The following is a 922,746-nucleotide window of genomic DNA, read 5'->3' on the forward strand; positions in this document are numbered from 1 at the left end:
CAGATTAGGTTCCATGCCCCTCTCGATAGAGGCTTCTCTCACCAACTTACATCCATGTAATTCCTGGTCAGAGCAGCTTTCTGTCGGAGCCGTCCCCTACGGTTCGTGACATGTACCACCCATGGCGAGAAGCCCGACGCCGCTCCCACCTCGACATCGAGTTCGTCGAACTCGAGGACGACCACCGCGGCTGCATCAACGGCAACCGGATCACCATCGGCGTTGATGACCCGCAGGCGCAGCGTCGCTGCACACTCACGCACGAGCTCGTGCATGACGAGCGCAGGGTCTTCCCGCGCGACCGGGTGCTGCGCGCTCGCGAGGAACTAACCGTCGAGCGCATCGCGTCGCGCCGGCTCATCCAGCTCGAGGCGTTGGTCGACGCGCTGCTGTGGTCACGGGACGCACGCGAGACCGCGGCCGAGCTGTGGGTGGACGTGCCGATGCTGGTGGCCTTCGTTCGGTCGATGACCGACGATGAGCGCCGCTGGGTCAGCGAGCAACTGGAGGGACGATCATGACCGACGAGGACCGTACCCTGCTCGACTTCGCCGACCAGCAGTGGCGATACGCCGGCAATCAGGCTGACGCGATCATGGCCCAGTTCGGGCTCTCGGTCACGCGGTACTGGCAGCGCGTGAACCGCCTCCTGGACACCGAGGAAGCACTGGCCTACAACCCGGTGCTGGTGAACCGGCTGCGGAGACTGAGGTTGTCACGACGGGGTGGTTCGGCGATCTCGCACGCAAATCATCCACGCGAAGGACAACCGTAGATGTCGGGATGATCTAGAATCGCGAATTACCCTCGCGCAGAACGGAATACGAAAAATGAAGAATGCCAGGTATGTTGCTTTGATGGTGGTGGCGCTGGCCCTGACGGCCGGGTGTGGGTCGTCCACTACGGCGACCAGCGCGCCGTCATCGACAACGACAAGTGCGCCAAACGCAACCACCTCGATGCCGTTCCGCGACACCTTCGTGCCGACCGCCGGAATCACCACCAAGGTATGCAGCAAGGACGGGTTCTACATCTCGACAGCGTATTCCCGCGGCGAGTCCGACCCCTGCGCCGGACTGCCGGTAGTGTCGCCGGACTCCATTCAGTTCACTCATGATCATCCCAACGCTGAGATCGTTTGCACTGGAACACGTTCGAATGTCGCATCCCAGAACGTGTACTCCGAGAACGGCGAGACGCCAGCCACCAAGGCGTACTGCGCGGAGATCGCTCCGGCAGACCCAGTCGACGATCAGGGCCGTTCAGCGTGCCCTGGATCGGTCGGCTGGGGATCGTTCAACGGCACTGATGTCACCGTGACCGCGGCATACGATGCCTCCGAAGGGGACAACTACACCGTCACGATTCGCCGAACGTCGGGCGCGGAAGTCACCAAGACCGCCACCGCCACCGGGACGAACGTTGAGGTCGACTTCGACCAGGTAGACCCGGCTACCGTGCACGAGATTGTGGTTCAGGGGCCCCACTCGTCGTGCTACGCGCTGCCCGGTCCGGACATGGCCGCAAAGTACCCGCAGACGCTCGGGGCACACTGACATGCCACGCCCACCACTCCCCCTCGGCACCTGGGGCCGGATCAACCGCACCGAGGTAGCTCCCGGACGCCACCGGGCCCGGGCACAGTACCGGGACTACGACGGCAAGACGCGGGTGGTGGAGCGCTTCGGACCCACCGGGGCGAAGGCTGAACGGGCGCTCGTGGAGGCGCTGTCTACCCGCGGGCGGGTGCAGGCCTCCGCCGCCGACATCGTCGCCAGTACCACTCTGGCCACCCTGTCGCAGGCGTGGCTGGGTCAGAAGCGGAAACAGAACCTCGCACCATCCACGTTGGAGCTCTACGAGCAGACGATCCGTGTACACATCACGCCCGCCGTGGGTGATGTGCGAGTCGGCGAGCTGACCGTCGGCGGTGCCGAACGCTTCATCGAGTCCAAGGGCCAGACCGCGGTGGCGCAGCGGTGTCGCATCATCCTGTCGGGGATGATGGCGCTGGCCGCCCAGCATGACGCGATCGAGCGCAATCCGGTCCGCGACACCTCCACGGTCAAGCGTGAGCGCAAGAAACCGCGTGCCCTGACCGTCGACGAGCTGGCGATCCTGCGCCGACGAATCGGCTCCTACGCGGGAGGCAACATCGGTCACGGTCCACCGCGGGCTCTGGACCTGCCGGAGCTGTTCGAGTTCTGGCTGGGGACTGGTGGCCGGATCAACGAGGCGTTACCTGCTCGGTGGGCTGACGTCGACTGGGGCGAGCCACCAACACTGACCCTGCACCGGAGCAAGGGGGGTGCGAACGATCTGATCCTTACGCTGCCGACGTTCGTGATGGCAGCACTGCGGCGTCAGCGAGCCCGTGATCTTCCCGGGGACTTCATCTTTCCATCTCGGGCCGGGACGGTGCGGTCGGCGGCGAACGTCCGGCGACAGCTGCGTGAGGCGCGCAAGCATGTGGTGATCGTCGACGGCCAGCCTGATGGTCCAGCCGACATGTTCGAGTGGGTCACCCCGCATTCGTTGCGCCGGACGGTGGGGACGATCGTCGCCGACGAGTACGGCCCGGACGTGGCCGCCGAACAGCTCGGCAACACCCGTGAGGTGCTGGAGCGCCATTACCGTCAGCGTCGTTCTGCGGCTCCCGATGTCACGTCGGCTCTCGACGCGCTCGCCCCCATCCGCTCGGTGTGAAAACCGTGGGTAAACCGTGGGTGCCCCGCAACACGAAGAAGCCCCCTTCACCGTTCGTGCTGGTGAAGGGGGCTTCTCTGTGCGCCATCAGGGACTCGAACCCCGAACCCGCTGATTAAGAGTCAGCTGCTCTGCCAATTGAGCTAATGGCGCTTGGCGAACCGAGAGGAAACATTACATGACCGGTACCCGATCCATGAAATCGGCTGGTCAGAAGCGGTTCCCGCTCGGTGGTCGCATCATCCGTCGGTGGCGTTGCCCTTCTTCCACACCGACCACGGGACGTTCCAGTCACCGAGGCCGTCGTCACCCGGAAGGATCGGTCCCACAGCGTTCTTCACCGTCACGATGTCGCCGCGCAGGGCCGTGTTGAGGAACCACTCGGCATTGGCGGGGCTGACATTGAGGCAGCCGTTGCTCACGTCGTCGACGCCCTGATCGCCGAGCGACCACGGAGCCGAGTGAATGTAGATGCCGCTGAACGAGATTCGCGTCGCGTCGTAGACGGTCTCGCGGTAGCCGCCCGGCGAGCTGACCGGCACACCGTAGGTCGAGGAGTCCATGATGACGCTCGGATCCCGTTCGGCCACGATGTAGATGCCGTTGTTGGTGGGACTCGAATCCTTGCCCATCGAGGTCGGCATCGTCCGCACGACCTTGCCGTTGATGGACACGGTGATCATGTGCGTCTTGTCATCTGCGGACGCGACGAGCGCACGACCGACGGTGAAGTCGGTGGTGAGGTTGTTGTCGCCGTAGACGCCGCCACCGAGGTCGATGCCCTTGGTGTTGACCTTGACGTTGACCTTGGTTCCGGGCGCCCAGAAATGCTCGGGACGCCAACGCACCATCGAGTCGTTGACCCAGTAGAACGCACCCTCCACCGGCGGGTTGGTGGTGACCTGGATGGCCCGCTGCGCGTTGAGCTTGTTGGTGACCGGCTGATCGAAATTGATCATCACCGGCTGACCGATGCCCACGGTCTCGTTCTCGGCGGTCACCGTCGATGCGGTGGCGGTCGATTCGGCGGAGGCGGTACTGAACGTCAGCTTCTTCGCACCCGCGCCGTCGACGCCCTGCGCCGCGGCGGTCAGCGTGTACTGGTCGTCGAAGTCCAATGGCCCCTTGGCGGTCCAGGTGGAGCCGTCGGCGGAGACGGTACCGGGCACCGGCCCGTCCGATCCGGTGACGACGACCGATCGCAGATTGCCGTCGCGGGCGGTCACGGTCAGTGGTGCGCCAGGCATCACGCCCACCGCGTTGTCCTTGAGGGGACGGTCGGCCCACCCGGTGACGGAGATACTCGGCTGCCCCAACGAACTCAACGCAGGCGCGTTCCCGGTGGCATCGGGATACGAAGACGACGCCGTGCAACCGGGCAAAACGGTCGCGACGGCGCCGGCGGTGAGTACGAGGAGCGCGTTTCGGGCGTATGAGCCCCGCGCACGGGTCACCGTAGGACCTTGCGGATGACAAGAACGACGACGACAGAGCCCACGCCGGCAAGCGTGTACTTGACGGCGGGCGTGTTCAGGAACGCCAGTGCTGCGCTCTTGGCGTCGCCGGCCAGGCGCTGCGGGTTGGCCCGCTCGGCCAGCGCGTCGAGTGTGTGGGCCAGGTCCTCGCGGGCTTTCGCGATGTCCTGCTCGATACGGTCGGTATCCCCGGCCACGTGGTCCTCCCAGGAATGGTCAAGAAAGTTCAGCTCATGTGGCCCGGCGGACCACACTTCTCCCCCGACGCAACACGTCCGCGCGAGGGAAAGTTCCCGGCGCGGAGCGGATGCGGTGCGAGCGGCCACACAAGGCTACGCCATGACCGTCGGCGCCACTGCACATCGTCGGTCGGACATCGGACATCATCGACTAGCCTGAGCGTCATGTCAGACACGCAACGCCTCGCCGTCGGAGACCCGGCGCCGGCCTTCACCCTCCCCGACGCGCAGGGCAAGCCGGTGTCGCTGGCCGACTACGCAGGCCGAAAGGTGATCGTCTACTTCTATCCCGCGGCGTCGACGCCCGGATGCACCAAGCAGGCTTGTGACTTCCGCGACAACCTCGCCGACCTCGCAGAATCCGGCATCGATGTGATCGGAATCTCACAGGACGAGCCGGCGAAGCTCGCGAAGTTCGCCGACGCCGAAGGGCTCGACTTCCCCTTGCTCAGCGACCCGGAGAAGACGGTGCTGACGCAGTGGGGTGCGTTCGGCGAGAAGAAGCTCTACGGCAAGGTCGTCACCGGCGTGATCCGCTCGACCTTCCTCGTCGACGAGCAGGGCACGATCGCCCTGGCCCAGTACAACGTCCGCGCGACCGGGCATGTCGCCAAGCTGCGCCGCGATCTCGCGCTCGACTGAGCCCACCTCGACACCGCACCCGGACCGATGACCACCCAGCCTCTCGTCCCCCGCAAACGGCCCACGCAGGAGCGCAGCAAACGCAAGTTCTCCGCGATGCTCGCGGCTGCTCGTGAGTTGCTCACCGAGGTCGGGTTCGAGTCGCTGACGTGTGAGGAAATCGCCTCGCGCGCCGAGGTTCCCATCGGGACGCTCTATCAGTACTTCGCCAACAAGTACGTCATCGTGTGCGAACTCGACCGACTCGACACGGTCGCGGTCCGCGAGGAGCTCACCGCGTTCGCCTCCGAGGTGCCCTCCCTCGAATGGCCGGTGCTCCTCGAGAAGTTCCTCGACCACCTCGCCGCGTTGTGGCGCGACGACCCGTCCCGGCGGGCGGTGTGGCTGGCGGTGCAGTCGACACCGGCGACCCGGGCCACCGCCTCGCAGAACGAACGCGTTCTGGCCGACCAGGTTTCACGGCTCATCGCCCCGCTCACTCCATCGCAGCGGGCGCGGCGCGAGATGATGTCGCAGGTGCTCGTGCACACGGCGTACTCGCTGCTCAGTTTCTCGGTGCAGGACGGCCACGACCATCCCGAGACGGTGACCGAGCTCAAACGCATGCTGGCCGGCTACCTGCTGCTCGAAGAGAGCACCAGTTCGGTCTGACCGACCGGTGGTCTGGTCGCCCGGTGCTCTGATCTACCGGTGCTCTGATCCACCGGTGGCCGACGAGAAACGACGGCGGTCGGGCCGATGCCCCACCGCCGTCGCCTCCTCGTCTCGTGCCCGGCGCGAGACGCCGGGTTCAGCCCGCGCCCTCCAGGATCGCCACCGCGGCGGCCGACGGGCCGTCATGGGTCAGCGAGATGTGTACCTGGGTGTCGCGCAGGTGTTCGGCGATCTCCCCGGCCAGTCGGATGGCCGGACGCCCCCAGTTGTCGGTGACCACCTCGATGTCGCTGTGCCGGATCAACGGCAGCAACGGCGACCGGGCGAATCGGCTCACCGACCACGCCTTGACGACGGCCTCCTTGGCAGCCCACCGTGCGGCGAGATGACGGGCATCCTCACCGGTACCCGACGCCGCGTCGCGGCGCTCGCCGACGGTGAAGCGGTCGCCGAAAGTCGTTCCCGGCTGGGCCAATTGCTCGGCGAATTCCGGGATCGACACGACGTCGATCCCGACTCCCAACACCGCCATCAGATCACGGCCGCGCTGCTGGAGACCGACACGTCCTGCGCCGCATCGGCATACGCACCCGACTCGCCCAGGCGAATCGCCGGATCGAGGAGCACCTGAGCCTCGGCGTCGTGCTCGTCGCGGGTTTCGTCGAAGCGACGATTGGCCGGACGACGGTAGGCGGCCTCGCCACCGCACATCGCCTCGAGCAACCGCTGGCTGCCCTTGCGCTCACGCTCGGCAGCACGACGGCGATAGTCGTCGCGCTCGGTCGGGTCCAGCGAGGCGATGAACGCCTCCGGGTGCACGACCGCGATCAGGCCCGACACGTGGCCGAATCCGAGGCTGGTCAGCAGACCGGCCTTGAGCGGGAAGCGGTCCCCGAGTCGCAGTGTCTCCCGCGCCCAGACCAGATGCGGGTAGTCCTGCATCTGCTCGTCGACGCAATCGAGACTGCGATTCGGCGGGATGACGCCCTCACGCAACACCTGGCACAGTCCGATCAGCTGGAAGGCGGCGGCACCGCCCTTGGCATGACCGGTCAACGACTTCTGCGACACCACGAACAGTGGTGCACCGTCACCGCGGCCGATCGCCGCGGCCAACCGCTCGTGCAGCTCGGACTCGTTGGGATCGTTGGCGCGGGTGGAGGTGTCGTGCTTGGACACGACGGCGACGTCGTCGGCACTGACTCCCAGCGCCGTCAACGCGTTGGCCAGCGGCGAACTCAGCGCACCACGTGCGGCACCGAGCGCTCCGAGGCCCGGGGCCGGGATCGAGGTGTGCACGCCGTCGCCGAAGCTCTGCGCCCACGCCACCACACCGAGGACCGGCAGACCCATCTGTGCCGCGACGTCGCCGCGGGCCAGCAGAATCGTTCCGCCACCCTGGGATTCGACGAATCCACCGCGTCGGCGATCGTTGGCCCGCGAGTAGCGGCGCTCATCGATCCCCCGTGCGGCCATCTTCGCCGATTCCGCGGTCGCCGACATGTCACCGAATCCGACGATGCCCTCGATCCCGAGATCGTCGAAGCCGCCGGCCACCGCGAACAGCGCCTTGCCGAGGCGGATCTTGTCGACGCCCTCCTCGACCGACACCGCAGCGGTCGCACAGGCGGCGACCGGGTGGATCATCGCACCGTAGCTGCCGACGTAGGACTGGACGACGTGCGCGGCAACGATGTTCGGCAGCGCCTCCTGCAGGATGTCGTTGGCCTTGGCCTCGCCGAGCAAGGTGTTGATGTAGAGCTCGCGCATCGAGGTCATACCGCCCATGCCGGTGCCCTGGGTATTGGCCACCAGACCCGGATGCACCCACCGCATCAGCTCGCTCGGGGTGAAGCCCGAGGAGAGGAACGCGTCGACGGTGGCCACGAGGTTCCACAACGCCACCCGGTCGATCGACTCGGCCATGTCGGCCGAGACGCCCCAGCGGGTCGGATCGAACCCGGTCGGGATCTGCCCGCCGACGGTGCGGGTCAGGGCGAATCGACGCGGGACGCGGATCTCGGTGCCCGCCAGACGGATCACCTGCCATTCGCCGGACTCCTCGTCGGCGACGACCCGGGTGCGCTCGGGATCGGCGGAGGCAAACGCGCGCGCCTCGGCCTCCGAGGACACCGTGAAGGTCAGATCCTCGTCGAGGAACACCGATGTCAACAGCGGAGAGGTGCCGTCGACCAAGGCGCCCTCGTCGGCGTAGCGGCGGATGCCGCATCGCTCGACGACTGCGTCGTGGTAGCGCTCGGCGATGTCGGCCTCGGCCACGGGATCACCGGATTCGGTGTCATACCAGCCCGGCTTGGGCGCGGTATCCCAGGTGATCAGCCCGGTATTCCAGGCGAGTTCGAGAACACCTGCGGCGCTGAGCTTCTCGTCGACCTCCATCTCGAAGCGCGTGCGTGCCGACCCGTACGGGCCGAGCTCACCGGCACCGACGATGACGACCATATCCTCCGGACGCGAGTCGATCTTCGGCCATACCGGGCTCACCCCGCTCGCCGCGCGTGCCGGGGCGGGCAGCGCCGCGACGGTCACCGGTGCGTCGTCCTCGGCCGGTTCGTCGGTCTCGTCCTCGTCGGCGGCCTGTGCGGCCAGCGCCTTGAGGTCGATCGACGGGTCGAGTCCACCGGTGAAGTCGGCGGTCACCGCAGCCTCCCGCGCCGCGGCCCGGGTGGCCGGATCGCAGAGGCCCAACAGATTGCCGGCCATCTCGTCGGTGGTCCAGGTCCGCACACCCGCGGCTTCCACCGCGGTGACCATGCCGTCGTTGTGCCCCATGAGTCCGGTGCCCTTGACCCACCCGATCAGCGCATGCGCCAGGGTGGTCTTCGATCCCCACGATTCCTCTGCAGCCCAACGGGTCACGAGTGCGTCGAGCGCTGCCTTGCTCTCGCCGTAGGCGCCGTCGCCGCCGAACATGCCACGGTTGGGCGAGCCGGGCAGCACCACGTGCAGACGAGCGGCGATGTCGTGGTCGGCACCGATCTCGGACAGTCCGGCGATCAACCGCTCCACCGACCACAGCAGCACCTTCATCTCCAGCTCGGCGCGACCGCCGGCGTCGGTGAGATCACCGGCGACGCGGGGCGCGGCGAACGGGAACAGCAGCGTCGGCTTGATCGCCGGCTTCACCACGGCGGTGGTCCCGCCGAGGTTCTCGGTCTGCTCGCTGCCCAGCCACGACACCAGCTCGTCGACGTCGGTGTAGGCGGCCATGTTCGCCGGGGCGACCCACAGCGCGGCATCGTACCGGGCGTTCTCGCGGTAGAGCTTCTTGTAGAAGGCCAGTCGCTGCGAGTCCAGTCGCGAGGTGGTCGCCACCACCGTCGCACCGCCGGCCAGCAGCCCGGCGACGACCGACGCGGCGATCGATCCCTTGCTGGCGCCGGTCACCACGGCGACCTGATCGGCCCACCGGCCCTGTCCGGGCTCTTCGGCGGCATGCGCGATGGCTCCGAAAGCGCGCTCGTGCACCCGATTTCCGGCGGCCAGCGCCTTGCCCTGCCACCAGGTGGCGTGCTGGGCGACGGTGTGCCCGGACCCGACGAACCGTGCGGTCAGCGCGTCGAAGTCGGCGTCCAGCTCACCTTCGTCGGTGAGCCAGATCCGCACCAGGTCCTCACGCGAGGTCGCCCAACGATCATCGATCAGCACGACCTTGGCCTCGTCGAAGGCCGGGGCGACGGTGCGCGCCCAGTCCGAGCCCAGCTCGTCGCTGACCCGCTGCGCCAGAACCGCATTGGGGTCGTCGACGGTCTCGGGGGTCGAGACCTCCTCGGTGAGGCCGAGTTTGGTCAGCATGGTGTAGGCGGCCGATGCCAGCGCACCGGTGCGACCGGTGATCTGCTCGGTGAACTCACCCAGCGCAGCCGCATCGACCGTTGCGCCGCCACCGGATTCGGCTGCCGGCTTGGTCACGGCGATACCGCGCGAGGCGCCGACCGCCGCGACCGCACGGTCGATCAGCGCGTCGAGACCGTCGGTGTTCGCCACGGCACCGTCGAGGAGATCGCCGAGGTCGCCACCGCGGACGCTGGCGCCCTCACGCGTGCCCAATGCCAGCGCGACCTGGGTGTGCAGACCCCAACCCGGGCCCAGCTGCCACACGCCGGTCACCCGATCGGTGATGTAGGACTGACGCTTGCCGGTCGGGCCGATCACCTTGCGGATCTGATCACCGACGGCGTCGGTCAGCACGGTGCCCAGCGGGCGGTACCCGCGGGCCAGGCTCTCCACCGTCGAGGCCAGTGCGGCCATGTCGGCTTCGGCGGCACCGTCGATGGCACCGAGACCGAGCTCTCCACCGATGTCGAGGAGCAGCTGGTTACGACGCGAGGACACACCGTCACAGAGCGCCTCGATGGTGTCGGCAGCGCCGATCTGATCGGTCCGCATCTTGGTCCACAACGCGATGACCGACTTGACCGCATCGGCCGGGCCGAACGAGATGTCGTCGGGCCGTGGGCCGCTCGCCGCAGCGGGGGCGGGAGCCGGCGCAGCGGCTGCGGGCGCGGCGGCGGTCTCGGCCGCCGGGGCCTCGCTCCGAGCCGACTCGGCGGGTTCGTCGTCCTCGGGCTCGGATCCGGAGTCCTTGGCCAGGATCACATCCGAGTCGCGCTCGAGGTTGCAGACCTCGGTGGTCGCCGAGTCGTATCGGTCGAGTTTGAGGGTGTTGGTCGCCAGACCCGCCAGGGTCGGGGCGCCCTTCAGTCCGATCTCGACGAAGCGCTGCACACCGAGCCCGTCGCGGTCGGCGCCGGAGAACAGCAGCTCCTGGGTCTCGATCCAGCGCACGGGGCTGGCGAACTGCCACGCCAGCAACTCGATGAGCACCACGCGTGCCAGCTTCGCCGGCTGCGCTGCCCACGAATCCCAGTCCGCGAGAACCTCGTTCAGCGGGTCGGACGGAACCAGATCGGCGATCTCGGCGACGAAGTCGCGGCCCAGATTGAACATCCGCGGTACCAGGTTCGGGATGTAGTGCCCGATGAGGATCGACGGATCGAATTCTTCTGGGAGCAGCGCGTCGAGCTTGCCGCGGAATTCCGGCACGCCGGCTCGCAGCACCGTCGAGTGGAACGGCACGTCGATGCCGGGCACGATGATGAACGAGCGCTTGCCGCCGAATTCGGTCCGGCGACGCTCGATCTCGTCCTCGAGTCGCTCGAGGCCGCGCACGGTGCCGGCGATCGCGTACTGCGATCCGAGCAGGTTGAGATTCACGACCTCGAGGAACTCACCGCACTCGGCACCGATTTCCGCGACGAAGTCGGTGACCTCGGCATCGTCGAGTCCGAACTGGCTGGGCCGGATGGCGGCCATCCGATAGTCGCTGCGGCCCTGATCATCTCGGGGCACCAGGTGATGCATGGCCTCGCCGCGCTGGAACACGACCTCGAGGACCGCCTCGAGCGGCAACACCCCCGCGCAGGCCGCGAGCGCGTTGTACTCGCCGACGGAGTGACCGCAGGTGATCGCGCCCTCGACGAAGCCGCCGGATTCCTTGAGCTCGGCGATCTGTGCCACACCGAGGGTCGCCATGGCGACCTGGGTGAACTGGGTCAGGAACAGCACACCGTCGGGGTGGTTGTAGGTCGTGCCGTTGGCGATCAGGGTGGTCGGGTTGTCGCGGACCACCGCGAGGATCGAGAAGCCCAGTGCGGCACGGGTGTGCTTGTCGGCGCGGTCCCAGATCTTGCGGGCGGCCTTCGAGCGTGAGCGGGCGTCGAGACCCATGCCCTTGCTCTGGATACCCTGGCCGGGGAAGGCGTAGACGGTACGCGGCGCGGCCAGCAGACCGGTGGCGCTCATCACGAGGTTGTCGCCGACCTTGGCGGTGACCTCGACGACCTCGCGGCCGGCATCCATCCCGACCCGGTCGGCGCGGACGGTGATCACGTCACCGGTTCGCACCATGCCCAGATACCTTGCGGTCCAACCGATCAGCGGTCGCGGTGACGGAATCGGGTTCTTGGCGTCGGTGGCGGTGAGCACCTGCTGTGCCGCCGCCGACAACCACATGCCGTGCACGATCGGATCACCGAGACCGGCCAGCCGTGCGGCGGCGGAGTCGGTGTGGATCGGGTTGCGGTCGCCGGAGACCGCGGCGAAGCCGGTCATCCGCTCCGGTGCGGTGATGGTCGCGGTGCGCAGGGTCTTGCGGGTCGCCGATCCCTCGTCGTCGAGCGCTCCCCCGGCGCGAGCCGGGTCGGCGAGTTCAGCCGAGCCGAGTCGTCCGCGGATCGCGAAGCGCTCGGTCATCACGGCGACCTGCTTCTGTCCGTCGATCACCTCGACCTGCACCTGCACGACGCGGCCGACCTCGGTGTCGGAGACCGGGCCACCGGTCGCGATCACGGTGAGTTGAGCTGCCTCCGTGGGGATCTCACCCACCAGGTGCGCGGCGTGATCGAGATGCACCAGGTCGAGCAGACCTTCGACAACCGCTCGGCCGTCCTCGGTGGTGGCGGCGCCGATGACGCTGAACACGCTCGGCCAGCAGGCACCGACGAGGGTGTCGGGGACGGCGAAGCCGAAGGGCTCGGCGGGGGTGGTCGGATGCAGGTGAGCGGGCAGCGTGTACCCGGTGACCGCGGCGTGGTCGGCGACCGACTCCGGCGCCCAGGTGACCGTGGTGCGCGAGACGCCGTCGGCGACCTCGGCCAGCGAGCCGCCCGCGGCGACGGTGAGAATCTCCCGCATCGCGGTCGAGGCATCGTCGGCGAGAACCAGCGGGGCGCCACCGTCGGCGAGCGAGGCGTCGACGTGCAACGGGATGCGCACCGATGCGCCCGAGATCGGGATGACGAGGTCGAAGCGCTCGTCGTCGATCCGCTCCAGTACCGAACCGGTCGGCTCGTGCTCGGCGCGGACATCCGAGAGCACCGACCACTTGTCCCGATCACCCAGCCGCGCAATGGGACTCGGAACCATGCGGCTCGCCCAGCAGACGTCGTCGGCTTCCAGGACGCTGGTCAGTCGACCGGCGTCGGCGGCCAGTCCGGCCTGCTTGCGGGAGTCGATGGCGCTCGGCTGTACGCCGGTGGCGCCGAGGTCGGTGACGACCTGCGCCTCGAAGCGGTCGAGCAGATCACCGACGGGCTCGTCGACCCGGGTGATACCGGCAACGGCCACCGGTCCCGGGATGATGCACACGGCCTCGGCCGGGTAGCGGGCGTCGTGGGCCTGCCACAGCGAGTCGCTGCGCCACCACCGGCGGACGTCCTTGTCGATGACGGGCACGAAGTTGACCGGCTTGCCCGGGGTACGGCACTGATCGAGGAAGAACGCGACGTCGGCGGGGTGCAGGACGTCGACCTCGACCTCGGGGTACACGCCGATGAGCGCGTCGATCGCGGCGTGCGCGTCCTCAACGGTGCTGACATCGGTGAACATGGTCGGGATCTCACCGGAATCGACCGGGTTCATCCGGGCTTCGGTGCGGCGCAGCATCTCGACGAAACGCTGCTTCCACGTGATGTCGGCCCACGGCAGTTGCTCGTCGTCGGGCGCGCCCACGGCCAGGGTGGCATAGCGCTCGAGCCATGCCCGATAGGTCATCTCGGCGACGTCACCGAAGTAAGGCTTGGCGGTGGGGGCCATCGCGGCGATGATCTCGTCGCGCCGCGCCGCGACCGCGTCGGCGTCGCCGGCGACCTCGTCGAGCAGGCGTCCGCACGCGGAGGCGGCATTGTCTATCTCGTGGATGTCGGCTCCGAGCTGGCTACGGCCCGAGGCCATTCCGGCGGTGGCGCCACCGGCGCCGATCCATTCGTCGCAGCCGACGGTGTCGACCAGCAACTGCTTGACCTCGGGGGCCGTGGTGGCCTCCTTGGCTGCCATCGCGGCGGTGCCGATGAGGATGCCGTCGAGCGGCATCAGCGGGTAACCGTGCTCGGTGGCCCAGTGGCCGGTCAGATAAGCGCTGGCACGTTCGGGGGTGCCGATGCCACCACCGACGCAGACGACGACGTTGGGTCGGGCACGCAGCTCGCCGTAGGTGGCCAGCAGCAGATCGTCGAGGTCCTCCCACGAGTGGTGACCACCGGCGCGGCCACCCTCGATCTGGACGATCACCGGGTGGTGGGGCACCTCGGCGGCGATGCGGATCACCGAGCGGATCTGCTCGACGGTTCCGGGCTTGAAAGCAACGAAACGCAGTCCGGCCTCGACGAATTCGTCGACGAGCGTCACAGCCTCGTCCAGTTCGGGGATACCGGCCGAGACGATGACGCCGTCGATCGGGGCGCCCTGGGCGCGAGCCTTCTGCACGAGGCGCTTGCCACCGAGCTGCAGCTTCCACAGGTAGGGGTCGAGGAACAGCGCGTTGAACTGCGCCTGACGTCCCGGCTCGAGCAGGTCGGTGAGGGTGGCGACGTTGTCGGCGAGGATCTGCTCGGTCACCTGCCCGCCACCGGCGAGTTCGGCCCAGTGTCCGGCATTGGCGGCGGCGGCGACGATGGCCGGATCCACGGTGGTCGGGGTCATGCCGGCGAGCAGCATCGGCGAACGCCCGGTGAGCTTGGTGAACGCGGTCTCGACGACCTTGCGTCCGTCGGGGAGTTCGGCGAGGGTCGGCGCGAACTCGCTCCACGGGCGGGCAACCTCAGGGATACCGCCGGGGCTGAACAGGTTTCGCTGTCCACCGCGGGATGCGGCGGCGACCAGACCGACACCCTGGCCGCGAACGAGCGGGGCCGAGAGCCGGGTGGCGAGGTCACCGGGACCGAAGTCGAGAATCCACCCGACGCCGGTGCCGAGGGTCTCCTCGACGGTGCCCACCCAGTCGACGGTGGCGACGAGGATGTCGTGGGCATGCCGCACGGCGAGATCGACGTCGATCCCACACTGCTCGGCCCACTGCCCGACGAGTTCGACCGCACCGGCCATGGCCGGGTGGTGGAAGGCGACACTGACCGACAGGTGGTCGAAGGAGGGGGCGAACGGTGCGCCGCCGGTGACCTTGCGCTTGCGCTCGTCGGCCTCTGCCGCGGCGACCTTCTCGCACAGTGCGGTGAAGGCACGCAGATGGCGCGGCGCGCCGGACAGCACGACCGCGGTGCGGCTGTTGCGGATCGCGATGACCGGGGCGTTGTCCTGCTCGGCGGCGGCGAGCTCGGAACGGTACTGCGCGAGAAGCGTTTCGATGCGCTCGGGCCGGACGCCGGTCACCGCGAGCATCGGCGAGCCCTCACTGGTCGTGGCCAGACCGCGACGACGCGCGACGATCGTGCCCGCGGCACCGATGAGATGAGCAATCGCCAGCAGCAGACCCTGACCCGACTCGGCCACGTGGCCTTCGGCCCCGATGGCGCCGGTGGCCAGCGAGCCCTGGGAATGTCCGATGACGGCCCGCGGCGCGGCCTGAGCGGTGTCAAGACCCTGCTTGCGCAGCGACTCGATCGCGGCGAGTTGGGTGAGCAGCACGCCGGGGCCGGACAGGGTGAAGTCGGCGAGGTCGGCGTCCGACGGTGCGGGCTCACCGGCGTCGAGGGCGTGTGCCCACGTCATCGGGTGAAATCCGTCGGGACGGGCGATCGTGATCTGTTCGGCGATCGGCTCGACGAGGCGTTCGGCCGCGTCGACGACGCCGGCCACCCGATGCTCGAGATCGGCGTCGATCACCAACTCCGCCAGGGTCGGCAGCCACGCTGCTCCCTGACCGCCGAAGCTGACCGCGTAGGGCTCGCCGGCGAGGAGGCGGTCGATGAGCGCCTGGGTGGGGCGGCCGGTGGTGGTCCGGTCTGCTCCGGTGCGATGGTGATCGACGGTCACATGAACTCCTGTGGTTGTGTCCGGTTGTCGTACGACCCGTGACCGCGCCCGCTGACGGGCACGCGTCATCGCCACCGGTGCCCGACGTGGGCCGGGCCGGTAGTGTGGTCGCGATGCTTCTGAACACGCCTGTGTGACACCGTCTTTGGTGTGGCGTCCTCATCAGTGAGCTATCGCCGACGTGTTCGTGGCACTCATCATGACACACGAAAGTGAGGGATTCCTCATGTTCAGAACTGACCCCGCGGTATACCCGTGAGTAATCCCGCGGGTAACACGCACGTGCACTCAACCCCGTTCGGAGACCGTCAGGGTTGCGCCAGTTCACACCAGCTTTTCGCGGACCGAACGAGCGCTCTGCAGGTCAGCGCCGGTTCGTTACTCAATCGTTATGTGAACTGGAACACCCTTCATGGCGTGTCCCGCACCACGCCCGAGGACTCCGGGTGAGGACACCGACGACGTAGGCTGATCGACCATGACCGACTGCGTCTTCTGCGACATCGTGTCGGGCGCGGCCCCGGCCCGCGTCGTCTACTCCGACCCCGATGTCCTGGGCTTTCTCGACATCCGGCCGATCACCCGCGGCCACACGCTGTTGGTGCCCCGGACACATTCGACCGGGCTGGCCGACCTCGCACCCGAACTCGGCGCGCGCATGCTGCGCGCGGGCCAATCCGTGGCCGCGGCCATGAAGAGCTCGTCGCTCGCCGCCGACGGTGTCAACCTCGCGATCAACGACGGCCGGGCCGCCTTTCAAACCGTTTTCCACACCCATCTGCACGTCGTCCCGCGCCACGACGGTGATCGCCTGCGCTTCCTTCGCGGAATGATCGTTCGCCGCGATCGTGATCCGGACTCCACGGCGATGCTGCTGCGGGCGGCGCTCGACGGCACCCGGGAATCGTGAGGTGCGATGACCGACGAGCACCAGGACGAGCCGCTGATCCCGCCCGAGGTCACCGAGATCGTTCGCGCGGCCGAATGGGTCACGGTCTTCAGCGGCGCGGGAATGAGCGCCGAAAGCGGGATTCCCACCTTTCGCGACGTCCGCACCGGACTGTGGGAGAACTTCGATCCGACAACGCTGGCCACACCGCAGGCATGGCATGACGATCCGGCGCTGGTATGGGGGTGGTACCAGTGGCGTGCCGGGCAGGTCAGGCGCTGCGAGCCGAACGCCGGTCACCGCGCACTCGCCGAGCTTCGGCACGCCGGACTCGCGGCGGGAGACGATCCCCGCGCGATCATGGTGGTGACCCAGAACGTCGATGACCTGCATGAACGTGGAGGGACGCCGGTGACCAGCCATTTACACGGCAGCCTGTTCGCCCCGCGTTGTTCCCGTTGTGGGCATCGGTTCACCGAGACCGACCCCATCGACGTCGCCGACCCGGAGGTCACCGGCGAGCTGCCAAGGGTGGAGCCACCGCGGTGCCCGGTCTGCGGCGACCGGGTGCGTCCGGGCGTGGTGTGGTTCGGTGAACCGCTGCCCGCGCAGGAGTGGCAACGCGCCGATGCGGCGTTCCGCGCGACCGACGTCGTCCTCGTGATCGGTACGAGTGGGATCGTGTATCCGGCGGCGTCGCTACCCGAACGCGCCGCGGCCGCCGGACTTCCGGTCATCGAGATCAATCCGGAGGCCTCGGCGCTGACACCGTCTGTGCAACAACGCATTCCGGCCGGTGCAGCGGTTGCCCTACCCGCACTGGTCCAGGCGCTCGAGGTGCCGCCTACTCTCCTGCGCTGAGATCCACCGGCTCCCATGCCGCCACGGCGGGTTCCGACGACGAGCCCTCCGGGACAGCGCTTTCCGTGCTGCCGACATACGGCCCGGCCACCGATCCGGGCTTCACACCACGGCGATCGAGAGCCTCCCACAACGGCGCCAGCGCGGCGTCGGCGTCGAGTTCGAATTCCGACTCCCGCAGCCGCCAGAACTCCCAACCACATCGCCGCAGTTCGCGCTCGCGCTCCATGTCGGAACGGGCCTGCGCACCGGTGGTGGTGAACTCGTCACCGTCGCATTCGACCGCCAGCCGTCCGTCGGCGCCGGTGACCACCAGATCGATACACATGTTGTTGACCGAAACCTTGGGGGTGACGTGATAACCATGCGCGGCAAGGCAATTGAAGATCTTCTGCTCGAAGAGGCTCTCGAAGGGCTCGACCCTGCGGTCATCGGGGACATCGACCGGCATGGCGTCGATGGCCGGTCCGGCATTGGCCTGCATGTACCCCAGCAGCGACCGCCGCAGGTCACCCTCCCCCAGGTCGGTGAGATCGATCGAGTGGAACAGCCACATCTGATCCATCGCCCGCGACGCTGCCACATTGATACGGCGCTGGGACTCCGCACGGGTCAGGGCGGCGATCGATGAGGGGTCGGAGACCACCATCGACAAGAAGATGACCCGCCGCTCGTCGCCCTGGAAGTCAGGCGGCGAGCCGACCCGAATCCGCCGGGTGCGCCACGTCTCGTCGTCGACCGCCTCCCGCAGCGCACGGGTCAGCAGGTCGACCTGCTTGGTGCCCTGCAAGGCGATGACGCCGAAATCGAGTCCGTCATAGGCACTGTCGGACAAACAACCCACCAGCGTCGACACCAGCTCGTCGACCTCGCCTGTGTTGACGATCGAATTACCCTGTCCCTGAGCATTTCCCGTTACCCGCACGGTCCGCAGCGGATCGAGGCGGTCGGCGCCGTGCTGACGAACCGGGATCAGCGGAGCGTCGGCGTAGAACTGCGCGGAGGAGAAGCCGATGATCTCCGGCATCGAGCGGAAATGCTCCCGGAGCCGGATGACGTGTCCGAATCGGCTGCGCAGCAACGAGAACAGGCTCGATCTCGGCGTGAGACCATCACGGAGGTAGTGCGGCAGGTCGGGCAACCGGGCGTCGAGGGCGGCGAAGGCGTCGTCGAGGGTGGTACCCGCAAGCCCCGTCGGGGCGCACTGCCGGTCGTCGCCGACCACGATCACCCGCGGGGCGAGCCAGAGCAGGAACACGCTGGTGATATCGGACTGACTGGCTTCGTCGACAATGACCACATCGAACGAATTCTGTTCGGGCGCAATCATGTCCACCACCTGCGACATCGGCATCACCCAGGCCGGGACCGCGGCGGATGCCTGCTCCATCGCCTCCCGGGCCGCGGCCCGGAACCTCGAGGCATGTTTGCCCGAGCCCTTGCCGAGGTTGATCATGTGGTCGCGATAGGACTGCAATGCCTGGATCTGGGCCACTGTCACGCGCGACAGGCACGCCCGCCACGCGCGGGCGGCGGCGAGTTGTGTGGTCAACTGCGCGATATCGGCCTCGGCCTCGTCGAGAGCCGCGGACCACCGCTGCTCCCCCTTGGGATCGCTGCGTTCGGCGGCCCACGTCCGCGCACGTCGCCATGCCCATGCGTCGGAGACGTCGCGCAATCTGGCGTCCCACCGCGGATCGTCGGCCGTGGACTCCAGCAGATCCGCGAAATCCGGTGCTTTGCTGCGTAACCGGAGCATCAAGAGGTCCAGCGCGGCCTGGTCCTCCCATTCTTTCCGGGCGGCCGTCGCCGCACGCCGGGTGGCGCGGATGGCCTCGGCATCGGCGTTGGCCAGTGCGGAGACGAGGGCGTCGCCCTCCGGTGAGGGCCCCTCCTCGAGTTGTGCGGCCAGACTGTAGGCGTGCTCGGCGAGTTCCTCCTCGGCGAGCAGGGCGTCGTTGGCCGCGGCGATCGCGCCGGCCTCGCGGGCCACGCGGGCGGCTTCGGTGACACTGCGCGGGCGCGGACCGCCCGGACTGATCACCTCGAGTTCACGAACGAGGTCGTCGCGCGCGGAAACCAGCGTCGAGATCCAGCCGAGTTGCCCGTCGAGGAGGACCAGCCGATTCAGTTGTGACGACCGCGATCCTGAGGTGTCGATGGGGACGTGGAGATCGCCGAGGACGCGCTGCACCTGATGCACGGCATCGAAGACGGCCAGGTGATCGGCCACCGCCTGCAGCGATCGCTCGTCGGTGGCGGGCCGGCCGTCGACGGTGACGACGACACCGGATTCCTCCACCGCTCGCTGCGCCTCGGATCGGCGTAGTCGGCCGCGCCAGCGTCCGCCGTCGCGCAGGTGGGCCGCCGCCGCGGCGAACAGATCACCGTCGCCCGGCCGCGCGCCGTCCACGACGACACTGTGCGCACCGAGTTCACGATCGCGGCGCGCGGCGTCGGCGATCACCGGTGAGAGCGCGGTGACCCGGGACCACAGGTGCGCGGCCTGTCCGGCGAGAAGTCGGTCGGCCATGTCGATCATGGTCGGCGGGAAGGTACCGACCTCCTGCGCGGCGACGCCGAGGTGATCGCAGATCTCCTTGATGTGGAGCAACCGCGGGCTCTCGACGTCGCCGAGAATCGACATCAGCGATCCACTGCCGACCATCGGCTCGGCCGGCCGCCGCGCGATCCGCGCACAGATCTGGTCCATGGTCGCGGGATCGGGTAGGTGATCGTCGAGGTCGACGAAACGCTGGGACAGTCGCCGTGTCTGCCCTCGCGTTGCTTTCAGCAATTCCAGGAGACGCCGGAACTCGCTCGCATCGAGGGGCGCGAACGCACCGTCGATCGGACCCGGAAGCCAGTCCAACCGCTCTGCGTCGGCGTTGGTCTGCCGCACGATCGCCGCGGCCGTCCCGGAGAAGTCACCGGCCACCCATTCGTGCACCTCGGCTTCGGAGCGGCGCAGTTCCCACAGCCCCCGCAGCGCGCGTTCGCGTCGCTCGACAGCCTGCTGCCGACGCGCGGAGAGATCGTCGATCTCGGCGCTGCCGACGCTGTCGACGTAGGTCGCCTTGCGTTCGGCGATCTCCTCGACGCCGGAGACCACCGACTCGAAGCGGTCGCGGGACAGGTCGGCGGTGGAGACGGTCAGCGCGCGCAGCTCCGGCGGCAGGATGTCCCGCAGTACCGCGAGCGCGCCCGCCTTCTCGCTGGTCACCAGTACCCGCTGCCCCTTGGAGAGAAGGGCGGCAACCACATTGGCGATGGTCTGGGTCTTACCGGTGCCCGGTGGGCCTTCGACCACGACGCCACTGTCGGCGCCCAGGCGCGACAGCACGTCGCGTTGTTCGACATTGGACGGCAACGGGTACAGCGCGTCGGTGACGAGTTCGCCGGCGGGCAGGGCCCCCGAGGCCGCGAGCGCCTCGACGCGCTCGTCGACCTCGATCGGCGCCACCAACTGCGCCAACCCGATCGGCACGTCCTCGGTGGATTCGCGCAGCCGATCGGCGACGGTGTCGTGGAACACGGCCAGGGCCGTGGTCGACCGCTCACGCAGGACCAGCGCCGTTGCCGCCGGATCGACCGCCACGGTGACCTGCTCGGCATCGGTGTCGACACGCGGAATCCACTCGTCGAGCAGATCGGTGGCCTTGGGGCTCACCACACTGGGCAGAGCCTCGAAACGGGAGTGGAGCTTGACCGTCCGGGAGAGATCGATTCCCTCGATCCCCGCGAGCAGTCGGGCGTCCTGGGCACTCGGCGCGGATCCTGCGCCGAGTGAGATCCGCAACGTGCCGGATTCCGGATCGCGCTGCGCGACAACCTCTTGGGTCAGCAGGTACTCCCGTACCAGTTCGGGTGCGCCGTCGTCGGGAGCAGCGCCCTCGGTCGCCGTCGTCACCACCACCAGGCCACCGGCGAGCACGAGTTCGCGAGAGTCCGGATGGTCGTACAGTTCTGCGACCATCGCCTCGAGTTCGTCGTAGCCGACGTAGCCGGGGTCGAGCTCCACGACGACCTGTCCGGCTGCGGCACCCGAACGCACGGCGACCGCGGTACCGGGACCGACGTCGAGCCGGGCACGATGGGCGTCGACATGGCGGCGCCGACCGGCACGGGTGGCCAGGAGGTCGGAGAGGAATTCGAGCAGACGCACGACCTGATCACGACGGTCGTCGAGAGACTCCTGCTCGGCCATCAGCCCGGCTTCCTCCTGCGCAGATCCCCCGACCTGGCCGGACGGCACCGGCCCACGGTCGGGCTGACCCATCACGCTATCAAGTCGACGCGCCGGTGGCAGGCCACACGATCATGGGGTGGTACGCCGAAGTGCCGGGAAACCACCGTCGACGTAGTGCACATTGGTGTAGCCGAGGTCGGCGATCTGCTCGGCGATGCGCGGTGCCTGCGACGACACGGATACGACGTTGATCTCCGTGTCGCGATGCCCGATGACCGGGAACGTTCCCGACGGCGTCGGGGCCAATCGCGACCGGACGTCAGTCGGGTCCACAACGACCGCTCCGGGCAGGGAGCCCTGGTGACGGACCACCTGCGGGCGGGCGTCGACGACGACGGCGTCGCCCTCGCGGGTGTGGGACAAGGCTTCGGCTGCTGAGATCGAATCCACCACTGACACTGGTGACTACTCCTGAAAATGCTCGCGTATATCTGACGGTCGGATCGGACGGTGTCCACATGGATCATCGTTCGACCCGCCACCAAGGTTACGGAACAATCTCGAAACGCCCAACAGTGTCACGTACGCATCGGGTGTCCCGGCCTCCCGGGGCGCCGCCTCAGCTACGCCCGCGGCCGGCGACATGACGCGAGCCGCGTTTGCCCCAGCTGTCGCCGCGCGAGTGGTGACCGTCTCGACCGCGTTGGCCTTGACCAGCGCGTTTGTTGCCGCCTCGAGCGCGGGGCGGGCCCTGATCGCGACGCAGATCGATTGGGTTCTTGCCGATCCTGGTGTCGCGGAGGCGGTCGAGGGTGTCGCGGTCGAGGTTGTCCGGCAACTCGACGAGGGAGAAGTCGTCGCGGATGCTGATGTTGCCGAAATCACCACGGGTGAGGCCGCCCTCGTTGGCGATGGCGCCGACGATCGCGCCGGGCGACACCTTGTGTTTGCGGCCCACCGCGATGCGATAGGTGGCGTACGAGCCCCCGCCCTTGCGCGGTTCTCGCTCACGACGCTCCGGCCGCTCCCTCTCGGGCGGGTCGGGAGTCATGAGGAAGCCACCGTCGCGCGTCTCGAGTGCCAGCGCCGCGGCGATGTCGGCCATGGCGACATCCTTGTCACGCGCGTAGTCCTCGACGAGCTTGCGGAACATGTCGAGGTGATCCGACGTCAGATTCTCGGTGATCGAGTCGGCGAAGCGGGCCACACGCTGGGCGTTGACGTCCTCCACCGACGGCAACCCGATCTCGGTCAACGGCTGGCGGGTCGCGCGCTCGATGGCCCGGAGCAGATGCCGCTCCCGTGGCGAGACGAACAGCAGCGCATTACCCGACCGCCCGGCGCGGCCGGTCCGTCCGATGCGGTGCACATAGGACTCGGTGTCGTGCGGGATGTCGTAGTTGACCACGTGCGAGATGCGGTCGACGTCGAGTCCGCGAGCGGCGACGTCGGTGGCGACGAGGATGTCGATCCCGCCGTCCTTGAGTTGGTTGATCGTCCGCTCGCGCTGGGCCTGCACCATGTCGCCGTTGATGGCGACCGCCGAGAATCCACGCGCCCGAAGCCGTTCGGCGAGTTCTTCGGTCGCCTGCTTGGTGCGGACGAACACGATCATCGCGTCGAAGGACTCGACCTCCAGGAACCGGGTCAACGCGTCGAGCTTGCGTTGATGCGACACCTGCAGATAGCGCTGCGTGATGTTCTGGGCGGTCGCGGTCTTGGACTTGACCGTGATCTCCTGCGGATCGTGCAGGTACTTCTGGGCGAGTCGGCGAATCGCGCTGGGCATGGTGGCCGAGAACAGCGCCACCTGCTTGGAGTCGGGCGTCTCGGCCAGGATGCGCTCGACATCCTCGGCGAAACCCATCGTCAGCATCTCGTCGGCCTCATCGAGGACGAGGTACTCGAGTTCGGAGATGTCGAGGGTGCCCTTGTCGAGGTGATCGATGACACGGCCCGGGGTTCCGACGATGACCTGCGCACCGCGCCGCAGCCCGGCCAGCTGCACGCCGTAACTCTGCCCGCCGTAGATGGGCAGCACGCGCACCTCGGGCATGTGCGCCGAGTACCGGCTGAAGGCCTCGGACACCTGCAGGGCGAGTTCTCTTGTGGGCGCGAGGATCAGCGCCTGCGGACGGCGAACCTCGGGGTCGAGGCGGGACAGGATCGGGATCGCGAAGGCCGCCGTCTTACCGGTACCGGTCTGGGCCAGGCCGACGACGTCGCGTCCCGCCATCAACGGCGGAATCGTCGCAGCCTGAATCGGCGAGGGCGTCTCGTATCCGACCTCGGCGATCGCACTGCGCACACGATCGTCGATGTCGAGGTCGTCGAAGGTGATCGCGTCGGCGTCGGGGCGGTCGGCGGCTGGGGTCTCGGTCATGGTCTGCGTATCCCGTTCATCGAGTCAACTGTAATGCGAGAGGGCCCAAGAGACCGCATCTCCAGGAGCATCTGTCCACAGACCAACCGCCCGGGCTTCGAGCAGGCGACCGCCGATGCCGCCCACCGCCACCTCCTGGTGTGACGACCCTCTCATCAATCCTGGTACCCTCGGTCGCACATAAAATCGCCGCGCCGACCAGCGGGTTGTCCGCTATGTCGGGTTCTTTATCAGGAGCAGCATGCAGGAGTACACGACACCGTCCGATCTCTCCGTCGACGACAAGGCGACCACCGTCGACGCGATCCTGCGATATCGCGCCGAGCGCCCGACCATGCCGCTGTTCAAGCGGCGCAGCAGGGGCACGTGGATCACGGTGACCGCCAAGCACTTCGCCGACGAGGTCGACGCCGTCGCCAAGGGCCTGATCGCCTCGGGCGTCGCTCCCGGCGACCGGGTCGCGATCCTGTCCTCCACCCGCTACGAGTGGACGGTTCTCGATTACGCGATCTGGCGCGCGGGGGCGGTGACCGTCGCCATCTACGAGACCTCGGCGACCGATCAGGTCAAATACATCGTCGAGAACTCGGGAACGACGCTGCTGACCGTGGAGTCCGAGGCACAGTTCACCAAGCATGCCGAGGTCATCGACGCCGGCGAACTCTTGCGCGAGACCCTGGTGATCGACCGCGGCGCGGTGACCGAACTGACCAAGCGTGGCGAGCAGATCGGTGACGAGCAACTCGACGAGCGGCACGCCAACCAGCTGTCCTCCGACGCGGCAACCCTCATCTACACCTCGGGCACCACCGGCCGGCCGAAGGGTGTCGTGCTGACCCACGCCAACTTCCTCGCCGAGTGCGCGGCGACGCGCGATGCGGTCGGCGCCGGCCTCGCCGAAGGTAAGTCGACCCTGCTGTTCCTCCCGCTGGCCCACGTCTTCGCCCGTGTCGTCGCGGTCGGCTGCGTCGAGAACGGTGTGATCCTCGGCCACACCAGCGACATCCCGAACCTCATCGATGATCTCGCGGTCTTCACGCCGAACTACGTGCTCTCGGTGCCGCGCGTGTTCGAGAAGGTCTACAACTCCGCCAAGCAGAAGGCCTACGACGGCGGCAAGGGCTCGATCTTCGACAAGGCCGCCGACACCGCCATCGAGTACAGCAAGGCCACCGAAAAGGGTTCGGCCGGACTGGTGTTGACGATCAAGCACAAGATCTTTGATGCGCTGGTCTACAACAAGCTGCGCGCCGCGCTCGGCGGCAACTGCGAGGGGGCCATCTCCGGCGGCGCCCCGCTCGGTGCCCGCCTCGGCCACTTCTTCCGCGGCGTCGGCATCCCGGTCTACGAGGGATACGGCCTGTCCGAGACGACGGCGGCGGTCACCGCGAACAACGAGGACCACCAGCGCGTCGGCTCGGTCGGCCGCCCTGTTCCGGGGGTGTCGGTGGCCATCGCCGAGGACGGCGAGGTGCTGCTGAAGGGACCGGTTGTGTTCACCGGCTACTGGCACAACCCCGAGGCCACCGCCGAGGCGATCCACGACGACTGGTTCCACACCGGCGACATCGGCCGCCTCGATGACGGTTACCTCTACATCACCGGCCGTAAGAAGGAGCTGATCGTCACCGCAGGCGGTAAGAACGTGTCGCCGGCGCAGCTCGAGGACGCCATCCGTGCCCATCCGATGGTGAGTCAGTGCCTCGTCGTCGGTGACAACAAGCCGTTCATCGGCGCGCTGATCACGATCGACCCCGAGGCGACCCCGGGTTGGCTCGAGCGCCACAACCTGCCGGCCGACACCTCGCCGGCCGACCTGGCCAGGAACGCCGAACTGCGCGCCGAGATCGCGGAGGCCGTCGACGAGGCCAACTCGAAGGTGTCCAAGGCCGAGGCGATCAAGAAGTTCGAGATCCTCGACACTGACTTCACCATCGAATCGGGGGAGCTCACACCGACGATGAAGCTCAAACGCAACGTCATCAGCGACACCTACAAGCAGGCGATCGCCGACCTGTACACCTGAGCACCGAGCTCGACGCGGGCCTCTCGGACCATGTCCGGGAGGCCCCGCGTCGTTGGATCACAGGACCGCCCGGTCTGTGACTGAAGTGCCCAATGTGGTGAATGTGACAATTGGGACTCGATCGCGCGTCGCACACAGTGACGGGACGACCCGGTCCTACTGTCGGGACCGATGAACCGGGACCTCGCGATCGACGTGACACGCGGCCTGGCGATCTGGAGCATGATCACCGCCCATTTCGCCGACGGCGCGAAAATCGCCATGCCCACCCACGTGTTCCCGTACGTCGACGGGATGAGCGTGTTCGTGCTGCTGTCGGGATTCGTGCTGGGGTTGGTGCACCGTCGGTGGATCGAGACCCGCGGTCTGCGATTCGCCTACACACGCCTGGCCAAACGGCTTGCCGCACTGTACGTCTGCCAGCTCACGCTGTCGCTGGCCGCGGTCGCGGCCGGGATGGTCGGGTTCGGGCACCTGACCTGGCTTCGTCCGGTGGACGGGTGGGGGCAGGGCCTGGCGAGGGCGGTGACGATGAGCTATCTGCCCAGCGGCGGCAACATCTTGTTGCTCTACATGGTGTTGATGGTCTCGGCGTTCGCCGTCTTTCCGCTTCTGGTGCGCGGGTGGTGGGGGCCGGTCCTTGCTGCGTCCGTGGCGCTGTACGCGGTCTCACAACTCGCCGCACCCGACTGGTTCTATCTGGTTGCACAACCATCGGGCGCCCGAATCCAGAACTGGGCGGGCTGGCAGATCATGTTCGTTCCTGCGCTCATCGTCGGATGGCAGTGGCGTCGTTGGGATCTCGCCAGGCGGATCGAGCGGCACCTGCCGGCTGTGGTGTTGGTGGCAGCGGGCGTCGCGATGTGCACGCATCATCTGGTGACCATCGGTTCGTGGCACTCCGCCGAACCGTTCCTGGGAGACAAACTCGAGTTCGGACCGGCACGAGCCGTCGGTGCCTGGGTGCTCGTGCCGGCCGTCTACGGGCTGTGCCGGATCTTCTTGTCGTTGTGGTCACGAGAATGGCTGCGGCCACTGCTGATGTCGGGGACCCGCAGCCTCGACTCGTATGTGATCCAGGCGCTGGCACTGGTCGCGGTACCGATCCTCGTCGTCGACCGACCGTGGTCACCCGTGCTCATGACCGCCTTCGCGATCGGCGTGTTCGGGACGTGCTGGGCGTGGGCCGAGGTCCGGCTCGCCCTCGGGATCGACAAGCTGCACCGGTTGCCCGGCATCCTCGGCGCTGCCGTCCTCGCCCGGATCACCGTGGCGCGAGCGGACGCTGCGAGGCCGGCGTGCCCGCCCGTCGCGAGCCCTCCGCCTGCCGTTGCGTCGTCAGCGGTCGCCGACGTTGCGGCCTCACCGCGTGAGTGGACGGGTCGGCGAGAGGTGTCCGCCGCCGACCGGGCAGCATGAGACACGATCTGACCGACGGCCGAGCGGAGTGGAACCGACATGAACGAGCACACCGGCGATGTACTGCGTACGAGCGGCGACATGACGGCGTGCGTGCACGCGGGCAATGACACCGGCGGGCCGTCGATCCGCACCCCGATCACCATGGCCAACTCGTATCACCTGCCACCGAATCCGGAGACCGCCGACTGGTCGGGCACCGATCAACTCTTCTACACCCGCAACACCGGCGCCAATCAGGCTGCGCTGCAGCGGAAACTGGCTCTACTCGACCACGGAGACGACGCGGTCGCGCTCGCCTCCGGCGTCGCGGCCCTGCACGCGGTGTTCTTCACCTTCCTCGCCACCGGCGACCACGTGGTGGTCTCCGACACGACCTACGAGGCGACGTTCAAACTGTGGACCGAACTGATGCCGCGCAAGTACGGCATCGAGGCGAGCTTCGTCGACGTCACCGACCTCGACGCCGTGGCCGCAGCCGTTCGGCCCACCACCCGGATGCTCGTCACCGAGGCGATCGCCAACCCGACCACCAAGGTCGCCGACATCGCCGCGCTCGCCGAGATCGCACACCGCGCCGATGCGCTGTTGATGGTCGACTCGACGTTCACTCCCCCGCCGCTGTATCGGCCGTTGACCGACGGCGCCGATCTCGTCGTGCATTCGCTCACCAAGTACATCAACGGACACGGAGATGCCATGGGCGGCGCGGTGATCGGCGCAGCGCATCTCATCGCACGGATCAAATCGGAGGCGATGGTCGACGTCGGCGGGATCATCTCACCGTTCAACGCGTGGCTGATCGACCGCGGGTCCATCACCCTGCCGCTGCGGCTGCGTCAGCATCAGACGACCGCGCAGCGACTCGCCGAACTCCTCGCCGGCGATCCGCGAATCGCGTACGTGGCCTACCCGGGCCTGGGCACCCATCCGCAACACGACCTCGCCGCACGGCAATTCGGTGGGCGCGGGTTCGGCGCGATGATGGCGTTCGCCGTCGACGGTGATCCGGCGACCCAGAATCGGTTCGTGTCGCACCTGCGAGTGATCACCTCGGCGGTCTCGCTGGGTCACGACGAGTCCCTCATCGTGCACGTCGGGACCGACGGGCCGCGGGTCGCCGCCTATCCCAAGCCCTTTCGCACCTTCGGGCACCTACGGTTCTCGGTCGGGCTCGAGGATGCGGACGATCTCGTCGACGATCTCACCCGCGCCCTCGACGCCACCTTCGGCTGACCATCCGGCTGCGACGGTACGCCCTGGAGGGCACTCTCAGCGGGTCACCCACGCGCGTGCGATGTCGAGCCGCTGCCATCCGCCGGACGGCCCGCTCTTGTCCAGGGGGTAGCCGGCGGGCAGCGCGGTCCGGGCCAGGATGTCGCGCAGCTGGGCCGTGCTGAGTCCGGGATGTGCGGCGCGGATGAGGTTTTCGGCGCCTGCGGGCACGTTCTCCGCGCGGGCCGCCCCGGTCGGCAGGAAGGAGTAGGTCGCCCGCTGCCGGTAGGTCGTCAGCGCCGTCGCGGTGGGTTGGGCGGCCTGCTGGCAGGCGACGATCGCCCCGATCGGGGCGCCCACGCGTGCCTGCAGTACCGACCGCAGTTCGGTGCGCGCCTGCGCGAACAGCCCGGCGAAGCGCGGGTCACCGAGCATCTCGGAGGTCACGGCCTGCGCGAGCATCCGACCACCGATGACGTCGAGCGGATAGTGCACCCCGAGCACGACGCGGTGGTACCCGTAGTCGGCGCCGCGCGCGAGGATCTGCGGACCCTCCTCGGGCACCATCGCCGCGATCAGGAAGGCCTGGGTGTAGCCCCAGGTGGTGTGGCCCGACGGGTAGGAGCCGCTACCGCGCACCGCCGCGTACAGATCGGGGCGGCCGTCGCCGTAGTGGCGGATCAGTTGCGGCGCAACCTCGAACGGCCGCGGGTACTGAAAGTACTTCTTCTCCTTGCTGGTCCCGGTCCGCTCACCCGCCGGCGACTCGTCTCCGAGCAGCAGCGCGGCGGTCTTCGGCAACTGTCCGGCACGCAGCGCCGCGTAGAACGCCGGAGCCAGACGGGAACCCAGTGCGTCGAAGATCGCCGGGCCCTCGATCGCATAGTTGTCGTTCACCGCGGCGCGGGCGGTCGCCGGGCTCGCGGTGTTGTTGATCGCGACGGCCTCGGCGAGGTTCTGCCGGCGCACCAGCGGCGACGCCGACGAGAAGCCGTCCAGGATGGCGATGTGATCGCGCGGCGCTGGGGTCGCGAATGCCTGATCGGTTTGCCCCGCAGCGAAACCCGCGGATGCGGGTACCTGCGTCGGTGCGAACGCGCATGCCGGGGCTGCGGTGGCCGGCGATTGCGCCACCGCGGTGGGGATCACCAATGCCGCGGCAGCCAGGATCGCCGCCACCATCGAATTCACTGTCCGACGCCTCATGGTCTCCTCCGGGTCCGGCCGGCCACGCCGGCACCACACATCTCGGTGTCTCACCTCACGGAGGTCACCGGATCACCCGGCATCGACCGGTTTCACACCAGGTGAACAGTCGGTGAAGAGTCCTGCGGGATCGGACAATTCACCGAACCTCGAAGAGGATTCCGCGGCCGATCGCGTCGCGGACCACGGGAAGTGCTGCCTGTGCCAGTGCGTCGGCATCGACACTGTGGTGCGCGGCAAGCAAATCGATCAGGGTGCCGAGTTCGACCGCTCCGCGGCATCCGGCGAGCAGCGCTCGCGACACCTCGTCGACGCCGAGGACAGCACCCGGCCCGCCGGGGCGCCGCACCGCCGACCCGATCTCCTGCCAGCCGTCGTCGCCCGGCAACGATTGTGTCTCGCAGAACACCGGCGCACAGGCCAGCCGCGCCGTCAACAGGTGGTCGTCGTCGTGGGCACGCAGGTAGGCGCGCCGGTCCAGGAAGGCTTTGGCCTCGGGTCCGGTCACCTCCTCCCCCGCAGCGGTGATCTCTTCGAGGATGTGCTCGCCGTCGGTTGACCGCGAGCCGGCGCGCTTGCGAACGGTGATGACGCCCATGCCGATTCCGGTGATCTTCTCCTCGGCGAACCAATCGAGCCAGTCGGAGCCGCGTCGGGCGACCTGGTCGGGGTCCTCGCCGGCATCGGAGAGCCACAGGGAGATGTAGCTGATCGGGTCGGCGAGCTCCCGTTGCACCACCCAGGCGTCGAGTCCGGTGCCGGCCAACCAGCCGCCGACGCGGTCCCGCCAGTCGGCGCCGTCGCGCACCATCCAGTTGGCGAGCAATTGGGCGGTTCCACCGTCGGTCAGGTGGTCCGGCAATCCGGCGATCAGCTCGGCGCACAGAGCGTCACCGGCCCGTCCGGAATCACGGTAGATGTAGTCCTGTGCGCCGGCCCCGACCACGAACGGCGGGTTGGACACGATCAGGTCGAACCGTTCCCCGGCGACGGGCTCGAACAGACTGCCCGCCCGCAGATCCCAGGTCATGTCGTTGAGCGTTGCGGTGGCCGCGGCCAAGGCCAGCGCCCGTGGATTGGTGTCGGTGGCCACGATGGACCCGCAGTGGGCGTCGAGATGCAGTGCCTGGATGCCGCACCCCGTGCCGAGATCCAGGGCGGTGTCGACGCGGTCGCGGATCACCGCGCGCGCCAACGAGATCGACGCTCCACCGATGCCGAGCACGTGGTCGTGGGCCACCGGTCCGCTGCGCATCGCCGCGTCCTGATCGGAGATGACGAGGAAGTCGTTGGTGTCGTCGGCGTGGGGACGGATATCGAGGATCGCGCGGTATCGGCCGTCGGGACGCTGATCGACGACGCCTTCGGCGATCAGCGCCGGCACGCCGGTGCTCGGGAAGGCCGCTGCCAGCGTCGGCCCGTCCTCGTCGGAGCCGAGTAGGAACAGTCTGATCAACGTCGACAGTGACTCGCGGGGGCCGCCGGGTCGCGCCGCGCGCAATGCGGGCCACCAGACCCCGCGGCCCAGCGCGTCGTTGGCGTCGTCACCGAGTGCTTCCGCCACCCCGTCCGCGGTGTAGCCGGCGGCGCGTAGGTCGGCTCCGAGGGCGACCACCACCGGGCGCGACTGCAGAGGCAGTGTCGTCATCAGCCGACGCTCCGATACTTCTTGTGCATGGCCTGTTTGGAAACACCAAGCAACACACCGATTTCGGCCCAGGAAAGGCCCGCCGCGCGGGCTCGCCGGACGGCGACCTCCTCGTCGCGAGCGATTTCGGCACGGCGCCGGGCGACGGCAGCCAGTGCGGTCACCGGGTTGTCGGGGCCGCCAGATTCGTCTGGTCCGAGGCTTGTGCGCATGGCATCATCATTCACCGGAGCTCACCGGGGGTCAACCTTGGTTGACGATCTACTCGTCGACGTGGTCTTTCCCCCCGACACAGCACACCCCGATCGTGATTGCGGTCACGATCGGCTCGTCATACAAAGGTTATGCTAACTTTACTTTCGGTTTCCGCGCGAGGACGCTCCTCGATGCCCACCCGGGCACATGTCGGAGAGCCGAGGCCGGATGTCTGTTCGGGGGGGTCAGAGGAGTGCGCGTGAAGACGGTTGGTGCGGTAGGAAATCGACGCTCGCGACGCACTCGCACGTGGGCCGTACGGGTCTCGGCGGTGGCGACGCTCACGGCATTCTCGGCGAGCGCGTTCACCTCCAACGGCACTGCGGCGGTGATCAATCCGGCGCTGGTTCCCGCTCCCACACCGGTCGCCGAGAAGGCGGCCCCGAAATCCCCGAAGACTCCCGAGCCCGAGACCTATCAGGAGCGGATCGACCGCATCGCGCAGAGCCCGCGCTCGTTGCTCGCGCCCCTGCAGGAGAACCGAGGCAAGGCGACGGTCTGCGTCAGCGGCGAGTTCACCAGTTTGTCGGTGGTGTATGACTCGCTGTTCGAATCGCTGTTGCCCTCGCTGCCACCGCAGCTACGCCAGAATGCCTACGCCGCACGCGATGCCGCGCATCGGGACATGAAGCGCCTGAACATCTCGACGCTGGCGATCTCCGACAACCCGATGGCTCTCGGCGCCGACTCCGCCGATCCGTCGATGACCTACCGCGGTCCGGTGTCGCAGTGGATTGTCACGCAGCTGTTGAAGGTTCGCGACGGCCAGGAGAACGAGGCGATCCCGCTCGGCAACATCACGCTGACCCAGGCGGTGGAGACGGCGTGGCTGTATCTGTTCGTCACCGTCGTCGCACCGGTGAAGCTCGCCGCCCAGCTCACCCCGTTCCTGGGTAGTCCGTTGGCCGGAACTGCGCTCGACAGCTACCAGGGATATTTCACGTACAACACCATCCTGCAACTCGCCGTACAGGGCGGTGTCCTGGGCTCGCAGTATCTGTACCAGGGGATTTCCAACATGGTGATGAACCAGTGCGTCGCCCGGGTCACCGAGGATCAGCGAGAGCAGGCCGGGCGCCCCAGCGACGACGCCACTTACCACATTGACATCCCCGCGGTGGTGCGTGCCGCGGCAGGACAGCTCGCGCTCGCCGACAACGACAACTGCCGGCAGATCGGCACGCTGCCGTTGAGTCGCATCGTCACCCGCACCGGCGAGTATGCGCAGCAACTGGTCACCACCGATGCCCAGAAGCAGAAGATCGTGAGTGAGACCAACGCGATTCTGGCGAAGATGCGGGCAACCCGGGTGCCGCACAACCTGATTCCCGCCGACCCGGCCGACTTCACACAACTCGAGTCCTTCGCCTCGCTCATCGGCAGTCTGATCCCCTACGTCGGCGGCGCCCCGCTCGACATCACGATCGGCCTCAAGCACAACCTCGATCAGGGCGACAATCCGTTCGAGACCGTGAGCGTCGCCGACCTGACCGTCACCAAGTCGCTGACGGCTGCCTACTACTCGTACTACCTGTCGCTGTACCTGTTCACCACGGTCGGCGGCTTGGCCGAAGGTCAGATCCTGGGAAGCCCGACCGTCGGCTTCCTCTCCCCCACGCGGGCCATCGGCGCCGTGGCGGCACTGCCTCTGACCTACGGGCTCGTCAACTACCACAACGTGATCCGCTCGATGTGCCTGAGCGAGGACGACACGACCGGGACCGGCCGCGGCGCGCAGGTCAATCGCGACAACGCCGTCTTGCCGTCGGCGAGTACGACCACGCCGACCGTCGTCCGGCCGGGTCGACCGTCGAGTTCCGCGCCGTCGAGCGCGCCACGGCGCGGAGCGTCCTCGCCGACGTCGACGCCGGCGCCGGTCATCCCGGGTCTACCGATCCGGATCCCGGGCATCAATTAGAACCGGTCGACCGCGCTCATCGGCGAGCCTCGTCGATCCACTTCTGCACCAAGTGAATTGCCGTGATGCTCTGTCCGTCGTCGACCGCGCCGGTGGCCACCATCTCGTCGACTTGGGTCATCGTGAAGAACTCAGCGGTGTCGAACTGCTCGTCGGAGACCTCCTGCTCACCGTCGAAGGTGAGGTCGCGCGCGAGGCAGGTGGCCATCCGTTCGGTCATGAGCCCGTTGCACACGCGTGTCCGGCCGAGCACTTCCCACGCCGACGCACGAATCCCGGTCTCTTCGTGGAGCTCTCGCGCCGCGGCTGCCAGTGCCTCCTGACCGTCACCGCCGCCCCCGGGCAGTTCCCAGTGCCACTGCTGTGACGGATAGGAGAATGTCCGCACCAGGTAGAGCCTGTCGGCATCGTCGAGTGCCGCGATCATGACCGAATCGTTGGACTCCACCACGCCATAGATGCCCTCGGTTCCCAGAGGTGTGATCACCCGATCCTCGCGGACACGCATCCACGGGTTCTCGTAGGGGATCGTCGACCCGAGCAGGGTCCAGGGGTTGTCGGTGCGCATGGCTTGATTGTGCTCGATCGACTGCCGGTCGGCAGGCGTCGTCCCGTGTGACCTCGCAGGGTTCCCTCGGCGCCTGCGACTTCGGCATGCAGTTCACCCCAGCAGCCAGGTGAAGTCTGCATTCACGTAGTTGTTCTCGATCATCTTGCGCATCACATCCCGCGCCGCTGCTTCCGCCGCCGGCCATCGTGGATCGCCGGTTTGCCCCTCGCCGTCGTTGACTTCAGAATCATCGACCAACGGATCGTACAGAACAAACAATCCATTGAAAGCGGATACCTCATTTGCGTAGATTACCGTGCCGACCGCATCAATCGGCCGAGGAAAGACGTCGCAGAGATCGTAGAGAATCTCAATACACAACCCCGGAGAATACGACGACAAATGCTTTTCCGACGTCCAGTAATTTTCATCTCGCGCGTGTGCGATCATCGTCACTGCACTGAGCACATTCGACCGCATATATGGGTAACGTACTGCCACCAGACCCCCCACCTTCCATGATCCCGAGTTCGTTCCGGCCGGCGCCTGAGTTACCTCATCCGGTCTGGATCAGATTCTGGCCCGTGACGACTCGCCGCCACATTCTCATCGACTGCGCCGCCCTCAGCGAGCGGGTCATGCATCGGAAAGCGTCGCATCTGTGCACCCAGTGGACAACGGCTCAGCACCTTGCGGAAATGATCCGATAGCCGCTGCGCAGCAACCTGATCGAGAACATCGGCGAACGGTCCCGTAGGCACTCAGAACGACACCTGCGATTCCGGGAACACCACATCACCGATCGCTTCATTCGGGACACCCAGCAACTGCAAGCTATCGATGCGGGCCTCCCGGACCACCGACTCGACAGCACCTCGATCACCGCCGGCCACCGCATCCCGCAAAGCGGTGAAGTACCCCTGATAGGTACGCGGGTTCTTTCGCGTCGACGCATACGGCTTGTACCGCTCAAGGAACGGATCGGCCAGCACCGAGTCAATATCGCTGACCAACTCGTCACGAGAACGCGACCCGCACACGACTCGCATCGACACGAGCAGTTGTAATGCCGGCCCCTCGAAAAGGAACTGTCCATGAGCCTCACGCCGAGCCTTGACTACCTCCATCTCAGACAGGTCGTCCGCGAGGTTGGCCGGTGTCAGGTCCAGCCTTTCGCACGTCACTGCAGTCACCCATTCTGCGACAGCCTCGGGAGAACTCAACTCCTCAAAAAAGCGAGGCCGATCCTCACCCGAGACTATGAAGTGTTCACTCGACACGCCATGTGCATCTCCTGTCTTAGACGCATGCGGCGGTCGGCCCAGGAACGTGTTGTAAGCGACGAGTCTGCCCAGGCGGGTGTCTTCGTAGCCGACGAACTGCAGCCACCAGCCAACGGGCGCCCGAACCACCCGAGTAGAGGCGCCCTTCCCGGAGAGCACCCACTCCTCGCCCAGGACCTCTGCAGCGCCGACGGCCAGCTCCCGCCAACGTTGTGCACCAATACCCACCCTGTCGCCCCCTCACCGGTCCAGAAAAACCTGCTGCGCCGACTATCTGAATCTCCGAACCCGCATATCGCCCTTGGAGAACGAACACGCGACTCGATCAGCACGGTGACAGGTCGTGTGCCAATCGCTCACAGGACACAACCCTCCACCACGTACGTACTCGTACATCATAGGTTTGGCATTGCAAATCTACTCCGGTAGCCAATCACGAACACCGGGGGTAGGGCAAGCCAATGGCTCGATCGGCAGCCGCGTACAGACTGCCGCATTGCTCGATTGACGACGATGTACTCCCCCACCTCCAGCGAACCCCCGCAGAGACAGGGACCCGCGACACCGAGTCGCCACCGCAGCCCAGCAGCCGCTCACGGCCACAACGGTCGGCACCTCGTCAAATCGCATCTCACCAACATTCCCCCGTAGTCGCCGTGTCGGTCGGCGCCCCACCGCGCGCCGACCGACACGGCACCCCGGGAATATCACTGGGTCCGAAGCGGTCTCGTCGGACCCGACATCGACGGCAGGGTATACCGACTCACCTCGCTCCTGGTACGCGAGCTCCGTCAGCCCCGGGGATGAGCCGTCAGCTCATGACCGCCCCACCGTCGACGGCGATCGACTGTCCGGTGACGTTGCGGGCTTTGTCGCTGAGCAGGAAGGCCACCATCTCGGCGATGTCACCCGCAGATTGGGGCCGACCCATGGGCACCATCTGCTGAACGAAACCGGCGAAAACGTCGTCGTCAGAGACTCCCTCCAGGGAACTGTCGCGACCGCGCAGCCACGCAATGGTCTGACGCCACATATCGGTGAGAATCAGACCGGGAAGCACCGTGTTGCAACGAATCCCGCGTAGCGCCCCCGCTCGCGCCACACTGTGGCCGAGCTCGATGACAGCGGCCTTCGACGCCCCGTAGTGGGTGAGCATCTCATTGCCGAGCCGGGCGCCGATGGAGGCGATATTGACGATCGCGGCGGCTCCGTCGGCCCGTTTCACCAACTCCTGGCAGGTGAGGAAGGTACCGCGAGCATTGACGGCAAACGTGCTGTCCCACAATTCCTGATCGATCTCGACCAGCGGTGTGAACAGTCCGGTGCCCGCGGTATTGACCAGGCCGCACAGGGTCCCGGCCTCTGCGGCCGTGTCGAACATCGCCGAGACGGCGGCCGCATCGCGCACGTCGCAGGCGATCGGCACCACATCGGCGTCGACCTCCTGCCAACGTGGATCTGATTCCCGCTCAGGGTGTTCCGCCGAGAGGTCGGCGAGAACGAGCGCGTCATAGTCGGCGGCCAGGCGCAGTGCGATCTCAGCTCCGAGGCCACGGGCGGCGCCGGTGACAATGGCTACGCGAGTGGTCATGCGCGTTGCTCCCTACACAGATGGTTCGTCATCGAATGAACTCCTTTGGATGAATCACACAGCGTCGTGTGACGCTCACCACCTTCTGATCGGAAGCGCGGAAAGTCCATGTCGCATTGCCCGTTCGGCGTTAAGCAGACGAGTAACGGTCCAGGTCCCCGACCGTTCCACCACTCAGGTCCTCGACTGTTACACCGACGTACAACCCCGTCAGGTCAGTGAGTTGCGTTGCGCCCGATCCGAACCGACGCAACGGCGCGCCGAAGTGCGTTCACGAGAGGCGAGAAATCATCGGCGCGCGTGCACAGCGACAATGGACATGGATCGATGCCTTCGATCGGGACGAATACCACCCCGGGATTGCGGTAGGCATCGGCGACGAACTGTCCGGTGATCGCCATCGCCTGCCTGGCGGCGACCACCTCCAGCAGCTCATCCATCGTCTGGACCGATGGCCCGTACCGCACCGGCCTTCCACCGGGACGCGGGTCGCACGCCCACCAGCGCACCCATGCGGGATCTGCCTCATCGTCGGCGACATGCAGCTCGTCGTCGAGTTCGCCTATGCCGATGGATGTTCGAGCCGCGAGTGGGTGGCCGGTGGGCAGCGCGGCAACCCGCCGCTCCTGCACCACCACATCGAAGCGCAAGCCGCTCGTGTCGGTGACCGGCGGACGTACCAGTGCAGCGTCGACCTGACTCTCGCGAACCGCCGAAATCTGTCGGGGCCAAGGGAGTTCCAGCAATTGCACTGTCGCCGAGGGCATCGTCCGCTGTAGTTCGTCGAGTACCTCGCGTAGATGGATACCGGTGCTCGCGGTCATGAATCCCAGACGTGCCGAGCTTGCGGCCCGACGCCGAAAGGCCTCCGCCGACGCCACTGCTCGGTCCGCGGCGTTCAGGGCCAGCCGGGCGTCGGCCAGAAAAGCACGCCCCGCCTCTGTCGGGACCACGGGGTGGGAGGTGCGATCGATCAGATCGACTCCGAGGGACTGTTCGAGTTTTCGGATCTGCTGGCTCAGCGCGGGTGTGCTGATGAAGCTCCGTTCGGCCGCCCGTCCGAAATGTCCTTCGTCGACGACGGCGATGAGGCGCCGAACCAGACGCAAATTGAGGTCCACGATCGGTCAGTCTAAACGAATTGTGACAGCCCTCACTGCGATGCCGGTCTTGTGACCTGGGCTGTTAAGCGATCGATGAACGAAGTCGCCGAACTGGACATGGTTTCGCGCTGCGTCGGGCGCTTCACTCAGATCAGCGTTTGTGGCGGGGTGCTCAGCCCGTTCAGCCCGCACAACCGCTCGCGGGCCACGTCGCCCACTGCGCCGACGCCACGTCGTCGAAGCGTTTCGAAATGCGCGCGCTGCCGGCCGCGCGACGCACGGAATCAGAATGAGGAGAATCGAATGACCACAATCCAGGCAAGCAGCAACACCACCGCTCAGACCCCGTACGAAGAAGAGTTCATCCACATGATGGATGACGTGGATGTGCTCATCGAGAGCCTCGACAACCCGCTGCACCGCAAGATCCTGATCAATTACCGACGCCACGGACTCCTCGAGGTCTCCGGCCGCTACGACGACCTGCTGGCGCCCTCGATGACCGTCCGCCACCCGCACTATCGGCTGTTCGAGGGTGGGCAGGGCGTGATCCTCGACGGCATGGACGCGGTGCGCACCTTCTATCAGCAGCTCGCGGAGATGGACATGCTGGTCATGTGGACGGGGAAGCAGAAGATGGCGGTGAACGATTGGGGCTTCAGCGGCGAAGCCCAGTTCAATCAGTTCGTTCCCGGAGCGCTTCTCGGCGACAACGTCTTCGCGGCGGTCGGTAGCGATCCGTCGCCGGAATCCCAGTACGACGCCGATGCCTACTACCTCGTGCGTCGCACACTGGCGTTCGTGTGGCCCTACACCGAGGAGGGTCTGCTCATCGGCGAACACGTCTACGAGGACGCCGAATCCAAGGTGATCACCAAGGTCAGCAACGACGACGTGATCACCGGGGTGCGCGCGGCCGAATTGCTTGCACCGATCATCGACAAGTACGGCGCCCTCTGACCCACACACACCCTGGGAAACGCCATGAGTCGCGACATCGTGCGCCAACGATGTCGCGACTCATGGCATATGGTGCGCGAGGGGGGACTTGAACCCCCACGTCCTCCGGACACTGGAACCTAAATCCAGCGCGTCTGCCAATTCCGCCACTCGCGCGTGCCGAATCAGACTACCGCCCACGTCGGCGATCGACGGAATCGACTGCGATCAGAGCAGCGCCGCGACCTTGAGAGCCGTCTCCTTGGCCGATCCGGGGTTCTGGCCGGTGACGAGATTGCCGTCGACAACCGCGTACGAGACGAACGGCAGTCGACCTTTCTCATACAGGGCGCCGCGCTTCTTCATCTCCGCCTCGGCGTTGTAGGGCACCAGCTTGTTCACTCGCGCGAGCACCTCTTCCTGCCAGGCAAAGCCGGTGACCTTGCGGCCGGCGACGAGGAGTGTGCCGTCGGACAGGGTGGTGTTGAGCAGACCGCAGTAGCCGTGGCAGACCGAGGCGACGACTCCTCCCCGCTCGAAGATTTCACGCGTGATCCGCTGTAGCCCTTCGCTTTCGGGAAAGTCGTACATCACCGCGTGACCGCCGGTGAAGTAGATGGCATCGTAGTCGGCGGAGTCGATCTCGTCGGGTGCCGCGGTGGTCTCGAGCAGTTGCATGCGCGCAGGATCGGCATGCCAGGCCTTTGCGGTCTTGTCGTAGTTGGGGAACTTCAGCGATCGCGGCTCCAACGGGACATGGCCGCCGTGCGGACTGACGATCGTCTGCTCGAAGCCGCGGTCGTCGAAGACCTGCCACGCGTGCGTGAGTTCCGAGAGCCATAGGCCGGTCGGGTGGGACGGGTCGTCGTAGTGCCCGACGTTGGTGACGACGTTGAGAATGCGAGTCGCCACGAGACACGCTCCTGTGGGTTCGGTTTCGTGCGCCCGCGTTCTGCGGGGCGCAATGTATACGCTGCATACATTAAGCCCGAGGGTACCCGCCGTCAACCCACGCCCACACCCTGCGGGCGACGCGGCGTTTCATCCGCCGGCCTGGATACACTTCGCTTCATGCCCCCTCGTTCGGCCTACCACCACGGCGACCTGCCCGCCGCGCTGGTTCGTGCCGCGATCGAGCTCGTCGACGCCGAGGGCGCAGACGCCGATCTGTCGCTGCGAGCCGTGGCGCGCCGGGCGGGGGTCTCGACCGGCGCCCCGTATCGCCACTTCGCCGACCGCAACGCCCTGTTGTCCGCGGTGGCTGCGGTGGGCTATCGCGAACTGACCATCACTCTGCAAGCAGCGCACCGGAATCCGAGTTCCGCTCAGGATCTCGCCGACATCGCGGTCGCCTATGTCCACTTCGCGATCGACCGGCCCGGCCTGTTCCGGATCATGTTCGGCGGCGTCTGCGACACCGACAACACCGAACGCGTCGAGGCGGTCGAGGCCATCCACGCCTATCTCCGTGACGTCGTGACGAGCGCAATCCCCTCGGACACACCGGATGCCACGGCCACCGGCGCATGGGCGCTGGTGCACGGCCTCGCATTCCTCTTCCTCGACGGCAAGCTCGATTCGTCGACTCCGGACGCCATCGACTCGACGATCCGCTCCGTCGTGTTGGCGTCCCTGCGCCACTGACCTCGCTCGATCCGCAGCCAGGTCGTCAATGTTGACAGCGTTCACTTTATCGCCCTACCCTCATGTGAGCAATGCATACATACGCGCGAGGAGTAACTCGATGACCATCCCCAACACCACCGAGGACACCGTCGACATCGACGTGGGCGGACGCCTGGTCTCGGTGCCGCGAGGCGGCATGTTCGACCGCCACCGGATGGACGCACCGCTCGACGAGGTGGCGGCCATGCCCGGCGTGCCCGGCGTCGACTTCTTCCGGACTCTCCCGAAAACGCAGGTGGAGACGCCGATCGGCATCACTCGCACGCCGAACTTCTACTACGCGATGGCCTCGGCTCGGCTCACCATGCTCGCCCCGAGTCGCGCGATCCGCGCTCACATCCCCAGCGAACTCGCACCCCTAAAGGTCGTACCCGGCCTCGGTTTGGTGTCGGTGATGTTCTTCCGATACGACGTGTGCGACATCGATTTCTACACCGAGGCCGCTGTCGGGGTCGCGGTGCGTCCGGCCCGCCATGGTGGGCGTGGCATCGCCGATCTCGCGTCGGCCCTCGCCAACGATCACCTGCACTCGTATGTGCTCTCGCTACCGGTCAACACCGAGATCGCGCAGGTGCGTGGCCACGACGGATACGGATTTCCCAAGTGGGTCACCGACCTTCAGGTCAGCATCGACTCGACCCGGACCTCGGCACGCATCGCCAACGACGCCGGTGGCACCGACGTCGTGTTCACGGCATCGACTCCCGCGCAAAAGAACTTCACCAGTGGTGAGCGGGTCTCGACCCTCACCTCCTACACCCGGCGCGCCGGATCGTGGCACTCCACGCTCAATCAGACCAACCTCCTGGCGACCGGAACATCGTTGTTCCCAAGGGGTTTCGATCTGACTGTCGGTGAGGGCCGGATGGCCGACGCTCTGCGTTCCCTCAAGCCGCTGCGGACCATCCGCTTCGACGCGACGACGTCGGCGCAGGCCGCACTGCACATGCCGGTCCCGTTCTCGGTCGGGGCGGCGCGATGAGCCCCAGTCCGACGAGCCCCACTCCGTTGAGTTCGGTACTGTCCACCATGCACGCCATCGTCATCGACGCTGAAAAGAACCTCACCGTCGCCGACATCCCCACTCCCACACCAGGGCCCGACGAGGTACTCCTCCGCGTTGCCGCCGCCGGGATCAACCGTGCCGACCTGATGCAGCGCCAGGGGCTGTATCCACCACCGCCCGGCATCACCGACATCATGGGCATGGAGATCTCCGGCACCGTCGTCGCGCTCGGTCGAGACATCGGCCCCGACTCCCCCGCACTCGGGCAGCAGGTGTGCGCCCTCATCGCCGGTGGCGGGTACGCCGACTACGCCGTCGTCCCGGTGACCCAGGTGCTTCCCGTGCCGTCGGGGGTGTCGCTCGTCGACGCCGCAGCGCTGCCCGAGGTGGCGAGTACGGTCTGGTCCACGGTTGTCGCCGACGCCGGGCTCCGCGCGGGCGAGCTGTTGCTCGTGCACGGCGGTGGTAGCGGTATCGGCACCCACGCGATCCAGGTGGCCAAGGCCCTCGGAGCGCACGTCGCGGTGACCGTCGGCTCCGAGTACAAGGCCCAGCGCTGCCGAGCGCTCGGTGCCGACCTCGTGATCAACTATCGCGAACAGGATTTCGCCGCCGAGCTGGCCGGGCGCACCGATGTGATCCTCGACATCATGGGCGGCAGCTACCTGTCGCGCAACATCGACGCCCTCGCCGTGGGCGGACGACTGGTGATCATCGGGATGCAGGGCGGCGTCACCGGCGAGGTCAACGTCGCCGCGCTGATCGGCAAACGGGCCCGGATCATCGGACTCAACGTCCGCAACCGACCCCTGACCGGTCCGGGATCGAAGGCCGAGATCGTGGCCGCGGTGGCCGCCGACGAATGGCCGCTGGTCGAGCAAGGCCTCGTCGCGCCGGTGATCTCCGCACGGCTTCCGCTCGCCGATGCCGAGCGTGGGCAGGCGCTGCTCGAATCGGCGGACTCCGTCGGGAAGGTCCTCCTGTTGACCGGGCAGTGACCCGCACGAGAGGCTATGTAGACAGAGATCACCCGGACCGCCCGGCAGCTCATCGGCGCAGGCCAGGTACCGTCGTAGGTATGTCCGCGCAGCCCGGCCGTCGACGGCACCGCCCCGCACTCCTGGTGCTGGTGGTGGTTGCCGCGATTGTCTGTCTCGGCCTGGCGTGGTGGCAGTGGGACACCTACGAGGCCGGCGGGACCGGCCAGAACCTGGGTTACGCGTTGCAGTGGCCGGCTTTCGGTTTCGCGTTCCTGTGGGCCTATCGACGGTTCGTCGTCCTGGAGAGCGACCCCGAGGAACTGCAGAGGGCGACCGCGGCCAAGGGGATGACAGAGATCCCCGAGGACCTGCTCCCCGATCGCGCGAGCACCCCGAGCGCCTCGTCGCTGCGCGAATCGACCGTCGCGGATGACGACGCCGGACTCCGCGAGTACAACAGGTATCTGGCCGAGCTCAGCGCCGCCGATCGTGCACACGGCGACGGACACCTGGCCACCGCCACACCCGATTCATCTGTCAGTGAGGACCGCCGCAAGTGACCCAGACCGCCCAGCCCACCGCCACTCCCGTCGAGAAGGTCAAGGGAGCGCTCCTGCGATATCGCATCCTTGCGTGGGTCACCGGCTTGTGGCTGCTGCTGCTGGTGGTCGAGCTGATCGTCAAGTACGGCTTCGGCGTCGACTCGTTGGACTTCGTACCGATCGTGCACGGCTGGGTGTACTTCGTGTACCTGATCATGACCGTGGATCTGGCCATCAAGGTGCGCTGGCCGCTGGGCAAGATCGTGCTGACGGCGATCGCCGGCACGATCCCATTCCTGTCGTTCTACTTCGAGCACATCCGCACCCGTGAGGTGAAGCAGGAGTACGGCCTCGGCGGCAAGTCGCTGTAGGCCCTGACGCCGCCGGCGGTCGCGCCCCGTAGTCAACCATCCCGCGAGCCGGTCAGGCCCCCGTTCGCAGCGCGCGTGTCACTTCCTCGGCCGCTCGTTCACCGGCACCGATTGCGCCGTCGAGATACCCGGGGTGCTCACTCGCGGTCTCCGCTCCGGCCCAGCGGACGCGCCCGATTGCCTGCGACGACATCGGCAGCTCATCGTGACCGGCGCCGAGTTGCGGCACGGCAATGTAGCCGCCGACGACGTGATCATCGAGGTGCCACGCCTTCTCGTGCCAGTCGACCGGCTCGCGGATGGCGTCCCCGAGATGACCGGCGATCCTGCCCAACAGAAGTCGCCGTCGTTCCTCCGGATCGAGATCATCGAGGTCATGGGCCTCGGCACCGCCGACGAGTAGGCACAGATGGCCTGGGCCGCCCGGGGGCGAGGTGTCGAAGACGGCGACACCGGGACGGTCGAGGAGGATCATCTCGGCGTTGCCCGAGACCCGCCAGAACGGGGTCTGGTACACCGCGATCGCCTTGTAGACCGAGCCCATGAATGCGCCGTGCTCCATCGAGATCCGCTCGGCCGGCAGTGGCGGGTGGTGGGTGATCCGCGCCGCGACCGGCGGCGGTACGGCCACGATGACCTCGCAGGCGCCGATGTCGCCCGAGGCAGTGCGAACGACGACGCGGTCATCGGACCGCTCGATCCCGGTGACGACGCAGTTCGTGCGGACCGCCGAGCCGAGATCGTCGACGAGTCGGTCGACGAGATATCCGATCCCTTCGACGACCAGCCCGTCCTGGGCACCCCCCTTCGTCGACAGCATGGTCACCAGACCACCCTGTACGTCGATGAGGCTCATCATGGTCCGCACCGAGAACCGTTGCGGGTCGGCGGTCCACGAGATCGCGGCGACGACCTCGAGCAGTCGTCGGGCGCCCCCGGGTAGGCGGTCGAGCCAGCTCTGCACGCTCGTCGTCGCCCACGTCTGCCGACGTCGCACGCGGCGGACGGCACTCACGGCGGCGAGACCCGACACGGCGGCGAGCACCGACGCCGAGGTCACCCGCACACGTCGGGAGCCGTCGGCGATGCTGGGCATCGTCGGGGTGTGCATGGTGAATCGGGTTGCACCGAGTTCGTCGGCGAGAGCCATCAGCCGGTGGTGATCGTGCCCCACCCACTGACCACCGAGGTCCAGTCGCGAGCCGAGACTCGACGTCACCGAGTACGCCCGGCCACCGCATCTGTCGCCGGCCTCGAGTACCAGGACGTCGCACCCTGATCGCCGAAGCGCGCGGGCCGCGATCAGACCCGACAGCCCCGCCCCCACCACCACTACATCGACATCGTCACTCATCAAACTCCTCAGTCAGTCGTATGACTGACTTTAGGGCCGGACGGGCTCGAAAGGCAATGGCGTTTCTCAGCGTGCGGGTCGGATGCCGGCTGCGGTGATCACCGTCTCGACGAAGAACGCCAGATCACTCTCGGCGCGGTCGTCGTCGGGGTCGCAGACGTATTGCAGGGTCATGCCGTCGATTCCGGCGAGCAGAATGCGCGCCAGCCGCTCGATCGGCACCGTGGTGGTCTCGCCGGCCCCCTGCGCCGCCCGCTCACACCACTGCACGAGCACGCTGCAATAGCGTTCGTACTGCCACGCGGCGAGGTGCTCCCACCCCGGCTTTCGGAGGCTGTGGTTGAGTAGCTCACCCTGCACGATCTGCAGTCGCACATCGGGTGTCACGAGAGTCGACCAGAACAGTGCGACACCGTCGCGGATCGCCCTCGCGAGCCCGCCCTCCACCGGCAGGGACGCGGCGAGCAACGCGGCGATCTCCTCCACCACATCCTCGATGACGGCCTTGACCAGCTTTTCCTTGGTGGGGAAGACATATTGCAGGGTTCCGAGAGGCACACCGGCCTCGGCAGCGACGGCGCGAAGTGTCGTGGCGGCCACACCCTCTCGCGCCATCACCGCCCGGGCCGCGGCGACCGACCGACGGCTCCGTTCCGACGCCTCGACGTAAACCACGGCGGACTCAGTCGGAGGCGGCGAGCGCCGCCAGCGCAGGTACCAACTGCACCAACGCCTTACCGCGGTGACTCAGCGAATCCTTTTCCTGCGCCGACAGTTCCGCAGAAGTCCGCCCGGTCGCCGCCGCGTCGTCCGGGACGAACAGCGGATCGTAGCCGAAACCGTTGGCGCCGAGACCTTCTCGCAAGATGGTTCCGCGCCATTCACCACGCACGACCGTCTCGGTACCGTCGGGCATCACAAGTGCACAGGCCGAGACGAACGCGGCCCCGCGACGTTCGTCGGGGACGTCGGCGATCTGATTCAGCAACAGCTCGTTGTTCGCGGCGTCATCGCCGTGACGTCCGCTCCAGCGGGCCGAGAGAACTCCCGGCATACCGTTGAGGGCGTCCACCGACAACCCGGAATCGTCGGCCAGACAAGGCAGTCCGGTGGCACGCGCTCCCGAGCGCGCCTTGATGAGCGCGTTCTCCTCGAAGGTTGCACCGGTCTCCGGTTCCTCGGGGTACTCCGGGACCGCGTCGAGTCCCACGACATCGAGTCCGACGATGCCCGAGGCGTCGACGACGCGTCGCAGCTCCGCTAGCTTCTTGGCGTTTCGGCTGGCCAACAGTACCCGCCGGGGTACCGAGTGAGGAGCGCTCATGCGGTCGGCAACTCGCCCGGGTACGGCTCGTCGAGGACCGCGCGTTGCGCCTCGAAGAGCTTGGCGGTGCCGATCTCGGCGAGATCGAGCAGCTTCTCCAGGGTGGCACGCGGGAAGGTCGCGCCCTCACCGGTGCCCTGCACCTCCACCAGGGTGCCGGCGTCGGTGGTCACGACGTTCATGTCGACCTCGGCCCGCGAATCCTCCTCGTAGGGCAGATCCAGCCGGACCCGGCCGTCGACCACGCCCACGCTGACTGCGGCGATCATGCACGACAACGGCTGCGGGTCGGAGAGTTTGCCCGCGGCACCCAGCCAGGTCACCGCATCGGCGAGCGCGACGTACGCACCGGTGATCGCGGCGGTCCGGGTGCCGCCGTCGGCCTGCAACACGTCGCAGTCGAGCGCGATGGTGTTCTCGCCCAGTGCGGCAAGGTCGATGCAGGCACGCAGCGAGCGTCCGATGAGTCGGCTGATCTCGTGGGTGCGGCCTCCGACCTTGCCGGCGACCGATTCGCGGCGAGACCGCTCATGGGTGGCGGCGGGCAGCATCGCGTATTCGGCGGTCAGCCACCCCAGGCCCGATCCCCGACGCCACGGCGGCACACCCTCGGTCACGCTGGCGGTGCACAGCACCCTGGTCTGCCCGAATTCCACCAGCACGGATCCGGCCGGATGGGAGGTGAATCCGCGGGTGAAGGTGATCGGTCGGAGTTCGTCGTCGGCCCTGCCGTCAGCGCGTGTCGTCACCCGATCAACTGTAGACACCGAGCCGAATGACGCCGTCGGGGCGTCAGAAGTGGAAGATCTGTCCTTGCCGGACGAGTTCGACCGGACCGGAGAAGGTGCTGCGTGCCTCGGCCATGATCACCGACGCGTCGCACCACGGCGCGACGTGGGTGATGGCCAACGCCTTCGCGTTGGCCTTCGCAGCGGCCTCACCGGCCTCGATACCCGACAGGTGAAGATGCTCGGGGCGGTTGCCGGGATCATGGGTCCACGACGCCTCACACAGGAACAGGTCGGCGTCGGCAGCGAGATCGATGAGTTCGTCACACGGCCCGGTGTCGCCGCTGAAAGCGATCACGTGACCCTCCGGACCGGCGACGCGCAGCCCGTAGGTCTCCGGCGGGTGATCGAGCTTGATCGCGTGGATGTTCATCCCGCCCAGCGTGATCTCCATCCCGTCGGCCCACTCGTGCACGTCGAAGGTGTCGCTGATGTCGTCGATCTCGCCGGGGAATTCCGAGGACGCCGCGCCGATTCGCATCGCCACCCCCGACGGGCCGTAGAGCGGGGCCTTCTCCGGTGCCGGTCCGGGCGGGGCGTACCGGCGCCAGACCATCATCGCCGGCAGATCGAGGCAGTGGTCGGCGTGCATGTGGGAGAGCACGACCGCGATGTTGTCGGGATCGGACACCCGCATCAGCTCGCCGAAGACGCCGGGTCCGCAGTCCATCAGCACGGGTTGCTCGCCGGGCACTGAGAACAGGTAGCCCGAACAGGCTGCACCCGGTCCACCCACACTTCCCGAGCAACCGAGCACCGTGACACGCATAGCCCTACCTTGCCATGCGTGGGCGTCATGGTGGCCGGGTATCCGATCACAAGTCGGCGGGTGAACGACTCCCGCCGGTCACCTCAGATGCGGGCCACCGAGCCGACGGTCGGGCCGAGGAACCGAGTTGACAAGCGCGCGAACGATTCCGGATTCCCGGTGGCCTGGAACACGCGTTCGGCGGCGCGGTCGGTGTGCGGGTGCAACATGTCGGAGCGGGTCAACACGGCGAAGAGATCCTTGGCGGTTTCCTCGGCGCTGGAGACGAGAGTGACCTCGTCGCCCATGGCGAGGGCGATGACGCCCGAGAGCAGCGGGTAGTGGGTGCAGCCGAGCACCACGGTGTCGACGCCCGCTTCCTGCAGCGGCTCGAGGTAGCCCTGCGCCAAGCCGAGGATCTGGCGTCCGCTGGTGATACCGCGCTCGACGAAGTCGACGAACCGAGGGCAGGCGACCGCGGTGATCTCCGCGTCCCGGGCGGCGGCGAAGGAGTCCTGATAGGCCTGGGAGGCGATGGTGGCCTCGGTCCCGATGACCCCGATACGACCGGTCTTGGTGGCCACCACCGCACGCCGTACGGCCGGCAGGACCACCTCGATCACCGGGATCGGCGCGTAGCGCTCACGGGCGTCGCGCAGACATGCCGCCGACGCGGTGTTGCACGCGATCACGATGGCCTTCACCCCGCGCTCGGCGAGCTCGTCACCGATGGCCAACGCATGTTTGCGGATCTGCGGGATGGTCAACGGCCCGTAGGGTCCGTTGGCGGTGTCGCCGATGTAGACGATGTCCTCGTCGGGGAGCAGGTCGATGATCGCGCGGGCCACGGTGAGCCCGCCGACGCCGGAGTCGAAGATGCCGATCGGGGCGTCGGGTCCTGGGGTGGCTATCGCGACACCCCCGGCATCGGCGGGCCGCCGGCGGGTGCGGTGTTCGGAGGTCGGCGACGCCGGTCGCGGTCGGCGAGGAACCAGGCGGCGAGAACGCCGCCGATGGCCCCGAACAGGTGTCCCTGCCACGAGACGGTCGGATCGGTCGGCAGCACGCCCCACAGCACCGACCCGTAGACGAGCAGCAGGACCAGCCCGCCGAGGATCTGCCAGAGGTTGCGGTTGAACAATCCACGAACCAGCAGGTAGGCGAGCCAGCCGAAGATCACCCCGGACGCCCCGACGGTCACCGATCCGCTCGGCGCGAACAGCCACACACCCAGCCCGGAGGTGATCCAGACGACCGCGGTGACGAACAGGAAGCGCCGGGCCAGCAGCAACAGGAATCCGAGGACCACCCCGACCGCGAGGTTGGTCCACAAATGGTCCCAGTTGGCGTGCAGGAACGGCGACCACACGATGCCGTCGAGTCCGTCGACGCGACGCGGCTCGATGCCGGCCGAATCGAGGTCGTAGTGGGTCGCGGCGTCGATGGCCTCGACGATGATCAGGCCGATCACGATGAACACCATGACCAGCGCCGAGCGCTGCCACAACGGGCGCCGCGTCGGCGGCGCTCCCGGTGTCTGGGTCGCGTTGATGGTGTTCTCCTCGACGCCGGCGTCGAGGCCGGTCGGATTGCGGTGTCGGTCGGATTACGGTGTCGGTCGGGTGCGGGTGTCGGTCAGGGGCAGTGGTCGGTCGGGTGCGGTTGAGGCGGATCGGGCCCTCAGGCCCAGAGCTGTCCCTCCAGTGCCTGCTCGGCCTCTTCCAGGCTACCGTCGTAGGCCCCGGTCGACAGATACTTCCATCCCGCGTCGGGCACGACGAAACCGATGTCGGCGCGCTGACCCGCCTTGAGCGCCTTACGTCCGATCCCCCGCGCGGCCTGCAGGATCGCGCCGGTGGAGATCCCGGCGAAGATGCCCTCGGCGTCGATGAGTTCGCGCACCCGGGCGACGGCGTCGATCCCGGTGACCGAGAATCGCCGGGTCAGCACCGAGTCGTCGTAGAGCTCGGGCACGAAGCCCTCGTCGATGTTGCGCAGCCCGTAGACCTCGTCGCCGTAGCGCGGTTCGGCGGCCACGATCTCGATGTCGGGGTCGCGCTCACGCAGATACCGTCCCACCCCCATCAGGGTGCCGGTGGTGCCGAGCCCGGCGACGAAGTGCGTGATCTCGGGCAGGTCGGCATACAGCTCGGGACCGGTGCCCGCGTAGTGCGCGCGCCAATTGGCCTCGTTGCCGTACTGGTAGAGCATCACCCAGTCGTCGTGCTCGGCGGCGAGTTCCTTGGCCACCCGCACCGCGGTGTTCGAACCGCCTGCCGCAGGTGATGAGATGACTTCGGCACCATACATTTTCAGCAGCGATCGACGTTCCTCGGAGGTGTTCTCCGGCATCACGCAGATCAGGTGATAGCCCTTGAGCTTGGCGGCCATCGCCAGCGAGATCCCGGTGTTGCCGCTCGTGGGTTCCAGGATCGTCGCCCCGGGCCTCAGGGTGCCGTCACGTTCGGCCGCCTCGATCATCGCCAGAGCGGGCCGGTCCTTGATGGAACCAGTCGGGTTACGGTCCTCGAGTTTGGCCCACAGCCGCACGTGCGGGCCCTGCGTCGGATCGTCGTCCCAGCGCGGCGAGAGCCGTTGCAGACCGATCAGCGGGGTGTTGCCGACCGAGGCGATCAGCGAGTCGTAGCGGGTCACGACGTGGCGCTACCGCCGGCCACCGCGGGCAGGATGGTGACCTCGTCCCCGTCGTCGATGGTGGTGTCCAGACCACCGGAGAATCGGACGTCCTCGTCGTTGACGTAGATGTTGACGAAACGATGCAGCTTGCCATCGGCGACCAGCCGTTCACGCAGCCCCGGATTCGCCGACTCCAGGTTGTCGATGAGTTCACTCAACGTCGATCCTGTTGCGTCGACCCGCTTTTCACCACCGGTGTGGGTACGCAGGATCGTCGGGATGGACACGGTTACCGCCATGGTTGCTCAGCTCCTGATCTCGATCTCTTCTTCGGTGACCACCCCGTCGAGGATCCGGTAACTGCGGACCTCGTCGGTGTCGGGCTCGCGGGTGGACACCAGGACGTAATGGGCGCCGGGCTCACTCGCGTACGACACGTCGGTACGGCTGGGGTAGGGCTCGGTTGCGGTGTGCGAGTGGTAGATCACCACCGGCTCCTCGTCGCGGCGGTCCATCTCCCGCCACACCTTGAGTTGTTCGAGCGAGTCGAATCGGTAGAAGGTCGGTGACCGTTCGGCGTTGACCATCGGGATGAATCGCTGTGGCTCGTCGGAGCCCTCGGGACCGGCGATCACCCCGCACGCCTCGTCGGGGTGATCGGCACGTGCATGCGCGATCATCTGGTCCACCAGCTCACGGCTGATCCGCAGCACTGCCACTCCTCGCTCTCACCGTCACGGGTGCACTCGGCACATCGTGGCTACCCAACGTCCGGCTCGGCGACGCTATTCCGGTCGCCGGTCCGATCGCATGCTCTCGCAGGTCAGCGCTGCGCCCGAGCGTCTCGCGCCCGCGCCACGCACTCGTCATCCGTGCGAACTACAGCTGTTTTCACACCGTCGTCCGGCGCTGTAGCGTTTCGCCACAGTTCACGATCTGTGGTGCCGACTTCGACAACCGACATCGGCCCCAGGGGGAACCTCAGAGAGTCAGGAGCTCACCACATGCACCGTGCCCACCGTGTTGCCACGGCCGCCATCGCCACGGGTATCGCCGCTGCCATCACACTCACCGGCTGCTCGTCGGATTCCGACAGCGGCTCGGGTGGCAACAACACCACCGCCTCGTCGTCGATGAGCGATCCGGCCGCCCTCATCAAGGCCGCCGCCGACAAGACCGCCGCCCTCACCGGCGCCCATCTCGATCTCACCGTCGACGGCAAGGTTCCCAACGTGACCGTCAAGAAGGTCGACGCCGATCTGGTGACCAAGCCCACCACCGCGGCCAAGGGCACAGCGACCGTGATGCTGGGCTCCACCGACAGCGCCGCACCGTTCGTCTACGTCGATCAGCACCTCTACGCCGATATCGGCAACAAGGGCTACGTCGATTACGGCGACGGCCGCTCGGTCTACGACGTGTCGGTCGTTCTCAACCCCGAGAAGGGCCTGGCGAATCTGCTGCGGAACATGCAGGACCCGAAGACCTCGGGCACCGAGGACATCGGCGGCGTCAAGGCCACCCGCGTCACCGGGACCGTCGCCGCCAAGCAACTCGCCGCGCTCACCGGGACCAACATCACCAAGAACCAGGACGCCCAGGTTCCGGTGAACGTCTGGATCACGCCCGACAACCAGCTCGCCCGAGTGGTGCTGATACCGGCAACCAATTCGACGATGACGATGAACCTGTCGAACTGGAACAACACCGTCGAGGTCACCAAACCGGCGACCATCGCCACCCCGTCGCCCTCCGGAACCCCCAACCCGTCCGACGCCTCGCGCGCGCCGGCCTGACCAACCACTCACGCAAGGAGACAGCTCATGAGTATTCGCAAGCGTCTGGTTGCCTCGGCCGTCGCCGTGGGCGCGGTGGGTGCAGCGCTCGTCGCTCCCGCCGCCCTCGACACCGCCCCCGCTGCCCACGCCTACGGCAACTACTACGGCGCGATCGCGCTGAACACCTCGACCGGGGACGCCGGACGAGCGTGGGACTACGACTCCTCCGCCGAGGCCGCCGACGCGGCACTCGACTCCTGCGGCTACGGCTGCAAGGTCGTGGTCCGGTTCGTCAACGGTTGCGGCGCGGTCGCCTCGTCACCGTCGTACTGGGGTTACGGTCGCGGCCCGAGCCTCTACAGCGCTCAGTCGAACGCGCTCTACGCCGCAGGGGGCGGCGACATCTACACCTGGGTCTGCACCTCGGGCCACGAATAGTCACCGCCCGCTCTCACCGGCGGGCCTTCCACACCGTGATGGCGTCAGCGAATCGCTGACGCCATCACGCGTCGGTAGGCGGGGATGGCGGCGACCGGTTCGGCGGCGACGATCGCCGCGATCACCGCGTCCCGGGTGACCTCGGTGGCGACCGCACACACCTGTGCCAGCACCGCGGTGTCGGGGTTCATGCCGGGCGGGATCGCCGGTGTCGGCGCCACCGGGTGCGCTCCGGTGCTCACGGCGAAGATGGTGTCGCCGTCGAGCGGCGAGTGCACCGGACGGATCGCCAGGGCGAGCCCGTCGTGCGCCGACATCGCCACCCGCCGCAACGACGCCGGGGCGAAGGCAGCGTCGGTTGCGACGACGCCGATCGTGGTGTTGAGGACGGTCGGCTTGGCGCCGCCGTCGGCCAGCGCAGCCACCTCGGCCGGTGCCGGCTGCTGCAAACCCAGTCGAGTCAGCTCGGATTGGCCGACGCCCCAAGGCAATCCGGTATCCGGATCGATCACCGCGCCGACCGGGTTGGCGACGATGAGCGCGCCCACGAGGATCCCGGCGGCCGGGCCCTCCTCGATCCGACGACTCGTCGTGCCGACACCGCCCTTGAGGACACCGGCCCGCGCGCCCGCACCGGCACCGACGCTGCCCACCGCGAACTCGCGACCCGCCGCGCGCACCGCCGCGGTACCGAACCCCGCGTCCGGGCGGTTCTCCCACGCCCCGACCGGGAGGTCGAAGATCACCGCGGCGGGAACGATCGGGACCACGTGCCCGTGTGCGTCCATCGGCAGACCCACGCCGGTGCGCTCGAGTTCGCTCATCACGCCGTCCGCGGCGGCCAGCCCGTACGCGCTGCCACCGGTCAGGACCACGGCGTGGGCGGTGGTGACGGTGTTCGAGGGATCGAGCAGATCGGTTTCGCGGGTGCCCGGACCACCACCGCGCACGTCGACGGCCGCACACGCGTTCGGCCCGTCGATCCGGATCACTGTGGTACCGCTGCACCAGCCGCTGCCCGGCGGGTCGTCGGGGCCGCCACCGCCGACGGTCACCTCCGCGTCGATGCGGTGGTGATGGCCGACGGTGATCCCGTCGATATCGGTGATGCGGTTGCCCGCCTTCGCCATTCGGACGTCCGATTCGCCCGTCACATCAACGCCCCCGCTCACATCGTTCTCCGCTCACATCAAGGCCTCGACGAGCAGCTCCTGCATGACCGTCAGCCAGTGGTAGACGTCGAGATGGGCCGCGTGCGGATGGCCCTCGGGCAACTGGTCGGGGGTGTCCTCGGAGATGCCGAGCATCGCGCCGAGAGCCAGCCGGACGTCGTTGAGCGCGGTCAACCAGTCGAGTGCCTGTGCCTCGGTCAGGGCGATGTCGCCACCGCCGGCGGGCAACGAATCCAGCAACGTCTGCGCTGCCCCGAGTTTGGCGTCGATGATCTGCGGCTCGTTGAGGCTGCGCATCGCGGCGTTGAGGTCGCCGTTGATCATCTCCGCTTCCAGGTCGCGTTCCTGGTCGGGACGATGGAAATCGGGAAGGAGTCGGCCCAGGGTGAGATCGGTCGGCGGCGACGAGTGGCCGGTGCGGATGCCGGTCATCGCAGCCAGCTCGTCGGTGGGCGCACTCGACTCCCGCTCGGTGAGCAGGTCGGTCATCGAGGTCACCATCGACGTGAGCAGCTCGACCTCATGGCGTTCGAGGTTGGAACAGATCCGCATCCGCGAACCCCGGCCCTGCCTTTTCCAGGTGCGCACGCGCTCAGCAATCCCGCTGCATCGTCGCCCACAATCCCGCGGCGTGCAGCTTTCGGACGTCGGATTCCACCTTGTCGCGGTCGCCGCTGGACACCACCGCCCGCCCTTCGGTGTGCACCTGCATCATCAGCTCGTTCGCCCGGGCCTCGGAGTAGCCGAAGATCTTCTGGAAGACGAAGGTGACATACCGCATCAGATTGACCGGGTCGTCCCACACCACCGTCATCCACGGGCGGTCGAGGTCCGATGCGCCCTCGGCGACGGTGGGTTCGGCGACGGCCGCACCACCGGGAGTAGCCTCATGCGCACGCATTCCGTCAGGCGCCATACGTCCAAGGGTAAGGGATCAACAACGTGGACAACACCGCCCTGCTGACCGACCACTACGAGGTCACCATGGTCCGCGCAGCGCTGCGCCACCCGATCGCGCACCGGCAGTGCGTCTTCGAGGTGTTCGCGCGGCGACTGCCCGACGGCCGGCGCTACGGCGTGGTCGCCGGGACCGGACGGGTCATCGACGAGCTGGCACGCTTCCGGTTCGGTGACGAGGAGATCGCGGTCCTCGAACGCTTCTGCGACGCCGACACCATCGCCTGGCTACGTGACTACCGATTCTCCGGCGACATCGACGGCTACCGCGAGGGAGAGCTGTACTTTCCCGGCTCCCCGATCCTGACCGTGCGGGCGAGCTTCGCCGAGGCGGTGCTGCTCGAGACCCTGATCCTGTCGATCCTCAACCACGACAGCGCGATCGCGTCGGCGGCGGCGCGGATGGTCAGCGCCGCCGGCAACCGGCCGATCATCGAGATGGGGTCGCGCCGCACCCACGAGCGGGCAGCGGTCTCCTCGTCGCGGGCGGCCTACATCGCAGGTGTCGCGGCCACCTCCAACCTGGAGGCCGCCCGCACCTACGGGGTGCCGAGCGCCGGGACCGCCGCACACGCATTCACCCTCGGCTTCGCCGGGCCCGACGGCCCCGACGAGAAGGCGGCCTTCGCCGCGCAGATCGAGGCGCTCGGTGTCGGCACCACGCTGCTCGTCGACACCTACGACATCACCGCCGGGGTCCGCAACGCCATCGAGGTCGCCGGACCCGAACTCGGGGCGGTCCGCATCGACTCCGGCGATCTCGGCGTACTCGCCCGGCAGGTGCGCGATCAGCTCGACTCCCTCGGCGCCACCGGCACCAAGATCGTCGTGTCCGGCGATCTCGACGAGTACGCCATCGCGTCGCTGCGCGCCGAGCCCGTCGACACCTACGGGGTGGGTACCTCCCTGGTCACCGGCAGTGGTGCGCCCACCGCCGGCATGGTCTACAAGCTCGTCGAGGTCGACGGCACCCCGGTCGCCAAACGCGCCAGTCACAAGGAATCCCGGGGTGGCGCGAAGACCGCCGTCCGCGCGGCCCGGCCCAGCGGCACCATCGTCGAGGAGATCATCTACCGGGCAGGTGACCGGCTGCCCGACACCCACGGGCTCCTCACCCGTGACCTGCAGATCCCGCTCGTCCGCTCCGGCGAGCCAGTCGACGATCTGCCGAACCTGTCCGACGCGCGCGACCACCTCGGCCGCGGCCTCGTGAGCCTGCCCTGGGAGGGACTCGGCCTGTCGCACGGCGATCCGGCGGTACCGACGCGCTACGTTCTGGGTTGAGCATTTCGAGCCCGCTGTCCCTCTCACGTCGCTCACACCGCCAGCCGCCCTGTCCACAGCCCCGAGGAGAATCATGAGCAGCCCGCAGTCCGGCGAGTGGTCCGGCCCGGCCGATGCCCTGGTCATCGTCGACGTCCAGAACGACTTCTGCGAGGGCGGTGCGCTGGGCGTCCGCGGGGGTAATGCCGTGGCGGGTGCGATCAACAGCATCCTGGGCGACTACCGGACCGTGGTGGCCACGCGCGACTATCACATCGATCCGGGCGCGCACTTCTCCGACGACCCCGACTACGTCGACTCGTGGCCGCCGCACTGTCGGGTCGGCACCGACGGGGTCGCGTTCTCCCCCACCCTGGACACCTCGACGATCGCCGATGTCTTCTCCAAGGGTGAATACAGCGCCGCCTATTCGGGTTTCGAGGGCGCCGACGACGACGGGGTCTCCCTCGAACAGTGGCTGCGCCGGGCCGGGGTGAACTCGGTGGACGTCGTCGGGATCGCCACCGACCACTGCGTGCGTGCCACCGCCCTCGACGCCGCGCGCGCCGGTCTGCGTACCCGCGTGCTGCTCAACTTCACCGCCGCCGTCGACGCATCGACGGCCAAGGCCGCGCTCGACGAGATGCGTTCGGCGGGAATAACTCTCGACGGCGATCTGCTGTACAGTGGCGCATCCGAGGAGTCCTGAGCCGCATCCATGACAGATCTCCCCTCGGTGACCGAGCTACTCGACGCGGCGGTCACCGCATTGTCCGGCCGTCGTCGCGACGGCCAACTACGCATGGCCAACGCCGTCGATCACGCCATCGACGTCGGCGAGCACCTCGCCGTCCAGGCGGGCACCGGCACCGGTAAGTCGCTGGCCTACCTGGTGCCCGCGATCCGGCATGCGGTGGCCTCCGGCGACACGGTGGTGGTGTCGACGGCGACGATCGCCCTGCAGCGCCAGCTCGTCGAGCGGGATCTCCCGCGGCTCGCCGATGCCCTCGCCGGCCCCCTCGGCCGCAAGCCGACATTCGCGATTCTCAAGGGCCGCTCGAATTACCTGTGCCTGCACAAGATCCACGCGGGCGCCGCCGAGGAACCCGATACCGAACTCTTCGATGCCTTCGAGCTGTCCCGGACCGGCCGCGAGGTCACCCGGCTGCGGGAATGGACCTCCGACACCGAGACCGGTGACCGCGATGACCTGTCCCCCGGGGTCGCCGACCGCTCGTGGCGACAGGTCAGCGTGTCGGCGCGGGAGTGCCTGGGAGCTACCAACTGCTCCTACTCCGAGGACTGTTTCGCCGAACGCGCACGCCGAGCCAGCGCCCAGGTCGACGTCGTCGTCACCAATCACGCGATGCTGGCCATCGACGCACTCAGCCCGGCCAACGTCCTGCCCGATCACGACGTGGTGATCATCGACGAGGCGCACGAACTCGTCGACCGCATCACCTCGGTCAGCACCGCGGAGGTCTCGGCGGCAGCGGTGGCCAACCTGTCCAAGCGGGTCGGCAAACTCGTCGATGAAGAGACCGTCGATGCGCTCATCGGCGCCGGTGAGCACCTCGGCGAGCTCCTCGAGGACTGTCCGCCCGGCGAATGGACCGCCATGCCGCCGGCGGCCGGCGCCACATTGACGGTGCTGCGCGACCGCCTGTGGGCCACGCGTGGTGCCATCGGGCCTGTCCGCGGCCTCGGGGCGAGCGGCGACGAGGGTGCCGCCGCGGCCCGCTCGGCCGCGCTCACCGGACTCGAGGATCTCCACGACACGATCGTGCGGCTGCTCGGGGCGTTCTCCGAGCCGGAGGTGGCCAAACGTCGTGACGTGGTCTGGGTGGGCCACGAGCGGGTGGGCCGAGGACCGTCGGCAAGCACCCGTCCGGTGCTGCACATCGCACCGCTGTCGGTCGGCGGATTGCTGCGCAGCACCCTGTTCTCGACCTCGACGGTGATCCTGACCTCGGCGACACTGACCATCGGCGGTTCGTTCGACGCACTGGCCGCCACCTGGGGACTACCAGCGTCCGGGCGCGGCGCAGACACCCCGACCGCCGACGAGGTCGACGACCCGGGACCGGACGGGTCATCACGGGACACGTCCGGGCGATCCGCGGTGGCCGCGCGGACGGCGACCGCGACGGGCAAGGCCGCGCCGTCGGACGAGGGTACGGTCCGCTGGACCGGACTCGACGCCGGATCACCGTTCGACTATCCGCGCTCGGCGATCCTCTACGTCGCCCGCCACCTCCCACGGCCCGGGCGCGACGGACTGGCCCCGGCGACCCTCGACGAGATCGAGTCGCTGATCGGTGCGGCCAACGGCCGCACCCTCGGTCTGTTCTCGTCGATGCGGGCGGCGCGCGCGGCGGCCGACGCACTGGCCGACCGCGTGTCCGTGCCGATCCTGTGCCAGGGTGACGACACCACCTCGACGTTGGTCAAGCGGTTCGCCGAGGATCCGGAGACCTGCCTGTTCGGCACGTTGTCGCTCTGGCAGGGCGTCGATGTGCCCGGGCCGTCGCTGAGTCTGGTACTCATCGACCGCATTCCGTTCCCCCGACCGGACGACCCGCTGCTCACCGCACGTCAGCGCGCCGTCGACGCCCGCGGCGGCAACGGCTTCCTGTCGGTCGCCGCCAATCACGCCGCACTGCTGCTCGCGCAGGGCGCCGGTCGGCTACTGCGCTCGGTCGACGATCGTGGTGTGGTCGCGGTGCTCGATTCGCGTCTGGCGACCGCCGGATACGGCGGCTACCTCGCAGCGTCGCTGCCGCCCTTCTGGCGGACCACCGACCCCACCGTGGTCCGCTCGGCACTGAGCAGGCTGACAGGGGTACCCGTACGCTGATCCTGGCGCGCGGAGCGCTCCGAGCGACAACAATGGGTACCACGCCCCGGCGCAGAGGCCGCGGTGAGCAACGACGCATCCTCGCACCGACACGCGGTCGGGGTGAGAAGGGAGACCGTCTGTGATCGGCCGGATGGGCATCGACGACATCCAACCCATGGTTTCGGCGGGCCAGTATCCAGCCAAAGCCGTTGTCGGAGAAACAATCCCGATCAGTGCGACCGCGTGGCGCGAGGGCCACGACGCACTCGGGGTCACCGTGCGGATCGAGGCCCCGCGCCGGCGCGTCTACGAGATCACCATGACGCCGTCGATCGAGCCCGACCAGTTCAACGCCGTTTTCGTCCCCGACACCGAGGGCTACTGGACGTTTCGCGTCGAGGCCTGGAGCGACCCGTACACGACCTGGCGGTCGGCGATCGTCAAGAAGATCGAAGCCGGCCAGTCTGCGGCGGATCTGGCCAACGACCTCGAGATCGGCGCGCGAGTGCTCTCCCGGGCCCGCGACCAGATCGCCCCCACCGAACGCGGGGTCCTCTCCGACGCGATCCGCCTCCTTCGTGCCGACGACATGTCCCTGTCGACGCGGGTCGCCCCCGCCATCGCCGACGCCGTCACCTCACTGCTGCACCAACACCCGGTCCGGGAGATGGTCACCAAGAGCCGCAACCACCGCGTCTGGGTGGATCGCCGACGCGCGTTGTTCGGCTCGTGGTACGAGATGTTCCCGCGCTCGACCGGCGGATGGGACAACGAGGGACGCCCGGTACACGGCACCTTCCTGACCGCGGCGCAGGATCTGCCCCGCATCGCCGACATGGGATTCGACGTCGTCTACCTGCCACCGATCCATCCGATCGGCGAGGTCAACCGCAAGGGCCCCAACAACACCCTGATCGCCGGAGCCGAGGACGTCGGCTCGCCCTGGGCGATCGGGTCCCGCGACGGGGGCCACGACGCCATCCACCCGCGCCTGGGCAGCGAGGAGGATTTCACCTACTTCGTCGGACGGACGCGCGAACTCGGCATGGAGATCGCCCTCGACCTCGCGTTGCAATGCGCCCCGGATCACCCGTGGGCCACCGAGCATCCCGACTGGTTCACCATCCTGCCCGACGGCACCATCGCCTACGCGGAGAACCCACCCAAGAAGTACCAGGACATCTATCCGCTCAATTTCGACAACGACCGCGCCGGCATCTATGCGGGTGTGCTGCGCGTGGTGCTGCACTGGATCGACCTGGGCGTCAAGATCTTTCGCGTCGACAATCCCCACACCAAGCCGCCGAACTTCTGGGAATGGCTGATCACCGAGATCAAGAAGCGCCATCCCGACGTGTTGTTCCTGGCCGAGGCGTTCACCCGCCCGGCACGGCTCTACGGACTGGCGCGTCTCGGGTTCACGCAGTCCTACACGTATTTCACGTGGAAGACCGCGCGCTGGGAGCTCGAAGAGTTCGGCAACGAACTCGCCGCACACGCCGACGAGGCCCGCCCGAATCTCTTCGTCAACACCCCGGACATCCTGCACGAGAGCCTGCAGCACGGTGGCCCGGGCATGTTCGCGTTGCGGGCGGCGCTGGCGGCGACCCTCTCCCCGACCTGGGGCGTGTATTCGGGATACGAACTCTACGAACACCTGCCGGTCCGGGAGGGCAGCGAGGAGTACCTCGATTCGGAGAAGTACCAACTGCGCCCACGTGATTACAAGGCGGCCGCGTCCCGAGGGGAATCCCTGGAACCGTGGATCACCTCGCTCAACGCGATCCGGCGTCGCCATCCGGCTCTGCAGCAGTTGCGCAACATCACCTTTCACCACATCGAGAACCCGGCGCTGATCGCCTACTCCAAGATCGACCCCGCCTCCGGGGACCGGGTACTGGTCGTGATCAACCTCAATCCGTTCGGCACCGAGTCGGCGACCCTGTGGCTCGACATGCCCGCCCTCGGTTTCGACTGGCAGGACCACTTCGGGGTCCGCGACGAGGTCACCGGAGAGGAGTACACCTGGGGTCAGGCGAACTACATCCAACTCGAACCGTGGCGCGCGGTGGCCCACATCCTGGCCCTGCCGCCCCTCGATCCGGCACTCGCGCAACAGCTTTCCTACCGCATCCGGTGAGGAACGAGGAGAGGACGACGACGTGACCAATCCCCCGCAAATCCCCACCCCCGACGATCCCCGGCCCACGGCCTCGCCGGCGTGCGGCGAGCCCGACCCGAACGCCTCCGGCCACGATCTGCGACGGATCGATGCCCTGACCCATCCCGACCCGCATGCCTTCCTCGGCGCTCACGACACCGGTACCGGTTTCACCGTGCTGCGGACGCTGCGTCCCACCGCGACGTCGGTCACTGCGGTCATCGGCGGCGTCGACTATCCGATGACCGCCCAGACCGACGATCTGTTCGTCGTCGCGGTCCCGATCGAGGGTCTCATCGACTACCGCTACCGCGTGGAGTATCCCGACGGCGCGGGCGGCCACAAGTCCTACGTCGTCGCCGACGGTTATCGCTTCCTGCCGAGCGTCGGCGAGACCGACCGCTACCTGTTCGGCGAGGGCCGCCACGAGCGATTGTGGGAAATCCTCGGGGCGCGGCCGGTCAGCTACACCACCCCCGACGGCGAGGTGTCGGGGACCGCATTCTCGGTGTGGGCTCCGAACGCCCACGGCGTGGCGGTGATCGGCGACTTCGACTGGACCGGGCGCACCGCGCCGATGAGATCACTGGGCTCCAGCGGCATCTGGGAGGTCTTCCTGCCCGACATCGGCGCTGGCACCCAGTACAAGTTCAAGGTGCACGGCGCCGACGGGGTGATCCGCGAGAAGGCCGACCCGATGGCGTTGGGCACCAACGTGCCCCCGGCAACCGCGTCGGTGGTGACCACCACGGCGCACGAATGGTCCGACGACGCATGGATCGCCACCCGTGCCGCCTCCACACCGGCCACCGAACCGATGAGCATTTACGAGGTGCACCTCGGATCGTGGCGAATGGGATTGTCCTACCGGGAGATCGCCGAGCAACTCGGCGACTACCTCGTCGACAAGGGGTTCACCCACGTCGAATTCCTGCCGGTCGCCGAACACCCCTTCGGCGGCTCGTGGGGATATCAGGTCACCAGCTATTACGCGCCCTCGGCCCGGTTCGGCCATCCCGACGACTTCCGCTATCTCGTCGACCACCTGCATGCGCTCGGGATCGGCGTACTCGTCGACTGGGTGCCCGCCCACTTCCCCAAGGACGAGTGGGCGCTGGCGCGTTTCGACGGCACCGCCCTGTATGAACATGCCGACCCGATGCGCGGCGAGCAACTCGACTGGGGCACATACGTCTTCGACTTCGGTCGCCACGAGGTACGCAACTTCCTGGTCGCCAACGCGCTGTTCTGGTTCGACGAATTCCATATCGACGGCCTGCGCGTCGACGCGGTCGCCTCGATGCTCTACCTCGACTACTCGCGCCCGGCCGGCGGCTGGCGTCCCAACATCTACGGTGGGCGCGAGAACCTCGAGGCGGTGCAGTTCCTACAGGAGACCAATGCCACTGTGCACAAGCATTTCCCGGGCGTGGTCACGATCGCCGAGGAATCGACGGCGTGGCCGGGCGTGACCCGCATGACCGATCTGGGCGGGCTGGGTTTCAGCTTCAAGTGGAACATGGGCTGGATGCACGACACGCTCGGCTACCTCGGGCGTGATCAGGTTCACCGCAGCTTCCACCACCACGAGATCACCTTCTCGATGATGTACGCGTGGAGTGAGAACTTCGTCCTGCCGCTCTCCCACGACGAGGTCGTCCACGGCAAGGGCACGCTGTGGACCCGGATGCCCGGTGACTCGTTCACCAAGGCCGCCGGGGTCCGCGTGTTCCTGGCCTATCAGTGGGCGCATCCGGGCAAGCAACTGCTGTTCATGGGACAGGAATTCGGTCAGACCGGCGAGTGGGCCGAGGACCGCAGCCTGGATTGGTCACAGATGTCGGGCTGGGAAGGCGAATTGCATTCGGGCATCTCGGCTCTCGTGACCGATCTCAACCGGGTCTACCGACAGACGCCGGCCTTGTTCAGCGCCGACACCGACCCGGCGGGTTATGAGTGGATCGACGCCAACGACACCGCCAACAACGTCATCAGCTTCCTTCGATACGGAGCGGACGGCTCGGTCGTCGCATGTCTGTTCAATTTCTCCGGCTCCGATCGCAGCAACTACCGCGTCGGGCTTCCGGTGGCGGGCACCTGGGCCGAGGTCCTCAACACCGATTCGTCGGCGTATTCGGGTTCCGGTCAGGGAAATCTCGGCAGTGTCGTCACCGACGACCAACCGTGGCACGCACGTCCGGCCTCGGCGACGGTGATGCTCCCGGCTAATTCGGCGATCTGGCTGGCCCCGGTGCCGGTCGATTCCCCGACCGATTCCGCTCCGACATCCCCGTGATCGCCCACGTCGGTTGATACCCCGACGGCGCCGGGTCGAGATCCTCGACCCGGCGCCGTCGTCTGTGTGGCCTGTGGGACGCCTTGCGCTTTCACTATTCAGCGTTACTATGTACTAGTAGTCAGCAACACTGAGTAGTACTTCACACCCCGAGTATCGGAGGACGCGTTGGGCAAACAAATGACCGAGATGCTCAAGGGCACGCTGGAGGGCATCGTCCTGGCGATCCTGAGCCTGCGCGCGGCCTACGGGTACGAGATCACCGCGGCACTGCGGGAACAGGGTTTCACCGACATCGCCGAGGGAACCGTCTACGCGTTGCTGTTGCGCATCGAGAAGCGCGGACTGGTCGACGTGGAGAAGGTGCCGTCGGAGAAGGGTCCGCCCCGAAAGGTGTACTCCCTCAACGCGTCCGGTCACGAGTACCTCGACGAGTTCTGGCGCACCTGGGATTTCCTCGCCGACCGGCTCGACACACTTCACCACCGAAAGGAACAACCGTGATGCTCACCAAGATCATCGGCGACAAGAAACGTTGGCGCGCATACAAAGCGCGGAGGGACGCATTACCGGACCATCTGCGCACCGTCCTCGAGGCCGTCGAGCACTACATCTACTACTTCGCCTCCTCGGAGACCGATGCCCTGATGTCGTTGCTCACCGACCTCGCCGACCTCTTCGAGCAGGCCGCCGCCGACCGGACCCCGGTCGCCGACCTCGTCGGCGACGACCCGATCGAGTTCGCCGAGGGGTTCCTGCGCAATTACCCGGAGGCGTCGTGGATCAGCAAGGAACGCAAGCGATTGACCACGGCTGTCGATCAGGCGATCGCCGCCGAGACGAGCGGCCCCGACACCGACACCCCGGGGCGTGGGAGATGACCGCCGCACCCGCCATCTCCGTTGCCGGGCTACGCAAGTCGTTCAAGGAGCTCGAAGTCCTGCGCGGCGTCGACTTCGAGGTGGCGCCCGGCACCATCGTCGCCCTGCTCGGCTCCAACGGATCGGGCAAGACCACCACGGTCAAGATCCTCGCCACCCTCACCCGACCCGACGCCGGCACCGTGCTGGTCCAGGGCCACGATGTCGCCCGGCAACCGCAGCTGGTGCGCGAATCCATCAGCCTGACCGGGCAATTCACAGCGGTCGACGACATCCTCACCGCCCGTGAGAATCTCGTCCTCGTCGCCCGGTTGCGCCATCTACCCGATGCCGACGTCGTGGCCGAGAAGCTGCTGGACCGGTTCTCGTTGACCGACGCCGCCGACCGCAGGGTCGCCACGTTCTCCGGCGGGATGCGACGACGACTCGACATCGCCATGAGCCTGATCGGCGAACCACCGGTCATCTTTCTCGACGAACCCACGACCGGATTGGATCCGCAAGCGCGCCTGGAGGTCTGGGAGTCGATCACCGACCTCGCCCGACGAGGCACCACGGTGCTGCTGACCACCCAGTACCTCGAGGAGGCCGAACATCTCGCCGATCGGATCGCGATTCTCCATCAGGGTCGCATCATCCAGAACGGCACCCTGGCGCAGCTCACCACACTGCTTCCGCCCGCCGAGGTCGAGTACGTGGTCAAGCAGCCCACGCTCGAAGACGTCTTCCTCGCCGTGGTCGGCGAGGACACCACCCGCACGACCAAGGAGCCGTGATGGCCACACATTTCGCCGCCGACACCACTGCGCTACTCGGCCGCACTCTGCGGCATGTGACGCGCAGTCCGGACACGATCATCACCACCGCGGTCATGCCGATCGCCTTCCTGTTGCTGTTCGTCTACGTCCTCGGCGGTGCGATCCAGACCGGCTCCGGCTCTTACATCGACTACCTGTTGCCGGGAATCCTGCTGATCACGGTGGCGTCGGGGGTCTCCTACACCGCGTTCCGGCTGTACTCGGATATGGCCGGTGGGATGGTCGAGCGATTCCAATCCATGCCGATCGCACGCTCGGCGACCCTGTGGGCGCATGTGCTGACCTCGTTACTGGCCAACATGGTGGCGGTGGCCATCGTGGTGCTGGTCGCGGTGGCGATGGGGTTCCGGTCGAGTGCCGGCGTCCTCGGGTGGCTCGCGGTGGCCGGCATCCTCGTCGTCGTCACCCTCGCACTGACCTGGGTCGCGGTGATCCCCGGACTCACCGCGAAGAGTGTCGACGGCGCCAGCGCATTCTCCTACCCGCTGATCTTCCTGCCGTTCATCAGCTCGGCGTTCGTGCCGACCGCGTCGATGCCCGGACCCGTACGGGCCTTCGCCGAGCATCAGCCGGTCACCGCGATCGTGAACAGCCTTCGCGCGCTGTTCGCCGGGCAGCCGGTCGGCGGCGACCTCTGGATCGCGCTGGGATGGTGCGTCGGCATCCTGGTGATCGCCTATATCGCCGCGATGGTCGTCTATCGACGCAAGGTGTCGTGAGCCCCATACCCCGCGCGCCGGCACGGCCCCGGTCGTCGAACCACCACCGGTTGCGCGCGGGCCGGACTCAGAACAGGGCGCTCGCGAGCTTGCGCCGGGCGGCGACGACGAAGGGCTCGGCCGGATCGAACAACTCGAAGAGCTCGACCAGCCGGGTGCGGGCGCGGGTGCGGTCGTCACCGGCGGTCGCGCGCACGACCTCGATGATCCGATCGAACGCCGCCTCGGGCTGCTGGGCGAGCAGGAGCACATCGGCTGCCGCCAATTGCGCATCGACGTCTCCGGCCGCGGCGGTCTCCACGATGGCGGGATCGTGGGCCTGGGCGCGGAGCACGAACTCGAGGTTGCGTGCCGCCGAGGCGGCCTCGACATTGTCGGGCTCGGCCTCCACGATCGCCCGGTATGCACCCAGCGCGCCGTCGAAGTCCCCGGCGTTGAGCAACTCCTCGGCCGCATCCATGCGTGGGTCGGTGGCCTCGGGCTCCGGCTCGTCGGCGTCGGACACCCCGGTGAGGTGACCGCCGACCTGGGAGAGGATCTCATCGATCCACGAGCTGATCTCCTGCTCGCCGCGCACCCCATTGAACGCGGCGACCGGTTGGCCGGCGGCGATCGCCACCACCATCGGGATCGACTGCACGCGGAAGGCCTGGGCGATACGGGGATTGGCGTCGACGTCGACCTTGGCGAGCACCCACTGCCCGCCGGCCGCGGCCGCCATACGCTCGAGCACCGGTGAGAGCTGCTTGCAGGGCTCGCACCAGGTGGCCCACAGATCGACGATGACGAGTTGCCGTGTCGACCGAGCCAGCACGTCGGTCTCGAAGGTCTCCTCGGTCACGTCCAACACCGATCCCGACGAGGCCGAACCCGGCGAGCCCGGGCCGGATGCCGGCGGTCCGCCGGGAGCTGCGGAACGCTGTGGTTGCGCGCGTTGGGCTTCCGCGCGTTCCTTCAGCGCGGACAGGTCGACTGCACCGGACATCGCGACAGCTGCGGCCGCCTGCTGGGCTGCGGCTGCCTGTGCCCTGTTGGAAGGTCTGCTCACCCCTACAGTGTGTCATGACCGCGCGTCGCGCTCACGCGCGTGAGGTGCGCTCACGCCTGTCGGGCGGGGCGACCACCCCGGCGGCAGCGACCGCGAACGCGAGGGCGACCAACACCGGTGTGAGACCGAGACGCAGACTCGAGTGGCCGCTGATGACGCCGACGATCGCCGGCCCGGCGAGCATGCCGAGGTAGCCGCAGCCCACCACCATCGAGATCGCCCGCCCGCTCGAGTGCTCGGTGAGATTGCCCGCGGCGGTGAAGATCTGCGGGATGAGCCCGGCCAGTCCGATGCCGAACACCGTCCATCCGATGATCGCGACGATCGCCGAGCCGGTGGTCGGTGTCGACGGGACGAGCGCGATGACCATCCCGACGGCACCGATGACCGCACCCCCGCGGACCACCGATACCCGCCCCACGCGTGCCGCGATGGGGTCGACGACGAACCGGGCGATCATCATCGCCGCGCTGAAACTCGCGAAGGCGATGGCGCCGACGGCCTCACGGGTCCCGAAGGTCTCGACGATGTGCAACGCACTCCAGTCATACGACGTGCCCTCGGCGAGCATCAGCACGAACGCCAACGCCGCCATCACCGACAGGCGTCGCAGGTCCACCTCGCGCCACCACCTAGCGCGTGCGCCATCCGGCGAGGCCGGGACACCGGGTTCGGGCGACCCCGTGCCGGCGTCACTGCCGACATCGCGCGGCGCCGCCACCGGGTCACCCCGGGCGACGATCCCACGCGCCGCGACCGCCACCACGACCAGTCCGATGCCGGCGAGCACCGCCACCGTCGCCACCACCGGCCATCGCAGCCACAGTCCCAGGGCCACCGCACCGGAACCGAGAAGTCCACCGACGGAGAAGAAGCCGTGGAACGCCGACATGATCGGGCGCCGATAGATCCGTTCGACGACGACGGCCTGCGCGTTCATCGACACGTCGAGGGAACCGTTGGTGAATCCGAAGAGGGCGAGCGCGCACGCGAGACCGACCGGGCCGGTGGCCAGGACCGGACCCAGCATCACCGGGCACAGCACCACCGCTGCGGCGATCGTGGTGGGTCGCGAACCCACCCGGTCGATCAGATGCCCGCAGACCTGCATCCCGACGAACGCCGACGCACCCACGAGCAGCAGCATCGCGCCCAACAATTCGTGCGAGGTACCGGTGCGTTCGGTGATGACCGGGATGTGGGCCACCCAGAGAGCGGCCAGGAAACCGTTGAGGCAGAACACAGCGGCCACGGCGGCGCGGGACCGACCCAGATGCCCGGGCACCGCCGACCGCACGGTGTCGGTCAATTCTCCAGATGAGCGTCGACCCGGGCGACCTTGCCCGCCAGTTCTCCGGTGTGCCCGGGCCGGATGTCGGCCTTGAGCACCAGCCCGACGCGGGGGGCGAGTTCGGCGACCGCCTCGGTGGCCTGCTTGACCACGGCCATCACCTCGTCCCACTCACCCTCGATGTAGGTGAACATCGCGGTTGTCTGATGGGGCAGACCGGACTCGCGGACCACCCGCACCGCCTGTGCCACCGCAGCGCTCATGCCGCCGTCGTCGTCGACGGCGTCGCCACCCGACGGCGAGATGCTGAATGCGACGATCATCGTTGCATCCCCATCAGCCGAGTATCTCAGGCAGCCGAGTATCTCAAGCAGCGGCCGCTGCGTTGCTCGTCGACTCCGACAGTTCGGCGAGGTGTCCGTTGCGCCGGGCCCACCACTCGAAGACCAGCGTCCCGAACGGGGGGATGCTCGAGAGCAGGGCCAGCCCGGTGACCTTGACGCTCCAGCGCAGGGAGAACGCGGTGAGCAGCGAGATCACTACGAACGCCATGAACACGATCCCGTGCGTCATGCCGGGGATCTGCACGGCCTCGTCGTGGCCGAGCACCCACTTGAAGAACATCGCGACGAGCAGCGCCGCCCACGTGATGGCTTCGAGCACGGCGACGAAGCGGAATCGTTTGGCGGGCGTGGACAGGTCGAAGAATTGCCTCATGCGGTCCATTGTGCCGGAGCCGGCGACAACCTACGACATCCCGTAGTAGCCGTGCGCCATCCGACGTGACCCACGTCACGTCTATCACGGGATCGTTGCGGTGTCGCCCAGACCCCGGCGATCAGACCCCGGCGATCAGGCCTTGGGGACCCGGACGATCAGCGCATCGCCCTGCCCGCCTGCGCCACAGAGTGCCGCGGCGCCGACGCCGCCACCGCGCCGCTGCAGCTCCAGTGCCAGGTGCAGCGTGATGCGTGCACCGGAGGTGCCGATCGGGTGACCGACGGCGATCGCTCCACCGTTGACATTGACGATCGACTCATCGACGCCCAGCGATTTCGTCGAGGCCAGCCCGACGGCCGCGAATGCCTCGTTGATCTCGATGAGGTCGAGGTCGGTGGGCGCGATCCCGGCACGGTCGCAGGCCTTGCGGATGGCATTCGCGGGCTGCTGCTGCAGCGACGAATCCGGACCGGCGACGACGCCGTGCGGACCGATCTCGGCGAGCCAGGTGACGCCGAGCTCGGTGGCCTTGGCCTTGCTCATCACCACGACCGCGGCCGCACCGTCGGAGATCTGCGAGGAGTTTCCCGCGGTGATGGTGCCGTCCTTGCGGAAGGCAGGCCGCAGGCCGGCCAGCGAATCGGCGGTGGTGTCGGCACGGATGCCCTCGTCCTCGGCGAACTCGATCGGATCGCCCTTGCGCTGCGGGATCGACACCGGAACCACCTCGTCGGCGAAGACACCGTTCTTCCAGGCCGTGGCGGCGAGCTGATGGCTGCGCGCAGCGAATTCGTCCTGCTCGGCGCGACTGTGGCCGTCGACATCGTTGCCCTGCTCGGTCAGCGCACCCATCGGCTGATCGGTGAACGCGTCGAACAGGCCGTCGTAGGCCAAGTGGTCGACGAGTTCGGTGTTGCCGTACTTGAAGCCACTACGACTGCCCGGCAGCAGGTGCGGCGCCTGGGTCATCGATTCCTGACCGCCGGCGACCACCACGTCGAACTCCCCGGCGCGGATCAGCTGGTCGGCGAGTGCGATCGAGTCGATTCCCGACAGGCACATCTTGTTGATCGTCAGCGCGGGCACATCCCACCCGATACCGGCCTTGACCGAGGTCTGGCGTGCGGGCATCTGTCCGGCGCCGGCGGTCAGGACCTGACCCATGATCACGTACTGGACCTCCGAGGCGGCCACCCCCGAGCGCTCAAGTGCACCCTTGATGGCGATGGCACCGAGGTCGACGGCACTGAAACCCTTGAGAGAACCGAGCATCCGGCCGAACGGTGTGCGTGCGCCTGCGACGATCACCGACGTCGTCTGATCTGGGGACATGGGGACCTCCACGACTCTGACCGCGGCACCAACCGAGCGGTCGCTCTGTACTTTGTCGCCTCTAACGCTACCGTTAGTCCATGAGTACTTCCGCAGCTGACCCCGCCACCACCACCCCATCGCCGGCCGCACTGATCTCCGACCTCGTCGTCGCGATCGATCACGTCGGCATCGCCGTGCCCGATCTCGATGCCGCCAAGCAGTGGTACGCCGACAATCTGGGCTTCGTGGAGCTCCACGAGGAGACCAACGACGACCAGGGCGTACGTGAGGCGATGATCGGCCCACAAGGAGGTGACGGTGCCGTCATCCAACTCCTCGCGCCGCTGACCCCGGAGTCGACCATCGCGAAATTCCTCGACCGCAGCGGCCCGGGTCTGCAGCAGCTCGCGGTGCGGGTCACCGACGTCGTGGCGGTGATGGACCGCTTGACCGCGAACGGCGTCCGCGTGTTGTACCCGCAGCCGCGCCGAGGCACCGCCGACTCCCGAATCAACTTCGTGCACCCCAAGGACGCCGGCGGAGTACTCCTCGAGCTGGTCGAGCCCGCGGCGTCGGCCCACTGAGGGTCGCCCGGCCGCGTAGACCTCCGGGTCCGCGCGGCCGGGGAGCGACCTTCCACCTCCCCGGCGCGTGCGGGCGCTGCGATTAGACTGGCTCGCATGTCAGCCCCTGCACCCAAGCAGCAGTTACCGTTCGCAATCGTGATGCGCGGGTACGACCGAGAACAGGTCGCCGACCGCCTCCGACGCATTGACGCCGACATGCGGGTGCTGGCCGCCGATCGCGATGCGGCCACCTCGCATGCCCGCGAACTCGCCGCACACCTCGCCGACGCGCGCGACGAGATCGAGGAGCTACGCCGCGAGGTCGACAAGCTGTCGGTGCCGCCGACGTCGGTGACCGGCATGAGTGAACGCCTCTCCCGCATGTTGCAGCTGGCCTCCGACGAGGCATCGGAGATGCGCGCCGACGCGAGTGCCGAAGCAGCCGAGACCGTGTCCGTGGCTCGCCAGGAGGCCGAGGACACCCAGCGCAACGCCACCGAGGAGGCCCAGCGGATCGTCGCCGACGCCCGCGCCCGGGCGAGCAAGATCGTCGGTGACGCCGACGAATATTCGGCGAAGACGCGCAACGACGCCGATGCCATCAAGGCCGAGGCCGCTGCGGACGCCGAACGCGCCGCCGCCGAACGCGCCGAGCGCGCCGCCGCGATGGAGTCCGAACACGAGAAGACGATGACCGCGGCGAAGGCCGAGGCGCAACGCATCCTGACCAAAGCGCGCAGTGAGACCGACGAACTCCGGCGCCGCACGGCGCAGGAGTTGCACGACGCGCGAACACAGCACGATGCCGAACTGTCCGCCCAACGTGCCGAGGCCGACGCTCTCGCCGCCGACATCGAACGGAGCGCCCGGGCCATCGCCACCGAACGGGTGGCGCGCTCGCGTGAACTCGGCGACCGCGTCACGAAGGCACGCGATGAGATCGTCTCCGAGTTCTCGCGGATCTCCGAGCGCCTCGCCGAACTCCCCGCGCTGTTGAACACCGAGGTCGATGCCGAGCTGACCACCGCGTCCGAACACAGCGACGCCGAACTCCTCAACACCCTGTTGTCACGCGACGCGCAGATCGACACCGAGCCGTTTCAGAAGACCACCGGGCCGTTCCAGAAGACCACCGGCCACAATGGGCGCCACGCCGACAAACACGCCGACACCGCACCGATCCACACCGCCCCGCTCGAGGTCGAACAGAACTGACCGGCTCGACAATCGATCAGAACAATCGGAATTCGGTGCTCTCGGCCCCGCGGAGTGCATCGTAATCGAGTACCAGACAACGGATTCCACGGTCCTGCGCAAGGGTCCGCGCCTGTGGCTTGATCTGCTGCGCGGCGAACACCCCGCTGACCGGGGCGAGGAGCGGATCGCGGTTCAGCAATTCCAGGTACCTCGTCAACTGCTCGACGCCGTCGATCTCGCCGCGCCGCTTGATCTCCACCGCGACGGTCGCGCCGTCGGCGTCACGGGCGAGGATGTCGACCGGGCCGATCGCCGTCATGTACTCCCGGCGGATGAGGGTGTGCCCGGGCCCCAGGGTCTCGACGTGCTCGGCGAGCAATTCCTGCAGGTGGGCTTCGACACCGTCCTTCACCAGCCCCGGGTCGACTCCGAGTTCGTGGGTGGAATCGTGTTCGATCGAGGTGATCGTGATCCGCAGTTCCTCACCGGCCTTGTTGGTCACCACCCAGTAGGCGACCACCTCGTCGTGCGCGGAGGCGACCTCCTCGGGCACCGGCTCCTCGGCCAGCCAACAGGGTGGGCTCATCCAGTTCAGCGGTTTGTAGGCGCGGTCGTCGGCGTGCACGCTCACCGACCCGTCGGACTTGATGAGCAACAGCCGACGCGCCATCGGCAGATGGGCCGTGAGCCGTCCGACATAGTCCACTTGGCATTCCGCGATCACCAGACGCACAGACGGCAGCTTAACCGCTCACCGCACGACTCGGAGAACCCCACTCCGGGCCCCGCCGCGGAAATCTCGTCCGGTGATTCCCTACCGGAAAGCGCACGCGTCACGGACGCCGAAAGGACTCCAGTTGGAACTCCTCGGCGTCGCGGACCGCGGCCTCCATCGTCGAGTGCACGTGCGGCAGTGTCGGGTCGAGGCCCAGGAGTTGTTCGGGCGCATTCAGATTCGGCACCACGAAGTCGGAGCGATGACTGTCCACACTCGCCCGCACCACACCATCGGGATCGACGAGCATGGCGCGCTGCCCGCGTAGTTCGGTGGTGTGCTTGATACCGAGCAGCATCGTCCGCGCGACCGGATCTATCACGCCCACCCGCGAGATCTCGACGATCACGACATCGAGGTCGTCGAGATCGGACTCGATGCGACGCAGGGCGCGCTCGGCGCCGGCGAAGGTCAGATCCCCCTGCAGTTCGTACACCCGCACCCGGTCCCGACAGGTTCGCAGGTAGCTGCGCTGCAGCTCGTCCCAGTCCGCGCCGACCTCGAACTCGCCGATCGAGTACACCGACCGGATCGACACCCGGCTCTCCCGCGTCACATTGAACATGTGCAGGCCGAGGTCACGCGACAACCGCCGACAGGTGTCGACGCCACGCACACTGTTGCCGTGCTGATCGAGGCGCGGCGAGTACACCCCGATCCCGAGCTGGCCGGGCAGGACCGCCAGAATGCCGCCGCCGACCCCGCTCTTGGCCGGCAGGCCCACCGAGGTGACCCAGTCCCCTGCGCCGTCGTACATGCCGCATGTGGTCATCACGCTCAACAACCGCTGGGCCACCTCATTGCTCAGCACCCGGCGTCCGGTGCGCGGATTGACCCCGCCCGCGGCGATCGTCGCGGCGATCGCGGCGAGGTCGTCGCTGGTCACCCGCAGCGAGCACTGACGGAAGTAGAGGTCGAGGGCCGCCTCGGGGTCGGTGTCGACCGCACCGAAACTGTCGAGCATGTAGACGATGGCACGATTGCGGGAGCCGGTGGCGGCCTCGGAGGCGTACACCTGCTCATCGATCGTCAGATGCCTTCCGGCGCAACCGGAGTAGAACTCGACGAGTTCGTCGAACGCCTCGTCCACGGCAGTGGCGGGCAGAGACCGGACCGGCGGCAGCAGCATCGACGACGCCAGGATCGCCCCCGCGTTGATCATCGGATTACGCGGGCGCCGCCGCTCGTCGACGCTGATCTCGTTGAATGCCTCACCCGACGGTTCGACGCCAATCTTGGCATCCACCTCCGCCATATCGAGGCGGGTCAGCGCGAGCGCGTACGTGAGTGGCTTGGACACCGATTGAATCGTGAACTCGACGCCGACGTCACCGAGGGAATAGGTGTTGCCGTCGTGCATGCACATCGACAAGGCGTAACCATCGGGGTCGACGGCGGCGAGTTCGGGGATGTAGTCGGCGACCGCTCCGGAACGATCGGGGGCGCACTCATCCATGATGTGGTGCAGGTATCCGTGGACATGCGAGATCGGCACGGCACCAATCTATCCGGTGCGACAGCCGTCCCGCGCCGATCCGGCGAGTCGGCGACGGGGGGGTACGGCCGGTCAGTCGGGGGCCGAGCGCGTGTCGCGCACCACCACGCCGTCGGCGAAGCGGTAGGGGTTGGCACACAGCAGGCCGCCGAAATGCTTACGCAGACGCGAGATCTCGGCCCTGATGGTGATGGTGCGGTCGGCGACACCGAAGAGGTTCTGCGACAGTTCGGCCGCACGGAGCCCGCCGGGTTGCGCGGCGGCGAGCATGCCGAGGATCTGGGCATGCCGGGGCGAGAGACGTTGGGTCCAACTGCCGGCGAACCCCTCGACGCGCACCACCACGCCGGCGCCGTCGGCGCCGATCACCACCTCGGTGGGCCGGCTCGGATCGGTGGCCTCGACCGTCCGGAGCAGCCACCCTCCCGGCAGTGGTTCGATCTCGCACAGGCCGAGGTCGGGTACGGCCGCGCGGCCGGGCGCGAGTCCCGCCGGGATGCTCAGGCGCGCTCGCGGTGCCACCGAACCCACCGCGGCCACCCAGCCGTCGCGGTCGACCGCCATGGCCGGGCCGTCGGTCCGCGCGAGTATGGGCGCGGCAACCGCCCGGAGTTGGTCGAGGATACGTCGATGGTGTTCGCGCAGCCGGGATTCGGCCAGCCGGGCAACCGTGTCGACCAGGGCCAGTGTGGTCGGGTGGATCGTGGCCGCCGGGCCACTGACGTCGACCACCCCGAGCACGTCGCCGCTGCGTGGATTGCGGATGGGCGCACCCGCGCACGTCCAGGTGTGATGGGTGCGCACGAAATGCTCCGCGGAGAACACCTGAACCGCCCGTCCCGACTCGAGGGCGGTGCCGATTGCATTGGTACCCACCGACGATTCCGCCCAGCACGCACCCTCGACGAAACCGAGCCGGTCGGCCCGATGCAGCACCTGGTTGGCACCGCTGCGCCAGAGCACGTGCCCGGCCGCGTCGGCGACGACGAGAATGTTGTGGCCGTCGGAGATCACCGCATCGAGGCCGAAGGTCAGGTCGTCGAGGACCTCGTGCAGTCCCGACTCGTTTCGACGCACCTCGATCTCGGCCACGTCGAGAGCTGCCGCATCCGGACCGTGGTCGGGGTCGACCCCGGCGCCGAGGACACGTCCCCACGATTCACTGATGACCTGGCGGGGACGGGCCGGCGGCTTGTCACCCGCCATCGCCGCGTCGTACACCGCCGAGAGGACGGCCGCGAACTGGCGCGGATCGTCGCCGGCGGCGACGGCGGGCTCGAGTCCGGCTGGCAGTGTCGACACCTCACGATTGTGCGCTCGGTCACAGCCAATTCGCAAAGACACCACCGGGGTTGCATCGGGTTGCAGTCCCGTGCCCCGCACGTCGCAACGGGATGCAACCCTTGCCGTCACGCATCGACGGCGCGTGTGCTGTGAGTCACATCAGAGATGACCGAAGGGAGCTGGCATGACCCAGACACTCGAACCCGATGTGGCGACCGCCGCAGACCAACCGCCCACACCACAACAGCGCGCCACCCGGTGGCTCGATCGATTCGAGACCGCACTCGCCGCACGCGACATCACGGCAGTGACCTCGATGTTCGCCACGGACTCGTTCTGGCGCGATCTGGTGTCGTTCACCTGGAATCTGAAGACGGTCGAAGGCCGCGAGCAGATTGCCGACATGCTCGGCGAGCGCCTTTCCGACACCGACCCATCGGGCTTCGCCACCAGCGAACCGGCCACCGACGACGACGGGGTGGTCTCGGCGTTCATCGAGTTCGAGACGGCGACCGGCCGGGGCGTCGGGCATCTGCGTCTACGACCCGACGCCGACTCCGGCGAGGACCAGGCGTGGACCCTGCTGACGACCCTCCAGGAACTCAAGGGCCACGAGGAACACAGCGGCCCGACCCGGGTCATGGGAGCGGTTCACGGATCCGACCCCGACACCCGATCCTGGGCAGAGCGCAAGGCCGACGAGGAGGCCGAGCTGGGGCGGACGCGTCAGCCGTATGTCCTCGTCGTCGGCGGCGGTCAGGGTGGCATCGCCCTCGGCGCCCGACTACGCCAGCTCGGCGTTCCGTCGATCGTCATCGACCGCCATGATCGCCCCGGCGATCAGTGGCGCAACCGCTACAAGTCGCTGTGCCTGCACGATCCGGTCTGGTACGACCACCTGCCGTATCTCCCCTTCCCGGAGAACTGGCCGGTCTTCGCACCCAAGGACAAGATCGGCGACTGGCTCGAGTTCTACACCCGGGTCATGGAGGTGCCCTACTGGTCGAAGACGACGTGCGAATCGGCAACCTACGACGAGGCCACCGGCCGCTGGACCGTCGAGATCGATCGCGACGGCGAGCATCTGACCCTGCACCCCGATCAGCTGGTCCTGGCGACCGGTATGTCGGGCAAGGCCAACGTGCCCACCTTCCCCGGCCAGGACGTGTTCACCGGTGAGCAGCACCACTCCAGTCAACACCCCGGGCCCGACGGTTACGTCGGCAAGAAGGTGGTGGTGATCGGTTCCAACAACTCGGCCCACGACATCTGTAAAGCTTTGGTGGACAACGGTATCGATACGACCATGGTGCAGCGGTCCTCGACGCACATCGTGAAGTCCGATTCGCTGATGGAGATCGGCCTCGGCGCCTTGTACAGCGAGCAGGCGGTGGCGGGCGGGATGACCACCAAGAAGGCCGACCTGACATTCGCCTCGCTGCCCTACCGGATCATGCACGAGTTCCAGATCCCGCTCTATGACCAGATCCGGGAACGCGACAAGGACTTCTACGCTCGCCTCGAGGCGGCAGGCTTCGACCTGGACTTCGGTGACGACGACTCGGGCCTGTTCATGAAGTACCTGCGACGCGGCTCGGGCTACTACATCGACGTCGGCGCCTGCGAACTCGTTGCCGACGGCACCATCAAACTCCAGCACGGCGACGTCGACCATCTCACCGAGAACAGTGTCGTTCTCGCCGACGGTACTGAGTTGCCCGCCGACGTCCTGGTCTATGCGACCGGCTACGGCTCGATGAACGGGTGGGCCGCGGACCTGATGGGCCAGGAGATCGCCGACAAGGTCGGCAAGGTGTGGGGCCTGGGGTCGGAGACCACCAAGGATCCCGGTCCATGGGAAGGCGAACAGCGCAACATGTGGAAGCCGACGCAGCAGCCCGGTCTGTGGTTCCACGGCGGCAATCTGCATCAGTCACGCCACTATTCGCTGTATCTCGCGCTGCAGCTCAAGGCCCGGTACGAGGACATCGCCACGCCGGTGTACGGACTGCAAGAGGTGCACCATCTGAGCTGAGTCGCCAGCGACGACGAGCCGGGCCGCATCGCCGAATCCCCGAGGCGCCCGGCTCGTCTGGTGTCCGGACCTGGCTGAGGGGTTTCGGTCGGTGACGGGCGGGGTGAATCGGGGCGGGGTGATCGGGGCGCACACGCGTGTCCCAGACACGTGTGCGGCACGCGTGAGAGTGAGAGCATCGAAGCGCACACCCCGAACACCGCCGATCGGAGCCGCCATGCCCTCCCGCAAACTGCTCGCCGCCTATCTCCCGACGCCGGGCGGCGAGGACGCACTGGCCCTCGCGATCGCTCTCGCCGGCCCTTTCCACGCGGCACTCGATGTCTGCATGGTCTTACCCCCGCCACCGGAGAGCGACGGTGACGCCGGCGCCGACTCGGTCCGGACGACCACGGAGATGTTGGACGCCCAGGCCGCCGACTGGCTGTCGGAGGCGGTCGGCCGTATTCCGGATGAGGTGGTCGCCGAGGGGCACATCGCCTTTCACGAGAACGCCGCCGAGGGTCTGGTGGCCGAGGCCGAGGCGACCGGGAGTGCGGCCATCATCGTCGGCGGTTCGGGAGGGGGCATCCGTGGACGTCACGCGCTCGGATCGGCGGTCAACGACCTGCTGCACATCTCGACCAAGCCGGTGGTGATCACGCCGCTCGGGGCTCAGGAGACCGCCCGTCCGCTACGTCGGATCACCTGCGCGATCGGCCGCCGGCCGGGGTCGACACCGCTGCTGCGCGCCGCAGTCGACGCGTGCTCACGGTCCGGTCTGCCTCTGCGTCTGGTCTCGTTGGTCACCAGCGACGACGCCACGGCCCATCGTGACGGTGACATGACGGGCGATGACGAGAACCGAGCAGTGGCCCACGCCACCGAACAGCTTGCCGAGCATGTGGCGTCCTTCGGAGCACAGTTGCCCGACGGTCAGGAGATCACCTCCGAGGTGCTCACCGGCGACACCATCGAGGATGCCGTCGCGTCGCTGGAGTGGACCGCCGAGGACATCATCTTCGTCGGCTCCAGCCGACTGGCTCGCCCACAGCAACTGTTCTTCGGGGCAACGGCGTCGAAGATGCTGCGCGCGTTGGCCATTCCCATGGTCGTCGTACCCAGGGATCCCGGCTGAGCGAGTGATCTCCCCGGCGGCTTCACCACGATGTCCATGCGCAGGGGTGACGATTCGACATTGTGGCTGGTGCATACCGGACGTGATGCGGCGCACAGTGGGGTTCGTTGATCCGAAACGGGCGGATCAGACGTTACGAACCCTGACCGATGGGAGCCCACATCATGACCACCGGCCGCACACTGCTGGTCGCCTACCTCTCCACGCCGGGCGGACAGGACGCATTGGCGCTCGGCGTCGTCCTCGCGCGATCCCTGCACGCCGATCTCGACGTCTGCATGATCTTGCCGCCGCCGTCGGCTACGGCACAGATCGCAGCCACCGGCAACGCCGATTTCGCGGAAATCCTCGACGAGCAGGCGACACGATGGCTCACCGAGGCCACCGACCGCATTCCCGACGACGTCCCCGCCACCAGCCGGGTCGCCTTTCACGACAATGCCGCCGAAGGGCTGGTGGCCGAGGCACAGGCGACCGGCTGTGCGGCGATCGTCGTGGGTGGCTCCGGAGGCGGACTGGTCGGTCGCCACTCACTGGGATCCGTCGTCAACGACGTCCTGCACGCGTCGACGACGCCGGTGGTACTGACGCCACGCGGTAGCCGGGACACGGCGTGCGCACCGCGTCGGATCACCTGTGCCATCGGCCGACGGCCGGGTACCGCGCCGCTGGTGCGTGCCGCCGTCGACGCCTGTGCCCGAACCGCGTTGCCCCTGCGGCTGGTCTCCCTGGTCACCGATGACGACCACGTGACCCCGTGGCGCCGCGACGCCGACGACGACGACGCACGGGCTGCCGCGGCCGCCCACCTCGCCGACGTGCTCGCCCAGGCACGCGCCGAGCTCGGTGACGACCATCCGATCACCTCGGCCGTCGTGCCCGCCCGCACCACCGAGGACGCCATCACCTCGCTGCACTGGGACGACGGCGACCTCATCTTCGTCGGTTCGAGCCGACTCGCCCAGCCCCGCCACCTGTTCCTCGGCTCGACCGCAGCAAAGATGTTGCGCGCGTTGTCGGTTCCGATGATCGTCGTTCCGAAGGACTCCTGATGAATCCCAACGACCCCACCACCTCTCGCTCCGGTGCCGCCCCGACGATCCCCGACTCCCACGTCGCCAACGACAAGGGGCTCGCCGCCGGCAAGGTCGGCGTGCTCTCCGGAGCGATTCTCGGGATATCGACGGTGGCTCCCGGCTACACCCTCACCGCCAGCATCGGCCTGATCGTCGCCGCAGTCGGCCTGAAGATGCCGGCGATCTTCATCGCCGGATTCATCCCGATGTTTCTGACCGCCTACGCCTACCGTGAGCTGAATTCCGACACCCCCGACTGTGGCGCCTCGTTCACCTGGTCGACCAAGGCTTTCGGGCCGTACGTCGGCTGGATGTGCGGATGGGGCATGGTGGTCGCGACGATCATCGTGCTCTCGAATCTCGCCGCAATCGGCGTGCAGTTCTTCTACCTGATCATCGCCCAGATCGCCGACCGCCCCTCGATAGCCGACCTCGGAACGAACAAGCTCGTCAACATCCTCACGACGTTGGTTCTCCTGGCGATCGCCACCTGGGTCTCCATGCACGGGATCACGACCAGCGAGCGTATCCAATACGTGCTCGTCGGCTTCCAGATCGTGGTGCTGTTCGCCTTCGCGATCATCGCCTTCGTCAAGGTCGGCGCCGGAGACGCCCCCGCAGGCTTGTCCTTCGACATCGATTGGTTCAACCCGTTCACCGGGCTGACGATCTCGGCATTCGCCGTCGGGCTCACCGGCTCGATCTTTGCGTTCTGGGGGTGGGACACCTGTCTCACCCTCGGCGAGGAGTGCAAGGACCCGCAACGGACCCCGGGCCGCGCCGGAATCCTCTGTGTCCTGTCGATCCTGCTCACCTATCTGCTGGTCGCCGTCGCGGTGATGATGTACGCCGGCGTCGGCACCGACGGTGTCGGGCTGGGATCGGAGGCCAACGCCGAGAATGTCTTCGGCGCGCTGGCCACACCAATCCTTGGTCGATGGGGTGGGTTGCTGCTCTTCGCCGCAATCCTGGTGTCGTCGATTGCGAGCCTGCAGACGACGTTCCTGCCCGTGGCCCGCACCATGCTCGCGATGGGCACCTACGGCGCATTTCCCAAGAAGGTCGCCGAGATCCATCCCCGCTTCCTGTCCCCGGCCTTCGCCGCATTGGTGGCCGGGATCGTGACGGCGGTGTTCTACACGGTGGTGACTGTGTTGTCCGAGCGCACATTGATCGACACGATCGCCGCCTTGGGCATCATGATCTGCTGGTACTACAGCATCACCGCATTCGCCTGCGTCTGGTATTTCCGGCGCACGCTGTTCTCGTCCGCACGAAACTTCTTGTACCGCTTGCTATTCCCGTTTCTCGGTGGACTCGCTCTCATCGTCGTGTTCGTCATCTCGGTCGGCGAGAGCATGAATCCCGACAACGGCAGTGGCGCGTCGATCTTCGGTATCGGTCTGGTCTTCTACATCGGATTCGGACTGCTCGCCGTCGGCGCCGTGGTGATGCTCTATCTGCGCGCCCGCCATCCCGCGTTCTTCCGCGGTGAGACTTTGCCACGCACGACGCCGGAGGAATCGGCACCAGCGCAGTAAGTCGTTGGCAGTTTGTGTGTCGACTTCGGCGTTGTGTGTCCTGCAGCGCACACAACGCCGGAGTCGACACACATTCCAGGCCTAACGGTTCTATCCGTGAGGAGCAAGCAGGTGGGTTGAATGGGTGATGCCCCGCAACACGGTGTGTGTTGCGGGGCATCCCTCAAATTTGTGTTCGGCGGTGTCCTACTCTCCCACACTGATTAGGGTGCAGTACCATTGGCGCTGGTGGGCTTAGCTTCCGGGTTCGGAATGGGACCGGGCGTTTCCCCACCGCTATAGCCGCCGAAACTCTGTGAAACCTCCCACGGGGGCTCCGCCCCCGTGCACCCCCACAAAAAGACTGTGGGTGGTGACGGTTTATTTGTTTACCGTGTTGTTTCAGAAGTACATAGTGGATGCGACACATCTTGATTCTTTGAGAGTACGAAAGAATATAAGGATGTTGTTGTAAGTCCTCGGCCGATTAGTACCAGTCACCTACACCCATTACTGGGCTTCCAGTTCTGGCCTATCAACCCCATGGTCTGTGGGGGGCCTTAACCACTCAAAGGTGGTGAGAAACCTCATCTTGGAACAGGCTTCCCGCTTAGATGCTTTCAGCGGTTATCCCTTCCGAACGTAGCCAACCAGCAATGCTCCTGGCGGAACAACTGGCACACCAGAGGTTCGTCCGTCCCGGTCCTCTCGTACTAGGGACAGGTTTCCTCAAGTTTCTAACGCGCGCGGCGGATAGAGACCGAACTGTCTCACGACGTTCTAAACCCAGCTCGCGTGCCGCTTTAATGGGCGAACAGCCCAACCCTTGGGACCTACTCCAGCCCCAGGATGCGACGAGCCGACATCGAGGTGCCAAACCATCCCGTCGATATGGACTCTTGGGGAAGATCAGCCTGTTATCCCCGGGGTACCTTTTATCCGTTGAGCGACACCACTTCCACACGTTGGTGCCGGATCACTAGTCCCGACTTTCGTCCCTGCTCGACATGTACGTCTCACAGTCAAGCTCCCTTGTGCACTTACACTCACCACCTGATTGCCAACCAGGCTGAGGGAACCTTTGGGCGCCTCCGTTACCTTTTAGGAGGCAACCGCCCCAGTTAAACTACCCACCAGGCACTGTCCCTGAACCCGATCAGGGTCCGAGGTTAGAAGTCCAATACGATCAGAGTGGTATTTCAACAACGACTCCACAACCACTGGCGTGGCCACTTCACAGTCTCCCACCTATCCTACACAAACCGAACCGAACACCAATACCAAGCTATAGTGAAGGTCCCGGGGTCTTTTCGTCCTGCCGCGCGTAACGAGCATCTTTACTCGTACTGCAATTTCGCCGAGTCTGTGGTTGAGACAGCAGAGAAGTCGTTACGCCATTCGTGCAGGTCGGAACTTACCCGACAAGGAATTTCGCTACCTTAGGATGGTTATAGTTACCACCGCCGTTTACTGGGGCTTAAATTCTCAGCTTCACCACCGAAGTGATTAACCGGTCCTCTTAACCTTCCAGCACCGGGCAGGCGTCAGTCCGTATACATCGTCTTACGACTTCGCACGGACCTGTGTTTTTAGTAAACAGTCGCTTCTCTCTGGTCTCTGCGACCCACACCAGCTCAAACAGTAAATGTCGTCACCAGAATGGGTCCCCCTTCTCCCGAAGTTACGGGGGCATTTTGCCGAGTTCCTTAACCACAGTTCTCTCGATCGCCTTAGTATTCTCTACCTGACCACCTGTGTTGGTTTGGGGTACGGGCCGTGTACCAACTCACTAGAGGCTTTTCTCGGCAGCATAGGATCATGGAATTCACCACAACGGTTACGCATCACCTCTCACACATACAGACGACGGATTTACCAATCGCCAGTGCTACAGGCTTACACCAGGACAACCATCGCCTGGCCCCACTACCTTCCTGCGTCACCCCATCGCTTGCCTACTACCACCCAAGGTCCCATGCAGCCCCCTCACGTACTCCGAAGAGTATCGATCAGGATTTGGATGGTTAGTACAGATGATTCAGCATGGACGCGGATACACGGGTACGGGAATATCAACCCGTTGTCCATCGACTACGCCTGTCGGCCTCGCCTTAGGTCCCGACTCACCCTGGGCGGATTAGCCTAGCCCAGGAACCCTTGGTCATCCGGCGGCAGAGTTTCTCACTCTGCTTTCGCTACTCATGCCTGCATTCTCACTCCCACACCCTCCACACCTAGATCACTCCGGCGCTTCCACGGATGCAGGACGCTCCCCTACCCACCCACACACCTAGCCGATCCCCCATAGAGAACCGGCGGGCTCACATGTGAGTGCCGCGGCTTCGGCGGTGTACTTGAGCCCCGCTACATTGTCGGCGCAGGATCACTTGACCAGTGAGCTATTACGCACTCTTTCAAGGGTGGCTGCTTCTAAGCCAACCTCCTGGTTGTCTTCGCGACCCCACATCCTTTTCCACTTAGTACACGCTTAGGGGCCTTAGCCGGCGATCTGGGCTGTTTCCCTCTCGACTACGAACCTTATCGCCCGCAGTCTCACTGCAGTGCTCTCACTTACCGGCATTCGGAGTTTGGCTGACGTCAGTAACCTAGTAGGGCCCATCGGCCATCCAGTAGCTCTACCTCCGGCAAGAAACACACCACGCTGCACCTAAATGCATTTCGGGGAGAACCAGCTATCACGGAGTTTGATTGGCCTTTCACCCCTACCCACAACTCATCCCCTCCATTTTCAACTGAAGTGGGTTCGGGCCTCCACGCGGTCTTACCCGCGCTTCACCCTGGCCATGGGTAGATCACTCCGCTTCGGGTCTAGACCCGGCGACTATAGAACGCCCTATTCAGACTCGCTTTCGCTACGGCTACCCCACACGGGTTAACCTCGCCACCGAGCACTAACTCGCAGGCTCATTCTTCAAAAGGCACGCCATCACCCACGATTCACCAAAGAATCCACAGGCTTTGACGGATTGTAAGCGTCCGGTTTCAGGTACTCTTTCACTCCCCTCCCGGGGTACTTTTCACCTTTCCCTCACGGTACTAGTCCGCTATCGGTCACCAGGAAGTATTCAGGCTTACCGGGTGGTCCCGGCAGATTCACAGCAGATTCCACGAGCCCGCTGCTACTTGGGGACACCATCACGCAAGACCACACGCTTTCAGCTACCGGACTCTCACCGCCTACGGCAGACCATTCCAGGCCACTTCACCTAGCATGCAGCTTTCTCACTCACGCCCCGACAGGTAGATCGAGGAAGACAGACCCCACAACACCACACACACAACCCCTACCCGGTATCACATGCGCATGGTTTAGCCATCCTCCGCTTTCGCTCGCCACTACTCACGGAATCACAATTGTTTTCTCTTCCTATGGGTACTGAGATGTTTCACTTCCCCACGTTCCCCCCACACAGCCTATACATTCAGCTGGTGGTAACACGACATCACTCGTGCTGGGTTTCCCCATTCGGACACCCTCGGATCACAGCTCGTTTGACAACTCCCCGAGGACTATCGCGGCCTACCACGTCCTTCATCGGCCCCTGGTGCCAAGGCATCCACCGAACGCCCTCAAACACTTACAACAACACCTAAACCCACAGACGCCCCCGAACAACGAAGCCGCCCACCAGTTTAGCCATTTGCCTACAAACATTTTTTCAACTCGAACAAAACACACAAACCAAAAACATTGATTCGATATGCATTGCAAAAATAAAGATGCTCGCATCCACTATGCACTTCTCAAACAACACACACCCACAACATCACCGCATCTCCGCGCCCCACCACAGGACACCTCACCAACACGACAACCATTGCAAGCACCAAGACAACACAACCAGTGTGTTCCCTCAGAACCCCGACAGTGTATTAGCAGCACCGCACCAGTCACCCAGCACGATCACCCGCAACCAACCGCACATACGATCAGCCACATGGCGTGTTTGATGTTTCACCCTATGAACACACACCCACCCAACGGACAGACGCCGCCGGCCTGGGAATGTTGCATGCTCCTTAGAAAGGAGGTGATCCAGCCGCACCTTCCGGTACGGCTACCTTGTTACGACTTCGTCCCAATCGCCGATCCCACCTTCGACAGCTCCCTCCCACAAGGGGTTAGGCCACCGGCTTCGGGTGTTACCGACTTTCATGACGTGACGGGCGGTGTGTACAAGGCCCGGGAACGTATTCACCGCAGCGTTGCTGATCTGCGATTACTAGCGACTCCGACTTCACGGGGTCGAGTTGCAGACCCCGATCCGAACTGAGACCGGCTTTAAGGGATTCGCTCCACCTCACGGTATCGCAGCCCTCTGTACCGGCCATTGTAGCATGTGTGAAGCCCTGGACATAAGGGGCATGATGACTTGACGTCATCCCCACCTTCCTCCGAGTTGACCCCGGCAGTCTCCTGCAAGTCCCCGGCATAACCCGCTGGCAATACAGGACAAGGGTTGCGCTCGTTGCGGGACTTAACCCAACATCTCACGACACGAGCTGACGACAGCCATGCACCACCTGTACACCAACCACAAGGGAACCAACATCTCTGCTGGCGTCTGGTGTATGTCAAACCCAGGTAAGGTTCTTCGCGTTGCATCGAATTAATCCACATGCTCCGCCGCTTGTGCGGGCCCCCGTCAATTCCTTTGAGTTTTAGCCTTGCGGCTGTACTCCCCAGGCGGGGTACTTAATGCGTTAGCTACGGCACGGATCCCGTGAAATGGAACCCACACCTAGTACCCACCGTTTACGGCGTGGACTACCAGGGTATCTAATCCTGTTCGCTACCCACGCTTTCGCTCCTCAGCGTCAGTTACTACCCAGAGACCCGCCTTCGCCACCGGTGTTCCTCCTGATATCTGCGCATTTCACCGCTACACCAGGAATTCCAGTCTCCCCTGTAGTACTCAAGTCTGCCCGTATCGCCTGCACGCCTGCAGTTAAGCTGCAGAATTTCACAGACGACGCGACAAACCGCCTACGAGCTCTTTACGCCCAGTAATTCCGGACAACGCTCGCACCCTACGTATTACCGCGGCTGCTGGCACGTAGTTGGCCGGTGCTTCTTCTGCAGGTACCGTCACCCGAAAGCTTCGTCCCTGCTGAAAGAGGTTTACAACCCGAAGGCCGTCATCCCTCACGCGGCGTCGCTGCATCAGGCTTGCGCCCATTGTGCAATATTCCCCACTGCTGCCTCCCGTAGGAGTCTGGGCCGTGTCTCAGTCCCAGTGTGGCCGATCACCCTCTCAGGTCGGCTACCCGTCGTCGCCTTGGTAGGCCATTACCCCACCAACAAGCTGATAGGCCGCGGGCCCATCCCCAACCGCAAAAGCTTTCCACCACAGAACATGCATCCCATGGTCATATCCGGTATTAGACCCAGTTTCCCAGGCTTATCCCAAAGTCAGGGGCAGATCACCCACGTGTTACTCACCCGTTCGCCACTCGAGCACCCTGCAAGCAGGGCCTTTCCGTTCGACTTGCATGTGTTAAGCACGCCGCCAGCGTTCGTCCTGAGCCAGGATCAAACTCTCCATGAAAAAACATCGAAACCAAACAGTTTCAACACAAACCAGGAAAGCAAAACCTGACAAAAACAATCCAAAAAACTGGCAAAAAAAATCCACACCACACCCCACAACGAGGCGCGATGCACAAACTCTAATGCCACAAAACAAATGGCATCAAACAATCCACCAATACACTATCGAGTTCTCAAAGAACACACACCCACCAACACCACCCCACACAAGGGCGAACTCCGATGAGCTTGTTCTGTTTCTGAAATGTTAACCCCTTCCGGAGCAACTGTTCCAGAGTACCAGGTGCTTGTTCCGTCCGCAACCTCCTCGGTTGGCAGTCAGATCGGCACCCGACGATCCCGCATCCTCATCGCGACACATGACAGTGCCGGCAACGATTTCTCGGGGGCGGTCAACGTCTACCCGGTTTCCTCTCCCCTACCGAACTCCTCTCGGAGCCCTCCGGGGCGGCGCCGCGGCGCGCTGACTTCGAATAAGTTACGCACCCGGGTGCCACGAATCAAATCGCCAGGTGAGCTCCGGGCCGACCGTGCATCCGCCCTGGTCAGCGGCCTCGCTGCCGCTGTCGGAGCTCGCGTATCCGGCCGTGCGGCCCGCTCGCGAGCATTGTGATCTGGGCCATGCGGGGGCTGTGATCGCCTCTCCGTTCGGTCAGCAGATGCACCCGTTCGGGCAGTTTCGCGGCAAAACTCCAGGTCATAGCGTTGTGATCATGAGCGTCACGACGATGAGTGCCGGGCTGCCGACCGCCCGTCGGATCACGGTGCGACACGTCGATGCACTGCCGGCGGATCTGCCCCTCGCCGGACGGGTTGCCTGGTCCACCGACCGGGATGGAGCTCGCGTCGACCTCGTCCACACCTTCACCGCCGCCGAGATCTCGGATGACGCAATGATTCTCGCGCTCGAAGGCCTGATCGATGCCGGCACGTTGTGCGGCCAGTGGGAGTTCGAGGAGGCCGCGGTCGGTCTGATCCGGTCGTGCAGCGATCACGCCGACGACGCGTGGGCCGGCTTCTACGACAACTCGCTGCGCGCGCTACGCGACGGGACGGCGTCGTTCGCGCCTGTCCACCGGCGGGCGCGTTCCCTGATCAGCGGTTCGAGCGTGCTCGAAGTGGGCTGCTGCTTCGGCTTCTTCGCCCTGCAGTGCGCCGAGGACGGTCTCACTGTCGCCGCATGTGACATTTCCGTCGGTGCGGTCGACCTGCTGACCCGGGCCGCACGTAGGCGGGACACCGCTGTGCTGGCAACCGTTGACGACGCCACCGGCCTCGATTTTCGCGACTCCTCGGTCGACACCGTCACGTTGATCCACCTGCTCGAGCATCTCCCCGCGGAGCAGGCGCGCGCGGCCATCAACGAGGCACTTCGGGTGGCGCGTCGGCGCGTGGTGATCGCGATCCCGTATGAGGATCGTCCGAGCGAACACTTCGGCCATCTCGTTCGGTTGGGGCCCGACAACCTGCACGCCTGGGCGGACGCAGCCGACCACGCCGGCGCCGAGTTCCTCACCGATCACGGTGGTTGGCTGGTGCTCACCCCACGTCGCTGAGCCTCGTCAGATCAGCCCGCGCTTACTGGCGATGTACACCGCGTCGGTCCGTTTGCTGACGCCGAGCTTGCGAATGATGTTGCGGATGTGGAACTTCACCGTCGACTCGGAGATGAACAGCGTCGTACCGATGCGCTTGTTGCTCATCCCGTCGGCGAGAAGCCGCAACACCTCGCGCTCACGTTCGGTCAGGGTTTCCGATCCGCCACCATCGCCGGACACCGTGCGCAACACGATCGCCGCGCTGCGCGGATCGAACGCGCTGCCGCCGCCGGAGACGGACTGGATGGCCCGGACCAACTCGGTGGTGTCGACGTCCTTGACCACGTAGCCACGTGCTCCCGCCTTCACCGCGCGCACCACGAGATCGTCGTCGAGGAATGTCGTCAACACCAGACTGGCCACCTCGGGATGCCGGGCGGCGATCTCGGTGATCAGCCGTAATCCCTCGTATTCGGTGCCCGCCGTCAACTTCAGATCGACGACGACCACATCCGGCCGCGACCGCTCGACCTCGGCCAGTGCCTGGTCGAACGAATCCGCCTCGCCCACAACCGAAATCGTTTCCTCCCGTTCGAGGAGCGAGCGAATGCCCGCACGCAGGAGTGCGTGGTCGTCGACCAGGATGGTGCGCACCGCCGTCGTCGCGATGTCGGGGTTGTTCATCTGCTGACCTCCTGATGCAGTGGCGATCGTGTCCCGGCGGTACGCCGGACCGATTCGGTGGTGGCGCGCCGCAACGACGTCGATTCGGTGACGGTGCCGGCCGGGATCTCCACCCCGACCCGCACGCCGCCCATCCGGGATCGGCGGATCCGGAACTCACCACCGAGTTCACGTGCCCGAGCCGACATGTTCGCCAGGCCCCGATGTCGCCCGGCCAGATCGCCCAGTGTCGCCGCACGCAGCACGCGACGCATGTGTCCCGGGTCGCCGACGCCGTTGTCGTCGACGGTCAGGCTCACGTCGTGATCCCCGTAGGTGAGCACCACCCGCGCCAGCGTCGCCTCGGCATGCACCGCGGTGTTGAACAGCGCCTCACCGGCGATGCGCAGAATGGCGTGTTGCACGTCGTCGGGCAGGTCACGGGGCCGGCCGACCACCCGCACCTCGGTCTCCAGATCAGCCGGCATGTGCATCGAGCACAGTTCGTCGAGAACCTCCCCCAGGCTCAACCCCTCCACCGACGGCGACTGGTTCAGGGCATAGATCACCGAGCGCAGTTGCTCGACCGCGTTGCGGGTCAGCGTCCCCGCGACCTCGAGGCGCTCGGCGGTCTCCGGGTCGCACTCCATCCGGCACACCTCGATCTGCACACCCGCCGACAGCACCGACTGCGTCACCGAGTCATGCAGTTCCCGGGCGATGCGTTCGCGCTCCTCGGTGACCAGCCGTTGTCGCATCACCGCCGACAACTCCCGTTGTGTGCGTTGCAATTCCACGTTCTGCACCGCCAGGTCGGTGGCCTGCTCACGGGCCTTGGCATAGGCGTCCTCGGCGCGGGCGAGCTGATGGCGACTCTCCTCGAGCAGTGCCGCATTGAGCAGCGCCACCACGGCCTGTCGCGCGAGGATGCGCATCACCACCAGGTCGGCGGAGTCGACCACGTGGCGCGGGGGCGTCCACGCCGACAGCCCGCCGACCACCCGGCCGTCGAGGTGGACCGGCACATGCAGATGGTGATCGGCGACAACCGGACGGACGAGCTCACCGAGCTGGTTGCGCAGGATGTCGTTGAGACGGTTGAGCACCTCGTCGGGCAGGTGACTCGGCGTGCGCGCTACCTGCACGCCCTCGAAGGCATAGATGGTGCCGTCGCCGTCCATCATCAGGTGACGCGGCCCCGTGCGGTCGAGCTCGCCGTCGCAGAGGGCGAAGACCACCCAGTCGGCCTCGAGGTGTTCGGCCACCGCGCGCACCACCGAGAGCACGAGAGTCTCCGGTCCTTCCGCGGTCTGCACGAGGGCCCGCGAGATGCGGTCGAGTGCACCGACCACACGACCGAGACGCTCTTCGACCCCGCGGAACTGCGCGTAGTGCGAGCCCTTCACCGAGTGCAAACCGATCAGCGAATCGAAGTCCGACCCGACGACCTCCTCCACGCCGGGCGTCAGATCGCGGTCGCCGAACCTCGAGGAGACACTCATAACGCCTCGCGATAGAGACGCGCGACGTCGGCCGGGGTCGGCTGGCGCGGATTGGTCCGCATACAGGCATCGACGAGCGCGTTGGCGGTCAAGGCGTTGATGTGTGCGGCGCTGACTCCCAGCTGAGAAAGTCGAGCCGGCATCCCGATCCGTCGCGAGAGTTCGCACACCGCGTCGGCGAATCGCTCGGCGGTCACGAACGCCGACGACGCCGTCGGGATGCCGACGGCCAGGGCCAGATCGACGAAGGGGGTCGGGTCGGTCTCGGCGTTGAACCGGATGACGTGCGGGAGCAGAACCGAATTGATCGCTCCGTGCGCGGCGTCGCACAACCCGCCGACCGGATGGCTCATCGCGTGGGTGGCGCCGAGGATGGCGTTGGTGAACGCCATCCCGGCCTCGAGGGCGGCGTAGGCCATGTCGAGTCCGGCGTCGGGGTCACCGGGACAGTCGACGAAGCGCTCGATCGATCGCCATGCGGTCCCGATGGCCGACAACGCCGAGCGGTCGGTGAGTCTGGTGTGCGCCAGCGACGCGTAGGCCTCGATGCAGTGCGTGATCGCGTCCATCCCCGACTGCGCAGCCACCTCGGGCGGCAGCGTGGCCAGCGCGTGGGGATCGATCACCGACACATTCGGGACCAATCCGCGCCCGATGATCGTCACCTTCGTCATCCGGTCCACGTCGTTGACGATGCAGAACTGCGACACGTCCGAGCCGCTGCCCGCCGTGGTCGGGGCTGCGATCAGCGGCGGTAGCGGGCTGCGGGCGCGGTCGATGCCCTCGTAGGACAGGATGTGACCTCCGTTGGCCGCCAGGATGGCCACTCCCTTGGCGGCGTCGATCACCGAGCCACCGCCGAGCGCCACGATTCCGTCCGAGCGTGTCTGCTCGTAATGGTCGAAGCCCGACGCGATCTCCGGCGCCCGGGGATTCGGTGAGACGTCGGTGAAGGACGCCACCTTGAGGTCGGCCGCCCGCAGACGTTGCGCCAGGCGCGGATACCAGGGGGTGGCCACCAGATTGCGGTCCGAGACGATCATCAGCCGCCGCATCCCCAGACCTGCAGCGGCCGTGGGGATCTCATCCAGAGCGCCGGGACCGACGATGACCTCGGGAGTGTGGAACTTGACCACCGGGATCCGCGTCGCCCGCGCTGCGAGTCGTGGCCGCTCCGAATCCACCTCGGGTCGGGCCTCACCGATATCGGCGTGCATCCCGTTCACCCACCTCGTCGCACCCACCAGTCGTTGCCGAAATCCTACGCGGCCACCGACGGTTCACGCGCCGTATGCGCTGACCGAGACCTGCTCGAGCGCCTCGAGGTCGTGGACGACGTGCACGCGGTCGCACAGTGTGGCGTAGGCCGGCAGGTCGCACGACCCGAGACCCCACGAGTAGCTGGGTTCGGGTGTGATCCAGATGGTCTCCCTGGCCCGGCGGCTGATCTCCTCCAACGCATCGAGGTTCGGGTCGCGGCCGTTGTTGCGACCGTCGCCGAGCACGATGACGGTGGTGCGCCGGGTGATCGCACCACCGAACTCGTCGAGGAAACACTGCAGTGCATTGCCGTAATCGGAGTCGGCGTCGGTGTCGAGGACACCGCCGGCCGGCAGGCCCGAGACGACCAGTGACAGCGCCTCCTCGGGAGGGTGCTCGGCGAAGAGATCGGTGATCTCGACGAGGTCGGAGACGAAGGCGAACGACCGGACGTGGGCCACCATACTCTGCAGTCCGTGCACGAGTTGCAGGGTGAAGCGGGCCGCGCTGCGCACCGACAACGACACATCGGCGAGGATCAGCAGCGACGGGCGGTCCTCGACCTTGGCAACGGTGATGGGCCGGAACGGCACCCCGTCGAATCGCAGATTCGCGCGCATCGTGCGGGCCGCGTCGACCGTGCCGCGGGCGGCGAGTTTGCGTCGGGCGCGCGGCGCGCCGTGCAGCGATCGGATGAGCCTGCGGATCGACTCCTCCAGGCTGGCCCGCTCGTGCTCGTGAATGGCATCGCGCACCGACGCCTTCACCTCACGGTCCTCGATCTCATGGTCGGTCGCCATGAGCGCCTCGAGGTGATCACGCAGCTTCTCGGGCAAACCGTCGAGCAATCCCGCCAGCGCGCTGCGCAATCGGGCAATCTCCTCGCGGTCGGGCTGCGGACCGGACAGTCCCCCGGCGTCGTCGAGCCAGTCGAGCAGCGCCATCTCCTGCGCCACCGACAACTCGGCGTCGAGCTGGGTCGGATTGCCGGTGACGAGTTCCCCCGGGCGGCCCGGGTTGTGCAGGCGTGACACCGTCAGCTGCACGCGAGCGGCCTGCTCGGAGTTGGGCACCGAATCCGCCGACAGCACGATCTCGTCGGTCAACGACGCCATGTCGAGTTTGTTGGCCTCCTGATGCAGGTTGTACTGCTCGGCGAGGTCCTCGGGGTCGAAGAAGTCCCGGATGTTCGACGGCGGGCCATGACTGTGACCTTGCTGCGGGGTGTTGCTCACCTCGTCGGACAGGGTGTACTCGGCGAGCTCACCGGTGTCGGAGAGATCGTCGTGACTGTGCGAATGTCCGTGTCCGTCATCAGTGTCGAGCACCGGACGCAACGAGAAGTACTTGTCGAAGACCTCGTCGAAGGTCTGCTCGTCGCGTCGATCCTTGATCAGACACGCCTGCAGCGCCGAACGCATGAGTTCACGATCGGCGAGGATCTCGGCGGTGCCGACGGCCGCCATCGCGTCCATCGCCTCCGAGACGCCGATGCGCACGCCGTGCAAGCGCAGCAGCCGGACGAACCGGTGGACCGCTCCTTCCATGACGCCGCTCCCTAGAACGGACGCTTGCGGCGGGTACCCGAACCCGAGCGGGAACGGCCGGTGTCGCCGAAGGAGCGACTGCCCTGCGTGGCACTCACCGCCCGGGTCCCGGCATCGCTCTTGGCCCCGGGCGAACCGTAATAGTCGTCACCGTGGCGGCCGGGCTTGTCCTTCTCGGCACGTTTGGCGCGACCACCGTGCGGGTCGTCGTGTGTGTGCTCGCCCTCGTGGGCGTCGTCGTGGGTGTGGGAATGCCCGTCGTGCGAATGGGAATGGCCGTGATCGTGGGAGTGTCCGTGGGTGTGCAGATGATCGGGCACCTGCGCGTTCGGGTCCACCAGCCGGGGCAGGGCGTCGAGCGCGCGGGTGAGGTCACGGTCGTACTTGACGACGACGTTGGCGGTCTGCCCGAGGATGTCGGCGGAGAGTTCGTCGGCGCCGAGCACCGCGAGCGTACGCGCCCAGTCGATCGCCTCGGAGATACTCGGCGCCTTGCGCAGGTCGAGTTCACGCAGCCCGCGCACGATCTCCACGAGTTTGGCCGCCAGTGTCTCGGCCAGGCCGGTGTTCTTGGACTTGATGATCTCCAATTCCCGGGTGGCGTCCGGGTAATCGAGCGACAGGTGCAGACACCGACGTTTCAGTGCCGCCGACAGGTCACGAGTGTTGTTGGAGGTCAACACGATCATCGGCTGATGCTTGGCGACGAAGGTACCGATCTCGGGTACCGACACCTGGTATTCGGCGAGGAGTTCGAGCAGCACCGCCTCGAGCGCCTCATCGGCGCGATCGACCTCATCGATCAGCAGGACGACCGGGCGTTCGCTGCGCACCGCCTCGAGCAGCGGCCGGGGGGCGAGGAAGCGCTCGGAGAAGAACACGCTCTCCTCGGCGCCGATGCGGTCGACCGCTTCCGACAGCGAGTCGGCGTCGGCGACCACCGCAGAGATCTTCTCCCGCAACACCTGGGTGTAGAGCAACTGCTTGCCGTAGTCCCACTCGTAGAGCGCGGTGGTCTCGTCCTGACCCTCATAACACTGCAGCCGCAACAGATCTCGGCCGGTCACCTCCGCCAGGGTCTTGGCGAGCTGCGTCTTGCCCACTCCTGCCGGACCTTCGAGAAGGACCGGTTTGCCGAGCCGGCTCTGCAGGAAGACGGTGGTCGCCAGACGTTGATCGGCCAGGTAACCCGCCTCGGCGAACCGGGCGACCACGTCGTCGACATCACGGAAGCCGTCACCCGAATCGGGTTGGCTCGCAGCATCTTCGACATGCGGGGCGACGGTGTCGTCAGTGGTGACGGTGGAGGTGGGCATCGATCTCTCCTGAGGTCTGGTGGATGTGGGCCGGCGGCCGGTGGCCACGCCGGTGGTCACCCGAATTGGGGGCGTTCGGGTGACCACCGGCGTGTAGTGATGTGGGGACACGCTATTCGGGGCAGACACATCCCCACATCGGTCTTCATCGGCGACGCACCGCTCTTACGGGAGCAGTTCATCCAAATCGCCGTTGACGCAGTGCTCGACGACCGGGCGAACGGTCTCGAAGGTGCACTCCTTGGGATTGCCCGGGGTGCACGCGTCACCGAGCACGTGATTGGTCAGCGCGTCGATGGTGGCCGCGTCGGTGGTGATCTCCTTGCGGTTCTCGTAGTACTTCGTCGGGCCCTCACCGAGACGGTTCTTCGGGTAGGTGTTCTGCTTGACGTCGGCGAACTTCTCCACGATGCCCACGTCGCGCAGCAACCGGATCGCCGCTTCGAGCGCGGCGTCGGCGGCCTGGACCTTGGTCATGCCGTGGGTGTCGACGCCCATCGCGTCGGCCATGTCGGCGAAGCGGTCGTACATGACCGGCATGTTGAAGGCCCACACACGCGGCAGCGCAATGGCGTTGTTGAGTCCGTGGTGGGTGTCGAAGAACGCCGAGACCGCGTGGCTGATCGAGTGGATGATGCCGAGACCACCGGAGTTGAATGCCTGCGCGGCGATGTACTGCGCGTACATCATGCCCTCGCGGCCGGCGAGTTCGGTCGGGTTCCAGGTGGCCTCACGCAGGTGACGGGCCGTCATCCGGACCGCGTGCAGGGCGTTGCCCATCGACGGCGGGAAGTTCAGGCGCGACACATACGGTTCCGAGGCGTGGGCGAGCACGTCGAACCCACACTGCGCGGTGAAGGCGACCGGGCAGTCGTAGTAGAGCACCGGGTCGTCGATCGCCAGGGTGGTCACCGCCGCGTCGTCGAAGGCGACGTACTTGTGCGGCTTGTCGGGATCGGTTGTGGTGTCGGTGATCACGTAGGCCCACGAGGTCTCCGACCCGGTACCCGCGGTCGTCGACACCGCGATGTGCGGCGGGTTCTTGGGGTTCTCGCTCTTGTTGAAGCCCTCGAACTCGTTGACGTTGCGGCCGTCGTGCGCGACCGAGATGCGCGCACCCTTGCAGGCGTCGTGCGCCGAACCGCCGCCGATGGAGATGAACGAGTCGCACTTCTCCGAGTTGTACAACGACACGGCGTCCATGACGTTGTAGTCCTTGGGGTTGGACTCGACCTGGTCGTACACGACGACCTCGAGGCCGTGGTACTTGCACGACTCCACGATCTTGTGGACGGTGTCGCTACCCCGCAGACCGGTGGTCATCACGAGGGTCTTCTTGAACCCGAGTTTGAGGGCCTCGGGGCCGATCATCTCGTGCGCGCCCGGGCCCATCATCGCGCGCGGGAACGGGTGAAACTCCTTGATGGGAAACGGTTTGAGTAGTTCGTCTACCTGCATCTGACCTGTCCTCCTTCATCCGACGCACACCGCGTGACGCCGACTTGAGCACCGGCGACGTTACGCGCGTCACACCGTGTGTCAGAAGTGTTGTGAGGCCAAACCGTCCCTATTGCACCGAGTGCCAACCGAAGGGCAGTGCGTCCCCTGCCCGAGTGGTCAGGGTGATGCTGACCGCAGGGTCAGTCACCCTGACCGGCGCGCGTCGGCTCACGCGGAGGACTGAGCGGCACGTGCCCGGCGCACCGCATCGATGTCGAAACCCCAGGGCATCTCGAGGCGATGCGCGGCAAGCAATTCCGTATCCGACAGGATGTCGTCGACGTCGCCGTCGGCGACCACCCGCCCGGCGTCGAGCACCACCGCGCGGTCACACAACTGCGCCGCATACAGCAGGTCGTGGGTGACCACGAGCATCGTCGTGTGCAGCGTGAGCAGGGTGTCGGCGAGCTCGCGCCGTGCCTGCGGGTCGAGGTTCGCCGACGGCTCGTCGAGAACCAGAATGTCTGGGCGACATGCCAATACGCTGGCGAGTGCGCCGCGTCGGCGCTGTCCGCCGGACAGGTGGTGCGGGCTTCGCCCCGCATGCTCGGTCATCGAGACCGCCGCCAGTGCCTCCTGGACGCGGGCGGCGAGTTCGTCACCGCGCACCCCGAAGTTGGCCGGTCCGAATGCCACGTCCTCGGCAAGGGTGGGCATGAACAACTGGTCGTCGGGATCCTGGAAGACCAGTCCCACGCGGCGTCGGACCTCACGCAGGGTGTCCTTGGCCACGCGGGACCCGTGGATGCTCACCTCCCCCGCGCTCGGCAGCAGAACTCCGTTGAGCTGCAGCATGAGTGTCGTCTTGCCCGCCCCGTTGGGGCCGAGCAGCGCGATCCGCTCGCCCGGTTCGACGACGAGATCGAGATGGTCGATGGCGAGGTGCCCGTCGGGGTAGGCGTAGCGCAGTCCGGCGATCTCGATGGCGGGGGTCATCGCAACACCCAGGCGGCCGCGGCGATAGCGGTCGCGGCCAGCGCGGGTGTCACGATCACCAACCACTGGCCGGCGCTCGCACGGGCCGTGCCCACCACCCCGGGCATCTCCGGGATCGTCCCGGTGAAACCCCTCGACATCATCGCCAGATGGACGCGCTCGCCGCGCTCGTACGAGCGGAGAAACAGCGCGCCAACACCTTTGGCGATCGCACCGATCTGGTGGATCGCTCGCGGTGAGTCCCCGCGGGCGACGCGCGCGATCTGCATGCGTCGGATCTCGGCGGACAGCAGATCGACGTAGCGCAGCATCATCACGAAGATCGGGGTGATCGACGCGGGCACACCGAGGCGGCTCAGCGCCACCGGCAGCTCCCGCGCCGGCGTGGTGGCAGCAAAGGTCAGCGACGCCGCCACGCCGAGCGAGCCCTTGATGACGATCCCCCACCCGGCATACAGCCCGGGCACCGACAACGAGAGCCCGGCGACGGCGACGCGCTCACCCCCTTCGGCGAAGGGCAGGAGCACCGCGAGGATGACGAACGGCACCTCGATCAGCATGCGCGGAGCGATCCACGCCGGTGAGATCCGGGCGACGACCCACACCGCGGCCACAACCGCCGCGAAACCCGCGTAGGGCCAGAACATCTCACGCGGAGTGGCCACCACTGCGAACACGAAGACGACCAGACAGACGATCTTCACCTCGGCGGGCGCACGGTGAACCGCGGAGTCGCCGGCGCGGTAGAGCGGGTGCGCGTGTCCGGCTCCCATCGACTCAGTCTCCCGATCCGGTCCCCGACCGGGCGACACCGGTACGGGCACGTCGAGCGCCGCCGATGATCCAGAACAGGCCCGCGGCGATCACGAGGGTGATCGCCACGCCGATCACCCCGGCGATCCCGTTGGTGTAGCCGATTCCACGAAAGCTGTAGTCGGCCAGCGGCGATGACGCCATGGCATGGTCTGTCGCATGCTGCGCGATGCAGTCTCCGGTGAGTTGCTCGGCACCGTCGACCTCGATCGTCTCGCACCCGCGCAGGGTGGTCGAGTCCAGACCGTCCGGTGACGAACTGGCCAGATAGGACACCAGGCCTGCGATGAGCAAGGCCACCACACCGAACGCGATGAGGAAAGTCCTGCGATGCACCCGGGGCGAGCGGTCGCCGTGATCGTCGGTGGTTCCGGTCGCGGTCATGCCGGTGCTCCGATCAGCGTGGCGGGAGAGTCGGTGCGGCGCAACAGATAGACGAGGTCGGGTCGGGCCCGGGCTACCGCCACCACGGTCGCCGCGGTGATCAGCCCCTCACCGACGCCGATCAACAGGTGCGTGCCCCACATGTAGCTCGCGACCGCGGTCATCGACGTCGCCGCCGCTCCACCGATCGCATATTCGACGACGAATCCGCTTGCCGCGCACACGGTCCCACAGAGTGCTGAGACGAAGGCCACCACACCCAGGCCGGCGAGCGGGTGATCCGAGTGTCCTCGGCGACCGACACGCAGTAGCCGCGTCGCGGCCACCGCGACGCCGTAGCCGACGAACGTCGAGAGGAGAGCCATGTTGGTGAGGTTGGCTCCGAGGGCGGTGATGCCGCCGTCGGCGAACAGCAGGCACTGCACGATCAGCACGATCGCGATACACAACGCGCCGGTATAGGGCCCCACCAGGATTGCGGCGAGAGCACCTCCGAGCAGATGCCCGCTCACACCGGGGAGGACGGGGAAATTGATCATCTGGACGGCGAAGATGAAAGCGGCGACGAGGCCGGCCATCGGCACGGTCTTCTCGTCGAGGTCGCGGCGCGCACGCCAGGCACAGAAGGCCAGGCCGACCACGGCGATGACGCCGAACAGCAGCGAGGTCGGTGCGTTGATGATGCCGTCGCTCATATGCATGGCGACTGGGGTGGTGGACATGAGCAGTGCCCTTCGAGATCCCTGGAGGTACACGCCCGGGCGGCGCGATACGGGAAACACTAAAAGCGGACATCACATCTGTCTACTTATTCAGATGTTGAGGTGCTCAGACTGTCCGACCGGTCAGGTGTGGTCCTGACCACAATTCGACGGCGCCATGTCGATTCGGATCGGCACGGCTCACGACTCGTGGTGGCCGGCCCCGATCCAGTGCAGGAGTTGATGAACAGTCTCGTCCTCGAGTCGGTAGCTGACCGAACGGCCCTGTCGGGTGGAGGTCACCCACCCCTGGTGCCGCAGCACGCGCAGGGCCTGCGACACCGCGGTCTCGGTCCGTCCCACCTCGGCGGCGAGATCACCGACGATGATGCCGGGCGTACGGTGCAGCACCAACAGGATCTCGAGGCGATGCGGATCGGACAACAGATCGAAACGACTCGCCCACGCGGCGATGTCGACCTCACCGGCCGGATCCGCGCTCATCCCCGGACCCGCTCGATGCCGCCACCGAGCCGGGTGAGGTTTTCCTCGAAGTTCGGGTATCCGCGGTCGATGTGTTCGATGTCGTGCACCTCGGTGACCCCGTCGGCGACGAGGCCGGCCAGGACCAATCCGGCGCCCGCTCGGATATCCGAACACCACACCGGGGCGCTCGAGAGACGCTCGATACCTCGCACGACGGCGTGATGTCCGTCGGTGCGGGCATCGGCCCCCAGGCGCACCATCTCCTCGACAAAACGGAAGCGTGCCTCGAATACGTTCTCGGTGATCACCGACATGCCGTCGGCGACCGCCGCGAGTCCGATCGCCATGGGCTGCAGGTCCGTCGGGAACCCGGGAAACGGGAGGGTGGACACGTTGACCGCGGTCGGCCTGCCCTCGTGACGTACCCGGAACCCGTCCGGCATGGTGTCCACCCGTGCACCGGTGTCGACCAGTTTGTTGAGGACAAGCTGTAGATGCGCGGGCGCGACCCCGCGAACCGTCACGTCACCGCCGGTCATCGCGGCGGCGATCCCCCAGGTGGCGCCGACGATCCGATCGCCGATCACCCGGTGTTCGGTGGGATGGAGACGATCGACGCCGGTCACCGTCAGCGTCGAGGTACCGGCACCTTCGATGCGAGCACCCATCTGCGAGAGCATCACACACAAGTCGACGATCTCCGGCTCGCGGGCGGCGTTGTCGATCGTGGTCTGCCCGTCGGCGAGCACTGCGGCCATCAGGATGTTCTCGGTGGCCCCGACCGACGGGAATTCCAGGGCCACGGGCGCACCCACCAGCGCGTCTGCCTCGGCAACCACACAACCGTGCTCGATCGCACTGTGTGCGCCGAGAGCCCGCAGCCCGGCCTGATGCATATCGAGCGGTCGCGACCCGATCGCATCCCCACCAGGAAGTGCGACGACCGCTCGGTGGCAACGCGCCATCAGCGGTCCGAGCACACATACCGAGGCGCGGAACTGTTTCACCGCGTCGAAGTCGGCGTGGTACTTCGGCTCGGCGGGTGCATCGATCATGACGGTGTCGCCGTCGATGGACACCGTCGCGCCCAACCCACGCAGCACGTCGGCCATCAGCGGTACATCGGCGATCTCCGGCGAATTGGTCAATGTGGTCGTGCCCTCGGCGAGCAGCGCGGCGGCCATCAACTTCAGGACGCTGTTCTTGGCACCGCCCACCGAGACCTCACCCTGCAGCCGGGCTCCCCCGGTCACCAGATAGCGATCAGTCACGTCAGACAGCTTATCCGCCCGTCACCGTCACCCCGGTGAGGCGCTAGATTCGGGACTTATGGCCGTTCATCTCACCCGCATCTACACGCGTACCGGCGACGACGGGACCACCGGGCTCAGCGACTTCTCGCGCGTATCCAAGACCGACCCGCGAGTGGTCGCCTACGCCGACTGCGATGAGGCCAATGCGGCGATCGGAGCGGCGCTGTCGCTGGGCGGATCTGTTCCCGACGACATCGCGACGGTCTTGCGGACGGTTCAGAACGACCTGTTCGACGCCGGCGCCGACCTGTCCACTCCAGTGGTCGAGGATCCGAAGTACCCGCCGCTGCGGGTTGAGCAGGACTACATCGACGCAGTCGAGCGCTGGTGTGACGCGTTCGGCGAGCCCCTGCCGTCGCTGGACTCCTTCATCCTGCCCGGCGGCAGTCCCCTGTCGGCTCTGCTGCACCAGGCCCGAACCGTCACCCGCCGGGCCGAGCGATCGGCGTGGGCGGCGGTCGACGCCGATCCGGAGGCCACCTCGGTGCTCCCCGCGCGCTATCTCAATCGGCTCTCGGATCTGCTCTTCATCCTCTCGCGCGTGGCCAACCGGCCGCCGCACGGTGACGGCGACGTCACCTGGGTGCCGGGCGGTCAACGTCACCGGCCGGATGAGACGGCGTCGGACTGACCACCGCGTGATCGCGGAAGCTCTCAGGCGCTGCGGCGTTCGGCGCGAGCCGAACGTCGGGACTCCAGCCACGACTGGAATGCGGTGACCCCACCGGCGTCAAAGGCGATTTCATAGTCCTTGCCGACACCAGTACCGACGGATTGGTGCACATGCAGGATGATCAAGCCCTCGAGGATGTCACGTTCGCTTCCGACGGCGCGTCGGCGCCCGGCGATTTCGATCGAACTCCGGGGCAGCGTATGTGACGGGCCCGGACGCAGAGAACTCAGCCGGAAATACCGCAGGGCTTCGTCGCTGTAGTGGACCGTGCCGTGCCGCCAGCCCTCGTCGACATCGGCCGGCAGGGTGCGGAGCAGCACCGGTGTACCGCCGCGACGCAGCTGGGCCACCCGATAGGCGAGCAGACCACAGACACACAAGGCGACGAGGAGCAGGACGCTCAGTGTGATCACGAGTTCGGACACCCTGGTGCACCTCCTCGTTGCCGCCCGCGACGCATCGGACCCGTCAGGTCGTGACGTGGCTGTGGTCGTGCGTTGGTCTCCTCCAGGATGCCACCCCGAAACAGCACACGACCGGCCACCCGCACTGGGGTGGCCGGTCGTGTCATCACTGTTGACGTGCTCGGCGGTCTAGGAGGCCAGTTGTTCGGCCGCGGACAGACGAGCCTGCGCGTGGTTGTACTCGTCGGAGCCGGGTTCGGCGGCCTCGAGTGCCGAGCGTTCGGCTGCGACATCGACGTCATCGGCCCACTCGGCCGACTCGGCGAGGATTGTCACCGCCTGGCCCGTAATCGACAGGAATCCACCCTCGATCGCGGCCGCCTTACGCTCGCCGCTCTCCTCGACGATGACCACGTATCCGCCGGGCACCAATTGGCCCAGCAGCGGCTCGTGGTTGGCCATCACACCGAGTTCACCCACGGTCGTGCGGGCGATCACGAAGGTCGCCTCACCGGAGTACAGTTCGGCGTCGGCCGAGACCACCTCGACGTGGAACGCTTTGTCTGCCATGTCGATCCGCTACTTTCCGGCGATCTTCTCGGCAGCAGCCTCCACGTCGTCGAGTCCACCGCAGCTGTTGAACGCCTGCTCGGGGTAGTGATCGAACTCGCCCTTGCAGACCCGGTCGAAGGCCTCGATGGTGTCGGCGAGCGGAACGACCGAACCCTTCTGGCCGGTGAACTTCTCGGCAACCAGGAAGTTCTGGCCGAGGAACTTCTGGATGCGACGTGCGCGCTGCACGGTCACCTTGTCCTCTTCGGAGAGCTCGTCCATACCGAGGATGGCGATGATGTCCTGCAGTTCCTTGTACTTCTGCAGGATGCGCTTGACCTCGTTGGCGACGCGGAAGTGCTCGTCACCGACGATCGATGCCTCCAGGATGCGCGAGGTCGACGTCAGCGGGTCCACGGCCGGGTAGATACCCAGCTGCGAGATCGGACGCGAGAGCTCGGTGGTCGCATCGAGGTGCGCGAAGGTGGTGGCCGGCGCCGGGTCGGTGTAGTCGTCGGCGGGAACGTAGATCGCCTGCAGCGAGGTGATCGAGCGACCCTTCGTCGAGGTGATCCGCTCCTGCAGCTCGCCCATCTCATCGGCGAGTGTGGGCTGGTAACCCACGGCGGACGGCATACGGCCGAGCAGCGTGGACACCTCGGAACCGGCCTGGGTGAAACGGAAGATGTTGTCGATGAACAGCAGCACGTCCTGGTGCTTGACGTCACGGAAGTACTCCGCCATCGTCAGCGCCGACAGTGCCACGCGCATACGCGTGCCCGGCGGCTCGTCCATCTGACCGAACACCAAGGCGGTGTCCTGGAGAACGCCCATCTCCTCCATCTCGAGGTGGAGGTCGGTGCCCTCACGGGTGCGCTCGCCGACACCGGCAAACACCGAGGTGCCGGAGAACTCTCGGGCAATACGGGTGATCATCTCCTGGATGAGCACGGTCTTGCCCACGCCGGCGCCACCGAACAGACCGATCTTGCCGCCCTTGACGTACGGGGTCAGCAGGTCGATGACCTTGATGCCGGTCTCGAGGATCTCGGTCTTGCCCTCGAGCTCGTCGAAGGCCGGCGGCTTGCGGTGGATGCCCCACTGCTCGCCGTCGCGACCGAGTCCCGGGGTGTCGAGGCAGTCACCGAGGGCGTTGAACACGTGTCCCTTGACGACGTCGCCGACGGGGACGCGGATCGGGTAGCCGGTGTCGGTGACGGTGGCACCGCGCACCAGACCGTCGGTCGGCTGCATCGAGATGGTGCGAACGAGGTTGTCGCCGAGGTGCTGCGCGACCTCGAGGGTCAGCGTCTTGGCGACCGACTCGAGCTTCACCTCTGCGTGCAGGGCGTTGAACAGATCCGGGATCGATCCCCGCGGGAATTCGACGTCGACCACGGGGCCGATGATGCGGACGATCCGGCCGTCGGCCGACCCCGACGACTGCGAGGCTGGGGTTTCTACTGCTGCGGTCATGGTGGTTGGATACTTCCTCTTGTCGAAAGATTGTGTCCGGCGGGGTTCGTCTCGGCTAGTTCGCCAGGGCGCTCGAGCCGCCGACGATCTCGCTGATCTCCTGGGTGATCTGGGCCTGACGGAGCTGATTGGCCTCACGTGAGAGCGAGGTCGACAGTTCCTCGGCGTTGTCGGTGGCCGCCTTCATCGCGGTCCGCCGCGCCGCTGACTCCGACGCCGAGGAGTCCAGCAGCGCCGCATAGACGCGAGTGGCCACATAACGCGGGAGGAGCGCCTCCAGCAAGGACTCCGCACTCGGTTCGAAGGTGTAGTTGCGCGACTCGGTGTCGACCTTATCGGCCTCGCCGTCGCTCTGATCGGCCTCGTCGTCCTCGGTGACGACCAGCGGCGCCATCCGTCGAACCTCGGGAACCTGCGTCAGCATCGAGACGAACCGGGTGTAGACCAGGTGCAGTTCGTCAACACCCTCCAGTGTGCCCTCGCCGTCGGGGATCTCGACCTCTTCGCCGCTGCCGGCGACGAACAGGTCCACCAGGAACTTGCTGGCGACCGACGCGTCGGAATACTCCGGTGACTGCGAGAAACCGGTCCACGCCTGGGCGTAGTCGGCACCCCGGAAGGTGAAGTATCCGACGCCCTTCTGCCCCATCACGAAGATCACCGGCTCCTTGCCCTCCTCGCGGAGCAACGCGAGGAGTTCCCGGGTGGCCCGCAGCACGTTGGCGTTGTAGCCACCGCACATGCCTCGGTCACTGGTGATCACCAGAACGCCTGCCCGCTTGGGGTTCTCGCGTTCCTGCAACAACGGGTGATCCAGCGACCCGGCGCTGCTCGCGAGTTCGGAGAGCACCTTGGTCATCTCCGTCGCGTAGGGCTTGGCAGCTGCGACGCGAGCCTGGGCCTTGGTGATGCGCGAGGTCGCGATCAGCTCCTGGGCCTTGGTGATCTTCTTGGTCGACTGAACCGACCGGATGCGTGAGCGCAGCTCACGGATGCTTGCCACGAGCCCTCACCCCTTCCTTGCCATCAGTGTGCCTTGCCGGGCCATCAGTGTGCCTCGCAGGCTTCGGCGGCCATCGGTGCCACGAAGGCATCGGCAGCGCTGGTTGAGTCGATCACTTGCGAATCTTGATCTCTTCTTGAGCGACGTCCTCGGAGTCCATCGCCGCCACCTCGGCCTCGTTGACCACGCGCTTGCCGTCGTGGGTGAGGTAGCTGTTCTTGAACTTGTTGGTCTCGGCGACCAGCGCCTCGGCCTCGTCGTCGGAGAGCACCTTGCCGCCGGCGATCGAGTCGTAGACGCCCTTGGCGTTGTGATGCAGGTGCGAGAGGAGTTGCGTCTCGAAGTTGCGCACGTCGTCGACCGGCACCGAATCGTAGTGTCCCTCGCCGCACAGGTAGATCGAGACGATCTCGTCCTCGACCGAGTAGGGGCTGTACTGATCCTGCTTGAGCATCTCGACCCAACGGGCGCCACGCTCGAGCTGAGCCTTCGACGCGTCGTCGAGGTCGGAGGCGAATGCCGAGAACGCCTCGAGCTCACGGAACTGCGCCAGTTCCAGACGCAGCGAACCGGACACCTTCTTCAGACCCTTGGTCTGCGCGGCACCACCGACGCGCGACACCGAGGTACCGACGTTGATCGCCGGGCGGACGCCCTTGTTGAACAGGTCGGATTCGAGGAAGACCTGGCCGTCGGTGATCGAGATGACGTTGGTCGGGATGAACGCCGACACGTCGTTGGCCTTGGTCTCGATGATGGGCAGACCGGTCATCGAGCCACCGCCGAGCGCGTCGGAGAGCTTCGCGCAACGCTCCAGCAGACGCGAGTGCAGGTAGAAGACGTCACCCGGGTAGGCCTCGCGGCCCGGCGGGCGGCGCAGCAACAGCGAGATCGCGCGGTAGGCCTCGGCCTGCTTGGTCAGGTCATCGAACACGATCAGGACGTGCTTGCCCTGATACATCCAGTGCTGACCGATGGCCGAACCGGTGTAGGGCGCCAGCCACTTGAAGCCCGCCGAATCCGAGGCGGGCGCGGCGACGATGGTGGTGTACTCCATCGCGCCGGCTTCTTCGAGAGCCGTCTTGACGCCTGCGATGGTCGAACCCTTCTGACCGATCGCGACGTAGATGCACCGAACCTGCTTGGTCTCGTCGCCCGACTCCCAGTTGGACTTCTGGTTCAGGATGGCGTCGACGCAGACGGCGGTCTTACCGGTCTTGCGGTCACCGATGACGAGCTGACGCTGTCCGCGGCCGATGGCGGTCATCGCGTCGATGGCCTTGATGCCGGTGGCCAGAGACTCCTCGACCGGCTGACGCTCGAGGACCGAGGCGGCCTGCAGTTCGAGCACACGCTGCTCGTCGGCCTCGATGTCGCCAAGGCCGTCGATCGGGGCGCCGAGCGGGTCGACGACGCGACCGAGGAACTTGTCACCGACCGGAACCGAGAGCACCTCGCCGGTCCGGCTGACCTGTGCGCCCTCTTCCAGGGTCTCGTAGTCACCGAGGATGACCGCGCCGATCTCGTCCTCGTCGAGGTTCAGCGCCACGCCGAGCACACCGCCGGGGAACTGCAGCAGCTCATTGGCCATTGCGCTCGGCAGGCCGCTGACGTGGGCGATGCCGTCTGCGGTATCGGTGATGATGCCGACCTCGTCGCGCGAGGCTTCGGCGTCGAACGACGAGACATACTGCTCGATCGCTCCCTTAATCTCGTCTGCTGAGATCGTCAACTCCGCCATGGGTTCTCGTCTTCCTTGCTCAGTCCGTGCAGTGGTTCGTGGTGGGTGGTGCGTCGGCGCCGATCGACCGGAGTGGTTCCAGCCGACCGGCTCACGATCAACGCGGCAGCGTCTCGGTCGCCTTCGCCAGTCTCGTGGCGATGTCGGCCTCGATCACCTCGTCGCCGACGCCGATGCGAAGGCCGCCGATGATCGACTCGTCGACCTCGGTCTGGACCGAGATCGTGCGGTGATAGATATTGCCCAGCACCTGTGCCAGGCGGGTGCGCTGCTCGTCGGTCAACTCGACCGCGGACACCACATGCGCGACGATCTCTCCGCGACGGGCGGCGGCCAACTCGGCCAGATGCGCCACCGCGGACTCCGACGGCTGTCCGTGCAGCAACGCGACGGTGTGCGAGAGCAGATACCAGGTGTGCGGACCGACCTGATCGCCGATGAGCGAACGCAGCAACTCCACGCGGCCTTCCGCCGGACGCTGGAAATCTGCGAGCAGCGAAGCGAATTCGGGGTTGGCATCGAGGATCCGGCCGATGCGGAACAGCTCATCCTCGGTCTGCTCGATGGTCCCGTCGCGCTCGGCGGCGGTCAGCACGATCAGCGCGTTCTGCCGACGCAGCGCGGTCACGAAGTCGAGGCTCTGCGACCACCGCTTGGCGGCGGCCGAGGCCACCGTCTCCACGACGATCGGGGCGACCTTGCCATCGAGCAGGGTGTGCACCATCTGCTTCTTGCCTGCGTCGTTGTCCTCGTCCTCGGTCAGCTTCTTGCGCAGGACCGGGTTGTCGAGCAGGAACTTGATGACCGAGGCCATGTCCTCCGACGCCGAAGTCAGCGCCTTCGCGTCGAGATCCTTGGCCGCCGACTCGAATTCGGCGCCGACGGCGCGCGCCGCGTCCCGGCTGGTGGCGTGCAGCGAGTGCAGACCGATCAGTTCCGAGCTGGCCGGTACCGAGGAATCGGCCTGCCCGGCGGCCATGCCGTCGAGCTCACTGATGGCCCGGTCGATGGCCGCCGACTGGTTGTCGGCCGACGAGAGATGTCGTCGGACGAGCTCGCCTGCGCCATCGACGGCGTTGAGCCCAAGTTCCAGCCGCAGTTGGCGGACAAGGCTGGTCCGGGCCAGTTCGGCCTGTGACTTGCCGTGCTCGCTGATGCGCCGGACCTCCGCGTCGGCGAGGGCCTTGAGGTCCTCTTCGATCGACTTCGCGTCGTCGAGCGCACCCGCGTGGAGCTCCTTGGCCTCCGCCTCGGCCTTTTCGACCGCGCGGTCGTGAGCGACCCGCGCGTCCTCGGCCCGGCTCTTGGCCTCGTCGCTTTCGACGATCTGCTGACTGATCGCGTCCTTCTGGGCGAGGACCGCCTTGCGCAGCGGCGGCAACACCCACTTGACGAAGATCGCGACGATGACGAGGAAGCCGACGAGCTGCCCGATGAAAATGTCCACGGTTACTTCACCGTCCCGCTCTGCTGGGCCCCGGCACCGGCCGAGGCGACGTCGGTTCCCAGAACGCGGCCGGCCAGTGCCTCCGACAGCCGGCTCACGTCCTGCTTGGCGGTTGTGACCGCCTTGTCCGCCTCCACCTTCAGATCCGCCGAGATCTTGGCGAGTGCGGCATCGGCCTCTTCGGTGGCCTTGTGCTTGGCCGCCGACACATGCTCGTTGCCGCGTGCGCGGGCCTCGTCACGGATGCCGGTGGCATCGCCACGGGCTTCCTTCAGACGTGCCGCGTACTCCCGGTCGGCGTCCGCATAGCTCGCCGCCGCGGCCTTGTTGTCCTCGACCGTCTTGGCCACCCGCGCGTCACGCTCGCCGAGCACCTCGAGGATCGGAGGAACGACGAAGGTACGGATGACGACCAGGACGACGATGAAGATCAGCAGGCACGCGATCAGAGTGGCGTTCGGGATGAGGAAGTTGGACGTCTTCTCCCCGGCTTCTTCTGCGGCGAGACTCATCATGTTGGATGTCCCCTATCGGGATTGCGAACTACGAGCAGCTGAACGGACGACGCTTCGACTCAGGACGCGCCGTAGGTCTGAGCCGGGTTGGCGAACACGAACAGGGCCATGAACGCCAGGTTAATGAAGTAGGCCGCCTCGACCAGACCCACGGTGATGAAGAACGGGGTGAACAGACGTCCCTGGGCCTCCGGCTGCCGGGCGATGCCGGCGATGAGCTGCGAACCGGCGATACCGTCGCCGATGCCCGCACCGATCGCGCCGCCGCCCATGATGAGGCCGCCGCCGATCAACGCGCCCATGCTAACCAGATTCGGATCCATTGAGATCTTTCCTTTCGGGTGGAACTGGCACTCTTGGTTGCCAGGTCTGTGGGTCCGGTCGGCCGGGCCGACCTTTCTATTGGGGTGTGGTTCTTACGGTTGTCCTGCAGTGGCCGACGCTCGCCATCGGTAGGCGTCGGCCGGTGGTTCTAGTGGTGCTCGTCTTCCATCGCCTGGCTGAAGTACAGGATCGTCAACAGGGCGAAGATAAAGGCCTGGATGAGGCCGATGAACATGTCGAAGGCTTTCCAGATCGCGTTCGGTGCCCACAGGATGTATGCGGGGAACAGTGCGATCAGGGCGACCATGACGCCACCGGCGAACAGGTTGCCGAAAAGTCGGAGAGACAGCGAGAGCGGCTTGGCGATCTCTTCGATGATGTTGATCGGTGCCAGACCTGCTGCGTGCCCCTTGACCAGCTTGCCCAGGTGGCGCAGCGGACCGCGACGGCGCATGCCGGCCGCGTGGTACCAGACGAAGACGAAGATCGCGAGCGCGTAGGTGAAGTTGGCGTCGCCCGAGGCCGGCTTGATGAGCTCGTGGGTCGCGCCACTGTCGACGCCGTACTGCACCGGCAGCACCGAGAACCAGTTGACGATCAGGATGTAGGTGAACAAGGTGACCGCGAGCGGCAGCACGAACGGGGCGATCTTCATACCGATCGCACTCTCGATCTGGCTGCGCATCTGCACGGTGATGACCTCGAAGTACAGCTGCACGGTGTTCGGCCGGCGCGAGGTCATCCTGGCCTTGACGAAGAATGCGAGCGCGATCACGATCAGCGCGGCGATCGCCGAGGCGATGATCGTGTCGAGATTCCAGGTCATGCCCAGCCATTCCACCTCTTGGTGGTGGCCGACCTCGATCTTGGCCTCAGCCAGGTACAGCGCATCAGACGGTGCGGTCATAGCTGCTTACGAAGTCCTTTCATCACCGGAATCACCGTGTTGAGGACCAGGACAACCTGGCCAAGGGCGAGTCCGAACATCACGCCCAGCCCTTCGGGCCGGACCAGAATGGCTGCGGCCAATGCCAGCACGGTGATCACACCGAGCCGCAGCGCGGAATTGACGGCCAACAGTTTCTTACGGGGGTCCGCTTCGGCAGCCACGCGCGAGACGGCCATCGTCACCATCTTCGCGTTGACGAGAACCGCCGCCACACCCACCGCGAAGAAGATCGCAAACAGGAAGTGCCCCACGTAAATCGATACGCCCGCCACGATCAGCGTGAACGCACCGGCGATGATCCCAGGTCGCACCAGGCCGGTGGGGGCGGCCGGGTAATACACGGGAGCGGAGTCCGGGGCAGATGTCGTCATCAGCCTCTCCTCACCTCTCGTTGGAACCCTCCGTGCGGCACACAGGACGACACACGGGATCGGGCGTACCCACTGGCAGCCGAGAGCCACCGAGCGTACGCTCCGCGTTGCTGTGACCCTACCAAGCGCCGTGACCGCCACCACCAGGGGGTGTGAGACCGCGGAGCAGGTAGGTGAATCGACGTGGAACAGCCGATTCGTTGCCGACGGCACCGTGCCCACCGTCGAACTACTACGGCTCATAGTACATGGTCTTTACCATCGGGTTACCTGCCCCCACGGACAGGTGCGCCTCAGTGCCCGCCGCGCCCGCCGACCACCGGTCCCGCGTGCGCGGTGCGCATCTGCGCGATCCGGCGGGACAGGCGCGGGGCCATGGTCACCAGCATCGCCAGCACCAGCCCTCCGGCGAAGGCCGGCGCGACGACCGCCATCGGAAACAATGTGCTCGCCGCCGCCGAGAACGCCAGGATCGCAACCCACAGATAGATGATCACGGCGACCCGTCGCTGCGAATGACCGAGCTCGAGCAACCGGTGATGCAGATGCATCTTGTCCGGCGTGTAGAAACCGACCCCGGCGCGGGTACGGCGAACGATCGCCATCAGCATGTCGAGCATCGGCACGAAGACGATCGCGGCGACGAGGATCAGCGGCAACAGCAACGTGAACACGTCCGCCGGACCGTAGGCATAAACCGCGATACGACCCGAGGCGCTGGTCGAGGCGGCCGCGAGCATCAACCCGATCAGCATGGCCCCGGAGTCACCCATGAAGATCCGCGCGGGCGAGAAGTTGTGCGGCAGGAAGCCCAGGCAGGCACCGGCGAGAACCACCGAGATCAGCGCAGGCGGGTAGTAGCTGACGTCGCCGCCCTGGTCACGGAGCAGTCCCAACGAGAACAGGCAGATCGCCGACGCCGCGATGAACCCCAGACCGGCGGCCAGACCATCGAGCCCGTCGACGAAGTTCACCGCGTTGATGGTGGCGACGGTGATCACGACGGTCAGCAACCCGGACTGGAATGGGTCGAGGACCACCGTGCCGATGTCACCGAAGGGCACCGGGAACTGGATCCAGCTGACCCCCATCACCACCATCACCCCGGCGGCGGTGAGCTGACCGACGAACTTGGTCAGCGCGTCCAGACCCCATCGGTCGTCGATCGCGCCGACGATGACGATCACCGCGCCCGCCGAGATCACCGCCCCGATGTCATTGGTGTAGGCGAAACCCCGGTTGAGCGCGGGTAGGTTCGCGGCCAACGCGACCGCGGCGACCATCCCGGCGAACATCCCGAGGCCGCCGAGACGCGGGGTCGGGATGACGTGCACGTCCCGTGCGCGTGGCACGGCCACCGCTCCGATCTTGATCGCGAGGACCCGCACTGCCGAGGTGAGCAGGTAGGTGACGGCCGCCGCACCCAATCCCACGAGCAGCAGCTCGCGGAACGGCACACCGAGCCCCTCGCCCACCCCGGGCGCAGCCAGTGCCGCGAACGTGTGCGCCACGCCGGGATCAGCCACGCTCATCGATGACCTCGCTCGGTGGCGCGCAAGGTCGAGAGGGGTTCCGGCACGCGAACAGGCTACCCGGCGAGCAACTCGGCGACCGAGCCGCGGATTCGAGCGTGTTGGGACGGATCGGACAATGCGGCGACCATCCAGTCGGCGATCTGCGTCATCGTGCCGCCATCTGCGCCGGCGAGGGTCGCGATCGGGGTGCCGATGCGAATGGCCGAACCCTCGGCGACCGGCCGCGGGTCGAACGGGAGCACGGCCTTGTCGACGACGATCCCGGCACCGTGCAGGCGCTGCTGGGCCTGCACCCCGCTCAGCCCGGTCGTCGAGACGTCGACGACGGCGAGATGGGTGTCGGTGCCGCCGCTGACGATGCGTAGCCCGCGCTCGGTGAGTGCGGCGGCGAGCGCCCTCGCGTTCTCGACGGTCGCGGTCGCGTACCGCGCATGGGCTGCCGTGGCCGCCTCGGCGAACGTCGCGGCCTTGGCCGCGATCACATGCATCGACGGAGCGCCCTGGGTGAACGGGAAGACCGCCTTCTGCAGCGCTGCACGATGACGGTCGGCGCCCAGCAGCAGCCCACCGCGCGGACCACGCAGCACCTTGTGGGTGACCATGGTCACGACATCGGCGTGGGGCACCGGGCTCGGCGCCACCCCACCGGCCACCAAACCACCCAGGTGCGCGGCGTCGACCCACAGGATGCACTCGGCCTCGTCGGCGATCTGCCGAAGAGTCGGATAATCGAACAGCCGTGAATAGGTCGCCGACCCGGCGACCAGCAACCGCGGACGGTGCAGTAGCGCGAGATCACGGATCTGGTCGTAATCGACGAGTTCGTCGGCCTCACCGACGGCGTATCGGATGGTGGTGAACCACCGACCGGAGAAGTTCGCGCGCGAACCGTGCGTCTGATGGCCCCCGTGATCGAGTCGCAGTGACAGCACCGGGTCGCCCGGCTGGGCGAACGCCGCATAGGCCGCCGACGCCGCCGCCGTCCCCGATACCGGTTGCACGTTGACATATCCGGCGCCGAACAACGAGGCGGCGCGGGCGATCGCCAGTTCCTCGATCTCGTCGACCACTTCGCACCCGCCGTGATAGCGCGCGCCCGGATACCCCTCGGCATAGGTGTCGGCCAGTGGTGTCGCGAGAATGCGGCGAACCGCGGGACTCGCGATCGTCTCCCCCGCGACCAACTGCAATGTCTGCGCGCGACGCCGGGTTTCGCGGTCGATCAGCGTGGCGAGTTCGGCGTCGATCGCATCGTCGCCGGCACCCATCACCGGATCGGACCCGTCATTGCTGCACCAGGCTCGCCGGGTCGACGTCGAGGACCTCGGCGATGTCGTCGGCGCTCACCGCGCCCTGCCGAAGGATGCGAGGCGCCCGGCCGGTCAGATCGACAATCGTCGAAGCCTGCGCTTTCGGAGAAGGCCCGCCGTCGAGATAGACCGACACCGAGTCACCGAGCTGAGTACGGGCCTCCTGTGCGGTCGTCGACGGCGACTGGCCCGAGACGTTGGCGCTCGACACCGCCATCGGCCCGACCTCACGCAGGATCTCGATGGCCACCGGATGCAGCGGCATACGCAACATCACGGTGCCGTCGGTATCGCCGAGATCCCACGCCAGTGACGGCGCCTGCTGCACCACCAGCGACAACCCGCCCGGCCAGAATGCCTCCACGAGCGCACGCGTCGCGGAGCTGACACCGAGAACGAGTCCGTCGACGGTGTGCCAGGAGCCGACGAGTACCGGAACAGGCATGTCGCGGCCCCGACCCTTGGCGGCCAACAGCTCGGCAACAGCCTCGGAATCAAATGCGTCGCAACCGATTCCGTACAGAGTGTCGGTGGGCATGACGATCAGCCGGCCGGACTTGGCGGCACCGACCGCCGCCCGGATTCCGGTGGCTCGCTGGTCGGGATCGGCGCAGTCGAAAAGTGAGCTCACCGGTCCATCCTCGCACGGGCCGTGACAAACCTCGGACGCCCGGCGAGATCCTCGTGCTCACGCACCTCGTCGAAGACACCCGATCCCGCCAACACCCCGACCACCGACGCCGACGTCGTGTCATCGTGTTCGATCCCGACCCGGCCACCGGCCCGCAAGATCTGCGCGATCACCCCGACCATCGGGGTGATCACCGACATACCGTCATCGCCACCGAACACCGCTTCGGCCGGGTCGGCCCGCACCTCCTGCGACACCGGCACGCCCGTGGGGACATACGGAGGGTTGCTCACCACCAGGTCCACCGGACCGCCGACCATCGCCGACACCGCGGCAGGATCGGTTGCGTCGCCGAGGTGAACGTGGACGCGGTCGGCGACCCCGGCTCCATCGACGTTGCGGCGCAACCACTGTGCCGCGATCGGTGAGCGCTCCACGGCGTACACCCGGGCCCCCGGCAGCGACACGGCCAGCGCGATCGCCAGCGCCCCACTGCCGCTACAGAGATCGACGATCGTGGGACTCTCCCCCTCAGCCGCCTCGAGCGCCCACGCGTAGAGCAACTCGGTCTCCGGGCGCGGGACGAACACCCCCGGCCCGACAGCGAGCTCGACCGGCCCGAACGACGCCGACCCAGTGAGATACTGCAGCGGAATCCGACGGCCGCGCGCGGCGACGAGATCGTCGTAGTCCTTGGCCACCGCGTCAGAGATGTCGTCCACGAGCAACAGCCGGCCCCGGGAGACGCCGAGGACATGGGCCAGCAGCCACTGCGCGTCAGCAGCCGGCGAATCAACCCCCGCGGACGCGAGAAGCGCGGTCGCCGAAGCGATCGCGTCCCGGCCCGAACGGGTCACTGCGCCTCGAGACGCGCCTGCCGGTCAGCCGCGACGAGCGCATCGAGCAAAGCATCCATGTCGCCGCTCAGCACGGCATCGAGATTGCTCGCCTTGTAGCCGATGCGGTGATCGGTGATCCGGTTCTCCGGGAAGTTGTAGGTACGGATCCGTTCGGAACGATCGACGGTGCGGATCTGCGCCGCCCGCCCCTCGGCGGCCGCGGCCTGCGCCTCTTCCTCGGCCGCGGACTGCAAACGGGCGGCGAGGACCTGCATGGCACGCGTCTTGTTCTGCAGCTGCGAACGCTCGTTCTGGCAGGTCACCACAATCCCGGTCGGAAGGTGGGTGATGCGCACCGCCGAGTCGGTGGTGTTGACGCCCTGCCCACCCTTACCCGACGAGCGATACACGTCGATCCGCAGATCCGACTCGTCGATCGCGACCTGCTCCACCTCGTCCGGTTCCGGATAGATGAGCACCCCGGCCGCCGACGTGTGAATGCGCCCCTGCGACTCGGTGACCGGCACCCGCTGCACGCGGTGCACACCGCCCTCGAACTTCAATCGCGACCACACCCCGTCCCGCGACACCTCACGCGAGCGAATCGACATCGTGGCTTCCTTGTAGCCGCCGAGATCGGACTCGGTGATACCCAGCATTTCGGCCTTCCACCCGTGCCGCTCGCAGTACTTCAGGTACATGCGTGCCAGATCGGCGGCAAACAACGCCGACTCCTCGCCGCCCGCACCGGATTTGATCTCGAGCACCACGTCGTCGGCATCGTGCGGGTCACGCGGGGCCAGTAGATCGGTCAGCGTCGCATCGAGTTCAGCCACCGTCTCCTCGAGCGCCGGGATCTCCTCGGCAAACGCAGCATCATCGGCGGCGAGTTCCCGTGCGGCCGCGAGATCGTCACGCGCGGACTGCAACCGGGCATGCGTCGCCATGATCGGCGCCAACTCGGCAAACCGCTTACCCACACGACGCGCCGTCGCCGGATCGTCATGCAACGACGGATCGGCGAGCTGGGTCTCCAAACCCGCATGCTCGGCGAGAATGTCGTCGATGGCGGTTCCTTTGGCGCGGACTCCGTCCGCGCGTGCACCTGCGCCTTTACTCACCGCTCTTCGTCCTCATCACGTCGTCGCTGCGCTCCTCGCTCTTCGTCCTGCATCGCGGCGCGGCGCAGTACCTTTGGCACCGGCTCCGCCGGTGCGGTGTTCGCGCCCTACTGCACCGCTCTTCGTCGTCATCGCCTTGTCGCTCCGCTAGCACCATTGGCATCGGCTCCGCCTGTGCGTGCACTCGCGCCTTCAGTCACCGCTCTTCGTCCTCATCACGTCGTCGCTGCGCTCCTCGCTCTTCCTCCTGCATCGCGGCGCGGCGCAGTGCCTTTGGCTCAGCGATCACCGCCACGGGCCGTGCAAAGACAAACGACGCCCGGCCGGTTCTGGCTGAACCGAGCGGGCGTCGTCGACGGATCTACTTGGCGGCGTCGGCCTTCTTGCGCTTGCCGTAGCGAGCCTCGAACTTCGCGACGCGACCGCCGGTATCGAGGATCTTCTGCTTGCCCGTGTAGAACGGGTGGCACTGCGAGCAGACTTCCACGTTGATGCGACCGTTGGCAGCGGTGCTGCGGGTCTCGAACGTGTTGCCGCAGCCGCACACGACGGTGGTCGCGTGGTAATCGGGATGGATTCCCTGCTTCATCTCTGGTGTCCCTTTCTCGTGGTCGCCGGGTCACCGACGCGGATCGTCGGTGTGAACCGGAACCGGACTCGACCGATCAGTATGCCACGCGTACCGCACCGGACCGAAATCGTCGGTGACCGGTGATGACGTGACCCACCGAAGGGTTCATCGAGCTCAACAGAGCAACCCCCGCGTCCATTCCCGCCACGATCGCATATTTAGGGCACGCTCATATTGGTAAGGCTTGGCTAAGTTATAGTGCCTCTGATGTTCGCTTCATCGTCGCAGCGGACATCGCCGACCGGCCACTCGGACGTCACCGCCGAGGCCGGCACATCGAGTGGACACCCGGGCACACGAGGAGACGAATGCAGGCCGATCGGCACGGTCACCAGCAACTGCTGGTCGACCCCAGCGACGAGAAGAGCAGTTGTGGGGTGGGCTTCATCACCCGCAAGGACGGCGTCCAGAAGCACAGCGTGATCGAGAAGGCGCGTGCCGCACTGTGTTCGGTACCCCACCGCGGCGGCATGTCCGCACTGGGCGTCGGCGACGGCGGCGGTATCTGCATCGACCTGTCGCAGCGGTTCTTCCGCAAACTCACCGGCCGCCCCGACCTGCGCCTCGGCCAGTTCTGCGTCGGCAACTTCTTCTTGCCAACCACCGAGGAGTCGGCCGCCAAGGCCACCCGCCTGATCGAGCGCACAATGGCCGACCGCGGATTCACCGTGTTGTGTGTGCGCGACGTACCGGTCGACAACACGGCGCTCCGCGAGGCCGCCGTCGACTTCCAGCTCCCGATCCGCCAGTGGATCTTTGTGGCACCGCAACCATGCCCCGAGCCGGTGGACCTCGACCGTCTCGTCCAGCAGGCACTGCTGCACATCGAGGCGATCGGCTACACGGCACCCGCGCTTGCCGGGCTCTATCCGCTCTCGCTGTCGGCACGCACCCAGGTCCTCAAAGGGCGACTGTCCTCCCCCGAGGTCATCGACTACTTCCTCGACCTCGCCGACCCCGATCATCGCGTGCACACACTGTTCTTCCACACACGCTTCTCCACCAACACCGACCCGCACCCCACGATGGCGCAGCCGTTCCGGTTCCTCGCGCACAACGGCGAACTCAACACCGACAAGAAGAACCGCATCGCCCAGGTCACCGCTGCCGCGGCTGCCCGACGGCCCATCGTGCGTCCACCCGGCCAGTCCGATTCCAGCCGCCTCGACCAGACCGTTGCCGCGCGGGTGATCAACGACCAAACCGACCTGGTGACGGCAATCGTGTCGATGATGCCGCCGGCATGGGAGAACGATCCGACGCTGTCGGAGCGTGTCCGGGCGATGTTCGAGTACTTCTCGCTCTACGAGGAGAAGAACGACGGACCCGCGGCCGTCGTCTTCGGTGATGGCACGATCATCGGCGCACGACTGGACCGCCTCGGCTTGCGGCCGCTGCGCACCGTCGAGACCACCGATTACCTGTGCGCCTTCTCCGAAGCCGGGCAGGTCGACTTCGATCCCGAGACCGTGATCGCCCGCGGCCGCGTCTCCGCGGGCGGGATGATCTACTACGACCATCGCGAGCATCGCGTCTACACCACCGCCGACGCCTACGAAAAGCTTTCCGCGGCAAAAGATTACCCAGCGTTGGTGCGCGCGGCCAAGGTCGATCTCGCCGATCTCGCCGCAGCGCACACCTCGGGTGAGTTCTCGTCGAACAGCTTTGTGTCCACCGCGGCCGAGCACGATCTCAGCGACCATCAGCGCTACCGCGCCTACTACCTCGATCAGGAGAGTTTCCGGTACTTCACCGACCCCATGCTCACCGACGGCGTCGAGCGGGTCTCCGCGATGGGCTTCGGCAACGCCATCAATCCGCTGACCAACGTTGAACCCAATGTGTCCCGGTTCTTTTCGCAGCGCTTTGCGCAAGTGACCAATCCGCCACTGGACTCCATCCGGGAGGCCGACGGCATGACCCTGCGGGTCGCACTCGGCCGGCGCCCGGACATCAACGCGGAGCCGGACCGGTCCCAAGGACGCCAGATCGTGCTCGGCACACCGATTCTCACCGCCGGCGACCTCGGAGTGCTGATGGCACAGTCGGAATCACCCGTGCAGGTCTTCGATGCGACATTCCAGCGGGGTGTCGACGCCGACGCCGATCGCATCCACCTCATCGAATCGATCGACCGTCTCGGCGCTCGAATCGTCGAGTTCGCCTCGGCCACCGGCGGTATCGCTGTCCTCAGCGACCGCGGGATCGGTCCCCAACGGGCGGCGCTGCCGATGATCTTCGCGGTGTCGGCGGTCAATCAGCAACTCATCTCCGCCGGCATGCGCCTGCGGATCTCGCTCGTCGTCGACACCGGCCAGGTCGAATCGTCGCATCATCTCGCCGCGATCCTCGGTTTCGGTGCCGCCGCGGTGCATCCACACACGGTGGCCCGGCGGGCACCCGACGAGGAGGGGTTCACCCGGTGGCGCGCCGCCGCCGAGAAATCGCTGTGCAAGACCATGGGCCGGGTCGGGCTCTGCACGGTCGAAAGCTATATCGGCGGTGAGTTCTTCGAACCGGCCTTCCTCGACACCGCCGAGCAGGATCTGCACCACTGGTTCCCGAATCTGCGGGCACCCGTCGGCGGCGTGGGGCTACAGCCGATCGTCGAGGCCCTCGGGGCCGCACACAGCGCGGCGATGAACGCCCCGGTACCGGCTGCCGACACCGACCTACCCCTGCTCGGCCTGTTCAAGGAACGCGCCGAGGGGGCCGGACACTCGTTCGGCGCCGCGGCCGTCCGCGGATACGGCGCCCTCGTCGACGAGAAGATCCATTTCTCCTCGGCGCGAGACGAATCGACGAAGGCCGAGGCCGAGGGGCTCGGTGACACGGTCCGCCTGCTCACCCTGGCCACCCTCACCGACGCGTTCGGTCTGGGTGACGAGGTCTACGAGGACAGCAGCTTTGCGGCATTGAGTCCCGCCGAGATCGATCGGTTCACCGTCACCGACGCCTATCGCGGCTTCGTCGCCGATCTGGCGACCACGCGGGCCCGCCGCCCGAGCGCGTTGCGCGACATCCTGGAGCTGGTAGCCGACACCCCACCGATCGCGCTCACCGACGTGCAACCCGCACATGAGATCACGGCGACCTTCGCCTCCGGCGCAATGAGTCACGGCGCACTCGTCGCACCCGCCCATGAGGCGGTGGCCCACGGCACCAACATGGTCGGCGGCCTGTCCAATTGTGGTGAGGGCGGCGAACATCTCTCGCGTTACGGGACGTTGCGCGCCTCGCGGATCAAGCAGTTCGCCTCCGGACGATTCGGGATCTGGGCCGGTTACCTCGCCGACCCGATGCTCACCGAACTCGAGATCAAGATCGGTCAGGGAGCCAAACCCGGCGAGGGCGGCCAACTCCCCGCACCCAAGGTGACCGTGGAGATCGCCGCCGCCCGCGGCGGTACGCCCGGCGTCGAACTCGTCAGCCCACCTCCGCACCACGACACCTACTCCATCGAGGATCTCGCCCAGCTCATCCACGACTGCAAGGCCGCACGGGTACGGGTGATCGTCAAGCTCGTCAGTTCCGAGGGCATCGGCACCATCGCGGTCGGTGTCGCCAAGGCCGGCGCCGACGTCATCAACGTGGCGGGCAACACCGGCGGAACCGGCGCGGCGTCGGTGACGAGCCTGCGGTATGCGGGCCGAGCCGCCGAGATCGGGCTCGCCGAGGTCCATCAGGCGTTGTCGGTGCACGGGCTGCGCCAGAAGGTGGTGCTGCGGACCTCCGGTGCCCACCAGACCGGACGCGATGTACTCGTCTCGGCCCTGCTCGGTGCCGACAGCTTCGAATTCGGTACCGCCGCACTGATGATGATCGGTTGCGTGATGGCCAAGAACTGCAACATCAAGTGCCCGGCCGGGCTCACCACCAATCCGGAGGTGTTCGACGGCGATCCACGGGCGATGGCGCAGTATCTGCTCAATGTCGCCCACGAGGTCCGCGAACTCCTTGCCGACCTCGGGTTGCCGGATCTGCGCGCCGCCCGGGGACGCACCGATCTGCTGCGGCTGATCGATCATCCCGCACTCGTCACCGATCTGCGCCCGCAAGCGCTGCTCGCGCGGATCGAGGCACCCGAGATCACCGATCCGGTGTATCTCGAACGGGATTACCGCGTCGACGACACGCTCGGCGAGCAGGTCTGGCGCGCGCTCGTCGACGAGGCCCGCGACGGGGTCCACACCACACCGGTGGTGCTGACCAACCGCAACCGAAGTGTCGGTGCACAACTCGCCGTCGACATCGAGCGGCGGCTCAATCACGGGACCGGTTCCGAGGTGGCCGCCGCGATCCGCGATGATCGCGGGCGACGCCATCTCGACGCCGACACCGTGGTCATCGCCACCTCCGGTTCGGCCGGCCTGTCCTACGCCGCCTTCTGTAACGACGGAATGCGACTGGAGCACCGCGGAACCTGCAACGACGGGGTGGGCAAGTCGATGTGTGGCGGCACCGTCGTGGTGCGGTCTCCCGGTGGCGGCTCCCCCGCACTCGGGGGCAACGTTCTCATCGGCAATTTCGCCCTTTTCGGAGCCACCGGCGGACGCCTGTTCGTCGAGGGTGAGGCCGGAGATCGCTTCGCGGTCCGCAACTCCGGGGCCACGGCCGTGGTGGAAGGGCTCGGCGAATTCGGTTGTGAGTACATGACCGGCGGTGCCGTGTTCAACCTCGGCGGCTACGGCAACGGCCTGGGCAACGGGATGAGCGGCGGCTTTCTCTATCAGTACGATCCCGGATGCGAACTCGCCGAACGGATCAGCAACGACTCGGTGATCGTTGGCGCGATCACCGGCGTCGACGATCCACTCGCCCCGATGCATCACCACGCCGCGTTCACCCTGCTGCAGATGCACGCCGAGGCCACCGACTCGGCGTTGGCCACGCGGCTGCTCGAGAACTGGGAGACCGAACGCCATTACGTGAGTTATGCGCTGCCTCGAGCTCTACTGGCCCATCAGGATGCCGATACCCTCATGACGACGCTGAGTCCGCGAGCGCTGCGCGATGAGCTCGCCGGCGCGATGGCACTCGACCAGATCCGGTCCCTCAAGGCCGATCTGCGGTCGGGGACGCCCGTCGCCGAGGGTGTGGTGCCCGAGTACGGCCACACCGACGACGCCGACATGTACCGGCTGCTGGGCGCTTTCACGGTGTACGAACTCGCCCGCGAGGTGGCCGGCGCGCGTCTGAACCACCGAAGCACCAGGGCGGCAACGGGTTCGGCGAGTGAGGAGTTCCTCGCGCGTGCGGTCCGCAATCTGATCCTGACCGAGGATCACGATCTCATCGCCCGGGTGTCCCGCTATGTGCGAGACATTCTGGCGCAGTACGACTCCGAGCAGATCGCCGCGCTCATCTCCGCCAAACGCGTCGACGACTACAAGGCGGCACTCGAACGCCGCAATGTGCGCTCGATGGATGCCCCCGGTACCTATGGCTGGATTCTCCACCAGGACCGCCGCAATCATGAACGACTCGGTCGGCTACCGAGTTTCGACGAATTGTTCGCCACCCGGGCGATCCCCGACGTCGCCGAGTCCCTCGCACGTTCGGCCGCCGCAGTCCTACCGGAGGTCTCCTGAGATGCAATTGCCCTACATTCCCTCCGATGTTCCGTTCACCGGCGATCAGAAGGCCTGGCTGGCGGGCTTTCTCGCCGGATTGAACACCAAGATCGCGATGGCCGGATCGGCCACCGCGCAACCCACCGGAGCGCTTGCCGCGGCCGCCCCGGCCGGGATCGCCCTGCAGGTGGTGTTCGGTTCCCAGACCGGGACCGCCGAATATCTCGCCGAACAGCTCGTCGAACAGGCCGGTGCACAGGGCTTCGTCCCACAGTTCTGCGGTCTCGACGCCCTGGAACTCGACGACCTGACCGCGGTGCGGCGGTTGGTGGTGATCACCTCCACCTACGGCGAGGGCGATATGCCCGACAACGGTGAGCTGTTCTGGCAAGCACTCGCCGCACCCGACGCGCCACGCCTGGACGGGTTGTTCTACGGCGTTCTGGCGCTGGGTGATTCGATTTACGACGGATTCTGTCAGGCCGGGAAGAACATCGACGCCCGACTGGCCGAACTCGGCGCCACCCGCGTGATCGACCGGGTCGACTGCGACGTCGACTACGAGGAACCGGCCCGCGAGTGGATCTCCGGCGCGATCACCGCGCTGGCCGCCGTCGACACCGACAAGTCAGAAACGGGCTCCTCCACCGCCCCCGATTCCTTGGGCCCCGATTCCTTGGCCCCCGACTCCTCGTCACCGGCCACTCCACCTTCGGTCCCCACTGCGGCCAAAACCGTTGCCCCCGCCCCGGCGACCACGTCGCGTACCCCGGCGAAGTGGGGGCGCAAGAACCCGTATCCGGCGACCATCGTCGCCAACACGGTGTTGTCCGGCCCAGGGTCGGGCAAGGAGGTCCGTCATCTGGTGATCTCCTTGGGCGACAGCGGAATCACTTACGAGCCGGGCGATGGCATCAGCATCGCCCCGGTCAACGATCCCTCTCTGGTGGAGCGCGTGATCGCCCGCCTCGGCGCAACCGGTGAGGAGCAGATCACCGACCGCAGGTCCACCCGCACGTTGCGTGACGCGCTGACACGTCAATACGAGATCGCGACGCCGTCGAAGTATCTGGTCGACTACATCGCCTCGCGCAGTCAGGATCCGGAGTTGCTGCACCTGGTGTCCACCGGCGACAAGGAGGCCCTCGACGCGTGGCTGTGGGGCAAGGACGTACTCGACCTCCTCGAGGTCGACCCGTCGCTGACGATCACCCCCGAGGAGTTGCTCGCCGAGCTGCGCCCGTTGGCGCACCGGGTGTACTCGATCTCGTCGAGTCCCCGCGCACACCAGGGCACCGTGCACATCACCATGGCCACCGTCCGCTACCGCTCCGGCGAGCGTGAACGCGGCGGGGTGTGTTCGACGTTCCTCGCCGATCGCCGCAACGACGGCGACACCGTCGACGTCTTCATCACCCCCAACAAGTCATTCCGGCTGCCGGCCGACGACGTCGCGACCATCATGATCGGGCCGGGTACCGGGATCGCACCGTTCCGGGCGTTCCTGCACGAGCGGCAGGCCCGCGGCTGTTCGGGACGGAACTGGCTGTTCTTCGGCGACCAGCATCACGCCACCGACTATCTCTACGCCGATGAGATCGACCAATTCCGCGCCGACGGTGTGCTCACCCGCGTGGATCTCGCGTTCTCCCGTGATCAGGATCGCAAGGTCTATGTACAGGACCGGATGCGTGAGCAGGGGGCGGAACTCTTCGCGTGGCTGGAATCCGGTGCGCACCTGTATGTGTGCGGCGACGCGACCCGGATGGCACGCGACGTGGAGCACGCACTCACCGAGATCATCGCCGAGCACGGTTCCCGCTCTGCCGATGAGGCCGGTGACTACCTCGATCAACTGAAGAAGGCCAAGCGCTACCTGCGCGACGTCTACTAGGAAAGGAAGGGCGTCATGCCCACCAACCGCGAGCCCACTCCCGGCACCGAGAACGCCCCCGACAGCACCGGCACGTCGCTGTCGAGGAGTTGTCGGCGGGACAAGGGATGTGGTTGTGCGCCAGGGAGTTCGGGAACCAGCGATCTCGCAACGCTGATGGCCTCCCCCGGTTTCACCGGTACCGTACTCGGTCTCGAGCCCGCCGTCGTCGGAGCGCATCTGCCGCACCTCGACCAGGTGGTCGGTGTCACCGTGGCGGGGCCGGTGGTCTGCAACGACGTCGGCACCCACGAGCCGCCGGTGCATCCGGGCGGGCCGATCCGCTGCGACGCCTCCCGCATCACGTTGCGGCTCAACCCTGCTCGGCTGGGGTCGGCGCTGATCACCGAACCCGCTGCGCATGTCCCGCCGACCCTGCGGTTCTTCGACGTCGACGGAAACACCGCTCATGCCACATATCTCACCGAGCACAGTGACCGGCTGGCCTTCGAGTCGATCGGACTCGGGCGCGCCGATCCGACCTTCGCCGACGCAGCCGGCGTCGACTCATACGGTCCCGACGCCTCGGCAAGCTGGTCGGTTCCGACACCTGCTCAGGCCGACGACGATCAGATCACCCAGTTCGATTCCATCCTCGCCGACGGTGGTGTCGCGCGGCGCACCGAACTCCCGGGTCTGTCCGATGCCGGTTTCCGCAGGGTCGACGACCGGCAGGTGATCGCAGCGCTCGAACACGCTGCGCTCCTGGGTATGCAGATGACGACGGCCACCTGCGCACCCGGGTGCATCCAGATGCGCCACGATCAGCTCGACGGCGCCCGCGAGCACCGCGGTCAGATGGTCGTGGCCTCCGGGCGCGCGCGGGCCATGATCAACTTCGGTTTGGTCGCCGAATCCTGGATCACCTGGTCGGACGGCGTGTGGGGTCGCACCGGCTCGATCGAGCTGTACGACCGGCACGGCGCCTGCAGCCTCGTACTCACCCAGACCGGCCCGGTGCCCGCACCGGTGTTCGCCGCCTGGGATCATCTGCTGACCAATCTGATCGCCTGAGCCGGCCCGGCGCACGACAGGGCCACACAGCCAGACCGACCACACAGAGAACCAAACACCCAGCGAACCGAGCCGCCCTCGACCATCGGTGATGGTCGAGGGCGGCTCGAAGTGGTCGGCTCGCGGGGCCAAATCCCCTGCGGCGAGACCGGTCTCAGTCGTCCTTCATCGCGCCCGGCGCATTGGTCTGCACCTGCATCAGGAACTCGATGTTGGTCTTGGTCTTCTTGAGCTGGCTGATCAACAGGTCGATCGCCTGCTGCGAATCGAGGCCGCTCAGCACGCGACGCAACTTGTAGACGATCCCGAATTCCTCGGGCGACATCAACAGCTCGTCCTTACGCGTGCTCGACTGATTGACGTCGACGGCCGGGAACACCCGGCGGTCGGCGATCTTGCGGTCGAGTTTGAGTTCGGCGTTACCGGTGCCCTTGAATTCCTCGAAGATCACGGTGTCGCCGGTGGAGCCGGTCTCGACCAGCGCGGAGGCGATGATCGTCAGCGACCCACCGTTCTCGATGTTGCGCGCGGCACCGAGGAAACGCTTCGGCGGATACAGCGCGGTCGAGTCGACACCACCGGAGAGGATGCGACCCGATGCCGGCGAGGCGTTGTTGTAGGCGCGGCCGAGACGGGTGATGGAGTCGAGCAACACCACGACGTCCTTACCACCCTCGACCAGACGCTTGGCGCGCTCGATGGCCAGCTCGGCGACGGAAGTGTGATCTGACGGCGGACGGTCGAACGTCGAGGCGATGACCTCACCCTTGACCGAGCGCTGCATATCGGTCACCTCTTCGGGGCGCTCGTCGACGAGCACCACCATGAGATGGCATTCCGGGTTGTTGGTGGTGATCGCGTTTGCGATGTCCTGGATGATCGTGGTCTTACCGGCCTTCGGCGGCGACACGATCAATGCTCGCTGCCCCTTGCCGATCGGCATGATCAGATCGATCACGCGGGTCGACAGGCGATCGGGGGTCGTCTCCAGACGCAGGCGCTGATTCGGATAGAGCGGTGTCAGCTTGCCGAACTCCGGGCGCTTCCTGGCGGCCTCGACCTCGGCCCCGTTGACGGTGTCGAGTCGCACCAGCGGATTGAACTTCTGCCGCTGATTGGGCTGCTCACCCTCGCGGGGCACCTTCACCGCACCGGTGATGGCGTCACCGCGGCGTAAGCCGTTCTTGCGCACGAGGTTCATCGAGACGTAGACGTCGTTGGGGCCGGCGAGGTAACCCGAGGTGCGGACGAACGCGTAGTTGTCGAGCACATCGAGGATGCCCGCGACGGGGGCGATGACATCGTCCTCGGAGATCTGCGGCTCGCCCGAGGTGTTCTCGCGGTCGCGCCCACGACGCCGCTCGCGGAATCGACGTCCGCGGCGTCGGCCACCCTGGTCGTCGTCGTCGTCGCGGTTGTTGTCGCGGTTGCCGTTCTGGCCCTGCCCGCCCTGGTTGTTACCGCCCTGGTTGTTACCGCCGTTCCGGTTGCCCTCGCGATTCTGGCCCGACTCGCGGTTCTGGCCACCCTCGCGGTTCTGGCCGGCCTCGCGGTTCTGGTTGTTGCGGTTGCGATTGCGGTTGCGCTGGTTACCAGATGCGTCGTCGCCCTCGCCATCGGCTCGGTTGTCGCGGCGCTCGGAACGGGCCTCGCTGCCACCGCTCGTCGACTCGCCGGAGGTGTCGGTGGACTCGCGCTCGGAGCGCTTCTTCGGTGCGGCGTCGGTCTTCTCGGCGCCGGCTGCGGCGTCGGAGTCCGCGGCCTGGGAGGCACCGTTCTCGCGTGCGCCGGTGTCGGCGCTGCCGTTCTTGGCCGCGCGTCCGCGCACCGGACGGCTGGTGGGCTCGTCAGCGGTGATCGTCATCTGTTCGGGGGAACCGGCCTTGGCCTGCTCGCCGGATTTCGGCGAACCGCCGGACTGGCGTTCCTTGATCGCGGCGATGAGGTCACCCTTGCGCATGCCTGAGGTGCCCTTGATGCCCAGTTCCCCGGCGAGCGCACGGAGTTCGCTCAGCACCATGCCGGACAGTCCGGTCCGGGCGCTGCGGGCGCGGGTCTTCGGCGCCGCCGCTTCGGTGGTCGTGTCTGCGGAAGCGGGTGCGGTGATCAGGTCCGTATCGGTCACGGATGTCCTTTCATTCCCTTGCAAACCGTGTGCCGCAAGGGGCTTCATTCCGCCGTCGCCCTCGGTTGTCAGATGCCGAGGTTCGTCGGGCATGCCCGCCCTCGGTGGACGGGTGAGAGATCGTGGTCTCCGGCTGCGAGTGTCACTCCTGTACTCGGGTGCGCCAGTTGGGTGCCGGCTCGAGGAGGTGATTGTCGGGTCGGTATCGGTGAACCGTTCGTTCCGCTGTGGCGGCGGCTCCGCTGCGGAGTGGACCACCAAGCTGATTACCCGAGAACATGGCTGAACGAGCCTTCGCGGCTAGACGAAGATATGATAACGCGTCGTCCCAGATGCGGCAACACGCCGTGTCCTTGCGATATTCCGTGCCGTTGCGATATTCCGCGGCACCGTCGTATTCCGCGTGTGCATCCCCGCTCGTCCTCCCCGACGCCATGGCGCCCCGACCCCCTCCGGGTCGACCTCGGTCCATGGATCGTTACCCGTGCCGGCCTTGGGCGTCAGCCTATCTCGACTCCGCCCGCGATTTCGACGGTCTGCGGAACGAATCCGTACTCCACACCGAGGTCACGGGCATCGGACGGGAGCGGTGCACCGCCGAGGACCAAGACGCTCGGTCCCGCACCGGAGACCGTGGCCGCATGTCCTCGTTTGCGCAGTGCGGCGACGAGCTCTGCGGTCGGCCCCATCGCGGCGGCCCGGTACGGCTGGTGCAGACGATCCTCGGTGGCTGGGAGCAGGCAACTCGGGTCGCTGGTCAACGCGACCACCGCCAGGGCCGCTCGGCTCAGGTTGTGCACGGCGTCGGCGCGCGGCACCTCGTCGGGCAGCAGTCCGCGCGTGAAGGCGGTCGACGACTCGGTGGACGGCACGAACACGGTGGCGCTGATGTCGGGGTGCACCCGAAGTCCGCGGGCCCGGTAGCGGTCGCGGTCGTCGGTACGTTCGGTCCAGGTCACCACGGCCGAGCCGAGCACCGACGCAGCGGCGTTGTCCGGGTGACCCTCGAACTCGCTGGAGAGTTGCACGAGTTCGTCGGTGGTCAGCGGCGCGGCGATCCCCGACGCCGCGAGGAGTCCCGACGCGGCGGCCAGGCCGGAGACCGACGCGGCCGCCGACGATCCGAGACCCCGCGAGTGCGGGATGACGTTGACGCAGCGCAGGTGCATCCCGGACACCGAGAAGCCCGCATGTGCGAGACCGCTCAGGATGGCGCGCACGACGAGATGGTTGGCGTCGAGAGGTACCTGCTCGGCCGCCTCACCGACCACCTCCACCGTGAGACCGGCATCGGTGGTCGTGACCGTCACCTCGTCGTGGATACCGAGCGCGATACCGAGGCAGTCGAATCCCGGCCCCAGGTTCGCACTCGAAGCCGGAACCCGAACCCGAGTCGAAATACCTTCGGGCAGTTGCCGATACACCGTGTCCGGGGTGACCATGAGCGAGTCAGGCGACGCCGAGGGCATGGGCCACCGCCACCGGGTCGACGTCGATCGCTTCCACCTCGGGCATCCCCGACAACGCGGTGTCGGGGTCCTTGAGTCCGTTACCGGTCACGGTGCACACGACGGTTTCGCCGGCACGCACCCAGCCCTCCTCGCGCGCGGCGAGCAGGCCCGCGACACTGGCCGCCGACGCGGGTTCGACGAAGACACCCTCGCGGCCCGCAACGAGACGGTAGGCCTCGAGCAGCTTCTCGTCGGTGGCGGCGCGGAACTGTCCGCCGGATTCGTCCCTGGCGGCCACGGCCTGATGCCAGCTGGCCGGGTTGCCGATCCGGATCGCGGTCGCGATGGTCTCCGGGTCGGCGACGGGCTCGCCGCTGACCAGCGGCGCCGCGCCGGCCGCCTGGACACCGAGCATGCGCGGGCGCGACGAGGCGATCCCGTCGGCGTGATACTCCGAGTAGCCCTTCCAGTAGGCGGTGATGTTGCCGGCGTTGCCGACCGGCAACGCATGGACGTCGGGAGCGCGGCCGAGAACGTCGACGATCTCGAAGGCCGCGGTCTTCTGCCCCTCGATGCGGGCCGGGTTGACCGAGTTGACGAGTTCGATCTCGGTGAATTCGGCGGTCGCCTTCCGGGCGAGTTCCAAGCAGTCGTCGAAGTTGCCCTGCACCTGAATGATCTTGGCGCCGTGCATGACCGCCTGCGCGAGTTTGCCCATCGCGATCTTGCCCTGCGGGATCAGCACCGCACAGGTGATCCCGGCGCGGGTGGCATAGGCGGCCGCCGACGCCGAGGTGTTGCCGGTGGACGCGCACAGCACCGCGGTCTTGCCGTTGTTGACCGCGTTGGAGACCGCCATGGTCATACCGCGGTCCTTGAACGATCCGGTCGGATTCAGACCCTCCACCTTGAGGTACACCTCGCAGCCGGTCAGCTCCGACAGGTACGGCGCCGCGACGAGCGGGGTCGCACCCTCGAGCAGGGTGATCACCTTCCAGTCGTCGGCGACCGGCAGCCGCGAACGGTAGGCCTCGATCAGTCCGGGCCACCCCGAATGCACGGGGGCGAGCGGGGTCGACGGGGCGTCAGTCATCGGTACCTTCCAATCGCAGAACACTCGACACCTTGAGCACTTCGTCCATATCTTCCAGTGCCGCAACGCATTCGGACTGCGCACGGTCGGGTGCGCGGTGGGTCACGACGATCAGCCGGGCATCGTCACCCGCGCCTTCCTGCCGCACGGCGGCCAGACTGACCGAACGCTTGGAGAATTCGCTGGCGATCTGCGCGAGCACTCCGGGGCGGTCGGCGACCCGCATCGACACGTAGTAGCGGGTGGGTACGTCGTCGATCGACGCGATCGGCAGTTTCGCGTAGGTGGACTCCAACGGTCCGCGACCTCCGTGCACCTTGTTGCGGGCGGCCATCACCAGGTCACCGAGGACCGCCGAGGCGGTCGGTGCCCCACCGGCGCCTTGTCCGTAGAACATCAGTCTCCCAGCGTTCTGTGCCTCGACGACGACCGCGTTGAACGCACCGCCGACCGTCGCGAGCGGATGGCTCAACGGGATCAGCGCCGGATAAACACGAGCGGAAACACGTTGCGTGCCATCGGCATCGCGCACACGTTCGCAGATCGAGAGCAGTTTGATGGTGCAGTCGAACTTGCGGGCGGCGAGCAGATCGGCCGACGTCACCGCGGTGATGCCCTCGCGGTACACATCCGCGGCGGTGACCCGGGTGTGGAAGGCGATGGACGCGAGGATCGCGGCCTTCGCCGCCGCGTCGTATCCCTCGACGTCGGCGGTGGGATCGGCCTCGGCATAGCCGAGCCGACCGGCCTCTTTGAGCACCACGTCGTAGTCGTCTCCGTCGGCGTCCATCGCCGACAGGATGAAATTGGTGGTGCCGTTGACGATTCCGGCCACCCGCTCGACGGTGTCGCCGGCCAGCGACTGCGTCAGCGGACGGATCACCGGGATGGCACCGGCCACCGCCGCCTCGAAGTACAGGTCGGCGCGGGCCGTCGCCGCCGCGGTCGCGAGTTCACCGGTGTATTCGGCCAACAGCGCCTTGTTGGCCGTGACGACCGACTTGCCACTCTCGAGCGCCTGGCGGATCAGGCTGCGTGCCGGATCGATTCCGCCCATCAACTCGACCACGATGTCGACGTCGTCGCGGGTGACCAACGACGTCGGGTCGTCGGTGAGCAACTCGGAATCGATCTTGCGGGGTTTGGCGAGATCGCGCACCGCCACACCACGCACCTCGAGTCGCGCGCCGACCCGGGCGCGCAGGTCCTCGGCGCTCTCCTCGAGAATGCGCACGACCTCGGTGCCCACGTTGCCCATACCGAGCACCGCGACTCCGATGGATCGTGTCTGTGTACCCGCTCCGGTGGGGTCTTGCGTCTGGCTCACCTAGGTCACCTCCAGCCTCAGGAAATCGTCGATCGTCTCGCGTCGCAGGATCACCCGGGCCGAACCGTCGGCAACACCGACGACGGCCGGGCGGGTGACCATGTTGTACCGCGAGGACATCGAATAACAGTAAGCCCCGGTGGCAGCCACCGCGATCAGGTCCCCGGGCGCCAGATCCTCCGGCAACCAACAGTCCTTGATGACGATATCGCCGCTCTCACAATGCTTTCCGACGACGCGACTGACCACTGCGGGGGCGTCGGACACCCGCGAGACCAGCCGCACGTCGTACTCGGCCTGATAGAGCACCGTGCGGATGTTGTCGCTCATGCCGCCGTCGACCGACACGTAGCGTCGAATCGCTCCCCCACCGAGTTCGACGTCCTTGATGGTGCCGACGCGGTAGAGGGTGATGGTACCGGGGCCGGCGATCGCGCGGCCGGGCTCGACCGCGATCGTCGGCATCGGCAGCCCGACCGCCGCCGATTCACGCTTGACGATCTCGGCCAGCGTTTGCGCCACCGCGACGACGGGCAACGGCCGATCTTCTGGAACGTAGGAAATGCCCAGTCCCCCACCGAGATCCACGATCGACATCTGTGAGGTCTTGTCCACGCCGAACTCGGCGACCACGTCGTGGAGCAGGCCGAGGACGCGGTGTGCGGCGAGCTCGAAGCCGTCCATGTCGAAGATCTGCGACCCGATGTGACTGTGGAGGCCGACCAGTCGCAGGTTGTCGGTCGCGAAGACACGGCGGACCGCCTCCATGGCGACCCCGCCGGTCAGCGCGAAGCCGAATTTCTGGTCCTCGTGCGCGGTCGCGATGAATTCGTGGGTGTGGGCCTCGACGCCGACGGTGACCCGGATCAGCACGTCGGCGACGAGACCTCGTTCGCCGGCGAGTGCGTCGAGTCGTTCGATCTCGGTCATCGAGTCGCAGACGATGTGCCCGACTCCTGCATCGAGTGCCGCGGCGAGCTCGGCAACACTTTTGTTGTTGCCGTGGAAGGCGATTCGCTCGGGCGGAAACCCGGCGTGCAGTGCGATCGCCAGCTCGCCACCGGAGCACACGTCGATCGACAAGCCCTCCTGATCGACCCACTTCGCGATCTCGGTGCACAGGAAGGCTTTTGACGCGTAGTGCACTCGGCCGTAGGGCCCGAAGGCGTCGATCATGTCCGCGCAGCGCGACCGGAAATCGGACTCGTCGATGACGAACAGCGGGGTGTCGAAGGTCTCGGCGAGTTCGCTCACCCCGACCCCGGCGATCTGCAGTTCACCCGAGGAGTCGCGAACGGCGTTGCGCGGCCACACCTGGGCCGGGATCTCGGCGAGTACCGCGGGATCGTTGGGTTTCTGCGCCAGATGCGGGGCAGCCACGAGATCGGCGTGCCGCGGCCCGGCGGGGTGGGCGTTCACATCCGCTCCGGTGCGCCGACGCCGACCAGGGCCAATCCGTTGGCCAGGACCTGACGGCTCGCCGCGCACAGGGCCAGCCGTGCGCGGTGGATGTCGCCCGCCTCCTCGTCGCCCTGCGGCAACACGCGGCAGTGGGCATAGAAGCGGTGATAGGTCCCGGCGAGGCTCTCGAGGTAGCGGCAGATACGGTGCGGCTCACGCAGAGTCGCGGCGGTCGCGACCACCTCGTCGAAATCGCCGAGGGTCTTGATGAGGTCGCCTTCTTCGGCGGTGTCGAGCAGATCGAGGTGCTCGATGCTCGCCGAGAGCCCGAGATCGTCGGCGTTGCGTCCGAGTGCGGCAAGGCGGGCGTGGGCGTACTGCACGTAGTACACCGGGTTGTCGTTGGACTGCTTGGCGAGCAGATCGAGGTCGATGTCGATGTTGACGTCGATCGACGAGCGGATCAGCGCATACCGGGCGGCGTCCACCCCGACCGCGTCGACGAGGTCGTCGAGGGTGATCACCGTGCCGGCACGCTTGCTCATCCGCACCGGCTTGCCGTCGCGCACGAGGTTCACCATCTGCCCGATCAGCACCTCGACGGTGTCCGGGTCGTCACCGAGTGAGGCCGCGGCCGCCTTGAGCCGCTTGATGTATCCGTGGTGGTCGGCGCCCAGCATGTAGATGCACAGGTTGAAGCCCCGGTTGCGCTTGTCGCGGTAGTAGGCGATGTCGCCGGCGATGTAGGCGGCCTCACCGTCACTCTTGATGACGACGCGATCCTTGTCGTCGCCGTACTGCTCGGTGCGCAGCCACCAGGCGCCGTCGGACTGGTACAGGTTGCCGTTGGCCTTGAGTTCGGCGATGCACTCGTCGACCAGCCCGGTCTCGAACATCTTGTTCTCGTGGGTGAAGACGTCGAAGTCGGTGCCGAACTCGTGCAGGCTCGCCTTGATGTGGTCGAACATCAACTCGACGCCCACTGCACGGAAGGTCTCGACCCGCTGCGCCTCAGGCTGGTCGAGAACACCAGGAACCTTCTCCGTGACCTGACGCGCGATGTCGACGATGTACTCGCCCGCGTACCCGTCCTCGGGCGTCGGCTCGCCGAGTGCCGCAGCCTCCAGCGACCGCGCGAAGCGATCGATCTGGGCGCCGTGATCGTTGAAGTAGTACTCGCGCGTCACCGCGGCCCCGCGGGCCGCCAGCACGCGTCCGAGCGCGTCGCCGACCGCGGCCCACCGGGTGCCACCGAGGTGGATCGGCCCGGTCGGGTTGGCCGAGACGAATTCGAGGTTGATCACCTTGTCGGCGAATTCGTCGCCGCGACCGTACTGCGTGCCCCGGTCGAGCACCGTGGCGACGACGGTGTTCTGCGCGGCCGCCGCCAACCAGATGTTGACGAATCCGGGGCCCGCGACCTCGGCCTTGGCGATCCCGTCGGTGGCAGCGAAGGCATCGGCGAGCCATCCGGCCAGCTCACGGGGATTCACCCCGAGCTTCTTGCCCAGTTGCAGTGCGACGTTGGTGGCGTAGTCGCCGTGGTCGGCATGACGCGGTCGCTCCACCACCACGGCGTCGGGGACCAATGACGTGTCGAGGTCATGGTCTGCCACGACGGTGCGGGTGACAGAGCTCAGCAGCACGGCGAGATCGGCGGGAGTCACAACACATCATCCTATGGTCCCGCCGGAGGCCGGGAACAATCGGCTCGACCGGGGCCACCCTGCCCGGCCGCTCCGCGGGACTCGTCAGGCGGTCGGCGTCGGGTCGAACTCCTCGACGACGGGTTCGGCCCCGGCCCGCAGGGTGACGAACGACCATTCCGGCACCGCCGTCCAATGCGTGTCCCGGTACTCCAGTTCGAGCGGCTCGGACACCAGAATCCGGCCGTCGGCGGGCAGCTCGATATGCGCTCCCGGATCGGCCGCCGACAACCGCATGTGCCCCGTCGAGTGATACAGCGTGCGCGAGGACCGGTCGCTCGAGTACCTCAGCGCGTAGAGCGCGTCGCCGTCGGCGGCGCAGAAGGTACCGACGAAGGGTTCGACGACGCCGTGGTCGGCGCGCGCCCGCTCGATACGGGCCACCATCCGCGCGAACGCGCCCTTCGGGTCGCTCGCCAGTCCGTAGGTCAGGGCGAGGAAGAAGCACACCTCGGTGTCGGCGTTGCCCTCCACGAATGGGTACAGCTGGGGGTCGATGTCGAAGGTCAGGTCCCGCTTGAGATCGGAGAACCGCGGAATCTCCCCGTTGTGCTGAAACAGCCAGCGCCCGTGCACGAACGGATGGCAGTTCACACGTTCGGTGGTGCCGCCGAGCGCGGCACGCACATGCGCGAGGAACATCGGTGACCGGATCTGCTCGGCGAGTCGCTGCAGGTTGTGGTCGCTCCAGGCGGGCCGGGTGTCGCGGTATTGGCCGGGAAAACCGCGATCGCCGTACCATCCGAACCCGAAGCCGTCGCCGTTGGTCGGCCAGTCGTGATGCCGAATCATCGTCGTCATCGGCGAACCCGGGAGATAGAGCTGACGCGCCTCGAAGCTCTGGTCGACCAGCGAGTGCGACGGCCTGGTCAGCAGGTCCTCGAGATGGATCGGGGAACCGGTGTAGGCCAACCAGCGACACATGGACCGACCGTAGCAATCAGCCGCACCGCGCGAAGCCCAACCGGAGCGGCTCGGCGCCGGCAGACCTCGGCGAATCGCTAGGGTGACCCCATGATCCGAGCCATCCGCCTGCACAACGACGAGAACGGACGTTCACACGTTCAGCACGGACACATCGATCTGGTGGAGAACGCGGTGCGCTCGGCCTCGGCGGCCACGACGACCTCGGCGTTCCAGGAAACCGAGAGCGGCGGGTCGCTCGATTGGCACACCGCGCCGCGACGGCAGTACGTGATCACCCTCGCGGGTGTTCTGGACTTCGTGACCCGCGACGGGGAGCAGTTCCGGCTCGAACCGGGGATCGTGCTGGTGGCCGAGGACACCGTCGGCACCGGACATCGGTGGCATCTCGTGGGCCACGACCCGTGGCGCCGCCTCTACGTGGGGCTCGCCGAAGGCGCCGACAGCGGGTTCGTCCCCGACGCCTGAAGGTTCTGGCGAGCTCGCACTCGTCGAGCGAGACTCAGCTGATGTTCTGGGCGAGGCCCACCAGGATGTTCTCGGGCCCGCGGATGTAGCAGAGGCGATAGACGTTCTCGTACTGCACCACCTCGGGGCCGACGAGACGCGCGCCTTTGGCGACGGCGCGGGCGAGGATGTCGTCGAGGTCATCGACCTCGAACATGACGCGCAGATATCCGAGCGCGTTCACCGGCGCGTTGCGATGGTCGTCGATCACCTCGGGTGCGAGGAACCGTGAGAGTTCTAGCCGACCGTGTCCGTCGGGCGTGCGCATCATCGCGACCTCGACGCGCTGATCGGCCAGCCCGGTCACCCGACCGGCCCACTCCCCCTCGGCCATCGCGCGCCCCTCGAGCTCGAGCCCGAGTTCGACGAAGAAGTCGATCACTGCCGAGAGATCCTCGACGACGATGCCGACGTTGTTCATCCGGATCGTCATGCGTGGCGCCCTCGTTTGGGAATTCTGTTGGGCCCGTTCATTGCTGAACCTCCGGATCGGCGAACACGGGCGTGCGGCGGCTCATCCCCGCCGCGACCGCCTCCAACTGATTCGGCGAACCCATCAGACCGACCTGCAGTTCGCTCTCCAGCAGCAGCGCCGACGCCGGATCGGAGCTCGTCCAGGTGTCGTCGTAGAGACGCTTGGCGGCCTGAACCGCATGCGGGGATTTGCCGGCGATCTCGTGAGCCAGCGCCAATGCCTCGGCGACCGGGTCGTCGGCGACGCGGGTGACGAGGCCGAGCGCATCGGCTTCGGTGCCGCTCACGATGCGCCCGGTGAACGTCAACTCCTTGGCGACGTCGATGCCGACGAGCCGCGGCAGGGTCTGGGTGATACCCATGTCGGGTACCAGACCCCACTTGACCTCCATGATCGACAGACGGGCATCCGGTGCCGCATATCGGATATCGGCACCGAGCGCGATCTGCATTCCGCCGCCGAAGCAGTTGCCGTGCACAGCGGCGATCACCGGCGCGGCGATGCGCGACCAGTCGTAGGACACACGCTGGGCCAGATTGGCGGCGCGGCCGTCCTCGCGTGCCATGAGATCCATCGGACCGCTGCCCTCGCGGTCGCCCAGACTCGTGATGTCGAGGCCCGAACAAAAACTCTTGCCGTCACCGTGGAGTACGACGGCGCGCACGGTGCGATCCGCGGCCAGCTTCTCGGTGACGTCCACGAGCGCCTCGAACATCGCGGTGTCGAGAGCGTTGTGCTTCTCGGCACGATCCAGCGTGACCGCGGCGACGCCGTCTGCGTCGACGTCGAGGCGAATTCTGTGCTCGCTCATACTGATACCGATCTCCCGGGCCGGACGTCACGACTGCACACTGTTGTCCAGGGTGCGCTGCCGACGTTACAGGTGGGTGCGGTGGCACGGTAGACGTTGCGCGGGAAGGATGTCGCGCCGTCTCGCACGCACAGAGGGAGTGCAGCGGCAAGGAAGTTACGGTGCCCCCGGCAGGATTCGAACCTGCGGCCTTCTGCTCCGGAGGCAGACGCTCTATCCCCTGAGCTACGGGGGCTCAACGGGCGGCACTCAGAGTAGCGCACTCCGGTCCGGCAACCCAATCCGGCAGGTCACGACACGCCCACCACGCCGTCCATGCGCACCGAGGACCCGTTGGTCCCTCGCATCACGTGCAGTTGCGCCGGAATCCTCGCGCGCATCTCGTCGACGTGACTGACGACGCCGACCACCCGTCCGCCCGAACGCAACTCGTCGAGGACGCCCATGACGAGGTCGAGCGCCTCGGGGTCCAGGGACCCGAAGCCCTCGTCGATGAAGATGGTGTCGAGGACGCGGCCGCCCGATTCGGTCGACACGACATCGGCCAGTCCGAGGGCCAGGGCCAGCGAGGCGAAGAAGGTCTCTCCACCGGACAGCGTGGTGGCCGCACGAACGGCGCCGGTGTACTCGTCGTGCACCTCGATGCCCAACCCACCGCGGCGGCCGCGTGGACCGGCCGCGTCGGAGTGGACGAATTCGTAACGGCCCGAGGACATCTGATGCAGCCGAACCGACGCCGCCACCAAGACCTCCTCGAGACGCGAAGCCAGCACGTAGGAGTGCAGCGACATCTTGCGCGCATTCTGGCCACGCCCGGCGACCAGATCGGCCAGACCCTGCACGCGAGCGTGCCGCTCCCGGGCCGGCGCCAGCACATCGAGCGCCGACCAGAACTCGGCGACGAGCTCCTCGAGTCGCGTCACCGTTCGGGCGGCCAGGGCGTGCTCACGCGCCGCCGCCTCCTGCCGCCGCTGCGCCAGCGCCAGCGCCTCCGACAGAACGCCGATGTCGACCGGCTCGGTCGACACCGCCGCAGCGACGTCGGCGTCTGCCATCGTCTCCTGGGCGCCGGCACGCAGCTCCCCCGCCCGAGCGACCATCGTCTCCCAGGCATCGAGCTGCGTGGGCGTCGCCGCCGCGGCGCGCAGCGCGCCCACATCACTGAATCCGGCCTCGGACAACCGCAATTCGAGTCGACCGGCGAGGTCATCACGGTGCCGGACCGCGCGGTGCAGGTCGGCTCGCGCATCGCGCAGGGCTCGGGCCCGGCGGCACAACTCGGCCAGCTCGGCACGTCGCTCATCGACACCGATACGCCCGCCGGTGGCCTGTGCGACCTCGGCATCGAGATCGTCGATCTCGCGACGCAGCGACGAGCGGCGTTCCGCGCGCGCCGACGTCGATGCCACGAGACGGCCGAGTTCGGTGCGCCAGGTCTCGATCTCGGCGTCGATGGCGTTGACGGCGCGTTCGAGGGTCGGGATCGACGCCACCCGGGTCCGGGCGTCGGCGAGCTCACGGTCGAGTACCTGTCGACGCGACCTCACCGCATCCGCGGATTCCTCGCCGATCTCCTCGTCGAGGTGCGCACGGCGTGCCTCGAGCGTGGCCAGCGCCGTCTCGGCTCGCCCCCGGCGCGCGGCCGCACGATCTTCGGCGGCCGCGGCCGCGGCCTCCGCGGTCTTCGCGACGTCGGTCTGCTCGCCGGCATCGGCGGGCGCGGGGTGCTCGGTCGATCCGCACACCATGCACGGCTCTCCCTGGGCGAGCGTTGAGGCGAGCTCGGCGGCCATGCCGGCAATCCGGCGCTCCCGCAGATCGAGGTGGTGTTCGCGTGCGGCGGTGTGTGATTCACGTGCGGTGAGCACCTCCGTGCGAGCCTGCATGAGCTCGGCGTCCAGTGCTTGTCGCGCGACGAACGATGCGACCAGCTCCTCGCATCGTTCGCGGTCGGCGGCGAGCCGTTGCACGTCGGATCTCGCTTCGGAAGCGGCCGTCAACGCGGTCACCGCAGCCTGACGGCGGTCCGGCGCGGCCTCCAGCATGTCGGTCAGCTCGGCGGTACGGGCTTGTGCGGCAGCCACTTCGGCGTCGAGCCGACGAAGGTCGGTTAGCAGCGTCGGACGCTGTTCGACGCGCCGCGCGAGCGGCTCCCACCGCGCCGACTCCCCGGTCCACCGTTCGATCGCCACGTCGAGATCGGAATCGGGGCCCACGAGCGCGGCGCCCTCGGGCAGATCGGCGAATCCCGCTGCGGCAGAGTCGTATGCGCGGCTCGCGGTGGTCGCAGCCGACGCTGCGGCGTCGTGGTCGTCGGCCAGCGGAATGATCGGTGCCGCGGCGCGAGCTGCCCGTGCCGCGACGCGTGCCTGCTCGAGGTCGGCAGCTCCGGCATCGAGCTGGGTCAATCGCGCCTGCGCCTCGAGGCCTCGACGCCGCAACTCCGCCAGCCGATTTCCGTTCGCGAGTGTTGTCTGCGCACCGTCGAGTTCGGCCTGCGCCGCGGTCAGTCGCCGGTGGGCGGACTCGACGGTCTCCCGGGCGTTGGCCAGACACCCTTGCGCCCAGTCGATCTCCGCCTCCGTCGGCGGTTCGCAGTCGAGCACTGCCGCCATCTGACCGGCGATGCGTTCGACCGCCGCCGCCTTCTCACCGAGAGCGGCTTCGGCCTGCCGGGCACGGTCCTTGAGCCACTCCTCGACCCCACCGAACCGCTCGGTGTCGAACAGCCGCTCCAGCAACGCTTCTCGATCCTCGGAGCTCGCGCGCAGGAATCGCGCGAAGTCGCCCTGCGGGAGGAGCACGACCTGGAAGAACTGATCGGCACTCATCCCGAGCAGTCGCGTGATCGACTCACCGATCTCCGGTAGCCGGGTCAGTGCCGGTCCCGAGTCGTCGAGCCAGGTCATCGTGGCCTTTGCCTGGACCTTGGTGGTGCCGGTTCCGCGCTTCTTGGGTCGGTGATACTCCGGGGCGCGCACGATGCGCATCCGTCGGCCACCGATGGTCGCCTCGAGCTCCACTTCCGGAACCTGCTGTGCATCAGCATGATCGGAGTGCAGACGGCGCCCCTCCTGCCGCGTACCGGGCACCCTGCCGAACAACGCGAAGGCCACGGCATCGAGCACCGAGGTCTTACCGGCTCCGGTCTGCCCGTGCAGCAGGAACAGGCCGTCGGCACCGAGGGCGTCGAAATCGATCTCGGTGTCCGCGGCGAACGGCCCGAACGCCGTCATCCGTAAACGATGCAGTCTCATCGGCGGCGCCTCACGCCGACTTCGGTTCGGTGTCGAGGGCGAACAGCGCCCACTGCCCTTGATCGGCCTCGATTGCCTCGACATCACCAGCACCGACCTCTACGGCACCGGCCTCGACCACTTCCGGTTCGCCGACGACCTCACGCAGCGCACGCTCGATCAGGTCACGCTCGGCCGCCGACGGCTCGTCACGAACGTCACCGACGAACGCCGCGATGATCTCCGCGTCGGTGCGTCCGCGTATCCGCGACCGGTAGTCGAGACGACCGAGGGCCTCCGGCCGCTCCCAGTGCACGTGCACCGCGTAGGGGAATCGCTCGCGCAGCCGCCGCATCGCGTCGAGCGGCCGGATCGTGTCGGTGAGCGTCGCCTGGATGTAATGCTCATGCGCGTCGGCGTACGCCTCGTCACCGAGGAGTTCGTCGAGAGTGCCTCGCAGGGAGGACAATCCGCGCACGGCGGGCAGCTCGTGCAGGCGAACGTCGGTCACGCCGTCGGAATCGAGATCGACGAGCCACACGCCCTTGCGATGACTGTTCTCACCGAAGGAGTACGGCATCGGCGAGCCGCTGTAGCGCACCGCCGGGGTGATCTCCTGCGGTGAGTGCAGGTGACCGAGCGCCACATAATCGATCCCCGAGAAGGTATCGGCGGCAACCGTTTCCACCCCACCGACGCTGATGGACCGCTCCGATCCGGTACTGACGGCCCCGCTGACGAACGCATGGGCGGCGACGACGGTACGCGTGCCGCGTGCGGTGGCGTCGGCGCGCACCCGGTCCATCGCCGCACCCAGTACGCCCTGATGACCGCAGGGGGCGTCGATGTCGAAAGCCTTTCGGACGGCGTCGGGTTCGAGGTAGGGAATCCCGTAGAACGCGACCGGCCCGAACTCGTCGTCGAGCAGGACCGGTGTGTCGATGGCAGCGACACTCGTGCGCAGGTGCAGCCCGCCCGCAGCGGCGAATGCCGATGCGGCACCGAGGCGGGTCGGTGAATCGTGATTGCCGGAGGTGACGACGATCTGCGCCCCGGCGGCGGCGATGTCACCCAGACCGGCGTCGTAGACGGACACCGCATCCGCCGAGGGAACCGAACGGTCGTACACATCGCCCGCCACCACGACGACGTCGACCGACTCGGTGGCGACGATCGCAGCGATGTCGGCCAGCATCCGACGTTGATCGGACAGGAGCTCGACACTGTGGAACGTCCGGCCGAGGTGCCAGTCCGAGGTGTGCAGAATCCGCATGTCCAACACCGTACGATCGGCCACCGACAGATCAGGGGAGGCGCCGCGGGGACATCCCGCGGCACCTCCCCCGACCTGGACGGACTCGGCAAACCGGGCTACGCGGCGCCGGCTCCCTCGACCTCACCCTTGGAGACCGCGGCCGCCGCGGTGAACGGCGACGCCTGGTGCTTGGGCCGCGTCAGGAACAACGTGGCGAGAACACCGATCAGCAGCACCCCGGCCGGCAGGTACAGCGACTGGCCCATGGCGGTGGCGAACGGCTCACGCACGAACGCGGGCAGCTGACTGACCGCGTTGCTCTGCTCGGTGGTGTTCACCCCGGGCAGTTCGGCGGCCAGTCGGGTCTGCATGATGGCGCCGACAGCCGCCGAACCGATCACCGAACCGATCATCCGGGTGGTGTTGTAGACCCCGGCCCCCGCGCCGGCCTGTTGCCACGGCAGGTTTCGTGTCGCCGTCGCCGCCAGCGGCGCCCAGATACCCGCCGAAGCGATGCCCATCAGACACATCGGAATGACCAACTGCCACACCGGTGTCGCCGGGCGGGCGATCACGCCGACCCAGCCCACGGCGATCGACTGCAACAGCAACGCGGTGGCGATGATCGCGCTGGGATGGACCTTGTCGAGGATTCGACCGACGATCGGCGCCAGGAAGCCCGTGAGCACCGCCATCGGCACCATCATCACCGCCGAGCGGGTCGGCGACATCCCGCCGACGAGCTGCAGGAAGAACATCACCGGGATCATCAGGCCGGAGATCGCGAAACCCATCGATGCGATACCGATGTTGGAGAGGGTGAAATTGCGGTCCTTGAACAGCGAGAGCGGCACGAGTGGTTCGGTGCGGATGCGCGACTGCCAGTAGATGAAAACGGCCATCACCGCGATGCCGCCGATGATCAGCACCCAGATCCAGGGGGCCCAGTCGTACTTCTCGCCGTCCTGGATGCCGAAGACGAGCGCCGACAGACCGACCGCCGACAGCACCACGCCGATCCAGTCGAAGGAATGGTCGTGGGTGTCGACCGAGGGGACGAGGGTGGCGGCGAGGATCAGCCCGACGATGCCGACGGGCAGGTTCACGAAGAAGATCCACTCCCAACCGAATTGGTCGGTGAGGATTCCGCCGAGCAGCGGGCCAACCAGGGTGGCGACACCGGCGACGGTGCCCCACACGCCCATGGCCGCGCCGCGCTTCTCGGGCGGGAAGATCCGGGTGATGAGGGCCATGGTCTGCGGGGTGATCAGCGCGGCACCGATGCCCTGGAGGGCGCGCGCGGCGATCAGTTCGCCGATCGAGCCGGCGAAACCACACCACACACTCGCGGCGGTGAAGACGACCAGACCGACCTGGTAGACGAGTTTGGGACCGTACTTGTCACCGAGCCGGCCGGTGATCAGCAGCGGCACGGCGTAGGTGAGCAGGTAGGCGCTGGTGACCCACACGATGCCGTTGACGTCGGTGCGCAGTGCGACCTGGATCTCGGGCTGGGCGACGGCGACGATCGTCATGTCGACGAGGATCATGAAGAACCCGACGCACAGCGCCATCAGGGACAGCCAGGGGCGGTTGGTCACCGCCGCCGGGGAGGTGGACGTACTCATTGCGGGGTCACTTTCTGTGGGGACTCTGGGGTGGAGAACACGTGCTGCATGGCGGCATAGGGTGAATCCGGGTCGTCGAGCCATTCGACCTCTCCGGACTCCAGACGATCGAGAAGACCGGTGAGCCACTCGATCTGGGTCCGCAGGGTGGCGATCCGACAGCCGGCGTCGAGGAAGAACATCTCCGGGGTGCCCTTGCCCGCCGCCCATTCGGCGGCGTCGACGAACTGCGCGAGATCGGCGCGCATCGCCTCGATGCGGGCCGAGAGCAACTCGATCACCCGCGCCCGGGGAAGGGCGTGGGCTTCCGACAGCGCGAGGTAGAGCTCGGGATACTCGGGTGAGTGCTGGGCGAGGATGCGCTCGAGATTGACCACGAGTGCCTCCTGTCCGGCCTCGGTGATCGCATACACGGTGCGTTCGGGCCGGTTGCCCTCCCGTCGGACGTCGTGGACCTCGATCAGTCCGTTCCCGAGGAGCCGGTCAACCGTGTGGTACAGCGTGCCCGGCCGAAACTTCACCAGCCGATCCTCACGTCGCTCGAGCGTGATCTGCACCATCTCGTACGGGTGTAGTGGTTGTTCGGCGAGTAGCCCGAGCACCAGCACCGCCAACGGAGCAAGCGCATGATCACCCCCGCCACGACCGGATCCCACGTCGCACACCTTTCGACCCAGACCAAATATTCCACGTGGAATATACACCCTGGAGTGTTCGGTGCCAATGTCGTGAGCGCTGATTAGTGTGGTCGTCATGGCCACCGACACCACCCCCGCCGCGGCGGGCTCAGCAGCAGCCGGAACTCAGGGATCGACCGGAGCGCAGGGCTCGTACGTCACCGGCGGCCAGGAGTTCGTCCGCGACACCAAATACATCGAGACCCGCATCACCCGGGACGGCCGCGACGGCTACCCCGTCGAGGCCGGCCGCTACCGGCTCGTCGCCGCACGCGCGTGCCCGTGGGCGAACCGCACGCTGATCGTGCGCCGGCTCCTCGGACTCGAGGACGCCATCTCCCTCGGCCTGTGCGGACCCACCCACGACGCCGACTCGTGGACCTTCGACCTCGACCCCGGCGGCGTCGATCCGGTGCTCGGCATCCCCCGCCTCAAGGACGCCTACGACAAGCGTTTCCCCGGTTACCCCAAGGGCATCACCGTGCCCGCGGTCGTGGACATCCCGACCGGTGAGGTCGTCACCAACGACTTCCCGCAGATCACCATCGACTTCGAACTCGAGTGGACCGACCATCACCGCGACGGCGCACCGCAGCTCTATCCCGAGCATCTGCGCGACGAGATCGACGCCGTCAACAAGGGCGTCTACACCGAGGTCAACAACGGCGTCTACCGATGCGGTTTCGCCGGTAGTCAGGACTCCTACGACAAGGCCTACTCGCGACTGTTCACCAAGCTCGACGAGCTCTCCGAACGTCTCGCGACACAGCGATATCTGGTGGGCGACACCATCACCGAGGCCGATGTGCGACTGTTCACCACGTTGGCGCGATTCGACGCCGTCTACCACGGCCATTTCAAGTGCAATCGCACCAAACTCGACGAGATGCCCGTGCTGTGGGCCTACGCCCGCGATCTCTTCCAGACGCCGGGCTTCGGTGACACCACCGATTTCACCCAGATCAAGCAGCACTACTACATCGTCCACCGCGACATCAATCCCACCGGGATCGTCCCGCAGGGCCCCGACCTGCGCAATTGGCTGACCCCACACCACCGCGAGGAGCTCGGCGGCACTCCGTTCGGCGACGGCACCCCGCCACCGCCACCACGACCCGCCGAGGTCGTCCCCGCCGAGCACTGGGTGCCGACGTCATGAGCGAGAAGACGCCTCCCGCGTCCGGGCGGTCGGTGGAGTTCACCGGCAACATGCTCGACAAGGCGCAGCGCCTGCAGGCGCCCGCTGTCGCCAAATACGTTCGGGCGCTTCGGGAAAAGCATCCCGACGACTCCCCCGCCCAGATCATCACCCGCCTGGAGAAGCGCTATCTCACCGCGGTCACCGGGTCCGGGTCGGCGGTCGGTGCGACCGCCGCGGTCCCCGGCGTCGGCACGTTCACCGCGTTGGGCGCGATGACCGGTGAGACAGCGCTGTTCCTCGAGGCATCGGCGCTGCTGGCACTCGCGATCGCCGAGGTGCACGGGATCGGGGTGCACGAGAGCGAGCGTCGTAAGACGCTGGTGCTGACCGTCGCCCTCGGCGAGGAGGGCCTGAGCGTCCTCGGCCGTGTCGTCGGCACGCAGGGCGGCGCCCTGCGCCGACTCGGGCGCGCCTCGGCCCCGAGTGGCGCCTTCGCCAAACTCAACAAGAACCTGATGAACCGGATCGCCAAGAAGTACGCGCTCAAACGTGCTCCGTTGGTGATCGGCCGCCTCCTCCCGGCGGGTATCGGCGCCGTCATCGGCGGGGCGGGCAACCGCGTCCTCGGTAAGCGGGTGATCGCCAACGCCCGGGAGGCCTTCGGTCCCCCACCGCAACACTGGACTCTCGACGGCGCCGTTGTCTCCGACCCCTGGTTGCCCCGCGGCAACCCGTGACCGCCTCGACTCGCTGGGCCCAGGTCGATCCACCGGCCACCGGGCCCGCCGTTCCCGAGGGCCGCACGCCGGACGACGACGGACGCGGCTGGGTGCGTCGCCTGACCGCCGAATGCCTGCAGTACCGCCGGCTCGTGGTGGTGACACTGTCGGTCACCCTGGTGGCGGTCGGCGTCGACCTGGTCGCGCCACTGCTCGCACGCGCGGCCCTCGACCGCGCCACCGGCATCCCCGGTTCATGGACCATTCCGACCATCGTGGTCGCGATGATCGTCCTCGCGATCGTGCGGTACTTCTGCCAGTTCGGTCGCCGACTCACCGCCGGACAGCTGTCGATCTCGGTGCAGAATGCGTTGCGGCTCAAACTCTTACGCACACTGCTCCACCTCGACGGCGCCACCCAGACCGACATCCGTACCGGCCAGGTCGTCTCCCGGTCGATCTCGGATCTGCAGATCGTGCAGGGGCTGCTGGCGATGGTGCCGCTCTCCGCCGGCGCCGCAGTGCAGGTGGTGATCGCACTGGGAATCATGCTCTATCTGTCGCCGCTGCTCACCGTGATCTCACTGGCGATCCTGCCGATGGTGGCCGTGGTCGTGTTGACCACCCGGCGCCGGTTGTTCGCGGCCACCTGGTCGGCGCAACAGGCCGCCGCCGATGTGGCACAGCATGTCGAGGAGACGGTCACCGGTGTCCGCGTCGTCAAGGGATTCGGACAGGAGACCCGCGCCGTCGACGAACTCGTCGGACTCGGACGCGATCTCTTCGCCAAGCGGTTGCGTGCGGGCAAGATCAACTCGTATTTCACCCCGACCATGTCGGCGATCCCGCAACTCGGCCTGGTTGCGGTCATCGGTGTCGGTGGCTACCTCACCCTGAACGGGTCGATCACCGCGGGCACCTTCCTTGCGTTCGCGACCTACGTCACCACCATGACCACCCTCGCGCGGCTGCTGACCAACGTGGTGGTCAGCGGTCAACTCGCCCGCGCCGCGGTGGAACGGGTCTACGACGTCGTCGACGCACCCACGGACCCCGACGACGCCAACACCGCCGGCCTTCCCGACGGCCCGCTGGGACTGGAATTGTCCGGCGTGGTGTTCGGCCACGACGACCGCACCGTCCTCGACGGCATCGATCTGCAGATCGCGCCGGGCGAATGTGTCGCCGTCGTCGGGCCGCCGGGATCGGGCAAGTCGACCCTCGCCGATCTCGTCAGCCGCCACCGACGCCCCGACCGCGGGACCATCGCACTGCTGTCCGGGCCGGATTCCTCGACGCGTCATCCGCTCTCCGAGCTGTCCGCGGATGCCCTGCACTCGGCGGTGGGCGTCGTCTTTGACGAGCCGTTCCTGTACTCGGACACCATCGCCACCAACATCACCCTCGGTGATCGCCCCGAGCCGTCCCCGACCCCCGGCTCCGGACCGGTTCCGCCGCGCCTGCTCGCCGCCGCACGGGACGCCGACGCCCTCGACTTCATCACCGCGCTGCCCGACGGATTCGACACCGTCGTCGGCGAGCGCGGCCTCACCCTGTCCGGCGGGCAACGTCAGCGGGTGGCCCTGGCACGTGCGCTCTATGCCGATCCCCGGTTGCTCATCCTCGACGACGCGACCTCGGCGGTCGACGCCTCCACCGAGTCACGCATCCTGCACCGTCTGCGTGACCGCTCCACCGACCGGCCCACCATGCTGGTGCTCGCGCACCGGCGGTCGACCCTCATGCTCGCCGACCGCGTCGCCGTCCTCGACGAGGGCCGGATCGTCGACGTGGGTACCGTCGCCGAGCTCGAAGAGCGCAGTCCGCGTTTCCGCGCGTTGATGTCGCCGATCCAGTCCGTCGCCGACGACGCCACCGCAACGCTCACCCCGACGCCGCAGCACCACACAGAGGACCTGTGGCCCGCCGATGCGCCTGCGCCGGAGCAGGATTCGACCACCCGCGCCGCGAGCGCCCCGCCGACCGGCGGAACCGGGGGCCGCGGCGGTCGGGGTGCGGGGATCGCCGGTGCTCTGGGTGCGATGCCGGCAACACCGGCGCTGCTCGCGTCTGTCGCACGATTGCGGCCCGCCGACGAGGATCCGCGGGTCGACGTCGACGCGATGCGGGTGGAGAATCCGCATTTCTCCCTGTGGCAGATCCTGGCGCCGGTGCGCTGGCTGCTGGCGCTGGCCATCGTGGCGATCGGCGTGGACACCCTCACCGGGCTGGTCTTCCCGTCGTTGGCGCGCACCGTCATCGACGCGGCCACGCACACCGACGAACGCACCCTGCTCATCGCGACCGGTATCGGCGTGGGCACCGTCGTGCTCGGCTGGTTCGCCGCCGCGGGCATGACGCTGTACTCGACCCGCGCGGGCGAACGAGTGCTGTTCGGCTTGCGTGTGCGCAGCTACGCGCACCTACAGCGGCTCGGCCTCGACTACTACGAGCGTGAGTTGTCCGGGCGCATCATGACGCGGATGACCACCGACGTCGACGCCCTCTCGACGTTTTTGCAGACCGGTCTGTCGACCGCGATCGTGGCGGTGCTGACGCTGGTCGGGGTCACCGTGGCGATGCTGTTCACCGACCTCGAACTCGGGGCGCTGATCCTGCCGGTGCTGCCGGTCCTGATCGTGGCGACCGTGGTCTTCCGCCGGATCGCCTCCCGCGCCTACACGCGCTCCCGGGAACTGGTCAGTGCGGTCAACGCCGACTTCCAGGAGAACATCGCCGGCATCAAGACCACCCAGGCCTACCGCAACACCGCCCCGGCCACCCGCCGCTTCACCGGCCTGACGTTGGACTGGGTACGCGCGCGAATGACCTCGCAGCGCGCGATCTCGGTCTACTTCCCGTTCATCACGTTGTGCAGCGATCTGGCGACCGCGGCGACGATCGCGGTCGGCGCGCACCAGATCACGACGGGCGCGTTGTCGGCGGGCACCCTGGTCGCCTTCATCCTCTACCTGTCGCTGTTGTTCGGTCCCGTACAACAACTTTCACAAGTGTTCGACGGTTATCAGCAGGCGGTCGTCGGCCTCCGGCGTATCGCCGATCTCTTGCGTACCGAGACGACCGTCGCCGAACGCAGCGACGCCATCGATCCCGGGAGTGCTCGATTCACCGGTGACGCTCGCCTCGACGACGTCGCATTCCGCTATTCGGGGGCGAGTGTCGACGCGCTCGGCGGCATCGATCTGCACATCCCCGCCGGTACCTCCCTGGCGCTGGTGGGCCGCACCGGCGCCGGCAAGTCGACGATTGTGAAACTGCTCGCCCGCTTCTACGACCCCACCGACGGCGTGGTGCGGATGGACGGCACCGACATCCGCCGGTTCACGCTGCGCGGCTATCGCCGCCACATCGGCATCGTGCCGCAGGAACCGCACCTGTTCACCGGCACCGTCGCCGACAACATCGCCTACGGGCGACCCGAGGCCGACCACGAACAGATCGCCGCGGCCGCCGCGGCGGTCGGCGCGACGACGATGATCGCCGGCCTGCCGGGCGGCATGCGTCACCCGATCGGCGAGCGCGGGGCCGGATTGTCGTCGGGGCAGCGCCAGCTCATCGCGCTCGCGCGGGCCGAGCTCGTCGAACCCGATCTGCTCCTGCTCGACGAGGCGACGGCCACCCTCGACCAGGCGACCGAGGCGATGGTGCTCGCCGCTGGTGACGCGGTGACCCGCAGCCGGACGTCGGTGATCGTCGCCCATCGCCTCGCGACCGCGGCGCGCGCCGATGTGATCGCGGTGGTCGACGGCGGCCGGATCGTGGAGATGGGAACACACGAGGATCTACTCACGTTGGGCGGTAGGTACCGCGCGTTCTGGGATGCCGGTGTCGACCCGGACGCCGACGGTATCGAACCTGCCGACGAACTCATCCGCTGAGTTCACCGGCGCCCGGTGGCGACCCGACGACGTGCGCCCTCGGTGAGGTGGGACTCACGGCGTCCACAGCGTGGTAGGCGCGTACCATCGGCAGGTGGTTCACGACGATCTTCACAAGAGACTTTCGTCGTGACGTGGCGACCCGACACCTTCAGGGAATTGAGGCGAGAAACCGCTGTGAGCAGTTCGACATCCGAAACCGACTTCGGACAGAACGAATGGCTGGTCGAGGAAATGTACCAGCAGTATCAGAAGGATCCGAACTCGGTGGACCCGAGTTGGCACGACCTTCTGAAGAACTACACACCGAACGGTGGCGACACCGGTGCGAGCGGGTCGTCGAACAGGTCGGGTGCCCGCGCCGCGTCCGCGAACGGCTCCGCATCCACCAACGGCTCGGCGTCCACCCCGAGCACCTCCGGCCCCACCACTTCCAGCGCGGCCAAGCCCAGCCCCGCCAAGGCCACGTCGACCGACTCCCAGCCCGCCCCGCAGCGCAAGCAGGGCGTGACCCTCGATCAGGGCCCCGAGCCGCGTACGGCGACCACCCGCAAGACCCCCGCGCGTGAGGCGTCGGCCACCAAGGCCGCCTCCGGGCGCAGCGTCGCCAGCCGCGACGGATCCTCGCAGTCGCAGAAGGATCGGCCCGCCAAGGAGCCGGCAGCCAAGACCACCGAATCATCCTCTGCGGCCACCGAGGACGAGACCAAGGTGTTGCGCGGACCGGCCGCCGCCATCGCCAAGAACATGGCGGCGTCGCTGCAGATCCCCACGGCCACCAGCGTTCGCGCCGTTCCGGCCAAGATGATGATCGACAACCGCATCGTCATCAACAACCACCTCGCCCGCACCCGCGGCGGCAAGATCAGCTTCACCCACATCCTCGGCTACGCGATCGTGCAGGCGATCAAGTCGTTCCCGAACATGAATCGGCATTTCGCCGAGGTCGACGGCAAGCCGAACGTCGTCACCCCCGCCCACACCAACCTCGGCCTGGCCATCGACCTCGTCGGCAAGGACGGCAACCGCACTCTGGTGGTCGCCGCCATCAAGAAGTGCGACACGATGGGTTTCGCCGAGTTCTACACCGGCTACCAAGACATCGTCCGGCGAGCCCGCGACGGCAAGCTGGGTGCGGAAGACTTTGCGGGCGTGACGGTTTCGCTCACCAACCCCGGCACCATCGGTACCGTCCACTCGGTGCCGCGGCTGATGAAGGGCCAAGGCGCGATCATCGGCGCCGGCGCGATGGAGTACCCCGCGGAGTTCCAGGGCGCCAGTGACGAACAGATCGCCGAGCTCGGCGTCGGCAAGCTGATGACGCTGACCTCCACCTACGATCACCGCATCATCCAAGGTGCGGAGTCCGGCGATTTCCTACGCCGCATCCACGAACTGCTCCTCGACGACGCGTTCTACGACGAGATCTTCACCGCCTTCCACATCCCCTACGAGCCGATCCGGTGGCGTCGGGACATCCCGGCGGGTGCCGTCGACAAGAACACCCGCGTACTCGAGCTGATCGCGGCATATCGCAACCGCGGCCATCTGATGGCCGACATCGACCCGTTGATGATGGACAGCGATGCGCGCACCAGCCATCCCGACCTCGACATCCTCACCTACGGTCTGACGCTGTGGGACCTCGACCGCACGTTCAACGTCGGCGGCTTCCACGGGCAGCAGAAGATGAAGTTGCGCGATGTGCTCTCGATCCTGCGCGACGCCTACTGCCGCCATGTCGGTGTCGAGTACACCCACATCCTCGAACCCGATCAGCAGCGCTGGTTGCAGGAGCGGGTCGAGATCAAGCACGTCAAGCCCCCGGTGGCCGAGCAGAAGTACATCCTGTCCAAGCTCAATGCCGCCGAGGCCTTCGAGACGTTCCTGCAGACCAAGTACGTCGGGCAGAAGCGCTTCTCGCTCGAGGGCGCGGAGTCGGTGATCCCGATGATGGACGCGGTGATCGACCAGAGCGCCGAGCACGGCCTCGGCGAGGTCGTCATCGGCATGCCGCACCGCGGTCGCCTCAATGTGCTGGCCAACATCGTCGGCAAGCCCTACTCGAAGATCTTCACCGAGTTCGAGGGCAATCTCAATCCGTCGCAGGCCCACGGCTCCGGCGATGTGAAGTACCACCTCGGCGCCGAGGGCAAGTACTACCAGATGTTCGGAGACAACGAGATCAACGTCTCGCTGACGGCCAACCCGAGTCATCTCGAGGCGGTCGACCCGGTACTCGAGGGTCTCGTCCGCGCCAAGCAGGATCTGCTCGACGAGGACCAGCAGTTCTCTATCCTGCCGCTGATGCTGCACGGCGACGCTGCATTCGCCGGTCAGGGCGTCGTGCCCGAGACACTGAACCTGGCGATGCTGCCCGGCTACCGCACCGGCGGCACCGTGCACATCGTGGTCAACAATCAGGTGGGCTTCACCACCGCGCCCGAGCACTCACGGTCCTCGGAGTACTGCACCGACGTCGCGAAGATGATCGGTGCACCGATCTTCCACGTCAACGGCGACGACCCGGAGGCCTGCGTGTGGGCCGCCAAGCTGGCCGTGGACTACCGCGAGACCTACCACAAGGACGTGGTGATCGACCTCGTCTGCTTCCGTCGTCGCGGCCACAACGAGGGCGACGACCCGTCGATGACCCAGCCGGCCATGTACGACGTGATCGATACCAAGCGCGGCGTCCGCAAGTCCTACACCGAGGCCCTCATCGGTCGTGGTGACATCTCCACCAAGGAGGCCGAGGACGCCCTGCGCGACTACCAGGGCCAGCTGGAGCGGGTGTTCAACGAGGTCAAGGAACTCGAGAAGTTCCGTCCCGAACCGTCGGAGTCGGTCGAGGACGATCAGCCGCTGCCGCAGAAACTGGTGACCGCCGTCGACAAGTCGGTGCTCGCCGAGATCGGTGATGCGTTCTTCAACGTGCCCGAGGGCTTCGATCCGCATCCGCGCGTCAAGCCGGTGCTCAAGCGTCGTCATGAGATGTCCACCGAGGGCGGCATCGACTGGGCGTTCGCGGAGTTGCTCGCCTTCGGCTCGCTGGTCATCGAGGGCCGTACCGTGCGCCTGTCCGGCCAGGACTCGCGCCGCGGCACCTTCACCCAGCGCCACTCGGTGCTGATCGACCGGGAGAACGGCTCGGAGTACACCCCGCTGAACCATCTGACGCCGCGCGACGGAGACTCGCTCGGCCGGTTCATGGTCTACGACTCGCCGTTGTCGGAGTTCGCGGTCGTCGGCTTCGAGTACGGCTACTCGGTGGGCAACCCGGACGCATTGGTCCTGTGGGAGGCGCAGTTCGGCGACTTCGTCAACGGCGCGCAGTCGATCATCGACGAGTTCATCAGCTCCGGCGAGGCCAAGTGGGGCCAACGCTCCGATGTGGTGCTGCTGCTCCCCCACGGCCACGAGGGCCAGGGCCCCGACCACACCTCGGGTCGTATCGAGCGCTTCCTACAGCTGTGCGCCGAGGGATCGATGACCGTGGCGCTGCCGTCGACGCCGGCAAGCTACTTCCACCTGCTGCGTCGGCACGTCCTCGACGGCATCAGCCGCCCGCTGATCGTGTTCACCCCGAAGTCGATGCTGCGCAACAAGGCCGCGGTGTCGCCGGTCGAGGATTTCACCGAGGACAAGTTCCGCTCGGTGATCGACGATCCACACTTCGCCGCGAAGGGTTCCGACGCCGATCGCGACAAGGTCAAGCGCGTGCTGCTGGTCAGCGGCAAGCTCTATTACGAGCTCGCCGCACGCCGCGAGAAGGACGAGCGCGACGACATCGCGATCGTGCGCGTCGAGCAGCTCTACCCGGTGCCGCATCGCAGGCTGCGCGACACCCTTGAGCGCTACCCGAACGCGGAGGACTTCGCCTGGGTGCAGGAGGAGCCGGCCAACCAGGGACCGTGGCCGTTCCTGGGTCTGTGGTTGCCCGAGTTGCTGCCGGACCTGCTCAAGGGCCTGCGCCGGTTGTCGCGGCGTCCGATGTCGGCGCCGTCGTCGGGATCGAGCAAGGTTCACGCCGTCGAGCAGGCCGAGATCATCGACGGGGCTTTCGCCTGACGTTCTTCGAACCGTGAGAGGCCGTATCCGGGAGTTCCCGGGTACGGCCTCTTTGTCGTCGCTTCGCCTTTGTCGTCGCTTCGCCTCTGTCGTCGGGTTACGAGGCGCGACCAGATCAGACACCGGAGAAATCGAACAAACAGCGCGAATCGTCCACCCTTGGTAGACTTGTATCTTGAGATGAAACAGTCGGGTGACACCGACGCAATACGGCGCGCGTTTCCTATTGGTTGACAGAGCACCCCGTCAGTGGATTCCTTGCCGGCATGGCTCTGCCAGGATCGCAGCCCTCCTCTCCCAAGGACTCCACCCCATGCCTCTGTCTTCCGATCACCCGGACGCGGCGTCGTCCGTGAGAGCCACCCCAACCGCCGACCACCACACCACCGAACCCGCCGTCGCAGTCGTCGACGAACACCGACTGCTCAAGACCATGCATTGGTACGACGGCTTCGTGATGACGCTGTCCAACCCCGGTTTCATCATTGCCGGGATCGGCTACACGACCGGCCAGATCGGCGCCCTCGGTGCGCTCGCGTTCTGGCTCGGGTCGATGGTCATCGCCGTGTTGCAGAACAAGATCTACACCGAACCGGCAACGATGTTCCCCGAGCACTCCGGCGGTATCGCGATGTACGCCTTCGAAGGATGGCGGTCACGTTTCAGCCTCGCCGGCCCCATGTCGGCCATCGGTTACTGGGCCGGATGGTCGTCGGTCCTGGCGATCTTCGGGCTGACCATCGGCAGTCTCGTTCAGGCCCAATGGTTTCCAAGCCAGACCTGGAGTGTCACCCACATCGTCCACCTCGATCTGCCACGACTGATCGCGGTGGGCCTGATCATCGCGTTGTGGATCATCAATTCGCTGGGCGTCAAACCGATGAAGCTGATGGGCTACCTCACCGGCACATTGCTGTTCGTTCCGCTGATCCTGTTCATGATCGTGCCGTTCTTCCTGTCCGACTTCTCGTTCTCACACCTTTCCTGGGGGCTACTCGGCGCTGCGGGTAGTCCTTGGGGTGCAGTACAACTCGGACTCGTCTGGCTCTACCTCAACGCGTGGTCGGCCTACGGGATCGAGGTGTGTGCGACATTCGCCCCCGAATACCACGACACCGAGCGCGACACCCACAAGGCGCTGATCCGCTCGGCCATGTTCTGCCTCGGCGTCTATGCGCTCCTGCCCGTGGCGCTCGGCGGCGTGGTGAGCCAGCAAGCGATGGCCGATGCACCCATGGGCTTCTACGCCGATCTCCTCCACCGCGAAATCGGCGGTGCCGCATCGAATGTCGTCATCATCTTCATGATCGGCAGCTTCCTGCTCGGGATGAACGCGGCGAGTGCCGGCGGCGCCCGCACCCTGTACGGCATGGCTCGCAGTGGCATAACGATCACATGGTTCGACCACGTCAACAAACACAATGTGCCCAATCGCGGAATGTATGTCGACGTCGTCCTCAACATCTGCGCCGTGCTACTCCTCCCGACAACGGTTGCGGTGCTCGCGGCGAGCAACATGGGCTACGTACTCTGCCACGTCTTCGCGCTGTCGGCGGTCCTGCTGCTACGCAGGGACCGCCCCGACCTGCCGCGCCCCATGCGGTTGTCGACACCGTGGCTGTGGGTGGCCGGCGCACTGGCCCTCTTCAACTGCCTGCTGCTCGCAGTCGGCGCAACCTCGTTCTCGATGACCGGATACGGCGGCATCCGGGAGTTCATCGTCGGCCTGGCATTGTTGGTGCTCGGCTGCGCCCTTTACATCTACCGCCGCGTGGTGCAGGACCGCGCCAGGTTCACCGTGCGGGACCAGACGACTGACATACCGGTCGTCACACAGACCGCAACCGCACGCGCGACGACGTCGACCGCAGGGGAAACCGCATGACCGGGACCGTCGGGCTGACCGTACGATGCTCCTGCGGAACCAGTACCGCACAGTTGATGAGTTCCGCATCGTCACGATGGTCCTGTCCCGACTGTGCGACGGGTTGGCACGCCGACGGCGTGCAGGCGGTCATCAACGGCGCCAACGAGTTACGCAGACTCCGATTGTCGATCATGGTCGCGGTGGCAGCACTGCTCGTGGTCGCGGTGACGCTGATCGCGATCAACCCGCACTGGGGCCTCTGCGTCCCCGTCCTCGCCGGCGGGCTGGCTCTTCTCGCCAGACCCACCTACCGGCGGCGGTTGACCAACGCACGCCGGCTACTGGCTACGGCGATCACTCTCTCGCGCGAGCCGACCCCGTCCTGACCGGTGCGATCTCATCCGTCGGCACGCACAGCGAGCGCGGGAAGGGAGGTGGTGATCAGGGTGAGGAGCTCTGCCCGGGAAATCGGTGCGTCGGCGAGCCAACTGATCGTCACCTCCTCCACGAAGGCAATCCACCCGGCAACCGCCAACCGCACCGACGCGGTGCTCTCGATGCCGAGCCCTCCCGCGCGCTCGAGAATCCGCTTGACCATGACCGTCCGCGTCTGGTCGGTGACGGCCCGCATCGCCGGGTCGGCGCTGGCCGATCCGCGGATCAACGCCATGTACGCGGTTCGATTCTCGGTGACGTAGTCGACGAATGCCGACATCGATGCGCCCAAGATCAGCAGCGGATCCCCCAAGGAGTCATCGGGTGCGGTGCAATCGAGCATCTCCTGTGCCTGGGCGCGCGCGATCGCCACATGAAAGTCCTGTTTGGACTCGAAATAGTGGAACAGCAGCGCGCGTGACACCCCGGCCACCTCGGCGATGGCGTCGATCGACACCTGCTCCAGCGGTCGGTTGCCGACCATTTCCAGACCGAGTGCGATCAACTGGTCACGTCGCGCCGCCGGACTCATGCGGGTGCGACGGCCAGAAGAACCGGAACCCGAGACGCCCGGACTCGAGGCGCTGGTCTTCGACGTGCTCACGGGGTAGATCGTAGCTTATTGATTCTTGTTCAATAGCTATTGACGTTCGTTCAATAGCTCACTAAGCTCGGTCACCATGACAACGCATGATGTAGAGATCGCCATCGTCGGGGCCGGGTTCTCCGGCCTCGGCGCTGCCATCAAGCTCACGCAGCGCGGCATCGACGATTACGTCATCCTCGACCGTGGCAGCGACTTCGGGGGCACCTGGCGCGACAACACCTACCCCGGCGCCGCATGCGACGTGGCGTCGAACCTCTACTCGTACTCCTTCGCCCCGAACCCCGAGTGGTCGCGGTCCTACTCCCATCAGCCGGAGATCCACCGCTACATCAACGCCGTCGCCGACGAGCACGGAGTGCGCGCGAAGGCACGGTTCGGCACCGAGGTCACCGAGGCCCGCTGGGACGAGGCCACCGCCCACTGGATCGTCTCGACGGTCACCGATGGCGGCGAGAACACTTATCGCGCACGTCATCTCATCGGTGCGGTCGGCCCGCTGTGCGAGCCGAACCTCCCCGACATCGACGGCATCGACTCGTTCGGCGGCACCATCATGCACTCGGCGCGCTGGGACGACTCGGTGGACTTCGGCGGCAAGCGCGTCGCGGTGATCGGCACCGGTGCTTCGGCGATCCAGATCGTTCCCGAACTGGCCAAGGTAGCCGGACATCTCGACGTCTACCAGCGCACCGCACCGTGGATCGTTCCCCGCACCGAGCGGCCCTACACCCCGGTCGAGCACTGGGCGTTCAAGCACATCCCCGCTGTCCAGACCGCCTCACGGGCCGGGATCTACACCTTCAACGAGTTCATCGCCTTCGGCATGACGTATTCGCCGAAGGCACTCAAGCCGGTCGAGATGCTGGCCCGCGCCAACATCTTCCGCGGCATCCGCGACCCGCAACTGCGCAAGGCCGTCACCCCCGACTTCCAGATCGGCTGCAAGCGCATCCTGCGATCCAACACCTGGTATCCCGCGCTCGACCGCGCGAACGTCGATCTGGTCACCGATCCGATCTCGCGGGTCACCGAGACCGGCATCGTCACCGCCGACGGGACAACCCATGACATCGACATCCTGGTGGTGGCCACCGGCTTCCACGTCACCGACTCCCCCGTGTTCTCCCACATCGTCGGCGTCGGTGGGCGCAGCCTGGCGAATGTGTGGGACGAGATCGGAATGCAGGGCTACAAGGGCTCGTTCGTCCACGGGTTCCCGAACATGATGCTGATGATCGGTCCGTCGACCGGTCTGGGCCACACCTCGATGGTGTACATGATCGAGTCCCAGCTGAACTACCTGGTCGACTACATCGCCACCGCCCGCGCCCGCGGCGCGGCGCGCGTGGAGGTGACCGAGGCCGCGCAGCGGCGCTACAACGCCGGCATCGCCCACAAGCTCCGCAACAGCGTCTGGGTCAACGGCGGATGCGCCTCCTGGTACAAGGACGTGCACGGCAACATCACCACACTGTGGCCGGGATTCACCTTCGACTTCCGGCGCGAGACCAGGAAATTCGACGTCGCCGCCTACGACATCGATCGCGCTGCGAGCGCCGTGCCCGCGCAACCCACCTCCGCTCCCACCGCCGGCGTCGGCGCCTGAACAACTCCCACCACACGAAAGCCTGAACAACTCCCACCACACGAAAGAAGGCATTCATGAAGGACTTTCGCGACAAGGTCGTCGTCGTCACCGGCGCGGGCTCGGGTATGGGCCGCGACCTCGCGGTCAAGCTCTCCCGTCTCGGCGCGAAACTGGCCATCTCCGATGTGAATCCGGACGGGCTCGCGGTCACCGAGCGACTGATCACCGAGGCCGGCGGCGAGGTGCACTCGCAGATCCTCAACGTCGCCGAGCGCGAGTCGGTCCTTGACTACGCCGAGACCGTCGTCGCCCACTACGGCCGGGTCAACGTCATCTTCAACAACGCCGGGATCGCCCACCACGGCGAGATCGAACGCACCGAGTTCAAGGACATCGAGCGCGTCGTCGACGTCGACTTCTGGGGAGTGGTCAACGGCACCAAGGCTTTCCTGCCGCACATCATCGCCTCCGGTGACGGCCACATCGTCAACACCTCATCGCTGTTCGGCCTCCTCTCCGAGCCCGGTCAGGCCGCGTACAACGCCGCGAAGTTCGCCGTCCGGGGATTCACCGAGGCGCTGAACCAGGAGATGATCGTCGCCAAGCACCCGGTCAAGGTGTCGTGTGTGCACCCGGGCGGCATCAAGACCGCGATCGCCCGCAACGCGACCGTCTCCGGCGATCACGACGCCACCGCGACGGCCAACTTCTTCGATCGTTACCTCGCCCGCATGACCTCCGAGGACGCCGCCGACGTCATCATCAATGGCGTGCGCAAGAACAAGACGCGCATCCTGGTCGGCGCCGACGCCAAGTTCCTCGACCTGTGGGTACGAGTGGTCGCCTCGAAGTACCAGTGGGTCATGGCCAAGGGCACCGCCCTGGCACTGACCCGGGCCAAGTAGACACCCTCAGATCCGGTGCTCGTCAGATCTGGTGCTCGTTGAGCCAATCAGCCGCCAGATCCGCCGGGTGCGCGCCGGCGCGGACCTTGCCGGCGAGTGTGGCGAGGTCGGCGGTGGTGATCTCGCCGGCCACCCGATTGACGGCCTTCACCTGATCGCGGGTCAGCGCCGCGGTCCGATACACGGGCACGAGTGTCTCGGGTTGCGGTCCGATGCCCCGGCCCGCCGAGCCGGCCGGGGCGGGTAACGCCTCGACGCGGCCGGCCGGCCCGGAGGCCGAGTCGCCACCGATCTGCAGTGGCGTGAGCAATCCGAGCGCGGTGCCCGTAGCCGTCCGCTCGAGCACGGTGTGCACGTCGGCGACCCGTTGCACCGGACCCGCCCGGCATCCGGCGTCGGTAAAGGCGCGCAGGGTCGCCGGATCGGGCTCACCGGTGGTGACCACCGGGAGGTCGGCGGGCAGCCGCCCGCACCCCGACAGGTCGCTCACCCCGGCCGTTGCGGCCAGCGACGTCGCGACGAACAATTGCGGGGTGGCACTCACCGGCGTCGCATCGCCGACCGAGACCCCCTGCGGCAGAGAATGATTCAGGTCGACGTAGAGAACGTCGGAGTTGGGGTCACCGGCGGCGGCGCCCTCGGCGGCGGGCTGCGTGGACGGCGCCGGGGAGACGGGCGAGTCCGCCGCCTGCGCCAGCGACGGCGCGAGTTCGGCCAGCAACCGACCGGTGAATGCCGGGAAGAGATCGACCTCACCGCGCTGCATCGCGTCGAGTTGTGCAGTGTCGCCGCCGATCCTCGGCTCGACCGAGACGTGCGCACCCGCAGTGCGCAACGCGCCCGCATAGATCTGTGCCATCACGAGCGACTCCGGGGTCCCGGAGGCACCCATCACCAATGGCCTGCTGTCGTCCGGGCCCGCATCGTCTCCGCCGCTGCCGCATCCGGCGAGCGCGGCGACCAGCACCAGGACGGCTGCCAGGATCGCCGGGGCCGCGCCGCGGCGCACTCGATGTCGCACGGCACTCACCGTAGCGTGCCGCTCACCCGCCGGCGGCGATGAACCCGGCCACCGAGTCGGCGATGAGCTGCACAGCGATGGCCGCCAGCAACAGACCGGCGATCTTGGCCAACAGGGTGATGCCGCCGACACCGAGGATGCGGATCAGCACCGTCGAGTATCGCAACACGATCGCGACGACGATGTGCACGCTGACGATGGCGGCCGCGATCGCGAGGTAGCCGCCCGCGTCACCGGAGACCCCGCTGACCCCGACGATGACCGCAGCGATCGCACCCGGTCCGGCGAGCAGCGGTGTGCCCAGCGGCACCAGCGCGACGTTGACGTCCTCGGAGGCCTGCGGCGACCCGGCGCTGCCCAGCCCGGTCAGTAGCTGCAGCGCCACCAGCAGCAGGAGCAGTCCGCCGGCGCCCTGCAGGGCGGGGATACCGATGTGCAGGTAGTTCAGGATCGCCTTGCCGCCGATGGCGAAGACACTGATCACCAGCAAACTCACCAGCGGGGCCTGCCAGGCGGCGCGGCGCCGGTACTCCGGCGTCCGGTGACCGACCAGCGACAGGAACAGGGGGATCTGCCCGGGCGGATCCATGATGACCAGCAGGGTGATCAGGGTCGTCGTATAGACCGTGACGTCGAAGGACACGCGCTGATCTTACGGGCGGCGCGTAGCATCCCAGGCGTGCCATCGATGCCCCATCTTCGCCCCGGCCTCGGATTCACCACCGGCCGCCGCGAGCGACGGCCGCTACCGAGGATCCCGGTGCCGATCGCCCGCGCGATCGTCGATTGCGCGGTCTACGTCGACGGGCATCGGCAGCCCGGACGGATCGGCTACTCCGAGGCCCTCGAACAGGTGCGCAGTACGGGTGAGGGTTTCGTCTGGCTCGGTCTGCATTCACCCGACGACGAGCAGATGACCGGCGTGGCGGAGGTCTTCGGACTGCACGAGCTCGTCGTCGAGGACGCGGTGCACGCCCACCAACGCCCCAAACTCGAGATCTACGACAACACCCAGTTCTTGGTGCTGCGCACGGTGAAGTACGTCGAACACGAATCGATCGAGCAGGCCAGTGAGGTCGTCGAGACCGGCGAGATCATGATCTTCACCGGCCCCGACTTCGTCATCACCGTGCGCCACGGCGATCACACCCACCTGTCGGGATTACGCCGACGCATGGAGGCCCGTCCCGAACGCCTCGCCCTGGGTCCGACCGCGGTCATGCACGCCATCGCCGACCTCGTCGTCGACAGCTACCTCGCGGTCAGCGAGAGGATGGAGACCGACCTCCTCGCCATCGAGAGTTCGGTGTTCGGCAACAAGAAGCGCTGGCTCGACATCGAACCGGTGTATCTGCTCAAACGCGAGGTCCTCGAACTTCGCCGCGCGGTGACCCCGCTGACCAATCCGCTGTCGCGGCTGACCTCGAATAACCCCTTGGTGCCCAAGGAGATCCGACGCTATCTGCGCGACGTCGCCGATCACCTCACCACCGTCGTCGACCGCGTCGTGGAGTACGATGAGGTCTTGTCCTCACTTCTCGACGCCGCCGCGGCGAAGGTCGGCATCCAGCAGAACAGCGACATGCGCAAGATCTCCGCGTGGGTGGCGATCGGCGCCATCCCGACGATGGTCGCGGGCCTCTACGGCATGAACTTCGACATCCTGCCGGGAATGCACGATGCGCAGGGCTTCGGTCTGGTCTGCCTGTTCCTGGTGGTGGTCTGCGGCGCACTGTGGGGGGCATTGCGGCGCAATCACTGGCTGTGATCTGTTGTACGGCAACCGATTTCAGAACATGGAGTTCGGGTTCGCCGCAGACGACGGAACATCCTGGATGACGTCCCAGTGCTCAACGATCTTGCCGTCGGCCACGCGGAAGATGTCGACCACCGCCTGTCCGCGATCGCCGGGACCGTTCACCGAGTGGACGTGCAGATAGACGAGGTCTCCGTCGGTCGCGCTCCGCACGATCGTGCTGCGCGACTGCGGGTTCTGCGCGAACAACCCGGCGAAGAAGTCGACGAACGGCTTCTCGCCGTCGGGCACCTGCGGGTTGTGTTGCTTGCAGGTCTCGGCGACCACCGAGGCCGCCGAGACGTCGTGGCGGTTGACGAAGTTGTCGTAGAACTCGACGACCAGTGCGCGATTCGCCTCTTCGGCACCGAGGTCTCGTCCCCCATCGTTGCGAGTGTCCGCGTCGCCCGAACCCGCGCATGCCGTCAGCACCACCAGCCCGGACAACGCGGCCGGCACCGCGCCCGCAACGCGTCGACGAACTGTCCACGCCATCGCCATCCTCGTCCTCGTCCTCGTCTTCATCGTCGTCATCACCTTCCAAGCCGTGTACCGCATCCATTCGGCGCGGGATCGTGTGGCAACGGGTCGCGATCGACCCATGGACGAGCGTAAGAACGACGGCTTTCGATGTCCCGGTAGTAGAGTGTCGCGTATTGGTAGAAAACAGACACCCGAGATCCGTGAGATCCGGTACCGGCGGCTTTCCCGCCCCGTCGACTCGCTGGAGATCACGACGATCGAAGCACTCCGGCGGGGTGCCCGTGAGTCGGAATTCACCGGGCCACAACGGATTGACTTCGAACTGATCGTGTGGATCGAGCGTGGGAGCATCACTCACGAAGTCGATTTTGCGCGATACGAAGTGGGTCCCGGTGACGTGCTGTGGGTACATACCGGTCAAGTTCAGCGATGGGGTGACATCACGGCCGCGGACGGGATCGTGTGCATGATGCCCGCCACCGCACTCGACACCGCGCTCACCGAACGGATGGATCGGATCGGCGGATGGACATGGTCGTTCTGGCCCGCCGACGACGGTTCGGGCGCTGCACAGGACTTCGCGATGCTGCTGTCCCACTATCGGCGCCACCGGGATCTCGCCGGCCACGACGCCGAAGCCTACGACGCCGCGATGGTCCTGCTGACCTCGGGTGTACTGATGATGCTGGCGTCACGTGATCTCGGCGACACGAAGTCCGAATGGGGCGGGCACGAACTGCTGTGGCGGTTCCGGGCCGAGGTGGATCGTTACCATGCGCAGCGCCGATCCACTCGGTGGTACGCACGTCGTCTCGGCTATTCGGAGCGAACACTGCATCGAGTGGTGCTCGCTCATCTCGGCGTGACTCCGCGCCAGGTGATCGAGGATCGAATGGTGCTGGAGGCCAAACGAATGTTGGTACACGACTCCGGTTCGATCTCGACCGTGGCGCGCTCACTCGGCTTCGACGACCAGTCGAACTTCACCAAGGTCTTCAAACGATCGACCGAACTGACGCCCGGCGAGTTCCGTACGTCGAGTCGCTGAACCACTCGCCCATCACATGGTGGCCGGCGACCGCGCCGGGTCGGCGAGGTCGATGCGGGCCTCGGCCCACGCCTCACGCAGCGCCTCGACACCCTTGAGGCGCAGCCATGCTGCTTCGTTCGCGGTGATCGGGATCGCCCGCAAGAAGCGCACCGGGTCCATCGGGGCAGGCAACGCCAGCGTTCCGAGATCATCGTCGGCGATCACCACCGCGGTGAAGGGCGAACCGTCCCAGAGTGGTTCACCGAGATCGAGGAGCGCATCGGCGGCCAGCACCAGCCCCTCGACGGCCGGCGCCGCGGCCAGTGTCGCCAGCCGTCGGTGCAGACCGGGCAGCGCAGCACCGGCGTGCATCCGTACGACCAGTTCGGCCCGCGGGCCGCGCACCGGGTCCGGGTTCAGATCGGACGGGTCGGCCATCGGATGCCGCGCACAACCAACCGTGACGTAGACGACCTCGGTCCCGAGAACAACGCGGACCACGTCGATCGGCTCCACACCGAGAAAAGTCACCGACGCACGCTGCGGCGCACCGCCGAGCGAGTCGGCGAGGAATCGGTTGATGGCATCGCTGGTGGAGTCGCTCACGACTCACCACGGTAATCGCAGGGGCGTCGTCAGGGCCGAGGGAGGCGTCGGTGCAGCGGATTCGTGCTCACCGGTGTCCGCCTGCGCGCTGCGGACGGCACGGACGAGACCACCGCGGGCGTCTCGGCGCTCGAGCGCGTCGCGTCCTGCAGCCGCATGGCGGTACTCGCGCCGGCGCCGAGCGCAGGCGCACGCACCCGCCGCGGCGCCGCGTCCCCGCAGTCGGGACAGTCGATCGCCTCAGGGACCGCCGCCATCGAATAGTGGCGTTCCACCGTCGCGCACCGCCGGTCACACCGGAACACATAGGTCGGCATACCTGCCACCCTAGCGCGATCGCCCCCGCGCCGGCATCGGGTTGAGCTGCCAACTCAGACAACGTCATACGCTCGTAACGTGTATTGGCTGCGAAACCGATACGAACGTAGTTGAATAATTCCACCCGGAAACAACAAGTCGCACGGAGGTCCTGTCGATGCCCGAGCTCCTCTTTCCTCTCGATTCCGCGAAGCCCTTCACCGAGCAGCGACACATCGGACACAACCGCTGGCATCCCGACCTCCCGCCCGCGGTGACCGTCAAGCCCGGGGACACCTTCCGCGCACATTGCCGTGAATGGTTCGACGGCGCGATCCACAACGACGACTCCGCCGACGACATCCTCAACGCCCCACTCAACAACGTCCACACCTTGTCGGGCCCGTTCGCGATCGAGGGCGCCGAGCCGGGTGACCTGTTGATCGTTGACATCCTCGACGTCGGACCCATCCCCCAGGAGGACTCGGGACCGCTGGCCGGCCAGGGTTGGGGGTACACCGGCATCTTCGCAAAGCTCAACGGTGGCGGTTTTCTCACCGAACAGTTTCCCGACGCCTACAAGGCGATCTGGGACTTCGCCGGCCAGTCGGCCACGAGTCGCCATGTGCCGCATGTGAAGTACACGGGTATCGTCCATCCCGGTCTGATGGGCACGGCGCCGTCGGCGGAGTTGCTCGGCCGGTGGAATGCGCGCGAAGCCGCACTGATCGCCACCGATCCCGACCGCGTGCCCCCGCTGGCACTTCCGCCGGAGCCCGACGGCGCGATCCTCGGATCGCTGACCGGCGACGAGTTCACACGGGTCGCGGGCGAGGGAGCACGCACCGCTCCCCCGCGCGAGAACGGCGGAAACCAGGACATCAAGAACCTCACCAAGGGCACCCGCGTCTTCTACCCGGTGTTCGTGCCCGGCGCGAACCTGTCCTTCGGCGATCTGCACTTCTCCCAGGGCGACGGCGAGATCACCTTCTGCGGTGCCATCGAGATGGGTGGCTTCATGGATCTCCACGTCGACCTCATCAAGGGCGGTATGGAGACCTACGGCGTCAGCGAGAACGCAATCTTCATGCCGGGCAACACCGATCCGCAGTACTCGCAGTGGATCGCCTTCTCGGGCACGTCGGTCACCCTCGACGGCGAACAACGCTATCTCGACTCGGACCTGTCGTATCAGCGCGCGTGTCTGCACGCCATCAACTACCTGACGAAGTTCGGGTACAGCCCCGAGCAGGCCTACCTACTGTTGGGCTCGGCACCGATCGAGGGGCGTCTGTCGGGGGTGGTCGACATACCGAATTCCTGTGCGACCGTGTACATCCCGACCGCCATCTTCGACTTCCCGGTGGCCCCGTCGGCGTCGGGGCCGGTGCAGATCGACCCGGGAATGGGCGCGCCGCATTCGGCGTTCTAGGGCGCGTCCGCTCAGGCCAGTCGGTGGATCGGACGTGACTATCGAAGGTACCGATCTGCCGTAGACCGGAACCAGCACCGGCACAAGCGGTCTCGAGGCTCCTCCCTGCCCTCGTCACACCTCGACCAGCGGACATGGCAGAGTCCGACCGGACCCGCATCCGCTCAGCCGGTCAGGTCCATCGACCCAAGGACGCCCAGAGCACCCGCCAACCGGACCCCGGGCCCGTCGGGATCGTCGATCACCCGGGCGACCGAGGCCGAGCGGGCGATGCGCGCCTGGGACCTCGAATGGAGCGTCGCCCCGCGTCGGGTGGCAAAGACCACCACTCTGCGCCGGTCGGTCTCGTCGGGCCGCCGGTGCACGAGGTTGTCGTCGATCATCCCGTCGATCAGCCGGGTCAGACTCGGTCCGGGCACCAAGGTGACCGCAGCCAGTTCCGACATCGACCTGCCCGTTCCGCCCTCCAGAGCCGCCAGAACGTGCCACTGCGCCGTCGTGAGGCCGTCGAGTTCCGCACTGACCGCGGAGTCGAGTTGGGCCGCAGCAGCATTCAGCAGACGCGACAGCTCCTCGACGGCAGCGGCACGCGCGTTCGGGGCAGAGGACATGATGGGTCATCGTATCGTGATCGACTCCGGTGCGACAGCGCAGCCGGCGTTGCGCAACCGCTGATTCGTGGGACACTGTGCAGGTCAGCACGTATCCACCCCGGGAGTCGGTTGTGGCCTCACCAGTGGTTCTCAGAGGCGACGACGCCACCCTCGACGTCGCTCTCGCAGTGCCGCTGAGCGGTCCGGCCGGCATGTTCGGCCCCTCCTGCGAGGCAAGCGCCGAACTTGCCGTCGCCGATGTCAACGCGGCCGGAGGCATCCTCGACCGACCGGTTCGGGTGCATCTCGTCGATGCGGGAGCACCCCTGAACCGGTTGTCGGACACCATCGACCGCCTCATCACCACCAAACGCGTCGAGAGCGTGATCGGGTGGCACCTGTCCAACGCGCGCAACGTGATCATCCCGCACACGGCCGGGCGGGTGCCATACGTGTACACGACGTTCTACGAGGGCGGCGAGGACGCCGACGGCGTGTACATGGTGGGTGAGACCCCCGATCAGCAGTTGTTCCCGCCATCCGGTGGCTGCGCGAGAACCGAGGAATCCGACGCTGGTGCGTCATCGGCAACGACTACGTATGGCCTCGCGCGACGTCCGCGCGCACCCGCGCCTTTCTCCATGGCGCGCACATGGACTTCGTCGGCGATCACTTCGTCCCGCTGCGCGGCCGGGATTTCGGGCCTGCATTGCAGATGATTGCCGATACCCGCCCCGATGGGGTGCTCGTCCTCATGGTCGGTGCCGACGCCGCGGCATTCCACCGCGCGTTCGCCGCGGCAGGCCTCGACGAGCACCACATCCGGTTGTCGATGATGATCGGTGAGGACGTCCTGTGCGGCTGCGGCGCCGAGGCCACCCGCGACCTGTACACGGCATGCGGATACTTCGAAAGTGTGGTCACCACCGAAGGTCTCGAGTTCGGATCCCGCTACGAACGCCGATTCGGCCGCGACGCACCGGCATTGAACAACATCGGCGAATCCTGCTACGAGGGGCTGATGCTGCTCGCAGCACTCGCCCGCACCGCGGGCTCCCTCGACACCGCCACCATCGGCCGAACGGCACGCGGCGTGACCTACCGCGGACCGCGCGGCGAGGTCGAACTCCGCGGCCGTCACACCCGTCAGCCGGTGTACCTCGCACGAGCCGACGACCTCGCGTTCGACGTGATCGACGAACTGACCGTCTGACGTACCGACCGCGCCCGATCCGGACGGTCCACACTCGGGCGACGGTCGATTACGGTGTGCATGTGGTGAACATCCTGGCGGTCGCCGACGAGGTGGTGGAGTCACTCACCTTCGGGGTGGGTATCGAGACCAAACCCGACCTCATCCTGGGCGCGGGCGATCTCCCCTACAAGTATCTCGACGTGCTCTCCAGCCTGTGTGATGCGCCATGTGTGTTCGTTCCGGGCAACCACGACGGCGATCTGCGCGGCTACCGGTCCTCGCGTGCCGGCTGGACCCGGGCGGGATTGCCGACCACCTATCCCGGGCCCGAGTGCGCGGTCAACGCCGACGGTCGGACGGTGACCGCGGCCGGCGTCCGGATCAGCGGACTCGGGGGCAGCATCCGCTACAACTCCGGCCCCAACCAGTACACCGAGGCACAGCAACGGTTGCGGTCGTGGGTGCTGCGCGCCCGAGGCGGCGTGCGTGCCCGTCCGCACATCCTGCTCACCCATTCGCCGGCACGCGGTGTGGGCGACGCCGAGGACCGGCCGCACCGCGGGTTCTCGTGTTTCCACCCGCTGGTCGACCGGTTACGACCGAAGATCATGGTGCACGGGCACATCCATCCCTACGGTGCCCAACCGCGTGACCTGATCATCGGGACCGACACCGTGTCGATGAACGTCGTCGGCTACTGCCAATTCGACTTCGACACCGACACCGGCGATTTCAGGATCGTGAGGCGCAGATATGGCTCGTGACACCGGATTCCCGGACGCCGACGCCGAGAACGACTTCCAGCGGATGCGCCGGCAAGCCGAACTCGCCCGGCTGACCCAGTGGTTCACCCGACAACCCGCCGACGTCAATGCGATCCTCCCCTTCGACGAGGTCGTCGCCGCACTGGGCCGGACCGGCGAGACCTACCTCGGACTGCAGACGGTCGAGGTGGCCTCGATCGTCGGAAGTGTGGACCGCACCAAGGATTTCGACCGCTACTTCCGCCCGACGTCGGCCCGGATTCGCAGTCGGTGGCAGCGGCTCGCCGCCGCTCAGCGTCGCGGTGAGTCGATGCCACCTGTCCGGTTGTACCGGATCGGTGGGATGCATTTCGTCATCGACGGACACCACCGCATCTCGATCGCCATCGCCCGTCACCTCGACACCATCGACGCCTACGTCACCGAGATCCACACCCGCATCTCCCCCGAGGGCATCAATGTGCCCGGAGACCTCCTCCTCAAGGACCACCGCCGCCTGTTCTTGTCGCGGGTGCCGCTGTCGGGTGCACAGGCCGACACCATCCGATTCGCCGACCCCTTCGACTACGCCGAACTCGCAGAGGCGGTGGAGGCGTGGGGATTCCGTCTCAGCCAGGAGGTCGGCGAATTCCTCGGCCGTACCGAGGTGGCACGGCGGTGGTTCGGTGAGGAGTTCCTGCCGGTCATCCGTATGGCCCGACGCGCCGATGTCCGGTCCGACCTCGACAGCGACGCCGAACTCTACCTGTGGCTCGCGTGCGAGCGCTATCGCCTGGTGCGTAAGCACATCTGGGACGACGAGATCATCGACGAACTCCGCGAACAGCCGCGGCGCCGGCGCCGGTAATCACCCGCCGCCGACCGCGGCGCTCACCCCTTCGACAGGGCCGGCCCGCCTGCAACCGAATTCGCCGGTGCACCACGCAGGCTCGTGCCGGTTTGTTGGTCGAAGATGGTGATTTTGGTGGGGTCGAAGTAGAGTTCGGCGGTGCTGCCGCGGCGGATGTGTGATTCGGGGGAGAGTCGGGCGATCATGTCGCCGCCGCCGAGGGTGGCGCCGGAGTCGGCGGACAGTTCGGCGAGTGCGTCATTCGCCGAGTGGTGGGAGTCGATGCGGAAGTAAGCGTAGTTGTCTGATCCCATGGATTCGAGGACGTCGATCCCGGCGGTGAACGTCATGCCGTGGGAGCGGGTGTCGGTGTCGATGAGGTGGGCGTCTTCGAGGTGTTCGGGGCGGATACCGACGAGGACCTCGCCGGTGCTGTTGACCCGGCCGGCACTGTCGGTGACTTGTTGTTGGTCGTGCAGGGGGATCGTGCCGATCGGGGTCGAGATGCCGTCGGCGCCGAGTCGTCCGGGCAGGAAGTTCATGGCCGGCGAGCCGATGAATCCCGCGACGAAGATGTTGGCGGGGTTGGTGTAGAGCTCTTGAGGAGACCCGATTTGCTGGACGTATCCCGAGCGCATGACCACGACGCGGTCACCAAGGGTCATGGCTTCGGTTTGGTCGTGGGTGACATACACGGTGGTGGTCCCCAGGCGTTGTTGCAGCCGGGAGATCTCCGCGCGCATCTGGACCCGTAGTTTCGCATCCAGGTTCGACAGGGGTTCGTCCATCAAGAACGCCTTGGGCGACCGCACGATCGCCCGGCCCATCGCGACGCGTTGGCGTTGCCCACCGGACAGATTCGCGGGTTTGCGATCCAGGTAGGGGCCCAGGTCGAGGATGCGAGCGGCTTCGTCGACCTTCGCGGCGATCTCGGCTTTCGACAGTTTCGCCAGGGTCAACGGGAACGCGATGTTCTCCCGCACCGACATGTGCGGGTACAGGGCGTAGGACTGGAACACCATGGCGATGTCGCGGTCTTTGGGGGCGCGTTCGTTGACGCGTTGCCCGGCGATCCGTAGTTCCCCGCTGGTGATGTCCTCGAGCCCGGCGATCATGTTCAGGGTGGTCGATTTCCCGCAGCCGGACGGACCGACGAGGATGATGAACTCTCCGTCGGCGATATCGATACTCACCTCGTGTACCGCGGTCGAGCCGTCGGGATAGGTTTTGCTGACGTGGTCCAAAACGATGTCTGCCATGGGTTTATCCCTTCACCGCGCCGGAGGTCAACCCGGCCACGATTCGACGTTGGAAGAACAACACGAAGATGATGATCGGAATGGTGATCACGACCGCGGCCGCGGCGATCGACCCGGTGGGTTCCTCGAACTGGGAACTGCCGGTGAAGTTCGCGATCGCGACCGGCGCGGTGATCGCCCGTTCGGTCGAGGTCAACGACAACGCCAGCAACAGGTCGTTCCACGCGAAGATGAACACCAGGATCGCCGCGGTCACCACCCCCGGCGCCGCCAGCGGGGCGATCACCTTCCGGAACGCCTGGAACGGGGTCGCGCCATCCATTTTTGCGGCCTTCTCCAACTCCCACGGGATCTCCCGGAAGAACGCCGAGAGCGTGTAGATCGCCAACGGCAACGCGAAGGTGATGTAGGGCAGGATCAACCCCGGCCACGTGTCGAACAACCCCAGGGTGCGTTCGATGTTGAACAGTGGGGTGACCAGCGAGATCTGCGGGAACATCGCAATCAACAGGGCCGCCCCGATCAGCAGGCGTTTCCCCGGAAAGTCCAGACGGGCCACCGCATAGGCGGCCATCGTACCCAACACCACCGCGATCACCGTGGTGATCAACCCGATCCCGATCGAGTTGATCAACGCCGAGGTGAACGCGCTCGTGGAAAAGATCGACGAATAATTGTCCCACGTCCATTCCTTCGGGATGAACGAGCCGTCGGTGACACTCGAGGCGGGTTTGAACGACAAACTCACGATCCACAACAACGGGATGATCGCATACAGGATCACCACCAGGTTCGCGATCGCCCACCACACTTTCGGTTTGGTACCGGTCTTCACCGCCCCTTACCTCCCCTCGTTGTCCGAGCCCGGTGCCGCAGTACCGAACCCCTTGATGAAGATGAACGCGATGATCGCCACACACACGAAGATCAGGATCGAGATCGCCGACCCCACCCCCAGATTGAAACCCTTGAACAAATTGTCGTAGCCGAGCATCGACACCGAATAGGTGTTGTTCGACCCGGCGGTCAACACATAAATGTTGTCGAACACCCGGAACGCATCCAACGTGCGGAACAACAACGCCACCAAGATCGCCGGTTTCATCAACGGCAAAATGATCCGCCACAACCGCGTCCACGCCCCCGCCCCATCCACCTGGGCGGCCTTCAACAAATCATCAGGCACCAACGCCAACCCCGCCAGCAACAACAACGCCATGAACGGGGTCGTCTTCCACACCTCGGCCAACACGATGATCGCCAACGACGGCCACTGCTGAGTCAACGGGGCACTCCCATCCGGCAACAAATTCGCCAGATACCCCGTCCCCGGCGTCCACGCGTAATACCACGAGAACGCCGCCGCGACCGTCACAATCCCATACGGAATCAACACCACCGTCCGAATCGTGCCCCGCCCGAACAACGTCCGATGCATCACCAACGCAATCGCCAACCCCAACACGAACTCGATCACCACCGACACCACCGTGATCCCCAACGTCACCCCGAACGCCGTCCACCAATACCCATCCGAGAGCACAGTCCCGTAATTGGCGAACCAGACGAACTCACGCTTACCCGGCGCCGACAAACTCGCCTTGTTCAACGACAACCACACCGCATAAACAATCGGATATCCCGTCACCACCGCCATCATCACCACCGCAGGCAACACCAACCAGAACGCCAACCGACGCTCGGCCTTCTTACCCTCACTCCGCTTCGGGGCGGCGGCCGCCGGCGCAGGGTGATCGATCACCGCGGTGGCCGGTGCGGCCCGCGTCGAGCCGGCTGCATCAGCATCCGGAACCCGGCCTGCCGCCGGTGATTCCGCAGGCGCTTCCCACACCGGGGAATGCACGGTGGGCCCGAAGGTGTGCGGAGCGGTCACGTCGAGACCGGGTTCGGCTGGGGCCGTGGGCTGTTCGCCCTCCGGCATCGCGTGCCGGCCGCGGCGTGAGGCCTCGTTGTCGTCGTTGGTCATGGGATGATGCCCTCCCCGTTGATCGCCTTCTGTACCGCATCGGCGAGCTGATCGACCAGATTCTGTGGGTCCCACGCCCCGACCGGTGACAGCTTGGCCTGAACCAGCGTCGAGATGGACTGGTATTGCGGCGATTTCGGACGCAGTGCCGCGTGATCGGGTTCGAGCTGCAGCTTGATGTCGTCGGCCATGGGATAGGCCGCCCGGAACTCCGGGTCGGAGTAGAGCGACGAGATCACCGGCGGCGTACCCGCGTTAAGGCTGTAGTACTTCTGCGCGTCGGCGCTCGTCAGGCACATCGCCGCCTTGAACGCGAGGTCCTTCTGCTGCGAGGTGCTGGCGACGGCGATGTTGAGTCCACCGAGCGTGCTCTTGGCGGGCAGATCACCGACTCCCGGATACGGCCGGAAGTCGAACTTCTGCCGCACGGCCTTGGTCACCGGCGCCAACTGCGCATCGGTGGGCGAGTTGTTCGGGTCGGCGAACAGATTCTTGTACTTCTGCAGATCCGTCAGATACGGGACACTGCCCGCCGACGCGTTCTCTCGCATCGAAGCGAGCACGAACGGCCAATTCACCTCGTAGAGCGCCGATCCGTTCTCCATGCCGAGGCGTGAGCTGGTCTCGTCACCATTGGTCAGCGACGGATCGTGGCCCGGCGCGGTGGCCACCGCCTTGAGGATCTGCAGTGCCTTGACCGTCGCGGCACGGTGCGCCGGGGTGTCGTTCAGTGTCACCTTGCTGGGGTTGTCGGGATCGACGATCTGGCCGCCGGCACTGGCCAACACGGAGTTGAACCAGACCATCAGACCTTCATACTGCTTGCCCTGCACCATGATCTGGCCGGGTCCGCCCTTTGCGAGGCTGACCTGGGCCTGCTCGAGCATCCGCTCCCAGTTGGTCGCGGCGGGCTGGCGGACCGTATCGGCGAGAACGTCCTTGCGATACCAGAGCAGCTGCGTGTTGGTCCAGATCGGGATGGCGTAGAGGCGCTGGGCAGCATCACCGGGGGTCTTCCACTGCGCTGTCTCCAACGGACCGCCGAGCGTACGCGCGGTGACCTGTCCGACGAGATCGTCCGGCACCGGGACAAGCCAACCGGCGTCGGCGAACTCGGCCGTCCACACCACGTCCATGCCCATCAGGTCCAGGCTGTGATCGTTGCCCGACAAGCGTCGGGCCAGTTGCAGTCGCTGGTCGTCGGCGGCCTTGGGCAGCGCGGTGGTGACGATCCGGTATTCGCCGCCCGATTCCTTCGAGCACTTGTCCGCCTGGACCTTCACCGAATCCGCGCCGTCGGCAGGCGGATACAGATTCAGCACACCCGCCTCGTAACCGGACCCGCAAGCCGTCACGATCGGCGCCAGCGTGGCCAGCGCGGCCGCGGCGATGACCACCTTGCCGCGGATCCCCAAAGACGACTTCCGGTTTCGCGACCCATCACCGGGATCGCGACTCGCACCGCCCATCCTGCGCCGCACGCGGCCTCCTCCATGTCGTGCACATGACGACGCCGACGCGTTGTGCGCGACGCGATCATGGCCGTCTCGGAGGTTACGCTATCCCGACATGTATGTGACGGGCAACACAATGTGTGCGGCCGTGCCAATTCGAGACCGTGTCACCCGGTGACCGCGATGGATTCGGGGTCGGGATGGATTCGCACACCGTGAGGATTCGGTGGCGAAGATCGGAAATCTGCGTCAGGGGTTCAGTCGGGCCAGCATGTTGCGTGCCTTCTCCGCGCTCTTGGGATCGCAGAGCACGTCATAGCGTCCCGCCACCAATTGCATGGTCGAGGCGAAATCTCGCTGACCGCGGGTCGCCGCATAGGGAATGGTTGCCGAGATCAGACCGAAGATGACACCGCCGACGAGACCGAAGAGGATCGGCACCAGCGGATTTCCCGAGACGACGATCGAAACCAGCAAACCGAAGAACAGACCCAGCCACGCTCCCGACACGATGCCGCCACCGATGACCTTGCCCCAGGTCAGCCGTCCGATGACGCGCTCGACCTGCATCAGGTCAACGCCGACGATGGTGACGTCCTCGACCGTGAAGTGCTCGTCGGACAGGTAGTCCACCGCGCGCTGAGCCTCGGCGTAGGTCGAATACGAGCCGATCGGCCAACCCTTGGGCGGCGTCGGCAGTCCCGGCGTCTGCCGCGACGGCTGCATGGGATTGGTCATTCTCACTCCTTGCGGGTCAGTCGGGTCCGCGGTCGGCTTCGGGTCCTCGACCCGCCGCCGGCATGCATTCGTCCCCGGTGCGATGCCACTACCCTTACTCCCATGTCGGCGGTGAGCAAGGTGTTCGTGGCCAGGTTAGTCGGATTGGCCGTCCTTGGCCCGGACGGTGAATCGATCGGGCGTGTGCGCGACGCGGTGATCTCGGTGCGGTTGCCCGGCCAACAGCCGCGCGCACTCGGACTCGCGGTGGAACTGACCACGCGGCGACGCATCTTCGTCCCGATGCTCCGGGTGACCTCGATCGAACCCAATGCGGTGACACTCAACACCGGAACGGTCAGCCTGCGCCGACTGCACCTACGCCCCGGTGAGGCACTCGCGATCGGGCAGATCCTCGACACGCGGGTCCGCGTCGTCGACCCCGATCTGCCCGATCTCGCCGGAATCGATGTGCCCGTGGTCGATCTCGGCATCGAGCGTACCCGCACCCGCGACTGGGTGGTGGCCCGCGTCGCGGTGCGCTCCGGCCGACGGGGGCTGCGCCGCGGCGAGACCCACGTCGTGGAGTGGTCCAACGTGCACGGTATGACCCAGAGCAGCCTCGACCTGCCCGGACAGGGGGTGGCACAAGCCCTCCTGCAATTCGAGGGCATGCGTGCCGCCGACGTCGCCAATGCGTTGCGGGAGTTGCCCGTCAAGCGTCGCGACGAGATCGCCTCGGCCCTCGACGACGAGCGCCTGGCCGACGTGCTGCAGGAGTTACCGCCCGACGATCAGAAGGATTTGTTGTCGCATCTGGAACTCGATCGCGCCGTCGACGTGCTCGAGGCCATGGATCCCGACGATGCCGCCGACCTGCTCGGCGAGCTCTCCGACACCGAGGCCGAGTCGTTCCTGGCGCGCATGGACCCGGAGGATTCCGAGCCGGTTCGGCGACTGCTCACCCACTCCCCCGACACCGCCGGCGGACTGATGACCTCCGAGCCGATCATCGTCACCCCGGCGACCACGGTCGCCGAGGCGCTCGCGCGGATCCGCGACCCCGACATCAATCCCGCCGCCGCGAGCCTGGTCTTCGTCGTCCGGCCGCCGACCTCCACACCCACCGGAAAATACCTCGGCTGCGTGCACGTGCAGGCGCTGCTGCGGGAGCCACCCGCCAACATCGTGGGTGGCATCCTCGACACCGATCTCGCCCACCTACGACCGGAGGACTCCCTGGAGACCGTGACCCGCTACTTCGCTACCTACAACCTGGTGTGCGGGCCGGTCGTCGACGATCAGCACCACCTGCTCGGCGCGGTCAGCGTCGACGACCTCCTCGATCAACTGCTGCCACGTGACTGGCGCGAGACCGAGCCGATCGATCAGCCCGACGAGGTGCGGTCGTGAGCGAACCCCGAGGCCGCAGGCTGGACACGCCCCGCGAACGCCGGCGGCCGGCCTTCAACCTCGACTCCGACGTCGTCGGCGTCTACAGCGAACGCATCGCCCGCTTCCTCGGGACCGGCCGCTACCTTGCGATCCAGACCGTGATCGTGGTGGTGTGGATCGCCATCAACCTGTTCGCGGTCTCGCTTCGATGGGATCCCTACCCGTTCATCCTGCTCAATCTCGCCTTCTCCACCCAGGCCGCGTACGCGGCGCCGCTGATCCTGCTCGCGCAGAACCGTCAGGAGAACCGCGACAAGGTTGCGCTCGAGGAGGACCGCACCCGAGCCGCCCAGACGAAGTCCGACACCGAATTCCTCGCCCGCGAACTGGCGGCGGTGCGCCTGGCCGTGGGTGACACCGTCACCCGCGACTACCTGCGCAAGGAACTCGACGACCTGCTCGATGACCTCGTTGATCGGCTCGCCAACCGCGACCTCGACCAACCCTCCGATCACCTGTCCCGGCGAGGCGGCGCCGACCGCGCGTAACACCGCACTCGCCACGACCAATCACACGTTCGGGTCGTACGTGCCGGCACTCGCCCGCCGGGTTTCGTTCCCGGGTTCCAATCCCCGGGTTCACCGATTGGGACATCCGACCCATATGTATGGTGGACCACATTGCAGGTCGACTGCCGCTCGTGTCACCCACGAGATCCGGCCCGACCGCAACCGCTCTCCCGGGGGAGGCGACGACGGGTGGACGTTGACAACGGAGTGAACGACGTGACAGGGCAGATAGCGAGCACGGGGACCAGCGCGGTGAGGCGCGGACCCATGACGTGGACACAGCACATCGGACCGACCCATGACAACGGGGATCCGCGATGAGACTGCCGCATCCCTTCCACCGATCCCGCGGCCCGCATCGCGGTTCGGCGCTGACCCGGCGCACGCTGTCGGTCGGCGCGGGCAGTCTTCTCGTCGGCGCGATGGTCCTGGGAGCGGCCACCTCGAGCGCCCACGACGGCGGTGGCGTCCCACTCGCCGCCAACGCTCCGATCGATGTGGCCGGAGTCGCTGCGGCGCAACCTGTTTCGCTCCTGGGCTTCGCGCCTCCGGCGGCCCGTACCGCCGCTCCCGACGTCGCGCCGCAATTCCGGTTGTCGGCGGATCTGCCGTCGGGTCCGCTCGGCATCCCGGGGATCGTGCTGCAGGCGTACAAGCTCGCCGCCGACCGAGAGGCCTCCGAGAACGCGGCCTGCAAGATCCCGTGGTTCCTGCTCGCCGGCATCGGCCGCATCGAGTCCAATCACGCCGACAACGGTGATGTCGATCAATACGGCACCACCCTGGTCCCCATCGAGGGCCCGGTGCTCGACGGTTCGCTGGCGGGCAACGAGGTCATCCGCAACGCGGATGGATCGCATGCGCGGGCCATGGGACCGATGCAGTTCATCCCGAGCACCTGGGCCGCATGGGGCAGCGACGGCAACGGTGACGGCAAAGCCGATCCCAACAACATCTTCGACGCCACCTACTCGGCGGCACGCTATCTGTGCGCGGGCGTGTCCGACATCATGGCCGACGGCACCAAGGTCGCCGCGGTCATGCGGTACAACCACTCTCTGGCGTATGCGCAGAACGTGCTGGCCTGGGCGGCGGCGTATGCGACCGGGGTGATGCCGACGACCCCGATCCCGGAGATGCGCCCACCGTCGAGTTCGTCGTCGAGCTCGCCGTCCCGGCCGTCCTCCCCGTCGAGCGGCGCCCCCTCGTCGGGTCCCTCGGGCCCCTCGACAACCACCCCGACTCAGCAGTGTCTCGGCATGATCTGTCTGCCACCGGGGATCACCTTGCCGGGTCAACCGCCCGCGCCGGCACCCGCGCCCACCCCTCGAGTCACCCCGCAGACCACCCCGGCTCGCTGATCGGACGGTCGCCGACGGCCTGACCGCGTCTGCGCGGGGGTGACGCCGACGGCGAGGTCATCACCGGCGGTTAAGCTGGCAGGTGATGACTACAGCAGTGACGCCCAACGAATCCGCGGTCCGCGCCGCCCTGTCCAAGGTGCGGGACCCGGAGATCGGCAAACCCATCACCGATCTCGGCATGGTGAAATCGGTGGCCGTCAACGACGACGCCAGTGTCGACGTCGCGGTGTACCTGACCACCTCGGGCTGCCCCATGCGCGGCGAGATCAGCGGCCGGGTGGAAACCGCGGTCTCCGACGTACCCGGGGTCGGCGAGGTACGCGTGACCCTCGACGTGATGGACGACGAGCAACGCTCCGAGCTCCGCAAGAAGCTCCGTGGCGACTCCGCCGAGCCGGTGATCCCCTTCGCCCAGCCGGGATCATTGACCCGCGTCTATGCCGTCGCCTCGGGCAAGGGTGGCGTCGGGAAGTCGTCGGTCACCGTCAATCTCGCCTGCGCGCTCGCCGAGCGCGGACTGTCGGTCGGGGTGCTCGACGCCGACATCTACGGCCACTCGGTGCCCCGGATGCTCGGCAGCGACGCCAAGCCCACCCAGGTCGAGAAGATGATCATGCCGCCGATCTCCCACGACGTGCGATTCATCTCGATCGGCCAGTTCACCAGCGGCAACACCCCGGTCACCTGGCGCGGGCCGATGCTGCACCGGGCGTTACAGCAGTTCCTGGCCGACGTGTACTGGGGTGACCTCGATGTGCTGCTGCTCGACCTGCCGCCCGGCACCGGCGACGTCGCCATCTCGATCGCCCAGCTGATCCCCGGTGCGGAGATCCTGGTGGTCACCACCCCGCAACAGGCGGCTGCCGAGGTTGCCGAGCGAGCCGGTGCGATCGCTCTGCAGACCCGGCAGAAGATCCTCGGCGTCGTGGAGAACATGTCGTGGATGGAACTGCCCGACGGCACACGGATGGAACCCTTCGGTTCCGGTGGCGGCCAGACGGTCGCCGATCGGTTGACCCAGATGGTCGGCGCACAGGTCGATCTACTCGGTCAGGTCCCGCTCGAACCCGCGTTGCGGGAAGGCGGTGACGCCGGCACACCGGTCGTGCTCGCCCAGCCCGAATCCGCGTCGGGATCGGCGTTGCGGGCGATCGCCGACAAACTCGCGGTCCGTCGTCGCGGCCTGGCCGGCATGAGCCTGGGGATCGACACCACCCGGCACTGACGTTCGCGGCCGGCACCTCGTCGATCAGCGAATTACGTTGCGTCCCAATCGGAGACGTCGTGATGTCCGCGTGCGGGCCGGTGTTCGGCCGAGCCCGCGGCACTCGGCTTCCTCAGCGACGGCCCGGACTCACCGGCTGGGCCGTCGGGCATGGGCTTGGACACCGGCTTGATCGGCGGGGTGTCGGTGGCCGACTTGAGCACCGAGCCGGCATCGGTGAAGGTCTTGAAGACCGAGTCGTCGCCGTCGAGCAGATGCTTGGTGATCATCGATTTCGGTGTCATGCCGCGTAGCTCGTTGAGATCGGCGAGAGGTTTGCGGAGGTCGTCGAAGTCCGTACCGAAGTCGTTCTTGAGCTGATCGGTCGCTCCGGTCGCGTACTCGCGAACCTTGCGCAGCGACTGCATCGTCCACGAGATCGCTCCCGGTAACCGCTCCGGCCCCAGGATGACGAGTCCGGCGACGATCAGGATGAAGATCTCTCCCCAACCCACACTGTCGAACATGGCACTTCCCCGCTCTCGCGCGTCCGCCGGTGGTGGACGTTCTCAGTCACTCGCGGGCGTCATCGTGCCCTCGAAGGTACGCCCGTCGCGCCAGTAGGTGAACTTGACCGGCTCCCCGATCTTCGCGGTGCGCACGGCGACGGTCAATTCGTCGGCACTTTCGATGGTGCGGCCGTTGAAGGAGACGACCACGTCGTTCTCCCGCAGCCCGGCCTGGGCGGCCGGACCGCCGGCCACCACGTTGCGGACCTGGGCGCCGAGGACCCTGTCGTTGCGGACGTCGCTGGCGTTCACGCCGATCTGCGGATGGTTGACCTTGCCGTCGCGGATCAGTGCCTGCGCGATGGGGACCGCCTCACCGATCGGGATGGCGAACCCGAGTCCGATCGAGCCGCCGCCCGGGACGAGTCCGGCGGTGTTGATACCCACCACCTTGGCCTGGGCGTCGACGAGCGGACCGCCGGAGTTGCCGGGGTTGATCGCCGCGTCGGTCTGGATGGCGTCGATGACGGCGTCGGTGTCGGACTCGGAGTCGGGGCGCAGCGGCACAGCACGATGCAGGGCGCTGACGATACCGCTGGTCACGGTGCGATCCAGGCCCAGCGGGGACCCGAACGCCACGACCTCCTCGCCGATCTGGAGGTCGTTGGAATCGCCGAGTTGGGCGACGGTGAGGTTGTCGACGTTGTCGACCTTGAGCACAGCCACATCGGTCTTGGGGTCACGTCCGACGATGCGGGCGGGCACCCGGTTGCGGTCGGAGAAGACGACCTCGAGTTTGGCCGTCCGGTCGGACGCGGCCAGCGAGATGACGTGGTTGTTGGTGAGGATGTAGCCGTTGCGATCGATGACGAAGCCCGACCCGGTGGCCGCTCCGTTGGACAGTCGCACGTCGACGGCGACCACCGACTTCTCCACCGCCTGAGCCACCCGCGCGACCGACGACCGCGGCGCATCTCCGTTGCCGTCGCTCTGGGTCGACAGCTCGACGGTATTGCTGTTGAGCGGGGCCGCAACCTCCGCGGTGAATCTGCCCATCAGTCCTCCGACGACGCCGATCAGCAGTGCGATCACGGCCAGCGCGGCCAGCGCGTGCCACGCGATCCGACGGCCGAACAGCACCTCACGGATGCCCAGCTTCGGTCCGGGTGCGGTGGGAACCCCGGGAGCGGATTCGGCAACCGCGGGCCGGGCCAGCGTCGCCGGGCTCTCCGGATCGCGCCACGGGTCGGCAGGCGGTACGGGTTCGTCGGGAGTGCCATAGGTGGCCAGCGGGTCACGCTGCAGCGTCTCGCCGCTGCCGTCGGGGCGTCCGAAGGCCTCGGCCAGAACCGGATCCGGCGGACCGACGGTGGGTGCGGGACGCTCGGGTGCCACCGCGCCGGGCGCGAAGGAGCCCGCCACTCCGGAGGGGCGACCGAAGACCTGGGCCGTCGCCGGGGAGACCGGGGCGTGCCGAACAACGCGAGCGGACCCGTCACTCTCAGCGGCGTTGCCGGGCGCGACACCGGCCTCGTTCACCGTCGGCGCCGACCACGGCGTGACGGGCGCGTTAGAACCCGCGGCCGGCGCCGGTGAGGCAGCGGCCTGCGGGTGCTGTGCTTGCGGTGTCGCGGAGGCAGGGGGTTGGGGCTGAGAAGCGTCGGGCTGGGAAGCGTCGGGATCCACGTGTCAGCGGCTCCGCCAACGCTGCATGCGACCTCGGTTCGAGTCGTGGCCGGGCGAGTCGTGGCCTGGCACGGGCGTGGGCTCGCCGGGCACGCGACCGGGATGGGTGCGGCGCAGGGCGCCACGCTCGGCACCGTCGACCGGTCGATTCCGGTCGCGATGATCGGTCATGTCGAACTCGCGGGTGGGGATCTGACTGAGCTGACCCAGCAAACCGGTCGGAATGGGCATGGTGCCCGAGGAACGCAAGCGGGTCCGCGCCGCGGTCTGGGCCTCGACTGCCGCGACACACTCGGGGCACAGAGCCAGGTGGTGGGTGGCGCGCATGTGGGCGGTCATACCGAGTTCTTCGTCGACGTAGGCGGCGACCGCCTCGGGCGCGAGATGCTCGGTGGGTGCGAATCGCCGGTCTCGTGGAGCACTCGGCCGGCGGTTCGGGGTGAAGGACGATCGTGCGGGTGTCCAGGCCGCCGGATTCCAGGCGCGGCGTCGGCGAAGATTGTCCGGATGCTCGATCCGGTCGGTCGCCGAACTCGCGTCCGACCGTCGTTGTGGGTCGTCCGTCATCGTGTTCATCACCCCTTCTCCCCCGTCGTGACCCCGGCTTTCGGCGGGGACGACGCCCCAGCCTACCGAAAGACCCAACGATTGCGCGGTCGGTGGGGTTCCCGGCGGACGACACGTCGATGAGGGTCGTCGGCGGTCTTCGGTGTGGTCGACGTCGATGCCGTAGTCAGTGCCCGGCCGTACTCAGTGACCGACCGCGACCGAGCGGCGGTCGCTGTGGCCACGGGCGAGGAGGAAATCGCGGATGGTCTGACGTCCGCGGTGGATGCGGCTGCGTACGGTGCCGAGCTTGACCCCGAGGGTCGCTGCGATCTCCTCGTACGACAGTCCTTCGATGTCACACAGGACGACAGCGGCGCGGAACTCGGGACTCAGTGAGTCCAGGGCTGCCTGCAGATCGCCGTCGAGGTTCGCATCGGCGAAGATCTGCTGCGGGTCGGGTGTGTCGGCGGGCACGCGATCGTATTCCTCGGGCAGTGCCTCCATGCGGATCTTGTTGCGCCGACGGACCATGTCGAGAAAGAGGTTGGTGGTGATGCGGTGCAGCCAGCCCTCGAACGTTCCCGGACGATAGTTCGACAGCGACCGGAAGACCCGGATGAACGTCTCCTGGGTGAGGTCCTCGGCGTCGTGCTGATTGCCGGACAGCCGGTAGGCGAGCCGGTAAACGCGATCGGCATGCTCGCGGACCAGCTCATCCCATGACGGCATGAGCATGTCGTTTCCGGTGGCATCGAATCCCGCGGTTCCGCCGGGGACAATGTCTGCGGACGCCTCGTGGTCGCTCATCGTGGGTGGCCGGTTCCCTTCTCACAAACCATCATCGCGGTGACGCCGGATGGATTCACCATACTGAACCGGACACCGGGTGGTGATATTCCCCCTGTATCCGATTCGATGCCCTCACCCTCTCCCATCGTGGTGTGGTCGCCGTATGAGGGCCCTGAGTGTTGTCTGAGGAAGCAAACCCCGAGGTGCGACGCGGCAATCCGGGCGTGCCGTCGGCTGTTTGCGCCCGGCATGTCTAACCTTGCGAGCATGACCGATACCCAGCCGAGCGACCCGCGAGTGGCACTGATCGACTATGCCGAGTCGGCGATCGTGGAGGACGATGCGCTCGTCGCCGCCCGTGCCCGCGGGATCGAACTCGGTGCGATTCCGGTGAGTCCGTCGGTCGGCGCACTGCTCGCGGTGCTCGCCCGGGCGGTCGATGCGCATGCGGTCGCCGAGATCGGTACCGGGACCGGGGTCAGCGGGTTGTGGTTGTTGGCCGGAATGGCTACCGACGGGGTGCTGACCACGATCGATCCCGAGCTCGAACATCATCAGGCCGCGCGGGCGTCGTTCGCCGGAGCAGATATCGCGCCGGGTCGGACGCGGCTGATCAACGGCACCCCGCGTGATGTGTTGCCGCGACTGTCGGACAGCTCCTACGACCTGGTGTTCATCGACGGGCCGCGGCTGGACATGCCGCGGTTCGTGACCGAGTCGGTGCGGATGCTGCGGCCCGGCGGGATGCTGGTCATCCACGACGCGGCAGCTCAGGGCGCGGTCGCCGATCCGACGCGCACCGATCCGATGACCGCCGCGGCCCGCGAGGCCGCGATGCTGGTGGCCGACGACGATCGGTTGTTACCGGTGGTGATCCCGTTGGGCCCCGGGGTGCTCGCCGCGGCGAAGTCGCGATGAGGTGACAGCGGCGAAGTCGCGATGAGGTGACAGCGGCGAAGTCGCGATGAGGTGACAGCGGCGAAGTCGCGATGAGGTGACAGCGGCGAAGTCGCGATGAGATGACCGCGGCGAGGGCCCCGTCGGGTTCTCAGACGTCGGTCGAGAAGCGCAGACCGCCATCGGGGATCTGGACGCCGGGCCATACCCGCGCGCCGCGCAACAGTTCGCAGCGGGCGCCGACCTCGGCGCCGTCGCCGATGACGGTGTCGCGGATGAGGGCGCGCGGACCGATGCGGGCACCGAAGCCGACGATGCTGCGTTCGACGACCGCGCCGGCCTCGATGACGGCTCCGTCGAAGACGACGGCACCGTCGAGGCGGGCGCGGGGACCGATCTCGGCGCCTCGGCCGACGACCGTTCCGCCGATGAGTACCGCTCCGGGCGCGACGCCCGCGCCCTCGTGGACGAGGGATTCGCCGTGGCGGTCACCGAGGGCCGGTGAGGGCGCGATGCCGCGGACGAGGTCGGCCGAGCCCCGCACGAAGTCCTCGGGGGTGCCCATGTCACGCCAGTAGGCGTGGTCGACGTAGGCGTGGATGTGCCGACCTTCGGCGAGCAGGCCGGGAAACACCTCGCGTTCGACCGACACCTCGCGACCTGCGGGGATGTCCTCGATGACCGAGCGACGGAAGACGTAGGTGCCCGCGTTGATCTGGTCGGTCGGCGGGTCCTGGGTCTTCTCGAGGAAGGCGGTGACGCGGCCGGTCTCGTCGGTGGGCACGGACCCGAAGGCGCGGGGGTCGGAGACCCGCACGAGGTGCAGGGTGACGTCGGCGTCGGACTCGCGGTGGGTGGCCACGACGTGACGGACGTCGGTGCCGCCGAGGACGTCACCGTTGAACACCACGATCGTCGACGCGGTCAGCTCGGGGAGCACGTTGCGGATACCGCCACCGGTGCCCAGCGGCTCCTCTTCGGTGACGTAACGCATGTTGAGGTCGAGTTTGGAGCCGTCGCCGTAGTACTCGGAGAACACGTGGGCCTTGAACGACGTCCCGAGCACGACGTCGCGGATGCCGGCCTTGCGGATGCGCGAGAGCAGGTGGGTGAGGAACGGCAGTCCCGCCGTCGGCAGCATCGGCTTGGGCGCCGAGAGGGTCAGCGGACGCAGGCGTGTGCCCTTGCCGCCGACGAGTACGACAGCCTGCACATCGGACATGTCGATGTCGGGGACATCGTCGGCGCTGACCGCGGGGTTGTTCACCGAGAACTGCATCACGGGGTGTTCCTCTCCGAATGTGGATGATCGTGGGACGACGTGGTGCGCGCTGCGGCGCGTACGGCCAGACGTGACCGCACCGCCAGCCCGGCCCGTAATGCCCATCGCAGCGGCGCCTGCAACACCCCTGGATGACGGTCGGCCTGGAAGCGGTAGGCACTGCGATGGTGGGCGGGCAGCATCGCCTCGGGACGTTTGTCGGCGCTGTGACCCTTGGTGTGGACGACCTCGGCCCCGGGCACGTAGACGTTGAGCCAGCCGGCGCGGCCGAGGCGGTCGCCGAGGTCGACGTCTTCCATGTACATGAAGTAGCGCTCGTCGAATCCGGAGATCTCGTCGAAAGCGGTGCGGCGCACCAGCAGACACGATCCGGACAGCCAGCCGACCGGACGTTCACTGGGCTCGACGTCGTCGGCGCGGTAGGCCGCGGTCCACGGGTTGGACTTCCAGATGCCACCGAGGAGTGCGTGCCCGGTGCCCGAGACGAGGTCGGGGACACGCCGTGCCGACGGGTAGACCGAGCCGTCGGGCTCACGGATGAGGGGACCGAGCGCGCCGGCCCGCGGCCACCGCGCCGCCGCGGCGACGAGCTCGTCGATCGATCCCGGTGACCATTCGACGTCGGGGTTGGCGATCATGACGAATTCGACGTCGTCGTCGAGTTCGGCGACCGCTCGGTTGATGCCGCCCCCGTACCCGACATTGCCGCCGCTGTGGACCAGGGTGACGTTGGCGTGCTCGCGCTCGGCGGCTTCGGGTGCGCCGTCGCCGGACCCGTTGTCGGCGATCACCACGCGCGGCGAGGAGGAGGTGGCGTGCGACAGACTGCGCAGGAAGGTTTGCAGGTGGTCGCCCGACCAATAGGTCACCGTCACCACGGCCAGCTTCGAGGTCACCGGGTCAGCGTAGCCAACCGTCGGGGTCCGTCCCATTCGTCCGGGCTGTGCAGCGCCCGCTGTGGTCGAGGTCACCGCGCCTGCGCAGTGCCGGTTCGAGCGGCGTCGACGTCGAGGGCATCGGCCAAGGCGGCCGACCACTCGCGCAACGGGGTGAGCCCGGCGCGGCGCCAGGAGCGCGGTGAGAGCACCGAGTAGGCGGGCCGCGGTGCGGGCCTCGGGAATTCGGCGGTGGTGCACGGCCGGACCCGGTCCGGGTCTGCGCCGACACCTGCGAACACCGCGCGCGCCACCGCGTACCAGGTGACGGCGCCGGCGTTGGTGGCGTGCAGAATCGCTCCGGCGACCGGTGCATGGTGGCCGTGACGTACCAACTCCCAGAGTCCGGCGGCGAGGTCGGGGGCATACGTGGGTGAGCCGACCTGATCATCGACGACGGACACCGTGTCGCGGCTCTTCTCGAGACGACGCATCGTGCCGACGAAGTCGGGACTGTCGGGTCCGCCGGTGTAGACCCACGCGGTCCGCACGATCGTCGACGACGGGTCGGCGGCGAGTGCGGCCCGTTCACCGGCTCGCTTGGTGGCGCCGTACACGCTCGGCGGGGTGGTCTCGGGGTCGGTGTCGTCGGGCTCGAGGGGTTGCTCACGTATGCCGGTCCCGGCGAACACGTAGTCGGTGGAGACGTGGATGAGCCAGGCCGAGGCGGCCTCGGTGATCTCGGCGAGGATCCCGGGCGCGACGGCGTTGACCGCTGCAGCCTTCTCGGGATCGGATTCGGCCTGATCGACGGCGGTGTAGGCCGCGGTGTTGAGGATGACGTCGCCCGCACGCACCCCGGCGAGCGCGGAGCGAATGGCGGAGGGATCGGCGAGGTCGGCGTCGGCGGAGGTGAGCGGCACCAGGGCGATGTCCGCATCGGCCTGGGCACGCAGTGCGGTACCGAGTTGTCCCGCCGCGCCGAGTAACCACACCGTACCGACGGGGCGGGGTTCGGCCGGCCGCGGATCGCTCCCGGAATCGCTGCGCACGCGGTCAGTGTGCCCCGGTCGCGCGGCGGCAACCACTCCGGCACACCCGGATGGGCAGGGGGTGTGGCGATCACCACTCGATCGGTGTCCGGGGAAGGTTCGACCGTCCGCGATCCCTCGGCGTGTGCGACGCCGAGTTCACCACCACCTTCAGTAGCCTTGGCGGACGTAAACCACATCAGAAACGCCTGACACTCAGGCAACTGCTGCCCCGCACGACGGCAGCCACGACCGCAAAGGACTGCCCACTCGTGGACTCCCGCCCCGATGGTGCGCGTAGGCGACCGGCCGGTCACACGCGTGGCGACGAGGTCCGCGCGCGCCGCCCCCGGACCGACGAGTCGGCGCCCGAACGCCCCCGTCCCCCGCGAGGTGAGCACTCCGACCGCGCACCGCGAGCCGATGGGACGCGGCGACGGCGCCCGGCCGACCCGGATCTCGCACGAGGTACCCGGCAACGGTCGTCCGGCGAGATCCACACGCGCGCAAACGATTCGATCGACAGCGACCACCGCGAGCCCACCGAACGGCCGCGTCGTCGGCGTCCGCCGGGACAGCGCCCGGCACAGGGCCGGTCGGCGCCGACACCGAATGCGCAGGCGGCGAAGCCGAACGCGCAGCGCGCGACCGGTGCTGCGGCACCCGGGAACCCCGCACCCGAGAAACCGGTCCGACGCAAGCCCCGCCCGACCGGTGCCGACCGACCCGCTCCCAAGCCGTCCGCCAGGACGACCACCGCTGCCGCACCCGACGCGTTGGTCGAACCGCAGACACCCGGGCCTCCCCCGGCGCCTCCCCGCGGGGGCGGAGTGCTGTCGGGCTGGCGCGGTGGACGCGCGGCGGCTCGCGGGTTGATCGCAGTGCTCTCGGTCATCGTGCTGGTGTGCACCGGGTACGCCTGGAGCAGCATCAACAACCTCGAGTCCGACATCACCCGACTCGGCGGCCTGGCACTCGGCGGGGCCGACGACGGCGCCACCGACATCCTGCTGGTCGGTACCGACTCGCGCACCGACGCCAAGGGCAACCCGCTCTCGGCCCAGGAATTACGGTGGCTGCGCTCGGGCGATGACATCTCCACCAACACCGACACCATCCTGCTGATCCGCGTTCCCAACGACGGGTCGTCGGCCACGGCGATCTCGATTCCCCGCGACTCCTATGTCGAGGTCCCGGGAATCGGGATGAGCAAGATCAACGCGGCCTACGGCACCACCCGAGAAGGCGTGCGGCGCAAGGCCGTGGAGGCCGGGCAGAGCGAGGCACACGCCGAGCGGGAGGGCACTCAGGCCGGCCGTGAGGCACTGATCGACACCGTCGCCAACCTCACCGGCGTCCACGTCGATCACTACGCGGAGGTCGGCCTGCTCGGCTTCGTGCTGCTCACCAACGCCGTCGGCGGCGTGGACGTGTGTCTCAAGAACCCGGTGAACGAACCGTTCTCCGGTGCGCACTTCCCCGCCGGACGCCAAACCCTCAACGGCCCACAGGCATTGAGCTTCGTCCGGCAGCGCCACGACCTCCCGCGCGGCGACCTCGACCGGATCACCCGTCAGCAGGCGTACATGGCCTCACTGACCCAGAAGATCCTGTCGGCAGGTACCCTGACCGACCCGACCAAGCTCAACCAGTTGCAGGCCGCGGTGTCGCGGTCGGTGGTCATCGACGACGACTGGGACGTCCTGACCTTCGCCGAGCAACTCAAGGATCTCAGCGGCGGTCGGGTCAAGTTCGCGACGATCCCCATCGTCGACGATCACGGGTGGAGCGACGACGGGCAGCAGAGCGTCGTCACCGTCGACCCGGCAAAGGTCCGGGCCTACACCAGTTCCCTGCTCGATCCCTCCCGCAACACCGGACGCCCCGAGTACACCGTCGACGTCAACAACGCCGGCACGGTGGACGGACTCGCCAAGAACGTCGCGGGCATCCTGACCGCCAAGGGCTATCAGGCGGGCAAACTCCTTAGCGATCCCGGCAACGAGCGCGATTCGGTGGTCCTCGCGAAGACCGCCGACGATCCCGGTGCCCGCCTGCTCGCCAAGGATCTCGGCGGACTGAACGTCGCCGCCGATCCGACCCTCGGGGACCACGAGTTGCGGGCCGTGCTCACCAACACCTACAGCGGTCCCGGCTCGGTGTCGGACATCGGCGGCGGCTCGACGGGTGGCGACTCCGGCGGTGCCGGCGGCGGCACCGCGACCCCCGCGCCGAGTTCGGCGATCACCGCGGGCACCGACGGCCCGATGTGCGTCAACTGACCGGACCGGCGGCGACCCCGTCGATCTCGTCGGCGAGCCCGACGAGACAATGAACCGATGACCGCCACCACCATCACCGCCGCCGTCTTCGGGGGCATCGACGACCACTCGCGTCCCGCGCTGACCTTCTACGACGACGCCACCGGCGAGCGCACCGAGCTCAGCTGGGCGACCCTGGGTAACTGGGCGGCCAAGACCGCGAACCTCCTCGTCGACGAAGTGCTGCTCGAGCCCGGCGATCCCGTCATCGTCGACCTTCCCGAACACTGGCAGACCGCGGGCATCCTGCTCGGCTGCTGGTGGGCCGGCGCCCGGGTGCACACCCGCGCCGAGGCAGACCTGTTCGGCGATGCCACGGTCGGATTCACCGATCGAGACCACGTCGATGCCCATCCCGATGTCGAAGACCTGATCGTCGCACCGCTCGACCCGTTCGCCATGCCGGTGCCCGGCCTGCCGCCCGGCGTCTCCGACTACGGCACCCGGGTACGCATCCACGGCGATCAGTTCACCGGACCGGCCCATGCCGGTGATGCCCTGGACGGCCGCACCACCTCCGAGGTGCTCGACGCCGCGCACGCGGCCGCCGCCGGCGCCGGGATCAGGCCCGGCGGCCGGGTGCTCTCCACTCTCGAATGGGCAAGCGCCACCGGCATTGTCGACCATTTCCTGGCGCCACTGTCGGTGGGTGCCGGATTGGTGTGGGTGGCCAATCCGGACGGCGACCAGTCCGCGCGCGCGGCCACCGAACGGGCCGAGTTCGTGCTGACCTGACACACGCGTGCCCGCCGTACGGCACAGCGTTCGCATGCCATACGGCACAGCGTTCTCGCGCCATACGGCAGAGTGGTCTCATGCAGCTGCCCGCCACCCTGGCCCGTATCAACAAACGCGTCACCAACCCCATCCAGCGCCGATGGGCACCGCACCTCGCGCCATGGGCGATGGTCGAGCACACGGGACGACACTCCGGTCGCCGCTACGCCACCCCGGTGCTGGCCTGGGCCCGCGACGACACCCTCGCCGTCGTGCTGGCCTACGGTCGCGACACCGACTGGGTGCGTAACGTCCTCGCCGCCGGTGGCTGCGACATCACCCGGCGCGGCAAGCACTTCCATCTCGTGCGGCCCCGGATCATCCCGGCCGACTCCCCCGACGTCGTGCGTGGTGCGCGTCCGTTCGCCTCGGCGTTCTCCTGGGTCCTCATCGGCACCCTGGAGCCGGCATGACCGACGATTCGCTCGACGACTTCTCGGCAGCCGACGAGACCTACCTCGGCACGACGCGGCGGGTGTACCGCAAGGGCACCGGTCCGGCGGTGATCATCATCGCCGAGATCCCGGGCATCTCCCCGGAGGTGGCCGATTTCGCGCGGCGCGTCGTCGACATCGGTGCGACCGCGGTGATGCCGTCGGTCTACGGCGTCGACGGTCGGGATCCCTCTCCGACCGCGCGCGGAACCGTCAGGGCCGCAGCGGAAATGGTCGGGACGATCGCCAAGGCGTGTATCTCCCGGGAGTTCTCGGTCCTCGCGACCGGCAAGACCTCGCCCATCGTCGACTGGTTGCGCGCGCTCGCCGCCGACGAGCACCGGCGCTGCGGCGGCGTCGGGGTCGGGGCAATCGGGATGTGTTTCACCGGCGGCTTCGCCCTCGGCATGGCCACCGACGAGCGACTGCTCGCCCCGGTGCTGGCCCAACCGTCGCTGCCGTTCGCGATCACGCCACACCGGGCTCGATCGATCGACGTCTCCGACGCCGACCTCGCCACCGTCGCCACCCGCTGTGCGGCGGGACTACAGGTGATGGGGGTACGTTTCGAGGGCGACCGGATGTCCCCACCGTCGCGATTCGAGAACCTGCGACGCCTACTCGGCGACGCATTCATCTCGATCGAGTTGCCCGACTCGGCGGCCAATCCGGAGTCGCCGATGCCGACGCCGCACGCGGCACTCACCGTCGATCTCGTCGACGAACCGGGAGAACCCACCCGCGACGCCCTCGATCAGGATCTCGACTTCCTCACGCGCCGACTGCAACTCGAGCGCGGCCCGAAGTCCCCGGGCTGAGTGCCCCGGTCACAGGGTCGGCCGGCGCAGGCGCGCGGACCCCGCGTATCAGTCGCCCAGCAGCTTCTGACGCAGGGCCGCGTCCTTGTCGAGGACCATCTGTTCGAGACCGGACTGGAACGCCGACATCCGTGCTCGCAGTGCGGCATCGGCGGCCCCGAGGATGCGGACCGCGAGCAGCCCCGCATTGCGGGCGCCGCCGATCGAGACCGTCGCCACCGGAACGCCGGCGGGCATCTGCACGATCGACAGCAACGAATCGAGACCGTCGAGATGACGCAGCGGCACCGGCACGCCGATCACCGGCAGCGGGGTCGCCGCGGCGACCATCCCCGGCAGGTGCGCGGCACCACCGGCACCGGCGATGATCACCTCGATGCCGGCGTCGGCGGCACCGGTCGCGTAGTCGAGCATCCGCTGCGGGGTGCGATGCGCCGAGACCACGCCCACCTCGAACGGCACATCGAACTCGGCGAGCGCCTCGGCCGCGAGTTGCATTGTGGGCCAATCGGAGTCGCTGCCCATGATCAGGCCGACCCGGGCGCGGTGCACATCCGCCCGGGTGTCGTCGGCCCGGGTGTCGTCGGCCTGCGCCCCGCTCTCGGTCTGCTCGCTCATCAGTGCCCTTCCCATCCGTCGGTCCACACCGCGTGCGACATCCAGTGCGCCGCCCGCTCGGCACGCTCCCGAACCGTCGCGAGGTCGTCGTCGCGTGCCCCGACGATATTCACATGCCCGATCTTGCGGTCCGGCCGCTCCCCCTTGCCGTACAGGTGCACCTTGGCGTCGGGCATCCGCGCCATCAGGTGATGGAGTCGCTCGTCCATCGACATCGTCGGCGCATCCAGTGCCCCGAGAATGTTGGCCATCACGGTCAACGGCGCGCTCGGGGCGGTGTCGCCGAGCGGATAGTCACACACCGCGCGCAGATGTTGCTCGAACTGCGAGGTGACCGCCCCGTCCATGGTCCAGTGGCCGCTGTTGTGCGGGCGCATCGCGAGTTCGTTGACCAGCAGCGTGCCCTCGGCGGTCTCGAACAACTCCATCGCCATCACCCCGACCACGCCGAGTTCGCGGGCCAGCCGCAGCGCCATCTCCTGCGCCGCCGCGGCGAGATCGGCGTCGAGATCGGGAGCGGGCGCGAGCACCACCGCGCACTGCCCCTTGCGCTGGATGGTCTCCACCACCGGCCACGCAGCACCTTGGCCAAACGGCGATCGGGCGATCATCGCCGACAACTCGCGGCGCATGGCCACCTTCTGCTCGGCGATCAGATCCACCCCGGCGTCGAACTGCTCGTCGAAGACCGCCAGCGCGGCGTCGCGGTCATCGAGAATCCACACCCCGCGACCGTCGTATCCGCCACGGACCGCCTTGAGCACGATCGACCAGTCATGCCGGTCACCGAAGTCGATGAGGCGCCCGCGCGCCAACCCGAGATCGCCGGCCAGATCCGCGAAGTCGGGCACCGGCAGACCCAGTTCCGACAGCCGGACGCGCATCGCCTGCTTGTCCTGCGCGAAGTGCAGGGCCTTCGACGGCGGCAACACCGACACCCCATCGGCCTCCAACGCCTGCAGGTGGGCCAGCGGCACGCCCTCGTGGTCGAAGGTCAACGCCACCGCGCCCGCGGCGGCGCGGCGCAGATCATCGAGGTCGTCATGCGAACCCAACACCACATCGGCACTGACCTGCGCTGCCGGATCGTCGGGACCGGCGGCCAGGACACGCAGGCACTGACCGAGCGCGATCGCCGCCTGATGGGTCATCCGGGCCAGCTGACCACCCCCGATCATGGTCACCGTCGGCATACCGGCGAAGCAGCCGCCGGCACGCGCGGAATCAGGAGCGGGAGGGGTTGTCGGCGCGCCGGGATCGTCGGCAGCGCCACCGTCGGATGAGCTCACGCGGTCCATCGTGGCACGCCCGCCATGTCCGATGCATGACCGACCGGGAGAAGTCACCGGCCGCCGCGAGTCCTACACTCGACTCTTGTGCCGTTCATCGATGACGTGGTGGCCCGCCTGCCCGAGCCGGTCCGGCACCAGCTCATGCGGCACCACGAACTCATCAAGTTCGCGCTCGTCGGTGGCACGACCTTCGTGTTCGACGCGGCCATCTTCTACACCCTGACGCTCACCGTCCTCGAGACCAAGCCCGTCATCGCCAAGATCATCTCGGGTGTGCTCGCCACCATCCTCAGCTACATCCTCAACCGTGAGTGGGCGTTCAAGAATCGCGGCGGGCGGGAGCGCGCGCACGAGGCCTTCCTGTTCTTCGTCATCAGCGGCATCGGCGTCGTCCTGCAGGCCGCGCCGCTGTGGGTGGCCAACAACCTCTTCGACATCCGGGCCAATCTGTCGACCACCGAACTCGTCGTGGTCGACTTCATCCTCGGCTTCCTCATCGGCAACGTGCTGCAGATGGCGTTCCGCTTCTGGGCGCTACGACGATTCGCCTTCCCCGAGGAGAACCTCCGCGGTGGCGACGCCGGCTCCACCGACCTGCATCCCAACGCCGACGAACTCAACGATGAGGAACTCGGTCATGCCTGAGGTGAGCGCCTGATCCGGATTCGTCTGTGGTCTCCGACCCCTGCGCCGCCGAGGGCACCACGATCGAGAACACCGGCGGACGCCGATGCGCGAGTTCGAGGCGTCCGCCGTCGGCCTCGACCAATGCCCGCGCCAGAGAGAGCCCGACGCCCGTTCCCGCCGGTCCGGTGCCACTGCCCGCGGAGAAGCCGCGTCGGAAGATCGACTGGGCGATGTCGTCGGCGACACCCTTGCCCTCGTCGGCGACGGTGATGCGCACCATGTCGCCAGCGAGCTCGCCGACGTCGATCCGGCACCGCCCGACGCCGTGCTGCAGGGCGTTGTCGACCAGGACGCTGACGGCCTCGCGCAACCGCCCGGGCTGCGCGCTCAACGCGCACACCGGCCCGCTGAAGGCAACGGTCACTTCCCGGCCCTGGGCGACGAAGGCGTTCTCGAAGTCGCCGACGAGCCGCGTCAACAACTCGGTGACATCGATCGACTGCATCGGCGCCGGGTCGTCACGCGACGCCGCGACCATCTCGTCGAGTTCGCCGGAGAGCCGCTCGACCTGATCGAGGGCGGCCTCGGCCTCCCCGACGACCGCCGGATCGTCGTGCAACGACAGTTCGTCGAGACGCAATTGGATCGCGGTAAGCCGGCTGCGCAGCTGATGTGACACGTCGCCGACGATCTCGCCCTCACGTTCGAGACGTAACGCGATCTCGGTGTTCGCGTCGCCGAGGGCGCGCGAGACCCGGTCGAGTTCGACGATCCCGTATGTTCGCCACTCCGAGCGGAAGTCGCCGCGCGCCATCGCGGTGGCCCGATGGGCGAGATCGATGACCGGGTCGGCGATGCGTCCCGCGGTGACCGCCGCGACGACGGTACCCGCGGCCAGCGACGAGGCCACCACGATCGTGACAATGCCGACCGCGGCGAGCTGATCGCCGCGGACGTCGTTGCGGGGGATCTCCAGGATCAGCGAGCCGGCATCACCGAGGCCGATGGAATCCGAGATCGTCGCGCCGTCGATCTCGGCGCCCACGGCACGGGTGGCCGAATGCCCGTCGGTGGCCACATAGGTCAGGATCAGACGGCCCTGATCGGGGATCAGCGATCGCAGCGGCGGCGAATCCAGTAGTGCCGGATCGAGCGTCGCATCGCGCCCGTCGTCGGTCCGGATGAGTTGGTCCGAGATCGACTTGAGCCGGCTGTCGAGGGTCTGGTGGGCACTGTCGGCAACCCACCACCACGCGATCACCGACAGCGGAATGCCCAGTGCGGCGCCGACCGCCAACAACATGGCGATCATCGTGTATAGGATGCGACGGCGCATGGAAGGGCCGCCGGTTACGGATCGAAGCGGAAACCGACGCCCCGCACGGTGACGATGTGGCGCGGGCGGTCGTGCCGGTCGTCGCCGATCTTGCGACGCAACCAGGAGATGTGCATGTCGAGGGTCTTCGACGACCGCAGATCCGCCGAACCCCACACCTCCGTGAGGATCTCGTCGCGGCCGACGACCTGCCCGGCGCGTTCCATCAGGAACCGCAGCAGATCGAATTCGCGGTTCGCCAACACCAGGTCGGTGCCGTTGAGCGTCGCCCGACGCGCCCGGGCATCCAACCGGAGATCGCCACCCTCGAGGACGACGTCATCGGGAGTCTGGCTGCGGCGCAACAGCGCTCGCACACGCGCGAGCAACTCGGCGAGCCGGAAGGGTTTACCGACGTAATCGTCGGCGCCGGCGTCGAGCCCCACCACGAAGTCCACCTCGTCGGTGCGGGCGGTCAGCATCAGCACCGCGAGTTCGGGCTGTTCGACCCGCACCCGCCGACACACCTCGAGCCCGTCGATCTCGGGCAGCCCGAGATCGAGGATGAGCAGTTCGAACCGGCCGTCGGCAACCCGATCGAGGGCCTGCGTCCCGGTGCCCACGACCTCGCAGCCGTATCCCTCGCGGGCCAGCGCGCGAGCCAGCGGTTCGGCGATGGCCGCATCGTCCTCGGCCAACAACACGTGGGTCATCGACGTCTCCCCCATCTGCCGTGTCCGGCGTCGGTGCCGTGGGTCGCGCCCACATCGGCGCCGCCCATCCGAGTGTCGTCATCGAAGCGCTCGTCGTCGGGATCCGGATCGTCGGTCACCTCGAGCACCTCGTGGTAGAGCAGCGCGTGCACCCGCTCGACCTGGGGGATGTCGTCGAACGCCAACGGCTCGTCGGAGGCCGATTCGATGAGCAACGTCCCGGTACGCAGCAACCGATCGATCGGCCCGTGCCGGAACTCGACGGTGTTGATGCGCCGGATCGGGATGTCGATCCCCGATCGCGTGAGGATGCCGTGCCGGAAGATCACCCGGCGGTCGGTCAGCACGAAATGGGTGGTCTTCCAGGAGATCAAGGGCCGCAGGAAGAACCAGATCGTCGCGGCCGCCCACAGCACCGCCACGGCGACGTAGGCGATCAGGGCCCCGGTCCCGGTTAACGACGACGCGTTCACCAGCCCGGCGAGCAGGCCGGCGATCGCGGTCGCGAGGATGAACAACAGGAACGGACCGAGCAGACACTTCCAGTGCGGATGTCGGTGCAGGACGATCCGCTCGCCGGGTGCGAGGTTCTCCCGCGGATATGCCATGGCAGCAAGCATAGGCCGAGCGGCTGTCAACTCCGCCCGCTCGCCGCGGTCGCACTCGGGCCCTGTCCGATCTCGGTAGAATGACGCAGACCACAGCGACGAGAGGTTCAGGAGCTTTCATGACCTATCGCGATCCCCGGGATCCCCGCACCGCGAAGTACGAGCCCGGATACGCGCCGGAGTCGCGTGCCTACAGCCAGCAGGATCCGACGTATTACCAGGACCCGGGCCATGCCGGGCAGGGCTATCAGCACACCGGATACCAGGACCCCGGCTACGCGCAGCAGCCCCCGGGCCGGGCCGCGCGCCCGCGCCGCACCATCGGACCCGACATCAACGTGGGGATGTTCGTCGGCGGCATCGTGATGACCGGCGTCGTCACCGGCCTGGCCGCCTGGCTGGTCGCCTGGATCATTCGGGCGATCGTCGAGCGGGTGAATGCCGCGGGCAAGTTCGGCGTGTGGAATCCGGTGGCGCAGGACGAGTTCTGGTTCGCCATCGTCGGCTTTCTCACCGCGCTGGCCGCCGGCGCGCTGTGGTACGTGCTGCAGGTCATCACACCGTCGCCGGACCAGTTCTTCCGGTGGGTGGTCGGTCTGCTGATCGCCGCCGCGGTGATCATCCCGCTCGTGCTCTCGGCGCAGTTCTCGGTCGGCCTGGGTACTGCGGTGATGCACCTGGTGATCGGGTTGCCGATCTTCTCGCTCGTACCGGCGATGGGCCACAAATCCCGCAGTACCCGCTGACGTGTGCGCCGAGTGTCCGGCGCACACGCTCAGTCCGTGACGGGACGAAGGTGCACCACGTCACCCGCCGCCGCGGTGAAGCGTTCTCCCCCGTCGCGTTCGATGACGATGCGCCCGTTGTCGTCGACGTCGACGGCCTGCCCGACGATCTCGGTGTCGCCGGGTAGCAGTAGCCGCACGCGGCGCCCCAAGGTGTCGCAGCGCTGCCGGTAGGTCTCGGCGATCGCATCGAGTCGGTCGGGCCACCCCTGCTCGTCCAGCGCGCGCAGATACTCGATGGCCAGACCGGCCAGGTCGTCGACGCCGAGTTCACGGCCGGTTTCGATCCGCAGGCTGGTCGCCGTCGGAACGGGCAGGTCATCGGAGGTCAGGTTAGTGTTGAGTCCGGTGCCCACGACGACGACCCCACCGTCGGAGGAGGTCACGTATTCGGCGAGGATGCCCGCGATCTTGCGATCGTCGATCAGTACGTCGTTGGGCCACTTGAGCACCGGCCGCTGCCCGCTGTGCCGCTCGATCGCGGTCGCGGTTGCGATCCCGGTCGCGAGCGACAGCCAGCCCAACTGTTCGGTGTGCGCACCCACCGGCACCACCGCCGAGATGGCGAGCTGAGCACCGGCGGGCGCCGACCAGGTCCGCGCCCGACGCCCGCGCCCTGCGGTCTGGTCGGTGGTGATCCGCACCGTGCCCACGAGATCGGACTCGCCGGCGCGCGCGGCGAGGTCGGCGTTGGTCGAACCGGTCGAGTCGACCACCTCGACCCGTCGCCAGATGGTGTTGGCGAGATCGGTGGTCCGGGCGTCGATGGCCGACTGCAGACCGTGCACGGGAGACGTCGCTGGAGTGTTCATGACCACTGAGCCTACGACTGAGACCCACATCACCGCAGGTAGCCGACCGATCGCTCGGAAACATGAGGAATCTCTCACATTGGGGCAGTTGACGGGGCGCGCCACGATCTGGCTAGCATCGACGTTCATGACCACTGCTTCGTCCGATTCCGGCGCCGCGCCAGACATTCACACGACGGCCGGAAAGCTCGCCGATCTGCGTCAGCGACTCTCCGAGACCCAGCATCCGGTCGGCGAGGCCGCGGTCGAGAAGATCCACTCGCGGGGCAAGCTCACCGCCCGCGAGCGCATCACCCATCTCCTCGACGACGGCTCGTTCGTCGAACTCGACGCACTCGCCCGCCACCGCAGCACCAACTTCGGGCTCGCCGAGCGCCGCCCGCTCGGCGACGGCGTGGTGACCGGCTACGGCACCATCGACGGCCGCGAGGTCTGCGTGTTCTCCCAGGACGTCACCGTCTTCGGCGGGAGCCTCGGCGAGGTCTACGGCGAGAAGATCGTCAAAGTCATGGATCTCGCGATCAAGACCGGCCGTCCGCTGATCGGTATCAACGAGGGCGCCGGCGCCCGCATCCAGGAGGGCGTGGTCTCGCTCGGTCTCTACGGCGAGATCTTCCACCGCAACGTGCGCGCCTCGGGCGTCATCCCGCAGATCTCACTGATCATGGGCGCGGCGGCCGGCGGCCACGTGTACTCCCCGGCGCTGACCGACTTCGTGGTGATGGTCGACCAGACCAGCCAGATGTTCGTCACCGGCCCCGACGTCATCAAGACCGTCACCGGCGAGGACGTCACCATGGAGGACCTCGGTGGCGCCAACACCCACATGACGAAATCCGGTGTGGCCCACTACGTCGCCTCCGACGAGGAGGACGCCCTCGACTACGTCAAGGAACTGCTGGGCTACCTGCCGAGCAACAACCGGGCCGACGCACCCCGACTGCCGGTCGCCGCACCCGCCGCGGGATCCATCGAAGACACCCTCACCGACGAGGACCTCGAACTCGACACGCTGATCCCGGATTCGCCGAATCAGCCCTACGACATGCACGAGGTCATCCGCCGCATCCTCGACGACGACGAGTTCCTCGAGGTCCAGGCCGAGCGCGCGACGAACATCATCATCGGTTTCGGACGCGTCGACGGACGCAGCGTCGGCATCGTGGCCAATCAGCCGACCCAATTCGCCGGGTGCCTCGACATCAACGCCTCGGAGAAGGCCGCCCGCTTCGTGCGGACCTGCGACGCCTTCAACATCCCGATCGTCACCCTCGTCGACGTTCCGGGCTTCCTGCCCGGCACCGATCAGGAATACAACGGCATCATCCGCCGCGGCGCCAAACTGCTCTACGCCTACGGGGAGGCGACCGTCGGCAAGATCACGATCATCACCCGCAAGGCCTACGGCGGCGCGTACGACGTGATGGGGTCCAAGCACATGGGCGCCGACGTCAATCTCGCCTGGCCCACCGCACAGATCGCCGTGATGGGCGCCTCCGGCGCCGTCGGCTTCGTCTATCGCAGCCGCCTCAAGGAGGCCGAGGCCAACGGGGACGACGTCGACGCGTTGCGCCTCGAACTCCAGCAGGAGTACGAGGACACCTTGGTGAACCCGTATGTCGCGGCCGAGCGCGGCTACGTCGACGCCGTCATCCCGCCGAGCCATACCCGCGGTCAGATCGCCACCGCCCTGCGCCTGCTCGAGCGCAAGATGGTCACCCTGCCGCCCAAGAAGCACGGGAACATCCCGCTGTGAGCGCCTCGGAGCAGACCGGAGCAGAGAGTCCGGAAGCCCCGGCGAAGCCGTTCCTCACCGTCGTACGCGGCAATCCGACCGACGAGGACGTGGCCGCGTTGGTCGCCGTTCTCGCCGCCGCGTCCTCCGGTGGTGGCGGGGAGCAGGCCCCCGCGATCCGCGACGACTGGGGCAGCGCGATCGATCGGCTCCGCCCGCAATGGGGTGGGCCGGGTAGCTTCACCAACTTGCGATACTGATCGGGTGAACCCCGCCGGCAGCTCTCGTCGTCACGACGTCGTCCTCGGTTCGGCCTCCCCGGCCCGACTGTCGGTCCTGACCCGCGCCGGCGTGCATCCGCGCGTGCTGGTCTCCGACGTCGACGAGGACGCCATCCTCGATGACCTGACCGGGGTTCCGCCGAGCGACGTCGTCGCCCGTCTCGCGATGGCCAAGTCCGACGCCGTCGTCGCCACCTTGGTCGCCGAACGCGACGGCTCGGAATCGGCTGCGGCACAGGATGCTTCGATGTCCGACACGGTGGTGTTGACCTGCGACTCGATGCTGCTGTTCCGGGGTGCGCTCACCGGGAAACCGCATACACCCGACGTCGCGATCGCCCAGTGGAAGCGGGTCCGCGGACAGTCGGCGGAGTTGCTCACCGGCCACCACCTCGCGGTGCTGCGCGGCCTCGACGTCGTCGCATCGGCGTCGGAAACCGCCTCGACCACCATCGATTTCGCCGATCTCGACGATGCCGAGATCGAGGCGTATGTGGCCACCGGCGAGCCGCTGGAGGTTGCCGGAGGCTTCACCCTCGACGGTCTCGGCGGCTGGTTCGTCGACGCCATCGACGGCGATCCGTCCTCGGTGCTCGGAATCGGTCTGCCCACCGTGCGCCGGTTGTTACGTCGAGTCGGGATCGGCGTCGCCGAACTCTGGTGAGCCGGGGGTCGATCGGTTCTTCCTCGACGCCCTCAGCCGAACTCCTCCGGCCAGTACTCGGCCAGACATCCGATCGGCTGGCCCTGACCGCCGTCGCTGACCGACCCACCGAAGAATCCTCGGGAGATCGCCGCGATCCGCTGGGCCGAGGTGCCGTGCCCCTGTCCCGGCTGCGGATCACCGATCTTCTGGATCAGGGTCACCGCCTGCACGATGTCGGTGACCGACAGCTCATCTCGCCGTAGCACGGTGGCCGCCCAGTTCCCGGCGAGACAGTCGGCGATGAGTTCGGAGTTCTCCCCCCGTGGCCCCCGCGAGTCCGACAGGTGACCTGCGCGAAGGATCCGATCGACGACCGCATGCCCGTACTCGTGTGCGACCACCGTCGCCGCGGTGAACTCACCCTGGAATCCGCCGATCGAATCCAATGGGCCCTCCACGAGGAACGTGCCGGTCCAGATCCCGACGAACGCCTCGACGGGCAGGATCACCGATCCCTCGACCCGAGTTCCGGCTCCATCGCGAGCCTTGTCCACACCACAGAAGAACGCGTTGGGCGTATCGGAAGCGACGACGATCGCACCGTCGGCGTCGTCGCAGCCGGACCGGTAGGTGTCACCGGCCTCGACCAGCACACGCCCCGGGGCGGGGTCACCCCACCCGAGTTCGCGGAACCACGGCGTCCAGGTGCTGTCGAGATCGTCGAGCACCGAGGTCAGGTAGCCGGAGACCTTCTGCTGCGCGTTGTCGCGGGTGATCGCACCGGTCATCAGGGCGGCCGAGGGTACCGGCAGGCCCGGGCATCGACTCGGCGTGCAGAGCCCGGGGACGGCTCCGTTCGCCGGCTGGGTACTCGCCGGCGACGAGGCCGTGCGACTGCCCGTGGTCGAGGTCGTCGCGGTGGAGGTCGTCGCGCTCGTCGAATCCCCGCCACCCCCGTTCCCCGAGCAACCCGCCAGGGCAGCGATCGACACGGCGACGAGCAATACGGTCAGGACGGCGCGCAACCGGCGCCGTGACACCCCAGGGCGGATCATGGCGACGAACGTAGCAATTCCGGCGTGGCATGCCACGTTCTTGTCACCAGTCGAATGACACCCGGCTTGTGCGCACGCGTGTGGTCGCCACTGGGTAGGCTCTCCACGGGGACCGCGCAGGCCTCCGGGGTGTGTCGTGGACACATCCTGATCAGTCACCACCCTGGGAGGGGTTCTTCAGTTGAGCGTCGAGACCGACCCGAATCCCAAGTTCGCCGGCTACGCCCACCCCGAACGGCTCGTCAGCACGCAGTGGCTGTCGGCCCACCTGGGCACCAAGGGACTCAAGATCATCGAGAGCGACGAGGACGTGCTGCTCTACGACATCGGCCACATCCCCACCGCGCAGAAGGTCGACTGGCACCTGCATCTCAACGACCCGGTGACCCGCGATTATATCAACGGCGAGCAATTCGCAGAGTTGATGCGCAGCAAGGGAATCGAACGCGACGACACCATCGTCATCTACGGCGACAAGAGCAACTGGTGGGCCGCCTACGCACTGTGGGTGTTCACCCTGTTCGGCCATGAGGACGTGCGGTTGCTCGATGGCGGCCGCGACGCGTGGATGTCGGAGGACCGCGACACCTCTTTCGATGTCCCGGAGTACCCGCGGTCGGACTATCCGGTGGTCGAGCGTGACGACACCCGCATCCGCGCCTTCGCCGACCAGGTGCGCGCGGCCTTGGGCACCGAGCCCCTCATCGACGTGCGGTCGCCGCAGGAGTACACCGGCGAGCGCACCCACATGCCCGACTATCCCGAAGAAGGGGCCTTGCGCGGCGGGCACATCCCCACCGCGCGTTCCATCCCGTGGGCCAAGGCCGCCGCTTCCGACGGACGGTTCCGCAGCCGCGCCGAGCTCGACGAGATCTACGGCGGGCTCGACCCGCACACCCCGACGATCGCCTACTGCCGCATCGGCGAGCGCTCGAGCCACACCTGGTTCGTGCTGACCCATCTGCTCGGTTTCGATCACGTCCGCAATTACGACGGCTCGTGGACCGAGTGGGGCAACGCGGTGCGCGTCCCGATTTCGGTCGGCGAGGAACCCGGCGACCCGCCGGCCGGCGCATGACGACTTCCGGCGAGCGGCCAGAGCTGTCATGAGCCTGCCCGCAGCCCTCGCCGAGATCGTCGATGACTTTGCCGCCCTGGATGATTCGGACAAGGTCACGCTGCTGTTGGAGTTTGCGGGAGAACTTCCGGAGCTTCCCGCCGAACTGACGACGGAGGCGATGGAACCGGTACCGGAGTGCCAGTCCCCGGTCTTCCTGTCGGTCGATGCCCACGACCCCGACGCCGTCCGCCTGTATTTCAGCGCACCCCGCGAGGCGCCGACGACCCGCGGTTTCGCCTCGATCCTCCATCAGGGCCTCGACGGCGAGTCGGCGCAGACGATCCTCGACGTCCCGGCCGACTTCTACTACGACCTCGGTCTCGGTAAAGCGGTGAGTCCGTTGCGATTACGCGGCATGGCCGGAATGCTCGGTCGGATCAAGGCCCAGGTCGGCCGCCAGACCGGAACCGGGCCGCACGCCACTGCCGGGCCGACGGGATGAAGTTCATCCAGATCCTCGAGGAGCCGATCGAACCAGGTGGCCTCGTGGAGTGGACCCCCTATGTGCCCGGCGGCCTGGGCAAGTGGAGTCGCGATCCGCGGCTGACCTCACACAATCACGAACAACACCTGCGGGGGGCCTTCGAGTATCGCGTCCGCACCCGCCGGGAGGGCGGGCGTGAGTCGTGGCTGGGTCTGCAGATCCACTTCGACGAGCCGCTGTCGATTCCGGCGCTACGAATGGCGTTGCGGCGCTGGATCGATCGTCACGAGGTGCTGCGCAGCCACGTGGTCATCAAGCATGACGGACTGGCCCGTCTGTCGACGCCGGCGGGCACCGTCGAACTCAAGATGGGCCGGATCGGCTGGTACAACGAGTCCGGGCCGCTCGTCGAACAGATCGCGGGCTCGTTCGACCGTGCGACCGCGCCGCTGCACTGGCCGGCGTACATGTTCGCCACCGTCGGACGGGAGTCGTCGTTCACGCTGCTGTTCGCCGCCGACCATTCGCTCGTCGACGGCTATTCGCTGATCATGGCGCAACACGAGTTGACGGCGTTCTACCGCTCGGCGCGCGACCACACCGAGCTCACGCTGCCCGAGGTCGGCAGCTACGTCGATTTCAGTGCCGCCGAGCGGCGACAAGCCGACCAGACCGGGGCCGACCATCCGGCGGTGGCCACCTGGCACGGTTTTCTCCAGGCCGGGCCGGGCGACATGCCGCGCGCGCTGCGCATGGCCCCCGCGCCCACCCCGGAGCCCGACGACTCGGACAACCAGTCCCCGCTGCTCCCCCAGGAGTCGGTGTCGGGCGTGATCGCCGACGACACCACCGCCAACAAGTTCACGGCGGTGTGTTCGGAGGCGGGCGGCTCGCTGACCGCGGGGGTGCTGGCGGCATTCGCGATGGTCCATCAGAGCCTGACCGGTGACCCCGAGTTCCGGTGCGTCCTGCCGCGCCACACCCGCGACGAGGCCCGATGGCTGACCTCGCTGGGCTGGTATGTCGCGGTCGCACCCTTCTGGCTCGACATGACGGGCTCGCCGACCTTCGATCAGACCGTCGCCCGCGCGACCACCGAGCTCAAACGCTCCCGGCAGGGGGCGTCGCTGCCGTTTCTGCGCGTGGCCGAGCTGATCGGCTACCGCGGCGAACCGCGCTTCGTGATCTCCTTCATCGACACCCGGTACGCACCGGGCGCCGCCGTGGCCGACGCGGGCCGGGCCACCGTGCTCCGCAGCCACTCGTACTCCGCGGAGGAAGTCCTGATCTGGATCAATCGGACCCCGTCGGGATTGCGGTATTCGGCCCGGTTCCCGGCCGATCCGGCCGTCGGGGAGGCCGCCGGGCCCGACGACACGCGATTCGACGGCGCCCATCCCGACCGGGACCCCCTCGACCGCAGCGGGCCGGTGCCCGAGTTGCTTCGCGGTTTCGCCCGTATCGTGCATGCTCTTGCCGACGAGAGCACATTCAACGCGCGGATGTGACAACCACCTCCACCGAACGATTGCTCGGTGCGTTAGTGTGAAGCCCGGAGCACGCCCCCTAACCTCCAGGGGGTGCGCGATGTCGCCCGCGGAACCACCCCCCGCGAGTGGCAGTTCAATCCCCACGGCGCCGCACACGGTCGCCGACGAACACCGTGTGTGCCGCACCCCGGGGGGCGCGGTGCACCTCGATGTATGGCCCAGGAGAACAACAGTGCCCACAATCAGCAAGGTCCTCATCGCCAATCGTGGCGAGATCGCGGTACGTGTCATTCGCGCAGCCCGTGACGCCGGCATCCCCAGTGTCGCCGTCTACGCCGAGCCCGACGCCGACGCGTTGTTCGTGAAGCTCGCCGATGAGGCCTTCGCCCTCGGTGGACAGACCTCCGCCGAGTCCTATCTGGTGTTCGACAAGATCCTCGACGCGGCCGCCAAGTCCGGCGCCAACGCCGTGCATCCCGGCTACGGCTTCCTCTCGGAGAACGCCGACTTCGCCCAGGCCGTCCTCGACGCCGGGCTGATCTGGATCGGCCCGTCGCCGCAGTCCATCCGCGATCTCGGTGACAAGGTCACCGCCCGCCACATCGCCCTGAAGGCGGACGCGCCGATGGCACCGGGCACCAAGGACCCGGTCAAGGACGCCGACGAGGTCGTCGCGTTCGCCAAGGAGCACGGTGTGCCGGTCGCGATCAAGGCCGCCTTCGGGGGTGGTGGTCGCGGCATGAAGGTCGCCTACACCATCGAGGAGATCCCGCACCTGTTCGAGTCGGCGACCCGCGAGGCCGTCGCCGCGTTCGGCCGCGGCGAGTGCTTCGTCGAGCGCTATCTCGACAAGGCCCGCCATGTCGAGGCCCAGGTCATCGCCGACACCCACGGCAACGTCGTGGTCGCCGGTACGCGCGACTGCTCGCTGCAGCGCCGCTTCCAGAAGCTGGTCGAGGAGGCCCCCGCGCCGTTCCTGACCGATGAGCAGCGCACCAAGATCCACGAGTCGGCCAAGGCGATCTGCCGCGAGGCCGGCTATTACGGCGCGGGCACGGTGGAGTTCCTCGTCGGCGCCGACGGCCTCGTCTCCTTCCTCGAGGTCAACACGCGACTGCAGGTCGAGCACCCGGTGACCGAGGAGACCGCGGGCATCGACCTCGTCCGTCAGCAGTTCCGTATCGCCAACGGCGAGAAGCTGGAGTTCTCCGAGGATCCGACCCCGCGTGGTCACGCCTTCGAGTTCCGGATCAATGGTGAGGACCCGGGCCGCAACTTCCTGCCCGCACCCGGACCGATCACCAGGTACCGCGAGCCCTCGGGCCCGGGCGTCCGCGTCGATTCCGGCGTCGTCGAGGGTGATGTGATCGGCGGCCAGTTCGACTCGATGCTGGCCAAGCTGATCGTCGTCGGCGAGAACCGCGAGCAGGCGCTCGAGCGTGCTCGGCGTGCGCTCGCCGAGTACGAGGTCGAGGGTCTGGCGACGGTGCTGCCGTTCCACCGGCACATCGTGAGCAATCCGGCGTTCCTCGGGCACACCGACGACAACGGTGTGGAGACCTTCGACGTCTACACCAAGTGGATCGAAACCGATTGGGAGAACCCGATCGAGCCGTACACCGGTGGCGAGCCGATCGAGGACGACGAGGCCGCTCCGCGCCAGAAGGTGGTCGTCGAAGTCGGCGGACGCCGCGTCGAGGTCGCATTGCCCGGCGATCTGGCCCTCGGCGGCGGTGGCGGTTCGGCCAACGGGGTCATCCGCCGCAAGCCCAAGGCCCGCTCGCGCAAGAAGGGCGGGGGCGCCGCCGTCTCCGGTGACGCCGTGGCCGCACCCATGCAGGGCACCGTGGTCAAGGTCGCCGTCGAAGAGGGCCAGACGGTCGCCGCGGGCGAACTCGTCGTCGTGCTCGAGGCGATGAAGATGGAGAACCCGGTCACCGCCCACAAGGACGGCGTGGTGACGGGTTTGAGCATCGAGCCGGGTGCCGCCGTCACCCAGGGCACCGTGCTGCTCGAACTGAAGTAGTCACCTCCACCGAATGGAACCCGTCGAGATCAACGCCGGGACGTGGTATCTGCGTGGGCTTCGTGCCGACGAGCGGATCACCGACGTCCCGGCGTTGTCCGATCTGGGGGTCGCCGATCCCGCGGCCTATGTCGCCGCCACCGATGCCGCATGGCGCGACGACACCGGCTACGTGTGGGCGGTGTGCGAACCGACCACCGGTGAGCTCCTCGCCGTCATCGGCGTCCTCCCGACGGCGGGGACGGCCTCGATCGTCGGGCGCTGCCGCGCCGGTCACCGTGCGGCGTTGGCTGCCGCGGTCGGGCCGGTTGCCCGATTCGCGCGCGGCGCACTGGATCTCACCGTCGGTGAACTCTCCCCTGACGGGGTGATCACCGACGCCATCCCGGCCCTCTGAGGCCGCTACGGTTCGTCCCGGTCGACGCCGGAGGCCAGATCACCGCATTCGACCGACTCGACGATCTCGGGGTGCGCCCGTAGATAACGTGCCGCACCCACATCCCCGTCGAGCGAGGCGAGGACGCCGTCGAGGTGATCGGCACCGAGTAGGACCGGATGGCCGGGCCGTCCGTGGTAGACCGCGCGCACGATCTTCTCCGGCACGCCCGCAGCGATTTCCACGATCCGGGAAACCACCGCCGCGGTGACATCGGGCATGTCAACAACATGTAAAACCACGCCGCCCGGATCCTCCCGAACCACCGGCGCGCACAGCACCGCGTGCACGCTCGCCGACAGACCGATAACCCAGTCCTCGACGACGATCGCCGTCGCCCCGCCCGGCGGCGTGACGATCGCCGCGCCCATGGCGACGACCACCTCACCGCAGCCTCCCGCACTCAGCGCGCGCACCGCATTGTCAAGCCAAAGACCTTGTTCGGCAAGTATTTTCGGCATTCCGTACCGCCGGCCGGCCCCGGCGGCGAGCACCGCTCCCACCACCACCGCATCCACCTCCGCCGCTCGGCCCCGCACACCCTCCCACCACTGTCCTCGGCCGGGCGAACCGATGAGGTCTCGATGTCGGCGATGCCCGATTTACTCCGGCGCAATATACGATCGCGCGGTCGCCGAATCGGTTGTGGGGGTCCACTATTTACCTGCCGGTGGGCCGGACGTGCGCTACGCCGTCGGCTCACCGGCAGCCATGATCTCACCGTCACGAGGAGTATGTCGATGGCCACGGATTCGGCTCCGGCCGCCGCCCCCCAGGGACGCCGCAAGCGCGTCCATCCGGTCGATCAGGTACCACCGTTCGGCAAACTCGTCACCCTCGGGTTCCAGCACGTGGTCGCCTTCTACGCCGGTGCCGTCCTCGTCCCGCTGCTGATCGCGAACGCCATCGGGCTCGACGATCAGGCGCTCACCATGCTCATCACCGCCGACCTGTTCACCTGCGGCATCGCCTCGCTGCTGCAGGCGGTCGGCATCTGGAAGATCGGTGTTCGGCTCCCGCTGCTGCAGGGCATCACCTTCACGACGCTCGCCCCGGTCATCAAGATCGCCAACGATCACGGTGGTGGTCGGGTCGGCCTGCTGACGGTGTACGGCGCGGTGATCTCGGCCGGCGTGTTCACCTTCCTGATCGCACCGTTCTTCGCCAAGCTGATCCGCTTCTTCCCGCCGGTGGTCACCGGCACCGTCATCACGATCATCGGCATCAGCCTGATCCCGGTCGGTGCGGGCGATGCGGTGACCGACCCCAACAGCGCGACCGGCGCACACGATGCGGGCAACGGCCGGTGGGTCGTCTACTGCATCTGCACCATCGTCCTGATCGTGCTGATGCAGCGATTCTTCCGTGGCTTCTGGGCGACCATTTCGATCCTGCTCGGCCTCGGCGTGATGACCTTCGTCGCATGGTGTTTCGGCGACGCCCACTTCGACCGGGTCGCCGAGGCGAGCTGGGTCGGCTTCACCCCGCCGTTCGCCTTCGGATGGCCCCGGTTCGATCTCATCGCGATCGTGTCGCTGATCGTGGTACTCATGGTGACCGCGGTGGAGTCGACGGGGTCGGTCTTCGCGACCGGGGAGATCGTCGGCAAACGGATCCGCAAGGAGGACATCGCCGCCACCGTCCGGGCCGACGGCATCGCCACCATCATCGGCGGCAGCTTCAACTCCTTCCCGTACACGGCGTTCTCCGAGAACGTCGGCCTGGTTCGGATGACCGGGGTCAAGAGCCGGTTCGTCGTGGCCTGCGCCGGTGGCATCATGATCATCCTGGGTGTTCTGCCCAAGACCGCGAACATCGTCGGGTCGATCCCCTCCCCGGTTCTCGGCGGCGCCGCACTCATCATGTTCGCGACGGTCGCGATCGTCGGCATCCAGACGCTGACGACCGTCGATTTCACCGATCACCGCAACCTGTCGATCGCGGCGACCTCCATCGCCGTGGCCCTCTACGTCCAGTTCTCACAGTCGTCGGCACCGACGACCATCTTGGACAAGGGAGCGGAGGTCAAGGTCCCGGAATTGCCCGGCGTCGACATCGCCGTTCCGGGCATCCTGCAGATCCCCTTCTCCACCGGCATCACCATGGGTGCGATCACCGCGATCCTGATGAACATCCTGTTCTTCCACATCGGCAGCAAGGGACCGGCCGTCGCCGGGGGCGGCTCGATCACGCTCGACGAGGTGAACACGATGAGCAGGGAGAAGTTCCGCGAGACCTTCGGCGAGGTCGTTCAGGGCGTCGACTGGGTTCTCGACAGGGCTTGGGAGCAGCGGCCTTTCGACGATGTCCACGATCTGCGCAGCGCCTTCCAGGAGGCGATGCTGACCGGCAGCGACACCCAACAGCTCGACCTCATCCAGGCCTTCCCCGACCTCGGCGCCGAGGACGAGGAAACCGGCGAGCTGATCGCGGTCGACCACAAGGGTCTGTCGCACCTCGAGGAGACCGAGCACGAGAACGTCGTGAATCTCGCTGCCGCCTATCGGGAGCACTTCGGGTTCCCGTTGGTGATCTGCGCCCGCGAGACCGAGCGTTACGACCGCGTGCTGCGCAACGGCTGGTCCCGCATGGACAACTCGGAGACCTCCGAGAAGTCGTTCGCACTCATCGAGATCGCCAAGATCGTCAACTATCGCTTCGACGATCTGGTTGCCGATGCCAACCCGCTGACGTCGGTGCGATTCGGCCGTCAGCCCGAACTCTCCTAGGCTGATCGGCGTGCGACGAGTCGACTGGCGCGGGTTGCCCAGTTTCAACGAGCTGACCGAACGGCAGGCCATCGGCACGCTCTACGAGTGTTGTAGTTCGTCGATCTGGGCACTGCGTGTGGCCAAGGCCCGACCGTTCTCCGACGACGAGGCATTGCTCTCCTATGCCGATCTCATCCTGGCCGAGCTCACCGATGCCGACCTCGACGAGGCCCTGGCCGGTCACCCCCGGATCGGCGACCGCCCGGACAACGCGTCCTCCACGCGTGAGCAGTCCGGGGTGACCGGCGCCGATCCGGCGGTGTTGGCCGAACTCAAGGAGCTCAACAAGGCCTACGACGAGAAGTTCGGGCACGTGTACCTTGTCTTCGCCAATGGGCGGCCCGCGGCGGAGTTGCTGGCCATCCTCAAGGAGCGGATGCGCAACGACCCGGCGACCGAGCGGAGGGTGCTGCGGATGGAGTTGGCCAAGATCAACCGAAGTCGACTGCAGCGCATGCTCACCCCGGCGATCGAGTATGTTGACGACTGAGAAGCGCAGGCGATCCACGAGGAGCGAACCACCGAGATGACCGGTCTGTCCACCCATGTCCTCGACGCGGTCTCCGGTGCACCCGCGGTGGGCGTCGGGGTCTCCCTGCAGGATGCCGCGGGCGGCGAAGTCGCCTCCGGCGTCACCGATTCCGACGGTCGCATCGCGCAGGTGAACACCGACCCGCTCGTGCCCGGCATCTACCATCTGGTGTTCGACACCGGAGAGTGGTTCGCCGACAACGACATCCGGGGGTTCTACCCGGAGGTCGACATCTGCTTCACCGTCGACGATCCCGAACGGCATCACCACGTCCCGCTGCTGCTGAGCCCGTACTCGTACTCCACCTATCGCGGTAGCTGACCGGGCGCGCACACCGATATCCGGGGGCATCCTCTATGCTCGGCGGTGCAGTTGGTTCGCCGCCCCGTCCGTCGTGGCCTCCGATGTCATGGAGGCCCCGCGTCTGGGTCCGGCGTCGTAAGAGGGAATCCGGTGCGAATCCGGAACTGTCCCGCAGCGGTATGTCGGAACGACCGCCGTCATCGAGCACTGGACGCACGCGTCCGGGAAGCGACGGCCACTAGGACCGCGACCTGATGGTCGCCCGCCGACGAGTCCGAAGACCTGCCTGCTGTACCGGCCGCGCCGCGGCCGGTGGCTCGTCGCCTCGTGGAATGGGCGCAGGTCGAAGCGAGTGCCAGGTGATGCGCGGATGCCGTGCACGTTCTCTCCGGCGTCCCTTCGGCACGCCCTGCAACGGCGACGGACCGTCGGAAACCATTGCAGGAGTGCACCACCCATGTCCCAACGGACGACCCCGTTTTCCGCCACCGTGCTCGGCACACCACGCATCGGGCCACACCGTGAGCTCAAGCGCGCGATCGAGAGCTACTGGGCCGGGCGCATCGACGCCGCCGGCCTCGAGACCGTGGCCGCCGGGCTGCGGCGCGACACCATCGCGGCGCTCACGGCGGCCGGCCTCGACTCGATTCCGGTCAACACCTTCTCCTACTACGATCAGATGCTCGACACCGCCGTGCTGCTCGGCGCCCTGCCCGAGCGGGTCGCACACATCACCGATCCCCTCGACCGCTACTTCGCGGCGGCCCGCGGCACCGCCGACGTCACACCGCTGGAGATGACCAAGTGGTTCGACACCAACTACCACTACCTCGTGCCCGAGATCGGTGACGCCACCGCCTTCTCCCTGCACCCGGAGAAGGTTCTCGCCGAGGTGGCCGAGGCGCAGGCCGCCGGCGTGACCGCACGCCCGGTCGTCATCGGGCCGATCACCTTCCTCGCGTTGTCGAAATCCGCCCACGACACCGCAGGCGAGGGCTCTCCGCTCGATCGCGTCAACGAGCTGCTGCCGCTGTATCTCGACCTGCTGGCCCGTCTTGCCGCGGCCGGGGTCGAGTGGGTACAGATCGACGAACCGATCCTGGTCACCGATGCCGCAGAACGCCTCCCCGCGCTGGCCGGATCGGTGTACTCGACCCTCGCGCAAGCGAACTCACGACCGGCACTCTGCGTCGCCACGTACTTCGGCGACGCCCGCGACAGCGTGCGCGCCCTCGCGCGCACCGGTATCGAGGCGGTGGCCGTCGATCTGATCGAGGGCTCCGTCGATACGGTGGCCGACGTTCCCGAACTGGCCGACATGCACGTCGTCGCCGGCGTGGTCAACGGGCGCAACATCTGGCGAACCGATCTCGAGAAAGCGCTGGCCACCCTGGGCACCCTGCTCGGGTCGGCGGGGTCGTTGGCGGTGTCTACCTCGTGCTCGACGCTGCACGTGCCGTATTCCGTCGAACCCGAAACCGAACTCGACGACAACCTGCGCGGTTGGCTGGCCTTTGCGGCCGAGAAGTACCGCGAGGTCGCGATCCTGTCGGGGGCGTTGCGCCACGGTCGGCCGTCTCAGGCCGACGCGTTCGATGCCGCTGCCGCCGCATTGGCCACCCGCGAATCCGATCCGCGCGTGCACGATCCGGCGGTGCGTGAGCGTCTGGCCGCCCTCACCGACGCCGAACGCACGCGCGGCGATGCCTCGGCCCGCGCGGCTGCGCAGACCGAGCGGCTGAATCTCCCGCCGTTGCCCACCACGACGATCGGCTCCTACCCGCAGACCTCGGCGATCCGACTGGCGCGCGCCGCGCTGCGCTCCGGTGCGATCGACGACGCCGAGTACATCCGTCGGATGCGGGCGGAGATCGCCGATGTGGTTGCGCTGCAAGAGGAGATCGGGCTCGATGTGCTCGTCCACGGCGAACCCGAACGCAACGACATGGTGCAGTATTTCGCCGAGCAGCTCGACGGCTTCTTCGCCACCGCCCACGCCTGGGTGCAGTCCTACGGGACTCGGTGCGTGCGTCCGCCGATCCTGTTCGGCGACGTGTCCCGCCCGGCGCCGATGACCGTCGACTGGATCGCCTACGCCCAGTCGCTGACCGGCAAGCCGGTCAAGGGCATGCTCACCGGACCCGTCACGATTCTCGCGTGGTCGTTCGTGCGTGACGATCAGCCCCTGTCCGACTCGGCTGACCAGATCGCCCTCGCGATCCGGGACGAGGCGATCGATCTCGAGCGGATCGGTATCGGCATCATCCAGGTCGACGAGCCGGCCCTGCGTGAACTGCTCCCACTGCGGGACGCCGACAAACCCGCGTACCTCGATTGGGCGGTCCGGGCATTCCGGCTGGCCACCTCGGGCGTCGCCGACGCCACGCAGGTCCACACCCATCTGTGCTACTCGGAGTTCGGCGAGGTCATCGGTGCGATCGCCGAACTCGACGCCGATGTCACCTCGATCGAGGCGGCACGGTCGAGCATGGAGGTCCTCGACGACCTCAACGCCATCGGATTCGCCAACGGCGTCGGGCCGGGTGTGTATGACATCCACTCACCGCGTGTCCCCGACGTCACCGAGATCGAATCGTCGTTGCGCGCGGCGCTCGATGCCGTCGGGCCGCAGCGCCTGTGGGTGAATCCGGACTGTGGCCTCAAGACTCGCGGCACCACCGAGGTGACCGCGGCGCTGACGAATCTGGTCTCGGCGGCCAAAGCCACTCGCGCACTGGCCAACTGAGACCGACGGTCGGTTGCGCGGAGTACGGAGGCCGGTCGGGAGGACCCGGGTGTGCGGCCCCAGGTCCTCCCCGCGCCCTCCTTGCCTGCCTCAGTGAGCGCCCGCGAGGTGCCCGCTGAGGCGCTCGAGCCGTTCGGCACTATCGGGGTTCAACCCGATGATAATGGCGCTCTTGCCCTTTGCCGCGTACTTGGTGACGATCGCGTCGAGTGCCGCGACGGTGGACGCATCCCAGACATGTGACGCACTCATGTCGATGATCACGGTCGTCGGGTCGTCCACGTAATCGAACTGGTAGACCAGGTCGTTGCTGGACGCGAAGAACAGTTCTCCGCGCACCTGATAGACGCGCGTGTCGGGGTCCGGGTGATCCACCACGACGACCTCGGTGACGTGGGCGACCCGCCGCGCGAAGAGCACCATCGCGGTGAGCACACCGACGACGACACCGTAGGCCAGGTTGTGTGTGGCCACCGTGACGGCGACGGTGACGAGCATGACCACCGTTTCGCTCTTGGGCATGCGCCGCAACGTCGTCGGGTTGATGCTGTGCCAGTCCATGGTGCCGACCGACACCATGATCATCACGGCGACGAGTGCGGCCATCGGGATCAGCGCGACGATATCGCCGAGTCCGACGACCAGGATCAGCAGGAAGACACCGGCGAGAAAGGTCGAGATCCGGGTGCGCGCACCGGAACTCTTGACGTTGATCATGGTCTGTCCGATCATCGCGCAGCCGCCCATGCCGCCGAAGAATCCGGTGACCACGTTTGCCACGCCCTGCCCCATCGCCTCGCGTGACTTGTTGGAGTGGGTGTCGGTGAGGTCGTCGACGAATTTCGCGGTCATCAACGATTCGAGCAACCCGACCAGCGCCATGGTGAACGCGTACGGCGCGATCACCGACAACGTGTGCCAGGTCAGTGGCACGTCCGGCAGGACCAGTGAGGGTAGGTGCTCGGGCAGTTTGCCCTCGTCGCCGACATCGGGCACCGACCAGCCGACCGCGAGCGTCACCGCGGTCAGCGCCACGATCGCGACGAGCGGCGCCGGGATGACGCTCGTCAGTCTCGGCAATCCGACGATGATCAGAACACCCACGGCGACAAGCGGATACACCAGCCACGGCACGCCGATCAGATGGGGCAATTGGGCAGCGAAGATCAAGATGGCCAGCGCGTTGACGAATCCCACCATGACGCTGCGCGGAACGAACCGCATCAGCCGGGCGACGCCGAGGCCGCCGAGGATGAGCTGGAACACCCCGGCCAGGATGACGGCGGCGATGAGGTACTGCAGCCCATGGCTTTTCACCAATGGGGCCACGACGAGGGCCACCGCACCGGTGGCCGCGGAGATCATCGCCGGGCGGCCACCGACGATCGCGATCGTGACCGCCATGGTGAACGAGGCGAACAGACCCACGCGCGGATCGACGCCGGCGATGATCGAGAACGAGATCGCCTCCGGGATGAGCGCGAGCGCGACCACCAGCCCGGCCAGAACCTCGGTGCGCAGCCGTCGCGGTGAACGCAGCGCCGCCCACACCGACTGGTCGTGCGCGGGCGAGGTCGTCGTGGACAGTGACACGCGCGGGGACATGTGCTCCGACTCCGTTCCGGCGCGCCGGGACATCCGGTGTCACCGCGGGATCACCTGGTGGCACGCAACCCGGCACACCTTACCGGAGAGTGCGGAGCGGCTCGCACGCTCGCGATTCGACGTCAGAAGGTGAGCGAGATGGTCAGGGGAAAGGGCGCGGTCGACGTGTGATGCCCGGTCACCGGAACGCCGGAGTAGCCGTGGTCGGTGAGGGTGAGTGGGGTGAGCGTGGTCGGCCGCCCCAGGTCGACGATCCAGTAGTGGGCGATCCCGGCATCGGCGTACTCGCTGCGCTTGGTGACGTGATCAGTCCGTCGAGAGCCTGGCGACACGATGTCGATGGCGATCGCCACGTCCGCCGCGGCCAGAGGTTCGGGTGCGTCGCTACGACACACGACGATATCGGGCACTCGGACCGTGGCCGGCGTCGCAGGATCGATGACCACCTCGACCTCCGGGAGCGCTTCCCAGCCAGTCGGAAGCGCCTCGTCGACCTGGGCACACAGCCGGAAGACGGCGCGCGCGTGTGCCTTCGTCGGTCGTGGCGACACGATGCGCACACCCTGCTGGAGTTCGACCCGATACTCGGGTTCCTCGGGCAACGCACGCCACTGATCCAGCGACATCAAGCCGAACTGGGCGTGTGCAGCGGTCATGCGTCACACGGTACGACGATGACGCGCCCCGGCGCCCTGAACGACCGACCTCGGCTGGTAACTACCGCCCGCGCGTGCGGGCGACATCGGACGGTGCCACGCCGTACCTCTTGCGAAATGCCGCCGCGAACCGGCCGGTGTGGGTGAATCCCCAGCGCATCGCGACGGTGGTCACCGAATCCGCTTCCTCGCAACACAATTCGTCGTGCACACGGTGTAATCGGATGTCGGTGAGGCATTCTCGCGGCGTTTTGCCGACGTAGTCACGAAACCCTTCCTGCAAGCGGCGCACGCTGATCCCGGCCACCTCCGCCATGTCGGCGGCCGTCCACGGCCGGGCCGGATCGGCCCGCATCGCATCGAGCACCCGTGTGACGATCCGCGGTTGCGGTCGCGTGTGCTCGGCGGAATCGTCGGGAACCGCGGCCAACAAGAAGGCGTCGGTCAACGAGCCGGCGAGTTGCTCGGCGATGAGTGGGTTCGCCAGTAGCGGGTCGTCGGCGGGTTGGCCGGCGATCGACCGGACCAGCCGGAACCAGCTCGCCCCTTCCGGCGAGTGCAGGTCGAGCTGTTCGGGGATCGTCGTGTCCGGACGCCCGGTCACCCGACAGGCCTCGCGCTGCAGGAAGTCGCGGTCGATCTTGACCCCGACGATCGTGCAGGTACTCGACCAGCGGGTGATCTCGGCGGGCGTGTCGGGCGGGTTGATCGTGGCGAGACCACTCGTGGAGACCACCGAGGTTCCGGCGACGCTGGTTTCCAGGACCCCTCCGAGCGGGACGTTGATGCCGTAGGCGCCGGGATGGTCGGAGTGGATGGCCACCTCGGCACCCCATCCGATCCGCGCGATCCGCAACGGTCCGAGCACGGTGACCGCGACGTCGACGTCGAGGGCGGTTCCACCCGCGTCCCGCGGACTCAGTTCATGCGGGAAGTACGCGTCGGAGACCGCCGCCGACGCAGCTTCCCACTCCGGATCCCCCGGGATGCGAAGCCGCTCGATCTGGCTCATCGGACACTCCTCACGACTTCGCCGCGCAATGTGGATCGTCATCGCGTTCGGCGGATCGTGGACACCGCGGCGGTCGCTTTATGTTCTACCTCACATCCCACCTCATCGAAAGGAGAGGTCACGTGGAACGCAAAGCCCTACAGAATGTCTTCGGCCAGTTCGCGAGTGGCGTCACCGTCATCACGTGTGCGAATTCCGATGGCGAGCCGCACGGTGCAACGGTCACGGCCTTCACCGCGGTGTCCCTCGAACCGCGCCTGTGCCAGGTGACGTTGACGCGAAAGTCCAAGGCGTGCAACTACTTGACCGATGCGCCGTTCGCGGTCAACATCATGGCCGCCGACCAGCTCGACATCGCGATGCACTTCGCCGGGCGGCCCGCCCAACCCGGCCCCACCTGGGTCGACGGCCCGACCGCACCTGTCCTGTCCGGCAGCGCCGCGGTACTCAGCTGCGTGCCGTGGCGCAGCTACGACGGCGGCGATCACATCATCTACATCGGCGAGATCGTCGATGCCCATACCTCGGGGAAGCCTCCGCTGCTGTACTACCGCAGCACTTTTCACGATCTCGGCGAGCCGAGCGTGAATTCGCTGTGGACGCTGTGCGCCGACGACCCGCACTCGGGCTGGTTCGACTCGACGACCACCTTCACCCCATTTCACCTGGCCCACAACGACGATCCCGAACACACCACCGCATCCGCCTGATTCATCAAGGTTTTCGACCCATCCATCAGAAAGAGGTATCAATCATGACCACGATCGAACGTCCCGCGGGCGACCCCACCGCCACCGGCGCCCCGCAGACCAACCCGGCTGCCGACGCCCCCGCCAACAACACCAAGAATTTCGCGACCCGGCCGATGACCGGTGACGAATACATCGAGTCGCTCAAGGACGGCCGGGAGATCTGGTTGCACGGCGAGCGCGTGGAGGATGTCACCACCCATCCGGCGTTCCGCAACCCCATCCGCATGACCGCGCGCCTCTACGACTCGATGCACGACCCGGCCACCCGCGACAAGGTGACCGCACCGACCGACACCGGCAACGGCGGCGTGACGATGCCGTTTTTCAAGGCCTCCACCAGCTCGGCCGATCTCATCAAGGAACGCGACGCGATCGCCGAGTGGGCGCGCATGACCTACGGCTGGATGGGCCGCTCCCCCGACTACAAGGCCAGCTTCCTTGGCACCCTGCACGCCAACAAGGATCTCTACGCACCGTTCGAGGCCAACGCCGAGCGCTGGTACCGCGAGTCACAGGAGAAGGTCCTCTACTGGAATCACGCGATCATCAACCCGCCGGTCGATCGCCAGTTGCCGCCCGACGAGGTCGGCGATGTGTTCATGAAGGTGGAGAAGGAAACCGACGCCGGGCTCGTGGTGTCCGGCGCGAAGGTGGTCGCGACCGGCTCGGCGATCACCAACTACAACTTCATCGCCCACTACGGCCTGCCGATCAAGAAGAAGGAGTTCGCGCTCATCTGCACGGTGCCGATGGACGCACCCGGCATCAAACTGATCTGCCGCTCGTCCTACACCCAGCAGGCCGCGGTGATGGGCTCGCCGTTCGACTACCCGCTCTCGAGTCGGATGGACGAGAACGACACCATCTTCGTCTTCGACAAGGTGCTGGTGCCGTGGGAGAACGTGTTCATGTACGGCGACGTCGAACGCATCAACGCGTTCTTCCCGCAGTCGGGTTTCCTGCCGCGCTTCACCTTCCAGGGGTGCACCCGTCTCGCGGTGAAGCTCGACTTCATCGCCGGCCTGCTGATGAAGGCCCTCGACTGCACCGGCTCGGGCGGGTTCCGCGGTGTGCAGACCCGCGTCGGCGAGGTGATCGGCTGGCGCAATCTCTTCTGGACGCTGACCGATGCCATGGCCCACAACCCCGAGCCCTGGATCGGCGACACCGTCATCCCACGCCTGGAGTACGGCCTGACCTACCGCATGTTCATGATGCAGGGCTATCCGCGCATCAAGGAGATCATCGAACAGGACGTCGCGTCGGGGCTGATCTATCTGCCCTCGAGCGCCGCCGACTTCAAGAGCCCGACCGTGCGGCCCTACCTCGACAAGTACGTCCGTGGCTCGAACGGCATCACCGCCGTGGACCGCGTGAAGGTCATGAAGGCACTGTGGGATTCGATCGGCTCCGAATTCGGTGGCCGCCACGAACTCTACGAGCGCAACTATTCGGGAAACCACGAGAACGTGAAGGCCGAGTTGCTCTTCGCCGCACAGAATCGCGGCGGGGTCGATCAGATGAAGGGTCTCGCGGAGGCCTGCCTGGCCGAATACGACCTCGACGGCTGGACCGTTCCCGACCTCATCGGCAACGACGACGTCAGCTTCTTCGGCCCGGGTCACTGATCGCCCCGTGCCCGGTGCCCCCGCGGCCGTCCCGATGACCACACCGTTCTCGATGGTCTAGAGTCGCGGCACATGACGCCGACGACGGAGATCATCGAGGCGGCCGCGGACACACCACGATTCGTGGCCGGCTTCACCGGGCCGCCGGGCGCGGGCAAGACCACCATCGCCCGCCGCGTCGTCGCCGACCTCACCGAGAGGTTCGGCGACGACGCGGTCGGCTATCTACCGATGGACGGGTTCCATCTGGCGACCAGCAGCTGCAGCGTCTGGGCCGTACCGATCGTCGCGGCGCGCCCGACACCTTCGACGTCGACGGATTCGTCTCGCTGCTCCGCCGCGCGGCCGTCCCCGGAAGAGAGGTCTACGCACCGGATTTTGATCACCGCGGGGTCGGGGGCGGCGTCGCCGAGCCCATCGCGGCGGCGCTGATCATCCCGGCCACCGCGAAGGTGCTTGTCGTCGAGGGCAATTACCTCGCCCTCGACGGTGAATGGTCGCCGGTACGCGACCTCATCGACCGTCTGTGGTTCGTCGACGTCCCCGATGATGTTCGGCGGGAACGACTATCGGTTCGCCATGTCGGCGCCGGCCGCAGCGCCGAGAACGCCCGGCGGTGGATCGAGTCGGTCGACGACCCCAATGCCGCCCTCATTCGCAGGAGCCGGCACCGGTGTGATGTCCTGCTCGACGGCACGTCGTGAGCGTGGCCGCCATTCACTGACCAGCACGCCGAGAACGATCAGCACTCCACCGAACAGAGCCGCGGGCGGGAGCCGGTCGCCCGCGAGACGCCCGAAAATCCCCGCCCAGACCGGTTCTCCGGCGTAGATCACCGTCGCCCGGGTCGGGCTGACGTGGCGCTGGGCCCAGTTCATGGTCAACTGGATGACGATGCTCGCCGACGCCATCGCCAGTGCGGCACCCAGCCAGACCCAGGAGAACGACGGAACATCTTCGCCGGCAACCGGCATCGCGGCAAAGCAGAAGACGCCGCCGGCGAGCAACTGGATGATGGTGACGCGGGCGATGTCGACCTTGCCCGCGAAGAACCCGACCAGCACGATCTCCCCGGCACAGGCCACCGCTCCGATCAGGGTCGCCAGTTCACCTGTGCCGAAGCCGATCCCGCCGCCCGTCCCACCGGCGAGCAGCATCAATCCGGCGAAGGCCGCCACCACGCCCACCCAACTCATCACGCCCGGCGCCTTGCGGAAGATCGCCCATTGCGCCAGTGGCACCAGCGGGACGTACAACGCGGTGATGAACGCCGAGGCACTCGAGCTGATGGTCTGGAGGCCGAAGGTCTGCAGACTGTAGGCGACGGCCATCATCGCCCCGATGGCCAGCCCCGCACCCATGTCCGCGCGGGTCACCCCGCGCAACTTTCGCCCGAACACCATCAGCCCGAGGAGCCCGGCGAGCACGAACCGCAGCCCGACGAAGAACAACGGCCCGCTGTGCTGCACTGCGGTGTGGACGACGAGAAAGGTCCCTCCCCACACCGCGGTGACCGCGAGCAGCGCCGACTCCGGCCGGAGCAGCAGCTCCGGCTTGCGCAACATAGTGCACCTGACCATGGTCGACAAGCTATCGGTACTATAGTGCGCATGGCAAATCGGGCGGACGTGTTGGCGCATGTGTCCCACAACCTTCGACACTTCCGCCAGGAGTCCGGCATGAGCCAGGCCGCACTCGCCGACGCATCGGGGATCAGTCGCCGGATGATCGTCAAGGTCGAGGGCGGCGACACCAACATCAGCCTGGCCAGCCTCGACCGCCTCGCCGAGGCACTCGACGTCACCTTCGTCGACATGGTGCGCGACCCGGACACCCTCGGCGACGGGCCGACCGACCTCAACGTCCTCGCCTGGCGCGGTGACCACGAGGCGAGCGTCGGCCGGCTGCTCGCCAGCGTCCCCGCCTCCCAGGAATCGCAGTTGTGGGCGTGGACGCTGGGCCCCGGTGATCGGTACGACGCCGAGCCCGATCCACCCGGATGGTGGGAGATCATCGTGGTGGCCACCGGCCGGTTACGCATCGAATTCGATTCCTCGGCAACCGAACTCGGCCCCGGCGAGAGCATCAGCTTCCCGAGTTCGCAGCCGTACCGCTATCTCAACGCCGCCGACGAGGTCACCCGTTTCGCACGCAGCGTCGTGCGCTGAGACCCCACCGCCGACATCAGGAGGCCGATCCCGGGTGACCGACCCACAGCCGTCCGGAGAACATCCGCACGAGCCCCATCCACATGATGCCGACGAGACCGCGGCCGCGCGGCATCTGGGCCATCTCGGCGCACTGCTCCTCGACGCGGGTCTGTCGGTCACCGACGTCCGCGCCGCACTCGAGCAGGCGGCCGGCACACACCCCCGCACGGCCCGGGCGTTGACGTTCTCGGTGCTGCCCGAAGCCGTTCTCGTCACCAGGCCCGAGACCGGCACGGTCCGGATGTTCCACTCCGACGCCACCGAGCTCTCGTTTCGGCAGTCGGCCCACGCGAGCAGACTGGTCCACGAGACGACCTCGGCGGCGGTGCCGCTCGACGGTCTGCCCGAACGAATCGACCGCATTCGCGCGATGCCGCGCACCCACCCGCAACTGTCCTGGATTCTTGGCAGCGCACTGGTCGCCGGCGGGTTGGCCACGGTGTTCCGCTGCCCGTGGTGGGCGATCCTCATCGCGATGGCCGCGGGCGGACTGGTCGGCATCCTGAAGACGATCCTCGATCGGATCGAGAGTGGTGCGGCGATCGTGCCGTTCGTCGCCGCCTTCGTCTCGACCCTCGTCGTCGCCTCCGTCGCGTCGGCGGTGGGCGCCGGCTCGGTGCCGCTGTTCGGGGTGTGCGCGCCGATCGCGATCCTCGTGCCCGGCGCACTGATCACCAATGCCCTGCTGGAACTGACGGCCACCGACATCGTCACCGGCTCCGCGCGCCTGCTCTACGGACTGATCATGCTCGGCTTCATGGCCGGCGGCATCGCCGCAGGCGCCGCGGTGACCGGCCTACGGATCGATCCGGGTTCCGCAGCCCTGGTCGGGCAGATCTCCTCGGTGGCCGGCAGTGACGGGTGGCAGGCGCTACCACCGCTGTGGCTGTCGTGGATCGGCGTCGTCGCACTCGCCGTCGGCGTCGGCTGCGCCTTCGGCTCCGGGCTCAAGCTCGCCGCGCTCAGCGTCGGCGTGATGGTGTGCACCTACGCGGTGCTCACCGCGGCGTCCGCCTGGGTCGGCAATGTGGTGGCCACCGGGGTGAGCGCCGCGGTGCTGTTCGTCGCGGCCCGAATGATCGAACGACTCACCGTCGCCGTCCCCGCGACCATCTCCTTCCAGCCCGCATTCCTGCTGCTGGTGCCCGGCACCGTGGGGCTGGTCGCCCTCGCCTCCTTCGACACGCACGCACTTCAGACGACGCCCGCGACCTTCGCGAGCCTGTGCATCGGCATCAAGATCGGTGCGCTGGTCGCCGAGATCGGAACACCCGGCGACCGCGGCCGGCGGGCCTAACCGATCTCGATGAGCAGGTCCCCCGGCGCCACCGAGGTGACCGCGCCCACCGCGACACGGGTGACCTTCCCGCCGACGGGTGCGGTGATGGTGGCCTCCATCTTCATGGCCTCGATGGTGCCGATCGCCGCACCGGCGGCCACCTCGTCGCCGACCTCCACCGAGATCGACACCACACCCGCGAATGGCGCCCCGACCGAACCCGGATTGGCCCGGTCGGCCTTCTCGGCAGCCTGCACCGCGGAGTCGATCGAACGGTCACGCACCGCGATCGGGCGGAGTTGGCCGTTGATCACACACATCACGGTCCGCATGCCACGCTCGTCGGCGTCGCTGATCGCCTCGAGGCCGATGAGCAGCACCACACCGGGTTCGAGTTCGACGTGGTGTTCTTCGCCGTAGCGCAGCCCGTAGAAGAACTGGTTCGCCGAGAGCCGTGAGGTGTCGCCGTAGGCCTCCTGGTGTTCGGTGAACTCCTTGGTGGGGCCGGGGAACAGCAAGCGGTTCAACGTTTCCTGCCGGGTCCGCCCCGCGACGTCGAGCGCGGCGGAGTCCTCGGCGGCGAGGTCGACGACCGGCTCGGCGGGGCGGCGGCCCTCGAGTGCCTTGGTGCGCAACGGTTCCGGCCATCCGCCGGGCGGGTCCCCCAGCTCGCCGCGCAGGAATCCGATCACCGAATCGGGGATGTCGTAGGCGGCCGGGTCGTTCGCGAAGTCACGCGGCTCGATGCCCTGACCGACCAGTGCAAGCGCGAGGTCACCGACCACCTTCGACGACGGGGTCACCTTCACCAGACGGCCCAGCATCGCATCGGCGGATGCGTAGGCTTCCTCGACGGCCTCGAAGCGATTGCCGAGGCCCAGGGCGATCGCCTGCTGCCGCAGGTTGCTGAGCTGGCCGCCCGGGATCTCGTGCGAGTACACCCGCCCGGTGGGTCCTGGAATGCCGGACTCGAAGGGCGCGTAGACCTTTCGGATCGCCTCCCAGTACGGTTCGAGGTCGCACACCGCACCCAGATCCAGACCGGTGTCGTGCTCGGAGTGCGCGAAGGCGGCCACGATCGCCGACAGCGGGGGCTGGCTGGTCGTGCCGGCCAGCGCCGCCGATGCCCCGTCGACCGCGTCGGCACCGGCGGTGACCGCCGCCAGATAGGTGGCGAGCTGACCACCGGGGGTGTCGTGGGTGTGCACGTGGATCGGCAGATCGAATTCGGTGCGCAGGGCGGTGATCAGCTTGGTGGCCGCGGGCGCACGCAGCAGGCCCGCCATGTCCTTGATGGCCAGGATGTGCGCTCCGGCGTCGACGATCTGCTCGGCCAGCCGCAGGTAGTAGTCCAGGGTGTAGAGGTCCTCGGCCGGGTTCGCCAGGTCACCGGTGTAGCTCATCGCCACCTCGGCGACCGCTGTGCCGGTCTCGCGGACCGCGTCGATCGCCGGGCGCATCTGCTCGATGTTGTTGAGCGCGTCGAAGATCCGGAAGATGTCCACGCCGGTGGCGGTGGCCTCGGCGACGAAGGCGGTGGTCACCTTCGTCGGATATGGGGTGTAGCCGACGGTGTTCGCGCCGCGCAGCAGCATCTGCAGGCAGATGTTGGGCATCGCTTCGCGCAGCTGCGCCAACCGGTCCCACGGATCTTCCTTCAGAAAGCGCAGCGCCACATCGTAGGTTGCGCCACCCCAGCACTCCACCGACAGCAGCTGCGGGGTCAGCGCCGCCACATACGGGGCCACGGTGATCAGCGCCGAGGTCCGCAACCGTGTCGCCAGCAGCGACTGGTGGGCGTCGCGGAAGGTCGTGTCGGTGATCCCGACGGCCGGCGAATCACGCAGTGCCCGGGCGAATCCCTCCGGGCCCAGCTCGGTCAGCCGCTGCTTGGAACCGGCAGGCGGCGCTCCGAGCACCGAGCGCTCCACGGTGGGCAGCTTGTCCCGCGGGTACACCGTGGACGGCCGCTCACCGTGCGGCTTGTTGACGGTCACGTCGGCGAGGTACTCCAGGATGCGGGTGCCGCGGTCGGCCGATCCGCCGGTGGTCAGCAACCAGGGTCGCTCGTCGATGAACGACGTCGTCACCCGCCCGGCCCGGAAGTCCGGGTCGTCGAGAACCGCCTGCAGGAACGGGATATTGGTGGCCACACCACGAATCCGGAACTCCGCCAGTGCCCGTCGGGCCCGGCGCGCGGCGGTCGCGAAGTCCCGGCCGCGGCAGGTCAGTTTGACCAGCATGGAATCGAAGTGGCCGCTGACCTCACCGCCGAGGTTGGCTCCGCCGTCCAGGCGGATACCGGCACCACCGGGCGTGCGGTAGGCGGTGATCCGCCCGACGTCGGGCCGGAAGCCGGCGGCCGGGTCCTCGGTGGTGATCCGGCATTGCATCGCCGCGCCGTGCACGGTGATCGCGTCCTGCGTCAGACCGAGGTCGGCCAGCGATTCACCCGAGGCCACCCGCAGCTGCGCACCCACCAGGTCCACATCGGTGATCTCCTCGGTCACCGTGTGCTCCACCTGGATTCGTGGATTCATCTCGATGAAGACATGTCTGCCCTGCTCGTCGACGAGGAATTCGACCGTGCCCGCACACGAGTAGCCGATCTGCCGGGCGAAGGCGACCGCGTCGGCGCAGATCCGTTCGCGCAGCACCGGATCGAGATTGGGCGCCGGGGCCAGCTCCACCACCTTCTGGTGACGCCGCTGCACACTGCAGTCCCGTTCGAACAGATGGATGACGTCGCCGTGGGTGTCGGCGAGGATCTGCACCTCGATATGACGTGGATTGATGACGGCCTGCTCGAGGAATACCGTCGCGTCTCCGAAGGCCGCTTCCGCCTCGCGCGAGGCCGCCTCGATCGATTCCCGCAGAGTCGACGGGTCGTCGACGCGCCGCATCCCACGGCCACCGCCACCGGCCACCGCCTTGACGAACACCGGGAACTGCATTTGTTCCGAGGCCGTCACCAACTCGTCGACATCCGACGACGGCTCCGAGGAGGACAGCACCGGCAGACCCGCGGCCCGTGCCGCCGCGATCGCCTGCGCCTTGTTGCCGGTCAGGTCGAGCACGTCGGCCTTGGGACCGACGAAGGTGATGCCGGCCGCCGCGCATGCCCGTGCGAGACCGGCGTTCTCCGAGAGGAACCCGTAGCCGGGATACACCGCATCCGCGCCGCATCGCTGCGCCGCGCCCACCACCTCGTCGACCGAGAGATACGCGCGTACCGGATGCCCGGGGACGCCGATCTGATAGGACTCGTCGGCCTTCAACCGATGCAGGGAGTTGCGATCCTCGTAGGGGAAGATCGCGACCGTGCGGGCGCCGAGTTCGTACGCCGCGCGAAACGCTCGGATCGCGATCTCGCCGCGGTTGGCCACCAAAACCTTGTCGAACATGCTGCTCATCCGTTTCTGTCGTTGTCCCGCTACAAATGGACCCGATGCACATGCCCCCACGGCGACCTTATCGCGCGGAGCCCAGCAGCAGGGCAACCAGTCCTAAGCAATGAGAACGCGCTGGGCCGGTCCGTCGTAGGACGACAGCGGACGGATCAGGGCATTGGCCGCGGTCTGCTCGACGATGTGCGCCGTCCAGCCGGTGATCCGGCTCATCACGAAGATCGGTGTGAACGAAGCGATGTCGAAGCCCATCAGGTGATAGGCCGGTCCGGTCGGGAAGTCCAGATTGGGCTTGATGCCGGTGCGACTCGACATCTCGTCGGCGAGCTCGTGATAGATCGCGAGCCACCGGGTATCGCCGAGATGGTGCGAGATCTCCTCGAGCGCGGCGTGCATCGTCGGCACGCGGGAATCGCCATTCTTGTACACCCGATGACCGAATCCCATGACTTTCTCTTTTCGAGACAGTTTGGCCTCCAACCATTCCCGTGCACGTTCGGGACGATCGATTTCGATCATGTCGTACATGACCGCCTCGTTCGCCCCGCCGTGCAGCGATCCCTTGAGTGCTCCGATCGCCGCGGTGACCGCACTGTAGATGTCGGACTGCGTGGAGGTGACCACGCGTGCGGCGAACGTGGAGGCATTGAAGCTGTGTTCGGCATAGAGCACCATCGACTTCTCGAATGCCCGAACGATCACCGGATCGGGTACCTCACCGAAGCACATATTCAGGAAGTTCTCCGAATAGCCCAGTCCGTGATGCGGCGCAATCGGATCGAGGCCACGGCGGCGGCGCATGTCGGCCGCGACGATGGTCGGCAGCACCGCGAACATGCGTTGGGCCTTCTCGAGATTCGCCGCCGGCGACGCGTTGTCCTCGTCGGGATCCTCGGTACCCAAGAAGCTGATCGCGGTGCGCACCACATCCATCGGATGGCAGTTCTCCGGGATGCGGGCCAGCACGGCCTGTGTCGAACGGTCGAGCCGACGGAGCGCTCGGTCCCGCTGCGTGAAGGCCGCCAGTTCGGCGTCGGTCGGCAGTTCGCCGTGCCAGAGCAGATGAGCGACCTGCTCGAACGAGCAGTGCGCTGCGAGGTCCTGAACCGCGTAGCCACGGTAGGTCAGGGAGTTGGTCTCGGGCACCACCTTCGAGATGGCGGTGGTGTCGACGACCACGCCGGCGAGACCCTTGTGGATCCTCGGAGTCGGATGAGCGGACGCTGTCTTGCTGGTCGGTGTCACGGCCGGGTTCCTTCCAGAGTGAAGGTGAACAGTTCGGAGTCGAAGGCGTTGTAGTCGGCGTACCGGAGCAACTCGTAGAGCCTGCTGCGGTGTTGCATCTCGTCGAGTAGTCCGGATTGTGTTCCCGCGGAGTCGATCTCGCGGAGTCCGCGCTCGACTGCACCCATCGCGATCCGCAAGGTGGTCACCGGATAGATCACCGCGTTGTAGCCGACATCGCGCAACTGCTCGGTGGTGAGCAACCGAGACTTGCCGAACTCGGTCATGTTCGCCAGCAGCGGCACATCGACAGCAGCACGGAACTTTTCGAACTCGGCGAGATCGGTGAGCGCCTCGGTGAAGATCAGGTCGGCGCCCGCGTCGGCGTAGGCCTTGGCCCGCTCGATCGCGGCATCAAGACCTTCGATACCCGCGGCGTCGGTGCGGGCACAGATGACGAAGCTGTCGTCGCGGCGCGCCGACACCGCCGCGCGCAGCCGGCGCAGCATCTCGCCGGTGGGCACCACATCCTTGCCGTCGAGGTGACCGCACCGTTTGGGGTTGACCTGATCCTCGAGATGACAGCCGGCCAGCCCGGCGTCCTCGAGTGCGGCGATGGTGCGGGCCGCGCTCATGGGCTCACCGAACCCGGTGTCGGCGTCGATCAGGCTCGGCAGGTCGGTGGAGTTCGCGATCTGTGCGCCGCGCCCCGCGACCTCCGTCAGGGTGGTGAGTCCGATGTCGGGGAGACCGAGGTCCGCCGAGAGAACCGCCCCGGAGATGTAGATGCCCTCGAAGCCGATATCGGCGATCAGTTTTGCCACCAGCGGCGAGAAGGCACCGGGCCAACGCTGCAACTCGCCCGATGCCAGGGCCGCGCGCAGAGCCTTGCGTTTGTCAGCCGCGCAAGTGCGGGCCGAGAACAGTCCCGAGGTCGGCTCGCTCATCAGAAGATCCCCGAGCCGATGGTCGGCGCCTTGTCGAGAACGGTCGGCTCGACGCGCACATTGAGCGCGCCGAGCTCGCCCGCCCCGAGGTCGCCGAGCCCGGCAGCAGCCACCAGGAATCGCTGCTGTTCCTCCGCGTCGACCACCCCCTGCGCCATCGCCGCGAACTTCGCCTCATAGGCGGCTCGCGCGAACGGCGCAGCGCCGAGCGGGTGGGCGTCGGCGACCGCGAGTTCATCGGTGATCATCTCACCGTTGGTCAGTGTGATCACAGCCTTGGCGCCGAACGCCTTCTCGGCCGGATCGGTGGAATGGTATCGGCGCGTCCACTCGGGATCCTCGACCGTGGAGATCTTGCGCCACAAGGCAATCGTGTCCGGGCGGGCGGCGCGTTCGGGGGCGTAGGACGCCTCGTGATGCCAGGTGCCGTCCTGCAAGGCAACCGCGAAGATGTACATCACCGAGTGGTCGAGGGTCTCCCGGCTGGCGGACGGATCGAATTTCTGGGGGTCCCCCGAGCCCGTACCGATCACGTAGTGCGTGTGATGGCTGGTGTGCAGGACGATCGACTCGATGTCGTCGAGGTTGCCTATGCGCTCACGTATACGCCGCGCCAAGTCGATCGGAGCCTGGCTCTGATATTCCGCGGAATGCTCCTTGGTGTAGCTGTCCAGAATGGCGCGCTTCGCTTCCCCCGGGCCGGGAAGCGGAATCCGGTAGGTCTTCTCGGGGCCACCGAGCAGCCACGCGATGACGCCGTCCTCACCCTCCCAGATCGGCGCCGGTGCCCCCTCGCCGCGCATCGCGCGGTCCACCGCCTCGATGGCGATCTTTCCGGCGTGCGCCGGTGCGTAGGCCTTCCAGCTCGAGATCAACCCCTTGCGGGACTGACGCGTCGCGGTGGTCAGATGCAGTGCCTGTCCGATCGCCTGGTAGATCGTCTCCTCGTCGAGCTTGAGCATGGTGCCCAAACCCGCTGCGACGGACGGTCCGAGATGGGCGACGTGGTCGATCTTGTGCTCGTGCAAGCACATTCCGCGGACCAGGTCGATCTGGATCTCGTAGGCGGTGGCCAGACCCCGGATGAGATCGGCACCCGAGGCACCCACGTGCTGGGCCACCGCGACCAGCGCGGGGATGTTGTCACCGGGATGGGAATACTCCGCGGCGAGGAAGGTGTCGTGGAAGTCGAGCTCGCGCACCGCCACACCGTTGGCCCACGCCGCCCACTCCGGCGAGTACCGGCCGTCGACGCCGAACACGGCCGCACCCGCGGCACCTGCGGCGGGCGGGTGCGCCAAGGCCTGCGCCCGAGCGCTGGTGACGGGGCGTCGGATCACCGAGGCGGCGCTGACCGCGGCGTTGTCGATGATGCGGTTCACCACCATCTCGGCGGTCTCGGCGGGCACCGCGACCGGATCGGTGGCGACCTCGGCGATCTTCTGCGCGAGATGCTCGGCTTGCGGGAAGTCCTCGGAGCTGCGGTGGGTCCGCACGTCGTGATTGATCATGTTTGCACCGTACGCAGGCCCGGAAGGTACGCGAAAGACCTGGCAGATGTGTATTTTGGTGGATCTGCCCGTGAGATTCTGCAAATGTTGTGAACACCGCGGCGGGGTACTGTGCCTGCCATGGCGAAGATGTTCGTGGGCGCGCGACTGCGCCGACTCCGCGACGAGCGCGGGCTCTCGCAGGCCGCGCTGGCCCGGCGCATCGAGATATCGACGAGCTACGTGAACCAACTCGAGAACGACCAGCGCCCCATCACCGTGCCCGTCCTGCTCGCACTCACCCGCGAGTTCGAACTCGACGCCGACTACTTCGCCACCGACACCGACGCGCGGCTCGTCGCCGACCTCGCCGAGGCGCTCGGCGCACACAGCGATTCCGCCGAGGTGACGCGCGCGGAGATCACCGAACTCGTCGGACGCATGCCCGCGGTCGGACGAACACTGGTGGCGCTGCACCGCAGGCTCACCGCCGCGACCACCGAGCTCGAAACCTATGGCGGCCGGATCACCGACCCGGGAATCGCGAATGAACCCATGCCGTTCGAGGAGGTGCGCGACTTCTTCTACGACCGCAAGAACTACATCGGCGCACTCGACGAGGCCGCCGAGCGACTCTTCGACGACGAGGACTTGCACATCGGCGGACTCGATCTCCAACTGGCGCAGGTGTTGCGGCGGCGCTTCGACATCCGCGTGTCGATCACCCACGACGCCGACCCGCATTCGGCCGTTACGGTACCCAAACGCCGATTCGATGTGGGCGAGAAGGTGATTCACCTCGCCGGCCGCCTCAGCGCCGGGCAGCGCGCATTCCAACTCGCCACCCAGCTGGCCCTCCTGGATCAGGGCAGTACCATCGACGACATTCTCGCCGGCGCCGAGAACCTCAGTACCGCAACGATTCCGGTTGCGCGGATCGGTCTCGCCAACTATTTCGCCGGAGCACTGCTGCTGCCCTACGAGCGATTCCGTTCCGCCGCGGAGAGCGCCCGCTACGACATCGAACTGCTCAGCGTGGGCTTCGAGGTGGGCTTCGAGACGATCTGCCATCGGCTCTCGACCCTCCAGCGACCCGGCAGTCGCGGCATACCGTTCATCTTCGTCCGCACCGACCGGGCCGGGAACATCTCGAAACGGCAGTCGGCGACGGCGTTTCATTTCTCTCGCGTCGGCGGCAGTTGCCCGCTGTGGGTGGTGCACGATGCCTTCGCCACTCCAGGACGCATCGTGACCCAGGTGTCGCAGATGCCCGACGGCCGTTCGTACTTCTGGCTCGCCCGCACCACCGGCGATCCGCACGGCTTCCTCACCCCGCGCACCGGCTTCTCGATCGGCCTCGGCTGCGACCTCGCCCACGCCGATCGACTGGTGTACTCGACCGGCGTCGATGTCACCGACACCCGGATGGCCGTGCCGATCGGAGCGGGATGCAAGGTGTGCGATCGCCCGGCATGCCCGCAGCGGGCCTTCCCCCAACTCGGCCGGGCCATCCACGTCGATGCCACCATCGGCGACGCCGTCCCCTACCGCCCGGCGCCCATGTGACCCCTCCGGCAATACCACCGATCGCTCGTTCGGCGGCGTCGGATAGCGTGAGCGGCGGAGGTTGATGCTGGTGTCGGCGACGAATCGCGCTGGGGGTTACGAGTCAGTGGGTCCCGGTTCAGGGGGATCTGGCTCAGGGGGTTCTGGATCAGCGGATCCTGGGTCCGGGAGCCATCCGCAGACCCACCCGCGCGCAGCCGTCGCGGTGCTGTGCGCGGCCGGGATCGTGGTGGCGTTGATGCAGACGATCATCGTGCCACTGATCCCGCAGCTGCCCGACCTCCTGCACGCCGCACCGTCGGACACCACCTGGGCACTCACGATGACCCTGCTGGCCGGCGCGGTGATCACCCCCATCGGCGGTCGACTCGGTGACATGTACGGCAAACGACGAATGCTGCTCGCCAGCATGGGATGCGTTGCAGCCGGATCGATCCTGTGCGCGCTCTCCGGTGCACTGCTGCCCTTCCTCATCGGACGCGGACTGCAGGGACTCGGATTCGGCACCATCGCACTGGGTATCAGCGTGATGCGCGACATCGTGCCGGCCCGCCACCTCGGCTCCTCGGTCGGCACGATGAGCGCATCACTGGGCGTCGGCGGAGCGCTGGGATTGCCGGTGAGTGCGTTCATCGCCCAGAACATCGGATGGCACGCCCTGTTCTGGTTGTGCGCAGGCGCCGCCGGAATGGCCGCGGTCGGGATCGCCCTGACCGTCCCGGAGAGTCGCGGTCGGGCCGGGGGCCGATTCGATCTGTTCGGCGCCGCCGGTCTGGCGGCGATGCTCGTGTGTCTGCTCCTTCCGCTCTCCAAGGGCGCGCGCTGGGGGTGGACCTCGCCCACGACGCTCGGCGTGGTGATCGCCTTCCTGATCGTCGCCGTCGCCTGGTGGCGCTGGGAGCGCCGCCGCGACACCCCGCTGATCGACCTCGGCGTCGCCCTCGACACGCCGGTCCTGCTGACCAACATCGCGTCGGTGGCCACCGGGTTCGCGTTCTACTCGATGCAGTTGATGCCCATCCAACTCCTCATGGCGCCCACGAGCGCACCGATCGGTCTGGGCTTCGACATGCTGATGGCCAGCCTCGTCCTCGCCCCCAGCGGCATCCTCATGTTCGTGTTCTCCCATGTCAGCGCCTGGCTGACCGACCGCGCGGGCCCCCGGGTCTCGCTGGCTGTCGGCGGCCTGGTCATCGGCCTCGGTTACGTCGTGTTCCTCGTCCTCCTGCTCACCGGCGGATTCACGTGGTGGATCATGCTCATCGTCGCCTGCCTCACCGGAGCAGGCCTCGGGATCGCCTACTCGGCCATGCCCGCGCTGATCATGCGCGCGGTGCCGGTCGCGCAGACCGGCGAGGCCAATGGGGTCAACGCACTCATGCGAGTGGTCGGCACGTCCACCTCGGCCGCGGTGGTGGGCATGGTGCTGACCTGGTCGACGGTGCAGATCTCGTTACCCGGCGGCGCGATCGTCGTCCCCGACACCAACGGCTACCTCATCGCGTCGATCGTCTCGCTGGTCGCGTGTGTCGTGGCCGCGGCGCTGGCCATGGCCATCCCCACGTCGCGTCGACTCGAGGTCGAGACGATCGACGCGCTCGGTGGTCGCGACCCGTCTATCCCTGATGGCCCTGACGGTGCCGTGGGCACCACAGACACTGAAGGCCCCGACCCGGCGCGCGAGATCCGCGGCGAAATATCGCCGTAACCGAGCCGTCGTAGCGTGTGGCGGTGGCTGGAACCCTCATTCACAACGCACACGTCATCACCGTCGACGAGCACCGCCGCGAGCTGTCGTCGGCATCGGTGCTGATCGACGGCGGCACCATCACCGCGGTGTCCACCGACCCGATCGACGACCTGCCCGCCGAGGTGATCCACGTCGACGGCAGCGGCTGCGTGCTGACCCCGGGCCTGGTGAACACCCATCACCACCTCTACCAGTGGATCACCCGGGGGCTGGCCGCCGATCACACCCTGTTCCAATGGCTGACGACGCTCTACCCGATCTGGGCCGGGATCGACGAGACCGCGGTGCACACCGCCGCTCTCGGTGGCATCGGCCAGCTGGTGATGTCGGGCTGCACCACCACCACCGACCACCACTACGTCTTTCCCCGGGAGGGCGGTGATCTCCTCGGTGCCGAGATCGGTGCCGCGGCCACCATCGGCCTGCGATTCCATCCGACCCGCGGATCGATGGACCTCTCGGAGAAGGACGGCGGACTGCCGCCCGATTCGGTGGTGCAGGGCATCGACGAGATCCTCACCGCCTGCACCGACGCCGTCGCACGCTGGCACGACCCGAGCCCGGAATCCATGCTGCGGATCGCTCTCGCACCGTGCTCCCCGTTCTCCGTCACCACCGACCTGCTCCGCGAGTCCGCCACGCTGGCACGCGAACTCGGTGTGCGGATGCACACCCATCTGGCCGAGTCGCCGGACGAGAACACCTACTGCGACCAGCATTTCGGCTGTACCCCATTGCAGTACATGGAGTCGGTCGGGTGGGTCGGCGACGACGTATGGTTCGCGCACGGCATCGAATTCGCCGACAACGAGATCGCACGCCTGGCCTCCACCTCGACCGGGGTCGCGCACTGCCCGACCTCCAATGCCCGTCTGGGCAACCGGATCTGCCGCACCCGTGAGCTCGTCGATGCCGGTGTACCCGTCGGACTCGGCGTCGACGGCGCGGCCTCCAACGAGTCGGCGCGCCTGCTCGAGGAAGCGCATCAGGCGGTGCTGATGGCGCGCGCCCGCGGCGGCCCGACCGCTCTGACCACCCGCACCGCGATCGAGTTGGCCACCCTCGGTGGCGCCCGGGTCCTCGGGCGCGACAAGGAGATCGGGTCGATCGAGGTCGGCAAACTCGCCGATCTCGTGCTGTGGGACATCAGCGGACTCGCGCACGCGGGTATCGACGATCCGGTCGCCGCCCTGGTCCTGGGCGCCATCCCACCGATTCGCGGAACCTGGGTGGGCGGGCGCCGTATCGTCACCGACAACGACCTGGTGACCGCCGACCTCGACGCGGTGGCCGCCGACTGTGCCGCCGAGCATCGTCGCCTGCTGGACAAGGCCGGATAGGAGGAGTCGTGGACCTCAACACCATCAGCTCGTATCGACACGCACACACGCGCGACGACCTGGCGCTGGCTCCCGGTGAGCGGATCGTCGCGGGCGGAACGTGGTTCTTCAGCGAGCCGCAGGTGGACGCGTCCGGAGTCGTCGACATCACCGGGATGGGGTGGTCCGACGTCGAGGATCTGCCCGATGGCGGTCTTCGTGTCGCGGCCACCTGCCCGATCGCGACTCTCGCCTCGTTGCCCGAGCGGCCCGGTTGGCGCGCCCACCCCCTGTTCTTCCAGTGTGCGACAGCATTGTTGGCGTCGTTCAAGATCTGGAATGTGGCCACCGTCGGCGGCAATATCTGCCGCTCGTTCGCGGCCGCGTCGATGGTGTCGTTGGCCGTCGCCCTCGATGCCGAGGCACTGATCTGGTGTCCCGGCTGGGGTGAGCGCCGCGTGCCGGTGGCCGAACTGGTCACCGGCAACGGAACCAACACGCTGGCACCGGGAGAGGTGCTGCGCGCCATCGATTTTCCGGGCCACGCGTTGCGTGCCCGCACCGGCATGCGCAAGATCGCGCTCGCCGAGCTCGGGCGCTCCGGTGCGGTGGTCACCGGACGCGTCGACGAGGACGGCACCGCGCTCTTCGGCATCACCGCGGCCACCGGGTGGCCGACGGTACTGCGCTATCCGACGCTGCCCGATGCGGAGGTATTGCGCGCCGACATCGACTCCGCGCCCGGCTATTACACCGACCCGCTCGGCTCTGCGGACTGGCGCCGCGCGGTCAGCGCCGTGTTCGCCGACGAGATCCGGGCAGAGCTCGCCGCCGACCCCGGTCGGGGGTGGTGACCGTGCACATGGAGATCAACGGCGAATCCGTCGACACCCGGCCCCGCCCGGGCCAATGCCTGCGAACCCTGTTGCGCGACAACGGCCATTTCGAGGTCAAGAAGGGCTGCGACGCCGGCGACTGCGGCGCATGCTCGGTGCTGGTCGACGGCACACCCGTGCACTCGTGCGTCTTTCCGGCGGTGCGCGCCGACGGCGCGTCGGTGACCACCGTGTCCGGCCTGGGCACCCCGGGCGCTCTGCATCCCATGCAGCAGTCCTTCGTCGACAACTTCGGGTTCCAGTGCGGTTTCTGCACCGCGGGGATGATCGTCACCGCGTCCACCCTCGAGCCCGCCGACCTCGAGGACCTACCGCGGCGGATGAAGGGAAACCTGTGCCGCTGCACCGGTTATCGGGCCGTCGACGCCGCCATCCGCGACGGCGTCGCCCGAACCGAACGCGCCCATTGTTCGGAAACCCCGAAAGCCGCCGAAACCTGTGCGACCTCGTGCGGCGTCGGCGCGTCCGCCAATCCCCTTGCCGCGCAGCGCGTCGTCACCGGCACCGAGCCGTACACCTTCGACATCGACGTGCCCGGTACGCAGTTCCTGCGCGTACTCGGCTCCCCGCATCCGCACGCCCGGATCACCGCCATCGACACCGCGGCGGCATCGTCGGTGCCCGGCATCTCGCTCATCCTGACCCACGAGAACGTGAGCACCCGACGGTTCTCCACCGCCCGGCACGAGTCCCGCGACGACGATCCCGACGACACCCTCGTCCTCGATCCGGTGGTGCGATTCGTCGGTCAGCGCGTGGCCGCCGTCGTCGCCGACACCGCGGCGGCCGCCGAGGAGGCGTGTCGCCTCATCGAGGTGACCTACGAGCTGTTGCCCGCCGTGTTCGATCCGGAGGAGGCCCGGCTGCCGGGCGCGGCACTCGTGCATCCCGACCGCACTCCCGAGGATCGTGTCGTCGATGCCGGCCGCAACGTGATCGCGGCATTCCACGACGGGTTCGGTGGTGACGTTGTTGCCGCACTGCAGGACTCGGCGGTGCGGGTGGGCGGTACGTGGAAAACCGGGCGGGTGTCGCACGCCCAGTTGGAAACCCACGGGACCCTCGGCTGGATCGATGACGACGGCCGTCTGGTGCTGCGGACCAGCACCCAGGTGCCGTTCCTGGTGCGCGACGAACTCGCGTTACTGCTCGAGATGCCGCCCGAGCGGATTCGGGTCTTCGCGGCACGCGTCGGTGGTGGTTTCGGCGGCAAACAGGAACTGCTCACCGAGGATCTCGTCGCGCTGGCCGTCCTGCGCACCGGCCGGCCGGTCGCCTACGAGATGACGCGCACGGAGGAGATGACGCGCACCACCTACCGGCATCCGTTCCGGGTGGGGGTGGAACTCGGCGCCGATGAGACGGGGCGACTGACCGCGATGAAGGTCGACGTCCTGTCCGACACCGGCGCCTACGGCAACCACGCGATCGGGGTGATGTTCCATGCGTGCGCCGAATCGGTGTCGGTCTACAACTGCCCGGTGAAGCGGATCGACGCCGAGGTCGTCTACACCAACAATCCACCGTCGGGTGCGTTCCGCGGATACGGGTTGGGACAGGTGATCTTCGCGATCGAGAGTGCGATGGACGAGTTGGCGCTGACGCTCGACATCGATCCGTTCGAGCTGCGCAGACGTAATGCGGTGGCCGACGGCGATCCGCTGCTCATCGCCCACCCCGAGCCCGAGGACGACCTGGTGTACGGCAGCTACGGTCTCGACCAGTGTCTGGACCTCGCACAGGCCGCCCTGGCACGCGGCAATGGTGTGGCCGCGCCGGCCGGTCCGCAGTGGCGGGTCGGCGAGGGTATGGCGCTGGCCGCCATCGCGACGATGGCCCCGCGCGGGCACCATGCCACCGTCACGGTGGCTGTCGACGCCGACGGCCGCTACCACATCGGTTCGGGCACTGCCGAATTCGGCAACGGCACCACGACCGTGCAGGCGCAGATCGTGGCGAGCACGATGTCCACCGAGTTGTCCCGGGTATCGTTGCGCCACGGCGACACCGACGCCGCCGCCTATGACACGGGGGCGTTCGCGTCGGCCGGCACCACGGTGGCCGGCAAGGCCGTCTTCGGCGCGGCCCTGCGATTGCGCGAACTGCTGGTCGAGGCGGCCACGAGGCTGTCGGGCCGCGATGCCACTGAGGTGCGCCTGAGCCCGGACGGAGCAGTCGTCGACGCCACGGTGCTCGGCTTCGGCGAGCTGATCGCCGCCATCTACGCCGAGCACCGTCAGGACTCGGCGACCGGACCGCGCGCCGTGGCCACCGGCATCGAACGCGGCGATCTGCGCTCGATCGCGTTCAACGTCCAGGCTTTTCGGGTCGCGGTGAACACCGAGACCGGCGCGGTGGCGATCCTGCAGTCGGTGCACGCCGCCGACGCGGGCACGGTGATGAATCCCCAGCAGTGCCTCGGCCAGGTGGAGGGCGGTGTGGCGCAAGCCATCGGCTCGGCGCTGTACGAGGAGATCATGCTCGACGGCAAAGGCGTACCGCTGACACCGGTTCTGCGGACCTATCGGGTACCGCAGATGGCCGACATCCCGGTCACCGAGGTGATGTTCGCCGAGACCTCCGACCGCCTCGGGCCCTACGGCGCGAAGTCGATGAGCGAGTCGCCGTTCAATCCGGTGGCGGCAGCTCTGGCCAACGCCATTCGGCGCGCCATCGGCGCCCGCCCGTACGAGACGCCGATGTCCCGTGACCGGATCTGGCGACTCGGTCGGGCATGAATTTTCGGCCGCCCGAACTTTTTGTTTCGCCTCACTTGATCACCGGCCGTCGGTGTGCCACATTGGGCTGGTGAGCCAAGTGGACACCCGCGAGAGCGGATCGGAGGCCGAGTCGACGCGCGGCCGCATCCGCGGTCGTCGCATGCGCCCGCTGCGTCACGTGGCGCTGTTCGGTCCGGCCTTCGTCGCGGCCATCGCCTACGTCGATCCCGGCAACGTGGCCGCCAACATCACCGCGGGCGCGCGCTACGGCTTCCTGCTGGTGTGGGTGCTCGTCGTCGCCAATCTCATCGCGATGCTCATCCAGTACCAGTCGGCCAAACTCGGCATCGTCACCGGCCGCAGCCTGCCCGGTCTCCTCGGGGAGCGGCTGAGTCGCCGCAAACGCCAAGCATTCTGGGTTCAGGCCGAGGTGGTGGCGATTGCCACCGACCTCGCCGAGGTCCTCGGCGGTGCGATCGCCCTCCAACTGCTGTTCGATCTGCCCCTTGTGCTGGGCGGGGTGATCGTGGGCGTCATCTCCACCCTGATGTTGTTGCTGCAGAACCCTCGCCGCCAACGCGTCTTCGAGTCGGTGATCGTGGGCATGCTGGCGATCATCGTGGTCGGCTTCCTCGCCGGGCTCGTGGTGAACCCGCCGACCGCCGGCGATGTACTCGGCGGGATGATCCCCCGCCTCGAGGGACCCGAGACGGTGTTGCTCGCGGCGTCGATGTTGGGTGCGACGGTGATGCCGCACGCCATCTACGTCCACTCGGCGCTGGTCATAGATCGCCACGGGGTCACCGAGAGTCTGCCCCGGCGACGCAAACTCGTGCGCGTCACCCGGTGGGATGTGGTGATCGCGCTGACCATCGCAGGCGCCGTCAACATCGCCTTGCTGCTCCTCGCCGCACAGAATCTGCTGGGTAAGGAGGGCACCGACACCATCGAGGGCGCCTACCATGCCGTGGCCGACTCGATGGGGCCGGGAATGGCGACCGTCTTCGCGATCGGTCTGCTCGCGAGCGGCCTGGCCGCGACCTCGGTGGGGTCGTCGGCGGGTGCGGCGATCATGGCCGGGCTTCTGCACAAGCGGGTGCCGCTGCTGGTTCGCCGACTGGTCACGTTGATCCCCGCCCTGGTCGTTCTCGCGATCGGGATCGATCCGACCTGGGCACTGGTGCTCTCACAGGTGGTGCTGAGCTTCGGCATCCCGTTCGCGATCATCCCCCTGGGCCGGCTGACGGCCGACCGCTCGATCATGGGCGAGTTCGCCGACGGCTGGCCGCTACGAATCCTGGCAACCGTGGCGTCGGCGATGATCGTGCTGCTCAACATCGCGCTGATCGTGCTGGTGTTCACCGGCGCGTGAGGTGACCGAGACCGACTCTCGTTGCTGCACAGATCGTCTCGGTCCACCGATCGTCGGGGGCCATTCGCGGCCGACGGTGTCGGCCCCCCGGAGGTGACCCGGAGGTGACCCGGTGGCCCGTCCACCGCCCGTCAGGCCAGGAGCCCCTTGGCGACGTGGGTCACCTGGATCTCGTTGCTGCCAGCATAGATCATCAGCGACTTGGCATCGCGCGCAAGTTGTTCGACGCGGTACTCGGCCATGTAGCCGTTGCCGCCGAAGAGCTGCACGGCCTCCATCGCGACATCGGTCGCCGCCTTCGACGAGTAGAGCTTCATCGCCGACGCCTCGGCCAGGCTCAGCGGCTTACCGGCCTTGGCCCGCTCGATCGCACTGAAGAGCATGTTCTGCACGTTGATCCGCGCCACCTCCATCTCGGCGAGTTTGAGCTGGATCAACTGGAAGCGGCCGATCTCCTGGCCCCACAGTTTGCGGTTCTTCGCGTAATCGACACTCAGACGCAGACATTCGTTGATGATGCCCATCGACAGCGCCGCGATCCCGATGCGTTCGGCGGTGAACCCGGACTTCGCACCCTCGGAGCCACGGGCGTCGGACCCGGTGTCCTCGGTCTCTCCGAGCAGCCGGTCCCGGCCGAGGCGGACGTTGTCGAAGAACAGCTCGCCGGTGGGCGAACTCATCATGCCCATCTTCTTGAACGCCTTGCCCTGGGTGAGTCCGGGCATGCCCTTGTCCAGGACGAACGAGAGCACCTTGCGATCGCGCATCGGGGTGTCCGAGCCGTCATCGAGTTTGGCGAAGACGACGATGGTGTCGGCGGACGGGCCGTTGGTGATGAAGGTCTTCTGCCCGTTGAGCAGATACTCGTCGCCGTCACGGCGCACGGTGGTCTTCATGCCGCCGAGGGCGTCGGAGCCGGAATCGGGTTCGGTGATCGCCCAGGCCCCGACCTTCTCCATGGTGACCAGTTCGGGCAGCCACCGCTTCTTCTGCGCGAGGGTGCCTTTCCCCCGGATCGCCGACGCCGTCAGACCCATGCTGACACCCATCGAGCCGACGAGACCGAGGCAAACCCCGGCCAGTTCGATGTTGACGATCATGAACATCGATCCGGCCATGCCGGCTCCGCCACCGCCGCCCGAGGGCTTCTCACCGGCCGCCTCGGCCTCGAGTTCCTTTTCCAGCGCATCCTTGGCCATCGCGTCGACACCGAAGGTGGACAACAGCTTTCGGGTGATGTCGTAGGGCGGGAGCTGACCGGTCTCGAGTTCGTCGATGTGCGGGCGGATCTCCTTGTCGATGAATGCCCGCAAGGCGTCGCGCACCATCAGATCTTCTTCGGACCACTCGAACATCGATACCTCGCAGGATCATCGGACAGCACCGTCGGCTGCCATGAGAACTTGTTTCAGTTCAACTGTGTCAGCCGTCACGATCAGCGTCAAGACACAGAACGACAATGTTGTGTCTTTATCTCCGGGACGTCGGGCGCCGGTCGCTCGTGCACGTCGCGCCGTCCGGCGAGCGGCTACGCTCATCCGGCAGTGACCACTCTCGATGACCTCGGCCCCTTCTTCGCCGTCCGCACGCATGCCCGCGGGCAGCGGTGTGATGCCCCATGGCTCACAATGGCCGATCTCATCGAGGACGCGCACATGCTGGAGGCGCGGGTGGAACGCGTGCGGTCCGCACTCGGGGCGGGCGCCGCGGCACCCGTCGAGCAGAGGGTGGCCGCGTCGGTGACCCACCTCGGACTCGTCGCCCGTCTCATCGCTCCGATGATCGCCGTCGCCGCGCTCGACGAACCGCCGATCTCGGTTGCGGCGGAGGACCTCTGGTGGCAGGACGAACTGGGCGGGCCGTATCCGCTGTCGGTCACCACCGCCACGACCGACGTCGGGCCCAACCTTGCCGACGGAATCGTCGGCGCACTCACCGACGCCGTCGGCGACGGATTCGGGGTGAGTGGGCGAACGCTGTGGGGCAACGTCGCCTCGGCGACCAACAGTGCCGCCCGACTCATCGCGACGGCGCGCCCCGAACACGGCGCTCTCGCCGTCGCCGCGGCCGACGATGTTCTCGCCGAGCCCCGTGTCGAGGACGGGCGGTTACGCGCGGGACCGGGATTCCGCCGCCGCAGTTGCTGTTTGATCTATCGGGTCACCGGCGATCGGGGCGCCGTCTGCGGTGACTGCATCCTGACCTGATCCCGCCTTCACCCACGAACGCACCACGTCCGCCCCGCACGTGTGCGCGAGGCGGACGGTAGTACAGAAATCAGCTGTGCACCGCAGCCGGCGTCGCCGCCCGCTGAGACGAGCCCGACCGGCTCAGCCAGCTCATGATGCCCGCGAAGGTCGTCGTCAGCACGGTCCACAGGATCACCTGATTGGCGATCACGTACACCCGGAAATCGCCGATCACCGCGCCCGGGAATCCGGGAAAGACGATCGTGTCGCCGTTCATGACCGGCTCGGGAACCTCGTGGAATTCTGGCAGTAGCGCGATCGCGATGGTCACGACCACCAGGTAGCCGATCGCGGCTGCCAGCGTGGCCGCGAGCCCTCCCCAGCGTTGCCGCAGCCACAGCGCGAACACGACCGCCGCGATCACCGCGACCACCGAGATGACCGTGAGGGTGAGATACGCCGTCGACCGGGCACCGATGGTGTCGTCGTCGCCGACGGCCGGCGGGTTGGCCGGATACGCGACGAACGGCACCCCGAAGACCGCGACGAAGCCCAGGAGCCCGATCAGGGCCGCAGCCCATCGTGGGTCGGCTCCGGCGCGGTGATGTGCCAGATAGGTCCACAGGATCGTGAACGCGATCGCGAAGAACGCGCCCATCGACACCGCGAACACGATGGTCCCCACACCCGCGCCGATGTTCTCCTGCACCGAGCGGGTGAACACCTCGGCGCCGTGCTCGTGGCCGCCGTGCCCGTGCGCGGTCATCAGGGCCTCTTCGGCCTCACTGCGTCCGTCCTCGTAGTCGATGGCCTTGGCCACCTGCGGCTCGATGAAGATCCGAGCGAAAACGTAGGCGACGATCCCGGCGACCAGTCCTGACAGCAGGCCGGCGCCGATGAATTTCTTCTCCATGTTCGGTTGTCTCCCGTGCTCGTTCGATCAGTGGCAGGGGAAGCCGAGGAAGTGCCGGGAGTCGTGCACGAATTCATGGATGTGGGTGTCGTTGCCGAACACCGACCAGGCACCTTGGTCGTAACCGATGAAGTAGTAGGCCATCGCGGCGAGGATGAAGGTGGCGGTCAGCCACAGGGCTGCCGACGCGACGGAGAGGTCGGGTACCGCGAGGGCCCGTGCCTTGTTCTGGTGGGTGGTTGCAACCATTCGGAGGTCCTTTCGTGGGATGACGCGTCCCAGCGCTTGTCGGATCGATGCTCGGCGGAATCCTGACTCGTCGGGCGGGGTGACTCCCCTACCCGGCCCACAGTGGCGCGACCGTCCCGGACTCACACCGGGTTTCCGTCAGCATCTGGCGAGAACTCTATACCCGGCAAATGTGACCGGCACGACCCATCGGACAAACCGAGCAGAACACCGCCACTGCGATTTGTCGGAGGGGGCATGGATGATGGGTGAATGGCTTCGCCGTCGGTCCTCGATCGCTTCACCGCGCCCACGCGGCGCTGGTTCAGCGGCACCTTCGCCGAGCCGACCGCCGCTCAGACCGGGGCGTGGTCCTCGATCGCCGACGGCAACCACACGCTGGTCATCGCCCCCACCGGTTCGGGCAAGACCCTCTCGGCATTCCTGTGGGCCCTCGACCGGCTCGCGGCGCGCCCGGATCGGGCACGCGGCACCCGAGTCGTCTACATCTCACCGCTCAAGGCCCTCGCCGTCGACGTCGAACGCAACCTGCGTGCACCGCTGACCGGCATCACCCGCGCGTCGCAGGAACTCGGCGATCCCGAGCCGGCGATCACCGTCGGCCTGCGATCCGGGGACACGCCCGCCGCGACCCGCCGCAGCCTGGTACGCACACCCCCGGACATCCTCATCACCACCCCGGAGTCGCTGTACCTGATGCTGACGTCATCGGCGCGGGAGACACTGACCGGCGTCGAGGCCGTGATCATCGACGAGGTCCATGCGGTGGCCGGCACCAAGCGCGGCACCCATCTGGCGCTGTCCCTCGAGCGTCTCGACGAGTTGTTGGAGACGCCCGCACAGCGCATCGGATTGTCGGCGACGGTTCGCCCACCCGAGGTGGTCGCGGGCTTCCTGACCGGTGCCGCGCCGTGCACGATCGTGCGTCCACCCGCGAGCAAGACCTTCGATCTTCGCGTCGACGTGCCCGTGGAAGACATGGCCAACATCCCGCCGCCCCCGGACGCACCTGGTTCCGAGGATCTCGACGACGCGTTCTCCCCGACCGCGGGATCGCTGTGGCCCTACGTCGAATCGGCGATCGTCGATCTCATCGAGGCCAATCGCACGACCATCGTGTTCGCCAACTCCCGTCGCCTCGCCGAGCGACTGACCGCACGGCTCAACGAGATCGCCGAATCCCGCAGCTCGCAGGCCGCGGTGCCCGCCGCAGCCAACCCGCGGGTCGCCGGGGGCGCTCCGGCCATGGTGATGGGTAGCGGCGCGTCCTCGGCGGCCACGACCCTACTGGCCCGGGCACATCACGGGTCGGTCAGCAAGGAGCAGCGCGCCGAGATCGAGGACGAACTCAAGACCGGCCGGTTGCGATGTGTGGTGGCCACCAGTTCGCTTGAGCTCGGAATCGACATGGGCGCAGTGGATCTCGTCGTCCAGGTCGAGGCGCCGCCGTCGGTGGCCAGCGGTCTGCAACGCATCGGCCGGGCGGGGCACCAGGTCGGCGAGATCAGTCAGGGCGTGCTGTTCCCCAAACACCGCACCGACCTCATCCACTGCACCGTGGCGGTGTCGCGCATGCGGCAGGGTGAGATCGAGGAACTGCGGGTACCCACCAACCCGCTCGACGTCCTGGCCCAGCAGACCATCGCCGCAGCTTCGATCGACGAACTCCACGTCGACGAATGGTTCGAGGTCGTGCGCCGCAGTGCACCGTATCGGGAGCTCGGCCGCGGCGTGTACGAGGCGACCCTCGATCTCATCTCCGGACGATTCCCGTCCGACGAATTCGCCGAACTGCGTCCACGCGTCACCTGGGACCGTGAACGCAACGTGCTCATCGGACGTCGCGGCGCCCAGCGGCTCGCCGTCACCTCCGGTGGCACCATTCCGGACCGTGGGTTGTTCGGTGTGTTCATGGTCGGCGAGAAACAAACGCGGGTGGGCGAACTCGATGAGGAGATGGTCTACGAGTCACGCGTCGGCGACGTCTTCGCGCTCGGAGCCACCAGCTGGCGGATCGAGGACATCACCCACGACCGTGTGTTGGTCACCCCGGCGTTCGGGCAACCGGGGCGCTTGCCGTTCTGGATCGGTGACGCCGTCGGTAGGCCGGCCGAACTCGGCGCCGCCATCGGCCGGTTCACCGGTGAGATCGCCGATCCCGCCGAACTCGATCGCCGCGCCGACGAGCTCGGTCTGACCACCTACGCCCGCGACAACCTCGGTGCGCTCATCGCCGAACAGCGCGAGGCCACCACCCATCTGCCCACCGACCGCACGCTGGTCGTCGAGCGGTTCCGCGATGAACTCGGCGACTGGCGGCTGATCCTGCACTCCCCGTACGGCTTACGTGTCCATGCGCCGTGGGCGTCGGCCATCTCCGCGCGCCTGAAGACAACACTCGGCCTCGACGGCGCCGTCACCGCCTCCGACGACGGCATCATCGTGCGACTCCCCGACACCGACGACAACCCGCCGGGCGCTGCGGTGTTCACCATCGACCCCGATGACATCGAGCAACTCGTCACCGACGCGCTCGCCGAGTCGTCGATGTTCGCCTCACGGTTCCGCGAGTGCGCCGCCCGCGCATTACTGTTACCCCGCCGCGATCCCGGTCGGCGTGCGCCCCTGTGGCAACAGCGTCAGCGCAGCGCGCAATTGTTGGCCGTGGCCTCGCAATTCCCGGATTTCCCGATCGTGCTCGAAGCCGTCCGGGAGTGCCTGCAGGATGTCTACGACCTGCCCGCGCTGATCGACCTGCTGCGCAGCGTGGCCACCCGCCGGGTGCGGGTCGTCGAGACCGAGACTGAGTCACCGTCGCCGTTCGCGGCATCGTTGCTCTTCGGCTACGTCGGTGCCTTCATGTACAACGACGACGCGCCGATCGCCGAAAGGCGTGCTGCGGCACTGTCTCTCGACACCGCCCTGCTCGCCCAGCTCCTCGGCCGTGTCGATCTGCGCGAACTCCTCGACCCGGGAGTGATCACGGAGGTGACCAACCGCCTGCAACGACTCGAACCGTCGAGGCATGCCCGCGATGCCCAGGACGTGGTCGATCTGTTGCGCTGGCTCGGGCCGCTGACCACCGAGGAGGTCGATGCCCGATACCGCGGCAACGACCCCGACGCGGTACCTGCAGGCGCCCAACCGGTCGACGCGGCAACGGTTCTCGCCGCTCTGCACCGCGACGGCGCCATCATCTCGGTGAGCCAACGGGGACGTGCGCTCTGGGCCGCGATCGAGGACACCGCTCGGCTGCGTGACGCGTTGGGCGTACCCGCTCCGCTCGGGGTTCCCGCGGCGTTTCTCGAACAGGTCGCCGACCCGGTCGGCGACCTCGTACACCGTTACGCCCGCACACTTGGTCCGTTCACCGTCGACGAGGCGGCCGACTCACTCGGGCTCGGCGTCGCTGTCATCCGCGACGTGCTGGTACGCATGGCCGGCGAACGCAAGGTCATCGAGGGCGACTTCCTGCCCGAGGCGAGTGGTACCCAGTGGTGTCACAGCGATGTGCTCGGCCAGATCCGGCGCGGATCGCTCGCCGCGAGCCGCGCCGAGATCGAGCCGGTCGACGACGCCACCCTGTCGCGTTTCCTCGTGGGGTGGCAGCACGTGGCACCACGCAAGGCCGGCCGTGGCGACCACGATGATCGGCTGACGGGGGTCGACGGGGTGTCGGTGGCGATCGATCAGCTTGCCGGTCTACCGCTTCCGGCGTCGGCATGGGAATCGTTGATCCTGCCGTCGCGCGTCGCCGACTACAGCCCCGCCATGCTCGACGAGCTCCTCAGTTCCGGTGAGGTGGTCTGGTCGGGCGCCGGACGCATCGGCGGTGCCGACGGTTGGATCCGGTTGTGCCCGGCCGATCTCGCCGAGGTGCTCCTTCCCGAGCCCGACGAGATCGACACGACCGAGGTGCATCGACGCCTGGTGGAGACATTCACCGGTTCCGGCGGCTTGCGATTCGCACAGTTCGTGGGCGACTTCACCGACCTCGACGCGACCGCAGCCGCGTCGACCACCTCGATCACCGCGGAGGTCGAATCGGGACTGTGGGATCTCGTGTGGTCAGGTCGTCTGTCGAACGACTCGTTCGCGCCGGTACGTGCGCTGCTCACGCCGCGATCGTCCGGCGGATCACGCACGGCCCCGGCGCACCGCTCCCGGGCCCGCGCTCCCCGACTACGCTCGTCGCGACTCACGACCCGCCATTTGATCTCGACCACTCCGGCGGTGTCGACCCCCGCCACCGTGGCGGGTCGCTGGTTCACCCTGCCCGATCGCGCCACGGACCCGACCGTGTCCACCCAGGTCCTGTGCGATCAACTGCTGACCCGGTACGGCGTGGTGACGCGCGGCGCGGTCGTCGCCGAAGGGGTGGTCGGCGGATTCGCACGGATCTACAAGGCCCTCAACATCTTCGAGGACAATGGATTCGTCCGCCGCGGGTACTACGTTGACGGACTCGGCGGAGCGCAGTTTGCCGCCCCGGCGACCGTCGATGAACTACGACGCCACACCCTCGACCATCGGGATGACTCGGCACAGACCGCGGTCGTCCTCGCCGCCACCGACCCGGCGAATCCCTTCGGTGCCGCCCTGTCGTGGCCCGAACGCCCCGAGAGCGGCCATCGACCCGGGCGCAAGCCTGGTGCGCTGGTGGTACTGGTGAACGGTGCGCTCACGATTTACGTCGAACGCGGCGGAAAGACCGTCCTGACCTTCGACGACAGCGAGAGCGTATTGCGTTCGGCAGCGCAGGCTTTGGCCGGAGTCGTACACGACGGTCGGATGTCGCGGCTGGCGATCGATCAGATCGACGGTGCCGAATCACTGCGGTCCGACCTCGCTACGATCCTCGTCGACGCCGGCTTCTCGACCACACCACGCGGTCTACGCCTACGGTACGGACACCATGCCCGAAGGTGACACCGTCTTCCGGGCTGCCGCCCGTCTACGGGGCGCACTGGCCGGAAAGGTACTCACCCACACCGACTTCCGGGTTCCTCGGCTGGCGACCCGGGATCTGACCGGCGGGTCGGTCACCGATGTCCGCTCGCGCGGCAAGCACTTGTTGATCGACGTGTCCCGCGACGACCTCGACGTTCCCGTCAGCATCCACTCGCACCTCAAGATGGAGGGGATCTGGGATGTGCATGCGCGCGGCGCGAAATGGCGGCGGCCCGGTCACGAGGCGCGAGTCGTACTGCGTACCGAGACTACCGAGGCAGTCGGCTTCGCGCTCGGCATCCTCGAACTCCTCACCGCGCCGGAGTCCGACCTGGCCTACCTCGGCCCCGACCTGCTCGGCGCGGAGTGGGATGCCGCCGAAGCCGTACGCCGCATCGAAGCACACCCGGACACCCCGATCGGCCTGGCACTGCTGGACCAACACCTGATGGCCGGCGTCGGCAACGAGTACCGATGCGAATTATGTTTTCTCCGAGGCGTTCTCCCCGAACGACCGGTCGCCGACGTCGACGTTCCCGCGATCGTCGATCTCGCCCACCGCGTCCTCTGGGCCAACCGGATGCGCACCGCGCGAACCACCACCGGCGCCACCGGCCCGCACGCCCGCGTCTATGTCTACGGCCGACGCGGTCGCCCCTGCCGCCGATGCGGAACCCTTATCCGCCGCGGCTTTTTCGGCCCTCATGGCGAGGACCGGGTCATCTACTGGTGTCCCCACTGCCAGTCCTGACCATCGTTCCACCGAGGACTCGCTCCACTCAATGGCCCGGTCGTACTCCCTGACGTCACTGCGCCGCCCCCCCGATGTCGGTGCGCCCTGTCCCATGTCGACACACCCTCCCCGAACGTCGAACAACCCCCTATCCGATGGTCGAGAACCCCTGCCCCCCAATGCTGAACAATCCGCCCTCACCGATGGCCTAGCAACCCGCCCTACCCGACCGTCGAGAACTCTTCCCCCGATGGTCAAGCACTCCACCCGGCCCGATAGCCGAGAACCCTTCCCCCATGGTCAAGCACTCCACCCGGCCCGACAGCCGAGAACCCTTCCCCCGATGGTCGAGGTGCACGGCGCCCCAGGCGCCGGGCCTCGAGACCCGGCGAGACAACAAGCCCCCCAACCACATCGAAACCGAAACGAGCGAAAGCCGCGCCCCTACCACACCCCACCGACAGAAAATCGGCGCCGAAACACGTTGTCCACAAACAGAATTCACCAAAACACCCCTTGCATCGAACACCCTGGCGAGGTACACTGGACCCCTCACACCGATCAGCCACCGGGGAGGGGCCCATGATCGACACCATTACCATTCTTGACGCGGAATCTGTTGACGCCGAGGCAGTCTTCGCCACCATCGTCACCCAACTCAGCGACCTGCAATGGAATCCGGAGATGACCGGACCCCAAGCTTTCGGCGCGATGAAACAAGTCCTGTTGTTGCGGAACCTGGTTGATCACCACGCCACCACCCTCACCGGCGAACTGGACCGACTGGGCGTCGCCGACCACAAAACCACCCGACTCCGAGAACTGTTGATCAGCATGGGCTTCGCACCCTCGGTCGCAGGTCGGTACGTGCGTATCTCGGCCACCAGCGACATTGATCTGTTGTTGGCGCACGCCGCTGACGGGTCCATCTCGTCGGAACATACCGACGCCATCGTGTGCGGGTTGGCGCACATCGACACCCGGTCCCCCGAACCCATGGACACCGTCCACCGGTGTGAATACCTGCGGAAACTGCTGTCGCACTACTTCGCCGGCTTCACACCCGCCGAGATCAACCTCTACGCACGACAGTTGGGTAACGAGCTCGCCGCGGAAACTCCGGGTGGGTTACCGGCCGCCGAGGACAAGAACATCAACTCCTACACCGACCGCATCACCGACGACGGACGGCTGGAAATCTCGGCGAACCTCGACATCGTCGCCGGGGAAAAGACACGCACGTTGATGGAGACCTTGTCGGCGCCGAAGCCTCAGCCGGATGGGTCGCCGGATCCGCGAACACCCGAACAGATCTGTGCCGCCGCGTTCGAAACGATCGTCGAACTCGCGGCACAAGGTTTGGCGGACACCACCTTCTCAGCGAAACCGACCAACGGCCTGTTGTGGACGTGGTCGGCGGACAACCCGGCACTCGGCGGCGATTTGCAGAACATGGGTGCCATCACCGAAGCCACCGCGAAAATGTTGTCGTGCGACACCACCATCACCAAGATCATCCTCGACCCCAACGGTGTACCGCTCAGTGTTGGTGAAGAGAAACGCTTCTTCACCCCCGGACAACGGAAAGCGTTGTTGGTGCGTGACCGTGGATGTATCAAATGCGGTGCCCACGCCGGACGCTGCCAAGGACACCACGTGCAGCACTGGGCCGATGGTGGTCCCACCGACCTCGACAACGGATGCCTCCTGTGCACCAGCTGCCACGACGATGTGCACCACCACGGCTGGGACATCATCATGGGATTCAACCGACACCCCTGGCTGATCCCACCCGCCACTGTGGATCCGAAACGACGACTGATACCGTCGTATCACCGCCGGACCATGCGACTCGACGACGCAGCAGCCTGATTCCCGCCCCCGGCATCGCCGGGACCGCATCTGATCTTTGAGAACTCCATAGAGACAAACCCCACCCGATGGTCGAGGTGTGGTGCCGCCAGTGGACCGGACTCCCTTCGGCACAAGAGGTCTCGAGGCTCGTCGCTTGCGCTCCTCGGCACCTCGACCACCGGGATGGGACGGCCATCGGACACGACGCCCCGGGATGGGAACGGTCCCCCCGCTGGTCGAGGTGTGAGCCGCGTGCGGCGAGCCTCGAGACCGCTTGCACCGAAGCTGGATTCGGGACACGATGGCCCGGAAACCTATCGGCACAAGGGGTCTCGAGGCTCGTCGCTTGCGCTCCTCGGCACCTCGACCACCGGGATGGGACGGCCATCGGACACGACGCCCCGGGGTGGGAACGGTTCCCCCGATGGTGTGATTCAGACCGGGTAGCGCTCCGGTTCGGGGCCGAATTGGAATCGGCGAGCAGAGATCTCGTCGACCGTGATTTCGACATAGTTGTACTTGATCGTCGGAATCCACGGCTGCAGCGGCAACTCGTCGGCAGCGGCGATTTCGTCACCGCGGGATAGAATTCGTGCCGAGCCCTTCGCGACGACACTCCATCCGGTCGCACCGTCACCATAGAAGTCGGACTCGAAGGCCACGTGGGAATTGACGACGAGCTCCGACAGTTTGGTTCCCTCACCGGTGCGGAAAAGAATGCGTTTCTCGCCGGCGTAGTAGTTCACCGGGAAGATGTCGGGCTGACCCCCGACACTCACCGCAAGACGTCCGACTTCCTTGGAGGCGAGCAATGCCCAGGCCTCGTCGACGGGAAGCTCCTGAACCGGGTTGTCCACCATGACCTCTCCTTTTCCCATAACCCATTGTCCCTCCGCGGCATCACCGGCCACAGGGGCAAAGGTCCCGGCAAAGCAGACGCACCGTCAGTTGTCGGGTACAGGCACCGGTTCGAGAATCTCCTGGCGGGACTCGGGCGCCGCGGCGCGCAACGCATCGGCCGAGGCGTCGTCGGGCTGCTGCTGCGAGGCGATCTCGGCAGCCACCCGCGCGTTGTAGGTCTCCACCTCGAAGGCGATGCGCTCGGCGTCCCAGTCGAGTATCGGCGCGAGGAGTTCGGCGACCTCCTGGGCACAACCGACGCCGCGATGCGAATACTCGATGGCAATCCGCGTACGGCGGGCCAGAACGTCCTCGAGATGCAGTGCCGCCTCGTCGATCGCCGCATAGACGACCTCCACGCGCAGATACTGCGGTGCGGCCGCCAACGGGCGCAGCAGCGAGGGATCAGCATCGGCGTAGTACAGCACGTCGTCGATCAGCGATCCGTACCGATTCAGCAGTCGTCGAACCCGGTAGGGATGCAGGCCGAAACGCTTCCCGAGATGTTCACACTGATTGATGAGCGCAAAGTAGCCATCGGCGCCGAGCAGCGGAACGCGTTCGGTGATCGACGGCGCGACCCGTGTCGGGATGTAGTCGTCACACGCGTCCACCGCGTCGGCAGCCATCACCCGATAGGTCGTGTACTTGCCGCCCGCGATGGAGACCAACCCGGGCGCCACCCGCGCGACCGCGTGCTCCCGCGACAATGTCGACGTCGACTCGTCCTCACCGGCGAGCAGCGGCCGCAGACCCGCATAGACACCTTCGATGTCGTTGTGGGTGAGCTTGGTGACCAGCACTTCGTTGACCCGGTCGATGATGTAGTCGATGTCGGCCCGGGTGGCGGCCGGGTGCGCGAGGTCGAGATTCCAGTCGGTGTCGGTGGTGCCGATGATCCAGTGTGTCTCCCACGGGATGACGAACAGCACCGACTTCTCGGTACGCAAGATGATCGCCGTTTCGCTGACGATCCGGTCCCGGGGAACGACGATGTGGACGCCCTTGGACGCGCGCACCCGGAAGTGCCCGCGCTGATGCGAAAGTGCCTGCACTTCATCGGTCCAGACGCCGGCGGCGTTGATGACGCAGTGCGCACGCACCTCCGCGGTATCGCCGGTCTCACTGTCACGGACACGCACGCCCATCACCCGGTCGGCCTCCCGCAAGAACCCGACCACCTGCGTCGACGTGCGGATCACCGCACCGTAGTTCGCCGCTGTCCGCGCCACCGTGAGACTGTGGCGGGCGTCATCGACCACGGTGTCGTAGTAGCGGATGCCGCCGATCAACGAGTCGCGCTTGAGGGCAGGCGCAACCCGCAGCGCACCCGACCGCGTCACATGTCGTTGTCCCGGAACGGACTTGGCACCACCCATCCGGTCATACAAGAAGATCCCGGCAGCAACATACGGCCGTTCCCACACCCGCCGCGTCAGCGGATACAAGAACGGAAGCGGCTTCACCAGGTGCGGTGCGAGAAGCCGCAACGACAGTTCCCGCTCGGCCAGGGCCTCGCGGACCAGACCGAATTCGAGTTGTTCGAGGTAGCGCAGCCCACCGTGAAACATCTTCGACGACCGGCTCGACGTACCGGAGGCGATGTCGCGGGCCTCGACGAGCGCAACCCGCAATCCCCGGGTCGCCGCATCGAGCGCAGCTCCCACCCCGACGACACCACCGCCGATCACGACGATGTCGAATTGCTCCTCGGATAACCGCCGCCACGCCTCGGCACGGTGCAGCGGGCCCATATCGGCAGGTCGATCGGGATTGAACTCGGAGTTCATAGTCCGTCAGCGTAATTGATCTCGGCGTGGGGCACCGCGTGCGACACTGGCGGCGTGGCCAGCACCTCGGGATATGTCGCATCCATCGACCAGGGCACGACCTCCACACGCGCGATGGTCTTCGACCGCCGCGGCCGGGTCGTGTCCGTCGAGCAACTCGAACACCGCCAGATCTTCCCTCGAGCCGGGTGGGTCGAGCACGATCCCGCGGAGATCTGGCGCAACACGCGACGCGTGGTGGCCGCAGCCTTGGCGTCGGCCGACCTGAATGTCGACGACATCGTCGCCTGCGGGCTGACCAATCAGCGCGAGACGACCGTCGCCTGGGACCGTTCCACCGGCGAGCCGTTGCACAACGCCATCGTCTGGCAGGACACCCGCACCGGCGCGCTGTGTGAGGAACTCGGTGGTGATGCCGGCGTCGACCGATACCGCACCCGCACCGGATTGCCGTTGTCGACCTACTTCGCCGGACCGAAGATGCGCTGGCTCATCGACAACGTCGACGCCGTGGCCGAACGTGCACGCAACGGCGAACTCTGCTTCGGCACAATGGATTCCTGGATCGCGTGGAATATGACCGGCGGACCGGCCGGCGGCCGGCACATCACCGACGTCACCAACGCCTCACGCACCATGCTCATGGACCTCCAATCCCTGACCTGGGACGAGGAAATCTGCGCGGATATGGGCATCCCCGTCGAATCGTTACCCGAGATCCGTAGTTCGTCGGAGGTGTACGGGTCACTGCGCGAACATGGTTCACTGCCGGGCGTGCAGTTCGCGGGTATTCTCGGCGACCAGCAGGCGGCGACCTTCGGGCAGGCATGTCTGTCTCCGGGCGAGGCGAAGAACACCTACGGCACGGGAAACTTCTTGTTGCTCAACACCGGAACGGAGGCGGTGTTCTCCGATCACGGGCTCCTGACGACGGTGTGCTATCGGATCGGCGACGCCGCGCCGCGCTACGCACTCGAGGGTTCGATCGCAGTGACCGGGTCGCTGGTGCAGTGGCTCCGGGACAATCTCGGGCTGTTCAGCGAGGCCGCGGACGTCGAGAAGCTCGCGGCACAAGCCGACGACAACGGCGGCGTCTACTTCGTGCCGGCATTCTCCGGTCTGTTCGCACCCCGCTGGCGGCCCGACGCACGGGGCATCATCACCGGCCTGACCCGCTTCGCCGACAAGCGACATATTGCGCGAGCTGCGCTGGAGGCCAGCGCATTTCAAACTCGAGAGGTCATCGAGGCGATGCAGGCCGATTCCGGGGTGCGGTTGTCGACACTCAAGGTCGACGGCGGAATGGTGGTCAACAACCTGTTGATGCAGTTCCAGGCCGACATCCTCGACGTCCCCGTCATCCGGCCGGTGGTCAACGAAACCACCGCACTCGGTGCCGCCTATGCAGCCGGTCTGGCCGTCGGCTACTGGGACGGCGAGGACGAGATCCGGGAGAACTGGAATGAACACACGCGGTGGAATCCGGCGATGGAAGCCCCTGAGCGCGACCGTCTGTACGGCGAATGGAATCGCGCGGTGGAACACAGCTACGGCCTGGCGTGAGCGTGTCCAACACGGGTGATCAGGCTGCGAACTCGACGAGGACGGCCACCACCCCGGCCGTCCCACCCATCGCCGCGGCCGCCTCGTAGGCGGCTTCGCCGAGCCGTTCGGTATGTCCGGTCGCCGAATCGATCGCAATCGAAAGACAGTGCAGAGCACGCGCTTTGACGAACGAGAGCCGCTGGCCGTCGATGTCGGAAGAACGATGGGCGAAAGCCGCGTCGACCTCATGTCTGGTCATCACCGCGGCGAGCTGTGAGCGCGTCGCGGGCGAGACCCGGCCCTGCTCACGCCATTGCGTCAATACCTCACGCACAACCGGCTCACCACCCAGGTCGACGATGTCGACGACTGTCACCGTCAGCATCCGCAGGCAATCCTCGACGTCGCCCACCCCGACGCGACCGACGAGTTCGGCCACCGCCCCATTACCGAGTCGATCGACGCGTCGCGCCGATCCCGGAACCGCCATCGAGTCAGCGCTCCGGCCGTGATGGCGAATCAGTCGGTGGGACAGCTGAATCCATTTCTTCCGACGACTCCGATCCTCCGGCGACCTCGCCGGGCCGACCGGCCACCGGCGATGCCGAGCCGCGGTCACTGATCGGCAATGCGACGGCCTCGAATCCGGAATCGTCGACGGTCGGCGCAAGCGCCTGCGGAGACCAGTCACCGATCACCGGTGGACCGACCAGCGGCAGCTCACCGACGATCTCGCGCCCGTTCTCGCCGTCGTTGAGGTAATGCGGGGGACGATGTCGGGTGTCGCGTGAACGGGCGCCGCCGGCTGCCCCCGGGCCGGCGCCGGGGCCGGTGGTCGGCCGCATCCCGCCGCCCGGAGATCCTGGTGTCCCGGCACCGGCCGCGCCGGCCCCAGGAGTACCCGCCAAGGTCGGTGGTGGGGCGAAAGCGGTTGGTGGAAGCGAGATCACGCCCTCGGGAAGTCCGGCTCCACCCGCGGTGGCGCCCTCGGAACCACCGGCGGTGCCGCGACCCGTGGCCGGTACCGCCCCTCCCGGCGTGACCGGGCTACCGAGACCGCCTCGGGTCAACGCCGACGGGTTGTTGCCGCCGCCACCGGCTCCCGACGGGCCCGACCCACCGCCACCACCGGTCGTCGATGCCGGGCCGGCTGCGGGAACGGCAGTGGTCGGGGTGTCACCGCCCGTCGGGCCGCCGTCGTCGGGTCCGCCCCCGGGGCCTGCCGGTCCGGTGTCGTCGACGTCGATGAGTGACGCCGACTGCTGGCCCGACGGTCCCGATCCGGATGTCGACGTACCGTCGGCAGAGCTGGAACCACCGCCCACACCTGCGTACGAGTCGGTGCCGATCGGGCCTGCGGGACTGGGCAATGCGGCGGCGGCACCGACAATCGGTCCGCCGTAGGTACCCCGCATGATGCTTCGCACCTGTGAACGGACCGCGGCGGCATCCTCGGGATGATCCTGCAACCGGATCCGGTATGCCTCGAGCAGCGGCTTCTGACCATGCGTCGCGCCGAGGATGCCCGCCGCCTCGGTCATTGCCGCCGCCCTACCGCGCGCGTCGGCAACACTGGCCGACATCTCGCCCCCGAGACGGAGAGCGGCGTCGACCGCACCCCGTGCTGCCTGCCCCATCAGCACCCCGTCGTCGGTGAAGCCGTTCAACAGGGCGTGGGCGATCCCTTCCACTTTCTCGATGGCGACGAGCACCGCGTCGGCGTCACCCTGAGCGGCGCCCTGCTTCATCGAGGAGATGATGGTCAGGATCTCGGTGATCGACATCGACCCCCAGTCGGTGCTGCCGCAGTCCGCCGGACGCTCACCACTGCGCCGGGCATTGCGATCGCCGTCGCCGGTCACCCTGTCTCCCCCAGCATTGTCTCCCCCACCACCTCGTCGGCATCGTGAGCGACCCTACCGGCCCGCGAGCAGCCCAGCAGGACGAATCGGACACCTGTGCATGGATCGGAGCCGATGACGCACGGAGAGCCCGTGGGAGCAGCACCCGTGGGACCAGGTCAGTCCAGGTCGTCGTGACGCACGAGCTGACGGGCCGCCTCGGTCACCGAACCCGACAGCGACGGATACACCGAGAACGTCTGTGCCAGATCGGAAACGGTCAGTTTGTTCTGCACCGCCAGAGCTATCGGCAGGATAAGTTCGGACGCGTTGGGTGCGACCACCACACCGCCGATCACCACGCCGGTGGCGGGCCGGCAAAAGATCTTCACGAAGCCGCGGCGCAGCCCACTCATCTTGGCGCGGGGGTTGGTGGCCAGCGGCAGCATCACCGTGCGCGCCGGATACTCACCGGAATCGATGGCATTCTGCGACACCCCGACGGTGGCGATCTCGGGCCGGGTGAAGATCGCCGAGGCCACGGTCTTGAGTTTGATCGGGCTCACGCCTTCGCCGAGGGCGTGGTACATCGCGATCCGGCCCTGCATGGCCGCGACCGACGCGAGCGGGAACAATCCGGTGCAGTCACCGGCGGCGTAGATGCCGGCCACCGATGTCCGCGAAACGCGGTCGACGGTGATGTAGCCGCCGCGATGGGTCTCGACACCGGCGCGGTCGAGGCCGAGGTCGTTGGTGTTGGGAACCGATCCGACGGTCATCAGTACGTGCGATCCGGTGACGCTGCGGCCGTCGGCGAGGTAGGCGGTCACCGAGTCGCCGGTACGGACGACCTTGTCGGCGCGGGCATGCTTGACCAATTCGACGCCACGTTCGGCGAGTGCCTCCTCGAGCACGAGTGCGGCGTCCTCGTCCTCGTGCGGCAGCACGCGGTCCCGGCTGGAGATCAGCGTCACCTTGACCCCGAGTTCGGTGTAGGCGTGCACGAACTCGGCACCCGTCACACCCGAGCCGATCACGACCAGGTGTTCGGGCAGCGCCTCGAGATCGTAGAGCTGGCGCCAGGTGAGGATGCGTTCGCCGTCGGGCTGCGCGTCGGGCAGCACACGCGGCGAGGCACCCGTCGCGATCAGGACGACGTCGCCCTCGTAGCGCTGGGTGGAGCCGTCGGCGAGGGTGGCGGTAACGGCGTGCGTGGACACCCCGACCTGAGGTCCTTCCAGGGCCGCTGTGCCGGAGACCAGCGTGACGCCCTCACTGATGAGTCGCGATCGGATGTCGGCGGACTGGGCGAACGCCAGATCGCGAACCCGCTGATGGATCGATGGCAGCGTCACCACCGTGTCGTCGGTGCGCAGATTGATACCGAGGTCGACGGCGCGTCGGACCTCGGTGCGAATGCCGGTGGATGCGATGAACGTCTTGGAGGGCACGCAGTCCCACAACACGCAGGCACCGCCGATGCCGTCGGAGTCGATCACGGTGGTGTCGGCGCCGTACGCGGCCGCGGCCAGCGCCGCCTCATAGCCTGCGGGGCCTCCGCCGATGATCACGATCCTCGTCACGTCCATCACTCCTGTCGGGCTGGAAGATACTTATCGACTCCGCTGACCAACCTAGGCCATCGACGATGATTACTCCTGCGCGCCGCTGCCGATTTCTGCGCCGTGGCACGGTCGGCGATCACCGCGTGCATCGTGCAGCGGCGTCCGGCGTAATACGATCGTCGTGGCCGCAGGTGCACCGGTGGCGGCAAATCGATGAGGTCGGGCCCCATCCCGGCGGGAAAGTGCAGGTCAGAGGCGACTATGCCGATCTACGCAGCGTACGGTTCGAACATGGATCCCGAGCAGATGGCGCTGCGCGCCCCGCACTCGCCGATGTCGGGAACCGGATGGCTGCACGGCTGGCGACTGACCTTCGGTGGAGGCGACATCGGGTGGGAAGGATCACTGGCCACCGTCACCGAGGACCGTGACGATCCCGACGCCAAGGTCTTCGTCGTCCTCTACGACGTTCCCACCGAGGACGAGGACAACCTCGACCGGTGGGAGGGCTCCGAACTCGGCATCCACCGCAAGATCCGGGCCCGGGTGAAGACCGCCGACGGCGGTGTCCTGGCATGGATGTACGTCCTCGACGCCTACGAGGGCGGACTGCCCTCGGCCCGCTATCTCGGTGTGATGGCCGACGCCGCCGAGGTGGCCGGCGCACCCGCCGACTACGTGCAGGACCTACGCCTGCGCGAGGCCCGCAACGTCGGGCCCGGTCCGGGCGCCCCCGAAGCCTGAGACACCCAGAAGCCTGATTACAGCCCCAGAGTTCTGATACAACAGCCTCAGATCGGCGCGCCGGGCGATCCGATGAACACCACGCCGGCGAGTGTGCGCACACCGACGTCGAGTGCCCGTTCGTCGATGTCGAAGGTGGACTGGTGCAGGTCGAGCTGCGGCCCGAGACCGTTCCACACGCCGAGGCGTCCCATCGCTCCGGGCACCTGTTCGAGGTACCAGGAAAAGTCCTCGCCGCCCGGCGACTGCGGGGTGTCGGCGACGGCGGTGGGACCGAGCGTGGCCACCGATGCGGCGAGCACCTCGACCGCGAGCGGATCGTTGATCACCGGCGGTACGCCGCGGAAGTATGACAGATCATACAAAACCCGCAGTGGTGCAAGAAGTTCGCCGATCACGCTGCGCACCAGAGGCTCCATGTCGGCCCAGGTACCGTGCTCTCCGGTACGTACGGTTCCGCGCAGCATCCCTTCCTGCGGGATCGCATTGGGGGCGTTGCCGGCATGCGCTGCCCCCCATGCCATCACGGTGCCCGATCGCGGGTCGATCCGCCGCGACAAGATGCCCGGCAGCCCGGTGATGACGGCGCCCATCGCATAGATGAGATCACCGGTCAGATGCGGGCGTGAGGTGTGCCCGCCGGGTGAGCGCAGTTGGAGTTCGATGTGGTCGGCGGCGGAGGTGAGCGCACCCTCGCGAAGTCCGACCGAGCCGACCGGCAGGCGCGGATCGCAATGCAACGCATAGATCCGGCTCACCCCTTCGGTGACTCCGGCGGCCACCGCGTCGAGCGCACCGCCGGGCATCACCTCTTCGGCCGGCTGGAACACCAGCCGGACCCCGACGGGGAGCTCGGGCGCCGAGGCCAGCGCGGCCGCGGTCCCCAGCAGGATCGCGGTGTGTGCGTCGTGACCGCACGAGTGCGACACCCCGTCGACCGTCGAACTGAACGCCAGGCCGGTGTGTTCGGTGATCGGCAACGCGTCCATGTCGGCGCGCAGGGCAATGCGTTGGCCGGTACTCGGCCCCAGATCGCAGACCACGCCGGTACCCAACGGGAGTCGACGCGGGGCCAGGCCGAGCGCGGTCAGCTCGGCCATCACCAGTTCGGTGGTCGCCACCTCCTGCCGGGACAATTCGGGATGGGCGTGGATGTGTCGGCGCCAGCCGACCAGTTGATCGCGGTGGGTGGCCAGCCAGGTGTCGATCACACCGCCGGACGGGTCACCGATCTCGGCCTGCGTCACCACATTTCTCCTTTCATCCACCGGGGAATGCACAGCTGGGCCGGTCGGTCGTCCGGCCGCATCGGGCTCAGAGCAATTCGGGCGGCGTCGGTACCGCGAGATCGGCGAGCAGCGGGCGTCGTAGCCCCCGCTTGATCAGGGTCTGCGTGGGCCCGGCCAGCGGGGCCCGTTGCACGGCGACCTCGACGGCCCGGTTGAGCAGTTCGTCGACGCCGACGGCCTCGTCGACGATGCCGGCGGTGACGGCGTCGTCGGCGCCGTAGCGGCGGGCCGTCAGCATCGCCTCGGTGGCCGTGCGCTCGGGCAACCGCGTGCGCAGCAGCGCTGCCATCCCCCGGGTGAACGGCATGTTGAGGGCAGCTTCGGGGAGCGACCAGTAGCCGCGTTCGGTGCGCATGACCAGGTGGTCGGCACACAGGGCGAGCATTGCGCCCGCTCCGAAGGCGTGTCCGTTGATTGCGGCCACGGTGGGCACCGGCAATGTCAGCACCTTGGTGTAGAGCGCGTGAACCGAATCCAGATAGGCGGGCAACTCCGCGGCGTGCGCGGCGATGTGGTCGGTGTCCAGACCGTTGGTGAAGTACTTTCCGGTGGCGGTGATGACCAGGGCCTTCGCGCCTGCAGCGACGGCGTCGTCGAGCAACGCGCTCGTCTTCTCGATCCATGCGGGGGCAAACCGGTTTTCCGGATTCGTCTCGTCGAGTTCGACCCCCGGGGCGCCGAGGAACAGTTCGGCGACGTCGGCGGCGGTGGGCTCCTCGCTCAGGAATGGCATGAGCAGACCTTATCGCCTGCACACGCACGCTCTCCGGGCGCCGGGCAGGCGCGGATCGGAGGTCATAGGGTGAGGCATATGGATCCCACCCTTGACCCCGACGCCGCCGCGATTGCGGCGGCGGCCACCATCGCCACCGAAACCGATTGTGCCGCGCACGATGTCGCTCTGGTTCTGGGTTCCGGTTGGGCACCGGCCGCCGATGCCTTCGGCACACCGATCGCGACGCTGCCGATGTCGGCGGTGCCGGGTTTCACCTCACCCAAGGCCGCCGGGCACGGCGGGACGATCCGGTCGGTGCACATCGGTGACCGCCGGGTCCTGCTGATGCTCGGACGCATCCACGCCTATGAGGGCCATGACCTCGCGCGCGTCGTCCATCCGGTGCGGACGGCAGCGGCGGCGGGCGCGCACACCATCGTGCTCACCAACGCGGCGGGCGGGTTGCGCGACGGCATGAGGGTCGGCCAGCCGGTTCTGATCTCCGATCACCTGAATCTCACCGCCCGCTCGCCGCTCGTCGGCGCACAGTTCGTCGATCTCGTCGACGCCTACTCACCGAGGCTGCGCGAGGTGGCCCGCGAGGTGGAGCCGACCCTCGCCGACGGCGTCTACGCGGGTCTGCCCGGACCGCACTATGAGACGCCTGCGGAGATCCGCATGCTGCGCACGATGGGCGCCGACCTCGTCGGAATGTCCACCGTGCACGAGACGATTGCCGCGCGCGCCGCCGGACTCGAGGTACTCGGGGTGTCACTGGTGACGAACCTGGCGGCCGGCATCACCGGTGAGCCACTCAACCATGCCGAGGTCCTCGAGGTGGGTCGCGCGTCGGCCGCGCACATGGGTGAGTTGCTGGCGACAGTCGTCGGCAGGCTCTGACCCTGAACAGCCTTGACGTTCGCGCGGGTCACGAATGTCGGGCTTGCCACTGCGGTACCGTTCGCACCAATCGTCGCCGCGCGTCCCAGGGAGGTTCCCATGACCTATCCGCCGGGAGATCCGGGCGGTTATCCACCGGGAGGCGGATACCCCACGCCACCTCCGCAGGGATACGGGCCGGGCTATCCGCCGCCGCGGTCACCGTGGTCGTCGCCGCTGGTGATCGCCGCCATCGTGGTCGGTGTGCTGGTGGTGATCGGCGCGGGGGCCGGCGCGTACTGGCTCACCCGGGGTTCGGACCCCGATGACTCGGCCTCGGCCTCGGCGTCGACGACGGCTGCGAGCGCCTCGACGCAGACCGTCACCAGCACGGTCACCGGCCCCGGGGGCGCCTCGGGTCCGACCGGTGTGTCGACCACGACGACACAGCCACAGGTGCGACCCAACCCCACCGTCTCGGGCGCCGACTGGCAGGGATTCCTGTCCGGACCGCGGTGCAACGCCGCCGACGATCCGGCGATCGTCATCGGCCGCACCAGCCGGTCACAGGTGGTGATCTGTCAGGTCGGCAACCAGACCGGGCGTTGGTATTACAAGGGTCTCGCCGACGGCAACCCCATCGAGATCGGATATCCGCAGATGGTGGGCACCACCTACCTGGCGCGTAACGGCGCCGTGACCTACACTGTCTCGCCGTCGGCGCTGGTCATCTCCGAGAACGGCGCGACGCTGGCCACCGAGCCCATGCTGGAGTACTGGGCGTCGAACTGACGCCCCCCGGGCGCCGGGTTCCTCGGACGAGGTCTACAACTGGACGAATGCCCGCAGTTCTCGACGCCTCCCACATCGATGTCATCCGGAGTTCCCGGGCCCTGCTGCACAATGTCGACCTCGTCGTGCAGCCCGGTGAGCACTGGGCGCTGCTCGGCCCCAACGGCGCGGGCAAGTCGACGCTGATGGCGATCCTCGGGGCCCGCGCGCACCCGACCACCGGGGTCGTGCACGTGCTCGGCAAACGCCTGGGTCGCGTCGACATGCGCGAATTACGCACCCACATCGGACATGCCGATCCGCGCGGGCGTATCGACGTGCCGATCTCGGCGCACGATGTGGTCCTGACCGGGCTGACCAACACGCCCGAACTGGACCGACGCCACGACTACACCGTCGACGAACATGCGCGCGCCGACGATCTGCTGGAGATGCTGGGGATGAGCGAGCGCCGGGATTCGTTGTGGCCGGTCATGAGTCAGGGCGAACGTGGTCGCACGCTGATCGCGCGGGCGCTGATGCCGCGTCCGGCGTTGCTGCTGCTCGACGAACCGGCCACCGGCCTCGATCTCGCAGCCCGCGAGAAACTGCTGACGGCGATCGATCGGCTGCGCGCCGACGTCGCCGATCTCGCCAGCGTGCTGGTCACCCATCACCTCGAGGATCTCCCCGCGAGCACCACGCACGCGATGCTGCTGCGCGACGGAGAGGTCGTCGCCGCGGGCACCGTGGAGGCGACCCTGACGTCGGCGACGATCAGCACCTGTTTCGATCACCCGGTGACGGTGCGCCGCCACCGGGGCCGGTGGTCGGCGGTGGCCGCATGAGTCCTGCGCGGGTCGCGCTCAGCGTGGACCGAACTGGCGGTCGCCGGCGTCGCCGAGGCCCGGCACGATGTAGGACGCCTCGTTGAGACCGTCGTCGACGGCCCCCACCACCAGGCGCACCGGATGGCCCGATTTCTCCAGCGCCGCAGCACCTTCGGGTGCGGCCACCACACACAACACGGTGATGTCGGTGGCGTTGCGCGCAACCAGCAGTTCGATGGTGTGCAACATCGACCCGCCGGTCGCCAGCATCGGGTCGAGCACGAACACCGGCTGACCGGCGAGATCGTCGGGCAGCGATTCGAGGTAGGGCACCGGTTTGGCGGTCGCCTCGTCGCGGGCCACGCCGACGAATCCGACGAGCGCCTCGGGCACCATCGCATGCGCCTGCTCGACCATACCCAGGCCTGCCCGCAACACCGGAACGAGCAACGGCGGCTTGGCAAGTCGCGAGCCGGGGCACGTGGTGATGGGTGTCTGGATGGTCACCTGCTCGCTCGGCGCATCCGCCAGCGCCTCGTACACGAGCATCTGCGTCAGGTCCGACAGCGCAGCCCGGAAGGCCGCGTTGTCGGTGCCCTTGTCGCGCATCGTCGTCAGTCGCGCGGCGGCCAGTGGATGATCGACGACGTGCACGGGCATCGATCGCCCGGACCGGAGATCGTCGGGCTGGGGGTGTTCGGGCTGGGGGTGAACCGGCATGGGGAAACCATAGTGGGCGGCGAGTGCTGCGGCCTCGTGACCGGACTCATCGGGCCTCGCCGCTCGGTCGCGATTCGATGGAACCAGAGCGCCGGCCGTTGCGTCCAAATCTGCATGATCGAACAACTCTCCGTATCCCCCGCGGCACTGTCCGCCCATGCCGCCGGCGAGGCGGCTGCTGCGGCCCGGGTCGGCGCCCACGCGGTCGCCACCGACCTCACGCCTCTCGCGCTGACCTTCGGGCTGATCGGCGCGGACTTCCTCACCACCCTGGGCCGGGTCCTCGACAGCAGGCGCGACCGGCTGACCGCCGTCGCTGACCGGCACCTGACCCTGTCCGGCGAAAGTGCCGCTGCGGCGGCCGCGTACACCGGTGTCGATGACATGTCGGCCGCCACCTTGTCGATCGCCGCTGGGCCCGCCGCGGAGGTGGACGCCTGATGACATCGGCCGACCTGTTGATCGCTCCGCTGCGAATCCTGGTGACGGCGTTGGGAACCGGTGTGCTGCCGGGTAATGATCCGGTCAGCGCCATCGCGGCCCTCGCACCGGATCTGGCATCGACCCGCGACGACGCGCTCGCCGCCGCCACCAGACTCGGCAGCCAATGGCAGGGGCGCGGCGCCGAGGCCGCCGAAGCGGCGTCGCGGGTGACCGCCGGTCACACCACCGCGATCACCGGTGACGACGCGCAGATCGTGACGTTGACGCAGTCCGCGGCCCAGCGGGTGCACGGCGCCGCCCGTCAGCTCGAGTCGCTGGTCGACTCGTTCGATCAGGCTGCGCGCGGCCTCGGTGCCGATTTGTTCTCTCCCACCGGACTCGCGGTACTGCTACCGCTGGCGATCGATCACGTCGGTCGCGGCGTGGCGGTCGTCGAACGCACCCGCGCGGAGCTCGCCGCCGACACCGCGGCGCTGGCCGAACTCGCCCGCCACGATGCACCTGCACCGGTCACCCGCACCGGCGGTCCCGGCGAACGGCCCGCGATCACCGAGGGCGGGGTCGCGATCACCCTGCCCGACGGGTCGATCGCCCACGCCCCGAACGAGCGGGCGGCCGCGGCGGTACGCGCGGCGCTCAGCCAGCAGGGTGTGCCGTACGTGTGGGGCGGTACCGACCCCAGCGGTTTCGACTGCAGCGGCCTGACCCAGTGGGCCTATCGGCAGGCCGGCCTGGAACTGCCGCGGCTGGCCCAGGAGCAGGACTCCGCCGGATTCGCGGTGGCCCAAGCCGATCTGATGCCCGGTGACCTCGCGGTCTGGGACGGTCATGTCGCGATGTATGTGGGCAACAATCAGCTCGTGGAGGCCGGGGACCCCGTCCAGGTCTCACCGCTGCGGACCACGAATGCCGGCCAGGGCTTTCAGGGCTTCTACAGGCCGCGATGAGTGTCGATGCAGAAGTTCACCTGCCCGTCGTGGGGCCGGTATGGCGCTCACAGGCGCGATCGCTACGCTGTGACGTCATGGCCGGAGACATTGTCCCCATCGAGCTCGGACTGACCGACGGAAACAGCTTCACCCTGTGGGCACCCCGCTGGCGGGAGGGCGACGACGAGTGGGAGGCATTCCTCGGACTCGACGAGGACCTCTACGTCTTCGGCAGTGTTGCCGAACTCGTCGCCTTCATCCGCACCGACGACGACAACGATCTCGTCGAGCACCCCGCGTGGGAAACCGTCAAGGGTCTGCAGGCCGACGAACTGGTCCCCGACGACCGCCACTCCTATGACCTGGTGGGCGTCCCCGAGCTTGCCGCCGAGGACCCGACACCGGAGGTGATCGCCGAACTCGAGGACGCACTGGAGATCGTGCGCATCCTCGGCGAGGTCTGCGAGCTGACCGTCATCACCAAGTTCTTCAACGGCAACCCGATCCTCGGTGCGGTGACCACCGGCACCCGTAACTTCGAGGGCCGCGACGGCACCGACCTGTGGGTGCGCATCGGTCGACTGATCGCCAAGCACTGGGACAACGTGCTCGACGCGATCGACGAGGTCATCAGCACACCCGAGGTCGACAAGGCAGCGGTGACCACCGCCGAGGCCGAACTCGAGGCCGCGGCCTCCGCCGAGGACGAAGACGAGCCCGACGAGGATCTCGACCTCGTCGGCGACGCCGACACCGAATCGCCCGACGATTCCGAGTCCGATCTCGCCGACGACGACACCGACGACGAAGAAGAGGACACCGACGAGGACGTCGACGACGACGATTTCTGGGCGTCGGTGGGCATCGACCCGATTCGCATCGTGACCGGCGCCGGCGAGTTCCTCTCGTTGCGGTGCTACCTCGGCGACGATCCGGTGTTCCTCGGTGACGACGGCAAGATCTTCGTCTTCGCCTCACCGCGCTCGCTGTCGAAGTTCCTCGCCGAGGACAGCTCTCATGATCTCTCGGGTGTGTCGACCTTCGACGACGTCCGCGTCGCCGCGACCGACGGTTCCCTGGAGTTCGACGTCATCGACGACAACGTCTACGTGCTACCCGGACTCGTCGAGGACATCACCGACGGACCCCGACGCATCGATCGCAATCAACTGGAGCTGGCGGTCGAATTGTTCACCGACGCAGCCGATTACGCCGGCGACGACTCGGTGGCCGAAGCGCTGGGCTCGACGACGCCACTCGGCTGGTTCGTCGACTACGCCACCAACCCCGACCCCAAGCGGATGGCGCCGAGCCCCCCGTTCGACAACGAGGCCGAGGCGTGGCGGGCCCTCGAGCACGAGTTCGAGGATCGGCTCGTCAAGAAGCGGTGACGGCGCGGGCGACCGCTGCCCATCACCGCCGGTTCCGGGTGATCTGGTACCCGGGTTGCGGGTACAACATCACCCGGAAGGCAGCCGCGGGCCTCAGCCCTGCAGCAGCACCGCGTAGCCCGGCTTGATGACGTCGTCGATGAACGCCAACCGCTCGTCGAAGTGGATGAACGCCGACTTCATCGCGTTGACCGTGAACCGTTCGAAATCGGCCCAGCCGTAACCGAATTGGTCGGAGAGTTTCGCGAACTCCTTGCTCATGGTGGTGTCGCTCATGAGCCGGTTGTCGGTGTTGACGGTGACGCGGAAACGCAGCCGGGCCAGGACGTTGAACGGATGCTGTGCAAGCGAGGCCACCGCACCGGTCTGCACATTGGAGCTCGGGCACAGCTCGAGCGGAATCCGCTTGTCACGCACGATATTCGCGATCAAACCGAGTTCGGCACCGGGAAACGCGTCGTCGTCGGGTTGCGCGCCGGGCGGCAGGGTGATGTCGTCGATCACCCGCACCCCGTGCCCGAGCCGGTCGGTGCCGCAGAAACCGATCGCCTCGTGGATCGACGGCAGTCCGAACGCCTCCCCCGCATGGATGGTGAACGGTGCGCAGTTGGCCCGCATGTATTCGAAGGCGTCGAGATGACGGCTCGGCGGATGACCGGCCTCGGCACCGGCGATGTCGAATCCCACCACTCCTCGATCGCGATACCGCACAGCCAGTTCGGCGATCTCCCGGGAGCGCGCGGCGTGGCGCATCGCGGTGACCAGACACCGCACGGCGATCGGGTGACCGGACTCCGCGGCGGTCCGCTCGCCCTGCGCGAACCCGCGCAACACCGCCTCGACGACCTCGTCGAGCTCCAGGCCGCGCTCGAGGTGCTGTTCGGGTGCGTAGCGGACCTCGGCGTAGACGACGCCGTCGGCGGCGAGGTCCTCCACGCATTCGGCCGCGACCCGCTCGAGTGCACCGACGGTCTGCATGACGCCAACGGTGTGGGCGAAGGTCTCCAGATAGCGCTCCAGCGAGCCACTGTCGGCCGCGTCGCGGAACCACACCGCGAGGTCATCGGCCGTCTCCGCCGGTAGTTCGTCATAGCCGGTCTCCCGGGCCAGCTCCAGCACGGTCGACGGCCGCAGACCGCCGTCGAGGTGATCGTGCAACAGCACCTTGGGTGCGAGGGTCAGGGCAGCGGGATCGAGCGGGGAACGCGGCGGCATCGACGTCATGATCCGAACCTAACGTGTTCGATCACCAGCGGCCGGGCGACCGCGGCGGCCTCGGGTGCGGTACCGGTGCCGTCGGAACTCGGCTCCGCGACGACGTCGACCGCGCCCGCCAGTGCTGCCCGCGCGGGACCGAACCGTTCGGGAGTCGCGGTGTGCAGCGTGAACAGCGCCGCACCCGCCTCGACGAACTCTCCGGGACGCACGTGCCACTGCACCCCGGCCTCGGACTGCACGGCCTCACCGGGCACCGACCGCCCGGCACCCAGTCGCCAGGCGGCGTCGCCGACCGCTCGCGCATCCAGCCGTCGCACACGACCGGACGTCTCGGCGACGACGACGTCGGTGTGCCGGGCCCGGGGCAGCGGTGCATCCGGGTCGCCGCCCTGCGCGGCGATCATCGCGCGCCAGGAGTCCATGGCGCGCCCGTTGCGCAGATGGTCGGCAGGGTCGAGGTCGGAGATCCCGGCTGCGGCAAGCATCTCCCGCGCCAGGGCCACCGTCAGCTCGACGACGTCGGCGGGCCCGCCGCCGGCGAGCACCTCGAGTGATTCGGCGACCTCGACGGCGTTGCCCGCACAGCGTCCCAGCGGGGTGTCCATGTCGGTCAGCAGCGCCGAGGTCGCCACCCCGGCGCGATGTCCGAGCTCGACCATGGTGGCCGCGAGTTCGCGCGCGGAATCGAGTTCGGGGAGAAACGCCCCCGAGCCGACCTTGACGTCGAGCACCAGTGCACCGGTGCCCTCGGCGATCTTCTTGCTCATGATCGAGCTCGCGATCAACGGGATCGATGCGACGGTACCGGTGATGTCACGCAACGCGTAGAGCAGACGATCGGCGGGTGCCAGGTCGGGACTGGCCGCACAGACCACCGCACCCACCGCCTCGAGCTGGCCGAGTATCTCGTCCATCGACAGGTCCGCACGCCACCCCGCGATGGACTCCAGCTTGTCCAGCGTGCCGCCGGTGTGTCCGAGGCCTCGGCCCGACAGTTGGGGCACCGCAACACCATACGAGGCGACCAAGGGCGCGAGCGGCAGGGTGATCTTGTCCCCCACCCCGCCGGTGGAGTGTTTGTCGACGGTGCGAAGCGGCCGACCGTCGCGGCGCAGATCGCCGAAGTCCGCGCGTCGCCCGCTGTCGATCATCGCCTGCGTCCACGTGGCGATCTCGCGACGGTCCATCCCGCGCAGCACGATCGCCATCAGCAACGCCGACATCTGCTCGGGCGCGACCGACCCCCGCGTGTAGGCGTCGACGACCCATCGGATCTGACCGTCGCTCAGCGAGCCGCCGTCGCGTTTGGTGGCGATGACCGAGATCGGGTCGATGATCTCGGCGCTCATCGCAGTTCCCCGTCACCGTCGAGGGTGCCCGCACCGAGGTCGTCGGGTCCGAAAGCGTGGGGCAGCAACTCGGCGAGCCGCAGTGGCCCGTCGGCATGGTCGACGAGCAGCTCCGCGCCACCGAACTCCCAGAGCACCTGTCGGCACCGTCCGCACGGCATCAGCACCACCCCGCGCGAGTCGCACACGCTGACCGCACGTAGTCGTGATCGGCCCGACCCGACCAGCGCCGTCACCAACGCGACCTCGGCGCAGACACCGAGCCCGTATGAGACATTTTCCACATTGCCACCGGCCACCAGATCACCCTCGTCGGTGAGTCCGGCAGCGCCCACCGGGAACCGGGAGTAGGGCGCGTAAGCGCGGGCGATCATCTCATTCGCCTTGTGGCGCAACATTTTCCAGTCGATTTCAGCAGACAGGGCAAACTCCCGGTGAACAGTGCGGGGCCGGATCACACTCGCCGGCGCATCGTCAGATCAATGGTAAGGCAAACCTAAGTCGGAATCTCTTGTCGCCCAAATCTGTTCGGGCAGTTTTCGACCACCCTCAGCATAGGTTTAGAGTCTGATGCATGGGTCCATGGTGGAGCCTGAAGATGCAGGCTGCCACCAGAGTCCATCGACGATGTTGGAGGCCGATTTTCGCAATGAGCACCCCGACCGAAACCGCACCCGACCCGGTGCGCAAGCGATCTCTGTACCGAGGCGACCCCGGGATGTGGTCGTGGGTACTCCACCGGATCACCGGTGTCACCATCTTCTTCTTCTTGTTCGTTCACGTTCTGGACACCGCGGTCATCCGGATCGATCCGAACAAGTATTCCGAGATCATCGAGACTTACAAGACGCCCATCATCGGCCTCATGGAGATCGGTCTCGTCGCCTGTGTGCTGTACCACGCCCTCAACGGTGTGCGCATCATCCTCGTCGACTTCTGGTCGAAGGGTGCCAAGTTCCAGCGGCAGATGCTGTGGACGATCCTCACGCTGTTCGTGATCGTCTTCGCCGCCGCTGCGGTGCGGCTCCTGCAGATTCTGATCGAGCACTCGTTCTAGGAGAGATCACCGATGACCGCATCCTCCCCACACCTGGCCAAGACGCTCGGCACCGACTACGACCGGCCGGCCAGCCTCGACAACCCGCGCTCCCCGCGTGCCCGCAAGGGCGGCAACTTCGAGAAGTACGCGTGGCTGTTCATGCGCTTCTCCGGACTGGCGCTGATCATCCTGACCATCGGGCACATGTTCATCATGTTGGCCTGGGACAACGGTGTGCACCGCATCGACGCCTCCTTCGTGGCGGCGCGGTGGAAGGAACCCTTCTGGCAGATCTGGGACCTGACGATGCTGTGGTTGGCCCAGTTGCACGGCGGCAACGGTGTGCGCACCGTCATCGCCGACTACTCGCGCAAGGACTCCACCCGGTTCTGGCTCAACGTGCTGCTCGGGATCTCGATGATCCTCGTGCTGGTGCTCGGTACCTATGCGCTTCTGACCTTTGACGTCAACAGCGTCAACTGACGCCACGGACTCTCGTCTCTGACGCCCCGCCCTCGTCGACTCCAGGAGATTCGAAACACATGCAGGAACACCGCTACGACGTCCTGATCGTCGGTGCCGGCGGCGCCGGGATGCGCGCGGCGATCGAGGCCGCCCCCCGCGCCCGCACCGCAGTGCTCACCAAGCTCTATCCCACTCGCAGCCACACCGGCGCGGCGCAGGGCGGCATGTGTGCCGCCCTGGCCAACGTCGAGGAGGACAACTGGGAGTGGCACACCTTCGACACCGTCAAGGGTGGTGACTACATCGTCGACCAGGACGCCGCCGAGATCATGGCCAAGGAAGCCATCGACGCGGTGCTCGACCTGGAGAAGATGGGTCTGCCGTTCAACCGCACCCCCGAAGGCCGCATCGATCAGCGACGTTTCGGTGGCCACACCCGCGATCACGGCAAGGCACCGGTCCGCCGTGCGTGTTACGCCGCCGACCGCACCGGCCACATGATCCTGCAGACGCTGTACCAGAACTGCGTCAAGCACGACGTCGAGTTCTTCAACGAGTACTACGCGCTCGATCTCTGCCTCAGCGAGAACGAGGCCGGCGAGCCCGTCGCCACCGGCATCGTCGCCTATGAGCTCGCCACCGGCGAACTCCACGTCTTCCACGCCAAGTCGATCATCTTCGCCACCGGCGGCTCGGGTCGTATGTACAAGACCACCTCCAACGCCCACACCCTCACCGGTGACGGCATGGGCATCGTGTTCCGCAAGGGACTTCCGTTGGAGGACATGGAGTTCCATCAGTTCCACCCGACCGGCCTGGCCGGTCTGGGCATCCTCATCTCCGAGGCGGTCCGCGGCGAGGGCGGCATCCTGCGCAACGTGGACGGCGAACGCTTCATGGAGCGCTACGCCCCCACCATCAAGGACCTCGCGCCCCGCGACATCGTCGCGCGCTCGATGGTCCTCGAGGTCCTCGAAGGCCGGGGTGCCGGCCCCAACAAGGACTACGTCTACATCGACGTGACCCACCTCGGCGAGGACGTCCTCAACGAGAAGCTCCCCGACATCACCGAGTTCGCCCGCACCTACCTCGGCGTCGACCCGGTGACCGAATGGGTGCCGGTGTTCCCTACCTGCCACTACGTGATGGGCGGCATCCCGACCACCATCGAGGGTCAGGTCCTGCGCAACGCGACCGATGTGGTCCACGGCCTCTACGCCGCCGGTGAGTGCGCGTGCGTGTCGGTGCATGGCGCCAACCGCCTGGGCACCAACTCGCTGCTCGACATCAACGTCTTCGGTCGTCGGGCCGGGATCGCCGCCGCGGAATACGCCAACTCCGCCGAGCTCACCGAACTGCCGGAGAACCCGACCGCGATGGTCGACGCGTGGCTCGAGACGATCCTCTCCGAGCATGGACACGAGCGGGTCGCCGACATCCGGACCGAGTTGCAGGCCTCGATGGACGCCAATGCGTCGGTGTTCCGCACCGAGGAAACCCTCAAGCAGGCACTCACCGACGTCCACGCGCTCAAGGAGCGCTACGCCCACATCCGTGTGCACGACAAGGGCAAGCGGTTCAACTCCGATCTGCTCGAGGCCATCGAACTCGGCTTCCTGTTGGAGATGGCCGAGGTCACCGTCGTCGGCGCACTGAACCGCAAGGAGTCGCGCGGCGGCCACGCCCGCGAGGACTATCCCAACCGCGACGACGTCAACTACATGCGGCACACGATGGCCTACAAGAAGGGCGACGATCTGCTCAGCGACATCGAGCTGGATTGGAAGCCCGTCATCCAGACCCGCTACGAGCCGATGGAGCGTAAGTACTGATGACAGTGACCATGGAGAATCCGGCTCCCTCGTCCGACGACCCGCCATTGCCCGCGGTTCCGGACGAGGCGACGATGGTGACGCTGAAGATCTACCGGTTCAATCCGGAGAACCCCGACGCACAGGGTTTCGAGAGCTTCCGCGTCCCGGCGCTGCCGACCGACCGCCTGCTGAACCTGCTGCTCTACGTCAAGGGCTACCTCGACGGCACGCTCACCTTCCGGCGCAGTTGTGCTCACGGGGTGTGCGGCTCGGACGCCATGCGCATCAACGGCGTGAACCGGCTCGCCTGCAAGCTGCTGATGAAGGACTTACTCCCGAAAGACAAGAACAAGGAGATCACCATCACCATCGAGCCCATCAAGGGGCTTCCGGTGGAGAAGGATCTCGTGGTCAACATGGAGCCGTTCTTCGACGCCTACCGGGCGATCAAGCCATTCCTGATCACCAGTGGCAACGAGCCGACCCGTGAGCGCATCCAGTCCGCGGCCGATCGCGCCCGCTTCGACGACACCACCAAGTGCATCCTGTGCGCGTGCTGCACCACCAGCTGCCCGGTGTTCTGGAACGAGGGCAGCTACTACGGCCCGGCGGCGATCGTGAACGCACACCGCTTCATCTTCGACAGTCGTGACGAGGGCGCCGTCGAGCGTCTCGACATCCTCAACGACATCGACGGCGTGTGGCGCTGCCGCACCACCTTCAACTGCACCGACGCCTGCCCGCGTGGCATCCAGGTCACCCAGGCGATCCAAGAGGTCAAGCGCGCACTCATGTTCTCGCGCTGAGCTTTTCGCAGCTGACCGTTTTCGCAGCGGGACACAAGCCACCTCTGCAGCCCCGATTCAGGCCCGCACCCTTTCGGTGCGGGCCTGAATTGTCGGACGAGGCCGGTGCGCCGACTCAGTCGACGAGGTCGGCCGGCACGATGTCGACGGCGAACGGTGCGGTCACCGCGAGACATTCCTCGCCGACGGCCGTGCCGGAATCGACGTAGGCCCCGTCGACCAGCGACCAGGTGGTGATCGAGGTCGGAACAGCGGGATCGACGACCCAATAGTGCGCGCACCCGCCCCGCCGGAGCCTGTCCTTCTTGAGCAGCATGTCCACTCCTCGCGTCGACGGCGACGCGACCTCGATCGCGAGCGTCGGCGCCTGTGGGAGGTTGGTCTCGGCGAACGCCGACCGGGGTGCCACGAGGAGATCCAGCTGCAGGCAGGTGTCCTCGGCGAGCACCACATCCAGCGGGGCGAACAACACCTCGAGGTCCGGCGGACACGCGGCGTGCAGCAGCAGGTGCAGCCTCGCCACGACTCGCTGGTGCCGAGGCGTAGGGGCCGGACCCACGATCAGGACCCCGTCGAGAAGCTCGTAGCGCCAGCCGTCATCGGGCATGGACTCTAGGTCCGCGTACGTCAGACCGCTGCCGTGCGGCAGGCCCAGGATCTCGGTGGTCACGGTTGTCATGGTAAGTCGCCTCCCGGTTCACGGCGACAAGCATGACGCACGACGGGTCCGCGCCGACCGCACCGCAACTGCCTGCGGACAACACACGACCACCCGGAACCGATCAGGCCCCCGCTGCGTCCAATCGGTCATGACTCACCGCAACGCCCGCCCGCATCCCCTCATCCTGCTCGTCCTCGCCGTCGTATCGGCGGGGTGCCTGGCCGCGGGCCTCACCCCGCCGCCGGTGGCGGCATCGACGGATCTCACGAATCCGCCTGCGCCCCGATCCCCTGCGCCCCAATCCCCTGCGACACCCCTGACCATCACGATCGCCTCCGACGAGGAGGTCAACGAGCAGTTGCTGTGGTACGACGCGAACGGCCGCCCCCGACATCAGTTCGACGTGCGGCTCACCGATCACGACGCACGGACCGACCGATGGACCGGATCGTTGACCCTGACCCCCACCGGCGACCGGCGAGACACCCACCGTGCCGTGTTCATGTCCGGTGGCGAGGTCGCGCAATGCACCATCACCTCCGGCTCCCGCACGGTGGCGACCGACGACGCCGAGGGGCCCGCCGCCATGGCGGTCTGCGAGTGGTGAAACATCCGACAAACAGCCCGTTCACGACGGATTCCACGACATTTCTTGAATGTTGTCACTAATTCCGTCATCACGCTGCGCGCTGATGACGGAAACCCTACTCTGTCTCCAGCACACGGACTGAGTGGGAGCAAGACATTGACCGAAAGCGTTCACGCCGAGATCCAGGGCGACAAGGGTTTACGAGCCGGTTCCATCGGCCTCGTCGGCAATGTGATCATCGGGCTGTCGGCGGTGGCGCCGGCCTACAGCCTGGCGGCCACATTGGGGTACGTGGTGGCCGCGGTGCACACCAAGGCTCCGGCGATGTTCGTCGTCGCCTTCATCCCGATGCTGCTGGTGGCGTTCGCCTACCGCGAGCTGGCGAAGGACACCCCGGACTGTGGGACCACCTTCACCTGGGGAACCAAGGCGTTCGGCCCGTGGGTCGGCTGGATCGGCGGGTGGGGGCTGGCCGTGTCGGCCATCATCGTGCTGGCCAACGTCGCCGAGATCGCCGCGGTGTATCTCCTCAAGTTCCTCGGCCTGGAGAGCCTGGCCGACACCTTGTGGATCAAGGTGCTGCTCGGGTGTGTCTTCATCGCCGGGATGACCTGGGTCAGCATCCGGGGCATCGTCATCAGCGAGCGATTGCTCTCGGCGCTGATGTTCATCCAGTTCGGCGTCCTGATCCTCGCGAGTGTCATCGCACTGGTCAAGGTCGGCACGGGACATGCCGGCCCGCAGGCGATCTCACCGGAATGGAGCTGGCTGTGGCCGAGCGGGCTGAGCCAGTCCGAGATCGCGGCCGCGGTGATCCTGTGCATCTTCATCTACTGGGGGTGGGATGCATGCCTGGCGGTCGGCGAGGAGACCAAGGATCCGGAGAAGACGCCCGGCCGGGCCGCGGTGATCACCTGCCTGATCCTCGTCGCGACGTATGTACTCGTGGCCTATGCCGTCCAGGCCTTCGCCGGCTTCGGTGAGACCGGAATCGGACTCAACAACCCGGACAACGCCGACGACGTGCTGACGATTCTCGGCAAGCCGGTGGCCGGTGGCATCCTCGCCGCCGCCCTGCTGCTGACGGTGAGCGTCTCGGCCATCTCCTCGACCCAGTCGACGATCCTGCCGACCGCCCGGGGCAGCCTGTCGATGGCGGTCTACAAGGCGATCCCGGATCGCTTCTCGAAGATCCACCCGCGCTACATGACCCCGGCTTTCGGCACCGCGGTGATGGGTGTCTCGGCGCTGGCCTTCTACCTCGTCCTGTCCATAGCGAGCCAGAACACGCTGGCCGACTCGATCGCCTCGCTCGGTCTCGCAGTGGCGTTCTACTACGGGATCACCGCGTACTCATCGGTCTGGTATTTCCGGCGCACGCTGTTCTCCTCGGCTCGGAATTTCTTCATGCGCGGGCTGTTCCCGCTCCTCGGCGGCGCCGCGATGACGTGGGCGTTCCTCAAGAGCGCCATCGACATGTTCAATCCCGACTACGGCTACACCTCGGTCGGGCCGGTCGGCGGCGTGTTCATCCTCGGAGTCGGCATGCTGGTGCTCGGCATCCCGCTCATGTTGGCCTGCTTCGCCCAGCGCCGAGAGTTCTTCCAGGGCAAGACACTGACCGCCACGACCGAAGTGAAGGTTCCCGATGTCTACTGACTCCTCCGCACGCCCGAGACTGACCGTCGGCTATCTCGCCACGCCATCGGGCGACGACGGTATCGCCCTCGCGGTCGCTATCGCCCGAAAGACCGGCGCGGCCATCGATCTCGTGTGCGTGGTGCACCCCGTCCCCTACGACGGACACCCCGGTGTCGAGCAGTATCAGGCCCGCCTGGAGAACCAGGCGGCAACCTGGCTGGCCGCCGGTGCCGCACGCATCCCCGACGACATCGAGACACGCACGGTCGTGGTGGTCGACGAATCGTTCACCGACGGCCTGATCGGTCTGGCCCAGCAGGCCGGTGCCGAGATGATCGTGGTCGGCGGCACCGGGGACGGGCTGATCAGCCGACACACGCTGGGTACGGTCAGCACCGAATTGCTGCACTCGGCACCGCTCCCGGTGGCGCTGGCCCCGCGCGGGTACGCCACCCGGCCCGCAGTCGCCCTGGACATGGTCACGGTTGCCGTTCCGGTCAAGCCCACCACCAGCAATCCCCTACCGTTCGCCCTGGCGTTCGCCGAACAGGCACACCTGGATCTGCGTCTGGTCTCCCTGGTCTCCTTGGAGTCGCCGTTCGACGACGACCTCTCGCGCAGTGCGCGCGCACGCCGCGTCGAGGTGGTCCGGGATCTGCTGGAGAAGACGAGGGCCGCCGTCGATTCCGAGCTGGATATCGAGGTGCTCGTCGCCGACGGACCCACCCTCGACGAGGCGCTCGACAATCTACAGTGGGACGACAACGATCTCGTGGCGGTCGGCTCGGGTCACCTCGGCGCCGAGAACCGGGTATTCCTGGGGAGTACCGCGGCCCGCATCCTGCGCTGGACCACAGCACCGGTGATCGTGGTGCCGAGGACCGAATGAGAACTGCCGCGCCGCGCCCCCGGGTTCTCGTCCTTCAACACGCCGAGACCGAGCCACCCGGGGCCTACCAGTCCGCTCTCGACGATCTCGCCGACCTCACACTGGTACACGCATGGTCTGAACCGCTGCCACCGGACCCATCGGCCTTCGACGGCATCGTGGCGATGGGTGGCGGAATGGGTGTTGCCGACGCCGATACGCTCGGCTGGCTGCGCGCCGAGATCGGATTCCTGCGTCGCGCACTCGAACAGGGCGTGGCGGTGTGGGGCGTCTGCCTGGGTTCGCAGTTGCTCGCCACCGCACTCGGGGCCCGCGTCTACACCGGAGCCGTCCCCGAGATCGGGATACACGAGGTGGCACTCACCGAGGACGGGCGCGCCGACGAACTTTGGGGCAGCCTGACGCCGACCCCACTACGCACGGTGCAGTGGCACTTCGACAGCTTCGACCTACCCACCGGTGCAGTGCGTCTCGCGTCGTCGGCGGCATACGCCAATCAGGTGTTCCGCCACGGGAATTCCTACGGAGTGCAGTGCCACCTCGAGGCCGACCGGACGATGGTCAAGGCCTGGCTGGACGCCGAGTCGCAGGCCACGGTCGAAGCGGCCATCGGTGGCGCCGCCACCGAACGGTTTCCCGCCGACGCCGCCGTGACCGCCGCCGTCACCGCTCCCCTTGCCGATGCGCTTCTTCGGCGGTGGTTGACCCTGTTGGGGTCGGCCGCCGCCGCTCCAACGGATTGAGTCGCATCGCAGCCCCGAGCCCGACCCGACGGATCACCGCGGCAGTCGACGCCGGTCTCCGTCGCGACTCGACCGCGATCAGTGCACCGAACTCGGATCGGAATCCGTTGCGGGGGAAGGCATCGAGGACCGTTGCGACGTGTGCACGGGTGACCTCGCCGACACGGTGGCCCGCCACGTCGAGGTGAGCGGCGTCGTGAAGCGCCCGATCCACCTCGCCGGACCCGGCCCGCGGCGCGAAGTGGCCGGCGATCGCGGCGGACACAACATCGGCTAGATCGGTACGACCGTACCGGATGCAGTGGTCTGCGGCCGCAACCCCACCGGCCACGGCGAAGCATCCGAATTCCTGCACGTCGCCGCCCAACTCGAGGTCGTGCAGCAGGCACGCCACCACCAGCGCCTCCGGGTCCGGCGTCAGCCCGTCGACCTCGGCGAGTGCCATGGCCCATTCCCAGCATCGCCAGCTGTGTTGGTACACCGCCGGTGAGAGTGTGTCCCGAGCCATTTCGTCGGCGTGACGGCAGACCGCGGTGTCGGGTATGGGGATGAGCGGACGTGACGGACCGGTGCCCGGTCCGCGCAACGACCGCGGGGTCAATCGCACCGAGGCCGCGAGAGCGGCCACGGCGATCCGCGCCTGCTGAGGTGTCGAGTGCTCACCGGGCCGCATGGTCATCACCAGCCAGATCGTGGGTATGGAGCGCGACGGCGCGTCGCAGAAGGCCGTCGGGGTCGTCATCGATCACACCGCGCTCCACCAGCGCAAGCAGCCCATTGATCCCGGCCCAGGCAACAACAACCTGCTCGCGAACCTCAACTCGATCGCGCGGAGGCAGCGGGCCATCGGCAATGCGATCGACCACTTCATCAACGACACCCAGCAGGATCGCAGCGATCTCCCGACGGGCGATACCGACCGCCGGTGTCGGGTCGTCGGCGACGTCGGACAACCCGAGCAACCGGAAGGCCAGGGGTTCATCGCGGTGGAAGTCGACGTATTCGGTCAGCGCGGCACGCGCGGCCGGTCCACCGGGAGCGACCGACTGCAACGTCTGTGACATGCGCTGGGCGTGCCGTTGTGCCGCAGCACATGCGAGGACCGCGTACACGTGAGCCTTGCCTCCGTCGAAATTGGCATAGAGAGAGGTCAGGGCGATGTCGGCGGCGGCGGCGAGGGCGTCGACCGAGGTCTGTCGATAGCCGTCGCGCGCGAACAGGGTGGCAGCCGCGTCGAGGACGGCGGCGCGGGTGCGGCGCCGTCGCCTGTCGTGGGGCTCGGAGAGCAAGGAGGTCATGTGTCAAACATAGTCACACTATGTTTACATAGTCCAACTAGTTTTTCGTATCTCGACTACACCGAGGAGTATCCATGACGACGGAATTCACCGACGGCTCGATGGTGATGCGTGCACTCATCCCGCAATCCCCCTTCGTGGCCACCCTGGGCATCACGCTCGACGACATCTCCGACGGCCACGCCGTACTGCGCATGCCGTTTCGCCCCGACCTGACCACGGTGGGCGAGATGGTGCACGGCGGCGCGCTCAGCGCATGTGCCGACATCGGGGTTATGGCTGCGGCGTGGTCCGGGCGGGAGATCCCCGCGACTCTGCGAGGCGTCACCACGTCACTGTCGGTCACCTTCGTCTCGCCGCTGATCGCAGCCGATCTGAGGATCGTTGCCGACCGCCTGTACGGCGGGAAACGACTGTGTCACTGCACTGTCGACCTGCGTTCGGCGACCGACGACACCCTCGTCGCCCGCGCTACGGGCACCTACCAGGTCGGTTGAGGGCTCAGCTGTCGAAGCCCAGGCCGACCTTGTCCATCGCGGTCAACCATGCGCCTCGCTTGCCCTCGCGACGCTCGCTGCGGGCGAGTTGGTGGCGGGTCAGCGTGATCCCGGTCCACCGCAACGGTTCCGGCGGGAACGGAATCGGCTTGGAGCGCACCATCTTCAGGGCGGTTCGCTCGGTCGACAGGCCGTCGACGAGATCGAGTGCGGTCGCCGCGGCGAAGTGTGAGGCCCCGACGCCGAGGCCGGTGAAGCCGACCGTAGTCACCACCCGACCACCGTGCGAGCGGTCCCAGAAGGCACAGAACCGTGAGCAGGTGTCGATCACGCCACCCCAGGTGTGACTGGCGCGGACACCCTCGAGCTGCGGGAACATCTGCAGCAGGTGTTCGGCCAGCAACGCGAACTCGGCCGGCTCGTACTCATGACGACGCGAGTCGTCGGAACCGTAGTGGTAGAGCGCATCCCAGCCACCGAACAGAATCCGATCGTCGGCGGTCAGCCGGAAGTAATGGAAGCGTGGACCACAATCGGCCAGACCCTCGCGCCCGGCCCAACCCAGCGCCGCCCGCCGCTCGGCATCGAGGGGCTCGGTCATCAGGGCGTAGTCCCATACCGGAACGATATAGGGCCGAAGTCGCCGCACGAGAGACGGACTCGCCGAGGTCGCCAGGACGACCCGATCGGCGACGACGTCACCGAACCCGGCCTCCGCGCGCATCCGGCCGTTCTCGCGCCGCAGTCCGCAGACCTCGGTGTGTTCGTAGATGCGCACCCCGAGCCGCTCGGCCGCCGCAGCCAGCCCCCACGCGAGTTTCGCGGGGTCGAGCATGATCACCTCGGGGTCGAAGAGCGCAGCCTTGACCATCGGCGAGTTCACCCGCGCCCGCGCCTGCGGTCCCGGCAGCAACGGCATCTCCTTACCGAGAAATGCTGCTGCCGAAGACATCTCCCGAAGATCATCGACCTGCCAGTCGGCGTTGGCGATGTCGAGTTCGCCGGTGCGCTCGGCATCGGCGTCGATGTCCAGGCGGGCCAACGCGGCCTCGATCTCGTCGAGCGTCTCACTCCCCAGACTCAGCAACGTGTCCATCTCGTCCTCGAAGCGATCGATGCCGTTGCCGAGTCCGTGAGTGATGCTCGACGAGCAGAATCCGCCGTTGCGGCCGGAGGCGTGCTCGGCGATGCGATCACGTTCGACCAGCACGATCCGCCGGCCCGGGTCCCGTTCGGCGGCGGTCACCGCGGTCCACAGTCCGGTGAAGCCACCGCCGACGACCAGCAGGTCGGCGTCGATCTCCTCCGACAGCCGCGGACGCGCGGCGGGACGGTCGGGCCGGTCGAGCCAATACGACGTCGGCGCGGCCTGTGCCACCATCTCGACGGCCCGGCGTCCCGGTGTGCTCGCCCACGTCATCGCGAACCCCGACCCGGATCGGCGAACACCGTTCGGTGCCAGTCCTTCTGCGCGACACCGGTGTTGTCGCTCATCACGTGTTTGATGGTCAGGTACTCCTCGAGTGAGTACATCGACATGTCCTTGCCGAAGCCCGAGGCCCCGACCCCACCGTGCGGCATCTCGCTGATGATCGGGATGTGGTCGTTGATCCACACACACCCGGCGTGGATCTCCCGGGAGGCGCGGCCGGCGCGGTAGACGTCGCGGGTCCACGCCGAGGCCGCAAGACCGTAGACGGTGTCGTTGGCGCGGCGGATGGCGTCGTCGTCGTCAGTGAAGGCCGAGACGGTCAGCACCGGGCCGAAGACCTCGTCCCGATAGATCTCCGACGACTCGGCGACATCGGCGATCAGCGTCGGCGGATAGAACGCCCCCGGTCCGTCGGGCACCTGCCCACCGACGACCACCCGGGCACCCTGCCCAGGTGCGCGCGCCACCATCTGCGCGACCTTGTCGCGGTGGGCGGTCGAGATCAACGACCCCATGTCGGTGGCCGGATCCCGCGGATCACCCACCACCACCGACCCCATCACCTCGGCCACCCCGGCGACGAAGTCGTCGTAGAGGTCGGCGGCCACGATCGCCCGGGTTGCCGCGGTGCAGTCCTGACCGGCATTGATGAGCGACCCGGCGACGGCACCGGCGATGGCGGCATCGAGATCGGCGTCGTCGAAGACCACGAACGGGGCCTTGCCGCCGAGTTCGAGTTGAACGCGGGTGCCATGGGTGGCGGCCTGACCCATCACGGTCCGGCCGACCGCGGTCGATCCGGTGAAGGTGACCATGTCCACGTCGGGATGACCGGCGATCGCGGCTCCGACCTCGGCGCCGGTGCCGACCACCACGTTGAGCACGCCGTCGGGCAGGCCCGCCTCGGTGGCCAGTCGCGCCAGTGTCAACGTGGTCAGCGGTGTCAGCTCGGCCGGTTTGAGTACGACGGCACACCCGGCGGCCAACGCGGGCAACACCTTCCAGACCGCCATCTGCAGTGGGTAGTTCCACGGCGTGATCGACCCGACGACACCCACCGGTTCGCGGCGGATCGAGCTGGTGTGGTCGCCGGAGTACTCGCCGCTGGCCTTGCCCTCCAGAATGCGGGCAGCGCCTGCGAAGAAACGCACGTTGTCGATGCTGCCCGGCACATCGAATTCACGGGAGAGCCGGATCGCCTTGCCGGTGTGCGCGGTCTCCTGCTCGGCGAGCAGATCGGCCTCTGCGTCGAGGGCAGCCGCAAGCGCCGCGAGTACCTCGGAGCGCTGCGCGGGAGTGGCTGCACCCCAATCCCTTTGGGCACCGCGAGCTGCCGCCACGGCGGCATCGACATCGGCCGGTCCGGCCAATGCGAGCTCTGCGACGGACTCACCGGTGGCAGGATCGAGAACGGTATGGTCCGGTCCGGCACCGTCGATCGGCGCGCCGGCGATCCATCCGGACGGGATGCTGGTGGTCAACACGGCTGCGATCCTACCGCCAATAATGCGGATTCGCGATTCTTTCCGGCAATTTTATGACGAAATCAGAAGTATCGGTTGCGCTTTACCACTGAATCCGTCAAGATCGGTGAGTGCCTGAAGCCTCTCACCCTCATCTCGACGGCACCGCGAAGAGAATCATCGAGCTACTGCAAGCCGACGGGCGCAGTTCGTATGCGTCGATCGGCAAGGAGGTCGGACTCTCGGAGGCGGCGGTACGCAATCGCGTACAGAAGCTGAGCGAGAGCGGACTACTGCAGATCGTCGCCGTCACCGATCCCCTCAAGCTAGGGTTCGCCCGCCAGGCCCTCATCGGCATCCGATGTACCGGCGACACCGAGGAACTGGCCACGGCACTCGCCGGGAACCCCGAGATCGACTACGTGGTGCTGACCGCCGGCTCGTTCGACATCCTCATTGAGGTGGTCTGCGAGGACGACGATCACCTCCTCTCGATCCTCAACCGGACCGTCCGCAAACATCCCGAGGTGACCGGCACCGAGACCCTCGTCTATCTGAAACTCGTCAAACAGCAATACAATTGGGGAACACGATGACCACTACCGCACAACCGTCCGTCGACGGGTCCTCTCTCGGAGCACGCAGCGCAGCGCACCTGTGGGGCCACTTCGCCCGCCACGGCGAGGGCATTGCCCCGCCGGTGATCACCCGCGGCGAGGGTGTCCGCATCTTCGACGACCGCGGGCGCAGCTACCTCGACGGCCTCGCCGGCCTGTTCGTGGTGCAGGCCGGCCACGGTCGCGTCGAGCTGGCCGAAGCGGCCGCTCGCCAGGCCAAGGAACTCGCCTTCTTCCCGGTGTGGTCGTACGCGACCCCGCCGGCCATCGAATTGGCCGAGCGCCTGGCCGCCTACGCACCCGGTGACCTCAATCGAGTCTTCTTTACCACCGGCGGCGGCGAGGCGGTCGAGAGCGCGTGGAAGCTGGCCAAGCAGTACTTCAAGCTCACCGGAAAACCGATGAAGCACAAGGTGATCTCGCGTGCGGTCGCCTACCACGGCACCCCGCAGGGCGCGCTGGCGATCACCGGCGTACCGGCGCTCAAGCAGATGTTCGAGCCATTGACCCCCGGCGGATTCCGCGCGCCCAACACCAACATCTACCGCGCGCCCGACGAGGATCTGGCCGCCGATCCCAAGAAGTTCGGACGCTGGGCCGCCGACCGTATCGCCGAGGCCATCGAATTCGAGGGCCCCGAGACCGTTGCGGCGGTGTTCCTCGAGCCGGTGCAGAACGCCGGCGGGTGCTTCCCGCCGCCGCCGGGATACTTCGAGCGGGTCCGCGAGATCTGCGATCAATACGACGTCCTACTCGTCTCCGACGAGGTGATCTGCGCATTCGGCCGCATCGGCTCGATGTTCGCCTGTGAGGACTTCGGCTACCAGCCCGACATCATCACCTGCGCCAAGGGGATGACCTCCGGCTATTCCCCGATCGGTGCGATGATCGCCAGCGACCGGCTCTTCGAGCCGTTCAACGACGGATCGACCACCTTCCCGCACGGCTACACCTTCGGTGGGCATCCGGTGTCGGCGGCGGTCGCGCTGGCCAATCTCGACCTCTTCGAACGCGAAGGCATCAACGATCACGTCAAGACCAACGCCCCCGCGTTCCGCGCGACGCTGGAGAAACTGCACGATCTCCCGATCGTCGGCGATGTCCGCGGCGAGGGTTACTTCTACGGCATCGAACTCGTGAAGGACAAGACCACCAAGGAGTCGTTCAGCGAAGCCGAGGCCGAACGCATCCTGCGGGGATTCCTGTCCACGGCGCTCTTCGACGCCGGGCTGTACTGTCGCGCCGACGATCGCGGCGACCCGGTCGTCCAGCTGGCCCCGCCGCTGATCGCCGGGCAGGCCGAGTTCGACGAGATCGAGCAGATCCTCCGTTCGGTGCTGACCGAGGCCTACACGCTGCTCTGACCGGCCGACATCCGGTCTCGGCGTTGCCCACACGACATGGCGCCGAGAGGTGACGCCGCTGGTAACGTCCGTGCGGTGACGTGGGGGAATACGCACCTTGGCCGACGGATCGGTGCGGTGCTGACAGCGGTGTGCGCGGCGGCCCTGGTGTGCGCACCCGGGGCCGCCGTCGCCGTTCCGCCGGTGACCACACCGATCACCGATCAGTGCCCGCATCGACAGACCCCGCCGCCCCCGGTCGATACCTCCGAGGTCGTCGCACCCGGATCCACCACGCCCACTGCACTCCCGATCCCCACGCCGACCGTCGGAGGCGAGCGCCTGTCGGCATGCGGGGTGATCGCCGATCCCGGTGCCGGTCCGATTCCCGAACGCCTCACCTCGGCGGCCTGGCTGGTGGCCGACGTGGACACCGGCGCGATCATCGCCGCCAAGGACCCCCACGGGCGTTACCGCCCGGCGTCGACGATCAAGGTGCTGCTGGCCCTGACCGTCCTCGATGCCGGCCTCGACCTCGACAAGACAGTCGTCCCGACCGCCGAGGACTGGAGCCAGGAGGGCGACTCCTGCGGCATGGGACCGGGCGGGCACTACACCGTGCGCGACATGCTCACTGGGCTGCTGATCGTCTCGGGCAACGACTGCGCGCATGCGCTCGCGCGCGAACTGGGCGGAGTGGCGAGCACACTCACCAAGATGAATTCGCTTGCCGCGGACCTGCACGCGCTCGACACCCGGGCGGCCACGCCGTCGGGCCTCGATGCCGCCGGCATGTCCACCTCGCCCTACGACCTGGCCCTGATCTTCCGTGCCGCGATGGGCAATTCAACGTTCCGGGAGATCATCTCCACACCCACCTACCACTTCCCCGGCTACCCGCCCCGCTCGGACGTACCCAGCGACACACCGCACCCCGGATACGAGATGCAGACCTCGGATCAGCTACTGCTGCAAGGCTATCCAGGAATGCTCGGCGGCAAGACCGGATATACCGACGACGCGCTCAAGACCTTCGTGGGAGCCGCCCACCACGGCGACAAGACCATCCTCATCGTGCAGATGTACGGACTCTCGACAGCCGACGACAACTACTGGACCCAAGCACAGTCGTTGCTGGAGTACGGATTCCACGCACCAGCTGACATTCGGGTGGGTGAGCTCATCGCGGGCCCGAACACATCGGCACCGGCGGCGACCACCGCATCATCGGGGTCATCGGCGGAGACGACACAGGCGGGCGCCGCTCGCCCGGCGAACACCGCCGACCACTCGACCGCCACCCGTGTTCTCGTCGGGCTGGTCGTCGCACTCGTCGTCGTGATCTTGCTGGCCGCGGCCACGCGCATCACCGGGCGGCGCCGCCGCTGACCCCTCCGCGGCCCCGACACGGGTCGGTCAGTCGCCGCGGACACGCCGGAGCACCATGCCCACCGCTGCTCCCACGGCAGCGGCACCGGCGAGTGCACCGACCTTCGGCATCGGAGAGACCTCCACGGTCGGACGCATCACCACCGGCCGCTGCTGGGTCTCATCGATCTCGTCGTCGACCTGGAAACCCTCGTTGAGCGGATCGGTGGCGCACCACGCGGTGGCGTACAGGATGATCCGCGACGCGAGATAGGCGAAGACCATGATGCCCAGAATCGGCCCGAACGCCGCTCCGGCCGGGCTGCCGAGCACTGACTTGAGGTAGAGCCCGCCCAGGTTCTTGATGATCTCGAACGCGATCGCGGTGATCAGCCCGGCGCTGAGGCAGTTGCGGAAAGGCAACGGCACCAGGGGAAGACGAGCCAGCACGAGGGTGAAGAGCATCCAGCTGGCGAAGACCGAGATCGCGATCGCCACCACCCGCAGGAGCACCGGGGCCCATGCGGTGTGGTCAACGCCGACCCACTCGAGGACCTTTCTGACGATGCCACCACCGTTGGCCAGCGTCGTCAGTGCCATGGTCGCGGCGAAGGCCAGCCCGAGCACCACGAAGGTGAGCAGATCGGTCACCTTCGAGACGAGAGCATTGCGGGACAGTCGGCCCCCGAACATCTCCGTCATCCCGGCGCGCACACCGGCGATCCAGCCGACACCGGTCAGCGCGGCACCGACGAGACCGATGATGCCGACGGTGGCGCGTGAGGAGATCGCCGAGTCGATGACCGTGCCGATCTGATCCCCCATGCCGCCGGGCAATTGCTTGACCACGGCGTCCTTGAGTTGTTCGATCAGGTCGGGATTGCTCGCCAGGACGAATGCCGCAATGGCGAACGCAACCATCAGGATCGGGACGAGGGCGAGGATTCCGTTGAAGCTGATGCTCGCGGCATGCACGTTGCCGCGCCGGTTGGTGTAACGCTCCTGGGTGCGCAGGGTGTGATCGAGCCACGGCCATCGTGCTCGAGCGTCAGCGAACCACTCCTTCGCACGCGCGAGCAGATTCTTGAACCACGCGATCACCGAACCCATCGTCGCCTCACCTCCCTCTCTTCGAAGCGCGCGGCCCCGCGTGGGTACGCCTGCAGACGCTCCGCGTCGGTACCCGCTGACCCGGATCAACCGGGCACGGGCCTCATGCCCCTACCGTAGGTGCCAGGAACCCGACTTTGTCGTATACCGACTTCAGCGTGGCGGATGCGATGTCACGGGCCCGGGCCGCACCCGAGGCCAGGATGGCGTCGAGTTCGGTGGGGTCATCGAGGTATTCGGAGACGCGGCCACGAAGGGGTGTCACGAACTCGGTGAGGACCTCGGCGGTGTCGACCTTGAGGTCGCCGTATCCCTTGCCCTCGTACTTGGCGACGAGATCGTCGATGCCCACCCCGGATAGCGCCGACTGGATCGTCAGCAGGTTGCTCACACCCGGCTTGTCGGCGGGATCGAAGGAGATCTGCGAGCCGGTGTCGGTGACCGCGGAGCGGATCTTCTTGGCCGAGCGCTTCGGGTCGTCGAGCAGATTGATCAGACCCTTGTCGGTCTCGGCGGACTTGCTCATCTTGGCCGTCGGGTTCTGCAGGTCGTAGATCTTCGCGAACTCGGCGACGATATGCGCGCGTGGCACCCGAAGGACGTCGCCGAAACGCTTGTTGAAGCGCTGTGCGAGGTCTCGGGTCAGCTCGAGGTGCTGACGCTGATCCTCACCGACCGGGACGAGGTCGACATCGAAGGCGAGGATATCCGCGGCCATCAGTATCGGATAGGTGAACAGTCCCACCCCGGCGGCGTCGGCGCCCTGCTTGGCGCTCTTGTCCTTGAACTGCGTCATCCGGTTGGCCTCGCCGAATCCGGTGATGCACTGCAGGACCCAGGTCAGTTGCGCGATCTCGGGGACGTGGGACTGGACGTAGACCGTCGCCCGGTTCGGGTCGACGCCGACGGCGAGCAACTGCGCCACCGACAGCCGTGTGCGGTGCGCCAGCGTCGACGGATCGAATTCCGCGGTGAGGGCGTGCATGTCGGGAATGAAGTAGAACGCGTCGAAGTCGTCCTGCAGGGCTACCCACTGACGCACGGCACCGAGGTAGTTGCCCAGGTGAAAGGAATCGCTGGTGGGCTGGATGCCCGACAGCACCCGCTGACGCGGCGCGGACACCGACCCGGAGACGTCACTCATGGGTCGATTCTTTCAGACTGGTCGAGCGGTTTACCGCGGGAGCCCGACGGTGGGATCGGACGCCGCGGATCACTCGTAGGCCACGGTGACCGGGGCGTGATCGGACCATCGGCGATCGTAGGAGTCGGCGCGATCGACGAAGGCCTTCACCGCCCGTCGGCTCAAAGACCGGTTGGCGAGCTGGTAGTCGATGCGCCAACCGGAGTCGTTGTCGAATGCCTTACCGCGCCACGACCACCAGCTGTAGGGACCGTCGATGGCCGGGTGCAATTCACGCACGACATCGGTCCAGCCCGACTCGAGCCGCGCGCCCACCCATTCCCGCTCGTGCGGCAGGAAGCCGGGATTCTTCAGATTGCCCTTCCAGTTCTTGATGTCGAGTTCGGCGGGCGCGATGTTCCAATCCCCGCCCACAACAACGTGCCGACGGCGCCGTGCCACTCCGGTGAGGTACTCACCGAACTCGTCGAGAAAGCGCTTCTTCTCGGCGAACTTGGCGGCCTCCTTCTCGGTGGCCGACGGTGTCGGCGCGGCCGCCCCCTTCGGCAGATACAGGCTGGCCGCGGTCAGTGCCCCGAGGTCGGGGACGTCGAAGTCGGCCTCGAGATAGCGCCCGGTCGTGTCGAACTCCTCGCTGCCGAATCCGACGCGCACGGCCGTCGGGGCGGAGCGGCTCAGCACACCGACCCCGGCATGGCCCTTGACGACCGACTCGGTCATCGACAGGTGCCAGCCGGCGTGGAGCGCGGGACCCAGGGCAGCTTCGGTCTGCTCGGCGTCGGCCCTGATCTCCTGTATCAGGACGATGTCGGTGCCTGACGCTTCGAGCCAGCTCAAGAAGCCGGGATTGATCTCCGAACGCTGTTTGGTGGCGGCGCGGATGCCGTTGACGTTGATGGTGGTGATCGTCGTGGTCACGGTGCCCCACCCTACGTGCGGCCACCGACACGTTATCTGGAGTGATTCCAAAGGTAAGGCAACCCTTGCGCCAAGCCGGCACTTTATGTAATCCTCACCTAACAGCCAGATGAGGTGAGGTCCATGTTCGTTTGTATCTGTCGCGCGGTGACCGAGGACGAGGTCCACGAGCACTGCACCGCGGGCGCTCGAACCGTCGACGCGATCAGCGATCGCTGCGGCGCCGGCGAAGGATGTGGCACCTGCCTCGAACGGCTTGCACAGATCGTGAGCGAAAGGACGTCCGTCACCACCGCAGCCTGACCCACCCGAGTTCCACCCCCCGCGAATCGAGCGCGTGGGGCAATTGCTCGTGCTAACGTTCGAAGACACCAGTCCCTGGACCGAACGGAGTTGTGGCATGCGTGGAGATGACGAGGTCATCGCTCTGCTCAATGAGCAGCTGACCAGCGAATTGACGGCGATCAATCAGTACTTTCTGCACTCCAAGATGCAGGACAACTGGGGACTGACCGAGGTCGCCGCCAAGACGCGGGCCGAATCCATCGAGGAGATGACCCACGCGGAGATCCTCACCGACCGCATCCTGTTCCTCGAGGGTCTGCCCAACTATCAGCAGATCCTGCCGCTGCGTATCGGCCAGACACTGCGCGAGCAGTTCGAATGTGATCTGGCCGTCGAGATCGAGGTCGTCGAACGCCTCAAGCCGGGAATCGCGATGTGCCGCAGCAAGGGCGACATCACCTCGGCCAAGCTCTTCGAGGAGATCCTCAAGGACGAAGAGCACCACATCGATTACCTCGAGACCCAGCTCGAGCTGATGGATCGCCTCGGCGAGCAGCTCTACATGTCCAAGACGGTCGCCACGCCACCCGACGTGGGCTGATCGGGTCCTCGCGTCCGACGCGCCGCCGCCACGGCGACGCCCAGGACGACGATCCCCGCCACGGCCAGCACGGCCCCGAGCACCGAGGGTGCGCGATAGCCGTGTCCCGCCGCGATCACGATGCCGCCGAGCCATGCGCCGGCGGCATTGGCGATATTGAGGGCCGAATGGTTCAGTGCCGCCGCCAGCGTCTGGGCGTCCTCGGCGACATCCATCAATCGGGTCTGCAGTGCGGGCACCATCGAGGTGCCGGCGACACCGACCAAGAAGGTCAATGCCAGTGCAGCCCAAGTGATCTGAACGAAGAGGGCAAAGCAGAGCAAGACCGCGGCGAGTCCGACGAGTCCCACCAGGATCGAGCGCGACACGCTGCGGTCGGCGGCGATCCCCCCGACGATGTTGCCGACGACCATGCCCAGGCCGAACAGCATCAACGCGAGCGGGACCAGACTGACCGGCAGGCCACCGAGAGTGGTCAACGTGGTGTTCAGATAGGTGTAGAACGCGAACATCCCACCGAAGCCCACGATGCCGATGAACAGCGTGAACCACACCTGCGAGCGGCGCAGGGCACCGAGTTCGGTGACCGGGTTGGTGACGCGCATGTCACGCAACGAGGGAAGGCTGCGGATCAGGGCGGCCACGGTCGCCACACCGACGACGACGACCACCAGAAATGCACTGCGCCAACCGAAATGCTCACCCAGCCACGCGGCCATGGGAACGCCGGCGACATTGGCCACCGCCAGGCCGAGCATGACCTGCCCGATGGCCTTGGCGCGCCGGCCCGGGCCGGCAAGATGCGCTGCCACCAGAGCGGCGACCCCGAAATATGCGCCGTGCGGTAAACCTGCCACGAACCTCGCCGCGATGAGCAACCCGAAGGTCGGCGCGAGCACCGTCGCGACGTTGCCGACGGTGAAGGCGACCATCAGCCCGATCAGCAGCGTGCGCCGCGACAGCCGGGCGGTGAGGGCGGCGATGAGCGGCGCACCGACGACGACGCCGAGCGCGTACGCCGAGATCACCGTCCCGGCGGTGGGCTCGCTGACATCGAGGGCTCCGGCGATGTTGGGCAACAGGCCCATCGCGACGAATTCGGTGGTCCCGATACCGAAACCGCCGAGCGCCAACGCGAGGATCGCCCAGCGCAACGATGACGAGCCACGAGAAACGTTGTCGGACAACGTGATTTCGAGATCTTCGGACGCCTCCGACGGCGCCGTACCGGCGGCAGGCGTCGCGGCGGCGGTCACGGCGGAGGTGGGGTGAGCTGATCTCGACACGGGAGGCGTAACCACCACCCGTCCGGTGCGGATTCCCGTGTGGTCGGGTGAGTTCGTTCACACGGGTTCGTCGGACCGGAATCGAGACGCCCGTCACGGTGTGGCAGCAGCAGATTCCTTCGCCGACGACGCGGTCGGCACCGTTGTCTGATCCGGTGCGGAACCGCTCTCGGTCTCACCTGGCGACGGCGCGGAACTCTCCTGTGACGACGTTTCCGACTGCGACGACGTCGCGCCCGACTCGGTCGTCGAACTCGACTCCGGCGACGTGCTCGACGTAGACGACACACTCGACGTAGGCGCCACACTCGACTCGGGCGCCGGTGCCTGCGTTGCGCCCACAGCGCCCGCCCCCTCGCCCACAGCGCCCGCCCCCTCGCCCACAGCGCCCGCCCCACCACCGACAGCGCTCTGTCGGGACGCAAGCAGCGGCACCGCGACCTGTGTCGGGGTCGACAGCACCGTCGCACCCGCACCCGCACTCGTCGAACCCCTCAGCACCGTCGTGATGCCCTCGACGACGCGCGCCGCCCAGTACTTCACGAAATTGAGCGGCAATGCGACGATGCTCTTGCCGCTGGCCAGCTGTGCCTGCACTCCTTCTTCGAAGAGCTCACGGTTCCAGGTGAGCGCGCCGTTGATGGTGTTCTCGAAGGCGTAGAGATCCGGCAGGTACGCGCCGTAGCCCAGTTGTGGCAACGGGGGAAACCAGTCCATGACCCAGCGGATCGGTGGCTGGAAGTCGGCGAGGGTGATCCCGATGATGTCGGGTAGGCGGAACCGGTAGGCCACCAGGTCCGGGACCGACCAGTGCAGGCCCAGCGCGTCGACGAGGTTCTGGGCGAGGATGGCCATCGATGAGGGCGAGGCGATCGTGCAGGTCTGCAGCGACCCGCTCTGCGTGCACGTCATCGGCTCGTTCGCGCCGTTCATGTACCAGGTCGTGCCGGTACCCGGGAATTGAAACATGTGAAACGGATACTGACCGTGCTTGACCCAATAGCCGAGGAGGGCGTCGAGGTCGCCGATGGGGTCATGGAACGGATCGGGGAGATCGCAGATCGGATCGCCCGCGATGCAGTAGGTGGTCACCGGCAGGCCCCCGTAGTCGGTGACCGCTCGGGTTCCGGACATGGTCAGACCGGGGATGATCCCGACCAGGGTCGCCTCGATCCCCTGTCCCCACAGCGTCGCCGACATCCGCGGATCGGAGTAGAGCTCTCCCGACACCGTGCGTGCACCGTCGGAATCGGTGGTGGAGATGACGTAGGTCGAGCCGTCGTCCGTGGTCACCGACCGAGTTGGCCCGATGTCGGTGAGCACGTCGCCGGCGATCCGCGCCCCCTGCGAGTAGCCGGCGATGACGATCTTCTTGTCGGCACCGCATTGCTGCTGGTACGCGGCGACGGCCTGCTCCAGATTGGCCGACCCTTCGGCCTCGCTGGCGTTGTATCCGACCGACCCGAGCGGCCAGATGGTCGCGGAGTAGGGCACCTGCTCGATCTCGTAGGCGCCCGCGCCGGAGTACGGACTGTCCGGCAGCTCCTCCCAGTGGGCGCCGTGTCCGGTGTAGCGCTGTTCGATCCCGACGAGATACGAACCGTCGGAATTCCACGTGCCGCCGACGATGAACACCCGACCCGGTTGACTGCACGCCGCCGCTGTTTCCGCCGACGCGACCCCGTGACCCCAGAATGCGGCCGCGATGAGCGCCACACTCGCGGCCCCGACCACTCCGGTCGAGATGCTGCCGCGGAGCGAGGCGAAGGAAGGTGAGAGCCTCATCGGACACGTCCTTGGGCGAGGGAACCGCGATGTGGCAAGAGTAGGCAGACGGCGCGGCCGATTCCGGCCGATCCGTCGAGATCAGGACGCGATTGGTCCGTCCGGGCGACACCCGCCGCCACGCCCGAACCGAGTCCGACCGTTTCTGTCCAGCACGCAAACCAGGCTGAGCAGGAGGGTTCTCAGCCGCCGACGACCGTGTTATATCCTTGTCGCCAGGTCATGAGTATCAGCGTCAAGCCCCGGCTCGCTGATCGGCAACCCTCCAACCGCGGTGGGGTGCTCCGGGTGATGACCGGGTTGTGGGATCGCGACGAGCATCCCCGGCAAGCGCGGGTCCGAAGGTCGGACCCCATCAGGGTCACCACACCCTGCCGACCGCAGAAAGTGATCTATTCTCATGTCTGACGTAGCCAACGACGGCACGGATGCCCAGAACCCAGCCGACGACTGGAGTTTCGAGACCAAGCAGATCCATGTGGGCCAGTCGGCCGACGCCGCCACGAACGCTCGTGCACTGCCGATCTACCAGACCACGTCGTACGTCTTCAACGACACCACCCACGCGGCCAACCTCTTCGGCCTCGCCGAGCCGGGCAACATCTACACCCGCATCATGAACCCCACCCAGGACGCCGTCGAGCAGCGTGTCGCCGCGCTCGAGGGCGGTGTGGCGGCACTGTTGGTCGCGTCCGGTCAGGCCGCCGAGACCTACGCCATCCTCAACATCGTGGAGAACGGCGGACACGTCGTGTCGAGCCCGCGTCTCTACGGCGGAACCTACAACCTCTTCCACTACACACTGCCCAAGCTCGGTATCGAGGTGAGCTTCGTCGAGGATCCCGAGGATCTCGATTCGTGGCAGGCCGCGGTCCGCGACAACACCCGGGCCTTCTACGGCGAGTCGATCTCCAACCCCAACAACGAGATCCTCGACATCGAGGGCATCTCCGAGGTCGCCCATCGCAACGGCGTGCCGCTGATCGTCGACAACACCGTCGCCACCCCGTACCTGCTGAACCCGCTGGCCCACGGCGCCGACATCGTCGTCCACTCGGCGACCAAGTACATCGGTGGGCACGGCACCGCGATCGGCGGCATCATCGTCGACGGCGGCACCTTCGACTGGCGGGTGCAGCGTGACGGCCAGGATCTGTTCCCCGGCTTCACCACCCCCGACCCCAGCTATCACGGTGCGGTGTTCGCCGACCTCGGTGCGCCGGCCTACGCGCTCAAGGCACGCGTGCAGTTGCTGCGTGACACCGGTGCGGCGATCTCGCCGTTCAACGCCTTCCTGCTAGCCCAGGGACTGGAAACCCTGAGCCTGCGCGTCGAGCGCCACGTCGCCAATGCGCAGCGGGTCGCGGCCTATCTCGCCGATCACGCTCAGGTCGAGTCGGTCGCCTACGCCGGTCTGCAGTCCTCGCCCTGGTACTCCCGTGGTCAGAAGCTCGCCCCCAAGGGGCAGGGCGCGATCATCGGCTTCGAGATCGCCGGTGGCGTCGACGCGGGGAAGCGCTTCGTCGAGGCGTTGACGCTGCACAGCCACGTCGCCAACATCGGTGACGTGCGGTCGCTGGTCATCCACCCCGCCTCGACCACCCACAGCCAGCTGACCCCCGAGGAGCAGCTCGCTGCCGGTGTGACCCCCGGCCTGGTGCGCCTGGCCGTCGGTATCGAGGGCATCGACGACATCATCGCCGACCTCGACCAGGGTTTCGCGGCGGCCAAGTAGTTCGAGGACAGGAGTACAACACCCGTGTCGGTGAGCATCGACCCCCAGGCGTCCACGACGCATCAGCCCGAGTGGGAACGAGTTCCCGACGGGCAGATGGTCCGAATGCGTCTGGGGTCGTTGTCTCTCGACAACGGGCAGCAACTCGACGACGTCACCCTGGCGTTCCAGCGCTGGGGGACGTTGTCGCCCGCACGTGACAACGTGATCCTCACGCTGCACGCCCTGACCGGCGACTCGCATGTGACCGGCGCGCCCACCGACGAGCATCCCTCGCCCGGGTGGTGGGACGGCCTGATCGGGCCGGGAGCTGCCATCGACACCGACGAATGGTGCGTCATCTCCGCCAACGTCCTCGGCGGCTGCCGTGGGTCGACGGGCCCGTCGTCGCCGGATTCGCAAGGGCGGCCCTGGGGTTCACGCTTCCCCGACATCACCGTGCTCGATCAGGTGCGTGCCGAGGCGGCCCTGCTCGATGCCCTGGGCATCCGGGGAATCGGCGCGGTACTCGGCGGCTCGATGGGCGGCGCGCGTGCGCTGGAGTGGGCGATCGAGTACCCCGATCGGGTCCGCAGCGCCCTGGTGCTGGCGGTCGGCGCCCGCGCGACCGCCGATCAGATCGGCACGCAGACCACCCAGATCGCGGCGATCACCTCCGATCCCAACTGGCAGGGCGGGGACTACCACGGCACCGGGCGCTCCCCGATCGCCGGCCTCGGGATCGCCCGACGTATCGCCCACCTCACCTACCGTTTCGAGGGTGAACTCGACGAGCGGTTCGCCAATGCGCCTCAGGCGCAAGAGAATCCGCTCCTCGGCGGCCGCTACGCGGTGCAGAGTTATCTCGAGCACCAGGCCGACAAATTGATCGAGCGCTTCGATCCGGGCAGCTATGTGGTGCTCTCCGACGTGCTGAACCACCATGACGTCGGCCGCAACCGGGGTGGTATCGCCGCCGCCCTCGCCTCGTGCACCGTTCCGACCATCGTCGCCGGCATCGATTCGGATCGCTTGTACCCGTTGCGGTTACAGGCCGAGATCGCCGAAGGTCTCGGCAACTGCGTCGGCGGGCTCCAGGTGGTCCGGTCCGACAAGGGCCACGACGGATTCCTCACCGAGTTCGACGCGATCGCCGATCTCCTCAAGCGCACCGTGGATCTCGCCCGCCGCTGACGGAGCTCGCACCGATACACCACCCCGCCCACGCGCCCGCAGGCGTCGTGGGCGGGCGTGTCTCAGCGGGCAGGTGTGGTGGTGGTCGTCTGCGCCGAATCCCCCGCATCCAGGGTCGGCGAGGTACTCGACGCCGACTGGGAGGGACGGATTCCCGGAGCGATTCCCGGAGCCGTCGTCTGCGGCGCCACGATGCTGGGGATCAGGTCGGGTGGGATCAGACCGGACGGGATCGGAAGCGTCGGATACGGAGTCAGCGTGGGTCCGGACGGGGTCGTCGTCGACGGTGTGGTCGTTGCCGGCGGCGTGGTGGTGTTGGGCACCAGCGTCAAGGTGGTCGTCGACGTCGTGAGCGGGAGTTCGGTCGTCGCCCAACTCGGGAGTTGCTCGTGACCGGCGGGCTCGGTGGCCGACGGCGCCGCGACCGAGGTCATCACCGACGTCGTCTGGTGATGCGACGTCGTCGTGAATCCCGAATCCCGGGTGGTGTCAATGGTGTGTGCGTCGGCCGTGCGCGTCGGAGAGGGCAGCGGGTCGGCATCGTCGGTCACGGTGGCGCCGACGGCGACCGCCGCCATCACGATCGCACCGATGATCCCGGCCACGATCGCCACCGGTACCGCCGACCAACTGCGTGCCCGGCGGCCACCGATGAACGCCAGTCGGGTGGTGCCGGCCTTGCCGGCCAGCATCGCCGCACCGGTGGCCGCGGCCAGTTCCGGCGACTCCGGGGTGAGGAGGTCGAGTCCGGCGTCCGGCACGATCCGTCGGGTGACCGGCAGGTTGGCCAACCCGCCGACCAGCACCGCTGCATCCGGGGCGTGACCACGCGACCGGAGGTCGGCGAGATAGCGGGCGAACACCTCGCGCGCCTCGTCCACCATCGGACCGGCGACCTGCTCGACCGTCGCCGAGGTCAATGGCACCCCGGCCAACGCCGCCGGCGAGCCCTGCCCCACGGTGGACGCAGCCGGGGCGGACGAGTAATCGGCGACCTCTTCCTTCGCGGTGCGGCAGGCGCTGACCAACTGGGCACGCTGACGCTTGGTGCGGGCGCCGGCGTCGGCCCCGTCCACCTCGGCCGCGATGTGGTCGGCAAGCGCCTCGTCGATCCGACGGCCACTGAGCACCGTCGACCGTTCGATCGCCTCGACACGGCCGGCGGCGGGATCCACGGTGTAGAGCGACACGCCGGTGTCGCCGCAGTCGGCGACGACCACCGAGGAGAACCGACCGATCTGTCCGGTTCGGGTCAGGAATTCGGCGACCGCCTCTTCGTCGGAGCCCAGGTGGATCTGTCGGCGTGTCCCGGATCCGCCCGAGCGCAGGCGACGGCGTTGGGTTGCGGTTCGCGCCGCCACCCCGATCGGGCCGACGCGCAGGTCGGCGGCGCGGGCAGCGTCGAGCATCAGGTCGATGCCCGCGTTCACCCGTCCCACCGAGTCGAGCCCGTCGGTGGGATCGACGTCGAAGACGCGCGCTTCGAGCGCGGTGCGACCTGCCTCGTCGTGCGTGAGCAGGACGTAATGGATCATCCCCTCGCCGACGGAGACACCCAGCGACGTGGTGTCGCCCGGTCTTGCCTGGTCGTTGATCTCGAACGTCGAACTGATGTCAATCCCCACTTAGTGTTGCTAACAATCGCTCCGCTCAGCGGAGTTCGAATGTCGGGTCGGTACCCCGAATGTCACGCTTTGGTCACCAGTGTAATCAATCTGTGCCCAACGGGTCGATCGACGTCGCCAGCCAGAGGATCAGCGCTCCGCTCGACGCCATCGCCGCAACATCGAAGAATTTGCCCCTGACCTGCAGCAAACCCGCTCGCGAGGTGGGGATCAGCGCGCGCAGGAGCGCGCCGAACAACAACGCCGAGCCGAAGACGAACGCTCCGCGACGCCAGCGATCGAACAACACGAGTGCCGCGGCGGCCACGACACCCAGCAGCACCAGCAGGTAGGGAATCTGTACCGCGTAGGCGCGCACCCGTCGGACGTGGCGCAACCGCTCCACCCGTTGGGGGGCGCCGCCGGTCATCGCGAACGGGTCCCGACGGAGTCGTCCGCAGTGAGCGCCGCGAGCTGAGCCTCGGCGCGTTCGACGACGTTCACCAGCAAGAAGGCGCGCGTGAGCGGACCGACCCCGCCCGGGTTGGGCGAGACATGCCCTGCCACATCCCACACGTCGGGCGCGACATCGCCGCGCAGACCGTCCTCGGTCCGGCTGACGCCGACGTCGATCACGGCGGCACCCGGCTTGACCATGTCGGCGGTCACCAGGTGCGGCACCCCTGCCGCCGCGATGACGATGTCAGCGCGGGCCACCTCGGCGGCGAGGTCGCGCGTACCGGTGTGGCACAGGGTCACGGTGGCGTTCTCACTGCGCCGCGTCAGCAGCAGACCGATGGGCCTGCCGATGGTGACGCCGCGGCCGATGACGGTGACCCGCGCGCCCGCGATGTCGATGCCGTAGCGCCGCAGCAGGTGGATGACCCCCCGCGGCGTACACGGCAGGGTCGATTCCTTGCCCAACACGAGTCGGCCGAGATTGATCGGATGAAGGCCGTCGGCGTCCTTGGCCGGATCGATACGCTCGAGCGCAGCATTCTCGTCGAGGTGTTTCGGCAACGGGAGTTGGACGATGTATCCGGTGCAGGCGGGGTCGGCGTTGAGTTCGTCGATGGCCGCGTTGAGGTCCTCGGTCGTCGTATGGGCGGGCAGATCCTTGCGGATCGACGACACCCCGATCCGCGCACAATCGGCGTGCTTGCCCTTGACATAGGACTGCGACCCGGGGTCGTCGCCGACCAGGATGGTGCCGAGTCCCGGGGTGATTCCCGCGCCGCGCAACTTCTCCACTCGTGCGGCGAGATCGGTGAAGATCTCATCGCGGGTGGCCTTGCCGTCCAGTCGTATCGCGCTCACGCCGACCATTGTTCCATTCCGTGCCACGCCGACTCGCCCGGCCGGGCCGGTAGCCTGCGCTCATGTCGCCCGCAGCACCCGATCCGGACCACGCTCACGCTGCCACTCCCGGCGCCATCACCGCTGCCGATGTGATGGCCGCTCGTGCACGACTCGCAGGCCGGCTGCGGCGGACTCCCCTGCTCGAGACCACGCTCGACACGGTCGGCGGGCCGGTCGATGTGGTGTTCAAACTCGAATACACCCAGCTCGGTGGCTGCTTCAAGGTGCGCGGCAGCCTCAACGCGGTGCTCGACGCCGACGCCCGCGATGCCCTGCCCGAGGCCGGGGTTCTCGTGGCCTCCGGCGGCAACGCCGCCCTGGGTGCGGCGTGGGCTGCCCGGCTCGTCGATGTTCCGGCAACCGTGGTGGTCCCCGAGACCGCACCGGCGGTCAAGGTCTCGGCGCTGCGTTCACTCGGGGCGACGGTGCGGCTCATCGGCACTCGGTATCAGGAATCCGCCGACGCCGCCGCGGCGCAGGCCGCCGACTCCGGCGCACTGCTGTTGCACGCCTACGATCTGCCGACGATCGTGGCCGGCGCGGGCACCATCGGCCTCGAGGTGGCCGAGGACCTCCCGGGACGCAGGTTGCAGACCGTCGCCTGTGTCGGCGGCGGCGGCCTGCTCGCCGGGCTCGCCGCCACCCTGCGGCCCGGTGACCGGCTCATCGGGGCCGAACCGATCGGCGCCTCGTGTCTGCATCAGGCCCGAACGGCCGGAGAGCCTGTCACGGTCGAGTTGGACAGCATCGCAGCGGATTCGCTGGGTGCGAGTCGGGTCGGTGGCATCTGCTGGGCGACCATCGCCGACCGGGCCGTGGACTCCGTGGTCGTCGACGACGCCGACCTCGTCGCGGCCCGCCGGATGATGTGGGACCGCTTCCGGATCGTCATCGAGCACGGCACGGCCACCGCCGTCGCCGCGGTCACCACCGGCGCCGTCGAACCAACGGCCGATTCCACGCTCTGCATCGTCCTGTGCGGGGCCAACACCCGGCTCGACGACCTGCACCCGGCACAATGACTGCCATGTTCCGGATCATGTTCTACCAACCGTGTATCCCGCCCAACACCGGCAACGCGATCCGGCTGGCCGCGAACACCGGATGCGAGCTGCATCTGATCGAGCCACTCGGGTTCTCGATGTCCGACGCCCAGGTCAAACGAGCCGGCTTGGACTACCACGAGATGGCCACGGTGACAGTGCATCCCAACCTGGTCACGGCCTGGACGACACTCAAGCCGCAGCGCGTGTTCGCGTTCACCGCACATGCGCAGCGCTATCACACCGACGTCGACTATCGTCCCGGCGACGTCCTGCTGTTCGGCCCCGAGCCGACGGGACTGCCCGAGGAGGTTCTCGGAGAGCCGGAGATCACCGACCGCGTCCGCATCCCGATGCTCGCCGGCCGGCGCTCGCACAATCTCGCGAACGCGGCGAGTATCGCGATCTATGAGGCATGGCGGCAACAGGGATTCGACGGGGCGGTGTGAATCCTGCGAACGTTCCTCAGCGCAGCGCTTTGCGCGCCTCCGGCCAGAAGGCCATTCCGGCGACGGCCAATCCACCGGCGCCGATGATGGCGACGGCGGCGTCCACGCTGGTGCGGCCCTGCTTGGCCCAATAGACGTCCTCGAGATCGAGCAATAGGGCCAGTTCGTCGACGATGAGACCAACCCCGGTGCCGTAGGCGATGGCGGTCGCCGGGTGGCGACGGTGTCGTTCGGCTCCACGCACCGCGACGGCACCGATGGCTCCGAGTAAGCCGATTCCGATGTTGTAGTGGTGAAAGTGGTGTCCACCCAGACTCATTCCACCGCCGGCGGGGCCGTGACCGGCGCGAATCCAGTGCGTGATGCCGCGCGCGGTGACGAACGTCGTGGTGAAAGCCGCCCACGACAACACCGCGGATTGTTCGCCGGGCTCCAGCGACCCGCGCCACGCCCGTCGCAAGCGCACCCACGGCAGCCGGGCCGCGGACAGATCGGCGTCACCGACCTGCCCGTAGGCGTGTTGCGCCGGCCCAGTGGGCACGGCGCCGGATTCTCCGGTATGGGGTAATTCTTCTCTTTGCGCAACCTGTTGTCGCACCGCGGATTTCGAGTGCGACGGGGAGTCGGGTGACATGACCCGATGATGCCACTTCCCGCGGCTCGCGTGCGGAGACCCGAGAAACCCTCCTCAGGCGACCCGGAAGCGTTTTGTGCGTGAGGTCGCGCCGCCGATGAGGTTCACCCGCGACTTCGGGACACCCAGGTGGGCGGCGAGAAGTTCGGCGACCGCCTTGTTGGCCTTGCCCTCGGTGGCGGGCTCACGCACGTAGATCGTGATCGAGCCGTCCGGACCGGTCTGCACCAATGGGCCCTTCCGACTGTTCGGCTTCACCGTCACCACCACCTGCTGTGGCATTCTCCACCCCTCGAATCGTCACGTCCCGCCCGCGGCGCAGGCTCGGTGACGATTGTGCCGTATGCCCGGTGTGGCCGCCCGAGGCGACCCACACGCACCGCTCACTGCCAGTCCCGCGATCGCGTCCCCACCCGAAGATCCATGCGCTGCAATCGGTCCGCGACCACGGTGACGGCCCCTTCGGCGTTCTGCACCTTGCCGCGCACCAGTAATGCCGACGCCGAGGTCGCCAGCTCGCGCTGGCGAATCCACAAGCCCACCGAGCAGACGACATTGACCATCCCGGTCTCGTCCTCGAGATTGATGAAGGTCACCCCGGAGGCAGTGGCCGGGCGCTGGCGATGGGTCACCGCCCCGCCCACCAGCACCCGCGACCCGTCGGGTACCGACAACAGCCCGTCGGCGGGGATCACGCCGAGTGCGTCGAGCCGCGGCCGCAGGTACTGGGTGGGGTACGCCGTCGGGGTCACCCCGGTCGCCCACGCATCGGTCGCGGCCAATTCGACGTCGGACAGGCCCGGCAGGGTCGGGGTCGCCGCCGCCTGATGCAGGTCGAGGTGTTCGGCCCGGGCGCTCGACGCGGCTCCGGCCTCCCACAGGGCCTGGCGTCGGCTCAGCCCGAAGCAGTCGAACGCGCCCGCACCAGCGAGTCCCTCGAGCTGACGGGTGCTCAACGCGGCACGCCGGGACAGGTCGGTGACCCCGGTGAAATCACCATCGGCGTTGCGGGCGAGCACGATACGCTCGGCCACCTCCTCGCCGACCCCGCGGACCGCAGCCAGACCGAGCCGCACCTCGAGCCCCGCGTTCTCCAACGTCGCCTCGGCGAGTGAGCGGTTGATGTCGGGCCGGTGTACCCGCACCCCGTGCCGCCGGGCGTCGGCGACCAGAGACTGCGGCGAGTAGAACCCCATCGGTTGTGCACGCAGCAACGCTGCGCAGAAGGCCGCCGGATGATGCAGCTTGAACCACGACGAATAGAACACCAGCGACGCGAAACTCTGCGAATGACTCTCGGGGAAACCGAAATTGGCGAAGGCCGCCATCTTCTCGTAGATGTGGTCGGCAGCCTGCCCGGTGATGCCGTGGGTGCTGCGCATGCCCTCGTAGAACCGTTGACGCAACCGTTGCATCTTCTCCGGCGAGCGCTTGGAGCCCATCGCCCGGCGCAGCTGATCGGCCTCGGAGGCGTCGAACCCTGCCACGTCCACCGCGAGTTGCATGAGTTGCTCCTGAAACAGCGGAACCCCCAGTGTGCGTTCGAGAGCCCCGAGCATCGACGGGTGTTCGACGGTGACCGGCTCGTCGCCGTTACGGCGGCGGATGTAGGGATGCACCGACCCGCCCTGAATCGGCCCGGGCCGAATCAGCGCCACCTCGACCACGAGATCGTAGAAACAGCGCGGTTTGAGACGGGGCAACGTGGCCATCTGAGCGCGCGACTCGACCTGGAACACCCCCACCGAGTCGGCGCGGCAGAGCATGTCGTAGACGGCTTCCTCGGTGAGATCGAGCTGCGCCAGATCGACGTGGATGCCCTTGTGCTCGGCAACCAGGTCGATCGCATAGTGCAGCGCCGAGAGCATACCCAGCCCCAGCAGATCGAACTTCACCAGACCGATTGCCGCACAGTCATCTTTGTCCCATTGCAGCACACTACGATCGGCCATCCGGGCCCACTCGGTGGGGCACACGTCGGCGATCGGCCGATCACAGATCACCATCCCGCCCGAGTGGATACCCAGATGCCTGGGCATACCGGCGATCTCACCCGCCAGACGCGTGACGTCGGCAGGCGCGTGGTCGGGCATCTTGGCCCACGCATCCTGTTGTCCCGGTGCATATCCCAGAGCACGGGCCATGTCACGGATCGAGGACTTGCCGCGATAGGTGATCACATTGGCCACCTGTGCGCTGTAGTCACGGCCGTACCGGCGATAGACGTACTGGATGGCCTCTTCCCGACGGTCGGACTCGATGTCGACGTCGATGTCGGGCGGGCCGTCACGCTCGGGAGCGAGGAACCGTTCGAACAACAGCTCGTTGGCGACCGGGTCGACGTTGGTGATACCCAACGCATAACAGACCGCGGAGTTCGCGGCACTGCCGCGGCCCTGGCATAGGATGTCGGTGCTCTTGCAGAAATCGACGATGTCGGCGACGACCAGGAAATAGCCGGGGAACGTGAGCGTTTCGATGATCGCGAGTTCGTGTTCGATCTGCCGGTAGGCCTGTGGATGTTGGGCGGGCGTGCCGTATCGGCCGAGTGCCCGGGTCATCGTGAGGTGACGCAGCCAGGTGGCCTCGGTGTGACCGTCGGGCACGTCAAAGGGTGGCAATTGCGGTGCGATCAAACCCAATTCGAAGGCACAGTCACCGGCGATGTGCACCGCGTTGTCGATGGCCTCCGGATGCGCGGACAGCAATCGCGCCATCTCGTCACCGCTGCGCAGATGCGCACCGCCGACCCCGGGCATCCACCCGGCGATGGTGTCGATGTCGGTGCGGGCGCGAACCGCGGCCATCGCCATCGCCAGACGTCGCTGGGGCGGACCAGCGAAATGCGCACCGGTGGTGGCCACCGTCGGCAACGCGAACAGACCGGCCAGAGAGGACAATACGGCGTTGCGTTCGTCGTCGTCGGGCTGGCCGGTGGCGATGAGTTCGACGGCCACACCGTCGCGGCCGTAACGGTCGACGAGATCGCCGAGAGCTTTCTGCGCAGCCGTGCGTCCGCCCCGCTCAAGGGCTCGGCGCACGGACCCCTTGCGGCAGCCGGTGAGCACGAGCCAATGACCACCATGGTCGGTCAGGCGGTCGGGGTCGTAGCGCAGCAGCCCCTTCTCGCCGCCGGTCATGTGCGCGTCGGCGATCAGCCGCGAGAGCCTGCGATAGCCCTCTCCGTCTCGGGCCAGGACGAGCAGGTGCTCGCCCGGCGGGTCGTTGACACCGGTCCGCGCCACATCGGGCTGCAGGGACAGCTCGGCGCCGAAGACCGTCGGCATCCCGAATTCCCTTGCGGCCTCGGCAAATCGGACAACTCCGTAGAAACCGTCGTGGTCGGTGATCGACAATGCCTTCAGATCGAGGCGCTGCGCCTCGGCGACCATCTCCTCGGGCATCGACGCCCCGTCGAGAAAGCTGTAGGCGCTGTGCGCGTGCAGTTCGGCGTAGGGCACACCCGAGGGTTCCTGATCGATCTCGGGCGCGACATAGGGTCCGCGTTTACGCGACCATGCCGGGGAGTCACCGCCGTCACCGGGGCCGAAGAACTCACCGGGCCGCTCACCGGCTCGCGAGCGGCCGGAGAGCACTCGCTCCATCTCCGACCAGGTCGGCGGTCCATGATTCCAACCCACTCATCGAGTATAGAACATGCGTTCGATTTACGTGGTTGGTGCTGCCTAGACCCCTCAGCTCTTCGGCGAGACGGGCCAGTCGTCGGGGTAGCGGTCGGCGACCTCGTCGCGCATCCGTCGCAGCCCCTTGCGAGCCCGGGCGGTGAGCCGATCGCCGAACACCATTCCGGCCAGATGATCGGTCTCGTGTTGCAGACACCGGCCCAACAGCCCGCCGGCGGTGATCGTCACCGGCTCGCCGAACTGGTCCTCACCGTGGCAGGTGGCGACAGACGGACGCGGCAAGGTGGCGTACGCGCCCGGATACGACAGGCACCCCTCGTCGTAGTCGACGAGGCGGCGGTCGCGCCCCTCGGCCAGTTCGAGGCGGGGATTGCAGACAACCCCGGTCCGTCGCGTTCCGGTCTCGTCGCCGCAGTCGTAGATGAAGACCGCGAGGTCCACCCCGATCTGGGCCGCGGCCAGGCCCGCCCCGGACGCCGCGGTGTTGGTGGCGAACATGTCGGCCAGCAGCGTCTGCAATTCCGGGCCGAAGTCGGTCACCGGGCGCGCCGCGCGATGCAACACCGGATCGCCCCAGGCGACGATGGTGCGCACGGTTCCGATCTTCAGCAATTCATCGACAGGCATGCACACAGTTTCCTCCGCTGATGAGCGTGCCGTCACCCGGGTTCGTCGCACACCGTCGACAGCGCCCTTCTCCACGCCGACAGCGCTCTGGACAACGCCGACAGCGCTCTCCAGACTCGCGACAGCGCTTTGCCGAGTCGCGACAGCGCTTTGCCGAGTCGCGACAGCGCTTTACCGAGCGCTCTCGAGGCGTGGGCGAGCGCCGTCGACGCAGACGACTATTGCCCTGTGGGCGTGAAGAAGATCAGTCGATTGCCGAAGGGATCGGGCACTCGGACCTCGTCCCGCCCCGGCTCGTGGACGAGTCCGATCCGCAACGGGTAGATCGTGCTGTCATGCAGCCGACGCTGCAGAGCAGCGGCGTCACGCACGCGGATGCGCACCGCACATCCGGGTGTGGCATCGCCATGATGCTCGGACAGGTGCAGCACGCACCCGTGCCGGGACACCTGGCGATAAAGGGGCATTCCCGGCTCGAAGCGATGCTCCCAGTCCACACCGAACCCGAGGAAGTCGAGGTAGAAGCGGTCGGCCTCGTCACCGGGAAATGTGCGCACAATCGGAACCGTGATGGGATCGGAGAAACTCTCCGACGCTGCCGCACACGTGTTCCAGTCGCGGAAACCCAACTGTGCCGCGACGATTTCGAGCGCGCGCGAATGAGTGATCGTCACGTCCGATTCTGCGAGGCGTGCCCGCAACGTGACGGCCATGGCCTTGGGGCTGAGGTGGTTATCCATGAGACGACTCCTGGTGCGGCGGTAGACGATACGTCAGTGATCGAAGGTCGGGTTCTCCATTGCCGCCGGGCCGCCGATGAAGCTCGTCGGGACTCGAAAGTGTTGTCAGCGGAGCTTCACCATGCCGGGATGAACGGTGGAGAAGGCGGGCGTCCGCAGGCCGTACCCGAGTATGTCACCGATCTCCGGCGTATGTGACGAGCACGCAGTTCGCGAGCCCCTCGTCGCGAGCCGAGAACCCACCGCGACAGCGCTCCGTACAACGCCGACAGCGCTCTCCAGACTCGCGACAGCGCTTCGCGGGGCGCTGTCGGCGTCGTGGAAGGCGCTGTCGACGTCGTGGAAGGCGCTGTCGACGTCGTGGTGGGCGCTGTCGGCGGCGTGGAGGGCGCTGTCGGCGTCATGGAGGGCGCTGTCGACGTCGCGGAGAGCGCTGTCGGCGTCATGTGATCGGCACCGAATCCCAGAAGTCGCACTGGTGCTCGGCACGGAAGTCAACGCCGTGCACTCCGTCGGCCGCGAAGGACTGCACCGGACCGCACGCCCCCGACACCGACGGCCACTGCGGCTGGTCGGCGGCCGTGGGAGTGCCCGAATGCGCGAACGACGTCCAGTATTCGATCATCGCCGCCGACAGCGTGGACTGGGGAGGATGCGGAACGAGGTTGGTGCCGTTCAGGCCGAACAGGTACGGCAATTCGTCGGCGTGAAAAGCCGCCTTGGGCACTGCCGGATTGTCCCCACCGCTCACGTTCGGCCCTGTCGCATCGGCGAATTCGTAGGTGAAGGTCGTCGCATGTTTGGACAAGTCGTGCGCCGCCCGGAGGGTCGGGCAGGACCAGCCCGAATCGGTGAACACCCGCGCCAGTGCGGCCGGCGCGGACGAGAACGACGACAGCGGATACCGCGCGGCGACCTCCTGTGCCCGGTCCCCGTAGGCGGCCCGTAGGTCGGCCGGATAGGACTCGGCGGTGTAGGCGTGCGGGTCTGCCGTGACCGCGCCCGCGGTGAAGGCGCCGTTCTCTTCGACGTTTCCGCCGGTGATGACCGGGATGCGCAGGGTGTTGCCGTCGGCGACGGCCGTGGCCGGACTCGTGGGCAGCAGTGCGGTGCCGTAGGCGAGTCCGTTCGAGAACGTCTCGTTCTGGGTCAGCAGTTTCTCGACGGGCAGGCCTCGCAGGCAACCCACGGTGTCGGCACCGGCACAGCCCAACGATGCCGCAACCTGTACACCGGTGGCCTCCGATTGTTCGAGGGGCGCATACGGACGTGACTGCGGAACTCCGGGGAACAGACTTCCGGTGGGGAAATCCAATGCGCACGAACCGGACTCGATGATCGCCTTGCTGATGAGACCCTTGGCGGCCGGCGAGGTCAGGGCCGCACACGCCGACATTCCGCCTGCCGATTCACCGAACACGGTCACATTGCCGGGATCGCCACCGAATGCCCGGGCGTTGTCGTGTACCCAGCGCAACGACTGGAGCTGATCGGCGAATCCGAAGTCACCGGATCCGGCGAGTCCCGGCAGTCCGAGATAGCCGAAGATCCCCAACCGGTAGTTCACCGTCACCACGACGACGTCACCGGCGTCGGCCAGACGCTGTGCGTCGTAAGACGATCCGGACCCGCTGACATATCCACCACCGTGCCACCACACCATCACCGGTAGCGATGAGCCATCGGGAATCCGTTGCGGCGTGGTCACATTCAGGTACAGACAGTCCTCGCCCTGTGTGGCCGGTGGCTTCCCCGGTACCGGCGTCGCCGCCTGCGGGCACTGCGGCGCCACACCGGTGGCGTCGACATCGGCTTTCGGGTCCGACACCGGGACCGGTGGCGCCCAGCGCCGATCCCCGGTGGGCGCTTGGGCATAGCGAACACCGGTGAACTGACGGGTGGCCCCGACCGTGCGGCCGTGCAGGATGCCACTGCTGGTCGACACCTGCAGCGGCGCAGCATGTGTGGAGTCATCGGCGCTCGTGCACGCCACACCGCCGACGATGATGACGGCGAGCAGCGTGATGGTCGAACTCATTCGTCTCAGGCACTGTGTCATGTCGCCCTCCGTGGGCTGGAGATCCGCGGGTGTCGAATCCGCGGTGGTCAGATCCGCGTGGTCAGATCCTCGACTGCTCGGCCCGTAGCCCCGCCAGCACGAATCGGTCGAGTTCCTCGGCCACCGCCGCCGGCGGATCGCCGGCGATGATCCGCCGCAGCCCGAGGTCGAGCGTGACGCGCACGAGATCGGCGGCCAGCCCCACGTCGAAAGTCCGGAACAGGCCGGCTTCCTGCCCGCCGGTGAGGATCGCATCCACCGCTGTCATCTCCTCTCGGTGATGATCGCTCTCGCCGCGGTTCGGGGCGTCGGGATCGTCGGACGCATACAGCGCCGAGAGAACTCTCATCTCTCGCACGTGGCGAGCGCAAAAGGCGATGCTGCCGCGGATGAACGCCGTGAGCATCGCCTCCGGCGACCGCGCCGCGTTGGCCTCTGGCTGGACCTCACTGCGGCCGAGATCATAGATCTGCTCGACAACCGCCGCGAAAAGTGCCGCGCGACTGTCGAAATGATAGGTGATCAGCTTGCGGCTGACACCCATCTGTCGTGCGATGCGCACCAGTGACGCCTGGCTGACGCCGATCTGGTCGATGACCTCGACAGCAGCTTCGATCATTTGCTGCCGACGCACCCGAGCGATCATGGAAGTAGCGGCCACCACCGCAAAACTACCACCCCTGGCAATCATTTACCAGGGGTGGGAAATTAATCCGCGAGCCTCCATGCCTGTGGCGCACCGACCGCCGCGCGAGCCACCAGACCCTTGCCTGCGATGGCTCGGAGTGACAAGGTGTGAACCAGCACACCGATCTTACTGTCCGGTAAGAATGGTGTTTTTCGTCAGCCTGCGAACATGGAGTTCACCGTGACCTCGTACTTTGTGACCGGTGGCAGCGGATTCATCGGACGCCGCGTCATCAGACAACTACTCGCAACCGATCCCGACGCGCAGATCCACGCGCTCGTCCGCCAGGGCTCCCTGCCCCGGTTCGTCGACACCGTGCGTAGCTTCCCCGGTTCGCACCGCGTCCACCCGATCATCGGGGATCTCACCGTCGACGGCCTCGGAGTCGACGACGACATCGAGGTCGACCACGTCGTCCATCTCGCCGCGATCTACGACATGACAGCCGACGCGGCCAGCCAGCATGCCGCGAACGTGGAGGGCACCGCACGGGTCGCGGACTTCGCCGTCGCCCATGATGCGATGTGCCATCACATCTCGTCGATCGCGGTGGCCGGTGATCACGCGGGCGAGTTCACCGAGCAGGATTTCGATCTGGGCCAGTCCTTCCCGACGCCCTACCACCGCACCAAATTCGAGGCCGAGAAGGTCATTCGCGAGCGTGCGGGTTTGCGCTGGCGTGTGTATCGCCCGTCGGTGGTGGTCGGCGACTCCCGTACCGGCGAGATGGACAAGATCGACGGCCCGTACTACTTCTTCGGTCATCTTCGCCTGCTGGGGAAACTACCTGCGGCACTGCGTCTCCCGTTTCCCGACCTCGGACGCATCAACATGGTGCCGGTGGACTATGTGGTCGACGCCCTCGTCGCCCTGATCGGTCTCGACCCGGAATCCGGCGGCCGGGTGTATCACCTCGGGGACCGCCGCGAGGTGTCGATCACCGAGATGTACAACGCGCTGGCCCCATCCCTTCGAGCCCCCAAGGGCATCAACGCGATCCCCCACCAGATCGTCGGACGCGCCACGTCGTTGGCCGGCACTCCCCCGTTACGCCTCGGCCGCAACCTCATTGCCCGCCAGGTCGGTATCCCGCCCGCCCTGCTCGACGGCATGGACCTGCCCGTGACGTTCCGCTCTGACCTGACCATCGCACGGCTGGCCCGATTCGGGATTCGCCCACCGGAATTCGACGACTATGCACCCTTGCTCTGGCGGTACTGGGAGCGCGCTCTCGACCCGGCGCGTCATCGGCGATCCGATCCGCGCGGTCCGCTCGTCGGCAAGGTCGTCCTGATCACCGGCGGCTCGTCCGGTATCGGCAAGGCCACCGCCCGCATGTGCGTCGAGCGAGGTGCCACGGCGCTGATCGTGGCGCGTCACGCCGAGGAGCTGGAATCCGCGGCACTCGAGGTGAATTCGGCAACACCCAAGCCCGGACTCCCTCGCGGACAGGCGTTCCCGTTCGTCTGTGACATCACCGACGAAGAGTCGGTGCGCGCCATGGTGAAGACCGTCATCGTCGACCACGGTCACGTCGATATCCTGGTCAACAATGCCGGCCGTTCCATCCGTCGGGCGACCATCAACGCCGTCGATCGCTCCCACGACTATCACCGAGTGATGGCGGTCAACTACTTCGGTGCGGTCAATCTGGTGCTGGCGTTGCTGCCGCACATGGTCGAACGCGGCAGTGGCCACATCGTCAACGTCACCTCGATCGCCGTGCAGGCGCGCGGCGCGCGGTTCGGCGCGTACGCGGCGTCGAAGGCGGCACTGGAGGCGTTCAGCGATTCGGTCGCCGCCGAGACCTTGTCCGATCACGTGACGGTCTCCCATGTGCGGCTCCCGCTGGTTCGGACACGCATGATCGCGCCGACCGAGCAGTACCGGGACTCGGCCGGGGTGTGGTCGGTCGACAAGGGTGCCTCGCGCGTGCTGGATGCGATTCTGCGCCGGCCACAACGGGTGTCGACACCACTGGGTGACCTCGCCGACCTGGGCCACCGCTTCGCCCCACGGCTGACCACCCGGATCATGCATCAGGACTACCTCCTCAGCCGCGAATCAACCGCTGCTCTGGAGAACTCCACAGCCGGTGACACCCCGTGATCGATACCCCGTATCTGGCAGTCGATCTCGCTCGCCTGGAGTCCAACCTCACGGCCATGGCACGACGATGCGCCGACCTCGGCGTGGCACTGCGCCCACATGCCAAGACCCACAAGTGCATCGAGATCGCTCAGCTCCAGATCGGCTGCGGTGCCGCAGGTCTGACGGTGGCAACCATCGGTGAGGCCGAGGTGTTCGCGGCCGCGGCAGAACAAACCGGGTGTCGCGATCTGTTCATCGCCTACCCGCTGTGGGTGACCGCCCACACGGGTGCGCGGTTACGCGAACTCGCTCGCGCGGCGTCGATGCGCGTGGGTGTCGACTCGATCGCCGGAGCGCACCGCCTCGCCGCCGAGGTCGCACGGCCCGATACACATCTCGAGGTGCTCGTGGAGATCGATTCCGGACATCACCGCACCGGGGTGGCGGCCGAACAGGCCGGGCATGTGGCGGCAGCAGCAGCCGCCGCGGGCCTCGACGTGGTGGGTGTGTTCACCTTCCCCGGACACGGATACGGTCCGGGAACGGCGCGCGCCGAGGCCGGCGCCGCCGAGGCGGTGGCGTTGCGCGACGCGGCAGCGTCGTTGCGCGACAATGGTATCGATCCCCGGGTGATCAGTGGCGGATCGACCCCGACGGTCGAGTTCGCCGAGGCCGGAGCTCTCACTGAGATCCGGCCAGGTGTCTACCCGTTCAACGACGCCCAGCAGGTCGAGTTGGGCAGCGCCACCGTCGACGAGGTGGCGCTGACCGCGGTCACCACGGTGGTCCACCGATCGCGGTCGCGGGTGATCGTCGATGCCGGCAGCAAGATCCTCGGCGCCGACCGGCCTGGGTGGGCAACGGGTTTCGGGCATGTCCTCGACTCCCCGCGAGCCCGGATCACCGCGTTGTCGGAACATCACGCCACCATCGACTACCCCGAGGATGACGACCCCGAGGGGCCGGCGAGTATCCCCGATCCGGGAGACCGGATCGAGGTGATCCCCAACCACGTGTGCACGGCCGTGAACCTCGTCGATGACCTGATCGTGAAAGGCCAAGGGGAACACTCACTGTCGTGGCGCGTCGCCGCCCGCGGCCGCAACAGCTGAAGCCAGCTCGCTCAGTCGTAGACCCCCTCCACCACCCAGCCACCGGAGCGGTAGCACAGCAGCAACGCACGGGAGTCGTCGAGCAACACCTGCGCGCGGGCACTGATCGCCTCATGCCCCGATTCCGGGCCGACAGGTTCCAGACCGACCGGCCACGGCCCGGCCCACCACCGCACCTCCCAGCCCTGCCGGGAGGGTTCGGGCATCCGGACCATCGTCGGTTCGGCGGTGAACGCGCCTCGCGGGGTGACCTGCACCGGCTCTCCCGCGGGATCGATCACCTCGACCGGCGCGTCGGACGACATCGTCGGTGCCGGTTGGGGCAGACGGCCCGGCCAGGGCGCCTCCGGGTCGCGCCCGGGTACCGGGTCTTCGCCGAGGGTGATCATCGAGATCTGTTCGGCGGGACCGCGTCCACCGCTGAGCACGGGTATGCGCACCGCATCGCCGCCGAGCAGGCCCTGTACCCGCTCCATGCTGCGGCGCGCTCGTTCGGTCAGTTCCGGTTCGCCGGGCAGCCCGGCACCGGTCAACGCGTGCTGCAACATTCCGGCGTCGACGACCTCGACGGGCACCAGCCGTAGGACCGCGATCGGCGAATCCGGCCGCGCGTCGCCGGAACCCCGGGTACGACCACTGGTCATCCATCCCTCGAGTTGCCAGCGGATACGGTCGGCGGTCGCCGACGCCGTGAGCGGTTGGGCACAACGCCAGGTTCGCGAATGACGCTGTCCACGTTCGGTGATCGCTTCCACCGTCAACTTGGTGCAGGACACCGACGCACCGACGAGACGCCGGTGCAGCAGTTCGGCGATCCGGCGGCCGGCGAAGGCGGCCGCGTCGATCCGATCGATCAGCGGGTCGCACGGGTACTCGATCACCAGGTCTTCCGGCAGCGCCTGCGTCGAGGGCGGACGGCCCGGCTGGGCGGTGGCCTGCCGATGTGCGATGACCGCGTCGGCGTCGAATCTCGTGGCAACGTCGGACGCCGCCATCGCGGCGAACGCCCCGATGGTCCGTAGGCCGAGCCTGCGGAGCAGATCGACCAACTCGGTGCGACCGGGCCCGCACAGGGAGGGTTCGGCCGCGAGGTCGGCGATCGGCCGATCCGCCAGGTGCTCACGATCGCCGCCGGGCGGCACACTGTGTCCGGTGCGCGCGGCCAGAACCGCGGTGAACAGTTCGTCGGCGACGCCGACCTGCGACTCCACCCCGCACGCGGAGACCCGGTCGATGAGTTCCTCGGCGAGTTCGGCCTCTCCCCCGAACACCCGCGCCGCTCCCGACAGCCGCAGGACCACCAACCCGGGCCGCACCACCTCCATCGCCGGGACCAGGTCGGCGACCGCGGCGGCCACCGGCTCGAACAACCGGCCGTCCCGATGTTCGTCGGCGGTGACGACCGTCATCTCCGGACATACCGATTGCGCCTGTCGTTTACGCATCCCCCGCCGAACCCCGAGCGCCCGCGCCGGGGCCGAGCAGGCGATCACACGATTGGCGTGCAGCACCGCCACCGGGTGTCGGGGCGGCAGATCGGCATCGGCGGCGGCTGCCGTGGCGGGCCAGTCCGGACACCACAGCGCCAGCACCCGCGCCTGCGCGGCCATCAGTTGGCCACCGCACCGGGCGCGTCGGCGGCCACCGACACCGACGGCCCCACCCGTCGGATGTGTACCGCGTCGTCGCCGAATCCCCCTGCGGTGACGTCGATCTCGGCGGAACGTCGGCGGTGGTCGCGACCACCGACGACGATCTGCAGCCGCATACCACCGACCCGTCCGTAACCCCGATGGGCACCGGCGAGATCGGCGGCCTCCGGGCCGTGTCGATAACCGACCACCCGCGCATCCATCCGGGTGTGGACGCCGGGCCAGTCGCCGTCGACGACCACCAGCGACGAACCCTGTTGGCGCGCACGGCCCCCGACCACCCGGCTCCGCGAGGGGGCGACGGTGATCCCGCGCAGCCCCACCACGACCACGTCCATGCCGTCGAGCAGTACCGCGGCCACTTCCACCGGGTCGATACCCGGGTCCGGGACCACCGCGATCCGACGCAGATCAGCGCCCATCTCCACCGCGGCGAGCAGATTCAGGCGCGGCATCCCGACAATGCCCACCTGGTGTCCCGCCTGCGTGAGGGTGGCGATCATCGCCATCAGCAGCGACCGCGCACCCCGGTAACCGACCACCGTGCCCCGGGCGATCCCGTGCTGTCCGGAGCTCCCGTCCTTCCCGATTCCGCTGCGGGGCAACAGGTCTGCGATGGCATCCGGTAAGGCGAAGACCTCGGCCGGCCCGGGTTGTACCGAGCGTCTGTCGGGCATCCCCGACATCACCGCCATCTTTCGACGCAGGGAGTCGAGGGTGTCGGAATCCGCACGTCCCGACCCTTCTCGCCCACTCCGATCCAGTGGCACCACACTCATGACACACCCCTTCCGGCCAGCGCACACAATGCTCGGCGGGCCGGGAAGTGCCACACCATCGCGTCCCATCCGACTCGGGGGACCACCCCGCGAATCGAATGTTTTTTCGATGCCCTGATCGTACGACGCGGCTCCGACAGTCCGCAACCGCGCAGGTCGCCCGGGCTTCTTCCCGAAGGAGCACGCCCTTCCCCGGAGAATCTCCCGAGAAAGAATGAGACCCCCGGGAAGAACGCGCGGTCTCAGAACAACGTGAGTGCTTGTGTCAGTTCGGGTTCGGCCACCGGATCGTCGACGCCGGAATGCTGCTCCGGGTACCCCACACGCGAGCCCGACGACCCGGCCAACCCGTGACGTGCCACCATCGGCCGCATCCGTTCCCGCAGCCACGACGAATACTCCGGGGTGACGTAGGCGCCCCGCCCGTAGAGCGTGCGGTATCGGCGGACGAGCGCCGGGTGATGTTCGGCGAGCCAGGTCAGAAACCACGGCTTGGTGGCGCCGCGCAGATGCATCGGGATGACGGTGACGCCCGACGCCCCAGCCTCGGCGAGCGAGGCGAGCAGCGCGTCGAGGTGCGCGCTGGAGTCGGTCAGGTACGGGATCACCGGGGCGACCATGACGTGCGGGGCGAACCCGGCCTCGGCGATGTCGCGGATCAGTGCCAGCCGCGCCGCGGGCGACGGCGTCCCCGGTTCGATCTGCTTCTGCAACTCGGCATCATGAAAGGCCAGCGAGATACTCAGCGACACCGGCACCTGCCCGGCGGCCTGACGCAGCAGGGGCAGATCGCGTCGCAGCAGCGTGCCCTTGGTGAGGATCGAGAAGGGCGTGGCCGATTCCGTCAGCGCCGAGATCACGCCGGGCATCAGCCGATAGCGGCCCTCGGCCCGCTGATAGGGGTCGGTGTTGGTGCCCAGTGCCACAGGTTCCCGACGCCAGGATCGACGCCGTAATTCCTTGCGCAACACCGCGGCCACGTTGAGTTTGACCACGACCTGCGAGTCGAAGTCCCGGCCCGCATCGAGGTCGAGGTATTCGTGGGTGGGCCGGGCGAAGCAGTACCGACAGGCATGGGTGCACCCCCGAAAAGTGTTGACCGTGTAGGTGAACGGCAACCCGGACTCCTCGGGCACCCGGTTGAGCGCACTCTTGGCGAGGACCTCGTGAAAGGTGATGCCCTCGAACTCCGGGGTCTGCACCGATCGCACCAGCCCGGCCCGTCCCAGACCCGGCAGGGCACCATCGTCGGCTTCGACAGCCTGTTCGGACCAACGCATACCCGGAGTCGAACACATGTGCTACGGCTTGTCAATCTCCGCGTCGAACTCCCTGGCCGATCACGGCGTGCCGCGAGATGCTCCGGTTCGGCCGCACTCCCCCTCGACTCCCCTCATCGGCGGACGCCCAGCTCACACCGGGCAATACCCCTGCGTGCCCCGGCTATCATCGCTGTCATGCCCGCCGACGTCGACAGCCACCGGACACCCGGCCCCAATTTCCTGGTGGCCGGACGCTATCGGCTCGTCTCGCGCATCGGTGGCGGCGGCATGGGCGCGGTCTGGCTCGCCCGCGACCAGCTCCTCGACCGTGAGGTGGCCGTCAAGCAGGTCCTCTCCACCGAAGGATTGTCCGAGGACTCCGCGGAAACCGTTCGGCAGCGCGCGATGCGCGAGGGCCGGATCGCCGCCCGACTGAGCCACCGCAACGCCATCGCCATGCACGACGTCGCCCTCGACGGCGGCGAACCCTGGCTGGTGATGGAGTATCTGCCCTCACGCAGCGTCGCCCAGATCCTGCATGCCACCGGCACTCTCGAGGTCACCGAGGCCGCGAAGATCGGCGCGCAGGTCGCCGACGCGATGGTCGAGGCACACGCATCGGGAATCATCCACCGCGACATCAAACCCGGCAACATCCTCATCGCCGGGGGTGGGCGTCAGGCCGGGCTGGTCAAGATCACCGACTTCGGCATCTCCCGCGCCAAGGACGATGTCACCCTCACCCAGACCGGCCTGATCACCGGCACCCCAGCCTATTTCGCACCCGAGGTCGCGCGCGGCGACGAGCCGGCCGAGCCGTCGGATGTGTATTCTCTCGGCGCCACCATCTACACGATGGTCGAGGGGGAGCCGCCGTACGGCGTCGACGACAACTCGCTGGTGATGTTGCATCGGGTGGCGCGTGCGCAGATCAATCCGATGAAGCGGGCCGGCGTACTCGAACCGGTCCTGTTGCGGATGCTCGAGCCGAGCCCTCGGCGCCGCGTCACGATGGCGCAGGCACGCGACGAACTCGCCCGGATCGCCGCGGGTGAGCACGGCTCCACCGAGCAGGTGCTGACCAGCCTCGTCTCCCGATCCGACCTCGGCCTGAACACCCGGCCTCGCACGGCACCACCGTCCGGGCCACCACCGGCGTCGAGTTCATCCCGCGGCATGACCTCGAATCCTGCTGCACCACAACGCCATTACGATCCCACCCGCGTGGCGACGCCATCGCCCTACGATCCGGCCCGAGCACCCGGCGCCATGTCCCATCCCGGCGCCCAGCCTCCGGGACAGTACTCGCCGCGCTATCCGACGGCGCCGTCCTACAGCAGCGCGATGCCGCCACTCGGTCCACCCGCGCCGCACCGGCAAACCTCGCCGGGTGTCCTTGCCGCCGTGGTGTTCTTGTTCTTCGTCGTCCTCGCCGCCATCATCGTGCTGGTGATCGCGCTCGTCTGATCAAGCGCTCGACTGATCAAGCACTCGCCCATCAAGCCTTTCGGCCGATCCGGGCGAGGCACGGTTCACCCGATGTGACGGGTCGCCGCCCATCGGGTGAGCGCATTCCGGTTGGACTGCTGGGTCTTTCGGAGCACGTTGGAGGCGTGGGTCTCGACGGTCTTGATCGAGATGAACAGTTCTTCGGCGATCTCGCGGTAGGTGTACCCGCGTGCGAGCAGTCGCAGGACCTCGAGTTCCCGTCGGGTCAGCGAGTCGAGTTCGGGGTCCAGTTGCGGCTCCGGCGTCGACGACTTGCCCGTGAAGGAGTCCAGCACGAATCCGGCCAGACGCGGGCTGAACACGGCGTCGCCCTCGGCGACGCGACGGACCGCGTCGGCGAGTTCGCTCCCGTCGATCGTCTTGGTCACGTAACCGCGGGCACCGGCGCGGATCGTGGCGATCACGTCCTCGGCCGCGTCGGACACCGACAACGCCAGGAACACCGGGGCATCGACGCCCAGCGCGTCGGTCACCCCACGCAGCACCGCGACCCCACCACCGGCGGGCATGTGCACATCGAGCAGCACCACATCCGGTCGCAGACGGGTGATCCCGGCGATCGCCTCGGCGACCGTGCCCGCCTCGCCGGCGACCGTCAGACCGTCCTCGCCGGCGAGTTCGGCCCGCACCCCCGACCGGAACACGCCGTGATCGTCGACGAGGAACACCCGGTAGTGCCCGGTCTGCGGCGCTTCGATGGTCATGATGCCTTTCCGTGGTCGGTGTTCGGATCGTCGGTGGCTTGCTGGTCGGTGCAGTGCTGGGCGGTGCCGGTGTGGTCGGAGCCCGGGCGCCCTGCACCGCGACGGCCAGGAGTCCGGACGACCGAGGGATCCTCGCCGGAAGTGGCGGTATCCGAACGCTTTTCGAGATCGGCCCCGGCCTTCTCGTCCTCGTGCGGGACGGGGTCCCCACGGGGCATGGTGACCCGCACATTGGTGCCGCGACCGGGCGCCGAACGGATGGACACCCGCCCACCGACGCGTTCGGTGCGGGCCCGGATCGACCGTGCGATGCCCTGACGGTCGCCGTCGACCCGGTCGGGATCGAAACCGACGCCGCGATCGCGCACGTACACCTCGACCTCGTCGTCGCCGACCTCGAGGTAGACATCGATCTTGCGTTCACCGGAGTGCTTGGCCGCGTTGATCAATGCCTCCCGGGTCACCCCGATCAGCGCGGGCCACCGTTTCGCGATCGACTTGTCGGTCTCCTCGTCGGGCCGCAGATCGCCGACCGTCACCACCTCGACCTCGATGCCGTAATGGTCTTCGATCTCGCCGGCCACACTGGTCACTGCAGCAACCAGGGACCCGCCGCGCTGCGCCGGATCACCGAACAGCCACGTCCGCAATTCTCGTTCCTGGCTGCGAGCCAGGCGCGCGACCTCCTCGGGCTTGGCGGCCTGCTTCTGGATGAGGGCCAGCGTCTGCAGCACCGAGTCGTGCAGGTGCGAGGCGATCTCCTCGCGTTCGGCATTGCGGATGCGCGCGGCCCGTTCCTCGTTGAGGGCGCGCCACATTCGCATCCAGAGCGGCACCGTCAGCAACAGCACGCCCAGCAACGTCGCACCGACCGCGAGGAGCGTCGTACTCAGTCCGCCGAAGTTTCGGGTGCCGGCGAACACGATGACGACCAAGCCCCCGATCACCAGGACCGCGCCACCGGCCAGCCGTGTCCAGGTCAGCAGCGGACCGTGGGGGCGGGCACGCGCCGAGGTGTCGAATTCGCGCCAGACCAGGCTCGCGCCGACGGCCACGAACACCAGTGGCACGAGATAGGTGGCGGGGGTACCGGATGCGGCGAAGCCCACCACGCTCATCGCGACCAGTCCGATGAGCGCCAGTCCCCACGCCTGCCTGCGCTCGGACGGGCTGGGAGCGGCGACGTCGTCGCCCGGCGGGCAGAAGAACCACAACAGCGCGTACGCGAGCGCACCCGCCCCGGCCATCGCGGTCAGTACGACGAAGACGACGCGGACCCGGAATGCGTCGACACCGAGGTGGTCGGCGACACCGCCGGCGACACCACCGATCACGCGGCCGCCACTGCGGCGCATCAGCCGCTGCGCACGCTCGACGTCGGTTGCCATGCCTTCGATACTTCCATGATCGTCGGGCCCGGGCATCAGGGTTCACCCCGGTGCCGACCCCGAAGACCGCGCCACCGACCGGCGTCGGTGACGCGTCGATCCGGGTGGATCTCAGGGTCGGTCCCCGATGTGAGCTCGCCACGAACCGAGCACGATGAGTGCCATGGACACGACGCAGCTTCGGACGCAGCTCGAACGGCTGTGGGCCACACGGCCCACCAGACCGGCCTCTCCGCGCACCATCGCCGGTGTCTGCACGGGCATCGGTGAGCGCTACCGGGTCGACCCGACGCTGGTGAAGGTGGCATTCGTGGTGGCGGCCGTCTTCGGCGGCAGCGGGGTGCTCCTGTACCTCGCGGCGTGGATCGCCTTTCCGTCCACCACCCGGGCCCGCACGCACGCCGCGGGCGGCGATCGCGGTGTCTCCCATGGGTGGCACAACAATCCGACGGTGATCCTGTGGGTGGTCGTCGTGATCGTCGTGTCGTCGGTGTTCTCGCGTGGCCCTTGGGGTTCGGGCGGAATCGTCGGCGGCATCCTGATGCTCATCGGATGGTGGTTGTTGTTCCTGCGCACGCCCGAACCGCCCGCCGACACCAGCGTGGCGACCGTGTCGGCGCCCGAACCGCCGCAACGATTCGTCCGCTGGACCCCGCGCGCGGTACGAACCGGTGCAGCATCCACGGCATCGGCGTCGGTACCCGGCACACCGGGAGCGGTCGATCTCGCCAAGCCGGCGGCCGGGCTCGCCACATCACCGACCGCGAGCACCACAGCCTCGACTTCTGCCGCACCGACCGACTTCGTCGAGGCCACACCCCCGTCGTGGGATCCGCTCGGGGCCGCCCGATTCGCCTGGGACCTCCCCGAACCCACCACACCGGCGGCGCCGCCGACGCCACCTGCCGCACCCCGCCGATCGGCGTTCTCGTTCATCGTGGTCGGCATCGCGGTCCTGGTGGTGGCCGGCGGGATCGCCGCACACGGACTCGGCGCCGGCTGGTTCACCGTGCCACACGTGCTGTCCCTGGCGTTGGCCGTGATCGGAGCGGGTCTGCTGGTCAACGGGCTGCGAAAGCATTCCACGCAGTCCCATCCGGGGGCGTTGATACCACTCGCGGTCGGACTGTCAGCGGCGGTGATCGTGACCACGTTGCTCGCCGGCGCCGCCTCCGGTGACCACCGGTTCGGTATGCCCGGCGGCGGGGTCGGCGAGCGGAATTGGAAGCCCATGAGCGAGAACGACATCCGTGACGACTACACGCTGACCATGGGCAGCATGACGCTCGATCTCCGCGACGTCGACCTGACGACCGACGAGACCGTGCACCTACGCAACGGAATCGGTGAGATCGTCGTCGAGGTGCCCGCCGGGATGAACATCCGAGCCGAATGCAGCGCGGGCGTCGGCGACTACTCCTGCCCCGAGGGACTCGACGGCGGCAACGACGGCACCACCGGTCCCGTGCTCACCATCGACGCCCACACCAATGTCGGCAGCGTGAAGGTACAGCGATGAGCAGCTCCGGCAACCCCTGGACAGGAGACGAGATGAACAGCACGACACCATCATTCGACAACACGGAGGACAGCGACACCGACCGCGCACCACAGCATCGGGCCCCCGTGGTGGCGGTGATCGGGCTCGCCGCCCTGCTGGTGGCCGGCTGGGGACTCGCCGACGGGCCGACGCTGCCCGACCCGGCGACCATCGGATGGGTCGTCGTCGGGATCGCCGTCGCCGTCGGCGCCCTGCTCATCGCGACCGGAGCGCGATCGGCCCGGTCGCGCTGATCATCTGCCGAACTGTCTAGAGGTTCGGTTGCCCGCTCATGATCACGATGATCACGACGCCATAGGTGACGAGCGCTGCGGCACAGGCGGTGACCACCGCTCCGACAACACTTCCGGTGCGCCGATGCACCGTCACGGCCGCAACGATCGCTGCCGCGGCGAGTAGCAGGGACACGAGTGTCAGCGCTGCGAGACCGATGGCGCCGGACATCTCACTCGCACGTCGATGGCGACGGCACCACGGCCCCCACTCACTCCCACTCGATGGTGCCCGGCGGCTTGCTGGTGACGTCGAGGACGACACGGTTCACGTCGGGGACCTCGTTGGTGATGCGGGTGGAGATGATCTCGAGGACCTCGTAGGGCACGCGGGTCCAGTCGGCGGTCATCGCGTCCTCACTGGAGACCGGGCGCAGCACGATCGGATGACCATAGGTGCGGCCGTCGCCCTGCACGCCGACGCTGCGCACATCGGCGAGCAGCACCACCGGGCACTGCCAGATCTGCGTGTCGAGTCCGGCGGCCGTCAATTCCTCACGCGCGATGAGATCGGCCTTACGCAACATGGCCAGCCGCTCCGCGGTGACCTCCCCGACGATCCGGATCGCCAGACCCGGACCCGGGAACGGCTGACGCGCAACGATCTCCTCCGGCAGACCGAGCTCACGGCCAACGGCGCGCACCTCGTCCTTGAACAGCAGGCGCAGCGGCTCGACGAGACTGAACTCGAGATCCTCGGGCAGTCCGCCGACGTTGTGGTGGCTCTTGATGTTGGCCGTACCACTCCCACCGCCGGACTCGACGACGTCCGGATACAGGGTGCCCTGCACCAGGTAGTCGACCTGCTGTCCGCCCTCGGCGTGATCGCCGAGCACCTCACTCACCGCGCCCTCGAAGGAGCGGATGAACTCGCGGCCGATGATCTTGCGTTTCTGTTCCGGATCGCTGACCCCCGACAACTCACGCAAGAAGGTATCGGCGGCGTCGACGGTGACCAGTTTCGCGCCGGTGGCACCGACGAAGTCGTGTTGCACCTGCTCACGCTCGCCCGCACGCAGCAAACCGTGGTCGACGAACACACACGTCAGGCGATCGCCGATCGCACGCTGCACCAGGGCCGCCGCGACCGCGGAGTCCACCCCGCCGGACAGACCACAGATGGCCAGACCGTCGCCGATCTGGTCGGAGACCTGGTCGATGAGTGCGTCGGCGATGTTGGCGGCGGTCCAGTCGGCCTCGAGCCCGGCGATCTCGTAGAGGAAGCGGGTCAGGATCTGCTGACCGTGCGGGGTGTGCAGCACCTCCGGGTGGTATTGCACTCCGGCCATCCGGCGCCCGACGTTCTCGAACGCGGCGACCGGCGCACCGGGCGTCGAGCCGGTGACGGTGAAGCCCTCCGGCGCCTCCTGCACGGCGTCGTTGTGGCTCATCCACACCGGCTGAGTGCTGGACAGGCCCTGGTGCAGGAGCCCCTCGTCGGCGAGAGTCAGTGTGGTGCGCCCGAATTCGCGCCCACCGGTGTTGGCCACCCGGCCACCCAGTGCCGCGGCCATGGTCTGGAATCCGTAGCAGATACCGAAGACCGGGAGGTCGAGGTCGAGGATCGCCGGATCCAGTCGCGGGGCGTCCTCGGCGTACACCGAGGCGGGCCCACCGGAGAGGATCAGCGCCACCGGGTCCTTGGCCTTGAACGCCTCGATACCCGCGTCGTGCGCGATCACCTCGGAGTAGATCCGCGCCTCACGGACACGGCGCGCGATCAACTGCGCGTACTGGGCACCGAAGTCGACGACGAGCACCGGGCGCGGGCCGTCGATGAATCCCTGCGAATCGGTCACGGGGCGAGTCTAGTGGCACCGCCGGACACCGGGCGGTTCACCCTGCGCGCCCTGGCGGATCGCACGCCCCGATCGTCGTGGAATACTCATCTTTCGCAATGACTACTTCTGATACCCGGCCCAGTGCCTGGTCACTGACCATCGCCGACATCACCCAGGCGGCGGTATTCGCCGCGCTGATCGCCGCGCTCGGCCTCCCCGGCACCATCACCGTGGGCACCGCCGGCGTGCCCATCACCTTCCAGACGCTCGGCGTGATGCTCGCCGGGGCGATCCTCGGCCCCAAGAAGGGCACGTTGTCGGTGGTCATCTTCATGGTGCTCGCGATCGCCGGCCTGCCCATCCTCTCCGGCGGCCGCAACGGGCTGACCGCGTTGAGCTCCCCCACCGCGGGTTTCTTCGCCGGCTTCCTGCCGGGAGTGATCGTCATCGGCGTACTGACCGCACTGATGATGTGGACGCGCGCCCGATCGCAGACGGTGCCGCGGTATCGGGTGCTGCCCGGCATCGTCATCAACATCATCGGCGGGATCCTCGTGGTGTACATCTGCGGCACCATCGGCCTGATGATCCGCGCCGACATGACGCTGTGGGCGGCGATCGCCGCGAACGGCTGGTTCATCCTCGGCGACGCGATCAAGGCCGTCGTCACCGCCTTGGTCGCCGCCCAGGTCCACCGCGGATGGCCGGGTCTGATCGACCCGCTGCGGCGACCGACCCGCGAGGCCTCCCCGTCGAACTGACCGCGACCGGACCGCCATCGTGATCGAGTTCCGCGACATCACCCACGCCTTCGGTGCCCGCACCGTGCTGCGCGAGGTGTCGCTGACACTGTCGGAACATCGCATCGGGATCGTCGGCGCCAACGGCAGCGGCAAATCGACCCTGGTGCGAATGATCAACGCGCTCGTCGTCCCCGACCACGGCACGGTGACGGTCAACGGGATCGACGCGCGACGCCACAAACGACGCGTCCGCCGCGAGGTCGGCTTCATCTTCTCCGACCCCGACCGGCAGATCATCATGCCGACCGTCGCCGAGGACATCGAGCTCTCCCTCACCCGCACCGAACTGAACAGAACCGAACGCGCCGAACGCACCCAGACCGTCCTCGACCGGTTCGGGTTGGCCGACCACGCCGACTCCCCCGCCGGACGGCTCTCCGGCGGCCAGAAACAACTCCTCGCCCTGGCATCGGTGTTCGTCACCGAACCCGCCGTGATCGTCGCCGACGAACCGACCACCCTGCTGGATCTGCGCAACGCCCGGATGTTGCGCGCGGTGTTCGCCGGACTGACCGAGCAACTCATCGTCGTCAGTCACGACCTCGACCTCGTCTCCGACTTCGACCGCGTCCTGGTGATGGACGACGGACGCATCGTCGCCGACGACGAGCCCACCCCGGCACTGCGCCACTACCGGGAGATGATGACGTGAATCCGCTGGGCACCTACCGTCCGGGACACTCACCGCTGCACCGGCTCTCGCCCGGAATCAAGCTGGTCGGGCTCGCCGCGGCGATCCTGGCGATCTCCCTGGCCGTACGATCACTGCCCGCGCTGGGCATTGCCGCACTCGCCGTGGCGGCGCTCTATGCACTGGCCGGGATCGGACCGGTCACCGCCTGGCGCCAGTTCCGGCCCACCCTGTGGATCCTGGTGTTCATCTTCGCTTTCCAGTGGATCTTCACCGACGCGCGGCGCGCGCTGCTCGTGTGCGGAATCCTGGCGCTGTCGGTGCTGCTGGCGGCGGTGGTCACCCTGACCACCCGGACCACCGACATGCTCGACTCGCTGACCCGGGCACTACACCCGTTGCGGCGCTTCGGGGTTCGCACCGACCTCATCGCGATCGCCCTGGCACTCACGATCCGCACGATCCCCCTGATGGTCGAGATCGCCGGTCAGGTCGACGAGGCCCGACGGGCACGCGGCCTACGCCCCGGACCTCGAATCCTGGTGGCGCCCATCGTGCTCGGCGCCCTGCGCACCGCCGACGGATTCGCCGAGAGCCTCTCGGCACGCGGCCTGGACTGACCGCGCCACTCGCTACGCTCCCGGCGCCGAACCACCCGGCCCGCTCGCTACGCTCCCGGCGCCGAACCACCCGGCCCGCTCGCTACGCTCCCGGCGCCGAACCACCCGGCCCGCTCGCTACGCTCCCGGCGCCGAAGGCAATTCGACCCGCTCAACCGGCGTGATCGGCAAACGCAACGCCCCCGGCGCATCCGCGGGCACCACGGGCGCAACAGGTTCCACCGGCTGCAGTCGCGTATACCCCGCACCCTGTTCCGGCCGGGTGTCGAACTCACCCTTGTTGGGCCAGAACGCCATTGCGCGCTCGGCCTGGGCGCAGATCGACAACGACGGATTCACACCGAGATTGGCCGAGATCGACGCGCCGTCGGTGATGTGCAGCGTCGGGTAGTTCCAGACGCGGTGATAAGGGTCGATGACACCATTCGCCGGATTGTCGGAGATCGCGCACCCACCGAGATAGTGGGCGGTCAGCGGCATGTTGACGATGTCACCCCATGTGCCGCCGGCCATCCCGCCCGGGAGTTTGTCGGCGATCCGACGGGTGGCCTCGTTGCCCTTGGGAATCCAGGTCGGATTGGGCTCACCGATCCCCTGCCTGCTGGTGATGTAGCGCAGCGGTCCGCGTTTGCGCACGAAGGTGGTCAGCGAATTGTTGTTGTTCTGCATCACCAGGGCGATCACGGTCCGCTGACTCCACTTGCGCACCACCAGAATCCGGGCGAGCAGGAACGGATTGCGGGCCACCGCGGCCAGGAACTGGCCGAATCGTTGAGCCGGGGTGCCACCGTCGGTGAGCAGCGTCTGCAGATAGGCGATGGCGTTGGACCCCTTGCCGTAGCGGACGGGCTCGATGTGCGTGTTCGGCTCCGGATGGAACGACGAGGTGATCGCGACACCGTGCGAATAATCGTGCTGGGGATCGTATCGAGCCGCATTCGCACCGAGGATCGATTCGGAGTTGGTGCGGGTCAGACGCCCCATGGCATCCGAGATCGCGGGCAGGGTGCGCTCCTTGGCGTGATGGAGCAGACGCTGGGTGTTGAAAGTCCCCGCCGCGACGATCACCTGCGACGCGGTGTAGGTGCGGCTGCGCCGGCCCAGCGGACCCCACGACGACGAGCCGTGCGTGCTCACCTCCCAGGTACCGTCGGCCCGTCGGGACAGTCCGTCGACGGTGGTGCGGTCGATGATCGTCGCCCCGTTGCGTTCGGCCAGCCCGAGGTAGTTCTTCATCAGGGTGTTCTTCGCTCCGACCCGGCACCCGGTCATACAGGCGCCGCATTCGGTGCACGCGGTGCGCTCGGGACCCGCCCCGCCGAAGTACGGGTCGGGAACGGTCTGTCCGGGACGACCGGCCAGTCCGACCTTCTCCCCGAAGAACACACCGACCGGGGTCGAGGTGAAGGTGTCGCCGACACCCATCTCGTCGGCGACCTCACGCATGATGCGGTCCGATTCGGTGAACGTCGGATTGGTGACCACCCCGAGCATCCGCCGCGCCTGGTCGTAGTACGGCGACAGTTCGTCCTCCCAGTCAGTGATGTGATTCCACTGGGGATCGGTGAAGAACGGGGTAGGCGGCTTGTACAGGGTGTTCGCGTAGTTGAGCGATCCACCGCCGACACCCGCACCGGCGAGGATCATCACGTCCTTGAGGGCGTGGATGCGCTGGATTCCGTAGAGGCCGAGCTTGGGCGCCCAGAGCCACTTGTTGAGCCGCCAGCTGGTCTTGGCAAAATCCTCGTCGTCGAAGCGGCGACCCGCTTCGATCACGCCGACCCGGTACCCCTTCTCGACCAGGCGCAGCGCGCTGACGCTGCCGCCGAAGCCGGAACCGATGATGAGCACGTCGAAGTCGGGTGAACCATGGTGGGCTGCCATGGCGAACATTCTAACGCCGATTGTCACATTGAGTGATGGGGGCCTCGTCTTCCCCTCAGCGGTGAATCGTCAACCCGACCTTCTGGAACTCCTTGAGATCGGAGTACCCCGCTTTGGCCATTGAACGACGAAGTGCGCCAACCAGATTCAACTCCCCGTAGGGGTCGGCGGACGGGCCGGTGAGAATCTGTTCGAGGGTCGGTCGGCCGTCGGGCGTGGCCACCTGCAACAGGGCCCCGCGTGGGGTGTCGGGATGCGCGGCCGCCGACGGCCAGTACCAGCCTCGCCCCGGGGCCTGCGCCGCGGCGGCCAGCGGAGTGCCGAGCACGGCCGCGTCGGCTCCACAGGCGATCGCCTTGGCCAGGTCGCCGGAGGTGTGGATGTCGCCGTCGGCGATGACGTGGACGTACCGTCCGCCGGTCTCGTCCAGATAGTCCCGTCGGGCGGCGGCGGCGTCGGCGATCGCGGTGGCCATCGGCACCCCGATGCCCAGGACCTCGCCGGTGGTGGTGGCGCCCGCGGTGGAGCCGTACCCGACGATGACGCCGGCGGCGCCGGTACGCATCAGGTGCAGCGCGGTGCGATGATCGTGCACCCCGCCGGCGATGACGGGGATGTCGAGGTCGGCGATGAAGGTCTTGAGATTGAGCGGATGTTCGGCGCCCTGCACGACGTGCTCGGCGGAGATGATCGTGCCGTGCACCACCAGAACCTCGACACCACCGGCCACCAGGGCCGGGGTCAGTTCGGGAGCGTGCTGGGGGCTGACGCGCACGGCGGTGGTCACCCCGGCCTCGCGGATGGTGGCCACGGCCGCACCGAGCAGATCGGGATCCAGCGGCGCCGCATGCAGTTCCTGCAGGCGCCGCACCGCGGCCTGCGGATCGGGATCGGTGGTCGCCACCTCGACCAACTCGGCGATCTTGTCCTCGACGTCGCGATGACGCGCCCAGAGCCCTTCACCGTTGATGACGCCGAGAGCGCCGAGTCGTCCGAGTTCGATGGCCACCGCCGGCGAGACCAAGGCGTCGGTCGGATGACTCAGGATCGGCGCCTCGAAACGGTAGGCGTCGATCTGCCACGCCGTCGAGACGTCCTTGGATGACCGGGTCCGCCGCGACGGAACGATGCTGACGTCGTCGAGTTCGAAGGTCTGCCGCGCCGTCCGGCCCATGCCGAGGTCCACGAGGTCACGCACCGATGCGCCTTTCTGTCCGGCGCACTGTCGTTGCAACGCACGCCACGAGGGTCTTCTGGGCCCGCCACGTGCGGACCGGTGAACTTGCGGGTCGGACTCGTCGAGGCGAACTCAGCGAGAATAGTAGTTGGGCGCCTCGGCGGTCAGGGTGATGTCGTGCGGATGGGACTCCTTGAGTCCGGCCGCGGTGATCTGGACGAAGCGCGCCTTCTGCAGCTCCGGGATGGTGGTGGCACCGGTGTAACCCATTGCGGCACGCAGGCCACCGACGAGCTGATGGATCACCTGGTTCAGCGGACCCCGGAACGGGACCCGGCCCTCGATGCCCTCCGGGACGAGCTTCTCCTCCTTGAGGACGTCGTCCTGGAAGTAGCGGTCCTTGGAGTAGGACTTGCCCTGCCCGCGGCCCTGCATCGCACCGAGTGATCCCATGCCGCGGTAGCTCTTGAACTGCTTGCCGTTGACCAGGATCAGATCGCCCGGCGCCTCGGCGGTACCGGCGAGCAACGAGCCGAGCATGGCCGTCGACGCACCGGCGGCCAACGCCTTGGCGATGTCGCCGGAGTACTGCAGGCCGCCGTCGGCGATCACTGGAACGCCCGCGGCCTGACACACGGTCACCGCCTCGAGGATCGCGGTGATCTGCGGGGCCCCCACACCGGCGACGACGCGTGTGGTGCAGATCGAGCCCGGACCCACGCCGACCTTCACCGCGTCGGCGCCGGCGTCGATGAGTGCCTGCGCCGCCTCACGGGTGGCGACGTTGCCGCCGACGACCTCGACCCGGTCGCCGACCTCGGATTTCACCTTGGACACCATGTCGAGCACCAGCCGGTTGTGGGCATGGGCGGTGTCGACGATGATCACGTCGACACCCGCGTCGGCGAGTGCCATCGCCCGATCCCACTGCGTGTCGCCGGTACCCACGGCCGCGCCGACGAGCAGCCGGCCGTCGGAGTCCTTGGTGGCGAACGGGTGTTGCTCGGTCTTGACGAAGTCCTTGACGGTGATCAGCCCGGTCAGTTTGCCGTTGCCGTCGACGATCGGCAGCTTCTCGACCTTGTTGCGCCGCAACAGACCCAGGGCGGCCTCCGCGGAGACGCCCTCCTGGGCGGTGATCAACGGGGCCTTGGTCATCACCTCGGCGACCGGACGGTCCTGATCGACCTCGAAACGCATGTCGCGGTTGGTGATGATGCCGACGAGCTCGCCCTTCTCGTCGACCACGGGCAGCCCCGAGATGCGGTAGCGCGCACACATCGCGTCGACCTCGGCGAGGGTGTTGTGCGGTGAGCAGGTGACCGGGTCGGTCACCATGCCGGCCTCGGAGCGCTTGACCGTCTCGACCTGGGCGGCCTGGTCGGCGATCGACAGATTGCGGTGCAGCACACCCATGCCGCCGGCCCTGGCCATCGCGATGGCCATACGGGATTCGGTGACGGTGTCCATTGCCGAACTCACCAACGGCACCCGCAGGGAGATGTTCTTGGTCACCCGCGAGGACGTGTCGGCCTCGCTGGGGATCACATCTGATGCCGCGGGCAGCAACAGGACGTCGTCGAAGGTGAGGCCGAGCATTGCGACCTTGCCGGGATCGTCTCCACCGGTGCGAACGTGGGTCATCGGTCCATGGTATCGGGCAACCGGAGCCACAACCCAATGCGGCGATCGGAGCTCACGCGTGACCCCTGTGGAGCATGCACGGATCGACCGTCGAACTGTGGAACCGATGCGGCGCAGGTCACGCCATATCGGTTACGGTGGAGGTGTGCGTGACCACTTGCCACCAGGACTTCCGCCCGACCCGTTCGCCGATGATCCCAGCGATCCCGCGTCGGCGTTGGACTCGATGGAGCCCGGCATCCCCCTCGACGAGAACGAGCGGGTGGCGGTCGAAGAAGATCTCGCCGATCTGGCCGTCTACGAGGCGCTTCTGGCCCACCGTGGGGTCCGTGGCCTCGTCGTCGTCTGCGAGGACTGCCACGAAGACCATTACCACGACTGGGATATGTTGCGAGCCAACCTTTTACAACTTCTGATCGACGGCACCGTACGTCCGCACGAGCCCGCCGTCGACCCGCGCCCCGACGACTACGTCACGTGGGACTACTGCCGCGGTTACGCCGACGCGCACAACCACCTCGGCGACGAACGCTGAGCTGACCCCAACGACACCCCCGAGGCGAGACCACCGATCGGGGGTGTCGACCGAATCCCCCAGACGTCGAATGAGGCAGACGTCGATGTGGCAGACGTCAATCGGGCCGACGACGATCAGCCTGCCGGCGTGGTCGTGGTGGTCGTTGCCGTCGTCGGAGTCGGTGAACTGGTCGGCGTCGTGGTCGTGGGGGTGGTGCTCGGCGTCGTCGACGGCTCCGAGGGAGCGCTGGTCTGATCCGAGGTCTGCGGGGCACTGGTCTCGGTGCCACTGATATCGGGAGCGGTGGTACCCGGGCCCTGCGGCGTCGGCGCTGCGGGCGCGCCCGACTCGTCGGACTGCAGCCGGGTGATCCACTGATTCATCTGATCCCGGGTCTGCGAGTCGCGCACCGGCCCCATCTTCGTCTGCGCCCGCGCGATGAGCTGCTGTGCATGTGTGAGATCGCCGGAGGCGAGTGCCGCCTCGGCCTGCTCCAGGTCCGAACGCACGTCGTACGCGGCCTGCGTCTCCGATGCGGCCTGCGCGAACACGACCTTCTTGACACCCCACAGCGAGTCGCCCGGCTGGGCTCCCTCGCTCACCACGGTCAGGCCGGCCGCGGCGACCACCGCGATCGCCGCCGCACCGGCAACGACGCGCAGCGAGCGCACCACCCTGCCACCACGGCGCGCACCCGAGCGTGCGGCCATCGCGCGCTCGACCTCGGCAACACCGGGGATCGGCGGTGCGGGTTCGGAGAGAACCTCGTGGCGCCAGCCCGACAGCAGTGCAGCGAGCTGATACTCGGTGTCGTCACGGGTGGGCGTGGGCACGTCGTGGGAGAGCGCGTCGATGAACGCGTCGTCGAAGTGCACCTGCCGTAGATCGATGTCGGCTCGTCGCTCGTCCTCGTCGGATACGCCGTAACGGCCGTAACCGCCGCCATGCGGCCCGACCCCGGAACCCGGTACGCCCCCCGACGGCTGCGGGCCCGGCATGGGCCGACGCCGATCATGCTCGTCGTTCATTGCGTCGTCCACCTGCCTTCCTCAGCTCGTCTTTCAGTTTCGCCAGTGCTCGATGTTGGGCGACGCGCACCGCTCCCGGCGTGCTGCCGACCGCGTCGGCGGTCTCCTCGGCGGACATCCCGACCACCAGTCGCAACACGAGGATCTCGCGCTGCTTGTCGGGTAACACCGACAGCAGTTGTCGCATCCGTCGGCTGGCATCGGAGTCCAATGCCATCTCCTCGGGCCCGCCGAGGACCGTGGTGACATCGGGAACCGCCTCCACCGGATCGGCCTTGACCCGACCGGCGACCCGCATCGCGTCGGCGACCTTGTGGGACGCGATGCCGTAGACGAAGGCCATGAACGGTTTGCCCTGATCCTCATATCGGGGCAGCGCGGTCATCACCGCCATCAACGCCTCCTGCGCAATGTCATCCGCGGAGAACAAGTGGCGCTCTCCGACTCCGATTCGCCCTCGGCAGTAGCGCAGGATGGGCTCGTGCACACTCTCGAGAACTGACGTGAGAGCCACACGATCGCCCTGCCTCGCGGCGCGGACGGCGGCGTCCAGCTCATCACCCGTCAGTTTCATCGTCAGTCGAGATCCCCGTGTTACATAGTGTGTGGCGGACCTCACCTGGTCCGATGTGGTGCCATGACGGCCTGAACAGCGGCGCCGCCCTGCGCGGGGACTGCCATGCGGGCGCGGCGAACCCCAAACACCTTAGCGATCGTTCGCCGACGTCACGAACGGCATGCCGCGCGCGACCAGCAATCGATGCAGATCGTTGACAGACATGCCGGTCGACGACACCGACCCGACGGGTCCCGAATCCGGCGAGTCGCCGAGTCCCTGCAACAGCGACGATGCCGCCCAGCACAGCGGAAGCAAGCCCCCCTCGGCCGCCTGATCACGCAACGCCGCCGCGTCGAGTCGGGCCTGCTCGGTAGCCCCGGCGCCGGCGCGCGCAGCCGCGAGAACCAGCCCGGTCTTGATCCGATGTCGCTCGGTTCCGCGGTCCGCGCGGGCGGCGAGTTGTGCCTGCGCCCGCTCGGCGACCTCGAGCGCATGCTCCGCGTTGTCGGTGTACAGAGCCCATTCCGCGCGCACCCAGAGAAGCCGCAGCCGACACCGCGCCTCGGACAGCCACGGGCCCTCACCGAGATCGTCGGGCCGTCCGAGGACGACATCGGCCCGTTCGAGGAGTCGATGCGAGACACCGAACCGCAGCAACCCCAGATTGTCGGCGGCGAGATTGACCAGGGTGTCGGCCAGGGCGGCGCGATTCCACATCGGCACCCCGTGACGTGATGGCGCCCCGGCGGCATCGACGAACGCCAGCCCCCGCGAGTCCAGGGCCCGTGCGTCGCGGTGACGGCCCGACTGCCGGTAGAGCGACGCCGCGGTGGTCGTGGCGAGCGCCGCGAGCGGGCCGTCGCCGGCACGCCGAGCATCGACCGTCAGCTCCGAGAGCGCGATCAACGCAGCCGCCCCGCAACCCAGCGCACCGAGCTCGACCGCCGCACACCACCGCCGCAGGAGCTCATCACCAGCGAAAACGTGTCTGGTGTCACCGTCCGGCGCCCCAGTTAGCATGAATTTAACTCGGCGACACAATTGTTAAAAATCGCGGCGGCATCAACGGGTGATGACGTGACGGTTTCGGTCAGGTTAATCGAATATCTTGGCCGGTCCTGTCGCACCATTTCTGCACACCCTCCCGTTTCTCTCCGGAAACTCCAATACGCACTGCTCACCCCGCATCTCCGCAGGCCACGGACGCCCCCGGAACACCGGCCCGCACGGCTGTGCTAGCACCGGACCCGTGGCTAACGCCACGTTAACAATGGCGGAATCTTTTCGATCATTTCCCGCTGATTGACGGTATTGACGTTGTTTCTCGGGCCCGCTTACTGTTCTCTTGCGTCGCCGGAAACGACCACGACAACGACCGTCATGAACTCCACACCGGCGCCACCGTCGGATCACGTCGCGACTCGACGCCCACAAGGTCGAAGCGAGTCCACGCCCTTGCAGAAGGAGATGCTGCCATGCCTGCACCGAACCACCTCCCCGGCCCCAACGCCGACGTCTGGGATTGGCAGATGCACGGCCTGTGCCGTGGCGTCGAATCATCGATGTTCTTTCATCCCGATGGTGAACGCGGCCGGGCCCGGGCGCAGCGCGAACGGCGCGCCAAGGAGATGTGCCATCAGTGCCCGGTGATCGCGCAATGCCGCGAGCACGCACTTGCCGTGGCCGAACCGTACGGAATCTGGGGCGGACTGTCGGAATCCGAGCGCAGCATGCTGATGAAGCGAGGAGTCGGACGCCGCATGGCGAGCTGACCACGCAGCCGTCACAACTGGGCACGACGACTCCCGGAAACACACGTCGTCGACACGACTTCGCAGAAACCAACTCCGCAGACACAAGCCTCACGACATGACGATGCCGGGGTGATCACCACATGGTGATCACCCCGGCATCGTCGTGAGAAACCGTCGTGAAGAAACCGACCGTCAGTGCGCGTGCCCGTGGCCGTGACCGGCGTCGGCAGCCGCCTCGGGCTTGTCGGTGACCGCGGTCTCGGTGGTGAGAACCATCCGGGCCACCGACGCGGCGTTGACAACCGCCGAGCGGGTCACCTTGACCGGGTCGATGATGCCCTCGGCAAACAGATCGCCATAGGTCAGTGTGGCAGCGTTGTAGCCCTCCCCCGTCCCGGACTCGGCAACCCGGTTCACCACGACCGCTCCGTCGACACCGGCGTTGGTGGCAATCCAGAACAGCGGCGCCTTGACGGCCTCGCGAACAACCCGCACGCCGAGCGCCTCGTCGCCGGGCAGCGAGTCGGCGAGAGCGTCGAGTACCTTGGCGGCCTGCACGATGGCCGAACCGCCACCGGCGATGATGCCCTCCTCGACCGCGGCCTTGGCCGCCGCAACCGCATCCTCGACGCGATGCTTGCGCTCCTTGAGCGCGGTCTCGGTGGCCGCCCCGACCCGGATCACCGCGATACCGCCGGACAGCTTCGCAAGACGCTCGGCGAGCTTCTCACGATCCCAGTCGGAGTCACTGTTCTCGATCTCGCGGCGCAACTGCGCGGCGCGATCGGCGATGGCCTCCGCGGTACCGGCACCCTCGACGATCGTCGTGGTGTCCTTGGTGACCACCACACGCCGCGCCGAGCCGAGCAGGTCGAGCTCGGCGGTCGCCAAACTCAACCCGATGTCGGAGGAGATGACGGTCCCGCCGGTGACCACGGCGAGATCCTCCAGGAACGCCTTGCGACGGTCACCGAAGAACGGGGCCTTCACCGCCACGGCCTTGATCGTCTTGCGGATCGAGTTGACGACGAGCGTCGACAGCGGCTCACCCTCGACGTCCTCGGCGATGATCAGCACCGACTTGCCGGCATTGACGATCTTCTCCAGCAACGGCAGGAAGTCCGGCAGCGAGCTGACCTTGTCGCGGTACAGCAACACCAGCGCGTCCTCGAGAACCGCTTCCTGCGCGTCGGCATCGGTCACGAAGTACGGCGACAGGTAACCCTTGTCGAACTGGACGCCCTCGGTGACATCGAGTTCGGTACTCAGGCCCGAACCCTCTTCCACGGTGACAACGCCATCAACGCCGACGGTCTCCATCGCCTTACCGACCATCTCGCCGATCTCGGCGTCCCGCGACGACACGGTGGCCACCTGAGAGATCGCCTTCTGCCCCTCGACGGGTGTCGCCGTACGCAGCAGTTCGGCGCTCAGGGCGTCGGCTGCCTTGCCGATACCGGCGCCGAGCGCGATCGGACCCGCACCGGCAGCGACATTGCGCAGACCCGCCGACACGATCGCCTGCGCGAGAACGGTCGCGGTGGTGGTGCCGTCGCCGGCCACATCGTTGGTCTTCGTCGCAACCGACTTGACCAGCTGCGCACCCAGATTCTCGAAGGGATCTTCGAGATCGACGTCACGCGCGATGGTGACACCGTCGTTCGTGACACTCGGCCCGCCAAAAGCCTTGGCGAGCACCACATGGCGGCCACGAGGCCCCAGCGTCACCTTCACCGTGTCGGCGAGTTGATTGATGCCGCGTTCGAGCGCGCGGCGCGCCTTTTCATCGAATTCGATCTGTTTGGACATGAGTTTCTGTACTTTCTGCGATCGCTCCGCGAGTCGCGGTGTTCGCGCCTCACGTCGCCGCTCTTCGTCGTCGCCGGCTTGTCGCCACGCTCCTCGACGGCTCCTCCTGCATCGCGGCGCGGCGCGAACACATGGGGGGAGCGGCAAACGCACGAGAGATAGGGAGTGATGCGCGGACAGGTGGTGGGGGTCGGGAATGAAGCGTTCTGTGTGACCGATGCGGTCAGGCAACTCCGCCCCGGTGACCCAAGGGGCACCGGGGCGGAGAGAGGTTCACGAATTCTCGTGTCGCTCCAACGCGTTGCGTTCTTACTTGCCGATGACCGCGAGCACGTCGCGCGCCGACAGGATCAGGTACTCCTCGCCGGCGTACTTGATCTCGGTGCCGCCGTACTTGCTGTAGATGACGGTGTCGCCTTCCTTGACGTCGACCGGGACACGGTTGCCCTGCTCGGTCACCCGTCCCTCACCGACTGCGATGACGGTGCCTTCCTGCGGCTTCTCCTTGGCGGTGTCCGGGATGACCAGACCCGACGCGGTGGTCGTCTCGGCCTCAACGGCCTGCACCAGGATCTTGTCCTCAAGCGGCTTGATGTTCACGCTCGCCACGATGTCAGTCCTCAACTTTCTCGTTCGAGAAGTGGATGTACTTGTTGCAGTTGACCTGCATTGGGCGGCTCTGCCACAAAACCTCGTCGTCGCGGGTGCCGAGGTTCACAACACAGTGCCTATTGGCACTCTATACATGCGAGTGCCAGCACTCAAGGGCGGCGGGTGCAAAAGTCTCAGCAGTGCGCACATGCTTGCGGCGCGGGCACCTCCGCCACGGCCGCGGCCGGCGTTCCGAGCGGATCGACCGCAGGCTCGCCCGACGGCCCTCCGCTTGTGGCCGCATCGCGCCGGCCGAACCAACTCACCGCCACCGCGCCGACCAGACCGACCACCGACAGTGCGCTGACCAGCCAGATCGCCGTGGTCATCCCGCCGAGCAACTCGCCGGGTCGATTGCGCTCCCCCGAGCTGGAGAGCACGGCGGTCACCACGGCGAGCATCACCGCCCCGCCGATCTGCACACTGGTGTTGACCAGACCGGAGGCCAGTCCCTGTTCGTCGTCGTCGACGCCGGCGGTGCCCTGAGAGGTCACCGACGGGAACGTGAGCGCGAAACCGATGCCGAGCAGGATGATGGTCGGCAACAGGAAATCCGCATAGCCCATGCCCGGTTGGGCGCGCGCGAACCAGAGGTAGCCGCCGAGGAACGCCGCGAATCCGAGCACCATCAGCAGCGGTGTGGGCACACGGTCGAGTACCCGGTCCATCCGGGTCGCACTGGCCGCGACGATCAGCCCGGCCGGCAAGAAGCCGAGCGCCATGGCCAGCGGGGTCCAACCGAGCGAGTCCTGCAGGTACAGCGTGACGACGAACTGGAAGGCGACGTATCCGCCGAACATCAGCGCACCGGAGATGTTGGCGTGCACCAGCAGGTAGGAACGCAGGATACCCAGCCGCACGAGCGGATGTCGGTGTCGGATCTCGATGACCAGGAAGGCGACGGCCGACACCGCTGACGCGACGAAGGTGCCGATGGTGGCCGTCGACGCCCACCCGATCTCGGGGGCCCGGACCACCGCGAACACGAGCAGTAGCAGCGCTGCGGTGCTCGTCGTCGCGCCGAGGACGTCGAACTGCGCCCAGCGGAACGCGACCCGCTCACCGCGCGGGATGACCCGCAGTCCGGCGAAGAACAGCAAGATCGCCACCGGACCCGGGAACATCAGGGTGGCCCGCCAGGACCATTCGGTGAGCAGACCGCCGAAAACCAGTCCGAGCGAGAAGCCACTGGCCCCGCAGACGGTGTAGATGCTCAGTGCGCGGTTGCGCGCCGGCCCCTCGGCGAAAGTGGTCGTGATGATCGACAACCCGGCCGGCACGGTGAACGCCGCCGCCACCCCCTTGATGAATCGCAGTGCCACGATCAGCATGTCGATGTCGACGACGGCGCTGGCCACCGACGCGACCGCGAAGACGCCGAGCGCGACGAGGAAGACCCGCCGCCGTCCGAGGAGATCGCTCACCCGGCCCCCGAGCATGAGCAGACCCCCATAACCCAGGACATATCCGCTGACGATCCATTGGAGTTCGCTCTGCCCCATGCCGAGATCGGAGCCGATCGAGGGAAGGGCGACGCCGACCATCGACACGTCGAGCCCGTCGAGGAACAAGGCACCGGCCAGCACCACGAGCAGAATCCAGGTCCGCGCCGGCCAACCCGCACCGCTCGTGACATGGCCGGCCGCCACATGCTCGGCCGGGTCGAGCGGTGACTCCTCGTGCGGCGCGCGTGACGCCTCCGTGTGTCCCGGCACGGCCGGGGAACCCACCTTGCGATCTGTGAATGCCATGCCGAGAACTATATGCGTACGCATCTAATGCGTCTACATTGTTTGAGGTCACATTATTTTCTCACGCATAAAATGCGGTGTCAGTGATATGCTGCGGCCATGAGCACGGCGGCAGAGGGAGACGCGACGGACGGAACCGGCGCCGCGAGTGACGACCGCGCCGACGATCTCGCCGCCGCATGGCACGATCTCTCGGTTCGCTTCCACCGCATCCAGTGCACCCTCGACCGCGAACTCCAGTCGCTGCACCAACTGTCGTCCAGTGAATTCGAGGTCCTCGAACTCCTTTGGGGCGCAGCCGATCACAGCCTACGAATGAGTGATCTGGCCGGGCGGGTGCATCTGACACAGAGCGCACTGTCCCGCGTCGTCGCCCGACTCGACAACGACGGACTCGTCGACCGCACGATGTGCACGACCGACCGGAGGTCGGTCTTCGCCGCACTCACCGACGAAGGGGCGCGACGCTACACCGATGCCCGGCCGACCCAACGTCGAATCCTCGCCGAGCAGTGTGTGACGTGCCCCGAGGTGTCCGGCGGAGGGCTCACCACCACCTGACGCGCCGCCCCGCCGTCACAACTGCGAGACCTGCACACTCATCCCAGGATCGGTCGCCACCGTCAGCGGCGAGGGCTGCGCGCCACCGGCGATGACGTGAGCCCCGAGTGTCGCGATCATCACGCCGTTGTCGGTACACCGGCGCGGCGTCGGGACCCGCAGGGTGATACCCGCTGCAGCACAACGTTCTTCGGCCAGAGATCGAATACGCGAGTTGGCCGTCGCCCCGCCCCCGAGCACGAGGGTGTCCACGCCGAGATCACCGCACGCGCGTACCGCCTTGAACGTCAACACGTCGGCGACCGCCTCCTGAAACGACGCCGCGACGTCGGCGATCGGTACCTCGACGCCGTCCCGTCGGCACTTCTCCACATAGCGGGCCACCGCCGTCTTGACCCCGCTGAACGAGAAGTCGTACCGGGCGTCGCGGGGTCCGGTCATTCCCCGGGGGAATGCGATCGCCTGCCGATCCCCCAGCGCGGCAACCTTGTCCAGAGCCGGTCCACCGGGGAAACCGAGGTCGAGCAGGCGGGCGACCTTGTCGAACGCCTCACCGGCGGCATCGTCGACGGTGGTACCGAGTTCGACGATCGGCTCCGCGAGATCGGTGACGTGCAGCAGGTGCGTGTGCCCGCCGGAGACCAGCAGGGCAACACATTCGGGCATCGGTCCGTGCTCCAGGGTGTCGACCGCGACATGTCCGCCGAGATGATTCATCGCATACAGCGGGACATCCCAGGCCAACGCATAGGATTTCGCCGCGGCCACCCCGACCAGCAGCGCCCCGGCCAGACCCGGGCCGATGGTGACCGCGATGGCATCGGGACGATCGATCCCGGCCGCCGCACGAGCCCGCCGCATGGTCGGCACGATCGCCTCGAGGTGTGCGCGGGAGGCGATCTCGGGGACCACTCCCCCGAATCGGGCATGTTCGTCGACGCTGGAGGCCACCTCGTCGGCGAGCAGCACCGCCCGACCCGGCCCGTCGGTGCCCGGCTCCCAGCGCACGATCCCGACTCCGGTTTCGTCGCAGGAGCTCTCGATACCCATCACGATCATGTGTGCTGCCCACCCTTGCCTGCCGAATCCAGTGACTCGTCGACGCCGGCACGACCGGAGGCCGACGGACGGATCATCGTGTAGGCGTCGGCACCCGAGGGCTGGTAGTAGCCGCGCCGCACCCCCGACGTCACAAAGCCGTTGCGCTCGTAGAGCGCGATCGCGGTGACGTTGTCGACGCGCACCTCGAGGAAGACCGGTGCGTCGACGGAGTCGGCGACCTCGAGCAGCGCATCGAGAAGCGCTCTGCCGTAACCGCGTCCGCGGTGGGTCGGCGCGACGGCGATCGTGTGGATCTCGCAGTCGAAGCTGCCCTCGGATCCGAGGGTGGAGATACCCGCGTAGCCGGCCACCTCACCCCCGGGCTCGTCCCGGGCCGCGAAATAGCGGTTGTACGGTGCATTCAGCTCTGACCGGAAAGCCGTTGCCGGCCACGGCGAATCGCCGGCGAACATCTCCTTCTCCAGGGCGGCGCAACGCGGGATGTCGCGATAGTCGAGCACATCGATGATCGGCACACCGGCGGTCATGATGCGCCGACCTTCTTGGGTTGCTGGTCTTTTCGTTCCACCGCGTCGGGTCGGCGCAGATAGAGCGGGACGAGCGGCGGCGGGCTCTGCCCATCGGTCACCGCGATCGCGGCCGCACCGAGCAATCCGGCGGCCGAGGGAACGGTGAACACGGGATCGGCTCCGCCCCAACCACTCTGGCGTAGATGGGCAGCCGACCCGCCGACCGCGTCGACACCCGGGTCGGAGAGGATCTCGGCGACGACATCGGGAGCGCTCACCTCCGGGCCACGCGCGCGGCTGAGCCCGCCGTCGCGATAGAGCGCCCAGTACACTTCACGGCGACGCGCGTCGGTGAGCGCGAGCACCGTCGCCCCCGACGCGCTCACGCGCCCCACGTCGTGGGCGATGGCATCGAGCGAGCAGACGCCGTACACCGGAATGTCCAGGGCGTCACCGAATCCGGCGCCGGTTGCCATTCCCACCCGTAGGCCGGTGAACGGTCCGGGCCCGGTTCCCACGACCACCGCGTCGATGCCGTCTCGGCGCACGCCCGACTCCTCGAGTACCTCGGCGATGAGCGAGGTGAGGATCTCCGCGTGGCGACGCCCATCGGCCACCGCGCGGGCGGCGGCCACACTGCACTCGGGTGCCCCGGACGTCGTCGTGATGCGGCCGATCCCGGTGACGACGGTGTCGGTGGCGGTGTCGATCACGAGCACGGTCCGAGTACGCCCGGCCGGAGTGCGCCGGGTTGGAGTGCATCCACCTGCCGCGGTGCCGGTGACCGCCTGCGCCGATGGTGTCGATTCCGGTGTGCTCATGGATGATTCACCCATTCCCAACTCGCGTGCCGCACGTCGGTGTCGGGGTCGCGGACCAGACGTACGAGCAGATGTCGCTCGGCCAGACGTTCGGCCACCCCCTCGCCCCACTCGACCACCACGACGGCGTCGGCGAGGTCGGTGTCGAGGTCGAGTGCGTCGAGTTCCTCGAGCCCACCGAGCCGATAGGCGTCGACGTGAATCATGCCGGGCCGGCCGGCCGCGGTCGGCCGGTGTTCGCGCGCGATGATGAACGTCGGTGAGGAGACCGGGCCCGCGACGTGCAGCCCGCGCCCGATGCCGCGGGCGAGGGCGGTCTTGCCCGCCCCCAGTGGTCCGTCCAGGATCACCAGGTCGCCGGCCGAAAGCCCCTGCGCGAGTTCTTCTCCGAATGTCTCGGTGTCGGCGACCTCCGGGAGTTCGCGGGTCTGCGGACCGTCGATGTGGGTGCTCATGCGCGTTGCCTCCGTTGCCACCAGCGGCGCCGCGGAGCTCCGCGCGCCGGGCGTGCACGCTCGACGAGGTCGGCGATCGCGTCGGTGACACGGTCGGGTGCCTCCATCTGCACCATGTGCCCGGCGCCGTCGACCACCTCCATTCGCGAGTCGGTGCCGAGTTCGCCGTAGAGCTGCAGCGAGTTGGGCACCGGCGTCATCCGGTCCTCGTCGCCGCACACGACCACCGAGGGCACCTGGGCGATCACCGGAACACCCATCCATTCGTCATGACGCTCCAGTGCGTTGAGGAAGTTGACCACCGTCACGATGGGTGTGTTCTGAATCATCTTCTCCACCGCCCGTCCGGCAGCCGGACTGTGGAAGTCCGGGCCGAAGCTGGCGGCCACGAGCACCGGCTCGAGGAGCAGCCGGGTGAGGTCGCGGCCGGCCTCGATGACCCGCGGAGTGTTGCGGGCGGCCACCGCGAACCCGTCGAGCAGTGGATTGCGTAGTCCCCGACCGAGTCCGGCCTCGGTCAGACCGCTGGCTGCGGTCGCCACGAGCGCCACTCCCGCGACCCGGCCATCGGCGGCGAAGAGCTGCGGATACCGCCGCGCCAGCGCCATCAGCGTCATCCCGCCCATCGAGTGACCGACCAGCACCACCCGACCCTCGGGAGCCGTCGCATCGAGGATGTCGACCGCGTCGTCGGCGAGTTGCTGCATCGTGCACGTGTCCGCCGGCGCCTCGCCGCTGCGACCGTGACCCCGATTGTCGTAGAACACCATGCGAATTCGGCGATCGGCCCACCGTTGCGCCAAGGCGTAGCGCTGAAAATGCCAGCTCGCCAGCCGCAGGCTGAACCCGTGGACGAAGATCACGGTCAATTCCTGGGTCTCGTCCGGCTCGAGGCCACCGAGGTCGACGGTGCGCACCGCCAGCTCCACGCCGTCGGCCGCGGTCACCGTCGACGCCCGATCCTGATACATCGTGGTGAAATCGATCCCCTGATAGGGATCATGGCCTCGTCGGATACGACGCCGGGTGGCGCTGCGCGCGGCTCCCGCGGCGGCCAGCCCGCCGAGGGTCACCACCCCGGCGAGACCCGCCGCCAGGCCGACACGCTCGGTGGAGTTCACCACGTCGCCTCCTGCCGCCGGGACGAGACGTACTCGCGGCGCGCTCGTCCGCCGATCCGCGCGAGGATCTCGTAGTCGATGGTGCCGATCGTCTCGGCCCATTGCGCCGCGGTGGGTCCGCCGTCGGCGCCGGTGCCGAACAGCTCGGCGATGTCGCCCTCACTCACGCCGCCACCGTCGGGGCCGAGGTCGATCACGAACTGATCCATGCACACCCGGCCGATCTGACCGAAGAGCCGATCACCGATTCGGACGCGCAGCCGTCCCGAGGCGAGTCGTGGTACCCCGTCGGCGTATCCGGCCGGAATCACCGCGATCGTGGTGTCGCGCTCGGCAGTCCAGGTGTGGCTGTAGGAAACCCCTTGTCCGGCCGGGATTCTCTTCACCAGCGCCACCTCGGCACGCAGACTCATCGCCGGGATCAGCCCGAATTCCCGTCCGAGGATCGGCACCCCACCGTAGAGGGCGATACCGGGCCGCACGAGATCGCGCGCGAGGTCCGGGCGAGTCAGTGCCGCAGGAGAGTTCGCGATGTGCATCACCTCAGGCGGCGCGCCGAGGCGGACCAGGTCGGCACGCGCGTCGTCGAGACGCTCGGCCTGCAGCGAGTTCAACGGGTGCTCGGGTTCGTCGCCGCGGGCGAGGTGACACATCAGCGCTCGTACCCGGACGGCGTCCTCGGCGACGGCCTTCGCGAGATCGTCGGCGAAATCCGCCCATTCATCCGGCGCCACCCCGCTGCGCCCGAGGCCGGTGTCGAGCTTGACGGTGACCGTGGCCGAGCTACCCCGTGCTCGGGCCGCCTCGAGGACGGCCGCGAGCTGACGGCGGGACGAGAGCGCGACGTCGAGGTCGGCGTCGATGGCGGCGGCGAAATCGGCACTGTTGGTGTGCAGCCAGCACGTGATGTGCTCGGTGATGCCCGCGGCCCGGAGCGCGAGTCCCTCGCCGATCACCGCGACACCCAATTCGGCCGCTCCGGCATCCAGGGCCGCACGCGCCACCGGCACCGCACCGTGCCCGTACCCGTCGGCCTTGACCACGGCGATCACACCCGCACCCGATGCCTCGCGCACCACGCCCACGTTGTGGGCGATCGCGTCGAGGTCGACGACGACGGCCAGGGCCGAGCCGTGCTGCCCGGAACCGGGCGGTGGTGAGGTGGTCATCGCCGCCATTGTCCCAGATTTGCGAGAGCTGCCGCGGTCCGGTGTGCCGGCGTCGCCTCCACCGACTCGCACATAACGCACGTCATGTCGATGCGCACGCCGGGTGTCCACAGGTGGCGATCTGTCCACACCTGAGGAATTCGGTCATGTCATCGGCCCATCCGGGCACTTGACTGGGGAAAACCCCGTCGCCGAAAGGCCCTGTCGCATGCACGCTCCCCGATTCCACACCCCGCACCCGCCAATGGCGCCTGCCACGTCGACGTCCGGAATCCCAGCCGGTCACAGTCCCCGCCGGCCGGCCACGAGGGTGCTGTTGCGCGGGGCGTGGATCGCCTGTGGCGCGGCCGGGGTCTGCTACCTCGTCGGTGGCGTCCTGTTCATGATCGGCGGCCTCGGCGGGCTCGACGCCGAGATCTCCGGTTCCGGCGGTCGGTGGTGGCGGCCGGTCCTGGTACTGGCGGCCGTCCACGGGGGGCAAGCGGTCCTCGGTGCGTGGACATCGATGGTGCTGGTGATCACGGCGTTCGTCTCGCGTCCCAGGCGACGCCCGGCGACGCCGGACCGAACGGCGCGCAACGATCCGACCGGACCGCTACCCGCGACGAGCGACTTCGTCGGCGCGGCGATCGCGAGTGGTGTGGTCACCCTGCCCGTGCTGATAGCGGGCGTGTGGTGGCTGCCGTTCTTCCTGTGACCTGAGGTTCTGGTGACCGGTGCTTATCGGGTCACGAACCGGCGAGCAACTCTCGGATCGCCGGTCGGAGTGCGCCGAGGAGCGCCGAGGCGCCGATGGGGGCACCCCGAGCCGCCAGCGCGGCGGCGTGTGCATGGACCCGAGCGGCGGCGGCACCGGCCCAGATCGGCGGTAACCCGGCAGCGAGCAGTGCTCCGGCGATCCCCGAGAGCACGTCTCCCGCACCGGCAGTGGCCGCCCACGACGATCCGGCGTCGTTCCCATGGACGACGCCGTCGGAGTCGGCGACGAGGGTGATGCGGCCCTTGAGGAGTACGGTCACCCCCCACCGCCGGGCCAGCGACGAGACCGCGCCGAGCCGGTCCGGTCCGACCGGTTCGCCGGTGAGCCGGGCGAATTCGCCGGCGTGCGGGGTGAGCAGGGTCGGCGCGTCACGCCCGACGACGAGATCGTGGTGGTCGGCGACGAGGGTAAGTGCGTCGGCGTCGACGAGCACGGGCAGATCGGTGCCCAGCACGGTGCGCAGCACCTCGAGTGCGGCGGCGTCGGTGCCCGCACCGGGCCCGATCACCCAGGCCTGTACCCGGCCAGCATCGGAGAGATCCGGCACCGCAACCACTTCCGGGAAATGCTCGACGACCTCGGCGTGCGCGGAACCGACGTAGCGGGTCATGCCCGACGTGGCAGTGACGGCGGCACCCGAGGCGAGGATCGCCGCGCCGGGATAGCGGTGCGAGCCGGCGATCACGCCGACGACACCCTGTGTGTACTTGTCGTCGTGGGCACCCGGTATCGGCCAGGCCTCGGCGATCTCGGTGTCCGACAACGAGTACAAGAAGGGGCCGCCCTGACGACCGATGGTTCCCGACAACCCGATGTCGACCACGTGGATTCGCCCACACTGTGGCCCGGCGAGCAGATGCGCGTTGCGCAGCACCCCGAAGGTGACGGTGACATCGGCGCGCACCGCGGGGTGATGGACCTCGCCGGTGGCGGCGTCCACGCCGGAGGGCAGGTCGACCGCGACGACGGTCACGCCCGGGTCGAGCGCCGCGAACACCTCGGCGGCGTTGTCGCGCAACGGGCCTCGCCCACCGATGCCCACCACACCGTCGATGACGGCGTCGAGATCGGCGGGCAGCGCCGCAACGACGCGCCCACCGCGACGCCGTAGCGCGGCCAGTCCGGCCGGGTGCGCCTTGTCGGGGGCGAGGAGCACGGCGGTCACGTCGACACCGCGGCGGGCGAGCTCCGCCCCGGCGAACAGGGCATCGCCGCCGTTGTCGCCGGCACCCACCACGAGCCCCACCCGGCGTCCGTAACATCCGCCCGTAGAAGCGAATTCACCGATGACGACCCGCGCGACACCGTGCGAGGCGCGGCGCATCAGGGTGCCGTCGGTCAGCAGGTGTCCGGTCGCGCGCTCGGCGGCCCGGACCTCCTCGGCGGTGAAGTGACTGACCGGCATGAGCGTGTCCGGATCTACTCGACCGTGACCGACTTGGCCAGGTTGCGAGGCTTGTCGACGTCGTAGCCACGGGCTTGCGCGACACTGGCGGCGAACACCTGCAACGGCACCGTCGACACCAACGGCTGCAACAGCGTCGGCGTCTTGGGGATCGGGATGAAGTGATCGGCAACGGATCTCGCCGATGCGTCGTCGTCCTCGGCGATCACGATGGTGACCGCCCCGCGTGCCTGGATCTCCCGGATATTGGAGACCATCTTCGAATGCAGGACCGCACGGCCGTCGGGTGAGGGCATCACGACGATCACCGGCAAGCCGTCCTCGATGAGCGCGATCGGGCCGTGTTTGAGCTCGCCGGCCGCGAAACCCTCCGCGTGCATGTACGCGAGTTCCTTGAGTTTCAACGCGCCCTCAAGCGCCACCGGATACCCGACGTGACGGCCGATGAACAGCACGGTGTTGTGATGGGCCAGCGAGTGGGCGAGCTCGCGCACCGGTTCCATCGTGCCGAGGACGTCGCGGACCGCCTCGATCATGTGCTCCATCGCCGCGAACTCACGGGCGACCTCGTCGGCGTACTTCGTCCCGCGAGCCTGTGCCAGGGCCAGGCCGACCATGTAGGCCGCCGCGATCTGGGCGAGGAAACACTTGGTGGAGGCCACCCCGATCTCGGGTCCGGCGTGGGTGTAGAGCACGGCGTCGGACTCGCGCGGGATCTGCGCGCCGTTGGTGTTACAGATCGCCAGCACGCGGGCCTTCTGGTCCTTGGCGTGCCGGACGGCCTCGAGGGTGTCGGCGGTCTCGCCGGACTGTGAGATCGCCACGACCAGCGTCGAGCGATCCAGCACCGGGTCCCGATAACGGAACTCGCTGGCCAGTTCGACCTCGACGGGCAGGCGCGTCCAGTGCTCGATCGCGTACTTGGCGAGCATCCCGGCGTGATAAGCCGTACCGCAGGCCACGACGAAGACCTTGTCGACGTCACGCAGGTCCTGATCGGTGAGGCGTTGCTCGTCGAGGACGATGCGACCCTCCTCGAGGTGGCCGAGCAGGGTGTCGGCCAGCGCGGCGGGTTGCTCGGCGATCTCCTTGAGCATGAAGAAGTCGTAGCCGCCCTTCTCGGCGGCGGCGAGATCCCAGTCGATGTGGAACGGTTTACCCGCCCGGGGATTCTGGTCGAAGTCGGTGATGGCGTAGCTGTCGGCGGTGATCACCACGACCTCGTCCTGACCGAGCTCCACCGCTTCGCGGGTGTGCTCGATGAATGCCGTCACATCGGATGCGACGAACATCTCGCCGACGCCCACGCCCACCACGAGCGGGGTCGAGCGGCGTGCCGCCACGATCGTGCCCGGGTGATCGGAGTGGGTGAACACCAGCGTGAACGCACCTTCGAGGCGGCGCAGGGCGCGGTAGGCACTCGCCACGAAATCGCCGGCGTCGGGGCCGTGAAGGTACTCGCGTTCGACGAGATGGACCGCGGTCTCGGTGTCGGTGTCGGAGGTGAACTCGATGCCGTCGGCCTCGAGTTCGTCACGCAGCGGCGCGTAGTTCTCGATGATGCCGTTGTGCACCACGGCGAGCTTGCCGTCGGTGCTCGCGTGCGGGTGTGCGTTGCGGTCGGTCGGCTGACCGTGGGTCGCCCACCTGGTGTGGCCCATCCCGGTGGTGCCCGACAACGTCTCCCGCCCGACCCCGGCGATCACCTTGTCGAGGTTCTCCAGCCGCCCGGCCTTCTTCTCGATCGCGGTATGCCCGTGGCCGTCGAGGATCGCCACACCCGCCGAGTCGTAGCCGCGATACTCCATCCGCCGCAGCGCTTCAACCACGATGTCGAGGGCGTCACGCCCTCCCACATATCCGACGATTCCACACATAGAAGGTCAGGGTACCGGGATTCTGCGGGCGATCCGGCCACGCTGTTCGCGGGGCTTGGCGCCGAGCAGACGAGAGATGTGATCCAACTCGTGTTCGGGCTCGTCGGAGGGGTCGATGACCAGACTCTTGCCGATGACGGCCTCCGGGTCACCGAACCCGGCATAGTCGGTGTCGCCGGCAACGGTGTACAGGAGGAATCCGGTCATCAGTGCGCGGACCTGCCGATGTGTGGTCTTGTCGGCCCCGTTCGCCCCGAGGATCGTCTTCCAGGTGCGGCGTTCGAGAAGCCCGCGACTGGTTGCGGCAGGCAGAGTGCGCAACACCACATCACCGCCGTACGCGCGCGAGAGCGGACGGGCATTGGCGTCGAAGGTGTCGAGTTCGGTCCCGGCTGCCAGGATGAGCCCGGGCGCGGTGACGCGTGGCGCGGCGGCCGGCAGCAATGCGGTCGTCGGGGCCGGGAAGATCGCCACCACACCCGACGTCGGCACCGGTTCCTGACCCAGCAACAGCTCGTCGGAGGCGGCGAGCACCGCAGCCGCGGCGCCGAAGCCGTGTCCGGCGAACCCGACCTTCGCTGCGTCGACGGTGATCCCGCCGTCGCCGAGGGGTGCACTGCAGACCACACCGAGTGCCGAACGCATCTCGGCGGCAAGTCCCACATCCGAGGGCATCAGTCCACGCTGCCCCTGTGGGAGTCCGACGACGAAACCCCACGAGGCCAGGTGGTAGGCCAGGTCCCGGTATCGGTTGCCGCCCGACAGCCAGGTGTGGCCGAACGCGATGGCCGGTAACCGGGTGCCCTCGGTGGGCGTGAACACTCGCCCCTCGATTCCGACGATGCCCAGATTGCCCGCGAGCACGCGGTGCGGACCGCGCCTCGTCAGCGCCTTGAACTGCTTGGCAGGTGGCTTGGACGACTTGCTGGATCGCTTCTTGCCGGACACGGGAAACAGCCTATTCGGTTGCGCCCGCGCCGTGGGGACTGGCCTCGGCGATGTCGGCGGGCAGCATGATCCGTGGCGTGGCGTTGTCGGCGGCATCTGCAGCGGTCTGCAGGTCGGTGCGCAGTTGCGACACCTCGGTGCGGTGCGCGAGTTGGTGGTCGTCGAGTCGGGCCACCAGCGCCTGCTGGGTCTCGCTGAATTCGCGGGAGGCGGCGGTCAGGCGCCCGATGGTCGATCGGGTGAGGTGTTCGATCTGCTCGGCCGCGTTCACTGATCACCTGCCAGGGCCAGATCGGACGCCGGGGCCCGCCGGACCCCCGGATTCGGGGCAGGTGTCGGGGCAACTGGGGGTGACGGGGCAGCTGGGGGTGACGAGGCGGCTTGCGATGACGGGTCGGTTTGCGGCGACGGGTCGGTTTGCGGCGACGGGGCCGAGTCCGGTGACGGCGCCGGCTGGGTACTCGAGCCGGTCCGACCTGTACCGGCCTCCTCGGCGGTGAGCGTGAACGGTACGTCGGGGCCGTCCGGGGCCGGACTCGACTTCGGTTCGAGGGCGGGCGATCCATCGGTCACCGAGACGTGCGCGGAGTGTCCGGCGGGCACGGGTCGCGCGGCGTCGGGCGTCGGTGCCTTGTCCTCGACGGGGACATCGCGCCTCTCGGCGGGTGGACCGCCGTCGCCGTCCGGTACTCGCACCCGCGCCGGTGCCTCGGTGCGCTGCGTCAGGTCCCACTCGTCGGCGGATCGGGCAAGGATCGAGAGAATCGCCCGCACACCGCTCTGGGTGGCTTGTGCGGTCGTGGTCAGCAGCGCGATCCGGGAGGCGATGTCGGCGGCGACCACGGCGGGCGGGACGCGACCGGTCAGCACCGCCACGGGGAGCTCGGACAACGGCACGCCTGCGACCAGCGGCGACGACAGCCGAGCCACCGTGCGATACCAGGTACGCAGGATCTGATCGATGCCCGCTGCCGCGGCACTCGTAGCCTCCGCCACAGAGCGGACCACCGTCAGATCGGCCTCGGCGCGGCGCTGGTGTTCGATCACCAGACCGACGGCAACGGCTCCGGCACCCGACGACCAGCCATGGTCGAGACGTACCTGCTGCTCGGGCAGCCGGTGCATCTGGTCGGCGACCACCCGGTGCACGGCAGCCAGCCGGCGTGCGTCGGCGGCCAATCCGGGGATGTCGAGCCGTCCGGTCCGCGCCAGCACTGCCCGGAGTTCGTCGTCGGGGGGAACGGCCACCCCGACGACGCGACCGGCACCGAGCACCGAGATCAGGTCCTCGACACCCGCGATCGCCCGATCACGAAGTGCCACAACTGTTTCCGACGGATCAGCCATCCGAATCAGCTCCCGCAGCCGCGGCGGACACACCTCGCGCCGCCTCGTCGTCGGCGGCATCGATCGCGGCGAGTCCGCGCGTCAGGAGCTCCGAGAGCGCCGTGGCCGACTCCGACTGATCACGCAGCCGTTCGGTCAGCACCCGGCTGATCTCGGTGAAGCGACCGGCGAGCTCGGCATGGTCGTCATCGTCGGCGGCCCAGGTCCCGAACCGATGCTCGTCGAGGTCGCCGGCGGCCACCGCGAGTACCTGCGAGGTCTTGCGATAGAAGTCGGCGACGGCGATCACCTCGTCGATGTCGACCGACACCCCGGCCCGCGACGTCACCCCGGTCGCCTCCTCGGCCGAGACACTCTCGTGCTCCACACCGACTCCCTCCCCTGCCGATCACACTCGTCTCGAGATCTCCACCGTGAGGTTGGACGCACGCGACGTCCCCATGGTTCCCCTCACGCCGATTTCACCCATCTCACCCAAGTCTCACGTATCGGGCGCCGACACGCGCGGCTTTTCGCCTCCGGACCGGTCGCACCGTCAGAGGTCGATACCGTGCGCGCGGACGGCGTCACCGAGCGCGGTGGGCCGCTGCTGCGGTGGGAGGTCGTGCACGAGTTCGAAGGCGGCACCGATCCGCCGCGCCCCGCCGTCGGCCTCCTCGCTGTCGCCGACCATCAGGCAGTCGTAGCCCGCCACGCCGAGCACATCGAGCGCGGCATGGAAGATCCGGGGATTGGGTTTGATCGCACCGACCTCGTAGGACAGTGCGTACGCGCCGACGGTGTCGGCGAGGTCGTGCAGCGACAACACTTTTCGGAGGTCGAAGGCGATGTTGCTGACGACGCCCACGGGAATCCGCCGGGCCGACAGCGCGGTCAAGACCGTAGCGGTGTCGGGAAAGGGTACCCACGAGTGCGGGTCGAGTACCCGCTCGTACAGCGATTCCGCATGGCCGGGCACGGTCAGCCCCGAGGTGCGCAGCATCGCCAGATAGGCGCGCCGATGTTGGACGGGGTCGAGATCTCGCCGCTCCCAGGCGATCCGGTCGTCGTCGAGGATGTCGGCGGGCAATCCGACCGGCTGGGTCATGCGGCGCACCAACTCGGCTTGCGCGTCGACGTGCAGCGGCCGGCCCTGCTGATCGTGGAGGCCGGCGAACCACTCGTCACGTGCCTCGAAGCGGAAGAGCGTGCCCGAGAAATCGAACAGGACCGCCTTCGGGACACCGCTCATGACCGTGTGTGCGTCACGCGCCGGCGGTCTCGACGACGTCGGCGACGCGCGCCGCGATCGCGTGTGCCAGATCCGGGGTCGGCGCCTCCACCATCACGCGAACCAACTGCTCGGTTCCGGACGGACGCAACAGGATTCGACCTCGATCACCGAGCTCGGCCGCAGCGGCCGAGACCGCCTCCGTGACCGCCGCGGCGGTGGCGACCGCGTGCTTGTCGGTGACGCGCACGTTGATCAGTTCCTGCGGCAGCACCGTCATGACGGCTGCGAGATCGGCCAGTCGCGAGGAGCTCTCGACCATCTCCGCCATCAGCAGCAGACCGGTGAGGATGCCGTCGCCGGTGGTGCCCGATGCCGGGACGACGATGTGCCCGGATTGTTCGCCGCCGAGCGAGAACCCACCGCGGCGGAGTTCCTCGAGAACGTAGCGATCGCCGACGGCGGTGGTGCGCAACGCGATTCCCGCTTTCCGCATCGCGATGTGCAGACCGAGGTTGCTCATCACCGTGGTGACGAGCACGCCCTCGTGCAGGCGTCCGTGGCGGTGCAGCGCGGCCGCGAGAATCGCCATGATGTGGTCGCCGTCGACGATCTGGCCGGTGGAGTCGACCGCGAGACAGCGATCGGCGTCACCGTCGTGGGCCAACCCGAGATCGGCGCCGTGTTCGAGTACCGCGGCCTGCAGCTTTCCCATGTGGGTCGAACCGCAGTCCTCGTTGATGTTGATGCCGTCGGGGTCGGCGTGAATGGGGATGACCGTGGCCCCCGCGGCGGCGTAGACCTGCGGGGCGATGAGAGATGCTGCGCCGTTGGCGCAGTCGACCACCACGGTCAGCGAGTCGAGCCGGACGTCGATCGCCTCGGCCAGATGCCGGGCATAACGCCGGGACGCATCGGGCGCGTCGGACAGTCGGCCGACGCCGGCACCGGTGGGGCGGGGCAAGTCGGTGTCCATCGCCGCGGCGATACGGTCCTCAATCTCGTCGTCGAGTTTGTGTCCACCGGCGCCGAAGAACTTGATCCCGTTGTCGGGCATCGCGTTGTGCGACGCCGAGATCATCACGCCGAAGGCGGCGCCGTAGTCGGCGGTGAGGAAGGCGATGGCCGGGGTGGGCAGGATGCCGACACGGATCGCGTCGACACCGGAGGCGGCCAGCCCGGCACAGACCGCGGCCTCCAGCATTTCGCCCGAGGCGCGCGGATCCCGGCCGACGACCACGCGGGGTCGGGGGCCGGTACCGAGAACGAACGCGGCGGCCGAGGCCAGGCGCAACGCGAGCTCGGTGGTGAGCTCGGCGTTGGCCAGGCCTCGGACGCCGTCGGTTCCGAAAAGGCGTGCCAAGTCAGCGCTTGGAGTACTGCGACGCCTTGCGGGCCTTCTTCAGGCCGTACTTCTTGCGCTCGACCGCACGCGGGTCGCGCGTGAGGAAGCCGGCCTTCTTCAGGGCCGGACGATCCTCCGGGGTGACCTCGATGAGGGCACGGGCGATCGCCAGACGCAGCGCGCCGGCCTGGCCCGAGGGGCCGCCACCGACGAGCTTGGCGTAGATGTCGAACGACTCGGTGCGCTCGACGGTGACCAGCGGAGCCTTGATCAGCTGCTGGTGCACCTTGTTCGGGAAGTAGTCCTCGATGGTGCGGCCGTTGAGGACGAACTGACCGGAGCCGGGCACCAGGCGAACACGGACCACGGCCTCCTTGCGGCGACCGACGGTCTGGATCGGGCGGTCGATGACGATCGGGCCACGATCGAAGGCGGGCTCGGCGACGGCGTCGGTGTCGTAGTCGTCGGCGGCCTGCTCGACCGACTCGACGGCCTCGACGGCGGCTTCGACGGCGCTCTCGGCAGCTGCGGTGTCGTCACCGGCAGCGGCCTGGACCTCGGCAGCGTTCTCCACGGCGGCCTCGACGGCCTCGTCGGAAATGTTCTCGTTGCTCACTGGGCCACCTGCTTGATTTCGAAGGGGACGGGGCGCTGGGCCGCGTGGGGGTGATTCGGTCCGGCGTAGACCTTCAGCTTGGACGCCATGGCGCGGCCGAGCTTGGTGTGCGGCAGCATGCCGGTGATCGCCTTCTCGAGCACGCGCTCGGGGTGGCTCTCAAGCAACTCGGCGGTCGTCTGGACCTTCAGGCCACCGGGATGCCCGGAGTGCCGGTAGTTCAGCTTGCGCTCGGCCTTGTTGCTGGTCAGCGCGACCTTCTCGGCGTTGATGATGATGACGAAATCGCCACCGTCGACATGCGGGGCGTAGGTCGGCTTGTGCTTGCCGCGGAGCAGATTGGCGCTCTGCACGGCCAGCCGGCCGAGCACCACGTCGGTGGCGTCGATGACATGCCACGCGTGGGTGATGTCACCGGCCTTCGGGGTGTAGGTAGGCACAGTTGGTCCTTCAACTCTTGTCATGGATGCTGGTCGGGCACGACGGCAGAGGCTGTTCCGGCGACCAGTGGGGACCCGGGCCTCGACTACCTCCCCGCACCGCGCCCAATGAGCACGACGAGAAGGTGCCACGCACCAGCGATCCAGGTTACGCGAGAGCCCAGTTCAGGGTCAAAACGCGCGGCCCGCGTCGCCGGGAGTGGACCTCGCCATCCGCATCGTCACGCCGGGGTGATGCGCGCCGAGGCCACCGCCTGCTCGCACGGCTCGTCGACGGAGTCGCCGCCGGTACCGGCCTGACATCCGACACTCACCTGTAGATCGTGCTCGACGAGTACGTACCAGCGGATCGGCGCACCCGACGCCGGGGCCTCGCGGTAACTGATCACATCCCGCCCGGCGAAGCGGGTCGTCGCGGAGAACTCACTGACCACGTCGTCGCCGCGCTGGGCGATCCGGTTGCGCAGACTGAGCGCCACCGACGAGGGTGTCGATCCCGCCCGCACGGTGCTCTGGACCAGCAGGATGCGGCTGCCGTCCTCGGGGGCGACGAACACGGTGCGCGACTGCACCGACGACGACGTCGCACCACTCGGTGCGTTCTGTTCGGTCCGCTGCCAGTCGGACGGGATCAGCAGGCTGGTACGCCCCTGGGTGACGAGGTGGTCGGCGGGCGCGGGTGGCCGATCGTGTCGGGTCGACGCCACCGCGGCGACGACGCCGACGACGAGCACCACCACCGCCAGGACCCCGGCGAGCACCCGCCCTCGCGTCAGCTCCACCCGCCGGCGCCCCGACGATGCGGCCATCTGCGCGTCGAGGTCACCGAAATCCAGCGGCTCGATGTGGGCGACGCGTGAACCCCAGCGGGCGACCAGTCGGCGATCGACGGCCACGACCCGACCGGCCACAGAGTGGTCGAGGATCAGTTCGACCGCCCGGCCCACCTCCGCCGGATCATCACCGTCGACGTAGACCGCCTCGATACCGTCGTCGATCGCCTCCTCGACGGCCGCGGCATCCTCGGTCGCCGAGCCGACCGGGCAGAGCACCGCAGAATCCTCGATCTCCCAGCCGATGGCTCCACGACGCAGGCGCTGCACGTCCCACCGCGGCGGCCCCGCTGCGCGTCGGTGGGTGGGCCGGTGGGCGGTCTCGACGACGGCGCACCTGCTGACCGTCACGTCGGTATGACTGCGGGCGATGAGGATCGACCGGGGAACCAGCCTGATGTCCGGGCGCAGGGAGCCCGCGGCCCCGGCGAGCACCCCGCCGCGTACGGCACCCCAGGTGCTGGGGTGTCCGATGAGGACCGGCCCGCGGTACCCGCCGACCATCTGCGCGAACACCTCACGCCAGCGTTGTTCGGCGCCGAGCCGGACCCCGCCCGCGACGATGACGTCGGCGTCGATGTCCTCGAGCAGATCGGTGACGTCCGGCCCGGCGACGGCACCGATCGTGGTGTGCCCGTAGGCGAGATCGATCACGAGCGGTCTCGCCGGTGTCGTCGTCGCGGGGCTCGGGATACCCCGGTTTGTGGTCAGCGTGCCCGTCATGAGTCGTCCGGGTCGGTCGGGTCGGTCGGGTCGGTCGGGTCGGAGGTGGCGATCTGGATCATCTCCTGGGCCCGGGTGCGGGACACGAGTTCACCGCGGCCGGGGACCAACCGCTGCATTCGGGTTCGCCCGGTGATGTATCCCTCGTCGCGGTCACCGCTCATCAACAGCATGTCCGACGAGAGATCCTTGAGCCGCCCGATCACCGGGTCGAACAGCGCCCGCCCGAGTCCACCGGAGCGACGCGCCAACACGATGTGCATACCGATGTCACGGGCGTGGGATGCCAGATCGATCAAGGGCAGCAACGGATTCCCCGACGAGGTGGCGACCATGTCGTAGTCGTCGACGACGATGTACACGTCCGGTCCCGACCACCAGCTGCGGGCCTTGAGCGCATCGACGGTGAGATCGTCGGGCGGCAGTCGTTTGGTGAAGTACGCGGCGAGCTGGTGCATCATCTTCGTCGCGTTCTCTCCCGAACTGGCGTACCCGGCGAGATGATCTCCGGTGATGATGCCGAGCATCGTGCGGCGGTAGTCGATCAGCACGACCTTCACCTGATCCGGCGTCGACCCGGTGACCAGACCGGAGATGATCGTCTTCAGCAGCGTGCTCTTGCCGTGTTCGACGTCGGCGAAGGCCATGAAGTGGGGCTGCACACCGAAATCCAGGATGACCGGGGCGAGTTCGAGCTCCCCCACCCCGATGGCCACCTGGTGAGGACCAAGGACGATCTCGGCGTCGGCGACGAGTTCTGCGACCCGCGCCGCGGAGATCTCGGTGCCGAGCTTGCGCACCGGTAGTGCGCGCCGATCGGGGTAGGCCAGCGAGATCGCGTCGAGGGCGAGTTGTCCGCCCATCGGCAGTGTTGCCGGAGCGGGGTCGCCGTCGAGGCGCGGTAATGCCACCAGCAGATGCATGCCGTCGGGGCTGAGCCCACGCCCCGGTCGATTGTGCGGCACCAGCGAGGCCGCTTTGCGTCCGAGTTCGGAATCCATGGCGTCACCGAGGCGTAATTCGAGTCGGCTGCCGATCAGGTCCCGCATCGCCGGGCGGACCTCGGCCCACCGGGTGGCCGTCACGATCAGGTGGACGCCATACGACAGCCCCTGGGAGACGATGATCCCGATCTGTTCTTCCAGGAACTCCATCTCCCCGCGCAACACGCCGACCCCGTCGAGTACCAGGAACACATCGCCGTGCGGGTCGTCGGCGAGCGGATCGTCGGGCCGGGTGCGGCCGGTCCGCATCCAGTCCTGGCGCCGCGCACGGTAATCGGACATCGACTCGATACCCAGACGGGCGAATCGCAATTCTCGCGCCCGCACGACCGCGGTCACCTCGGCGACCGTGCGTCGCACCGCGTCCATGTCGCCGCGGGTCGCGACCGAACCCACATGCGGCAGGCCGGCGATACCGGCAAGGGAACCCCCGCCGAAGTCCAGACAGTAGAACTGCACCTGTTCGGGGGTGTGGGTGGCGGCCGCGGCGACGATCAACGTGCGTACCGCGGTCGACTTGCCGCTCTGCGGGCCGCCGACGATCGCGACGTTGCCTGCCGCACCCGACAGGTCGAGGACGTGCTTGTCACGCCGCTGATCGAAGGGGCGATCGATGATGCCGACCGGTACCCGCAGATCGCCGGGGGCCGACGGTGTCGAGAAGGCGCGGTCGCCGATCAACCCGTCCACGGTCGGCGACTCGTCGAGGGGCGGCAACCAGACCTCGTGGGCACTGGGCCCGGCGCCGGCGATCCGTCCGACGAGGGTCTGCAGCAGGGACGGAACGCTCACGGTTCCGGCGGTCACGCCTGCCGTCTCGGGTGGGGTGTCGGAGGCGGTGGTGGACGCGGTAGGGGGTGACGCAGAAGAGGTTGGCGCAGAAGGGGTTGGCGCAAAAGGGGTTGGCGCAGTGGGCGGCATGACCGACAGCAGTGCGGCCGCCTGGTCGAGCACCGAGCCACCGGCACCGACGGACGCGGCGGGCGGCATCCGATCCGCCCCCGTCGTGTCCAGGCCTGAGGCATCGTCGGCGGCGTCGAACGGGACGGGCAGGGCGGTGAACATCTTCATCGCACCCCGTGACCCCGGTGCGTCACCGACCCCGGTCACGGTGTCTCGCACGTCGGCGGGCGGGTGATACGGGCCCGAGACGTAGCAGGTGTTGAACCGGATCGGCTCGCCCGCATCACATTTGAGGTATCCCGAACCGGGCACGCTGGGCAGGTGGTACGCGTCGGGCACTCCGAGTACCGATCGGGATTCGTTCGCCGAGAACGTCTTCAGACCGATCCGATACGAGAGGTGACTGTCGAGACCGCGCAGCTTGCCTTCCTCGAGTCGTTGGGAGGCGAGCAGCAGGTGAATGTGCAGCGACCGCCCGAGCCGTCCGATCGCGACGAACAGTTCGGCGAAATCCGGTTTCTGGGCCAGTAGTTCGGAGAACTCGTCGACGACGATGAACAATGCCGGCAGGGGTTGCAACGGAGCACCGGCGGCGCGGGCCTGTTCGTATTCGGTGACGTTGGCGAAGTTCCCCGCCGCGCGCAATACCTCTTGACGACGATTCAATTCCCCCGACAGCGCATCCTTCATCCGGTCGACCATCGCCAGTTCCTGCTCGAGGTTGGTGATCAGAGCCGCCACATGGGGGCTGCGCTCGAGCCCGAGGAAGGTGGCGCCGCCCTTGAAGTCGACGAGGACCAGATTGAGCTCGGCGGGTGAGTGGGTGGCCAGCATCGCCACCACGAGTGTGCGTAGGAACTCCGACTTTCCCGAACCCGTTGCGCCGATGCACAACCCGTGCGGACCGGTACCGCCGTGCGCGCTCTCCTTGATGTCGAGTTCGACCGTCCCACCCGATGGCGTGTAGCCGATCGGAACCCGTAGACGGTCACGCCCGGTCCGCCCTCGCCAGTGCACCGCGGTGTCGAAGCGCGACACGTCGTCGATCCCCAGCAGCGCCGGCAATCCCGGATCGAGGGCGGTGGCCTCGGAATCGAGGCTGGCCAGCGAAGCCGCCGTCGCCAACCGATAGCGAGCCAGTCGTCGGGCGACAGCCTCGCATTCGGCGATACCCAGCGCGTCCATCGTCGCGAAATCCTCGGTGCCGTATGCGCTTCTCGCCGAGACCGTGCCGTCGGAGACCACCAGCTGCAGTCCGCGTCTGGCGGCGAGCCCGTCGGGCGGCGCGGTCAGGTCCAGCACGGTGACGCCCTCCATGCCGGCGTCGTTGACGAGGCGTTCGGCCCCGGTCACCCTGCCGTCGTCGATGATCACCACCAGGTGCACCCGACCGGGTGTCGGCGGCGCCGATCGGGAGAACCGTCCACGGTCGGCCAGTTCGGCGGCGAGCGCGGTCTCCAGATCTGCCAGCGTCGGGAAGATCATCCGCATCGGTCCGACGGCGTCGGCCAGCGAGGGATGCCCGACGTGCGGCAGCCATTTCGCCCAGTCCCAGGCCTCACCGGCCGGGTCGGCGGTCACCACGGCCACCCGCAGATGGTCCGGTCCGTGGAAGGCACACAGATCGATGACCATGGCGCGCAACAGTTCTCGGGTCTCCTGGCGAACTCCCTCGATGTTGATGGCGGGAAAGCCCCGCAGCGATATCGCAGTCGGTAATCGATGCACCACCGAATGTGTCCGGACGAATCGCCGCAACGCGACCATCGACACCGGCTCGAGGTCTTCCAACGGCCCGGTCTCCGGTGGCACCAGACGGGTGGCCAACCGCTGCGTACCCAGGCCGACCCGCACATGTGCGAAGTCGTTGTCGGCCGGTCGCCGCTCCCACATCCGGCGCGTCCCGATCAGATCGGGAATGCCGCGCGGGTCGGGGTGGCTCCAGGTCAGCGCCGCACGCTGCGCACCGCTGGTGTCGCCGACCTGCGTGCGCAGACCGGCGAGGTAGCGGAAGTAGTCCTTGCGTTCCTCGTTGAGTTCGGCGGCCTTCTTGCCGCCCCCACGTCCTCCCGCTGCAAACATGCCGAACATCGACATCAGCATCATCAGCGGGAACATCATGAACAGTGGATTGGTCAGGATGTTGCGCCCGCCGGTGGCGAACATCATCGCCAGCATCCCGATGACCGCGACCACCATGATCACCGGCAGCAACTTCAACAACATCCCGCCCGGCACCACCCGCGGCACATCGGGGGGCGGCTGGATGTTCAGTTCACCACCGGGCGCGCGCGGTGGCGTGATCCGTGGCCGCCGCACAAAACCGTCGGTTGTGCTCACCTGTCCCCCTCGTCCCCTCTACCTCGCCCCTCGCGCGTTGTCCCCCGTCGACTCACCGGGACGTCCTCTGCGCAGTGTTATCCACCGGAACGAATAGGACATCTCACCCAAAGCCGAACGTGTGGTTATGGTAACTGCGAATCAAGGGGGAGGAACGTCGAGATGTCATCTGTGGATACCCGACCAGCGGCACCCGCCGAGAACGGTGCGCTGCGGGCGTCGGCGCCGTCGATCGAACCCGCATTGGTACGGGTGTCGGTACTCGGCGGCAACACCCAGCTCGACGTCGCACTTCCGGCTGCGATCCCGGTGGCCGCCCTCATCGGCGATCTCGTGGCCCAGATCGAGTCCCGCAGCCCGCGCCGGCACGACCCCGACGACACCGAGCCGGATCCGAGCGGCGACAACGTGCTCGATCGGCGGTCCCGATGGACCCTGTCGCGCATCGGGCAGCCGCCGCTGCCGGTGAATCGTTCGCTCGCCGACTCCGGGGTACGTGACGGCGATCTACTGATGGTCACCTCGGTGCGTACCGACGACTCACCGGCTCTGTTCGACGACGTCGTCGATGCCGTTGCGCGCCTGAACGAATCACGCTTCGCCAACTGGTCGGCGCCGGGAGCCCGGGTGATCGGATTCGCGGCGGCGATCCTGGCGGCAATCGTCGGCGCGGTCGCCCTGGCCGGGATGCGGTGGCATTCCGACGTCTGGTGGCCGGCGATCCCGGCCGCGACGATGGCACTCGCGCTAGTCACCGCCTCGGCCATCGTCGCCCATCGATATCGCGACGACACCACGGCGACGGTCCTGGCCGCCGCGGCCGCACCGACGGCGTTCGTGGCCGGCATGCTCACCGTCCCGGGCGATTTCGGCTCCGCGCATCTCTCGCTCGGTTTCGCGGTGGTGGTACTCGTCTGCGTGGTGTCCTATCGGCTGAGCGCGGTCGGCGCGGTGGTGCATGCCGCGCTGCTGACCGCATCGGTGCTCGGTGGCGCGATCTCGGTGGCGGTTCTGCTCATCGACACCTCGACGCGCAATGTCGCCGCGGTCGGCGCGGCCGCGGTGTTACTGGTTGTCGCGATGGCGCCGCGGCTGACGATCGTGCTGGCGAAGCTCCCTCTGCCGCCGGTGCCGACGGCCGGTGTCCCACTCGATCCGGACGACGCCCAACCCGTCCCGACCATCGAGGGCATCGGCGCGATCGGAGCGATGGCACTTCCGAAAGCCGATGCGCTCGAGCGTCGTTCGTATCTGGCGAACGCCTACCTCACGGGCATCGTGGCCGGTGCCACCGCGGTGATCGGCCCCACAGCGGTCATCACCGCCACTCCGTGGACCGGGGTCGACACCAAGTCGATGGCATTGGCGGTCATCCTGGCCGTTGTGATGTGTCTGCGCGGGCGCTCGCACAGCGATCTCGTGCAGGCGTGTGTCCTGATCTCCGGCGGCGTACTGACCCTCGCCGCGCTCGTCGGTTCGTTGGCGGCGGTCGACGGGTGGTGGCCGTTCGTCGGATTCGTCGTCGCGGCGACAGCTCTTGTCGTAGCGCTCGTCCTCGGTGTGATCGCACCCGGACACGAGTTCTCGCCGGTGATGCGACGCCTCGCCGAGCTCGGCGAGTACGCCCTGATCGTGGTGATCGTGCCGCTGCTCGTCTGGATTCTCGATCTGTACCAAACGGTTCGGGACATCTAGTGGTCCGTCACGGAGCCGGGCAACCGGCATCCGGCGGTGTCGGTCGTCGCCGCTTTCCTGTCCGCCTCGCCGTGGCACTGGCCGTCATCACGCTCATCGCCGTCTCGGGCGGTGGGCCCGCCTTCGCGCTCAATCCTCCTCAGGTCGACCCGGGGGCGTTGAACCGGTCGGCGCCGGTGGCGCCGCCGGAACCCACCGAACAACGCACACTGTGCGCGCGGCCCGTCGCCGTCACCGCTGCGAGCCACCCCTCCCCCGCTCAGCAGATGATGAATCTGGAAGAGGCCTGGCGCTTTTCGCGCGGAGCGGGGCAACGCGTCGCCGTGATCGACACGGGCGTCACGCCGCATCCCCGACTCCCGCGGTTGCGAGGTGGAGGCGATTACGTCTCCACCGGCGACGGACTCGCCGACTGTGATGCGCACGGGACGCTGGTGGCCGGGCTCATCGCGGGCTCGCCGTCGTCCGACGACGCCTTCTCCGGGGTCGCCCCGGATGCCTCGATCATCTCGATTCGCCAGTCCAGCAGCGCCTTCGACGCCAAGAATCGGCGTCGCGACGACGCGGACCCGGCCGTCGGCGGCGGATACGGGTCGGTGAGCACCCTCGCCAACGCGGTGGTGCGCGCCGTCGACCTCGGTGCCACGGTCATCAACATCTCCGAGGTGGCGTGTTCACCGGCGGGTGGCCGGCCCGCCGACCGCTCGCTGGGTGCCGCGGTTCGCTATGCCTTCGACCGCAACGTGGTCGTGGTGGTCGCGGCAGGCAACCTGTCACAGGGGTCGGCGTGCGCCGAACAGAATCCTGCGCCGGTGCCCGGCGATCCCGACGGATGGGGATCGGTGCGGACGGTGGCGAGCCCCGCGTGGTTCTCGCCATACGTACTCGCGGTGGGTTCGGTCGATGCCGGCACCGGGGCTCCGAGTTCGTTCAGCCTGCACGGGCCGTGGGTAGACGTCGCGGCGCCGGGTACCGGGATCATCAGTCTCGACAGCACTCCCCGGAGTCCGGCACTGGTCAACGCGCAGCGGAGCAATTCGGGTCCGCAGCCGTTGCTGGGTACCAGCTTCTCCACCCCGTTCGTCGCCGGCACGGTGGCGCTGGTCCGCGCGCGGTATCCGGCGTTGTCGGCGGGTGAGGTGATGGACCGCATCGTCCGCACTGCGCACGCCCCGGGCACCGGCCACGACCAGGCGATCGGTCACGGGGTCATCGACACTGTCGCGGCGCTGACCGCCGAACTGCCCGACGGACCGCTCGCCGATCCCGAGGTGCCCGCACCGATCGCGGCTCCCGCGGTGGCGCCGGCACCCGATCACACCCCGCGCAACGTCGCGCTGGTGGGCGTGGGGCTCGCCGCGGCCGTCGTGGTTGCGGTTCTGGCGCTCTCACTGCCTCATCGTCGGGTCCGTCGACTCGACCCGGACGAGTACTGACCGGACCACCGGTACGTCGTCTCCGATGGTCGGGTTACTTGGCCGTCCGAGCCGGCCGCAGTTCACGCGGCAGGGCGAAGGTCAACGTTTCCTCGGCGGTGGTGACCTTCTCGACGGAATCGAAGCCGTACTCGGAGAGGAAGTCGATGACCCCACGGACCAGGACCTCCGGCACCGACGCACCTGAGGTGATGCCGACGGTCTCGACGCCGTCGAGCCACGCCGGATCGATCTCCCGCGCATAGTCGACCAGGTAGGAGGCCGACGCGCCGTTCTGTAGTGCCACCTCGACCAGCCGCACGGAGTTCGACGAGTTCTTCGAGCCGACGACGATCACCAGGTCGCACTTCGGGGCCATCGCTTTCACGGCGACCTGACGGTTCTGGGTCGCATAACAGATGTCGTCGCTGGGCGGGTCGTTGAGCTCGGGGAATCGCTCACGGAGGCGGCGCACAGTCTCCATCGTCTCGTCCACCGACAGCGTGGTCTGGGAGAGCCAGATGACCTTCGATTCGTCGCGCACACTCACGGCGTCGACGGCGTCGGGACCATCCACGAGCTGGATGTGCTCCGGCGCCTCCCCCGCGGTGCCCTCGACCTCCTCGTGGCCCTCGTGGCCGATGAGCAGGATGTCGTAGTCATCGCGGGCGAAGCGCTTGGCCTCCTGATGCACCTTGGTCACCAGCGGACACGTCGCGTCGATGGTCTTGAGGTTGCGTTGCGCGGCGGTGCGGTGCACCTCCGGGGAGACGCCGTGCGCGGAGAACACGACGATGGCGCCTTCGGGTACCTCGTCGGTCTCGCCGACGAAGATCGCGCCACGCTCGGCGAGGGTGTCGACGACGTGCCGGTTGTGCACGATCTCCTTGCGGACGTAGACGGGCGCACCGTGCTTGTCGAGTGCACGCTCGACGGTCTCCACGGCGCGATCCACGCCGGCGCAATATCCTCGCGGTTCGGCGAGCAGGATGCGCTTGGATTCAGTCATGTCCCCAAGGGTACGTGTTGGACCACTCGCCGCGAGATGGCAGAGTGAACCCATGGTTCGTGCTCCTTATCCGGCCCGTATCGCCGCAGGTCTCGTCGTCACGGCCGTCGAAGAGACGCGTAAGTTGCCGACTCTGCTGTTCACCCTTCCGGTGACCGCGGTCAGCGAGACGCTGCAGTTGGCGATGCGCGCCCAGCAGGGCATCGCCGAGTTGGCCATCAAGGGCGACACCGCACTGGAGATGATCTTCGACCGCCCCAGCGAGGAGCCCGCGTGGGCGCGCTTCGACGAGGACGACACCGAGGACGACACCGAGGTCGCCGATACCGTCGTGCCGATCGAGTCCGGGCGGGCAACCCTCGCCGACACCCCGGATGACGAGCACGACGCCGCCTCGGACGACCACACCGAGCCCGCGCCGTCCGAGACATCCCCCGCCGAGTCGCCGGCCCCGCGCGCCGACGCCGGGCGATTCGCGCTGTACTCGTCGGCCCCCGAAGAAGTCATCACCTCCTCGACCACCGGCCCCGGCAGTGACACCCCGGCGCCCACCGGTCCGGTGCCCGAGGTCGTCGAGTACACCGAGTACGACAACCTCACCCTGGCCCAGCTGCGCGCCAAGCTGAGGTCGGTCGGTGTCGACGAACTCTCCGAGTTGCTCGCCTATGAGAAGGCCAACCGCAACCGCGCTCCGTTCATCACCATGATCGACAATCGGATCACCGCGGCCGAGAACAAGCGCTCGCCATCGAAGTGAGCGGTGGCGGTTCGGCGAATTCGGCCGACAACCCGTGGCCGGTGCGCACCGTCAACACCAAGATCGCCGACTGGATTCACCGGCTCGGCCAGATCTGGGTGGAGGGCCAGGTCACCCAGATCAGCCGCCGCCCCGGAACGCGCACATCGTTTCTGACGCTGCGCGATCCCGCCGCCGACATCTCCATTTCGGTCACGTGCAGCCCCGACCTGCTCGCCCGCTCCGAGGTGCCGATCACCGACGGGGCCCACGTCGTGATGCTCGGTCGCCCCAGCTACTACACCGGCCGCGGCACGATCTCGTTGCGCGTCAGCGATATTCGACCCATCGGCGTGGGTCAGCTGCTGTTGCGCATCGAGCGGCTGCGGCAGTTGCTGGCCGCCGAGGGACTCTTCGACGCACGTCTCAAACGTCCGATCCCGTTCCTGCCGCGCACCATCGGCCTCATCTCCGGCCGCGCCAGTGCCGCGCAACGCGACGTGGTGTCGGTGGCCTCGGCGCGGTGGTCCGCGGTGCGATTCGATGTCCGTGATGCACCGGTGCAGGGCCCGACGGCGGTGCCGCGGATCATCGGCCACCTTCGCGAGCTCGACGCGCACGCCGACATCGACGTCATCATCATCGCCCGCGGCGGTGGCAGCGTCGAGGACCTGTTGCCGTTCTCCGACGAGGCGCTGTTGCGGGCGGTCGCCGCGTGCTCGACACCGGTGATCAGCGCGATCGGCCACGAACCCGACAATCCGCTCCTGGACTTCGTCGCCGACATCCGCGCCGCCACCCCCACCGATGCGGCCAAACGCGTGGTCCCCGACGTGGAGGCCGAACTCGCCGGGATCGCCGCCCTGCGCCGTCGCAGCGCGCATGCCCTACGCAACTGGGTGCATCGCGAGGACCGGGTGATCGCCGGCCTTCGTGCCCGCCCGGTGCTCGCCGATCCGTTCACGGTGCTCGACCGACACAACGAACGCGTCGACCGGCTTCGAGCGGATCTGCGTCGCACCCTCGTCGGCCGCCTCGACACCGAGGACCGCCGTACCGAACATCTCGCGGCCCGGCTCGCGACGCTGGGACCGGCTCAGACGCTGGCCCGCGGGTACGCCGTCGTGCAGCGCGTCGACACCGACCCGCCGCACGTGCTCGACTCCGTGGACGGTCTGCCGACGTCGGCGCAGCTACGAATCCGGGTCGGTGACGGCTCGATTCACGCCGACGTCACCTCGATCGAACCGGCCGCGCACTCCCCTCACCACCACGACGCCCCTCACGACCACGACCACACCGACGACCATGCACAGGAGGAACAGTGAGTCCCCAACGGGCAGCAAAGAAGTCGGCTTCACAGAAGGCCGACACCTCCGACGACGGACGTACCCCGGTCGGCGAACTCGGATACGAACAGGCCCGTGACGAACTCGCCGAGGTGGTCGCGACCCTCGAGCGCGGAGGCCTCGACCTCGACGCGTCGCTCGCGCTGTGGGAACGCGGCGAGGCGCTCGCCGATCGCTGCGAGGCCCACCTCGCCGGCGCACGCGAACGCATCGAGGCGGTGCTCAACGACGGTGAGGATTTGGACGACGAGGAATCGGACGACGAGGAACTCGACGAGGACGACTGAGGCACAAGTGATCACGTCGCTGTTTGCGGTCTCGGGTCAGCGGAGATCCGCTGCGTCAACCCCTACCCGGCAGCGGCTGCTGCTCGATCACCGATTCGGCCATCGTGGCCATCCCGCTGTCGGAGCCGGTGGACATGACCGCGATTCGTACCGACCCGAGGTCGGTGATCCAGAAGTTGTTGCCGTCGTGGGTGCTGTAGGTCACCCAGCGCTGCCCACCGATCTCGCGGGTGCCGGTCCCCGAGGCCACGGTCGAACCGTCGGCGAGATGGTCGACGAGTTCGTCCTCGGACGCGTCGGTCTGGGTGAGTTGCACGTAGCTACCGCTGTTGGTGATCCAGCCGACGTTGCTGACCACATGCCCGGCCACGTTCTCGCGGCTGCCCGAACTCGGTTTCCACCCGGCGGGGTCCGGTGGCTTGCGGATCGGGAAGGGCAGCGTCTGCGAGTCCGAGAGCAGTGCACCCTGTACATCGAACGGGCTGCGCCGGTCGTCGGAGGCACTTCCGGTGAGCCCCACCGAGCAGTTCCCCGAGGCGATCGCGACGAGCGCGCAGATCGCCAACAGCGGAATGATCGACCAGATCATGTCCTTGCCGTTGACGAGATGGCGCGGTTTCTGGGCCATGGGGCTCAGTATTCCAGCCGACACACTCCGTTCGGCAAATCGCCCATCCGCCGTTTACCGGCTGCACGCAACCGCCCGGATGGATCACGCCGGGCGGTGACCAGCGCATCGGGGTGACATGCGAGGATGGAGGCCAGTCGCACCGCCGCACGCCGAGGAGTCCAAGACATGACCGAAGCCACCCCCCAGGCCCCTGACCGCAACCTCGCGATGGAGTTGGTGCGAGTCACCGAGGCCGCCGCGTTGGCCGCCGGACGCTGGGTGGGGCGTGGCGACAAGAAGGGTGGCGACGGTGCCGCCGTCGACGCGATGCGTGAGCTGCTCTCGACGGTGTCGATGCGCGGCGTCGTGGTGATCGGTGAGGGCGAGAAGGACGAAGCCCCGATGCTGTTCAACGGCGAAGAGGTCGGCGACGGCAGCGGACCCGACTGTGACGTCGCGGTCGATCCCATCGACGGGACCACCCTGATGGCCGAGGGCCGCCCGAACTCGATCGCGGTGATCGCGGTGTCCGAGCGCGGCACCATGTACGACCCGTCGGCGGTGTTCTACATGGACAAGATCGCCGTGGGCCCGGAGGCCAAGGGCGCCATCAACATCGACGAGTCGGTGGAGTGGAACATCAACTCGGTCGCCAAGGCCAAGGGCATCGACGTCGCCGACCTGACGGTCGTCGTCCTCGACCGGCCTCGCCACGCCGATCTGATCGGCGAGATCCGGCAGGCCGGCGCCAAGATCCGCCTCATCTCCGACGGCGACGTCGCGGGGTCGATCGCCGCTGCGGGCGACTACAGCACCGTCGACATGCTGATGGGTGTCGGCGGTACACCCGAGGGCATCATCACCGCTGTCGCGATGAAGTGCATGGGTGGCGAGATCCAGGGCAAGCTCTGGCCGCGCAATGAGGAAGAGCGCAAGAAGGCACTCGACGCCGGCCACGATCTCGACCGTGTGCTCGGCACCAACGACCTGGTCAGCGGCGAGAACTCGTTCTTCTGCGCAACTGGTGTCACCAACGGCGACATGCTGCGCGGCGTCACCTACCGGCCCGGCGGCGCCACCACGCGTTCGCTGGTCATGCGCTCCAAGTCGGGCACGATTCGCCGGATCGAGGCCGTCCACAAGACCGCCAAGCTCCGCGAATACGCACGCCTGAGCATCTGAGCCCTCGCGAGTCGTACGCGGACGACACGCGTGGTTCTGTACGCCACCGAACCGGCGCTCGCCGACGGAGAGCCGGCCCTGCTGGCCTGGACGACGGTGAGCCCGGAGGAACAGGACGCCATTCGGCACACTCCGCCCCCACCGCTGCAGGGCACGTGGGGCGGCAAACCGCCGGCGAGACGAACGGTGCGACTGTTTCCCGACTACGGTCGTGACTGGCCGCTGTGGGAGAACTCCACCGAGACCTGGAACGTCGGCTACGCGACGACACCGAACGACTACGGGCTGTCGGCGGAGTTGACGCAGCGAATACGGGCCTGGCACGACGTCTGGGAACAGGAACTCTCGGCGCTCGACCGCGACCCGGACGCGGTCACCGAAGCACGCTGGCGAGCCGAGGGACACCGCATCGCCGAGCTTCTCGCTGCTGAGATCGGCGACTACGCCGACATCGAACACCGCTTCTGACGCGCACCGGCCCAAGTTCGGGCCTGTGCGCCACTACCCCTGTGGCTCAACCATTTTCGAGTGGCCGAGGATCGAAGGTGACCCGGATGCGGGTGATCAGTCCGTCTTCGACGTGGCTCCAGTTGGCGGTCGGCAACGTGGCGCCGTCCTTGGTCACCAGGTCGAACCAGGTGATGACGTCGTCACCGTCGGCCACTCGGGCGTGTAGGACCAAGTCGTCCATGATCGATTCGGCCATACCCTGCAGTCCGGCGAGGCATGCGTCGGCGCCGTCGGCAACGCCCATGACGCCGACGAAGCTCACGTCGGGGGCGAGCACCGACCGCAATCGGTCGAAATCTCTTGTGCGCCAAGCATCGAAGTAGGTCTCGGCGACGATGCGGGTGGTCTCGGTGGTGGAGATCATCTCTGTCATGACTCCAGGATGGAGTCCGAGGGTTCCATCCGTCCAACAGATCTTTCGGATAGCACCTATCATTTCCAGCAATGGAACTGCATCAGCTGCGGTACGTGATCGCGGTCGTCGACGCCGGCACCTTCACCGCCGGCGCGCAGACCGTGCGTGTCAGCCAGTCCGGGGTGTCCACCCAGATCGCGAAGCTCGAACGCGAACTGGGCGTGACGCTTTTCGATCGCACCTCTCGGCGGGTATCGCTCACCGAGGAGGGGCGCAGCCTGCTGCCGGCGATCCGCCAGGCACTGAGCGGCATCGACGCCGTCACCGACACGGCCAACGCGATCCGCGGTGTGATGACCGGATCACTGCGTGTCGGGGCCGTCACCGGACTGACCTGGGATCCGCTCGTCGACGCCCTTGCGGTGATGCACGACAGTCACCCGGGGGTCGACGTCCGGCTGATCGAGGGTCTCTCCGACGACCTGATACGCGCGGTGCGTGACGGCGGGCTCGACGTCGCCGTTGCCGGATGGGCGGGCGCGGCGCCGGCCGACCTGCTCACCCGCGTCATCGTCGAGGATGCGTTGTGCGCGGTCCTCGCCCCCGATCATCCGTGGGCGTCGTCGACGACCCTGGACACCGCGCGACTGTTGACCGCCGACCTGATCTCCCTGCCGGTCGGTACCGGGGCACGCGGCGCTCTCGATGCCGCAGCTGCTCGCATCGGGATGACCGCGACCCCACGGTGGGAGGTGACGACGCCCGCCCAGGTGAGCCTGCTGGCCCGTCGCGGCATCGGCGTCGGTGCGCTCAGCGAGAACACCGCCGCCGGCTTCGACGGCGTCGTCGCGGTACCCCTGGCCGACACGGCAGCCCGCTCGAGTCTCGGGGTCGTCTCGCGTCGCGAACCGTCGGCGGCCGCGCAGGCGTTCCGCTCCCTGCTCGGGCTCTGAGGTGCCGCGCTAGGATTTCCGCGTGAGCAAACCAGCCCTTGCTCCGGAGTTCCGCTATGCCGATTTGCTGCCCTCCGGCGCCGATGACACCCCGTATCGACTGATCACCACCGAGGGGGTCTCGACCTTCACCGCCGATGGTCAGACCTTCCTCAAGGTCGCCCCCGAGGCCTTGCAGCGACTGACCGCCGAGGCGATGCACGACATCAGCCACTATCTGCGGCCCGCGCACCTCGCGCAGTTGCGCAAGATCATCGACGATCCGGAGGCCTCGGGCAACGACCGCTTCGTCGCGCTCGACCTGCTCAAGAACGTCAACATCTCCGCGGGCGGCGTGCTACCCATGTGCCAGGACACCGGTACCGCGATCGTCATGGGCAAGAAGTCCGAGGGGGTGCTCACCGGGGTCACCGACGGTGAGTGGATCTCGCGCGGCGTCTACGACGCCTACACCAAGCTCAATCTGCGGTATTCGCAGCTGGCTCCCCTGACCACTTACGACGAGAAGAACACGGGCACCAATCTGCCTGCGCAGGTGGAGATCTACTCCACCGAGCAGGGACCGAAGGGCCCCGAATACAAGTTCCTGTTCATGGCCAAGGGTGGCGGTAGCGCCAACAAGTCGTTCCTGTTCCAGGAGACCAAGGCCATCCTCAATCCCAAGCGGCTGCTGGAGTTCCTGGACGAGAAGATCCGCTCCCTCGGCACCGCAGCCTGCCCGCCATATCACCTCGCGGTGGTCATCGGCGGAACCTCCGCCGAGTTCGCCCTGAAAACGGCGAAATACGCCTCGGCGCACTACCTCGACACCCTGCCCACCGAGGGATCGATGGCCGCCCACGGCTTCCGGGACGTGGAATTGGAGGAGGAGGTGTTCAAGCTCACCCAATCCTTCGGCATCGGAGCACAATTCGGCGGCAAGTACTTCTGCCACGACGTCCGCGTCGTCCGGCTGCCGCGCCACGGCGCCTCCTGTCCGGTCGCGATCGCGGTGTCGTGTTCGGCTGACCGCCAGGCATTGGGCAAGATCACCGCCGACGGCGTGTTCCTCGAGCAGCTCGAAACCGATCCCGCGCAGTACATGCCGGACGCCGGCGTCGCCGAGGACATCGAGGGGGGCGCGGTCGTCGACATCGATCTGAACCGCCCGATGAGTGAGATCCTCGCGGAGCTGTCCAACTACCCTGTCAAGACCCGGCTTTCGCTCACCGGCCCGCTCGTCGTCGCCCGAGACATCGCGCATGCCAAGATCGCCGAGCGCCTCGACGCGGGCGAACCCATGCCGCAGTACCTCCGCGATCACCCTGTCTACTACGCCGGACCGGCGAAGACCCCGGAGGGTATGGCCTCGGGCTCGTTCGGACCGACCACGGCCGGCCGCATGGACTCCTACGTCGAGAAATTCCAGGCGGCGGGCGGCTCGATGGTGATGCTGGCCAAAGGCAACCGCTCCAAGCAGGTCACCAATGCCTGTGCGGCACACGGTGGTTTCTACCTCGGCTCGATCGGCGGCCCGGCCGCACGGCTGGCGCTCGATTGCATCAGGAGCCAGGAGGTCATCGAATACCCCGAGCTCGGCATGGAAGCCGTCTGGAAGATCGAGGTGGAGAACTTCCCGGCGTTCATCGTCGTCGACGACAAGGGCAACGACTTCTTCACCGATCCGGGCGGCGCGGTGACCGTCCCGCTGGGCGGGGTGCGCATCCGGTCGAAGGAGCGCTGAGCGGGCTTACGCCGTAGATCGATGCCACCATGTGACACCGATCTACGGCGATGACGGACATGCCGGGCATCCGGCGACGGTTCCCCGCCATCCGCGGGCGTGCAGTGCGCAGGCGATCTTCGTCGCTGTGGCACACGGACGTTCGTACACCTGTCCCCATCCCAGACGAAGCGTCAGCCGATCGCCGTGAACCGCGGCGTCGAGGTCACGTTCGAGGTCGCGGTCGCGTGCCACCGGACCGTCGTGACCGAGTCGGCCGTCGAGTTCGACGACGAGACCGAAGTCGACGTACTCCACATCGCGCAGGCCCCGACGCCCCACGGTGGTCGGCGCCTGCCGGATCGGCGCAGGAAGACCATGGGCCCGTTCGACTTTCGTCAGGTATCCGTGCTCGAGAACCGAACACGTGCCGTCCCGAATATCACGGAGAACGCCCTCGACGAACCGTCGGTGCGCGATCCGTGGCCGGCGGCGCAGCGCCGCGAGCAGGCGGTCTGCGGTGGTTCGGCGAGCCTGCACCGCATCTGCCAGGCAGGCGATGACGCGCGCCGCCGACGACGACGCATCGACGACATCGAGCACGGCCTCCTCGATACGCACGCGCGGTGGACGCGCATGCCAGAGCACCCTGTCGTCCAGCCGAGACCCGTAGTGGACGACCACACCCCGGCGTCTGGTCACCCGGCGTTGTCGGTCGACGACGATGTGCACCGGCTGGGTCGGCGCCACGTCGCCGTCTAGTATCGCCGATGAGTGGCTCAGGGCCGCCGGAAACGCGTCGAGTAACGCACTCCACTGGCGCTGTCGTGCAGTCAGTGGCCCGGTGTGATCGACATAGACGCCGGGGAACACCGTCGCCCATTCCCGGCGTCGCACCATGCGGCGGACGAAAGCTGCGGAGAATCCACAGTCGATCACCTGCCCGCGGGTGACGACACCGTCCTGCGACGCGAGCAGGTAGTCGAGACGAGCCGTGTCGGGCGGAGCAACGGTCATGGCGCACAGTGTGACCGCCGACGGCGCCGTCGGTCGCCCGCGAGGAGGATCTGTGGACAACTCGGTCGAGACCACCACTTGTGCCGTACTTTCGTGTCGCCCAGTGACACCGATCTACGGCACAGAGCTGTCGACGGGCCTGCGCGCCGGGCTCCGACGGTGACGAGTAGCGTGAATTGAGGTAGTCCTAACTCGCCGTCGACCATCGGAGGACGCAGCACCATGACCGAGCAGCAGTACCGCATCGAGTACGACACCATGGGCGAGGTCAAAGTCCCCGTCGACGCGCTGTGGCGGGCCCAGACCCAGCGCGCCGTCGAGAACTTCCCGATCAGCCACCGCCCGCTCGAACGCACCCAGATCCGGGCGATGGGACTGCTCAAGGCGGCGTGCGCGCAGGTCAACAAGGATCTCGGGCTCCTCGATGCGGCGAAGGCCGACGCCATCATCGCCGCGGCCAAGGAGATCGCCGACGGTAAGCATGACGACCAGTTCCCCATCGACGTGTTCCAGACCGGCTCGGGCACCAGCTCCAACATGAACGCCAACGAGGTCATCGCCTCGATCGCCAAGGCGACCGGCGTCGAGGTCCATCCCAACGACCACGTCAACATGTCGCAGTCGTCCAACGACACCTTCCCGACCGCCACCCACGTCGCGGCCACCGAGGCCGCGGTCAGCGATCTGATCCCGGCGCTCGACCATCTCCGGTTGGCATTGTTGGAGAAGTCGAACGAGTGGCGTGAGGTCGTCAAGAGCGGTCGCACCCACCTGATGGATGCCGTACCGGTGACCCTGGGCCAGGAGTTCGGTGGCTATGCCCGCCAGGTCGAGGCCGGTATCGAGCGCATCACCTCAACACTTCCCCGGGTCGGCGAACTGCCGATCGGCGGAACCGCCGTCGGCACCGGTCTCAACGCGCCGGCCGGCTTCGGCACCAAGGTCGTCGCCGAACTGCGCAAGCTCACCGACGTCGACGCCCTCTCGCTCGCCAAGGACAACTTCGAGGCCCAGGCCGCCCGGGACGGGCTGGTCGAACTGTCGGGGCAGCTGAAGACGGTCGCGGTGTCGCTGACCAAGATCGCCAATGACGTTCGCTGGATGGGGTCGGGCCCGCTCACCGGCCTCGGCGAAATCCAACTGCCCGACCTGCAGCCCGGCAGCTCGATCATGCCCGGCAAGGTCAATCCCGTTCTGCCCGAAGCGGTCACCCAGGTCGCCGCGCAGGTCGTCGGCAACGACGCCGCGGTCACCTGGGGTGGCGGCAACGGCGCCTTCGAGCTGAATGTGTACATCCCGATGATGGCGCGCAACGTGCTGGAGTCGCTCAAGTTGCTGGCCAACGTGTCCCGGCTGTTCGCCGACCGCTGCATCTCCGGCCTCGTCGCCCACGAGGAGCGTCTCAAGACGCTTGCCGAGAGTTCTCCGTCGATCGTCACCCCGCTCAACTCGGCGATCGGATACGAGGAGGCGGCCGCGGTCGCCAAACAAGCCCTCAAGGAGGGCACGACGATTCGGCAGACCGTCATCGATCGCGGCCTCATCGGCGACAAGCTCAGCGAGGCCGAGCTCGACAAGCGGCTCGACGTGCTGAAGATGGCGAATCTCGACCGCGAACGCTGATCGGCGAATCCCGACCCGCCACGAAGATCCCGGACGCTGCACCCCGACCACCGACACGGCTACGCCGCCGATCCCACACGGATCGACGGCGTCGCCTCGTCACCTCACGGATATGGTTGTCAGCCACCGACTCCCAGCATGGACGGCAGGATGCCGACCAGTTGGTTGAGCAACTGGGTCAAGGCATTGTCGTCGAGGAGTCCACTCGTGGCACCCGGCGTGGTCGTCGTGGTGCCCGACTGGGGAGTCCCGGACTGGGGTGTCCCGGTCTGGGGCGTTGATTGCGGTGTCGTGGACTGCGGTGTCGTCAGCGCCGGCGCACTACCCGTGGGCGCAGCCTGATTGACGCCGATGGTGATCTTCGGGCTCTTGGCGGGATCGAGCCAGGTCAAGATGTTGCGCAGCACATCCTTGTCGATCGCCACACAACCCATCGTCGGCTCGCCGGTGCTGGCATGCAGAAAGATCGCTGACGCCTTGCCGGGGATGCGCTGCGGATTGGACGCGATGTTCACCGCGTAGTCGTAAGCAGGTCCGGCGTCGTAGAGATTCTCACTGTCCCCGCCGGGGCTCTGCGCCTGGTGCACGTGCGTGTTGTAGGTGGGCGACTTCATGTCGGAGTCCCACCAATCCTGCTGTGTCACCTGGAAGTACGGCATCTTGGTGCCGGGATTGGCCAGCCGCCCGAAGGCCTGGTCGAGGGCGAAGGTGCCCTGCGGGGTGCGGTAGACGTTGTCGGCGGGCTCACCCATACCCACTTCGCCGAGGAATGCCTGGGTCGGCCCGAACACCGGCTTCCAGCTACCACTGGCGGAGTCGCGTTCGAACGCCGTGAGCGTCGCCTTCTGGTCGCTGGCCTTGGGCGCGGTCACCACAATCAGCTGACTCGTCTGACTCGACTGCGTCCCACCGCCGGACGAGCCGGCCCCCGAGAGCGTGTCGAGGACCTTGTCGAGTTCGGGGATACCGGTCTGCGGGATGCTGATGCCGCCGGGCAGCGTCGCACCTGGAGTGGCCGGTGTGGTCGGGGTCGTCGGCGTGGTGGATGGGGCGGCAGTCGCGATGCCGGCACCACCGGCGAAAGCGGCCAGCACCGCAATCACCATCAGTCCCAAGAACCTCATTCGCCTCATCAGTAACTTCTGCACCACACCAGTGTGGCAAAAGGCAAGAGGCGATGAGTCTCGCGATGGTCACGGTGCGGCATGGATCCGATCACCACACCCTCCTTGAATCTGAACTCACCCTCAACTAGGGTCCATGCAGTGATGCAGACCACAGCACATCACCGGATTTCGCTCGCATCGAAGGGAAGCGCATGTCCACCGTCACCACCGTCACCGGTCCGATCTCCTCGGACGAACTCGGCCGCACCCTGATCCACGAACACGTCTTCGTCGTCGGCGAGGAATATCGGATCAACTATCAGGACGACTGGGACGAAGAGCGCAAGATCGCCGAGGCCGTCCGCGACCTCAACGAACTCAAGTCCCTGGGCATCGACACCATCTTCGACCCGACGGTCCTCGGTCTCGGTCGGTACATCCCCCGCATCCAGAAGATCGCCGAGCAGGTCGACCTCAACATCGTCGTGGCGACCGGGCTCTACACCTACAACGAGATCCCTTTCCAGTTCCACTACACCGGCCCGGGCCTGCTTTTCGACGTCGACGAACCGCTCGTCACCTATTTCGTGCGCGACCTCACCGAGGGCATCGCCGACACCGGCGTCCGGGCGGCGTTCTTGAAGTGCGCCATCGAGGAACAGGGACTGACACCGGGCGTCGAGCGGGTGATGCGCGCGGTCGGACAGGCCAGTGTCGCCACCGGCGCGCCCATCACCGTGCACACCAATCCGCACACCGAATCCGGGCTCGTCGCCCAGCGTGTGCTCGCCGAGGAGGGTGCCGATCTGAGCAAGGTCGTCATCGGACACTCCGGAGACAGCACCGACCTCGACTACCTGATGAAGATCGCCGACGCCGGGTCGATCCTCGGCATGGATCGGTTCGGGCTCGACGTCTTGTTGCCCTTCGACGATCGCATCAACACCATCGTCGAACTGTGCAAACGCGGATACGCCGACCGCATCGGGCTCGCCCACGACGCCGCATGCTTCATCGACTGGTTCGATCCCGAGGCCAAGAAGCTGGCGGTGCCCAAGTGGAATTACCGCCATATCAGCGAAGACGTCCTGCCGACCCTGCGCGAACGCGGAGTCACCGACGAGCAGATCACCACGATGCTCGTCGAGGTCCCCCGCCGCTACTTCGAGTGAGAGCCTCCTCATGAACACTGCTGTCACAGCCAATCCTGTTGCCGCCCTGTGGAACAATGCCGAGCACCACCCCGATCGCGTCGCGGTGCGCAGCGGGTCGCGTGCGCTGACCTACGCCGACCTCCGGGCCCGCATCGCCCGGGCCGCGGCCCGGTTCGCCGCCGCCGGGGTGGCCCCCGGAGATCGAGTCCTGCTCATCGCGCCGACCATCCCCGAGTTCCCGATCGTCTACTACGGACTGCACACTCTCGGCGCCACCGTCATCACCATGAACGTGATGTCGACGGTTCCCGAGATCGATTACGTCGTCGACGATTCGGGCACGATGATGATCGTCGCCTGGCAGGACTGTGCGACCAATGCCCGTGCGGTCGCCGAGTTGCGCGGGCTGCCCTTCACCGAGATCGGGCCCTTCGAGGACGACTCCCCCGAGATCGACGGTGTGACAACGTATGTCGAGCGTGACGAGCACCAGACGGCGGTGATCCTCTACACCTCCGGGACCACCGGCAAACCCAAGGGCGCACAGCTGAGCATCGCGAACGTCAACGCCGCACCACAGGCGTTCCGCGACGCATTGCGCCTGCACGACACCGAGCGCTGGGCCACCGCGCTACCTCTGTTCCACTGTTTCGGTCAGGTGGTCGTCATGCACGGCGCACTCACCTGGGCGGGCACGTTGTCGCTGATGAGCCCCTTCACGCCGACCGAGTTCATGGATCGCCTGCGCGACGAGCACATCACGATCGCGTGCGGGGTGCCCACCATGTGGAACGCCATGCTGCAGGTCACCGGCGGTTACACCCCGAGCGATTTCGCCGACCTGCGCCTGGCCTGCTCGGGCGGCGCCTCCCTTCCCGGTGAAGTGATCCGCGTCTTCGAGGAGCGGTTCGGCTGCTCCATCCTCGAGGGCTACGGCCTCACCGAGACCGCGGGCACCGCCACCTTCCGCAATCTCGACGGCCCGCCCAAGGTGGGGACCGTGGGGACGGCTCTGCCCGGATTCCGGATCGAGATCCGCGACCCCGACGGCACCGTCCTGCCCGCCGACGAGGTCGGTGAGATCTTCATCAACGGTCCGACGGTGATGACCGGCTACTGGAATCGACCCGACGCCACCGCGGCCGAACTCGTCGACGGATGGTTGCGCACAGGCGATCTGGGCTCGATGGACGCCGACGGCGACGTCCGCATCGTCGATCGCGCCAAGGACCTCATCATCCGTGGCGGCTACAACGTGTATCCCCGCGAGGTCGAGGAGGTCCTCTACACCCACCCCGACATCGTCGAGGTTGCCGTCATCGGAATACCCGACGACCATTACGGCGAGGAGATCGCCGCCGTCGTCGCGGCGCGCCCGGGTGCCACGATCGAACAGGACACGTTGCGCGAGTGGGCAAAAGAACGTCTGTCGGCCTACAAGGTGCCGCGCATCGTGCATGTCGTCGACGAACTCCCCAAGGGGGCAACCGGAAAGATCCTCAAGCGGGCCATCGACCGCGCACCGCTGATCTCGGTTCCGCACTGACCACACCGACCGCCCCGCTATGTCGTCAGTCATAGCGGGGGTTGTGCGCGGCGTTGACCACAGAGCCCTGGCTGCCGAACCTTACCCCCGAGTAATGTTCGAGCGGCCTCGCGAGCACGCGAGGCGGAAGGGTCGGGTCCTCACACATGCCACCGCTGAGTCGGATTGCGCGACTTCAGATCACCGCGATCCTCGTCCTCGGGCTGGTGGTCAGCGTGGTCGCGGGGATCTGGCTGGTCCACGTGAACCGCGTCGTCGGCGTCGGGGTGTACACGGTGACCGCACACCTCCCCGATTCCGGGGGCATCTTCACCAATGCCGAGGTCACCTACCTCGGCATACCCGTCGGCCGCGTCGGGCCCCTGCGTCTTACGCACGACGGCGTCGACGTCGAACTCCAGTTGGCCTCGGACGCGCCGAAGGTCCCGGCGTCGGCAATGGCGGTCGTCGCCAACCGATCCGCGATCGGCGAACAATTCATCGACCTCCAGCCGACCCGCGGCGATGACGATGCGCACCTCCACGACGGGTCGACGATCACGAGGTCCTCGGTGCCACCGCCTCTCGATGAGGTGGTGGCCTCCACCGTGCGACTCGCACAATCGATACCGCTCGACGACCTGCACACCGTGATCACCGAACTCGGGAAAGCGCTGAACGGACAGGGCGACAACCTGTCCCGGCTCGTCGACTCGTTGTCGACGCTGGCCGCCGACGGCGCCGACAATCTACCCGCGACCATCGGACTGATCCGCGACGCGAATTCGGTACTGGCCACCCAGGCCGACCAGTCCGATGCCATTCTCGCCTGGTCGCACGGGCTCGACGTGCTCACGGCAACGCTCTCGGCGTCCGATCCCGACCTGCGCCGGCTGCTGACCACCGGGAGCGCCTCGGCGACCCAGCTCTCGGAACTGGTGCAACGCAACGGTGGTGACGCGGCGAGGGTTGTTCGCGATCTGGCGTCGGTGACGCGTACGATCCGACCCGCCACCTACACCACGTCCTTGACGTTCGCGATGCTGTCCAACATCTCGGCCGGCAGCCACTCCACCGCCCCCGGCGACGGGCAGATCCATTTCGGCGTCGTGCTCGAGACGAACAACCCACCGGCGTGCACACAGGGATACCAGGGCACCGCCCGCATCATCGACGAGATGAAGCGCGCGAACCCGGATTTCGACATCCGTTACGACGACTTCCCATTCAACACGAGTGCGGAGTGCACTGTACCACAAGGTAATCCGACGGGCGTCCGCAGTGCGGCACGAACCGTCTACGCCAATCCGAACACGCCGCAACCATGGGATTCGACACCCAAGAAGGACCCCGACCGCCTCGACCTGACCCCGCTGGCCCGGCAACTGGCCGCGCTCATGGGCGTCCGACCGGTCTGAGGGCGATCACCGTCGAGACGGTCGGCGATCACCACTCCGTAAACCGATGGCGTTGGCCCACAACCGGGTTGCGGTGAACACCATCTGATCCAGATCGGCATCGTCGCCGAGTGCGAAGGCCTGGTAGGCCATCCGCGAGACCATGCCCGAGAGCGCGCTCGCCGCAGCCAGCGGATCGAGTTCGGGATCGGCGAGGCCGCGGTCCTGGAGATCCTTGATGTGCCTGGCATTTCGGGTCGCGAACACGAGCCCGCGCTGACGCCGCTTCTCGCGGAACTCCGGCATGTTGGCGGTCACCTGCTCGAGAACGAGCCGCAATCCGGCGTTGCGCTTGTACGCCTCGAAGTACGCGCGGTTGGCGGCCTCGAGTACCGCATACGGATCCTTGTGCGGATCGGTCTCGATGTGCGGGAGCCCGGGATGCAGCATGTCCTCGTGGGCGAGCGCGAGGACGGCGTCGAGGACCTCTTCCTTGCTGTCGAAATAGGTGTAGAAGGTTCCCGTCGAACACTTCGCCTCGGCCGTGATGTCGGTGAGTCGTGCGTCGGAGAAGCCGTCGCGCTCGAAGATCCGTCGCGCGGCGGCAATCAGGGCGGAGCGGGTACGCTCGCCGCGTGCGGTCACCGGCGGCGCCTTGTCGCCGTCGGTCACCGCCAGCGGGGGAAGCGGCTGCTCCCCCACCGGCGGTGTCTCCACCGGCGGTGTCTGCAAGGGCTGTGTCCCCACCGCGCGCGAATCACGTGCAGTCATGCCGACATCTTCTCACCCATCGGCGTCGTCATCCGAGTCCGGCCGCGTCGGCGACGGCGATGGCCCGCGCGACCAGACCGTCGATCACCTCGTCGGTGGGGACGCCGGCGACGGCTCGGTTCGCCGGGTTGTCCCGCGCACGACGGAGCACACCCTCGGCGATGATCGCGACCTTCCACAGTCCGAGTGCGTGCCAGAACCGCAGCGCCGTCGCGTCACGGCCGGTGCGGTCGAGGTACATCGCGGCCAAGTCGTCGCGGCTCGGGAACCCCTCGAGCAGTTCCACCGGTGCAGCACTGAGCGGCGGTTCACCGGCTGCCGGCCAGTACGCCAGGGTGCTGCCGATGTCGGCGAGTGGATCACCCAGGGTCGACAACTCCCAGTCCAGTGCCGCTCGTACCGTTCCGCTGTCCGGATCGATCATGACGTTGCGAATGTGGAAGTCCCCGTGGACCAGTCGTGTCTCCCGTTGTTCGGGTGCACTCGCCGACAGTCGGCGGGTCAACTCGTCCAGGGCCGGGATCTCGCGGGTCTTCGACTTCTCCCACTGCGCGCTCCACCTCTTGAGTTGGCGTGCTGCGTAGGGCTTGTGGCTCGCGAGGTCGGCCAGGCCGACCTGCTCGATGTCCACGTCGTGGATTCGGGCGAGGGTGTCGATCATCGACTCCCCCACCGCCCGCCGTATCGCGGGTGAGAGCGCCTGCGCCGCCGGGAGCCGGTCCAGGACGACACCGTCCACGAACTCCATCACCACCAGCGGAACAGGACTCACCGACTCGTCGGTGCACACACCGAGGACGGCCGGAACCGCCACGTCGGTCGGGGCCAGCGCTGAGAGGATGCGCGCCTCGCGCACCACGTCGTGCGCCGATGCCAGTAGGGTGCCGACCGGCGGACGACGCAGCACCCATCGGTCATCGGCGTCGTCGGTGAGGAGATAGGTGAGATTCGACTGACCGACTCCGACGCGCGTGCACCGCACCGTGCCGGCCCACTCGATACCCGCTCCGCGCAGCCAGCCGAGCAGGGCGATGGGATCGACCTCGGCGATCTCCGCCAGTTCCCCCGCCACGTCGGTCTCACTCATTGCCCACTCTCCACTCGATCACCGGACTCTCTTGCGCTGCAACGGCTTCCCGATTCGATCAGTACCGGGCCGAGAGCGCGTCGTCGGACACGCAGGCCACCGTCTCCGGCACCGTCGCGGCTTCTCGGTAACGTCGCAATTCGCGGCGGGCGATCGCGCGCTTGTGCACCTCGTCGGGACCGTCGGCCAGGCGCAGCGTCCGCAGATGCGCGTAGGCCATGGCCAGCGGCAAGTCGTCGGTGACACCGGCACCACCGTGGACCTGGATGGCGCGGTCGATGATCTTGAGCGCCATGGTGGGCGCCGCCACCTTGATGGCGGCGATCTCTGTCGCGGCCGCCTTGTTCCCGACGGTGTCCATCATGTACGCGGCCTTGAGGGTCAGCAGCCGCACCATCTCGATGTCGATGCGCGCCTCGGCAATCCAGTCCTGAATGTTGGCGCGGTCGGCGAGGGGCTGTCCGAAGGTCGAGCGTGCCGCCGCTCGCCGACACATGAGTTCCAGCGCCCGCTCGGCCATCCCGATGGTGCGCATGCAGTGATGGATGCGGCCCGGCCCCAGACGCGCCTGGGCGATCGCGAATCCCTCACCCTCCCCTTTGAGGACATCGGTCGCGGGCACCCGGACGTTCTCGAACACCAACTCGCCGTGGCTCTCCCGGTCGACGTAGCCGAAGACGGGCAGGTTGCGCAGGATGGTGAGACCCTCGGCGTCGGTGGGTACCACCATCATCGACTGCTGTCGGTGGGTCGGAGCGGTGGGATCGGTCTTGCCCATCACGATGAGTACCTTGCAGTCGGGCCGCACCGCGTTGGAGGCGAACCACTTTCGTCCGTTGAGGACGTAGTCGTCACCGTCTCGGACCATCTGCAACTCGATGTTGGTCGCGTCGGAGCTGGCGACTGCGGGCTCGGTCATCGCGAACGCCGAGGCGATCTCACCATCGAGCAGGGGCTTGAGGTAGCGCTGCTTGTGTTCGTCGGTGCCGAAGAGGGTCAGCACCTCGATGTTGCCGGTGTCGGGGGCGTTGCAGTTGAACACCTCCGGCGCCCACCCGACCCGTCCCATGATCTCGGCGAGGTGCGCGTATTCCAGGTTCGACAGACCCGGACCCCATTCGGCGTAGGGGTGGAACAGATTCCACAGTCCTTCGGCCTTCGCCTTGGCCTTGAGTTCGATCAGGATGTCGGGGGTGGCATGGGGATTGGCCGACTCCCGCATCTGTTGGTCGTAGACGGCCTCGTTGGGATAGATGTAGGTATCCATGAAGGCCAGCAGCTTCTGCCGGTATTCCTCGGCGCGCGGTGACGGTTCGAACAGGGTCATGGTTGTCTCCTCGATGAGAGCGGTTGTGGTCTCGACGGATTCGCCGGCGGTGGCGCTTCAGGCGTCCTGCGGCGCGAGCAGCGCGGCCTGATAGCGCCGCATGCCGCGCAACCATCTGTCGTAGTCGGCACCCTTCTGGCGGTACATCTCGAGCACCTCCGGATGCGGGAGGATCAGGAACCGCTCATCGGCGATCGCGGCCAGTACGAGGTCGGCGACCTCCTCGGGCGTGATCACCGCGCCGGCGGTCTCGACCGCTCGCTGCATCAGGCGCTCGCCGTCGGTGTCCGGCGCATGGTCGGGACGCAGCAGTTTGGTGTCGACGCCCATCGGGCACAGGCAACTGACCCGGATACCGGCGTCGCCGTAGGTGGCACTGAGCCATTCGGCGAACCCGACCGCCGCGTGTTTGGTCACCGAGTAGGTCGCCGACCCCAGTTGGGTGAGCAAGCCGGCCGCCGACGCAGTGCTGATGAAGTATCCGCGACCGCGTTCGCTCCACTCGGGTACGAGCCGACGCGCGGCGCGTATATGCGCCATCAGGTTCACGTCGATGACGGTGTCCCAGGCGTCGTCGGTGGCATCCAGCCCCGCCGCGCCGCCGATCCCGGCGTTGGCGAAATACAGGTCGACCGGTCCGAAATGCTCACCGGCCGCGGTGAGCACGTCGTCGATGTGGGCGTTGTCCGAGGCGTCGCCGGACAGCGCAATCGCCTGGCCGCCGGCCTCGACGATCGCCTCGGCGGTGCGCGCGACGGCGTCGGAATCGAGGTCGGTCAACACCACCCGGACGCCGGCGGCGCTCAGCGCGCGGGCGATCGCACCACCGATGCCGCCGCCGGCACCGGTGACCACGGCGACTGTGTTCTGGATCTCCATGCCCCGACCGTACTTGAACCCGGTTTCACCTTCAAGGTTCGGGTCGGGTCGTGCCTCAGCCGATCATCTTGGCCATCGAGGTCGCATCCTCCCCCGACCTGCGCAGCACGAGCGCCGACAGCGCCAAAACGACCAGGGTCAGAACCAGCATCAGCGTCGACATCGCGGCCACCTCCGGCCGCAGGGCGATACGCACCGCGGAGAAGATGTACACCGGCCACGGCGTGTAACCCGGCTGCTGGACGAAGGTCGAGATCACGACGTCGTCGAGACTGAACGTGAACGCGAGCATCATCCCGGCGAAGATGCCCGGGGCGGCGGCGGGCAGGATCACGTGGCGCAGCCGCGCGAGCGGCGAAGCGTAGAGATCTGCGGCCGCTTCCTCGAGTGCCGGATCGAGAGCCGACACCCGCGCTCGCACGATGAACGTCACCACGACCATCGACACCACCGCGTGCGAGATGACCAACCGCACGAGACCGTTGTTGAACGGCAACAGATTCCAGTCGACACCGAGCGTCACATACCAGGGCAGGAAGGCCACGGCATCGGCGATGTCGGGCGTCACCAGGGTGACCGTCAGCAGGGCCAGCAACCCCACCGACCACCAGCGCGGGCGCCGCGACATCCCGATGGCGATGCCGGCCAGCGACCCCAGGAGCGTGGCCAGCAGCGCCGACAGGAGGCCGACCTCCAAGGAAATGCGCACACTGTGCAGGATCGTGTCGTCGGTGAGCGCGTCGCGGTAGGCGCCGAACCCGAATCCCTCGAACGACGCGAGTACACGCCCGGTGTTGAACGAGTAGGCGACGATCACCAGGATCGGCAGGAACAGGAAGGCATAGACCACGACCGACCACGCCTTCAGACAGATCGAGTACCAATCCCGCCGGGTGCGCAGCGGCGTCATCACCAGACGCGGCAGCGGGCCGGGATCGGCCGGCTGTCCGTCGGGCAGGGTCACCGAGAACACCTGTCGATCCAGAAGCACCGCAATACCTTTGACGACGAGACCGGCGATCACCACGCACACGAGCACCATCGCCATCAGCGACACGGTCATGGCACTGCCGAGCGCCCAGTTCTGGGCGGTCTCGAACTGCGCGGCGATCATCTGCCCGGCCATCGTGCCCTTGGCACCGCCGAGCACCGACGGTGTCACGTAGTCGCCCATCAACGGTATGAACACCAGAAGCGTGCCCGAGACGATGCCCGGCGACGCCAGCGGCAGGGTGATCCGGAAGAACGTCGTCCAGCGGTTGGCACCGAGGTCGCGCCCGGCCTCCCGCAGCGACAGACCCGCACGATCCATCGCAACGTACAGGGGAAAGATCATCAGCGGCAGGTAGTTGTAGACCACGCCGACCTGCACCGCGGCGCGGGTGTAGAGGATGCCGAGTTCGCCCAGCCCCACGCTCTGCATCGCACCCGAGAGCCATCCCGACGGGGCCAGGGTGATCTGCCAGCCGATGGTGCGCACCAGGAAGTTGGTGAAGAACGGGATGATGATGAGGGCGAGATAGATCGGGCGTCGTCGCGGATTCGATTTGACCGCAAGCCAATAGGCGAACGGCACACCGACGGCAAGCGCGATCACCACTCCGGTGACGGCGATGGTGAGGGTGTTGTAGAAGGTCGACCGGTAGTCCGCGCCGAAGGCTTCCGAATAGCGACCGAAGCTCAGTTGGTCGGTGGCATAGGTGGTGAACTGGTCGGGTTTGTAGCCGAAGCTGTACCACACCACCAGGGCCACCGGGACGACGAAGAAGAACAGCAGATACGCCCAGGCCGGGAAGGTGAGCCCGCCTGCACCGAACAACCGTTGCCGCCATGGCGGTTTCGGGGTCGGGGTGATCGGTTCTGGGGTGATCGCCGGGGTGTCGACGGTGGTGGTCATCGGGCGCTCCTCGCCTGCATCTGGCCCAGGATCTCGGTGCGCTCCTGGGTGGCCGAGTCGACATTGGCCGACACCAGCCGATCGACCACCTCGTCGGGTGGGAACAACAGGTCGGGGTAGTCGAGGTCGGCGGCCCGGCCCTTCTCCGCCATCCCTTTCACCCCGGTCTGGTAGCCGATGTACTCCATCTCCCGGTACGACACCTCCGGGTCGAGCATGTAGTTGATGAATTCGTGTGCGGCGACCGGATGTTGGGTCCCGCGCACGATCGCGAAGTTGTCGACGAACAGGTTGGCCGTCGGCAACGGGTAGACGAATCCCCACTTGTCGGGGTCGCTCTCGTTCGTCAGTGTCAGACGCGCGTCGCCGTTCCACGCCTGCAGCAAGCTGTAGGCACCCCCCGACACCACCGAGGTGATCGACGAGTTGTACCCCTGCAGCGTCGGCGCGAGTTCGTTGACGAGTAGCGTGCGCGCCGCGGCGAGATCCTTCCCGTCGGTGCTGTTGGGGTCGATGTTCAACGCCCCCATGGCAATCGAGACCACCTCCCAGGGATCCTCAAGGACACTGACCTTGCCCCGGGCCGGGCCCTGGGCCAACTCGATGAAGTCACGCCACGTGGTCGGGGTCGTCGTGGTCAGCGACTTGAGATACATGAATCCGGTGGTGCCCCAGTCCTTGCAGGCGCCGTAGCGCGAGCGCGGATTCCAGGGCGGGTCGAAGAACCGCTCCTCCAGGTTGGCAAGGTTGGGCACGCGCGCATGGTCGAGCGGATCGAGCAGGTCGTGCTCCACCATCTGCGGGATGTACACCCCGGTGGGCACCACCACGTCGTACCCCGAGGTTCCGCGGGCCGCAGCGAGTTTGGCGATCATCTCCTCGTTGGAGCCGAAGGAGTCGACTTGAAGCGTGACACCGAAGCGGTTCTCGTAGCCGTCGAGATCGTTGGGGTCCTCGTAGTCTCCCCAGCTGTAGTAGTTCAGCCTGCCCTCGGCGGCGGTGCCCATCGGCGCCGAACTCGCAATCTTGTGACTGCCACCGCACGCCGACACGGTGACCCCGGCCACCGCCACACCGATTCCGGCGAGGAAGCTGCGACGGGTGATGCGCGCGACGGATTGCTTCGGGACCAGTGCGCGTACCGCGTCCGGCGCGGCCGATGGTGCGCGCCCGATCATTTGGCGTACACCAGGGTGTCGGAGCCGGCGAAGGTGCATCGCACACGCTGCCCCTCGTGCAGTGGCGGGAAGTTGCGGGTGGCGCCGCGCACCAGCACCTCGGTACCCGCGTCGGTAGTGACCACCACCTGCGTCAGGTCACCGAGGAACGACACCCCTGCGGCGGTCCCGGACACGACGTTGTCGGCGGCATCGACGTCGGCGTCGCTCTCGGCGAACCAGATCGCCTCGGGGCGTACCGCGACGACCAGGCCACCGGTGGCGTCGGCCGGGGTGTCGGCGATGGCGAAACGACCGTCGGTGGTGGCGATGCGGCCGTTCTCGTACTCGCCGGTGACGTCGAAGAAGGTCTGCTTGCCGATGAAGTCGGCGACGAACCGGCTAGTCGGCGCGGCATAGATGTCCTTGCCGACGCCGACCTGAGCGATGCGCCCCTCGCTCATCACCACGATCCGGTCGCTCATCGACAACGCCTCCTCCTGATCGTGGGTCACGAAGATGAAGGTGGTGCCGAGGTCCTTTTGCAGCAGTTTGAGTTCGATCTGCATCTCCTCGCGCAACTTGCGGTCCAGCGCACTCATCGGCTCGTCGAGCAGCAGCACGTCGGGCCGGTTCGCCAGCGCCCGGGCGAGCGCGACACGCTGCTGCTGGCCGCCGGAGAGCATCGCCGGCTTGCGGTCGGCAAAGCGCGTCATCTGCACCAGCCCGAGCGCGTCGGCGACACGTTGGCCGATCTCCTTCTTGGCCACCTTGCGTTGTCGCAGACCGAAACCCACGTTCTGCGCCACGGTCATGTGCGGGAACAGCGCGTAGGACTGAAACACGGTGTTGACCGGGCGACGCTCGGGTGGCACATCCACGATCGAGGCCCCGTCGAGGGTGATGTCACCGGCGGTGGGCCGCTCGAAACCGGCCAGCATGCGCAACAGCGTCGTCTTACCGCACCCGGACGGACCCAGGAGCGAGACGAACTCACCCGCGGCGACGTCGAGATCGATGTCGGTGACCGCGACGTGGCCGTTGGCATACACCTTGCGGATAGCCCGGAGGGCAACCGCTCCGCGGGTGGTCGGCGCGGACTCGGCGATCGGAGCCTGCGAGACAGTGGTCATGGTGGGCCTTTCGTGGCGACCACGCCGGCGGCGGGCGGGTCAGTAAACCTCAGGAGTTACGAATACATCGGTCATTCGATGGAATCGTCACGGATTCAGTCTCCAGTTTCCACTTGAGCGACTGATTCTTAATGCACGCGCAACAATCGGCAACGTACGGTGGGCACATGCGCAACGGTGACGTCTCCTACTGGCACTCCACCACCGGACCGTCGGTCCCGCGTCCGCCGTTGCCGGGCGATCGCGACGCGGACATCGCGATCGTCGGCGGCGGACTCACCGGCCTGTGGTCGGCGTACTACCTCGCCGAGCGACTACCCGACGCGCGCATCGTCGTCCTCGAGCGCGAGTTCTGTGGTTTCGGCGCCAGCGGCCGCAACGGTGGCTGGCTCTCGGCCGAGGTCGCGGGCAATCGTCGCACCTATGCGGCAATCGCCGAGTCTCGAGGGCGCGACGGTCTCGACGCCAATCGCCGTCTCACCGCGACCATGCGGTCCGGCGTCGACGAGGTCCTCGACCGCATCACCAGCGAGTCCATCGAGTGCGACGCGGTGAAGTCGGGGGTCCTGCACATCGCGCGTTGTGCGGCACAGGACGCCCGACTACGCGCCGAGATCGAGCACGAGGAGCATCTCGGTGGTCGATGGGAGTATCTCGACGACGTCGCCCTCGCCGGGCGGATCACCATTGCCGGCGCACGATCGGCGATGTACTCGTCCCAGTGCGCCCGGGTGAACCCGGCGAAGCTGACCCACGGGGTCGCCGAGGCGGTGGCCCTCCGGGGCGTACAGATCTTCGAGGGCACCACAGTCACCGGCATCAGTCCGCGCCGGGTCGACACCGATCGCTGTGTGGTGCGGGCGGAATCGATCCTGGTCTGCCTCGAGGGCTTCACCGCCACCATGGCCGGTACGCACCGCACGCTGCTGCCGATGAACTCGTCGATGATCGTCACCGAGCCACTCGACGACGAGATCTGGGAGCGCATCGGATGGGGCGGGTGCGAGTTGCTGGGTGAGACCGCTCACGCCTACACCTACTCGCAGCGCACTGCCGACGGCCGGATTGCCTTGGGCGGGCGCGGCGTTCCCTATCGATTCGGTTCCGGCATCGATGATCGCGGCCGGACCCAGGAGCGGACGACGGCTTCCCTGGTGACCGCGTTGCTCGAAATGTTCCCGGCCACCGCGGACACCGCGATCGCCCACACCTGGTGTGGGGTGCTGGGGGTGAGCCGGGACTGGTCGGCGTCCATACGCTACGACCAGACCACCGGAATCGGTTCTGCCAGCGGCTATGTGGGGTCAGGTCTGACCACCACCAACGTGGCCGGGCGAACGCTGTGCGACCTCGTCGCCGGCGACCGCACCGATCTCACCGACCTACCGTGGGTCGGGCACCGCACCCGCAACTGGGAACCAGAACCGCTTCGTTGGCTCGGCGTGGCGACGATGTACGCCGCCTACCGCACGGCCGATCGACGTGAACTGGCCGATGGCTCATCGCGGACGAATGTCATCGCACGGATGGCCGACCGGGTGTCGGGTCGGTCCTGAACACCGACACCCGGTGCGAATCAGTAGATTCCGAGGATACTGACTTTCAATCGGCGATCAGTACGCCGCGCCCGGTGCGAATTCCTCGAGCACTTCTGTCACGAGCGCCGCGATCGGCGATCGCTCACTGCGGGTCAGCGTGATGTGCGCGAAAAGCGGGTGTCCCTTGAGCTTTTCGATGACTGCCGCCACCCCGTCGTGTCGTCCGACGCGCAGGTTGTCGCGCTGCGCGACATCGTGGGTGAGCACCACCCGCGATCCCGACCCCAGGCGCGAGAGCACGGTCAGCAAGACGTTACGCTCCAGCGACTGTGCCTCGTCGACGATCACGAACGAGTCATGCAATGACCGGCCACGAATGTGGGTGAGTGGCAACACCTCCAGCATGCCGCGTGCCAGCACCTCTTCGATGACTTCTTGCGAGGCAAGGCCTTCCAGCGTGTCGAACACCGCCTGCGCCCACGGGCCCATCTTCTCGTCGGCGCCGCCGGGTAGGTATCCGAGCTGCTGTCCGCCGACCGCGTAGAGCGGCCGGAAGACGACCACCTTGCGCTGGGTACGTCGTTCGAGGACGGCCTCCAGTCCGGCGCACAAGGCCAACGCGGACTTGCCGGTTCCGGCCTTGCCGCCCAGCGACACGATGCCGACACTGTCGTCGAGCAGCAGATCGAGCGCCACACGCTGTTCGGCGGAGCGCCCGTGCAGACCGAAAGCCTCGCGGTCGCCGCGCACCAACTGCACCTGCTTGGCGTCGTTCACCCGGCCCAGCGCACTCGACGAGCCCTGACCGATCAGCCGAACCCCGGTGTGGCACGGCAGTTCCCGGGCCGCGTCGATGTCCACGACGCCGTCGGCGAAGAGGGTGTCGATGGCGGGCTGGTCGACGTCCAGTTCGGCCATCCCCGACCATCCGGAGACCACGACATCCTGGGCGTGGTACTCGTCGGCGGCCAGGCCCACCGCGCCAGCCTTCACCCGCAGCGGCGTGTCCTTGGAGACCAGGGTGACGTTCTTACCCTCGGCCCGCAGGTTGAGTGCACACGCGAGAATCCGTGAATCGTTTGTCTCCGTACGGAATCCGGCAGGCAGCACGGCCGGATCGGTGTGATTGAGTTCCACCTGTAACGTGCCGCCCTCGTCCCCGATGGGGAACGGCATGTCGAGTCGACCGTATTCCAGCCGCAGATCGTCGAGGAGCCGCAAGGCCTCACGTGCGAACCAGCCGAGCTCGTGGTGGTGACGTTTGCCCTCGAGTTCGCCGATGACCACCAGCGGAAGAACCACATGGTGTTCGGCGAAACGGGTGACCGCCCAGGGATCTGAGAGCAGGACGGAGGTGTCGAGGACGTAGGTGCGTGTGGTCACGTGGGCTCCTACATTTGTGCGGCGCCCGCACAAACCAGTTCAAGTCGACCGGCTGGGTCTCGGTCCGCTTCGGCTAGCCGAAGCGGACGGGGACCGGGGCCGGCCCCCTCGCGCTGCTCTTGCAAACCACGAATGAGAACCTCCCGGACGAACCGCTTCCCCGCGGCCCGTCACTCGCCAACGTACGCGGTGTGGCGCGTGGCGGCGCGCCGGAGAAGGTGTGTCGGCGTGAATTTCGCGTAAACGCACTTATCGTTTGAGCGAAGTGACGATGGCGTCGCCACCGGGAGAAAAGCCGTGCTCAATCGGCACGCCCGGAACTGTTCTCACCGCCGGTGGGTGGCCCGGGAACGGGCCGGAACCGCGCCCGACGCGAGACCACATCACCCGCTCATGCACACACTCCCGGCACCCACACGATCGCGGGGTACCGGGAGTGTGGTGAGTCGGCGGTCTATCGGCCGGCGAGCGCCTGGATGCGCTGCCGTGCGGCCTGCGCGTCGTCGCCGAGTTCCTGCAAGCTCTCGAGCTTGAGTCCGTCGGCGATGGCGGCAGCGATCGCCGTGTGCGTCTCGCCGCCCTCGTAGTCGGCGATCAGCGCGCGCTCCGCGTCGAAGTCGTCGATGTCGAACCCGATGGGCTCGGTGGTCAGTCGGGCCAGTGCCTCGTCGACGGCGATCACGGTGGCGTCCTGATCGGCGACGAGTCCGGCACCGAGGAAGTTGGTGAAGGTCCGGGCCTGCAGTTCGTCATCACCGACGATCTTGGTGAGGATCGTCTGGTAGACGTCATCGGTCACCGCGGTCGCCAGACGCTTGACGTAGTGCACGCACTGATACTCGTGCACCGCCATCAATGCCAGGACATCGAGCGGGCCGAGATCCCGAACGAGCTCGGGACGCTGGCGGTACCCCTTGGTGACGTGCTCGCGACGACGCTCCTCGGCATCCACCGGGTCGATCGCGCGCCGCACCACGAGGTAGTCACGCAACACGATGGCGTGCCGGTTGTCCTCGGCGGTCCACACCCCGACGAGCTGACGCCAGTCGGAGAACGCCGGGAAGTGCTTGGCGAGCACCCGGTGATAGGACGGCAGGTTGTCCTTCGTCAGCAGCAGCGCGAGGGTGCCGGCGCGCGCCTCGTCGGACAGCGTCGCCTGAGACGGATCCCAGTCGTCGCCACCGAGGAATGCGAAGTTGCGGCCGTCGTCCCACGGCACCCAGTCGTGCGGGTTCCAGGGCGTGGCCGCCGCGGCGTGATCCTCGGCGATCTCCGGAAGCGCCTTCTCAAGCGCAATGATCAGGTCGTCTTCGGTGAGTGCGTTCATCGCGTAAGAGGATACGGATGCGTAACCATCGGGGGCAATCCGGACATCCCCCGCGTGGCGCGCCGCCGCCGCGACGCCGATCAGATGCGGCTCATCAGCCCCCACGACTCGAGACCGTCGTAGAGGGGGAAATCCAGCGCGAGACGCGACACGCGTGCCCGCAACGCCGAGGTGTCGGCGCCGGTCCCGGCGGCCAGCGCGGTCGCGATGATGTCGGCGACCTCGGTGAACTGCTCGTCACCGAACCCGCGGGTGGCCAGCGCGGGGGTTCCGATCCGCAGTCCGGAGGTCACCATCGGCGGGCGCGGATCGAAGGGCACCGCGTTGCGGTTCACGGTGATGCCGACCTCGTGCAGCAGATCCTCGGCCTGCTGTCCATCGAGCGGGCTGTTGCGCAGGTCGACGAGCACCAGGTGCACGTCGGTGCCGCCGGTGAGCACCGAGACGCCGGCCTTGGCGACGTCGGCGCCGGTGAGCCGGTCGGCGAGGATCTTCGCGCCCGACAGGGTGCGACGCTGCCGCTCGGCGAACTCTTCGGTGCCGGCGATCTTCAATGCGACGGCCTTACCGGCGATGACGTGCATGAGCGGACCACCCTGCTGACCGGGGAACACCGCCGAGTTGAGCTTCTTGGCCCATTCCTGCTTGGCCAGGATGATGCCCGAGCGCGGTCCGCCGAGGGTCTTGTGGACCGTCGAGGACACGACGTCGGAGGCGGGTACCGGGTTGGGGTGCAGCCCGGCGGCCACCAGACCGGCGAAGTGGGCCATGTCGGTCCACAGGTAGGCGCCGACCTCGTCGGCGATCGAGCGGAATGCATCGAAGTCGAGGGTGCGGGGATAAGCCGACCACCCGGCGACGATCACCTTCGGGCGGGTGTCGAGGGCGATCTTGCGCACCTCGTCCATGTCGATGCGGAAGTCCTCTTTGCTCACGCCGTAGAAGGCGTTCTCGTAGAGCTTGCCGGAGAAGTTCAGTCGCATCCCGTGGGTCAGGTGCCCGCCGTGTGCGAGGTCGAGACCGAGCATCGTCTCACCCGGGTTCATCAACGCCATCAGCACCGCGGCGTTGGCCTGCGCGCCCGAATGTGGCTGCACATTGGCGAAGTCGGCGCCGAAGAGCGCCTTGGCCCGGTCACGCGCGATGTCCTCGACGACGTCGACGTACTCGCAGCCGCCGTAGTAGCGCCGACCCGGATATCCCTCGGCGTACTTGTTCGTCAGGACGCTGCCCTGCGCCTGCAGAACCGCGCGCGGGACGAAGTTCTCCGACGCGATCATCTCGAGGGTGTCGCGCTGCCGGCTCAGCTCACCGTTCATCGCGGCGGCGACGTCGGGGTCGACGTCGACCAGCGACATCGCGTTCACCGACGTCGAGTTCACGGACTGTGCGGACGAGGCGTTCTCGGTCATGCCCGCAAGTCTATGGGCCCGGCGCCCGCGGACCGAATCCTCCCCGGACCATCCGCTGCGGACCTCCGGGCGAGGTCAGGCGGTCTCGCCGAGTTCGGCTCGCAACGACGCCGGGATCAATGGCTCGTCGAGCAGCCGCCCGAAGCGCGCGGCACGATCGGCACCGCCGACACCGGGGGCATCGGAGTCGAGCCACCGCTGCAGCAGGCGATAGCCCTCGACGTAGGTGGAGATGTAGGCACGCCACAACGGGGAGGTGAGAAAGCGCAGCATCTGCCGCGCCCGTTCGGGTGGCGCGAGGAGCCAGCGCTGCAAGAATTCGGCGACGGTGTCGGCGTCGCGGTGCTGATCGTGCAGCATCAGGGCGGCGTCCTGGCGCACGCCGAGCAGCCCGGCGGTCGCCCGACCCACCTGTTGTGCGTGCTGCCCGTCGAACCGCAGGCCGAGATCGGCGTAGATCTCCTGCGCCCACACACCCCACTCGGGCCCGACGATCGCGTGCAGGGCGTGGTCGGCCAAACCCTCGGCCATGAGGCATTGCGGGGTGTTTACGAGAAAGATCGTCTGCTCCTGCTGTCCCCCGCCGACGAGTCGCTGCTCCTTGCGGCAGTGTTCGGTGTGATGACCCGGATAGGCCTCGTGGGCGATCAGGTGCGGCAGATTCGACATGTGTTGTGTCAGATCGACGTTGATCGCCACCCGGGAGCGATAGTCGCCGAGGTAGTAGTTGAATCCCGACCACGGCTTGTCGGTGACCACCTCGAAGTCGACGATCTCGGAGTCGGGCAGCGGATAGGTGGCGCGTACCCGCTCACGCAGTGCACCGCTGAAGGCACGTACGCACTCGTCGACCCGTTCCGCCGGAATCTCGTCGGCACGCCGATGGCGGGCATAAGCCGCTGCCAGCGCCTCTCCCGAACTTCCCGGAACACCCAGTGCCGCAGCGAGTTCGGCGTGGGCTGCCCGGTAGACAGCCGGGTCCTCCGGCTCGATGTCGACGTCGAAGTAGGCGCGTACCTCGTCGACGAAGCCGATGTCGTCACCGGCGAACTTGCGGGCCGAACACTCCAGCGCGCGCAAGTGGGCGCCGACGAACGCGGCGCGGTCCGGATCGAGGTCGCCGGGTAGGTCGGCGAGCAGTCCCCGTGCGACATCGGCGAGTTCGGCGGGTTGCGGTGCCGGCGCATTGCCCACCGCGGCACGCAGGTTCGGGTCGCCGGTGTAGGCGTCGACGAATCCCTCCTCGATGCGATCGAAGGCCAGCCCGAGCCGGAGGTATGCGGTGACCACGTCGGACGAGGAGGTGCTCGCCTGGGCAGGAGACATAGTCGGACACGCTACCCACCACCTCGCGCATCGGCCACGCCATCATGTCGCGTTCGTCCCGATAGGGCTCCGGCGCGACCGATTCGGCGGTGCTTATAGGGTGGGTGGCATGTCGAGCACCCCTGCAGCGACCGTCACGGGTGCGGTGCTGCGCTGATGGCACGCCACTCCAGTGATCGCGACCCGAGTCTGTACATGGAACTCGACCGCAAACAGTGGCGTGAACTGCGTGAATCGATGCCGATGGTGTTGACCTCGGACGAACTCGATCAACTCGTCGGCCTCGGTGAACAGATCGACCTGACCGAGGTCGCCGAGGTCTACCTGCCGTTGTCGCGACTCATCCATCTGCAGGTGGCCGCGCGGCAACGTCTGTTCGCCGCGACCTCGACCTTCCTCGGCGATCGTCACGGAGCAAAGCAGGTGCCGTTCGTGATCGGTATCGCGGGCAGTGTCGCCGTGGGCAAGTCGACGACCGCACGTGTGCTCGCGGCGCTACTCGCCCGCTGGGAGTCGCATCCGAAGGTCGATCTGGTCACCACCGACGGCTTCTTGCTGCCGACCGCGGAGCTGGAACGTCGGGCCATCATGCACCGCAAGGGTTTTCCCGAGTCGTATGACCGTCGGGCGCTGTTGCGCTTTGTCACCGAGGTGAAATCGGGCGCCCGGGAGGTCACCGCGCCGGTCTATTCACACCTCACCTACGACATCGTTCCCGATGTCCGCCACTACATCCGCCAGCCCGACATCCTGATCCTGGAGGGGCTCAACGTCTTACAGACCGGGCCCACCCTGATGGTGTCGGACCTGTTCGACTTCTCGATCTACGTCGACGCCAAGACCGACGACATCGAGAAATGGTATATCTCGAGGTTCCTGCAGATGCGGTCGACATCGTTCGCCGACCCCAATTCGCACTTCCACCACTACGCGTCGTTGACCGACGATCAGGCGATGATCGCCGCGCGCGACATCTGGACCTCCATCAACCTGCCCAACCTGCGCGAGAACATCCTGCCCACCCGCCCCCGAGCGAGCCTGGTGCTCCGCAAGGACGCCGACCACTCGATCAATCGGGTTCGCCTGCGCAAGTTGTGAACCCGCGGCGCGGGAGACGCGCCCTAGCGAGCCCAGGGCGGAGTGATCGTCTCCCCCGAGTCGGTGACCGCGGTCAGGCCGGCCGGCGCGGTGACCCACACCGACGCCTCCGCCGATCCCGGGTTGTCCAGCCGCACCCGCGACCCGGCCGGTACATGGACAACCGACCCCACCGCCAAGGTGTGCCGCCGACCATCGAGCTCGCATTCCGGGTCCCCGGTCAGTACGAGAAATATCTCCTCACGGTCCACCCGATGCGCCGTGCCGAACTGCTCCGGTTCCAGAACCGTTCGCCACGCGCATAATTCGGCGCTACCGCGCGACGGCGCCACAAAGGACTCAAACCGCGCACCGTGCATTCCGTGAACCACCGGCCCTACGACGACAGACATGACGACCACTCCTCATCAGACAGTTAAACTGTCTTTATAAGACAGCTAGACTGTCCACATGTCAACCCCGGGTCCCCCGATGGCCGATCTCCCGTTCTTGTTGATGCGCGCACAGGCGGCGGTCACCGAACACATCAACTCCCGGATCGTGGCCCACGGACACCCGGGTCTGCGCCCGGTGCACGGGCTGGTGTTCGCCCGGATCGCCCCCGCCGGGGCGACGGTCAACGACATCGCCGCGCACCTGGGGGTCACCAAGCAATCGGCCGCGGCGATCGTGGAAACGCTCGAGGATCAGGGCTATGTCACACGCGGACCACATCCGACCGATCGGCGGGCACGGCTGGTCGAACTCACCCGACGTGGCCAGGCGGTGACCCGGCTGGCCGCGCAGAGCGCCGCCGACGTCGCCGCCGACCTCGAGCGTGACATCGGGCACGACGCGATGGCGACGGTCGTCGGCGCCTTGCAGCGGCTCGGCGCGGACGCCACTCCCCGGCCTCTGTGGTGACCTGTGTCGGCGTGAGCTCAGGAACGCGGCGCGCGCTCATCGAGACCGGCCGGATAGCCTCCGGTGAGGGCAATCCGGTTCCAGACATTGATCATGGCGATCGATGCGAGCACCTGACCGAAGGCCTCGTCACCGAACACCGAACGCACCCGCTCGTAGACCTCGTCGGGCACCCCGTCGTCACCGATCCGTGTGACGTATTCGGTCAAGTCCAATGCCGCTCTGGTCTTCTCGTCGAACATCGAAAGACACTCGCGCCACACCGCGACCATCCCGAGAGTGATCGGATCCATGCCGAGACCGAGCGCATCGGAGAGATGCATGTGTAGGCAGTAGGCGCACCCGTTGAGTTGCGAAGCGCGGATCTTGATGAGTTCCACCAGCTCTCGATCGAGCCCGTCGGCCGATGCGCGCTGAAGGGCGACGAGCGCCTTGTAGACACCGGGGTTGGCCGTCGGTAACCAATAGCGCACGCCGTCGGGCGCTGCCGCGCTCATCGCGTCACCTGCCCACCGCGACCGGCCAGCCATTTCTCGACGGTCGTGGCGGCCTGCACGAACTCACCGCGCGGTAGCAACCCGTTCGTCCGAAACGCCGCACCCCCGATCCGCACCGGGACCACCCATCGTGGGGAATGATCCTGACGAGCAACATCTTTCGCCAGATCGGCGAGATCGATCACCTCCGGCCCGGCCACCTCGACATCGCCGCGCGCGGGTTCGAGCGCCGCATCGGCCACGGCGTCGGCGGCATCGGCGGCCGCCAAGGGCCGACACCTCATGCGCGGTACCACCGCCACCGGCCCCAGACTCGTGCGCGCGAGCAGTTGCTCGGCGAGTTCGAACCATTGCGCCGAGTGCACCACCCTGAGCACGTCGGGCCCGAGCAACTCGCGGTAGACCCGCTCCTGCTCACCCTTGCCCCGGTAGTAGCCGAACTTCGCGTTGACCGCCGGATCAGCGGCATTGATGATCGACAGGCAGACCACCCGGCCCACGCCGGCAGTGACCGCGCCCTCGGCGATCCGCCGTGCGGCCGTGCCGAAGAAGTCGACGGCGACCTTGGCACGAGTGGTCGTGACATTGACGCAGTCGACGACGACGTCGGCACCCGCGCACGCCCGGGCCACGCCGGTGCCGGTGTACACATCGACACCGGCCGACCTGTGCGCGGCGACCACCTCGATCCCTCTGTTCTGCAACGTTTCGCCCAGGCGGCGTCCGATCTCTCCGCTCGCCCCGAACACGACTGTTCGCATCCCCTGCCTCCTCCGGTTCTCTCATCTCGAGTGTCGTATCACCTACGGTAGGGAGTAATTGCACCGGAAAAGAGGTCCAATCCGATGGCCGAAAAGAAGGTCAATTCAAGCGAGGGCGACCCGTGGGAGCGTGTGGCGGCACGCTTGGGCGCCGACCTGTTCCTCGATCTCCAGCCGGACCCGTCGACGACGGCACGGGGACGCGGAGCCCGACGGCGCCGCGCTCTCGCCGACGCCCTGCGCGACGCCATCTCCGATGGCCGGCTACCCCCGGGAACCATGGTGCCTCCGTATCGGTCGCTGGCCGCCGATCTCGGACTCGCCCGCGGCACGGTGGCCGCCGTGTACGCCGAACTCGTTGCCGAGGGCCGCCTCACCGCGCGTCAGGGCTCGGGCACCCGGGTCGCCGGCGGGATACATCCACAGCCGGCCGGTCTGGCGCCACCGACGGTCACCCTGCCCGCCGCGGACCACGATTTCGCTCTCGGGCAACCGAATCCGTCCCTGTTCCCCCGGTCGGCATGGGCCGCCTCGACACGACGTGCGCTGAGCGGGGCCGCCGATTCCGTCTTCGCGCCATCGGCACCCAACGGCAGCGGGGCGCTGCGCACCGAACTGGCCGCCTACCTCGCCCGCGCCCGCGGCGTCCGGACCAGCCCGGACTGCATCGTGTTGACCACCTCGGTCAGTGGGTCGCTGGACCTGTTGGCGCGCACCGTGTTCGGGAGAAGAGTGGCGGTCGAAAGCCACGGCCTGCCGTTCCACCGGGAGGTCATCGCCCGGCGCGGTGTCACCACCTCGCCGCTACCCGTCGATGACCGGGGTGCCGACGTGTCGCGTCTGGCCGACGCCGGCGCCGACGCCGTCGTGCTGACGCCGAGTCATCAGTATCCGTTCGGCGTGGCACTGGCACCGGATCGGCGCGCCGAGGTCGTCGAGTGGGCCGCGCGTACCGACGCGGTGATCGTCGAAGACGACTACGACGGCGAGTTGCGCTACGACCGTGACCCGGTGGGAGCGCTGCAGGGTCTCGCGCCCGACTCGGTGATCCACACCGGATCGGTGAGCAAGAGCCTCTCGCCGGCGGTACGCATCGGCTGGCTCGTCCTGCCGCCGCGGCTGGTGTCGGCGGTCATGTGGGCCAAAGGGGTTCGCGATCCGGACGCCTCGATCGTCGATCAGCTCGTCCTCGCCGACATGATCGCGGCCGGCACCTACGACACCCACATCCGGCGCAGTCGTCAGTTCTATCGCGCCCGACGCGATCACCTCATCGCCCGACTCGCCGCCGATGGGATCGAGGTGTCCGGGATCGCGGCCGGCCTGCACGCGGTGATCCCGCTGCCGGTCGACGTCGAGCACCGACTCCTGCGGGACTGTCATGCCCGGGGTTTCGCCTTCGGCGGCCTCGACGCCATGCGCCACCCCGACGCCGATCCGCCCGTCGACGAGAACGGCGTCGCTCAGGGCGGGCTGGTCGTCGGGTTCGCGAGTCCGGCCAACTCGACCTTCGCCCGTGACGTCGACGCCCTCGCCACGCTGATCACCGAGTACCGCTGAGGCACGCATGGGTGCACGTCGAGATTGCCCTGTTTTGGGGGATGTGGACAGAGGGTCGCGCGCGCTCCCATGTACAGGCGCCCTCGAACCCTGCCGGGGGCAGACCGCCTACGAGGAGCCCACGTGTTCATCCATCTGTCTCCACCCGCGCCGGGCGACGGCCCACGACGGCAGCGGCGGGTCGGACTCGCCGCGGCACTGGCCGCCCTCGTGATCCTCGTGTCGGCGTGCGGGTCCGGGGGCGACATCACCTCCGACACCGGTGGCCATCAGGTCGACTGGAAACCCTGCCCGGAGCAGGAAGCCGTGATCGACGGACTCCAATGCGCCACTTTCGAGGTGCCTCTGGATCACCGGTCGGACTCGTCGAAGAAGATCACCCTGGCTCTCCGGAGAATGCCGGCCGGCGGAACCAGCAAGGGCACCCTCTTCTTCAATCCCGGAGGTCCCGGCGGCACCGGAACGGTGCAGTTCCCGCAGTGGTATGGCCGCTTCCCGGAGCGGTTGCGCACGGACTACGACATCGTCAGTTGGGACCCACGCGGTGTCGGGGAATCAACAGCGGTGCAGTGCTATCCGCACTCGGCCGCCGAGAACAACGCCCTTGCCGACGTCGACCAACTACCGCTGACCTTCGACGCACAGGCCGCGTTCGCCGCGGGGTACACCGCACTGGCCGACCGATGCGCCTCCTCGGCGGCCGACCTCGCCGCTCACGTGTCGACCGCCGACACGGCGCGCGATCTCGAACAACTCCGTCATGCATTGGGTGACAAGCCGCTCAATTATTGGGGCGTGTCGTACGGAACATTCCTCGGAATGACCTACGCCAACCTCTACCCGACGTCGGTGCGGTCGATGGTCCTCGACGGCAATCTCTCGCCCCTCGCCTGGACCGACGACGGCCGCAGTCCCGCCACCCAGACCCTGGGGATGCGGATCGGCTCGATGGACAATGCCTCGGTCTTCGACCAGTTCCTCATACTGTGCACCGAAGCCGGCTCGGCGCGTTGCCCATTCGCCGCGTCCACGGCCGACGCGACCCGCGCCAAGTGGACCGAATTGGTGAACAGACTCGCCGTCACACCCGCGGTCCTGACCGAGGGATCGGCGACGAAGGTGATCGATCTCCCCACACTCGTCAACGACATCAGCGACGGGCTCGACGTCGTCTGGCCGATACCGGGATCCGCTCAGGGCTGGGCCGCGGTCTCTGCGGCATTGCAGAAGATCTACCAGGCCGCGACCACAGCCCCGGAGTCACCGGCGCCCGGCGCGCCGAACCAGACGGCCGGTCAGTCCCCGACCCAGTCTGCCGCGGACACCACGTATGCCGGTCCCGAGCAGGTTCTGTCCATCGCCTGCGGCGACTCTGCCGCCGTGACCCCTCAACGCATCCCGACCCTGGCGGTGGAGGCGCAACAACAGGCCGGGCTGCTCGGCCTGTCGACCATGTACGGCGACGCGCCCTGTGCGTACTGGAAGGTCCGGGCCGCCGACCCTTACACCGGGCCGTGGAACGCCACCACGAGCGCCCCGGCTCTGATCGTCAACACCACCCACGATCCGTCGACCCCCATGAAGAATGCCGAGGCAAACGCACGTCTGCTCGACAAGTCGGTGCTACTGACGGTCGACGGTTACGGCCATACCTCGTTGCTCAACCCGAGTTCGTGTGCCGACAAAGCGATCACCGCCTACATCGAGAACGGCGATCTACCCGTTCCGGGGACCCGGTGCACCCAGGACCGGTCTCCGTTCCAGCCCTGACCTTCTCGAGGAGATCACGATGTCGAATTCACTGCTGCACCCGCTGAGAACACTCGCCCGGCGCCGACCACTGACGACGTTCTTCGTCACGGCTTACCTCATCACCTGGGTGCTGTGGTCGCCGATCGTACTGATGGGTCTACCGGTCTTCGACGCGACCCGGCACGCGCCCTCCTTGGCGGTGCTGCCCGGAATCGCCATCGGCGTGACCGGTACGGCGTTCGCACTCACCGCACTCATCGACGGTCGTGACGGAGTCGTTGCCCTGCTCCGCAGGCTCGGTTCCTGGCGTCACGGGGCGCAGTGGTATCTCGTTGCGATACTGCTTCTTCCGATGTCGGGGTTGCTCGCCGCGCTGGTTTTCGGCGACACCGGAGCGGGAGCCGCACTGGCGTTGTCGTCGCTCGCGATCTATCCGGCGTCCTACCTTGCGCACTTCTTCTTCGGACCCCTCTTCGAGGAGACCGGGTGGCGGGGCTTTGCGCTGCCCCGGCTCGAGGAGCGCCTCGGTCCACTGCGCGGAACCCTGGTGCTCTCGATCCTGTGGGCCGGATGGCACTTCTTTCTCTATGTACCGACATGGTTCGCCGACGGAGCAGCGGCAGGAATCAGTGACACCGTCACCTTCACGGTGTCGGTGATGGCCATGTCCTTCGCCTTCACCTGGCTGTCCAACAACACCGGGGCAAGTCTGCTCCTCTGCATCCTGATGCACGGATCGGTGGACGGAACCTCGACCTACTTCCAGCGACTGGCAGATCGTGGCGTGATGTCGCAGGACGATGCCTCGATGGCGATCGGCCTCGGCGCGTTGGTCGGATATGTCGTCGTGGCAGTGATACTCCTGATCACCACGCGGGCCTCACTCGGTTACCGCACGCCTGCCGCCGACCCCGGCGCGCACAGCCAGGGCGAGGGCGTGCCCCGCCCGTCCAGGCGTGTTGGTCGCGCGCTCACAGCCCGGCCAACGGCCGCGACCGAATAGCGGGCGCGCCGTACGCGGGACGAGCCGGCCCGCCAGGTCATTACGCTGGAGCGCGTGCCGGCAGAGCCACGTTCTGAGACGTCATCCGATTCGCGGAGATCGGTGACGCGTCGCAAGATCCTCGACGCGGCCAACGATCTCTTCGAACGCAACGGATTCGACGAGACCTCCATCAAGGACATCGCCGCGGCGGCGGGAATCGCCAAACGCACCATCTACCTGAATTTCGACTCCAAGGCCTCGATCCTGCTCGCCTATTTCGACGACTGGCTCGAGGATGTGGTGGCCGAGATGGCACGTCGGCCCGCCGACGAAACGCTCGACGAAATGGTGATCGCCACCCTGGCCGCGCAGACGCGACGCGGATGGACCGACGACCGCGCGGCCTCGGAAATGGATCGCCCGCACCCGATTCTGTCGTTCCTCGCCGAGGGCAACCCGATGATCGCCGGACATGTCACCCAGAGCTGGATACGAGCCCAGGACGCGCTGGTCGACATCTTTCGTACCCGGGATCGGTATCCGCCGGATTCGGTGATCCCGCGAACCAAGGCGGCGGCCGTCTACGCGAGTTGGATGGCAACGGTACTCACCTTCCGGGATCAGTTCGCCGGTACGTCGGTGGCACCCGGTTCGACTCACGACGTCGGGGCTGCGTCGATCACCGCGTTGGCACGAGGGGTCGACAGCCCGCCCGAGCCTGTCTGACCGCGGGCCCCACATCGCCTGGTGGAGTGGTCGCGCAGCGCAACAATTCGCATTCGGCGTGCACGAGCAGGCAAAGTGCACTCATACTACTAACCGTTGGCCTCCCCGGGGGGTTGGGCCGACACACGCGCCGCCGCTGACCGGCCCCCGCGTCACACCGTGGATCAACGCACGCGCAACGTGCTGCATGACAGGAAACACGATGCTTTCGCCGCACTATCGGCCGCAGTCGCGGTCGTGGCTCCCCCGCCCCCGCGTCCACGCTCTCCTCGACGCCGCGACCACCACGGCTCCGGTGACCGCACTGTTCGGCGGCCCGGGCAGCGGCAAGTCGTCGGCGGTCCTCGATTGGCTCCGTGGACGCGGCGCAGACGATCCGGTGTGGTTGACCGTCACCGGTGACCGGCCCGCAGGAGACGTACTCGCCGAGGCGCGAGCGGTCCTCACTGCGCCCTCGTCGCGGACGCTCGTCGTCGACGACGTCCACCGGCTCGGCCCGGAGATCGGTGCGTTGATCGACCTCGGCATCCATCGGGTGCGTCCGCCGCTGGTCATGATGGGCAGGTGGAGCGATGTGCCCCGATTGGCCTACCGCGTCGCCCGTGGTGACGTCACGATGATCGACGCGGATCACCTCGCCTTCACCCGGGCTGAGATCGACGCGTTGGCGCGCCGCATGAATGACGGGCGGTCGATCGCGACCCCCGATCTCCTGGACGAGTTGGTTCGCCGGACACGCGGATGGCCGTTGGCGGTCGCGCTGTGCGCCCAGCGGATGAGCTCGTTGGCGCACAACGGCATCACCGCCCCCACGATGTCGGACCTTCTCGACCTGAACCCCCTCATCGAGGACGCTGTGGAGGAGATGCTCGCCGAGCTCGATCATCACTCTTTCGATGCCCTACTGAGGGCATCTGTTCTCGGGTCGGTGAACCCGTCCCTCCTCGCTCGTGTGCAGTCCTTCGATGATCGGACAGCGCAGGACGATCGACGGATCGATTCCGCACACACGACACTGCGGACACTGGGCCACAACGGATATCTGATCGCCGACCACGGCGGCGCGAACGACCTCGTGGTACACCCCGTCGTGCAACCACACCTCGATCGTCGTCTTGCGGCGATCCCCGGCCTCGTCGAGTCGACATCTTCTCGCGCGGCGCGGTGGTACGAGGGGCATGGGCAACCCCTTCGAGCCCTGGAATGCGCCATCGACGCCCAGGACTGGGCTCTGAGCGGTGCACTGACGATGAGTGGTGCCGCAGCACTGTTCGGAGGTCCGGACAGTGACCATCTGATGACCCAGCTGCAGCGCATCCCCTCACATCTCGCCGAGCACGATCCCTGCCTCAGCATCGCACTGGCGGGTGTTGCCTACTACCGCGGAAGTCCGGAGGACCTGGCCATTGCGATCGACACGGCCCATCGCGTTGTCGACCGGACGCCGTCGGCCACGCTCGGGATTCGTGCGGCGTTGCACATCCTCGACGCCGAACGGGCGGCGCTCACCGGGGATCCGACGGCCATGCGCAAGAGCGCGTATCGCGCCATGGCCACGGTGTCGGAAATGGAGGCCACACCCGGGTCGACCTGGCCGATCTTCATCGACGTGGCCGACACGCTCGTGGGGTACGCCGACCTGTGCAACGGCGCACTCGATTCCGCCACAGCACGACTCGCATCGCGACGTGCCCATCGTGATACGTGTGACCCCATGCGACTGAGGGCGGCGTCGTACGAGGCGGTCGCGCTCGTTCTCGCCGGACACACCGGCGACGCCGTCACGCGAACGAGCAAGCTCCTCGACGCGGGCCGCACCGGCACCGAGGCGCTGACCGCACCGGCGTTGGTCGCGGCGGCATGCGCGGCTACCGACGAGGCCCGATTCGGCGACGCCGCAGCGCTTCTCGCGTCCGTCAAGGCACTCGACCCCCGGATGCTCGATCCGTTTCTCACGTTTCTGACAACCCTCGTGGCGGCCACCGTCGATCTGAGCCTGCGTGGCCCGGACACGGCGTCACGGGACCTTCTCACCTTCGAATCCGTTTCGGGACAATGGAACTCCTGCGCTGAGCGAATCGGGCACCTCCGCGCTTCGATCGCCCTCGCCGACAACGAGCCAGGACATGCTGTGGAGCTGATCTCGTCGTTGCGCCCCGGTGCGGACGACACATTGCGCGCTCGGCTCCTCGTTCTGTCCGCGTGGGGTCATCTGCGCTGCGGCGATCGCGTTTCGGCCGCCGAGACCTTGGGGCGGGTGGACCGCGGACATCGCGCTCGCGACGCGATGATTCGCACTGACTGCGCGCTGCTCGACGGAGTTGTCAGCCCCGACCCTCAGCGCGCATGTGATGTGCTCGCCGACGTCATCGCGGAGATCTCACCCGCGGCATTGGCACGCTCGATGATGTTCGGCGGTCCGGTATTACGCGAAACACTGACCCTCCTCGCGGGAAGCACTCACCACTGCGCACCGATCGCCGCAACGGCTTTGCGAACCGCCACCCCGGCCCCGTCAGCGCGCGGCGCCGCAGTTCATATTCTCTCGCCACGTGAACAGCAGGTCGTCGCGATGCTCGCGAGCCTGGCACCGCTCACCGAGATTGCTCGGGCCCTCCATCTGAGTCCCCACACCGTGCGCCAGCACGTCAAGTCGATCTATCGCAAGCTCGGCGTCGACAAGCGGCGCGACGCCGTCACCGAAGCCGCTCGGCGCGGCCTGATCCCGCACGCCTCGCACACCGTCGACCAGGCCGACGTCGCGACAACACCGGTGACTCCGGCTACTTACCGAATCGCCGATTCCGGGCCGCGTAATCGCGTAATGCGCGCAGGAAGTCCACCCGCCGGAACTCCGGCCAGTACGCGTCGGTGAACCAGATTTCGGAGTACGCGCTCTGCCACAGCAGGAATCCGGAGAGTCGCTGCTCTCCGGAGGTGCGGATGACCAGATCCGGATCGGGCTGTCCCTTGGTGTAGAGGTTGCGGTCGATGGCCTCCACCGTGACCGCGTCGATCATCTGCTCGGGCGTCCCGCCGTCGGCTTTGCACTCCGCGAGCAGCGCGCGCACGGCGTCGACGATCTCCTGGCGCCCGCCGTAACCGACGGCGACGTTGACGTTCATGCCATTGCGGCCCCGGGTGCGTTCGGAGGCACTGCGCAGCCGTTGCGCCACCTCCTCCGGCAGCTGATCGAGCGTGCCCACGATGCGCACCTGCCAGTCGCCGGCCGGTGCCTCGGGGTCGGCGTCGTCGGCCGGTCGCGAGATCTCGTCGACGATGTCGGGCACGATCTCCATCAGCGCGTCGAGTTCCTCGGACTCGCGCTGCAGATTCTCCGTCGACAACAGGTAGATGGTCACCGTCTCGATGCCCAGCTCGGCACACCACCCGAGCATGTCGGCGATACGCCGGGCGCCGACCCGATGACCATGGCTGACGTCCTCGAAACCGGCTTCGCGGGCCCAACGCCGATTGCCGTCGCAGATGATCGCAACGTGGCACGGAAGTCGGGTGGTGTCCATCAGCTGGACCAGACGTCGCTCGTACACGGTGAGCATCGGGCCGCGCAGGCGATCGGGAAGCAGTTTCATCGCGACCCAGATTAGCCGCGCACGGTCGAGGGCGTGTGCGGTCGTCGGTCTCCCGAAGGATGGGAGGTGATCGCCACACGATCCCGCACAGCAACTAACTTACGGTACCGTAGGTTCTTGTGACAACCGTGCTGACGACGCCCGTGGCCGATCGCCCGAGGTTGCGGGGCGTGATCCACCAGTACGCGGCCTTCGTGGCCGCGGCCTGCGGTATCGCCGTGGTGATCGGCGCGGCACTCCTGCGCGGCGCGGCCGCGTCCACGGCGTGCGCGGTCTATGCGATCACCATCGTCGGCCTGTTCGGCGTGTCGGCGACCTATCACCGGGTGCACTGGAAGAACATCCGCGCGCAGATCCGCATGAAGCGCGCCGACCACTCGATGATCTTCCTGTTCATCGCCGGCACGTACACGCCGTTCTGTGTGGTCGCCCTGCCGTCGCCGCTGCGGTGGTGGGTGCTCGGGATCGTCTGGATCGGCGCGGTCGCAGGAGTGGTGCTCAAGATCGTCTGGCCGGCGGCACCACGCTGGCTCGGCGTGGCGCTCTATGTGCTGCTCGGTTGGGTAATCGTCGCCGTCGCCCCGAGCCTGGTGACCCACGCGGGCGTCGCGGTCATGGTGCTTCTCGCCCTCGGCGGGGTCTTCTACACCGTCGGCGGAGTCCTCTACGCGCTGCGGCGCCCCAACCCGTGGCCGGCGACCTTCGGTCACCACGAGGTCTTCCACGTGTGCACCGCGATCGCGGCACTGCTGCACTACGTCGCGGTGTGGTTGGTGCTGACCTGACACGCCCCACCGTGCCGGACCCCCACCAACCACATCCCCGAGTTCGTCAGCCCCGGGCCGTCACCGACCGATCGAGCGCAGGTATTTCGCCAGCGCCACCGTCGTCGCCGGATTCCGCGGGCCCTCGACGAGTGCGGCATACGGGAACGAGATGAAATGCCGCTCCCGGACGGCGGTGGTGTTGGCCATCAGCGGCTGTGACTCGAGCTGCCGAATCTTGGCGTCCACCGTGTTCTGTTCGCCGGCACCGTAATCGACGATGACGATGACGTCGGGGTTGCGCTGCGCCGCGGCTTCCCACGACGTGGTGGTCCAGGAGTCGTTGAGATCGCCGAACACGTTGGTGCCGCCGGCCTCGTCGATGATCTGATCCGGAGCCGCGTTGCGCCCGGAGGTGAACGGGCTCGGGTCGGCGCTGTCGAAGAGGAACACCTTGGCCCGGGAGCCTGCCTGCGGCGCTCCGCGCCCGGCCTCGACGACCTGCGACTTGTACTGCGACACAAGGTCACCGGCGCGACGCTGCACGCCGAAGATCTCACCGAGATTGCTCATGTCGGCGTAGAGCGCATCGAAGGGCCGCATGATGCCGCGCGCGGTGCTGCCGGCCTGCCGGCACGCCTCGGTCAGCTGATACGGGACCGCACCGATGGTGCGAATCCAGTCCGGGGTGACTCCTGTGGACTCCTTGAATCCGTAGTTCCATCCCGCGAACACGAAGTCGGGCTTTGCGGCCGCGATGACCTCACGGGTGAAGGCGTCGCCGAGGTTCTTGGTCGATGCGAAGTCCGACTTCCACGGCGAGGACGCGATGTCACGTTCCTTGCCCGCATAGGTCGTGTAGCCGACCATCCGATCGGCGAGGCCGAGGGCGAACATGAACTCGGTGATGCCGGTGTCGTTGGTGAGCACGCGGTCCGGGACGCCGGGAACCGTCAGGGGCGCACCACAGTTGGTGACGGTCACCGAGGCCCCGGCGGACCTCTGTGACGGCGACGCCACATCGGCGCCGCATCCGGCGAGTGTCAGCAGTGCCGCGCAGACCAGCGCGAGCAGTGGGAGTCTTCTCATGGTTGCCTTTCATCGAAGAGGATCTGGGGGACGTCGAGTCGGGGATGCCGGACGATGTGGGCGTCGATGTCGAACCAGGCGCGCAGATTCGCGGGGACGAGCACCTGCACGGGAGTGCCGGTCCCGACGACGCGACCGTCGACGAGGGCGAGCAGCGTGTCGCAGAACTGGGCGGCGATGTTCAGATCGTGCAGCGCCGCGACCACGGTGACGCCGGAGTCCCGGGCTGCGGCCAGCACCGAGAACTGGTGTCGCACATCGAGATGGTTGGTCGGCTCGTCGAGCACCATCACCCGCGGCTGCTGGGCGAGTACCCGCGCGATCAGCACCCGTTGTGCCTCACCCCCGGACAGCGAGGTGAAGACACGGTCGGCGAGATGGCCCACTCCGGCGACACCCATGGCCTCCTCGACCGCCGCGGCGTCCCTCGCCCGGGATGTCCGCGCGATCGACCGATGCGGGAACCGACCGCTGGCGATCACCTCGGCTGCGGTGAAGTCGAAGTCCAGTGTGGAACTCTGGGTGAGCGCGGCGACCTGACGGGCGTTGTCGCGCATCGAGATCGCGGTGACGTCGACGCCGTCGACCTCGACGTGGCCGACGGTGGGGCGCTGGGCGCGATACAGACAACGCAGCAGTGTCGATTTCCCGCTGCCGTTGGGTCCGATCACGCCGAGAAAACTCCCCGGCGCGGCGGTGAAGGTCACCTCACGCAGCAGCGTCACCGAACCGATGTCGACGCCGACCCCGTGATACCCCGCTGTGGTCATGTTCCCGACCTCCGGTGGCCGTCAACCCGTTTCATCGATCGACCACGCTGCGCCGGCGGTGCATGAGGATCAGGAACATCGGCACCCCGACGGCGGCGGTGATCGCGCCCAGCGGCAGTTCCTGCGGCGGCACGGCGGTTCGGGCGACGAGATCTGCCGCGACGAGGAACACCGCGCCGATCAGCGGAGCGATCACCACGAGTCGGCGATGGTCGGCGCCGACGAGTAACCGCGCGACGTGGGGAACGACGAGCCCGACGAAGCCGATCGCCCCGCACACCGACACCATCACGCCGGTCATCAACGCCGACAACGCGAATGCCATGACGCGGAACCGCGACGCCGACAATCCGAGGGATGCGGCGACCTCGTCACCCATGGCGAGCGCATTGAGCGAGCGCGCCAGGCTCGCCACCGCGATCACCCCGCCGACGGTCACGACGCCCACGAGGACCGCCGAATACCAGCTGGCCGCGGCCAGACTGCCCAGGAGCCAGAACATCACGCTGCGCGCGGCGTCGCCGGTGGGTGCGAGAAACACCAGCACGGTGGTCAGTGCCGAGAAGCCGTAGCCCACCGCGGTACCGGTCAACACGAGGCGTAACGGTGTCAATCCACCTGCGCCGGAGGCCATCCCGAACACGATGAGGGTGGCGAGCAGAGCTCCGGCGAAGGCGGCGACCGGCATGGCGTAGAGCCCGATGCCCGACAGGACGCCGAAGAGCACCACGCTCGTGGCCCCCACCGATGCGCCGGACGAGATACCGAGGACGTAGGGGTCGGCGAGCGGGTTGCGCACCATCGCCTGCACGACCACTCCGACGACCGACAACCCGGCACCCACCACCGCTCCGGTGATCACGCGTGGTACCCGGGAATCGATGACGATCCAGTACGCGGCGGCGTCGTCGGCGGAGATCGGGCCGCCGGTCAGCGCGGCCCACACGAAGCGCGGCACGTCGGTACCACCGACGTCGGCGGTACCGAACGCCACACCGGCCCACGCCACCACGAACAGCGCGAGCACACCGAGCGCCGCGAACACGCCGACACGCGTCCAGGTCGGCGCGGCCGGGGTGGCCTGCGGTGAGGTGTGATCATCCACTGTGGCACGGTCTCTCGTCGGGCGGAAGACAGCCGCGCTCGACAGATCGGCGCACCGGCCATATCCCGCGAGGCAAGTGTCGACCACGGTTGCCCATGGCCACGGCGGCAGGTCTTCGGACTTCGGACCCGGCACCGAGATGCCACCTACCCGCGGCCGCTTCCCGGACCGTGAAGTCCAGTGCGAGGAGCCGCTGTCGTTTCCGTCACCGCTGCGGGGCAGCTCTGGATTCTCACCAGATTCCCTTTTCACCGACCGGCCCGTGTGGCCCGGTCGGAACCGACGCGCGCTGAGCGTAGCAGGCATCTCGCCGAGGCGTCGCCCAGGTCTTCACCCCCGCATCACCGAGTCGTGGCCGGTCGTCGTCCGTGACGACACCGTGCGGTGATCGCCTCGACGCATGCGCTCCCCCAACCACGCTCCGCTACGCGTCACCCCGGACAAGGTGCTGCGCGCCGGCACGTCCCGCCGTCGATTCCTCACCTGGACCGCGCTGGCCGCCGGGCTGGCCACCGCCCCCAGCCTGTTCGCCACCGACGCCGCCTCCGCTCCACGAGTCCGAGGTGCCGGCCACCCGTTCACCCTGGGAATCGCCTCCGGCGACCCACTCCCCGACGCTGTCATCCTGTGGACCAGGCTGGCGACCGACCCCCTCGCACCCGGGGCGGGTATGGGCCGAGACACCCACGATGTCGGCTGGGAAGTGGCCCGCGACGAACGGATGCGGATCGTCGTGGCGCGCGGGGTGACCCGCGCCGGCCCGGACACCGGGCACAGCGTGCACGTCGACGTCCGCGGCCTGACGCCGGGTACCGACTACTTCTACCGATTCCGCGCGCTCGGTGAAGTCTCCGAGGTCGGCCGGACCCGCACCGCGCAGCGCATCGGAACTCCCACCGGCGCACTGTCATTCGCCCTCGCCTCCTGTCAGGCCTGGGCCGACGGCCACTATCCGGCGTTCGGTGACCTGGCCCGCGAGGCCCCCGACGTGGTGTTTCATCTGGGCGACTACATCTACGAGAAGCCGATCCCGATGGGCGGCGGTGCACGCGATACCGCGGTGGTGCCGGCGTCGGCGTATCGCGAATGCCGTGACCTCGACGACTACCGCGAACGCTATGCCCTGTACAAACTCGACCCGAACCTGCAAGCGGCGCATCGGATGAGTCCGTTCATCACGATCTTCGATGACCACGAAGTCGACAACAACTGGGCCGCCGACATCCCCGAGGACGACCAACCCCTACCGCAGTTCCTGCTCCGCCGGGCTGCGGGCATGCGCGCCTGGTGGGAGAACACCGCCGTTCGGCTCGCCCCGCCCGGGCGCGGATTTCGTGCCTATCGTCGCTTCACGTTCGGCGATCTTGCTCAGTTCAGCGTCCTCGACACGCGTACTCACCGCAGCGATCAGGTCAACGGCGACAACGACACCGGGCAGAACGCGGCCACCGCCGACCCGCACCGCACCATCACCGGCGCAGCCCAGGAGCGATGGATACTCGACGGCCTCGCCGCGTCCGGCAGCCGATGGAACGTCCTGGCCCACCAGACGACGATCGCCGACCTCGCGCGCGAGCGTGACGGGGTCCGCGCGGTGAGCATGGACGGATGGAGCGGGTACGAGGCGTCGCGGACCCGTGTCCTCGAGGGCGCCCGCGAACGCCGAACCGCCAATCTCGTGTCGATCGTCGGCGACATCCACCGGAATGTGGTGTCGGAGTTGCGATCCACCTACACCCGACCTGCGCCCACGGTCGGTGTCGAGGTGGCGGGCACATCCATCAGCTCCGGCGGCGACGGTGCCGACAGTGACGAGTCCGATCGACAACTCAAGGCCGCCTCACCCCACGTACGATTCGGCAACGCCCAACGCGGATACGTACTGAACACGATCACCCACGACCGGTGGGAGGCGCGGTTCCGGGTCTGCCCGACCGTCAGCACCGCCGACGCCCGGCTCCACACCCGCGCAGTGGTGACCATTCCGGCCGGGCGCCCCGAGATCGAGGTTCTCTGAGCAGACCATCAGAGCACCTGTGCCCGCACCACATCTGCTGTGCGCTGCGCGATTCCGCGCACAGCAGCATCGGATGGCATCAGTGACGAGCGCTCGACAACCTGGACCAATGAGCGAACACAGAACTTCCCCACCCCTCCGCAAACGCACCACCGAGAGCCTGCTGAACCAACGCATCCTGATGCTCGATTCGGCGCTCGACGACGAGATCGGCAGCGCACTGTGCGCACAGTTGGTGATGCTCTCGGCACAGGATCCGGTCGCCGACATCGGCCTGTGGATCAACTCTCCGGGCGGCTCGGTGCCCGCAATGCTCGCCATCATGGACACGATGCGGATCGTCCCGAACGACGTGGTGACGGTCAATCTCGGAATGGCCTACAGCGCCGGGCAATTCTTGCTCTGCTGCGGCACCCGCGGAAAACGCTACATCTTGCCGCACGCAAAGGTGTTGCTGCACCAGGGATCTGCGGGGATCGGCGGCTACGCCCCCGATATCGAGTTGCAGGCCGACGACCTGCGCCATGTCCGTGACACCGTTCTCGGTGTCATCGCCGAGCGGACGGGTCAGACCCGTGAGCGGGTGTTCGCCGACTCGCTGCGCGATCACGTGTTCACCGCGGAGGAGGCGCTTGCGTACGGCTTCATCGATCACATCGTCGACTCGGTGGCGCAACTGCGCCCGGCCGCGGCCACACCGACCGGATTCGGGGTGACCCGATGAGCACCTACACGATTCCCAACGTGATCAGCCGAACGCCGCAGGGCGAACGCGTCATGGACGTCTACAGCAGACTGCTCGACGACCGAATCCTCTACCTGGGCACCGAACTCGACGACGGCGTCGCCAACGCGCTCATCGCGCAACTGCTCCACCTCGACTCCGACAATCCGGAGGCGCCGATCGACCTCTACATCAACTCACCCGGCGGATCGGTGATGGCCACCTTCGCGCTCTACGACACCATGCAGTACTGTCACGCACCCATCGCGACCACCTGTGTGGGACAGGCACTCTCGTCGACCGCACTGCTGCTGGCGGCGGGCCGGCCGGGACGCCGTGCAGTGCTGCCGCACGCACGGGTGCTGCTGCACCAGCCGTCGGGACAGGGTCGCGGCACGATTCCCGACCTGATCCTCGCCGCCGAGGAGATACTGCGGACCCGCGAGGAGATCGAACGCGCATTGAGCCGTCACACCGGCAACGACGTCGAAACGCTGCGTCACGACACCGACCGGGATCGGGTCCTGCGCGCATCAGAGATCGTCGACTACGGCATCGCCGACCACATCATCGACGAGCGCGCCGTACTCACCCGCCGGTGACGGCCCGGGAGGCTCAGGCGGCCAGCGCGAGCGGCGATCGAGAGGCGTTCTGCGGACGAGCGATCGACCGATCGCCGTCCCGCGCCGGCACCGAACCGAGCACCGGGATGCCCGCCGACCGGGCCAACTCCGCCGCGACCTCGCGGGTGAGGTCGAGCAGTGACAGGCCGAGAGCCCCGGCCACGGCGCCGAGCAGTTCGCTCGACGCGTCCTTGCGGCCGCGCTCGAGTTCGGAGAGATACTGGCTCGAGACGCCGGCCCGGCGGGCGGTCTCGACGAGACGCTCGGCCCGGTCATGGCGATGGCGACGCAGAACCTTGCCGGTCACCTCACGGAACAACGGTTCCACCGGTGCCGGCGACCGGGCCCCGGAGGTGTCGGCCTTCGATCGCTGCTCGATCATGGAGTCGATCCTACGACGGCACCCGAGCGGTACCGGCCGCCTTCTGCTGTGAGCAGAACGGGGGCGGCGGATCGGCAGTGCCGCGTCGAAATGGTTCAGCCACGTGCCAATTCGGCGAGCACCGCGGCGCTGACTTCCCAATCCATGCATTTGTCGGTCACCGACTTGCCGTAGACGAGCGGATCGGCATCGGGAGACTGCGCACCGGCTTCGAGGAAGCTCTCGAGCATGACGCCGCTCACGTGCATCGGGTCGCCGGCTTCCCGACGCGCCCGGATCGATGCCGCGATCTGTGTGGCGACCTCGGCCTGGCGGAGGTGGTCCTTCCCGGAGTTGGCGTGGCTTGCGTCGATCATCACCCGCGGCGTCAGACCCGAACGTTGCAATGCCGCAACGGCGTCGGCGACGGACTCGTCGTCGTAATTGGGTCCGGCGGTGCCACCGCGCAGGATGATGTGGCAGTCGGAGTTGCCCGCCGACTCCACCAGCGCGCCGTGTCCGAAGTCGTCGACTCCGAAGAAGACGTGCGATGCCGCAGCGGCTTTCACGCCGTCGATGGCCACCTGCACGTTGCCGTCGGTGCCGTTCTTGAAGCCGATCGGCATCGACAGCCCCGAGGCGAGCTGGCGGTGCACCTGGGATTCGGTGGTGCGGGCACCGATCGCACCCCAGGCGACCGCGTCGGCGATGTACTGCGGGCTGGTCGGTTCGAGGAACTCACACCCCACCGGCAGCCCGAGGTCGATGATGTCGAGGAGCAACGACCGCGCCGTCCGCAGACCGCGCTCGACATCGAAGGTCTCGTCCATGCCCGGGTCGTTGATCAGGCCCTTCCATCCGATGGTGGTGCGGGGCTTCTCGAAGTACACCCGCATGACGATCTTGAGCCGCTCGGAGTACTGCTGGGCCAGCGGCGCCAACCGGCGCGCGTAGTCGAGGGCGGCGATCGGGTCGTGCACCGAGCACGGGCCGACGACGACGAGCAGCCGGTCGTCGGCGCCGGCGAGGATGGCCGAGATCTCGTCGCGGTCGCGTTGAACCGCAAGGGCCCGGCGCGCGGTCAGCGGCAATTCGGTGCGAATGGTGTCCGGCGACGGGATCGACCGGAACGAGCGGATCCGGCGGTCCGAGGTCGATTCGGCCGAGAGAGAGCGGTCGGCGGGAGTTCGGGAGAGATCTCCGAGGGTGGTCACTGGTATGCCTTTCGCGGGGTTGTGGGCCCTGGTTGTCGGCTGGGCCCGCCCGCATCGTGGTCGCCGGAAAGCCCCTGACATGACAAGAGCAGTGACCTGGTGGTCACTGCTCGGGGCTCCGGGATGTGGCGTGCGGCGCGATCAGCGCTTCATCGCAGGCTCACCCGGAGCCTCGATAAAGAAACGCCAATAGGCGCGCACGATGCTGATCACGACAGCGAGGCTACCACGGGCGGCGGTCCGGACCCAACGACCGCCCACCGGACACCCGCTCCAATACCCCTTCCCGATCAGCAGAGCCCGCCCGAGGAGTCGACCAGCGCCGCGACCTGCGCGTCGGAGGGCTCGGTACCCATGGCCTGCTTCATCACCGGCGCCGCGAACGTGCGCGCCGCGTTGTCGCCGCCGGTCTTGCGAACCCGGCAGACCGACGACCCGAGCGACACCGCGGTGTCGGAGTCCATGTCGATCCCCTTCGCGCGCAGCGAGTTCAGGAAGGCGGTGCGCGCAGAGGTCGGCGGCGGCGCCACCGTCTCGACGGTGCCCGCGCTGGGCAGGGTCACCGGCGTCGGAGGCGGCGCCTGCGTCGATGCGACGGTCGATGCCGGCCCGGCGGTGGCCGACACCGGGCTCGTCGACGCCACCGAACTCACCGGCGCCGACGTCTTCGATGGGTTGACGGTGGTGCCCTCATCGGACTGGGCGCAGCCGGCGACGAACAACACCAGTCCGAAACACACCACCCCGACCAGGGTCCACGGCTTCGACCGGTATCGACGATCCGTGCCGTCGGGGTCACGCATGGAAGAACCCTCTCGCGAAGGCGTTGTTGACCGCGTCCTGCCAGTAGGGCCAGTCGTGCATGCCCGAGACCGGGAAATCGGTCATGACGGGCACCCCGTTGATCATCGCCTGCACGTCGAAGGTGTGCGTCAGCGCCGAGGAGAGCACCTCCAGCGGCACCCCTTCGACGATCAGTGCCGGATCGGTCAGGACAGCGCCCGCGGTCGCGGTGTAGCCCGGGATGCCGCTGCCGGTGTAGAGGAACAGTCGCAGTCCACGCATCTTGCCGATCTGCACCAGCGGATCGTTGTCGAGCCAGCGGGTCGACCACGGCGGGCCCCACATGGCGTCGACGTTCATCGCCGGGGTTCCCCCATCGATGGCGGGAAAGATCATCGCGACCCGGATCGCTTCACGCACGCCGGGTGCGGTGGTGTTCAGCAGACCCGACAGCGACCCGGCCGCGTCGAAGTCGCGGTGATCGTCGGCGGCGGTGATCAACGCCGAGCTACCGCTCATCGAGATCCCCATGATCGCGTAGTGGCCCGACGGCCCGCGCAACCCGTGCGCGTCCATCGCGGCGACCAGGCTCCGACTGATCACACATCCCCACTCGTAGGTGTAGCTCTGCCGGCTGAAATTGTCCGGTGTGTCCCAGTTCGTGTAGAAGCTCTCGTAACCCCCCACCGGCTCAACGACATTGACGCCGCGGTCGGCGAGATCCTGGATGTGCGTGTTGTGTTCCCACCCGCTGAGATCGTTGGTGGCCCGAAGACCGTCGAGCAGGACGACGGTCTTGGTGTTCTGCGGTCGCGTCCACGCGCGCACTTTGACCGAATCAGGTGGTCCGTCAGGGCTTTGCGTCGGCATGCCGCATGAGTTGATCCACCAGGTCTGCGCCGGAGGTGCCGCCTGCGCGACGCCCTGGCCGATGACCGACAACACCCCGACACTCACCGCGGCCAGCACCACGGTGAGCGCCCTGGCGCTCACCGACCGGACCGATCGGTGACGCCACTTCGCGCCCACCCGAACACCTCTCACCATCTACCCCACTCCCGTCGACGGCACTTCGCCTCTGCCACAACTCATGACGACTATCGGCGAAGACACCGCTCCCGTTACCGATTTCGCGCACCGACCTCCGCGACAAATCGGACGAACTTCCCAGTGGCGCAACATTTGTCGCCGTCGGAGTCAACCTACACCGCCGAAGGGACTCAATGGGTACACCCCAAACGTGACCATCGGTTGATACCGGACAAACCTCGGTCAGGGATGGCCGCGATCGATGAGATGGCTGAGCACGATGATCGATTCGGTGCGATCGACGCCACCGGCCTGCCGGATTCGTTCGAGTGCCTGCTCGAGGTGATGCACGTCGCGCGCCATGATCCGCAAGATCGCGTCGGCCTGTCCGGTGATGGTCGCCGCGCTGACGACCTCCTGAATGGGTTCCCACGACTCCTTGAGGATCTCCGGCGAGATGTTGCCGCGGCAGAAGATCTGCACATAGGCCTCGGTGGTCCACTGCATCGCGGCCGGATCGACCACCGTGGTGAATCCCTTGATCACGCCGTCGTCGACGAGGCGGTCGACTCGACGCTTGACCGCCGGCGCCGAGAGCCCGACCTCGTCACCGATCTGCGCATAGGTCGCGCGCGCATCCCGGGTGAGACACGCCAGCACCTTCTCGTCCAGTTCGTCGAGCCCACGCAACACATCGCCCCTATCTCGGCAGTGGCGCACGAAATCTTCATCAAATGCGCAATTTTCGTCGATTGATTGCAACAATGTGGGAGCTTACGCTCGATTCATGACGCTGACGACCCCCGATGTCTCTGTGTGCCCGGCCACCGCCGGAAGCCCCACGAGAGTGGCGCGCACACGCTCCTATGCGATGACCCCGCCGACCCATTTCACCGTCACCTACGCGATCAATCCATGGATGGATCCGTCGGTCGGTGTCGATACCGACCGCGCGATGGCGCAGTGGGAATGCCTGCGCCGCACCTACGAAACCCTCGGCCACACCGTCTACACGGTCGATGCGCAACCGGGTCTGCCGGACATGGTGTACGCCGCCAACGGCGGCCTGGTCGTCGACGGCGCAGCGATCGCGGCCCGCTTCACCTTCCCCGAACGGGCGGCCGAGGCCGGGCATTACGCGCAGTGGTTCCGCACCGCGGGAATCCATCAGGTCCACCAGACCACCGGAGTCCAGGAGGGCGAGGGCGACTTCCTCGTCGTCGGCGACCGCATCCTCGCCGGCACCGGCTTCCGCACCCACCCCGACACCCATGCCGAGGTCGCGGCACTGACCGGTCTGCCGGTGATCACCCTCGACCTCGTCGACCCGCGCTTCTACCACCTCGACACCGCCCTGGGCGTACTCGACGAGCACACCATCGCCTATTACCCGCCGGCCTTCTCGGCGGCCTCTCGCCGCCTGCTCGCCGAACTCCATCCCGATGCCATCATCGCCACCGATGCCGACGCCGAAGCCCTCGGGCTGAACCTGGTCTCCGACGGCCGTCATGTCGTGATGACCGACGCCGCACCACATCTGGAGTCGCAGATCCGTCGCGCCGGATTCGAACCGATCACCCTCGATCTGTCCGAACTCCTCAAGGGAGGCGGCGGCATCAAATGTTGCACGCTGGAATTGCGCCCGACCGTCGACGCCGGGCAATCCACATCGGAGGCACCCATGTCCGGACCGAACACCATCGGGATACCCCGACACCTCGAATCTTCTCCCGAACCTCATGTGGCGCACAACTACTCACCGCTGCCGGTGGTCGCGGCCACCGCCGAGGGTGCGTGGATCACCGACGTCGACGGGTACCGGTATCTCGACTGTCTCGGCGCCTACTCGGCAGTGAACTTCGGCCACCGCAATCCCGAGATCGTCGCGGCGGCAACCGAACAACTCCATCGTCTGACACTGACCAGCCGTGCCTTCGGGTCCGATCGACTCGAACCGTTCTGCGCAGCACTGGCGGCCCTGTGCGAGAAGGACCTCGTGCTGCCGATGAACACCGGCGCCGAGGCGGTCGAGTCCGCGCTGAAGGTGGCCCGCAAGTGGGGCTACGACGTCAAGGGGGTTCCTGCGGGTGCCGCCGAGATCATCGTCGCCGGCGGCAACTTCCACGGGCGAACCATCAGCATCATCAGCTTCAGCGACGACGACGCCGCACGCGACGGATTCGGTCCGTACACACCGGGTTTCGTGCGGGTCCCGTTCGGCGATGTGGACGCGATGGCGGCGGCGATCACCGACCGGACCGTCGCCGTGCTCATCGAGCCGATCCAGGGCGAGGCCGGCATCATCGTGCCGCCCGACGACCACCTGCCCGCCGTGCGCCGGCTGTGCACCGATCACGACGTCCTGATGATCGCCGACGAGATCCAATCCGGGCTCGGCCGCACCGGGAAGACCTTCGCATGTCAACACTGGGACGTCGTCCCCGACGTCTACACCCTGGGCAAAGCGCTCGGTGGCGGCGTACTCCCGGTCTCGGCGGTCGTCGCCGACGCCGACGTCCTCGGGGTTCTGCATCCCGGTGAGCACGGGTCGACCTTCGGCGGAAACCCGTTGGCGGCAGCGGTCGGTCACACCGTGGTGCGCATGCTCGCCGACGGGACCTGGCAGGCGCGCGCCGCCGACCTCGGTGGGCACCTACACGCACGGCTGCGCGACTTCGTGGGCCACGGTGTCCTCGCCGTGCGCGGCAAGGGTTTGTGGGCGGGCCTCGACATCGACCCGCAGCTCGGTACCGGCAAGGAGATCTGTCTACGACTGGCGCAGTGGGGTGTGCTCGCCAAGGACACCCACTCCTCGACGATCCGGTTCGCGCCGCCGCTGGTGATCACCCACGACGAGATCGACTGGATGATCGAACGATTCGCCCTCGCACTGCGCGGTTGATCACCGTTCGGGCCCCCGCACCTGCCCCAGTCGCCGCTCCAGGTGCCGTCGCTCTGCCGGGTTTCGTACGAACTCCAGTGCCCGAGAGAAGGATTCGGCGGCGTCATCGCGACGATCGAGCTGGTCGAGCAGTTCGGCGCGGGCCGCATGCCACAGATGATGCATATCGAGCCCGTCGATACGATCGAGGGCGGCCAGTCCGGCCTCCGGCCCCTCGTGCATCGCGAGAGCTATCGCACTGTTCAACGCGACGAACCGGCCGGGGGTCAACCGTTCGAGTATCCGGTAGATCTCGACGATGACACCCCAGTCGGTGTCGGCGCTGCCTGCGGCTCGTGCATGGATGCCGGCGATCAGCGCCTGCAGGCGGTAGGGCCCCACGCCCGGGCGCGACACCGCCTTCCGGAGATGGTGGTGCGCCCGGACGATCATCTCGGTGTCCCAGCGGGTCCGGTCCTGGTGGTCCAGGGTGACGAGACGGCCGTCGTCGTCGATACGTGCTGCCGCTCGGGAATGCTGGAACAACTCGAGTGCGAGCAGCCCGGCGACTTCTCCGTCGTCGGGCAGGAGCATCGCCAACGTCTCGGTCAGCCGTATCGCCTCCGCGGCGAGGTCGACGCGAATCAACGTCGGGGCGTCGACCGCGGAGGCGAGATAGCCCTCGTTGAAGATCAGATAGAGAACCCCGAGGAGCGCGGCGACCCGGTCGTCGAGATCGGTGGGTACCCGCAGCGGTATGCGGGCCTGGCGGATCTTGCGTTTGGCCCGCACGATACGTTGCGCCAGAGTCGCTTCGGTGACACCGAAGGCCGTGGCGATCTCGGCCGTGGTCAATCCGCCGACCAGCCGCAGCGTCAACGCCATCTGTGCCGAGAGGTCCAGCGCGGGATGGCAACACAGGAACATGAGGCGAAGCCGCTCGTCGGAAACGGTGGCCTCGTCGGTGATCTCGTCGATAATCGGCTCCGGGCTCGAGGGGCCGATCTCGTCCGCGGCCACGAGATCTCGCGCCGCCGACGCCAGCCGCCGCCGATCGGCGGCACGCCTGCGCAGCGCGTCGACCATCGCATTGCGGGCCACGGTGTGAATCCATCCCGTCGGATTGTCGGGAATCCCGGTGCGGCGCCACGCCCCGAACGCCTTGAGCAACGCCTCCTGGACGCAGTCGTCGGCGAGGTCGACGTCGTCATACCGGGCGGCGAGGAGAGCGAGCAGACGCCCGCTCTCCTCGCGCGCCACGCGGGTCACCGCGACCCCGACCGGATCGTCGGTCACGACAGTGGCTATCCCGTGGTCACAGCGTCGCCGACCGGGGTGGGGGTTCCGTCGGGGCCCGGGACCAGCTGGATCGGGCGGATCTCGACGACGCCGAACGGGACCGGAATCCTGGCGGCCCACTCCAGCGCCGCGTCGAGGTCGTCGACCTCGATCCGGTAGTACCCAGCAAGCTGTTCCTTGGACTCGGTGAACGGGCCATCGGTCACCGTGGGCTTCTCCCCCAAGGTCAGACGCAGCGTCGTCGCCGACGTGCTGGGCTGCAGACTGCCCCCGTCGCACAGCACGCCGGCCGCGGCCAGCGCTCGCCCGTAACTCGCGAACGCCTGCTGCATCTCGTCGAAGCCGGGGTCGCCGGGTGCGGGGCGCGGAACACTCTCGTCGGTGGTGATCGCCAGAAGATACTGCATGTCGGGTCCTCTCATCGGGTGCGATCCGACGCCGTTCGCCGGATCCATGATCGCATCCGAGCGGCGCGATCACCCCCCTTTGACGAAATGGAACGCGCACTTCGACAACTCGCCGAAAAAGAAATCTCCTGCGGCTCTTGTCGATGACGTCGGGCACCGGCAGGTGACGACTACGCTGAGTCGCGTGTCCACCGATCGCACCCGCCGCCGTGTCCTGCTCATCCGCCATGGACAGACCGAATGGTCGCTGTCCGATCAGCACACCGGTCGCACCGACATCGACCTGACCGCGAAAGGTGAGCAGGATGCCGCGGCACTGAAGGGCATCACCGAGCGCATCGGCCTGCACCAGCCGTTCGTGTTCGCCTCTCCCCGACGCCGCGCCCAGCGGACCGCCGAACTCGCCGGCCTCACCGTCGATGAGACCAGCGAGCTGTTCGCAGAGTGGGACTACGGCGACTACGAGGGGTTGACCCGCGTGCAGATCCAGGCAGATCACGATCCGACGTGGGCGATCTGGACCCACGGCGCACCCGGTGGCGAATCGGTCGCGGACATGACCAGACGAGTCGACGCCGCCGTCGATCGAGTCGAAAGTCAGCTTGGCTCAAGCGATGTGGTGGTGGTGTCGCACGGGCACTTCTCGCGGTCGTTCATCTGCCGATTCCTGCGATGGCCCATCGGCCAAGGCGCCGACATCGACCTGCGGCCCGCGGGTTCGGCCCTGCTCGCCGAGGCGGGTGGCGATCGCCGACTGTCCGAATTGCGTGGGCCCGTGGGCGAATGGGCCAAGCCCACATCAATCTGACAAGCCCGGATGGATCCGAGAGGTGGCCGCTGATGGCGACAGCAATCGTGCTCGGCGGTGGCGGTCTGGTCGGCATCGGCTGGATGACCGGCGTACTCGCGGCATTGGAGGAGGCCGGTGCGCTGGTCCTCGGAGACGCCGCAGCAGTGATCGGTACGTCCGCGGGATCGGCTGTCGGTACCGCCATTCTTCAATCAGGTTCAGCTGCCGACCAATTCGACATCATGGTGCGCGCTTCTCGACGCAATGACGAACTGGCACCCGAGGGCGACGTCGCCTCGGCGCTCGAGGCATTCTTCGAGGTGGCGTCGTCCGGCGCACCGCGCGCCGAGCGGGCCCGACGTTTCGTCGAACTGTCACACACTCACGCCGGCACGGAGCCGGGCCGCCGTCGGGCCGCGGTCCGCAGTCGCTACACCTCCGAGATGTGGCCGGAGAACCTCCAGATCACTGCACTGCGCGAAGATGGAGCTGTCATGGTCTTCACCGCGAAGGAGCGCGCGGCGCCCGACGGAGCACGATCCGTCGCGGGCGTCGACCTGACCGATGCGGTGACCGCGAGTTGCGCCGTACCGGGCATCTGGCCGACCGTCACCATCGGCGGCGCCGAATACATCGACGGCGGATCGTTCTCACCCACCAACGCCCACCTGGCCGCCGGATTCGACGAGGTCATCGTCATCGCGCCGATGCTCGACGATCCCGATACCGTCGCCCCGCAGGTCGCGACCGTCCTGGCCGCAGCGCGCGTGATCACCCCGTCGCAACGTTCGGCAGCCGGTTTCGGAACCAACCCCCTTGATCCCGACATCCGTGGTGTGGCAGCGGTTCTCGGCTACGACGACGGCGTCCTCGCGCTCACGTCGTCGGAGTGGTCGGCGGCGATGTGATGATGCGACTCGCACCTCGCAGCCCGATCACCCCAACGCAGCGCGCAGCACCTGCCCGTCGGTGACCGGGAGATCACACACCGTACCTCTGCACACATAGGCGGCATCGACATTCCCGACGGGCCCGCGGTCTTCCAGTAACGGCAGCGAATCCCGTTGACCGGCAACGATGATCGATCCGCCGGGCGCGACCGTCCGCGCGAGGCCGGCGAGTGCCCCGGTACTGCCCGGCGTCTGGGACACGGCGATCTGCAGTGGCCCGGCGACGCGCGCCTGTGTCACCGCAAGCCACTGGCCGGCCGAGCGCGGAAGTTTGGCCAACAGCACTGCTCCGCGGCCGAGGGTGGCGTCGAGGAGCTCCGCATAGCGCGCGGCGGGAACGGTGCCGGCCAGAGCCGACGCGGCGAGCAGGGCCTCGGCCAGCAGTGAGGCACCTGCGGGAGTGGCCCCGTCGATCGGGTCGCGGGGTCGTGCGATCAGGTCGGTACCCGCCGCGTCGTACCAGCTTCCCGGCTCGTCGGGGTCGGCGAAGATCTCGATCGTGATGTCCAAGAGTTCCAGGGCGTGATCCCGATGGGAGATCTCCCCGGTCACCTGATGCAGGGTCAGCAGCGCGGTGACCAGCGCTGCGTGATCATCCAGTGCGGCAACAGGATCGCCGACGACGCCACCGAGCGAGGCCCGGCGCAGTCGACCGTCTCGGACGTGCTCGGCGAGCAGCGTCACGGCAACCTCGCGTGCGAGGTCGATCCATTCCGGATGACCGAGCCCCGTGCCGGCCTCCGCAAGGGCGGTGACGGCGATCGCGTTCCAGCCGGTGACCACTTTGTCGTCGCGGGCCGGCTGGGGCCGATCGGCGCGCGCGGCCAGCAGCCGTCGGCGCACGTCGTCGAATCGCTCTCGGACGGCTGAGGTGTCGAATCCGTCGGGGTCGAGCCGGAACTGCAGGGTCGACGTACCGTGCTCGAAGGTCCCCGACTCGGTCACACCGAAAAGTTCTGCGGCCCAACGGCCGTCCGGGTCGCCGAGCACCTCGGTCAATTGCGCCGGCGTCCACACGTAGGTCGATCCTTCGACGCCTGCGGCATCGGCGTCGAGCGCGGACGCGAAGCCCCCGGGCACCCGCAGGTCCCGTCGGAGGAACTCCACGATCTCACCGGTGACGCGGGTGGCCAGAGGATCGCCGGTGATCCGCGCCAGATGCGCGTACACCCGCAACAACTGCGCGTTGTCGTACAGCATCTTCTCGAAATGCGGCACAACCCAGTCGTTGTCGACCGCGTATCGGGCGAACCCGCCGGCGAGCTGATCGTGAATACCGCCGCGCGCCATGGCATCACACGTGCGGCGAACCGCGTCGAGAGCCTCGGGCGTTCCTGTGTATTCGGTGTGCCGCAGCAACGCTTCGAGCAGCGCCGACGGCGGGAACTTCGGCGCTCCGCCGAATCCGCCGGACTCCCGGTCCTCCTCGCCGAGTACGGTGTTCACTGCGTGCGTAAGGAGCCGATCATCGACGTCGAGTGCCCCGGCCGGTAACGCCGAGGCGTTGGCGTGCAGATGATCTCGGACCTTGCGACCGACTCCGGAGACCTCGTCGCGCCGCTGTGTCCACGCCTCGGTGATGGCGGTGAGGAGTTGCCGGAACGACGGCATGCCGTTGCGCGGCGAGTCCGGAAAGTAGGTGCCGCAGTAGAACGGCTCCCCGCCGGGCGTGAGAAAGCAGGTCATCGGCCAACCACCCTGCCCGGTCATGGCGACGGTGGCGTTCATGTAGATCGCGTCGATGTCGGGCCGCTCTTCACGGTCGACCTTGATACACACGAAACCGGCATTCATCTGTGCGGCGGTCGCCTCGTCCTCGAACGATTCGTGCGCCATCACGTGACACCAGTGGCAGGCGGCGTACCCGACCGACAGCAGGACCGGGACGTCCCGGCGGGCAGCCTCGACGAGCGCGTCGTCACCCCACTCGCGCCAGTGCACCGGGTTGTCGGCGTGCTGACGCAGATAGGGGCTGGTCGCCGCCCCGAGTTCATTGCGCGTAGCGCTGGACTCACTGGTCATCGGTGTCCTCGCATCCGGTGCTCGGGTGTCCGACGATCCACCTGCCGCCGCCGGATCAGGTGTCGGCCGGCTTCTTCGCCGTACCCGCGTCACCGATGGCGTTCACATCGCCCAGCGACTGCGGGGTCGTGGGGCCCACCGAATCGGTGCCCTCGTCGAAGGCCTGATCGGCTTCGGGGTGCTCGGTGTCGAAGGTCTTGGGCAGCTTGCGCAGTTGCCGGTTCATCGACCAGATGAGCAGGGCCGTGCAGATCAGCAGCAGGATGATGATCAGCAGACCCAGCGGAGAAGCCTTGCCGAACTCCGGGCCCTGTGGCTGCTGGTCGGCGGCCAGCAGCACACCGTGCAGCCCGGCGGCGATCGAAACGGACGTCATCGGGATACCTCGCTGTTCGCCTCGACCCCGGCGAACAGATCGCTCTCGGGAATCGAGGTGGTCACACGGGTCTGCGCCAGCTCGAACTCCTCGGTCGGCCACAGACGCTGCTGCCACTCGAGCGGGACCGCGAAGAACATCCCGTTCGGGTCGATCTGGGTGGCGTGCGCACGCAACGCCTCGTCACGTTGAGGAAAGTACTTGCCGCACTCGACCTGGGTGGTCACCCGCGCCATTAGGTCGCCGCGGCTGGAGTCCCACTTGCTCAGCCACTCCTTGAACGGGCTCTCCTGCCCATGGCGTTCGAACTCGTCGGAGAACAGGATCATCCGGTCCCGGATGAAGCCGTGGGTGTAGTAGAGCTTCGAGACGGTCCACGGTTCACCGGTCCCGGGGTAGGCATCGGGGTCACCGGCGGACTCGAAAGCGGCGACCGACACCTTGTGGCACATGATGTGGTCGGGATGGGGGTATCCGCCGCGCTCGTCGTAGGTGATCATCACGTGCGGCCGGAACTCGCGGACGAGCTTCACGAGCGCTTCGGTGGGCACCTCGAGCGGCAGGGTGGCGAACGACCCCTCCGGCAGTGGCGGTGGCGGATCGCCCTCGGGTAGCCCGGAGTCGACGAAACCGAGCCACTGTTGCTGCACACCGAGCGCCGCGGCGGCCTTGGCCATCTCTTCCTTGCGGACCTCGCTCATCCGCTCCTTGACGCCCGGACGATCCATCGCCGGGTTGAGGATGTCACCGCGCTCACCGCCGGTCAGCGTCACGATGAGAACGTCGTTGCCCTCCGCGGCGTACTTCGCCGACGTCGCAGCACCCTTGCTGGATTCGTCGTCGGGGTGGGCATGCACCGCCATCAATCGGAATCCACCGCCCGGCGACGTCGTGACAACCCCGGTCGGCGTCGACGCGCCGTCCCCCTGGGTCGACGATGTCGACGGGTGGGATTCGGCGGTGTGGGTCTCGCGCACGGTTCCTCGCCTTCGGGTCGGTACTTCTCTCATGGTAGGTATTGACCCGTGAACAGTTCAGACGGGGGCACGCCACCGGGCTCCGACCTGCAGGATCGCCCGCAGAGCGGCCCGCGGGCGACCTATCCCGTCGCGCAGTCGGCGTCGAGTCGTCGAATGTGGTTCATCGCACTGTCGGCGCTCGTCGTGGTCGTCGGCGTCATCCTCGCGGTCATCGGCTATCACAAGTTCGCCGATCCGGATGTCTCCGGTCAGGCCACCGGCTACGACATTCTCAACTCGTCGACCGTGGCGGTGCAGTTCACGGTGAACCGCGCCGATCCGTCACAGCCGGTCGCCTGTGTCATCCGAGCCCGCTCCAAGAACGGGTCGGAGACCGGACGCCGCGAGGTGCTGATCGGCCCCGGACAGGTACAAGAAGGACACCGGGTCGAGGTGAAGACCTCCGAGCCACCGGTGATCGGTGAGGTGTTCGGCTGCTCGACGAGCGTGCCCGCGTATCTGACCGCACCGCCGTCGGCAGGATCGGCCGGATGACCGCGACCGACACGCGTACCAACCGCGCGGTCTTCGCGACCGTGTCGAGCCACTATCTACCGATGCTGACCGCGCTGTTCGTCGGCGTCATGCTCATCAGCAACATCACCGGCACCAAGGGTGTGCTGCTGTTCGACCAGTGGTTGCATCTCGATCTCGGCCCGTTCCACCTCAACGGCCTGGTCACCGACGGCGCCTTTTATCTCTTCCCGCTTGCCTACGTACTCGGCGACGTCATCAGCGAGGTGTACGGCTTCAAGACGATGCGGCGGGTGATTCTCGCCGGATTCGTCGTCCTGCTGATCGCCTCCGCATGCTTCTGGCTGACCATTCACCTCCCGGCCGCCCCGTTCTATTCCAATCAGGAATCATTCAAAGCCGTCGCCGGGGTGGTACCGCAGTTCTTGTTGGCCGGACTACTCGGATATCTCGCCGGCGAATTCCTCAACTCCTTTGTCCTGGTGAAGATGAAGGAACGCGCCGGAGAACGGCGACTGTGGGCTCGGCTACTCGGCTCCACCGTCGTCGGCGAATTCGCCGACACCCTGGTGTTCTGTTCGGTCGCCGCGTCGGCGCTGGGCATCTCGACCTGGGGAGACTTCTGGAACTACACCATCGTCGGATTCTTGTGGAAGACCTTGGTCGAGATCATCATCATGCCCATCACCTATCTGGTGTGCGCATGGTTGAAGAAGGCCGAGCCGACTTATGTGACGGCTCTTGCGGAGGCACACGCGACACCGTCGTGATGTGCGTTCGATCTCATTCGCTGGTACCCTCGTCGGATACACGGCTCCGCAAGGGGTCGTGTTGCTGCATTTAGAGCAGTCCACATGCCCGTCGTGAAGACATCGCGGCGGGGCGCGGACAACACAAAGGAGTGACCGATGACCGACACCCAGGTGACCTGGCTGACCCAGGAGTCCTACGACCGCCTCAAGGGCGAGCTGGATTCCCTGATCGCCAACCGTCCGGTCATTGCTGCGGAGATCAACGAGCGTCGTGAAGAGGGTGACCTCAAGGAGAACGGCGGCTACCACGCTGCCCGCGAAGAACAGGGCCAGCAAGAAGCGCGTATCCGCCAGCTGCAGGAACTCCTGAACAACGCCAAGGTCGGCGAGGCACCCACCCAGTCGGGTGTTGCGCTGCCCGGTTCGGTCGTGACCGTCTACTACGACGGCGACGAGAACGACACCGAGACCTTCTTGATCGCCACCCGCGAGGAAGGTGCTCAAGGCGGGAAGCTGGAGACCTACTCCCCCAGCTCTCCGCTCGGCGCTGCGCTGATCGACACGAAGGTCGGCGAAACCCGCGAATACACCGTCCCCAGCGGGGCGACGGTGAAGGTGACGCTGGTCAAGGCCGAGCCCTACCACAGCTGACCGGTTCATCCCGAGATCTGCGATCGCGGCCGTCCTCACCGGACGGCCGCGATCGTCGTCTCCGGGTGCGCTGATCCGGCCACGTGGCGAACGAGAACGTGTTACAACATTCGGCGTGAACCTGCATGCATGCGCACGCAGGGTCGGGGGCCTCATCGCATCCGCCGTCGTCGCGGCAGCGTTGATGGGCGCCGGACCTGCCCTCGCCACCCCTGGACCGACCTCTGCGCCGACCACCTCTGCGCTGACCTACGTGAATCTCGGCGACAGTTATTCGGCCGGTTCCGGTGTCGTGCCGACGGCACCGGGCACCCTCGAGCAATGCGCACAATCGGCGGACAACTACTCGCACCTCATCGCGCAGCGGTTCGGCTATCACCTCACCGACGTCAGTTGCGGCGGCGCGACCACCGACGATTTCTTCGGGGCGCAATACCCGGGCCTTCATCCACAACTCGACGCCCTCGGCCCCGGCACCGACCTGGTCACCTTCATGATCGGCGGCAACGACGGAATGGTCTTCGCCGGGACCGTGGGCAAGTGCCTCGCAGCCGCCGCGACCACCCTGGGCCGCAGCTCACCGTGTAAGGACACCTACGGCGACACCATCGCGAATGAGATTCGGACACAAACCTTTCCGAAGCTAGCGAAGGCCATGAGAGCGATACGCAGCAAGGCACCGCACGCTCGCATCGCGGTGGTCAGCTATCCGTGGATCATGCCGGCGACCTACGAGCCCTGTCCCGCGTTCCCGGTCGCCGCAGGCGATGTCGCCTACACCTACGACATCCAGGCAACGCTCAACGACGCGATTCGACGCGCAGCCACCGAGACCGGTGTGACCTTCGTCGACGCCACCACCCCGTCGGTCGGCCACGACAGTTGCAAGCCGGTCGGGACCCGCTGGATCGAACCGATCCTGACCACCCAGCAAATCGTTCCGGTCCATCCGAATGCGTTGGGCGAGCGGGAGTTGGCCTCGATCACTGCCGGTGCGCTGGGTCTGAGGCGCTGAGGGCCACATCACCCGGATTGCCGCTCACGCAGCATGCACCAGGGTCAGGCCCGCACCGGATGCACCGACGTCGGTGCGCACCGCGCCGTCGTGCATGGCATGCGCGAGTGTGATGGCGAGTTCGACGACCGGTGACAGGTTTGCGGCGACCGAACGATGCTGCTGGAGCGGAACATCGATCACTGTCGCCTCGGTGAGGATCGACGATTTCCATCCCATACCCCGCAGTGGTTGCAGCGCAGTACTCCGGGTGAGCGGGCGCAGAACCACCATCGGCGCCATGTCGTCGGCGTGCGCAGCCCACGCACCGATCGCCTTGGGATGCCAGAGCAACCCGTCGACAGTCACCTCCGGCATGACCGGGGTACCCGGCCCGAGGTCCTCATGCATGCGCGCCGGCGGCCGCTCGAACAGCAACAACCCACTCGGCCCGAGTGAAGCGAGGATTCGGGTGTCGCGCATATCGATTCCGGGCGCACCCAGTTCCGTCATCACGGTATCGGGCACCCAGACTGGGCCGACCCCGGCCACCGCCTCGCTGACGGCCTCGGTGGTGAGCACGCTGCGATGCACAGTCACATACATGTCGGCGTGTTCAAACGATCGGGCGTCGAGTTCGCGAAACTCGTCGGTGTCCTGCCGGCCGTTGGCCTTCATCGCGTCGAGCACCCGATCATAGTGTTCGAGGCGCTTCTCGATGTGTGCGAGGTGGTACGGCCATTCGGTCAGGAGAGTCCGGTAGGCCTGCACGAGACCGGAGTACACCGTCGGCGCCCAACCCGGGCCCCACGGCGAGATCTCCTGACCATCAGTCGCTTTCGCCTGCGCGAGCTGGTCCTCGAGACGCTTGCGTCGGCGCGGGGTAGGCGTCGCAGGCTTCGGGGTTGTGTGGTGTCGTCGTCCCATACGTTGCAGCGTAAGACCGTTCGGCACGAAGGCCGCTCCGGAATTCCACAGGCACGAAAAACGATGAACTCATCGGTTCACATTCGCGGCAAGCTCCCTCGTGACGACACCCTCCGGTGTCCGCACCGCCCATTGCGGACGGTGCGGACACTGGTACGTCGTGGCTTTCTCAGGTCAGCCGAGGGTGACCTTCGCGCCGCCGGAGAACATCGAGTCGTGCAGCTCGATGGCGGTGGGCACCGCGTCCTTGGGCATGTCGAAGACCACCTTGGCGGTCACAGTGTTACCAGGATTGATGTTGTCCCACACCGGGATATCGGAGCCGCCCAGGGCGATCTGCGCACTCGTGCTCGGCTCGAATTCGCGCCCCTGCGCGTCGAGCAGCTTCTGATCCGACGGGCTGAATCCGTAGGCCTTGTCGGAGATGTTCTTGACGGTCATCGTGACGACCACGAACTGCCCTTGTGCCTGCTCGGTGAGATACGGGTTGTCGCCGACGCTGGCGAGCCCCTTCTCGACACCGGTCACGACGAACTCGAATTTGCCGTCCCGCACCGGGGTGTTGAGCCCGGCCGCCTGCTCCCCGCCGCCGTTCGCGGGCGCATTCTGGGCTGCTCCGTTCTGCGCTGCTCCGTTCTGCGCTGGTCCGTTCTGCGACCCACTCGGAGACGAGTCGTCGGAGCCGCCGCTGGTCGCCACAGCGATGATGATGATCAGCACCACGATGGCGCCGAGAATCCACGGCCACTTGCGCTTCTTCTTGGGAGGCGCCGGAATCGGTTGCGGCGGAACCCCATAACCGGTCACACCGTACTGGGGTGCCCCGTACTGGGCTGCACCGTATTGGGGTGCACTGTACTGGGGTGCTCCATACTGGGGCCCGGCATTCTGGGCATTCGGATCCTGGGGAGTGGTCACGTCGATCCCCTTTGACTTGGTTCGGTAACCGGTCGGTACCGCCTCCCGACTCACTCAACAGAGAGGGTCCGACAATTCCGACGAATCTGTCATTCGACCGGATGACGCATGGGTCCCGGGCCCGTCATGCGGCCTTCGCAGTCACCTGCACCATCCGTCCCCCGTTGATCTCGACGAGACCGATGGTGTTGTTCTGCAACGCCTTTCCGACTCGACACAACATCTCGATCAACGGTCGCGCCCCATCGGGCACGTCGAAAGTGCTTCCGATCGGCACGCGCACACCGGTCACCTCGATCAGGGTCGACGACGCCCAATTCTCAAGCCGCGGCGAATGTGCGCCACTCCGACGAGCCAACGCCACCACCTCCAGCACCTCGTCGACCTCCCCTTCGTCGACACCGTCGTCGACCATCCCGTCGTCCTCGGGTTCGGCCGTCCACCACAGCACCGCGTCGACATCGACGTCCGGTGTCTGCGGACAGTCGCATTCATAGACCTCGCCGGCCTTGACGAAGGGTCTCGCGAACAACATCAGCCCTTTCGGAAGCAGACCGGCCAAGCCGAAGGTGTTCTGATCGGCGACATCGGTCACCGCCGACGCCACCGTCAGCGCCGACATCGGTAACCAGATCGGCGCAAGGCCCGAAAGCGCCTCGCTCGCGTCGACGCAGCGATTCGCCACCTCGTCCGCCATGCGATACATCGACAACTGAGCTCGCACTTCACCGAGCAGCCAGTCGTAGTCCTCGTCACCGGTCTCGCAACCCAGGCCGGCCAGCTCGTGGTAACGGGCGTTCAACGCTCGCAGACGCGGCTCCAAGTCTTCGGTCACCGCAGCGCAGTCACGCAGGATCCGGTCATAGGCGTCGGAAAGCTCATCGCGGAATACGACCATCCGTTCGGGTGACCACCGCGCCTGGAGCGATCGCGACGACGACCGGTTGGCGCGCCGCGCGTGCGACGGAGCGTGAGGAGCTCTGCGATGGCGTTTGCGTTTTCCCATGGCCGAGGAGACTAGGCGCATTTCGGGCATTCACCGCGAAGCTGTCCACAACCAGTGCGATGGGTCACAGACGATCCACAGGTTGATCGCAGACCGCCGACAACCTGCGGGTTCACAGTGGTTTTATCGCGTTCACCACAACTTGCGAACGGAGAGACCGATGAGAATGCACAAGCCCGCACCCGAGGTGCCGATGATCGTCCTCACCGACGATCGGGCCGTCCACACCTACGCCGACACGCTGTTCGACGCCGGGGTACCGCTGGCCGTCGTCAGCAGCACGTACTCCGACGTCGTGCCCTACATGCTCGGCAACAACGGCCATACCGTCGCGCTCGTCGCCGATGTCGACGACCCCGAGCAACTCGCCGGCGCCATCGTCACCGTCGAACGCCGCCTCGGCCCAGTCGGTGCGGTGGTCCGCTACGCCACCGACCTTCCGGCGACCTCGGTATCCTCGGCCGCCTGACCTGCAGATATCGTGGTGCTGTCAGTCTCCGACACCACGCGTAAGCCGACGTAAGCGCGACGACAGCCGCACCGGGCACAGTGGTGTCCATGACTACAGCACTGCACACCAGCCCGGCTCCGGGTGGCGCGGCTCGGACCACCGACCTCGCCATCGACGCCCACGGCCTGGTCAAGACATTCGGTAACAACCGCGCCGTCGACGGCGTGGACCTGGCCGTCCCCACCGGTTCGGTCTACGGCGTCCTCGGCCCCAACGGCGCCGGGAAGACCACCACGGTCAGCATGCTGGCCACCCTCCTGAAACCCGATGCGGGGTCGGCGACGGTCTTCGGATACGACGTCGTCTCCGACGCGGTCGCGGTCCGCTCGCTCGTCGGTGTCACCGGGCAGTACGCCTCGGTCGACGAAGACCTCACCGCCACCCAGAACCTCGTCGTCTTCGCCCGGCTCCTCGGATTCTCCCGCAAGGCCGCGAAGTCACGCGCCGAGGAGCTCCTCGACGAGTTCTCCCTCACCGACGCCGCCGACCGGCCGCTGAAGAACTTCTCCGGGGGCATGCGTCGCCGCCTGGATCTCGCGGCCAGTCTCATCGACACCCCGCCGCTGCTGTTCCTCGACGAGCCGACCACCGGCCTCGATCCCCGCACCCGCGCCCAGATGTGGGACACCATCCGCAATCTCGTCCGCGGTGGGTCGACGGTGCTGCTGACCACCCAGTACCTCGACGAGGCCGACCAACTCGCCGACCGCATCGCCGTCATCGACCACGGTCGCGTCATCGCCGACGACACCGCCGACGGGCTCAAGAACTCGATCGGCGCGGCCACCCTGCAGCTGCGGCCCGCGGACCGCGCCGACGCCCCGCGCGTCGCGGAGATCGTCGAGCAGATGCTCGGCGAACCCGCTGCACTGTCGGCCGAGGCCGGCCGGGTCTCGGCGTCGTTGCACCGCCCCGACCTCGTCCCCGACATCCTCATCGCCATGCGTGAACAGAACATCACCGTCGACGAGATCAACGTCCAGAAGCCCAGCCTCGACGAGGTGTTCATGACGCTCACCGGCAAGCCCGCGGAGACCGACACCGACACCTCCACCGATGACTCCACCGAGGAGACCCAGTCATGACCACCACACTCAACCGGACGTCCACCGTGTCGGCCATCACCACGCGCGAAGTCCGCGACAAGGTGAAAACCTCTGTGAGCCTTGGTGAAACGATCCGCCAATCGTTCACCATGGCCTACCGCGGTGTGCTCAAGATCCGGCACAACCCCGAGCAGTTGTTCGACGTGACGCTCCAGCCGATCATCTTCACGCTGATGTTCACCTACATCTTCGGTGGCGCGATCAGCGGCAACATCCACTCGTATCTGCCGGTGATCATTCCGGGCATCATGGTGCAGACGGTGATCACCACCTCCATCGTCACCGGCACCCAACTGCGTGAGGACATGGACAAGGGTGTCTTCGACCGATTCCGGGCCCTGCCCATCGCGCGGATCAGTCCGCTCGCCGGCGCACTGCTCGCCGACATGATCCGCTACCTGATCGCCACCACACTGACCATCGTGATGGGCATCATCATGGGCTGGCGCCCCGACGCCCTCGGCGCCATCGGTGCCGCCCTGCTGGTCATCGTGTGCAGCTTCGCGATCTCCTGGATCTTCGCACTGATGGGCTGCCTGATGAGCAAAGCCTCAGCCGTGCAAGGCATCTCGATGCTGATCCTGTTCCCGTTGACCTTCATGTCCAATGCCTTCGTCCCGGTCAGCACCATGCCGGGCTGGTTGCAGGGCTTCGTCAACGTCAATCCGATCAGCCATCTCGTCACCGCGGTCCGCGAACTGACCGCCAACGGACACATCGGGATTCACGTCGTATGGTCGCTGATCGGTGCGGCCGTCATCACCGCGGTGTTCGCACCGCTCGCGGTGCGAGCCTATATGCGCAACGCCTGAGTACCATCGGCACGCCTCGACGCCAGGATGGCCTGCAACTGTGCGGCCGCCTGGCGTCGGGGCAGGTCGGCGACCGGACCGGTCTGCGCCTTCCACTCCTCATCGGACAGACCCGACAGTTCTTGCATGTGCTCAACGGTGTAGACGAAGCCCGGGTAGTCCCGACGAGCCCGTAGTCGCTGCGACAGCACCATGAGTTGGGCGCCGTCGCCGCGCGTCTGCGGGTCGGCGCTCAGGACATATCCTGCGGCCAGGGCCATCCCCCCGGCCTGTGGCGAATCGTGCCAGCCGAGCGCGGAGAATGTCGCCGCCACACCGTCGCCCAGGATCGGCAGATAGCCGCGGGCCAACTCTGTGAGACCCACTCGCATCAACCCGATCACCGCCACGCTCACCATCATCAGCACACCGGGGTCCTGTGCCCCGAGGGGATGCTCGCGCATCACCTGCTCACCGGCCCGTCGATAGAGATCACCGGCGAGATCGGTGTCCCCCTTGGCGAATCGGTACTCGGCGTGGGCCAGCATCAGCGCCGCACCGAGTTCGGGGCTGCCCTGCGGATCGGGCTGATCCGGCGTCCACCCGTCCGAGACGACGTCGAGCTCTATTGCCGCAGAATCCATTTCACCGAGTGCGATCAGAGTCACGACCAAATACGTTCGGGTCTGCATCTCGTCCTCGTAGGCGCCGAGGCGTACGAGTTCGACGATGCCTCGGCGATAGTGACGCACCGCATCACGCCACAGCATCTGTTGACCCAGGACGCTGCCGACACTGACCTCGACCATCGCCGACATCCACGTGTCGCCGTTCGCCTCGGCGCGCTTCTGCAGGGTCACCCCGTCGCGCAATGCACCCTCGAGGTCACCCATGTTCTCTCGGATGTTCATCCGCGCGGCCATCGCCGCGGTGGCCACCCGCTCCTCGGCGACCCGTGTGCCGCGGACGATGTGGCGCATGGCCTCGAGGGCAGTACGGCTGAGCGCGCATGCCGCGATCAGATCGGTCGGTTCGTCGTAGGCGTGATCGGGTCGGTGCAGCAGGCGCAGGTGATAGCGGCCCTTCGCCAGCGCACGCAGATCACGGCGCATCACCTGGTGGGCGAGCGCGGCGAGCAACGACGCCTCCCAGTCTCGCCGCACATCGTCGGCGACCATGCGCGGTGGCGTCGGGATCACCGCGAGAATCCTTGTCCCCCAGTTCAACACCTCGGCATGCAACCCCCGCGCCATCCACAGGCCGGAGAGCACGGGGAAGACCCGGATGACGGTCAGGAAGGTGTCGGTCGGGGCGCCGGAGTGCAACGACGGCTCGCCGGCGCTCAGGCGGTCGAGGCAACTGCGCATCACCCAGACGAGGTTCTCGGCGTCGGCGGCCACCGCGCCGAGCAGCACGTCGTCGATACCCTCGTCGTAGCGTGCGGCCGCGTCGACGCAGAATTCGCGGGCCCACCGCCACATCCGGTGGTCGACCTCTTCTGACTCCTCCGGGCGGGTGCCGAGCTTGCCCTCGCCGAATTCGCGCACCGTCTCCAACATTCGGTACCGCACGCGTCCACCGCTCTCGGTGACCTCGAGCAAGGACTGGTTGACCAGTGCGGCGAGCGTGTCGTCGAGCCGGAATCCGCGGTAGCCCAACACCGTTGCGGCCGCGTCGGTGGTGAATCCCCCGGGGAATCGGCACAACCGGCACAACGCGGTTCGTGCGTCCTCGTCGAGCAGTTCCCAGCTCCAGTCGATAACCGCATAGAGGGTGCGGTGCCGATCGGGCGCGCTGCGGTCGGCACCGCGCAACAGTGCGAACCGTTCGACGAGGCGATCGGCGATCTCCTCGACGGTCATCGTGCGGATTCGGGCGGCGGCCAGTTCGATCGCCAGCGGCAGGCCGTCGAGGTGACGGCACAGCGCGGCGACTCGGTCCGGCGGCAACAACGCGTCGGGCCTCACCGCGCGGGCACGGGTGACGAACAGTTGCACTGCCGGTCCGGCCTCTCGCGCGTCGAGGGTCGGTAGCAGGTGGATGCGCTCGGAGGGCAGCATGAGTGGTGAGCGGCTGGTGACCAGGATCCGGATGTGGTCGTCGGCGGCGAGTAGGTCGGCGACGATCTGGGCGCACCGGTCGATGACCTGTTCACAGTTGTCGAGGACGAGCACCGCGTCGCGCCCGCGCACGGCGTCGAGCAGCCGGTCGTGCAGGTCACCGACGCTCATGCGCGGGCGGTTACCGCTCAGATCGGACTCACCGACGCCGAGCGCCGCAGCGATCGCCGGGACCACGTCGTCGTCGGCGCGGATGGGCGCCAGCGGCACATAGAACACCGAGGCGCCGGCATCGACGAGGCGGTGGCCGACGCGGTTGGCCACGCGGGTCTTGCCGACCCCACCCGGGCCCTGGATGGTCACCACCCGACTGGTCTCGATGGCCGACACGATGGCATCGACGTCGCCGTCGCGACCGATCAGCTCGGTGGTGTCGGCGAGCAATCCGGTGCCCCGGCCGCGGCGCACGGTCCGGGGCGTCTCGGCCGACGCCGGGGCCGGGGCCGAAGTGTCGGTGCCGCTGAGCAATTGGGTGTGCAGCGCACTGATCTGGGCGCCCGGATCCACCCCGAGTTCGGACGAGAGCCGTCGACGGAGTCCGGTATAGACCGCGATGGCGTCGGCGACCCGACCCGCGGCGGCCAGCGCCCGCATCAGATCCAGGTGTGCCGACTCGTCGAGAGGATCGGCGAGGCAACGCTTTTCGGCGATCGAGCGGGCTGTGACATCGTCCCCGGCAGCCATGGCCGCGGTGTAACGGGAGCGGTCGAGACGATCGGCGACCTGCCGGGCGCGGGCGGTCAGCTCGTCGATCAACCCTCCCGGTTCGTCGGTACCGAGATCATCTCCGGGGGTCCCGCGCCACCAGATCGCCGCGCGCTCGGCATCGTCGGTGGAGGTGATCATCTCGGTGACGACGTCGAGGTCGGTGCGACACCCGACGAGCCGGTATCCGCTGCCCGAGCCCTGCAGGTGGTCGGCGCCGAGCAACTGCCGCAACCGGGAGATCTGGGTGTGCAACGCCGAGGTCGGCGACCGGGGTGCGTCGTCGCCCCACACGTCGTCGATGAGTCGCTCGGCCGATCGGGTCCGTCCATCGGCCAGGGCCAGCGAGGTCAGTAGGCGCTTGGCACGAAGACCGGGCACCGGCGTGGCCTGGGGTCCGTCGGAGTCCGAATCCGGGTGCGGCGCAGCGATCACCGACACCGGACCGAGCAGTCCGATGATCACCTCCCCGTCATGCGCCACCCCGCCAGCGTAGTGGACTCCTCGGACGGGCAGACGCATCGCGCACTGCACGGGGAGGCGATGGCCTAATCTCGACTCATGGCGCGCACCTACGACCTCGAACCGTTCGACCTCGACTTCTTCGACACGGCACCGATCTCCTACCGCATCGACATCAACATCCCGGTGTCCCCGCAGCGCGCGTGGGCCGAACTGACCCGGCAGAACACCCTGGACTGGTGCAAGGCGATCAAGTCGATCGAGTTCACCTCGGCGGCCCCCTACGGACTGGGCACCACCCGGCAGGCCTCACTTGCCCCCGGCTACGTCACCCTCTCGGAGGTGTTCTTCGACTGGACCGAGGATGCCGAGAATTCGAGCTACCACAACGCTTTTCGCGTCGCGAAGGTCAATGTCCCCGGGATGCGGCGCTTCGGCGAGTACACCGAGGTCACCCCGGCGGCGGTCGGGTCACGCCTGGTGTGGGCATTCGCCCTCGAACTCGGCCCGTCGTCGCGGGCACTGAACGCGTTCTCCAACCCTGCCTCGGTGCCGGTGTTCAAGAGCATCGAATCGGACACCCTGCGGCACTTCGCGCATCTGACCCCGCAGGCCTGACCCCGGATCGGGCGCTCTGCCCCCTTCGAGGCCTTGCCGCCCCTACGGTTCAGCGCAGGAAACCTGCCTGTGCCAGCGCCGCCCGCACCGTCGCCTGGTGGTCGGGCCCTCGGGTCTCGGCGCTCACGGTCACCTGGACCTGCCCGAGCGCGAGTCCCTCGGCGACGCGTGAATGGACCACATCGACGACGCTGGCACCCTGATCGCGCAGCATTTCCAGCAATGAGATCAGGCCCCCGGGACGATCGGGCACCGTGGCGGTGACGGTGAGGAAGCGTCCGGCAGCGCTCAGTCCGGTCGTGGTGACGTGGCTGAGCACGAGCGGATCGATGTTGCCGCCGGAGGCCACCACGCACACCGGCCCCGACAACTGCCCGCAGACGCCTTCCACCACCGCCGCGACCCCGGCGGCTCCCGCCGGTTCGACGAGGAGCTTGGCGCGCTCGAGCATCAGGAGCAACGCGGTTGCCAACGCGTCCTCGTCGACGGTGACGACGTCGTCGACGAGTTCGGTGACATGGGCGAACGGAACCTCCCCCGGTAGTGCCACCGCGATGCCGTCGGCCATCGTCGCCATCCGCGCCGCGGCCGTCGGCGAGCCGGCGGCCAACGACTGCGGCCACGCGGCCGCGTCGGCGGCCTGGACACCGATGATCCGTACGTCGGGGCGCACGGGTTTGACCGCGGCGGCGATCCCGGCGAGCAGCCCGCCACCGCCGAGCGGCACCACGATCGTGCCGACGTCGGGCATCTGCTCGCAGATCTCCACCCCGACGGTCGCCTGCCCGATCACGATGTCGCGATGATCGAACGGGTGGATCAGCACTGCCCCGGTTCGCTCGGCGAACTCGCGTGCGGCAACCAGGGATTCGTCAATCGTGGCACCAACCAGCTCCACCTCGGCGCCGTAGGCGCGGGTGGCGGCAATCTTGGGCAGGGCTGCACCGACCGGCATGTACACCCGCGAGGAGATCCCGAGCCTGCTCGCCGACCACGCCACCCCCTGCGCGTGGTTTCCCGCACTGGCCGCGACCACACCACGTTCGCGCTCGGCCGGGCTCAGCCGGCTGATCCGGTAGTAGGCGCCGCGCGGTTTGAACGAACCGGTGCGTTGCAGGTTCTCGCACTTGAGCCAGACCTCGCGGTCGGCGCGCTCGCTGAGCACCCGGGAGGCAACCAGCGGGGTACGGCGCATGACGCCGCGCAATTCGATGACGGCGTCGGCGATCTCGGACGCGGTGATCAGCATCGGCGTCGCTACTGCAGTGCCTGCTCCAGGTCGGCGAGGATGTCGTCGACGTCCTCGATGCCGACCGACAGCCGCACCAGGTTGGCGGGCACCTCGAGCAGCGAGCCCGCCGTCGACGCGTGGGTCATCGCGCCGGGATGCTCGATGAGTGACTCGATCCCGCCCAGGGATTCGGCGAGGGTGAACACCTCGGTGCGTGCGCAGAACTTCTGTGCCTCCTCGATGCCGCCGGCGACCAGCACCGACACCATCCCGCCGAAACGCTTCATCTGCTTGCTCGCGACCTCGTACCCCGGATGCATCGGCAGTCCCGGATAGAGCACGCGGTCGATCCGGTCGTGCTCGGACAAGAACTCGACGACGGCTTCGGCGTTGTCGCAGTGCTTTTCCATCCGCACCGCCAGCGTCTTGATGCCGCGCATGGTCAGGTAGGCGTCGAAGGGCCCCGGTACCGCACCGGCCCCGTTCTGCAAGAAGGCGATCGCGTCGTCCAGTTCGGCGTCGTCGGTGACCAGGGCGCCGCCGACCACATCGGAGTGCCCGCCGAGGTATTTCGTCGTCGAGTGCAGCACGACGTCAGCCCCCAGCGACAGCGGCTGCTGCAGATAAGGAGTGGCAAAGGTGTTGTCCACCACCAATTTTGCGCCGGCGTCATGGGCGATCGCGGCGGTCTGTTCGATGTCGCCGACGTTGAGCAGCGGGTTGGTGGGAGTCTCGACCCACACCAGCTTCGTCTGCGGGGTGATCGCCGCACGGATGGCATCGGCGTCGGTGACCGGCGCGACCGAATAGGTGATGCCCCACTGGGAGAAGACCTTGTCGATGAGCCGGAAGGTGCCGCCGTAGGCGTCATTGGGGATGACCAGATGGTCCCCCGGGCGCAGGCACGCGCGCAGCAAGGCGTCGGTGGCGGCCATCCCGGAGGCGAAACCCCGTCCGTAGGTGCCGTGTTCGATGGCGGCGATGTTCGCCTCGAGCACCCGACGCGTCGGGTTGCCGGTGCGGGCGTACTCGAATCCGTCGCGCATGCCGCCTACGCCGTCCTGGGCGAAGGTCGAGCTGGCATAGATCGGGACGTTGACCGCACCGTTGAGCGGGTTGGGCTCGTAGCCGGCGTGGATGGCGTCGGTCGCGAAGCCGCGGGGACGCTGCTGGGAACTCACGGAATAACTCCTCGTCGGTGGACGTCGGGGGAGCCGGTGTCAGCCGGCGGTGATGGTCGGGTGGGTGCTGACGAAGGCCAGCAGATCGTGGCGGGTGATCACGCCGATCGGCTTGCCGTCCTCGACCACCATCAGCGCGTCGGTGTCCGAGAGCGACTTGGTCGCCGCCGACACCGGCTCACCGGAACCGATGAGCGGGAACGGTTCTCCCATGTGCGCCGACACCGGGTCGGCGAGGCTGGCGCGGCCCTCGAACACGGCGCTGAGCAGATCCCGCTCGGTGACCGCTCCGGCGACCTCGCCGGCCATCACCGGCGGCTCGGCACCGACGACCGGCATCTGCGACACCCCGTATTCACGGAGGATCTCGATGGCGTCGCGCAGGGTCTCCGACGGATGGGTGTGCACCAGGTCCGGCAGTGCGCCGGTCTTGCCGCGCAGCACGTCGCCGACGAGTGGTTCGGTGGCCTTGGCGTCGAGGGGGGTCCGCAGGAAGCCGTAGCTGCTCATCCACTCGTCGTTGAAGATCTTGGCCATGTAGCCGCGGCCACCGTCGGGTAGCAGCACGACGACGACGGCGTCGGGGCCCTCGCGCTCGGCGACCCGCAGCGCCGCGACCACGGCCATCCCGCACGATCCGCCGACGAGCAGACCCTCCTCACGGGCCAGACGTCGCGTCATGTCGAACGAGTCGGCGTCGGAGACCGCGATGATCTCGTCGGGCACGCTCGGGTCGTAGGCCTCCGGCCAGAAGTCCTCGCCGACGCCCTCCACCAGGTAGGGCCGTCCGGTGCCGCCGGAGTACACCGATCCCTCGGGGTCGACGCCGACAACCTTTACCGCTCCTCCGGAGACCTCCTTGAGGTAGCGCCCGGTGCCGGTGATGGTGCCACCGGTGCCGACGCCGGCCACGAAGTGGGTGACCCGGCCGTCGGTGTCGGCCCAGATCTCCGGTCCGGTCGTCTCGTAGTGGCTTTGCGGCCCAGCGGGATTCGCGTACTGGTTGGGCTTCCACGCACCGTCGATCTCGCGGACCAGCCGGTCGGAGACGTTGTAGTAGCTGTCGGGATGCTCGGGTGCGACCGCCGTGGGGCAGACGACGACCTCGGCGCCGTAGGCGCGCAGCACGTTGCGCTTGTCCTCGCCGACCTTGTCGGGGCAGACGAACACACAGTGGTATCCGCGCTGTTGTGCAACGAGTGCCAGACCGACCCCGGTGTTGCCCGACGTCGGCTCGACGATGGTGCCGCCGGGCTTGAGTGCACCGGATTTCTCGGCGGCCTCGATCATGCGGAGCGCGATGCGGTCCTTGCTGCTACCTCCGGGGTTGAGGTATTCGACCTTGGCCGCCACCAGCCCGGAGCCGGGCGTGACCACCGAATTGAGTTTGACCAGGGGCGTGTTGCCCACCAGGTCGACGACGTGATTGGCGATGCGCATACCCTCCATGGTCCCAGAACCGTCTCCGCCGTTTCCATCCGACGTCGATTCCCGGATCACCGACCACCGCCGCAGCGGTGACGGCCCGCAGACCCGCAGGTCACCGATCGCTCACGGACGCATCGGTAAGCTGTTCACCGTGACCGGTCCGCGTCCCACCGACCACCATCTACTGCGCGATCTCGGGGCCACTGCGGCCGCGACGACCGCCGCCGCGGGCATCACGTGGGGCGGCTACAACTTGCTGGTGTGGCAGGCACAGAAGGCACGCACCGTCATCCCGCACCGCACCGACAACGCTCCCGACGGTGACGGGATCTATCGCCCCGACGGCAGCGGGCCACATCGGGTGACCCGCGACAACCGTGACGAGATCGAGCTGCATCTCGCGGTGTTCGGGGATTCCACCGCCGCGGGTCTCGGCGCCGACACCGGTGCGCAGACCCCCGGCGCACGGGTGGCCCGTCGAGTGGCCGTCGAGACCGGGCATGTGGTGCGCTACAGCAACAAGGCGATCGTCGGCGCGACGTCGAAGGGCCTGGCTGCGCAGATCGATGCCATGCTGATCGCCGGTGACCGTCCCGACATCGCGGTGATCCTGGTGGGCGCCAACGACGTCACCGCCCGCAACGGGGTCCGCGCCTCGGCGGGCCGGCTCGGGTCGGCGGTGCGCAGATTGCGCGCGATCGACGCCCAGGTGGTGGTCGGCACCTGCCCCGATTTCGGTGTGATCACCGCGATTCCCCAACCGCTGCGCTCGGTGCTGCGGATATGGGGGCTGCGGCTGGCCGCGCGACAGAAGGCAGCGGTCGTCTCGGGGGGCGGGCGGGCGGTCCCGATGGCCGATCTGCTGGCGGAGGACTTCCGCGACGCCCCGGACCGGATGTTCTCCTTCGACCGTTACCACCCGTCGGCCGACGGATATGGGCTCGCCGCCGACATCCTGCTTCCGGAGGTGCTCGCGGCGCTCGGCGAGTGGGGTCCCGAGCCGCTGCCCGAGCCGCCGGAGGTGTCGCCGTCGGTGGACAACAGCAAACTCACCGAGAGGATCCTGCGGATCGCGCGCACGGTGCGCTGAGCGTCACCCCGCTGTCGCTGGTCATTCACCGTCGCTGTCAGGCGGCGCGTCCGTCGGGCAGCAGCAGCGAGACCCCGGCGCCGACGGCGGCGAGACCCGCGGCCCACCAGAACGCGTCGCGGAATCCGGTGCCCGCCCCCATCCCCGCGGTCAGCACCACCGCGAGCAGGGCCGTGCCGAACGATCCGCCCACCTGTTGGAAGGTCCGGTTCAGCATGCTGACGTCGTGCCGTGCCGAGCCCGGCAATCCGATGAACCCGGCCGACATCAGCGGCGACAGCAGGGTCCCGAGACCGAAGCCGCGGACAAGGAGGACCGCCATCAGCCAGACCGTGTTGGTGTGATCACCGGCGAGCGCGAACGGAATCGTCGCCACGGCCACCACCGCGAAGCCGGTGACCGCGACCCAGCGTGCTCCTATCGTGTCGGTGAACCGTCCGGCCAGGCTCCGGGTGGCCAGCGCGCCGACCCCCTGCGGGATGAGTACGAGCGCGGCCTGCAGGACCGAGTCGCCCCTGATCTGCTGAAAGTACAAGGGCATCAAGAACATCGCACCGAAGGACGCGATACCGAAGAAGCACAATCCGAGCGAGGACACACTCACCGAGCGCCGGCGCAGTTCGCCGACGTTGACCAGGGCGACTCCACTCCGACGCAGCGCATGCCAGGTGAAGGCGGCGGTCAACACCGCTCCCGCGGCCACCGGAACGATGACGTCGATCTGTCCGATTCCGTTGTGCGCGTTGGAGAGACCGAGGAGCAACGCCGCCAGCCCTGGCGCGAGCAGCAGCAGTCCGAGCATGTCGAGCGGTGCCGCGGAGCTACGGTCGGCGGGAATACGTCTCGCGAGGACCAGTGCGGCGATGCACAACGGCACGTTGACCAGGAACAGCCAGCGCCAATCGAGCCAATTCAGGATGATCCCGCCGACCACCGGCCCGAGGATCGGCCCGAGCGCCGTCGGCAGACTCACCATCGCCACCAGCCGGCCCAGCGCCACCCCGCCGGAGGCCGCCACCAGTATCGACGTCATCAGCGGCATGATCAGCCCGGCACCGAATCCCTGGATCACCCGAAAGGCGATGAGCGAGTCGATGTTCCATGACGCCGCACACATCACCGATCCGGCGAAGAACAGCACCAGCCCGGCAGTCCATGCTGCGCGGGAGCCGAATCGTGTTGCCGCCCAACCCGCCAGCGGGACCGCCACCGCGAGTGCGAGAAGGTACCCCGTACTCACCCATTGCACGGTGCTCACCGTCGCGTGCAGGTCCCGACTCAACGCGTCGAGCGCGATGGTCACGATCGTGGTGTCCAGGATGGGCGCGACGAGTCCGACGATGACCGCGGTCGCCACCCGCCGGACCTCGCGCGGTACCTCCTGCGTCGGCGCCTGTCCGCCGTTGATCCCTTCGCCGTTCCGCACAGTGGTGGACATGAGCGGGCCTCGTTCCTCGTGGAGTCGTTAAGATACATATATGTATCTATTCCTCGAACGTAGACCGGCGCGATAAGATACGCAAGTGGATCTTGAGGAGCGGGCGAAACCGACCCGTCGGCGTGGGGCGGAACTCGAGGCGGCGATCCTCGACGCCGCGTGGGATCAGTTGTGTGACCGCGGTTACGGCGGCCTGACGTTCGAGGCAGTGGCCGAGCGAGCGGGCACGAGCCGACCGGTGCTCTATCGCCGATGGACCGACCGCGCCGACCTGGTGCGTGCGGTGATCCGACGCCGCGGCGAGCTGGCCGCTCCTGTCCTCGCCGATACCGGGACGCTGCGCGGGGATCTGCTCGCGGCGCTGCGCGACGCCAACCACAACCGGTCGAACTTCCTCGTCGTGCTCAGCGCCGCGCTCGGCGAATTCTATGCCGAGACCGGGGACACGCCACGCGACTTGCGCGCGGTGCTGATCGGCGAACGATACTCGGCTGTCGAGACAATCCTCGAGCGAGCTGTCGCCCGTGGCGAGGTCGACCCGACCCGACTCACCGCGCGAGTGGTTGCCGTGCCGTTCGACCTCTACCGGCACGAGGTGATGATGACGCTCGCACCAGTGGCCGATGAGACCCTTGAGCAAATCGTCGATGAGGTCTTCCTGCCGTTGGTCACGCCTGGCCCGGATAGCCGCCCGCACCCGATGGCGCCTGGTCGGCCGCATCGCGCGGTCCAGTAATCTGGGCCACATGCCTGAAGCAGTGATTGTCGCCCATGCCCGCTCCCCGATCGGCCGCGCCGGGAAGGGGTCCCTGAAGGACATCCGTCCCGACGAACTCTCTCGCCAGATGATCGCCGCCGCTCTGGCGAAGGTTCCCGAACTCGACCCGACCGACATCGAAGACATCCACTGGGGCATCGGCCAGCCCGCCGGACAGGGTGGCTACAACATCGGCCGGGTGCTCGCCGTCGAACTCGGCTACGACCACATCCCCGGTGTCACGGTGAACCGCTACTGCTCGTCGTCGTTGCAGACCACCAGGATGGCGTTGCACGCAATCCGCTCCGGCGAGGGTGACGTCTTCATCTCCGGCGGCGTCGAAAGCGTCTCGAGCTTCGGGATCTCCGGTGGTGCCGACGGCGCCCCGAACTCCAAGAACCCCATCTTCGACGACGCGATCGCCCGCACCGAGAAGACCGCTCAGGGCGGCGCCCCGGCGTGGCACGATCCGCGCGAGGACGGCATCCTGCCCGACGTCTACATCGCGATGGGCCAAACCGCCGAGAACGTCGCGAGCTCCACCGGCATCTCCCGCGAGGATCAGGATCGTTGGGGAGTGCGCAGCCAGAACCTCGCAGAAGATGCCATCAAGGCCGGCTTCTTCGAGCGCGAGATCGATCCGGTCACCCTGCCTGACGGCACCGTGGTCAGCACCGACGACGGCCCGCGCGCCGGCACCACCTACGAGAAGGTCAGCCAGCTCAAGCCGGTGTTCCGACCCGACGGCACCATCACCGCGGGCAACGCCTGCCCGCTCAATGACGGCGCGGCCGCCCTGGTGATCATGAGCGACACCAAGGCTAAGGCGCTCGGGCTCACCCCGTTGGCCCGCGTGGTCGCCACCGCCGCAACCGGACTGTCACCGGAGATCATGGGACTCGGCCCGATCGAGGCGATCCGCAAGGTACTGAAGGTGTCGGGGATGTCGTTGTCCGACATCGACCTGGTCGAGATCAACGAGGCCTTCGCGGTGCAGGTGCTCGGCTCGGCCGACGCCCTCGGCATCGACCACGACAAGCTCAACGTCTCCGGCGGTGCGATCGCCCTCGGCCACCCCTTCGGCATGACCGGCGCCCGCATCACCACCACCCTGCTGAACAACCTGCAGACCCACGACAAGACCTTCGGCATCGAGTCGATGTGCGTCGGTGGCGGTCAGGGCATGGCGATGGTGCTCGAGCGCCTGCGCTGAGCTGATCAGAACAAAGAAGAACCCCGCTCCTTCGGCGAAGGAATGGGGTTCTTCTTTGATGCCTGAGGACTAGTCCGACTGGAAGTAGCTCAGCAGTCGCAGGATCTCGACGTAGAGCCAGACCAGGGTGACCGTCAGGCCCAGGGCCACACCCCAGGCGGCGCGGTCGGGGGCGCCGGCGCGGATGAGGCGGTCAGCGGCATCGAAGTCGACGAGGAAGCTGAACGCGGCCAGCGCGATGCAGATCAGCGAGAAGATGATCGCGATCGGGCCACCGTCACGCAGGATGCCGGCACCGCCGGTGAACAAGCTCATGATCAGGTTGCCGACCATCAGCACGATGACGCCGATGAGCCCGGCGAACAGCATCCGGGTGAACCGCGGGGTCACGCGGATCGCACCGACCTTGTAGACCAGCAACATGCCGAAGAACACACCGAAGGTGCCCAACACGGCCTGCCCGATCAGTGCACCGGCACTGGTGCCGCTGACCATCCAGTTGGCGAAGACGTAGGAGATCGATCCGACGAACAAGCCCTCGAACACCGCATACCCCAGCACGATCGCCGGATTGTCCTGCTTGCGACCGAACGAGGCGATCAGTACCAGGACGAGCCCGACGATGGCACCGATGCCGAACAGCGGCATCGCCAGCGCTTCGTTCGCCGAGACCAGGAAGTAGGCCGCGATCGCCGAGATGGTGAGTACGCCCAGGGTGATGGCGGTCTTGGTGACGACGTCATCGATGGTGAGCTGCCGGGTCGTGGTGGTGGGCTGCTGGGTGTACGGCGGCACCTGCTGGCCGTACTGGTTGTACATGGCTGCCTGACCGGCACCGGCCGCACCGGTGCCGAAGCCCGCATAGCCGCCGGCGGTCTGATTGTCGCGGACCACGCCGCGCATCACCGGATTGCTGCTATCTCGCACCTGGCGCTCCCTATCTGAACGTGAGTGGGTATCTCGTCTGGACAACGGGCGATCACCCGTCAGAGTTCCGACTTTACCTTCTCTTGACCATTCGCGTCAGAAGCCGGGTCCGACAAATCGGTCAGCGGGTGCCCAACTTGGTCAGCAGTCTGCGGACCTCGTCGGACTCTCGGGCTGCGGTCACACCCATCACGGCCCGGCCCAGACACATCGACCGCAGCATCGTCTCAGCACGTTCGAGGTCGTCACCCCAGTTCAGGCTGGGTTTGGAGATCATCAGCGAGGCAATACCATGGGCGGCCGACCACCATTCGAGCACGATGTCGGCAACCTCCTCGGCCTCGAACATCCCAGCCTCGGCGAGTTCGCTCACGGTGCGGGAGAACCGCACAACCGCCGACGTGGCGAGCACCTCGTCGACCCGTGTCGGGGTCTCCTCGGTGACACGGGAAAATGCCTGCCGGTAGAGCACAGGGGTCGACAAGGCGAAACGGATATAGGCCATCCCGAGGCTCAGTGCCCGCTCCAGTGGGTCTGCGACACCGTGCTCGGCGTCGGCCAGCTTCTCATCGAGTTGCCCGAAGTAGTGGGCGCACACGGCGTCGAGAAGTGCGTCCTTGTCGGCGAAGTGCAAATAGATCGATGGCGGCGTCACCCCGACGCGGGTGGCGACGGCACGGATCGACACCGCCGACGCATCTGCCTCGTCGAGGAGCAGGTCGGTGGCGGCGTCGATGATCTCGTCCGCGAGCAGTTCACCCGATCCGCGGGGGGATCGGGTCCGGCGCCTCTGGATGGTCACGTTTCTCCTGAAGGTCCGGTATGGGCTGGTGGTTGGTGGGGTCCTCTGCTGTGGGGTGTTCGTCGGCGTCCCGAGGGTCGGACGGTGCTGCCTCGGTGAGTCCGATGCGATCGTGCAGCGCCCGCAACGGCCGCGGCGCCCACCAGTTGGCGCGGCCGGCAATCCGCATGAACGCCGGTACCAGCAACATGCGAATGACGGTGGCATCCATCAGGACCGCCAGCGTCAGCCCCACGCCGAACATACGCATGAACGACACCTGGGAGGCAGCGATTCCGGCGAACACGATACTCATCAGCAGGGCTGCTGCGGTGATCACGCGACCGGTGCGTGCCAAACCGATGGCGACGGCGTGATCGTTGGCCGCGCGCGTGCGGTCCGAGGCCAGCCACTCCTCACGGATGCGGCCGAGCAGGAACACCTCGTAGTCCATCGACAGCCCGAAGGCGATGCAGAACATCAACACCGGCATGGTGGCCACCAGGAATCCCGTTGCGGTGGTTCCCAGTCCGCCGAGATGGCCCTCCTGGAAAAACCACACCATCGCCCCGAACGTCGCCGACAGCGACAGCACGTTGAGGACCAGCGCCTTCAGCGGCAGGACGACGCTTCCGGTGAACAGGAACAGCAGGATGAACGTGGCGATGGCGATCACACCGAGCACCCACGGCAGATGGGCGTAAATGGAGTCGACGGTGTCGGTGTTGCTGGCTTGTAGCCCGGCGAATTGCGACGTCATGCCCTCCGGGGTGGGCACGGCACGCAGGGCTGCGAGCTCGTCGGCGCCGGCGTCGGTCAGGGGCTCGGCGCTGCCGCTGACCGACAGCAGCCCGGTGGTGGTGCCGTCGGCCGCCGTGTGGAGGTCACCGGGCTGCGGTGGTGCCACTTGCCTGCCGTCGACGAAGGTGCCGGCGGCGCCCGACACCGAACTGATCCCGTCGACACGCGACAGCGTTTGGGCGTACTCGATGCGTGTCCGGTCAGTACCACCGGTGACGACGACGGTCAGTGCGCCCGAGAGGTTCTCGGCGAAGTCGGTGCGCATCTCCTGCGACACCTGGTGCACGGTGGCCGTCTTCGGCAGGACCCGGTCGTCGGGGAAGCCGAAGGCGATCGAGGCGAACGGAGCACCGAGGACCAGCAGCACCAGGATCGCAGCGGCACCCACCGGAACAGCATGCCGCAGAACACCACTGACGAACCGATACCACCAGCCCTGCTCGATCGGGACCGGTGCGGGCGCGTTCCGTCCGAGGAGGCGGCGCAGTGGTCGGCGGGCGTCGAGTGCGTCGATACGCGGGCCGAGCAGCATGAGCATGGCCGGGGTCAGCACCAGTGCGGCGAGTACGGCGACGACGACCACCCCGAGTCCCGCGTAGGCGAACGACCGTAAGAAGTACATCGGGAAGATCGCCAAGGCGCACAACGACAGTGCGACGGTGACGCCGGAGAAGGTGACCGTCCGGCCTGCGGTCTGCATCATCACCGCGATCGCCGATCGCGTGTCCCGGCCGGCGGCGAGTTCTTCACGATATCGGGTCACCAACAGCAGGGTGTAGTCGATCGCCAGCGCCAAACCCATTGCGGTGGTGAGATTCAGCGCGAAGATCGACACGTCGGTCATCGACCCGATGACGCGCAGCATCGCGAAGGTCGCGACGATCGCGACGACGCCGACGAGGATCGGCAGCAGCGCCGCCACCACTCCCCCGAACACGACGATGAGCACGAGGAAGCTGATGGGGATTGCGATGGCCTCGGCGACCGCGAGGTCGCGGGTGGTCTGCGCGTTGACATCGTGGAAGACCATCGCCTGCCCACCGGCCCGGATGGTGATGCCCTCGCGCGTGCCGCTGTAGCGCTGGGCGAGTTCCTCGGCGTAGCGCGGCGCGTCGTTCTCACCGCCGGCCAGGGTCGTGACGATCAGCGCCGACGACTTGTCCTTGCTCAGCAGCGCCGGAGCGAGGTCGGGATTGGTCCAGACCGCCAGGATCGGTTGCTGCACGTGGCCGCTCGAGCCCAGTTCGGAGATGATCTGTTGGCCGGTCGTCTTCGCGGTCGGGTCGGTCGCCATGTCGACTCCCGGCGCGCCGTCGAGCTTGAGAACGAACTGCGGACCACCCCGATCGAAGGTCTTGTCGATGACCGAGGCCGCCTTCGCCGACTCGGAGTTCGGGTCCTCGTAGCCGCCGGCGAGCAGATGACCCGCCGCGGACGCGCCGTAAAGCCCACACCCGACGAGCAGCACGAAGGCCACGGCGAGAACGGCTTTGGGAAATCCGGTCACGAACCGGGTCAAACGATCCAGCATGGCCACTCCAGCCGTGGAAGGTGAGTTACCCCCGTTAAGTTATCGGTAGTAAGTCAACGGGTCAAGGCCGCATCCACCGTATGACGACGATCTTTCGTCAGCACCGCGCAAAGATGCGATCCGCCGACGATGATCCGAGGCGGCCGTGGCATGCTGTTGGCGCGCCCCTATAGCCCAATTGGCAGAGGCAGCGGACTTAAAATCCGCCCAGTGTCGGTTCGAGTCCGACTGGGGGCACCACGGGGTGAGCCTTCTCCTCGGCCATGGGTGCCGGGCAGCACTTCGCGCATGACACCCATGAAGCAGTCGACCCGATATCCGGGTTCCCGCCGTCACCGAGAGAGCAGCCGCAGCCAGATCCGCCGAAACGCCATAACGCACTCCAGCATCATCCGCGAAAGCGGCACACCCGTCGGGAGAATATCGGCACCAAGAGGAATCGATGGGCGTGGCACCGCCACCGAGGGAAATAATATGGCGAATTCTGCAACAGGTTTCCAACCAGTGATCAATCGGCAAAAGCGACAAACCGATCCACAGCGATATCGCAGCAGAACTCGGTTCTGACTTCTCCCAACATTCGGTCCTGGTCTCAACAATTATGCGCTGGTGCGGCCCCTGGGTTGTGCCAGCGAAACGTCGGCAATCAATATCCGGCTCTACCAATAACTGAACACGCGGTTACCGGGAAACAACTTCCTCCCGGTAACCGCGACGTCCACACCCGGTCGCTCAGCTGTCGCAGACCTTCATCCCGCTGGCATTCGCCAGTTGGTTGGCCTTGTCCAGCGATGGATTCTCGAACCGACCCGCCCGACTGCTGACGACGAAGGATATGCCCTGTTCCAGGGCATTCCAGATGTTGTTGACGGCAGCCTGCTCCTCGGGCGACGGCGTCAGGGCGCGCAGCTTCTGGAGCTCGGTGCGATACGTGCTGAGAAAGAGATCCTCAGCTGCTCGGCACCCGAGGGGCCCGCCGGAATACTCGATGCGCTCTGCGACGCCTGCGAATTATCTGCCGCACAGATGGCGTCGGCGGCTCTGATGAAATCCGGTTTGGATAGAGCCATTGCCGCCACCGATGACGTCGCCGAACTGCTGTCGTCCGTAGACGACGAATCGGAACTCGTTCCACATCCGGAAAATAGGACAGTGGCGGCCATCGTGGCGGTGGCAGCAACGAGAGTGGAGCGGCGCATCGAATTTCTCCTCGTCGTGAGCGGACATGAAAGTGTCCGATGAACAGATACCGCACTCATGTTGCCGCTGCCCACCGCTTCTGTATAAAGTCTGCTGACCCCGGATCGGCGATCACGAAATCATCTACATCCAGGGGAATCCGACATCGACGGCCATATCCACGACCGTTCTCCGACACGGCCATACTCAAGGACCGACTAATTCATGAACGTCATCAACCCGGTGCAGAAGAACACGAAGGCCACGGTCAGCTTGGTGCCGGGGATCGTCTCGATCTTCTGTCCCGGCCTGATCACAGGTATTCCGGCGATCATCGTCGTCAGGCGCAGGCCGAATCCCCCGGCGGGCACGGCAAGGCCCAGGCCGGGATCGTGCTGGGCTGGGTCTGCATCGTGCTGAGCATCATCGGGATGATCACCGCCTTCACGAGCCACTGAGTCACCAAGCCCCATGGTCACCACACCCCGGGCCGATCCCGCCGCGCACTGCGCGGCGGGATCGGCTTTCCGGTGGACGAATGCCACCACGGTGGTCAAGGTGGGTGAATCATCCGCACCAGCAGAGGAGACCCGATGTCCACCGCCATCATGCCGAAATCACACGCCGCGGAATTGATCGTCGCCGAACGCATTCGACGCGGCCTGACCTGGGCCGACATCGCCGAGCACATCGACGCACCGCTGGTGTGGACGGTCGCCGCGCTGCTGGGCCAACATCCGGTTCCCGCCGACAAGGCGATCAGGCTGTCTGCCTTCTTGGGACTCGACGACAGGGTCGTGGAAAGTCTCGTGCGCCAACCGACCCGCACCGCCGACGATGCCGCTGCATCGGACCCGACGATCTACCGTTTCCACGAGGCGCTGGCCGTGTACGGTCCGGCGCTCAAGGAACTGATCCACGAAGAGTTCGGCGACGGCATCATGAGCGCCATCAACTTCAAGGTCGACTTCGCTCGCCGGCCCGATCCCGACGGCGACCGCGTGGTGGTCACCTTCGACGGGAAGTTTCTCGACTATCGCTGGTAGCCGTACTCCGGGGACCACTTGTCGCCGGTGCCGGCGTTCGGGTCACCGCCACCCCAGAATCGCCTACACCCTGGGGTGGCGCCGGCACCGCTACGTCTCAGTGGCCACGCCGGCGGATCGCGAAGCGACCACCAATCCCGTTCCGTCGCAGAACCGGAACCCCCGTCTGCACTGCGTACCCCACCATCGCGATCACGGCCAGGGCACACAGGAACATCGGTGGCGGATGCGCCAACTCCCACGCGAAGACGACAGCGAACAACGGTGCTCGTTGGGAGAAACCCAGAAACGCCGCGGCGGCGAGCAAGGAGACCGCGGCGGGATTGACGTCCCAGCCGGTCCAGCGCCCGGCCAGGATTGCGACGGCCGCACCGAACGCGGCGCCGGTGGCCAGCGCCGGGGTGATCAGACCGCCGACCGCACCGGCACGTAGATGGACGGCGGTGAGGACGGGTTTGAGCAGCGCGACGGCCGCCACGGTGAGCAGAGGTCCACCGCCGCTGAGTGATTCGGTGATGATGGACTTGCCGTTGCCGGGTAGTTCGGGAAACCACAGCGCGCTGATGCCGGTCAGCGCACCGGCACCGGTCAGCGCAGGGATCACCAACCATCCCGAGACCGGTTGTCGCTGAACATGGCTCATCAGTCGCGAGAATGCTGCACCCAGAACCATGCTCGCCGCCACGGCGACCGGTGCGACCGCTGCGACCGCCGCGGTGAGATCGGCGCCGGGCCAGACGAATGTCGGCCGGTCGCCGACGACCGGCCACGCCGCGACGACGGCCAGTACCGACGTCAGCGTCGCGGTGAGTACCCCGACCGGGCGCCACGAACGCAGCAGGAGTTGGACGGTGAACAAGGCGCCGGCCAACGGCACGTTGTACACCGCGCCGAGCCCGGCACCGGCCGCCGACGCCAGCAACACCCGGATGTCGGATTCCGACAACGGGATTCGACGGACGACGAGGTCTGCGGCGACGGCCGCGAACTCGCGGGCAGCTCCCTCTCGTCCCAGCGATGCCCCGGTCCCGACCAGCAGGATTTGCAGTGACGAGTCGGCCGCGCGAGGGCCCGTCGCCACCGGCTCACCGCGCTCGATCGCGACGGTCAGTGGGATCAGTTGCCGACGACGTCGCAACCACCACCAGCCGGCGCCGGCGAGTGCTCCCCCGACCACGGGTCCGGCCACGCGACGCCAGGCGGTCGCTGCGCTGATGCCGTCGAGCAGTGTGCCCGACCAGTATCCGAATGTCACATGCTGAATCGCCTTCAGCACCACGGCGGTGGCGCCACCGGCGAGACCGGCCAGCACACCCGCGGCGATCACGCCGAGCACGAACCAGCCGAACCTACGCATCACGCTGTCCATGATGCGGCAGCGTCACTCGGCGAGCCGGGATCACGCTCGGCGATCCACTCGCCGAGGGGTGTCGGCGAGGCACTCGCCAAGGGGTGTACTGACCCTCTGACCTGATGGCCAGTCGCGGAATAGGATTGTCGACCAATCATTGTGACCCCGGACACAACGCGCCTACGTTGACGATCGGCATCGCCGATGAATGCCATTCTCTCCGCGAAGGACACCCCCATGACCGACGTTGCACTTGCCCCACCCGATGTGATCACCACCGCCGATACCGCACCGCCGGCGCCCGTCGGCAATCCGGCGACCATCGGCGTCCCGACCTTCATCGTCGGATCGGTGGCACTCGGGATGGTGCTGATCGGATTCGTCCCGGCGACCGCGGTCGGCGCGTCGATTCCGATCATCTTGGCCGCCACCGGAATCGGACAACTCGTCGCCGCCGTGTGGGCCTTGTCGCTAGCACAGAACGCGGTGGCTGCGGTGTTCGGCATCTTTTCCGGATTCTGGCTCAGCTACGCAGCGCTCGTGCTCGGTCTCGCCCACAACTGGTACGGCGTCGGAGCCGACAACGCCGTGGCCACGCAGGAGGTGTTCCTCACCTCGTGGGTGGTGGTGATCGTGATGCTGACCTTGGCCACCTTGCGCCTTCCGTTCGCGTTCACCCTGCTCTTCGTGCTCATCGACGTCGCACTGATTCTCGTCCTGCTGGCCACCGCGCAGGGCAGTAGCACCATTCAGACAGCCGCAGGTTGGGTGGTGTTCGCCTTCGCCGCGGTCGGCGCCTATCTGTTCTTCGACGCGATGTCGAGTTCCACCGGCGGCTCGGCGCTGCCACTGGGACGTCCATTGCTGTCGTGAGCACTGGTGTCGTGATCCCTGCTGCCGTCGTCTCCTGTGCGCACGACCTCCGGCGTCGACGTCAGCGTCGGCGCCGTGGGGGCACCGCGTAGCAGTGAGGCGACGGCCGCACAGATCGACAACCCGATCGAGGCGACGAAGACGATGACGAGTCCGTCGTAGAACGGTCCGGACAACAGATCAGGGAAGAACTCGTGACCGGTGAGTGCCTGCTGCTGGGCCGTACTCAGGTGACCGAGCACCCCGGTGCCGGCGAGGAGATGTTCAATCGGATTGACGCCCAACAGCGCCGAGAACAGCGAGGCCACCGGAGGCAGATCGGCGACCTCGCCGGCGACCCCGGCGGGCACACCCTGTTGCTGCAATCCCGCCGACATGGTTTCGGGTAGATGCGCGGCGAGGCCCACGATCATCAACGAGAAGAAGACACCGATCGACAGTGCGGTCCCGGAGTTCTGGAAGGTGGCCCGCATTCCGGACGCCACCCCCCGATAGCGGGCGGGAACGCTTCCCATGATCGAGGAGGTGTTGGGTGCGGCGAACATGCCGGTGCCGATTCCGTTCAGCGCGATCAACAACGCAAATGCCCAGTACGGGAAAACGATCGGCAGGAACAATAGACCGACGAAACTCGATCCGAAGAGCACCATGCCGACCGTGGCGAAGCCTCGGGCACCGAACCGGTCCGAAAGCGCACCGGTCAGTGGGCCGGCGACGAAGAACCCGCATGTCAAGGGCAGCATGAAGATTCCTGCCCACAGCGGTGTGTCGAAGAAATCGTAGCCGTGCAGCGGCAGCCAGATGCCCTGCAGCCAGATGATCAACACGAACTGGAGTCCGCCCTGCGCCAGCGACGCACATAGTGCCGCCAGGTTTCCGGCGGTGAAAGCCCGAATCCGGAAGAGCGTCAGCTCGATCATCGGTTCGGCCACCCGACTCTCGATGAGACCGAAAGCGATCAACGACACCACACCCCCGACCAGCAGCGCGACCACGACCGGATTCTCCCAGCCCATGGTGTGACCGCGGTAGGGCTGCAGTCCGATGGTGATGGCGATGAGTATCGCCGACAGGCCGAACGCGAACGTCCCGTTGCCCCACCAATCGATCCGCCCCGGATGGCGTTCGCCGTTGTCGCGGAGTTTCCGGTAGGCCCATACCGTGAAGAAGACGCCGACCGGGACATTCACCCAGAACACCGCCCGCCAATCCCACGCGGCCAGCAGACCACCGAGGACCAGTCCGCTCAACTGTCCGGCCAGCGCGGCAACCTGATTGAGCCCCAACGCGAATCCCCGGCGATCTGGCGCGAACGCATCCGTGAGGATGGCAGCCGAATTGCCGGTGAGCATCGATCCGCCGAGCGCCTGCAGCAACCGCCACGCGATCAGCCAGATCGCCGCGCCGGACGCGTGAAAAGGGTCGAACGACAACAGGATCGACGCGACGGTGAAGACCGCGAATCCCGCGTTGTAGATCCGCACGCGACCGAACATGTCTCCGAGCCGGCCCAGGGTCGTGACAGCCACCGCCTGCACCAGGCGGTAGCCCATGATCATCCAGAGCAGAAAACCGATGTTTTGTGACGCCAACGGGTCCAGTCCGATACCGCGGAAGATGGCGGGCAGCGAGATGATGACGATCGACCCGTCGAGCGCCGACATGAACACCGCGGCAGTCGTGTTCGACAGCGCCACCCACCGGTAGCCGGGGTCGTCGGTGACCGTCCGCTCGTCCGTCGGCGCGCTCACAGGGCCTCGGCCACCCGGTCGAGCAACGGCAAAGCTGCGGCGACGACCCGGATCTCGTCGGCGTCAAGGACCGAGGTCATCGCGGTCGCGATGGCCTGGGTGCGATGATTGCGCCGATCACCGAGCACCGCACGGCCTTTGGCGGTCAGTCGCAGCACCGCACGCCGACCGTCGGCGGGGTCGGGAGCCTTGGCGACGAGTCCCCCGGAGAGCAACGACGAGATCGTGACCCCCATCGACTGCGGCGTGATCTGTTCGCGGCGGGCGAGTTCGGCCGCGGTGCTCTCGCCGTCGCGGTCCAGACGTGCCAGCACGGTCGTCTCCGGGACACTCGGATCGTCGGGATTGCGATGGGCCCGGAGCCGACGCAACAGCACACCGAGCGTGAGCCGCAGTCCTGCCGCGACGTCGAGGATGTCGTCATCGGTCATGATCGACAGCCTAAACTTATCAGTTTTGGTTGATCAAATAGCTCGTATCGCGCGAACGGCGCATTTCCAACAGCATCCGATCCCGGGGCGTCGAAACCTCAGTGCACCTGCTCCAGGAGCCGCAGCCATACCTCGCTGACCGTCGGATACGACGGCACCGCATGCCAGAGCTGTTGCAGCCGAACCCTTCCCACGACCGCCACGGTTGCCGAATGCAGCAGTTCGGCGACCTCGGGGCCGACGAAGGTGACCCCGACGATCAGATCGCGGGACCGGTCGATCACGAGTTGTGCGTGACCGCGGTAGTTGTCGCGTTCGAGTGAGGATCCGGCGACCGCGATGTCGAGCGCCGAGATCTGCACATCGATGCCCGCGTCGCGCGCGGCGCGTTCGGTGAGTCCGACGCTGCCGACCTGCGGGCGGGTGAAGACCACCTGGGGCACGGCGCCGTGATCGGCCAGGGCGCGATAACGGGGGTCCACGAGATCGGTGCCGTCGGCGCGGGCCGCGATCACCTCACCAGCCACCCTGGCCTGGTACTTGCCCATGTGGGTCAGTGGTGCACGCGAATTCACGTCGCCGACAGCATAGAGCCATGAATGCTCGCCGACGGTGAGATGATCGTCGACGTCGAGCGGTCGGTGCGGATCGATGCCGAGGACCTCGAGACCGAGGTCGGTGGTCGCGGGTGTGCGACCGGCGGCGACGATGATCTCGTCCACGTCGATCTCGTCGGTCACCGCGCCGTCGCGCCCGGCGATGCGCGCCCGGACCGGCCCACCGTGGCGCCGACCGTATCCGGTGTCACGGGCATCGTCCCTACCCACCTCGGCGAGCGTGGCGCGCAAGCGCACGTCGACGCCGCGCTCGGACAGCGCGTCAGCAACCCGTTGTCCGGCAAAGGGTTCGGCATTCGCCAGGAGGCGATCCCCGCGGACCACCAGCGTGACCGCGGAGCCGAGATCGGTGAGCCAGGTCGCTGCCTCGCACGCCACCACGCCGCCGCCGAGGATCAACACCCGGCGCGGTACGTCGAGCATGTTGGTGGCGTCGCGGGAAGTCCAGGGCAGTGCGTCGGCCAGGCCCGGGATCGGCGGGATGGTGGCGGTACTGCCGGTCGCCAGGACCACCGCCTGGCGCGCGTGCAGCCGCCGGGTGCCCTCGGCGCCGCTCACCTCGACCTCCCGCTCGCCGACCAGCCGCGCGCGTGCACGGATGACGTCGATGCCGGCCGATCGCGCCCACTGCACCTGGGAGGCGTCGTCGCGGTGGGAGGTGAAGTCGTCACGCCAGGCGAGCAGCGCGCCGCGGTCCGGGCCCACCGACGCCAGCGACGGACGAGCACCGGGAAGACCGGCCGCCCCGTCCAGGGCGGCACCCGCCCCGAGCAATGCCTTACTCGGCATACATGCCCAGTACGAGCACTCCCCGCCGACGAGTTCGTGGTCGATGATCGCGGCGGTGCGGTCGCTTCCGCGGATCGCGTAATCGGCCGCATTTTCCCCGGCCGGTCCGCCGCCGATCACCAGAACGTCATAGGTCGCTGTCGTGGACATCCCTCCACCGTAGGCGCGTCGGGATCCGCAACTCGACAACTCCGGCAATCCCGGCAACACTCCTCCGCGAGCACCTCGAGGCGCTAGGGTGCTGAGGGATTCGCGGGCATCACAGCGGATTCACCCGCCGTTGGTGTGGGTCGGATACCGTCCGCGGGTCATGGCGGGGCACAGCCTGCCCCGTGGGACTCGACGAGGAGATGTGGGTTCATCGATGTTTGCAGGACTGGGTCGGCGTGAATTCCTGAGGCGTGTCGCCGCGACCGGTGGCGGCGCGTTGCTCACCTCGTGGGCCGCACCGATCATCGACAAGGCCTACGCATCGGCCGATCCCGGCGGGACCGGATCACTCGCCGACATCGAGCACATCGTGCTCTTCATGCAGGAGAACCGCTCGTTCGACCACTACTTCGGAACCTATTCCGGCGTAAGGGGTTTCGGTGAGGAATCCACCAAGTGGAAGCAGTACGGATGGGCACCGGGCAAGGGCCCGACGCCCAGCGGCTACACCATGCCGTTCCGGCTGGACACGACCGCGGGGCCCAACCTCGACGGCGAGTGCATCAACGACCCCGACCATTCGTGGGCCGGCCTGCACCAGGCCTGGAACGGCGGCCGCAACGACGGCTGGCTCCCGATGTCGATCAAGTCGGTCGGCCCCGACAACGCCCCGGCACTGATGGGCTACTACGAACGTGAGGACATCCCGGTCCACCGCTCGCTCGCCGAGGCCTTCACCCTGTGCGACGGCTACCACTGCTCGGTACTCGGACCCACCGACCCCAATCGCCTGTACTGGATGAGTGCAACCCTCGATCCGGAGGGCCGCCACGGCGGGCCGCTCCTCGAAACCCCCACGCTCATCCCCAAGTTCGTCTACTCGTGGCGAACCATGCCGGAGAACCTCCAAGAGGCCGGGGTGAGCTGGAAGATCTACAACAACAAGGACTTCGGGCCGGTCTCGTCGGTGATCCTCGACGGCATGATGGGCTGCTTCAAGCAGGCCCAAGACCCGAATTCCGAACTCGCCAAGCGCGGTATCGCCCCCACCTATCCCAACGACTTCGCCGCAGACGTCAAGGCCAACCGCCTGCCGAAGGTCTCCTGGGTGATCCCACCGGCGATGGAATGCGAGCATCCGGCATTGCCCGCCGCCCTCGGCGCCGTCGGCATCGTGCAACTCCTCGACATCCTCACCTCCAATCCGGCGGTGTGGGAAAAGACCGCCCTGATCATCAGTTACGACGAGAACGGCGGCTTCTTCGATCACGTCACACCGCCGACCGCGCCTCCGGGCACCCCCGGCGAATACGTCAGCGTCGGCGATCTCAACCGGTTCCCGGCCGCCAAGGGCATCCGCGGCCCCATCGGCCTCGGCTATCGCGTGCCCTGCTTCGTGATCTCGCCCTACAGCCGTGGCGGACTCGTGGCCTCGGAGACCTTCGACCACACCTCGCAGCTGCGGCTGATCGAGAAGCGGTTCGGCGTCGACGTGCCCAACCTGACGGCGTGGCGCCGTTCGACTGTCGGCGACATGACCTCGGCCTTCGACTTCGGTAGTCGGCCGAATTCCGCGCGGCCGCACTTCGGCGACCCCAATCCCGACGCGCAGAACGCACTGCTGCAATGCGGTCCCAACATCGCGGCGGGTACCGCCGGGCACGGCCGGCCCTACCCGGTCCCGCCGAATTCGATGCCGCGCCAACAACCGGGAACCCGACGGGCACCGACCGGGTGACCGGCGCCGCGGGACCACCGTGATGTACTCGGATCATGATCGGTACGCGTGATCAGGGCCGCTTTCCGCAGGTGCTCGCAATGAGTAATGGCGCCGTCGCCGGGCTCACCATCGGCATCTCGGTGTATGCCGCTGCGATCCTCATCGCCGTCGGCCTCGGCATCAGCGCCGCACGTCAGGGCCGTCGCCGCACGGCCATCGCGTGCGCGGTCGTCGTCGGTGTCCTCACCGTCGCCGGGGTGATCGTCGCCGTCGCGAGCAGCGTCGCCTGAGACGCGTGGGACCGGAGGTGACTCGCGCCACGATTCGCCCATTCTCGCCGTAACCGTGTAGCGTTGCTCAACGAATGACCCGCCCAGCGCGGAGTCAGACGTCGTAGAACGACTGTTTTCGGCGGTCCCACCCGGGCCCACTGGCCTGCCGGTCGGAGAGAACCGCCTCGATCACTCCACTTCATACGGCGAACGAATGCGCGGACCCGCGCGTTCGCCATCCATCTCGCGATGTGGGTGATCCCTGCGCCGTGAGACTGCCCGAAAGGCACCACACGTATGACGACATTCGCATCCCTCGGTGTACCCACCGCACTCGTCGAGGTACTCGCCGCCGACGGCAAGACCGAGGCATTTCCCATCCAGGCCGACACCCTGACCGACACCCTCGACGGTGCCGACGTCCTCGGCCGTGGCCGTACCGGCTCCGGCAAGACCCTGGCCTTCTCCATCCCGCTGGTCGCCGGACTGGCCGAGATGGAGGTCACCCGCACCCCGGGCGCACCGACCGGACTGGTTCTTGCCCCCACCCGTGAGCTGGCCACCCAGATCGCCACGGCCATCGAGCCCCTCGCCGCGGCGCTGAGCCTGCGCGTCACCACCATCTTCGGCGGCGTCAGCCAGAAGCGTCAGGAAGACGCGATGCGCCGCGGCGCCGACATCGTCGTCGCCTGCCCCGGTCGTCTGGAAGACCTTGTGCAGCAACGCATCGTGCGTTTGGACAACGTAGAGATCACCGTGCTCGACGAGGCCGATCACATGGCCGATCTCGGCTTCCTGCCCGCCGTCACCCGCATCCTCGCGGCCACCCCCGCCGACGGACAGCGGATGCTGTTCTCGGCCACCCTCGACAACGGCGTCGACAAACTCGTCAAGCGGTTCCTGAACCAGCCGGTGATGCACTCGGTCGACGATTCCTCCTCGCCCGTCGAGCAGATGACCCACCACGTCTTCGAGGTGTCGGGCGCCGGCGAGAAGACCGCATTGATCAACACCCTCGCTTCCGGCACCGGCCGACGAATCCTGTTCACCCGGACCAAGCACCAGGCCAAGAAGCTCGCCAAGAAGCTGACCGCCGACGGCATCCCCGCGGTGGATCTGCACGGCAACCTGTCGCAGGCCCAGCGCGACCGCAGTCTCGCGGCCTTCGGCAACGGCTCGGTCCGCGTGCTCGTCGCCACCGACGTCGCCGCACGCGGCGTGCACGTCGACGGCATCGAGCTGGTCGTGCACGTCGATCCGCCGGCCGAGCACAAGGCCTACCTGCACCGCTCGGGTCGTACCGCGCGTGCCGGCAACGCCGGTGACGTCGTCACCGTGTGCCTGCCCGAGCAGCGCCGGGACCTGCGGTCGCTGCTGCACAAGGCGAAGATCCAGGTGACCCCGCAGCGTGTGGACGCCGGCTCCGAGGCCGTCGTCACCCTCGTCGGCGAGCGGGCCGCCCATGTCACGCCCGCCCCCGAGCAGCCCGCGCCGCAGCGGCAGGCGCGCGGACCGCGTCGATCCGGCGGCCAGTCCGGCGGACGCAACCGCGGTGGCGCCCGCGCCGGCGGTCGCGACAGTGGCGGCCGCGCGCGCAGCGAGCAGTCCGGTGGACAGAGTTCACGGTCGCGCTCGGGCAGCGTTCACCGGTCGGCGACCGGCCACCCGGAGTCGAGCAGCTCTCGCACCGGAACCGCCGCACGGTCGGGCGGGGCCCGCGGCCACGACGGTCAGAGCAGCTCGCGGCGTGGCAACGGCCGCAACGGCAACGGCCAGGTCGGACGTCGACACACCTCCTCGTCGGCTCGCTGACACCTCTCGCGTGACCCGCATCACCCGCGGGTCGCGGTGAGACGAGCCCCTCAAAATTGCACGGGTCTGCAACATTGCAGGCCCGTGCAATTTCCGTACGGTGGGAGTCATGCGATCATCCGGCCTACGTGAGTCCAAGAAGGCGGCCACCCGTCTCGCCCTCGCAGAGACCGTCCTGACCCTGGCCACCCGTGACGGCATCGACGCGGTGACCATCGACGCCGTCGCCGCCGAGGTCGGGGTGTCGGTGCGCACCTTCCACAATTACTTCACCAGCAAAGAGGACGCCCTCATCGCCTTTGTCGGTGTTCTCCTCGACCGCATCGACGACGGCGTCCGGGCCCGCCCGCAGGGCGAATCACTGTGGGATTCCCTGCGATTCGCGATGACCGAGATCGCCAGCGACTCCGACACCGACCCGGAGGCGCTGGTCACCCTACTGCGCCTGTTCGACACCGAACCCGCCCTGACCGCGCACTCCCGCAGCATCGATCTCGGCGCCTCGATCGACACACGACTGTCGGAGATGATGGCTGCCCGCGGCGCCGACCCCGAGACCTTGCAGCCCCACCTTGCGTTCACCACCGCACTGTGTGCGGCGCGGACCGCGCTCGAATTCTGGTCGGCGCACCGCGACACGGGGCACCACTCCGCCCGCGAGATGCTCGACGCCGCTTTCGATCAGCTGGGAGCCGGCATGACACAACAACTTCCGATCACATCCCCGAGCTTGTCCAACAACTGAGGAGTTTTGTTCCGTGGCAACATTCCTGTCCCGGGTGGGCCGCTGGGCCTACACCAACCGGTTCAAGACCATCGCAGTGTGGATCTTGGTGCTGATCGCACTCGGTGTCGGCGCGGCGTTCCTGTCCAAACCCACCACCGAGAGTTTCTCGATCCCGGGCATTCCGTCCGAGCGGGCGCAGAACCTCATGGTCGAACGCTTCCCGGACAAGCCGAAATTCGGTGACGACGTCAGCGTGACCTACGTGGTGGCCACGCCCAAGGGGGCATCGCTGTCCGACCCGCGTTACGCCGACGCGGTGCAGCGCATGCTCGACGAGCTCAAGACTGTCGAGAAGGTGAAGAACCCCGACAAGCTCATCAATCCGCTGCAGGTCTACGGCACCCAGGCCAACCCCGGGCCCATCCGTCAGCAGCTGATCGCCTTCCAGGAGAAGACATTCGGCGCCACCCCCGAGGCCGCTGCGGCCACCGTGCAGGCCGGAGCGCCGGTCAACGCCGACGCCACCGCCGTGCAGTTCGGGGCGGGGTTCGATGTCTCGGCCGCCGCGGATGTCACCTCGTCGATGCACGACGCGATGGACAAGGTCGCCCAGACCGGCCGCGACGCCGGCCTGACCGTCGAGATGAAGGGCACCGCCACAAGCGGATTCAAGCTCAGTGAAACCTCGGAGATCATCGGTATCGGGATCGGCGCGATCATCCTGATCCTGACCTTCGCCTCCCTGGTCGCCTGGGGGATGCCGATTCTGACCGCAATCATCGGTGTCGCCGTGGGCATGCTCGGTGTATCCATCGCCACCGGCTTCTTCGACCTGAGCCAGGAGACCCCGGTGCTCGCGACGATGATCGGCCTGGCCGTCGGAATCGACTACGCCTTGTTCATCGTCTCGCGCTACCGACATGAGATACACAAGTCGGCAGATCGTGCCGAGGCCGCCGGACGCGCGGTGGGCACCGCCGGCTCGGCGGTGGTCTTCGCCGGCTCGACGGTGGTGATCGCGCTCGCCGCGCTCGCCGTGGTCAACATCCCGTTCCTCACCGCGATGGGCATCGCCGCCGCGGGCACCGTCATCGTGGCCGTGCTGGTGGCGTTAACGCTGCTGCCCGCGATCCTGGGCCTTTTCGGCAGCAAGGCTTTCGCCGGCCGTCTGCGTTTCCTCAATGCCCCGGACGTCACCGGTGAGGACTCGGTGCGCGTGCACAACGGGCAGCGCTACGTGCGGCGGGTGGTGGATCATCCGCGCGTGATCACCGGTGTCATCGTCGTGCTGCTGATCCTGCTGGCCTTACCGCTGGTGGGACTCAAACTGGCGTTGCCCAACGACGGCACCTCGGACCCCTCGACCACCCAGCGACAGGCTTACGACCTCGTCGCCGACGAGTACGGACCCGGCTACAACGGACCGCTCGTTCTCGTGGTCGACGGACGCGGCGTCAACGGCGAGCCCGAACGCGTGCAGGCCTTCGATCGCCTCGTCGGTCAGGTCCGCGCCACCGACGGTGTGGCACACGCATGGATCGCAGCCGACGGCATCAACGAGGCCGGCGACACCGTCGAGATCTCCGTGATCCCCTCCAGCGCCGCCGATTCGGACCAGACACACGATCTGGTGACCCACCTGCGCGACATGGAATCGGGCGTCGAGAAACGCACCGGACTGTCGTACGGGGTGACCGGGCAGACGGCGATCGAACTCGACGTCTCCGACCGGTTGTCGAGTTCGCTGATCCCCTACGTGCTGATCGTGGTCGGTCTTGCCTTCCTGATCCTGATCGTGGTGTTCCGCTCGATCCTGGTGCCGCTCGTCGCCGCACTCGGGTTCCTGCTGTCGGTCGCGGCCACCTTCGGTGTCACCGTCGCGCTGTTCACCGACGGCTGGGGCGGCATCGTCAGCAATCCGCAGCCGCTGGTGAGCTTTTTGCCGATCATGTTGGTGGGCATCGTGTTCGGCTTGGCGATGGATTATCAGGTGTTCCTGGTGACGCGCATGCGGGAGGCCTACGTACACGGCGCCGACGCGAAGCAGGCGGTCGTCGTCGGCTACCGGCACAGCGCGCGAGTGGTGGCCGCGGCCGCCGCCATCATGATCTCGGTGTTCGCCGCGTTCATGTTGCAGGACATGCAGTTCATCAAGGTGATGGGCTTCGCACTCGCCGTCGCCGTGGTGTTCGACGCGTTCATCATCCGCATGACGCTGATGCCCGCCGTGCTCACGCTGCTCGGCGACAAGGCGTGGTGGCTGCCGCGCTGGCTCGACCGCATCCTGCCCAACATCGACATCGAGGGCGAGCAACTCGGTGCCGGCACGGCACCCGATGACGAGCCCGAACGCGAACCCGTCAGCACCTCACGCTGAGTCCTGCGCCGAGGGCAACCCGTCGAGCACCGCGGCGTCGGCGCCACGCGAGATCAACTCTGTTCGCGTGGCGTCGAGCCATTGCCGGGCCCATCCCCGGTCGACCGCTCCGAGTGCGTCGTATTGTTCCTGCCATGCCGCACGCCGGAAACCCGGTGTGCCCGGCTCGTGGAGCCGGTGGGCCCGCATCTCGGCGATCTGCTCGGCGACGATCCGCACGAACTCCTCACGATCGGTGGTCACCCGATCGGAAATGACCTGTCCCCGTTCCCGGCTCATCAGATGCCAGGAGCCGTCCGGCGCCTGCCAGCAGGACGGAAAGCCATCGTCGCGCACGAATCCGAGTTCCGGCACATCACCCGGCCGGGTGTCCATCCGGCGAGCGAGGTCCTCGATACGCGTGCGCGTCTCGTCGTCGAGCAGGTTCGGCGGTCGGGTCACCGCTACTGCGGTCCCGGAAAGGTCTGTTGCAGGTAACCCGCGCATCGCAGCCAGAAGACGTTCACCGTCGCTCCGCACTCCTCGTCCTTCGGTGTGACCACCAGCAGGTCGGCCACCACCTCGTATTGCAGGCCGAGGCTGGGCTGCTCGAATACCGGGGCGATCTTGCCGCTGTAGACCTTCATGGGCTTGAGCACCGTGTAGTCGTGGTAGTTGCACGATTCGGGATAGTCGGAGACGAGGTTCACCGGCGGGAGTCCACGCTTGGCATACGGGGTGCCTTCCGGTGCCAGGAAGTTTCCGTACTCGCTGCCGTATCGATCAATCCTCGTTCCGGGCGACAGAGTGATCTCGTCTTTGATGGGATTGCCGTCGCCGTCGAGCACATAGCCTTGCTTGTCGGGCCAGTTCCACGTGTTCTTGCCGTCGTTCCACCACTTCGCCAGAAACGATGTGGCATCCAGACTTCCAAATCGGTGGTACCCCACCAATTGCGGACCCACCGGAGCCTTGTTCGACAAGGTCTCCGGTCCGAGTCGCTTGTCCGAATTGAGCAGTTCCTTGGAGCATCCATGGGTCAATCCCGGAATGTCCCAACCCGACGAGCCCAGATCGACCGAACCCGGTGCAGCCGAGGCAATCCCGCCGCCCGAGAGAATGATCGAGACAGAAACGCACAGAATCAGCAGAACTCTGCGACGAACCATGGCCGCGCCCTTCTACAAAGGTGCTCGTCACCATGGCGAGCTGCACAGATCTTAACCGCGCCTCACTATTTATACAGCCGGATCTCAGAGAACTGCAGTCCTAATCGACCGCCATCTCCCCCAATTCCGACCACTCATCCTGATCGACGGTGGTGTTGATGATCTTCGGGGTCTCGGCGAGATAAGCAGGCAGCTCGGCGGTGGCCTTCGCGAAGTGATCGCTGTTGACGTGGGCTCCGGCGGCGTCGTCGTCGAAGGCCTCGATGAGGACGTAGGCGTTCGGGTCGTCGATACTGCGCGACCACTCGAACCAGCGATTGCCCGGTTCGGCACGCGTGGCCTCGGTGAATTCCTTGCTCAGCGACGGCCAGGAGTCGGCATACTCGGGCTTGATCTTCCAGGTGGCGACGATGTGGATCATGAGGATCAGCCTAGGGCGCCAACCGGCCGTTCGGTGCGTCGATCCGTCTCGTTCTGAGACAGTTCACCCGCGCTTACCGACCGCTCACTCGGGTATCGGCGGAGAGAGATAGTGTGGGGTGGAACACACACGGGCATCAGCCCCGAGACGGAGGACACATGCGCGAGATCACCAAGTTCTATATCGACGGCCAGTGGGTCGAGCCGACCGAGCTGAACCTCATCGACGTGATCAATCCGGCCACCGAGAAGTCGGCGGGTCAGGTCGCCCTCGGCACGGCCGCCGACGTCGATGCCGCCGTCGCCGCGGCGAAGCGGGCGTTCACCACCTGGGGCGTCACCTCCGTCGAGGAGCGCACCGCCGTACTCAACGCCATCGTCGCCGAGTACCAGAAGCGCATGGACGATCTGGCCGCGGCCGTCACCGAGGAGATGGGTGCTCCGGCCGGGTTGTCGAAGGCCGCGCAGGTGCCGATCGGGCTGGGCCACCTCACGACCGCTGCGGCCACACTGCCCACCTACTCTTTCGGTGAGGACCGCGGCAGCCACCGCATCGTCAAGGAGCCGGTCGGCGTGTGCGGATTCATCACCCCGTGGAACTGGCCGCTCAACCAGGTGATGTGCAAGCTGGCCCCGGCACTGGCCACCGGGTGCACCGTCGTGCTCAAGCCGTCGGAGATCGCGCCGTTCAGCGCGGCCATCGTGGCCGAGATCATGGATGCCGCAGGCGTTCCCGCCGGTGTGTTCAATCTCGTCAACGGTGACGGGCCGGGTGTCGGCGTCGCACTGTCGTCGCATCCCGACGTCGACATGATCTCCTTCACCGGCTCCACCCGGGCGGGCATCGAGGTCGCCAAGAACGCCGCCCCGTCGGTCAAGCGCGTGGCGCAGGAACTCGGCGGCAAGAGCCCCAACATCATCCTCGACGACGAGGACTTCGCGAAGAACGTCGCCGGCGGCATCGCCACGATGATGCTCAACTCGGGACAGTCGTGTAATGCGCCGAGCCGCATGCTCGTTCCCAACTCGCGCCTCGCCGAGGTCGCCGAGATCGCCAAGGCCACCGGTGCCGACCTGACCGTCGGCGATCCGAACAGCAGCGTCCGGCTGGGCCCGGTGGTCTCCGAGGTCCAGTTCGACAAGATCCAGGGTCTCATCGAGCGCGCGATCGACGGGGGCGCCAACGCCGTCATCGGTGGGGCGGGTCGACCGGACGGTCTCGAGACGGGCTTCTACGTCAAGCCGACCGTGTTCACCAACGTCACCAACGACATGGAGATCGCCCGCACCGAGGTCTTCGGGCCGGTGCTGGTGGTGATCGGCTACGACTCGATCGACGAGGCCATCAAGATCGCCAACGACACCGAGTACGGCCTGGCCGGCTACGTGTCCGGCAAGGACCTCGACGAGGTACGCCGCATCGGCGGGGCGATCCGAGCCGGATCGATCTCGCTCAACGGCGCGCAGGTCGACCCGGCCGCCCCGTTCGGCGGCTACAAGAAGAGCGGCAACGGCCGTGAATGGGGCGGCGACTACGGTTTCGAGGACTTCCTCGAGGTCAAGTCGCTGCTGGGCTACAGCGCCTGACCCACCGACCGCAGCGTCGCATGGCGGCACCTCGGGTACCGCCGACAGCGCTCTTCACCCCGCCGACAGCGCCCCACCGGCCGCCGACCGCGCTTTCCGAGCGCTGTCGGCGGTCCCGGGGGCGCTGTCGGCGTTTTTCCGGGCGCCGTCGTCGGTATTGGGGGCGCTGTCGGCGGGCAACTGCCGCCCGCGGTGACCCATCCGCACCGCGGTGGGCGGCGAACAACGGGTGACCGACCCCATCCCAGGAGGCCCCATGACCGTCGCCGCATCGCTGGCACGAGTGATCGAAGACCGGATCGGCGGCGAACTGCCGGTGCATCTGACCGCGTGGGACGGCAGCACCGCCGGCCCGCACGATGCGCCCCACGTCGTCCTTTACAGCCGGGATGCGTTGCGGCGCATGCTGTGGCATCCGGGCGAACTCGGCGCGGCGCAGGCCTATGTGACCGGTGAACTCGACGTCTCCGGTGACCTCGACGAGGCACTGACCCACGTGTGGGCGGCGGTCACCGAGCGCGGTCTGGGACCGATCCGTCCGACGCCCCGGCTGCTGTTCGACCTCGCCCGACTCGCCGTCACCCACCGGCTACTCGGCCCGCCGACGGCCCCGCCGGCCACCCAGGCGCGGGTGCGTGGGCGACTGCATTCGCGAGCCCGGGACCGGGCCGCGATCAGCCACCACTACGACTTGTCGAACGACTTCTACGCGCTGCTCCTCGACGAGCACATGGCGTACTCGAGTGCCTTGTGGACCTCCGACGATCCCGGCTACTCGCTGGCCGATGCACAAGCCGACAAGCTGGACCGGGTGTGCCGCAACGTCGGACTGGACCAGCTGGGGCCAGGAGCCCGTCTCCTCGACATCGGATGCGGGTGGGGTTCGCTGTCGCTGTATGCAGCCCAGAACTACGGTGCCCGCGTCGTCGGCGTGACGATTGCCGCCGAGCAGAAACAGTTCATCGACGCCCGGATCGCCGAACGCGGCCTCGGCGACCTGGTGGAGATCCGCGTGCAGGACTATCGCGAGATCCCCGACACCGCCTTCGACGCCGTCGCCTCGATCGAGATGGGCGAACACGTGGGACAACGCAACTACCCGACGTACGCGAAGGTGTTGCACGACAAGGTGATCCCCGGCGGCGGCGTGTGCATCCAGCAGATGTCCCGACGTGCCGGACACCATCCCGGTGGTGGTCCGTTCATCGAGTCGTTCATCGCCCCCGACATGTACATGCGCCCCGTCTCGCAGACGGTCGGCATGCTCGCCGACGCCGGGCTGCACGTCACCGACATCCGGCACATGGGCCAGGACTACGTGCGCACCGTCGACGCGTGGTACGAGACGTTCGAGAAGAACCAGGCCGCCGTCATCGACCTGGTCGGCGAGGAGATGGCGCGGGTGTGGCGGCTCTACCTCGTCGGCGGTCGAATGGCCTTCCGCGACGGCCGCATGGATGTCGAGCAGATCACGATGCGCCGACCCGCTGGGCCAGCCAGCGCGTAAGAGTGCCGATTACCTCGTCCTTTTCGGGCTCGTTGAAGATCTCGTGACGCAACCCGTCCCAGATGATCAACGTCTTGTCGGTCGACGACGCCAACTCGTCGACGAGCCGGCTGCCGTCGGGGTTGGTGAGCGTGTCCTCGCTGCCGTGCATCACCAGCACCGGCATCCGCAGCGAGGGCAGCCGCGCGGGAAACGACTGCATGGTCGAGACCATCTCGGCTCCGAGACGGGCGGGAATCTTGCCGCGGTGCACCAGCGGGTCGGACTCGTAGTCGGCGACCACCGCCGGATCGCGGCTGATGCTGCCCGAGTCCAGAGCGAGGGTCGGCAGGGTGGGGGCGATCTTGCCCACCAGCTTGGACACCGCGATCAGCGGACCGGGCAGATCGTCGCCCGGCACGATCGCCGCCCCGGACAACACCAGTCCGGCAACGGCTTCGGGGTGATCGAGCGCGTAGTCCAAGGCGATGCACCCGCCCATGCTGTGGCCGATCAAGAAGGTCGGCACGCCGTCGATCCCCGTCTCGGAGATCACCCGGGCGAGGTCGTCGGTGTACTGGCTGAACCGGGTGATGCGCATCCGCGCCCCACCGGATCGCCCGTGACCGAGGTGATCGGGAACGGCGACGAGATACCCGGCCCCGGTGAGTGCATCGACAACGTGCCGGTAGCGCCGGCCGTGCTCACCCATCCCGTGTGCGATGACGACCACGGCACGCGGCTCACCGACATCCGGCCGGTACAGGTCGTAGACGATCGTCTCGCCGTGCGCCCCGCGGAACTGCCGTTCTTCGACTGCCGACATGGTCACCCCAACCCGATCCGCGACATCACACTGCGTCCGGCCGATTCGATCGCGCCGAGCGGCTTCAGCGCCGTCTCACCCACCGCGACAAGCACTTCCACCCTGCCGACGACCTTCTCCAGACGGGCGACGACGTCGGCCATCCGATCTACGGTCGCATCGACCATGTTCAGGGTCGTACTCAGCTGACCCAGGGTGGAGTTGAGCGATTCGATCGTGCCGTCCAGGTCGGACAGTGTGCGGTCGAAGCCGTCGAGCGCCGAGCCCAGGTCGGACAGGATCGTGTCGACCTGCTCGACGGTCACATCCGCATTGAGTGCGGCCTGCGCAAGCTTCCGGATTCGCTGACGCTCACCGGGACGCGCCCCCACCCCATGCACACCTTTGTCTGCCATGGCGTCATTATCGCTGTTCGCGCGAGGTACAGGGGGCAAATGCGGGCACCCGCGGCTCAGATGTGCACTGCCGCGAGTCGCTGGGCGCGTTCTGCCAACTCTCGTCGGAGCGCAATCGGCTCGATCACCGACAGCTCGATGTCGAACGACAGCCACCACAGGATCCGTGTCGCGCGCGCCCCGTCGCCGAAGCGCAGCGTCACGCGCACCCCGCCGGCTGTTTCGGTCGCGTCGGAGCCAGGTTCAACGGACAGGACGGATACCGGTCCACGCGTCAGGGCCTCCACCGATTCCGGTGAGCACGCGACCGTCACGTCGAGCGGCGTAAAGGCGGAGCGGAACGCATCCCTACGGCGTTCCCACACCTGCTCGAGATCGACGGAGTCCGCACGGTCGGCGGGCTCGTCGAGAAGGCGCACGTCTGACATCCTCGAGATCCGGTACATACGTTCGTCTCCTTGGGAATTCGCGACCAGATACCAGGTATCACCGGCGACGATCAGCCCGATCGGATCGAGAACGCGTTCGGCGGGGTCGGCTCCGGGCCGCTGGTAGATCACGGTAATCCGCCGGCCTTCGACGACGGCCTGTTGTACCGGCGGTAGCGCGATGAGGTCGTCTGCCGCTTTCACGAATCCGTCCGGGCGCACCAGGATTCGGCGGGCCGCGTCGGCCACCTGGCCGCGGTGCGTATCCGGTAGGGACGCCTCGAGTTTGCGTTTGGCGCGCGCCGCCGCCGGCGAGTCGATTCGCCCTCCGCCGGAGAGCAGGGCGATCGATTCGTGCAGCGTCAGTCCCGAGAGGTCCGTCCGATATCCCGGGACCAACGCGAATCCGCCATGGCGGCCCCGTTCGGAGTAGACCGGCACGCCGGACAACGACAGCGCCTCGATGTCGCGGAGCACCGTACGTTCGGAGACCTCCAGTTCCGTCGCCAGCTCGGCAGCGGTCATCCGGCCCCGTGACCGCAACAGCATCAGGACCGACAACAACCGCTCGGCGCGCATGCGAGAAGTCTGTCAAAAAATCACGACAGTAGATGTCAGGTTTCACGGGTTCACTGATCCTCACCAGCCCGAAGAACCCGAAAGGACCTCCGTCATGACCAACACCCAGCCCGCAGATCCCCGCCCCTTCTACACCGCGGCCACCCAATGGGTCGGCGACCTGCTCGCCCACGTTCGCGATGATCAGCTCGACTCCCCCACACCGTGTGCGGACTTCGACGTCCGCATGCTCGCCCGACACCTCAACGGCACCGCCCACCGGGCGGTCGCGCTCGCCGCCGGCGACGACGTTCTCGCCATTCCCAGCATCGACGAGCATCACGATGCCGCCACCTACACCAACGCCACCGACCAGGCCGTGGCGCTCTGGTCCGACGACGCGAAACTCTCTGCACCGGTACGTGTTCCGTGGGGAGAAGTTCCGGGAGCCGGAGCACTGTGGGGCTACGTCAACGAAACCCTGGTCCACGGTTGGGACCTCGCCGTGGCCACCGGCCAGAACGCCGAGACCGAGCCGGCACTAGCCGAGACCACACTCGCGGTCGCACGGCAGTTCATCCCGGCCGAGATCCGCGCCGACGACGAGGTGCCGTTCGACGCCGTCGTCGAACCGCGCTCCGAGGCGGGCGCCACCGAGCGGTTGGCGAACTGGTCGGGGCGTGCGTCCGCGCCGTGGACGCGTGCTTGACGATCGCGCCTGCTTGACGACGTGCACTGCCACGTCGAAGATGTGCGAGCGTAGAACTCATGTCCTTCGACAACGCCTACGTGCGGGCGTTCGCCGCGGCGCGCGTGGCCCGTCTGGCCACCGCGCGCGCCGACGGCACACCGCATCTGGTCCCCATCGTCTTCGCACTCGATGACGAGCGTCTCGTCACCTGCGTCGACCACAAACCCAAGCGCTCCCAAGCCCTCAGACGTCTGGCGAACATCGAGGAGAATCCCCGGGTGTCGGCGCTCGTCGATCACTACTCCGACGAATGGGAGGAGCTCTGGTGGGTACGGTTAGACGGTCACGCTGTCGTCGTCGACTCCGCCACCGAGGAGGGCACGACGGCGATCACCGCGTTGGCGAGGAAATATCCGCAGTATCGCGAGCACCGCCCACACGGCGCGGTGATCATCGTGACCGGTCTGCGTTGGCATCACTGGTCCGCGCAGACCGGCGCCGTCAGCCCGCGTTCACCTTTGGCATGATTTCTTCGGTCAGTCGCTTCGGATCGTCCATCGTCTTCGAGGTCGGGACATCCCGGAACGGCGGTCACAACAGCGGCATCGTCATGCCGGCGTCCCGATATCACTGGCAGCATCCCGGGCACCGACACCCACTTCGATCCGGCGCGAGCGGGAATACCGCGCGCCTCAACCGGCGTTGATCCCATCGACGGTCCCAGAGTCTGCCCCGGGCCCCACCCCATTTGCCGCTTCGAGCGGCCGTTTGCCGAGAGGCGCATTGTCTGGGGCCGTCGCTCTCACAGAGACCGTGCCCGGACCGCCGACCAGCGGTCCGGGCACTGTGCTGTGGCGATGTCGGTGGTGCGGGCGGTCATTCCGGAATCAGCGACGGCACCAGGAATCGGCGCACCTTCTCCTGCAACCGTTTCAGTGCGTCGTCGGAACCGTCGGTCTGGCTGATGTAGGCGATCTCGATCTCGGCGATCCACTCGCACAGCAGTCGCACGTCGACGTCCTTGCGCATCTCACCGAGCATCTGCGCTTCGGTGAGGATGGGAGCCCAGAGTTCGTAGGTGAGGTCGATGGCGGTTCCCGAGCGCCACAGCAGTTGCGTCGAGAGGGTCATCTCCTCCGGCGAGACGAGCAGATGCACCATCGGATCACGCCGACCACGACGCACATTGTGGCCGATTCCCTCGACGATCTTCTCCTCGAGTGTCCGGCAGTTCGCGATGTAGGACCGTGCGGGTTCGATGTTCATCCGCGCGCGACGGGTCACCGAGGCCATGATCAGACTCTCCCGGTCGGAGAAATGCCGATACACTGTGGCGCGCGACATCTTCGCAGCACGGGCCACATCTTCCATCGTCGTCTTGGTGATGCCGAATCGCTCGAAACACATCTCGGCCGCGCCGAGGATGGTGTTGGCGACCTCATCGACCCCAGTCCCGGACCCTCCAGCCCCGGACTCCGTCGCGCTCAGGACCGGACCTCGGTGACAGTGTCGGAGGAGGTTGAGCCGGACGAGACCGGACCGGAGGCGACCGCAGCTCCGGGCGCGAAGGCGGGCAGAACGAAGTTGCGCAGCATTTCACGGTGCGCCGGGTCATCGGGCCGATCGAAGTCCAGCCGGCCGACGAGAATGAATTGCACCAGCGCAATCCATTCCGCGACCTTGTCCCGGTCGAGGTCGGAGCGGATCTCACCGCGCTCGATCGCCCGGTCGATCACCGGTCCCCACATCTCCGCGGTGAGCCTGGCCGCGAGTCCCGAACTGCCGACGAGCGGCTCGGCCATCTGCATGTGTTCGGGACTGACCAGGATGCGTACCAACGGGTCCTTGCGCCCGCGATCGACCAGGTAGATCAGGCCCTCGACGAGCTGCTCGGAGAAGGTCGGCATGTCGAGGAGGAATTTGCGGGCCTTGACGAACAGCATCCGCGATCGGCGTTCGATCAGTGCCGCGATCAAGCTGTCTCGGTCCCCGAAATATCGGTATACGGTGGGCCGCGAGACCCCGGCCTCGCGGCCGATGTCGTCCATGGTCGTCTTGGCGACACCGTACCGTTGGAACACACGCTCGGCGGCGACCATGATCTGCTTGCGGGCTTCGTCCACATCCTCACTGAGGACGTTGCCCGTCTTCCTGCGCGCCACGTCAGCCTTTCGTCCCTGGTATCCGAACCTCCACGATACAAGAGACGCAACCTGTCGGATGTCTGCACACTCCCCGCACCCCCGACGGGGGTGAGAGGGCGCCGATCAGCGCACCTTGGAAAACCTGGTGTCGACGTCCTTGTACTCGTCGCGAATGACGGTCTTGGCGATCTTCCCGCTGGGCAGACGCGGCAGCGGATCCTGGCGGACGACGACGTATCGGGGCACCTTGAAGTCGGCCAGCACCTTCTCGCAGTGCGCGACGATCGTCTGGGCATCGACGTCGTTGGAGACGGTGACGATGGCTGCCGGGGTCTCACCGAACCGGTCATCGTGGGCGGCGATGACCGCGACCTCCTCGACTCCGTCGATCGCCATGATCGCCATCTCGAGTTCCACCGGCGAGATGTTGATCCCGCCGGAGATGATCAGGTCCTTGAGTCGGTCGACGAACTTCACTCGGCCATCGGAATCCATCACGCCCAGATCCCCACTGTGCAGCCAGCCGTTGCGGAGAGCGGCGGCCGTGGCCTCCTCGTCGTTCCAGTATCCCGGCGTGACGCCCGGTCCACGGACGACGAGTTCGCCTTCCTCACCCGGCTCCGCAGGTTCACCGTCGTCGTTGAAGACCGTGACCTCGGTGAAGATCGACCCGGTGCCACACCGGTCCGGGAACTCGAGCGCCTCCGAGCGGATCGTCGCGGTCGCCACGCCACCGGCCTCGGTCATCCCGTAGATCTGGCGCAGCAGCACACCCTTGTCCGACCAACGCATGAGCAGATCGGTGGGGACTGCCGCGCCACCGACGATCGCGGTCTTGATCGAGGAGAGGTCGGCAGTCGCGAATTCCGGTGCACGCGAAAGAGCCTCGAAAATCAATGGCACACCGAAGATGGCGTTGACGGAGTGCTTCTCCAACAGCGCCACGGCGTTGCCCGGATTCAGTTCGGGCTCGATGATCAGCTTCCCGCCGAGCACGGTGGTGATGAGCAGTCCGTAGACCAGACCGGGTGTGAACGCCAGTGGCAGCACCAACAAAGTCGTTGCGCCGGGCCGGAATCCCTCCTCGGTCAGGGTGTTCTCCAGCACGATCGACAACAGCGTCCGGTTGGTCAGGATGACCCCCTTGGACAGGCCGGTCGATCCGCTGGTGAACAGCACGGTGGTCGGTTCCTCCGGCTCGAGGTCGACCCGGAACCGGTCTGCCTCGCCCGACCGCAGCCGCTGCAGCTCGTCGTACCGGACGACGCCGAAGGATTCACCGATCGCCGCGGTGTCCTCGGCGAGCTGCTCGAAACCGGGTGCGACGATCACGAGACCGATGCCCGCGTCGTCGGCGATCTTGCGCAGTTCGGCCGGCTTGTATCGGCTGTTCAGCGGAACGAGCACGCCACCGGCCTTCAGCACCGAGAGTGCGGCCACCGGCCATTCGAGCGAGTTCGGGCCCAGGACACCGACCCGATCGCCGCGCGAGACCCCGTGATCGTCGACGAGCGCTCGCGCCACCCGACTCGTCCAGTCGCGGAGTTGGCGATAGTTCAGCTCGGACTCGGTGAACACCAGCGCGGTGGCATCCCCCTTGGTACGTGCCCACCAGTCGAGGGCTGCTCCGATTGTCGCGGTCATGTGAGTCTCTCTGCTTCCGCCCGGCGGGTGGCCGGGGTGTGGACGGGGCTGGACGTAGTCTAAAGCCATTAGGATAATTCGGACACGGTTTTCGCTGATCCCGCTCTGTGTCAGCGCAATTCGTAGCGCACGTCGGTTCGGTCGTGCTGGAATCCGAGGAGGCGGCATACCCCGACGAGGTCGTCGTCGGTGGATTCGACGTGGATCTGGATCGCGTGGAGCCCCGCATTCGACGCCGCCGACGCCGCACCGAGCAGCACTGCGGTGATCTCGGAACGATCGCGTGTCTGTGTCGACAGATGACGCACCGGTGCACATCGCCCGTATTCCTCGGAGTCGAGTGCGACGAGCCCGAGATCCACCAGGCCGCAGATCTGCTCACCCGTGCGCAGGGCGAGCACCTGCCGGTGGGTGCCGTCGCCACCGAACGTTCCGGCCAGTGCGCGGACTTCGGCGGCCTGGCCACCGGACTCGAGTCGATCGGCATAGGCGAGCACCTCGGGGGCATCCTCGACCGACAGCGTGTTGAGCGACTGTTCGGGCTCGGTGCCGTCATGCGGCCGGATCAGTTTCCACACGCGCCGGGTGCGCGGGATGAGATTGCGATCGCCGATCCGCCCGGACGCCGGATGATTCCCCCGTGCCCATGCCTGGACCCGATGGATACCGCTCCCGAGCCATCCTTCCTCGGCCGCCAGGTTCAGTCCGGCCTGCTCAAGCAGCAGGGTCATGATCCCGATGGACCGGAGGTCCGGATCGATGACGACGGTTGCGTCCCAACACTGTTCGCCCCGATCCACGAATCGGATCATCCCGGCGATCCGCTCGGGGTCCGGTGGACCGTCGAGCGTATTGGGGCGCGGGAGCATCCAGATGACCAGATTGCGAACGCGATCCGGCTCGGCCGTCCGTGCCACGACGTCGTCGGGGTCGATGGTGTTGTACTCGGGCTCGGCGTCGTAGGCGGCGGCCCGCTCGAGGAGTTCACGGAGTTCGGCGGCCTCCGACTCGTCGAAACCGTCACGCCATTCGTACTTGATCATCGTCGCACCGACCGGCTATGAGTTGTCGGCGCGCCCCTGCGCGACCAGCTTCTTCGTTTCACGGCGAAAGACCTGATTGGCGATCTCATTGCGGCCCAACAACATATCGCCTGCATCGGCGCTGCCCATGCCCACCTGCGAATGACGCAGCAGCGGAAAGTCCTCGTTGTGCAGCACCGCGAGCAGGATCTCCCAATTCTTGTTCCACAACCGATCCCACTTCTCCGGCGGCATACCACTGTTCTCGACCGTCGGGACGATCAGTCGCTGCTCCATCCGCGACTTCGTCGGATCGCTCGGATGCGGCCGGAAGGTCAACAGCTGGAAGTGATCCGGCTGTCGCAGCAGCGTGCTGTTGGGGAGCAGGAAATGCGTTTCGGTGACGTACTTGTCGAGATTGGCATCACCCGGATCCTCTTCGAGGAACCGGTCGATCGACTTGCGCGGCGCGATGAACCGACAATGGCGACCGAAGTCCTCGAACGCCATCACGTTGGTGTGGATGATCTTGCCGGCGGTATTCGGGTGCGCGTACTGGATGTGGTAGCCGTCCAGGAACGCGTCCTGCATGATCTTCCAGTTGGTCGGCTCGTCGAATCCTGCCGCACGGAAGCACACCGAATCCTCAAGGCGATAGTCCGAGAGGATGCCGTCGATCTCGGGACCGAGCCAGTCGGCGACATCGATCTTCGCCTTGGCGTTGTCGACGACCCAGATGAATCCGTGGCGTTCCTCGGTGGGGATCTCGATGAGCCCGTGCTCACTGCGGTCGATGTCGCCGAAGGTCGAATCGCGGGTGATCGTGCGCAGCTTGCCGTCGGGATCGTAGGACCACCGGTGGTATCCGCAGGAGAAGATCCGGCACCGACCCTTCTCGCGCTCCTCGAGCATCGCACCGCGGTGGCGGCACAGGTTGACGAACGAGCGCACGCTGCCGTCCTTCTGCCGCACGACGATGAGGTTGTTGCGCGGCATCTGCACGGTCATGAAGTCATGTGCCTTGGCCAGCTCCGAACTGTGGGCCACGATCGAGGGCACCCGGCCGAAGATGTAGTCGCGCTCCTCCTTGGCCAGGACAGGATCGGTGAACTCATCGGGCTCGAAGGCGATGATCTCCTCGAATTTGTCCGTCGTCTCGTTGCGCAGCAGCTCGAGTGCGCGGCGGATGCGGTCCTGGCGCGGAAGCGAAGTAGTCATGGCAGGTCCTCCGAAAGGGCTGTCGTAGGCCGGACGGGACGGGTGAACGGATTCGTCCCACAGTCACCTAAACCTACAACAAGAAGGTTTATGGGGCAAGGATGGTGCCTGATGACGAGGTCGCCGGCCGTAGGGCGTGCGCACCTGGGCGAGGTGCGCCCACAGCGATACGACAGCCCGGATGATAAAGCCGGCGACCCGACATCCGATGCCGGTCAGCTCTGCGGGGTGAACCGGATCGGCATCCGCACGCAGCCACGCACCTGACTGGAGTGGAAGATCGGCGGATCGGATTCCACCAGCTCGTAATCGGGAATCCGACGATGGATCTCCTCGAGCGCGATCGTCAGCTCGATTCGCGCAAGATGCGATCCCAGGCAGCGGTGCGGGCCGCCACCGAAGGACAGATGCCGATTGGGACGACGGGCGATGTCGAGATCATCGGGGTCCTCGAACTCCGAGGAATCCCGATTCGCCGAGCACAACATCAGGATCAGCTGCTCGCCCTCTTTGATCTGCATGCCACCCAGGGTGGTGTCCCGCGTCGCGCGGCGCCCGGGGACGACGGCGGCCTCGATTCGCAGGATCTCCTCCACCGCGGTCGGGATCATCGCCGGGTCCTCGATGATCTCGCGCCGCTGTTCGGGATTGTTGACCAAGTGCACGATCGCCCAGGCCAACGATCCCTGGACGGTGTGGAGTCCGGCGACGAGCAACAGGAAGAACATGCGGTTCAGTTCTTCGTCGGTGAGCAGGCGCAGCCCGTCTTCCATCTCGACCTCGGTGTGGATGAGCTGCGAGGTGATGTCGTCGCCGGGATCGGCGCGCCGCTCGTCGACCATCTTCTGGAAGTACCCGAGCATCTGCATGCCCGCGATCGCCCGCGCCTCCAACGATTCCTGTTCGGTTCCACCCGGTTTGCCGAACAGCACCACATTGGTGGCGTCGGTGAACAGTGGTGCGTCCGACACCGGCCAGTCCATGAGTGCCAGGAAGATCCGGGCCGGCAGCTCGTGGGCGAACGACTCGACGTATTCGGTCTCACCCTTGTCGGCGAATGCGTCCAGCAGGTCGTTGACGACCTCACGGATGTCGTCGGACAGCTTCTTCATCCGGGCGGGACCGAACAGGGGCTGCAATGCCTTGCGATATCCGGTGTGCTCGGGTGGATCGAGTTCGATCGGGATGAACTTCCCGAATGCCTCGTTGGTCACCAGATTGTTGGGATAGCTGGAGAATGTCTCCGCATCGCGGAGCACCTCGTGGATCTCCTGATAACGCGTGACGATCCAGTGGCCCCCGTATGCGGTCGAATAGACCACGGGTCCCTTGGCGGCCAACTCGGCCACCTTCTCCTGGAAGACGTCCACGGGTGTGGCGAGATCGGGTGCGTACACGTCGAAGTCGACGGTCACGTCCTCTCGCGATCGTTGCGCTGTCGTCATGACTGCTCCTCGGGGCTGTTGTCGGTGGGGTTCGCGACGTCGGTCAGGGTCAGCGCACGCTCCGGGCACAGTCCGACCGCTTCGGCGGCCTGAACAACTTCTGCCTCGGTGAGCGCGCGATCCGGGACGATCGGGTCGCCCTGGTCATCACAATCGATCAGTTCGGGCGCGGCGCCGTAACACAGTCCGTGTCCGGCGCAGGCACTGCGATCGACCACCAGGGCCTGCGAATGCGTGGCTGTCACGGCCATCTCAGGCGTTCGGGTTCTTCTGGTTCAGGTCTTCTTCGAACCACATGCCCACGCGGTTGAGTGTTCCACCGTCGGTCGAGCCGATCGTCGCACCCGAGATGTAGGCCGAATCATCGGAGGCGAGGAACAATGCGACCTTCGCATTGTCGAGCAGTGACGGCGGACGGTTGAGCTTCAACGGAATCGGGGAGACGTAAGGATCCCACGGTCCGGACACCTCCTCGTAGGACTGACCCACGACGGGCGACCCGGGTGGCATCAGGAAGTTGGGCGACATGCCGTGAGTGGGCGCCAAGGCGTTCACCCGAATTCCGTACGGACCGAGATCCAGGCTCAGGCCGCGGACAAAGCCGTTCACACCGGCCTTGGTGGCACTGTAAAGCGCGATGTCGTGGTAGGCCACGAATGACGCCGCAGACGAGGTGGCAAGGATGGTGCCGCCGCCATTGGCCTTGAGAGCCGGGACGGCCGCCTGCGCGGTGTAGATGACGCCGGTGAGGTTGACCCCGAGGACGTGCTGCCAGTCCTGTTCGGTCAGGTCCTCGAAGAGCACGCTCTCGCCACCGGCGACGGTGGGAACGCCTCCGCGCGAGACGATTCCGGCGTTCGCCCAGGCGATGTCGAGCTTGCCGAACTTCTCCACGGTCTCGTTGACGGCGGCCACGATCTGATCCTTCTGGGCCACATCCGCGGTGATCGCGATGGCTTCGCCACCCTGCTGCTCGACCAGCTTTGCGGTCTGTTCGGCACGGTCACCGTCGATGTCGACGACGGCGATCCGAGCTCCCTCGGCCGAGAAGAGTTGGGAGGACTGACGTCCCAGCCCCGAGCCGGCACCGGTGATCAGCGCGACTTTTCCTTCGAGTTTCATCGTGGGAATCCTTTGTTTCGAGAACGGACGAGCGGGTAGAGCGGTGACGTCCGCGATACCGGCTGTGACGCGCGCCACCCTACGTTCGAATGTAGGCCGTTTTACATGAGACGTCAAGCGACATTTGTCAGCAGCTTGGAATCGCGTATGCCGTTGCGCGGATCTGTGTTTCGCCGAGAGCCAACCCCGGGCGTGCATAAATGGAAACGGTCGGCCGTGACAGGGGACGTGCTGTCACGGCCGACCGGGTCGGAGGGTTGCGCAGCCGTATCGCTACGGTGCGTCGGGTACGCGTATTCGGTTAGTGGACGTGTTCGGTCACCCGACGTGTTCGGTCACTGGGCGGGCGCGGGGGCCGGCAGGTGGACGGTCTTGGTCTCGAAGAACTCGTCGAGTCCCTCGGGTCCGCCCTCGCGCCCGACGCCGGACTGCTTGTAGCCACCGAACGGCAGGGTGAAGTCGATGACCGAGGTGTTGACGTTGACGGTACCGGTCCGGATGCGCTTGGCGACCTCGAATCCGTGCTCGACGTCGGCGGTGAACACCGCGCCCGACAGGCCGTAGATCGAGTCGTTGGCGATCGCGACAGCATCGTCCTCGTCTTCGTAGGTGATGATCGAGATCACTGGACCGAAGACCTCCTCCTGGGCGATGCGCATGTCGTTGCGCACGTTGTCGATGATCGTCGGCTCCACGAAATACCCGTGATCGAAGCCGCGGCCGCCGCCGTGGACGACCTCGCCGCCCTCGGCTTTCGCGGTCTCGATGTAACTCTCCACGCGATCGCGCTGACGCTGCGAGGTCAGCGGACCGAGGAAGTTCGTCTGCTCCCACGGATTACCCATCGGAATCATGCCCAGCGCGGCCTTGTACGCGGCGACCACCTCGTCGTGCCGGGCCCGGGAGACCAGGACTCGCGTCAGCGCGATACAAGCCTGACCCGATTGCATGCACCCACCCATCGGCACGTTGGCCATCACCGTCTGCAGATCAGCGTCGTCGAGGATGATCGCCGCGGACTTGCCACCGAGTTCGAGCGAGACCTTGGCCACTCGGTCACCGGCGAGACTCATGATCCGACGACCGACGGCCGTGCTGCCGGTGAAGGTGATGTGATCGACCTCGGGATTGGTGACCAATTGTTCGGACACCTCGCGGTCGGCGGCGAGAACGCTCACCACCCCTTCGGGAATCCGCCCCTCGGCGACCAGCTCGCCGATCACGTCGGCGAACACCGACGGCGACAGGCATGCCTCCGGCGAGGTCTTGAGCACCACCGAGCATCCCGCCGCGAGTGCGGGAATAACCTTGAAGGCGATGGTGCCGATCGGGCCGTTCCACGGAATGATCACGCCCACAACACCGGTGGGCTCCTTGAGGATTCGGGAAACACCGCCATCGGCGCGGGTACGTTCCTCGACGAGCGCCACCTTGCGCGCTTCGGCGGCCACCGCGCGGAACAGGCCGATCGTCATCTGCTGGGTCATCGCACTGACCGGAAGGGTCACCCCGACCTCGACGATTCCGAGGGTGGTGAGTTCCTCGGTGCGCGCCTCGAGCCGGGTGGCGATCTCATCGATGACGTCGGCGCGCTCGGTGATCGGGGTGCTCGCCCACGTCCCGTCGTCGAAGGAGGCCCGCGCGGCATCCACGGCGCGTGCCATGTCGTCGGAAGTCGCGGCGCGCACCCGGGCGGCAGTGCGTTCGGACCAGGAATCGACGACGTCGATCCATTCGTCACCGGATGAATCGACCCACCGTCCGCCGATGAAGACCTGCTCGCGGTCCTCGATGGTCGCGAGCTGATCGGCGGGGAGTTCTGTGGTTGTCATGTGTGGCTGCTCCTCGAGAGAGATCGGTGCGAGGTGGCGCGGGCAGCGGTGTCCGGCCACCGGCGACCGGCTGTCACGGCGAGGTGGATTCGGCCTGTGAAGCGGGTCACAGATGTACAGTAGTAACCGAACGCCGTTAGGTCAACAGCTGACACTATTCGTATTTTGTATCGCGCTTGATTGCAGCTCAGAGGCCCTACCGGCGCCTGTACGGTCTCGAGTCGAGGAGGACTGCGTGACGATCAATGATCAGGAGCCGGATGATCAGGAGTCCCGCACTGTCGTCTTCCGTAGCGCCGACGGTGTCGGCGTCATCGCGGTGAACCGGCCACACGTCCGCAATGCCCTGGATCGGACCGCGCAGCGCGAGTTCGACGCGGCGCTGCGGGCCGCCGAGGCCGACGAGTCGCTGCGCTGCCTGGTGTTGACCGGGGCGGGTGGGCGTGCGCTGTCGGCGGGGTGGGATCTCAAGGAGCTCGCCACGCTGCCCCCGGAGAGCGAGTCGGCACTGCTGCGCGAGCGCGAGGAGTGGTTGTGGCGATGGTTTTCCACGCCGCTGCCTGCCGTGGCCGCGATGCGTGGGGCTGCCCATGGCCTCGGCGCCTATCTCGCGGTGTGTTCGGATCTGCGGGTCGGTGGACCGGGTACGCGATTTCGGATCACCGGTACGTCGTACGGATATGCCAGTCTCACATGGCTTCTGCCCGATATCATCGGGCACGCTCACGCCACCGACGTGCTGTTCACCGGTCGCGTTCTCGACGGGACCGAAGCGCACCGGTTGGGTCTGTTCTCCCGCTACGTCGCCGACGACGAGATCCTCGCCGCCTCGGTGGCGCTCGCCGAGCAGGTCGCCGCACTTCCCGGCACGGGTGTTCGCGACGCCAAACACCTGATGCGCGAACACCGCACGTGCGCGCTGCGAGAGCGCTACGACGCGGAGAACCGTTTGCTCGCCGCCGACCCCCGCCCTGCTCGCGACCTGTTCTGAGGTGTCCATTGCGTTCTCTGGTATCGCCTGCCGACATACCGCTTCGGATGTGTCGAGGGTCGGCGTATCGACGATGTTGGGTTTGGTCAGCCCACCGGAGGAATCTAGGCTTGAGAGGGTCCACTCGGAAACCTACTCCGGGCAGATTACCCACCCCCGAACGTTCGGAAAGGAATTCGATGGCGCGCCCGTCCAATCCGCTGATCAGCCGTTCTGCCGCGGTCACGGCGTCGATCGAGATCATCGACTCGGAGGGACTCGACGCGTTCAGCCTTCCCCGCCTGGCCAAGCATCTCGGAGTGCGCGCCCCCTCGCTATATCACCACTTCTCCGACAAGAACGAAATCCTCACCGAGGTCGCCCGCTACATCGCCGGTACGTCGGTGAAGCGGCCGCGTATGCGTCCCGGACCCGGCTGGCCGGAGTTCTTCGTCTCGCTGGCCCTGAACTTCCGACAGTCGATCCTGCGGCACCGCAACGCCGCCCCGGTGCTGTTGCAGCATCTGCCGCGCGATCTGTTCGTCTCCACCTACGAGGAGACCGCGCAGTTCCTTCTCGATTCAGGTGTCCCCGTGGAATTGCACGTCCGCATCCTCGACGGGATGGAGACCCTGGCGATCGGCGCGGTCCTGATGGAGGCGATGCGCCGGCCCAACACCAAGTCCACGATCTTTCCCAACGTGGACAAGAACTCTCAGCCGCTGCTTGCCGAGGCACTCGCCGCCAATGATCTGACGCAGAAGCAGCTGTTCGAGGCCATGGTGCGCAGCTTCCTGCACGGCATCATCCGCGATCATGATCTCGAGCGTCCGAACGAGGCCAAGTCGGCCTGACGCCACGTGCCGTGGCCGTGCGCTGGGAGAGACGGGTGACCTCGGCGGTCGGCGTCAGAGATCGAGGACGAGCCGCGGCGAGCAACTGCGCGAGACACAGACCATCATGCAGTCGTTCTCGGCCTTCTCCTCGTCGCTGAGCACCGAGTCGCGGTGGTCCGGAACACCGTCGAGTACCGCGGTTTCGCATGTGCCGCAGGTGCCCTCGCGGCAGGAGAAGTCGTGGTCGATGCCCTCCCGCAACAATGCATCGAGGACGGTTTCGCCTTCGCCGACCCGGATCTCCCGACCACTCTGCGCGAGCTCGACCTCGAAGGACGCGCCGTCGGTCCCGTCGACGGTCTGGGCCTTGGGCGCGAATCGTTCGACGTGGAGTTCCACGTCCGGTCTTGTGTCGCAGAGCTTCTCGATCGCAGTGAGCAACGGTTCGGGACCACAGCAATAGACGGTTGTACCCAGGCGTTGGTCATCGAGCGCGTCGGCGAGCGGCAGCAGTCCGTACTCGTCCTCGGGCCGCACCGTCACACGGTCGCCGTACTTGTCGACGAGGTCCTCGGCGAAGGCCATCCCCTTGCGCGTACGCCCACCGTAGAGCAGCGACCATTCCGCGCCGGCATCGTCGACCTGCGCGATCATCGGGATCAGCGGCGTGATCCCGATGCCGCCGGCAACGAACAGATATGACGCCGCATTCACCAGTGGGAAATGGTTACGCGGACCCTTGATCTCGACGGTGTCGCCCACCGCGAGCACGTCATGGACACGCTCGGAACCTCCGCGGCCCGACGGTTCACGTAGCACGGCGATGCGCAGGTGGTCCCCATCGGCGACCGATCCGCACAGTGAGTACTGACGGATCAGGTCGGCGCCGAGGATCAGGTCGATGTGTGAGCCGGGATCCCATTCGGGGACCCTCGTCGCGCCGTCTGCTCCATTGCTGTCTGCCGAGTGGCCGTCCGCCGTATCACCCGGAGCGCGTGTGGGGTTGGCCGCCGCCAGGGTCAACGAGACCACATCGGTGGCCACGACGTCCTTGGCGGCCACCACCATCGCGTGGTGCTCGTGAGAATTGGTATGCTGCAACGAGAATTCCATTTCCTGTCGAGCGCTCACCGGTTCGGGCAGTGAGGTGAGCCGCTATGTCGAGAAGTACACGGACTTGGTGGACCGATACGGCGCGAGTCCTTCCGGACCGAGTTCTCGACCCAGTCCCGACGCCTTGACTCCCCCGAACGGCGCCGCGAGGTCGAGGGCATAGTGATTGACCCCGACGGTGCCGGTCTGAATCCGCGCGGCCAACGCCAGCCCGTGGTCCTCGTCAGCGGTCCAGACGGTGCCCCCGAGTCCGTACTCGGAGTCGTTGGCGATGGCCACCGCGTCGTCGTCGCCGTCGTACGGGGTGATCGTCAGCACGGGGCCGAAGATCTCCTCCTGTGCGATCGTCGCCGAGTTGTCGACGCCCTCGAACACCGTGGGCTCGACGAACCAACCGAGCGGCTGGTCGGCGGGAGCCCCGCCGCCGGTGGTGATGCGATATCCGGCAACGTGTCCGGCGTCGATGTAGCCGAGCACCCGATCCCGTTGCCGCGCACTGACCAACGGACCGATGGCGGTGGCCTTGTCGAGCGGGTCGCCGACCGGCAGGGCACGCACCGTGTCGGTCACGGCGTCGACGACCTCGGCGTATCGCGAGCGTGGTGCGAGGATTCGGGTGCTCGCGTGGCAGGTCTGACCGTTGTTCACCAGCGACACCTCCAGCAGATGCGCGGCGAACTGTGCGAGGTCGGCGTCGTCGGCGACGATGGCCGCCGATTTGCCACCGAGTTCGAGCGTCACGGGTCGCAGCAGCGCACCGCAGGTGCGACCGATCTCCCGACCGGCCGCCGTCGACCCGGTGAAGGCCACCTTGTCCACGCCGGGGTGCGCGACCAGGTAGGCGGCGGTGTCACGTTCTGCGGGAACGATGTTGAGGACTCCGTCCGGCAGTCCGGCATCGTGTGCGGCATCGGCGAACACGTAGGCGTCCAGCGCCGTCTCCGGCGCGGGTTTGAGGATGACGGCGCACCCGGCCGCGAGTGCCGGGGCGATCTTCATCGCCGCGAGCGGTTGCGGGTAGTTCCACGGGGTGATCGCCGCGACCACCCCGACCGGCTCGTGTCGAACCACGGTTCGCCCGCCGAAGGCACTCGGACGCACGTCATCGGCCTCATCGGCGCGGATCAGGTTCGCGTAGTAGCGCACCATGGCCGCGGGCCCGAACCCGTTGACCGACTTCGAGAGTGCGATCGGCATACCGTTCTCACGGCTGACCAGACGGGCGGTGTCACGCGCCCGAGATTGCAGTGCCGAGGCGAATCGATCGAGCAGATCCGCTCGCTCGCCGCCCGGCATCGTCGACCAGGGGCCCGCCGAGGCCGCGCGCGCCGCGGCCACCGCGGCGTCGATGTCGGCAGGAGAACCCAACACCGCGGAGCCCATGGGTTTCTCGGTTGCCGCCTCGATGACGTCGGTGACCGTCGAGGCCGACGACGGCTCGACCCATTGCCCACCGATGAACAGTTGCCTGCGGTCGAGCAAGGGCGCCGACTCCCGATCGGTGATGCTCACAGCACGTCCTCATGGGCGAACAGGACCGAACTGACCAGCGGGGCCATCGGTCCACCGATGAACAACGACGTCCGCGCTCCGTCGACCTGATTGGTCGAGGTGCCGCGGATCTGGCGCACCGCTTCCACGGCCAGGTTCAGACCGTTGACGAAGGCATCGGCCAGGTTGCCGCCACTGGTGTTGACGGGCAGCTTGCCCTGTGGCGCCGTCAGGTTCTCCACGGTCATCACGCTGCCGGCCGCCTCGCCGGGTGGGCAGAGCCGATGGTCGATCAGCGCGGCAACCGCCGGACCACTGAAGTTCTCGTACACCTGCACCACGTCGACGTCATCAGGCCCGAGACCTGCTGCGGTCCACAGACGTTCGGCGACACCGGGTTTCCCGTTGTTGGCGGGACCGAACCCGGCGGTGGAGTACTGGGCGTCGTTGTCGATGCGCTCGCAGTATCCACCGGGGGCGCCCTGCGCTCCGGCAAGCAGATAGGCGGGGTCCGATCGGAGCTCTCGCGCCCGCTCGTCGGCGACGAGAACGAGCGCGACCGCGCCGTCGCTTTCGCGGGAGCAGTCGTAGAGATGAAACGGCTCGGCGATCAACCGTGAACCGTCGTAGGTGTCGGCGTCGAGCGGCCGGCCGTAACCCTGCGCGGTCGGATTCTGTTGTGCGTGCTGATAGGCCGCGAGCACCAGGGATCTCATCGCTTCTCGTGGCACGCCGTCGTGCTCGAGCATGCGTTGGGTCCGCATGGCACAGATCTGGGCGGGCGAACCGACCCCGTGGGCCAAGAAGTGGGAGCCGTAATGGTATTTCGCGTATCCGAGCCGACCGGTGTCGGCTTGTGACATCGCCCGGTAGACCACCACGCACTGCGCCTGGCCGGTGGCGATAGCGGTCGCGGCGTTGATGAGTGCGGCGGCGACGCTACCGCCGCCGCCTCCCCACATCATGTTGGACCAGCGCAACTCGTCGATCATGAGTGCCGCACCGAGGATCGGTCCGTCGTTGGAACCACCCGCATACGACACGAAGCCGTCGATCTCGCGCGGGGAGACACCCGCGTCCGAGCACGCATCGAGAATCGCGCGAATGGTCATCTGCTGCTCGGTGTACGGCGATTCTCCACGCTTGTAATGCATTTCGGCGACACCGACCACCGCGGCCGCACCTCGCATCGACACACTCATCGTCGGTCACCTCCGTCGGTTCCGTCGCGTCGCCAGCGCAGTAGCGGCCACGGTTGGGTCTCGTCACGCTCGAAGAAGCCGTGTACCGCTTCACCGATCCGGGGAGGCCGGTCGAGATCGTCGACGAGCAATCCGAGCACTCGGCGGCCGCCGGCGTGGGGAAGCTCGACGAGCACACTGATGTAGGGCAACCGATCCCGCAGTTCGTCGATGTAGGGGTACCAGCTTCGGCTCCAGCTGTAGACGGTGCCACTCGGCTCGACGGCTTCGAATCGCAGATCGAATCCGTAACACGCACTGCACACCGACTGGGGCCCCCAGATCCACGTGCGGCAGTCGTGACAGCGTTGCAGGCGTAACTCGCCGGCGAGCATGCCGTCCCAGTACTGCTGGTCGTGGCCATCGGCGGCCGGCCCCCACGGGGGCGCTACGACGGTCATCGCGAACCACTCTCGACGCTGCCGCTCGTCGGCGACTCGGCGCCGGCCGCAGTGAAGTTGGCCGGGGTGAAGTTGGCCAGGGCCACCGCCTGCCAGGAATCGTCACGGCGCTCCCAGACCGATCGCAATCCGATGATGCCGTCGGCACCACGGTAAACGGCCTCGCCCACCATCCGGCGGCCTTCGGACCGGACGTCGACGATCTCGAAGCTCTCGACCGCTCGACGTGGAACCAGGACACCCTCGAAGATCGTGTCCAGGGTCGCCGGCGCGATGTCGGCCACCGCGGCCGCCATGTCGCCGGCCACCACATGGCCGACGTGGCGTTCGTACAGTTGCCGGAAGTCATCGATCTCGGACACCGCATCACTCCTCACCGCCGGCGTGGACGCCGACACCATCTCCTGGCGATAAACCTTACGGAGTTAGTTTTACTGCGTCAACCGCGCCCGGTCGCGATCTCCTGGCTCCATGTGTGTGCTGAACCATATCTCCGACGAGAAGGGCCACGGGAATCGCGGGGCGTCCATGAACGCCATTTCGCCTGCCCATAAGCATTTTTCGCGCCCGGACCAGGTCGTCGACAGGGGATCAAACTAACGTCATTAGACGAGACACTAGACACTATTTGTCGCATGTGGCATTGTGGCCGCCATGGAACGCGAAGAGAAGATCCAGCTGACCAAGCGGCTGATCGCCCACGTCGACCACGATTCGACCGATTACGCAGACGACCTCCTGCGGGTTCCGTTCTCCGTCTTCGACGATCCGGAACTGGCGCGCAAGGAACTCGCGGTGGTGCGTCGATTCCCGCACATCGTGGCCCACGTCGACGAGTTCGAGAAGACCGGCAGCTTCGTGACGACCGACCTGATGGGTACGCCGTTGCTCCTCGTGAAGCAGTCCGACGGCACCATCCGCGCGTTCTCCAATGTGTGCCGTCACCGCGGTTCGAAGGTTGAGTTCGCCGAGTCCGGGTGCAAGCGGGTGTTCAGCTGCCCTTACCACAATTGGGCGTACGGCAAGGACGGTGCACTGCGCGGGATGCCCCATGCCGAGGGTTTCGACAGGATGGACCGCACCGAGTTCGGGCTCGTCGAGTTCCCCTGCGAAGTAAGGCATTCGCTGGTGTGGGTGGTCCCGACGCCGGGCGCCGACCTGGACATTGCCGCCACCCTGGGACACAAGCACGATGCCGAGGTCGCTGACACCGGGATGACCACGTCGTATCAGGTCCGCAAGGAGACCTGGCGGCTCGGGATGAACTGGAAGATCGCCGTCGACGGCGTGCAGGACTCGTATCACCTGTGCCAGTTGCACACCAAGACGGTGTGCAACTACCTGGAGGGCAACATCACCGCCTTCGACATGGTCGATCGGTCGTGGCGGCTGGTCGTGGCGCGCAAGTCCATCACCGAGGTACGCGACGCGGACCCCGACACCTACGACGTCCGTGATTACTCGTTGGCGAATTACACCGTGTACCCCGGCACCATGCTCGTCACCGAGCCGAACCATTTCGAGGTCTGGACCATCGTCCCCGATCCCGACGACCCGAATGTCTCGTACTGCACCATCCGGCTGCTCTCGCCGACGAAGCCGCAGACCGCCCGAGAGGAGCGGATTCTCGAGAAGAACTGGGATCTGTTGATGGAGACGCTGCACGACGAGGACTGGTTCGTCACCAAGACCATCACCGACAACGCCGCCAACGGCCAGGTCGACGAACTCATCTACGGGCGCAACGAACTTCCCGGGCAGGTCTTCCACACGATGGTCGCGCGCGATGTTGCCACGCTGGCCGCCCCCGGCGAGCCGGCACATGTCACAGCCGGGCCGGAATATGTCACCGGAGAGCCGGTCGCGTGACGCCGACGCCCTCCTCATCGTCGGCCGCGGCTCGGCTCCGACCCTCCTGGCAGGACCAGCTGCAGCCGACCGCCCCGGGGGCCGATGAGTTCGCCGAACTCACCGGAGCCGTTGCACTGCTTGCCGAATCGTTCACTCGCAGCGATCCACCACCGGAGGTGGTCGCCGTGCTCACCGCGCGCATCCGCGATATCGCCGCCGTGCTCACCGATTACGAGGTCTCCGAGGACGACCAGCCCGCCGGGAAGCTGTGGGATCGCCCGGGTCGTGGGCAGATCCTCACTCCGGCGCTGCATGTCGACGAGGTCACCGCCGAGGCGGTGCGTGCCCGGTTCACCCTCGGTCGCTTCCATTCCGGTCGCGATGCGCTCAACGGCGGCGTCACCCCGATGATCTTCGACGAGGCGCTGTCACGACTGGCCAATGCGGGTGGTCGTGCCTGGGCGCGCACCGCACATCTTGCCGTCGATTACCGCGCTCCCGCACCCCTGCACCGGGAGTTGTCGGTGACCGCGGAACTCGTCGGCGAGGACGGCCGTAAACGCTGGATGCGCGGGGAGATCCACGACGGCACCACCCTGCTCGCCGAGGCCACCGGACTCTGGATCGTCCCCCGTCCACCACAACCGAAAGCTCACTCATGACCGGTTATTCGCTCCTGAACGGGGTACGCATCCTCGAGGTCGCACAACTCGCTCCGTCCTCGCTCGGCGGCCATCTGGCCGACCTGGGGGCCGAGGTGATCAAGATCGAGACGGGCCCGCTCGGCGATCCGGTTCGCGTCGGCGGCAGTCGGACCATCGGCGACGACGACGGCCCCGCGTTCATGCATTTGCGGTGGAACCGGGGCAAGAGGTCCGTCGAGCTCGATCTTCGTACCGAACAGGGCAAGCGCGACTTTCTCGATCTCGCCGCCCACAGCGACGCCGTCGTGGAGGGGATGCGCGGCGGCTATCTGGACTGGCTCGGCCTGGGGCTGCCCGAACTCCGCAAGGTCAATCCGCGCATCGTCCTGTGCAGCGTCTCGGGTATGGGCACCGACGGTCCCTACCGGACCCTGGGCACCGGCGGCCCCGTATTCGACGCGTTCGCCGGTCTGCGCGAGGTCAACACCCCGACCGATGAGCCACCCACCGACGGGATGGCGGGTTCGCGGACCCCGCCCATCGCGATGTACGCGCTGGGCGCCTACGGTGCGATGGCCCTGTTGGCGGCGATGCACAAGGCCACGGCGACCGGCAAGGGCAGTCACGTCGAGGTCGCCGGAATCGACATCGCCGCCGCGTGGATGCCGGATCTCGTTGACGCCGAGCTGAATCGAGATGCATCGACGGCACGGTCCACGTGGCTACCCGACGGGCGGCTGCCCGACTGGCCCCGCCTGGAGGCCTATCGCACCGCCGACGGCGAGGCCATTCTCTTCGGCTCACATGTCGAGAAGTTCTGGCACCATTTCTTGCGAGCGGTGGACCGCGAAGACCTGATCGATGTCGATCTCACCCGCGTCGACGACGGCGCCGCCGACCGCGCGAATCTCGTCTGGCGTGAACTCACCAGAATCTTCGCCACCCGCACGCGCGCCGAATGGATCGAGGTCTTCCTCGAACACGGCATCGCCGGCGGCCCCGTCAACAGCGTGCGCGATCTGCTCGACGACCCGCACTTCCGGGCGCGCGAGACCACCTACACCGTCTCCCATCCCACCGCCGGGGAGCTCGAATTCCTCCGGAGTCCGGTGCGGGTGCACGGCGAGAAATTCGCGCCCGCACTGCCTCCCGAGGTCGGCGCCGACACCGCAGAGGTCCTCGCCGAGCTCGTCGACCGCCGCGGATGACCGGCGGTTCGCATCCGACTCTGCGCAACCATTCCGCCCATAACCTATCTATGTTAGTTTTGAGCCACCTCATGTGAGTGGCGTCACACACAGCGGTCCGCCCGGACCCAGGCAGGAGCCAGCCCGATGAATCTCGCAGAACTCACCCGCTACTGGGGCAAGACGCGACCCACCCAGGACGCCATCGTCTTCGAGGGACGGACCCAGAGTTGGGCGGAGGTCGACGCCGTCACCGATGCCCTTGCCCGCGGGCTGGCCGCACGGGGAGTCGGCGCGGGTGACCGGGTCGGCCTGCTGATGCTCAACCGCCCCGAACTCGCGCACCTGATCCTTGCCGTGGTCAAACTCGGTGCACTCGGCGTCCCGTTGAACTTCCGGCTGACCGGCCCCGAACTGGCGCCGATGATCACCGACAGTGCGCCGCGCGTCATCATCGTCGAGGAGCGGTTCGCCGGGTTGCTCGACGTGGCGGCCGACCATGCCGACTTCGAGGTGTTCTCGGTGGACGGCACGAGCCACCGACCCTATGACACGTTGATCGACTCCGGGCGCGCACCAGTCGTCGACATCTCGCCCGACGATCCCGCGTTCATCTGCTACACCTCGGGGACCACCGGCGTGCAGAAGGGTGCGCTGATCACCCATCGCAGCGCGATGACGCCGGGAATCTCGCAGACCATCAGCTTCGGCTTCACCAGCTCCGATCGTGTGATGTGTTCGGCTCCACTGGTGTTCACGGGTTCGCTGCTGTCGATCTTCGTCCAGCTGGTCCTGGTGCCGGGGGCGACCATGGTGCTGTTGCGCGAATTCGATCCCGAGATCGCCCTGGACACCTTCGAACGGGAGCAGGTCACCGCCACCACCACCGTGCCCGTCATCTGGGAGCGGATGGCCGCGCTCCCCGACTTCGGACGCCGCACACTGGCCGAGTTCACCTTCGCCGGCACCGGCGGGGCACCGGTGAGCCCGGATCTTCTCGAGTTCTATCGAGAACACGGTATTCCGCTGATCCAGGTGTACGGACTGACCGAGGCATCCGGGATGGTCTCCACACTGAGCTACCAGGATGCCTTGACGCGCCCCGGTTTTGCCGGTCTCGCGCTGGTCGGTACCGAGGTGCGGATCGGCGATCCCGGTACGACGACGCCGGCCGGCGAGGTCGGCGAGATCCTCGTCCGGGGCGAACACGTGATGCGGGAGTACTGGGCGAAACCCGAGGCGACCGCGGCCACCCTGACCGACGGCTGGTTGCGGACCGGAGATCTCGGGCTCCAGGACGAGCAGGGATTCCTCAAGATCGTCGACCGCAGCAAGGACATGTTGATCTCCGGTGGGATCAACGTCTATCCCGCCGAGATCGAGAAGACGCTGCACGCCATCGACGGTCTCGTCGACTGCGCGGTGATCGGGGTCAAGGACGAGACCTGGGGCGAGGTGCCCATGGTGGTCTTCCACAGCGAGCGCGAACCCGCCGCGGTGATCGCCGACATCGCCGCGGTCTCCGAGGTGAATCTGGCAAAGTTCAAGCGCCCCAAGCACGCCGTCGCATTGGACGAGCCACTTCCGCGCACCTTCTCCGGAAAGCTCGCCAAACCGACGTTGCGCCAACGCTTCCCCGGCGTGCCTGCGTCCGCGGTTCCCATCTCCCCGGTGTCGGCCACCCCGGTTGCCGTCACCCCGGAACCCCAGCCGCCGGCGCCGGTCGGGGGAGAAACGGTGACGGCGTGAGGGCACAGAGCCTTGCGGGACAAGGCGTCACGCTGCGCGCGGATATGTGGCAGCCGGAGCAGACGAGCACACGCGGGAGTGTGCTGTTGCTCCACGGGGGAGGCCAGACCCGGCATTCGTGGCAGCGCACCGGTCGTCGGCTGGCCGAACACGGGTGGAGCGCCTATGCCGTCGACGCCCGGGGCCACGGGGAGAGCCAGTGGGCCGACGACGGGGACTACAGCATTGCCGCGCATGCCCGCGATGTCGTCGATGTTGCCGAATCCCTGTCGGAACCAACGGTTCTCGTCGGCGCATCGCTCGGTGGGATGGCCTCACTGATCGCGCAGGCCACCAATCCCGGACTGGCTCGTGCGCTGGTACTCGTCGACATCACACCGCGCGCCGAGCCGGAAGGGCTCGCGCGCATCCATTCCTTCATGCAGCGCGGGCTCGACGGCTTCGATTCTCTCGAGGACGCGCTGCACGCGGTCGCTGCCTACAATCCCCACCGCAGTCGTCCACCTCGCATCGAGGGACTCCGCAAGAACCTTCGGCAGCGCGATGGCCGGTGGTACTGGCATTGGGATCCGCGCATCCTCACCCACCGCGAGAACAGCCCTGAACACGCCACCGCCAGAGAAGGTCACGCACGCGAGGCGGCACGTCGGATCGACGTCCCGACGCTACTGATCCGGGGCGCCCAGTCCGACGTCGTCAGCGATGCCGGAGTCCGCGAACTGCTCGAGCTCATTCCCGGGTCCACCCACCTCGACGTGTCGGGTGCGGGCCACATGGTCGGTGGCGACGACAACGACGTGCTCAGCGAAGGACTGCTCGACTTCCTCGACACCCTGTGACACCCGATTTCCGGGATTCCCGTTCTTGGCCACCCCCGACACCCGAAATCCGGGTGCCCCACACCGATCCGAACGACGTTCGGGCAAGAGAGGAAAGATCATGACACGACTCGAGGGCAAGGTTGTCTTCATCACCGGAATCGCTCGCGGCCAAGGGCGTTCGCATGCCGTCCGGATGGCGCAGGAAGGTGCTCGGATCATCGGCATGGATATCTGTGACCAGATCCCCACCGTGTTCTATCCGATGGCGACCCGTGAGGATCTCGCCGAGACCGAGCGGCTGGTGAAGGAGGCGGGCGCGGAGATCGTCACGACCGTCGGCGACGTGCGCAAGCGCGAAGACATCGAGCGCGCACTCGAACTCGGGATCGAACAGTTCGGGCGGCTCGACACGGTGATCGCCAACGCGGGCATCATGCCCGTCATCGGCCCCGGCGACGCGCCGCAGGCCTGGCATGACGCCGTCGATGTCATGCTGACCGGCGTGTGGCAGGTCCTCGACGTGACCGTGCCCCGGCTGGTGCAGCAGGGCACGGGCGGATCGATCATCATCACCAGCTCCGCGGCCGGTCTGACCAGCATGGGCCTCAACACCTTTGCCGGACAGGCCGGGTACACGGCGTCCAAGCACGGCGTCGTCGGATTGATGCGCCTGTACTCCAAGCAGCTGGCCAAGGACTCGATTCGGGTGAACACCGTGCACCCGACCGGCGTCAACACCCCGATGGTCGCCAACGCCGAGTACGGCGAGTTCGTCAACACCCACCCCGAGGTGGCCAATGACGAGGCCTACAAGAACCCGATGCCGGTCGAACTCATCGAGGCGGTCGACGTGAGCAATGCGATGGTCTTCCTCGCCTCCGACGAGGCGCGCTACATCACCGGGATCACGCTGCCCGTCGACGCGGGATACAACAACCGCTGAGGATCGGGCCCCCTACTCCGGATTCGGCGACCTTCTGCCACCTAATGGGTATAGGTTGACTGCGCACCAACGTCCACCCTCCCCATCCCGAAGAGAGCCGAATCATGGTCACCTCACCCCGATCCCCCGATCCCGTGGCCCCGCCTCGGAGACGCCCGCTCATGGCCGCCGGTCGGAGACGCGCGGCCATGGTCGGCGCCGGGGCACTGGCCGCACTGGCATTGGTCGGTGCGGTCAGTGCGACCGCCGCCGCCGATCCGCTTGCCACCACCGGACCCGCACAGACCGACTGGACCACCGCACTGCGGCTGTCGATTGCGCAGCCCAACCTGGTGCCGCCCGGTATGAACGACCCGAACTGTCGGCCGTCGGCGGCACATCCGCGGACGGTGGTTCTGCTCAACGGCGCGTTCGTCAACAAGTACGGCATCTGGGCGAGGTTGTCGCCCGTGCTGGCCGCGGCCGGTTACTGCGTCTATGGGCTCGACTACGGCACCACGATCCCGGGGCCCTTCCATCAGATGGGCGATGCCCGCTCGTCCGCCCGCGAGATCGGGGACTTCATCGACGGCGTGCGCCGTCATACCGGTGCCGATCAGGTCGATCTCGTCGGCTATTCCGAGGGCGGATTCGTGCCGTTCTACTACCTCAACGAGCTCGGCGGCGCATCCCGGGTACACACCTTCGTGGCGGTGGCGTCACCGATGCGTGGGATGAGTTTTCATGGGGCACTGGAACTTCTGTCGCGGACGCCGGCGACGCGCCAGCTGCTGCAGGCAGCTCTCCCCGCCGCCATCGACGGCACCAAGGGCTCTGCATACATGCAGGAGATCAGCCGCCACGGGCTGACCCGACCGAACGTCACCTACGTCACCATCAGTTCGCGCGACGACAGTGTCGTGGCACTGAACGAAACCCAGTTGCCGCCGGTGCCCAACATGACGAACATCGTGATCCAGGATCTCGACCCTCGGACCTCGGCGTTCCACGGCGCCATCACCTACAACACCGTGGCGCTGGACTCCGTGTTGCACGCTTTGTAGGCGGTGGAGACACGGCGGGTTACTTGACTGCGGGTTACTTGACTGCGGGTTACAAGACTGCGGGTCACAACACGTCGGGTTACAGACGGCGGGGTACGACATGACGGGGTACAACACCCCTCGTGCCGTACCCCGTCGTGTCATTACCCCGACTATCGGCCGCCGATGGGGATCGGTGCCGTGTCCGCGACATCGGCGCCGTGGGCCTGTGCCGGGGCGCGGATCTCGTCCTCCTGCGCCATCGATTCACGGATCGCGCGCTGGGCGTTTTCCGGCAACGACGGCAACAACTCCAACACCCGCTGACGATGCCGCCCGACCGCCTTGCGTTCGGGCATCCCCGGATTCGGCTGCACCTGCGGAATGATCTCGGTGAAATCGTCCTTCGTGCCACCACCAGAAATCCCGGCCGCCGCCATCGCCGCCTCTTGCGCAGCAACCGCGTCGTCCTTTTCCTCCGACATACCGATCGGACCGAACCGATCACCGGAGAGGAACTGCTTGACCACCGGCTGCTCCGAGGTCAGCAGCTGCTCCCGCGGACCGAACATCACCAACTCCTTGCGGAACAACATCCCGATGTTGTCCGGAATCGTCCGAGCGATGTTGATGTTGTGCGTCACGATCAGGATCGTCGCATCGATCTGCGCATTGATATCAATCAACAACTGCGAAATGTAGGCGGTACGCACCGGATCCAAACCCGAGTCCGGCTCATCACACAAGATGATCTGCGGATCCAACACCAACGCCCGCGCCAACCCGGCACGCTTACGCATACCACCGGAGATCTCACCCGGCAGCTTGTCCTCCGCACCGGCCAGACCGACCAGGTCGATCTTCTCCATCACGATGTCGCGGACCTCGTTCTCCTTCTTCTTCGTGTGCTCACGAAGCGGGAACGCGATGTTGTCATACAAACTCATCGACCCGAACAGCGCACCGTCCTGGAACAACACACCGAACAACTTGCGGATCTCATACAGTTCCTTGGCCGAACACTGGGTGATGTCGGTGCCATCGATGATCACCGATCCCTGCTCGGGATGCAGCAAACCGATCAACGTCTTCAAGAACACCGACTTACCGGTACCCGACGGACCCAACAACGCCGACACCTCACCCTCCGGCAAGGTCAACGACACATCACGCCAAATATTCTGCGAACCAAACGACTTGGTGAGGTTGGCGACGCTCACTTCGACACCCATGATGGATTTCCGTCCCGTCGTCTCAGTTGCCGGGCGCCGGAGCCGAGCCGGCAGGCGCGGGGGCAGCGGGGGCCGGGGATGCGGGAGCCGACGTCGCTGCGCCACCCGGGGCGGTGCCACCCGAAGCATTGCCACCCGAAGCATTGCCATCGTCACCGGTCCCCAGATTGGTTCCGATGCCGCTGATCTCGCTGATCTGCCAGTTCTGATTCGGGTCGATGGTCACCTTGTAGGTGGCCGTCGATTCGATGCCGTCGGGAGCCTGGGCGTTCTTGGTCGTCACGTTGACGAACGCCACCACCTGGTAGGTGCCATTGTCCTGCGAGACGACCTTGGCGGCGATCGGCTCGGCGGTCGAGGACCACTGCAGCGGCACGATGAGCTGCTCCATCGACTGCGACGCCTTGCGGAGACGGTCGGCGAGTTCCGGAGTGGTGTTCTGGGTCAGTCGCGTACGCCAGTCGTCGGGGTTCTGGTAGTTCATCTGGGCTGCGCCGGTGGCGTAGTCGAGGGCGACCTTCTCGGCCCGAGCGCTGTTCGCCGTGGCCGACTTCATGTCGTCGACCTGCCCGGAGACCGCGACCAGTCGCCAGCTCAGTACGGCGATGACGGCGACCACGACCACCGCCAGCACCCCGAGCGCGAGGGTGCGCATCGATACCGATCGCGCAGCGAGACGACCGGTCTTCGACGGCTCATCGTCCTTCGTCGACTCCTCGGTCTTCTCAGTGGTTTTCGCGTCGCTCGTCGTCCTGCCGGTGGAGTTGCTGTCGGTCGTGGCCGTGTCCGTCGTGGCCGTGCCGGTCGTCGCACTATCGATGGTCTCGGTGCTCTCGTCGGCGATGCCGTCCACGGAGTCCTTGGTTGCTGAGGTCATGGGTGGGTCTCCTTCGTCAGGTGTGTGATCGTGCGTGCGCCGCGGCGCCGGTGGGGTCATCGGGTGCTATCGCCCCCCACCGGCGGGGACGTGGATCGCCAGGGCACCGTTCGGCTGCGTCGAGGCGAGCATTTGGTCGAGGACGCGGCCGAGGTCGACCGTGCGCAACGAGGCCGCACCCGCTCGCGCCGCCGGGAGCAGGTTCACGCCGATCACATTGAGGTTGGCCGAATTCACGTCGAGGAACTTCTGGAGTTCGCCGAACAATGGACTGGCACCGTACTTGACACCGTCGTAGAGCGGTCCACCGAGGACCACGGCATCACGCACCGAGGCGAGCAGTCCCTCGAATCCCACGCCGAAGCCGTTCATCAGCGGTGTCGTCTGCCGCAGCAGATCGGGGATGGGTCCGGTCCGCATGATCAACGGCTGCAAGGTACTCAGCAGCGACACCATCGCATCGGACTGCTGGGTGAACTCGTCGCCGAACAATCGGCCGGCGCGGTTGAGACTGCCGATCACCTCCTGACCTTCGGGAAGTCCGGTGTTGAGTTCACCGAAAACGCGTTGTACCTCTTGCGGATCGACCTGGTTGAGGATGTCGGTCAGCCGTTGCGAGAGTTCTTTGAAGGTGGTGGGCACGGTGACCTGCTGCGGATCGATCCGGGCGTTGTTCTGCAGGTACGGACCCGCCGTGCTGTTCGGGAGCACCGCCACATAGGCCTCGCCGAGTGCCGAGAGATTGTCCACCCGGAACGTGCTGTTGAGGGGTATGTGGTCGGAATCGGGGTAATCCCAGGTGATCACGGCACCCGACGTGGACTGACTGATGTCGGTGACGTGCCCGATCTCGATGCCCCGCAACAGTACTCGCGATCCCACCAGGAGACCGTTCGTGTCGGGCACGGTCATCGAGGCATGCCGGGCACCGGGCGAGGCGATGTGCAGACCCACGTTGAGGATGTAGGCGATCGACAATCCGGCCAGCACCAGCATGGCCAGGACCGACACACGTGTCTTGGTGATCATCGGATCGCTCCCAACATGCGCAGCAGATTCTTTGCGTCCCCGATGAGTTGGCCACCATTGCCGCCGGACACCGACGTCACGTTCACCGACGGATTCTGGGCGAAGGGCAGCAGCGTGCTCTGCAGGAACTCGGTCAGTTCGGCGCCCGCATCGGGCGCCTCGTCCCACATATCGCGGCCGGCCATCGTGGTCGCGGCGACCGAACGCAGCATCGGGATCAGCCACACACCACCGATGAAGATCGAACCGACCGACGGCAGGAGCGTACTGATGTGTGCCACCACCGATGTCGCCACGCGATCCCAGTAGTGGGCGGCCTCCGGCCCGAACACCCCCGCGATCTGCGGTGCCACCCGCCCGAACATCAGCGACGTCTGGTTCATGCCGTCGATCAGGCGGTCGAGCTCATCGGTCTGACCGGCCAGGTTGTCGAGGTCCTTGGCCACCGTTGTCGACATGCGGCGCACATCGGGAATCGAGGGCATCGTCTTGTTCAACGTGGCCATCGTGTCCTGCGCTTTCTGGATACTGCCGCCGTTGACGAAGTAGGCCAACACGGCGATCGTGTCCTCCAGCGTGGGCGGGGAGGTCGTCCGGGCCAGCGGCACCACTCCCCCGTCCTGCAGGTAGCCGCTGCTGTCGGGACCGGCGGCCGGTGGCGTCAACGCCAGGTAGGTGTCACCGAGCAAGGTGTTCTGCCGGATGATCGCCGTGGTGTCGGCAGGTACCCGGGTGGAGTCGCTGAGGCCCACCTTGACGTCGACACCGTTGGCCGATTCCGACGTGCTCTCGACGGTGCCGATCCGAATGCCGTTCATCATGACGTCGGCGCCCGCCGGGAGGTTCAGGACACTCGCGAACTGCAGGGTGACGTGGTAATCGGCGCTGACTCCGGCCCGCACCGACGGTAATTTGTTGGGGCTCAGCGACGAACATCCTGTCGCCGCGGCCATGATCGTCACCGCCAGCACGAGGGCGAACACGGTGGTGAGGTGTCGTCTGGTCATCACTGGCCCGCCTTGTCGAGCAGAAGTGTGAAGAGGTTCATCGTGGTCGTCCGTCCCGCGTCGCAACTGACCCGCAGTGCCGAGCACTGTGCAGCCGAAAGTGCCACTCCCGGCGCACGATACGGAACCGACAGTCCACCTGCTGACTCCTGTTGATTCAATGCAGCGGAGATGGACGGCACCATCGCATACAACTTCTGCAGATCCGGTGCGCGTGCTGCCGCCAGCGCGATGAGGTCCTTGACCGGTCCTTGGACGATCGGCCAGATGATGGAACCGTAGTTGCGCTGGATGTCGTAGACGGTGGCCACGGTCCACCCGACGCCCACGTCGAACTTGGAGACGTCACCGAACAGGGTTGTGCCCTTGGCCGCGACCGTCGGCATCTGGTTGAGGATCGACATGATGGACCCCCAGTCCTGCAGTGCATTCTGCGTCAGCGGAGCCATGTTGGCGATCGCCGAGCCGATGTTGGCGACGAAGTCGTCGGGGCTCTTCGCCGCGGCCGAAGCGTGTTCGAACATGCTGTTCGCGGTGTTGCCGGTACCGGCGAGCGCCTTGTCGATACCGTCGAGCGACCCTTGCAGGTCCGGGCTTCCGTTGTCCGACAACGACTTGAGAAAGTCCGACGCCGAGCCGGTGATCTCGGAGATGCTCTTGGGGGTGAAAGAGTTCTCCTTGGAGATGCAGTGTCCCGCCGTCAACACCGGGCCACCGCGGTAATTGCCGACCAGTTCCACGCTGCGATCGGCCAACAGTGACTTGGATCGCGTGACCGCCTGAACATCCGCCGGGTAGGAACGTCCGCCGTCGAGCGAGAACGTCACCCGGACATGGTCACCCTGCGCCTCGATCTTGGCGACCTTGCCGACCCGATATCCCATCTGGGTCACCGGGTTTCCGACGTAGAGGCCGATGGCATCGGGGAGATCGGCGCAGAAGCCGTCGCCACCTGCGGAACCGCCGGTGTCACCGGAGTTGGCCGACCCGACACCGACCGCGAGCACGGTGGCCGCGACCGCGATCACCGCGGCGATCGAGAGACCGACGAGCCCTCTTCGACGAGACATCATCAGCAGTCCTTTCCCGGTACCGGGATGCAGAGGTTGTTCAGATCGACCGTGCCGCCGCCGAGTTGACGCATCCCGTCGGGACCGATCCACTGCGCCAGCCGATCCCGCAGACTGAGCAGACCATCGATCGCCGGCCCCATCTGCTTCTGCCAGGCCAGGATCGCGTCGCGGATCGCATAGACGTTCTGTCGCACCAGATCCGAGTGCTCGAGATAGAACTTCTCGAAGGGCATCAGCCGCGACAGAATCGATCCGAGCAACTTGTAGGTGTAGTTGAAGCCCGCGGAGTTGTTGTTGTAGGTCGTCACCACGGTGTCGATCTTGTTGATCAGGTCGAACACGAACTCCCGATTGGCGTTGAAGGTCTGCAGATACTCCTGGGCCAGAGCGGCGATCTGATGGACCTGGGTGCGCTGCTGGTCGAAGACGGTGGTGATCGAGTTCATGCCGTCGACGATCGAGCGCAACGAGGTCGAATTGCCTTGCAGAGCTTGGGCAACCTGGGCCAGGTTGGCGTTCACGGTCGACGCTTTGACGTCGTCGGTGACCTTGGGTGCCTGCTGCAGGACATCACCGATCGAGTAGGGAACCGAAACCCGGCTCGCCGGGATCGTCGCGGCGGTCTCGGAGCGGCCGAGGGGGATCAGCGTGACTGCGTAACCGCCGACCGGGGTCAGCATGCGGACCTCGATCCGCGACAGGTCGCCGACCCATGTGTTGTTGTCGATGCGCGCATCGACGGTGACCGCGTCCTGCCCGATGCTGATCGAGGACACCTTTCCGACGCTCACGCCGGCGACGCGGACGTCGGCACCGGTCTCGATCGCCGACGCGTCGGTGGTCTCGAACGAGATCGTCTTCTGGTCCGGTGGCCGGATGTAGATGATCCCGAGTACCCCGAGGACCACGATGGCCAGGACCACCACGCCGATTCCGAGGAGTGCGTCGCTGGAGCTGAAGCGACTCAGCCACGAACCCCGACGTGCCGAACTCCGTTGTGTCACTTTGCGCACAGGACCACCTCGCTACCGCTGAGAAGCACTTGCACGTCGGAGGGCAGTTGTGCGCGCCCGTTGGTGCAGTGGGTGTTGACCGCGCCGCGTGTCTGGGTGGTCTTGAGTCCCGCCAGGGTGTTCGGCATGAGTGTGAACGAGTTCAGCGCGTCGGTCATCGTGTGGAAGACATGGGTGAGCAATACGTCGACGTCGAGGTCGGGGCTGACCCCGAGCGAGGCGAGGATCTGCTCGATGGGTTCGAGTAGCGCCGGACCGTAGGTCGCGGTCTTCGGGAACTCGCCGAGCACCTTCATCGCGTTGTCGATCGGCTTGTTCACCGCCTGCATGAAGGCCAGCACGTACTGCGATCGTCCGCCCATCGAGTCGGAGATCCGACCCATGTTCTGGGCGAGGGTCGAGATGACGGCCTGCCGGTCCTTGGCGAAATCGGCCAGCTTCTGGGTGCTGTCGAGCATCGGTCCCAGTCCGGAGCCGTCACCCTGTAGCAGCGCAATCGCATTGGCGCTGAACGCGTTGATCTGATCGCTGTTCATGGTCGCCAGTACCGGTTGCAGGCCGTTGAACAGTTGGGTGATGTCGAACGACGGAGTCGTCTTGTTGGCGGCGAGATGGGTCACCGGCGTGCCCGGTGTGTCGCCGGCCTCGACATCGACGTACCGCACACCGGTGAGGTTCTGGTACTTGATCGCGAGCTTGCTGGTGTCGGTCAGCTTGTGCTGGTCGTCCATCGTGAAGGTCACGTGGACCACCGGCGGGCCGTCGGCACTGCCCTGCTCTAGATCGACGCCGGTGACCTTGCCGATCCGCATCCCTCTGGTGCGGACGTCACCGTTGACGTGTAACCCCGATGCGTCGGTGAAATCGGCTGTGTAGGTGTCGGTTCGGATGTTGTCGACCGGGTTGCGCATCGCGTTGACGACCAGGATGAACAGGAGCACGGTGATCACCGCGACGGCGGCCACCTTGGCCCCGGTGATGAGCATCCGCGTATTCGGTGACACTATCGGGTCCCTCCCTGTGTCGCGGCGGTCATTCGGGCGAGCGGACCGGCCATTGCCGGCATGCTGTCGAGGACGATGCGCAACTGCAGCGTCTTCTGCTGGTCGGTGCCGGTGAACGACGATTCCAGGCCCGCCAGCGCTGCTCGTGCCTTGGCCACCGTGGCACCGCCGCCTATTGCCGCGGGCAGAGGATCGGTGAGGTATTTGATGATGGTCACCAGCGGGGTCAGTTCGGTGCCGTGCGAGGCCAACAGCGCGCCCGCCTTTCCGAACAGGTCATTGGCGGCGACGGTCAGCGAATCGTCGGTCAGGGTGTGGAAGCCCTCGTTGACCCCGCGAGAACCGTCGGGCAGCTTGTTGTACGGGCTTTCGGTGATCGCGTACAGCCCGATCATCGTCTGCTCGGTGAACCCCGGGAAGACGTCGAGAACATTGTTCACGCGATTGATCAGGGTCGCCGGCAACTGCTGTTGGGTGCGCGCCACGTTGTTGGCCACGATGACGCCCGTCTGGATCAGCGGTGCCAGTCCGTTGGCATAGCGCATCACCTTGTCGAGGCTGTCGATCATGTCACGGGTCAGTGAGCCGTCCACCACGATCGATCCCCGCTCGAGCATCGTCGACATCGTGAAATCCGGTGCGGTGGTGCGGTCGAGGGTCTCACCATCGGTGAGTGCCTTTCCGCCGCGTTGGGCGACCAGGTTGACCGCGGTGACCCCGAAGTAGTTCTCGGGACGGAAGTCGACACCGAGCGAATCGGTCAACGTCTGTGCCGCCGCATCGTTGAGGACCACCGCGAGATGTACCGAATCGGCGCTGGGCGCCACGATGTCGGTGACCTCACCCACCTCGGCTCCGCGTAGCAGGACCTTGGAACCCGACTTGATGCCGGGGCCCAGGGCGGGCACGACGAAATGGATGGTGGTGCCGCTGGGCGCCTTGGCCTTCGGGTACACGATGGCCACCGCCGCGATCAACACGATGACCACGGCAAGCGAGCTGAGCCCGGCGATCACGAGGGTACGCATCTGACCACGGGTGCCACCGCGCAGGAAGTCTTGACTGGTGAATCCGGCCACGTCAACCCCTAAAAGGCAATGCGGGGTTGAGTCCCCAGATCACCACTGTCATAAAGAAGTTCAGGACAACGATCGCGACCAGGCTGGCGCGGATGGCCCGGCCGGAGGCCGCGCCCACGCCGGCCGGTCCGCCGCTCGCGAAATAGCCGTAGTAGCAATGGATCAGCGTGACCACCGCGCAGAAGATGAGCGCTTTGGCGATGGATGCCAGGAGATCCGGCAACGTCACGAATTGCGCGAAGTAGTGGTCGTAGGTGCCCGACGGCTGACTGTGGAAGGTCTTGATGATGATGCCGCCGGTGATGAAACTGACCACCACTGCCATCAGGTAGCTCGGCAGGACGACGAGCATGCCGCCGATCAGACGGGTGCCCACCACGAACGGGATGGCCCGCAGCCCCATCACCTCGGTCGCGTCGATCTCCTCGGAGATCCGCATCGCGCCGATCTCGGCGGTCATCCGGCATCCGGCCTGGGCGGCGAAGCCGATTCCGGTGATGATCGGGGCGACCACGCGAATGTTGCCGAAGGAACCGATGATTCCGGTCAGCGCCCCGAAGCCCAGGAGGTCGAACGCCATGAAGGCCTCGATCGCCACCACCGCGCCGACGGCGATTCCGAGGAAGAACATGAGGCTGACGACGCCACCGTCGACGATGATCGACCCACTGCCCCAGGCCATGTCATTCATCGTCTTGAGGGTCTGCTTGCGGTAGTGGCGGATCGTGGTCGGTAGTAGCGCGAAGGTCTTGCCCACGAAGACCACGATCTGACCGAATTGGGCGATGGCTCCCAGGATCTTGTCGACACAGGCGCGGGATGCACGTACGGCAATGTTGTCTCGCGTTGCGATTCTGTTGGCGGTCATCGGATCACGCCAACTGCGCCGGGAAGAACATGGTCTGCAGCTGACTCACGACGAGATTGGTCATGAAGATGCAGAACACACTGAGGACGACCGAGGCGTTGACCGCGTTGGCGACACCCTTGGGCCCGCCTTTGGCTTCCAGGCCGCGCAGACTCGCGATGATCACCACGATCACCGCGAACAGCAGCGCCTTGACCACCGAGAAGATGAGGTCGACCGGGGTGGCGAAAGCACCGAACGACTGCCAGAAGCTGGCCGGCACCACGTCGTTGACGTTCGCCGAGATGGCGAGGCCGGCCGCGACGCCCGAGGCGATGATGATGATGCACAACGCCGGCGAGATGGCCACCATGGCGATGAATCGCGGGACGATCAATCGCTGAACGGGATTGACGCCCATGACACGCATCGCCTCGATCTCTTCGCGGATCGACCGCGCCCCGAGGTCGGAGGCGATGGCCGACGCCGCGGCACCACTCATCAGCAGCCCCGCCGCCATGGGTGCGCCCTGGCTGACGACGCCGAGGCCGCTGGCGGCACCGGCCAGGGAGTTCGCGCCCACCTGGTCCATGACCCCACCGACCTGGACCGACACCTCGGCTCCGATGGGCACGGCCATGAGCAGGGCCGGTAATGCGGTGACCTTGAACAGTTTCCACATCTGTTCGATGACCTCGCCCAGCGCGAGTCGCAAGGTGAGGGTGTCGGTGACGGAGAACCGGACGACCTCCATTGCGAGCCGGGCCGAACGGCCGATCGTGTTGATGCTGCGGACCATGCGGTCCACGATCGAATCGATGACCTTCCGGACTCCCGCGCCGACGGCCACTGCGGGCCGGCGTCTGTCGAGCGCGCTGACGCTCATCTCCACCTCTTTCACTTCAGGATTCACCGCGTGCGGTCGGGACATGACCGCACGGGGCACCGGGCTGCCCGCCGACGGCGGGCTGATGTGGGCTAACCCATGACGCGCCGCAGGATTCGCCTCATCCCCGGGCTGTAGGGCGGATAGGCGAATGACGGATCCGGTCGAGCCGGCTTGCGCAGCACCGCTTTGTGATGGCTGAACGTGTCGAAACCGAACTTTCCGTGGTATCGACCGAGCCCCGATTCTCCGACGCCACCGAACGGCAATTCGGGAACAAGGAGCTGGTAGAGCAGGTGATTGATGCCGACCGCGCCGGACGAGGTCTTACCGACGACGAGGTCCTCGGTGCGTCGAGAATTGGTGAAGAGGTAGAGCGCCAAGGGTTTCGGCCGCGCATTGATGAACTCGACCGCGTCGGCGACGCTGGGCACCGAGATCAGTGGCAGGATGGGGCCGAAGATCTCCTCGGTCATCAGCTCCGAGGTCGGGTCGGGATCGGTGATCAGCGCCGGCGTGATCGTCAGCCGATCGATGTCGGTGTCGCCGCCGTACTGCTCGCCGCCGTGCGAGCCCAGCACCTCCGAGAGCCGATCGAATTGACGGCGGTTCACGATGTGCGTCGAATCGTTGGCGGCCTGGGCGGGCAACTCGGCGAGGAGTCGTTCGACGAGCGCGGGCCGAACAGAGTCCTCGACGAGTACGTAGTCGGGGGCGATGCAGGTCTGGCCCGCGTTGATCGACTTCGCCCAGGCGATACGTCGCGCGGCGACCTCGATGTCGGCATCTGCGGTCACGATGACCGGGCTCTTGCCACCGAGCTCGAGGGTCACCGGGGTGAGATGGCGTGCACTGGCCTCCATCACCGCCTTGCCCACAGTGGTGGACCCGGTGAAAAAGGTGTGGTCGAACCGCAATTCAAGCAGCGCGCGGTTGATCTTGCCGTCACCCAGCACGACGCGCACCGCGTCCGGGTCGACGTACTTCGGCAACTTCTCGGCGATCATCCGCGCGGTGGCACCGGCGACGTCGGAGGGCTTGACCACGGCAGCATTGCCGGCCGCCAGGGCACTGACCAGTGGCTGAATCGTCAACAGCAGCGGGAAATTCCACGTGCCGAGGATGAGTACGACGCCCTTGGGTTCGGCGACGATGCGAGCGTTCCCGGGGGCGGTCGCAGCACTCACGCGCACCCGCGACGGCTTCATCCAGGTCGCCAATTTCGTGAGGGTGTGCCGGATCTCGTGGCGCACCGGGCCGATGTCGGCCATGAACGAGGCCATGGCCCCGCGGCCGAGGTCGGCGCTGATCGCGTCGGCGATGTCGTCCTCGCATTCGTCGATGAAGCGCAGCAAACCCTCGAGTTGCGCCACCCGCCACGAATACGAGCGGGTGCGGCCGGTGTCGAAGGCCGACCGCGCGCGGTCCACCTCGTCGGCCACATCGGCGGGACGGGTCGTCCCCCGCAACTCGGTAACGCTCATCTGATCTCACCCCAGACGGATCGAGCGGTGGGCTTCAACGGACGGCCACACCGGGTCGTGCTTTGTTTGGACAGCGCGAGCATACAATGTGTTCAGACGTGACGTCAATCACTTGGCAATGGTGCTGTCGTGCACCCGACACTGCCGTCTCCCACCACGAGCGGGGCTGTGGCATTGTGATGTGGAACACGAAACGAACGACATGACGTTAACAGACACGAGACGTTTCATGTCAAGTGTCATCAGCTAAGTTTTCACTCTGCTGCAGGTCCGCCGCTTGTGAACACCTTGTCTGGACAGAAAGTTCTCGCTACTGTGCACAGGTGACCGATTGGGAGAAGATCCGCAGTTCGCAGGTAATCGAGGTCCATCGCAGACGATCGGCGACGCGCGTGACGCTTGCGCGACCGCAGGCTCTCAACGCCTTTGACACCTCGCTGCAGTCCGAACTCCGGAACACACTCGACGAGCTCACGGCCGATGATTCCGTGCGCTGCGTGGTCCTCACCGGGGCGGGGCGTGCCTTCTCCTCGGGAGCCGATCTGACGCTCGACGACCTCGGTCCGCAGACCCGGCTGGCTCCCCGTACCGAGGAGGAGCTGCGGATGCGCTACAACCCGACGATCCGTGCGATCCGCACCATGCCCAAGCCGGTGATCGCCGCGGTCAACGGCACCGCCGCAGGGGTGGGGTGTGCGCTCGCTCTTGCCTGTGATCACGTGGTGGCGGTCCGGTCGGCGAGCTTTGTCCTGGCCTTCTCCCGGGTGGGTCTGACCCTCGACGCGGGCACCTCGGCGTTGCTCGGTGCGCGTGTCGGATTCGGCCGTGCCACCCGGATGGCCATGTTGGCCGAGCCGGTGGACGCCGACACCGCGCTGTCGTGGGGGATGATCGACGCCGTGGTCGCCGACGACGCGCTTGCCGCTCGGGTCGATGAGGTCGCCGAGCATTTCGCCACCGGGCCCACCCGCTCCTTCGCCGCCACCAAACGCAGCCTCAACGCCGCACTGCTCCCCCATCTCGACGAGGCCTTCGAAACCGAGATCGCCGGGCAGACCGAGCTGGTCGACTCCACGGACTTCCGCACCGGGGTGGACGCCTTCATGAATCGGCGCACACCGCACTTCACCGGTCGCTGAACAGAATTCGGTGCAGACCCGCACGTGGGGGCGGGTGGTGTCAGCGGCGTCCGTAGACGGCTGCGTACAGGAACCGACCGACCATCTCGGTGACCGCATCCAGATCGGCGAGGTGCTCCTCGCCGGCCAGGGCACCGGCCACGGCTCGTTCGATCGTCCACAAGATGACCGCCGCATACGCCGGCACGGGCGGCCCCGCAGGCGCGAGTCCGGCAGCACGATCGGAGTCGATGATCGACTCCAGGGTCGTTTCCATGGCGTTCATCGCCGCGAGGTACTCCGCGCGCAGTTCCGGCAGTCGCGGCCACGCGTGGACCGCGTTGCGGATCACTGGACCGGCGAAACCCTCCAGATTGAGCCACTCACCGACCTGGGCCAACAGCCTCTCCGGCTCGTCGCGATCGATGTCGGCCAGCCCGCGTAGGCCCGCCACAATGTCGGCCGCCGCCTCGCGGAACAACACCACGAAGGCGTCCTCCTTGCTGCGGAAGTAGAAGTAGAACGATGCGCGCGAGATACCGGACTTCTCCAGGATCTTGGCCACGCTGACATCGGCCAGGCTTTCTTCGACGAGCAGCTCGCGCATCGCCTGCAGAATCGCCGTCGCGGTTTCTCCCTCGACGACGGGTGCGGTGATCTCCGGCATCGGTGATTGTTCGAGATCGGTTGCTGCAGAAGAACTCTTGTCCGATTCCGCGTCATGACGTCCACCGAAGATCGCCGCCTCGTTGACCGCACGCAACGGTTCCACGACGTCGTCGACCGTGGCCAGCCGCGGATCGAGCCCCCGCGAGCTGACGTAGAACACGCGCTCGGCCGCACCGACGAGCATGGTGGCGATCATGTCCGGCGGCGAGCCCGCCGGGGCCTGACCCGAATTCCGCTCGTAGACAACCTGTTCGGTGATCGCGTCGACAAAACGCCCGTACATGCGCTGCCACGCCGCGGCCACCGCCGGCTCGCTGTGCATGTGCTCGATCACCGAGCAGATGACCGCGCCGTGCGCCGACCACATCTCGAGCGTGCTCTCCAGGCTGGTGCCCATCCGTTGCGCGCGGGCCTTACCGGGAGTCGTGGACCACGGCGCGTCCTGGCCGTACGAATCGTCGAAGACCCGCCCGAGCAATGCCACGAGGACGTCATACTTGTTGGCGAAATAGTGGTAGAAATTCGCCCGGGACAGTCCGGCCGCACGCAAGATCTGCGCCACAGTGAGTTTCTGGAGCGACGTGTCGCGCAGCAGCTCTTCGGTCGCGGCGAACACGGCCAGTTCGGCGGACGAGGTGCCGTCGAACTCGCGGGGTCGGCGCCGCACGAAAGAGCCCTGGGTCATGACCATGACTTTACATTATGTCCGGACACGTAGTATTGACGCTTCTGCGCCGGATTCTTCCGCCTTGGGCACTTCCCGACGCCTACCGATTCCGCCGAGAAGCGCGGCGTCGAACTCGTCGGGGCATTCGAGCATCGGATAGTGCCCACAATCGAGTTCCACCAGCGTCGAGGCGAGGCGATCACGCACCCATCGCGCGCCGCGCACGGACAACGCCGGATCCGCGGTGCCGACGATCTGGGTCACCGGTACCGAGAGGTCGTCGAGGACGTGGGTCTGATCGGTGCACATCAGCGTCCGCATCGCCGCCTGCGCAGCCCAGGTCGGCGTCTGCAGCGACACGCGATGGAGCCAGTCGAGCGTCTGCGGATCGGGGTCGCCCTTGAACGGGTCGCCCACCGCACTGCGCCGCAACGCAATTCGGTTGGCGTGCTCGGCGACGAGGATCGCGGCGAGTGGCTTGTCGGCGGGCACGCCGAAGGCGAAGGCGTCGGTGCGCGAGGCCGACACCCCATTGGATGCCACCATCACCAGCGCGTCGACGAGGTCGGGGTGGTCGTGGGCCAGACGCAGCCCGACCATCCCGCCCAGCGACCAACCGACCACGACCGCATGGTCGACACCGAGTGCGCCGAGCACGTCGACGGCATCGGCGACGAGGCCCTCGATCTCATATCCCTGCTGTGGCGCATCGGAATCGCCGTGTCCGCGCTGGTCCATTGCCAGCGCCCGATAGCCCGCGGCGGCCACAGCGCCGAGTTGTCGGTCCCACACCTCTCCGCTGAGACTCCACCCGTGGATGAACAGGACCGTCGGACCCTGCCCCACCCCGCGGACGTTGATCCGCGTGCCGTCGCGGGTTTCCACGAGCCGCCTGCTCATGACCGCGCCCCCGTCGGGCCGACCGCACCGGGACCGTCATGGAATGTCGCGATGTCGCCGACCTCCTGCCGTTCGGTGCGATAGACGTTCACCGGATCGTCGAGGTCGGGGTATCCCAACGAGATACCCAGTAGCACCAGACGATTATCCGGGTAACCGAAGTAGTCGCGCAGCACCGGCGCCTGGGTTGCCAGCGCCGCCTGCGGAATCGTGCCGATGCCGCGACTGTGCGCCGCGAGCAGGAAATTGTTGACGAAGAGACCACAGTCGAGCGCCCCGTACGTTCCCAGCGCCCGCTCGGTCGTCACTACCGCGACATGGGGTGCGTCGAAGAAGTCGAAGTTGCGCAGGGTTTGTCGTGCCGATGCCGCGCGATCACCCTTGGCGATCCCCAGGCTCTCATAGAGCTGCCATCCACTGGTCCGCCGCCGATCCCGGTAGACCCCCTCATACGCAGTCGGGAACTCGATGTCCGGATTCTCCTGCGGGCCTTGCGAGATGGCGTCGTGCAACGCATCGCGCAGAGCGTCGGTGGCCGACCCGGTGGTGATGTCGATGTGCCAGGGCTGGGTATTGCACCACGACGGTGTGCGGCGGGCAATGTCGAGGACCCGGTCGAGCTCTTCGCGCGGAATCGGTTGCGGCAGAAAGGCACGACAGCTCCACCGGGTCGACAACAACCTGCCGAGCGCGTCGGTGGTCACCTCATCGGCGGATATGTCGGACGCGGCAGCGACGCCCACGGGGTCGGCGGTCATGACGGCACCTTTCTTCTGTCGGACCTCGTCGTCCGAGATCTCCCCACCGCATGCGGGAAACGATGCGGGCGGCCACACTCTTCATACATGCGGCCATACAGTGAGTGTAGACATAGTGTTCACCACGGTCTACCCTGAGCTGTAACGGCCATCACAGGGAAACCGCCCATCACACCGCGATCCACAGGAGGCGACATGACCACCACTGAGCCGAAGCCCACTCGTGAGATGACCTTTCGAGGAGACCTCGATGTACCGCCGGGTCTACCGAAGGGCATCGACCTGGGGCGAATCGCCAACAAGGACAAGGCGATCGCCATGTACGGACGCGAGATGGTCGAGACATTGACCGATCACGCGCTCCTCGCCGACGACTACGCCTACCAGGCGATGCTCGACTTCAAGGACAAGAGCAACACCACCAGCTGGCGCACCTTCGACCGTGCCCTCGAGAACGGTATCGATTCCATCGACGACCCCACTCCGGGCCTGGTGGCGATCTTCGAGCAGCTCGATCGGGTACCGGAGTGGGTCGATTTCGACCAGCTCTATCGCGGGGCGGTGGCCTTCTGGCGTGCCGGCCCCATCGTGCCGCCCGTGCTGGCGTGGGGCGCGATCGCCGGTGGGTTCTCCATGTACAGCGCCACCCGGCCGGTTCTGTTCAGCGGACGTCTGCGGAAGATGGATCAGGTCGGTACCCGTCTCATCGAGAGTTTCCGATATGTGGTGGCCGCCTACACGCCCGGGGGCATGCATCGCTACGAAGACGGCTTTCGGCTGACCGCCAAGGTTCGGATGATCCATGCTGCGGTCCGCCACAGCCTCGGCAGTTCCGACGCGTGGGACTGGGCCAACTGGGGCATCCCGATCAACAACCTCGACGGCATGGTCACCCAGGCCGGACAGTTCGGTGTCAAGTTCATCGATGCGGTCCAGAGCTCCGGAATCCGGTACAGCGACCGTGAACTCGAGGACATCTTCGCACTGAGCCGCTACGTGGGATACGTCATCGGTGTCCCCGAGGAGATCTTGCACACCGGCTACGAGGACGCGCGACGCAAGACCGAGTTGCACACCCTGATCGAACTGCCGCCGGACGAGCTCTGCCGCGACGTCGTGCACTCGATCGTCGCGTACAGCGTGGAGAACCCGCCCGGGGACGTCGAGGTGTTGCCCGGCCCGGTCGCCAAGTTCATGACCAACGAGCGCCGCCTGAAACTCGCTTACGGACTTCTGCATTCGTGGATTCCGGCCGACGTCATGGAAGGTCTCGAAGCGGAGAAGACGCCGTGGCGCCACATCCTGCCGACCATCCGTCCCGCGGTCGCCCTGGCCAGCCGCGTCGGTCGACTCCTTCCGCATGACGACGAGCGCGCCGCGTTCACGATGCTGCGTCAGTTCAACGACGCGATCAAACTCCCCGACGGCTCCAACAAGGAGATGGCCGTGGCCAACCCCGACGAGGTGCACGCCGACATCGTCGCCAACAAGGGCGGTATGCCGACCGTGTCGCACGCGTGACCACTGCTGCGGCACCGCTCGACGGTGTGCGCGTGATCGAGCTCGCCGGTATCGGTCCGGGTCCGTTCGCGGGGATGCTGCTCGCCGACATGGGCGCCGAGGTCATCACCGTCGACCGTCCCGGCGGCAATCCGTGGGCGGTGGCCGGCCACGACATCCTGTTTCGCAGTCGACGCCACGTCGCCGTCGATCTGAAGAGACCCGAGGGCGCCGAGGTGGTTCGCCGGTTGTGCGTCGGGGCGGACGGACTGTTCGAGACGTTTCGTCCCGGCGTCGCCGAGCGCCTCGGGGTGGGACCACAGGACTGCCTCGCCGTCAACAGCGACCTCGTGTACGGGCGGATGACCGGTTGGGGGCAGACCGGGCCGCTGGCGTCGACGCCGGGTCACGACATCAACTACATCGCCCTGACCGGCGCGCTACACGCCATCGGCCGGGCCGGCCAGGCGCCGGTCGCCCCATTGAATCTCGTGGGCGATTTCGGCGGTGGCGGAACGTTTCTCGCGCTCGGCATGCTCGCCGGTATCGTGTCCGCCCGGGCCGGCGGCGGAGGGCGCGTCGTCGATGCCGCGATGATCGACGGCGCCTCGTCGCTGATGTCGATGTTCCATTCCTATCGCGCCGAGGGCGACTTCACCGAAGAGCGCGGAACCAACCTGCTCGACACCGGCTCGTTCTTCTACGACGTGTACCCGACACGCGACGGGAAGTGGGTCAGTATCGGGGCCATCGAGGACCAGTTCTGGGTCGAACTGTGCGAGGTCCTGAACCTACCCGAGGCGATGCGCTCCGGTCATCGTGACCCCGAGCGCTTCGACGAGTACCGGACAGTGCTCGCCGATCGGATCGCCGAACACAGCCGCGACGAGTTGGACCGCCTGTTCGCGGGCCGAAACACCTGTTACGCACCGGTTCTCGCCTTGTCCGAGACCGCGGATCATCCGCATCACGTCGAACGTGGGACATTCGTCGCGATCGACGGCGTCGTGCAACCCGCCCCCGCACCACGCTTCGACGGCGTTGCGCCGACGCAGCCGCGCAGTCGTCGTTCTCCCGGGGCGGATTCCGAAAATGTCCTGGCCGATGTCGGCTTCAGCGATTCCGAGATCGGCCAGCTGTGCGACTCGGGCGTCGTGGCTTCCACGAACTGACCGTACCCACACGTAGTCCGTGGGCCCGACCGCTCTCGGTCGGGCCCACGGACTCGTTTCTCGGGTTCACAAACCGAGTGAACGCCCGACGATCTCGCGCATGATCTCATTGGTGCCGCCGTAGATCCGCTGGACGCGCGCATCCCGCCAGCGGCGGGCAACCTCGTACTCCTCCATGTATCCGTATCCGCCATGCATCTGCAGACACGTGTCGAGTGCCTCGAATTCGAGTTCGGTGGTGAGGAACTTCGCCCCTGCCGCCTCCGTCGCGGTCAACTCCCCGGAGTTCTGCGCCTCGATACACCGGTCGACATGTGTGCGGGCCATGGCAACTCGCGTGTGCAGCTCGGCCAACCGGAAGCGATTGGCCTGGAAGCTGCCGATGGACTGCCCGAAGGCCTTGCGCTCACCCGCATAGTCGACGGCCAGCCGGACGGCGTACTCGGCGCTGGCCACCGCCACCACCGCCATCGACAACCGCTCTTGAGCGAGATTGCCCATCAGGTAGTGCAAACCCCTACCCGGCTCACCGAGGACGTCGGTGTCGGGGATGCGTACATCGGCGAAGAACAGTTCGGCGGTGTCCTGTGCCCGTCGTCCGATCTTGTCGAGTTTGCGTCCGCGGGTGAAACCCGGTGCGCCGTCGGGTACGACGAACAACCCGAATCCCCCACCGTCGGATTCACCGATACGCGCGGCCACGATGACGAGGTCTGCCTGAATCCCCCGTGTCACAAAGGTCTTGGACCCACTCAGGCGCCAACCACCCGGCTCACGCACCGCCGTGGAGGTGATGGCACGCAGATCCGATCCGGTACCGGGTTCCGACATCGACACCGCGATCGCGGTGTCGCCGTTGACGATGCCGGGCAACCACCGCGCCTGCTGTTCGGCGGAGGCGATGTCGAGGAAGTAGGGCAAGACGATGTCGTTGGTCAGCGAGAAGCCATCGCCGACTGTCCCGGTGCGGACGACCTCTTCATCGAGGATCGCGTTGAACCGGAAGTCGCGCTGCCCGGCTCCCCCGAATTCCTCCGGCGCGGCGAAACCGACGAACCCCTGGGCGGCGGCCAGCGACCAGAATTCGCGGTCGACGAGCCCCTGGGCCTCCCACTTCTCGGTGTGTGGCACCGCCTCTTTGGTCAGGAATGCCCGCACACTGTCGCGGAACTGGTCGTGTTCGGGCGCGAATATGGTGCGCTTCATGCGGTCAGTCCCATCGACTTGCCCACGATCTCCTTCATGATCTCGCTCGTCCCGCCGTAGATGCGCTGGACCCGCGCATCGACATAGGCACGTGCGATCGGGTACTCGGCCATGTAGCCGTATCCGCCGAACATCTGCAGGCATGCATCGACGACGCGTCCCTGCACCTCGGTCGCCGCGAGTTTGGCCATGGCGGCCCGATCCGCGCCGAGTTCGCCGGTGGCGTGATCCCGTAGGCACTCGTCGACGAAGGCACGAACGACCTGGACCTGCACATGGGCATCGGCCAGGGTGAATCGCGAATTCTGGTTGGCGGCCAACGGCTTACCGAACGCGGTGCGCGTCATGATGTGATCGCGGGCCAATTCCACCGCCCGGTTGGCGGCGGCGGTGCTCGCCACCGCGATCGTCATCCGCTCCTGAGGCAGATTCGACACCAGCTGCCGGAACCCGCTGCCCGGCTCCCCGAGCACGTTGTCCACCGGCACCCGGACATCGGTGAACGACAGTTCCGCGGTGTCCTGGGCGTGCATCCCGATCTTGTCGAGATTGCGGCCTCGCTCGAATCCGGCCATCCCACGCTCGACGACCATCAACGACAGTCCGTTGTGCCGGTCGCCGGTCTCGGTGCGGGCGGCCACGATGATCACATCGGCGTTGATCCCGTTGGAGATGAACGTCTTCGAGCCGTTGAGAACGTAATGATCATCCTCGCGCACCGCGACCGCGGTGATGCCCGCGAGATCCGAGCCGGTACCCGGCTCGGTCATCGCGATGGCAGCGATCAGTTCACCGGAGGCCAGACCGGGCAGCCAACGCGCCCGCTGTTCGGTGGTGCAGTACCGCAGAAAATACGGAACACAGATGTCGTTGTGCAGGTTGATACCGAACGACATCACCCCGGCGTCGGCGACCTCCTCGGCCATCACCGCGTTGAACCGGAAGTCGTCGACTCCTCCCCCGCCGTACTCCTCATCGATGGCCATTCCCAGGAATCCGTGAGAACCGGCCTCGGCGAACACCTCTCGAGGGAACAGTCCTTCGGCTTCCCATTTCGCGTAGTCGGGCACCACCCGCGTGTCCAGGAATCGGCGGAAACTGGCTCGGAAATCCTCGTGCTCGGTCTCGTAGACCCGGCGCGCCGGGAATCGTGTCTCGTTCGTCATGAGTGAACCATACATCCTATCTATATAGTCTGTTCAGCGCGCGTGACGAGCCGTCGGAGTGCAGGCATATCCGGTCGATACCACCGGGTCAGTGGTATCGCCTCAACCTCGACGATCTCGACGCGCCCCGCCGCATCCGAGACCCCCTCGAGCACCAGCCGCGCTCTCCCGGAATCGAAGACCTCGCCGGCCTTGGTGGCGATGGCGGCCAGTACTTTTCGCCGCTCGGTGATCACCGCGACCGCCGCGACGCCGGGCACTCGTGCCAGCGCGTCCTCCACCTCGCGGGGCCGCAACGGCCCGGCCTGGGTGGTGATCGTGTCCGACGATCGTCCCGCGGGCCAGAAGTCACCCTCGGCATCGACGGTGAAATCCTCACCGGTGTCGACCCAGGCGTCATGGGCGTCGAAGACTCCGCGCATCGGCACCTCGTCGGCGTGCGGATGCCCGCGATCCACCTCGACGAGCAACCTGCCTCGGTCACCTCGCTTGGCCTTGCGCACGTATCCCTCACCATCACAGCGCAATTCACCGGTGTCGGGGTCGATGGCTGCCAGCTCGACCCGCGCCGTGCCGGGCAGTGGCCGACCGATGGAGCCGATCTTGCGTCCGGAGACGTTCGCCAGGATCGCGTCGGTGCGCACCGGGACGAACATCTCAAGGATCTGTGCGGGCGCGAATCGCTCGAGCGCGTCGCGCCAGACCGTCGTCGGTATACCGGAACCGATGAACAGCCGCACCGGGTGATAGGCCTCGTCCGGACCGGGCGGTTGATCGAGCAACAGCCGGAGCATGCTCCATGTGTACGGAACGACCGTTGCACCGTAATGGCGCACGTCCGACCAGAAGGTCTGCGGGTCAAAGGAATCGGTCAGCGCGACCCGCGCGCCCACGGCGACCGGCGCGGCCGTCGCCAACAGCAGTCCCGATGCGTGGTACAGCGCATTCGCCGAATACACCGTGTCGGACTCGGTGAGGGCGGCCGCCGAGGCGGCACCATACGCCGACAGCGCCCAGCGCCGGTTGGTCACCGGGATCGACCGGATTCCGTCGGGCCCGTCACCGAAGAGCACGAAGCCCAGGTCCCGACCACGTCCCGGATTCGGCCGATACCAGTCCGGGGTTCGCACGGCGGAGGCGTCGATGCTGTCGAGATCCTCTGCTGTACTCGACTTCTCGGCTGTACTCGACTTCTCGGCGGTACTCGACTTCTCGGCGGTGCTGGGCTTCTCGGCGGTGCCGGACTTCTCTGAGCTGCCGGAACCACCGATCACGTGTGTCCGTACACCGGCCTTGCGCACCTCATCGAGATGACTCGCGTCGACGAGCACGCGGCGCGCGCGCCCGATGCGCAGTTCGGCGGCGATGTCGCTGCCCGGTCGCAGGAGCACGGCCACCGCACCGATGCGACTCAGAGCTGCTGCGGTCCAGAGCAGCACGGCCCCCGAATCGACGAGCACCCCGACGTGCTCGCCACGGCGGACGCCGACCCACAACAGCCGCAGGACCAGGTCGTCAACCTCGCGTGCGACGTCGGCGCGGGTGTGGGCGCGGCCGCGGTAGAGCAGGCAGACCGCGGTGGGGTCGCGGTCGTACGCCTCGGCGAGCAGCCCACCGTAGGACACCGTCGTCGATCCTCGGACCCGTTCCAACCGCAACAATCTCGGCACCTGATTGACCGCTTCGGTGGTGACCTCGGCCAGCGCTCCGGTGGCGCGCCCCACCACATCTCGTGCCAGGCCGGGCGCCGCGAGCATGCCCTCGGTGCCCGCGTTGAGCAGTTGCCGTACCGTGCCGCCGCCCTCGGGTTCGCGTTCGACGAGGCCCACTTCCCGCGCGTCCGCCAGGTTCTCCGGCCGCTCGTTGCGGCCACCGATCCATCCCACCCACCGAGCGACGGTCGGCCAGGTCTCCCGATTGGCCCGTGACCCCACTCCGAGGCCGAAGTGCCCGGTGGGCATGGTGCATTCCCAGACCTCGGTGTGTGGCAGACCCTTGACGACGTCGCGGACCGCGCGCGGCGGCGCGAAGGCGTCGTACTGGCCGGTGAAGATCAGGACCGGGCAGGTGATGTCGGCCATGGTGACCGCGCGGCCGTCGAAGACCAGGCCGCCCCGCACGAACCGGTCATTGGTCATCGACTCCATGACCTCGGCGATGGCGGGCCCCGGAAAGGCGATCCAGCCCTCGTTCGAGAGGAAGCGGCGTTGACGCTCTCGTGGGAGCAACGCGTCGCGGTCGCCGAGCGCCATCAGGTACTGCAGACGTTGCTTGGCCGTGGCGATCGGAGAGGTCCAGCTGAACAGATTCGCCGATGCCCAACCGGGCAGTCCGGTACGCGAGAGCACCCCGATGCCGAGTTTGCTGATCGCCGAGAAGATCTCCTCGGGCAGGTCGAGTCCCGGTAGCGAGAGCGGCTCCATCGGACTGCCGAGCGCGAAGATACTCGCGATCGACTCGGTGCGGCGCAACGCCGCTGCCTGATAACAGAACAGTCCGCCCTGGGAGTATCCGCCGATGTGCACGTCGCGGCCGACGGTTCGGCGTACGGCGTCGATGGCGTCGGACACCGCGAGGACGTGGTCGGTGACGTTGCGCTGCAATCCGTTCGGCTCCGCGGCCGGGTCGCCGAAGTCGACGACCCACGGGTCCATACCGGAATTATGCAGGTGCGCAACGGCACTGGTGGACGGTGACACGTCCCATACATCGGCACTGAGCATCAGCGGCGGAACGAGCAGCACCGGATCACGGTCGGGCGACGTGCGGGTCTCGGCGGTGAAATAGCGACGCAACGTCACCAGCGGCGTGCGCAGCATGACGTCGTAGGGCGAGGGCTCCTCGCCGGTGTCGAGGCCGCCGAAACGCAGGTATTCCACCACGTTGGCGACCGTGTGGACGGTGTGGGAAATGCGGCTGCCCAGACCGTCGTCCGTCGGAGAGTCCGTCACGTCGGTGCTCGCCGTGTCGTTCTTCGCCGTGTTGTTGTTCGTCACATCGTTGTTCGTCACCGTCGGTTGCCCTTTCGATCCATCGGTTGCGAGCCAGGAGCAGCGAGGTCGGACGCTGCAGCGACCTCGGCGAGAATGTCGGCGACGCGTTCCGGCGCGTCGATCTGGGGTAGGTGGCCGGCACCGGGAATCATCACCAGCCGGGTACCGGGGACAGCCTCGATGAAGGCGTCCGCGCCACGGACGTCGCACACCGGGTCGGCCGACCCCCAGACGAGCGTGATCGGCCGCCGGAAATCGTCGACGGACCACACTCCCTGCTGTATCTCGGCCATGAGTCGCCGGCCCAATACGCCGACCCGACGGAACTCCGCCATGCCGCGAAAATGTGAGCCGAAGCGCCACGCATTGCGCGCACCGTGCGCGAGCCGGACACGGTAATAGACGGCGATCGCCCCCTGGACGGCCACCGCGGGATAGGGAATCCGATAGGCGACCCGAAGCATCGGCAGCAGATGGTCGATGGCGTCATTGGCGTGGTGCAGCGCGGGCCGGAACCCGAGCCCGGCGGGCGCGAGCGCCACCGCGGCGGCGACGTCGTCGCGCGCCGTGGCCGCGCGCACCGCGACGGTGGCGCCCATCGAGTTGCCGACGACGATCGCCGGTGGGTCGTCGGGACCGCGCAGGGCGGCGAGCACCGCGGCGACGAAGTCGTCATAGATCTCCAGCAGACGTCCGTCCCGGGAGATCCCCGAGGCCCGACCGAATCCCGGAAGGTCCACCGCGGCCGCACGGATTCCGCGAGAGCCCAATACTTCCAACAGATCTCGCCAGGTGTCGGCACTGTCGGCGAAGCCGTGCAACAACAGCAACAGCGGTCCGTCGCCGTCGACCTCCAACACCCTCGTGCGATGCGAACCGACGACGAGCCGACGCTCGCGCACCGCGGTTCGTCGTCGGGAAAGCATGGTTGTCGGGCGGGTCTGCCCCATGGGTTCTCCTCTTCACCGGTGGCATCCGTCCTCCGCACATTCGGAGTGGACTGTGATTGACACCACGTCTGAACAGATTGTATGGTCGCACGTATGGTGCAGTCCAGACCCCAATCGAAGAAACTCCGCTCCGGACATCAGCCGTCGGGCGCATTCACCCCGACGCCCGATTTCACCGATGCGGAATTGACGGATGCTCTCGCCGAGGCGAATCTGCCGATCCTGCTCGGTTCGCTCGCCCTGCTCACCGGCGACGACCGCTGGATCTCGGAGCCGTATCTCCCGACCGCTCCGAGGGACCTCGGGGATCACGATTCGGGTGGGTTCGACGACGAGTTGGCAGCGCGGATACGCACGGAAGCGGCCGAGGTGCTCATCGCCTGGCGGGACGGGACGTTGCAACCGCCGGCCGATCTGCCCGAGCCCGAGCGACTTTCGGCCGCGCTGTCGGTGATGCTGCACGATTCGATCCCCGCGGATTACGGTCGTCTGCTCGGTGAGGAGATGGGAATCTATGCCCGTCACAGCGAACCGCAGTCGAGGCCTCGGTCGGGCTTCCGGGTCCTGATCATCGGCGCCGGCATCTCGGGGTTGGCGATGGCAGTGCGTCTGGCGCAGGCCGGTATTGCCTACACCGTCGTCGACAAGAACCCCGACGTCGGCGGCACGTGGCACGAGAACTTCTATCCGGGGTGCGGGGTCGACACCCCGAGCTACCTCTATGCCCTGTCGTTCGATCCCAAGCCGGACTGGTCGAGTTACTTCGCACCGCAGAGCGAGCTCGCCGACTACTGGCGCACCCTGGCGCAGCGTCACGGCGTCCTGGCCAACACCCGGCTGAGCACGCTCGTCCACGAGGCGCAGTTCGACGAGGCCACCTCGAAGTGGGAGATCAGCATCGGACCGGCCGACGACGATGAGGCGACGGAGACACTCGTCGCCGACGTCGTCATCAGCGCCGTCGGGCTCCTCAACCAGCCAAGCATCCCCGATCTACCCGGACTCTCCGATTTCGGCGGTCCGACCCTGCACACCGCCCGTTGGGATCGCTCGATCGATCTCGCGGGCAAACGGGTCGCCGTCATCGGAACCGGCGCCAGCGCCATGCAATTCGTGCCCGCCAGCGCGGAGGTGGCGCAGGAGGTCCGCGTCTTCCAACGGACCGCGCAGTGGGCGATTCCGCACCCTCTCAAGGGTGCCGATGTGTCGGCCGCCGTGCACTTCCTCAATGAGCACGTGCCCTACTACTTGGCCTGGTATCGCGCCCGGCTGTTCTGGCGCATGGGTGACAAGGTGTGGGGTCTGCTGCAGGTGGATCCCGAGTTCCCGCATCTCGGTCGGGCCATCAACAAGGGCAACGACCGGCTTCGCGCGCAACTCACCGCCTACATCGAGCACGAGCTCGCCGAGCACCCGGACGTGCTGGCCCGCAGCGTGCCCGACTATCCGCCGTACGGAAAACGCCTGCTGATCGATGCCGGCTGGTTCCGATCACTGACCCGCGACAACGTCGTACTCGTCACGGACGGCATCGAGAAGATCACCGAGACCGGCGTCCGAACGGTCGACGGCACCGATCACGAGGCCGACATCCTGGTGCTGGCAACAGGTTTCAAGGCGGTCGACGTCCTCGCCTCCCTCACCGTACGAGGCCGAGGCGGGCACACACTCCGGGAGGTATGGGGCGAGGGCGACGGCCGCGCCTTCCTGGGCATCTCGGTTCCCGGGTTCCCCAACTTCTTCTGCCTGTACGGCCCGAACACCAACACCGGGCACGGCGGCACCGTGATCGCGGGCACCGAGATGCAGGTACAACACGTCACCGCGTTGATCAGCTCGATGATCGACGACGACCTCGCCACCATCGAGGTGCGCCAGGAGTCCCACGACTCCTACAACGAGGAACTCGACGACGCACTCGCGCACACGGTGTGGGACTTCGGCGGTACCACCACCTATTACCGCAACGCCCGCGGGCGGATCGTGACGAACAGCCCGTGGCGCTACGTCGATTACTGGGATCGCGTCCACGAACCGGAGCCATCGGATTTCGTCGTCACCCCCCGCAACGGATCGGCAGCAGAGCATGCCACCGAATCGACAACGGTCACCTCGTCCCAATAGGGGAATGTCCGGGTAGGGCATGCCCCACCCCACCCCCACATCTCGATCCCACCGAAGATCCATCGCCACCACGAGCAGCGAGGTCACGTCCCCATGTCCCAGAGCACCGACACCCGTACTCCACAGGCCGCACCCGGAGTTGCCGCCGCCACGATCCCGGCAGCATTCCAGGCCACCGTCGCCGACCGCGGCGACCGGCTCGCCCTGCACGACTTCGGCACCGAGAAGTCGTTGTCGTGGAACGACTATGCCCGCATCGTGGCGGAGGTGGCCGCAGGGTTGGCCGATCTCGGCATCGGGCGGGGCGACACCGTGGCGATCATGCTGCCCAACTGTCCGGAGTTCCACATCATCGACATGGCGACCTTGCATCTGGGTGCGACGCCGTTCTCGATCTACCTGACCTCGGCGCCCGAGCAGATCAGTTATCTGTTCGACAACGCCGAGAACACGGTGCTGGTGACCGAATCCCGCTTCCTCCCCGCGATCGGAGCGGCGGCGGCTCCGCGGCTGGCGCATGTGGTCGTCGTCGATTCCGTCGACGGCAACGATGCGGTGGGCGCGGCCCGGGTGAGCACCCTTGACGAGCTCCGCAGCCGCCGGCCGGCGGGATTCGATTTCGAATCAACGTGGGGCGCAGTCCGGTCCGACGATGTCGCCACGCTCATCTACACCTCGGGGACGACCGGCGACCCCAAGGGCGTGGAGCTCACGCACGCCAATCTCATGTTCGTCATGCACACCTGTAATCTGCGTTTCCCCTTCGCCGTCGAGGGTGCAGCGATCTCCTACCTGCCGACCGCACACGCAGCAGACCGGGTGTTCTCGCACTACCTGGCAACGGCCACCGGATGGCCGATCACCACGGTCGCGAACGCGTCGTCGGTGTTCGCCGCGGTCGCCGAGACCCATCCGTCGTGGTTTCTCGGCGTCCCGCGGATCTGGGAGAAGCTGCGCGCCTCGCTGCTCGCGAAATTCGATGCACTGCCCGATGGTTCACGGGAAACCACCCTCGCCGCGGTGGACGCGGCCATCGAGAAAGTACGGATCGAGCAGCGCCAGGAGGAGGTGCCGGGTGATCTCGCCGACCGGGTTGCCGAGGCCGATGCCATGATCCTCGCACCGTTGCGGACCCAGCTGGGTTTCGATCGCGTCGCGCTTCTCATGACCGGTGCTGCGCCGATTGCGCCCGCGGTGCACGAATTCTTTCTCGCACTCGGTCTTCCGCTCCAAGAGGGCTTCGGCATGTCGGAGACCGGCGCTCTGGGCTTCACCAACCTGCCCACCGACATCCGGATCGGGAAAGTCGGTATCGCGCAGCCGGGGACCGAGGCGAAACTCGCCGACGACGGCGAACTGTTGCTCCGCGGACCCCATGTCATGAAGGGCTACCGCAAGACTCCCGAGAAGACCGCCGAGGCCATCGACTCGCACGGCTGGCTGCACACCGGCGACATCGCCGTCATCGATGACGACGGATGGGTGAGCATCGTCGACCGCAAGAAGGAACTCATCATCAACGCGGCGGGAAAGAACATGTCGCCGGCCAACATCGAGGGGACCCTGAAGAGTGCGTCTCCGCTGATCGGGCAGGCCTGTGTCATCGGTGACCGCCGCCCCTACAACGTGGCGCTTCTGGTGCTCGACCCCGATTCGGCGCGGACCTTCGCCACCCAACGTGGCCGTGCCGATGCCGCATTGTCGGACCTGGTCGACGATCCGGAGCTTACGCAGCTCATCGCCGAGGCCGTGGAGCAGGCGAACGCGCGACTCTCTCGTGTCGAACAGATCAAGGCCTACCGCCTCCTCGACGCCGAGTGGTTGCCCGACTCCGAGGAACTCACCCCGACAATGAAGCTCAAGCGACGGGGTGTCGCAAGCAAGTACGAGGGACTGATCGAGGAAATCTACGAGCAGTCGGCTCGCTGAACGCAGGAACCGCTCTGCCACAGACTCTTTGACGGCCACTGTGACGAGCGGGCTTGACAGAAAATAAACTAACGTCGATAGTAAACGTGTGACCCCGCTCACCCACCCGCGGAGCAGACGAAGGACTACCGATGACCACTGACACCACCACCATGCCGCCGGACGTCTGGTCGGACCGCATCCAGGAACGCCGGACGCGCGCGTTGCGCGGTCTCCTCGCCCATCTGGACGGTTCCCGGACGGATCAGTGGTCGCGCATCACGCACACCGAACCCGACGACTTCCGCGATCACCGACGCGCCGAACTCGAACGCGATCGAGTGTTCGGCGAGGTACCATTCATCGTCGCCCACTCGTCGGAGGTGGCCGAACGCAACGATTTCGTCAGCGTGGATCTGCCCCGCAACAAGGTGGTGGTGATCAGACAGCGCGACGGCGGGGTCAAGGCCTTCGTCAATGCCTGCCGCCATCGCGGTGCGCAGCTGGTCACCGAACCGGCAGGCAAGTGCCGGCTGTTCTCGTGTCCGTACCACCGGTGGTCCTACGACCCCGATGGCCGGTTGCGGACGGTCACCCTCGACGACACCTTCGGCGACTTCGATCGCGGCGACTTCGGATTGGTGCCGATCCCGGTTCAGGAGCGCCACGGATTCATCTGGGTCATCGACAACGCCGACCGCGAGATCGACGTGGCCGCGTGGCTCGGACCCGAGCTCGATGCGATCCTCGCCGAGTACCGCATCGACCAACTGGTGAGCATCGATCCACACCTATGAGCGACCCGTCAACCAAAAGATCATGCAGGACGGCTTTCTCGACAACTACCACGTGAAGTACGCACACCCGAACACCGCCGGAAAGATGCTGCACACCAACGCTGTCGTGCTGGAAGAGCTGGGCTCGTCGTTCTCGTTCCTCACCGCACGCAAGAGCATCGACCAGTTCACCGGGCACGACGTCGACTGGGATCGGTCGATGGAGGGACACACCATCGAGAGCTGCTTTCTCGCGCCGAACACGATGATGCTCAAGCACGCAACACATTTCGAGTTGCTCACCTTTCGACCGGTCGGCGCCGACCCCCATCGGTCGATCATGCAGATGCGCATCATGGCGCCGTCGGTCGAGGCGAGCGGGCTCTCACCGGAACACTGGACCAAGCGATGGGCCAAGAACTGGGGCTTGCTGATCGCGATCCTGCACGACGAGGCCTTCCCGATCCTCGACGGCTCTCAGGAAGCGCTCACCAGCCAGGACATGGGCACGATGCTGTTGGGTCGCAATGAGATCGTTAGCCATCTCTTTCGGCGCGAGATCGATCGGCTCATCGCTCTGGAGCCGTCCCGATGATCATGACGACGACGGAACCGACGACTCTGACGTCCTACCCCGGACCGCCGTCGGCGGCCGCGTCGGAGCTGATCGATACCGCCCGCACGGTCGATCTCGAGATGGGGTTCGCCGACCGAATCCCCACGCACCCGAGGGCGACGTCCACGATCGAGATCCGCACCCGGCTGCACCGTTGGGGCGCACCGACCACCACTGAACCCCGACTCGCCGGCGTCATCCTGGTCACCCGAACCGAGGACGGCCCGTACGAGCTCGACGTGGTCATCGACCCGGATCACCGTGCGACCGGTGTTGCCACATCGGCGTTCGAGTGCATCGCGGCGCAGCGTCCACCAGGATTCCCTCCGGTCGGGCGGCCGATCGTGGCCAGGAGCGCAGGGGCCCATCCGGCCGCCGCGCGCCTGGCCCGACGATGTGGCGCAGCGGTCATCGGCGAGCGACACCACCTGGTTCTCCCCTCACGCTCGGCGTTGTCGCACTCCCGCGCGTCGGACGTGGTGGGCTCGGATCGGTTTGTGCACAACGCTTTCGGTGCGGACGGCACGCTCGAGGTGTTCGACCACGGCCACCTCCTCGCCGCGGTGCGGACGGACCGGCACGATGACGTCGGCGTCATCGGCTCGGTGGCGATGATCGGTCCGCCATCCGCGCAACGCTTGTCACCGGTTGTCGCCGCCGCAGCCGACGCCTTGTTCGCCTCGGGGGTCACCAGCGTGGAGACGACCCTGAATCCCGAAGAGCCCGACGCCCTGGCCGCATTCCGCAGCGCAGCGTTTCATCACGATCGCACCGACATCCTCTATTCGCCCGGCGTCTCATCGCCCAGCCTCTCATCGCCCGGCTTCTCATCGCTCACCGAGGACTTCTCATGAACAACAGCATTCTCCGACCCCTGGCCGCGGGGACCGAGCGGCAGCCCGATCAGCCGTCGGTGACATGCGGGGATCGCACGCTGACCTGGCGCGAGCTCGATATTGCCGCGAATTGTGCCGCGCACGAGCTGATCGCACTCGGCGTCACCCGCGGCCGACGCGTGGCCCTGCTGGGCCGCCCGTCGATCAGCTGGGTTGTCGCCGCGGTGGCCGCGCTCAAACTCGGCGCGGTCATCTGCCCTCTCAACGAGCGCAGTAGCGCAAGCGAACTCGCGCATTTCATCAACAAGGTGACCCCTCAGATCGTCGTCGCCGCGTCCTCATTACGCCCGCTGCTCGACGCCGCGACACCGTCGGCCGACATCGACGGTCTCGGATCGGCCCACACACCGGCACCACTACCGCATATCCCGGCCGACGGCTCGGCACCGGTCGCGATCATGTCGACGTCGGGTTCCACGGGCGAACCCAAAGGCGTGGTCTACTCGCATGATTCGTTGATGAGCGCACTGTTCGAGTGGTGTCTGCAGGAGCCGGCGTTTCTGCGGGCGCGGGCGCTCAGTGTGAGTTCGATGGCATTCGGCGCCGGCCTGCTCAACGGTTTCCTCGGTCCGCTGATCCTCGGTGGCAGCTGTGTGTATCTCCCGGAATGGGATCCCGCTGTGGCCCTGGCACTGATCCGCGACGAGAAGATCATCCATCTCGGCGCCACCACGATCTTCTACGAGCAGATGGCCGCGCACCCGGAGTTCGCCGCTGCCGACCTGTCGTCGCTGACTGTCGCCTTCACCGGGGGAAACCCGGTGACCTCGGCCCTCATCGACGCGTGGTCGGCCAAGGGCATCGGACTTCGGCAGGTGTACGGGCTGACCGAGTCCCAATCGAACGCCACGGTGCCCGGTGTTGCGATGCCCATGGCTCACCCCGAATATGTCGGCATCGGTGGAATCCTGAACGAGGTCACCCTCATCGGTGCCGACGAACAACCCTGTGCGCCCGGCGAACCCGGGGAAGTACGGATCACCGGACCGGGCATCGCCGCGGGCTACTGGTTCGATGAGCCACTCACCGAGGCCACCTTCGGGGGCGGGTCGTTGCGAACCGGTGACATCGGTGTGCGGGACGAGTACGGGATTCGGATCATCGGGCGCACCAAGGACATCATCATCTCCGGTGGCATCAACATCTATGCCGCCGAGCTCGAGCGCATCATCGCGGAGATACCACAGGTGACCGAGGTCGCCGTGATCGGGGTCGCCGACGCGGAGTTCGGCGAGACGCCCGCGGCAGTGGTCCGGGCAGCGGGGAGCATCACGCCCGAGGACGTCGTGCGACACTGCCGCGACCGGCTGGCCGCGTACAAGGCGCCGCGCTATGTGGAGTTCGTCGACGACCCGCTGCCCCGCACAGCGGGAATGAAGATCCGGAAGGGGAGCCTGCGCGACCGCTATGCCGATCTCCCGCAACATGGGACGCGGATCGGGACCGCAGTGGCTACCTGAACCGCAGTGGCGAGCCGGGTATCGTGGGCGAGTTGTTGCCGGGCACCGAAACCCGCAGGAGGAGGTGGACATGGGACGGCGACCGCTCATCGAGCGCTCTGTGGCGGTTCAGACCGCGATCGACATCGTCGACTCCGACGGCCCCGCCGGGCTGAGCCTCGAACGCATCGCCGTACGGCTCAACGTCCGGGCGCCCTCGCTCTACAACCACTTTCGCGACAAGAACGAGATCCTCGCCGAGGTAGCGCGGGCGATCGTGCTGCAGACGCCACCGCACGATCCCATTGATGACGGCGACTGGCAGCAGTGGCTCATCGAGGGCGCGGTGATGTTCCGTAGCACGCTGCTCGCCCACGCCCGGGCGGTCCCCCTCGTCGTCGAGCACTTTCCCGCCGGGTTGCTCGAAAAGCTGTACGCCACACACTGTGCCGTGCTCGACGAGCACGGTGTCCCGTCGGATCGTCAGATGTTCATCGTCGAATCCGTGCACCGCATGACGATCGGATCGGCGATGTGTGCGGCCACCGGCCGACCGGCGATGACCCCGGTCACCGACCCCTCCCTGTTCAGCACGGAGGTGGCGGCGTCGCTCGATAGCGACGACTGGAACGACGACGTGCTGTTCGTCGAGATGCTGCGAGTCTTCTTGCAGGGGATCGGCGCCGAGATCGCCTAGGAGAAGGAAGAGCCCTCCTCCGGAATACCTCGATTGCCGATGGGGTTGAGTCCTTCAGTTGCTCAGATTTGAGCAATCTCGATCCGAGGAGGACCCCATGCCCGCCGTCACCGCCGACACCACCACCCTGCCCCGGCTGACGCTGGCACCACTCGAGGCCACCGAACGCCCGGTGCGCACCATCACCCGCGGCCCGCGCGGCTATGAGGGCGAGGGTTTCCCCGTCGTGCGCGCCTTCGCCGGCGTGCCCACATCGGCGCTCGACCCGTTCATCCACATGGATCAGATGGGCGAGGTCGACTACCAGCCGGGTGAACCGAAGGGCACCGACTGGCATCCGCACCGCGGATTCGAGACCGTCACCTACATGATCGACGGCCGCTTCCAACACCAGGATTCAACCGGCGGCGGAGGTCTCATCGAGAACGGCGCCACCCAGTGGATGACCGCCGGATCGGGCATCTTGCACATCGAGACCCCGCCCGCCGAACTGGTGGAATCGGGCGGTCTGTTCCACGGCATCCAGCTATGGGTGAATCTGCCCGCCAAGGACAAGTTCCTCACGCCGCGCTACCAGAATCTCGAGGGCGGCAACGTCGCTCTGGTCGCCTCCCCCGACGGCGGTGCGCTGGTGCGCATCATCGCCGGCGAGATCGACGGACATGCCGGTCCGGGGTCCACCCACACCCCGATCACTGTCGCGCACACCACGATCGAGCCGGGTGCGTCCGTGTCGGTGCCGTGGCGCACCGACTTCAACGCACTGGCCTACGTGTTGTCCGGTCGGGGAACCGTCGGCCCCGACGCCCGGCCCATCGAGCAGGGACAACTCGCGGTCTTCGGTGCCGGCGACCGCATCACCGTCAGTGCCGACGCCGGGCAGGACAGCAATCGGCCGGCACTGGAGGTGCTGTTTCTCGGCGGTCAACCGATCCGCGAGCCCGTGGCCCAGTATGGTCCGTTCGTGATGAACACCCGTGAACAGTTGATCGAGGCCATGGAGGATTTCCAGGCCGGACGTCTCGGCGTCGTTCCGCCGAATGCGCTGATGCCGCACACCGGTATCCGATGAGCAGAGCCCCTGGCACCGCAGGCGGGCGGGCGAGTGCTGATCCCGTGACGGACGCGTGGCGTCCGTTCATCGAGACCAGCGCTCGCCTGCAGACCCTGCTCGACGACGATCTGCGCCGACACTGCGGAATGTCGTTGTCGGACTATCACATTCTGTTGATCCTGCACGAATGCCCCGATGGCCGAGCGCGGATGCGTGAGCTGTCGCACCGGATGGTCTTCTCGACCTCGCGGCTCTCGTATCAGATCGATGTGATGGTGCGGCGGGGTTGGCTGTCACGTGCGGCGGTCCCCGAGGATCGGCGTGGGAGCTATGCGGTGCTCACCGACGACGGACGTGCGGCGTTCACCGCCGCCGCCCGAGATCACGGCACGGCCGTGCGACGCCTCTACGCCACTGCACTGACCGCGCAGGACGGTGCGGCACTGGGCGATCTGATGCGCACGCTGGCCGCCCATCTCGACGACCTCGAAGGCGAGACCCCTCGATGACCACCACCGAGCACACCATTCGGGTGATCCGTTCCGACGATCGCCACCGGTGGGACAACGAATGGCTCACCTCGCTCCAATCGTTCCCCGCCACCGGCAATTTCGATCTCGTCGGCAACGCGCACGGCGTCCTGCTGGTCAACAACGACGACACCGTGGACGCCGCCGAGGGCTTCGACACCCACGAGCACACCGACGTCGAGATCATCACCTGGGTCGTCGACGGCGCTCTGCATCATCGGGATTCGCGCGGCAACTCCGGAATCCTCACGCCCGGCGTCGTGCAGCGGATGACCGCGGGCACCGGCATCACCCACTCCGAACGCAATGCCGCCACCCGCACCGAGCGCACCCGATTGCGCGTCGTGCAGATGTGGGTGGCCACCGAATATGCCGGTCACGAACCGGAATACGCCGAAACCGACGTCACCTCCGCACTGTCGACCGGCGAACTCGTGCCGATCGTGTCGGGACTCGACCGCGATCGTCACAGCGGTGCACTGTCTTTGCCGAATCCGTTTGCCGCACTGCATGCCGCGCGAATGACCGCGGACACCTCGGTGATGCTGCCGGGCGCCCGGTTCGGTCACCTGTATGTCGTGCGCGGATCGGTCGCACTCGACGGCACCCGCCTCACCGACGGTGACGCCGCACGCCTGACCGATGCCGACGACATGCCGGTCACCGCCACCGACTACGCCGAGATCCTCTACTGGGAGATGCACGCCGGCTTCTGAACACCCATCATGCCGTCGTCCTTATGGTCCCCCAACCACCTTCACTCCGGACGTCGTCAGTCCGGCCCGCCTTCATTCCAACAGCGACGGCTCGTCGGCGGTCGACAGCGTGAGGACGGCCTCCACGATCGCGTCCTGCTCCTCGATCTCGGCCTCGATACGGCGCAACAGAACCGCGACGTCGTGCTCTCGCAGATCGCCGCGGATGTCGATGGCGGCAACGAGGTAATACTGTGCGGGACCCACGTATTCGACGTGCAGGTAGGTCACCCGATCGACGTCGGGGTGGGCCAGCAGACGGTGCAGGATCGCCTGCCGGGTGGCCGGCAAAGCCCGCTGTCCCAGTAGGAATTCGCTGTTGCGTTTGATCAGGAATATCGCGATGACGCCCAACAACAAGCCCACCAGGATCGAACCGACCGCGTCGTACACCGCCGACCCGGTGATCTCGTGCAGCGCCATCCCGGTGGCCGCGATCGCCAGGCCCACCAGTGCCGCAGCATCTTCGGCGAATACCGCGCGGAGCGTCGTGTTGGAGGTGCGGCTGACAAAACGCAACGGGTGCATCGAGATTCGTCGCCCGCCCGCACGTGCCTGCCGGATCGACTGGATGAACGAGGTTGCCTCCAAAACCGCCGAGATCGCCAACACGAGGTAGCCGACCACGTAATCGGCGTCGGGCTCGGGATGTGAGAGCGAGGTGATGCCATGCATCACCGACACCGCGGCGCCGACGGCGAACAATCCGAAAGCGGCGAACATCGACCAGATGTAGGTTTCGCGGCCGTGGCCGAACGGATGCGCCCGATCCCGCCCCAGGCCGCCCCGCCGCTCGGCGATGAGCAGGAACACCTCGTTGCCCGCATCGGCCCACGAGTGCGCCGACTCGGCGACCATCGACGCCGACCCCGTGATCGCCGCGGCGACGGTCTTCGCCACGGCCACAAGGATGTTCATGGCGAAGGCGATGATCACGGTGACCATCGACTCGTTCGCCGGCGTCGTCGGCTCGTGCGTCGTCGGCTCGGAAGTCATTGCTCGATCGTCTCACGCGGCGCAGCTCGCCACTGCCCCGACGACACGCTCCACCACGCACAGATGGACGTGCGACGCGACCCCTGCAGGGGTGCGTCGCACGTCGTCACCTCAACCAGTCCCGGCTGTGAGAGGGTTACCCGAGACTGAACGGCTGTCCGTAGAAGCTGACGATCTGCTCCCCGTGGTCGCCGATGATGTACACATTCGCAAACGAGCGCGCCTGCGCATAGCCGGCACACCCGTTGACCTGCATGGTCTCGTTGGTGTAGCTGACCTCGCCATGGGTGGTCTTGACGATCGGCACCCACGACTTGTGCTGGTCGTTGCCGAACGGATCGGCACGCTCGTAGTCGTAGACATAGTAGTTGACGGCCTGGCCGGGTCCGACCGAGATGGAGCCACCCTCGTTGACCGTTCCCGAGGCCGCGCCCGAGGTCGACACCGACCCCGACGGGGTGTTCGAGTTGGTGAAGCCGTTGAGGTTCACCTGGCAGCCGACGGTGTAACCGGCCTGGAACTTGATCTTGCTGACCGGCTTGCTGGTGGTGACGTTGTAGGTCGCCGACACCCAGGCGTTGCGGTGCAACGGGGTGCTACCCAGCGACGGGCTGATGGTGGCGGTCTCGCCCGAACGGGTCAGGGTGACCCCGACGCCGTCACCGGTGGCCAGCGTCTGGGTCTGCGACGGGAGGGAGACGTGGACGTCGGCGGCCGCGGCACCCGCGGTGGCCAGGACGGCGATCGCCGCGGCGGCGGGCACACCGGCAAGAACCGAGAGACGCGTGAAACGGATTGTCATTGTGTTCCTTGTGTAGTTCGTCGGTGTCGAGTGGGGCCGGTCAGCCGATCGAGAACGGCTTGCCATAGAGGTTGATCTTGTTGTGGTCGTTTCCGCCGGTCTCGACGGTGACGAATGACCGCGCCTGCGCATAACCCGCACAGTTCTGGATCTGCATGGCGAACCGCTGGTAGTTGAAGTAGTAAGTGCCGGCCTTGGCGATGTCGAAGTTGTCGATCTGCACGAAGGTCACCTGACCGGGGGTCAGCGGAACGCTCAACGACCCCGACGCACCGGGCACGCCGGCTGAGGTGATGCTGCCGGTGATTCCGGCGGTCAGGCTGCCGATGTTGACCTGGCATCCGACGATGTACCCGGCCGACAAGGTCGCGGCCGAGCCGTCGTTGGAGGTGCCGTTGGTACCCGGCATCGTCGCCTCACCCGCGGGACCGTTGGCCGGGAACGATCCGGTGGGCTGCAGCTTGGGTGCCTTCAACGTGATGTTGGCGCTGACCCACACGTTGCGTCCCGCACCGTTGGCGGCCATCGACGGTGACACCTGTGCCGACTCGTTGGTGCGCGTCAGCGTGAGGTCGTGCGCCGATACGCTGCCGTTCGGCAACGGAACGAAGGTGTCGGCGTGGGCGGGTGCCGCCGCGCCCGCGGTGATACCGGCCGCGATGGCGCCCGCGGCGATCGCCGTCAAGGCCCCCCGGCGTGCGCGCACCGGTGACTCGATCGTGCTCATGAATTCCTCTCGGAGTGTCCTTCGGTCGCCGCCTTCGGCAACGTCGGGCGAAGCGTACTGATACCCCGGCGAACAACAGGTGAACACGACGAGCCCTCCGGACGTCGATCTGACCCCGCTCAGGCAAAGCACCAGAACGCCTGAATTCGTTGTGACACAAGCAATTCAGTCAATATGGACAATCTCCGCCAAGCGGCCTGTCGGAGTGAACACGCACATTGACAACAACTCCGACGACCGTCGGTACTACGCTGATCCGATGCCGAAGACGACGATGCCGCACGGGACGCTGCGACGGTGGTTCCTGTCCGACATCTCTCCCGAACCCGCGGGCTTGATGGGGCCGTACCGGCGCACGAACACCGAGACGAAAACCCACTCGTGGTGGAAGGTGATGTGCCTCACCGGTGTCGACTACTTTTCGTCACTGGGGTACCAACCGGGCATCGCAGCACTGGCCGCCGGCACCATCGCACCGTTGGCGACGATCGTGCTGGTGGCCCTGACGCTGTTCGGCGCGCTGCCGGTGTATCGATACATCGCCGCACGTTCGCCGCACGGCTCCGGATCGATCGCGATGCTCGAACGACTCCTGCCGTGGTGGGGCGGAAAGGTGTTCGTCCTCGTGCTGCTCGGATTCGCAGCCACCGACTTCTTGATCACCATGACCCTCTCGGCGGCCGACGCCACCGCGCACTTCATCGAGAATCCGTTCGTTCCGGACATTTTCAGCGGGCACAACGTCGCCATCACCCTGGTGTTCCTCGCGTTTCTCGCCGCGATCTTCTTGCGCGGCTTCACCGAAGCCATTGCGGTCGCCGTGGGGCTCGTCGCAATCTACTTGGCGCTCAACGTCGTGGTCATCGCCGACGGTTTGTGGCGCATCGCCACCTCACCCCACGTGGTCGTCGACTGGAGCCACGCCATGACCGCCGAACACGGCAGTCCGTGGATGATGATCGCGATCGCGCTGCTGGTGTTCCCGAAACTCGCGCTCGGTTTGTCCGGATTCGAGACGGGGGTGGCGGTGATGCCCCAGATCGACGGCTCGCCGGATGATCCGCCGGATCGCCCGACCGTTCGTATCGCCGGTACCCGCCGACTGCTGGCCACCGCAGCGGTCACCATGAGCATCCTGCTGATCACCAGCAGCCTGGTGTGCACGATCCTCATCCCGGAGAAGGCGTTCGACGTCGGCGGCCAGGCGAACGGACGTGCCCTGGCCTTCCTCGCCCACGCCGACCTCGGCAACGCCTTCGGCACCGTCTACGACATCAGCACGATCCTCATCCTGTGGTTCGCCGGGGCGTCGGCGATGGCCGGACTGCTCAACCTCGTTCCGCGCTACCTCCCGCGGTACGGCATGGCACCGGACTGGGCGCGCGCCAACCGCCCGCTGGTGGTCGTGTTCATCCTGATCGCCGCCGGCGTCACGATCTACTTCGACGCCTCGGTCGACAAACAGGGTTCGGCCTACGCGACCGGTGTGCTGGTGCTGATGACCTCGGCCGCCATCGCGGTGATGCTCTCGGTACGCAAACATCGCCGACGCGTCGCCACCATCTGTTTCGGCGGTATCGCCCTGGTGTTCTGCTACACCACCGTCACCAACATCATCGAACGCCCCGAAGGTGTGCAGGTCGCCGCGTTCTTCATCGCCGCGATCCTCATCCTGTCCTTCGCATCCCGCATCAGTCGCTCGTTCGAACTCCGCAGTGGGGAGATCACCTTCGACGAAACGGCTCAGCAGATCATCGACGGTGCCGCTCTGGCCGGCGAGATCCACATCGTCACCCATGACCCCGACGATCGGTCCCTCGTCGAATACCGCGAAAAGGAACTGCAGCAACGCGCCGAAAGTCATATTCCCGACGCCGACCAGATCGTCTTTCTGGAGGTCAACGTCACCGACTCATCGGACTTTGTCACCGACCTGGAGATCCACGGGCGCTATCACGAGGGCGGATTCCGCATCCTGTGGGTGAGTTCGGCGGCGGTCCCGAACACGATCGCGTCCACCCTGTTCGCCATCCGCGACTGGACCGACCTGGTACCCAACGTCTATTTCGAATGGAGCGAGGACAACCCGATCGTCAACATCTTGCGCTTCCTGTTCATCGGGCAGGGTGAGGTGGCCGCGGTGACCCGCGAGGTGGTGCGCCGGGCCGAACCCGATCTCGAACGCAGACCGGTGATCCACGTCGGCTGACACCATCGCGTAAATACCGCGGGCAATCCGTGACGCGCAGCACACCGAACCCCTGATGTCCGCCCATCACTGACATGGAGGAGCCCCACCATGCGTTCACCAGTCCGCCTCGCACTCGGATTCGCCATCGCCACCGCGGGAGCCGGCGCGATTGCCTTCGCCGCCGCACCGGACGCCGCAGCCGCGCCGATGGTCTGTCCGGCCCTGCCGGGCCAGACCGCCTCCAGCGAGAGCTGTTCGGCCAGCGCATCGAACACCGGTCTGAGCCTGGCGATCACCGCCGACGGCGGCCACGCCAATTCCACCGCCACCAACTACGCCGGGCCCGCGGCGATCGCCATCGGCCCCAACGCCTCGGTCACCATGACCGGCGTACGACCCGGACTGGCGATCGGCATCGCCGGACCCGGCGCATCGGTGACCGTCGATGGTGTGCACGGACCCACCTGCACCGGAACGGGAATGGCCTTCGCCGGCGACTTCCAGACACTGCAGGGTTGCTGGCGTTAGTCGGATTAGTCTGCCCACCATCGGATGGGGGGCGATCCCCGACAATCGAGGCGCTTTACCCGATCGTCGAGGTGCGACGAGCCGCCAGGCGAGGAGCCTCGAGACGCGGCGAGACAACGCCGGACCTAACCGGCCGGTCTGGCGACAACCGCCGACTACGAATATAACTTCCACAAAAACGGCCCAAAAAGCCCGAATTTCCGGGTCGCCCACCCGCTCCGGTGGAAACCATATTCGTAACCGGCGCATACCAGCCCTGTCGCACAGTTGGTCTCGAGACGCGACGTGCTCGCCACGCTCACTCGGCGCTCCTCGACCATCGGATAGGGGACGCGAGCGATCCCCGACAAACGAGGCGCTTTACCCGATCGTCGAGGTGCGACGAGCCGCCAGGCGAGGAGCCTCGAGACGCCGCAAGGCAACGACGCAACCAATCCCCCACGTAGCAACAACCGACGACAACGAGGTGAATGTCGGAGGGGTGCGGCGACGCGACACATGACAAACGTCATGGACGATCGATGACATCTGCTCTGGGGACGGGCGGCGCATCGACGGCATCGTGAGATGCATGAACACACCAGCAATCCGCACGAGAGATCTTCGCAAGACGTTCCGGGGCGGGGACGGCGGTCGGGTCACCGCCGTCGACGGCCTCGATCTGACCGTTGCACCGGGTGAGGTCGTCGCCTTCCTCGGCCCCAACGGCGCGGGTAAGACCACGACGATCGACATGATCCTCGGCCTGACCCAACCGGATTCGGGCTCGGTCGAGGTGTACGGGCAGGGCGCGCGGTCTGCGGCTCGCGGCGGACGTATCGCCGCGGTGCTCCAAAACGGTGGTCTGCTGCCCGATTTCACCGTCGAAGAGACCGTCCGCATCATCGCCTCGTTGCATGGCCGCAGCGCCGACGCAGAGTCGGCGATGGCCCGTGCCGACATCGCGCATCTCGCCGGACGCAAGGTGTCCCGCTGCTCCGGAGGTGAACAGCAACGACTCAAGTTCGCGCTGGCGACCCTGCCCGACCCCGACCTCATCGTCCTCGACGAACCGACCGCGGGCATGGATGTGGAATCGCGCCGCAACTTCTGGTCCGCCATGCGATCCGATGCCCGACACGGACGCACCGTCGTGTTCGCCACCCATTACCTCGACGAGGCCGACGACTTCGCCGACCGCATCATCATGATCGCTCACGGTCGGATCGTCGCCGACGGCTCCACCTCGGAGATCCGCGCGATGGCCAGTCGCCGTGTCGTCTCGGCGATCGTGGACGAATCCGAACTCGCCGCCGTCGCGCGCTCCATCCCCGACCTCGAGGTCGTCGAACGCCGCGGTGGACGAATCTACCTGTCCGCCAAGGATTCCGATGCACTCGCCCGATCCCTGTTGACGGGCACGAACGCCCGCGAGGTCGAAATCGCCACGCACAACCTCGAAGACGCCTTCCTCGCCCTCACCTCCGCTGCGTGACCCCACCACCCTTCGACAGAAAGCTCGCGCCATGACCACCGACTCGGCCTCATCCGCCGCCCCTCGATCGGCGTCACACGACACCGCGCTCCGCGGATTCCTTCCCGCTCCCCTGTACATGCGCACCGACATCCGCCGCGTCCTGCGCAATCGGCGTGCCCTGATCTTCACCGTCGCCATGCCAGGTCTGCTGTATCTCGTCTTCGGCGCCACCCAGAAGACCTCTGACACAGTCGGTTCGGGCAATGTTGCGTTCTACGTCCTGATCGGCATGGCCGTCTACGGCGCTGTCCTCGCGGCCGCCTCCAACGCCGCGTCGGTGGCACTCGAACAGCAGGCCGGCTGGACGCGCACCCTGATGATGACGCCGCTGCAACCCACCGGATATGTGGCCACCAAGGTGTGTGTCGCGTTGGCGATGGGGGCGCTGCCGATCCTCGTGCTCACCGTCGCCGGGGTCGCCACCGGTGCGCACGCCCCGGTCGGGGTGTGGATCGCGTGTCTGGTGCTCGGCTGGATCGGTGCGTCGGTGTTCGCCGCCTTCGGTCTGGGCGTGGGCAGCATCATGAAATCCGATGGGGCGATGCAGGTGATGGGCGGCGTGTTGGCGCTGTTGGCCTTCGCCGGCAACGTGTTCGTCCCCCTCAAGGGCGTCATGCTCACCATCGCGCAGTTCACGCCGATGTTCGGGGTCGTCACGCTCGCGCGGTATCCGCTCGATCACGGGGTCACCGTGTACGGCACCCACATCTCGCTGTTGGTGACCATCGCCAATGTCATCATCTGGGCGGTGATCTTCGCCTCGACCGCATCGTTCTTCTACAGTCGCAGTACGGCACGGCAGTGATCGAACCGTCGAGCAGCAGAATCCGGAGATGATGAGCAACCGCACGAACGACCGGTGGGCACCCTGGCGCAACCTGCGCTGGGTGTTCACCGCCATCTGGATGTTGTTCCTGGCCTACCCGATCGGAGCGGTCGCCACCTCCGACCACGGCCACACAACCAAGATCATTGGGCTCGTCCTCCTCGGGGCCTTCGCCGTGGTCTACCTCCTGGCGTCGGTGTACCTGCTCACCGGTCGCACCGAGGTCGAACCGCGTGGCGTGTGGGTCTTCGTCGTTCTACTCGTCCTGGCGGCGGGACTGCTGCCCATCATCGGCGAGAACACCTTTGGTTCAGCACCTTTCCTGATGGTTGTCGCCGCCTTCAGCTTCCCCACCCTGTGGGCGGCAATCACGGTTGCCGCGCTGATCGTCGCGTCGATCGCGGTGCCGACGATCGCCGGGTGGGAGGTCGATGGCAGCGTCGTGATCATCCTGGTCGCCGTCGGGTTCACCATGCTCGGATTTCGCGCGCTCGCCGTTCGTGAGGGCGAGCGCGAACGCGCCGAGGAGCGCCAACGTGAGCTCAATTCCGAGTTGGCGGTGGTCGCCGAACGGGAGCGGGTGGCCCGCGACGTCCACGACATCCTCGGACACTCACTGACCGTGATCACCATCAAAACCGAATTGGCGGGTCGTCTCATCGATCTGGACCCGCAACGCGCGAAAGACGAGATGGCCGAGGTCAATGCGCTTGCCCGCTCCGCACTCGCCGAGGTCCGGGCAACCGTCGGAGCCCTCCGTACCCCGGACCTGCCCAGCGTGATCGCGTCGGCGCAGAGCGCCTTCCGCGCCGCCGATATTGCTGCGACACTTCCCGATCCGCGGACGGCCACCCCGCACGGCGAACTGTTTGCGTGGGTACTGCGGGAGGCCGTCACCAATGTGGTCCGCCACAGCCACGCCATGCATTGCGAGGTCCGAATCGACGACGCGACACTGACCGTGCACGACGACGGGTGCGGCCTCGGTGCAGCCGTTCCCGGCAACGGCTTACGCGGACTGATCGAACGGGTGGAGTCCGCGGGCGGCACCCTGACGATCGAATCGGACACGGGCGGAACGACGTTGACGGCGGTGGTCGACGATGAGTGAACCGATCCGCCTACTACTCGCCGACGATCAGGCCCTGGTACGTGGCGCGCTGGCCGCCCTACTCGACCTCGAGACCGACCTCGAGGTGGTCGCCCAGGTCGGGCGTGGCGACGAGGTCGTCGACGCCGCGCGCGAACACGCCGCCGACGTGTGCCTGCTCGACATCGAGATGCCCGGCACGGACGGTATCGAGGCCGCGGCAGCCCTACGACGGCATCTGCCCGGGGTGCGTTCGCTGATCGTGACCACGTTCGGCCGCCCGGGGTACCTACGACGCGCCATCGACGCCGGCGCGTCCGGCTTCGTCGTAAAGGACACTCCGGCAAGCGAACTGGCCGACGCGGTGCGTCGAGTACACGCAGGTCTACGCGTCATCGATCCCACGTTGGCCACCGAAAGCCTCACCAGCGGCGACAATCCGCTGACCCAACGCGAATCCGAGGTGCTGCGCGCAGCGTTGTCCGGGGCGACGGTGGCGACCATCGCCACGCAGGTTCACCTGTCGGCCGGCACCGTGCGCAACCATCTGTCGTCGGCGATCGGCAAGACCGGTACCGCCACCCGCGCCGAGGCGGCCCGCGTCGCCCGCGAACGCGGCTGGATCTGAGGCGGCCGGGCGCTGTCGGCGGACTGGCGGGCGCCGTCGGCGTAAGGAAGGGCGCTGTCGAAACGTTGAGAGGGCGGAAGGTCAGCCCAGGTCGACGTTCAGGCCGCGGAGATAGGAGGCCTGCCCGACGTGTTGGGCGTCGTCGTCGAGAATGCTCACCAGCCGCACCCCCAGGGTCACCGGCGGATCCCAGTTGTCGTCGATGACCCGATCGAGGTCGGCATCGCCGACACGGGCAAGGTACTCGATCGTGGCGTCGTGGCTCGCGTCGTAGTAACCCAGCAGCAACTCCGCTGGTCCGACGACGCGGAGGATGTCGTCGGGGCTCTGTCCATACCCACTCGCCGCGGGCGGGAACGGCAGCGCAAAACGGTCGTACCAGCCCTGCGAGGTCCAGATCTCATCGGTGCCCGCGACGTCGGCGATCTGCGCATCCTGCACGCGTGCGAGATGCCACACCAGCCAGGCGATCGTGTTCGCGCCGGGCGCGGGCTGCCAGGACAGTCGTAGCTCCTCGATCCCGTCGAGCACGGCGTGCACGTTCTCCTTGACGCGTCCGAATCCGTCGGCGAGTACTTCGGTGGCTCTCATGCCTCCACACCTACTCCGGTATTGCACTCCGCGCATGCATGTACGGCAGAAACCCTTGTCGACGCCCGCGCAAACTTTTGCCTCGCGCCGATCCCAACCCTGGTCACCGGTGCTCGCCTTGCCCACCATGGGCGGGGTGTCCGACTCTGCCTCGTCCCTGCACCGGCGTCCGATCCGGTTCAACGCCTTCGACATGAATTGTGTTGCGCACCAATCCCCCGGACTGTGGCGCCACCCCGATGACCGCTCGTGGGAGTACAACACTCTCGACTATTGGGTCGACCTGGCGATCCTGTTGGAGAGCGGCGGATTCGACGGGTTGTTCATCGCCGATGTCCTCGGCACCTACGACGTCTATGGCGGTACCGACGAGGCCGCGATCCGGCAGGGGGCGCAGATCCCCGTCAACGATCCGCTGTTGCTGGTGTCGGCGATGGCATATGCGACCGAACACCTCGGATTCGGGATCACCACCGGCACGGGATTCGAGCATCCCTACCCGTTCGCGCGACGGTTGTCGACGCTGGATCACCTGACGCGCGGTCGGCTCGGCTGGAATGTGGTCACCGGCTACCTTCCGTCGGCGGCCCGCAACATGGGCGCCGCCGATCAACTCGAGCACGACAGCCGCTACGACCACGCCGACGAGTACCTGACCGTCCTCTACAAACTGTGGGAGGGCTCCTGGGAGCCCGACGCGGTGCGCCGTGACCGTGCCGCGGGCGTGTTCGCCGACCCCGACAAGGTGCATCACATCGGTCACCGCGGAGAGCACTTCACGGTGCCCGGCATCCATCTGTCCGAGCCGTCCCCACAACGCAGTCCGGTGATCTACCAGGCCGGCGCGTCGGTGCGCGGACGCCGATTCGCCGCGGCAAACGCCGAGGCCATCTTCGTCGCCGCTCCCACCAAAACCATTCTGCGCGAAGTGGTGTCGAAGATCCGGGAGGAACTCGTCGCCGCCGGCCGCGACCCGTACGACGCCCGCATCTACACCTTGTTGACCATCATCACCGACTCGACGCCGGAGGCCGCCCGCGAGAAGGCCGCCGAGTATCGGCGCTACGCCAGCGACGAGGGGTCGCTGGTGTTCATGTCGGGATGGATGGGCCTGGACCTGTCCTCCTACGATCTCGACGAACCCATCGGCAACGTGCACAGCAATGCCATCCAGTCCGCTGTCGCCGCCTTCGCCCAGGCAGACGAATCGGGCCACGAGTGGGCGGTCCGCGACATCGCCGCATGGGGCGGCATCGGCGGAATGGGACCGGTGCTCATCGGATCGGGTGATGAGATCGCCGAGGCCCTGCAGGGCTGGGTCGACGACACCGACGTCGACGGCTTCAACGTGGCCTACGCCGTCACACCCGGGTCCTTCGCCGACATCGTCACCCACGTCATCCCGGCCCTGGAGCGTCGCGGGGTCTATCGTCGCCAATACACTCCGGGTACGTTGCGTCACAAGCTGTTCGGGCGTGGCGATCTGCTCCCCGACAACCATCGGGGTGCGTCGTTCCGTGTCGGCGGCGCGAACTCGACCATCGACGACTCGGTGCGCGCGGCCGCGCGTGGAAGGGTGCCGACCCGATAGTCGTCCCCCTCCGCGCGTCGGCGGCGACGACTATCGCCCATCACGCGGCGCCAGCGTCATAGGGTGGCGTGGTGAGCAGCGAGCGCGGCGCGACGCCCGACAGTCCGGACAAAGCCGCCCGAAGGCGACGGGCACCGCGAAACGGGCACGGCCACAGTCACTCCCATTCCCTCAACGACATTGCCGCCGACCTGACACCGATGGCGCGACGCATCGTCATCGGTGCGCTGAGCGTGTTCGGGCTGGCGATGATCGCCGGAATCGTGCTGCTGTGGCCGTCGGGGGGTGAGCATCCGATCCCCGCACAGTTCCGGGGCGCCGACGGCGGCGCGATCCACGCCATCGACGGAAAGATCGTCAGCCAGACCCGCGGTGATTGCCTGAACCAGATGGTCGGCACGATCGCCGACACCGCCGACATCCCGATCTCCGGCGCGGGCACCGGCCCGTGCATCGAGAGCGTCGTGTCGATCACCTCCGGCTCCGATTCCGGGAAATACACGCTGCTGGAGGTACCCACCAATCGGGCGCAATCCGGCAGCGGGCCGGACTCGTCCGCGCAAACCCTCGGCGCGCCCGACGACCCGCAGCCCGGCCAGCCCACCCTGCACATCGGCGACGCGATCCGGATGAGCACCACCCCCGGCCCCGACGGCCAACCGCGCTACACGTTCTTCGACTTCGGTCGGACCACCTCGACGATCGGGTGGGCGATCCTGTTCGCAGGCGCGATCATCCTCGTCGCCGCATGGCGCGGGCTGCGGTCGTTGATCGGACTCGTCTTCGCCTTCGTCGTGCTCGGCGCCTTCACGCTGCCCGCCATCCTCGACGGCGAATCGCCGGTCGCGGTCGCGGTGGTCAGCTCGGCCGCCATCCTGTTCGTCGTGCTCTACCTCGCGCACGGCATCAGCATGCGAACCAGTTCGGCCCTGCTCGGAACGCTGATGTCGTTGCTGCTGGCCGCGGTGCTGAGCTGGGCGTCGATCACCACCATGAACCTCACCGGACTCTCCAGCGATCAGACGACGAATCTGCAGGTCTACCAGGGAGGAATCTCGGTCAGCGGTCTACTGCTCGCCGGGTTCATCATCGGCACGCTCGGCGTGCTCAACGACGTGACGATCACGCAGGCGTCGGCGGCGTTCGAACTCGCCGCGGCCGGGGAACCGAGCCGCCTGGCCACCTTCCGCGCGGCGATGCGGGTGGGACGCGATCACATCGCGTCCACCGTCTACACCCTGGTGTTCGCCTATGCCGGTAGCGCTCTGCCGCTGTTGCTGTTGTTCTCGGTGGCCCGCCAGCCGTTCGGTTCACTGCTGACCAGTGACACCGTCGCCGTCGAGCTGGCGCGATCGTTCGTCGGCGGTATCGCCATCGCGCTGTCGGTACCACTGACCACGGGCATAGCTGCGGCCCTCGCACGGCCGTCGGGTGCTCGCGCCGCCGCCGATGGCCCCAGCGCCGAAGCCCCCGTCACCGAGTCACGAACGGCGCCGGCACGACCAGCGTCGTCGCGTGTCGAATCCCCACGCCCGGAGCCCGTACGACGGGCACCGGCACGACAGGCACCGGCACGACAGGCACCGGCACCACAGACCCCGATTCGGGAGTCGCCGATCCACCAACCGCCACCGCGGCGCGCACCGGAACCGCCACCGCGGCGCGCTCCAGAGCCGCCGCCGCGCACCGGCCGGCACTCGATGCCGGACTGATTCAGCGCACCCGAACGCGGGTTCAGCCCAATCCGCACCGTCCGGTCGGGACGGAGGAGAGATTGCGTCCGATCCAGTCGCCGATCTTGGTGAGCATGGTGGTGCCATCGGAGAACTTGCCGCTGCGCGGGACGGCGGCCATCGACACCGCCACCTGACCACCGGGAACGGTGATGATGCCCAGTTGACGCACCAGGAACGCCGACGACGTCCCGGTGCCCGGGCCCCAGCCGCCCTTCACGGCCGTGGCGCTCACCTTCCGGTTGGTCCGGGCGAGACTGGCCACACCCCATCGTTGGTTGGGCCCGACCGCACTCATCAGTCCCAACAGGCGATCGGTACCGGGCATACAGGGCAGGTGTGCCCCGAAGATCGCCTGATCGGCCAGCGCCCACATGGTGTAGCCGGGGTAGGACGTCGCCGAGTCGAGCTGCGAGCTGACATGGGTGTTGAGGTCGTGGCCCTCGCGCAGGACCGCGGTCACCGCATCGACCGGTGTCGCGCCGGGACCGAGCTGCGTCCAGAGATTCCCCGCGGCGTCATTGTCGGACACCGTGATGGCCCTGGTCTCGTCGTCGACCACCGCCGAGCCGAGCCGACGTTCGGCGGCCAGCGACACCGGGACCTTCAGCGTCGACCACGCCCGTCCTGTGGTGAAGGTGCCCAACGAGATCACCGAGTCCGACCCGACCGGCGCGAGAGCGAGGCCGATCGCACCGGGGGTGGTCTTGGCAAGCGACTTCTGGAACGGCGCAAACGACTTGGTCAGCGCCTCCTGCGGCGGGGTCAGCCACGTCCGCAGCGGTTCGGGCAGCGGCGGTAACGCGGGCATCGCCGGAACGGGGAACGGCAGCGGCGCGGCACCTGCCACGCCGGCACCGGCGAGGCCGGCGCTTGCCACCACCAGTGTTGTCGCACACGCCACCATCCAACGCTTCCACAACGCCACACACGCCTCCTGAGTCACTTCATTAACATCAGGAACTCTAACGGCCAACCAAGCAGCGCCGCCTGCCCGGCCGATGAACCGAGACCGCACCGTGTGCGGGCCGTGACCGGGAAATGTGCGGGTCCGACGACCGGGGCGAGCCGCCGACGCGCGTCAGCTCGTGGTGATCAGTGGTGGGGTCAGCGGTCGGGGTCAGCGGCACCGGCCGCGCGGCAAGGCGGCGATGTTCTGGTTCAGCCAATTGCCGAGGGCGTTGAGCGCCGCGGTACCCGACGACATCGACCCGCCGACGGCACTCATCGCCACCGCGCTCTGCTGACCGTCGCGGTAGGTGAGGACGCCGATCTGCCGCACCAGGTAGGCCCCGTCGACGCCCGGCCCCCATCCGCCTTTGACGGCGGTGGACTTGGGGATCTGCATGATCTCCACACCCCACTGCTGGTTGCCGGCGACCTGCCCCATCAGCGAGAGCACGTGACCGGTGCCCGGCATGCACGGAAGATGCCCGGCAAAGGTCGCCGCATCCGGCAGCGTCCAGCGGGTCTGCCCGAAGATCGTGAAGCCCGAGCGCAACTGCTGCGAGGGCACCACCGTGTTCGGGTTGCCGCCCTCGCGCAGTACAGCGGTCACCTTGGCCGACGCCTCGGTGTTGCTGCCGAGTGACGCCCAGAGTTGTTCGGCCGCTTGGTTGTCGGAGTTGATGATGGCGTTGCTCTCCGCCGTGGACGTCCCGTTCTCGCGTTCGGCGGCCACCGCGAGCGGCACCTTGATCGTCGACCACGCCACACCGGGATCGCGGTCACCGAGCAGCAGGCTTGCCGTCGCGTTCGGGCCGACCGGGGCGACCGCGATGCCGACCCGCAGTCCCGTCCCGGCGGCGACGCGTCGGAATCCGGCGGCCAGAGCGAGATTCGCGCCGGCGCTGGGCTGCGTCGACGATGCCGACGACGCGGCCGAGGTCGACGACGAGGGCGAGGCGTACACGGTGACCGTCGATCGCGGTGCCGGCGACTCCGTGGTCGCGCAGCCAGTCATCACCATCACCCCGGCAACGGCGAGCGCCACGCCGGCGACCCACACGCCGGCCCCTCGGCCACGACGCTTCCCCATCGGCACTCCCCTCACCTGCGTTTCCCGGTCACCGGTCGGTGCGGCACGCTGTGCCACGATCCGTTCGGACCCGACATCACGGCAGGACATAGACGACGGCGTTGTTGCCACCCTGACACACCACCGCCGAACCCTGTGGGGCACACGCCATCGTGTAGGCCTGCCCGGTGACCGGACTGTAGGCGACCACCGGGCGTGACTGACCGTAGGCACCCGAATTGTTGTACGCATCCCGCACCGCCTGGGCGAACGCACAGCTGGTCACCTGCGAGCCGATCGCCGACGTCGCGTCGCACGGAACCGCATTGGGCGGGAACGACGGCGCGGCGGTCACCGTGGGCTGGTTGGTGATCGGTGGGGCCGCGGTGATCGTGGTCGTCGTCGGTGACTGCGCCGTCGAGTCGTCACCCGAATTACGCGTGAACAACCAGTACGCGCCGACGCCGAGCAGACCGAGGACGGCCACCACGATCACGGCGGTGACCGCGACGACCAGCGAACGGTCCCGCCGCGGTTCGGCATAGCCGGGTTGCCCGTACGGCGGGTACCCCGGGGGCATGCCGCCGGGCACCTGCGGGCCCGAGAACTGTTGCGGCCCCGACAGATTCTGGGGTCCGGAGTAGTTCTGGGGTCCCGAATAGTTTTGGGGCCCCGACACATTCAGGGTGCTTCCACCACCGGCCGGGCCGATCGGTCCGACAGGTCCCGACGGTCGGATCTGGGTGGCGCGCATCGCCTCGTCGTTCGCCGCGGCCGCACCGAGCACGGTTGGCGGAGCCTTGCTCAGGTTCGGGCCGGGTTGTCCGGGCATGGCCGTGGGGACGATCGTCGTCGTGCCGTCGCTGCTCTCGCCGGTCAATGCGGCACGGGCCGCCGACGCCAGTTCGGTGGCGCTGCCGTAGCGTCGCGTCGGCTCGGGGTCGAGGCCGCGGCTGATGACCGCGTCCATCGCCCGGGGCACCTCGGCGTTGACGCTGCTCGGTGCGGGAGGCGGGGACATGACCGCGGCCTTGATCGCCGAGCTGATCGTGTCGGCGGGATGCGGCACGCGGCCGGTGAGGCTTTCGAAGAGGACACAGGTGAGTGCGTAGATGTCGCTGGCAATGCTCACCGGGACGGCGTCGAACAATTCCGGCGCCATGTACGCGATCGACCCGATGGCGGTGCCGGCCTGCGTGAGGTGGGTGTCGTCGGAACCGTGGGCGATACCGAAGTCCACGAGATAGGCGAAGTCGTTCTGCGCGACGAGGATGTTCTCGGGTTTGATGTCGCGATGCACCAGACCGTCGGCGTGGGCGGCGTCGAGCGCCGAGGCCACCTGCTCGATGATGGTGACCGCCCGTGCCGGGGCGAGCGCATGCTCGCGCCGCAACAGCGCGCGCAGATCCTCCCCCGCGACGAGTCGCATGTCGATGAACAGCACACCGTCGATCTCGCCCCAGTCGTGGATCGGGATGACGTGGGGTTCGCCGAGCCGCGCGGCCGCATGCGATTCGCGACGGAAACGCTGTTGGTAGACGGCGTCGTCGGCGAGGCCGGGGTTGAGCAGTTTGAGCGCGACCTCACGGTCCTTGGTGATGTCGTAGGCCCGGTAGACCTCACCCATCCCGCCCCGACCCAGCAACTCGTCCAGGCGATACGGCCCGAACTGGGTGTTGACGCGACTCGTTGACATGGTGTGAGCATAACGGTGCACACCGACAAATCGACCGTCGTCCGCGGTCCGGGTGAACGACCTCGCGATCGTCTCAGCGGCGATTCATTCGCTCAGATGACACCGTGTACGGGCGGGTTCTCGTCACGCAGGACCTTGCGTCCGATGTGCTGCAGTTTCCAGCGCACCGGATCGTGCAGGGTGTGCGTTCGGGCGTTGCGCCAGAAGCGATCCAAGCCGGTGCCGGCAGCAGCACTGCGGGTGCCGCCCACCTCGAACAGCGCCGATCCGATGCCGGTGGCGACGCGGTCGGCGACGACCTTGGCCGCGGCCACCGCAATCGACGCGTCGGCGACTGCGCCCACATGTGCGTCATCGCCGTCGGCGGTGGCGGCCTCGTTCGGGGTGAACCCGGTGGCCCGGTCGACCGCACGCCCGGCGGCATCGAGGGTGGCCTCGGCGGTGATCAGGTCGACGCCGAGTTCACCGAATCGTTGCACGAGCAACGGATCGTCGACAGCCCGCTCGACACCGGCCTCGAACCACGGTCGGGCACTGGTGCGCACGAACTCGACAGCGGTGTCGAGGGCGCCGCGTGCGATGCCGACGTCAATCGCGACGTGCAGCAACTGGGCGAACGCACCGTATCCGGTGGGCCGGGAGACCGCGGGCGCGCGGGCGACGAGGTCTGCGGCGTCGACGGCGACGCCCCGCAGCCGCACCGTCCCCGAGCCGGTCGTCTTCTGCCCCAGGGTATCCCAGTCGTCGACGAGCTCCACCCCGGGCGCGTCGGCGGGGATGAACGCCACGTATTCACCACCGTCGAGGTGTTCATCGGCGTCATGGCGGGCCAGCACGGCCAGGGTGTCGGCGAACAACGAGCCGGTGGCATAGAACTTCTCGCCGTCGAGACGGAACCGGCCGGGACCGTCGGAGACGAGCGTCGTGGAGATGTCGGCGATCGTCTTGCCACCGCGCTCGGATTGCGCGTTGGCCACCCGACCGCCGCGCAGCACGGCGCTGAAGTGCTTGCGCGCCAACTCTTCCGAAGCAGCGAGCCGCAACAGGTTCAGATAGACGAAGTGACTGTGCGGGATCTGCGCGATGTTGGGATCGGCGGCCGCGAGGATGCGGGTCACGTCGGCGACCACGCTCGGCGCCAGGTCGGGCCCACCGAATCGGGCGGGCACGGTGATGGCGAGCAGCCCGCTGGCCGACAACTCGTCGATCTCCTCGTGGGGCAGACGTCGCTGCGCGTCGCGTTCGGCGGCGCCGGAGGCGAACCGATCGGCGAGGACGTGGGCGGCGGCTCGCGCCCGCGCGGCCGAATCCAGCCGCGCGGCACCACGATCGGCCCGCACCACGGAAGTGGTGAGGCTCATCTCAGCCGACGGTGGTCCGCTGCGCGGCTTCGAGTTCTCGGACGAGGGGGAGGACACGCTCGCCAAAATACTCGATCTCTTCCTGGAAGTGCAGGAATCCACCGAGGATCAGATCGACACCGAGACGCTTGTAGGCCACGATCCGCTCGGCGACCTGCTCGGGCGTGCCGATCAGCTGGGTACGGAAACCGTCGTTGTACTGCACGAGATCCTCGAAGGAGGAGTCGGCCCACATGCCGGTCTTGTTGCCGGTGGAGTTGCCCGCCTGCTGCACCGCCGACCGGAAGCCCTCCACCGCAGGACGATTCGCCTTCTCGACGATCTCACGCAGGGTGTCGCGGGCCTCGGCCTCGGTGTGGCGGGCGATGATGAAGCCGTTCAGCCCGAAGCGCACCTCCCGCTCGTGGGCCTGTGCGACGGCGCGCAGATCGTCGAGTTGCTCGGTGACGCCGTCGAAGTCCTTGCCGTTGGAGAAGTACCAGTCGGAGAAGCGGCCACCGTTGTTGCGGGCCGCGGTCGAGTTACCACCTTGGAACAGCTCGGGATTCGGGCGTTCCGGGGTGTTGAGCGGCTTGGGCTTGAGGGTGAAGTCGTGGATGCGATAGAAGTCGCCACGGAAGTCGACGTTGTCCTCGGTCCAGATCTTGCGGATCACCTCGAGGAATTCCGCGCTGCGCCGATACCGTTCATCATGCTCGAGCCACGGCTCGCCGAGATGGGTGAACTCGTCCTTGAACCATCCACTGACCACGTTGATCGCGAAGCGCCCGTTCGACAGGATGTCGGCCGTCGCACCGAACTTCGCGAGCACGGCCGGATGCCACAGCCCCGGGTGGATGGCGGCGATCAGCTTGAGGCGCTGGGTGGCCAGCAGCAGCGCGAGGCTGAAACTGGTGGACTCGTGCTGGAACTCCGCGCCATAGGACGCCTCGTAACGGACCTGCGACAACGCGTACTCGAAGCCGTTGTTCTCGGCGGTCTGCGCGAGTTTGACGTTGTACTCGTAGTCCCAGCTGGTCCGCTGCTCGATGTCACTGGTCACCAGCCCACCGGACACATTGGGCACCCAGTAGGCGAACTTGATCTCGTCGGCGATCTTCTCGGTGGACACGGGTCTCCTGCTCGTCATGTGAACGCGACGCACCCAGGACGCGGTGCGCGACAACGTCGGCCATCTTCACCCGGGAAGCCGGCGCGGCCCACCCTTGAAATCGGCGTGCGTGAAAACCCTCGACGCGGCGGTCCACCTGAACCGGCGCGTCACTCGCCGCTGCCTACCCGCTCTTCCACTGCCCCATGCCGAGGAACACCATCACCAGTTGCCGCTCGGTACGGTGCACGATGTCAGCCTCGGCGTCGCGTCCGCGGTGCTCACCGTCGAGCAGGTCGGCCACCGCGGTCAGCATGATGGTGACGATGAGTTCGGCGGCAAGTTCGAGATCCTGGGGCTGCCACTGCGAGAGATCCGGGATGCGCGACAGATCGATGGCGAGTTCCTTGGAGAACAACCGCAGTTCGGTGTCGATCGCGCGACGGATCTCGGCGACCCCGCCGTGCTGTTCGCGGATCAGGAAGCGGTAGTCGGTCTCGTGCTCGTGCACGTGGCGCAACAGGATCGCCAACGAATTCTGTGCGGTCGGCAGCGCCTGACGGGCGGCGAGATCGCGCCGGCCTTCGCGCAGTGTGCGACGCAGGATCCGCATCGAATCCTCGACGAGGGTGACGCCGAGATCCTCCATCGACGCGAAGTGTCGGTAGAACGCCGTCGGGACGATCCCCGCGCCGCGGGCGACCTCCCGCAGGCTGATGCTGGCGAAGCTGCGCTCACTCACCAGGTCCAGCGTGGTTTCCAGCAGTGCCTGCCGGGTGCGGTTCTTGCGATCGGCCCGGCTCTCCCGTTCCGCGGGCCGCGGGGCACGCGAGGTGGGGTGGCGGGTCCGGGTCACCTAAGCGAGTCTAGGACATCGCAGCGTGCCCGCGGTGCCGGGTCCACGGCGCGCCGAAGCCACGAGAAGCGCTCTCACCTGCGGTTACCGCCAGGAAGAAGACGGGGCCAGGGCCACGAGTTCAGCCAGCCGCGCACGGTGGTGATAGCCGTTGCCGAGCGCGAGCTGGTCGGCCTTGGCGCGCTTGAGATACAGGTGGGCGGGATACTCCCAGGTCATGCCGATGCCACCATGGAGTTGGATGCATTCCTCGGCGGCCCGGACGGCGACGTCGCCGCAGTACGACGCGGCCAGGTGCGCGGCGATCTCGGCGTCGGCGTCGCCGCGCGCTGCGGTGTCGGCGGCGTAGCGCGCGGCCGCACCCGCCGAGGACAACTCGAGCCACAGATCGGCGAGCCGGTGTTTGATGGCCTGGTAGGACCCGATCTGTCGCCCGAATTGCCTGCGCTTCTTCACGTACGTGAGCGTCGTCTGCAGACACCACAGGGCGACGCCGAGTTGTTCCGACGCCAGCAACGCCGCGCCGGTGAGCAGCGCTGCCTGTACCGCGTCGCCGCCGTCGCCGGAGCCGACACGCCGGCCGAGGGCGTCGGTGAACTCGAGATCGGCAAGAGGCCGCGTCATGTCCAGCGCGAGCACCGGCGTCACCGTGACCCCCGGTGAATCAGAGGGCACCGCATACAGTTCGACGCCGTCGGCACCGTCGGCGGGCACGATCAGCACGTCGGCGTCGGTTGCACCGGCGACCGTGGTCACCCGTCCCGACACGGCGCCATCGGGACCGACGGTGACCGATGGCCGCGGGTCGGTCGCCGACCACCCGACCGCGAGTGCCGCGGTCGTGGTGCCCTGGGCGAGTTGTGGCAGGAGTTCGGTGTCGCCGGCGTGCAGCAGGACGGCGGTCGCGATGATCGCGCTGGTCAGGAACGGAACCGGGGCGACGGCTCGTCCGATCTCCTCACACACCACCGCCGCCTCACGTTCGGAAGCGCCTGCGCCACCGAGCGATTCGGGGATCAGCAACGCCGCGAGGCCGAGATCGGCGGCCAGCGTGCGCCACACCTGTGCGAAGTCGGGCGCGTCGGGCTCGTAGGCCTTGACGACGACGTCGGCGGGCAGCCGGTCGGCGAACAGGCGTCGTACCGAATCGCGCAGCGCCTCTTCGGTGTCGGAGTACTGCAGATCGGCGGTCACCGACGGGGTCGGTGGTGTGGTCATCTGGCCAGGTGCGCTCATCGGGGCAGGTCCTTCCAGGCGATGTCCTTGTCGACGCGGTGTTCGGGCGGTAGGCCCAGCACCCGTTCGGCGACCACGTTGCGCAGGATCTCCGAGGTGCCGCCCTCGATGGAGTTGCCCTTGGCGCGCAGATATCGGTAGCCGGTGTCGCGTCCGGTGAAGTCGACGGTCTCGGGGCGGCGCAGTTCCCACTCGTCGTAGCGCAATCCGTCCTCGCCGGCGATCTCGAGGTCGAACCCGGAGATCTGTTGCGCCTGCCGGGCGAAGGCAAGCTTCATCGCCGAACCCTCCGGGCCCGGCTGTCCGGCGGCGAGCTGCTGACGCAGACGTTCCCCGGTGAGGCGGGTGACCTCGGCATCGACCCACAACCGCATCAACGTGTCGAGCTTCGCCGGATCCCGAACCTCCGGATGGGAGCGCCAGCGCTGCGTGAGCTTTCCGATCATGCCGCCCTCGCGCGGTGCGCCCGAGCCGATGGCGACCCGTTCGTTGTTGAGCGTCGTCGTCGCCACCCGCCACCCGTTGCCGACCTCACTGATCCGGTCGGTGTCGGGGATGCGGACGTCGGTGAGGAACACCTCGTTGAACTCGGCTTCGCCGGCGATCTGCCGTAGCGGCCGGATCTCGATCCCGGGATCACTCATGTCGACGATGAAGTAGGTCAGGCCGGCGTGTTTGGGCGCCGACGGATCGGTGCGGGCGACCAGGATGGCGCGCTGGGCATTGTGCGCACTCGAGGTCCAGACCTTCTGTCCGTTGACGATCCAGCCGTCGCCGTCGGGCACGGCGCGCGTGGCCGCCGCCGCCAGATCCGAGCCGGCTCCGGGCTCGCTGAACAACTGGCAGTAGATGTGCTCGCCGAGGTAGAGCGGCCGCAGCAGGCGGCGCCGCTGCTCCTCGGTCCCCAGCGCCGCGATGGTCGGCGCCGCCATGCCGAGACCGATGCCGTTGCGCGACTTGGCCGGTCCGGGTGCGCCGGCGGCAGCGAGTAGCTCATCGACCAGGGCCTGGTGGCTCTGCGCGATCCCCAGTCCACCGTCACCGGGGCGGAAGTGCACCCAGGCCAGCCCGGCATCGAATCGTGCGGCCAGGAAGTCTCGTTCGGGCGTGGTGGCCGGATCGTGCTCGGCCAGCAGCCTGCTCACACGGGCGCGTAGATCTACGGCCACGTCGTCGACGTCGGTGTCCACGGGGGTCCTCTCCGTCGGGGTCGAACTGGAGGGGAATCTGTTCAGCGGCGTACGTCGCCGAGGGCGCGATAGGGTGCCGCGTCGCCGAGGTGCTGCCCGCCGTCAACGGTCATGATCTCGCCGGTCATCCACGACGCGGCGTCGGAGGCGAGGAACACGATGGCCGAGGCGACATCGGCGGGTTCGCCGATCCGTCCGAGCGCGGTGGCCTCGGAGACCTCGGCTTCGTGCTCCTTCCACAGCGCCTCGGCCAGACGCGTTCGCACAATCCCGGGGGCCACGGCGTTGACCCGGACCTGCGGTGAGAGTTCCAGTGCCAATTGCCCTGTCACGTAGATCAATGCCGCCTTGGACGCGTTGTACATGCCGATACCCGGCTCGTGACCGAGACCGCCGATGGATGCGGTGTTGATCACCGATCCGCCGTGCTCGCCCATCCACGCCCGGACGGCCAGCCCGGTCCACAGGATCGGGCCCCACAGGTTCACGTCCATCGTCTTGGCGAATCGCCCGTGATCCTGGGCGATGAGTGGCCCGTATGCGGGATTCGTGCCGGCATTGTTGACCAGGATGTCGAGCGATCCGAAGTGTTCGAGGGTGGTGTCGATGCAGGCGCGGGCCTGATCCTCCTCCGCCGCATGGGCGGCGATGCCGAGGACGTTCGGGCCGATCGCCTCCGCAGCGGCCCGCGCGGCGTCGGGTTTGCGTGAGGTGACCACCACATTGGCGCCCGCCGCGGCCAGTGCTGCGGCCGCAGCCGAACCGATCCCCCGCGAGGCGCCGGTGACCAGGGCCGTGCGGCCGTGCAGATCCGGGAGCATTGTCATTCGGTTCGCCTTTCGCGAGTAACTGGGGTCTCCCCGTCATCTGAACTCAACGTGATCGCCCGAGTTGACGGATCCAGTGCCGGGTGGTCGACGGGTCGATCACGTCGTCGAGTTCGAACGTGGTGGCCGAGTGCAACGCCTTCCCGTGCTCGTAGGCCTTCGCGAGGAGATCAGCGAACAGGGACTCCCGTTCGGCGGGGTCGGAGACGGCGTCGAGTTCTTTGCGAAAGCCCAGACGTACCGCACCTTCGAGGCCCATACCGCCGATCTCCCCGGTCGGCCACGCGATGGTGAATTCCGGTGCGTGGAACGACCCGCCGGCCATGGCCATCGCGCCGAGCCCGTAACCCTTGCGCAGGATCACGGTGCCGAACGGTACGGTCAATCGCGCACCGGCGGCGAAGAAGTTGCCGAATCGACGTACCGTCGCCTGCTCCTCGGACTCCGGACCGACCATGAAACCCGGTGTGTCACAAAGCGTCACGAGGGGCAGTCCGTGTGCCTGGCACAGCGTCAGGAATTCGGCGGCCTTGTCGGCGGCCTCGGCGTCGATCGCTCCCCCGAGGTGTCGACTGGAATTGGCCAGCAGCCCATAGGCCACCCCCTCGACCCGGATCAACGCGGTGACGATGCCGCGGCCGAAGACGGGTCGTAGCTCCAGCACGGATCCGACGTCGGCGATCGATTCGATGGCGGAGTGGATGTCGTAGGCGCGCAGGCGGTTCTCCGGGACGGCGTGTCGCGCCGATCGCGGATCGGGTGCTTCCCATCGGTCGAGGTCACCCTGGAAGTAGGACAGGTAGTTCCGTGCGGCGGCCACGGCGTCGGCTTCATCGCGCGCGAGCACGTCGATGACGCCGTTGCGGGTCTGCACGTCGACCGGTCCGATCTCTTCGGGAGCGAATACCCCGAGACCACCGCCTTCGATCATCGCCGGTCCTCCCATGCCGATGTTGGCGTCGGGAGTGGCGATGAGGACGTCGCAGGCGCCGGCGAGTGCGGCGTTGCCGGCGAAGCAGCGGCCGGAGACGATGGCCACCGTCGGCACCGCCCCGCGCAGGCCCGCCATCGACCGGAAGGTGTCGAGTTCGAGCCCAGCGGCGCCGAGGGCGTCGGTGTCGCCGGGCCGCCCACCGCCGCCCTCGGCGAAGAGTACGAGCGGAATCCGCTTGCGCCGGGCCACCTCCAGCAGCCGGTCGGTCTTCACATGGTTGCGCATGCCCTGCGTGCCCGCGAGGACGGTGTAGTCGTAGGAGATCACCACGGCCTCCGCGGCGGCAGCGCCGAAGCGGTCGGCGCCGATCGTCGCGACCCCGCCGACGAGGCCGTCTGCGGGGGTGTTGGCGATGAGGTCCGCTTCGCTGCGGCGGGTGCGTTGGGCCGCGAGGGCCAGCGCCCCGTACTCGGTGAAGCTGTCGGGATCGATGAGGTCGGCGATGTTCTCCCGGGCGGTGCGGCGCGAGCGCCGGTGTCGCTTGGCAACGGCATCGGGACGCCCCTCGTCGAGCGTGACGGCGTGGCGAGCGATCACCTCGGCCAGGTCGGGACGGATGTGGTCGGGGTCCGCGGCGGTCGCGTTCACGTCGGCGTCGTCGTGGTCGGCGTCGGTGACCACCAGCAAAGGCGTTCCGGCGCTGACGGATTGGCCCTGGTCGATGAGACTGCGTCGAATCTCGACAGGGTGTGGGTCGGTGACGACGTGCTCCATCTTCATCGCCTCGAGGATCACCAGCGCCTCGCCGCCGGCCGCCGTGGCATCGGTGGCGGGAGTGGAGACGACGACGCCCGCCATCGGGGCGGTGATCACCCGCTCGTCGGTGCCGATGCTGATGTCGGTGTGGGCGGGGATGTCGCCCGCGGGCGCCGCTTTCGCACGCTCGCCGGCGAACTGGTCTGCGGCCGAGCTCAATTCGGCCATATTCTGTTCGACGAAGTCCGTGGTCAGTGCGGCGGTCCCGAATTCCTTGGCCGCCAGTACGGCCCGGAGCAGATCGATGGTGGTCTCGACGCCACCGATCGTGAAGTCGCGTAATGCCGTGTCGAGTTTGCGGGCGGTGACGGCGACGTCGTCGGAGCGGGTGTGGGCGATCACCTTGGCCAGCAAGGAATCGAACCGCGGACTCAGCGTCAGACCCGGCCGGCCGTGCGTGTCGACGCGGATTCCGGGGCCGGTCGGCGCCGAAAAGACCTTCAGCACGCCGGAATCAGGGGTCGTGGTGCCGTCGGCGCCGATCCGCTCGGCGTTGACCCGCGCCTGGACCGCCACGCCGCGCGCCTGTGCCACAGTGCCGCTCACACCGTCGGCCGTGGCGAGAATACCGGCAGGCAGATCGAGTTCCTCGTAGGTGGCGCCGGCGGCGATGTGAAGCGCGGTGGCCACCAGATCGACGTCGGTCACCTCTTCGGTCACCGTGTGTTCGACCTGGATGCGGGGATTGACCTCGAGAAAGACGAATCTCTCGGCGGCGAGCAGGAATTCGACGGTCGCCAGGCCACGGAAGTCCTGGGCGGCGCACAGCACGACCGCGGCGCGGTGGATGCCGTGCCGGATCCCGTCGTCGAGGTCCGGTGCCGGTGCGATCTCGACCAGTTTCTGCCGTCTGCGCTGCACGCTGCAGTCCCGGTCGCCGAGCGCGAGTGCCCGCACCGTGCCGTCCGCGGCGGGAGCGGCAACGACCTGGACCTCGATGTGGCGCGCACCCGTGAGCAGTTCCTCGGCGAACAACGCGGCGTTGCCGAAGCCCATCCGAGCTTCGGCGGTGCACGCGCGAAACGCAGCGGGGAGATCGGCCGGGATGGTGACCGGACGCATGCCCCGTCCCCCTCCACCGGCGACGGCTTTGAGCATGATCCCGGCGGGATGTGCCCGCAGAAACTGTGCAGCCTGCTGTTCGTCGATGCCGGAGGTGGTCGCATCGAGCACCGGAATCGACGCCGATACCGCCGCGTCCCGGGCAGCGGCCTTGTCGCCGAACGTGCGCAGGACGCGCGAATCCGGGCCGACGAATCGGAGCCCGGCGGTACGGCACGCGTCGGCGAAGTCGGCATCTTCACTGAGGAATCCGTACCCGGGATGAACCATCGTCGCACCGGCGGAGACGGCGGCCGACACCAGTGCCGAAGCATCGAGGTAGGCGGCGGGCCCGGTACCGGGTAGTGCGACGGCCGTGGTGGCCGCTCTGACATGCGGGGCGTCCGCGTCGTCGACGGAGTACACGGCGACGGTGCGCAGGCCGAGCTCCGACGCCGTTCGGAGGATCCGCAGCGCGATCTCACCTCGGTTGGCCACGAACAGCGTTGTCGGCGCCTGGCTCACGTCAGAGTTCCTTCCTCCGGGTGTGTCCGACGCTACACCGCCACTTGAACCTGACCTCACCCTCATCATTGCTGCGCCCGCTTCGACGACCACTGTGTTGTCACTCACATCAGGTTGCGGGCTGTGACACGATCACGGACCGCGTCAATCCCTTGACGGATCGGGCCGGAATCGTGCCACACTGTTCGGAGTACAGATGTTCACTCATCGGAGTGAGACGAACGGAGCCAGCCCCCATGAGCATCCGCCTTCCCGAAGTGTTCTCCTCAATCATCGAGGCGACCATGTCCCCGCATCCGGTCGACCGCTATCTCGAACTGGTCGACCCGATGCTGACCTGGCGTGACCTACGCGCCCGAGTGATCCGCGTCGAGCGTCCGACCGACCGAACGGTCCGGCTCACCCTCGCCCCCACGCGCCAGTGGCAAGGACACGAGGCAGGTCAATTCATCCAGCTCAGCGTGGTGGTCGAGGGCGTGCGCCAGACCCGTTGCTTCTCCCCCGCCAACGCTGCCGCGGGACCCGAGGGCACCGTCGAACTGACCATCACCGCACACGACGACGGACTGGTCTCGCGATACCTGCGCAAGACCGCGGCGGTGGGCGACGTCTACGGCCTCTCGCAGGCTGCAGGCGACTTCGTCCTGCCTGCCGAGGGGGTACGTGCGCCGGTGTTCATCAGCGGCGGTAGCGGCATTACACCTGCACTCTCAATGCTGCGTACGCTCGTTGCGAATGGCTATGACGAGCCGGTCACCTTTGTCCACTACGCCCGGACACCGTCGGACCTCGCCTACCGCGCCGAACTGACCGCATTGGCCGCGGTCCATCCTCACCTGGACCTGCGACTGCACTACACCCGCGGTACCGAGGACGCCGGGATGGACGAGGGCGTCATCGGACATTTCACCGGCGCGCACCTCGAGGGCATCGCCGACCACGACGATGCGGACGTCTTCGTCTGCGGGCCGGCGACCCTGATGGACGCGGTCTTCGACCACTACGAGACCGCCCATCCGCACGCCCGTGTGCACAGCGAGGCCTTCACCCTCGCCGTGCCGGCGGCCATCGATCCCAATGAGCCCGTCCACGGTGAACTGAGCTTCACCGCGTCGGGCACCTCGGCGACCAACGACGGTCGCACGATCCTCGACCAGGCCGAGTCGGCGGGGCTGAGCCCCGAGTCCGGCTGCCGGATGGGGATCTGCTTTTCCTGCACCGCAATCAAGAAGTCGGGCTGCACCCGCAACGTGCTGACCGGCGAGACCGATACCGAATCCGACACCCAGATCCAGCTGTGCATCAACGCACCCGTCGGCGACGTCGAAATCGAGGTATGACACCCATGGCAACCAACATCCTTCCCCCCGAAACCGAGACACCCGAGACCGAGACCGCCGCGCCGCTCGCGCTGCGCAAGGTTGCAGACCCCAACACCGTGCGGCTCTCCTACGCACAGGTCGAACAACTCGGCCGCGAGCTCGACGAGATCAAGGCCCGCGTGGTCGCCGATCTCGGTACCAAGGATCGCGAGTACCTGTACTCGATCATCCGTACGCAGCGTGGACTCGAATTCGCCGGGCGCGCACTGTTGTTCCTCGGGTTCTTCCCGCCCGCGTGGGTCGCCGGTGTCGGCGCCCTGTCGGTCTCGAAGATCCTCGACAACATGGAGATCGGCCACAACGTCATGCACGGCCAGTACGACTGGATGCGTGAGGACACCTACAACTCTCGCGAATTCGAGTGGGACAACGTGTGTCCAGCCGATCAGTGGAAGCACAGCCACAACTATCTGCACCACACCTTCACCAACATCCTCGGCGAGGATCGCGACATCGGTTACGGCATCCTGCGGATGGCACGTGATCAGAAGTGGAACCCCTACTATCTCGGCAACCTCGGCTACGCCACCGCGCTGATGCTGCTGTTCGAGTGGGGCGTGATGCTCCACGATCTCGAGGCGGAGAACATCGTCGCCGGCAAGCGCAAGTGGAGCGACATCAAAGGCCTCGTGAAGGGCATGTGGCGCAAGGCAAGTCGACAGGTTCTCAAGGACTACGTCGTCTTCCCCGCCCTCAGCGGCCCGATGTTCGTGCCGACCCTGCTCGGCAACGCGACCGCCAACCTGGTGCGCAACGTGTGGGCGTACTCCATCATCTTCTGCGGTCACTTCCCCACCGGTGCACAGACTTTCACCGCCGAGGAATGCGCCGACGAGACACGCGGCCAGTGGTATCTGCGGCAGATGCTGGGCTCGGCCAACATCACCGGCAGCCAGCTGTTCCACATCATGAGTGGCAACCTGTCGCATCAGATCGAGCATCACCTCTTCCCCGACATCCCGGCCAGCCGGTATCCGGCGATGTCGGCCGAGGTACGCGAGGTGTGCGAGCGCTACGGTTTGCCGTACAACACCGGGTCGCTGAGCCATCAGCTCGGGTCGACATGGAAGAAGATCGCCAAGCTGTCGCTGCCGAACTTCATGACCCGCGATGACGACGATCTGAAGGTCATCATCGACCGACACAAGCCGGCCGAGGTCGCCTGAGCAAGCCATCGCGTCGCCCCGAGACGGGCGGTATCGTCGGAATCACACCGTCGATGCCGCCCGTTCGGCTTTGCCGTCCGCGCGCGTCACCATCCCGCACGACCCAGCGAGGAGAATCCACCGTGGTCGATCGCATCGAACGCAACAAGGATCTGATCCAGGAACTGGTGGAGTCCACCGCCACCCATGTCGGCCAGATCGCCACCATCATCACCAGCGCCGTGGCCGGTGTGGCCCGGGAGATCGGTGAGATCGTCACCGACGGCTTCGAGATGCGGGAGGCGGCGCAACGCGCCAAGGCGGACGAGTCGCACCACGTCATCGACGCCGAAATCGCCGACGACCACGACGAGGGCGCTCTCGATGCCGAGGACTCCGTCGACGCTCCCGCGATCGAGGAGTCGGCAACGTCGGACCGAGGACCGCTCAACCTCGAAGGGTCGTTCGAGGCACCGGTGGTGCCGCAGGATCTCGACGAGTCAGATCCGGACTCCGGTGCCGATGACCGTCACGCCGACGACATCGATGGCGCGACTCTCGAGGGCACCATGGAGGCTCCGGTCGCACCCGTCGAGGAGTGACCGACAGCGCCCGCCATATCGCCGACAGCGCCTCCAGTACGCCGACAGCGCCCGTCAGCTCACCCACAGCGCCCTCCAGTACGCCGACAGCGCCCGCACGCCTCGGTTTCATTCGCTGTGAGCCCAACCCGTGACCCCGGACGGTCCGTCGCGTAGCTTCGTCCTGTTGAGGACGTCAGAGGAGGATCTTGTGTCGGTGCGTTCGGTGTTCACCTTCCCCAACCCGGTGAATGATTACGCGGCGCGATCCACCGCGGGTCTGGTGGTGGCGCTTGCGATCGTGGCAGTCGTCGTCAATCACTGGGCGCTCTACGCTGTGCTGGCGATCGGGTTCGCGCTGCGCGTCGCGTCCGGGCCCAAGCTGTCGCCGTTCGGCCAACTCTCGGTGCGGGTCATCGCCCCCAAGATCTGGCGCAAGACCAAGCTCGTCCCCGGACCCCCGAAGCGGTTCGCCCAGGGCATCGGACTGGCCTTCAGCACCACCGCGCTCGTGCTGAGCCTGCTCGGCTACGGACTCGCGGCCCAGATCGTCGTCGGCGTCCTGATCGTCGCTGCCACACTGGAATTCGCGCTCGGTTTCTGCCTGGGCTGCGTGGTCTTCGGCTTCTTGCAGCGCAACGGGATCATCCCCGACACCGTCTGCGAGGCCTGCAACAACATCTCTTTGCGCAACCCGGATCTGGCGAACACCTCACGCTGATCTGACCCAGGCGCTGTCGGCGAACTGACGAGCGCCGTCGGCAGAATCCCGGGCGCTGTCGGCGAACTGACGAGCGCCGTCGGCAGAATCCCGGGCGCTGTCGGCGAGGCGCCGGGCTACTAGTCGAGCAAACCCAGCGCGATGCCGTCGAGGATGTCGTGCTCGCTGACGACGAGTTCGGTGATCCCGGCGCGCTGCGCCAACTGCCGGGCCAATTCCATCGTCACCAGTGATCCTCCGCCGATGACATCGACGCGACCCGGGTGCATGGGGCCGAGCGCGGCTCGCTCGGCACGCGTCATGCCGACCAGTCGTCGGCACACCGCATCGAGATCGTCACGCCCCACCCGGGACAGGTGAATGGCGTCGGAATCGTATTCGGCGAGACCGAGATGCAGTGCCGACAGCGTCGTCAGGGTTCCTGCCACCCCAACCCAGGTGCGCGCGGACGAGACGTCGACCACAGCGAACGCCTCGGCGAGTCGCTCCGCGATGAACCCCTGCGCGGCGGCGACCTCCTCGGCGGTGGGCGGGTCGGAGGGCAGTGCGCGTTCGGTGACGCGCACGCAGCCGACGTCGGCGGAGAAGCCAGCGGTGACACCGTCGGCATCCCCGACGACAACCTCCGTCGAGCCGCCACCGAGGTCGGTCACCACGAACGGCCCCTGATCGGCGGGCAGTTCTCCCACGGCCCCGCGGAATGACAGTTGCGCTTCCTCGTCGCCGGTGATGACCTCGGCAACCGCCCCGGGCACCACGGACCCGAGTAACTCCGCGGTCATCGCGAAGAACCGGTCCCGGTTGGCGGCGTCGCGGGTGGCCGACGTCGCGACCATCCGCACCTTCTCCACGCCGGCCCCGACCATCACCTCGACGTAGTCGGCGAGGGCCACGCGGGTGCGCTCGATAGCCTCGTCGGCGAACTGCCCCGTCGCATCCACGCCCTGACCGAGACGAACCACCCGCATCTCCCGGTGGATGTCGGTCAGCGGTGTCGTGTCACCGGGCTTCGCGACCAGCAGGCGAATCGAGTTCGTACCGCAGTCGACCGCGGCGACCACACTCATCCGACATCTCCGTTCTCGTCGATGGGCGCCGACGGCCAGTCGGCCGGAATGGCGGTTCCACGCAATCCGGCCTGCGCGGCCAGAGCCACCGACTCGTCACCGAGCGGATTCACCCCCGGCCCCTTGGCCAACGAATGCGCGATCAGCACATGCAGACACTTGACCCGGTCGGGCATCCCGCCGCCGGTGAAATCCGTTCCGAGAGAATCGATCTCATCGCGCTCGGCCAGATAGGACTCGTGTGCGGCGCGATAGGCGGCAGCCAGCTGTTCGTCGGTCGCCAGCCGCGCGGTCATGTCTTTCATGACACCGGCCGATTCCTGTCGACTCGCCTCCGACGTCAAGCGTGGATCGGTCAGGTAGTACAGCGTGGGGAACGGTGTGCCGTCGGGTAACCGTGGCCGGGTCTTGATGACGGCCGGAATACCGTCGGGGGTGCGGTAACTGACCTTGATCACCCCGCGTGGCTCGCGGCCGAGTTGGGCGGTGACAACTGCCAGATCGTCGGAGGAGATGCTCACGAGTGGTCACAGTAGCCGCCGCGGGGCGACGGAGAGAAAACGCCGGTCACCGGCCGTCGGGTGGCGTGGCCACCGTTTCCCACAGGTTGCTGTACCAGGGGTTGGCCGCATGCTTCTGCGCGGCCTGTTCGGCGGCCTGCTTGCCGGCGTCGCCCGGATACATCATGACCAATCCGGTCTCACCCGGCCGGACCATGCCCAATCGCTCCCGCGCCTGGGCCTCCTTGTACGCCGGATCGCCCTGCTCGTTGACCTTCTTCTGGTAGTAGGTCACCTGTTGGCGCAGCTGCTCGTTGGAGGCGACGACCTGGTTGTACTCCGAGCGGCCCTGATAGTAGTTGCGCAGCGACGGTGCCAGAGCGATGGCGACCACACCGACAACCAGCGCCATGATCACCGCACGTTTGGCGTCGAGTCCGCGCACTCGCGCCACGACCGAGTCGGCGATGGTGGGGCGCCGGCGTGGCGTACGACTCCCCCGCGACGATGCCCGTCGGGGGGCGTCGTCGGAGGGGATTGCGTCGGCGTCGATCTCGTCGACCAGGTCGACGTCGTCGCGATGGATCTCCTGTTCCCCGGTCTCGATCACCGAGACCGGGGTACGACGCGACGACGACGCGGAGCGACGAGGGGCACGACGGGCGCGTTCGGCCGAACGCGGATCCCTGGTGGATCGCTTCGCCCGCCGACGCCCGTCGCGCTCGGAGTTGAAACGCCCATCGGCATCGGCCATGGGCCCTAGCTAATCACGAACCGAACGAGAACCGTGGGAAGGCAAGGTCTCCGGCGTAGCGTGCCGCGTCGCCGAGGCCCTCTTCGATGCGCAGCAGCTGGTTGTACTTGGCGACACGCTCGCTGCGAGCGGGCGCACCGGTCTTGATCTGACCGCAGCCGCAGGCCACGGCGAGATCGGCGATGGTGGTGTCCTCGGTCTCACCGGACCGGTGGCTCATCATCGTCTTGTAGCTGTTGTTGTGCGCCAGCGTGACGGCGTCGAGGGTTTCGGTGAGGCTGCCGATCTGGTTCACCTTGACCAGCAGCGCGTTGGCGATGCCCCTGGAGATGCCCTCTTCGAGCCGCTCGGGGTTGGTGACGAACAGGTCGTCGCCGACGAGCTGCACGCGGTCGCCGATGGCCTCGGTGAGCTTGGCCCAACCGTCCCAGTCGTCCTCGGCCAGACCGTCCTCGATGGAGACGATCGGGAAGTCGGTGATGAGCTTCTCGTAGAACGGCACCATCTCGTCGGACGAGAAGTCCTTGCCTTCGAGCTTGTACACGCCGCCCGAGAAGAATTCGGTCGACGCGGCGTCGAGCGCGATCACCACGTCACGGCCGAAGCCGTAGCCGGCCTTCTCGACGGCCTCGCCGATGACCGCGATCGCGGCCTCGGTGTTGGGCAGATCGGGAGCGAAACCACCCTCGTCGCCGAGTGCGGTGTTCAAACCCTGCTTGTGCAGGACCGACTTGAGCGCGTGGTAGACCTCGGCGCCGCAGCGCAGCGCTTCCTTGAAGGTCGGGGCACCGACCGGCGCGATCATGAATTCCTGGAAATCGATGCCGTTGTCGGCGTGCTCACCGCCGTTGATGATGTTCATCATCGGCACGGGCAGGATGTGCGCGTTGGGTCCGCCGACGTAGCGGAACAGCGGCAGCCCGGCCGATTCGGCAGCGCCCTTGGCCACCGCGAGCGAGACACCGAGGATCGCGTTGGCGCCGACGCGGCCCTTGTCGGGGGTGCCGTCGCAGTCGAGGAGCGCCTGGTCGACGAGGCGCTGTTCTTCGGCGTCGATGCCGATGACCGCGGGGGCCAGCTCACCGAGAACGCTCTCGACGGCCTTGGTGACGCCCTTGCCGTTGTAGCGATCGCCACCGTCGCGCAGCTCCACCGCCTCGTGTTCGCCGGTCGATGCACCGGACGGAACCGCGGCCCGGGTGAAGGTGCCGTCGTCGAGCAGCACCTCGACCTCGACAGTGGGATTACCGCGCGAGTCGAGAATTTCACGAGCGCCCACCTGTTCGATGATTGCCACGCTGCGCCCCTTTCGATGGACGGGTCGGCGTCTTCTTGAGCGCCGACGGGTACGCGACAAAGCCTAGGGCATGGGAATGGAATCTTCCGCGAGAGTCACCCGGGCGGAACTGACCCCGGCGTCAGTAGCGGACGTTGACCGAGTAGGCGTTGGCGTGATTGCGGACGTCGATGACGTAGGCCATCGAGTTGTTGTAGACCTTGACCGCCTTCTCCCAGCCGGCCGCGGTGGTCAGGTCCCCGCCGGAGGAGACGCACAAGTAGCGGGCCGCCGAGAGCGCCGCATCGTCGATGTTGTCCGGGTCGGCCTTGCCGTCACCGTTGGCGTCGACGCCATAACGCTCCCAGGTCTGCGGGATGAACTGGAAGGGCCCCATCGCACGGTCGTGGGTGGCGTCACCGTCGAGCCGGCCGTGGTCGGTGTCGGGGATCTCCATGTTGCCGCGGGTGCCGTCGAGCGGCACTCCCCGAATCGGGGGCGACACATCACCATTGGCGGCGATATGCGCTCCCCGATAGGTGCCGTGTTTGCTTTCCACACCGGCGATGCCGGCGAGGGTCGTCCACGCGAGCCCGCACTCGGGATGCTGTTGACGTTGGATCTCGGCGGCGTTGCCGTACGCCTCGAGCGAGATCAGCGGAATGCCGGTGCCCTCGGCGATGGGACGAGCCCAGCCGGCCATGGCGTCGGCGGTCCGGCCCGGTTGGTCGATGTCGATGTAAGGCTGCTGCGCGCCGGGCGCGGGCGGGATGCCGTCGGGAATGTCGGGTCGGTTCAATGAACCGATGTCAAGACAACTCGTCAGGGTCATCGATCCGACGACCGCAGCGATCGCGACGACGATCAGCGCGCGATACCGACGCGCGCCCCTACCCGCTTGCACCCTGACCACCCCTTCTGCGCCGTGGACCGCGCGCCCTTCACTCGGTGTCGGCCGGCTTGTCGGCCCGCACCCGGTGTCGGCGCCCTCCCCGATGACCGCACGAACGACACAGGGTTGCACATCACCGAGGCCGGACTCCATTCGTCGATGTGTCAGAACCCGACATTGTCCTCAACTCCACCCGAGCGTGTCCGGTTCCCGAGGAAAGGGCATACTATCGTCGGTTAGCCTCACCAACACTGCGTCGCACGGCGCGGAACCCGGTGTGCACTGGAGAAAGAAAGCCGCATATGGAGCTGGTGGCGGGCACGGCGCCCTCGCAGTTCACGGTCGACGACCGTGAAGCCACCGTCGGCCCAGAAGCCGCAAAAACGGGCATTTCCGGCAGTGTGCCGCATCGCATGAAGCGGGGACAACAATGCTCGCAACCCTGATCATCGGCCTCCGCGAAGGCCTCGAAGCGGCCCTGATCGTCGGGATCATCGCCGCATTCCTGCGTCGCCAGCAACGCCGTGACGCGCTGCGCTGGATGTGGATCGGCGTGATCGTCGCGATCCTCATCTGCGTCGCCGTGGCGATCGGCCTGGAGGTCCTCTCCCGCGATCTGCCCCAACAGCAGCAGGAAGCCCTGGAAACGGTCATCGGTGCCATCGCGGTCGCGATGGTCACCTACATGATCGTCTGGATGCGCGAGCATTCCCGAGACCTCAAGGGGGACTTGGAATCCGCCGCATCCGAGGCGATGGCCAACGGGTCGGCGTTCGCCTTCGTGCTGATGGCGTTCCTGGCGGTGCTGCGCGAAGGGCTCGAGACCGCCGTCTTCCTCGTCGCAGCGTTCAACGCCAGCGGCAACGCTGTGCCCTCGGCGGCCGGGGCGATCCTCGGCATCGCCATCGCGGTGGCACTGGGATACGGCATCTACCGCGGCGGGGTCCACATCAACCTCGCCCGCTTCTTCAAGATCACCGGCTTGTTGCTGGTACTCGTCGCCGCCGGACTGGTGATGACGGCCCTGCACACCGCCCACGAGGCCGGATGGCTCGACGTCGGACAGCAGCAGGTCGTCGACCTGAGTTGGTTGGTGCGGCCAGGTTCGGTGCAGTCGTCGTTGCTGACCGGTGTGCTCGGGTTACAACCCAAACCGGTGCTCATCGAGGTTCTCGGCTGGCTGATCTATGTGGTGGTGGTCGGCACGATCGTCCTGTGGCCGGCCGGGCGGGCATTCCCGCGGCGACTCGCCGCGATCGCCACCGGAGCCTGCGCCGCAGCGCTCGCCATCGCCGCGCTCGTCGTGTTCCTCACCGCGCCGGCCACCCCCACGCTGCCGTCGTCGACGCTGGCGACGCCGGCCACCGGGTCTCCGACCACCAGCGGCATCCTGTCCGGCACGACGGTGCAGGTACCCGCGGACGTCTCGGTGTCGGTATCGAAGGCAGGCGCCGACTCCGCGACCGGAGTGCTGACCAGCGGCGCCGTCACGACCCCCCTCGAACGACTGTCCGGGGGTGAGACGACCACGTTCGGCAGCCTGTCCGCGCCGACCTTCGACCAGGTCGTCACCCCGAACCTACCGATCACCGCCTTGGTTCCGGACGCTCCGACCCGGGTGAGCGTCGCCCAGATCGTCGCCGGCAATGGCGGACGTCTGCCGGTGGGTCTGGACACCCGCCGGTTCGGTGAGTCGGCGCCGGTGGTCTACGTCGTCAGCGCCTCGGTGACCGTCTCGGTCGATCCGTATTTCAACCGCCCACTCGCAGCCGATGTGCGCTACGCGATCACCGCGACGGCCACCCCGGAACAGGGGTCGGCGGTCGTGCTCGGCAAGGTCGCCACGTTCGAGACCGGGCATCAGCCCACCGCCGCCGACCTCGCCGCGCTCGGGGCCGCGAATGATCAGCGCAATCGCCATCATTCGCAAGGCGTGACGGTCCCGCTGACCCTCACCGTCATCGCGGCGGTACTGGCCGTGCTCGCTGCGCTTCTCGCGATGGCGTCGCGCCGTCGACCGACCCCATCGACCCCATCGACACCGTCAGCTCCGGTGTCCGGGCGCGGTGACCCGACCACATCGGAGCCCTCGGGACCCGACGTGACCCCGGATGTGGACCCGGCTGCCGTGGTGGCGCCGCCCGAGAAAAAGGAGAGAACCCGATGAGGGCTTCCAGACTGGTTGCCGTGTCAGCGACCGCCGTGGCCATCGTAGGTGTGGCCGCCTGCAGCAGCAGCGACGACGGCGATTCGTCGAGTGCGACGAAGACCGTCACCGTCGAGATGACCAACGACGGCTGCAAGGTCACCCCCGACAAGGTCGACGCCGGGCCGATCACCTTCGAGATCAAGAACACCAACGCGGCGGCGGTCAGCGAGGTGGAGCTGTTGCAGGACGGCAAGATCCTCGCCGAGCGCGAGAACATCGCGCCGGGTATGGCGGCAACGTCGTTCTCCCACAAGCTCGATGGCGGCACCTACGAGATCTACTGCCCGGGCGCGACCAACGAGAAGACCACCTTCACCGTCACCGGCACGGCCACCAAGGCCACCGGTAGCGTCGCCGACCAGCTCAACGCGGCCGCGGCCGAGTACAAGCAATATGTGGTCACCCAGGTGAACAGTCTGACCACGGCGACCCAAACCCTCGTCGACGCCGTCAACGCCGGTGATGTCGCCGCCGCCAAGGACGCCTACATCAAGGCCCGCCCGTACTACGAGCGCATCGAGCCGATCGCCGGATCCTTCTGTGCCAACGGCGCTTCGGACTGCTCGACCGACAACGCGGTGAACCTCGACGTCGCCATCGACGCCCGACCGGACGCCCTGGGCCCCGGCGACACCTGGCAGGGCTTCCACGTCATCGAGAAGCAGCTGTGGGAAGCCGGCAATCTCGACGGGATGAAGCCCGTCGCGGCCACCTTGCTGACCAACGTCAAGGATCTGCAGCGCCTGGTCAACGAGCCCTCGTTCACTGTCAAGCCCGCCGACATCATCAACGGTGCCGGCGACCTCCTCGACGAGGTGTCCACCAGCAAGCTGACCGGTGAGGAAGAGGCCTACTCGCACATCGACTTCGTCGACATGCAGGCCAACATCGAGGGCAGCCAGCAGGCGTTCGCCATCGTCAAGCCCGCCCTCAACGAGATCGATCCGCAGCTGACGACGACGATCCAGCAGGCCTTCGACCGAGTCGACTCGCTGATCGACAGCTTCCGGGATCCCAACGGGCCCGGCGGATTCAAGCCGTTCAACGACGTGACCGAACAGCAGAAGCGGGATATGGCCGCAGCCATCATCGCGGTCAAGGACCCGCTCTCGCAGGCCGGCGGAAAGATCGCCGCCGCCAGCTGACGGCACCGCCCCCGCACCGCATCACAGGAGAATTCGACACCCCATGAGCACCACCGACACGCCAGAACCCACACCGCAGAAACGGGGCCGGGTGAACCGACGAGGGTTCCTCACCGGCGCCGGTATCGCCGGTGCCGGACTGGCTGTCGGTGGTGCCGCGGGCGCGGGGATCACCTACGCCGCCACCGCCGACGAAAGCAGCGATCCGGCCACCGAGACCGTGGAGTTCTACGGCGAGCACCAGGCCGGCATCACCACGCGCCAACAGAATTCACTCGTGTTCGCCGCCTTCGATCTCAAACCGACGACGGTCGCACAGGTCGAGACGATGATGGCGCGGTGGGCTGCGGCGGCAAGCCTGCTCGCCCAGGGCAAACCGGTCGGCCCGGTCGAGTCGCGCCCGATGGCACCTCCTGCCGACACCGGAGAGGCGTTCGACCTGGGCCCCAACCGTCTCACCATCACCGTGGGATTCGGGCCGAGCTTCTTCGACGACCGGCTCGGCCTGGGCGCCAAGATGCCCGCGGCACTGAAACCTCTGGGCCAATTGGCCGTCGACACCACCATCGACCCGTCCATCAGTGGCGGTGACATCTGCGTGCAGGCCTGCTCCGAGGACCCACAGGTGGCCTTCCACGCCGTGCGCAACCTCGCCCGCATCGGGCGCAGCGTGGTCACCCTGCGGTGGCTGCAGGAAGGGTTCGGCCGCGCTTCGGCGACCAGCACCGACCAGGTGACGCCACGAAATCTGTTGGGCTTCAAGGACGGAACGGCCAACATCAAAGCCGAGGAGCCGGCCGTCGCCGACAAATGGGTGTGGGTCGGCGACGAGACCGACCAGCCGTGGATGAAGGGCGGCAGTTACCTCGTCACCCGCAAGATCCGCATGCACATCGAGGCCTGGGATTCCGACGACATCTCCGATCAGGAACGGATCTTCGGGCGCACCAAGGATTCCGGCGCACCACTGTCCGGCGGCGGCGAGTTCACCGATTTGAACTTCACGGTCAAGGGAACCGACGGTCGCACCAAGATCGACCGCTTCTCTCACGTGCGCCTGGCCCACCCCGACAGCAACGGCGGTGCCCAGCTCCTGCGCCGCGGGTACAACTTCACCGACGGGATCGACACCCGCACCGGCACGCTGTCGGCCGGTCTGTTCTTCATCGCCTACCAGAAGAACGCCCACGATCAGTTCGCCCGCATCCAGAACAACCTGGCCCAGGATGCCCTCAACGAGTACATCTCCCCGATCTCCAGTTCGCTGTTCGCGATCCCACCGGGCCTGACCGAGATCGGTGACTGGTACGGCAAGAAGATGTTCGGCTACCAGGGCTGAGCCTGCGCCTTCTGCTCTGCCACATCGGCTTGCCTATTCGGCCGCGGTCGACGCACGGCCTGTGCCAGACTGCGATATCGGTGCAGTCGGGTTCAGGGGTGAGATGGTGTCCGAAACGCGGGTTTCGCGAAAGTTCTTCGTGAATGTGCTGGTCGTCGTGCTCACGGTGGTGGCCTCGGTGACCGCGATGGCGGGCACCCGCGCTCCGGCAGCGGCCGCCCCACCGCCACCGGCCTCGTGTACACAGCCGGCCGGTGCACAGCCGACAGTGATGGCACCCGAGCGTCTCGGGGTGGACAAGGCCGGTCTCGACGACGCCATCGCATTCGCCGCGTCCCGGATGCGCACTCACATCCAGGTCTTCCGCAACAACTGCTTGATCGGCAGTGGACCGCTGAACGAAGTCACCGGCAAGGTGCCGTGGAATCTGTTCAGCTCCACCAAGAGTGTGATCTCGATGCTCGCGGGAATCGCATACACGCAGCACAGACTCGATCTGAATGCGTCGATCGCGCAGTATCTCCCGTCGGGCGAGGCCGATGCCGCGCATGCACGAATCACCGTCGCCGATCTCCTCACCCAGACCTCCGGCCTGTCGCAGTCGATCCTCAGTGAGGCGGTCACCGCAGGCCTCGACGTGGATCCGAACATCGCGAAACAGGCTCTTGCGCTGCCGGTCACCCACCGTCCGGGGACCTTTTTCGAGTACACCCAGCACGGTCCGGATCTTCTCGCCTACGTCGTGCAACGAGCCGTCGGCGAAGACCTTCAGCAATTCGCTCAGCGAAATCTGTTCGGTCCGTTGGGGATCGATGCCCACGACTATTACTGGGCACGTGACCGGTCCGGGAACACCTACGGTTACGCGTTTCTGTTCATGCCACCGGCCGACTATGCCAGGCTCGGACTGTTGATGGCCGGTGACGGGGTATGGCGATCCCGGCGGATCATCGATTCCGACTACATCACGCGGTTGCGGACGCCCTCGCCGACGAATCACTGTTACGGGTATCTGTTCTGGGTCAACAGTTCTCCGTGTACCGGGCCATCCTTCCCGTCCCGTCAGACGGTCGATCAGGCCCCATTGGCCGGGTTACCCTCCGACGCCTACGCGATGGTCGGATTCCTGCAGCAGAACAATTTCATCGTCCCCAGTCTGGGACTGATGGTGAGCTGGAACGGGTTCCTCGGCGACATGTCCCCCGATCCGGCCACTGATCTCAGCGCCAGCCCGATCAGCGAGCTTTATCACACCTTCTTCCGGAAGCTGGTCGCAGCCTTCCGCTCTCCGCGCCTGCCCGACCCCGGTCCCTACCTGCCCGCGATGAACCTGAATCTCGACCCGATGCAGTTCGCCGACCCCAACATCACCCTCGGCGCACTCGGCATTGGCCCCGACGCCCCGCGTGACTGCACCGTACTGTCGTGCGGCAACACCCCGCTGCGTGCGCCGCTGTCGGGCAACCCGGGTTGCTTCGCCATCACCTGCCTGCCGCTCACCGCACTGGCACCGCACCGGGTGGGCTGAGCGCGATCTCGGTGGCCATCACTCATCTATGATGCCGCGTTCGACCAGCAGCGCGAGCACACGGCCGGCGAGTTCGTCGATGTCGGCACCGGTGGTATCGAAACGCAGATCCGGTGATTGCGGCTTCTCATAGGGTGCGTCGATCCCGGTGAGGCCCTTGAGTTCACCGCGCCGCACACGCGCGTAGAGACCCTTGGGGTCGCGTCGTTCGCACTCGGTGACCGGCGTCGATACGTGTACCTCGATGAAGTCGAGCTCGGCGGCGCGATGCAGTTCGCGGGCGATCTCCCGATCGGAGTGCAGCGGCGAGACCATCGACGCGATCGCGATGACCCCGGCGTCGGCGAACAGACGCGCGAGATGCCCGACGCGCCTGATGTTCTCGGCACGGTCACCGGGCGAGAATCCCAGGTCGTCGGAGATGCCGTGCCGGATGTTGTCACCGTCGACGAGATAGGCCACCCGCGTCCGGTTGACCAGTTCACGTTCGAGCGCCACCGCCACCGTCGACTTGCCCGACGCGGGTAATCCGGTCAGCCACACCGTCGCCCCGCGTTGTCCGGTCTTGGCCCACCGTTCGGATCGCTGCAGCGAACTCGGATGCCACTTGATGTCATTGCGCGTCGCCTTGCCCGGAATGACCTCCCGTGCCTCGAGGATCGTGCCGGCCGCCACCGTGTCGTTGGAGGCCTCGCCGATGAGGATGAACGCGCCGGTGTCACGGTTCTGTGCGTAGGTGTCGGCCACGACGATCGATGAGGTCCGCAACGTCACCGTACCGATGTCGTTGAGCCCCAACTCCGTTGGTCCGACGACCTCGAGTAGCGATTCGGGGTCGAGGCGTCGTTCCAGCGACTGCACGGTGGCGCGCACCGTGGTCGCGCCCTGCTTGAGGGCAACGCGGTCCCCGGCGTGCAGAGGCGCCGACGACAGCCAGCACAATGTGGCCGAGAGTTCTCGGGCCGAGACCGGCAGGTGTGCGTCGGGCGCGCCGCTGATGATGACATCGCCACGGCCGACGTCGATCTCGTCGGCGAGCTGCACCGACACCGACAGCCCGGCGACCGCGACGGGCCGCTGGGGGTCGAGGGTGTCCACCGCCGTCACCGTGCTGACCGACCCGGACGGCAGCACGGTGATCGGATCACCGGGCGCCAGGGCGCCCGCGGCCACGCGGCCGGTGTAGGTCCGTTTTCCGTCGGGCCCGGGGCGCGACACCCACTGCACCGGCAACCGGAGTTCCCGCGGCTGCGGCGACGGTGCCGTCAGCTCCACCGCCTCGAGATACTCCAGCAGGGTGGGTCCCGCGTACCACGGCGTGTTGGCCGACCGGTGGACCACATTGTCGCCGAGGGTGGCGGCCACCGGGATCGCCGTGATCTCACCGATCCCCAATTGCACGGCGAGTTCGGTCAATTCGTCCTGCAACTCGCCGAAGCGCTGCTGTGAGTAGTCGACCAGGTCGATCTTGTTCACCGCGGCGATCACGTGCGGCACCCCGACCAGGGTCGCGATCCGGGCGTGGCGGCGGGTCTGGCGTTGCACACCGTGGCGGGCGTCGACGAGCAGCACGGCCACGTGGGCATTGGACGCCCCGGTGAAGGTATTGCGGGTGTAGCGCTCGTGGCCGGGGGTGTCGGCGAGAACGTAACTGCGTGTGTCGCTGGCAAAGAACCGGTAGGCGACGTCGATGGTGATGCCCTGCTCGCGTTCGGCGCGCAGACCGTCGGACAATGCGGCCAGGTCGACGTCGCCGTCGGAGGAGGTGACGCCGGCCAGATGGTCGGTGGGCAGGCTGCCGGTGTCATGCAGCAGCCGTCCGATCAATGTGGATTTGCCGTCGTCGACGCTGCCCGCGGTCGCCAGCCGCAGGATCTGGCGGCGCGCAGTGGAGATCGCGGTGCTCATCAGAAGTATCCCTCTCGCTTGCGGTCCTCCATCGCCGCCGAGGACGTGCGATCGTCGGCGCGGGTCTCCCCCCGCTCGGAGACGGTCGCCTCGCTGATCTCGGCGATGATCTCGGGAATGGTGGTGGCCCTCGACCGCACCGCACCGGTGATGGTGAGGTCACCGACCGTGCGGTACCGGACCCATTCGGTACGCACGTCGTCGGCCGCGGTCGGCTGTGAAAACGGCGACACCGCAAGCAGAATGCCGTCCCGGTCGAAGACCTCGCGTTGCGACGCGTAGTAGATCGACGGCAGGTCGAGACCCTCGAGTTCGATGTAGCGCCAGATGTCGGTCTCGGTCCAGTTCGACAACGGGAACACCCGCACCGACTCGCCACGCCGGATGCGGCCGTTGTACAGCGACCAGGGCTCGGGACGTTGGGCCCGCGGATCCCATTGTCCGAACTCGTCGCGGAAGCTGAACACCCGCTCCTTGGCGCGGGCACGGTCCTCATCGCGGCGGGCACCGCCGAACGCGGCGTCGAATCCCCCTTCTTCCAAGGCGTCCAACAGGACCCGGGTCTGCAGCCGGTTGCGTGATCCCGACGGGTCGGTCGATTCGGCGATGCGCCCGGCGGCGATCGCGTCGGGTACCGACGCCACGATGAGTGTGATGCCCGCGGGGTTGTCGGTACTCGCGGCTACGCGTCGGTCCCGGAACTCGATGACCTCGTCGAAATTGTGGCCGGTGTCGACGTGCAGGATCGGGAACGGCAGTGGGTGCGGACGAAAAGCCTTCTCGGCCAGCCGAAGGAGCACGATCGAATCCTTGCCGCCGGAGAACAGCAGCACCGGTCGCTCGAGTTCGGCGACCACCTCGCGGATGATGTGTACCGCCTCGGACTCCAGGATACGCAGTGCAGCAACATGATCGAATGCGGCGGCCCCGTTCTCGGGGGCAGCGGCGTCGGGAGAGGTCATAGCGGATATCCGTTCCTTTCCGCATCGCGGCGGTAGCGCTGCGCCCATTCCTTGGACCTCGCGTTGGACTGCGGTGCGATCGGCGGGGGTGGCGCCAGATCGGGATCGAGGCCCAGCGCGGCGAGCACGCCGGCAGTCGTGCCCTGCGGATCCTTGACCAATTCACCGAATTCGATGTCGATCGGCGTGATGGCCTCGTCGGCGAACCAGCGGCGCCACTGCCGTTCCTGATCGGCGAGGATCGCCGCGAGATGCGCGATCCCCTCGGCGTTGTACTGCGCACGCTCATCACGCGCCGGGTCGAAATGCGGACCGTGGCCATCGCGCCAGACCCGCGTCTGTACCGCACGCCACATCGACACCGCTTGTGGCACAACGTCATCGCGGAACACGTGAACGAACAGCGGATCCGCCCCGAGGAGTTCACGCAGGGCGGTCCGCAACGATCCGGAGCCCACCCGGGTCCGCGCGATGAGCAGCGGCGTCTGATTCCACATCAATTTGCCGCCCCACACCCCGTTGGCGCTGCGACCGGCGGCCAGGACATCGAGCTGCCACCGGGTGAAGTCGCGGGTGTCCACGGCACCGACGTCGATCTCGTCGAGCAGGTCGAGTATCGCCGAATCCCGCACTCCGGCAAACCATTCACGGGGCTGCGGCGATTCCGAGGACGAGGCGAAGTACTGGAAGAACTCCTCGGGCGTTCCGGCCACCCCGGTGGCCGCGAGTGACTCGACGAGCAAGGTACTACCGCTACGCTGGCTCGCACACACCAGGTAGCTCTGCGGGTGGGGCATCGGCTCAGTCTAACCACGCCGAAACCGAGCGCAACCTGGGCTTTTAGCCTCAATACGCGGGTAATTGTTGACTTTTCGCGATCGGGGTGAAGCGCTCAGCGGGGTGTGCGATCGGCGGTGGACGCGCGCACCGCATCGCCCTCGCCGGAGGTGATGTCGCCGTCGAGCTCACGTCGCGCACCGAGCGGGCGACGTGAGGGCAGGGCCTCTTCTTCCGGCGCGGTGTCGAGGGCTTTCGCGTGGAAGGCCGCCATGAATCGCTCGGCGATGGCGGTGCCCTCGGGTTCGGGTGGGAGCTCGTCACCGGTGCTCGTGCGCCACCGGGCAAGACGGTCGGCGAGATCGGCGCGGATCTGCGCGTAGGCGGGATCCTCGGCGACATTGTTGCGCTCATCCGGATCGGAATCGAGGTCGTAGAGCTCGACACGGGGTCGGTCGCGCTCGGTCACCGCCGGATCGATGGAGCGCGCCGAGGCACTGTCGGCGATGTCGAGGGGCAGCAGCAGTTCGGGTCGGTGCGCGTAGTTCTCGATGTAGCTGTGGTGTTTGGTCCGCAAGGCGCGGATCGGGTCGAACGCGTCGTGGTAGGTCTTCTCGGTGTAGACCTCTTCGCGGCAGACCTCTTCGCGGACCGACCGACCCGCCTGGACCAATTGCGCGACGTGCGAGCCGCCGTCGACATCGGCGGGTACGCCGAGCCCGAGCAGATCGAGGATCGTCGGGGTGAGGTCGACCCCCGAGAACAGGCCGTCGTAGACCTGCGGTGACATCGCACGCGCCGCCGGCGGCCGGATGATCAGCGCGATCCCGGTGCCCTGGGCGTAGAGCGTCGACTTCGCGCGGGGAAAGGCCAGTCCGTGGTCGGTGAGGAAGACGATCCACGTGTTCTCGGTGAGCCCGAGATCGTCGACCGTCTTGAGCAGCCGGCCGACCGCGGCGTCGGCCTTGGTGATGCTGCCGTGCAGTCCTGCCAGGTCTTCCCGCACGTCGGCGGTGTCGGGAAGGAATCCGGGAACGTCGATCCCGGAGGTGTCGGCGGGCGGATATTCGTCCTCGGGATAAGGGCGATGGGTCTCGAAGAACCCCGCGGTCAGCAGGAACGGCCGGTGCGGTGCGGTGCGGACGTGGTGGCCCAACCACCACTGCGACTCGGCGACGACGTAGTCGCAGCGCGAGTCGGACACGTCGACCGAGTCGAAGCCGATGCTCGTCGGATCGGTGCTCTCGTGTTGCATGCCGAACAGGACCGTCCGGTAGCCCGCGTCACCCAGGATCTGCGGCAGCGTGCGCACCCCCTCGCGATAGGCGAACCCGTGATGGGCCAACCCGACGAGCCCGTTGCGGTGCGGATACTGCCCGGTGAACAACGACCCGCGCGCCGGCGAGCACAGCGGCGCGGTGGCGTGTGCATCGGCGAAGCGGATACCCGAGGCCGCCAGCCGGTCCAGATGCGGGCTCTCGACGCCGTCGGCGCCGTAGCAACTCAGGTGACGGCCGAGATCGTGCCAATGCACCAGGATCACGTTCTCGCGGGCCGGTTCTCCTGCCGTCCGATCCGGCGCGCTCCGATCCGGCTCCGCGCTGTCGTGCACATCGTCAATGGGCATCGTCCCATGATGCACGCAGCACTGTTCTGCCGTCGCAAACGGTCAGAGATCGAGTCCACGTGTCCGCGTCGGTGGCGGACCGACGAACTCGAGGTCGAGGTCGAGGTCGGCCATGGCCGCGCCGAGCTTGCCCATCATGTGCTCCGGGTTGATCAGTCCCTCGGTGTGGACGAGGTCGTCGGTGGCCTCGCCGGTGACGTCGAAGAAGTTCTCGAACACGTCGGAGGTCAGGATGCCCAGCATCCGGGTGGTGTGCGCGTCGAAGGCGAAGCTGTGGATGGTGCCTGCCGGTGCGTGCAGGTAATCCCCGGCGGTGAGCAGGGTCTCGACGCCGTTGACATACAGCCATACCCGGCCGGAGAGGACGAAGAAGTTCTCCGTGTGGTGGCGATGGAAGTGCTGCGGGATGTACGGCGACCGACCACCGAGGGTGAGCACCGAGAAGTACCGGCCTCCGGTGTTGGCACCGCGCGCCTGATAGGAGTTGAGGGAGTCCGGCCAGGCGCGCCGATCCCCGGTGAGTGCCCGCAGGAAGTATCCCTGCGGCCCCGACGGCAACGCGTCGTCCCACTCGTCGGATGCCGCCGCGGGCGCCTCGTCGTGGGCACGTGCACCGACCGACGAGAAGAGTTCTGTCAGCGGCGTTTTGACGCCTGCTCGGGCATCGGCGGAGTAGATGTGGGAGTTCACCCCCGCACCGCTGCCGGCGAGGGCGTCCAACGCACCGCCCGGTGCGGAGAAGAACAGGATGCGCGAGCAGTGCCCGAGCATGCGGTAGGCGACCGGCGTTCCCGGCGGTACGTGGATGGAGTCGCCGGGCGCGAGAACACGGCTGCGCCCCGGGAGCCAGAACTGCACCGATCCCTCGAAGACGTGGTAGGAGCGCTGATGGTTCGGCAGGACATGGAATGCGGCGCCGGCGCCTCGCGGGCCGAGAATGAATGCGGCGTCGAACAATCCGCCGGTGTCGGCGGTTCGCGCGATGACCGTCCAGAGCTGGTTGTCGATCTCGTAGCGCAGCCCCTCCCCGCTCGCGAGGCGATACGGGACGGCTTCACCGGGGAGGGCATCGATGATCGGGGCACGATCATGCATGGCATCCGGGTCGATGGTGGTGGTCATGAGTTCTCTCCTGGGGTGTGGGCGGGTCGAGACGGGGCCGACGACGAGACCGACGCGTCGGGGCGCAGATGACGGACGAAGAAGCCGGCGATCTCGTCGAAGCCGAAGTCGGTGCGGCCCTGGGTCTGCCGCCCGTCGCGGGCGGAGTGCAGCAGAGCGGGAGCGGCCCCCTCCGCGGCGAGCCTGCCCTCGTCCATCGCCGGCGGACCCGGGACGTCGGATCGTCGGGGCGGGTTCAGGAAGCCGTGCCGGTAGCCGTCGACGAGGTAGAGGTCGGCCTCCACCCCGGCGTCGGCGAGCGCGCGGAACAACAGGCGGCTGTGATCGTCGCCGACGAGGACATCGGCGGTACCGTGCGAGATCTGGAAGGGTGGGGCGTCGCGGTGAACGTGATACAGCGGACTCGCTGCGCGGGCGGCGTCGCCGAGATCGGCGGGGTCGCCCCCGAGGAGCGGCCCCTCGGGAGTCAGAGCCGGTGCGGAGCCGCCGGGCAGCGGCTGTCCGGGTGCCACGTCGCCGGCGACGAGCGTTGCCGGACCGTAGGATTCGGCGACGGCGGACACCCGGGCGTCGACGTCGGCGTCCTCGCCGGGCAGTCGCGCGCGATGCGCGTTGAGCCCCACGAGCGCCGCGAGGTGACCGCCGGCCGAGGCACCCCACACCCCCATGCGTTCGGGGTCGATGCCGTATTCGTCTGCACGGGAACGCAGATGGTCGATCGCCGCGCGGACGTCGTGGAGTTGCGCCGGGAATCGGGCGTCACCGCTGAGTCGATAGTCGATGCTTGCCATCACGAATCCGGCTGCGGCGAAATGACGGTGCAGATCCGGGCAGAGCGTGCGGTCGCCGGTGAACCATCCGCCACCGTGCACGAAGACGATGGCCGGATGGGGTCCGGGGGCCGAGGGGCCGACAAGATCGAGGAGCAGGTCACCCGACGGCCGGGTGCGGTAGACGACGTCGCGCTGCACGGCGTCGGACGGGGAGGAACTCACCGTGCCAGTGTCACTGCGGAAATGTGATCTGGTCCACATGGAATCGCCTCACGATCATGAGGCCGGGCCTCATGATCGAATCTCGGCGGCAACCTGCTCGGCAATGGCGGCGAAAGCATCGACGAGGGCGTTCGGCTTGGCGCGCGGGTGACACAGGTAGGTCGTGACCGGCGGCAGGTCGACGATCGGGATATATCGCAAACCCGGTCGCGCGTGGGTCACCATGGCCGACGACCCGCAGATGTTGACTCCCACCCCGGCGCTGCACAGCTGCAGAACATCGTCGAAATGTGTTGCCAATGGCCGGATCTCGAGATGTCGACCACTGGGGCGCGGATCGACGAACCAACTCTGCGAGTCGCCGCCACCACGCATCCCGATGAAGGTCTCGTCGTCGGTCTCGGCCAGCGTCACCGCATCCCGCCCGGCGAGACGATGCCGCTCGTTGACGACGAGCACCCGATCCTCGGACCACAACGGTCGCACCACGATCCCCGTCGGCTCGGCGGGCGGCTGATCGGCGATCATCAACGAGACGTCGACCTCTCCGGAGCGCAGCGCGGTCAGTGCATCGGTGAGTGGTAGGCCGTGGATCTGCCAGGTCGCGTCCGGGTGACGCTCGACGGCCGTCGCGAGCAGCCGGTTACTCATCTCGCTCGACGCCGCGATCCCGATGCGCAGCACCGACGCGGTGCCCGAACCGTCGGCCCAGGCGCTCACGGCATCCATCGCGGCGATGGCCTCACGAGCGAGCGGGACGAGGGCGGCACCGTCGGCGGTGAGTTCGACCTGCCGCGAGGTGCGGCGAAACAGTGTGACGCCGGTCCGGCGTTCGAGTTGCTGGATCTGCTGGCTCAGCGAGGGCGCCGAGATGTGCAGGCGCTGCGCGGCGCGCGTGAAGTGCAGTTCCTCGGCCACCGCGAGGAAGTAGCGCAGGTGCACGATGGTGAGATCCACTTCCCGATGTCCTCCTCGCCGCGGCTCACCCCAGTGTGGCAGGCAGATGCTTGCGTGATCCGCCGATCACCACCAGCAGCGACACGAGGAGCAGTGCGGCCAGGATGAGCAGCAACTCGACGGTGGTGAACGGCGGCGTCAGCGCGGCCAACAGGGTCGGGACCGCGAAACCGGTGTAGGCGACCGCATAGAAGACGCCGGTGAGTTTGGCGAGTTCGTGTGCGGGCGCGATCCGTTGGACCTCCAACAACCCCGACACCAGCCCGATGCCGAAGCCGCATCCGAGCACCACACTCGCGGCCACCCCGACGAGCAGATCGTCGTTGGTCACCGCGACCAGCATGACCGCCATCCCGACGACGAGGATCACCAGTGCGACGATGAGTCCGCGAGCACTCGACTGCGAGTCGATGCGGCGCGCCAGCGGTTGGATGGCAGCACCGGCACCGAGCGCGATGACGCTGAGCAGCGTGGCGTACGCCAGCCCGAGGCCACCTGCGGCGTCGGCCAGCAGCACCGGCTGGTAGCCGTAGGAGAGCCCGCAGGCGACGAAAAGCCAGGGGCCACAGATCATCACGACACGCACGAAGCGCCGGTGACGCGCGGAGGTGACCCGCAGCCGGGCCGAGATCGGTGCCGGCGCCTGGGGTCGTACCGTCTCCGGTGCGCGGCCGATCAGCACCAGGAACGGCGCCGACACCGCGATGTGCAGGACGAACGGGAGAATCTGCGGAATCGGCCCCCACTGGGCGATACACCCGGCGATCAACGCACCCGAGGCCGAGCCCAGGGTGAACGCCAGTGACGCCCGACGAGCGCCGGCGCCGCGGTCGGCGGCCGGATCGAACGGCGCCGTCGACAACTCCTTGAGCCAGCTCGTACCCACCGACATCGCCGTCCCGACCGACATGCCGGCCAACAGTCGTCCGGCGATGATCGGGAACTGGCCGAGCTCGTCGAACGCCAACAGCACGCTGCCCGCCACACCGAAGGCGACGCCGGCGATCATCGGCACCCGGCGACCCAGGTGATCCGACACCGCTCCGGCGATGATCAGTGCGGGAGCCAATCCCGCGACGTAGACCCCGAGGAACAGGGTCACCGTCGCCGACGAATAGTGCTCGACGTCGCGATACATCAACAGCAGCGGGCTGAACTGGTTGCCCGACCAGGCGCAGACGAACAGCGCGCCGAACACCAGGACCCACGGGCGACGATCCGGACCGCGCGGGTCACGCGGCGACAGGGCGGCGCCGATGGGCATCGACGAACTCATATCGCCCCCTGATAACGCGCGAGGTGCGCCTCGAGAAGGCGCTCGTACTCCTCGCGCTCCCCGGCGAACAGGCAGGCCGCCAGCCATTGGTGATCGTCGTGCGAGGCCGGGAGGGTGGCCGGATCGATCCGCAGCAGCACGTTGCGCAGACGCTGCTGCCGCCCGCGCAGGAGCTCGTAAAAGTGCGCGGCGATCGGGTTGTTCGACGCGCGTACCGCCAGGAGATGGAACTCGTCGTCGGCCTCGACGAAGCCGTCGACGTCGGCGTCCGCGGCGAGACCGGCCTGCCGGGCAAGGTTGCGCTCGATCAACTCACGAAACTCTGCCGACGGACCGCCCGCTGCGAAAACCTGCCGTGCAGAGGCGCTTTCGATGGCTTGTCGCATGGCGAGCACGTCGGCGGCCTCGGTCGCGGTGACCGGACTGACCACCGCTCCGCGGCGCGGGATGAGAGTGAGGAACTGCTCGGCGGCCAGCCGCAGGAACGCCTCGTGGACGGGCGTTCTGCTCAGGCCGAGGTCGGCGCCGACCTCGACCTCGCTGAGCAGTGTGCCACCGGCGAGCGCGCCGGAGATGATGCGCTCGCGGGTTGCGGCGTACGCCTCGTCGGCGGCGTTGGACAACTGTGCGGGCATGCGACGACCCTACACCTTGCATGCAAACATGCATACAAGAGACGTCCGGTCGACCACTCGACCGCGATTGAGGCGCGTAACGGTACGCGTTACACTCGAAGGGTGATCCAGTCGTTCGCCACCAAGGACACAGAGAGGGTGTGGGCACGAAAGTTCGTACCCCGTCTCGGACCCGAGCTCACTCGGGTGGCGCACCGTAAGTTACAAGCCCTCGACGCCGCCCAGCGACTCGCTGACCTCGCATCCCCTCCCGGCAACAGACTCGAACCACTGTCCGGCGACCGCGCCGGACAACACAGCATCCGCGTCAACGACCAGTACCGATTGTGCTTCACCTGGACACCGGTTGGACCCGTCGACGTGGAGATCGTCGACTACCACTAGCTCTTGGAGAAACCCATGCCCGACTTCGAACCGATCCATCCCGGCGAGACACTCGCCGCCGACTACCTACCCGACTACGGCCTCTCTCAGCGCAAGCTGGCCGAGCTGATCCACGTCCCTCCGCGCCGCATCAACGAGATCATCCACGGCCGTCGCGCAATAACCCCCGATACCTCCATTCGACTCGGACGTCTCTTCGGGCAGTCCGAGACCTTCTGGCTGAACATGCAAACTCGCTACGACCTCGAGATTGCCCGCGCGACAACCGATGTCTCGGACATCACGCCTCTGGCAAGCTGAGTCGCACCACAAGGACCGACCGGACCGCCCCCGGCGCACGGAACTCCGGGCAACCTGCGGCACTCTGCCTACCCCGCTCAATGCCTCGACCGCTGACGAACGGTCGCGGAGATCCGCGAACAGGGCGCGTATCACGACCATCCTGCGGATGGCGACCAGCGAACCTGCCCGACTCTTCGGCCCGGAGTCCACTCAGGGGCACGTGGGCGTCGGACGCCGAGCTGATCTTGTTCTCCTCGAAGATGATCTACACGCGTTATCCGGCGGCGAACATTCTCGATCTCGTAACGCCACACTTACCCCGCGTAGCCCAGCCGTCACCTCACTTGTATACCTTTCTTATAAGAAAGTATTGACATCACGCTGGCGCGACGGGAAGCTACGACCATGACCACACCTGGCACCTCGTACGACGTCGTCGTCGTCGGGGCCGGCATCGTCGGCCTCGCCCACGCCTATCACGCACAACGCCGCGGACTCTCCGTCGCTGTCGTCGAGCACAACGACCAGGTCGCGGGCGCGTCGGTCCGCAACTTCGGGCACGCCTGCATGACCGCCCAGTCCGGACAAGCCCTGGACTATGCGCGTGCCGGACGCCGTCATTGGCTCGATCTCGCCGAGAAGGCGGGATTCTGGGCGGCGCCGACCGGTACCACGGTCCTGGCCCGGCACGCCGACGAACTGGCCGTGATGAGCGAGTTCTCCCAGGCTCACGGATCGGCGGCGGCGGTACTCCTCGACCGCGACACCGTCCTCGAGCGGGTTCCGGCCGCCGCCCACGGCGTGGTCGGCGGCATGTACCTACCGGCCGACCTCCAGGTCGACCCACGCGCCGCCACCCCACGGATCGCCGCGTGGCTCGAGACGCAGGGCGTCACCTTCTTCTGGCGCACCGCAGCAACGTCTTTCGACACCGGAGTGGTCCGTACCTCACGGGGTGAGCTGCGTGCCGGCACCACCTTCATCACGGTGAATCACGACATCGATCGGCTCTTCCCCGAGGTCGCCGAGGACATCGGCCTGCAGCGGTGCCGCCTGCACATGATCAAAGCCGCTGTGCCGACCCGTTTCCCGCTGACCACACCCCTGTTCACCGGGTGGTCACTGTTGCGCTACAGCGCCTTCGAGACGATGCCGTCGGTGCACCGGGTCGCCCAACGGCTGCACACCGCCCACCCCGGATACACCGCACTCGATCTTCACCAGATGTACACACCACAACCCGACGGCACCCTGTTGATCGGCGACACCCACCTCCGCGAGGTCACCGAATCGCCGTTCCAGGGCGAGGACGGATTCGCCTGCCTCCTCGAGGTCACCCGAGAGTTGTTCGGGGTCAACAGCATCGACGTCATCGAGCGCTGGCAGGGTGTGTATGCGACGGCACCCGGCCGTGAATTCCTGCTGCGCGAGCCACTTCCCGGCACCCACATCGTCACCGTCACCACCGGCATCGGCATGACCACCGGCATGGGTCTCGCCGAGTCCAGCGTCACCGCCGCATTCGACCCGTCTACCAGTTTCGCCCTCTGATGTCCACCACCGACCACCACAGGAGTACACCCCACATGTCCACTCTCCCCACCGAACTCATCGTCTTCGACATGGCGGGCACCACCGTCTCCGACGAGGGACTCGTGATCGCGAGCTTCCGCGCCGCCGACGAGCACGCCGGGCTCTCGCGCACCGAGGCGGACCGCGCGGCGATGCTCGACTACGTCTCCGAGACCATGGGACAGTCGAAGATCACCGTGTTCCGCCACCTCGCCAAGGGCAACGAGGAACAGGCACAGTCGGCCAACAAGGAGTTCGAACGGACCTATGCCCAGCTCGTCGGCGAAGGCCGGTGCTCCCCGATGCCCGGCGCCGAGGAACTGTTCTCCCACTGCCGGGAGATCGGCGTGAAGATCGCCCTCACCACCGGTTTCGCACAGCAGACCCAGGAAGCCATCCTCGAGGCGCTCGGCTGGAGCGACATCGCCGACGTCGTCCTCTGCCCCGGCGAGGAACTCCGCGGCCGCCCCCACCCCGACATGCCGCTGGCCGCCCTGATCACGACCCGCACCAGCGCTGTCGAGGCCGTGATGGTGGTCGGCGACACCGCGTCCGACGTCACCACGGGACTGCGCGCCGGCGCCGGACTCGTCGTCGGAGTGCTCTCCGGGGCCCACGACGCCGAGGCGCTGCGCGCCGCGGGCGCGCACGAAGTCGTCGACAGCGTTGCCGACCTGAGCGGGCTCATCCGCCACTGATCGCCTGCGGAATTTCAGAACCGCTCATCGCCGCTCCGACCTAGGTATACAAGTACAGAAGTAGTACAGTATGCGAGCGGACTGAGTGTGGTCACAAACGGAGGTGTCGGTGTCGCCGAGATATCAGGAGATCTACGAGGCGCTGCGCCACCAGATCGTCGACGGCACATATCAACCCGGCGACGAGTTACCGCCGGAGACCGTTCTGATGGATCAATGGCAGGTCTCGCGCGGCCCGATTCGGCAGGCGCTCTACAAGTTACGGACCGAGGGTTTCATCTACACGACCCGCGGACGACCCGCCCGCGTCCGACGGCCGCACTCCCCGACGCAGACATTGTCGTCGTTCACCCCGTTCTCGCAATGGGCGCTGACGACCGGTCGGGAACCGGGTAACCACACGATCAGTGTGTCCCGCACCCGGGTGACTGCCGAGATCGCCGAGGCGTTGCAGATCGGGGTGGACGACTTCTTGGTCGAGGTGGTCCGACTGCGCACCCTCGACGGCATTCCGGCGCTGCTGGAGCGCAGCCGCTTCACCACCGATGTCGGGGCGAGTCTGTTCGACTTCGACCCCGACAAGGGGTCGATCACCGATCATCTCGTGGACGAGGGGGTGCAGTTCGCCTCGATGCGCCACGAACTCGACGCCGTCGCCGCCGATGCCACCGACGCCGAAGCACTCCGGATCGATTCGGGTGCACCGCTCCTGCGGGAGCGGCGCACCAGCTATGACCCCCAGGGGCGACCGTTCGAGTACTCCGACGACCGCTATCGTCCCGACCAGGTGACGTTCTCGATCATGAACACGATGACCGGCGACGAACGCGGGTGAGGCCGGCCGGCGGGCGCCGGTCAGTGCGTGGGCGGTTCGGTCGTGTCGACGACCTCGACGTCGATGATCTCCTCCTCGGAGACCTCGACGGCGACACCCGCACCCGACGAGCCCGATTCACCCGGCGCCACCGAATCGCCTACCTCCTCGGTGGCAGACTCGGTCACCACCGGAATCTCGTCGGTGATCTCCGTCCGAGCCTCGGCGGGGACTTCGCGGCGCGACTCCCCCTCGGCCACATCCGCATCGACCGATTCCGGTACGGCCGTCCCGTCGAGCCCTGCCGTCGCATCGAGGACGGCCGCCCAGGAGTCCGGGCCGTCGAGGGTCACACCGTCGCGAGCCGCTCGCTCCTCGGCAGCGCGGACCTGCGCCATCAGCGCCAGGGTGCGGCGACGCGCCTGATCCTCGACGCTGTCGTCCCCGGCCGTCACGGTCACCGAGAGCACGGCCGGGTCGATGCGCTGCACCGGATATCCCGCGGCGGTGAGCCTTTCGAGGACCTTCTGGGTGAGCGCCAGCGCCGGCGCCGTGGTGGCGATCCCGTCGAGTACCGATCCGCGGTTCTTCTCGGCGGCTTTACGTTCCTCCCACTCGCGGATCTGCGTCTCGAGGTCGGCATGGGCACCGGACAGCACACCGGGCGTGCGGCCGCTGACCTTCTCGGTGAAGCTGCGGGCCACCGCGTCGATGTCGAAGGGATCGGTGGGATCATCGGCGGCGATCCGGGCATGAAAGAGCACCTGCAGCAACAGGTCTCCCAGCTCTTCCCGCAGGCTTGCCTGATCCCGGGCGTCGATGGCGTCGAGGAGTTCGTAGGCCTCCTCGAGGAGATAGCGTCGCAATGAGGCATGGGTCTGCCGGCTCTCCCACGGACCATTGCGGCGCAACGTGTCCATCAACGCGACCGCGGGCAGCAGGTCGCTGCCACTCGGGATCGTCGCGGCGATCACCTGGTCTCCCTGCGCGATTCGTGCCGCCACGAGCGGATGGCGTCGATCGGTCGACAGCAGCGTCCCGGCGATCCCGTCCTCGGCGAACACCGGCTCGAAGTGGTCGAGATCCCACAGCACGGTGGTCGGGACGTCCTCGGTGACGAAGACGGTGCCGGACAGGTGGGCACGCGCGCGCACGGGAATCATGTCCGGGCGGAGCGGATCGAGCAGGACCACCGTCATCTCCAGGTGCCTTTCGTCTGCGGGCTGCGACAACAGCACACGGTAAGGAACAACATCGCGGTAGCTCACCGACAACATCACAACGGTAATCGCTGCACAAGCGACATCGTGGGACGTCACCGAGCGGGTCTCGCAGGACGACGCCGGCATGTGCGCCCATCGCGTTGACCACTCGGGCAGCCGACTCCGGAGTCGTCCGACCGCATGAACATCCACAATCTATTGCCGATGATCAACAACCGATTCGCTACCCTATACCCTGTCCGAATCGTCGGAGATCCGTGTCGTGGGAGGAAAGCCACATGTCGAGTTCCACCGAGGTCGTCGCGTCGCGAGCGCAGTTCCCCGGGATCAGTTCGCGCACCTGGGAACATCCGTCCGACCGCACCGCGCTGACCGCTCTGCGCAAGCTCAAGGGATTCGACCAGGTCCTCAAGACGCTGTCGGGGCTGCTACGAGAGCGTCAGCATCGGCTGATGTACCTGGCCACGTCGGCGCGCGCAAGCGACAAGCAGTTCGCCGACCTCGATACGCTGCTCGGTGAGTGCGTCGCCACCCTCGATGCCCCGACGACACCCGAACTGTTCGTCACACAGTCACCGATCGTGAACGCCTACTGCATCGGCATGGACACCCCGTTCATCGTGGTGACCTCGGCGATGTACGAGTTGATGGATCACGACGAGATGCGCTTTGTGATCGGACACGAACTCGGACACGCACTTTCCGGCCATGCGGTGTACCGCACGATGCTCATGCACCTCACCCGGCTCGCCGCGTCCATCGGTTTCATCCCGATCGGTGGATGGGCCCTGCGCGCGGTGGTCGCCGCGCTGATGGAGTGGCAGCGCAAATCCGAGCTCTCCGGAGATCGCGCCGGCCTGTTGTGCTGCCAGGACCTCGACGTCGCGCTACGGGTCGAGCTCAAGCTCGCGGGCGGCAAACACCTCGAGCAGATGGACACCCAAGCCTTCGTGGCGCAGGCCCGGGAGTACGAGCGCACCGGGGACCTGCGCGACGGCGTGCTCAAACTGTTGAATCTCGAGTTGGCGACCCATCCCTTCTCGGTGCTGCGCGCAGCCGAACTCACCCGCTGGGTCGACCGCGGCGAGTACGGCCGAATCCTCTCCGGCACATACCCGTTGCGCACCGACGACGACACCGCCAAGTTCTCCGACGACGCCGGCGAGGCCGCCCGCACCTATCGCGACAACTTCGACGAGTCGCAGGACCCACTGGTCAAGGGGTTGCGCGACGGGCTCTCCGGCGTGGTCGACGGCGTCGGGCAGGCCGCGGCCGACGTGGCGGTCACCGTCAACCGCAAGTTCTCCCAGTGGCGGACGAACGCCCAGCAGAAGTACGACGAGACCAACCAACCCCCGCCGGCCCCCGACTCTGACGCCCCTGGCTCTGAGCCCACCGAATCCTGAGCCCACAGACTCCTAGTCGGCCGGAGTGGGTTTGAGCTGCGTCAGGAACGTCGTCAGATAGTCGATGAGTTCGTTGTCCCGCAAGCGCGCGGACCCGACGCCACCGGTGCGCGGAATCGGCAGCGTCACGACCGATGTGGTGGCGCGGTAGGACGCCGCCGAATACAGCCGCTTGAGCCGGACCTGTTCGCTGTCGAGCAGATGCAGCGGCGAGATCTTGACGTTGGTGCCGATCGCACCGATTTCGGCGACGCCCCGTTCTCGGCACCGCAGACGGAGTTTCGCGATCGCCGCGAGCCGCCGGGTTTCCTCCGGCGGTTCGCCGTACCGGTCGAGCAACTCCGCGAGCACCGCGGAGACCTCGTCGTCGTCGGTGGCCGAGGCGAGTTTGCGATACGCCTCGAGACGCAGACGATCGGAGTCGACGTATTCGACCGGGATGTGGGCGTCGACCGGCAGATCGATGCGCACCTCCGTCGATTCCTCGGTGGTGACCGGTGTGCCGTCGGCCGCGGCCCGGTAGGCCTCCACCGCCTCGCCGACCAGGCGGACGTACAGATCGAAGCCGACGCCCGCGACGTGTCCGGATTGCTCTGCGCCGAGGACATTTCCGGCCCCGCGCAGCTCGAGGTCCTTGAGCGCCACCGCCATTCCGGCGCCGAGCTCGTTGTTCTGCGCGATGGTCGCCAGGCGGTCGTAGGCCGTCTCGGTGAGCGGTTTCTCGGGGCTGTAGAGCAGGTAGGCGTATCCGCGTTCACGGCTGCGGCCGACGCGTCCACGCAGCTGATGTAGCTGCGACAGGCCGAGATTCTCGGCACGGTCGACGATCAGCGTGTTCGCGTTGGAGATGTCGAGTCCGGTCTCGATGATGGTGGTACACACCAGCACGTCGTATTCGCGGTTCCAGAATCCGGACACGGTGCGCTCGAGTTGATCCTCGTTCATCTGTCCGTGTGCGACCACCACCCGTGCCTCGGGCACCATGTCGGCGATGTCCTTGGCGGTCTTGTCGATGGTCGAGACCCGGTTATGGACGTAGAAGACCTGCCCGTCGCGCAACAGTTCTCGGCGAATCGCCGCGGCAACCTGCTTGCGCGCGTAGGCGCCGACGTAGGTCAGCACCGGGTGGCGTTCCTCGGGCGGGGTGAGGATCGTCGACATCTCCCGGATGCCCGCCATCGACATCTCCAGGGTGCGCGGGATCGGCGTAGCCGACATCGTCAACACGTCGACGTGGGTGCGCAGCGACTTGATGTGTTCCTTGTGCTCGACGCCGAAGCGCTGTTCCTCGTCGACGATCACCAAACCGAGGTCGTTCCAGACGATCCCGGTCTGCAGCAGACGATGGGTGCCGATGACGACATCGACCGACCCCTGCGCCATCTGCTCGATGATCTCCTTGGACTCCTTGGTGTCGGTGAAGCGCGACAGGCCACGCACCCGCACCGGGAACCCGGCCATCCGTTCGGCGAAGGTCTGCAGATGTTGTTGCGCCAGAATGGTTGTCGGGACCAGCACGGCAACCTGTTTGCCGTCCTGGACGGCCTTGAACGCCGCGCGCACCGCGATCTCGGTCTTGCCGTAGCCGACGTCGCCGACGATGACGCGGTCCATCGGGACCGCCTTTTCCATGTCGTCCTTGACCTCGCCGATCACCGTCATCTGGTCGACGGTCTCGGTGAAGTCGAAGGCATCCTCCATCTCACGCTGCCATGGTGTGTCGGGACTGAAGGCGTAACCCGGGGCGGCGTGGCGGGCGGCGTAGAGTTGCACGAGCTCACCGGCGATCTCGCGAACCGCCTTGCGCGCCTTGCGTTTGGTGTTCTGCCAATCCGAACCGCCGAGTTTCGACAGGGACGGCTGTTCACCGCCGACGTAGCGGGAGAGCTGGTCGAGGGCGTCCATCGGCACGTAGAGGCGGTCGCCGGGTTGCCCGCGTTTGCCGGCGGCGTATTCGAGGACGAGGTACTCCCGCCGCGCGCCCGAGACGGTGCGTTCGATCATCTCGACGAACTTGCCGATGCCGTGCTGGTCGTGCACCACGAGATCACCGGCGCTCAGCGCGAGCGGATCAACCTGGTTGCGCCGCTTGGCCGGAAGCCGCCGCCCGTCACGCACGGCCGCGACCCGCGCTCCGGTCAGGTCGCTCTCGGTGACGATCACCAGACCGGCCGAGGGGGCGATCACGCCGCGCCGCAGGGTGCCGCAGTACACGCTCACCTCCCCGGGGACCGGTGGGGCACCGGCGTCGGCGAGCACGTGCGGAACCTCGGCGTCCGAGAGCCGTTCGGCGATGCGGGTCGCGGTCCCTTTGCCGGCCACCACGATTGCCGCGGGTTTGCCGGTGGCGACGTGCGCGCGGAGCATGGCGAAGGTCTGCGCGATCTCGTCGTCACTGCCGTGCGGAGTGGGCCCCGGGGTCAGGTCGAGGTCGAATTCGGCGTCGAAACCCGACGACAGCGGGCTCAACGTCCACCAGGACCTCCCGGCCTCGACCGTGGTCTCGAGAACCTCGTCGAGCGGCCGATACGCGCTGGCCTGCAAGTCGATTCCGGCGGTACCGCCGCGGGTGTCGACCGGCGCCGAGGCACCCAGTGCGGCGGCGTTCCAGGACGCCTCGAGGAACTCCGCCCCGGTCGCGGCGAGGTCGGCGGCGCGGGTCCGGACCTTCTCCGGGTCGAGGATCAACACCCGCGACCCGTCCGGCAGGACCTCGGTGAGCAACTGCATCCGTCCGTCGACCAGTGCCGGGATGAGGGCCTCCATCCCCTCCACCGGGATGCCCTCGGAGAGTTTGGTCAGCATCTCCGACAACGCCTGATCCGCGGAATGTTCTGCGGCGAGGTCGGCCGCGCGGTTGCGCACCTGATCGGTCAGGACCAGTTCGCGGCACGGGTGGATCTGCACCACCGAGGCGTCGACCTCGGGCTGGCTGCGCTGATCGGCCACCGAGAACGCCCGCATCTCGGTGATCTCGTCGCCCCAGAACTCCACTCGAACCGGGTAGTCCGCAGTGGTCGGGAACACGTCGAGGATGCCTCCGCGGACCGCGAACTCACCCCGACGACCGACCATGTCGACGCGCTCGTAGGCCATCTCGACGAGGTCGGCGAGCAATGTGTCGAAGTCGATCTCGATGTTCTCGCGCAGCGTGATGGTGCGGACCTCACCGAGACCCGGTGCCATCGGCTGCACCAGCGAGCGCACCGTCGTCACGACCACTCGTAGCGGCGTCTGCCCCGGCTCGGCGAGTCGATGCAGCACCGCGAGGCGGCGACCGACGGTGTCGGCGCTCGGCGACAGACGTTCGTGCGGCAGGGTCTCCCACGACGGGAACTGCGTGACCGCGGCGGGATCGTCGAGGAGTTCGGCCAGTTCCGCGGTCAGGTCATCGGCCTCACGACCGTTGGCCGAGACCACCAGCAGCGGCGCGGGGCCGTGCGCGAGCGCGGCCACCACGAAGGGCCGCGCGGCGTCGGGTCCGGTGATGTCGAGACGGGGGGTGTCGCCCTTCTCGCGCAGGGCGGACAGCGATGCGTCCGAGCACGTGACCGCGGCGAGCCCGGCGAGGGCAGGTGAAGAGGACACTCGTGCGATTGTAGGTCGTGTGCCGAAGGCCACCGTCGCGCGGGCGGATCGCCGCGAAATGAAACGGACCGCGGTTCTGTTTCGTATCGTATGACCATGTCAGAAGCACCGTCACGCGCGCCCGTCCTGTTCTTGAGCCACGGCGCCCCGCCACTCGTCGACAGCGAACTGTGGGTGCAGCAGTTGCGCACGCTGGCCGCGCGACTCCCCCGACCACGCGCGATCCTCGTCGTGTCGGCGCATTGGGAGGCCGCGCCGCTGACGATCGGCTCCACCGACTCGCGCACGCCGCTGACCTACGACTTCTGGGGATTCGACGAGCGCTTCTACCGCACCACCTACGACTCGCCGGGCGCACCCGACCTCGCCGCCCGGGTCGAGGCACTGATGCCCGACGGCACCCCGGTCGCACACGACGCCCGCCGACGCCTCGACCACGGCGCCTACGTTCCGTTGACCGTGATGTATCCCGACGCGCAGATCCCGGTCCTCCAGGTGTCGTTGCCGACGCTCGACCCGGAGGCGTTGCTGGCGCTCGGCAGGCGACTGGCCCCCTTGCGTGACGAGGGCGTGCTCGTCATCGGCTCCGGCTTCACCACACACGGACTTCCGTATCTGACCGATCGGCGTCCCGACGCACAGGCCCCGACGTGGTCGGCCGAGTTCGACGCATGGGCGCACGAGTGTTTCGCAGCCGGGGATGTGGAGTCGCTCATCGACTTTCGGCGCCGGGCACCGGGAATGCCCTACGCGCACCCCACCATCGAACATTTCGCACCGCTGTTCGTCGCACTCGGAGCGGGCGACGATCCCGAACAGCGGCCCGACGAGGCGATCGACGGCTTCTGGATGGGACTGGCCAAACGCAGCGTCGTGCTGACCTGACGACGCTCTCGGTTCTCAGTCCGTCTCGGGCGTGCGGTGATCGGGTTCGACGTAGTCGGGCCCGACGAGTTCGGGATGCGGGTCGAGGCGGGTCAAGCCGTTCCAGCACAAGTTCACCAGATGGGCGGCGACCACCTCTTTCGACGGCTCACGCACGTCGAGCCACCACTGTGCGGTCACCGAGACCATGCCGACGAGCGCCTGCGCATAGAGGGGCGCGAGCGTCGGCTCGAAACCACGCCGCTCGAAGTCGCCGGCCAGGATGTGCTCCACCTGGCTGATGGCGTCGTTGAGCAGGCTCGAATACGTGGCCGTCTCGCTGCTGTTGGTGGAGTCACCGCGTACCAGGATCCGGAAGCCGTCGGTGCGTTCCTCCATGTAGGTCAACAGCGCCAGCGCCACCTGCTGGATGCGATACAGCGACCGGTTCTTGCTCAGTGACGAGGTGACCATCTCCAGGAGCGTCTCCATCTCCCGGTCCACGACGACGGCGTAGAGCCCCTCCTTGCCGCCGAAATGCTCGTACACGATCGGTTTGGACACCCCGGCGCGCTGCGCGATCTCCTCGATGGAGGTCGCCTCGAAACCACGCTCGGCGAACAATCCTCGCGCCACCTCGATGAGTTGCAGCCGCCGTTGCGCACCGGTCATCCGGGCCCGCGGAGCACGCTGGACCTCGTCGGATTTGTCGGTGGGACGACTGATTGCCATGCCGACCAGCTTACGACCTCGACGGAAACCACGACATCCGCCGAACAGGCCTCAACACCTGCGAGCCCCGGCCTGCGACACCGTCGATGGACTCACCGGGAATCTTTGTGACCTCATCGATATCTATGCAGGTCAGCAACGGCATTCTCGTGCCGATTCGACGGCCGGGTGGGACCTTTGCGCGCGAATTGCCCCACCGCGCCGCACATTCCGCCGTAAGGTGATCGAAGGTCGATTGCGTCTACCGCGCAAGTGCCCCATGCGTGAAGGGATGTCGGACGTGCACCTTTGGGACTACATCTCGCAGCACGCAAGCACTCTGACGTTCCTGACGTATCAGCACGCCTCCCTGGCATTTCAAACCGTCCTCGTGGGAACGGTGATCGCGATCGTCGTCGCCGTTCTCGTGTATCGATTGCCGCTGGCATCGGCGCTGACGCTGACATCGAGCCGCGTGGCCCTGACGATTCCGTCGCTGGCCCTGTTGGCACTGCTGATCGTGCCCTTCGGACTCGGCGTGGTGCCGTCGTTCCTCATGCTCGCGTTCTTCGCGACGATGCCGGTGATCGGCAATGCCGTCGTCGGTCTGCGCTCGGTACCGGGCAGCGTCGTCGAAGCGGCGCGCGGAATCGGGTTGTCGCGGTGGCGAATACTGCTCACCGTCGAGCTGCCGATCGCCTGGCCGGTGATCCTCACCGGCATTCGGGTGTCGACGCAGATGATCGTCGGTGTCGCCGCGATCGTCGCCTATGTACTCGGTCCCGGCCTGGGATCGCTCATCTTCAGCGGACTTTCGCGCCTCGGCGGCGCGAACGCATTGGAAATGGCCCTCACCGGAACGATTCTCATCGTCATCGTCGCCCTGGTCTTCGATGCCCTGCTCGTTCTGCTCGGCCGACTCACCATCTCGAGGGGACTGAAATGACCCAGCCAGCCGACGCCACCGTCTCGGCGGCCGCCACCGACCGCACCGTCACCGGCGCGTCGATCACCCTCGAGGGTGTCGTCAAAAGATATCGGGGACAGGACAAACCCGCTGTGGAGCGCCTCGATCTCGACATCGACGCCGGGCACATCGTGGCGTTCGTCGGACCGTCCGGATGCGGCAAGACGACGACCCTGAAGATGATCAACCGGCTGATCGAGCCGACCGAGGGCAGGATCTACATCGGTGGCCGCGACGTCACCAAGGAGAACCCCGACAAGCTGCGGCAGTCGATCGGATACGTCATCCAGTCCGGCGGATTGTTCCCGCACTGGGACGTCGCCAAGAACATCGGCGCGATTCCCCGAGTGCTCGGCTGGAACAAGAAACGCATCGCCGAGCGCACCGAGTACTTACTCGATCTCGTCGGCCTCGACGCCGACGCATTCGCCCACCGGCTCCCCAAGGACATGTCCGGCGGCCAGCAGCAGCGCGTCGGTGTGGCCCGCGCGCTCGCCGCCGACCCACCCGTCCTACTCATGGACGAACCGTTCGGCGCGGTCGATCCGATCACCCGGGTTCGCTTGCAGGACAGCCTGATCGGTATCCAGAAGGAACTCGGCAAGACGATCGTGATCGTCACCCACGATTTCGAGGAGGCCACCAAACTCGGCGACAAGGTGCTCATCCTGTCGCAGGGCGGCCACGTCGAGCAGTACGCCACCCCCGAGGAGATCCTCGCCAACCCGGCCACGCCGTTCGTCGAGGAATTCATCGGATCCGGTGCGACACTGGCACATCTGACCCTGTCGCGGGTCCGCGACGTCGCCCACGACGAGGTGACGACCGTCCACGTGGGCGAGCCGGCGGCCGACGCGCTGACCAGGGCCCGCGCAGCCGGCCACAAATGGGTGGTCGTCGTCGACCAGGCCGGCCACCCACGTGCGTGGCCGTCGCTGGAGGAGCTCGCGAGCAAGAAAACCGTGTCGGACTATGTGGACCAACGACTCCCGGTGGTCGCATCCTCCTCCACCCTCAACGACGCACTCGACACCATGCTCGCCGCCAGCCAGGGCGGAACACTGGTGACCGATCGACGGGGCGCGGTGATCGGCTCCCTGGGCATCAAATCCGTCATGGACATCATCCAGGCACAGCTCGCCGAGGCGCGAGAGGAAGAGTCGCACACCTCCTACATCGAACACGCCGACGGTACCGGCCCCATCGAGACACCGATCGTGGCCGCCATCGACGACGGCGAGGACGACGTGGACGCCGAACGAACGGCGTCGGGCGCATGACGAGCCCCGAGGCAACCGGCGCCACCGGGATCGCAGCCGAGCGGCCCGGTGCGATGAGTTCGGCGCTGCAACGGTTTCGGCGGTTCCCGATGGACGTGTGGCTGGAGCCGCTGCTCATCGTCGTCATCGGCGCCGGCTACATCATCTGGTATCAGTCCACGACCTTCACCGAGACCGAGAGCGCCGCGCTGTCGTGGTCGACTCTGCAGACCACGATCCTCGACCACATCAAACTGACCCTGGTGGCGACCGTGATCGTGGTGGTCATCGCGATCCCCCTGGGCATCCTGCTGACCCGCCCGTCGATGCGCTGGCTCAACCCGATCGCGGTGAACATCGCCAATATCGGTCAGGCCGCCCCGGCGGTGGGCCTGCTGGTGCTGTTCACCTTCTGGCTCGGGACCGGATTCCGCACTGCGGTGGTCGGTTTGGTGGTGTACGCGATCCTGCCGATCCTGCAGAACACCATCGTCGGTCTGCAACAGGTGGACCGCCGCACGATCGAGGCCTCGCGCGGCATCGGCATGTCCGCGGTCCGCACGCTCGTGCTCGTCGAACTGCCGCTGGCCGTGCCGGTGATCCTCAACGGTGTGCGCACGGCGCTGGTCATCCTGGTCGGTACCGCGACCCTGAGTACCTTCATCGGCGCCACCAGCCTGGGGACACTCATCACCACCGGCATCACGTTGTTCTTGCCGAAACTGCTGATCTCCGGGGCGATCCTGGTGGGTCTGCTGGCCCTGACCATCGATTGGCTCGGCCGGCTCGTCGAGCTGGTGGCCACACCGCGAGGGATCTGATGTCGACCCTGATTCGTTCGAACCGCCCCGGACGCCGCCCGCTGTCGGCGGTGCTGATCCTTGCCGTCAGCGTCCTGGTGATCGCCGGATGCGGATTGGTCAGCTCGTCGGGCACCTTCCACAAGTCCGCACTGCCCGACGGCAAGACGCCACTCGCCGGGGCCGAGATCACGGTCACGTCCAAGAATTTCACCGAGAGCATCCTGCTGGGCAAGATCGCCGCCACCTACCTCGCGGCGGCCGGCGCCGACGTCACCGACCTCACCAACGCACCCGGATCGGCGTCGAGCCGCCAGGCGATGCTCAACGGCGCAGCGGATCTGGCGTGGGAGTACACCGGCACCGCGTGGGTGACCTACCTGCACGAGACCAAGGTCATCCCCGACCCCCAGCAGTTGTGGCAGCAGGTCCACGACGTCGAACTCGCCCAGAACCATCTGGTGTGGTTACCGCCTGCGAATTTCAACGACACCTACGCGTTCGCGGCGTCGTCGTCGACGGCCAAGCGGCTCAACGTCACCACGATGTCGGACATCGCCCGCTTGCCCGTCGATCAGCGCACCTTCTGCGTCAACGACGAATTCTTCTCGCGCCCAGACGGTTTCCTGCCCATGCTCAAGACCTACGACATGCCCTACGACGCCCCCAACGGGGTTCCTTCGGGCAACGTCACGCAGATGGATTCCGGCGTGGTCTACACCTCCACCGCCAAGAGTTCGCCGTGCAATTTCGGCATGGTGTACACCACCGACGGCCGCATCAAGAACCTCGACCTCAAGGTGCTCGTCGACGACAAGAAGTACTTCCTGCCCTACAGCGGAACCGTCGTGGTCCGTGAATCCGTCCTGAAGGCGCATCCGGAGATCGCGCCGCTGATGGCCACGATCTCGGAGCGTCTGACCGACGAACTCATGCAGGAGCTCAACGGCCGCGTCGACATCGACGGTCAGGATCCGTCCGACGTCGCCTACGACTGGCTCAAGAGCGAGAAACTCATCACATAGTCGCCCGGGTCCTCACCGTCCGGCCTTGTGCGCCTTCTGCATCTCGCGGATCTGCTCCGGGGTCATCGGTGGCGCACCGAGCGTGGTGCGGGACGGTTCGGCGCTGACGGCGTCGAGGATGAGGTCAAGGTAGCGACGCCAGGTGCCCGGCGCGCACTGCTCGGTGACTTCGGAGACCGCCTTGAGCATGGTGAACAGCGCGTAAAAATCGGTGGGGGCCAGATCCGGCCGGAGCACACCCGTGGCCATCGCCCGGTCGAAGATCTTCTCGATGCGCTCGGACAGGGTGGCCTTGAGGGCTTCGATCTCGGGATTGCTGTGGTCGATCGTCATGATGATCGCGGCGAGACCCCGATCCTCCGACATCACCTGGCACATCCAGGTCATCAATCCCACCACGGCATTCCACGGGTCCTCGTCGTCGATCGCCTCGCCGGTCCGGGCGACCACCGATTTCAGGTGTTCCAGGAAAACGCCGAACACCAGGTCGTCCCGATTGGCGAAGCGCCGGTACACGGTGCCCACCCCGACGCCGGCGGCCTCGGCGACGTCGTCGAGCGACACGTCGAGTCCGCGCTCGGCGAAGAGCCCTCGTGCCGCGGAGATGATCCGCAGCCGGTTGCGTTCGGCGTCCGCGCGCAGCGGCTTTCCCGACGAAGCGGACGTATCCGACGCAGATGCAGTGGTCATGGTCACAGATTAGCAAACGGAGGAATCATCTCCAGTTGAGTGCCGTTGTCACCCAGGTAACCGGAGGCAGGTCCTCCACCTAGTCCACAGGGAGTCCCCATGACAACAACTCTCGAGAAGTCCGGAGACGGCGAACTCGCGGTTCCCGCCGAGTCGGCAGCCGACCGGCACCATCGCCTGCGGTGGGTCATCCTCGGCGTGCTCGGCCTCGCCCAGCTGATGGTGGTGCTCGACGCGACCATCGTCAACATCGCTCTGCCGCACGCACAAACCGCCCTGCAGTTCGGCGACGCCGACCGGCAATGGGTCGTCACCGCCTATGCCCTCGCCTTCGGCAGCCTGCTGCTGCTCGGCGGCCGCCTCTCCGACCTGCTGGGCAGGCGGACCACCTTCATCACCGGCCTCGTCGGGTTCGCGGTGATGTCGGCGGTCGGCGGTGCCGCGGTCAACTTCGACATGCTCGTCGCCGCACGTGCCGGTCAGGGTGTGTTCGGCGCACTGCTGGCCCCGGCCGCTCTGTCGCTGCTCACCACGACGTTCACCGATCCGTCCGAGCGCGGCAAGGCCTTCGGCATCTTCGGAGCGATCGCCGGTGGCGGTGGTGCCCTGGGCCTGCTGCTCGGCGGCATGCTCACCGAGTGGGCCGACTGGCGCTGGTGCCTCTACGTCAATCTGGTGATCGCCGCGATCGCCCTGGTCGGCGCCGTCCTGTTCATCGGTCCGCATCGGGCCGAGGTCCGGCCCAAGCTGGATCTCCCCGGCGTCGTCACGGTATCGGCCGCCCTGTTCTCCATCGTGTACGGCTTCTCCAACGCCGAGACCAACGGCTGGAACGACTGGGCGACCATCACCTGGCTGGTGGCCGGCGCCGCCCTGCTGACCCTGTTCGTGTGGCTGCAGTCGCGCACCCCGCACGCCCTGCTCCCGCTGCGCGTGATCCTCGACCGCACTCGCGGTGGCTCCTACCTCGCGGTGTTCATCGTCGGTATCGGGATGTTCGGCATCTTCCTGTTCCTCACCTACTACCTGCAGCAGAACCTGCAGTTCAGCCCGGTCCGCACCGGCCTGGCGTTCCTGCCGATGATCGGCGCCCTGATCGTCACCGCGACGACCTCGACCGCGGTGCTGCTGCCCCGCTTCGGCCCGCGCTGGTTGATGACCATCGGTTTGTCGATCGCGGCGGTCGGCATGGTGTTCCTCACCCAGCTCGACGACTCGAGCACCTATGCGGCCAATATCCTGCCCGGCCTGCTGATCATGGGCGTCGGCCTCGGCGCCTCGATGGCACCGGCCATGCAGGGCGCGATCTCGGGCGTCTCACCCGAGGACGCGGGCGTCGCGTCGGCCACGGTCAACACCATGCAGCAGGTCGGCGGTTCGGTGGGCACAGCCCTGCTGAGCACCATCGCCTCGAGTGCCGCAGCGTCCTATGCGACGTCACATGCCGCACACGCAACGAGCGTCGAGCAGCTCAAGATGATGGCCGCCGTGCACTCCTACACCGTGGCCTTCTGGGTGGCGGCCGGCGTGTTCGCGCTCGGCGCGCTGATCGCCGCGTTCGTCATCCGCAGCGGACCGCTGCCGGTGACCGAGGGTGACGAGGTCATGGTGGCCGCCCACTAGCGGGAGCGTGTCGAGCCGCGGCGGCTCGATGACCCCCGTCCACACCCGGCCCGGTCCCCCATCTGGGGTGACCGGGCCGTCTGTATGACCGACCCCGCGTTCCCGCACGGATTCGGCCGGTGTGATCGACGGGTCTCGACGAATGATGTTGGCGCCCTGCGACTTCGGAGCTGATTGGAGAACCGGCCGACACACCCGGAACGGCGGCGGGGGCGCTGGTTGCGCGAGTCCTGCCCGCGGCCGTGACACCGAACGGGTAGCGTACCGCGAGAAGACGTCCCGCCGGAACGAATCCGCTCGGCGCCCGGGCGAGCAGGAGGACCACCGCAGCATGCACGACCCCGCCGACCGCAGCGGCTCCGTTCTGGGTGACTACACCCTGCAACGGTTGCTGGGCCGTGGCGCCATGGGCGAGGTCTACGAGGCCCGCGACTCCCGTCGCGGGCGCACCGTCGCATTGAAGCTGCTGTCTCCGCAGTTCGCCGGTGACGCACTATTCCGCGAGCGGTTCCTGCGCGAATCGCGGATGGCGGCGCAATTGAGCGATCCCCACGTGATCCCCATCCACGACTGGGGCGAGATCGACGGATTCCTGTTCCTGGACATGCGAATCGTGGCCGGCGGGGGCGATCTGCGCAAGCTCCTGGCGGCGGGCCCGCTGGCACCCGACCGCGCCGTGTCGATCATCGAGCAGATCGCCCACGCACTCGACACCGCGCATGCCGCCGGGCTCGTGCACCGCGACGTCAAACCCGACAACATCCTCATCGACACCAACGATTTCGCCTACCTCGTCGATTTCGGGTTGGCCCAGACCACCACCGATCCGCGGCTCACCGACACCGGCGCGGCCGTCGGATCGTTTGCCTACATGGCACCGGAACGCTTCGGTGCGGGCAACATCGCGACACCGGCCACCGACATCTACGCGCTGACCTGTGTTCTCGTCGAATGCCTCACCGGCTCGGCACCTTTCGGTGCCGGCGACCTCCAGGTGCTCGTCGCCGCACACCTCAACTCGCCGCCGCCGATCCTGCACAGCCCGTTCGACGCCGTCGTCGCACGCGGCATGGCGAAGAATCCCGCCGAGCGGTTCGTCACCGCAGGCGAACTGGCGCACGCCGCCACCGACGCCCTGGAGGGACGGATCGTGGCGGCACCGCCGATACCCTCGGCGCCGTCGATGCCGAATCCACCGGCGGCGGTGAACCCGCACCTCACCATCGGCCGACAACTGCCGCCGGTCACCTACATCCCGCCGGTGGGCACCGCGACCGGCGCACCGCAAATGGGTGTACCGCAGATGGGGGCACCTCAGGTGAGCTTTCCGGTTGGGCCGCAGCCGGTTCCGCATCCGCAGGCTCGGGTGTCACCGCAGCAGGGCACCGGCACCCGTGTGGCCGTAATCGTGGGCGCGGTGGTCTTCCTCGCCGTCATCGTGATCGTCGTGGCACTACTGGTCGCGCTGACCTGACCGGGCGGGATCGCCTGCGGCGAGTACGTCAGTAGAGCGACTTCACGCCACCACAGTTGGCCGGGTACACCGCTGCGGTGCCGAACGGCGGCACCACCGCGAACGACGGATACTGGATTCCGTTGGGGCACTGGTAGGTACCGAACCCGATGCCGATCTGATCACCGTAGTTGTGGCAGATCTGACCGGCGCAGTGGATGTTCGGAGCGGCATCGGCCTGGCCGGTTCCGGCAGCGAGAGCGGCTCCCGCCGAGAGCATCGCCCCGATACCGATACCCGAGAGCGTGCGCACCATCGTCCGTCGAGCAGCCATGACTTCCTCCCCGGGCGGGGCCCCTCCCCGACCACAGCGCCAGACTGCCACAGATGTTCGTGATGTTCAATCGGCGATGGCGGCTATCGCACCAGACTATTGTGCGCGCCCGTTGCGGGTGATGTTGTGCCCGGGTTGCGGGCACAATATCACCCGGAATCATTCGACGAGTGCGGCGAGCCGATCGATCGACGCCCGCAGTCGTTCGGGCGTCGTCGCCCGGGCACGCTCCATGCGTACCGGGTCGTCGAGTTCGGTCCAGTCGTAGGTGTGGGTCACCCGAACCGACGCGTCGTCGATCGGCTCGATCTCCCACCGCCACAGGTGGCCAGGGCTCGGCTTGCCCGGCTCGTTGGGCTTCCACGCGATGAGGCGGTTGTCGTCGAACTCGACGATCCGGTTCTCGCGAACCTGCCCGTTGGTCAGGCGCATCGAGAACACGTCACCCACGCCGTGGATGCGTGTGCCGTCGACGAGTTCGGCGAGGTTGTCGTTGCCGTCCCAGTCCGGCTGCCGCGCGGGGTCGGCGATCAACCCGAAAACCGTTGCGGCGTCGGCCTGGATGTCGCGGGACGCGGAGCGGATGCGATCGTCTGCGGAGGTCACCGGTCGAGCCTAGCGTGGCGGCCGCGCTGGCAACACCGCTTCGATGGCGCTGACCTCGCCGTGCCGTGAAGATCGGGTCAGAGTCGACAACTGAGTTCGACGGTGTCGTCGTGCTTGGCGGGTAGCCCGACGCCGACGTAGTCGCCGGAGTTGCGGACACGATCGAGGTAGGTCGCCGACTCGGCGTGGGAGGTGTTGTCCGCCAGGATCATCGCGCCCGGCGCCAGCTTCGGCTCGAGGAGATCGAGGACCGGGACGTAGGGGTCCTTCCAGCCGTCGAGGAGGACGAACCCGATCGGCCCGGACACCGATTCGAGCGTGTCGCGGGCGTCGCCGGCCAGGATGGTGATCAGATCGGCGAGTTGCGCGTCGGCGAAGGTCTCCTCGGCGGCCGAGACCTTCTTGGCACTGAGTTCGGTGGTGTAGAGATGTCCGGCCGCTGCCGGGTCGGCCAGGGCGTTGTCGCGCAGCGCCGCGGCGAGAAAGAGCGCCGAGATGCCGTAGGACATACCGAACTCCACCACGACTGCCGGGCGCGCCGAGCGGATCAGCGAGTACGCCAGGATGCCCGTGTCCCGTGCGATCGCCATGTAGCGGTCCTCGGCGGCGTCGGCTTTCGCCTGCGGCGAGAGCTCGGCGGGCGGACGCGCGGATCGCGGACCCGACGGCCGCCCGCCCAATGCGGCCTGCTCGTAGAGTCGGTCGAGAATTGCGGAGACAGGTGCGCTGGTCAACGTCGAGGTCATGAGTTCACGGTAGGCACCGAACCTGAACGTGTCCGCGTCTCTCCGTCAGCACCTTCCCGGCCGATTCTCAGGCGCGCTGCGGTGTCTCCGGCGGGATCGCCGCGAGCAGCGTGCGGGTGTACTCGGTTTCGGGATCGTGCAGAATCTGCGACGCCGGGCCGTGTTCGACGACGCGACCGTCCTGCATCACCGCCACCGTGTCGCTGATCTGCTCGACGACGGCGAGGTCGTGCGCGATGAACAGGTAGGTCAGATTCTTCTCCCGCTGCAGTTGCGCCAGGAGATCGAGTACCGCCGACTGCACCGACACGTCGAGGGAGGCGGTGGATTCGTCGAGGATCAGCAGCTGCGGGTCGGAGGCGAGAGCCCTTGCCAGACACACTCGTTGGCGCTGCCCGCCGGACATCTCGTGCGGGTAGCGACGCAGGAACGAGGAGTCGAGGCTGACGTCGGCGAGGAGTTGTTCGGCACGCGTACGCAGCGCTTCACGCCCGGACACGAGTCCGTGTGTGCGCAGCGGCTCGGCGATCGAGGCCAGCGCGGTCATTCGCGGATCGAGCGAGGCACCCGGGTCCTGGAACACCATCGCCACCTGCCGGCGCAGAAGCGCGGCGTCGGCGCCGCGGACCCCGACGGCGTCGATCCTACGTCCGTCGACGTCGACCTCGATGCTGCCGCGCACGGTGGTGCCCGCACCACTGGTGACGAGTCCGCTGAGCACGCCCGCGATCGTGGATTTGCCCGACCCGGATTCGCCGACGATGCCCAGTGTGGTGCCGGCGGTGACCGCGACATCGACATCCCGTACCGCGTGCAGGGTTTCGCGTCCGGTACTTCGTCGCACCGTGAAGTCCACCCCGAGCCCGCGGACCGCGACGATCGGCGATTCCTCGGCCACCATCGCCGATTCGGGTTCGGCGCGGTCGGCGACCCGGCTGAGCAGCGGTCGCGAATCCAGCAGTGTGCGGGTGTAGTCGTTACGCGGGTGCGCGAAGACCTCGGTGACCGAGCCGCTTTCGATCACTGCGCCCGACCGCATCACGATGACGCGGTCGGCGATCCGGCCGATGACACCGAGATCGTGGCTGATCCACACCACCGCCATTCCGCGCTCTCGCTGCAGGTCGGCGACGAGATCGATGATCTGGGCCTGGGTGGTGACGTCGAGGGCGGTGGTCGCCTCGTCGGCGATGAGGACGTCGGGGTCGCAGGCCAGCGCCACCGCGATCATCACGCGCTGACGCTGTCCGCCCGACAACTGGTGCGGATAGGACCGCAGCCGCGTTTCCGGGTCGGGTAGGTGCACATCCCGCAGGAGTTTCAGCGCACGCTCGCGGGCCGCCGCCCGGCTGAGACCGAGGTGACGTCGGGGCCCCTCGGTCAGTTGTTCTTCGATGGTCAGCAGCGGATTGAGACTCGACGACGGGTCCTGGAACACGAATCCCACACGCGCGCCGTGCACCGACCGCAGGACCGCGTCGGAGGCGCCGATCACTTCGGTGTCGCCGATGCGCGCGCTACCGGTGATGTGGGCACTCGGCGCGTCGAACAGGCCCGTGGCCGAGAGCACCGACAAGGACTTGCCCGATCCGGATTCGCCGACGATGCCCAGGGTTTCGCCCTTGGCGACGCTGAATCCGACGCCGTGCACGATCTCCCTGGGGCCCACCCCGACGACGAGGTCGGTGACGGCCAGTACCTGGGCGGACCCGGCATCCTGAAGGCCCGGGTCGGCCGTGTTCGAGTCGTGTCGGCGACCGGCCGGTGGCGACGCGGGTGATACGGCCGTGCGGCGACGCGATCGCCGAGAGCCGCGGTTGCGCAACAGCGTTCGCTGCCGTGGGTCGAGGACGTCGCGCACACCGTCGCCGATGAGGTTGAACGCGAACACCGTCAACAGGATCGCCAACCCGGGGAAGACCCCCATCCACCAGGCGCTGGTGATGAATCCCTGGGCATCGAAGAGCATTCGGCCCCACGATGGTTCGGGCGGCTGCACCCCCAACCCGAGGAACGACAGTGCTGCCTCGGAGAGGATCGCGAACGCCAGCGAGATCGACGTCTGCACCACGACCGGGCCCGAGATGTTGGGCAGCACATGGGAGAACAGGGTGCGCGAGGTCGAGACCCCCATCGTCGTCGCCGCGGCGACGTACTGCGTCTGTCGCACGCGAAGGGTGTCGGCGCGCGCGACCCGCGCGAAGATCGGGATGTAGACGATGCCGATCGCCACCATCGCCGAGGTGACGCCCGGCCCGAGGATCGCGACGATCGCGAGCGCGAGCAGCATCACCGGGAAAGAGAACATCACGTCGACGATCCGCATCAGGACGGTGTCGACCACACCGCCGGCGAATCCGGAGAACATGCCGAGAACGACTCCGACGATCAGTGAGATGGCCACGGCGACAACGGCTACCCGCATGCTGACCGATGCGGCGAGAACCACTCGGGAGAACACGTCGCGGCCGAGGTCGTCGGTGCCGAACAAGTGTGACCAACTCGGTGCGGACAACGCGTCGGGCACGTTGATGTCGTTGGCGCCGTACGGCGCGATCAGCGGGCCGAAGATCGCGCACACGATGACCACCACGAGCACGATCACCCCCGCCACCGAGGCGCGATTACGCAAGAACAATCGCCACGCCGAATCCGTCGACACCGCTGTTCCGGCCGGGGCGGCCGTGGGCTCGGTCAGGGTCATGAGAGCCGAATCCTCGGGTCGATGATGGCGTAGAGCACGTCGACGACGAGATTGACGATCAAGAAGATCGCCGCGATCAACAGGATGGCGCCCTGCAGCATCGGGTAGTCGCGGGCGGCGACGGAGTCGTAGACGAGTTTGCCCAACCCCGGCCAGGCGAAGACCACCTCCACCACGATCACGCCGCCGAGCAGCGCCGCGAGTTGGATGCCCGAGATGGTCAGCACCGGCACCAGCGCGTTGCGGCCGATGTGAGCGACCAGGATTCGGCGGCGACTGAGTCCCTTGGATTGCGCGGTGACGACGAAGGATGCGTTGGCCGCCTCGAGCACCGCCGTGCGTACATACCGGGTCATGATGGCGCCGGTGACGGCCCCGACGGTGATCGCCGGCAACACGATGTGTTCGAGCCACGGCACCGGTCCCGCCGACAACGGGCGATAGCCTGCCGACGGCAGCCATCCCAGTGCGGTCGAGAAGACGGCGATGAGCAGGATGCCCATCCAGAAGTCGGGGACGGAGATGCCGAACTGCGACAGGACGCGAATACTATTGTCGGCCATCCGTCCTTCGCGCATCGCCGCCCACGTGCCCAGCGGGATCGAGATCACCAGCGCCACGACGATGGCCGACAGGGCGAGCGCGATCGTGGCCGGCAGTCGTTGCAGCAGTGTGGTGGTCACCGGTTCGTTGTCACGAAAGCTCACGCCGAGATCGCCGGTGAACACGTTGCCGATGTAGTGGACGAGTTGGGTGAATGCGGGCTGATCGAGACCCGAGGCGTGCCGCAGGGCGTCATAGGCCTGCGGGGTGTACCGGGTGCCCAACGCGATGCGCACCGGGTCGCCGGGCACCACCTGGATCAGCAAGAACACCACGATGATCACCCCGAGCAGGACGATCGCCGAGTAGAGCAGGCGCAGCAGGATGAAACGTACGAGGGGCCAACCGAATCCGTTCATTGTCCGCGGCTCCTGTCCAGGCGCGCGTCGCGGAGGCGGATGGCCTTGTCCGAGCGCACCGTGTAGTCGAGTAATGCCGTGGTGTAGGCCTGGGTGGCCGACGGATTGTAGAGGTAGAGGTAGCTGACGTCGTCGGCGATGCGGGTGGCGGCGTCGGCGTAGATCGACTTGCGCCGGGTGACGTCGAGTTCGGTGCGCCCGGCGTCGAGGAGGCGATCGACCGCCGGGTTGGAGTACTTTTGGGAATTCGACGTGCCGCCCGTGTGGTGTTGGGCGTAGTAATAGTCGTCGGGGTCGATGTTGCCCAGCCACCCGAGGAGCAGCGCGTCGAACTTGCCCTGGGATTGCCTGTCGAGCCACACCCCGAAGTCGAGTTGTTCGATGGTCACGTCGATTCCGACGTCGGCGAGATTGGACGCGACGACCTGGGCGGCGGTGACGGTTTCGGGGTATTCGGTGGTGACCATCAGGCCCATGGGCAGTGAGCGGTGGCCGGCAGCTCTGAGCAACCCGCGCGCCTTGTCCAGGGCCGCATCGCGTGTCAGGCCTGCGGTGTAGCGGTCGTATTCGGTGAACCACGGACTCGTCTTGGGGATGGCAAGCTGGTTGGGGGTGGCGGTGCCGTAGCCGACGACCTGCGCTATCGACGGCCGGTCGATGGCGTAGGCGACCGCCTGCCGAATCCTGGTGTCGCCGAACGGTGCCTTCGCGAAGTTCATGGTCACATACCAGTAGTCGTTGGCGACCACCGTGCCGACGGTGAGCGCGTCGTCGTTGCGCAGGATGCCGATCTGTTGTGCGGGAATGGAATCGGTCCAGTCGACCTCGCCGGAGCGTACGGCCGAGACCGCGGTGGTGCCCTGGGAGATGAAACTGAAGGCGACCCCGTCCACGTGCGGACCGCCGGACCAGTGTCCGGGACGAGCCTTGAGGACCAGCGATGTTCCGGGCGAGCCGGATTCGTAGGCGAAGGGGCCGGTGCCGATCGGGCGGGTGGTGATCTCCCCGGATTCCACATTGCGGCGGTTCACGATCGCCATGCCCTTGAACCCGCCGATGTTGGCGAGCAGGTTCGGGCTCGGCGATGTGGTGGTGAGGACGACGGTCTGGGCATCGGGTGCCTCGACGGTGGCGACGTTTTCCAATCGCCATGAGCTGGAGAGCTGTTGGTCGATGATCCGGCGATAGGAGTACACCACGTCGTTGGCGGTCAGCGGATCACCGTTGTGGAACTGCACCCCGGGCCGCAGGGTGAACGTCCATCGGGTGGCGTCCGGGCTGACCTCCCAACGCTGGGCGAGGGCGGGCACCATCTGCAGTTGCTCGTTCGGCTCGACGAGGGTGTCGAAGACGTTCTCGAGGATTTCGAAGGAGAAATACGAGCTGGTCTTGTGCGGGTCGAGCTGATCGGGCTCCCCTGCGATGGCCGCGCGAATGGTGTTGGGCGAGTCCGCCAATCCCGAACCGGCGCTCGGGGCACACGCCGACAGAGCTGACGCCCCAACCACTCCCATGCCCGCAGCAGCCGACAACGACAAGAACCGGCGCCTGCTCACCGGGGACGCGAACGCCGATGACCTGCACTGTTGGTGCGCATCGGCCATGCGGCACATTCCCTCCCGCGCCCGTCGGGCGCCCGTGGTCAGTGTTTCGCAGTCTGCCCGCCGTCGCCCGACTTGGCAACCCAACGCATTTCGTATCGTGAGACGACAACCCGGTAGCCGCACTAGAGCGGGGTGGATCGAAGTGCTTCGCGCAGGAAGTCATGCAGCGTCGTCGTCACTGCGGTCTCGCCGGCCGCACCCACCACGAGTGCGATATCTCGCTTAATTCGCCCAATAGGCGCGATCTCGACCATTCCGGCACCGGCCATACCCCGCGGCAGCAATGAGATGCCCAGGCCGCGTGAGACCAGCTCGACGATCGAGGAGAACTCGGTGATCTCGATCGCGACCTGCGGTTCGAACCCTGCGGCCCGACAGGTCTCTTCGGTCATTCGTCGCAGGTGGTAACTCGGCGGGTTGGCAATGAAGGTCTCTGCACTGAGCGCGCTGATGCGCAGGCGTTGGTGATGAGCCAGCCGATGATCGTCGGGAACGACGATCACGATGCTCTGGCGGCCGATCAGTCTGTGCGGCAACTTCTCCGGTGGCGGAATCACCACCGCGAGATCGAGTTCTCCGGACTGCAGATCGTCCACCAGCGCCTGACCGTGCGCCTGTTTGAGATGCAGGTGCACACCGGGGTGCCGTCGACGAAACGCGGCAAGGATCTCGGGCATCGAGCCCGCCCCCAACGTCAGCGGGTAGCCGAAACGCACCGTCCCGGTGTCGGCATCAGCCGCCGATACCGTGTCGGCCAACACCCCGGCGAGTTCACGGAGTATCGGCCGCATCCTGGTGGCGAGTTCGCGTGCGCGCGGGGTCATCGCGACAGTCCGCCCCTCTCGAACAACCAGCTCCATGCCGAGTTCCCGCTCGAGAGCGTGGATTCGACGGCTCATTGATGACTGCGGGATTCCCAGCGACGCCGCTGCGCGCGTCATGTGTCCGGCCTGCGCGTCGAGTTCGTCGAGCGCCCGAAGGAAGGGCGCGAGCGCCTCGACCAATTCATCCATATTCGGATCATATCGTCCCAAACAATCATTGGACGCATCGATTACCTGCGGCACACACTGAGCTGACACCACGGAAAGGACACCATGCCCAGTCACCGATATCGCACCCTCGCGCCGACCGACGTTCTCATGATCGGCGGCGGAATCATGTCGGCCACGCTCGCATCGATGCTCGCCGTTCTCCAACCAGATTGGCGGACAACCGTTGTGGAGCGTAGATCGGGCGTGGCCCAGGAAAGCAGCAATGCCTGGAACAACGCGGGTACCGGCCACAGCGGATACTGCGAGCTGAACTACATGCCGGACCCCACCGATCCGGCGAACGCGGTCGGTATCGCAGAGCAATTCCTGGCGACCCGGCAATGGTGGTCGTACCTGGCCGACAATGGACTCGTCGAACCGTCCCGATTCGTTTCGGCAACACCGCATCTCGACGTGGTATTCGGCGAACGCAACATCACCTATCTGCGGCGTAGGTACGAAACCCTGAAACGGCACCCATGTTTCGCCGATATCGAGTACAGCGAAGACCGCGCACAGATCGCCCGCTGGGCACCCTTGGTGATGGCCGGCCGCCACTCCGAGGAAACCGTCGCGGCAACGCGGGTCGCCGACGGCACCGACGTCGACTTCGGCGCGCTGACCCGCGAGATGTTCGCCGTGAGCACGCGCACCGGCGGCACGGTCATCTGTGATCACGAGATCAGGACGCTGCGTCGGAATTCCCAGGGCGGGTGGGTCGCTCGCGGACGGACCTCTGACGGTGAACGATTCGGGATCACCGCGCGATTCGTCTTCGTCGGCGCGGGCGGCAAGGCACTGACGTTGCTGCAGCGCGCACGCGTTGACGAGGTCCGCGGCTACGGGGTGCTGCCGGTGGGCGCGGCGTTCTTCCGGTGCGCGAACTCGTCGGTGGTTCAACAGCATCGGGCCAAGGTGTACGGCCAAGCTCCGCTCGGCGCCCCGCCGATGTCGGTTCCCCATCTGGACGCACGCGTCGTGGACGGCACGCCCTATCTGATGTTCGGCCCGTACGCCACCTTCAGCACCAAGCTTCTCGCACACGGCGCCTGGACCGACTTCTTCGCGACACTGCGGTGGCACAACCTGCGAACGCTGAGTGCCGCCGGCCGAGACAATCTCGCGCTGGTGCGATATCTCGTATCGCAGCTGATCGCCCGTGAGTCGACCAAATTCGCGCAACTCCAGCGCTTCTATCCCGGAGCCGATCCCGCCGATTGGGACGTGATCGCGGCAGGTCAGCGCGCACAGTTGGTCACCCCGGATGCGGATCGGGGCGGAGTACTGCGGACCGGCACCGAACTCGTCGTCAGCGCGGATCGATCGATCGCGGGTTTACTCGGCGCTTCTCCCGGGGCGTCGACCGCCGTGCCGATCATGATCGAGGTATTGCGGCGCGCGTTCCCCGACCACTGGCGTGCGCGGTGGCACGAGGTGATGGCCGCCGCCGTTCCCGCACAGTCGAATCCGCCGCGGACTATCGACGGGGTCCATGACGCACTTGCCGTCACCGCGCGATCGCTGGGTCTGGATGGGCCAGGTGCTCAGGCCGGTGTGTCAGCGTGAGCCCTCCGACCCGACGAGTCTCGCTCAGCCGATCAGCCACGCGACGATGGCGACCGCACCGAGATAGAACAGGACGACGCCGACGACGAGCACCAGCGCGAACACCGTCGCCACCGGCATGACACCCCACCGCTGCGACCACGTTCCGAGGTCTCCCATGTGCGCGAGTGCTGCCGCGAGAAGCCCACACCCGGCAACGAAGAGCACCGTCCGGACCAGGTATGCCCACGCCCCGGTGATTCGTGCCGATCCGATCGACACCTCGACACGTCTGTGTCCCCACTTCACGATTGCCCACCTCCCCTTGCCTGCACTTTCGGCAATCAGGGAGTTGGTCGACCGGATTGCCGGGATGAGCACGCGAAAGTGACCGAGGTCTCATCCGCACGTCGGTTCGGATGTGAACACAATGACAACAACCTTGGCCGACAGGCGTCGGCGCGCAACCATGGGCACGTCAACGGAAAGGCAGGACACATGGCGTTCGACACCACCGCTTCGACCCTCGACCCGACAGCCCGCCCCGATCTCGACATCGCCCGCAGCTGGCTGCTGACCCCGGCAACACCCGACCAGCCCGAGCTGATCGGCGCCGCGCTGCGATCCGACGCCGACGCGGTCATCCTCGACCTCGAGGACGGTCTGGCCGCCTCACTCAAGCAGGCAGGACGGAAGGCAGTCCGCCGATTCCTCGGCTCGACAAGCGCCTGGGTGCGTGTGGCCCAGACGGGAACCCCGGATTGGGCTGCCGACATGGCCGTTCTCGCCGGGACATCCGGGCTGCGTGGCGTCGTGCTCGCCAAATGCGAGAGTCCCAACGATGTGGCGGCAACGGCCGGCCGTCTCGGCGTTGGTGTGCCCGTGGTCGCGCTGATCGAGTCGGCCGTTGGTGTGGAAGATGCCACTCTCATCGCCCGGCACCCGTTGTGTGTGCGCCTGGCCTTCGGGTCCGGGGACTTCCGCCGCGATACCGGTATGGCCGATGATCAGATGGCCCTTGCCTATCCGCGAGCTCGCCTGGTGATCGCGTCTCGGGTGGCCGGGCTACCGGGACCGATCGACGGGCCCACGCGCGCCGCCGACGCCGACGACCTGCACGCCGACACCACACATGCGGCGTCGATGGGAATGACCGGCCGGCTGTGCCTTCGTCCCGACCATGCCGGGGTCATCAACACCGTGTTGAGTCCCAGCGACAGCGAACTCGCACACGCTCGTCGCCTCATCGACCATATCGGTGATGGGCAGCACGTCACGGACGGCAGCGATCTTCCGAATCTGTTGCGAGCCAAGGCATTGGTGGCCCGCGCCGAGCGCCTCGGCATGGCCGTGCTCTGACGCAGCGGCGCCCCCTGCAGACCCTCAGGCCGGCTCCGCGGACTTCGTGTCCACCGCGGGTAGCGCCTCCTCGGTCATCGCCCGGTCGGCGTCGCGCATCGGTAGGGCGAACAGCAGTACCAGCGCGACAAGCGATCCCAGCCCCATGATCCCGGATACCTGGAGCAGACTCTGGTCGCCGAGGACCTGGAACATCAAGCCCGCGAGCAGCGGCGAACTCGCCGCACCCAATCGTCCGACGCCCAGGGCGATTCCGGTGCCGGTTGCTCGGGCGTATGCCGGGAAGCACCGTGCGAACGCCGAGTAGTAGCCCACCATGGCCGCATTGGTGAACATCCCGGCGAGCAGCGCGCCGACCTGCCAGCCGAGCAGGGTGTCCTTGCCCATGCCGAAGGCAAAGACCAGCAATGCGCCGAGAATCAGGGACAGTGCCAGCGGGATCTTGATGTCCCACCAGCGCATGGCGATTCCGAAGATGAGACAGCCGATCGCTCCACCCACGTTGGCCCAGGTGAGTACGCCTGCCGCCTGCGCGGGCGAGTACCCGAGGTCGGCGACGATCTGGGTGGCCCACTTCAACACGTAATAGAAGGTGATGGTGTGGAAGGTGTAGCCGAGCGCGAGCAACACGGTGGTGCGACGTAGACCGGGCTTGCGCAGCAGATCCAGAGCCCGTGGCTTCCCGGCTGCGGTAACGCGTTTGGGCAGAGCATCGATGAGCGGAAGCTGCAGCGCTTTGAGGCTCCGGTTGATCTTGCGCACCGCATCGTCGGGGCGTCGTGCCGCATAGTAGGCGGGGGTCTCGGGCACGAGCAGCAGCACCAGCGGGATCATCACCGCCGACACGATGGCACCGAACACGAAGACCGAACGCCAGTCGAAGGCCACCAGCAACCAGTGTTGCGCCACCAGACCACCGATCACCGCGCCCACCGGGTAGCCGACGACCATCGCCGACATGGCGATGCTGCGGCCCTTGGCGCTCGACGTCTCGGCGGTCACCGCGTTGATCGCGGCGAGCATGCCGCCGATACCGAGGCCGGTGATCAGCCGGACCGCCACCAGGAAGGCGACCCCGTCGGCGGTTGCCGCGAGGAACATGCCGACCGACATCACGCTCAGACACAACAGGATTGCCGGTTTGCGGCCGAGTCGGTCGGCGAGTCCGCCGAGCACGACGGACCCGATGCCCATACCTATCAGCTCTGCTGACAGGATGACGCCGAGCTCACCTCGGGCGATCCCCCAGTCCTTGGCGATGCCCGGCGCCGCGAAAGCGCTGGCGAGGACGTCGAATCCGTCGAGCGCATTCAGGACGACCATGAGTGCCACGCAGATCCATTGTCGAGATCTCATGGGGTGTTGTTCGACGACGAGTCGGGGGTCGAGGGTCGCAGAAGACATGACTGTTCTCCATCGGTCGTGGTGGGCGAAAAGGGTTCCAGGCCCTGGCGTTCAGGGTTTCTCGAGGGTGAGGATCGGCGTCGATCCGCCACCTACGACCCGGGATACACATGCGCACAATCGTTGTGCTTCGGTCTTCTGCTTCTCGCTGTAGAAGACGTCGCGGTGGTCGATCCGGCCGGACACCTCGACAACCGATAACTCGCACAGGCCGCATTCGCCACGTCGGCAGTCCGACATGACGTCGAGTCCGGCGCGCTCGAGGGCACCGAGGAGGGTCTCGGAAGTACCGACGGTGGTGCGGAAGTCGAGGCTCGGGATGGCGACGTCGAAGGGTTCGGGATCGAACCAGCCGCTGTTGCCGAAGGTTTCGTACCGCAGGTTCGCCAGTGGGAGTCGGCGGGCGAGCCAACGGCGGCGGGTGTCGTCCATGAGTCGAATGGGTCCGCACATGTAGAGTTCGGCGCTCTCGTCGAGATCGTCGACGATGTCGGCGACGTCGAGATAAGCGCCTTCGTCGTTGGCGTACACCGTGATCCGGTCGCCGTGGAGCACCTGCAACTCGTCGAGGAAAGCCATCACCCGGCGGCTTCGGCCGACGTAATGGATCTCGTATTCGGCACCGAGTCGGGCCAGCACCGCCGCCATTCCCGCCATCGCGGTGATCCCGATGCCGCCGGCGAGGAGCACATAACGTTGCGCGCCGACGCGCAACGGAAAGTTCTGCAGGGGTGCGGTGATCTCGACCTCGTCGCCGGCACGTAGGCCATGCATATAGTGCGAGCCGCCACGTGAGGTCGGTGACCGCCGGACGCCGAGCGTCACCGACGTTCCGTCGGGCGAGCCGTGCACGATCGAGTAGGAGCGGGTGTCGTTGTCGGGCAGCCGGATGTCGAGGTGCGCCCCCGGCGGCGCGTGATGGGGCCGGTCGGTGACGATCTCGATTCGCGCAATACCCTCGGCCGCAGGAACGTTCGACACCACCCGGCCGCGGAGCCATCCGATCTGGTTGTCCGTCATCGTCGTGGCCCTGCGGTGGCGGTGAGCGCATCGATGTTGGTGATGGCGCTGCGTTCCTGCTCGATCATCCGGGAAACGATGCGACGCGCCCACATCCCGCCCGCATCGATGTTGAGGTTGTAGAACTCGTGGTCGGGGTTGGCCTCGATGGCCGCCTGTTGCGCGGTGAGCATCTCCTCGTCCTCGCCGAAGACACCGTGCACTCCGTCGCGTAGTTGGGTGGTGATGAGTTGGCTGTCGAGGCGGTAGTTGCGCATGAAAGCCCAGAAGTAGATCGCCGTACGCTCATCGACCGGACTGATGGTGTTCATGACGAATCCGTTGACGCCCTGACTTCGATCGCCTTCCGGAGCGCCGGTGCCCGCCTTGGCGACTCCGACGTCGATGCGGATCGTGCCCGGCGCCTGGAATTCGATGATCTGCCAACGATCGACCTTGCCGGTGAATCCGGGGAACTTGTCGCGCATGTTCTTCAGCCAGAACGGCGGGGCGTCGATGTTGTGCATCCACCGGGTCACGGTGACCGTGTTCTCGTCGTGAGTGGTGATGAACTCGGATTCGCTGAGTTCATCCTGCCCGATAGAGGACGAGTGGACGAACTCCTCGTGCGTGAGATCCATCAGATTGTCCACCACGAGTTGGTAATTGGCGCGTACGTCGATGGTCAGACCGTCGCCGGCCCACTCCGGCGAATCCATCTGGAACATGTCCGGGATCGTCGACGGGTCGGCCAGGGTCGGGTCACCGGGCCACACCCACAGGTACCGGTGGCGCTCCTCGATCGGATACGACGCGACCATCGCCGACGGATTGATGGTCTCCTGGGCGGGCATCCGCGTACAGCGACCGGCGGCGTTGTACTGCAGTCCGTGATACGGGCATTGGATCTCCTCGGCTCCGATCCGCTTGCCCATCGACAGCGGCGCCAGCCGGTGCCAACACGCATCGGCCAACGCGACCGGGCGTCCGGAATCCGTGCGGTAGAGCGCCAACGGTTTGCCCGCGATCGTGCGGGCCAAGATCTGCGTCGAGCCGACCTCGTGGTCCCAGGCGGCTGCGTACCAGGCGTTGAGCGGAAACTGCATGTTCTTCGCGGTGGCTCCCGCGGGACCGAGGTCGGTCATGGCGTGTCCTTCGTGCGATGGGCTGCATCGCGTGTGTGAACTACCTATGCATGTAGATAGTTGGTGACGTGGAGCACACAGTATTCATATCCGTAGAGATTGTCAACGGTTTCGGCATTCACCGACCTTGCGTTGTGGATGAGGCGCAGCAGGGTCGGCCGTTCATACGCCCGGGGGTGTCATACGTTCGGGTGGATTGCCGATGTTGGCGCCGCATGCGTACGCGGGCAGCCCGGTCGCGTGCTATTCATTCGTGACCAAACACCGATCGGCTCGAGGTGGGAGACCATGAGAAGACTCGCGATCGCGGGGTGCAATTCTCTGCGTGGCGACGGCAGTGGCGTTGACCGGCTGCACGACGTCGGGGACACCCAGCGGCTCCCCACCGTCGGTGACGTCGGCGCATTCGACCGGAGCACCACCAACCGCCACGACGCCGACGACTGTGCCGCTCGTACCGGCGAGCGACGTCGATGTGCAGGGTTTCACCGCCTACAACGGCAAAGCGCAGTGCCGTGGCACCGACCGTGCCGAGATGTACATGCGGACCGCCAAGTCCGCACTGGTCGTGTGCCGCAGTGAGATCAACCGGCTCTATTACCGCGGCTACCGGATCGCCGACGGCGCCAGCATCGAGCTCTACGAGGTCTACCCCCAAGGCACCGGCTATGTGGCTGTCAACGTCGCCGACAGTGCCCGCTATGTGATCACCGGCACCGGTTTCCAGGTGATCCAGAACGGCGCGGTGGTCACCGAGGAGTCGGCGATCGGGATCGGGCCACAGTCGTGGGCGAGCGCTCAGACGGCGGCACCGACTTCGACCCCGGCGGCATCGGCGGTGGTGCTCGGCGCAGCCGGGTCGGAGAATGAAACCGGTTATGGCACAGCCCAACCCAGCTCGATTTCGCTGGGTTCCTGCTCGAACTCCATCGATCAGATCACCTGGCAGGGTTGGGGCAACGACGTCGCGTTCGGCACGGGCATCGGTTGCTCCACGACTGGCCCCGGCTCGCGATACACGCTGGTGGCCTCCGACATCGGCATGTGCAATGGCGTTCGGGCGTACCGCAAGCTCAAGATCGGCAGCAACACCTCGCCGACCGACATCTGTCGATGAGCGGACGGCGGCGGGTTTCGGCGCTGTCAGCGGAATACAGAGCGCTGTCGGCGCGATGGTGAGCGCTGTCGGCGAGGGGCAGGGCGCTGTGGGCGGAATAGAGAGCGCTGTCGGCAGTGAAGGGCTCCCCCACCAGGACTCGAACCTGGAATGCCTGAACCAAAATCAGAAGTGTTGCCGATTACACCATGGGGGAATAACGCGGACCTGATTGTGCCACAGGGCGGCGCGTGGGTCCGCATCGATTCCCGCCAGTCCGTTTCCCTCCCGCTCGATCAGGTCGACGCGCGGGAAGGAAACGGAGCAGCGGGAGGCTCGGAGGTCAGTCCTTGGGGCCGCCGGCGACGTAGATGACCTGACCGGAGACGAATCCGGCGCCTTCGCTGACGAAGAACGACGCGGTGTGGGCGATGTCCTCGGGCACGCCGGTGCGGTTGACCGGGATCTGGGAGGCGCTGAGCTTCTTGAACTCCTCGAAGTCCATGCCGACGCGGGCCGCGGTGGCAGCGGTCATGTCGGTCTCGATGAAGCCCGGCGCAATGGCGTTGGCGGTGACGCCGAACTTGCCGAGCTCGATCGCGAGGGTCTTGGTGAAGCCCTGCATGCCCGCTTTGGCCGCCGAGTAGTTGGCCTGCCCGCGGTTGCCGAGCGCCGAGGTGCTCGACAGGTTCACGATGCGACCCCAGCCGGCGTCGACCATGTGCTTCTGGGCGGCCTTGGTGACGTTGAACGCACCGCGCAGGTGAACGGCCAGCACGGTGTCCCAGTCGTCGACACTCATCTTGAACAGCAGGTTGTCGCGGAGCACGCCGGCGTTGTTGACGACGACGGTCGGCGCGCCGAGTTCGGCGACGACCTTGTCGACCGCCGCCGCAACCGACGCCTCGTCGGCCACATTGGCACCGACGGCGATGGCCTTGCCACCGGCCTCGGTGATGGCGTTGACCGTGTCGGCGCAGTTCGCCTCGTCGAGGTCGAGGACCGCCACGGCCAGCCCGTCGGCGGCCAGTCGCTTGGCGACGGCTGCACCGATCCCGCGTGCCGAACCGGTCACGATTGCTGTCTTCTGGGTGCTCATCGGCTTCCCTTCATTGCTGATCATCGGGTGTGATGTGGGTCCCTTTGGTTCTATCAGGCAGCATTCCTGCCGGGGGACGCCGGTCGGCGGCCGCTAACCGGTCAGTACTATCGGGCCGTTGCCGTGCGGCGGGGCCGGCGCCGGATCGTCTCGACGCGCGACTCCCGCCCGACGCCAACCCACCCACAGACCAGCTCCATCGGAGGTCGACATGACACAGACGTCCCCCACGACGACCGCCGTCATCGTCCTCGCCGCCGGTGCCGGTACCCGTATGCGGTCCAAGACCCCGAAGATCCTGCACACCATCGCCGGCCGCAGCCTGCTCGGACACGCCCTGCATGCCGCCGCCGACCTCGGCGCCGCGCACGTCATCGCCGTCGTCGGACACGAACGCGAGCGGGTGACCGCGGCGGTGGAATCCACCTCGCAGTCGCTCGGCGTCCCGGTCTCGGTCGCCGTCCAGGACCAACCGCTCGGCACCGGCGACGCCGCCCGGGCCGGCCTTCAAGCGCTACCCGACGACTTCACCGGCACCGTCGTGGTCACCGCCGCCGACGTACCCCTGCTCGACGGGCCGACGCTACGTGCCCTCGTCGAGACCCATTCCGCCAACGGTGGCGCCGCGGTCACGGTCACCGGGTTCCACGCCGGCGACCCGACCGGCTACGGACGCATCGTCCGCGACGACGACGGCGGGGTCCACGCGATCGTCGAACACAAGGACGCCTCCCCCGAACAGTTGGCGATCACCGAGGTCAATGCCGGGGTCTACGCCTTCGACGCGACCGCGCTGCGCACCGCGCTCCGCGGGCTCTCCACCCACAACGCCCAGGGCGAGTACTACCTCACCGACGTCGTCGAGATCGCCCGTGAATCCGGAAAGTCGGTGCACGGCTTCACTGTTGACGATCCGATGCTCGTCGCCGGATGCAACGACCGCGCGCAGCTCGCCCAGTTGGCAGCTGAACTCAATCGACGGATCGTGCGTCGGCATCAGCTCGCCGGGGTGAGCGTCGTCGACCCGGCGACCACGTGGATCGACCTCGACGTCACGATCGCCGAAGACGTACGGATCGAGCCGGGAACCCAACTGCACGGCGCGACCACGATCGGCGAGGAGGCCGTCATCGGACCGGACTGCACGCTCACCGACGTCGCCGTCGGACGTGGTGCGCAGGTCATCCGCACCCACGGCAGTAGTGCTGCCATCAGCGACAACGCGCTGGTCGGCCCTTTCGCCTACCTGCGGCCGGGCACGGTCCTCGGCGTCGGCGGCAAGATCGGCACCTTCGTCGAGACCAAGAACGCGGTCATCGGTTCGGGCAGCAAGATCCCCCACCTCACCTATGTCGGGGACGCGCGGATCGGCGACGAATCCAACATCGGCGCCTCGAGTGTCTTCGTCAATTACGACGGGGTGAACAAGCATCAAACGGTCATCGGTTCGAACTGCCGGACCGGTTCTGACAATATGTTCGTCGCACCTGTACAGATCGGTGACGGCGCGTACACCGGTGCGGGTACCGTCGTGCGCGACGACGTCCCGCCCGGCGCCCTCGCGGTCTCGGCAGGTGCACAACGCAACATCGAGGACTGGGTGGTCCGCAAGCGTCCGGACACGGCCGCCGCGCAGGCCGCTCGCGCGGCCGCCGAGACGCCCTCGGCACCCACCATCGACGAGACCACCATCGACGAAACACGGCGACCGTAGGCGAGTCCGCCTGCAGTCTGGGCCACCACCCGATCAGAACACCATCGAGTCCCGACCACCAGCCCCGAGTAGAAGAGTTTCCATGACCTGGACGACCGACAACCAGAAGAACCTGATGCTGTTCGCGGGGCGTGCGCACCCCGAGCTCGCGCAGGCCGTTGCCGACGAACTCGGCATCAAGCTGACGCCGCAGACCGCGCGCAACTTCGCCAACGGCGAGTTGTTCGTGCGCTTCGAGGAGTCGGTGCGCGGGTCGGATGCCTTCGTGCTGCAGAGCTGCCCGGCCCCGCTCAATGAGTGGGTGATGGAAGCACTCATCATGATCGACGCCCTCAAGCGCGGATCGGCCAAACGCATCAGCGTGATCCTGCCGTTCTATCCGTATGCCCGTCAGGACAAGAAGCACCGTGGCCGCGAACCGATCTCGGCTCGCCTGATCGCTGATCTGATGAAGACCGCGGGCGCTGATCGCATCATCACCGTCGACCTGCACACCGATCAGATCCAGGGCTTCTTCGACGGGCCGGTCGATCACATGCACGCCCTGGGGCAGCTCTCGGAGTACGTCCGCGAGAAGTACGGCACCGACAACATCGCCATCGTCTCCCCCGATTCCGGTCGCGTGCGGGTGGCCGAGAAGTGGGCCGACGCCCTCGGCGGCGCCCCGGTGGCGTTCATCCACAAGACCCGCGACCCGATGGTCGCCAATCAGGTTGTCGCACACCGTGTTGTCGGTGAGGTCGAGGGCCGCACCTGCGTGCTGATCGACGACATGATCGACACCGGCGGCACGATCGCCGGCGCCGTCAGCAAGCTCAAGGATGCCGGTGCCGGTGACGTCGTCATCGCCACCACGCACGCCGTGTTCTCCGACCCGGCCGCCGAGCGCCTCGCCAACTGCGGGGCGACCGAGGTCATCGCCACCGACACCCTGCCGATCCCGCCGGCGAAGCACTTCGAACAGCTCACCGTGCTCTCGATCGCCCCGCTGCTGGCCCAGACCATCCGCGAAGTTTTCGAAAATGGATCGGTGACAAGTCTTTTCGACGGCATTGCCTGACCGGTAGCACCGGCACCGCGCCTTCGTCCTGCGACTGCGGGCCGCCACGATCATGATGGTCGAGGCGGCCCGCAGTCGTGTCGCCCTTCCCCGCCCGACCGCGAGAGGAGGATCGCCCGTGACCGACCGCGTCAGCGCCCGCACCTGGGCCGCTGTCGGCGCACTCGGCTTGGGCGTGTTCACCGTCACGACCACCGAGATCATGCCGATCGGCCTGTTGCAGCCGATGGCCGCCGATCTGGGGGTCTCCGACGGTTCGGTCGGCCTGGTGGTCACCGCGGTCGCCTTCGTCGCCGCGATCGCTGCGCCCACGTTGTCGACGACGACCCGGCGCGTGGATCGGCGACTGCTGCTGATCGCGGTGATGACGGTCTTCACCCTCGGCAACGCGCTCACCGCGATGGCCCCGGGTTTCGCGACACTGATCGTCGTGCGGGTGCTGATCGGCGGCGCCCTCGGGCTGCTGTGGACGATCGTGGCGCCGACCACCCTGCTGCTCGTGCCACCGCGATATGCGGTGCGCGCCACCACGATCACCTTCTCCGGGGTGTCGATCGCCTCGGTGCTGGGCGTGCCGTTGGGCACCCTGGCCGGCCAGCAACTCGGCTGGCGGGCCGCCTTCTGGGCGCTGGCCGGGTTGTCGGCGCTGACCCTCGCAGCCCTCGCAACGCTGCTCGGGCCGACCCGGCCCGCAGGCGGGGTCGCGTTGCGACGGTTGCCGTCGATGCTGCGCAATCGCGACCTGCGGCTCACGGTGGTCATCACCGCCGTCGTGATCACCGGTGCGTACGCCGCCTACACCTACGTGACACCGCTGATCGTCGACGGTATCGGCATCGACGACGACCTGGTCAGTGCCGTGCTCCTGGTGATGGGGGCCGCGGGCGTCGCCGGCAACTTCGCCGCCGGAGCCCTGCTCACCCGCCTCACCTCCGCCCGTGCGGGCCTCGCGACGGTAATCGGGGTACTCGCGGTGGCACTGTGGCTGGTGGCGGCGACCACCACAGTCCCGCCCCTTGCCCTGGTGGCGCTGATGGTGTGGGCCGTCGGCTACGCCGCCATCCCCATCGGATTGCAGACGACCGTGCTGCGGACCGCGCCCGCCCACCGCGAGGCCGCGACCACCGTGTATTCGACGGCCTTCAACCTGGCCATCGGCGTGGGCGCGCTCGTCGGCGCGCAGGCCATCGACAGAGCGGGCGTGCTGGCCCCGATCGTCGTCGGCGCACTGTGCGCGACGGTCGCCCTGGCACTGACCGCACGGCTGCCCGGACGCGCCGGCGCACTGGAATAGGGTGGGTCGGGTGAACGCGACGATCTACCACAACCCACGCTGCACGACGTCCCGCAAGGCCCTGGACAAGCTCCGTGAGGCCGGCATCGAGCCGACCGTCGTCAAGTACCTCGACGAGCCGTACACGCGGGCCCAACTCGAGACACTCTTCGCCGACGCAGGCCTGACCGCGCACCAGGCGGCACGCAAGCGTGAATCGCTCTACAAGGACCTCGATCTCGCCTCGGCGTCGGAGTCCGAGGTGCTCGACGCGATGGTCGAACACCCGATCCTCGTCGAGCGACCGTTCGTCGTCACCGACAAGGGCACCCGCCTCGCCCGCCCCCTCGACACAATCGACGAAATCCTCTGAGCCCTCGGGCATATCCGGCAACACCGACATTTCACCACGCTTTCTCGACGTCTTCGGAACCTCGTGTTACAACGGGTTTACGAAGATAGTTAGTTTCTCTAATGAAATCGAGAGGTGCGTTCTATGTGCGGTATCACCGGATGGGTGGGTTTCGACCACGATCTACGACGCGAGGGCCACGTCATCGAGGCGATGACCTCGACGATGGCACTCCGCGGCCCCGACGACGTCGGCACGTATCTCGAGCCGCACGTCGGGCTGGGACACCGACGCCTGGCCATCATCGACCTCCCCCTCGGCCATCAGCCGATGACGGTGCAGACCCCGGCCGGTACCGTGGCGATCGTCTACAGCGGCGAAACGTACAACTTCCGCGAGTTGCGTACCGAATTGCGTTCCCTCGGGCACGAATTCGTCACCGACTCGGACACCGAGGTGGTGTTGCGCGGCTACGTGCAGTGGGGCGCCGAGGTGGCCGATCGCCTCAACGGCATGTATGCCTTCGCCATCTGGGACGGGCGGATCGAAGAACTGACCATGGTGCGTGATCGCCTGGGAATCAAGCCCTTCTACTTCTCCCGCACCGACGACGGCGTCGTCTTCGGCTCGGAGCCCAAGGCCATCCTCGCCAACCCGCTGGTCCCCCACACCGTCGACCTCGACGGTCTGCGCGAGCTGTTCGCGATGACCAAGGCGCCAGGATGGTCGTTGTGGCGCAACATCTCCGAGGTGGAGCCGGGCACCATCGTCACCGTCGGCCGCGACGGCCTGCGCACCCGCACCTACTGGTCGTTGCCGGCGCACGGCCACGACGACGACCTCGAGACGTCGGTCGCGACGGTTCGCGAGTTGCTCACCGATATCGTCGATCGACAGCTCATCGCCGACGTCCCCCGCTGCGTTCTGCTCTCCGGCGGCCTGGACTCCAGCGCCCTGACAGGTCTGGCCGCTGCCCGCCTGGGCTCCGAAGGCCAACGTGTGCACAGTTATTCGGTGGACTTCGCCGAACAGGAGGAGAACTTCACCCCGGACGAGATGCGCGACACCCCGGACTCGCCGTTCGTGCGCGACGTCGCCGCGCATGTCGGATCGATGCACCGCGACGTCGTGCTGAACCCGGCCGACCTCACCGACCCGGAGGTCCGGCGTGCGGTGATCGGCGCCCGCGATATCCCCGCCGGGCTCGGCGACATGGACACCTCGCTCTACCTGCTGTTCCGCGCGATCCGCTCGGAGTCGACGGTCGCCCTGTCGGGCGAGTCGGCCGACGAGGTGTTCGGCGGGTACCGCTGGTTCTTCGACGAGAACGCCCGTACCGCAGCCACTTTCCCGTGGCTGGCCTTCTCCTCGGCGATGACGCGCGATCGCCACGCGATGCTCTCCGGCGATCTTCAGCGGCGTCTCGACGTCGAGAACTACATCGCCGACCAGTATGCCAGTGCGCTCGCCACCATCCCCGTCGTCGACGGTGAATCCGACGACGAACGGCGGATGCGCCGGTTCAGTCATCTCCACCTGACGCGATTCGTCCGAATGTTGTTGGACCGCAAGGATCGTGCGTCGATGGCCGTGGGACTCGAGGTCCGCGTCCCATTCTGCGACCACCGGCTCGTCGAGTACGTCTACAACACCCCGTGGTCGATGAAGACCTTCGACGGCCGGGAGAAGAGCCTGCTGCGCCACGCGACGTCACATGTGTTGCCGCAGTCGGTGATCGACCGCACCAAGAGCCCGTATCCGTCCACACAGGACACCAAGTACACCCAGACGCTGCAGGATCAGCTCACCGACATGGTCGGCGAGCGCGATCATGAGGTGTTCGCGCTGGTCGACCGCGACGCGGTGTCGGCGATGATCGCCGCCGATGCGGCAACCTGCGACACCGGACTGCGCAACCAGATGGATCGGGTGCTCGACCTGTATCACTGGATCGACATGTACTCCCCCGAGCTGGTGCTCGACTGAGCTGCGCGCCCACGTCGGCGCCCGCCCCGCTCAGATGACCAGGATGATCCGCACCACCGCGAAGATCAGCCACGCCGCCACGACCACCTTGGCCACCGGATTCCACAGCAACCGCTCCAGCCGGGGTGGTCGGCGGCGGGTCACCCGGCAGATCACCGCGGTGATCGCGAGTGCCAGGATCGCCGCGATCATCGGCAGCCCGAACGGGTGCGCGGCAAAGGACTGCGCCCAGTCGCCGTGGACGCCGTAGACCCAGGACCGGGTCAATCCGCACCCGGGACACGGCAATCCGGTGACCAGACGGAACGGACACAGGATCGGCCCGTGCTCGATTCCCGCGGGGCTCAACGCGCACGCCACACCGACACCGGCGACCCCCACGACCGCGGCGATCTCACTCGCCGCGAGTCTCGGGGTGCCGGTGTCGGTGTGCGCGGTCATGTCAAGGTCCTGGTGAGACTGTGCTGGTGAGGCGGGGCTGGTGAGGCGGGGCGATCAGTCGGCCAGCGGTCGGCCGTCGGAGTCGGTCACCTTGCCGACGAGCATCATGATGCCGTCGATCAGCGGCCAGATCGCGCCGATACCGCAGGTCAGCCAGGTCACCGCGATCTGCGCGATCGCGATTCCGACGTCGCCGGTGTAGAAGCGGCCCACGCCGAAACCACCCAGGAAGATCTGCAGCAGCCCCGCGGTGAGCTTGCTCTTGTCGGAGAACAGGCCGGGGATCTGACCGGCCGGAAACGGGTTGGGTGATTCGGCAGCGCGGATGAAGGTGCTGCTCTTGAGCTGACCCGCGAGCGCCATGTGCTGAAGATCGGTAATACCGAGCGGCCCGTGCTCCTGGCCGAGGACGTTGACGTAAAACGTGCCTCCCGCTGGTTGTCCGAAACCGTGGGCGGGTGGTTGCTGGTAGCTCATGGGCAGCAATGCTAGGCGCTCACACCGTCACTCGGCGAGAGCACGTCCGACCTTCGATCGACCGTTCAGCGGACGCACAGCCGACGGGACGAGCACCCCGACCACGCCGCGCAGGAACGCCTTGGTGATGTCGAAGTAATCGAAGTAGTCCCGCCACACCGTGATCTGGCCGTCGACCACCTCGAACCGTCCGCACACCCAGAACTGCACGCGCAGTCGGCCGACACTGATCTGGTCGACCCGTTCGGTCAGCACGACGGTGTCGTCGGAGGACACGTTGACCATCCGGTAGTCGAAGGAGACCGGCGAGGAATCCATCGAACCGAAGATCTTGGTGACCGGTCTGCGCCCGCGAATGGTCGCCAGCGACACGTTCGTGTAGACGACGGCATCGGCGAGATCGAGGCAGGCGGTGGCGCTGTCACCACGTGCGAGCCCGTCGAGGAAGCCGGTGACGATGTCGATGGGTGTGCGTGAGGTCATGGCCGCCAGTATGCCCGGCACCGGCGAGCGGCACAGACGATCGCGTCGGGGTGGGCCCGCGCGGCGCGAGATGACACCGACCCGACGCGATATGACATCGGCGCAGCTCATCGGCTAATCTGTTCGGGTTGTCTCGGCGAGGGTGAGTGATCACCGTGATCGGCGCGACCATCGCACGTCTTCTCCGGTGCCCTCGTGCGCACCGACGGGGCCGTGGTGTTGGGCGCCGTCGCGCCGAGAAGCACCACCGACGACCGGCCGACCGGTCCCGCCACCACGAGGAGAACGTCTCATGGCCACTCAAGCCAACGCCCTGACCGTCACCACCCGCACCGCCAAGGGCAAGGGCGCCGCACGTCGTGCCCGCCGCGAGGGCCAGGTCCCCGCCGTGCTCTACGGCCACGGCTCCGACCCGCAGCACCTGAACCTCCCGGCCCGCGATTTCGCCGCGATCCTGCGCAACAACGGCATCAACGCCGTCATCGATCTCGACATCGAGGGCACCAAGCAGCTCGCCCTGACCAAGCAGGTCGACGTCCACCCGATCCGCAACTACATCGAGCACGCCGACCTGCTCGTCATCAAGCGCGGCGAGAAGGTCAGCGTCGAGGTCAACATCGTCGTCGAGGGTGACGCCGCTCCCGGCACCCTGGTCACCCAGGACGCCAACACCATCGAGATCGAGGCCGACGTGCTCTCGATCCCCGAGCAGATCGTCGTCGACGTCGAGGGCAAGGCAGCCGGCGTCGCGATCCACGCCTCGGATCTCGTGCTGCCCGAGGGCGTCACGCTGGTCACCGACGCGGAGACCCTCATCGTCGCCGTGAACGAGGCCCCGAGCGCCGCCGACCTCGAGGTCGAGGCTGTCGACGCCGGCGCCGAGGTGCCCAGCGAGGAATCCGCCGACGAGTCCGAGTGACCCTGACACGTGAAACTCATCGTCGGACTGGGTAATCCGGGTCCGAAGTACGAGAAGACACGCCACAACATCGGCGCCATGGTCGCCGATCATCTGGTCACCTCCGCCGGTGGGCGGTATTCGGTGCACAAGCGCTCCGGCGCCGAGGTCGCATCGATACCGCTCGCCGGCGGTTCGGTGTTGGTGGCCAAGGCGCGGACCTACATGAACACCGTCGGTCGTCAGATCGGGCCGCTGGCCAAGTTCTATTCGGTCTCACCGGACGACCTGATCGTGCTGCACGACGAACTCGACATCGACTTCGGTCTGGTCCGGCTCAAGCGCGGCGGCGGCGAGGGCGGCCACAACGGTCTGCGGTCGGTGAGCCAGTCCGTCGGCACCCGCGACTACCTGCGGGTCCGGCTGGGAATCGGGCGGCCACCGGGACGCCAGGATCCGGCCGATTTCGTGCTGAAACCATTTCCGTCGGCCGCGCGTGCCGACGTCGATCTGCTGATCGAACACGGCGCCGACGCCGTCGAACTGCTGCTCTCGGCAGGTCTGGAAGCATCGCAGAACACCGTGCACGCCTGGTGATCGCCGCGTCGGCGCCAAGGCGTGAGAACACAAGCGCATAGAATCTCTCCCGGCGCAACCCGAAGGGAACGACACGTGGCGAAACTCGTAGCGAACACCGGACACCGTAACGTCGCGATGCTGGGCATCGGCGCGTACCGGCCCAGGCGGCTGGTCAGCAACGACGAGGTGTGCGAGGTCCTCGACAGCACCGACGAATGGATCTATGAGCGCAGCGGTGTTCGCAACCGCCGCTGGATCAGTGGCGACGAGAGCGCCCGCTCGATGGCCGCTGCCGCCGCCGAACGCGCCATCAGCAACTCCGGTGTGGCCAAGGAGGAGATCGGTGCGCTGATCCTGGCGACCAACAGCTGGAAGACCAAGATCCCGCACGGCGGCCCGATCGTCGCCTTCGACATCGGCCTCAACGGCATCCCCGCCTACGACATCGCCGCCGGCTGCGGCGGGTTCGGATACGCCCTGGGTGTCGCGGCCGATACGGTGCGGGCCGGGTCGGCGCGATACGTCCTAGTGGTCGGGGTGGAGACGATGTCGGTGGTCATGGAACCCACCGACCGCAACACCGCCTTCATCTTCGGCGACGGCGCCGGCGCGGTGGTCGTCGGGCCGAGCGAGGACAACGGCATCTCCCCTACCGTGTGGGGTTCCGACGGTGAAAATGCCGAGGCCATCGGACAGAACTACGACATCCCCGCCTACATGGACCGCGCGCAGGAGTATCAGCACAAGGATCCGGAGAGCGACCCCGTCGGCCGGATGGTCGTCACGATGCAGGGCCCGCGCGTGTTCCGCTGGGCGGCGATCACCCTGCCCAAGGCGTTGGCCGCGGTCATCGAAACCTCCGGTGTGGGCATCGAGGACATCGAGGTGTTCATCCCCCATCAGGCGAACGCCCGCATCAACGAGCTCATGAAGAAGAACCTCGGATTCCCCGACGACCTCCCCATGGCCAACGACATCGAGAACACCGGCAACACCTCAGCGGCGTCGATTCCGCTGGCCATGGAGGAGATGCTCGCGACCGGCAAGGCCCGCGGCGGCCAGACCGCGATGCTGCTCGGTTTCGGTGCGGGGCTCTCCTACGCGGGCGCGATCGTCACTCTCCCACCGGCGCCGGCGACCACGAGTTTCGACGACCTCGGCTGAGGCCTGCCGCTGAACTGTTTCGTTCCCGCGTGGCGAATTCGTTGCGCGGGAACGACATCGACTAGCGGAGGTGTCGTGAGCAGTCACGCGGCGACAAGGCCGAGTGGCGCGAGTCTGCGATGCAACCTGGGAGTGAACGCAATTCTTTCGAGGTCGTTCCAGGTACAGCGGACGACCCGTGGTCCGGTGTCGCGGATCTCGTCCTCGCGCAACTTCTCTCGGATCACCGCATCGGCAATCGATTCACCGGGCATGCACAGACGACCGTACTTGATCAGGCCGTCGTACTCGCCGACCACCATCCACTCCCAATCGAAATCGGTGACGTAGGTCGATCCGGACGCGACGGGGAATCTCCGCTTGAGGCCTCGGAACGAGAGTGACCTACGACGCCGCGCCGGCACCGTCAGGCATTCTCCTTCCGGAACACCGATGTCCCCCACCAGGTCCCGAGTGCCGCGAGAATCGCCGCGGCGAGCACCGACCACAGCACCGCCGTCGTCGCGATGTCACCGCCGAAGGTGTCGCGGACGCCGTCGACGATCCAGCGAAACGGCATGAAGTCGCTGAGCCGCTGCAACCAGGCCGGGCCGAGGGTCATCGGTAGCAGGATGCCCGAGAGCAGTAGCACCGGCATCAACACCATGTTGATCACCGGCGCCATCACGTCCTCACTCTTGGTGGTGAGCGCCAACGCATTCGACGCCGCCGCACAGGCCCCGCCGATGAGCAGCGTGATGACGATGCCGACGATCACCCCGATCACCGAGCCGCGCATCCCCATCGCCCAGCCGAGCAGCACCAGGATCAGCGCCTGCACGAATAGTTGCAGGAGGTCACGCATCAACCGGCCCGCGAGCAGTGCGGTGCGGCTCGCCGGAGTCACCCGTTCGGCCTCGATGACGCCTTCTCGCCATTCCCCGATGAGGCTGAAGCCGGCGAACATGGCCCCGAACATGCCGAGTTGCACGAGCAGGCCGGGCACCAGGAAGGTGTAGGGATTGTCTGCGCCACCGGGGAATTGGGCCACCAGGGGTTTGAGTAGCGGTCCGAACAGCACGAGATAGAGCACCGGCTGCAGGACCCCGATCACCACCCAGGCGGGATTGCGCAGGTTCATCCGGATCTGGCGGCGGAAGACGATGTGGGATTCACGCAGGAAGGTCATCGCAGTACTCCTTCGTTCTCGATCTCGGTCTCCGCGGCGTTCTCCGTCGCGGCTTCGGCGTCGCGCAGCGATCTGCCGGTCATGGTGAGGAAGACGTCGTCGAGGGTTGGTCGGATGATCTCGATGGAGTCCAATTCAATGGATTCCGAGGTCAACTCACGGAGCAACGACGGGATGTGACGGCCGGCGTGCTGCACCCGACCACGAACGTGGCGGTCGAGGGTCTCCACCGAGCCCGCGATCGTCGCCAGTTTGGCGGCCGCGGTGGACACCTGCGCGGCGTCGGAGATCTCGAGGTCGACGAGATCCCCCGACACCCGCGACTTGAGGTTGTCGGCGGTGTCGGCCGCCACGATCCGGCCGTTGTCGATGATGAGGATGCGATCGGAGAGTTCGTCGGCCTCGTCGAGGTAGTGCGTCGTCAAGAAGATCGTCGCCCCGTGTTCGGTGCGCAGCCGCCGGATGTGCTCCCACAGGTTGGCGCGGGCCTGCGGGTCGAGACCGGTGGTCGGCTCGTCGAGGAACACCAGGGTCGGGTCGTGAACGAGTCCCATGGCGATGTCGAGGCGTCGCTTCTGGCCGCCGGACATGTTCTTGGGCATGCGTTCCCAGAGTCCGTCGAGTTGTAGCTGCTCGAAGAGCGCCTTGCCACGTCGGGTGGCGTCGGCGCGCGACATGCCGTACAGCATGCCGTGATCGACGACCTCATCCCCGGCCTGCGCCTGGCTGAACGTTCCGCCGGCCTGCGACACATATCCGATGCTGCGCCGCACCATCACCGCGTCGTGCACCACGTCGTAGCCGTTGACCGTGGCGGTGCCCGCGGTGGGCCGTAGCAGTGTGGTCAGCATTCGCAGCGTCGTCGTCTTGCCGGCACCGTTGGGTCCGAGGAAGCCGACGACCTCACCTTCGGCGATGTCGAGGTCAACCCCGTCGACCGCGCGAACCTCTCGTTTCTGTTTTCCGCGTCCGGTGTGGAAGGTCTGCACGAGACCTCGCGCATGGATCATGGATTCCCTCTCCTCGACTCTGTTCACCATTCTCAGGGGCCCTCTCCTGTGCTGTCGGTCGATCTGCCCGAATTCCGACGCCCCGCACATGTACAGACCCGCGTACCGACGAGAATTCACCGAATCGCGGACATCCACGGTCCGCGAATCCGCGACATGCGGGAAGTGCGGCCGACAACCTGGCCGGACACGTCTACTTCCCAGTAGCGGCGACATGTGAGACGGTCTATGGCGAGTCGCATAGCGGAAGGAACCCACTTATGACCGTGATCGCCGACAAGACCGGTGTGAACAACATCGGGATGCTCGGAATCGGCGCGTACCGCCCCGAGCGCGTCGTGACCAACGACGAGATCTGCGAGCACATCGATTCCTCCGACGAGTGGATCTACACCCGCACCGGCATCAAGACCCGCCGATTCGCGCGGCGCGACGAAGACGTCACCCAGATGTCGGTCGCGGCCGGCCGCACGGCGATCGCCAACGCGCTGCTGTCGGGGTCCGACATCGACGCGGTGATCCTCGCGACCAACACCCACCTGCTGCTGACGCCGGCTGGTGCGACCAAGGTTGCCACCGAACTCGGCTGTAACGGCGTCCCGGCCTTCGACGTGACCGTAGGCTGCGCCGGTTTCGGCTACGCGATGGCGCTGGCATCGGACATGGTGCGCGGCGGCAGTGCCACCCACGTGCTGGTCATCGGTGCCGAGCAGTTGTCGGTGACGCTGGACATGACCGACCGCGGCAACTGCTTCATCTTCGGTGACGGCGCCGGCGCCGTGGTCGTCGGACCGACCGAGGACCAGCAGCTCGGCCCGGTGATCTGGGGTAGCGACGGTTCGCAGTACGACGCGATCCGCCAGGATATCGACTGGGTCACCTTTCTCGACGGCGACCGCGTTCAGCGCCCCTACGTGCGACTTCAGGGCACCGCCGTCTTCCGGTGGGCCGCGTTCGAGATGGGCAAGGCCGCCCAGCGCGCCCTCGAGGCCGCCAAGATCGGCACCGAGGACCTCGACGTCTTCGTTCCGCATCAGGCGAACTCGAGGATCAACGAACTGCTCGCCAAGAGCTTGCACCTGCCCGAGCGCACCGTCGTCGCCAACGACATCGAGTACACCGGCAACACCTCGGCGGCGTCGATCCCGCTCGCGATGGAGGATCTGCTCTCCACCGGAAAGGCCAAACCCGGCGACACCGCGCTGCTGCTCGGATTCGGAGCGGGCCTGAGCTACGCGGCCCAGGTCGTCAAGATGCCGCCGGTGCCGTTCGAGTAGTCGGGACGGCCGAGGGGGTCAGGCGGCCGAGCGGTCCGGGCTCGTGGGTTTGGGACGCCGCGGCCTGGCCCGATAGCCTCATCAGGTGAGTTCTTCCGTTGCCGACGAGGTCCGCCGGCGTCGTACCTTCGCCATCATCTCCCACCCGGACGCCGGTAAGTCGACCATGACCGAGGCGCTGGCGTTGCATGCCCGCATGATCAGCGAGGCCGGCGCCATCCACGGCAAGGCCGGCCGCAAATCGACCGTGTCGGACTGGATGGAGATGGAGAAGGCGCGCGGCATCTCGGTCAGCTCGACCGCGTTGCAGTTCAACTATCTGCCCGCCACCGCCGGACCCGACGACGAACCCGCCGTCATCAACCTCGTCGACACCCCCGGTCACGCCGACTTCTCCGAGGACACCTATCGGGTGCTGACCGCGGTCGACGCGGCGGTCATGCTGATCGACGCCGCCAAGGGGCTAGAGCCGCAAACCCTCAAGCTGTTCCAGGTGTGTCGTCATCGCGGCATCCCGGTGATCACTGTCATCAACAAATGGGACCGCCCGGGGCGCACGCCGCTGGAGTTGATCGACGAGATCAGCGAGCGCATCGGTCTACTGCCGACGCCCTTGTTCTTTCCCGTCGGCATCGCCGGCGACTTCCGCGGATTGCTCGATCGCCGGACCGGCCGCTACATCCACTTCACCCGCACCGCCGGTGGCGCCACCATCGCCCCCGAGGAGCTGATGGATGCCGACGCCGCGAGCGCGCGCGAGGAGCAAGCGTGGACCGAGGCCGTCGAGGAGAGCGAGTTGCTCACCGAGATGGGCCAGGATCACGATCAGGAACTCTTCCTCGGTGGGCAGACCTCGCCGATGATCTTCGCCTCGGCGATGCTGAATTTCGGTGTGCGCCAACTACTCGAGACCCTCGTCGAACTCGCACCGTCGCCGGTCGCGCGCGCCGGGATCGACGGCGAGGTCCGCGAGCCCACCGATCCGTTCAGCGCCGTGGTGTTCAAGGTGCAGGCCGGCATGGATTCGAGCCACCGGGATCGATTGGCGTTCATGCGAATCGTATCCGGCGAGTTCGAACGCGGCATGGTCGTGACGCACGCACAAACCGGAAAACCGTTCGCCACCAAGTACGCCCAGGCGGTCTTCGGCCGTGATCGCTCGACCGTCGACACCGCCTTTCCCGGCGACGTCGTGGGTCTGGTCAACGCGACCGCCCTGGCGCCCGGCGACACTCTCTACGACGACCCGCGCATCCAGTTCCCGCCCATCCCTTCGTTTGCGCCCGAGCACTTCTCGTCGTTGCGTGCCACCACCGCCGACAAGTACAAGCAGTTCCGCAAGGGCATGGACCAGCTCGACAGTGAAGGCGTCGTGCAGGTGTTGCGCAACGAGTTGCGCGGCGACGCCTCACCGGTTCTTGCCGCTGTCGGTCCGATGCAGTTCGAGGTCGTCACCGCCCGCATGAAGGCCGAGTACAACGTCGACACCGTCATCGAACCGCTCGGCTACACCCTGGCGCGACGCACAGACGCCGACAGCGCCGACGAGCTCAACCGTCAGCGCGGCGTCGAGGTGTTCACCCGGAGCAGCGACGGGGTGCTCCTCGCACTGTTCAGTGACAAGTGGCGCCTGCAGTACATCGAGAAGGAACACCCCGATCTCCTCCTGGAACCGCTTGTCGCAGCCGCTGATTGACAGGTCCGGTGACCGTCTCTCGCCGGTGGGGCGCACTCTGCGTGCTGGCTGTCATCGCAACGATCTGCGGGTGTGACACCTCGACGCCTCCCAGCAGGGTGTCGGGGTCGTCGGTGCAGCATGAGTCGCTCGGGCTCGATCCGCGCGAGTGCGCACGGACGCCGCCGACGGGCGTGATCGATCGCGTCGGCTACGATCTTCGATTCACCCGGCGCCGTATGCTTGTCGCGGTCAGCCCGTCCGGGGGCACCGGACGCTGCTACTCGTTTGCGAAGTCGGGCAACGCAGGCCCGGAGGTCCCGCCGGACTCGTTGCTCTTCACTTTTTCCGTCCGGGTACCGATGGCGCTCAGTTGGAGTCCCTTGCAGGCGATCTCACCGGTGGCGGACCACCTCCGGTCGCCGGCACCCCGGCTCCCGGTCCACTCACAGGGCCGATCACCGCTCTCGTCGGAGTCTCGATACACGGGGTGTACCGCTCCTCCGCCACCTGCCGGCTGACCGTGACCGCCATGTCATCCACTCTTGCCGCCGGACACTTCACCTGCCCCGAAGCCACTGCGTCGACCGCGAATCCTTTCTCCCCCAACGATGAGGGCCCTTTTGAAGATTCGTCGGCACCGGCGATGCCGTCGGACTCGGACACCGCAACCCTCTCCGGCTGGTTCGAGCTGACCCCGTAGCTCCTCCCCCGGTGGTCACACCTCCCTCCTCCCGACGATCGCGCCACCCACCTCGCCACGGTCGCGACACCCCCACGATCGACACCCCGACGATCGCCCCCCCCCCCCCGGATGGTCGAGGTGCGAGCCGCGTGCGGCGAGCCTCGAGACCCGGCGAGACAACAAGCCCCCCAACCACATCGAAAGCAAGGCAAACGAAACCCGCACCCCCTACCACACCCCACCGACAGAAAACTGACGCCGAAACACGTTGTCCACAAGCAGAATTCACCAAACCACCCCTTGCGTCGAACACCCTGGCGAGGTACACTTGACCCATCACACCGATCAGCCACCGGGGAGGGGCCCATGATCGAATCCACAGTCCTTGACACCGAATCCGTTGACGCCGAAGCAGTCTTCGCCGACATCGTCACCCAACTCAGCGACCTGCAATGGAATCCGGACATGACCGGACCCCAAGCCTTCGGTGCGATGAAACAAGTCCTGCTGTTGCGGAACCTGGTCGATCACCACGCCACCACCCTCACCGGCGAACTGGACCGACTGGGCGTGGCCGACCACAAAACCACCCGACTGCGAGAACTGTTGATCCGCATGGGTTTCGCGCCCTCGGTCGCGGGTCGATATGTGCGGATGGCCGGCACCACCGATATCGATCTGTTGTTGGCGCATGCCGCGGACGGATCCATCTCCTCCGAACACACCGACGCCATCGTCCGCGGACTGGCGCACATCGACACCCGCTCCCCCGAACCGCTCGACACCGTCCACCGGTGTGAATACCTGCGGAAACTGCTGTCGCACTACTTCGCCGGCTTCACCCCCGCCGAGATCAACCTCTACGCTCGGCAGTTGGGAAACGAGCTCGCCGCGGAGACGCCTGGTGGGTTGCCGGCCGCCGAGGACGAGAACATCAACTCCTACACCGACCGCATCACCGACGACGGACGGCTGGAAATCTCGGCGAACCTCGACATCATCGCCGGCGAAAAGACACGCACGTTGATGGAAACGTTGTCGACTCCCAAGCCGCAGCCCGACGGGTCCCCCGACCCGCGGACACCCGAGCAGATCTGCGCCGCCGCGTTCGAAACCATCGTGGAGTTGGCGGCACAAGGACTAGCGGACACCACCTTCTCGGCCAAACCGACCAACGGCCTGTTGTGGACCTGGTCGGCGGACAACCCGGCACTCGGTGGGGACCTGCAGAACATGGGTCCGATCACCGAAGCAACCGCCAAGTTGTTGTCGTGCGACACCACCATCACCAGAATCATTCTCAACACCGACGGTGTACCCCTCGACGTCGGACGCCAGGAACGCTTCTTCACCCCCGGACAACGCAAAGCCTTACTCGTCCGGGATCGCGGATGCATCAAATGCGGAACACACGCCGGCCGCTGCCAAGCACACCACGTGCACCACTGGGCCGACGGCGGTCCCACCGACCTCGACAACGGCTGCCTGCTCTGCACCAGCTGCCACGACGACGTGCACCACCACGGCTGGGACATCATCATCGGATACGACCGACACCCCTGGCTGATCCCACCCGCCAGCATCGACCCGAAACGACAACCCGTACCGTCCTACCACCGCAGAACCATGCGACTCGGCGACGTAGCAGCCTGATTCCCGCCCCCGGCCTCGCCGGAGCGGATCTGATCTTTGAGAACTCCATAGCGAAACCCGCCCGATGGTCGAGGCATCGTTCCCGGGGCCCGGAATCCTTTTGGCACAAGGGGTCTCGAGGCTCATCGCTAACGCTCCTCGGCACCTCGACCACCGGGATGGGCGTCTTCCCCAGATGGTCGAGGTGCGAGCCGCGTGCGGCGAGCCTCGAGACTGCCTGAGCTGGCACTGGAACCGGACCGCGGTGGCCCGGAAACTCTTCGGCACAAGGGGTCTCGAGGCCCGGCGCCTGGCGCGCCGCGCACCTCGACCACCGGGATGGGCGTCCTCCCCCCGCTGGTCGAGGTGCGAGCCGCGTGCGGCGAGCCTCGAGACCAACTGAGCCGGTGCTGGATTCGAATCACCGTGGCCCGGAATTCCGTCGGCACAAGGGGTCTCGAGGCTCGTCGCTGGCGCTCCTCGGCACCTCGACCATCGGGATGAGACGGCCGCCGGGTGGGAAGGGTCGTCGGGCGGGAAGGCGTCGACATCCTTCCGCGGCAAGTCATCTTCCCCCGCTGGTCGAGGTGTGAGCCGCGTGCGGCGAGCCTCGAGACCGCCTGCAGCAGAGCTGGAAGCGGACCATAACCTCCCGAATACTCACCAAGACAACAGTTCTCGAGGCAAACTACCGATCCGAGATGTCACACACCGACGATGCGGGAGACCTCTGCGAGATCGACGTCGTCGATCTCGGCGGGGACGAAGGCGGGATTGCGGTCCTTGTCGACCAGCACCGCTCGCACGCCTTCGGCGAAATCGTGGGTTGCGGTGATCTTTTCGGCGGAGTGCAGCTCGCGCTCCAGGCATTCGTCGAGCATCGCGGTCTCGCCGAGTTCGAGCAGGTGTGCGGTCACCCAAAGACTGGTCGGCGATGCGTGGCCGAGGAGGTCGAGCATCACCGCGGCCCACTCGTCGCCGACCGCACCGCGCAGACCCCCGACGATCCCCGCGACATTCGTATCGGAGAAGTACTCACCGATCTGCTCCACGGGCAGCGGCGGGTGGTCGGTGTGCTTGTCCGGTGAGGGCACCAAGACCTCGCCGAGTGGTGCGCCGGAACGGATTCGGTCGGCAACGCCACCGAGTTCGGCGGACGGTACGAAGTGCGTCGCGAGACCCACCGACAACGCCTGCGATCCGCGGACCCGGGCGCCGGTGAGCGCCAACCACATTCCGACACCCTGCGGTAGCCGGGGCAAGAAGTAGGTGGATCCGATGTCGGGAAAGAAGCCGATCGCGGTCTCGGGCATCGCGATCATCGCCTTCTCGGTGACCACCCGGATCTCCCCATGGACGCTGATTCCCAGACCACCACCCATGGCAGCACCGTCGATCAGCGCGATATGCGCCTTGGGATACTCGGCGATCAACTGATTGAGCCGGTATTCGTGGGAGAAGTAACGAGTGATCGACTCGGTATCGCCGGCGAGCGCGCTGTCACGGATCGCACGGATGTCGCCTCCCGCGCAGAAGGCGCGGTCGGTACCCGAGGTCAGCATCACGGTGTCGATGCCGTCATCGTCGGCCCAGCGCAACAGCACGTCATACATGTCGTCGACCATCGACTGGTCGAGGGCGTTGAGGGCCTTGGGCCGGTCGAGGACGATCTCGCCCACCCCGTTGGCGACGTTCGTGCGAATGTGCGACATGACGTTCACGCTAGCGCGTCAGCGCGCCGTCGGTCACCCGCCTCGACCTGCGACGTCGTCTCGGCCAGTGCCGCGCGCGTCGCGACCTGCACCGACTCGGGGACCGTCGGCGCGAACCGTATCTGCAGGGCGCACGACGGTGAGGGCGGCAGCGACGTGACCTCACGCAACCCCTCGGGTGGTCGGCTGACCACCGGTAACAACACCACACCGAGTCCCGCGCGGACCGCTGCGGTGACGCCGGCGAGGTCGGCCGACTCGACGATGATCGCGAAATCGATCCCCGCCTGCCGAAGGATGTCGAGGGCCACACCTCGGGTCGAGCAGGGTTCGTCGAACACCACCAGCGGCAGCGGCTTGTCGGGCTCCACGACGAGATCCGGAGCCCCGAACCAGCGCATCGCCACGCGGGGGCCCAGCAGTTCGGTCGTGGGTCCAACCGGTTCGTGATACACCGCGACATCGACGTCGCCGTTCTCGATGGCCGCAATCACCCGACGGCTGCGGTCGAGACGAAAGGTGACCGCGTGCCCGGGGCACTGCTCCCGCAGGATCTGCGAGAGAAACGGCAGCGACCAGTCCGCGCCGTGCTCGGTCGTGGCCACTGTCAACGTGGGAGTGGCGGATCGAATGTTCAAGCGCCGCACCGCATCATCATGGGCGGCGAGGATCCGGCGCGCTTCGGCGAGCATCGTCTCCCCGTCCGCGGTGAAGCGGGTGATCCGCCCTTCACGCTCGACGAGCTTGAGTCCGGTCACGGTCTCGAGCCGGCGGACATGCTGACTGACCGCGGACTGGGTCAGGTGCAGCGCCGTCGCCGCACGGTGAAACCCACCGCAGGTGGCCACTGCGACGAGACTGCGCAGCGGAGTGATGTCGAGAACCGTGTTGGCCATGACGCCCAGCGTACGTCGATCAGGATTCATGATCAATCACGATTACTGATCATTGTTGGACGACGAGCGTGATCGCCGCGAGGCTGGAGCACATGAGAATCCCTCCCCTGCCCGCCGCCGCTTTCATCCTGTTGTGGGCCTTCGGCTATCCGCTCGGGGCGCTCGGCGTGTCCGCGATGTCGCCGATGGCGCTGCTGACCATCCGATTCGCGGGATCCGCGGTAGCCCTCGGCATCATCGCCGTCGTGTCCCGCCGGGCCTTCCCCCGCGGACGGCAGCTCGGCCACGTCGCAGTCGTCGGATTGCTGACCCAATTCCTCCAATTCGGCTGCGCCTACCTCGCATTGCAACTCGGGGTGCCCGCCGTCATCGTCGCACTGGTCATCGCCTTGAACCCGGTGGCCACCGCGATACTCGCGTGGCCTGTGCTCGGTCAACGCCTCGGGTCGCGGCAATGGATCGGCATCGCGGTCGGCACGGCCGCGGTCCTGGCCGCGTGCCTGCCCCGGGTGATAGCCGACGCCTCGACGATGGGCATCGCCGTCGGCCTGACCTTGCTCGCACTGACCGGTGTAGCGCTCGGCGGTATCTATCAGCAGCGCTTCTGCGGTGGAGTCGATCTCGTCGCCGGCAATGCCGTTCAGCTGGGTGTGGCCCTGATTCCCACCGCCGCCATCACTCTCGCGACTCCCGAGTCGATCACCGACCCACTCCGGGCCGCCTGGGTGCTGCCGACGATGATCATCGCCTCGTCGATGATCGCCACCACCCTGTTCCTCCGGCTGGTCAACACCGCCGGTGCCGCGGCCACGTCGATGTTGTTCACACTCATCCCCTCGGCGTCGGCACTGCTGGCGTGGGGTCTGCTCGGCCAACGCCCCGATCTCGGAATCGTCGTCGGACTCGTCCTGGGCGCCGCGTCGTTGGTGATCGTGCGACGCCCGGGCGCCTCACCCCGGACCATCGAGCCCGCGACCACCGCACGACCCGGAACATCCGGCGAACAAAAGCGGTTGACACGCTTGCCCGGGGGCGCGCTATCGTGAACGCGCATCCCTGGTGCACGCCAGCCAGCTGATTCACATCGAGGAGTGATCTGCCAGTCATGAACATCTGAGGTCGGTAAACCACCGCGAGAGTCGACGCCGTACGCGACGTCGCCGCGGAATCCTCACCACCTCAAGGAGTTCTCATGGCGTCACCCCTGCACCCTTCCGGATCGATCACCCTCTCGGGCGTCTCCTTCGCCTGGCCTGATGGCACCCCCGTCTTCGACGATCTCTCGATGAGCGTCCCACCAGGGATCAGCTCACTCGTCGGAGCGAACGGCGCCGGCAAGACCACGTTGCTGCAACTCATCCTCGGCGCACTGTCGCCGACCACGGGCAGCATCTCGGTTTCCGGCGACTGCGCGCTGGTCCCCCAGCATCCGCAGGCCCACTCCGACGACACCGTCGCCGACGTCTTGGAAATCGCCACGATTCGCAACGCTTTACGACGGATCGAGAGCGGATCGGTCCAACCCGACGACTACGACACCGTCGGCGACGACTGGGACGTCGAGGAGCGCGCGCTCGCGCAACTGTCGGCGTTGGGCCTCGTCGCCGACCTGGACCGCACCGTCGGCACCCTCTCCGGTGGCGAGTCGACGATGCTCGCGATCGCGGCCCGCCTCCTCCGCCGCCCCGACGTCCTGCTGCTCGACGAGCCAACCAACAATCTCGACACCGATTCGCGAACAGCTCTTTTCGAGGCGCTCGACGCGTTCTCCGGAACCCTGCTGCTGGTCAGCCACGACCTCGAGTTGCTCGATCGCGTCGACACCACGATCGAGCTGTACCGAGGCAGAGTACGGCTCTTCGGCGGTCCGTACACGCTGTACCGCGAGGTCCTCGATACCGAGCAGGCCGCCGCGGAGGCTGCCGTCGCCAACGCCGCGGGTGATCTGCGCGCGCAGAAACGCGACCTCGCCGACGCCCAGATCACCCTGGACCGTCGGGCCCGGACGGCGGCGAAAGCCGAACGCGAGAAACGGGTCCCGAAGATCGTCGCGCACGGACGCCGCAACGCGGCACAGGTATCGGCGGGCAAGTACCGCACCTCGCACCGCGAGGACGTCGCAGCGGCGGCGGGTCGGCTGGAATCGGCGCGCGCCGACGTCCGTGACGACCGGACCGCGCGGATCTCGATGCCCGAACCCGACCTCGCCACCCATGCCCAGGTGATCGCCGACGACCGATTACGCATCGACGGTCCGGAGCGGGTTGCGCTCGTCGGCGCCAACGGGTCCGGGAAGACCACTCTCATCACCGACCTCATTGCCGGCGATCGCATACTCGTGCCGTATGCCCTGGTGCCGCAACGCATCACCTTCGCCGATCCGTCGCGGACGATCGCCGAGGATCTGTCGGTGACACATCCGGATGCCGGCGTCCAACAGGTTCGGGCGCATCTCGCGCGATTCCTGTTCCGCGGCAACGCCGGTGACCGTGCCCTCGCCGAGTTGTCGGGCGGCGAGCGCTTGCGGGTGGCGTTGGCGTCGGCGTTGCTCACCGACCCGACACCCAAACTCCTGATCCTCGACGAGCCGACCAACAACCTCGACATCGACACCACCGAGGAACTGGTGTCGGCGTTGCGTGACTGGACCGGCGCGCTACTGCTGGTCAGCCACGACCCGGGGTTCCGCGACCGTGTCGGCATCGACCGCACGGTGCGGATCGGGTGAGCGTCACCCAGGAGTAACGCCTCAGAACGACACGCCCTAACAGCATCGGCCCTGCGGGTTGTTCTCGACGTGGTCCCAGCGGTGGCGCCAGTAGTCGCGCTCGCTCATCGGCGGCGTCGAATCACCATGTGCGGCATGGTGTTGCAGGTACCGTTCGTAGTCCCGGTCACCCATGACGCTGCCGACGTACCACGCGACACGTTCACCCATCCGCTGCAGTATCTGCCTCATGTGACCGTCTCGGTCTTGCGCTGGATGGCGAGGTCATCCCATTCCCGCTGGACCTCGCGTTCGGCGGCGGTGGTGATGAGCCCGCTCGGCCCGAAGATGCGTGAGGGTTCCGGTGGGTCCTCGGTGGTCGGGAGTCCGCCAAGACGCAGTGCCTTCATCGAGACGTAGACACCGACGATCACCACGATGAGCACGAGTACCGCGAAGATGATCGACAACGTGCCCTGGATAAAGGTGTTGCGGATGACGGCGTCGATCTCGCCGATGTTCTTGGCGGTCTTGAACGACGTCTTGCCGGCGTCCTTGGCGTTGGCGAAGTCGCGGTGCTGCGCCCAGTAGCCGATGGCCGGATTCGACGAGAAGATCTTCTGCCAGGACGCACTCATGGTGACGATCACATCCCACACCAACGGGATTCCGGGTATCCACGCCCACTTGGCCTGTCCGCGTTTGAACAGGATGACGGTGACGACCGTCAACGCGACCGCGGCGAGCAACTGGTTGGCGATGCCGAACAGCGGGAACAGCGTGTTGATACCGCCGAGCGGGTCGGTGACGCCCATCAGCAGGATCGAACCCCATGCGGCGCAGACGATCACGGTGCACAGCCACGCTCCGGGCCGCCAGGACGGATCCTTGAAGCGGCTCGCACCGGGGATGTTGCCGATGCCGTCGGACAGCATGAACCGCGCAACCCGGGTACCGGCGTCGACGGTGGTCAGGATGAACAGCGCCTCGAACATGATCGCGAAGTGATACCAGAACGCCCGCAACGATTCCCCGCCGATGGCGCGCTGCAGTGTGTCGGCCATACCCATCGCGAGGGTGGGCGCACCACCGGTGCGGGAGACGATCGAGGACTCACCGACTCCCTCGGCGGCTGAGGTGAAGTCCGCTGCGGTGACCGGATTTCCGCTCACGCCGAGTCCGTTGACATAGTCGGCGGCGCCCTGCGCGGTGCCGTCGGTCAGCGCCTTGGGTGCGTTCATGCCGAAGTAGATGTGCTGATCGAGGATGCAGGCGGTGATCAACGCCATGATCGCCACCGACGATTCGGTGAGCATGCCGCCGTATCCGATGATCCGGGCCTGCCCTTCCTTGGCCAGCAGTTTGGGCGTGGTGCCGGAGGCGATGAGGGCATGGAATCCCGACAGCGCACCGCAGGCGATGGTGATGAACAGGAACGGGAACAATGCGCCGGAGAAGGCGGGCCCCTTGCCGTTCCAGGCGAATTCGCTGACGGCCGGTGCCTTCATGACCGGTTGGACGATCAGGATGCCGAGGGCCAGCAGGGCGATTGTGCCGACCTTCATGAACGTCGACAGATAGTCGCGGGGTGCCAGTAGCAGCCAGACCGGCAGTACCGCGGCGGCCACACCGTAGATGATGATCGCCCAACTCAGGAAGACCGGTGAGAGGGTGAACCAGTCCTTGCCCCAACCGGATTCGCCGACGTAGCGGCCGGCGACGATGGCGGCGAGCAGCAACACCACACCGATCAGCGAGATCTCGCTGACGCGACCGGGCCGCAGATACCGCAGGTAGATACCCATGAACAGGGCGATCGGGATGGTCATCGCGATGGAGAACACGCCCCACGGACTGTCGGCGAGCGCGTTGACGACGACCAGGGCCAGCACCGCAATGAGGATGATCATGATGACCAGCACGGCGACGATCGCGGCGGTGCCGCCGACCCGGCCGAGTTCGTCGCGGGCCATCTGTCCGAGGCTTCGGCCGCGACGCCGCGTCGAGATCGACAGCACCAGATAGTCCTGAACGCAGCCGGCGACCACGGCGCCGATGATGATCCAGATGGTTCCGGGCAGGTAGCCCATCTGCGCGGCGAGTACGGGTCCGACGAGTGGACCAGCTCCGGCGATGGCGGCGAAATGATGACCGAACAGCACTCGACGGTCAGTCGGCATGTAGTCCTGCGCGTTGTCGAATTCCTCGGCGGGCGTGGCGTGATCGTCGCGGGGCTTGACGACCTTCATCTCAATCATCCGCGCGTAGAAACGGTAGGCGATGACGTAGGTGCAGACAGCCGCGACGACGAACCAGACGGCGTTGACGTTCTCCCCACGGATGAACGCCACGATCACCCAGGCCACCGCACCGAGCAGGCCGATGACCGCGAACAGGATTTTCTTCGGCACGGTCATCGGTGAGCGGTCGATGATCGCGACGGGTGGGAGATCGGGATCGTTGCGAATGAATTCGACGTTCGGATAGTCCTCGCGTCGCTCGCTCGTCGGTGTCGGTTCGGTCATCGTCATGGCGTTGGTGGGCCCTTTCGACGTCTCGAGTGAAGCCACGGATAGTGGCCTGCGTCACTATACGCGGACGGTCACAGCGGTCATACTGTCTCCCGATGAGCTGCAACGAACCCGAAATGGGTACTAGCGCACGGTCGGAGAAGCCCACTCCGGTGGTGCTCGTTCACGGCCTGCGCGTCAGCGGTGCGTCGCTGCATCGCATCGCGAGCGCCGTCACCGACCGGCCGGTGATCCACCCCGACCTGCCCGGTCACGGCACACGCAGCGCCGAGACCTTCACGATGGCCGAGGCGGTGTCCGCCGTCGTCGACGCCGTCGACCAACTCGGCGCACCGGCGGTCCTCGCGGGAATGTCGTTGGGCGGCTATGTTGCGATGGCCACCGTGGCCGCGCATCCCGAGCGCGTGGCCGGGCTCGTCGCGATGGGGTCGACCGCCCAGCCCAGCGGGTTGTTGGCCGCACCGTTTCGGTTGTTCGGCGCGGCCACCTCGTTCCTACCCGCGCAGAGCGCCGAGATCAGCCGGTTACTCACCCGGATGGCGTTGGGCGCGCAGGTCTCCGACGACATGGAGGCCGGCGGGCTCGCGTTGCACTCGATTGCGGATGTGGTCGACGAGATCGCCGGATTCGACGCCCTGTCCGCGCTCGCCGGATATCCGGGACCGCTGCTGTTCGCCAATGGTGGCTGGGATCAGTTCCGAATCCACGAACGCAGGTTCGCCGCTCTGTCGCCGCGTGCGCATCTGCGCGTCATCCCTCGCGCCACCCATCTGTATCCGCTGATCCAGCCGGCCGTGGCGGGGACGATGATCAGTGAGTTCGCGGCGTCGATCGGCGCCGAGCAGGTAACGCAGCCGACGCCGGCACCCTGAGCCTCACTCGATGGCTTCGGCGGCCTCGAGCCACGCCGCCTCGGCGGCTTCCTTGTCGGAAACCACCTGCCGTAGTTCGGTATTGAGCGACACCAGACGTTCGGGGTCGGTGGCCGCGGCCACCAGCGCGGCATGCAACTCGTCCTCGCGCCGCGAGAGTTGCTCGATCTGCCGCTCGGCCCGGTTCATCGCCTTGCGTGCCTCGCGGTGTTCGGCGGCACTCACCGCGGGCCGCTCGGCAGGAGCGTCGGCCGTGCCCGGGTTCTGCGCGTCTGCGGCCCGCCCCTCTGCCGCCTGTCCCGATGCCGCCTGCGACGAGCCCACCTTCGATGAACCCGAACCCGTGGTGCCGGAACGCATCTCACGACGCCGATCGAGATACTGGGCGATCCCGCCGGGCAGGTTGGTGAGCGAGCCGTCGCCGAACAACGCCCACGTGGAGTCACAGATCCGCTCGATCAGGTAGCGATCGTGGGAGATGACCACCATGGTCCCGGCCCACGAGTCGAGGAGATCCTCGAGCTGTTGCAGGGTGTCGATGTCGAGATCGTTGGTGGGCTCGTCGAGCAACAGCACGTTCGGTTCGGCCATCAGCACACGCGTCAACTGCAGGCGCCGACGCTCACCACCGGAGAGATCGCCGACCGGGGTACGTTGTTTGGCCGGCGAGAAACCGAGCCGCTCGGCGAGCTGGCTCGCCGAGTACTCCTTGTCTCCCAACATGATCCGCGCGGCGACCGACTCCACCGCGTCGAGTACACGTTGGTCCTCGTCGAGGTCGTCGAGTTCTTGGCGCAGCCAGCCCAGTTTCACGGTCACGCCCTCGATGCGACGGCCAGGGGCCACGTCGACCTCCCCGGCCAGCGCACGCAGCAGCGTCGTCTTGCCCGATCCGTTGACCCCGACCAGACCGATACGCTCCCCCGGCGCCAGTCGCCAGGTCAGATTGTTCAGCAACGCCTGTCCCGCGGGTGTCTCGATGTGCGCGTCCTCGAGTTCGATGACCACACGTCCGAGCCGGCGCTTGGCGAACGTCGACAACGTCACCGTGTCGCGGGGCGGCGGGACGTCGCTGATCAGCTTCTCGGCGGCCTCGATTCGGTAGCGCGGCTTGGAGGTTCGGGCGGGCGGTCCGCGACGCAGCCACGCCAGCTCCTTGCGGGCCAGGTTGCGTCGCCGTTCCTCGGCGGCGTCGGCGAGGCGCACCCGCTCAGCGCGGGCGAACACCCAGTCGTTGTATCCGCCCTCGTACTCGTCGACCCGACCGTCGTGGACCTCCCAGGTCCGGGTGGCGACGGTGTCGAGGAACCAGCGGTCGTGGGTGACCACGACGAGTGCGCCGCGGCGCCTCATGAGGTGATCGGCGAGCCATTGCACGCCTTCGACATCGAGGTGGTTGGTGGGCTCGTCGAGGATCAGGACGTCGGCCTCGGACACCAGCGCGGCGGCCAGCCCGACGCGGCGTCGCTGTCCGCCGGAGAGTTCGTCGACCCGAGCGTCGAGCAGTTCGTCGACGCCGATGCCGGCGAGGATGCCGCGGACCCGTGGGTCGCCGGCCCACTCGTGCACGGCGACGTCGGGACCGCCGACGACGACCTCGGCGACCGTCTTGCCCGCCGGTAGCTCACCGCGCTGGGTGACCACGGCGATGCGCGCCCCACCCGCCCGCGACACACGCCCCGAGTCGGGTTCGGTGACGCCACCGAGGATCTCCAGCAGCGTGGTCTTGCCGCCGCCGTTGAGTCCCACCACCCCGATGCGCTGTTCCTCGTGCACGCCGAGGCTCACCTCGTCGAGCAGGGATTTGATGCCGAAGCTCTTGCTGATGCGGTCGGCGTTGATCAGCGCGGAGGGGGCGGGTGACACCGGTAGACGATAACAACCCCGGACTGTCGGGCTCTCCTGTGGCGCCGACTCCCCGCCGGTGCGGTGCTCAATCCCGCCCGAATGCCGCCGCGGCGGTACCCATCACCTGATCGAGCGAATCGGCGACGACCTCGGTGTGGTCGGCACGGGTGTGGGTGTGCAGGTCGACGTCGGTACCGTCGGCCTGCATGGAGCGGACCAGCGTCGCGGTCAACGGGAACGGCACCACCGGGTCGAGCAGGCCGTGATCGATGCGGATCGGCACCGTGTACCCGCCGGTCGGCACCCGCGTGTAGTCGGCCAGCGCGGCCACGAAGCGCTCGTCGCCCAGCGAGGAGTCCAGCAGATCTCCCGGCGCCACCGACCGCATCGCGGCCGACACCTCGCCGTTGCACTCCGATCGCGCGAGATCGAGATAGCGTTTGCCCGCCTGGGTGAGGTGATCGGTGACGTGCAGATCGGGTCGCGCGTGGTCGAGGCCGGCGAGGATGTAGAGATACAGCGCGCTGACGGTGTTGAGTTTCCCCAGGCTCGGCACGCTGGGCGTGAACGACTTGGTGAGTACCCCTTCGATACCGGAAGCCGGTGCCAGGGCCAGGATTTCACGCAGATTCAGTTCCGGCGCGTACGACGGCGCCTCGTGCCCGGCGAACAATGCCGCATGCCCGCCCTGCGAATGCCCGGCGGACACCCACTCGGTACCCAACGACGCGTCACGGGCGCGGGCCGCGCGGATCATGTCGATCACCGAGTGCGCGGCGGCCCGTCCGCCGAGGTACTCGGTCTCACCGGGTGCGCCGAGGCCCGCGTAATCGGTTGCGGTGACCGCATATCCGCGCTTGAGAGCGTCGATGATCGCGGTGTCGACACCGGAGCCCTTGCGGGTCCGGCTCGGCGCGCACTCGTCGGCGATCCCGGTGGTGCCGTGCGCCCAGGAGAAGATGCGCCACCCGCCCGACGGCGGCGTGCCCTTCGGGACGTAGAACACGCCGGTGGACAACGCCATTCGATCATTCTGGTCGCGGGTCACATACGTGACGCGTTGTCCCGACGCCGCGCCGGGCGGCAGGTCGGCGCCGACGATCGCAGTGCCGGCGAGCACGCGCCCGGGGATTGGGGTCGCGGTGGCCGAGCCGGCTCCGACCGACGCCAGGCCGACCGTCATCAGTCCGACCACGAATGCGACCACACCGACGACCCCGAGCCGACGACATTCGCGGTGCGTCCGAGCGAACGCCCCGGGTACACCGCGGGCGTTGACCCGCTCACCCCGCGTTCGTGTGCGCGGCCGTCGTGGTCGCGTGATCACTGCCCGGGCGCCTGTCGGGTCGCGCCGCTGACCGGCCCGGATGCGGTGCGTACCGAACGGGCCACACCGGCACCGGACAGCTCTGCGGCCACGGCCACCGCGGCGTCGGCGTCGGCGCACAGGAAGGCGCACGTCGGCCCCGATCCGGAGACGATGCCGTTCAACGCGCCGGCGTCGACACCGGCGCGCAGCGTGCGGCGCAGTCCCGGCTGCAGACTCAGTGCGGCCGGCTGCAAATCGTTGTGCAGCAGCGGTGCGATCTGCGTCGGCTGCCCGGTGGTCAGGGCCTGCACCAGCTCGTCGGGCCGCGGGTTGTGCACGTCGAAGGCGTCGGCGTGATCGGCGCACAGACGGTCGAGTTCGGCGAAGACGGCGGGCGTGGACAGTCCGTCGCGCGCGAACGCCAGCACCCAGTGCAGTTCGCCGCGCGCGATCATCGGCATCAGTTGCTCACCGCGGCCGGTGCCCATGGCGGTGCCGCCCTGGACCGAGAAGGGCACGTCGCTGCCGAGACCGGCGGCGATCTCCAGGAGCTCCGCGCGCGGCAGATCGAGTTTCCACAGCGCGGCGAGGGCCACCAGAGCGCCCGCGGCATCGGCGCTACCGCCGGCCATACCGCCGGCGACGGGGATGCGTTTGACGATCTCGATGGCCACCCGTGGGTCGCGGTCGGCCCATGTGCCTAGCGCGCGGACGGCCTTGATCGCCAGGTTGTCGTCGTCGAGGGGCACGTCGGCGGCGTCGGCGCCCCGTCCGCCCTCGCGGCGCAGCGTCACCCCGAGGGCGGCGGCGCGCGCGACGGTGACGTCGTCGTACAACGAGAGCGCCTGGTAGACGGTAACGAGATCGTGGTAGCCGTCGTCGCGGAGCGGGCCGACACCGAGATGCAGATTCACCTTGGCGGGCACGCGCACGGAAACGGCGTCGGAGATCACCGACAGGGACGCTGGGGACACGGGTATCCAGGGTAGTGAATCGGCGTGCGAGTCACGGTCGCCAACCCCGTTCGACCAGCACGGCGACGTCGTCGACGACCTCGATCGCGCCCGCATCGAGCAACTCCGCGGCCGCGAAACCACCGGTCCGCACCCCGACGCAGGTGATACCGAGTTCGTTCGCCGACGCCACGTCCCACACGCTGTCGCCGACGAGGACCGCGGTGTCACCGCCGGAACGTTCACGCGCGACCGCCAGGAGATCCGGCGCAGGCTTGGAGTTCTCGGCGTCGTCGGCGCTGGTCACGACGGCGAAATCGGAGCGCGTCAGGCCTAGGAGATCCAGCGCTGCGTCGGTGAACTCCTGCGCCCCCGACGACGCGAGCGCCACCCGATAGCCGGCATCGGCGAGCATCCGCACCAGGTCCGCCGCACGCGGCAGCGCGCGCACCTCGGGTAGCAGCTTGCGGTATCGCTGAGCCCATTCATCGCGCAGGTCATCGCCGAGGGAGTCCTCGACGTCCGGCCCGCAGATCTCCCCCACCAGCTGATCGCCGCCCATCCCGATCGCGCGGTGCACGCGCCACCATTCCGGGTAGAGATCGTGCCCGGCGAAGGCTCGCTGCCACGCCAAGGCGTGCAGAGGATTCGAGTCGATGAGCGTACCGTCGACGTCGAGGAGCACGGTGTCCACAGGCGCCTCTTCGGTCGGCGTCTCTGTCCGGTCGGTGTGTGTCATCGCTGTCACTCCTGTTCCTCTTGGGTCGAGACCACGTGCCCACCATCCACCTTCGCACTGTTGGACGTCGAGCCGATGGGACGTCGAGGCGGCGTCACCTCCGATTCGCGACCGCACCGATCAGAAGGAGCGCGAGCATGGCGACACGTTTTGGATACACCCTCATGACCGAGCAGGCCGGACCCCGGCAATTGGTCCGGGACGCGGTGGCCGCGGAGAAGGCGGGCTTCGATTTCGAGGTGTCCAGCGATCATTACTTTCCGTGGCTCTCGGCGCAGGGCCATGCGCCGTACGCATGGACGGTGCTCGGCGCGGTGGCTCACGCGACCGAGGAGGTCGAGTTGATGACCTACGTGACCTGCCCGACGATTCGTTACCACCCGGCCATCATCGCCCAGAAGGCCGCGACCCTGCAGTTGCTCGCCGAGGGCCGGTTCATTCTCGGACTCGGTAGCGGTGAGAACCTCAACGAGCATGTCGTCGGCGCGGGGTGGCCTGCCGTCTCCGAGCGGCACGCCATGCTCGCCGAGGCGATCGAGATCATCCGAGCATTGCTCGACGGCGGTCTCGTCGATCATCGCGGCGAGTTCTTCCAGGTTGATTCGGCACGGATCTGGGATCTGCCCGACGACGGTGTACCCATCGGCGTGGCGGTGTCCGGACCCCGTTCGATCGACGAATTCGGTCCTCTTGCAGACCATCTCATCGCCGTCGAGCCGAAGGCCGACTTCATCGAGCACTGGAATGCCAATTCCGAGACCACCTCGATCGGGCAGGGCGCCGCGCTCGACCCGGCGCGCGCGATCGGACAGATCCCGATCTGCTGGGACCCGGACCGCGATACCGCGGTGGCCCGCGCCCACGACCAGTTCCGGTGGTTCGCCGGCGGCTGGCACGTGAACGCGAACCTGCCGACCACCGCGGCGTTCGCCGGCGCCACCCAGTTCGTCACCCCCGACGACGTCGCGGCCAACATCCCCTGCGGGTCGGATCTCGACGAACTCGTCGACGGTATCCGGCCATTCGTCGACGCCGGATTCACCGACGTCGCACTCGTGCAGATCGGCGGCGAGAGCCAGGAGCGGTTCCTCGACGAGGCTGCCGGGCCGTTGCTGGAGAAGTTGCGGTCGGCCTGAGTGCTTCGCGCTGGAACGCAGTAAGATGTGGGCCACGAAAGTACTGTTCTGTCAACGGATCTCCATTGAACACGCCCTGACCTCCGTTCCCGCGCGAAGGCCATGACTGGACTGCGAAGTCAACGTTGCATAGTCGGTGCCCGCCCTCCACAGTGGACGTCGTTGGTCGAACGACGGAAGACGGGGCAATGGCTGAGATCACCGACAGGGCAACGCAGATCGCAGAGGAGCAGATCCCAGGGGAGCAGCACGCCGTCGACGAGATGTACGCACGCCTCGACACCGAGACGATGACCGGTCTCCGAGCGCGTGAAGAGGCCCTCTCGTCGCCCATCGACGGTCCCGGAGATCGTGTTGCGCGAGACGCCGAGCTGTCACGTCTGGACAAGGCCGTCCGCCGGCTCCGGAACGCGGAACACGCACTGTGTTTCGGGCGAATCGACGGAGCGGACCACGGCGCACCGATGTACATCGGTCGGGTCGGGCTCCTCTCGGACTCGGACCGTACCTTGCTCGTGGACTGGCGGGCCGACGCTGCTCGACCCTTCTACGCGGCGACTGCCGCGTCACCGCTCGGGGTGCGTCGACGTCGCCACCTGCGATTACGAGACCGTAACGTCGTCGAGCTCACCGACGAGATCCTCGATGGGACCGCACCGACCGATACCGACGTCGTCGGCGACAGCCCCCTCGTCTCCGCACTGAGTGGAGCGCGGACGGGTCGGATGCGCGAAGCGATGGCGACCTTGCAAGCCGAGCAGGACGAGATCGTCAGATCCGAACACCGCGGAGTCATGGTTGTCGATGGCGGCCCGGGAACGGGGAAGACGATCGTTGCCCTGCATCGGGCGGCGTATGTGCTGTACGCGTTTCCCGCGATTGCCGATCGCGGAGTATTGGTGTTCGGACCGAACAGGCGATTTCTCACCTATATCTCCGACGTTCTGCCGTCCCTGGGTGAGAACGATGTCGCCCTGCGTACGACCACCGACCTCGTGGACGTCACGGTGACTCGCACAGAGGCCGATCCGATCGCACTCGCGAAGGGGTGCACGCACTTTGCCGAACTTCTCGCCGGTCGGGTCGAGGCCTCACAGCCTCGTGGGATACCTCTTCGATTGCGGACCGGGTACGGCGCGGTCGTGCTTGATCCCGCGCGCGTGGATGCCGCTCGCCGCAGTGCGTTGCAGGGCGGGGTCGGCCACAACCGGGCGCGTGAGGCATTCCTCGAACAGATCGTTGATGAGGTGGTTACCGAGCTGGAAGCACAAACCGCACAGGAGATCTCGGACTTCGAGGACGAGATCAGGAACGTACTCGGCATCGATCTCGATCGAATGTTCGCCGGCGAGGCCAGGCTCTCGGCGCATGACGACGACGGCAGCGGGGAGCTCGAGATCGACTGGGACCGTATCCACGATGATCTCCTCGACGACGCCGAGATCACACGGGCCATCGACGAGGTCTGGCCACTCCTCACCGCCGACGACGTGGTGCGTGACGTGCTCACCGACGCCGTCTCGCTCACCCGCCACTTCCCCAGGTGCACCGACAAGGACGTCGCCTCGATCGTCAACGGCGCTCGACAAGGTTGGAGCATGGCCGATCTGGCGCTCCTAGATGAAGCCCGGACACTCGTCGACGGGCCACCGGAGTCGGTATATGGGCACATCGTCGTCGACGAGGCGCAGCAACTCTCGCAGATGCAGTGGCGGATGCTCTTGCGTCGATGCCCGAACCACTCGATGACCATCGTCGGCGACCTCGCCCAGTCGGGACCGACCACGACCATCAGCTGTTGGGGCGAGGCGCTGCACCCTTTTGTCGTCGACCGCTTTGTCCACCACACCCTCACGATCAACTACCGCACCACCGCGGAGATCTTGGAAACCACCGCGTCCGTCCTCGCGCGTATCGCTCCCACACAGCGGCTCTCACGCTCGATACGTCATGGCGAGTATCCGACGACCGGCATCGTCGCGAACGATGCCGTCGACGCTGAGGTGGACGAACTGGTCGCGGCGATGCAGGCAGCGCACCCCGGGGAGCTCATCGGCATCATCACCACGGCACGGCGCGCATCGTGCTCCGACGCCGGCGCACTCGGAGACGATGTGATGGTCGTGCCGGCCGCCGACGCGCGTGGTCTGGAATTCGACACCGTGATCGTGCTCGGCGCCAACGAGATCCGGGGTGCGGACGACTCCGGTCTCCGAGATCTCTACGTGGCACAAACCCGGGCGACCAAGCGCCTGATCATGCTCGACATCGGCGGGCCCGTTCCTGACGACGGTGCGACCTGAGTGCTTCCCGCTAGTGGTGCGCTCAGTCGCCTGACGGGACCTGCGCCAACCGGACGAAGTCGTCGACGTCGAGCTTCTCGCCACGGATCTGCGGGTCGATGCCGGCGGCACGCAGCCGACGCTCCGCCTCGGCCGCCGAGCCGGCCCACCCGGCCAGCGCCGAGCGCATCGTCTTGCGGCGCTGCGCGAAGGCGGCGTCGATGACGGCGAACACCTTCGCCCGCACCGCGGGATCGTCGGAGTAGCGTGAATGTCGTTGTACGCGAACCAGTCCGGATTCCACCTTGGGTTCCGGCCAGAACACGTTGCGGCCTACCGCACCCGCCCGCGACACGTCACCGAAGTAGCGGGCCTTGACGCTCGGGACGCCGTAGATGCGGCCGCCCGGTCCGGCGGCGAGGCGGTCGGCGACCTCGGCCTGCACCATCACCAGGGCGGTCTGCAGCGTCGGGCACTGCGCAAGCAGGTACAGCAGCACGGGGACCGCGACGTTGTAGGGCAGATTCGCCACGAGCGCGGTGGGCGCGGCGGGCAAGTCGTCGGCGAGCACCGTCATCGCGTCGGCGGTGACGACGTCGAGCGCAGCCGACCGGGACGGCGCGTACTCCGCCACGGTGGCGGGAAGGCGCGCGGCCAGGACCGGGTCGATCTCGACGGCGATCACGCGTGAGACGGTGCCGAGTAGGGCCAGGGTCAGCGAGCCGAGGCCGGGACCGACCTCGAGCACGACGTCGTCGGCGCCGACACCGGATGCGGCCACGATACGTCGCACCGTGTTGGCGTCATGGACGAAATTCTGCCCGAGGGTCTTGGTTGGGCGAACGCCCAGTTCGGTTGCCAGAGCCCGGATCTGAGCCGGACCGAGTAGGCGCGAATGCGCAGGCGCGTCGTCGGCGGTCAGATCAGAGCCCCAGCCGCGACGAGCACGACGGCCACGCACCCCAGCCCTGTGCGGCCTGGGTCTTCTCGGCGATCGCGATCTGCTCCTCACGGGTGGCGAGGTCCGGGCGCGGTGCGAATTCCTGACCGCCCCAGCGATCCCAGGTGTTCTGGTCGAACTGGATACCGCCGTAGAAACCGTTGCCGGAGTTGATCGCCCAGTTACCGGTCGATTCACACTGGGCCAGCGCATCCCACACCGAACCGAACGGCACGAACGGTGCGCCCGGCTTGGTTCCGACGCGAACGGTGGCCGCGACCGGCTGGGTGAGCACGTCCTGGCCGATCTTCACGCGCTTGGTGATCTTGCCGTTGACGGTGGTCACCTCGTACTGAACCTTCGCACGGCCCGGCTTGCCGGGCTTGACGACGACGCGGCGATTCTTGATCAGGGTCGGATCGTCCTGGGTGACGTCGGGAGCATTGACGTCCTCTTCGACCGTGGTCTCGGTGGTGCGGATGCGGGTGACGTTGATGACCGTGCCGTCGGTGACCTTCGCGTCGGCGGCCGGGGTGACCTTGTCGGCGTCCTGCAGCGGCGCACCGATGGTCTCGAGGGCCTGCGACACGGTGTCGGCGGGCACCGACTTGATCGAGGGCACCCCGCCGTCGATGATGACGAGCTTCTTGGGGAGCGTGACGTCGACGACCGCGCCGTTGACCGGGATCGGCCCGTTCGCGTTGAAGTTCGCCTGGTCGGCGCCGTGTGCGAGCCCCTGCTGGGCGAGGAGTTGGTTCACGTTGACCGCAGTCGTCTCGACGACCCGCTTCTCGCCCTCCACATCGAGGACGACCTGCTTCTTGCGGTGGAAGGTGATCGTCTGGCCGTCGGAGAACGACGAATCCGGGGACGGCGACACCATGTCGCCGCTGACCGGCTGGTAGCCCTGCGACTCGAGCAACGAGTCGACGTTCATCGTCATCGTGGCGACCTGGATCTTCTGGCCGTCGACATCGATGGTGACGTGTTTGTGCATCGTCACGCCCATCACGCCGCCCGCGGCGACGGTGCAGAGCACGGCCCCGATGGCGATGCGGGCGCGCATCGACTCCAACGTGTGGATTCTCGCGAAAACAGACAAGGTCAAGCATCCTGATCGACGACGTGGTCATCCCCCGACACCGGCGCGAGGTGGTCGTCCCGGACCGGCCCGAGGGCCCACATCCCGAGGAACAAACCACCGCCGTGGCGACGGATCACAATACGATAACGAGCAGGGGTGATTACTGCAAAGACAGCCGATACACGCGTCGCGCGTTGTCGCCGAGCGTCTGCGCCATCGTGTGCTCGTCCGTTCGACGGACATCGGCGAGCAGTCGCGCCGTGTACGGCAGGCAATAGGACTGATTCGGCTGGCCACGGTAGGGATGCGGGGTCAAAAACGGTGCATCGGTCTCCACGAGGATCTGCCCGTCGGGCACCAGGTGAGCCGCCTCACGCAGCTCGCCCGCATTGGCAAATGTCACAGTTCCAGCAAAACTCAGAAAGTAGCCGCGATCTATGCATTCGCGAGCAACGTTCCGGTCACCGGAGAAGCAATGCATGATCACGGCGTCCGGTGAGCCCTCGGCCGCCAGGATGTCGAGAAGGTCGTGGTCGGCCTCCCGATTGTGGATCATCAACGGCTTGCCGATCCGCTTGGCCAGATCGATGTGCCAGACGAACGCCTCCTTCTGCACCTCCGGCGACGCCGCCGACTCGGACTTGCCGGGCCAGTAGTAGTCGAGGCCGGTCTCACCGATCGCCACCACCCGCGGATCGGCGGCCATCTGTTCGAGCTCGGCGCGCGCCGCATCGTCGAGTTCACCCGCGTGGGTGGGATGCAGTGCGACCGCGGCAAACGCCCGGTCGTCCCAGTGCGCGGCGTCGAGGGCCCAGCGCGCGTCGATCATGTCGTCGGCGACGGTGACGACCTGTCCGACGCCCACCGTCTCGGCGTGATCGAGGATGGCCCGGACCGAGTCGGCGTCCCGCCCACCGCAGGCGGCGAGATGGGTGTGTGCGTCGACCAGTCCCGGCAGCGGCTCGGGGTCCGGCGGCGGCTCCCGACGACGCCGCTTCTTGGCCGCCTTGGCGCTCTCGACCTTCAGCGAAGCGCTGTCGGCGGAGTGATGAGCGCTGTCGGCGGTGTGGAGGGCGCTGTCGGCGGAGTGATGAGCGCTGTCGGCGGTGTGGAGGGCGCTGTCGGCGTCGGTCATGGGGCCAACTGTAGGGCTCGGCGCACCGGGGTCGGGGTTACCGGGGGTCGGAGTTACCGGTCTGCCTACAGGTCGACGCTGCCGGTGATGACGGTCGTGCTCTCGCCGCCGATCCAGATGTTGTCCCCGTCGTCGGTGACGTGCACGCGTCCGGACCGGCCGAGGACCGTTCCCTGTGCGGCCACATAGGTCGACGGCGCGAGACCGGCGCTGCGCAGCCACATCGCGATGCCCGCGTTGAGACTGCCGGTGACCGGGTCCTCGGGGATGCCGTCGCCGGGTGCGAACGCGCGGACCTCGAACATCACATCGGTGTCGGGGGCGGTGGACTCGGTGTGGGCGCCGACGAGCCCCACCTCGTGATCGCCGAGCGCGGCGAAGTCGGGGGTCACCTCGAGCACGCGCTGCGCCGAATCGAGCTGCAACACCATCCACCGCGGCCCGTTGATCACCCATTCGGCGGCGAGTACGTGCCGCGGGTCCACGCCGAGGGCCGCGGTCACCTCGGCGCGGGTGTCGTCGGCGACCGGCCCGGAGCGACTCAGCGGCGGCGCCGCGAAGGCGAGACGTCCGTCGGTCCGTCGGACGCGGACCAGTCCGACACCGCACTCCTGCACGATGTCGTCGCCCGCGGCGACACCCCCGGCGGCGAGCCACGCATGCGCCGACCCCAGCGTCGGATGCCCGGCGAAGGGCATCTCCGAGCCGGGAGTAAAGATCCGCAGCCGGTAGTCGGCGTCCGGGTCGGTCGGCGGCAGCAGGAAGGTGGTCTCCGACAGATTGGTCCATCGGGCGAACGCCGCCATCTGTTCGTCGCTGATCCCGTCGGCGTCCACGACCACCGCCACTGGATTACCGGAGACCGGTTGGGACGCGAAGACATCGACCTGGGCGAAGCGGCGGGACTGTACGACATCACGAGACATGGCCTCATGGTTCATCATTCGCGTCGCGCGCGTCCACACATTTGTGCACCTGCGCGACACCCCGCGGATCCGCGTCGCTCGCATAGCGCGCCCCAGCCGCCACAGACGGGTAGCGTGGCCACTCGTGTTGGGTTTGCCAGATGACGTCACCGTCGCGCTCTTCGATCTCGACGGTGTCCTCACGAGTACCGCCGTCCTGCATCGCCACGCATGGAAGGCGGCGTTCGATGCCTACCTTCTTCAGCGCGACGGCGAGGGGTTCACGCCGTTCACCGAGCAGGACTACCTCGACCATGTCGACGGCCGTCCGCGCGACGACGGTGTGCGTGCCTTCCTCGCCAGCCGCGGGATCGACGACGTCGACGACGCGACCGTCGAGTCGATCGGCGGCGGTAAGAACGAGATGTTCCTCGCCAGCCTCGAACGTGATGGGGTGAACCCGTATCCGGGGTCGGTGCGCTATCTGCAGGCCGCCAAGGATGCCGGTCTGCGGATCGCGGTGGTGACCTCGTCGAAGAACGGTGCCGCGGTGCTCGACGCCGCCGATCTGTCGAAGTTCGTGGAGGTTCGCGTCGACGGTCTCGAGACCGCGGCCGCGGGTCTGCGCGGCAAACCCGCCCCCGATTCGTATCTTCTCGGAGCACAGCGGATGGGCGTCGAACCCGCCGCCGCCGCGGTCTTCGAGGATGCGATCTCCGGAGTCCAGGCCGGTGCCGCCGGTCATTTCGGCTACGTCGTCGGTATCGACCGGGTCGGGGGCACCCAGGCCGCGTCGATGACCACGGCCGGGGCGTCCATCGTCGTCAACGATCTCGAGGAGTTACTCCCCGCATGAGCACCTCCGACAACGCCTACGGATTCGACGTCCACCCATGGCAACTGCGCTGGCGCGGACTCGACATCGACATGCTCGGACGCACCGAGACCCTCTTCGCACTGTCCAACGGACACATCGGGTTGCGCGGCACCTTCGAGGAGGGTGAGCCAGTCGATCATCCGGGCACCTACCTCAACGGTTTCTACGAGCAGCGGGGCCTGCCGTATGCCGAAAGTGGTTACGGGTACCCCGAATCCGGGCAGACCGTGGTCAACGTCACCGACGGCAAGATCATCCGGCTGCTCGTCGAGGATGAGCCGATGGACCTGCGTTACGGTCGCACGGAGGAGCACGAACGTGTGCTCGACTTCCGCACCGGCACGCTGCGGCGCAGCACCCTGTGGACCTCCCCGACCGGCCGGACCGTGCGCATCAAGTCCGAGCGACTGGTGTCGTTCACCAAGCGCACCATCGCAGCGATCCACTACGAGGTGGAGCCGGTCGGCGAGGACATGAAGCTGGTGCTGCAGTCGGATCTGCTTGCCAACGAACCGATTCCGACACCGGGTAACGATCCGCGCCTGGCGGCCGCACTCGATCAGCCGCTCGTCTCGGACCTCGCAACCTGCCGCAACTACTGGGGCATCCTGGTCCACCACACCAAACGCTCGGGCCTGCACATGGCCGCCGGCATGGACCACCAGATCGAATTCCCGGATCGCGCAGACACTTTCATTCGCGCCGACGGCGATCTCGCGCGACTGACGGTGGCCGCCAACGTCCCCGAGGGCACCCGGCTGAGCCTGACCAAGTACATCGGGTACGGCTGGTCGGCGCGGCGCTCGGTGCCCGCCCTGCGCGCACAGGTCGACGCCGCGCTGGCGATGGCGATGGAGACCGGCTGGGAATCGTTGAAGTCCAACCAGGCCGCCTACCTCGAGGACTTCTGGCGCGACGCCGACATCGAGCTCGACGGCGATCCCGAACTACAGCAGGCGATCCGGTTCGCCCTGTTCCACGTGCTCCAGGCAGGCGCGCGCGGCCAGTCGCGCGCGATCCCGGCCAAGGGCCTCACCGGCCCCGGCTACGACGGCCACACCTTCTGGGACACCGAGAGTTTCATCCTGCCGATGCTGACGTACACGGTGCCCGCGGCAGCCGGCGAGGAGTTGCGCTGGCGCCACGCCACCATGGACAAGGCCAAGGCGCGCGCCGCCGAACTCGCCCAGCGCGGCGCGATGTTCCCGTGGCGTTCGATCAACGGCGACGAGTGTTCGGGCTACTGGCCTGCGGGCACCGCGGGCGTGCACGTCAGCGCCGACATCGCCAATGCGACCGGCCGGTATCTGCGCGCCACGCACGATGAGCAGTTCGAAACCGAATGCGGCGTCGAGATCCTCGTGGAGACCGCCCGCCTGTTCGCCGGCCTCGGACATCACGACGTCAACGGCCACTTCCGGATCGACGGCATCACCGGACCCGACGAGTACACCGCCGTGGTCAACAACAACATCTTCACCAATCTCGCTGCGCAACAGAATCTTCGGGATGCGGTGGCCGCGGTGCACCGACGTCCGGATCTGGCGCAGCAGTTCGGGGTCACCAACGCGGAGTCGGCGCACTGGGAAGCCTGCGCCGACGACATGGTGATGCCCTATGACGAGGCGCTCGGGGTGCACCAGCAATGCGAGGCGTTCACCCTGCTGGGGGCATGGGATTTCGAGGCCTCACGCGGCAAATACCCTCTGCTGCTGAACTATCCGTACTACGAGCTGTACCGCAAACAGGTCGTCAAACAGGCCGACCTGGTATTCGCCATGTACCTGTTCGGCGAGAGTTTCACCCCGGAACAGAAACTGCGGAACTTCGACTACTACTACCCACTGACGGTGCGGGATTCGTCGTTGTCGGCGTGTTGTGAGGCGGTCACCGCCGCCGAGGTCGGCTACCCCGACCTCTCCTACGATCTGCTCGTCGAATCGGTGTTCACCGACCTGCACGATCTGCACGACAACGTCGCGAGCGGTCTGCACATCGCAGCGCTCGCCGGAGCATGGATGGATTGTGTGGCCGGGTTCGGCGGCATGCGCGACTTCGGCGGCAACATCACGTTCGCGCCGAGACTGCCGACACGACTGGACTACCTGTCGTTCCGGATGACGGTGCGCGACTCCAAGATGCTGGTCGCCATCGACAAGAGCTCGGCGACGTATCGCCTGCTCTCGGGACCCGACATCGACCTCGCGCATCACGGTGACAAGTTCACCCTCACCGAGGGCACACCGGTCACCATGTCGATCCCGGAGATCGCCCTGCGTGAGCCGCCCAAGGCCCCGCCGGGATGCGAGCCCTACCGCCGTCAGATGTGAGCGCCCGGGCGGCCCCCGAACTTGTCGTTACCGTCAGTGCGTCTGGGCCGCTTGCGGATCCGAGATGACGTAGCGGTCGGCGAGCTCGCCGAGTTCACGCAGCACCCGCTTGGACGACTCCGCCCACGGCATGAGGATCGGGAAGACGTGGAACATGCCACGCTCCTCCCTCCCGGTCACCGGTACCCCCGCGGCTTCCAGGTTCTCGACGAATTGCCGAATGCCGTCACGGAACATCTCCACCTCACCCCAGCAGACGAACGTCGGCGGGAACCACTCCGGGTCGGGATGGCCGTAGACCGCCGAGACCCGGTCGTCGTTGGGCTGCACCCCGCGCAGGTACGGCGCGACCGGGATGCTCCACGGCAGGATGTCGTACGGCGCGTTCTCGACGATGGAATCGTGGTCGAGATCGAGGTCGATCTCCGGTGAGAACAGGGCCAGCGCAGCTGGTTTGGGGAGATCGTGATCGCGCAGGTAGGCCACCAGCGAGGTGGCGAGCCCGCCACCGCCGGAGTCCCCGGCGACCACCAGATGCGCGGGGTCGACCCCGCGCTCGAGCAGCCCGCGATAGACGTCGGCGGCGTCGTGCACGCCGGCGGGGAACGGGAATTCCGGCGCCATCCGGTAGTCGGCGATGAAGATCTCGAACCCGGTGAGACGGACGAGGGCGGCGGCGAACGCGGCGTACATCATCGGTGAGGTACCGATGTAGCCGCCGCCGTGCAGATACAGCATGGTGCCGTCGATGGCCTTCTTCTGCTCGGCGTCGTCGACGTAGGAGTCCGTCGAATCCTTGGCGCGACACCAGATCCCCGGAATCCCGGCGATCTCGTCGGCGACGATCTCGACCTTGCCGGCCAGGCCGACGACCGGCGGGAGCACGATCTTGCAGATGTCGTCGATGAATTTCTCCATCGAGCGGAACTCCTCGATCGGCAGGCCCATCGAATAGCCCATGAACGCGCGGATCGTCTGTCGGGTCACCGATTGTCCGAGGTTGTCCAGGAGGCCACCGGGACCGCTCCACGGCTTCTGGAACGGGACCCGGGCGAGTCCGTTGAGCATGCTCTCGGCCAGACCCACCACGGCCAGCGCGCTCACGGGTCCGGATGCGGTCGCTACCTCGGGACGATCAGCCATCACCATGCGGCCAGCCTAGGCGCCACGCACGCGACACCGCTTCTCGGTGGGTTCGCCCCGCCGGCGGAGCGCTCGTCAGTGCGTGGGCGCGGCGGCCGGGTCGGGGGTGACGTGGCGGTCGACGAACTCGTCGAGTTCGCGGTACACCTTGTGCGAGCTCTCCGCCCACGGCATCAGGATCGGGAAGACGTGGAACATCCCGCGTTCCTCCAGCGACATGACCTCGATGTCGGCGGCGCGCAGGGTCTCCACGAACTCGCGGATGGGGTCACGGAACATCTCGTCGGCACCCCACGTCACGAAGGTCGGCGGGAACCATTGCGCGTCCGGTTCGGCTTTCGTCATCGACACCCGCGTGTCATCGGGTGAGACGCCGTGCAGATACGGCGTGACCGGCACATTCCACGGCAGGATGTCGGTCTTGGCGTTGTCGGTGATCGACGGGTGGTCGAGATCGAGATCGACCTCCGGGGAGAACAGCGCCAGAGCCGCCGGGCGCGGCGACCCGATCTCCGACAGATAGGTGACCAGCGAGGTCGCCAACCCGCCGCCACCCGAATCACCGGCGATGACCAGGTGATCGGCGTCGACGCCACGTTCGAGCAGTCCGCGATAGACATCGGCGGCGTCGTGCACGCCGGCGGGGAACGGGAACTCCGGTGCCATCCGGTAGTCGGCGATGAAGACCTCGCATCCGGTGCCGCTGCACAGGGATGCGGCGAAGGCCGAGTACATCATCGGGGTGGTCCCGATGTAACCGCCGCCGTGCAGGTAGAGGATGGTGCCGTCGATGGTCTTCTTCTGCTCGTCGTCGTCGACGAAGGCATCCGAACTCGCCCGCGACCGCACCCACAGTCCGGGCACCCCGTTGATCTCGTCGTCGGTGACCTCGACGTCGTCGGTGAGGTGGATGAACGGTGGGATGACCGTCCGGCACAGTTCGTCGAGCACCTTCTCCATCGACCGGAACTCCTCGATGGGCAGGCCGACGATGTAGCCCATGAACGAGCGCACGGCCTGACGCGTCACCGACTGCCCCACGTTGTCGAGTAGTCCGCCCGGCCCCTGCCAGAACCGGCGGAACGGCACGCGGGCCAGGCCGTTGAGCATGCTGTCGGCCAAACCGACCATGGTCAACGCGGTCACCGGCGCCGATGCGGTTGCGACCCCGGGACGATCAGCCATCACCATGGGGCCAGGGTATCGGGTGATGTCCGAATCGCACCGGTCATCCGCGACCGGCCGGGGACTTGGCGGCACGCCCATGTCCCGGAGCCCAGAGCCTGAGCCGGCCGTACGAATACAACTTCCACGGAATCGGGCGAAAACAGCCGAAAATCGGGGTCGGTACCCCGCTGCGGTGGAAGCTGTATTCGTACACCGCGTACCAGCCACCGGGAGCCACGCGATTCGCCGACGTTCGCGCTGACCAGAGCGTGACGGGGTGGGCTGTGGCCGGGAGCGACCCCGTATCCTGTCATCACTATGCCCAGTGACCTGACCAGCACCGACGCCCCCACCTCCGACGCGACCGCCTCGCACGGAGCGGGCCGCCCGTACTACCTCACCACCGCGATCGCCTACCCCAACGGCGCACCGCACATCGGGCACGCCTACGAGTACATCTCCGCCGACGCGCTGGCCCGGTTCAAGCGGCTCGACGGCTTCGACGTGCGCTTCCTCACCGGCACCGACGTGCACGGGCAGAAGATGCAGCAGACCGCGGAGAAGGAGGGCATCCCGACCGCGGAACTCGCCAACCGCAACTCCGACCGTTTTCAGGAGTTGCAGGACCGTCTCGGTTCGAGTTATCACCGCTTCATCCGGACCTCCGACGAGGACCACAAACGGGCCTCGGCGGCGATCTGGCAGCGCATGGTCGACGCCGGCGACATCTACCTCGACACGTACTCCGGGTGGTACGACGTGCGCGACGAGATGTTCTACGCCGAGGGCGACACCGAGGTCGACGACGCCGGGCAGCGCGTGGCCACCGACACCCGTCACGTCCTGACCTGGACCGAGGAGCAGAGCTTCTTCTTCCGGCTGTCGGCGTATCAGGACAAGTTGCTCGACCTCTACGAGAGCCATCCGGAGTTCGTCGGGCCCGACGTGCGGCGCAATGAGGTGGTGAGCTTCGTCAAGGGTGGGCTGACCGATCTGTCGGTGTCGCGCACCACTTTTGACTGGGGTGTGCCGGTGCCCGGGCATCCCGATCACGTCATGTACGTGTGGGTCGACGCGCTGACCAACTATCTGACCGGTGCGGGTTTTCCCGACGACGAGGCCACCTACGAACGGTACTGGCCGGCCGATCTGCACATCATCGGCAAGGACATCATCCGCTTCCACTGCGTGTACTGGCCGGCGTTCCTGATGAGCGCAGACCTGCCGCTGCCCAAACGTGTGTTCGCCCACGGCTTCTTGTTCAACCGCGGCGAGAAGATGAGCAAGTCCGTCGGCAACGTCGTCGACCCGGACAACCTCATCGACGAGTTCGGTCTCGATCCGGTGCGGTACTTCTTCCTGCGCGAGGTGTCCTACGGGCAGGACGGGTCGTACTCGGCGGAGGCGATCGTGTCGCGGATCAACGCCGACCTGGCCAACGAATTCGGCAACCTCGCCCAGCGCACCCTCTCGATGATCGGCAAGTACTTCGACGGCGCGGTGCCGGCTCCGGCCGAGTTCACCGAGGACGATCGGCGATTGCTCACGGCCACAGACGAATTGCTACCGAAGATGCGTGAGCACTTCGACGCCCAGGCGATTCATCTCGGTCTCGAGACGCTGTGGACGACGCTGGCCGAGACCAACCGCTACATCTCCGCACAGGAACCGTGGAAACTGGCCAAGACCGATCTGGCGCGCACCGGCACCGTGCTCTACGCGTGCGCCGAGGTCGTGCGTGTGGTGGCCCTGTTGGCCCAGCCGGTCATGCCGACGGCCTGCGGCACACTGCTCGATCTGCTGCGCGTCGGCGACCACCGCGACTTCGCGGCCGTCGCGCAGCGACTGGTGCCGGGAACCGAACTGCCCAAGCCCACACCGGTTTTCCCTCGTTACGAGGCGTGATCGTTCCGGCATGACGGCCACCGCGCTCGACGTCCTGCGGTCGTTGCGGCACGCTGCGACAAAAGAGGGCGTGCCCGGTCCGGCGGCACTCATCGGCGACTGGTGGGATGCCGACGCGGTGATCGCGCCGTCGATCGAGATTCGCGCCGGGGCGGGCCCACCCGACCGCACCGACCGATTCTGGTTGGGCTACTGCGGTTTCGGCGGTTCCTACGCGCCTGCGGCCACGTTGCCGTCGTGTGCGGGCGGACTCACCGAGCATCTACTGGTGCTGCGCAGCGGGCAGTGGCGACACGTGTCGGTGAATGGCTCACCGCAGCCCGACTGGGTGACCCGGGCGATGGACGACGCCGCGCTGGGGCGGGTCGGCGGGAACATGCTCTGTTCGGGGTCGATACGCTCGGGGTCGCGGTGGTCGGCACGGTGGACACCTCCGGACCACGCCCACCACGTGGAGGCCATCGAGAAGTGTCTGGAGGCGATCCGCGCCGGCGACATCTACCAGGCGTGTGTGTGCACCCGATTCACCGGCCACCTCGACGGGTCGGCACTGGAGTTCTACCTCGACCTCACCGGTGCGACCCGACCGGCCAAATCGGCCTTCCTGCAGGGTGATTGGGGTGCGGTCGCAAGCTTCTCACCGGAGACGTTCCTGCGCCGCACCGGCAACATCGTCTCGTCGTCGCCGATCAAGGGCACCATCGCCGCCGACGCCGACCCGAGCGTGTTGTCGGCGTCGACGAAGGACATCGCCGAGAACATCATGATCGTCGACCTCGTCCGCAACGACCTCGGGCGCGTCGCGGTCACCGGATCGGTGCGGGTCGCCGACCTGCTCACGGTCGTCCCCGCACCCGGTGTGTGGCATCTGGTCTCGCGGGTGGAGGCCATCGTGGCACCCGACGTCGGCACCTCGCGACTGCTCGACGCCACCTGGCCACCGGCCTCGGTCACCGGCACCCCGAAACTTCGGGCGCGCGAGCTGCTCGCGGAGTGGGAATCGTCGGCGCGTGGAGTGTATTGCGGTGCAGTCGGTCTCGCCGGACCCGATTCGCTCCTGGATCTCAACGTGGCCATCCGCACCGTCGAGATCTCCCCCGACGGCGGGCTCGGGCTCGGCGTCGGCGGCGGCATCACCATCGACTCCGACCCCGAGCGTGAATGGCAGGAGTGCCTCGACAAGGCGGCCAGCATCATCTCCGCACAAGCCTGACGTCCGACCTCGCGATCAGTCCGGTGACCGCGCCGCCAGCACCGCCTCGTACACGTCGCGTCGAGAGGCGTTGGTGCCCTTGACGACCTGCGCACACGCATCTTTCAAACGCATTCCGTCGTCGGTGAGTGCTATTGCGCGGGCGACGAGTTCGTCGAGGTCGGGGTCGCCTGCGACGGCACCGGCCACCACCACGGTGATCTCCCCCTTGACACCGCCGGCGGCCCACGCGGCCAGTTCGGCGAGCGTTCCGCGCCGCACCTCCTCGTAGGTCTTGGTCAGCTCACGGCACACCGCCGCGCGGCGCTCCGGGCCGAGAACCTCGACGGCGTCGGCGAGACAGTCGGCAAGTCGGTGCGGCGATTCGAAGAACACGGCGCTGCGTGACTCGTCGCGCAACGCGCCCAGCCAGTCGCGGCGCGCCCCGGACTTGCGCGGCGCGAACCCCTCGAAGCAAAACCGTTCCGACGGCATCCCCGACACCGCCAGCGCGGTGGTGACCGCCGACGGCCCGGGCAGTGCGGTCACCTGCAGTCCGGCGTCGGCGCAGGCCACGACGATGCGATAGCCGGGGTCGCTGACCGATGGCATGCCGGCGTCGGTGATCAGCAGCACCGTGGAACCGGCGGCGATGGCCTCCACGAGGCGCGGGGTGCGCGCGGCCTCGACCTGGTCGTAGTAGCTGATGAGTTCACCGGCGATGGTCACCTCCAGCCCGGCGGCGAGCGCGCGGGCGCGGCGGGTGTCCTCGGCGGCGACGATGTCGGCGGTGCGCAGGGCCTCGACCAGGCGAGGTGACGCGTCGTCGTATCGGCCCATCGGGGTGGCCGCGAGCACCAGGGCACCCGCCGGCAACGGCGAAGTCATCCCGCAAGCCTACGGCCTGGCCGGTCGCTGTCCGGCGACCATTACGATCGGACGAGTGACCCTCACCGCCGGCGACGTCGCCCAGCGCGACCGACACCTCAGCGCCGAGATCACAGCGTCGGCGCACCCGACCGCGCCACGACCCGGTCCGGAGATCCCGACGCCGGTGTTCGGCGCTCCCGATCGCGTTCGCGGACTGATCGTCGGCCTGGTCATCACGTTGCTCGCGACGATCACACGCTTCTGGTCGCTGAACACGCCGACCGACGACGGCACCCCGATCTTCGACGAGAAGCACTACGTCCCGCAGGGCTGGCAGGTCCTCACCGGCGGCAATTGGATCGAGGACAACCCGGCCTACGGGCTGGTCGTGCATCCACCGGTCGGCAAATGGCTGCTCGCTGCCGGCGAGGCGATGTTCGGCTACACCCCGCTCGGGTGGCGTGTGATCTCGGCGCTGTCGGGCATCGCGATCGTGGTGATGATCTACCTCGTCGTACGACGCATGACCCGATCCACCCTGATCGGTGCAATCGCCGGGATCTTCGCGATCTGCGACGGTGTGCTCGTCGTCCAGTCACGGCTGGGCATGCTCGACATCTTCCAGGCACTGTTCGTCGTGGCGACCTTCGCCGCGCTGATCGCCGACCGCGACCAGGTGCGGGCCCGTATGCACAAGGTGTATCTGGAAGGCCGCATTCACGATTCGGTGTTCGGCCCGCGCCTGGGATTTCGCTGGTATCGCTTCACCGCGGGCGTCATGCTCGGGCTGACCTGCGGCACCAAGTGGTCGGGGATCTACTACATCATCTTCTTCGGGCTGCTGTCGGTGGGCTTCGACGTCGCCGCCCGCAAGGCTTATCACGTGCATCGCCCGTGGCTGGGCACGCTGCGTCGCGACGTCGTCCCGGCGGGCATGAGCCTTGCGGTGATGCCGATCGCCATCTACCTGGCGACGTTCATCCCGTGGTTCTCCAGCGAGACGTCGGTGTACCGCTATCAGGTCGGCAACACCATCGGCACCGGCGGCACGTGGTCATGGTTGCCCGGCGCGTGGCGCTCACTCTGGTACTACGAGGCCGGTGTCCTGAACTTCCACGAGCATCTCACCAACTCGGCGGGCAACCACCACCCGTGGGAATCCAAACCGTGGACGTGGCCGATGAGCCTGCGGCCCATGCTCTATGCCCTGGAGAACGGACCCGACCAATGTGGCGGCGGGGAATGTGTCCGCGCGCAGATGCTCATCGGCTCACCGGCGATGTGGTGGTTGTCGGTACCCATGCTCCTCTGGGGCATGTGGTCGTGGTTCGTGCGACGCGACTGGCGCTACGCCGCGGTCGTCACCGCCTACGCTGCCGGTTATCTGCCGTGGTTCATCGAACTCGACCGTCAGATGTACTTCTTCTACGCGACGGTGCTCGCGCCGTTCCTGGTGATGGGATTGGCCCTGGCCTGCGGCGACATCCTGCGCGGATCGCGACGCGCCGTGCCGGGCACCAGACCGGAGAGACAGGCGCTCGCGGTCATCGTCGTCGCCCTCTATGTGGGGCTCGTCGTCGCCAACTTCGTCTGGCTGTGGCCGATCCTGACCGCCTCCCCCATCTCGCCGACGATGTGGCGGCAGGAGATCTGGCTGCCCAGCTGGGGCTGAGCAGCCAGACCTCCTGGTGTGTCACGACGTGATGAATTCCAGCAGATCGTTGTTGATGACGTCGGCGTGCGTGGTGGGCATGCCGTGCGGATAACCCGGATAGCTCTTGAGCGTTCCGTTCGGTAGCAGTTGCGCCGACAACGGACCCGAATCGGCATAAGGCACCACTTGATCGTCTTCACCGTGCATGACCAGAGCGGGCAGTGTCACCGCTTGGAGGTCGGCGGTGAAATCGGTCTGCGAGAACGCCACCACGCCGTCGAAGTGTGCCTTGGCACCTCCGGCCATGCCTTGCCGCCACCAGTTGGCGATGATGCCTTCTTTGGGTTCTGCACCCGGGCGGTTGTACCCGTAGAACGGACCTTCGGCGAATTCGCGGAAGAAGTCCGCGCGACGAGTCGCCACCTGCTCCTGCACATCGTCGAAGAATTCCTTGGGCAGGCCGTCGGGGTTGCTCTCTGTCTTGACCATGATCGGTGGTACCGCGCTGATCAACACCGCCTTGGCGGCGCGGTCCTGTCCGTGCCGCGCCAGATAGTGAACGACCTCGCCACCGCCGGTGGAATGGCCGACGTGCACCGCATCGGTGAGTTCGAGGTGCTCGACGACAGCCGCGAGATCATCGGCATAGTGATCCATGTCGTGACCGTCGGCGACCTGCTGCGATCGGCCGTGTCCTCGACGATCGTGGGCGACCACACGAAATCCCCGGCGAACGAAGAACATCATCTGTGCGTCCCAATCGTCGGACGACAGCGGCCAGCCGTGACTGAAGACTATGGGTTGTCCACTGCCCCAATCCTTGTAGAAGATCTCGACGTCGTCCTTGGTGGTGATGGTAGGCATGAATTCTCCTCGTGAGATGGGTGTCGATGCACTCGCTCATCGCGCGGGTGTGCGCCCGGTTCGATGACGCCCGCGACGTGACAACGGTTCCTCGAATCGCGTCACTACCAACAGTATTCACCCTGTGGAGGCTCTCCCACCCACACCAGACGGGACCGAAATCCCCCGGTTTGCGACATGGCGCGCGGGCAGAGCCTGCGGTGTGCTCGACCCGGTCTGGACCTGTCGGGCGAAAGCGCTGGGCGAGATGCCGATCCGAGCGACGAAGGCCCTCCGCATGATCTCCGCACTGGAATATCCTGCGCCGGACGCCGCCGCGGCGAGATCGTATCCACCGCGGAGCCGATCGCAGGCGATCTCGAAACGAAGGTCGGCCACATAGCTTGCGGGAGTTGTCTGCAACTCCTGCCGGAAGATCCTGGTCAGCTGACGCTCACTGAGATTGGCTGCGGCAGCCATGGTTCGGACGGTGTGCGGCGAGGCGGGGTCGGCCCGCACGCGATCGATCACCTGTCGAATGAGGTCGAGTCCGCTGACCGGTCCGGCGCACACCGGAGAGATCTGCGACTGATGTCCCCGCCGCTGGGTGTACACCAGGAGGTCGCGCGCGATCCGATCGGCAATCTCGCTTCCGAGATCATCGGCCACGAACGACAGGGCCAGATCGATACCGGCGGTGGCGCCGGCAGAGCTGTAGGTGCTGCCGTCGCACACGAAGATGGCGTCCTGGGCAACCGTGATCGACGGATATCGTCGTGCGAGTTCCGCAGTGTACTTCCAATGCGTAGTGGCCCGACGGCCATCGAGGAGCCCCGCGGCCGCAAGCACGAAAGCGCCGGTGCACACCGAGGCGACCCGACGGGCCCGTGAGGCGAGTTCGCTGACGGTGTCGACGAGCTCCGGCACGACGAAGCGGTCGGGCGAGACCGCACTACCGGGAATGATCAAGGTGTCGAGAATTCTTGATTCCATAATCGGGCTGGTTGTCAGCGACGCTCCGATCGACGTGGTGACCGCGCCGACCGCCGAGACGACCTTGAGCTCGTACGCTCCAGTTACCTGCCGATTTGCCGCGACGAAGACCTCAGCTGGACCACTCAGATCCAACAGCAGCACGTCATCGAATCCCACCAGAACCACCGTGCGTGTATCCGCCGACCGGAGTTCATCACCCATTCTGGAATGATAGATCCAAAATCGCCTCCTGGCCATTCCAGTTGCGACACCATGAACGACGGGAAGTCGGTCGCCGGACTCCCCGGCAGGTCGGACGAAGGTAGTTGTGGCAGAACGTCATCGCACTCCACCAGGCGTGGTCTGTGCACCGAGGTCCTAGACTCAGGTCCATGGCACGGCCACGCAGCTTCGACGAGACCGCTCTACTCGACGCGGCACGTGAACGGTTCTGGAGTCACGGATACGCATCGACCTCCATCGAGGACGTCTCGCGTGATTGCGGAGTCGGCAACGGCAGCATCTACGCCGCCTACGGCTCCAAGAAGAGCCTCTACCTGGCGGTACTGACCCGGTACTGCCGCGATCTGCAATCGTCGGTGGGACAGGCCATGGACGGCCGGACGGGCGATCCCCGGACGAGCTTGCGAGCGTACCTGGAGATGATCATCTGCGATTGTGTCGACCAGCCCGGACGGCGAGGCTGCCTGATGCTCAACAGCATCGGCCTCATCGATCAGATGCCCGAGGTTGCAGGGCCGATCGCCTCCACGACACGGCAGCTCGAGACACACGTCGACCGCCGACTCCACCGAGATCTTGTCGGCGACACCACCACGCACATCCCCTGGATCGCCGACCTCGCCGCAGAATTCGTGACGTTGTCACAGGGATTGATCCAACGGAGCCGCCTCGGCGAGAACGCGGCAACGTTGCGTCGGATCGCTGACACCGCCGTGTCACGCCTCGACGTGGCAACCCATGAGTCGGCCCACCTACCCGAACCCGACCGCCCTGCATAGGCCGGCTCGCGAGGCCAGGTCGCCAGGTCGTCTCTACCCGTCGTTGCCGGAAGTCCGGTTCACGTCGTCGGGCGTAAACCCGGCGAGGGCCGACGGCAGTTGCACGTCCGAAGCATCGGCGACCGGCATCTCCCCGGTGCTGATCACCTCGGCCTGTTTGCGGATGTGGTCGTCGACCTGTCCGGCGAGGATCTGACGCGACACGATCAGCGGGTCACGCCGCAGATCCATGTACAGCGAGACGCACATGCCGATCATCACCAGGACGAACGGCAGCGCGGCGATGATCGCCATCTGTTTGATGCCGTTGAGTGCTTCGTGGTCGGGATCGTCGCCGCCCATCGCGAGCAGCAACGCGGCGACGGCACCGGTCAGCACACCCCAGAACACGGTCGTCACCCGGCGTGGCTCGTGGGTGCCGCGCTCGGAGAGCGTGCCCATCACCAGTGACGCCGAGTCGGCGCCGGAGACGAAGAAGATCGCGACGAGGATCATCACCAGCGCCGAGGCGATACCCGTCCACGGCAGGTTGGCCAGCACGTCGAACAGAGTGTCCTCGCTGGCGGCGGTGGCCGGGTCGAACGGCAGTACGCCGTCCATGTTCTCCCGGATCGCGGTGCCGCCGAAGATGCAGAACCACAGCAGCGACACCACCACCGGCACCACCATGACGCCGATGACGAATTCGCGGATCGTCCGGCCCTTGGAGATCTTGGCCAGGAACATCCCGACGAACGGGGTCCACGACACCCACCACGCCCAGTAGAAGATCGTCCAGTCGGCCAGCCACTGCTGACCGTCGGCGTCGACGGTGGCGCCCGAGCGCGCCGAGAAGAACGGCAGATCGTTGAGGTAGGCGCCGAGGGTGGTCGGCAGCAGATCGAGGATGAAGACGGTGGGGCCGACCACGAAGACGAAGACCGCGAGGATCAGCGCCAACACCATGTTGATGTTGGACAGCCACTGGATGCCCTTGGCGATCCCCGACACCGCCGACGCCACGAAGCACGCGGTGAGGATCGCGACGATCGCCACCAACAGCATCGTGCCCGGATTGTCGAGCCAGCCGACCTTGCTGATCCCCGAACCGATCTGCAGCGCACCGAGTCCCAGCGAGGCAACGGTCCCGAACAGGGTCGCGAAGATCGCGAGGATGTCGATGATCTTGCCGATCGGACCGTTGGTCCGCGAACCCAGCAGCGGCGCGAACACCGAGCTGATCAACTGGGTACGCCCACACCGGTAGGTGCCGTAAGCGATGGCCAGACCGACCACCGCGTACATCGCCCACGGGTGAAAACCCCAGTGGAACATCGTCGTTGCCATGGCGGTGCGCACGTCGGCGGCGGTCATCTCCGGTGGCGCGTCGACGAAGTGGAACAGCGGCTCGTAGGAACCGAAGAACATCAGGCCGATGCCCATTCCGGCACTGAACATCATCGCGATCCAGCTGACCGTGCGATATTCGGGCTTCTCGTCGTCGGCGCCGAGCGGGATGCGTCCGTACTTGCTGACCGCGAGATACACCGCGAAGATCACGAACCCGGTGGCCGCCAACACGAACAGCCAGCCGAGATTGGTGGTGATCCATCCGAGGACGGTGTCACTGACCGTGTTGAGGCTGTCGGGACCGATCAGGCCCCAGGCGACGAACCCGATGACGATCGCGGCAGTGACCCCGAACACCGTCGGATCCAGCGACACTCGCGCTCCGGTTGCGGTTTTTTGGGCTTTTTGCACCAATTCACACAAGCAACAATCTTGGCGAACTTCAACTCCAACCGAGCGCTCGCCGCAGCATGTCGAGGATCGCCGCGTCGTCGAATCCCAGCTCACGCAGGCTTTTCACATGCTCGACGGTGGTGTTCTGGGCGGCCGCGAGCCGGGCGTCGGGGCCGGCCTTGATGAACGATCCGAGACGTCCACGGGTCTCGATGACGCCGCCCGCCTCGAGTTCGCGGTAGCTGCGGGCAACCGTGTTGGGCGCGAGGTGCAGATCCGACGCCAGGGCCCGCACCGTCGGAATCCGCGCCCCCACCAAGATCTTCCCCGACCCGATCAGCTCGATCACGCCCAACCGGATCTGCTCGTACGGCGGGCGCGCGGCGGCGGGATCGATGCGCAGCAGCCCTGCGAGGTGGATGGGGACGTTGGGGTCGGTGGTCACGGAGGCCTCAGATCTCGTCACGTGCGAGCGGGCAGGCCATGCAGCGTGGGCCACCTCGCCCGGCGTCGAGTTCGGAACCGTCGATCTCGATGACCTCGATGCCCGACTCCCGCAACCGTCGGTTGGTGTCGGAGTTGTGGCGGTAGGACACGACGACGCCGGGCTCGACGGCGAGGGTGTTGCTGCTGTCGTTCCACCGACCGGGATCGGCCACCCCGGTGGCCAGATCGGGTTCGATCAGGGTGATGCTGTCGCGACCCATCGCCTCGGCCGCGGCGTCGGCGAACGGACGCGCCGGTGACACACTCACCCCACCTGCTCCGTCCGCGCGAACGGCGAAGGCGGACATGCCTTCTGCCATCACCGGGTGTACCAGGAACTTCTCGGCGTCGACCATGGTGCACATCGTTCCCAGATGCATGAACACCCCGGTCCGATCGATCGGGATCGCGAGGACGGTGTGGGCGAGCTCATCGGCGAACAGGCTCTGGGCCAGTGCCTCTGCGCCGGCCGGGGTGGTGCGCTCCCCCACCCCGACCGCGACGACACCCGGGGCGACCAACAGGACGTCGCCGCCCTCCACCGGCGCGACCCGCGACTCGTAGGCGCGGCGCGCCCCCAGGAAACGCGGGTGATGGGCGTAGATCAGGTCGACGAGCGACGCCTCACGGGCTCGCGCCCGACGCGCCAACGACGAGATCGCGAACCGCGCACCCACCCAGAACGAACTGTCGCGGCTGTAGAGCAGATTGGGCAGCGGCTCGATCGCGAACTCGTCACCGCGATGCATCTGCCGCACCAGCGACGACGACGTCGACACGTTGATGTCGGGCAGTTCGTCGAAGGTGATCCCGGCGGTGAGTACGCGGGCGAGATCCGCGGCCGGCATTGCCCGCAGGTGTCGGCTGAGCTCGTCGACGAGGTGCGGGCCGAGTCGGCGCACCCCGACTGCCGCCGAGATGCCCTGGATGCGTGCCGCCCCACTGTGTTCGATCGCCTCGGTCAGCAGGTCACCGAGCAGCGCCACCTCGACGCCCCGGGCACGCAGCGCGTCGGCGAAGGCGTCGTGCTCGTCGCGGGCGCGCGCCGGGTCGGGAACTCGCGCGAACAAGTACTCGGCGTCGTTCGCGGTGGTCAGCCGCGCCAGCTCCGGGCCGGGGCGATGCATGATCACCGCTCGTAATCGGCCGACCTCGGTGGTGCAGCCCAGGACGGACGGGCCGGGCTGCGCACGGGATTCCGTGTGCGTCGGGGATTCGGGGGTCCTCGCCATGCCCTCATACGTTAGTCGGGCGGGGCCGGTGTCTCCGGGTCGGTGAGCTTGGCCGGTGCGCCGAGCACCTCCGGGGCGGTTTCCCGGGCGAAGAGCCACATCACGAAAGCGAACGCCGCGACGGCGGCGGTGAAGACGAAGGCCGGCCCGAATCCCACTCTGTCGGCGACATATCCGACGATCACCGGCCCGCCGATGGCACCGAGATCCGACGACATGCCGTACGCGGCCAGCGCCGATCCACCCTGTTTTCGTGCACCGAGCACGTCGGCCAGGGCGGCTTGGTGGGTCGGAGCGAACAACCCGGAGCCGACGCCGGCGAGCACCGAGAGCCCCAAGGCCACCCAGATATTCGGTGAGAATCCGAGCACGGCGGTCGAGACCGCCATGATGAGCAATCCGGGCAGCATCACCTTGCGGCGTCCGTAGCGGTCGGAGAAGCGGCCGGCCGCCAGGATCGCGGCGACGTTGCCGACGGCGTACACCGCGAGCACCACACCGGCCATCGCGGGCTCCTGACCCAGACCATCGGTGATGAACAGCGGCACCACCGCCACCCGCACACCCATCGACGCCCAGCCCTGGGTGAAGTTGGACGCCAGGATGGCCCGATAGGCGCTGTCGCGCAGTGCGGCCCGCAGCGTCATCACCCCGTGGGCCGGTCCGGTCTCGGTGGGCGGGGCACCACTGTCGCGGAGTTGGGTGGCCACCACCAACGACGCGATCACCAGCGCGACCGCGTACACGACGAACGGCATCCGCAACCCGAACCCGACCAGCGCCGCACCCACCAGCGGACCGGTGATGTTGCCGATCAAGAAGCCCGCGGAGAAGAACCCAGCCACCCGACCGCGGATATCGTTGGGCGACAACCGGATCAGCAGCGCCATCGCCGACACGGTGAACATCGTCGATCCGATACCGCCGAGCCCCCGGAAGATCAGCAGTTGCACGTAACTCTGGGCGAAGGCACACGCGAAGGTACTCGCGGCGACGATCAGCAGGCCGGACAAATAGATTCGGCGTTCGCCGAGCATCGTGACCAGCCGTCCGGTGGTCGGGGCGAACAGCAGACGCATCACCGCGAACGCCGACACCACCGCCGACACCGCGGTGTAGCCGACGTCGAAGCTGCGCGCGAAACTCGGTAGCGCCGGGGCGATCAGGCCGAAGCCGAGCGCGATGACCACATTGGCGCTCAGCAACACCCAGATTCCGCGGGGGACCTGCCTCATCCGCGGTCACTCATGGGAGTTCGGGCAGCCGGTCGAGGGCCTCGGCGGTCTTCGATCGGCCGAGCTCGATCATCTCCGATGCCTTGTGGAAGTCCATCGTGCGCACCGACTTCCGCGGGATCTCGATGAGGATGTCGGGTGGATACCCGGCGATCTGATGTCGCGTCAGGGCGATCGACATGATGTCGAGGGACCGGCTGAGCACCTCGATGCGGCCCATGCTCTTGGGTTCACCGGTCTTGGGCTCACCGGACTTGGGTTCACCGGTCGTGGAGTCACCGCCCGGATCCTCTCCCGCAGGCCCGATGTCCTCGGTCCCCGCAGGTGAGGTGTCGGCGGAGTCCGGGGCGTCGGTGTGCGGGTCGAGACCGATGCGGTCGCGGACCGAGCGCACGAATTCGCTCGACAGGATGGGGTCGACGTTGCGTCGGATGACGCCCTTGGCCTTGGTCTCTCGGGCCGCGCGTGCCGCGGAGCCGCCCTCACCGTCGAGGACCACGCCGATGGTGACGTCGCTGGCGACCGCGGAGGTCGGGGCCACCGGCAGCGGGTCGAGGATGCCGCCGTCGGCGAGCAGCCGGCCGTCGAGCAGATGGGGTGCGATGACGCCCGGGATCGCGATCGACGCGCGGATCGCGTCGACGAGACGCCCGCGCTGAAACCAGACCGACCGGCCGGCATCGAGGTCGGTGGCCACGGCGGTGAATGGGATGGGCAGGTCCTCGATCGCTACGTCGCCGAGGATGTCCTGCACGCGCGCGACGATGCGTTCGGCGCCGATGACCCCGCCAGGTTTGGTCAGCGACACGTCGAGCAGTCGCATGACGTCGAGTTGGTTGAGTCCGCTGATCCAGTCGACGTACTCGGCGAGTCCACCGGCACAATGCAATCCGCCGACGAGGGCGCCCATCGACGAGCCGGCGATGGTGACGAGGGAGAAGCCGCGGGCCTCGAGTTCGGCGATCACCCCGATATGGGCGTACCCGCGCGCACCTCCACTGCCCAGGGCGAGGGCCACCCGTGAACCTCCGGCCATGGGTCCACCCTAGGCCGGGCTCTTCGTGCATCCGCCGGGGAGTGGTCTCATTCCTCGAGCAGCCGACGCGGCCCGGGCCCCTGCCGGTGGAGTTCGTCGCCGGGATTGAGCAGATGGCACGCACTCAACGACAGGCAACCACATCCGACGCACGAGCCGATCATGTCGCGCATCTTCTCCAGCAGTGCGATGCGGTGATCGAGGTCGTCGATCCAGCGTTTCGACGCCGCTTCCCACATGGCCGCCGACGGTGATTCGGAGTCACCGAGTTCGCCGAGTACCTCGGCGATCACCGCGAGTGGGATCCCGGCGGTCTGGGAGGCCTTGATGAAAGCCACCCGGCGCAGCATCGCGCGGTGATAGCGACGCTGGTTGCCCGCGGTGCGGCGGGAGAAGATGAGACCTTGCTCCTCGTAGTACCGCACCGCGGACGTGGCTATTCCGGCTCGCAGGGCGAGCTCCCCGACGGAGAGCTCGATCTTCTTCAGGCCCATGGGAACCGATCATGCCCGACCGGGCGGCGATCCCCGCCGCAGCCGTGCCGGGCCGACTCGGCTCAGCTGCGGACGACCATCACCGGCAGATGCGCCTGGTGCAGGATCTTCTGGCTGGTCGAGCCGAGGAGCAGGCCCTTGAATCCGCCGCGGCCACGACTACCGACCACGACGAGACCGGCGTTGTACTTCTCGGCCGCGGACAACACGGCCTTGCCCGGTTCTTCCGGCAGCACCTCGCGCACCACCTCGACGTCGGGGAACTCCTGGCTGTATCCGGCCAGACGCTCGGCAAGGGCGGCGACGGCGTCCTGCGACATCCGCTCGACCTCGTCGGGGTCGATGCCGTAGCCGTGCAGCGCATCGGCATCGAGTGGGGTCCAGGTGTGCACCGCGATGAGCGTGGTGTTGCGCAACGACGCCTGGCGGAAGGCCTCCTTGACGGCGCTGTCGCTGACGGGTGTGTCGTCGATGCCGACGACGACCGGCGCACTCGGCTCCGACGGCCCGCAGACCACCACCACACGTCCACGTGAGTGTGCGGCCACGGTGGTGCTCACCGATCCCAGGAACAGCCCCTTGATGCTGCCGAGCCCGCGGGTGCCGAGCACGATCGCGGCCTCGTCCTTGCCGAGTTCGAGCAGCACCCGTGCGGCGTCGCCGTCGACGATCGAGGCGTGGACCGTCAGATCCGGGGCGATGGCCTTGGCCACGTCCGCGGCGGCATGCACGGCGTCGGTGGCGTCCTGGCGGATCGCGTCGATGACATCCTGCGGGATGATCAGGCCGGGCGCGTAGTCGCTCGTGCTCGCGTCGTAGACCCCGACCAGCTTCAGCTCATGTCCTTCGAGGTGAGCGGCGGCCGCGGCCCACTTGACTGCGTCGGTCGACGCTTCCGACCCGTCGACGCCGACGAGGATTGCGCTCATTGTCTTGTCATCTCCCTTTGTCGCGAACATCTGTGGACATACCCTCCACTGTTCATCCTGCCACGTCCGAACTCACCGGTAATGAGAAGAAAGTCCTGACCATTGCGGGTTTCGGCCCGGAGCGTAGGGTCGGAGATGACCGATTCACATCTCCCGCGATCCGATGTCCGGAAGGTCGATGGCCCCCGACGACACACCCCCACCACCCGATTCCCGTCCGCCCGGTTCTCCCCCGGGACCGGGTCCAGCACAGCCGTCGACTCTGCGCGCCGCCGTCACCTACGGGATCGTGGTCATCGGCCTCGGTCTGGCCACGCTGCTCGTCGCGTTGGCGTCCTCGGACGGATTGCGCACCGCACTGGTGGTCGCCGCCCCGATCGTCGTCGGCGTCGGCGCCCTCGGCGGGCTGTGGCGGACCTACACCGTCTGGCGCGCGGGTGGGCGCTGGCAGGTGTGGCAGGGTGCGGCGTGGTTTCTGCTCGCCACCTTCGTGGTCTTCCTGTTCAGCACGGCTCCCGCGCTGGTCGGCTGAGCGGCCCACACACCGCCGGATCGGCGCAGATACACCAGCTACACTCGTACCGCAATGGGCCAAGAGCGCAACGGGAGCGAGAACGTGACGCAGGGTGAGGTTGCGCCGGAGGGTGAAGGCACGGCCACTCCGCCCGAACTGCAGACGCCGCCCGAGCCTGCCCCCACACAGCCGCAGGCACCGGCACCCTACGGCCAACTCAGCCCAGGAACCGTCTTCGCCGGCTATCGCATCGACCGGGTATTGGGTCACGGCGGAATGGGCACCGTGTACGTGGCGGCACATCCGCGGCTGCCACGTCGCGACGTCCTCAAGCTGCTCAATCCCTCGTTCTCCAACGATCCGAGCTTTCGTGCCCGCTTCGAACGCGAAGCCGACCTCGCCGGCAGCCTCGAGCACCGCAACATTGTCTCGGTCTACGACCGTGGCGTCGAGAACGGCCAGCTGTGGATCGCGATGCGCTACGTCCGCGGCTACGACGCCGCATCGCTGATCCGTAGCCGCCCCGCGGGCATCGACCCGGCCTTCGCCGTGCACATCATCTCCGAGATCGGGATCGCGCTCGATCACGCGCACCGGCGCGGAATGGTGCATCGTGACGTCAAACCGGCCAACATCCTGATCGAGTCCGACGACGACGGCACCACCGGCGCGATCATGTTGACCGACTTCGGTATCGCTCGCGCCGTCGACGACGCCATGCACCTCACCGACACCGGGCTGACCGTCGCCTCGGTGCCCTACGCCTCCCCCGAGCAGTTGCACGGCTACGAACTCGACGGGCGCGCCGACATCTACGCGCTCGCCTGCACCTTTGTCGAATTACTCACCGGCGCACCACCGTTCCCCCGTGACAATCGACTCGCCGCGATGAGCGCACACCTACACGACACGCCGCCATCGGTCCGAGACCGGATACCGACGCTGCCGCCGGAACTCGACACGGTCCTCTCGATCGCACTGGCCAAGGAACCCGACCAGCGATACCGCACGTGCGCGGAGTTCTGCTATGCCGCCGCCACCGCCGTCGGGGTGGCGCCGTCACCGAACTCACCGCTGTCGTCGGGAATGCACACCGCCCTGATCACCGGGCAGACGTCGAATCCCGGCGCCCACACCGGTGCTCGGCGGGCGCCGACGTCGGTGTCCTCCGATCCACGCTTCTCCGATCCGCGTTTCTCCGATGCGAGGCGCTCCGACCCCCGGACCGGTGGAATGTCGGGCCGGGTGTTCTCCCCCGCCGGAAACCCGGACAGCGCAACCCAGGTGGTCCAGACCCGAGGCCGACGGCCGGTCACGCCGCCACCCACCGGACGCGACGAACGTCGCAAGACGACGATCCTGGTATCGCTGGCGACGGTACTCGCGCTGATCGGCGTGATCGCCGGCGCACTGGCCTTCCTCGATCGTCCCGATACCGGAACATGGTCGGCGGCAAGCGCATCCATCGCCGAACAGTTCCCGCAGTTGCTGCCGGCCGGACCCAAGGCACAAGGCTTTGGCGACGCGACGTGCTCCGCGGCCACCGGCAACGGACTCGACGCGATCAGCTGCACCGCATCCTCGGGGGTGCAGTACACGGTGTGGCACACCCCGACCGCCGAGGACCGCACCATCGTCGACGACCTCGTCGGCTCCCAGCCGGGCACTGCCCGGACGTGGTCGCAGGGCCCGGTCCGGGTGTCGCGCAACTCCGTCGCCAACGGGTGGGTGATCACCAACTTCAACGATTCCGCCCGCGCGCCGTACACGGTGGTGGCGACCTGGGCCGGGCACACCGGCGAGCAGGTCCTCGACGAGTGGTGGCGCAACGCGCCTTTCGGCTCGTAAGGCGGGGCCTGGCCTCCGTCCGGGCCGGAGACCGCCGCCGGTCAGGTGTGCGTGAGCCGGTCGATCCGTTCGGCCACCTCACCCGCGGTCGCCGGCCGCTCCCCGGACAGCGCAAGACAATTGGCGATCAGGGCGCGTTCGGCGCGTTCGAGGTTCTCCGAGAGCGCGGGCGGGGTGGACAAGGCGGCCCGGATCGCCAGCAACGGCTGTGCGTCGGGAACCTCGCCGTAGACGCCCTTGCCGGTCAGCGCGCGATGTAGAACCGCGCCGAGTGACCAGATGTCGGTGGCACGCGACGGCACGTCACCGGCCAGCAACGCGGGATCCATGTACTGCACGGCGCCGGGCTGGGCGAAGCTGGTGATCGGTTCATCGGCGGCGAGCACCCGGGCCAGACCGAGGTCGGAGATCTTGCCGCCGTGTACCTTCGGCCCCTCACCCCCGGTGAGCATCACACTCGACGGGGTGATGTTGGCGTGTGCGATGCCCGCCTCGTGCAACGCGTCGACACCACGCGCGGCGTCGGCGAGCGCGGCGAGCGCCACCTCCCGGGTCAATGCCTCCGCGGGCGCCTGCAGCGAACCGAGCGGGAAGAACTCCATTGCATACATGAACTGCCCCTGCAGCACCGCGTCGTAGAGAGACGCGAGATAGGGCGAGCGGACCGCGGCGAAAGCGCGTAGCTCCCGCACCCCGCGCCGGTAGGCGTCGTCGCTACACACCCCGCTGAACACCTTGAGCACCACGCGGTCGGTGTCGAGCCCGAGTCGTTGCGGCGGCACCGCGAGATAGAAAGTGCCGTTACCGCCCTCACCGAGTCGGCGCAGCACGGTGAAATCCGCGAGCTGTTCTGGGACATCGACTTCTGCCATGTCAGTGCCTCTCCGAGGATGCGGTGGATGGTGGCGGCGATTGTGGGGACGGGGATTCTGGTGATTGCCGGTGTGGTGGTGCGGCCACGGCGGCTCCCAGGCCACGTCCGGCGAACCGGATCCCGATGCGCTCGGCGATCGACTGCTCGCTCGTGCCGGTGCGATCGATCACGGTGTACGCCGGGGCCACCGTGAGGGTGGCGGGTCCGGCACCCGGTGTCGTCGCGTCTTCGGCGACGAGAACGAGCGTGCCAGGGACCACCAGGCGGTCGGCGTCACCGGTCACCGTCACGCGCACCCCGAGGTCGGAGACCGGCGCCAGGTCGGCGGCCAGGCGCCGGCGCGACGAGGCGGTGATCACCGTCAACGCGCCGCCGAACGGTTGGGACAGCTCCGCGGCCAAGAGCACCGCGGTGCGCCCGGACCTGCTGTCGGTAGCCGCGCACACCAGCGGCACGGTCCCTGGCAGTGCACCGGCGGCCGGTGACTCGTCGACGACGAGCACCGGCGCACTCGTCACCTCGGCGGCCACCTCGCGCCGGCTCGTGTCGATGACGACGACGTCGGCAGCGCAGTTGGCGGCCATCTCCTCCAGATCCGCGCCGGGATCGGAACTGAAGCGGCACAACACCGATACCGAACACACACCCTCGAGCCGGTTGCCCAGCGTGGTCAGCTTCTCCACCGCCGAGGCCATCGCCGAGAGGTCGGGCACCAGCGGCACCCCGAGTTCCAGACGCTGTGTGGGCCCGACGGCGGGCAACACGCCGGCGATCACCACGTCGGTGCCCGCCCCGGCGGCGAGCAGTCGGCGGTGCCGGGTGAGGAGTTCGGTGACCTCGGCATCGAGGTCGCCGAGGACGATCATGGTGCGCGACGCCGTACCCGCGGCCAGGGCCCGCCGGTCGGCGGCTGCGATGTCCCGGGCGATGACCGAGTCCGGGTAGATCACCCGCAGCAACGGCTCGGCGAGGATCGTGGTGACCAGGGCCATGACCACCATCATCGCGAACAGCTCGTCGGAGAGAACCCCGAGTTGCTTTCCGGCGCTGAGGATCACCAGTTCGGTGAGTCCACGGGTGTTCATCAGCACCGCGATCGCCGACGCCTGGCGTGACGGTATTCGCGAGAGTCTCGCGCCGGTGAAGGCCCCGGCGAACTTGCCGACGATCGCGACCGCGAGGACCGCGAGCAGCTGCCACCAGGCGTGGGGACCCATCCCCGCGAGGTTCACACCGAGCCCGGTGACCACGAAGAACATCGGGAGCAACAGCAGGACGCTGACCTGCTCGAGTCGTTCGAGGATCTCGCGGGTCAGCGCTTCACCGCCCACCTTGGGCATGATCGCGCCGAACACGAAGGCGCCGAAGATCTGATGAATGCCGATGACATCGGTCGCCGCAGCCGAACAGAACAAGCCGATCAGGATGACGGCGAGTACGTCGGGCGTCATGCGCCCGGCCCGGTCACGCCAGGTGATGAGCTTGCGTAGCAGCGGCCGCACGATCAGGAACATCACGGCCACATAGGCCGCCGTCAGTCCGACGATGCGCGCGACCGCGAGTGGGCTGCCGCCGGAGATGACCGCGATGACGAAAGCCAATGCGGTCCAGGCGATGATGTCGTCGACGGCCGCGGCGGCGAGACTGAACACGCCCGGCGGCGTGCGCTGCATGCCCCGATCGGTGAGGATGCGGGCCAGCACGGGAAACGCCGTGATCGACATCGCGATGCCGAGGAACAAGGCCATCCCAGTCAGGCCGATCTCTTTGCCGCCCACCACATTGTTGGTCGGGTAGAGCACCACCGCGAGACCCACACCGAGTGCGAACGGCACCACGATCGAGCACACCGAGATGGTCGCTGCCGCCCGTTCGCGTCCGGCGACCAATCGCATGTCGAGTTCGAGTCCGACGATGAACATGAACAGCACGAGCCCGATCTGGGCGAGCGCGCCGAGCAGCGGTTGCACCTCGGCGGGAAACAACGCCTCGGTCGGATTTCCGGGCAGCAGTCCGAGCAGGCTGGGGCCCAACGCGATTCCCGCCGCGATCTCTCCGACGACAGCGGGCTGCCGGAAGGCCTGCGCGATACGTCCGCCGATCCGCGCGGCGGCGATCACCACCGCCACGTCGATCAGCAGGAAGGCCACCGTGTGTGCGTCCATCAGTCCGACCCCGTCATCATTGTCGCCGCCCGGATCACGCCCGTGCGTGCGGGGACTCGAAGATGAAGTGCCGTCCCCCGATTCGCACATGCGACCCGGGTGTCAGCAGGTGGGGTTGGCGAGGCGTCAGCCGGATCTCCCGATTGCCCATCGCGGGATCGCTGACGTAGGTGCCGTTGGCCGAGCCGAGGTCGATCAGGTGCACATCCCACTCGACCAACCGGATCTCGATGTGCCTGCGGGAGAGCTGCCCCGACTCGTCCTGCACCCGGATGGGCTTCGGCGCTCCGCGGCCGGGACGTGTCGGCGCTCCCGGCTCACGTCCGATCACCAGGTCCTCGTCGAGCAGGTAGGTGGAACCGTTGTCGAGTAACAACCACCCCAGTGGCGGGCGTTCACCCTCCACGAGGATGCCGGTCAGCTGATCCATCCGAATGCCGCAGACCCCGCACAGCCAGGACCGCGGATGGTTCAGATGTCCACGACTACAACGGATTCCGTGGACGTGAGCGCGGGACTCGACGATCTTGACGACCTCGGTCGCAGGTTTCTGCTTTTCCTGCACCGGCAGCGGTTCACGTTGTTCGGGCACGGCGTCCTGCAAGGAGTCGACCCGGAAATCGTGATTCGGCGCCGGCGCCGGTGGTGGCGACGGGTCGCGGCGCGGCAGCGGCTCACGCTGCTGTCCCGGCTCACGCTGCGGGGCCGCGGGCGCGGGGCGATCGGCACGGGCGAGCCCGGGACGCGGCGGCTCGTCGGCGTCATCCGGGGCCAGCGAGGACGACCGGAACTCCCGGGGCGGCTCCGGGGTCTTGGCGATCGACACCGGTGGTGCTGCCTCACCCTGAGTGGGCTCGGGGTGATCGGGACCAAGATGGGCGGGGTCGGAGGGGTCGGGAACCGGTTGTGGCGCTTCGGGTTCCGGCGCAGGAGGCTGGGGTGCGGGCGGCTGGGGTGCGGGGGGCTGGGATACTGGGGGCTGGGGTGTCACGGCGCGCGGCTCGGGGGCCGCCGAGCCGAGATCGAGAACCTCGGTGCCGCGCATACCCAGCGGTGTGTGCAACAGTGCACCGGCGGCCGGGACGAAACCCTCGACGAGATCGTAGGTTTCCTCACCGGGCTCGGCGGGAACGGCATCGTCGAGATACAGCCCGAGACCTTCGTACGGCCACGGGATTGCCCGGTCGAACGGCTCGGAACCCTCGGCACGCAGACGCCGACCGTCGGCCTCACCGAAGACCGCGCCGCTCAGATAGATTGCGATCCCGACACTGTCGGGGGCGGCGAACCCGATGTCGGCGACCTGGTCGAGATCGGCGGTCGCCGCGAGTTGTGCCACCGCCCGCACCACGTGGCGGCCGCGCCGCGGCATCCGGTCGGCGGTGGCCACCGCGTCCTCGATCGCGAGGATGTCAGGCAGCAGCGCACGCGCGTTGTCCCCGAGTACGCAGAGGAACGCGGGTTTGCGGATGACGATGCCCGATCCGGGTACCAATGTCACCAGTGGCGTCACACCCGGGCTCGGCACAGGAGCGCTCACACGAACCGCCCTCCCTGAAATCTCCAGTGCGGGAAGATCGCCCGCAACGGCCCGTTGAGGACCACCCACACGACCAGCCAGGTCGTCACGAACTGCAGCGCGTATGCACCGGCCGGGGGCGGGCCGAGATCGCCCGGGAAGATCGGCACGTACTGCACGACGAACCAGGCGACGATGCCCTCGTTGATGCCGGTGAGCAGCCCGAACAACGTCGGCCAGTCCTTCTCCCAACGGAATTGCTGCAGGAGGTGATACAAGAACTCCCACGCGACCCCGAGTACGACGACCACCGCGAGCACGAGGAACGCCACCGCGTAGGTGTCGCCCAGCGGGGCGCCGTCGGGCAGGAACGGACCGATGATCAGCGTCCAGATCCCACCGACGATGCCCAGCACCAGGATTCGCGTCTGAATCCTTCCCCACAGGGTCGGCAACATGTCAGTCCACCCCCTTCCCGCGTACCCAGCGCCACCACTGCGCCGTCGAGCGCCAGGGCGACAGCCGCTTGCAGAAGCCCTGCTTCGCCAGGTCGTCGACGATCTCCAGCGCGGCGATCTGCAATCCGAGGAAGGTGTCGACGCCGGGGAAATAGCCTCCCAGAGTGGCCGACCCGGACGCGTAGATCCGGCCGTTGCCGTTGCGGGTACCGATCAATTCGAAGTTGCGGTCCACGTCCATCCGGCCGACCGGGTTGGTACCCGCGCCGGTGTGATCGAGCAGATCGGCGAGCAGCCGGTGTTCGCGCACGTCGGCTTCGAGCCCCGTGCAATCGATGACGTAGTCGGCGTACAGCTCGAAGGTCCCGTCGGGCCGGGCGTCCTGCTTGATCGAGGCGTGCGGGTCGACGCGAACCGTCGCCACCACGCCCTGTCCACCGGCGGCGGGCACCAGTGACTCCGCCTTGCCGACCGCCACCCGATACCAGCCTTCGCGGCGGCCACGCCGGAGCTGCTCCTGCCACGAGTCGCGCACCGGCGTGTTGGTGCCGCCCATCTGTTTGTACGCCTCGGCGCGTTCGTGCCCCTCGAGCTTGCGCATCCGCGCCTTGAGCTGGCCGCCCCACACCGACTTCGGATAGTTGAAGCCCTGATAGGCCCAGCCGTCTTTTCCCTTGCGCCGCATGAAGATGTGCGGGCCGTGCGCCTTGTCGACATAGGTGCGGAACAGGTGCACGATCTGCGTCTGCAGACCGAGTGCGTCGCGGTCGTCGATCAACCGCTGCAACACCCGCGAGGCGACGATGCCTGCGCCGCGGATCATCACCGTTCCCGGCCTCCGCTGCAGCGCCTGGTAGATGTGCTCGTGCGGCTCATAGGCATTGACGACCTTGCTCGCATCCCGATAGGTCTCCCGGAACGCCTGCAGGTCAGGCAGCAATTTGATGCCCGGATAGCCGATCGCGACGTGCACCCACTGACTCCGGAACGCGATTCGCTTCGTCGGCGCCCCCACGCCCGCCTCGGGTCCACTCGGTGGCGTGAGGATCGTGAAGTATCCGCCGCCTGCACGGCGTCGGATCATCCGTACCTGGCCCTGTCGCAGGCACTGCAGATATCCGATGCGATGGCATTCCTTCTCCATCGACTCGAAGGCGTGACCTGCCTTGGGCGTGTAGTAGTTGGCGAAGATCGGTTCGACGGCGACGTTCCAGAGCGGCTTGATCGACTTGGTCGCCCACGCCTCGCGGACCGCGTAGGACGGGAAGCCCCAGATGTTGTCCGGTGTGGACGCCGAGTCCGATCGCAGCCGCTCGCCACGCGGGATCTGCGAGACCCGCGTGAGGTATTCATACGAGTGCCATGGCACGTCCTGTGGGCCGAGGACGACGATCCGGTCCAGTGGCACGCCGCAGATCCGCAGGTAGTCGACGGTGACGAACGACCCGATCCCCGACCCCACGGTCACGAACGGCACGTCGACGACCGGGATTCCGGCCTGCTCGACCATGGCGTCGGTCCACACGTCGGTCTCGATCAGTTCCGGGGTGAGATCGCCACGCCCCGAGCGTGTTCGGCGTTCGGCGTCACCGAGGCCCCGTGGGTCGGGACCCGGTGCCGGCGGACCTCCCGGGGCGGGCGGCGCGGGACGGGGTGGCACCGGACGGGGTTGGGCCGGACCGGGCCGGTAACGCCCGGGCTGGGGTGCACCCGGGTGGCGGCCCGGTGGCGCGGGCCGAGGTGCGACACCCGGCGGCGGCGCGAGCGGGCCGGGGGCACCCGGCGCCGGAACGTGACGCGTCGGGTTCGCCGGCGGATGCCCGCCGGGCTGATGCGGTGACCCTCCCGGCTGATGCGGCCCACGAGAACCAGGGCCCTGCACCGTCATCGCCGACTCCGCATTCGGCCGATGAGCAGATAGGCCAGGATCACTGCGGCACCGATGATCGCGATCACCGAGACGGCGATGAGGGCGGTCCGCGAGGTCGTCGATTCCTTCTGCGCCACCGGGACGACGTTCTGGGTCACGGTCGCCGGCGCCGACGAGGGTGCGGTGGCGCTCGGCAGCGGGATGACCTGCTGCGGAACCTCCTGCACCGTGGTGGGCGCCACCGTCGTCGACGGTGCCCGGCTCGGGGTGGACGGCGGCGTCGACGACGGCTCGGAGGGCGGCGTCGACGACACGGGCGGCTCGGAGGTGGTCGGCACCGTCGTCGTCTCCGAAGGCGTGTCCGAGGGCGTCGGATTCACGCTGCCGGACTCATCGACCACCGGCGTCGACGGCGCGACCGTCGGTTCGGCGAGCGCCGACGCGCCCGTCGCGAAGATCGCCACCAGCAACGCCGCCGTCACCAGCAGGGCCCGGACGGCGTGGCCCCGGAAGGATCGGGCCGGTCGCGCGGGGCGCGGGAACGCCGGTCGCGCGGGGCGCGGGAACGCCGGTCGCGCGGGGCGCGGAAACATGGTGTCCTCCGGTGGGTTCGACTGCATGACGCAGCCACTCTAACCCGCGCCCGCCGGTGGTAGCGGCCTGAACCAACCGAACAGAGGACGACGCCGTCGCCGCTGGTGAGGGCCTATTCGGGTCCGGCAGCGGATGTACGCTTCGCCCGATTGGCCCGATCGCCGTATTTGCGGCGGAAACGCTCGACCCGGCCCTGCGTGTCGACGAGCCGATTCGCCCCGGTCCAGAAGGGGTGTGAGTCGCTGGTCACGTCGACGACCACCAGCGGGTAGGTGTTGCCGTCGGACCACTCGACGGTGGCCTCCGACGTGATCGTCGAGCGGGTGAGAAACGCGGTGCCGGTGGAGGCGTCGCGGAAGACGACCGGGTGGTAGTCGGGGTGGATTCCGGGTTTCATGAGTGGTCCTCTCGAGGGATGTCGGTGTGGTCGGCGAGTGCGGGGTCACCGAGGGTCAGGTCGTCGCACGGATCGGTGTGTTCGGTACCGAAGGGGTCGGGGAAATGCGCCCACGCCCGGGGGCCGGCGGCCATTTCGTGGTCGTCGAGGCAGGCGCCGTCGAGGGCGTGTCGGATGTGGTCGGGGTCGGCGCGATGGGTGATGACGACGAGTGCGCTGTGCCGGTCGCCGTGTTCGGGATGCCAGCGCAGTGCCGCCATCGCCCGGCGTTCCGGATCCTCTGCGGCCTGCTCGTCGGCGTCCATGGCGGCCAGCCACCGGCCGCCCTCGGCCACCTTCAGCGCCTCCCCCGCCGACTCCAACCAGAACGCCTGGTCGGGGCGGGTCGCCAGCCACAGTCGACCTCGGGCACAGACGACGCCGTCGAGGAGTGCGTCGAGCGCATCGTGCAGCCGCTCGGGATGGAACGGACGATCGGCGTTGAATTCGACGATGCCGACCCCACATTCGTCGACCAGCGGAGGTTGGTGACGCAGCAGTGGATCGTGTGGGCCGTCGATCCGGCCGCGACGCGCATCCTCCGGGATCGCGCGCAGGAGTTGCATGACGGTGACCGCGGTCATGCGGCGTTGCGGCAGTTCCATGAGGATCGGTGCGCGCGGCGCCACCCTGCGCAGTACCGCCATCAGCCGGGCCGATTGCCACGCGTCGCGCATGACCGGGTCGGCGGCCTGGATGATCAACGCGTCGGCGAAGGCGACCTGACCGACCGCGAGCTGGGCCAGCGTGCGATCGTCGTCGTCGACCCCCATCCCCGCCTCGGCCAGGGTGACGTCGCCGGTGGCGTCCTCGAGCCATCCCATCTCCGAGACACAGGCGATGGTCGCGGAGATCTCGACATCGCGACCGGCCGGACCGTCGATGAAGCCTGGCATGTCGGCGACGATGACGTTGTCGATGGCCCAGCTCAGGGCTTCGGGTTCGACGAGTGGGTCGAGCCGCAGCACGATCTCGTCGACGGAATCGCGCTGATGCAACCGTCGCAGCAGCGGCAGCAGGTCCTCGCGCAGCGTGCAGGAGACGCAGCCGTGCTCGAGGACGACCTCGGTGATCTGCTCGACGGCGCATCCGTCGGGGCTGACCGAGGTGACCGTGCGGATCACCCGACCCGAGGCGATGGCCCCGAGATCGTGGTGCACCACCACAGTGCCGACCATCACGAGTGCGTGGGCTGCACGCCCGACCGCGGCGGAGTCGAGCCCGGTGACGAGCGTGACCGGTGTCCGGCGGCGCGTCGGCTCGGGGACCCCGGGCAAGTGCGGGTCGATCTCGATCACCCCTTCCATTGTTGGCAACAATTTTCATTTACTGGGCTTTCACGGTAGCCTTCTGCGGGTTCTAACGCCAATCGTTTTCAATAAGGAGGTGTGCATGTCTGCGCGTTGCCAGGTCACCGGCGCAACACCCGGATTCGGAAAGTCGGTGTCGCACTCACACAAGCGGACCAATCGCCGCTGGAATCCCAACATCCAACGACGCCGGTTCTATCTACCGAGCGAGGACCGCCACGTCACGCTGCGGGTCAGTGCCCGCGGCATCAAGACCATCGATCGGCGCGGCATCGAGGCCGTCGTCGCCGAGATCCGCGCTCGCGGGGAGAAAATCTGATGGCACGCAACGAAATCCGCCCGATCGTCAAGCTCCGCTCGACGGCCGGTACGGGATACACCTACGTGACCCGCAAGAACCGCCGCAACGATCCCGATCGCATGGTCCTCAAGAAATACGACCCGATCGTCCGACGGCACGTCGACTTCAAGGAAGACCGCTGATGGCCAAGAAATCGAAGATCATCAAGAACGAGAAGCGCAAGGAGATCGTCGCCCGCTACGCCGAACGGCGCGCGCACCTCAAACGCGTCATCGCCGATCCGACCGCGAGCCCACAGGAGCGGGACGACGCCCGTCGCCGCCTGCAGGCACTGCCCCGCGACGCCAGCCCGGTGCGCATCCGCAACCGCGACGCCGTCGACGGCCGTCCCCGGGGATACATCGGCAAGGCCGGCCTGTCCCGAGTCCGCTTCCGCGAGTTGGCACATCGCGGCGAGCTGCCCGGGATCGCCAAGTCCAGCTGGTGACCTCGCACACCGACACCGGCCGACACCTTCTACATCCGTCACCCTGAGGAGGACATCCATGCCCCCGTCGAACACCAAGCGCGGCAAGCGCCGCGACGAGACCCCGCAACGACCACGAAACAAGCTGACCGCCATGGGCATACACCCGACCGGTCGGGATCCGGTGGACTACAAGGACATCGAGACGCTCCGGCAGTTCATCTCCGATCGCGGCAAGATCCGGCCGCGCCGGGTCACCGGGCTGACGCCGCAGCAACAGCGCCAGGTCGCCACCGCGATCCGCAATGCCAGAGAAATGGCGTTGTTGCCCTTCGACTCCCGACGCTGACGCCGGATTCAGCCGCCCTGGAGCTCGAGGCTGATCTCCTCGGCGTCGAGCTGATTGAGGACTCGCGACAGCGCCGCCGAGGAATAACTGCCCTCGCGACGCAAACTCAGCAGTCGTGCACGCTGGACCGCGATGATCTCGCGGCGCACCGCCCGCATCTGCGCGCGCTCGGCGAGGTTCAGACCGTAGGTGGCGCCCGTCCCGATGGCGGGCCCACCGTCGGGGTTCCCACCCTCCCCATCCCCGTCGTTCATGTCCCCGTCGTCGCCACCGACGTCCTCCGCCTCACGAGTGGCCTGCTCGATACGCGCACGCAGCCAAGGGATCTCACGCACCATCTCCGATTGCGCCATCGCTGTCTGCATGGTGGCGTCCATCTCGGCGCGCAACCGCAGACGTTCGGCCCGTTTGTCCTCGACGGTGTCGGGCAGTCGCAGTCTGCGGATCAGCCACGACAGAGTCCCGCCCTGGAGGAGCAAGGACGCGGCCGCCACCACGAACGCCGTCAGCACCAGTAGCGACCGGGAGTGGGTGTCGTCGGGCAGGGTTTGGGCGGCGGCGACGGTGACGACGCCGCGCAGTCCGGCCCACACCATGATGACGCCCTCCTTACGACCCAGCGGCGCGTCGTCGTAGTAGTCGATGTCGGCCAGCGCCCGGGTGATCCGCGCGTTGATCCGACCCGCGGTCTCCGGCGACATCGTCGTCGGCGCGGTCTTGTCCGGGTCGGGGTGGCGACGGAGACGGAACCGGCGTCGCCACCGCGTGAAGCGTCGGCGGACCCGGGCGTCATCACGTCTCGACGCCCCCGCCGTGGCGGTCGCGGTGTAGTTCTCCAGAATCGGCCGCATCGCCTCGCCGCGTTGTCGACGCCGATCGACCCACCACACCAGCGGCACGATGTAGACGGCCCGGATCGCCAACGCCACCCCGAGAGCGGCCAGGCCGAGCCAGACCGCGTGCTGCACCCCGTTGTGTTCGTTGACGACGTCTCCCATGAGGCCGAACAACTCCAGGCCCATGAGGAAGAAGACGCCGCCCTCGGCGAGCATCGCGATCATGCGCCAGTTCTGGGTGTCGGAGATGCGGTGGCGTGGGGTGAGGAATCGCGTGGCCCCCGCGCCGGTGATCAGCCCGGCGGTGACGGCCGCGACCAATCCCGATGCACCCAGTTCCTCGGTGGGCAGATACGCCAGGAACGGCACGGTGAACGAGATCGCCGTGTTGACCGCCGGGTCGTGGACGCGAGCCCGCACACGCAGATTGAGCATCCCGACGACCGCGCCGATCGCCACGGCCAGCAGCACCGCGTACACGAAGTTGACCAGCACTCCCCAGAAGGAGATGGTCGCGGCCGTGGCCGCGATCGCGGCCCGCAACAGCACCAGCGAGGTGGCGTCGTTGAGCATGCTCTCGCCCTCGAGCACCGCGGTCACGCGCGACGGCACGCCGAGTTTCTTGGCGATCGATGTGGCGACCGCGTCGGTGGGACTGACGATGGCCCCGAGCGCCACCCCGGTGGCCAGGCCGATCCCGGGAACCACCGCCCAGAAGAAGAAACCCAGGGCCAGCGCACTGACCAGCACGAGCAGCACCGACAGCGCGCTGATCGTCCCGAAGTCGCGACGGAACTCCATCGCGGGCATCTGCACGGCCGCCGCGTAAAGCAACGGTGGGAGCACGCCGACGAGAATCCATTCCGGGTCCAGGTGCAGCGCCGGAACGATCGGCATGATGCCGATGGCCGCGCCGATCACCACAAGCGCCAGTGCCGCGGGCACACGAATACGCGGAGCGATCTCGGTGACGGCAACGATGAGCAGAATCGCTCCGACGACGATCAGGATCTTCTCCATGCCCCACATCGTCTCCCGAATGCCGGTGATCGAGCCAGGCGGAGTCGAGCGGCGGCTGGGTCGATCGCGGGTTAGGGGCGAACCGCGCAATACCGTACGGGCATCCGGCAAACATGAGGACACGTGGCACACCGCCGACTGTGACATTGACTGTTGACACAAGCGTGTGGGCACACTTACCGTCAGTGACAACGATTGTTGTCGCATGACGCCGGACGCCACCGGCGTACGACGCCCACCGATCTCGGAGGAGACCGACGATGACCCAGGCTCTCAAGTACGTGCCCGAACACGACAAGTCCGACTCCGACAATGACTACAACCAGGTCCTCGAAGACCTGTCGGCCGCGTCGGTGCACCGCAACTTCGACCCCTACCTCGACATCGACTGGGACGCCCCGGAGATGGCCGTCGTTCCCGACGACCCGCGGTGGATCCTGTCGTACGACGTCGACCCGATCGGGCGCCACCCGTGGTATCAGGCGCTGCCGCAGGACAAGCAGATCGCGATCGGCATGTGGCGCCAGGCCAACGTGGCCAAGGTCGGACTGCAGTTCGAGTCCATCCTGATCCGTGGACTGATGCAGTACAGCTTCGCACTCGACAACGGCGACAAGCGCTTCCGCTACACCACGCACGAATCCAAGGAGGAGTGCAACCACACCCTGATGTTCCAGGAGTTGGTGAACCGCATCGGGATGGATGTTCCCGGCGCCAAGAGGTTTTACCGACGGGTGTCCATGTTCGTTCCACTGGTGTCGACGATCTTCCCGACGGTCTTCTTCTTCGGAGTGCTTGGCGGCGAGGAGCCCATCGATCACCTGCAGAAGGACTTCCTGCGCACCACCGATAGCCTGCACCCGGCAATGGCCGCAGTGATGCAACTACACGTCGCCGAGGAGGCCCGCCACATCTCCTTCGCCCATCACCATCTGCGCGAGACGGTCCCGAAGAAGAACCCGCTGCAGCGATTCGTGCTGTCTTTGATTCTGCCAATCACGATGCGTCTGCTGCTGGGCGCGATCATGGTGCCGCCGCGCAGATTCCGTCGCGAGTTTGACGTCCCGGACTCGGTGATGCGCGAGATCTTCTGGCGGTCACCGGAATCCAAGCGCGTGCGACGCAACGTCTTCGGTGATGTCCGGATGCTCGGCGAACAGTGCGGCCTGATGAATCCGGCTTCCCGGACGCTGTGGCGTGCACTCGGCATATCGGGCCGGTCGTCGCGGTTCCGCAGCGAACCGGTCTACACCGCGCCCTGATCGCCCCGTCCCCTCGGTCGCCGCATCCCCCGTTCGCCGCATCCCCCGGTCGCCGATCACCGGCGTAGCAAGCGTCCGGTCCCTTCCGTCGAAGCAAGAGATCGCCCATCCCATGCCCCATGTAGTCACCCAGGCTTGCTGCGGCGACGCGTCGTGTGTGTACGCGTGCCCGGTGAACTGTATCCATCCGACCCCTGACGAACCCGATTTCGGTATCGCCGAGATGCTCTACATCGACCCCAACACCTGCGTCGATTGCGGAGCCTGCGTCACCGCGTGCCCGGTCGGCGCGATCACGGCGTCGCATCGTCTCACCGACGGCCAGGAGCGGTTCATCGACATCAACGCGTCGATGTACGCCGGCACCGTTTCGGGTGCCGCGGGCTCGCGGATCGGACTGACCGAGGCCCGCTTCCCGGTTGATCCGGGCCGACGGCTGCCGCTCGCGCCGATTAGCCACCCCGACGCGCTCGCCGTGGCCGGCAAGGTGTCGGTCGGCATCGTCGGATCGGGGCCGTCGGCGATGTACGCCGCCGACGATCTGCTGCGGTACCCGCAGGTGAGCATCACGATGTACGAGCGGCTCGACCGGCCGTTCGGACTGGCGCGCTTCGGTGTGGCCCCCGACCACGAGTCCACGCGCTCGGTCATGCGCCTGTTCGACGACATCGCGGGCCATCCGCGTCTGGAGATCCGACTGAACACCGAGATCGGCCGCGACCTCACCCTCGACGAGCTGCGAGCCCGGCACACCGCGGTGATCTGGGCGGGCGGCGCGCCCACCGATCGCCGTCTGCAGATCGCCGGTGCCGACGCCCGTGGCGTGACCAGCGCGACCTCCTTCGTCGGGTGGTACAACGACCATCCCGATTTCGCCGACCTCGACGTCGACCTGTCGTCTCCCGAGGTCGCGATCATCGGCACCGGCAATGTCGCGCTCGATGTCGCGCGCATCCTCGTTCGTGATCCCGACGACCTCGCCGCCACCTCCATCGCACCCCATGCGCTCGCGGCGCTGCGTTCGTCTGCGGTGCGCAGGGTGACGGTCATGGGCCGTCGCGGCGCCGAACACGCGGCGTTCACCCTGCCCGAACTCGTCGGGCTCGTCGACGCCGGCATCCCGGTGACCATCGACGCCGACGAGGTCCCCGACCCGTCGTCGACGACCGATCCGACCGCTAGCGCCAAACTCGAGGTGCTCGGCGAGATCGCCGCCCGCCCGATCCCGACGGTTCCGCACATCCGTTTCGCATTCGGCCGGGCGCCGCGCGAGATCCGTGTCGTCGACGGCCGCGCGACCGGGGTGGTCACCGACCGCCCCGACGGCACCGGCGAGGTCCTCGACGCCGGGCTGGTGTTGACGTCGATCGGGTACCGGGGCCGCCCCGTCCCCGGACTGCCCTTCGATGACGCCGCGGGTGTGGTGCCCCATTCCGGGGGACGCGTCATCGCCGACTCGTCGACCGGCGAGGCGATGCGCGGCATGTACGTCACAGGGTGGATCAAACGTGGGCCGTCGGGGTTCATCGGCACCAACAAGACCGACTCCGCGGAGACGGTCGGGTCACTCGTCGACGACCTCGAAAGCGGCGTGCTCACCCCCGCGGGAGGCTCGCGGCGAGGGATTTTATCCCGACTCGGCCGCACCTGATCCCCACGAATTCGTGGACAGCTCTCACGATTTCGTGGATGGTCTGTCCCGCAAACCGGGAACGGTCACGATTTGGCGTCCTTTGACTCCTGCCTGTGAATCGCCTGCTGCGCAGGGCCCCAGCGCCGAGTAACGTCGTCGGCGCGAATGGGGGTGAGCATGCCCGGAACGATCTCTCGTTTCGACTACATCGACGCGGCACGAACCATAGGCGAGCGATTCGCCGGACTCGTGCGTGACGTCGACACCCCTGATGCGCGCGTCGAGTCCCGGCGAGGATGGTCGCTGGCCGACTGCGTCGGCCACATCGCCTGCGAACCCTCCCGCTACCTCGACCTGGTACACGGGAAAGACGAATGGCCATGTCATCCAAGCTTTTTGGCCGACATCTACGCCAAGCAGATCGCCAACCTCCCCACCCGTGACACGTGCGCGCTGAGCGAGCGCTTCCTCGCCGATCTCAACGACCTGCTCGACACCGTCTCGCACTTCGGGGCCCGCGTGCCGATGATGCGCATCGGCGGCCGTCAGCGCGTGCGCTCGGACACCGCGCTGGGAATCCTCATCGGAGAAATGGCCGTGCGGGGTCGGGACATCGCGCGCGCCGTCGGCGAGCAGTGGGACATCGATCCGGCGATCGCGCCACTGGTGACACGAGGCGGCCATCAACTGCTGCGCCCGTGGGCCGACTCGCATTCTTGCTGCGGCCACAACGCCACCTACGACATCCGCATCCGCCGCACCTCCGAGCGGATCATCTATCGGTTCGTCGACGGCCGTCTGGAGATCGACCCCACCGACCCGCCGCATCCCGATGTCTTCATCAGCATCGACGCGGAGACCGTCGTCCTCGCCGCGCACGGCCGCTTCTCGCCCGGGTCGGCGTTGCTGGGCGGCCGTGCCTTCGCCTGGGGCGCCAAGCCGTGGCTGGCGCTCGGGCTCAACCGGCGACTCGCCGCAGCGCGCAGTCACACGATGACGTCCTGACTTCTACAGCGATTCGCTGACGAGCACCGCCGCGGTGCCCGGCTCGAGCGCGTCGAAGATGTGCTCCACGTCGCCCGGGTAACCGATGTAGTCGCCGGGTGCGAGCTCGACGGGGTTCTCGGTCGGCCCGATCAGTGCCCGGCCGGCGCTGAGCACCACATGCTCGACGACGCCGCGGGCGTGCGGGGCCGACCGTCGCGGCGCACCCGGCTCGGCCCGGATCAGATAGATGTCACGACGTGAACCGGGCGGGGCCGCCGACAGCAGTGTCGTCAGATAGTCGGCGTCGGCGGCCGCGATGACCGGTCCCTCCCCCGCGCGCACCACCTCGACCCTGCGTTCGGGGGCGTCGAGCAGTGCCGAGAACTGGATTCCCAGTGCGGTACTGAGCGCCCACATCGTCTCCACGCTCGGGTTCCCGACGCCGGATTCGAGCTGGGACAAGGTGGACTTGCTGACCCCGGCCTGACGCGCGAGCTCGCCGAGCGACAGGCCCGCGCGGGTGCGCTCGCGCTTGAGTCCGGCGGCGACGAGCTTCTTCGGATCGACGGACGCCGCGGCACCCGCCGACCCGTCGTTCTCTTCATCGAACGATCGTTCTTCTTGACGTACGACAGCCATGTGTTCATCATAGTGGCCATGCGTTCGCCAGACAGTACGACTCTCACGGCCGGGAGGCCTCGCCGGCCATGGCGGGACCTGGACAACGCCACCATCCGCGCCGTCGCGGTGATGTGCCTGTCGGTGATGGTGATCGGCATGTCCTACGGCGTCTCCGGACACAGCGCCGGACTCGCATGGTGGCAACTGGTGATCATCGCGACCGTCGTCCTGGCCGGGTCGTCGGAGTTCGTCTTCGTCGCCGTCCTCGCCGCAGGCGGCGCCCCGCTGCTCGGCGCCGCCGCCGGGCTACTCGTGAACACCCGAAACCTCGGGTACGGCCTGGCCGTCGGTCGCCACCTCGACCGCGGGATTCCGATGCTCGTCGGCGCACACCTCATCAACGACGAGACCGCCGCCCTGGCCACCGCCGAGACCGACCGCAGACGTGGGCGTGCAGTGTTCTTCCTCTGTGGCACAGGCATTCTCGTATGCTGGCCGCTCGGTGCGGCGTTGGGTGCCGCGCTCGGGTCACTCGTCGCCTCTCCCGAGTCGCTCGGGCTCGACGCGGCGTTCCCGGCACTGCTGGCCGCACTGGCACTACCCGCTCTGCGTGATCGGGCGACACTGGCGGCGGCGCTCATCGGTGGCGCCGCGGCACTGGCGGTGACACCGTTCGTGCCGGCCGGGCTGCCCGTGCTCGTCGCACTGGTCGGGGTGCTGGCGACCGTCCGGCATCATTCCCGAAAGCCGGCAACCGTGGCCGCCGACGAATGCCTCGAGGCCGGCGCATCATGAGTCACTCCACCGGAATCATCGTCGGCGTGGCGGTTCTCGCGATCGGCACCTACCTGCTGCGCATCGCCGGCCCGGCGTTGCGTACGCGGATACAGGTGTCGGCGCGCACCGCCGCCCTCCTGGACCGCGCCGCCGTCGTGCTGCTGGTGTCGGTAGCCCTCACCGGAGCCCTGTACTCCGGCCACGAGGTCATCGGGTGGGCCCGTCCTGCCGGAGTGGCCGTCGGAGTCGTTGCCGCACTGTGCAAAGCGCCGATCGTGGTCGTCGTGATACTCGCCGCCGCGAGCGCCGCGGGACTGCGCGCGCTCGGTGTCGCGTGATGCGCGGCTAGAACGCACTTCCCGTGATTGGCGCGGCCCGGTCACAGGGCACCGATTGCGGGTGGGCCGGGTCGAGCGCGTTCAGCACGAAGTACGCCGCCCGGCGCGAACCGGCGAGACCCGCGTGCTCGGTGTAGTCGACGGAACACCCTTGTTGCACAACGATGTTGTGGACGTTCGCACCACCGGGAAGCTGTCCGGACGTGTACGGGACGACGAGTTCGTCGTAGCGGGTGCTGATGTTGGTGTAGGTGATGTTCGGCAGGTACACGCCGCCGGCGCGCAACTTGGTCAGAAACGGTGACGTCGGATCGAATTGGGCGCAGGCCTGACACAGCGGGAATTGCGCATCGGTCAGCCCGAGTCCACGCAGCAAGGGCATCAGCACGGCGGCGCCGCCGACATTGGTTCCCTGCCACAGGGGCGCCAGTGAGACATACTTGTCGATCTTGTTCGCTCCGCCGAGGAATTTGGCGTAGTAGTCCGGGATCACAGTGCCCTGGGAGTGGCCGACGATGTCGACCTTGCGGGCCCCGGTGGCGGCGAGGACCTTGTCGACGAAGGTGGCGAGCTGCGCCGCACCGGACTCCATCGGCTTCATGCCACCCACCGCGCTGACCGGCCACGGCGCTCCGTCGATCACCCCGTAGGTCAGTGCGAAGACGCAGTAACCCTGGTTCTTGAGCAACGGCACATAGGTACCCCAGTTGGTTTGTTGTGAGCCACCCGTGCCGTGCACGAGCACCACCGGCTCCGGATGCGCCGTCGACGGCTTGCACCCGAAGTCATTGGAGCCGGGCAGGGAGCCGCCCGGATGGGCGAGTTCGTCGGGGATGCCGCCCAGAAAGTTGTAGGTCACCGGCAGATCGGCCCGGGCGATTCCGCCACCCGAGCCGATGAGCAGCGTGGCTGCGGCGGCGAGCACACCGATGACGACGACGATCCCCCGGAACCTCATGGAGGCAACCTAGCAAGCGCTTGGGTGACGGGTTCGATGTTTGCCGAAATCGGCGATGGGATCTCCGGGCCGTCGGCTACCGATCCGCGATCAGGTCGGCGAGCGCCTCGGGGACGATGCACAGGGTGTCGGCGATCTTCTGAACCGTCGCCGCGTCATCGATTGCGCCGGTCAGGACGCCGCGCGCCTCGTCGACGTCCACTCCGGACTCGTCGGCGACGGCTTCGAACGTGGGGTCGATGCCGACGTCGCCGAACATCGATTCGAACTTCGCGGGAACGCGAGTTGCAGTCATGGCGAAAGCGTACGCGGCCCCTCCGATGTCAGGTATCGGCGGAAAGTATGAGACCCTGGTTACGGGTCGTCGCATCGACGGCCCAAAGCAACAGGAAGAAGTAGCAGGATGGCACAGGGAACCGTCAAGTGGTTCAACGGCGAAAAGGGCTTCGGCTTCATCGCCCCCGATGAGCAGGGTGAGGACGTCTTCGTCCACTTCTCTGCGATCACCGGGAACGGATATCGCACCCTCGAGGAAGCCCAGCGCGTCGAATTCGACGTCGAGCAGGGCGCCAAAGGACTTCAGGCCACCAACGTGAGCGCTCTGTAAGAGTTCTCGCTTCGGCCTCTCGGCCCCGGCACCGATTCGGTGTCGGGGCCGAGCCGTATCCGGACCCCATCCACCGGCCTGTCGCCTGCCGCTCGCCGTCTGCTGCTGTAGGGTCGAACCCGTAGCCCGCGCACACCGCGCGATCCGGCCGCCCACTCGCCTCGCCCATCACCGACGGCTGATGTGGATCGTCACGCGTGAGAGACCCTCAACGATGACGGATTCTCGCAACTACCCTGACGAACGGCGTCACCCACAGACATCGAGGACCCCGATGGACCACAACCTCTTTTCACATCAGAACGAAAACCCCTCCCAGACAGACGATCTGACACAGAATCCGATGTCTTTCCAGCTCGTGTTCTCCGACACCGCAGAGCGCCGCGCCGCGGATTCCGCACGCGACTCCGGCAGTCGCCGTTCCGGCCGATAGTCAGTCCGCCGACCCGCTCGGCCCCACGTCACCGCAACCACCGGCGGAGAGCCACGGGCTCCCCCGCCGGCGGTCTTCTCCTGCCGCAGAGTCGCCTGCCACACAGTCGTCTGCTGTAGAGTCGGCCCGGTAGCCCGCGCACACCGCGCGAACAGGCCGCACGATCATCTCCTCTCTCAATGGCGTCGCACGACGCCGACGGCTCAGATCGCCGCACAGTCGATGCCACGCGACGCGTCCACCCGCCGATCGGGCCGGTGGCCGACTTCCGCTCTCGCACAACACGTCAGCCCGACCCACTTCACTGCCGACGCGCAGCACCACAGATCGAGGCACTTGTGTCCCCCACCCGAGAAATCTCGGCCCCCCGCAACGAATTCGTGAGTTCTTACACGGAGCTGGCCGCCGAGGTTCGCGCCTCCGGCCTTCTCGACCGTCGCCGCAACTACTATCTGGTCCGCATCGTCGCCACGTCGGCGAGTTTCTTCGCACTCTGGACGGTGGTTCTCCTCCTGGGTGATTCGTGGTGGCAACCGGCACTCGCCGTGCTGCTCGCCGTGGTCAGTACCCAATTCGGTTTCCTCGGGCACGACGGTGCCCATCGCCAGATGTTCGCTTCGGCTGCGGCCAACGAGTGGACGGCTCGCATCGTGGCCGCGGTGGGCGCAGGACTCTCGCTGCACTGGTGGCGCGGCAAACACAATCGGCATCACAAGGCGCCCAACCAGATCGGGACCGATCCCGACATCATCGACGGCCCGATCGCCTTTGTTCCCGACGTCGCGGCGCGGCGGTCGGGCATCGCCGCGTGGCTCACCCGTCGCCAGGGCTGGTTCTTCTTTCCATTGCTGACTCTCGAGGGCGCTGCCCTGCACGTGGCCAGTATCCAAGGACTCGTCACCAAAGCACCTGTGCCGCATCGATTATTGGAGCTGTCACTCATCGTGGCCCGGCTCGGCGTGGCGACCGTCCTGCCATTCGTGGTGATGACGACGGCCCAGGCCGTCGTGTTCGTTCTGCTCCAGATGGCCGTGTTCGGCGTCCTGCTGGGCGGCGCCTTCGCCCCCAACCACAAAGGTATGCCGTTGGTACCCAAGGATGTACGTGTCGATTTTCTGCGCCGGCAGGTACTCATGTCACGCAACATCCGCGGCGGGCGGATGATCGACTTCATGATGGGTGGCCTGAACTATCAGATCGAGCATCACCTCTTCCCCAGCATGCCGCGCCCCAACCTCGCCAAGGTCCGACCGCTGGTGCAGGCGCATTGCGCGCGCCTCTCGGTCACCTACACCGAGACGTCGCTGATCGACTCCTACGCCATCGTCGTCCGATACCTCAACCAGGTCGGGCTCGGCGAACGCGATCCGTTCACCTGCCCCCTGGTTCGTATGTATCGCTGAGGCCCCGCCTCACACGCTCAGACCCGCACGTCACCGACCCCCGGTTTACCGACCCCAAGTTCGCCGACCTCTGGCTCCCCGACCCCGTGCTCGCCGATCTCGGCCGACATCCGGGCCGAGAGGTGGTAATTCATCACCGCCAGGGCGACGAGGCCGACAGCGAGGTTGCTCAGGGCGCCGAACCCCTCGAGCGCAAAGTCGACGAGCGCATTGCTCAGCGTGAAGATCAGTGCGGCGAGTCGCAGCAGACGAAGCGGCCAGGCCTGCTCGGTTCGGCGGCGGGCGATCATTCCCGGTATCGAGAGCAATGCCGTCGCAATGCCACTGATGAACAGAATCCATGCGGCATGCCGGTTTCGACTGAGTTCGAGGTACAGGTGGAGTTCGCCGCTGTCGATGTGTCCGACGAACAGCTGCCACGCCCCGAGCACGGTCGCCCACACCGAGGTGATCACCAACAGGGCGCCGAACACCGTCACCCAGCGGGGACTGCGCGCGAACCCGGGGATCAGCCGCACGGCCCGAGCGCGTAGCGCCACGAGCCGGTCGGGGCCGGTGGCACTGGTGGACAGCAACTCTCGGATCGTGGCGATCTGCGTCGGGTCGCCACCTCGATCAGCGGCATAAGCGAGAAACCACTGCGCCTGTGTCCGTCGACGGGGCGGCAAACCGTGACTCACCCCGTCGGCGGCGATCGACGCGGCGTTCGCCAGCGCCTCGGCCACGGTCGGTTTCGCGAGGTCTCGGACCACCCTGCTGATCAGCAGCACGACCACGACGAGGATGTACATGATCTCCGCCGACGGTCCGTAGAAGTAATCGTTGTTCTTGGTGACGAATTTGCCGACCTCGTCGAGGAACAGCCCGAATCCGATGCCGCCGAGGGCAACCGCAGCAAGGCGAACGGTGGCACCGAGAAACAGCCACCCGACGATGAGCGCGATCATCATCAGCGCTCCACCCCACAGCGCATGCGCGATGTGGAGTGTGCCGCCACCGATCTGCGGATAGCCGGTGAGCAGAAGATAGGCACGCGTGACGAGAATCGTGCCGATGGTGAATATCAGAAACCATTCGACGGTCGTGGTCCCGTAGGCGCTACGGACCACGACCGCCGTTCTCTGGGGCCGTGACATCGTCCGATTATGCTGGCTCGACGTCGGCGCAATGCCGGTTTCGACGGGTTCGCGTCCAGACCTCACCCCCCGCTGGTCCGGCGCATCCATGTCGGTGATGCCCCCTACCGCAACACCACCGACCGGCCCGCCGATCGCGCACTCCGGCATTCGCCATCATGCCCACGGGGAACCTAACCACAGCTCACCGGATTCGGCAAGATAAATAATTCCATCACTTTCGTGAATCACGAAAGTGGGTAGGTCCGACCGTCGAAATCAGCGAGCGGTGGCGATCCCCAGCGACGGGAAGAAGTAGCACGTCGCATTGCCCTTGTTGACGGTGCCGTAGATCGCGGAGAGCACGGTGCCCGAACCGGTGTCGACCAGGCCGCCGCGGACGCCGTTGGAGGGCAGCGCGTTCAGAGCCACCTTGAGCGGCGCGAGTGTGGCGCTGTTGGCCGGAATCCCGGCGTGCTTGGCGAACGCGTTGATGATGACGTCGGAGAGGCTGCCCATCGGCGCCCCCAATCCGCCTTGGAAGGTGTTGACGTTGAACCACGCCACCTGCATTCCGGACTTGTTGCCGGAGTCGTTGAACGTGCCGACCGGGACGAAGCCGTAGAGGATCTCGCCCTTCCGGACGGCATTGATGTCACCGAGCCCACGAACGGTCAAGTCGCCCAAGATCGGCGTATACGGCCCCGCAACCGCTCCGCCGAGCGCCGACGGGAAAGTGAAGTCGGTGCAGGCACCGATGGTCGGGGTGAACGGGGTGATGCCCAGCTTCTTCAGAAGGGTGTTCGCGGCGCCGATTCCGTCGATCACACTCGCCGCGTCCTGCGGGTGTGGGGTGATCGCGTCGAGAGCCTGCTTGGCGGCCAGCGCTTCTCCGGTCGGTGCCGCCGACGCCGCAGGTGCCCCCAGTGCCGAACCCGCGACGAGCGCTACGGACACGGTGGCCGCGGCCACGAGGCTGCGGAAGCTGATCTTCATTGAGTACTCCTCGATCGACGGTTCCCGACGTCGGACGATATCGCAGTCGGTGGGCGATACCGCAGTCGGTGCTCGGCACGGTGGGAATTCTTGTGTTTCACCGAATGGCCCGGTTCGTCCGGTCAACGGATACCGAGCACCGTCGATTCGAGCGCACAATCGACGCAATTGTCGATCGCTTCTTCTTCACGTGCTCTCGGCCCGCGACTTCCTCTGCGCAAAGGAGCTCCACCAGTGACAGCGCCATTCGGTCCACCACCCCCCGCTCCTGTCCCGCCCGGCCGCAAGAAGCGTCCGTTGGCGATCGGGCTGGGGATCATCACGGTCCTGATACTCATGTTGTTCTCGTGCGGGGTCGGATCGGCCATGCACGGCAGCGACAAGGCGGCCGCTCCAGCGACGCGGACCGTGGTCAGTACGGTCACCGCGACGATGACCGAGACCACCACCGCCACCGCCGTCGCGAGCACCACCACGCCGGCGCCCACCACCAGCGAGCAGACGGGCGGTCCGACCGTGGCGCGTGGGCTCATCCCCCAAACCACAACCCCGATCACCACCGATGCACCGGCTGCGCCGACCACCGACGAGGGATCGAGCGTCTACTACAGCAGTTGTGCCCAGGCACGCGCCGCCGGAGCGGCGCCGCTGCACGTGGGAGACCCCGGCTACCGAGCCGGACTCGACCGTGACGGCGACGGCGTGGCCTGCGAATCCTGATCGCGCGCTTGGCTGTTCGCTCGATTTCCGCACCCCTGCGGACCGCCCGTCCACCGGCACCGGATTCTGGTTATGTCTCGCCGATACGAATACAGATTCCACCGATCCGGCACGACACGCCGAGAATCCGTGGTTCGCCACGGCGTGTCTGCGTCAACCATATGTGTATCCGGCTGGGGCCGCCGGCCGCGAGCCCGAATCGACCGAACAGTCAGCCCACGCCGAGTGGCATGGCGAAATTGTTGTCGGACAAGCCTTTTTGGTTCTTCAGCGGCCCCAACCATTGCCGTTGAAGGGCATGATCGGTCCGCGTTCCCCGTCCGCGTTGCGAGGCGAGATCGGCGAGTACCCACCACCCGTCGAGGGGTAGGCGCGTTTCTCGCGTCTCGGGATCAGCTTGCTGAGCCGATCACGCCAGCCTCCGTGCCCGTTTCCGCGTCCCATACAGCCAGGCTACGACCTCTCGCCGTCGCCCGGCCACTGTGTCGATACGACGCGTCGGTTCTCGACGCCGGCAGCAGCGCGGGCCTTGACCATCGACGAGCTGCAGCAGTTGCGGATCCGCATCGCCACCTGGTCGGGCACCAACCAGTACGGACCCAAGCGGGGGATGGATTTCCCCGACCTCGCCGACTGCCTCATCGGGTCCGGTGGGCGCATCTCCGAGGTGCTTGCTTTCCAATGGGAGCACATCCGGTGGGCCACCGACCTTTCACCAGCCATGGTGTACCTCGCGGGTGCGATCAACAAACGCGGCGAATACCAGCCGCGGCCGAAGACCGCCACAAGCCAGCACTGGCTCATCCTGCCCGACTTCATGGTGAGCGCCCTACAGCGACAGAAAGCGCGCGCGACCTCTCCTCGAACGAACTCGGACTGGTATTCCCCTCCCGGGCTGGCGGACCCCGCACCACCGCCAACACCCGGCGTCAGTTCCGCGACGCCCGCAAGTTCGTGGTCCTCAAGAACGGTGAGCCCGACGGACCTGCCGACATGTTCGAATGGGTGACGCCGAAGACCTTCCGCAAGACCGTGGCGACGATCCTCGCCGACGAGATCGGCATGGAGGCCGCAGCCGAGCAGCTGGGCCACACCTCGCCGGAGATCACCCGCCGCCACTACGTGCAGCGCAAGAAGATCACGGGAGATGTCCGTCATGTGCTGGACCGGCTCGCTCCGGTTTCTCGTGGGTATTCCGTGGGTGACACGAAAAACGGCCCCTTCCGGAAGTCGGAAGAGGCCATCTGAACTGCGGTTTCTGTGGGCCTAACAGGACAACAATCGAACCCCGACGACGGCGAGTAGCCAGGGCGATTCACACACAACGACGATCGGCGATGTCAACGGATCGACCAAGAAAACCGGTGATGACCACAAGAAACAGACCACGCCTGGCGCGTCATGACATGGTCTGAAGGAACCGGTCGGAGAGCGCCTCCGTGGATCTCTGTCAAACCCGCCGGCCGGCTTCGACGACCCCTCACGTAGAACGCACCTGCCAGATCGGACGGTCGAGGGACCGCCCCTTGGGGCGCCGACGCCTCAGGGCAGTCGCCAACTCCGCAAGCTCACACCCCGACAAATCGAAGACACCGGTCAGCGAGTACCAAGACGGGGTGTCCGCTCGTGATCTGGCCGCCAAGTACCGCATCCACCGCATGACCGTCACCAGGCTCATCCATCGCAGCGGACACCACACCAGACCGGCTCAATCATTCGATGGAGATCAACTTCAGCTCCTTGCGGACTACCGTCCCGGCAACTCGACCAACGCGCTCAGACGCAAGTACGGCGTCGCGGGTATGCACGGTTGCGCGGTTGCTTACGGACTACCGGAGTCGACCTACGACGACAATAGATAGCGACTCAGTAGCCGAGTTCGTTGTAGGTTTTCACGCTGCCTCGATTGGGTAGATGGAGAGGTGGTGAATGAACCGTCCTGGATCGGATGGAGACCTGGTTTAGGCCACCTCCGCCTCGGAGGCGACGGTGTCACGGTAGCGCGTCTCGTACTCGATGGGTGGGCAGTAGTCCAGAGACGAGTGCAATCGCTCGGTGTTGAACCAGTGGACGTAGGCGGCGGTCTCTCGTTCGACGTGGCCCCGATCGTTCCAGGTGCGGCCGGTGTCGATCAACTCGGTCTTGTAGAGGCCGATCGCCGATTCCATGAGCGCATTGTCGAGAGCATCACCCACCGATCCGATGGAACCGGTGATGTTAGCCTCGGTCAAGGCGGCGGTGAACGCCAACGACGTGTACTGACTTCCCGCATCGCTGTGATGCACCAAACCCGTTGAGGTAAAAGCGAATCCGGATCTCCGTCGAGTGAACAGTGCTTGTTCGACCACACTGGTCACCAACGGTGTGTGCTTGCTGGTCATGACCCGCCATCCGAGGATGCGCCGTGAGAACACATCGACGAGGAACGCCACGTAGACGAACCCGGCCAATGTCCACACGTAGGTGAAGTCGGCGACCCACCACTGATCGGGATGTGTGGGTGTATTCCACTGCCGCTCAACATGATCAGGGAAGCGCGGTGCCGTCTCGTCGCGACGGGTGGTGGTGATGCGATGCGAGCCACGAACCGCGCCGGAGATTCCGCAGATCCCCATCAGCCGGCCGATCTGGTCGCGTCCCATCATGTGACCGGCACGCCACATCGCGTGATACATCTTGCGCACCCCATACACACTGCGGTTCTTCTTAAACTGCTGGTAGACGGCGTGCGCGGCATACGCCTCGGACAGTGTCGCTGCCGAGATCGTGCCCCGCTGTTTGTGGGCGTAGTAGGTGGACGGGGCGATCTGCATTCCGTACTCGGTGAGTACCCGGCAGATCGGATCGACCCCGAACTGGTCGCGGTGAGCGTCGATATACTCGACGATCAACGAAGTCGGCGGTCGATCTCCGCCGCGGCGAAAAACGCCGACGCTGTCTTCAAAATCTCATTGGCTCTGCGTAATTCGGCGTTCTCCCGCCGAAGTTCACGCAATTCCGCGTCATGGGCGGCCACCGTCGTCCCCGATCCGGAGACGATCGGAGTGTCCTTCTCGATCCAGTTGCGTAGCGTCGCCGGATTGATGTCGAGCAACTCCCCGACATGACGACGCGCTCCTGACTTGGACTCGCCGGGCTCGGCAAGCCGATCCCGATACATCCTCACCGCCCGCTCACGGGTCTCCTGGTCGAACTTCCGTGGTGCTCCCATATCCGTATTCTCCTGGTGAGATCACGGTCTCCACCAGACCCAGGACGGTTCAGATATACAGCGACGGTCTCGAGACGGCGTCGCAACTCGCGAGCGCCCACGCACGGCAGCAACGAGCCGCAAACGCCATGGCGAAGTTCGTCAAGCTGACTGGATCGAGAATCCCTATCAACTGTTCGCGGCGGATATTAGTCGTCGGGTGGGCCGCGTATCTGCTTCCACCCGTCGTCATACTTGCGGCCATGTGGGCGAGCAAGTCGGTCCTATCGACTTTCACCCCCGTCGTCCATGCACTCCTCGCCGCGGCGCTGTCGTTCCCCGCCGTCGTCGCTATCCTCGTCGCCGCGTACAACTTTCGGTTCGTTTGGTCGAAGATCGAGATGGTGGGTGGTGCGCTCACAGGCTTCCTGAGTGCGTCAACAGGGCTCTCTCTGGTGGCAACCTCAGCAAGCGTAATTGAAATCGCTTGCGGGCCATGGTGGGTACTATTCCAGCTTACCGCTACCACCGTCCTGACCATCGGCCTCATCCGCTACAACTTCCGAGCTGCTCGCGAAGCCCGACCGAGCTGGCGCAGCGCGATGGCTGTCGGACTACACCGCCGGTTCGCCACGAATTTTGCCCTGGCCGGTTAAGCGTCGACGCATAAGAGGCATGCACGGTTACATGATCGGGAGTGCCGATCATGTAACCGCTCTTGGCTGGGGCCGACCTGTCAGGCGCGAAGCAACTCCAGCGGATCGACACCCAAGAAGTCTGCGAACTTCTCGACGCTCCGCAGCGATAGGTTCCGCTCGCCGCGCTCCACGCTGCCCATGTAGGTGCGGTGCACGCCCATGCGGTCGGCGAAGTCCTCCTGGCTGTAGCCACGTTCCAACCGATACCGGCGCAGATTGCGCCCCACGACCTTCTGCAGCTCGCCTTTCATAACGGGCAGTTACGTTTCCGGTCCGCTACTTGAAGGTCTACAGACTTATAAGTAGCGTCGATGCTCCCAGCGGTTGCTGGAGGAGCGGGAGACGATCATGCCGGTGTCACTGCGCGCCCTCTCAGAGAGCCACATCCCGGCGATCCTGGAAGCCTGCTCCGACTGGGAGGAACTGGCCCAACACGGCCCGCCCTACTGGCGACCACGGAGCCCGGCGGAACTCCGGCGCAAGATTGATGCGACGTCCGGGCCGGCGCCGGCCACCGAGTACAACTTCGTCATGCGCACCGATGGTGGGCGCTTGGTCGGCGAATGCTCGCTACACGCCATCGATTGGCGCAGTCGCGTGGCCCAAGTGGGCATCTGCGTGTGGTCGCCGGAGGATCGCACACACGGCCACGGACGGGGCGCGGTGCAGTCCATGGTCGAGTGGGGCTTCGACCATCTTGGGCTGCACCGGCTCGAGGCCTGGATCGTCGACGGCAACGCCGCGATCTCGCCGCCGAGGGCGACCTGCCGACCAAGATCGTTCGCCAGCGCATCACCAAGCTTCAACAACAACGGGACGAACTTCTGACTCGCCAGAGCGAGCAAGACGTCGACCTCGAAGCAGGTGCCCGTCACATCCGTGCATGCCTCGACGTCCTCGCCAACCCTCGAACGCTGTACACGGCAACCTCCGACGAGGTCCGCCGACAACTCAACCAGGCCATCTTCACACGTCTCTACATCGACGACGACGAAGTCACGAGTCACGAACTCACCGACGCGTTCGACGGCCTGATGAAGGTCCAGAGAGAATGGATGGCCGACACCACCGCCGACCAAACGCAAACCGGCCCTCCCGCAGGAGGACCGGCCGCTGTTGATGCGTCTTGTTTGAGTAAGCCCGCACTTCGCATCTCTGAGGACGACGTTTTGAGTGCGGAACAAATGGTGGAGCTAAGGGGAATCGAACCCCTGACCTACTCGATGCGAACGAGTCGCGCTACCAACTGCGCCATAGCCCCGTGCCGGTCCGGAAACCGATCGTTGACACTCTAGCAGCACAGCCCGCGCACCTCACAAACGCCAGGTCATACCGTGTCGTGACCTCGTGCCGCTACCCTGCATCTCGTGGCCGAGATGACGAATGAGCAGTTGGCAAGAGCGTTGGACGCAGCGATCGCGGTGATCGATCCGCTCCTCGACGTGCTGGCCGAACGGGACCCGCTGGGCTTGAAGGCGCACACCTTCGACGAGGGCGACCATTCCGGGATCGCCGCAGTCCAGCACGCCGTCGCCAAGGCGCTCGACGTCGCCGACTGGCCGGGCACCAAGGGCTGGACGGAACTGTCGATGAAGGATCGAGCCGAATGGTGGATCAGCCGGCTCGGCACTATCAACACGATCGCCGTCGCCTATCCCGGCGCACTGGGCGCGTGGGCCAAGGTGTTGCCCCTGGCAACTCCGTTGGGCTTCGCCAATCAGGCCACGGTCCTCGTCGCGATCGCCCGCGAGTACGGCGTCACCGAGCGCGCGTGGCAGATACGCCTGCTCGCGTCGGTGCTGTGCGACCGCGACCTCCCCGATGACGCTCTCCCGGCATCGGTGACACCGGTCGGCCCGGAGGACGCAACCTCGAAGCGATCGGCCCTGCGTCTGCTGTGGGACATCGCGCAGATCCTGCGCAAGGTCGACGCACAGATGAGTCGGCGCCCCCAGCCGCCCCGGCCGTTCTCGACACTGTCGTGGGTTCCGCTGCTGGGAGCGCCGTCGCTCTACATCGGGGAACGGCTGGCACTGTGCCGCGCGGTCCGATCGGGACGCGAATGGATTGTCGCGCACCCGGAGTCGCTGAATGTCAGCCGGCCGCGGCCTGCCGGAAGTCCTCGTCCTCGCGCATGACGCGACGCCGCTGGAACGGCGGCAGATGGTCGAATACCGGGTCCTCGTCGTCGATCTCGAGGACCACCGCACCACCAGGACGACGTAGCCGCGGCGGCGGCGGGGCGGCAGCGAACTCCGGTGTCTGCATCTCGCGGCGCTCGCGCTCTGCCTCGGCCTTCGCGGCGCGACGTGCGCGGGCGATGCGCTGAGCCCGAATCTGCTCCTCTGCCTTGACGGTTCGCCGCAGGTAGAACAGGTATCCGACGAACAGCACTCCCGTCACCCCGGTGGCGATCCAGCCGTATTGGCCGAACAGCACACCGCAGACGATCGCGGCAATAACCATCGCCGCGAGCGTCAAAGTCACCCGCTGACGCTCTTTGTAGCGCAACACGTCGCCGGTCGCATCGATCGTGTACGCGCTCCGACGACGAGACTTCCTGTCCTGCTTGACCTCCGGAACCGTTTCCTTCGCCGCGGCAGGTGTTGCCTCCCGACGCTTCCGGATACCTTCGAGTTCTTCGTCGACCTCGTCCTCGAGATCTACTTCGTCGTCGTAGTCGTCATCGTCATATTCGTCGTACTCGGAATCCTCGTAGTCACCGCCGAGATCGTCCTCGTACTCGGCGTCCTCGTCGTCATACTCGGCGTCTTCGTCGTAGTCATCGTCGTACTCGGCGTTTTCGTCATCGTCGTACTCGTCGTCGAGTTCGGCGTCCTCGTACTGCGACTCGTCGTCGAGTTCGTCGTCCTCGTCCTCGTCGAGCAGGTCCACCTCGACCTCGACGACATCGACCTCGACACGAGTGATGGTGACCTTCTCGGCCACCGTGTCCTCGGTGTCGTCGACGTCGTCGGTCTCGACGTCACCGGTGAGCACCTCGTCGGCGTCGGAGTGAACCGACGAATCCGCTTGTGCAGTCAAGTCTTCGGCGTCGCCATCGACGGTGTCGTCGTCCTCGGCAACATTGTCCTCGGTGGCATCGTCCTCGGCGTCGAGAACGGCGGTCGCCGAGCGACGAGCGGTCGTGCGTTCGGCGACGTAGCTCGGATCGTGCGGGTGTGCACCGGCCGCGCGCCGCCGCCGGGTGCTGCGGGTTCGGGTGCCACCACGATGGAGGAGACGGGTCGCCTTGGCGACCTCGGTGGTCTTCTTGGTCTGCGGGCGACCCTTGATCACCATCGGCACCAACACGAAGAGCCACACCGCAACGAGGCAGATCCACAGGACGGAGTTCGGCATGGCTCTCCCTTTCTTCACTCTGGTTACACCGGGCCACTCCACAATCTAGGTGCGGACGCGCCGCATCCTGCGCAGACGCGCCGGGGCACACCCGAATCAGTCCAGTTCACATGCACTTCTCAGCGGACGCGCTTGGTCATTCGGCGATGAAGCGCGCGTCGACGGTCACCGACAACTCGATGTCGCGGGATCGCAGGTCGAGCGATGGCGAGCCGCCGTCACCGGCGGGCGCCCCGGCGGCCAGCAGTGCCCGGGGCATCGGCTGGTGGGCATCGAGCATCTCCGGGTCGGCGAGCTGGGTCGGGGTGACCGGCCCGCGCCCGACCGCATCGGCGTAGGCCTGCGCCTTGAGTACGGCGTCCTCGACGGCCGCACGCCGCAACTCCGCCTCATGCCGACGACGGCTCTCCGGGGTGAGCGCCCACCGCACGCCGGCGACGTCGACCCCGGACTCCTGCGCCCACACGTCGATGAACCCGCCCAGCGCGTCGACGTCGGCGAACTCGATGTCGACGCCGATGTTGGTGGAGTACACGAGGTCTCGCAGCTTGCCCTTCGCGTCATAGGGCCGATGGGAATAGACATGCACGGTGTCGCTCGACCACGTCGCCACAGCGTCGGTACCGGCCAGTTCGTCGAGCGTCGCGATCAGACGCGCATGCACCTCGATCGCGTCGCGGTACACCGCTTCCCGTTCACTCCCCGACACCGCCACCCGAAGGTGCACCACTGCCCGCTCCGGCGCGTATTTCCCGTCGGCGTTGCCGCGGACGATGATCTCCAGCTGCGTCATGGCCCGATGCTACGGAACCCGACGCCGTCTACTCATCCATCGCGTCGCACCAGGTCACGCTCGTAGGCGTAGATCACCACGTGAATCCTGTTGCGTAGGTTGAGCTTGGCGAGAATGTTGGCCACGTGCGACTTCACCGTCGTCTCGGAGACGAACAACTCCGACGCGATCTCTCGATTCGACAGTCCACGAGCCACGGCGACGACCACCTGCCGTTCGCGTTCGGTCAGGTCGTCGACGGGAACCGGGTCGGGTGCGGTGCGTGCGGGCGGAGTCGCGGCGTACGCATCGACCAGGGCTCGGGTGATACGCGGGGACATCACCGCGTCACCTCGGGCGACGGCCACGACCGCATCGACCAACTCCGCGCCACGCACGTCTTTCAACAAGAACCCGGCCGCTCCAGCGCGGATGGCGTCGAAGGCGTACTCGTCGACGTCGAAGGTCGTCAACACCAGCACCCGCACCGATGGGTGGTGGGCCACCACCTGCCGGGTCGCCTCGACACCGTTCATCCGGGGCATCCGCACATCCATCAGGATCACGTCGGGAGCGCACGACTCCACGAGCGCTACGGCCTCGTCGCCGTCGGCAGCCTCCCCCACCACCTCGACGCCGTCGGCGGCCTGCAAGACCATCCGCAGCCCGAGCCGGACGAGTTCCTGGTCGTCGACGATGGCCACCCGGATCGTCATCGGTCGGCGCCTGCCGCGACCCGTCGTGTCGGGATGCACGCCCAGACCCGCCAACCACCGCCCACCAGGGGTCCGGACTCCGTGCGACCGCCGTGGAATGCCGCACGCTCGGCAATCCCGGTCAGTCCGAACCCCGGCTCGGCCGAGCCCCCGGGGCTGCGCCCGTCGTCGACGATCTCGACGTCGATCGCGTCGTCGCGGAAGACCAGGTTCACGCGAACCGTGGTCGCGTCAGCGTGTTTTCGCACGTTCGTCAGGGCTTCCTGCACGATGCGATACACGGTCAGTCCCTCGGGCGCGGATACATCGGTCGCGGTTCCCTCGACGATGAACTCGATGTCGACTCCGGTGCGCCGACACTCATCCACCAGGGTCTCGACGTCGTCGACACCGGGTTGCGGTCGGCGCGGCAGCTCGTCGGCACGCATTACCCGGACGAGGTCGCGCATGTCGTCGAGCGCCTCGCGCCCGGTGTCGGCGACGCGCCTCATCGCATCCTGCGTGGCGGCGGGGTCGCGATCCCCGGTGGCCAGCGCTCCCTCGGTCAGCGTGACCATCACCGAGAGACCGTGTGCCACCACGTCATGCATCTCCCGAGCGATCTGCTGCCGGTGGCGCGCGGCCGCGAGCAGTTCGGTCTGATGCCGTTCATGCTCTCGTCGTCGGGCACCGTCGGCGGCGGCCAGGATCGCATTGCGGCGGTTACGCACCGCGATCCCGGCGCACACCGCGGCGATCAACGGCCCGGTCAACAGCACAAGGGATTCGACGCGGTCACCACTTGCCTGCCAACGCAGCACCGCCAACACCGCACCCACCTCGACGACGGCGGCCGCGGCCCAGGCCGTGCGCGCCGGATACGCCGCCGCCACCGTGTACACAGCGATCAGCAGAGCGATGTCGGCCACCAGCCGAAGGTCGAGGGCCCATTGCACGAAAGCGACGAGTGCGAGCACCGCGAACACCGTCACCGGAAGACGACGCCGCACCAACAGCGGGAGCGCCAGCAGCACACTCACGAGCAGCGCGGCCCCCGGATGAGCAGCAGTCGGGCCGCCACGCTGACTCAATTGGATTGCGGCACAGGCCAGCACAACCGCTACGGGAACGATCGCCGACGCCGCCGGCGACGTCGCACCGATACGTAACCACCGGCCGATGCGCGTGGCAAGCGAGCCGTCGAATGCCGCGGCACCCGGAGCGGCGTCGGTCATCCACCACACGCGCCAGCGACGCGCGGTCTCGGCAATCTGGGTCGGCATCGGAGCCAACTGTAGACCCCGAGTCCGCAGGAGGCGTCCTCCTCGCGAACGGTTCCGAACTCGTCCGCGGGGAGGACCCACACATCGTTCCCACTGCCGATGTGCCGCACCTGCCGATGGGCCCACCATGGTGCGGTCCCCGATCACCGAACGAAAGTCATTGCCCGTCATGCACACTCATCGCGACCACCCGACTCCGACGACGAGCACCGCCCGGATCGTCGCCCTCGGCGTGCTGACCGCCGTGCTCGCTGCGGCGACGATGCTGGCCCCCTGGTTGCTCGTCGGCTCCGGCCCCGACGCCATGGCAACGGCATTCGGCTCGGCGTTCGCCCATTTCTGGACGAGCGGATCGGGCGCACCACCCGCCGATCTGACGGCTCTTGTCGACGGCTGGCGGCGCTTTCACATCGCGAAAGCCGTGATCGGCCTGGCGTTACTCGTCGTCGCATGTCGACTGACCATCGCCCTCTACCGGGGAACCAGCGAGCCCACGCGCCGCCGTCCCTTGCGGGCGCTACCGGCCGCTGCCGTCGCCGCGATCGCTCTCGTCATCGTGGCAGCGAACATCCAGGGCGCGATCGCACCGTTGTCCTCACTACTGCCCTTCCTCTCCGGCAGCGGTGACCCGACGATCCTCGCGATCGCTGGTCGGGTTCACGCCGAAGTCGTTGCACCCGTCGGCGGCGAGTTCTCCGCACCGTTGCAGGTTCTCGTCGACGACTTCGCCCGGTACCACACGGCATTCGCGGTGATCGCCGGCGTGCTCACCGTCGGTGTTCTCGGCGCGACCGGCGTCGCTCTTCGTGCCGCGGCGATTGCACCCCGCGGCGCCCGGACACGACCGCTCGCCTGCGCCGCCGCATTGGCGCTCGTCGCGCTGGCCACCGGGGTGGTCTGCGCCGCCAATATCAGCTCGGCCGCCGAGTCGGCACAGGCGCTGGCAGTGTTCTTCGGTGGCTGAGTTCTTCGGTGGATACGGGCGCCCGTCGACCCTTGCCCGCGGCAAATCGGCTACAGAAACGCCGCCCGCCCCGACCGCACGAGGGTTTCGGTGGCGCTGCCGGTGATCTCCTCGGCGGTGAGTGCGTAGAGGAAATGATCACGCCAGCGTTTGTTGACGTCCATATACCGCTCAAGCAGCCCCTCGCGTCGGAACCCGATCTTGCTCAACACCGCTTGGGAGGCAACGTTGTCCGGTTGGACGGTCGCGTCGAGCCGGTGCAACCCGACCGGACCGAAGCAGTGGTCGACGCCGAGCGCGACGGCCACGGTGGTGATGCCCTGCCCGGCGTGGCCGGCGTCGATCCAGTAGCCGATCCATGCGGTGCGCACCGCACCGCGTTGGATGTTGCCGACGGTGAGCTGGCCGATGTAGACACCGTCGAGTTCGATCACGAACGGCAACAACGTCCCTCGCTTGGCCTCGGATTTCAGCACCGCGAACAGCGGCGGCCAGGACGAGACCTGATGACGCGACGCCCACGATCCGACGCCCGTCGGTTCCCACGGCATCAACGAGTTCTGGTTGCGGATGCGCAGCTCGCTCCAGTCCTTGGCGTCTCGCAACTTCACCGGCCGTATCGTCACCGCGCCCGCCTTGGTCCCCAGAGGTCCCAGCGTCGCCGGCCACCCCGGACTGACCGGCTCACCACTCAGCCACCTGAACACATCTGGGAGTCTATGCGGTGACCATCACCCGGCGCGGAGGTAACCGGCACGCGCGCCGACTCGTCGGCGTCAGCCGCGTTGGGCGAGGAAGGCGACCTCCACCTCGTCGCCGATCCCGAGTTCCTCGACGTCGGACTCGACGATGATCAGACAGTTGGCCTCGGCGAGTTCGGCGAGCAGATGACTCGATCCGGTCGGTGACGCCCCGAGTACCTGCACGAGGTATTCACCGGAACGTTCGTCGCGCATCAGTTGTCCGCGCAGATATCCCTTGCGGCCCTTGACCGACGCGATCGGACCGATGGTGCGTGCCTTGATGACTCGGCGCATCGGTTGCCGTTTGCCCAGCGCGATGCGGATCAGCGGACGCACCATCACCTCGAACGAGACCAGGGCGCTGACCGGATTGGACGGCAGCAAGAAGGTGGGCACCTCGTCGCGGCCGAGCCGGCCGAAGCCCTGCACCGAGCCCGGGTGCATCGCCACCCGCACGATCTCGAGATCTCCGAGATCACTGAGCGCATCGACGACCGCGCCGCCCGCCTGTCCGCCGATCGCACCGCAGATCACCACGATCTCCGACCGAATGAGTTGCGCTTCAACGACTTCCCGCATGCGTGAGCTGTCGCGTTCGGCGATGCCCACTCGGTTGACGTCGGCGCCGGCATCACGGGCGGCCGCGGCGAGGGCGTAGCTGTTGACGTCGTAGATCTGTCCGGGTCCGGGAGTGCGGTCGATGTCGACGAGTTCGGAGCCGATGGAGATGACCGACAGTCGCGGACGCGGGTGCACCATGACGCGCGCATGCCCGACGGCGGCGAGCAGACCCACCTGCGCCGACCCGATGATCGACCCGGCACGGACGGCGACGTCGCCGGGCTGTACGTCGTCGCCGACGCGTCGCACGTAGTCGCCGCTCTCGACGCCGTGGCCCACCTTGACCTTCGACTCACCGCCATCGGTCCACCGCAGCGGCACCACCGCGTCGGCGAGAGTGGGCATGGGAGCACCGGTTTCGACGCGCACTGCCTGCCGCGGTTGCAGACGGGTCGGGGTGCGAGCGCCGGGTGAGACCTCCCCGACAACCGGCAACGACACGATCATCGGTTCGTTCGCCTCGAGATCGACGAGGTCGGCACCGCCGGCGTCGAACTCGTCGAGATCCTCGGGTGCGGGCACCCCGGCGAGTGCCACGTCGACCGCGCGTACCGCATATCCGTCGACGGCGGCCTGGTCGAAGCCGGGCATGGGATGTTCGGTGACGACCTCTTCGGCGCACATCAAACCCTGGGCCTCGGAGATGGCCACACGCACCGGCCGCGGCGCGACCGCCGCGGCCGTCACCAACGACAGATGATCCTCAACCGAACGCATCTCACCTCACTCCGCCGGCGGCCCGTGCGCACTCTCATCGGCCGGGGTACCTGCCGGTCGACCTTCGGGTAAAGGCTAGCCGTCGGGCAGGCGCACACGTGTCAGGCGCGCGGAGCGCCACCCACCCGACAACGACGAGGCGGGTCAATCCTCCTTGAGGCGCTCGGTGAGCCACTCGCGCAGATCGGGACCGTAGTCGTCGCGGTCGAGGGCGAAGTCGACGGCCGCTTTCAGGTAGCCGCCGGGGTTGCCGAGGTCGTGACGGGTGCCGTGATGGACGACCACATGCACCGGCTCGCCTTCCTCGATGAGCAGGGCGATCGCGTCGGTCAGCTGCAATTCACCACCCGCACCGGGCTTGATGCGGCGCAGCGCGTCAAAGATCTTGCGGTCGAGGATGTATCGGCCGGCGGCCGCGAGATTCGACGGAGCATCCTCCGGTGCGGGCTTTTCGACCATGCCCTTGAGTCGCTTGACGTTCGGGTTGTTGGCGTCGGGCAGGTCCTCGACGTCGAAGACGCCGTAGGCACTGATCCGGTCACCGGGGACCTCGATGGCACACAGCACCGAGCCGCCGCGTCGTTGCCGGGTGCGAGCCATCACCTCGAGCACTCCGCCGGGCAGCACCAGATCGTCGGGCAGCAGCACCGCGATCGCGTCCTCGTCGTCGTCGAGGTAGTCCTCGACGCATCCGACGGCGTGGCCGAGGCCCAGCGGCTTCTCCTGGATCACCGAGGCCACGTCGAGCAGCGACGGCGCCTTGCGAACCTTGGCGAGCATCGCCGCCTTGCCGCGCTTGGCCAGGGTGTTCTCCAACACAAGATCTTCGACGAAGTGCGCGACAACGCCGTCCTTGCCGGGTGAGGTGATGATCAGCAGCCGTTCGGCGCCGGCGGATTTCGCCTCCTCAGCGACGAGTTCGATACCGGGGGTATCGACGACGGGCAGCAACTCCTTGGGCACCGTCTTGGTCGCCGGCAGGAATCGTGTACCCAGACCCGCGGCCGGGACCACCGCGGTACGTGGGATCGGCGGGGTGTCCGGTACGTCGTGGTACTCGGGAATCTCGGTCGTCGAATTACTCACGCTGGTCATGAGAAACACCCTAATGTCGGTTACCGGGAAGCAGCCACAGATGCGTTGCGCGAACGCTGGGAGATTGCTGCCACCGAGACCGGTGTCACACCTGGTCAGCGCTACGATACGCGCGGCGTCGGTGAGCAGAAGCAAAGGAGAACCCCGTGGCGGGTAAGGACGAGTTGCGCACGGGATTCACGGCCCGGCGAGCGGGGTTGACCGTCGACGATCGTGACAGCGCATCCACCCGGCTCGTCGCGCACCTCCAATCGAGCCCTGTCCTGCTCGACGCCACGGTGACGGTCGCGGCATATGTTCCGGTGGGCGCCGAGCCGGGGTCGGTGGCATTCCTCGAGGCACTGCGTGACCGCGGCTGCGCAGTGTTGCTGCCGGTGGTGCCGTCCGGACCGCCGGCGCCGCTGGACTGGGTGCGTTACGACGCGCGGGATTCGCTGGCCAGGGGTCGGTTCGGACTTCTCGAGCCGACGGGCCCGCGGTTGGGCGTCGACGCGATCTCAGATGCCGACGTCGTCTTTGTGCCGGCGCTGGCGGTCGCGCGCACCGGTGTCCGATTGGGCCGTGGCGCAGGCTATTACGACCGCAGCATCGCCGGGATTCGGGCAGCGCTCGTCGGCATCGTCTACGACCACGAGCTGGTCGACGACCTACCCGCCGACGCCTATGACGTGCCGATGGGGTGGGTGTTGACGCCGGGTGGTGGGTTCACGCAACTGCGGTGACCGAGCCTGGTTGGGCCGGTCAGGCCGACGCGGGTGTCGCTGCCTTGGTGCTGCTCGAGGAGCTCGACGACGACGTGGAGTCACTGCTCGACGACGAGCTGGTGCTGCTGCTCGAGGAGTCCGAGGACGAGCTCGACGACGAGTCGGACTTGGATTCCGAGGAACTGCTGCTCTCCGACGACGACGAGCCGTTGCGCGAGTCGGTGCGGTAGAACCCGCTGCCCTTGAAAACGATCCCGACGGAGTTGAACAGTTTGCGCAGCCGCCCGGTGCACTGAGGGCACTCGGTGAGCGAGTCGTCGGAGAACGACTGCACGACGTCGAACTTGTTGTCACACTCCGTGCACGCATACGAGTAAGTGGGCACCGAAAACCTCCACAGGAAACGTAGGAACCTCGATCAGTTTAACCGAAACTGGCACTCGGACATTCCGAGTGCCAGTAGACGCGGTTTGCGCTGGTCACGACCGCTATCCGCCGCCGATGACCTCGATGTCGCGGTCGGGAATGCCGTCGCGGTTCATATCGGGGTCGCGGGTCTTGCGCGCATCCCACCGCAACAGCAGCCCGGCGAGGGCTGCGGCGATCACCGAGCCGATGAGGATGGCGGCCTTGGCCGGTGCGGCATGCTCGCCGTCTTCGAACGACAGTTCCGAGATGAGCAAGGCCACGGTGAATCCGACACCGGTGAGCATGCCGATCGGTACGAGATCACGCAGACCGATGGCATCGGGCAGTCGCAGCGGCGTAAATCGGGTCATCGCTGCGGTCGCGCCGAGCACGCCGACGATCTTGCCGAGTACCAGGCCCGCCACGATGCCGAGCGAGACCGGTTCCACCAGCGCACCACCGGCGCCGACGAGGGAGACCCCGGCGGCCGCGAACGCGAACACCGGTAGCGCCACCGACGACGACCAGGGCCGCACCGTCTCGTCGAACAGTTCCGCACGGCTGAGCTTCTCACCACGAATCGGCTTGGCGGGCACCACGAATCCGAGGAGCACGCCGGCGACCGTGGCATGTACCCCGGAGGCGTGCATCAACGCCCACGCCACCAACGCCAGCGGTAACAGCAACCACCAGTGAGTGCGCGGCGCTCGCACAGCGAGTGCGAAGACCACGACGACGAGCACCGCGGCACCCAACATCAGCAGATCGATGGTGTCGGTGTAGAAGGTGGCAATCACGATGATGCCCAGGAGGTCGTCGACGACGGCCAGCGTCAGCAGGAAGGTGCGCAGCGCCAGCGGCAGGCCGCGCCCGCAGATGGCGAGGACGGCCAGGGCGAAGGCGATGTCGGTGGCTGTCGGCGTCGCCCAGCCGTGCAGCGCGGACGGATCGTCCGACGTGGTGCCCACGACCAGCAGATACACCAGCGCAGGTGTGACCATGCCGCCGACCGCGGCTGCGATCGGCACACCGGCGAGCCGCAGATCGCGTAGTCCCCCGGCGCCGAATTCGTGTTTGAGTTCCACACCGACCACGAAGAAGAAGATCGCGAGCAGACCATCGGCCGCCCATTGCGCCAGCGTCAGGTGCAGGTGGAGTGACTCCGGGCCGACCTCGATGGCGAGTAGGTGGTGATAGGCCTCGCGCCAGGGGGTGTTGGCCCAGACGATGGCGATCGCCGCGAAGGTCAACAGCAGGATGCCGCTGGTGGTGTCGAGGGCGAGTACCCGCCGCAGGCGTGCTCGTCGGTCGGCAACGCGCCAGGGTGTGTGGCCGGTCTTGGCGGGATCCGACCCGGCGTGGGGGTCGGTGCAGGTGTTGTCGGGGTCCGTCACGGGCGGCTCCTGATCGGTCGTCGGCAAGAATCCGCCTCGTCACGAGCGCGGAGCCGACCAGACTTCCCGGCACACCGGGTTCCATTCTCCCAGTTCACAAGGGCCCACGTCCAATCCGGGAGGTCCACCCTGTGGAAGAACAAGGCCCCCAAGCCTTTTGTCCACAGGGAGTCACTCGAGCCGGGTCGGGCGCGCCGAGGACCGCTAGTTTGCCCGTCATGAACGTCTTCGGAGGTGGTTCGGCTCTGGGGCCGCGACTGCGGGATCGCGTCGGTCACACCCTGCGTCCCGGCTGGGCGCGGTCGGTGATGATCCGGCGCAGCGCAGCGCTGCTACTGGTGGCGGTGGCCGTCGTCGTCGGCGTCACCGGCCAGCGAGCGAAGAACGATGCGCCGGTCCTGGTGGCGGCGCGCGATCTGCTTCCGGGACACACCGTGACCGGCGCCGACCTGCGCGAGCTCCGCATTCCGGTGGACCTCGTGCCCGACGGAGCGCTACGGCTGACCGCCGACGGCGAGTCGCATACGGTGACCGGCCCGGTACGCGCCGGAGAAATCGTCACCAGGTCGCGGCTGCTGTCGCCGCGCCTACCGATGGAGTTGACCGGACGGGCCGATGCGCGGTTGGTACCGGTCCGACTCGCCGACGACACGGTCGCATCATTGTTACGGGCCGGTGATCTCGTGGACGTGCTCAACGCCCAGGCGCAGATCCTGGTCGCGGGCGCCATCGTCGCGCTGGTTCCCGGTGGTGGCCCGACGACGCCGACGCGCGCGACGAGCAACCCGCCCATCTTGCTCGCGATGACCGAAACCGCAGCTCATCGAGTTGCCGGAGCAGGGCTCGACGTGCCACTCGCGGTGGTGCTGCACTGACGTCGCCCGCCGTCACCGCCGACCGAGCAGGCCACTCCGACGCCGACGGCGACACCCGGAACCCGTGCGGCACCACGACCCACTGGACACAATTACTGTCGCGCGTCTTGTCGACTCACTGAGCGAAATACTCAGTCTCGTTTACGATCCTGGATAGAGTTTTCTAAAGGTCCGTGCCCACCCATGGGCGACACGGCATGAATACCCGGCACCGAAGACCGATCAGGAAGGACCGGAAGTGCTCAAGGGCTTCAAGGATTTCATACTCAGAGGCAACGTCGTCGAACTGGCCACCGCGGTCATCGTCGGCGCCGCGTTCACCGGTATCGTCACGGCGTTCACCACCGGCATCATCAATCCGTTGCTGGCGGCCATCCCCACCGGGCAGAGCGACTGCGGCGGCTCGACAACCAAGGCCGGCGATACCGTCGTCAACAACCCGGTGTCGGTCTGTGGGCTCGGTTTCAAGATCACCGACAACCAGGCGACATTCCTCGACTTCGGCGGACTGATCGCCGCGATCATCAACTTCCTGATCGTCGCCGCCGTCATCTACTTCATCATCATCGTTCCGTACAACAAGCTCGCATCGCTGGGCAAGAAGCCCGACGAGGCCGAGGCCACCGAGATCTCGCTGCTCACCGAGATCCGCGACTATCTGGCTCCCGAGGGATCGAGCTCGGCAGCCAAGGAGCAGGCGCAGTCGATACTTCCGCCGCACCTCAGTGATCCGTCCGGGCCGCCCACCGGTGTTCCCGGCGGACCGTCGGACCGCGATCCCGGCGCAGGCAGTGCCGTCGACACCACGACCAAGCGGATCAGCACGCCGCCCGCACCATATTCCGATCCGGCACCGTCCGGCCCGTTCACTCCGCCCGAACGTCCCAGCCAGGGGCCGGGAACCACGCCGTATCCGGGACCGGGTTCGCCGACGCCGTCCCCCGCGCCGGGCAACTATCCCCCGCCGGGCAACTACCCGCCCGCCGGCGGACAGCCCGGCAATTACCCGCCGCCCGGCAACTATCCTCCGGGTAACTATCCGCCGCCCGGTCAGCAATATCCGGGCGAGCAGTACCCCGGGGAGCAGTATCCCGGCGACTATCCGCCGGACGGCCCCGGCCGCCACTCCCGCTGAGTCGCTCGCACCTCTACCGAAGGCCCGTATCCCGAAAGGGATGCGGGCCTTCGCCGTTGACCGAACCCGATTCACACAGTCCAGAGCATCGTTGCGACATACCCCCTAGGGGTATATGGTCGGCGGCATGGAGCAGCACGACCAGCAAGGGAACACCACCGATCACCCGGAACACACGCACTCAGCACACGCCGGCCATTCCGGTCACACTGCGATGGGTGCCCACACCGGGCACGGTGACCATGTCGCCGCGTTCCGTCGGCTGTTCTGGATCATGCTGGTGCTCGCGATCCCGACCGTGGTGTTCAGCGGCATGTTCGCCGAGTTGATCGGCTACTCGCTCCCCTCCGCCGACTGGGTGCGCTGGGTATCGCCGGTGATCGGGACCGTGATCTACCTGTGGGGAGGTCGACCCTTCCTCGGTGGGGCGGTCGGCGAGATCCGTTCCCGCGCTCCGGGAATGATGCTGTTGATCGCGCTCGCGATCACCGTCGCGCTTGTCGCGTCGTGGGGATCGACCCTGCATCTGCTCGACCACGAGCTCGATTTCTGGTGGGAGCTGGCACTTCTCGTCGTCATCATGCTGCTCGGTCACTGGATCGAGATGCGTTCGCTGGCACAGGCGACATCAGCACTCGATTCGCTCGCGGCATTGCTCCCGGACTCCACCGAGAAGGTGGTCGACGGGCAGACCGTGAGCGTCGCGCCGGCCGACCTCGTCGTCGGCGACGTGGTGCTCGTACGCCCGGGCGGGTCGATACCCGCCGACGGTGTCGTCCTGGACGGGTCGGCGAACCTCGACGAATCGATGGTGACCGGCGAATCCACACCGGTCACGCGTGGCGTTGGGGATTCGGTGGTGGCCGGCACCGTCGCCACCGATTCCGGTCTGCGGATCGAGGTCTCGGCGATCGGCGACGACACGGCCCTGGCAGGGATCGGACGACTCGTCGCCGAAGCACAGGCGTCATCCTCGCGGGCACAGCGTCTCGCCGACACCGCCGCCGGCTGGCTGTTCTGGTTCGCGCTGGGCTCAGCCGTTCTGACGGCGATCGTGTGGGTCGCACTCGGCATGCCCGACGATGCCGTCGTCCGCACCATCACCGTGCTCGTCATCGCCTGCCCGCACGCGCTGGGACTGGCAATCCCGTTGGTCGTCGCGATCGCCACCGAACGGGCCGCGCGCGGCGGGGTGCTGATCAAGGACCGCTTGGCGCTCGAATCCATGCGGACCGTCGACGCGGTCTTGTTCGACAAGACGGGCACGCTGACCAAGGGCGAACCCGCGGTCACCGCTGTCGAGCCGACGCAGGCCCACTCCACCGATGACGTACTCGCCGCTGCAGCGTCCGCAGAATCCGGCAGCGAACACCCCCTGGCCCGCGCAATCGTCCAGGCCGCTCGCTCCGAGGAGCTGAACATCGCACCCGCACAGGACTTCTCATCGTCTCCGGCCGTCGGCGTCACAGCGACGGTAAACGGTCACGAAATCCATGTGGGCGGTCCGCGCATGCTCGACGAGAGGGGACTCGACGAGCTCGCCGTCGCCGACGACTGGCGCGCGCAGGGCGCGATCATCCTGCACGTGGTCGCCGATGGCGCGGTGATCGGCGCACTGCGACTCGCCGACGAGGTCCGTCCCGAATCGCGGCAGGCCGTCGACGCCCTACACCACCTCGGCATGCAGGTGGTGATGGTCACCGGAGATGCACAGACCGTCGCCGACAGCGTCGCCGCCGAGCTCGACATCGACCGCGTCTACGCGGGTGTACGTCCAGAAGACAAGTCCGCCACGGTTTCTGAGCTTCAGCGCGAGGGCCATCGGGTCGCCATGGTCGGCGACGGCGTCAACGACGCCCCCGCTCTCGCACAAGCCGATGTCGGCATCGCGATCGGTGCGGGCACCGACGTCGCGGTCGCCTCCGCCGGCGTCATCCTCGCCTCCTCAGATCCCCGCTCGGTGTTGTCGGTGATCGAATTGTCGCGTGCGGGCTATCGCAAGATGCAGCAGAACCTGTGGTGGGCAGCCGGATACAACCTGATCTCCGTACCGCTGGCGGCCGGTGTGCTCGCGCCGATCGGCTTCGTGCTGCCGATGAGCGTCGGCGCGATCCTGATGTCGGCGTCCACCGTCGTCGTGGCGCTGAACGCCCAATTGCTGCGCCGGCTCGACATCTCACCCGAGGCGAGCACTCGCCGAATCTTGCACCAGCGCACTGAAAACGGATAAGTCGACCACATCGGACGGCGCGATCGACCGGCCAGCGTCTTCACAGGTTTCGCCGAACGACGCCCAAGGTCGCGGGCCTAGCGTCGGTCCCGTCGGCAACAACCGGCCGACGCACGGTTCATCGAGCAACCGTGGTGCCGTGCGGGAAGTGCGCATCTCCCCCGACCCGCGCACAACCAACAACACGGCACACCTCGTTCCGGCAGAATCGCGGTCCTCCCCTATGCCGCGACCGAAGGAACGACAAAGGGCGGGAAACCATTTCTGGTTTCCCGCCCTTGTTGCACTGTCACCCGGCAACTCAACGTGGCGTGTCCCCCGTGAACCGGTCCGGGTTGTTTTAGAGTCCTGATTGCCCTGATGAGGGCAGAGAAGGGACGATGAGGACCATGGCGGGACGGAAGCGTCACTCAGCGGAGGAGTACAAAGTCGCTGCCGACACCTCGAGATCGGCGGCGATCTCCTCACCGGTCTTACCTTCTGCAGCCAACTCATCGGCCCGGCGCAGCTTGCGCACAATGTCAACTGGCGCCGCCAGTACGGCGGCATGGACGGCGACGCCGCCAAGGAACTCAAAGAGTTGCGCGATCAGAACAGTCGGCTCAAGCGACTGCTCGCCGATGCCGAGTTGGAGAAGGACGCGCTGCGGGAGATTGCCTAGGGAAAATTCTGAGCCCAACCGCCAAACGCGCCGCCATCGACATGCTCAAGGACGTGATGAACATGTCAGAACGTAAGGCGTGCAAGGTTGTTGGGCTCGCCCGCTCAGCTTATCGGCAGCTACCGCAAGCCCAGACACCTGCAGATCCCGACGCTGGCCTGCGTGAGCAGCTACGGACCTACGCCCGTAAGAACCCGCGGCACGGGTGGCCAGTCGTCGGTACCGGGGTCGTGGTCGCCGACGCGCCGAAAGTGTTGTGGGCATTGGCCTTTCAGTTCGACTCCACCGTCGACGGACACAAGATCAAGATCGCGTCGATGGTCGACGAACACACCCGGATGTCGTTGCTGAACATCGAGGACCGCTCGATCACCTCCCAACGGTTGATCGAGGAGCTGGAGAAGGTCTTCGCGATGTGGGGTGGCCCGCCGATGGTGCTGCGTACGGCCCCGAGTTCATTTCAGAGGCCCTACGAGCGTTCTGTGCAGGGTCGGTGGGGATCTCCTACATTCCGCCCGGCACACCGTGGAACAACGGGTTCATCGAGTCGTTCAACAAGTGCCTCAACCGCAACTGCTGGCCGACGTTGCTCGAGGCCCGTGTGGTCATCGCCGACTTCAAAGACGACCACAACGATCGGCACCGCCACTCGGCACTGGGCTACCAGACCCCTGCCGAGTATGCTGCCGGATGCACCCTCACTCATCACCCCGTGGGCTGCGAGATCGACTGATCAACTGCAAGTTAGGGAACTGGCTCTAGAACTGACTGGACCGGTTATCGGGGACCTGCCACCAACACTTTGATGGACCGACTCCGCGAACTGGGGATCAACTTGCTCGGCGCACGAAACACTGCGATTCGCGAGCTTGTCACGCAGGTGCCGGCGCCGGTCGTCGCCGAGATGCTCGGGTACAGCGACCAGGTGACGCAGAGGCATGCTGAACTCGCTTCTCAGCCTTGGGGCCGCTATGCCGGCGCACCGAGGCCAGGCACATGACAATACAAACCGAGCACACCCTGGGTCGGCTGCAAACTAGTCAACGGCGCGCTCGTCCGGCGACGGTTCACATACTCGTGTGTCCGGGGCGCGCGATCGCCGACGCGGTCTCCCAGCAACTTGGCGAAGCTCCAGCTCGCAGGCCTCGTCGCACACCGGCGCGAGGGACGCCGCCTGCTCTACCGGGTCCGCGTATCGATTCCCGGGCTGGGCTACGCGATCCCGAACGAATCGGAAATCGGTGTTGATCAGGGTGAACACTCCCCCTTCGGAGCATCGGGCGCGGTCCACTCACGCAATGATCTGAGTTTCACTAACGGTCGCGTGCGTGATCGTGGACCGCTATCGTCACGCTCGTGGCCAGGGAACGCTCGGCCTACGTCCTTGTGCGTAAGCGGCGTCACCGAACGGGGTGACGAGATAGCGTGGCGCCGACCAAGCCGTCAACGACGCTGTGCAGGACGTCGGGCGGATTCTGTGCCTCGATGCTGGCGAGGAAGCCGGAGAGCTCGATCAGAACGACCCCGTGGACCGAGGCCCAGATCTGTACCGCGAGGTCAAAGGCGTCCGGACGGTCGTCGACCGCCCGGCGGACCGCCCGGAGGTGCACGCCGAAGGCCGGCGCGCCCTGCAGGAGCTCGGGGCCGTTGCGCACGTAGCCGCCGACCGGCCCCACAGCGTACATCACCCGGTACAGGTGCGGATGCGCCAGCGCGAAAGCCCGGTACTGGTCTGAGACTCGGTGAAGATCGGCGACGGGGTCGTCGGTGCTCGGGATCGCGGCGAGCGCGTCGTTCAGCAGGCCGAAGCCGTGGTCGACGATGCTGGCGATGAGGCCGCTGATCGATCCGAACTCGGTGTAGACGGCCATCGTCGTGGTACCCGCGCGGGTGGCCACCTTCCGAGTGGACAGCGCGTCGGGGCCGCTGTCCTCGAGCAGCTCCACGCCCGCCCGGGTCAGGAGCTCGCGTCGCGAGGTCGTCGATGTCGTCATCGCTCCAGGCTACAGCGACCGTGGTATCAATGCTATAACAGTGATATGAACGAAGTTGAGATCGCCGGCCGGAGACAGACCGTGCTGCGGCGCACGCTGCTGGTCGCCGTGCTCGGCGCGGCCGTGCTGTACACGCCGCTGGCGGTGAACTACATGTGGTTCGCGTTCGATTCCGGCGCGGGCCGGTGGCAGGACGCGCTGACCGCCGCGGTCAACGGCGGCGACTACGCCTACCGAGCGGGGTCCGTGGATTCGGTGCGGATGGTCGACTTCGTCGACAACCGCTGGGTGATGCTCGTGCACACCGGACTCGGCGGGATCGCGCTGCTCCTGATGGTCCACCAGTTGACGCCGCGCCTGCGGCGGCGGAGCCTGGCGTCGCACCGCTGGGTGGGGCGGGTCTACTTCGTCCTAATGGTGATCAGCATGCTGACGGCGCTGATCTTCCTGGTTTCGGCAGGCCCCGCTCAGGCGCTGATCGGCAATGCCTTCTACCTGCAGCTGTGGGCGCTCGACTTCGGGACTCTACTGAGTGGCGCGCTGGGGCTGGTGGCGATCCGCCGGCGCAATCTGCTGGGGCACCAGGCGTGGATGTACCTGAACTTCGCGCTCATGATGACCGCTCCGTTCCTGCGGGTGGTGTGGATCTTCGCCGCCCCGCTGTTCCCCGATCAGGTGCTCCTGGACAACCTCGGAATGGGCTCGAGCATGCTCGGCGTCATCGCGCCGGGCGGCGCGGCCATCGCGATGCAACTGTCGCTGCGGTCGCGCAGCGGCAGCGGATCGGCCCTCTGGGGCGCGGTCCCGAACCTCCGCTCCGGCGTGCCGCTCCTGATCGCGCTCGTCGGCGGCGCACTCCTGGTGCTGCGGTACCGGCAGGTCGACGACGTGCTACCAGCAGGCATCTTCTGGGTCCCACTCGGCGCCGCCGCGGTCTACCTCGCAGTGTGCGTCCTAGGCGCCGCGAGCGGCGCGCGGCGGGAGGACCGCGAGCTGCAGGCCCGATGGCGAATCTTCCTTTGGGGAGCGGCGACCGCGCCGATCTCGGCGCTCGTCGTCGACCTCGCGGCCGGCGTCCTGTGGGGCGCACCGTCGGGGCTGCTGGCGGGCCTGATGGTCGGCATAGCGTTCCCGATCATCGTCTCGTACACCCTCGTCGTGCACGGCCTCGCCGGCACCGCCGGCATCGGCTCCCCTCCGCGCCCGGGCGGCGGCGCGTCGCACGATGCATAGCGTCTTGGCATGTCCCCCGTGAACCGGTCCGGGTTGTTTTAGAGTCCTGATTGCCCTGATGAGGGCAGAGAAGGGACGATGAGGACCATGGCGGGACGTAAGCGTCACTCGGCCGAGGACATTGTGCGCAAGCTGCGCCGGGCCGATGAGTTGGCTGCAGAAGGCAAGACCGGTGAGGAGATCGCCGCCGATCTCGAGGTGTCGGCAGCGACCTTGTACAACTGGCGCCGCCAGTACGGCGGCATGGACGGCGATGCCGCCAAGGAACTCAAAGAGTTGCGGGATCAGAACAGCCGACTCAAGCGACTGCTCGCCGATGCCGAACTCGAGAAGGACGCGCTGCGGGAGATCGCCAAGGGAAAATTCTGAGCCCAACCGCCAAACGCGCCGCCATCGACATGCTCAAGGACGTCAAGAACATGTCAGAACGTATGGCGTGCAAGGTAGTTGGGATTTCCCGTTCCGCCTATCGACGGCTGCCGCAAGCGCCAACCCCGTCCGACCCCGACGCCGCGCTGCGCGAGCAGCTACGCACCTATGCGCGCAAGAATCCGCGGCACGGGTTCCGCCGGGCGTGGGCGCACCTGCGTTTCGACGACGGTATCGAGATCAACAAGAAGAAGGTGCACCGCCTGTGGAAGGAGGAAGGACTGCAGGTTCGCCGTGCTCCGCGGCGGAAACGGGCCGGCCAATCATCGGTCCCGGTCATCGAGGCTGATGCACCGAAAGTAGTGTGGGCGCTGGACTTTCAGTTCGATTCCACCGTCGATGGGAAGACGATCAAGATCGCATCGATGGTGGATGAGCACACCCGCATGTCGTTGCTGAACATCGTCGACCGGTCCATCACTCCGAGAAGTTGATCGAGGAGTTGGAGAAGACGTTCGCGATCTGGGGGTGGCCCGCCGATGGTGCTGCGTATGGATAACGGCCCTCCAGTTCATCTCAGAAGCCCTACAAGAGTTCTGCGCAGGGTCGGTGGGGATCTCCTACCTTCCGCCCGGCACACCGTGGAACAACGGGTTCATCGAGTCGTTCAACAACCGGTTGCGCGACGAGTGCTTGAACCGCAACTGCTGGCCCACGCTACTCGAGGCCCGCGTGGTCATCGAGGATTTCAAAGACGACCACAACCACCGACATCGGCACTCAGCACTCAGCACTGCGTTACCGAACCCCGGCCGAGTACGCTGCCGGATGCACCCACCAACATCACCCTGTGGGCTGCGAGATCGACTGACGGTCACAACAAGGAACTGGCTCTAAAACTGCCTGGACCGGTTATCGGGGACCTGCCAAACGCGCCTGCATACTTCGCGCCTTTTGGACTATTGCCAGAACCGCGACATAGTCCGCAAAACGATGCTGACCAGCACGAACAGCGTGAGACTGCCAGCTGGCTCACAGCTGATTTACAAGCGCGCTCACTAGATTCTGAGCAGGCCACCGACCACCAGGGTTGGTCGGTGCTCAACGAAAGGCAGCCCATGAAACTCATCACCCGCCCTCGCGTTCGCCACCTCACCATCGCCGTCATCGGAGCAGGTGTCCTCGCCACGGCAACAGCCGGCTTGGCGTCGGCCGATGCTGCGGGCCCGACGACTCCGGTGCCCGGAACCAACTGCACAGTGGCGCAAGCCGAAAACACGCTGGCAGTGCAGAATCCGGCGATCTACCAGAAGATCATGAAGTACCCGGATTCAGCGCAAGGCCTCGCAGATGCGCTCGCTCTCAGCCCATCCGATCGAGCCGACCACTGGGCAGAGGTCCACCCCCTCGACGCCGACAATCGCCAGATCTTCCTCGGCGTCCACGGTTGGTCCGAAGCGGAGCGCAACGCCGCCGAGGCAGCCATCGATCAAGCCGCAGAGACCTGCCAGGCGTAAGGAGCCTAACCGTCGCCTCCGGCTACGACCTGACCAGGGGGCTCGCCGCAACCGAATGAGGGCGGGAACCTCACGGTTCCCGCCCTCATTCGGCGTACTGCTGTTGTCGCAGTCGGCGATCAGCCGATGCTGAACGGCTTGCCGTACAGAGTGATGACGCCCTTGACCGCAGGCGTGTCAACAGTGACGGTCACCTTGGCCTTGGCTTCGGCAAAACCGCCACAGTTGCTCACCTTGAAGGTCTCTTGGCTGTATGCAACACCGCCCTTGTTGCCGGTGAAGGTGTAGTCGGTGACACCATCGCCATCACTGTCAGTGGTGTTCACGATCGGGACGTAGCCAGCCTGCCCGGGACCGAGCGAGAGTGTAGTACCAGCTCCGGCAGAAGGCGTCGTCGAAGGCTGCGAGCCGGGGGCAACCGTGGACTCGACTCCACCGGTTCCTTCGGCGCCCAGCCCAATATTCACCTGGCAGCCGACGATGTATCCGGCGGCCACAGTGGCGCCTTCGGCCTCGCCACCAACAGTGACGCGAACCTTACCGCTGACCCATACCTCGCGTACCAGGTTAAACGACTCGACGATCGAGTTCTGATAGTTGACGTTCTGACCAAACAACTCGACGGTGACCGGAGTGCCGTCGACCAAGGTCTTGGAGACAGTGGTGTTGGGCACCGGTCCCGCAAGAGCCTCACCGGCGCCCAGACCGCTGATAGCCATCAACGCGGCACCGGTAACACCGATACCCGCCGCAACGCGACGTGTGATGATCTTCTTCATGATTCCCCTTCGTGGAATGTCATCTGCCCTAAGCAGATAATTCTTGAGTTCAGTTATCTGCTTGGATCAGCTGACGAAGAACGGCTGGCCATAGAGTGTTGACTTGAGAAGAGTGCCTTCTCCGGTGACGGTGTCGTCGTCGTCACTGATGTCATAGCCCTTGCCGCCGATGACCTGAGCGATGGTCCGAGCCGACGCGTAACCGCCGCAGTTGGGGAAGTCGATCTCGAAATTCGAGAGCTGGACGGCTGCGCCCTTGCCCGACTCGAAGTCCTTGCTCACCGAGATAGCCTGGATGGTCGCTTCACCCGGTGCGATCGGGAGGCTGATTCCGCCGGACACGGTCAGCGACGGAGAAGGAAGAACGCTGAGGGTGCCAGCCGTCGTGACGGACAAGCCGCTGACATCGATCTGGCAACCCGCGAGAACGTAGATGGTCAGAGTGCCGTTGACGCCCTCACTACCCGTCGCACTGTAAACACCGGACACGACGGCGGTACGCCCAAGGCCGTTGTTGGCGACTCGGGCAACGGAGTACTGAGATTCCCCGGTTCGGGTTGTCTTGATGCTCTCGCCTTCGAGGCCGGTGACCACCTTCGATCCGTTCGCCAAGGGAGCCGCCGCGGCATTTCCCGTACCCATGCTTGCCAGACCGATCGCCGCAGCCGCGGTGATGGCGCATGCCCCCGCAGCACGGCGCAGCCCAAGCTTGCTGAACTTGCTCATTCGTTCCCTCTCACAGGATTCGGCTAAATCTCGCAGGACATGCACCCACACGTCCCGTCCTGACCTCGGCGGTCGAAGGCAGTTTGTCCGACTCGCGTAACCCGATCTCATCGAGAGGGTTAACGAGAGGTAAACGGCCCTCGCCACCACTGCATCGCCACTCGCGTGGTTCTGCAGGACCGGCTACCGGTCCTCCACGCTGGGTACCGGTGTAGTCCGTGCGAACGCTATCTGAGAGGTCACAAAGAGGGCAACAGCTGGAATCAGCCGTGTCTCAGGGAATTCATTCACTAACATGCATCTGCTCTCAGCAGTCGAAACAATGCCGAATGTTAATGACAGGAAAACTGGCTGCTGCTGGCGCTGTGGGCACTATTCGTAGTGCGGCGGACGCTCATGGTCGTAACGTGCACGCCCCTCCTCAGAGTGACGTAGATCACGTTCGTCGTGAGTTGTTTCAGGCAACAAATCACCGAAGATTGCATCCAGGTCACGCCGACGTCGAGCGGCATCACGAACATGAACCGACTGCTCATCGGCCGAATTTGGATCAGATGATCCATGCGCATGATCGCACGTGTGCACCGCGTCACCGCCGTCATCGGTCTTATGCCCGGACACCAGTTCACTCCGTCCGCGTGCGTGAATCCGGCAGGGTCAGAAGTCCCTGATATTCGAGATCACATGTTTTGCGAGAGGCGCCACGGTCGCCATGCCATCGCGGACCGCCGCCCGTGAGTCGGCGATATTGACCACCAGCGTCTGCCCCGAGATTCCGGCCAGCCCGCGCGAAAGTCCTCCGTCAGTGGCGCCCGCAGCCAGTCCCGAACTCCGAACCGCCTCCTCGATACCGCGCAGCCGTCGATCCAGGAGTGGTTCCGTCGCCTCCGGCGCCACATCGCGAGCGCCCACGCCCACACCACCGACCGACACCACCAGATCGACCCCGCCGATCACTGCGGTGTTCAGGGCGTTGCGGATCTCCACTTCGTCGCCGGGGACGAGGATCGTCGCGTCGACGTGGAAGCCGGCTTCCTCCAGCAATTCCCCCACCAGCGGCCCGAGTGGGTTGTCGACGTCGCCGTGGGCCACCCTGTCGTCGACCACAACGACCAAAGCGTGCCCCACCTCGTCGCCCACGGACACGCGTGCCGAACCGCCCTGACGGGCTGCGAATGCGCGCGCAGCGGCATCGGCGGCTACCACGTCGGCCGGATCCACCTCGGTACCTTCGGTCATCGGGAGCTCAGCCACCTGAAAATCGGAGTCGCTGGTCATCATGGCCACTGTCCTCTCTGCGTTCAGCGCGCCTACGGCGTGCTCGTGGTGATTCGGCATGGTCGTCGGCATTGCACGGTGATTCGTCACAGCGAAGCCGCGGAAACCACCTGTTCCATCAGTTCGACTGCAGGGTCGCCAATTGCACCGTCACCGTCTTCGTTTGTCCACCTGCGGTGTAGGTGACCTGGACTCGATCACCGGGGTTGTGTGAGCGCACCGCCGCCACGAGGGCGTCACCGGTGGCGATGTTGCGGTCGTCGATCTTGGTGACGATCGCACCCTTGGGAATTCCGGCCGCGGCGGCCGGGCCACCGGCCTGCACGTCGGCAATCAGGGCTCCGGGAGAGTTCGGATCGGTGCTCGGCCGCACCGACACCCCGAGACCCGCGTGGGTCGCCTTGCCGGTGTCGCGCAGCTCGTTGGCCACTCGAATCGCCTGGTCGATCGGGATCGCGAAGCCGAGTCCGATGCTGCCGCTCTGCTGTTCCTCGCCGCCGCTGCCGCCGCCGAGGGTAGCGATCGCGGTGTTCACACCAATCAGTGCACCACGCGCGTTGACCAGCGCGCCACCGGAATTGCCGGGATTGATCGCCGCGTCGGTCTGGATCGCGTCGATCACCGAGGTGGTGTCACCCTCGCGTTGTGTGGAGACCGGGCGGTTCAACGCGGAGATGATGCCCGTGGTGACCGTGCCCTGCAGGCCCAGCGGCGCTCCGATGGCAATGACGTCCTGGCCCACCGCGAGATTGTCGGAAGTCCCAACTTTAATCGGGGTCAGGCCGGACTTGTCGACCTTGATGACGGCGATGTCGGAGATGGGGTCGGCACCCAGGACGCGGGCCGCCGCACGCGAGCCGTCCTGGAAGTTCACGACGACGTCGGTGGCCGGGCGGCCACTACTGCCGCTCACCACGTGGTTGTTGGTCATGATGACGCCGTCGGCGCTGAGTACAACGCCCGAGCCCTCGCCCTGCTCGGTGCCCGTGGTGACGTCGATTGACACCACCGACGGCAGGGTCTGCGCAGCCACCTGCTGGACCGAGCCCTCCGGTGCCGGCATCGCGCCGCTGTCACGCGCGCTGGGGTCACCGCCGAGCGGTTGGTTGTTGGCCGTCGTCGACGTCGAGTCGTCGTTGAGCTGTGAGCCGACGACTCCGCCGACGCCGCCGGCCACCAGGCCGATCACCAATGCGCCGGCAACGAGCGCCGCGATCACTCCGCCACGGGACTTCTTCTTGGGGCCGTGAGGTTGCGGTAGTGGTTGCGGGTCACCGAAGCCGGTTCCCGGCGGCGGTCCCGACGGACCGAGCGGACCCGATCCGGCACCGTATGCGCCGTACGGCGCCGTACCGTGGGCTCCGGATCCGAAGGACTGCGTGGGTGCTGTCCCACTTTCCCCGAAATCCGGTGTCCGCGACTGCGATTCCGGGTTCGAGCCGGAGGTGTCGCCGTAGGAGGGGGTCCGTTCCCACGGTGCCGGCCCCGACGAGCCGTACTGGGGTGACCCGTACTGCGGAGAACCGTACTCAGGAGAGCCGTAGTGGGGTGAGCCATAGGTGGGGATGGGACCGGTCGAGGGTCCGGGCGAATATCCGGGAGCACCCGACTCCTGGCCCGGACGGCCATACGCACCCGTCCACCCGGACTCACCGGAGTTCGGCGCGTCACCGGGGTTCTGCGCATCATCACCGTACGGCCCGCGGTGCGAACCTCCACCCGTCATCGTCGTCCCCACATCTTTCGTCGAGAATCCCTGCCAGCGGGCGCGTGTCCGCCAGTCGTGTCGTCGGCACCGGACCTGTGTCGCTCGCCGTGGTAGTCACCGCGGGTGCCCGTCACCGTTGTCGTGGCGCAGACAACCCTAGGCGATCAAGTACCTGGCCTGCGCGCGAACACCGTCCTGGGCATCGCTGTCGAGTCATCTCTCTACTGACGAACCACCTGTGGCGTTGGTTCCATCGGCGCCGGATGCCCCGGCAATGTCATTCGGATGACTGCCCCGCCGAGGTGCGACTGCTCGGCGCGCACCGTGCCGCCCATGCGGACCACCACCTGACGCACAATCGCCAACCCGAGTCCGGACCCGGGCATCGACCGCGACTGAGTGGCGCGGTAGAAGCGCTCGAACACCAGCGCCCTGTCCTCCTCCGGAATGCCGGGGCCGGCGTCGGCGACGGACAGTTCGGCGGTGGTGGGGGTCAGCTGGGTGAGCGTGACCTCCACCGTGCGTCCGCGCGGCGACCACTTGGCGGCATTGTCGAGCACGTTGAGCACCGCGCGGGCGAGGCCGTGCTGATCGCCGAAGACGAACCACGGCATCAGCGTCGTGGTGAATTCCACATCCGATCGGCGACGACGCACCCGCTCGAGCGCTCCGGAGACCACCTCGCCGAGGTCGATCTCCTCGTGCACCACTTCCGGTGCATCCTCGCGGGCGAGGTCGACGAGATCGCCCACGAGCGTCGACAATTCGCCGATCTGGGCCATCACATCCGAGCGCAGCTCCACCATGTCGGCAGCGGGCACCGGTGGTGCCCCGGGTTCGCTCGAGGCGATCAGCAGTTCGAGGTTGGTACGCAGCGACGTCAACGGCGTGCGTAACTCGTGCCCGGCGTCGGCGACCAATCTCGCCTGCTGGTCCCGGGATTCGGCAAGCGCACGCAACATCGTGTTGAAGCTCTCGGTCAACCGTGCCAACTCGTCGTTGCCGGTGACCGGGATCGGCGTGAGGTCCTGGGTCCGGGCCACCCGTTCGGTCGCCCGTGTGAGTCTGGCAACGGGTCTCAACCCCGCTCGGGCCACGGTCATGCCGGCCAGTGCGGCCAGCGCCACCCCACCGCAGCCGACCACAAAGAGCACCCAGGCCAACCGCTTGAGCGTGCGATCGGTATGCAACAACGACTGCGCCAGGATCAGGGTGCTGCCGTCGTCGAGTTTGCGGGCGAGCACCCGCTGGTTGTTGATCGTGCGCAGGCTCTGCGCGTTGTTGCCCGGCCGCGTCGGCGACATCGCCACCGATCGCTCGGCATCACCGAATGGCACCTCACCGACGGTCAGCGCGACACCGTCCGGGCGGACGAGACCGATGGAGATGCTGGTGGAGAACACGGTTCCGGTCAGCAGCGCCGCCGGACGCTGGTTGATCGTGCCGTTCTTGGCCAGCAACGTCATCCCGTCGGCACGACTCTCCAGCCCGGTGTCGATCTCGTTGTACATCGCGCGGTAGACCACGAAGTAGGCGGCCGCCGCCATCAGACTCACCGCGAGCAGCACCACCGTCGCCGAGAGCAGTGTCACGCGCACTCGCAGGGAGACCGAACGCGTCAGCGGCATCGGCGCCCGCATCTCGCGCTCGCCGCGCTTGCGCAGACGGAACCACCGACGTGCAGCACCGCGACGAATCCGCAGGGGCATCGAGCTGCCGGGGTTCATCGCCGACGGATGCGGTGTCGACGCGTGCTGGGTGGAGGTATGCGGGGGCGCCGTCGGTGTGTCCGACGTGGTGTGTCCCGTGGTGAAGGGCGACGACGACGCGGAATCCGTCTCGGCGTCCGCCGGGGAGTGTCCGGGGTTGGCCACTACGGCGGCGTCTCCCGCAGCACGTATCCGACGCCGCGCACGGTGTGGATCAGGCGGGTCTCCCCGTCGGCCTCGGTCTTGCGCCGCAGGTAGCCGACGTAGACCTCGAGGGCATTACCGGAGGTCGGGAAGTCGTAGCCCCACACCTCTTCGAGAATCCGGCTGCGCGAGAGCACCCGCCGCGGATTGGCCATCAGCATTTCCAGCAACGCGAACTCGGTGCGCGTCAGACTGATCTGGCGTTCACCGCGGTAGACGTCGCGGGTCACCGGGTCGAGTGAGAGATCCGCGAACGTCAGGGTCTCCGAGTCGGCGCCGTCCTCGGGGGCCGCGCGGCGCAGCAGGGCGCGCAGACGCGCGAGGAGTTCTTCCATCGCGAACGGCTTGGGCAGGTAGTCATCGGCTCCGGCGTCGAGGCCGGCCACCCGCTCGGACACCGAGTCGCGTGCGGTGAGCACCAGAATCGGCAGGTCATCGCCGGTGGAACGCAGTCGCCGGCACACCTCCAGACCGTCGAGGCGCGGCATCATCACATCCAGGATGGCGACGTCGGGTCGCTCGGCAACCACCTTCTCCAGCGCTTCGATGCCGTCACCTGCGGTGTCGACGGTGTAGCCGTTGAAGGTGAGCGATCGGCGTAACGACTCACGCACGGCCCGATCGTCGTCGACCACGAGTATTCGCATGGGTACTAGTTTTATCCACAACTACTGAGAGGTGTCTGAGCAACGCGCAGGTCGTGCGAACTTTCGGCCGAGCGTAGGACCCCGATGGTGCGGGGCTGCGCCTGCACCGGCCGGTCGAGGTGGTGCACTCGGCGGCGGCGATCCACCGCACATCTGCCGAGCACGCGTGTGAGGCCAAGTTGATTGCGGTGTAACCGCGGCATTCGGGTCGTGAAACACGCGGTACCGACGCTGGGATGGTGAGCCCGCCGAGTACTTCGCCGTCGACCACCGCAACGCTGTGCGCCTATTGCGGGGTTGGCTGCGGGCTCGATCTGACGGTGTCCGGCGAGTCGGACGAGCCGATGCGGGTCCTCAAGAGCACGGGACGCAAGAATCACCCGACGAACTTCGGTCGGCTGTGCACCAAGGGCTCCACCACCGCCGACATGCTGAACTCCGGCGGCCGGCTGACCGCCCCGCTGGTGCGTTCTTCCCGCGACGCCGAGCCGCAGCCCGCCGACCTCGACGACGTTCTCCTCGACACCGCCACACGACTGCGCGCCATCATCGACGAGCACGGTCCCGACGCGGTGGCCCTGTACGTGTCCGGTCAGATGTCGATGGAGGCGCAGTACCTCAGCAACAAGCTCGCCAAGGGGTTCATCGGCACCAACCAGATCGAGTCCAACTCACGGCTCTGCATGGCCAGCGCCGGCACCGGCTACAAGCAGTCCCTCGGCGCCGACGGCCCACCGGGCTCCTATCAGGATTTCGACAACGCCGACGTCTTTTTCGTCATCGGCGCGAACATGGCCGACTGCCACCCGATCCTCTTCCTGCGGATGATGGACCGCGTCAAGGCCGGCGCCACCCTCATCGTGGCCGACCCGCGACGCACCGCCACCGCCGACAAGGCCGACCTCTACCTACCCGTCCGCTCCGGCACCGACCTCGCACTACTCAACGGAATCCTTCATCTGCTGATCGTCGGCGGCCATCTCGACGAGGAGTTCATCGCCGAGTTCACCGACGGCTTCGAGCAGATGCCGCCCTTCGCCGAGCAGTACCCGCCGGAGCGGGTGGCCGAGATCTGCGGGATCGACGAGAAGGACCTACGGGCCGCGGCGGCGTTGATCGGCACCGCCGGCAACTGGATGAGTTGCTGGACGATGGGCCTCAACCAGTCGACGCACGGAACGTGGAACACCAACGCGCTCATCAATCTTCACCTCGCCACCGGCGCGATCTGCCGTCTCGGCAGCGGGCCGTTCTCGCTGACCGGTCAGCCCAACGCCATGGGTGGCCGCGAGATGGGTTACATGGGACCAGGATTGCCCGGTCAGCGGGCCGTGACCTCCGACGAGGACCGGGCCTTCGTCGAGGATCAGTGGCACCTGCCCGCCGGAACTCTGCGCACCGACGTCGGCGGCGGCACCATCGACATGTTCTCCCGCATGGCCGACGGACAGATCAAGGCATGTTGGATCATCTGCACCAATCCCGTTGCCTCGGTGGCCAATCGGAGTACCGTCATCGATGGTCTCCGCCGCGCCGAGCTCGTCGTCACCCAGGACGCGTTCACCGCCACCGAGACCAACGCCTACGCCGACGTCGTCCTGCCCGCCGCCCTGTGGAGCGAATCCACCGGCACCATGGTCAACTCCGAGCGCAACATCACGCTGTTCTCCCCGGCCATTCCGGCACCCGGTCAGGCGCTACCGGACTGGCAGATCATCGCTCGGATCGCCTGCGCCATGGGATATTCCGAATCCTTCACCTACGGCAGCGCCGAGGAGATCTTCAACGAGATCCGCCGCTTTCACAACCCGCGCACCGGCTACGACCTCCGGGGTGTCACCTACGAGCGGCTGCGCCGCTCCCCCATCCAATGGCCGTGCCCACCGGAGGACACCGACGCCGATGGACGGCACCCCGTCCGCTACCTCAACGACGGTCACAGCCAGACGCTGCACCAGCCAACCGACGGCACCCGCCCTCGGTTGGCCTTTGCCACACCGACGCGTCGCGCACAGTTCTTCGCGCGGCCACACGTCGATCCGGCGGAGATGCCCGACGACGACTATCCGATCCTGCTCAACACCGGGCGCCTTCCACACCAGTGGCACACGCTGACCAAGACCGGCCGGGTTGCCAAACTGAACAAACTCGCACCCGGGCCGTTCGTCGAGATCCACCCCGATGATGCTGCCCGGCTGGCGATTTCCGAGAGCGACCAAGTCGAAGTCGCCTCGCGACGCGGGCGTGCGGTCCTACCGGCGCAGGTGTCCGACCGCGTCCGGCCGGGCAGCGTCTTCGTCCCGTTCCATTGGAATGACCTCTGGGGTGAGCACCTCACGATCAACGCGGTCACCTCCGATGCCATCGATCCCGCTTCCCAACAACCGGAGTTCAAGGTGTGTGCGGTTGCCCTGACCAGAGTCGGTGCCGCCGGACCGCCGACAGCGCCTTCGCTTCCGGCGACAGCGCCCGCCACCGCGCCGACAGCGCCTTCGCTTCCGGCGACGGCGCTCACGGATGCGCTCGCGACGGCCCTGGGCGTCTCCGACATCGCCGCACCGTCTTTCACCGAGTCCGAACGGATCTACCTCGCCGGTCTGGTGGCCGGGATCCGTGCCGCACCGCCCCGCGACGCGGTGCCGACCCTGCCCGCGGACGCGCCCTTGGCAGCAGCCACCACCGCCTTCGTGAACGGAGTGCTGGCCGGGATGTTCTCGCGCTCGGACGCCGCCGACTCATCCACCGACGCGACAGCCGCCGGGGCGCAGGCACCGTCACGGGCACCGATCAGCGTCCTCTGGGCGTCGCAGATGGGCAGTGCCGAAGACTTCGCCGAGACCGTGGCCGGGCGCCTGCGCGAGAGTGGGCACCCGGTGACCGCCAGCGCGATGGACGAGTGCGATCCGAACACGTTGTCCGGCATCACACTGTTCATCACGGCAACCACCGGCGACGGTGAACCACCGGACAACGGCACCGGCTTCTGGGAGCGCCTGAACGCCGACGACGCGCCCGCACTTGACGAATTGGCCTATTCGGTCCTGGCTTTCGGCGATTCCAGTTATGACGACTTCTGCGGCCACGGACGCAGACTCGACGAACGGCTCGCCGAGCTCGGGGCGACGCGCCTGACCGACCGGGTGGACTGCGAGCCGGACTTCGAGGAGCCCGCCGGGGTGTGGCTTGAGCGTGTTCTCACTCGACTCACACCCGCGGCCCCGACGCCTACCGACGTCACCGCCGCACGCGTCGAGGTTCGCGAACCCGCCGCACAGGTCAGCTCGCCCGGGTATTCACGCAAGAAGCCGTTGCGTACCAGCCTGATCCACAACAGACGATTGAACACCTCCGGCTCGGCGAAGGATGTGCGCAACTTCGCCTTCCACCTTCCGCCGGGCACCCTGGATTATCGGGCCGGCGACGCGCTCGGCGTCTACCCACGCAACAGCGAGAGCCTGGTCGACGAGTGGCTACACCACACCCGCCTCGACCCGCAGGCCAGAGTCGAGATCCCCGACGGCCCGTCGGGACCGGGTGGGACCACCACCCTCGACACGGCGCTTCGTGACCACCTCGAGATCGCGCGCCTCACACCCGATCTCGTCCGATTCATGGCCGAACGCAGCGGCGATCAGGCATTGTCCACACTTGCAGCACCTGGCAACAAGGACGAGTTCGGTGCATGGTCGTGGGGACGACAATCGGTTGACGTGCTGGCGACAACCCGCGTCGACGCCGACCCGCAGGAATGGGTCGACCGCATCAAACCCCTTGCACCACGCTCGTACTCGATCTCGTCGTCACCACTGACCACGCCGGGCGAGGTACACCTGACGGTGTCGGCGGTGCGCTACAACGTGCACGGCACCCCGCGCCACGGCGTGTGTTCGACCTTCCTCGCCGACCACGCCGAGAGCGCCGAGGTGGGTGTTTTCGTGACGCCCACCAACCACTTTCGCCCGCCGGCCGATCCCGACACGCCGATGATCATGATCGGGCCCGGCACCGGTATCGCACCGTTTCGCGCATTCCTGCACGAGCGGCGTGCTCTCGGGCACGGTGGGCGCAACTGGCTGTTCTTCGGTGAACAGCACAGCGCCACCGACTTCTACTACCGCGACGAGCTCACCGACATGCTCTCCGACGGCCTGCTGACCCGCCTCGACGTTGCCTTTTCCCGCGATCAGGACCGCAAGATCTACGTGCAGGACCGCATCGCCGAACACGGCGCCGAACTCTACCGATGGCTGCACGACGGTGCCCACATCTATGTGTGCGGAGACGCGACCAGGATGGCCCGCGACGTCGATGCGATGATCAAAGGTGTTGTCGCCCAGTATGGAAAGCTGTCGGAGAAGAGCGCCGAGCAGTACGTCAAGGCGCTCGCCGCCGACAAGCGGTATGTGCGCGACGTGTACTGACCGGGCGGAGACCGGCCGGGATCATGCACAGAGGTGAATTCACATCACTGTAATCGCCGTTTAACTATAGAGAATTGGCTCGTTGCCAGACTCGCCGGATGACCACAGACATCACCGTGCCGTCAGAGGGGCCCGCCCGCAAACCCCGGGGCGCCTGGTATACCTCGCTGTTCACCTGGCTGATCGTGGCGATCATCGCCGGTATCGTCCTCGGAGCACTGTGGCCCGATGCCGGGTCGGCACTCAAACCCCTGGCCGATGGATTCATCAAGCTCATCAAGATGCTCATCGCGCCCATCATCTTCTGCACCGTCGTGCTCGGGATCGCTCACGTCGGTGACCTCAAGTCGGTGGGCCGCATCGGCGTCAAGGCACTCATCTACTTCGAGGTGGTCACCACCTTCGCGTTGATCTTCGGCCTGGCGGTCGGCAACATCGTCAAGCCCGGCAGCGGATTCAGCATCGACCCGCAAACCCTGGCCACCGGCGCCGACGCGGTCGCCAAGTCGACCGGCAACGGCGAACTACCGCACACGGTCGAGTTCCTCATGAACATCATTCCCACGTCGGTGATCTCGGCGTTCGCGGAGAACGAGCTCCTGCAGGTGCTGTTCTTCGCCGTGTTGTTCGGACTGGCCCTGGCGAAACTGGGTTCCAAGGTCCCCGTAGTCGTCTCGTTCGTGGACCAGTCCAGCCACGTCTTCTTCCTGATGATCGGCTGGATCATGAAACTCGCGCCCGTCGGCGCCTTCGGCGCGATGGCCTATATCGTCGGCCAGTACGGCCTGTCGTCGCTGGCGAGCTACGGAAAGCTCATCGCGTGCTGCTACCTCGCCGCGGTGCTGTTCATCCTCGTGCTGGCCGCGGTCGTTCGTGTCTTCGCGGGGGTGAATCTCTGGAAGTTCCTGCGCTACATCAAGGATGAACTGTTCATCGCACTCGGGACCGCATCGACCGAAGTCGTGCTGCCGCGCATCATGACCAAACTGACCTACGCCGGATGCTCCCGGACCACCACCGGACTCGTGGTTCCCACCGGATACTCGTTCAACCTCGACGGCGCCACCCTCTACCTGTCGATCTGCGTGCTGTTTCTCGCGCAAGCACTCGGCGTGAATCTGAGTCTCGGCGAGCAACTGACGGCTGTCCTCGTCCTCATGCTGACCTCCAAGGGCATGGCCGGGGTGCCGGGGTCGTCGTTTCTCGCTCTGTCCGCGACGGTGACCGCCATCGGCCACGGCAGCATTCCCGTTGCGGCGGTGGCCCTTCTGCTCGGTGCCGACCGCATCATGGATTCGATGCGCGTGTCGGTGAATCTGCTCGGCAACTGCGTGGCCACCTTCGTCGTCGCCAATTGGGAAGGCCAGCTGGACAAAGAACGGATGCGACTCGTCCTCGACGGCCGTCCGGTGCCCGCACTTGAGGACATCGACGCCATGTCCGGACAGGTGGAGTTGCGTGCCGAGGAGGAGGCCATGCCCGAGGTGGCTGCGCAGGACGTCGCGAAAGGCTGACGCGGGCCGGCGAGTTGCCGTTACGCCGTTACGCCCAGACCACGATGCGTCCGTCGCGATCCTCGACGCGGTAGACCTCTATCGTCCCGATACCCGCTGTGGTGCAACCACCGTCGGCGAAACCGAACGCGTACTGGTGGAGCGGGCAGACGATGGTGCCGAGGTCGAACTGTCCGTCGGCGAGCGGGCCGCCCTGGTGCGGGCAGACCGCGGAGGTGGCGCGCAGCGTGCCGTCGGTCATCCGGAACACCGCTATCTGCTTGTCGCCGAGCACATATGCGCGACCCTCTCCGAGTGCGAGGTCGGCCATCTCGCCGATCTCCACGGGTTCTGCGGTGACGGGCTCGGAACTGACGGAATCGGAGCTGACGAACCCCGGCGCCCGGCGCACCGCGGTCACCGGACCGGCACCTGCGGCAGCGGCAACAGTGGCAGGGCGGAGGAGAATTGGGCGGGCGACTTCGGCTCGTCACGGTCGAGCCACGGGTCGACGTAGCCGGCGACAGCATCGTCGATCCGTTCCTGCAAACCCGCGACGAGGCCGTCGCGATCATCGACGAGGATCGCGCGCAGTTCGTCGATCCCGATCCGCGGCACCCACGCATAGGTGCGTTCGAGCCACTTGGCGTTCTCCCGGTAGTACTGGATGAAGATGCCGCACAGTCGGATCACCTCCTCCGGGGAGTCGGCGGTGGCCAGCAGATCACCCTTGCGAATGTGCGCGCCGGCCGCACCGCCGACGTAGATCTCCCAGAGTCCGTTGCCGATGGCCACCACCCCGAAGTCCTTGCACAGTGCCTCCGCACAGTTGCGGGGGCATCCGGTGACCGCCAGTTTGAGCTTGGCCGGCGATTCCAGCCCCTGATAGCGCGATTCGATGGCGATCCCCAGCGCTGTCGAGTCGCCGAGACCAAACCGGCAGTAGTCGGTGCCCACACAGGTTTTCACCGTCCGGAAGCTCTTGCCGTAGGCATAGCCCGACGGCATGCCGAGATCGGCCCACACCTTGGGGAGGTCTTCCTTGGTGACGCCGAGCAGGTCCAGCCGTTGACCGCCGGTCGCCTTGATCATCGGGATGTCGTATTTCTCTGCGACATCGGCGATCCGGCGCAGCTGTTGCGGCGAGGTGACCCCGCCCTTCATCTGCGGCACCACCGAGAACGTGCCGTCGCGTTGGATGTTCGCGTGCACCCTGTCGTTGACGAACAGCGCGCCCGGTTCACGCTGCCAGTCGGCTCCCCACACCACCCGCAGCAACGACGCCAACGGCATCTTCGCCGTCGCATCCTCCCCGTCGGGTGCGAGCGCGGCGAACACCGCGGTGACCGACCGCAGATCCTGGCGCCGGATCGCTTCGATCAGTTCGGGTTTCGCCAATGGGATGCACGGGACGTACCAGTCGGCGGAGGCATCGGAGGTCAGTGTGTCGCCGGCCGCGACCTCGACGATGTCGGCGACGAGCCCCTTGCACGAGCCACAGCCCTTACCCGCGCGGGTGGCCGCACACACCTCGGCGACGCTGGTGGCGCCGCCGCGGACGCACGCCACCAGGTCGCCCTTGGTGACGCCGTTGCAGTTGCACACCTGCGCGTCGTCGGACAGCTCCGCGGCACCGGTTGCCGCACTGGGTGTTCCCATGTCGAACAGCATCGAGATGCGTTCGGCGGGTAGCGGTACCTTCTCGTCGAAGGCCTGGGTGAGGAAGCCGACCTTGGAGACGTCGCCGAGGAGCATCGCGCCGATGAGTTTGTTGTCGCGCACCACCACCGACTTGTAGATGCCGTTGCGCGGTTCGTAGAACTGGACGAACTCGTCGTCCTCGCGTTCCGGGCCCTTGACACCCATCGCCGCGACGTCCACGCCCGCCACCTTCAGCTTGGTGGTCAGACGCGAACCGTGATACTCCGCATGCGGATCGGCGCCGGTGAGTACATCGGCGAGCACCGCCGCCTGTTCCCACAGCGGCGCGACCAGCCCGTACACCTCGCTGCGGTGCTGTGCGCACTCACCGACGGCGTAGATGAATGCCTCATCTTCACACCGCATCTGGTCGTCGACGACGATGCCGCGTTCGACGACCAGCCCGGCGCCGCGTGCCAGTTCGACGTTGGCGCGGATGCCCGCGGTCACCACGATCATGTCGGCGGGCAGGGTGTCGCCGTCGGTGAACTGCACGCCCGCAACGGTTCCGGTGTCGGTGCGCAAGACGGCGGTGGTGCGTTTACCGGTGTGCACGCCCACCCCGAGCGCTTCGATGGTGTTGCGCAGAACTTTTCCGCCACGTTCGTCGAGTTGCTGGTTCATCAAGTGTCCGGGTGAGTGCACCACGTCCACCGCGACGCCCTGGGCGCTCAGGCCGTGGGCGGCTTCGAGCCCGAGGAGCCCACCGCCGATGACCACCGCGCGCAGGTGATCGCGCGATGTGGCCATCTGCAGCATGCCGTTGGTGTCGGCGATCGTGCGGAACCCGAAAACCCCTCGCGCCAAACGGCCGTCGGGTTCGCGGAGTCCGTCCATGTTCGGGAAGAAGGTGTGCGATCCGGTCGCGATGATCAACACGTCGAACCCGATGACCGTGCCGCTCTCGCAGGTGACGGTCTTGGCGAAGCGATCCACCGCGACCGCACGGTCGCCGGCGTGCAGGGTGACACCGTTGTCGGAGTACCACGACATCGGATTCAGCATGAGATCGTCGTCGTCGACGGTGTTCTCCCCGGCGAGGACGTGCGACAGCATGATCCGGTTGTAGTTGCCATACGGCTCGTCGCCGATCATGGTGAGCGAGAACTGCTCACCGCCACCGCGCGCCAGGATTTCCTCGACCGTCCGGGCACCGGCCATGCCGTTGCCGACGACGACGAGGCGACGTGTCGCGACAGCGCCTTCATCCCCCGGCGCCTGGTCCCCCATCAGATGAGCACCATGCCGAAGTCGATGACGACCTCACCGGTGCATCCCTCGGGGGCCGCGAGCAGGAGTTCGAGGGTCGAATCGGGGTCCACGTCCTGCACCACCCGCAGCGGTACGTTCACCGCAGCGCGGGCTCCCATCGGAAAGATCCGCATCGGTGAGCCGTCGCGCATCAGGGTCACCGAGATCAGTTCGCCCGCGCTGTTGCCGCCGCGAAAGTACAACGGCTGGGCGGTCAGTCCGGAGGGCACCACATACGACAGCCCCGGATCGATCGGCGCGGGCTTGGCGAGCCCGGAGCCGGTGAACGCGAAGACGCCCTGAAGGAAGTGCGGGGTACTGGCCATGGGGCCACTATCCCGACGCCGCGTGAAATACGACTTGCTGCCGTGTTACGGGGGCGTTGTCAGGCGCTCACGTGGCACCCTCGCCGAGGTGCGACGCACTCCGGGGTTGCGATGTTGGCCCGGGCCGATGGACGACGGCCCGGGCCCACGCTCATCGCTTGCGCCATCCCGCAGCGCCGACCATGTCGGGGATGCGGGTGAACTTCACGCGCGGGCGGCCCTGCTCCTCGCCGCGACGCCGTTCGATGCGGTCGATGGCACGCATGCCCCGGTAGCCGATGACATGGCGGGTTCGCTTGCGCAACAACGCTCCGAACTCCTCGGCCGCGCGCCCGGATCGGGGCAGAATACCCGCGACGGCGTCGTCGATGAAGTCCTCCACGGTGCGTTGCGCGCACATCTTGTTGGCGCCGATGCCGCCACTCGGGCCGCGCTTGGCCCACCCGAGGACGTAGACGCCCGGGATGGCCTGCCCGTGCTCGTCGAGCATCCGGCCCTCGTTGTTGGGGAACACGCCACGCGCGTCGTCGAAGGGCAGTCCCGCGATCGGCACCGACCGATACCCGATGGAGCGCACCGCGAGATCGGCGGCGATGCGATGGGTGTGCGATCCGGTGCGAACGTCGACGGCCTCGACCTGCGTCTGCCCGAGGATGCGTTCCGGGGCGGAGTGGAAGAGGAACACGATACGACGGTGCTGCGCATCGGCGGGACCGGTGAAGTCCGGCAATTCGGCGTCGGGGTCGTCGTGGACGACGACCTCCACGCCCGGAATCGTGGACAGCGCACGGTATTCCGCCGACGTGTATGCAGCCGACGCCTGATCTCGACGGCCGAGCACGACGACCTCGTGGACGTTCTGCTCCTCGAGGATGCGCATCGCGCGGTCGGCGATGTCGGTGGTGGCCAACAACTCCGGCGGTGAGATGAGGATGCGGGCGACGTCGAGAGCGACGTTACCGGTGCCGACGATGACGGCCCGGCCGGTCGCGGTGTCGTCGCGGCGGATCGGGGGTGCGGCGTCGGCGCCGGGCACCGCGTTGTACCACGCGACGAGTTCGGTGGCCGACGTCGAGCCGGGTAGCTCCTCGCCCGGAATCCCCAGGCGCCGTGACTCACTCGCGCCCACGGCGTAGAACACGGCGTCGAAGTGGTCGGCGAGTTCGGCGGGGGTGATCTGCCCCGGCGCCTCCCCCACCTCGACGTTGGTGGCCATGGTGACGCGGGGATCGCGGTAGAGCAGGTCGAAGCCGCGCAACACGCCCTTGGTACCCGGGTGGTCGGGGGCCACCCCGGCACGGACGAGGCCGCCCGGGGTGGGCAGCTTATCGATGACGGTCACGTGCGCCTCGGTCCGGTCGAGCAGGGTCCGCAGGGCGTAACCACCGGACGGGCCGGTGCCGACGAGAGCAACCCGCAGTCCCGCAGGAAGTTTCGGTATCTCCGGGTACACCACGTCCGACCACCCCGAGGTCACGTCCGGGTTGTTCTTGTAGTAGTCGGCGTTGATCTCGACGAAGACCTTGTCGCGGGTGCCGAGCTTGTCGGCGGGGAAGATCGCGTCCACGGGGCAGGCATCGGCGCAGGCACCGCAGTCGATGCAGGCCTGTGGGTCGATGTGCAGGATGTCGGAGGTCCCGAAGCCCCGCTCCTCAGGAGTCGGGTGGATGCAGTTGACCGGACAGACCGACACACATGCTGCGTCGCTGCAACAGGATTGGGTGATGACAAACATCAGAGCATGTGCACTTTCCGGTAGTAGTGCATCGCCGGGCGGGTCAGCAGGCCCACCTCGTCGAGGAACTCCATCAGATGCGCGCAGCTGCTGCGGATCATCGACTGGAAGTGCGAGTTGTGGTTCATCTCCTCGACGGCGCGGTCGGCGTCGAGTCCGGCATCCTCGAATGCCTTGCGCTGCACCAGGCTCGACACGATCATGTAGGCGGCCACCGACACATACAGTGCGCTGAACTGACGGCGGGCCCAGCTAATGCCCTGCATCGACTCGCGAACCTCTTCGCGGGCGAACTTCATGTGCCGCGATTCCTCGAGGACGTGGATCTCGTTGACGGTGCGGATGAACGGGAGCACCCGCTCGTCACGCATGCAGCCGCGCTGGAAGACGTCGAGGACCTCTTCGGCGACGAGGATGCCGGCGTAGGCGACCTCGTTCTTGGCGGTGCCCTTGAAGAATCGGCCGAGCCGACCGACCCACTTGGTGGGCTTGTAGGAGGTGCCGACCATCTTCTCGCTGGCCTTGGCGAACATGATCGAGTGCCGGCATTCGTCGGCGATCTCGGTGAGCGCGAACTGGAACTCGGGGCTGTGGTAGGCGCCGAGGTACTGATCGCGGACGACCATTTCCTGCAGGATCATCTCAAACCAGATGCCGATGTTCATGATCGACGCGAACTCGTGGCGCGTGACCGAGATGCGCTGCTCCTCGGTCAGTTCGTCCCAGTAGGCCGTGCCGTAGAGCGACGACCATTCCGGGCTGCAGCCGTACTTCGTCGGGTCCATGGGTAGAGACCAGTCGATCTCGGTCATCGCATTGCGCGACAGCCGGGCCGCCGACGCGAGCAGTCGCGTCGACACCTCGTCGGTTCCCTGGTCGTGCATGCTGATGACGACTCCGTCGTCGTCAGCGGGGGTGTGAGGAGCTGTGCGGTCCATTGCGGCGGTCATGTCGCGGTGCCTCCGTCTCGGTCGGGTCTTTCTATGACAACGGCTGATGTCATATCAACGCTTGTTGTCAAGATAGCAGTCCCGTGTGACCTGGTAAACAGCTTCGCTACTATACTCACCAGTAAGTTCTGAGTGGTACCACGTTTGCGCAGGTCACACCGAGGAGTGCATATGTCTTCCATCTTCATCACCGGCGGTGCGTCGGGCATCGGACTGGCGACGGCCGAGCGATTCGAGCGCGAGGGGTGGACCGTCGGCGTCTACGACGTGAACCGGGAAGCACTCGACAAGGTGGCCGCCAATCACCCCGACTTCATCACCGGGGTCCTCGACGTCCGTGAACCGCAGCAGTGGGCCGACGCGCTCGCCGCGTTCACCGAACACACCGGCGGCACCCTCGACGTCCTCGACAACAACGCGGGCATCCTCGTCGCCGGACGGCTCGACGAGATCACCCCTGAGGCGATCCGCGCGCAGATCGACATCGACGCGCTGGGTGTGACCCTCGGCGCGCAGGCCGCCTACCCGTATCTGAAGAAGACGCCAGGCGCGCACCTGGTCAACATCGCCTCGGCGTCGGCGATCTACGGCCAGCCCGGCATCGCGACCTATTCGGCCACCAAGTTCTACGTCGCCGGTCTCACCGAGGCCCTCGAACTCGAGTGGGAGCACGAGGACATCCGCGTCGTCGGCATCTGGCCGCTGTGGGCCAAGACCGCGCTCGCCGACAACGACGCCAAGTCGACCAAGACCCTCGGTGTGCGCATCACGCCCGAGGAGGTTGCCGAGAAGGTCTACGAATCGGTGAACCCGAACCGCATCGATCGCCTGCTGCACCGCACCAGCTACTCCGTCGGCACCCAGACGCTGTTCCTCAACAACGCCGCCAAGTTCATCCCGAACTTCCTGAACCGCACCGTCAACAAGCTGATCGCGCAGTAGGCCCCCACTGCTCGAGGACCGCTCCTCCCGACTGCAGAGGCGCCCATCACCCCCGATGGTCGAGGAGCCCCGCGGATGGTCGAGGAACCTTTTCCCCGGATGATCGAGGAGCCCCGCGCGAGCGCAGCGAGCCGGAGCGCCTCGAGACCACCGCACACATCCGCTGGAACCCGAAACTAGCTCTGACACAAGCGGTCTCGAGGCTCCTCGCCTATCGGCTCGTCACACCTCGACCACCAGAAAAGGCGCCCACCTACGAATATAACTTCCACCGCAGCGGACCACCGACCCGAAAAATCGCCGTTTTCAGCCCGATTCGGTGGAAACGGTATTCACCCCCGAAGGTCGCGAGCGCAGCGAGCCGGAGCGCCCGCCTACGAATCGACGTCGCCCGGCCGCTTCCCGGCCCGGCGTCGCGGTAATCGCAGGGTCGGCCACACGGTGGTCCGACGCGGGGCGACGGGCAGGCGCCATCGGAACGCGAGTCCGCACAGACGCAGGGTCGTGGCCATCGCGGCCCCGACCACCAGTAACACCCCGTGCGCCGAGGGGAACATCGCGTGGCCGGCGACGTACACACCGGCACCGACGAGCGCGGGCACCGCGTAGAGATCGGCCGGCTGCAACAGCAGCGGCACCTCGTTGACGAGGACATCGCGGATCACGCCACCGCCGATGGCGGTCAGCATCCCGACGAGCACCGAGGCCAACGCGCTCGCGTGCAGCCCGACGGCGACGCTCGCGCCGGTCGTGGCGAACAGTCCCATACCGAAGGCATCGAGCACCAGGATCGTGCGCCGCAACTCGGTGAAGGCCGGATGGAAGAAGAACACGACGACACCGGCGATGGCCGCTGTCGCGACCGGCGGCCAGGTCTGCAGTGACGTGGGCGGAGTGACTCCGAGGAGCAGGTCACGCAGGATGCCGCCACCGACACCGGTGAGGATCGCGACGGTGAGGATGCCCCACAGATCGAAGTCCTTGCGCACACCGAGCACCGCACCCGACGCGGCGAACACGGCGATACCGGCAATGGTGAGAATCTGCAGCAGCACGGGCCCTCCTCACGGCACCGCCCCTCACAACGACGACCGCCCCGAGAAGCTCCCGGGGCGGTCGTCGTTGTGGACCGGCTATCCGGTCAAACGTTCGCTCAGCGGCGATCGAGATCGATGATGCCGGCCTGCGCGGCCTTGACGAGGCGACGCGGGATACGCTGCGCGACGCCGTTCACCTTGACCTCTTGCAGTGCGGGGTTGTCCGCCTTCCACTGCGAACGACGGCTGCGGGTGTTCGCCCGCGACATCCGGCGCTTCGGTACAGCCATGATCGTGCCCTTCTCTACGTGGTCTCGCCATTCACCCGCACCGAGTACGGGGGATGATCGCTCCTGGTCAGCGCGTCCGCGGCAGTTAGGCGCGACACGCAACCCCACCAGACTACCCGGCGGGTGGTCGTGGATCCAAAACGCGCCGTCACCCCCGACCAGCGGCCGTCACGACGAACTCGACGACACCGCCGCGAAACCACCCACCAGGATCTCGATGACGACGTAGATGAGGAAAAGCCCCAGCGCCACCGCACCGATGATGATCCCGGCGAGTGCCAAACCTTCGCCTTCCTCGGTGCCCTGCGAGTCCCTGATCTGGTTACGCGCGATGACCCCGAACACGATCCCGAGCCAGCTCAGGCACCCGCACCCGACGAGCGAGACGACGAGCGCCGCGATGGCCATCGGGTTCGTGCGCTTGGCCGGCACACCGACGTAGGGCTGTCCGTATCCCGGTTGCCCATACCCCGGCTGCTGCCCGTAACCCGGTTGCCCATAGCCCGGTTGCCCGTAGGAGGGCTGACCATAGGCGGGCTGCCCGTAGCCCGGTGCAGCCTGACCCGGCTGTCCATAGCCGGGCGCCCCGGACCCCGGATACGACGGAGCGCCGTAGGCGGGCGGGGTCGACGACGCCGGCGGCGTCGGCGGCTGCATCGGCGGCAGTCCCGCACCCTGCGACGGTGCCGGGGGCGTGGGGTTCAGCTGGGTCGCCTGCCATTGCGACGCGTCGTCGGACGGTGTCGCCGGCTTGCTGAAGTCGATCTTGGGGTGATGGATCGTCGTCTCGTCGTCCGGCGATGCGCCGGAGTCCGGTGAGTGCCCGCGGTCATCCTGCGGTGTGGACATGCTTCGACCTTCCTGATCGGCCGCCTGGAGGCGTGATGCCGATCAGAATAGCGAACCGGTCGGTCACCACCGCACACCGAAGCCGTCGACTCATCCGTTCGATCGGCGCCGGTTGCGCGGCAATACACTCGTCCGGGTGTCAGGCGTCGTCTCCGGTTTCACCGCGATCTTCATCATGGTCGGTGTCGGATTCCTCCTGGGCCGGACCGGGCTGCTCGGTGAACATGCCCACGAGGTGCTCTCCCGGCTGGTCTTCTTCGTCGCCACCCCGGCGCTCCTGTTCTATTCGCTGGTGACCACCGACCTGTCGGTCGTGTTCTCCTCGACCCTGGTCATCGCCGGCGGCAGTGCCCTGATCATCGGGCTGCTGTACTTCGTCGTCGCAAAGGTGTTGTTGCGCAGACCGACTCCCGATCTGGTGATCGGCGCACTGTCGTCGTCGTATGTCAACAGCGTCAATCTCGGTGTGCCGATTGCGATCTTCGTGCTCGATGACGCGTCGTTCATCGCGCCGCTGCTGCTCTTCCAGATCCTCATCTACTCGCCGATCGCGTTGACCGCACTGGATCTCACCGCGCTGGAACGCGGAACCGGTCACCCGTTCCGTGATGCGGTCGTGTTGCCGCTGACCAACCCGATCGTCATCGGCGGCGTGCTCGGGGTGGCCATCTCCGCGATCGGATGGACGCCACCACAGGCCATCCTGGAGCCGTTGAAGATGCTGGGCAACGCCTCGGTGCCGGGAGCCCTTCTCGCCTTCGGCCTGTCGCTGACCGGGGTGACGGTGTTCAAGAAGGGGCAGAGCCCACGTCGCGACATCGTGCTCGCGACCGTGTTGAAGACCATCGCGATGCCGGTCCTCGTCTATGTGATCGCCCGCTGGGGCTTCGGCGAGCAGGGCCACAAACTGTTCGCGCAGACCGTGATCGGCGCCCTGCCGACCGCGCAGAACGTCTTGGTCTACGCCACCCGATACCGGCGCGGTCAGGTACTCGCCCGCGACACGGCGTTGATCACCACACTCGCGTCGATCCCGGCGATCGCGATCATCGCGTGGCTCCTGGCCTGATCACCGGGGTTTCGCCCCAATCAGTCGAGTGACACCAATCAGTCGAGTGACACCGATGCCGTCGAGAACTCTCCGGCGGCGCCGACGGCGATCTCCTCCTCGCGCTGATGGGCGCTCATCGGGTGCCCGCCGCGCGGAATGGCGAAGGCCGCCAACGCCGCGGCGAGCGCGAACGCCCCGGCGCCCAGCAGAAACGCCACCCGGTAGGCATTCTCGGTGGGCAACGCCACCGGCACGCCGTGCACCGAGTGCACCGCCACCTCGGCGGCGAGCACGGTGATGATGACGGCACTGCCGACCGCGCCGCCGACGGTCCGCATGATCGAGTTGATGGAATTGGCGATCCCGGTCTCCTGTGGCTCCACGTTGGCGACGAGCAGCGCCGGCATGGCCGCATATGCTGCTGCCACAGCCACATTCGCGACGATCAGGCCGCCGATCATCTCCCCGGTGTTGTCGTGCAGCACGGTGAGCATCATCATGCCGACGACCCCGACGATCCCCGCGCCGAGCAGCACCACGCGCGGTCCGCTGCGGGCGACGAGCAGTCCGGCGATGGGTCCGACGAGGATCGACACGATCGCCGCGGGCAGCATGAACACCACGCTGGTCCGCAGGACCGAGGCACCGAACCCGTAGCCCGCCAACAGTTCCGGGGTCTGCACGAAGTAGGTGGCCCCGAGGAACACGCTGAACATCGCGAACCCGACACACAGCGAGGCGGTGTTGGTCGCGAGCACCGCGCGGTGCTTGAGCAGATCCACCGACACCAGGGGCGTCGCCCGGCGCGATTGCAGGACCCAGAATCCGACGAGGACGACGACGGCGGCGACGTAGAGTCCGATCACCCGCGCCGATCCCCACCCCCAGTCGTGGCCCTGCGAGGTCGGCAACAGCAGACACACCAGTCCGATCGCCAACACCAGAGCGCCCGCATAGTCGACGCGTCCACCCGATCCCGCACGGTTCGGAACAGCGGCGAGCATCAGACCGATCACCACCACGGTCATCGCCACACATAGCCAGAAGATGCGGCGATAGTCGGCGTCGTCGCGGGTGAGCAGCCCCGTCGCCACCAACGCCAGCCCGCTGCCCACGCCGAGCGCCGAGGCGGTGATCGCCATGGCGGCGGTGAGTCGCTCGCGCGGGAGTTCTTCGCGCAGCACGCTGATGGCCAGCGGGAACAAGCCGAAGCTCGCACCCTGCAGGACTCGTCCGACGATGAGCACCTCGATCGAATCGGCCAGCGCGGCAACGAGACTGCCGGCCAGGGTCAACGCCAGCGCGGCCAGGATCACGCGTTTGTGACCGTAGACGTCACCGAGGCGACCCAGCAGCGGGGTGAACGCCGACGCGGCGAGCATCGTCGCGGTGGTCACCCAGCCCACCGTGGTCAGCGAGACGTCGAGCTGCTCGCCGATCTGCGGCAGTGCGGGCACCGCGAGGGTCTGGATCATCGAGAGCAGCAGGACCGACGCCGCAGCGGCGACGATCACGAGCGCCGGGAACACCGGACGCCGGGTGGTCGGAGAAGACATGCCGACCACCATAGAACAAAACTCGACATGGTGTCGATTTCGATCGACGTGACGTCGATTATGTTCCGTTCCCTACGATGAACCCATGAGTTCCGCCAAGACCGCGCCTGCGGGGCGTCGGCGCGGCGCCCCGACCAAGGGCGACCGACGCGAGGAGCAGATCCTCGACGCCACCCGGCGGCTGCTGTCGCATCGGCCGATCGGCCAGGTCACCATCGACGAAATTGCCTCGGCGGCCGGGATCTCCCGCACGAGCTTCTACTTCTATTTCCCGTCCAAGCAGGCCGTCCTGGCCACGCTGATGGAACAGATCTGGAACGAATTCACCAGCACCCATGAGTGGTTCGACTCCGACGGCCCCGACCTCGACGGCCTGCGCGCCCAGCTGGCAGCGGTTGCCGCGCTCTGGCGCGACAACGGCCCGATCCTCGCGTGCGCGGCGCAATCGGGACAGTCCGACTATCCACCGCTCCAAGAATTCCTCGGCCGCGCGAGGGAACGCTTCGTGGCCAGGCTCGCCGCCAAGATCGAGCGCGACCGCGCTGCCGGCCTCGCCCCGGACGGGCCGGCCGCTGCCGAACTCGCCACCCTCGTCGCCATCGTGCGTGACGGGCGGCTCGCCGAACTCGCACTTGCCGACCCCGACGACGCGCGTGATGCGCACATCCTCGACGCTCTCACCCAGACAATCGGCCGGATGATCTACGGGCGGATGCGCTGACGCGGCGTTCGCCTCAGTGCTGGCACTGCCAGGGCTTACGCGACTTCTCGCCGCGCTCTTTGCGTTTCACGTCCACCCCACCCATCAGCGCGAAGCCAGTGACGTGGATGGTGGGTGCGCCCGGCGCCCCCGGACCCGACGCCTTGTTGCTGAATCCGCCCATGACGGCGCCACCGCCGACCTCCACGGCCACATCCGGCGGCACGGTGATGTCGATGCCGCCCATGATGGCGACGCACTCGATCGTCAGATGCGGTGCGGTGAACTCGACCTCCCGCAGATCAATCTCCACCCCGCCCATGATCGCGGTGGCCGAGAGCTGATCGGCGACGGCCGCCTGTCCCTTCAGCTCGCTGCCCGACATGATCGCCAGACGGCTGCGGATCGGTTCGCGACCGCTCCCGGTCGTCACCGTCGAGGGATACGGCGCGTCGGGCTCCGGTAGCGCCACCCCCAGCTGGGTGACCGGAAGATCGTCGGTGAGGGCGTCGAGCTCACCGAAGGTCTTGGCCATCACCGCTTTTCCCGCTCGCTCCTCGTACTCGGCGGGGGTCAGACTGCCCTGCTCCATCGCCGCCGACAAGATCTCGTGCACCAGTTCACGATCGGCGTCGGCGGCGCGCATCCGCGATCGACGGTCGTCGTCGTAGGTCGGGTCCTCTGCAGTGCTCACCCGTTCAGACTAGGCCGCACGAGCCGTCCCCGACATTGGTGAACACCCTGAGATCCGACCCTGAGATCGCCACCGGAGCGCCCGCGATCTGGCACGATCGGGCCATGCGGCGAGTGGGCAAGGTCTTGATGTGGCTCGGCATGATCGCGGTGGTCGTCAGCCTGGGCGCGGGCATTCCGATCGCGGTGATCGGGCTGTCGAAGGTCTCCGATACGTCGGCGGAGGCGTTCGAGATCCGGGGGTCGGCGACACACCACCTCGACGCCGGCGACACCCTGGTGCTCTACGCGCCGGGAACACAGTCCGACGCCGCCGAGGACGCCTTGCCGTCGTGCGCCGTCAACGACCCGGGAGCCGAACGCCGACAGTCGAATTCGACGTACTCGTTCACCTACCGGAACACCACGGTCCGGTCCTTCGCCCAGTATGCGATCACCAGCAGCGGTGTGTACGCGCTCGATTGCGGCGATTCCTACGTCGTCGGCGCCCCACCGGTGTCGGTGGGCGGGCTGTTCTCCGGCATCGGCGGCATCCTGCTCGCGGTCTTCGGCGGCGTCTTCGGTCTGGCCGTCGCGATCACCGGTCTCGTCCTGTGGCTGATCGGCCGGCGGCGTACACCCCCGGGCGCATCACCCACTGCGCCGTCAGCCCCGCCGTGGCCCCCGGCGTGAGCGCAGGTAGTCGCCGACGACCGCCGCGCCGAGACCGTCGACGTCGGGGGCGATGACCCGGCCCCCGATGCGGCGGGCGATCTGATCCATGAAGTGCGCCAACCCGGGATCCTCGCCGAGCCGGAAGAACGTGACCTGCGCGCCGAGGCGGGCAACGTGATCGAGCTCGCGGACGGTCAATGCGATGGTCTGCGGGTGCGGCGGATAGAAGAAGAACGGCTCACCACTGGGATCGAGGTGCGCGGTCGGCTCACCGTCGGTGACGACGAGCACCACCGGCTGTGCATTGGGGAACCGACGCAGATGCCGACCGGCCAGCAACAGCGCGTGATGCAGGTTGGTGCCCTGCTCCATCCGCGGCTGCAACCCGGTCAGTTCGGCGATCTCGATCGACCGGGCGTAACGGCCGAACGCGATGAGATGCAGTTCGTCGCTGCGGAATCGGGTCGAGATCAGATGATTGAGCGCAATCGCGGTGCGCTTCATCGGAGTCCAGCGGCCCTCCATCTCCATGGAGAACGAGGTGTCGACGAGCAGCACCACCGCGGCCTGTGTGCGCGCCTCGGTCTCGGCGACCTCCACGTCGCGCACGTCGATCCGCACACCCGGATGCAGGTCGCTGGTCGGATGTCCTTCTGCGGCAGTGCGCAACACGGCGTTGGCGACGGTGCGTGACACATCCCAGGGGTCGGTGTCGCCGTAGGCCCATTCGCGGGTCGAGCCGGTCGGCTCGCCGAGCAGACCACTGTTGCGGGTCTGGCGGTCGCCACGCGCGCCCATCTGGTCGGCGATGTCCCGGAAGATCGCCTGCCCGAGTTGACGCATCGCCTTGGGGCTCAGGCGGAGTCGGCCGTCGGCGGTCCGGTCGAAGAAGCCCTCCTCGCGCAGCGCCTTCTCCAGTTCCTGCAGGGTGCGGGCGTCGACGCCGGCCTGCTCGCCGAGTTGCCGTTCCAGTGCGTCGATGTCGATGTCGTCCATCTGCGCGCCGGCGTACTGCTGGGACAGTTGTTCGGAGAGCGCCTCGAGTTCGGAGATGTCGCGCAGTGCCGTGGCCCCCTCCCCCAGGCCCATCTGCTGATCGCCGGAGAACTCCTGGGCGTTGTCCCAGTCGAGCCCCGGCCGCGCCTGCCGCAGCGCCGAATCCATTTGTGCGAGTTGACTCATCAGATCCGGAGACCCGAATGCCTGCTGCGCGAGCTGATCGAGTTCGGCCCGCTGCTCAGGCGTCAGCGAGTTGTAGAACTGCTGGGCCGCGGCAGCCCGCTGCGCCAACGAATCGATGAGTTCCTCGGTGTTGCGCGGGTTCTCGGGAAAGTACTCGCCGTGTTTGTCCATGAACTCGTCGAACGCCTGCGACGTGTCCTCACCGCGGTTGTGGGCGTTGAGGAGGTCGTTGAGGTCGGAGAGCATCTCCGACACCCGCTGCCGGTCGGCGTCGGTGGCGCCCTCGAGCGCCTCCTTCATCCCGGCGAAACGCTGATCGAGCAGTTCGCGGCCGAGGAGGTCCTTGATCTTGTCGTAGTCCTGCTGCGCCTCGGGGCTGCGCCACTGGTAATCGGAGAGTTCCTCGACGGCCTGCGCCGTGGAGGCCGGGAGACTGCCGATCTGCATCTCGGCGAACCGTGCGTCGTCGTCGAGGTCGCGGGCGAGTTGTTTGCGCTCGTTAAGCACCGCCCGGTCGAGGAGTTCACGGATCTCGGTGAAGGTGCCGTCGAGGTTGCGCTTCTTGAGCAGCTCCTGACGCCGCCGGTTCACTTGCTCGCGCAGCTTGTCCAGACCCCGCATGTCCTGCGACCCGCGTCGCAGGAACTCCTGCAGCGCCCGCTGCGGGCTGACGCCGGCCATCACGTCGTCGCCGATCTCGCTCAGCGCCTCCCGCAGATCCACCGGCGGCGCCAACGGATCCGGCCCACCGGTGTAGCGCTGATACCGGGATCGGTGAAAGTTCTTCTGCACCATGGGTTTCTCCGGAGTTGGTCGAATCCGCCGGGACGGTGCCCGGCCGTAAATCGCAGGAATGCGTGGATCGGCGGGTGATCAGCCGTAGATCGTCTGCCCCGACTCGTCGGCTTCCTTGCCGATGCGTCGCGCCAGGAACAGTCCCTCCAGGGCGAGTTCGACGGCGCTGGCCCGCTCTCCATCTGAGCCGGCCTCGAGTCGTTCGGCGATCTCGTCGATCACCGGCGCGGTGGTCTCCGGCGACGGCAGGGAGCCGAGGAAGTCCGCGGCGGGCACCCGGTCACCGGTGACCACGAGCTCACCGGCCTCCAACGCCGACACCAGCGGCGCCATGTCGATGCCGCCGAGATGGGCGCGCACCGTGTCGGCGACGGACTTGCGCATCAGGTGCTCGAGGATCTCGAGTTCACGTCCCTCTTCGCCGGACTCGAACTCGATCTTGCCGCGCAGCACCTCGATCACCGATTCCAGGTCGACGACGCGGGCCACCGGCACCTCTTCGCCGGTGACGGCCGCGCGATGCAGCGCCGCCGCGGCCACGGTCTCGGCGCCGGCGATCGAGAACCGCGCCGACACACCCGAACGCTGATCGATCGACGGGTGATCGCGGGCGTAGCGGGTGAACCGCGCGAGGATCTCAGTGATGAAGGTCGGCACCGTGGCGGTGAGGTCGGCCTCCTGCTCGATGACGGCGACCTCGTCGTCGAGTTCGATCGGGTAGTGCGTACGGATCTCGGCGCCGAAGCGGTCCTTGAGCGGAGTGATGATCCGCCCGCGGTTGGTGTAGTCCTCGGGGTTGGCGCTGGCCATGACGAGCACGTCCAACGGCAGGCGCAGCGTGTAGCCGCGGACCTGGATGTCGCGTTCCTCCATCACGTTGAGCATCGACACCTGAATACGTTCGGCCAGGTCGGGGAGCTCGTTGATGGCGACGATGCCGCGGTGTGCGCGCGGGATGAGCCCGAAGTGGATGGTCTCCGGATCACCGAGACTGCGGCCCTCGGCGACCTTCATCGGGTCGATGTCGCCGACGAGGTCGGCCACCGAGGTGTCCGGGGTGGCGAGCTTCTCGCTGTAGCGCTCGTTGCGGTGGCGCCATTCGATGGGCAGGTCGTCGAGGAGGTTGGCGGCCTTGCGGATCGATGCCGGGGTGATCGGCTCGTAGGGATGTTCACCGAGTTCGGAGCCGGCGATCACCGGCGTCCACTCGTCGAGCAGGCCGACGAGGGTGCGCAGGATGCGGGTCTTGCCCTGACCGCGTTCGCCGAGCATGACGACGTCGTGTCCGGCGAGCAGCGCACGTTCGAGCTGCGGGATGACCGTCGCCTCGAACCCGACGATGCCCGGCCACGCATCGCGGCCCTCGCGCAGCGCGGTCAGCAGGTTGTTGCGGATCTCGTCGCGGATGCTGCGCTGCACATGACCGCTTGCACGCAGTTCACCAAGGGTGCGAGGAGAGGGATGACGGGTTTCGGTGGTCGTTGAACCGCCGGTCGGGGCGTCGGTCGTGAAATCCCCGGATGTGAAGTCTTCTGCCACCTCATCCACGGTACGCCGGAGAGCCGCAGTCGCGCCCGGTTCGCCGACAGCGCCCCTGCTTTCGCCGACGGCGCTCGCCAGCCCGCCGACAGCGCCTTCCACCTCGCCGACAGCGCCCTCCACCTCGCCGACAGCGCTTCGGCGAGCGCTGTGGGCGGCGGGAAGAGCGCTGTCGGCGGTGGGGACGGGCGCTGTCGGAGAGGTCCGGCTACCCGGTGGTGGTAGTGGTGTGGTGCCGGCCGGTGCGGTGGCCGCCGAAGCCGGCGGTCGGGGCGGTCGAGCCAGGAGTTGCCGACCCGGAGGTGGCCGACCCGGTGGTCGTGCTCGCCGTTGTCGTCGTCGACGCCGGCTGCGGTGACGGCGCCACGGTGAGGTTGTAGACCGTGTAGTCGCCGATCGTGGTGCCGTGGAAGTTGGCCTCCACCCACTGCTGGATCTGAGTGGTCACCGAGGACCGTCCGCCGCCGAAACCGGTGCCGCCGAAGGCTTTGGTGATGGCGCTCATCAGCTCCGCATTGGCGCTGCCGTTCTGCGACGAGGTCTCCGGGGCGAGGTAGTAGCCGATGTCCTTGTCGGCGACGTACTTCTGGAATTGCGCGAGGCTCGGCGCCGGGTCGTTGGAGAATCCGCCGACACCCATCACCGGCACGTGTGCGGCGAGTTCGACCCCTGCCGCGGAACTGGTCCGCGACACCGCCGCCGCCCAGCGTGCATGGCTGCTCTGCAGCATGGTCTGGAGCTGGGTGGGCAAGGTCGTGGAGCCACCGCCGAATCCGCCGAACCCACCGAATCCGCCTGCACGGCTACCCGACGACCCGGTACCGGCCCGGCCGGAGTGTGTCGTGCCGCCGAATCCGCCGTGCCCGCCTGCGGTGCTGCGTTCGGGCAGCACCGACGGGCTGCCGCCGGTGTGGGAGATGGTGTCGCCGGTGATCGCATATGCCGCCGGCGCCGCGAAGATGCCGATCATGCCGAGCACGCCCACCGCCAGCGCGATCCGACGTCCGAAGGTCGACGGCAATGCGACGAGCACGGCGGCGACGATGCCCGCGACGAGTACCACCCACCGCAGCCAGGGCTGCCAGTTCGGCTCGTGATCGAGGAGCACGAACGACCAGATGGCTCCCGCGGCGATCATCGCGGCCAGACCGAAGCGGGCGGTGTAGCGCTGCCAGCTCACCGAAGCGTCACGTGCAGTCCAGGTTTGGTGGACGCCCAGACCGACGAGTCCGGCGATGGGCGGAGCGATCGCCAGCGAGTAGTACGGGTGCGCGATACCGCTCATGTACGACAGGACCAGTCCGTCGACGAGCAGCCACAGACCGAACAGCAGGGTTGCCGCGCGCACGAGGTCGGTGCGGGGACGACGCCCACGTAATGCCAGGACGGCGATCAGCGCGATGAGTGCGGTCGGCAACAGGAATGAGATCTCGGCACCGAACTCGCCGGTGAACAACCTCGTGATGCCCGGTTGGGCGCCGAACATTCCGCCGCCGAATCCACCGCGGCCACCGGCGCCGCCACCACCAAAACGCTCTGCCAGTTGCGGGTTCTCACGCGCGAAGTCGGCGATCGCATTGGCCGGGTTGCCGTGGGCACCACCGCCACCACTTCGGCCTTCGACACGCTCGAGTCCGTTGTAGCCGATGACGAGGTTCATGAAGTTGTTGTCGGTGGAGCCGGCGAGATAAGGCCGCGACGAGGCCGGCCACAGCAGCGTCAGCACCACATACCAGCCCGCCGAGAGCACCAGTGCCACAGCGGCAATCACCAGATGCCACATACGCCGCCAGAACGTCGGCGGGGCCGCGACGAGGTAGACCGCGCCGAGCGCGGGCAGCACCATCAGGCCTTCGAGCATCTTGGCCAGGAACGCGAATCCCAGTGCGACACCGGCCAAAGCGAGCCACCGCGCCGATCCGCGCGCGGTCGCACGCAGGGTGCAGTAGGCCGCTGCGGTCATCAGCAGCACCATCGCGGCGTCGGGGTTGTTGAACCGGAACATCATCGCCGCAACCGGGGTGATCGCGAGCGCGAGGCCCGCGATCAATCCGGCCGACCGGCCGGCGACGCGGGTGACCATCGCATACATCAACGCGACGGCGGCCACTCCCATGAGGGCTTCGGGGATCAGGATGCTCGCCGAGGAGAACCCGAAGATCTGGCCGGACAAGCCCATCACCCACTGCGACACCGGCGGCTTGTCGACGGTGATGAAGTTGGACGGGTCCACCGAACCGAACAGCAGCGCCTCCCAGTTGCGCGACCCGGCCCACGCCGCTCCGGCATAGAAGGTGTTGCCGTACTGATTGGTCGTGATGTTCCACAGGTAGAGGACGGCCGTGGCGATGAGGAGTGCTGCCAGCCACAGCCGGTCGCGCGCGGTGGCCGGAGGCAGCGTCGAATCCGCGGAAAGCGACAGATCGGATCCTCGATGGCGGCTGCTCGGAGCATCATTCGCAGTGGTGTCGAACGGAGCGACACCGGGTTGGGTTGCGGTCACGATGATGATCGTGCGCCGGATGCACTGGCTTTCCGGTGTGGGCAAGCTGTCAGCTTGCTGTGAGGCACCTAGTTCCTTTGCGGGAGTTGAGAGAATGTCGTATTCGCCGGGGATGCCGTGTCGGTTTCACCCGATTGGACGCCACGCCGGGTCGCGCCCGATGAAGCCCGCGAGCCGGGTGACGGGATCGGCGTCGGCGGGTACCGGCACCGCCGGACCGTACTGTCCCGACGACCGGAGCATGTCCTCGATGCCCTGCATGCCCGAATGGACCTGAGCGGCGAAGTCGGTGTCCAGCTGCGGATCCCGACCCGCGGCGGTGGCGAGATCCCAGGTGTGCAGAAAGATGTCGGTGGTGTAGAACCGGTCGACGGCATCGGCCAGGCGCAATTCCCCGACCATCGGGTGGGTGAAGGTCGCCTCCGCGTCGGGGCCGTCGAGGAGTTGCTGTACCGCCGCACACCGGGCATCCCATGCCGCTGCGGGATCGTCGGCGACCCATGGGCCCGCGGGCAACTCGACGTCGCCTGCCGCCAGGAACGCCGCGAACCAGTCGACGAGGTGCGCCACCACGTCTCGGGCCACCCATCCATCCACCGGCGTCGGCGCGTCCCAGTCCTTCACCGCCGCAGCGTGTTCGGCGAATCCGGCAGCCACGTCGCGGTGACGGTCCGAGGCGGAGAGTTCGGCGAGTCCGCTGCTCACAGCTCACCGGCGGCGAGCATGCGGTCGAGGCCGGCATAGCCCTCGTTCACGCCGACCTCCATGCCGGAGGCGAGCCAGCCATCACGCGCTTCGAAGCTGTCACACAGGGATTGGGCATGCAACCGGGTGAGACCGTCGCCGAGGTCCTCGAACCACAAGGTCTCCAGCGACACCTGATCAGGCATCCCCTCGAAGGTGAAGGTCTGCACGATCTTGTCGTCCGCGACGGTGTGGAAGCAGCCGCGGAAACCGAATTCCTGGCCGTCGTGGGTGGAGACGTACCGCCAACTGCCACCGTCGCGAGCATCCCACTCGATGATGCGGCTGGAGATCGCGTCGGGGCCGACCCAGCGCACGAAGAGGTCGGGATCGATGTGCGCCTTCATCAATTGCGCAGGGGTACCACGGAAGTCGCGGGTGATCCGGATGACGGGGACCTTCGGGTCCGCCTCGATCGCGGCTTCGGGATAACGGGTGCTGGTGGTCATGATGCCTGTCCTCTCGTGTCGGTGTTGATTCTCTTCGGGTTGCTTTTCCGGGTTTTCTCGGTGCCGCCGGCGGTTGCCGCCGGACCGTCGTTCATCTCCGCCAGCACGGCGTCGAGGCGCGTATAGCGCTCCTCTGCACGTCGGCGGTACCGCTCGATCCACTTGGTCATGAGGTCGAACACCTCTGCTTCCAAATGCACCGGGCGCGTCTGTGCCTCACGGGTTCGGGTCACCAGCCCGGCGTCGGCGAGCACCTTCAGATGCTTGGACACCGCCTGGATGCTGACGTCGTAGGGTTCGGCGAGTTGACTGACCGTCGCGTCGCCCACCGCGAGCCGGGCCACCATGTCGCGCCGGGTCGGATCGGCCAGCGCTGCAAAGATCTTGGACAACTCGTCGGACACCGGAGCCAATCCCCTTTCTTCAACCGTTCGGTTGAATACGAGCATGCTCCCCTCCGCAGCCGTTGTCAACCCATCGGTTGAATATCGGCCCGGGTCTGCGCACCGCTGCGTGCGCCGCGACGGCGTCGACCTCGGGTTTCAGCGTCCACACAGCAACGCCGGCGCACCGTCGGGGTCAGGGGGTACGAGGTGAAGCAGGCGCCGCGGCAGAGGTGAGACGCACCAAGGAGTGAGAGGGCATCATCATGAAGACCACAGCAAGAACCCGCGTGCCGCTGGCATCGGCCATGGCGTTGGCGGCCACCCTCGCGGTCGGCGCACCCGCACTCGCCGATACCCCGGCGGCACCCGCGTCATTGTCGATCCAGGGCGACCTGCACCTGACGCCGACGATTCGGGTCCTACGGATCGACGCCCAGGGATCGCGCGCCGCAGGCGCAACCACCGGCACCTACACCGCGACCCTGCTCGACGGTATGAATCCCACCCCGATCCAGGTCCGCGGTCCGGTGACCTGTATCAGCGTCGACGGCAACGCCGCCTCGCTGATCTATCCGATCAGCGACATCCGTCCCTTCGGGCTTCCGCCCGCGGTGAAAGATGCTGCTGCGATCCAGATTTCGGTGCGCAAGGGCGTCAACGGAGGGCAGTCGATGGTCGGCGTCAACGGCCCGATGCCCACCGGCAGCTTCCACGGATGTGCACCGGCCGCAACGCCGTTCGCGTTCGAAGGAACGATCAGGACCAGCGGCTAGCTCGCTCGCGGCCCGATCGGCTCGTCACCGCGCAGCGTGATGCGGTGCATCACACGGCGATTGTCGCCATAGTCACGGTTGGCGTAGTGCAGGGTGTTCCGGTTGTCCCAGAGGACCAGATCACCCAGGCGCCACCGGTGGCGGACGATGTGTTCGGGCTTGGTCAGGTGCGCGTAGAGCAGGTCGAGGATGCCGCGGCTCTCGGCATCGGAGACGCCCTCGATATGTGAGGTGAAGCCGGGGTTGACGAACAGCGACTTGCGCCCGGTCTCGGGGTGCACGCGCACCACCGGGTGGGTCACGGGCGGAAGGTCGGTGACTTCCTTTCCGTCCCAGACATTTCCGCGTCCACCACGCCGCTGCTTGAGGTAGTAGCCGAACTCACGGCTGCCGTCGTGGACCGCCGACAGCTTGTCGACGAGTTCGCGGATCGGCTCCGACAACGACCGGTAGGCCAGCTCGGCGTCGGCCCAGTTGGTGTCACCGCCGTTGCGCGGCAACACCACCGGGCGCAGGATCGATCCCATGGGCGGACACGGCATGAAGGTGACGTCGGTGTGCCAGACGTCGGCGAAACCGTTGTCGGTGCTGTCGAGCGAGTAGACCTCGGCGGGCACGTCACCGCTGTTCCAGACGGGATGCCCGGTGGTGAGGTCGCCGAGGCGCCGGCCGAATTCGATGTGTGCGGCGTCGTCGAGGTCCTGACCGCGCAGCACGATCACCTTGTAATCGATGAGGGCGGCGCGGATGGCGCGGACCTCGTCGTCGGTGGCCGACGCGACGTCGACACCGCGGATCTCGGCCCCGAAATGAGGACCGAACTCGTCGATGTCGAATTCGACGCCGGAGGCGACGGTACCGGTCGGGACGGGCGTGGACAGTACGGGAGTGGTCAGAGCGTGCTCAGGCGTGGCGGGGCCGGAAGTGGAGATGGTCATCGGTGGTGTTCCTACTCGGATCGTGGTGTGAGATGCGGGGTCCGAGTACCACCGGCGGGGAACCATGGTGCGAACCGTCCGAGAAGCTCATCGAGTGGCCGACGAGGCGGGCGGTGGCGGTTCCGGTCATGTGACCTGTGTAGTCGCCGACGACCCGCTCCCCCAGGGTTTGCCGCACGGTGAGTACAACCTCGGCGAGTACAGCCTCGAGTACCAGCGCGCATCGCTCGATCACCCCGGCACCGGCCGCCCGGTCGGTCACGCCGGCGCGGCCCCGGCCACCGCGGCCTCCTTGACCGCCGCGGCGACCTGCGCGCGTAACACCGTGTACTCCGGGGAATCGCGGATCTCCTCGGGGCTGACACCGTGTCGCGGGATCGGCGAGGTGATGTCGAGGGCCACCCGACCCGGCCGCGCTGTCAGAACCACGATGCGCGAACCGAGGAAGGCCGCCTCGTCGGCGCTGTGGGTGACGAAGACGTTGGTCCGGCCGAGGTCGGCGCTCACCGACCGCAGGTCCTCCTGCAGCGTTTCGCGGGTGAGAGCGTCGAGGGCGGCGAACGGCTCGTCGAGCAACAGCAACGACGACTCCCCGGCCAGCGCGCGGGCGATCGCGACCCGCTGCTGTTGTCCTCCGGAGATCTCCCAGATCCGCCGATCTGCGGTGTCCCCCAGGCCGACCCGACGCAGCAGTTCGTCGCGTCGGGTTCTGCGCTGCGCCTTCGGTACTCCGGCATATCGCAGCGCGAGGTCGACGTTGCCACCGACCGTGCGCCACGGGAACAGCCGCGGTTGCTGGAACACCACCCCGGCGCCGACCCCGGGAGTCGGAGAGTCCCCGGCCACCGTGACCCGGCCGGAGGTCGGGGTCTCGAATCCGGCGATCAACCTCAGCAGGGTCGACTTGCCGCACCCCGAGGCGCCGACCAGAACGAGGAACTCACCCGGATCGACGCGCAGATCAACCGGCCCCACCGCCGTGACCCGGTCGGCCTTGCTGCCATAGGTCTGCACCACCTTGCTCAGTGCGATCGCCGCCGACGACTCCGAATCCGGAACCGACACCACAGGGCTGTGTTCGACGACGGCGTCATTGCGCGGAGAGGACACCGGGTAGCCCCTTCGTGTAGATGGCCTGCTGGAAGGTCGACAACGGCGGAGCGCTCGGGATCTGCTGTTGCGCGGCGAGGAATTCCGCTGCGCTGTGCAGGTTCTCGGCGAGATTGCCCGGTTGTCCGTCGACGCCCAGCCAGGTCGGTGAGGTCAGCTCGGCAGCGGTCAGGAAGGTTCCCTGCTTGAGTTGGTTGGCGGCGTCGGTGGGCGTGGTACCCAGCTGCGCCGCAACGGCCTTGGCTGCCGCCTGCGGATCGTCGTGAATCAGCGCCAGGGCGCGGGCCTGCACCTTGCGCCAGGTGTCGACAACCGAGGGATTGTCCTTGGCGAATTGGGTCGCCACGACACCGAGGTCGAGGGTCGGCTTTCCGGCGGTGGCCAGTTGCCGGCTGGCGATGAGTGTCTTGCCGGTCGTGCGGAGTTCGTCGAGCGTGGGGAGCCAGGTGTAGACGGCGTCGACGTCACCGCGCTGCCACGCGGCCAACGATGCCTGCGGCTGCAGGTCGATGATGTCGACGTCGGCGGGGTTCACCCCGGCCTGCGCGAGTGCCGCGAGCAGACTGTAGTGCGCCGTCGAGGCGAACGCCGTGGCCACCCGCTTTCCGCGCAGGTCGGCGACGGTGTTGATGCCGGTGCCGTTGCGGGCCACGAGGGCCTCGTTGTCGCCGGCGACGTCGAGGACGAACGCCACCTGATACGGGATGTTCAGTGGTCCCGAGAGTCCTCGTGCGACCGGGCTGGACCCGATGGCGCCGAAGTCGATCTGCTTGGCGATGAACGCGGTGTTGATGTCGGCGCCGGAGTCGAACTTGGTCCACTTGATGTTGTAGTTCGGCAGGGCGTCCTCGAGCCAGTGGTTGTTCTTGACGATCAGGTCGCCACTCGGGAACGACTGGTAGGCAATACGAATGGTGGGCTTGTCGGAGTCCTGACCGGAACGGTCGACCGAGCAACCGGCCACCGCCAGCAGCGCGGCGACGAATGTCGCCAGGAGTGCGGACGCCGCGCGCAGCGGTCGTCGACGATCAGATGTCATGTGTGGTCAGGCCTTTCCACGCCAGGGCACCGCGCGGTGCTCGATGACCCGCAGGACACCGTCGATGACCAGACCGGAGAATCCGATCAGGGCGATACCGACGAGCACCACGGGAGTGTTGTTGTAATTGCTTGCGTCCTTGACGACTCCACCGATGCCCGGGATGCCGTTGAACAGCTCCGCGGCCACCACCGACGAGTAAGCGATGCCGACCGAGAGCCTTATGCCGGTGAAGGTTTCGGGAAGGGCTGCCGGGATGATGACGTCGCGCAACACCTCACGGCGCGAGGCCCCGAGCGCACGAGCCGCCTCGACGAGCGCCACCGGCGCCGCGCCGACCGCCGCGGTCGTGGCAACGGCCGCCGGCGGCAGTGCCGCCAGGGCCAGCAACGTGATCTTGGGTGCCTCGTCGATTCCCAGCCAGATGACGAGGAGGAAGAAGTACGCCAGCGGGGGTAGCGCGCGCAAGAACGTCAGCCACGGCTCCAGAACTCGCCGGATCACCGGCACCGAGCCCATCACCAGCCCGAGTACGACGCCGACTCCCACGCCGATGATCACACCGACAACGACCCGCCGCAGGGTCATGTAAAGGTGCTCCCACCAGTAATAACCGGCGTAGCCGATGGCCCCGTCGTGGGTCGTCGACATCTCGACGAAGGCGTGCCACACGGTACCGAGCCGGGGCACGAACACCTCGCTCCACACGCCACTGACCGCGACGATCTGCCACAGCACCAGGAACAGGACCAACGACAACAGCGGCAGGCCGACGTGCAGCCCCACCGCTTTCCAACGAGATCGTCCGGCGCGTCGCCCGATCTCGGGTTCCCCGCCCTGCTCCTGCGGGGTGATGTCCACGAACAAGGTCATCAGCATTGTGTAATCGCCGCCCGGGGGCCGGGCGAGAGATTCCCTCACGCTGAGGGGAAGTGCCGAGCGAATTGTCCGACAACCGGCGCCGTATTCTAATCCCCGCCGAGATGCCGATTCTGAAGTGCCGCATTACCTCCGTGCACAGATGGCGAACCTCGCCTGCTACGGAGATTCGGCGCGCGGTGAGTGCAACCCCACATTGCCCTCGACGGTGGCGCAATGGCGGTCCGAAACACCGACAACGCAGGTGAACCCGCCGGCAACGACCACCGCGGTGGCGCATTCCGAACACCCGGCCCACGGCACGTCCCTGGCCTCCCGGGGCCCTCTGAACAGCGGTTATCGTCTGTACTCATGCAGTCCGAACCCCTGCCGTCCCGACGCCCGGCGCCACCCGGTCGCGTCCGCGCCGACAACGCCCGCGTCGTCGCCGACGTCCTGCGGCGAGCCATCCATGACGGCGCCATCGGTGAGGCGCTCGATGAGCGCGCACTGATCGACGAGTTCAACGTCTCCCGCAACACCATCCGCGAGGCACTCGCCGCGCTCACCGACGAAGGACTGATCCGGCGGTCGCCTCGGGTCGGAACACACGTCGTGGCGCGCAAACTCGATCACGGCCTCGACGCCCTGCTGGGCCTGCAGGAGACCTTCCGCCGACACGGCGCGGTCCGCAACGTCGTCAAGATCGCCACACTCGTCGATCCGCCGCGGCTCGTCGCGCGCCGCCTGCGTCTCGACGACGCCCAGGCCGTCTACATCGAGCGTCTGCGATACCTCGACGACGAGCCGATCAGCCTCGACATCACCTACCTGGTACCCGATCTCGGGATCGCCGTGCTCGACCACGACCTCGAATCCCAGGACGTCTTCACCGTGCTCGAGGAGGTCGCCAGGGGCCGGCTCGGCCGCGCCGACATGACCGTCGAGGCCGTCGACGCCGACCCCCACTCGGCCGCACATCTCGAAATCGCCTCGGGGAGTTCGCTTCTTCGCCTCGAACGACTCACCCACCTCGCCGCCGACGACCGGCCCGTCGATCTCGAGTACATCCGCCTGCGCAGTGACCGGGTCGTTCTGCGCAGCACCGCCTACCGAAACGAGCAACTCCCATGAGCCCAACTCCCATAAGTCAGGTCACCTTCCGCGCCGACGTGCCGGTCACCATCGACGAATCCCTGTGCATCGAGGGCTGCACCCTGTGTGTGGAGGTCTGCCCCCTCGACTCGCTCGCGATCAATCCCGACTCGGGCAAGGCGTACATGCACGTCGACGAATGCTGGTACTGCGGGCCGTGTGCCGTGCGGTGTCCCACCGGAGCGGTCACCGTCAACATGCCGTATCTGCTGCGCTGAGCGCCGCGTGCACTCGCCCGCATCATCCTCGACACCCGGAGAACCGATGGAGCCCATGGAGATTCCCGACCTCGCCGATCGCACCCGGCGCGACTGCGACGTGTTGGTGATCGGCGGTGGCACCGCCGGAACCATGGCGGCGTTGACCGCCGCGGAGCACGGCGCGTCGGTGCTGCTGCTCGACAAGGCACATGTCCGTCATTCCGGTGCCCTCGCGATGGGGATGGACGGCGTCAACAACGCCGTCATCCCCGGCAAGGCGACACCGGAGGACTACGTCGCCGAGATCACCCGCGCCAATGACGGCATCGTCAATCAGAAGACCGTCTATCAGACGGCCACAAGGGGTTTCGCGATGATCGGACGCCTCGAGCGCTACGGGGTGAAATTCGAGAAGGACGAGTACGGCGAGTACGCGGTGCGGCGGGTGCACCGCTCCGGGTCGTATGTGTTGCCGATGCCGGAGGGCAAGGACGTCAAGAAGGCTCTCTACCGGGTGCTGCGCAAACGTGAGATGCGCGAACGGATCACGATCGAGAACCGGTTGATGCCGGTACGCGTGCTCACCGACGACGGACGGGCCGTGGGCGCCGCGGCATTGCACACGCGCACCGGCGAATTCGTGGAGATCGCGGCCAAGACCGTGATCCTCGCGACCGGACCGTGCGGTCGGCTCGGCCTTCCCGCCTCCGGCTATCTGTATGGCACGTACGAGAATCCGACCAACGCCGGTGACGGCTACTCGATGGCCTACCATGCCGGAGCCGAGCTCAGCGGCATCGAGTGCTTCCAGATCAATCCACTGATCAAGGATTACAACGGACCGGCGTGTGCGTACGTGGCCAACCCGTTCGGCGGCTACCAGGTCAACGCCGCCGGCGAGCGCTTCGTCGACTCCGACTACTGGTCGGGCGAGATGATGGCGGAGGTGAGCAACGAGATCGACTCGGCGCGTGGCCCCATCTACCTCAAGGTCAGTCACCTGCCGGAGGAGACCCTCGGCGCCCTCGAATCGATCCTGCACACCACCGAACGCCCCACCCGCGGTACCTTTCACCGCAATCGCGGACACGACTACCGCACCCACGACATCGAGATGCACATCTCCGAGATCGGTTTGTGCAGTGGTCATTCGGCGTCGGGGGTGTGGGTCGACGAGAACGGTCGCACCACCGTCGACGGCTTGTACGCGGCCGGTGACCTGGCGTGCGTGCCGCACAACTACATGATCGGCGCCTTCGTCTACGGCGAACTCACCGGCACGCATGCCACCGAGACCGCACGGGAGCTGCCGATGCCTGCCGACCTGCCGTCCGACCAGCTCGCCGCAGCCCACGAACTGATCTACCGCCCGTTGCGCAACCCCGACGGGCCACCGCAACCCCAGGTCGAGTACAAGCTCCGACGCTTCGTCAACGACTATGTGGCGCCGCCGAAGACGTCGAACAAACTGGGCATCGCCATCGAGACCTTCGAGCGCATGCGCGCCGACATCGAGCAGATGGGTGCGCGCACGCCGCACGAGCTGATGCGGTGTGCCGAGGTGACGTTCATCCGTGACTGTGCCGAGTTCGCGGCCCGCAGTTCCCTCACGCGCACCGAAAGTCGTTGGGGCCTCTATCACCAACGCGCCGACCTGCCCGACCGCCGCGACGACACGTGGCGTTATCACCTCAATCTCCGCAAATCGGCCGACGGCACAATGGAGTTCGTGGGCCGCCCCGTCGAGCCCTACCTCGTCGGGGTCGAGGGCCTCGACCACATTCCGCCGACGGACCGGTCGGTGATCGCCATCGAGGAGCCCCCGATCGTCAGCGGACCGGGATATCGGGGAGTCGAGAGCCCGGTGCGTCCACCGGTGCCGGAATCGCCGCGGGCGTCGGCGGTCTCACCGCGCATCGTTCAACTCCTGGCCCTGTCCCCCGCGCACGCCGCCGACCTCGACACCTACCTCGACGATGACGACGCGACCGTGCGCCGTACGGCGATCTCGGTGCTCGGCGAGACCACGCCCGAGGCGTTCGACACCGCGCTCGTCGCGGCGCTCGCCGACGCGTCGACCGACGTCCGCGCCGCCGCCGCGCACGGACTGCGTGAGCTCGTCGAGATCCTCGAGCCCACCCCGGAATTGCTCGGCGCGCTGCGCGAACACGTCGGCTCGTCGGATCCCGTGGTGCGCGCCACCGTCGTCGACCTGTTGCGCGCGTTGCGTTCCGGTGATCGCGACCTGTTCACCCGCGCTCTGTCCGACGCCGACCATCGCGTCCGGATCGAGGCGATCGGCGCCCTCGTGTCGCTGGACGCTGCCGCCCCCATTGCCGACCTGGTCGTCGACGACAACCGAGAGGTCCGTATCGCGGTCGCCGGGGGGCTGGCCACCATCGGGGTCGGCGGCAGCGGGGTTGGCGTCGAAGCCATCCGCATCCTGGCGGGCGACCGCGATCCGCTGGTGCGCGCCGCCGCGCTGGCCGCGATGGCACACCTCGGCGACGCCGACATCGACGGGCCGCAGCTGGTTAAGGCGTTGCGCGACAGCGCCTGGCAAGTCCGTGTCGGCGCCGCGCGCGGATTGGCCGCGGCACGTACCGAGTCGACCGTTGCGGCGTTGTCCGGCGCGCTCGACGACGTGCATCACGACGTCCGCAGAGCCGCGGCCCTGACCCTGTCGCTCTGGGCCGACGACCCCGACGTGCGGACGATTCTCCAACGTGCCGCCGAGGATTCGGACGCCGATGTCCGGGCGGCGGTGCGTCGCAGTACGGTTCGTTCCAGTACGGTTCGCGCCAGTACGGCTGGAGTGTGAGGCGTGCCCACGTCGAGGCGGTGTGCCACCCGCGCGCCGGCGAGACTATCCGTCGACGCCCAGCCACACCGCCAGGCCGAGTCCGGCGATACCGACGGCGATCCGCAACGGCGCCGCCGGCAGCCGTTTGACGGTCGGCGGCCCACACCAGCCACCGGCGAGGCAACCGATCGCCATGGCCAGCGCCGCCGTCCAGTGCACCGGACCCGACACGGCGAACAGTAGTGCCGCCACGAGGTTGGCGATCCCGAGGAACAGAGATTTCAACAGCGTTGCCCGCCAGAGTGATTCGCTGGTGAAGATGAGTGCCAGTGCCAGCAGCATGATTCCGGCGCCGGCACCGAAGTAGCCGCCGTAGATCGAAACGACCGCCAGACCGACATACCAGATCCAGGGCCGGTCGACGTGGTGGGATGCCAGGTCGCGCAGCCGGGGTTGCAGGAGCAGCGCGATCGATGCGATGGCCACGAGGTAGGGCACCGTGACCTTGAAGCTGTCGGCGGGCGCGAGCAGCAGGACGACCGCGCCGATCGAGCCGCCGATCAGCGCGGCCACTCCCCCGCCGACGAGGCGTCGGCGGTCACCGTCGAGCAGGATGCGCCCGGACTGACCGAGGCTGCCGATCCCGACCGACACCAGTGCGACGGTGTTGGTGACATTCGCCGCGATCGGCGGCAGGCCCACCGCCAGGAGTGCCGGATAGCTGACCACGGACGCCAGGCCGGTGACGTAGCCGATGAGGCCCGCCCCGAATCCGGCGACGACGAGCAGGAGATAGTCGAGGATGCTCATCGGTCGCTGCGCACGGTCGACGAGATGAAGCGCCCGATCGACGCGATAGAGCGCACGGTCGACGAAAAACTGCGCCCGGTCGACGAGATCTGGCGCCGACCGGGCGTCATGTCAGTGCGCGAAATGCCGTGCACCGGTCAGGTACAAGGTGATGCCGGCCTCGTTGGCGGCCTCGATGACCTCGTTGTCGCGGATCGATCCCCCCGGCTGCACCACGGCACTCACGCCACCGGCGATGAGGACCTGCAGGCCGTCGGGGAACGGGAAGAACGCATCGGAGGCGGCTGCGCTGCCGGCTGCCCGCTCGCCGGCGCGGGTGACGGCGAGGTGCGCCGAATCCACCCGGTTGACCTGACCCATGCCCACGCCCACCGAGGCGCCGTCCTTGGCCAGCAGGATCGCGTTGGACTTCACCGAACGGCACGCGCGCCAGGCGAATTCGAGATCGCGCAGGGTGTCCTCGTCGGCCGGGGCGCCGGCCGCCAGCGTCCAGGCGGCCGGGTTGTCGCCGGCGGCGTCGAGGATGTCGCGGTCCTGCATCAGCAGACCACCGGAGATGGGCCGCGTCTCGATTCCGCCGTGCTTGGGCGGGACGGCGCGCAGGATGCGAATGTTCTTCTTGCGCTGCAACACCGACAACGCGCCGTCAGCGAATCCCGGGGCGATGAGCACCTCGGTGAAGATCTCGGCGACCTGTTCGGCCATCTCGACGGTGATCTCGCGGTTGGCGGCGATCACGCCGCCGTAGGCGCTGACCGGGTCGCAGGCGTGGGCCTTACGGTGCGCTTCGCCGATGTCGGCGCCGACCGCGATGCCACAGGGGTTGGCGTGCTTGATGATCGCCACGGCCGGAGCGTCGAAGTCGTGCGCACTGCGCCAAGCCGCATCCGAGTCGGTGTAGTTGTTGTAGCTCATCTCCTTGCCGTGCAGCTGTTCTGACGACGCCAGACCCTCGTGATCGGCGGTCGACAGGTACAGAGCCGCGGCCTGATGGGGATTCTCGCCGTACCGCAGCACCGCCGAACGCCTCCATGTGGCACCGGCCCACTCGGGAAATCCGGTTCCGGTGGGCTCGTGTTCACCCTGAGCGGTCGACGCGGGCGGGGCCACCACGCTCGACATCCACGAGGCCACCGCCACGTCGTAGTCGGCGGTGTGCCGGAAAGCCTTGGCTGCCAGTTCTTGTCGCTGCCGCAACGAGAAGCCGCCGTCGGCCACGGCAGCGCGCACGGCGTCGTAGTCGTAGGGGTCGACGACGACGGCCACGCTGGGATGGTTCTTGGCCGCACCACGCACCATCGACGGACCGCCGATGTCGATCTGCTCGATGCACTCGTCCGGGCCCGCCCCGGAGGCGACGGTATCGGTGAACGGGTAGAGGTTCACCACGACGAGATCGAAAGCCGCAACGCCCAATTCGGTCAACTGATCGACGTGCGAGGGTTTACGGGTGTCGGCGAGGATACCGGCGTGCACCTTGGGGTGCAGCGTCTTGACCCGGCCGTCGAGGCACTCGGGAAAACCGGTCACCTCCGACACCTCGATCACCGGGACGCCTTGTGCGGCGATGGTCTTCGCGGTCGACCCGGTGGACACGATCTCCACGCCGGCGCCGTGAAGCGCGGTCGCCAGCTCCGCCAGCCCGCTCTTGTCGTAGACGCTCACCAGAGCCCGGCGAATGGGGCGGCGGGAGACGTCGGTGCTGGGTGCGTTCACGGAATGTGGGCCTTTCGTCCGTCGATGACAACTCCTCGGGTGACGAGATCCGTCACCACGTCGGCGAGCAGCACGCGCTCCACCGATTTGATACGTGCGTGCAGGGAATCCGTGGTGTCGCCGTCCTCGACGACAACCGGGACCTGGGCGAGCACAGGACCGGTGTCGACGCCCTCGTCGACCAGGTGCACCGTCGTGCCGGTGACCTTGACTCCGTAGTCGAGGGCGTCGGCGACGCCGTGCGCACCGGGAAATGCCGGCAGCAGCGCGGGATGCGAGTTCACGATCCGCCCCCCGAAGCGTCGAAGGAATTGGGCACCAAGGATTTTCATGAATCCGGCGGTCACGATCCACTCCGGGGAGAATTCGGCGACCTGCGCGGTCAGCGCCGCATCCCACTCCCCACGGTCGGCATACCCGGCCATCCTGCACATGACGAGCGGAATGCCCTCACGCGCCGCGATCTCGCCGGCTCGACACTCCCGGTCGACCGCGATGGCCGCGACGACGAACGGCGCGCCCGGTTCTGCGGCGCGGGAGAGCAAGGCCTCGAGCAGCGATCCGGTCCCCGACGCCATCACGACGATCGCCACACGATCGGCGGTCGGAGTGTCGGAGAGAGCGCCAGTCACACGTGCGAGCCTAGTGGGCCGGTCACCGACCGACGGCGTCGGGGCGGCAACTGCCACCGCGTTCGGTCACGTCGCAAACCCACGCCGGAAGCGACGGTCAGCGTTTGGTACGGGTCACGGCATCGGACCGGTCGAACGTCCAGGCGTCCTCGGGATCATCGACGTCGTCGGGGTCGCGCCGGGCCGCCCCGGCCCGGCGCGGGCGTGCTGTGGGCGTCGCGTCGGTGTCGTCGCCGTTGGCTGCGGGGTCGGTGCCCGCTGCATCATCGGCGTCGGCTGTGTCATAGGCGCCGGTTGCGTCGTCGCCGTCGTATTCGGCGTCACCACCATCGAGGTCGCCGTCCACGTAGTCGTCCTCGGCGTAACCGTCATCGACGTAGGCGTCGTCAACGTCCTCGTCGGCGTCGCCTGTGTCCTCGTCGGCATAGCCGTCATCGATGCCGTCGGCCGGATCGTCCTCGGCCAGATAATCATCGATGTAGTCGTCTGCCGCGTCGTCATCGTCTGCGTCGACGGCGTCGAGCCAGTCGTCGGCCTCGGTGCCTGATGCTGCCGATGTCCGGGACCGCAGCGATGGCAGGAAGTTGAGGAGGAGGCCGATCACGAGTCCCGACAGCCCGATCCACCCCAGCGTGTACACACCGGCGGTGACCAGCGTGATACCCGCGGCGCCGATCTCCCCGAGGGTGCCGCCGGCCAGCCAGCCGAACACCACCATGGTTGTCGCGGCGACCGCGGCAGCCATGCCGATGGAGCGCGCGTACCGCAGTGGGTCGGCGGTGCGGCAGCGCCAGGCCACGACGCCGGCGATCGCGAGCGGAACGAGCAGACCCCACACCGCCCACCACACCGTGTGGTCGGGCAGGACGGCCAGTGCAGGCAGAGCGGGCACCGATCCGCCGCGGGCGGCGAAGAGGTCGACGGACGCTGCGCCGACGTGCGCCTCGGACCCGACGAGGACGGCGGCCGCTCCGATGATCAGATTGGGCAGATACAGCACCGATAGCAGCGTGAGTCCCAGGTAGCCGTCGAAGTCGTAGCCGCCGGAGACGAGGTCGCGCAGCGCGTCGAATCGCAGGATCAGCCGCAGCAGGATCAGCAGGCCACCCGCGGCGAACAGCGCGAGCACGGCGACGAATCCGTAGCGGATGCCGCGCCGGTCCGCGGCGCTCAGGCGGCTGGTGACCAGCTCACTTCGGCCCAGCACCACCCCCGCGGTGGCGGCGAGGCCCTGGACGACGAGGGTGAGGCCGAACGCCTCGAGCGCGTTGGGGCTCTGGATGGGCAGCACCGACGAACCGTCCATGACGACGGCGAGTGCGATGGCCGTCATGAGCAGCGCACCGGCGACGGCCGACGCGCCGACAGCGACGTACTCGGAGAGTGTGTGACGGGACCCGCAACTCGACGCCACCACCGCTGCGGTTCCGCCGGCGACGAGCAGGGTCGGCAGCAGCGGGAGTATGCCGATACTCACCCCGGCGATGCTGACGGGGACCTGATTGATGGCGAGCCAACAGGTGGCGACGGCCGTTCCGATTCCCGACAGTCCGCTGCCGGCCATCATCAGCACCGCGAACACGATGACCAGGGTGACGAGGATCGTGATGACCGGTACGGCGAAAGCGATCAGGATCAGCTCGCGCGGGCCACGTTCGGGTCGGTCATGATGGGCGCGACGGGCCTGCCGAGCGTCGCGAAGTCGGGTCGCGAGGTTGTCGGCGGAGGCAACTGTTCTCAGCGTGGGCATTGGTTCGAGCGTGGCACGTGGGGCGTGTGAGGTGTCGCAGACGCGCCGCAGTGGAGTCAGAAAGCGATCAAACGCACGCTCTGCGTGCAGACGCAGCAGAAGGTCACGCTCAGGGCGAACGTTCTGCTACGTCTGCACGAGATTGCTGAAGTCAGCTGTTGGCCTGCGGGGGCTCCGGCTTCTGGAAGATCGAGGTGCTCTCCGATCCGGAGACGGCCTCGGATCCGGCCTGCGGAATCGCCGCGGTCGCCCCGGGAGCCGCGCCGGCCGACGGAGCGGCGTGCGCGCCTTGCCCGTATCCGGCATACGACGACGGGTCATAGCTCGGCGCAGCGGTCGGCTGGGCGCCCGACGGTTGAGCAGTGGACGGCTGCGCGGTGGTGGCCGGGGCACCCGACGATGCGGTGCCCGCGGTCGGGTAGGCGGTCGTGGCCTGGGTCGCACCCGGGATCACCGCAGTCGCACCCGGCGCAGAGGCGGCGCCCTGCGCCTGCGAGGTGACGCCCGGAGTGGAGGCGCCGTAGCCATAGGCGGTGGCAGCCTGCGCCGAGGCGGCCGCGGGGTCGGTGGCCTGCGCCGCGGTACCGATCTCGGGAGCGGCAGCGGTCTTGACGACCCCGAGATCGAGGAGCAACCAACCGACGGCGAGCAGGAAGATCAGGATCGAGAGCACCAGCAGGATGATTGCGCCGGCACCGTGGCCGAGCGAGTAGTTGCTGGACTCGTCGAGATCGGCACCGGCATACATGATGATGGTGAGCAGCACGCCCGCGGTCGCACCGGCCGCGACGAGCGGAGCCACCCGGTAGGACTTGATCAGCCCGGTGAACGCGAGGAATCCGGTCGCCACGACCAAGACGTATGCGGCACTGAGATCAGAAGCGAAGAGCTTCTGCGTGTCGTTGACCACGTTTCCCTCGATGGTGTACCCGGCCGCGAACCCGCAGAACAGCAGCACGACGCCGAGCACACCGATGGTGGCCGCGAGGACGGGTGCCACGATCGGCGGAACGCCGGCGAACGGCTGCTTGGGTGCGGCGGGCTGGCCGTAGCCCTGGCCATACCCCTGCTGGCCGTAGTTCTGTTGCCCGTAGCCCTGTTGCCCGTAGTCCTGCTGGCCGTAGCCCGATCCGTAGCCCTGTTGGCCGTACCCGGACTGCTGGCCATACCCCTGCTGACCATAAGCGGACTGGTCACCGTAGCCCTGCTGGCCGTAGCTCGGCTGACCGTAACCCTGCTGGCCGGAAGCCTGTCCGTAGCCCTGACCGTAGGTCGACTGCTGCGGGTAGCCCTGCGGCGAGGATGCCTCGCCGGGCTGCGAATAGCCCGCACCCTGGCCCTGGGTCTGTCCGGACTCGGGCTGCTGCCCGTAGCCGCTTCCTGGCTGGTAGCTCATGAGATTCTCCTACCGAATACGGTTTATGTCGCTTCTCCCCCGGCGCGCACAGTTGTCGCACCCCGAGCGCACTCTCCCGACCACGCTAATACATCGCGCGGACACGCCACAGGGTCCCACGCCCGGTTGTGGATGACGCCGAGGTGCCGGACGGCCGGTTGTCGGTTGGATGAATGACGGGGTCGGCGGGGTTCAGTCGGGGTTGCGCAATGCGGGCTGTGGGTCGAAACCAGCTGTGGCGCAAGGGGTCTCGAGGCTCGTCGCTTTCGCTCCTCGCACCTCGACCACCGATCCAAAGGAACCACCGCTACCGAAAGCTTGACCACCGACCCAAACGGAATCGACGGTCCGGAACCACCGACCAACACCAGTCACCAGGCGTGTGTCGCTCCATGCTCTTCGTACCAGGCGATCAGCGAGTAGTCGTCGACCGATCGTGGATCGATGTCGACCGACCGGCCGGCGAGGACCGAGGTGACCGGCACCTCGAGTTTCTTGCCGGTGCGGGTGTGCGGAATGGCCGGGGCGACGATGAGCTCGTCGGGCACGTGGCGTGGCGAGAGCCGGGACCGGATCTCGCTGACCACCCGAGTGCGCAGGTCGTCGTCGAGTTCGGCTCCGGGGACGAGGGTGACGAACAGCGGCATCCAGTACGCGCCGTCGGGGCCGTCGACGCCCAGGACGAACGCCTCGGCGATCTCGTCGATGCTCTCGACCACCTCGTAGATGTCGGCAGATCCCATCCGGATGCCGTGTCGGTTCAACGTGGCGTCGCTGCGGCCGTGGATGATCAGCGATCCCCGGTCGGTGACGGTCACCCAGTCGCCGTGTCGCCAGACCGGCGTCGTCGGCCCGACCGAGCTCCATTCGTGCTCGAAATAGGCGGCACGATAACGAGATCCGTCGGGGTCGTTCCAGAATCCGACCGGCATCGACGGCATCGGGGTGGTGATCACCATCTCGCCCACCTCGTCGATCACCGGGGTGCAGTCCGGTGCCCAACTCTGCAGCGCGACACCGAGATAGCGGACCGACAATTCCCCCGGAACCACCGGTTCGCCGACCGAGCCGCCGGCGAAGGCGGTCACCACATCGGTGCCACCACTGATCGAGGACACCGGGAGTCCGTGTGCCACATTGTCGTCGATCCACTCGAACAGGTCGCCGGCCAGCGACGACCCCGTGCTACCGATGGTCCGCAGTGCCGACAGATCATGATCGCGCCCGGGCACGAGCCCGGCCTTGCGGGAGGCCTGCAGCTGTCCGGGGCTGGTACCGAAGTAGGTCACCTTCTCCGCGGCGACGATCTGCCACAACCGATCTGCGTCGGGGTACAGCGGAGAACCGCTGTAGCAGACGATCGTCGAGCCGCACAGCAGACCGGCAACCTGGAAGTTCCACATCATCCAGCTCAGCGCCGTCTGCCAGAAGAACACGTCGGACTCGTCGAGATCGGCATGAAGCGCAGCAGCTTTGAGATGTTCGACGACGACCCCGCCGTGGCCGTGCACGATGCCCTTGGGCCGACCGGTGGTACCGGAACTGAACAACACCCACAGCGGATGATCGAACGCCACCGGCACCGGCTTCGCAGTGGCCGCACCGCTGATGGCGCTCGCGTAGGACAGAACCCGCGGACCCGATTCCGGGCGGTGGTCGGTTCCGCCGACCACGATGTGCCCGGTGAGCTCGGGCAGCGCTGCGGCGAGCTCGGCACTGTCGGCGGTCTTGTCGATGTCCTTGCCGTTGTAGCGATATCCGTCGGCGGAGAACAACACCTTGGGATGCAACTGCCCGAGCCGGGCCGACGCCCCCTCGGGGGCGTAATCCTGCCCGCACCCCGACCAGATCGCACCGAGCGACGCGGTCGCGAGGAACGCGATGACCGCCTCGGGGACGTCGGGCAGGTACGCGGCCACCACATCGCCGGCGCCGACCCCGAGATCGGTCAGGGTCGCCGCCAGCGCCCCGACCATCTGCGGTAGCTCCGACCATGCGATCGCCGTCCGGTCACCACTCTCGCCGATACCGACGACAGCTGCACGATCGGCGGCCGCTCCGGTCTCGACCGCGCGGGCGTGCCGCAACACCTGATCGACGTAGTTCAGCCGAATCTCGGAAAACCAACGCGCGCCGGGCATGTCGGCCGAGGCCAGCACCGCGGCATCACCGGCCGCGAGCGGCCCGGCGATCTCGGAGAGCTCGAAGAACTCCCACAACGACCGCCAGAACGCGGCCGGCTCGCTCGTCGACCACGCCCACAACGCCGGATAGCCGGACACGTCGATGCCGTGTTGCCGTGAGACCGCGTCGACGAATCGAGCCATCTGCGAACGCTTGTCGGTGGTGATCACCGACCCGACGCCATCGGTCATCGCAGCGTTCCGAGGATCTCGATGGACTCCTCGCGCATCTGGACCTTGCGGACCTTGCCGGTCACCGTCATCGGGAACTCCTTGACCACGTGGACGAAACGCGGGATCTTGTGGCGGGCGATCTTGCCGGTCGCGAACTCGCGGACGTCGTCGGCGGAGAGTTCGGATGCGCCGTCACGCAGCTGAATCCACGCCATGAGCTCCTCTCCGTACTTCTCGTCGGGGACACCGATCACCTGCGCATCGAGGATGTCGGGGTGGGTGTAGAGGAATTCCTCGATCTCGCGGGGGTAGATGTTCTCCCCACCGCGGATCACCATGTCCTTGATGCGCCCGGTGATCCGGACGTATCCGTTGGGATCCATCACCGCGAGATCACCGGTCCGCATCCACGGTGAGCCCTGCGGATCGGTCGGTTCGGGGATGAGTACCTCGGCCGACTTGTCCGGCTGATTCCAGTAGCCACTCATCACGCTGTAACCGCGAGTGCAGAATTCACCGGTCTCGCCGCGTCGCAACGTCTCTCCGGTGAGCGGGTCGATCACCTTGATCTCCAGATGCGGACCAACCCGACCGACGGTGCCGACCCGCAGTTCCAGCGGATCGTCCATGCGGGTCTGTGTCGACACCGGTGAGGTCTCGGTCATGCCGTAGCAGATCGACACCTGCCCCATGTGCATACGGTCGACCACCTGGCGCATGACGTGTTCCGGACACGGCGAGCCCGCCATGATGCCGGTACGCAGCGTCGACAGATCGAATTCGGCACCCGAATCGAGCAGGGCGAGTTCGGCGATGAACATCGTCGGCACGCCGTAAAGGCTCGTGCACCGGTACTCGGCGACGGCGCGCAGGGCGGCTTCGGGATCGAAGGTCGGCGACGGGATCACCATGGTCGCACCATGACTGGTGGCAGCCAGATTGCCCATCACCATGCCGAAGCAGTGATAGAACGGCACCGGAATGCAGATCCGGTCGTCGGCACTGTAGTCGAGGAGCTCGCCCACCAGGTACCCGTTGTTGCCGATGTTGCGGTGCGAGAGCGTCGCACCTTTCGGGAATCCCGTTGTCCCCGAGGTGTACTGGATGTTGATCGGGTCATCGGCGGTGAGCCCGGCGGCCCGATCGGCAACCGCGGAGAGTTCGTCCGCGGTGGGTGGCGCGGTGAGCTCGGCCCACTGCGAACTCTCGAACAGCACGACCTCGCGCAGGTCGGGCGCGGCCGGACGAGCGGCGGCGAGCATGCCCGCGTAGTCGGAGTCCTTGTACCGTTCGGCTGCCACCACCACACTGGTGCCCGATTGCGTGAGCGCGTACTCGATCTCGTGCTGGCGATATGCGGGATTGAGGTTGACCAGGATCGCACCGATCTCGGCCGTCGCATACTGGGTCAGCACCCATTCGGCCCGGTTGGGCGACCACAGGCCGACCCGATCTCCTGCGGCGACTCCGAGTCTGCACAGTCCGGCGGCGAGCGCGAGGACGTCGCGGCGGAACTCGGCGTAGGTCCACTGGGCGCCGGTCGGGGCGTCGATGAGGGCCATCCGGTCACCGTGGAGTTCGGTGATGCGCGCCAGCGTCGCCCCGATCGTCTCGGTCAGCAGCGGCGGCGCAGCGTCGCCCCGGGCGAAGCTGCGCTCGGAGTCGTCTCGCGTGGAAGCCGATTCGGTCATGGTGATCACTTTCCTCCGATGTGGCGGGAACTTACGTGGTCGGTGCGGGGGAACTCTCGGTGCTCGACATCTCCGAGGCGGCCGCACGCGAGAGGACGGCCTCGGCCTGGCGGAACACCGGGCCGTCGATCATCTGTCCGTCGATGCTGAACACGCCGCCACCGAATTCGGCGGCTCCGTCGATCACCCGTCGCGCCCACTGCACTTCCGCGTCGCTCGGCGAGTAGCCGGCGCGGATGATGTCGACCTGGGAAGGATGGATGCAGGCGGTGGCGGCGTATCCGAGTGCGACGGCGTCGGTCACCTCGTCACGAAGCCCGTCGATATCGCGGAAGTCGATGTGCACGGAATCGACGGCGAACTTGCCGTTGGCCGCCGCCGCGAGTCGCACCGCCGAACGCGCGTAACGCGCCACATCGCGATAGGTACCCGAGCGCGGCTCGTCCGGGCCGAATCGGCTGGACTTGCCGCCGAGCCCGGCGACGAGATCCTCGGCGCCCCACATCAGTCCGATGCAGTTGACGCTGGCCGCGATGTCGTTGACGCGCACCACCCCGGTCGGGGTCTCGACCAGTGCGATGGTCTGCAACGCGGTCTCGGTGATCGACTCCGCCGTCTCCGCCTTGGCCTGCATGACGACCCGGTAGTTGGTGTCCGCGAGCGCGGCGAGGTCGCGCCGGTAGTCACCGGTGCCGGCCGGATTGATCCGCACCACGGTCCGATCGGGGTCGAGCGGGTGGGCGATCAGCGCCTCCCGTGCGGCGACCCGATTCTCCGGGGCGACGGCGTCCTCGAGATCGAGAATGACCACATCGGCACGGTCAGCGGCCTTCTGGTAGCGCTCGGGTCGATCCGCAGGACAGAACAGCATCGCAGGTCCTGCGGGCGCCCATGCATTTCCGAACGATTCCGCCACTGGCAAGGTCATGATCTCCTTCGACTCCTTCGTCGTCGCTACGCTGACTTCTCGACGCCCTTCTCGGACTCAGGTCGGGGACGACTCCGTCGGGCGCCTGCGTACCAGTGTCGCGCGTGCCGCCCTCGCGACGATCACCCCGTCCTGGTTGCGGCCGATGTGGGTGAGGTGCACCACCCCCTCACCGGGCCGCGACCTGGACTCGCGTTTGCCCGTGCACTCGGTCGCGGCGTAGAGGGTGTCACCGGCGAACAGCGGTGCGGGAAAAGCGACTTCGGAGAAACCGAGATTGGCCACCAGGGTGCCCTGGGTGAGCTGCGCGACGGACAAGCCGACGATCGTGGAGAGGGTGAACATCGAATTGATCAGTCGCTGCCCACCGAATCCGGGTTGCGTCGCCGACCACGCCGCATCGAGATGCAACGCCTGGGTGTTCATCGTCAGCGTGGTGAACAGGACGTTGTCGGCCTCGGTGACGGTGCGGCCCGGTCGGTGCTCGTAGATCGTGCCCTCGGCGAACTCCTCGAACCACAGTCCGCGCTGCACCACCCGGACCGGCGACGACGTCGCTTCGGTGGTCTCACTCATGAGAAGCCCAGCTCGCGGGCGATCAGCATGAGCTGGACCTCGGTGGTGCCCTCACCGATCTCGAGGATCTTCGAGTCGCGGTAATGGCGGGCCACCGGATATTCGTTCATGAAGCCGTATCCACCGTGGATCTGGGTGGCCATGCGCGCATTGTCCATCGCGGCTTCGCTGGCGATCATCTTGGCGATGGAGGCTTCCTTCTTGAAGGGTTTGCCCGCCAACATCTTTGCCGCCGCGTCGTAGTAGGCGGTGCGCGCGACGTGGGCGCGCGCCTCCATCCGGGCAATCGCGAATGACACCGACTGGTACTCACCGATCGGTTTGCCGAAGGACTGACGTTCCTTGGCGTATTTCACGCTCTCGTCGACGCATCCCTGTGCGACGCCGGTGGCCAGTGCGGCGATCGCGATCCGCCCCTCGTCGAGGATCGACAGGAAGTTCGCGTAACCGCGGCCGCGCTCGCCGAGGAGGTTCTCCTTGGGGACCCGGACGTCGGTGAAGGTCAGCGGATGGGTGTCGGAGGCATTCCACCCGACCTTGTTGTAGGCCGGCTCGGCGACGAAACCGGGTGTGCCCGAGGGCACGACGATCGTCGAGATCTCCTTGCGGCCGCCGTCTTTCACACCGGTCACGGCGGTGACGGTGACCAGCGAGGTGATGTCGGTGCCGGAGTTGGTGATGAATTGCTTGGCGCCGTTGATGATCCACGAGTCCCCGTCGTCCCGCGCGGTGGTGGCGGTGGCACCGGCATCCGATCCGGCGCCGGGTTCGGTGAGCCCGAAGCCGGCCAGCGCCCGGCCTGCGGTCAGATCCGGGAGCCACCGCTCCTTCTGCTCGGGGGTGCCGTACTTGTGGATCGGCATGGCGCCCAGGCTGACCCCCGCCTCGAGGGTGATGGCCACCGACTGGTCGATCTTGCCGAGTTCCTCCAGCGCCAGTGCGAGCGCGAAGTAGTCGCCACCCATGCCGCCCTCCTCCTCGGGGAAGGGCAGGCCGAACAACCCCATCTTGCCCATCTGGGCAATCACGTCGTACGGGAAGCTGTGCTCGGCATCGTGTTTCGCCGAGACCGGGGCGACGACCGATTGCGCGAAGTCGCGCACGGTGGCAATGAGATCGGTGTATTCCTGTGTCAGTTCCATGGGCGGGAGTCCTTTTCGTGCGTCACGTCTGCGAGCTTGGTCATGCGGCGTCGGGAGTGGGGGCCGGGCTGTCGATGTGGGCGAGTTGCTGACCGGCGGAGACTTTGTCGCCCACGGCGACCGAGACGGTGGCGGTCCCGTCGATCGGTGCGGTCAGGGTGTGTTCCATCTTCATCGCCTCGACCACCACGATCGCGGTGCCCGCACCGACCTCGTCGCCGGTGGCGGCTGATACCGCGACGACGGTGCCGGGCATCGGGCTGACGATGGTGCCTGCTGTTTGCCCGGCGTCGGCGTCGAGGACGGTGCGGGTCAGTTCGACGATCCACGTGCCCGCGGGACCGGAGGCCCACCACTGGTCGCCGATCTCGGCGAGCGACCACTGCTGACTGATGCCATCGACGATCAGCCGTGCGGTCCGGCCGCTCGTGGTGGCGTGCTGGGCAAGGTATTCCACGTGCGCGGTCCACGGCTGTGCCGTGTTCTCTTCCGCGCCAGTCTCGTCCGCGCCAGTCTCGTCCGCGGCCGGGGCGCCCTCGTCGGGATCGGGTGTGGTGGTGATGGTGACGTCGGCGGTGATCCAGCGTTCGTCGGCGCCGTGGACCCCGGCCGACACCTCGCGGCGGTGGGTGCCTGCACTGAGCCTGCTGACGACCGGCGCGTGGGCGCCGAGCCGGAAACCGACCTGACTGTCCCACACGTCGTCGGCGCGCCGGTTGCCGACTCGGGCGAGACCGACCAGCGCCAGCGCCTCCGGAACGGGTTCGGGCGCAGCGTAGTCGGCGGCCAGCCGGTCGAGCAGCTCGGTGTCGAGGCGAGCCTCGCGCACCTCCGGCCGGGCCAGCACGAAGCGGCAGAAGTCGATGTTGGTGACCACACCGAGGACACGGGTCTCACTCAGCGCGTGGTCGAGACGTTCGATGGCCTCCGCGCGATCGCCGCCGTGGGCGATCACCTTGGCCAGCATCGGGTCGTAGTCGCTGCCGACGACGAGGCCCGGCAGCATCGCCGAATCCACCCGCACCCCTTGGCCGGCCGCGGTGTCGGGCTCGGCGAGCGAGACGATCTCGCCGCCGGTCGGCAAGAAGCCGTTGGCGGGATCCTCGGCATACACGCGGGCCTCGATCGCATGCCCGACCAGCGTCACGTCCTCCTGCGCGATCGTGAGCACCTCGCCCCGTGCGACGCGAATCTGCTGTTCCACCAGATCGATTCCGGTGACCATCTCGGTCACCGGGTGCTCGACCTGCAGTCGGGTGTTCATCTCCATGAAGAAGAACTCGTCGGGTCGGTGGGCGGACACGATGAACTCGACCGTCCCCGCACCCGTGTAGCCGACGCTACGGGCGGCATCGCACGCGGCCTGTCCGATCCGCTCCCGCGTCGCGGCATCGAGCAACGCCGACGGCGCCTCCTCGATGACCTTCTGATGACGGCGCTGCAGCGAGCACTCGCGCTCGCCGAGATGGATGACGTGGCCATGGGTGTCGGCGAGAACCTGCACCTCGATGTGGCGCGGGGTGTCGACGAAGTGCTCGAGGAACAGCGCGTCGTCACCGAAGGCCGCCGACGCCTCCCGCCGGGCCCTGGCCAGCGCGTCGGGCAGGGCGTCGGGGTGCTCAACCCGGTGCATGCCCTTGCCGCCGCCGCCCGCACTCGGCTTGATCAGCACCGGGAAGCCGATTTCCGGTGCGGCGGCGATGAGATCGTCATCGGTCAGTCCGGGCCGCGACAACCCGGGTACCACCGGCACCCCGCGTTCGGTGACCGCCGCGCGTGCGGTGATCTTGTCGCCCATCGTCGCGATCGCCGATGCCGGCGGTCCGATGAAGGCGATGCCGGCCTTGGCCAGCGCGTCGGCGAATTGTTGGTTCTCCGAGAGGAACCCGTAGCCCGGGTGCACGGCGTCGGCACCGGTGGCCTGCGCGGCGCGCACGACCGCGGCGATGTCGAGATAGTTGCCTACCGAGCGCGTTTCTCCCGGGGCCACCAGCGATCCCAGATGCACGGCGGTGTCGGCCTCGCGGACGTGGCGGGCGTGCGCGTCGGGGTCGGTGTAGATGGCGACGCTACGCAGGCCCAACCGACGCAGCGTCGCGATGACCCGGCAGGCGATCTCGCCGCGATTGGCGACGAGAACGGTCCGGATGGGCGTCGCCACGGCGGCCGCGGGGTCGGCCGATTCCGTGGTCGGCGTGGACGGTGTTGCGCTGAAACGGATGTCAGAAGTCGTGGTCATGTGTCTAGCCCTCACATCCGGAAGACGCCGTAGCGCGGTTCGGTCAGCGGCGCGTACCGGCACGCCTCGAGCGCCAGTCCGAGCACGGTACGGGTGTCGGCGGGATCGATGATGCCGTCGTCCCACAGGCGCGCGGTCGAGTAGTAGGCGTCGGATTGTTGCTCGAACTGCTCCCGGATGGGTTGTTTGAAGGTCTCCTCCTCGTCGGTCGACCATTCGCCGCCGGAGCGTTCGATCTGGTTGCGGCGCACGGTGGCCAGGGTGTCGGCGGCCTGCGGACCTCCCATCACCGAGATCCGCGCGTTGGGCCAGCTCCACAGGAACCGAGGCGAGTAGGCGCGGCCGCACATCGAGTAGTTACCGGCCCCGAAGGAGCCGCCGATCATCACCGTCAGCTTGGGTACCCGGGCACAGGCGACAGCGTTGACCATCTTGGCGCCGTTCTTGGCGATTCCGCCCTCCTCGTAGGCGCGTCCCACCATGAAGCCGGTGATGTTCTGCAAGAAGATCAGCGGTATGCGTCGCTGGTCGCACAGTTCGATGAAATGTGCTCCCTTGAGCGCGGATTCGCTGAACAGCACGCCGTTGTTGGCGATGATGCCGACCGGATGACCGTGCAGATGCGCGAACGCGGTGACCAGGGTGGTGCCGTAGTTGGCCTTGAATTCGGTGAATTCGCCTGCGTCGAACAGGATCTCGATCACCGAACGCACGTCGTAGGGGGTGCGCGGATCGGTGGGCACGACGTCGTAGATGTCGGTCTGCGGTCGTGTCGAGGGCCGGGCGGCGGTCAGCTCCCACTGCGCGGGGTCGCGAGGACCGAGGGTGGCGACGATCTCGCGTACCTTCGCCAGGGCCTGCTCGTCGTTGTCGACGAGGTGGTCGGTCACCCCGGAGACCGACGAGTGCATCGCGCCGCCACCGAGATCCTCGGCCGACACGTCTTCTCCGGTGGCCGCTTTCACCAGCGGCGGGCCGGCCAGGAAGATGGTGCCCTGGTTGCGCACGATCACGGTCTCGTCACTCATCGCCGGCACGTAGGCGCCGCCGGCCGTCGACGAACCCAGGACCGCCGAGATCTGCGGGATACCCGCGGCGCTCATGGTGGCCTGGTTGAAGAAGATGCGACCGAAGTGCTCACGGTCGGGGAACACCTCGTCCTGTTGCAGCAGCATCGCGCCACCGGAGTCGACGAGGTAGATGCAGGGCAGGCGGTTGGCCGCGGCGATCTCCTGGGCGCGCAGATGCTTCTTGACGGTCATCGGGTAGTACGTGCCGCCCGAGACCGTCGCGTCGTTGGCGATGATCATGCATTCGCGCCCGGCGATCCGCCCGACCCCGGCGACGACCCCCGCCGAGGGGACCTTGCCCTCGTACATGGCGTGCGCGGCAAGCGGGGCCACCTCGAGGAACGGCGAACCGACGTCGAGCAGGCCGTCGACGCGGTCGCGCGGGAGGAGCTTGCCGCGCGAGACATGCCGTTCGCGGGCCCGTTCGCCACCGCCGCGCGCGGCCGTGGCGAGGGCCTGCCGCAGGGCGGTGACGTTGGTCAGGTGCTCGTCGCGCGACGTGGACCGGTTCTGCGGTGCGGTCTGCGCCGGGCTGGTGACTGTGGAACCCACCGACCCACCTTTCAGTTAGTGACAATTAACTGAACTCACTGTAACGCACCCGCCTGCGCGGTGTCACGCAGATGCCATTGTCGCAGCCGACGTGACGACGATCACGATTTTTCGTATCGTGATGGTGAGCCCACCACCCACGGGCCACAAGCACCTGCGTCTCCCCACCCATGGGAGTCGCGCGCCACAACTACAGAAGGCCAGGTAGAACCCATGACCCTCGCCCCGCATGCCCCCGCGACCAGCGGTCTCGAAGACCGCTACGTCCGTGAATCGGGCACCGTCTTCCTCGGCGGCATCGCCGCCCTCGTCCGCATGGTGCGCGATCGAGCGCTCGTCGATCGCCGCATGAACCAGCGCACCGCGTCCTTCATCTCCGGATACGAGGGCTCTCCACTCGCCGGTTACGACCTCGAACTCGCCAAGCGTCGCGCACTGCTCGAGCCCCTCGACATCGTTCATCGCCCCGGCCTCAACGAGGAGCTCGCCGCGACCTCGGTGATGGGGTCGCAGGTGGCCGCCCAGGTGACCGGACTCGCCCCCGACAACGCCGGCAAACCCCGCTCGGGCGTGGTCGGTTACTGGTACGGCAAGGCCCCGGGCCTCGATCGCGCCTCCGACGCACTGCGGCACGCGAACATCATCGGCACCCACCCCGACGGCGGCGCGGTCGCCCTCGTCGGCGACGACCCCGGCGCGAAGAGTTCGACCGTGCCGTGCGCCTCGGAGATGGCACTGGCCGACCTCTACATTCCGATCCTGTATCCGGCGGACTCCCAGGACATCCTCGACCTCGGTGTCCACGCCGCCCACCTGAGCCGCGTCAGCGGGCTCTGGACGTCGCTGAAGATCTCCGCACACGTCGCCGACGGCGCCTCGACGGTGCAGCTCGACCCCACCCGCATCACCCCCGAATACGGCGGCCTCGGACGTAGCCCGCACGTTCCCTCGGGGCGTCTTCTCGGCGCGAATCTGATGGAGCTCGAACAGAATCAGCTCACCATCCGGATGCCGCGCGCCCACGAGTACGCCCGCCTCAACGGCCTGAATCGGATCACCGTGCGCTCGAGCGACGATCGCATCGGCATCGTCGCCGCGGGCAAGACCTACCTCGACGTGCGCGAGGCCCTGCACCTGATGGGTCTGACCGAGGCGGATCTCAATCGCCTCGGAATCCGCATCCTCAAGCTCGGCATGGTGTACCCGCTCGAGCAGGACATCCTGCGGCGCTTCATCACCGACACCGCATCGGGACGCCTCGACGAGGTGATCGTCGTCGAGGAGAAGCGCGACTTCATCGAAACGATGATGCGCGACATCCTGTTCCGCGACCCCATCGCCCCGCACATCGTCGGCAAGGTCAACGAGGACGGGTCCACACTGTTCTCGCGCTTCGGCGAACTCGACGTCGACGCGGTCACCCGGGGTCTGGCCATGCGGTTGGCGCGACACCATCACGTCGACGCCGCAATCGACTGGCTCGACCGCAGCAGCCGCCGGCGCACACGGATCGAACTGCCACTGGCCGTGCGGACCCCGTACTTCTGTTCCGGATGCCCCCACAACAGTTCGACGCACGTGGCGGAGAACACCCTCGTCGGCGCCGGAATCGGTTGCCACGCGATGGTTCTGCTGATGGATCCACACCAGGTGGGCGATGTCGCCGGGGTCACGCAGATGGGCGGTGAGGGCGCGCAGTGGCTGGGCATGGCGCCGTTCGTCGAGGCCGATCATTTCGTGCAGAACATCGGCGACGGCACCTTCACCCACTCCGGGTCACTGGCCATCCGCGCGGCGGTGGCCGCGGGCGCGAACATCACCTACAAGTTGCTCTACAACGGTACGGTCGCCATGACCGGCGGCCAGGACCCGGTCGGCGGCTTCAGCCTGACCGAGATCACGAATCTGCTTCTCGCCGAGGGTGTCGGGCGCATCGTCATCACCTCCGACGACCCGTCGCGCACCAAGGCCAACGGCTTGCCGTCCGGGGTGAGCGTGCGTGATCGCTCCGAACTCGCCGACGTTCAGCGCGAACTGGCGGCCGTCGAGGGTGTGACAGTCCTGATCCACGATCAGGCGTGCGCCGCGGAGAAGCGCCGCAAGCGCAAGCGCGGCACCCTGGACACCCCGACCACTCGGGTGATGATCAACGAACGCATCTGCGAGGGTTGCGGTGACTGCGGCGAGAAGTCCAATTGTCTTTCGGTGCATCCTGTTCCGACGGAGTTCGGGCGCAAGACCCGCATCGATCAGAGTTCGTGCAACCTCGACTACTCATGCCTGAAGGGCGACTGCCCGTCGTTCGTCACCGTCACCCCCGGAACCACCGACCGCACACAGAACGCGACGGCCGCCGAACTCGCCGCCGACTCCTTGCCGCGGCCGACGGTCACTCGGACACTGACGGGTCCGGGCACCGATGTGGCGACGCTGCGGATCACGGGCATCGGCGGAACCGGCGTGGTCACCATCTCCCAGATCCTAGCGACCGCAGCCACTCTCGACGGCCACGCCGCGCGCACCGTCGACATGACGGGGCTGGCCCAGAAGGGTGGCGCGGTGGTCAGCGACGTGAAGATCTCCAACCGGCCGATCGAGCTGGCCGCCAAGGTGGCCTCCGGGACGTGCGACCTGTACCTCGCGTGCGATTCACTGGTGGCCGCCGACGCGGTCAACCTCAAGGTGACCGCCCCGGATCGGACCACCGCCGTGGTATCGACCACGCGTATCCCGACAGGTTCGATGGTCGTCGACACCTCGGTCGGATTCCCGTCGGACGCACAGATCCACGACGTGATCGACTCGCGGGTGGCCCGCGCGGTCTACCTCGATCCGGGGGCACTGTCGACAGAGCTGTTCGGTCACGAGCAGTACGCCAACATGCTCGCGGTGGGCGCCGCCTATCAGGCCGGAGCGCTGCCGATCAGTGCCGAATCCGTGGAACGCGCAATCACTCTCAACGGCGTCGCCGTGGCCGCCAACACCCAGGCATTCCGCCGGGGGCGTCAGGTCGTGGCCGACCCGGAGGCCGTGCGCGCCGAGATCGCACGGCTGCATCCGGCGACGACCGCACCCGAACCGAGCGTGTGGGCCCAGGAGCGGGTGGCCGCTCTCGGCGGCATCGACGGCGAGTTGGCGCACACCATCGCGGTGCGCGTCGACGATCTCGTCGGTTACGCCGACGAGCGTTACGCCCGTGAGTATCTCGACGCCGTCGCACGAGTACATCGCAGCAGCGCGGGCGACGAGTTGACCGACGCGGTGGCTCGCAATCTGTACAAACTCATGGCGTACAAGGACGAGTACGAGGTGGCTCGGCTCACCGCCGACCCGACGTTTGCCGCGCAGGTCGCCGACCAGTACGGCGCCGACGCGAAGGTCGCGGTGCGTCTGCACCCGCCGACCCTGCGGGCCATGGGCATGAAGGAGAAGATGTCGCTCGGCGCGTGGGCCAAGCCCGGCCTCGGCACCTTGGCGAAGATGAAGCGGTTGCGCGGCACCCGCCTCGATCCCTTCGGCTACAACGAGATCCGCCGGACCGAACGCGCCCTCATCGGCGAGTACCGTTCACTGGTCGATTCGATCGTCGCCGCCTGGGAGTCGGGTTCGGTGACACCGCAACACTATTCGTCACTGGTCGAGCTTGCGGCCCTGCCGGACATGGTTCGCGGCTACGAAGGAATCAAGATGGCCAACGTCGCGCGCTACCGCGAGGCCGTCGCCCAGATGCGTTCCACCCTCGAACTGTAACCCCATCGGCCACGGGCGCCCCTCGCTGCTGCGAGGGGCGCCCGTGGCGTCTGCATCTCCTCCCTGCCCGTTCCGTCTGCATCTCCTCCCTGCCCGACAGCCGAGCACCCTTCCTCCGATGGTCGAGGTGCGAGCCGCGTGCGGCGAGCCTCGAGACCCGGTGAGACAACAGAGTTCCCAACCACATCCGCCGTCCGCGAGCCGAACTCGCAGACGCCCCAGCTACACCAGCCGCGTCCGCAAAGTGAAGCCGCGAACTCATCACTCCCGACGGCCGGGACCCTACCCTCGATGGTCGAGCAACCCGCCCTACCCGACCGTCGAGAACTCTTTCCCCCTCCGATGGTCGAGGTGCACGGCGCCCCAGGCGCCGGGCCTCGAGACCCGGCGAGACAACAAGCCCCCCAACCACATCGAAACCGAAACGAGCGAAAGCCGCGCCCCTACCACACCCCACCGACAGAAAATCGGCGCCGAAACACGTTGTCCACAAACAGAATTCACCAAGACACCCCTTGCGTCGAACACTCTGGCGAGGTACACTGGAGCCATCACACCGATCAGCCACCAGGGAGGGGCCCATGATCGACTCCATTACCATTCTTGACGCGGAATCTGTTGACGCCGAAGCAGTCTTCGCCACCATCGTCACCCAACTCAGCGACCTGCAATGGAATCCGGACATGACCGGACCCCAAGCTTTCGCTGCAATGAAGCAAGTCCTCCTGCTGCGAAACCTGGTTGATCACCACGCCACCACCCTCACCGGCGAAATAGATCGGTTAGGGGTGGCCGACCACAAAACCACCCGACTACGAGAACTGTTGATCAGCATGGGCTTCGCACCCGCCGTCGCAGGTCGGTACGTGCGTATCTCGGCCACCAGCGACATTGACCTGTTGTTGGCGCATGCCGCGGACGGGTCCATCTCCTCCGAACACACCGACGCCATCGTCCGCGGACTGGCGCACATCGACACCCGCTCCCCCGAACCCCTCGACACCGTCCACCGGTGTGAATACCTGCGGAAACTGCTGTCCCACTACTTCGCCGGATTCACCCCCGCCGAGATCAACCTCTACGCACGGCAGCTGGGTAACGAGTTGGCGGCCGACACACCTGGCGGGTTACCAGCGGCGGAGGACAAGCGAATCAACTCCTACACCGACCGCATCACCGACGACGGACGGCTGGAAATCTCAGCAAACCTCGACATCATCGCCGGCGAGAAAACCCGCACCCTGATGGAAACCTTGTCGGCTCCCAAGCCGCAGCCCGATGGGTCGCCCGATCCGCGGACGCCCGAACAGATCTGTGCCGCCGCGTTCGAAACGATCGTCGAACTCGCGGCACAAGGACTTGCGGACACCACCTTCTCGACGAAACCCACCAACGGGTTGTTGTGGACGTGGCCGGCCGACAACCCGGCCCTCGGTGGGGACCTGCAGAACATGGGTCCGATCACCGAAGCCACCGCCAAGTTGTTGTCGTGTGACACCACCATCACCAAAATCATCCTCAACACCGACGGCGTACCCCTCGACGTCGGACTCAAAGAACGCTTCTTCACCCCCGGACAACGCAAAGCCTTACTCGTGCGGGACCGCGGGTGCATCAAATGCGGAACACACGCCGGACGCTGCCAAGCACACCACGTGCAGCACTGGGCCGATGGCGGGCCCACCGACCTCGACAACGGCTGTCTGCTCTGCACCAGCTGCCACGACGACGTGCACCACCACGGCTGGGACATCATCATGGGATTCGACCGACACCCCTGGCTGATCCCACCCGCCACTGTAGACCCGGAACGACAACCGATACCGTCGTATCACCGCCGGACCATGCGACTCGACGACGCAGCAGCCTGACCTACGCTGCCCCACTACCTGATTCCCCCGCACCCGGCCTGGCCGGGACCGCGTCTGTTGTTTGAGAATTCCATAGTGAAAACCCCACCCGATGGTCGAGGTGTTCGAGCGTCCGTGGCCCGGAATCTCTTCGGCACAAGGGGTCTCGAGGCTCGTCGCTGGCGCTCCTCGGCACCTCGACCATCGGGGTGAGAAGGGCATCGGGGTGAGAAGACACGGGACGGGAAGGCGTCAGCATCCTTCGAGAGCATCGTCACCCTCCGCTGGTCGAGGTGCGAGCCGCGTGCGGTGAGCCTCGAGACCACCTGAGCCGGAGCTGGATTCGGGCTCAGATCACCGTTCGACGCAGCGGCTTGCGAAATCGATGATCTCCCCCGCTACTTCGTCGCGGATCTCAGGCTCGTTGTGAACCTCGTGGCGGAAACCGGTGTAGACGCGTGTCCGGACGTCCGGATGTCCGGTGAGCGCAAGCTGATTGGCCACATGGTAGGCACCTTCACCGAAGTTGGTGACCGGGTCGCCGTCGCCGGCGAGGATCAACACCGGAAGATCAGGACGTATCGACCGGTACCAGTCGGCAGCGTTGGCGGTGTCGTAGAGGTCCACGAATCCGCGGAGGAACCGTACCGACATAGGGGCACCGAATTTGTTCAGCGGGTCGACGGCGTGATCGCGCACGACGTCGGGGTCGCGGGCCACCCACGCCGTCGGGCCGGATCCCGGCTCGTAGCGGGAGATGAACCCGTCGAACATCGACACCACGTACGCCTCGGACGCCGGCGCAGCAGTATCGGTCTCGGCGGCGAGAGCCTGACGGTCGAGCAGATTCTCGATGCCGTGAATCCCTGCGGCGATACCACACAGAATCAGCCCGTCGACCTGATCACTGTCCCCACTCACCAGTCCGCGCGCGATCATCGACCCCCACGAGTGCCCGAAGATCACATACGGCAGATCGGGATGACGTTCGCGCACAATCGAACGAAGGGAGCGTTCGTCCTCCACGACCACGTGATCGGCGCGATCACCGGCGTCGGCCCAGATGCCCGACGACATCGCCGACTGGCCGTGCCCGGCGTGATCGTCGGCCGCCACGACGAACCCCGCATCCAGCAACCGGGTGATCAGCGGGAGATAACGCCGCGAGTGTTCGCCCAGACCATGGATCAGCTGGATGATGCCCCGGGCCGGACGCACCGGCTCGTAGATCCACCCGTAGATCGTGTCCCGTTGATTGCTCGAGGTGAACTCGACTTCGCGGAGTGACATCGTTGGCTCCTTCAGCGCGTGATCGGTGACGTCGTAACGCTAACAGCGTCGCCGAATGCGCCCGGCGAAATCGCGAAGCCGCCGGACAGCGACAGCTGCGACAGAACGAGATCCTGAAAGAGCGACATCCAGAGAGCATGACTTGCTCCGCTTCCGCACTGGTCAGCATGTGGTTACCGACCGATCCTGAAGTGACCGGGTGTTACCCGGATCACAACAGCCGGTCGGTTCGGTGAACGCTCCGAGCCGATTGAACAGACAGGAAGCCGTCATGGACGTATCCGCACCGAAAGAACCACTCCGCAGGATTCTCGTATTCGGGGCAAACAATCACATCGGCGGACCGTGCGCCGAACTCATCGCCCGCACAGCACAGGCCACCGCACTGCGAGTGGTCACGAGCAAACCCGAAGTGGTGCCCGTCCTCCAGGAGAAGTTTCCGACAGCCGAGGTTGTGCTCGCCGACTACCTGGATCTCCCCAGCCTGCTCGGCGCATTCGACGATGTCGACGGATGTTTTGTTGTCACACCGGATTTCATGGACGAAGAGACCGCGATGACCAACATCGTCGCGGCGGCGCGGCATCATGGCCGACTGCGGCACATGGTTCGCCTCGTCGCCGACCCCATCGGCATGACCCTCGGCCGGGTTCCCAAGGCACTCATCGAGTTCGACGGTGGAGGTACCGCAGTCCAGCACCTCAAGGCCAAGGCCGTCCTCGACCGCAGCGGCCTGCCGATCACCTACATCAACAACGCGGCGTACTTCATGGACAACTTCTTGACCTTCTTCGCGGCGCCGATCCAGCAGCACCGCAAACTCGTCGTCCCCCGCAATCGTCGTATGGCCTTTCTGGACACCACCGACACCGGCGAGTGCGCGGCCTCGATCCTCCTGTCCGACAACGCCCGTCACATCGGCCAGATCTATCACCTCGACAACGGCCACGATGTGATGCGATTCGACGAGGTCGCCCGCCTCGCCGCCGACGTGCTCGGCGTCCCCATCGAGTACGACGGAACCGACGAAGCATTCGAACGCTACTGCGGTGACGGGCTGCGGGCGTACATCGGAACCGATGACGCCGTGGAGTACTACCTCCACTACTTCCAGTTCGAACAGGACAATGAGACGGTCTGGCGCAAGTCCGACATCGTCGAATACCTCACCGGCCGACCTGCCCGCCACCTCGACGAATGGCTCGCCGCCAACCGCGACGCCGTGCTCGGTCAGGTAGTCGCGGTCTGAACCCGCGAGTGGGACCCACAGCTCTAGGGTTCCGACGGATCGGCCAGAACAGACAGTGCTGCCTCCAGGTTCAAGCGGTCCGCATCGATCGAGACTCCCAGGATGCGGGCCGCTCGTCTGAGTCGATAGGCCACCGTCTTCTCGTGAAGGTGGAGCGCCGCGCCGGCGGCGGCCTTGTTGCCTCCGCATGCGAAGTAGCATTGCAATGTTTGGCGCAGACGGCTCGCCTCGATGTCCGGAGCGGCCAGCGGTCCCAGGACAACTCGGGCGAATCGCTGCGCACGCTCGTCGTCGGCCAACAGCGTGGTGCACAGAGCGACGTCACGAAACGTCACCGCCCGGGCCGGGCCACCGATCCGGACCACCGCACGCAAGGTGTCCGTCGCCTCACGTCCGACCCGCTCGAATCCCCTTGCACCCGAATCCGCATCCGACACCGCCAAGAAGCCCTGCCCGGGCTCGGATGCACACTCACCCACCACGAGATCCCGATCGGGCGGTCCCTCGTTCGACACCCAGAGAATGTCGGCGCCGTCGATGTCGGCCACATCGATCACCCGGGTCCCGGGCAGCCGCCGCCGTATGCGGTCCCCGACCCGCCGAAGTCGCTGCGCACGGCCGAGCCCCGAGCAGGCGATCGCCATGTGATGACCATTTATCGGGTGATCGAGCAGATCGAGGTCGACGCTCTCGCCATGCATCAGCGCCGTGAGCACGATCTGAGTGCGGTGTCCCGAGCGGACGGCTTCGAGCACGCGCTCGTCCCACCGGACGGTCAAGCACTGCACCACATGATCGAGATACTCACTGAGGTGCCGGCTCGCAGGAAGTATCAAGCGCGACAACAACTCCCGGTCCTTGATCACCCCGTCGGCATAACCGAGGAAACACTCCCAAGTCATCGCGGCACCGAGCTGATACATCCTGATCAATTCCGGCAGGCCCGCCGGATCGCTGGCGATCTGGTCGACGAGTTCGATCGCACCGTCGGGCGGCCCCACCGAGGCGGGCGGCACATCGTAGGCCAACGTCGACAGGAAGGTTCCGACATTGGCACACGTCGATCTGACGAGCGCAGCGAAGTACTCAGACGTCTCGTCCACCGGCGCGTGACCGCTGCGGGTGAGCACTGCGCGACTGACGTCCACAGCGATGGAGTCGACATCGGCCGTCATCGCGTGTGCCACCCTGCGCATACCGATCGACAATGCGGCCTGCTGATCGCCGGGCGCCCCGACACTCACCGGAGGGCCTCCTGCCCGACGGGCATCATGAGCTGTCAGACCACCGCGTTGAGGACCACAGTCGGCTCGTCGTCACCGGCATGACGACCGTGGGCCTGTGCCTGCGCGCGGATCTCGTCCTCCTGCGCCATCGATTCACGGATCGCGCGCTGGGCGTTCTCCGGCAACGACGGCAACAACTCCAACACCCGCTGACGATGCCGCCCGACCGCCTTGCGCTCGGGCATCCCCGGATTCGGTTGGACCTGCGGAATGATCTCGGTGAAATCCTCCTTCGTGCCACCACCGGAAATCCCGGCCGCCGCCATCGCCGCCTCCTGAGCCACCAGAGCCTCGTCCTTCTCCTCCGACATACCGATCGGACCAAACCGATCACCGGAAAGGAACTGCTTGACCACCGGCTGCTCCGAGGTCAACAACTGCTCCCGCGGACCGAACATCACCAACTCCTTGCGGAACAACATCCCGATATTGTCCGGAATCGTCCGAGCGATGTTGATGTTGTGCGTCACGATCAGGATCGTCGCATCGATCTGCGCATTGATATCAATCAACAACTGCGAAATATAGGCGGTACGCACCGGATCCAAACCCGAGTCCGGCTCATCACACAAGATGATCTGCGGATCCAACACCAACGCCCGCGCCAACCCGGCACGCTTACGCATACCACCAGAGATCTCACCCGGCAGCTTGTCCTCCGCACCGGCCAGACCGACCAAGTCGATCTTCTCCATCACGATGTCGCGAACCTCGTTCTCCTTCTTCTTCGTGTGCTCACGAAGCGGGAACGCGATGTTGTCATACAAACTCATCGACCCGAACAACGCACCATCCTGGAACAACACACCGAACAACTTGCGGATCTCATACAGTTCCTTGGCCGAACACTGGGTGATATCGGTGCCATCGATGATCACCGACCCCTGCTCCGGATGCAGCAAACCGATCAACGTCTTCAAAAACACCGACTTACCGGTACCCGACGGACCCAACAACGCCGACACCTCACCCTCCGGCAAGGTCAACGACACATCACGCCAAATATTCTGCGAACCAAACGACTTCGTCAGATTCGCCACACTCACCTCGACACCCATGGTCTACCTCGACTCCCTCTCTGCGGATCGTCGTCCCTCGCGGAGTCTCACACTCCGGCCTGATCGGTCGAGAACTTCTGGCGCAGCGGCCCTTTCACCAGCTTTCCGGTTGGGGTCCGCGGTAGGTCATCGACGAAATGGAACTCCCGAGGCACCTTGTACCCCGCGAGATGTTCTCGGACGAAGGCCTGCAATCGCTGTGCCACGTCGTCGTCGCCGACGACGCCCGGCGCCGTCTTCACCGCCGCCAGCACACGTTCGCCGTACTCCGGATCGGGCACACCGACCACCGCGACATCGTCGACGTCGGGGTGCAGGGCCAGGCAGTTCTCGATCTCCTGCGGGTAGATGTTGACGCCGCCTGAGATGATCGTGAAGGCCTTGCGGTCGTTGAGGAACAGGTAGCCATCGTCATCGACATAGCCGATGTCGCCGGTCGTGGTCCACGTCGGATGCTCGGGGTGCTGCGCCGACGCCGTCTTCTTCGGATCGTTGTGATAGCTGAACGGCAACGCGTCGCGTTCGAAGTACACCGTGCCCGATTCCCCCACCGGCAGTTCGACGCCCTCGTCGGAACAGATGTGCAGCACACCGAGTTTCGCCTGTCCGACGGTGCCGGGTTTGGTCTGCCATTCGACCGGATTCACCATGGTGATGCCGTTGGCCTCGGTCGAGGAGTAGTACTCGTGCAGGATCGGACCGAACCAGTCCATCATCGCCTTCTTGACCTCCGGCGGACACGGCGCGGCCGCGTGCACCGCGTGCGTCAGGCTCGACACGTCGTAGCGTTCACGCACCTGCGCCGGCAACCGCAACATGCGGACGAAATGCGTGGGCACCCACTGGGTGTGGGTGACCCGATACCGCTCGATGAGCTCGAGGCACTGCTGTGCGTCGAACTTCTTGACGGTGATCACGGTGCCGCCGAGGCTCTGCGTGATCATCCCGAAACGCAGCGGGGCTGCGTGATACAGGGGTGCCGGTGAGAAGTACACGGTGTCCTGACCCATCTGATAGGTGCCACCGAACACCATCACGTAGGGGTCACCCGGATCGCCGACCTGCCGGTCGGGCAGCGGCGGCTTGACGCCCTTGGGTCGTCCCGTCGTCCCGGAGCTGTAGAGCATGTCGTTGCCGCGCCGCTGATGACCGGGTGCCTCGGGCGACCCGCCCGCCACGAACTCCGCGTAGTCGCCGAATCCCTCGATCGACTCGCCACGCTCCCCGTCGCCGACTCGCGGATCGAAGGACAGTGCGATCTCCAGGCTCGCGCACTCGGCCCGGGCCGCCGCGGCCGCCTCGGCGAGGTCCGCCGACGCGACGAGCGCACGCGCGCCGCAGTCGTTGACGATGTAGGCGATCTCGCCGGGCGACAGATGCGTGTTGACCGGCGTGAGATACAGCCCGCTGCGCAAACAGGCCCAGTACACGACGAACACCTCGACGGCGTTGGTGCTCAGCAACGCGACCACGTCACCGTCGACGAAACCGGCGGCGCGCAGCGCGTTGGCCAACTGCGTCGATTGACGCTCGAGTTCGGCGTAGGTGAGAGCATCGCCGGTGTCACCGACGATGATCGCCGGCTTGTCGGCAGTACGTGCCGCGTGAATTGCTGGATACATGTCTTCCTTCTGTCGTGGATGGGTTATGTGATTGACAACACACATTGGTAGAGTCTTCTAGATGCACCACATCGTCAGAGCGAAGGCGTCCACCTCCTCTGACGCAGGACCGCTGGTGGATTCGCGTGAGATCCTGGCAGCACTGCGTGAGCACGTGGAGGACGCCGACCGGAACCTGATTCCGGTGAAACGCCTTCTCCAGCAGGCATGGTCGGATCTCGCGTCCGTACTCGACACCGAACTCGGCGAACTGTCGCCAGAGCTGAGCTCCCGCCTGGCCAAACTCCAGTCCGTGGACCGACTGCTCGTCGACCGCCTCGACGAACGCACCGGCGTCGCCGCACGCCTTGCCGACGCGGTGTCGCAACTCGAAGCCGCGCCGTGCAGCACCGAGGAAATCGTCACCCTCGCCCCGCAACTGATCTGCGAGCTCGGTTTTCACCGCGCGATCATCTCGCGGGTCGATGGTCGCCTCTGGACCTCCGAATGCGCCTACGTTCCCGATGAACCCGATTGGGCCGAGGCGATCGCCCAGGCCGGCCGCCAGAATCCCCAGACGCTGGGACCCCAGATCCACGAAACCGAGATCGTGCGCCGCCGGGAGGGCCTGCTCGTCACCGACGTGCAGGACGACGTCCGGGTGAATCGCCCGATTGCCGAGGTCTCGTTGTCCCGGTCGTACGTTGCGGCCCCCATCGTGTCCGAGGGGCGGGTCGTCGGCCTGCTGCACGCCGACAAGTACCAACAGAGCGGCGACGTCACCGGTGAGGATTGTCAACTGCTCATGGGGTTCGCCCAGAGCCTGCGCCTCGCGCTCAGCCGCGCCCGGATGAGCGAGGAACTCGCCACCCTGCGCACCGGACTGCAGTCGATCACCGACGCCATCGGCCAGACCGCCGACGAGGCGCACACCGTTTCCGTGCGCCGCAGCCTCACCCCCGATTACGACGAGCCGGTGTTCGCCGACACCCCGAACCCGGCCGCGCCGCGCGCCTCCCGCTCGCGTCGCATCGCCGACGCCGGACTGACCGCGCGCGAACTCGAGGTCCTCGCGCTGCTGGCCCAGGGACGCACCAACGGCGCCATCGCGCGTGAGCTGGTGATCTCCGAGGGCACCGTCAAGCAGCACGTCAAGCACGTTCTGCGAAAGCTGCAGGCTGCCAATCGATCCGAGGCGACCGCGTTCTGGTTCAACGAGAACGGACAGTGACCGCGGAGTCCGAGACGGGCTCCGCGGTCGCAGCCGCTCAGCAGTGACCGGCACCGAACGCCACCCCATCCGCCCACGACGACCGCTTCGACACCAGTCGCCGGTACTTCATGATGAGGTCCGGGCGGCCGATGGTCAGGACGCCGGCGAGTGTGTCCGCCTCGCGGTAGAGCACCACGGTTCCGCCGGTCTTGTCGACCCGGTGTTGCACCAGGAGTTCGTCGGTGTGTGGCACCCCGACGAACTGCAACCGCACCCCGTACCAGTCCGACCAGAAGTACGGCACGGTCTGATAGGCGGTGAGATCGCCGTCCGACAGGGCATTGCGTGCCGCCAGCGCGCCCTGTTCGACCGCGCTGGTCCAGTGTTCGAGTCGCATGCGGCGGTCGAACAATCCGTTGGGCCAATGGGCGACGTCGCCGGCCGCCCACACGCCCGGAATCGGTGTCCCGTCGACTCCCAATGCGGCCAGATATTCGTCGCACTCCACGCCACCGTCGCGATCATTGAGTGCAACACCGGAATCGGCGAGCCACTGGGTTGATGGAATCGCGCCGACGCCGACGACCACGAGGTCGGCGTCGAGCACTCGACCGTCGGAGAGCACCACGCCCGTCACCCGGGATTCCCCGGTCTGGAGAGCCCCATCCTGGACAATCCCGGTCTGGAAACCCTCCACCCCCACGCCGAGGATCAGCTCGGTTCCGTTGGCGGCGTGCAGATCTGCGCACAGGGCACCGCCCTCGACGCCGAGTGACCGCGTCAGCGGCGCCGGGGCGGCCTCGACAATCGTCGCCGAGAGTCCCAATTTCCTTGCCGCCGAGGCGACCTCGGCGCCGATGAATCCGGCGCCGACCACCACGACGCGCGACGAGGACCGCAGGGCCCGCCAGATCGACTGGGTGTCGGCGTAGGTGCGCACCGTGTGGATCCCACCGACGCCGTCGCTTCCGGGAAGCCGGCGCGCATGCGCGCCGACCGCGATGATCAGTGCGTCGTAACCGATGTCGCCGGCCGCGGTCGCCAGTTTGCGCGACTCGACGTCGAGGCCCACCGCCGGCGCACCGGTGCGGACCTCGACACCGAGTTCGTCGACCAGGAACTCGCGTTCACGCAACTCCGGAATGGCCGGTTCGTCCGGTCCCATCAGGAGTTCCTTGGACAGTGGCGGCCGGTCGTAGGGCAGGTGTTCCTCGGCTCCGACCAGGGTCAAAGCGCCCAGGTACCCCTCACGCCGCGCGGACTCGCAGGCACGAATGCCTGCGAGTCCGGCACCCACCACCACGAGGTGATCGATACTCACGTCAGTCCTCGATCGTGATCGCCTGTGTCGGGCAGGTGCGCACCGCGGCCTCGACCTCCTCGCGATCGCGGTCGGTGACGTCGAAGGACAGCACGGTGAGTTGCCCGTCGTCACCGATCTCGAAGTGATCGGGGGCCTCGGCCTCACACAAACCCAGTCCCGAGCATCGGCCCATGTCCACCTTGATTCGGCAACCTGTCGTCGCCACGGTCATCACTTCCTCCCGTGCGGATAGAACGGCATCTCCAGAACGCCGCGCATGAAGTTGGTTCGCATCAGCTTCGGTTCACCGGCAACGAAATCCGGCATCTGCTGATGCAGTTCCCGGAACAGCGACCGCATCATCGACTTGGCCAACTGGTTGCCGAGGCAGTAGTGCACGCCACCACCACCGAAAACGACATGCGGGTTGGGGCTACGCTGCAGGTCGAAGGTGTCCGGGTCGTCGAAGACCTCGGTGTCCCAGTTACCCGACCCGTACATCATCACGACCTTGTCGCCGGGCAGGATCTGCTGGCCGCCGAGTTCGTACTCGGCGACAGCGGTACGGCGGAACGTCAGTACCACCGACCCCCACCGCAGGAACTCCTCGATCGACTTGTTGATCCGGCCCTCGAAGTCCTCCCACAACCACGCCCGCTGTTCGGGGAAGTCCGTCAACGCCTTCACCGCGAAACTCGTGGTGTGGCGCGTGGTGTCGGTCGCCGCGACCGAGAACAGGGTCATCACCGCGCCGATCTCGAAGACGGTCAGCTTCTCGCCGTCGACCTCGGCCTGCACGAGGTTCGTGATCAGATCGTTCTTCGGGTTCTCGCGGCGATCGGCAACCAATTCCTCGGCCAGGTCATGAATGAACAGCGCGGCCTCGGTCTGCACCTCAGCTGCGTCCCGCCCGGCCAGCAAATCGGGATCGGCCCAGGCGGTGATCTCATCGGCCGCGTGGCCGACGGCGACCACGCGGTCTTCGGGGATGCCGAACATGTCGCCGTACATCTCGATCGGCAGGTGTCGCGCGATGTCGGCGACGAAGTCGATCTCGTCCCGATCAGCCACCGCGGACACGATGCGGTGTGCCCGAGATGCGATGTCGTTCTCGATCTTGCGGATCTGCTTGGGCGTGAACGCCGCACTGACCAGCTTGCGGATCTTGTCGTGCTGCGGGTTGTCCATGGCGAGGAACGACATGGCCATCTCGAGAAACATCGACGGCAGCATGTCGGCGAACACGCCGTACGACGACACGAACACGTCGTTGTGCTGGCTGATCTCGGTGATGTGCTCGTGTTTGACCACAGCCCAGAAGCCCGGATCGTCGGGATCGGGGACGACCGTGGTCTCCAGGGCCGGTTGCCAGGTCACCGGAGCGGTGTCGCGTAGCTGGGCGTACACCTTCTCCCGCACGGGTGCGTCCTGGTCCCAGAACGCATCGGAGGAGATGTTGATCGGGTAGTACTCGCGGGTCGCCGCGACGTCGTTGCTGGGGACGACATCACCGTCGTCGTCGTCGAAACTCAGGTCGGCGTCATCAAAAGTTGTTGACATCAGGGTGTCCTGTCCATCGTTGGGCTGTGGGTGTGTGCGCCCGCTCAGTCGTCGGCGTGACTGAGCAGGATGTCGTACGGTTTGGCCTCGCGCCCACCGGAGAGATCCACGTGGACCGCCTTGGCTTGGGTGTAGGCATCCAGGGCGTCGGGGCCGAGTTCTCGACCCACACCGCTCTGCTTGTAGCCGCCGAAGGGGACCTGCGCGTTGATCTGGTGGGCGTCGTTGATCCACACGCTGCCGGTCTGGACCTGTTCGGCGACGGCGAGCCCGCGGCCGTTGTCGGTGGTCCACACGCTGGCGGCCAGGCCGTACTCGCTGTCGTTGGCGATGGCGATGGCCTCGTCGTCGGTGTCGTAGGGAATGACGGTGAGGACGGGTCCGAAGATCTCTTCCCGCGCCACCGGCATCGAGTTGTCGACGTCGGTCAGGATGGTCGGCGCCACCCAGTAGCCGCTTTCGAACTGCTCGCCCTCGGGAACGCCACCACCGATCACCGCCTGTGCGCCGGCAGCGACGGCGTCGTTGATGTAGGCGAGAATCCGGGCCTGCTGCTTGCCGTCGATGACCGGACCCATGTCGGTGTCCCAATCATCGGGCGCGCCAAGGGCAATCGTGCCGGCCCGCTCCACCAGCCGGGTCACGAACTCGTCGTGCAGGCTGCGCGGCACGATCGCCCGCGTGCCCGACTCGCAGATCTGGCCGGAGTAGGTGAAACAGCCGTAGAGCACACCGTCGACGGCGAGGTCGAGGTCGGCGTCGTCGAGGACGATCGACGGACCCTTGCCGCCGAGTTCGAGGGTGACCTCCTTGACGGTGCCCGACGCCAGTTTCATGATTTCCCGGCCGATCTGGGTCGATCCGGTGAAGGCGATCTTGGCGATGTCGGGATGGCTGGCCAGCCGGGCACCGGCATCGCGCCCGTCGCCGGGCACCACGTTGAGGACGCCGGCGGGCAATCCGTTGGCTTCGGCGATCTCGGCGAATCGCAGCATCGACAGCGGCGTGTGCTCGTCGGGTTTGACGACCACCGAGTTCCCTGCTGCCAGAGCCGGTCCCACCTTCCACAGGGTCAGCAGCAGCGGGAAGTTCCACGGTGCGATCGCACCGACGACACCCAGGGGTTCACGATGCACCACGCTCTGCGCGAGCGCGGGGAAGGTGACCACGGGGGCCGGACGGACGAACTGGTAGGTGTCGGCGAGATCGGCAAAGAAGGTGAAGTGCGCCAACGCATATCCGACGTGGAAGCCGGTCGCCTGACGCACGGTCGCGCCGTTGGCCGACATCTCCAGCTCGACGAGTTCTTCGATCTGGTCGTTGGCGGCGTCCGCGATCGCCCGCATGATCGCAGCCCGCTCCTGTGGGGTCTTGCCGGCCCACACCCGCGATTCGAAGGCCGCCTTGCCTGCGGCGACCGCGTCGTCGATGTGGCTCGCGGTGCCCTTGGCCACCGTCGCGACCACCGAGGCGTCGGCCGGGTTGACGATGGTCATCGACTCGTCGGTGTCGACGGCCTTGCCGTCGATGTGCAGTGCATAGTGTTGCACGTCAATACTTGTCATGTGTCTACCTCGACGGATCCAGGATGATCTTCATGGCCTCGCGGGCCTCGAAGAGCTTGTAGGCGTCGGCTGCCTCCGACAGGCCCATGCGGTGGGAGATCATCGCGCTCGGATGGAGTTTGCCCGCGGTCATCAGGCCGATGACCTCGTCCATGTACTCGGTGATGTGACTGACGCCCATCTCCACCTTCACGCCCTTGAGATAGAGCTCGGCGAAGGGGAATCCGTCGATCGACTCCTCGGTGTAGACACCGGGGATCGAAAGCGTGCCGCCGGCACGCAACAACGGGATCGCGGCGAGCAGTGCCGACGGATGGCCGACGGCGTCGACGACGACGTCTGCGCCCCGCCAATCCGAGAGATCGAGCACCGCGTCGGTGCCGTCGACCTCGCTGGAGTTGACGCCGATGGCGCCGAACTTCTCGGCCTCGGTCAGTCGTGCGGCGACCTTGTCGACGACGATGACCTTGCTCGCACCGAGCGCGACGGCCGACATCGCGGCGCACAACCCAACCGGACCGGCACCGACGACGGCGACGATGTCGCCGGCGCGCATCGCGCGGGCAACGGCCTCGTGGCCGGTGGTCATGATGTCACCGGCGAAGAGGATGTCCTCGTCGTCGATGTTCTCGCCCTCGGGGATGGCGCGGGCGGTCAAGTCGGCCGAGGGCACCACCACGTACTCGGCCTGCCCGCCGTCGAGATCACCGAGCGCGAGGCCCAGGCCGAAGATCCGGCTGCCCGCGCAGTTGCCGGGCTGGTGCCGGCGACACTGGTAGCACGCACCGCAGCTGACCACACACGACGACACGGCGCGGTCGCCCTCGCTGAACTGGGTGACGGCGTCGCCGACCTCGACGACGGTGCCGAGGAATTCGTGACCGAGGATGATGTCGGACTCGAGTTCCAGGCGGCCTTCGTAGGGGTGCAGATCGGTGCCGCAGATGGCCGTCTTCTCGACCTTCAGCAGCAAATCGGTGGGCTCGGAGATGGAGGGGATCGGCACGTCGTCGACCTCGAGTACGTGCGGTGCGCGCAGCACCGCGGCCTTCATCGTGCTCACGCCTTCACCTCGGCGTCCTTGGCGGCCACCTTCTCGCGGTACATCGGGAACAGCGGCTTGGTCAGCGGTACGAGCTTGAGGATCTTGTTGACCGGCCCCTTCGCCTTGACCTGTCCCTTGGCCAGGCCGACCGCGAGGTTGTAGTCACCGCGCCAGAACTGATCGGCGGTGTCGCCGCGCATGAGCAGGGTGATATCCGGCTTGAGGTCGCTCGGTCCGGTGATGACCTGGTAGTCGTCGCGGAAGGCGATGGTGACCTCGCAGTCGGGATCGTTGTAGAGCACGCGCATGACGATGTTGGCCGCCTTGAGTTTCGGACCGGACTCCGGGTGATCTCCGGCATCCCGGAACACCCCACCGATGTAGGTGTCCAGTTCCTCGGCGTCCTTGAAGTAACCCACTGCTGTCTCCTTCGATGCGATAGATCAGGGCTGATTGCCTTGTGATGCAATGCTTTCAAAGGCGATGTGATGCAGGTAACCGCATTTGGTGGCATCTCCGTATCCCTTTGGGGGTATGACCGGCGCCACAGCCGCGACTCGGCGGCATGCCAGACCACCCGATCCCCCGAATCGACCCGTCCATGCGCATGGAAACGGCCCCGCATCGACGACTGGGGGGCGTGCCGATGCGGGGCCGTGCTCGGGGGCGATAGGCGGCCGGAGGTGACCGGCCCGCATCACCGGAAAACTGGTCAGACAGGTTGCAGGCCGGAGACCTTCCACGTGTCGCCGTCCTTGGTCAGGCTGACCCGGATGCGACTGCCATCCAATGTCGGATCGGGATCGTCGGTGCTGGTCGTGGACTGGTTGATGAACATCAGCACGCTCGCGGTGGTGGGCGTGCTCTCGATGACGCCGGCCGCGGCCACCTTGGCCTGCGTGGTGATGTTGCGCTGCTTGGCCGCGGGGATGATCGTCTGCTGGGTCAACTTCGTGAAGTCTCCCTGGAACGATCCGGTCAACAGCTTGTACTTCGCGGCGAAGTCCGCGTCGATCCCATCGGCCTTGTAGGTCAACAAATCCGGCACGATCCGATTCGCCGCGGCCAGCGCGTCGGCCGAGGCCGTCGCCGCGGTCCGGTCCTGCTGGTGCTGGTGTGCGGTGATGCCCAATGCCACGGCGGCAGCGGCGAACGCCAGGACGACGATCGCGGTGACGATCCGGACGCGCCCGGCTCCGAGTCGGGCCAGCCGCCTCGAGCCTGCGGCCACCGCGCGCGAGACAACGCCCGGGACCGAGGGCTTCGGGAACCCACGCTTGCGTGTCGTGCTGTCTTCCAACGGTTCCTGCGCCGGGATCTCCGTGGTGGCCGGGCGGTCGGCCTCCTGCGACTGGGCGGCATCGGTCGTGGCCGCGTCCTGGGTGGTATCCGCGTCCTGGGTGGTATCCGCGTCCGTGGTGATGCCTGCGGACGTGTCATCCGTGGCCCCGGAGTTCTCGGCCCCGGTGTCCTTGCTCTCGGTGGTGTCGAGGTTCTCGGTGGTTGTCACTGCGGTGTCACTCATGAGACGAACTCCATATTCGAGACCAGCCACTTTCCGTCCTGGTTGGTCAGATCGACTTTCATCCGGTAGACGCGTTGCTGGCCTTGCGGCGCCTCCGAGTTCTTCACCGTCGAGGTGACCGCGGCGATCGCCGTCGCGTGCTGGTCATCGGCGTTGATGAGCGCCACCGACGTCGCGGCGCCGGTCGAATCGACCTGTCCCTGCTTGAGAACTGCCGCGAAACTTCCTGTCGTGTCCGCGAATTGGTTGCGGAAGTCTCCGGTGGTACCGGCCTGGATGCGACGCACGTCCGCATCGGCGCTGGAGTAGCGCAGCGTCACCAGGTTGGCCACCATCTGACGGGCGGTCGCAACGATGAGATCATCGCGCTGGGCAACCGCGGCGACGTCGCGGTGTTGTTGGTAGAGCAGGCCTGCCCAGGTGCCACCACCGATGGCGAGGGCCAGGCACAGCGCCATCACGGCAGCCCACACCCTGCGACGACGAGTCGGCACGGCCGGCGGCGCCTGGGCCTCCACCTCGAGGTCGTCGTCCTCGGGATCGGTGTCGGTGCGCGGCGTCGTCACTGCGGAAACAGCTGTTGCCATGTTGTCTTCTCCTTCGGTGTCGGGCCGGCCGGACTGAGTAGAGAGCCGAGCGAGTAGTACGCGCCGGTGGGCGCCCGGAACCTACCGGTTCGGGGGTCGTACGGAACGGCCTGGGCCGCATCGTCATCCGCCGGGTCGCCACCGACCGTCGGAGGCGCCTGATAGGGCGCGTTGGGCCTGCTGAGCATCTGTGGCCACGTCGACGGCAGCCCCTCGGGGCAGCGCGCCACCTCCGCGGTCCGCACCGACGGATCGGTCGCACACGGCACGTTGCGTGCTCCGCGCGTGACACGCGGATCAGCCTTGGGCAGGTTGCAATAGTAGGTGTCGGTGACCGGAACCGGTGACAGATCACCGGGATTGCGGCGTTGCGTACCGTATCCAGTGGTGCAGGGCGGCGGATTGTTGGTGTTGCCCAGCTTGAGGTCAAGTTCGCCCTGCCCGGACTCGCGGTCGGCGGGGTCCTGGAACCCCTGTTCCATCGTGTTGACCGCGGTCGCGATCGCCGGATACACGACGAGGATGTGCCGGATACCCGGAACGTTGACGCGCAGCACCTCACCCACGGTCTGCAGGTTGGCCAACAGGATGGGCAGCGGTGTGGTGAGATCACCCAACAGCCCGGTCGCCGAGTCGATCGCCGCCGGACCGGTATCGAGGGTCGTCCGAATATCGTTGTCGCTCATGGCGAGTTGACCGGTGAACGACGCGAGGTCGGTGGCGAACGAGGAGATGTCGGGACCCGAGCGCACCACCGTGGTCAACAGCGGGTCGGTGTCGACGAGCAACTGGGTGGTCTGGTCCAGGCTCTGTGAGGCCAGTCCCACCAGTTCGCTGGATGCGGTCAGCGCGCTGTTGAGGTCGGGTCCGATGTCACGCAGCGCGGTCGAGGCCTCGTCGAGGGTGGTGTGCAGATCGGATTTGGGAACCTTCGCCAGCAACTGCTGCACCTTGTTGATGACATCGGTTGCCGGGATCGGGATGTTGGTGCGACTCTGCGGGATTAGCGATCCATCCTGCAAGAACCCGGAGCCGTCACCGGAGGTGGGCACCAGGTCGATGAACTGCTCCCCGGCCGCCGACACGCTGCGCACGTAGGCTTCGGAGTCCGACGGGATGTGGAAGTCGGACTTCACCTGCAGGCGCGCCTGCGCGCCGTCGTCGGCGGGATCGACCGCGGTGACCACCCCGACGTCGACACCGTTGTAGGTGACCAGCGCATTGGGATACAGGCCGCCGGCATCGCTGAGATCGGCAGTCACCGTATAGGTGCCGATCCCGGTGTAGCGCTGAAAGCCGGCATAGGCATAGGCGCCGTAGCCGACGGCGAGCACCGAGATCACGGCGAAGATGATCAGTTGGACGCGTACCAGTTTCGATCTCATCGGGTCGTCCGTCCTGCGGTCAGCGGGGCCAGCATCGGATCGGCCGAGCCACGCGCGGTCTGCGTCTGATTCCCCTGCGTCTGGGTCCTCGGCGCCTGGTTCCTCGGCTGCCGGGTGAGGCTGGGCAGCACCACGTTGGCGAGTTTGCCGGGACTGATGTCCAGTGTGAGGAATAGATTCAGGTAGTCGCCCTTGATTCCCCGGTCGGTGGCCATCACCGGGAACGGCAGGGTCAACGCGATCTTGAGCGCCTCGGTGAGGTTGTCCCCCACCTTGGCCAGCCCGTCGAGCGTGGGGGCCAGGTTCTGTAGGTCGCTCACCAGATTCTGATGACTGTTGTCGAGTACCGAGGTCGCCACCTGTCCGAACTGGCCGACCGAGTCGAGCATCGAGACGAGTTGCTTCTCTTGGTTGTTCACTACGTCGATGGCGGGCTGCAGAGCGTCGATCCCCGCGCCGATCACCTCCTTCTGCCGATCGAGTTCGGTGCTGAGCCGGCCCATGGCATCGATGACGTTGCCGATCTGGTCGCGCTGGCTGTTGAGCGTGTCCACCAGCGGTTGCAGGCGGTCGATGACCTGACGTGCGTCCTCCTGCCGCCCGGCCAGCACCTGGTCGACCTCGGTGCTGATCGTGCGGACCTGTTGCAGGGCAGAGCCGTTGAGTACCAACGACAATGACGACAGCACGTCCTCCACCGCAGGGTACCCGTCACTGCGGTTCAAGCCCAGGTGGGCGCCGTTGCCGAGTCGCCCCTCGGGTTGCTGTCCGTCGGGCACGTGCAGCTCGATGTACTGCGAACCGAACAGACTGGTCTGGGCGAGGGTGGCGTTGACGTTGCCCGGCAGATCGGTGTCGGAGTCGATGTCGAGCACGGCTTGGGCGTGCCAGCCGTCGGTGACGATCTTGCGGATGTTGCCCACCGTGACGTTCTCGGACTTCACCGGTGAGTTGCCCACCAGGTTCTGGGCGTCGGCGAGATCGACGGTGATCTGATAGGTCGAACCCGATGCGGTGTTGCCCGGCAACGGGATCGAGTTGACACCATCGAAGGTGCACGCACTGGTGCCCACGGCCGCCGCGACGAGGAGACCGAGTGCCGAGACACGCGTACCACGTGAGAGACGAACGGATCGTGCGGATCTCATCAGCGTCCTCCCGGCCGTGTCGAGGTGGGTGCCGACGTCGGAGCAGCCGGCGTGGTCGAGGCCGACGGGTTGACGCCGGCCCGGGCCGCCGCGGTCGCCGCGTTCTGGCGGATCTGCGTCAGCGTCGAGGCACACTGGCCCTCCGGTGCGTTGACCGTCGCCACCAACGCGCAGATCAACGACTGCGGGTCGGGGATGTCCGGGATGCCGAGCGCACCGGTCAGTGAATTGCCCACCGGGTCATAGATGTTGTAGAAGTCCGACACCGCGGTCGGGGCCACGTGCAGGATGTCGGCGAGGGTGTCGACGCGGTCGACGAGCAGGCCGGTGATGTCGTTGGCCTTGCCGACGTCACGCACGAGTGCCTCGCGAATGGTGTCGACGAAGTTCTTGATCACGTCGAAGGCCGAAGCCAGACTCGCCAGCAGTTGATCGGTCTCGGTGCGGTTGTCGGCGAGCACGCCGGAGAACGTCGCGAGCTGATCGGAGAAGGTGCGGATCTGGTTGTCCGCCGCCGACATCGCCGCGACGAACTGCTGTAGGTTACGCACCGTCGCGAACAGGTCGGTACCACCGCGATTGAGGGTGCCCGACGCACCGGAGAGTTGCACGAGCGCCTGCCGTAGCACCTGCCCGTTGCCGTTGACGGTGCGCGCGGTGGTGGTGAGGAAGCGGTTCAGAGTCCCCTGCTCGTCCGCCGAGGTCGGCCCGAGGTCGTCGGCCAGCCGCACCAACTGCTGTTTGACCTCGTCGAATTCGACAGGAGTCGCGGTGCGGTCGATGGGGATCTCCGATCCGTCGGCCAGGGTGTCGCCGCCGGTGTAGGGCGGGACCAGCTGCACGTACCGCCCGGTCACCAGGGTCGGCGCGATGATCGCGGCCTTGGCGTCCTTCGGGATCGGCTGACCGTCGACGGTCAGCGCCACCTGAACCCCGTTCGGGCCGGGGGTGATCGCGTCCACCTTGCCCACCGGCACGCCGAGCACCATCACCTCATCGCCGACGTAGAGGCCCGCGGAGTTGCGGAACATGACGGTCAGTGAGGTCGACCCTGAGCGGTCCACGTAGTAGGCGGTCGCGCCGATGATCGCGGCGACGGCGAGCACGCACACCGTGATCTTGCCGGGTGTCGAACTCCCCGAACTCGTGGCGCGGGTTTTGCGGTAGTTGCTGAACTTCGGGAACAGCCCGCCACTTCGGGTGCGGCGCCGCGGCACTGAAGCGCTGCTGTCGTCGCGGGTCATCGCGGTGCTCCTGTCGTCGCGGGGAAGGGAACCGTGGCGGGTGCAATGTTCTGCAGCAACACCCCGAAGAACGGTCCGGAACCGACCGCCTCACCGAGCTGGTAGGTGAAGGTCTTGAGTCCGGTGATCGACTGATCGATGTTCGAACGGTTCTTGTTCAGCAGGTCGAGCACCGAATTGAGCTGATCGAGAGCGGGTTTGAGGGTTGTCTGGTTGTCGTTGGCGATACCCTTGAGCCCGTCGGCGACCTGCCGTGCCTGCACGAGGATCGCGTGGATGTCTTCCGAGCGCCGGTTGAGCGCGGTGAACAGCGTCGTCCCCTGCCCGAACAACGCCGCCAGTTCCTGATTGCGCTGTGCCAGCACCTTGCTGGTCGTGTCGGAGTTGCTCAGCAGCGTGCGCAGCTGGCTGTCGCGGGAGGCGATGGTCTCCGAGAGTCGCGACAGTCCGCTCAGTGAGGACTTCAGATCCGGCGGCAACGCCGCCTCGACGTCGGTGAGCTGGTTCAATGCCGTGGACAGGTCCACCGTGTCAGTCGCCGACACCTTGCCGGTGACCTCCTCGAGGCTGCGGGTGATGTCATAGCCCGATGTCGTGCGCGCCACCGGAATGGTGGCACCCTTGTCGAGGGATCCGGTTCCGCGCGGGGTGATCTCGATGCAGCGCTGCCCCAACACGGTTCGGACCTTGATGGCCGCGGTCGAGTCGTTGCCGAGCCGCTGATCGGAGGTGTCGACGGAGGCATCGACGACCACCTTCGCGCCGTCGAGGGAGATCTTGTCGACCTTGCCCACCTCGACGCCGGCCACCAACACCGGATCACCCTCGTGCAGACCGCTCGCGTCGGCGAACTCGATGTGCATGGTGTGACCGCTGTTGATCACCGGCAATGACCGGAAGTTGAACGCCAGGACCAGCACCACGATGATCGCGACGGTTCCGACGATGCCCATGGTGAGCGTATTGCGTTCCAGCATCGACTTGTTCAGATCGATCACGGCTGGCACCTCGCGGCAGGAGCGGTGAACATCGGGGTGCGATCATGCGCACCGGGGCCGTACTTGATGGCCAGCCCGCAAACGAAGAAGTTGACGAAGCTGCCGTAGCCCGACGCACGCCCGATCAGTCGGTAGGTTTCGGGGAGTCGATTCAAGATCACATCCAGTGTGGTCGTGTTGCGTTGGAGGTTGCCGGTCAGTTGTTGCAGCCCGGTGACCGAGCCGGCCAGAGCAGGCCGGGCATCGGTGACGATGCCGCCCAGAGCTCCGGTGAGTCCGTTGATCTGGGTCAACGACGAGCTGATGCGACCGCTGTCGGCGGACAGATCACGCACGAGCGTGGACAGTCCGGTGATGAGTCCGTCGAACTGGTCGGCGCGCGCGTTGATGACCTGCAGGACATTGGAGAAGTTGTTGATGATCTCACCGATCACCTGATCGCGGTCGGCCAACGAGTTCGTCAGGGTGCCCATCTGCTCGACGAGATCGGAGACCGCGGCCTCCTGGCCATTGAGCACCTGCACCAGCGACGCCGAGATCCGGTTGGCCTGATCGGGATTGAGGCCCTGCAGCAGTGGCCGGAAGCCATTGACGACCTGATCCATGTCGAGCGCGGGGGTCGTCTGGGTCTCCGGGATGGTGCCGCCCGCGGGCAGTTGGCCCATCGCGCCGGGACCGTCGAGCAGCTCGACGAACCGGTCGCCGATGAGATTCTTGTACCGGATCACCGCCCGGGTCCCGTCCATGAGCGTGTTGGTGGTGCGCACGTCGAAGTCGACAACGGCGTGCCCGTCACCGTCGAGATGGACACCGGTGACCGACCCGACGGGCACGCCTGCGATGCGCACCTCGGACCCGTTCTCGACGCCGGTGGCCGAGCTGAACACGGCGCTGTACCCGGTGCTCGGACCGAATCGCAGGTTGCCGGCGGTGACCGCGACGAACGCACCGGCGAGGGTGGTGATCGCCACGAACGCGACGAGTTTGAGTACCACTGCCGTCGTCTTCATCAGTGGCCTCCGAACAGCAATGTGGCCAACGGGTTTCCGATCAGATCACCGGCGTCGTTGATCGGCCGGTAGGCGTCGGAGCCGTCGGGGAAGTCGACGTGACCCACGCGTCCGCCTCGTGGTTCGTAGCAACTCGGTCCCACTCCGGACAGGCCGACCTTCGGCAGATTCTCCGGATAGGTGTAGGGCGGGTTGCCGGCGAGGATGGTGCCGACGACGTTGAGGCCCGGTAAGGCGCTGCCGCCGTTGGTGAGCTCGAGAGTGCGCGACGTCTGGGCGAGGTTGTTCAGGAAGCATGGCAGGATGCCGGAGAACTGACCGAGCACGGCCAGCGTCGGATTCAGCGAGGCCACCGACTCCTGGAGCGGGCGTCCGCCTGCGACGAACAGATCCCGACCCGTGTTGCCCAGGTTGGAGAAGCTCAGCAGGAACGCGGCGAACTGTTGTTGTTTGTCGGTCAAGGTGTGTGCCGTCGTGGTCAGGTTGCGCACCGTCGTCAACAGGTCCGGGGCGGCATCGGCCAGGGTCTGCACCGCCGGGGTGCCGATCCGGATGTCGCGGCGCAACAACGGGAGGTACGGATTGAACGTGCCGAGATAGGTGTTGAGCTGATCGATGAGCCGACCGGTCTCGTCACCTGCTCCGTTCACGGCGAGCGCGAGTGCATTGAGGGTGTCGGACACCTTGCGCGGATCGACTTCGTCGACGACCTGGACCAACGACTTCAGCAGATCGTTGACCTCCGTCGAGTTCTGGGTGAAGTCGATGACCGAGCCCCCGATCAACCGCGACCGCTCGGGGAACTGCGGGCGCTCCAGGGTGATGAACTTGCGGCCGAGCAGGGTGGTCGGATCGATTGCCGCGGACACATTCGATGGGATGTCGTCGACCCGGTCGGAGTCGATACTGATATTGATTCGTGCCCGATCACGTTCGGCCACCACCGATTCCACGCGACCGACGACGACTCCGTTGAGTTTGACGTCGCAGCCGCGTTCGAGCATGAGACCGGTGCGGTCGGCGTAGACGGTCACAGGAACCGTGTCGCGCAGATCGCCGCGATAGAGCGCCAGTGAGAGCACCACCGAGGCGGTGATGACGAGGATGAGCCCGATGCCGAGCAGGAGGTTGGCCATCCGGCCGAAGTCGCGGAAATGTCCCATCAGCCGGACACCTTCACCGCGCCGGACGGGCCGCCGTACACCGCGAGACCGACCAGCAGATCGATCAGCATGACCGCGATCAGCGAGGTACGCACCGCGCGACCGACGGCCACGCCCACCCCGGCCGGACCGCCGTGGGCGTTGTAACCGTGATAGCAGTGCACGCACATCACCACGACAGCCATCAGGAGTACCTTGACCATCGACCACAGGACGTCCTTGGGCACCAGGAACACACTGAAGTAGTGCGAGTAGGTACCCGATGCCTGGCCGTACAGAACGATGGTGACGAATTGTGTTGCCGCGTAACCGACGAACAACGCGACCGCATACAGCGGCACGACGGCGATGACGCCGGCGGTCAGCCGGGTGGCCACCAGATACGGAAGCGACGGGATCGACATCGTCTCGAGGGCGTCGATCTCCTCGCTGACGCGCATGGCCCCGAGCTGGGCGGTGAAGCCTGCGCCGACCGTTGCGGTCAGCGCGATCCCCGCGATTCCGGGGATCACCTCACGGGTGTTGAAGAACGCCGAGATGAAGCCGGCGAACGCGCCGAGGCCGATGCGTCCCAATGACGTCGTACCCTGCTGTCCCACTTCGTATCCCACCGCGATCGACAGCATTGACACCACGACGACGGTACCGCCGATGACGGCGAGTGCACCGCTGCCCATGCTCACCTCGGCGAGGAGTCGCAGTACCTCGAGGCGGTAGCGGCGGATGGTGCGGGGCACCGTGGCGACCGTCTGGATGTAGAACGACACCTGTCGTCCCAGTCCCTCGAGGAAGCCCGACGGCGCCGAGGCAGCACGTTGCGCGACCCGGAGTACCCGGTTCGGTGGGATCTTGGTCGTGACAGTGGACATCGAAGCGGTTTCTCCCGGGGTCATCAGTGGATGGCGATCGTCGTGATCACCGAATTGGCAAGGAACAGAAGCAGGAACGCGTAGACGACCGTTTGGTTCACCGCATCGCCGACACCCTTCGGGCCGCCCTTCACGTTCAGCCCGAGGTGGCAGGCGACGAGACCGGCCAGCAGGCCGAAGACACCGGCCTTGATCTCACTGACGAAGAAGTCCGGCAGCCCGGTGATGATGGAGATACTGGTGATGTACTGCCCGGGCGAGGCCCCCTGCAGGTACACGGTGGCGACGTAGCCGCCGATCAGTCCGACCGCCGACACCAGACCGTTGAGGAACACCGCCACCAGCGTGGACGCGACAACCCTTGGCACACAGAGCCGTTGGATCGGATCAGTGCCGAGCACCCGCATCGCGTCGATCTCCTCGCGGATGGTCCGTGAGCCCAGATCGGCACAGATGGCCGTCGAGCCGGCACCGGCGACCACGAGAACGGTGATGATGGGCCCGATCTCGCGGATGATGGCCACACCGGCACCGGCGCCGCTGAGATCGACTGCCCCCACCTCGGTGAGCAGGATGTTGATCTCGTAGACGAACATCATGCAGAACGGGATCGACATCGCCAGCGCCGGAACGATGGAGATGCTGGCGATGAACCAGGCCTGGTGGAGCAGTTCCCGGACGTGGAGTCGGGTGGTGAACAGGTACCGGAACGTTTCCAGCGACGTGGCGTAGAAACCGCCGATCGCTCGCGGCACGGTCTTGGCGGCAGCGCCGGCCGCCGACCACCGAGCGCTGCCACCACCCCTCGACCTGCTTGCCGTTCTCCCGACGTCGGTCACCGTCGCCACAGACCACCACACCCCTTGAATTCCGCAGGTCATCACCTGCGGCCGAACGCCGTGATTTGGACTGTCGACGTTCGTGACTAATGGACTCGGCCGACCGGATGGAACACTCTCACCCTCTGATGTGTTGCCCATCACACGTCGACGCTCTGCAACGCTAACGAAGCTCCGTGGGAGTCCACCTGCCCCGCCGGTGATGTCTTGCTACCCCATTGGGGGTAGCCCCCCTCCCCCGATCGGGTGGGTCCACACTGTCCCGGCGCCGCATCGACGCAGCGCAGCCGCGGTTTTCCACTGCCCACTCGCTCGAGTTGCCGGCCTCCCGAGGGCCGATCCGAGGCTTGTCATCCCGCTCGGCGTCCGTGTTAGCTTCTCCTGCATCCGAGCCGCGCGCATCGTGGAGAAGGAGAGCTCTCATGACGGCATCATCGCGTCCGTCCACGTCCGAGAATCCCTCGTTGGTGATCGACCGGTGCGAGGGAATCGCCTCGGTGCAGCTGAATCGTCCCGCCGCAGCCAATGCGCTCGACGCCGGGCTGTGGTGGTCCCTGGCGTCGGCCTTCGTCGAGATCGACACCGATCCGTCGGTACGCGTCGTCGTGCTCTCCGGGGCCGGGCGCCACTTCTGCGCGGGCATCGATCTGCAGATGCTCGACGACTTCTCCACCGTCGCCGACGACCCGTGTGCCGGACGTGGTTCGGAAGCGTTGCTGGACAGGATCATCGAACTGCAGCAGGCGGTCAGCGCCATCGAGGGGTGCCGCGCACCGGTGATCGCCGCGATCTCCGGTGCCTGTATCGGCGCGGGACTCGACATCGCCGCCGCCTGCGACGTGCGCCTCGCGGCTGCCGACGCCCGTTTCTGCCTCAAGGAGGTCGACCTCGGAGTGACCGCCGACGTCGGTGTGCTGCAACGTCTGCCACGGATCATCGGCGAGGGCCTCGCCCGCGAGCTCGCCCTGACCGCACGCACCGTCGACGCGCAGGAGGCCCGTGCCATCGGGTTGGTCACGCGGGTCTCCGACGATCGCGACGGCGTCCTGGCCTCCGCACGCGAGCTGGCCGCCACCATCGCCGCGCGGTCACCGCTGGCGGTCCGCGGCACCAAACGTGCCCTTAATTTCGCGCGCGACCACCCGATCGGCGACGGCCTCGAGCAGGTCGCACTGTGGAATGCCGCCACCCTGCTCTCCGCGGACCTCGCCGAATCCCTGGCCGCGGCACGGGATCGCCGTACGCCCACTTACCGAGACTGACGATCCATCCACTCCAGAGGAGGTCCGGCGTGCGTATCGGACTGCTGATCAACTATTCCAGCGACTTCCGCACCGCCGCCGGCGAAGCGGAGGTCTTGGCAGCCAAAGGTGTTGAACTGCTTGCAGTTCCCGAAGCCTATGCGTTCGACGCGCCGAGCCAGCTGGGCTATCTCGCCGGCCGGATTCCGTCGGTGTCGCTGACGACGTCGGTCATCCCGATCTACTCGCGCACCCCGGCGTTGATCGGGATGACCGCGGCCACTCTCGACTACCTCACCGACGGTCGGTTCTCGCTGGGCCTGGGCACGTCGGGCCCACAAGTGATCGAGGGGTTGCACGGGGTGCCCTATCACGCGCCACTCGGCCGTACCCGTGAGGTGATCGAGATCTGTCGCACGGTCTGGACCGGCGCCAAGGTGACCCATTCCGGACGACACCATCCACTGCCGCTGCCCGCCGATCGTGGCACCGGCCTGGGAAAGCCGCTGGCGTTGATCTCCACCCCGATCCGCCCCGACATCCCGATCCTCGTTGCCGCGCTCGGGCCGAAGAACATCGAGTTGACCGCCGAGATCGCCGACGGCTGGCAGCCGATGTTCTTCGCGCCCGAGCGATTCCGCGACATCTGGGGCGAGCCACTCGACCGGGGCGGTGACTCCCGCCCCGAACACCTTGGCCCACTGGACATCCACGCACAGGTACCGCTGGCCGCGGGCGGTCCGGGATCACCCGGCCATGAGGCCATCAAACGGCACTACGCGCTCTACATCGGCGGTATGGGCGCCCCCGAACGCAACTTCTACTACCGCGTGGCATGTGCATACGGCTTCGAGTCGGCCGCCGCGGAGATCCAGAAGCACTTCCTGAGCGGCGCCAAAGACGTCGCGGCACAACGTGTTCCGGATGAGTTGATCGAGATGACGGCACTCGTCGGCGACTCGGCGTCGATGGCCGCACAACTCGACCGTTTCACCGCGGCCGGCGTCGGGACGGTGTATCTCATCCCGTTCGACGACGATCCGGCCACCCGAGCCGCCGCCGTCACACAGGTACTCGACGAGGCACGACCTAGGACGCCGACCACCGCTTGATGTCGCGATCGTCGACCGGCGCTCGTCGGTGCGCTGGGTGATCCGGATGTGGTTGCCGAACGGATCCCGCAGCGCGCAATCGATCCCGTACGGCTGCTCCTGCGGCTCCTGGGTGAACTCGACGCCCTTGGCCACGAGTTCGGCGTAGGTGGCCCGGCAGTCGTCGGTACCGAGGATCGCCGCCGTGCCCAACGCACCCTGGGTGAGCAGATCGCGAATCGCCTCTGCCGCTTGCGGTGTGGTGGCCGGCGGGCCGGGCACCGTCAGCAGGATCTCGCGGTCGGGTTGGGCGGGCGGGGCGATGGTGAGCCAGCGCATGAATCCCACGTCCACATCACTGCTCACCTCGAAACCGAGTGCGCCGACATAGAAATCGAGCGCCTCCTGATGATCGAGAACGAAGATGGAATGAATGGCAACCGAGGTGATCATGACGACGACGCTACGGGCTCCACGCCGGTGAGCGCTTCTCCGAAACTGCGCAATCCCGTTGCCGGTCGCGTCCAGTCCCGGACCACGCAGCCCGGCACGGGGATCGGGGCCGCGGCACGGCGGTAGTCCGTCGGCGTACATCCGACGATGGCGGTGAATGTGCGGGAGAACGTCCCCACGCTGTCATAGCCGACCGCGAACGCCGTGTCGGTGACCGTCCGACCCGACCGCAGTGCGGCACAAGCCCGTTCGATCCTGCGCCGCTGCAGGTAGCGGTGTGGGGTCTCGCCGAACAGCGCAGAGAATCGGCGACTGAAGTGCGCGGACGACATCACCGCGATCCGGGCGAGTTCGTCGACGTCGAGCCGTCGCGCGTGATGCCGGTCGATCGCATCCCGCGCACGCAACAGCCGCCGGTTCTCGTCCTCGCGGGCCGACATCACGCTACGGTTCACCCGCTCATGCTCTCACCGGAGCCGGACCGCCACAACGATCGTCGGAGATCGTCGGACTGTCACGACGACACCCCCGACCGCACCAGGGCGATCGGGGGTGTCGAGGAGTCGAACTCGCTCAGGCCTGCGCAGGCTCGGCGAAGTTGCGGGTCACCGCCGGGTCGACCGGGATACCCGGACCCGTGGTGGTGGAGACGGTGACCTTCTTGATGTAGCGGCCCTTGGCAGCCGACGGCTTGGCGCGCATGATCTCGTCGTAGGCGGCACCGTAGTTCTCGGCCAGCTTGGTGGCGTCGAACGAGGCCTTACCGATGACGAAGTGCAGGTTCGCTGCCTTGTCGACGCGGAAGTTGATCTTGCCGCCCTTGATGTCGTTGATGGCCTTGGTCACGTCCGGGGTGACGGTGCCGGTCTTCGGGTTCGGCATCAGACCACGCGGGCCCAGGACGCGCGCGATCCGGCCGACCTTGGCCATCTGATCGGGGGTGGCGATCGCGGCGTCGAAGTCCAGCCAGCCGCCCTGGATCTTCTCGATGAGATCCTCGGCGCCGACCTCGTCGGCACCGGCGGCCACGGCCTCGGCGGCCTTGTCGCCGGTGGCGAACACGATCACGCGGGCGGTCTTACCGGTCCCGTGGGGCAGATTGACGGTGCCTCGAACCATCTGGTCCGCCTTGCGGGGGTCGACGCCCAGCCGGATCGCAACCTCGACGGTCGCGTCGGTGTTCTTCGACGACGTGTCCTTGGCCAGCTCGGCAGCCTCCAGCGGGCTGTAGAGCTTGCTCTTGTCGACCTTCTCGGCCGCGGCCGCGTAGGCCTTGCTCTTCTTGCTCATTGCTCTGTTCTTTCTCCGTGAAACGATTCGGGTTGGTGGTGCGGGCCGAGCCGGCCCTCCCACTACATCTGAAGACTCTCAGCCTCGCGAGCTCACTCGACGGTGATTCTCGCGAGATCGCAAGCTCACTCGACGGTGACCCTCGCGAGATCGCAAGCTCACTCGACGGTGATGCCCATCGACCGAGCAGTACCGGCGATGATCTTGGCGGCCTGATCGATGTCGTTGGCGTTGAGGTCTTCCTGCTTGGTCTTGGCAATCTCGCGGACCTGGTCCATCGAGACCTTGCCGACCTTCTTGGTGTGTGGCTCGCCGGAGCCCTTCTGCAGACCGGCAGCCTTGAGCAGCAGCTTCGCCGCCGGTGGGGTCTTCAACTTGAAGTCGAACGACCGATCTTCGTACACGAAGATCTCCACCGGAATGACGTTGCCACGCTGCGACTCGGTCGCGGCGTTGTACGCCTTGCAGAATTCCATGATGTTCACGCCGTGCTGACCAAGCGCCGGACCCACGGGCGGGGCCGGGTTGGCCGCGCCTGCCTGGATCTGGAGCTTGATGATCCCGGCAAGCTTCTTCTTCTTGGGAGGCATCTCTAGTTCCTTGGTTGTTCTTCTTGCTGATCCACGTCCGCTGGAGGCGTGGAAGTCTTGTTGTCAGCCGGTCACCGGCTGACGGGCGAATCAGATCTTTTCGACCTGATTGAAGCCGAGCTCGACGGGCGTCTCGCGACCGAAGATCGACACGAGCACCTTGACCTTGCGCTGCTCGGCATTGACCTCGGAGATCGAGGCGGGCAGCGTCGCGAACGGTCCGTCCATCACGGTGACCGACTCGCCGACCTCGAAATCGACCTCGATGGTCGAGGTGACCGCGGCTGCGGCGGCCTCGACGCTCTCGCCGGCCGAGGCGGCCTTGGCGGCCGACTTCTTGGCCTCGGTGCGCGGCATCAAGAACTGCAGCACCTCGTTGAGGCTCAACGGCGACGGCTTGGAGGTCATACCGACGAAGCCGGTGACACCCGGGGTGTTGCGCACCGCGCCCCACGACTCGTCGTTGAGATCCATGCGCACCAGGATGTAGCCGGGCAGCACCTTGCGGTTGACCTTCTTGGGCTGGCCGTTCTTGATCTCGGTGACCTCTTCGGTCGGCACCTCGACCTGGAAGATGTAGTCGCCGACGTCGAGGTTCTGCACGCGGGTCTCGAGGTTGGCCTTCACCTTGTTCTCGTACCCGGCGTAGCTGTGGATGACGTACCACTCGCCGGGCGCGCGACGCAGTTGCTTGCGCAGCTCCTCGACGGGGTCGGTCTCCTCGGGCTCGGCAGGAGCGTCAGCCTCGCCGGCCACCTCGTCGGTCGCCACCTCATCGGTGGCTGCCTCGTCGGCCTCGACCGCGGCCTCGCCGCCCTCGACGGCAGCGACCTCGTCCTCGGCAGCCTCGGCCTGCGCCTCGACACCGGGGTCGTCGGTCTCGTCCACGAGGGTCTCGTCGGTGACGGCCTCGTCGGTCACGACGCCTTCGACGTCAGCCGCTTCGGTGTTCTCCGGGGTGCTCACTGCAGCCCACGCTCCTCTTTCTCACAGTTTCGGTCAGGTCTCACGTCGTTCGCCCGGTCGTCACTCGACCGTGCCGTCCGTCGTGCGCCGACGACCGGTTCGTCGGGCGCCCCGAGATGGTCGGTGCGCTCACTCGAGGTGAACCGCTAACCGAACAGCCAGAGGACGCCCTTGGCGAAGCCGAGGTCGATGCCGAAGATGAAGGCGGTCATGATGACCACGAACACCAGCACGACGGCCGTGTAGACGACCAGGTCGCGGCGGCTCGGCCAGATGACCTTCCTCAGCTCGGCGACGACCTGCTGCAGGAACAGCCAGATCCGTACGAACGGATTGTGGCTCTCCGCAGGCGACGCCTTCTTCTTGCGTTCCTTGACGGCGACCGCGGTTCCGCCTGCGGAATCCGAGTCGTCGTCGGAGGTGCCGGCGGCAGACGCCGAACGGCGACCCCGACCCGAACGCTTACCGGACGGACGGAGCTCGGTGTCGGCCGACTTCGTCAGTGACGTCGTGCTCTCGCCGTCGGAATCGTCGGTGGCATCGGAGACCTCGAGCTCATCGGCCGCCGACGCGGCGGTGTCCCCCGCGGCATCCTTGGCGCGGGCTGCTCGATCTCGCTTGCTCAACTTCGAGGTCCTCTCGTCAACGTGTGCCCTCACCAGGGCAGGGGCGACAGGACTTGAACCTGCAACCTGCGGTTTTGGAGACCGCTGCTCTGCCAGTTGAGCTACGCCCCTTTGCGGCTGTCACGTCCCGGCAAGAAATCCCGCCGGGCCACTCGGGCCACCATCTCGATCCACCCTACGGACTGGTGTGTCGACACCGTCCGGCCGCGTGGCCTTCGGCTACCGACATTCCGCCGTTCGACAGAATCAACCGTCCGACAAAACCAACGCGCCACCCCATGGGTAGCGCGCAAGTCTAAGTCAATCGAGACACTTCAGTGTAGAACATGGGCCCTGCCGAACCCAAAACGCCCCGGGAACACCCCGTCGGCGTCAGAGGCTCTCCGAGAGAATCCGGACGGCGTCATCGTATCGATCCGGGGTGACCGCAGAATAGGTGAGCCGGACGAACAGGCCGGTCGGCTCCGCGGGAAACCACTCGGCTCCCGGCGAGATCGCGAGACCGTTGGTCAGCGCCCGCGCGACGACGGTGTCGGCGTCGGGCAGCGCGTCGCCGGCCCTGCCGACGCCCAGGTCTACCCAGAGATGCAGTCCACCGGCCGGCCGGCGCGGATCGAAGCCGGCACCACGCAGCGCGGCCAGCAGGGCGTCGCGCCGGTCCCCCAACGCGCGGGCAAGTGTCTTTCGGTGGGTGCGCCACGCCGGTCTGCTCACCACGTCGAGTGCCGCCCACTGCAGTATCGGCGAGACGAAGAGATCCGAATGCGCCAGCGCCTGCTCGATGCGCACCCGTGCCGGTCCGCGCGCGAGAATCCCGGCCACCCGCATCGACGGCGACATGCTCTTGGTCAGCGACCTGACGTAGACGACGTGCCCGTCGCGGTCGGCGACGGCCAGCGGCCGCACCGGCTCGTCGATCCCGAGGTCGTGCGCCCAGTCGTCCTCGACGAGGAACGCGCGGTGTGCGGTGATCACATCGAGGATCGCCGACCGCTGCCCGACATCCCAGCGGTCGCCGGTGGGGTTGGCGTGGTTGGGCTGGGCGTAGAAGACGCGTGCCCCCGACGACGTCAGCGCCGCGTCGAGGTCATCGGCCCGGGGTGCGCCGTCGGATCGGGGCACCGGCACGATCACCAGACCGGCCTGCCGGGCGGCGCCGATCGCACCCCAGTAGGTCGGCGACTCCATGACGATCGCTTCGCCGGGGGCGGCGAGCGCGCGGAACGCCGCGGCCAGCGCCGCCTGCCCACCCGAGGCGACCATCACATCGGCGGAGTGCCAGGACTCGGCAGGCGCAGACCCAGAAGAGTCGGTATGGGAGAGCTCGTCGGCGAACCAGCGCCGCAACTCCGGAATCCCCGCGATCGGCGGTCGGCGATAGCACTCCGGCCGCCGCGCCACGCGACCGAGTGCCGCACTGACCTCACGGATGGGTAGCAGGGACTCGTCGGGGTAGCCCGAATGCATGGCGATCGTGTCGTGCGGCACCTGCCGCAGGGTCGAACCGACCGGGGACGCACCGTCGCGTCGGGGTCCGAGCGCTGCCGTCTGCCACGCCACCTCCGCGCCGCGACGTTGCGTCGGACGTGCGCGAACGAAAGTGCCACGGCCGGGCCGTGTTTCGACAAGGCCGTCGGCCACCACCATCGCAAGCGCCCGCTGCACGGTCACCGGTCCGGCGCCGAACCGCGCCGCGAGGTCGCGGGTGGACGGCAGCTTCGATCCCGGGCTCGCGGTTGCGGTCAGCGAACGGAGGTGACGCGCGATCTGCTCACTGCTATCGTCGGACATGAGAACCAATAGTAGCGCTATCGCATCCCTCTCGCGTCCGCTATCGGCGCAGGGCCCGACGACCGCCCACGGACTGGCCTGGGGGCTCGTCGGCGTGATCGCCTTCTCGTTCACCGTCCCGTTCACCAGAATCGCGGTCGGGGGCACCGGCGGTGCGGGACTCGACCCGCTGTTCGTGGGCTGCGGGCGGGCCGTCGTCGCGGCCGCTCTCGCCGCGGTGGCACTGATCGCGTTTGGCGCTCCGCTGCCGACCCGCCGGCAGTGGCTTCGGCTCGCCCCGGTGTCGGCGGGCGTAGTGGCCGGCTTCCCGATACTGACCTCACTGGCCATGCAACGCACCACCGCCGGACACGCCGCGGTGGTGATCGGCCTGCTGCCCGCGGCGACAGCGGTGGTCGCGGTGCTGTTGACCGGCGAACGACCGTCGTCGCGTTTCTGGCTCGGCGCGGCCCTCGGGGTGGGAGCCACCGTCGTGTTCAGCCTGCTCGCCCACGGCGGGTCCGTCGGCAGCGGACCGGGGGTCGCCGACGCCCTGCTCGCCGCGGCGGTGGTGCTCGGCGCGATCGGATACGCACAGGGCGGCCTGATGTCGCGTGAACTCGGCTCGTGGCAAACCATCTGCTGGGCACTGGTTCTCGCGGCGCCGGTGATGGTGGCGGTGTCGGCGATCAGCGTGGTCACCCACCCACCGCACGCCGGCGCCGGCCAGTGGTCGGCGTTCGCCTACCTGGCCGGCGTCAGCATGTTCCTCGGATTCTTCGCCTGGTATCGCGGTCTCGCGATCGGTCCGATGACCACGGTCAGTCAGATCCAGCTGGTGCAGCCGGTCCTCAGTGTCTGCTGGGCCGTCGTGATGCTCGGCGAGCATCTCACCGTGCCACTCGTCGTCGGCGGGTGCGCGGTGATCGCCTGTGCCGCTTTCACTGTGCGCTCCCGCGTTGCGCCGACCTCGCGTCAGCGTGAGTGCCCCGAAAACGAGTGCCCAGCCGACGAGTGCGCCGACATCTCGACGACGTGACCGATCTCATGGCGCCCGTGCGGGGCCGAGTCGTTCGCTGCGGTGTCCTCATCGACGCCGTCGGGGTCACCGTGTGCTGCACCGTCGATGCCGATGACCTCGTCGATAAGTTCGTCGTCCTCGCTGACGTCGGTCTGACGCCACAGCGCGATCGCGTAGAGACCCAGCCCCACCACCAGCCACACCGTGAGCACCACGATCGGATGAATGATGTTGTGCCCATTGAAGAATCCGACGTTGCGCAACAGCGTTCCGGTGGCCCCGGGCGGTAGCAGCTGACCGATCGCACCCCACGGAGAGGGCAACAGGTCCGGTGAGCTGCTCAGCCCGGACAGCGGATTGCCCAGCACCACAAGCAGAATCGCAGCAAGCCCGAGACCCGCTCCTCCGAGCAGTCGCCGCAGTCCGATCACCCCGAACGCGGTGGCGGCGATGCCCAGGATTCCACTCAGCACCAGATACCAGAAGGCAGTGTCGAAAGTACCCAGCACGTAGCGCATCAGGAGGTTGATCGCGAGCCCGGCCAGCACGGCGAAGCCCAGTGTCGCCAGCACGAGGTTGCGTGGCCGTCGGATCATCATCATCAGTGCCACACCACCGATCCAGCCGCCCAGGGCGAGCGGCAATGCTCCGGCGGCCAGCCCGACGCCCTTCGGGTCGCCGGTGCCGAACCCGCGGACGTCGACGACGGCGACCGGCGAGTGCATCTGCGTGCCCATCTGTTGCCCGATGGCCTCGATGAGCGTGGCCACTGCCGGACTGCCCGCGGTGGTCACCAGCACTCGCGTCGAATCCCGTTGCACGACAAGCGCCCCCTCGACCTCGCGATTGAGGATCTGGCGGCGTGCCTGCGCCTCGTCGCCGACGGCGGTGACCTCGAAGCCGCCGGGCTGACGCTCCTCGAGTGCATGGGTGATCTGCTCGGTGGCCGCGGCGGGCGCGACCACCGCGAGCGGGATGTCGTTGGGCTTGGAGTGCACCCCGGGGAGCGCGAACGCCAGCAGCAGGATCGATACCACCGCGGTCAGGCCCAGCACCAGGGCGAGGGCCTTGCCTTCGTCGGACTTCATCATTACATTCCCCTTAAGATACGTAGCGTTTCTTATTGCCCGCGATGCTATTCTGGACAAACAAGAAACGCAACGTTTCCTATCTGGTCGGCTCGATCGGCCGACTGTCGGAAGGTGGCAGGAGATGGCAGCGACCCGACGCCGCGGCACCGAACTCGATGCGGCGATCTTCGACGCGGTGCTCACCGAACTGCGCGACGTCGGGTTCGCCGACCTCACCGTCGAAGGGGTCGCGCGGCGCGCGGGGACGAGCAAGGCGGTGCTGTATCGACGATGGTCGACCAAACTGGAGATGGTGATCACCGCACTGGCCAACACGCGCCTAGCCGACATCTCACCCCCCGACACCGGCACCCTGGCCGGTGATCTGCGGGGAACGATCCACGAGTTGCTTGAGCGGCTGGCCGCACAGGGTCGTGAGGTCGCACTCGGCATCATGGCCGGCGCCGCGTCGGAGCCCAATCCCGCGGCCATGACGGTGCTGCGCACCAAGGCCGAGGATCTGTCGGGGGTGATCATCCGACGGGCACGCGACCGTGGGGAGATCGGTGCGGGGCCGGTGCCCGCGACGGCCGCCACGCTGGCGTTCGACCTCGTGCGCTACCGATTCCTGATGGAAGGCTCACTGTCGGCCGAGGCGATCGACGACATCGTCGAGACCGCGGCGGTACCGCTCATCCGGGTGCACGCCGCCGGCGCAGGGTGATCCGGGAGACGACCCCGACGACCGTCAGTTGAACTGGATGACGGCCTGTGCACGCCCGAAGATCTTGCGCTCGCCCTGCTTGGCAACGATCGCGATCGTGCCGCGGCGCGTGTCGGGGTCGAGGGATTTGATCTTTCCGGTGAAGTCGACGGCGGCGCTGTCGTCGGCGGGCACGTAGACCGGGCTGGTGAAGCGAACGTTGTACTCGCAGAACGCCGCCGGGTCGCCGATGTGCTCGGAGACGAAGGTCGCGCCGAGGCCCATCGTCTGCATGCCGTGCGCCACCACGTCGTCCATGCCCGAGGCCTTGACGAGGTGGTCGGAGAAGTGGATCGGGTTGGGGTCTCCGGCGACACCGGCGTAGTTGGTGAGGTTGCCGCGCGTCAGCAGAAAGCGCTTGGCCGGTAGTTCCTGGCCCACGGTCAGTGTGTCGAAGTCCACCGCGCCGTAGGCTCCGGGACGTTCGGTGGGGTCGGGGCGGTCGTAGCGTCCCGGCTCGGGCTCGACGGTGCGTCCGACGGTGCCGGTGCGGTCGACCTTCATCATCACGTGGTCGAGCGATTCGGCGAGCTCGGGATCGATCTCCATGCCCGGCCGCGCGGCCAGCGAGGTGTAGGTGGTCATCACCGGCTCGTTGCGCTGATTCCAGATGACGTTCTTGGTCACCATCAGATCGATCGTCTCGGGGCTGGTGACGTGCCGGAACGAGTCGAGCGACACGTCGCACACCAGCTGATCGCCGACTTTCATCGGCTGGTGGTAGATCAGCCGCTGGTCGGTCTGCATGATCTGCCACAGGTCGTATCCGGTGATGACGTCCTCGAACAGTTTGCGCTGGGCGACGATGCCGAGCACCGACACGTAGGTAGGGGCGGCGATCAGCGTGTCATGGCCGAGTCGGCGCGCGGCGGACTCGTCCCAGTGCGTCGGGTGCGGGTCCTGCACGGCCAGGGCGTGTTTGCGGACCTCTTCGCGGCCGATCTCGTAGTAATCGTCGACGGTGTAGTTGAAGCCGACGAGCGACTTGGTGTGCTCGGCGATCTCCTCGGGGGTGAGCTTCTCGCCCGCGGCCTTCAGCTCCAAGGTCCGCTGCTTGATCTCGGCGTCGCTGATCTGTGACGACATGCGGTTCGCTCCTTACCTGTGCCACGTCCCGGTGGCGTCGATCCATGACTTTCGACGGCTGCTGCCGCGACGCGCGAGGAAGGTCTCATCCGTGCCGCGCACATACCACTGCGGACCGCCTCGTCGAGGCGGTCCGCAGGTATGTCTGTATGTCGCCGATCGCCGACGACTGCGTCAGCGAGACTCTTTGTGCGCCTGATGCTTGCCGCAGTTCGGGCAGAACTTCTTGATCTCGAGGCGATCGGGATCGTTGCGACGGTTCTTCTTGGTGATGTAGTTGCGGTGCTTGCACACCTCGCAGGCCAAGGTGATCTTGGGCCGCACATCAGTTGAGGAAGCCACTGTAATCCTTCTTTCACGGGGGTTTGCGTGTTCTCGGCGCTCGCGCCCCCGTGTCCCGGGCCGCCGCGGGCGCTGCGTGTTGTGTAGCGGTGGAGGGGCTCGATCCCTCGACCTCACGATTATGAGTCGTGCGCTCTAACCAGCTGAGCTACACCGCCTTGGCGGCCTGAGCACCCGCGGGGGCGATCAAGTCCTCCCGAGCCCCCTGACGGAATCGAACCGTCGACCTTTTCCTTACCATGGAAACGCTCTGCCGACTGAGCTAAGGGGGCGTTCACCCGTGCTGCCCGGTCACGTGTCCGGGCTGCTCGAGAGCCTTAACGAGATTACACACCGACTCGGCGGCGCACCAAATCGCCTGTTACAGCGGTTTGACGGCGCGTCGCGAACGACGATTTTCCTCGTTTGTGGCAGGTATAGGATTCGAACCTATGTAGCTTGCGCGACGGATTTACAGTCCGCTCCCTTTGGCCGCTCGGGCAACCTGCCGTGCCATTCTCTCGGCCGTTTCCGACCGCGTGAACAACGCCGTGAAGAATACAACGACTACCGCCCGTTCACGCAAACCCGCTGGTCAGAGCCGCCCCGCCGAGCGCGCTCCCCTCCTCGCCGACGGCGCCCGTCTCACCGCCGACCGCGCCCGTCTCCTCGCCGACGGCGCTCCCCCACACGTCGAGAGCGCCCGTTTCACTCGCGAGCGCGCCCACTAGGCTGTACCTCATGGCTGATTCATCGTTCGACGTCGTGAGCAAGGTCGACCGCCAGGAGGTCGACAACGCCCTCAACCAGGCCGCCAAGGAACTGTCCCAGCGCTACGACTTCCGCGGCACCAACACCGGTATCGCATGGTCCGGCGAGGAGGCGATCGTCATCACCTCCGACGCCGAGGAGCGTGCCGTCGCCGGCCTCGAGGTGTTCAAGGAGAAGCTGATCCGCCGCGACATCTCCCTCAAGGCATTCGACGCCGGGGAGCCCGCCGCATCGGGCAAGCAGTTCAAGATCACCGGAACGCTCGTACAGGGCATCGATTCCGAGCACGCGAAGAAGATCTCCAAGAAGATCCGCGACGAGGGACCCAAGGGCGTCAAGGCTCAGATCCAGGGCGACGAGTTGCGCGTCTCCAGCAAGAAGCGCGACGACCTCCAGGCGGTCATCTCGCTGCTCAAGGGCGAGGACTTCGGCATCGCGCTGCAGTTCGTCAACTACCGGTAGCGGGTGGGGTGACGGCGGCGCTCAGCTGATCCCGCGTCGCGCCATCTCCTGCAACCGGGCGATGCGCTCCTCGGTCGGCGGGTGTGTCGAGAAGAGTTTGGCCATCCGATCGGTGGCACGGAACGGATTCTCGATCATCGCGTGACTCTGCGCGGCGATGTCGGGCTGCGGCGGCAGCGGCGCCGCCTGGATGCCGCCGGAGATCTTGGCCAGCGCCGACGCCAACGCCAGCGGGTCCCTGGTCAATTCGGCACCGGAGGCGTCGGCCTGATATTCGCGCGAGCGTGACACGGCCAGCTTGATCAGCGTCGACGCGATCGGCGCCACGAACGCGACGACGAGCATCAACAGCGGGTTGGCGTTGTTGCGGTTACCGCCGAAGAACAGCGCGAAGTTCGCCAGCCCGCTGATGATGGCTGCCATGGCGCCGGCGATCGAACTGATCAGGATGTCGCGGTTGTACACGTGCGACAGTTCGTGGCCGAGGACCGCACGCAATTCCCGCTCGTCGAGCAGCCGCAGAATCCCGGCGGTGCAGCACACCGCCGCGTTCTTCGGATTGCGGCCCGTGGCAAACGCATTCGGCGACTCCGTCGGGCTGATGTAGAGCGCGGGCATCGGCTGATGCGCCGAGGTGGCCAGCTCGCGGACGATGCGGTAGAGCACCGGCGCCTCGACCTCGGTCACCGGCTGCGCATGCATCGCCTTGAGCGACATCTTGGCGCTGTTGAAGTAGACGTAGGCGTTGACCGCCACGGCGAGGATGACCGACCCCCACAGGATGACGGGGCTGCGGAACATCGCGCCGATGCCGACGATGATCGCCGACATCACGCCGAGCAGGAGCGCGGTCTTCAATCCGTTGAAATGCATCAGGTCCTCGTTCGAGTCACGGCGTCGGTGTGCGCTCCGGCAGGCTGCCGGGCGGGGGACGCCCTGTAGTTTCTCAAACGATCCAGACCCCGATTCGGTTTCCGGGCAGGGTGTGAGCCATCCGACCGCTCGGCTATCCGGTTCGGTCGATGGTGTAGCTGACCAACGAGCTCAATGCCCCGTGCGCAGGCCCGGTCGGCAACTGGGCGAGTTCGGCACGAGCCTGCTCGGCGAATTCGGCCAGCTTGTCCTTGGCCTGCACCATGCCGCCCGAGGCGTTGAGCAGATCGAGCGCCTCGGCGACCTCGGCATCATCGGTCAGCGGCCGCGCCGATCCGTCGTCGGCGAGCAGGAGTGTGCGCAGTCGATCCGACGACGCATCGTCCTCGCGCAGCGCATACAAGACCGGCAAGGTGTGCACACCCTCACGCAGGTCGGTACCCGGCGTCTTGCCGGAATCGCCTGTGACAGAACTGATGTCGATGATGTCGTCGGATACCTGGAAGGCGGTACCGACGATGTCGCCGATCCTGGAGAGTCGCTCGGTGTCGTCGGCGGTCGCGCCGGAAGCCATCGCGCCGAATCGGCCCGCGGCGGCGATCAACGACCCGGTCTTCTCCCACACCACCTTCAGGTAGTGGTCGATCGGGTCGGCGCCCTGCGTGGCACCGACAGTCTCGCGCATCTGCCCGGTGACGAGTTCGGCGAAGGTCTCGGCGATGATGCGCACGGCGTCGGGGCCCAGCGTCGAGACCAGCCGAGAGGCACGGGCGAACAGGAAGTCGCCGGAGAGGATCGCGATGCTGTTGGTCCACCGGGCGTTGGCGCTCTGCGCGCCGCGCCGCATCGGCGCCTCGTCCATGACGTCGTCGTGATAGAGCGTCGCGAGGTGGATCATCTCGACGACGGTCGCCGACGTGATGACCTCGTCGGCGTCGGGGTTGCGCCCGAATCGCGAGGCGAGGATCGCGAACATCGGCCGGAATCGCTTACCCCCGGCGCGCGCGAGATGTGTCGCGGCCTCGGTCATGACGTCGTCGCCCGAAGCCAGCTCCGTGAGCAGCAGGTCCTCGACACGGGCCAGCGAGGACCGCACGGTCTCCGCGAACTCATCGGTCCCGAGGTCTACTCCGGTGAATGTCGACTTCACGTGTTTGCGCCGCTCCGTTTCGAGAAGGTCCGTTTCGAGAAGGTCAAGGCCATCAGCGTGACGCATCGGGCGCCACACCCCCGGGCACTACCTCTGTGCAGCCTAGCGTCTGGCACCGACGCTGCCCGAGCAGCATCGCCCGACGGTGCGCCGACATACTGGTCGGGTGAGCAGCCAAGTGCCCCCCGTCGAGGTCCCCGACGCCACCGACGTCCTGGTCGTCGGCGCCGGACCGGCCGGTTCGGCGGCCGCCGCCTACGCCGCATCGGCAGGTCACCAGGTGGTTCTCGTCGATGCGGCGGTGTTCCCGCGCGACAAGACCTGCGGCGACGGGCTCACCCCGCGCGCCGTCGCCGAACTCGATCGCCTCGGTCTGGGACATCTCCTCGACACGCGGCCGCGTCTGGACGGTCTGCAACTCAACGGCTGGGGCCGCAGCGTGTTCGTGCCGTGGCCGTCGGGCCGGTTCCCCGACTACGGGAGCGCCGTCGCGCGCCTCGAACTCGACGACGCGATCCGCGAATTCGCCCTCTCGCGTGGCGCACAAATGGTGTCGGGCGCCAAGGCCGTCGACGTCGAGCGCGCCGGGGACCGCATCAGCGCAGTGGTCCTCGACACCGCCGACGGTCGGCGAACGATCCGCGTCGGGCAGGTCATCGTCGCCGACGGGGTGCGCTCGGGACTCGGCAAGATTCTCGGCCGACAGTGGCACCGCGACACCGCGTACGGCGTGGCCGCGCGCGCCTACGTCCCGTCCCCGCGCGCCGACGCCACCGTGATGGGATCACACCTCGAACTCCGCGGACCCGACGGTGAACTGCTACCCGGATACGGCTGGGTGTTCCCACTCGGCGAGGGGCTGCTCAACGTCGGCGTCGGCGCCCTGGCCACGTCAAAACGACCGGCGCACATGGCACTTCGGCCGATCCTCGAGCACTACTCGCACATGGTTGCCGACGACTGGCAGATCACCGGCGAGCCGGAGCGCATCGCCTCGGCGCTGCTGCCGATGGGTGGTGCGGTCAGCAATGTCGCCGGTCGTAATTGGATGCTCATCGGCGACGCCGCAGCGTGCGTGAACCCGCTCAACGGCGAGGGCATCGATTACGCACTGGAGACCGCCCGCCTGGCGGTTGACCTTCTGTCCGGCGACGACCACACGCACGCCTGGCGCGCCCTGCTTGTCGACCATTACGGGCTGGCCTTCTCCGCTGCCCGTCGGCTCGCCGGCCTGCTGACGATGCCGCAGACCGTCCCCGCCCTCGGCCGCCCCGGAATCCGGTCGGCCCGGCTGATGTCGCTGGTGGTCCGGGTGATGGGCAATCTCATCACCCCCGACGACGCCGACCTCGTCGCCCGCGCGTGGCGCGGCGTCGGCCATCTGTCGACCCGTATCGACGGACGCCCGCCGTTCAGCTGAACGCTCCCGACAGCGCCCTCCCCCTCGCCGACAGCGCCCTCCCCCACGCCGACCGCGCTCCCCTCGGTGTCGACGGCGCCCTCCTTGGTGTCGACGGCGCCCTCCAGCTCGCCGACAGCGCCCTCCAACTCGCCGACAGCGCTCCGCGCGCCGCTCGTCCACATTGGATTGAGACAAAACCGATGGTATGTTTCAAACATCTGATAACGGCCACCTCAGGAGCGTCATGCCGTCCGTTTCGTCCGTCGCCTCGTCGGTCTCGCATCGCATCAGTACCCGCCGCGCGGAGCGCTATCAGCTGCGCGACGACCTCGCCCGTGTCGACCCCGCGGCCGATCCAGAACAGTACGCCCGCAGCCTCGGCACCCTCGAATACCCGTGGGGCATCACGATGGCGCTGAGCTTCGCCCTCTTTCGCACCTACGCCGTACCGTCGATCGGCGAGTTGCTTTATGAGACCGGAGAATTCACCGAACGCACCCAGAAGCGTTACGACGACACCGTGCTGCTCCTCGACGCTCCCGTCGAACACGGCTTCGCTGACCCACGCGCCCGCGATGCGGTCCGGCGGATCAACCAGATGCACGCGATGTACGACATCTCCAACGACGACATGCTCTACGTACTGGCCACGTTCGTGGTGTGTCCAGTCCGCTGGGTGGCCGACTACGAGTGGCGCCCGCTAGGCCGCAACGAGATCGACGGTCTCACCGAGTATTACCGCAAACTCGGAAAACACATGGCGCTCAAAGACATTCCCGGCACGTACGAGGACTTCGAGCACTTCCTCGACGACTACGAGCGCGAACATTTCGCCTACTCCCCCGGATCACGCAAGGTCGCCGACGCCACCCTGGATCTGCTCACCACCTTCATGCCGTTCCGCCTTCTCCCCGCGTGGCTCGTCCGGCGCTTGTCGTTCGCCCTCATGGACGACCTCTTGCTCGACGCCTTCGGCTACCCCAAGCCCACCGCCGTTGAACGTGTCGTCGCCCGCAACGGCCTGAAGGCCCGCGGGCTGGCCATCTGGTTCTTTGCCGGACCCCGGACCGTCCCCCAGTTCGGGCGTGACATGCCGCAGATCCGCTGCTATCCGCGCGGCTATGAGGTCGATGAGCTGGGCACCTTCGCCCCTGGATGTCCCGTCCGCCACGCCGGCTGACACTTCATCCACAACCTTGACGCCAACCCTCCCAAACCCGACGATCCTGGCTACAATCCTCTTCACGCTGTAGATCTAGCCGGGGCCAGAAGGGGGAGGGATGACGGAGTATTTCGTACAACCGGGCACACGTGTGCCACTCGGCGGTGAGTCCACCACCCCACCCGACACCTCCGTTCCGCGCGGCAATCCCGAACTCGGCGACGGCGGGGTCGTGCAGGTCATCGACGCCGAGTGGAAGCGACGGGCCGGGGTGGCGCGGAATCTGGCGGCGGAGTTGGCGGGGGTTGTTGCGGAGTTGGTCCGCGTCAACAACGGCAATCACTACGGCAACGTACCGGAAGGTACCAATATGTCTGAGCGTGCGGCAGAGTTCGTCAATTGTTTCGCAGCTGGACTGAAGGCAAATATCAAGCGCCTAGACGCACTGGAAGCCCTGTGCGACCAGGCACACGCCGAGCTGACTGCGACAGATGGCAAGAACGGTCAAGTTTTCGAATCAATCAATGCATAACATTCGACTGAAAATAGCCAAGACAATGTTGGCGATGTCCGTCACTCTCTCTGGGATAGTCGGCTGCACGACTAATTCAGGCGAACCGACACGAGATCGAACATCCGCCTCGGCGTCCCACCCAAGTACTCCCGCCAGCATCAGACAAGTGGATGCGAACGGCAAACGACTACCCTTCGATACCGTCTTTCCAGATCGGTGGAGCAACCTGAACGACGGTTCGTCATATGAACCTTGCACAGCACTCTCTGGCGAGGAACTAGAGGCATTGGGCTTGAACCAGCAATCAGCGACAGACGGCGCCAATGCCAACATGCAGACGTCCCGAGGATGCGACTGGAGATACCGGGATTCGAACACAGCAATCCTTTCGCAAGGCGTCGGAAACGATCTTCCACTAGAGGATTACAAGAACAAGTACTCAACTGCGATCGAATGGCAATATGACACCAGCATCCAAGGAAGGTCAGTCGCAGTTGGGTATCCCAGACACCAGGACGCATGCACAACTGCGGTTCAATCTGGCAGCGCCATAGTCACGACAACTGCCATTCTGTTCATAAACCCTCCGCCAAGAGACCAGGTCTGCGCCAAAGCCATCGCCTTCACCAAAGCGACAATCGACAGAATGCCACCTTGACCCAGCACCACAGCGGCCGGTCTCGAGGCTCGTCACTATCGCTCCTCGGCACCTCGACCACCGATCTGGCGGGCACCTCGACCACCGAAGTAGTCGATCCGAGCCGGTAGTCACCTCGACCAGCGAGGGAGTCGGCACCTCGGCCCAAGTAGGTGTGAAGTCAGACGCGAATACCGGAATGTATTGCCGCGATGCCGCCGGTGAGGTTCTGCCAGCGGACGTCGGTGAATCCGGCGTTGCGAATGAGGTCGCCGAGGCCGAACTGGTCGGGCCAGGCTCGAATCGATTCGGCGAGATACACATACGCGGCTGGGTTGCTCGACACCTTAGTCGCCACCGCAGGCAGCGCTTTCATCAAGTACTCCATGTACACGGTGCGAAATGGCCGCAATGTCGGTGTGGAGAACTCGCAAATGACCAGGCGACCACCAGGTTTGAGCACGCGATGCAGCTCGGCCAAGGCGGTCAGTACGTCGTGGACGTTGCGCAGACCGAACGAGATGGTCGCCGCGTCGAATGATCCATCGGCGAAGGGCAGGGCCATGGCGTCGGCGGCGACCTTCGGTACGTCTCGATCGGCCCCGGCCTTGAGCATGCCGAGGGAGAAGTCGGCGGCCACGCACGAAGCCCCCGACGTCGCCAGCTCGACGGTGGATACGGCGGTGCCGGCGGCCAGGTCGAGCACCACGTCGTTGCGAGTGAGCGCGAGCGCTTTGCGGGTCGCCTTACGCCACCGCCGGTCCTGCGCAAACGACAGCACGGTGTTGGTGATGTCATAACGCTTGGCGACGCCGTCGAACATCGCCGCGACCTCGGCCGGGTCCTTGTCCAGACTCGCACGATCGGGGGTAGCCATGGCGATAACGCTACCTGCCCGCCACCGCCGCCCGACCAAGCGTCCGGCAGACCCGGTGGCCCAACTCACATCTCGGCGAAACCGCAGGTGACACCCAGTCATCGCGGCACATTCACCGACCGTTCGCCACGACGGGGTTTCTTCCTCACCAACCGGGGAACACCGTGGACACGAGAGCTCGTCCCCAACATCTGGAGGGAACATGACCGTCTCCACCACCACCATCCACCAGCAACTGCGCGCAATCCTCGCGCTCACGCACACCGAGATCCAGATCGCCGAAACCCGGCAGGCCCAGGCCCGCACCGAGGCGGTTCGTGCCGAACTGGCCGGCAATGCGCGCAAGGGCCGCGACCGCGCTGCAGCCATCGAGAAGGCAATACACGAGCGCGACGGCTTCGCCGATGTCCTGCGTCCGGCCCTCGGCCGCGTCGCCGCATCGGTCAAGACCCTCGCCGAACAAGCCCAACCACTCGATGAGGCACTCCTCGGCGACCTCGCACTCGAGCAGCAATTGCTCGGCCGCGCAACATATCTCAAGGCCCTGGCCACCGGCGCCTACGACGCCGACCTCCTCGCGCTGGCCGAACGACTCATCGACGCCCACACCGAGACCGTCGACTGGATCAGCACGGTGCTGGCCGAAGAAGCCCTCGGCGGGCCGGCCGCACTGCGCCGCAGTCCCACCCAGTGGGCCAGCGGCCTCGCCGCCCGCGCCGTGACGCTACCGGCAATCGCCGCATCGCGCGGCGCCGATCGTGTCGCACACGCACTGCGTCAGGTCCCCGACGCTGTGTCCGGTCTGCGCAGCCGCATCGGCGACACCGTCGACGACGCCACCGAAGCCGCAGAACAGGCCGGGCAGAGCCTCGTCGAGGCAGGAACGGCGACCCAGCGCACGGCGACCGCCGCCCGTGACGCCGCACTCGAGGCCATCGAGGACAACGCCCGAATCAACGGCGCCACCGGTGTCGCCGACACCGTGGCCTCGGTCCGCGAGGCGACAGGCACCGTCAACCCCGACGACCTGCCCATCCCCGACTACGCCGACCTGAACATCACCGACGCCGTCGCCGCCATCAAGGAGCTCGACGAGCCCGCCGACATCCGCGCGACGTTGCACTTCGAGGAAGCCCACAAGAACCGGCAGCGCGTCGTCAATGCCGCCGAGGCGCGCATCACCGAGATCGCCAAGGATGTGGTCGGCGTCGAGTAACCCTCGTCGCCGGCACCACAGCGCCGTTCGCCCCACCACCCCGGGGGCGGACGGCGTCGTCTCTCCGCAGTGTTTCAGTGACGCCCCACGCGGGAAACCATCCTCCGACGACAGGAGAGAACCATGGCCGACCGAGACAATAACCCCACAGCCGACGACGACAAACTGCATCCCGGCCCCACCGACAATGACGGGTCCGGCGGCATGGCCACCCGCGAGGTGACGCCCGAACTCGTCGGTGACGACCACACCGACGGCAACCACACCGACGACGGCGAGGACACATGACCGGCGACAACACCCCGCACACCGACGAGTCACGGGCTGCCCGCGACGCCGTCGATGACCTCGAACGCAAGATCACCCACAACCCTGCCGAGGACGACGACACCGTCGTCGACCCGGAGTCGGCGACCGAACAGCCCGGCACCGGCGACCCCGACTCCCCCGCCGCCGGCGACGCCGAGCCCGCCGATTAGCGGTTTACCCAGCTCACCGAACGGGTACACCGGCCCTATGCACACGCGCATACCCACCGCGACCGTCAGCCGCGCGCTGCCCTCATCCCGAGGTCCGCTCTCGGAACGTCTCCTCACCGCGCTGCGTGACGGCACCGACGTCGCTCCCGACCTCGTCGCCGACATCGACCCCTTCGGCGACGACCTCCAACTCGCCCTCTACGTCGCCTACGAGTTGCACTACGCGGGCTTCACCGACGTCGTCGGCGATCGGGAGTGGGATCCCGGCATCATCGCCCTGCGCACCGCACTCGAACAACTCTTCGTCGACGCGGTGCGTGCTGGCCTCGATACCGCATCAACGACGGCCGAAGCGTTGATGGACGAGTTGAGCGTCGAGCCCGTCCACGGCAACGGCCTGTCGTTCCGGTTGCGCAACAACGGAACCTGGCAGCAATACCGCGACCTGTTCGCTCTGCGGTCGCTGTATCACCTCAAAGAGGCCGATCCACACGCCTGGGCCATCCCGCGCCTGCGGCGCACCGCCAAGGCGGCGTTCGTCGCGGTGGAATTCGACGAATTCGGTGGCGGCCGAGGTGAATCCGTTCATCAGGAGTTGTTCGCCGATCTCCTGGCAGCTGCCGACCTCGACCCCGCCTACCTGGCCTACCTCGACCGCGCTCCGGCGTGGGCGCTCGCCCCGGTGAATCTGATGTCCTGCTTCGGTTTACATCGATCTCTGCGCGGCGCGACCGTCGGACACCTGGCCGCCACCGAGATCACGTCGTCGCCGGGATCGGCCCGGCTGCTCAGCGGGCTCGAACGGCTCGGCGCCCCCGAGCCGTGCCGGCTGTTCTATCGCGAACACGTCGAAGCCGACGCCGTGCATGAGCAGGTCCTGCGCCGCGACGTGGTGGGCTCACTTCTCGCCGAGGAGCCGGAACTCGAAGACGATGTGGTCCTGGGCATCCGCGGATTTCTGTTCGTCGAGGACGCATTCGAGGCGGGGCTGACCGCCGCATGGGAGACCGGGCCAGTACTGGCCGGAGTCGGATCTGTGCCGGTCTGACCGGCCCGACGCACTCACCCAGTGCACGCTACTCCCGCCGACGACGCCGATGACTGTTGTCGCACAACGGATATGTGCGGCTGCGTCCACAGGCACACACCGCCACCATGAACCGATCCGAGCGCACGTGGGTGCCGTCGGGGAGTTCGATGTCGACGGGCCCGGGCACCATCACCGGTCCACCTCGTGTCACCCGGATGGGGGTCGCGTCACTCATGCCGGACCTTTCCTGGTCGCTCGTACCACGGCGAGTTCCTCTGTCCGCCGACCCTTTTCGAGCAGTCCGAGACCTTCGAGCCACTCGGCGCGCGCGGTCATCACGGGCCCGAACGGCACCCACCGCACCGCAATCAGGTGCGCGTCGAGGCCGTTGGCGCGCAATGCATTCACCGTGGCGTCGACGTCGGCGAACTCCGACTGCACCGCCAACAGGGTCCCGCCGGGCTCGAGGAAATCAGATGCGTATGCGCACAACGGATCCAGGACGTCGCGCCCGGTCGGGCCGGCGTCCCATGCATGTCGGGGGCCGGGACTGATCGCCACGCCGTCGTCGATGCCGGGAGCAGGCACGTACGGCGGATTACAGGTCACCACATCGAACCTGTCACGACCGATGTAGTTCTCAAACCGCCCATGGTGCACCCGAACCGGACACGGGGCGTCGGCGCAGAGACGTCGCGCGTGATGCACCGCCAGGTCGGAGGCATCGACGGCGGTGACCGACGCAGCTCCCGCATGGGCCGCCGCCAGCGCCAACACGCCGCTGCCGGTGCACAGATCCAGTACCCGGCCACCGACGACCTGCGGAACCCGGCGCAGACAGTCGGCCAACAGCAGCGAATCCTCTTGTGGCTGATACACACCACCGGCGTACGACGGTTCGGGACTGATCTGCTCGAAGCTGAGGGTCATGTGCGCCTTCCGGGGCCGATGAGCGGGCGAAACACGTGCTCACGCAGCATTCCCCGATCATGCCCAGGTCAAACCACCGTCCCGGCCCCGGCCGGCAGCAGCCGATCGACTCACCCGGCGAGCCGTTGCCGCCCCAACGCGATCCGCGCGTCGCCTCCACGCTCGGCGATGACCTCGCCATAGTGGCCCAGTAGTTCCTCACACAGCGCCGGCCAGGTCCGCGCGCGCACCGCGGCCAACCCGGCCCGGCCCATCGCCGCTCGTCGGGCGGGCTCCCGCAGCGCGGCGACGGTGTCGGCGATGCGATCGGTGTAGGTCGCCGGATCGAGGAGGAATCCCGTCGACAGCGGGGTCACCAGGTCTCGTGGTCCACCTGCATCCGGGCCGATCACCGGTACCCCGCTGGCCATCGCCTCCTGGATCGCCTGGCAGAAGGTCTCGTGCTCGCCGGGATGGGCGAACACGTCGAGGCTGGCATAGGCGCGCGCCAGCTCTTCGCCGCGGAGTTCGCCGGTGAACACCGCATTCGGGCAGAGTCGTTGCAGGCGTGCACGTTCCGGGCCGTCGCCGACGATCACCAGCCGCACCGACGGGTCGCCGTCCAGTGGGGCGAGCCGCTCGACATGCTTCTCCGGCGCCAGCCGGCCCACGAATCCGACGATCAACCGATTCGCACCCCAACGCGCGCGCAGGTCATCGTCGCGTCTGGCCGGCGAGAACTGGGCGGTGTCGACGCCGCGCGCCCATCGATGCAGTCGCGGAATGCCGCGGGCGGCAAGCGCTTCCATCGTCGCCGTGGACGGCGCGAGGGTGCGGTCGCAGGCCAGGTGCACCATCCGGGTGTATCGCCACGCCGCGCGACCGGCCACCTGGAGCCGATACGCCTCGGCGAATCCGGCAACGTCGGTCTGGAACACGGCCACCGTGGGCACCCGTAACCGCTTGGCCGCCAACGCACCAGCGCCGCCGACCACGAAGGGCGAGGCGAGGTGCACCACGTCGGGGCGCACGTCGCGCAGGGCGCGATACATGCTGGGCATCGGCACCCCGACGGGCAGCGACGTGACGCCGGGAAATCGCATCGAGGGCACCGTGTGCACGGGGGTGTGCCGACCCACCAGCCGGGGAGCCCGCAGACCGTCCCGCTCGGAATCCGGTGCGATCACCACGGCATCATGCCCGGCATCCTCGAGATGCTCGACGACTCGTAGAACCGAGTTGACCACCCCGTTGACCTGCGGAAGAAAACTCTCGGCGACGATAGCCACGCGCATGGCGCCAATGGTCGTTGTCCTCGATGACCTCGGCGACGACCGCATGTGACCTACGCGCGAACTCCGCGCGAACCTCTGGTCGCCGCAGCATCCTCACGCATCGACGGTTGCCCGGTCGTCGGCGGGACGCGGTGACGGGTCGTCGTCGGGCTGATCGCCGCCGTCACCGTCGTCGGGGCCGGAGTCGTCCTCGTCGGCGCGACGCGCGGCCCGGCGCAGCAAGCGGCGATTGGCCTCGGCAATCAGCACCATCACGGCGAGAATGATCAGCCACGTCAGCGCGGCCACCGACAACGCCGGGATGATCGCCAGCGTCGCCCCTCTCCCAGCGGGCTTGGCCAGGTCGGGGTTGCTCTGGTCGTATTCGACGCTGATGCGTTGTCCGGTACCGAGTTCGGTCGGATACAGCAGCCCAAGCCGCGGGCTGTAGATCTGCCCGTCCGGCGTCTGGAAGTAGGCTACGGCGTGCAGGCGGTCGGCCGAGACGATGTCGGCCATCACGGTGCCCTTGTCGCGGTTGATCGCCGCGTCGTTGCGGAAGGCAGCCACGACCATCGCGCCGGCCATCACGGTGACGATCAGCCCGATCACCAGCAGCGTCTTCTGCACGCGCCGCAGGATGACCGGATTCATGCACCTCAGAATACGTGCCCGCTACCGCAGTCGGCCCACGATCCCCGCGTGCACCGATCGCAGGCGCTCGCGGTCGGTGACCACCTCGACGACCTCCACCCCGTCGGTGCCGGGCTCGGCCAGCACCGCGGCCAGGTCGGCCAGCTCGACGCGGCGGTGCGGCAGATGGAATCCCGCACACAGCGAGGCCAGGTCGGTGCGATGCGGCGTGCCGAACACCCGCTCGTAGGCGCCGGCATACGGGCCGGAGTTGAATCGCGGATCGCCCTGCTCGAGCAGCCCGAAGATCCCGCCGCCGTCGTCGTTGGCGACGACGATCCGCAGGTGCCGCGGCCGTGGCTCCGACGGTCCGAGGATCAATCCGGTGGCGTCGTGAATGAAAGTGAGGTCGCCCATCAAGGCGACGGTCCGCGAACCCGGATGGTCGACGTCGTGGGCCAGTGCCGCGCCGATCGCGGTCGAATTCGTCCCGTCGATACCGGCCACGCCACGGTTGGAGAGCACCCGCACGCCCGGCGAGACGCGCCCGGCCAGCGCGACGTCGCGGATCGGGTTGCTCGCGCCGACGACCAACTGCTCACCGGGCACCATGGCCGCGCTGACCGTCCGCGCGACGTGCAGGCCGGTCGCCGGGCCGCCCGCATCGAGTTCGGCGTCGACCGCCCCGAGGACGCGCTGATGAACCTCGGCGCACCGCTTGAGCCAGTCCTCGGCCGCCTCGCCGGTCGCCTCGACCCGGGTGCCGGTCGCGAACACATTGCCCGACACGTCCGGCCACCGCGGTCCGGTGGTCACCGCGTAGACGCGGACCTCGGGGTCGGCGAGCAGTCGCGCCACCCCGCGGTGCAGGGTGGGCCGACCGCAGATGATGGCCTGTTTCGGGGCCAGCGCGTCGAGCGCCAGCGGATGCAGCGGGGTCGCCGCATGCGGTGCAGTCGGCTCGGCCACCGTCGGGATCCCGTCCAGCTCCGGATAGCGACCGGCCCCATGACCTGCGACGACGACCGTGTCAACGGACAGGTCGATGGGCAGTGGGATGTCGAGTTTGCCGACCGGTGCCTGTGTCCACGGCAGCCCACCGGGACGTCCGGCGAAGACGCCGAGGTCGGACTCGGGGCCGGTCTGCGGCCCGGGGACGAGCGGCTCGCGTAGCGGTATGTCGAACTGCACCGGTCCGGCGTTGCCGGTCCGCGCACCCCGCGCCGCCGCCAGCACGCGACCGACCGCCGAACGCCACTGACTGTTGGTGTCGACGTCGGCCTCGGCCAGACCCAGACTGATCGCTGCACGCACCTGCGTACCGAAGATCCCGAACTGTTCGACGGTCTGATTGGCCCCCGACCCGAGCAACTCGTACGGCCGGTTCGCGCTGACCACCACCAGCGGCACCCGGGCATAGTTGGCCTCGAAGACCGCCGGGCTCATGTTGGCCACGGCGGTACCGCTGGTCATCACGATCGGCACCGGACGCCCCGACGACGCCGCCAACCCCAGGGCGAGAAATCCCGCCGACCGTTCGTCGATCCGGACGTGCAGCCGCAGCGCACCCGCGGCGTCGGCGGCATGGAGCGCGAATGCCAGTGGCGCATTGCGTGATCCCGGGCACAGCACCGCGTCGCGGACGCCGCCGCGGACGAACTCGTCGACGATGACCCGCGCCTGCAGGGTGGACGGGTTCGGCGGCGCGGATTCCGGGGAAGAACTCATGGTTTCCACACTACGATGCCGCTTTTCCGCGCCGATCTCCGCCGATGGATGCGCCGTGGCACCCCGGCTCGCCTGTTTTCAGTCATTCCGGAAGTAGAGATTCGGCAAAAGCCCAGGTCGTCGGGTGCGGTGTACTCGGCGAATGACTGAAAACAGGCGAACGGCACCATCATTCGTCGTCGGGAGGCGGCAATCGGTGCCGATCGTCGTCGAGGGTGCGGGTGATGTCGGCCAGTGTGTCGTCCCAGCCATAAAGAACGTCGTCGTAGGTTAGGCGCATCGTCGAGTAGCCCCTGGCCAGCGATTTGCGGTCGCGGCGACGATCCTTGCGGTAGTTCTCCAGGCTGGTGTGATGAAGCTTGCTGTCGCACTCGATCAGGAGTCGGCCCACCCGCAGGTCGAACCAGCCCAACCCGATGAGATTCGGTTGGACCACGACGTCGTGGCCTCGTCGTCGTAATCGGGTCCGCACCATGGTCTCCGTGCCCGACTGGGATCGGGGATCACACTCGGTCAGGAGCATCTCGATGGTGACGTTGGGTCGCGGCAGCATCGCCAGCAGCAACTCCACATCGAGCCCTTGACTGTTCAACACCGAATCGGCGACGACGATCCAGTCATCGGGACTCATGCACCCGACCGCACTGCACAGGGCCAGCGGAACCGGGTCGAGGATCGAGTACACCGGCAGCGGCGGACCCGGCGGTCGACAACAGGCACCGCCTCGCCTCACCGCATCCTTGCCCGTCCGGATGTGCACCGCCTCGTAGCCCGGCGGAACCCAGATCCCGTGTTTGTCCAGCGCGGTCGGACCCGTTAACGCGCCGTAACCCCGTGCGGCCAGCAGTGCGTCGGAGTCGGCGCCAGGTGTCGAGTACCAGCCTCGACGTTCGACGAAGAGTTCTCCTCGGCGCACCATCCGCCGCAGGTCGTTGTCGGTCAGCCCGCCCGCGATCAGCTCCGTGCGGCTTTTCACACCCAGCTCGATGATCTTGTCCACGGGAATTGGACGCAGCGGGACCCGTTCTGGCTCCCTCTCGCCTGTTTTCAGTCATTTCCGGAGTCGAGATTCACCAAAAGCCCAGGTCAGCACACCCTACATACCGGGCAAATGACTGAAAACAGGCGAGCACCCGGGCCGGCGGACCTATTCTCGCCTCATGGGCTCCGGTTTCTACGACCGCCACCTCCTTCCGCGACTGATCAACCTGACCTGCGGGTCGTCGTTGATGGTCCCGCTGCGCGGACGCGTCTGCGCACCGTTGGCCGACCACATCGTCGAGGTGGGGTTCGGCTCGGGCCACAACATCGAGGCCTACCCGCCCACGGTAACCCGGGTCAGCGCCATCGAACCCTCCGATGACGGCTGGCTCCTCGGTGCCGACCGTATCACGGCGTCGCCGGTCCCGATCGATCGCGCAGGGCTCGACGGGCAGTCATTGCCCTTCCCCGACAACACCTTCGACGGCACCCCGTCGACGTTCACGATGTGCACCATCGCCGCCGCCCTGACCGACGCCGGATTCGAGATCACCGAGTTCGACCGCTTCCACCACCGCGGCACCCCCAAGACCTTCGGCGCGATGAGCCTGGGAGGCGCCCGCGCCCGCTGACCCGGGCCCGCCTACGCTGGGGCCAGTGCGTCGTTGGATCGGATTGGCCCTCGTCACCGCGATCGCCGCATATCTTCTCGAACTCCTCGACGTCGACGCCGCCGCCTTGTTCGCCGGCCTGGTGGTCGCCGCGGTCCTCGCCATCGCCGGACTCGCCCCGCGCACACACTCCGACGACCCGGATGCCCCGGTCGTCCCCCGACCCCTGTTCCTGGCCGCGCAGGGCGTGCTCGGTGTCTACATCGGCACCATGGCCGACCCGAGCACCCTGTCGGGACTGGGGTCGGCGTGGTTACCGGTGCTCGTCGTCGGGCTGGGCACCTTGGCCCTGTCGGTGGCCGGCGGAGCCCTGCTCGGACTGCACCGACAAGTCGATACCCTCACCGGCGCAATGGCTCTGGTCGCCGGCGGTGCGTCCGGGCTGGTGGCGCTGACCCGTGAACTCGGTGGCGACGAGCGGGTCGTCGCCGTCGTCCAGTACGTGCGCGTGGCCCTGGTGACCCTCACCATCCCGCTGGTTGCATCGGTGGTGTTCGGCGCATCGGCCAACGGTGTCGCCCAGACGTCCCCGAACTGGTCCGATCAGGGTTGGGGGCTGGTGCTGCTCGCGGTGTGCGCGGGCGTCGGCGTGCCCCTCGGCCGACTCATCCACCTCCCGGCGGCCGGCCTGCTCGGTCCGATGGCGTTGTCGACGACCGCCGAACTGACCGGGCTGGCCGGCGACGCCGCGATCTCACCGATCCTGCTCGCGATCGCCTACGCGTTGATCGGTTGGCAGGCCGGGCTGGGGTTCACGATGGAACGACTCAAGGCGATCGGGCGCATCCTGCCACCGGCGATCGGTCTGATCCTCGCGATCGGGGTCGGCTGCGGGCTACTCGGTGTGCTGTTGTCCTGGTGGACCGGCGAATCGATGTTCGACTGCTATCTGGCGACCACCCCGGGCGGGATCTACGCGGTGCTCGCCGCGGCCACCGCGGCCGGCGGCAACGTCGCCTTCGTGGTGGCCGCACAGATCCTGCGAGTGCTGTTGATGCTGTTCGTGGCACCGTTCGCCGCGCGCTGGGCCGCCCGCCGGCGCCCCGGACCAGCCGCGCTGTGACCGATCTCGCACGACGATTACCCTCGACGCCATGAGTGGGGAGAATTCGTCCGAGTCCGGCACACCTGAACCGACAACCACCACGCCCGCCCGCGAGTTCGACGTCGTCGTCTTCGGCGCCACCGGCTTCGTCGGCGAGCTGACCGCCCGCTATCTCGCCGAGCACGCGCCCGCCGGCACCAGGATCGCGCTGGCCGGCCGCACCGAGACCAAACTCGCCGAGGTCCGCCGACGCCTGCCCGCTGTGGCGTCGAGCTGGCCGCTGATCGTCGCCGACGCGTCGTCGCCGAGTTCGCTCGACGCGATGGTCGCCCGCACGCGGGTGGTCTGCACGACGGTCGGCCCCTACCTGCGCTACGGCGAGTCGCTCCTCGTCGCGGCCGCCACCGCGGGCACCGACTACGTCGACCTCACCGGCGAGGTGCCCTTCGTCCATTTCTCCATCGACAAGGCCCACGAGACCGCGCAGGCCACCGGTGCGCGCATCGTCCACTCCTGCGGATTCGATTCGGTCCCTTCCGATCTCGGCACCTATCTGCTCTATCGCAAGGTCGCCGACGACGACGCGGGCACGCTCACCGACACCACGATGGTGGTCAAGTCGATGCGCGGTGGGATCTCCGGCGGCACCATCGATTCGATGCGGGTGATCGCCGAGGAGGCCAAGGACCCGCAGAAGCGACGACTGCTGCTCAATCCGCAAGCGCTATCCGGGGATCCGGGCGACACCCCGAAGGTCAGCATGTCCTCGGAGCCCAGTGACATCGCGGTGGTACGCGCCCGCACCGTCGACCCGTCGCTGTCGGGGACACTCGCGCCATTCTTCATGTCGTCCTACAACACGCGCGTCGTGCGACGCTCGAACGCGTTGCTGGACAACGCCTATGGCCCCGGCTTCCACTATGCGGAAACCATGAACGTCGGCGGCATCCCGGTTCTGTCGGCGTTGATCGCCGGCAGCGTCAGCGTCGGCACCGGAGCCTTCCTGGGTGCGATGAGCTTCGGCCCGACGCGCCGGCTCCTCGATCGCGTGCTGCCCAAACCGGGTAGCGGTCCGAGCGAAAAGACCAGGGAGAAAGGCTTTTTCGTCACCGAGACCTACACCCGCACCAGCACCGGCCGTCGGTACCGCTCGCAGATGAGGCTGTCGGGCGACCCGGGATACAAGGCCACCGCAGTGATGCTCGGCGAGAGTGCGCTCACCCTGGCCCTCGACCGGGGTCAGCTCCCCGCCCGCACCGGAGTCCTCACCCCGGCCGCCGCGATGGGTGATGCGCTCGCCGACCGTCTGCGGGCCGCGGGAGCGAGCTTCGACGTCCGCGAGTTGACGTAGCCGAGAGGCCTACGGCTGCCCCGGCTTCAGCGCGATGAACAACGCGTCGAGTTCGGCGCACAGCCGGTCGCCGTCGTGCAGTGTGCCCTTGACGAAAGCCTTTCGGCCGTCCAGGTTCTCGACCCAGGTGTGCATGCGCAGCGGGGTCCGCAGCGGCGTCAACGACCGGTAGCTGACGGTGAGATAGGCGGTGCGGGTGATGCCCTGCACGGCCAGTGCCGACGCCATACCGCCGAGGTCGTCGAAGGCCACCGCGACGTGACCGCCGTGCGCGGCGTCGTTGCCGCCGAGGTGGAACGGACGGAAGGTCACCGAGGCGACAACGCCGTCGGGGCCGCCCTCGCTGATCTCGTACGGCGGCAGCGTGATGTTGCCTCGCGCGGGCAGATCGATGCGGGTGCCCGCGGGCGAGCGCCACTCGTCGATCTGCACGTCCTCGAGGCGCTTGTTGAGCGCCCGCACCTGGTCGATGAGTTCGTCGGTGATCTCCGGGGTCGGACACGCGTAGCGCGCCAGGTCCATCAGCCGCCGGATCTCCTCGCTGAATTCGCCGTAGCGCGGGCCGCCGCGGTCGGTGGTGATGTCCATGCGGGCGCGGAATCCGCCCTCGTGCGGCGAGTCCGCGTCGGCGGGCACGGCCCAGCCCGATTCTGGCGAAGAAGTCATGCCAGACACCGTATCGGCGCCGGTCATCGGCGTCGCAGTCGGCGCGGACTAACGGTGGTGGTGACGGGTGCTGCCGACGGCGTGCAGATCCACGTGCGCGGTCGCGGTCGGCGCCTCGCGACGGTCCCGGAGTTTGATGATCGCGCCGATGAGCAGGGCGAGCACGACCGACAGCGCCACCCACACGGCGACGACGATCAGCACGATCTCCCACACACCCACGTCGCCAATATGCCAAAAGGCGCTGGTGGGTGGCCACTCATCCGAGAAGAAACCCGCCAAATTCTAAGAAACCGGCGCTCGGGCGCCCCGGAACGGCCGCCGCCGAGGTGTTCGCGGGCGGCCCGAGATCGGTGTCCTAACCTGATCTCCATGAGCACCGATGCCGCCTCCGCCACGCCGACTCCCTTCGATCCGAGCCAGTGGCGTCCGGTGACCGACCTCGGCGAACTCACCGACATCACCTATCACCGCCACGTCGGTACCGGTCGCGCCGACGGCATCGTGCGCATCGCCTTCGACCGACCCGAGGTCCGCAATGCGTTCCGGCCGCACACCGTCGACGAGCTCTATCGGGCCCTCGACCACGCACGGCGCACCCCCGACATCGGCACGGTGCTGCTCACCGGCAACGGACCGAGCCCCAAGGACGGGGGGTGGGCGTTCTGCAGCGGCGGTGATCAACGCATCCGCGGTCGGTCCGGCTATCAGTACGCGACCAGCCACGACACCGACGTCGCGGCGGCCGGTGCCGAGGGCGTCGACGAGGCGCGCGTGAAGGCGGAGGGCGGCCGCCTGCACATCCTGGAGGTCCAGCGCCTCATCCGCACGATGCCCAAGGTCGTGATCGCCGTCGTCAACGGCTGGGCCGCCGGTGGCGGTCACTCCCTGCACGTGGTGTGCGACCTCACCCTCGCCTCGCGCGAGCACGCCCGCTTCAAGCAGACCGACGCCGACGTCGGTTCCTTCGACGCCGGCTACGGCAGCGCATACCTCGCCAAGCAGGTCGGCCAGAAGTTCGCGCGCGAGATCTTCTTCCTCGGCGAGGCGTACGACGCGGAGACGATGCATCGGATGGGTGCGGTGAACCGGGTGGCCGATCACGCCGACCTCGAACGCACCGCCATCGAGTGGGGGCGCACCATCAACGGCAAATCGCCCACCGCGCAACGCATGCTGAAGTTCGCCTTCAATCTCACCGACGACGGGCTCATGGGCCAGCAGGTGTTCGCCGGTGAGGCCACCCGCCTGGCATACATGACCGATGAGGCCGTCGAGGGCCGGGATGCGTTCCTGCAGAAGCGCTCTCCGGAATGGGACGCTTTTCCGTATTACTACTGAATCACCGCCGATCCCACCGGCTGATCACCACAGAGGACAGCGACCACGACAGCGGCACAGATCACTACGTCGGTACGGTGCGCGATCACCGACCCGCGGCCACAATGGGTCGAGTGACCCCGAGGACACCCGAGCCCTTCGTGTCCTCGAAGGCGACCGATCCCGATCTCACAGCCTCCCGACAGCCACCCTCAGCCGAGCGACCGGTCCGTCGACGCCGACTGCTGCGCCGCGTGGTGATCGCCGTGGTGATCGTCGCCGTGCTCGCGGGATCGGCGTTCTACGGGTTGGGGTATCAGCTGTTCTACCGCGACCATTCCGACCCGCTGCGCAAAGTCGACGCCATCGTCGTGCTCGGCGGGGAGCACGACGGCCGTGAGGATTACGGACTACAGCTCGCCCGTGAGGGGTACGCCTCCACGGTCCTCATCTCCAACCCGTACATGAACGACCACTACCACCGCACCGGCGCCCAGCTGATGCAGCGGGTGTGTTCGTCGAGCACCGCCACCATCGAGGTGATCTGTTTCGACCCCGATCCGTCGACGACACGGGGCGAGGCGATGGAGACCCAACGACTGGCCCGCCAACGCCACTGGCACAGCGTCATCGTCATCAGCTGGCGGTTCCACATGGTCCGCGCCCGCTACATCTTCGGCCAGTGCTTCGACGGCGACGTCGTCATGCGCCCGGTACCGCGGTCGTATCCGTCGTCGCTGCGGTACTGGAGCTTCCAGTTCGCCTATCAGTTCGGCGGTCTCGCGAAGGCCGCGGTTCTCGGCTGTGACAAGTAGTCCTGAGACGAGGCTCAACCGAACAGCTCCGACGACGACGCGGGGCGCCCGAAGTGGTATCCCTGCGCGTAGTCGAATCCCAGGTCGACGAGCAACGGGACGACAGCGGCGTCCTCGACACCTTCGGCGACCGTTTTCGATCCCGTCGCGCGGGCGACGTCGCAGATCGCACGGACCACCGCCACCGTGGTCTCGCTCTCCTCGTCGTAGTCACTGTCGAGGGAGTTCACCAGGTCCCCGTCGACCTTGAGGACGTCGACCGGCAGATCACGCAGGTAGCTCAGCGCCGAGTATCCCGACCCGAGATCGTCGACGACGATCGTGCACCCCGCCTCGCTCAGTGCACCGACGGCATGCGCGGCATCGCTGGCGATGCGGATCACCTCATCCTCACGCAGCTCGATCCAGAACCGCGCCGGATCTGCTCCGCTCGTGCGGACCTGCTCGATGGCCGAGTCGACGATCGCCGGGGTGAGCAGCTGACGCTGGGAGAAGTTGATCGACACGAAGGAGTCCGATCCGGCCGCCGTGGTGATCCCGCGTGGGAGTTCGGCGACGGCCGTCGCGATCGTCCAGGCGCTGATCGGCCCCAGCAAGGCGGTGCCCTCCAGGATCGGGAGGAACTCACTCGGGCCGGCCGTGTTGCCGTCGTCCCAGCGCATCAGCGACTCGTACCCGGCGACTTCGTGGGAGGGCAGATGCACGATCGGCTGATAGTGCGGCGCGAAGTCGGCAACCTTGGCCCGCGAGAGCCGCAGCACGGTGGTACGCAGCCGGTCGACGGCGGCGAGCATCTCGTCATCGCACACCTCCAGCGGCGTCTGCCGCGCGATCGCCGCCGTGAATGCACATTCCGCGCACCACTTGCCCACGCCGTTACGCAGGTCGCGGGTCAGAAAACGGGGGGAGGCCACTCCGGTTCGGGTGTCCAGGAAATACCGCTCACCGCCCCACTCGACGATGTGGGCGCCGCTACGGAGTTCGCCGATGAGGATGTCGAGTTCCTGCTCGCTGGATGCGGTCGGAACCAGTTCGTAGTCGAGGTCGGCCAGGCGAATCATCGCCACCGCGGGCCCGACGCGAGCCATCAAACCGTCGACGAACCGAGCGGCCACCGCTCCGGCCAGCTCTCGGCCGAATACCCCGGTCAGTCGTCGGTACGGATCCGCCTGGACAACGATGTGTCCATGTCCCGGCACTACCAGCCCACCCTTGCTTCGGTTTGCGTACGACCCGGTGTTCCGGATGATCGGATCATAGACCCTGGACATAGCTGGGAGGCGCTTTGGCTGCCCACATAACCTCCACGACACCTCACAACGTTACCGATCGTGACCGGCATCACCGGTCCATACAATAGGAAATATGCGGTTGCCGAGACGGGTCCACAAATACGACTATTCGAATAGGTCAACACCACCATTGAATTGTTTCCGCGAGCCCGAATTCCGACCGTTCCCTTCAGGCCGATTTCTCAGAATCGCCCAATCCGGCATCTGGTATCTTTCTCGTACGGGGGTTGCACACAGCGTCGAGAGTTCGCGTAGCGAAAGATCAAATCCACTGCGGCGGATCTCGATCGAGCTCGACCAGACCAAGTGGAGTGGAGCGACTTTGCGGCTCGTCGGTGCGTTAACCCCTCGTCACCGTCCGGTCACATTGCGATGCGCGTAACCCCGTCCGCGCCCTCCACAACGACTGGCCGACCCCACTCCCCGATGAGACTTCAGCCTCCCGACAATTCGAACCCCGGATTCCGCTCGTCCGAGCTGGTCCCGGCCACCAGGGGTGTCGACGGTCCCTCGTTCGCCCGGAGTTTCGACCAGCGCACCATCGGCGTGCTGGTCAGCGAGACCGGTGCGATTCCGTTGATCCTCCTCGGACTCCTGTCCTCGACGTTCCTCAAACCCCATTGCCAATGGGTGCTCGTCGTCATCGGCGTCTACACCCTGCTGTCGGTTGCGGTCACCGTCTACGCCCGGCGACTCTCCGACCGCGGATTCGCCCTTCTGAGTTTCGGCGGCATGCTCGGCGTCGCCGGATCGTCGATCGTGATCGCTGACAATGGAGCGGCGTTGGCGGTCCTCGTCCTGCTTGCGGCGATCCCCGCGCTGTCGGCGATGGACTCGTCGTTACCAGTGGTCATGGGTTTCGTACTCACCGCCGCCGTCCTGGTGTGTGTGGTCGTCTCCATCCGGGCAACCTCGACGACCGCGCTGATCGTGGGCGGCGGCGCGGCGCTGATGGCCATCGCGGTACCGACCTATCTGGTCACCAGCCTGCGCCGACGACTGACGGCGTTGCTACATCAGCAGGCACAACTGAGCGTGACCGACCCGCTGACCCTTGCTCTCAACCGCCGCGGACTGCTCGACGGCGCGATCCACCTGTTTCGCACCGCGGCCACCGCCGGCAAGCACGTCGCCTTCCTGGTGGTCGACGTGGACTACTTCAAGAAGTACAACGACACCCACGGCCATTCGGCCGGTGACGCGGTTCTGGTGGAGATCACCAACGCCATCCAGAACGCGGTTCCCCCGAGTTCTCTGGTTGCCCGCTCGGGCGGTGAGGAATTCGCGGTCCTGACCGCCACCGACGACGCAGTCGGGTTGTCGCGGCTGGCCGACGACATCCGGCTGACCGTGGCGTCGACCACCGACGCAACGGTCAGTGTGGGCGGGGTGTGCGCCAAGATCATCGAGGCGACCTACGACTCCGACCACCCGACCCTGTCCGAGCTGATGGACCGTCTTTCGGCCCAGGCCGACCAGCTGCTCTACGCCGCCAAGGGTATGGGCCGCAACCGCGCCGAGACCGGAAGCGTCGCCCCGTCCTACTGGCGTCATCTGCACTCGTCGCCGTCGGACGAGCCGGACGAGACCCACTGAGCGTCGAGCAGCCGACAATGCCGTCGGTACCCGCATGACCCTGTCCCGGGGGTCCGACCCCGGCCGATCCCGAAGGTATCCGTGGTGGAGATTCTCGATCCGACCGATGACCGGCAACGCATCGCGGGGTTACGTGCGTCGCCGACAATCTCGTTCGTCGACGGGTGGACGTACGCAGGTCCCGAGCTCGCGGTACTCGACCGGCTCGTCCACGTCGATCCGGAGACGTCGGCTCCCGAGCCCGTCGACGTCACCGACGAGGAGCTCGTCGAACGCCGCAGCCGCTACATCCTGTTCCCGTGGCGCTCGACGCTGGTGCGGCTTCCCGACGCCGACCTCTACCACCGGCTCAAGACCGCCCGCAACCGACACCTGTTGACCGGGCGTGAGCAGCAGATCTGGGGTACCGCGGTGATCGCTGTCGCGGGCCTCAGCGTCGGTTCGTCGGCCCTGACCGCCGCCGCGCTGACCGGGGCGCGCCGATTCCGCATCGCCGACTCCGACGAGCTCGCGCCCACCAACCTCAATCGCATCGTCGGGTCGGTGACCGATCTCGGTGTCAGCAAGGTTGAGCTCGCGCGCAGGCGCATCCTCGAGGGGGACCCGTATACGCAGGTCACGACGTTTCCCGACGGTTATCGTCCCGACCTGGCCGAGGCGTTCCTGGGCTCGGCAGCCTTCGCGGGTTCCACCGAGGAACTGCCGGCCTCGGTGATCATCGAGGAGATCGACGACGTGGCGATGAAGATCGACATGCGTCGACGCGCCCGTGCGGCCGGGGTGCCGGTACTCAGTGCCACCGATATGGGCGAGGACGTCGTCCTCGACGTCGAGCGCTATGACCTCGACCCGGACTACCCGATCTTCCACGGCCGCGGTGAGGGCTTCTCGGCCGGCGACGCCGCCGACCCCGCTCAACGACTCCGGATGGCACTGGCCATCGTCGGTGACGAGGTCACGCCTCGGATGGCGTTCTCCGCGAGCCAACTCGGCCGCAGCGTCACCTCGTGGCCGCAACTCGGCTCGACCGCCGCGATGGCCGGGGCGCTGGTGGCAACGGCTGCACGCACTATCGTCTGTGGTCGGCCCGTCCGGTCCGGCCGCTATCGGTTCGGTATCGAGGAGATCCTTCTCGGGTCCGACGCGGGGACGCACGAGGGATGGAACGAGCTCGGTCAGGCCGAATTCGCCTCAGCGGCGCAAGCCATGGGTGAGGGCACCGGAACGAGCTGACGCCGAACGGTCGTGGTGACGCACCGGCGGGCGGGCGCCCCACGCCTGCGAGTTCGGGTAGATCGCGGCCAGCCGGTCGGCCTCGTCGCGCATCCGGCCCCAGACCTCCGGCGTCGTCGCCGACTCCAACGTGGCCCGCTCCCACCACATCAGCTGGGTGCGGTAGCGCTCGTCCGGGAACGGGGTGGCGGGCACGCTCGGGTCGACCCGCCCGCCACCGGAGGTCCAGCGCTTGAGGACGTGGTCGGCGGCCGTGGCCATCATGTGGTCGACTCCACACATCTCCATGATCGGCAACCCCAGCCGCGAGAGCTGTCCGACGACCTCCTTGGCGATGGGTGACCGCTCGTCGGTCCAGGCCGTCTTGACCTCGACGATGCCGCCGTCCATGCGTTCCTCGATGGCGTTGACCAGATGGACCTGACCGGGCTGACCCGCCCACTCCTCGAGCGCATGCGTCTGCGCCGCAGCGGCGAAGCGGGGCTGCACCCGCAATCCACCCACCACCTGCTGCGAATTGTCGAGGACGACGAAGAACATCACCGTCTCCTCGCCACCGACCACCCGTTCGTAGTCCAGGGCGGCCGCACAGCCGTACCGGGTGTAGGCGTTCTCCGCACCCCGCAGGTACTCCCGCCACAGGGCCGGATGCATCGCCGGAGTGGCTGCCCGCAGGGTGTAGTTCGGCGTCACCATCCCGCGGATCGCGGAGTCGTGACGGGTGGCGATGGTGCGCAGAGCTGCGTTCATGAGGCGTGCTTCTTTCCGAGAAAGTCGACCACGACGCTGTGGCTGAACGACGTGATTGAATATCGTGAATACAATTTCCCGTTCGGGAACGACGAACGGAATATGGACCATCACGGATCTCGTTGTGCATCCCGTGAATTCCCCGTGTTTCACAAGAGGCGTCTGTGATGGCGCCATTCGGTCAGAATACGGCCACGGCCGCAATCAGAGAACTGTTAGCTCACTGAAGGTCCCGGTCGGAGGCGATCTGGGCGCATCAGCGCGCCGGACCGAAGAGGTCGGCGGCTGCCGCGGGACGGCCGAGCAGATATCCCTGACCGAGGTCGAAACAGAGCTTGGTCACCTCGTCGAGTTCGTCCTGGGTTTCGATTCCCTCGGCGACGACGCGTAATCCGGTCGCTTTCGCCATCGTGCAGATCGCATCCACCACAGCGCGGTCGGAAGCGCTGTCCGGCAACGGGGTCACCAAGGTCCGATCCACCTTGAGAACTTCGACCGGAAGGTCCCGGACATATCGCAATGCCGAGAAACCCGAGCCGAGATCGTCCACACAAATCGTGCATCCGAGATCGTGGAGCGCGAACAGCGTGCGCGCAGCGGCTCCCGCGGGCCGGATGACGTCGATCTCACTGACCTCGATCCACACGCGGCTCGGCTCCACCCCGTACTCGGCGCCGAGTTCGGCGAAGTACGCGGGAAGCGACTCGTCCCACAACTGCTTGGCGGACAAGTTGATCGAGATGAAGGCCTCATCGCCCTCCGTGCGACCGATTCGCCCGGCGAGATCGGCGAAGACCGCGCGGATCGCACGCCGACCGATCGGGATGATCAGCGAGGTCGCCTCGGCGACCGGCATGAAGGCGTCCGGACTGCGCACGGAGCCCGCAGTCGTCCAGCGCAGCAACGACTCCCAGCCCACAGTGACGTCGTCGGACAAGCGGACGATCGGCTGATAATAGACCGGGAAATCGTCGTCGTCGGCCGTGATGAGTGCGTTCGCCACAGCAATCTCACGCTGAAGTGATTGTGCCAGAGACGGATTCGCGATCACCGCGCTAAGGCCGTCAACGAGCGCCCGCGACAGGGCCGCGTCGGCGGCGGAGACGATCTCCTCGTCGGCGACAGTCACGGGGAAATCAGCTGCACGCACAATCCCCATCGCGAGATCCAGATAATGAACAACCCCGTCGAGATCAACAGCGTGCGCGCCGAAACTCCACGGCTGGTCCAGCAATGACAGTGCGGCGACGTCCTGTGAACCGAAGGACCCAATCCACTCGAGATCCGATCGCCGAACAAGCGCGGCGGTTGCACCCGATCTCGCCAGTGCACTGGCGATGAATGCCTCTGCAATGTCCACCGAGCGCTCCCGCCCGTACGCCACAGCAACTCGATGGTAAGGGTCAATAGACAATGCGACCACTACGCCCCAACCAGGTTGCACCAACTGGATGTCACTAGAGCCCGACTCGCACCCCGACCGGAAAGTGGTCATACGTTCAGACTACGGCTAGCGCCGAATGGATCGGCACCATCCCGCGCTCACTCGTGTCACAACGAGGCAGAACAGCTCGCGGTCGGCCAACCCTCTCGACAATTCCCGCGATATCGACCCAACTGATCAGTCGCGTCATCGTGGCTCGTGAAACCACATCACGGTGCCCCGCGGCCGCGAGCATCGGGAACGACATCGGTTTCACCACCGATGCGGCACCGCGGCCAACCGAGCGCCCGGGTACCTTGACGCTAGGCATCGATGCCAACGGGGGTCTCGACGACGGTGAGGTCATCTGTGGCTGTGTTCGAACTGGCACTGCCGGGACCGAACTCGATCGCCGCAGACTCACCCGTACCACCGGCTTGGTGGCCGACCAATGCGCACAATGAGAAGAACCCGTACCCATTCCTCTAGGTCAGAGAAGTCTCCTCGACATACCAACCGCCGAAACATCGGGGCCCGCTCACAACCGTTCACACCCAGCGGCGATGAAGGAAAGGCCATGGCGAATGGAGTGGATATGCGCTTTATGCGAACTCCGCGCTCGGACTCAGCCGGCGAGAATCTCCGACAATCCTTCCATGGTCGCCACCCGCTCCGCGTGCGTGGGCGCCAACGGCCCCGCCAAAACGACGGTGACACCCGACTTGGCGAACGCCTCGACGCGTTCGGCCACCAGCGAGCGCGGACCGATCAGGCTCATCGCCCGAACCAGGTCGTCGGGCACAGCGGCCGCGGCCTCGGCCTTCTTGCCGTCGAGGTAGAGATCCTGGATCAGCTTGGCCTCGTCGGCGTAGCCGTAGCGCACCGCCAGGGTGTTGTAGAAGTTCTTTCCACGCGCACCCATGCCGCCGATGTAGAGAGCGGCGTGGTTGCGCACATGCTGCATCGCCACCTCGATCTGCTCGGCGTCCTCGGAGATCAGTGCGCTCGCCTGTACCACGATCCCCAGTTCGCCCAGCGATGGGTCGCGCTTGGCCTTGCCGGCCGCAAGCGGCTCACCGAAGGCTGCCTCGACGTACTCGGGGTGGAACAGGAACGGCTGGAACTCCTCGAACAGCTCGGCGGCCAACTCGGTGTTCTTCGGGCCGATCGCGGCAAGGAGCATCGGAATGCGATCACGCACAGGGTGATTGATGATCTTGAGCGCCTTGCCCAATCCGGTGCCGCCGTCTTCTTTCGTCAGCGGCAGGGTGTAGTGGCGGCCCTGGTATTCGGTTTTCTCGCGACGCCAGATCTTTCGGCAAATCTCGGCGTTCTCGCGGGCCCGGCCAACGGGGTAGTCGTACTTGACGCCGTGGAAGCCCTCGATCACCTGCGGCCCCGACGCCCCGATGCCCAGGATGAATCGTCCGCCGCTGATGTAATCCATTCCCGCGGCGGTCATCGCGAGATTCGACGGGGTACGTGAGAACATCGGCAGGATGCCGGTCTGCAGCTCCATCTTCTCGGTCTTGGCGGCGATGTAGCCGAGCTGGCTGACCGCGTCGAAGCTGTACGCCTCGGGGACGGTGACCCGGGCGACGCCGGCCTTCTCGAAGTCGGCGAGATTGTCCATCGTCTCGCGGAAGTCACCGGCGTAGTTGATCGGCATGCCCAGCTTCATCGACGTCATGACGCCGAATTCTTCCACACCGCGACCCGTCCCCGGAGGCCCGTCCGATCGTTCGTTCGCATCGGTTTTGATGTACCGGCGGGTGCAGTTGGGTGAACAGTAGATGAACAACCCGACGAAGAGGGCAAACATGCAGGTCATGATGCCGATCCGCACAATGGTTGCCGGAGCGAAATTTATGCGGATCGGCACCCTCGGACGCATGATATTGCCCATGAGCGGAGAGATGCTGATTCTCGTGCTGTTGATCATCACAGCACTGGGCTTCGACTTCACCAACGGATTCCACGACACCGGCAACGCCATGGCGACCTCCATCGCCACCGGCGCACTCAAGCCCAAGGTCGCCGTCGGGTTGTCGGCGATACTGAACCTGGTGGGTGCGTTCCTCTCTGTCGAGGTCGCTGCCACCATCACCAAGAACGTCCTGCACCTGCAGAGCAAATCGGGCGGACTCGTCGGCGGCATCAGCGCCAACGAAGCCCTGCTGATCATCTTCGCCGGCCTTATCGGCGGCATCCTGTGGAACCTCTTCACCTGGCTGTTCGGCCTGCCGTCGAGCTCCAGCCACGCCCTGTTCGGCGGACTCATCGGCTCCGGCATCGCAGCTATGGGCACCAGCGGCATCGACTGGCACGGCGTGCTCTCCAAGATCATCATCCCCGCGCTGGCATCGCCGTTCATCGCTTGCGCGGTGGCCGCGGTCGGCACCTGGCTGGTCTTCAAGATCACCGCGAAAGTGCTTGTCTCACGCCAGGAAAGCGGGTTCCGCTCCGGCCAGATCGTCACCGCCTCGCTGGTCTCGCTGGCCCACGGCACCGGTGACGCACAGAAGACGATGGGTGTCATCGCCCTCGCCCTGATCTCCACCAATCACCTCGACGCCTCCTCGGTCAAGCACGGCCTGCCCATCTGGGTCGTGTTCAGCTGCGCCGCGGCGATCGCCCTGGGTACCTACCTGGGCGGCTGGCGCATCATCCGCACGCTGGGCAAGGGACTCGTCGAGATCACCTCCCCGCAGGGCATGGCCGCCGAGGCTTCCTCGGCCGCGATCATCCTCACCTCGAGCGCCGCCGGTATGGCACTGTCGACCACTCAGGTCGCCACCGGCTCGATCCTCGGTTCCGGTGTCGGTAAGAAGGGCGCGCAGGTCCGCTGGTCGGTCGCGGCCCGCATGGTCGTCGCCTGGGTCACCACGCTGCCGGCCGCCGGCATCGTCGGCGCCGTCTGCTACGGACTGGGACATCTGCTCGGTGACGTCACCGGCGCGATCGTCATCTTCCTGCTGCTGGTGGCCGCGTCGAGCTACATGTACTGGCGCGCACAGCAGAACAAGGTCGACTCCAACAACGTCAACGCCGAATGGGACGAGTCCACCAACTCGATCATCCCGGCCGACGACGCTTCCGCCGACAAGCCCGCCACCCTCGCCTGACGGCCGGGAAGGACCTCACTCTCATGGACATCCTCGAAGCCATCCTCAAGGTTCTCGTCATCGGCATGATCTTCGGTGCCGGACTGCCCGCCCTGTTCGCCATCGGCATGCGGCTGCACTCGGCCGGCGCCGGTGACGCAGGAGCCGACGGCACGATCAGCGCACCCAATCCGGCGCTGAAGGCGCTGGGCTATCTGTTCTTCGGCATCGTCGTCGCCGCAATCGTCGTCGGTCTGCTGTGGGTCACCCGCCAGACGCTGTCGTACTACTTCGACTGGCAGGTCTTCCCCGACTGGGCTTACAGCTGATCCGCCAGCCATCTCGTCCACACCGCGAAAGGCGATCATGTCCTCCTCACTGTTCGACTCTGCCGTCAACTGGATTCGCAAGGGATACCCGGATGGCGTTCCGCCCACCGATTTCCCGCCGCTGCTCGCCCTGCTGATGCGGACCCTCACCGAGGAAGAGGTCACCAACGTGGCGCTCGTCCTGGCCAAGGATCGTGCAGCCGATGCCCCGGTGACGCCAGAGCGCATCAAGCAGGCGATCCTCGAGGTCACCGAGACCCAGCCGACCGATGCGGAGATCAATCAGGTGGCCTCTCGACTGGCCGCCGTCGGTTGGCCCTTGGCCGCCTCACCGGCAACGGCCTGAGTTCCATCCAGCGCCCACACGGCGCCGAACAACCCGGACGACCTGCTCGCCAGGCGCCGGGTTGTTCGCTGCATATCCATCAAACGGCCCACACACCTTGCGTCCTACAATCGGCGAAGGGTTGGGCCCGCAGACGAGAAGGGGGTGCGTGATGTCCGATCGACCGCTGGTCGCCAGGATCATCGCGTGGTTGCGCGCCGGATATCCACAGGGCGTGCCCGACCACGACTACGTACCGCTCCTGGCCATCCTCCGACGACAACTGTCCGAGGATGAGGTCGAGCATGTGTCGGGTGAACTGATCAACGAGGCGGCCCCACCGCCGGAACCCATCTCGAAGATCGACGCCGGGGTCAAGATCTCCGCGGTCACCCAGGAACTCCCGCACGAGGCCGACCTCGTGCGTGTGCAGCAGTACCTCGAAGAGCACGGCTTCCCCTTCGACGACTCCCCGCTGAACCCGCCCTCCCCGACCGACTCCGATGCTCCCCGTTCCAGCGACGAGCCGTTCCCCGATGGTCGAGGTGCGAGGAGCGCCAGCGACGAGCCTCGAGACCCACCCACCCCCGACGAGGACCAGCCCTGAAACCCCTCCGTCCTCTGGTCCTGCGCCCCCTCCCCCTACCGTCCGGCCCGCGGGTCCTCGACCATCTCGACGACCTACGCGCCATCCTTGACGGTTCGGCGGCCTTCGCCCCGGTCCCGGAGTCCGATCGTGAGTCGCGAATCCTGCACGACGCCTTCGGAATCGGGGCCGACGTCGCCGACGACGTCTCGCTGATCATCGCCACCTCCGGCAGCACCGGCACCCCCAAGGGCTCGCAGCACACGCCCGCCACCCTCGCCGCCTCGGCCCGCGCGACCGCCGATCATCTCGGCGGCGAGGGCAATTGGCTGCTCGCGCTGCCGCCGCACCACATCGCCGGACTGCAGGTGTTGTTGCGCGCGTTGGCCGCCGGGCACATCCCAGCCGTCCTCGATCTCTCGGCGGGTTTCGATCCCGACGCCTTCGCCGACGCCCTCGATCGTTTCGAGGGTCCGCGCCGCTACACCTCGCTGGTGCCCACCCAACTCGTCAAGGTCCTCGACTCGCCGCGCGCCACTGCCGCACTCGCCGACGTCGACGCCCTGCTCGTCGGCGGCGCAGCCACTCCACAACCGTTGCTGCACAGGGCGGTCGAGGCAGGTATCCCGATCGTGCGCACCTATGGGATGAGTGAGACCGCGGGCGGTTGCGTCTACGACGGTATTCCGTTGCACGGCATGCAGATCACCCTGGACGGGGCGAGCGCCGACGGCATCGGGCGCGTCGAACTCACCGGACCGATGATCGCGCACGGCTATCGTCTGCTCCCCGACCATCCGGCCTTCGCCACGCCGGGCACCTTCCGCACCAACGACCTCGGACGTGTCGACGACGGCGTCCTACGGATCATCGGCCGCGCCGACGAAGCCATCTCCTCCGGCGGGCTCACGATCCTCCCGCAGGTCGTCGAGGCAGTCATCGTCGAGGACCCCGCGGTCGCCGAATGCGCCGTGATCGGGCTGCCCGACGCGCGTCTCGGCGAGAAGGTGGTCGCCGTCGTGGTGGAGTCCGATTCGGGTTCGGTGGACGCACAACGCCTTCGGGACGCGGTCACCGAGCGGCTCGATCGCTACGCCGCACCGCGCGAGGTGATCGTCGTGGCAGAGTTGCCCACCCGCGGCCCGGGTAAGGTTGATCGGCGCACACTCCGCACCCGGTTGACGCCGCAGACGTAGCAGAAAGTCGTCCAGGGGGTGACGTTCTGGCGAATGTGACGACCCACGACCTTATGACGACCTCCTGTTTCGGCCCGACTACGTCGTCGAGCGGATTCAGCGGGCGTTGGCCGCCGCAGACGTAGTAGAAGGTATCGCGTAGGGCGAACCTTCTCCTACGCCTCCATCTGTAGTGGGGTGGGCAGCCGGGTTCTCGGTGGGGGTAGGGGGCTCTGTGGTGGTGGGCTGGGCAGCCAGGGTCTCAGCTGCCGTCGTGGTGGGCTCCGACGGGGTCGTCTCGACAGCCGGGGCCGCAGCGGGAGTCTGGGTGGGCTGGGACGTGGTCACCTCGGCGGCCGCCGCCTGCTGTTGTACCTGCGGCGCAACCACCCGCTGCGCCGCCGACTCTTGGACCGCCGATGTCTGGGCCGCCGATTTCTCCGCTGCCGATTTCTCCGCTGCCGCCGCCAGATCCGCTTCGATCTGGGCGGCGTCCGATGGTTGTGTCGATGCCCAGGAGAACCAGTTGTGCCCGCCGTTGGAGTAGGTGAACTCGACCGGCAGGTCCATCCGCTGGGCGGCGGCGTTGAGGATCACCGTCGACGTGAGCGCACCGACCTCCAGTCCGACGCCGAGTAGCTCGGTGACGAGGGCGCCGGGAATGAGGATCGGCCACAACACAAGTGGTTGTTGTTGCAGCGTTTGCCAGGCGAGTTGGAGTTCACCGACCGACGGGATGCCGTTGCCGGTGGAGATGATGATGGTCTGCCCGTTGGCCTTCGCCTCGGCGATACGACTCAGGACGTCGTTGTCGGCCCAGGTGTTGCCCTCGCTCAGCGGGAGTCCCCACATCGCCGACAGACCGTTGTCGATGTCGGCGCGCGCGGTCTGGATGATCGGGATGAGTACCCACCCCAGCGGGTTGTTGGTCTCGTAGAAACCCGAGTACGAGCGCGCCACGGCGAACACCTCGGGGTGGTTCAGCGCGACGATGATCGCGGGCGCCCCGGACATCGACACACCGACGATCGCGTTGTCCGACGTCCCGATGTCGAAGTTCTCGTTGAGGTAGGCGGGCAATTCCTCACCGAGGAAGGTATCCCATTGCGGTGCAGTGGTACTACCGGTCGGCGCCGACTGCCAGTTGGTGTCCCACTCGCCCTTGCCACCAGCGGGCATCACCAGGTTGTAGCTGGTGCTGTAGGCGGGCACCGCACCCGAGATCGGCGTCGCCCAGTTGTTGTACTCGTCGTTCGAGCCCAGGCCGTCGAGAAAGTACACGGCCTGCTCGGTCTGCCCCGGTGCCTGATCCGACGCCCGCACCTGTACGACGACGTTCTGACCCAACGCCTCCGAGTAGAGGGTGCAGGTCTGGATGTGTTGGGCCTCCTCGTCCGGGGTCCGCCACTCGCATCCCGGACGAAGGGTGTCCGGATCGACCGCACGCGCATGTCCCGCCACCCCGATCAGCGCTCCGGCCGTCGAGGTCACCACCACCAGTGCCGTGACCACACGACGCCGCACACCGAATCCCCCACCACGCATGACTGAGCCTTCCGAGATCTCCCCCGACCCGGATCGACGACAACGATCTGCTCGTCATCGCAGGGAACAATACGGACAGCACACCCTCTACGCAGCACAAACGTCGACTTTGCTGTACCGATGCTCCTGGTCGCGTCGGCAAAGACGCGAGCGGTGGGTCGGGACTCAGCGCCCTCGGTCTGCGGCACGGTCCGCGACCAACTGCGCGACCCGCGCCATCACATCCGGCTCCCCCAACTCGGCGTGGGAGACGTCGAGCCGTGCCACCCGCGGCGTCGTACTCACCAACGACTCCCACCCCGAGATGTCGCCGGTCTGTGCCGACGCCACGTAGAGCACCTCGTCGACGTCGACGCGACCGGTCCGATGCGCACGCACCGCAGCGATGAGAGCCCGCAATCGTTCGGCGATAACCACATCGGCCGTCGTGCCCTCCTGCGCCGGAGCCAGTGCCAACTCGTCGGGAGTCCGTGCGTCCATCAACACCAGCAGCTCGACCCGCTCACCGAGGTCGGTGAGTTGGCGGGCGATCTCATGAGCCAGGTTCCCGCCGATCGACCACCCGATCAGCCGATAGGGTCCCGACAGCTGCCGACGGCGGATCGCGTCGACGTGACGCCGCGCGATCTCGGCCATGCTGCCGGGCATCTCACCGGAAAGCAGTTCGGGGAGTTGCAGTCCCACGACCCGATGTCCCGACGTCGCAGCCAGCGGGCGGAACGGTGTCGGCATGCCACTCACGCCGTGCACCGCCCACAGGAGCGGCAGTCCGGAATCGTGTTCGGCACAGTCGAAGTCGACGACGCGCTCCCGGTCGGTGCCGACGCGCGCGAGTGCAGCGGCCACCCCGCGCGGGGTCGGATGGGCCACGAGATCGGCCAGATCCGGACGCAGCCCGGTGTGATCGACGATCTCGGCATGCAGCCGCAGCAGCAGAAGCGAATGCCCGCCGAGGGCGAAGAAGTCGTCGTCGACGCCGGGTTCGCAGCCCAGCACCGCATCGAACGCGGCGATCACCTGACGCTCCAGATCAGATGCGGCACTGCAGCTTTCGACACGCCTGTCACGCGATGAAGGCCCGGCGGGGTCGGGCAGCCGAGAGGTGTCGATCTTCCCGGTCACGGTGCGTGCGATCTCGTCGACTGCGATCACCTGGGCGGGCACCATGTGTCGCGGTAGGCGAGCCCGGCACGCTCGGCTCACCTCGGCATCACCGACGCCGACCACGTAGGCCACGAGCATCGCCCCCACCGGCCCAGACCGAACAAGTACCGCGGCCTGGGTGGCGCCCGCACCCATCAGGACGGCCTCGATCTCCGCCGGTTCCACCCGCTGACCCCGAAGCTTGATCTGCCGGTCCGTCCGACCTACATACGTCAGCGCTCCGTCGCCCTCGAGACGCGCCCGGTCGCCGGTGCGATACATGCGGCCGCCGCCGGGGCAGGCCACAAAGCGCACCGACGTCAACGCGGTGTCGCCCAGATAGCCTTGTGCCAGTGCATCTCCCGCGAGATACAGCTCGCCGTCGACGCCGGGTGGTACCGGTCGCAGCCAACGGTCGAGGACGACGACGGTGGTGCCGTCGACGGGCCTGCCGATCCGTACCGTCCCGTCCGGACGCACAGGTGCGAAGGTTGCCGCGACCGTGGCCTCGGTCGGGCCGTACACGTTGATGAGTTCGCAGCGCGCGGCCCACATACGCGCGATCGACGGCGACAGCGCCTCACCCCCGACGAAGACCAGCCGTACCGACGTGAGTTGCTGCGCGTCGACCGTCGCGAGCACCGACGGCGTCGCGATGAACACCGTAATCCGTTGCGTGACAAGCCACTCGGTCAACTCCGCCCCGGCGGTGATCTCGGCGGGTGCGACCACCAACCGCGCGGCGGCCGCCAATGGCAGCACCATTTCCATGATCGACGGGTCGAAGCCGAGGCTGACCATCGCCGCCACCCGGTCGTCGGATCGGATCGGGGCGATGGTCGCGAGCCGCCGCAACCCGCGGTGCCCGACGACCACCGCATTCGGTGTGCCGGTGGTACCCGACGTGGTGATCACATACGCCGCGGATGCCGGCGACACCCGCGCGACCGGCACCTCGGTCACCGACGCTCCCGAGGTGGAGGGGCGCGGTGGAACGTCGTTGTCGTACAACGGGTATGCCCCGGTTCGCTCGAGAATTGCGTCGATCCGCGCCGGCGGATGTGCCACGTCGACGGGGACGGGCACCGCGCCGATCCGGGTGACGGCCCGGAAGGCGACCTGCTGGCGCACCGACCGTTCGATGAGAATCGCCACCCGCGCACCACTGCGGATACCTCGCGCGCGCAACGCGTGTGCGGTCACCGCCACCCAGTCGTCGAGGTGCCGATAGCTCAGCTGCGTCGTGCCGTCGTCGAGGGCGATGCGCTCCGGCTGATGTGTAGCGGGTTCGGCGAACATGTCACCGAGTGTCGCGGGATCGGTGTACGGCGCTCCGTGCGCACTCGCCTCGATCAGCCACTGCTCGTCGGGCACCAGCAGATCGACCGAGGCCATGCGTGTTTCGGCCTCATCGACGAGGACCTGCAGCGCCGTCTCCATGCGCGCCATCAGGGTCTCGACGGTCGCACGAGCCGCCCACTGCGCCCGATGCGCGCAGAGGAGCATTCCGTCATCGACGATCACGCGCAGCGCGAAATCCCCCATCGGCGTGAGGGACTCGTCGACGTCACCGATCGCGGCCGGATCGAGGAGCGTCTGATCGGACGCGTCGGCACCCACCGTCAACGCCACCTCCGCCAACGAAGGAGCGACCGACCCACCGGCGGCCCCGATCTCCCGCATCACCTCGTCGAACGGAACCCACGAATGCTCAAGCGCCGCGATGTCGTCGTCTCGAACCCGATTCACCCACTCCGCGCATGTCATTCGTGGGTCGAGACGTGTCCGCAGCACGACGGTCGCGACCAGCATCCCCACCACCTCGGACAGATCGGGGTCCCGTCGCAGGGACGTGGTGGTCGCGACGACGACGTCGTCGGTGCCCGACTGCACGGCCAGCGCCCACGCCAAGGCTGCGTGGACAAGGTGGAATCGGCTGGCCCGCAAGCTCCGTGCGGCCACGTCGAGCTGCGGCCACAGCCCCGCCGGGAGGGTACGACGAGTGTGGACGATCCCGCCATCCGCGTGAGGCAGGTGGTCGAGGACCAGTGGCGCGGGCGGATCGGCCAGCACACGGTGCCAATACGCCAGTTCGCGGTCTCGCGCGGCGGATTCGGCGGTCAGTAACCGGCGGCTGATCTGCTCCGCCCGTGACATTGCCGGCAGCCCTACGCCGGTCAATTGCGCTGCCAGTTCTCGCTGCAAGACCACCGCGGACTCACCGTCGAGCGCGATGTGATGCGCCACCACCAGCACCGCGGACACCGCCTGTCCGTCAGGAGCGATCAAGCCGATTCGAATCGGTGGAGAGGTGGCGAGCGAGTCGAACGGGGTCGCAAGCATGTCGCCGATCGCACCCGCGTCGAGCAGATCGATTGCCGGCTCCCAGGTGTCGAGCACCCGCTGGCGCGGCCCATCATCGGACATCGGATACACAGTGCGCAGCGCGGCATGCCGACCGATCAACGTACGCACCGCCTTTCGCACGTCCACCACGCCGGGGTAATTCGGCCCGCTCGCTTCGCTCCCGGCGCCGGGACAATTCGGCCCGCTCGCTTCGCTCCCGGCGCCGGGAAAATTCGGCCCGCTCGCTTCGCTCCCGGCGCCGGCCCCACCGGGGACCGGCAGGAGTACCGGTACGTGATAGCCGGGTTTGCCGAGTTCCGCGGCCATCCACATCCGTCGTTGCGGCCCGGTCAGCGGAACGTCGTCGCCCTCGGTCGCAATCTGCTCGGTGTCGGGCGCAACACGCACCTCGCCGTCGTTCGCCTTCTCGGCGATCCGGCGGTCGAGCCGCGCGACGAGCTCACCGACGGTCGGATGGTCGAACAGCCACTTCGCCGACACCGTCCACCCGAGCTCCCGGGTGAGCAGCGAGGCCACCCGCGCCGCCGACAGCGAGGTACCGCCGAGATCGAAGAAGTCGGTATCCGCACGCACCGACGCGCGATCGACGGCCATGATCTCCGCGAACGCCGCGGCCACCGACTCCGAGGTGTCCGTCCCGCCCACGGTCTCCTCGCCGACGAGCCCACTATCCGCGCCGGCGAAGCCGACCAGTGCGTCGACGAGTTGGTCGGCCACCTCGTTGGCCGTCCGGGCACTGACCCGGGCCGAATACACCACCGTGAGCACCAGCGCCCCGTCACGGTCGCCGACGATCACCTCGAGATCATGGCCGGCGGCCTCACGCTCGGGCACCACCTGCACCGGCTCCGCACGCACCGCTTCGCTCCCGGCGCCGGCCACATTCGGCCCGCTCGCTTCGCTCCCGGCGCCGGCCACAACCGCGTCGGGCTCCGGCACCACGTCCTGCCCCACCAACAAGATCGACGTCAACGGGTCGTGGGTGGATCGTGCATTCGGGCACACCGCACGCACCACCGACTCGTACGGCACCTCCTGATGGTCGGCGGCCCGCAGATGCGCCTCCCGTGCACACGCCACCGCGTCGGCGACAGTCGCACCTGGCTGCAGCCGGGTGCGCACCGCAACGGTGTTGACGAACATACCGACGACGCGCTCCCATTGTGGCGCCGAGCGCCCGTGCACGGGGACACCGACCACGACATCCCACTCCCCGGTCAGTCGTCCCAGCGTCGCGGTCAGTGCGCCATGGACGGCGTGAAAGACGCTCGCGCCCAACGCCGACGTCTGTTCCCGGAGCTCGGCGATCACGTGCGCGTCGACGTCTCGCACCACCCGGCCCCCGCTGTCGCCGGACGGGCCGGGCAGCACGACGGGAGCGTCCGCATCACCGAGTTCGGTGGTCCAGAAGGCGATGTCGCGGGTGAAGCGACTGGTGGAATCGTCCGGGTCGCCGAGGATGTCGCGCTGCCACCGGGTGTAGTCGGCATAGTCGGGTGCCGACTCGGCGGGTAGTTCCGCCCGGTAGGCCGTCATCAGATCGTCGAGAAGAATCCGCATCGACCATCCGTCGACGGCGATGTGGTGCAGGGTCAGCACCAGGTGGGCGGCACCGAGGCCGGTCTCCCCCTCGTCACCGTCGTCGTCCTCGTCACTGTCGTCGCCGCTGACGAACAGCCGTGCCCTGATGGCGGTCTCGCGTTCGAGGTCGAAGGGACGTGCGACTTCCGCCGCGATGGCGTCGCGGACCGCCGCAGTGCTCACCGATTGCAGGACGAGGTCGGGCACGTCGGTGACGAGACGTTGTTCCGGTCCGCGACCGGTATCGGGAAAGACGGTGCGCAGCGACTCGTGCGCACCTACGACCGCGCGATACGCCCGGACGATCCGCCCGGGATCGTAGGGTCCGCGAATCCGCAGGACGAGCGGGATGTGGTAGGTGGTGTCCTCGGGATCGAAGCGGTGGTGAATCCACATGCGCCGCTGCGGATATGCCAGCGGAAGATGCTCGGGACGCGGCGCGTGGTGCGGTATCGGGCCGGTGAGGTCTGCCGCGCAGCCGATCCGTCGGGCCAGCTCGCCGACGGTACGCGCGCGGAACACGACGTCGGCGTCGAGGTCACGAGAGGTCCGCGCGATGAGTCGGGACCGGACCCGCGCCGCCGACAGCGAGGTTCCGCCGAGCGCGAAGAAGTCGGTGTCCGAGCCGATCTCGGCGACCTCGCAGTCGAGAACCTCGGCGAGCACCTCGGCAACCAGAAGCTCGGTCCGGGTCTCCACCGACTTCGCGGGCATCATTCGGCCCGCTCGCTCCGCTCCCGGCGCCGGCTCCTGCGCGGCAACCGGATTCGGCAACCGGGGATGATCGATCTTGCCGCTCGGTCGGGTCGGGAAGCGATCGACCACCGCGATCGCGGCCGGAACCATGGTGCGCGGCAACACCGTCCGCGCTTGTTCACGCAAACGCTCGGGATGCGGCCTGTCGCCGGGCGCCGGGATGACCCACGAGACCAGCAGTGGCTCACCGGCCCGGTTGGTGCGCACCGCACTGGCGGCGGCCGCCACCCCGGGCAATCCGGCGAGCGCGGCGTTGATCTCCTCGGCCTCCATTCGCACACCACGGATCTTGAGTTGGTCGTCGGCGCGACCGTGGATCACCAACGAGCCGTCGCCGCGCCGGTGGACCAGATCGCCGGTGCGATACATGCGATCACCGTCGCCAAAGGGGCGCGCGACGAATCGTAAGGCGGTGGTGGAGGTGTCGGCGAGATAGCCGCGCGCCAATGCGGCTCCGGCGACGTACAACTCGCCGACGGTGTAGTCGGGAACCGCCTGCAGCGACGAATCCAACACCAGCGCTTCGATATCCGGGACGGGGGTGCCGATGCTCACGGCACCGGTGGTGTCCGGACGGTAGGTGGCGCTGCTGATCGCGACGGTCGTCTCGGTGGGCCCGTACTCGTTGGTCACCGACACCGACGACGTCCACCGACTCAGGAGCGTGCGCGGCAACGCTTCTCCACCCACCACCACATGCCGCAGCCGCGCCACCTGGGCCGGGTCGAGGGTGCTCAGCACCGATGGCGTGGTCATCAGCACCGTCACCGCCGACCGTGTGATCTCGGTGGCGAGTTCGGTTCCCGCCATCACCTCGGGTGGGCAGATGACGATGCACGCCCCGGCTGCGCGGGTTGGCACCACACCCATCAGGTGGGCGTCGAATGCCGTGGAGTGGGTGTGCATCGCCCGGTCGGTGGCGTCGAGTCCGAGTCGTTCGGCGGTGGTCAGCGCCCACGCGGCCAGCCCGCGATGGGTGATCTCCACACCCTTGGGTGTGCCGGTCGTCCCGGAGGTGAACGCGAGGTAGGCGACGTCGTCGAGTTGCAGTGTGCGGGTGCGGTGTCGGGGCTCGAACTCGGTGACGCGGCGGGAGCGGTAGAGGTCGGAGTCGTCGAGTGCCACGACCGCCATCCTGACGGGCAGTCGGGGCGGGCGATCGGCGCGCAGCGTCAGGATCGTGCGCGCCCCGGAGCGCTGGATCAGCCGCTCCCGGCGCCGGGGTGGGTCCGCGGGGTCGAGGTTGACGAATGCGGCGCCGACACGGGCCAGCGCCATCGTCGCGACGACATCGAAGCACGATCGCGGTAGATGCTTCGCGACGACGTCTCCGGGCCCGAGGCCGCGATCCCGCAACGCCCACGCGAGAATCCGCACCAGCCGCTCGACGTCCGCGTGGCACAGGACCTCGCCGTATCCGGGAAAGCGATGTGTCACATCGATGATCGCCGGCCGCGCGGCGTCCGGCACGGGCTGACGATCGAGGAGCTCGGCAAGAGTCTGGGGCGCACGCATGCGGGCGGAGATGACCGGCGTCTCCACGCTCGGCTGCGGCACCGGCGCGCGTGTCAGGGCGCGTACCGGCAGCGCGGGGTCGGCGGTGCCGCTTTCCAGGGTCTCGGTGATGGCGGTCAGGAGCGCCTCGAGGCGGCCGGCATCGGCGACCGAGTCCCGGCATGCGGCACCGAGATACGTCCGATCGCCGTCGCGGCCGAGCATGATGTCCAGTGCGGCCTGAGTACTGCCGGTCGTCCCCAGCCCGGTCGTATCCAGCCCGGTCACGCTCAGGTCCGGTGGTACCTCACCGACCACGACGTCGACGAGGGATCGGCCCGCGCGTTCACGCTCCGGGTCGGCGATCGCGGCGATCTCGGCCAACGGCAGATCCGAATGGTCGATCGCCCCGAGAACGCCGAGGGTGTTGCGGCGCAAGAGTGTGGCGAAGGAGTCGTCCGGTTCGATGCGGGTGCGCAGCGGGACGGCCCGCGCGAAGAGGCCGCAGACCGTGCTCCATCGAGGATCGGTCCGTCCCGACACCGCGGTGCCCACGGTGCATTCCGACGCACCGCCGGTGGTCATGACGCGTTCCGCAGCAGCGGCCTGGCGAGTCAGGACCACGGCGATCGCGGTGTGCACCACGATGAACGGGGTACTCCCGACCGCGGCCGCGCACCGATCGATCCGCGCGGTCAGCTCCGTTGAGAACCTCACTCGCCCGCGATGTGTGGCTCCCGATCCCGTTGCGGCGAGGTCCATGTCGGTCACGGTGAGCGGCACGATGGGTTCGGCGAACACCCGCGACCAGTAGCCGGTGAGACGGTCGCGGTGGCTGCGCACCATCGCCTGCCGCCATCTGCTGTACTGCCGGTAGTCGAGACGACGCGTGGAGTCGGTCGGTGGACCGGTGGTGAGTTCTCGGCGCAGCATGCGTGCGGTCTCGCCGTCGGCGCTGATGTGGTGGATCACGCACACCAGCCGATACCCGCCCGGCGTGTCGACGAGCCGCACCCGCCAGGGCAGGGACACGGTGAGATCGATGGGGCGACGAGCGATCTCGGCGAGGACCTCGTCGGCGTCGACGCCGGTGAGGGGATCGAGGGCACCGAGGTAGGCGTCGACCTCGTCGTCGGTCCAGAGTCGTTGATAGGGCACCCCGTCGAGTTCCGGGAAGCCGGTGCGCAGGCAGTCGTGTCGCCGGACCAGTTCGGCCACCCGACGCCGGATCTCGCGGGCATCGGTGCCCGGTACCGGGATGAGGCCGGCGAGCACATAGCCGGGGTGGTCGGGGTCGGCGCGCCAGCGCAGCCACAGATCGAGTTGCTCCGGTGTCAGCGCCGGGTGATCGGGGTCGGTGCTCTCCTCCTCGACCTCCCCCAGGTCCGGGACCGGGTCCTCGTCGACGATCGGCGAGGTCGACAACAACTGCGCCAGCCCGGCGATGGTGGGATGGGAGAACACCTCGGTGACACCGATTCTGCTGCCGTGCAACGACAGTCGGGCCGCCAGGCGCGCGGCGGTCAACGAGTTGATGCCGAGGGTGACGAGGTCGGTGTCGGGGTCGAGCGGTGCCGATGCCGCTGGGTCGTCGCCGCTGTCGAGGCACTCGCGGATCGCTGCGGCCACCACCTCTTCGCGAGGGGTCAACTGCCGGCCGATACCGCTGGAGGAGTGCAGCTTTCGGAGAAGTTCCGTCTGGTCGATCTTGCCGTTGGCGGTCAGCGGCCAGTCGTCGACGACGACGATGCGGCTGGGCACCGCATAGGTGGGCAGTCGTTGCGCACACCACGAGATCAGGGTCGACTCGGTGGGTACCGCCTGCGCTGCGGCGCCCACGCGGACGGCCGCCACGAGACGCGCTGCACTCGCGACACCGTCCTGCAGCACCCGGCAGTCGAGGACGTCGGGGGCCGCGGTGAGCGCGGCAACGATCTCGGCCGGTTCGATGCGGAATCCGCGGATCTTCAGTTGGTCGTCGACGCGGCCGAGGAAGGCGATCCGCCGATCGGGCAACAGCCGCACCCGATCACCCGTGCGGTAGTGGCGGGTGCCGTCGGGTCCGGCCACGAATCGTGTCGCGGTCGTCGCGGGGTCACCGAGATAGCCGATCGCGAGTTGCGGCCCGGAGAGGTGGAGTTCGCCGCGGCCACCGAGCGGCACGGCTCGTCCGTGCCGATCGCGGATCTCAGCGTGGACGCCGTCGAGTGGTGTGCCGATGATCGGGCGGTCGTCGTCGAGGTCGATGTCCCCGCAGAGCACCTGCACGGTGGTCTCGGTGGGCCCGTACATGGTGACCAGCCGTACGTCGGGGTGCGCCGATGCCCATGCGCGTAACCGCGCGGGGTCGACGGCCTCACCCGCGAGGATCACTGTTCGCAGCGACGCCAGTGACACGTCGGCGGTGCCGGCGAGCGGTTGCAGGACCGACGGATCGGTTAGTCGCGCAAACGCACTCGGGGTTTGTGCGCAATGGGTCACGCGATGTCGGGTGAGACCGGCGGCGAAGCGTGCCGGGTCGCGGACGTCGTCCTCGGAGAAGACGACGACCCGTCCGCCCGCGGCGAGCGGCCCGAACATCTCCCACACGGACGCGTCGAAGGACAGTGCGTGCGACCAGCTCCCGACCATCTCACCGGTGCACCCGAGACGGGAGAGTGAGGCGCCGAGCATCGCGGCCATCGCGGTCCGGTCGACGACCACGCCCTTGGGTGCGCCGGTCGATCCCGACGTGTGGATGACATAGGCGGCGCCGGGCACCTCGGGGCCGGTCCCGCTGTGGGCGGGGCTGATCTCGAGGCCCTCGCGAATCGTCGCTCCGGGCCCGATTCGGCGGTACAGCAACCGTTGTCGCGCCGGTGGCAGGTTAGGGTCGACGGGCGCGAACACGGCGCCCGCGGCGAGCACACCCAGCGCGGCCACGACCGCCTCACTCCCCCTGCGCAATGCCAGCACGACCGTGGTCCCCGGACGGGTCCCGGCCGCATGCAACTTCTCGGCCACCTGCTCGGCACGACACCACAGGTCGCGGTAGGTGAGCACATCGTCGGAGTCGACGAGGGCCGCGTCGCCGGAGGCGACAATCGATACAGCGCCGGAGGCGACAATTGCCACAGCGTCGGGCTGACGCGTCGCCATGGCGCGGACCGCGTCGACGGGATCGATCGACTGCGCAGAAACATTGGGGTGAACAGCAGTGGGCTGGGCGAGAACACCGGCAGGCAGGCACTCGGCCACACACCGTGTCGACGAGTCGGTCAGGGCCGTCAGGGCGGCGACGAAATACTCGAGCATCGGCTCCACCGCCGCGACGTCGACCCGGGCGGGTGACGCCGTCACCTGCACCGACAGCGCTCCCTCGTCGACCGTACGCACCGTGAATTCGAGTGCGGTGCGGGTGATTCCCACATTGATCGGTGTGATGTCGGTGATCAGCGGTCCCGGTGAGTCAGGCAACGCGGCAGCATGGTCGAGGAGCACGTCGGGCAGGGTCGCCGGCGCCGACGCGGCGTGAGTGGCGGCATCGGCGATCGTGCGGTGTGCGTGCACGAGTGCCTCGTCAATCGGCAGCGCAACGACGGGGCGCCGGTCCGCCGTCACTGCCGACCACCGCAGCGGAACGGTGGTGGCCCGCATACCGACGCGGGGTCCGCCGGGCAGGGCAACCGGGATCGCCGCGACGACGTCGTCGGAGTCGGTGACGGCGGCGAGTGTCGCGGCCAGTGCCACCCATAGTGCCGAATACAGCGTGGTGCCGGCTCCGGCCACCACCTCGTTGATCGCGGCGGCGGTGTCGGCGTTGATACGGCGCTCGTGGACCACTGCGGGCTTCTCGGCCGCCGGGTGCCGTCGCGGCGGTTCGGGGAGGGCGAGGTGTTCGGCTGCGCCGTCGAGAACCGTTCTCCAATAGTCGGTGTCGTCGTCGCATACCGAGACCTGCAGCTCGTCGGGTTGCTCGGGCCAGCGTGGGCTGCGTCCGCGCAGGCGTGCCGTCAGCGCCGTGTGCAGGTCGTCGAGGAGTATCGGTACCGAGGCACCGTCGACGGCGATGTGGTGGGCGACGAGCACGATGCCGGTGCCCGCGGGTGAGTCGGCGAGCACCGCGCGCCATGCCGGGCGGGTGGTCAGATCGAAGGGGGCGTTGACGATCTCGGCGGCCTGACCGGTGTCGGGGACCGTATCGCGTTGGGTGATCGGCGGATTCCCGGTGAGAGCGTCGGCGTGAAGGATGACGACCTCCGGAGTTGTGTCCCCGCGATCGGGAAACACCGCACGCAGCATCGGATGCCGGTCGGCGAGATCGAGCAGCGCTGCCCGCACCACGGGCACCTCGGCACGCACCGTGAGTCGCAACGCCAGATGGTATGCGGCCGAATCGGGCTGTCCGCGATGCGCATCCCACAGGACGCGCTGCGCCGGCCACAGTACGTCACGAGGCCTTACCTGCGATGTGTGAGCGTCGGCGCCGACCAGTTCGGTCAGTCCGCGGATTGTCGGTGCGGCGAGGATGTCGGCGACGGTGACCTGGGTGCCCGGTCCCGACAGCCGTGCGGCAAGTCGCGCCGCCGACAACGAGTTTCCGCCGACGGAGAAGAAGTTGACATCGGGTCCCCAGTGCTCGGGTCCCCACTGCTCGGGTCCCCATTGCTCGGGTCCCCATTGCTCGGGTCCACCGTCGTGCGGGCCCCGTCCAGTTCCCTGCGGTCCGGGTTGCCCAACGATCTCGGCGACGAGATCGGCGACGCGACGTTGTGCCACGGTCAGCGGGATCGCGGTGCCGGTCACCGCGGGCAGCCCGGCGATCAGGGCCTGCCGGTCGAGTTTGCCGTTGTCGGTGAGTGGCCAGCGCTCGACGACGCCGATGCGTGCAGGCATCAGATACCCGGGTAGCCGAGTGGCGCACGCGCGCAGCAGGAATGTCTCACGCTCGCCGACCGGCACCTCGGCGCCGATGGTGTCGTCGTCGATCACGAAGGCGAGGATGTGTTCGTCGCCGGATTGTGTCCCGCCGGCGATCACCACGCGTGCCTCGCGGACGCCGGGCGCCTCGACGAGAGCCGCGGCGATCTCGGCGGGCTCGACGCGATGACCACGCACCTGCATCTGATCGTCCGACCGGCCCAGGTAGGCAAGCCGATCCGGCGCGATCAACCGCACCACATCGCCTGTTCGGTACATCCGTGTGCCGAAGCCGTCGGGGTCGGCGACGAAGCGGCTCGCGGTCAGTTCGGGCGCGTGCAGGTAGCCGTCGGCGACTTGCGCGCCGCTGACGTACAGTTCGCCGAGTCCGCCCACCGGCACCGGACGCAGATGCCGGTCGCGCACCGACCAGCCGACTCCGGCGAACGGGGCGCCGATCAGGCTGCGGGCGTCGTTGGTGTCGACATCGGTGGCGGTGAGGTGGACTGTGGTTTCGGTGATGCCGTACATGTTGATCAGGCGCACACGAGGATTGGCCTGCGCCCAGTCGTACAGCGCAGGAGCCTGCAGCGCCTCGCCGCCGAACACGACGCACCGCAAGGCCGGCAACCGCGAGCCGCTGCTACTCGACGAACCGGGACCATCCGGTGCGGCAAGCCGCGCGAACGCGGTCGGGGTCTGCGAGAGAATGCTGACGCCGCAATCGTTCAGGATTGCGCTCAGCAGCACCGGATCCCGGCTCACCGGGCGGTCGACGATCACCACACGACCACCGGAACACAGTGCGCCGAAGATCTCCCACACCGAGAAGTCGAAGGTGTGCGAGTGCGTCGCACTCCACACGTCGGCAGGGGTGGCGTCGATGACGTCGAGGGCGGCACCGAGCATCGCGGCCAGCGCCGTACGCGACACCGCAACACCTTTGGGCCGTCCGGTCGATCCGGACGTGTGGATGATATAGGCGATCCCCGGTCGGCGGGGCGCGGTCCCGAGGCCCGGGCCGGGTTCGATCAGCAGGCCGTCGCCCACGATCGCCGCCGGGGAGGTCGCGGCGACGAGTTCCGCGGTGCGTGCGGGCGGATGTTCCGGGTCGAGCGGAACGTAGGCGGCGTCGGCCATCAGGGTCCCGACCATCGCCACCACGGTCTCGGCACTGCGACCGAGCAGCAGGGCCACCCGGTCACCTGCCCGGACCCCGACCCGACGCAGATCCATCGCCATCTCGAATGCGCGCGTGGACAGTTGCTCGTAGGTCATCGATGTCCGGGCGTCGGTGACGGCGATGGCGTGCGGGGTGGCGCCGACGTGTGCGAGCAGTGCGTGGATCGGGTCGGTGCCGGCCACCGGGCATTGTGGGGCGACACCACGTCCGGTCGGGGTGCACGACCCGACGAGGGTGGTCGGGTCGGCGAGTGCCAGCCGGGTCAGTGTGTCGACCACGTGGTCGAGAAGAATCCCGGCGCCGTCGGGATCGACGCGGTCGGGTGCCACCGTCAGAGCCAACCGCAGCTGTTCGCCGCTGTCGTCGACGACGAATTCCAGTGCGGTGCGGGCTCTCCCGGTACGGATCGGGGTGGCCGAGCGGATCAGCGCGCGCCGCGACAGCCCGGTGTCACGGCCGAGTTCGGCGCCGTCCATCGTATTCGCCTGCGCCAGCACCACATCGGCGAGCTGTGCGGGCGCGGTGTCGGCGTGGCGCATCCCGGCCTGCAGCGCGGCGACCGATCCCGCGAGCGCCTCGGCGACGGTCTGCGACGCGACTGCGTGAGCCCGTACCGGGACCGTCCGGACGAACATGCCGACCCGCTCGAGGTCGGAGGAGCTCCAGCGCCCTGAGGTCGGCACCGAGATGACGACGTCGTCGTCGCTGACGACACCGGCAAGGACGGCGGCCACGGCCACCCGGACCAGCGCCTGCAGGGTCGCGCCGGCGCCGGTGGCTTGTGCGGTGGCCGCCGCCGAGAGCCTCGCGTCGACGACCCGTTCCAGATGAACCGCCTCGGTAGAGACCTCACCGGCCGCGCGGGCCTCGGGCAGCGCGAGTCGCGTCGGGGCACCGGCGAGCACGTCACGCCAGTAGCTGTGTCCCGCATCGGAATCGGCGGCGGGTCGAGCGCCACCGAAGTCTCCGGGCCCGGGGAACTCCGGCAGCCGGTGGCGGGTGCGTGCGGTGACTGCGATCAACATGTCCCGCACCAGGATCGGGATCGACCAGCCGTCGACCGCGATGTGATGGACCACGAACACCATCGACACCGAGCCACGGCTGTCGTCGAGGACGGCGCGCCACGGAGGGTCGACGGTGAGATCGAAGGGTGCGGCGACCACTGAGCGAACCATGCTCGAGCTCAATGCCTCCCGGGTGATCGGCATCGCGTCGACCATCGCCTGGGTGGGTAGTAGACGCATGGTCGGGGTGCCGTCGGGCCGGGCGGGAAAGACGCGGCGCAGCGCGTCGTGATGCAGGGCGAGGTCGGTCAGCGCCGATGTCACAAGATCCGCAGTCACAAGATCCGCCGTCACGAGATCCGCGCTCACCGGTTCGGTTCCCGTACCCAGTGCGAACTCGACCTGCACGGCGAGGTGGTACACGTGGTCGGCCGGGTTGGAGCGGTTCAACGCCCAGATCTGGTGTTGTGCCGGCGTCACGACCGGCGCGGTCGCCGGTGCGGTGGCCGCGGTGAGGTCACCGGCGCCGACGCGTGTGGCGATCTCGGCCAGGGTGGTCGCCGGGGTCAGCTCGCCGATGCGCAGCGGACGGCCCACCCGTGCGCCGAGGCGAGCCATGATCTCCAGCATCGTCAGCGAGGTGCCGCCAAGGTCGATGACCGAGGCAGCCATCGAGACCCGTTCCACCCGTATGACGTCGGCGACGATCTCGCCGAGCGCGCATTCGACGTCGGAGGTTGCGGCCACGAATTCCGGTTCGTGCAGCGCGATCCCGGCAACCGTACGCGCCACGGCGTCGCGATCGATTTTGCCGGTCGGCCCGGTCGGTAGCCGATCGAGCATCAGCACCCGCCGCGGCCACATCACCGACGGCAGGGTCGCGATGAGATGCGCCCGCACCGCCCTTTCGAGTCCGTCGCCGCCCGGTGCGGCACCGGTCCCCACGCAGGCGACGTCGAGGGCCAGGTCGCCGTCGGGTGCGTGGTCGGCGACGACGACCGCGGCGCCCACACCGTCGACTTCCGTGGCGGCGTTCTCGATCTCGGCCGGTTCGACGCGGACCCCGCGCACCGAGAGTTGCCCGTCGGAACGGCCGACGAAGACGAGATCACCGGTTGTCGGGTCACGACGGGCGAGATCACCGGTCCGGTACATTCGGGAGCCGTCGCGCCACGGGCAGGCGAGAAATCTCGTCGCTGTCAGCCCGGGCCGATCCCGGTATCCGTGCGCGAGTTGTGGTCCGCACAGATAGAGTTCGCCGATGATCCCGTCGGCCACCGGGCGCAACCGGTGATCGAGGACCAGCGCGGCCATCCCCGGGACCGGTCGACCGATGGGTACCGGCCGGTCGAGGTGGACGTCGGCGGTGATCGGTGCGGCCGTCGCATACAGCGTCGCCTCGGCGGGACCGTAGGTGTTGAACACCCGCCGCTCGCCGCTCGCCCCCGGTGGCCGACACGTGATTCGGGCCGCGAGCGCCGGTGACAGTGCCTCGCCGATCGCCGAGACCGTCCGCGGCAGCGTGTGCAGCGGAATCCGGTTCAGGACGGTCGGGGTGGCCATCAGGTGGGTGATGCGGTGATCGAGCAGCGCGCGGCCGAGGTCGGCGTCGAGTCCGGCGGCCGGGATCAGGGTATGGCCCAGCGCGGCACACGCCAGCATCTCGAAGTGGGCCATGTCGAACATCGGTGATGCCACCGCGAGCCAGCGCGCCCCGACATCGATCCCGTCACCCGCCCCGAATCGGGCCCACATGTCGCGCGCGATGACGGCCGGCCCGGTGTGCGGGACGACGACGCCCTTGGGTTCGCCGGTGCTCCCCGAGGTGAACACGACGTAGGCGGCGTCGAACGGATGCGGTGCCGGCAGTCGGCCGGCGCGTGGGTCGACGTCGGCGAGGTCGTCGAGGGACAGCGACGGAATACCCGCCCGCGCACCATGTTCGGGGCTCGTGGCGAGGAGGAGGACCGGAGCGGCCGTCGCCAGCATCCGGTCGATCCGCGCGGTCGGCTGCGCCGGGTCGATCAGCACGATCGTCGCACCGCTGCGCGCCACCGCCCACCAGGCGACGACCTGATCGACGCCGCGGCGCATCAGCACCACCACCCGGGTGCCGGGCCGGGCTCCGAGCGCCGAGAGCCGGGGCGCGAGGTCGGCGGTGCGCCCGTCGAGATCGGCGAAGGTCACCGCGGGCTCGCCCAGGAGGCTGCCGTCGACGGCCACGTCGTTTCCGGCGCGGGCGACCGTGGCGGCGATGAGGTCCGGCAGGGTGTCCGTGGGACTTTCGGTGCCGAGCACCCCGGGGGTGCGCGCGGGCAGTGGCAAGTCGTCGATGATGACCCGCGCAGACCCGGGGGCGGTTAATGCGTCGGCGAGTGCGCCGAGCATCGCGAGCAGTCCGTCGTGGAACGCCGTCACCTCGGCCGGGTCGTAGCGGCGCGGGTTGGCCTCGATCTCCACGACGAAGGTGCCGGTGTCGGTGGATTCGGCGAGAGTTCCGGACGGGAAAACGTTGATGGCCAAGTCTTCTGCCGGTCCGGTGGTCACCGAGGAGAATCGGACGGTCGTCTCACCGAATCGCATCTCACGGTCGAAGAGCATCAGGTTGAGGACCGGTCCGCCTGAGTGATCGCCGTGTTCGGTGACGATGTCCTCGAACCGGTACCGCTGATGACGTAGTGCGCCGAGCATCGCCCGCTCGGTGGTGCGCACGGCGGCATGGATCTCGGTGCGTCGGCCGACGCCGGCGCGGAGCGGCACGAAGTTGATGGTCGGCAGTGGTGTGGCGCGCAGTGCGGCCGTCGTCCGTGCGGCCACGGCGAAGGTCAGCGCCCCGTCGGCGTCGCCGGTGCGGCGGCTCAGATAGCCCGCGGCGGCGGTCACGATCAGTGTCGGCAGACTGGTGGGCATGGCCGTGATGAGCTCGCGGATCGCGTCCATCGTCGCCATGGGGATCGGTGCCGCCACCGTGTGATTGTGGGAGGCCGGCCCGCCCGATCGGTGCGCCGGTGAGGTCGCGGGGTCGCGGCCGGCGAGGACCTCACGCCAGTAGTCGGCGTCGCGCGCGCGGCGCGACGAAATCCGGTAGGCATCATCGGCGGCGGGCGCGGCGGAGAGGTCGGCGATGGGCACCGACGGTGCGCTAGGGTCGCGGGAAAGACAACGACGTAACGCGCACACCAGGTTGTCGCGAGTGGCCACCCCATCGGTGGTCAGGTGATGCGCACGGTTGTAGAGCTGATGTCGATGATCCGATAACCGAAACAGGATGGCCCGTGCCAATCGATCGGCGGTCACATCGACCGCGCGGTGCAAATCGGCGTCGATGATTTCTTGCACAGCCCCATGCGGATCCGGTCGGTCACCGACATCGACGTATTCGACGTGATCATGCAACGACGGATCGTAGATGCACACCGGGCCGCGGGGGCCCTCCTCGAACCGCAGCTGCATGACTCGCGCTCGGCGTCCCTGCTCGGCGAGCTCGGTGAGGAAGTGGTCGCGGTCGAGCGGGCCCTCGATGTCGGTCACCTGCGCCATGTTCAACGGCACCGACGGCATCGCCTGCTGTCGCAACCAGAAGAAGCGTTGCGCCGCGGTCAGTTCGGTGACCTGGATCTTCTCGGTCATGGCGATCCCTGTGCCCTCTGCCCGGTCGCCGCACCGCACGACGGCACCGACACGTGCACGGGCGGGGTGTCGACGAGCGGCTGCACGGGCACCTGTGCGTCGCCGCGGGCCGAGGTGGGTTCGGTCAGTGTCACCTCGAGGACACTGCGCTGACCGGGTGCCAGTGGTACGCGGGTACGGACCACCGGATGACCGTGGAGTTCGCTGGTGCCGTAGAGCACCGATTGTCCGTCGAGGGTGACCTTGCGGACCTGCGCGCCGCGGGTCAGCGCGATCTGCACGCCGGCCGCATTGGTGCCCGGTGGCAGGCCGCTGCCGACGGCCCCCATCGAGCCGATCACGTACTGCGGCAACGAGAGATCGGTGACGGTGTTGGTCAGCGTCACCCGTGCGGTCGCATCGCGCCTGTCGGCGGTGCAGTCGCCTGCGGTGTAGCTCAGTTCGCGGCGCAGGTAGTAGTCGAGTTTGTTACCTGCCGCGTTGGTGATGGTCGCGTCCATCAGCGGGGCCGAATCGTCGGGTAACTGATGTGCCAGTGGAGTGGACGCGATGATGTCCTGTTCGTCGGATCTGCTGCTGTAGAGCATGATCCGACGTTCTGCCACGCCGCGGCCGAGTGCTTCGAGGAGCCTGCCGGCATCGGCGTGGGCGCCGAGGACGTCGGCGACGACGGTGCGGGAGATGGTCTGCAGGTAGGCCTTGCGCGCGGTGTTGTCGTCGGCGAAGCGGGTGTAGACCTGCGACAAGGTGAGCGGTACGACGTTGTCGGCGGTGATCTGTTCGCCCGACGGCAACCGCACCGGCCCCGTCACGCGGAGTACGTAGCTCAGGGCGATCGGGTCGAGTGCCGCCGCCCCGTCGAGGGGCGTGCCGGTCTGTGCCTGCCAGTTGGCCATCCAGATCTTCGCGGCGTCGGTGAAGTCGGGGCTCAGGTTGCTGTTGCGGAAGTCGGTGTAGGGCTCGACCGTCGAGTACAGGGTGTCGAAGCCGTCACCGAGGTCGATCTGCGGGTTGCTCGGGCGGAACATGTCGATGTTGCGGCCGGTTTCGGCGGCGCGCAGGTGCCCGTTCTCGGCGCGGATGATGATGAATCCGCCGACCAGTCCGCCGGTTCCGCGGGCCTCCGACGGTGTTTGCAAGGCCACGAAGTAGTTTCGGGGGCCGTCCGCGCCGAGCATGGCCGGGGCCAGTCGCGCAGCCACCGACGTACCCTGCGCGGTGCGTGCGGCCGAGTCCAGTTGCGTGGCGAGGTCGGTGCGTGCCTGCGCGACCGGCCCGAGCCAGCTGCCGTCGATACCGCGGGCGCGCTGTGCGAGGCGGGTGGCGTCGTCGGCCATCGCGGTGATGCGCGGGGCGGCGCTGCGCAGGGCCGCGACGTCGACGCCGTTGTCGGCGGTGCGCAGCGTCGACGGTCCGATGGTGCCGGCCAGTGCGGCGCTGGGGACGAGGACCTCGTCGCTGAACTGGGTGACGGTGTCGGTCATCTCACGCACGCTGGCCAGCGGCCGGCCCAGCCACGGGACCGCTGCCGCGGCCCGCCAGAGGGGGTCGTTGGTGGCGGCGTAGGCGTCGGCCGCCGAGTCACGCACGGCCGACGCCTCCCCCGACGACTTCCGCGAATCACCGGACAGCAGTGCCGCTTTCGCGGTCACCGCGTGGTCCTGCGCATCGTGGAGAGCCGACCGCGCCTGTTCGGCGCGGACACCCAGATAGCAGCCCACCGTGACCAGTGCGGCGAGCAGGAGCACACCGCCGAGCCATACCCGCCGCGATCGCAGCCGGGACCGATGAACTCTCGCCTCGGGTGCCCTCATCTCACCGCCGTGCGCCCAGGCGGCCGCGGGGCGTCGAGCCCTCGACGGATGCGGTGGAGTTGGGCTTGCCCAGATCGTTGCTGTAGTAGGTGTAGCCACCGGAGTAGGCGCTGGTGCCGCGTCGGACACCGTTGAGCACGAAGCCCAGCAGCGCGACACCGGCCACCTCGAACTGGCTGGTCACAGCACGCAGATCGGGCGCCAGCGTCTTACCCGAACGCACCACCAGCGCCACGCAATCCACCCACTGCGACATCACGACGGCGTCGGTGACCGGCAGTACCGGCGGTGAGTCGATGATGACGAAGTCGAACCGTTCGCGTAGTTCGGCGATGCCGTCGGCCGCGCGGCGCGAGCCGACGAGTTCGGCCGGATTGGGCGGCACGGACCCGGCGGCGAGAATGCTGAGCCGCTCGGTGCCGCTGGGCTGGACGAACTCCATGATCGAGCCCTCGCCGCCGAGGTAGTCGGTGAGGCCGACGTGCGGGTTGATCTCGAGTGCGGTGGCCACCGCCGGGCGACGCAGGTCGGCGTCGACGAGGATCACCGTCTTGCCGGCCTCGGCGAGGCAGCGTGCCAGGTTGACCGCGGTGGTCGTCTTGCCCTCGGCTGCACCACCACTGGTGATCAGGATGGCGCGGACCGGGTCGTCGACGTTGGCGAAGGCGAGGTTGGTGCGCACCATCCGGAAGGCCTCGGCCAGTGCCGAGGCCCCCTTGTTGAAGGGCACCAGACTGGTGTCGCGCAGGTCCGTCGAGAACGGCAGCGACCCGAAGATCAGGCTCGACCCGATGTCCTCGAGGTCGGCGGTGGAGGTGACGGTGCGGTCGAAGCGGTTCTTGACGAACAGCACGATCAGACCGAGCACGATGCCGATGAGGAACGCCAACAACGTATCCCGGACGGGTTTGGGTGAGACGGCCTGAGTTTTGCTCTCGGCGTGGGTGACCGGGGTGACCTTGGCCAATGGTTGACCGCCCGCCGCCGGACTCTCCAGGGTCGCCACGTATCCCGACAGGCTGTCGGCGACCGCGTTGGCGATCTGCGCGGCCTTCTCCGACGAGCCGGCGTCGGCACTGATGTTGAGCATCACGGTGTCGGGTTTGGCGGAGGTCTGCAATGCCTCACGCACCTCGTCGCGGGTCATCCCGAGGTTGCCCTGGCTGATGGCCCGGTCGATGACCTCGTCGGAGGAGGCCAGTTCGGCGTAGGAGGCCACGCGCTGTTGGGAGGCCAGCGATCCCTGATAGGCGGTTTGCGCCGAGGCCTCCGATCCGGATGTCACATACACCGCAGCGGTGGCCCGATAGACCGGGCTCTGCAGCATGGAGTACCCGAAGCCGCACAGGGCGACCACGATCCCGCAGGCCAGGACGATCCACCAGCCGCGGCGTACCGCGTCCAGCACGGGCGCGACCCGTCCTGGGTCATTCGTGTCCACCGACACCGACTCGACTCGCATGGTTGCTACCTCTCTGGTTGACGCTCTTCTGGAAGCGACCGACCGCGTCATCGCGGTTGGTTCGCAACGGTTGTGGGGATGGGGGCGATGCGGGCGCACCGGCGGGCACGCGGGAGACCAGCAGAGCGAACAGTGACGCGATCAGTACCCACGACATGACGATCATCGCGACGAAGGCACCGGTGACCGAGCCCAGCCAGGCGCCGAGGGGGCAGACGATCAGGGCGAGCGCCCCGACCATGGTGCGCACCCGCACCACCGACCAGGTCTGGCGCGCGGCACGCACCAGCACTCCGGGGACGGCTTCCATCGCTGCAGAGAATCGCGCCAGGCCACCGATGAGGATGAAGGGTGCGGCGTGCGCCCAGGTGTCGCCGAGCAGCGCACGGCCCAGCGAGTCGGGCAGCATCAGCAGGATCAGCATCGAGGTGCCGATGGTGACGGCGATGGTCGCGGTCATTCCCACGGTATCGGTGCCGATGTCGGAGCGGGTGAGCCGGCCGCGGGTGACGATGTGCGACAACACCACGCTGCGCAGGTAGTTCGTGACGACGTTGGTGAGTCCGTAGATGACGATCACGCTGCGGAAGGCGGCGACGTCGGCGACCCCGGACACCGCGGCGATGACGAACACCAGCGCCCATTGCAGCAGCGCACCCCACACCGACTCGTAAAAGAAGCTACCGAGGTATGGGCGCGCCGTCGTCACCCATCGGCGCAACGGGTGCACCGGTATCCCGCCGTGGATCAGGTGGATGACCAGTGGCACAACGGGTGCGGCGAACATCACCAGGATCGCCTGGTCGGCGCTGCCGCCATCGGCGAGGGTCGCGGCGAGCAGCGACAGTTGGGCGATCGCGACGACGACGTCGAGCAGCAGCAGTGAGGCGGTGTCGAGCCGGGAGATGTAGACGAAGCGCAGGGTGTCGTAGCCCAGGATGATCGGCGAGACCACCAGACACAGGCAGCAGATCTGCACCAGCCGGTTGTCGATGACGGCGAATCCGATGCCGCCGAGCACAGCCAGGATCAGCGGGACGATCAACGAGACCCACACGACTGCGCGGCGGAGCTCGCCGGCGTCGATATCGTTGTCGCCGTCGCCATTGCCCCCGGTGCCGTTGTGCCCGTTGCCGTTGCTACCGCCGCTCTTGTCGCCACAGAGGACGACGAGTGGTTCGCCGGTGACCGAACGCGCTATCGCCGTGAGCGCCTGGTAAAACACCATGGCTCCGGCGAACACGCCGAGTTCTGCGGTGTCGAGGTAGCGGGCGGCGATCACCAGGAACAAGAAGCTGGCCATACTGACCACGGCCTGGTCACCGGCACCGAAGACCATCGCCCGGGCCCGTGGGCCCGGCCGGGACAGCTTCTGCCGCAGCGACTTACCCGGACGCATGGATCTCCCGGCGTTTCGGCCCGGGCAGCAGAACGGCGATCACCAATAGCGCCAACAGGATCGGGATGAACCGGCCCTGGGACCAGTAGATGATCCGGGACACCTCGAGCAGACCCATGATGGTCAGCGAGTAGGCCAGCAGCGACACGAGGCTGCCCTGGGTGGCGCGGTAGAACAGGTAGCCGACGGCGAGGCCGAGGAGAAACCAGTACAGCATCGACAGCGGTGTGCCGAGGTCGGCGTCGGTGATGAGGAAGGTGCCCTGGTTGTTGAACTCGGGGTTGGCGCTGTTCTCCAGCATCATCTTCCACCACTGTTGGGGGTCGAGTCCGGCGATCTCGGGTCGTCCGGCGATCATCGACATCCCCGGCCCGTCCCACACCGCGGCGAACGAGTAGTACGGGTCGTGTGGTTTGCCGGCGACGGCCGCGTGGTACATGGCGCTGTTGTTGGCGGTGGTGACGTAGTAGCCGGCCAGTCGGGTGGAGATGTATTCGGAGAAGCTCGTCGTCACGATGTTGCGGTAGTACAGCCAGCTGCGGGAGTATTCGAACACCGCGAACAGACCCCAGATGGCCGGGATCGCGAAGAACGGTGCGGTCTTTCGCATCACGCGTTCGATGGGTCCGCCCCGCGCGATCTGTGCGCCCGGCGCCGTGCCCGTGCGCATCGGTTGCACCGCGAAGTACAGGAAGATCAGCGGCAGACCGACCTCGATGATCGCAAGGCGTTCGCCGTAGAAGAACGAGCGGTAGACGGCCAGGGCGACGAGGACCACCATCTGCCAGGTGTAGGCGCGTACGCCCATGCGGCGCAGCATCATCATCACCCCGGCGGCGACCGGCCCGAGTTGGGTGAAGGTGGTGATCCCGGCGACCGGCGGGTTCATCTTCTTCAGCGCGCTGATCGCGCCCTCCTGCAGGGTGATCACGTTGACGAAGTCGGTGACGGTGGTCCCGCGCAGGAATGACAGGGCGATCCAGATGCCGTATCCGAAGAGCGCCAACACGAATGCGCCAACGGCGATCGCACGCAGCCGCGCCACGGCCGAGGCACTGACCCGCACGATCATCACCCCGGGCCGCACCCGCAGCGTGAACACTGCCAGACCCACCAGCAGGCTCAGGCCGGAGAGGAAGCCGGTCATCCCGATGGTGGCGTCGATGTAGCGCGGGGTCTTCCACAGGGTGAATGCGCTTGTCGGGATCAACGCAGCCGAGATGGGCAGCAGTGCAACGAAGATCGCGGCGATCCACAGCGGGTGGAACCACCACGGGATCATCAGGCGGAAGCCGTGTTCACCCGGCGCCAATCCGGCCGGCGCGCTGCGCGACTGCTCTGCCCGCCCGGGTGGGCCGGCCTGCGGCGCGACGAGGTCGGGTGCCGTCATCCCGGATGCCCCGCCAGTGCGTGGAGTTCGGGGGTGAGGCCGACGCTGGTGCGCAACCGGTCCCGCAGTTCGCGCCACCGGGCGCGGTGGGCGTCGGCGCGTTGGGCGAGCAGTCGGTCGTAGGTCGCGCGTTCGGTGGGATCGTCGAGGAGTCGGGCGACCTGTTGTTCCACCACGGCCGGGGTGAAGTTGCGGAAGTGATGGACGTAGGCGTCGAGCCCGAGGTCGGCGAAGGCTCCGAAACCCTTGCGTTCGTAGGCGAGGTGGATGACGTAATGGCCGGCTTCGAGGGCCATCAACGCGGCGTGCAGGCGCATCGCCACCACCACGCGTGGTTCGGCGCGCGGGTCGAGGAGTTCACGCGGGGTGAGGATCTCGGCCGGGCCGAGCGACTCCATCACGGTGGTGTCGTTGTTCCCGGCGACCGCGCTCTGCACGTAGCCGTCGAATTTGCCGAGCATCGCGGCGAGTTCGGTGACCGGACGCGGCAGCGTGCCGCGTACCGAGCGGACCGAGAGCACCACCCGCGGCATGGTCGTGCGGCCCGGTGCCGCGGCGTCGTCGGTGCCGCGGTCGGCGACCGAGCCGCTGATGATCGCGACGTCGGGGATGCGTGCGATGTTGGGGGCGGTGCCGAGCTCCTCGATGCTGCGGTCGTCGCGCAGGCACACGGCGTCGAGCGATCCGATCATGGTGCGCACCAGGCGTCGTGCGGCGCCGCGGCTGGGTCCGATGCTCTGCGGGAGGTACACCGTCGGGGTGTGGGTGCGGGCGGCGGCCAGCAGTTGCGGTCCGTGCACGATGGCGGTCTTGGCGGATTCGACGCCCGACCCGAATCGCAGGTAGCCACCGCCGACCCCGACGACCAGGTCGTAGGCGTCGAGGTTGCGCAGTACCTGCAGGTAGCGGCGTGCCTCGCCCAGTGATCCCGGTTTGCTCGACACGCACCGAAGGCCCAGGTACTGAAAGGATTCCGGGTATGCAGCGACGAGGCCGATGTCGGTGTCGGGGCCGAGTGCCTCAGTGATCAGGTCCACGGCCCGGTCGACGAGCATGCCGTCGCCGAGGTTGTCGGAGCTGTAGCAGTGCAGCAGGGCGACTTTCATGTCAGTAACTCCTCGTAGACAGCCAGGTGCGCCTCGGCGCTGCGCTGCCAGTTGAACTGTCGGGCCCAGTCACGTCCGGCGTCGGCGAGCCTCGTGCGGGTGTCGTCGTCGGCGACGGCGGCTAGTGCGTCGGCGATGCCCGCGGCGATGGCCGACTCGTCGATCTCGGCGAGTTCGAAGGCGGGACCGGCGACCTCGGCGAGCGCGCCGCGCCGCGAACACAGCACCGGGCAGCCGTGTGCCAGCGCCTCGAGGACCGGTAGCCCGAAACCCTCGTAGCGACTGGGGAAGACGAACAGCCGGCAGTGGCGCATCAGGTGTTCGCGCTCGGAGTCGCTGACGAATCCGAGGTGGACTACCCGGGGCGAGTCGGCGATCTCGGCCATGATCGCGTCGGCGGCCCACGCTGGTTTGCCTGCGATCACCAACGTCACCCCAGCGGGGACGTCGTCCATGGCCCGGATGAGCGCGGCGACGTTCTTGCGGGGCTCCAGGTTTCCCAGATACAGGATGTAGTTGTCGAGGTCGCGGACGGTTGTGCGGACCGGGGGGTCGGTGTCCGGGGTGTCTGCGCTGTCGGGCTCGCTTCCGGTGTGCTCGATGCCCGTGTGCTCGACGCCGTGGTAGATGACGTCGATGCGGTTCGGGTCGACGTCGAACACTTCCGCGACATCGATGGCACTGGCCTGCGAGACGGTGATGATCCGGTCGCAGGAGTCGATGGCACGCGCGACCCGCGTGCGCCAGATCCGTTCGGCCATCGGGGTGCGGCCGGTGTCGATCCATCTGCTGGCCACACCGTGGACGGTGACCACCGACGGGATGCGCGTACGCACCAGCGGACCGGTGTCGGCGACGTAGTGGACGAGATCGAGCTCGGCGGAGCGGATTCCGGCTGCGGTCTCGCGCACGGTGTTGGCCAGGGGGTGGCCGAGCCCGCCGAAGCCGTCGACGGTGTGGCCGCGGTCGCGGAGTTGCCCGGCCAGTGATCGCGCGTAGGTCGTGTTGCCGCCGACGTGACGGTCGAGGATGCGCCTCGGCATACCCACCCGCACCGCTAGGCTCCCTCGGCGAGGCAGGCGTCGTAGCAGTCGACGAACGCCTGACGCTGCTTGGTCTTGTTCATCGTCGAGAGCACGCGCACGGTGCGGTCGACGACCTCGTCGTGGTAGTCGTCGTCGGCGACGATGTGGTGGATCTGTTCGGCCACGTCGGTGACCGTCGATTCGGAGACCAGTGGGGTGCCGTCGAAGCAGGGGATATCGCGGACCACGGTCGGGATGCGGTAGCTCGCGGCGTCGAGGACCGACAGCGGAAACCCTTCGTACAGTGCGCTGTGCACGTAGACGTCGATCGAGCGGAGCAGCGCGTCGAGTTCGTCGTCGCCGACCCAGCCGGTCACCGTCACCCCGTTGTGTTCGAGCAGTCGCCTGGCGTCGGGGTCGCCGTCGCCGATCCAGATGAGCTCGGCGTCTTCGTGTTTGCGCTGTAGTGCCTTGGCGAGCTGGGCGAAGAACCGCGGGTCCTTCTGCGGGCAGATCCGGCCGATCATCGCGACCCGGGCCCGCTCGTGCCACGGCTGTGTCGCGGTGCGCAGCGTGTCGGCGGGTTCGCGGTGCGCGGCGTTGGGTACGCGCACGACGTGGGCGCGGCCGAGGCGGACGCCGATCATGCTCCGCGCCACCGACTCCTCCTCGGGCGTCAGTACCACCATGGTGTGTTTGCGCAGGCTCAGCAGTTGCTCGGCGGCCCGGAACACGCCCTGTTTCCAGCCGGCGCGTTGTGGGTCCTGCAGCACGAAGCAGTGTGGCTGGTAGATCGTGTGCACCGGCAGGGCCGCGGCGCGACAGAAGAATCCGGCCCAGCTGGAGTGCGCATGCACCAGATCGGGTTGCAGTTGGTGGGCCCGGGTGCGCAGGTCGCCGATGGCGCGCAACGGGTCTCGGGAGAGTTCGGTGACCGACGCGAATTCGGCGGCACCGGAGCCGACCGATCCGCCCGCGGCCAGCAGATGATGCTCGTATTGCGGGGTCAGCGAGACGATCTTCTCCACGGCCCGGCTGATGCCGCCGTCATAGACGTTGGTGGTGTGCAGGATTCGGGGCGTGTGGGTGGGGTACGACATCGGGTTCTCGTTTCTCGAAGCGTCGGTCTGGATGTCGGTGGTGTGTGTCTTCGGGGGTGGGGAATGAACCGGACGGCGTCGGCGGGTACTCGCGGGGGTGGGGTTACTCAGCACCCGACGGCGCCGTCCGGGGTCTTGGGGCGTCCAGATTGGGGTCGGTCAGTAGGCGCCGGTCTTGTCGAAGACCGCCCGGACGGTGCGCCACAGGATCAGCACGTCCTGCATGATCGACCAGTTCTCGACGTAGGAGAGGTCGAGCCGGATCGAGTCCTCCCAGGACAGATCCGAGCGGCCCGACACCTGCCAGAGCCCGGTCATCCCGGGTTTGACGAGCATGCGTCGCGCGATCCGTCCGTCATACTGCTCGACCTCGTCGGGTAGCGGTGGGCGCGGGCCGACCAGGCTCATCGTGCCGCCGATGACGTTGAACAGCTGGGGCAGTTCGTCGAGGCTGTAGCGGCGGATGATTTTGCCGACCCGGGTGATTCGCGGGTCGTCACGCATCTTGAACAGGACGCCGTTGCCCTCGCTGTGCGCGCGGAGATCGGCTTTGACGCGGTCGGCGTCGACCACCATCGACCGGAACTTCCACATCTGGAACGGCGCATTGTTCACCCCGATGCGGGTGGCCCGGTAGAAGATCGGGGCGCCGGTGTCGAGGACGATTGCCAGCGCAACCAGGAACATCGCCGGCGCCAGGGCCAGGATCAATACCGCGGCACCCACCCTGTCGACGAGCGCCTTGCGGAACCGGTTGGCGCCTTCGTAGCGGGGTTTGTCGATGTGCAGCAACGGAAGTCCGGCAACCGGGCGCACTGTGAGTCGGGGGCCTGCGACGTCGGCGACGCCGGGGGCGACGAGCATGTCGACGTCGACGCGCTCCAGGCCCCAGGACAGTTCCTGCATGGCGTCGGGGCCGAGGACCTCGGCCGAACTGACCGCCACCACCGACGCGTCGGCGGAGTCGACGGCCGCCAGCACGTCGTCGAGGTCGCCGTGGACCGGGATCTCATGCTCCCCCACCTCGATGTGTGGGGGCAGCGGCGCGACGGTGCGCGGGAGACACACTCCAACGACGTCGTACCCGAGCTGGGGTGTGTGGGTGAGCCGGTGCACGAGCGATGTCGCGGTGTCGCGGCTGCCGACGACCAGCAGCTTCTCCATGTTCAGTCGATTGCGACGCTGGCGAGACAGGTTGCCGCGCCACAGATACCGCGACACGAGGAGGGCGGCGGTGCCCAGTGGCAGCGCAAGCAGCAAGAATCCCCGTGCGATCTGCAACCGGAAGATCTGGTCGACGATCGCCAGCGCTCCAAAGACGGCGAAGCAGGCCGTCGCCACCCGGCTGTATTCCTGCGGACCGGAACCGACGACACGACGATCCAGAGCATGGTTGACACGTAACGCTATGAGCCACAGGATGATCAGGATGAGGGCCACACTTGTGGCCGGAATCTCCACCTGTCCTCGCTGACCGAATGGGTTGGCGGTGCCGAACCGTAGTAGGTGCGCGGTTGCGACCGCGGCGATCACGATGACCGCATCGGAGATGGCCAGCCGGGTCAGGTACTTCTTGCTCCATGGGGGGCGACTACGACGTGCTCCGGTATCAGGATTGCTGCCTTGTGTTGCGTCTGAACTCCATACGTCCAGCGCCGATGCTTGCCCTGAAGGACTCACCACACCTCCCACGATCAGATCTCAGGTGGGGCGATGTCGGTCGTGCGGTCGCATCATCGCCACCGCCGGCCTCCTCGCGGCCCGGCTACATCGCCGAACCAACCCGCACGCTTCTTGCGCGGGCCATGACCGCCCCGAACCACTTTTCGGCCATGTTCACGTGGATCAATCAATACGGGACAGTTGACAAGCTCCCATTGATCTTTAGTACGGATCAACATTAACCCCGCTTTACTCTGACCACAACGCCGGAAGGGAATTCTTTTGTGAGTTCCCCACCATTTGACACCTGCGGCGAACGGGCCTACTGCGATTTCTTCGCTTTGCTCAATAACAATCCGCCGGGACGTCGCCGACACGACCGTGACCAGCACGCACAGGCTGGGGCTGCCGCCTGGCGACTGCGTCGCGGACCAGAGTCCAGATTGCTTGATCCCACCGAGTGTGATTGCCTTCACACTGCCGCCATGGCGCTCGACGAGCTTATTTCAGTCAGGTAAACTACCAGATAGAAGGCGGTATTTGCGTCATTCTACTTGCATCCAGAATGCATTATTTGCGAGACTGGATCCGCAGTTATGATAAATCCGCTATTGCGCGATTTCCTCTGGTACAAAGAATGCCGAAGAAGTCGCCCACAGAAGGACGCCGGGGCGACTGCAAGTCCAAGTACTGACTCCACGATTCGACAGATCCGGTCATCGATGAATCACATTGGCAAATCGAGTCGTCGTGACGGCATCTCTGCGACATACCAAGTCAGCTCAGTTGGCGGCCACAACGACGCCGATCACCACCAGTGCGACAAACAACATGCCGAGGACGGCGCACAGCCGCCAATTGCGCCGCAGCCCGGTACACAGCGTTTCGTCACCCGACGATGCCGACTCCAGGTACACCGGCGACGCACCGTCGTCACCCACCGGCTCAACCGGCTTGGGCACACGACCACTGGGCAACTCCACAGCCGAACCACCGGCCACCCACGCCGCCACCTCGAGCACCCGTGGTTCGATCTCGGCAAATACCCGCTCGAACGCCTCCTTCGGCTGCCCCATCGGGTCGACGATGTCGAGGCGCTCGGCGTTGGTGCCAATCCGTGCTCGCGAGTCGATCACCGTCGACAGACCGGCGCCGTCGAGTTCGCCGACCAACTCCACGAACTCGTTGAGCGTGAACATACGCTTCCACCGCACGGGTGTCGTCCGCTGGCATGCGGCTCGATGTTCGCGGGTCATCGCCAGCACAAGGTCGGCGTCGTCGAGGATCTGCGGGCGAAGATAACGAGCCTCAAATCCGGCTGCGTCGTAGCCGTGTTCATCGAGGACCTCGACCGACAGGGGATGCATCGGCGCGCCGTTCTGCGCGCCAACACCAGCGCTGGACACCGTGACCGGCACCCCGGCAGTACCGGCAAGCGTCCGCAGAATGCGCTCGGCGATCGGCGACCGACAGATGTTTCCCGTGCAGACGAACAAAATGGAGGACGGCCGATCATCGGACTCTCCACTGCCCACCGACCCCGCGATGCTCTGCACTTCGCTCACCCATGCTCCTCGAGTAGTTGCACGATCTGTCGCATCGCCGTCGGCCCGCCGAGCTCGGCATGCGCATCACCCGTCTCGATCACCTCGACTTCACCGTCGAGGTAAGACGCACACCCCTACTTCATCACGTTCACAACCGCACGCTGCCGTTCGACTCCAGGTACAGGACCCTACATGCGGTCACCAACGACGACTGTTGTCGGCGTAGCCCATCGACGACCATCCCGATGCCGTGCGTCGCTCGGACCGTATCCATCGATGAGCGCGTCATCGTCGTGCTCGCCGGCCGGCGTCGACTCGTTGGCCACGACAAAGATCGTCCCGCGAGGGCCCGCAGGGTCATCCTTGTGAACGCAGTCGGCCATCGCGTCGAGTTGCGAGCCGAGCAAAGCGCCGGTGGCGGTGGGCAGCTGCGCGGTCATCCACGCCTGGCCCGGCCGGAATCGATCGGGCCTGATCGCGACGCCCCGGTCAGGTTGTGCCCGCTCCCGATGACGCCGAGACACCGACCGATCCACCTTGGAGACCACCAACTTGACCATGTTGGTGAACCGTTGCGTCGACATCTGATCACGGGAACCGATCATGTCGGACAACTTCACGTCGATCTCCGGAAGCAACTCCGGATCACACAGTTCGGTCGCAGCAGCCACAATCTTGAGACGTTGCAGGTCAATTCGACCGAATCCGAGCATCGCGCCGGTCGACGGCAGCCGATAGCGGGCAACCTCGGCCAGCTTGATCATCTCTTTGACGGCGGCCGGAGACATCGACAATACAGCCCCGACGTCGGCGACCGTCCGGTCCGAGCCGTCCGGACCGAACTGCTCTCGCGGATCGACTCCGCACACCGCCTTCACCGCAGACTCGGCGATCTCCGCAAGACTCGACTCACCCGAGGTCTTCTCGGCGACCTCGCATCCGTACTCCTCCTTGTGCGCCTCATGAAGCAGCGATATGCCCTGCAGCATCCGATAAGTGCGCCGCCGAGATCGTCGCGGCGCTATGCGCAATGACCTCCACCAGATCGGTCTTCGAGAGGTCCTCATCCTCGGAAATCTGCTCCAAGAACGACTTCGGCGGCTCGTCATGGGCGCCCGCAGGCCACAGATCCGTCGGGCTCGGCACGCCGACAGCATCGGCGTCGCGGTCGAGCGGGATCTCGGAGGACATTTATCAAACATACCTTCGTGGTCCGACGAGATGGATCGGCGCAGGTCGGGGTTGTTTGGGGCTTTCTGGACCTACCCACGACCAGGGTCGGCTACGCAAGGCGACCACATTCTGGGCGGGTCTCGAGGTTCGGCGCCTGGGGCGCCTCACACCTCGACCATCGGAGGGTGCGGCTCGACGGGATTGACTCGGCCATCGAAGGGGGGCCGCACTCTGGTGGAGCACGGCGACGGCCCTCTACTGTGAATCCTCGTGGACACCCTCGGACTTGGCACCAACCGCACGGCCCGACTCCTCACTGGTTCGGTGTGGAACCAACTCACTCCCCTCATCGCCTCTCGGCAGCACTCGGTGACCGCGGCCATCGCCCACGTGGGCGCCGACGCGCACACCCACCTTCCGCTGCGATCGGGGTCGTCGATCATCGTCGACGCCACGGTCCGGGCTGTGGAACAGAAGTCGACCAACCCCCATTCGCTATTGGCGTGGCTTAGGGCCGACGTACGGCTGTATTCGCTGCCGCATCTGCACGCCAAGATGGTGCTCTGTGAGGCCACCGACGACTCTGACGCCTTCGTGGCCGTCGGGTCGGCCAACGTCTCGGACCGCTCGCAGGCCGTGCTGCAGGAGGCCGTCGTGCTGACCGACAGTCCCGACACGGTTGACGAAGCGCGCTCGTGCCTCGCCGACTGGAAAAAGCGGGCCACACAGCTGACGATCGCTCGGGTCCGCGAGCTGTGCGACATCTTCGATCAGTCGACCATCACCCTGCCGGACGACGAGGAGTTGCCCGACGAGCAGGCGCCCGAGGAGCAAACCCACGAGGTCCACCAATGGCCTCGCCCGTCGAAACTGTTCGTCACGCAGGTGTCGGCGGTCGACGGCATGTCTGCCGAAGCCGAGTTCGAGCGCGACCTGCTGATCGAAAAGCACTACGCGACAACCGAAGAGAACGCCACAGTCGGCAAGCCCTACATCGCAGTGTTCTGCACGGACGGCGACCGCAAGACGGCTCAGGACGTCTACGCCGAGGGCAACCACGTGGTGCTGGTGTGGAAGGTCCGCGGCCGGGCAAAACGGCGCTGCATCGCGTCCGAACCCGGGCAGGTGATCCACAAGTGGATCGACTATGACGCCTCTCCCGCGCGCACGTACTACTATGTTCTCGCACCGCGTTCGACGGCGGAAGTGACTTACGGCGACATCGCCGACGGACTCGACGCCATCGGCGTCACGCTCGACGACGACATCGGGTACCTTCGCCGCAGCGTCATCGACGCCATCCTGGCCCAGTGGCCGGATCTGGAATTCGTTGCCGGATAACAGTCTTCGCTGGTGACCCCGACCGGCTCAGCGGTGCGCCGACGTGATCGCCGGCGCCAGATGCGGAGCCGGCGACCCGATGGCCGTGGCCGCAGTATCGACCGCGTCGCGCACGGGTGCGGGAAGCGTGGCCGGCAAAGACGAGAGCTCGCGCTCGACGTTGGCTGGGCTCACCGGACTCTCCGGCGTGGGCGAGGTCGGTGCGACTGGGGGGGATTGCGTCGATGTCGTTGAGGTACCGGCGGCTGCCGCATCCAGCGCGGCATCGACCTCCTCTGCGTCGGCGTGTGCGTCGTCGCCCCACGCGAGCCAGTTGTGGCCGCCGCTCGAATAGCGGTAGCGCACCGGAAGCCCAACAGCGGTGGTCGCCGCCTGCAGCAGCAGGGTGGAGCCGAACGCCGCGGATTCGAGCGCGCCGCCGACGAGCACTCCGTCGGCCGAGGAGAGCAGGAATGCCGGGAGTTGTTCGGGATGCTCACGCCAGATGGTGGCCGCGGCGGCGTTCTGCGCGTCGATCTCGGCCGGCGAGAGAGTGCCGTTACCGGTCGACACAATGATCGTCTGGGGTGGGGCGGGCTCGGTGAGGAGTCGGCGCGCCACGCTGTTGTGTGCCCAGCTGTTGCCGGGGCTCAACGGGTTACCCCACATTCCCCACAGCCCGTTGGTGATGCCCGATCGGCTGATCTGGATGAGGGAGATCGCAAGCCACCCCAGCGGGTTGTCGGTCTCGTAGTAGCCGGAGTAGGCGCGCATCACCGAGAACGTCTCGGGGTGGTCGAGTCCGGTGATGATCGCCGGTGCCGCCGACATCGACACCCCGACGATCGCATTGTTGTGCTGTCCCACATCGAAATTCGAGTACAGGTATGCAGGGAGTTCCGAGCTGAGGAAGGTCTCCCACTGCGGCGCGGACGCGGCACCGGTCGGCGCGGTACGCCAGTTGGTCATCCACTCCCCCGACCCGCCCGTCGGCATCACCAGATTGTCTGCGGGACTGTAATTCTCGACCGCACCGGCGATCGGCAACGACCACGAGCTGTAGGCCGGGGTGGAGCCGAGCCCGTCGAGGAAGTACACCCCTCGTTCGGTCTGGCCGGGTTGCTGATCAGACGGACGTACCTGCACGGTGACCTCGCGGCCCAGCGACTCCGAGTGCCAGCTGCAGGTCTGCACATGATTCGCCTGATCCTCGGCGGTGCGCCAGACGCACCCGGGCCGCAGCCGATCGGGGTCGACCGCGTGCGCCGCTCCGGCGCCGACCACGGCCGCTGTGGACCCGAGACACACGGCAAGCACCGCGGCGGCCACTCGGCGCGACGTGGATCGCTTGGTCGTGGCGTGTCGCCTCATGCCGGAGCCCCTCACTTGTCGCATCAACTCCACCGTACGGGCCCCGAGGCAACGAGCGGTGACAATGCGACATCGGTCCCTCAAAAGGTGGACGGACGCACGGGTGATCTCACCCCGCCGACAACGGCACCGACCGCCCGATCACCTTCCCCGCCGAGTCGAGCGCCTCGATCTGGTAGTAGCCGGAAGCTTTCTGCGGCAGCGTGATCGGCGTCGACGCGCCGTTCCACGCCGCGGTCGTCAGCGGTGTCAGGTTGGCGGCGGTGCTGCCGTGCAGCACCCGCCACTGGGTAACACGGGTCGCGCCGTTCCAGGCGGCGCGGATCGTCATGCCGTCGTGGCCGATGACGGCCTCGGGCACGCCGGTCGGCTCACCGGTCCACGGTTGGTAGTAGGCGCGGTAGCTGCCCGTCGGGGCCAGGGTGACGTCATAGACCATCTGCCCGGTCGGGGTGAACTCGGCGATGTGATTGCCGGTCCCCCAGCTGCCGAACACGTCGCCGTTGGGCAGCATCTGCGCGTTGCCCATCGCGGTGGCCCGCACGTTGCCGGGATGGGTCTGGTTGCGGATGAGCGTGGTGGTGTGGGTGGCGGCGTCGAGGTGAATCCACTCGATACTCGACGCACCGTTGGTGGTCTGACCGTCGGAGTTGTTGTTGAACAACCGAAGTGTGGTGGCGTCGGGCATCTCGGCGTCGTGCTGGAACGAAAACTGCACGCCCTTGCCGAGGGCGAACGAGGAGTGTTTCCCGCCGATCTGCCAGTCAATGGCGCCGGTGGTGGGGTCGAGGTTGTAGACGGTCGAGGTGTGGCGCATCGAGACGACCACGTGACCGTCGGGCGCCAGTGAGATCGCGTTGACGTGGTACGGGTCGTAGATACCGCCGGAGTTGTCGACGGTGTCTTTGGGCGAGATGAACGAGTCGGTGATCGGAACATGCTGGGAGGCATGCCAATCGAAGAGCACCTTCCTGGTGGCGACGTCGATCTCCTGGACCACCGCGTCGTACATGGTGCCGTCCTTGGCGCCGCCTACCGCGGTCAGGTCGGCGGTGATCGGCTGATAGATGGTGATCCATGCGTGCTCGCCGTTGTCGGTGAGGCGGAACTCGTGGATGTTGGCGCCGGCCGGTCCGGCCGGGATGGTCGCGACGATCTGGTAGTGCTCGTCGGCGATGTAGTCCACCCCGCTCTGCCCCGACGCCAGGTTGCCCTGCCACCAGGTGAGCACCGGCTTGCCGTGGAACTGCTGCACCTGCAGGTCGGCCATCGACTGACCGGGCGGGGCGGTCCGTGACCACACGACGCGACCCTTCTTGTCGGCGATCACGACCCGGGAACTCGCGCGCCGCTCGTCGTGCGAGCGCTGCCCGACCACCGCGCTCGCCGGCGAGGTGCCCTCGTTGAAGAACACGTAGCCGCCGGTGGCGCCCGCGGCGTCGTTGACGTTGACGGTGTAGGTGGGGGCGGCCGCCGACGCTGCTGACGACGACGTCGATCCCGATGTTCCCGGCGAGCCGCAGGCGGCGATCACCGACCCCAGCACTGCGACCCCCGCGATGGACAGCAGACCCCGACACCGGTGTGACGCCATGGGGTCAGGGTAGGACGGCCCGCTGTCAGAGAGCTGGGAGTTTGCTGGCGGGTGGGAATCGTGATTCCACACCGGCCTCGACTGGAGTCGAAGCTGCTGGGCGCCCGGCAATTGCCGTGAGTCAGTAGTGGTACCGAGCCTGCAGAATGATCAAGTCATCGCCATCGACGAGGTAGACGAGCCGGTGTTCGTCGGAGATGCGCCGCGACCAGGCGCCCGGGACTCCATACTTGAGCGGTTCGGGTTTTCCGATGCCGGTGAATGCATCGCGCAGGCACGCGTCGAGCAGGGTGTTGATCCGCTTCAGTAGTCGCCGGTCAGCGGTTTGCCAGTGCACATAGTCTTCCCATGCCGATTGGTCCCAGACCAGACGCACTCAGCCGTCCCCGTCGGTCCGGTCGAGGTCATGCACCTCGGTCTGCCCCACGGAGACACGTGTGTAGGACTCCAACAGTCGGCGGGCGTTGGCCGGCGACCTGAACAGGTAAGCCGTCTCCTGCCACGCCGCGTACTCGTCGGCCGACATCAGCACCGCATTGCCCTTCCGAGACACGATTTCGATCGCACTCCGATCGTCGTTGACCTGCTCGATCAGCGGAAACAGCAACTTCCGCGCCTCACTCGCACTGATAGACATGACACGCCCCTCCTGATTGGGTGGTACAAGAATACGGTACCAGTATTGCTCCCAACGTGAAAAGCGCTGAGTCAAGCGGACTGGTCCGGCACCCCGAGGATCTCATTCGAGACACGAGCACCCTTGCGGGCGAGGAGTGCTCACCGGGTGGTGCACCAAGGGCGTATCTCATTGACGAAACAGATTGATGGCCAGAGTTATCCACAAGCTTCGTCGCGACCCGCCGATGGCCGGTGCGCGCGTTATAGGCTTCCGGCACGCATTGCTCGGCACCGGGGGACGACATGACTGTGGCAGCAGATCTCGACAGATTGCAGTCGCTCGGAGGTGAATTACACGGTCTGGCGGGTGAGGCGATGATGTTGCCGGCCACGTCCGGGCAAGACGCCGTCAGCACGGCCCGCCCGGGTCTGGTCAAGGCCGTCGACGAGGCGCTCGACATCGCTCACGCCGTCGTCTCCGGTGTGCTGATACCGGGAATCCGCGAGCGACTCAGCGAAACCGGTGACGTGATGATCAACGTAGCGCGGCAGTTCGAGGCTTCCGATGAGCAGAACGCGGAACAGATCGCGGCGCTCTACACCGTGGCGACCGGCGAGTGGGCTGTGACGGACCCGGCATGATCTGCTCGCTGACGAAATCCGAGGTCCTCGCCTACGACGCGTCGGCACTGCTCGATCTCGCCGCGGCCTGGACGGCGATGGGCACCGCGATCGAGGATCTGTTCACCCGCTACCGGTCCACGGTCGCGATGAACAACGGCACCCACTGGACCGGCGCTGCCGCCGGTGCCGCGGTCGCTCGCGCCGAATCCGATCTGCGGGCTTCACATACCGTAGCGCAGACGCTGACCGATCTGGCCGATCAAGCGACACAGGGGTATTGGAATATCGACGCCCCACTCCGGCGTGCGCGCGCCGCAATCGCGACCGCCGAGGCGTCCGGGTTCACCGTCGACGAGTACCTCACGGCGCACCCACGCGCCGCCGGTCCGATGACATTGACGATCCGGGATGCGATCGTTGCCCACACCCAGGCGATCACCGGCGCCGTCGCCGATGTGATCACCGCCGACACCGACGTCCGAAACAGTCTCGCGGGCATGCGATCCGGTCTGATCGCCGGATTCACCAGTGCCGACTCGATCGGCAGCCCCGAGGGCGGCGTCGACGGCCGAGCACTCGCGACCGATCCGTCGACGCTGTCACCGGAGGCGTTGCGCCGACTCGTCGAGGCCGGAAGGCTCGATCCGCAACAAGTCGCCGCACTCGAAGCCGGAGCGCCGGTGACCATTTCGGCGTCACACATGGAGTACATGAATACGCTGCTGCGGGGACTCGACGGGAAGTCGCCACAAGAGATCGAAGCCATCCTGGGCGCCCTCCCGCCCGAGGCCCAGAGCGGGTTGGCCAACATCATGCAGATCTCGTCGCATCACGATGTGACGGCTAGTGTCACCGGCGATCCGGAGGTTCCGACGACCGGCGGCCTGGCCGTCCTCCCCGCGCAGATACGCGCCGCGCTCACACGCAAGGATCTTCTCGTCGTTGGAACGAAGAACACTCCCGGACTCCCGGGTTCCAGTGTGGGCGGCAACTCCTACAGCCTAAATGGGGTCGCCGACAATCAGGCGATCAGCCGCATCGTCGGCATGGGCGAGCGGCAGTACGGGATGGGCACCGACCTCGACCACGCGCTGATGCACGCCACGAAGACCTATCTACACGGACAGGTTCTCGCCGAACAGGATCCGAACAATCCGTCCTACACCGTCGACGGCCATGGCCGCATGGGCGATGAGTCACTCACCACGGGAATGATCGGGGCGCTCTCGTCCGACACGATCGCCATCAATGCCGCTGTCGCCGACCCGCAGACGGGCATGCAGTTCGTCACCGACGTCCTGACCCACCAGTGGGATGACGACGGCCGCAATGCCGCGCTGATGTTCACCTTCGCCGACACCGACATGCGCGTCGAGAACGCCGGCGACCCGCTTGACGTGATCCGTGCGACCCGGGCCGGCGACATCATGGAGTCGGTGGCCCGCGCCACCGCCAGCGATGCTTCCTGGCAACTGATGTCGGCGATCCCGAGCACCGACGGACAATCCATCGGCGAGGTGAACCCGGAACTGGTGCGCGGCCTGGCGCTCAGCATGGGCGAATACCTGCCCGATCTTGTTGGCGCAGATGAGCATTCAGGGTTCCACGTCGCGAGCCTCGATCGAGACACGCTGCGTGGCGCGTCGAACATCATCGCCACACTGAACACCGACGAGCAGGCCGGGCAGACCATCAACAGCCGCGCCATGCTGACCCAGCTCGAGCTCGAACGCGACTTCGGTCAGAATCCTGACGCCAACGAAAAGCTCATCACCGCAGGACGTGTGGAAGGCATCATCGATCGAGGGATCAAGCTCGCCACCCTCGACGAATACGGCCGCGAGGCCGCAGCAGAGGCCTATCAACGCAAGTCCGAGTCCGTCGACCAGATGTTCACGCTGCTGTCCACCGCGGGTGGGTATGCGCCGTTCGGCGAGGACGCCACCGGTCTGGCCGACGCGACCGGGGCGACCGATGCGCTCAAGAAGCTGTTGATCGGTCCACCACCCGATACGTCAGTCCCACCCGATAACCACGGCAACCAACCTCATCTCAACGGCGACAGCAGCAACACAGCCATCTACAACGTTCTCAGTGGGACCGGCCCGCTGCCTCCACACGTGGCAGCCGCGGGCGGCGATTTCGTCGATCCCGAGACCGGTCGGATCAAGCCGTACACGGTGATCGACAACGGCGAGAACGATGCTACCGTCCTCTGTCGACTGGAGGAGATGCTGAAAGCGCTCGCCGGTGGGGACGCGATCGACTACTACCGGACCGGGTATCAAAAGGTGAATCCCTAGTAGCCCCGTGGTGCAAAATGAGTGGCAGCAGGTACGGGCGATCCAACTGACGCTCACGCACAGTTCACCCGGGAGAGACATCATGTCGATACGCCGAACGGCCACAGCCGCATTGCTCGCGCCGATCGTGGCTGCGGTCGCAGGCCTCTCCCCCGTGGTGATCACGGGAGCGCACCGCCGGCTCGGTGCGACGGCGGACGAAACCCAGGCGGCATTGCCCGGTGACGACCTGCTCCCGGCCGCCCAGGTGCAGAACGATCGCGCCTGCACCATCGCCGCGCCACCGTCGTCGGTGTGGCCGTGGATCGCCCAACTCGGGCAGAACAAGGCAGGCTTCTACTCGTTCGAGGGTCTGGAGAACCTCGTCGGCTGCCAGATCACCGGCGCCGCCCGAATCCATCCGGAATGGCAGGACGTCGCCGTCGGGGACCCATTCACGCTGCACCCCGACGTCGCGCTGCGCGTGGCCGAGGTAGAACCCGGACGCGCGCTCGTGGTGTCGTCCCAGGGCGCGGATGCTCCCGGAGACATGGATTTCGAGACCACGTGGGCGTTCTGCTTGAGTCCCGTCACCACGAACGAATCGTCGGCGACCCGGCTGCATCTGCGGGAGCGCTACGCCACCAGCAGCCGTGCCACCCGGGCCATGATCGACGTCACCAGCGTCATCAGCGCGGTGATGACATGGCGGATGATGACCAACCTGCGGGGGCTGGTCGGTCGAAACGTCGAGGCGTCGTGAATACCTGCACGAGATAGACATTCTTGTCGCGATTGCCGAATAGCAGAATTTCGCCGGTGCTGGTTATTCCCTCGTTCGGGGGAATACCTCCGCAGATCGTGCACGAGCGTGCGAGAATTGCTTTCACTCGTGCGACGAAAGCAGGCTGTCATGACGAACTCGCTGGTCCCGCCGCCGGGATGGTATCCCTACGGTGCCGCATCAACCACCGCACGCTGGGACGGAATGGGATGGACCGGCGAATCTGCACCCGATTCTTCGGTATCCTCACCACCTGCGTGGCATCGGCGTCCCTGGCGTTTTCTGACACATCAATGGTTCTGGTGGATCGTCGCCGGAATGGTGGTGGCCATCGGTTTCGGAATCGTCGGGAATTCGGGTTCCGGGCATTGGTGGGTGTGGCCCGCGGCGATCGGCGTCGTACTGGTAATGACGGGCATCGTCACGCTCGTCGCCCCACACCTGCGGTTCACCGAGCTGAATCGACTCCCGCTGACGATCGTCGTCGGCGTGGTGTCGGGGGCGGTAGCCCTTGGCGTCGCGACGGCCATCGAGGGGCTCCTCGAACCGCATCTGCACCTCCCCTTCGCGGTCGACCTGTGGTTGTCCGGGCCCATCGAGGAAACCTGCAAGATCGCGGTGCCGCTCATCCTGTTGATCTTCGCGCGCTCGGCATTCGGCGACCCTCGCCGCGGCGTGCTCATGGTGCTGATCAGCGGGTCGGTGTTCGGCATCGGCGAGGCCATCCAGTACATGGGTGGCGGCGACGGTACCAACTCGCATCTGCTGCAGGCGGTCACGCGTCCGCTCGCCGAGACCGGGCATCCGCTGTGGGCGAGTATCGCCGCCGCGGCCATCTGGCTCGGGGCGCACCGATCCGGGCGGGTGATCACCAAGGTCGGCTTCCTCGGATGGCTCACCGCGGCCCTCCTACATTCGGTGCACGACGGGATCGGGTCGTTCGGTCAGCACGGGTCGAAGAACACCGTCACCGACCAAGACTTCACGCTCACCGACGTGGTGCAGGAAGGCGTGATACTCAACGTCTTCTCCATCCTCGTCGCCGTCGTTTCCTACCTGATCCTGCGCCACGTGCTACGGGAGCTCGTCCCACCGACTGCCATCGCCACCAACGCACCCCGCTGGCGGCCCCGGCTCGTGCAGTGGGGCGTGCTGGAAGGGCGGGTAGCGCCGGTGGAGTCGGCGGCGGCGGGGTGAGCGTTCGCGGTCGCTGGGCTACTACTTACCGATCGCGGGGCGACAATATTCGATGGTCGAGGTGCGAGCCCACTAGGGCGAGCCTCGAGACCGCCTGCGCCGACGCTGGTTTCGTCAGTCCCGCGGTAGTTACGAAACCTATCGCCTCTCCGGGTCTCGAGGCGCTCGCCCTAGCGGGCTCGCGCACCTCGACCATCGGAGGAAAGACCGGTCGGCGATCCGGGGGAAGCCAGGCCAGCAATCGGGGGAAGGACCGGTCGGCGATCCGGGGGCGGCTGGGCCCCGCGGCAGAACGCCATTAATCGATGGTCGAGGTGCGAGCCCGCTAGGGCGAGCCTCGAGACCGCCTGCGCCGACGCTGGTTTCGTCAGTCCCGCGGTGGTTACGAAACCTATCGCCTCACCGGGTCTCGACGCGCTCGCCCTAGCGGGCTCGCGCACCTCGACCATCGGAGGGGGGAAGGCTCGGCCAGCGATCGGGGGAATGACCGCCCGGCGATCCGGGGGAAGTCTCGGCCAGCGATCGGAGGAAGGCGTGGCCGACTGCGGGGGAAGGCGAGGTCGGCGGATGGGTCGGCGATCGGTAGCAGGGCGAGCCGGCGATCGGGGATTAGACGCTGACCACCCGCTCCACCACGCCGTCGGCGGCCAGGCTCTCGCGACCGAGGACGGTGTTGGTGGCGGCGACCAGCCGCACGCGGTCGGCGCGGAACAGGTCGTTGCCGTACTCGAAGGGGCGCCCGCGCTGATCGCGGGTGACCCGGCTGACTGCGAGCAGCGGCCGGTTTCGGGGGATCTGCAACCACTGCGCCTCGCGCGGATTGGCCATCACCACCTCGATGGTCTCGCATGCGGTGGTCGGACGGAACCCATAGCGTTCCTCGAGTAGCGAGTACAGCGATCCGCCGAGGGGCTGGTCGAGCAGGTCGGGCACCTGCTGGGCGACGAGACATGCGGTGTCGACCGACAGCGGAACACCGTCGGCGAAGCGCAACCGCCGCACGACAAGGACCTCCTCGCGCTCGCCGATCTCCAGTGACCGCGCCTCGACCACAGTTGCCGGGCGGCGTTCGGTGGCCAGCACCTGTGATCTGCTCGTGTGTCCGCCGGTGAGTAACCGCTCGGGGAGGCTACTCAACTCTCCCGCGGCGCGTTCGACCACTCCGGCGCGCACGAAGATCCCTCCGCTGCGGCCTGGACGGCGTTCGACGATGCCCGCTTGTGCAAGCGTGAGTAGCGCACTGCGCAGCGTCGACCGCGATACCGAAAATGCCTCGGCCAGATCACGTTCGGACCCGAGCCGCGACCCGGGGCCGACCTCACCGCGACCGAGCATCGCCAGGATGCGCCGTCGGACGTCTTCGGCGACCGGGCCGCCTTTCGTTTCCTCCATCAGGGCGTAGCAGCGTCGAGTGGCAGCACCGCTTCCGGGGTTTCGGGCAGCACCTGTCCGCCGTCGACCCTGATTGCCTGACCGGTGATGTACGCGGCCTCGTCGGTCGCCAGAAACGCGGCGAGATAACCGATGTCGTCAGGACGGCCAAGGGTGCCCGCCGGAATACTGCGGGTCATCGACGCGATGTAGTCCTCCCCCATATCGACGAGTCCTTCGGTCAGGATGTTACCCGGCAGAACGGCATTGACGGTGATGCCGTGCGGGGCAAGTTCAACGGCGGCGGTACGCATGAAGCCGAGTTGCGCGGCCTTGGACGCGCCGTAATGCGACCATCCCGGAAAACCGGTGAGCGGACCGGTGATCGACGAGGTGAGAATGATCCGGCCGGCCGACGAGGCCCGTAAGCCGTCGAGACAGGACTGCACCGTGTAGACAGTGCCCTTGACGTTGACGTCGAGAACCTCGTCGAGTTGCTGCGGGGTCATCGTCGCCAGCGGCGCTTCCGGAAAGATCCCGGCGTTGGCGCACACCACGTCGATGCCACCGAACGCATCGATCACCGTGCGCGCCATCGCTGTACAGGACTCCGGATCGCACACATCGGCTACCGCGCCGATCACTCGTCCGGTGCCGAGCACGTCGAGTTCGGCGGCGCAGGCAGCGACCTGCTCGTCGTTGCGGGCGACGACGGCGACATTTGCGCCGGCACGGGCGAATACCGACGCAATCCCCTTCCCGATCCCTTTGCTGGCCCCGGTGACCACCACGGACTTACCCTCGAGCGCGAACATCGGCTACTCCTTTCGCTCGCCACCCAGGCGAGGGTCGTTCGAGAAAATGATCGTCATACCAGCTGGCACGGCTCGGCCAACCACATACGATCCCGGCAGTAGCGGTCGGCGATCTCAGCTGTGCCCGAGACGAAGTCGGCACCGGCGGCCAGAGCGGAGTCCGCCTCCGGGTGACTGCCGATCCACGCGGTGAGCATGACGCGCCGCAGCATCACGAAGGTCGGGATCATCGCGCGATGCTCGGCGTCGAGTGCCCGCACCGACCGGTAGCCGCACACCCACTCGCCGATCATCGTCTCGGCCTGCGGCGTGTGTTCGACGAAGGAGACCACCGCGCCGAGATCGGCGAGATACCAGGACCATCCGGAGTCGTCGAAATCGATGACGGTGATCGTTGCGTCTTGCACCATGAGGTTGGCGAGCCGGAGATCGGCGTGCACGAGTCCGAAGCGATCGCGGCCCATACCGTAGGTGTCGAGCCGGGCCGAGAGCGTGTCGACCGCGCGGCCGATCCGAACCTGTTGATCGCGGGTGAGACCCGGTGCGGCACGCCAGTCACCCCAGCGCGCTTGCGGGCCGAGCGTGGCGTCGAGATCCCACCGGAATCTGGTGAATCCGGGCGGCATCCGCCAGGTTTCGACGTGCTCGTGCAATTGGGCGGTGATCACCCCGAGATCCCGGAAGCCGACGTCGGCGGTCGGGTCCTCGCCGTTGACGCCCTCGACGAACTCGAAGGCACTGACGAAGCGCCGCTCGTCAGCGAGTCGAATCGGCGTCAACAGCGAACCATCGAGCGCAGCAACGACTCCCGGTGTGGAGATCGTCGTCGATTCGGCAAGCGCGGCCATCCACGCCAGCTCCGACTCGATGGCCTCACGCGAGTGATAGCCCGGTCGGTGCACGCGCATCACCAGCCGCCGGCCGTCCTGTTCGAGGAGAAAGGTGCCGTTCTCGCTGATGCTGAGCAGCTGCACATCCGCCCGATTGAACCCGTACCGCGGTGCCGCCGCCACCGCGAACGCACGGTAGTCGTCGGCGAGTTCGGTCCGCACGCTCATCTGAGCCGTCGCCTCCTGCATCGGCTCAGGATGAGCGAGCACGCGGTCTTCGACAACCGGAGAACAGACCAAATAGCGAGCACTTCACCGAATCGTTTCACGAACCCGACATCGGCAATCTGCACGTAATACATGTTGTCGCCGCGGTGATCTCACCACTTGACCAGCGCCGACTCCTGTGCCGATAATTCCTGATCGTGTCGATTGACCTCGTGCACGACACCTCCAATCGGTCCGGTCACCACAGTCGCTAACCAGACCAATTCGACTCCCAGCCCTCGCCCTGCCACCAGGCAGGCCAGTTGCGAAGGATCTTCCGATGAGCGACACCGTCGATTCCCCGCCCACCTCCACGACACCCGCCGACGCGAGCGCCGTCCAGCGACTCAAACCCAACGCCGTCGGGCTCGTCGGCGTGCTGTTCATGGCGGTCGCGACCGCCGCACCGATCACCGCGATGGTCGGCAACGTGCCGATCTCGGTCGGATTCGGCAACGGCGCCTACGCCCCGGCCGGATACATGGTCGCCACCATCGTGTTGACCCTGTTCGCGGTCGGCTATGCGGCCATGTCACGTCACATCACCGCCACCGGCGCGTTCTACGGCTACATCTCGCACGGGCTCGGACGGATCGTCGGACTGGGTGCGGGATTCCTGACGGCGTTGGCGTACATGGTGTTCGAGGCATCGTTGGTGGGCATCTTCTCGTTCTTCGGGGAGGATCTGCTCAACTCGTTCTTCGGTGTGCACATCCCGTGGATCATCCTGGCGTTGTCGATGCTCGCCGTGAACGCCATCCTCAGCTACTTCGACATCAACCTGGCCGCCAAGGTGCTTGGCGTCCTACTGATCACCGAGATCGCCATGCTGACGCTACTCGCGGTGTCGGTGCTCGCCACCGGCGGCGGACCACAAGGCTGGTCATGGGGATCGCTCGACCCGCTCAACGGCTTTCACAGCCTGAGCGGCACGGTCACCGGCGCCGGCGGATCACCGATCGCCGTGGCCGGATCGGCCGGCGTCGGACTCTTCTTCGCGTTCTGGTCGTGGGTGGGCTTCGAGTCGAGCGCGATGTATGGCGAGGAGTCCAAGGACCCGAAGAAGATCATCCCGATCGCGGTGCTCAGTTCGGTGATCGGCATCGGCGTGTTCTATGTGCTGGTGTCCTGGTTGGCCATCGTCGGCACCGGACCCGACAATGCCGTTGCCCTGGCTCAGGATTCGAACACGGCCGGCGAGATCTTCTTCCTACCGGTGCGTGAGCACCTCGGGGTGTGGGCCGTCGACATGTTCCACATCCTGCTGATGACCGGATCCTTCGCGTGCGGCTTGGCCTTTCACAACTGCGCGGCCCGCTACATCTACGCGATCGGCCGTGAGGACGTCATCCCCGGCATGCGCAAGACGCTGGGCGCGGCGCACTCGGTGCACGGCTCACCGCACATCGCCGGATTCATCCAGACCGGTGTCGCGACCGTGATCGTGGTGTTCTTCGCCGCCACCGGCCGCGACCCCTACACCGGGCTGTACGGTTTGATGGCGTTGCTCGGAACCACTGCCATCATGATCGTCCAGGCGCTCGCAGCATTCGCGGTCATCTCGTATTTCCATGTGCAGAAACAGCATCCGGAGACCGCCAACTGGTTCCGAACACTGGTGGCCCCACTGCTGGGCGGGCTGGGCATGCTGTACGTGATCTATCTGCTCGCCAAGAACGCGTCGTTCGCCGCCGGCACCGCGTCGACCGACTGGGTGTTCCATGCGATCCCGTACATCGTCGGCGTCGTGGGTATCGGCGGGATAGCGCTGGCGGCGATCCTACGGGTCCGCTCTCCGCGCCGATACTCCCAACTCGGGCGGGTCGTCCTGCAAGAAGCCCACGAACGCTGAACACCACCCAACCACTCCACCATCCGAAAGGCACGGCGATCGTGGGCTACTCGAACATCATGGATTCCAACAGCTTTGACGGAACCCAACCCGTCGATCCCACGATCGCCGAGCTCATCACCGACCGCGAGCGAGTCCTCGGACCCGCCTACCGGCTCTTCTACGACGACCCGGTGCATCTCGTCCGCGGTCAGGGCACCCGGCTGTTCGACGCCGACGGCCGCGAGTATCTCGACGCCTACAACAACGTTGCCTGCGTGGGGCACGCCCATCCGCGGGTCACCAGCGCCGTCGCCGAGCAGATCGGCACCCTGAACACCCACACGCGTTACCTGCATTCGGGGATCGTCGACTATTCGATCAGGCTGCTGGAGACGTTGCCCGGCGGGATCGATCAGATCATGTTCTGTTGCACCGGTTCCGAGGCCAACGACCTCGCCCTGCGGGTGGCCGCACAGTACACAGGCGCACGTGGGGTGATCATCACCGCCAATGCCTACCACGGCAACACCGCTGCGGTGACCGAGATCTCCCCGTCGCTGAGCTCGACCATCGGCGTCGGCGAGCACGTCCGGACCGTGCCCATCCCCGACACCCATGTGCTCACACCGGTGGATGCGGCACAGTACTTTGCCGCGAGCGTTGCCGCGGCCGCCGCAGATCTACAGCGGGCCGGCTTCGGGGTGAGCGCGCTGATCGTCGACACGCTGTTCTCCTCCGACGGGATCTTCGTCGACCCCCGCCTACTCGGACCCGCGGTGGCAGCGGTCCGTGCCGCCGGAGGTGTGTTCATCGCCGACGAGGTGCAGCCGGGGTTCGGAAGGACCGGCGCGGGAATGTGGGGCTTCGACCGGCACGCGGTGGTCCCCGACCTCGTCACCATGGGCAAACCCATGGGCAACGGCATTCCCGTGGCGGCGATGGCCGCATCGTCGACGGTGCTCGCGCCCTTCGCGACGGAGGTCCCCTACTTCAACACCTTCGGTGGGAGTCCGGTGGCGGCAGCGGCCGCCACCGCGGTGCTCGACATCATCGAGGAGGACAAGCTCATCGAGAACGCAGCCACCGTCGGCGGCGAACTCCTCGATGGCATCCTCGACGTCACCCGCGACGACGACAGGGTGGGTGACGTGCGCGGCAGCGGACTGTACATCGGCGTCGAGATCGTCACCGACGAGCACACCCGCCGTCCGGACCACACACTCGCCCGACGTCTCGTCAACGACCTTCGGCGCGAAGGCATCCTGATCTCCGTGTGCGGGGCGGACTCGAACGTGCTGAAAATCCGCCCACCACTGGTGTTCTCGTCCGCCGATGTCGACTGGCTGTGCACGGGGCTGGGGAAGGTGTTGGGGTGAGTGGCGTTTTCGTCTCACCGGGTCTCGAGGCCCTCGCCCTAGCGGGCTCGGGCACCTCGATCATCGGGGGGTAAGACGCGGCCGCGATGGGGGAAGGCAGCCCCGCGATCGGGGGACCATCATCCGATGGTCGAGGTGCGAGCCGCGTGCGGCGAGCCTCGAGACCGCCTGCGCCGACGCTGTTTTCGTCGGTCCGCGTGGCTGCGGAAACATTCGACTCACCGGGTCTCGAGGCCCTCGCCCTGGCGGGCTCGGGCACCTCGACCATCGAGGGAAGGGCGCGACCGTGATAGGGGGAAGGGCGCGGCCGCGATGGGGGAAGGTCACCGCTGCGATCGGGGGAAGGGGTGGCCTATGCGGAGCGGCAGGTGGGCGGGCTGATTGGTTCGGTGATGACCACGCCGTGCTCGGCGGACATATCCAGCTGACGCAGGATCGAGGCCACGTGGTCGGGAGTCCAGGTTGGTCGAACGGAGTGGGTGAGCGAGCGCCAATCGGCGTCGCGCAGGTATAGAACGACGTCGGTGTCGCCGGCGATCGTGCTGATCAAGGCAGCGTCGAGCCGGTCGCGGCAGTCACAGCCGAGCGCGCCGAAGGTGTCAGCCATCGGGCATTCGCGGTGCACCACCACCCTCATCGGGCCGGCATTGTCTGCACGCGTACCGCAGGCGAGTAGCGCGAGGTGTTCGGCACGGTCGGCGCCCAGGGTGAAGCCGATGCCGCGGAACTCGCCGTGCGGCAGCGGAAGCCGCACGTGCACCGCGGTTCCCACCACGTCGTCATCCGCAGCTGTCAGCACATCGTCGTCGACGACGCACACATCACAGCCGAGATCGCCTGCGATCTCGCGGAGTTCGCTCCCCCGGGCCGGCTCTCCCGGATACCTGCTACTGCCGAGCCTGCTCACGACGACCGCATCGGATTTCCAGCGTCGGCGACCGACGATCAGGGCGGCATGGTCGGACCACGGACCGTCGTGGCGCTCGCCGTGACGGACCCTCACGTAACCGTGTGTCGAGAACCGCACGTCGCTCCCACCGCCGGCGATGGCGCTGATCGTCGCGGCCCGGCCTCGCACGGTATCGGTCTCCCCCGACTGCACGAGATCGATCATGACGCCGGCGATGTCGAGGGAATGGACGCCGGCCACTGCGGACATGATCTGCTGCCACCGCACATCGGTCACCACGACGCTGACGCTGCCGGCCCCCACGGCACCGACACCCATCAGCGTCTGCGCCGACACCTCACCGGCGTCGACGACGAGATGACCACCGCCGGTGGCGTCGTCGTCGGCGACGACCACAACCGCGTTCTGCCCGACATCCATTCCCTCTCCCTCCTCACAGCGGCTGGACCACCGCCGACCGGCTCAGAACGCGCGCAGATTCTCCTTGAGCGTGGAGCCGGTGTATTCCTCCCGGATCAGTCCGCGGCGCCGCAACTCGGGTGCGAGACCGTCGGCGACCAACGCGAAGTTGTGGCGGGTGGTCGGCAGGTAGAACAGGAATCCGTCGCCGCCGGCCTCTTCCATGATCTCGCCCATCTTCGCCGCGACCGTCGCCGGCGAGCCGATCAGTCCCATGTCCTTGACCTGGTGGCTCTTGGCGACCACCTCACGCAGCGTCTCGTCCTCGTGACCCTCGAAGAGTTCCTTGATGGAGGTGTACTCCCCGTTCTGCTTCGACAGATCGATGTCGCGAATCTTGGTGTCGGGATCGATCCCACCGAAATCGATACGCCCACCGGATGTGTAGGACATGTTCCACAGGTTGTATTCGATCGCCTTGTCCGACGCCCGGGCCGCCTGATACGCCGCATACTGTTCCTGCGCTTCGGCGTCAGAGGCGGCGATGGTGGGTGTGGCGATGAACAAGAACTTGACGTCGTCGGGGTTGCGGCCCTGTGCCGTCACCCGAGACCGCATGTCCTCGCGGTACTTTCGTGCGGCCTCGGCGTCACGGACGATCGCGATCTGGGTGTCGTCGTAGGCTGCGGCCAACGCGCGGCCGGCGGGTGAGCTACCCGCCGAGCACACCGGGGTGGTGCGCTGCGGGCCGGGAATGGTGTTCAGCGGTCCACGGCACTTGAAGTACTTGCCCACGAACTCGATCGGCGCGACCTTGGCGTGATCGGCGTAGACGCCGCCGTACAGGTCGGCGATGACCGCGTCGGGCTCCCACGACTCCTGCAACTGCTTGACGACGTCGATCCACTCCATCGCCATGTCGTAGCGTTCGTCGTGCTCGAGATGCCGCTCGTATCCGAAGTTCTGGGCGACCCGATCAGTCACGCTGGTCACCACGTTCATGCCGACGCGGCCCTCGGTGAGGTGATCGAGAGTGGTGAAGGCACGGGCCGCGAGGTACGGCGGATACTGGATCGTCGACACGGTGGGAATGATCCCGATGTGCCGGGTGGCCTGGGTCATCAACGGCACCAACGGCATCGGGTCGTTCTTCGGCGCCATGAACCCGCGTCGCAGCGAGGTCTCCGCGGACTGCTTGTAGGAGTCCTCGACCATGGACGTGTCCTCGATGAGGATGTAGTCGAAGCCGGCGCGTTCGAGGCTGCGCGCCATGTCGATGTAGATGTCGGGCCGCATCCAGTCGGTCGCGTTGGAGCCGATCCACGGGCCATCGCCGTTGGCGGGACTCCACGCGTGGATTCCGAATCCGTCTCCGAGGAACCATCCGAGATGAAACATTGCCTACTCCTTTACTTCTGCTGTGTGTGGTGGTGCCCGGTCGAGGCGACGAGCGAGATCATGCGGCGCTCATGTCGATTCGCCGGTAGGACTCGACGAGTTGTTGGGTGTACGGGTGCTGCGGGTGATTCAGAACCGTGGCGGTCGAACCGGATTCGACGATCGTCCCGGCGTTCATCACGAGCAGCTGCTCGGTGAGGAAACCGGTTGCCGGCAAGCCGTGAGAAATGAACACCAGACCGAGGGAATGGGTGCGCACGTAGCCTTTAAGGAGGTTCAGCACCACCGCCTGCGCGGAGATGTCGAGTGCGCTGACGGCCTCGTCGCACACCAAAATCTCCGGGCGCACCACCAGTGCCCGCGCGATCGACAGTCGTTGGCGCTGACCACCGGAGAGCTGATCGGGATAGCGGTCCAGGAGTTCGGCGTCGATACCGAGTTCGTCGACGATCTCCTCCACCGCGGCGTCGGCGGCCCGCCGGTCCATCCCGCCCAGCAGTTCGGCGGGCCGCCGGACCGCGTGGCGCACGCGGTGGCGCGGATCGAACGTCGTGGTGGTGTCCTGCGCGACGAGCTGAACGGTCTGCAGATACTCCGTGCGCCGCGTCCGCCACTTCAGCAGATCGGCCAGATCGTTGCCGTCGACGAGCACCTGACCGGCACTCGGGTCGGACAGGCCGACGATCATCCGACCCAATGTGGATTTACCCGAACCACTTTCGCCGACGATCCCGGTGGCGACACCGGAGGCGAACCGTGCGTCTACACCGTCGAGTGCGCTCACCCCGCCGTAGCGTTTGGTGACTCCCACCAGTTCGATGGTGGTGCTCATGCGACCATCTCCGCGCGGGTGAGGTCGACGACGGTGGGCAGCCGGTCGCGGTCGCACGACTGGAGCGTCGGCATGCACGCGAACAGCCCGCGGGTGTACGGGTCGGTGGCGTCGGTGACGTGCTCGGGATCGAGATGCTCGACGATCCGCCCGGCGCGCATCACCAGCATTCGGTCGCAGTACTTGCGGGACAGCGGCAGATCGTGGGAGATGAAGACCAGCGCAGCTCCTTCGTCGGCGGCCAGACCGGTCAGCAACTCCATCACGGTGATCGCCAGGGTGACGTCGAGCGCACTGGTCGGCTCGTCGGCGATGAGCAGTTCCGGCTCGCCGGCCACGGCGATCGCCATCATCGCCCGCTGGCGCATGCCGCCCGAGAGTTGTTCGGGCAGAGCGCCCATGACGCGCCTCGGATCGGTGATCCCGACCTGTCGCAGCCGCTCCTCGGCGATGCCGCGCCGCGCTCTCCGCGACCCGTGCCTCGCCGACGGCAGTACGGCCAGGAGCTGGCTACCCACACTCCACACCGGGTCGAGGCTGCTCATCGCATCCTGAAAGATCATCGAGATCCCCTCCCGGCGTACCGGTATGCGCTTGGCGGGAGCGTCGAGCAGCGAACGGCCCATGCAGGTCAATGTGGTTGCGCTGACGTTGCCGGCCTCCGGGCTGATGAATCCGCCGATCGCGTTGGCGAT

The 922,746-nt window shown here is 67.1% G+C and carries 807 protein-coding genes, 10 tRNA genes, 3 rRNA genes, 6 pseudogenes, 4 riboswitches and 1 other annotated feature (2 of these 831 cut by a window edge); of the genes and pseudogenes, 337 read left to right on the forward strand and 489 right to left on the reverse strand.

Going from position 1 to position 922,746, the window contains the following annotated elements:
• The 5 genes in view from QNM97_RS14035 to QNM97_RS14055 are tightly spaced (at most 55 nt apart) and all read left to right on the forward strand, a layout consistent with a single transcriptional unit that may run on beyond the window.
• A protein-coding gene (locus QNM97_RS14035) for a hypothetical protein (protein ID WP_283819069.1) crosses the window boundary here: on the forward strand, positions 1-60 show its 3' end. The gene continues 792 nt to the left of window position 1, outside the view; the window shows 60 of its 852 coding nt (coding positions 793-852); its start codon lies off the left edge, out of view; the stop codon is at positions 58-60.
• 50 nt (positions 61-110) lie between these two features.
• Positions 111-521 (forward strand): hypothetical protein, encoded by a 411-nt coding sequence (locus tag QNM97_RS14040; protein WP_283819070.1) that lies wholly within the window; start codon positions 111-113, stop codon positions 519-521.
• Entirely contained in the window at positions 518-775 is a 258-nt protein-coding gene (locus QNM97_RS14045) for a DUF3263 domain-containing protein (RefSeq protein ID WP_283819071.1), read from the forward strand. Before QNM97_RS14040 ends, QNM97_RS14045 begins: the two co-directional genes overlap by 4 nt.
• A 55-nt stretch (positions 776-830) precedes the next feature.
• The gene (locus QNM97_RS14050; protein ID WP_283819072.1) at positions 831-1,556 is read left to right on the forward strand and encodes a hypothetical protein; all 726 of its coding nucleotides are present in this window, start codon (positions 831-833) and stop codon (positions 1,554-1,556) included.
• Position 1,557: 1 nt separating this feature from the next.
• A complete protein-coding gene (locus tag QNM97_RS14055) occupies positions 1,558-2,706 on the forward strand; it encodes a site-specific integrase (protein ID WP_283819073.1) in 1,149 nt (382 codons plus the stop codon).
• Between the two features lie 80 nt (positions 2,707-2,786).
• On the opposite strand, the gene QNM97_RS14060 is transcribed toward QNM97_RS14055, so the two are convergent.
• The 3 genes from QNM97_RS14060 to QNM97_RS14070 form a co-directional block, all read right to left on the reverse strand.
• A tRNA-Lys gene (locus tag QNM97_RS14060) sits at positions 2,787-2,859 on the reverse strand.
• Positions 2,860-2,945: 86 nt separating this feature from the next.
• On the reverse strand, positions 2,946-4,160 hold the full coding sequence (locus QNM97_RS14065) for a L,D-transpeptidase (RefSeq protein WP_283819074.1): 1,215 nt from the start codon (positions 4,158-4,160) through the stop codon (positions 2,946-2,948).
• Positions 4,157-4,378: a DUF3618 domain-containing protein gene (locus tag QNM97_RS14070; RefSeq protein ID WP_208795865.1), complete on the reverse strand. Its 222-nt coding sequence runs from the start codon at positions 4,376-4,378 to the stop codon at positions 4,157-4,159. The genes QNM97_RS14065 and QNM97_RS14070 overlap by 4 nt, the downstream gene beginning before the upstream one ends.
• A gap of 207 nt (positions 4,379-4,585) precedes the next feature.
• Here QNM97_RS14070 and bcp point away from each other — a divergent pair, with 207 nt between their 5' ends.
• On the forward strand, positions 4,586-5,062 hold the full coding sequence (bcp, locus tag QNM97_RS14075; protein WP_283819075.1) for a thioredoxin-dependent thiol peroxidase: 477 nt from the start codon (positions 4,586-4,588) through the stop codon (positions 5,060-5,062).
• 27 nt (positions 5,063-5,089) lie between these two features.
• A complete protein-coding gene (locus tag QNM97_RS14080; protein WP_006371212.1) occupies positions 5,090-5,713 on the forward strand; it encodes a TetR/AcrR family transcriptional regulator in 624 nt (207 codons plus the stop codon).
• A gap of 139 nt (positions 5,714-5,852) precedes the next feature.
• Here the strand turns inward: QNM97_RS14080 and acpS are convergent, their stop codons facing one another.
• Together acpS and QNM97_RS14090 are read right to left on the reverse strand one after the other, a co-directional pair.
• Positions 5,853-6,248 (reverse strand): holo-ACP synthase AcpS, encoded by a 396-nt coding sequence (acpS, locus tag QNM97_RS14085; protein ID WP_123931914.1) that lies wholly within the window; start codon positions 6,246-6,248, stop codon positions 5,853-5,855.
• On the reverse strand, positions 6,248-15,505 hold the full coding sequence (locus QNM97_RS14090) for a type I polyketide synthase (protein ID WP_283819076.1): 9,258 nt from the start codon (positions 15,503-15,505) through the stop codon (positions 6,248-6,250). The genes acpS and QNM97_RS14090 overlap by 1 nt, the downstream gene beginning before the upstream one ends.
• Before the next feature lie 478 nt (positions 15,506-15,983).
• On the opposite strand from QNM97_RS14090, the gene QNM97_RS14095 reads away from it, so the two are divergent.
• Both QNM97_RS14095 and QNM97_RS14100 read left to right on the forward strand, forming a co-directional pair.
• Complete coding sequence (locus QNM97_RS14095; protein WP_283819077.1) at positions 15,984-16,415, forward strand: HIT family protein; 432 nt, start codon at positions 15,984-15,986, stop codon at positions 16,413-16,415.
• Between the two features lie 6 nt (positions 16,416-16,421).
• Entirely contained in the window at positions 16,422-17,255 is an 834-nt protein-coding gene (locus QNM97_RS14100; RefSeq protein ID WP_283819078.1) for an NAD-dependent deacylase, read from the forward strand.
• Here the strand turns inward: QNM97_RS14100 and QNM97_RS14105 are convergent.
• From QNM97_RS14105 to QNM97_RS14115, 3 genes are all read right to left on the reverse strand, one after another.
• Entirely contained in the window at positions 17,239-21,534 is a 4,296-nt protein-coding gene (locus QNM97_RS14105; protein ID WP_283823198.1) for a PDDEXK-like endonuclease domain-containing protein, read from the reverse strand. The genes QNM97_RS14100 and QNM97_RS14105 overlap by 17 nt on opposite strands.
• 39 nt (positions 21,535-21,573) lie before the next feature.
• A complete protein-coding gene (locus tag QNM97_RS14110) occupies positions 21,574-21,903 on the reverse strand; it encodes a rhodanese-like domain-containing protein (protein WP_006371531.1) in 330 nt (109 codons plus the stop codon).
• Between the two features lie 160 nt (positions 21,904-22,063).
• On the reverse strand, positions 22,064-23,827 hold the full coding sequence (locus QNM97_RS14115; protein WP_283819079.1) for a DEAD/DEAH box helicase: 1,764 nt from the start codon (positions 23,825-23,827) through the stop codon (positions 22,064-22,066).
• 241 nt (positions 23,828-24,068) lie between these two features.
• Here QNM97_RS14115 and QNM97_RS14120 point away from each other — a divergent pair, with 241 nt between their 5' ends.
• The 3 genes from QNM97_RS14120 to QNM97_RS14130 all read left to right on the forward strand — a co-directional run bounded on the left by QNM97_RS14120 (position 24,069) and on the right by QNM97_RS14130 (position 28,508).
• A complete protein-coding gene (locus QNM97_RS14120; RefSeq protein WP_283819080.1) occupies positions 24,069-25,853 on the forward strand; it encodes an AMP-dependent synthetase/ligase in 1,785 nt (594 codons plus the stop codon).
• Positions 25,854-26,024: 171 nt separating this feature from the next.
• Positions 26,025-27,272, forward strand: coding sequence for an OpgC domain-containing protein (gene opgC / locus QNM97_RS14125; protein WP_283819081.1), 1,248 nt, complete (start codon positions 26,025-26,027; stop codon positions 27,270-27,272).
• Positions 27,273-27,311: 39 nt separating this feature from the next.
• The gene (locus QNM97_RS14130; protein ID WP_283819082.1) at positions 27,312-28,508 is read left to right on the forward strand and encodes a trans-sulfuration enzyme family protein; all 1,197 of its coding nucleotides are present in this window, start codon (positions 27,312-27,314) and stop codon (positions 28,506-28,508) included.
• Between the two features lie 36 nt (positions 28,509-28,544).
• On the opposite strand, the gene QNM97_RS14135 is transcribed toward QNM97_RS14130, so the two are convergent.
• The 3 genes from QNM97_RS14135 to QNM97_RS14145 form a co-directional block, all read right to left on the reverse strand.
• A complete protein-coding gene (locus tag QNM97_RS14135) occupies positions 28,545-29,693 on the reverse strand; it encodes an acid phosphatase (RefSeq protein WP_283819083.1) in 1,149 nt (382 codons plus the stop codon).
• 139 nt (positions 29,694-29,832) lie between these two features.
• Entirely contained in the window at positions 29,833-31,341 is a 1,509-nt protein-coding gene (locus QNM97_RS14140; protein WP_283819084.1) for a DUF7782 domain-containing protein, read from the reverse strand.
• Complete coding sequence (locus QNM97_RS14145) at positions 31,341-31,553, reverse strand: hypothetical protein (protein WP_208796106.1); 213 nt, start codon at positions 31,551-31,553, stop codon at positions 31,341-31,343. Before QNM97_RS14145 ends, QNM97_RS14140 begins: the two co-directional genes overlap by 1 nt.
• A gap of 242 nt (positions 31,554-31,795) precedes the next feature.
• On the opposite strand from QNM97_RS14145, the gene QNM97_RS14150 reads away from it, so the two are divergent.
• A complete protein-coding gene (locus QNM97_RS14150) occupies positions 31,796-33,514 on the forward strand; it encodes a hypothetical protein (RefSeq protein ID WP_283819085.1) in 1,719 nt (572 codons plus the stop codon).
• Positions 33,515-33,530: 16 nt separating this feature from the next.
• Here QNM97_RS14150 and QNM97_RS14155 read toward each other — a convergent pair whose 3' ends face one another.
• The 5 genes from QNM97_RS14155 to QNM97_RS14175 form a co-directional block, all read right to left on the reverse strand.
• Complete coding sequence (locus QNM97_RS14155) at positions 33,531-34,082, reverse strand: NUDIX domain-containing protein (RefSeq protein ID WP_283819086.1); 552 nt, start codon at positions 34,080-34,082, stop codon at positions 33,531-33,533.
• A gap of 93 nt (positions 34,083-34,175) precedes the next feature.
• Positions 34,176-34,565, reverse strand: a complete 390-nt coding sequence (locus tag QNM97_RS14160) for a hypothetical protein (RefSeq protein WP_283819087.1) — start codon at positions 34,563-34,565, stop codon at positions 34,176-34,178.
• Between the two features lie 260 nt (positions 34,566-34,825).
• Positions 34,826-35,575 (reverse strand): hypothetical protein, encoded by a 750-nt coding sequence (locus tag QNM97_RS14165; RefSeq protein WP_283819088.1) that lies wholly within the window; start codon positions 35,573-35,575, stop codon positions 34,826-34,828.
• Between the two features lie 583 nt (positions 35,576-36,158).
• Positions 36,159-36,938, reverse strand: a complete 780-nt coding sequence (locus QNM97_RS14170) for an SDR family NAD(P)-dependent oxidoreductase (protein ID WP_283819089.1) — start codon at positions 36,936-36,938, stop codon at positions 36,159-36,161.
• A 215-nt stretch (positions 36,939-37,153) separates the two neighbouring features.
• A complete protein-coding gene (locus QNM97_RS14175; RefSeq protein ID WP_283819090.1) occupies positions 37,154-38,059 on the reverse strand; it encodes a LysR family transcriptional regulator in 906 nt (301 codons plus the stop codon).
• Positions 38,060-38,344: 285 nt separating this feature from the next.
• Here QNM97_RS14175 and QNM97_RS14180 point away from each other — a divergent pair, with 285 nt between their 5' ends.
• Entirely contained in the window at positions 38,345-39,001 is a 657-nt protein-coding gene (locus tag QNM97_RS14180; protein WP_283819091.1) for a hypothetical protein, read from the forward strand.
• Positions 39,002-39,071: 70 nt separating this feature from the next.
• Here QNM97_RS14180 and QNM97_RS14185 read toward each other — a convergent pair.
• Together QNM97_RS14185 and QNM97_RS14190 are read right to left on the reverse strand one after the other, a co-directional pair.
• Positions 39,072-39,157 (reverse strand) — tRNA-Leu (locus QNM97_RS14185).
• Positions 39,158-39,208: 51 nt separating this feature from the next.
• On the reverse strand, positions 39,209-39,892 hold the full coding sequence (locus tag QNM97_RS14190) for a type 1 glutamine amidotransferase domain-containing protein (protein WP_208795843.1): 684 nt from the start codon (positions 39,890-39,892) through the stop codon (positions 39,209-39,211).
• A gap of 159 nt (positions 39,893-40,051) precedes the next feature.
• Here QNM97_RS14190 and QNM97_RS14195 point away from each other — a divergent pair, with 159 nt between their 5' ends.
• From QNM97_RS14195 to QNM97_RS14215, 5 genes are all read left to right on the forward strand, one after another.
• Positions 40,052-40,624: a TetR/AcrR family transcriptional regulator gene (locus QNM97_RS14195; RefSeq protein WP_283819092.1), complete on the forward strand. Its 573-nt coding sequence runs from the start codon at positions 40,052-40,054 to the stop codon at positions 40,622-40,624.
• A gap of 100 nt (positions 40,625-40,724) precedes the next feature.
• The gene (locus tag QNM97_RS14200; protein WP_283819093.1) at positions 40,725-41,648 is read left to right on the forward strand and encodes an acetoacetate decarboxylase family protein; all 924 of its coding nucleotides are present in this window, start codon (positions 40,725-40,727) and stop codon (positions 41,646-41,648) included.
• Positions 41,649-41,695: 47 nt separating this feature from the next.
• Positions 41,696-42,670, forward strand: a complete 975-nt coding sequence (locus QNM97_RS14205; protein WP_283823199.1) for an NAD(P)H-quinone oxidoreductase — start codon at positions 41,696-41,698, stop codon at positions 42,668-42,670.
• Between the two features lie 80 nt (positions 42,671-42,750).
• The gene (locus QNM97_RS14210) at positions 42,751-43,212 is read left to right on the forward strand and encodes a transcriptional regulator (protein WP_208795840.1); all 462 of its coding nucleotides are present in this window, start codon (positions 42,751-42,753) and stop codon (positions 43,210-43,212) included.
• Positions 43,209-43,565: a DUF3817 domain-containing protein gene (locus QNM97_RS14215; RefSeq protein WP_006371557.1), complete on the forward strand. Its 357-nt coding sequence runs from the start codon at positions 43,209-43,211 to the stop codon at positions 43,563-43,565. The genes QNM97_RS14210 and QNM97_RS14215 overlap by 4 nt, the downstream gene beginning before the upstream one ends.
• A gap of 52 nt (positions 43,566-43,617) precedes the next feature.
• Here the strand turns inward: QNM97_RS14215 and QNM97_RS14220 are convergent, their stop codons facing one another.
• The 10 genes from QNM97_RS14220 to QNM97_RS14265 all read right to left on the reverse strand — a co-directional run bounded on the left by QNM97_RS14220 (position 43,618) and on the right by QNM97_RS14265 (position 51,129).
• Positions 43,618-44,919, reverse strand: a complete 1,302-nt coding sequence (locus QNM97_RS14220; protein WP_283819094.1) for a flavin monoamine oxidase family protein — start codon at positions 44,917-44,919, stop codon at positions 43,618-43,620.
• 66 nt (positions 44,920-44,985) lie between these two features.
• The gene (locus tag QNM97_RS14225; RefSeq protein ID WP_283819095.1) at positions 44,986-45,594 is read right to left on the reverse strand and encodes a TetR/AcrR family transcriptional regulator; all 609 of its coding nucleotides are present in this window, start codon (positions 45,592-45,594) and stop codon (positions 44,986-44,988) included.
• 7 nt (positions 45,595-45,601) lie between these two features.
• Positions 45,602-46,243, reverse strand: coding sequence for an RdgB/HAM1 family non-canonical purine NTP pyrophosphatase (gene rdgB / locus QNM97_RS14230; RefSeq protein ID WP_283819096.1), 642 nt, complete (start codon positions 46,241-46,243; stop codon positions 45,602-45,604).
• Complete coding sequence (gene rph, locus QNM97_RS14235) at positions 46,240-46,992, reverse strand: ribonuclease PH (protein WP_006371563.1); 753 nt, start codon at positions 46,990-46,992, stop codon at positions 46,240-46,242. The genes rdgB and rph overlap by 4 nt, the downstream gene beginning before the upstream one ends.
• A gap of 43 nt (positions 46,993-47,035) precedes the next feature.
• The gene (locus tag QNM97_RS14240; RefSeq protein ID WP_283819097.1) at positions 47,036-47,800 is read right to left on the reverse strand and encodes a cyclic nucleotide-degrading phosphodiesterase; all 765 of its coding nucleotides are present in this window, start codon (positions 47,798-47,800) and stop codon (positions 47,036-47,038) included.
• Between the two features lie 83 nt (positions 47,801-47,883).
• On the reverse strand, positions 47,884-48,690 hold the full coding sequence (gene murI / locus QNM97_RS14245) for a glutamate racemase (RefSeq protein ID WP_283823200.1): 807 nt from the start codon (positions 48,688-48,690) through the stop codon (positions 47,884-47,886).
• Entirely contained in the window at positions 48,687-49,286 is a 600-nt protein-coding gene (locus tag QNM97_RS14250; protein ID WP_283819098.1) for a rhomboid family intramembrane serine protease, read from the reverse strand. The genes murI and QNM97_RS14250 overlap by 4 nt, the downstream gene beginning before the upstream one ends.
• A 173-nt stretch (positions 49,287-49,459) precedes the next feature.
• On the reverse strand, positions 49,460-50,434 hold the full coding sequence (locus QNM97_RS14255) for a PLP-dependent cysteine synthase family protein (protein WP_283819099.1): 975 nt from the start codon (positions 50,432-50,434) through the stop codon (positions 49,460-49,462).
• Entirely contained in the window at positions 50,431-50,715 is a 285-nt protein-coding gene (locus tag QNM97_RS14260; RefSeq protein WP_006371568.1) for a MoaD/ThiS family protein, read from the reverse strand. The genes QNM97_RS14255 and QNM97_RS14260 overlap by 4 nt, the downstream gene beginning before the upstream one ends.
• 6 nt (positions 50,716-50,721) lie before the next feature.
• Positions 50,722-51,129 (reverse strand): M67 family metallopeptidase, encoded by a 408-nt coding sequence (locus QNM97_RS14265; protein ID WP_006371569.1) that lies wholly within the window; start codon positions 51,127-51,129, stop codon positions 50,722-50,724.
• Between the two features lie 291 nt (positions 51,130-51,420).
• Here QNM97_RS14265 and QNM97_RS14270 point away from each other — a divergent pair, with 291 nt between their 5' ends.
• Positions 51,421-52,212: an SCO4651 family lipoprotein gene (locus QNM97_RS14270; protein ID WP_283819100.1), complete on the forward strand. Its 792-nt coding sequence runs from the start codon at positions 51,421-51,423 to the stop codon at positions 52,210-52,212.
• 27 nt (positions 52,213-52,239) lie between these two features.
• Positions 52,240-52,632 (forward strand): DUF4189 domain-containing protein, encoded by a 393-nt coding sequence (locus QNM97_RS14275; RefSeq protein ID WP_283819101.1) that lies wholly within the window; start codon positions 52,240-52,242, stop codon positions 52,630-52,632.
• Positions 52,633-52,676: 44 nt separating this feature from the next.
• Here the strand turns inward: QNM97_RS14275 and QNM97_RS14280 are convergent, their stop codons facing one another.
• Genes QNM97_RS14280 through clpS form a run of 3 tightly spaced genes read right to left on the reverse strand, consistent with a single transcriptional unit; the run spans position 52,677 to position 54,720 of the window.
• Positions 52,677-53,762, reverse strand: a complete 1,086-nt coding sequence (locus tag QNM97_RS14280; protein WP_283823201.1) for a P1 family peptidase — start codon at positions 53,760-53,762, stop codon at positions 52,677-52,679.
• A 54-nt stretch (positions 53,763-53,816) separates the two neighbouring features.
• Positions 53,817-54,392 carry an oxidative stress transcriptional regulator AosR gene (aosR, locus tag QNM97_RS14285; protein WP_208795830.1) on the reverse strand — a complete coding sequence of 192 codons (576 nt, stop codon included), beginning with the start codon at positions 54,390-54,392 and terminating at the stop codon, positions 53,817-53,819.
• 4 nt (positions 54,393-54,396) lie between these two features.
• Positions 54,397-54,720, reverse strand: coding sequence for an ATP-dependent Clp protease adapter ClpS (clpS, locus tag QNM97_RS14290; RefSeq protein WP_208795829.1), 324 nt, complete (start codon positions 54,718-54,720; stop codon positions 54,397-54,399).
• Positions 54,721-54,788: 68 nt separating this feature from the next.
• Here clpS and QNM97_RS14295 point away from each other — a divergent pair, with 68 nt between their 5' ends.
• The 9 genes from QNM97_RS14295 (at position 54,789) to QNM97_RS14335 (ending at position 65,738) form a co-directional block, all read left to right on the forward strand.
• Positions 54,789-56,045, forward strand: a complete 1,257-nt coding sequence (locus QNM97_RS14295; RefSeq protein ID WP_283823202.1) for a nicotinate phosphoribosyltransferase — start codon at positions 54,789-54,791, stop codon at positions 56,043-56,045.
• A 73-nt stretch (positions 56,046-56,118) separates the two neighbouring features.
• Positions 56,119-56,733 carry an isochorismatase family protein gene (locus QNM97_RS14300; protein WP_283819102.1) on the forward strand — a complete coding sequence of 205 codons (615 nt, stop codon included), beginning with the start codon at positions 56,119-56,121 and terminating at the stop codon, positions 56,731-56,733.
• Positions 56,734-56,742: 9 nt separating this feature from the next.
• On the forward strand, positions 56,743-58,881 hold the full coding sequence (locus QNM97_RS14305) for an ATP-dependent DNA helicase (protein ID WP_283819103.1): 2,139 nt from the start codon (positions 56,743-56,745) through the stop codon (positions 58,879-58,881).
• 121 nt (positions 58,882-59,002) lie between these two features.
• On the forward strand, positions 59,003-61,003 hold the full coding sequence (locus QNM97_RS14310) for a maltotransferase domain-containing protein (RefSeq protein ID WP_283819104.1): 2,001 nt from the start codon (positions 59,003-59,005) through the stop codon (positions 61,001-61,003).
• Between the two features lie 22 nt (positions 61,004-61,025).
• Positions 61,026-63,320 (forward strand): 1,4-alpha-glucan branching protein GlgB, encoded by a 2,295-nt coding sequence (glgB, locus tag QNM97_RS14315; RefSeq protein WP_283819105.1) that lies wholly within the window; start codon positions 61,026-61,028, stop codon positions 63,318-63,320.
• 168 nt (positions 63,321-63,488) lie between these two features.
• On the forward strand, positions 63,489-63,824 hold the full coding sequence (locus QNM97_RS14320; protein WP_283819106.1) for a PadR family transcriptional regulator: 336 nt from the start codon (positions 63,489-63,491) through the stop codon (positions 63,822-63,824).
• On the forward strand, positions 63,824-64,201 hold the full coding sequence (locus tag QNM97_RS14325) for a DUF1048 domain-containing protein (RefSeq protein ID WP_349632362.1): 378 nt from the start codon (positions 63,824-63,826) through the stop codon (positions 64,199-64,201). Before QNM97_RS14320 ends, QNM97_RS14325 begins: the two co-directional genes overlap by 1 nt.
• Positions 64,198-64,977, forward strand: coding sequence for an ABC transporter ATP-binding protein (locus tag QNM97_RS14330; RefSeq protein ID WP_283819108.1), 780 nt, complete (start codon positions 64,198-64,200; stop codon positions 64,975-64,977). The genes QNM97_RS14325 and QNM97_RS14330 overlap by 4 nt, the downstream gene beginning before the upstream one ends.
• On the forward strand, positions 64,977-65,738 hold the full coding sequence (locus tag QNM97_RS14335) for an ABC transporter permease (protein ID WP_283819109.1): 762 nt from the start codon (positions 64,977-64,979) through the stop codon (positions 65,736-65,738). The genes QNM97_RS14330 and QNM97_RS14335 overlap by 1 nt, the downstream gene beginning before the upstream one ends.
• A 67-nt stretch (positions 65,739-65,805) precedes the next feature.
• Here the strand turns inward: QNM97_RS14335 and QNM97_RS14340 are convergent, their stop codons facing one another.
• The 5 genes from QNM97_RS14340 to QNM97_RS14360 form a co-directional block, all read right to left on the reverse strand.
• Positions 65,806-66,723: a tetratricopeptide repeat protein gene (locus QNM97_RS14340; RefSeq protein WP_283823203.1), complete on the reverse strand. Its 918-nt coding sequence runs from the start codon at positions 66,721-66,723 to the stop codon at positions 65,806-65,808.
• A 94-nt stretch (positions 66,724-66,817) separates the two neighbouring features.
• Positions 66,818-68,095: an MFS transporter gene (locus tag QNM97_RS14345; RefSeq protein WP_283819110.1), complete on the reverse strand. Its 1,278-nt coding sequence runs from the start codon at positions 68,093-68,095 to the stop codon at positions 66,818-66,820.
• Positions 68,092-68,400: a thiamine-binding protein gene (locus QNM97_RS14350; RefSeq protein WP_283819111.1), complete on the reverse strand. Its 309-nt coding sequence runs from the start codon at positions 68,398-68,400 to the stop codon at positions 68,092-68,094. Before QNM97_RS14350 ends, QNM97_RS14345 begins: the two co-directional genes overlap by 4 nt.
• Before the next feature lie 43 nt (positions 68,401-68,443).
• On the reverse strand, positions 68,444-68,803 hold the full coding sequence (locus tag QNM97_RS14355; protein ID WP_283819112.1) for a DUF3817 domain-containing protein: 360 nt from the start codon (positions 68,801-68,803) through the stop codon (positions 68,444-68,446).
• Positions 68,804-68,929: 126 nt separating this feature from the next.
• Positions 68,930-70,129 (reverse strand): acetyl-CoA C-acetyltransferase, encoded by a 1,200-nt coding sequence (locus QNM97_RS14360; protein ID WP_283819113.1) that lies wholly within the window; start codon positions 70,127-70,129, stop codon positions 68,930-68,932.
• An 80-nt stretch (positions 70,130-70,209) separates the two neighbouring features.
• Between QNM97_RS14360 and mce the strand changes: the two genes are divergently transcribed.
• Both mce and QNM97_RS14370 read left to right on the forward strand, forming a co-directional pair.
• Positions 70,210-70,695: a methylmalonyl-CoA epimerase gene (gene mce, locus QNM97_RS14365; protein ID WP_283819114.1), complete on the forward strand. Its 486-nt coding sequence runs from the start codon at positions 70,210-70,212 to the stop codon at positions 70,693-70,695.
• Positions 70,696-70,791: 96 nt separating this feature from the next.
• A complete protein-coding gene (locus QNM97_RS14370) occupies positions 70,792-71,892 on the forward strand; it encodes a coiled-coil domain-containing protein (protein ID WP_283819115.1) in 1,101 nt (366 codons plus the stop codon).
• Positions 71,893-71,908: 16 nt separating this feature from the next.
• Here the strand turns inward: QNM97_RS14370 and nucS are convergent, their stop codons facing one another.
• The 3 genes from nucS to QNM97_RS14385 form a co-directional block, all read right to left on the reverse strand.
• Positions 71,909-72,607, reverse strand: coding sequence for an endonuclease NucS (gene nucS / locus QNM97_RS14375; protein ID WP_208795814.1), 699 nt, complete (start codon positions 72,605-72,607; stop codon positions 71,909-71,911).
• 100 nt (positions 72,608-72,707) lie between these two features.
• Positions 72,708-74,144, reverse strand: coding sequence for a glutaminase A (glsA, locus tag QNM97_RS14380; RefSeq protein WP_244332863.1), 1,437 nt, complete (start codon positions 74,142-74,144; stop codon positions 72,708-72,710).
• Between the two features lie 72 nt (positions 74,145-74,216).
• Positions 74,217-75,446, reverse strand: coding sequence for a helix-turn-helix domain-containing protein (locus QNM97_RS14385; RefSeq protein WP_283819116.1), 1,230 nt, complete (start codon positions 75,444-75,446; stop codon positions 74,217-74,219).
• 166 nt (positions 75,447-75,612) lie between these two features.
• Here QNM97_RS14385 and QNM97_RS14390 point away from each other — a divergent pair, with 166 nt between their 5' ends.
• The 4 genes from QNM97_RS14390 to QNM97_RS14405 all read left to right on the forward strand — a co-directional run bounded on the left by QNM97_RS14390 (position 75,613) and on the right by QNM97_RS14405 (position 81,197).
• A complete protein-coding gene (locus QNM97_RS14390; protein ID WP_283819117.1) occupies positions 75,613-77,463 on the forward strand; it encodes an NAD(P)/FAD-dependent oxidoreductase in 1,851 nt (616 codons plus the stop codon).
• A gap of 217 nt (positions 77,464-77,680) precedes the next feature.
• Positions 77,681-78,580, forward strand: a complete 900-nt coding sequence (locus tag QNM97_RS14395) for a universal stress protein (RefSeq protein WP_283819118.1) — start codon at positions 77,681-77,683, stop codon at positions 78,578-78,580.
• Between the two features lie 149 nt (positions 78,581-78,729).
• Positions 78,730-79,632 carry a universal stress protein gene (locus QNM97_RS14400; protein WP_502874896.1) on the forward strand — a complete coding sequence of 301 codons (903 nt, stop codon included), beginning with the start codon at positions 78,730-78,732 and terminating at the stop codon, positions 79,630-79,632.
• Entirely contained in the window at positions 79,632-81,197 is a 1,566-nt protein-coding gene (locus QNM97_RS14405; RefSeq protein WP_283819120.1) for an APC family permease, read from the forward strand. Before QNM97_RS14400 ends, QNM97_RS14405 begins: the two co-directional genes overlap by 1 nt.
• A 173-nt stretch (positions 81,198-81,370) precedes the next feature.
• Here QNM97_RS14405 and rrf read toward each other — a convergent pair.
• From rrf to QNM97_RS14420, 3 genes are all read right to left on the reverse strand, one after another.
• Positions 81,371-81,487: ribosomal RNA gene (gene rrf, locus QNM97_RS14410) — 5S ribosomal RNA — on the reverse strand.
• A gap of 156 nt (positions 81,488-81,643) precedes the next feature.
• Positions 81,644-84,781: ribosomal RNA gene (locus QNM97_RS14415) — 23S ribosomal RNA — on the reverse strand.
• A 440-nt stretch (positions 84,782-85,221) separates the two neighbouring features.
• A 16S ribosomal RNA gene (locus QNM97_RS14420) occupies positions 85,222-86,746 on the reverse strand.
• Together the 16S, 23S and 5S rRNA genes form the textbook arrangement of a ribosomal RNA operon.
• 709 nt (positions 86,747-87,455) lie before the next feature.
• Between QNM97_RS14420 and mftM the strand changes: the two genes are divergently transcribed.
• A complete protein-coding gene (gene mftM / locus QNM97_RS14425; protein WP_283819121.1) occupies positions 87,456-88,304 on the forward strand; it encodes a mycofactocin oligosaccharide methyltransferase MftM in 849 nt (282 codons plus the stop codon).
• A gap of 6 nt (positions 88,305-88,310) precedes the next feature.
• Here the strand turns inward: mftM and QNM97_RS14430 are convergent, their stop codons facing one another.
• The 12 genes from QNM97_RS14430 to murA form a co-directional block, all read right to left on the reverse strand.
• The gene (locus QNM97_RS14430; protein ID WP_283819122.1) at positions 88,311-88,970 is read right to left on the reverse strand and encodes a MadR family response regulator transcription factor; all 660 of its coding nucleotides are present in this window, start codon (positions 88,968-88,970) and stop codon (positions 88,311-88,313) included.
• Positions 88,967-90,451 carry a MadS family sensor histidine kinase gene (locus QNM97_RS14435; protein WP_283819123.1) on the reverse strand — a complete coding sequence of 495 codons (1,485 nt, stop codon included), beginning with the start codon at positions 90,449-90,451 and terminating at the stop codon, positions 88,967-88,969. The genes QNM97_RS14430 and QNM97_RS14435 overlap by 4 nt, the downstream gene beginning before the upstream one ends.
• A complete protein-coding gene (locus tag QNM97_RS14440) occupies positions 90,448-91,668 on the reverse strand; it encodes an iron-containing alcohol dehydrogenase (protein WP_283819124.1) in 1,221 nt (406 codons plus the stop codon). Before QNM97_RS14440 ends, QNM97_RS14435 begins: the two co-directional genes overlap by 4 nt.
• A 63-nt stretch (positions 91,669-91,731) precedes the next feature.
• The gene (locus QNM97_RS14445) at positions 91,732-93,258 is read right to left on the reverse strand and encodes a VWA domain-containing protein (protein ID WP_283819125.1); all 1,527 of its coding nucleotides are present in this window, start codon (positions 93,256-93,258) and stop codon (positions 91,732-91,734) included.
• Positions 93,259-93,269: 11 nt separating this feature from the next.
• Positions 93,270-94,574: an AAA family ATPase gene (locus tag QNM97_RS14450; RefSeq protein ID WP_208795806.1), complete on the reverse strand. Its 1,305-nt coding sequence runs from the start codon at positions 94,572-94,574 to the stop codon at positions 93,270-93,272.
• A 165-nt stretch (positions 94,575-94,739) separates the two neighbouring features.
• A complete protein-coding gene (mdo, locus tag QNM97_RS14455) occupies positions 94,740-96,032 on the reverse strand; it encodes an NDMA-dependent methanol dehydrogenase (protein ID WP_208795805.1) in 1,293 nt (430 codons plus the stop codon).
• A gap of 210 nt (positions 96,033-96,242) precedes the next feature.
• Positions 96,243-97,010: an energy-coupling factor ABC transporter ATP-binding protein gene (locus tag QNM97_RS14460; RefSeq protein ID WP_283819126.1), complete on the reverse strand. Its 768-nt coding sequence runs from the start codon at positions 97,008-97,010 to the stop codon at positions 96,243-96,245.
• On the reverse strand, positions 97,007-97,783 hold the full coding sequence (gene cbiQ / locus QNM97_RS14465; protein WP_283819127.1) for a cobalt ECF transporter T component CbiQ: 777 nt from the start codon (positions 97,781-97,783) through the stop codon (positions 97,007-97,009). Before cbiQ ends, QNM97_RS14460 begins: the two co-directional genes overlap by 4 nt.
• Before the next feature lie 4 nt (positions 97,784-97,787).
• Entirely contained in the window at positions 97,788-98,207 is a 420-nt protein-coding gene (locus QNM97_RS14470) for a PDGLE domain-containing protein (RefSeq protein WP_283819128.1), read from the reverse strand.
• Positions 98,204-98,929, reverse strand: coding sequence for an energy-coupling factor ABC transporter permease (locus QNM97_RS14475; protein WP_283819129.1), 726 nt, complete (start codon positions 98,927-98,929; stop codon positions 98,204-98,206). Before QNM97_RS14475 ends, QNM97_RS14470 begins: the two co-directional genes overlap by 4 nt.
• Positions 98,930-99,109: 180 nt before the next feature.
• Positions 99,110-99,412, reverse strand: a complete 303-nt coding sequence (locus tag QNM97_RS14480; protein WP_208795800.1) for an ArsR/SmtB family transcription factor — start codon at positions 99,410-99,412, stop codon at positions 99,110-99,112.
• On the reverse strand, positions 99,409-100,665 hold the full coding sequence (gene murA / locus QNM97_RS14485; protein ID WP_283819130.1) for a UDP-N-acetylglucosamine 1-carboxyvinyltransferase: 1,257 nt from the start codon (positions 100,663-100,665) through the stop codon (positions 99,409-99,411). The genes QNM97_RS14480 and murA overlap by 4 nt, the downstream gene beginning before the upstream one ends.
• Before the next feature lie 58 nt (positions 100,666-100,723).
• Here murA and QNM97_RS14490 point away from each other — a divergent pair, with 58 nt between their 5' ends.
• Entirely contained in the window at positions 100,724-101,338 is a 615-nt protein-coding gene (locus QNM97_RS14490; RefSeq protein ID WP_283819131.1) for a cob(I)yrinic acid a,c-diamide adenosyltransferase, read from the forward strand.
• A 23-nt stretch (positions 101,339-101,361) separates the two neighbouring features.
• Here QNM97_RS14490 and QNM97_RS14495 read toward each other — a convergent pair whose 3' ends face one another.
• From QNM97_RS14495 to rpmE, 16 genes are all read right to left on the reverse strand, one after another.
• Positions 101,362-101,805, reverse strand: a complete 444-nt coding sequence (locus QNM97_RS14495) for a DUF2550 domain-containing protein (protein WP_208795797.1) — start codon at positions 101,803-101,805, stop codon at positions 101,362-101,364.
• Between the two features lie 168 nt (positions 101,806-101,973).
• Entirely contained in the window at positions 101,974-102,354 is a 381-nt protein-coding gene (locus QNM97_RS14500) for a F0F1 ATP synthase subunit epsilon (RefSeq protein WP_208795796.1), read from the reverse strand.
• A gap of 9 nt (positions 102,355-102,363) precedes the next feature.
• Complete coding sequence (atpD, locus tag QNM97_RS14505) at positions 102,364-103,812, reverse strand: F0F1 ATP synthase subunit beta (RefSeq protein ID WP_208795795.1); 1,449 nt, start codon at positions 103,810-103,812, stop codon at positions 102,364-102,366.
• A gap of 55 nt (positions 103,813-103,867) precedes the next feature.
• Positions 103,868-104,815, reverse strand: a complete 948-nt coding sequence (locus QNM97_RS14510) for a F0F1 ATP synthase subunit gamma (protein ID WP_208795794.1) — start codon at positions 104,813-104,815, stop codon at positions 103,868-103,870.
• 112 nt (positions 104,816-104,927) lie between these two features.
• Complete coding sequence (gene atpA / locus QNM97_RS14515) at positions 104,928-106,556, reverse strand: F0F1 ATP synthase subunit alpha (RefSeq protein ID WP_208795793.1); 1,629 nt, start codon at positions 106,554-106,556, stop codon at positions 104,928-104,930.
• Between the two features lie 97 nt (positions 106,557-106,653).
• Positions 106,654-108,003, reverse strand: coding sequence for a F0F1 ATP synthase subunit B/delta (locus tag QNM97_RS14520; RefSeq protein ID WP_283819132.1), 1,350 nt, complete (start codon positions 108,001-108,003; stop codon positions 106,654-106,656).
• 2 nt (positions 108,004-108,005) lie between these two features.
• Positions 108,006-108,518 (reverse strand): F0F1 ATP synthase subunit B, encoded by a 513-nt coding sequence (locus QNM97_RS14525; protein ID WP_502874897.1) that lies wholly within the window; start codon positions 108,516-108,518, stop codon positions 108,006-108,008.
• A 59-nt stretch (positions 108,519-108,577) separates the two neighbouring features.
• Positions 108,578-108,841: a F0F1 ATP synthase subunit C gene (locus tag QNM97_RS14530; protein WP_006368525.1), complete on the reverse strand. Its 264-nt coding sequence runs from the start codon at positions 108,839-108,841 to the stop codon at positions 108,578-108,580.
• Between the two features lie 149 nt (positions 108,842-108,990).
• A complete protein-coding gene (gene atpB, locus QNM97_RS14535) occupies positions 108,991-109,749 on the reverse strand; it encodes a F0F1 ATP synthase subunit A (RefSeq protein WP_208795791.1) in 759 nt (252 codons plus the stop codon).
• On the reverse strand, positions 109,746-110,162 hold the full coding sequence (locus tag QNM97_RS14540; RefSeq protein WP_208795790.1) for a hypothetical protein: 417 nt from the start codon (positions 110,160-110,162) through the stop codon (positions 109,746-109,748). The genes atpB and QNM97_RS14540 overlap by 4 nt, the downstream gene beginning before the upstream one ends.
• Before the next feature lie 293 nt (positions 110,163-110,455).
• Entirely contained in the window at positions 110,456-111,694 is a 1,239-nt protein-coding gene (locus QNM97_RS14545; RefSeq protein ID WP_244332855.1) for an MraY family glycosyltransferase, read from the reverse strand.
• A 56-nt stretch (positions 111,695-111,750) separates the two neighbouring features.
• On the reverse strand, positions 111,751-112,965 hold the full coding sequence (gene glyA, locus QNM97_RS14550) for a serine hydroxymethyltransferase (RefSeq protein WP_283819133.1): 1,215 nt from the start codon (positions 112,963-112,965) through the stop codon (positions 111,751-111,753).
• 16 nt (positions 112,966-112,981) lie between these two features.
• Positions 112,982-113,638 (reverse strand): L-threonylcarbamoyladenylate synthase, encoded by a 657-nt coding sequence (locus QNM97_RS14555; protein ID WP_283819134.1) that lies wholly within the window; start codon positions 113,636-113,638, stop codon positions 112,982-112,984.
• A complete protein-coding gene (prmC, locus tag QNM97_RS14560; RefSeq protein WP_283819135.1) occupies positions 113,635-114,495 on the reverse strand; it encodes a peptide chain release factor N(5)-glutamine methyltransferase in 861 nt (286 codons plus the stop codon). The genes QNM97_RS14555 and prmC overlap by 4 nt, the downstream gene beginning before the upstream one ends.
• On the reverse strand, positions 114,492-115,598 hold the full coding sequence (prfA, locus tag QNM97_RS14565) for a peptide chain release factor 1 (protein ID WP_283819136.1): 1,107 nt from the start codon (positions 115,596-115,598) through the stop codon (positions 114,492-114,494). The genes prmC and prfA overlap by 4 nt, the downstream gene beginning before the upstream one ends.
• A gap of 361 nt (positions 115,599-115,959) precedes the next feature.
• Positions 115,960-116,187: a 50S ribosomal protein L31 gene (gene rpmE / locus QNM97_RS14570; protein WP_006368533.1), complete on the reverse strand. Its 228-nt coding sequence runs from the start codon at positions 116,185-116,187 to the stop codon at positions 115,960-115,962.
• Between the two features lie 350 nt (positions 116,188-116,537).
• Here rpmE and QNM97_RS14575 point away from each other — a divergent pair, with 350 nt between their 5' ends.
• Genes QNM97_RS14575 through QNM97_RS14585 form a run of 3 tightly spaced genes read left to right on the forward strand, consistent with a single transcriptional unit; the run spans position 116,538 to position 124,749 of the window.
• Entirely contained in the window at positions 116,538-121,820 is a 5,283-nt protein-coding gene (locus QNM97_RS14575) for a glutamate synthase-related protein (RefSeq protein WP_283819137.1), read from the forward strand.
• A gap of 1 nt (position 121,821) precedes the next feature.
• On the forward strand, positions 121,822-123,696 hold the full coding sequence (locus QNM97_RS14580) for a sulfite reductase subunit alpha (protein ID WP_283819138.1): 1,875 nt from the start codon (positions 121,822-121,824) through the stop codon (positions 123,694-123,696).
• Between the two features lie 15 nt (positions 123,697-123,711).
• Positions 123,712-124,749, forward strand: coding sequence for a ChuX/HutX family heme-like substrate-binding protein (locus tag QNM97_RS14585; protein ID WP_283819139.1), 1,038 nt, complete (start codon positions 123,712-123,714; stop codon positions 124,747-124,749).
• 154 nt (positions 124,750-124,903) lie between these two features.
• On the opposite strand, the gene rho is transcribed toward QNM97_RS14585, so the two are convergent.
• From rho to QNM97_RS14620, 7 genes are all read right to left on the reverse strand, one after another.
• Positions 124,904-126,874: a transcription termination factor Rho gene (rho, locus tag QNM97_RS14590; protein ID WP_283819140.1), complete on the reverse strand. Its 1,971-nt coding sequence runs from the start codon at positions 126,872-126,874 to the stop codon at positions 124,904-124,906.
• Between the two features lie 500 nt (positions 126,875-127,374).
• On the reverse strand, positions 127,375-128,343 hold the full coding sequence (gene thrB / locus QNM97_RS14595; protein WP_283819141.1) for a homoserine kinase: 969 nt from the start codon (positions 128,341-128,343) through the stop codon (positions 127,375-127,377).
• On the reverse strand, positions 128,324-129,418 hold the full coding sequence (thrC, locus tag QNM97_RS14600; RefSeq protein WP_208795780.1) for a threonine synthase: 1,095 nt from the start codon (positions 129,416-129,418) through the stop codon (positions 128,324-128,326). Before thrC ends, thrB begins: the two co-directional genes overlap by 20 nt.
• On the reverse strand, positions 129,411-130,676 hold the full coding sequence (locus tag QNM97_RS14605) for a homoserine dehydrogenase (RefSeq protein WP_283823205.1): 1,266 nt from the start codon (positions 130,674-130,676) through the stop codon (positions 129,411-129,413). Before QNM97_RS14605 ends, thrC begins: the two co-directional genes overlap by 8 nt.
• Before the next feature lie 69 nt (positions 130,677-130,745).
• Complete coding sequence (lysA, locus tag QNM97_RS14610; protein ID WP_208795778.1) at positions 130,746-132,164, reverse strand: diaminopimelate decarboxylase; 1,419 nt, start codon at positions 132,162-132,164, stop codon at positions 130,746-130,748.
• Positions 132,161-133,813, reverse strand: a complete 1,653-nt coding sequence (gene argS, locus QNM97_RS14615) for an arginine--tRNA ligase (protein ID WP_283819142.1) — start codon at positions 133,811-133,813, stop codon at positions 132,161-132,163. Before argS ends, lysA begins: the two co-directional genes overlap by 4 nt.
• 84 nt (positions 133,814-133,897) lie before the next feature.
• On the reverse strand, positions 133,898-134,776 hold the full coding sequence (locus QNM97_RS14620; protein WP_283819143.1) for a class II glutamine amidotransferase: 879 nt from the start codon (positions 134,774-134,776) through the stop codon (positions 133,898-133,900).
• A 90-nt stretch (positions 134,777-134,866) separates the two neighbouring features.
• Here QNM97_RS14620 and QNM97_RS14625 point away from each other — a divergent pair, with 90 nt between their 5' ends.
• Complete coding sequence (locus tag QNM97_RS14625; protein ID WP_208795775.1) at positions 134,867-135,244, forward strand: cupin domain-containing protein; 378 nt, start codon at positions 134,867-134,869, stop codon at positions 135,242-135,244.
• A 34-nt stretch (positions 135,245-135,278) separates the two neighbouring features.
• On the opposite strand, the gene QNM97_RS14630 is transcribed toward QNM97_RS14625, so the two are convergent.
• The 7 genes from QNM97_RS14630 to QNM97_RS14660 form a co-directional block, all read right to left on the reverse strand.
• Entirely contained in the window at positions 135,279-135,716 is a 438-nt protein-coding gene (locus tag QNM97_RS14630) for a VOC family protein (RefSeq protein ID WP_283819144.1), read from the reverse strand.
• A 37-nt stretch (positions 135,717-135,753) separates the two neighbouring features.
• The gene (locus QNM97_RS14635) at positions 135,754-136,569 is read right to left on the reverse strand and encodes a crotonase/enoyl-CoA hydratase family protein (RefSeq protein ID WP_283819145.1); all 816 of its coding nucleotides are present in this window, start codon (positions 136,567-136,569) and stop codon (positions 135,754-135,756) included.
• Between the two features lie 162 nt (positions 136,570-136,731).
• Positions 136,732-136,804, reverse strand: a tRNA-Arg gene (locus QNM97_RS14640).
• 55 nt (positions 136,805-136,859) lie between these two features.
• On the reverse strand, positions 136,860-139,826 hold the full coding sequence (locus QNM97_RS14645; protein WP_283819146.1) for an AAA family ATPase: 2,967 nt from the start codon (positions 139,824-139,826) through the stop codon (positions 136,860-136,862).
• 10 nt (positions 139,827-139,836) lie between these two features.
• Positions 139,837-141,078 carry an exonuclease SbcCD subunit D gene (locus tag QNM97_RS14650; RefSeq protein ID WP_283819147.1) on the reverse strand — a complete coding sequence of 414 codons (1,242 nt, stop codon included), beginning with the start codon at positions 141,076-141,078 and terminating at the stop codon, positions 139,837-139,839.
• Positions 141,079-141,176: 98 nt separating this feature from the next.
• Positions 141,177-142,688: an MFS transporter gene (locus QNM97_RS14655; protein WP_283819148.1), complete on the reverse strand. Its 1,512-nt coding sequence runs from the start codon at positions 142,686-142,688 to the stop codon at positions 141,177-141,179.
• Entirely contained in the window at positions 142,685-143,344 is a 660-nt protein-coding gene (locus QNM97_RS14660) for a PadR family transcriptional regulator (protein ID WP_502874898.1), read from the reverse strand. Before QNM97_RS14660 ends, QNM97_RS14655 begins: the two co-directional genes overlap by 4 nt.
• A gap of 97 nt (positions 143,345-143,441) precedes the next feature.
• On the opposite strand from QNM97_RS14660, the gene QNM97_RS14665 reads away from it, so the two are divergent.
• The 6 genes from QNM97_RS14665 to QNM97_RS14690 all read left to right on the forward strand — a co-directional run bounded on the left by QNM97_RS14665 (position 143,442) and on the right by QNM97_RS14690 (position 155,448).
• The gene (locus tag QNM97_RS14665) at positions 143,442-144,524 is read left to right on the forward strand and encodes a glutathione S-transferase family protein (protein ID WP_283819150.1); all 1,083 of its coding nucleotides are present in this window, start codon (positions 143,442-143,444) and stop codon (positions 144,522-144,524) included.
• On the forward strand, positions 144,521-145,243 hold the full coding sequence (locus tag QNM97_RS14670) for a hypothetical protein (protein WP_283819151.1): 723 nt from the start codon (positions 144,521-144,523) through the stop codon (positions 145,241-145,243). Before QNM97_RS14665 ends, QNM97_RS14670 begins: the two co-directional genes overlap by 4 nt.
• Complete coding sequence (locus QNM97_RS14675; protein WP_283819152.1) at positions 145,240-149,124, forward strand: ABC transporter ATP-binding protein; 3,885 nt, start codon at positions 145,240-145,242, stop codon at positions 149,122-149,124. The genes QNM97_RS14670 and QNM97_RS14675 overlap by 4 nt, the downstream gene beginning before the upstream one ends.
• 234 nt (positions 149,125-149,358) lie before the next feature.
• Positions 149,359-153,195 (forward strand): multifunctional oxoglutarate decarboxylase/oxoglutarate dehydrogenase thiamine pyrophosphate-binding subunit/dihydrolipoyllysine-residue succinyltransferase subunit, encoded by a 3,837-nt coding sequence (locus QNM97_RS14680; protein ID WP_283823206.1) that lies wholly within the window; start codon positions 149,359-149,361, stop codon positions 153,193-153,195.
• 352 nt (positions 153,196-153,547) lie between these two features.
• The gene (locus QNM97_RS14685; RefSeq protein ID WP_283819153.1) at positions 153,548-155,080 is read left to right on the forward strand and encodes an APC family permease; all 1,533 of its coding nucleotides are present in this window, start codon (positions 153,548-153,550) and stop codon (positions 155,078-155,080) included.
• A gap of 56 nt (positions 155,081-155,136) precedes the next feature.
• Complete coding sequence (locus tag QNM97_RS14690; protein ID WP_283819154.1) at positions 155,137-155,448, forward strand: hypothetical protein; 312 nt, start codon at positions 155,137-155,139, stop codon at positions 155,446-155,448.
• Between the two features lie 11 nt (positions 155,449-155,459).
• On the opposite strand, the gene QNM97_RS14695 is transcribed toward QNM97_RS14690, so the two are convergent.
• Positions 155,460-156,029 carry a TetR/AcrR family transcriptional regulator gene (locus tag QNM97_RS14695; protein ID WP_283823207.1) on the reverse strand — a complete coding sequence of 190 codons (570 nt, stop codon included), beginning with the start codon at positions 156,027-156,029 and terminating at the stop codon, positions 155,460-155,462.
• 148 nt (positions 156,030-156,177) lie between these two features.
• Between QNM97_RS14695 and QNM97_RS14700 the strand changes: the two genes are divergently transcribed.
• Complete coding sequence (locus QNM97_RS14700; protein WP_283819155.1) at positions 156,178-157,710, forward strand: flavin-containing monooxygenase; 1,533 nt, start codon at positions 156,178-156,180, stop codon at positions 157,708-157,710.
• A gap of 56 nt (positions 157,711-157,766) precedes the next feature.
• Complete coding sequence (locus QNM97_RS14705) at positions 157,767-158,597, forward strand: SDR family NAD(P)-dependent oxidoreductase (RefSeq protein ID WP_283819156.1); 831 nt, start codon at positions 157,767-157,769, stop codon at positions 158,595-158,597.
• Positions 158,598-158,619: 22 nt separating this feature from the next.
• Here the strand turns inward: QNM97_RS14705 and QNM97_RS14710 are convergent, their stop codons facing one another.
• Both QNM97_RS14710 and QNM97_RS14715 read right to left on the reverse strand, forming a co-directional pair.
• The gene (locus tag QNM97_RS14710) at positions 158,620-159,606 is read right to left on the reverse strand and encodes a glycine betaine ABC transporter substrate-binding protein (RefSeq protein ID WP_502875058.1); all 987 of its coding nucleotides are present in this window, start codon (positions 159,604-159,606) and stop codon (positions 158,620-158,622) included.
• Between the two features lie 34 nt (positions 159,607-159,640).
• Positions 159,641-160,261, reverse strand: a complete 621-nt coding sequence (locus QNM97_RS14715; RefSeq protein ID WP_079929320.1) for a MarC family protein — start codon at positions 160,259-160,261, stop codon at positions 159,641-159,643.
• A 45-nt stretch (positions 160,262-160,306) separates the two neighbouring features.
• Between QNM97_RS14715 and QNM97_RS14720 the strand changes: the two genes are divergently transcribed.
• Complete coding sequence (locus QNM97_RS14720) at positions 160,307-161,386, forward strand: magnesium and cobalt transport protein CorA (protein ID WP_283823208.1); 1,080 nt, start codon at positions 160,307-160,309, stop codon at positions 161,384-161,386.
• Positions 161,387-161,407: 21 nt separating this feature from the next.
• Here QNM97_RS14720 and QNM97_RS14725 read toward each other — a convergent pair whose 3' ends face one another.
• Complete coding sequence (locus QNM97_RS14725; protein WP_283819158.1) at positions 161,408-161,908, reverse strand: nuclear transport factor 2 family protein; 501 nt, start codon at positions 161,906-161,908, stop codon at positions 161,408-161,410.
• 106 nt (positions 161,909-162,014) lie between these two features.
• Between QNM97_RS14725 and QNM97_RS14730 the strand changes: the two are divergent.
• Positions 162,015-162,260 (forward strand): annotated as a pseudogene (locus QNM97_RS14730) (hypothetical protein); the annotation flags it as partial.
• Between the two features lie 105 nt (positions 162,261-162,365).
• Entirely contained in the window at positions 162,366-162,944 is a 579-nt protein-coding gene (locus tag QNM97_RS14735) for an AraC family transcriptional regulator (RefSeq protein ID WP_283823209.1), read from the forward strand.
• Between the two features lie 12 nt (positions 162,945-162,956).
• Here QNM97_RS14735 and QNM97_RS14740 read toward each other — a convergent pair whose 3' ends face one another.
• Together QNM97_RS14740 and QNM97_RS14745 are read right to left on the reverse strand one after the other, a co-directional pair.
• Positions 162,957-163,532: a suppressor of fused domain protein gene (locus tag QNM97_RS14740; protein WP_283819159.1), complete on the reverse strand. Its 576-nt coding sequence runs from the start codon at positions 163,530-163,532 to the stop codon at positions 162,957-162,959.
• A 29-nt stretch (positions 163,533-163,561) separates the two neighbouring features.
• Complete coding sequence (locus QNM97_RS14745) at positions 163,562-163,849, reverse strand: FmdB family zinc ribbon protein (RefSeq protein ID WP_283819160.1); 288 nt, start codon at positions 163,847-163,849, stop codon at positions 163,562-163,564.
• A gap of 158 nt (positions 163,850-164,007) precedes the next feature.
• On the opposite strand from QNM97_RS14745, the gene fmdA reads away from it, so the two are divergent.
• Positions 164,008-165,261: a formamidase gene (fmdA, locus tag QNM97_RS14750; RefSeq protein WP_283819162.1), complete on the forward strand. Its 1,254-nt coding sequence runs from the start codon at positions 164,008-164,010 to the stop codon at positions 165,259-165,261.
• 164 nt (positions 165,262-165,425) lie between these two features.
• On the opposite strand, the gene QNM97_RS14755 is transcribed toward fmdA, so the two are convergent.
• Positions 165,426-165,872, reverse strand: a complete 447-nt coding sequence (locus QNM97_RS14755) for a MarR family winged helix-turn-helix transcriptional regulator (RefSeq protein WP_283819163.1) — start codon at positions 165,870-165,872, stop codon at positions 165,426-165,428.
• A gap of 194 nt (positions 165,873-166,066) precedes the next feature.
• Here QNM97_RS14755 and QNM97_RS14760 point away from each other — a divergent pair.
• The 3 genes and pseudogenes from QNM97_RS14760 (at position 166,067) to QNM97_RS14770 (ending at position 168,660) form a co-directional block, all read left to right on the forward strand.
• Positions 166,067-167,067, forward strand: a pseudogene (locus tag QNM97_RS14760) (substrate-binding domain-containing protein).
• A 62-nt stretch (positions 167,068-167,129) separates the two neighbouring features.
• Positions 167,130-167,813 (forward strand): metallophosphoesterase family protein, encoded by a 684-nt coding sequence (locus QNM97_RS14765; RefSeq protein WP_283819164.1) that lies wholly within the window; start codon positions 167,130-167,132, stop codon positions 167,811-167,813.
• Positions 167,803-168,660: a chromosome partitioning protein ParB gene (locus QNM97_RS14770; RefSeq protein ID WP_283819165.1), complete on the forward strand. Its 858-nt coding sequence runs from the start codon at positions 167,803-167,805 to the stop codon at positions 168,658-168,660. The genes QNM97_RS14765 and QNM97_RS14770 overlap by 11 nt, the downstream gene beginning before the upstream one ends.
• 23 nt (positions 168,661-168,683) lie before the next feature.
• Here QNM97_RS14770 and QNM97_RS14775 read toward each other — a convergent pair whose 3' ends face one another.
• The 5 genes from QNM97_RS14775 to QNM97_RS14795 form a co-directional block, all read right to left on the reverse strand.
• Entirely contained in the window at positions 168,684-169,901 is a 1,218-nt protein-coding gene (locus QNM97_RS14775; protein WP_283819166.1) for an ABC transporter ATP-binding protein, read from the reverse strand.
• A gap of 4 nt (positions 169,902-169,905) precedes the next feature.
• Positions 169,906-170,736 carry a carbohydrate ABC transporter permease gene (locus QNM97_RS14780; RefSeq protein ID WP_208792839.1) on the reverse strand — a complete coding sequence of 277 codons (831 nt, stop codon included), beginning with the start codon at positions 170,734-170,736 and terminating at the stop codon, positions 169,906-169,908.
• Positions 170,737-170,742: 6 nt separating this feature from the next.
• Positions 170,743-171,888: a carbohydrate ABC transporter permease gene (locus QNM97_RS14785; RefSeq protein WP_283819167.1), complete on the reverse strand. Its 1,146-nt coding sequence runs from the start codon at positions 171,886-171,888 to the stop codon at positions 170,743-170,745.
• Positions 171,885-173,303, reverse strand: coding sequence for an extracellular solute-binding protein (locus QNM97_RS14790; RefSeq protein WP_502875059.1), 1,419 nt, complete (start codon positions 173,301-173,303; stop codon positions 171,885-171,887). The genes QNM97_RS14785 and QNM97_RS14790 overlap by 4 nt, the downstream gene beginning before the upstream one ends.
• Before the next feature lie 288 nt (positions 173,304-173,591).
• Positions 173,592-174,080, reverse strand: coding sequence for a YflT domain-containing protein (locus QNM97_RS14795; protein WP_006368495.1), 489 nt, complete (start codon positions 174,078-174,080; stop codon positions 173,592-173,594).
• 102 nt (positions 174,081-174,182) lie between these two features.
• Here QNM97_RS14795 and QNM97_RS14800 point away from each other — a divergent pair, with 102 nt between their 5' ends.
• From QNM97_RS14800 to QNM97_RS14815, 4 genes are all read left to right on the forward strand, one after another.
• On the forward strand, positions 174,183-175,472 hold the full coding sequence (locus tag QNM97_RS14800) for a magnesium transporter MgtE N-terminal domain-containing protein (protein ID WP_079929308.1): 1,290 nt from the start codon (positions 174,183-174,185) through the stop codon (positions 175,470-175,472).
• On the forward strand, positions 175,469-176,002 hold the full coding sequence (locus QNM97_RS14805; RefSeq protein ID WP_283819168.1) for a DUF1003 domain-containing protein: 534 nt from the start codon (positions 175,469-175,471) through the stop codon (positions 176,000-176,002). Before QNM97_RS14800 ends, QNM97_RS14805 begins: the two co-directional genes overlap by 4 nt.
• Before the next feature lie 338 nt (positions 176,003-176,340).
• Positions 176,341-177,384 carry a lytic transglycosylase domain-containing protein gene (locus QNM97_RS14810; protein ID WP_283819169.1) on the forward strand — a complete coding sequence of 348 codons (1,044 nt, stop codon included), beginning with the start codon at positions 176,341-176,343 and terminating at the stop codon, positions 177,382-177,384.
• An 85-nt stretch (positions 177,385-177,469) separates the two neighbouring features.
• Positions 177,470-178,612 (forward strand): Mrp/NBP35 family ATP-binding protein, encoded by a 1,143-nt coding sequence (locus tag QNM97_RS14815; protein ID WP_283819170.1) that lies wholly within the window; start codon positions 177,470-177,472, stop codon positions 178,610-178,612.
• A 32-nt stretch (positions 178,613-178,644) separates the two neighbouring features.
• On the opposite strand, the gene tatB is transcribed toward QNM97_RS14815, so the two are convergent.
• The 4 genes from tatB to sigE form a co-directional block, all read right to left on the reverse strand.
• A complete protein-coding gene (tatB, locus tag QNM97_RS14820; RefSeq protein WP_283819171.1) occupies positions 178,645-179,118 on the reverse strand; it encodes a Sec-independent protein translocase protein TatB in 474 nt (157 codons plus the stop codon).
• A 42-nt stretch (positions 179,119-179,160) separates the two neighbouring features.
• A complete protein-coding gene (locus tag QNM97_RS14825; protein ID WP_502874899.1) occupies positions 179,161-180,786 on the reverse strand; it encodes a S1C family serine protease in 1,626 nt (541 codons plus the stop codon).
• 3 nt (positions 180,787-180,789) lie between these two features.
• Positions 180,790-181,362: a hypothetical protein gene (locus QNM97_RS14830; protein ID WP_283819173.1), complete on the reverse strand. Its 573-nt coding sequence runs from the start codon at positions 181,360-181,362 to the stop codon at positions 180,790-180,792.
• Positions 181,363-181,536: 174 nt separating this feature from the next.
• Complete coding sequence (gene sigE / locus QNM97_RS14835) at positions 181,537-182,142, reverse strand: RNA polymerase sigma factor SigE (RefSeq protein WP_283819174.1); 606 nt, start codon at positions 182,140-182,142, stop codon at positions 181,537-181,539.
• Positions 182,143-182,391: 249 nt separating this feature from the next.
• On the opposite strand from sigE, the gene QNM97_RS14840 reads away from it, so the two are divergent.
• Complete coding sequence (locus QNM97_RS14840; protein WP_208795721.1) at positions 182,392-183,042, forward strand: O-methyltransferase; 651 nt, start codon at positions 182,392-182,394, stop codon at positions 183,040-183,042.
• A 130-nt stretch (positions 183,043-183,172) separates the two neighbouring features.
• Here QNM97_RS14840 and manB read toward each other — a convergent pair whose 3' ends face one another.
• The 3 genes from manB to rfbD form a co-directional block, all read right to left on the reverse strand.
• A complete protein-coding gene (gene manB, locus QNM97_RS14845; protein WP_231387033.1) occupies positions 183,173-184,243 on the reverse strand; it encodes a mannose-1-phosphate guanylyltransferase in 1,071 nt (356 codons plus the stop codon).
• Positions 184,244-184,299: 56 nt separating this feature from the next.
• The gene (locus QNM97_RS14850) at positions 184,300-185,199 is read right to left on the reverse strand and encodes a glycosyltransferase family 2 protein (RefSeq protein WP_283819175.1); all 900 of its coding nucleotides are present in this window, start codon (positions 185,197-185,199) and stop codon (positions 184,300-184,302) included.
• Between the two features lie 71 nt (positions 185,200-185,270).
• On the reverse strand, positions 185,271-186,230 hold the full coding sequence (rfbD, locus tag QNM97_RS14855) for a dTDP-4-dehydrorhamnose reductase (RefSeq protein ID WP_283819176.1): 960 nt from the start codon (positions 186,228-186,230) through the stop codon (positions 185,271-185,273).
• Between the two features lie 251 nt (positions 186,231-186,481).
• On the opposite strand from rfbD, the gene QNM97_RS14860 reads away from it, so the two are divergent.
• From QNM97_RS14860 to QNM97_RS14875, 4 genes are all read left to right on the forward strand, one after another.
• Complete coding sequence (locus QNM97_RS14860) at positions 186,482-188,491, forward strand: LCP family glycopolymer transferase (protein ID WP_283819177.1); 2,010 nt, start codon at positions 186,482-186,484, stop codon at positions 188,489-188,491.
• Positions 188,492-188,548: 57 nt separating this feature from the next.
• Positions 188,549-189,265, forward strand: coding sequence for a TIGR03089 family protein (locus QNM97_RS14865; RefSeq protein WP_283819178.1), 717 nt, complete (start codon positions 188,549-188,551; stop codon positions 189,263-189,265).
• Positions 189,266-189,345: 80 nt separating this feature from the next.
• Entirely contained in the window at positions 189,346-189,720 is a 375-nt protein-coding gene (locus tag QNM97_RS14870) for a nitroreductase family deazaflavin-dependent oxidoreductase (RefSeq protein ID WP_283819179.1), read from the forward strand.
• Complete coding sequence (locus tag QNM97_RS14875; RefSeq protein ID WP_283819180.1) at positions 189,717-190,559, forward strand: dienelactone hydrolase family protein; 843 nt, start codon at positions 189,717-189,719, stop codon at positions 190,557-190,559. Before QNM97_RS14870 ends, QNM97_RS14875 begins: the two co-directional genes overlap by 4 nt.
• Positions 190,560-190,607: 48 nt before the next feature.
• Here QNM97_RS14875 and purE read toward each other — a convergent pair whose 3' ends face one another.
• Complete coding sequence (gene purE / locus QNM97_RS14880; protein ID WP_338837610.1) at positions 190,608-191,177, reverse strand: 5-(carboxyamino)imidazole ribonucleotide mutase; 570 nt, start codon at positions 191,175-191,177, stop codon at positions 190,608-190,610.
• Positions 191,177-192,475, reverse strand: a complete 1,299-nt coding sequence (locus QNM97_RS14885; protein ID WP_502874900.1) for a 5-(carboxyamino)imidazole ribonucleotide synthase — start codon at positions 192,473-192,475, stop codon at positions 191,177-191,179. Before QNM97_RS14885 ends, purE begins: the two co-directional genes overlap by 1 nt.
• 78 nt (positions 192,476-192,553) lie before the next feature.
• On the opposite strand from QNM97_RS14885, the gene QNM97_RS14890 reads away from it, so the two are divergent.
• Positions 192,554-193,114 (forward strand): GtrA family protein, encoded by a 561-nt coding sequence (locus tag QNM97_RS14890; RefSeq protein ID WP_208795715.1) that lies wholly within the window; start codon positions 192,554-192,556, stop codon positions 193,112-193,114.
• Here the strand turns inward: QNM97_RS14890 and QNM97_RS14895 are convergent.
• From QNM97_RS14895 to QNM97_RS14905, 3 genes are read right to left on the reverse strand one after another with little or no spacing between them, the layout of a single operon-like run.
• Positions 193,086-194,432: a sensor histidine kinase gene (locus QNM97_RS14895; protein ID WP_283819181.1), complete on the reverse strand. Its 1,347-nt coding sequence runs from the start codon at positions 194,430-194,432 to the stop codon at positions 193,086-193,088. The genes QNM97_RS14890 and QNM97_RS14895 overlap by 29 nt on opposite strands.
• Before the next feature lie 14 nt (positions 194,433-194,446).
• The gene (locus tag QNM97_RS14900) at positions 194,447-195,124 is read right to left on the reverse strand and encodes a response regulator transcription factor (RefSeq protein WP_283819182.1); all 678 of its coding nucleotides are present in this window, start codon (positions 195,122-195,124) and stop codon (positions 194,447-194,449) included.
• Positions 195,121-195,732, reverse strand: a complete 612-nt coding sequence (locus QNM97_RS14905) for a PH domain-containing protein (protein WP_208795713.1) — start codon at positions 195,730-195,732, stop codon at positions 195,121-195,123. Before QNM97_RS14905 ends, QNM97_RS14900 begins: the two co-directional genes overlap by 4 nt.
• Before the next feature lie 119 nt (positions 195,733-195,851).
• Between QNM97_RS14905 and QNM97_RS14910 the strand changes: the two genes are divergently transcribed.
• Positions 195,852-196,478, forward strand: coding sequence for a hypothetical protein (locus QNM97_RS14910; RefSeq protein WP_208795712.1), 627 nt, complete (start codon positions 195,852-195,854; stop codon positions 196,476-196,478).
• 29 nt (positions 196,479-196,507) lie between these two features.
• Here the strand turns inward: QNM97_RS14910 and QNM97_RS14915 are convergent, their stop codons facing one another.
• Positions 196,508-197,335 (reverse strand): biotin--[acetyl-CoA-carboxylase] ligase, encoded by an 828-nt coding sequence (locus tag QNM97_RS14915; protein ID WP_283819183.1) that lies wholly within the window; start codon positions 197,333-197,335, stop codon positions 196,508-196,510.
• 121 nt (positions 197,336-197,456) lie between these two features.
• Between QNM97_RS14915 and QNM97_RS14920 the strand changes: the two genes are divergently transcribed.
• From QNM97_RS14920 to QNM97_RS14930, 3 genes are read left to right on the forward strand one after another with little or no spacing between them, the layout of a single operon-like run.
• The gene (locus QNM97_RS14920; RefSeq protein ID WP_208795710.1) at positions 197,457-199,085 is read left to right on the forward strand and encodes an acyl-CoA carboxylase subunit beta; all 1,629 of its coding nucleotides are present in this window, start codon (positions 197,457-197,459) and stop codon (positions 199,083-199,085) included.
• Positions 199,082-199,324 carry an acyl-CoA carboxylase subunit epsilon gene (locus QNM97_RS14925; protein WP_283819184.1) on the forward strand — a complete coding sequence of 81 codons (243 nt, stop codon included), beginning with the start codon at positions 199,082-199,084 and terminating at the stop codon, positions 199,322-199,324. The genes QNM97_RS14920 and QNM97_RS14925 overlap by 4 nt, the downstream gene beginning before the upstream one ends.
• Positions 199,325-199,328: 4 nt before the next feature.
• Complete coding sequence (locus QNM97_RS14930) at positions 199,329-200,009, forward strand: Maf family protein (RefSeq protein WP_283819185.1); 681 nt, start codon at positions 199,329-199,331, stop codon at positions 200,007-200,009.
• Between the two features lie 32 nt (positions 200,010-200,041).
• Here QNM97_RS14930 and QNM97_RS14935 read toward each other — a convergent pair whose 3' ends face one another.
• Entirely contained in the window at positions 200,042-200,779 is a 738-nt protein-coding gene (locus QNM97_RS14935) for a neutral zinc metallopeptidase (RefSeq protein WP_283819186.1), read from the reverse strand.
• Between QNM97_RS14935 and QNM97_RS14940 the strand changes: the two genes are divergently transcribed.
• The 6 genes from QNM97_RS14940 to QNM97_RS14965 all read left to right on the forward strand — a co-directional run bounded on the left by QNM97_RS14940 (position 200,763) and on the right by QNM97_RS14965 (position 206,503).
• On the forward strand, positions 200,763-201,104 hold the full coding sequence (locus tag QNM97_RS14940; RefSeq protein ID WP_283819187.1) for a hypothetical protein: 342 nt from the start codon (positions 200,763-200,765) through the stop codon (positions 201,102-201,104). The two genes, QNM97_RS14935 and QNM97_RS14940, sit on opposite strands and share 17 nt — an antisense overlap.
• A gap of 123 nt (positions 201,105-201,227) precedes the next feature.
• On the forward strand, positions 201,228-202,124 hold the full coding sequence (locus QNM97_RS14945; RefSeq protein ID WP_283819188.1) for a sulfurtransferase: 897 nt from the start codon (positions 201,228-201,230) through the stop codon (positions 202,122-202,124).
• 28 nt (positions 202,125-202,152) lie between these two features.
• The gene (locus QNM97_RS14950) at positions 202,153-202,608 is read left to right on the forward strand and encodes a SufE family protein (RefSeq protein ID WP_283819189.1); all 456 of its coding nucleotides are present in this window, start codon (positions 202,153-202,155) and stop codon (positions 202,606-202,608) included.
• Complete coding sequence (locus QNM97_RS14955) at positions 202,605-204,098, forward strand: condensation domain-containing protein (RefSeq protein WP_283819190.1); 1,494 nt, start codon at positions 202,605-202,607, stop codon at positions 204,096-204,098. Before QNM97_RS14950 ends, QNM97_RS14955 begins: the two co-directional genes overlap by 4 nt.
• Before the next feature lie 214 nt (positions 204,099-204,312).
• Positions 204,313-206,106 (forward strand): acetyl/propionyl/methylcrotonyl-CoA carboxylase subunit alpha, encoded by a 1,794-nt coding sequence (locus QNM97_RS14960; protein WP_283819191.1) that lies wholly within the window; start codon positions 204,313-204,315, stop codon positions 206,104-206,106.
• 13 nt (positions 206,107-206,119) lie between these two features.
• Positions 206,120-206,503, forward strand: coding sequence for a hypothetical protein (locus tag QNM97_RS14965; RefSeq protein ID WP_283819192.1), 384 nt, complete (start codon positions 206,120-206,122; stop codon positions 206,501-206,503).
• Positions 206,504-206,508: 5 nt separating this feature from the next.
• Here QNM97_RS14965 and QNM97_RS14970 read toward each other — a convergent pair whose 3' ends face one another.
• Complete coding sequence (locus QNM97_RS14970; RefSeq protein WP_283823212.1) at positions 206,509-207,036, reverse strand: nucleotidyltransferase family protein; 528 nt, start codon at positions 207,034-207,036, stop codon at positions 206,509-206,511.
• 246 nt (positions 207,037-207,282) lie between these two features.
• Here QNM97_RS14970 and QNM97_RS14975 point away from each other — a divergent pair, with 246 nt between their 5' ends.
• The 4 genes from QNM97_RS14975 to metE all read left to right on the forward strand — a co-directional run bounded on the left by QNM97_RS14975 (position 207,283) and on the right by metE (position 212,894).
• Positions 207,283-209,271 (forward strand): solute carrier family 23 protein, encoded by a 1,989-nt coding sequence (locus QNM97_RS14975; protein WP_283819193.1) that lies wholly within the window; start codon positions 207,283-207,285, stop codon positions 209,269-209,271.
• 10 nt (positions 209,272-209,281) lie between these two features.
• On the forward strand, positions 209,282-209,803 hold the full coding sequence (gene uraD / locus QNM97_RS14980; protein ID WP_014359575.1) for a 2-oxo-4-hydroxy-4-carboxy-5-ureidoimidazoline decarboxylase: 522 nt from the start codon (positions 209,282-209,284) through the stop codon (positions 209,801-209,803).
• 36 nt (positions 209,804-209,839) lie between these two features.
• The gene (gene uraH / locus QNM97_RS14985) at positions 209,840-210,166 is read left to right on the forward strand and encodes a hydroxyisourate hydrolase (protein ID WP_006367451.1); all 327 of its coding nucleotides are present in this window, start codon (positions 209,840-209,842) and stop codon (positions 210,164-210,166) included.
• A 75-nt stretch (positions 210,167-210,241) separates the two neighbouring features.
• Positions 210,242-210,452: riboswitch (cobalamin riboswitch) on the forward strand.
• A gap of 153 nt (positions 210,453-210,605) precedes the next feature.
• Positions 210,606-212,894, forward strand: coding sequence for a 5-methyltetrahydropteroyltriglutamate--homocysteine S-methyltransferase (gene metE / locus QNM97_RS14990; protein ID WP_283819194.1), 2,289 nt, complete (start codon positions 210,606-210,608; stop codon positions 212,892-212,894).
• Positions 212,895-212,984: 90 nt separating this feature from the next.
• On the opposite strand, the gene QNM97_RS14995 is transcribed toward metE, so the two are convergent.
• The 3 genes from QNM97_RS14995 to QNM97_RS15005 form a co-directional block, all read right to left on the reverse strand.
• Positions 212,985-214,499 carry a SulP family inorganic anion transporter gene (locus tag QNM97_RS14995; protein WP_283819195.1) on the reverse strand — a complete coding sequence of 505 codons (1,515 nt, stop codon included), beginning with the start codon at positions 214,497-214,499 and terminating at the stop codon, positions 212,985-212,987.
• A 122-nt stretch (positions 214,500-214,621) separates the two neighbouring features.
• The gene (locus tag QNM97_RS15000) at positions 214,622-215,155 is read right to left on the reverse strand and encodes a Uma2 family endonuclease (protein WP_283819196.1); all 534 of its coding nucleotides are present in this window, start codon (positions 215,153-215,155) and stop codon (positions 214,622-214,624) included.
• A gap of 61 nt (positions 215,156-215,216) precedes the next feature.
• Positions 215,217-216,167, reverse strand: coding sequence for an AraC family transcriptional regulator (locus QNM97_RS15005; RefSeq protein WP_283819197.1), 951 nt, complete (start codon positions 216,165-216,167; stop codon positions 215,217-215,219).
• Between the two features lie 122 nt (positions 216,168-216,289).
• On the opposite strand from QNM97_RS15005, the gene QNM97_RS15010 reads away from it, so the two are divergent.
• From QNM97_RS15010 to QNM97_RS26515, 3 genes are all read left to right on the forward strand, one after another.
• Entirely contained in the window at positions 216,290-216,877 is a 588-nt protein-coding gene (locus QNM97_RS15010) for a flavin reductase family protein (protein ID WP_208795692.1), read from the forward strand.
• A 44-nt stretch (positions 216,878-216,921) separates the two neighbouring features.
• The gene (locus QNM97_RS15015; protein ID WP_283819198.1) at positions 216,922-218,547 is read left to right on the forward strand and encodes a 4-hydroxyphenylacetate 3-hydroxylase family protein; all 1,626 of its coding nucleotides are present in this window, start codon (positions 216,922-216,924) and stop codon (positions 218,545-218,547) included.
• Positions 218,548-218,619: 72 nt separating this feature from the next.
• On the forward strand, positions 218,620-218,979 hold the full coding sequence (locus tag QNM97_RS26515; RefSeq protein WP_349632331.1) for a hypothetical protein: 360 nt from the start codon (positions 218,620-218,622) through the stop codon (positions 218,977-218,979).
• A gap of 134 nt (positions 218,980-219,113) precedes the next feature.
• Here the strand turns inward: QNM97_RS26515 and QNM97_RS15025 are convergent, their stop codons facing one another.
• Complete coding sequence (locus QNM97_RS15025; protein WP_349632332.1) at positions 219,114-220,127, reverse strand: DMT family transporter; 1,014 nt, start codon at positions 220,125-220,127, stop codon at positions 219,114-219,116.
• 30 nt (positions 220,128-220,157) lie between these two features.
• Between QNM97_RS15025 and QNM97_RS15030 the strand changes: the two genes are divergently transcribed.
• Positions 220,158-220,715 carry a helix-turn-helix domain-containing protein gene (locus tag QNM97_RS15030; RefSeq protein ID WP_283819199.1) on the forward strand — a complete coding sequence of 186 codons (558 nt, stop codon included), beginning with the start codon at positions 220,158-220,160 and terminating at the stop codon, positions 220,713-220,715.
• A 34-nt stretch (positions 220,716-220,749) separates the two neighbouring features.
• The gene (locus tag QNM97_RS15035) at positions 220,750-222,054 is read left to right on the forward strand and encodes a threonine/serine exporter family protein (protein WP_283819200.1); all 1,305 of its coding nucleotides are present in this window, start codon (positions 220,750-220,752) and stop codon (positions 222,052-222,054) included.
• Here the strand turns inward: QNM97_RS15035 and QNM97_RS15040 are convergent.
• From QNM97_RS15040 to prpD, 4 genes are all read right to left on the reverse strand, one after another.
• Entirely contained in the window at positions 222,051-225,440 is a 3,390-nt protein-coding gene (locus tag QNM97_RS15040; RefSeq protein ID WP_283823213.1) for a pyruvate carboxylase, read from the reverse strand. The genes QNM97_RS15035 and QNM97_RS15040 overlap by 4 nt on opposite strands.
• Positions 225,441-225,542: 102 nt before the next feature.
• Positions 225,543-226,688, reverse strand: coding sequence for a bifunctional 2-methylcitrate synthase/citrate synthase (locus tag QNM97_RS15045; RefSeq protein WP_283819201.1), 1,146 nt, complete (start codon positions 226,686-226,688; stop codon positions 225,543-225,545).
• Entirely contained in the window at positions 226,685-227,614 is a 930-nt protein-coding gene (gene prpB / locus QNM97_RS15050) for a methylisocitrate lyase (RefSeq protein ID WP_283819202.1), read from the reverse strand. The genes QNM97_RS15045 and prpB overlap by 4 nt, the downstream gene beginning before the upstream one ends.
• Entirely contained in the window at positions 227,614-229,125 is a 1,512-nt protein-coding gene (prpD, locus tag QNM97_RS15055; protein ID WP_283819203.1) for a 2-methylcitrate dehydratase PrpD, read from the reverse strand. Before prpD ends, prpB begins: the two co-directional genes overlap by 1 nt.
• A 120-nt stretch (positions 229,126-229,245) precedes the next feature.
• Here prpD and QNM97_RS15060 point away from each other — a divergent pair, with 120 nt between their 5' ends.
• From QNM97_RS15060 to QNM97_RS15085, 6 genes are all read left to right on the forward strand, one after another.
• A complete protein-coding gene (locus QNM97_RS15060; protein WP_283819204.1) occupies positions 229,246-230,670 on the forward strand; it encodes a short-chain fatty acyl-CoA regulator family protein in 1,425 nt (474 codons plus the stop codon).
• A 205-nt stretch (positions 230,671-230,875) separates the two neighbouring features.
• Complete coding sequence (locus tag QNM97_RS15065) at positions 230,876-232,378, forward strand: MFS transporter (RefSeq protein ID WP_502874901.1); 1,503 nt, start codon at positions 230,876-230,878, stop codon at positions 232,376-232,378.
• Positions 232,379-232,395: 17 nt separating this feature from the next.
• Positions 232,396-233,760 (forward strand): 8-oxoguanine deaminase, encoded by a 1,365-nt coding sequence (locus tag QNM97_RS15070; protein WP_283819206.1) that lies wholly within the window; start codon positions 232,396-232,398, stop codon positions 233,758-233,760.
• A gap of 8 nt (positions 233,761-233,768) precedes the next feature.
• Positions 233,769-234,593, forward strand: a complete 825-nt coding sequence (locus QNM97_RS15075; protein ID WP_283819207.1) for an FAD binding domain-containing protein — start codon at positions 233,769-233,771, stop codon at positions 234,591-234,593.
• A 2-nt stretch (positions 234,594-234,595) separates the two neighbouring features.
• The gene (locus QNM97_RS15080; protein ID WP_283823214.1) at positions 234,596-237,373 is read left to right on the forward strand and encodes a molybdopterin-dependent oxidoreductase; all 2,778 of its coding nucleotides are present in this window, start codon (positions 234,596-234,598) and stop codon (positions 237,371-237,373) included.
• A 70-nt stretch (positions 237,374-237,443) separates the two neighbouring features.
• Positions 237,444-238,727 (forward strand): Nramp family divalent metal transporter, encoded by a 1,284-nt coding sequence (locus QNM97_RS15085; RefSeq protein ID WP_283819208.1) that lies wholly within the window; start codon positions 237,444-237,446, stop codon positions 238,725-238,727.
• A 131-nt stretch (positions 238,728-238,858) separates the two neighbouring features.
• Here QNM97_RS15085 and QNM97_RS15090 read toward each other — a convergent pair whose 3' ends face one another.
• Positions 238,859-240,082 carry an acyl-CoA dehydrogenase family protein gene (locus tag QNM97_RS15090; RefSeq protein WP_283819209.1) on the reverse strand — a complete coding sequence of 408 codons (1,224 nt, stop codon included), beginning with the start codon at positions 240,080-240,082 and terminating at the stop codon, positions 238,859-238,861.
• Between the two features lie 189 nt (positions 240,083-240,271).
• Between QNM97_RS15090 and QNM97_RS15095 the strand changes: the two genes are divergently transcribed.
• Positions 240,272-240,934, forward strand: coding sequence for a (2Fe-2S)-binding protein (locus QNM97_RS15095; protein WP_283819210.1), 663 nt, complete (start codon positions 240,272-240,274; stop codon positions 240,932-240,934).
• 70 nt (positions 240,935-241,004) lie between these two features.
• On the opposite strand, the gene QNM97_RS15100 is transcribed toward QNM97_RS15095, so the two are convergent.
• Entirely contained in the window at positions 241,005-241,829 is an 825-nt protein-coding gene (locus QNM97_RS15100; protein WP_283819211.1) for a CbtA family protein, read from the reverse strand.
• Positions 241,830-241,856: 27 nt separating this feature from the next.
• A complete protein-coding gene (locus tag QNM97_RS15105; protein ID WP_014359551.1) occupies positions 241,857-242,078 on the reverse strand; it encodes a CbtB domain-containing protein in 222 nt (73 codons plus the stop codon).
• A 35-nt stretch (positions 242,079-242,113) separates the two neighbouring features.
• Positions 242,114-242,274, reverse strand: a riboswitch (cobalamin riboswitch).
• A 56-nt stretch (positions 242,275-242,330) separates the two neighbouring features.
• Here QNM97_RS15105 and QNM97_RS15110 point away from each other — a divergent pair.
• The 3 genes from QNM97_RS15110 (at position 242,331) to QNM97_RS15120 (ending at position 249,633) form a co-directional block, all read left to right on the forward strand.
• The gene (locus tag QNM97_RS15110) at positions 242,331-247,007 is read left to right on the forward strand and encodes an ATP-dependent helicase (RefSeq protein WP_283819212.1); all 4,677 of its coding nucleotides are present in this window, start codon (positions 242,331-242,333) and stop codon (positions 247,005-247,007) included.
• On the forward strand, positions 246,994-247,779 hold the full coding sequence (locus QNM97_RS15115) for a DNA-formamidopyrimidine glycosylase family protein (RefSeq protein ID WP_283819213.1): 786 nt from the start codon (positions 246,994-246,996) through the stop codon (positions 247,777-247,779). The genes QNM97_RS15110 and QNM97_RS15115 overlap by 14 nt, the downstream gene beginning before the upstream one ends.
• 564 nt (positions 247,780-248,343) lie before the next feature.
• On the forward strand, positions 248,344-249,633 hold the full coding sequence (locus QNM97_RS15120) for an HNH endonuclease (RefSeq protein WP_283819214.1): 1,290 nt from the start codon (positions 248,344-248,346) through the stop codon (positions 249,631-249,633).
• A 416-nt stretch (positions 249,634-250,049) separates the two neighbouring features.
• Here QNM97_RS15120 and QNM97_RS15125 read toward each other — a convergent pair whose 3' ends face one another.
• Together QNM97_RS15125 and glpD are read right to left on the reverse strand one after the other, a co-directional pair.
• A complete protein-coding gene (locus tag QNM97_RS15125; protein WP_006367485.1) occupies positions 250,050-250,475 on the reverse strand; it encodes a pyridoxamine 5'-phosphate oxidase family protein in 426 nt (141 codons plus the stop codon).
• Between the two features lie 84 nt (positions 250,476-250,559).
• Positions 250,560-252,305: a glycerol-3-phosphate dehydrogenase gene (glpD, locus tag QNM97_RS15130; protein WP_208795666.1), complete on the reverse strand. Its 1,746-nt coding sequence runs from the start codon at positions 252,303-252,305 to the stop codon at positions 250,560-250,562.
• A gap of 114 nt (positions 252,306-252,419) precedes the next feature.
• Here glpD and glpK point away from each other — a divergent pair, with 114 nt between their 5' ends.
• The gene (gene glpK / locus QNM97_RS15135; protein WP_283823215.1) at positions 252,420-253,868 is read left to right on the forward strand and encodes a glycerol kinase GlpK; all 1,449 of its coding nucleotides are present in this window, start codon (positions 252,420-252,422) and stop codon (positions 253,866-253,868) included.
• Between the two features lie 19 nt (positions 253,869-253,887).
• Here glpK and QNM97_RS15140 read toward each other — a convergent pair whose 3' ends face one another.
• The 3 genes from QNM97_RS15140 to QNM97_RS15150 all read right to left on the reverse strand — a co-directional run bounded on the left by QNM97_RS15140 (position 253,888) and on the right by QNM97_RS15150 (position 257,274).
• A complete protein-coding gene (locus QNM97_RS15140; RefSeq protein WP_283819215.1) occupies positions 253,888-254,340 on the reverse strand; it encodes a hypothetical protein in 453 nt (150 codons plus the stop codon).
• Positions 254,341-254,344: 4 nt separating this feature from the next.
• Positions 254,345-255,712 (reverse strand): hypothetical protein, encoded by a 1,368-nt coding sequence (locus tag QNM97_RS15145; RefSeq protein WP_283819216.1) that lies wholly within the window; start codon positions 255,710-255,712, stop codon positions 254,345-254,347.
• Between the two features lie 158 nt (positions 255,713-255,870).
• On the reverse strand, positions 255,871-257,274 hold the full coding sequence (locus QNM97_RS15150; RefSeq protein ID WP_283819217.1) for an NAD(P)H-quinone dehydrogenase: 1,404 nt from the start codon (positions 257,272-257,274) through the stop codon (positions 255,871-255,873).
• 243 nt (positions 257,275-257,517) lie between these two features.
• On the opposite strand from QNM97_RS15150, the gene QNM97_RS15155 reads away from it, so the two are divergent.
• Positions 257,518-258,000 carry a gamma-glutamylcyclotransferase family protein gene (locus QNM97_RS15155; protein WP_208795662.1) on the forward strand — a complete coding sequence of 161 codons (483 nt, stop codon included), beginning with the start codon at positions 257,518-257,520 and terminating at the stop codon, positions 257,998-258,000.
• 47 nt (positions 258,001-258,047) lie between these two features.
• Here QNM97_RS15155 and QNM97_RS15160 read toward each other — a convergent pair whose 3' ends face one another.
• Entirely contained in the window at positions 258,048-259,247 is a 1,200-nt protein-coding gene (locus QNM97_RS15160; protein WP_283819218.1) for an amidohydrolase, read from the reverse strand.
• Positions 259,248-259,314: 67 nt separating this feature from the next.
• Positions 259,315-260,022 carry an enoyl-CoA hydratase/isomerase family protein gene (locus QNM97_RS15165; protein ID WP_208795660.1) on the reverse strand — a complete coding sequence of 236 codons (708 nt, stop codon included), beginning with the start codon at positions 260,020-260,022 and terminating at the stop codon, positions 259,315-259,317.
• 78 nt (positions 260,023-260,100) lie between these two features.
• Between QNM97_RS15165 and QNM97_RS15170 the strand changes: the two genes are divergently transcribed.
• The 3 genes from QNM97_RS15170 to QNM97_RS15180 all read left to right on the forward strand — a co-directional run bounded on the left by QNM97_RS15170 (position 260,101) and on the right by QNM97_RS15180 (position 262,502).
• Positions 260,101-260,904, forward strand: coding sequence for a purine-nucleoside phosphorylase (locus QNM97_RS15170; RefSeq protein WP_283819219.1), 804 nt, complete (start codon positions 260,101-260,103; stop codon positions 260,902-260,904).
• A 99-nt stretch (positions 260,905-261,003) separates the two neighbouring features.
• Positions 261,004-261,675, forward strand: coding sequence for a hypothetical protein (locus tag QNM97_RS15175; protein WP_283819220.1), 672 nt, complete (start codon positions 261,004-261,006; stop codon positions 261,673-261,675).
• Between the two features lie 47 nt (positions 261,676-261,722).
• Positions 261,723-262,502, forward strand: a complete 780-nt coding sequence (locus QNM97_RS15180) for an ABC transporter ATP-binding protein (protein WP_283819221.1) — start codon at positions 261,723-261,725, stop codon at positions 262,500-262,502.
• An 18-nt stretch (positions 262,503-262,520) separates the two neighbouring features.
• On the opposite strand, the gene upp is transcribed toward QNM97_RS15180, so the two are convergent.
• Positions 262,521-263,144, reverse strand: a complete 624-nt coding sequence (upp, locus tag QNM97_RS15185) for a uracil phosphoribosyltransferase (protein WP_283823216.1) — start codon at positions 263,142-263,144, stop codon at positions 262,521-262,523.
• A 174-nt stretch (positions 263,145-263,318) separates the two neighbouring features.
• On the opposite strand from upp, the gene QNM97_RS15190 reads away from it, so the two are divergent.
• From QNM97_RS15190 to QNM97_RS15200, 3 genes are all read left to right on the forward strand, one after another.
• A complete protein-coding gene (locus QNM97_RS15190) occupies positions 263,319-263,645 on the forward strand; it encodes a type VII secretion target (protein WP_283819222.1) in 327 nt (108 codons plus the stop codon).
• Positions 263,645-264,595, forward strand: a complete 951-nt coding sequence (locus QNM97_RS15195) for a C40 family peptidase (RefSeq protein ID WP_283819223.1) — start codon at positions 263,645-263,647, stop codon at positions 264,593-264,595. The genes QNM97_RS15190 and QNM97_RS15195 overlap by 1 nt, the downstream gene beginning before the upstream one ends.
• 77 nt (positions 264,596-264,672) lie before the next feature.
• Positions 264,673-265,968: a SatS C-terminal domain-containing protein gene (locus QNM97_RS15200; RefSeq protein WP_283819224.1), complete on the forward strand. Its 1,296-nt coding sequence runs from the start codon at positions 264,673-264,675 to the stop codon at positions 265,966-265,968.
• A 93-nt stretch (positions 265,969-266,061) separates the two neighbouring features.
• Here the strand turns inward: QNM97_RS15200 and QNM97_RS15205 are convergent, their stop codons facing one another.
• The 3 genes from QNM97_RS15205 to QNM97_RS15215 are packed head-to-tail and all read right to left on the reverse strand — an operon-like array spanning position 266,062 to position 268,933.
• Complete coding sequence (locus QNM97_RS15205; protein ID WP_283819225.1) at positions 266,062-267,192, reverse strand: adenosine deaminase; 1,131 nt, start codon at positions 267,190-267,192, stop codon at positions 266,062-266,064.
• Positions 267,189-268,535, reverse strand: coding sequence for a thymidine phosphorylase (locus QNM97_RS15210; protein WP_283819226.1), 1,347 nt, complete (start codon positions 268,533-268,535; stop codon positions 267,189-267,191). The genes QNM97_RS15205 and QNM97_RS15210 overlap by 4 nt, the downstream gene beginning before the upstream one ends.
• Complete coding sequence (locus QNM97_RS15215; protein ID WP_283819227.1) at positions 268,532-268,933, reverse strand: cytidine deaminase; 402 nt, start codon at positions 268,931-268,933, stop codon at positions 268,532-268,534. Before QNM97_RS15215 ends, QNM97_RS15210 begins: the two co-directional genes overlap by 4 nt.
• A gap of 251 nt (positions 268,934-269,184) precedes the next feature.
• On the opposite strand from QNM97_RS15215, the gene sdhC reads away from it, so the two are divergent.
• From sdhC to QNM97_RS15235, 4 genes are read left to right on the forward strand one after another with little or no spacing between them, the layout of a single operon-like run.
• Positions 269,185-269,592, forward strand: a complete 408-nt coding sequence (gene sdhC, locus QNM97_RS15220) for a succinate dehydrogenase, cytochrome b556 subunit (protein WP_208795650.1) — start codon at positions 269,185-269,187, stop codon at positions 269,590-269,592.
• 12 nt (positions 269,593-269,604) lie between these two features.
• On the forward strand, positions 269,605-270,057 hold the full coding sequence (locus QNM97_RS15225; RefSeq protein ID WP_208795649.1) for a succinate dehydrogenase hydrophobic membrane anchor subunit: 453 nt from the start codon (positions 269,605-269,607) through the stop codon (positions 270,055-270,057).
• 59 nt (positions 270,058-270,116) lie between these two features.
• Positions 270,117-271,871, forward strand: coding sequence for a succinate dehydrogenase flavoprotein subunit (gene sdhA, locus QNM97_RS15230; RefSeq protein ID WP_283819228.1), 1,755 nt, complete (start codon positions 270,117-270,119; stop codon positions 271,869-271,871).
• Entirely contained in the window at positions 271,871-272,659 is a 789-nt protein-coding gene (locus QNM97_RS15235) for a succinate dehydrogenase iron-sulfur subunit (protein ID WP_006367508.1), read from the forward strand. The genes sdhA and QNM97_RS15235 overlap by 1 nt, the downstream gene beginning before the upstream one ends.
• Before the next feature lie 115 nt (positions 272,660-272,774).
• Here QNM97_RS15235 and QNM97_RS15240 read toward each other — a convergent pair whose 3' ends face one another.
• Positions 272,775-273,338, reverse strand: coding sequence for a Uma2 family endonuclease (locus QNM97_RS15240; RefSeq protein ID WP_283819229.1), 564 nt, complete (start codon positions 273,336-273,338; stop codon positions 272,775-272,777).
• A gap of 130 nt (positions 273,339-273,468) precedes the next feature.
• On the opposite strand from QNM97_RS15240, the gene QNM97_RS15245 reads away from it, so the two are divergent.
• The 4 genes from QNM97_RS15245 to QNM97_RS15260 all read left to right on the forward strand — a co-directional run bounded on the left by QNM97_RS15245 (position 273,469) and on the right by QNM97_RS15260 (position 277,182).
• Positions 273,469-273,927 (forward strand): hypothetical protein, encoded by a 459-nt coding sequence (locus tag QNM97_RS15245; protein WP_283819230.1) that lies wholly within the window; start codon positions 273,469-273,471, stop codon positions 273,925-273,927.
• 120 nt (positions 273,928-274,047) lie between these two features.
• Positions 274,048-275,568: an APC family permease gene (locus QNM97_RS15250; RefSeq protein ID WP_283823217.1), complete on the forward strand. Its 1,521-nt coding sequence runs from the start codon at positions 274,048-274,050 to the stop codon at positions 275,566-275,568.
• Entirely contained in the window at positions 275,558-276,439 is an 882-nt protein-coding gene (locus QNM97_RS15255; protein ID WP_208795645.1) for a universal stress protein, read from the forward strand. Before QNM97_RS15250 ends, QNM97_RS15255 begins: the two co-directional genes overlap by 11 nt.
• A complete protein-coding gene (locus tag QNM97_RS15260; protein ID WP_283819231.1) occupies positions 276,436-277,182 on the forward strand; it encodes a type 1 glutamine amidotransferase in 747 nt (248 codons plus the stop codon). The genes QNM97_RS15255 and QNM97_RS15260 overlap by 4 nt, the downstream gene beginning before the upstream one ends.
• Here the strand turns inward: QNM97_RS15260 and QNM97_RS15265 are convergent.
• Together QNM97_RS15265 and QNM97_RS15270 are read right to left on the reverse strand one after the other, a co-directional pair.
• Positions 277,103-277,924 carry an HD domain-containing protein gene (locus tag QNM97_RS15265; protein WP_283819232.1) on the reverse strand — a complete coding sequence of 274 codons (822 nt, stop codon included), beginning with the start codon at positions 277,922-277,924 and terminating at the stop codon, positions 277,103-277,105. The genes QNM97_RS15260 and QNM97_RS15265 overlap by 80 nt on opposite strands.
• The gene (locus QNM97_RS15270; RefSeq protein ID WP_283819233.1) at positions 277,842-278,480 is read right to left on the reverse strand and encodes a TetR family transcriptional regulator; all 639 of its coding nucleotides are present in this window, start codon (positions 278,478-278,480) and stop codon (positions 277,842-277,844) included. Before QNM97_RS15270 ends, QNM97_RS15265 begins: the two co-directional genes overlap by 83 nt.
• A gap of 74 nt (positions 278,481-278,554) precedes the next feature.
• Here QNM97_RS15270 and QNM97_RS15275 point away from each other — a divergent pair, with 74 nt between their 5' ends.
• A complete protein-coding gene (locus QNM97_RS15275; protein WP_283819234.1) occupies positions 278,555-278,977 on the forward strand; it encodes a PaaI family thioesterase in 423 nt (140 codons plus the stop codon).
• Positions 278,978-278,981: 4 nt separating this feature from the next.
• On the opposite strand, the gene QNM97_RS15280 is transcribed toward QNM97_RS15275, so the two are convergent.
• Positions 278,982-280,397 carry an NAD(P)/FAD-dependent oxidoreductase gene (locus QNM97_RS15280; RefSeq protein WP_283819235.1) on the reverse strand — a complete coding sequence of 472 codons (1,416 nt, stop codon included), beginning with the start codon at positions 280,395-280,397 and terminating at the stop codon, positions 278,982-278,984.
• A complete protein-coding gene (locus QNM97_RS15285) occupies positions 280,394-281,893 on the reverse strand; it encodes an aminobutyraldehyde dehydrogenase (RefSeq protein ID WP_283819236.1) in 1,500 nt (499 codons plus the stop codon). Before QNM97_RS15285 ends, QNM97_RS15280 begins: the two co-directional genes overlap by 4 nt.
• Before the next feature lie 110 nt (positions 281,894-282,003).
• On the opposite strand from QNM97_RS15285, the gene QNM97_RS15290 reads away from it, so the two are divergent.
• The 3 genes from QNM97_RS15290 (at position 282,004) to QNM97_RS15300 (ending at position 285,221) form a co-directional block, all read left to right on the forward strand.
• The gene (locus QNM97_RS15290) at positions 282,004-282,468 is read left to right on the forward strand and encodes an Lrp/AsnC family transcriptional regulator (RefSeq protein WP_006367518.1); all 465 of its coding nucleotides are present in this window, start codon (positions 282,004-282,006) and stop codon (positions 282,466-282,468) included.
• Entirely contained in the window at positions 282,465-283,853 is a 1,389-nt protein-coding gene (locus QNM97_RS15295) for an aspartate aminotransferase family protein (RefSeq protein WP_283819237.1), read from the forward strand. The genes QNM97_RS15290 and QNM97_RS15295 overlap by 4 nt, the downstream gene beginning before the upstream one ends.
• Before the next feature lie 75 nt (positions 283,854-283,928).
• Positions 283,929-285,221, forward strand: a complete 1,293-nt coding sequence (locus QNM97_RS15300) for a D-alanyl-D-alanine carboxypeptidase family protein (RefSeq protein WP_283819238.1) — start codon at positions 283,929-283,931, stop codon at positions 285,219-285,221.
• Between the two features lie 27 nt (positions 285,222-285,248).
• Here QNM97_RS15300 and QNM97_RS15305 read toward each other — a convergent pair whose 3' ends face one another.
• From QNM97_RS15305 to QNM97_RS15315, 3 genes are all read right to left on the reverse strand, one after another.
• Positions 285,249-286,310: a YhjD/YihY/BrkB family envelope integrity protein gene (locus tag QNM97_RS15305; RefSeq protein ID WP_283819239.1), complete on the reverse strand. Its 1,062-nt coding sequence runs from the start codon at positions 286,308-286,310 to the stop codon at positions 285,249-285,251.
• Between the two features lie 103 nt (positions 286,311-286,413).
• Positions 286,414-287,454, reverse strand: coding sequence for a tryptophan--tRNA ligase (trpS, locus tag QNM97_RS15310; RefSeq protein WP_283819240.1), 1,041 nt, complete (start codon positions 287,452-287,454; stop codon positions 286,414-286,416).
• A 69-nt stretch (positions 287,455-287,523) separates the two neighbouring features.
• Positions 287,524-288,372 carry an exodeoxyribonuclease III gene (locus QNM97_RS15315; RefSeq protein WP_283819241.1) on the reverse strand — a complete coding sequence of 283 codons (849 nt, stop codon included), beginning with the start codon at positions 288,370-288,372 and terminating at the stop codon, positions 287,524-287,526.
• A 123-nt stretch (positions 288,373-288,495) separates the two neighbouring features.
• On the opposite strand from QNM97_RS15315, the gene QNM97_RS15320 reads away from it, so the two are divergent.
• Both QNM97_RS15320 and bfr read left to right on the forward strand, forming a co-directional pair.
• Positions 288,496-288,675, forward strand: a complete 180-nt coding sequence (locus QNM97_RS15320; protein WP_208795633.1) for a (2Fe-2S)-binding protein — start codon at positions 288,496-288,498, stop codon at positions 288,673-288,675.
• A gap of 97 nt (positions 288,676-288,772) precedes the next feature.
• Entirely contained in the window at positions 288,773-289,258 is a 486-nt protein-coding gene (bfr, locus tag QNM97_RS15325) for a bacterioferritin (RefSeq protein WP_208795632.1), read from the forward strand.
• Here bfr and QNM97_RS15330 read toward each other — a convergent pair.
• Both QNM97_RS15330 and QNM97_RS15335 read right to left on the reverse strand, forming a co-directional pair.
• Entirely contained in the window at positions 289,216-290,544 is a 1,329-nt protein-coding gene (locus QNM97_RS15330; RefSeq protein ID WP_502874902.1) for an MFS transporter, read from the reverse strand. The genes bfr and QNM97_RS15330 overlap by 43 nt on opposite strands.
• A gap of 93 nt (positions 290,545-290,637) precedes the next feature.
• The gene (locus tag QNM97_RS15335; protein WP_283819242.1) at positions 290,638-292,329 is read right to left on the reverse strand and encodes a cutinase family protein; all 1,692 of its coding nucleotides are present in this window, start codon (positions 292,327-292,329) and stop codon (positions 290,638-290,640) included.
• Positions 292,330-292,547: 218 nt separating this feature from the next.
• A riboswitch (SAM riboswitch) is annotated at positions 292,548-292,668 on the forward strand.
• 61 nt (positions 292,669-292,729) lie between these two features.
• Between QNM97_RS15335 and QNM97_RS15340 the strand changes: the two genes are divergently transcribed.
• Both QNM97_RS15340 and metX read left to right on the forward strand, forming a co-directional pair.
• The gene (locus tag QNM97_RS15340; RefSeq protein WP_283819243.1) at positions 292,730-294,064 is read left to right on the forward strand and encodes a bifunctional o-acetylhomoserine/o-acetylserine sulfhydrylase; all 1,335 of its coding nucleotides are present in this window, start codon (positions 292,730-292,732) and stop codon (positions 294,062-294,064) included.
• A 24-nt stretch (positions 294,065-294,088) separates the two neighbouring features.
• On the forward strand, positions 294,089-295,237 hold the full coding sequence (metX, locus tag QNM97_RS15345) for a homoserine O-acetyltransferase MetX (protein ID WP_208795629.1): 1,149 nt from the start codon (positions 294,089-294,091) through the stop codon (positions 295,235-295,237).
• Positions 295,238-295,299: 62 nt separating this feature from the next.
• Here the strand turns inward: metX and QNM97_RS15350 are convergent, their stop codons facing one another.
• From QNM97_RS15350 to QNM97_RS15360, 3 genes are all read right to left on the reverse strand, one after another.
• Complete coding sequence (locus tag QNM97_RS15350; protein WP_283819244.1) at positions 295,300-296,862, reverse strand: Hsp70 family protein; 1,563 nt, start codon at positions 296,860-296,862, stop codon at positions 295,300-295,302.
• An 85-nt stretch (positions 296,863-296,947) separates the two neighbouring features.
• Positions 296,948-297,271, reverse strand: a complete 324-nt coding sequence (locus QNM97_RS15355; RefSeq protein ID WP_283819245.1) for a DUF3017 domain-containing protein — start codon at positions 297,269-297,271, stop codon at positions 296,948-296,950.
• Positions 297,268-298,158 carry a bifunctional methylenetetrahydrofolate dehydrogenase/methenyltetrahydrofolate cyclohydrolase gene (locus tag QNM97_RS15360; protein WP_283819246.1) on the reverse strand — a complete coding sequence of 297 codons (891 nt, stop codon included), beginning with the start codon at positions 298,156-298,158 and terminating at the stop codon, positions 297,268-297,270. Before QNM97_RS15360 ends, QNM97_RS15355 begins: the two co-directional genes overlap by 4 nt.
• Positions 298,159-298,220: 62 nt before the next feature.
• On the opposite strand from QNM97_RS15360, the gene QNM97_RS15365 reads away from it, so the two are divergent.
• Both QNM97_RS15365 and QNM97_RS15370 read left to right on the forward strand, forming a co-directional pair.
• Positions 298,221-299,222 carry a serine/threonine dehydratase gene (locus QNM97_RS15365; protein ID WP_283819247.1) on the forward strand — a complete coding sequence of 334 codons (1,002 nt, stop codon included), beginning with the start codon at positions 298,221-298,223 and terminating at the stop codon, positions 299,220-299,222.
• A gap of 5 nt (positions 299,223-299,227) precedes the next feature.
• Positions 299,228-299,692, forward strand: a complete 465-nt coding sequence (locus tag QNM97_RS15370) for a tRNA (cytidine(34)-2'-O)-methyltransferase (protein ID WP_283819248.1) — start codon at positions 299,228-299,230, stop codon at positions 299,690-299,692.
• 16 nt (positions 299,693-299,708) lie between these two features.
• Here the strand turns inward: QNM97_RS15370 and QNM97_RS15375 are convergent, their stop codons facing one another.
• The 5 genes from QNM97_RS15375 to QNM97_RS15395 all read right to left on the reverse strand — a co-directional run bounded on the left by QNM97_RS15375 (position 299,709) and on the right by QNM97_RS15395 (position 305,337).
• Positions 299,709-300,158 carry a hypothetical protein gene (locus QNM97_RS15375; RefSeq protein ID WP_014359506.1) on the reverse strand — a complete coding sequence of 150 codons (450 nt, stop codon included), beginning with the start codon at positions 300,156-300,158 and terminating at the stop codon, positions 299,709-299,711.
• A gap of 222 nt (positions 300,159-300,380) precedes the next feature.
• A complete protein-coding gene (locus QNM97_RS15380; RefSeq protein WP_014359505.1) occupies positions 300,381-300,608 on the reverse strand; it encodes a DUF167 domain-containing protein in 228 nt (75 codons plus the stop codon).
• A 101-nt stretch (positions 300,609-300,709) separates the two neighbouring features.
• The gene (locus tag QNM97_RS15385; protein WP_283819249.1) at positions 300,710-303,967 is read right to left on the reverse strand and encodes an error-prone DNA polymerase; all 3,258 of its coding nucleotides are present in this window, start codon (positions 303,965-303,967) and stop codon (positions 300,710-300,712) included.
• A 54-nt stretch (positions 303,968-304,021) separates the two neighbouring features.
• Entirely contained in the window at positions 304,022-304,597 is a 576-nt protein-coding gene (gene def / locus QNM97_RS15390) for a peptide deformylase (protein ID WP_283819250.1), read from the reverse strand.
• A gap of 218 nt (positions 304,598-304,815) precedes the next feature.
• Entirely contained in the window at positions 304,816-305,337 is a 522-nt protein-coding gene (locus QNM97_RS15395) for a glyoxalase superfamily protein (protein ID WP_283819251.1), read from the reverse strand.
• Between the two features lie 318 nt (positions 305,338-305,655).
• On the opposite strand from QNM97_RS15395, the gene QNM97_RS15400 reads away from it, so the two are divergent.
• Positions 305,656-305,787, forward strand: coding sequence for a hypothetical protein (locus QNM97_RS15400; RefSeq protein WP_283819252.1), 132 nt, complete (start codon positions 305,656-305,658; stop codon positions 305,785-305,787).
• Here QNM97_RS15400 and QNM97_RS15405 read toward each other — a convergent pair.
• Complete coding sequence (locus QNM97_RS15405) at positions 305,780-307,375, reverse strand: carboxylesterase/lipase family protein (RefSeq protein ID WP_283819253.1); 1,596 nt, start codon at positions 307,373-307,375, stop codon at positions 305,780-305,782. The two genes, QNM97_RS15400 and QNM97_RS15405, sit on opposite strands and share 8 nt — an antisense overlap.
• Before the next feature lie 82 nt (positions 307,376-307,457).
• Positions 307,458-308,015 carry a TetR/AcrR family transcriptional regulator gene (locus QNM97_RS15410; protein WP_283819254.1) on the reverse strand — a complete coding sequence of 186 codons (558 nt, stop codon included), beginning with the start codon at positions 308,013-308,015 and terminating at the stop codon, positions 307,458-307,460.
• A gap of 249 nt (positions 308,016-308,264) precedes the next feature.
• On the opposite strand from QNM97_RS15410, the gene QNM97_RS15415 reads away from it, so the two are divergent.
• Together QNM97_RS15415 and QNM97_RS15420 are read left to right on the forward strand one after the other, a co-directional pair.
• On the forward strand, positions 308,265-310,193 hold the full coding sequence (locus QNM97_RS15415; RefSeq protein WP_283823219.1) for an SDR family oxidoreductase: 1,929 nt from the start codon (positions 308,265-308,267) through the stop codon (positions 310,191-310,193).
• On the forward strand, positions 310,190-311,287 hold the full coding sequence (locus QNM97_RS15420; RefSeq protein ID WP_283819255.1) for an alanine racemase: 1,098 nt from the start codon (positions 310,190-310,192) through the stop codon (positions 311,285-311,287). The genes QNM97_RS15415 and QNM97_RS15420 overlap by 4 nt, the downstream gene beginning before the upstream one ends.
• An 11-nt stretch (positions 311,288-311,298) precedes the next feature.
• Here QNM97_RS15420 and QNM97_RS15425 read toward each other — a convergent pair whose 3' ends face one another.
• From QNM97_RS15425 to QNM97_RS15435, 3 genes are all read right to left on the reverse strand, one after another.
• The gene (locus QNM97_RS15425) at positions 311,299-312,897 is read right to left on the reverse strand and encodes a DNA polymerase Y family protein (protein ID WP_283819256.1); all 1,599 of its coding nucleotides are present in this window, start codon (positions 312,895-312,897) and stop codon (positions 311,299-311,301) included.
• Positions 312,897-313,718: a DnaE2-dependent mutagenesis accessory factor ImuA' gene (imuA', locus tag QNM97_RS15430; protein ID WP_283819257.1), complete on the reverse strand. Its 822-nt coding sequence runs from the start codon at positions 313,716-313,718 to the stop codon at positions 312,897-312,899. The genes QNM97_RS15425 and imuA' overlap by 1 nt, the downstream gene beginning before the upstream one ends.
• A 242-nt stretch (positions 313,719-313,960) precedes the next feature.
• On the reverse strand, positions 313,961-314,998 hold the full coding sequence (locus QNM97_RS15435) for an Rv2578c family radical SAM protein (protein ID WP_283819258.1): 1,038 nt from the start codon (positions 314,996-314,998) through the stop codon (positions 313,961-313,963).
• A 177-nt stretch (positions 314,999-315,175) separates the two neighbouring features.
• Between QNM97_RS15435 and QNM97_RS15440 the strand changes: the two genes are divergently transcribed.
• On the forward strand, positions 315,176-316,447 hold the full coding sequence (locus tag QNM97_RS15440) for a serine/threonine-protein kinase (RefSeq protein ID WP_283819259.1): 1,272 nt from the start codon (positions 315,176-315,178) through the stop codon (positions 316,445-316,447).
• 65 nt (positions 316,448-316,512) lie between these two features.
• Here the strand turns inward: QNM97_RS15440 and QNM97_RS15445 are convergent, their stop codons facing one another.
• Together QNM97_RS15445 and QNM97_RS15450 are read right to left on the reverse strand one after the other, a co-directional pair.
• Positions 316,513-317,193 carry a response regulator gene (locus QNM97_RS15445; protein ID WP_020171740.1) on the reverse strand — a complete coding sequence of 227 codons (681 nt, stop codon included), beginning with the start codon at positions 317,191-317,193 and terminating at the stop codon, positions 316,513-316,515.
• Positions 317,190-318,581 (reverse strand): ATP-binding protein, encoded by a 1,392-nt coding sequence (locus tag QNM97_RS15450; RefSeq protein ID WP_283819260.1) that lies wholly within the window; start codon positions 318,579-318,581, stop codon positions 317,190-317,192. The genes QNM97_RS15445 and QNM97_RS15450 overlap by 4 nt, the downstream gene beginning before the upstream one ends.
• Positions 318,582-318,744: 163 nt before the next feature.
• Here QNM97_RS15450 and QNM97_RS15455 point away from each other — a divergent pair, with 163 nt between their 5' ends.
• Positions 318,745-320,100: a PspC domain-containing protein gene (locus QNM97_RS15455; protein WP_283819261.1), complete on the forward strand. Its 1,356-nt coding sequence runs from the start codon at positions 318,745-318,747 to the stop codon at positions 320,098-320,100.
• A 32-nt stretch (positions 320,101-320,132) separates the two neighbouring features.
• Positions 320,133-320,375, forward strand: a complete 243-nt coding sequence (locus QNM97_RS15460; RefSeq protein WP_208795609.1) for a hypothetical protein — start codon at positions 320,133-320,135, stop codon at positions 320,373-320,375.
• Positions 320,376-320,391: 16 nt separating this feature from the next.
• On the opposite strand, the gene QNM97_RS15465 is transcribed toward QNM97_RS15460, so the two are convergent.
• Positions 320,392-320,586 carry a hypothetical protein gene (locus QNM97_RS15465; protein WP_208795608.1) on the reverse strand — a complete coding sequence of 65 codons (195 nt, stop codon included), beginning with the start codon at positions 320,584-320,586 and terminating at the stop codon, positions 320,392-320,394.
• A 40-nt stretch (positions 320,587-320,626) separates the two neighbouring features.
• Positions 320,627-322,213 (reverse strand): glutamine-hydrolyzing GMP synthase, encoded by a 1,587-nt coding sequence (guaA, locus tag QNM97_RS15470; protein WP_283819262.1) that lies wholly within the window; start codon positions 322,211-322,213, stop codon positions 320,627-320,629.
• Positions 322,214-322,311: 98 nt separating this feature from the next.
• On the opposite strand from guaA, the gene QNM97_RS15475 reads away from it, so the two are divergent.
• From QNM97_RS15475 to QNM97_RS15485, 3 genes are read left to right on the forward strand one after another with little or no spacing between them, the layout of a single operon-like run.
• A complete protein-coding gene (locus QNM97_RS15475; RefSeq protein ID WP_283819263.1) occupies positions 322,312-322,956 on the forward strand; it encodes a biotin transporter BioY in 645 nt (214 codons plus the stop codon).
• Positions 322,957-322,975: 19 nt separating this feature from the next.
• On the forward strand, positions 322,976-323,650 hold the full coding sequence (locus QNM97_RS15480; protein ID WP_283819264.1) for an energy-coupling factor ABC transporter ATP-binding protein: 675 nt from the start codon (positions 322,976-322,978) through the stop codon (positions 323,648-323,650).
• A complete protein-coding gene (locus QNM97_RS15485) occupies positions 323,647-324,249 on the forward strand; it encodes an energy-coupling factor transporter transmembrane component T family protein (protein ID WP_283819265.1) in 603 nt (200 codons plus the stop codon). Before QNM97_RS15480 ends, QNM97_RS15485 begins: the two co-directional genes overlap by 4 nt.
• Before the next feature lie 117 nt (positions 324,250-324,366).
• Here the strand turns inward: QNM97_RS15485 and QNM97_RS15490 are convergent, their stop codons facing one another.
• The 3 genes from QNM97_RS15490 to guaB all read right to left on the reverse strand — a co-directional run bounded on the left by QNM97_RS15490 (position 324,367) and on the right by guaB (position 328,954).
• Positions 324,367-326,133 (reverse strand): GMC family oxidoreductase, encoded by a 1,767-nt coding sequence (locus tag QNM97_RS15490; RefSeq protein ID WP_283819266.1) that lies wholly within the window; start codon positions 326,131-326,133, stop codon positions 324,367-324,369.
• A gap of 55 nt (positions 326,134-326,188) precedes the next feature.
• Positions 326,189-327,331, reverse strand: coding sequence for a GuaB3 family IMP dehydrogenase-related protein (locus QNM97_RS15495; protein ID WP_208795602.1), 1,143 nt, complete (start codon positions 327,329-327,331; stop codon positions 326,189-326,191).
• A gap of 111 nt (positions 327,332-327,442) precedes the next feature.
• Positions 327,443-328,954, reverse strand: coding sequence for an IMP dehydrogenase (gene guaB / locus QNM97_RS15500; protein ID WP_208795601.1), 1,512 nt, complete (start codon positions 328,952-328,954; stop codon positions 327,443-327,445).
• A 145-nt stretch (positions 328,955-329,099) separates the two neighbouring features.
• On the opposite strand from guaB, the gene QNM97_RS15505 reads away from it, so the two are divergent.
• The gene (locus tag QNM97_RS15505; RefSeq protein WP_014359487.1) at positions 329,100-329,489 is read left to right on the forward strand and encodes a DUF5319 domain-containing protein; all 390 of its coding nucleotides are present in this window, start codon (positions 329,100-329,102) and stop codon (positions 329,487-329,489) included.
• Between the two features lie 116 nt (positions 329,490-329,605).
• Here QNM97_RS15505 and QNM97_RS15510 read toward each other — a convergent pair whose 3' ends face one another.
• From QNM97_RS15510 to QNM97_RS15520, 3 genes are all read right to left on the reverse strand, one after another.
• Positions 329,606-330,511, reverse strand: coding sequence for an anti-sigma-D factor RsdA (locus QNM97_RS15510; protein ID WP_502874905.1), 906 nt, complete (start codon positions 330,509-330,511; stop codon positions 329,606-329,608).
• Positions 330,483-331,073, reverse strand: coding sequence for a sigma-70 family RNA polymerase sigma factor (locus tag QNM97_RS15515; protein ID WP_014359485.1), 591 nt, complete (start codon positions 331,071-331,073; stop codon positions 330,483-330,485). Before QNM97_RS15515 ends, QNM97_RS15510 begins: the two co-directional genes overlap by 29 nt.
• 132 nt (positions 331,074-331,205) lie before the next feature.
• A complete protein-coding gene (locus tag QNM97_RS15520) occupies positions 331,206-332,078 on the reverse strand; it encodes a hypothetical protein (RefSeq protein ID WP_283819267.1) in 873 nt (290 codons plus the stop codon).
• 455 nt (positions 332,079-332,533) lie between these two features.
• On the opposite strand from QNM97_RS15520, the gene QNM97_RS15525 reads away from it, so the two are divergent.
• Positions 332,534-332,830, forward strand: coding sequence for a WhiB family transcriptional regulator (locus tag QNM97_RS15525; protein WP_208795600.1), 297 nt, complete (start codon positions 332,534-332,536; stop codon positions 332,828-332,830).
• A gap of 174 nt (positions 332,831-333,004) precedes the next feature.
• Here QNM97_RS15525 and groL read toward each other — a convergent pair whose 3' ends face one another.
• The 3 genes from groL to QNM97_RS15540 all read right to left on the reverse strand — a co-directional run bounded on the left by groL (position 333,005) and on the right by QNM97_RS15540 (position 337,023).
• Complete coding sequence (gene groL, locus QNM97_RS15530) at positions 333,005-334,621, reverse strand: chaperonin GroEL (RefSeq protein WP_283819268.1); 1,617 nt, start codon at positions 334,619-334,621, stop codon at positions 333,005-333,007.
• Between the two features lie 309 nt (positions 334,622-334,930).
• A complete protein-coding gene (gene groES, locus QNM97_RS15535) occupies positions 334,931-335,230 on the reverse strand; it encodes a co-chaperone GroES (protein ID WP_006334733.1) in 300 nt (99 codons plus the stop codon).
• A gap of 176 nt (positions 335,231-335,406) precedes the next feature.
• Positions 335,407-337,023, reverse strand: a complete 1,617-nt coding sequence (locus QNM97_RS15540) for an MFS transporter (RefSeq protein ID WP_283819269.1) — start codon at positions 337,021-337,023, stop codon at positions 335,407-335,409.
• A 99-nt stretch (positions 337,024-337,122) separates the two neighbouring features.
• On the opposite strand from QNM97_RS15540, the gene QNM97_RS15545 reads away from it, so the two are divergent.
• Positions 337,123-337,584, forward strand: coding sequence for a MarR family winged helix-turn-helix transcriptional regulator (locus QNM97_RS15545; protein WP_283819270.1), 462 nt, complete (start codon positions 337,123-337,125; stop codon positions 337,582-337,584).
• Positions 337,585-337,599: 15 nt separating this feature from the next.
• Here QNM97_RS15545 and tsaD read toward each other — a convergent pair whose 3' ends face one another.
• From tsaD to alr, 6 genes are read right to left on the reverse strand one after another with little or no spacing between them, the layout of a single operon-like run.
• Positions 337,600-338,643, reverse strand: coding sequence for a tRNA (adenosine(37)-N6)-threonylcarbamoyltransferase complex transferase subunit TsaD (gene tsaD / locus QNM97_RS15550; protein WP_283819271.1), 1,044 nt, complete (start codon positions 338,641-338,643; stop codon positions 337,600-337,602).
• Positions 338,640-339,173: a ribosomal protein S18-alanine N-acetyltransferase gene (rimI, locus tag QNM97_RS15555; RefSeq protein WP_283819272.1), complete on the reverse strand. Its 534-nt coding sequence runs from the start codon at positions 339,171-339,173 to the stop codon at positions 338,640-338,642. Before rimI ends, tsaD begins: the two co-directional genes overlap by 4 nt.
• Positions 339,170-339,976, reverse strand: a complete 807-nt coding sequence (tsaB, locus tag QNM97_RS15560) for a tRNA (adenosine(37)-N6)-threonylcarbamoyltransferase complex dimerization subunit type 1 TsaB (RefSeq protein WP_283819273.1) — start codon at positions 339,974-339,976, stop codon at positions 339,170-339,172. Before tsaB ends, rimI begins: the two co-directional genes overlap by 4 nt.
• A complete protein-coding gene (gene tsaE, locus QNM97_RS15565) occupies positions 339,973-340,431 on the reverse strand; it encodes a tRNA (adenosine(37)-N6)-threonylcarbamoyltransferase complex ATPase subunit type 1 TsaE (protein ID WP_208795594.1) in 459 nt (152 codons plus the stop codon). The genes tsaB and tsaE overlap by 4 nt, the downstream gene beginning before the upstream one ends.
• Entirely contained in the window at positions 340,428-341,555 is a 1,128-nt protein-coding gene (locus QNM97_RS15570; protein ID WP_502874906.1) for an alpha/beta fold hydrolase, read from the reverse strand. Before QNM97_RS15570 ends, tsaE begins: the two co-directional genes overlap by 4 nt.
• A complete protein-coding gene (alr, locus tag QNM97_RS15575) occupies positions 341,549-342,721 on the reverse strand; it encodes an alanine racemase (protein WP_283819274.1) in 1,173 nt (390 codons plus the stop codon). Before alr ends, QNM97_RS15570 begins: the two co-directional genes overlap by 7 nt.
• A gap of 208 nt (positions 342,722-342,929) precedes the next feature.
• Here alr and QNM97_RS15580 point away from each other — a divergent pair, with 208 nt between their 5' ends.
• On the forward strand, positions 342,930-343,418 hold the full coding sequence (locus QNM97_RS15580; protein ID WP_283819275.1) for a hypothetical protein: 489 nt from the start codon (positions 342,930-342,932) through the stop codon (positions 343,416-343,418).
• A 31-nt stretch (positions 343,419-343,449) separates the two neighbouring features.
• Here QNM97_RS15580 and QNM97_RS15585 read toward each other — a convergent pair whose 3' ends face one another.
• The 12 genes from QNM97_RS15585 to eccCa all read right to left on the reverse strand — a co-directional run bounded on the left by QNM97_RS15585 (position 343,450) and on the right by eccCa (position 358,472).
• A complete protein-coding gene (locus QNM97_RS15585; protein WP_283819276.1) occupies positions 343,450-344,886 on the reverse strand; it encodes an NAD(P)H-hydrate dehydratase in 1,437 nt (478 codons plus the stop codon).
• 14 nt (positions 344,887-344,900) lie between these two features.
• Positions 344,901-346,763, reverse strand: a complete 1,863-nt coding sequence (gene glmS / locus QNM97_RS15590; RefSeq protein ID WP_283819277.1) for a glutamine--fructose-6-phosphate transaminase (isomerizing) — start codon at positions 346,761-346,763, stop codon at positions 344,901-344,903.
• 6 nt (positions 346,764-346,769) lie between these two features.
• Complete coding sequence (locus QNM97_RS15595) at positions 346,770-347,711, reverse strand: dienelactone hydrolase family protein (RefSeq protein WP_283819278.1); 942 nt, start codon at positions 347,709-347,711, stop codon at positions 346,770-346,772.
• Between the two features lie 10 nt (positions 347,712-347,721).
• A complete protein-coding gene (locus tag QNM97_RS15600; protein WP_123926289.1) occupies positions 347,722-347,982 on the reverse strand; it encodes a hypothetical protein in 261 nt (86 codons plus the stop codon).
• Positions 347,979-349,058 (reverse strand): hypothetical protein, encoded by a 1,080-nt coding sequence (locus QNM97_RS15605; RefSeq protein ID WP_283819279.1) that lies wholly within the window; start codon positions 349,056-349,058, stop codon positions 347,979-347,981. Before QNM97_RS15605 ends, QNM97_RS15600 begins: the two co-directional genes overlap by 4 nt.
• The gene (locus tag QNM97_RS15610; protein WP_283819280.1) at positions 349,051-349,425 is read right to left on the reverse strand and encodes a hypothetical protein; all 375 of its coding nucleotides are present in this window, start codon (positions 349,423-349,425) and stop codon (positions 349,051-349,053) included. The genes QNM97_RS15605 and QNM97_RS15610 overlap by 8 nt, the downstream gene beginning before the upstream one ends.
• Positions 349,426-349,593: 168 nt before the next feature.
• On the reverse strand, positions 349,594-350,289 hold the full coding sequence (locus QNM97_RS15615) for an HAD family hydrolase (protein ID WP_123926298.1): 696 nt from the start codon (positions 350,287-350,289) through the stop codon (positions 349,594-349,596).
• 13 nt (positions 350,290-350,302) lie between these two features.
• On the reverse strand, positions 350,303-351,631 hold the full coding sequence (gene glmM, locus QNM97_RS15620; protein ID WP_283819281.1) for a phosphoglucosamine mutase: 1,329 nt from the start codon (positions 351,629-351,631) through the stop codon (positions 350,303-350,305).
• 1 nt (position 351,632) lies between these two features.
• On the reverse strand, positions 351,633-352,229 hold the full coding sequence (rpsI, locus tag QNM97_RS15625; protein WP_208795584.1) for a 30S ribosomal protein S9: 597 nt from the start codon (positions 352,227-352,229) through the stop codon (positions 351,633-351,635).
• A complete protein-coding gene (rplM, locus tag QNM97_RS15630; RefSeq protein ID WP_208795583.1) occupies positions 352,226-352,669 on the reverse strand; it encodes a 50S ribosomal protein L13 in 444 nt (147 codons plus the stop codon). The genes rpsI and rplM overlap by 4 nt, the downstream gene beginning before the upstream one ends.
• 221 nt (positions 352,670-352,890) lie before the next feature.
• Positions 352,891-354,225 (reverse strand): type VII secretion-associated protein, encoded by a 1,335-nt coding sequence (locus QNM97_RS15635; protein ID WP_502874907.1) that lies wholly within the window; start codon positions 354,223-354,225, stop codon positions 352,891-352,893.
• Positions 354,222-358,472 carry a type VII secretion protein EccCa gene (gene eccCa / locus QNM97_RS15640; RefSeq protein WP_283819283.1) on the reverse strand — a complete coding sequence of 1,417 codons (4,251 nt, stop codon included), beginning with the start codon at positions 358,470-358,472 and terminating at the stop codon, positions 354,222-354,224. The genes QNM97_RS15635 and eccCa overlap by 4 nt, the downstream gene beginning before the upstream one ends.
• 162 nt (positions 358,473-358,634) lie before the next feature.
• Here eccCa and eccD point away from each other — a divergent pair, with 162 nt between their 5' ends.
• Positions 358,635-360,167: a type VII secretion integral membrane protein EccD gene (eccD, locus tag QNM97_RS15645; RefSeq protein ID WP_283819284.1), complete on the forward strand. Its 1,533-nt coding sequence runs from the start codon at positions 358,635-358,637 to the stop codon at positions 360,165-360,167.
• Positions 360,168-360,238: 71 nt separating this feature from the next.
• A complete protein-coding gene (mycP, locus tag QNM97_RS15650) occupies positions 360,239-361,603 on the forward strand; it encodes a type VII secretion-associated serine protease mycosin (RefSeq protein ID WP_283819285.1) in 1,365 nt (454 codons plus the stop codon).
• 34 nt (positions 361,604-361,637) lie between these two features.
• On the opposite strand, the gene QNM97_RS15655 is transcribed toward mycP, so the two are convergent.
• Positions 361,638-362,591, reverse strand: coding sequence for a 4-hydroxy-3-methylbut-2-enyl diphosphate reductase (locus QNM97_RS15655; RefSeq protein ID WP_283819286.1), 954 nt, complete (start codon positions 362,589-362,591; stop codon positions 361,638-361,640).
• A 52-nt stretch (positions 362,592-362,643) separates the two neighbouring features.
• Between QNM97_RS15655 and QNM97_RS15660 the strand changes: the two genes are divergently transcribed.
• The 3 genes from QNM97_RS15660 to QNM97_RS15670 are packed head-to-tail and all read left to right on the forward strand — an operon-like array spanning position 362,644 to position 364,963.
• Positions 362,644-363,348 carry a lipid droplet-associated protein gene (locus QNM97_RS15660; RefSeq protein WP_283819287.1) on the forward strand — a complete coding sequence of 235 codons (705 nt, stop codon included), beginning with the start codon at positions 362,644-362,646 and terminating at the stop codon, positions 363,346-363,348.
• Positions 363,345-364,655: an exodeoxyribonuclease VII large subunit gene (xseA, locus tag QNM97_RS15665; protein ID WP_283819288.1), complete on the forward strand. Its 1,311-nt coding sequence runs from the start codon at positions 363,345-363,347 to the stop codon at positions 364,653-364,655. The genes QNM97_RS15660 and xseA overlap by 4 nt, the downstream gene beginning before the upstream one ends.
• Positions 364,652-364,963 (forward strand): exodeoxyribonuclease VII small subunit, encoded by a 312-nt coding sequence (locus tag QNM97_RS15670; protein WP_283819289.1) that lies wholly within the window; start codon positions 364,652-364,654, stop codon positions 364,961-364,963. The genes xseA and QNM97_RS15670 overlap by 4 nt, the downstream gene beginning before the upstream one ends.
• Before the next feature lie 55 nt (positions 364,964-365,018).
• Here QNM97_RS15670 and QNM97_RS15675 read toward each other — a convergent pair whose 3' ends face one another.
• Positions 365,019-365,591, reverse strand: coding sequence for a DUF4245 domain-containing protein (locus tag QNM97_RS15675; protein WP_283819290.1), 573 nt, complete (start codon positions 365,589-365,591; stop codon positions 365,019-365,021).
• A gap of 168 nt (positions 365,592-365,759) precedes the next feature.
• Here QNM97_RS15675 and glpX point away from each other — a divergent pair, with 168 nt between their 5' ends.
• Together glpX and QNM97_RS15685 are read left to right on the forward strand one after the other, a co-directional pair.
• Positions 365,760-366,755 (forward strand): class II fructose-bisphosphatase, encoded by a 996-nt coding sequence (glpX, locus tag QNM97_RS15680; RefSeq protein ID WP_014359458.1) that lies wholly within the window; start codon positions 365,760-365,762, stop codon positions 366,753-366,755.
• Between the two features lie 30 nt (positions 366,756-366,785).
• Complete coding sequence (locus tag QNM97_RS15685) at positions 366,786-367,223, forward strand: immunity protein CdiI family protein (protein WP_283819291.1); 438 nt, start codon at positions 366,786-366,788, stop codon at positions 367,221-367,223.
• 46 nt (positions 367,224-367,269) lie between these two features.
• Here QNM97_RS15685 and QNM97_RS15690 read toward each other — a convergent pair whose 3' ends face one another.
• Positions 367,270-367,638 carry a nuclear transport factor 2 family protein gene (locus tag QNM97_RS15690; RefSeq protein WP_283819292.1) on the reverse strand — a complete coding sequence of 123 codons (369 nt, stop codon included), beginning with the start codon at positions 367,636-367,638 and terminating at the stop codon, positions 367,270-367,272.
• Between the two features lie 71 nt (positions 367,639-367,709).
• Between QNM97_RS15690 and QNM97_RS15695 the strand changes: the two genes are divergently transcribed.
• Together QNM97_RS15695 and QNM97_RS15700 are read left to right on the forward strand one after the other, a co-directional pair.
• Positions 367,710-368,573 (forward strand): LysR family transcriptional regulator, encoded by an 864-nt coding sequence (locus QNM97_RS15695; RefSeq protein WP_283819293.1) that lies wholly within the window; start codon positions 367,710-367,712, stop codon positions 368,571-368,573.
• 22 nt (positions 368,574-368,595) lie between these two features.
• A complete protein-coding gene (locus QNM97_RS15700; RefSeq protein ID WP_123926340.1) occupies positions 368,596-370,296 on the forward strand; it encodes a fumarate hydratase in 1,701 nt (566 codons plus the stop codon).
• A 42-nt stretch (positions 370,297-370,338) separates the two neighbouring features.
• On the opposite strand, the gene QNM97_RS15705 is transcribed toward QNM97_RS15700, so the two are convergent.
• Positions 370,339-371,292: a type IV toxin-antitoxin system AbiEi family antitoxin domain-containing protein gene (locus QNM97_RS15705; protein WP_123926342.1), complete on the reverse strand. Its 954-nt coding sequence runs from the start codon at positions 371,290-371,292 to the stop codon at positions 370,339-370,341.
• 222 nt (positions 371,293-371,514) lie between these two features.
• Between QNM97_RS15705 and QNM97_RS15710 the strand changes: the two genes are divergently transcribed.
• Positions 371,515-372,915: a class II fumarate hydratase gene (locus tag QNM97_RS15710; RefSeq protein WP_283819294.1), complete on the forward strand. Its 1,401-nt coding sequence runs from the start codon at positions 371,515-371,517 to the stop codon at positions 372,913-372,915.
• Positions 372,916-373,034: 119 nt separating this feature from the next.
• On the opposite strand, the gene QNM97_RS15715 is transcribed toward QNM97_RS15710, so the two are convergent.
• Positions 373,035-374,039: a L,D-transpeptidase family protein gene (locus QNM97_RS15715; RefSeq protein ID WP_283819295.1), complete on the reverse strand. Its 1,005-nt coding sequence runs from the start codon at positions 374,037-374,039 to the stop codon at positions 373,035-373,037.
• A 194-nt stretch (positions 374,040-374,233) separates the two neighbouring features.
• Between QNM97_RS15715 and QNM97_RS15720 the strand changes: the two genes are divergently transcribed.
• The 3 genes from QNM97_RS15720 to QNM97_RS15730 all read left to right on the forward strand — a co-directional run bounded on the left by QNM97_RS15720 (position 374,234) and on the right by QNM97_RS15730 (position 378,118).
• Complete coding sequence (locus tag QNM97_RS15720) at positions 374,234-375,193, forward strand: phosphotriesterase family protein (protein ID WP_283819296.1); 960 nt, start codon at positions 374,234-374,236, stop codon at positions 375,191-375,193.
• 10 nt (positions 375,194-375,203) lie between these two features.
• Entirely contained in the window at positions 375,204-376,721 is a 1,518-nt protein-coding gene (locus QNM97_RS15725) for a class I adenylate-forming enzyme family protein (protein WP_283819297.1), read from the forward strand.
• A gap of 146 nt (positions 376,722-376,867) precedes the next feature.
• Positions 376,868-378,118, forward strand: a complete 1,251-nt coding sequence (locus QNM97_RS15730) for an MCE family protein (RefSeq protein WP_283819298.1) — start codon at positions 376,868-376,870, stop codon at positions 378,116-378,118.
• Between the two features lie 6 nt (positions 378,119-378,124).
• Here the strand turns inward: QNM97_RS15730 and QNM97_RS15735 are convergent, their stop codons facing one another.
• The 7 genes from QNM97_RS15735 to QNM97_RS15765 are packed head-to-tail and all read right to left on the reverse strand — an operon-like array spanning position 378,125 to position 386,348.
• On the reverse strand, positions 378,125-378,868 hold the full coding sequence (locus QNM97_RS15735) for a TetR/AcrR family transcriptional regulator (RefSeq protein ID WP_283819299.1): 744 nt from the start codon (positions 378,866-378,868) through the stop codon (positions 378,125-378,127).
• A 28-nt stretch (positions 378,869-378,896) separates the two neighbouring features.
• Positions 378,897-379,955 (reverse strand): phosphotransferase family protein, encoded by a 1,059-nt coding sequence (locus QNM97_RS15740; RefSeq protein ID WP_283819300.1) that lies wholly within the window; start codon positions 379,953-379,955, stop codon positions 378,897-378,899.
• A 58-nt stretch (positions 379,956-380,013) separates the two neighbouring features.
• Complete coding sequence (locus QNM97_RS15745; protein WP_283819301.1) at positions 380,014-381,282, reverse strand: acyl-CoA dehydrogenase family protein; 1,269 nt, start codon at positions 381,280-381,282, stop codon at positions 380,014-380,016.
• A 57-nt stretch (positions 381,283-381,339) separates the two neighbouring features.
• Positions 381,340-382,161 (reverse strand): SDR family oxidoreductase, encoded by an 822-nt coding sequence (locus QNM97_RS15750; protein WP_283819302.1) that lies wholly within the window; start codon positions 382,159-382,161, stop codon positions 381,340-381,342.
• A 55-nt stretch (positions 382,162-382,216) separates the two neighbouring features.
• The gene (locus tag QNM97_RS15755) at positions 382,217-384,058 is read right to left on the reverse strand and encodes an ABC transporter permease subunit (protein WP_283819303.1); all 1,842 of its coding nucleotides are present in this window, start codon (positions 384,056-384,058) and stop codon (positions 382,217-382,219) included.
• A complete protein-coding gene (locus QNM97_RS15760) occupies positions 384,055-385,236 on the reverse strand; it encodes a polyamine ABC transporter substrate-binding protein (protein WP_283819304.1) in 1,182 nt (393 codons plus the stop codon). The genes QNM97_RS15755 and QNM97_RS15760 overlap by 4 nt, the downstream gene beginning before the upstream one ends.
• Entirely contained in the window at positions 385,233-386,348 is a 1,116-nt protein-coding gene (locus QNM97_RS15765; protein WP_283819305.1) for an ABC transporter ATP-binding protein, read from the reverse strand. The genes QNM97_RS15760 and QNM97_RS15765 overlap by 4 nt, the downstream gene beginning before the upstream one ends.
• Positions 386,349-386,479: 131 nt before the next feature.
• Between QNM97_RS15765 and QNM97_RS15770 the strand changes: the two genes are divergently transcribed.
• Positions 386,480-387,904 (forward strand): NAD(P)/FAD-dependent oxidoreductase, encoded by a 1,425-nt coding sequence (locus tag QNM97_RS15770; protein WP_283819306.1) that lies wholly within the window; start codon positions 386,480-386,482, stop codon positions 387,902-387,904.
• A 57-nt stretch (positions 387,905-387,961) separates the two neighbouring features.
• Here QNM97_RS15770 and phoH2 read toward each other — a convergent pair whose 3' ends face one another.
• The 4 genes from phoH2 to QNM97_RS15790 all read right to left on the reverse strand — a co-directional run bounded on the left by phoH2 (position 387,962) and on the right by QNM97_RS15790 (position 393,334).
• Positions 387,962-389,269 carry an RNA 5'-3' helicase PhoH2 gene (gene phoH2, locus QNM97_RS15775; RefSeq protein WP_006372263.1) on the reverse strand — a complete coding sequence of 436 codons (1,308 nt, stop codon included), beginning with the start codon at positions 389,267-389,269 and terminating at the stop codon, positions 387,962-387,964.
• Between the two features lie 454 nt (positions 389,270-389,723).
• A complete protein-coding gene (locus QNM97_RS15780; RefSeq protein ID WP_208795558.1) occupies positions 389,724-390,596 on the reverse strand; it encodes an acyl-ACP desaturase in 873 nt (290 codons plus the stop codon).
• Between the two features lie 80 nt (positions 390,597-390,676).
• The gene (gene glyA, locus QNM97_RS15785) at positions 390,677-392,008 is read right to left on the reverse strand and encodes a serine hydroxymethyltransferase (RefSeq protein WP_276114560.1); all 1,332 of its coding nucleotides are present in this window, start codon (positions 392,006-392,008) and stop codon (positions 390,677-390,679) included.
• A gap of 75 nt (positions 392,009-392,083) precedes the next feature.
• Positions 392,084-393,334, reverse strand: coding sequence for a DUF885 domain-containing protein (locus QNM97_RS15790; protein ID WP_283819307.1), 1,251 nt, complete (start codon positions 393,332-393,334; stop codon positions 392,084-392,086).
• 156 nt (positions 393,335-393,490) lie between these two features.
• Between QNM97_RS15790 and coaA the strand changes: the two genes are divergently transcribed.
• A complete protein-coding gene (gene coaA / locus QNM97_RS15795; RefSeq protein ID WP_208795556.1) occupies positions 393,491-394,432 on the forward strand; it encodes a type I pantothenate kinase in 942 nt (313 codons plus the stop codon).
• A gap of 23 nt (positions 394,433-394,455) precedes the next feature.
• Here the strand turns inward: coaA and QNM97_RS15800 are convergent, their stop codons facing one another.
• Positions 394,456-394,824 carry a cupin domain-containing protein gene (locus QNM97_RS15800; RefSeq protein ID WP_283819308.1) on the reverse strand — a complete coding sequence of 123 codons (369 nt, stop codon included), beginning with the start codon at positions 394,822-394,824 and terminating at the stop codon, positions 394,456-394,458.
• A gap of 58 nt (positions 394,825-394,882) precedes the next feature.
• Here QNM97_RS15800 and QNM97_RS15805 point away from each other — a divergent pair, with 58 nt between their 5' ends.
• A complete protein-coding gene (locus QNM97_RS15805; RefSeq protein WP_283819309.1) occupies positions 394,883-395,335 on the forward strand; it encodes a MarR family winged helix-turn-helix transcriptional regulator in 453 nt (150 codons plus the stop codon).
• 17 nt (positions 395,336-395,352) lie between these two features.
• Here QNM97_RS15805 and QNM97_RS15810 read toward each other — a convergent pair whose 3' ends face one another.
• Complete coding sequence (locus tag QNM97_RS15810) at positions 395,353-395,832, reverse strand: carboxymuconolactone decarboxylase family protein (RefSeq protein ID WP_283819310.1); 480 nt, start codon at positions 395,830-395,832, stop codon at positions 395,353-395,355.
• A complete protein-coding gene (locus tag QNM97_RS15815) occupies positions 395,829-396,593 on the reverse strand; it encodes an SDR family oxidoreductase (protein WP_283819311.1) in 765 nt (254 codons plus the stop codon). The genes QNM97_RS15810 and QNM97_RS15815 overlap by 4 nt, the downstream gene beginning before the upstream one ends.
• Before the next feature lie 84 nt (positions 396,594-396,677).
• Between QNM97_RS15815 and pdxR the strand changes: the two genes are divergently transcribed.
• The 5 genes from pdxR to QNM97_RS15840 all read left to right on the forward strand — a co-directional run bounded on the left by pdxR (position 396,678) and on the right by QNM97_RS15840 (position 404,491).
• Positions 396,678-398,153, forward strand: a complete 1,476-nt coding sequence (gene pdxR / locus QNM97_RS15820; protein WP_283819312.1) for a MocR-like pyridoxine biosynthesis transcription factor PdxR — start codon at positions 396,678-396,680, stop codon at positions 398,151-398,153.
• Positions 398,154-398,276: 123 nt separating this feature from the next.
• On the forward strand, positions 398,277-399,923 hold the full coding sequence (locus QNM97_RS15825; protein ID WP_283819313.1) for an alpha/beta hydrolase: 1,647 nt from the start codon (positions 398,277-398,279) through the stop codon (positions 399,921-399,923).
• 19 nt (positions 399,924-399,942) lie between these two features.
• On the forward strand, positions 399,943-400,908 hold the full coding sequence (locus QNM97_RS15830; protein ID WP_283819314.1) for a type II CAAX endopeptidase family protein: 966 nt from the start codon (positions 399,943-399,945) through the stop codon (positions 400,906-400,908).
• Positions 400,909-401,010: 102 nt separating this feature from the next.
• The gene (locus tag QNM97_RS15835; protein WP_283819315.1) at positions 401,011-401,616 is read left to right on the forward strand and encodes a TetR/AcrR family transcriptional regulator; all 606 of its coding nucleotides are present in this window, start codon (positions 401,011-401,013) and stop codon (positions 401,614-401,616) included.
• Positions 401,617-401,818: 202 nt separating this feature from the next.
• Positions 401,819-404,491, forward strand: a complete 2,673-nt coding sequence (locus tag QNM97_RS15840) for a LuxR C-terminal-related transcriptional regulator (RefSeq protein ID WP_283819316.1) — start codon at positions 401,819-401,821, stop codon at positions 404,489-404,491.
• Here QNM97_RS15840 and QNM97_RS15845 read toward each other — a convergent pair.
• The gene (locus QNM97_RS15845) at positions 404,400-405,209 is read right to left on the reverse strand and encodes an isoprenyl transferase (protein ID WP_208795550.1); all 810 of its coding nucleotides are present in this window, start codon (positions 405,207-405,209) and stop codon (positions 404,400-404,402) included. The genes QNM97_RS15840 and QNM97_RS15845 overlap by 92 nt on opposite strands.
• Positions 405,210-405,328: 119 nt before the next feature.
• Between QNM97_RS15845 and trhA the strand changes: the two genes are divergently transcribed.
• The gene (gene trhA, locus QNM97_RS15850) at positions 405,329-405,994 is read left to right on the forward strand and encodes a PAQR family membrane homeostasis protein TrhA (protein ID WP_283819317.1); all 666 of its coding nucleotides are present in this window, start codon (positions 405,329-405,331) and stop codon (positions 405,992-405,994) included.
• A 60-nt stretch (positions 405,995-406,054) separates the two neighbouring features.
• Here the strand turns inward: trhA and QNM97_RS15855 are convergent, their stop codons facing one another.
• Genes QNM97_RS15855 through QNM97_RS15865 form a run of 3 tightly spaced genes read right to left on the reverse strand, consistent with a single transcriptional unit; the run spans position 406,055 to position 408,937 of the window.
• The gene (locus QNM97_RS15855; RefSeq protein WP_283819318.1) at positions 406,055-407,062 is read right to left on the reverse strand and encodes an ABC transporter substrate-binding protein; all 1,008 of its coding nucleotides are present in this window, start codon (positions 407,060-407,062) and stop codon (positions 406,055-406,057) included.
• Positions 407,059-407,832: an ABC transporter ATP-binding protein gene (locus tag QNM97_RS15860; protein WP_283819319.1), complete on the reverse strand. Its 774-nt coding sequence runs from the start codon at positions 407,830-407,832 to the stop codon at positions 407,059-407,061. Before QNM97_RS15860 ends, QNM97_RS15855 begins: the two co-directional genes overlap by 4 nt.
• Before the next feature lie 31 nt (positions 407,833-407,863).
• Positions 407,864-408,937, reverse strand: a complete 1,074-nt coding sequence (locus QNM97_RS15865) for a FecCD family ABC transporter permease (protein WP_208795546.1) — start codon at positions 408,935-408,937, stop codon at positions 407,864-407,866.
• 89 nt (positions 408,938-409,026) lie between these two features.
• Positions 409,027-409,236: riboswitch (cobalamin riboswitch) on the reverse strand.
• Between the two features lie 101 nt (positions 409,237-409,337).
• Here QNM97_RS15865 and QNM97_RS15870 point away from each other — a divergent pair.
• The 3 genes from QNM97_RS15870 to QNM97_RS15880 all read left to right on the forward strand — a co-directional run bounded on the left by QNM97_RS15870 (position 409,338) and on the right by QNM97_RS15880 (position 412,280).
• Positions 409,338-410,954, forward strand: coding sequence for an alkaline phosphatase D family protein (locus QNM97_RS15870; RefSeq protein ID WP_283819320.1), 1,617 nt, complete (start codon positions 409,338-409,340; stop codon positions 410,952-410,954).
• A gap of 109 nt (positions 410,955-411,063) precedes the next feature.
• Positions 411,064-411,678, forward strand: coding sequence for a ClpP family protease (locus QNM97_RS15875; RefSeq protein WP_283819321.1), 615 nt, complete (start codon positions 411,064-411,066; stop codon positions 411,676-411,678).
• Entirely contained in the window at positions 411,675-412,280 is a 606-nt protein-coding gene (locus QNM97_RS15880; RefSeq protein ID WP_208795543.1) for a ClpP family protease, read from the forward strand. Before QNM97_RS15875 ends, QNM97_RS15880 begins: the two co-directional genes overlap by 4 nt.
• Positions 412,281-412,293: 13 nt before the next feature.
• Here the strand turns inward: QNM97_RS15880 and QNM97_RS15885 are convergent, their stop codons facing one another.
• The 5 genes from QNM97_RS15885 to QNM97_RS15905 all read right to left on the reverse strand — a co-directional run bounded on the left by QNM97_RS15885 (position 412,294) and on the right by QNM97_RS15905 (position 416,378).
• Positions 412,294-412,683 (reverse strand): helix-turn-helix domain-containing protein, encoded by a 390-nt coding sequence (locus tag QNM97_RS15885; protein ID WP_283819322.1) that lies wholly within the window; start codon positions 412,681-412,683, stop codon positions 412,294-412,296.
• Positions 412,684-412,778: 95 nt separating this feature from the next.
• Entirely contained in the window at positions 412,779-413,876 is a 1,098-nt protein-coding gene (locus tag QNM97_RS15890; protein ID WP_283819323.1) for a 3-deoxy-7-phosphoheptulonate synthase, read from the reverse strand.
• 290 nt (positions 413,877-414,166) lie between these two features.
• A complete protein-coding gene (locus tag QNM97_RS15895) occupies positions 414,167-414,679 on the reverse strand; it encodes a DUF732 domain-containing protein (RefSeq protein WP_283819324.1) in 513 nt (170 codons plus the stop codon).
• Positions 414,672-415,706 carry an alpha/beta hydrolase gene (locus tag QNM97_RS15900; protein WP_283819325.1) on the reverse strand — a complete coding sequence of 345 codons (1,035 nt, stop codon included), beginning with the start codon at positions 415,704-415,706 and terminating at the stop codon, positions 414,672-414,674. The genes QNM97_RS15895 and QNM97_RS15900 overlap by 8 nt, the downstream gene beginning before the upstream one ends.
• A 225-nt stretch (positions 415,707-415,931) precedes the next feature.
• Positions 415,932-416,378 carry an Lrp/AsnC family transcriptional regulator gene (locus tag QNM97_RS15905; RefSeq protein WP_006372289.1) on the reverse strand — a complete coding sequence of 149 codons (447 nt, stop codon included), beginning with the start codon at positions 416,376-416,378 and terminating at the stop codon, positions 415,932-415,934.
• Positions 416,379-416,475: 97 nt separating this feature from the next.
• Between QNM97_RS15905 and rocD the strand changes: the two genes are divergently transcribed.
• Positions 416,476-418,590: an ornithine--oxo-acid transaminase gene (rocD, locus tag QNM97_RS15910; RefSeq protein ID WP_283819326.1), complete on the forward strand. Its 2,115-nt coding sequence runs from the start codon at positions 416,476-416,478 to the stop codon at positions 418,588-418,590.
• On the opposite strand, the gene QNM97_RS15915 is transcribed toward rocD, so the two are convergent.
• Positions 418,591-419,865, reverse strand: a complete 1,275-nt coding sequence (locus QNM97_RS15915; protein ID WP_283819327.1) for an RNA polymerase sigma factor — start codon at positions 419,863-419,865, stop codon at positions 418,591-418,593. It lies immediately after the preceding gene.
• An 8-nt stretch (positions 419,866-419,873) separates the two neighbouring features.
• Entirely contained in the window at positions 419,874-420,275 is a 402-nt protein-coding gene (locus QNM97_RS15920) for a YciI family protein (protein ID WP_283819328.1), read from the reverse strand.
• Positions 420,276-420,459: 184 nt separating this feature from the next.
• Between QNM97_RS15920 and QNM97_RS15925 the strand changes: the two genes are divergently transcribed.
• On the forward strand, positions 420,460-421,083 hold the full coding sequence (locus tag QNM97_RS15925; protein ID WP_283819329.1) for a histidine phosphatase family protein: 624 nt from the start codon (positions 420,460-420,462) through the stop codon (positions 421,081-421,083).
• Positions 421,084-421,115: 32 nt separating this feature from the next.
• Complete coding sequence (locus QNM97_RS15930; protein ID WP_283819330.1) at positions 421,116-421,973, forward strand: patatin-like phospholipase family protein; 858 nt, start codon at positions 421,116-421,118, stop codon at positions 421,971-421,973.
• A 27-nt stretch (positions 421,974-422,000) separates the two neighbouring features.
• On the opposite strand, the gene QNM97_RS15935 is transcribed toward QNM97_RS15930, so the two are convergent.
• From QNM97_RS15935 to mca, 3 genes are read right to left on the reverse strand one after another with little or no spacing between them, the layout of a single operon-like run.
• Entirely contained in the window at positions 422,001-424,037 is a 2,037-nt protein-coding gene (locus tag QNM97_RS15935; protein WP_283819331.1) for a thioredoxin domain-containing protein, read from the reverse strand.
• 55 nt (positions 424,038-424,092) lie between these two features.
• Complete coding sequence (locus QNM97_RS15940) at positions 424,093-424,413, reverse strand: hypothetical protein (RefSeq protein WP_283819332.1); 321 nt, start codon at positions 424,411-424,413, stop codon at positions 424,093-424,095.
• The gene (gene mca / locus QNM97_RS15945; protein ID WP_283823222.1) at positions 424,410-425,276 is read right to left on the reverse strand and encodes a mycothiol conjugate amidase Mca; all 867 of its coding nucleotides are present in this window, start codon (positions 425,274-425,276) and stop codon (positions 424,410-424,412) included. Before mca ends, QNM97_RS15940 begins: the two co-directional genes overlap by 4 nt.
• A gap of 162 nt (positions 425,277-425,438) precedes the next feature.
• Here mca and QNM97_RS15950 point away from each other — a divergent pair, with 162 nt between their 5' ends.
• The 4 genes from QNM97_RS15950 (at position 425,439) to QNM97_RS15965 (ending at position 428,324) form a co-directional block, all read left to right on the forward strand.
• The gene (locus tag QNM97_RS15950) at positions 425,439-425,927 is read left to right on the forward strand and encodes a DUF4307 domain-containing protein (RefSeq protein WP_283819333.1); all 489 of its coding nucleotides are present in this window, start codon (positions 425,439-425,441) and stop codon (positions 425,925-425,927) included.
• Entirely contained in the window at positions 425,924-426,676 is a 753-nt protein-coding gene (locus QNM97_RS15955) for a queuosine precursor transporter (RefSeq protein ID WP_208795528.1), read from the forward strand. The genes QNM97_RS15950 and QNM97_RS15955 overlap by 4 nt, the downstream gene beginning before the upstream one ends.
• Before the next feature lie 138 nt (positions 426,677-426,814).
• The gene (greA, locus tag QNM97_RS15960) at positions 426,815-427,309 is read left to right on the forward strand and encodes a transcription elongation factor GreA (protein WP_006372305.1); all 495 of its coding nucleotides are present in this window, start codon (positions 426,815-426,817) and stop codon (positions 427,307-427,309) included.
• Positions 427,310-427,424: 115 nt separating this feature from the next.
• On the forward strand, positions 427,425-428,324 hold the full coding sequence (locus QNM97_RS15965) for an SGNH/GDSL hydrolase family protein (protein WP_283819334.1): 900 nt from the start codon (positions 427,425-427,427) through the stop codon (positions 428,322-428,324).
• Positions 428,325-428,348: 24 nt separating this feature from the next.
• Here QNM97_RS15965 and QNM97_RS15970 read toward each other — a convergent pair whose 3' ends face one another.
• The 3 genes from QNM97_RS15970 to QNM97_RS15980 form a co-directional block, all read right to left on the reverse strand.
• Positions 428,349-429,230: a hypothetical protein gene (locus QNM97_RS15970; RefSeq protein ID WP_283819335.1), complete on the reverse strand. Its 882-nt coding sequence runs from the start codon at positions 429,228-429,230 to the stop codon at positions 428,349-428,351.
• Positions 429,231-429,404: 174 nt separating this feature from the next.
• Entirely contained in the window at positions 429,405-430,148 is a 744-nt protein-coding gene (locus QNM97_RS15975) for a DUF4352 domain-containing protein (protein WP_283819336.1), read from the reverse strand.
• Positions 430,149-430,272: 124 nt separating this feature from the next.
• Complete coding sequence (locus QNM97_RS15980; RefSeq protein WP_283819337.1) at positions 430,273-431,046, reverse strand: hypothetical protein; 774 nt, start codon at positions 431,044-431,046, stop codon at positions 430,273-430,275.
• A gap of 274 nt (positions 431,047-431,320) precedes the next feature.
• On the opposite strand from QNM97_RS15980, the gene QNM97_RS15985 reads away from it, so the two are divergent.
• From QNM97_RS15985 to QNM97_RS15995, 3 genes are all read left to right on the forward strand, one after another.
• Complete coding sequence (locus QNM97_RS15985) at positions 431,321-431,623, forward strand: hypothetical protein (RefSeq protein WP_283823223.1); 303 nt, start codon at positions 431,321-431,323, stop codon at positions 431,621-431,623.
• Positions 431,624-431,712: 89 nt separating this feature from the next.
• Entirely contained in the window at positions 431,713-432,750 is a 1,038-nt protein-coding gene (locus tag QNM97_RS15990) for an ATP-binding cassette domain-containing protein (RefSeq protein WP_283819338.1), read from the forward strand.
• Positions 432,747-433,583, forward strand: coding sequence for an ABC transporter permease (locus QNM97_RS15995; RefSeq protein WP_283819339.1), 837 nt, complete (start codon positions 432,747-432,749; stop codon positions 433,581-433,583). The genes QNM97_RS15990 and QNM97_RS15995 overlap by 4 nt, the downstream gene beginning before the upstream one ends.
• Here QNM97_RS15995 and QNM97_RS16000 read toward each other — a convergent pair.
• Entirely contained in the window at positions 433,565-436,870 is a 3,306-nt protein-coding gene (locus QNM97_RS16000; protein ID WP_283819340.1) for an AfsR/SARP family transcriptional regulator, read from the reverse strand. The genes QNM97_RS15995 and QNM97_RS16000 overlap by 19 nt on opposite strands.
• A 78-nt stretch (positions 436,871-436,948) precedes the next feature.
• On the opposite strand from QNM97_RS16000, the gene QNM97_RS16005 reads away from it, so the two are divergent.
• The gene (locus QNM97_RS16005; RefSeq protein ID WP_283819341.1) at positions 436,949-437,467 is read left to right on the forward strand and encodes an SRPBCC family protein; all 519 of its coding nucleotides are present in this window, start codon (positions 436,949-436,951) and stop codon (positions 437,465-437,467) included.
• Positions 437,468-437,516: 49 nt separating this feature from the next.
• Here QNM97_RS16005 and ilvA read toward each other — a convergent pair whose 3' ends face one another.
• The 3 genes from ilvA to QNM97_RS16020 are packed head-to-tail and all read right to left on the reverse strand — an operon-like array spanning position 437,517 to position 441,319.
• Positions 437,517-438,716 carry a threonine ammonia-lyase gene (gene ilvA / locus QNM97_RS16010; RefSeq protein ID WP_283819342.1) on the reverse strand — a complete coding sequence of 400 codons (1,200 nt, stop codon included), beginning with the start codon at positions 438,714-438,716 and terminating at the stop codon, positions 437,517-437,519.
• A gap of 8 nt (positions 438,717-438,724) precedes the next feature.
• Entirely contained in the window at positions 438,725-439,879 is a 1,155-nt protein-coding gene (locus QNM97_RS16015) for a cystathionine gamma-synthase (RefSeq protein ID WP_283819343.1), read from the reverse strand.
• Positions 439,880-439,918: 39 nt separating this feature from the next.
• Positions 439,919-441,319 carry a cystathionine beta-synthase gene (locus QNM97_RS16020; protein WP_283819344.1) on the reverse strand — a complete coding sequence of 467 codons (1,401 nt, stop codon included), beginning with the start codon at positions 441,317-441,319 and terminating at the stop codon, positions 439,919-439,921.
• 139 nt (positions 441,320-441,458) lie between these two features.
• Between QNM97_RS16020 and QNM97_RS16025 the strand changes: the two genes are divergently transcribed.
• Positions 441,459-442,397 (forward strand): SGNH/GDSL hydrolase family protein, encoded by a 939-nt coding sequence (locus QNM97_RS16025; RefSeq protein ID WP_283823224.1) that lies wholly within the window; start codon positions 441,459-441,461, stop codon positions 442,395-442,397.
• A 37-nt stretch (positions 442,398-442,434) separates the two neighbouring features.
• Here QNM97_RS16025 and QNM97_RS16030 read toward each other — a convergent pair whose 3' ends face one another.
• Positions 442,435-443,835, reverse strand: a complete 1,401-nt coding sequence (locus QNM97_RS16030; RefSeq protein WP_283819345.1) for an MDR family MFS transporter — start codon at positions 443,833-443,835, stop codon at positions 442,435-442,437.
• An 85-nt stretch (positions 443,836-443,920) separates the two neighbouring features.
• On the opposite strand from QNM97_RS16030, the gene QNM97_RS16035 reads away from it, so the two are divergent.
• Both QNM97_RS16035 and QNM97_RS16040 read left to right on the forward strand, forming a co-directional pair.
• Entirely contained in the window at positions 443,921-444,571 is a 651-nt protein-coding gene (locus QNM97_RS16035) for a TetR/AcrR family transcriptional regulator (RefSeq protein ID WP_283819346.1), read from the forward strand.
• 10 nt (positions 444,572-444,581) lie between these two features.
• Positions 444,582-445,805 (forward strand): acetyl-CoA C-acetyltransferase, encoded by a 1,224-nt coding sequence (locus QNM97_RS16040; RefSeq protein ID WP_283819347.1) that lies wholly within the window; start codon positions 444,582-444,584, stop codon positions 445,803-445,805.
• A 69-nt stretch (positions 445,806-445,874) separates the two neighbouring features.
• On the opposite strand, the gene QNM97_RS16045 is transcribed toward QNM97_RS16040, so the two are convergent.
• The 3 genes from QNM97_RS16045 to QNM97_RS16055 all read right to left on the reverse strand — a co-directional run bounded on the left by QNM97_RS16045 (position 445,875) and on the right by QNM97_RS16055 (position 449,845).
• A complete protein-coding gene (locus QNM97_RS16045) occupies positions 445,875-446,732 on the reverse strand; it encodes a Bax inhibitor-1/YccA family protein (protein WP_014359401.1) in 858 nt (285 codons plus the stop codon).
• Positions 446,733-446,853: 121 nt separating this feature from the next.
• A complete protein-coding gene (locus QNM97_RS16050) occupies positions 446,854-447,534 on the reverse strand; it encodes a TetR/AcrR family transcriptional regulator (protein WP_283819348.1) in 681 nt (226 codons plus the stop codon).
• Positions 447,488-449,845: an MMPL family transporter gene (locus QNM97_RS16055; RefSeq protein WP_283819349.1), complete on the reverse strand. Its 2,358-nt coding sequence runs from the start codon at positions 449,843-449,845 to the stop codon at positions 447,488-447,490. The genes QNM97_RS16050 and QNM97_RS16055 overlap by 47 nt, the downstream gene beginning before the upstream one ends.
• Before the next feature lie 163 nt (positions 449,846-450,008).
• Between QNM97_RS16055 and QNM97_RS16060 the strand changes: the two genes are divergently transcribed.
• Both QNM97_RS16060 and QNM97_RS16065 read left to right on the forward strand, forming a co-directional pair.
• Positions 450,009-450,085: transfer RNA gene (locus tag QNM97_RS16060), tRNA-Leu, on the forward strand.
• Positions 450,086-450,616: 531 nt separating this feature from the next.
• On the forward strand, positions 450,617-451,087 hold the full coding sequence (locus QNM97_RS16065; protein ID WP_283819350.1) for a hypothetical protein: 471 nt from the start codon (positions 450,617-450,619) through the stop codon (positions 451,085-451,087).
• A gap of 155 nt (positions 451,088-451,242) precedes the next feature.
• Here QNM97_RS16065 and QNM97_RS16070 read toward each other — a convergent pair whose 3' ends face one another.
• Positions 451,243-451,497 (reverse strand): hypothetical protein, encoded by a 255-nt coding sequence (locus tag QNM97_RS16070; RefSeq protein WP_283819351.1) that lies wholly within the window; start codon positions 451,495-451,497, stop codon positions 451,243-451,245.
• A 120-nt stretch (positions 451,498-451,617) separates the two neighbouring features.
• Between QNM97_RS16070 and cynS the strand changes: the two genes are divergently transcribed.
• Positions 451,618-452,070 carry a cyanase gene (gene cynS / locus QNM97_RS16075; RefSeq protein ID WP_283819352.1) on the forward strand — a complete coding sequence of 151 codons (453 nt, stop codon included), beginning with the start codon at positions 451,618-451,620 and terminating at the stop codon, positions 452,068-452,070.
• A gap of 97 nt (positions 452,071-452,167) precedes the next feature.
• On the opposite strand, the gene QNM97_RS16080 is transcribed toward cynS, so the two are convergent.
• Positions 452,168-453,427, reverse strand: a complete 1,260-nt coding sequence (locus tag QNM97_RS16080) for a chloride channel protein (RefSeq protein WP_283823225.1) — start codon at positions 453,425-453,427, stop codon at positions 452,168-452,170.
• A gap of 231 nt (positions 453,428-453,658) precedes the next feature.
• Between QNM97_RS16080 and QNM97_RS16085 the strand changes: the two genes are divergently transcribed.
• The gene (locus tag QNM97_RS16085; RefSeq protein ID WP_283819353.1) at positions 453,659-454,294 is read left to right on the forward strand and encodes a GPR1/FUN34/YaaH family transporter; all 636 of its coding nucleotides are present in this window, start codon (positions 453,659-453,661) and stop codon (positions 454,292-454,294) included.
• Here QNM97_RS16085 and QNM97_RS16090 read toward each other — a convergent pair.
• The 3 genes from QNM97_RS16090 to QNM97_RS16100 all read right to left on the reverse strand — a co-directional run bounded on the left by QNM97_RS16090 (position 454,219) and on the right by QNM97_RS16100 (position 458,032).
• Positions 454,219-456,045 (reverse strand): MFS transporter, encoded by a 1,827-nt coding sequence (locus QNM97_RS16090; protein WP_283819354.1) that lies wholly within the window; start codon positions 456,043-456,045, stop codon positions 454,219-454,221. The genes QNM97_RS16085 and QNM97_RS16090 overlap by 76 nt on opposite strands.
• Positions 456,042-456,476 (reverse strand): MarR family winged helix-turn-helix transcriptional regulator, encoded by a 435-nt coding sequence (locus tag QNM97_RS16095; protein ID WP_006373008.1) that lies wholly within the window; start codon positions 456,474-456,476, stop codon positions 456,042-456,044. The genes QNM97_RS16090 and QNM97_RS16095 overlap by 4 nt, the downstream gene beginning before the upstream one ends.
• A gap of 98 nt (positions 456,477-456,574) precedes the next feature.
• Positions 456,575-458,032, reverse strand: a complete 1,458-nt coding sequence (locus tag QNM97_RS16100) for a dihydrolipoyl dehydrogenase family protein (RefSeq protein WP_283819355.1) — start codon at positions 458,030-458,032, stop codon at positions 456,575-456,577.
• Between the two features lie 214 nt (positions 458,033-458,246).
• Between QNM97_RS16100 and QNM97_RS16105 the strand changes: the two genes are divergently transcribed.
• The 5 genes from QNM97_RS16105 (at position 458,247) to QNM97_RS16125 (ending at position 464,940) form a co-directional block, all read left to right on the forward strand.
• Positions 458,247-459,770, forward strand: coding sequence for an alkaline phosphatase family protein (locus tag QNM97_RS16105; RefSeq protein ID WP_283819356.1), 1,524 nt, complete (start codon positions 458,247-458,249; stop codon positions 459,768-459,770).
• 35 nt (positions 459,771-459,805) lie between these two features.
• Complete coding sequence (locus tag QNM97_RS16110; protein WP_283819357.1) at positions 459,806-460,042, forward strand: hypothetical protein; 237 nt, start codon at positions 459,806-459,808, stop codon at positions 460,040-460,042.
• A 279-nt stretch (positions 460,043-460,321) separates the two neighbouring features.
• The gene (locus QNM97_RS16115) at positions 460,322-461,836 is read left to right on the forward strand and encodes a DEAD/DEAH box helicase (protein ID WP_283819358.1); all 1,515 of its coding nucleotides are present in this window, start codon (positions 460,322-460,324) and stop codon (positions 461,834-461,836) included.
• Between the two features lie 109 nt (positions 461,837-461,945).
• Positions 461,946-462,581 carry a TetR/AcrR family transcriptional regulator gene (locus QNM97_RS16120; RefSeq protein ID WP_283819359.1) on the forward strand — a complete coding sequence of 212 codons (636 nt, stop codon included), beginning with the start codon at positions 461,946-461,948 and terminating at the stop codon, positions 462,579-462,581.
• A gap of 13 nt (positions 462,582-462,594) precedes the next feature.
• Positions 462,595-464,940, forward strand: a complete 2,346-nt coding sequence (locus QNM97_RS16125; protein ID WP_283819360.1) for an MMPL family transporter — start codon at positions 462,595-462,597, stop codon at positions 464,938-464,940.
• Here the strand turns inward: QNM97_RS16125 and QNM97_RS16130 are convergent.
• The 3 genes from QNM97_RS16130 to QNM97_RS16140 all read right to left on the reverse strand — a co-directional run bounded on the left by QNM97_RS16130 (position 464,932) and on the right by QNM97_RS16140 (position 466,509).
• Complete coding sequence (locus QNM97_RS16130) at positions 464,932-465,381, reverse strand: immunity 63 family protein (protein WP_283819361.1); 450 nt, start codon at positions 465,379-465,381, stop codon at positions 464,932-464,934. The two genes, QNM97_RS16125 and QNM97_RS16130, sit on opposite strands and share 9 nt — an antisense overlap.
• Positions 465,382-465,383: 2 nt before the next feature.
• Positions 465,384-465,962: a TNT domain-containing protein gene (locus QNM97_RS16135; RefSeq protein WP_283819362.1), complete on the reverse strand. Its 579-nt coding sequence runs from the start codon at positions 465,960-465,962 to the stop codon at positions 465,384-465,386.
• 226 nt (positions 465,963-466,188) lie between these two features.
• Entirely contained in the window at positions 466,189-466,509 is a 321-nt protein-coding gene (locus QNM97_RS16140) for a putative quinol monooxygenase (RefSeq protein WP_283819363.1), read from the reverse strand.
• Between the two features lie 158 nt (positions 466,510-466,667).
• On the opposite strand from QNM97_RS16140, the gene QNM97_RS16145 reads away from it, so the two are divergent.
• Positions 466,668-468,095: an aldehyde dehydrogenase family protein gene (locus QNM97_RS16145; protein WP_283819364.1), complete on the forward strand. Its 1,428-nt coding sequence runs from the start codon at positions 466,668-466,670 to the stop codon at positions 468,093-468,095.
• 256 nt (positions 468,096-468,351) lie between these two features.
• On the forward strand, positions 468,352-469,602 hold the full coding sequence (locus tag QNM97_RS16150) for an SAM-dependent methyltransferase (protein ID WP_283819365.1): 1,251 nt from the start codon (positions 468,352-468,354) through the stop codon (positions 469,600-469,602).
• On the opposite strand, the gene QNM97_RS16155 is transcribed toward QNM97_RS16150, so the two are convergent.
• The 3 genes from QNM97_RS16155 to QNM97_RS16165 are packed head-to-tail and all read right to left on the reverse strand — an operon-like array spanning position 469,565 to position 471,809.
• Positions 469,565-470,407, reverse strand: a complete 843-nt coding sequence (locus QNM97_RS16155; protein ID WP_283819366.1) for an alpha/beta hydrolase — start codon at positions 470,405-470,407, stop codon at positions 469,565-469,567. The genes QNM97_RS16150 and QNM97_RS16155 overlap by 38 nt on opposite strands.
• A 2-nt stretch (positions 470,408-470,409) precedes the next feature.
• On the reverse strand, positions 470,410-470,802 hold the full coding sequence (locus tag QNM97_RS16160) for a hypothetical protein (protein ID WP_283819367.1): 393 nt from the start codon (positions 470,800-470,802) through the stop codon (positions 470,410-470,412).
• 56 nt (positions 470,803-470,858) lie between these two features.
• Positions 470,859-471,809 carry a helix-turn-helix transcriptional regulator gene (locus QNM97_RS16165; RefSeq protein ID WP_283819368.1) on the reverse strand — a complete coding sequence of 317 codons (951 nt, stop codon included), beginning with the start codon at positions 471,807-471,809 and terminating at the stop codon, positions 470,859-470,861.
• A 94-nt stretch (positions 471,810-471,903) separates the two neighbouring features.
• On the opposite strand from QNM97_RS16165, the gene QNM97_RS16170 reads away from it, so the two are divergent.
• Positions 471,904-472,497, forward strand: a complete 594-nt coding sequence (locus tag QNM97_RS16170) for a TIGR03086 family metal-binding protein (RefSeq protein ID WP_283819369.1) — start codon at positions 471,904-471,906, stop codon at positions 472,495-472,497.
• A gap of 59 nt (positions 472,498-472,556) precedes the next feature.
• The gene (locus tag QNM97_RS16175; RefSeq protein WP_283819370.1) at positions 472,557-473,006 is read left to right on the forward strand and encodes a TIGR03668 family PPOX class F420-dependent oxidoreductase; all 450 of its coding nucleotides are present in this window, start codon (positions 472,557-472,559) and stop codon (positions 473,004-473,006) included.
• A gap of 349 nt (positions 473,007-473,355) precedes the next feature.
• On the opposite strand, the gene QNM97_RS16180 is transcribed toward QNM97_RS16175, so the two are convergent.
• The 9 genes from QNM97_RS16180 to QNM97_RS16220 form a co-directional block, all read right to left on the reverse strand.
• A complete protein-coding gene (locus QNM97_RS16180; RefSeq protein ID WP_283819371.1) occupies positions 473,356-473,886 on the reverse strand; it encodes a TetR/AcrR family transcriptional regulator in 531 nt (176 codons plus the stop codon).
• 77 nt (positions 473,887-473,963) lie between these two features.
• Positions 473,964-474,641, reverse strand: coding sequence for a TetR/AcrR family transcriptional regulator (locus QNM97_RS16185; protein ID WP_283819372.1), 678 nt, complete (start codon positions 474,639-474,641; stop codon positions 473,964-473,966).
• A 105-nt stretch (positions 474,642-474,746) separates the two neighbouring features.
• Positions 474,747-476,267 (reverse strand): class I adenylate-forming enzyme family protein, encoded by a 1,521-nt coding sequence (locus QNM97_RS16190; RefSeq protein WP_283819373.1) that lies wholly within the window; start codon positions 476,265-476,267, stop codon positions 474,747-474,749.
• A 110-nt stretch (positions 476,268-476,377) separates the two neighbouring features.
• Entirely contained in the window at positions 476,378-477,310 is a 933-nt protein-coding gene (locus tag QNM97_RS16195; RefSeq protein ID WP_283819374.1) for an N-acetyltransferase, read from the reverse strand.
• Between the two features lie 15 nt (positions 477,311-477,325).
• Positions 477,326-478,507 carry an aromatic ring-hydroxylating oxygenase subunit alpha gene (locus QNM97_RS16200; protein WP_283819375.1) on the reverse strand — a complete coding sequence of 394 codons (1,182 nt, stop codon included), beginning with the start codon at positions 478,505-478,507 and terminating at the stop codon, positions 477,326-477,328.
• Positions 478,508-478,722: 215 nt separating this feature from the next.
• On the reverse strand, positions 478,723-479,952 hold the full coding sequence (locus QNM97_RS16205; RefSeq protein WP_283819376.1) for a cytochrome P450: 1,230 nt from the start codon (positions 479,950-479,952) through the stop codon (positions 478,723-478,725).
• Complete coding sequence (locus QNM97_RS16210; RefSeq protein ID WP_283819377.1) at positions 479,949-480,203, reverse strand: ferredoxin; 255 nt, start codon at positions 480,201-480,203, stop codon at positions 479,949-479,951. The genes QNM97_RS16205 and QNM97_RS16210 overlap by 4 nt, the downstream gene beginning before the upstream one ends.
• 1 nt (position 480,204) lies before the next feature.
• Positions 480,205-481,074, reverse strand: coding sequence for an SDR family NAD(P)-dependent oxidoreductase (locus QNM97_RS16215; protein ID WP_283819378.1), 870 nt, complete (start codon positions 481,072-481,074; stop codon positions 480,205-480,207).
• Positions 481,075-481,409: 335 nt separating this feature from the next.
• Complete coding sequence (locus QNM97_RS16220; RefSeq protein ID WP_283819379.1) at positions 481,410-482,906, reverse strand: aldehyde dehydrogenase; 1,497 nt, start codon at positions 482,904-482,906, stop codon at positions 481,410-481,412.
• Positions 482,907-483,141: 235 nt separating this feature from the next.
• Here QNM97_RS16220 and QNM97_RS16225 point away from each other — a divergent pair, with 235 nt between their 5' ends.
• Both QNM97_RS16225 and QNM97_RS16230 read left to right on the forward strand, forming a co-directional pair.
• Complete coding sequence (locus QNM97_RS16225; RefSeq protein WP_283819380.1) at positions 483,142-483,897, forward strand: enoyl-CoA hydratase/isomerase family protein; 756 nt, start codon at positions 483,142-483,144, stop codon at positions 483,895-483,897.
• Positions 483,898-484,076: 179 nt separating this feature from the next.
• Positions 484,077-484,730 carry a TetR family transcriptional regulator gene (locus QNM97_RS16230; RefSeq protein WP_283819381.1) on the forward strand — a complete coding sequence of 218 codons (654 nt, stop codon included), beginning with the start codon at positions 484,077-484,079 and terminating at the stop codon, positions 484,728-484,730.
• A 54-nt stretch (positions 484,731-484,784) separates the two neighbouring features.
• Here the strand turns inward: QNM97_RS16230 and QNM97_RS16235 are convergent, their stop codons facing one another.
• Genes QNM97_RS16235 through QNM97_RS16255 form a run of 5 tightly spaced genes read right to left on the reverse strand, consistent with a single transcriptional unit; the run spans position 484,785 to position 489,320 of the window.
• Positions 484,785-485,825: a PDR/VanB family oxidoreductase gene (locus tag QNM97_RS16235; RefSeq protein ID WP_283819382.1), complete on the reverse strand. Its 1,041-nt coding sequence runs from the start codon at positions 485,823-485,825 to the stop codon at positions 484,785-484,787.
• A gap of 42 nt (positions 485,826-485,867) precedes the next feature.
• Complete coding sequence (locus QNM97_RS16240; RefSeq protein WP_283819383.1) at positions 485,868-487,337, reverse strand: aldehyde dehydrogenase; 1,470 nt, start codon at positions 487,335-487,337, stop codon at positions 485,868-485,870.
• Positions 487,334-488,518, reverse strand: a complete 1,185-nt coding sequence (locus QNM97_RS16245; RefSeq protein ID WP_283819384.1) for a thiolase C-terminal domain-containing protein — start codon at positions 488,516-488,518, stop codon at positions 487,334-487,336. The genes QNM97_RS16240 and QNM97_RS16245 overlap by 4 nt, the downstream gene beginning before the upstream one ends.
• Positions 488,515-488,958 (reverse strand): Zn-ribbon domain-containing OB-fold protein, encoded by a 444-nt coding sequence (locus tag QNM97_RS16250; RefSeq protein ID WP_283819385.1) that lies wholly within the window; start codon positions 488,956-488,958, stop codon positions 488,515-488,517. The genes QNM97_RS16245 and QNM97_RS16250 overlap by 4 nt, the downstream gene beginning before the upstream one ends.
• Positions 488,955-489,320 carry a hypothetical protein gene (locus QNM97_RS16255; protein WP_283819386.1) on the reverse strand — a complete coding sequence of 122 codons (366 nt, stop codon included), beginning with the start codon at positions 489,318-489,320 and terminating at the stop codon, positions 488,955-488,957. Before QNM97_RS16255 ends, QNM97_RS16250 begins: the two co-directional genes overlap by 4 nt.
• A gap of 292 nt (positions 489,321-489,612) precedes the next feature.
• Here QNM97_RS16255 and QNM97_RS16260 point away from each other — a divergent pair, with 292 nt between their 5' ends.
• The 7 genes from QNM97_RS16260 to QNM97_RS16290 all read left to right on the forward strand — a co-directional run bounded on the left by QNM97_RS16260 (position 489,613) and on the right by QNM97_RS16290 (position 497,196).
• Entirely contained in the window at positions 489,613-490,827 is a 1,215-nt protein-coding gene (locus QNM97_RS16260; RefSeq protein WP_283819387.1) for an aromatic ring-hydroxylating oxygenase subunit alpha, read from the forward strand.
• The gene (locus QNM97_RS16265; protein ID WP_283819388.1) at positions 490,824-491,471 is read left to right on the forward strand and encodes a PaaI family thioesterase; all 648 of its coding nucleotides are present in this window, start codon (positions 490,824-490,826) and stop codon (positions 491,469-491,471) included. The genes QNM97_RS16260 and QNM97_RS16265 overlap by 4 nt, the downstream gene beginning before the upstream one ends.
• Positions 491,468-492,661, forward strand: coding sequence for a CaiB/BaiF CoA transferase family protein (locus QNM97_RS16270; protein WP_283819389.1), 1,194 nt, complete (start codon positions 491,468-491,470; stop codon positions 492,659-492,661). Before QNM97_RS16265 ends, QNM97_RS16270 begins: the two co-directional genes overlap by 4 nt.
• A gap of 126 nt (positions 492,662-492,787) precedes the next feature.
• Complete coding sequence (locus QNM97_RS16275; protein WP_283819390.1) at positions 492,788-494,389, forward strand: class I adenylate-forming enzyme family protein; 1,602 nt, start codon at positions 492,788-492,790, stop codon at positions 494,387-494,389.
• 44 nt (positions 494,390-494,433) lie between these two features.
• Positions 494,434-495,228 carry an alpha/beta fold hydrolase gene (locus tag QNM97_RS16280; RefSeq protein ID WP_283823226.1) on the forward strand — a complete coding sequence of 265 codons (795 nt, stop codon included), beginning with the start codon at positions 494,434-494,436 and terminating at the stop codon, positions 495,226-495,228.
• A 100-nt stretch (positions 495,229-495,328) separates the two neighbouring features.
• On the forward strand, positions 495,329-496,153 hold the full coding sequence (locus tag QNM97_RS16285) for a mycofactocin-coupled SDR family oxidoreductase (RefSeq protein ID WP_283819391.1): 825 nt from the start codon (positions 495,329-495,331) through the stop codon (positions 496,151-496,153).
• A gap of 161 nt (positions 496,154-496,314) precedes the next feature.
• Entirely contained in the window at positions 496,315-497,196 is an 882-nt protein-coding gene (locus QNM97_RS16290; RefSeq protein WP_283819392.1) for an esterase/lipase family protein, read from the forward strand.
• Positions 497,197-497,348: 152 nt separating this feature from the next.
• On the opposite strand, the gene QNM97_RS16295 is transcribed toward QNM97_RS16290, so the two are convergent.
• The 11 genes from QNM97_RS16295 to QNM97_RS16345 all read right to left on the reverse strand — a co-directional run bounded on the left by QNM97_RS16295 (position 497,349) and on the right by QNM97_RS16345 (position 508,706).
• Positions 497,349-498,407, reverse strand: a complete 1,059-nt coding sequence (locus QNM97_RS16295) for an ABC transporter ATP-binding protein (RefSeq protein WP_283819393.1) — start codon at positions 498,405-498,407, stop codon at positions 497,349-497,351.
• 22 nt (positions 498,408-498,429) lie between these two features.
• A complete protein-coding gene (locus tag QNM97_RS16300) occupies positions 498,430-499,284 on the reverse strand; it encodes a hypothetical protein (RefSeq protein WP_283819394.1) in 855 nt (284 codons plus the stop codon).
• Between the two features lie 66 nt (positions 499,285-499,350).
• Complete coding sequence (locus tag QNM97_RS16305; protein ID WP_283819395.1) at positions 499,351-500,313, reverse strand: MlaD family protein; 963 nt, start codon at positions 500,311-500,313, stop codon at positions 499,351-499,353.
• Positions 500,310-501,320, reverse strand: coding sequence for an MlaD family protein (locus QNM97_RS16310; protein ID WP_283819396.1), 1,011 nt, complete (start codon positions 501,318-501,320; stop codon positions 500,310-500,312). Before QNM97_RS16310 ends, QNM97_RS16305 begins: the two co-directional genes overlap by 4 nt.
• On the reverse strand, positions 501,320-502,393 hold the full coding sequence (locus QNM97_RS16315) for an MlaD family protein (protein WP_283819397.1): 1,074 nt from the start codon (positions 502,391-502,393) through the stop codon (positions 501,320-501,322). Before QNM97_RS16315 ends, QNM97_RS16310 begins: the two co-directional genes overlap by 1 nt.
• Complete coding sequence (locus QNM97_RS16320; RefSeq protein WP_283819398.1) at positions 502,393-503,406, reverse strand: MlaD family protein; 1,014 nt, start codon at positions 503,404-503,406, stop codon at positions 502,393-502,395. The genes QNM97_RS16315 and QNM97_RS16320 overlap by 1 nt, the downstream gene beginning before the upstream one ends.
• On the reverse strand, positions 503,394-504,392 hold the full coding sequence (locus QNM97_RS16325) for an MlaD family protein (protein ID WP_283823227.1): 999 nt from the start codon (positions 504,390-504,392) through the stop codon (positions 503,394-503,396). The genes QNM97_RS16320 and QNM97_RS16325 overlap by 13 nt, the downstream gene beginning before the upstream one ends.
• Before the next feature lie 17 nt (positions 504,393-504,409).
• Positions 504,410-505,489 carry an MlaD family protein gene (locus QNM97_RS16330; protein ID WP_283819399.1) on the reverse strand — a complete coding sequence of 360 codons (1,080 nt, stop codon included), beginning with the start codon at positions 505,487-505,489 and terminating at the stop codon, positions 504,410-504,412.
• A gap of 1 nt (position 505,490) precedes the next feature.
• Positions 505,491-506,357 (reverse strand): MlaE family ABC transporter permease, encoded by an 867-nt coding sequence (locus tag QNM97_RS16335; protein WP_283819400.1) that lies wholly within the window; start codon positions 506,355-506,357, stop codon positions 505,491-505,493.
• A gap of 4 nt (positions 506,358-506,361) precedes the next feature.
• A complete protein-coding gene (locus QNM97_RS16340; RefSeq protein ID WP_208795231.1) occupies positions 506,362-507,222 on the reverse strand; it encodes an ABC transporter permease in 861 nt (286 codons plus the stop codon).
• Positions 507,223-507,314: 92 nt separating this feature from the next.
• Positions 507,315-508,706, reverse strand: coding sequence for an aldehyde dehydrogenase family protein (locus QNM97_RS16345; protein WP_208795223.1), 1,392 nt, complete (start codon positions 508,704-508,706; stop codon positions 507,315-507,317).
• Between the two features lie 323 nt (positions 508,707-509,029).
• Between QNM97_RS16345 and QNM97_RS16350 the strand changes: the two genes are divergently transcribed.
• Positions 509,030-509,845 carry an enoyl-CoA hydratase-related protein gene (locus QNM97_RS16350; protein WP_283819401.1) on the forward strand — a complete coding sequence of 272 codons (816 nt, stop codon included), beginning with the start codon at positions 509,030-509,032 and terminating at the stop codon, positions 509,843-509,845.
• A gap of 40 nt (positions 509,846-509,885) precedes the next feature.
• Here the strand turns inward: QNM97_RS16350 and QNM97_RS16355 are convergent, their stop codons facing one another.
• Genes QNM97_RS16355 through QNM97_RS16365 form a run of 3 tightly spaced genes read right to left on the reverse strand, consistent with a single transcriptional unit; the run spans position 509,886 to position 512,818 of the window.
• Positions 509,886-511,184, reverse strand: a complete 1,299-nt coding sequence (locus tag QNM97_RS16355) for a TetR/AcrR family transcriptional regulator (protein WP_283819402.1) — start codon at positions 511,182-511,184, stop codon at positions 509,886-509,888.
• A 9-nt stretch (positions 511,185-511,193) separates the two neighbouring features.
• Complete coding sequence (locus QNM97_RS16360) at positions 511,194-512,060, reverse strand: alpha/beta fold hydrolase (protein WP_283819403.1); 867 nt, start codon at positions 512,058-512,060, stop codon at positions 511,194-511,196.
• Positions 512,057-512,818 (reverse strand): nitroreductase, encoded by a 762-nt coding sequence (locus QNM97_RS16365; protein WP_283819404.1) that lies wholly within the window; start codon positions 512,816-512,818, stop codon positions 512,057-512,059. The genes QNM97_RS16360 and QNM97_RS16365 overlap by 4 nt, the downstream gene beginning before the upstream one ends.
• Before the next feature lie 195 nt (positions 512,819-513,013).
• Between QNM97_RS16365 and QNM97_RS16370 the strand changes: the two genes are divergently transcribed.
• Together QNM97_RS16370 and QNM97_RS16375 are read left to right on the forward strand one after the other, a co-directional pair.
• Positions 513,014-514,339 carry an oxygenase MpaB family protein gene (locus QNM97_RS16370; protein WP_283819405.1) on the forward strand — a complete coding sequence of 442 codons (1,326 nt, stop codon included), beginning with the start codon at positions 513,014-513,016 and terminating at the stop codon, positions 514,337-514,339.
• Positions 514,336-515,490: a CaiB/BaiF CoA transferase family protein gene (locus tag QNM97_RS16375; RefSeq protein WP_283819406.1), complete on the forward strand. Its 1,155-nt coding sequence runs from the start codon at positions 514,336-514,338 to the stop codon at positions 515,488-515,490. Before QNM97_RS16370 ends, QNM97_RS16375 begins: the two co-directional genes overlap by 4 nt.
• Before the next feature lie 66 nt (positions 515,491-515,556).
• On the opposite strand, the gene QNM97_RS16380 is transcribed toward QNM97_RS16375, so the two are convergent.
• From QNM97_RS16380 to QNM97_RS16395, 4 genes are read right to left on the reverse strand one after another with little or no spacing between them, the layout of a single operon-like run.
• The gene (locus tag QNM97_RS16380; protein WP_283819407.1) at positions 515,557-516,696 is read right to left on the reverse strand and encodes an acyl-CoA dehydrogenase family protein; all 1,140 of its coding nucleotides are present in this window, start codon (positions 516,694-516,696) and stop codon (positions 515,557-515,559) included.
• Positions 516,693-517,877 (reverse strand): acyl-CoA dehydrogenase family protein, encoded by a 1,185-nt coding sequence (locus QNM97_RS16385; RefSeq protein ID WP_283819408.1) that lies wholly within the window; start codon positions 517,875-517,877, stop codon positions 516,693-516,695. The genes QNM97_RS16380 and QNM97_RS16385 overlap by 4 nt, the downstream gene beginning before the upstream one ends.
• Before the next feature lie 5 nt (positions 517,878-517,882).
• Complete coding sequence (locus QNM97_RS16390; protein ID WP_283819409.1) at positions 517,883-520,873, reverse strand: AMP-binding protein; 2,991 nt, start codon at positions 520,871-520,873, stop codon at positions 517,883-517,885.
• Positions 520,870-521,805 (reverse strand): alpha/beta fold hydrolase, encoded by a 936-nt coding sequence (locus QNM97_RS16395; RefSeq protein ID WP_283819410.1) that lies wholly within the window; start codon positions 521,803-521,805, stop codon positions 520,870-520,872. Before QNM97_RS16395 ends, QNM97_RS16390 begins: the two co-directional genes overlap by 4 nt.
• Before the next feature lie 81 nt (positions 521,806-521,886).
• Here QNM97_RS16395 and QNM97_RS16400 point away from each other — a divergent pair, with 81 nt between their 5' ends.
• The 9 genes and pseudogenes from QNM97_RS16400 (at position 521,887) to QNM97_RS16445 (ending at position 532,561) form a co-directional block, all read left to right on the forward strand.
• Positions 521,887-523,929, forward strand: coding sequence for an FAD-dependent oxidoreductase (locus tag QNM97_RS16400; RefSeq protein ID WP_283819411.1), 2,043 nt, complete (start codon positions 521,887-521,889; stop codon positions 523,927-523,929).
• A 93-nt stretch (positions 523,930-524,022) separates the two neighbouring features.
• Complete coding sequence (locus QNM97_RS16405) at positions 524,023-525,858, forward strand: AMP-dependent synthetase/ligase (RefSeq protein WP_283819412.1); 1,836 nt, start codon at positions 524,023-524,025, stop codon at positions 525,856-525,858.
• A 131-nt stretch (positions 525,859-525,989) separates the two neighbouring features.
• Positions 525,990-527,208 (forward strand): annotated as a pseudogene (locus QNM97_RS26655) (aromatic ring-hydroxylating oxygenase subunit alpha).
• 2 nt (positions 527,209-527,210) lie between these two features.
• Positions 527,211-528,083 (forward strand): GNAT family N-acetyltransferase, encoded by an 873-nt coding sequence (locus QNM97_RS16420; RefSeq protein ID WP_283819415.1) that lies wholly within the window; start codon positions 527,211-527,213, stop codon positions 528,081-528,083.
• Positions 528,080-529,585, forward strand: coding sequence for a class I adenylate-forming enzyme family protein (locus QNM97_RS16425; protein WP_283819416.1), 1,506 nt, complete (start codon positions 528,080-528,082; stop codon positions 529,583-529,585). Before QNM97_RS16420 ends, QNM97_RS16425 begins: the two co-directional genes overlap by 4 nt.
• Positions 529,586-529,655: 70 nt before the next feature.
• On the forward strand, positions 529,656-530,261 hold the full coding sequence (locus QNM97_RS16430; protein ID WP_283819417.1) for a TetR family transcriptional regulator: 606 nt from the start codon (positions 529,656-529,658) through the stop codon (positions 530,259-530,261).
• A 97-nt stretch (positions 530,262-530,358) separates the two neighbouring features.
• Entirely contained in the window at positions 530,359-531,333 is a 975-nt protein-coding gene (locus QNM97_RS16435) for a pirin family protein (protein ID WP_283819418.1), read from the forward strand.
• The gene (locus QNM97_RS16440) at positions 531,330-531,824 is read left to right on the forward strand and encodes a MarR family winged helix-turn-helix transcriptional regulator (RefSeq protein ID WP_283819419.1); all 495 of its coding nucleotides are present in this window, start codon (positions 531,330-531,332) and stop codon (positions 531,822-531,824) included. The genes QNM97_RS16435 and QNM97_RS16440 overlap by 4 nt, the downstream gene beginning before the upstream one ends.
• Complete coding sequence (locus QNM97_RS16445) at positions 531,821-532,561, forward strand: pirin family protein (protein WP_283819420.1); 741 nt, start codon at positions 531,821-531,823, stop codon at positions 532,559-532,561. Before QNM97_RS16440 ends, QNM97_RS16445 begins: the two co-directional genes overlap by 4 nt.
• 72 nt (positions 532,562-532,633) lie before the next feature.
• Here QNM97_RS16445 and QNM97_RS16450 read toward each other — a convergent pair whose 3' ends face one another.
• The 3 genes from QNM97_RS16450 to QNM97_RS16460 all read right to left on the reverse strand — a co-directional run bounded on the left by QNM97_RS16450 (position 532,634) and on the right by QNM97_RS16460 (position 535,125).
• The gene (locus QNM97_RS16450; protein WP_283819421.1) at positions 532,634-533,596 is read right to left on the reverse strand and encodes a cation diffusion facilitator family transporter; all 963 of its coding nucleotides are present in this window, start codon (positions 533,594-533,596) and stop codon (positions 532,634-532,636) included.
• A gap of 136 nt (positions 533,597-533,732) precedes the next feature.
• Positions 533,733-534,398, reverse strand: a complete 666-nt coding sequence (locus tag QNM97_RS16455) for an MspA family porin (RefSeq protein WP_283819422.1) — start codon at positions 534,396-534,398, stop codon at positions 533,733-533,735.
• Positions 534,399-534,438: 40 nt separating this feature from the next.
• The gene (locus QNM97_RS16460; RefSeq protein WP_283819423.1) at positions 534,439-535,125 is read right to left on the reverse strand and encodes an MspA family porin; all 687 of its coding nucleotides are present in this window, start codon (positions 535,123-535,125) and stop codon (positions 534,439-534,441) included.
• A gap of 259 nt (positions 535,126-535,384) precedes the next feature.
• On the opposite strand from QNM97_RS16460, the gene QNM97_RS16465 reads away from it, so the two are divergent.
• The 6 genes from QNM97_RS16465 to QNM97_RS16490 all read left to right on the forward strand — a co-directional run bounded on the left by QNM97_RS16465 (position 535,385) and on the right by QNM97_RS16490 (position 541,904).
• On the forward strand, positions 535,385-537,334 hold the full coding sequence (locus tag QNM97_RS16465) for an APC family permease (RefSeq protein ID WP_502874914.1): 1,950 nt from the start codon (positions 535,385-535,387) through the stop codon (positions 537,332-537,334).
• Between the two features lie 90 nt (positions 537,335-537,424).
• Positions 537,425-537,844, forward strand: coding sequence for a hypothetical protein (locus QNM97_RS16470; protein WP_283819424.1), 420 nt, complete (start codon positions 537,425-537,427; stop codon positions 537,842-537,844).
• Between the two features lie 571 nt (positions 537,845-538,415).
• Positions 538,416-539,318 carry an ABC transporter ATP-binding protein gene (locus QNM97_RS16475; RefSeq protein WP_283819425.1) on the forward strand — a complete coding sequence of 301 codons (903 nt, stop codon included), beginning with the start codon at positions 538,416-538,418 and terminating at the stop codon, positions 539,316-539,318.
• Between the two features lie 31 nt (positions 539,319-539,349).
• Positions 539,350-540,165 carry an ABC transporter permease gene (locus QNM97_RS16480; RefSeq protein ID WP_283819426.1) on the forward strand — a complete coding sequence of 272 codons (816 nt, stop codon included), beginning with the start codon at positions 539,350-539,352 and terminating at the stop codon, positions 540,163-540,165.
• 28 nt (positions 540,166-540,193) lie between these two features.
• Positions 540,194-541,297, forward strand: a complete 1,104-nt coding sequence (locus QNM97_RS16485) for a sensor histidine kinase (RefSeq protein ID WP_283819427.1) — start codon at positions 540,194-540,196, stop codon at positions 541,295-541,297.
• A complete protein-coding gene (locus tag QNM97_RS16490; RefSeq protein WP_208795167.1) occupies positions 541,290-541,904 on the forward strand; it encodes a response regulator transcription factor in 615 nt (204 codons plus the stop codon). Before QNM97_RS16485 ends, QNM97_RS16490 begins: the two co-directional genes overlap by 8 nt.
• An 81-nt stretch (positions 541,905-541,985) precedes the next feature.
• Here the strand turns inward: QNM97_RS16490 and QNM97_RS16495 are convergent, their stop codons facing one another.
• Entirely contained in the window at positions 541,986-542,495 is a 510-nt protein-coding gene (locus QNM97_RS16495) for a mycothiol transferase (protein ID WP_283819428.1), read from the reverse strand.
• A gap of 127 nt (positions 542,496-542,622) precedes the next feature.
• On the opposite strand from QNM97_RS16495, the gene QNM97_RS16500 reads away from it, so the two are divergent.
• The gene (locus tag QNM97_RS16500) at positions 542,623-544,086 is read left to right on the forward strand and encodes an LLM class flavin-dependent oxidoreductase (protein ID WP_283823229.1); all 1,464 of its coding nucleotides are present in this window, start codon (positions 542,623-542,625) and stop codon (positions 544,084-544,086) included.
• Positions 544,087-544,154: 68 nt separating this feature from the next.
• Positions 544,155-545,798 (forward strand): YibE/F family protein, encoded by a 1,644-nt coding sequence (locus QNM97_RS16505; protein WP_283819429.1) that lies wholly within the window; start codon positions 544,155-544,157, stop codon positions 545,796-545,798.
• Between the two features lie 22 nt (positions 545,799-545,820).
• Here QNM97_RS16505 and QNM97_RS16510 read toward each other — a convergent pair whose 3' ends face one another.
• The 10 genes from QNM97_RS16510 to QNM97_RS16555 form a co-directional block, all read right to left on the reverse strand.
• Entirely contained in the window at positions 545,821-546,747 is a 927-nt protein-coding gene (locus QNM97_RS16510) for a serine hydrolase (protein WP_283819430.1), read from the reverse strand.
• A gap of 192 nt (positions 546,748-546,939) precedes the next feature.
• On the reverse strand, positions 546,940-547,857 hold the full coding sequence (locus QNM97_RS16515) for a serine hydrolase (protein ID WP_283819431.1): 918 nt from the start codon (positions 547,855-547,857) through the stop codon (positions 546,940-546,942).
• 76 nt (positions 547,858-547,933) lie between these two features.
• Positions 547,934-549,532: a serine/threonine-protein kinase gene (locus QNM97_RS16520; RefSeq protein WP_283819432.1), complete on the reverse strand. Its 1,599-nt coding sequence runs from the start codon at positions 549,530-549,532 to the stop codon at positions 547,934-547,936.
• A 92-nt stretch (positions 549,533-549,624) separates the two neighbouring features.
• Positions 549,625-550,893, reverse strand: coding sequence for an SfnB family sulfur acquisition oxidoreductase (locus QNM97_RS16525; RefSeq protein ID WP_283819433.1), 1,269 nt, complete (start codon positions 550,891-550,893; stop codon positions 549,625-549,627).
• A gap of 1 nt (position 550,894) precedes the next feature.
• Positions 550,895-552,004 (reverse strand): dimethylsulfone monooxygenase SfnG, encoded by a 1,110-nt coding sequence (gene sfnG, locus QNM97_RS16530; RefSeq protein ID WP_283819434.1) that lies wholly within the window; start codon positions 552,002-552,004, stop codon positions 550,895-550,897.
• 163 nt (positions 552,005-552,167) lie between these two features.
• Positions 552,168-552,839: a TetR family transcriptional regulator gene (locus QNM97_RS16535; protein ID WP_283819435.1), complete on the reverse strand. Its 672-nt coding sequence runs from the start codon at positions 552,837-552,839 to the stop codon at positions 552,168-552,170.
• Positions 552,840-552,923: 84 nt separating this feature from the next.
• On the reverse strand, positions 552,924-554,075 hold the full coding sequence (locus QNM97_RS16540; RefSeq protein WP_283819436.1) for an acyl-CoA dehydrogenase family protein: 1,152 nt from the start codon (positions 554,073-554,075) through the stop codon (positions 552,924-552,926).
• Entirely contained in the window at positions 554,072-555,265 is a 1,194-nt protein-coding gene (locus tag QNM97_RS16545) for an acyl-CoA dehydrogenase family protein (RefSeq protein ID WP_283819437.1), read from the reverse strand. The genes QNM97_RS16540 and QNM97_RS16545 overlap by 4 nt, the downstream gene beginning before the upstream one ends.
• A 41-nt stretch (positions 555,266-555,306) precedes the next feature.
• Complete coding sequence (locus QNM97_RS16550) at positions 555,307-556,086, reverse strand: SDR family oxidoreductase (RefSeq protein ID WP_502875060.1); 780 nt, start codon at positions 556,084-556,086, stop codon at positions 555,307-555,309.
• 52 nt (positions 556,087-556,138) lie between these two features.
• On the reverse strand, positions 556,139-559,408 hold the full coding sequence (locus tag QNM97_RS16555; protein ID WP_283819439.1) for an acetyl-CoA carboxylase family protein: 3,270 nt from the start codon (positions 559,406-559,408) through the stop codon (positions 556,139-556,141).
• A gap of 236 nt (positions 559,409-559,644) precedes the next feature.
• Here QNM97_RS16555 and QNM97_RS16560 point away from each other — a divergent pair, with 236 nt between their 5' ends.
• The 4 genes from QNM97_RS16560 (at position 559,645) to QNM97_RS16575 (ending at position 563,237) form a co-directional block, all read left to right on the forward strand.
• Positions 559,645-560,748 carry a ferredoxin reductase gene (locus QNM97_RS16560; protein ID WP_283819440.1) on the forward strand — a complete coding sequence of 368 codons (1,104 nt, stop codon included), beginning with the start codon at positions 559,645-559,647 and terminating at the stop codon, positions 560,746-560,748.
• A 5-nt stretch (positions 560,749-560,753) separates the two neighbouring features.
• Positions 560,754-561,956 (forward strand): fatty acid desaturase family protein, encoded by a 1,203-nt coding sequence (locus QNM97_RS16565; protein WP_283819441.1) that lies wholly within the window; start codon positions 560,754-560,756, stop codon positions 561,954-561,956.
• Positions 561,957-562,078: 122 nt separating this feature from the next.
• Positions 562,079-562,537: a hypothetical protein gene (locus tag QNM97_RS16570; RefSeq protein ID WP_283819442.1), complete on the forward strand. Its 459-nt coding sequence runs from the start codon at positions 562,079-562,081 to the stop codon at positions 562,535-562,537.
• A 190-nt stretch (positions 562,538-562,727) separates the two neighbouring features.
• Positions 562,728-563,237, forward strand: coding sequence for a DUF4395 domain-containing protein (locus tag QNM97_RS16575; protein WP_208795138.1), 510 nt, complete (start codon positions 562,728-562,730; stop codon positions 563,235-563,237).
• Between the two features lie 119 nt (positions 563,238-563,356).
• Here the strand turns inward: QNM97_RS16575 and QNM97_RS16580 are convergent, their stop codons facing one another.
• The 5 genes from QNM97_RS16580 to QNM97_RS16600 form a co-directional block, all read right to left on the reverse strand.
• Positions 563,357-564,304, reverse strand: a complete 948-nt coding sequence (locus tag QNM97_RS16580) for a Ppx/GppA phosphatase family protein (protein ID WP_283819443.1) — start codon at positions 564,302-564,304, stop codon at positions 563,357-563,359.
• Positions 564,301-564,825, reverse strand: a complete 525-nt coding sequence (locus QNM97_RS16585) for a DUF501 domain-containing protein (RefSeq protein WP_283819444.1) — start codon at positions 564,823-564,825, stop codon at positions 564,301-564,303. Before QNM97_RS16585 ends, QNM97_RS16580 begins: the two co-directional genes overlap by 4 nt.
• 46 nt (positions 564,826-564,871) lie before the next feature.
• Positions 564,872-565,558 (reverse strand): FtsB family cell division protein, encoded by a 687-nt coding sequence (locus tag QNM97_RS16590; protein ID WP_283819445.1) that lies wholly within the window; start codon positions 565,556-565,558, stop codon positions 564,872-564,874.
• Between the two features lie 13 nt (positions 565,559-565,571).
• Complete coding sequence (eno, locus tag QNM97_RS16595) at positions 565,572-566,855, reverse strand: phosphopyruvate hydratase (protein WP_283819446.1); 1,284 nt, start codon at positions 566,853-566,855, stop codon at positions 565,572-565,574.
• Positions 566,856-566,976: 121 nt separating this feature from the next.
• Positions 566,977-567,738 (reverse strand): lytic transglycosylase domain-containing protein, encoded by a 762-nt coding sequence (locus QNM97_RS16600; RefSeq protein ID WP_349632333.1) that lies wholly within the window; start codon positions 567,736-567,738, stop codon positions 566,977-566,979.
• 418 nt (positions 567,739-568,156) lie between these two features.
• Between QNM97_RS16600 and efeU the strand changes: the two genes are divergently transcribed.
• From efeU to QNM97_RS16620, 4 genes are all read left to right on the forward strand, one after another.
• Positions 568,157-569,893, forward strand: coding sequence for an iron uptake transporter permease EfeU (gene efeU / locus QNM97_RS16605; protein ID WP_283819447.1), 1,737 nt, complete (start codon positions 568,157-568,159; stop codon positions 569,891-569,893).
• Between the two features lie 20 nt (positions 569,894-569,913).
• Complete coding sequence (gene efeO / locus QNM97_RS16610; protein WP_283819448.1) at positions 569,914-571,080, forward strand: iron uptake system protein EfeO; 1,167 nt, start codon at positions 569,914-569,916, stop codon at positions 571,078-571,080.
• A gap of 43 nt (positions 571,081-571,123) precedes the next feature.
• Positions 571,124-572,419: an iron uptake transporter deferrochelatase/peroxidase subunit gene (gene efeB, locus QNM97_RS16615; RefSeq protein WP_283819449.1), complete on the forward strand. Its 1,296-nt coding sequence runs from the start codon at positions 571,124-571,126 to the stop codon at positions 572,417-572,419.
• A 103-nt stretch (positions 572,420-572,522) separates the two neighbouring features.
• Positions 572,523-573,947, forward strand: a complete 1,425-nt coding sequence (locus QNM97_RS16620; RefSeq protein WP_283819450.1) for a serine hydrolase domain-containing protein — start codon at positions 572,523-572,525, stop codon at positions 573,945-573,947.
• Between the two features lie 18 nt (positions 573,948-573,965).
• On the opposite strand, the gene cysC is transcribed toward QNM97_RS16620, so the two are convergent.
• The 9 genes from cysC to QNM97_RS16665 form a co-directional block, all read right to left on the reverse strand.
• Positions 573,966-575,855 carry an adenylyl-sulfate kinase gene (gene cysC, locus QNM97_RS16625; RefSeq protein ID WP_283819451.1) on the reverse strand — a complete coding sequence of 630 codons (1,890 nt, stop codon included), beginning with the start codon at positions 575,853-575,855 and terminating at the stop codon, positions 573,966-573,968.
• Entirely contained in the window at positions 575,855-576,817 is a 963-nt protein-coding gene (gene cysD, locus QNM97_RS16630; RefSeq protein ID WP_283819452.1) for a sulfate adenylyltransferase subunit CysD, read from the reverse strand. Before cysD ends, cysC begins: the two co-directional genes overlap by 1 nt.
• The gene (gene stf0 / locus QNM97_RS16635) at positions 576,814-577,614 is read right to left on the reverse strand and encodes a trehalose 2-sulfotransferase (RefSeq protein WP_283819453.1); all 801 of its coding nucleotides are present in this window, start codon (positions 577,612-577,614) and stop codon (positions 576,814-576,816) included. Before stf0 ends, cysD begins: the two co-directional genes overlap by 4 nt.
• A gap of 95 nt (positions 577,615-577,709) precedes the next feature.
• Positions 577,710-579,221 (reverse strand): sulfatase family protein, encoded by a 1,512-nt coding sequence (locus QNM97_RS16640; protein WP_283819454.1) that lies wholly within the window; start codon positions 579,219-579,221, stop codon positions 577,710-577,712.
• Between the two features lie 42 nt (positions 579,222-579,263).
• Positions 579,264-580,343 carry a quercetin 2,3-dioxygenase gene (locus QNM97_RS16645; RefSeq protein ID WP_283819455.1) on the reverse strand — a complete coding sequence of 360 codons (1,080 nt, stop codon included), beginning with the start codon at positions 580,341-580,343 and terminating at the stop codon, positions 579,264-579,266.
• Positions 580,340-581,338 carry an alpha/beta hydrolase gene (locus tag QNM97_RS16650; protein ID WP_283819456.1) on the reverse strand — a complete coding sequence of 333 codons (999 nt, stop codon included), beginning with the start codon at positions 581,336-581,338 and terminating at the stop codon, positions 580,340-580,342. Before QNM97_RS16650 ends, QNM97_RS16645 begins: the two co-directional genes overlap by 4 nt.
• 69 nt (positions 581,339-581,407) lie before the next feature.
• Complete coding sequence (locus QNM97_RS16655; RefSeq protein ID WP_283819457.1) at positions 581,408-582,295, reverse strand: LysR family transcriptional regulator; 888 nt, start codon at positions 582,293-582,295, stop codon at positions 581,408-581,410.
• 25 nt (positions 582,296-582,320) lie between these two features.
• Positions 582,321-583,571, reverse strand: a complete 1,251-nt coding sequence (locus QNM97_RS16660; RefSeq protein WP_283819458.1) for an MFS transporter — start codon at positions 583,569-583,571, stop codon at positions 582,321-582,323.
• On the reverse strand, positions 583,568-584,206 hold the full coding sequence (locus QNM97_RS16665) for a GntR family transcriptional regulator (RefSeq protein WP_283819459.1): 639 nt from the start codon (positions 584,204-584,206) through the stop codon (positions 583,568-583,570). Before QNM97_RS16665 ends, QNM97_RS16660 begins: the two co-directional genes overlap by 4 nt.
• Before the next feature lie 102 nt (positions 584,207-584,308).
• Between QNM97_RS16665 and QNM97_RS16670 the strand changes: the two genes are divergently transcribed.
• The 6 genes from QNM97_RS16670 (at position 584,309) to QNM97_RS16690 (ending at position 587,977) form a co-directional block, all read left to right on the forward strand.
• Positions 584,309-584,590 (forward strand): type II toxin-antitoxin system RelE/ParE family toxin, encoded by a 282-nt coding sequence (locus tag QNM97_RS16670; protein WP_208795107.1) that lies wholly within the window; start codon positions 584,309-584,311, stop codon positions 584,588-584,590.
• A gap of 15 nt (positions 584,591-584,605) precedes the next feature.
• Positions 584,606-584,890, forward strand: a complete 285-nt coding sequence (locus tag QNM97_RS16675) for a HigA family addiction module antitoxin (RefSeq protein WP_208795105.1) — start codon at positions 584,606-584,608, stop codon at positions 584,888-584,890.
• A gap of 148 nt (positions 584,891-585,038) precedes the next feature.
• Positions 585,039-585,281, forward strand: a complete 243-nt coding sequence (locus QNM97_RS26660; RefSeq protein WP_502874916.1) for a hypothetical protein — start codon at positions 585,039-585,041, stop codon at positions 585,279-585,281.
• On the forward strand, positions 585,278-586,423 hold the full coding sequence (locus QNM97_RS16680; RefSeq protein WP_283819460.1) for a TIGR03364 family FAD-dependent oxidoreductase: 1,146 nt from the start codon (positions 585,278-585,280) through the stop codon (positions 586,421-586,423). The genes QNM97_RS26660 and QNM97_RS16680 overlap by 4 nt, the downstream gene beginning before the upstream one ends.
• A 35-nt stretch (positions 586,424-586,458) precedes the next feature.
• Positions 586,459-587,142: a phosphonatase-like hydrolase gene (locus QNM97_RS16685; protein WP_283819461.1), complete on the forward strand. Its 684-nt coding sequence runs from the start codon at positions 586,459-586,461 to the stop codon at positions 587,140-587,142.
• A 103-nt stretch (positions 587,143-587,245) separates the two neighbouring features.
• Positions 587,246-587,977 carry a GntR family transcriptional regulator gene (locus QNM97_RS16690; RefSeq protein WP_502875061.1) on the forward strand — a complete coding sequence of 244 codons (732 nt, stop codon included), beginning with the start codon at positions 587,246-587,248 and terminating at the stop codon, positions 587,975-587,977.
• 20 nt (positions 587,978-587,997) lie between these two features.
• On the opposite strand, the gene QNM97_RS16695 is transcribed toward QNM97_RS16690, so the two are convergent.
• Entirely contained in the window at positions 587,998-589,155 is a 1,158-nt protein-coding gene (locus QNM97_RS16695; RefSeq protein WP_502875062.1) for a nucleoside triphosphate pyrophosphohydrolase, read from the reverse strand.
• Positions 589,156-589,457: 302 nt separating this feature from the next.
• On the opposite strand from QNM97_RS16695, the gene QNM97_RS16700 reads away from it, so the two are divergent.
• Positions 589,458-590,585 carry a M48 family metallopeptidase gene (locus tag QNM97_RS16700; protein WP_283819463.1) on the forward strand — a complete coding sequence of 376 codons (1,128 nt, stop codon included), beginning with the start codon at positions 589,458-589,460 and terminating at the stop codon, positions 590,583-590,585.
• Positions 590,586-590,597: 12 nt separating this feature from the next.
• On the opposite strand, the gene mfd is transcribed toward QNM97_RS16700, so the two are convergent.
• A complete protein-coding gene (gene mfd / locus QNM97_RS16705) occupies positions 590,598-594,173 on the reverse strand; it encodes a transcription-repair coupling factor (protein ID WP_283819464.1) in 3,576 nt (1,191 codons plus the stop codon).
• Positions 594,174-594,263: 90 nt separating this feature from the next.
• Between mfd and QNM97_RS16710 the strand changes: the two genes are divergently transcribed.
• Positions 594,264-595,058, forward strand: coding sequence for a dioxygenase family protein (locus QNM97_RS16710; RefSeq protein ID WP_283819465.1), 795 nt, complete (start codon positions 594,264-594,266; stop codon positions 595,056-595,058).
• Between the two features lie 15 nt (positions 595,059-595,073).
• On the opposite strand, the gene QNM97_RS16715 is transcribed toward QNM97_RS16710, so the two are convergent.
• Positions 595,074-595,769 carry a TetR/AcrR family transcriptional regulator gene (locus QNM97_RS16715; RefSeq protein ID WP_208795093.1) on the reverse strand — a complete coding sequence of 232 codons (696 nt, stop codon included), beginning with the start codon at positions 595,767-595,769 and terminating at the stop codon, positions 595,074-595,076.
• A 280-nt stretch (positions 595,770-596,049) separates the two neighbouring features.
• Here QNM97_RS16715 and QNM97_RS16720 point away from each other — a divergent pair, with 280 nt between their 5' ends.
• Genes QNM97_RS16720 through QNM97_RS16735 form a run of 4 tightly spaced genes read left to right on the forward strand, consistent with a single transcriptional unit; the run spans position 596,050 to position 599,799 of the window.
• Complete coding sequence (locus tag QNM97_RS16720; protein WP_208796042.1) at positions 596,050-596,694, forward strand: ABC transporter permease; 645 nt, start codon at positions 596,050-596,052, stop codon at positions 596,692-596,694.
• Positions 596,691-597,995, forward strand: coding sequence for an ABC transporter ATP-binding protein (locus QNM97_RS16725; protein WP_208795091.1), 1,305 nt, complete (start codon positions 596,691-596,693; stop codon positions 597,993-597,995). Before QNM97_RS16720 ends, QNM97_RS16725 begins: the two co-directional genes overlap by 4 nt.
• A gap of 53 nt (positions 597,996-598,048) precedes the next feature.
• Complete coding sequence (locus tag QNM97_RS16730; protein ID WP_208796041.1) at positions 598,049-598,795, forward strand: ABC transporter permease; 747 nt, start codon at positions 598,049-598,051, stop codon at positions 598,793-598,795.
• Positions 598,795-599,799, forward strand: coding sequence for a glycine betaine ABC transporter substrate-binding protein (locus QNM97_RS16735; protein WP_208795089.1), 1,005 nt, complete (start codon positions 598,795-598,797; stop codon positions 599,797-599,799). Before QNM97_RS16730 ends, QNM97_RS16735 begins: the two co-directional genes overlap by 1 nt.
• Positions 599,800-599,811: 12 nt before the next feature.
• Here QNM97_RS16735 and QNM97_RS16740 read toward each other — a convergent pair whose 3' ends face one another.
• On the reverse strand, positions 599,812-600,489 hold the full coding sequence (locus QNM97_RS16740; protein ID WP_283819467.1) for a TetR/AcrR family transcriptional regulator: 678 nt from the start codon (positions 600,487-600,489) through the stop codon (positions 599,812-599,814).
• A 99-nt stretch (positions 600,490-600,588) separates the two neighbouring features.
• On the opposite strand from QNM97_RS16740, the gene QNM97_RS16745 reads away from it, so the two are divergent.
• Together QNM97_RS16745 and QNM97_RS16750 are read left to right on the forward strand one after the other, a co-directional pair.
• A complete protein-coding gene (locus QNM97_RS16745; RefSeq protein WP_283819468.1) occupies positions 600,589-602,112 on the forward strand; it encodes an MFS transporter in 1,524 nt (507 codons plus the stop codon).
• Positions 602,113-602,443: 331 nt separating this feature from the next.
• The gene (locus tag QNM97_RS16750) at positions 602,444-603,586 is read left to right on the forward strand and encodes a serine/threonine protein kinase (RefSeq protein ID WP_283819469.1); all 1,143 of its coding nucleotides are present in this window, start codon (positions 602,444-602,446) and stop codon (positions 603,584-603,586) included.
• A gap of 28 nt (positions 603,587-603,614) precedes the next feature.
• On the opposite strand, the gene QNM97_RS16755 is transcribed toward QNM97_RS16750, so the two are convergent.
• From QNM97_RS16755 to QNM97_RS16785, 7 genes are all read right to left on the reverse strand, one after another.
• The gene (locus QNM97_RS16755; RefSeq protein WP_283819470.1) at positions 603,615-603,899 is read right to left on the reverse strand and encodes a hypothetical protein; all 285 of its coding nucleotides are present in this window, start codon (positions 603,897-603,899) and stop codon (positions 603,615-603,617) included.
• Between the two features lie 159 nt (positions 603,900-604,058).
• Entirely contained in the window at positions 604,059-604,505 is a 447-nt protein-coding gene (locus QNM97_RS16760; RefSeq protein ID WP_283819471.1) for an SRPBCC family protein, read from the reverse strand.
• A 77-nt stretch (positions 604,506-604,582) separates the two neighbouring features.
• Complete coding sequence (locus QNM97_RS16765; RefSeq protein WP_283819472.1) at positions 604,583-605,251, reverse strand: O-methyltransferase; 669 nt, start codon at positions 605,249-605,251, stop codon at positions 604,583-604,585.
• A 67-nt stretch (positions 605,252-605,318) separates the two neighbouring features.
• Entirely contained in the window at positions 605,319-607,955 is a 2,637-nt protein-coding gene (locus QNM97_RS16770; RefSeq protein ID WP_283819473.1) for an ABC transporter ATP-binding protein/permease, read from the reverse strand.
• Entirely contained in the window at positions 607,952-608,917 is a 966-nt protein-coding gene (locus QNM97_RS16775; protein ID WP_283819474.1) for an ABC transporter permease, read from the reverse strand. The genes QNM97_RS16770 and QNM97_RS16775 overlap by 4 nt, the downstream gene beginning before the upstream one ends.
• The gene (locus QNM97_RS16780) at positions 608,914-610,521 is read right to left on the reverse strand and encodes an ABC transporter substrate-binding protein (RefSeq protein ID WP_283819475.1); all 1,608 of its coding nucleotides are present in this window, start codon (positions 610,519-610,521) and stop codon (positions 608,914-608,916) included. Before QNM97_RS16780 ends, QNM97_RS16775 begins: the two co-directional genes overlap by 4 nt.
• Positions 610,522-610,643: 122 nt before the next feature.
• Positions 610,644-611,534, reverse strand: a complete 891-nt coding sequence (locus tag QNM97_RS16785; protein ID WP_283819476.1) for a LysR family transcriptional regulator — start codon at positions 611,532-611,534, stop codon at positions 610,644-610,646.
• An 84-nt stretch (positions 611,535-611,618) separates the two neighbouring features.
• Between QNM97_RS16785 and mqo the strand changes: the two genes are divergently transcribed.
• Positions 611,619-613,121, forward strand: coding sequence for a malate dehydrogenase (quinone) (gene mqo / locus QNM97_RS16790; RefSeq protein ID WP_283819477.1), 1,503 nt, complete (start codon positions 611,619-611,621; stop codon positions 613,119-613,121).
• Between the two features lie 24 nt (positions 613,122-613,145).
• Here mqo and QNM97_RS16795 read toward each other — a convergent pair whose 3' ends face one another.
• Entirely contained in the window at positions 613,146-613,409 is a 264-nt protein-coding gene (locus tag QNM97_RS16795; protein ID WP_283819478.1) for a hypothetical protein, read from the reverse strand.
• 189 nt (positions 613,410-613,598) lie between these two features.
• Here QNM97_RS16795 and QNM97_RS16800 point away from each other — a divergent pair, with 189 nt between their 5' ends.
• Entirely contained in the window at positions 613,599-614,459 is an 861-nt protein-coding gene (locus tag QNM97_RS16800) for an HpcH/HpaI aldolase/citrate lyase family protein (RefSeq protein WP_283819479.1), read from the forward strand.
• Between the two features lie 24 nt (positions 614,460-614,483).
• On the opposite strand, the gene QNM97_RS16805 is transcribed toward QNM97_RS16800, so the two are convergent.
• Genes QNM97_RS16805 through QNM97_RS16815 form a run of 3 tightly spaced genes read right to left on the reverse strand, consistent with a single transcriptional unit; the run spans position 614,484 to position 618,007 of the window.
• A complete protein-coding gene (locus QNM97_RS16805; protein ID WP_283819480.1) occupies positions 614,484-615,863 on the reverse strand; it encodes an MFS transporter in 1,380 nt (459 codons plus the stop codon).
• 51 nt (positions 615,864-615,914) lie between these two features.
• Positions 615,915-616,883: a PDR/VanB family oxidoreductase gene (locus QNM97_RS16810; protein WP_283819481.1), complete on the reverse strand. Its 969-nt coding sequence runs from the start codon at positions 616,881-616,883 to the stop codon at positions 615,915-615,917.
• A complete protein-coding gene (locus tag QNM97_RS16815) occupies positions 616,880-618,007 on the reverse strand; it encodes an aromatic ring-hydroxylating dioxygenase subunit alpha (protein ID WP_283819482.1) in 1,128 nt (375 codons plus the stop codon). The genes QNM97_RS16810 and QNM97_RS16815 overlap by 4 nt, the downstream gene beginning before the upstream one ends.
• Positions 618,008-618,332: 325 nt before the next feature.
• Between QNM97_RS16815 and QNM97_RS16820 the strand changes: the two genes are divergently transcribed.
• Positions 618,333-619,124, forward strand: a complete 792-nt coding sequence (locus QNM97_RS16820; RefSeq protein ID WP_283819483.1) for a hypothetical protein — start codon at positions 618,333-618,335, stop codon at positions 619,122-619,124.
• Positions 619,125-619,248: 124 nt separating this feature from the next.
• Here the strand turns inward: QNM97_RS16820 and QNM97_RS16825 are convergent.
• Positions 619,249-619,320, reverse strand: a tRNA-Gln gene (locus tag QNM97_RS16825).
• A gap of 126 nt (positions 619,321-619,446) precedes the next feature.
• Complete coding sequence (locus QNM97_RS16830; RefSeq protein ID WP_079931750.1) at positions 619,447-620,202, reverse strand: SDR family oxidoreductase; 756 nt, start codon at positions 620,200-620,202, stop codon at positions 619,447-619,449.
• A 211-nt stretch (positions 620,203-620,413) separates the two neighbouring features.
• Here QNM97_RS16830 and glmU point away from each other — a divergent pair, with 211 nt between their 5' ends.
• The 5 genes from glmU (at position 620,414) to asnB (ending at position 626,587) form a co-directional block, all read left to right on the forward strand.
• Positions 620,414-621,916 (forward strand): bifunctional UDP-N-acetylglucosamine diphosphorylase/glucosamine-1-phosphate N-acetyltransferase GlmU, encoded by a 1,503-nt coding sequence (gene glmU / locus QNM97_RS16835; RefSeq protein ID WP_283819484.1) that lies wholly within the window; start codon positions 620,414-620,416, stop codon positions 621,914-621,916.
• A gap of 82 nt (positions 621,917-621,998) precedes the next feature.
• Positions 621,999-622,976 carry a ribose-phosphate diphosphokinase gene (locus QNM97_RS16840; protein WP_283819485.1) on the forward strand — a complete coding sequence of 326 codons (978 nt, stop codon included), beginning with the start codon at positions 621,999-622,001 and terminating at the stop codon, positions 622,974-622,976.
• 118 nt (positions 622,977-623,094) lie between these two features.
• Complete coding sequence (locus QNM97_RS16845; protein ID WP_283819486.1) at positions 623,095-624,270, forward strand: MFS transporter; 1,176 nt, start codon at positions 623,095-623,097, stop codon at positions 624,268-624,270.
• Positions 624,271-624,280: 10 nt separating this feature from the next.
• The gene (gene arsC / locus QNM97_RS16850; RefSeq protein ID WP_283819487.1) at positions 624,281-624,622 is read left to right on the forward strand and encodes an arsenate reductase (glutaredoxin); all 342 of its coding nucleotides are present in this window, start codon (positions 624,281-624,283) and stop codon (positions 624,620-624,622) included.
• A gap of 123 nt (positions 624,623-624,745) precedes the next feature.
• Positions 624,746-626,587, forward strand: a complete 1,842-nt coding sequence (gene asnB, locus QNM97_RS16855; RefSeq protein WP_283819488.1) for an asparagine synthase (glutamine-hydrolyzing) — start codon at positions 624,746-624,748, stop codon at positions 626,585-626,587.
• 30 nt (positions 626,588-626,617) lie between these two features.
• Here the strand turns inward: asnB and QNM97_RS16860 are convergent, their stop codons facing one another.
• Genes QNM97_RS16860 through QNM97_RS16870 form a run of 3 tightly spaced genes read right to left on the reverse strand, consistent with a single transcriptional unit; the run spans position 626,618 to position 627,988 of the window.
• Positions 626,618-627,028 (reverse strand): DUF2752 domain-containing protein, encoded by a 411-nt coding sequence (locus QNM97_RS16860; protein WP_283819489.1) that lies wholly within the window; start codon positions 627,026-627,028, stop codon positions 626,618-626,620.
• Between the two features lie 54 nt (positions 627,029-627,082).
• Positions 627,083-627,505, reverse strand: coding sequence for a TM2 domain-containing protein (locus tag QNM97_RS26665; RefSeq protein WP_208795044.1), 423 nt, complete (start codon positions 627,503-627,505; stop codon positions 627,083-627,085).
• Positions 627,506-627,532: 27 nt separating this feature from the next.
• The gene (locus QNM97_RS16870) at positions 627,533-627,988 is read right to left on the reverse strand and encodes a limonene-1,2-epoxide hydrolase family protein (protein ID WP_283819490.1); all 456 of its coding nucleotides are present in this window, start codon (positions 627,986-627,988) and stop codon (positions 627,533-627,535) included.
• 292 nt (positions 627,989-628,280) lie between these two features.
• Here QNM97_RS16870 and QNM97_RS16875 point away from each other — a divergent pair, with 292 nt between their 5' ends.
• From QNM97_RS16875 to QNM97_RS16885, 3 genes are all read left to right on the forward strand, one after another.
• Positions 628,281-628,907 (forward strand): 50S ribosomal protein L25/general stress protein Ctc, encoded by a 627-nt coding sequence (locus QNM97_RS16875; protein WP_283819491.1) that lies wholly within the window; start codon positions 628,281-628,283, stop codon positions 628,905-628,907.
• Between the two features lie 9 nt (positions 628,908-628,916).
• On the forward strand, positions 628,917-629,483 hold the full coding sequence (gene pth / locus QNM97_RS16880) for an aminoacyl-tRNA hydrolase (protein WP_283819492.1): 567 nt from the start codon (positions 628,917-628,919) through the stop codon (positions 629,481-629,483).
• 117 nt (positions 629,484-629,600) lie between these two features.
• Positions 629,601-630,629 carry a beta-ketoacyl-ACP synthase 3 gene (locus tag QNM97_RS16885; RefSeq protein WP_502875063.1) on the forward strand — a complete coding sequence of 343 codons (1,029 nt, stop codon included), beginning with the start codon at positions 629,601-629,603 and terminating at the stop codon, positions 630,627-630,629.
• 83 nt (positions 630,630-630,712) lie between these two features.
• Here QNM97_RS16885 and QNM97_RS16890 read toward each other — a convergent pair whose 3' ends face one another.
• Genes QNM97_RS16890 through QNM97_RS16900 form a run of 3 tightly spaced genes read right to left on the reverse strand, consistent with a single transcriptional unit; the run spans position 630,713 to position 632,807 of the window.
• Positions 630,713-631,033, reverse strand: coding sequence for a hypothetical protein (locus tag QNM97_RS16890; RefSeq protein ID WP_283819494.1), 321 nt, complete (start codon positions 631,031-631,033; stop codon positions 630,713-630,715).
• Between the two features lie 2 nt (positions 631,034-631,035).
• Positions 631,036-631,797 carry an ABC transporter permease gene (locus tag QNM97_RS16895; protein WP_283819495.1) on the reverse strand — a complete coding sequence of 254 codons (762 nt, stop codon included), beginning with the start codon at positions 631,795-631,797 and terminating at the stop codon, positions 631,036-631,038.
• The gene (locus tag QNM97_RS16900) at positions 631,794-632,807 is read right to left on the reverse strand and encodes an ATP-binding cassette domain-containing protein (protein ID WP_283819496.1); all 1,014 of its coding nucleotides are present in this window, start codon (positions 632,805-632,807) and stop codon (positions 631,794-631,796) included. Before QNM97_RS16900 ends, QNM97_RS16895 begins: the two co-directional genes overlap by 4 nt.
• Positions 632,808-633,067: 260 nt before the next feature.
• Between QNM97_RS16900 and QNM97_RS16905 the strand changes: the two genes are divergently transcribed.
• The 3 genes from QNM97_RS16905 (at position 633,068) to QNM97_RS16915 (ending at position 638,097) form a co-directional block, all read left to right on the forward strand.
• On the forward strand, positions 633,068-634,084 hold the full coding sequence (locus QNM97_RS16905; protein ID WP_014359290.1) for a beta-ketoacyl-ACP synthase III: 1,017 nt from the start codon (positions 633,068-633,070) through the stop codon (positions 634,082-634,084).
• Between the two features lie 85 nt (positions 634,085-634,169).
• Positions 634,170-635,780 (forward strand): peptide chain release factor 3, encoded by a 1,611-nt coding sequence (locus tag QNM97_RS16910; protein WP_014359289.1) that lies wholly within the window; start codon positions 634,170-634,172, stop codon positions 635,778-635,780.
• Positions 635,781-636,810: 1,030 nt separating this feature from the next.
• Positions 636,811-638,097, forward strand: a complete 1,287-nt coding sequence (locus tag QNM97_RS16915; RefSeq protein WP_283819497.1) for an HNH endonuclease — start codon at positions 636,811-636,813, stop codon at positions 638,095-638,097.
• Positions 638,098-638,780: 683 nt separating this feature from the next.
• Here QNM97_RS16915 and QNM97_RS16920 read toward each other — a convergent pair.
• Together QNM97_RS16920 and QNM97_RS16925 are read right to left on the reverse strand one after the other, a co-directional pair.
• Positions 638,781-639,788 carry an enoyl-CoA hydratase/isomerase family protein gene (locus tag QNM97_RS16920; RefSeq protein ID WP_283819498.1) on the reverse strand — a complete coding sequence of 336 codons (1,008 nt, stop codon included), beginning with the start codon at positions 639,786-639,788 and terminating at the stop codon, positions 638,781-638,783.
• A gap of 5 nt (positions 639,789-639,793) precedes the next feature.
• Positions 639,794-640,684 (reverse strand): LysR family transcriptional regulator, encoded by an 891-nt coding sequence (locus QNM97_RS16925; RefSeq protein ID WP_283819499.1) that lies wholly within the window; start codon positions 640,682-640,684, stop codon positions 639,794-639,796.
• Between the two features lie 92 nt (positions 640,685-640,776).
• Between QNM97_RS16925 and QNM97_RS16930 the strand changes: the two genes are divergently transcribed.
• On the forward strand, positions 640,777-641,730 hold the full coding sequence (locus QNM97_RS16930; RefSeq protein ID WP_283819500.1) for a DMT family transporter: 954 nt from the start codon (positions 640,777-640,779) through the stop codon (positions 641,728-641,730).
• Positions 641,731-641,876: 146 nt separating this feature from the next.
• Positions 641,877-643,412, forward strand: a complete 1,536-nt coding sequence (locus QNM97_RS16935; protein WP_283819501.1) for an ABC-F family ATP-binding cassette domain-containing protein — start codon at positions 641,877-641,879, stop codon at positions 643,410-643,412.
• Between the two features lie 36 nt (positions 643,413-643,448).
• Here the strand turns inward: QNM97_RS16935 and QNM97_RS16940 are convergent, their stop codons facing one another.
• Together QNM97_RS16940 and QNM97_RS16945 are read right to left on the reverse strand one after the other, a co-directional pair.
• Entirely contained in the window at positions 643,449-643,622 is a 174-nt protein-coding gene (locus tag QNM97_RS16940; protein ID WP_502874920.1) for a YbdD/YjiX family protein, read from the reverse strand.
• Positions 643,623-643,639: 17 nt separating this feature from the next.
• Positions 643,640-645,916, reverse strand: a complete 2,277-nt coding sequence (locus QNM97_RS16945) for a carbon starvation CstA family protein (protein WP_502874921.1) — start codon at positions 645,914-645,916, stop codon at positions 643,640-643,642.
• 101 nt (positions 645,917-646,017) lie between these two features.
• Here QNM97_RS16945 and QNM97_RS16950 point away from each other — a divergent pair, with 101 nt between their 5' ends.
• Positions 646,018-646,794 (forward strand): alpha/beta fold hydrolase, encoded by a 777-nt coding sequence (locus tag QNM97_RS16950; RefSeq protein WP_283819503.1) that lies wholly within the window; start codon positions 646,018-646,020, stop codon positions 646,792-646,794.
• 3 nt (positions 646,795-646,797) lie between these two features.
• Here QNM97_RS16950 and QNM97_RS16955 read toward each other — a convergent pair whose 3' ends face one another.
• The 4 genes from QNM97_RS16955 to QNM97_RS16970 form a co-directional block, all read right to left on the reverse strand.
• Positions 646,798-648,660 (reverse strand): ABC-F family ATP-binding cassette domain-containing protein, encoded by a 1,863-nt coding sequence (locus tag QNM97_RS16955; protein WP_283819504.1) that lies wholly within the window; start codon positions 648,658-648,660, stop codon positions 646,798-646,800.
• A 67-nt stretch (positions 648,661-648,727) separates the two neighbouring features.
• Positions 648,728-649,849 carry a lipase family protein gene (locus QNM97_RS16960; RefSeq protein ID WP_283819505.1) on the reverse strand — a complete coding sequence of 374 codons (1,122 nt, stop codon included), beginning with the start codon at positions 649,847-649,849 and terminating at the stop codon, positions 648,728-648,730.
• Between the two features lie 116 nt (positions 649,850-649,965).
• A complete protein-coding gene (locus QNM97_RS16965; protein WP_283819506.1) occupies positions 649,966-650,925 on the reverse strand; it encodes a 4-(cytidine 5'-diphospho)-2-C-methyl-D-erythritol kinase in 960 nt (319 codons plus the stop codon).
• Positions 650,926-650,956: 31 nt separating this feature from the next.
• Positions 650,957-651,643: an HAD family hydrolase gene (locus QNM97_RS16970; RefSeq protein ID WP_283819507.1), complete on the reverse strand. Its 687-nt coding sequence runs from the start codon at positions 651,641-651,643 to the stop codon at positions 650,957-650,959.
• Between the two features lie 137 nt (positions 651,644-651,780).
• On the opposite strand from QNM97_RS16970, the gene QNM97_RS16975 reads away from it, so the two are divergent.
• Complete coding sequence (locus tag QNM97_RS16975; protein ID WP_276114227.1) at positions 651,781-652,779, forward strand: TIGR03557 family F420-dependent LLM class oxidoreductase; 999 nt, start codon at positions 651,781-651,783, stop codon at positions 652,777-652,779.
• A 188-nt stretch (positions 652,780-652,967) separates the two neighbouring features.
• Positions 652,968-655,082, forward strand: coding sequence for a HelD family protein (locus QNM97_RS16980; RefSeq protein WP_283819508.1), 2,115 nt, complete (start codon positions 652,968-652,970; stop codon positions 655,080-655,082).
• A gap of 22 nt (positions 655,083-655,104) precedes the next feature.
• Here the strand turns inward: QNM97_RS16980 and rsmA are convergent, their stop codons facing one another.
• The 4 genes from rsmA to QNM97_RS17000 form a co-directional block, all read right to left on the reverse strand.
• Positions 655,105-656,022, reverse strand: a complete 918-nt coding sequence (gene rsmA, locus QNM97_RS16985; protein ID WP_283819509.1) for a 16S rRNA (adenine(1518)-N(6)/adenine(1519)-N(6))-dimethyltransferase RsmA — start codon at positions 656,020-656,022, stop codon at positions 655,105-655,107.
• Positions 655,985-657,067 carry a resuscitation-promoting factor gene (locus QNM97_RS16990; RefSeq protein WP_283819510.1) on the reverse strand — a complete coding sequence of 361 codons (1,083 nt, stop codon included), beginning with the start codon at positions 657,065-657,067 and terminating at the stop codon, positions 655,985-655,987. The genes rsmA and QNM97_RS16990 overlap by 38 nt, the downstream gene beginning before the upstream one ends.
• Positions 657,068-657,245: 178 nt before the next feature.
• Entirely contained in the window at positions 657,246-658,220 is a 975-nt protein-coding gene (locus QNM97_RS16995) for a TatD family hydrolase (protein ID WP_283819511.1), read from the reverse strand.
• Between the two features lie 65 nt (positions 658,221-658,285).
• Entirely contained in the window at positions 658,286-659,164 is an 879-nt protein-coding gene (locus tag QNM97_RS17000) for a PhzF family phenazine biosynthesis protein (RefSeq protein ID WP_283819512.1), read from the reverse strand.
• Between the two features lie 106 nt (positions 659,165-659,270).
• Here QNM97_RS17000 and QNM97_RS17005 point away from each other — a divergent pair, with 106 nt between their 5' ends.
• Complete coding sequence (locus tag QNM97_RS17005; protein ID WP_283819513.1) at positions 659,271-659,981, forward strand: HAD family hydrolase; 711 nt, start codon at positions 659,271-659,273, stop codon at positions 659,979-659,981.
• Positions 659,978-662,332 carry a glycoside hydrolase family 65 protein gene (locus QNM97_RS17010; protein WP_283819514.1) on the forward strand — a complete coding sequence of 785 codons (2,355 nt, stop codon included), beginning with the start codon at positions 659,978-659,980 and terminating at the stop codon, positions 662,330-662,332. Before QNM97_RS17005 ends, QNM97_RS17010 begins: the two co-directional genes overlap by 4 nt.
• Before the next feature lie 33 nt (positions 662,333-662,365).
• On the opposite strand, the gene QNM97_RS17015 is transcribed toward QNM97_RS17010, so the two are convergent.
• Complete coding sequence (locus QNM97_RS17015) at positions 662,366-663,481, reverse strand: alpha/beta hydrolase (RefSeq protein WP_283819515.1); 1,116 nt, start codon at positions 663,479-663,481, stop codon at positions 662,366-662,368.
• 69 nt (positions 663,482-663,550) lie between these two features.
• Complete coding sequence (locus QNM97_RS17020) at positions 663,551-664,666, reverse strand: alpha/beta hydrolase (RefSeq protein WP_283819516.1); 1,116 nt, start codon at positions 664,664-664,666, stop codon at positions 663,551-663,553.
• 294 nt (positions 664,667-664,960) lie between these two features.
• Between QNM97_RS17020 and metG the strand changes: the two genes are divergently transcribed.
• Entirely contained in the window at positions 664,961-666,547 is a 1,587-nt protein-coding gene (metG, locus tag QNM97_RS17025) for a methionine--tRNA ligase (protein ID WP_283819517.1), read from the forward strand.
• A 10-nt stretch (positions 666,548-666,557) separates the two neighbouring features.
• A complete protein-coding gene (locus QNM97_RS17030) occupies positions 666,558-667,760 on the forward strand; it encodes an aminodeoxychorismate synthase component I (RefSeq protein ID WP_283819518.1) in 1,203 nt (400 codons plus the stop codon).
• Between the two features lie 15 nt (positions 667,761-667,775).
• Here the strand turns inward: QNM97_RS17030 and rsmI are convergent, their stop codons facing one another.
• Positions 667,776-668,627 (reverse strand): 16S rRNA (cytidine(1402)-2'-O)-methyltransferase, encoded by an 852-nt coding sequence (gene rsmI, locus QNM97_RS17035; RefSeq protein ID WP_283819519.1) that lies wholly within the window; start codon positions 668,625-668,627, stop codon positions 667,776-667,778.
• Positions 668,628-668,736: 109 nt separating this feature from the next.
• On the opposite strand from rsmI, the gene QNM97_RS17040 reads away from it, so the two are divergent.
• On the forward strand, positions 668,737-670,281 hold the full coding sequence (locus QNM97_RS17040; RefSeq protein ID WP_283823233.1) for a dolichyl-phosphate-mannose--protein mannosyltransferase: 1,545 nt from the start codon (positions 668,737-668,739) through the stop codon (positions 670,279-670,281).
• Between the two features lie 21 nt (positions 670,282-670,302).
• Here the strand turns inward: QNM97_RS17040 and QNM97_RS17045 are convergent, their stop codons facing one another.
• A complete protein-coding gene (locus tag QNM97_RS17045) occupies positions 670,303-671,127 on the reverse strand; it encodes an alpha/beta fold hydrolase (protein ID WP_283819520.1) in 825 nt (274 codons plus the stop codon).
• A gap of 117 nt (positions 671,128-671,244) precedes the next feature.
• Positions 671,245-672,303, reverse strand: a complete 1,059-nt coding sequence (locus tag QNM97_RS17050; protein WP_283819521.1) for a GlxA family transcriptional regulator — start codon at positions 672,301-672,303, stop codon at positions 671,245-671,247.
• A 170-nt stretch (positions 672,304-672,473) separates the two neighbouring features.
• Between QNM97_RS17050 and QNM97_RS17055 the strand changes: the two genes are divergently transcribed.
• Positions 672,474-673,103 carry a TetR/AcrR family transcriptional regulator gene (locus QNM97_RS17055; RefSeq protein WP_283819522.1) on the forward strand — a complete coding sequence of 210 codons (630 nt, stop codon included), beginning with the start codon at positions 672,474-672,476 and terminating at the stop codon, positions 673,101-673,103.
• A 33-nt stretch (positions 673,104-673,136) separates the two neighbouring features.
• Here the strand turns inward: QNM97_RS17055 and QNM97_RS17060 are convergent, their stop codons facing one another.
• The 7 genes from QNM97_RS17060 to QNM97_RS17090 form a co-directional block, all read right to left on the reverse strand.
• Positions 673,137-674,801, reverse strand: a complete 1,665-nt coding sequence (locus tag QNM97_RS17060) for a BCCT family transporter (protein WP_283823234.1) — start codon at positions 674,799-674,801, stop codon at positions 673,137-673,139.
• Positions 674,802-674,874: 73 nt separating this feature from the next.
• Complete coding sequence (locus tag QNM97_RS17065) at positions 674,875-675,270, reverse strand: GntR family transcriptional regulator (RefSeq protein ID WP_283819523.1); 396 nt, start codon at positions 675,268-675,270, stop codon at positions 674,875-674,877.
• Between the two features lie 7 nt (positions 675,271-675,277).
• Positions 675,278-676,543 (reverse strand): arginine deiminase, encoded by a 1,266-nt coding sequence (locus QNM97_RS17070; RefSeq protein WP_283819524.1) that lies wholly within the window; start codon positions 676,541-676,543, stop codon positions 675,278-675,280.
• Between the two features lie 11 nt (positions 676,544-676,554).
• A complete protein-coding gene (locus tag QNM97_RS17075) occupies positions 676,555-677,778 on the reverse strand; it encodes an MFS transporter (protein ID WP_283819525.1) in 1,224 nt (407 codons plus the stop codon).
• A gap of 10 nt (positions 677,779-677,788) precedes the next feature.
• Positions 677,789-678,814, reverse strand: coding sequence for a patatin-like phospholipase family protein (locus QNM97_RS17080; RefSeq protein ID WP_283819526.1), 1,026 nt, complete (start codon positions 678,812-678,814; stop codon positions 677,789-677,791).
• Between the two features lie 47 nt (positions 678,815-678,861).
• On the reverse strand, positions 678,862-679,308 hold the full coding sequence (soxR, locus tag QNM97_RS17085; RefSeq protein WP_208794972.1) for a redox-sensitive transcriptional activator SoxR: 447 nt from the start codon (positions 679,306-679,308) through the stop codon (positions 678,862-678,864).
• A 62-nt stretch (positions 679,309-679,370) separates the two neighbouring features.
• On the reverse strand, positions 679,371-680,237 hold the full coding sequence (locus QNM97_RS17090; RefSeq protein WP_283819527.1) for a universal stress protein: 867 nt from the start codon (positions 680,235-680,237) through the stop codon (positions 679,371-679,373).
• 178 nt (positions 680,238-680,415) lie between these two features.
• Here QNM97_RS17090 and QNM97_RS17095 point away from each other — a divergent pair, with 178 nt between their 5' ends.
• Positions 680,416-680,769, forward strand: a complete 354-nt coding sequence (locus QNM97_RS17095) for a hypothetical protein (protein ID WP_283819528.1) — start codon at positions 680,416-680,418, stop codon at positions 680,767-680,769.
• 54 nt (positions 680,770-680,823) lie between these two features.
• On the forward strand, positions 680,824-682,599 hold the full coding sequence (locus QNM97_RS17100; RefSeq protein ID WP_283819529.1) for a serine/threonine-protein kinase: 1,776 nt from the start codon (positions 680,824-680,826) through the stop codon (positions 682,597-682,599).
• Positions 682,600-682,640: 41 nt separating this feature from the next.
• Here the strand turns inward: QNM97_RS17100 and QNM97_RS17105 are convergent, their stop codons facing one another.
• The 8 genes from QNM97_RS17105 to mrf all read right to left on the reverse strand — a co-directional run bounded on the left by QNM97_RS17105 (position 682,641) and on the right by mrf (position 691,822).
• On the reverse strand, positions 682,641-683,471 hold the full coding sequence (locus tag QNM97_RS17105; RefSeq protein ID WP_283819530.1) for a protein kinase domain-containing protein: 831 nt from the start codon (positions 683,469-683,471) through the stop codon (positions 682,641-682,643).
• A 1-nt stretch (position 683,472) separates the two neighbouring features.
• Positions 683,473-685,638 (reverse strand): cation:proton antiporter, encoded by a 2,166-nt coding sequence (locus QNM97_RS17110; RefSeq protein WP_283819531.1) that lies wholly within the window; start codon positions 685,636-685,638, stop codon positions 683,473-683,475.
• Between the two features lie 34 nt (positions 685,639-685,672).
• Positions 685,673-687,178, reverse strand: coding sequence for an FHA domain-containing protein (locus tag QNM97_RS17115; protein WP_283819532.1), 1,506 nt, complete (start codon positions 687,176-687,178; stop codon positions 685,673-685,675).
• Positions 687,175-687,615: a hypothetical protein gene (locus QNM97_RS17120; protein WP_208794960.1), complete on the reverse strand. Its 441-nt coding sequence runs from the start codon at positions 687,613-687,615 to the stop codon at positions 687,175-687,177. Before QNM97_RS17120 ends, QNM97_RS17115 begins: the two co-directional genes overlap by 4 nt.
• A gap of 1 nt (position 687,616) precedes the next feature.
• On the reverse strand, positions 687,617-689,503 hold the full coding sequence (locus QNM97_RS17125) for a hypothetical protein (protein ID WP_502874924.1): 1,887 nt from the start codon (positions 689,501-689,503) through the stop codon (positions 687,617-687,619).
• Positions 689,500-690,105 carry a hypothetical protein gene (locus QNM97_RS17130; RefSeq protein WP_283819533.1) on the reverse strand — a complete coding sequence of 202 codons (606 nt, stop codon included), beginning with the start codon at positions 690,103-690,105 and terminating at the stop codon, positions 689,500-689,502. Before QNM97_RS17130 ends, QNM97_RS17125 begins: the two co-directional genes overlap by 4 nt.
• Before the next feature lie 86 nt (positions 690,106-690,191).
• Positions 690,192-690,476 carry a type B 50S ribosomal protein L31 gene (locus QNM97_RS17135; protein ID WP_283819534.1) on the reverse strand — a complete coding sequence of 95 codons (285 nt, stop codon included), beginning with the start codon at positions 690,474-690,476 and terminating at the stop codon, positions 690,192-690,194.
• Positions 690,473-691,822, reverse strand: a complete 1,350-nt coding sequence (gene mrf, locus QNM97_RS17140; RefSeq protein WP_502874925.1) for a ribosome hibernation factor-recruiting GTPase MRF — start codon at positions 691,820-691,822, stop codon at positions 690,473-690,475. Before mrf ends, QNM97_RS17135 begins: the two co-directional genes overlap by 4 nt.
• 85 nt (positions 691,823-691,907) lie before the next feature.
• Between mrf and rpmB the strand changes: the two genes are divergently transcribed.
• Genes rpmB through rpsR form a run of 4 tightly spaced genes read left to right on the forward strand, consistent with a single transcriptional unit; the run spans position 691,908 to position 692,941 of the window.
• A complete protein-coding gene (gene rpmB / locus QNM97_RS17145; protein WP_020172065.1) occupies positions 691,908-692,144 on the forward strand; it encodes a 50S ribosomal protein L28 in 237 nt (78 codons plus the stop codon).
• On the forward strand, positions 692,144-692,308 hold the full coding sequence (gene rpmG / locus QNM97_RS17150) for a 50S ribosomal protein L33 (protein ID WP_006369586.1): 165 nt from the start codon (positions 692,144-692,146) through the stop codon (positions 692,306-692,308). The genes rpmB and rpmG (QNM97_RS17150) overlap by 1 nt, the downstream gene beginning before the upstream one ends.
• Positions 692,308-692,613, forward strand: a complete 306-nt coding sequence (rpsN, locus tag QNM97_RS17155) for a 30S ribosomal protein S14 (protein WP_208794954.1) — start codon at positions 692,308-692,310, stop codon at positions 692,611-692,613. Before rpmG (QNM97_RS17150) ends, rpsN begins: the two co-directional genes overlap by 1 nt.
• Positions 692,614-692,671: 58 nt before the next feature.
• Positions 692,672-692,941: a 30S ribosomal protein S18 gene (gene rpsR / locus QNM97_RS17160; RefSeq protein WP_208794952.1), complete on the forward strand. Its 270-nt coding sequence runs from the start codon at positions 692,672-692,674 to the stop codon at positions 692,939-692,941.
• Between the two features lie 8 nt (positions 692,942-692,949).
• On the opposite strand, the gene QNM97_RS17165 is transcribed toward rpsR, so the two are convergent.
• On the reverse strand, positions 692,950-694,797 hold the full coding sequence (locus QNM97_RS17165; RefSeq protein ID WP_283819536.1) for a cation:proton antiporter: 1,848 nt from the start codon (positions 694,795-694,797) through the stop codon (positions 692,950-692,952).
• A gap of 260 nt (positions 694,798-695,057) precedes the next feature.
• Here QNM97_RS17165 and QNM97_RS17170 point away from each other — a divergent pair, with 260 nt between their 5' ends.
• The 3 genes from QNM97_RS17170 (at position 695,058) to QNM97_RS17180 (ending at position 698,697) form a co-directional block, all read left to right on the forward strand.
• The gene (locus QNM97_RS17170) at positions 695,058-696,059 is read left to right on the forward strand and encodes an AurF N-oxygenase family protein (protein WP_283819537.1); all 1,002 of its coding nucleotides are present in this window, start codon (positions 695,058-695,060) and stop codon (positions 696,057-696,059) included.
• A gap of 112 nt (positions 696,060-696,171) precedes the next feature.
• The gene (locus tag QNM97_RS17175) at positions 696,172-697,710 is read left to right on the forward strand and encodes a 4Fe-4S binding protein (RefSeq protein WP_283819538.1); all 1,539 of its coding nucleotides are present in this window, start codon (positions 696,172-696,174) and stop codon (positions 697,708-697,710) included.
• Positions 697,711-697,869: 159 nt separating this feature from the next.
• Complete coding sequence (locus QNM97_RS17180; protein WP_283819539.1) at positions 697,870-698,697, forward strand: maleylpyruvate isomerase N-terminal domain-containing protein; 828 nt, start codon at positions 697,870-697,872, stop codon at positions 698,695-698,697.
• A 3-nt stretch (positions 698,698-698,700) separates the two neighbouring features.
• Here QNM97_RS17180 and QNM97_RS17185 read toward each other — a convergent pair whose 3' ends face one another.
• Complete coding sequence (locus tag QNM97_RS17185) at positions 698,701-699,318, reverse strand: helix-turn-helix domain-containing protein (protein ID WP_283819540.1); 618 nt, start codon at positions 699,316-699,318, stop codon at positions 698,701-698,703.
• Between the two features lie 18 nt (positions 699,319-699,336).
• Here QNM97_RS17185 and QNM97_RS17190 point away from each other — a divergent pair, with 18 nt between their 5' ends.
• Positions 699,337-700,095 carry an AzlC family ABC transporter permease gene (locus QNM97_RS17190; RefSeq protein WP_283819541.1) on the forward strand — a complete coding sequence of 253 codons (759 nt, stop codon included), beginning with the start codon at positions 699,337-699,339 and terminating at the stop codon, positions 700,093-700,095.
• A complete protein-coding gene (locus QNM97_RS17195) occupies positions 700,092-700,415 on the forward strand; it encodes an AzlD domain-containing protein (RefSeq protein ID WP_283819542.1) in 324 nt (107 codons plus the stop codon). Before QNM97_RS17190 ends, QNM97_RS17195 begins: the two co-directional genes overlap by 4 nt.
• 7 nt (positions 700,416-700,422) lie before the next feature.
• Here the strand turns inward: QNM97_RS17195 and QNM97_RS17200 are convergent, their stop codons facing one another.
• Together QNM97_RS17200 and QNM97_RS17205 are read right to left on the reverse strand one after the other, a co-directional pair.
• A complete protein-coding gene (locus tag QNM97_RS17200) occupies positions 700,423-701,373 on the reverse strand; it encodes an esterase/lipase family protein (RefSeq protein ID WP_283819543.1) in 951 nt (316 codons plus the stop codon).
• Positions 701,374-701,449: 76 nt separating this feature from the next.
• Positions 701,450-701,668 carry a hypothetical protein gene (locus QNM97_RS17205; RefSeq protein ID WP_208794934.1) on the reverse strand — a complete coding sequence of 73 codons (219 nt, stop codon included), beginning with the start codon at positions 701,666-701,668 and terminating at the stop codon, positions 701,450-701,452.
• A gap of 108 nt (positions 701,669-701,776) precedes the next feature.
• Between QNM97_RS17205 and QNM97_RS17210 the strand changes: the two genes are divergently transcribed.
• Positions 701,777-701,980 carry a cold-shock protein gene (locus QNM97_RS17210; protein WP_006369600.1) on the forward strand — a complete coding sequence of 68 codons (204 nt, stop codon included), beginning with the start codon at positions 701,777-701,779 and terminating at the stop codon, positions 701,978-701,980.
• Positions 701,981-702,751: 771 nt separating this feature from the next.
• The gene (locus QNM97_RS17215) at positions 702,752-703,816 is read left to right on the forward strand and encodes a fatty acid desaturase family protein (protein WP_283819544.1); all 1,065 of its coding nucleotides are present in this window, start codon (positions 702,752-702,754) and stop codon (positions 703,814-703,816) included.
• Between the two features lie 17 nt (positions 703,817-703,833).
• Here the strand turns inward: QNM97_RS17215 and QNM97_RS17220 are convergent, their stop codons facing one another.
• Both QNM97_RS17220 and QNM97_RS17225 read right to left on the reverse strand, forming a co-directional pair.
• Complete coding sequence (locus QNM97_RS17220) at positions 703,834-704,952, reverse strand: hypothetical protein (protein WP_283819545.1); 1,119 nt, start codon at positions 704,950-704,952, stop codon at positions 703,834-703,836.
• Positions 704,953-705,210: 258 nt separating this feature from the next.
• Positions 705,211-705,927: a hypothetical protein gene (locus QNM97_RS17225; protein WP_283819546.1), complete on the reverse strand. Its 717-nt coding sequence runs from the start codon at positions 705,925-705,927 to the stop codon at positions 705,211-705,213.
• 234 nt (positions 705,928-706,161) lie between these two features.
• Here QNM97_RS17225 and QNM97_RS17230 point away from each other — a divergent pair, with 234 nt between their 5' ends.
• On the forward strand, positions 706,162-706,647 hold the full coding sequence (locus QNM97_RS17230) for an excalibur calcium-binding domain-containing protein (protein WP_283819547.1): 486 nt from the start codon (positions 706,162-706,164) through the stop codon (positions 706,645-706,647).
• A gap of 267 nt (positions 706,648-706,914) precedes the next feature.
• On the opposite strand, the gene QNM97_RS17235 is transcribed toward QNM97_RS17230, so the two are convergent.
• On the reverse strand, positions 706,915-707,091 hold the full coding sequence (locus tag QNM97_RS17235) for a hypothetical protein (RefSeq protein ID WP_283819548.1): 177 nt from the start codon (positions 707,089-707,091) through the stop codon (positions 706,915-706,917).
• An 85-nt stretch (positions 707,092-707,176) separates the two neighbouring features.
• On the opposite strand from QNM97_RS17235, the gene QNM97_RS17240 reads away from it, so the two are divergent.
• Entirely contained in the window at positions 707,177-707,656 is a 480-nt protein-coding gene (locus QNM97_RS17240) for a hypothetical protein (RefSeq protein ID WP_283819549.1), read from the forward strand.
• A complete protein-coding gene (locus QNM97_RS17245; protein WP_283819550.1) occupies positions 707,641-707,895 on the forward strand; it encodes a site-specific integrase in 255 nt (84 codons plus the stop codon). Before QNM97_RS17240 ends, QNM97_RS17245 begins: the two co-directional genes overlap by 16 nt.
• Before the next feature lie 713 nt (positions 707,896-708,608).
• Here the strand turns inward: QNM97_RS17245 and QNM97_RS17250 are convergent.
• A protein-coding gene (locus QNM97_RS17250; RefSeq protein ID WP_283819551.1) for an IS3 family transposase occupies positions 708,609-709,858 on the reverse strand; the annotation gives its coding sequence in 2 pieces (ribosomal slippage) (positions 708,609-709,567 and positions 709,567-709,858; 1,251 coding nt in all).
• Positions 709,446-709,577, reverse strand: a sequence feature (AL1L pseudoknot). Its footprint overlaps the gene before it by 132 nt.
• A gap of 128 nt (positions 709,859-709,986) precedes the next feature.
• Here QNM97_RS17250 and QNM97_RS17255 point away from each other — a divergent pair.
• The gene (locus QNM97_RS17255; protein ID WP_283819552.1) at positions 709,987-710,493 is read left to right on the forward strand and encodes a hypothetical protein; all 507 of its coding nucleotides are present in this window, start codon (positions 709,987-709,989) and stop codon (positions 710,491-710,493) included.
• Between the two features lie 80 nt (positions 710,494-710,573).
• Here QNM97_RS17255 and QNM97_RS17260 read toward each other — a convergent pair whose 3' ends face one another.
• Positions 710,574-710,786 carry a helix-turn-helix domain-containing protein gene (locus QNM97_RS17260; RefSeq protein WP_283819553.1) on the reverse strand — a complete coding sequence of 71 codons (213 nt, stop codon included), beginning with the start codon at positions 710,784-710,786 and terminating at the stop codon, positions 710,574-710,576.
• A 97-nt stretch (positions 710,787-710,883) separates the two neighbouring features.
• Here QNM97_RS17260 and QNM97_RS17265 point away from each other — a divergent pair, with 97 nt between their 5' ends.
• Positions 710,884-711,363, forward strand: coding sequence for a GNAT family N-acetyltransferase (locus QNM97_RS17265; protein WP_283819554.1), 480 nt, complete (start codon positions 710,884-710,886; stop codon positions 711,361-711,363).
• Positions 711,364-711,720: 357 nt separating this feature from the next.
• On the opposite strand, the gene QNM97_RS17270 is transcribed toward QNM97_RS17265, so the two are convergent.
• A tRNA-Ala gene (locus QNM97_RS17270) sits at positions 711,721-711,796 on the reverse strand.
• A 106-nt stretch (positions 711,797-711,902) separates the two neighbouring features.
• Between QNM97_RS17270 and QNM97_RS17275 the strand changes: the two genes are divergently transcribed.
• Positions 711,903-712,673: a hypothetical protein gene (locus tag QNM97_RS17275; RefSeq protein ID WP_283819555.1), complete on the forward strand. Its 771-nt coding sequence runs from the start codon at positions 711,903-711,905 to the stop codon at positions 712,671-712,673.
• On the opposite strand, the gene sepX is transcribed toward QNM97_RS17275, so the two are convergent.
• The 4 genes from sepX to QNM97_RS17295 all read right to left on the reverse strand — a co-directional run bounded on the left by sepX (position 712,630) and on the right by QNM97_RS17295 (position 716,648).
• Complete coding sequence (gene sepX / locus QNM97_RS17280; RefSeq protein ID WP_283819556.1) at positions 712,630-713,898, reverse strand: divisome protein SepX/GlpR; 1,269 nt, start codon at positions 713,896-713,898, stop codon at positions 712,630-712,632. The two genes, QNM97_RS17275 and sepX, sit on opposite strands and share 44 nt — an antisense overlap.
• A gap of 136 nt (positions 713,899-714,034) precedes the next feature.
• Positions 714,035-714,691 (reverse strand): SIMPL domain-containing protein, encoded by a 657-nt coding sequence (locus QNM97_RS17285; RefSeq protein WP_283819557.1) that lies wholly within the window; start codon positions 714,689-714,691, stop codon positions 714,035-714,037.
• A 32-nt stretch (positions 714,692-714,723) separates the two neighbouring features.
• Complete coding sequence (locus QNM97_RS17290; RefSeq protein WP_283819558.1) at positions 714,724-715,386, reverse strand: response regulator; 663 nt, start codon at positions 715,384-715,386, stop codon at positions 714,724-714,726.
• Positions 715,383-716,648 (reverse strand): sensor histidine kinase, encoded by a 1,266-nt coding sequence (locus QNM97_RS17295; RefSeq protein WP_283819559.1) that lies wholly within the window; start codon positions 716,646-716,648, stop codon positions 715,383-715,385. Before QNM97_RS17295 ends, QNM97_RS17290 begins: the two co-directional genes overlap by 4 nt.
• Before the next feature lie 169 nt (positions 716,649-716,817).
• Here QNM97_RS17295 and QNM97_RS17300 point away from each other — a divergent pair, with 169 nt between their 5' ends.
• Positions 716,818-717,612, forward strand: a complete 795-nt coding sequence (locus QNM97_RS17300; RefSeq protein ID WP_283819560.1) for a hypothetical protein — start codon at positions 716,818-716,820, stop codon at positions 717,610-717,612.
• A gap of 50 nt (positions 717,613-717,662) precedes the next feature.
• Here the strand turns inward: QNM97_RS17300 and QNM97_RS17305 are convergent, their stop codons facing one another.
• From QNM97_RS17305 to QNM97_RS17315, 3 genes are all read right to left on the reverse strand, one after another.
• Positions 717,663-718,319, reverse strand: a complete 657-nt coding sequence (locus tag QNM97_RS17305) for a GNAT family N-acetyltransferase (protein WP_283819561.1) — start codon at positions 718,317-718,319, stop codon at positions 717,663-717,665.
• Between the two features lie 69 nt (positions 718,320-718,388).
• Entirely contained in the window at positions 718,389-719,693 is a 1,305-nt protein-coding gene (gene glp / locus QNM97_RS17310) for a molybdotransferase-like divisome protein Glp (RefSeq protein WP_283819562.1), read from the reverse strand.
• A gap of 144 nt (positions 719,694-719,837) precedes the next feature.
• The gene (locus tag QNM97_RS17315; RefSeq protein WP_283819563.1) at positions 719,838-720,788 is read right to left on the reverse strand and encodes a UTP--glucose-1-phosphate uridylyltransferase; all 951 of its coding nucleotides are present in this window, start codon (positions 720,786-720,788) and stop codon (positions 719,838-719,840) included.
• Positions 720,789-720,934: 146 nt separating this feature from the next.
• On the opposite strand from QNM97_RS17315, the gene QNM97_RS17320 reads away from it, so the two are divergent.
• On the forward strand, positions 720,935-721,510 hold the full coding sequence (locus tag QNM97_RS17320; RefSeq protein WP_283819564.1) for a 5-formyltetrahydrofolate cyclo-ligase: 576 nt from the start codon (positions 720,935-720,937) through the stop codon (positions 721,508-721,510).
• A 19-nt stretch (positions 721,511-721,529) separates the two neighbouring features.
• Here QNM97_RS17320 and QNM97_RS17325 read toward each other — a convergent pair whose 3' ends face one another.
• Entirely contained in the window at positions 721,530-721,877 is a 348-nt protein-coding gene (locus QNM97_RS17325; RefSeq protein ID WP_283819565.1) for an FmdB family zinc ribbon protein, read from the reverse strand.
• A gap of 103 nt (positions 721,878-721,980) precedes the next feature.
• Positions 721,981-723,294, reverse strand: a complete 1,314-nt coding sequence (gene nhaA / locus QNM97_RS17330; RefSeq protein ID WP_283819566.1) for a Na+/H+ antiporter NhaA — start codon at positions 723,292-723,294, stop codon at positions 721,981-721,983.
• Between the two features lie 218 nt (positions 723,295-723,512).
• Here nhaA and QNM97_RS17335 point away from each other — a divergent pair, with 218 nt between their 5' ends.
• The 4 genes and pseudogenes from QNM97_RS17335 (at position 723,513) to QNM97_RS17350 (ending at position 728,928) form a co-directional block, all read left to right on the forward strand.
• Positions 723,513-724,169, forward strand: a complete 657-nt coding sequence (locus QNM97_RS17335) for an SAF domain-containing protein (protein ID WP_283819567.1) — start codon at positions 723,513-723,515, stop codon at positions 724,167-724,169.
• 238 nt (positions 724,170-724,407) lie between these two features.
• A complete protein-coding gene (mscL, locus tag QNM97_RS17340) occupies positions 724,408-725,304 on the forward strand; it encodes a large conductance mechanosensitive channel protein MscL (RefSeq protein WP_283819568.1) in 897 nt (298 codons plus the stop codon).
• A 127-nt stretch (positions 725,305-725,431) separates the two neighbouring features.
• A complete protein-coding gene (locus QNM97_RS17345) occupies positions 725,432-727,534 on the forward strand; it encodes a heavy metal translocating P-type ATPase (RefSeq protein WP_502874928.1) in 2,103 nt (700 codons plus the stop codon).
• Between the two features lie 389 nt (positions 727,535-727,923).
• A pseudogene (locus QNM97_RS17350) lies at positions 727,924-728,928 on the forward strand (integrase core domain-containing protein).
• A 667-nt stretch (positions 728,929-729,595) separates the two neighbouring features.
• Here QNM97_RS17350 and QNM97_RS17355 read toward each other — a convergent pair.
• Positions 729,596-730,189 (reverse strand): TetR/AcrR family transcriptional regulator, encoded by a 594-nt coding sequence (locus QNM97_RS17355; RefSeq protein WP_283819569.1) that lies wholly within the window; start codon positions 730,187-730,189, stop codon positions 729,596-729,598.
• A 45-nt stretch (positions 730,190-730,234) separates the two neighbouring features.
• Between QNM97_RS17355 and QNM97_RS17360 the strand changes: the two genes are divergently transcribed.
• The 3 genes and pseudogenes from QNM97_RS17360 to QNM97_RS17370 all read left to right on the forward strand — a co-directional run bounded on the left by QNM97_RS17360 (position 730,235) and on the right by QNM97_RS17370 (position 733,308).
• The gene (locus QNM97_RS17360) at positions 730,235-731,422 is read left to right on the forward strand and encodes a DUF2306 domain-containing protein (protein ID WP_283819570.1); all 1,188 of its coding nucleotides are present in this window, start codon (positions 730,235-730,237) and stop codon (positions 731,420-731,422) included.
• Positions 731,423-731,509: 87 nt separating this feature from the next.
• Positions 731,510-732,662: pseudogene (locus QNM97_RS17365) on the forward strand (IS3 family transposase).
• Positions 732,663-732,909: 247 nt separating this feature from the next.
• Positions 732,910-733,308, forward strand: coding sequence for a hypothetical protein (locus tag QNM97_RS17370; RefSeq protein WP_283819571.1), 399 nt, complete (start codon positions 732,910-732,912; stop codon positions 733,306-733,308).
• Positions 733,309-733,427: 119 nt separating this feature from the next.
• On the opposite strand, the gene QNM97_RS17375 is transcribed toward QNM97_RS17370, so the two are convergent.
• From QNM97_RS17375 to QNM97_RS17400, 6 genes are all read right to left on the reverse strand, one after another.
• Entirely contained in the window at positions 733,428-734,087 is a 660-nt protein-coding gene (locus QNM97_RS17375; RefSeq protein ID WP_283819572.1) for an MspA family porin, read from the reverse strand.
• 66 nt (positions 734,088-734,153) lie between these two features.
• Positions 734,154-734,813 (reverse strand): MspA family porin, encoded by a 660-nt coding sequence (locus QNM97_RS17380; RefSeq protein ID WP_283819573.1) that lies wholly within the window; start codon positions 734,811-734,813, stop codon positions 734,154-734,156.
• Positions 734,814-735,470: 657 nt separating this feature from the next.
• The gene (locus tag QNM97_RS17385) at positions 735,471-736,094 is read right to left on the reverse strand and encodes a MogA/MoaB family molybdenum cofactor biosynthesis protein (RefSeq protein WP_283819575.1); all 624 of its coding nucleotides are present in this window, start codon (positions 736,092-736,094) and stop codon (positions 735,471-735,473) included.
• 115 nt (positions 736,095-736,209) lie between these two features.
• Complete coding sequence (locus QNM97_RS17390; RefSeq protein WP_283819576.1) at positions 736,210-737,817, reverse strand: S1C family serine protease; 1,608 nt, start codon at positions 737,815-737,817, stop codon at positions 736,210-736,212.
• A 203-nt stretch (positions 737,818-738,020) separates the two neighbouring features.
• Positions 738,021-739,673, reverse strand: a complete 1,653-nt coding sequence (locus tag QNM97_RS17395; RefSeq protein WP_502874930.1) for a sensor histidine kinase — start codon at positions 739,671-739,673, stop codon at positions 738,021-738,023.
• A complete protein-coding gene (locus tag QNM97_RS17400; protein WP_014359185.1) occupies positions 739,673-740,359 on the reverse strand; it encodes a response regulator transcription factor in 687 nt (228 codons plus the stop codon). Before QNM97_RS17400 ends, QNM97_RS17395 begins: the two co-directional genes overlap by 1 nt.
• A gap of 236 nt (positions 740,360-740,595) precedes the next feature.
• On the opposite strand from QNM97_RS17400, the gene QNM97_RS17405 reads away from it, so the two are divergent.
• On the forward strand, positions 740,596-744,780 hold the full coding sequence (locus QNM97_RS17405) for a bifunctional nitrate reductase/sulfite reductase flavoprotein subunit alpha (protein WP_283819577.1): 4,185 nt from the start codon (positions 740,596-740,598) through the stop codon (positions 744,778-744,780).
• Positions 744,781-744,878: 98 nt separating this feature from the next.
• On the forward strand, positions 744,879-746,294 hold the full coding sequence (gene dctA / locus QNM97_RS17410; RefSeq protein WP_283819578.1) for a C4-dicarboxylate transporter DctA: 1,416 nt from the start codon (positions 744,879-744,881) through the stop codon (positions 746,292-746,294).
• Between the two features lie 28 nt (positions 746,295-746,322).
• On the opposite strand, the gene QNM97_RS17415 is transcribed toward dctA, so the two are convergent.
• From QNM97_RS17415 to QNM97_RS17435, 5 genes are all read right to left on the reverse strand, one after another.
• Positions 746,323-746,694, reverse strand: a complete 372-nt coding sequence (locus tag QNM97_RS17415; RefSeq protein WP_283819579.1) for a Rieske (2Fe-2S) protein — start codon at positions 746,692-746,694, stop codon at positions 746,323-746,325.
• Positions 746,691-749,204: a nitrite reductase large subunit NirB gene (gene nirB / locus QNM97_RS17420; protein WP_283819580.1), complete on the reverse strand. Its 2,514-nt coding sequence runs from the start codon at positions 749,202-749,204 to the stop codon at positions 746,691-746,693. The genes QNM97_RS17415 and nirB overlap by 4 nt, the downstream gene beginning before the upstream one ends.
• Complete coding sequence (locus QNM97_RS17425; protein ID WP_283819581.1) at positions 749,204-749,551, reverse strand: molybdopterin oxidoreductase; 348 nt, start codon at positions 749,549-749,551, stop codon at positions 749,204-749,206. The genes nirB and QNM97_RS17425 overlap by 1 nt, the downstream gene beginning before the upstream one ends.
• A 151-nt stretch (positions 749,552-749,702) precedes the next feature.
• Positions 749,703-751,286, reverse strand: coding sequence for an FAD-dependent oxidoreductase (locus QNM97_RS17430; RefSeq protein WP_283819582.1), 1,584 nt, complete (start codon positions 751,284-751,286; stop codon positions 749,703-749,705).
• On the reverse strand, positions 751,286-752,236 hold the full coding sequence (locus QNM97_RS17435) for an AurF N-oxygenase family protein (RefSeq protein ID WP_283819583.1): 951 nt from the start codon (positions 752,234-752,236) through the stop codon (positions 751,286-751,288). Before QNM97_RS17435 ends, QNM97_RS17430 begins: the two co-directional genes overlap by 1 nt.
• 171 nt (positions 752,237-752,407) lie before the next feature.
• Here QNM97_RS17435 and QNM97_RS17440 point away from each other — a divergent pair, with 171 nt between their 5' ends.
• Positions 752,408-753,178, forward strand: coding sequence for an SDR family oxidoreductase (locus tag QNM97_RS17440; RefSeq protein ID WP_283819584.1), 771 nt, complete (start codon positions 752,408-752,410; stop codon positions 753,176-753,178).
• A 374-nt stretch (positions 753,179-753,552) separates the two neighbouring features.
• Here QNM97_RS17440 and QNM97_RS17445 read toward each other — a convergent pair whose 3' ends face one another.
• The 3 genes from QNM97_RS17445 to QNM97_RS17455 all read right to left on the reverse strand — a co-directional run bounded on the left by QNM97_RS17445 (position 753,553) and on the right by QNM97_RS17455 (position 755,354).
• Positions 753,553-754,233: a trimeric intracellular cation channel family protein gene (locus QNM97_RS17445; protein WP_208794823.1), complete on the reverse strand. Its 681-nt coding sequence runs from the start codon at positions 754,231-754,233 to the stop codon at positions 753,553-753,555.
• Between the two features lie 98 nt (positions 754,234-754,331).
• Positions 754,332-754,505: a 50S ribosomal protein L32 gene (gene rpmF / locus QNM97_RS17450; protein ID WP_014359175.1), complete on the reverse strand. Its 174-nt coding sequence runs from the start codon at positions 754,503-754,505 to the stop codon at positions 754,332-754,334.
• 168 nt (positions 754,506-754,673) lie between these two features.
• Positions 754,674-755,354 (reverse strand): DUF4190 domain-containing protein, encoded by a 681-nt coding sequence (locus tag QNM97_RS17455; RefSeq protein WP_283819585.1) that lies wholly within the window; start codon positions 755,352-755,354, stop codon positions 754,674-754,676.
• Between the two features lie 136 nt (positions 755,355-755,490).
• Between QNM97_RS17455 and QNM97_RS17460 the strand changes: the two genes are divergently transcribed.
• Complete coding sequence (locus tag QNM97_RS17460; RefSeq protein ID WP_208794819.1) at positions 755,491-756,423, forward strand: AEC family transporter; 933 nt, start codon at positions 755,491-755,493, stop codon at positions 756,421-756,423.
• Positions 756,424-756,461: 38 nt separating this feature from the next.
• Here QNM97_RS17460 and QNM97_RS17465 read toward each other — a convergent pair whose 3' ends face one another.
• Positions 756,462-757,961, reverse strand: a complete 1,500-nt coding sequence (locus QNM97_RS17465) for an MFS transporter (RefSeq protein WP_283819586.1) — start codon at positions 757,959-757,961, stop codon at positions 756,462-756,464.
• Positions 757,962-758,046: 85 nt separating this feature from the next.
• On the opposite strand from QNM97_RS17465, the gene QNM97_RS17470 reads away from it, so the two are divergent.
• A complete protein-coding gene (locus QNM97_RS17470; protein WP_283819587.1) occupies positions 758,047-758,682 on the forward strand; it encodes a TetR/AcrR family transcriptional regulator in 636 nt (211 codons plus the stop codon).
• A gap of 13 nt (positions 758,683-758,695) precedes the next feature.
• Here the strand turns inward: QNM97_RS17470 and QNM97_RS17475 are convergent, their stop codons facing one another.
• Positions 758,696-759,355, reverse strand: coding sequence for a DUF1707 SHOCT-like domain-containing protein (locus tag QNM97_RS17475; protein WP_283819588.1), 660 nt, complete (start codon positions 759,353-759,355; stop codon positions 758,696-758,698).
• Positions 759,356-759,459: 104 nt separating this feature from the next.
• Between QNM97_RS17475 and QNM97_RS17480 the strand changes: the two genes are divergently transcribed.
• Positions 759,460-760,026, forward strand: coding sequence for a hypothetical protein (locus QNM97_RS17480; protein ID WP_283819589.1), 567 nt, complete (start codon positions 759,460-759,462; stop codon positions 760,024-760,026).
• Here QNM97_RS17480 and QNM97_RS17485 read toward each other — a convergent pair.
• The 6 genes from QNM97_RS17485 to QNM97_RS17510 form a co-directional block, all read right to left on the reverse strand.
• The gene (locus tag QNM97_RS17485; protein ID WP_283819590.1) at positions 760,000-761,985 is read right to left on the reverse strand and encodes a vWA domain-containing protein; all 1,986 of its coding nucleotides are present in this window, start codon (positions 761,983-761,985) and stop codon (positions 760,000-760,002) included. The genes QNM97_RS17480 and QNM97_RS17485 overlap by 27 nt on opposite strands.
• Positions 761,986-762,063: 78 nt before the next feature.
• Positions 762,064-763,533: a sigma 54-interacting transcriptional regulator gene (locus QNM97_RS17490; protein ID WP_283819591.1), complete on the reverse strand. Its 1,470-nt coding sequence runs from the start codon at positions 763,531-763,533 to the stop codon at positions 762,064-762,066.
• Between the two features lie 199 nt (positions 763,534-763,732).
• On the reverse strand, positions 763,733-766,072 hold the full coding sequence (locus QNM97_RS17495) for an ArnT family glycosyltransferase (RefSeq protein ID WP_283819592.1): 2,340 nt from the start codon (positions 766,070-766,072) through the stop codon (positions 763,733-763,735).
• Positions 766,073-766,153: 81 nt separating this feature from the next.
• Entirely contained in the window at positions 766,154-766,732 is a 579-nt protein-coding gene (locus QNM97_RS17500; RefSeq protein WP_283819593.1) for a TIGR03086 family metal-binding protein, read from the reverse strand.
• Positions 766,729-767,223, reverse strand: coding sequence for an SRPBCC family protein (locus tag QNM97_RS17505; protein ID WP_283823238.1), 495 nt, complete (start codon positions 767,221-767,223; stop codon positions 766,729-766,731). Before QNM97_RS17505 ends, QNM97_RS17500 begins: the two co-directional genes overlap by 4 nt.
• On the reverse strand, positions 767,217-767,624 hold the full coding sequence (locus QNM97_RS17510) for an ArsR/SmtB family transcription factor (protein ID WP_283823239.1): 408 nt from the start codon (positions 767,622-767,624) through the stop codon (positions 767,217-767,219). The genes QNM97_RS17505 and QNM97_RS17510 overlap by 7 nt, the downstream gene beginning before the upstream one ends.
• Positions 767,625-767,869: 245 nt before the next feature.
• On the opposite strand from QNM97_RS17510, the gene QNM97_RS17515 reads away from it, so the two are divergent.
• Complete coding sequence (locus QNM97_RS17515) at positions 767,870-768,379, forward strand: hypothetical protein (RefSeq protein ID WP_283819594.1); 510 nt, start codon at positions 767,870-767,872, stop codon at positions 768,377-768,379.
• Here the strand turns inward: QNM97_RS17515 and QNM97_RS17520 are convergent.
• The 4 genes from QNM97_RS17520 to QNM97_RS17535 all read right to left on the reverse strand — a co-directional run bounded on the left by QNM97_RS17520 (position 768,376) and on the right by QNM97_RS17535 (position 772,339).
• Positions 768,376-769,317 carry a TauD/TfdA dioxygenase family protein gene (locus QNM97_RS17520; protein ID WP_283819595.1) on the reverse strand — a complete coding sequence of 314 codons (942 nt, stop codon included), beginning with the start codon at positions 769,315-769,317 and terminating at the stop codon, positions 768,376-768,378. The two genes, QNM97_RS17515 and QNM97_RS17520, sit on opposite strands and share 4 nt — an antisense overlap.
• Before the next feature lie 258 nt (positions 769,318-769,575).
• Complete coding sequence (locus tag QNM97_RS17525) at positions 769,576-770,427, reverse strand: ABC transporter ATP-binding protein (RefSeq protein ID WP_283819596.1); 852 nt, start codon at positions 770,425-770,427, stop codon at positions 769,576-769,578.
• Positions 770,408-771,466 (reverse strand): taurine ABC transporter substrate-binding protein, encoded by a 1,059-nt coding sequence (locus QNM97_RS17530; protein WP_283819597.1) that lies wholly within the window; start codon positions 771,464-771,466, stop codon positions 770,408-770,410. The genes QNM97_RS17525 and QNM97_RS17530 overlap by 20 nt, the downstream gene beginning before the upstream one ends.
• A 6-nt stretch (positions 771,467-771,472) precedes the next feature.
• Positions 771,473-772,339 carry an ABC transporter permease gene (locus tag QNM97_RS17535; protein WP_026920304.1) on the reverse strand — a complete coding sequence of 289 codons (867 nt, stop codon included), beginning with the start codon at positions 772,337-772,339 and terminating at the stop codon, positions 771,473-771,475.
• 357 nt (positions 772,340-772,696) lie between these two features.
• On the opposite strand from QNM97_RS17535, the gene QNM97_RS17540 reads away from it, so the two are divergent.
• Genes QNM97_RS17540 through QNM97_RS17550 form a run of 3 tightly spaced genes read left to right on the forward strand, consistent with a single transcriptional unit; the run spans position 772,697 to position 776,500 of the window.
• On the forward strand, positions 772,697-773,458 hold the full coding sequence (locus QNM97_RS17540) for a GntR family transcriptional regulator (RefSeq protein WP_283819598.1): 762 nt from the start codon (positions 772,697-772,699) through the stop codon (positions 773,456-773,458).
• Positions 773,455-773,697, forward strand: coding sequence for a 4Fe-4S dicluster domain-containing protein (locus QNM97_RS17545; RefSeq protein ID WP_502874932.1), 243 nt, complete (start codon positions 773,455-773,457; stop codon positions 773,695-773,697). Before QNM97_RS17540 ends, QNM97_RS17545 begins: the two co-directional genes overlap by 4 nt.
• Before the next feature lie 55 nt (positions 773,698-773,752).
• Entirely contained in the window at positions 773,753-776,500 is a 2,748-nt protein-coding gene (locus QNM97_RS17550) for a fumarate reductase/succinate dehydrogenase flavoprotein subunit (RefSeq protein WP_283819599.1), read from the forward strand.
• Between the two features lie 45 nt (positions 776,501-776,545).
• Here the strand turns inward: QNM97_RS17550 and QNM97_RS17555 are convergent, their stop codons facing one another.
• The 12 genes from QNM97_RS17555 to QNM97_RS17610 all read right to left on the reverse strand — a co-directional run bounded on the left by QNM97_RS17555 (position 776,546) and on the right by QNM97_RS17610 (position 793,341).
• Positions 776,546-777,292, reverse strand: coding sequence for a sulfite exporter TauE/SafE family protein (locus QNM97_RS17555; protein WP_014359154.1), 747 nt, complete (start codon positions 777,290-777,292; stop codon positions 776,546-776,548).
• A gap of 111 nt (positions 777,293-777,403) precedes the next feature.
• Positions 777,404-779,008 carry a bifunctional phosphoribosylaminoimidazolecarboxamide formyltransferase/IMP cyclohydrolase gene (gene purH, locus QNM97_RS17560; protein ID WP_283819600.1) on the reverse strand — a complete coding sequence of 535 codons (1,605 nt, stop codon included), beginning with the start codon at positions 779,006-779,008 and terminating at the stop codon, positions 777,404-777,406.
• Positions 779,005-779,586, reverse strand: coding sequence for a phosphoribosylglycinamide formyltransferase (gene purN / locus QNM97_RS17565; RefSeq protein ID WP_283823240.1), 582 nt, complete (start codon positions 779,584-779,586; stop codon positions 779,005-779,007). The genes purH and purN overlap by 4 nt, the downstream gene beginning before the upstream one ends.
• Before the next feature lie 151 nt (positions 779,587-779,737).
• Complete coding sequence (locus QNM97_RS17570) at positions 779,738-781,390, reverse strand: cell division protein PerM (RefSeq protein ID WP_283819601.1); 1,653 nt, start codon at positions 781,388-781,390, stop codon at positions 779,738-779,740.
• A gap of 151 nt (positions 781,391-781,541) precedes the next feature.
• Positions 781,542-782,786: a DUF5336 domain-containing protein gene (locus QNM97_RS17575; RefSeq protein WP_283819602.1), complete on the reverse strand. Its 1,245-nt coding sequence runs from the start codon at positions 782,784-782,786 to the stop codon at positions 781,542-781,544.
• Between the two features lie 371 nt (positions 782,787-783,157).
• Positions 783,158-785,161 (reverse strand): acetoacetate--CoA ligase, encoded by a 2,004-nt coding sequence (locus QNM97_RS17580; protein ID WP_283819603.1) that lies wholly within the window; start codon positions 785,159-785,161, stop codon positions 783,158-783,160.
• Positions 785,158-786,834 (reverse strand): AMP-binding protein, encoded by a 1,677-nt coding sequence (locus QNM97_RS17585; RefSeq protein ID WP_283819604.1) that lies wholly within the window; start codon positions 786,832-786,834, stop codon positions 785,158-785,160. The genes QNM97_RS17580 and QNM97_RS17585 overlap by 4 nt, the downstream gene beginning before the upstream one ends.
• A 31-nt stretch (positions 786,835-786,865) precedes the next feature.
• Positions 786,866-787,762 (reverse strand): HpcH/HpaI aldolase/citrate lyase family protein, encoded by an 897-nt coding sequence (locus QNM97_RS17590; RefSeq protein WP_283819605.1) that lies wholly within the window; start codon positions 787,760-787,762, stop codon positions 786,866-786,868.
• Positions 787,763-787,819: 57 nt separating this feature from the next.
• Positions 787,820-788,338 carry a MaoC family dehydratase gene (locus QNM97_RS17595; RefSeq protein WP_283819606.1) on the reverse strand — a complete coding sequence of 173 codons (519 nt, stop codon included), beginning with the start codon at positions 788,336-788,338 and terminating at the stop codon, positions 787,820-787,822.
• Positions 788,335-789,480 carry an acyl-CoA dehydrogenase family protein gene (locus QNM97_RS17600; RefSeq protein WP_283819607.1) on the reverse strand — a complete coding sequence of 382 codons (1,146 nt, stop codon included), beginning with the start codon at positions 789,478-789,480 and terminating at the stop codon, positions 788,335-788,337. The genes QNM97_RS17595 and QNM97_RS17600 overlap by 4 nt, the downstream gene beginning before the upstream one ends.
• 40 nt (positions 789,481-789,520) lie before the next feature.
• Positions 789,521-791,641, reverse strand: a complete 2,121-nt coding sequence (locus QNM97_RS17605; protein WP_283823241.1) for an acetyl/propionyl/methylcrotonyl-CoA carboxylase subunit alpha — start codon at positions 791,639-791,641, stop codon at positions 789,521-789,523.
• A gap of 89 nt (positions 791,642-791,730) precedes the next feature.
• Positions 791,731-793,341: a carboxyl transferase domain-containing protein gene (locus tag QNM97_RS17610; protein WP_502874935.1), complete on the reverse strand. Its 1,611-nt coding sequence runs from the start codon at positions 793,339-793,341 to the stop codon at positions 791,731-791,733.
• A 213-nt stretch (positions 793,342-793,554) separates the two neighbouring features.
• Between QNM97_RS17610 and QNM97_RS17615 the strand changes: the two genes are divergently transcribed.
• Positions 793,555-797,091, forward strand: coding sequence for an indolepyruvate ferredoxin oxidoreductase family protein (locus tag QNM97_RS17615; RefSeq protein ID WP_283819608.1), 3,537 nt, complete (start codon positions 793,555-793,557; stop codon positions 797,089-797,091).
• 581 nt (positions 797,092-797,672) lie between these two features.
• Positions 797,673-798,962, forward strand: coding sequence for an HNH endonuclease (locus QNM97_RS17620; protein ID WP_283819609.1), 1,290 nt, complete (start codon positions 797,673-797,675; stop codon positions 798,960-798,962).
• A 333-nt stretch (positions 798,963-799,295) separates the two neighbouring features.
• Here the strand turns inward: QNM97_RS17620 and QNM97_RS17625 are convergent, their stop codons facing one another.
• Positions 799,296-800,231: an alpha/beta fold hydrolase gene (locus tag QNM97_RS17625; RefSeq protein WP_283819610.1), complete on the reverse strand. Its 936-nt coding sequence runs from the start codon at positions 800,229-800,231 to the stop codon at positions 799,296-799,298.
• Between the two features lie 271 nt (positions 800,232-800,502).
• Here QNM97_RS17625 and QNM97_RS17630 point away from each other — a divergent pair, with 271 nt between their 5' ends.
• Positions 800,503-801,480 (forward strand): NmrA family NAD(P)-binding protein, encoded by a 978-nt coding sequence (locus QNM97_RS17630; RefSeq protein WP_283819611.1) that lies wholly within the window; start codon positions 800,503-800,505, stop codon positions 801,478-801,480.
• A gap of 23 nt (positions 801,481-801,503) precedes the next feature.
• Here the strand turns inward: QNM97_RS17630 and QNM97_RS17635 are convergent, their stop codons facing one another.
• From QNM97_RS17635 to QNM97_RS17645, 3 genes are read right to left on the reverse strand one after another with little or no spacing between them, the layout of a single operon-like run.
• On the reverse strand, positions 801,504-802,724 hold the full coding sequence (locus tag QNM97_RS17635) for a PucR family transcriptional regulator (RefSeq protein WP_283819612.1): 1,221 nt from the start codon (positions 802,722-802,724) through the stop codon (positions 801,504-801,506).
• A gap of 35 nt (positions 802,725-802,759) precedes the next feature.
• A complete protein-coding gene (locus QNM97_RS17640) occupies positions 802,760-803,824 on the reverse strand; it encodes an ABC transporter ATP-binding protein (protein WP_283819613.1) in 1,065 nt (354 codons plus the stop codon).
• Positions 803,825-803,871: 47 nt separating this feature from the next.
• Complete coding sequence (locus QNM97_RS17645; protein ID WP_283819614.1) at positions 803,872-805,446, reverse strand: acyl-CoA synthetase; 1,575 nt, start codon at positions 805,444-805,446, stop codon at positions 803,872-803,874.
• Between the two features lie 61 nt (positions 805,447-805,507).
• On the opposite strand from QNM97_RS17645, the gene QNM97_RS17650 reads away from it, so the two are divergent.
• Positions 805,508-806,656: a LuxR C-terminal-related transcriptional regulator gene (locus QNM97_RS17650; RefSeq protein ID WP_283819615.1), complete on the forward strand. Its 1,149-nt coding sequence runs from the start codon at positions 805,508-805,510 to the stop codon at positions 806,654-806,656.
• Between the two features lie 37 nt (positions 806,657-806,693).
• Here QNM97_RS17650 and QNM97_RS17655 read toward each other — a convergent pair whose 3' ends face one another.
• From QNM97_RS17655 to QNM97_RS17730, 16 genes are all read right to left on the reverse strand, one after another.
• Positions 806,694-807,959 carry an NAD(P)/FAD-dependent oxidoreductase gene (locus QNM97_RS17655; RefSeq protein WP_283819616.1) on the reverse strand — a complete coding sequence of 422 codons (1,266 nt, stop codon included), beginning with the start codon at positions 807,957-807,959 and terminating at the stop codon, positions 806,694-806,696.
• Between the two features lies 1 nt (position 807,960).
• Positions 807,961-808,173, reverse strand: a complete 213-nt coding sequence (locus tag QNM97_RS17660; protein ID WP_283819617.1) for a ferredoxin — start codon at positions 808,171-808,173, stop codon at positions 807,961-807,963.
• On the reverse strand, positions 808,173-809,501 hold the full coding sequence (locus QNM97_RS17665) for a cytochrome P450 (RefSeq protein ID WP_283819618.1): 1,329 nt from the start codon (positions 809,499-809,501) through the stop codon (positions 808,173-808,175). Before QNM97_RS17665 ends, QNM97_RS17660 begins: the two co-directional genes overlap by 1 nt.
• 44 nt (positions 809,502-809,545) lie before the next feature.
• Positions 809,546-811,066: an aldehyde dehydrogenase family protein gene (locus QNM97_RS17670; RefSeq protein ID WP_283819619.1), complete on the reverse strand. Its 1,521-nt coding sequence runs from the start codon at positions 811,064-811,066 to the stop codon at positions 809,546-809,548.
• A 4-nt stretch (positions 811,067-811,070) separates the two neighbouring features.
• Positions 811,071-812,120: an alcohol dehydrogenase catalytic domain-containing protein gene (locus tag QNM97_RS17675; RefSeq protein WP_283823243.1), complete on the reverse strand. Its 1,050-nt coding sequence runs from the start codon at positions 812,118-812,120 to the stop codon at positions 811,071-811,073.
• A 5-nt stretch (positions 812,121-812,125) separates the two neighbouring features.
• A complete protein-coding gene (locus QNM97_RS17680; RefSeq protein ID WP_283819620.1) occupies positions 812,126-812,530 on the reverse strand; it encodes a hypothetical protein in 405 nt (134 codons plus the stop codon).
• Between the two features lie 293 nt (positions 812,531-812,823).
• Positions 812,824-813,636, reverse strand: coding sequence for a hypothetical protein (locus QNM97_RS17685; RefSeq protein WP_283819621.1), 813 nt, complete (start codon positions 813,634-813,636; stop codon positions 812,824-812,826).
• Positions 813,633-814,223 carry an Rv1363c family protein gene (locus tag QNM97_RS17690; protein ID WP_283819622.1) on the reverse strand — a complete coding sequence of 197 codons (591 nt, stop codon included), beginning with the start codon at positions 814,221-814,223 and terminating at the stop codon, positions 813,633-813,635. The genes QNM97_RS17685 and QNM97_RS17690 overlap by 4 nt, the downstream gene beginning before the upstream one ends.
• The gene (locus QNM97_RS17695) at positions 814,199-815,608 is read right to left on the reverse strand and encodes an MCE family protein (RefSeq protein WP_283819623.1); all 1,410 of its coding nucleotides are present in this window, start codon (positions 815,606-815,608) and stop codon (positions 814,199-814,201) included. Before QNM97_RS17695 ends, QNM97_RS17690 begins: the two co-directional genes overlap by 25 nt.
• Positions 815,605-816,756 (reverse strand): MCE family protein, encoded by a 1,152-nt coding sequence (locus QNM97_RS17700; protein ID WP_283819624.1) that lies wholly within the window; start codon positions 816,754-816,756, stop codon positions 815,605-815,607. Before QNM97_RS17700 ends, QNM97_RS17695 begins: the two co-directional genes overlap by 4 nt.
• The gene (locus QNM97_RS17705; protein ID WP_283819625.1) at positions 816,756-818,000 is read right to left on the reverse strand and encodes an MCE family protein; all 1,245 of its coding nucleotides are present in this window, start codon (positions 817,998-818,000) and stop codon (positions 816,756-816,758) included. Before QNM97_RS17705 ends, QNM97_RS17700 begins: the two co-directional genes overlap by 1 nt.
• A complete protein-coding gene (locus QNM97_RS17710; protein ID WP_283819626.1) occupies positions 817,997-818,998 on the reverse strand; it encodes an MCE family protein in 1,002 nt (333 codons plus the stop codon). The genes QNM97_RS17705 and QNM97_RS17710 overlap by 4 nt, the downstream gene beginning before the upstream one ends.
• Positions 818,995-820,008: an MCE family protein gene (locus QNM97_RS17715; RefSeq protein ID WP_283819627.1), complete on the reverse strand. Its 1,014-nt coding sequence runs from the start codon at positions 820,006-820,008 to the stop codon at positions 818,995-818,997. The genes QNM97_RS17710 and QNM97_RS17715 overlap by 4 nt, the downstream gene beginning before the upstream one ends.
• Positions 820,008-821,171, reverse strand: a complete 1,164-nt coding sequence (locus tag QNM97_RS17720) for an MCE family protein (protein ID WP_006370812.1) — start codon at positions 821,169-821,171, stop codon at positions 820,008-820,010. Before QNM97_RS17720 ends, QNM97_RS17715 begins: the two co-directional genes overlap by 1 nt.
• On the reverse strand, positions 821,171-822,040 hold the full coding sequence (locus QNM97_RS17725) for an MlaE family ABC transporter permease (protein ID WP_006370811.1): 870 nt from the start codon (positions 822,038-822,040) through the stop codon (positions 821,171-821,173). Before QNM97_RS17725 ends, QNM97_RS17720 begins: the two co-directional genes overlap by 1 nt.
• 23 nt (positions 822,041-822,063) lie before the next feature.
• On the reverse strand, positions 822,064-822,795 hold the full coding sequence (locus QNM97_RS17730; protein WP_006370810.1) for an MlaE family ABC transporter permease: 732 nt from the start codon (positions 822,793-822,795) through the stop codon (positions 822,064-822,066).
• Between the two features lie 506 nt (positions 822,796-823,301).
• Between QNM97_RS17730 and QNM97_RS17735 the strand changes: the two genes are divergently transcribed.
• Both QNM97_RS17735 and QNM97_RS17740 read left to right on the forward strand, forming a co-directional pair.
• A complete protein-coding gene (locus QNM97_RS17735) occupies positions 823,302-824,141 on the forward strand; it encodes a crotonase/enoyl-CoA hydratase family protein (RefSeq protein ID WP_283819628.1) in 840 nt (279 codons plus the stop codon).
• Positions 824,142-824,170: 29 nt separating this feature from the next.
• A complete protein-coding gene (locus QNM97_RS17740) occupies positions 824,171-825,232 on the forward strand; it encodes an LLM class F420-dependent oxidoreductase (protein WP_283819629.1) in 1,062 nt (353 codons plus the stop codon).
• Here QNM97_RS17740 and QNM97_RS17745 read toward each other — a convergent pair.
• The 8 genes and pseudogenes from QNM97_RS17745 to QNM97_RS17780 all read right to left on the reverse strand — a co-directional run bounded on the left by QNM97_RS17745 (position 825,210) and on the right by QNM97_RS17780 (position 830,927).
• Positions 825,210-825,664: pseudogene (locus QNM97_RS17745) on the reverse strand (VOC family protein). The gene QNM97_RS17740 and the pseudogene QNM97_RS17745 sit on opposite strands and share 23 nt — an antisense overlap.
• A complete protein-coding gene (locus QNM97_RS17750) occupies positions 825,661-826,119 on the reverse strand; it encodes a helix-turn-helix domain-containing protein (protein WP_283819630.1) in 459 nt (152 codons plus the stop codon). The pseudogene QNM97_RS17745 and the gene QNM97_RS17750 overlap by 4 nt, the downstream one beginning before the upstream one ends.
• A 118-nt stretch (positions 826,120-826,237) precedes the next feature.
• A complete protein-coding gene (gene rplA / locus QNM97_RS17755) occupies positions 826,238-826,954 on the reverse strand; it encodes a 50S ribosomal protein L1 (protein ID WP_006370805.1) in 717 nt (238 codons plus the stop codon).
• A 158-nt stretch (positions 826,955-827,112) separates the two neighbouring features.
• Positions 827,113-827,544, reverse strand: coding sequence for a 50S ribosomal protein L11 (gene rplK / locus QNM97_RS17760; protein WP_006370804.1), 432 nt, complete (start codon positions 827,542-827,544; stop codon positions 827,113-827,115).
• Positions 827,545-827,634: 90 nt separating this feature from the next.
• Positions 827,635-828,510 (reverse strand): transcription termination/antitermination protein NusG, encoded by an 876-nt coding sequence (gene nusG, locus QNM97_RS17765; protein ID WP_283819631.1) that lies wholly within the window; start codon positions 828,508-828,510, stop codon positions 827,635-827,637.
• 146 nt (positions 828,511-828,656) lie between these two features.
• Entirely contained in the window at positions 828,657-829,136 is a 480-nt protein-coding gene (gene secE / locus QNM97_RS17770) for a preprotein translocase subunit SecE (protein WP_006370802.1), read from the reverse strand.
• A gap of 38 nt (positions 829,137-829,174) precedes the next feature.
• Positions 829,175-829,247: transfer RNA gene (locus tag QNM97_RS17775), tRNA-Trp, on the reverse strand.
• 261 nt (positions 829,248-829,508) lie between these two features.
• The gene (locus tag QNM97_RS17780; protein ID WP_283819632.1) at positions 829,509-830,927 is read right to left on the reverse strand and encodes an aminotransferase-like domain-containing protein; all 1,419 of its coding nucleotides are present in this window, start codon (positions 830,925-830,927) and stop codon (positions 829,509-829,511) included.
• Here QNM97_RS17780 and QNM97_RS17785 point away from each other — a divergent pair.
• Positions 830,926-831,945 (forward strand): DMT family transporter, encoded by a 1,020-nt coding sequence (locus QNM97_RS17785; RefSeq protein WP_283819633.1) that lies wholly within the window; start codon positions 830,926-830,928, stop codon positions 831,943-831,945. The genes QNM97_RS17780 and QNM97_RS17785 overlap by 2 nt on opposite strands.
• Here QNM97_RS17785 and QNM97_RS17790 read toward each other — a convergent pair.
• Positions 831,882-833,015, reverse strand: coding sequence for an ABC transporter permease (locus QNM97_RS17790; protein WP_283819634.1), 1,134 nt, complete (start codon positions 833,013-833,015; stop codon positions 831,882-831,884). The two genes, QNM97_RS17785 and QNM97_RS17790, sit on opposite strands and share 64 nt — an antisense overlap.
• A gap of 124 nt (positions 833,016-833,139) precedes the next feature.
• Here QNM97_RS17790 and QNM97_RS17795 point away from each other — a divergent pair, with 124 nt between their 5' ends.
• Positions 833,140-833,721 carry a TetR/AcrR family transcriptional regulator gene (locus QNM97_RS17795; protein WP_283819635.1) on the forward strand — a complete coding sequence of 194 codons (582 nt, stop codon included), beginning with the start codon at positions 833,140-833,142 and terminating at the stop codon, positions 833,719-833,721.
• 24 nt (positions 833,722-833,745) lie between these two features.
• Here QNM97_RS17795 and QNM97_RS17800 read toward each other — a convergent pair whose 3' ends face one another.
• The 6 genes from QNM97_RS17800 to QNM97_RS17825 all read right to left on the reverse strand — a co-directional run bounded on the left by QNM97_RS17800 (position 833,746) and on the right by QNM97_RS17825 (position 835,910).
• A complete protein-coding gene (locus tag QNM97_RS17800; protein ID WP_283819636.1) occupies positions 833,746-834,846 on the reverse strand; it encodes a fused (3R)-hydroxyacyl-ACP dehydratase subunits HadA/HadB in 1,101 nt (366 codons plus the stop codon).
• A 174-nt stretch (positions 834,847-835,020) separates the two neighbouring features.
• The gene (gene rpmG, locus QNM97_RS17805; RefSeq protein WP_003929651.1) at positions 835,021-835,188 is read right to left on the reverse strand and encodes a 50S ribosomal protein L33; all 168 of its coding nucleotides are present in this window, start codon (positions 835,186-835,188) and stop codon (positions 835,021-835,023) included.
• An 84-nt stretch (positions 835,189-835,272) separates the two neighbouring features.
• Positions 835,273-835,346, reverse strand: a tRNA-Met gene (locus QNM97_RS17810).
• A 41-nt stretch (positions 835,347-835,387) separates the two neighbouring features.
• A tRNA-Thr gene (locus QNM97_RS17815) sits at positions 835,388-835,460 on the reverse strand.
• Positions 835,461-835,596: 136 nt separating this feature from the next.
• Positions 835,597-835,677: transfer RNA gene (locus QNM97_RS17820), tRNA-Tyr, on the reverse strand.
• Between the two features lie 68 nt (positions 835,678-835,745).
• A complete protein-coding gene (locus QNM97_RS17825) occupies positions 835,746-835,910 on the reverse strand; it encodes a hypothetical protein (protein WP_283819637.1) in 165 nt (54 codons plus the stop codon).
• Here QNM97_RS17825 and QNM97_RS17830 point away from each other — a divergent pair.
• Positions 835,909-836,400 (forward strand): YajQ family cyclic di-GMP-binding protein, encoded by a 492-nt coding sequence (locus QNM97_RS17830; RefSeq protein ID WP_006370796.1) that lies wholly within the window; start codon positions 835,909-835,911, stop codon positions 836,398-836,400. The two genes, QNM97_RS17825 and QNM97_RS17830, sit on opposite strands and share 2 nt — an antisense overlap.
• Before the next feature lie 21 nt (positions 836,401-836,421).
• Here QNM97_RS17830 and htpX read toward each other — a convergent pair whose 3' ends face one another.
• The gene (htpX, locus tag QNM97_RS17835; protein ID WP_265077589.1) at positions 836,422-837,273 is read right to left on the reverse strand and encodes a zinc metalloprotease HtpX; all 852 of its coding nucleotides are present in this window, start codon (positions 837,271-837,273) and stop codon (positions 836,422-836,424) included.
• A gap of 133 nt (positions 837,274-837,406) precedes the next feature.
• Complete coding sequence (locus QNM97_RS17840; protein WP_283819638.1) at positions 837,407-838,423, reverse strand: polyprenyl synthetase family protein; 1,017 nt, start codon at positions 838,421-838,423, stop codon at positions 837,407-837,409.
• Between the two features lie 166 nt (positions 838,424-838,589).
• On the opposite strand from QNM97_RS17840, the gene QNM97_RS17845 reads away from it, so the two are divergent.
• From QNM97_RS17845 to QNM97_RS26670, 4 genes are all read left to right on the forward strand, one after another.
• Positions 838,590-839,843: a geranylgeranyl reductase family protein gene (locus QNM97_RS17845; RefSeq protein ID WP_283819639.1), complete on the forward strand. Its 1,254-nt coding sequence runs from the start codon at positions 838,590-838,592 to the stop codon at positions 839,841-839,843.
• A gap of 226 nt (positions 839,844-840,069) precedes the next feature.
• Positions 840,070-841,005 carry an oxygenase MpaB family protein gene (locus tag QNM97_RS17850; protein ID WP_283819640.1) on the forward strand — a complete coding sequence of 312 codons (936 nt, stop codon included), beginning with the start codon at positions 840,070-840,072 and terminating at the stop codon, positions 841,003-841,005.
• A gap of 100 nt (positions 841,006-841,105) precedes the next feature.
• Positions 841,106-841,519: a hypothetical protein gene (locus QNM97_RS17855; protein WP_283819641.1), complete on the forward strand. Its 414-nt coding sequence runs from the start codon at positions 841,106-841,108 to the stop codon at positions 841,517-841,519.
• 34 nt (positions 841,520-841,553) lie between these two features.
• Positions 841,554-842,159 (forward strand): DUF3558 domain-containing protein, encoded by a 606-nt coding sequence (locus QNM97_RS26670; RefSeq protein ID WP_502874936.1) that lies wholly within the window; start codon positions 841,554-841,556, stop codon positions 842,157-842,159.
• 160 nt (positions 842,160-842,319) lie between these two features.
• Here the strand turns inward: QNM97_RS26670 and QNM97_RS17860 are convergent, their stop codons facing one another.
• Positions 842,320-843,015, reverse strand: a complete 696-nt coding sequence (locus QNM97_RS17860) for a demethylmenaquinone methyltransferase (protein ID WP_283819642.1) — start codon at positions 843,013-843,015, stop codon at positions 842,320-842,322.
• 202 nt (positions 843,016-843,217) lie between these two features.
• Here QNM97_RS17860 and QNM97_RS17865 point away from each other — a divergent pair, with 202 nt between their 5' ends.
• The 4 genes from QNM97_RS17865 (at position 843,218) to QNM97_RS17880 (ending at position 845,758) form a co-directional block, all read left to right on the forward strand.
• Positions 843,218-844,231, forward strand: coding sequence for a ferritin-like domain-containing protein (locus QNM97_RS17865; RefSeq protein WP_283819643.1), 1,014 nt, complete (start codon positions 843,218-843,220; stop codon positions 844,229-844,231).
• Between the two features lie 123 nt (positions 844,232-844,354).
• A complete protein-coding gene (locus QNM97_RS17870) occupies positions 844,355-844,519 on the forward strand; it encodes a hypothetical protein (RefSeq protein ID WP_283819644.1) in 165 nt (54 codons plus the stop codon).
• A complete protein-coding gene (locus QNM97_RS17875; protein ID WP_283819645.1) occupies positions 844,516-844,710 on the forward strand; it encodes a hypothetical protein in 195 nt (64 codons plus the stop codon). The genes QNM97_RS17870 and QNM97_RS17875 overlap by 4 nt, the downstream gene beginning before the upstream one ends.
• Before the next feature lie 37 nt (positions 844,711-844,747).
• A complete protein-coding gene (locus tag QNM97_RS17880; RefSeq protein WP_283819646.1) occupies positions 844,748-845,758 on the forward strand; it encodes an iron-containing redox enzyme family protein in 1,011 nt (336 codons plus the stop codon).
• A 28-nt stretch (positions 845,759-845,786) separates the two neighbouring features.
• On the opposite strand, the gene QNM97_RS17885 is transcribed toward QNM97_RS17880, so the two are convergent.
• From QNM97_RS17885 to QNM97_RS17910, 6 genes are all read right to left on the reverse strand, one after another.
• Positions 845,787-845,975, reverse strand: a complete 189-nt coding sequence (locus QNM97_RS17885; protein WP_283819647.1) for a CDGSH iron-sulfur domain-containing protein — start codon at positions 845,973-845,975, stop codon at positions 845,787-845,789.
• Positions 845,972-846,670, reverse strand: coding sequence for a methyltransferase (locus tag QNM97_RS17890; protein WP_283819648.1), 699 nt, complete (start codon positions 846,668-846,670; stop codon positions 845,972-845,974). The genes QNM97_RS17885 and QNM97_RS17890 overlap by 4 nt, the downstream gene beginning before the upstream one ends.
• A gap of 110 nt (positions 846,671-846,780) precedes the next feature.
• Positions 846,781-847,944, reverse strand: a complete 1,164-nt coding sequence (locus tag QNM97_RS17895) for a glycosyltransferase family 4 protein (RefSeq protein ID WP_283819649.1) — start codon at positions 847,942-847,944, stop codon at positions 846,781-846,783.
• Between the two features lie 93 nt (positions 847,945-848,037).
• Positions 848,038-848,577 carry a DUF3592 domain-containing protein gene (locus QNM97_RS17900; protein WP_283819650.1) on the reverse strand — a complete coding sequence of 180 codons (540 nt, stop codon included), beginning with the start codon at positions 848,575-848,577 and terminating at the stop codon, positions 848,038-848,040.
• A gap of 21 nt (positions 848,578-848,598) precedes the next feature.
• Positions 848,599-850,284, reverse strand: a complete 1,686-nt coding sequence (gene menD, locus QNM97_RS17905; protein ID WP_283819651.1) for a 2-succinyl-5-enolpyruvyl-6-hydroxy-3-cyclohexene-1-carboxylic-acid synthase — start codon at positions 850,282-850,284, stop codon at positions 848,599-848,601.
• Between the two features lie 169 nt (positions 850,285-850,453).
• A complete protein-coding gene (locus QNM97_RS17910; protein ID WP_283819652.1) occupies positions 850,454-851,284 on the reverse strand; it encodes a putative endonuclease domain-containing protein in 831 nt (276 codons plus the stop codon).
• 160 nt (positions 851,285-851,444) lie between these two features.
• Here QNM97_RS17910 and QNM97_RS17915 point away from each other — a divergent pair, with 160 nt between their 5' ends.
• The 3 genes from QNM97_RS17915 to QNM97_RS17925 are packed head-to-tail and all read left to right on the forward strand — an operon-like array spanning position 851,445 to position 854,332.
• The gene (locus tag QNM97_RS17915) at positions 851,445-851,897 is read left to right on the forward strand and encodes a class I SAM-dependent methyltransferase (protein ID WP_283819653.1); all 453 of its coding nucleotides are present in this window, start codon (positions 851,445-851,447) and stop codon (positions 851,895-851,897) included.
• Between the two features lie 25 nt (positions 851,898-851,922).
• Positions 851,923-852,999, forward strand: coding sequence for an AbrB family transcriptional regulator (locus QNM97_RS17920; RefSeq protein WP_283819654.1), 1,077 nt, complete (start codon positions 851,923-851,925; stop codon positions 852,997-852,999).
• Between the two features lie 31 nt (positions 853,000-853,030).
• On the forward strand, positions 853,031-854,332 hold the full coding sequence (locus QNM97_RS17925; protein ID WP_283819655.1) for a saccharopine dehydrogenase family protein: 1,302 nt from the start codon (positions 853,031-853,033) through the stop codon (positions 854,330-854,332).
• 9 nt (positions 854,333-854,341) lie between these two features.
• On the opposite strand, the gene QNM97_RS17930 is transcribed toward QNM97_RS17925, so the two are convergent.
• Together QNM97_RS17930 and QNM97_RS17935 are read right to left on the reverse strand one after the other, a co-directional pair.
• Positions 854,342-854,998: a PaaI family thioesterase gene (locus QNM97_RS17930; RefSeq protein WP_283819656.1), complete on the reverse strand. Its 657-nt coding sequence runs from the start codon at positions 854,996-854,998 to the stop codon at positions 854,342-854,344.
• Between the two features lie 48 nt (positions 854,999-855,046).
• The gene (locus QNM97_RS17935; RefSeq protein ID WP_208794717.1) at positions 855,047-855,220 is read right to left on the reverse strand and encodes a hypothetical protein; all 174 of its coding nucleotides are present in this window, start codon (positions 855,218-855,220) and stop codon (positions 855,047-855,049) included.
• A 150-nt stretch (positions 855,221-855,370) separates the two neighbouring features.
• Here QNM97_RS17935 and QNM97_RS17940 point away from each other — a divergent pair, with 150 nt between their 5' ends.
• Together QNM97_RS17940 and QNM97_RS17945 are read left to right on the forward strand one after the other, a co-directional pair.
• Positions 855,371-856,339, forward strand: coding sequence for a 1,4-dihydroxy-2-naphthoyl-CoA synthase (locus QNM97_RS17940; protein WP_283819657.1), 969 nt, complete (start codon positions 855,371-855,373; stop codon positions 856,337-856,339).
• Between the two features lie 140 nt (positions 856,340-856,479).
• Complete coding sequence (locus QNM97_RS17945) at positions 856,480-857,133, forward strand: YdcF family protein (RefSeq protein WP_283823244.1); 654 nt, start codon at positions 856,480-856,482, stop codon at positions 857,131-857,133.
• Between the two features lie 14 nt (positions 857,134-857,147).
• On the opposite strand, the gene QNM97_RS17950 is transcribed toward QNM97_RS17945, so the two are convergent.
• Entirely contained in the window at positions 857,148-858,332 is a 1,185-nt protein-coding gene (locus QNM97_RS17950) for an EAL domain-containing protein (protein WP_283819658.1), read from the reverse strand.
• A 519-nt stretch (positions 858,333-858,851) separates the two neighbouring features.
• Between QNM97_RS17950 and QNM97_RS17955 the strand changes: the two genes are divergently transcribed.
• Both QNM97_RS17955 and QNM97_RS17960 read left to right on the forward strand, forming a co-directional pair.
• The gene (locus QNM97_RS17955; RefSeq protein WP_283819659.1) at positions 858,852-860,021 is read left to right on the forward strand and encodes a GGDEF domain-containing protein; all 1,170 of its coding nucleotides are present in this window, start codon (positions 858,852-858,854) and stop codon (positions 860,019-860,021) included.
• Positions 860,022-860,102: 81 nt separating this feature from the next.
• The gene (locus QNM97_RS17960) at positions 860,103-861,254 is read left to right on the forward strand and encodes a ThiF family adenylyltransferase (protein ID WP_283819660.1); all 1,152 of its coding nucleotides are present in this window, start codon (positions 860,103-860,105) and stop codon (positions 861,252-861,254) included.
• On the opposite strand, the gene QNM97_RS17965 is transcribed toward QNM97_RS17960, so the two are convergent.
• From QNM97_RS17965 to QNM97_RS17975, 3 genes are all read right to left on the reverse strand, one after another.
• Complete coding sequence (locus QNM97_RS17965) at positions 861,213-862,004, reverse strand: hypothetical protein (protein ID WP_283819661.1); 792 nt, start codon at positions 862,002-862,004, stop codon at positions 861,213-861,215. The genes QNM97_RS17960 and QNM97_RS17965 overlap by 42 nt on opposite strands.
• A gap of 256 nt (positions 862,005-862,260) precedes the next feature.
• Positions 862,261-863,499, reverse strand: coding sequence for an EAL domain-containing protein (locus QNM97_RS17970; protein ID WP_283819662.1), 1,239 nt, complete (start codon positions 863,497-863,499; stop codon positions 862,261-862,263).
• 553 nt (positions 863,500-864,052) lie between these two features.
• Complete coding sequence (locus QNM97_RS17975; protein ID WP_283823245.1) at positions 864,053-865,117, reverse strand: LLM class F420-dependent oxidoreductase; 1,065 nt, start codon at positions 865,115-865,117, stop codon at positions 864,053-864,055.
• Between the two features lie 214 nt (positions 865,118-865,331).
• Here QNM97_RS17975 and QNM97_RS17980 point away from each other — a divergent pair, with 214 nt between their 5' ends.
• From QNM97_RS17980 to menE, 5 genes are all read left to right on the forward strand, one after another.
• Positions 865,332-866,552: an inorganic phosphate transporter gene (locus QNM97_RS17980; protein ID WP_283819663.1), complete on the forward strand. Its 1,221-nt coding sequence runs from the start codon at positions 865,332-865,334 to the stop codon at positions 866,550-866,552.
• A 23-nt stretch (positions 866,553-866,575) separates the two neighbouring features.
• Positions 866,576-866,860, forward strand: a complete 285-nt coding sequence (locus QNM97_RS17985) for a hypothetical protein (protein ID WP_283819664.1) — start codon at positions 866,576-866,578, stop codon at positions 866,858-866,860.
• Between the two features lie 37 nt (positions 866,861-866,897).
• Positions 866,898-867,206 (forward strand): DUF3349 domain-containing protein, encoded by a 309-nt coding sequence (locus tag QNM97_RS17990; RefSeq protein ID WP_094602353.1) that lies wholly within the window; start codon positions 866,898-866,900, stop codon positions 867,204-867,206.
• 151 nt (positions 867,207-867,357) lie between these two features.
• A complete protein-coding gene (locus QNM97_RS17995; protein WP_283819665.1) occupies positions 867,358-867,792 on the forward strand; it encodes a DUF3349 domain-containing protein in 435 nt (144 codons plus the stop codon).
• An 83-nt stretch (positions 867,793-867,875) separates the two neighbouring features.
• A complete protein-coding gene (gene menE / locus QNM97_RS18000; protein ID WP_349632363.1) occupies positions 867,876-868,967 on the forward strand; it encodes an o-succinylbenzoate--CoA ligase in 1,092 nt (363 codons plus the stop codon).
• 96 nt (positions 868,968-869,063) lie between these two features.
• On the opposite strand, the gene QNM97_RS18005 is transcribed toward menE, so the two are convergent.
• The 13 genes from QNM97_RS18005 to QNM97_RS18065 all read right to left on the reverse strand — a co-directional run bounded on the left by QNM97_RS18005 (position 869,064) and on the right by QNM97_RS18065 (position 902,247).
• Positions 869,064-870,491 carry an alpha/beta hydrolase gene (locus QNM97_RS18005; RefSeq protein WP_283819666.1) on the reverse strand — a complete coding sequence of 476 codons (1,428 nt, stop codon included), beginning with the start codon at positions 870,489-870,491 and terminating at the stop codon, positions 869,064-869,066.
• A 165-nt stretch (positions 870,492-870,656) separates the two neighbouring features.
• Positions 870,657-888,551, reverse strand: a complete 17,895-nt coding sequence (locus QNM97_RS18010; protein WP_283819667.1) for a non-ribosomal peptide synthetase — start codon at positions 888,549-888,551, stop codon at positions 870,657-870,659.
• A complete protein-coding gene (locus QNM97_RS18015; RefSeq protein ID WP_283819668.1) occupies positions 888,548-890,365 on the reverse strand; it encodes a DUF4012 domain-containing protein in 1,818 nt (605 codons plus the stop codon). The genes QNM97_RS18010 and QNM97_RS18015 overlap by 4 nt, the downstream gene beginning before the upstream one ends.
• Before the next feature lies 1 nt (position 890,366).
• Complete coding sequence (locus QNM97_RS18020) at positions 890,367-891,827, reverse strand: tyrosine-protein kinase domain-containing protein (RefSeq protein WP_283819669.1); 1,461 nt, start codon at positions 891,825-891,827, stop codon at positions 890,367-890,369.
• On the reverse strand, positions 891,793-893,226 hold the full coding sequence (locus QNM97_RS18025; protein WP_283819670.1) for an MATE family efflux transporter: 1,434 nt from the start codon (positions 893,224-893,226) through the stop codon (positions 891,793-891,795). Before QNM97_RS18025 ends, QNM97_RS18020 begins: the two co-directional genes overlap by 35 nt.
• Positions 893,213-894,616, reverse strand: coding sequence for an oligosaccharide repeat unit polymerase (locus tag QNM97_RS18030; RefSeq protein WP_283819671.1), 1,404 nt, complete (start codon positions 894,614-894,616; stop codon positions 893,213-893,215). Before QNM97_RS18030 ends, QNM97_RS18025 begins: the two co-directional genes overlap by 14 nt.
• A complete protein-coding gene (locus tag QNM97_RS18035) occupies positions 894,613-895,722 on the reverse strand; it encodes a polysaccharide pyruvyl transferase family protein (protein WP_283819672.1) in 1,110 nt (369 codons plus the stop codon). The genes QNM97_RS18030 and QNM97_RS18035 overlap by 4 nt, the downstream gene beginning before the upstream one ends.
• Positions 895,719-896,765: a glycosyltransferase family 4 protein gene (locus tag QNM97_RS18040; RefSeq protein WP_283819673.1), complete on the reverse strand. Its 1,047-nt coding sequence runs from the start codon at positions 896,763-896,765 to the stop codon at positions 895,719-895,721. The genes QNM97_RS18035 and QNM97_RS18040 overlap by 4 nt, the downstream gene beginning before the upstream one ends.
• A gap of 14 nt (positions 896,766-896,779) precedes the next feature.
• Positions 896,780-897,847 (reverse strand): glycosyltransferase family 4 protein, encoded by a 1,068-nt coding sequence (locus tag QNM97_RS18045; RefSeq protein WP_283819674.1) that lies wholly within the window; start codon positions 897,845-897,847, stop codon positions 896,780-896,782.
• Between the two features lie 159 nt (positions 897,848-898,006).
• Positions 898,007-899,527 (reverse strand): sugar transferase, encoded by a 1,521-nt coding sequence (locus tag QNM97_RS18050; protein ID WP_283819675.1) that lies wholly within the window; start codon positions 899,525-899,527, stop codon positions 898,007-898,009.
• A 764-nt stretch (positions 899,528-900,291) separates the two neighbouring features.
• Positions 900,292-901,074, reverse strand: a complete 783-nt coding sequence (locus tag QNM97_RS18055) for an arsenate reductase/protein-tyrosine-phosphatase family protein (RefSeq protein ID WP_283819676.1) — start codon at positions 901,072-901,074, stop codon at positions 900,292-900,294.
• Positions 901,075-901,244: 170 nt separating this feature from the next.
• Positions 901,245-902,045, reverse strand: coding sequence for a DUF222 domain-containing protein (locus QNM97_RS18060; protein ID WP_283819677.1), 801 nt, complete (start codon positions 902,043-902,045; stop codon positions 901,245-901,247).
• Positions 902,017-902,247: a hypothetical protein gene (locus tag QNM97_RS18065; protein WP_283819678.1), complete on the reverse strand. Its 231-nt coding sequence runs from the start codon at positions 902,245-902,247 to the stop codon at positions 902,017-902,019. The genes QNM97_RS18060 and QNM97_RS18065 overlap by 29 nt, the downstream gene beginning before the upstream one ends.
• A 252-nt stretch (positions 902,248-902,499) precedes the next feature.
• Between QNM97_RS18065 and QNM97_RS18070 the strand changes: the two genes are divergently transcribed.
• Positions 902,500-903,570: a phospholipase D-like domain-containing protein gene (locus QNM97_RS18070; protein ID WP_283819679.1), complete on the forward strand. Its 1,071-nt coding sequence runs from the start codon at positions 902,500-902,502 to the stop codon at positions 903,568-903,570.
• A 27-nt stretch (positions 903,571-903,597) separates the two neighbouring features.
• Here the strand turns inward: QNM97_RS18070 and QNM97_RS18075 are convergent, their stop codons facing one another.
• From QNM97_RS18075 to QNM97_RS18090, 4 genes are all read right to left on the reverse strand, one after another.
• Positions 903,598-904,920 carry an alpha/beta hydrolase gene (locus QNM97_RS18075; RefSeq protein ID WP_283819680.1) on the reverse strand — a complete coding sequence of 441 codons (1,323 nt, stop codon included), beginning with the start codon at positions 904,918-904,920 and terminating at the stop codon, positions 903,598-903,600.
• A gap of 109 nt (positions 904,921-905,029) precedes the next feature.
• The gene (locus QNM97_RS18080; protein WP_283819681.1) at positions 905,030-906,514 is read right to left on the reverse strand and encodes an arylsulfotransferase family protein; all 1,485 of its coding nucleotides are present in this window, start codon (positions 906,512-906,514) and stop codon (positions 905,030-905,032) included.
• Positions 906,515-906,635: 121 nt separating this feature from the next.
• Positions 906,636-906,890 carry a Txe/YoeB family addiction module toxin gene (locus tag QNM97_RS18085; RefSeq protein ID WP_020172205.1) on the reverse strand — a complete coding sequence of 85 codons (255 nt, stop codon included), beginning with the start codon at positions 906,888-906,890 and terminating at the stop codon, positions 906,636-906,638.
• Positions 906,891-907,151 (reverse strand): type II toxin-antitoxin system Phd/YefM family antitoxin, encoded by a 261-nt coding sequence (locus tag QNM97_RS18090; protein ID WP_283819682.1) that lies wholly within the window; start codon positions 907,149-907,151, stop codon positions 906,891-906,893.
• 284 nt (positions 907,152-907,435) lie between these two features.
• Here QNM97_RS18090 and QNM97_RS18095 point away from each other — a divergent pair, with 284 nt between their 5' ends.
• From QNM97_RS18095 to QNM97_RS18110, 4 genes are all read left to right on the forward strand, one after another.
• Complete coding sequence (locus tag QNM97_RS18095) at positions 907,436-907,774, forward strand: hypothetical protein (RefSeq protein WP_283819683.1); 339 nt, start codon at positions 907,436-907,438, stop codon at positions 907,772-907,774.
• Positions 907,771-910,059 (forward strand): TPR repeat domain-containing protein, encoded by a 2,289-nt coding sequence (locus QNM97_RS18100; protein WP_283819684.1) that lies wholly within the window; start codon positions 907,771-907,773, stop codon positions 910,057-910,059. The genes QNM97_RS18095 and QNM97_RS18100 overlap by 4 nt, the downstream gene beginning before the upstream one ends.
• Positions 910,060-910,141: 82 nt before the next feature.
• Complete coding sequence (locus QNM97_RS18105; protein WP_283819685.1) at positions 910,142-910,801, forward strand: hypothetical protein; 660 nt, start codon at positions 910,142-910,144, stop codon at positions 910,799-910,801.
• Positions 910,802-910,951: 150 nt separating this feature from the next.
• Positions 910,952-912,019, forward strand: a complete 1,068-nt coding sequence (locus QNM97_RS18110) for a PrsW family glutamic-type intramembrane protease (RefSeq protein ID WP_283819686.1) — start codon at positions 910,952-910,954, stop codon at positions 912,017-912,019.
• Between the two features lie 609 nt (positions 912,020-912,628).
• Here QNM97_RS18110 and QNM97_RS18115 read toward each other — a convergent pair.
• Genes QNM97_RS18115 through QNM97_RS18125 form a run of 3 tightly spaced genes read right to left on the reverse strand, consistent with a single transcriptional unit; the run spans position 912,629 to position 915,284 of the window.
• On the reverse strand, positions 912,629-913,411 hold the full coding sequence (locus QNM97_RS18115) for a GntR family transcriptional regulator (RefSeq protein WP_283819687.1): 783 nt from the start codon (positions 913,409-913,411) through the stop codon (positions 912,629-912,631).
• On the reverse strand, positions 913,411-914,205 hold the full coding sequence (gene fabG, locus QNM97_RS18120) for a 3-oxoacyl-ACP reductase FabG (RefSeq protein WP_283819688.1): 795 nt from the start codon (positions 914,203-914,205) through the stop codon (positions 913,411-913,413). The genes QNM97_RS18115 and fabG overlap by 1 nt, the downstream gene beginning before the upstream one ends.
• Before the next feature lie 53 nt (positions 914,206-914,258).
• On the reverse strand, positions 914,259-915,284 hold the full coding sequence (locus QNM97_RS18125) for a phosphotransferase enzyme family protein (RefSeq protein ID WP_283819689.1): 1,026 nt from the start codon (positions 915,282-915,284) through the stop codon (positions 914,259-914,261).
• A 298-nt stretch (positions 915,285-915,582) separates the two neighbouring features.
• On the opposite strand from QNM97_RS18125, the gene QNM97_RS18130 reads away from it, so the two are divergent.
• A complete protein-coding gene (locus QNM97_RS18130; protein WP_283819690.1) occupies positions 915,583-917,154 on the forward strand; it encodes an APC family permease in 1,572 nt (523 codons plus the stop codon).
• A gap of 41 nt (positions 917,155-917,195) precedes the next feature.
• Positions 917,196-918,512 (forward strand): aspartate aminotransferase family protein, encoded by a 1,317-nt coding sequence (locus QNM97_RS18135; RefSeq protein ID WP_283819691.1) that lies wholly within the window; start codon positions 917,196-917,198, stop codon positions 918,510-918,512.
• A 352-nt stretch (positions 918,513-918,864) separates the two neighbouring features.
• On the opposite strand, the gene QNM97_RS18140 is transcribed toward QNM97_RS18135, so the two are convergent.
• The 4 genes in view from QNM97_RS18140 to QNM97_RS18155 are tightly spaced (at most 58 nt apart) and all read right to left on the reverse strand, a layout consistent with a single transcriptional unit that may run on beyond the window.
• Positions 918,865-919,842, reverse strand: a complete 978-nt coding sequence (locus QNM97_RS18140) for a hypothetical protein (RefSeq protein ID WP_283819692.1) — start codon at positions 919,840-919,842, stop codon at positions 918,865-918,867.
• A gap of 42 nt (positions 919,843-919,884) precedes the next feature.
• Complete coding sequence (locus tag QNM97_RS18145) at positions 919,885-921,219, reverse strand: NtaA/DmoA family FMN-dependent monooxygenase (protein WP_283819693.1); 1,335 nt, start codon at positions 921,217-921,219, stop codon at positions 919,885-919,887.
• Positions 921,220-921,277: 58 nt separating this feature from the next.
• Entirely contained in the window at positions 921,278-922,051 is a 774-nt protein-coding gene (locus QNM97_RS18150; RefSeq protein WP_283819694.1) for an ABC transporter ATP-binding protein, read from the reverse strand.
• Positions 922,048-922,746, reverse strand: partial view of an ATP-binding cassette domain-containing protein gene (locus tag QNM97_RS18155; RefSeq protein ID WP_283819695.1) — the 3' portion only. 219 nt of this gene lie beyond the right edge of the window; only the last 699 of its 918 coding nucleotides appear in the window; the start codon falls outside the window, past its right edge; it ends in the stop codon at positions 922,048-922,050. Before QNM97_RS18155 ends, QNM97_RS18150 begins: the two co-directional genes overlap by 4 nt.

It is taken from the genome of Gordonia sp. L191 (genome assembly GCF_030077625.1).
Taxonomy (GTDB): Bacteria; Actinomycetota; Actinomycetes; order Mycobacteriales; family Mycobacteriaceae; genus Gordonia; species Gordonia polyisoprenivorans_A.

What these genes read in the sequence shown, in the direction of transcription:
- QNM97_RS14040 (WP_283819070.1), top strand. Translation starts at nt 111, where the DNA reads ATGTACCACCCATGGCGAGAAGCCCGACGCCGCTCCCACCTCGACATC.
- QNM97_RS14045 (WP_283819071.1), top strand. Translation starts at nt 518, where the DNA reads ATGACCGACGAGGACCGTACCCTGCTCGACTTCGCCGACCAGCAGTGG.
- QNM97_RS14050 (WP_283819072.1), top strand. Translation starts at nt 831, where the DNA reads ATGAAGAATGCCAGGTATGTTGCTTTGATGGTGGTGGCGCTGGCCCTG.
- QNM97_RS14055 (WP_283819073.1), top strand. Translation starts at nt 1,558, where the DNA reads ATGCCACGCCCACCACTCCCCCTCGGCACCTGGGGCCGGATCAACCGC.
- bcp (WP_283819075.1), top strand. Translation starts at nt 4,586, where the DNA reads ATGTCAGACACGCAACGCCTCGCCGTCGGAGACCCGGCGCCGGCCTTC.
- QNM97_RS14080 (WP_006371212.1), top strand. Translation starts at nt 5,090, where the DNA reads ATGACCACCCAGCCTCTCGTCCCCCGCAAACGGCCCACGCAGGAGCGC.
- acpS (WP_123931914.1), bottom strand. Translation starts at nt 6,248, where the DNA reads ATGGCGGTGTTGGGAGTCGGGATCGACGTCGTGTCGATCCCGGAATTC.
- QNM97_RS14095 (WP_283819077.1), top strand. Translation starts at nt 15,984, where the DNA reads ATGACCGACTGCGTCTTCTGCGACATCGTGTCGGGCGCGGCCCCGGCC.
- QNM97_RS14100 (WP_283819078.1), top strand. Translation starts at nt 16,422, where the DNA reads ATGACCGACGAGCACCAGGACGAGCCGCTGATCCCGCCCGAGGTCACC.
- QNM97_RS14105 (WP_283823198.1), bottom strand. Translation starts at nt 21,534, where the DNA reads ATGGGTCAGCCCGACCGTGGGCCGGTGCCGTCCGGCCAGGTCGGGGGA.
- QNM97_RS14115 (WP_283819079.1), bottom strand. Translation starts at nt 23,827, where the DNA reads ATGACCGAGACCCCAGCCGCCGACCGCCCCGACGCCGACGCGATCACC.
- QNM97_RS14120 (WP_283819080.1), top strand. Translation starts at nt 24,069, where the DNA reads ATGCAGGAGTACACGACACCGTCCGATCTCTCCGTCGACGACAAGGCG.
- opgC (WP_283819081.1), top strand. Translation starts at nt 26,025, where the DNA reads ATGAACCGGGACCTCGCGATCGACGTGACACGCGGCCTGGCGATCTGG.
- QNM97_RS14130 (WP_283819082.1), top strand. Translation starts at nt 27,312, where the DNA reads ATGAACGAGCACACCGGCGATGTACTGCGTACGAGCGGCGACATGACG.
- QNM97_RS14135 (WP_283819083.1), bottom strand. Translation starts at nt 29,693, where the DNA reads ATGAGGCGTCGGACAGTGAATTCGATGGTGGCGGCGATCCTGGCTGCC.
- QNM97_RS14140 (WP_283819084.1), bottom strand. Translation starts at nt 31,341, where the DNA reads ATGACGACACTGCCTCTGCAGTCGCGCCCGGTGGTGGTCGCCCTCGGA.
- QNM97_RS14145 (WP_208796106.1), bottom strand. Translation starts at nt 31,553, where the DNA reads ATGCGCACAAGCCTCGGACCAGACGAATCTGGCGGCCCCGACAACCCG.
- QNM97_RS14155 (WP_283819086.1), bottom strand. Translation starts at nt 34,082, where the DNA reads ATGCGCACCGACAACCCCTGGACCCTGCTCGGGTCGACGATCCCCTAC.
- QNM97_RS14170 (WP_283819089.1), bottom strand. Translation starts at nt 36,938, where the DNA reads ATGACCACTCGCGTAGCCATTGTCACCGGCGCCGCCCGTGGCCTCGGA.
- QNM97_RS14180 (WP_283819091.1), top strand. Translation starts at nt 38,345, where the DNA reads ATGACCACAATCCAGGCAAGCAGCAACACCACCGCTCAGACCCCGTAC.
- QNM97_RS14195 (WP_283819092.1), top strand. Translation starts at nt 40,052, where the DNA reads ATGCCCCCTCGTTCGGCCTACCACCACGGCGACCTGCCCGCCGCGCTG.
- QNM97_RS14200 (WP_283819093.1), top strand. Translation starts at nt 40,725, where the DNA reads ATGACCATCCCCAACACCACCGAGGACACCGTCGACATCGACGTGGGC.
- QNM97_RS14205 (WP_283823199.1), top strand. Translation starts at nt 41,696, where the DNA reads ATGCACGCCATCGTCATCGACGCTGAAAAGAACCTCACCGTCGCCGAC.
- QNM97_RS14210 (WP_208795840.1), top strand. Translation starts at nt 42,751, where the DNA reads ATGTCCGCGCAGCCCGGCCGTCGACGGCACCGCCCCGCACTCCTGGTG.
- QNM97_RS14220 (WP_283819094.1), bottom strand. Translation starts at nt 44,919, where the DNA reads ATGAGTGACGATGTCGATGTAGTGGTGGTGGGGGCGGGGCTGTCGGGT.
- rdgB (WP_283819096.1), bottom strand. Translation starts at nt 46,243, where the DNA reads ATGAGCGCTCCTCACTCGGTACCCCGGCGGGTACTGTTGGCCAGCCGA.
- QNM97_RS14240 (WP_283819097.1), bottom strand. Translation starts at nt 47,800, where the DNA reads ATGCGTGTCACGGTGCTCGGTTGCTCGGGAAGTGTGGGTGGACCGGGT.
- QNM97_RS14260 (WP_006371568.1), bottom strand. Translation starts at nt 50,715, where the DNA reads ATGGCGGTAACCGTGTCCATCCCGACGATCCTGCGTACCCACACCGGT.
- QNM97_RS14270 (WP_283819100.1), top strand. Translation starts at nt 51,421, where the DNA reads ATGCACCGTGCCCACCGTGTTGCCACGGCCGCCATCGCCACGGGTATC.
- QNM97_RS14275 (WP_283819101.1), top strand. Translation starts at nt 52,240, where the DNA reads ATGAGTATTCGCAAGCGTCTGGTTGCCTCGGCCGTCGCCGTGGGCGCG.
- QNM97_RS14280 (WP_283823201.1), bottom strand. Translation starts at nt 53,762, where the DNA reads ATGGCGAAGGCGGGCAACCGCATCACCGATATCGACGGGATCACCGTC.
- clpS (WP_208795829.1), bottom strand. Translation starts at nt 54,720, where the DNA reads ATGGCGCCTGACGGAATGCGTGCGCATGAGGCTACTCCCGGTGGTGCG.
- QNM97_RS14295 (WP_283823202.1), top strand. Translation starts at nt 54,789, where the DNA reads ATGGTCCGCGCAGCGCTGCGCCACCCGATCGCGCACCGGCAGTGCGTC.
- QNM97_RS14300 (WP_283819102.1), top strand. Translation starts at nt 56,119, where the DNA reads ATGAGCAGCCCGCAGTCCGGCGAGTGGTCCGGCCCGGCCGATGCCCTG.
- QNM97_RS14305 (WP_283819103.1), top strand. Translation starts at nt 56,743, where the DNA reads ATGACAGATCTCCCCTCGGTGACCGAGCTACTCGACGCGGCGGTCACC.
- QNM97_RS14325 (WP_349632362.1), top strand. Translation starts at nt 63,824, where the DNA reads ATGCTCACCAAGATCATCGGCGACAAGAAACGTTGGCGCGCATACAAA.
- QNM97_RS14330 (WP_283819108.1), top strand. Translation starts at nt 64,198, where the DNA reads ATGACCGCCGCACCCGCCATCTCCGTTGCCGGGCTACGCAAGTCGTTC.
- QNM97_RS14335 (WP_283819109.1), top strand. Translation starts at nt 64,977, where the DNA reads ATGGCCACACATTTCGCCGCCGACACCACTGCGCTACTCGGCCGCACT.
- QNM97_RS14340 (WP_283823203.1), bottom strand. Translation starts at nt 66,723, where the DNA reads ATGTCCGGTGCAGTCGACCTGTCCGCGCTGAAGGAACGCGCGGAAGCC.
- QNM97_RS14350 (WP_283819111.1), bottom strand. Translation starts at nt 68,400, where the DNA reads ATGATCGTCGCATTCAGCATCTCGCCGTCGGGTGGCGACGCCGTCGAC.
- QNM97_RS14355 (WP_283819112.1), bottom strand. Translation starts at nt 68,803, where the DNA reads ATGGACCGCATGAGGCAATTCTTCGACCTGTCCACGCCCGCCAAACGA.
- QNM97_RS14360 (WP_283819113.1), bottom strand. Translation starts at nt 70,129, where the DNA reads ATGTCCCCAGATCAGACGACGTCGGTGATCGTCGCAGGCGCACGCACA.
- mce (WP_283819114.1), top strand. Translation starts at nt 70,210, where the DNA reads ATGAGTACTTCCGCAGCTGACCCCGCCACCACCACCCCATCGCCGGCC.
- QNM97_RS14370 (WP_283819115.1), top strand. Translation starts at nt 70,792, where the DNA reads ATGTCAGCCCCTGCACCCAAGCAGCAGTTACCGTTCGCAATCGTGATG.
- QNM97_RS14390 (WP_283819117.1), top strand. Translation starts at nt 75,613, where the DNA reads ATGACCCAGACACTCGAACCCGATGTGGCGACCGCCGCAGACCAACCG.
- QNM97_RS14395 (WP_283819118.1), top strand. Translation starts at nt 77,681, where the DNA reads ATGCCCTCCCGCAAACTGCTCGCCGCCTATCTCCCGACGCCGGGCGGC.
- QNM97_RS14400 (WP_502874896.1), top strand. Translation starts at nt 78,730, where the DNA reads ATGGGAGCCCACATCATGACCACCGGCCGCACACTGCTGGTCGCCTAC.
- QNM97_RS14405 (WP_283819120.1), top strand. Translation starts at nt 79,632, where the DNA reads ATGAATCCCAACGACCCCACCACCTCTCGCTCCGGTGCCGCCCCGACG.
- QNM97_RS14430 (WP_283819122.1), bottom strand. Translation starts at nt 88,970, where the DNA reads ATGAACAACCCCGACATCGCGACGACGGCGGTGCGCACCATCCTGGTC.
- QNM97_RS14435 (WP_283819123.1), bottom strand. Translation starts at nt 90,451, where the DNA reads ATGAGTGTCTCCTCGAGGTTCGGCGACCGCGATCTGACGCCCGGCGTG.
- QNM97_RS14440 (WP_283819124.1), bottom strand. Translation starts at nt 91,668, where the DNA reads ATGCACGCCGATATCGGTGAGGCCCGACCCGAGGTGGATTCGGAGCGG.
- QNM97_RS14445 (WP_283819125.1), bottom strand. Translation starts at nt 93,258, where the DNA reads ATGGAAGGAGCGGTCCACCGGTTCGTCCGGCTGCTGCGCTTGCACGGC.
- QNM97_RS14450 (WP_208795806.1), bottom strand. Translation starts at nt 94,574, where the DNA reads ATGCCCACCTCCACCGTCACCACTGACGACACCGTCGCCCCGCATGTC.
- mdo (WP_208795805.1), bottom strand. Translation starts at nt 96,032, where the DNA reads ATGCAGGTAGACGAACTACTCAAACCGTTTCCCATCAAGGAGTTTCAC.
- QNM97_RS14460 (WP_283819126.1), bottom strand. Translation starts at nt 97,010, where the DNA reads ATGACCCCCGCCATCGAGATCGCCGGACTGCGCTACGCCTACCCCGAC.
- cbiQ (WP_283819127.1), bottom strand. Translation starts at nt 97,783, where the DNA reads ATGGGAGCCGGACACGCGCACCCGCTCTACCGCGCCGGCGACTCCGCG.
- QNM97_RS14470 (WP_283819128.1), bottom strand. Translation starts at nt 98,207, where the DNA reads ATGACCGCGACCGGAACCACCGACGATCACGGCGACCGCTCGCCCCGG.
- QNM97_RS14475 (WP_283819129.1), bottom strand. Translation starts at nt 98,929, where the DNA reads ATGTCCACCACCCCAGTCGCCATGCATATGAGCGACGGCATCATCAAC.
- QNM97_RS14480 (WP_208795800.1), bottom strand. Translation starts at nt 99,412, where the DNA reads ATGAGCGCGGATCCGGCCGGTGAGGTCGACATCGCCGCGTGGGCGAGT.
- QNM97_RS14490 (WP_283819131.1), top strand. Translation starts at nt 100,724, where the DNA reads ATGGCCGTTCATCTCACCCGCATCTACACGCGTACCGGCGACGACGGG.
- QNM97_RS14500 (WP_208795796.1), bottom strand. Translation starts at nt 102,354, where the DNA reads ATGGCAGACAAAGCGTTCCACGTCGAGGTGGTCTCGGCCGACGCCGAA.
- atpD (WP_208795795.1), bottom strand. Translation starts at nt 103,812, where the DNA reads ATGACCGCAGCAGTAGAAACCCCAGCCTCGCAGTCGTCGGGGTCGGCC.
- atpA (WP_208795793.1), bottom strand. Translation starts at nt 106,556, where the DNA reads ATGGCGGAGTTGACGATCTCAGCAGACGAGATTAAGGGAGCGATCGAG.
- QNM97_RS14525 (WP_502874897.1), bottom strand. Translation starts at nt 108,518, where the DNA reads ATGATGAGTCTCGCCGCAGAAGAAGCCGGGGAGAAGACGTCCAACTTC.
- QNM97_RS14530 (WP_006368525.1), bottom strand. Translation starts at nt 108,841, where the DNA reads ATGGATCCGAATCTGGTTAGCATGGGCGCGTTGATCGGCGGCGGCCTC.
- atpB (WP_208795791.1), bottom strand. Translation starts at nt 109,749, where the DNA reads ATGACCGCACCGTCTGATGCGCTGTACCTGGCTGAGGCCAAGATCGAG.
- QNM97_RS14540 (WP_208795790.1), bottom strand. Translation starts at nt 110,162, where the DNA reads ATGACGACATCTGCCCCGGACTCCGCTCCCGTGTATTACCCGGCCGCC.
- QNM97_RS14545 (WP_244332855.1), bottom strand. Translation starts at nt 111,694, where the DNA reads ATGAGCGTGGCTGATCCCGGCGTGGCGCACACGTTCGCGGCACTGGCT.
- glyA (WP_283819133.1), bottom strand. Translation starts at nt 112,965, where the DNA reads ATGGGTGCCGGCGACGATGCGATCGACGCCGAACTCGCCACGCTGATC.
- rpmE (WP_006368533.1), bottom strand. Translation starts at nt 116,187, where the DNA reads ATGAAGCAGGGAATCCATCCCGATTACCACGCGACCACCGTCGTGTGC.
- QNM97_RS14575 (WP_283819137.1), top strand. Translation starts at nt 116,538, where the DNA reads ATGCAGGCCGATCGGCACGGTCACCAGCAACTGCTGGTCGACCCCAGC.
- QNM97_RS14580 (WP_283819138.1), top strand. Translation starts at nt 121,822, where the DNA reads ATGCAATTGCCCTACATTCCCTCCGATGTTCCGTTCACCGGCGATCAG.
- QNM97_RS14585 (WP_283819139.1), top strand. Translation starts at nt 123,712, where the DNA reads ATGCCCACCAACCGCGAGCCCACTCCCGGCACCGAGAACGCCCCCGAC.
- thrB (WP_283819141.1), bottom strand. Translation starts at nt 128,343, where the DNA reads ATGCCCTCGGCGTCGCCTGACTCGCTCATGGTCACCCCGGACACGGTG.
- thrC (WP_208795780.1), bottom strand. Translation starts at nt 129,418, where the DNA reads ATGACTGACGCCCCGTCGACCCCGCTCGCCCCCGTGCATTCGGGGTGG.
- QNM97_RS14605 (WP_283823205.1), bottom strand. Translation starts at nt 130,676, where the DNA reads ATGGGCAACGTGGGCACCGAGGTCGTGCGCATTCTCGAGGAGAGCGCC.
- QNM97_RS14620 (WP_283819143.1), bottom strand. Translation starts at nt 134,776, where the DNA reads ATGTGTCGCTGGTTGGCCTACACCGGTTCCCCGATCCATCTCGAGGAC.
- QNM97_RS14625 (WP_208795775.1), top strand. Translation starts at nt 134,867, where the DNA reads ATGATCCGAGCCATCCGCCTGCACAACGACGAGAACGGACGTTCACAC.
- QNM97_RS14630 (WP_283819144.1), bottom strand. Translation starts at nt 135,716, where the DNA reads ATGACGATCCGGATGAACAACGTCGGCATCGTCGTCGAGGATCTCTCG.
- QNM97_RS14635 (WP_283819145.1), bottom strand. Translation starts at nt 136,569, where the DNA reads ATGAGCGAGCACAGAATTCGCCTCGACGTCGACGCAGACGGCGTCGCC.
- QNM97_RS14645 (WP_283819146.1), bottom strand. Translation starts at nt 139,826, where the DNA reads ATGAGACTGCATCGTTTACGGATGACGGCGTTCGGGCCGTTCGCCGCG.
- QNM97_RS14650 (WP_283819147.1), bottom strand. Translation starts at nt 141,078, where the DNA reads ATGCGGATTCTGCACACCTCGGACTGGCACCTCGGCCGGACGTTCCAC.
- QNM97_RS14655 (WP_283819148.1), bottom strand. Translation starts at nt 142,688, where the DNA reads ATGAGTACGTCCACCTCCCCGGCGGCGGTGACCAACCGCCCCTGGCTG.
- QNM97_RS14665 (WP_283819150.1), top strand. Translation starts at nt 143,442, where the DNA reads ATGGCCACCGACACCACCCCCGCCGCGGCGGGCTCAGCAGCAGCCGGA.
- QNM97_RS14670 (WP_283819151.1), top strand. Translation starts at nt 144,521, where the DNA reads ATGAGCGAGAAGACGCCTCCCGCGTCCGGGCGGTCGGTGGAGTTCACC.
- QNM97_RS14680 (WP_283823206.1), top strand. Translation starts at nt 149,359, where the DNA reads ATGTACCAGCAGTATCAGAAGGATCCGAACTCGGTGGACCCGAGTTGG.
- QNM97_RS14690 (WP_283819154.1), top strand. Translation starts at nt 155,137, where the DNA reads ATGAGTTCCGCATCGTCACGATGGTCCTGTCCCGACTGTGCGACGGGT.
- QNM97_RS14695 (WP_283823207.1), bottom strand. Translation starts at nt 156,029, where the DNA reads ATGAGTCCGGCGGCGCGACGTGACCAGTTGATCGCACTCGGTCTGGAA.
- QNM97_RS14700 (WP_283819155.1), top strand. Translation starts at nt 156,178, where the DNA reads ATGACAACGCATGATGTAGAGATCGCCATCGTCGGGGCCGGGTTCTCC.
- QNM97_RS14705 (WP_283819156.1), top strand. Translation starts at nt 157,767, where the DNA reads ATGAAGGACTTTCGCGACAAGGTCGTCGTCGTCACCGGCGCGGGCTCG.
- QNM97_RS14720 (WP_283823208.1), top strand. Translation starts at nt 160,307, where the DNA reads ATGCCCCATCTTCGCCCCGGCCTCGGATTCACCACCGGCCGCCGCGAG.
- QNM97_RS14725 (WP_283819158.1), bottom strand. Translation starts at nt 161,908, where the DNA reads ATGGCGTGGACAGTTCGTCGACGCGTTGCGGGCGCGGTGCCGGCCGCG.
- QNM97_RS14735 (WP_283823209.1), top strand. Translation starts at nt 162,366, where the DNA reads ATGCCCGCCACCGCACTCGACACCGCGCTCACCGAACGGATGGATCGG.
- QNM97_RS14745 (WP_283819160.1), bottom strand. Translation starts at nt 163,849, where the DNA reads ATGCCGACCTATGTGTTCCGGTGTGACCGGCGGTGCGCGACGGTGGAA.
- fmdA (WP_283819162.1), top strand. Translation starts at nt 164,008, where the DNA reads ATGCCCGAGCTCCTCTTTCCTCTCGATTCCGCGAAGCCCTTCACCGAG.
- QNM97_RS14755 (WP_283819163.1), bottom strand. Translation starts at nt 165,872, where the DNA reads ATGTCCTCTGCCCCGAACGCGCGTGCCGCTGCCGTCGAGGAGCTGTCG.
- QNM97_RS14770 (WP_283819165.1), top strand. Translation starts at nt 167,803, where the DNA reads ATGGCTCGTGACACCGGATTCCCGGACGCCGACGCCGAGAACGACTTC.
- QNM97_RS14775 (WP_283819166.1), bottom strand. Translation starts at nt 169,901, where the DNA reads ATGGCAGACATCGTTTTGGACCACGTCAGCAAAACCTATCCCGACGGC.
- QNM97_RS14785 (WP_283819167.1), bottom strand. Translation starts at nt 171,888, where the DNA reads ATGACCAACGACGACAACGAGGCCTCACGCCGCGGCCGGCACGCGATG.
- QNM97_RS14795 (WP_006368495.1), bottom strand. Translation starts at nt 174,080, where the DNA reads ATGACCAATCCCATGCAGCCGTCGCGGCAGACGCCGGGACTGCCGACG.
- QNM97_RS14800 (WP_079929308.1), top strand. Translation starts at nt 174,183, where the DNA reads ATGTCGGCGGTGAGCAAGGTGTTCGTGGCCAGGTTAGTCGGATTGGCC.
- QNM97_RS14810 (WP_283819169.1), top strand. Translation starts at nt 176,341, where the DNA reads ATGAGACTGCCGCATCCCTTCCACCGATCCCGCGGCCCGCATCGCGGT.
- QNM97_RS14815 (WP_283819170.1), top strand. Translation starts at nt 177,470, where the DNA reads ATGACTACAGCAGTGACGCCCAACGAATCCGCGGTCCGCGCCGCCCTG.
- tatB (WP_283819171.1), bottom strand. Translation starts at nt 179,118, where the DNA reads ATGTTCGACAGTGTGGGTTGGGGAGAGATCTTCATCCTGATCGTCGCC.
- QNM97_RS14830 (WP_283819173.1), bottom strand. Translation starts at nt 181,362, where the DNA reads ATGAACACGATGACGGACGACCCACAACGACGGTCGGACGCGAGTTCG.
- sigE (WP_283819174.1), bottom strand. Translation starts at nt 182,142, where the DNA reads ATGAGCGACCACGAGGCGTCCGCAGACATTGTCCCCGGCGGAACCGCG.
- QNM97_RS14840 (WP_208795721.1), top strand. Translation starts at nt 182,392, where the DNA reads ATGACCGATACCCAGCCGAGCGACCCGCGAGTGGCACTGATCGACTAT.
- manB (WP_231387033.1), bottom strand. Translation starts at nt 184,243, where the DNA reads ATGTCCGATGTGCAGGCTGTCGTACTCGTCGGCGGCAAGGGCACACGC.
- QNM97_RS14865 (WP_283819178.1), top strand. Translation starts at nt 188,549, where the DNA reads ATGACCGCCACCACCATCACCGCCGCCGTCTTCGGGGGCATCGACGAC.
- QNM97_RS14870 (WP_283819179.1), top strand. Translation starts at nt 189,346, where the DNA reads ATGCAGCTGCCCGCCACCCTGGCCCGTATCAACAAACGCGTCACCAAC.
- QNM97_RS14875 (WP_283819180.1), top strand. Translation starts at nt 189,717, where the DNA reads ATGACCGACGATTCGCTCGACGACTTCTCGGCAGCCGACGAGACCTAC.
- purE (WP_338837610.1), bottom strand. Translation starts at nt 191,177, where the DNA reads ATGAGCGAGCAGACCGAGAGCGGGGCGCAGGCCGACGACACCCGGGCC.
- QNM97_RS14885 (WP_502874900.1), bottom strand. Translation starts at nt 192,475, where the DNA reads ATGGACCGCGTGAGCTCATCCGACGGTGGCGCTGCCGACGATCCCGGC.
- QNM97_RS14895 (WP_283819181.1), bottom strand. Translation starts at nt 194,432, where the DNA reads ATGCGCCGTCGCATCCTATACACGATGATCGCCATGTTGTTGGCGGTC.
- QNM97_RS14900 (WP_283819182.1), bottom strand. Translation starts at nt 195,124, where the DNA reads ATGACCCACGTGTTGTTGGCCGAGGACGATGCGGCCATCGCCGAACCG.
- QNM97_RS14905 (WP_208795713.1), bottom strand. Translation starts at nt 195,732, where the DNA reads ATGGCATATCCGCGGGAGAACCTCGCACCCGGCGAGCGGATCGTCCTG.
- QNM97_RS14910 (WP_208795712.1), top strand. Translation starts at nt 195,852, where the DNA reads ATGACCTATCGCGATCCCCGGGATCCCCGCACCGCGAAGTACGAGCCC.
- QNM97_RS14920 (WP_208795710.1), top strand. Translation starts at nt 197,457, where the DNA reads ATGACCACTGCTTCGTCCGATTCCGGCGCCGCGCCAGACATTCACACG.
- QNM97_RS14935 (WP_283819186.1), bottom strand. Translation starts at nt 200,779, where the DNA reads ATGACCGGTGCGATCACCCGCGACAACGCGCAGCAGAAGGTCTCCGGC.
- QNM97_RS14950 (WP_283819189.1), top strand. Translation starts at nt 202,153, where the DNA reads ATGAGCCTGCCCGCAGCCCTCGCCGAGATCGTCGATGACTTTGCCGCC.
- QNM97_RS14955 (WP_283819190.1), top strand. Translation starts at nt 202,605, where the DNA reads ATGAAGTTCATCCAGATCCTCGAGGAGCCGATCGAACCAGGTGGCCTC.
- QNM97_RS14965 (WP_283819192.1), top strand. Translation starts at nt 206,120, where the DNA reads ATGGAACCCGTCGAGATCAACGCCGGGACGTGGTATCTGCGTGGGCTT.
- QNM97_RS14975 (WP_283819193.1), top strand. Translation starts at nt 207,283, where the DNA reads ATGGCCACGGATTCGGCTCCGGCCGCCGCCCCCCAGGGACGCCGCAAG.
- uraH (WP_006367451.1), top strand. Translation starts at nt 209,840, where the DNA reads ATGACCGGTCTGTCCACCCATGTCCTCGACGCGGTCTCCGGTGCACCC.
- metE (WP_283819194.1), top strand. Translation starts at nt 210,606, where the DNA reads ATGTCCCAACGGACGACCCCGTTTTCCGCCACCGTGCTCGGCACACCA.
- QNM97_RS14995 (WP_283819195.1), bottom strand. Translation starts at nt 214,499, where the DNA reads ATGTCCCCGCGCGTGTCACTGTCCACGACGACCTCGCCCGCGCACGAC.
- QNM97_RS15000 (WP_283819196.1), bottom strand. Translation starts at nt 215,155, where the DNA reads ATGACCGCTGCACACGCCCAGTTCGGCTTGATGTCGCTGGATCAGTGG.
- QNM97_RS15005 (WP_283819197.1), bottom strand. Translation starts at nt 216,167, where the DNA reads ATGAGCCAGATCGAGCGGCTTCGCATCCCGGGGGATCCGGAGTGGGAA.
- QNM97_RS15015 (WP_283819198.1), top strand. Translation starts at nt 216,922, where the DNA reads ATGACCACGATCGAACGTCCCGCGGGCGACCCCACCGCCACCGGCGCC.
- QNM97_RS26515 (WP_349632331.1), top strand. Translation starts at nt 218,620, where the DNA reads ATGACGCCGACGACGGAGATCATCGAGGCGGCCGCGGACACACCACGA.
- QNM97_RS15025 (WP_349632332.1), bottom strand. Translation starts at nt 220,127, where the DNA reads ATGGTCAGGTGCACTATGTTGCGCAAGCCGGAGCTGCTGCTCCGGCCG.
- QNM97_RS15030 (WP_283819199.1), top strand. Translation starts at nt 220,158, where the DNA reads ATGGCAAATCGGGCGGACGTGTTGGCGCATGTGTCCCACAACCTTCGA.
- QNM97_RS15040 (WP_283823213.1), bottom strand. Translation starts at nt 225,440, where the DNA reads ATGTTCGACAAGGTTTTGGTGGCCAACCGCGGCGAGATCGCGATCCGA.
- prpB (WP_283819202.1), bottom strand. Translation starts at nt 227,614, where the DNA reads ATGAGCGAGCCGACCTCGGGACTGTTCTCGGCCCGCACTTGCGCGGCT.
- prpD (WP_283819203.1), bottom strand. Translation starts at nt 229,125, where the DNA reads ATGATCAATCACGACGTGCGGACCCACCGCAGCTCCGAGGACTTCCCG.
- QNM97_RS15060 (WP_283819204.1), top strand. Translation starts at nt 229,246, where the DNA reads ATGGCGAAGATGTTCGTGGGCGCGCGACTGCGCCGACTCCGCGACGAG.
- QNM97_RS15090 (WP_283819209.1), bottom strand. Translation starts at nt 240,082, where the DNA reads ATGTTCGAGTGGTCCGAAGAAGATCTGATGGTGCGCGACGCCTTGCGG.
- QNM97_RS15100 (WP_283819211.1), bottom strand. Translation starts at nt 241,829, where the DNA reads ATGGAGAAGAAATTCATCGGCGCCGGCCTGCTGTCAGGACTGGTCGCC.
- QNM97_RS15105 (WP_014359551.1), bottom strand. Translation starts at nt 242,078, where the DNA reads ATGGTTGCAACCACCCACCAGAACAAGGCACGGGCCCTCGCGGTACCC.
- QNM97_RS15110 (WP_283819212.1), top strand. Translation starts at nt 242,331, where the DNA reads ATGGCTTCGCCGTCGGTCCTCGATCGCTTCACCGCGCCCACGCGGCGC.
- QNM97_RS15115 (WP_283819213.1), top strand. Translation starts at nt 246,994, where the DNA reads ATGCCCGAAGGTGACACCGTCTTCCGGGCTGCCGCCCGTCTACGGGGC.
- QNM97_RS15120 (WP_283819214.1), top strand. Translation starts at nt 248,344, where the DNA reads ATGATCGACACCATTACCATTCTTGACGCGGAATCTGTTGACGCCGAG.
- QNM97_RS15125 (WP_006367485.1), bottom strand. Translation starts at nt 250,475, where the DNA reads ATGGTGGACAACCCGGTTCAGGAGCTTCCCGTCGACGAGGCCTGGGCA.
- glpD (WP_208795666.1), bottom strand. Translation starts at nt 252,305, where the DNA reads ATGAACTCCGAGTTCAATCCCGATCGACCTGCCGATATGGGCCCGCTG.
- glpK (WP_283823215.1), top strand. Translation starts at nt 252,420, where the DNA reads ATGGTCTTCGACCGCCGCGGCCGGGTCGTGTCCGTCGAGCAACTCGAA.
- QNM97_RS15140 (WP_283819215.1), bottom strand. Translation starts at nt 254,340, where the DNA reads ATGGCGGTTCCGGGATCGGCGCGACGCGTCGATCGACTCGGTAATGGG.
- QNM97_RS15155 (WP_208795662.1), top strand. Translation starts at nt 257,518, where the DNA reads ATGCCGATCTACGCAGCGTACGGTTCGAACATGGATCCCGAGCAGATG.
- QNM97_RS15165 (WP_208795660.1), bottom strand. Translation starts at nt 260,022, where the DNA reads ATGCCATTCCTGAGCGAGGAGCCCACCGCCGCCGACGTCGCCGAACTG.
- QNM97_RS15170 (WP_283819219.1), top strand. Translation starts at nt 260,101, where the DNA reads ATGGATCCCACCCTTGACCCCGACGCCGCCGCGATTGCGGCGGCGGCC.
- QNM97_RS15175 (WP_283819220.1), top strand. Translation starts at nt 261,004, where the DNA reads ATGACCTATCCGCCGGGAGATCCGGGCGGTTATCCACCGGGAGGCGGA.
- QNM97_RS15180 (WP_283819221.1), top strand. Translation starts at nt 261,723, where the DNA reads ATGCCCGCAGTTCTCGACGCCTCCCACATCGATGTCATCCGGAGTTCC.
- upp (WP_283823216.1), bottom strand. Translation starts at nt 263,144, where the DNA reads ATGCCCGTGCACGTCGTCGATCATCCACTGGCCGCCGCGCGACTGACG.
- QNM97_RS15190 (WP_283819222.1), top strand. Translation starts at nt 263,319, where the DNA reads ATGATCGAACAACTCTCCGTATCCCCCGCGGCACTGTCCGCCCATGCC.
- QNM97_RS15195 (WP_283819223.1), top strand. Translation starts at nt 263,645, where the DNA reads ATGACATCGGCCGACCTGTTGATCGCTCCGCTGCGAATCCTGGTGACG.
- QNM97_RS15200 (WP_283819224.1), top strand. Translation starts at nt 264,673, where the DNA reads ATGGCCGGAGACATTGTCCCCATCGAGCTCGGACTGACCGACGGAAAC.
- QNM97_RS15205 (WP_283819225.1), bottom strand. Translation starts at nt 267,192, where the DNA reads ATGACGTCGATGCCGCCGCGTTCCCCGCTCGATCCCGCTGCCCTGACC.
- QNM97_RS15210 (WP_283819226.1), bottom strand. Translation starts at nt 268,535, where the DNA reads ATGAGCGCCGAGATCATCGACCCGATCTCGGTCATCGCCACCAAACGC.
- QNM97_RS15215 (WP_283819227.1), bottom strand. Translation starts at nt 268,933, where the DNA reads ATGTTGCGCCACAAGGCGAATGAGATGATCGCCCGCGCTTACGCGCCC.
- sdhC (WP_208795650.1), top strand. Translation starts at nt 269,185, where the DNA reads ATGAGCACCCCGACCGAAACCGCACCCGACCCGGTGCGCAAGCGATCT.
- QNM97_RS15225 (WP_208795649.1), top strand. Translation starts at nt 269,605, where the DNA reads ATGACCGCATCCTCCCCACACCTGGCCAAGACGCTCGGCACCGACTAC.
- sdhA (WP_283819228.1), top strand. Translation starts at nt 270,117, where the DNA reads ATGCAGGAACACCGCTACGACGTCCTGATCGTCGGTGCCGGCGGCGCC.
- QNM97_RS15235 (WP_006367508.1), top strand. Translation starts at nt 271,871, where the DNA reads ATGACAGTGACCATGGAGAATCCGGCTCCCTCGTCCGACGACCCGCCA.
- QNM97_RS15240 (WP_283819229.1), bottom strand. Translation starts at nt 273,338, where the DNA reads ATGACAACCGTGACCACCGAGATCCTGGGCCTGCCGCACGGCAGCGGT.
- QNM97_RS15245 (WP_283819230.1), top strand. Translation starts at nt 273,469, where the DNA reads ATGACTCACCGCAACGCCCGCCCGCATCCCCTCATCCTGCTCGTCCTC.
- QNM97_RS15255 (WP_208795645.1), top strand. Translation starts at nt 275,558, where the DNA reads ATGTCTACTGACTCCTCCGCACGCCCGAGACTGACCGTCGGCTATCTC.
- QNM97_RS15260 (WP_283819231.1), top strand. Translation starts at nt 276,436, where the DNA reads ATGAGAACTGCCGCGCCGCGCCCCCGGGTTCTCGTCCTTCAACACGCC.
- QNM97_RS15265 (WP_283819232.1), bottom strand. Translation starts at nt 277,924, where the DNA reads ATGACGACCCCGACGGCCTTCTGCGACGCGCCGTCGCGCTCCATACCC.
- QNM97_RS15270 (WP_283819233.1), bottom strand. Translation starts at nt 278,480, where the DNA reads ATGACCTCCTTGCTCTCCGAGCCCCACGACAGGCGACGGCGCCGCACC.
- QNM97_RS15275 (WP_283819234.1), top strand. Translation starts at nt 278,555, where the DNA reads ATGACGACGGAATTCACCGACGGCTCGATGGTGATGCGTGCACTCATC.
- QNM97_RS15280 (WP_283819235.1), bottom strand. Translation starts at nt 280,397, where the DNA reads ATGACGTGGGCGAGCACACCGGGACGCCGGGCCGTCGAGATGGTGGCA.
- QNM97_RS15295 (WP_283819237.1), top strand. Translation starts at nt 282,465, where the DNA reads ATGACCACTACCGCACAACCGTCCGTCGACGGGTCCTCTCTCGGAGCA.
- QNM97_RS15305 (WP_283819239.1), bottom strand. Translation starts at nt 286,310, where the DNA reads ATGGGTTCGGTGATCGCGTGGTTCAAGAATCTGCTCGCGCGTGCGAAG.
- trpS (WP_283819240.1), bottom strand. Translation starts at nt 287,454, where the DNA reads ATGAGTGACGTCTCCGGGTCGGTGTCCGCGCCGCGTCAGCGGGTGCTG.
- QNM97_RS15320 (WP_208795633.1), top strand. Translation starts at nt 288,496, where the DNA reads ATGTTCGTTTGTATCTGTCGCGCGGTGACCGAGGACGAGGTCCACGAG.
- bfr (WP_208795632.1), top strand. Translation starts at nt 288,773, where the DNA reads ATGCGTGGAGATGACGAGGTCATCGCTCTGCTCAATGAGCAGCTGACC.
- QNM97_RS15335 (WP_283819242.1), bottom strand. Translation starts at nt 292,329, where the DNA reads ATGAGGCTCTCACCTTCCTTCGCCTCGCTCCGCGGCAGCATCTCGACC.
- QNM97_RS15340 (WP_283819243.1), top strand. Translation starts at nt 292,730, where the DNA reads ATGTCTGACGTAGCCAACGACGGCACGGATGCCCAGAACCCAGCCGAC.
- QNM97_RS15355 (WP_283819245.1), bottom strand. Translation starts at nt 297,271, where the DNA reads ATGACCGGCGGCGCCCCCCAACGGGTGGAGCGGTTGCGCCACGTCCGA.
- QNM97_RS15365 (WP_283819247.1), top strand. Translation starts at nt 298,221, where the DNA reads ATGTCGCCCGCAGCACCCGATCCGGACCACGCTCACGCTGCCACTCCC.
- QNM97_RS15370 (WP_283819248.1), top strand. Translation starts at nt 299,228, where the DNA reads ATGTTCCGGATCATGTTCTACCAACCGTGTATCCCGCCCAACACCGGC.
- QNM97_RS15380 (WP_014359505.1), bottom strand. Translation starts at nt 300,608, where the DNA reads ATGCCACAGCAGGTGGTGGTGACGGTGAAGCCGAACAGTCGGAAGGGC.
- def (WP_283819250.1), bottom strand. Translation starts at nt 304,597, where the DNA reads ATGCCTGTCGATGAATTGCTGAAGATCGGAACCGTGCGCACCATCGTC.
- QNM97_RS15395 (WP_283819251.1), bottom strand. Translation starts at nt 305,337, where the DNA reads ATGGATAACCACCTCAGCCCCAAGGCCATGGCCGTCACGTTGCGGGCA.
- QNM97_RS15405 (WP_283819253.1), bottom strand. Translation starts at nt 307,375, where the DNA reads ATGAGTTCGACCATCACGCTGCTCGCCGTCATCATCGTCGGCGGTGTG.
- QNM97_RS15410 (WP_283819254.1), bottom strand. Translation starts at nt 308,015, where the DNA reads ATGATCGAAGCTGCTGTCGAGGTCATCGACCAGATCGGCGTCAGCCAG.
- QNM97_RS15425 (WP_283819256.1), bottom strand. Translation starts at nt 312,897, where the DNA reads ATGGCCGCGCAGGCGCGGGTGCTGGCGCTGTGGTGTCCGGACTGGCCC.
- imuA' (WP_283819257.1), bottom strand. Translation starts at nt 313,718, where the DNA reads ATGAGTGTGGTGCCACTGGATCGGAGTGGGCGAGAAGGGTCGGGACGT.
- QNM97_RS15435 (WP_283819258.1), bottom strand. Translation starts at nt 314,998, where the DNA reads ATGCGTTGGTCCGAACAGGCTGTCGAAGCCGACGATGGTGCCCTGCCG.
- QNM97_RS15440 (WP_283819259.1), top strand. Translation starts at nt 315,176, where the DNA reads ATGCCCGCCGACGTCGACAGCCACCGGACACCCGGCCCCAATTTCCTG.
- QNM97_RS15445 (WP_020171740.1), bottom strand. Translation starts at nt 317,193, where the DNA reads ATGACCATCGAAGCGCCGCAGACCGGGCACTACCGGGTGTTCCTCGTC.
- QNM97_RS15450 (WP_283819260.1), bottom strand. Translation starts at nt 318,581, where the DNA reads ATGGCAACCGACGTCGAGCGTGCGCAGCGGCTGATGCGCCGCAGTGGC.
- QNM97_RS15455 (WP_283819261.1), top strand. Translation starts at nt 318,745, where the DNA reads ATGGACACGACGCAGCTTCGGACGCAGCTCGAACGGCTGTGGGCCACA.
- QNM97_RS15460 (WP_208795609.1), top strand. Translation starts at nt 320,133, where the DNA reads ATGAACAGCACGACACCATCATTCGACAACACGGAGGACAGCGACACC.
- QNM97_RS15465 (WP_208795608.1), bottom strand. Translation starts at nt 320,586, where the DNA reads ATGTCCGGCGCCATCGGTCTCGCAGCGCTGACACTCGTGTCCCTGCTA.
- QNM97_RS15475 (WP_283819263.1), top strand. Translation starts at nt 322,312, where the DNA reads ATGACTACTTCTGATACCCGGCCCAGTGCCTGGTCACTGACCATCGCC.
- QNM97_RS15490 (WP_283819266.1), bottom strand. Translation starts at nt 326,133, where the DNA reads ATGGCAGCCCACCATGGTTCACCCGACTTCGACGTGCTCATCATCGGT.
- guaB (WP_208795601.1), bottom strand. Translation starts at nt 328,954, where the DNA reads ATGACCCACGTTCGCACCGGTGGAGACGATCCCGGCAAGGTCGCAATG.
- QNM97_RS15515 (WP_014359485.1), bottom strand. Translation starts at nt 331,073, where the DNA reads ATGAAACTGACGGGTGATGAGCTGGACGCCGCCGTCCGCGCCGCGAGG.
- QNM97_RS15520 (WP_283819267.1), bottom strand. Translation starts at nt 332,078, where the DNA reads ATGCTAACTGGGGCGCCGGACGGTGACACCAGACACGTTTTCGCTGGT.
- QNM97_RS15525 (WP_208795600.1), top strand. Translation starts at nt 332,534, where the DNA reads ATGCCTGCACCGAACCACCTCCCCGGCCCCAACGCCGACGTCTGGGAT.
- groL (WP_283819268.1), bottom strand. Translation starts at nt 334,621, where the DNA reads ATGTCCAAACAGATCGAATTCGATGAAAAGGCGCGCCGCGCGCTCGAA.
- QNM97_RS15540 (WP_283819269.1), bottom strand. Translation starts at nt 337,023, where the DNA reads ATGGCATTCACAGATCGCAAGGTGGGTTCCCCGGCCGTGCCGGGACAC.
- QNM97_RS15545 (WP_283819270.1), top strand. Translation starts at nt 337,123, where the DNA reads ATGAGCACGGCGGCAGAGGGAGACGCGACGGACGGAACCGGCGCCGCG.
- tsaD (WP_283819271.1), bottom strand. Translation starts at nt 338,643, where the DNA reads ATGATCGTGATGGGTATCGAGAGCTCCTGCGACGAAACCGGAGTCGGG.
- rimI (WP_283819272.1), bottom strand. Translation starts at nt 339,173, where the DNA reads ATGACCGCCGGTGTGCCGATCATCGATGTGCTCGACTATCGCGACATC.
- tsaB (WP_283819273.1), bottom strand. Translation starts at nt 339,976, where the DNA reads ATGAGCACACCGGAATCGACACCATCGGCGCAGGCGGTCACCGGCACC.
- tsaE (WP_208795594.1), bottom strand. Translation starts at nt 340,431, where the DNA reads ATGAGCACCCACATCGACGGTCCGCAGACCCGCGAACTCCCGGAGGTC.
- alr (WP_283819274.1), bottom strand. Translation starts at nt 342,721, where the DNA reads ATGACCACCTCACCACCGCCCGGTTCCGGGCAGCACGGCTCGGCCCTG.
- QNM97_RS15580 (WP_283819275.1), top strand. Translation starts at nt 342,930, where the DNA reads ATGCACGCTCCCCGATTCCACACCCCGCACCCGCCAATGGCGCCTGCC.
- QNM97_RS15585 (WP_283819276.1), bottom strand. Translation starts at nt 344,886, where the DNA reads ATGCCGGTCAGTCACTTCACCGCCGAGGAGGTCCGGGCCGCCGAGCGC.
- glmS (WP_283819277.1), bottom strand. Translation starts at nt 346,763, where the DNA reads ATGTGTGGAATCGTCGGATATGTGGGAGGGCGTGACGCCCTCGACATC.
- QNM97_RS15605 (WP_283819279.1), bottom strand. Translation starts at nt 349,058, where the DNA reads ATGGCTGATCCGTCGGAAACAGTTGTGGCACTTCGTGATCGGGCGATC.
- QNM97_RS15615 (WP_123926298.1), bottom strand. Translation starts at nt 350,289, where the DNA reads ATGAGCGGTGTCCCGAAGGCGGTCCTGTTCGATTTCTCGGGCACGCTC.
- QNM97_RS15635 (WP_502874907.1), bottom strand. Translation starts at nt 354,225, where the DNA reads ATGACGGGCACGCTGACCACAAACCGGGGTATCCCGAGCCCCGCGACG.
- eccD (WP_283819284.1), top strand. Translation starts at nt 358,635, where the DNA reads ATGTCATCTGTGGATACCCGACCAGCGGCACCCGCCGAGAACGGTGCG.
- QNM97_RS15655 (WP_283819286.1), bottom strand. Translation starts at nt 362,591, where the DNA reads ATGACTGAATCCAAGCGCATCCTGCTCGCCGAACCGCGAGGATATTGC.
- QNM97_RS15660 (WP_283819287.1), top strand. Translation starts at nt 362,644, where the DNA reads ATGGTTCGTGCTCCTTATCCGGCCCGTATCGCCGCAGGTCTCGTCGTC.
- QNM97_RS15675 (WP_283819290.1), bottom strand. Translation starts at nt 365,591, where the DNA reads ATGGCCCAGAAACCGCGCCATCTCGTCAACGGCAAGGACATGATCTGG.
- glpX (WP_014359458.1), top strand. Translation starts at nt 365,760, where the DNA reads ATGACCGAAGCCACCCCCCAGGCCCCTGACCGCAACCTCGCGATGGAG.
- QNM97_RS15690 (WP_283819292.1), bottom strand. Translation starts at nt 367,638, where the DNA reads ATGACAGAGATGATCTCCACCACCGAGACCACCCGCATCGTCGCCGAG.
- QNM97_RS15695 (WP_283819293.1), top strand. Translation starts at nt 367,710, where the DNA reads ATGGAACTGCATCAGCTGCGGTACGTGATCGCGGTCGTCGACGCCGGC.
- QNM97_RS15705 (WP_123926342.1), bottom strand. Translation starts at nt 371,292, where the DNA reads ATGACCGTTGCTCCGCCCGACACGGCTCGTCTCGACTACCTGCTCGCG.
- QNM97_RS15710 (WP_283819294.1), top strand. Translation starts at nt 371,515, where the DNA reads ATGACCGAGCAGCAGTACCGCATCGAGTACGACACCATGGGCGAGGTC.
- QNM97_RS15715 (WP_283819295.1), bottom strand. Translation starts at nt 374,039, where the DNA reads ATGAGGTTCTTGGGACTGATGGTGATTGCGGTGCTGGCCGCTTTCGCC.
- QNM97_RS15720 (WP_283819296.1), top strand. Translation starts at nt 374,234, where the DNA reads ATGTCCACCGTCACCACCGTCACCGGTCCGATCTCCTCGGACGAACTC.
- QNM97_RS15725 (WP_283819297.1), top strand. Translation starts at nt 375,204, where the DNA reads ATGAACACTGCTGTCACAGCCAATCCTGTTGCCGCCCTGTGGAACAAT.
- QNM97_RS15730 (WP_283819298.1), top strand. Translation starts at nt 376,868, where the DNA reads ATGCCACCGCTGAGTCGGATTGCGCGACTTCAGATCACCGCGATCCTC.
- QNM97_RS15735 (WP_283819299.1), bottom strand. Translation starts at nt 378,868, where the DNA reads ATGACTGCACGTGATTCGCGCGCGGTGGGGACACAGCCCTTGCAGACA.
- QNM97_RS15740 (WP_283819300.1), bottom strand. Translation starts at nt 379,955, where the DNA reads ATGAGTGAGACCGACGTGGCGGGGGAACTGGCGGAGATCGCCGAGGTC.
- QNM97_RS15745 (WP_283819301.1), bottom strand. Translation starts at nt 381,282, where the DNA reads ATGACCCTGTTCGAACCGTCACCGCGCGCCGAGGAATACCGGCAGAAG.
- QNM97_RS15750 (WP_283819302.1), bottom strand. Translation starts at nt 382,161, where the DNA reads ATGGAGATCCAGAACACAGTCGCCGTGGTCACCGGTGCCGGCGGCGGC.
- QNM97_RS15755 (WP_283819303.1), bottom strand. Translation starts at nt 384,058, where the DNA reads ATGACCACCACCGTCGACACCCCGGCGATCACCCCAGAACCGATCACC.
- QNM97_RS15760 (WP_283819304.1), bottom strand. Translation starts at nt 385,236, where the DNA reads ATGATCGGGCGCGCACCATCGGCCGCGCCGGACGCGGTACGCGCACTG.
- QNM97_RS15765 (WP_283819305.1), bottom strand. Translation starts at nt 386,348, where the DNA reads ATGACCACTGTCTCGCAGGCTCCGATCGCCGAGTCCGCGCCGACCACC.
- QNM97_RS15770 (WP_283819306.1), top strand. Translation starts at nt 386,480, where the DNA reads ATGCACGCGCAACAATCGGCAACGTACGGTGGGCACATGCGCAACGGT.
- QNM97_RS15780 (WP_208795558.1), bottom strand. Translation starts at nt 390,596, where the DNA reads ATGAACGCACTCACCGAAGACGACCTGATCATTGCGCTTGAGAAGGCG.
- glyA (WP_276114560.1), bottom strand. Translation starts at nt 392,008, where the DNA reads ATGACCGAGAACGCCTCGTCCGCACAGTCCGTGAACTCGACGTCGGTG.
- QNM97_RS15790 (WP_283819307.1), bottom strand. Translation starts at nt 393,334, where the DNA reads ATGTCTCCTGCCCAGGCGAGCACCTCCTCGTCCGACGTGGTCACCGCA.
- coaA (WP_208795556.1), top strand. Translation starts at nt 393,491, where the DNA reads ATGGCACGCCACTCCAGTGATCGCGACCCGAGTCTGTACATGGAACTC.
- QNM97_RS15800 (WP_283819308.1), bottom strand. Translation starts at nt 394,824, where the DNA reads ATGTCTGTCGTCGTAGGGCCGGTGGTTCACGGAATGCACGGTGCGCGG.
- QNM97_RS15805 (WP_283819309.1), top strand. Translation starts at nt 394,883, where the DNA reads ATGTCAACCCCGGGTCCCCCGATGGCCGATCTCCCGTTCTTGTTGATG.
- QNM97_RS15810 (WP_283819310.1), bottom strand. Translation starts at nt 395,832, where the DNA reads ATGAGCGCGGCAGCGCCCGACGGCGTGCGCTATTGGTTACCGACGGCC.
- QNM97_RS15815 (WP_283819311.1), bottom strand. Translation starts at nt 396,593, where the DNA reads ATGCGAACAGTCGTGTTCGGGGCGAGCGGAGAGATCGGACGCCGCCTG.
- pdxR (WP_283819312.1), top strand. Translation starts at nt 396,678, where the DNA reads ATGGCCGAAAAGAAGGTCAATTCAAGCGAGGGCGACCCGTGGGAGCGT.
- QNM97_RS15830 (WP_283819314.1), top strand. Translation starts at nt 399,943, where the DNA reads ATGTCGAATTCACTGCTGCACCCGCTGAGAACACTCGCCCGGCGCCGA.
- QNM97_RS15840 (WP_283819316.1), top strand. Translation starts at nt 401,819, where the DNA reads ATGCTTTCGCCGCACTATCGGCCGCAGTCGCGGTCGTGGCTCCCCCGC.
- QNM97_RS15845 (WP_208795550.1), bottom strand. Translation starts at nt 405,209, where the DNA reads ATGAAACTGCTTCCCGATCGCCTGCGCGGCCCGATGCTCACCGTGTAC.
- QNM97_RS15855 (WP_283819318.1), bottom strand. Translation starts at nt 407,062, where the DNA reads ATGAGAAGACTCCCACTGCTCGCGCTGGTCTGCGCGGCACTGCTGACA.
- QNM97_RS15860 (WP_283819319.1), bottom strand. Translation starts at nt 407,832, where the DNA reads ATGACCACAGCGGGGTATCACGGGGTCGGCGTCGACATCGGTTCGGTG.
- QNM97_RS15870 (WP_283819320.1), top strand. Translation starts at nt 409,338, where the DNA reads ATGCGCTCCCCCAACCACGCTCCGCTACGCGTCACCCCGGACAAGGTG.
- QNM97_RS15875 (WP_283819321.1), top strand. Translation starts at nt 411,064, where the DNA reads ATGAGCGAACACAGAACTTCCCCACCCCTCCGCAAACGCACCACCGAG.
- QNM97_RS15880 (WP_208795543.1), top strand. Translation starts at nt 411,675, where the DNA reads ATGAGCACCTACACGATTCCCAACGTGATCAGCCGAACGCCGCAGGGC.
- QNM97_RS15885 (WP_283819322.1), bottom strand. Translation starts at nt 412,683, where the DNA reads ATGATCGAGCAGCGATCGAAGGCCGACACCTCCGGGGCCCGGTCGCCG.
- QNM97_RS15895 (WP_283819324.1), bottom strand. Translation starts at nt 414,679, where the DNA reads ATGCGTGACCCCGACGGCACGGATCGTCGATACCGGTCGAAGCCGTGG.
- QNM97_RS15900 (WP_283819325.1), bottom strand. Translation starts at nt 415,706, where the DNA reads ATGGTGAGAGGTGTTCGGGTGGGCGCGAAGTGGCGTCACCGATCGGTC.
- rocD (WP_283819326.1), top strand. Translation starts at nt 416,476, where the DNA reads ATGACGCTGACGACCCCCGATGTCTCTGTGTGCCCGGCCACCGCCGGA.
- QNM97_RS15920 (WP_283819328.1), bottom strand. Translation starts at nt 420,275, where the DNA reads ATGCAGTATCTTCTGGCGATCACCACCGACGAGAGTGTTCCGCGCCCC.
- QNM97_RS15930 (WP_283819330.1), top strand. Translation starts at nt 421,116, where the DNA reads ATGGCGACAGCAATCGTGCTCGGCGGTGGCGGTCTGGTCGGCATCGGC.
- QNM97_RS15935 (WP_283819331.1), bottom strand. Translation starts at nt 424,037, where the DNA reads ATGACCAGTGAGTCCAGCGCTACGCGCAATGAACTCGGGGCGGCGACC.
- QNM97_RS15940 (WP_283819332.1), bottom strand. Translation starts at nt 424,413, where the DNA reads ATGACGTCCGTTTCGATCGCCGCCGGGCTGCACGGTGTGCTGCTGGCC.
- mca (WP_283823222.1), bottom strand. Translation starts at nt 425,276, where the DNA reads ATGGCGGTGCATGCCCACCCCGACGACGAATCCAGCAAGGGTGCTGCG.
- QNM97_RS15955 (WP_208795528.1), top strand. Translation starts at nt 425,924, where the DNA reads ATGACCGCGACCGACACGCGTACCAACCGCGCGGTCTTCGCGACCGTG.
- greA (WP_006372305.1), top strand. Translation starts at nt 426,815, where the DNA reads ATGACCGACACCCAGGTGACCTGGCTGACCCAGGAGTCCTACGACCGC.
- QNM97_RS15970 (WP_283819335.1), bottom strand. Translation starts at nt 429,230, where the DNA reads ATGGGACGACGACACCACACAACCCCGAAGCCTGCGACGCCTACCCCG.
- QNM97_RS15980 (WP_283819337.1), bottom strand. Translation starts at nt 431,046, where the DNA reads ATGGTCGTATTCCGCGATGAGCTTTCCGACGCCTATGACCGGATCCTG.
- QNM97_RS15985 (WP_283823223.1), top strand. Translation starts at nt 431,321, where the DNA reads ATGCACAAGCCCGCACCCGAGGTGCCGATGATCGTCCTCACCGACGAT.
- QNM97_RS15990 (WP_283819338.1), top strand. Translation starts at nt 431,713, where the DNA reads ATGACTACAGCACTGCACACCAGCCCGGCTCCGGGTGGCGCGGCTCGG.
- QNM97_RS15995 (WP_283819339.1), top strand. Translation starts at nt 432,747, where the DNA reads ATGACCACCACACTCAACCGGACGTCCACCGTGTCGGCCATCACCACG.
- QNM97_RS16005 (WP_283819341.1), top strand. Translation starts at nt 436,949, where the DNA reads ATGGCGCGCACCTACGACCTCGAACCGTTCGACCTCGACTTCTTCGAC.
- ilvA (WP_283819342.1), bottom strand. Translation starts at nt 438,716, where the DNA reads ATGCTGATCACCGCGTCCGAGATCGCCGACGCCGTCATCGAATTGCGC.
- QNM97_RS16020 (WP_283819344.1), bottom strand. Translation starts at nt 441,319, where the DNA reads ATGCGCATCGCCAATCACGTCGTCGACCTGGTGGGCAACACGCCCCTG.
- QNM97_RS16030 (WP_283819345.1), bottom strand. Translation starts at nt 443,835, where the DNA reads ATGTCCACCACTGTGCGGAACGGCGAAGGGATCAACGGCGGACAGGCG.
- QNM97_RS16040 (WP_283819347.1), top strand. Translation starts at nt 444,582, where the DNA reads ATGCCTGAAGCAGTGATTGTCGCCCATGCCCGCTCCCCGATCGGCCGC.
- QNM97_RS16055 (WP_283819349.1), bottom strand. Translation starts at nt 449,845, where the DNA reads ATGCTGGATCGTTTGACCCGGTTCGTGACCGGATTTCCCAAAGCCGTT.
- QNM97_RS16070 (WP_283819351.1), bottom strand. Translation starts at nt 451,497, where the DNA reads ATGGGGCTTGGTGACTCAGTGGCTCGTGAAGGCGGTGATCATCCCGAT.
- cynS (WP_283819352.1), top strand. Translation starts at nt 451,618, where the DNA reads ATGTCCACCGCCATCATGCCGAAATCACACGCCGCGGAATTGATCGTC.
- QNM97_RS16080 (WP_283823225.1), bottom strand. Translation starts at nt 453,427, where the DNA reads ATGCGTAGGTTCGGCTGGTTCGTGCTCGGCGTGATCGCCGCGGGTGTG.
- QNM97_RS16085 (WP_283819353.1), top strand. Translation starts at nt 453,659, where the DNA reads ATGACCGACGTTGCACTTGCCCCACCCGATGTGATCACCACCGCCGAT.
- QNM97_RS16095 (WP_006373008.1), bottom strand. Translation starts at nt 456,476, where the DNA reads ATGACCGATGACGACATCCTCGACGTCGCGGCAGGACTGCGGCTCACG.
- QNM97_RS16100 (WP_283819355.1), bottom strand. Translation starts at nt 458,032, where the DNA reads ATGTCCACGACAGCGACCTATGACGTTCTGGTGATCGGCGGCGGACCG.
- QNM97_RS16105 (WP_283819356.1), top strand. Translation starts at nt 458,247, where the DNA reads ATGTTTGCAGGACTGGGTCGGCGTGAATTCCTGAGGCGTGTCGCCGCG.
- QNM97_RS16110 (WP_283819357.1), top strand. Translation starts at nt 459,806, where the DNA reads ATGATCGGTACGCGTGATCAGGGCCGCTTTCCGCAGGTGCTCGCAATG.
- QNM97_RS16115 (WP_283819358.1), top strand. Translation starts at nt 460,322, where the DNA reads ATGACGACATTCGCATCCCTCGGTGTACCCACCGCACTCGTCGAGGTA.
- QNM97_RS16120 (WP_283819359.1), top strand. Translation starts at nt 461,946, where the DNA reads ATGCGATCATCCGGCCTACGTGAGTCCAAGAAGGCGGCCACCCGTCTC.
- QNM97_RS16140 (WP_283819363.1), bottom strand. Translation starts at nt 466,509, where the DNA reads ATGATCCACATCGTCGCCACCTGGAAGATCAAGCCCGAGTATGCCGAC.
- QNM97_RS16145 (WP_283819364.1), top strand. Translation starts at nt 466,668, where the DNA reads ATGCGCGAGATCACCAAGTTCTATATCGACGGCCAGTGGGTCGAGCCG.
- QNM97_RS16150 (WP_283819365.1), top strand. Translation starts at nt 468,352, where the DNA reads ATGACCGTCGCCGCATCGCTGGCACGAGTGATCGAAGACCGGATCGGC.
- QNM97_RS16155 (WP_283819366.1), bottom strand. Translation starts at nt 470,407, where the DNA reads ATGTCGGCAGTCGAAGAACGGCAGTTCCGCGGGGCGCACGGCGAGACG.
- QNM97_RS16160 (WP_283819367.1), bottom strand. Translation starts at nt 470,802, where the DNA reads ATGGCAGACAAAGGTGTGCATGGGGTGGGGGCGCGTCCCGGTGAGCGT.
- QNM97_RS16165 (WP_283819368.1), bottom strand. Translation starts at nt 471,809, where the DNA reads ATGCGCGCCGAGCGGTTGTTGTCGGTCCTGATGCTGTTGCGGTCACGG.
- QNM97_RS16170 (WP_283819369.1), top strand. Translation starts at nt 471,904, where the DNA reads ATGACCAACACCCAGCCCGCAGATCCCCGCCCCTTCTACACCGCGGCC.
- QNM97_RS16175 (WP_283819370.1), top strand. Translation starts at nt 472,557, where the DNA reads ATGTCCTTCGACAACGCCTACGTGCGGGCGTTCGCCGCGGCGCGCGTG.
- QNM97_RS16180 (WP_283819371.1), bottom strand. Translation starts at nt 473,886, where the DNA reads ATGTGTTTCGAGCGATTCGGCATCACCAAGACGACGATGGAAGATGTG.
- QNM97_RS16190 (WP_283819373.1), bottom strand. Translation starts at nt 476,267, where the DNA reads ATGACCGCGACAATCGGAGCAGCCCTCGACTGGTGGGCACGTACCAAG.
- QNM97_RS16195 (WP_283819374.1), bottom strand. Translation starts at nt 477,310, where the DNA reads ATGATCAAGTACGAATGGCGTGACGGTTTCGACGAGTCGGAGGCCGCC.
- QNM97_RS16200 (WP_283819375.1), bottom strand. Translation starts at nt 478,507, where the DNA reads ATGACTACTTCGCTTCCGCGCCAGGACCGCATCCGCCGCGCACTCGAG.
- QNM97_RS16205 (WP_283819376.1), bottom strand. Translation starts at nt 479,952, where the DNA reads ATGACGACAGCGCAACGATCGCGAGAGGACGTGACCGTCGACTTCGAC.
- QNM97_RS16210 (WP_283819377.1), bottom strand. Translation starts at nt 480,203, where the DNA reads ATGGCCGTGACAGCCACGCATTCGCAGGCCCTGGTGGTCGATCGCAGT.
- QNM97_RS16215 (WP_283819378.1), bottom strand. Translation starts at nt 481,074, where the DNA reads ATGAAACTCGAAGGAAAAGTCGCGCTGATCACCGGTGCCGGCTCGGGG.
- QNM97_RS16220 (WP_283819379.1), bottom strand. Translation starts at nt 482,906, where the DNA reads ATGACAACCACAGAACTCCCCGCCGATCAGCTCGCGACCATCGAGGAC.
- QNM97_RS16230 (WP_283819381.1), top strand. Translation starts at nt 484,077, where the DNA reads ATGGCGCGCCCGTCCAATCCGCTGATCAGCCGTTCTGCCGCGGTCACG.
- QNM97_RS16235 (WP_283819382.1), bottom strand. Translation starts at nt 485,825, where the DNA reads ATGGAATTCTCGTTGCAGCATACCAATTCTCACGAGCACCACGCGATG.
- QNM97_RS16245 (WP_283819384.1), bottom strand. Translation starts at nt 488,518, where the DNA reads ATGAGTGTGTCGATGCGAGGTGCGGCCGCGGTGGTCGGTGTCGCCGAA.
- QNM97_RS16250 (WP_283819385.1), bottom strand. Translation starts at nt 488,958, where the DNA reads ATGACCGTCGTAGCGCCCCCGTGGGGGCCGGCCGCCGATGGCCACGAC.
- QNM97_RS16260 (WP_283819387.1), top strand. Translation starts at nt 489,613, where the DNA reads ATGGAACGCGAAGAGAAGATCCAGCTGACCAAGCGGCTGATCGCCCAC.
- QNM97_RS16270 (WP_283819389.1), top strand. Translation starts at nt 491,468, where the DNA reads ATGACCGGTTATTCGCTCCTGAACGGGGTACGCATCCTCGAGGTCGCA.
- QNM97_RS16275 (WP_283819390.1), top strand. Translation starts at nt 492,788, where the DNA reads ATGAATCTCGCAGAACTCACCCGCTACTGGGGCAAGACGCGACCCACC.
- QNM97_RS16280 (WP_283823226.1), top strand. Translation starts at nt 494,434, where the DNA reads ATGTGGCAGCCGGAGCAGACGAGCACACGCGGGAGTGTGCTGTTGCTC.
- QNM97_RS16285 (WP_283819391.1), top strand. Translation starts at nt 495,329, where the DNA reads ATGACACGACTCGAGGGCAAGGTTGTCTTCATCACCGGAATCGCTCGC.
- QNM97_RS16290 (WP_283819392.1), top strand. Translation starts at nt 496,315, where the DNA reads ATGGCCGCCGGTCGGAGACGCGCGGCCATGGTCGGCGCCGGGGCACTG.
- QNM97_RS16295 (WP_283819393.1), bottom strand. Translation starts at nt 498,407, where the DNA reads ATGGGTGTCGAAGTGAGCGTCGCCAACCTCACCAAGTCGTTTGGTTCG.
- QNM97_RS16300 (WP_283819394.1), bottom strand. Translation starts at nt 499,284, where the DNA reads ATGACCTCAGCAACCAAGGACTCCGTGGACGGCATCGCCGACGAGAGC.
- QNM97_RS16305 (WP_283819395.1), bottom strand. Translation starts at nt 500,313, where the DNA reads ATGATCACCAAGACACGTGTGTCGGTCCTGGCCATGCTGGTGCTGGCC.
- QNM97_RS16310 (WP_283819396.1), bottom strand. Translation starts at nt 501,320, where the DNA reads ATGACCAGACGACACCTCACCACCGTGTTCGCCCTCGTGCTGGCGGTG.
- QNM97_RS16315 (WP_283819397.1), bottom strand. Translation starts at nt 502,393, where the DNA reads ATGATGTCTCGTCGAAGAGGGCTCGTCGGTCTCTCGATCGCCGCGGTG.
- QNM97_RS16325 (WP_283823227.1), bottom strand. Translation starts at nt 504,392, where the DNA reads ATGCTCATCACCGGGGCCAAGGTGGCCGCCGTCGCGGTGATCACCGTG.
- QNM97_RS16335 (WP_283819400.1), bottom strand. Translation starts at nt 506,357, where the DNA reads ATGACCGCCAACAGAATCGCAACGCGAGACAACATTGCCGTACGTGCA.
- QNM97_RS16340 (WP_208795231.1), bottom strand. Translation starts at nt 507,222, where the DNA reads ATGAGCGTCAGCGCGCTCGACAGACGCCGGCCCGCAGTGGCCGTCGGC.
- QNM97_RS16345 (WP_208795223.1), bottom strand. Translation starts at nt 508,706, where the DNA reads ATGAGCGTTACCGAGTTGCGGGGGACGACCCGTCCCGCCGATGTGGCC.
- QNM97_RS16355 (WP_283819402.1), bottom strand. Translation starts at nt 511,184, where the DNA reads ATGGTCATGACCCAGGGCTCTTTCGTGCGGCGCCGACCCCGCGAGTTC.
- QNM97_RS16360 (WP_283819403.1), bottom strand. Translation starts at nt 512,060, where the DNA reads ATGAGCAGGCGGCTCGTGGAAACCCGCGACGGCACGCGGATCAACGTC.
- QNM97_RS16365 (WP_283819404.1), bottom strand. Translation starts at nt 512,818, where the DNA reads ATGACCGCCGACCCCGTGGGCGTCGCTGCCGCGTCCGACATATCCGCC.
- QNM97_RS16370 (WP_283819405.1), top strand. Translation starts at nt 513,014, where the DNA reads ATGACCACCACTGAGCCGAAGCCCACTCGTGAGATGACCTTTCGAGGA.
- QNM97_RS16380 (WP_283819407.1), bottom strand. Translation starts at nt 516,696, where the DNA reads ATGAAGCGCACCATATTCGCGCCCGAACACGACCAGTTCCGCGACAGT.
- QNM97_RS16385 (WP_283819408.1), bottom strand. Translation starts at nt 517,877, where the DNA reads ATGTATGGTTCACTCATGACGAACGAGACACGATTCCCGGCGCGCCGG.
- QNM97_RS16395 (WP_283819410.1), bottom strand. Translation starts at nt 521,805, where the DNA reads ATGGGGCAGACCCGCCCGACAACCATGCTTTCCCGACGACGAACCGCG.
- QNM97_RS16400 (WP_283819411.1), top strand. Translation starts at nt 521,887, where the DNA reads ATGGTCGCACGTATGGTGCAGTCCAGACCCCAATCGAAGAAACTCCGC.
- QNM97_RS16405 (WP_283819412.1), top strand. Translation starts at nt 524,023, where the DNA reads ATGTCCCAGAGCACCGACACCCGTACTCCACAGGCCGCACCCGGAGTT.
- QNM97_RS16420 (WP_283819415.1), top strand. Translation starts at nt 527,211, where the DNA reads ATGACGACGACGGAACCGACGACTCTGACGTCCTACCCCGGACCGCCG.
- QNM97_RS16425 (WP_283819416.1), top strand. Translation starts at nt 528,080, where the DNA reads ATGAACAACAGCATTCTCCGACCCCTGGCCGCGGGGACCGAGCGGCAG.
- QNM97_RS16430 (WP_283819417.1), top strand. Translation starts at nt 529,656, where the DNA reads ATGGGACGGCGACCGCTCATCGAGCGCTCTGTGGCGGTTCAGACCGCG.
- QNM97_RS16435 (WP_283819418.1), top strand. Translation starts at nt 530,359, where the DNA reads ATGCCCGCCGTCACCGCCGACACCACCACCCTGCCCCGGCTGACGCTG.
- QNM97_RS16440 (WP_283819419.1), top strand. Translation starts at nt 531,330, where the DNA reads ATGAGCAGAGCCCCTGGCACCGCAGGCGGGCGGGCGAGTGCTGATCCC.
- QNM97_RS16445 (WP_283819420.1), top strand. Translation starts at nt 531,821, where the DNA reads ATGACCACCACCGAGCACACCATTCGGGTGATCCGTTCCGACGATCGC.
- QNM97_RS16450 (WP_283819421.1), bottom strand. Translation starts at nt 533,596, where the DNA reads ATGACTTCCGAGCCGACGACGCACGAGCCGACGACGCCGGCGAACGAG.
- QNM97_RS16455 (WP_283819422.1), bottom strand. Translation starts at nt 534,398, where the DNA reads ATGACAATCCGTTTCACGCGTCTCTCGGTTCTTGCCGGTGTGCCCGCC.
- QNM97_RS16460 (WP_283819423.1), bottom strand. Translation starts at nt 535,125, where the DNA reads ATGAGCACGATCGAGTCACCGGTGCGCGCACGCCGGGGGGCCTTGACG.
- QNM97_RS16465 (WP_502874914.1), top strand. Translation starts at nt 535,385, where the DNA reads ATGCCGAAGACGACGATGCCGCACGGGACGCTGCGACGGTGGTTCCTG.
- QNM97_RS16470 (WP_283819424.1), top strand. Translation starts at nt 537,425, where the DNA reads ATGCGTTCACCAGTCCGCCTCGCACTCGGATTCGCCATCGCCACCGCG.
- QNM97_RS16475 (WP_283819425.1), top strand. Translation starts at nt 538,416, where the DNA reads ATGAACACACCAGCAATCCGCACGAGAGATCTTCGCAAGACGTTCCGG.
- QNM97_RS16480 (WP_283819426.1), top strand. Translation starts at nt 539,350, where the DNA reads ATGACCACCGACTCGGCCTCATCCGCCGCCCCTCGATCGGCGTCACAC.
- QNM97_RS16485 (WP_283819427.1), top strand. Translation starts at nt 540,194, where the DNA reads ATGATGAGCAACCGCACGAACGACCGGTGGGCACCCTGGCGCAACCTG.
- QNM97_RS16490 (WP_208795167.1), top strand. Translation starts at nt 541,290, where the DNA reads ATGAGTGAACCGATCCGCCTACTACTCGCCGACGATCAGGCCCTGGTA.
- QNM97_RS16495 (WP_283819428.1), bottom strand. Translation starts at nt 542,495, where the DNA reads ATGAGAGCCACCGAAGTACTCGCCGACGGATTCGGACGCGTCAAGGAG.
- QNM97_RS16500 (WP_283823229.1), top strand. Translation starts at nt 542,623, where the DNA reads ATGGGCGGGGTGTCCGACTCTGCCTCGTCCCTGCACCGGCGTCCGATC.
- QNM97_RS16515 (WP_283819431.1), bottom strand. Translation starts at nt 547,857, where the DNA reads ATGGGGAAGCGTCGTGGCCGAGGGGCCGGCGTGTGGGTCGCCGGCGTG.
- QNM97_RS16520 (WP_283819432.1), bottom strand. Translation starts at nt 549,532, where the DNA reads ATGTCAACGAGTCGCGTCAACACCCAGTTCGGGCCGTATCGCCTGGAC.
- QNM97_RS16525 (WP_283819433.1), bottom strand. Translation starts at nt 550,893, where the DNA reads ATGAGCCTCACCACTTCCGTGGTGCGGGCCGATCGTGGTGCCGCGCGG.
- QNM97_RS16540 (WP_283819436.1), bottom strand. Translation starts at nt 554,075, where the DNA reads ATGAGCGCACCTGGCCAGATGACCACACCACCGACCCCGTCGGTGACC.
- QNM97_RS16550 (WP_502875060.1), bottom strand. Translation starts at nt 556,086, where the DNA reads ATGCTCCCGGATCTGCACGGCCGCACGGCCCTGGTCACCGGCGCCTCG.
- QNM97_RS16560 (WP_283819440.1), top strand. Translation starts at nt 559,645, where the DNA reads ATGAGCATCCGCCTTCCCGAAGTGTTCTCCTCAATCATCGAGGCGACC.
- QNM97_RS16565 (WP_283819441.1), top strand. Translation starts at nt 560,754, where the DNA reads ATGGCAACCAACATCCTTCCCCCCGAAACCGAGACACCCGAGACCGAG.
- QNM97_RS16580 (WP_283819443.1), bottom strand. Translation starts at nt 564,304, where the DNA reads ATGAGTGTGGTCGCCGCGGTCGACTGCGGTACGAACTCGATTCGCCTG.
- QNM97_RS16590 (WP_283819445.1), bottom strand. Translation starts at nt 565,558, where the DNA reads ATGGCCGATGCCGATGGGCGTTTCAACTCCGAGCGCGACGGGCGTCGG.
- efeU (WP_283819447.1), top strand. Translation starts at nt 568,157, where the DNA reads ATGCTCGCAACCCTGATCATCGGCCTCCGCGAAGGCCTCGAAGCGGCC.
- efeB (WP_283819449.1), top strand. Translation starts at nt 571,124, where the DNA reads ATGAGCACCACCGACACGCCAGAACCCACACCGCAGAAACGGGGCCGG.
- QNM97_RS16620 (WP_283819450.1), top strand. Translation starts at nt 572,523, where the DNA reads ATGGTGTCCGAAACGCGGGTTTCGCGAAAGTTCTTCGTGAATGTGCTG.
- cysC (WP_283819451.1), bottom strand. Translation starts at nt 575,855, where the DNA reads ATGAGCACCGCGATCTCCACTGCGCGCCGCCAGATCCTGCGGCTGGCG.
- cysD (WP_283819452.1), bottom strand. Translation starts at nt 576,817, where the DNA reads ATGACCTCTCCCGACGCCGCTGCCCCCGAGAACGGGGCCGCCGCATTC.
- stf0 (WP_283819453.1), bottom strand. Translation starts at nt 577,614, where the DNA reads ATGCCCCACCCGCAGAGCTACCTGGTGTGTGCGAGCCAGCGTAGCGGT.
- QNM97_RS16640 (WP_283819454.1), bottom strand. Translation starts at nt 579,221, where the DNA reads ATGCCCATTGACGATGTGCACGACAGCGCGGAGCCGGATCGGAGCGCG.
- QNM97_RS16645 (WP_283819455.1), bottom strand. Translation starts at nt 580,343, where the DNA reads ATGACCACCACCATCGACCCGGATGCCATGCATGATCGTGCCCCGATC.
- QNM97_RS16660 (WP_283819458.1), bottom strand. Translation starts at nt 583,571, where the DNA reads ATGAGTTCGTCGATGCCCATCGGCGCCGCCCTGTCGCCGCGTGACCCG.
- QNM97_RS16665 (WP_283819459.1), bottom strand. Translation starts at nt 584,206, where the DNA reads ATGCCCGCACAGTTGTCCAACGCCGCCGACGAGGCGTACGCCGCAACC.
- QNM97_RS16675 (WP_208795105.1), top strand. Translation starts at nt 584,606, where the DNA reads ATGCCCGACTTCGAACCGATCCATCCCGGCGAGACACTCGCCGCCGAC.
- QNM97_RS26660 (WP_502874916.1), top strand. Translation starts at nt 585,039, where the DNA reads ATGGCGACCAGCGAACCTGCCCGACTCTTCGGCCCGGAGTCCACTCAG.
- QNM97_RS16680 (WP_283819460.1), top strand. Translation starts at nt 585,278, where the DNA reads ATGACCACACCTGGCACCTCGTACGACGTCGTCGTCGTCGGGGCCGGC.
- QNM97_RS16685 (WP_283819461.1), top strand. Translation starts at nt 586,459, where the DNA reads ATGTCCACTCTCCCCACCGAACTCATCGTCTTCGACATGGCGGGCACC.
- QNM97_RS16695 (WP_502875062.1), bottom strand. Translation starts at nt 589,155, where the DNA reads ATGACGGTGGTCCTGCTCGATCCGCTCCGCCCGGACATGATTCCCGTG.
- QNM97_RS16700 (WP_283819463.1), top strand. Translation starts at nt 589,458, where the DNA reads ATGTCGAGTTCCACCGAGGTCGTCGCGTCGCGAGCGCAGTTCCCCGGG.
- QNM97_RS16710 (WP_283819465.1), top strand. Translation starts at nt 594,264, where the DNA reads ATGACCATGTCAGAAGCACCGTCACGCGCGCCCGTCCTGTTCTTGAGC.
- QNM97_RS16715 (WP_208795093.1), bottom strand. Translation starts at nt 595,769, where the DNA reads ATGGCAATCAGTCGTCCCACCGACAAATCCGACGAGGTCCAGCGTGCT.
- QNM97_RS16725 (WP_208795091.1), top strand. Translation starts at nt 596,691, where the DNA reads ATGACCCAGCCAGCCGACGCCACCGTCTCGGCGGCCGCCACCGACCGC.
- QNM97_RS16730 (WP_208796041.1), top strand. Translation starts at nt 598,049, where the DNA reads ATGAGTTCGGCGCTGCAACGGTTTCGGCGGTTCCCGATGGACGTGTGG.
- QNM97_RS16735 (WP_208795089.1), top strand. Translation starts at nt 598,795, where the DNA reads ATGTCGACCCTGATTCGTTCGAACCGCCCCGGACGCCGCCCGCTGTCG.
- QNM97_RS16740 (WP_283819467.1), bottom strand. Translation starts at nt 600,489, where the DNA reads ATGACCACTGCATCTGCGTCGGATACGTCCGCTTCGTCGGGAAAGCCG.
- QNM97_RS16745 (WP_283819468.1), top strand. Translation starts at nt 600,589, where the DNA reads ATGACAACAACTCTCGAGAAGTCCGGAGACGGCGAACTCGCGGTTCCC.
- QNM97_RS16750 (WP_283819469.1), top strand. Translation starts at nt 602,444, where the DNA reads ATGCACGACCCCGCCGACCGCAGCGGCTCCGTTCTGGGTGACTACACC.
- QNM97_RS16755 (WP_283819470.1), bottom strand. Translation starts at nt 603,899, where the DNA reads ATGGCTGCTCGACGGACGATGGTGCGCACGCTCTCGGGTATCGGTATC.
- QNM97_RS16765 (WP_283819472.1), bottom strand. Translation starts at nt 605,251, where the DNA reads ATGACCTCGACGTTGACCAGCGCACCTGTCTCCGCAATTCTCGACCGA.
- QNM97_RS16770 (WP_283819473.1), bottom strand. Translation starts at nt 607,955, where the DNA reads ATGACCCTGACCGAGCCCACGGCCGCCCCGGCCGGAACAGCGGTGTCG.
- QNM97_RS16775 (WP_283819474.1), bottom strand. Translation starts at nt 608,917, where the DNA reads ATGAACGGATTCGGTTGGCCCCTCGTACGTTTCATCCTGCTGCGCCTG.
- QNM97_RS16780 (WP_283819475.1), bottom strand. Translation starts at nt 610,521, where the DNA reads ATGGCCGATGCGCACCAACAGTGCAGGTCATCGGCGTTCGCGTCCCCG.
- QNM97_RS16785 (WP_283819476.1), bottom strand. Translation starts at nt 611,534, where the DNA reads ATGGATGAATTGGTCGAGGCGCTCGCGCCCTTCCTTCGGGCGCTCGAC.
- mqo (WP_283819477.1), top strand. Translation starts at nt 611,619, where the DNA reads ATGCCCAGTCACCGATATCGCACCCTCGCGCCGACCGACGTTCTCATG.
- QNM97_RS16800 (WP_283819479.1), top strand. Translation starts at nt 613,599, where the DNA reads ATGGCGTTCGACACCACCGCTTCGACCCTCGACCCGACAGCCCGCCCC.
- QNM97_RS16805 (WP_283819480.1), bottom strand. Translation starts at nt 615,863, where the DNA reads ATGTCTTCTGCGACCCTCGACCCCCGACTCGTCGTCGAACAACACCCC.
- QNM97_RS16810 (WP_283819481.1), bottom strand. Translation starts at nt 616,883, where the DNA reads ATGACGGACAACCAGATCGGATGGCTCCGCGGCCGGGTGGTGTCGAAC.
- QNM97_RS16815 (WP_283819482.1), bottom strand. Translation starts at nt 618,007, where the DNA reads ATGACCGACCTCGGTCCCGCGGGAGCCACCGCGAAGAACATGCAGTTT.
- QNM97_RS16830 (WP_079931750.1), bottom strand. Translation starts at nt 620,202, where the DNA reads ATGAGCACCCAGAAGACAGCAATCGTGACCGGTTCGGCACGCGGGATC.
- glmU (WP_283819484.1), top strand. Translation starts at nt 620,414, where the DNA reads ATGACACAGACGTCCCCCACGACGACCGCCGTCATCGTCCTCGCCGCC.
- QNM97_RS16840 (WP_283819485.1), top strand. Translation starts at nt 621,999, where the DNA reads ATGACCTGGACGACCGACAACCAGAAGAACCTGATGCTGTTCGCGGGG.
- asnB (WP_283819488.1), top strand. Translation starts at nt 624,746, where the DNA reads ATGTGCGGTATCACCGGATGGGTGGGTTTCGACCACGATCTACGACGC.
- QNM97_RS16860 (WP_283819489.1), bottom strand. Translation starts at nt 627,028, where the DNA reads ATGACCGCGCACACCGACACCGGCACCCCGAGACTCGCGGCGAGTGAG.
- QNM97_RS26665 (WP_208795044.1), bottom strand. Translation starts at nt 627,505, where the DNA reads ATGAGCTACCAGCAACCACCCGCCCACGGTTTCGGACAACCAGCGGGA.
- QNM97_RS16870 (WP_283819490.1), bottom strand. Translation starts at nt 627,988, where the DNA reads ATGACCTCACGCACACCCATCGACATCGTCACCGGCTTCCTCGACGGG.
- QNM97_RS16875 (WP_283819491.1), top strand. Translation starts at nt 628,281, where the DNA reads ATGGCCACTCAAGCCAACGCCCTGACCGTCACCACCCGCACCGCCAAG.
- QNM97_RS16885 (WP_502875063.1), top strand. Translation starts at nt 629,601, where the DNA reads ATGCTGGGCATCGGCGCGTACCGGCCCAGGCGGCTGGTCAGCAACGAC.
- QNM97_RS16895 (WP_283819495.1), bottom strand. Translation starts at nt 631,797, where the DNA reads ATGACCTTCCTGCGTGAATCCCACATCGTCTTCCGCCGCCAGATCCGG.
- QNM97_RS16900 (WP_283819496.1), bottom strand. Translation starts at nt 632,807, where the DNA reads ATGATCCATGCGCGAGGTCTCGTGCAGACCTTCCACACCGGACGCGGA.
- QNM97_RS16905 (WP_014359290.1), top strand. Translation starts at nt 633,068, where the DNA reads ATGACCGTGATCGCCGACAAGACCGGTGTGAACAACATCGGGATGCTC.
- QNM97_RS16915 (WP_283819497.1), top strand. Translation starts at nt 636,811, where the DNA reads ATGATCGAATCCACAGTCCTTGACACCGAATCCGTTGACGCCGAAGCA.
- QNM97_RS16920 (WP_283819498.1), bottom strand. Translation starts at nt 639,788, where the DNA reads ATGTCGCACATTCGCACGAACGTCGCCAACGGGGTGGGCGAGATCGTC.
- QNM97_RS16925 (WP_283819499.1), bottom strand. Translation starts at nt 640,684, where the DNA reads ATGGCCAACACGGTTCTCGACATCACTCCGCTGCGCAGTCTCGTCGCA.
- QNM97_RS16930 (WP_283819500.1), top strand. Translation starts at nt 640,777, where the DNA reads ATGAGAATCCCTCCCCTGCCCGCCGCCGCTTTCATCCTGTTGTGGGCC.
- QNM97_RS16935 (WP_283819501.1), top strand. Translation starts at nt 641,877, where the DNA reads ATGGCGTCACCCCTGCACCCTTCCGGATCGATCACCCTCTCGGGCGTC.
- QNM97_RS16940 (WP_502874920.1), bottom strand. Translation starts at nt 643,622, where the DNA reads ATGGGTGAACGTGTCGCGTGGTACGTCGGCAGCGTCATGGGTGACCGG.
- QNM97_RS16945 (WP_502874921.1), bottom strand. Translation starts at nt 645,916, where the DNA reads ATGACCGAACCGACACCGACGAGCGAGCGACGCGAGGACTATCCGAAC.
- QNM97_RS16950 (WP_283819503.1), top strand. Translation starts at nt 646,018, where the DNA reads ATGAGCTGCAACGAACCCGAAATGGGTACTAGCGCACGGTCGGAGAAG.
- QNM97_RS16970 (WP_283819507.1), bottom strand. Translation starts at nt 651,643, where the DNA reads ATGACACACACCGACCGGACAGAGACGCCGACCGAAGAGGCGCCTGTG.
- QNM97_RS16975 (WP_276114227.1), top strand. Translation starts at nt 651,781, where the DNA reads ATGGCGACACGTTTTGGATACACCCTCATGACCGAGCAGGCCGGACCC.
- QNM97_RS16980 (WP_283819508.1), top strand. Translation starts at nt 652,968, where the DNA reads ATGGCTGAGATCACCGACAGGGCAACGCAGATCGCAGAGGAGCAGATC.
- QNM97_RS16990 (WP_283819510.1), bottom strand. Translation starts at nt 657,067, where the DNA reads ATGCGCGCCCGCATCGCCATCGGGGCCGTGCTCTGCACCGTCGCCGCG.
- QNM97_RS16995 (WP_283819511.1), bottom strand. Translation starts at nt 658,220, where the DNA reads ATGACCGACGCCGACAGCGCCCTCCACACCGCCGACAGCGCTCATCAC.
- QNM97_RS17000 (WP_283819512.1), bottom strand. Translation starts at nt 659,164, where the DNA reads ATGATGAACCATGAGGCCATGTCTCGTGATGTCGTACAGTCCCGCCGC.
- QNM97_RS17010 (WP_283819514.1), top strand. Translation starts at nt 659,978, where the DNA reads ATGAGCACCTCCGACAACGCCTACGGATTCGACGTCCACCCATGGCAA.
- QNM97_RS17015 (WP_283819515.1), bottom strand. Translation starts at nt 663,481, where the DNA reads ATGGTGATGGCTGATCGTCCCGAGGTAGCGACCGCATCCGGACCCGTG.
- QNM97_RS17020 (WP_283819516.1), bottom strand. Translation starts at nt 664,666, where the DNA reads ATGGTGATGGCTGATCGTCCCGGGGTCGCAACCGCATCGGCGCCGGTG.
- metG (WP_283819517.1), top strand. Translation starts at nt 664,961, where the DNA reads ATGCCCAGTGACCTGACCAGCACCGACGCCCCCACCTCCGACGCGACC.
- QNM97_RS17030 (WP_283819518.1), top strand. Translation starts at nt 666,558, where the DNA reads ATGACGGCCACCGCGCTCGACGTCCTGCGGTCGTTGCGGCACGCTGCG.
- rsmI (WP_283819519.1), bottom strand. Translation starts at nt 668,627, where the DNA reads ATGACTTCGCCGTTGCCGGCGGGTGCCCTGGTGCTCGCGGCCACCCCG.
- QNM97_RS17045 (WP_283819520.1), bottom strand. Translation starts at nt 671,127, where the DNA reads ATGCCTACCATCACCACCAAGGACGACGTCGAGATCTTCTACAAGGAT.
- QNM97_RS17050 (WP_283819521.1), bottom strand. Translation starts at nt 672,303, where the DNA reads ATGGGTGATGAACTCCGGTCGGCGGATACACGCACGGTGGTTCTGGTG.
- QNM97_RS17055 (WP_283819522.1), top strand. Translation starts at nt 672,474, where the DNA reads ATGGCACGGCCACGCAGCTTCGACGAGACCGCTCTACTCGACGCGGCA.
- QNM97_RS17070 (WP_283819524.1), bottom strand. Translation starts at nt 676,543, where the DNA reads ATGGCGAGGACCCCCGAATCCCCGACGCACACGGAATCCCGTGCGCAG.
- QNM97_RS17075 (WP_283819525.1), bottom strand. Translation starts at nt 677,778, where the DNA reads ATGAGGCAGGTCCCCCGCGGAATCTGGGTGTTGCTGAGCGCCAATGTG.
- QNM97_RS17080 (WP_283819526.1), bottom strand. Translation starts at nt 678,814, where the DNA reads ATGGCCGGAGGTTCACGGGTGGCCCTCGCCCTGGGCAGTGGAGGTGCG.
- soxR (WP_208794972.1), bottom strand. Translation starts at nt 679,308, where the DNA reads ATGGGCCTGAAGAAGATCGAGCTCTCCGTCGGGGAGCTCGCCCTGCGA.
- QNM97_RS17090 (WP_283819527.1), bottom strand. Translation starts at nt 680,237, where the DNA reads ATGAGCGCAATCCTCGTCGGCGTCGACGGGTCGGAAGCGTCGACCGAC.
- QNM97_RS17095 (WP_283819528.1), top strand. Translation starts at nt 680,416, where the DNA reads ATGGCCCCCGACGACACACCCCCACCACCCGATTCCCGTCCGCCCGGT.
- QNM97_RS17100 (WP_283819529.1), top strand. Translation starts at nt 680,824, where the DNA reads ATGGGCCAAGAGCGCAACGGGAGCGAGAACGTGACGCAGGGTGAGGTT.
- QNM97_RS17105 (WP_283819530.1), bottom strand. Translation starts at nt 683,471, where the DNA reads ATGGCAGAAGTCGATGTCCCAGAACAGCTCGCGGATTTCACCGTGCTG.
- QNM97_RS17110 (WP_283819531.1), bottom strand. Translation starts at nt 685,638, where the DNA reads ATGGACGCACACACGGTGGCCTTCCTGCTGATCGACGTGGCGGTGGTG.
- QNM97_RS17120 (WP_208794960.1), bottom strand. Translation starts at nt 687,615, where the DNA reads ATGTTGCCGACCCTGTGGGGAAGGATTCAGACGCGAATCCTGGTGCTG.
- QNM97_RS17125 (WP_502874924.1), bottom strand. Translation starts at nt 689,503, where the DNA reads ATGACGGTGCAGGGCCCTGGTTCTCGTGGGCCGCATCAGCCGGGAGGG.
- QNM97_RS17130 (WP_283819533.1), bottom strand. Translation starts at nt 690,105, where the DNA reads ATGCAGTCGAACCCACCGGAGGACACCATGTTTCCGCGCCCCGCGCGA.
- QNM97_RS17135 (WP_283819534.1), bottom strand. Translation starts at nt 690,476, where the DNA reads ATGAAACCCGGAATCCACCCCGACTACCACCCGGTCGTCTTCCGCGAC.
- mrf (WP_502874925.1), bottom strand. Translation starts at nt 691,822, where the DNA reads ATGGAAGGGGTGATCGAGATCGACCCGCACTTGCCCGGGGTCCCCGAG.
- rpmB (WP_020172065.1), top strand. Translation starts at nt 691,908, where the DNA reads ATGTCTGCGCGTTGCCAGGTCACCGGCGCAACACCCGGATTCGGAAAG.
- rpmG (WP_006369586.1), top strand. Translation starts at nt 692,144, where the DNA reads ATGGCACGCAACGAAATCCGCCCGATCGTCAAGCTCCGCTCGACGGCC.
- rpsN (WP_208794954.1), top strand. Translation starts at nt 692,308, where the DNA reads ATGGCCAAGAAATCGAAGATCATCAAGAACGAGAAGCGCAAGGAGATC.
- rpsR (WP_208794952.1), top strand. Translation starts at nt 692,672, where the DNA reads ATGCCCCCGTCGAACACCAAGCGCGGCAAGCGCCGCGACGAGACCCCG.
- QNM97_RS17165 (WP_283819536.1), bottom strand. Translation starts at nt 694,797, where the DNA reads ATGGAGAAGATCCTGATCGTCGTCGGAGCGATTCTGCTCATCGTTGCC.
- QNM97_RS17170 (WP_283819537.1), top strand. Translation starts at nt 695,058, where the DNA reads ATGACCCAGGCTCTCAAGTACGTGCCCGAACACGACAAGTCCGACTCC.
- QNM97_RS17175 (WP_283819538.1), top strand. Translation starts at nt 696,172, where the DNA reads ATGCCCCATGTAGTCACCCAGGCTTGCTGCGGCGACGCGTCGTGTGTG.
- QNM97_RS17180 (WP_283819539.1), top strand. Translation starts at nt 697,870, where the DNA reads ATGCCCGGAACGATCTCTCGTTTCGACTACATCGACGCGGCACGAACC.
- QNM97_RS17185 (WP_283819540.1), bottom strand. Translation starts at nt 699,318, where the DNA reads ATGGCTGTCGTACGTCAAGAAGAACGATCGTTCGATGAAGAGAACGAC.
- QNM97_RS17190 (WP_283819541.1), top strand. Translation starts at nt 699,337, where the DNA reads ATGCGTTCGCCAGACAGTACGACTCTCACGGCCGGGAGGCCTCGCCGG.
- QNM97_RS17195 (WP_283819542.1), top strand. Translation starts at nt 700,092, where the DNA reads ATGAGTCACTCCACCGGAATCATCGTCGGCGTGGCGGTTCTCGCGATC.
- QNM97_RS17200 (WP_283819543.1), bottom strand. Translation starts at nt 701,373, where the DNA reads ATGAGGTTCCGGGGGATCGTCGTCGTCATCGGTGTGCTCGCCGCCGCA.
- QNM97_RS17205 (WP_208794934.1), bottom strand. Translation starts at nt 701,668, where the DNA reads ATGACTGCAACTCGCGTTCCCGCGAAGTTCGAATCGATGTTCGGCGAC.
- QNM97_RS17210 (WP_006369600.1), top strand. Translation starts at nt 701,777, where the DNA reads ATGGCACAGGGAACCGTCAAGTGGTTCAACGGCGAAAAGGGCTTCGGC.
- QNM97_RS17220 (WP_283819545.1), bottom strand. Translation starts at nt 704,952, where the DNA reads ATGTCACGGCCCCAGAGAACGGCGGTCGTGGTCCGTAGCGCCTACGGG.
- QNM97_RS17225 (WP_283819546.1), bottom strand. Translation starts at nt 705,927, where the DNA reads ATGAAGATCAGCTTCCGCAGCCTCGTGGCCGCGGCCACCGTGTCCGTA.
- QNM97_RS17235 (WP_283819548.1), bottom strand. Translation starts at nt 707,091, where the DNA reads ATGGGACGCGGAAACGGGCACGGAGGCTGGCGTGATCGGCTCAGCAAG.
- QNM97_RS17245 (WP_283819550.1), top strand. Translation starts at nt 707,641, where the DNA reads ATGTTCGAATGGGTGACGCCGAAGACCTTCCGCAAGACCGTGGCGACG.
- QNM97_RS17255 (WP_283819552.1), top strand. Translation starts at nt 709,987, where the DNA reads ATGGCGAAGTTCGTCAAGCTGACTGGATCGAGAATCCCTATCAACTGT.
- QNM97_RS17260 (WP_283819553.1), bottom strand. Translation starts at nt 710,786, where the DNA reads ATGAAAGGCGAGCTGCAGAAGGTCGTGGGGCGCAATCTGCGCCGGTAT.
- QNM97_RS17265 (WP_283819554.1), top strand. Translation starts at nt 710,884, where the DNA reads ATGCCGGTGTCACTGCGCGCCCTCTCAGAGAGCCACATCCCGGCGATC.
- sepX (WP_283819556.1), bottom strand. Translation starts at nt 713,898, where the DNA reads ATGCCGAACTCCGTCCTGTGGATCTGCCTCGTTGCGGTGTGGCTCTTC.
- QNM97_RS17285 (WP_283819557.1), bottom strand. Translation starts at nt 714,691, where the DNA reads ATGACGCAGCTGGAGATCATCGTCCGCGGCAACGCCGACGGGAAATAC.
- QNM97_RS17290 (WP_283819558.1), bottom strand. Translation starts at nt 715,386, where the DNA reads ATGACGATCCGGGTGGCCATCGTCGACGACCAGGAACTCGTCCGGCTC.
- QNM97_RS17295 (WP_283819559.1), bottom strand. Translation starts at nt 716,648, where the DNA reads ATGCCGACCCAGATTGCCGAGACCGCGCGTCGCTGGCGCGTGTGGTGG.
- QNM97_RS17300 (WP_283819560.1), top strand. Translation starts at nt 716,818, where the DNA reads ATGCACACTCATCGCGACCACCCGACTCCGACGACGAGCACCGCCCGG.
- glp (WP_283819562.1), bottom strand. Translation starts at nt 719,693, where the DNA reads ATGCGTTCGGTTGAGGATCATCTGTCGTTGGTGACGGCCGCGGCGGTC.
- QNM97_RS17315 (WP_283819563.1), bottom strand. Translation starts at nt 720,788, where the DNA reads ATGACCAGCGTGAGTAATTCGACGACCGAGATTCCCGAGTACCACGAC.
- QNM97_RS17335 (WP_283819567.1), top strand. Translation starts at nt 723,513, where the DNA reads ATGAACGTCTTCGGAGGTGGTTCGGCTCTGGGGCCGCGACTGCGGGAT.
- QNM97_RS17345 (WP_502874928.1), top strand. Translation starts at nt 725,432, where the DNA reads ATGGAGCAGCACGACCAGCAAGGGAACACCACCGATCACCCGGAACAC.
- QNM97_RS17355 (WP_283819569.1), bottom strand. Translation starts at nt 730,189, where the DNA reads ATGACGACATCGACGACCTCGCGACGCGAGCTCCTGACCCGGGCGGGC.
- QNM97_RS17360 (WP_283819570.1), top strand. Translation starts at nt 730,235, where the DNA reads ATGAACGAAGTTGAGATCGCCGGCCGGAGACAGACCGTGCTGCGGCGC.
- QNM97_RS17370 (WP_283819571.1), top strand. Translation starts at nt 732,910, where the DNA reads ATGAAACTCATCACCCGCCCTCGCGTTCGCCACCTCACCATCGCCGTC.
- QNM97_RS17375 (WP_283819572.1), bottom strand. Translation starts at nt 734,087, where the DNA reads ATGAAGAAGATCATCACACGTCGCGTTGCGGCGGGTATCGGTGTTACC.
- QNM97_RS17380 (WP_283819573.1), bottom strand. Translation starts at nt 734,813, where the DNA reads ATGAGCAAGTTCAGCAAGCTTGGGCTGCGCCGTGCTGCGGGGGCATGC.
- QNM97_RS17385 (WP_283819575.1), bottom strand. Translation starts at nt 736,094, where the DNA reads ATGATGACCAGCGACTCCGATTTTCAGGTGGCTGAGCTCCCGATGACC.
- QNM97_RS17390 (WP_283819576.1), bottom strand. Translation starts at nt 737,817, where the DNA reads ATGACGGGTGGAGGTTCGCACCGCGGGCCGTACGGTGATGATGCGCAG.
- QNM97_RS17400 (WP_014359185.1), bottom strand. Translation starts at nt 740,359, where the DNA reads ATGCGAATACTCGTGGTCGACGACGATCGGGCCGTGCGTGAGTCGTTA.
- QNM97_RS17405 (WP_283819577.1), top strand. Translation starts at nt 740,596, where the DNA reads ATGGTGAGCCCGCCGAGTACTTCGCCGTCGACCACCGCAACGCTGTGC.
- dctA (WP_283819578.1), top strand. Translation starts at nt 744,879, where the DNA reads ATGACCACAGACATCACCGTGCCGTCAGAGGGGCCCGCCCGCAAACCC.
- nirB (WP_283819580.1), bottom strand. Translation starts at nt 749,204, where the DNA reads ATGGGGGACCAGGCGCCGGGGGATGAAGGCGCTGTCGCGACACGTCGC.
- QNM97_RS17425 (WP_283819581.1), bottom strand. Translation starts at nt 749,551, where the DNA reads ATGGCCAGTACCCCGCACTTCCTTCAGGGCGTCTTCGCGTTCACCGGC.
- QNM97_RS17430 (WP_283819582.1), bottom strand. Translation starts at nt 751,286, where the DNA reads ATGTTTGTCATCACCCAATCCTGTTGCAGCGACGCAGCATGTGTGTCG.
- QNM97_RS17435 (WP_283819583.1), bottom strand. Translation starts at nt 752,236, where the DNA reads ATGACCGCCGCAATGGACCGCACAGCTCCTCACACCCCCGCTGACGAC.
- QNM97_RS17440 (WP_283819584.1), top strand. Translation starts at nt 752,408, where the DNA reads ATGTCTTCCATCTTCATCACCGGCGGTGCGTCGGGCATCGGACTGGCG.
- rpmF (WP_014359175.1), bottom strand. Translation starts at nt 754,505, where the DNA reads ATGGCTGTACCGAAGCGCCGGATGTCGCGGGCGAACACCCGCAGCCGT.
- QNM97_RS17455 (WP_283819585.1), bottom strand. Translation starts at nt 755,354, where the DNA reads ATGTCCACACCGCAGGATGACCGCGGGCACTCACCGGACTCCGGCGCA.
- QNM97_RS17465 (WP_283819586.1), bottom strand. Translation starts at nt 757,961, where the DNA reads ATGTCTTCTCCGACCACCCGGCGTCCGGTGTTCCCGGCGCTCGTGATC.
- QNM97_RS17470 (WP_283819587.1), top strand. Translation starts at nt 758,047, where the DNA reads ATGAGTTCCGCCAAGACCGCGCCTGCGGGGCGTCGGCGCGGCGCCCCG.
- QNM97_RS17480 (WP_283819589.1), top strand. Translation starts at nt 759,460, where the DNA reads ATGCGGCGAGTGGGCAAGGTCTTGATGTGGCTCGGCATGATCGCGGTG.
- QNM97_RS17485 (WP_283819590.1), bottom strand. Translation starts at nt 761,985, where the DNA reads ATGGTGCAGAAGAACTTTCACCGATCCCGGTATCAGCGCTACACCGGT.
- QNM97_RS17515 (WP_283819594.1), top strand. Translation starts at nt 767,870, where the DNA reads ATGAAGACCACAGCAAGAACCCGCGTGCCGCTGGCATCGGCCATGGCG.
- QNM97_RS17520 (WP_283819595.1), bottom strand. Translation starts at nt 769,317, where the DNA reads ATGACCATCTCCACTTCCGGCCCCGCCACGCCTGAGCACGCTCTGACC.
- QNM97_RS17530 (WP_283819597.1), bottom strand. Translation starts at nt 771,466, where the DNA reads ATGACATCTGATCGTCGACGACCGCTGCGCGCGGCGTCCGCACTCCTG.
- QNM97_RS17535 (WP_026920304.1), bottom strand. Translation starts at nt 772,339, where the DNA reads ATGACCTTGTTCGTGGACATCACCCCGCAGGAGCAGGGCGGGGAACCC.
- QNM97_RS17540 (WP_283819598.1), top strand. Translation starts at nt 772,697, where the DNA reads ATGCAGTCCGAACCCCTGCCGTCCCGACGCCCGGCGCCACCCGGTCGC.
- QNM97_RS17545 (WP_502874932.1), top strand. Translation starts at nt 773,455, where the DNA reads ATGAGCCCAACTCCCATAAGTCAGGTCACCTTCCGCGCCGACGTGCCG.
- QNM97_RS17550 (WP_283819599.1), top strand. Translation starts at nt 773,753, where the DNA reads ATGGAGATTCCCGACCTCGCCGATCGCACCCGGCGCGACTGCGACGTG.
- QNM97_RS17555 (WP_014359154.1), bottom strand. Translation starts at nt 777,292, where the DNA reads ATGAGCATCCTCGACTATCTCCTGCTCGTCGTCGCCGGATTCGGGGCG.
- purN (WP_283823240.1), bottom strand. Translation starts at nt 779,586, where the DNA reads ATGGCGTCGGGGACCGGATCGCTGCTCGAGGCCTTGCTCTCCCGCGCC.
- QNM97_RS17570 (WP_283819601.1), bottom strand. Translation starts at nt 781,390, where the DNA reads ATGCCCACGCTGAGAACAGTTGCCTCCGCCGACAACCTCGCGACCCGA.
- QNM97_RS17575 (WP_283819602.1), bottom strand. Translation starts at nt 782,786, where the DNA reads ATGAGCTACCAGCCAGGAAGCGGCTACGGGCAGCAGCCCGAGTCCGGA.
- QNM97_RS17580 (WP_283819603.1), bottom strand. Translation starts at nt 785,161, where the DNA reads ATGACCGATGGCGTCGGGTCGGTGATCACCACCGACAAGCGTTCGCAG.
- QNM97_RS17585 (WP_283819604.1), bottom strand. Translation starts at nt 786,834, where the DNA reads ATGACCGAATCGGCTTCCACGCGAGACGACTCCGAGCGCAGCTTCGCC.
- QNM97_RS17590 (WP_283819605.1), bottom strand. Translation starts at nt 787,762, where the DNA reads ATGACCTTGCCAGTGGCGGAATCGTTCGGAAATGCATGGGCGCCCGCA.
- QNM97_RS17595 (WP_283819606.1), bottom strand. Translation starts at nt 788,338, where the DNA reads ATGAGTGAGACCACCGAAGCGACGTCGTCGCCGGTCCGGGTGGTGCAG.
- QNM97_RS17600 (WP_283819607.1), bottom strand. Translation starts at nt 789,480, where the DNA reads ATGGAACTGACACAGGAATACACCGATCTCATTGCCACCGTGCGCGAC.
- QNM97_RS17615 (WP_283819608.1), top strand. Translation starts at nt 793,555, where the DNA reads ATGACCCTCGCCCCGCATGCCCCCGCGACCAGCGGTCTCGAAGACCGC.
- QNM97_RS17620 (WP_283819609.1), top strand. Translation starts at nt 797,673, where the DNA reads ATGATCGACTCCATTACCATTCTTGACGCGGAATCTGTTGACGCCGAA.
- QNM97_RS17625 (WP_283819610.1), bottom strand. Translation starts at nt 800,231, where the DNA reads ATGTCACTCCGCGAAGTCGAGTTCACCTCGAGCAATCAACGGGACACG.
- QNM97_RS17630 (WP_283819611.1), top strand. Translation starts at nt 800,503, where the DNA reads ATGGACGTATCCGCACCGAAAGAACCACTCCGCAGGATTCTCGTATTC.
- QNM97_RS17640 (WP_283819613.1), bottom strand. Translation starts at nt 803,824, where the DNA reads ATGGGTGTCGAGGTGAGTGTGGCGAATCTGACGAAGTCGTTTGGTTCG.
- QNM97_RS17645 (WP_283819614.1), bottom strand. Translation starts at nt 805,446, where the DNA reads ATGTATCCAGCAATTCACGCGGCACGTACTGCCGACAAGCCGGCGATC.
- QNM97_RS17650 (WP_283819615.1), top strand. Translation starts at nt 805,508, where the DNA reads ATGCACCACATCGTCAGAGCGAAGGCGTCCACCTCCTCTGACGCAGGA.
- QNM97_RS17660 (WP_283819617.1), bottom strand. Translation starts at nt 808,173, where the DNA reads ATGACCGTGGCGACGACAGGTTGCCGAATCAAGGTGGACATGGGCCGA.
- QNM97_RS17665 (WP_283819618.1), bottom strand. Translation starts at nt 809,501, where the DNA reads ATGTCAACAACTTTTGATGACGCCGACCTGAGTTTCGACGACGACGAC.
- QNM97_RS17670 (WP_283819619.1), bottom strand. Translation starts at nt 811,066, where the DNA reads ATGACAAGTATTGACGTGCAACACTATGCACTGCACATCGACGGCAAG.
- QNM97_RS17675 (WP_283823243.1), bottom strand. Translation starts at nt 812,120, where the DNA reads ATGAAGGCCGCGGTGCTGCGCGCACCGCACGTACTCGAGGTCGACGAC.
- QNM97_RS17685 (WP_283819621.1), bottom strand. Translation starts at nt 813,636, where the DNA reads ATGAGTGACACCGCAGTGACAACCACCGAGAACCTCGACACCACCGAG.
- QNM97_RS17690 (WP_283819622.1), bottom strand. Translation starts at nt 814,223, where the DNA reads ATGGCAACAGCTGTTTCCGCAGTGACGACGCCGCGCACCGACACCGAT.
- QNM97_RS17695 (WP_283819623.1), bottom strand. Translation starts at nt 815,608, where the DNA reads ATGAGATCGAAACTGGTACGCGTCCAACTGATCATCTTCGCCGTGATC.
- QNM97_RS17700 (WP_283819624.1), bottom strand. Translation starts at nt 816,756, where the DNA reads ATGAGATCCGCACGATCCGTTCGTCTCTCACGTGGTACGCGTGTCTCG.
- QNM97_RS17705 (WP_283819625.1), bottom strand. Translation starts at nt 818,000, where the DNA reads ATGACCCGCGACGACAGCAGCGCTTCAGTGCCGCGGCGCCGCACCCGA.
- QNM97_RS17715 (WP_283819627.1), bottom strand. Translation starts at nt 820,008, where the DNA reads ATGAAGACGACGGCAGTGGTACTCAAACTCGTCGCGTTCGTGGCGATC.
- QNM97_RS17720 (WP_006370812.1), bottom strand. Translation starts at nt 821,171, where the DNA reads ATGGGACATTTCCGCGACTTCGGCCGGATGGCCAACCTCCTGCTCGGC.
- QNM97_RS17725 (WP_006370811.1), bottom strand. Translation starts at nt 822,040, where the DNA reads ATGTCCACTGTCACGACCAAGATCCCACCGAACCGGGTACTCCGGGTC.
- QNM97_RS17735 (WP_283819628.1), top strand. Translation starts at nt 823,302, where the DNA reads ATGACGGCATCATCGCGTCCGTCCACGTCCGAGAATCCCTCGTTGGTG.
- rplA (WP_006370805.1), bottom strand. Translation starts at nt 826,954, where the DNA reads ATGAGCAAGAAGAGCAAGGCCTACGCGGCCGCGGCCGAGAAGGTCGAC.
- rplK (WP_006370804.1), bottom strand. Translation starts at nt 827,544, where the DNA reads ATGCCTCCCAAGAAGAAGAAGCTTGCCGGGATCATCAAGCTCCAGATC.
- QNM97_RS17785 (WP_283819633.1), top strand. Translation starts at nt 830,926, where the DNA reads ATGAGAACCAATAGTAGCGCTATCGCATCCCTCTCGCGTCCGCTATCG.
- QNM97_RS17780 (WP_283819632.1), bottom strand. Translation starts at nt 830,927, where the DNA reads ATGTCCGACGATAGCAGTGAGCAGATCGCGCGTCACCTCCGTTCGCTG.
- QNM97_RS17790 (WP_283819634.1), bottom strand. Translation starts at nt 833,015, where the DNA reads ATGAAGTCCGACGAAGGCAAGGCCCTCGCCCTGGTGCTGGGCCTGACC.
- QNM97_RS17795 (WP_283819635.1), top strand. Translation starts at nt 833,140, where the DNA reads ATGGCAGCGACCCGACGCCGCGGCACCGAACTCGATGCGGCGATCTTC.
- QNM97_RS17800 (WP_283819636.1), bottom strand. Translation starts at nt 834,846, where the DNA reads ATGTCGTCACAGATCAGCGACGCCGAGATCAAGCAGCGGACCTTGGAG.
- QNM97_RS17830 (WP_006370796.1), top strand. Translation starts at nt 835,909, where the DNA reads ATGGCTGATTCATCGTTCGACGTCGTGAGCAAGGTCGACCGCCAGGAG.
- QNM97_RS17825 (WP_283819637.1), bottom strand. Translation starts at nt 835,910, where the DNA reads ATGAGGTACAGCCTAGTGGGCGCGCTCGCGAGTGAAACGGGCGCTCTC.
- htpX (WP_265077589.1), bottom strand. Translation starts at nt 837,273, where the DNA reads ATGCATTTCAACGGATTGAAGACCGCGCTCCTGCTCGGCGTGATGTCG.
- QNM97_RS17850 (WP_283819640.1), top strand. Translation starts at nt 840,070, where the DNA reads ATGCCGTCCGTTTCGTCCGTCGCCTCGTCGGTCTCGCATCGCATCAGT.
- QNM97_RS17855 (WP_283819641.1), top strand. Translation starts at nt 841,106, where the DNA reads ATGACGGAGTATTTCGTACAACCGGGCACACGTGTGCCACTCGGCGGT.
- QNM97_RS26670 (WP_502874936.1), top strand. Translation starts at nt 841,554, where the DNA reads ATGTCCGTCACTCTCTCTGGGATAGTCGGCTGCACGACTAATTCAGGC.
- QNM97_RS17860 (WP_283819642.1), bottom strand. Translation starts at nt 843,015, where the DNA reads ATGGCTACCCCCGATCGTGCGAGTCTGGACAAGGACCCGGCCGAGGTC.
- QNM97_RS17865 (WP_283819643.1), top strand. Translation starts at nt 843,218, where the DNA reads ATGACCGTCTCCACCACCACCATCCACCAGCAACTGCGCGCAATCCTC.
- QNM97_RS17870 (WP_283819644.1), top strand. Translation starts at nt 844,355, where the DNA reads ATGGCCGACCGAGACAATAACCCCACAGCCGACGACGACAAACTGCAT.
- QNM97_RS17875 (WP_283819645.1), top strand. Translation starts at nt 844,516, where the DNA reads ATGACCGGCGACAACACCCCGCACACCGACGAGTCACGGGCTGCCCGC.
- QNM97_RS17880 (WP_283819646.1), top strand. Translation starts at nt 844,748, where the DNA reads ATGCACACGCGCATACCCACCGCGACCGTCAGCCGCGCGCTGCCCTCA.
- QNM97_RS17885 (WP_283819647.1), bottom strand. Translation starts at nt 845,975, where the DNA reads ATGAGTGACGCGACCCCCATCCGGGTGACACGAGGTGGACCGGTGATG.
- QNM97_RS17890 (WP_283819648.1), bottom strand. Translation starts at nt 846,670, where the DNA reads ATGACCCTCAGCTTCGAGCAGATCAGTCCCGAACCGTCGTACGCCGGT.
- QNM97_RS17895 (WP_283819649.1), bottom strand. Translation starts at nt 847,944, where the DNA reads ATGCGCGTGGCTATCGTCGCCGAGAGTTTTCTTCCGCAGGTCAACGGG.
- QNM97_RS17900 (WP_283819650.1), bottom strand. Translation starts at nt 848,577, where the DNA reads ATGAATCCGGTCATCCTGCGGCGCGTGCAGAAGACGCTGCTGGTGATC.
- menD (WP_283819651.1), bottom strand. Translation starts at nt 850,284, where the DNA reads ATGAGTTCTTCCCCGGAATCCGCGCCGCCGAACCCGTCCACCCTGCAG.
- QNM97_RS17915 (WP_283819653.1), top strand. Translation starts at nt 851,445, where the DNA reads ATGGGCTCCGGTTTCTACGACCGCCACCTCCTTCCGCGACTGATCAAC.
- QNM97_RS17925 (WP_283819655.1), top strand. Translation starts at nt 853,031, where the DNA reads ATGAGTGGGGAGAATTCGTCCGAGTCCGGCACACCTGAACCGACAACC.
- QNM97_RS17930 (WP_283819656.1), bottom strand. Translation starts at nt 854,998, where the DNA reads ATGACTTCTTCGCCAGAATCGGGCTGGGCCGTGCCCGCCGACGCGGAC.
- QNM97_RS17940 (WP_283819657.1), top strand. Translation starts at nt 855,371, where the DNA reads ATGAGCACCGATGCCGCCTCCGCCACGCCGACTCCCTTCGATCCGAGC.
- QNM97_RS17955 (WP_283819659.1), top strand. Translation starts at nt 858,852, where the DNA reads ATGAGACTTCAGCCTCCCGACAATTCGAACCCCGGATTCCGCTCGTCC.
- QNM97_RS17965 (WP_283819661.1), bottom strand. Translation starts at nt 862,004, where the DNA reads ATGAACGCAGCTCTGCGCACCATCGCCACCCGTCACGACTCCGCGATC.
- QNM97_RS17970 (WP_283819662.1), bottom strand. Translation starts at nt 863,499, where the DNA reads ATGACCACTTTCCGGTCGGGGTGCGAGTCGGGCTCTAGTGACATCCAG.
- QNM97_RS17975 (WP_283823245.1), bottom strand. Translation starts at nt 865,117, where the DNA reads ATGACGTCGATGAAGCTGGGCATGCCGATCAACTACGCCGGTGACTTC.
- QNM97_RS17980 (WP_283819663.1), top strand. Translation starts at nt 865,332, where the DNA reads ATGAGCGGAGAGATGCTGATTCTCGTGCTGTTGATCATCACAGCACTG.
- QNM97_RS17985 (WP_283819664.1), top strand. Translation starts at nt 866,576, where the DNA reads ATGGACATCCTCGAAGCCATCCTCAAGGTTCTCGTCATCGGCATGATC.
- QNM97_RS17990 (WP_094602353.1), top strand. Translation starts at nt 866,898, where the DNA reads ATGTCCTCCTCACTGTTCGACTCTGCCGTCAACTGGATTCGCAAGGGA.
- QNM97_RS17995 (WP_283819665.1), top strand. Translation starts at nt 867,358, where the DNA reads ATGTCCGATCGACCGCTGGTCGCCAGGATCATCGCGTGGTTGCGCGCC.
- QNM97_RS18005 (WP_283819666.1), bottom strand. Translation starts at nt 870,491, where the DNA reads ATGCGTGGTGGGGGATTCGGTGTGCGGCGTCGTGTGGTCACGGCACTG.
- QNM97_RS18010 (WP_283819667.1), bottom strand. Translation starts at nt 888,551, where the DNA reads ATGACCGAGAAGATCCAGGTCACCGAACTGACCGCGGCGCAACGCTTC.
- QNM97_RS18015 (WP_283819668.1), bottom strand. Translation starts at nt 890,365, where the DNA reads ATGAGGGCACCCGAGGCGAGAGTTCATCGGTCCCGGCTGCGATCGCGG.
- QNM97_RS18020 (WP_283819669.1), bottom strand. Translation starts at nt 891,827, where the DNA reads ATGCGAGTCGAGTCGGTGTCGGTGGACACGAATGACCCAGGACGGGTC.
- QNM97_RS18025 (WP_283819670.1), bottom strand. Translation starts at nt 893,226, where the DNA reads ATGCGTCCGGGTAAGTCGCTGCGGCAGAAGCTGTCCCGGCCGGGCCCA.
- QNM97_RS18030 (WP_283819671.1), bottom strand. Translation starts at nt 894,616, where the DNA reads ATGACGGCACCCGACCTCGTCGCGCCGCAGGCCGGCCCACCCGGGCGG.
- QNM97_RS18035 (WP_283819672.1), bottom strand. Translation starts at nt 895,722, where the DNA reads ATGAAAGTCGCCCTGCTGCACTGCTACAGCTCCGACAACCTCGGCGAC.
- QNM97_RS18040 (WP_283819673.1), bottom strand. Translation starts at nt 896,765, where the DNA reads ATGCCGAGGCGCATCCTCGACCGTCACGTCGGCGGCAACACGACCTAC.
- QNM97_RS18045 (WP_283819674.1), bottom strand. Translation starts at nt 897,847, where the DNA reads ATGTCGTACCCCACCCACACGCCCCGAATCCTGCACACCACCAACGTC.
- QNM97_RS18060 (WP_283819677.1), bottom strand. Translation starts at nt 902,045, where the DNA reads ATGCTGCAGGGCATATCGCTGCTTCATGAGGCGCACAAGGAGGAGTAC.
- QNM97_RS18065 (WP_283819678.1), bottom strand. Translation starts at nt 902,247, where the DNA reads ATGTCCTCCGAGATCCCGCTCGACCGCGACGCCGATGCTGTCGGCGTG.
- QNM97_RS18075 (WP_283819680.1), bottom strand. Translation starts at nt 904,920, where the DNA reads ATGAGGCGACACGCCACGACCAAGCGATCCACGTCGCGCCGAGTGGCC.
- QNM97_RS18080 (WP_283819681.1), bottom strand. Translation starts at nt 906,514, where the DNA reads ATGGCGTCACACCGGTGTCGGGGTCTGCTGTCCATCGCGGGGGTCGCA.
- QNM97_RS18090 (WP_283819682.1), bottom strand. Translation starts at nt 907,151, where the DNA reads ATGTCTATCAGTGCGAGTGAGGCGCGGAAGTTGCTGTTTCCGCTGATC.
- QNM97_RS18095 (WP_283819683.1), top strand. Translation starts at nt 907,436, where the DNA reads ATGACTGTGGCAGCAGATCTCGACAGATTGCAGTCGCTCGGAGGTGAA.
- QNM97_RS18100 (WP_283819684.1), top strand. Translation starts at nt 907,771, where the DNA reads ATGATCTGCTCGCTGACGAAATCCGAGGTCCTCGCCTACGACGCGTCG.
- QNM97_RS18105 (WP_283819685.1), top strand. Translation starts at nt 910,142, where the DNA reads ATGTCGATACGCCGAACGGCCACAGCCGCATTGCTCGCGCCGATCGTG.
- QNM97_RS18110 (WP_283819686.1), top strand. Translation starts at nt 910,952, where the DNA reads ATGACGAACTCGCTGGTCCCGCCGCCGGGATGGTATCCCTACGGTGCC.
- QNM97_RS18115 (WP_283819687.1), bottom strand. Translation starts at nt 913,411, where the DNA reads ATGGAGGAAACGAAAGGCGGCCCGGTCGCCGAAGACGTCCGACGGCGC.
- fabG (WP_283819688.1), bottom strand. Translation starts at nt 914,205, where the DNA reads ATGTTCGCGCTCGAGGGTAAGTCCGTGGTGGTCACCGGGGCCAGCAAA.
- QNM97_RS18125 (WP_283819689.1), bottom strand. Translation starts at nt 915,284, where the DNA reads ATGCAGGAGGCGACGGCTCAGATGAGCGTGCGGACCGAACTCGCCGAC.
- QNM97_RS18130 (WP_283819690.1), top strand. Translation starts at nt 915,583, where the DNA reads ATGAGCGACACCGTCGATTCCCCGCCCACCTCCACGACACCCGCCGAC.
- QNM97_RS18140 (WP_283819692.1), bottom strand. Translation starts at nt 919,842, where the DNA reads ATGGATGTCGGGCAGAACGCGGTTGTGGTCGTCGCCGACGACGACGCC.
- QNM97_RS18145 (WP_283819693.1), bottom strand. Translation starts at nt 921,219, where the DNA reads ATGTTTCATCTCGGATGGTTCCTCGGAGACGGATTCGGAATCCACGCG.
- QNM97_RS18150 (WP_283819694.1), bottom strand. Translation starts at nt 922,051, where the DNA reads ATGAGCACCACCATCGAACTGGTGGGAGTCACCAAACGCTACGGCGGG.